Consider the following 910756-nt stretch of genomic DNA (forward strand, 5'->3'; position numbering starts at 1 on the left):
GCTTGAGCAGGGCGGTCAGTTCATTCGACGAAATCAGCATCAGCACGTCTCCAGGGTCGGGGCCAGGGGCAGGAACCAGTCGTCCTCGAACGGCTGGCCGATGTCCTCGAGCAGCGGGGCGCCCTGGAACATGGTGTTGCGCACCCACAGGCGCGAGCGCGGGTCGAACTTGCTGACGCCGAAGAAGGCCAGCTTGCAGCGCAGCAGGTGCATCGGCAGCACGTCGCGGTCGAGCAGGTTGGCCTGGATCTCGCCGTAGTGGGTCTTGGCCATGCTCTGCATGCGCCGCACGATGCCGCGCTGCTCGGGATGACGCAGGAGGAAGCTGGCGGTGCACTGCTCGGGGTGCTCGGCCAGGTAGGCGCAGAGCTGGCGATGGCACTGCTGGGCCAGGTAGCCGATGCCCAGGGGCATCTGCTTGTCGCGCCCGCTCTCCAGGCTGCAGTTGCCCAGGCGCGGCTCCTGTTTCTCCTCGGAACGGTACCAGAAGGTCTCGGTGGCGCCCTCGGCCTCGAAGTCGATGGCCAGGGCCCAGGCGTAGTGCTGCTCGATCAGCCTGCGCAGCTCGCGGGCCGGCATCTGCGGTTGCAGCTCCAGGGACTCGACCAGGGCGAAGCTGTCCTCCAGGTTGTCGACCAGCTCCGGGTAGAGTTCCAGCAGGATGCAGTTGAGCAGCTCCTGGGCCTGCAGGCTGAGCTGGCGCTCGGCCCAGGCCAGCAGCTGCGCCCAGCTCTCCAGGCGCACCGTGGCGAGCCAGTCCTGCAGGGCGGCGAAGTCCTCCAGCACCACCCGGTTGTTCTCGGTCTGCCAGGCGTCCTCGGTGACGGTCTGCTCGATGTGCAAGATGCCGCGCGTGACCAGGACGTGCAGGCGCGCCAGGCGCTCGGCGGTGACCTGGCCGAGGCTGCGTACCCGGGCCAGGGCCAGCTCGCGCATCTCGATCCAGCGGCCGACCAGCTGCGGATGGTTGATCAGGTAGGGCGCCATACCCAGGCCCGTGGAGTTGCCGATGCCGAAGTAGCGCTTGAGCTGCGGCTGCAGCGCCACGGCGGTGTCCGGCGCGCGCCGGCGGGCGATGTGCTCGGCCTGCTGCAGGCTGAAGTTGCGCAGCATGAAGCAGTTGAACATCTCCGCGGCGAACGGGCGGGCGAAGTCCGGGTGCTTGCTGCTGACCTTCTCCCAGTCGGCCATGCCCAGCTTGCCGCTGCCATACACCGCGGTGGTGCGGTAGAGGTAGCCGACCCGGGCGATCTGCTCGACTTGCGGCTGGCGGCCGGCGCTCAGCGCCTCGACCACGCTGTCGAAATTGCGCACGCTGCGGTTGGCCCGCGACAGCACCATCACCCGCGAGTCCAGGCGTCCGGCTTCCTGCAGCGGCACGTTGCGGCGCAGGAACTCGACGTAGTCGTCGTCCACCTCGCCCTCGCACAGGGCCATGGTCAGGTCCCACTCGCTGGCGATCACCCGGTCGTTGCGCTTGTCCGGGTCGAGGTACTGGGAGAACAGCACGAAGCTGAACAGGTCGCCGCTGGTCTGGATGCGGTAGATCACCGTGCCGTAGCCCTGGTCATCCAGGTCGAAGCGCCGTGGCTCGATCCGCCAGCCCTCGCGCATGATCTTGCGCACCAGGCAGCGCATGAAGCTCAGGCGGCTCTGGTGCAGGCTGCCGAGACGCTCCAGGTCCATGACCACGTGGGCTGGACGCATGCGCAGGGACTGGGCCCCGCCGCTCGCGGCATCGATGCTGGAAGGAGTGCTCATAGGCTTGCCCTCGACTGGTGCAGTGCACACCCGGCGGTTTGACCCGCAGGGTGCGGCAGATTGTTTTTATCTGCCGCCGATGGTGGTGCAAGGCCGGGCCCGGAGCAATTCAGATCGGCCTATCAGCTGATAAGTGAAACTTATATAGATGGTGGTTTCGATCAGCTGGAGCCATCGTCGGCCCGCGCCGGATTCAGTGCGTTCTCGCGCAGGATGAATTCGTAGAGCGCCTGGGCCGCCACCGGCAGGGAACGGTTGGCCAGGCAGACGATGCCGATGTCGCGGCTGACCAGCGGATCGCTCAGGGGAATGAAGCGCAGGCGCTCATGCCCGGCCGCAAAGGCGAAGCGCGGCAGGGTGGTGATGCCCATGCCGGCCTCGAGCATGGCCAGCAGCGAGATCATGTTGGACATATAGAACTGCGAGTCGGCCACCAGCTCCTCGGCCTCGGTGCCGGCCAGCAGGCGCGAGGTGCCATTGGCGATCAGCCGCTCGCCGTTCAGCTGTTGCCAGCCCAGTTGCGCCTCGCCGGCCAGGCGATGGTCGTCGCGGCAGACCACGCCGATGCTGTCCTCCCAGATGGGGGTGAAGCGGATGTCGCTGTCCGCCTCCCACAGGCTGGCGATGCCGAAGTCCACCTGCTGGTTCTCCACCATCGCCAGCACCGCCTCGGAGCTGTCGTCGAACAGGCTGACGTGCAGGTCGGTGGCATCGCCGATGAAGCGGGCGAGGATGTCCGGCAGCAGGCGGCTGGCGATCGAGGGAACCGAGGCGATGCGCAGGTGCCCGGACTTGTGCTGGGCGATCAGGTTCATGTCGTTGACCACCCGGTCGTGGTGGGCGATCAGCTCCTTGGCGTAGACCATGAACTGCACGCCGAAGGGCGTCAGCTCCGGTCGCGCCGCGCGGGCATTGCGCTTCTCGAACAGGGCCTGGCCGAGCTTGCCCTCCAGGTCGCGGATCGACAGGGAGATCGCCGGCTGGGTGCGGTGCGCTTTTTCCGCCGCGGCGTGGAAGCCCTGGAGCTCGGCGACCCAGACGAAATGCCGCAGTTGGGCGATCTTCAGCTCGGGCAGCATGGTAAGTTTTCCTTATCAAACAATATTTACTATTAATTTTAGTTTATTTCGGAGCGCGCCTACCATTCGGCTACAGCTTGAGAGGAGGCGCACATGTCCACTGATATCTTCCGCAACTACATCAACGGTGAATGGGTCACCGGCACCGCCAGCGTGAGCAACATCAGCCCGGCGAACATCCAGGACGTGCTGGGCCAGTATGCCCAGGCCGATGCCGAGCAGGTCGAGCAGGCCCTGGCCGCCGCCGAGGCAGGGCAGGCGCAGTGGCAGCAGAGCGGCCTGGAGCAGCGCTACCAGGTGCTGATGGCCATCGGCGACGAGCTGATCGAGCGCAAGGCCGAACTGGGCGAGCAACTGGCCCGCGAAGAGGGCAAGACCCTGGCCGAGGGCATGGGTGAAGTCTACCGCTCCGGCCAGTTCTTCCATTACTACGCCGCCGAAGTGCTGCGCCAGATGGGCGAGACCGCCGATTCGGTGCGCCCCGGCGTGGAGATCGAGACCCGCCGCGAGCCGGTGGGCGTGGTCGCCGTCATCACCCCGTGGAACTTCCCCATGGCCACCGCGGCCTGGAAGATCGCTCCGGCCCTGGCCTTCGGCAACGCCGTGGTGTTCAAACCGGCCAACGCGGTGCCGGCCAGCGCCTGGTCGCTGACCGAGATCATCTCCCGCCAGGGCCTGCCCGCCGGCACCTTCAACCTGGTGATGGGCAGCGGCGCCACGGTCGGCGACGCGCTGATCCACTCCAACAAGATCCAGGCCCTGAGCTTCACCGGCTCGGTGGAGACCGGGCGCAAGGTGGCCGCCGCCACTGCCGCCAACTTCGTCCGCTGCCAGCTGGAGATGGGCAGCAAGAACGCCCTGATCGTGCTCGACGACGCCGACCTGGAGCAGGCCGTTGACTGCGCGCTGAACGGCGCCTTCTTCGGCACCGGGCAGAAGTGCACCGCCTCCTCGCGGCTGATCGTCACCGCCGGCGTGCACGACCGCTTCGTCGCCAGGCTGGTCGAGCGCATGGGCCAGCTCAAGGTCGGCTACCCGTTGCGCGAGGGCGTGCAGATCGGCGCGGTGATCGACGGCAAGCAGCTGGAGCAGAACCTGCGTTACATCGAGCAGGCCAAGGCCGAGGGCGCGGTGCTGGCCTGTGGCGGCGAGCGCATCGACGAGGAGTACGAAGGCTTCTATATGCGCCCGGCGCTGTTCGTCGACACCCGCAACGACATGCAGATCAACCGCGACGAGGTGTTCGGCCCGATCGCCTGCGTGATCAAGGTCGATGACTACGAGCAGGCCCTGGCCACCCTCAACGACACCGACTTCGGCCTCACCGCCGGGATCATGACCCAGTCGCTGAAGGTCGCCAGCGACTTCAAGCGCCGCGCCAAGACCGGCTGCGTGATGGTCAACCTGCCGACCGCCGGCACCGACTACCACGTGCCCTTCGGCGGCCGTAAGAACTCCAGCTTCGGCCCGCGCGAGCAGGGCACCTACGCCCGCGAGTTCTACACCGTGGTCAAGACCACCTACATCCGTGCCTGAGGGCGTGCGCCATGCATGACGAACTGATCGTGATCGACGGGTTGCAGTACTCCAACTGGTCCCGCGAGATCTTCACCCAACTGCGCGAGGGCGGCGTCAGCGCCGTGCACGCGACCCTGGTGTACCACGAGAACGCCCGCGAGACCCTGAGCCGCCTCGGCGAGTGGAACCGCCGCTTCGAGCAGCACGGCGACCTGATCATGCCGGTGGCCGGCGCCGCCGACATCCGTCGGGCCAAGGAGCTGGGCAAGGTCGGGGTGTTCTTCGGCGCGCAGAACTGCTCGCCGATCGAGGACGATATCGCCCTGATCGAGGTGTTCCGCCAGCTCAACCTGCTGATCATGCAGCTGACCTACAACAACCAGAGCCTGCTGGCCACCGGTTGCTACGAGGGCAGCGACAGCGGCATCACCCGCTTCGGCAAGCAGGCCATCGCCGAGATGAACCGGGTCGGCATGCTCATCGACATGTCCCACAGCGCCGAACGCAGCACCCTGGAGGCGATCGAGCTGTCGAGCCGGCCGATCATCATCTCCCACGCCAACCCGGCGTTCTTCCACCCGGCCAAGCGCAACAAGTCGGAGACCGTGCTGCGCGAGCTGGGCCAGTCCGGTGGCCTGCTCGGCTTCAGCCTGTATCCCTTCCACCTGCACAACGGCTCGGACTGCAGCCTGGATCAGTTCTGTGACATGGTCGCGCGCACCGCCGACCTGATGGGCATCGACCACATCGGCATCGGCACCGACCTGTGCCAGAACCAGCCGCAGTCGGTGCTGGAGTGGATGCGCAGCGGCCGCTGGTCGAAGCAGGTCGACTATGGCGAGGGCTCGGCGAGCAACGCCGACTGGCCCAAGCCGCTCGGCTGGTTCGGCGACAGCCGCGATTTCCCCAATATCACCCAGGGCCTGCTGCAGCGCGGTTTCACTGCGCAGGACACCGCCAAGGTGATGGGTCTCAACTGGCTGAACACCCTGGAACAGGGGCTCAAGCCTGCCCAATAACGGTCCTGAACAACCAACAAGTACAAGATTCTTGTCAGGAGGCTGTAATGAATAGCACCCAAACGGCTACCCAAACGGGGGCACCGGTGATGAGCGACAAAGGCAAACTGCTGCACGGCGTGGATATCCCGGTGTTCCTCATGAGCGGCGGATTCGTCCTGCTGTTCGCCGTCCTCGCCCTGTGGGACATCGAACTGATGACCCAGTGGGTCAACGGCGCCTTCGCCTGGTCGACCAAGTTGTTCGGCGCCTACTGGCAGGTATTGCTGCTGCTGACCTTCGTCATCGGCCTCTACCTGGCCCTCGGTCGTACCGGCCGGGTGCGCCTTGGCGCCCTGGCCAAGCCGGAGATGCCGACCTTCACCTGGGTCTGCGTGATCATGTGCACCCTGCTGGCCGGCGGCGGCGTGTTCTGGGCCGCGGCCGAGCCGATGGCGCACTTCCTCTCGCCGCCACCGCTGCACGGCGGCGAGACCGGCACCCCGCAGGCGGCCTACAACGCGCTGGCGCAGAGCTTCATGCACTGGGGCTTCCTGGCCTGGGCGATCCTCGGCAGCCTGACCGGCATCGTGCTGATGCACCTGCACTACGAGAAGGGCCTGCCGCTCAAGCCGCGCACCTTGCTCTACCCGCTGTTCGGCGAGCGCGTGATGACCGGCTGGTTCGGCGCCCTGATCGACGCCTGCTGCGTGCTGGCGGTGGTCGCCGGCACCATCGGCCCGATCGGCTTCCTCGGCCTGCAGGTGAGCTTCGGCCTGGAGAAGCTGTTCGGCGTCAGCAACGACTACGCCACCCAGGTGACCATCATCGGCGTGCTGGTGGCGGTCTACACCCTCTCGGCGGTGTCCGGAGTGGCCCGCGGCATCCAGTGGCTGAGCCAGATCAACGTGGTCCTGGCGGTGGCGCTGATGCTGTTCATCCTGCTGCTGGGGCCGACCGGCTTCATCGTCGACGCCTACCTGCAGGCCATGGGCATCTACCTGGACAAGTTCATCCCGATGGCCACCTTCCGCGCCGACCCGGCCTGGCTGGACTGGTGGACGGTGTTCTTCTGGGGCTGGTTCCTCGGCTACGGCCCGCTGATGGCCATGTTCGTCGCGCGCATCTCCCGCGGTCGCACCCTGCGCGAGCTGGTGCTGACCATCTCGGTGGTGGCGCCGGTGATCACCTGCTTCTGGTTCACCATCGTCGGCGGCAGCGGCCTGTCCTTCGAGCTGAGCAACCCCGGCTCGGTGTCGGAGGCCTTCGCCGGCTTCAACCTGCCCGGCGCCTTGCTGGCGATCACCGCGCAGCTGCCCCTGGGCTACCTGATGTCGGTGCTGTTTCTGATCCTCACGGTGATCTTCGTCACCACCACCGGCGACTCGATGACCTACACCATCTCCATGGTGATGACCGGTACCGACCACCCGCGCGCCGAGATCCGCGTGTTCTGGGGCGTGATGATGGGCGTGGTGGCGGCGCTGCTGATCTCCATCGGCGCCGGCGGCATCAGCGCGCTGCAATCGTTCATCGTCATCACCGCCGTGCCGGTGTCGCTGATCCTGCTGCCGTCGCTGTGGAACGCGCCGCAGATCGCCAAGCGCATGGCCGACGAGCAAGGGCTCTAATCCCCGCAACTTTTGGGGGAACGTGGCGCAAGCCACCTCCCTCTTTTTTATTCCTCTCTCGAACCAGGAGCACGCCATGAAACAGGCCGTGAAGACCCAGCTGTTCCCGTCCAAGGCCCCGCTGGAGTGGGCGGTGATCGGCAACGGCACGCTGTACACCGCGCAGATCCCCATCGACGTCCAGGGCCAGGTGGTGCCCGGCGGCATCGAGGCGCAGACCCGCCAGACCCTGGACAACCTCAAGCACACCCTGGAGTGCGCGGGGCTGGGCCTGGACGCGGTGAACCAGGTGCTGATCTACGTCACCGACCGCAGCTACCTGGCCACGGTCAATGCGGTGTATGCCGAGTACTTCAGTGCCCCTTACCCGAACCGAGCGGCCATGGTCATCGCCGGCCTGGCCCGCGAGGAAATGCTGGTGGAGCTGGTGGTCTACGCCAGCGCCTGATTCCGGCATCCGCATGGCGTGCCTGAGCGGTGATCCCGCCGGGCGTGCCGAGCGCCCTCGGCGCTCACCCACCTTGTCGGCCGACCGCGCCGACCAAGGTCTCTTTGACCCCCGCCTGCGCAAGCGCCGCCTGTCCACAAGACAGGCGGCGCTTGTCACCCTCGGTCGGCCTGGCGCCGGCGCAGCGTCTACCTTTAATGCTCAGGGCAAGGGAAGGCTCCTTGAACGGCGCGTTCGTCTCATGCGCGGGCCTCGGCCAGCTTGAGATTCGCGCCCAGCGCAGGCAGCATGCAGCCTGCGCTGGCGGGCCTGACGCGCCAGTGGGCGAGGGTCCGGGCGGCGAAACCCATGGTTTCGACTGCACGCCGTCGCATCAATTGAGCCGAAGGAGCGAGCAAGTGCGTGCAACCCGAGCCAAGCTGTTGCGCAACCTGGATTGGCGAATGGCGCTCGGCGCGTTGCTGCTGTGGGCGCTGCTGGCCGCAGCGGTAGCCTTCGTCGCCGGGCGCAGCGAGCGCGAGCGTGCGCTGCAACTGCTGCACAGCGAACTGCAGTCGCTCAGTCAGCTGCGTGTCGAGTCGCTGGCGCGGCAGATCGACCGGCGTCGCCAGCAGGTGCGTTTGCTCGCCAGGACGCCCCCGGCCCTGGGAATGGTGGCGGCCAGCCATCAGCAAGGCCTCGACGCGCTTGGGCAGAGCTCCTATGAGTCGTGGCAGAGCCGCCTGGAAACCATCTTCAGCGCCTTCGTCAGCACCACCCCCGACGTGCTGCAGGTGCGCCTGATCGGCGTCGCCGACCAGGGCCGCGAGCTGATTCGCGTGGTCCAGCGCAAGGGCCGGGTGCAGGTGCAGGCGCCCAACCAGCTGCAGTCACGCGGCGATGCCGCGTACTTCCGCGAGGCTGTCCGCCTGCAGGACAACGAGGTGCATATTTCCGCCATCGAACTGAGCCGCGAGCACGGCGACGAGCGGTCGCCGCTGGTGCCGACCATGCGGGTGGCGACCCCGCTGTTCGACAGTGCCGGCGAGCTGTTCGGCATCGTCCTGGTGGACCTGGATGCCGGCCGACTGCTGGCCACCATGCAGACCGGTTCGGACGAGAAGCAGCTGCGGGTCTATATGACCGATCAGAACGGCTATTTCCTCCTGCACCCGGACCCGAACAAGGCGTTTGCCTTCGAACCCGGCCGCACCTGGCGCTGGCAGGACGAGTTCCGCGAGCTGGATTCGCCGGCCGGCTCGCGCAAGCTGCAACTGCTGCAGAACGCCGCCACCCAGGCCTATGCGGTGACCCGTCGCTTGCGCCTCAATCCCGGTGCCCGCGACGGCCGTAGCCTGACCATCGCCATGGCGGTGACCGAGGCGCCGGTGGTGGCCGCCGTGGCCTCCGCGCGTCAGACCGCCCTGCTGGCGATGCTCGGCGGCGGCCTGCTCGCCGCCTTGCTGGCGTTCGCCTTTCAACGCCAGCGGCGCACGCTCTATCGCCGCCGCGCCGAGCTGGCGGCCATAGTCGGCGGCGCCCAGGACGCGATCATCGGCACCGACCTGGCTGGCGTGGTCAGCAGCTGGAACCCGGCCGCCGAGCGGATGTTCGGCTATGCCGCCAACGAGGCCGTCGGCCGCCCACTGGCCGAGCTGATCGTGCCGCCGGAGCAGATCGAGGAGGATGCCTCGATTCACCGCCGCGCCGCCGGCGGTGAGCCGGTGCCGGGGATCGAATCCGTGCGCCGGCGCCGCGATGGCAGCGAGTTCGCCGTATCCCTGTTGGTCACGCCGATCATCGCCCAGGGCAACGGCGTCGCCGGCCTGGCCGACACCATTCGCGACGTCAGCGCGCAGCGTCTGGCCGAGCGCAAGGTCCGCGAGATGAACGCCGCGCTCGAGCGCCAGGTGGCCGAACGCACCCAGCAGATTCAACGCCTTGCGTCCCTGCAGCAGGCGATCGTCGCCGATGCCAGCTACGCCATGGTGGCCACCGACCTGGACGGCTTGATCACCCTGTTCAACCCGGCCGCGGAGAAGCTGTTCGGCTATGCCGCCGAGGAGCTGTTGGGGCGCCAGACGCCGCTGCTCTGGCACGATGGCGAGGAGCTTGCGGAGCGCGCCCAGGCGTTCGCCCGGGAACTGCAGCAGCCGCTGGGGCCAGGGTTCGAGGTGCTGGTGGCCAAGTCCCGCCGTGGCGTGGCCAATCGGCACCAGTGGTCGGTGCTGCGCAAGGACGGCACCCGGCTGGCGGTGCTGCTGGATATCAGCGCGCTGCGCGACGAGCACGGGGTCATCCAGGGCTACCTCGCCATGGCCTCGGATATTTCCCGGCAGCAGCAGAGCCAGCGCGAGTTGCTGGCCACCCGGGACCAGCTGGCCAAGATCGTCGAGGTCGCCAGGCTCGGCATCTGGACCTGGGTGCCGGCCGACGATTCGTTGATCTGGAACGCCCGCATGTTCGAGCTCTATCAACAGCCGCCGAGCCTGAACGGACAGGGCCTCAACTACGCCCATTGGCGCTCGCGGGTCCATCCCGAGGACATCGAGGCGACGGAGGCGGCGCTGCGGGCGGCCGTCGAGGGGCGTGGGGAGTATGACCCGGTGTTCCGCATCGTGCTGCCGGATGGCCAGATCCGCCATATCCAGGCCGGCGCCTATGTGGAGCGCGACGATCAGGGCCAGGCCCTGCGCGTTACCGGCATCAATCTCGATATCAGCGCGCAGCGCCAGGTCGAGTCGACCCTGCGCGGGGCCAAGGAACAGGCCGAGGCAGCCGGCCAGGCCCAGCTCGGCATGTTCGACTTCTCGACGAGCGAGGGGCAAACGATCACGCACGATCCACAGGCGTTCAGCCTCGATTGCCAGCGCGCGGAGGCGCCCGAAGGCAGTGGGCCGGCCGCGAGCAAGGCGCCGTCGGCCGCCCGCGCTACGCCGGGCCGACCGCGCGGGCTGTCGGGTCTGCGCCTGCTGCTGGTCGAGGACAATCCGACCAACCAGCTGGTGGCCCGCGAACTGCTGATCAGCGCCGGGGCCGAGGTGGCGGTGGCCAGCGACGGCCAGGTGGGCATCGCCGCGGTACAGGGGGCCGATCCGCAGTTCGATGCGGTGCTGATGGACATCCAGATGCCCGGCATCGACGGTTACGAGGCCACCCGCGAGCTTCGCCGCCATTACACTCGCGAACAACTGCCGATCATCGCCATGACGGCCAACGCGATGCCGGCCGACCGCGCGGCCGCTCTGGACGCGGGGATGAACGAGCATGTCGGCAAGCCGTTCGAACTGGCGACGCTGGTGGCGGTGATCCGTCAACTGAGCGGGCGTGGCGCCGACGCTGCGCCCGCGCCCGCCGTGGCGCCGCCGCGGGCGGCGCGCAGGGTGCTCGATGACGAGGCCGCATTGCGCCGTTTCGACGGCAGCCGGCGGATCTACCAGCAGGCGCTGGGTAAGTTCAGCAGCGATGCGCAGGCCCAGCTTGCCGAGCTGCCGATTACCCTTGAGCCGGAAAGGGAAGGGCTGCTGCGCCAGCTGCACAGTTTGAAGGGGCTGGCCGCGACCATCGGCGCCGAGACATTTGCCGCGCTGGCCGCCGATGCCTGCAAACTGCTCGCCCCGGGCTGTTCGCAGGAACGCTGGACGGCCATGCGGGCGGCGCTGATGGAGGCGGGCCAGGGCGCGGTGAGCGCGGCGCAGGCGCTGCTCGAGACCGCAGCCGAACCAGCCGAGCTGGCCGCCGTGCCGCCGCCAGCGGCGCCGCTGGATGACCAGGACGGCAGAAATGAGCTGTTGGCGTTGTGGCGGCTGCTCGAGGCCAATAACATGGACGCCCTGTGCGTCTACGACCGACTGCACAAGCATTATCAGGGGGCGTCAGTGCACGCATTCAAGCAGCTCGGCGAGGCGATCGAGCAACTCGATTTCACCGCGGCAGCGGCACAGTGCCAGGCGCTGTTGGAGAGCACGGAGGGGGCATGAGCATAGGCGGCGAAGGGCCAGGCCCCTACGACCTCGGCGGCAGGCGTGCGCGCCTGCTGGTGGTCGACGACGAACCGGTGTTCGTCAAGTTGATCCACCAGTTGTTTTCTGCCGAGCATGAGGTGTTCATGGCCACCAGCGGCGAGGAGGCCTTGAGGATCTATGCCCGTTCGGCCCCCGACCTGATCCTGCTGGACGTCATGATGCCGGGCATGGACGGACTCGAGCTGTGCCGGCAGTTGAAGCGGTTGCCGGATGCCCGGGCGATCCCGGTGATCTTCGTCACCGGACACGAGTCGCTGGACGAAGAGACGGCCTGCTGGAACGCCGGTGGCGTCGACTTCGTCAACAAGCCGTTCAATCCGCTGACCCTGCGCAATCGCGTGAATGTCCACCTGGCGCTGAAGTTTCAGGCCGATCGCCTGCGCGAAATGGCCTTCGTCGACGGCCTGACCGGGATCGCCAATCGGCGTCAGTTCGAGGAGCGGCTGGGGCAGGAGTACCGGCGCAGCCGGCGCAACGGCACCTCGCTGGCCTTGCTGATGATCGATGTCGACTGCTTCAAGCCCTACAACGATCGCTATGGCCACCAGGCCGGCGACGAATGCCTGCGCCAGGTGGCGGCGCTGTTGAGTGCGAACATGCAGCGTCCCGGCGACCTGGCGGCGCGCTACGGTGGCGAGGAGTTCGCCTTCCTGCTGCCGGAGACGGACGCCAAGGGCGCACGGGTCATCGCCGAGCGTCTGGTCGAGACGGTGCGCCAACTCAACCTGGAGCACCTCGACTCCAGTGTCGCCGCCGTGCTGACCGTCAGCATCGGTGCGGCCGTGCTGGACCCGGACTCGAGCGACTCCTGCGAGGCGCTGATCACCCAGGCCGACGCGCAGCTCTATCGGGCCAAGAAGCAGGGGCGTGGGCGCGTCTGCTGCGGCCTGACCTCGGCGCCGCGTGGTGAAGCGGCGCGGCCCTGAGCCCGGTCAGCCAGGCCCTGGGCGCGCCGCGTCTGAACCTCAAAGCAGTGCGTATTCCTCGCCGATCACCGCCGGGTCGAAGGGCTTGCGGCTGAACACGCGCTGAACCATGGGGCGGAAATGCTCCAGGCTCGGCGTCGGGTAGGCCGGGTCGAACGAGGCCTGGTCCCATTTCTCGCAGAAGTCGACGCACAGCTGGTAGGCCGGATGGTCCTTGTAGCGGTCCCGCTCGTTACGGTCGCCGCCGAAGTGGTGGGCATAGTAGAAGTTCTGGAACAGCCCGTGGTGGTGCAGTACCCAGGTGACCTCGCCACGCACGTAGGGCCTGATGACCGAGGCCGCCAGTTGCGAGTGGTTGTAGGGGGCCAGTTCGTCGCCGATGTCGTGAATCAGGGCACCGACGATCATGTCCTCGTCGGCGCCGTCGGCCTCAGCGCGGGCGGCGGTTTGCAGCGAGTGCTGCAGGCGACTGACCTGATAGCCGCTCAGGCTGTGCTCCAGTTCGGCCAGGGCCTTGAGGATGCGCTCGGGCAGGTTCTGGTTGAACTCGGTTTCCAGGCGGTCGAGGAATTCGTACTCCTCGGCGGTGCCGTCTTTCATCTGGGTGAATTGCACGCTGTTCATCAGGCGACTTCCTTGATGGTTTTGAGCTGGATAAGGGTGCTGGCGTAGCGTTCGCGCGGGCCGTCGAGGTCGATGTAGCAGCCTTGCAGGTGTCTTGGACCCTCGGATGGATCGAAGCTGCTGCGCCCGTGCAGCACCCGGCTGTTGTCGAACAGCATCAGTTCGCCGGCGCGCAGGGGGAAGCGGATCTCGTAGGCCGGGTCGCAGAACAGCTCGCCGAGGCGCTTGCGCGCACGGTGATAGGCCTTCATCTGCTCGATCGGCAGAAGCGGCAGGCCATCGAGGCGGGGGCTGTAGTGCACGCCCAGCGTGCGCCCGTGCTCGTCGGTCTTGATGATCGGCTTGTGGCTGACCAGCTCGGTGCCCTTGTCGATGAAGCGGTATTTGACCGAGGTGTCCTTGAGCAGCCGATAGCCCTCTGGATCGGTCGCGGCCAGCTCGCGCACCACGCTGACGCTGTCGACCAGGGTCGACAGGCCGCCGCTGGTCTCGTTGACCAGGCAGTGCAGCAACTGGATGCCCGGCACCGGGTCGCGGTAGGGGTTGTCGGTATGGGGGCCCAGGTGCACGCCGGTATAGGCCAGGTCGTTGGCATCGGGCTTGGAGAAGACCTCGAAGTAGCGGCCGAAATTGGTTTCCTTGAGGTAACCGAACTTGGCGGCCACATCGAGAATGCTCTCGGGTTCCGTGGGTACCTGGGTCAGGACGATGAAGCCGTAGCGCAGGTAGGTATCGAGCGCCGCCAGGAACTGCTCGGGAACCTGCATGTTCGGCCAGCCGAAGCGCACCGAGCGCTGATCGAGGCTGCTGTCCCAGCCCTGGGCGGCCGGAAAGGCGTCATCGGCGTCCAGCTCGGCCTGCAGGAACGAGAAGTCATACAGGGAGCGGTGACCGTCGCTGAACTCGAGCCGTGCCTGCCGCGCGCCGACCGGCTCCACGGCAAGCAGGGCGATTTCCGGATCGATGGCGTGGGAGTCGAACAGGCGCTGCTGGGTCTTGTGATCCAGTTGCGTGGGGTCCTGGCTGCGTTCACGCAGCCAGAGCGCCGGTAGCTCGGTGATTGCGCCATCGGCGCGGACGCTTACCGCCGGTGGAGCCTGCTCGAAGATGACCTCAATGTTTTTCATCGCCTGTATCCCGTGATGCAGATGCTGTTTGGGGGGCAGTTTTTCGAGCGCTTTCGCTGGCGCGCCGAGGCCAAAGTCGCTGCATTGCCTGGCCGCTCTTCGGCGGCTTCGTTGCAACCTACCCATGCCATGGTTGTCGCAGGTGGTAAGCGAATGGTCGCATCTGGCGCGGTGGCGGCCCAGCCGCGTTAGTTGATACGCAGGCATGCAAAAAACTTATGGATAGTCGACCGCGCCCGAGGCTGGGCGGGCCGCTCGGCGCGGCATTGCCGCGCGCAGCAGAGGGGGCGATCCGGCGCTGTTCGCGGGCCGAGCCCGCTTGGGGCGCACAGCCGCAGTGAGGGGGCTAGCCGCGTTCGGGCGTGACCACCGCGTCGGGACCACGGGGGCTGGGGCGGGGTTCGCTCATGCGCCCGCTCTTGGCCCGCGCACGGGTGCCGCGGGCCTCGTGGAGATTCTCGGCTAGCGAGTTGAGCTGGGCGCATTCGATCAGGCGCAGGTTGTGCACCTCCGGCACGGGTTGGCCTGCGGCCTTCATGCCGGTCAGGCGCGCCCACACCGCGCGTTTCTTGCGCACCTGGTGCGGCTGGAAGCGATCGAAGTCGCGAAAGCCGACCGGCTCGGGCAGCACCTCGATAGCGCCGGCGGCGAGCGCCGCCTGATAGAGCTCGAGGCCGCGCCGGGTGCGCACGATGATGCCGTTGAAGCCTTCATCCTCGCCGCTGGGCCCGCCCCCGGGCCAGACATCCGAGGCGGCCAGGTCGGCGCTCTCGCCGATGGCATCCGCACAGATCTTGCAGCGTGGCTGCAGCATCCATTTGTCTTCTTTTTCCCACATCGACTGGTAGGTCAGTTCGAAGGCCTGGCCGCTCTTGGTTTCCAGGCGGGTCAGGCCCGGGTTGCCGTTGCCGCGGTAGCGGAACAGGCTGAGCTGGTCCTCCTGGAGACCGAACTGGGCCAGTACCTCTTCCGACTTGGTCAGGTCCGAGGCGCCGCCGCAAACCAGGGTCAGTGCGTACCGCATGTACTGGTCGACGCGCGGGTCCAGCCGGGCCAGGTTGCGCACCGCCGTGATATCGCAGGGTTTGGCGATCAGGGCGAAGGGCTGGCGGCGCTCGAGGATTTCGTTGAAGTCGAGCAGCGGCGCCGCCGGGCCGTAGCGCGAGCCGGCACCCTCGAGGACCGCGGCCGCATCGAAGCTGAGACGGCGCTCGCTGCGCATCGGCTGCTGGCGCGAGGCGCCGACATGCAGAATGAAATCGACCCGTCCGCTGTTCAGCAGGAACTGCCCCAGGGCGGTCAGTACGCCGCCGGTGGAGGCGCGAAAGCGCACCTGTGGGTCGCCGGCATAGCCGATCGCCAGCCGTTCGGCCGCGCCCCAGATCAGGTCATGCTGGGCGTCCGGCGTCTGGCTTGCCGGCTGCGCGCCCTCGATGCGCGTGCCGGGGCAGACGGCGTTGATGCGTTCAAGCGTCGTCTCGCTCAGGGGCGCATGCACCAGCGGCCGTTCGCGCCCCTCGGGGGTGAGTACCAGGCTGATCTGTTGCGGCTCGGCAATGGTGCGGCACAGGCCGCAGCCGATGCACAGGCCGTTCTCGACTATTTCTTCAACGGCGAGGGGCATCCGCGTCTACCTAGATCAGAGGCGGGGTCAGCCAGCGCTGGGCCGGGATCTCCAGGCTCTGGCGGGCGCGCGCGAAGCTCGGCACGGCCGCCGTGCTCAGGCGCTCGGCCAGGTTTTCCTGGGGGGTTACGGGGGCGCGGCGGTTGGCCCGCGCGAGCTTGAAGAGTTGGGTCAATGCCATGGTGATGAGCCTTATTCTTATTTTGGCCTTGCGGCAGCCATGGGTTGCTCTAGGCATCCCTTGGTCGAAGCCGCTGGAGTATGTAACGATCTGCCGGCGCGACTGTTTGCCCGCCCGCATCCATCTCGCGGCGAAGAATAAGCAGCTTTCTTCCCAATTGCACAGCCCTTTTTTCTTGATGCCGAGGCATGCAGTATTTTTATGATTTCCGATCGCCATCAGCCGCCCTCGATGAAAGCCCTGCTCGCTTTCGAGGCGTCGTTTCGCCTCGGCTCGATGACGGCGGCGGCTCAGGAACAGGGCACCACGCAACCGGTGATCTCGCAGCGCATCCGCGTGCTGGAGGAGAGCATCGGCCGCGTGCTGTTCGATCGCACCGGCAGCCGCCTGGCGCCGACCGAGCAGGGCCGCTTCCTCTACGGCGAGTTGTCTGGCGCCCTCGCCAGCATCAACGCCGCGGTGGCCAAGCTGCGTGACGAGGCCCAGGCCGTCGAGCCGAACCTGTCGCTCGCCGCCAACTTCGGCTTCGCCCATGCCTGGCTGCTGCCGCGCTTGAGCGAGCTGCAGCGCGCCTTTCCGCGCTACCGCTTCGAGGTGACCCCGGTGGACTCCGACTCCGCCCTGGAAATGGCCGAGGCGGACATCGCCATTCGCTTCGGCCACCTGAGCAGCTGCCGGGCCAATGAGGTGCAGCTCGCGGCGGAAGTGGTGTTTCCCATCTGCAGTCCGGCGTTCGCCCGGCGCCATGGCCTGGCTGGCCACGTCGACGACAAAGTGCTGGCGCAGGTGCCGCTGCTGCACATGGACCAGAACAATCCGCGCTGGCTGGATTGGCCCCGCTGGTGCACGCTGGCCGGCCTCGCCCCCGTGGCGGACGCGGCGCGTTTCAAGTTCAACAACTATCCGTTGCTGCTCGGTGCCGTCCTGCAGGGCGAGGGCATGGCGCTAGGCTGGTCGGAGCTGGTGCAGCAGCCGATCGCCGAAGGGCGCCTGCTCGCCCTGCAGCCCAAGGTGGTCAGGGGCGACCACGGCTATCTGCTGGCGAGCAAGCACCGCAACAGCAGCCTGGTGCAGCCGGTCGTCGAGTGGTTGCAGGCGCAACTCGCCGAGACGGTGGCGGCGACCTGAGGACGCGTCCGGCCCCGGCCCGGGTCGGTTTCAGTCCAGCGATTCGTCGTCGCGGATCAGCACGTAGCTGCGGCCGTTGTCCGCGTCCACGCAGTCGTGCACATAGAACATCACCACCTCGCCCAGGCCCGGCATGGTCGCTACGTAGTCGCCGATTTCCGCGCTGAAGTAGGCCGCCGACGAGGGCTTGGCCTCGCATTCGATGGCGGCGGTCATGAACAGCTCGGGGGCGCTGTCGCCGCAGTACTCGTCGCGTTGCCGGGCATCCCACTCCTGCGGCGGCTGGAAGGAGCCGGTGAAGAGGATCTTGGCATCGCCCAGGTCGCGCTCCTCGGCGTCGGGATCGTTGTCGTCCGGGCGGTAGACCGTGCAGTCCTGGGCGTCCGGGTGGCTGAGGATGGCCTGGCGGGCGGCCAGGCGTTGCTGAGGGTCGAGCTGGGACATGGAGCGCTCCGCGGTCAGAGGGTCGGCTGCTGGGCAGGGTTGCCAGGGGCGCCACGTTACCGCTGTGCGCCTCTGCCGGGAAGGCTTAGCGCCAGTGCAATATCGGCCAGCCGACCTGTTCGGCGTGGGCGCGCAGCAATGGATCGGGGTTGACCGCGTGGGGCTGGCTGACCAGCTGCAGCAGCGGCAGGTCATTGCGCGAGTCGGAGTAGAAGTAGGCGCCGTCCAGGGTTTCGCCCTGCTGCTCGAGCCACTGCTGCAGGCGCGTGACCTTGCCCTCGCGGTAGGTCAGCACGCCCTGGGTGTAGCCGGTGTAGCAGCCGTGCTGCAGCTGCAGATCGATCGCCAGCACCTCGTCGATGCCGAGTCGCGCGGCGATGGCGCTGACCAGAAAGTGCGCCGAGGCGCTGATGACCAGGATGCGGTCGCCGGCGACGCGGTGCCTGGCCAGGCAACGGGTGGCGTCGCTGTAGAGCAGCGGCTCGATCACCTCCTCGACGAAGGGCTCGACGACGTAGGCCACTTCCTCGGCGCTGCGTCCGACCAGGGGCGAGAGGCTGAAGGCCATGTAGTCCTCCATGGCCAGCCGGCCTTCGGCGTAGAGCGCCATCAGCGCGTGGTCGCGGGCCAGGAAGCTGTCGCCATCGACCCAGCCGAGCTTGGCCATTTCGGCGCTCCACAGGCTGGCGCAGTCGCCGTCGATCAGGGTTTCGTCCAGGTCGAAGATTGCCAGGGCCATCAGGCCACCTCATGGATGGCGTGGGCGTCGATGTTCAGCGCGATGCGCTGGCCGCTGGCATGCATGTCGGCCGCCGAGCGGTTGAGCACGTCGACCAGCAGTTCGACGCCGCGGGCCTCGACGCGGTAGCGGATGACGTTGCCGAGCAGGCTGTGGCTGCGCACCAGGGCCTCGATCTCGCCCTGGGCGCCGAGGGCGATGGCCTCCGGGCGGATGGCGATGCGCCCGCCGACCGGGCGGCCGAGCAGGCGAGTGGCGGCCTCGGCATCCAGCAGGTTGTAGTTGCCGATAAAGCCGGCGGCGAAGGCGTCGACCGGCGCGGTGTAGAGCGTCTCAGCATCGCCGCTCTGGACGATCTGCCCAGCGTTCATCAGGAAGATGCGGTCGCTCATCACCAGCGCCTCCTCCTGATCGTGGGTGACGAAGATGGTGGTCAGGCCCAGCTCCTGCTGGATGCCGCGGATCTGCTCGCGCAGGTGCTTGCGAATCCGCGCATCCAGCGCCGACAGCGGCTCGTCGAGCAGCAGCAGGCGCGGCCGGGTGACCAGCGAGCGGGCCAGGGCCACGCGCTGGCACTGGCCGCCGGACAGCTGCTGCGGGTAGCGCGTGGCGAACTCGCCCAGTTCGACCATGTCCAGGGCTTCGCGCACGCGCCGGCCGCTCTCGTCCGCCTTGACCTGCTGCATGCGCAGGCCGAAGGCGACGTTTTCCTGCACGGTCATGTTGGGGAACAGCGCGTAGCTCTGGAACACCATGCCAATGCCGCGCTTCTGCGGCGCCAGCGGCACCAGGTCCTGGCCATCGAGGAGGATCCGCCCACCGTTGACCCCGGTCAGCCCGGCGATGCAGCGCAGCAGGGTGGACTTGCCGCACCCCGAGGGGCCGAGCAGGGTGACGAATTCGCCCTGGCCGATTTCGCAGTCGATATCGCTGAAGATCGGGGTCTGGCCGTAGCTTTTGTGCAGGCCTTGGATGCTCAGGAAACTCATGTCTTGTCCTTGTTCAGGCGGTTGGCGGCCCAGGTGAACACCAGCACGAAGAAGAAGTAGGAAATCACCAGCGCGCTGTTGAAGTGGCCGCTGCTGTTACGCATGTTGTTCAGGTACACCTGCAGGGTCTCGTAGCGCGTGCCCACCAGCAGGTTGGCGAAGACGAACTCGCCGAACAGGAAGCTGAAGGAGAGGAACAGCGAGACCATCAGGCCCTTGCGCAGGTTCGGCAGCACCACCAGGAAGGCCGCCTTCCAGGTGCTGGCGCCGAGCAGGTGGGCGGCGTCCATCAGGTCGCGCAGGTTGATCGCCTGCAGGTTGTTGGTGATCGCCCGGTACATGAAGGGCAGGGCGATGGTGAAGTAGCAGCCAATCAGGATCCACGGCGTGCCGACCATGGCCAGCGGCCCCGAGCCGTAGACCTGCAACAGGCCCACCGAGGACACCACCGGCGGCACCGCGAAGGGCAGCAGGATGAGGATGTTCATCAGGCCGTCGAGCCTGGGGAAGTGGTAGTGCACCACGAACAGCAGCGGCAGGATCAGCAGCACCGCCAGCAGCAGGGCGCCGAAGCACACCAGCAGCGACTGGCCGAAGGCGGCGAGAAAGCGCGCGTCGCTCCACAGCGCCAGGTACCACTTGAAGGTCAGGCCGTCCGGCAGGATGGTCGCGCCCCAGCTGGTGGACAGCGAGTAGAGCAGGGTGGCGGCCAGCGGCAGCAGCAGGATCACGAACAGCAGCCAGACCACTACCCGGTGATACAGCTCGCCGGGCTTGGCGTCAGCGCGAGACATGGTAGCTCCTCTTGAGCAGCAGCTGGTGGGCCACGGTGATCACCGCCATCAGGCCGACCAGCACCATGGCCAGGGCGCTGGCCAGGTCCGGGTTGAGCGAGATGTCGCCGGACACCAGCCCGGCGATGCGGATCGGCAGCACGTTGAAGTTGCCGGTGGTCAGGTAGTACACCGTGGCGTAGGCGCCCAGGGCGTTGGCCAGGAGGATGACGAAGGTGCCGAGCAGCGCCGGGGTCAGCACCGGCAGGCCGATGTGCCGCCAGTAGTCCCAGGTGCCGGCGCCGAGCAGGGCGGCCGACTCGCGCCAGTCCTCGCGCAGGGCGTCGAAGGCCGGGTACAGCAGCAACACGCCGAGGGGAATCTGGAAGTAGGTGTAGAGCACGATCAGGCCGGTCTTGGAGTAGAGGTTGAAGTCCTCGATGATGCCGATCTGCTTGAGCAGCAGGGTCAGCGCGCCGTTGAAGCCGAGCAGGATGATGAAGGCGAAGGCCAGCGGTACCCCGGCGAAGTTGCTGGTCATGTTGGAGAAGGCGATGACGAAGTCGCGCAGCTTGGAGTCCACCTGGCGCAGCGAATAGCTGCCGAGGATGGCGATGACGATGCCGAACAGGCTGGACCAGAAGGCGATCTGCAGGCTGTGCTTGATCGCCTGCAGGTAGAACCTGGAGCTGAATATCTTCTCGAAGTTGTCCAGGCCCCAGCCGTCTCCGACGCTCAGGCTGTGCACGGCGACCCACGCCAGCGGGGCGATCTGGAAGGCGATGAAGAATACGGCGAAGGGCAGCAGGCAGAGCAGGGCCAGCCATCTGCCCGGCACGCGCAGTCGAGCTGGCGGTGCGGCCACGCGCTCCGGCAGCAATGTGCCGGGGTGCTTCGGGGTGTTTTCCAGTGGCACGGTCATTTCAGCAGCTCGCGGCAGACGGGTTTGTCGTGAGGCACGCCGAGCAGCTCGCAGACGGTGCCGCACAGCTCGGTCTGCTTCGGCAGCGCCGCCTCGTCCAGGCTGAAGGCCTCGCCCAGCACGAACAGCGGTACTTCGCGCTCCTCGGGCAGCAGGCCGTTGTGCGAGCGGTCGTCGTTCATGCCATGGTCGGCGGTGACCAGCACCTGATAGCCGGCTTGCAACCAGCCCTGCAGGTAGTCGGCCAGGATGATGTCGGCGCGCCGTGCGCTGTTGCGGTATTGGGCGCTGTCGAGACCGTGCTTGTGGCCGGCGTCGTCGACGTTCATCGGGTGCACCAGAAGGAAGTTCGGCTGGTGGCGCAGGCGCAGGCTTTCCGCGTCGGCGAACAGGTGCGAGTCCGGGTAATGGTCGGCGTAGTAGAAATGGCCGTGCTGGATCGGCAGGTCGGGCGCCGCGGTATGGCGGTCGCGGGCCGCGACGAAGGGCGCGCGGTTGTACAGCTCGCTGATCCAGTGATAGGCCGCGGCGGCGGTGCTCAGGCCGGAGTCACGGGCGTAGTGGAAGATGCTGCGCTGGTTGGACAGGCGCACCACATCGTTGTGCACGATGCCGCTGTCGATCGGCGTCACGCCGGTGAGGATGCATTCATAGAGCGGCCGGGACAGCGAGGGCAGCTCGCAGTCGAGCTTGTACAGCGCGGCGCGCCCGGCTTCGCGGTAGGCCTGCAGGTGGCCCAGGGCATGGCGGGCGACCTGGTAATTCAGGCCATCCAGTACGACCAGGATGACGTTGTGTTTCATCGTTGCTGTTGACCCCATTGCGTTCGTTTGACGGCGCGCCGGAGGAACTGCCTCAAGGGCAGTCCCTCCGGCGCGTGCGGATGGCGAACGCGGCTTACTCCATATTGATGATCACGTGTTCCTGCCACAGCTGTGGCAGCGCCTTGGAGGTGGTCTCCCAGGCCGCGGCGTCCTTGATCGGCTGGACCTTGGCGTACTGCTCGTTGGGCAGCAGCTTGGCCTGCACTTCGGCCGGCAGGGTCAGGTGCTCGGCGCGGATCGGCCGGGCGTTGCCCTTGGCCAGGTTGATCTGCCCGGCGTCGCTGAGGATGTACTCGCGCGCCAGCTTGGCGGCGTTGGGGTGCTTGGCGTACTTGTTGATGATGGTGCTGTAGCCGGAGATCACCGAGCCGTCGGAGGGGATCAGCACTTCGAAGCGGCTCGGGTCGATCTGGTCGCGATAGCTCAGGCCGTTGAAGTCCCACACCACGCCGACCTCCACCTCACCCTTCTCCAGGGTCTGGATGGTCGGGTTGGACAGCGACAGGCGGCCCTGCTCGGCGATGCCGGCGAAGAAGTCCAGGCCCGGCTGGATGTTCTTCTCGTCGCCACCGTTGGCGATGGCCGCGGCCAGCACGCCATTCACCGCCTGGGCGGCGGCGCTGACGTCGCCGATGGCGACCTTGTACTGGCCGTTCTTCAGGTCGGCCCAGGAGGTGGGGATGTCCTTGACCAGCTTCTTGTTGACGATGAAGGCGATGGAGCCGGTATAGGCCAGCATCCAGTGGCCGTCCTGATCCTTGGCCCAGGCCGGGATCTGCTCCCAGGTGCTCGGCTTGAACGGCTGGGTCACGCCCTGCTGCACGGCGATGGGGCCGAAGGCGGCGCCGACGTCGCCGATATCGGCGGTGGCGTTGTCCTTCTCGGCGGCGAACTTGGCGATCTCCTGGGCCGAGCTCATGTCGGTGTCCAGGTGCTTGAGGCCGTACAGCCTGTTCAGATCCTCCCAGGTGTCCTTCCAGTTGGCCCAGCTGTCGGGCATGCCCACGCTGTTCACCTCGCCCTCGGCGCGGGCGGCCTGTTCCAGCGCTTGCATGTCCATGTCAGCGGCCATGGCCGAGGTGGCCAGGGCGATGGCCGAACCCATCAGTGAAGCCAGCAGCAATCGTTTCATTGGAAACTCCTTTGCGATGAGAGTGTTGGTCTAGATCAGCAGAGTCCGGGTCAATCTAGGCGGCGGAGGTGACAGTTTTATGTCCGCCGCGCGCGTGCGCATTTCCAGGCCGTTCGCCAGATTGGCGCTCATCTAGCGTAGACCATGGATTACCGGGCGCTTGGCCGGTTTGACGGCGATCTTTCCGGCTAACCCGGATGCTGCGATTGGCCTGTTGTCATCGACTGGTCATGCAGATTGCCTAGACTTGCAACAGACTCGCCGGACTCCAGCCCTGGAATCTTGGCGTCCGGGTCGAGCTGGACTAGGCCAAAGGGGAATCGTTGATGCGCGAAGAAGCGCCGCGTGCCGTCACCACCATCTGCCGTGCACTGGAAGAGCAGATCGAACATGGCTTGCTGCCCTCTGGCAGCAAGCTGCCGGCCGAGCGCAAGCTCAGCGAGCTGTTCGACACCACGCGCATCACCCTGCGCGAGGCGCTCGGCCAGCTGGAGGCGCAGGGGCTGGTCTACCGCGAGGAGCGTCGCGGCTGGTTCGTCTCGCCGCCGCGGCTGACTTACAACCCGCTGGTGCGCAGCCACTTCCATGCCATGGTCGGCGAGCAGGGGCGGGTGCCGGCCACCGAGGTGCTGAGTGCGCGGCTGATGCCGGCCAATGCGGAAATCTGCCAGCTGCTGGCGCTACCGGCGCTGTCCAGCGTCTACCAGATCCGCCGCGCCCGGCGCATCGACGGGCGCCTGGTGCTGTACGTCGAGCACTACCTCAACCCGGCCTATTTCCCGGGAATCCTGGGGTTCGACCTGACCCGCTCGCTGACCGAGCTGTACGAGCACGAGTACGGGGTGCGTTACGGCCGGGTGCGTTTCGACATGGTGCCGACCGCCCTGCACAGCGAGGCCGCGGCCGCGCTTAAGGTGGCCCTGGGCAGCCCGGCGCTGCGCATCGTGCGGGTCAACCGTGACCAGCACGGCCGGCTGATCGACTGCGACCTGGAGTTCTGGCGCCACGACGCCCTGCATGTGAGCGTCGAGGTGCCGGAGTAGCGCCGCCGGCTCAGGGCAGTTCGGCGCTGGCGTAGAAGGCGGTGAGCACCTTGACCAGGTGCGCCAGGTCCTGGCTGCCGGCCAGCTCGCGGATCGAGTGCATGGCGAAGGTCGGCAGGCCGATGTCGACGGTGCGCACGCCCAGCTGGCCGGCGGTGAGCGGGCCGATGGTCGAACCGCAGCCCATGTCGCTGCGGGTGACGAAGCTCTGCACCGGCACTTCGTTCTCCAGGCACAGGTGGCGGAAGAAACCGGCCGTTTCGCTGTTGGTGGCGTAGCGCTGGTTGCTGTTGATCTTGATCACCGGGCCGGCGTTGAGCTTGGGCCCGTGGTTCTCGTCGTGCTTGTCCGGGTAGTTGGGGTGCACGGCGTGGGCATTGTCGGCGGAGACCAGCAGCGAACGCTGGATGCAGCGCACGAAGGCATCGCCCTCCGGCAGCACCCGGCGCAGCACCTGCTCGAGCATCGGCCCGTCGGCGCCGCAGGCGGAGGTGGAGCCGACCTCCTCGTGGTCGTTGCACACCAGCACGCAGCTCTCGGCGTCCGGGGCGGCCAGCAGCGCCTGCAGGCCGGCGTAGCAGGACAGCAGGTTGTCCAGGCGGGCGCCGGCGATGAAGTCGCGATTGAGGCCGATCACCGCGGCGGCCTGGGTGTCGTAGAAGCTCAGCTCGTAATCCAGCACCGCATCGGCGCTCAGGCCGTGTTCGCTGGCCAGCTGGTCGGCCAGCAGGGCGCGGAAGTCCGCCGCCTCGCTGCCGGTGAGCTGGGCCAGGATCGGCGGCAGCTCGGTCTGCGCGTTGATGTTCCAGCCCTGGTTGGCCTCGCGGTTGAGGTGGATGGCCAGGTTGGGGATCACCGCGATCGGCGCCTGGAAGTCGATCAGCTGGCTCTGCACCTTGCCGCTCTCGCGGAAGGTCACCCGTCCGGCCAGCGACAGGTCGCGGTCGAACCAGGGGGTGAACAGTGCGCCGCCGTAGACTTCCACGCCGAGCTGGAAGAAGCCCTGGCGCTGCAGCTCCGGATGGGGCTTGACCCGCAGGCAGGGGCTGTCGGTGTGGGCGCCGACCAGGCGCAGGCCACCCTCGACGGGCGGACGCTGGCCGAGCTTGAAGGCGATGATCGAGGAGTCGTTGCGGGTCACGTAATAACGGCCGCCGGCCTCGGTGTGCCAGGAGGCGCGTTCGTCCAGTGGCTGGAAGCCGGCTGCCTGCAGGCGCTGGGCGAGGGCGGCGGTGGCATGAAAGGGCGTCGGCGAGGCCTTGAGGAAATCGATCAGGCCTTGGTTCAGTTCTTCGCGCATGGGGCACTCCTGGCGGCAATGCGCGGAGTTTATCGGATTTGTCGCCGGCATTGGCGCGGCCTGTGTCTCGCCAGCGTCCGCCATGGCCGAGATTGGATGGGGTGGGCTCAGGCCGGGATGCTGACCAGGCTGAGCAGCTGGCCGTCGCACTCGGCGAACTGGCCCTGCAGCTCGCTGCCGGCCGGCCAGTCGGCGCCCAGGTCGATCAGCAGGCGTAGGCGCGCGCGGCCGTCGTCCTGGCAGTTCAGCAGCTCGGCGTCGTGGAAGTAGAAGCGGCGCAGCACCAGGGGGTAGAGCGCCTTGAACAGGCTTTCCTTGAGCGAGAAGGTCAGGCTGACGCGCCAGGCGCGCTGCTCGGCGGGCAGCGACTGGAGCCGGTGCAACTCGGTCGGGGTGAGGATCTCCGCGGCCAGCCGCTCGGCGCGCGCGCTCGCCAGGGGGGGCTCGATATCCAGGCCCAGGCCGCGCCAGGCGCTTCTGTGCGCCACCAGGGCAGCGGCCCAGCCGTGGCCGTGGCTGATCGAACCGACCACCCCAGCCGGCCATTGCGGTGCCCGGTCGGCGCCGACCGCGGGAACCTGCGGCTGCCCGGTCAGGCGGCGCAATGCCTCGCGCGCGCACAGGCGGCCGGCCAGGTATTCGGCCTGGCGTTTGGCCACTCCGCGCACCGGGGCGATGGCGCAGCGGCTGAAGTCCTCGCCATCCAGGCGCTCGGCGCTAAAGCTTGTGCTGAGCAGGTGCACGCCAGGCAGCGCGTGCGGCAGAGGCCAGCGGTCGCTCAGCGGGGTGCAGCAGGACGGCAGGTAGGGTTCGCTCATGCCGGCATTCTGCCGGGAGCCGCCGGCGGCCGCCAGCCGCCCGGGTGGTTACATTTCTTTGCAAAAGCGCAACAAAGCTAAACGGATAGTCGCTCGGGCATTTGCCAGACTGGCGCCGCGTTTCTTCGGGGACGCAGGTGAGGTTGTAGTTGGTGCCGGTGTCCGCCGGCCCCGACCTTTTCTCAGATTCGAGTACGGGAGCCCGTTTGGGCTCCCGTTTTTTTTGCGCGGCTGCCTACCGGCCCCGCCGGGCAGGCTGCCGCATTGGCTGGGGGCGCTGCACCGCTGCGTGCCTATACTTGCCCAATGAGTAGCCGCGCGGGTGTGCCTGTGAATCGCCGGCAGGCCTGTGCCAACGATGACCCTGCTCACCGTTCGCGGGCGGGGTGAATAGGCTGGGAGGCGAATGATGAGTTTGCCGGGCCTCGTCTGGACAGATCTGCGCAGCGACACCCATGAGCCCAGTCCTGTCGGCGAGTTGAAGGCGCATTTTCGGCTGCATCATCTGGTCGGAACCGCGAGCCTCATGCAGGACATCGATCAGCACGCGCCGCTGCTGGCCTGCTTCGAGTACGACTACCCGAATCTGCCTGGCTTGAAGGCGCTGCGTGCGACCAAGCGTGCCTATCCCGCCCTGCCCATTCTGATGCTCACCGTCCATCATTCCGAGGCGCTGGCGGTGTGGGCGTTTCGCACCCGGGTCTGGGATTACCTGGTCAAGCCCGTCTCGGCCGAGGAGCTGTGGCGACGGATCAGGCAGCTGCTGTCGGTGTTGCCGGCCAACCCGGACGCTGCCCGGCGGATCGCCATGCCCGCGCCGCTGATTCCCCGGGAGGCGCGCATCGGCGCTCCAGGCCCGACGGAGCGGCTGACCCAGCAGGCGCTGACCTATGTTCAGCGCCACTATGGTGAAGTGCTGCGCCTGGAGGATGTCGCCGGCTGCTGCCGCATGAGCGTCTATGAATTCAGCCGTTGCTTCAAACGCGTGTACGGGCTGACCTTCCGCGAATACCTGTGTCGCTACCGGCTGCAGCGCTCCCTGGAGATGCTGCTCAACTCCCACGCCAGCATTGCCGAGGTGGCCATTGCCGCCGGCTTCCGCAACCCCTCGCACTTCTCCCGGCTGTTTCACCAGCGAATCGGGGTCACCCCGTCCGAATACCGGATGAGCCCGCCCGATGGTCGCCTCCTTCCAGAAGACGCATAGCGTTACGCAATCAAAGTAAAGTCAGACTTTAGTCTGAAGCCCATACTTGCACCCGACAGTAGTCGACCGCCTCGCGGGCTTCTGCTGTCGCTCCTGCCTTTCCGGTGTAGAGAGGCGGAGCAACTTTTTGGCTATGTCTGCTGTGGGAGGAAGCGAACCCGAAGGCTGGGGCTTTGCGGAGAGAAGGAGGACACCATGTTCACTCACTGGTTGAAAATCTACTCGGTGCCACTGGCCCTGGGAATCGCCGGCGCAGGGCTGTATGCCGGCGCGGCAAATGCAGGCACCTGCGAACTGGCCGACGCCAATCGGGATACCGGTTGGATGCTGACCTTCGATGACGCTCAGGTGAGCAATTGTGTATTCACCGGCAATGCCGGCACCGGGCGCAACAAGGGCACCCTCGACCTGACCCTCAACATCGCCAGCGCCAAGCCGATCGACATCGGTTTCGTCCAGGAGGTGGCGCCTGCCGAGGACAGCTTCGGCCTGCGCATCACCTGGAACCTGACCGTCAACAACAACTATCAGGTGCTGCGTGGCATTCGCGGACGGGCGTTCGATAACACGGAAAAACTCGACGACGACGAGAACGAGTTTGTCGAGAATGCACACCCAGGCTTCGCCCACTTCCACAACGACGGCACGTTCAACCCCGGACCCTTCGTAGGGGCCGAGGATTGCGACTGCGAGTCGGACCGTGATTTCAAGATCAAGGGCGAAGATCATGGCGTGTTCTCGCTCGGCACCGGTACCGTCACCGGGATCGGCGTGCACCAGATCCAGGAGCAGGGCCGCGTGCGCAGCTTCTCGGTTAGCGTCGAGCCACTGGAAGCCGAGGTGAAATAGCGGGCCACCGGCCAGGCGGCGCGCTCCTCGGCCACCAGGCCATGCCAGGAGGACAAGTGCGCTGGGGCGCATGATCGAATAGTCCCGCAATGCTGCTGGTCACGCAGCTTGCGGGATACTTGTCTGGCCGTCGCGACGGCTTCGCGGGGCTTCAGGCCAGTTTCATCACCAGCATGCCGAACAGGATCAGCCCGCAGGCCAGCAGGCGGATCGCGGGCAGGCTTTCCTTGAGCCACAAGCTGCCGATCAGCAGGGCGAACAGCACGCTGGATTCGCGCAGCGCCGAGACCAGCGCCACCGGCGCCTGGGTCATCGCCCAGATGACGATGCTGTAGGCCGCCAGCGACAGCGCGCCGCCGGCCAGGCCGCCTTTCCAGTGCGGCCCCAGGCGCAGGAACGCCCGCGGCCCACGGGTTGCCGCGACCACCAGGGCCATGACCACGCCACTGACCGTGAACAGCCACATCGAGTAGGACAGGGCGTCCTGGTTGTGGCGCGCGCCGACTGCGTCGGACAGGGTGTAGCCGGCGATGAAGCAGGCGGTCATCAGCGCGCTGAACAGCATGGGCGCATTCAACGCGGCCGCCCGCTGGCTGCCGCGCAGGGCCATCAGCCAGATGCCGGCGACCAGCGTCAGCAAGCCGAGCCACTGCCCGGCCGGCAGGCTGTCGGCCAGCAGGGTGACCGACAGCAGGGCGACGAGCAGCGTCGAGCTGCCGCGGGAGATCGGGTAGACCTGGCCCAGGTCGCCATATTGGTAGGCGCGGGCGAGAAAGCTGTTGTAGCCGATATGCAGCAGGGCGGAGAGGGCGATCCACGGCCAGGCCGCGGCCTGGGGAAAGGCCACGAAGGGCAGGGCGCAGAGGGCCACCGCGCCGGCGGCGATCTGGATCAGGCAGGCGGTGAGAAAACGATCGAGGCCGATCTTGAGCAGGGCGTTCCAGCCGGCATGCAGGGCGGCGGCGGCCATCACGGCGAGAAATACGGAGGTTTCCAAGCGGCTTCTTCCTTGTACCAGTGGCGCCCTGCAACGTGGCAATACTGCCACAGGCGCCGGGTATCGGTCGTCCTTCTGTGTCGGGTCGGAAGGCGCGGAATAGAGCGATGGCTGTGGCGGCCGGGGGCCGTGAGGGCGTGGCTCCATGCTAGGCTTGCGCCGCGGCCTGCCTGTGGCCGGATTTGCGAGCCCCTGCGATGTCTACCTCCCCTGTCAGCGCGCACCTGCAGCGCGGTACCGGCGCCTATCGGCGCGCCACCCTGGCGCTGTTCTGCGCCGGCTTCGCCACCTTCGCCATGCTCTATTGCGTGCAGCCGCTGCTGCCACAACTGGCCGCCGAGTTCTCGGTGTCGGCCGCGGCCAGCAGCCTGGCCCTGTCCCTGGCGACCCTGAGCCTGGCGCTGTGCCTGCTGGTGTCCGGCGCCCTGGCCGAGAGCTGGGGGCGCAAGCCGGTGATGGCCGCCGCCCTGGCCCTGGCCAGCGTGCTGGGGCTCGGCTGTGCCCTGGTCGAAAGCTGGGACTACCTGTTGCTGTTGCGGGCGCTGCTCGGCCTGGCCCTGAGCGGCCTGCCGGCGCTGGCCATGGCCTATGTCGGCGAGGAGTTCGACCCGGCGGCACTGCCCGCGGCGATGGGCCTGTATATCGGCGGCACGGCGCTCGGCGGCCTGCTCGGCCGCCTGCTCGCCGGCGTGCTCAGCGACCTCGGTGGCTGGCACCTGGCCCTCGGCGGCATCGCCGGGCTGGGGCTGCTGGCCCTGGCGCTGTTCCTCTGGCTGCTGCCGCCCTCCCGGCATTTCCAGGCCCAGCCGCTGTCGCTGCGCGGACTGCTCGGCAACTTCGCCAAGCACCTGGGCAACGCCGAGCTGCGCAGCCTGTTCCTGCTCGCCTTCCTGCTGATGGGCGGCTTCGTCGCGCTGTTCAACTACATCGGCTTTCGCCTGGCCCGGGCGCCGTTCAACCTGTCGCCGAGCGCCATCGGCCTGCTGTTCAGCGTCTACCTGCTGGGGATCTTCAGCGCCGGCTGGGCCGGTCGGCTGGTGCCGCGCTTCGGTGCGCGCCGGGTGCTGCAGGGCGGCATCGGCATCATGCTGCTCGGCGTGGCACTGTGCGCCACGCCCTGGCTGGGGGTGGTGGTGAGCGGCCTGGCGCTGTTCACCCTGGGCTTCTTCGCCGCCCATGCGGTGGCCAGCGGCCAGGTCGGCCAACGCGCCCAGGGCGCCAAGGCCCAGGCCTCGGCGCTGTACCTGTGCGCCTACTACCTGGGCTCCAGCCTGGTCGGCTATGTCGGCGGCTACGTCTGGCAGCACGGCGGCTGGCTGCCCCTGCTGGCGGTGCTGACGAGCCTGTTCCTGCTGGCCGCCTGGGGCGCGCGGCGCCTGTGACGGGCCGCGTCGGCGGCTAGTGTTCCTGGGCCCGGTAGGCGCCGGGGGTCAGTCCGGTCCACTTCTTGAACGCGCGGTGAAACGCCGAGGGCTCGGAAAAACCCAGCTGCTCGGCGATCGCCTGGATCGACAGCTCGTCGCGGCCCAGCTGGTAGATCGCCAGGTCGCAGCGCAGCTGGTCCTTCAATTCCTGGAAGCTCGAGCCTTCCTCGCGCAGGTGGCGGCGCAGGGTTGGCGGGCTCAGGTGCAGTTGGCGGGCGATGCCGTCCAGGTCCGGCCAATGCCGGCAGTCGCGGCCGAGCAGGCGGCGGATCTGGCCGGTCAGGCTGTCGCCGCCGTCGGGGCGCGCCAGCAGGTCGGCCGGCGAGCGCTCGAGGAAGTGCTTGAGCGTGCGTTCGTCCTGCAGCAGCGGCATCGTCAGGTAGCGGGCGTGGAACAGCAGGCAGCTGGCGTCGGCGTCGAAGCGCCGGGGGCCGGGGAACAGCAAGGCATATTCGCCGGCGTGGGCCGGTGCGGCATAGGCGAAACGGCTCTGCTCCAGGCGGATGCGCTGGCCGATCAGCCAGCTGCCGAGGCGGTGCCAGATCACCAGCAGGCTCTCCAGCAGGAAATGGTCCGGGTCCCACAGGCTGGCGTCGTCCACGCTCAGGCGCGCCCAGTCGCCCTCGCGCTCGAGGCGGATGCGCGGCGCCTCGGGGAACAGCCCGTAGAACAGCGCGCCGCGGCTCAGGGCCTTGTCCAGGGTGCGGCAGTGGATGATCGCGTGGCACATCATGGCGAAGGTGCCGCGCCTGCTGCGCAGGCGCGCCAGGCCCAGGTACTCGTCGTCGAGTCGCTCCCAGAGCAGCTGCATCAAGCGGGCGAACTGCTCGGGAGCGATGCGCGCGCGCGGCTCGTCGAGCAGTGCCGGCTGGATGCCCGCCTGGCGCAGCAGCGCGGCGCCGTCCAGGCCCTGGCGCACGCCACCGCGCAGGGCGGCGCGGACGAAGTGGCTGGCGATGGTGCGTTCGCGCATGGGCAGGCTCCTGTTCAGGCCGCCGATGGTAGGCAGGCTGACCGCGGCAGGACAAGCCGGGCGAGCGAATGGGTCAATCGAGGCCGAGCGCCTGGGTCATTGAGCCGCCTGCCGGCGTTGCCTACTCTGCAGGGCTACTGGCCCGGGATATGGGCGCGTTCGCGCCGGCCCGGCCCCTGCACTGTCGCCACCGGCACCGCCCAGTCCGGCCGCTGATCCGAGGAGCTGAAATGAACGGCCCGCTGTCCTCCCTGAAAATTCTCGATTTCTCCACCCTGCTGCCGGGGCCGTTCGCCACCCTGTTGCTCGCCGACATGGGCGCCGAGGTGTTGCGCGTCGAGTCGCCCAGCCGCATGGACCTGGTGCGTGTGCTGCCGCCCCACGATGGCGGCGTCTCGGCCAGCCACGCCTATATCAATCGCAACAAGCGCAGCATTGCCCTGGACCTCAAGCGCGCCGAGGCGGTGGACATGGTCAAGCAGCTGGTGGGCGAGTACGACATCGTCCTCGAGCAGTTCCGCCCCGGGGTGATGGACAAGCTGGGGGTCGGCTATGCGGCGCTCAAGGCGATCAACCCGCGGCTGATCTACGTGTCGATCACCGGCTATGGCCAGACCGGGCCCTACAAGGACCGAGCCGGCCACGACATCAACTACCTGGCCCTGGCCGGCCTCGCCAGCTATAGCGGCCGGCGCGACAGCGGTCCGCTGCCCCTGGGCGTGCAACTGGCGGATATCGCCGGCGGCTCGTTGCACGGGGTGATGGGCCTGCTGGCGGCGGTGATCCAGCGCCAGGTCACGGGGCAGGGGCAGCAGGTCGACGTGAGCATGACCGACTGCGCCTTCAGCCTGCACGGCATGGCCGGGGCCGGCTACCTGGCCGCCGGCGTCGAGCCGCAGATGGAAAGCCAGGTGCTCAATGGCGGCAGCTTCTACGATTACTACCGCACCCGCGATGGGCGCTGGCTGTCGGTCGGCAGCCTGGAACCGCAGTTCATGCAGCGATTCTGCGCGGTCATCGGCCGCCCCGAACTGGCCGGGCGTGGGCTGTCGGCCGATCCCGCCGAGCAGCGAGCGCTCAAGCGCGAGATCGAAGCCGAGATCGCCAGGCGTGACTTCGCCGAATGGAACCGGCTGTTCGCTGCCGAGGATGCCTGCGTCGAGCCGATGCTGAACCTCTCCGAGGCCGTCGAGCATCCCCAGCTCAAGGCCCGTCAGCTGATCACCGAGGTGCCGCGCGACGATGCGCCGGCGCAGAAGCAGATCGCCTGCCCGATCAAGTTCTCCGGCGGACTGCCCGCACCGCGGCACATCGGCGCCGCGCTCGGCGCGCACACCGATCAGGTGCTGAGCGAACTGGGCTATGCGCCGGAACGGATCGCCGAACTCAGGGCCAGCAAGGTCATCGCCTGAGGTTTTTGCGAGCGAAGCCGCCACGGCGCGCGCACGCCGAACGGCTCCTCCAGCTGGCCGCCACGGGCCGAAAGTGGCCGCTGCGGCCCTGCACTATACTTTTGCAGGCGCTGCCCCCGGCAGTGCCGACGCGGGCTTGCGCCGTTGGGGGATAGGCCGAGATTGATTGCAGGCCGCTGTTGCTCAGTGCGGCCCGGGCCTTGCCCGGTGCCAACGCAGACAGGATGAAAAGACAATGGCAATTGCAATTATCTTGATTCTAATCGTCGTCGCGTCGGTGCTGTTCCACCTGCTCAGCCCCTGGCACCTGACCCCCGCGGTGTCCAACTGGGGGTCGATAGACACCACGCTGCTGATCACCCTGGTAATCACCGGAATCTTCTTTGTCGCCGTGACCCTGTTCATGGCGGTGGCGCTCATCCGCTTCCGTCATCGCGAGGGCCGGCGGGCGGCCTATGAACCGGAAAACAAGAAGCTCGAGTGGTGGCTGATCGGCGTCACCAGCGTCGGCATCGTCGGCATGCTGACCCCGGGGCTGGTGGTTTACGACGACTTCGTCAGGGTGCCCGAGGAGGCTCATGAGCTGGAGGTGGTCGCCCAGCAGTGGCAGTGGGCATTTCGTTTTCCCGGTGCCGACGGCCAGCTGGGCAAGTCGGACGTCAAGCATATCGACGCCGGCAACCCCCTCGGGATCGACCCCGGCGACCCGGCCGGGCAGGACGATGTACTGGTCAAGAGCAACGAAGTGCGCCTGCCTCTCGGCCGCCCGGTCAAGGTGCTGCTGCGTTCCAAGGACGTGCTGCACAATTTCTATATCCCGCAGATTCGCAGCAAGATGGACATGGTTCCGGGCATGGTCTCCTACTTCTGGTTCACCCCGACCCAGACCGGCAAGTACGAGGTGCTCTGCGCCGAATACTGTGGCGTTGGCCACTACAACATGCGCGGCTTCCTGCGCGTCGAGCCACCGGCGGCGTTCGAGCAATGGCTCGCCGCCCAGCCGACCTTCGCCCAGTCCCTGGCTACGGCGGCCAGGCCGGGCCGGGACGACCTGCTGGAGCAGGGCCGTATCCTCGCCCAGAGCCATGGTTGCCTGGCCTGCCACAGCCTGGATGGCAGCGCCAGCCTCGGGCCAGGCTGGCTGGGGCTGTATGGCAAGACCGAGACCCTGGCCGACGGCAGCAGCGTCGTCGTCGATGAGGCCTATTTGAAGGAGTCGATCATCGACCCCAAGGCCAGGATGGTGCAGGGCTATCCGCCGGTGATGGTCGCCTATGCGTTTGCCAAGGACGAACTGGACGCCCTGGTCGCGTTGATCAAGTCGCTGAGCGGTGTGCCGGCCGCCGAACCCACGGGGGACGATGGCGCGGCAGGGGGTACGGTCCGCCACGGGCGCCAGGTGGCCGAGTCCCTCGGCTGCCTGGCGTGCCACAGCCTCGACGGCAGCCCAAGCGTCGGGCCGGGCTGGCAGGGGCTGTATGGCAAGACCGAGACCCTGGCCGACGGCACCCAGGTGCGGGTCGATGAGGCCTACCTAAAAGAGTCTATCCTTAACCCCAACAGCCAGGTCGTCAGAGGCTACGCGCCGATGATGCCGGCCTATGCCCCGAGCGACGAGGAGTTGCAGGCGCTGATCGCCCTGATCGGCTCCCTGACGGACAGCGATGCTGATGCCGGCAAGGTGGAGTCGGGAGAGTAGCCCCGGGCGCTCCCCCCGAACTTCACAGGAGGGTGATTCGATGGCCTATGCGGAGCAAGCCGAGACAGCGCTGCTTCACGAGCCGAAAAGCTTCCTGACCCGCTACATCTGGAGCCAGGACCACAAGGTCATCGCCATTCAATATGCGCTGACGGCGATCTTCGTCGGCCTCATCGCCCTGGTGCTGTCCGGCCTGATGCGCATGCAGATCGGCTTCCCCGGCAGCCTCGAATTCATGGACGCCAGCGCCTATTACCAGGCCATGACCATGCACGGCATGATCATGGTCATCTATCTGCTCACCGCGCTGTTTCTCGGCGGTTTCGGCAACTACCTGATCCCGCTGATGGTCGGCGCCCGGGACATGGTATTCCCCTACGTCAACATGCTCAGCTACTGGTTCTACCTGCTCTCGGTGATCGTCCTGCTGGCCAGTTTCTTCGTCCCGGGCGGCCCCAGCGGCGCCGGCTGGACCCTCTATCCGCCCCAGGCCATCACCGCGGGTTCGCCGGGCACCGAGTGGGGTATCGTGCTGATGCTGGTGTCCCTGGCGATCTTCATCGTCGCCGCCACCATGGGTGGCCTCAACTACGTGACCACGGTGCTGCAGGCGCGCACCCACGGCATGACCCTGATGCGCATGCCGCTGTCGGTGTGGGGCATCTTCATGGCCTCGATCCTCGCCTTGCTGGCGTTCCCGGCCCTGTTCGTCAGCGCGGTGATGATGCTGTTCGACAAGTTGCTGGGCACCAGCTTCTTCATGCCGGCGATTGTCTCCCTGGGCCAGGCGCTGGATCACCAGGGCGGCAGCCCGATCCTGTTCCAGCACCTGTTCTGGTTCTTCGGCCACCCGGAGGTGTACATCGTCGCGCTGCCGGCCTTCGGCCTGGTTTCCGACCTGATCAGCACCCATGCGCGCAAGAACATCTTCGGCTACCGCATGATGGTCTGGGCCATCGTGGCGATCGGCGTGCTCAGTTTCGTGGTCTGGGCGCACCACATGTACGTCAGCGGCATGAACCCCTACTTCGGCTTCTTCTTCGCCACCACCACCCTGATCATCGCCGTGCCCACCGCGCTGAAGGTCTACAACTGGGTACTGACCCTGTGGCGTGGCGACATTCACCTGACCGTGCCCATGCTGTTCGCCCTGGCGTTCATCGTCACCTTCGTGGTCGGTGGCCTGACCGGCTTGTTCCTTGGCAACGTGATCGTCGACATCCCCCTGTCGGACACCTATTTCGTGGTCGCCCACTTCCACATGGTCATGGGGGTCGCGCCCATCCTGGTGGTGTTCGGCGCCATCTATCACTGGTACCCGAAAATCACCGGGCGCCTGCTCGAGGACCGCCTGGGCAAGCTGCATTTCTGGATCACCTTCCTCGGCACCTATGCCATCTACTTCCCCATGCACTACCTGGGCTTCCTGGGCATGCCGCGGCGCTACTACGCCTACGAGAACTACGAGTTCATTCCGCAATCGGCCCAGGACCTCAATGCCTTCATCACGGTGGCCGCGCTGACCGTCGGCGTGGCCCAGCTGTTGTTCCTGTTCAACCTGGCCTGGAGCCTGTTCAAGGGCAAGCCGGCCGGGGCCAACCCCTGGGGCGCCACCAGCCTGGAGTGGCTGACCCCGGACACGCCGCCGCGACACGGCAACTGGGGCGCCAGGCTGCCGGTGGTGCACCGCTGGGCCTATGACTACAGCATGCCGGGCGTCGAGCAGGACTTCGTGCCGCAGACGGTGTCGGATGAGGAACTCAAGCAGTGGTGCCAGCGTGACGGCGCCGACCGGCAGGAGGGCGCCAGGCCATGAGCGGGCTGCTGTTGCGCGACGCGACCGGAGGCGACCCGGGCGGCAGCTGGGGCCACGTGCCGCGCCAGTTGCCGGGCGTCGACGAGGCCCGGGCACGCACGGCCCGGGTCGGCCTGCGCCTGTTCCTGGCGGTGGTCAGCTCGCTGTTCCTGTTGTTCCTGATCGCCTTTATCGTCCGTTCGCAAGTGCCCGACTGGCAGCCCCTGACCGAGCCGCTGGCGCCCTTGGCCCAGCCCTGGCAGCTGTGGCTGAACTCGGCCTTTCTGCTCGCCGCCAGCATCGCCTTGCAATGGGCGCGGGTGGCGATCAGGCGCGGGCAACCGGCGGCGACGAGCCTGGGTTTCGGGCTGGGCGGGCTATTCGCCCTGGCCTTCCTGATTGGCCAACTGTGGGTCTGGCAGCAGTTCGCCGCCTGGGGCTATGGCGTGGCGGGCAACCCGGCCAACAGCTTCTTCTTCCTGCTGACCGGACTGCATGGCCTGCACCTGCTGGGCGGGCTGGTCGCCTGGGGGCGAACCCTGGGCAAAATGCTGCGCCGAGCGCCGGCCAGGCAGCTGCAGAGCAGTGTGGAGTTGTGCGCCATCTATTGGCACTACCTGCTGGGCCTCTGGCTGCTGCTGTTCGCCCTGCTGACCAGCACGCCGGCAACCTATCAAGCCATCGCTGCGTTCTGCGGTTTGAGGTGATGCCATGGCCATCCAGTCGCACCCGTCAGGTGAACCCCGTGGATCAACGCTGAAGCCCGCCGAGGGTTCGGCGCCGGGTTGGCCGGGTATCGTCGATGACTGGGCCTCGGACAAGGATGCGTTCAAGCAGGTGTCCTGGGGCAAGGCGATGATGTGGATCTTCCTGCTCAGCGATACCTTCGTGTTCACCTGCTTCCTCACCGGCTACATGTCGGTGCGCATCAGTGCCACCGAGCCCTGGCCGCACGCCAGCGAGGTGTTCGCCCTGACCATAGCCGGTGCCGAGATCCCGCTGATCCTGATCGCCATCATGACCTTCGTTCTGATCACCAGCAGCGGCACCATGGCCATGGCGGTGAACTTCGCCTACCGGCGCGACCGCGCCAAGACCGCCGCGCTGATGCTGGTCACCGCGGCCCTCGGGCTGACCTTCGTCGGTATGCAGGCCTTCGAGTGGAGCAAGCTGATCAGCGAGGGCGTCAGACCCTGGGGCAACCCCATGGGCGCCGCACAGTTCGGCGCAAGTTTCTTCATGATCACCGGTTTTCACGGTCTGCACGTGTCGATCGGGGTGATCTACCTCAGCATCGTGGCGCTGAAGGTGCTGCGCGGAGACTACGAGCGCTCCGGCAACTACCAGATCGTCGAGATCGCCGGGCTCTACTGGCACTTCGTCGACCTGGTGTGGGTGTTTATCTTTGCATTCTTCTATCTATGGTGACCTTCTAGAGGAGCCCGGGCGATGGCACATGCACAGGGCCAGCAACATCCGATCGGCCTGTATTTGAAGATATGGGGGCTGCTGTTCGTCCTCAGTACGCTGTCCTACCTGGTCGACTACTTCCATTTCGTCGGCTACCTGCGCTGGTCGCTGATCATCATCTTCATGCTGCTCAAGGCGGGACTGATCGTGGCGATCTTCATGCACATGGCCTGGGAGCGGCTGGCGATGGTCTACGCCATATTGGTGCCGCCGCTGTGCCTGCTGGTGCTGGTCGGGCTGATGGCCGCCGAGGCGGACTACATCTTTCTGAGTCGGGAATTGTTCTTCGGCCACTGACGCGCCTCCAAGGTGACCGCGTGGGTCACCCAGGGAAGGCTGGCGGCGGGCAGGCTAGATGGTGCGCTTGAACTGGTGCCACTTCTGCTGCCAGGCGACTATCCAGTGTGGCGAAGCGGCGCCGGTGCCGGCATCGACCAAGGACGGATGATGCTGGATGACGCGATCCAGAATCGACTCCTGCTCCGGCTCGACATCGACGAAGAACACGTGTTTGCCTTCCTTGAGCTTCTGCCGGAAGCCGCGGAAGTGGGCGTTCGGCACCTGGATGCCGAAGAAGCCGCCTTCCCAGGTGCAGAAGCCGAACAGCACGATGGCCAGGAAGATGAAGGGAACCCAGCCGGCCGCGGACTCGGTCCAGCCCAGCAGGTAGGCACCGCCGAGTACCACGGCGGCCAGCACCGCACCGATCGCCGCGCCGATTTCACCGGAGTGCACCACGTCCTGCTTCATGAAGGAGGGCACCTCGTGCAGCTGGTGATGCTCCACGTCGGCGTCCTTCTCGCTGAGTACATGGATCTGTTCGGTACTGATGCCGCTGGCTTCCAGCTCGTTTTCAACGGTTTCAAGATCGTCGAGATCGTCACTGATGTAATAGTGTCGATTCATGACACACCTCCCATCTAGTGTTTGCCCCAGATCCCCGCCATCTAGAAGCCGATAGGTGAAAAATCGCAGTGGGTGCTCGCCGCCGTGGAACCGGTTGCGCATCTGCTGCAGTCGACCAAAAGTATAGCACCGCAGACTCGGCGCCCCTGCCGCCCCCAGCCGCCGGGGCAGGCCCGGCCATCGTCGCCCCTGCTTGTGGCTCTCGGGCCGGAAATTGCGCGGTTGCGGCTGGTCGTGGTTGCCGGCTGCGCAGTTGGCTGGACCGGACCGATCTGCCACGGCGAGGCGGCCAGGGGCCGCTAAACTTGCCTGAGGTGCAAATCTTTGGAGGTCAGCCAATTCATGCCAGCCAAGTTCAGCGCCATGCGCGCCGATATCGCCACCCTGTCTGTGGACGCCATAGTCAATGCCGCGAACAGCGCCTTGGCTGGAGGAGGCGGCGTCGACGGTGCCATTCACCGTGCCGCCGGACCGGAGTTGTCGCAGGCCTGCCGGCAGCTGGGGGGCTGTCCGACCGGAGAAGCCAGGCTTACCCCGGGCTTCAATCTGCCGGCCAGGTACGTCATCCACACCGTCGGCCCGGTCTGGAACGGCGGCGAGCGGGGCGAACCGGAACTGCTGGCGGCCTGCTACCGCAACTCGCTGGCGCTGGCGGCCAGCCATGAGGTGCGCAGAATCGCCTTTCCCAGCATCGGTACGGGGGTCTACGGCTATCCGGTCGACCTGGCGGCGCGTACCGCCGTCGACACGGTGCGGGAGACGGTGCGGGAGCTCCCCTCGATCGAGGAAGTGATCTTCTGCTGCTTTTCGGCCGGCGACCTGCAGGTCTACCGGCGCCTGCTCGGCTAGCCTGTCGCTCGGCTTCAGGAGTCGGGCACGAGCCGCGGATTCACTCCAGGCGTCGCTCGCCGGTGAAGCTCAGGGTGGCCTTGCAGCGCCGGCAGTAGTAGCGACGCCCCTTGGCGACCAGGCTGTGGCGCTGCGAGGAAAACGGGAACTCGCCCTGGGGGCAGCTGCAGCGGTAGATGAAGCGACTGACCCGGCTGCGCTGCACTTCGTAGCTGTGGCAGCGATTCGGTGGCAGTTGGTAAACGCCGCGCATGATCAGCTGCCACTCCTCGCCATGGGCTCTGATAGTGGCGCCGAACAGCTGGTGGGCGATCAGGTGGGCCACTTCATGGGCCACGGTCTGGCGCAGGAAGTCCTCCTGATTCTCACGGTACAGCTGCGGATTGAAACGCAGCTTGTTCTCCGTCAGGTGGGCGACGCCGGCCTTCTGCCCGCGCAGCTTGAAACTCACCTCGGGGCGCCTGAAGGAACGCTTGAAGAAGTTTTCGGCCTGCAGGTAGCAGTCCTCGACGCGGGCATGGAGACGTTCGGGCATGGTGGTGGTTTCTCGACTGTGCCGGGCGATTATGCCCAAGCATGGCGCTTGCGGCAGCCCGGAAACGACGAAACCACCCGCAGGTGGTTTCGTCTTGTTGCCGTGATCAGCCCTTAGCTGGTGTACACCGGGCCCACGCCGAAGCCCCAGAGAATCACCGAGCAGGCGATCATCGCCACCAGCACCACCAGCCCCACCGCCAGTACCGAGCTGGAGAACATGAACCCCTCGTCCTTGGGGATGTTCATGAAGGTCGGTATGCCCACGTAGAGCAGGTAGACGGTGTAGCAGATGGCGACCGTACCCACGGTCATGGCCAGCCACAGGTGCGGGTAGAGTGCCGCCAGACCGCCGACGAACAGCGGAGTGGCGGTGTACGCGGCGAATACCACGCACTGCGTCAGGCTCGGACTGGCGTCGTAGGTCCGTGCCATCCAGTGGATGAAGGCGCCCATCACCGCGACGCCGGCGAGCATTGCCAGGTAAGACATGATGGTCATTTGCAACGCGCTGGCTTCGGTCAGCATCACCGGGGCTCGGTCGCCGATCGACCAGCCGACCTGGGTGGTGCCGATATACGCGGAGATCGCGGGGATCGCTGCGAGAACCAGGATGTGGGTGAGATACATGTGGCTGATGGTTTCTTCCTCGCCACGGATTTCTTGCCATTCTTGGTCAGGATGGGTGAAGAGCCCCCAAACATGGTGGATCATGCCAAACACCTCCTCTTGTTATAGCGATCGCCCCCCAGCGGAGCGCCCGGCGCGCGTGATCAGCGCCACCGGGTGCCAGGCCGAACCTATGCGACCGTATGTCGCAGTATAGGCAAGGGCTGGGGACCGCGAGAGGGGAGGGGTTAGAGCAAATTGATCTCTACGGATCAGTTGTAATAGCGCTCGAGAATTTCCATCGCCTTGTTGATCGACTGCAGTCGCTCTGTGTTGCCGCCGCGGTCGGGGTGGTGAATGCTCACCAGCTGGCGGTAGCGGTGCTTGATGGTGGCGAGGTTGAGCGGCTGCTGATGGTCGTGCAGCTCGAACAGCTCCAGCGCCGCCTGCTTCTCTTCGCCACCCTGCATGCGTGTCCAGAAGCTGGTCAGCAGCTTCTCCACGTCATCCGCGTCGGTATTGCGCAGGTTGTCCAGGTCCAGATAGTAGTCGCGCAGCGGGTCGTGCTCGGCGAGCCCGGCGCCGCCGGCGCGGTAGGGTTGCAGCTGGATGCACAGCGGGTTGATTTCCAGGTGGCCGCGGCGCTCGTCCCACAGGCGCTCACGCAGCTGGTAGAGGGCGTTGAACACCAGGAAATGGGTGCGAAACAGGATCAGGTTGTCGAGCAGCGGAAGGTTGGGGATGTGGGTCGAGTGGCCGCCTTTCAATTGCTGGATCAGCTCATATTCGCTGAGACCGGCAGGCGCGTCCTGCAGAAGTAGCAGGATCTGATCGACCAGTTCGAGGTCGGGATCGAGTTCATCATTCATGATTTCAGCCTAACACTTCGCCGCAAATGGGGTGGGGCGCACCGTGGTTTCTGCGTAAAATGTCGCGTTCTAGCACTTCTTTCCGGACTCCAGCGCACCATGGGCACCCTCTCGGTCAACCAGAACAAACTGCAAAAGCGCCTGCGTCGTCAGGCCGGCGAAGCCATTGCCGATTTCAACATGATAGAAGATGGCGACAAGGTCATGGTTTGCCTGTCCGGCGGCAAGGACAGCTACACCATGCTCGACGTGCTGCTGTACCTGCAGAAGGTCGCGCCGATCAAGTTCGAGATCGTCGCGGTGAACATGGACCAGAAGCAGCCAGGCTTCCCCGAGCACGTGCTGCCGGCCTACCTGGAGTCCATCGGCGTGCCCTACCACATCGTCGAGAAGGACACCTACTCGGTGGTCAAGGAAAAGATCCCGGAGGGCAAGACCACCTGCTCGCTGTGCTCGCGCCTGCGCCGCGGCACCCTGTACACCTTCGCCGACGAGATCGGCGCGACCAAGATGGCCCTGGGACATCATCGCGACGATATCCTCGAGACCTTCTTCCTCAACATGTTCTACGGCGGCACCCTCAAGGCCATGCCGCCGAAGCTGCGCGCCGACGACGGGCGCAACGTGGTGATCCGCCCGCTGGCCTACTGCAACGAGGCCGACATCGAGGCCTACGCCAAGCTCAAGGAGTTCCCGATCATCCCCTGCAACCTCTGCGGCTCCCAGGAGAACCTGCAGCGCAAGGTGGTCAAGGAGATGCTCCAGGAGTGGGAGCGCAAGACCCCGGGCCGCACCGAGATCATGTTCCGCGCCCTGCAGAACGTGGTGCCCTCGCAGCTGGCCGACCGCAACCTGTTCGACTTCGTCAACCTGAAGATCGACGACGCCGCCACGCCGCGCTTTCTCGACGTGATGAACCTCTGAGCCGGCAAGGACAGCCCATGCGCGACTATCAATGGCTCAACGAGTACTGCCTGAACCGCTTCGGCTCGGCCGCTGCCCTGGAGGCCATGCTGCCGCAGCCGGCCAGCGCCGAGGCGCTGCGTGGGCTGAGTGACGACCGCTACCTGTCACTGATCAGCCTGCGGATCTTTCGCGCCGGTCTCAAGCACAGCCTGGTGGACGCCAAGTGGGCGGCCTTCGAGGAGGTGTTCTTCGGCTTCGACCCGGAAAAGGTCGTGCTGATGGGCGGCGAGCGCCTGGAGAACCTGATGCAGGACGCGCGGCTGATTCGCCACCTGGGCAAGCTCAAGAGCGTGCCGCGCAACGCCCAGTTCGTCCTCGATGTGCGGCGGGAGAAGGGCAGCTTCGGCGCCTTGATCGCCGACTGGCCGGTGACCGACATCGTCGGCCTGTGGAAGTACCTGGCCAAGCACGGCAGCCAGTTGGGCGGGTTGTCGGCGCCGCGCTTCCTGCGCATGGTCGGCAAGGATACCTTCATCCCCACCAACGACATGGTCGCCGCCCTCAAGGCCCAGCAGATCATCGACAAGGCGCCGACCAGCCTCAAGGACCTGGCCGCGGTGCAGGCGGCGTTCAACCACTGGCACGCGCAGAGCGGCCGGCCGCTGAGCCAGCTGTCGGTGATGCTGGCGCACACGGTCAACCACTGAGGCCGGAGGCGGCGATGCAGCAGCAGATCGAGCGTGTCGCCCTGGCCATCGCCCGGGCCGAGCGCATCCTAGTCATCACCGGTGCCGGCCTTTCCGCCGACTCGGGGCTGCCGACCTATCGCGGCCTCGGTGGCCTGTACAACGGCCACACGGCCGAGGGCCTGCCGATCGAGGCGGCGTTGTCGGGGCCGATGCTGCGGCGCGATCCGGCGTTGTGCTGGAAATACCTGGCGGAACTGGCCAGGGCCTGCCTCGGCGCCCGGGCCAATGCCGGCCACTTGGCCATCGCCGAGCTGCAGCGGCTCAAGCCGCAGTGCTGGTTGCTGACCCAGAATATCGACGGCTACCACCGCGCAGCCGGCAGCCCGTCCGAGCGGCTGATCGAGATCCACGGCGAGCTGGCCCCGTTGTTCTGCCAGTCCTGCGGGGCGGAAGATGCCGGGCTTGCCGAGCATCTGGCGCGGCCGTTGCCGCCGCATTGCCGGCAGTGCGGCGGCATCCTGCGCCCGCCCGTGGTGCTGTTCGAGGAAATGCTGCCCGAGGCCGCCATCGACAGCCTCTACCGCGAAATGGGCAAGGGCTTCGACCTGGTGTTGAGCGTCGGCACCAGCGCCAGCTTCCCCTATATAGTCGAGCCGGTGCTGCGCACCCGCCAGGCCGGCGGCCTGACCGTGGAGATCAACCCGAGCCGCACCGACCTGAGCGATGAGGTCGATATCCACCTGCAAGGGCGCGCCTTAGATGTCCTGCCAGAACTACTGAGTCACATTTCTGCCCATGGAAATTGCAAATAGGGCAGGTTGAAGGCATAGTCGCGTCCTTCTCAGAATTCCCGACACGGCTGTGCCCATGCTCAAACGCTTCGCACCCCTCGTGCCTCTCGCACTCGTCCTGGCCCTCGCGGGCTGCGCCGCCCAGGCGCCGCAGACGCAGTCCAGCGTATTCGGTCCGCTCAGCAAGTCGTCGATGTTCGTCTCCCGCGCGCCCCATGCCGAGCCGACCGAGGAAGAACTCGCCGAGCTGACCGACGACCAGCCCTACGAAATGCCCCAGCTGGCCGACAGCATCCTGTCCCATGGCCTGTCGCTGGTCGGCACCCGTTATCGCTTCGGCGGCAGCTCGGTGAAGTCCGGCTTCGATTGCAGTGGCTTCATCGGCTACCTGTTCCGCGAAGAGGCCGGCCTGCAACTGCCGCGCTCCACCCGCGAGATGATCAATATCGACGCGCCGCTGGTCGAGCGCGATGAGCTGGAGCCGGGCGATCTGGTGTTCTTCAGCACCAACGGTCGCGGCCGCGTCAGCCACGCCGGCATCTACCTGGGCGACGACCAGTTTATCCATTCGGCCAGTCGCCGCAGCGGCGGCGTACGGGTCGACAGCCTGGACGACCGCTACTGGAAACGCAGCTTCATCGAGGCCAAGCGCGTGCTGGCCATGGCGCCCAGCGAGTCGCTCGAGCGCCATCCCTGAGTCTTGGGCGCCGCCGCAAAGGTTGCGCGCCTTGGCTCGAGCCGGCAGAGTAGGGCGCATCCAGGCTCAGGATCGCCTCGCTCATGTCCGCTACGCCCCGTGTCGCCTTGTTGCTTCTCGTCGCGCTGCTCAGCGCCTGCGCCGGCCGCCCGGCCGCCCCACCAACCTCGATTCAGCTTCCCGCCGGTAGCCCGCATGGCAGCTCCGAGGACGTGCTGTTCCGCGCCTTGGGCCTGGTCGGTACACCCTATCGCTACGGCGGCAACACCCCCGAGGGCGGCTTCGACTGCAGCGGCCTGATCGGCTATGTCTATCGCGACGCCGCCGGCATCCAGTTGCCCCGTTCGACCCGTGAGCTCAAGGCACTGCGCGCTCCGACCATCGGCAGCCGCAAGGCCCTGCAAAGTGGCGACCTGGTGTTCTTCGCCACCAGTGGCGGCAGTCAGGTCAGCCATGCCGGCATCTACGTCGGCAACGGGCGTTTCGTCCACGCACCCTCCAGTGGCGGCACCGTGCGCCTGGACAGCCTGAGCAACAGCTACTGGCAGCGCACCTATCTGGACGCCAAGCGCGTGTTCAGCGCCGAACTGGCGCGCAACCCCTGACTCTCAGGCAGGCCAGCCCATGACCAATCGCACCCTCAACCTCGACGACGCACTGTATCGCTACCTGCTCGACGTCTCCCTGCGCGAGACGTCGCTGCTCAAGCGCCTGCGCGAGGAGACCGCGCAGCTGGACAACGCGCGCTGGCAGATCGCCCCGGAGCAGGGCCAGTTCATGGCGCTGCTGGTCAAGCTCACGGGCGCCAGGCGGATCATCGAGATCGGCACCTTCACCGGCTACAGTGCCATCTGCATGGCCCAGGCCATGCCCGAGGACGGCCGGCTGATCTGTTGCGACATACCCGGCGACTACAACGCCATGGCCCGGCGCTACTGGGACGAGGCGGGCCTGGCCGGGCGCATCGAGCTGCGCCTGGCGCCGGCCCTGGAGACCCTGGCGGCGATGGCCGGCGAGGAGCAGGACGGGCAGTTCGACCTGATCTTCATCGACGCCGACAAGGCCAACTACCCGGCCTACTTCGAGCATGCCCTGCGCCTGCTGCGCCCCGGTGGCCTGGTGCTGTTCGACAACACCCTGTGGAGCGGTCGGGTGCTCGAGGCCGCGCCGGACAGCGCCGATACTCGCGCCATCCAGGCCCTCAACCAGGCCCTGCGCGACGATGCGCGCATCGACCTGTCGCTGCTGCCCCTGGGCGACGGCCTGACCCTGTGTCGCAAGCGCTGAGCCTGGGGTCGCCGCCGTCCCATGGCCGAACCGATTCGCCTGCCGCCCCAGCCCGAAGGCTGCGAGCTCTGCGCCCGCCAGGCGCCCTTGACCCGTCACCACCTGATCCCCAAATCCCTGCACGACAAGCCCTACGTGCAGAAGCGCTACGCCAGGAACGAGCGGATCTCCGCCACCCTGTGGGTCTGCCGCGCCTGCCATAACCAGATTCACCGGCTGTTCAGCGAGAAGGAACTGGCGCTGCACTACAACAGTCGCGAGGCCCTGCTGAGCGACGAACGCCTGCGCACCTTCGTCGCCTGGCTGGCCGCCAAGCCGGCGGGCTTCATGCCGCGTCACTGAGCCATTGGCGCCCCGTCGAGGGCGGGCTAGATTGAATACTGCACGGGCCGATAGCTCAGCTGGGAGAGCGCCGCGTTCGCAATGCGGAGGTCGGGAGTTCGATCCTCCTTCGGTCCACCATCTCGCCTGCTTGCAGCGATCACTCGCCAGGAAGTGAAACGCTCGAACAGGTTCCCGGGAGGCTGTCGCCGCCCGGCGAACCCTTCGCTTCAGCCCGCTTGCCTGTCCCTTTTGATTGACGCCCCCGCCTCAGGTCTCTACCCTGCGCGCCTTGCTTCAGGTGCCCCCGACGCTGTGCGTCCGAAGGGTGAAACAGGGAAGTCGGTGCGTTAGGCCTGTTCGGGCCAACCATTCCGACGCTGCCCCCGCAACGGTAGACGAGTCAAACCAGCGCTGTTCAACCACTGTGCCTCGGCATGGGAAGGTGCGCTGGCGGGTGATCCGCAAGTCGGATCGCCGCTCGTGAGCCCGGAGACCGGCCTGTAGCAGTCCACGGCATCGCGGAGGGCGTTGTCGGGCGGGTGGACTGCGCCTGATTGCCGTTCGCCCGTCCCTTGCGCTCCCCATGCCTTTCCCAGCCTAAGTCGCCCGGGTGGGTGCGACGGAGCATAGATCGAGCATGAGCAAGTCCCTTCTGACGCCGGCAGCGCTGCTGGCGTGCAGCATCAGCAGCATTTCCTTGGCGCAAGCCGCCCAACCGACGCGATTGAGCGATCAACTGGTGACCGCCAGCCGCACGGCGCAGACCGCCGAGCAGAGCCTGGCGGCGGTGACCGTATTCGACCGCGCGCAGATCGAGCAGAGCCAGGCGACCTCGGTGCCCGAGCTGCTCAAGCGCGTACCGGGCGTGTCCTTCGCCAACAACGGCGGGCCGGGCAAGAACACCTCGCTGTTCATGCGCGGCAGCGAATCCGACCATGTGCTGGTGCTGATCGACGGCATCAAGGTCGGTTCGGTAACGGCCGGCGGCGCGGCCCTGCAGGACCTGCCGCTGGAGCTGATCGAGCGCATCGAGGTGGTGCGCGGGCCGCGTTCCAGCCTGTACGGCTCCGAAGCCATAGGCGGGGTGATCCAGATCTTCACCCGCAAGGGCGGCAGCGGCGCTGCCAAGCCATTTTTCTCCGCGGGCTACGGCACCCACGACAGCTACAGCGGCAGCGCCGGGGTTGCCGGCGGCGCCGGCGCCGGCTGGTACAGCCTGGGCGTCAGCGGCATCGATACCGACGGCATCAACGTCAAGCCGATCGGCGCCAGCGGCTACGAAGACGATGCCGACGGCTACCGTAACCTGTCCGCCACGCTCAGCGCCGGCTATCGCTTCGACAATGGCCTGGAGCTGGACGCCAACCTGCTGCGGGCCGAGTCGCACAACGACTACGACCAGGTCAATCGCAAGCGCACCTCGGGCTTTCACGCCCATGCCGATGGCGAGTCGAACGTCTTCGGCACCCGCGCGCGCTTCGCCCCGCTGGAGCCCTGGCAGGTGACCCTGCAGGTCGGGCGCAGCGAAGACAAGTCCGACGCCTTTCTCGACGGCCGTTTCAGTTCGCGTTTCGACAGCCGCCGCGACAGCGCCAGCTGGCAGAACGACCTGGCCCTGGCGAGCGGCCATACCCTGACCCTGGGCGCCGACCATCAGCACGACGAGGTCAACGGCAGCACCGCCTACGCCGAGGACTCGCGGGACAACAAGGGCGCCTTCGCCCAGTACCTGGGCGAGGTCGGCCGGCACGACTGGCAGCTGTCGCTGCGCCGCGACGACAACCAGCAGTTCGGCCGCCACGACACCGGCAACCTCGGTTACGGCTACGCCCTGAGCGACGCGCTGCGGGCGACTGTCAGCTATGGCACGGCGTTCAAGGCGCCGACCTTCAACGAGCTTTACTACCCCGGCTATGGCAACCCGCAGCTGCAGGCGGAAACCTCCCGGAGCCTGGAGGTCGGCCTGGCCGGCGGGCATGGCTGGGGCCATTGGTCGCTCAACGCCTTCCGCACGGTGATCGACGACCTGATCGCCTACGACTCGAGCATCAGGGCGCCGGCCAACGTCGACCAGGCGCGCATCCGCGGCGTCGAGCTGGTGCTCGGCAGCCGGTTGCTGGGCTGGGAGTGGAACGCCAACTACACCCTGCTGGAGCCGGAGAACCGCTCGGGCGGGGCCAATGACGGCAACGAACTGGCGCGCCGCGCCAAGCAGCTGTTCAACCTGGACCTGGATCGTCGCCTCGGCGCCTTCAGCCTCGGCGCCAGCCTGCACGCCGAAGGCCAGCGCTTCGACGACCTGGCCAACAACAAGCCGCTGTCCGGCTTCGCCACCCTCGACCTGCGCGGCGAATACCGCATCGCCCCCGAATGGCGCCTGCAGGCCCGCGTCGCCAACCTGCTGGATGCCGACTACGAGACCGCCGAGGGCTTCAACCAGCCCGGCCAGGCGGTCTACCTGACGGTGCGTTATCAGGCGCTTTGAGCGATGCCCCGTGCGCATGGCGCACCCTACGTGTTTAACCTGGAGATGACTGGATGAACCCGACCCCCCGCGTGCAACTGCTGATAGGCCTCGCCCTGGTGGCGCTGCTGGCCATGACCCGTGGCCAGCACTTCGCCACGCTCAACCTGCCCAGCGCCTCCTGGGCGGTGTTCTTTCTCGCCGGCGTGCTGCTGACCCCGCGCTGGGTGTTCCCGGCGCTGTTCATCGAGGCTTCCCTGCTCGACTTCGCCGCGATCCAGTGGGCCGGGGTGAGCGACTGGTGCATGTCGCCGGCCTACTGGCTGCTCGTGCCGGCCTACGGCTCGCTGTGGCTGGCCGGTCGCCTGTATGCCGGTTGGCACCGCGACAGCCTGGGGAGCCTGGTGCTGCTGGCGGCGACTGTGACGCTCGGCGCCCTGGCCGCCTACCTGTGTTCCGGCGGCGGTTTCCTCTATTTCTCCGGGCGCTACCCGGAGCCGAGCCTGGCCCTGCTGGCCGAGCGCATCGCCCAGTACTACCCGCGCTACCTGGCCAGCCTGGCGCTCTATGTCGGTGTGGCGGCGCTGCTGTATGTCGGCATCCGCGCGGCCCGCGACCTGCGCCTGCCAAGCGAGGTGAAGTGATGAGCGAATCGATCGAGCGGGACGCGCGGCACAAGGCGCGCATGGCGCGCAAGAAGGCGCTGATCGACGAGAAGATCGCCCAGGCCCAGGACGAATACGGCTTGCTGCTGGTGCACAGCGGCAACGGCAAGGGCAAGAGCAGCTCGGCCTTCGGCATGGTCGCCCGGGCCCTGGGGCACGGCATCAGGGTCGGCGTGGTGCAGTTCATCAAGGGCGCCGCCAGCACCGGCGAGGAGAGCTTCTTCCGCCGCTTCCCCGAGGAAGTCAGCTACCACGTGATGGGCGAGGGCTTCACTTGGGAGACCCAGGACCGCCAGCGCGACATCGAGAAGGCCCGGCAGGCCTGGGCGGTCGCCCGGCAACTGCTGAACGACCCGGCCATCGGCCTGGTGGTGCTGGATGAGCTGAATATCGCCCTGAAGTACGGCTACCTGGAGCTGGAGCCAGTGCTCGCCGATATCGAGGCGCGGCCGCTGCTGCAGCATGTGGTGGTGACCGGCCGGGGCGCCTTGCCGGGGATGATCGAGGCGGCGGACACGGTCACCGAGATGAGCCTGGTCAAGCACGCTTTCAAGGCTGGCGTGAAGGCGCAGAAAGGCGTGGAATTCTGATGCGCGCGCTCAAGGCATGCAAAGACCGCAGTTGCGTAGGGTGGATGACGCCGTTTTCATCCACCGCTGTCGTTGGTGGATGGGTAAAACGCCATCCACCCTACGATGGTGAAGGGAGGCCGCGATGAGCGCTAGGAGCTGCCCGGCCCTGTTGGTCGCCGCCCCGGCCTCGGGGCAGGGCAAGACCACGGTCACCGCCGCCCTGGGGCGATTGCACAGTCGCCAGGGCAAGCGAGTGCGGGTGTTCAAGTGCGGGCCGGACTTTCTCGACCCGATGATCCTCGCCCGCGCCAGCGGACTGCCGGTGTACCAGCTGGACCTGTGGATGGTCGGCGAGGCCGAGAGCCGGCGCCTGCTGTGGCAGGCGGCCGGGGAGGCCGACCTGATCCTCATCGAGGGGGTGATGGGCCTGTTCGATGGCAGCCCGTCGGCGGCCGACCTGGCGCGGCGCTTCGGTGTGCCGGTGATGGCGGTGATCGACGGCTCGGCCATGGCCCAGACCTTCGGCGCCCTGGCCCATGGCCTGGCCAGCTTCCAGCCCGATTTGCCGTTCTCCGGGGTGCTCGGCAACCGGGTCGGCAGCGCGCGGCATGGCGAGATGCTGCGCGACGCCTTGCCCGCAGCGATCCGCTGGTACGGCGCCCTGCCGCGCAGCGCCGAGATCGAGCTGCCCAGCCGCCATCTGGGGCTGGTCCAGGCCGAAGAGCTGGCCGACCTGGATGCGCGCCTGGATGCCGCGGCCGACGCCCTGGCGGCCAGCGCCGATGTGGCCCTGCCGCCGCCGGTGGCCTTCGCCGCCCCCGTGCCGCGCCCGCTCGAGCCGTTGCTGGCCGGGGTGCGCATCGGCGTGGCCCGGGACAGCGCCTTCGCCTTTCTCTACCAGGCCAACCTGGACCTGCTGCGTGAGCTGGGCGCCGAGCTGCACTTCTTCTCGCCGTTGGCCGACAGCCAGCTGCCGGCGGTCGACAGCCTGTACCTGCCGGGCGGCTATCCCGAACTGCACCTGGCCGAGTTGCAGGGCAATCAGGCCATGGCCGAGGCGATTCGGAGCCACCACGCCGCCGGCAAGCCGATCCATGCGGAATGCGGCGGCATGCTCTACCTGCTCGAACGGCTGACCGACAAGCAGGGCGTCAGCGGGCGGATGCTCGGCCTGCTGCCGGGCGAGGCGACCCTGCAGCCACGGCTGACCGCCCTGGCCCTGCAGGAGGTCGAGATGCCCGGCGGGCACCTGCGCGGCCACACCTACCACCACTCGGCGCTCAGCTGCGAGCTGGCGCCGTTGGCCCGTGGCGAGTGTCCGAACTACAGGCGCACCGCCGAGGCGGTCTACCGTCTGGGCCGGCTGACGGCCTCCTACATCCATTTCTACCTGCCCTCCGACCCCTTGGCCGCGGCGGAGCTGTTCCGACCATGAACCCACAGACCTTTAGCCCCGCCGAGCGCGCGGCGGTCTATCGTGCCATCGCCGAGCGCCGCGACATGCGCCACTTTTCCGGCGGGCGGGTCGAACCGGAGCTGCTGGCCCGGCTGCTGGAGGCGGCGCACCAGGCGCCCAGCGTCGGCCTGATGCAGCCCTGGCGCTTTATCCGCATCACCCGTCCCGAGCTGCGTGAGTCGATCCAGGCCCTGGTGGAGGCCGAGCGCCTGCGCACCGCCGCGGCCCTGGGCGAGCGTGGCGACGACTTCATGCGGCTCAAGGTCGAGGGCATTGGCGACTGCGCCGAGTTGCTGGTGGTGGCGCTGATGGAGGGCCGCGAGGCCCATGTGTTCGGCCGGCGCACCTTGCCGGAGATGGACCTGGCCTCCCTGGCCTGCGCCATTCAGAATCTCTGGCTGGCCGCCCGCGCCGAGGGCCTGGGCATGGGCTGGGTGTCGTTGTTCGAGCCCGCTGCCCTGGCCGAACTGCTGGCCATGCCGCCGGGCAGCAAGCCCATGGCGGTGCTCTGCCTGGGGCCGGTGACGAGCTTCTACGCGGAGCCGATGCTGGCCCAGCAGGGCTGGGCGCGGCCGCGGCCGCTGGGCGAACTGCTGTATCAGGACCAATGGGGACAATCATGAAAGGCCCGCAACGCATCGTCTGCCTGTCCACCGAGACCTGCGAGACCCTCTACCTGCTCGGCGAGCAGGCGCGCATCGTCGGCATCTCCGGCTTCACCGTGCGCCCGCCCCAGGCGCGCAAGGAAAAGCCCAAGGTCAGCGGCTTCAGCAGCGCGCGGATCGACAAGATCCTCGCGGTGCAACCCGACCTGGTGCTCGGCTACTGCGACCTGCAGGCAGACATCGCCGCCGACCTGGCCCGTCAGGGCCTGGAGGTGCACCTGTTCAACCAGCGCGATATCGCCGGCACCTACCGGATGATCGAGACCCTCGGCGCCCTGGTGCATGCCAACGCGCGGGCCGAAGCGCTGATCGCCGAGCTGCAGGCCGGGCTGGAGGCGATCCGCGCCAGCGCCGCACGCCTGCCACGGCGGCCGCGGGTGTATTTCGAGGAATGGAACGAGCCATTGATCAGCGGCATCGGCTGGGTCAGCGAACTGATCGAGCTGGCCGGCGGCGAGGATTGCTTCGCCGAGCTGGCTGGCTGCCACAGCGCCAGGCAGCGGATCATCGCCGACCCGCTGGAGGTGGTGCGCCGTGCCCCGGAGCTGATCATCGGCTCCTGGTGCGGCAAGCGCTTCCGCCCGCAGCAGGTCGCCGCCCGGCCAGGCTGGCAGGCGATTCCGGCGGTGCGGCATAACCAGCTGCACGAGATCAAGTCGCCGGACATCCTCCAGGCCGGCCCGGCGGCGCTGAGCGATGGCGTGCGCCAGTTGCACGCGCTGATTCGTGCCTGCGTGGAGGCCGGCGCATGAGCCTGCTGCTCGCCACCCTGGCCGGCGTCGCCATGGATATGGCGCTGGGTGAGCCGAAGCGCTGGCACCCGCTGGTGGCGTTCGGCCGCCTGGCCGAGTGCATCGAACAGCGGCTCAACGCCGCCGGGCGCGGCTGGCGCAGCCACGGGGTCAGCGCCTGGTGCCTGGCGGTGCTGCCGCTGACCCTGTTGGTCGCGCTGCTGGCCCAGATGCCGCTAGTCGGCTGGGCCGTGGAAATCCTCGCCCTGTACCTCGCCCTGGGGATGCGCAGCCTGGGCGAGCACGCACTGCCGGTGGCCCTGGCCCTGCGCCTGGGCGACCTGCCCCTGGCCCGCGAGCGGGTCGGCCAGATGGTCAGCCGCAACACCGCGGCTCTGGATGCCAGGGGCGTGGCCCGCGCCGGCACCGAGTCGGTGCTGGAGAACGGCTCGGATGCGGTGTTCGCCGCGCTGTTCTGGTTCCTCGTCGGCGGCGCTCCGGGCGTCGTGCTCTATCGCCTGAGCAATACCCTGGACGCCATGTGGGGCTACCGCACGGCGCGCTTCGAGCGCTTCGGCTGGGCCGCGGCGAAGGTCGACGATTGGCTCAACTACCTGCCGGCGCGGCTGGTGGCGCTGACCTATGCGCTGCTCGGGCGCACCGGCATGGCCCTGCAATGCTGGTGGCGCCAGGCGCCGCAGTGGGACAGTCCCAACGCCGGCCCGGTGATGGCTGCCGGCGCCGGCGCCCTGGGCATCGGCCTGGGCGGCGCGGCGCAGTATCACGGCGAGCTGCATGAGCGCCCGGTGCTGGGCGAGGGCCCGCCGCCGCGGGCGCGGGATATCGAGCGGGCGCTGAACCTGGTGCATGGCGGGGTGCTGCTGTGGTTGGCCCTGTTGCTGCTGTGGGGGCTGTTCGGTGCTTGAGCATGGCGGCCGGCTGCGCGCGGCGGCGCAGCGTCATGGCATCGCCCTGGGCGACTGGCTGGACCTGTCCACCGGCATCGCCCCCTATGGCTGGTCGATCCCGCCTTTGCCGCTGCAGGCCTGGGCCCGCCTGCCCGAGCCGGACGACGGCCTGCAGGCGGCGGCCCGCGATTATTACGCGGCGCCAGCCGTGCTGCCGGTGGCCGGTTCCCAGGCGGCGATCCAGGCCTTGCCGCGGTTGCGCGGGCGATCCAGGGTGGGCGTCGTCGCGCCGGCCTATGCCGAGCACGCGGCAGCCTGGCGCCGCGAAGGTCATCAGCTGCTGGAGCTTGGGGGCGCACAGGTCGACGACCAGTTGGCGCAGTTGGACGTACTGCTGCTGATCAACCCCAACAACCCCAGCGGCCAGCGCTTCGCCCCCGAGCAGCTGCTGGCCTGGCATGCGCGCCTGGCCGCGCGCGGTGGCTGGTTGGTGGTGGACGAGGCCTTTATCGACTGCACGCCGCAGTTCAGCCTGGCTGGCCACAGCCAGCTGCCCGGGCTGATCGTGCTGCGTTCGTTCGGCAAGTTCTTCGGTCTGGCCGGTATCCGCCTGGGCTTCGTCCTGGCCGAACAGCGCCTGCTGGAGCGTCTCGACGAACTGCTCGGGCCCTGGACCGTCAGCGGCCCGACGCGGGCGCTGGCCACGCTGCTGCTGCGGGATCGACCCGGCCAGCAGGCGCAGCGCCGGCGCCTGCTGGCCGGTGGCGAGCGGCTGGGCGCCTTGCTTGGCGCCCACGGCCTGCCACCCAGCGGCGGCTGTGCGCTGTTCCACTGGTGCATCGAGGCCCGCGCGGCGCAACTGCACGAATTTCTTGCCCGCCAGGGCATTCTCACCCGCCTGTTCACTAGCCCTCCGAGCCTGCGCTTCGGCCTGCCGGCGGGCGAAGCGGGCTGGGCCCGGTTGGAGCGGGCATTACAGGCATTCAAGGAGCATTCGGCATGACCACATTGATGGTGCAGGGCACCACCTCCGATGCCGGCAAGAGCACCCTGGTGACCGCGCTGTGCCGCTGGCTCAGGCGCCAGGGCGTGGCGGTGGTGCCGTTCAAGCCGCAGAACATGGCGCTCAACAGCGCGGTGACCGTTGATGGCGGCGAGATCGGCCGCGCCCAGGCGGTGCAGGCCCAGGCCGCCGGCCTGGCGCCGCACAGTGACATGAACCCGGTGCTGCTCAAGCCCAACAGCGACACCGGCGCCCAGGTGATCATCCACGGCCGAGTCATCAGCAGCATGGAGGCCGCCGCCTACCACGACTACAAGCAGGTGGCGATGGACGCGGTGCTGGCCTCCCACGGGCGCCTGTGTGCCGCCTATTCGGTGGTGATGGTGGAGGGCGCCGGCTCGCCGGCCGAGATCAATCTGCGCGCCGGTGATATCGCCAACATGGGCTTTGCCGAGGCGGTGGACTGCCCGGTGATTCTGATCGCCGATATCGACAAGGGCGGGGTGTTCGCCCACCTGGTCGGCACCCTCGACTTGCTCAGCCCGTCGGAACAGGCACGTATCCAGGGTTTCGTGATCAACCGTTTTCGCGGCGACATCGCCCTGTTGCAGCCGGGCCTGGACTGGCTGGAGCGGCGCACTGGCAAACCGGTACTCGGCGTGCTGCCGTACCTGATGGATTTCCACCTGGAGGCCGAGGACGCCATCGACACCCGCCAGAGCGCCAAGGCCGGCGAGTCGATCAGGGTGGTGGTGCCGGTGCTGCCGCGCATCAGCAACCACACCGACTTCGACCCGCTGCGCCTGCACCCGCAGGTCGAGCTGTGCTTTGTCGGTCCGGGCCAGGCGATTCCGCCGGCCGACCTGATCGTCCTGCCCGGCTCCAAGAGCGTGCGCGCCGACCTGGCGTTCCTCCGCGAGCAGGGCTGGGAGACGGCCATTCATAAGCACCTGCGTTACGGCGGCAAGCTGCTGGGCATCTGCGGTGGCCTGCAGATGCTCGGCCGCTTCATCGACGACCCCCATGGCCTGGAAGGGGCACCCGGCAGCAGCCAGGGATTCGGCCTGCTCGACTTCGCCACGGTGCTGGAGGCCGAGAAGCAGCTGCGCAACGTGCAGGGGCGCCTGCGTCTGGAGGACGCGGCCGTGACCGGCTACGAGATCCATGCCGGGGTCAGCACGGGGACCGGGCTGAACGGCGCGGTGCGGCTGGACGACGGCCGTTGCGATGGCGCGCTGAGCGCCGACGGCCAGGTGATGGGCACCTATCTGCACGGCCTGTTCGAGTCCGTCCCGGCCTGTGGCGCGCTGCTGCGCTGGGCCGGCCTGCGCGAGGTGCAGGCGGTGGATTACCAGGCCCTGCGCGAACGCGATATCGAGCGCCTGGCCGATCTGGTCGAGGCCCATCTGGATACCGCCAGGTTGCGCGAGCTGTGCGGCCTGTAGGCGTGGGGTGCGCCAGGCGCACCAAAGGGCATATGAATGGTGCGCACGGCGCACCCTACGGAGCCGGTAGGGTGGATGTCGCCTTTTACATCCACCAAGGCAGCGGCCAACGGTGGAGCGCGGTCCACCCTGGGCGGGCGTAGGGTGCGCCAGGCGCACCGAAGGACACATGAATGGTGCGCGCGGCGCACCCTACGGAGAGGCCATGCATGAACTGATCCTCGGAGGCGCCCGGTCAGGCAAGAGCCGCCTGGCCGAGAAGCTGGCCGCCGACAGCGGCTTGCCGGTGACCTATATCGCCACTGGCCAGGCGCTGGACGGCGAGATGAGTGCGCGCATTCGCCAGCACCGCGAGCGGCGTCCGCCGCACTGGGCGCTGGTCGAAGAGCCCGTCGAACTGGCGCGGGTGCTGGGCGAGCAGGCGGACACGGGCCGCTGCCTGTTGGTTGACTGCCTGACCCTGTGGCTGAGCAACCTGCTGATGCTGGACGATGCGGCGCGACTGAGTGCCGAGCGCGACGCCCTGCTCGCGTGCCTGGGCGAATTGCCGGGGCGCATCATCCTGGTCAGCAACGAGACCGGGCTGGGCGTGGTGCCCTTGGGCGAGCTGAGCCGCCGCTATGTCGACGAGGCCGGCTGGCTGCACCAGGCCCTGGCCGAGCGCTGCCAGCGGGTGACCTTCACCGTGGCCGGCTTGCCGATGATCCTCAAGGGGCAGATGCCATGAGTCGCCAATGGTGGCAGGCCGAATGCCGGCCCGTGGATGCACGGGCGCGGGAGGCGGCCGAGGCCCGCCAGCGGCAGCTGACCAAGCCGGCCGGCGCCCTCGGCCAGCTGGAGCGCGTGGCGATCCGGCTCGCCGGCCTGCAGGGCCGCCCGCGACCGTGCATCGAGCGGGTGTTCATCGGCCTCTTCGCCGGCGACCACGGTGTGGTCGAGGAGGGCGTCTCGGCCTACCCGCAGGCCGTCACCGGACAGATGCTGGCCAACTTCGTCGGCGGCGGCGCGGCGATCAGCGTGCTGGCCCGGCAGTTGCGCGCGACCCTGGAGGTGCTCGACCTGGGCACCGTCACGCCTCGGGCCGACCTGCCTGGGGTGCGCCAGCTGCGCCTCGGCCCTGGCACGCGCAACTTTCTCCAGGGCCCGGCGATGAGCGCCGAGCAGACGTTGCTGGCCCTGCAGGCCGGGCGCGACAGCCTGCTGCGCGCCGAGCAGCTAGGCGTCGAGCTGTTTATCGGTGGCGAGATGGGCATCGGCAACACCACAGCCGCCACGGCACTGGCCTGCTGCCTGCTGGACTGTCCGGCTGCCGAACTGGTCGGCCCGGGCACCGGCCTGGATGGCGACGGCGTGGCGCACAAGGCGCGGGTGATCGAGGCGGCCCTGGCCCTGCACGGCCCGGCGCTGCGCGGTCCTTTCGAGGCCCTGCAACGCCTCGGCGGCTTCGAGATCGCCGCCCTGATCGGCGCCTATCTGGCCTGCGCCCAGCAGGGCGTGCCGGCGCTGGTCGACGGCTTTATCTGCAGCGTCGCGGCGCTGCTGGCGGTGCGCCTGAATCCCGCTTGCCGCGACTGGCTGCTGTTCGCCCACTGTGGCGCCGAACCCGGCCATCGCCGGGTGTTGGATGCCTTGGCGGCCGAGCCGTTGCTGCAGCTGGGCCTGCGCCTGGGCGAGGGCAGTGGCGCGGCCCTGGCCGTGCCACTGTTGCAACTGGCCTGTCGGCTGCACGACGAGATGGCCACCTTCGCCGAGGCGGCGGTGGCGGAGCGGCCGGCATGAGCCTGCGGCTGGAGTTGCTGCGCCATGGCGAGACCGAGCGGGGCGGTGGGCTGCGTGGCAGCCTGGACGACGCGCTGACGGCCGCGGGCTGGGCGCAGCTGCGTGCCGCCGTGGTGGACGCCGGGCCCTGGGATCGCCTGATCAGCTCGCCGCTGCAGCGTTGCGCCCGTTTCGCCGAGGAGCTGGCGGCGCAGCGTGGGCTGCCCCTGAGTCTTGAGCCCGATCTGCAGGAGCTGCACTTCGGCGCCTGGGAGGGGCGCAGCAGCGCAGAACTGATGGCGTCCGACGCCGAGGCCCTGGGTCGCTTCTGGGCCGATCCCTATGCCTTCACCCCACCGGCCGGCGAACCGCTGGTGGATTTCGAGGCGCGGGTACTGGCCGCCCTGCGGCGCTTGCATGGCCGGTACGCCGGCGAGCGCCTGCTGCTGGTGACCCATGGCGGGGTCATGCGCCTGCTGCTGGCCAGGGCCCGCGGTCTGCCGCGCGCCGGCCTGCTGCAGGTGAACGTGGGCCATGCCCAGCGCTCTCGCCTGGAGCGCCGGCTGGATGGCCAGTTGCGGGAGCTGCCATGAGTCCGCTGCTGATCGCCCTGCAGTTCCTCACCCGTCTGCCCGTGAGGCTGGCGGCCATGCCGACACCGGCCGAGGTCGGGCGCTCGCTGCCCTGCTATCCCCTGGTCGGCCTGTTGATCGGCGGGCTGTTGCTCCTGGCGCACGCGGGCCTCGGCGGGACCTCGGCGCTGCTGCAGGCGGCCCTGTTGCTGGCGCTCTGGGTCGGCCTGAGCGGCGCGCTGCACCTCGACGGCCTGGCCGACAGCGCCGACGCCTGGGTCGGTGGCCTGGGCGACCGCGAGCGCACCCTGGCGATCATGCAGGACCCGCGCAGCGGGCCGCTGGCGGTGGTGGTGCTGGTGCTGGTGCTGCTGCTCAAGTTCGCCGCCCTGGTGACGCTGCTCGAGGCCGGGCAGGGCGGCTTGCTGGTGCTGGCGCCCTGGCTGGGGCGGGGACTGTTGCCGCTGCTGTGGCTGAGCACGCCCTACGTGCGCGCCGGCGGCCTGGGGCAGGCCCTGGCCGAGCATCTGCCGCGCCGCGCGCTGCCCTGGGTGCTGGCGCTGCACGGGGCCGCGGTGCTGCTGCTCGGCTGGCCGGCGCTGCTGGCCCTGCTGGTGGCCGCCGCGCTGTTCCTCGGCCTGCGCCGGGCCATGCTGCGACGCCTGGGCGGTACCACCGGGGATACCGCCGGTGCCCTGGTGGAGCTGGTCGAATGTGGCGTGCTGGTGGCGCTGGCACTGCACCTCCAGCCCTGAGGGCAATCTGTAGCGGCGCATTGGCGGGCAGCTGTAGCTGCCGCGATGCGGGCTGGGGGTATATACCTGTCGCCAACCTGCCGCACCCTTGGCCCTGCGTTCCGTCGCGCCTTGCCAGTCGCGGCGTGAGCGAGGCCTACGACGATGCGCGTATAGCCATCGACCTGAATGTCACCCAGTATTCGTGGTTCAGGCAGCGCGGCGAGCAGCGCCGATGGTGCTGCTCGCCGGCTGATGCCGGCTCGACCGATATTTTCTCGATAACCCGGGTCACGGCTCGGCAAGGACTGTATTTATGACTTCGGTATGGCGCACGAGTGGTTGGGTTCTTCTGGGCGCGTCCCTGATCCTCGCTCTGTCACTCGGCATCCGCCACGGCTTCGGCCTGTTCCTTGCGCCGATGAGCGCCGAATTCGGCTGGGGCCGCGAGGTGTTCGCCTTCGCCATCGCCCTGCAGAACCTGATCTGGGGCCTGACCCAGCCGTTCACCGGCGCCCTGGCCGATCGCTTCGGCGCCCAGCGCACCATCGTCGTCAGTGGCGTGCTCTACGCCCTGGGCCTGGTGCTGATGGGCCTGTCCGATTCGGCCTGGTCGCTGTCGCTGAGTGCCGGCCTGCTGATCGGCATCGGCCTGTCCGGCACCTCCTTCTCGGTGCTGCTCGGCGTGGTCGGCCGCGCCGTGCCGGCCGAGAAGCGCAGCATGGCCATGGGTATCGCCGCGGCGGCGGGCTCCTTCGGTCAGTTCGCCATGCTGCCCGGCAGCCTCGGCCTGATCAGCTGGCTGGGCTGGTCGGCGGCGCTGCTCGCCCTGGGCCTGCTGGTGGCCTTGATCGTGCCGTTGGCAGCGATGATCAAGGACAACCCGCTGCCGAGCGCCGGCCACGAGCAGACCCTGGCCGAGGCCTTGCGCGAAGCCGCCGGCCATTCCGGCTTCTGGCTGCTGTCTTTGGGCTTCTTCGTCTGCGGTTTCCAGGTGGTGTTCATCGGCGTGCACCTGCCGGCCTACCTGGTCGACCAGCATCTGCCGGCGCTGGTCGGCACCACGGTGCTGGCCCTGGTCGGCCTGTTCAACGTGTTCGGCACCTATATCGCCGGCTGGCTGGGTGGGCGCATGTCCAAGCCGCGCCTGCTCAGCGCCCTGTACCTGGCCCGCGCGGTGGTCATCGCCGCCTTCGTCATGGCGCCGCTGACGGTGTGGAGCGCCTATGCCTTCGGCATCGCCATGGGCCTGCTGTGGCTGTCCACCGTGCCGTTGACCAATGGCACGGTGGCGACCCTGTTCGGCGTGCGCAACCTGTCGATGCTTGGCGGCATCGTCTTTCTCTTCCACCAGCTCGGCGCCTTCCTCGGCGGTTGGCTGGGCGGCTACCTGTACGACCAGACCGGCAGCTACGAGCTGGTCTGGCAGATCGCGATTGCCCTGAGCCTGATGGCCGCGGTATTGAACTGGCCGGTGCGCGAGCAACCGGTGGCGCGCCTGCAGGGCGCCGGAGCCGGGGCGTGAGCAGCCGGCACTGGCTGAGCGCCGGCCTGGCCCTGGCCGGGGCCGGCCTGCTGGCCCTGGCCTGGTGGGGCTGGCAGCAGGGCGGCCTGGCATTCCTGCAGTTGGGCCTGGGCGCCTGCTAGGGCGATAGCCGGTTGGCCGGGCCTGTCACGCGGCACGTGCAGTTCGTCACATTGGCGGCGTGCTCACCCGTTTGGGCGATTAGACCCGCTTTCCCGCCTTCTTAAACTCTTGCCACGCCGGACGCAGTCCCCCGGCGTGCCCACAAGAAAAATAAAGGAGGCACCCATGCGTCGCGCATTCACTGCAACCCTGGCCGCACTGGCCCTGGCCGGAGCCGTCGAGGCCCAGGCCAACTACACCCAGACCAAGTACCCGATCGTGCTGGTGCACGGTGTCACCGGTTTCGACACCATCGGCGGCCTGATCAACTACTTCCATACCATTCCCTGGAACCTCGAGCGCGATGGTGCCAAGGTCTACGTCGCCAGTGTCGCGGCGCTCAACGACAGCGAACAGCGCGGCGCCGAACTGGCCCGGCAGATCGTCCCATGGGCCACCGCCAACGGCGGCAAGGTCAACCTGATGGGCCACAGCCAGGGTTCGCCGACCTCCCGCGTGGCCGCCTCGCTGCGTCCCGACCTGGTGGCGTCGGTGACCTCGATCAACGGCGTCAACAAGGGCTCCAAGGTCGCCGACGTGATCCGTGGGGTGATCCCGGCCAACGGTCTCATCGAAGGCGGTGCCAATGCCATCGCCGTGGCCCTGGGCTCGGTGATCAACCTGCTGTCCGGCAGCAGCAATCCGCAGAACGGCGTGGCCGCGCTCGGTACCCTGACCACTCCGGGCACCGCCGCCCTCAACGGCCGCCACCCCTGGGGCGTGAACAACGCCAGCTACTGCGCCAAGTCGACCGAAGTGCACAACGTGCGCGGCAACAACATCCGTTACTTCTCCTGGACCGGCAACACCAGCTACACCAACGTCCTCGACGTGGTCGACCCGTTCCTGGCCATCACCGGCCTGGTGTTCGGCAGCGAGAAGAACGACGGCCTGGTCGGCGTCTGCTCCACCTACCTGGGCCAGGTGCTTGGTGACAGCTACAACATGAACCACGTCGATGCGATCAACCACCTGTTCGGTATTCGCGGCTGGACGGAGCCGGTGTCGCTGTACCGCCAGCACGCCAACCGCCTGAAGAACAAGGGCATCTGATTCAGCAAAGCTTCGCGGGCGGCCGCGGCCGCCCGCCACCCGGAGTTCGCATGCCGCTGCCTGTGCGCTACATCGCCCCGCTGTTCTTCCTGATCGTCGCGCTGGCCGGCCTTGTGCTCTATTGGCAATGGCCGGTTGCGCCGCCCGCGCCCCAGATCGAGGTGGCCGTCGAGCGGCAAACGCCGGCGCTCAGTCCGGTTGCGCCGCAGGCGTTGCCCGGCGTCGCCCGCCAGCAGCCGCTGCAACAGCCGCCACTGGTGCCGAGCATGGCCGACACCGAGGTCGACGGTGAACTCAAGACCGATCGCGCCGGCAACCTGCTGCTCGGGCTGGGCGTGCGCGATTACTTCGATTATTTCCTCAGTGCCGTCGATCAGGTCGGCCTGGATCGCTCGGTGGAGGCGTTGCTGGCCGATGCCACGGGGCGTCTGCAGGAGCCGGCGCTCGGTCAGTTGATCGGCCTGCTGGGTGACTACCTGGATTACAAGCGCGCCAGCCTGGCGCTGATGCAGCAGCCACTGAGCGCCCAGCAGCAGAGCCAGCCGCAGGCGCAGCTGGCGACCCTGCAACAGGCGTTCGACAACCTGGCCCAACTGCGCCGTGCCCACTTCTCCGCTGCGGCGGTGGAGGCGCTGTTCGGCGCCGAAGAAGCCTACGCCCACTACACCCTGGACAACCTGGCGCTGCTGGCGCGCGAAGACCTGAGTGAACAGGCCAAGGCCGAGGCCCAGGCGCGCTTGCGCGACCAGTTGCCGGCGGCCCTGCGGGCCAGCGAGGAGCGCCAGCAGCGGGCCCTGGCTCAGCAGCAGGAGAGCGACCGGCTATGGCGCGAGGGGGCTAGTGAGGAACAGGTGCGCCAGGCGCTTGCCATGGCCTATGATCCGCCCACGGTCGAGCGTGTGCTCGCCGAACAACGCGACGAGCGCGCCTGGCAGAAGCGCTATGGGGCTTACCGCCAGGAGCTGGCCGGCCTGCAGGGCGACGGCCTGAGTGCGGCGGACCAGCAGCGCGAGCAGCAGCGCCTGCGTCAGCGCTTGTTCAGCTCAGAAGAATTGCACCGGGTGGACACCTATGACGCGATTGCCGCCAAACAGCAGGACGGCGCCAGCCCCCAGCCGTGATTCCGTGCCGGCAGGCCGCGGGCGCTGCCGATGAACCTGCCGGAGGAGGAACGCCTGCTGCTCGCGCAGCAGCGCCGCGGCCATAACCGCTTGCGTTTCGTCGCGGCGCTGGAGCAGGGCTTCGTCGAGCATCGGGTGCAGCGCATCAGGCGCCGCCTCTGGCTGATCGGCGGCGTCGCGATCGGCTTCCAGCTGGTCTATGTCGGCCTGGACCTGGCCCTGCTGCCGCCAGTCGTGAGTCTGTCGATATTGCCGTTGCGCCTGCTGGGCATCGCCGGCGTCCTGCTGGCTTGCCTCTACTGCCGCCGTCCCCAGAGTTCGCTGTTCGGCACCCAATTCGCCTACACCGGCGCCTACGCGCTGAATGCCGCCTGTGTGGTGGCGCTGATCTACCTGAGCGAGGCCCTGGGGCAGTCCATGCCCTATGACGGCCTGTTCCTGATCCTGCTGTTCGGCTATGTGCTGCTCGGTGTGTCGTGTCGCGCGATCAGCCTGGCGGCCTGGGGATTCTGCCTGTTGTACCTGCTGCTCGGGGTGCTGCTCACCGATGCGGGATCGCAGCTGGCCTTCCAGGGACTGTTTCTCGGATGCGCCAACCTGATCGGCAGTGGCGGCGCCTATCTGCAGGAGCATGGCCAGCGCAGCGCCTGGCTGAACATGCGCCTGCTCGACCTGGCGCGCCAGCGCGCGGTCGCCGACGATGGGCGCAAGCTGCGCCTGCTCGCCGCTGCCAGCCATGACCTGCGTCAGCCCCTCAACGCCATGGGCCTGTATGCCCAGCACCTGCTCGAGCAGAGTCACGAGCCGGGCATTCGCCAGGTCAGTGGGCGTCTGGCAACCTCGGTGGAACAGCTCAGCCGTCTGCTGCAGTCACTGCTGGACTACAGTCGCCTGACCCTGCCGGGGGGCGTGCCGGTCAAGCCGGAAGTCTTCCCCCTGCGCCCGCTGCTCGAGCGCCTGAGTGGCGAGACGCGGGATGAGGCCAGGGATCAAGGGGTGGACCTGCAACTGCGTTGCGCCGACCTCTGGGTGCGCAGCGACCCGCTGCTGCTCGAGCGGGTGCTGCGCAATCTGCTGGTCAACGCCCTGCGCCACGCCCGGGCGCGGCTGGTGACGGTCGCCGCGCGCGAGGAAGACGGCGCCGTGCTGCTGGAGGTGGCCGACGATGGCCGCGGCCTGTCCCGGGAGGAGCAGGCCCAGGTGTTCGAGGAGTTTCGCCAACTGGATAACCCGGGGCGTAATGCCGAGCAGGGCCTGGGGCTGGGCCTGGCGATCGTCCAGCAGCTGGCCACGCTGCTGGAGCACCCGCTGGAGCTGCACTCGAGTCCGGGGCAGGGTGCGCGCTTCAGCTTGCGCGTGCCGCTGGCTGTGGCGGGTGAGGCGCCGGCGCCGGCGCCTGTCACCCAGGCGATGCAGGGGCGCGTTCTGCTGCTGGAGGACAACGGCCCGGGCCGCCAGGCCCTGGCCGGGCTGCTGCAGCGCTGGGGGTGCGAGGTATGGGCCTGTGCCGGGCTGGCGGAGGCGCTCGGCTGTGTCGGCGAAGCCCAGCCCCAGCTGCTGATCAGTGATTACCGTCTGGCCGCCGAGGAAGATGGCTTGCGGGCCATCGAGCGGGTGCGCGAGGCAGCCGGGCGGATGCTGCCGGCCTTGCTGATCAGCGCCGACATCAGTCCCGAGTTGCAGGAACGCTGCATTCCCGCGCACGTCACCCTGCTCGGCAAACCCCTGCTGCCGGCGCGGCTGCGCCAGGCCCTGGCGGTATTGCTGCCGGGCGCCTCGGCAAGCCAGGCGCAGCGCACAGCCAGCACGGAAAGCTAGCGCCTACGGCGTGCCGAGCGCTTGGGCGAGGCTCAGAGCCAGCCGCGCTGGCGCGCCGCACTGACACAGGCGGTACGGGTGTGCACCTCGAGTTCCTGGAACAGCGCCTTCAGGTGGGTCTTGACCGTGTCCTCGGCGACCCCCAGCTGGCGGCTGATGGCCTTGTTCGGCAGGCCGTCGGCCAGCAGCAGGAGAATCTCCTGCTGGCGGGGGGTGAGCTGGGGCTTGTCGGCGGCCGGGGCGGGAAGTGTCTCGCCGAGCAGTACGCGGGTCACCGCCTGGCGCAAGTCGTCGCCGTCGGCGCTTTTCGGAATGAAGCCGAGGGCCCCGGCGGCCAGGGCGGCCTGGGCATCCAGGCTGGAATCGCTGGCGCTGAGGATCGCCACCGGGGTCATGCGCCCCTGCTGCTGCCAGCGTTGCAGCAGTTCCAGCCCAGGCAGGTCGGGCAGGCGCAGGTCCAGCAGGATCAGGTCGAAATCCTGCCGTTTCAGGCAGTCCTCCGCCTCGGCGGCATTGTACGCGGCCTGCACCCGCAGATCGGCGCACAGCGGGGCGAGGGCCAGGCTCAGGCCGTCGAGAAATATTCGGTGATCGTCCACCAGCAACAGGTTCAACTGGTCTGGCAAGGCAGTGCAAAGTGTGGTCATGGCTGTCCCACGCGGCTTTTCTTGTAGTTGTCGACGCTGCGCGAGTGTACCGCAATCGCGCGAGCGGAATCGCTGCGTGAGGTCGCGGTTGTGGACGAGTGGGCTCAGGCGACCTGGCTGAGGTTGCCGACGCAGCGTTGCCAGGCCGCGATGAATGCGCCGGGCTGGCCGTGGGGATGAAACACCCGCCGCCAGATCAGCGCCAGGCCAAGCAGGTCGTTGGCCGCCGGCAGCACGATGTCTTCCGCCTCGATCAGCAGCCAGGCGATGGCGGTGGCGTAGCGCAGGTTGACGGTCAGCTCCAGGTGCGGGGCGGCGAGAAAGGCATGCTGGCTGGCCAGCCCGCGGACCTGGCTGGCCAGATCCGGATCGCGGGCCAGGTGCAGGTCCCACAGGCGTTGGTGGCGCTGTTCGGCGATGCGGTACAGGCCATGCCCGCGGCGGTCGTCGAGGGCGCTGCCAAGCCCGGACTGGCTGGCCGCGGCGCCGAGCAGAAGGGCTTCGGCGGCAGGGGAGTGGCGGCCCAGGTAGATCAGGGTGGGGCGAATGACGTGCTGGCACAACTCGCAGGCGGCGATACCCATAGAGCCCTCGCGGAAGGTGGCCGGTGGGGCCAGGGCGCATGGCAGCTTCTGTTTGTTCTGATAAAGGCCCCACCGGGAGCGGGGTTAGCCGCTCATGTTCAAGTCTAGTGCGACCTTTGAGCTGTAAAGGGCTGTTTTTAAATTGTTTTCAGCTTTCGCTCATTGCCTATATTCCACATCGTGCTTAGTGGGGCGCGGATGGCGGTAGAGATTGCCTAGCCAGCTCGCCTCGATCTCCGCGCACCCGTCCCGGCTCAGTCGCCGCTCGCAACGGGCCGCGCCGGGTCGGTGATCCATTCGCTCCAGGAGCCGGCATACAGCGGTGCCAGCGGGTAGCCGGCGAGACACAGGGCGAACAGGTTGTGGCAGGCAGTGACGCCGGAGCCGCAGTAGGCGACCAGTCCGCTGGTCGGGCGCGCGCCCAGATGGCTGGCGAAGCGCTGGCGCAGTTGCTCGGCCGCGAGGAAATGGCCATCGCTGTCCAGGTTGTCGGTGAAGGCCGCGCACTGGGCGCCGGGAATATGCCCGGCAACCGGGTCCAGCGGTTCCACCTCGCCGCGAAAGCGCGGCAGCGCGCGGGCGTCGAGCAGGGTCAGTTCGGGGCTGCCCAAACGCTGCTGCAACTGCGCGGCGCCGATCAGCAGGCGCGCATCCGGCTCCCCGTGGAAATTGCCGCGGGGACGGCTCGGCTGTTCCTGGCTCAGGGCCTGGCCGGCGGTCCTCCAGGCCTTGAGCCCACCGTCGAGCAGGTATACGCCCTCACGCTTGCCCAGCCAGGCCAGCAGCCACCAGGCGCGGGCGGCGAACGCGCCGGGGCCGTCGTCATACAGCACCACCTCGTCGTCCTGGTTCAGGCCCCACTGGCGCAGGCGCTCGACCAGGGCGTCCGGCGCCGGCAGTGGGTGTCGCCCGGTTATCCCTTTCTGCACGGGGCCGGAGAGGTCCTGCTCGAGGTCGGCGAAGCGGGCGCCGGGAATATGTCCGCCGGCGTAGCTGCGCTGGCCGTAGCCCGGGTCGTCGAGGGCGAAGCGGCAGTCGAGTATCAGCAGGTCGGCCTGATCGAGGCGAGCGGCCAGGGCCGCGGGGGTGATCAGCTGGGCGAGGGGCATGATGGGCGTCCTGTGTCCAAAGGGGGGGGCAAGCGCATCATAAACCCAGCCCGCAGCAGGGGTGCAACGCCTGGGCTAGGCTGGCTGTGACCAGGCGCTGCCGCCGTGGCGCGGTCGATGAGGAAGGGTGAATGCCTAAGGTGAATGCGCTCAGGCGCGCTGCCTGTTGTTCCGGAGGTCAGCATGGTTGAGGCCATCTCTGTCGCGCAATTGCAGGCCCTGATGGCGTCGGCCAAACCGCCACTGCTCTGCGATGTGCGCCGCCAGCCGGCGTTCCTGGCCAGCCCCGTGGTGATTCCAGATGCCGTGCGCCGCTTGCCCGAGACCGTTGCCACCTGGGGCGCGCAGCTTGGCGAGGTGGAGGAGGAGGTGGTGTATTGCGTGCACGGTCACGAGGTCAGTCAGGGCGTCGCTGCGCAGCTCGCCGAACGGGGCGTGCGCTGCCGCTATCTGTTCGGTGGCCTCGAGCAGTGGCTGGCCGAGGGTGGCCCGACCTTGGCGCCGACCGCTTGAGCCCGGCGGCCGGGCCTTGGTTGAGTTGCTGTTGAGCATGGCAGAGGTGTGTGTGCAGCAGTTGCTGACGGTGGTGCTATTCACTCTGATCGCGGGCATGGCGATGCCGTTCGGTGCGGCCCTGGCCAGTGTCGAGCGGATCAGCCCCGGCTGGCTGGAAGAGGAATTTCGCCACAGCGTGATCGCCTTCGGCGGCGGTGCCTTGCTGGCGGCGGTGGCCCTGGTGCTGGTGCCCGAGGCGATCGACGACCTCAGCCCTGTCCCCGTCGTGCTGTATTTCGCTGCCGGCGGGGCGGCGTTCATGGCGGTGGACATCCTCCTGTACCGCATGCAGACCTCGGCCAGCCAGCTGGCGGCCATGCTCGCCGACTTCGTTCCCGAATCCCTGGCCCTGGGTGCGGCTTTTGCCATCGGCGGCGAGGGGGCGGTGCTGCTGGCGCTGCTCATCGGCCTGCAGAACCTGCCGGAAGGCTTCAACGCCTACCGCGAGCTGAAGGATTCGACCCGCTACAGCCGCGCCAGGATCATTCTGCTGTTCGCCGCCATGGCGTTGCTCGGCCCGGTGGCCGGGGTGTGCGGCTATCTGTGGCTGGCCGACAGTCCGGCGCTGGTCGGCGCCATCATGCTGTTCGCCGCCGGCGGCATCCTCTACTCGGTGTTTCAGGACATCGCCCCCCAGGCCAGGCTGGACAAGCACTGGGCCCCGTCCCTGGGCGCCTTGCTGGGTTTCGTACTGGGTATCGTCGGGCACATGCTGGCTGTGGCCTGAGCCGGGCTGCTGTATCGTGCCGCCTTCTTTCACTGCACAGGTCGGTCGATCGACATGAAACGCTTCGTACTGCTGGACACGGCTCAGATTCCCGATGGCGCCGGCGCGCTGTGTCTGTTCGAGTACGGCGAGGACTTCGTGATCAAGATCGCCGGCGGCGATGGTGGCCAGCTGATGAACACGCGCATGCACGGCTCGGAAGACGCCCTGGCGGCGATTCCCTGCAAGAAGGTGGCCGGCCGCCCGCAGGTGCGGGCGCTGATCGGCGGCCTGGGCATGGGCTTTACCCTGGCTTCGGCGCTGCAGCACCTGGGGGCGGATGCCGAGGTGACGGTGGCCGAACTGGTGCCCGGCGTGGTGGAGTGGAACCGCGGGGCGCTGGGCGCCAAGTCGGGTTACCCGCTGCTGGACCCGCGCACCCGGGTGGTCCAGGAGGATGTCGCCAAGCTGCTCAAGGCGTCCACCCAGGCCTTCGATGCGATCATGCTGGATGTCGACAACGGCCCCGAGGGGCTGACCCAGAAGGGCAATGGCTGGCTGTATTCGGCCGAGGGCCTGCGCCAGTGCCACCAGGCGCTGCGCCCCAAGGGCATGCTGGCGGTGTGGTCGGCCAGCGTCGACCGCGCCTTCGCCGACAAGGTGCGCCGCAGCGGCTTCAAGGTCGAGGAAGTGCAGGTCTACGCCCACGGCAACCGTGGTACCCGGCATACCATCTGGATCGCCGAAAAACTCAAGTAAGGCGCTTGCCGCCGATCAGCGCCCGCCGCGGGTCAAGCGCAGGCGGGTTTTTTCGTTGACGCGAGTCAGTGGATCCTCAGTCTGCCGAGGCGGTCGTTGTCCAGGCTGCCGAGGTACAGGTAGTCGCCCACCGGCTTGGCCGAGGTGACCATGCGCAGGTGGCTGCCGCTGCTGTCGTGCAGGCTGCGGACGATCTCGCCCTGCTCGTTGACGGCGATGACCAGGCCGTAGGGGATCGCCTTGGGCCACAGGGCGCGCGGCAGTTTGGCCAGCTGCGCCTTGAGCCAGGGGTGGCGATGGAGAAAGTCGGCATCGGCCTTGCGCGGGGTCGGCATCGCGACCCAGAAGGTGCCGGCGCCATCGCCCTGCAGGTTGTCCGGCAGGCCCGGCAGGTTGTCGATGAAGGTATCCGCGGTACCGGCCTGCTCGCCCTTGAGCCAGTAGCGGGTGATGCGGTAGCAGTAGGTTTCGTTGACCAGGACGAAGTCCTCGTCGGCCGACAGCGCCACCCCGTTGGCGAAGTACAAGTCCTTGAGCAGCACGCGGGTCTCGCCGCTGGCGCGGTCATGGCTGAGCAGGCGGCCGTGGGGACGGGCCTCGAGCAGGTCGAGCAGGTAGTCGGGCTGCTCGAAGCGCGACGAGGCATCGCTGAAGTAGATGGTGCCGTCGGCGGCGATGTCCAGGTCATCGGTGAAACGCAAGGGCACGCCGTCTGCCTCGCTGGCGAGCACCTCGATCCGTCCCTGCGGGTCGATGGACAGCAGGCCCTTGTAGGCATCGGCGACGATCAGGTTGCCGGCGGCGTCGAAGTCGATGCCCAGCGGCCGCCCCTGGGTATCGGAGAAGGTCTCGATCCCTCCATCGGCATCGATGCGCACGATGCGACCGTCGTGCAGGCCGCTGTAGACCCGGCCCTGGGCGTCCACTGCGCTGTCTTCCGGCCCCTGCAGTTGCCCCTTGCCGAGCAGTTCGGCCTTCATCAGGGTGTCGTTGGGCTCCAGTACGCCGGTCATGGCGGGGGCGGGTGGCGCCTGCCAGGCCAGGGGCTCGATGGGGCTGGGGGTGATGGCCAGGTAGAGGGCGCTCGCGGCTAGTGCCAGCGCGAGCAGGCCAAGCAGTTTCTTCATTGTGGTCATTCCTTGTACAGAAGTCGGGCGGATGGCGCGTGGCCGTCAGATTACACAGGTCGCGCGGGACGCGCCCCTTTGCCGGTATCGATGCCCGGCGAAGGGCGAGGGCGATATATACTGCGCGGTATTCTTGACGGGAGTGCCGCGTGGCTATCGATATTCACTGGATTCTTGACGACGCCAGCCTGGCTAAGCATTGCGCCGACTGGCGCCGTCTGCCCTATGTGGCCCTGGACACCGAGTTCATGCGGGTCGACACCTTCTACCCGATCGCCGGCCTGCTGCAGGTCAGTGAAGGCGAGCGCGCCTACCTGATCGACCCCCTGCAGATCGGCGACTGGACGGCCTTCGCCGCCTTGCTGGAAGACCCGGCGGTGGTCAAGGTGCTGCACGCCTGCAGCGAGGACCTGGAGGTCTTCCTGCGCCTGAGCGGCAGCCTGCCGACGCCGCTGTTCGACACCCAGTTGGCCGCCGGCTACCTCAACCTGGGTTTCTCCATGGGCTATTCGCGCCTGGTCCAGGCGGTGCTCAACATCGAGCTGCCCAAGGGCGAGACGCGCTCCGACTGGTTGCAGCGGCCACTGTCGGCGACCCAGGTCAGCTACGCCGCCGAGGATGTGCTGCACCTGGCCGAGGTCTACGACGCCCAGCAGAAGCTGTTGTCGAGCGAGAAGAACGCCTGGGTTCTGGAGGACGGTGCCGAGCTGGTGGCCAACCTGTGTCGCGAAGTCGACCCGCAGGAGGCCTACCGCGAAGCCAAGCTGGCCTGGAAACTGTCGCGCCAGCAACTGGCCGTGCTGCGCGCGCTGTGCGCCTGGCGCGAGCACGAGGCGCGGGCACGCAACCAGCCGCGCAACCGCATCATCCGCGAGCATTCGCTGTGGCCGCTGGCGCGCAGCCAGCCGGACAACCTGGTGGCCCTGGCGCGGATCGACGATATGCACCCCAAGACCGTGCGCCAGGATGGCGAGACCCTGCTGCAGCTGATCAAGGACGCCGCCGCCACGCCGCCGGCCGACTGGCCCGAGGCGCTGCCCGAGCCGCTGCCGGTGGAAGCCTCGGCCCTGCTGAAGAAGCTGCGCGCCATCGGCCAGCGCCAGGCCGAGCGCCTGGACATCGCGCCGGAGCTGATGCTGCGCAAGAAAACCCTGGAAGCCCTGCTGAAAAGCGGCTACCCCGATGGACCCTACCAGCTGCCGGACGCCCTGCGCGGCTGGCGCCGTGAATTGATGGGCCAGGCCCTACTCGCCTGCCTGGCCGCCGAAGGAGACCCCGCGTGAAACGCATCTGCTCGATCTACAAAAGTCCGCGCAAGAACGAGATGTACCTCTACGTGCTCAAGAGCGATGCGCTCAAACGCGTGCCGGAGAACCTGCTGGCCGCCTTCGGCCCGCCCATCCACACCTTCGACATGGTCCTGAGCCCCGAGCGCCAGCTGGCCCGCGAGGACATCCACAAGGTGCTCGACAACCTCGAGCAGCAGGGCTTTCACCTGCAGATGCCGCCGCCGGAAGAGGAATATATCGAGCACCTGCCGGATGAGCTGCTGCGTCGCAACGATCCGGTCTGATCACGCCCTGCCAAGGACACGCCATGCACCTGCTGATCGCCGAAACCGACCATGCCACCTATGCCGAACTGCTGCACCGGGCGGCGCCGGAGCTGCAGCTGCATGCCAGCGCCGATCCCGCCGAGCTGAGCCAGCTGGCCGCCGGTTGCCCGCTGTGGCTGGGCCAGCCGGACCTGCTCGCCGCGCTGCTGGCGCAGGGGCACAAGCCGCAGTGGCTGCAGTCCACCTGGGCCGGCATCACCCCCTTGCTGGCGCCGCAGTTGCCGCGCGACTACCGCCTCAGCCGCGCGGTGGGTATCTTCGGCCAGGTGATGGCCGAGTATGTGCTGGGCCACCTGCTGGCCCACGAGCGCCAGCTGTTCGCGCGCCTGGCCGCACAGGTCGAGCAGCGCTGGGACATCGGTTCGCCGCGCAGCCTGGTCGGGCGCCGGGTGCTGATCGTCGGCTGTGGCGATATCGGCCAGAGCGTGGCGCAGTTCCTCGCGCCGTTCGGCGTCGAACTGCTCGGTGTGGCCAGTCAGGCGCGGGTGCAGAAACCCTTCGTCGAGGTGACGGGCATTGACCAGCTGCCGCGCCTAGCGGCCACGGCCGATTATCTGGTCAATCTGTTGCCGGACACGCCGGCCACCCGCGATGTCTATGACGCTGCGCTGCTGGCCCGGCTCAAGCCCAGTGCGCTGCTGATCAACGCCGGGCGCGGGGTGGCGGTGGTCGATGCCGACCTGGTCGCGGCCCTGGAACAGGGGCAGTTGGCCGGCGCGGTGATCGACGTCTGCCGCCAGGAACCGCTGCCTGCCGGTCACCCGTTCTGGACCGCGCCGCACCTGCTGCTTACCGGTCACACGTCGGCACCGACCGAGCCGCACCTGATGGCTCAGTTGTTCCTCGACAACCTGACGCGCTTTCGCACCGGTCATGAACTGCGTGGCCAGGTGGATTTCGTGCGCGGCTACTAGCCGGCGCCGTTCGGCGATGCGCCCTTGGCCGGGCGCCGGCGCCACGCTAGACTGCCGGCCCTTTCGCCTGTCCCCGTACCGCTCGTTATGGCCGCCAAAGTCGAACCCTTCTGGAAACGCAAGACCCTCGCCCAGCTTGACCAGGACGAGTGGGAGTCGCTGTGCGACGGCTGCGGCCTGTGCTGCCTGCAGAAGCTCGAGGACGAGGACGACGGCAGCGTCTACTACACGCGCATTGCCTGCAAGCTGCTCGACCTGGACACCTGTCGCTGCACCGACTACGCCAACCGCGCACGCTTCGTCCCCGACTGCATCCAGCTCACCCCGGCCCAGGCCGATCAGTTCCAGTGGCTGCCGCCGACCTGCGCCTATCGCCTGGTCAGCGAGGGCAAGGACCTGCCGCTCTGGCATCACCTGGTCTGCGGCGATCCTGAAGCGGTGCATGTCGAACGCATCTCCCAGGCCGGGCGAATGCTCAGCGAGAACAAGGTGGCCGAGGACGACTGGGAAGAGCACCTGATCTTCCGCGCCGGCTAGGCACCGTTGCAGCCCCGCCGGCTTTGTGCAAGCGTAGCCGGCAGCGCCCGGGAACCGGCCCGGCGCCGTGATCCGCATCTTTGTTGCCAAGGAAATGCCCAGCATGCCGATTCGCCTTAGCTTGTTGTTCGCCATCTTGTTGATGCTCAGTACCCCGCTGTGGGCGGCCGTGAAGGTCGACCTGGATTATCGGGTGCGCTTTCTGCCGGAGTCCGATCAGGCCGAGGTCAGCCTGACCCTGGAGAAGGGCGAGCGGGTCCTGGGCCTGGATTTCGACCTGGGTGAGGAGGGCATGTACAGCGATTTCAGCGCCGATGGCCAGTGGACCCAGGACAGTCCCGGGCGCGGCCTGTGGCAGCCGGCCGAGGGCCGGGCCACGCTGAGCTACCGGGTGCGCGTCAATCATCTGCGCAACGACAAGCACTACGATGCGCGCATGACCGAAGACTGGGCGCTGTTGCGCGGCGACGACCTAGTGCCCAGCGCCAGGCTGCGCCAGGAGGACAAGACCGAGCTGGTCGCGCGCCTGCAGTTCGACCTGCCCAAGGGCTGGCGCGGCGTCGAAACCGGCTGGCCGCGCATCGGCAAGAACAAGTTCCGCATCGACAACCCGCTGCGCAAGTTCGACCGACCGACCGGCTGGATAGTCGCTGGCAAGATCGGCACGCGCCGGGTGCGGCTCGGTGATACCGAGGTGACCGTGGCGGCGCCGGTCGGCGAAGGCATGCGGCGGATGGATATCCTCACCCTGCTGACCTTCGTCTGGCCACAGATGCAGGAGGTCTTCCCGCGCGATCCGGCCAAGCTGCTGATCGTCGGTGCCGGCGACCCGATGTGGCGCGGTGGCCTGTCGGCGACCAACTCCTACTACATGCACACGGATCGTCCGTTGGTCAGCGAGAACGGCACCAGTTCCCTGGTGCACGAACTGGTGCACGTGTTCAGCCGCATCAGCCAGCGCGACCGCAGCGACTGGGTCGTCGAGGGCCTGGCCGAGTACTACGCCATCGAGCTGATGCGCCGCGCCGGCGGCTTGAACGAGGAGCGCTACCAGAAGATTCGCCAGCAGCTGAACAAGTGGAGCAAGCCGGTCAAGAGCCTGCGCGGCAACCGCTCCACGGGGCCGGTGACGGCGCGGGCGGTGCTGCTGCTGCAGGAGCTGGATCGCGAGATCCGCCAGGCCACCAAGGGCAATCACCCGCGTTCGCTGGATGACGTGACCCGTGGCCTGATGCGCTTGAACAAGGTCAGCACCCGGGATCTGGTGGAGATCAGCGAAAGCGTCATGGGCAAGCCGTCCAAGGTGCTGGACACCCGTCTGCTGCGTTGATCATCCAGGGCTTGAGCGCCCTGACGGAGAAGGACCATGCTCGGCATCGAACATTTCGGCCTGTTTCTCGCCGCGACCCTGGCGCTGAACCTGACGCCCGGACCGGACATGCTGTACATCGCCTCGCGCGCCAGTGCCCAGGGCACGCCGGCCGGGCTGGTATCGAGCCTGGGCATAGGCGCCGGCTGCCTGGTGCACGCCCTGGCGGCCGCCTTCGGCCTGTCGGCGTTGCTGATGATGTCGGCGCTGGCCTTCAGCCTAGTGAAGTGGGCCGGGGTGCTCTACCTGATCTGGCTGGGCGTGCAGCTGATCCGCGCAGGCTGGCGCGAGGCGCAGCAGCAGACGCTGGTGCCGGCGCGCTTGTCTCAGGTGTTCTGGCAGGGTGTGCTGGTGAACGTGTTCAACCCCAAGGTGGCGCTGTTCTTTCTGGCCTTCCTGCCGCAGTTCGCCCAACCGGACTCGCCACACTTCGTCTGGCAGATGCTCATGCTCGGGGTGATCTTCAGTCTCTGCGGCACCCTGGTGAACGCCGCGGTCGCCGCGCTGTGCGGCCATTTCGGCGCTCGCCTGGGCGACCGGCCCTCCTGGCGCCGCTGGCAGCAGAGCGCTGCCGGCGTGCTGATCATGGCTATGGGCATCGGCCTGGCGCTGACCGAGCGGCGCGGCTAGGCCGGCCTAGAACAGCGGCCCGGACTTGGTGTTGTTGCCCTTGGCGAGGCGGTCGTAGAGCACCACGTTGACCGTCGCCGCGAGGTTCATGCAGCCCTGGGTCGGGATGTACACCACGTCTTCGCACCAGCTGCGGATCTGCTTGTCCAGCGAGCCGTCCTCCGGGCCGAAGATGTAGATGGCCCGATCCGGGTGGGTGTATTCCGGCAAGGGCCGGGCGCCCTCGACCAGTTCCACGGCGACCGGGGTACAGCCCAGGGGGATGATCTTCTGCAGGTCGTCGATGGCGATCAGCGGGATATCCAGGTGCACCTGCTTGGTGTCGGTGACGAAGTCGCGGGCGCGCTCGTAGCGCTTGCCGGTGTAGAACACCGAACTGACGCCGTAGCAGCCGGCGGCGCGCATCACCGCACCGACGTTCTCCGGCGACTTGGGATTGAACAGGCCGATGCAGCTGTATCTCTTGTTCGCCACGAAACGGGCCCCCTGAGCAAAGGGCGCCAGTATACGGGGCGCGCTCCGGACTGGCTTATTCTTTGTTCTTCAGCAGCGCGGCCAGGTCGGCGAAGGCCTTGTGGGTCACCTTGGGGCCCTGGGGCGTGGACGTGGAGCCCTCGCTGAAATACTGCTGGTCGGTGTACCGGGAATGCTCGTTGTCGTGGCAGTACAGGCACAGCAGCTCCCAGTTGGAGCCGTCCTGGGGGTTGTTGTCGTGGTTGTGGTCGCGGTGGTGCACCGTCAGCTCGCTCAGGCGCTTGCCGGCGAACTCGCGGCCGCAGCGTCCGCAGACGTGGGGGTACATCTTCAGGGCCTTCTGCCGGTAGCCTTCTTCGCGGCTGCGCTGGGCCTCGGCGAGGATGCGGTCGAGCTTGGCGGTGGGCGAGGGCGATTTGTCGGTGCTCATGGTCGGTTCCGTCGTGCGATTCGGGGCGTGTCTGCAGTGTAATCCTGCCGGCAGTCGGCGAGAACCGCCGGGCGGGCACTAATCGAGCGGGGTGCGGCCCAACGGGGGAGTCCCGCGAGAAAGGAGGGCGGCGATGCCGTTGTGGGTTTTGGCTCTGTCCTGCCTGGGTGCGTTCTGGGTCGCCGCGCTGCCGGCGCAGGAGGCCCGATGGCCGGCCTCATATGAGCGCGCGGCGGGCTCGCCGGGCACCGCCACCCCGCAACCCTTCGTCCTGCCTCGCTCCGCCGGGCTTCCCGGCACGGCACCGCAGCATCTGCCGCTGCTCAACGACGGTACGGGCAATCGGGGCGGAGCGCTCAATCCGCGGCCAGACGGGCCGCTGCCGGCCGACGGCAGGCTGCCGCTGCTGGAGCGGCAACCGCAGCGCCAGCGCTGAGATTGATCAGACCTGTTTCTCGATCAGCTGGCCATCGACCATGCGCAGGCGCTTGGACATGGCCACGGCGATCGAGCGGATGATCTTGGCGGCCGACTTGGGGGCTTCCTGCAGCATCTTCTCCAGGGAGTCCTTGGCCAGCACCAGCAGGGTGCAGTCGGTGACCGCCACGCAACTGGCCGAGCGTCTTTCGCCATCGAGCACGGCCATCTCGCCGAAGGCGCGACCCTTGCGCAGCTTGGCGATCTCGACGATCTCGCCGCTGGAGTTGGTCTTGCGCACCGAAACCGCGCCGAAATGAATGATGCACATGAAGGTGCCGGCATCGCCCTCGTCGCAGATGACCGCGTCCGGGTCGAACTTGCTGATGTTGAAATAGCCCGCCGCGTTGAGCAGTTCGGCCGGCAGCAGGTTGTGGAACATGCCGCAGTCGAGCAGCATGTCGCGGATTTCATCGATCAGGTAGGAACTGTCGGGCATGGGAACTCTACGGCTGTCCGGCAAGAAATGGGTGGTTCACAGGTGACGTTAGCTGGCCGAGGCGGGCTTGCCAACGGCCGCCCGCCGGAAGCTGTGACCGCGCGCTCAGTTAGCCCGGGTTCGCGGCCAGCACCTTGAGCAGGAAAGCATACTCCAGGGCCACGTCGCGCAGCGCCTGGTAACGCCCGCTCATGCCGCCATGGCCTGCGTCGAGGTCGGTTTTGAGCAGCAGCAGCCGCTCGTCGGTCTTGTGCGCGCGCAACTTGGCCACCCACTTGGCCGCCTCCCAGTACTGCACGCGGCTGTCGTTGTAGCCGGCCACCGCGAGTATCGCCGGGTAGGCCTGGGCCTTGACGTTCTCGTAGGGGGCGTAGCCCTTGATCCGCTCGAATACCTGCGGTTCGTGGGGATCGCCCCATTCGTCGTACTCGGTGACGGTCAGGGGCAGATCGGGGTTCTGCATGGTGTTGAGCACATCGACGAACGGCACCTCGGCGATGGCTGCGGCGAACAGTTCCGGGCGCAGGTTGAGCACCGCGCCGATCAGCAGGCCGCCGGCGCTGCCACCGCTGATGGCCAGGCGCTCGGCGCTGGTATAGCCGGCGTCGATCAGGTGCTCGGCGCAGGCGATGAAGTCGTCGAAGCTGTTGTGCTTGTGTTCCAGCTTGCCGGCCCGGTACCAGGCCTCGCCCAGTTCGCCGCCGCCGCGCACATGGGCGATGGCGAAGACGAAACCGCGCTCCAGCAGGCTCAGGCGGGCATGGGAGAACCAGGGGTCGAGGCTCTCGCCATAGGCGCCATAGCCATAGAGATAGAGCGGGGCGGGCTGCCCGGCCTGGAGTACCTCGCGGCGCGCCACCAGGCTGATGGGCACCTGGGTGCCGTCCGCGGCGCGGGCCCACAGGCGCTGGCTGACATAGGCATCGGCATCGAACGGGCCTTCCACCGGGGTTTCCTTGAGCACCTGCTGCGTGCCGTCGGCCAGGCTCAGCTGACGGATCTGCGCCGGGCGGTTCAGCGCCTCGTAGCGCAGGCGGATGACCGGGCTGTGGAACTCCAGCGAGTCCTGCACGTACAGGCTGTAGGCCGCGTCCGGCAGCTGGACCCGGTAGGCGGCCTGCCCCAGGGGCTGCACCTCGATGATCGGCAGGCCGGCCTCGCGCAGGCTGAGGACCAGGGCGTGCTGGTTCAGGCTGAGACCTTCGAGCATCACCCGCTCGTCGTGGGCGCGCAGCAGGTGCCAGTGCGCGCGGGTCGGCGCCTGTTCGTTGGCGAAAAACAGGGCGAAGTTGATGCCGCTCTGGTTGCTGCGAATCAGCCAGCACCAGCGGCCGTCGTGCTTGCCGTGGTCGACGTAGTATTCGTGGCCGTCCTCGCGCGGCGCCAGGCAACGGAAGGCCTCTTCCGGGGTGTCGGCATCCAGCACCCAGGCCTCGCTGGTGGTCTTGCTGCCCAGGGCCAGCACCAGCTGGCGTTCCGAGCTGGTGCGGTAGCAGTGCAGGAAGAAGCGTCCATCGTCTTCTTGGAACACCAGCGTGGCGGCGTCGTCGCCGAGGCGGTGGCGATACAGCTTGTGCGGCCGGTGGGTGTCGTCCAGCTCGCCGAAGAACAGGGTCTGGCTGTCGTTGGCCCAGGTCATGCTGCCGTCGCAGTCGGCGAACGGCAGCTCGCGGATGCTGCCGTCGGCCAGCTCCTTGACGAACAGCCGGTAGGTCTCGTCGCCGCTGGTGTCCAGGCTGTAGGCCAGGCGCTGGTGGTCCGGGCTGATGCTGAACGCGCCGAGGGACAGGTAGCCGCCGTTCGCCAGGGCGTTGGGGTCGAGCAGCAGCTGCTCGGCGTGCTCATCGACCTGCAGCGAGTCATCGCTGGGCCGTGGGCAGCGATAGTGGCGCGGGTACTCGTCGCCGGCGGTGGTGCGCTGGTAGTAGAGGTAGGGCCCCCAGGGCGACGGCAGCGACAGGTCGGTCTCGCGGATACGCCCCTTGATCTCCTCGAACAGGGTCTCGCGCAGCTCGCTCTGCTCGGCCAGCTGCGCCTCCAGGTAGGCGTTCTCGGCCTTGAGATGCTCGAGTACCTCGGCGGCATCTCGCTGTTCCAGCCAGCGGTACGGGTCGGCGCCGGGTTCTGTGCGGGCGATGGGGGCGTGCGGCATGCGGCAACTCCGAAATCAGGTGCGGCCGACGGTGGGGGCGCCGGGCCGTTGAAAAGCCGCTATCATAAGCGCCCCTTTGCAAGCCCCGCCACGTCAGGGACCCGCCGCGTTATGATCGAAAGCGACTATCTACTTGCCTGGAGCGCCTATGCCGTCGCGGCGCTCGGCTGCCTGCTGGTCTGGTTCCGCCTGACCCGCTGGATGTGGCGCTATGTGCGCGAGCCGCTGCGCCTGCTGGTCGCGGTGCTGCTGCTGACCCCGACCGTAGTCGACCCGGCCAAGGAACTGCTCGCCCCGGCGGTCGCCGTCGCCGCCCTGGATCTGCTGTTCAAGGTGGGCAACAACGCCTTGCGGGCGGCGGCGGACCTGGCCATGTACGGCCTGATCGCCTTCGCCCTGTACCTGCTGTTCGTGGCCGTTCGCTGGCCGATCGAGCGCTGGTGGAAGCGCCGGGGCGGGCCGGTGCGCGAAGAGCGCGAGGCGGATGCGCCGACCTTGCGCGAGCTGATGGAGCAAGGCGCCGCTGAGCCGGGCGCCAGCCATCGTGACTCCCGTGGCGAGCGTCGCCTGCGCATCGAGCCGCGGCTCTGAGTTTTCCGGCCGGCAGGCCGATCTTCGAACCCCGACCTGTCTGGCCCGCTGGCCAGCGCTTGCAGGCGTGGCGGCGGGCCTTCAGCATAGGCTCAGCTGCGTCAGGAGAGCCTATGGACCCCATGTTCCGTGCGAACGCCAATGATCCAGTGCCGGCGCACCGCGTCGCCTGTGCCTGCCTCCGGTCGGCGCGGCGACGCCTTGCGCTGAGCGGAGGACGCTAGCCATGTGCGAGCTGCTCGGCATGAGCGCCAATGTGCCCACCGATATCGTCTTCAGCTTTACCGGGCTGATGCAGCGCGGCGGCCGCACCGGCCCCCATCGCGATGGCTGGGGCATCGGCTTCTACGAGGGGCGCGGCCTGCGCCTGTTCCAGGACCCGCGGGCCAGCAGCGAGTCGGAGGTGGCGCAACTGGTACAGCGCTATCCGATCAAGAGCGAAGTGGTGATCGGTCACATTCGCCAGGCCAACGTCGGCCGCGTCTGCCTGGCCAACACCCATCCCTTCGTGCGCGAGATGTGGGGGCGCAACTGGTGTTTCGCCCATAACGGCCAGCTGGCCGATTTCCGCCCGCCGGCGGGTTTCTACCAAGCCATCGGCGACACCGACAGCGAGGCGGCGTTCTGCGACCTGCTCAACCGCCTGCGCCTGGCGTTCCCCGAACCGCCACCTTTCGAGCAGCTGCTGCCAAGCCTGATCGAGGCCTGCGCGGCGTATCGCCAGTTGGGCGTGTTCAACTGCCTGCTCAGCGACGGCGACTGGTTGTTCAGCTTCTGCTCGACCAAGCTGGCGCATATCACCCGGCGCGCGCCGTTCGGCCCGGCGCAGTTGAAGGATGCCGACCTGCGGGTGGATTTTCAGGCGGAAACCACGCCCAACGACGTGGTAACCGTACTGGTCACCGAGCCGCTCACCGATAACGAGAACTGGAGCCGCTACCAGCCAGGCGAATGGCGCCTGTGGCGTGGCGGCGAATGCCTGGCTCAGGGCAACGCCTGAGCCGGGGACAAGGAACATTGGGGAAGGTAATGCTGAGGAGCTATCTGCGTCTGGCGCTGTTCACGCTGGGGTTGTTGGTCGGGGTCCAGGTGCCCGGCTTTGTCGATGACTACGGCAAGCGGGTCGAGGCGCACCGCCTGGAGTCGGAGCAGAGTTTGAAGGGCTTCCGGGAAACCGCCCGACGTTTCTTCAAGGCGGACCTGCAGGCCCTGGTGGCCCACTACCGGGTGAGCGACGACCCGGTGATGCGCAGCGATGCGCAGAGCGTCGGCAATCTGGTCGAGCGGGCACGCTGGCTCGCCGAGGAGTGGCAGGCCATGCAGGGCCCCTGGTACGGCCAGCTGTGGCACCTGGCCACGGCGGCGGACAACGAACTGCTGGAGGAGACGTTCCAGGCCTATCGCTATCAGGTGCTGCTGGCGCCCGAGGCCATCGCCTGGGGGATCGCCTGTGCCCTGTTGTTCGCCTGGTCGATCGAGGGGTTGCTGCTGATGCTCGCCTGGGTGTTCGTCGCCGGCCAGGACCGTCGCGCGCGCGAGCGCCACTGGCGCTGAGCCGCGCGCCTGTGCGGCTCAGTAGTTGAGGGTCAGCTGCGGGCCGAGGTAGTCGTTGGCCTGACGGATGTCGTCGTCACCGAGCAGGCCCACGGCCGCGGCGAGTTGCAGGCGTGAGACCAGGTAGCGCAACTTGGCTTCCAGCAGGTCGCGGCGGGCGATGAACACCTGCTCTTCGGCGTTGAGGATGTCGACGTTGGTGCTGGAGCCGGCCAGGAAGCCCTTCTTCGCCGAATCCTGGGCCCGCTTGCTGGAGGCGACCGCCTGTTCCAGCGCCCTGATACGCGCCGGGCCGCTCTGCACGCCACGGAATTCACGGGTGGTGGCGGAGAACACTTCCTCGCGGGTGGCGTTGAGGTCTTCCCCGGCCTGTTCGCGGCTGGCGGTGGCCTGACGAACCCGCGCGCTCACCGCACCGCCTGAGTACAGCGGCAGGTTGAACTCCAGGCCGACCGAGGCGTAACGATTCTGCTGGTCGATGGTGGTGACGGAGTCGCTTTCGCTGTCGGTATAGCCCAGCACGAAATCGAGGGTCGGCCAGTGTCCGCCGCTGGCGCGGTTGACTTCCTCTTCCGCGACCCGGTGGTTGTAGTGACGGGCGCGCAGCGCCGGGTTGTTCGCCCGCGCCTTGCTCAGCCAGTCCTGCAGGTTGTCCGGGTGCAGACCGGGGGTAGGAAAGTCGCTGCGCAGGGTGGCGACCTGCTGCGGCATTTCGCCGAGCATCTCCTGCAGCAGGCGCAGGGCGATCGCCAGGTTGTCCTGGGCCTCGATCTGTTCGGCCAGGGCCAGGTCGCGCCGCGCGGTGGCCTGGTCGACATCGGTGATGGTGCCATCGCCCAGGTCGAAACGCCGCTTGGCGGCGGCCACCTGCTGTTCCAGGGCCTTGAGCTTGGCGTCGGCCAGTTCGATGGTTTCGCGGGTCAGCAGTACATCGAAGTAACGGCTGGCCAGGCGTACCGCGATGTTCTGGGTCTTGGCGTCGAACACCGCCTCGCTGTACCCGGCGCGTTGCTTGCCCTGGCGGTACTCGGCCATCTTCTGCCGATCGAACAGCGGCTGGCGCAGTTGCACGCCCAGGTTCTGCGAGTCGTAATCCAGGTCGTTGTCGGTCGAGTTGCCGAACTCCTGACTGCCGCTGACCTTGCTCCTGCTGGCGCTGGCGCTGATCTGCGGCAGCAGGCCGGCGCGGCCCAGGGCGCGATTCTCCAGCCCGGCATCGCGCTCGTGAGCCGCCGAGCGGTAGACCGGCCCCTGCAGGCGCAGGGTGTTCCAGGCTTCCTGCAGGTCCAGCGCGAGCGCGGGCAGGCTGGTCGCCGTGGCCAGACAGACGAAGGCTAAGCGGATCACCATGTCACTGTTCCTTGAAGGCACTGTCGATCCGGTCAAGCATAGGCTTCATCAGGTAACTCATCAGGTTTCGTTCGCCGGTTTTTATCGTCACGGTGGCCGGCATGCCAGGGCGGATGCGGTTGCTGCCGAGCCTATCCATGCCTTCCGGGGTGACCTCGACCTGCGCCAGGTAGTAGGGCTGCTTGTTGGCTTCATCGACCAGGCGGTCGGCGGAAATGGTCAGCACCCGGCCCGGAATATTCGGCGTCTGGGCATGGTTGAAGGCCGGAAAGGTGATGTCCACCAGCAGGCCCGGGACCATCTTGTCGATGGCCTGTACCGGCACCATGGCGTCGACCTGCAGCGGCTCATTGGCCGGTACCACGTCCATGATGGTCGAGCCAGGCTGGATCACCCCGCCGATGGTCGAGACGTTGAGGCCGAGGACCACACCGTCGATCGGCGAGCGGATCACGGTGTTGGTGACCTCGTAGTCCAGCGAACGCAGGCGGTCGGCCAGGGCCGAGGCTTCCTTCTGCGCGTCGGTCAGCTGCGATTGCACCTCCTTCTGGAAGTTCTGCTCGAGCTGGAGGATGCGCAGCTTGAGCTCGGCGATCTGGTTGCGGGCACGGCCGATCTCGGCGATGTTCTGCGCCAGCGAGGCGTTCAGTTCGGCGGCTTCGCGCTCCAGTTCGAGCATCCGGTTGCGGGTCACATAGCCTTCGGCCGCCAGGCTGCGCACGCCGTCGAGTTCCTGGCGCAGGAATTTGATCTGCGCGTAGCGCGAGCCCTGCACCTGGCGCAACCCCTTGAGCTGCTCCTCGGCGCCGCGAATGTTTTCCTCGAGGATACCGGCCTCGCCGGTCAGGGCGGCGCGGCGGGTGGTGAACAGGCGCTGCTGCAGGGCGATCGAGGCGTTCAGGCGCGGGTCGCCGGCGAAGCGTTCGAGCAGCGCCGGATCGAAGGTCACCTCGGGCATGCCGTCGCGTTCGGCTTGCAGGCGGTTTTCTACGGACTTCAACACGATGTACTGGCCGCTGACCACGCCCTGTTCGGCGATGGCGCGGGTGGTGTCCAATTCGACCAGGACCTGGCCGCGTTCGACCATCTGCCCCTCGCGTACCGCGATGGTCTTGATCGAGCCGCCATCCAGATGCTGGATGGTCTTGCGGTTGTCGGTGACATTGACCGTGGCGTTCGCCACCACCCCCGCGTCCAGCGGAGCGAGGACGGCCCAGAGGACGAAACCGCCGAAACCGGCGAGCACCAGCGCCAGGCCCCAGCGACTGGGGCGCTGGTCATTGACGTCGACGGCTTCCTGGCTGTTCTCAGGCATGAGGTTCTTGCGTTCGAACTCGAGATTCGACATGACGCATCACTCCTTGGTCTTGACCGACGCCAGGGTCGCGCCGCCCATGCTGGTGGGCATGACGGCGGCCTGGCGCAGGGCGTTGAACACTTCGTCACGGCTGCCGAACATATGCACCGTGCCTTCGCGCAGCACGAGGATCTTGTCGACTATGTTCAGCACCGTCGGCCGATGGGAGATCAGCACCAGGGTCTTGCCACGTTGCTTGAGGTCGGCGAGGGCCTTCACCAGAGCGGCTTCGCCGACGTCGTCGAGGCTGGCGTTGGGTTCGTCGAGGACGATCAGCGAGGGGTCGCCGTAGAGCGCACGGGCCAGGCCGATGCGCTGCTTCTGGCCGCCGGACAGCGAGTTGCCGTCGGCGCTCAGGGGCGTGTCGTAGCCTTGCGGCAGGCGCAGGATCATCTCGTGCACGCCGGCCTGCTGGGCCGCCAGGATCACCGCGTCGCCATCGATCTCGCCGAAGCGGGAAATGTTTTCGGCGACAGTGCCCTCGAACAGCTCGACGTCCTGGGGCAGATAGCCCAGCCAGGGCCCCAGTTCTTCCTTGTCCCACTGGAAGACGTCCGCCCCGTCCAGGCGCACCTTGCCGGCGTGTGCCGGCCAGACACCGACCAGCAGGCGTGCCAGGGTGGACTTGCCCGAGGCCGAGGGACCGATGATGCCCAGAGCTTCTCCCGGTGCAACGTTGAGGCTGATGTTGCGCAGAATGGTCAGGGGCGTGCCGGGGGCGTTGGCGAATGCGCCTTCCACACTGACCTGACCGGCCGGCTTGGGCAGCGGCATGGAGGGCTTGCGCGCCGGGAAGTCGGCCAGCAGGCCGGACAACCGTCCCCAGGACGCGCGGCTGGCGAGCAGCTGCTTCCAGGTGGAAATCGCCAGTTCGACCGGGGCCAGGGCGCGTCCGGCGAGGATCGAGCAGGCGATCATCATCCCGGGGGTGATCTTGCCTTCGATCGCCAGCAAGGCACCGGTGCCGAGAATCAGCGATTGCAGGGTCACGCGCAGGAAGCGCGTGGTGCCGTTGATATAGGCCGCACGGTCGGAGGCCAGGGTCTGCTTCTCGAGAATCTGCTGATGGTTGCCGAACCAGCGCTCGCGGATGGCCGGAAACATGCCCATGGCCTGGATGACCTCGGCATTGCGCAGGTTGTTGTTGGCGTAGGTGCCGGAGGCCACCGAGGCCTGGTTGGCTTCGGCCAGCGGCTTGCGGGTGCTGACTTCGGTCAGGTAGGCCAGGCAGATCAGCAGCACCGAACCGATCAGCGTGATCAGGCCGAGCAGCGGGTGCACCAGGTAGATGACGAACAGGTAGATCGGCGTCCAGGGCGAGTCGAAGAAGGCGAACAGGCCGTTGCCGGTGAGGAACTGGCGAACCTGGGCCATGTCCTGCAGCGCCTGGGCCGGGTTGCCGCCGGCGCGATTCAGGTTGCGCTCGAAGGCGGCGGTGAACACGCGCTTGTTGAGCATCATGTCCAGGCGGTTGCCGACCCTGATCAGCACGGTGGAACGGACCATCTCCAGCAGGCCCATCAGCACATAGAGGCCGACGACCAGCAGGGTCAGCATCAACAGGGTGGTGACGTTGCTGCTGACCAGTGCCCGGTCGTACACCTGCAACATGTAGACCGCTGGGGTCAACATCAGCAGGTTGATCACGCCGCTGAAACAGGCCAGGGAAATGAAGGTCCGGCGCAAGCGAAATAGCACTTCCGCCAACTCGGAGCGGGGGGACTGCGGCATGCCCATGACGTTCCTCCAATACTGCTGCTGGCTGATCGCTCAGCTGTGGCTGGTGCCCGTTTACCGCCCGTCCCTGGCGGTGAAATTCCTGTGCAAAACCATCCTCGCCACACGCAAAAGGGGCCCTTGCCATCTAGGTATAGGTACGGGGCCGGGCTTCACGCAAGGCGCGAGTTGGCCTTCATGTGTTCGCGCTATGCGTAATAATTCTCTTTTGAAGCAGGGACTTATGATTTTTAAGGGTTTTCTAGGCGACAGCGGTGGTTTATTGACATCGGCAAATCGTGAGACTTAAGTCCGAGCCGGCCAACTGGCTAAGTCGTGACAGAGTGCGGCGTGCCGGCCAGGTGCATCACGCGACAGGGGGCGGGGGGCAGAAGACAGGGATGAAACCTGGAGGGGAGGGGCGGCGCCAGGGCTGAACCAGAAGCCGCCGCGAACCGGCAGAAAGGCGCTCGCGACCTTGTCGGGCGTCGACCCGGGCTCCGGCGCGGGCGCGCCGGGTCGCCGGGGGCAATGTTACTTGGACAGGAACCTCATGCCGTCTTCCAGGCCCTGCAGGGTCAGGGGGTACATCTGGTCTTCGACCAGCTCGCGGATCAGGCTGGTGGAGGCGGTGTAGCCCCAGCTGTCCTTGGGGTAGGGGTTGATCCAGATGAGTTTCTTGTACTTCTCCATGAAACGCTTGATCCACACGTAGCCCGGCTCCTCGTTCCAGTGCTCGACGCTGCCGCCGGCCTGGGTGATCTCGTAGGGCGCCATGGCCGCGTCGCCGACGAACACCACCTTGTAGTCGGCGCCGTACTTGTGCAGCAGGTCATGGGTGGAGAAGCGCTCGGAGGTGCGGCGCAGGTTGTTCTTCCACACCGACTCGTACACGCAGTTGTGGAAGTAGTAGTACTCCAGGTGCTTGAACTCGGTCTTGCAGGCGCTGAACAGCTCCTCGCAGACCTTGACGTGGGCGTCCATCGAGCCGCCGATGTCGAACAGGATCAGCAGCTTGACCGCGTTACGCCGCTCCGGGCGCATCTGGATGTTGAGCAGCCCGCCGTCCTTGGCCGTGTGGTCGATGGTGCCGTCCAGGTCCAGCTCGTCCTGGGCGCCCTGGCGGGCGAACTTGCGCAGGCGGCGCAGGGCGACCTTGATGTTGCGCGTGCCCAGCTCGACCTGGTCGTCGAGGTTCTTGTACTCGCGCTGGTCCCACACCTTGACCGCGCGGCCCTGGCGCTTGCCGGCATCGCCGACGCGGATGCCCTCGGGGTTGAAGCCGCCGGAGCCGAACGGGCTGGTGCCACCGGTGCCGATCCACTTGTTGCCGCCGGCGTGGCGTTCCTTCTGCTCCTCCAGGCGCTTCTTGAATTCCTCGATCAGCTTGTCCAGGCCGCCCAAGGATTCGATCCTGGCGCGCTCCTCGTCGGTCAGCGAACGCTCGAACTCCTTGCGTAGCCACTCGTCGGGGATCAAGGCCTCGATGTGCTGGTTGAGGTTCTCCAGGCCCTTGAAGTAGGCGCCGAAGGCCCGGTCGAACTTGTCGAAGTGGCGCTCGTCCTTGACCAGGATGGCCCGGGCGAGGAAGTAGAACTCGTCCATGTCGGCGAACACCACGTTGTGCTGCAACGCGTTGATCAGGTCGAGCAGCTCGCGCACCGACACCGGCACCTTGGCCGCGCGCATTTCGTTGAACAGGTTAAGCAGCATGCAGGCGATCTCCCGATTACCCGTAGGGTGGATAACGCTCTTTTTATCCACCGTGCCCTTGGGGTGGTGGAAAACGCTTCGCGGTTTTCCACCCTACGGCAATGTAGCCGGCTGATTTATCGAGACGCGCGGCGGCTCATGAAGGCCAGGCGCTCGAGCAGCTGCACGTCCTGCTCGTTCTTCACCAGGGCGCCGGCCAGGGGCGGGATGGCCTTGGTCGGGTCGCGTTCGCGCAGCACCGCCTCGCCGATGTTGTCGGCCATCAGCAGCTTGAGCCAGTCCACCAGCTCGCTGGTCGAGGGCTTCTTCTTCAGGCCCGGCACCTTGCGCACGTCGAAGAACACATCCAGTGCCTCGGCCACCAGGTCCTTCTTGATGGTCGGGTAGTGCACGTCGACGATCTTCTGCAGGGTGTCGCGGTCGGGGAAGGCGATGTAGTGGAAGAAGCAGCGGCGCAGGAAGGCGTCCGGCAGTTCCTTCTCGTTGTTCGAGGTGATGATGATGATCGGCCGCTGCTTGGCCTTGATGGTCTCGTTGGTCTCGTAGACGTAGAACTCCATCTTGTCGAGTTCCTGCAGCAGGTCGTTGGGGAACTCGATGTCGGCCTTGTCGATCTCGTCGATCAGCAGGATCACCCGCTCCTCGGACTCGAAGGCCTCCCACAGCTTGCCCTTCTTGATGTAGTTGCGCACGTCGTGGACCTTGTCCGAGTCCAGCTGCGAGTCGCGCAGGCGGCTGACCGCGTCGTACTCGTAGAGGCCCTGGTGGGCCTTGGTGGTGGACTTGATGTGCCAGGTGATCAGGCGGGCAGAGAAGGACTCGGCCAGTTGCTCGGCGAGCATGGTCTTGCCGGTGCCCGGTTCGCCCTTGACCAACAGTGGACGCTGCAGGGTGATGGCGGCATTGACCGCGAGCTTGAGGTCGTCGGTGGCGACATACGACTGAGTGCCTTCGAACTTCATCGGAATATCCTCGAACGGTAACGGCCCGGGCAGTACCCGCGGGTTCAGTAATTGAAAGGGCGACTATAACGCGCGGGCCGGGCGACTGTGAACGCGGACGCGCCATTCAGTCACTGAATGGCGGGTCACGCCCGGGCTGTCCGGCGTGCCGCTCGTCGGTCGGCGCGGCCGCAGCGGTTCCGGCGGGCCTGAGCGCAATGCTGGACGCTCGGCCGTGTGCGTCTTAGGCTGGCAGCCCTTTCCACGGAACATGCACAAGGAGCCCGCCATGAGTCGCATCTTTGCCGACAACGCCCAAGCCATAGGCAACACCCCGCTGGTGATGATCAATCGCCTGGGGCCGGCCGGGGTGACCATCCTGGCCAAGATCGAGGGACGCAACCCGGCCTATTCGGTCAAGTGCCGGATCGGCGCCAGCATGGTCTGGGATGCGGAGGAGCGCGGGGTGCTCAAGCCCGGCATGACCCTGGTCGAGCCGACTTCCGGCAATACCGGCATCGGTCTGGCGTTCGTCGCCGCCGCGCGCGGCTACAAGCTGCTGCTGACCATGCCGGCGTCGATGAGCCTGGAGCGGCGCAAGGTGCTCAAGGCGCTGGGCGCCGAGCTGGTGCTGACCGAGCCGGCCAAGGGCATGAAGGGCGCCATCGAGAAGGCCGCGGAGATCGCCGCCTCCGACCCTGCCCGCTATTTCATGCCGCAGCAGTTCGAGAACCCGGCCAACCCGGCGATCCACGAGAAGACCACCGGCCCGGAGATCTGGAACGACACCGACGGCGCCATCGACGTGCTGGTTTCCGGCGTCGGCACCGGCGGCACCATCACCGGCGTGTCGCGTTATATCAAGCGGACCCAGGGCAAGCCGATCATCTCGGTGGCGGTCGAGCCGGTGAGCTCGCCGGTGATCAGCCAGACGGTGGCCGGTGAAGAGGTCAAGCCCAGCCCGCACAAGATCCAGGGTATCGGCGCCGGCTTCGTGCCGAAGAACCTGGACCTGGAAATGGTCGACCGTATCGAGCAGGTCAATGACGAGGAAGCCAAGGCCATGGCCCTGCGCCTGATGCGTGAGGAGGGGATTCTGGCCGGCATATCCTGCGGGGCGGCCATGGCCGTGGCCGTGCGTATCGCCGAGGAACCGTCGATGCAGGGCAAGACCCTGGTGGTGATACTGCCGGATTCCGGTGAGCGCTACCTGTCGAGCATGCTGTTCAGCGACCTGTTCAGCGAGCAGGAACTGGTGCAGTAAGGATCGGCTGGGGACAAATGGCCGCGCCGCTTGCGCGGCGGGTCGAAAGGATGGAAGAGAGGCTCGGCGCAGGCGCGAATGCGTCCTTCACCCATGCCCGGGCCTGCCGCGCTACTCGAGCAGGGTCTCGCTGGAGAGGCCGTTGCGTTCGAGGATGCGGCGCAGGCGCCTGAGGGCCTCGGCCTGGATCTGCCGTACCCGTTCGCGGGTCAGTCCGATGGACTGGCCCATTTCTTCCAGGGTGCAGCCCTCGTCGCCGCGCAGGCCGAAGCGGCGGATCACCACCTCGCATTGGCGCTCGGTGAGCTGCGACAGCCATTCCTTGATGCACTGCGCCATTTCGCTGTCCTGCAGCAGATCGCAGGGATCGTTCGGCAGGTCGCCGGTTACCGTGTCGAGCAGGCTGCGGTTGTCGGATTCCTCGCCGAAGCTGCTGTCCAGCGAGGTCACCCTGACGTTCAGGTCGCGCAGGCGCTCCACCTCGCCGACGTCTTTCTCCAGCAAGGCGGCGATCTCCTCGCTCGAGGGGTCGTGGTCGAGCTTGCGGGTCAGTTCGCGAGCGGCGGTCAGGTAGCTGTTGAGCTTCTTCACCACATGGATGGGCAGGCGGATGGTCCGGGTCTGGTTCATCAGCGCCCGTTCCACGGTTTCGCGAATCCACCAGGTGCCGTAGGTGGAGAAGCGATAGCCGAGCTCGGGGTCGAACTTGTCCACGGCGCGGATCAGGCCGAGATTGCCTTCTTCGACCAGGTCCAGCAGCGACAGGCCACGGTTCAGGTAGCCGCGGGCGATCTTCACCACCAGGCGCAGATTGCTTTCGATCATGCGCTTGCGCGCCAGCGGGTCGCCCTGGACGGTCAGGCGAGCGAAATGCAGCTCTTCCTCGCGGCTCAGCAGTGGCGAGAAGCCGATCTCGTTCAGGTACATGCGAGTGGCATCCAGCGCCTGGCTGTAGTCCGTGGACTTGTGCGTCTTCGTGGTGCTGGCGGGTGTGGGCGTGACCTTCGCAGGCGCCTCTGTGGCCTTCTTGTTCGGCTCCGGCGCAACGGACTGGGCAACCTTCAGGACCTGTTGAATAGCGGACTCAACAGTCTGGTCAACTTCTTGGCGCTTGTCGGAGTCTGGATTGGTTCTGAATGCGTAAGTCATAGTCACAACTCAAAAAGTCCTATGAGGCTTACAGGATTGATTGGTTCTTCGTGAAGCCAAAGATGCATAGGTCCGGCTAAATCGGGCCACTATGGTCCTAACTTCCTTTGCGACTATGGTCTGAAACTTGCCCGGCCCTCGTCCTTTGACGCGCGCGCGAAAAAAGGACGCACGGTCTGTGGTTATTCCTGGCTTTACTACAATGAAGTGAGTTTCGAGCGCTTGGTCAAGGCGTTCGCGCCGCTTGGGCGCTTGTAGTAGGGGAGGGACCGGGCATGGGTGGCAGGATAAGGATCGGCATAGTCGACGATCACCCTCTGCTGAGGCAGGGGGTGGCCGCTGCGCTGAAACGCATCGCCGACTTCGAGGTGGTCGAACAAGGGGGGTCGGCCGAAGAGGCTGAGCGGATTGCGACGAAGTACAAGCCGGACGTGATGCTGATGGATGTGCACATGCCGGGCGACAGTTTTGCCGCGGTGCGCGCCATCGTGTCCGGCAACTCCGCGACCAGGGTGTTGATGCTGACGGTGTCCGAGTCCGAGGAAGACGCCTACGCAGCACTGGAGGCGGGCGCCAAGGGCTATGTGCTCAAGGGCGTGAGCGGGCCGGAGCTGGCGCAGGCGATCAGGAGCGTGGCGATGGGGCAGACGTTCATCACGCCGGGCTTTGCCAGCAAGTTGATCAGCAACCTGCAGAAGCAGAACGGTGATGAGAAGTCGGTCAATGAGCTTACCCATCGCGAGGAGCAGATCATCCGTGAGGTGGCCAACGGGCTGACCAACCGGGAGGTCGCCGACAAGCTGTCGCTCAGCGAGAAGACCGTCAAGCACTACATGACCAGCATCATGCAGAAGCTGCAGGTGCGTAACCGGGTGGAGGCGGTCACCGCGGTGTTGGAGTATTGGAAGAACCGCCAGGCCTCCCGGATCAGAAGCCAGTTCGCGGCGCACCGGGAAGTGGAGACCGCCGCCAACGGGGATAGCGACTGAGCGCTGCGTCAAAGACTGAACCGGGCGCTCACCGTGGTGCCGTCGTCCGGATTGGACTCGATGTGAAACTGCCCGCCCAGTGACTCCACCCGGTAGCGCATGCCGGCCAGCCCCAGGCGGGCCCTCTGCTGATGGTTCGCCGCCGCCAGATGCTCGGTATCGAAGCCATCGCCATCATCGCTGACCTTGATTTCCAGTACGCCCTGGTCGAAGGAGGCACTGACTTCCTGCCCCCTGCCGTCGGCATGCCGGTAGGCGTTGTTCAGCGCCTCCTGGATGAAGCGGTAGATACAGGTCTTGTGCGCCAGCGGCACCTTCTCCGGCAGGCTGCCGCAGCTGAGCCGGACGTGGGTTTCGGTACGCAGCTCATGGCGCTTCACCACCAGTTCCAGCTCCTGGCGCAGGGGCATGCCGTTGATTTCCGGCAGGGCCAGGCCGCGGGAAATGTCGCGAATCTCGCCCAGCGCATCCTTGGCCGCGTGCCTCAGCGACTCCAGCGCTTCGAGGTCGAAGTCACCGCCATTTTCCTTGTAGCGTTCCTGCAGTACGGACAGTTCGTCGAGGCGAACCAGGATCAGGGTCAGCAGCTGCGCCGGGCCATCATGCAGGTCGGCGCCGAGACGACGCAGGATCAGCTCGTTGACCCGGGAGAAGGACTGGTTGGCGCTGGTGATCTTGCGCTGCAGGTTGATGTTCTGGTTGTTCAGCCGCGCCTGTTCCTGCATCTGCCGGCTGAGGGCCAGCTGCTGCTGCAGGATGATGCGTTCGCCGCGGCGGACGATGGCAAACAGCAGCAGGAGCATGGACAGGGTCGCGGTGCCGACGATGATCCACACCTCCTGGCGGATCGTGGCGATCTCGTGCTGCAGCATCTCGGCCTTTTCGTAGAACTCGCCGACGGCGAGGATCCGGTCCGTGCCGAATTCACGCAGCGGCGCATAGATCTCATAGAGCGGGATGCCCAGGCTGCGCTCGTAGGCGTTCTCCTCCTCCTTGAGGGCGCCCCACTCGGTTACCGTCTCGCCTTTCAGCGCCTTGGCGATTTCGGCGGTCGGAAAGGACTTGCCCACCAGATCCTTGTTGGTCGCATAGATCACCCGGCCCTCCGGGCTCCAGATCTTCACCGAGACCACGTGCACATTGAGGGTCGGGCTGGTCATCAACCGGTCGATGGCCGAGGCGGATTTGACCGACAGGCGCTCGGCGCTGCTCAGCTCCTGGACATAGGGTTCGAGGAAGGTGGTCATGTACAGGGCGCCGGCATTCGCCGCGGCCTGCACGGCCGAGCGTTCGATGGTCTTGCTGACCAGGTTGCCGACGAAGGCCATGGTCAGGCCGAGGATGACCGCGGCGGCGATGACGAACTGGGTCGAGCGGCTCAGCCGATACAACGCCATCGTCGTCCGGCGCCACCAGCTAGGGTGCGGATGGGGCATAGCCTCTTCGTTCGAGCCCGGCAGACGAAGGTTGGGACTCTGACTGGGCTCGTGGACATCGGCCTTTGTGCTCATCCGGGCTGCTCCTGGCGCTCACCTTTGCTCGACACGGTGAGTGCATGCGGTTAGTTGCTCCGTCGGGGGAGTTCGAGGCAGTCCAGCAGTTGGCAGCCGGCCTCATCGAGGAGGCCGTCTGTATTACCGAGCGTCTCGCCAGCGCCCTATTACTCGCCTAACCCTCAAGTCTAGTCCAGATGCAGGCGTCGACCGCTGTCGAAGCGCCAACTGACGGACGGCGCTGGCTCATCGCCACGGCTGAGTCGGTACGCGCGGGAGAACGCTGGCGGCTATTCCCGCGTCAGGTCGCAGCCTTCGGCTGCACGGCCGGTGCAGTAGGGCGCACCACCAGCCAGAGCGCCACGGCGATCAGCGCGCCGCCATACAGATAGGCGGTGGACAGTGGCTCGTCGAGCAGCAACGCGCCCCACAACACGCCGAAGGGTGGAATCAGGAAGGTGGTGGTGGAGGCCTTGATCGGGCCGATATCGGCCAGCAGGCGGAAGTACAGCACGTAGGCGAAGGCCGTGCACAGCAGGCCCAGGCCGGCCAGCGACAGCCAGACCTGCGGGCCGCCCCAGCTGGCCGGCGGCTGCAGCACCAGCGCGCCGGCGAACCAGGGCAGCAGGAACAGGCTGGCACCGCACAGGCTGCTGAACGCGGTCAGGCGGTTGTCCAGGCCGCCGCGTTCGGCGATCCAGCGCCGCGCGAGGAAGCCGGCGAAACCGTAGCAGGCGGTGGCGACCAGGCAGGCGCCGGCGCCCAGCAGCAGCTCCAGGTCGAAGTCGACCGGCCCGGTGCGGGTCAGCACCGCCACGCCGAACAGCCCGAGCGCCACGCCGGCGGCCTTGCTTGCGGTCAGCTCCTCGGCGAAGAACAGCATGCCGATCAGCACACCCATCATCGGCGTGGTGGCGTTGAGGATCGCCGAATAGCCGGCCGGCAGCACCAGGGCCGCCAGGCAATACATGGCCGACGGCAAGCCGGCGTTGATCACCCCGAGCACTAGGCACTGCCTGAGCTTGCCGCGAAAGTCCCAGCGCACCCGCATCAGCAGCAGGATCGCCAGCAGGCCGAGGGCGCCGAGGCTGGCGCGAAAGAAGGCGGTCGGCATGCTGCCGAGCACCGGGGCGATGATCCGCATGAACAGGAAGCTGGCGCCCCAGATGGCGGCGAGCAACAGCAGGCGGAGCAGGTCGGCGAGGCGCATGGCGTCGGCTCTCGTGGGTGGGAGCCGGCCAGCTTACGCCGCCAGGGCGCAGGCGCAATCCACAACTGGCTTTCAAATTGCCGGCACAGTTGCCAGCCGTTCGTCCGGCGCGGGCCGGTGATTCCGCGCGCGACGCGCGCCACAAGGCTTTCCCGGGTGGCGGCCACTGGCTAAGCTCGGCATTCCAATCCGCTACTTCCCGCAGAGGACTGTCCCATGGCGCAGCAATGGCCGGCCGCCGATATCGCCCGTCGGATTCTCGATGGCTTCGACGACTATCGCGAGCACTTCCGCCAGATCACCCAGGGCGCCCGTGAGCGCTTCGAGCAGGCGCTCTGGCAGGAAGCGCAGCAGGCCTCCGCCGCGCGTATCAACCTGTACGAGGAAAAGGTCGACGAGGTGGTGCAGGGCCTGCGCGAGCGCTTCGGCGAGGCGTTGGTCGAGGTCTGCCAGTGGCCGCTGGTGAAGAGCGCCTATATCGCCCTGATCGACCTGCGTTTCGACGATGAGCTGGCGGAAACCTGGTTCAATTCGATCTTCTGCGGCCTGTTCAGCCACGATCAGATCAGCGATGGCTGCATGTTCATCCATACCACCCGGCCGTCGCTGCACAGCCGCCAGCGCGCCGCGCAGACCCGCAGTTACCGGCCCGACGGCGGCTTGTCGGGCATGCTCGAGGCGATCTTCCAGGACTATCGCTTCAGCGTGGCCTTCGAGGACCTGCCGCGCGACCTCAAGCGCCTGGAAGGGCAGCTGCGTGACAGCCTGCCGGACTGGGTGTGCAAGGACCCGGAGCTGTGCATCGAGCTGTTTTCCTCGGTGCTCTATCGCAACAAGGGCGCCTACCTGGTCGGGCGCATCTATACCCGCGACGAGCAGTGGCCGCTGGTGATCCCGCTGCTGCACCGCGAGGGGCAGGGCATCCAGATCGATGCGCTGATCACCGACGAGGCCGAGGTGTCGATCATCTTCTCCTTCACCCGCTCCTACTTCATGGTGCGGGTGGATATTCCGGCGGAGTTCATCGGCTTCCTGCGGCGCATCCTGCCGGGCAAGCACATCGCCGAGCTGTACACCTCGATCGGCTTCTACAAGCACGGCAAGTCGGAGTTCTACCGCGCGCTGATCAACCACCTGGCGAGCACCGACGACCAGTTCATCATGGCCCCCGGGGTGCGCGGCATGGTCATGAGCGTGTTCACCCTGCCGGGCTTCAACACCGTGTTCAAGATCATCAAGGACCGCTTCTCGCCGGTGAAGAGCGTCGACCGCTCCACGGTGATCCAGAAGTACCGCCTGGTGAAGAGCGTCGACCGGGTCGGGCGCATGGCCGATACCCAGGAGTTCGCCGACTTCCGCTTCCCCAAGGCCAAGTTCGCCCCCGAATGCCTGGCCGAACTGCTGGAGGTGGCGCCGTCCACCGTGGTGCTGGAGGGCGACACCGTGCTGGTGCGCCACTGCTGGACCGAGCGGCGCATGACCCCGCTCAATCTCTATGTGGAGAATGCCAGTGAGGCCCAGGTGCGCGAGGCGCTGTACGACTACGGCCTGGCGATCAAGCAGCTGGCGGCGGCGAACATCTTCCCCGGCGATATGCTGCTGAAGAACTTCGGCGTCACCCGCCATGGTCGCGTGGTGTTCTACGACTACGACGAGATCTGCTTCCTCACTGAGGTGAATTTCCGCCACATCCCGCCGCCGCGCTATCCGGAGGACGAGATGGCCTCCGAGCCCTGGTATTCGGTGGCGCCCATGGACGTGTTTCCCGAGGAGTTCCCGCCCTTCCTGTTCGCCGACATCAAGCAACGCCGGCTGTTCAGCCAGTTGCACGGCGATCTGTACGACGCCGACTACTGGAAGGGGCTGCAGGAGGCGATCCGCGCCGGCAAGGTGATCGACGTCTTCCCTTACCGGCGATCGCCCGATCCGGTCGATGGTGCTCGCTGAACGCTCCCGCGACAAACGGCGCACCCGGGCTACAGGCCTTGTCTGCCGGGCCTCGCGGCGCCCTGTTGCGGTATAGCGGGCGCCTGCCGGTCAGGCCGCTGGGGGCTCAGGCGGGGGCATGGGGCGGCAATGGCGGCGCGGCTCATCTACGCTGAAATCAGGTGCGAGTCGCGCCTTGTCGTAACCCTTGGCAGGAGGAAGTTCTATGATCGCCAAGTTGCTGAATGCCCTCGAGGACCTGTTGATCGCCTGGGGCCTGCTCGAGCGGCCACAGCCTGTACCGGTCCCCAGCAATCCACCGCGGCGCCCACAGGCGCCCCGCAAGCGGCGCCAGTAAGGCCCGACAGGGCTGGCGGTCGAAGTTGCCTGGGTAGCGGGGGAGCAAGGGCGGGTCAAGGCCCTGAACCTCAGGCAAGCGCCGGGTGGTCCTTGAACCACTGCTCGATCAGTTCGCCCATGCGCGCGCCGGAAAAGCTCGGAAAATGTCCGCCATGGACGCTGCGCACCGGCAGGTCGCGCAGGCGCCGCAGGCTTTGTGCGTAATCCTGCAGGTTGGAGTGGTAGGCGTTCTCCACCAGCGGACCATCGTAGAGGATGTCGCCGCTAAACAGCGTCTGCGTCTTCGCTTCCCACAGGCTGATGCCGCCCGGTGAGTGACCGGGCGTGTGCAGCACCTGCAGGGCCCGGTCACCCAGATCCAGCACATCGCCTTCCTCGATCAAACGCGTGGCCGGCGCCGCCTTGACCCGGTATTGCGCGTAGCACAGCGGGCAGTCCGGGTGCGCCTCGAACATGGCGTTGCCGACGCAGGCAGCTGCTAGGGTGTTGGCGCCGGTCGGCGCGGCGAGGATGTCCGCCTCGGCGGGGTGCACCAGGCGCTCGGGGAATTCATGGTGACCGGCGATATGGTCGAAATGGGTATGGCTGGCCACCGCCAATAAAGGTTTTTCCGTCAGCCAGGGCAGCTGCTCGCGCAGGCTGACCAGGCCGGAGCCGGTGTCGATCAGCAGATCGCGCTCGCGGCCCCGCACATGCCACAGGTTGCAGCGGTAGAAGGGGCGGATATAGGGCTCATGGATCAGGCTGACGCCATCGTGGCGGGGATGCACTTCGAACCAGCGGTCGCGGCTGACGATCTTCATCTCGGTTGGCCTTTTCGCCTGGCGTAGCTTGAGTCTAGGCGAGCCGCAGCATGTCCCCCGAGGCCCGGATGCAATCCGGGCCAGCTTCCTGCTCGCTCAGGGATGAAAGGGCGGCGCCTCGGCGATCTCGATCAGCAGGGGGCGATCATCCGGCGCCTCGCGCAGCAGTTGCTGCAGGTGCGCGTGGTCGCGAGCCCGTTCGGCGGCGCAGCCGAAGCCGCGGGCCAGGGCGAGGAAGTCCGGGGTGTAGATGTCCACGCCCAGCGGGGTGATGTCGCGCTTTTCCATGTAGCGCTTGATCTCGCCGTAGCCGCTGTTGTTCCACAGCAGCACGATCACCCCGACCCGGGCTTCCACCGCGCTGGCCAGCTCGGGCAGGGTGAATTGCAGGCCGCCGTCGCCGATCAGGCAGATCACCGGGCGCTGCGGCTCGGCCAGCTTGGCGCCGATGGCCGCCGGCAGGCCGTAGCCGAGGGTGCCGTAGCCGGTGGAGGAGTTGAACCAGCGCCGTGCGCCGTCCAGCTCGACCAGGTGGTTGCCGCTGTACACCGTCTGGGTCGAGTCGCCGACGAAGCGCGACTGGGGCAGGGCCTGCAGCACGCTGTCGAATAGCTGGCGGTAGTGCGCCCAGCCGCTGAAGTCCTCGGCCAGTTGCGCCTGCACGGCCGCGGTGCGCCGGGCGCCGGGGCTGTCCGGGTCAACCGGATGGGCCGGCAGCTCGGCCAGCAGCTGCTGCATGGCCAGGCGGGCGTCGCCCTGGATCGCCAGGCCCGGGGCGTGGTTGCGCTGCAGCTGCTGGGCGTCGATGTCGATGCGGACCAGCTCGCCAGCGAGCTTGAAGTTGCCGTCGAACACCACGTCGTAATCGGTTTCGCCCAGTTCGGTGCCGATGGCCAGGACCACGTCGGCCTCCAGGGCCAGCTGGCGCACCGGCACCAGCGACTGGTTGCTGCCCAGCAGCAGCGGATGGCCGGGCGGCAGCAGGCCCTTGGCGTTGATGGTCAGGGCGGTCGGCGCGTCCAGGGCCACGGCCAGGGCGCGGGCCTCGGCTTGGGCATCGGTGCAGCCGCCGCCGAGCAGCAGCAGCGGGCGCTGGGCGTTTTCCAGCAGGGCCGCCGCTTCGCGGATCAGCGCGCGGTTGGGCGAGGGGCGCTGGATGCTCGGTTTGGGCGCCAGGCGCATGGACGAGGCATCGGCGGTGATGATGTCCAGCGGCAGCTCGATATGCACCGGCCGTGGTCGCTCGCCCTCGAATACGGCGAAGGCGCGGGCCAGCACGCCGGGCAGCTCCTCGACGCTCATCAGGGTGTGGCTGAAGGCGCTGACCCCGGCCACCAGTGCGCGCTGGTTCGGCAGCTCGTGCAGGTAGCCCTTGCCCAGGCCGAGGCGCTCGCGCTCGTTGACGCTGGAGATCACCAGCATCGGGATGGAGTCGGCATAGGCCTGGGCCATGGCGGTGAGGATATTGGTCATCCCCGGGCCGGTGATGATGAAACACACCCCGGGCTTGCCGCTCACGCGCGCGTAGCCGTCGGCCATGAAGCCGGCGCCCTGCTCGTGGCGCGGGGTGATGTGGCGGATGCCGCTGTGCGGCAGGCCGCGGTACAGCTCGACGGTATGCACGCCGGGGATACCGAACACGGTGTCGACGCCCCAGGCTTCGAGTTGCTTGACGAGAAATTCGCCGCAGGTGGTCATGGGCTTTCCTTCAATTCATACAGCGAAGCCCTCTCCCGCGCGGGGAGAGGGCAGGGCGTCAGCCGACTATCCAGTGCGCCATCAGGGCGATGATCGGCAGGGTGATCAGGGTGCGGATGATGAAGATCACGAACAGTTCCAGCAGGTTCAGCGGCAGCTTGGCCTTGATGATCAGCACGCCGACCTCCGACATGTAGATCAACTGGGTCAGCGACACGCAGGCCACCACGAAGCGGGTCAGCTCGCTCTCGATGCCCTTGCCCAGTACCGCCGGCAGGAACATGTCGGCGAAGCCTACCAGCATGGCCGGCGCCGCCTTGGCCGCTTCCGGCAGCTGCAGCAGCTCCAGCAACGGCACGATGGGGGCGGACAGCCAGTTGAAGATCGGCGTGTATTCGGCGATCGCCAGGGACAGGGTGCCGATGGCCATCACCAGGGGCAGCAGGCCCAGCCAGATGTCCACCACGTTGTGCACGCCGACCTTGACCATCTGCGCCGGCGACGGGTTGCTGTTGGCGCGCTTGACCGCCTGGGTGATGCCCCAGCGCAGCAGCGAGGTGCCGGTGGGGACGTCTTCCTTGATCTGCTTGCCGACGCCCGGGAGGTACACGTCCTTCTTCCACGACAGTGGCGGGATGCGCGGGGTGATGATCGCCGCGGCCAGGCCGGCCACCACCACGGTCAGGTAGAAGGGCACGAACAGGTGATCGAGCTTCATGAAGCTGGTGATCAGCAGGCTGAAGGCGATCGAGGCGATGGAGAAGTTGGTGGCGATCACCGCCGCTTCCCGGGCGCTGTAGAAGCCTTTCTGATACTGCTGGGCGGTGATCAGCACGCCGACGGTACCCGAGCCCAGCCAACTGGCGATGGCGTCGATGGCCGAGCGACCGGGCAGGCCGAACACCTTGCGGAAGACGTTGCGCACCAGGGTGCCGCAGAACTCCATCAGGCCGTAGTCGGTGAGCAGCGGCAGGATCAGACCGGCGACCAGGAAGAAGGTGATCAGCACCGGCGCCAGGTCTTTCAGCACCACACCGCCGGTGTAGGCACTCCAGATCCATTCCGGGCCGAATTCCCAGAAGGTCATGGCGGCGAACAGCGCGCCGACGACCCGCAGCGCCAGCCAGAACGGATGCAGGTTGAACAGCTCGTTGAGCGCGTGGCGCTCGGTGATCCAGCGCGGCTTGAACAGGCTGGCGAACAGGCCGATCACGGCCGAGAAGCCCAGCAGGGCGACGGCGATGGCCGGCAGCGAAGCGGCGAAGGCTGTCTTCAGTGTATCGGCCATGACCCCCAGGCCGATGGTGACCTTGCCGTCGTAGACGATGGGGGTGAGGAACAGCAGCACGCCGAGCAGCGAGGGGATCAGGAAGATCAGCAGCTGACGCATTGTGAAGCCGTGGGCGGTGGGTTGCGGCGCATCGCCGGCGATCAGGGTTTCTTCGTTATTCATCGCAGCACCTTAATTGTTGTTGTGCAGTGCCTGGGCGCCGCTCGGCGCCCAGTGTCGGATAAAAGGCCCGGTCGGTCAGCGCCGCTGCACGCCGGGCAACACGCAGAGCATTTCGTACAGCAGGTTGGCGCCCAGCAACGAGGTGTTGCCGGTGGTGTCGTAGGGCGGGGAAACCTCCACCAGGTCGCCGCCGACCAGGTCCAGGCCCTGGCAGCCACGGATGATTTCCATCGCCTGGATGGTGGTCAGGCCGCCGATTTCCGGAGTGCCGGTGCCCGGCGCCCAGGCCGGATCGATGCCGTCGATGTCGAAGGACAGGTACACCGGGCCGCCGTCGACCTTGGCGCGCACCTCCTCCATCAGCGGGGCCAGCGACTGGTGCCAGCACTCTTCGGCCTGGACCACGCGGAAGCCCTGCTTGCGGCTCCAGTTGAAGTCCTCGGCGGTGTAGCCCTGGGCGCGCAGGCCGATCTGCACCACGCGCTGGCAATCGAGCAGGTCTTCCTCCACGGCGCGGCGGAAGGTGGTGCCGTGGGCGATCTTCTCGCCGAACATGTGGTCGTTGACGTCGGCGTGGGCGTCGATGTGTACCAGGCCGACCTTGCCGTGCTTCTTCTTGATCGCCCGCAGGATCGGCAGGGTGATGGTGTGGTCGCCGCCCAGGGTCAGGGGAATGATGCCGTGCTCGAGGATCTCGTCGTAGGCCTGCTCGATGATGCGGATGGCCTCGGCCATGTTGAAGGTGTTGATCGCCACGTCGCCGATGTCGGCGATGTTCAGCGAATCGAAGGGCGCGGCGCCGGTGGCCATGTTGTAGGGGCGGATCATCACCGACTGGGCACGGATCTCGCGCGGGCCGAAACGGGTGCCCGAGCGCAGCGAGGTACCGATGTCCAGGGGCACGCCGACGAAGGCGACGTCCAGCTGGCGCTTGTCCGCGGCGCTCTGGATATGCGGCAGGCGCATCATGGTGGCGATGCCGCCGAAACGGGGCATTTCGTTGCCGCCCAGGGGCTGGTGCAGGGTCTTGTCCATGGGAGGGCCTCAGGATCGTTGGGGGTGTCAGGAAGCGTTGGCCTGGATTCTTGGCCAGCGTGGCGACGGGAAAAATCGCTGAGGACAAAAACTTAGTTGTGAGATTTCTAAACTAAAGGCCGCCTCTGTAGGATGGGCCGAGCGCAGCGATCCCATGCCGGCAACGCGATGGATCACCGTGCTGCGTTGCTGTCCAATCCGACGAATCGCTGCGCGCGGCGCACCCTACGGTGGTGTAGGGTGCGCCGCGCGCACCATTGATGAATGCCCGAGCCGACGAGCACGCCATGAACAGCCCTCTGCCCGATCTCAAACTGTTGCGCATCTTCGTCGCCGTGGTGCGCCACCAGGGCTTCGCCGCCGCGCAACAGGAACTGAACCTGTCGACCTCGGCCATCAGTACCTATATGAGCCAGTTGGAGGCGCACCTGGGCATCACGCTGTGCCATCGCGGTCGCGGTGGCTTCAGCCTGACCAGCAAGGGCGAGCTGTTCTACCAGGAAACCCTGCGCCTGTTCGGCGAGCTGGAAGGCTTCGAGCGCTACGCTGCCGCGCTCAAGGGCGAGCTGCGCGGTACCCTCAACCTCGGCGTGCTGGACACCACCGTCAGCGACCCGGCGCTGCCGCTGGCCGAAGTGATCGGTGCCTACAGCCAGGAACACCCGGCCGTGCACCTGCACCTGTCGGTGATGAGTCCCTACGAGCTGCAGCTGGCGGTGCTGGAGAATCGCCTGGACCTGGCCATCAGTGCCTGCCCGTCGCGGATGAACGGCCTGCTCTACCAGCCGCTGTACCGCGAGCAGCACTGGCTGTATTGCAGCGAGCGGCATTCCCTGTTTGGCGAGCGGCGCATCCCGGCGGAGCTGGTCGCCCAGCAACGCATGGTCGGCCGTGGCTACTGGAGCCAGTCGGAGCTGGCGCGACACGGCTTCAAGCACAGTGCGGCGACCGTCGAGTCGATGGAGGCGCAGCTGATCCTGATCCTCTCCGGTGCCTATATCGGCTACCTGCCCGAGCACTACGCGCAGCCCTGGGTCGAGCAGGGGCGCCTGCGGGTGTTGCTGCCGTCGACCTTCGGCTACCAGGCGCCGTTTTCCCTGATCCTGCGTCGCGGGCGCTCCCGCGAGGCGCTGATCCAGGCCTTCCGTGACTTGCTCAAGGCCCAGCTGATTAGCCAATAGGCGCCGCCCCAAGCCTGCAGATTGCGCCGCTTCCCGGCCGGATGGACTTGCCGAGTTGCTTCGCAATCTGCAACGCAGATCGGCAAGTTGGCCGGTTCGGCATGCCTCGAATTCCCAGGTTGTTTATATAAGTAATTGAATTGTATAAATAAAATAAGTTGGCACGGCCCTTGAAAGAGCTCAGGTCAAGTGGGAACGGGTTCTCGCTTGATGAAGACACAACGTTCTGACCTTTGAGGTGTGCACCATGAAAACAATGAAAAAAGCGCTCGCTAACAAGAAGCAAGGCGGTTTCGTGATGACCAGCGAACTGGTGCTGATCACCACGACCATGGTCATCGGTCTGGTGGCCGGGATGGTCACTATGCGCGATGCGATCACCGCCGAGATGGAGGATGTCGCCGAGGCGATCGGCCAGCTCGATCAGTCCTACGAGTTCAACGGCATCACCAACTTCGAGGAGACCGCGGCGGTATCCGGCTCGGTGTTCGGTGACAACGTCGATACGGCCGCCGGCGACGGTGATGTCTTCACCTTCGTTGCGGCGGCGCCGATCGAAGGCGGCGGAGTAATCGTCAATTCCAACGGCGGGCAATCCGCGCAAGCGGTCGGCACCGTCTCCGCGCCTTGACGCGACCGGTTGACGCCAGCGCAGGCCCGGCCACTCGTGCCGGGTTCGCGCCAGCGTTCGGCGAGTCCAGACCTCGATGAGCAAGGGGGCAGCGCATGAAACGTAAATATTCCGGAAGCACCACGGCGGCCATGGCCATGTTCCTGGTCTCGGGGGTATTGGTCAGCGTGCTCGGCGCGCGCCAGGTCGAGCGGCACAACACCCAGGAAGTCTGGGGTATCAACGGCAACTGGCCGGTCGGCACCCAGCTTCGTGCCGAACTGCTGCGCAAGGTGCGGATCGACAAGGGCCAGCCGGGGATCGAGGACCCGCGCCTGCTGATCGGCAAGCGCTTGGCCAAGGACAAGCAGGATGGCCAGGCCATCCGTCCCTCGGAGCTGCATCAGCCGGAAAGATCCTGGCTGGCCCAGCAGATACCCGAGAGCAAGGTGCTCTATACCTTCACCCCGCGCAAAGGCTCGATACCCCACACGCAGCTGCGCAATGGCGATCGCTTCGATGTGCTGGTCACCGGGCGCAACGGCGTGCGCACGGTGGCCCGCGATGCACGGCTGATCGGTGCCCTGGCGCAAAGGACGTCGAGCCCCGGCGTGTCGACCGGGCTGAGCGCCTTGGCCCTGCCTGCGCTGGCGCAGGACAAGCCGGCGGTCGGCACGCCGCTGGTGATTGCCGTCGGGCCCGAGGAGGTCTATCCCCTGGCCAGCATCAGTCCGCGGGAGAAGGTCACCATCGTCCTGCACAGTGCCGGCGATGCCGACCCGGATCGCCAGCGTATCGAGCCGCAGCCCACCCATCGTCAGGTCGAACTGCTGTCCGGCCTCAAGCGGCGCAGGGTAACCGTAGAGTTGTGAGCTCCACGACTGCCCGCGGGGCAGTCATCTGGCCCGGCTGCGGCGACGTCCGCTGCCGGTGCTCGGCGTCTTGCCGGCCCGTGCTGCGGGTCCGGCCTCCAGTGGCTATTTCGCGGTTCTGACCCGCCAGCCCTTCGGCGCGAGCCGGATCGTCCCTCGTACCCTTCCTATCCCCCTCCCGCCGTTCTCCAATCGGGGCCGGCAGTTTCAATGCGCGAGCCACAGCTGCCAGGCCCGTCCCGGTCAGTAGCGGCCGACCGGTACTCCTCATTCCCCGCAACCGCCCGATCGTCGCCCTGGCGGCGTCGTTGTGCTGCCGCGCGCCGCGACCTGGCCCTTTGCCAAAGCATTCCGGTATTGCTTTGCATTTTGCGAATACACCGAAGCCATTTGCTTATGGATTTGATTCGGCTGAGTTTTAAGTTCTGTAAGTAATTGAAATAGATAGTAAAAAACAGAATTTAAAGGACTTGGTACGGGCTGTGCTTCAACCCCTCTGAGGCCGTCGCGTTTGCCCTCTTTGCAGTAGTCCAGGGCGTCGACGGGTAGGGCAGGCGATATCGACATCGCCGAGCCGTCACCAAACAGAGAGGTCCTGCAATGAGAACCGCCAGTCTGCTATTAGGCGTCTTCCTCGCCGGGTGTGCCGGGCAGGAACCGGCATCGCCGATGTCCGAGCACATGCATGGGTCGGCACGGCTCGGCCATGCCCCGGCGACCCTGGGCGCCTATGCCCATGACCGCGACCCACGGCAACTGGGGCAGCCCCGGCACTGGCCCTACAACCGCCCGCTGGACCGAGCCGCCATGGCGTTGCGTACCTGTACCGGGGGCACCGGCCACTATCAGTTGATCGCCCGGCTCAGCCCCTTCGACCACGATATCGGCGAGTTGCCCGCTGCCGAGCAGGGCGAGCTGGCGCTTCTCGCGCAGTCGCTTCTGGGTCAGCCCATGATCCCCAGCGTGCTGGTGGCCGGGCACACCGACTCCGCGGGGAGTGAGCGCTACAACCAGCAACTGTCCGAGCGCCGCGCGCGTGCCGTGGCCAACGTCCTGGCGCGACACGGCCTGCCCAGGGCGCACCTGCAGGTGGTGGGCTTCGGTGAGAACGCGCCCATGCACCCGCTGCTGGTCAGCGACGTGGCGCCCCTGAACCGGCGGGTGGAGCTGTTCACCTACCTGCCGCTCGAATCCACCGGCGCGCACGCCGCGCCTTGCCTGCAGGCCGTGCGGCCTGTCGCGGCGCAGCCGATGGCCGTGCCCACTACCGCCGAGGTGACGAAATGAAAAGCACGCGAAGCTGTTTGCTGTTGGCTTGCGCCACGGCACTGATCGGCCTGGTCATGCCCACGCCGGCCCAGGCCGGCCTGACTTTCGTCGAGGATGCCAGCGGGCGTCGCTCCGCCTCGTTCCGCGACCTGATCCAGTGGACCCACTCGCGCCTGCTGTTCGACAAGGAGCTCAAGCGCGTGGCGATCGGCCAGGAGAAGACCCTGGAGGTCGAGATCCTCGGCGGTCGTGAACTGCTGGTGCTGGCCAAGAGTGTCGGACGCACCACGCTGATCGTGTGGTATGCCGATGGCACCAGCGAAACCTACCTGTTCAGCGTCACCGAGGACCTGTCGGTGCTGCGCAGTGCCCTGCGCGACATCCATTCGGGCATCCGCCTGGAACCGGCGCCGGATCGCCCGGCCCTGGTGCTGCGTGGCAAGGTGCCGACGGTCGAGTACAAGATCGCCGCGGAAGCGGCCGCCCGCCACTACCTGGGGGTGCGCCAGCAGAGCGGTGCCGCGGCGACGGCGCCAGACCCGGCGCAGAACCTCTCCGATGCCCTGCAGATGGTGGTGGCCGCGCAGGACACCAGCCGGGCCGGCCGCAACGCTTTCCGCCTCGGTGCGCAAAGCCTCAATGCCGACAGCCGGGTGGCGGTGATCAACCTGATCCAGGTGCAGACCCTGCCCAAGAGCATGGAGGTGAAGATCCGCGATGCCATCGCCAGCCTCGGCGGCGGTGACGTGCGCATCCGCCGGGTGATGCAGGGCGATATCGCCAACGACTTCGCCGACACCCTGATCCTCGAAGGCGAGGTGCGCGACCAGGTGACGCTGACGCGGATACTCAACGTGGCCTCGCGCCTGTTCCTCGGCGATCAGGGGCTCGCCGGCGGGCTGTCGCAGGTATCGGTGGTCACCGACGAGTCCGGCGGCCTGCTCGACCAGCGTGGCTCGACCAAGGCGGCCGCCTCGCTGGTCAGTGGCCTGGACGGCGGCGCCGGCATCCACGACAACGACCTGCGGGCCAACGTCGGCCGGGCCAAGCTGCTGTCGCTGGCCAACGGCCGCCTGCTGTCGATGATCGAGGTGCGCGACCTGCCGCAGGTGCGGGTCTCGGTGCAGATCCATGAGGTCAACCGCAATCGTCTGCACAGCTGGCGTCCGGACCTGAGCCTGGTCACCCAGGGCTACAACAGCGAGGGCCTGTTCGGCCTCGGCGGCCTGGGCCAGATCCAGCCGGACAGCTCCACCGTGGAGAATGCCCTGCAGATCATCGGCGGTTCGCTGACCAACAACCTGCAGATCGGCAGCAGCCGCCTGGCCTTCGACCTGCTGTTCTCGCTGATGGAACAGGAAGGCATCGCCAAGACCCTGTCGCGACCGACGCTGATGGTGCTGGCCGGCGAGTCGGCGGTGTTCAGCGTCGGCGGCGAGGTGCCGGTGCCCACGGCATTCGCCCCGACCGGGCTGAAGAGCGGCGATGAAGTCGGCAACAACACCCCGGGGGTGTTCAGCGGCACCAGCTTCAAGTCCTTCGGCGTGCAGCTGAAGGTGCGCGCCATGGTCGACGAGAACGACCGCATCACCCTGGACGTCAATCCGACCGTGTCGGCGCCCGACACCCTGCTGACCCGGCAGATATCCGGCAGCACCGGCAGCAACCTCAACAGCACGGCCTTCAATACCCGCAGCATCAGCACCACCACCCGCCTGCGGGACGGCCAGCCGCTGATCCTCGGCGGCCTGGTCTCCAGCGAACAGTCGACCCAGGAGGACTTCACCCCCGGGATCAACGAGATTCCGCTGCTCGGGCGCCTGGCCGAGTCCTCCAGCGACAGCGGCCAGGACCGCGAACTGATCATCGTGGTGACCCCCACCCTGGTCCGCGAAACCCAGAGCGACGTGCACCTGTGGGCATTTCCTTCCCCCCTCGACCTGGCGCAGCGGGCCTTGCAGCCCGCCCTGCCGCGGGCTCGCCAAGAGGAGCAATAAGATGAATATCCAACTCGCATTGCCTATCGCCTTCGCCCTGGTCGTGCTCGGCGGCTGCGGCTCTCTCGGCCAGCAGCGCACCGAGGCGAACGAAGACCCGCATGTCCAGGTCGATCGGGTCCTGGCCCATTACCGCGCCACCCTGGCCAGCGGCGTGGCGTGCCAGAGCGCCACCCAGGGGTGGAGCGAGCCGGTCGACTGCGAAGGCCTGTTGCGCGAAACCATGCAGCTGTACGCGAATTTTCCGCACAACGAACGGGTGATCATGCTGGCGGCCCTGATGGCCTATCAGTCCGGACGCGCGCCCCAGGCCGCCTACCTGCTGGACCAGCTGCTGGGCGGCCACAAGCCGCGCCCCGAGGCCGCCGTGTTGCGCAGCCGGATCGCTCTGGAGGAGGGCAACCTGGCCCTGGCGCGGACCCTGCTCAAGCAGCAGATCCGCCTCAACCCGCGGCATCCGCAGCTGTACGAGACCCTGGCGGCGGTGCAGTACCTCGACCGCCAGTACGCCGGCGCCCTGCACAGCCTGAGCATGTCCGAGCGGGTCGGCGCGCCTGGCTGGCGGGCGGCCTATCACCGCGGGCTGATCTACGAGCAGCAGAATCGACGCGACGCGGCCTGCCAGCAGTACCGCCTGGCAGCCGCCGGCAATCCGCAGTTCCTGGCCCCGGAGAGCCGCCTGGTCAGCCTGTCTGGCGGCGCCGCCTGCGGCTCGCCGTCCGCGACGCTGGGAGGCTAGCGCCATGGAGATCAACGACCGCGAAGTGGCGGATGTCGATCTGCGCCGTCTGCGCCAACTGCTCCATCAGCGCCTGATCGACTCGCTGGAGATGGGCGAGAACGAGATGTTCGCCGACAGCGCTGCCCTGCGTGGGAGGATCGATGGCCTGATCGAGCGCCTGGAGAGCGACCTCGGCAAGCCCATCGAGGCGAGCCGTCGCCTGGTGCTGGGCGAGGAGGTGTTGCAGGAGGTGCTCGGGCTGGGGCCGCTGGCGCCGCTGATGATCGACCCCGGGGTCTCCGACATCCTGATCAACGGCCCGCACGAGGTCTGGGTCGACCGCCGCGGCCAGCTCAGCAGGACCGCCCTGGAGTTCGACAACGAGGGCCATTTGCGGCGCTTTCTCGATCGTCTGGTCGCCGCCCAGGGCAAGCACCTGGACAGCAACTGCCCGGCGGTGGACGCGCGGCTGCCCGACGGCAGTCGCCTGCACGCGATGATTCCGCCGCTCTGCGCCAAGGGGCCGGTGGTGTCGATCCGCCGCTTTATCGAGGCCCAGGACGGCGCCGAGGCGCTGGTCGACAACGCCATGCTCAGCCAGCCGATGCTCGAGCTGCTGGGGCTGGCGGTCGATGCCGGGCTGAACATCCTGATCGCCGGTGGCGCCGCCGCGGGCAAGACCACCCTGCTCAACGGCATCTCGCAGTTCATCCCGGCCGGCGAGCGGGTGATCACCATCGAGGAGTCGGCCGAGCTGCAGCTGCGCCATCCCCATGTGGTGACCCTGGAGGCGCGCCAGGGCAACAGCGAGGGGCGCGGCCAGGTGGACCTGCGCATGTTGTTGCGCAATGCCCTGCGCATGCGTGCCGACCGTATCATCGTCGGCGAGGTGCGCGGCCACGAGGTGTTCGAGATGCTCCAGGCGATGACCGTGGGGCACGACGGCAGCCTCTCCACCGTGCACGCCAACAGCCCCAGCGATGCCCTCAAGCGCCTGGAGTCGCTGGCGTTGCTGGCCGATGTCGGCCTGCCGCGTGAAGCGATCCGCGAGATTATCGGCTCGGCCGTGCAGCTGATCGTCCAGGTGGCGCGCTTTCGCGATGGCAGCCGCTGCGTCACCAGCATCGGCGAGGTACTCAGTGACCAGGGCCGTCTGCGGGTCCGTGAAGTCTTTCGCTTCCAGCCTGCGCCGCTGGTGGCGCAGGGCGACGCGGAGCCCGGGGCGGCCTTGAATCGCCGCGGGTGTCACTTGCCGGGCGCGCAGCCGCCGATTTTCTTGGCGTCCCTGGGCCAGCGCGGCTATGCCGTGCCGGCCAGCCTGATGGCGCTGTACCCGGCGACGGGCGAGGAGGTCGGGCATGGCTGAGATCTTTCTCTGGCTGCTGGCCGGGGGCGGCCTGCTGCTCTCCGCGGGCATGCTGCTGCGGCGCCTGGCCGGAGCCGCGCCAGCCCGGGAGCTGGCGCTGCTGACGCCGCCGAACGAGGGCTTCGCCGGCCTGCAGGTCAAGCTGCGGGTTCTCAATATCCAGCTGCGGCCGCTGCTGTTCATCGCCGGCCTGCTGCTGAGCAGCGTGGCGGTGTGGGTCATCTTCCTCAGCCTGTTTCCCGCGCAACTGGGTTTGTCGGTGGTCGCCGGCCTGGCCTTTCTGCCGGTCAGCCTGCTGCTGATGAATGATCTGGTGGCCTGGCGCTCACGGCTGTTCGAGACGGCTCTGGTCGATGTGGTGGACCTCATGCATGCCGCGGCAGCAGGCGGCACGCCACCCCTGCCGGCGCTGCAGGTGGCCGCCGAGGCCTCCCAGGGCTTCGTGCGCAAGGCGCTGGAAGACATCGTGCGGCGCATCCGCCTCGGCGCCTCGGTCGATGAAGCCTGCAAGCCGCTGCTGAGCCTGTACGCCAGCGAGGGGGTCAGGCTGTTCGCCAACACGCTGTCCTCGCGCTGGCACGCCGGCGGCGACTTCGAGGGGTTGCTGCGGGCTTTGGGCAGCATCCTGCGCGAGCGCAGCTTCTACCGCCAGCGTCTTCAGGGACAGCTCTCGGGCGCCCGCTATGGGCTGCTGTTTGCAGCGTTCTTTCCCTACATCCTGATTCCCTTCTTCATGTGGAAGGAGCCCGGCTGGCTGCTGCCGCTCACCGAGCACCCCCGGGGACCGGCACTGGTGCTGGGGGCGTTGCTGTGCCAGATCCTCGGTTTCCTGTGGATGCGACGAATTCTGAGGAGTGACGAATGATGAGCGGACTCTGGTTCGATGCGGCCCTGCTGGTCGCCCTGATGCTCTGCCTGGGGCTGGTATTCGTACTCCAGCGTCAGGAGCTGAGCCTGACCGAGGAGGCTCTGCTGCGCGATCCCGGGCGCCAGCCGGGGCGTCTGGCGCGCTGGCTGTTTCCGGCGCGGCTGATTCGCCAGGCCGGGATCATGCCCGGTCGGCTGCGGCTGCTGTACTGGCCATGCAAGTTGGCGCTGGCGGTGCTGCTGCCCCTGGCCCTGCTGGAGTGGCACGGTCCCTGGAGCCATTGGCCGGTCCTGCTCGTGGCGGCCATCGTCGGCTGTTTCGCCTTCGACCTGTGGCTGTACCGCCGCCGCCAGCGCCGGCGCGTGCGTATCCAGCAGACCCTGAGCTTCTTCGTCGACCTGCTGTGCGCCTACCTGTCTTCCGGCTCTGCCTTGGCCCAGGCCTTCGAGCATGCGGCGCGCTTCGGTTTCAAGGCCGATCACCCGTTGGCCCGCGAGGCGATGCTGGTGTGCGCCGAGCTGAATGCCGGGCAGTCGCTGCGCAAGGCCCTGCAGGGCATGGGCCAGCGCACCGGGGTGCAGGAGCTGCGCCGCCTGTCCGCGGTGTTCGAGGTGGGTGCCCAGGTCGGCGCGCCGATCCTGCAGACCCTGGAGAAGCAGTCGCAGATTCTGCTGGAAAAGCAGCGCGCGCGGGCCGCCCAGGTGCTCAACCGGAAAAGCATGGAGATGCTCTTTCCGCTGGGCCTGGTGTGCCTGCCGATGTTCCTGGTGCTGGTGATATTTCCGGCCGGCGTGCAGCTGTACGACACCGTGCAGATTCTCAAGCACCTGCTGTGAGTGGCATGCGGCCGAATCCGACAACTGCAGAGGAGAACGATCATGCAGAGCCCAAGCGCTGCGCCCCATCGGCAAGACGCCGGCATGGCCCGTGGGCCGCGCAAGACCCAGGGCGGCTTCGTCATCACCGTCGAGCTGCTGTTGCTGATCACCATCCTGGTGCTGGGCACCCTGGTCGGCATCGTGGCGATTCGCGATGCCCTGGTTAAACGCTATGTCAGCCAGCAAGCGCAGAAGGCGATCGTGGTCGATGCCCAGGGCAAGGTGCTGGGCGAGGCTGCCGATTTCGACGAACACGATGCGCCCCGCCTGTTCTATATCGACCGCAGCCAGGCGAACAACTTCCGCACCCTGGTCGGCATCCGCGACGATCGCTTCACCAGTCGCGAGCCGCTCTACTATGCCGGCAACAGCTGCGAGGGCGATCCCTGTATCAAGACCGTCAGCGACGAGCTGAGCGACAACAACGGTGTCGACGCTGTGTCCGGCTCGGGCAGCGTCAGCTATTTCAACGCCCTGCAGGGGCAGCCCAACTATGCGGTAGGCCAGGGTGCCAGCGGTTTGCCCGGAGCGCTGTTCCGCGAGACGGCGCAGAGCTGCCCGATCGCCGCCGCCGACATCGGCTCGCGCTGGATCTCGCAGAAGGTGGTGTCGGGCAAGCCCTGCGAGGCGTTCAGCCTGGGCGACAGCAGCACCGAGCCGGCCTACAGCGCCTGCCTGGTCTCGGCTTTGCAGCCCTGCGACTGCCCGGCCGGGTACGAGGACGAGGGCGATGTACTGGCCAACTACCTGCCGGCGATCAACAGTCTCCTGGACACCACCCTGGTCACCCTCAACTCGGCGCTGTTGCTGAGCGGCCAGCAGCTCGATCCCATCGAGGTCGGCACCCTGTGCTGCCCCCAGGCGATGTCGCTGCAGGAGTCCGATCTGGTCGATGCGGCGGTGTACGCGGCGATCACCCAGGTGCTGGACACGGCCAGTCTCGACAAGAAACTCAGGAAGACCCTGGATCAGCTGCTGGCGCCGTTGCAGACTGAGATCCTCTGCGAATCCTTCGTCCAGCTGAAGGCCACCGAGCCGGTCGCCGATCCCAGGGACCCGACCCGCAACGCCCTCGAGGCCTTCACCGCACCCTTCCGGGTGAATCTGCCGAGCGTTGCCGGCGACAGCGCCTGGCGCAGCGTAGCGCCGACCGGGGAGGGCACCTTCGCCCCCTGAGTCCGGCCGCCACCAGCGTGCGCGCCCAGCTCTGGGCGCGCATTGTCGTGTTCGACCGCTGGGTTCTGCCGGTGCCGCCCGTCTGTTCCTCGGTGTCCATTCAAGCCGGTAATCCCATCCCTTCCGCCGTTCGTGGCGGCTGTCTTGCCGAGTGCCGCAGCGGCCGGCGGCTCGCCGCGTCGAGCCATCGGCGCCGGCTTTCGCGGGCCCGGCTGCTGCATCGACATTCGCGCTCCGCTGCGCGTCGGGACTCGCCTTACCCTCGCCGGCCGATGGGCCGGAATCGTCGCGGCTGGCGCTTGGCCGTCGATGCGGACACCGCTTCCGGGCGCGATCAGCTTCTGCTGCCGGCCTTGGGGGCGTAGCGTCGGCGCGAATCTAGCCAGCTGGCGGCGCAATGGCGAAGGCGTCGCAGGGCGGGGCGGGAGTGAGCGTCGGGCGTTCGGGTACGGTCGGGGCAGGGGGAGGGCGAGCAGGGCTTGGAATGGCCGGCGCCGCAGAAGGCGCGAAGCGGAAGGGCAGCGCCAGGGGCATGGCCGGATGCAATGCGGGCGCCCGACGGCCCCGGTGGATGCCGCCGGAGGGTTACACGAGCGGCTGCGGCTCGAGGAACTGCTGCTCGATAGCGCTGGCGCTCATCGGCCGGCCGGTCAGGTAGCCCTGGATCAGCTGGCAGTTGCGGGCCCGCAGGTAGCGCAACTGGGCTTCGGTCTCGACGCCTTCGGCCACCAGCGTCAGGTCGAGGGAGTGACCCAGGGCGATGATGGCATCGACGATGCTGTGTGCCTGGGTATCATCGCTGATGTCCATGACGAAGGCCCGGTCGATCTTCAGGATGTCGATGGGGAAGGTCTTGAGCATGCTCAGGGACGAGTAGCCCGTGCCGAAGTCGTCGATCGCGATGCGCACCCCCCGCGCGCGGATGCGCTCCAGGGTCGCGAGCACGTGCTGCTGTTCGACCAGCACGCTCTCGGTGATCTCCAGCTCGATCGCGTTGGGCGAGACCTGCATGCGCTCCAGCAGGCGAAAGAGTCGCTGCTCGATATTGCGTTGATTGAACTGGTGCGCCGATACGTTCACGGCGATGGGCGCAATGGCGTGATCGCTGGCCTGCCAGAGGCGGCTCTGCAAGCAGGCCTTTTCCAGTATCAGCTCGCCCAGGGGCAGGATCAGCCCGGTTTCCTCGGCCAGCGGGATGAACTCGGCGGGGGATATGCTGCCGAGCTCCGGGTCGTTCCAGCGGGCCAGTGCCTCCACGCCCTTGAGCGTGCCGCTCGCCGCGCACACCTTGGGCTGATAAACCAGCTCCAGCTCGCCATGGCTGATGGCCCTGCGCAGGGCCGCTTCCAGATACAGGGCCCGTTCGCTCTGCTGCTCGAATTCCGGGGTGTACAGCACGGTTTCCGGGCTGCGCTGGCGGCTGGCCTTGTGCGCGGCCAGCCCACTCATCTTGAACAGCTGCTCGATGTTGCCTTGACCGGCGGTCTGGATGGCGGCACCGGAGTACACCGGCAGGCAGAACTCGTAGGTGTCGACCTGGATCGGTTGCTCGAACGAGGCGTTGATCCGGCGTATCAGGTGCTTGAGTTGCAGGTGCTCGGCGGAGTCCCTGAGCAGGACGTGAAACTCGGCATCGCTGGTGCGGGCAATGAACGGCAGGCTCTTGGGCCGGTGTTCCTCGTACTGCTGATTGGCGTCCAGCGCGGCGAGCAGTTTGTCGGCCGTCACCTTCATGAGCTTGTCGGCCAGCTTGGCGCCGACATTGTTTCTGATGCTCGAATAGCTGTCGAAGCGCAGCTGCAGCACACACAGGCTGTTATCCAGGGTCGCGTCGAGGTGGCGTTGGGCGACCTGCAGGAAGCAGGCCTGGTTGGGCAGGCCGGTCAGGCCGTCGATCAGCGACAGCCGTTCGATGTGGCGTTGCTGGCGGGCCTGGTTGGTGGTGTCGCGCAGCATGCAGATAACCTCGTCAGGGCCGCAGGCCACCAGGCGCACTTCGAACACGTTGTCGTCCATGCCGCCGAGCTGCAACGGCAGGGCGTCGCCCTGCAGCGCCTGTTGCAAGGCCTGGGCAGGGTCGAACTGGGCGATGCCGGCGAATACCTGATGAATCGGATCGCCGATGCACAGGCGGGCCTTGAGCAGCGCCGGCATGCGCTCGGGGACCTTCGCCGCCTGCAGCAGGCCCTCGGCGTCGAAGCGCAGTATGCAGTCCGGAATGGCATGCAGCAGGGCGGCCTGGCTGGCACGCTCCTGCTCCAGTGCCGCGTGGTTGCGCTGCGCCTGGACGATGTGGCGCAGGCGCTTGGCCAGTACCTTGGCGCTCAACGGCTTGGTCACATAGTCGGTGGCGCCGACCTCGGATGCCCGGTTGATCGAGTCCAGGTCCTCCATGCCGGTGAGCATCACCACCGGCGTCTGTGCCCGCCCTGGCAACTGCTTGAATTTTTCGCAGGCGGTGAAGCCATCCATGCCGGGCATGCGCACGTCCATCAGGACGATGTCGAAGTTCCGCTCCCGGGCCAGCGCCAGGGCCTGGCCGCCGTCGCCGGCTTCGCTGATCTCGAGCCCCTCGTGGGTCAGGGACAGCTGCATGTGCATGCGGATCAGTTCGTCGTCGTCGACGACCAGGACCGACAGGCGCTCCTCGGCTTGCGACTCGAGTGGCGCTGCAAGTTCGTTTGATTCGTCCATGATCGTCTCCCGTGGTTGGGTCTATTGCCCAGGTAGTCAGCCAGAAGCATGCCAAGTCATCGATTCACCCAGGATAGGCGGCCGTTCCTGCCGTCAGGCGCGGCCGAGTCGCTGGGCTGAGGCTGGCTCAATTGCAAAATGGCTCCGAAGTGCTGGGTTTCTTTGCAAAATGCGAAGCGTCATGCGAAAAAACCTTGGCCCAAGCACTCAAATCGCCCCGGTGACGCCTGATTTCCAATCTGGTCCCTATATTGCTTTCTCCTATTCGCAAGACAGCGTTCCTTGCGTAATGACAGTGCTGGATGACGCATTGAGCCCTGCAGCCGCTGTGCAAGAGGACCGGCCATAGATGCCGGTCCGGCAGCGCTAAACCGTTCCCCCATGGAGGCAGAGGTCATGACGCTTTTGAAACTAATGGACGAGGCGATCCTCACTCGCCTGGCCGCAGAAACGTCCGATGCCATGCTCGAGCGCATGATCGGCATGTTTGTCAGCGAGGCGCAACGGCGCATGGACGCCATCAACGCGAACCTGGCCAGCATGGATTGTCACGGCGTCGAGGACCAGGCCCATGCCCTCAAGAGCAATGCGGCCACTTTCGGCGCCGCGCAGCTGTCGGCGCTGGCGCGGGAGATCGAGTCGGCCTGCAAGCGCATGGACGGGGAGTTGGTCATGCAGCTCATGCCGCAGATCAACGATATAGTGCGTGACACTCTGGCGGCCTATCGCCAGCGCTTCAACATTCCCCAGCCGGTGTAGTGGAGAGCACAGATGCGCGAGCGTGTAGGAAACACCTCAATCCTGCTGGTGGAGGACAGCCTGCCGCTGGCCACCCTCTATCACGAGTACCTGAGCGCGCAGGGCCATCAGGTGGTGCATGCGGCCGACGGCGAGCAGGCATTGCAGGCGCTGGGCAGCCAGCGCTTCCATTTGGTCCTGCTGGACCTCAGCCTGCCGGACATGCATGGCTTTGAGGTGCTGCGTTTCGTCAACGAGCAGCGCATCGATGTGTCGGTGGTGGTGGTGACGGCCAACGATTCGGCCGAGGTGGCCATGGATGCGGTGCACCTGGGGGCGGTGGATTTTCTGACCAAGCCGATCGACGCCAGCCGCCTGCTGGTGACGGTCAACAATGTGCTCAAGCAGCATCACCTGGCGGACCTGCTCGACAGCTATCAGCAGCGCTACGAGCGCGACAGCTTCGAGGGTTTGGTGGGCGCCTCACCGGTGATGCAGGGCGTCTACCGGGTGATCGAGAACGCCGCGTCGAGCCGCGCCAGTATCTTCATCACCGGCGAGAGCGGTACCGGCAAGGAACTCTGTGCCGAGGCCATCCACCGGCGCAGTGATCGCAGCGGCAAGCCGCTGATCACCATCAACTGCGCGGCCATTCCGCGGGACCTGATGGAGAGCGAGATATTCGGCCATATGAAGGGCGCGTTCACCGGCGCCCATGCCGAGCGAGACGGCGCGGCGACGCTGGCCGACGGCGGTACGCTGTTTCTGGACGAACTGTGTGAAATGGACCTCGAACTGCAGAGCAAGCTGCTGCGCTTCATTCAGTCCGGCACCTTCCAGAAGGTCGGCTCCAGCGTCAGCCAGCAGGTCGATATCCGCTTCGTCTGCGCCACCAACCGCGACCCGTTGGACGAGGTGCGCGCCGGGCGCTTTCGCGAGGATCTGTACTATCGCCTGCACGTCATCCCGCTGCGCCTGCCGCCTCTGCGCGAGCGCGGCAATGACTGTCTGCTGATCGCGCGCAAGCTGCTGCGCGACATCTGCGAGCGTGAGGGCAAGGCCTTCGCCGGCTTCTCCCGGGAGCTGGAGGCGATCATGCAGGCCTACCCGTGGCCGGGCAATGTGCGCGAACTGGAAAACGTCATCATGAACATGGTGGTGCTGGGCGAGGGCACGGAGCTGACCGCCGCCATGCTCCCCGAGTCGCTCGATACCCGCCTGCAGGTTGGCGCCGTGAAGGCCTCGGGCGTCGCGCCGGAGCCCGCCGGCCCGGCAGCCACCGGCGCGTTCGACCGCCGGAGAGCGGACGACGAGATCCGCCCGCTGTGGCTGGAGGAAAAGCGCATTATCGAGCGCGCCATCGACATCTGCGGCGGCAACCTGCCCAAGGCCGCAGCCCTGCTGGAAGTCAGCGCCTCGACCTTGTATCGCAAGCGTCAGGCCTGGGAGAAGTCGGCGACCGAGCCAGTGCCCGGCTAGGTTCCTGGCAAAGTGCATTGCAAATTGCAAAGCACTTTGCGATGCCGTGGGGCTTGGTGAGGGCCGGAGGGCCCTTGGGTTTGAACCGGCCGGCTTTCTCCGCTAGTCGGGCATCCTTATAAATCTTTTACATTTCAATGGCTTGAGCTTGCAGCGAGTCTCTCGGCGAGGTCCTGTGGGCGCTTTCCGCAGCTCAGCGGCCGGGCGCGGGGCGCAGATTGCAAGCTGGCCTGCATCTTGCGATGTCTCTTCCAGGAATCAGGAGACCTGTCCCATGACCCAGAATGGCAACCCTGCGGCAAACAGTTCGCCAGCGCTTGGCCCCAGTCACCGCTGGTGGCAGAAATGGGTGGCGGCCGCCTTGCTGGCGGCCCTGTTTGCAGGCAGCGCGCTGGTCGCTCTGCGCACCCACTATCAGGACGACTTCCTGGCCAGTCATCTGGCCCAGGAGCAGGTGGTCCTGCAGGAGCTGTCGATCGTCCGCGCGCAACTCGAGTCCTACCTCAATGGCGACCTCTATCAGGTCAAAGGCCTGATCGGCCTGCCGATCGCCAACCAGCGGGTCAACGAGAAGCAGTTCGCGCGTATCGCCGCAGAATTGGCCGGCAATGATCAGCAGATCATGAGCCTGCAGTTGGCGCCGAACGGCATCGTCACCCATGTCTGGCCCTATGAGCAGAACAAGGGCGCGATTGGCCACGATCTGCTGGCCGACCCGCAGCGCCGCGTCGCCGCGAACCGGGCGATCGAGAGCCGTCAGCTCTGGGTGGCCGGGCCGGTCGAATTGATCCAGGGCGGCGTCGCGATCATTGGCCGTTATCCGATCTTCGTCGACGACACCGAGTCGGCAGGGGAGCGCTTCTGGGGGTTTGCCACCGTGCTGATCGACTGGAGCTCGGTGGTGGCGCGGGCCCGGCAGGCAGTCGGCGCCACCAGTGGAATCGAGATCGCCATTCGCGGCAAGGACGGCCTCGGTGCCGCCGGCGAGCAGCTCTATGGCCAGCCGGAAGTATTCACCGACTCGCCGATCACCATGGACGTGGTCCTGCCCGGCGGTGTCTGGCAGTTGGCCGGTGTGCCGGCGCAGGGCTGGATCACCTTCGCCGATCACAAGGTGGAACAACGCTTGCTGCTGCACGTGGTAGTGATTTTGCTGGCGCTCGGCTTCTACGCCCTGCTGCGCCTGCCGGTGCGCCTGCGGCGCATGGTCGAGGAGGCCACCTTCAACCTGCGCCAGAGCGAGAACCGCCTGGTCGATGCCATCGAAGCGATCCCCGATGCCTTCGCCATCTTCGATGCGAGTGATCGACTGGTGCTGTGCAACGCCAATTTCCGCCGTGTCTACCAGCGCAGCGAGGCCGCCATCGAGCCCGGCGCCACCGCGAGCAGCCTGATCGAGTACGGCATCGCCCACGGCCAGTACGCCGCCGGCGAGGGCGACCAGGCCTTGTCCGAGCTGCTCAGGTCCAAGCTGGAGCTGCATGGCAAGGCCGAATCCCACTACGAGGAACACCTGAGCGACGGCCGGGTGCTGCGGGTCATCCAGCGGCGCATGCGCGATGGCGGCCTGGCGGGCATCCGGGTCGACATCAGCGATCTCAAGCGCAAGGAACACGAGCTCGTTGAAGCCAAGCGCCAGGCCGACGCCTCCAATGAGGCGAAGAACACCTTCCTGGCCACCGTCAGCCACGAGTTGCGCACCCCCTTGAATGTGGTGATCGGTGTACTGACGGCCTTGCAGTCATCCACCAGGCTGGGGGAGGTGGAGCAGGAGCGGGTCAAGGTCGCCAATCGATCCGGCAAGCACCTGCTGGCCCTGGTCAACGAGATTCTCGACCTGTCCCGCGTCGAGTCGGGCAAGCTGGAGCTGCAGCACAGTGCCTTCGATTTCGCCGGGCTGATCAACCCGGCGCTGGACTTCGCCCGCAGCGGCTGCGAGCAGAAGGACCTGCAGTTCCTCTACGAGGAAGGGCCCGGGGTGCCGCGACATTGCCGGGGTGACAGCGTGCGGGTGCGCCAGGTGCTGTTCAACCTGCTGTCCAATGCCATCAAGTTCACGCCATCCGGCACCGTGCGCTTGACGGTCGAAGCCAGTGCGCCGACGGACGGGCGAACGGCCCTGACGTTCTGCGTGGACGACTCCGGGCCGGGGGTCGCCGAAAGCATGAAGCCCCTGCTGTACAAGGCCTTCGCCCAGGGTGACGCCTCTCTGGTGCGCCAGCATGGCGGCGCCGGGCTTGGCCTCGCCCTGTCGAAGCGCCTGGCACGGTTGATGGGGGGCGACATCGAGGCCGGCGATTCCCCCCTGGGTGGGGCGCGATTCACCCTGAGCCTGACCCTGGAGTGTGTTTCCGGCGAGAGCGGCGCCATGGCGGAACAGCGCCTGAGCCGGGAGCCTGTGAGCCACAGCCCGCGACGCGTGCTGACGGTGGACGATTCGCCGACCAATCAGCTGGTCATCGAATGCCTGCTGGACGGCACGGGGTATGAGTTGCACTGCGCCGATGGCGGTGCACAGGCCATAGAGCGGGTCCAGGAGCAGGCCTTCGACCTGATCCTGATGGATATTTCGATGCCCGAGATGGATGGCGTCGAGGCGACCCGGCGGATTCGCGAGCTGCTGGGTGAGGCTTGTCCGGTGGTGGTGGCGGTGACGGCGCACTCCATGGCCGGCGACCGGGAGTACTACCTGACTCGGGGCATGGATGGCTTCATCACCAAGCCGATCGACAAGCAGGAGCTGATCCGCACCATCGAGGCGGCAGGCGCCTGAGGGCGTCGCGGCGGATCGCCGTCGGGATTCCTGATGGCCCCGTCCGCCGCGGCGGAGGGCGGCCAGTGGGGGCGGCCTTGTGGCACACTGCGCGGCCAAGGAGATACCGATGCCACGCCCCCATTGCCCCCGCTGCAGCCGTCCGCTCGAGCGCTGCCTATGCGCCCTGATTCCTCGGCTCGACAGCCGCACCCGCGTGCTGATTCTGCAGCACCCCAGCGAGGTCCGACATGCCTTGAGCACCGCGCGCCTGGCGGCGTTGGGCCTGAGCAATGCCGAGTTGCGGGTGGGCGAGGTGTTCGACGACCTGCCGGCGCTGCTGGGGCAGGCGGGTTATCGGCCGTGTCTGCTGTTCCCGGGGGAGGCCGCCGCGCCCCTGGCACAGTTCGCCGCGGCGGCGCAGGGGCTGCCGCTGCTGCTGGTGGTGCCGGATGGCACCTGGCGCAAGGCGCGCAAGCTGCTGCACCTCAATCCGCCGCTGGCGGCGCTGCCCAGGGTGACCCTGCCGGCGGGCCTGCATTCGCGCTATCGCCTGCGCAAGGCACCGATGCCGGGCGCGCTGTCCACCATCGAGGCGATAGTCGAGGCGCTGGACATCCTCGAGGCGCCGGCCCGCTTCGACGCGCTGCTCAAGCCATTCGAGGCGCTGATCGAGGGGCAGATCGCCGCCATGGGTGAGGAGACCTTCAGGCGCAATCATCTGCGCGACTGAGCTACCGCCCGCCGCGAGATGACTCGCCATCTGCGTACCTTCTAAGCGGCCCGCTCAGTCCGATTGTCCGGACATCTCCGTCAGCGTGGCCGTATCCGTTCGACCAGCAGGCTGCCGTCGTTGCGCAGGCGCCCGCGCACCTGCACGTAATCCCCTGGCTTGGGCGAGTGCTGCAGCCGGGTTGCCGCATTGACCCTGAGTACCAGGTCATCGAGGCGCCAGTCAGCCCGCAGTGTGCCGTGCAAACGTACCCTGGCGCCGCTGGGCATGGGCGCAGGCTTGCCCTCGGCGTCGCGGGCGCCCTGGTTGATCCAGTCGACGATCAGGGCGATGTCCTGTGCATCGAGGTAGGGCGGGCCGTCGTACGGCATGCGGGGGCGCGCCTGGCCGCGGATTCGCCGCACCAGTTCGCTGGCCTCGGCCGCGCCCGGCACCACGCGGGCGCGTTCGTCGTGGGCCAGCGTCTCCGCGTAGGAGGTCAGCCGATAGCCTTCGGGGGCCGGGCCCATCAGTCCTTGTGCGGCGTGGCACTTGGCGCAGCGGCCGATGAGAATCGCCTGCACCTGGCGGTAGTCCACTGTGCTCTTGGGCTCGGGCGCAGGTGAGCTGGTCGCCTCGGTTGCAGCCTGCGATGGGGAGGCGCCGAGCAGCGACAGCAGCAGGCCGAGCGCGAGCAGGCTGGCAGGTTGCTTGGGCATGGCTGGCGGCCTCGCGACGGCATTGGCGATACCTTGAAGACTAGCGGCAATGGCTACAAGGCCGGGGCGCGGGGCCGGTGCTATTCCGCGCCAGCCTGTGCGCTGCCCGCTTGCCGCGGTGGCTTGCGGCGCAGTAGCGGGAAGGCGACCAGGGCAAGCCGCAGCCAGCGCCGCCAGTTGCCGCGCCGCACCCCCAGGGTCGCCAGCAGCAGGGCGCCGCCGGCCACCCAGAGCGGCGCGTTGCTATCGCGCAATTCTTCGCGCCAGTGCTGGCTGAAGTATCGCGCCTGGCGCACCGGTTGCAGCAGTACCAGGGTTTCGTGGCGCAGCTCCTGGCGATGCATTTCCAGGCGCAGGCGCAGCATGGCCTTGCGCAGTTCGCTGCGCGAGGCCTTGGCAGGCAGTTCGGTCAGGCTCATGGCAGCAATTGCTCGCGGTCGCGGGCCAGCTCTTCGAGGCTGGCGCTGAAGGGCGCAGGGGCCGTGCGCAGGCGGTGCAGCAGAGCGAACAGGCAGGCCAGCAGGCCGACGCCGTAGAAGGCGCACAGGGCGATGATCACAGTCAGGCGGTGGCTGTCCCAGAAACCGATCACCAGCGCGGCCGACAGGCCGATCAGCAGCAGCAAGCCGAACACCAGGCCCAGGCCCGTCAGCACCAGCAACTGCAGGCTGAGGCTGCGTTGTTCTTTGAGTTCTTCGCCGAACAGCGCCAGGTGGCCATGCAGCAAACCGAGCAGGGCGCCGCCAAAGCGCCGCGGCGAGGGACCGCGGCCGGGCGCGGAAGGTGACGCATCGTCCATCTCGTCTCTCATCAGCGACGGGAAATCAGCATGCCCAGCAGCAGGCCGATGGCGGCGGCTATGCCCAGCGTCTGCCAGGGGTGGGTCTGCACATAGCCTTCGGTCGCCTCGACGGCCGCCTTGCCGCGTTCACGCAGGGAGTCTTCGGCATCGTTCAGGGTGCTGCGGGCACGCCCCAGGCTGGTGCGGATCTGTTCGCGCAGCTCCTCGGCCTGCTCGCCGGCCAGACTGGCGGAGTGTTGCAGCAGTTTTTCCGTGTCGCGAACCAAGGCCTGGAACTCGTCGAGCAGCTCGTCTTGGCTGGATGAATTGGCACTCTTGCGGGGCATGGGTCTCTCCTTGGACGGGTGAGTGTAAGGGCTTCGAGTCCCCAGGCGGGGCCAGGATCCCCCGGATAGGGCAGGCGTAATACCTGGTACTGCGGTTTCAATTGCTGGTACAGCCTTTGCAAAGTCTTGGTGCGCGCCCTCTGCCGGTTGCTCCCTTATGGAGCCTTCAAGGACTTGGCCTGGATGCCGGGGTGCATGGGTAAATTATTAATAAATAAAGAATTAGTACCTTGACTGGGTTCGTCCGCGCGCCATTTTGGCGCCGTTCGATATCGCTGAGGCTGGATTTGGTTGGCAGTCGTGCTCCTCGATGGTGCGCCATGCGTCGGGTCTGGTCCAGTTTGGTGCTTTTTCCCTGACTTCGGAGTGTCCTTCGCTGATGGAAGACATCAATAGCGCCGTAGAAACCCTGATTCACGGCTCAAATACCCTGTTCATCCTGCTCGGCGCGGTGATGGTGCTGGCCATGCATGCCGGCTTCGCCTTCCTCGAAGTGGGTACCGTGCGGCAGAAGAACCAGGTCAACGCCTTGTCGAAGATCATCTCCGACTTCGCGGTCTCGGCCCTGGCCTATTTCTTTATCGGCTACTGGGTCGCCTACGGGGTGACCTTCCTCGAGCCGGCCAGTGTGCTGACCCAGGAGAACGGCTATGCCCTGGTCAAGTTCTTCTTCCTGCTGACCTTTGCCGCGGCGATTCCGGCGATCATCTCCGGTGGTATCGCCGAGCGCGCCAAGTTCGGTCCGCAACTGTGCGCCACCGTATTGATCGTAGCCTTCGTTTATCCATTCTTCGAGGGCATGATCTGGAACGGCAACTACGGCGTGCAGGCCTGGCTGGAGGGCACTTTCGGCGCAAGCTTCCATGACTTCGCCGGCTCGGTGGTGGTGCATGCCGTGGGTGGCTGGCTGGCCTTCGGCGCGGTGCTGCTGCTGGGGCGCCGCGACGGACGCTATCGGGACGGGCGGCTGGTGGCGTTCGCGCCGTCCAACATTCCATTCCTGGCCCTCGGCTCGTGGATCCTGATCATCGGCTGGTTCGGCTTCAACGTGATGAGCGCGCAGACCCTGGGCAGCGTCAGCGGCCTGGTGGCGGTCAACACCCTGATGGCGATGGTCGGCGGCACCGTGGCCGCGCTGCTGGTCGGCCGCAACGACCCGGGCTTCCTGCACAACGGCCCGTTGGCCGGCCTGGTGGCGGTGTGCGCCGGCTCCGACCTGATGCACCCAGTCGGCGCCCTGGTGACCGGCGCGATTGCTGGTGCGCTGTTCGTCTGGGCGTTCACCGCGACCCAGGTGAAGTGGAAGGTCGACGACGTACTCGGCGTCTGGCCCTTGCACGGCCTGTGCGGCGCCTGGGGCGGCATTGCCTGCGGCATCTTCGGTCAGCAAGCGCTGGGCGGCCTGGGCGGCGTGAGCCTGGCCAGCCAGCTGATCGGCACGGCGCTGGGCGTACTGGTGGCGCTGATTGGTGGCTTCCTGGTCTATGGCGTGCTCAAGGCTCTGCTGGGCATTCGCCTGACTCAGGAGGAGGAGTACTACGGCGCCGACCTCTCGATACACAAGATCGGTGCCGTCAGCCAGGACTGATCGATCTTCCCTGCAGCCCAAAAGCCCGGCACAACGTCCGGGCTTTTTTGTGCCGCATCGCGCTCGGGCAGGATGCAACTGCCCGAGCGACGCGGCTCAGCGCCGGCGTTTGAGGGCGGCGGAAGCGGGCGCTGTCTCGGTTGCCAGGTATTGACCGGCGCAAGCCCAGGCTGGGGCGAGCGCAAGGGCAGCGACGTGCGCGGCCTGATGCTAGACTGCTTTTCTTGTGATTTTTGGACGCCAACGCATGCTTCCTGAATGCCAACTGTTCGGTACCCTTGGTTGCCATCTGTGCGAAGTGGCCGAGGCGCTGCTGATGCCGTTCGTCGAACACGGCTTGCTGGTGGAGCTGGTGGATATCGCCGATCAGGAGGAGTGGGTCGAGCAGTACGGTTTGCGAATACCGGTACTGCGCCGTTGCGATACCGGTGCCGAGCTTGATTGGCCGTTCGATGGCGAGCAGGTCGTGGCGTTTCTGCGTTGACGGCCAGCCACTGATGAACGCCCGTGAGCGAGGCGCCCGAGAGGAATAAGGCACCGGGCTGGTAACCCAGGCCGGCCTGTAGATAGTTGTTAAAGGGGGAAAGATTCACTGATGAGTGAGGTGATGGGGGACGCGTTTTCGCTGCTGTTGTTCCGCCTGCACAGCGGCCGGCTGCTGGGGATCAACCTGCTGAAGGTCAATGAGATCGTCGAGTGCCCGGCGCTGACCAAACTGCCTAATCGTCATCCTCATGTGCTCGGGATTGCGACACTGCGTGGCGCGGCGCTGAACGTCATCGACCTGGCGCGAGCGATAGGCGAGGTGGGGCATGGCGACAGTCGGGACGGCTGCTTGATCGTCACCGAGCTCAGTCGCTCCCGCCAGGGACTGTATGTGCAGCGTGTCGAGCGCATCGTCCAGTGCTCGACTCGCGATGTGCGCCCGCCGCCAGCAGGTACTGGGGCTAAAGCCTTCATCACTGGAGTAACCCAGATCGATGGGGCCATCGTGCAGATTCTCGATGTCGAAAAGGTGCTGCATGAGCTCGCTCCCGCGATGCCGGGAGAGCTCGATGATCAGCAGTTGTCCGATGCCGACCGCCGGTTGCTGGCAGGCCGTCGCGTGTTGGTGGTGGATGACTCCCAGGTCGCCTTGCAACAGACCTTGGTTACTCTGCGCAAGCTCGATCTCGACTGCCAGGCGGTACGCAGTGCCGCTGCGGCCATGGACCTGTTGCTGACTCAGCAGCATGCCGGGGAGCCGATAGAAGTGCTGGTTTCCGATATCGAAATGCCGGAGATGGATGGCTATAGCCTGGTGCGGGAAATTCGCCGGAACGCGATCATTGGCCAGACCTATGTGCTGCTGCACACCTCGCTGGACAGCACCATGAACACCGAGAAAGCACGCGCGGTCGGTGCCAATGATGTGCTCACCAAGTTCTCCGCTGTCGATTTGAGCAAAGCGCTGTTGCGCGCCTTCCAGCAGCTGGCCTGACTGTTCGGGCCGAATCAGCTCTACCTAGGGGTATCAGCCGGCGGCTGGTGCCCTTTGGCGCCTCCGTACTCACATCAAGCCTCAGGTTCGAACTCTTCCGGACAAGGGCGGCGGGATGAGCAGGGTGCAGAAACAAGAAAGCCCGCACAGGGCGGGCTTCTTGGGGTGTTTCGTAGACAGCTTGAGACTGCTAGAAACTGGGATTTGGTCGGAGAGACAGGATTCGAACCTGCGACCTTCTCGTCCCGAACGAGACGCGCTACCAAGCTGCGCTACACTCCGATAGGGCGAAATTGTACTGAAAAACATTTGCTGCACAAGGGGTTAGGCTAAATTTTTTTGCCTGACGAGACGAAAGGATCGGTGCTTTTGTCCCGTCAGGCGTCGGCCCGGGACCAGTCGGCCGAGCGCAGCGACTGCTCAGAGCTCGTGGATGGTGCTGACCTGGTCCTTGTTCACTTTGGCGCGCGTGCCGTCGAGTTGCTCGAATTCGTAGAAGCCCGATGCCGCATCGTAGTGTGGCTGGTCCCGAGTCTGCAGTTCGCGGCCATCGTTCAGGGTGATCACCGAGGGCGAGGTGCATCCGGCCAGCGTTGCCAGGCCCAGGGCCAGTAGGATTGCCGGGAAGGTCCGTCGACTCATGGGTGTGCTCCTTGATGAAATGGCTACCCAGCCTCAGACGAAAGAATGCCGCCAAGGTTCCTTGCTGCAGGATCGTCGGCGCGATCAGCCGACACTGTGCACGAGCATGTCCGGGGTATTGAGGTTGGCCAGGCGCGGGTCCTCAAGTGGGCAGTCGACCGCTACTGGGGCGTATTCTCGCAGCCAGCGCTGGGGACTGCGCTCGCCGGCCTGCCAGGCCTGCTCCAGCGAGGCGCTCAGGCGGGTCGGGATCAGGCAGAACAGCGGTTCCCAGTAATCCCCCTGGCGGACGATCACCGGATGCTCGCCGGCCCTGCTCAGCAGGGCCTCGAGCAGGGCCCGGTCGAGGCGCGGGGCGTCGCAGGGCAGAACCAGTAGATGCGCATGCCGGGCCACCTTGAGGCCGGCGCGAATGCCGGCCAGGGGGCCCTGAAAGTCCTGCTGCTCGTCCTGCACCAGCTGATCCGCGAACTGGGCGTAGTGCTCGGCGTTGCGGTTGCAGGAGATGATCAGGTCGTCGGTCAGCGGTCTAACCAGGTCGTGCAGCCAGGCGATCAGCGGGCGACCCTGCCACTCGAGCAGGCCCTTGTCGCGCCCGCCCATGCGATGTCCACGGCCCCCGGCGAGCAGCAGCACGGAACAGGGCGGCAGGGCAGTAACGGCGGGCATGGCGAAGCCTCCTGGGACGGGCCTGTGATATAACTTCCGGCATTATCCCCGATAACTGGAAACCTGCCATGAATCACAAGGCCGAGGCGGTATTCGTGCCGCTGAATATCGCCGTGCTGACCGTCAGCGACACGCGCAATCTGGACACCGATACCTCCGGTCAACTGTTCGTCGACCGCCTGCAGGAGGCCGGCCATCGGCTGGCCGCGCGCCAGTTGCTGAAGGACGATCTGTACAAGATCCGCGCCCAGGTCGCCACCTGGATCGCCGCCGACGACGTGCAGGTGGTGCTGATCACCGGTGGTACCGGCTTCACCGGCCGCGACAGCACCCCGGAGGCGGTCAGCTGCCTGTTGGACAAGCAGGTGGATGGCTTCGGCGAGCTGTTCCGGCAGATTTCCGTGGCCGACATCGGCACCTCCACGGTGCAGTCCCGCGCCCTGGCCGGCATGGCCAACGGCACCCTGGTGTGCTGCCTGCCGGGCTCGACCAATGCCTGCCGCACCGCCTGGGACGGCATCCTCGCCGAGCAGCTGGATGCGCGCCATCGCCCCTGCAACTTCGTCGCTCACCTGAAGCAGGCGGATGCCTGCGAGAGCCGTGGATGATGGCCAGCGAAAAGCCCGGCCTGTTGCCGGTCGAGGAAGCACTGGCCAAGTTGATGGCGTTGGCCGAGGCGGCGCCGATCACTGAAGTCGAGCGCGTCGCCCTGGCCGAGGCGGATGGCCGGGTGCTGGCCGCGCCGCTGATCGCCGGATTGGACCTGCCGCCCTGGGCCAACAGCGCCATGGACGGATACGCCCTGCGTCTGGCCGACTGGAACGGCGAGCCGCTGCCGGTCAGTCAGCGTATTCAGGCCGGCAATGCGCCGGGGCCGCTGCAGCCGGGCAGCTGTGCGCGCATCTTCACCGGCGCGCCGCTCCCGGCCGGCGCCGATACCGTGGAGATGCAGGAGAATGTCGAGGTCGAAGGCGATGGCCGGGTGCGCTTTCGTGAGCCGCTGAGGCTCGCTCAGAACGTCCGTCCGCAGGGTCAGGAGACCCGGGTCGGTGACCACGTGCTGCCGGCTGGCACGCGCCTGGGGCCGATCGAGCTGGGCCTGGCGGCCTCCCTCGGCGTGGCCGAGCTGGAAGTGCGGCGGCGCCCGCGGGTGGCGGTTGTCTCCACCGGCGACGAGTTGGTCGAGCCGGGTTTGCCGCTGGGGCCGGGGCAGATCTACAACAGCAATCGCCGGCTGTTGATCGCCTGGCTGCAACGCCTGGGCTGTGCGGTGGTGGATGGCGGCATCCTCGCCGATGACCTGCAGCAGACCCGCGATGCCCTGGCCGCGCTGAGCGCCGTCGACCTGATCCTGTCCACCGGCGGGGTGTCGGTGGGCGAAGCGGATTTCCTCGGCGTGGCCCTGCGCGAGGAGGGCGAACTGACCCTGTGGAAACTGGCGATCAAGCCGGGCAAGCCGCTCACCTTCGGGCGCTTTCGCGGCGCCCCGGTGCTTGGCCTGCCGGGTAATCCGGCGTCCACCCTGGTCACTTTCGGTCTGTTGGCGCGTCCCTATCTGTTGCGCCGTCTCGGCGTGCGGCGGGTCGAGCCGCTGGGCTTCGCCATGCCGGCCGGTTTCACCTGGAGCAAGCCGGGCAAGCGCCGCGAGTACCTGCGCGCACGCCTGGAAGGCGGCCGGGTGGTGCCTTATCCGAACCAGAGCTCGGGGGTGCTGCGCAGCGCCGCCTGGGCCGAAGGCATCGCCGAAGTGCTGGAAGGGACCACGCTGGCCGAGGGCGACAGCCTGCGCTTCATTCCGCTGAGCGAGATTCTCGGCTAGCCCGGGGGCTAGGTGCCCGCGCGCCGGCTTTCGCGGAATTCCCCTGGCGTCTGCCCGGTCCAGCTCTTGAAGCTGCGATGGAAGGAGCGTGACTCGGTGAAGCCCAGGTAGCTGGCGATGTCCTGGATCGCCAGGTCGCTGCGCAGCAGGTAGTGCTCGGCCAGCTCCTGGCGCAGCTGGTCGAGTATCTGCTGGTAGCTGGTGCCGGCCAGTTGCAGATGGCGCTGCAGGGTACGGACCGTCATGTGGAACTTCTCCGCCACCCGCTCCTTGCGCGGCAGGCCGTCCTTGAGCAGCAGGCGCAGGGCACTCTTGACCCGCTGCGGCAGCGGTTCGTCATCGTCCAGCCCGGCCATCAGGGTCAGCGCGTGTTCCTCCAGGGTGCGCAGCAGGTTGGCGTCAGCCTGGCGCAGGGGCACATCGAGGTACTGTCGCGGCACCACCAGCGCGTTGCAGGGTTGGGCAAAGCGCACCGGGCAGCCGAACAGCGCCTGGTATTCGGCCAGGGGGGCGGCGGCCGGCAGGGCATGCTCGAACCAGACCTCGTGCGGCGAGTGATCGGCATCGGCGATCCAGCGTGCGTACAACAGCCAGGAGGCCAGCACGTTCTCCACCATGTGCCGGCGGATCTCCGGGCTCTGGTGGCGACACCTCCAGATCAGGCGCACGTGATCCTGCGCCGCCTCGAGGCGACTCACGCCCATGTCACCCACCAGCTTCTCGTAGGGCACGATGCGGCCCATGGCTTCGCCGAGGGTGGCGCAGTTCATGGCGATATAGCCGAGCACGCTCCAGGAACCGGGTTGCACGAAGCGCGCCGAGCGCAGGCCGAACAGTGGGTCGCCCGACAGTTGCAGCAGCTGTGCCAGCAAGCGTTCATGGGTTTCTCCCGGCAGGCGCTTGCCGGTATCGCGCAGCTGCTCGGCGCACAGGCCCACCGCCGCCAGCGCCGGTTCGGTGTCCAGCTCGAGGTGTTCGGCATAGCGCAGGTACTTGAGCAGGGCGGGGACCGAGGTGTAGCCGAGGTTTTCCATGGCGCTTGTGCTTCCGACTGTCTCGATTGGCGATAGGTACTGTCCCGATTCGACAGTGACCCCGGGCGGCGGCTGGCTAGTATAGGCAGCCAACCATACTGATCGGAACATCCACGGGAGAGGCGCATGCGACGTTGGAACGGCTGGGGCGAGGAAACGACCGAGGTGGAGCTGCCGGCCCATGGCCAGGACTTTCTTGGCGAGCTGGTGGGGCCGGGTCAGAGGCTCGCCGATGCCAGCCTCGAGCAGGTGCTGGCCCAGGTGCCGGCCAGCCGCCTGCCGGCGCATCCGCTTATCAGCCTGGACCCCGAGGAGCGCCTGCGCCACGCCCGTGGCCAGAGCCTGCCGGACTGGCTGGCGATGCGTTCCGGCGCGTTCGGCGTGTTCCCCGATGGCGTCGCCTACCCGGAAAGCGCCGAGCAGATCCGCGAGCTGTTGGCCTGGGCCCGCCAGCAGGATGCGCTGCTGATTCCCTATGGCGGCGGCACCTCGGTGGCCGGTCATATCAACCCGCAGGCCAGCACCAGGCCCGTGCTGACCCTGTCGCTGGAGCGCATGAACCGCCTGCTGGAAATAGACGAGGAAAGCCTGATCGCCACCTTCGGCCCCGGCGCCAACGGCCCCCAGGTCGAGAGTCAGTTGCGCGCCCGCGGCTACACCCTCGGTCACTTTCCCCAATCCTGGGAGTTGTCGACCCTCGGCGGCTGGGTGGCCAGCCGGTCCAGCGGCCAGCAGTCGCTGCGCTACGGGCGCATCGAGCAATTGTTCGCCGGCGGTCGCCTCGAGACCTTCGCCGGCACCCTGGAGATTCCCTGTTTTCCCGCCTCGGCCGCCGGCCCCGACCTGCGGGAGATGGTCATGGGCTCGGAGGGGCGTTTTGGCATCATCTCCGAGGTCAAGGTGCGCATCAGTCGCCTGGCCGAGCAGGAGCAGTTCTACGCGGTGTTCATGCCCGACTGGCCGCGGGCCCTGGCCGCCATCCGCACCCTGACCCAGGCGCGCGTGCCGCTGTCGATGTTGCGCCTGTCCAACGCCATCGAGACCCGCACCCAACTGGCCCTGGCCGGCCATCCGCGGCAGATCGCCTGGCTGGAGAAGTACCTGGCCCTGCGCGGTGCCGGCGAGGGCAAGTGCATGCTGACCTTTGGCGTGACCGGCAGTCGCGCGCAGAACGCCGCCTCGTTGAAGCAGGCGAAGAAGCTGTTGAAGGGCTTCGGCGGGGTCTTCACCGGCACCCTGCTGGGCAGGAAGTGGGCGCAGAACCGCTTCCGCTTCCCCTACCTGCGCCACGGCCTGTGGGGCGCAGGCTACGCGGTGGACACCCTGGAAACCGCCACCGACTGGAGCAACGTCGACAACCTGCTGAACAAGGTCGAAGCCAGCCTGCGCGACGGCCTGGCCGAGGAGGGCGAGCGGGTGCACGTATTCACCCACCTGTCCCACGTCTACGGCGAGGGCTCGAGCATCTATACCACCTATGTGTTCCGCCCCGGCGCCAGCTACGAGCAGGCCATCGGCCGCTGGCAGCGACTCAAGCAGGCCGCCAGCCAGACCATCGCCGAGAACCGCGGCACCATCAGCCACCAGCATGGTGTCGGCCGCGACCACGCCCCCTACCTGGCCGCCGAGAAGGGCGAACTGGGCATGGCGGCGCTGCAGGCGCTGTCCGCCCACTTCGACCCGGAGCGCCGCCTGGCGCCTGGCGTGCTGCTCGAGGAATGACCATGCCCGCCTGGAATGCGGACTGGCGCGAGCGCGCGTTGCCCGAGTTGGCGGCTCGTGACTGGGACCTGATCGTGGTCGGCGGCGGCATCTGCGGCGCCGGCATCCTCCATGAGGCGGCGCGGCGCGGCTGGACGTGCCTGCTGCTGGAGCAGCGCGACTTCGCCTGGGGCACTTCCAGCCGCTCGTCGAAGATGGTCCACGGCGGCCTGCGCTACATCGCCAAGGGCCAGCTCGCGTTGACCCGCGATTCGGTGCGCGAGCGTCAGCGCCTGCTGCGCGAGGCGCCCGGGCTGGTCGAACCACTGAGTTTCCTGATGGCCCATTATCGCGGCGAGTTCCCGGGCCCCAAGCTGTTTGGCGGGCTGCTGGCGCTTTACGACGCTATGGCCGGCAAGCGCAACCACCTGTATTACCCGTTGCAGCAATTGCGTTTCCTGGCGCCGGGCCTCAAGGAAGCGGGTCTGCTCGGTGGCACGCGTTTCTTCGATGCGGTGACCGACGATGCCCGCCTGGTCATGCGCGTGCTCGGTGAGGCGCGCGGCGAAGGCGGTGAGGCGCTCAATGGCGTGCGGGTGGTCGAGTTGCTGCGCGAGCAGGGGCGGGTGGTCGGCCTGCGTGCCGAGGACCGGGAAACCGGCCGGCGCTTCGACTTTCATGGCCGCGCCGTGGCGCTGGCCACCGGCGCCTGGGCCGAGCGCCTGCGCAGTCCGCGCGGGCAGGAGCACGTGCGCCCGCTGCGCGGCAGTCACCTGCTGCTGCCCGCCTGGCGTTTGCCGGTGGCCCATGCCTTCAGCTTCATGCACGCCGCGGATCGCCGGCCGGTGTTCGTCTTCCCCTGGGAGGGCGCCACCGTGGTCGGTACCACCGACCTGGACCATCGCCAGTCGCTGGATCAGGAGGCGCGGATCAGTGGCGAGGAACTGGACTACCTGCTGGCCGCCTGCGCCCAGCAGTTTCCCGCGGCGCGGATCACCGGCGCCGATGTGTTGTCCACCTGGGCCGGGGTGCGGCCGGTGGTCGGCGACGGCGAGTCCGGCCGCAGGCCCTCCGAGGAGACGCGCGAACATGTGCTCTGGGTCGAGCCCGGCTGCGTGACCCTGGCCGGCGGCAAGCTCACCACCTTCCGCCTGCTGGCCCTGGAGGTGCTGCGCGCCTGTGCCGACTTCGTCGGCCGGCCCCTGGTGGAAGACGATGGCGCGTTGTTCGGGCCCTGCGTCGCGCCGGCGCTGGCGCAGTTGAGTCCGGCGCTGCAGAGACGCCTGAGTGGCCGCTACGGTCGCGAGCTGCCGGGCTTGCAGGAGGTGCTGGCGGAAGTCGGCTGCGAGTGCCTGCCGGGTACCCAGACCCTCTGGGCCGAGCTGGCCTGGGCGGCGCAAGGCGAGCTGGTACTGCATCTCGACGATCTGCTGCTGCGCCGCACGCGCATCGGGCTGTTGCTGCCGGGCGGCGCCGGCGCGCAGCTGCCGCGTATCCGCCAGCTGTGCCAGGCGCGTCTGGGCTGGGATGACGCCCGCTGGGGGCAGGAGGAATGCGACTACCTGGCACTCTGGCGTGCCTGTTATAGCCTGCCGGAGCCGGTTGCGGCGCCGGCTCCGATCATCAACCCATAACCTGGGGACTGCACCTTGAGCGAGCAAAGCTACCTGCTGGCCATCGATAACGGCACCCAGAGCGTGCGCGCCCTGTTGTTCGACCTGCAGGGCAACCTGGTCGGCAAGGGCAAGGTGGAACTGCAGGCCTACTATTCCAGGGAGCCGGGCTGGGCCGAGCAGGACCCGGAATACTACTGGGCCAGTCTGGGGGAAGCCTGCCAGCGTCTGTGGCAGCAGGTGGACATCGACCGCAGTCGGATCAGGGGCGTGTCGCTGACCACCCAGCGCGGCACCCTGATCAATGTCGACGAGGCCGGGCAGCCGCTGCGCCCGGCCATCCTCTGGCTCGACCAGCGCCGCGCCGAGGTGCGGGGCAGGATCAAGGGGCTCTGGGGCTGGTTGCTCAAGCTGGCTCGGGCCGAGGACGCGGTGGCGCACTTTCGCGCCCAGGCCGAGGTCAACTGGATCGCCCAGCAGCAGCCAGAGATCTGGGCCAGGACCCACAAGGTACTGCTGCTGTCCGGTTTTCTCAGCCACCGGCTCTGCGGTCGTTTCGTCGATTCGCTGGCCTGCTGCGTCGCCTACCTGCCGTTCGACTACAAGCGCCTGCGCTGGGCCGCGCCCGGTGACTGGAAGTGGCAGGCGATGCCGGTGCGCCGCGAGCAGTTGCCGGAGCTCTACGAACCGGGCCAGCAGTTGGGCCACATCAGCGCCGAAGCCAGCCGCCATACCGGGATTCCCGAGGGCTTGCCGCTGATCGCCGCCGGCGCCGACAAGGCCTGCGAGGTCCTCGGTGCCGGCGGGGTCGAGCCGCATATCGCCTGCCTGTCCTATGGCACCACCGCGACCATCAACACCACGCGGCGCGAGTACCTGGAAACCACGCCGCTAATTCCGCCCTATCCCTCGGCGATTCCCGGCCACTTCAACACCGAGGTGATGATCTACCGCGGCTTCTGGATGGTCAGCTGGTTCAAGCGGGAGTTCGGCCTGCATGAACTGCAGCGGGCCGGGGCGGCGGGCGTGGAGCCCGAGGTGCTGTTCGACGAGCTGGTCAACTCGGTGCCGCCCGGCTCCATGGGGCTGATGCTGCAGCCCTACTGGTCGCCGGGCATACGCGAGCCGGGGCTGGAGGCCAAGGGCTCGATCATCGGCTTCGGCGATGTGCACACCCGGGCGCACCTCTATCGCGCCATCCTCGAGGGGCTGGCCTACGCCCTGCGCCAGGGCAAGGAGCGGATCGAAAGACGCTCGGGCAGCAAGATCACCCGCCTGCGTGTGTCCGGGGGCGGCTCGCAGAGCGATGCGGCGATGCAGCTGACGGCCGATATCTTCGGGTTGCCGGCCGAGCGGCCGCACACCTACGAGACCTCCGGGCTGGGCGCGGCCATCGATTGCGCGGTGGGGCTCGGCCTGTATCCCGACTTTCCCACGGCGATCCAGGCGATGACCCGGGTGGGGCGGGTTTTCCAGCCCGACCCGTCGGCTCGTCGTCTCTATGAGCGCCTTTATCGGGAGGTTTATCTGCAGATGTACAAGCAGCTCAGGCCGTTGTACCTTCGCATTCGTGCCATCACCGGTTACCCGGCCTAGTCGCGCAGGCTTCTCGCGCCGGCGCCGCGGGCCAGCAGAGTCCTGCCGGCTGTCGCCCATTTTTCCTGCAATACACGGAAGTGTGCCGCCGGGCAAACCCAGGTTTGACCGGCGCGAACCGGCGTGGCGAACCGGCGCTGCTCGGCTAAGGTAGTAGGGGGCGCGATGCGCTAGCCAGCGTTGCGGCAAAGCAATACGCTAAGAGCACCCGCAACAATAATAAGATGATCGAAAGGAAGGCCCGCTTGAAAGTACTGATTGTCGACGACTCGGCCATGTCGAGAAAACTGGTGATGAAGGCATTGCCTGACGAGTTGAAGGCGGAGGTGACCCAGGCCGCCAACGGCCAGGAGGCGCTGGACGCCTACCATGCCGGGCACGCCGAGGTGATCTTCCTCGACCTGACGATGCCGGTCATGGATGGTTTTAGTACCCTCGAACTGCTCAAGCGCGAGGACGCCAACGCGGTGGTCATCGTCATCAGCGCGGATATCCAGCCGCAGGCCCAGCAGCGTGTGCGCGAGCTCGGCGCGGCGGCCTTCGTCAAGAAACCGATCACGCCTGAAGCCATGCAGGTGGCGCTGCGCCAGATAGGGTTAATCTAGATGAGCAGTCGATTGACAGGTCTGAGCGAAGATCAGCGCGATGCCTTGCAGGAGCTGATGAACGTGGCGATGGGGCAGGGCGCCGACCGCCTGGCGCGCCTGACCGAGACCTTCGTCACCTTGTCCGTACCGCGGATCCATCCGGTCGGCGTGGCCAATTCGGCACTGCTGGAGCAGCTGATGCTCGCCAGTCAGCCGGTGATCATTACCCGTCAATCCTTTCTCGGCCGCCTGCGCGGCGAAGTGATTGTGTGTTTCGGCGAGAATGGCGCCGACCAGCTCGCCGGTCTGATGGGCTATGAAGGGGCCGAGAAGGGCGGCATTCAGGACGAACTGGTGCTGGACGTCACCAATATCCTCACTGGCGCCTGTATCAACGGACTGGCGCAACAGGTGGAGATGAAGGTCAGCTATGGCTCGCCTTCGCTGTTTTCCCGCGGGCGCTCGCTGCAGGAGGTCCTGGGCAGCCAGGAGTTTCAGGATCACCAGGCGCTGGTGCTGGAGATTCACTTCGAGGTCGCAACTCACAGCTTCTATTGCGATTTGCTGGTATGCATCACCGAGGACACGGTAGACACCGTCATCGAGCTGATCGACCGACTGCTCAGTGACATCTGACGCTATCCGGGGAAGGATTTGAGATGACGGTCGTGACCGAGGGCTTGGTGCACGCGGATCTGCGCGCAGTGCTGCAGAATATCAACCTCGGCGTGCTATTGCTCGACGCTGATTGCCGGGTGGTGTTCTGGAACGATTTCATGGTGCTGAACAGCGGCCAGGATAGCGCCGATGTGGTCGGCCAGTTGCTGTTCGACGTCTGTCCCGAATTGCCGCGGCTGTGGTTGCAGAAGAAGGTCGACGCCGTATTCGCCTTGCAGAACCTGGCATTCACCTCCTGGCAGCAGCGCCCCTACCTGTTCAACTTCTCCGGCAGCCGGCCGATCACCGGCCAGGCCGAGGCGATGTACCAGAACTGCACCTTTTCCCCGGTGCTGGATGCCGAGGGCAACGTCAAGTTCGTCTGCCTGACGATTGCCGACGCCACCGAAATCGCCACCCAGCACCTGCAACTGGAGCGCCTGAATCAGTTGCTGCAGGCGGAGAAGGACGAGCAGGCCCGGCTGATTCGCAAGCTCGAGGATACCCAGGCGCAATTGCTGCAGTCGGAGAAGATGGCCGCCATCGGCCAGCTGGCAGCCGGCGTCGCCCATGAGATCAACAACCCGGTCGGCTACGTGTATTCCAACTTCAGCAGCCTGCAGGGCTATGTCGGTGACCTGTTCGCCCTGATCGAGGCTTATCAGCAGGCGGCCCAGCAACAGGATGCCGCTTTCCGCGCGGTGCTGGAGGAGATCAATCGCAAGCTCGACTACGAATTCGTGCGCGAGGACATGGCGGACCTGGTGAAGGAATCGCGCCAAGGCCTGGAACGGGTCAAGCAGATCGTGCAGGACCTGCGCGATTTCTCCCATATCGACTCGGGCGACTGGCAGCCCGCCGACCTGCACAAGGGGCTCGACAGTACGCTCAACGTGATCTGGAACGAGATCAAGTTCAAGGCCGAAGTGATCAAGTCCTATGGCGAGTTGCCGATGATCGAGTGCCTCGGCTCCCAGCTCAACCAGGTGTTCATGAACCTGATCGTCAATGCTGGCCACGCCATCGAGAAGCAGGGCACCATCTGGCTGGAGACGGGATGCCAGGACGACTGGGTGTTCGTGCGGGTGCGCGACAATGGCGTAGGCATCGCCCCGCAGCACCTCAGTCGGCTGTTCGAGCCGTTCTTTACCACCAAGCCGGTGGGTCAGGGCACCGGCCTTGGCCTGTCCGTTTCCTACAGCATCGTGGACAAGCACAACGGTCGGTTGGAGGTCGAGAGCGAGCTGGGCCAGGGCACCACGTTCACCGTCTGGCTGCCGGTGCGCCAGCCCCTGCAGCAGGGCGGCGGCGACGCCCCGGTGTCCGACCACTGACGCGCAGGCGACCCCTGGCGCCGTGCTGCGAGCAAGTCTGGCCCCAAGTGGCGAGCCTGGCCGCGCTCAGGAGGACCGGGCATGGCGCTGTGCACCTGAGGCGGCTTCAGTTGCGCCTAGTCCGGCCGATACCCCAGCAATAGACTCGCTCGACAAATCTTAGGAGTACGCAATGGCCGGCATTCTCGACACGGTCGATCAACGCACCCAGCTGGTGGGTGAGAATCGCCTGGAAATCCTGATGTTCCGCCTGTCGGGTCGGCAGATGTTTGCGATCAACGTGTTCAAGGTGCAGGAAGTCCTGCAGATGCCCAGGCTGACGCTGATGCCGCATCGCCACCGCTGCGTCTGCGGTGTGATCAATCTGCGTGGCCAGACCTTGCCAGTGATCGACCTGTCGCAAGCCATCGGCATGCGCCCGCTGCTCCCGGATGAGCGCAGCACCATCATCGTCACCGAATACAATCGCTCGGTGCAGGCGTTTCTGGTGGGCGGAGTCGACCGCATCATCAACCTGAACTGGGAAGCCATCCTGCCGCCCCCCGGCGGCGCCGGGCGCCAGCACTACCTGACGGCGATCACCAAGGTCGAGGATCAGCTGGTCGAGATCATCGACGTCGAGAAGGTACTGGCCGAGATCGTCCCCTACAACGCGAAGATCTCCGGCGAGCGCCTGAGCGATCCACTGCTGGCGCGAGCCCGCGGCCGCGAGGTGCTGCTGGTGGATGACTCCAGCGTGGCGGTGGCTCAGCTGCGCGATACCCTGTCGCAGCTGGGGATGAAGATGCACGTGGCAACCGATGGCCTGAAGGGGCTGCGCCTGCTTCAGCAGTGGGCGGATGCCGGGCAGGTGCTGAGCGACAAGCTGCTGATGGTGTTCACCGATGCGGAGATGCCGGAGATGGACGGCTATCGCTTGACCACGGAGATCAGAAAGGACCCGCGCCTGAAGGATCTGTATGTGGTGTTGCACACCTCGCTGTCCGGCAGCTTCAACGAGGCCATGGTGAAGAAGGTCGGCTGCGACAACTTTCTCTCCAAGTTCCAGCCGGACAAGCTGGTCGAGGTGATTCGCGAGCGCCTGCTGCGTGACCAGCCGAACGCCTAGGGCTGGCGCTCGAGGCGTTGGCGCAGCCGTTCGACGCGTTGCCGGTTGACGCCGAAATCCGCATAGCCGAGGCGAGACGCCGAGCGCACATCGACTGCCTGCTCGCCGACCAGGAACTCCACGTCGTCGACGAAGCGCAGCAACCGGCTGCTGAACTCGGCGCGCAGGTAGCCGTCGCGCTGTTCCACCAGGCGTGCTCGCGGCTCCCGCTCGAGCAGCGTGACCAGGCGTTCCTGGGTCTGACGCGGGTTACCCTGCAGGGGCAGCGGTTCGACTCGCCACTGTGCGTCGAGCGCCTGGCTGCTGACGCAGTTGGGCGAGTCGGGGCAGGGCGCCAGGCGGCCATCGCGCACGCCGAGGTTCGCCGGTGTGCCGGCGCTGCAGGCGGCGAGCAGGATCAGCGCTGCCAGGCCGGCCGCGGGCTTGTAGGCACGCCGGCATGCTCGTATAAGGGCGTTTTGCCGAAGGGAAGGCTGGCTCATGTTACGTCTCGCTGGGTTGTACCGTTATCCGCTCAAGTCGGCGATTGCCGAGCCCCTGCTTGAGGCTCGAGTGGATGCCCTGGGGATTCTGGGGGATCGTCGCTGGATGGTAGTCGATGCCGCCAGCGGACGCTTCCTGACCCAGCGCCTGCTGCCGCAGATGACCCAGCTGCAGGCCCGCTGGCAGGGCCAGGCGCAACTGCTGCTCAGCGCGCCGGGGATGGCCGACCTGCTGGTTGCGCTGCCCGCTGAGCAGGCCGAGCTGCGGGACGTGACCATCTGGCGCGACAGTCTGCAGGTGCCGGATGCCGGCGAGGCCGCCGCGCGCTGGCTGAGCCAGTTGCTGGGGCGCGCCTGCCGCCTGGTGCAGATACCCGAAGCGCGTGCGCGGCAGGTCGATGCCGCCTATGCCGAGGTCGGCGACAAGGTGGCGTTCACCGATGGTTTCCCGCTGTTGCTGATCGGCCAGGGCTCGCTGGATGACCTGTCCGCGCGGGTGGGTCGTGCGCTGGAGATGCTGCGCTTTAGGCCCAATCTGGTGGTCGAGGGCGCGGCGCCCTATGCCGAAGACGACTGGAAACGCATTCGCATAGGCAACCTGGAATTTCGCGTGGCCAAGGGCTGCTCGCGCTGCATCATGACCACCCTCGACCCGCACAGCGGCGAGCGCAGCGCCGATCGCGAGCCGCTGGCCACCTTGCAGCGCTATCGCGAGCGCGATGGCGAGGTGTATTTCGGCCAGAACCTGATTGCCGGCGGCACCGGCGCGCTGACGCTGGGCATGCCGGTCGAGATCCTCGAGTAGGCCGGGGTGCGCGCGAAGCCCCAGAGCCGCCGCTTATTGGTCGTCGAAGTAGCGCTCGTGCCAGCCGATCAGCGGCTGCGGAGCGTTGAGTTTCTCGCCGTAGATCACCGAGTACGACAGCACGTTCTGCACGTACTGGCGGGTTTCGTCGAAGGGGATGTTCTCGATCCACACGTCGTAGGCCAGGTGGTCGGCGCCGCGCAGCCATTGCCGAACGCGGCCCGGGCCGGCGTTGTAGGCGGCGGAGGCGAGCACCCTATTGCCTTTGAACTGGCCGTAGATCTGGCTCAGGTAGGCGGCGCCGAGCTGGATATTGACCTCCGGGCGGTAGGCCAGTTGCGGCGAAGACAGCGGAATGCCGAAGCGCTTGGCGGTCTCCTTGGCCGTGGCCGGCATCAGTTGCATCAGCCCCATGGCGCCAACCGGTGATCGGGCGTCGGCCATGAAGGCGCTCTCCTGGCGGGTGATGGCGAACACCCAGCTGGAGTGCAGGCCGCGCTTCTTCGCCTCGCCGGTCAGCTCGGCGCGGTGGGCCATGGGGAAGCGCACTTCGAGGTCGTCCCAGTACTGCGCCTGGCTGATGGTGCGGATGGCCGGGAAGTACCAGCCCCGGTCATAGGCCAGGCGCGCCTGGGCGACCAGCTCTTCACGACTGAACAGGCGGCTGACGTGGTACCACTCGCGGCGGCCGTCGACGATCTGGCCGCGGGCGTGGAACTCCAGGGCGCGACGGATGCCGGCGGCGTTGCGCACCCGCTCCAGCGTCTTGCTGTCGAGGGCCAGGGGCTTGTTGTTCAGGTGGTAGGGCGCCTTGACCTGATCGGCGGCCATGAAGCCGTAGAAGTCGCGCTCCTTGGCCAGTCCCTGGTAGAGGGCCAGGGGCTCCTGGCTGTTGGGTTGGGCCAGCTGCAGGCTGCGCGCCTGCCAGTAGCGCCAGCGGCTGGTCTGTGCCAGATCGGCGGGCATTTGCCGGGTCAGCTGATGCGCGTCGTTCCAGCGGCCCAGGCGCAACAGCAGGCGGGCGCGCCACTCGCTGACGGTATTGTCGCGCAGTTGCGGGTCGTACTTGGCCATCACCTCGAGGGCCCGAGCGTCGAAGCGCTTGGCCAGGGTCAGGCCGATCTCGCGGGCGATCGCCACCTTTTCCTCGCTGGAGAAGCGCATGCGCTGGGCATAGCCGTCGAGCAGGCTCAGCGCCTTCTCCGGGTCCTGGCGCGCCAGGCGGCGCAGGCCCAGGCCGACCACGTCGGCCATGGCCCAGTCGGCCGGGGCGAAACGGCCAGACTGGCTGAGCAGCTGTGGCTTCTGCGCCACCTCGACCAGCAGCTCACCGTGCTTGGCCAGTTTTGGCAGGGACTTGGTCAGGTACTTGGCCAGGCCATAGTTGCGCGCTTCGGCAGCGAGCTTGGCCCGCTGCCAGCGCTTCTTCTCGGTGAGCTGGCCGGCGGCCTCCCAGCGGGCGAACAGGCGGTCACAGGCCTCGGGCTGGGACTTGCCGACCAGCCAGAGCTTTTCCGCGGTGGCATAGCCGGCCTCGGTCAGGCCGTGGCCGAGCTGGTACTGGCCATAGAGGCAGTCCAGTTCGGTGAAGTTAAGTGCCGGGTCGTAGTGCTTGATGAAAGTCTGCCATTCGCCGCGTTCGGCCAGCCAGCGTAGCCAGCGCAGCTTCATCCAGCTGGCCTGGGGCAGGTCGCCGTGCTCGACGAGAAACTTTTCGATCTCCTGGTTGCTGGCCGACTTCAGCCGGGCGGTCAGCTCGTCGTAGGCCAGGTAGGGCTCCAGCGGGTAGTCGCGCAAGACGCTGGCATAGCGTCGATAGGGCTCGCTGTTGCCCTTGGCCAGGGCACGCTTGGCTTCGTCGTAGTACTGACGCTGCTGCTCCAGGCTGGCGGCCTGGGCCGAGGCGAGTGTGACGACGGAGAGGCTGAAACAGGACAGCAAGAAAAGCAGGCGACCGCGCATGACACTTCCGGGATGGCTATGTGAGTGGGCGCCGGATATGTCGACGCTGAACGCCGTTAGCTTAGCCTTTTGCTCGGGGGCGAAGAAAGGGCGGCTGCCGACTGGCGGGCGAATCGAAATTGCCCGCAACCCTCGGAGGTATCTCGGTTAGAATGCGCGCCCAGTTTTTGTCGGAGCCCAGCGCTTCGGCAAGTCAGTTTTGTGCTGATAATGGGCGCAAAAGTCTGGAATTGACGCATAAGTCGACCTGCGGTCGTGGCGCTTCCGGATACATAGCCGCCCGTGCAGCACCAGTCGTATCGTCGAGGCGTGCCATGACCCTGCTCAAGTTCACCGATGTTTCCCTGGCCTATGGCGCCATGCCGCTGCTGGACAAGGTGTCCTGGCAGATCGGCCGTGGTGAGCGAGTGTGCATCATTGGCCGTAACGGTACCGGCAAGTCCAGCCTGCTGCGCCTGGTCAAGGGCGATCAGCATGCCGATGACGGCGAGATCTGGCGCGCGCCGGGGCTGAAGATCGGCGAGTTGCCGCAGGAATTGCCGCGCGCCGATGAGCGCACCGTGTTCGATGTGGTCGCCGAAGGCCTCGACGGCGTCGGCGCCTTGCTCGCCGAGTACCACCACCTGAGCCAGAACATCCACAGCGATGCCGACCTGGACAAGCTGATGCACGTCCAGCAGGACCTCGAGGCGCGCGATGGCTGGCGCCTGCAGCAGCTAGTGGATAGCACCCTGAGTCGCCTGCAGCTGCCGGCCGACAAGACCCTGGCCGAGCTGTCCGGTGGCTGGCGCCGCCGCGTACTGCTGGCCCAGGCGTTGGTCTCCGAGCCGGACCTGCTGCTGTTGGATGAGCCGACCAACCACCTGGACATTGGCGCCATCGCCTGGCTGGAGGAGGCGCTTCTCGGTTTCAACGGTGCGGTACTGTTCATCACCCACGACCGTGCCTTCCTGCAGAACCTGGCCACGCGCATTCTCGAACTGGATCGCGGCGGCCTGATCGACTGGAACGGCGACTACGCCAGCTTCCTGGTGCACAAGGAACAGCAGTTGGCCGCCGAGGAGACGGCCAACGCGCTGTTCGACAAGCGCCTGGCCCAGGAAGAGGTGTGGATTCGCCAGGGCATCAAGGCCCGGCGTACCCGCAACGAGGGCCGGGTGCGGGCGCTCAAGGCCATGCGCGCCGAGCGTAGCGAGCGGCGTGAGCGCCAGGGCAAGGCGAATATCCAGCTGGATGTCGCGGAAAAGTCCGGCAAGCAGGTGATGGTGGTCGAGCACGTCAGCTTCGCCCATCCGGGCGGGCCCAAGCTGATCGATGATTTCTCCATGGTCCTGCAGCGCTCCGACCGTATCGGTCTGCTGGGCGCCAACGGCACCGGCAAGACCACGCTGCTCAAGCTGCTGCTGGGTGACCTGCAGCCTACCACGGGCAAGATCGAGGTCGGTACCCGCCTGGAAGTGGCCTATTTCGATCAGCTGCGCCACCAGCTGGAGCCGGAAAAGACGGTGATCGACAACGTCGCCGAGGGCCGCGACTTCATCACCATCGACGGCCAGAATCGCCACGTGTTGAGCTACCTGGGCGATTTCCTGTTCAGCCCGCAGCGTGCGCGGACGCCGGTCAAGGCGCTTTCCGGCGGCGAGCGGGCGCGTCTGCTGCTGGCCAAGCTGTTCAGCAAGCCGGCCAACCTGCTGGTGTTGGACGAACCGACCAACGACCTCGATGTGGAAACCCTGGAACTGCTGGAAGAGGTACTGCTGACTTTCCCGGGCACCGTGCTGATGGTCAGTCACGATCGGGCCTTCCTCGACAACGTGGTGACCAGCACCCTGGTGTTCGAAGGCGAAGGGCGCGTGCGCGAGTACGTCGGCGGCTATCAGGACTGGCTGCGCCAGGGCGGCTCGGCGCGCCTGCTCGGGGTGGGCGAGAGCAAGGCCGGCAAGGCCGAGCTGGCTTCGGCGGTGGTCGCGCCTGCGCCTGTGCCTGCCGCGGCCGAGCCCGACGCGCCGGTGGCCGCAAAGAAGAAGCTCAGTTACAAGCTGCAGCGTGAGCTGGAGGCCATTCCCGGGCAGATCGATGCCTTGGAAACGCAGATCGCCACGCTGCAGGAGCGTGTGGGCGATCCGGCCTTCTATCAGAAGCCGGCCGAGGAAACCGCCGCCGCCCTGGCCCAGCTGCAGGCACTGCAGGATGAACTGGATCAGGTTTTGGAGCGATGGGCTGACTTGGAAGGCTAAAACCGTCGACAATGCGACCAAAATCCCTCAAACAGAACCTTTAGAAGTCTGGCGGAGCAAGGCATGGCCATCGAGTACCGGATCACCCTCGACGACAATCATGAGTTCAGTTATCGCATCGAGCTGGAGCGTGCCTATGACCCCGAGCAGGCCGAGGCCGCGCCGGGCTGGACGCGCCTGGGGCATCAGCAGTGCAGCAACTGTCCGCTGAGTCGCGACACCTTCAGCCATTGCCCGGCGGCGGTGGACCTGTACCGGGTGATCGAGGATTTCCAGGGCCTGCCGGCCTTCAAGAAGGCCTTGGTCTGGGTGCGCACGCCGGAGCGTGAGTACACCAAGCATGCGGGCCTGGAAGAAGGCCTGCGCGCGCTGCTCGGGGTGATCATGGCGACCAGCGCCTGTCCGGTGTTGGGCAAGCTGCGGCCGATGGCGCAGAACCACCTGCCTTTCGCCAGCAACCAGGAGTTCATCCTGCGCGCCTTCTCGCTGTACCTGGCGCGCCAGTACTTCAACTTCCGCGAGGGGCGTCATGCCGACTGGGAGCTCAAGGGGCTGGTGCGCATGTTCCAGCAATTGCAGCTGGTCAATCAGGCGTTCTGGCAGCGGATTCACGACACCTGCAAGGGCGACTCGAACCTGAAGGCCTTCCTGACCTTCTTCTCGATGTCCTCGAGCATGACCTATTCGCTGGAAACCCAGTTGCAGAAAATTCGTCCGCAGGTGATGAGCGCCGGCGACAGTTTCGAGTAGGGGGCGAATGACGCGGCCGGCGTCATTCGCCCGCGGCTTCGTCTATTCGGCCTTCTTCAGGCGCACGGCGAGCACGTCGCAGGGGGCGCCATGCAGTACGTCGTTGGCGGTGGAGCCCAGCAAGAGCGCCAGGCCATGACGACCATGGCTGCCGACCATGATCAGGTCGCAGCCTTGCTCTTCGGCCAGGCGATGGATCTCCTGGCGCGGCTGGCCGTAGGCCAGGTGGCGCTGGTCGGTGCCGAGCTTCGGGTATTTGCCGGCGAAGCTGTCCAGCCGTTCGCGTGCCTGGTCGAATTGCTGCTGTTGCAGCATGGACAGGTCCATCGGCACATCACCGCCAAAGGCCATGGCCATGGGTTCGACGACATGCACCACGGACAATTTGGCGTGGCTGCTGGCGGCCAGCGCTTGCGCACGCTGCATGACCGGGTCGCATTCCTCGGTCAGATCGACGGCGACCAGGATGTGCTGATAGGGCATGGGTGACTCCTTAAAGGTCAGGCGATGAAAGTAAGTATGACCGCATTGGAAACTGATGACAGGCTTTTGCCTGCGAGATAGACCTTATGTCCCTGTGGATAGCGTTGTTGCTCCTCGCCTGTGTGCTGAGTCCGCTGACCTGGCTGATTCCATCGCGGCTTCAGCGTGGGCAGATGGATCTGCGCCTGCAGGCGCGCAGGATGGGGCTGGCGATGCAGTTGTCGCGCCAGCAATGGCCGCACTGGCTGGCGACGGAGCCGCCGGGCGCCTGTGCCCAGTACCACTTGGGCCGCCGACGTGGGCAGCGTGACAGCTGGTGTTACTGGCAGGCCGAGCCGGGAAAGTGGCTGAACCAGTGGCGCGAGCCGTGCACTGAAGAGGCCCTGGCCGAGCAGCTCGCCAGGTTGCCGGCAGATGTCTTCAAGGCCGAGGCCACGCCGCAGATGGTCGCCCTGTGTTGGGGCGAGCGGGGGCAGGGCGATGCGCTGCAGAAAGTCTTCGACTTCCTGCAGGCGCGCGCCTGACGAATAAAGAAAAGCCCGGCGCAAGCACCGGGCTGGGCAAGTGGCCAGGCAGGCCGGAAAGATCGAATGCGGCACTCCGGGGGGCTGCCCGGGCTAGGACTGGCTGGCCGCGTATTCGGCCGAGACGCGCTCCAGTCCCTCGATGATGCTGTCTGAGTATTTATTGACCAGGAAGGGCACGCTGTTCTCGTTGTAGTTCATCAGCGAGCGCTCGATATAGCGCCATTTGGTGCTGATCCCGCTCAAGGTCTGCTTGATCTGCGTGCTGTTCTGCGCGGTCTGCTCCATCGCTGCCAGCTGCTCGGCGAACTGCGTGACCATCTCCTCAATTGGGCGCACTTCGCCACCGCCCATGAAGGTTGCTCCCACCGAGGCGCTGCGCAGGGCGTAGTCCACCGCAATCTCCTGCATCAATAGGCTCTGCTCGCGACTCTGCTGGGTCAGGGCGGCGACCTGCTGGCCGCTCTCCTGCTGAATCTTGTTGTACAGCTCCAGGCACAGCGCCATCAGCTGCCGATTTTCCGCAGCCAGGTCGGCCACCGGCTGCAGGTCGGTATAGCCCTGTTTCTTCAGCGTGCCGACCAGTCGTTCGAGGTCGCCCTGGTAGTCGCTCCATTGCTGGGTGAGCTGCGCGCGCAGGGCCTTGGAACCTTCGCCAGGCATATCGCTCAGCGCCTCGAGACGCGCATTGGCCTCGTTCAGCGACTGGCCGATCATGCGCGCGTAACGCTGATCGCCTTCCATGCCGTTGTACATGTAGAAATCGCCCAGGGTTTTCTGCGCGGCCAGTCTCAGCTGATGCAGGTCCAGCAGGCTGCGGGCGGCGTCGGTGGCGTGGCCAGGTGGGCTGAACAGGGCAAGGCTGGTGGCGAGCAGGGCGCTCAGGGAAATGGCAAGCAGGCGGCTCGACATGGGGGGCTCCGTGTGTCCCCCTCGGCGGGGGTACCTATTATTTTTGTTGTGGTTACGCCTGTTCTGGACGCGGCGTATTGAGACGACTGTACCCGGAGCAAAATATTTTTGCTAGGCGTGCGCTGGTTCACGCTTGCGGGGCTGAGGCGGGCAAAAGGACGCGAATCGATACCGATGATCGCCGTTCTGTCGCTTAGCTCGCGGCCTGCAGCGCCTCTTTGCGAGCGAGTCCCTGTGCGCGGAAAAGCCCAGTGTGCGCCGCCGATTGACAAGCCAAAGTTTTTCCACGATGGTGTGCACACCCAAATCAAACGGGCGTATGAATTGAGCGTTTGCCTGAACGGGCGACGCCTTTACAGTCCGAATATCGCGTCGGTGGGTGTGCCAGGTTCCTTGGGGTTATGCTCGGCAGTTGTGCCGTGGGATAGCTCGCTGGTTGGCTCCGATGTGTACAGTTCAGCTTCCATACCGTGGAGATCAGTTGATGATTTACGAAGGTAAAGCCATCACGGTTAAGGCTCTTGAGAGTGGCATCGTCGAACTGAAATTCGACCTCAAGGGTGAATCCGTCAACAAGTTCAACCGTCTAACCCTGAACGAACTGCGTCAGTCGGTTGATGCGATCAAGGCCGATGGGTCGATCAAGGGCGTGATTGTCACCAGTGGCAAAGACGTATTCATCGTCGGCGCCGATATCACCGAGTTCGTCGACAACTTCAAGTTGCCTGACGAAGAGCTGGTGGCTGGCAACCTCGAAGCCAACAAGATCTTCAGCGACTTCGAAGACCTCGGCGTACCGACCGTCGCGGTGATCAATGGTATCGCCCTGGGCGGTGGCTTCGAGATGTGCCTGGCGGCTGATTACCGGGTAATGGCTGAGCGTGCCAAGGTGGGTCTGCCGGAAGTCAAGCTGGGCATCTACCCGGGCTTCGGCGGTACCGTCCGTCTGCCGCGCCTGATCGGTACCGACAACGCGGTTGAGTGGATCGCCGCCGGCAAGGAAAACGCCGCCGCCGATGCCCTGAAAGTGGGCGCCGTCGATGTCGTGGTCAGCGCCGACAAGCTTCAGGCCGCTGCCCTGGACCTGGTCAAGCGTGCCATTGCCGGCGAGCTGGACTACAAGGCCAAGCGTCAGCCTAAGCTGGAAAAGCTCAAGCTCAACGCCATCGAGCAGATGATGTGCTTCGAGACCGCCAAGGGTTTCGTCGCCGGCCAGGCCGGTCCGAACTACCCGGCGCCGGTCGAGGCCATCAAGACCATCCAGAAGGCCGCCAACTTCACGCGCGACAAGGCGCTGGAAGTCGAGGCTGCCGGCTTCGTCAAGCTGGCCAAGACTTCGGTCGCCGCGAGCCTGATCGGTCTGTTCCTGAATGACCAGGAGCTGAAGAAGAAGGCCAAGCAGCATGACGAGATCGCCCAGGACGTGAAACTGGCCGCGGTACTCGGCGCCGGTATCATGGGCGGCGGTATCGCCTACCAGTCGGCTGTCAAAGGCACGCCGATCCTGATGAAGGATATCCGCGAAGAGGGTATCCAGATGGGCCTGAACGAGGCCTCCAAGCTGCTCGGCAAGCGCGTCGAGAAGGGGCGCCTGACTCCGGCGAAGATGGCCGAGGCACTCAACGCCATCCGTCCGACCATGTCCTATGGTGATTTCGGCAACGTCGATATCGTCGTCGAAGCCGTGGTCGAGAACCCGAAGGTCAAGCAGGCCGTGCTGGCCGAAGTGGAAGCTGCAGTCGGTGAGGGTGCGATCCTCGCGTCCAACACCTCGACCATCTCCATCAGCCTGCTGGCCAAGGCGCTCAAGCGTCCGGAAAACTTCGTCGGCATGCACTTCTTCAACCCGGTGCACATGATGCCGCTGGTCGAAGTCATCCGTGGCGAGAAGTCCAGCGAAGTGGCCGTGGCCACCACCGTGGCCTACGCCAAGAAGATGGGCAAGACGCCGGTCGTGGTCAACGACTGCCCGGGCTTCCTGGTCAACCGTGTGCTGTTCCCGTATTTCGGTGGCTTCTCCAAGCTGCTCGAACTGGGTGTGGACTTCGTGCGCATCGACAAGGTCATGGAGAAGTTCGGCTGGCCCATGGGCCCGGCCTACCTGTCCGACGTGGTCGGCATCGACACCGGCCACCACGGCCGCGACGTCATGGCCGAGGGCTTCCCGGATCGCATGGCGGTCGAGGGACGCACCGCGGTCGACGTGATGTACGAAGCCAACCGCCTGGGCCAGAAGAACGGCAAGGGCTTCTATGCCTACGAAACCGACAAGCGCGGCAAGCCGAAGAAGGTCGTCGACCCGCAGGCATACGAGCTGCTCAAGTCGATCGTCCGCGAGCAGCGTGAAGTGACCGATGAGGACATCATCAACTTCATGATGATCCCGCTGTGCATGGAAACCGTTCGCTGCCTGGAAGACGGCATCGTCGATACCGCCGCCGAGGCCGATATGGGCCTGATCTACGGCATCGGCTTCCCGCCCTTCCGCGGTGGTGCGCTGCGCTACATCGACAGCGTCGGTGTTGCCGAGTTCGTAGCCCTGGCCGACAAGTACGCCGATCTGGGCGCGCTGTACCACCCGACCGCCAAGCTTCGCGAAATGGCTGCCAACGGCCAGAAGTTCTTCGGTTAATCGCGGACAGACTAGAGCGAGAGTGAATTTATGAGCCTGAATCCGAGAGATGCAGTCATTGTCGACTTCGGCCGCACCCCGATGGGGCGTTCCAAGGGCGGCATGCACCGCAACACCCGCGCCGAGACCATGTCGGCCAACCTGATCAGCGGCCTGCTGGCACGCAACACCAAGGTCGATCCGGCCGAAGTGGAAGACGTGATCTGGGGCTGCGTCAACCAGACCCTGGAGCAGGGCTGGAACATCGCGCGCATGGCGTCGCTGATGACCCAGATCCCGCACACCAGTGCCGGGCAGACCGTCAGCCGCCTGTGCGGCTCGTCCATGAGCGCCCTGCACACCGCCGTGCAGGCGATCCAGACCGGCAACGGCGACGTCTTCGTCGTCGGCGGTGTGGAGCACATGGGCCACGTCGGCATGATGCACGGCGTCGACCCGAACCCGCACCTGTCCCTGTACGCCGCCAAGGCGTCGGGCATGATGGGCCTGACCGCGGAAATGCTCGGCAAGATGCACGGCATCGGCCGCGAGCAGCAGGACGCCTTCGGTGAGCGTTCGCACCGCCTGGCGCACAAGGCCACCGTCGAAGGCAAGTTCAAGGATGAAATCATCCCGATGCAGGGCTACGACGAGAACGGCTTCCTCAAGGTGTTCGACTACGACGAAACCATTCGTCCGGAGACCACCCTGGAAAGCCTGGCGAGCCTCAAGCCGGCATTCAATCCGAAAGGCGGCACCGTGACCGCGGGGACGTCCTCGCAGATCACCGACGGCGCCTCCTGCATGATCGTGATGTCGGCGCAGCGTGCCCAGGACCTGGGTATCCAGCCGATGGCCGTGGTTCGTGCCATGGCCGTGGCCGGTGTCGATCCGGCGATCATGGGTTACGGCCCGGTGCCGTCCACCCAGAAGGCGCTCAAGCGCGCCGGCCTGAGCATGGCCGACATCGATTTCGTCGAGCTCAACGAAGCCTTCGCCGCCCAGGCCCTGCCGGTGCTGAAGGACCTCAAGCTGCTCGACAAGATGGAAGAGAAGGTCAACCTGCACGGTGGCGCCATCGCCCTGGGTCACCCGTTCGGTTGTTCCGGTGCGCGTATCTCCGGTACCCTGCTCAACGTCATGAAGCAGAACGGTGGTACCTTGGGCGTGTCCACCATGTGTGTGGGCCTCGGCCAGGGCATCACCACCGTCTTCGAACGCATCTAAGCGTTGGTGGACAGAAAACCGGGGCCTAGTGCCCCGGTTTTTGTTTGTCGACGATAAGTTTTTTCAAGGAATTCTGCGATGCAGTTACAAGCGGGAATCTATCGTCATTACAAGGGGCCCGAGTACCGGGTATTCGGGGTCGCCCGACACTCGGAGACCGAGCAGCAGATGGTGGTCTACCAGGCGCTGTACGGCGATTACGGGTTGTGGGTGCGGCCGCTGGAGATGTTCCGCGAGGACGTGGTGGTCGAGGGTGAAACGGTTCCGCGTTTTGCCCTGATACGGGCCGAAACGCCGTCAATCGGCGTGGTCTGAGCCAATCTCGCGGCACGCCTGCGCTTGACCTCACCTTTAGCGCCACTATATATAGCGGTGCCGCGTCGGGCGCCTGGCGTCCTTCATTATTAAGCATTCAGGAATTTTCTGATCCATGGGTAAATCGCTGGTCATCGTGGAATCTCCGGCCAAGGCCAAGACCATCAACAAGTACTTGGGCAGCCAGTACGTGGTGAAGTCGAGCATCGGCCACATCCGTGACCTGCCTACCAGTGGCTCGGCGAGTGCCGCCAAAGAGCCGGCCAAACGTGGCAAGGCAGCGGCCGGCGAGGCGCCGGCGCTGTCGCCCAAAGAGAAGGCCAAGCGCCAGCTGTTTGCGCGCATGGGGGTCGACCCCGAACAGGGCTGGAAAGCCAAGTACGAAATTCTGCCGGGCAAGGAGAAGGTCGTCGAAGAACTGCGCCGCCTGGCCAAGGAAGCCGACACTATCTACCTCGCGACCGACTTGGATCGTGAGGGGGAAGCGATCGCCTGGCACCTGCGCGAGTCCATCGGCGGCGATGACAGCCGCTACAAGCGCGTGGTGTTCAACGAGATCACCAAGAAGGCGATCCAGGAAGCGTTTTCCCAGCCGGGCGAGCTCGACATCAATCGAGTCAACGCCCAGCAGGCACGGCGCTTTCTCGATCGCGTGGTCGGCTACATGGTTTCGCCGCTGTTGTGGGCGAAGATCGCTCGCGGCCTGTCCGCCGGTCGTGTGCAGTCGGTGGCGGTTAAGCTGGTGGTCGAGCGGGAGAAGGAGATCCGTGCCTTTGTCCCGGAAGAGTACTGGGAAGTGCACGCCGACCTCGGCACCGGCAAGGGTGCCACCGTGCGCTTCGAGGTGGCCCGCGAGAACGGCGCCGCCTTCAAGCCGTTGAACGAAGCGCAGGCCATGGCCGCCCTGGCGACGCTGAAAGCCTCCAGCTATAGCATCGCCAAGCGCGAAGACAAGCCCACCAGCAGCAAGCCATCGGCGCCGTTCATCACCTCCACCCTGCAGCAGGCCGCGAGCAACCGCCTGGGCTTCGGGGTGAAGAAGACCATGATGATGGCCCAGCGTCTCTATGAGGCCGGCTATATCACCTATATGCGTACCGACTCGACCAACCTCTCGGCGGATGCCGTGAGCATGGTGCGCGACTTCATCGAGAACGAGTACGGGCAGAAGTACCTGCCGGCCAAGGCCAACGTCTACAGCAGCAAGGAAGGCGCCCAGGAGGCGCACGAGGCGATTCGCCCCTCCGACGTCAACCTCAAACCGACCCAGTTGTCCGGTATGGAGCGCGACGCCGAGCGTCTCTACGAGCTGATCTGGCGTCAGTTCGTCGCCTGCCAGATGCCGCCGGCCGAGTACCTGTCGACCACGGTCACGGTGACCGCGGCCCAGTTCGAGCTGCGTGCCAAGGGCCGTATCCTCAAGTTCGACGGCTATACCCGCGCATTGCCGCAGCAGAGCAAACCGGGCGACGACGACGTGCTGCCGGAGATGAGCGAGGGCGAAGTGCTCAATCTACTCAAGCTCGACCCCAGCCAGCATTTCACCAAGCCGCCTGCGCGCTTCTCCGAGGCCAGCCTGGTCAAGGAGATGGAGAAGCGCGGTATCGGCCGGCCTTCGACCTACGCGGCGATCATCTCGACCATTCAGGATCGCGGCTACGTCGCCCTGCATAATCGCCGTTTCTATTCCGAGAAGATGGGCGAGATCGTCACCGAACGCCTGTCCGAGAGCTTCGCCAACCTGATGGACTACGGCTTTACCGCCGGCATGGAGGAGCACCTGGACGATGTCGCCCAGGGCGAGCGCGAGTGGAAGCACCTGCTCGACGAATTCTATGGCGATTTCAAGGGCAAGCTCGAGGTGGCCGAGGCCGGCGAGAACGGCATGCGTGCCAATCTGCCGACGCCGACCGACATCGCCTGCCGCGAATGCGGCCGGCCGATGATGATTCGTACCGCCTCCACCGGGGTATTCCTCGGCTGTTCCGGCTACAGCCTGCCGCCGAAGGAACGCTGCAAATCGACCATCAACCTGATCCCGGGGGACGAGATCGCCGCGGACGACGAGGGTGAGTCGGAGTCCCTGGTATTGCTGGGCAAGCACCGCTGTCAGAAATGCGGTACCGCCATGGATGCCTACCTGCTGGACGAGACGCGCAAGCTGCATGTGTGCGGCAACAACCCGGACTGCTCGGGCTATGAGGTCGAGCAGGGCCAATACCGCATCAAGGGTTACGAGGGGCCGAGCCTGGAGTGCGACAAGTGCGGCAGCCAGATGCAACTCAAGACCGGCCGTTTCGGCAAGTTCTTCGGCTGTACCAACAGCGAGTGCAAGAACACCCGCAAGCTGCTCAAGAGCGGTGAGCCGGCGCCGCCGAAGATGGACGCGGTGAAGATGCCGGAGCTCAAGTGCGAAAAGGTCAACGACACCTACGTGTTGCGTGACGGCGCATCCGGCCTGTTCCTCGCCGCCAGCCAGTTCCCGAAGAACCGCGAGACCCGTGCTCCGTTGGTGCTGGAGCTGCTGCCACACAAGGACGAGATCGATCCCAAGTATCACTTCCTCCTCGAAGCCCCCGCCAAGGATCCCGAGGGCCGCCCGGCGGTGATTCGCTACAGCCGCAAGACCAAGGAGCAGTACGTGCAGTCCGAGGTCGAGGGCAAGCCCAGCGGCTGGCGGGCGTTCTATGATGGCGGCAAGTGGAAGGTCGAAGACAAGCGCTGACCCCGCAGATCGCGCGCCCGTCCTGAGCGGGCGCGCGTATAGTGATTTGATCCGCAGAGGAGGGCGCTGCCATGGCCAATGAGCTCTATACCCGCACCAATCAGAAGATTTTCTATGCCGGCCTGGCGCTGGAGTCCTGGCGCAAGGCGGAAGAGGGGCGGGCGATGAACGCCCAAGGCCTGATCCAGGCCGAGCGCGAGGCCGCCCTGTTTCACCTGTACGGGGCGCTGCTCGGGTTGTGCCATGAGATAGCCGGCTATTACCGCTTGCCGGAACGCGACGCGCCGCGCGCCGAGCAGCTGTTGAGCAGGGCGGTGCTGGAGTCGGCACCGAGCCCCGAGTTGGCCGAGCTGGTCGAGTTGGCGCAGCACTCGGAAACCTGGCTGGCGCAGCTGTTGCAGGCCTACGCCGAGCTGTTTCTGCCGCCCCGGGAGGAAAAGAAGGCCAAGGCCGACGTGCTCACGCCTTTGATCGAGGCGGTCAGCCTGGATCAGGAGGTGACACCCGTGTCGCGGGAGACCTTGGAGGCGTGGCGGCAGCAACTAAAGGCGCTGGCGCAGCGTTTTCGCGAGTCGCTCACCGAGTGGTGACTCGGCTCTGGATGGGTGGACTAGGGTGAAGCCTGGTCGGCTGTTACAATGCCGGCCTTTCGTGGAGAGTCGAACCAATGCCTACATCCTTCCTGGAAATTGTCGAGTTGCCCGATGGGCGCATAGCCCTGCGTCGCGCGGAGGATGAGGAGGCGCTGGTGGTGCTGGATTTCTCTTCCGATGCCAAGGCCTTCCTGCAAGGCCAGCATATTGAAGTGGCCAAGGCCATGCTGAACGTCGGCGTGCAGATGGCGGGCCGTCTGGCCGAAGGCGACTTTCAACATGAGGAGCAGGCGCGCGTCCTGCATTGAGCGGGGTAGCGCCGGCTCGACGCGGATGTCGGCCGTCAGGTCGTTTCCGTTGGACTCATCAATCCCTTCCTGGCTGACCTGCCCCATGCGCGGTTTTGCGCGCCACTTCGTTGGCCTAGCCCAGGCTGATATTCAGACTCTGCGCCTGCCCCTGGCGTGCGGCTTGTTCCAGGCGTTGCCGAGCGGCGTGCTCGAGTGGGTGCAACCAGCTGATTACGGTATGACTGCGCCCCAGCCTCAATGCTTGCTCGGCCAATTGCAGGGCGCTCTGCCGCTCCCCCGGCTGCAGCAGCAGGATGCGCTCGCGGTTCAGGCCCGCATCGCGCAGCCAGCTGGCGGTCAGCGATGCGGGTGGTGCAATCAGGGTTAGCCAGCGTGCGTCACTGGTTTCGCTCAGCTCGCGGAGGACAGGGGCGAGCAGATTCAGGCAGTGCCCGGCAGCACCACGCAGAGACAGCTCGCTGAACGCCTCTGGCTCATCCAGCCAGGGCGACTGTGCGGCTTCGGTCATGAGCGCGGGTGCTGGCGAGGCCAGGAATGCATCGAACAGCGGCAGTTGCGTGCGGTTCAGCGGCTGCGGGGACTGCATAGATCCTCCTTTAGCGGCGAATGACGCCGACGCTCAGGCCTTCGATAACCAGATCCTGTTCTTCCAGATTCACCTCGATCGGCGCGAACTCGGGATTCTCGGCGAGCAACCAGACCTTGTTGCCGTCACGCTTGAAGCGTTTGACCGTCACCTCGTCATCGATGCGGGCCACCACCACTTGCCCGTTGCGCGCTTCCCGGGTGGTGTGCACGGCAAGCAGGTCGCCATCGAAGATGCCGATGTCCTTCATGCTCATGCCGCGCACGCGCAACAGGTAGTCGGCGCGGGGGTGGAAGAACTCCGGGTTGATACGGCAGGATTCTTCCACGTGCTGCTGCGCCAGAATCGGCGCGCCGGCAGCTACGCGGCCAATAACCGGCAGGCCTTCTTCCTCGTTGCTCGGTTCAAAGCCGGGAATGCGAATGCCGCGAGAGGCACCTGGAGTCATCTCAATGGCACCCTTGCGGGCCAGGGCCTTCAAGTGTTCTTCAGCTGCATTGGGGGACTTGAAGCCAAGCGCTTGGGCGATCTCTGCCCGTGTCGGTGGGTAGCCGTTATCTTCCAGGCACTGCTTGATGAAGGCGAGAATCTCTGTTTGACGCGGCGTGAGCTTAAGCATGGTTGGGCTCTGTTTTTATATACAGTGACTGGGATTATATACAGTGCGGAAGGCTTGGCAATCCACCTTTCTGCTTCCTGACCTGTTTTGCCCTTGTACTTTGTTGATGGCTGCGTGTTACTTGACTGGGTTTGTGCGCGTCTTGCTCTGCTGCACAAGCTCGCTACTGTGAAATTGTGACTGGTCGGCCGAAAGACGTCTGGCGCGGCTTGACAAGAAGTAGGGCTGAAACGTATGTTTCAAACAAGTGTTTGTCAGGTGTGAAGGTCATGGCTCAATCGGAAACCGTAGAACGTATCCTCGATGCTGCGGAGCAGCTGTTCGCGGAGAAGGGGTTCGCCGAGACTTCCCTGCGGTTGATCACCAGTAAGGCCGGGGTCAACCTGGCAGCGGTGAATTACCATTTCGGTTCGAAGAAGGCGCTGATCCAGGCGGTCTTCTCGCGCTTTCTCGGGCCGTTCTGCGCCAGTCTCGAGCGTGAACTCGACCGCCGTCAGGCCAAGCCTGAAGGTAAGGCCAGTCTCGAGGAGCTGCTCGAGTTGCTGGTCGAGCAGGCCCTGGCGGTGAAGCCGCGCAGTGGCAACGACCTGTCGATCTTCATGCGCCTGCTGGGCTTGGCCTTCAGTCAGAGCCAGGGCCACCTGCGCAAGTACCTGGAAGAAGTCTACGGCAAGGTTTTCCGGCGTTACATGCTGCTGGTGCATGAGGCGGCGCCACGCATACCGCCGCTGGAGCTGTTCTGGCGAGTGCACTTCATGTTGGGTGCCGCGGCGTTCAGCATGTCTGGGATCAAGGCCCTGCGGGCCATGGCCGAGACCGATTTCGGGGTCAATACCTCGATTGAGCAGGTGATGCGCCTGATGGTGCCGTTTCTGGCGGCGGGCATGCGGGCGGAGTCCGGTCTGGCCGATGAAGCGCTGGCGGCCGCCCAGCACAGGGCGCGGGTCAAGAGCTCGGTCGTCTCCGCCAAGGTGTAACGGTGAGCGGGTGGGCTTGGCGGGCATGATCCGCTAAGCTAGCCGCCCATGCGCGATCTCGACCTTCTGCATATTTCGCTTGCTGATCAGTGCCTGTACGGCTTCGTCGACGGGCAGTTGCTGCTGCGCCTGCCGGTTTCCACGGCGCTCAATGGTCCCGGTGAGCTCAATGGCTCCGGCTGTACGCCGCGGGGCTTGCACCAGGTGCGGGCGAAGATCGGTGAGGGGCTGCCGGTTGGCGCGGTGCTGCGCGGGCGGCGGTGGACCGGCGAGCAGTGGTCTGCCGAACTGGCCGCGCAGTTTCCCGAGCGGGACTGGATCCTTTCGCGGATTCTCTGGCTTAGCGGCTGCGAGCCGGGACGCAACCGGCTCGGCAACGTGGACACCTTTCGCCGCTACATCTACCTGCACGGTACCCCGGACACCGAGCCGATGGGGGAGCCGCGCTCCCATGGCTGCGTACGCCTGCGCAATGAAGATCTGATCGCCCTGTTCCCCCGTGTTCCCCTGAGGTGCGCAGTGCGCATCGAAGAAGCGTCCTGCCCGGGCTGGGCGGCGATGCCCCTCAATTAAGGATTTCGAGTGAGTTCAAGCATGCAAGGTTCGCTGATGCTGGATATCGACGGTACCTGGCTGACCGCCGAGGACCGCCAGTTGCTGAGGCAGCCGGAGGTGGGCGGGTTGATTCTGTTCGCACGCAATATCGAGGACCCGCGGCAGGTGCGCGAGCTGTGCGCGGCGATTCGCGCCGTGCGCCCCGAACTGCTGCTGGCCGTGGATCAGGAAGGTGGCCGTGTGCAGCGCCTGCGCAATGGTTTCGTGCGCCTGCCGGCCATGCGCGCGGTGGCGGACAATCAGAATGCCGAGGCGTTGGCCGAGTACTGCGGCTGGATCATGGCCACCGAGGTATTGGCGGCCGGTTTGGACCTGAGTTTCGCTCCGGTGCTGGACCTCGACCACCAGCGCAGCGCGGTGGTCGGCAGTCGCGCCTTCGAGGGCGATGCGCAGCGGGCGGCGGTGCTGGCCGGGGCCTTCATTCGCGGCATGGGCACGGCAGGAATGGCGGCCACCGGCAAGCATTTTCCCGGCCATGGTTGGGCCGAGGCCGACTCCCATGTGGCCATACCGGTGGACGAGCGCAGCCTAGAACAGATTCGCGCCAGCGACCTGCAGCCGTTTGTGCGGCTCAGCGGTGAGCTGGCCGCGGTGATGCCGGCCCACGTCATCTATTCCCAGGTCGACAGTCAGCCCGCGGGTTTCTCGCGTCGTTGGCTGCAGGAAATCCTGCGCGGCGAGCTGGGGTTCACCGGGGTGATCTTCAGCGATGACCTGTCCATGGCCGGCGCCCATGTGGCCGGCGACGCCGCCGGGCGCATCGAGGCGGCCCTCACGGCGGGTTGTGACATGGGCCTGGTGTGCAATGATCGTGCGGCGGCGGAGTTGGCCCTGAGTGCCTTGCAGCGCCTCAAGGTCAGCGTGCCGGCTGGCTTGGCCAAGATACGCCGGCGGGCCTTCCCGGGCGTCGAGTATCGACAGGACCCGCGTTGGCTGGATGCCATGACTGCCCTGCGCGCCGCCCAACTGATTGATTGAGGAACGTTTGATGACTGTTTACGCCATTATCGGTGGTACCGGCCTGACCCAGCTGGAGGGCCTGACCATCAATTCGGCCTTGAATCTCGAATCGCCCTACGGTCCGCCTTCGGCGCCGGTGCTGCGCGGCGACTACGCCGGGCGCGAGGTGCTGTTCCTCGCGCGGCACGGCCACCCGCACCGTATTCCGCCGCATCAGGTGAACTACCGCGCCAATCTCTGGGCGCTGAAGGAGGCCGGCGCCCAGGCGCTCATCGCGGTGAACGCCGTGGGCGGCATCCATGCGGCCATGGGCACCGGGCATTTCTGCGTACCGCACCAGATCATCGACTACACCTCGGGGCGCGCGCACACCTTCTACGAAGGCGAGCTGGAACATGTCACCCATGTCGACTTCAGCCACCCCTACGACGGGGCGTTGCGCGACAAGCTGTGTGCCGCCCTGGCGGCCGAAGGCTGCGCCTTCAGCGGCCATGGCGTCTATGGCTGTACCCAGGGGCCGCGACTGGAGACGGTGGCGGAGATCGCCCGGCTGGAGCGCGACGGCTGCGATATCGTCGGCATGACCGGGATGCCCGAGGCGGTGCTGGCGCGTGAGCTGTCGCTGCCTTATGCCTGTCTGTCGCTGGTGGTCAATCCGGCGGCCGGCAAGTCCACGGCCTTGATCACCATGGCGGAGATCGAGCGTGCGCTGGATGAGGGGATGGGCCAGGTCAAGGCGGTGCTGGCGCGCGTGCTGGCCGGGTAAACCGGCGACTGGATGAAATAAGGGCCGCATCGCGCGGCCCTTTTTCGTGGTATCGAGTTATAGCGGCTTGACGCGTATCAGCAGCCCCAGGCTGCCATGGTCCAGGTAGGTCAGTTCACCGCTCTTCAGGCGGCTGTCCTGCTTGAGGCGCTCGCTGCCCTGCAGCAGGCCGCTGGCGTCGAACTGGTTGACCCAGAGGTCGGCCTCGACGTCGATGAAGCGCGCCAGCCTGAGACTCAGGGTGCCCTCTACGGGAAAGTGACCGAACTGCTCGCCGCCGCTGCTCAGTGCCACGCGGCTGGGGGAGCCGGACAGGCTCTGCGACCAGGCCTTGTGCAGCAGCACCTGGTAGCCGTTGGCGGCGCTGAGCTTGGCGGCTTCGCTGTTCAGCGCGGTGCCGCGCTCGCTGCCCAGGTCAATGGAGGGAGCGCCCTGGGCCCAGTCGTCCGGCGCCGGCTGGCTGGCCGGGACCGGCTCGCCGGCCTGGCGGAAGACGATGACCTCGACCTGAAAAAGGCCGTCGGCGACAGCCGGCGTGGCGAGCAGCATGAGCAGGGTGAGCGGCAGCAGGGCCAGGGTGCGGAATGCGCGCATGGTTGAGTCCTTAAGCGGCGGGGATCAGGCGCTCGAAGAGCGCTTCCAGGGTATTGAATCGTTGCTCCGGGCGCTCCATCGGCACCTGGAACTTGAACAGGGTGGCACCTTCGAACTTGTAACGGTTGGGCTGGCTCTGGATCAGCTTGATCAGGGTCAGCGGATCGACACAGGTGTCGGCGGCGAACTCGACGCGCCCGCCCTGGGGGCCGGCATCGACCTTCTTGATGCCCAGGCGTTCGGCCTGCAGCTTCAGCAGGGTCAGGCGCACCAGGTTCTTGGTCGGCTCGGGGAGCAGGCCGAAACGGTCGATCATCTCCACCTGCAACTCCTTCAGGCCGTCCTCGTCGGTGGCCGAGGCGATGCGCTTGTAGAGAATCAGGCGCGCGTGCACATCCGGCAGGTAGTCCTCGGGGATCAGCGCCGGCAGGCGCAGGTTGATTTCCGGGCCGCCGCCCAGGGGCTGCTCGAGGTTCGGTTGCTCGCCCTTGCGGATCGCCTTCACTGCGCGCTCGAGCATTTCCATGTAGAGGGTGAAGCCGACGGCCTGGATCTGCCCGCTCTGGCCGTCGCCGAGCAGTTCACCGGCGCCGCGGATTTCCAGGTCGTGGGTGGCGAGGACGAACCCGGCGCCCAGGTCCTGGGCATTGGCGATGGCCTCCAGGCGCTTCTGCGCGTCGTCGGTGACCTGCTTGCGTGGCGGCGTCAGCAGGTAGGCGTAGGCCTGGTGGTGGCTACGGCCGACGCGGCCGCGCAACTGGTGCAGCTGGGCCAGGCCGAACTTGTCGGCGCGCTCGATGATGATGGTGTTGGCGCTCGGCACGTCGATGCCGGTCTCGATGATGGTCGAGGCGATCAGCACGTTGAAGCGCTTGTGATAGAAGTCGCTCATCACCTGCTCCAGGTCGCGCTCGCGCATCTGCCCGTGGCCGATGCCGATGCGCGCCTCCGGCACCAGGGCGGCCAGGTCGGCGGCGCACTTCTCGATGGTCTTCACGTCGTTGTGCAGGTAGTAGACCTGGCCGCCGCGCAGCAGCTCGCGCAGCAGGGCTTCCTTGACCACGCCGCTCTGCTGCTCCATGACGAAGGTGCGCACCGACAGGCGGCGTGCCGGCGGCGTGGCGATGATCGACAGGTCGCGCATGCCCGCCACGGCCATGTTCAGGGTGCGCGGAATCGGCGTGGCGGTCAGGGTGAGGATGTCCACCTCGCTGCGCAGGGCCTTGAGCTGCTCCTTCTGGCGCACGCCGAAACGGTGTTCCTCGTCGATGATCACCAGGCCCAGGTTGTTGAACTTGACGTCGTCCTGCAGCAGCTTGTGGGTGCCGATGACGATGTCCACCTTGCCCTCGGCCAGCTGCTGCATGGCCTCGCCGACCTCCTTGGCGCTCTTGAAGCGGCTCATCACCTCGACCTTGACCGGCCAGTCGGCAAAGCGGTCGCGGAAGCTGTTGTAGTGCTGCTGGGCGAGCAGGGTGGTGGGCACCAGCACGGCTACCTGGCGGCCGCTGTGCACGGCGATAAAGGCGGCGCGCATGGCCACCTCGGTCTTGCCGAAGCCGACGTCGCCGCAGACCAGGCGGTCCATCGGCTTGGCCGCCAGCATGTCCTCGCGCACCGCGTCGATGGCGGCCTGCTGGTCGGGGGTCTCCTCGAAGGGGAAGCCGGCGCTAAAGGTGGCGTAGTCGAGCTGCGGGTCGGCGAACGCATAGCCCTCGCGGGCGGCCCGCCGGGCGTAAATGTCGAGCAGCTCGGCGGCGACATCGCGCACCTGTTCGGCAGCCTTGCGCTTGGCCTTCTGCCAGGTTTCCGAGCCCAGGCGGTGCAGCGGCGCCAGGGCGTCGTCGCTGCCGGTGTAGCGGGCGATCAGGTGTAGGCTGGCCACCGGCACGTAGAGCTTGGCCTCCTCGGCGTACTGCAGGGCGAGGAATTCGGCGCTCTGGCCGTCGATTTCCAGGGTGATCAGGCCCTGGTAGCGGCCGACACCGTGGTCGATATGCACCACCGGCGCGCCTTCGCGCAGCTCGGTGAGGTTCTTGATCACATTGTCGCCGCCGTCGCGGGTCTTCTCGCGGCGGCGGCGCTGCATCACCCGCTGGCCGAACAGCGGGCTTTCGGCGATCAGCGCCAGTTCGTCGAGCAGCAGGCCCTCGTCGAGCGGCGCGATGCAGATGGCCAGGCGTTCGCCGCTGGCGCTGAACTCGTCCCAGCCCTCGACCTCCCGGGGCTTGAGCTTGAGGCGGGCGAGCAGTTCCAGCAGCACCTCGCGGCGCCCTGCCGATTCGGCGCAGAAGAGGATGCGCCCCGGGTGCGTCTCGATGAAGCGGCGCAGCGCGGCCAGCGGCTCGTTGGCCTTGGCCTCGATGGCCAGGTCCGGCAGGGGCTGGGCGTTGAAGCGCTGGCGGCCGACGCCCGGTTCGATGTCTTCCTGGCTGATCACCACCCGCGGCCAGTTCTTCAGGCGGGCGAAGCAGTCCTCCACCGGCAGGAAGATGTCGGCTGGCGGCAGCAGCGGGCGCTCGGGGTCGACGCGGCGCTCCTCGTAGCGACTGCGCGCGTCGGACCAGAAATGCTCGGCGGCCTTCTCCACCCCAGGCAGGGAAAACACCTGGGTGTCCGCGGGCAGGTAGTCGAACAGGGTTGCGGTTTCCTCGAAGAACAGCGGCAGGTAGTACTCGATGCCGGCCGGGGTGATGCCGGTGGCCAGGTCCTGATAGATCGGGCAGCGGCGGAAATCGACGTCGAAGCGTTCGCGAAAGCGCCCGCGGAAATCGGTGACGGCCTTCTTCTCCAGGGGGAACTCCCGCGCCGGCAGCAGCTTGATCGACTCGACCTTGTCGATCGAGCGCTGGGTCTCCGGATCGAAGGTGCGCAGGGTCTCGATCTCGTCGTCGAACAGGTCGATGCGGTAGGGCTGCTCGCTGCCCATCGGGAACAGGTCGATCAACGCGCCGCGCACGGCGAACTCGCCGTGCTCGTACACGGTGTCGACGCAGCGGTAGCCCGCTGCCTCCAGGCGCAGGCGCATCTCGTCGACGTCGAGCTTCTGGCCGACATCCAGTACCAGGCTGCTGCCTAGCAGGAAGCGGGTCGGTGCCAGGCGGTGTAGGGCGGTGGTGATCGGCACTACCAGCACGCCGTGCTTGAGCTCCGGCAGGCGGTAGAGCGCGGCGATACGCTGGGAAATGATGTCCTGGTGCGGCGAAAACAGATCGTAGGGCAGGGTTTCCCAGTCGGGGAAATGCAGCACCGGCAGCGACGGCGCGAAGAAGGCCAGCTCCTGCTCCAGGCGCTCGGCGCTCTGGCTGTCGGCGGTCAGTAGCAGGGTGAAGCGCTGGACGGCGCTGGCCGCCTCGGCAACGGCCAGGCTCAGGGCGGCGCCGGGCAGGTTGCCCCAGTGTTGTTTCCCGGCAGTGGCGGGCAGGGGCGGCAGGCGCAGTACGGACACGGTCGGTAAAGGCACGGGCGGCTCACGGTCGTGGTACAAGGCCGGCGATTGTAGCGGGCGAGGGCGCAAGCTGTCAGTTGCGACAGCTGCGCATTGCTCATGCATGCGCGCGCCGTCATAATGTAGCCCCTTTTTTCAGCCCCTACATGTGGAAGGTACTGCCCGTGACTCAGAAGCCCGACCAGTGTCTCGGTGAGTGGATCGATCGAGAAGCCCTTGCGGAAGCGATGATTCCGATGATTGGCCAACTCTATCGCAACAACAACGTGGTCACCTCGATCTACGGTCGTAGCCTGATCAACCGCTCCGTCATCCAGATTCTCAAGGCCCACCGCTATGCGCGTCATCGCTTGGATGGCGATGCCGAGCTGTCGGTGCACGACACGTTCCCGATGCTCAAGACCATGAGCGAGCTCAAGTTGGGCGCCGCCTCGGTGGATCTGGGGCGGATGATGGCCAAGTTCCTCCAGGAGGCCAACGGCCGCAGCATCGAGGAGTTCGTGCGCGATGAGCTGGCGCCGGTTGCCGGCCAGCAGAATGCCGTGGCGCGCAAGGGTACTGACGTGGTGCTCTACGGTTTCGGCCGTATCGGTCGCTTGCTGGCACGCATCCTGATCGAGAAGATCGGTGGTGGCGACGGTCTGCGCCTTCGCGCCATCGTCGTGCGCAAGGGAGCGGACAACGACCTGGTCAAGCGCGCCAGCCTGCTGCGCCGCGACTCCGTGCATGGGCCGTTCGATGGCACCATCACCATCGACGAGGAAAACAACACCCTGACCGCCAACGGCAACCTGATCCAGATCATCTACTCTAACGATCCGGCGTCCATCGACTACACCCAGTACGGCATCCAGGATGCCCTGCTGGTCGATAACACCGGCAAGTGGCGTGACGCCGAAGGCCTGGGCCAGCACCTCAAGTGCCCGGGGATCGATCGCGTGGTGCTCACCGCGCCGGGCAAGGGTGCGCTGAAGAACATCGTGCATGGCATCAACCATGCCGAGATCACCGCCGACGACAAGATCGTCTCCGCCGCCTCCTGCACCACCAACGCCATCGTGCCGGTGCTCAAGGCGATGAACGACAAGTACGGCATCGTCAACGGCCATGTCGAAACCGTGCACTCCTACACCAACGACCAGAACCTGATCGACAACTTCCACAAGGGCAGTCGTCGTGGTCGCAGCGCGGCGCTGAACATGGTGATCACCGAGACCGGCGCGGCTACCGCGGCGGCCAAGGCCTTGCCGGTGCTCAAAGGCAAGTTGACCGGCAACGCGATTCGCGTGCCGACGCCCAACGTGTCGATGGCGATCCTCAATCTCAATCTGGAGAGGTCGGTCAGTCGCGAAGACGTCAATGAGTACCTGCGCTACATGGCGCTGCACTCGGATCTGCACAAGCAGATCGATTTCGTCAATTCCCAGGAAGTGGTGTCGACCGACTTCGTCGGTTCGCGCCATGCCGGGGTAGTGGATGCCGATGCGACCATCGCCAACGACAACCGGGTCGTGCTGTATGTGTGGTACGACAACGAGTTCGGCTACAGCTGCCAGGTGGTTCGCGTGATGGAAGACATGGTTGGGGTCAACCCGCCGGCCTTCCCGGGCTAAGCCCTAGGCGGTCACACGAAACGGGAGCTACGGCTCCCGTTTTTTATTGCGGCGATTCTGCCAGCAGGTTGTCGCGCAGGCGCGCCGACAGGCCGTCGGGCGCCAGCCAGATACCCAGATAGGCGTTGGCCAGTACGCTGTTGCGGCTGAAGAAGGCGGTCTCGCCGTTGCGCTCCAGGCTCAGGCCGCTGCCGGCGGCATAGTTGAGGGCGTAGCGGTCGCCGGGGCGTATGTCGCGAAAGCTGGCGTGCAGCGCGTCCAGTTCCTCGCGCAGGCGCCCGAGGGTGGCGGTGTCGCGTTGCCTGCGCAACGTGACCCAGGCGGCCTCTATCACGTCTTCGCGGTCGATATCGCGGAAGTAGTACAGCTCCAGGCGCTTGCTGTGCCGGGCGTCGAGCGCCTGGCGTGCGCTCACCTGGGGAGCGGCATAGAGCGCGGCGGCGTAGACATCCGCCCACAGGTAGCGGAGCACGCTCTGGTTCTTCAGTTCCAGGTCGACCTGATCGAGCGAGTAGAGCCCCGGAAAGTTCGCCTCACGCAGGCGCTCGTCGCTGCCGGCCTGAAGGGGGAAGCTCAAGAGGAAAAACGTGACTAGTGCAAGTATTCGGGTCATGGTGAGTTCCGTATTCGGACAATGGTTCTATTTCACCCCTCGGGGCGCTTGCGTCAAGTTGTCGCTGCTCCGCCTACTTGACTGAAAACTTAAAAAAAGCAAGCGCTTGGGTGGTCAGTCGGTGGGCGCGAATCTATAATCGAACGGATTTTTTACCCGCGTTCGACACTCCTGTTCTCTCCGATTGCTGGCTCAGCCTGGTTTTCGAAATGAGCCGCGCAGGATGTCGGTCGTATTCAAAAAAAGCTTATAAATCAGTGGTTAGGCAAACCTATGATCAAGATAAAAAATGGGCTTGATTTGCCCATAACAGGCGCGCCGGCGCAACGCATAGAGGCCGCCAGGCCGGTGCGTAGCGTCGCCGTCATAGGCTTCGATTATCACGGTATGAAGCCTACGATGGAGGTTCAGGTCGGTGATCGGGTCAAGCTCGGTCAGGTGCTGTTCTCCGACAAGAAGACTCCGGGGGTTACCTATACCGCACCGGGCACCGGCGTGGTCAGCGCGATTCATCGCGGCGAGAAGCGTGTGCTGCAGTCGGTGGTGATCGACCTCGACGGCGACGAGCAGCTGAGCTTCGCCCAGTATCCGGCCACCCAGCTGGACAGCCTGAGCGATGCCCAGGTGCGCGAGAACCTGCAGCAGTCCGGCCTTTGGACCGCACTGCGTAGCCGTCCGTTCAGCAAGGTGCCGGCCGTCGATGCGGTGCCCAGCTCGATCTTCGTCACCGCCATCGACACGCATCCACTGGCGGCCGATCCGACCGTGGTGATCGGCGAGTACGCCAGCGACTTCGAGAACGGTCTCAAGGTACTGAGCCGCCTGGGCAAGGTGTTCCTGTGCAAGGCCGAGGGCACGAGCCTTCCGGGCGAGCAGCAGGCCAATGTGCAGGCCGCCGCTTTCTCCGGTCCGCACCCGGCCGGTCTGCCCGGCACCCATATCCACTTCCTCGATCCGGTCAACGCCAGCAAGAGCGTCTGGTCGATCAACTACCAGGACGTGATCGCGGTTGGCAAGCTGTTCACCAGCGGCCAGCTGTGGGTCGAGCGCGTGGTCGCCCTGGCCGGCCCAGTGGTCGAGCAGCCGCGTCTGCTGCGCACCCGCCTGGGCGCCAACCTGGAAGAGCTGACCGCAGGCCAGCTGCAGTCCGGCTACAACCGGGTGATTTCCGGTTCGGTGTTGGGTGGTCGTACCGCCCAGGGCGCATTTGCCTTCCTGGGGCGCTACCACTTGCAGGTGTCGTGCCTGGCCGAAGGGGCCGATCGTGAGCTGATGCACTACCTGCGTGCCGGGGTGAACAAGCATTCGGTACTGAACATCTTCGTCTCCAAGCTGATGGGCGCGAAGAAGTTCCCCTTCTCCACCACCACCAACGGCAGCCCGCGGGCGATGGTGCCGGTGGGCAACTACGAAGCGGTGATGCCGCTGGACATCCTGCCAACCCAACTGCTGCGCTACCTGATCGTCGGCGACACCGAGATGGCCCAGAAACTGGGTTGTCTGGAACTCGACGAAGAAGACCTGGCGCTGTGCACCTACGTGTGCGCCGGCAAGTATGAATACGGCCCGATCCTGCGGGATAACCTCGCCCGTATCGAGAAGGAGGGTTAAGCCATGGGTATTCGCGATTTTCTCGACAAGATCGAGCACAACTTCGAGAAGGGCGGCAAGTACGAGAATTGGTATGCCTTGTACGAAGCCATCGACACCTTCTTCTATCGTCCGGGCAGCGTGACCAAGACCACCGCCCACGTGCGCGACGGCATCGACCTCAAGCGCATGATGATCACGGTCTGGCTGTGCACCTTCCCGGCGATGTTCTTCGGCATGTGGAACGCCGGCTATCAGGCCAACCTGATCTTCGCCAATAGCCCCGAGCTGCTGGCGGCCCAGGAGGGCTGGCGCTTCTCTCTGATCGGTTCCCTGGCCGGGTTCGACCCGAACAGCCTGTGGGACAACTTCATCCAGGGGGCGGCCTGGTTCCTGCCCGTCTATGCAGTGACCTTCATCGTCGGCGGCTTCTGGGAAGTGCTGTTCGCCTCGATCCGCAAGCATGAGGTCAACGAAGGCTTCTTCGTCACCTCGGTGCTGTTCGCCCTGATTCTGCCGCCGAGCATTCCGCTGTGGCAGGTGGCGCTGGGCATCAGCTTCGGCGTGGTGATCGGCAAGGAAGTATTCGGCGGTACGGGCAAGAACTTCCTCAACCCGGCCCTGACCGGTCGCGCCTTCCTGTTCTTCGCCTACCCGGCGCAGATGTCCGGCGATGCGGTATGGACCGCGGTCGACGGTTTCGCCGGCGCTACGGCGCTGAGCCTGGCGGCCTCCGGCGGTATCGAGAACGTCGTCAATCAGGGCATCAGCTGGATGGACGCCTTCGTCGGCACCATTCACGGTTCCCTGGGCGAGACCAGCACCCTGGCCATCCTCATCGGCGGCGGCGTGCTGGTGCTGACCAAGATCGCCTCCTGGCGCATCGTCGCCGGCGTGATGCTGGGCATGGTCGGCCTGAGCCTGCTGTTCAATGCCATCGGTTCGGAAACCAACCCGATGTTCGCCATGCCCTGGCACTGGCACCTGGTGGTTGGCGGTTTCGCCTTCGGCATGCTGTTCATGGCCACCGACCCGGTGTCGGCCTCCATGACCAATACCGGCAAGTGGATCTTCGGTGCCCTGATCGGCGTGATGGTGGTGTTGATCCGCGTGGTCAACCCGGCGTTCCCGGAAGGCATGATGCTGGCGATTCTGTTCGCCAACCTGTTTGCACCGCTGATCGACCACTTCGTCGTTCAAGCCAATATCAAGCGGAGGCTGGCACGCAATGTCTAGTCAAAAAGAATCCACCGCTCGCACCCTGACGGTGGCCCTGTTGGTGTGCCTGGTGTGCTCGGTGTTCGTCGCCGGCGCCGCCATCGCACTGAAGCCGACTCAGGTGGACAACCGTCTGCTGGACAAGCAGCGCAGCATCCTGGCGATCGCCGGCCTCGGCGATGCCTCGATGAGCGGCAAGCAGGTCAAGGAGCTGTTCAACAGCACCATTACCGCCAAGCTGGTCGATCTGGAAACCGGTACCTTCTCCGATGCCCATGACCCGATCACCTTCGATCCACTCAAGGCGTCCAAGGATCCGAAGCTGTCCAGCAGCCTGCCGGCCGGTAAGGACATCGCCGGGATCAAGCGCCAGGAGCGTTACTCCACCGTGTATATGGTGGAGCAGGACGGCCAGGTGCAGACTCTGATCCTGCCGGTGCGCGGCTACGGCCTGTGGTCGACCCTGCACGGCTTCATCGCCGTCAAGGGGGACCTCAATACCGTGGTCGGCATGGGCTTCTATCAGCACGGCGAGACGCCGGGACTGGGCGGCGAAGTGGACAATCCGAAGTGGAAGGGCCAGTGGCCGGGCAAGACCCTGTTCGATGACAGCGGCAAGCTGTCCGTGGAGATCGTCAAGGGCGGCGTCGATCCGCAGAGTCCGCAGGCCGAGCACCAGGTCGACGGCCTGGCCGGCGCCACCCTGACCAGCGTCGGGGTGGACAATCTGCTCAAGTTCTGGCTGGGCCAGAACGGCTTCGGTCCGTTTATCGCTAACCTGCGCGCAGGGGAGGCTTGATCATGTCGCAGCCGACTATTAAAGAAGTCCTGCTCAATCCGATCTTCAACAACAACCCCATCGGCCTGCAGATCCTCGGGATCTGCTCGGCCCTGGCGGTGACTTCGAACCTGCAGACCGCGCTGGTGATGTCCGCGGCGTTGACCCTGGTGACCGGTTTCTCCAACCTGTTCATCTCGATGATCCGCAGCCAGATCCCCAGCTCGATCCGCATGATCGTGCAGATGGTGATCATCGCCTCGCTGGTGATCGTGGTGGACCAGGTGCTCAAGGCCTATGCCTTCAGCCTGTCCAAGCAGCTGTCGGTGTTCGTCGGCCTGATCATCACCAACTGCATCGTGATGGGTCGTGCCGAGGCCTTCGCCATGCAGAACCCGCCGGTGCTGTCGTTCTTCGACGGTATCGGCAACGGTCTGGGCTACAGCGCCTTCCTCATCGCCCTGGGCATCATTCGCGAGCTGTTCGGCGCGGGCAAGCTGATGGGCTACGAGATCATTCCGGTGGTCAACGACGGTGGCTGGTACCAGCCCAACGGCATGCTGCTGCTGCCGCCTTCGGCGTTCTTCCTGATCGGCCTGTTCATCTGGGCGATCCGCAGCTGGAAGACCGAGCAGGTCGAGAGCAACGCCTACAAGATGGCCCCGCAGGTCTCGAATAAGGAGGCTTACTAATGGAGCACTACATCAGCCTGTTCGTCCGTGCGGTGTTCGTCGAGAACATGGCGCTGGCGTTCTTCCTCGGCATGTGCACCTTCATCGCCATCTCCAAGAAAGTGGAGACGGCGATCGGCCTGGGTATCGCCGTGGTGGTGGTGCTGGGCATCACCATGCCGGTCAACAACCTGATCTACACCAATATCCTCAAGGATGGCGCGCTGGCCTGGGCCGGTCTGCCGGAAGTCGACCTGAGCTTCCTTGGCCTGCTGACCTTCATCGGCGTCATCGCGGCGATCGTGCAGATCCTCGAGATGACCCTGGATAAGTATGTGCCGGCACTGTACAACGCCCTCGGCGTGTTCCTGCCTCTGATCACGGTGAACTGCGCGATCATGGGCGGCTCGCTGTTCATGGTCGAGCGCGACTACAACCTGGCCGAGAGCACTGTCTATGGCATCGGCGCCGGCGTCTCCTGGGCCCTGGCGATTGCCGCGCTGGCGGGCATTCGCGAGAAGCTCAAGTACAGCGACGTACCGGCCGGCCTGCAGGGTTTGGGCATCACCTTCATCACCATCGGCCTGATGTCTCTGGGCTTCATGTCCTTCTCTGGCGTGCAGCTGTAAGGAAAGGATGAGCAGATGATTAATTTCGAGATTTTCCTAGCGATCGGCATGTTCACCGCCATTGTCTTGGCGTTGGTGCTGATCATTCTCGCGGCGCGCGCCAAGCTGGTTTCCAGCGGTGACGTGAGCATCGAGATCAACGGTGAGAAGACCATCGTCGTGCCGGCAGGCGGCAAGCTGCTGCAGACCCTGGCCGAGAACGACATCTTCCTGTCCTCGGCCTGTGGTGGCGGCGGCACCTGCGCCCAGTGCAAGTGCATCGTCGAGTCCGGTGGCGGTGAGATGCTCTCCACCGAGGAGTCGCACTTCACTCGTCGCGAGGCCAAGGAGGGCTGGCGCCTGTCCTGCCAGACCGCGGTCAAGCAGGACATGAAGATCGAGGTGCCGGAAGAGGTATTCGGCGTGAAGAAGTGGGAGTGCACCGTTGAGTCCAACCCCAACGTGGCGACGTTCATCAAGGAACTGACGCTCAGGCTGCCCGAGGGCGAGAACGTCGACTTCCGCGCCGGCGGCTATGTGCAGCTCGAGTGCCCGCCGCACACCGTGTACTACAAGGATTTCGACATCCAGGAGGAGTATCGCGGCGACTGGGACAAGTTCAACCAGTGGAAGTACGTGTCCAAGGTCGAGGAGACCGTGATTCGGGCCTACTCCATGGCCAACTACCCGGAAGAGCGCGGCCTGGTCAAGTTCAACATCCGTATCGCCTCGCCACCGCCGGGCAAGGACGACCTGCCGCCGGGCAAGATGTCCTCCTACGTGTTCAGCCTCAAGCCGGGTGACAAGATCACGGTGTACGGACCCTTCGGCGAGTTCTTCGCCAAGGACACCGATGCCGAGATGATCTTCATCGGCGGTGGTGCCGGCATGGCGCCGATGCGCTCGCACATCTTCGACCAGCTCAAGCGCCTCAAATCCAAGCGCAAGATCAGCTTCTGGTACGGTGCGCGCTCCATGCGCGAGGCCTTCTACAACGAAGAGTACGATCAGCTGCAGGCCGAGAACCCGAACTTCCAGTGGCATCTGGCCCTGTCCGATCCGCAGCCGGAAGACAACTGGACCGGCCTCAAGGGCTTCATCCACAACGTGCTGTACGAGAACTACCTGAAGGACCACCCGGCTCCCGAGGATTGCGAGTTCTACATGTGCGGCCCACCCATGATGAACGCCGCAGTGATCAAGATGCTGGTCGACCTGGGTGTGGAGCAGGAAAACATTCTGCTCGACGACTTCGGCGGCTAAGCATGCTGCACGCTGTACTCCAGCCCGTTATCGCGGTCGCCCTGGCGGCCGCCTTAACGGGCTGCTGGTTTTCCGAGCGGGTCGAGGAGTTCGGCGGCCCGACCATGGGCAGCACCTACAGGGTCAAGTACGTGCGTACCGAGGGTGCGCCGCCTGTCGAGGTGCTACAGGCCGAGACCGAGGCGATCCTCGCCGAGGTTGATCGGCAGATGTCCACCTACCGCGATGACTCGCTCATCTCCCAGTTCAATCGCTCCCCGGCCGGCAGTTGCCTGGCCATGCCGGAAGAGCTGTTGCAGCTGGTGGAAGCCGGCCAGGCCCTGGCCCAGGAGAGTGGCGGGGCCTTCGACCTGACCCTGGAACCGCTGCTCAACCTGTGGGGCTTCGGCCCCCAGGCGCGCATGGAAAAGGTGCCGACGGCGCAGCAACTGGCCGAGGCGCGTGGCCGCACCGGTCACCGGCACTTGCGCGTCGAGGCTGGGCAATTGTGCAAGGACGTCGACCTGCAACTGGATCTGAACAGCATCGCCGCCGGCTACACGGTCGAGCGGATCGTCAGCCGCCTCGACGAGCTGGGCGTCGGTCGCTACCTGGTGGATGTCACCGGGGAGTTGAAGGCGGCCGGGCGCAAGCCCAGTGGCGAGCCCTGGCGCATCGCCATCGAAGCCCCGCGGGACGATGAGCGGGTGGCGCAGCGAATCCTGGCGCTGGATGGCTACGGCATCTCCACCTCCGGCGACTATCGCAATTATTTCGAGGAGAACGGCATACGCTACTCCCATACGCTGGACCCACAGACCGGCGCGCCCATCACCCACAAGCTGGCGGCGGTGACCGTGGCCGACCGATCGACCTTACGCGCCGATGGCTTGTCTACCCTATTGATGGTGCTGGGACCCGAGCGAGGCTTGGCCTACGCTGAGCAGGCCGGTATCGCAGCGTTTTTCGTGATCCGTGACGGCACAGGTTTCGTCACCCAGACTACCGCGGCGTTTGAACAGCTGTTCGCCGCAGGAGAAGAGCAATGATTTTCGTAGTGGTTTTCCTGGCAATGCTACTGGTGGTTGGCCTGATGGCGGTCGGCGTGATCATGGGCCGCAAGCCCATCGCCGGTTCCTGCGGCGGTATCGCCAATCTGGGCATCGAGAAGGAATGCTCGATTTGCGGCGGCAGTCGCGAGAAGTGCGAAGAGGTCAATCGCACTTCCGATGAGGCGGCCAGCGATCTGGCCTACGACGCGACCAAGCGTTAGTCGCCAGCCGGCACATAGGCGGTAAGTTGATTGTCGGCGCGCCTGAGCGCTGCCGGCCCTGCCGAGGGCGCGATACAAGCGCCCCGGTGTGATCTGAAGGAGTAAACATGGCGGTCTACAACTATGACGTAGTGGTGCTGGGCTCCGGTCCCGCGGGGGAAGGCGCGGCGATGAACGCCGCCAAGGCCGGGCGCAAGGTGGCGGTGGTCGATACCCGCCGTGAGGTCGGCGGCAACTGCACCCACCTGGGCACTATCCCGTCCAAGGCGCTGCGTCACTCGGTGCGCCAGATCATGCAGTTCAACACCAATCCGATGTTCCGCCAGATCGGCGAGCCGCGCTGGTTCTCCTTTCCGGACGTGCTGAAGAGCGCCGAGCGGGTGATCGGCAAGCAGGTGGCTTCGCGCACCGGCTACTACGCGCGCAATCGCATCGACCTGTTCTATGGCACCGGCAGTTTCTCCGACGAGCAGACCATCGAAGTGGTCTGCCCCAATGGCGTGGTGGAAACCCTGGTGGCCAAGCAGATCGTCATCGCGACCGGCTCGCGCCCCTATCGCCCGGCCGATGTCGACTTCCGTCATCCGCGGGTCTACGACAGCGACACCATCCTGACCCTCAGCCACACGCCGCGCCGGTTGATCATCTACGGAGCCGGGGTCATCGGTTGCGAATATGCCTCGATCTTCAGCGGTCTGGGGGTGCTGGTCGACCTGATCGACAACCGCGACCAGTTGCTCAGCTTCCTCGATGCGGAGATCTCCGATGCGCTGAGCTATCACCTGCGTACCAACAACGTACTGATTCGCCACAACGAGGAGTACGAGCGTATCGAGGGGGTGGACAACGGGGTGATCCTGCACCTGAAGTCCGGCAAGAAGATCAAGGCCGACGCCCTGCTCTGGTGCAACGGCCGTACCGGCAATACCGACAAGCTGGGCCTGGAGAACATCGGCATCCAGGTCAACAGCCGCGGCCAGATCGAGGTCGACCAGAACTATCGCACCGAGATCAGCAACATCTTCGCCGCCGGCGACGTGATCGGCTGGCCGAGCCTGGCCAGCGCGGCCTATGACCAGGGCCGTTCGGCCTCGGGCAATATCGTCGAGAACGACAGCTGGCGCTTCGTCGACGATGTGCCGACCGGTATCTACACCATTCCGGAGATCAGTTCGATCGGCAAGAACGAGCGCGAGCTGACCCAGGCCAAGGTGCCCTATGAAGTGGGCAAGGCGTTCTTCAAAAGCATGGCGCGGGCGCAGATTTCCAACGAGCCGGTGGGCATGCTGAAGATCCTCTTCCACCGTGAGACCCTCGAGGTGCTTGGCGTGCACTGCTTCGGCTACCAGGCTTCGGAGATCGTGCACATCGGCCAGGCGATCATGAACCAGAAGGGCGAGGCGAACAGCATCAAGTATTTCGTCAACACCACCTTCAACTACCCGACCATGGCCGAGGCCTATCGCGTGGCGGCGTTCGATGGTCTCAACCGGCTTTTTTGAGCGGCTCCGACCGGTGGCCTGAGCCGGTCGGAGAGGATGCGTTCAGCGACTCCGCGACCTGGCAGTGGCCGAACCGGGAGAGTTTCTGACCAGGCAGCAAGAAAAAACCGGCCCTGGTGGCCGGTTTTCTTTTGTCGCGATTGGCGTTGGCGCCACAGCCTCAGGGCGTCAGTGTCGCCACGGCCAGTCCGGGGAAATCGGTGATCAGGCTGTCCACGCCGAAATCGGCGAGGCGGCGCATCAGTGCGGCGTCATTGACCGTCCACACCGAGACATGCAAGCCGGCTTTCTGCGCCTTGCTCAGGCGCTCCGGGCTGCACAGCGTCCAGTCCAGGGCGAGCAGGTCGCAGCCGTAATGCTGAGCCACTTTCAGCGGGTCGAGCCAGGCGTGTTCGGCGACCAGGCCACGGGAAATCTCCGGGTGCAGCTGCTGCATGGCGCGCAGCACCTCGCGTGAGCTTGAGGTCACGGTGATCTTGTCGGTCAGGCCATGGCGCTTGGCCAGTTCGGCAATCCCCTCGGCCATGCGCGCCGAACGCACCTTCGAGGCGCTCTTGACCTCCAGTTGCCAGTGCTCGAAGTCGCACTGCTCGAACAGTTCGGCCAGGCGCGGAATAGGGCAGGGCGTGCGCCACTCGGGGCCGCATTGGCGCGCGTCATAGCCAACCAGCTCTGCGGCATCATGTTCCACCACCTTGCCGCGGCGACCGGTGGTGCGCTTGAGGGTCGGATCGTGGATGACCATCAGCTCGCCGTCGCGAGACATGTGCAGGTCCAGTTCGCAGCGGCGTACGCCGTGGTCCAGGCAGGTCTGGAAACTGGCGAGGGTGTTTTCCGGTGCTTCGCCCTTGGCGCCGCGGTGGCCGTAAATCAGGGTCACGATTACTCCTTGCTGGGGGCGGTGCGTGGCTGGTGGTGGCGCACGCTGTTGATCACATGGTCATACTCGAAATACACGCTGAACTCGCGATAGTCCCAGCGGGTGATCGGCGGCTTGCCGACTGGGGCATGCTCCTCGTCGGCCAGACCGAAACGCTCGAGTACCGAGCGTTGCGATGCGCCACGCTGCGGCAGGTCGATGCTCGAGGCGCCTTGTTGGCCGAGCGGAATTTCCAGGGTTTCGGCCTGGGCGGACAACGGCAGCAGCAGGGCGAGCAGGGCTAGAAGACGGGGCATGGGCTACTCAACTTTTTGGTCATGACTGTTCGCGGGCCTGGCGGCGTTCCCAGGCCTGCTTCTGCAGGATATGCCGGGCGAGCAACTGGCGCTGTGCGTCGGTCAACGCTTCGAACTCGGTGCCGATGTCGAACTGGCCGTCCTCCCGCTCACGGCAGTGGATGACCCTGGCGCGCAGCAGCAGGCCGAGGGCCTGGGGCATCAGCACCATCTTGATCGCCAGGTGGCTGTCGCAGGCCACCGGTTTGCCGTGATTGAAGCTGACGCCGCCCTCGGACAGGCAGACTTGCTTGGGCGCGCCGATATCGCGCAGCAGGGTCTGGGCCACGGCCTGGCCGAGCAGGTCGATGCGCTTGTTGATCACCTTGAGGTAGTTGGCCAGGGTACGGTCGCGCTCGCTGATATGGCGCAGCAGGTGCTGCGACTCGAAATCCATCAGGTGCAGGTCGCTGAGCAGGTTGAACAGCGGCGAACTGTCGTGCAGTGCGTCGCTCGCCTGGGCCTCGGCGCCGGACAGCAGGGTGAAATCCAGTGCGATCGTGTCGTCGATACGATAGTATTCGCGGCGATCTTTTTCATCTTGAGACGGCATGGCGAACCCATGGCAGCAGTAGTGGTCTGAGTGTAAAGCTGCTCGCCAAGACCCGCCACAAGGACGTTTCTCTTTCCCCCCGAATCAGCCTCCGACATGTTCAGACCCCTGTTCGTATTCATCGGTACGCGCTACACGCGCGCCAAACGTCGCAGCCATTTCGTTTCCTTCATATCCCTGACCTCGATGATCGGCCTGGCACTCGGCGTGCTGGTGATGATCCTGGTGCTGTCGGTGATGAATGGTTTCGACCATGAGATGCGCACCCGCGTGCTCGGCATGGTGCCGCACGCCACGATCGAGAGCCCGACGCCGCTGCCCGACTGGCGCGAACTCGCCGACGGCGCGATGAAGCATCCGCAAGTGCTGGCCGCGGCGCCCTTCAGCCAGATGCAGGGCCTGCTGAGCAATGACGGCAAGGTGCAGAAGGTGCTGATCAATGCGGTCGATCCGCAGGAGGAGGGCAAGGTCTCGATCATCGGCGACTTCTTCCGTCAGGGGCGCCTGGAGGACCTGGCTGCGGGCGAGTTCGGCATGGTCATCGGTGACAAGGCGGCGGCCAAGCTGGGCGTGACGCTCGGCGACAAGGTGACCTTCGTCGCGCCCGAAGTGACGGTAACCCCGGCCGGGATGTTTCCCCGGCTCAAGCGCTTCACCGTTGTCGGCATCTTCCATGTCGGCGCCGGCGAGATCGACGGCCACCTGGCCCTGGCCCACGTCCAGGACCTGGGGCGCCTGCAGCGCTGGCCAGCCGGCCAAGTGCAGGGCGTGCGCCTCAAGTTCGCCGACCTGTTCCAGGCGCCGCGTACCGCCTGGGAGCTGGCTCAGACGCTGGGCAAGGGCGACTACTATGCCCGCGACTGGACGCGCACCCACGGCAACCTGTACCAGGCGATCCGCATGGAGAAGGCGATCATCGGCCTGCTGCTGCTGCTGATCGTCGCGGTGGCCGCCTTCAATATCATCTCGACCCTGGTCATGGTGGTAACCGACAAGAAAGGCGACATCGCCATCCTGCGTACCCTGGGCTCCACGCCGGGGCAGATCATGGCGATCTTCATGGTCCAGGGCACGGTGATCGGCGTGTTCGGCACGGCCATCGGCGCGCTGCTGGGAATCTGGGCCGCGCTCAATGTCAGCGCCGGCGTCGCGGCCCTGGAGGGCCTGCTGGGAATCAAGTTCCTCAGCGCCGACGTGTACTTCATCGACTACCTGCCGTCGCAGCTGATGTGGGCGGATGTGCTGCTGGTGTGCGGCGCGGCGCTGGTGCTGAGTTTTCTCGCGACCCTGTATCCGGCCTGGCGCGCGGCGCGCACCCAGCCGGCGGAGGCGCTGCGTTATGAATAATCAACTGATGGGTGACCGCGTCATGCAAGATCAGGCCGTGCTGAGCTGCCGCAATCTGGGCAAGAGCTATGAGGAGGGCCCGCAGTCGGTGGTGGTGCTCGATGGCCTGGCCCTTGAGCTGCATCCGGGCGAGCGGGTGGCGATCGTCGGCAGTTCGGGCTCGGGCAAGAGTACCCTGCTGAACATGCTCGGGGGCCTCGACACGCCGAGCACGGGCAGCGTCTGGCTGGCCGGTGAAGAGCTGTCGGCGCTCAACGAGAAGGAGCGCGGCCTGCTGCGCAACCGCGCCCTGGGCTTCGTCTACCAGTTCCATCACCTGTTGCCCGAGTTCACCGCCCTGGAGAATGTCTGCATGCCGCTGCTGATCGGCCGTACCGCGATCAGTGAGGCGCGCCAGCGGGCCACCGCACTGCTCGAGCGGGTCGGCCTGGGCCATCGCCTGGCACACAAACCGGCCGAACTGTCCGGCGGCGAGCGCCAGCGGGTGGCGATCGCCCGGGCCCTGGTCAACCGGCCCGGCCTGGTGCTGCTCGACGAGCCGACCGGCAACCTCGATCACCACACCGCCCAGGGCATCCAGGAGCTGATGAAGGAGCTGAGCGCCTCGTCGCAGACCGCCTTCCTGGTGGTGACCCATGACATGCAGCTGGCCCTGCAGATGGACCGGGTGCTGCGCCTGGAAGACGGCAAGCTGGTGGCTGCCTGATGTTCCGCCCGCTGAGTGTCTTCATTGGCAGTCGCTATACCCGGGCCAAGCGGCGCAATCACTTCATATCCTTCATCTCCCTGACCTCGATGATCGGCCTGGCCCTGGGCGTGCTGGCGATGATCGTGGTGCTGTCGGTGATGAACGGCTTCCAGAAGGAAATGAGCTCGCGGATTCTCGGCATGGTGCCCCATGCCAGCATCGCCGGCGCCCAGGCCCTGGACGATTGGCAGACGGTCGCCGCCGCCGCCGGCCGGCACCCACAGGTGGTGGCGGCCGCGCCCTTCGCCGAGCTGGAGGGCATGCTGTCGCACCGCGGGGCGATGCAGCCGATTCAGCTGCAGGGTATCGATCCGCAGTTCGAGTCGCGGGTCTCCATCCTGCCCCAGCATATGGTGCAGGGCAGCCTGGCCGATATGCGGCCCGGTGAGTTCGGCGTGGTGATCGGCGAGATCACCGCGCGGCGCTTCCAGCTCAAGGTCGGCGACCGTCTGGCCCTGATCGTGCCCGAGCTCAGCTCGGTGCCGGGCGGCATTGTGCCGCGCATGCAGCGCATCAACGTGGTCGGCATCTTCAAGGTCGGCGCCGAGCTGGACAGCTCCCTGGCGCTGATCAATGTGGCCGATGCCGCGCAGATCCAGCGCTTCGAGCCGGGTCAGGTGCAGAGCGTGCGGCTGAAACTGAAGGACCTGTATCAGGCGCCGCGGGTCTCCGCCGAGGTCGCCGCGCAGTTGGGCGCGGGCTATCGCGCCAGCGATTGGACCCAGACCCAGGGCAGCCTGTTCAGCGCCATGAAAATGGAAAAGACCATGATCGGCCTGCTGTTGCTGCTGATCGTCGCGGTGGCCGCGTTCAACATCATCGCCACCCTGATCATGGTGGTGGCCGACAAGGGCGCCGACATCGCCATCCTGCGCACCCTCGGGGCAACGCCGCGGCAGATCATGGGCATCTTCATGGTGCAGGGTACGGTGATCGGCACGGTCGGTACGCTGATCGGCGGGGTGCTTGGCGTTCTCGCGGCGCTGAACGTCAGTCAGCTGGTGAGCTGGATCGAGCGAATGAGCGGTCAGCAGGTGCTCAGTTCCGATGTCTATTTCATCAGTAACCTGCCCTCGGAATTGCTGGTCTCCGACGTAGTGCTGATCTGCAGCGCGGCCTTGGGCCTGAGCTTTCTTGCCACGCTTTACCCCTCCTGGCGCGCCGCGCAGATCCAGCCGGCCGAGGCGCTGCGCTACGAGTGAGCTAAGCTGCGCACAGAAAAAAGCCGTTACCTGGGTAACGGCTTTTTCGTTTCAGCTGGAGCTCTTGGCCTTGCGCCGCCGCTCTTGGCGCTTGCGCCAGTTATGTCTCACCCACCAGTGCCAGTAGGTGTTGGTAGCCAGGTAGCCGACGACGCCGAGCAGCAGGCCCAGCACCAGGGAGCCGAGGTACAGCGGCTGCCAGTGGCTCTGCAGCACCTGGCCGATCCAGCGCAGGGTGACCTGGTCGGGCAGATGCAGGGTCGGGGTGTTGGTCATCCAGGCGCCGAACTTGTAGCTGCAATAGAACACCGGCGGCATAGTGATCGGGTTGGTCAGCCACACCAGGCCGACCGAGATCGGCAGGTTGGCGCGGGCCGGGATGGCCACCACGGCGGCGGCGATCATCTGCAGCGGCATGGGGATCATCGCCCAGAACAGGCCGATGGCCATGGCCCGGGAGACCGAGTGACGATTGAGGTGCCAGAGATTGGGGTCGTGGATCAGCGTGCCGAGAAAGCGCAGGGACTTGCTGCCCTTGATGCGGTCCGGGTGGGGCATGTAGCGCTTGAAGAAACGACGCGGCATTGGGGGTCTCTGGCGGGCTGAAAAGCGCAGTTATTATGCACAGATTCGGAACCGGCTGCTTTTTGAGTTTGTGACAGCAAGTACGTAGCAGTCGGTGGTCGGCCTGAGTCCATGGATGGCTCTTCAGGAGTGTAAGGCGATGCGCCTAGGGATGCTCGCGCTGGTCGCAGGTTTGCTCGTGCTGCGCTTCATGCCGGTTCTGCCTCCGGCCTGGTTGCTGTTTCTGTTGGCACTGGTGGGGCTCTCGTGCCTGCCGTTTCGAAGCTATCCCGTGGGCTGTTTCCTGCTCGGTTTCGCCTGGGCCTGCACTTCGGCCCAGTGGGCCCTGGACGACCGCCTGGCGCCCGAGCTGGACGGTCGCACGCTATGGCTGCAGGGGCGGGTGGTCGGGCTGCCCGATGTGAACGACGGCGTGGTGCGCTTTGAACTGCGCCAGGCCAGTTCTCGCCGTGCCCAGCTGCCAAGGCTGATACGCCTGGCCTGGTACGGCGGGCCGCAGCTCCAGGGCGGTGAAACCTGGCGCCTGGCGGTGCGGCTCAAGCGGCCCCGCGGCCTGGTCAATCCGCAGTCCTTCGATTACGAGGCCTGGTTGCTGGCGCAGCGCATCGGCGCTACCGGCACGGTGAAGAGTGGGCACCGGCTGACTGCGGCGCACGGCCCCTCCGCCTGGCGCGACGTCCTGCGTCAGCGCCTGCTGGACAGCGACGCCCATGGTCGCGCCGGGGGACTGGCGGCGCTGGTGCTCGGCGACGACTCGGGCCTGTCGGCAGCCGACTGGCGGCTGTTGCAGGAGACCGGAACCATTCACCTGATGGTGATCTCCGGGCAGCACATCGCCCTGATGGCCGGCTTGCTCTACGGGCTGGTCGCCGGCCTGGCGCGCTTGGGCTGCTGGCCGCGCCGCTGGCCGTGGTTGCCTGCGGCCTGCCTGCTGGCTTTTGCCGGCGCGCTGGGCTACGGCATCCTGGCCGGGTTCGAGGTGCCGGTGCGTCGGGCCTGCGTGATGGTCGGCCTGGTGCTGCTGTGGCGCTGGCGGTTTCGCCAGCTTGGCGCCTGGCTGCCGCTGCTGATCGCCCTCGCCCTGGTGTTGCTGGTGGAACCCCTGGCCAGCCTGCAGGCCGGCTTCTGGCTGTCGTTCGCCGCAGTGGCCTTGCTCATCCTGATCTTCGGCGGCCGCCTGGGCGCCTGGTCCTGGTGGCGCACGCTGGGGCGGGCGCAGTGGGCAATGGCCATCGGCCTGCTGCCCTTGCTGCTGGCACTGGGGCTACCGGTCAGCACCAGCGCGCCGCTGGCCAATCTGATTGCGGTGCCCTGGGTCGGCATGGCGGTGGTGCCGCTGGCCCTGCTCGGCAGCCTGCTGCTGCCAGTGCCCTGGTTGGGCGAGGTGCTGTTGTGGCTAGCCGGTGGGGCGCTCGAGCTGCTGTTCAGGCTGCTGGTGCTGATCGCCGCCTGGGCGCCCGCCTGGCTGCCGAGCCACCTGCCGATCTGGTCCTGGTCGCTGCTGGCACTGGGGGCGTTGCTGCTGCTGTTGCCGGCTGGCATTCCATTGCGCGCGTTTGGCTGGCTCCTGCTGCTACCGCTGTTCTTCGCTCCTCAGCCGCGGCCGGCACCGGGGCAGGCCGAGGTCTGGCTGTTGGATGTCGGCCAGGGGCTGGCGGTGCTGCTACGTACTCACGAGCACACCTTGCTCTATGACGCGGGACCGCGCTTCGGTGAGTTCGATATGGGCGAGCGGGTGGTGCTGCCGTCGCTGCGCGCCCTGGACGTAAGGAAGCTCGACCTGATGCTGCTGAGCCATGCCGACAATGACCATGCCGGCGGCGCCCTGGCAATCAAACGGGGAATGACGGTCGGGAAGGTGTGGAGCGGTGAGGCCGAAGCCTTGCCGGCAGACCTGCAGGCCAGCTCCTGCGAATCCGGCCATAGCTGGCAGTGGGACGAGGTGCGTTTCACCTTGTGGCGCTGGGACCAGGCGCTCGACAGTAATCAGGCCTCCTGCGTGCTCCTCGTCGAGGCGGCGGGCGAGCGCTTGTGGTTGACCGGCGATATCGACAGCCGCGCGGAGCGAGCCCTGCTGGCCAGTGGCCTGGACCTGCCTGCTGACTGGCTGTTGGCGCCGCACCATGGCAGCCGCAGTTCCTCCTCTGCCGAATTTGTGCGTGCGGTGGCACCGCGGGCGGTGCTGATTTCCCGAGGCCAGCACAATGCCTTCGGTCATCCCCATCCCGCCGTGGTCGCGCGCTATGGGGCGCTGTCGGCTCGGCTCTATGACACGGTCGAGCAGGGCGCCGTGCAGCTGCATTTGGGCACCTTCGGCGAGGCGCGCGGGCTTCGCGGCGAGCGTCGCTTCTGGCGAGAAAAATGAGAACGGCGGCGGTCGGCGAGGGTACGACCCTATGCTAGAGTGGCGCCACTTTTGTGAGGGGGATCTGCCACCGTGTGGGAACTGGTCAAAGCTGGCGGCTGGATGATGCTGCCAATCATTCTCTGTTCAATTGCCGCGGCCGGCATCATTGCCGAACGCCTGTGGACTCTGCGGCCCAGTCGCATCACCCCGCCCAATCTGCTCGGTCAGGTGTGGCGCTGGATCAAGGACAAGAAGCTCAACAACCAGAAACTCAAGGAGCTGCGCGCCGACTCGCCCCTGGGGCAGATCCTGGCGGCGGGCCTGGCCAACTCCAAGCATGGTCGCGAGATCATGAAGGAGTGCATCGAGGAGGCCGCCGCGCGGGTCATCCACGAGCTGGAGCGCTACCTCAATGCTCTCGGCACCATCGCCGGTATCGCGCCGCTGCTCGGCCTGCTCGGCACGGTGCTGGGCATGATCGAGATCTTCAGCTCCTTCATGGGCTCGGGCATGGCCAATGCGCCGGTACTGGCCGGAGGCATCGCCAAGGCGCTGATCACCACCGCCGCCGGCCTGATGGTGGCGATCCCGGCGCTGTTCTTCCATCGCTACCTGCAGCGCCGCGTCGATGAGCTGGTGGTCGGCATGGAGCAGGAAGCGATCAAGCTGGTGGAAGTGGTGCAAGGAGACCGCGACGTCGACCTGAGCGAGGCCAAGGCGTGAAGTTCCGGCGCAAACCGCGGGAAAACGTCGAGATCAACCTGGCTTCGTTGATCGACGTGGTGTTCATCCTGCTGCTGTTCTTCGTGGTCACCACCACCTTCACCCGCGAGACCCAGCTCAAGGTCGACCTGCCCGAGGCGGCCAGCGGCACGCCGCCGGAGCAGACCGAGCTCAAGCAACTGGAAGTGCTGATCGCCGCCGATGGCAGCTACTCGCTCAATGGCCGCCAGTTGTTGAAGAGCGATCTGGCCGGACTGAGCGCCGCGCTGCAGAAGGAGTCGGAAGGCGACAACAGCCTGCCGCTGACCATCAGTGCCGATGCCAAGACGCCGCATCAGGCGGTGATTACCGCAATGGATGCGGCCGGCAAGCTGGGTTTCGCCCATTTGCGCATCACCACGGTCGAGGCGCAGGCCGCGCCGTGATGGATGGCTGTTGATGGGCTGGTCCGATCGGCTGGTCGCCGCCTGGTATGGCGGCCATCCGGCGCTCGGCCTGCTGCGTCCGCTGGAGGCGCTGTATCGCCAAGTGGTGCAGCGTCGCCGCTCGCGCTTTCTCGCCGGCGAGGGCGAGATCTATCGCGCCCCGGTGCCCGTGCTGGTGGTGGGCAATATCACCGTCGGCGGTACCGGCAAGACCCCGCTGATCCTCTGGCTGATCGAGCACTGTCGCAGTCGCGGGCTCAGGGTCGGCGTGGTCAGTCGCGGCTATGGCGCGGTCCCGCCACGGTTTCCCTGGCGCGTGCGCGCCGAGCAGGCGGCCAGCGTCGCCGGCGACGAGCCCCTGCTGATCGTCCAGCGTAGCGACGTGCCGTTGATGATCGACCCGGATCGCGGACGGGCGGTGCGCGCGCTGCTCGAGCAGGAGGAGCTCGACCTGATCCTCAGCGACGACGGTCTGCAGCACTACCGCCTGGCTCGCGACCTGGAGCTGGTGCTGATCGATGCCGCCCGCGGCCTGGGCAATCGCCGCTGCCTGCCGGCCGGGCCTCTGCGCGAGCCGGCAGAGCGTCTGCGCAGTGTCGACGCACTGCTCTACAACGGTAGCGACAACGACCCGGCGGGCGGCTACGGCTTTTGCCTGCGTCCGCGCACGCTGGTTAATGTGCGCAGTGGCGAGCGTCGCCCGCTGGACTACTTTGCGCCCGGGCAGCGCCTGCACGCCGTGGCCGGCATCGGCAATCCGCAGCGTTTCTTCGCCACGCTCGAGGCGCTACACTGGCGGCCGATTCCGCATGCCTTCGCCGACCATGCGCAGTACAGCGCCGAGTTGCTGGATTTCAGCCCGCGCCTGCCTGTGCTGATGACGGAGAAGGATGCGGTGAAATGCCGGGCCTTTGCCGCCGACGATTGGTGGTACCTGGCGGTGGATGCCGAACCCTCTGCGGCCTTTGTCGCCTGGTTCGATGCCCAACTGGCCCGCTTGCTGCCAGGCTCACCCTAGTCCTTCGCGGCGCTTGGGCGCGCCGGCGGCTCCTGCAGCCCCCTAGCAAGGATCTCCCATGGACCCGAAACTTCTCGATATCTTGGCCTGCCCGCTGTGCAAGGGGCCGCTGAAGCTCGCCGCTGACAAGAGCGAGTTGATCTGCAAGGCCGACGGCCTGGCCTTTCCCGTGCGTGACGGCATACCGGTGATGCTGGAAAGCGAAGCCCGCACCCTCAACGTCGACGAGCGCCTGGACAAGTAGATGAGCACAGCCTTTACCGTGGTGATCCCGGCGCGCTTCGCCTCCAGCCGCCTGCCGGGCAAGCCGCTGCAGGATATCGCCGGCAAGCCGATGATCCAGCATGTCTGGGAGCAGGCGTGCAAGAGCAGTGCGCAGCAGGTGGTGGTGGCCACCGACGATGCACGCATCGTCGAGGCCTGTCGTGGCTTCGGTGCCGAGGTGGTGCTGACTCGTCCCGAGCACAACTCCGGGACCGATCGCCTGGCCGAGGTCGCCAGCGCGTTGGGTCTGACGGCCGACGCCATAGTGGTCAACGTGCAGGGCGACGAACCGCTGATTCCGCCGGCGATCATCGACCAGGTGGCCGCCAACCTGGCGGCCAACCCGCAGGCGGCCATCGCGACGCTGGCTGAGCCGATCGACGAGGTGGCGGCGCTGTTCAACCCCAATGTGGTCAAGGTGGCCACCGATCACAGCGGCCTGGCGCTGACCTTCAGCCGTGCGCCGCTGCCCTGGGCGCGCGATGCCTTTGCCGTCAGCCGTGAGCAGCTGCCGTCCGACGTTCCCTACCGCCGGCATATCGGCATCTACGCCTACCGCGCGCAGTTCCTCCATGACTTCGTTGCCTGGGGGCCTTGCTGGTTGGAGAACACCGAGTGCCTGGAGCAGCTGCGCGCGCTCTGGCACGGCGTGCGCATCCATGTCGCCGATGCCCTGCAGGCGCCGCCCGCCGGGGTCGATACCGCGGAAGATCTCGAGCGCGTGCGCCGATTGCTGGAGGCCTGATGCGGGTACTGTTCGTCTGCCTCGGCAATATCTGCCGCTCACCCACCGCCGAAGGCGTGTTTCGCCACAAGCTGCGCGAGGCGGGGCTCGAGGCCCGTGTCGAGGTCGATTCCGCGGGGACCGGCGACTGGCACGTCGGCAAGGCGCCGGACCTGCGCACCCGTCAGGCGGCGCTGCGCCGCGGTTATGACCTGTCGGCCCTGCGTGCTCGCCAGGTCGCCGGCGACGACTTCAGGCGTTTCGACCTGATCCTGGCCATGGACGGCAGCAACCTGCAGCATCTGCAGCGCCTGCGCCCGAGCGCCAATGCGGCCGAGCTGGATCTGTTCCTGCGCCGTTATCAGTTGGCATTGGACGAGGTGCCGGACCCTTACTACGGCGGCGAGGACGGCTTCGAGCAGGTCCTCGATCTGATCGAGCAGGCCAGCGACGCCTTGCTTGCTGAAATCCAGGGGCGCCTATGAGCTTGCAGGTTCGTCACAACGTTTCGCTCAAGGCCTACAACAGTTTCGCGGTGCAGGCGCAGGCGCGTCAGTTTGCCGAAGCGAGCAGCGATGAGCAGGTGCGCCAGGCCCTGGCCCATGCGGCCGAGCAGAAGCTGCCGCTGTTGCTGCTGGGTGGCGGCAGCAACCTGTTGCTGACCGGCGATGTCGAGGCGCTGGTGCTGCGCATGGCCAGCCGCGGGATCCGCGTGCTCGAGGATGACGGCGAGCGTCTGCTGGTCGAGGCCGAGGCAGGGGAGCCCTGGCACCCCTTCGTGCAATGGACGCTGCAACGGGGCCTGGTCGGCCTGGAGAACCTCAGCCTGATCCCCGGCACGGTCGGCGCCGCGCCCATGCAGAACATCGGTGCTTATGGCGTCGAGTTGAAGGATGTGTTCGCCGGGCTGACCGCGCTGGATCGTCATACCGGCGAGCTGCGCGAGTTCGGCCTGGGTGATTGCGCCTTCGCCTACCGCGACAGCCTGTTCAAACGCGAGGCCGGGCGCTGGGTGATCCTGCGGGTGCGCTTTGCCCTCAGTCGTTCGGCGCCCCTGCACCTGGACTACGGGCCGGTGCGTCAGCGCCTGCGGGAGCAGGGCATCGAGGCGCCAAGCGCTCTGGACGTCAGTCAGGCCATCTGCGCCATTCGTAGCGAGAAACTGCCGGACCCGGCGGTGCTGGGCAACGCCGGCAGTTTCTTTAAGAATCCTCTGGTGAGCGCCGATCTCGCGCAGCGCTTGCGCGTGCAGCATGCGGATCTGGTGGCCTATCCACAGGCCGATGGATCGGTGAAGCTGGCGGCCGGCTGGTTGATCGAGCGCGCCGGCTGGAAGGGTTTTCGCGAGGGTGATGCCGGGGTCCATCGGCTGCAGGCGCTGGTGCTGGTCAACTACGGCCAGGCGAGCGGGCAGCAGTTGCTGGAACTGGCCCGGCGCATCCAGGCCGATATCGCCGGGCGTTTCGCGGTCAGGCTGGAGATCGAGCCCAACGTGCTCTGAGTACCTAAGGCGAGCTAAGCGGTACGCGCTTAGCCGGGGCCTGCAGTAAAGCCACAAAGAAAAAGGGGATGCCGAAGCATCCCCTTTTTCATGTCGCCGAATCGCCTCAGGCGTGTGGTTTCGCCTGCTGCTTGTCGTCTTCCTCGGCCTTTTCTTCAGGCTGAGCCTCGGCTTGCTCGGGGGCGGCTTCTGCTGCCTCGACCGGGGCCTGTTCGACCGCCTCTACCTTAGTCTCGACCGCTTCGGCATCGGCTTGCGCCGCGCTTTCGGTGGTGCCGGACTCGGCCTGCGGGGCAGCGGCAGCGGCCTCGGCGGCTTCGCGGGCCAGGCGCTCGGCTTCGCGCTGGCGGCGACGCACTTCACGTGGGTCGTTCGGCGCACGGCCGCTGGCGCTAGGGGTCGGAGCAGTTTCTGTCGCCGCTTCCGGGGCCGGTGCGGGCTCAGCGATCGGCTCGGCGGCAGCAGTCTCGACTACGGCCTCGGGCTGCGCTTCGCTGACACTCGGCGCGGCTTCGGCGGCTTCGGCGGCTTCGGCGGCTTCGGCTGTGGGGGCTGGAGCTGGCACTTCGCTCGGAGCCGGAGCGGCTTCAACCACCGGCTCGGCCTCTGCTGCGGGCTCGCTCGCCGCACTGGCTGCCTGCTCGGCCGGGGCTTCGCTGGCGACTGGCTCGGTGACTGCCGCTTCGTTGCTCGCGGTTTCGCCGGCCACTTCCGCGGCGGCTACCACGACCGCCGCCGCGCTAGGAGCAGCTGCAGATTCGCCGCCGTCTTCGCCTGCTTCGTCGTTGCCTTCGATCAGGTTGCCGCTGGCATCGCGCTGACGCTCGCGGCGATTACTGCGGCGGCGCTGGCCGCGCGAGCGGCGACGGGGACGCTCGCCGCCTTCGTTGCCTTCCTGCTCGTCGTCAGTCGCCTGGGGCTCGGCATTCAGTACTTCTTCGTCGGCCGCAGCCTGTTCGGCGCGCGGCTGACGCTCTTCACGCGGCGGACGTGGCTGGCGCGGTTCGCGCTGCGGACGCTCGGCACGTGCCTCTTCTTCGTTGCCGGCGCTTTCCGGCGCGTCCAGCGGTGCGCGCAGTTCGCGCGGCTGGCGCTCTTCACGCGGCTTGCGTTCGCGGCGGCCTTCCTGGCCTTCGCGCGGCGGGCGCGACTGACGCACTTCCTGCGGCTCGCGCACCTCGACGGCTTCGCGAGGCTGACGCTCTTCGCGCGGCGCACGCTCTTCACGCGGGGCACGTTCTTCGCGTTGAGCGCGGTCTTCACGGGGCTGACGCTCTTCGCGAGGGGCGCGGTCTTCACGCGGCTTGCGCTCTTCGCGCGGCTTGCGCTCCTCATCGCGGCGACCACCGCGGCTGCGGTTCTGCTGGCGGCCGCTGCGGCGTTCTTCACCGCGAGCCGGACGCTCGCTGGTCTTCTTCTCGATGACGACCGGCTTTTCCTCTTCCTTGCCGGCGAACAGGCTGACCAGGGACTTGACCAGGCCACGGAACAGGCTCGGCTCGCTGGCAGCCGGCTGGGCTACCGGCTCTTCCTCGACCTGCGTAGGTGTCGGTGCGGGAGCGGTGCGTGGCGGCGCGGCCTTGATAGCGGCTTCCTGGCGAACCAGGGTGCGGGTGGCGGCAGCCTGCTTTTCCTCTTCCACTTCGGTCGTGGCGATTTCGTAGCTGGACTGGGCGGTTTGCGCTTCCGGGCTGTCGTCACGCAGGCGTTGCACTTCGAAGTGCGGGGTTTCCAGGTGATCGTTCGGCAGGATCACGATGCGCGCGCGGGTGCGCAGTTCGATCTTGGTGATCGAGTTGCGCTTTTCGTTGAGCAGGAAGGCGGCGACCGGGATCGGCACCTGGGCGCGGACCTCGGCGGTGCGGTCCTTCAGGGCTTCTTCTTCGATCAGGCGCAGGATGGCCAGCGACAGCGACTCGACGTCGCGGATGATGCCCTGGCCGTCGCAGCGCGGGCAGACGATGCCGCTGGTTTCACCGAGCGACGGGCGCAGGCGCTGACGGGACATTTCCAGCAGGCCGAAGCGCGAGATGCGGCCGACCTGGACGCGGGCGCGGTCGGCTTCCAGGCACTCGCGGACTTTCTCTTCCACGGCGCGCTGGTTCTTCGCCGGGGTCATGTCGATGAAGTCGATGACGATCAGGCCGCCGATGTCGCGCAGGCGCAACTGGCGGGCGATCTCTTCGGCCGCTTCGAGGTTGGTCTGCAGGGCCGTTTCCTCGATGTCGCTACCCTTGGTGGCGCGCGCCGAGTTGATGTCGATGGACACCAGGGCTTCGGTCGGGTCGATGACGATGGCACCGCCGGATGGCAGTTTCACTTCGCGCTGGAAGGCGGTTTCGATCTGGCTTTCGATCTGGAAGCGGTTGAACAGCGGCACGCTGTCTTCGTACAGCTTGATCTTGCTGGCGTACTGCGGCATCACCTGGCGGATGAAGGTTAGGGCTTCTTCCTGGGCCTCGACGCTGTCGACCAGTACTTCGCCGATGTCCTGGCGCAGGTAGTCGCGGATGGCGCGGATGATCACGTTGCTTTCCTGGTAGATCAGGAAGGGCGCGGCGCGATCCAGGGAGGCTTCCTTGATGGCGCTCCACAGTTGCAGCAGGTAATCCAGGTCCCACTGCATTTCTTCGCTGGAGCGGCCGAGGCCGGCGGTGCGCACGATCAGGCCCATGTCGCCCGGGGCGTTCAGACCGTTGAGGGCCTCGCGCAGTTCGTTGCGCTCCTCGCCCTCGATGCGGCGGGAGATGCCGCCGGCGCGCGGGTTGTTCGGCATCAGCACCAGGTAGCGGCCGGCCAGGCTGATGAAAGTGGTCAGGGCGGCGCCCTTGTTGCCGCGCTCTTCCTTCTCGACCTGGACGATGACTTCCTGGCCTTCCTTGAGCACGTCCTTGATGTTGACGCGGCCTTCGGGGGCCTTGCTGAAGTATTCGCGGGAGATTTCTTTGAGCGGGAGGAAGCCGTGGCGCTCGGAGCCGAAGTCGACGAACGCCGCCTCGAGGCTCGGTTCGACGCGGGTGATGCGGCCCTTATAGATGTTGGCCTTCTTCTGCTGGCGGGCGCCCGACTCGATGTCCAGATCGTACAGGCGTTGGCCGTCGACTAGGGCAACACGCAACTCTTCGGGTTGAGTCGCGTTAATCAGCATTCTTTTCATGTAGTACCGTCGGTTTCCGGTGCTGGCGGAAACGGCGTTCGGCACACACGACTCTCAGGGTCGGTGTCAGGCGCGTCAGAAACGGTCGTAAATCGTTTCATTGTCGAGCGGCAGTCAGCCAGTTGGGCTGGGCCGCGACGGACGTCTCCTGCTTGCTGTTGTGACAGAAAGCACTTGCTCAGGAGGAGGAATCAGCTGTCGGTAGCGGACGAGATGAAGCGTCTTGGTAAAGCTATTTGCTACGCAGTCCGACAGTTGTACATCTCCACCCTACACGTATCGCTGAAAATCGGGTGCCGCTCGCAGAATCTGCAGCGGGTTGGCATTTACCGCGGCTCTCCAAAGGGGAGGCGCGCGCGTCATGGCTTAAGGCTTTATTTCCGAGTTATTCGCGGCCTTTGCGGCGAAAGTCCCGTCGGACGGCCTTACGTCCTGAATGGGTTGCGTCGGTGTGGGGATGGCAGTTTTGGCGAACATCCGCAGACCAGACCGCTTTTGGCGGCGTTCGCGACTATAGCAGCAATGATTAAGTGCTTCAATTCCATAAAAAATTGTTATTATTGCGCGATGACTACTCCCCTCTCTCCAACCTCCGGCGTCCAGCTGCTCGAGGTTGCACCGGAACTCGCCGGCCAACGTATCGATAACTTCCTCCGCACCCAGCTCAAGGGTGTGCCCAAGACATTGATTTACCGCATCTTGCGCAAGGGCGAGGTGCGGGTGAACAAGGGGCGGATCAAGCCGGAATACAAGCTGCAGGCAGGCGATATCGTGCGCGTGCCGCCGCTGCGCCTGGCTGAGCGGGATGAGCCTGAGCCCCTGGCGCAGGGTTTGCTCGAGCGCCTCGAGGCGGCAATTGTCTACGAGGACAAGGCGCTGATCGTATTGAACAAGCCGGCCGGTATCGCGGTGCATGGTGGCAGCGGCCTGAATTACGGGGTGATCGAGGCGTTCCGTCAGCTGCGCCCTGATACCAAGGATCTGGAGCTGGTGCATCGTCTCGATCGCGACACCTCAGGCCTGCTGATGATCGCCAAGAAGCGCAGCATGCTGCGCCACCTGCATGAGGCGCTGCGCGGCGACGGCGTCGATAAGCGCTATATGGCGCTGGTGCGGGGCTATTGGGCAACGGCGAAGAAGCAGGTCAATGCCCCGCTGCAAAAGAGCAACCTGCGCTCGGGTGAGCGCATGGTCGAGGTCGATGCCGAGGGTAAGGAGGCTTTGACCGTGTTTCGCGTATTGCGCCGGTTCGGCGAGTTCGCGACCTTGGTCGAGGCCAAGCCGGTGACCGGGCGGACTCACCAGATTCGCGTGCACAGCAAGCATGCCGGGCATTGCATTGCCGGTGACAGCAAGTACGGCGATGAACAGTTCACTCGCGAAATCCGTGAGCTGGGCGGCAAGCGCCTGTTTCTGCATGCCTATGCGCTGGTGGTGCCGCTGCCCGATGGCGGTGAGCTGCGGCTCGAGGCACCGGTCGATGAGGTGTGGGCGCGCACGCTGGAGCGTTTGAGTGTCTGATTACCAGCTGCTGGTCTTTGATTGGGATGGCACGCTGGTGGATTCCATCGGGCGGATCGTCGAGGCCATGCATCGGGCGGCCGATGCCTGTGAGTTGCGGCGCTGCAGTGATGTCCAGGTCAAGGGCATCATCGGCTTGGGATTGCCTGAGGCGATTCGCTCGTTGTATCCGGAGCTAGACGAGCCTGTGCGCGTCGAGCGCTTTCGGCGTTGCTACAGTGAACAGTATCTGCTGCTGGAGTCCGAGCCTTCGGCGTTGTTCCCTGGTGTGGCCGAGGCGCTGGAGGCATTCCGGGTGGCGGGCTATCGTCTGGCTGTGGCGACGGGTAAGGGACGTAATGGCTTGCAGCGGGTGCTCGCGCAGCGTGGCTGGCTGAATTATTTCGACGCGACGCGCTGCGCGGATGAGTCGGCGAGCAAGCCAGAGCCGCTGATGCTGGAGCAGATCCTGGCGTATTGCGAGGTCTCTCCGGAGCGAGCGCTGATGGTTGGCGATTCGGCTTTCGATCTGCAAATGGCCCGCCGGGCGGGTGTTGATTCGGTGGCGGTGGGTTATGGCGCGCAGCCGCTATCGGTGCTGCGCGAGCATGGGCCAAAGCTGGCGATAGAGAATTTCATGGAGTTGCGCAGTTGGCTGGAACGTCGCGCAGCCGGACTGATTGGTGGGGTGAGTCAATATGTCGGATGAATGGAAGGCGTCGGCTGTGGGTGAGAGTGATGCCAAGAGCTGGAAGTTGCTGGAGAAGACGCTTCTAGCGGGGGTTCAGGAGCAGCGCCGGGCGAGGCGTTGGGGGATCTTTTTCAAGCTGTTGACCTTTGTCTATCTGTTCGTCGCCTTGGCCCTGTTCGCGCCGCTGCTCGATTGGCAGAAGGGTGTCGCGAAGGGTGGTGCGCATACCGCGCTCATCGAGGTGCGAGGGATGATTTCCGACAAGGAGGTGGCCAGTGCCGACAACATTGTCGGTAGTCTGCGTGCGGCCTTCGAGGATGCCAATACCAGGGGCGTGGTTCTGCGGATCAACAGTCCGGGCGGCAGTCCGGTGCAGTCGGGTTACATCTATGACGAGATTCGTCGTCTGCGCGCCCAGTATCCGGCGATCAAGCTGTACGCGGTGATCAGTGATCTCGGGGCCTCGGGCGCTTACTACATCGCCAGTGCCGCGGATCAGATTTACGCCGACAAGGCCAGTCTGGTGGGCTCTATCGGTGTCACTGCGGCGGGCTTCGGTTTCGTCGGGGTGATGGAGAAGCTGGGGGTCGATCGTCGGGTCTATGCCTCGGGCGAGCACAAGACGTTTCTCGATCCGTTCCAGCCGCCCAAGGAGGAGGAGGCGCGCTTCTGGCAGGAGGTCCTCGAGACCACCCATCGCCAGTTCATCGACAGCGTCAAGCAGGGGCGTGGCGAACGCCTCAAGGTCGACGAGCATCCTGAGCTGTTCTCGGGGTTGGTCTGGTCGGGGGAGCAGGCGCTGGAGCTGGGCCTCGTCGATGCCTTGGGCAATAGCAGCTACGTGGCGCGGGAGGTGGTCGGGGTGGAGAAGCTGGTCGATTTCACCGTGCAGGAGTCGCCTCTCGATCGCTTTGCGAAGCAGCTGGGCGCCGGTGTTGCCGGGCAGGCGGCGCTGTGGATGGGGGTCCAGGGGCCGGCCCTGCGCTAGTTTTCCTTGTCGCGTTGAGAAGCCCGGCTTAGGTCGGGCTTCTTCGTTGTTGGGTTATGGGATGTCGATGCCCGCGTCGTGCAGCATGTCCACCAGGCGGATCAGGGGCAGGCCGATCAGGCTGCTGGCATCGGATCCTTCGGTGCTGCGGAAGAGGCTGATGCCCAGGCCTTCGGCCTTGAAGCTGCCGGCGCAGTCGTAGGGCTGCTCGGCTTCCAGGTAGCGGCGGATCTGGCTTTCGTTCAGTGCGCGAAAGTGCACGGTGAGCGGCACGCAATCGACCTGGCAGTGGCCGGTCTCGCTATTGAGCAGGGCCAGGCCGGTGAGGAAGGTGACGCTGTTTCCGCTTGCGGCGAGCAATTGGGCGTGCGCACGCTCGAATGTGTGGGGCTTGCCGAGAATGTCCTGGCCAAGAACGGCGACCTGGTCGGAGCCGATGATCAGATGCTTGGGATGGGAGGGGCTGAGGGCGCTGGCTTTTTCCTGGGCGAGGCGTCGAACCAGGCTGCTGGCGTCTTCGCCGGGCAGGCGACTTTCATCGATCGCCGGGGCGCTCCAAGTGAAGGGCAGGCGCAGGCGGGTCAGGAGCTCGCGGCGGTAAGGTGAGCTCGAAGCAAGTACCAAGGGCAGCATGATGGACTCCTTATATAAGGAGGGCGATTCTAGCTGTCGGTCCGGGTGCCGGACAGGCCGAATTTCCTTTGACAGGGGGTGGGCGCATCCCTAGAATGCGGCGCCTATGTCGAATGGTCCGATTCCACCTCACGTTGATCCGCGCAAACTGGCTGATCGTGGCACCGCTCTCGAGGGAACGGTTCCGCTGGCTGGCTTGCTGCGACTCTGCGACCCGCTTGCCGATAACCAAGGCATGGTGCGCGCGAAGTTTATCTTCGAGCGCGACGAGCGCAATGCTGTGGTCATGCGCAGCGAGCTCGAGGTTGAGGTCAAGATGGTTTGCCAGCGTTGTCTGGAGCTGGTCGCACTGCCGATCCAAAGCGCATGTGATTACGCTGTGGTGAAAGAAGGCGCGAATACCCAGTCTGTGCCGAAAGGCTATGACGTGCTGGAGTTGGGTGAAGAGCCATTGGATCTGCTGGCGCTGGTTGAGGATGAGCTGTTGCTCGCCTTGCCTATCGTTCCGGCTCATGACCCTGAAGATTGCCAGCAGCCGGCCGGCCTCGAAGAGCCCGAGTCGAGCGAGGACGAGGTAACGCGGTCCAACCCGTTCAGTGTATTGGCACAGTTAAAGCGTGACCCAAACGTTTAGGAGTTAATTAGTTATGGCTGTTCAGCAGAACAAAAAATCCCGTTCCGCCCGTGACATGCGTCGTTCGCACGACGCTCTCGAAGGCAATGCTCTGTCCGTCGAGAAGAGCACCGGTGAAGTACACCTGCGTCACCACGTCTCGCCGGAAGGTGTGTACCGTGGTCGCAAAGTGATCGACAAGGGCGCTGACGAGTAATCCTTGTCCGCTTCGATCATCGCGATTGACGCAATGGGTGGGGACTTCGGTCCCCACTGCATTGTTCCAGCCAGCATCGCCTGTCTGGCCGAGTTCCCCTCGCTGCACCTGGTCCTAGTCGGCCAAGCTCCCCTAATCGAAGACCTGGTCGCCCGTAACCCTGGTGTTGATCGCGCGCGCCTGCGTGTCGAGCACGCCAGTGAAGTGATCGCCATGGATGAGCGTCCGGCGCAGGCGTTACGCAGCAAGGCCGATGCCTCGATGCGTATCGCCCTGGAGTTGGTCCGTGACGGTCGAGCGCAGGCCTGTGTCAGTGCCGGCAATACAGGGGCGCTGATGGCGTTGTCACGCTACGTGCTGAAGACGCTGCCGGGTATCGATCGCCCGGCCATGGTGACGGCGGTTCCGACCCGGGCGGGGCATTGCCTTCTGCTTGATCTGGGGGCGAACGTCGACTGCAGTGCCGAGCATCTCTATCAGTTTGCAGTGATGGGGTCGGTGGCTGCCGAGGCCATGGGGATCGCCAGGCCGCGCGTCGCGCTGCTCAATGTCGGAACCGAAGACATCAAGGGCAATCAGCAGGTCAAGCTCGCCGCGAGTCTGCTGCAGCAGGCGTCGGGCTTGAACTACAGTGGCTTTGTCGAGGGCGACGGCCTGTATCGTGGCGAGGCCGATGTGGTGGTGTGCGACGGTTTTGTCGGCAACATTCTGCTCAAGTCCAGTGAAGGTCTGGCGTCGATGATTTCCGCACGCATCGAGGCGTTATTCCGGAGTGGTGCCGGTGCGCGCCTCGTCGGCGCGTTGGCGCTGCCGCTGTTGCGGCGCCTGCGGGCGGAGCTGGCGCCTGCGCGGCACAACGGCGCGAGCTTTCTCGGGCTGCAGGGCATCGTGGTAAAGAGCCATGGCGCGGCCGGTGAGGATGGCTTCAGAAGCGCAATCCGCCGGGCTTTGGCGGAGGTCGAAGAGAATCTTCCGCAGCGCCTGCATGGGCGGCTCGAGGACCTGTTGCTCTAGGATGTGACCGGGGCTGGCGCCCTGTCATCCAACCTTCAGTTTGTTGCGCTTGGCTATGTCTTGGTGCGACGTTGACCGACGCTAAGATCACTAGGGAAACCTATACATGTCTGCATCCCTCGCATTTGTCTTTCCTGGCCAGGGCTCCCAGTCCCTGGCGATGCTGGCCGAGCATGGTGCGCAGCAGAAGCTGATCATCGACACCTTTTCCGAGGCCTCCGATGCACTCGGCTACGACCTGTGGGCATTGACCCAGCAGGGGCCGGAAGAGCAATTGAATCAGACCGACAAGACTCAGCCGGCGATCCTCGCGGCCTCCATCGCGCTCTGGCGCCTGTGGCAGGCGCAGGGGGGGGCGCGTCCGGCATATGTCGCGGGCCACAGCCTGGGTGAGTACTCGGCGCTGGTGGCCGCCGGCAGTCTCGACTTTGCCGCCGCGGTGAAGCTGGTCGAACATCGTGGCCAGTTGATGCAGCAGGCGGTGCCCGCGGGGCAGGGCGGCATGGCTGCTATCCTGGGGCTGGAGGACGCCGACGTGCTGGCGGCCTGTGCGGAAGCCGCACAGGGTGAGGTGGTGAGCGCGGTCAATTTCAACGCTCCGGGGCAGGTGGTCATCGCCGGTGCCGCGGCTGCCGTGACACGGGCCGTCGAGGCCTGCAAGGCGCGCGGCGCTAAGCGCGCCATGCCGCTGCCGGTCAGCGTGCCTTCGCATTGCGCACTGATGCGCCCGGCTGCCGAGCGTTTCGCCGAGGCCGTGTCGGCCATCGCCTGGCAAACGCCGCAGATTCCGCTGGTGCAGAATGTCAGTGCGACGGCGGTGGCGGATCTCGATGCGCTCAAGCGTGATCTGCTGGCGCAACTGTATAGCCCGGTGCGCTGGGTCGAATCGATGGTTTGCCTGGCTGGGCAGGGCGTGACCGATCTGGTCGAGTGCGGGCCGGGCAAGGTGTTGTCGGGCCTGAACAAGCGCTGCGTCAAAGGCATCAATACCCATAATCTGGATACCCCGGACGCCTTCGCCGCCACCCGTGCGGCGTTGGCCTGATTGAGGAGAGGTTTTATGAGCCTGCAAGGTAAGGTTGCCCTGGTCACCGGCGCAAGCCGCGGCATTGGCCAGGCGATTGCGCTGGAGTTGGGGCGCCAAGGTGCCGTAGTCATCGGCACGGCGACCTCGGCATCCGGTGCCGAGCGTATCGCCGAAACCCTGAAAGCCAACGGCATCGAGGGCGCAGGTCTGGTGCTGGATGTCGGCAATGACGAGTCGGTGGCGAGCACCCTGGAGCACATCCAGCAGCATCTCGGCCAGCCGTTGATCCTGGTCAATAATGCCGGCATCACCCGCGATAATCTGATGCTGCGGATGAAAGATGACGAGTGGTTCGACGTCATCAACACCAACCTGAGCAGCCTGTACCGCCTCACCAAGGCCGTGCTGCGCGGCATGACCAAGGCGCGCTTCGGGCGCATCATCAATATCGGATCGGTGGTTGGCGCCATGGGCAACGCCGGGCAGGTAAACTACGCCGCCGCCAAGGCCGGATTGGAAGGTTTTGGTCGTGCGCTGGCTCGCGAAGTCGGGTCGCGGGCGATCACTGTGAACGCGGTGGCGCCGGGCTTCATCGATACCGACATGACCCGTGAACTGCCGGAAGCTCAGCGCGATGCGCTGTTGACGCAGATTCCGCTGGGCCGTCTGGGGCAGGCAGAGGAGATTGCAAAAGTAGTCGCTTTCCTCGCTTCCGATGGCGCAGCCTACGTCACAGGAGCTACTATCCCTGTGAACGGCGGTATGTACATGAGCTGAATGTGACGGATTCCTTGGGAAAACTGTCATAGACGCTGTCTAGAATCCGATATGAAGCTGCAACAGGTTTATAGACAGATCGTTGAAGTGTTCCTGAGGGCACCCCGGCATTCAGCTTGAAATGCTAAAAACCCTTTCTATACACTTGGCCGCAGACCAGCTGCCTGGATTTGTCCAATAGGAGTGAAAACAAGGTATGAGCACCATCGAAGAACGCGTCAAGAAAATCGTTGCCGAGCAACTTGGCGTCAAAGAAGAGGAAGTCACCAATAGCGCTTCCTTCGTCGAAGACCTGGGTGCCGACTCTCTTGACACCGTTGAGCTGGTGATGGCTCTCGAAGAGGAATTCGAGACCGAGATCCCGGACGAGCAAGCTGAGAAGATCACCACCGTTCAGGAAGCTATCGATTACGTGACTGCGCACGCGCAATAAGCGAATCGTCGATTCCCGACTTGGAAAAGCCGCACGCCTTCATCGGGCGTGCGGCTTTTCTTTAAGCGCATCGCAGGCGTTGTAAAACCGCACAAGAGGAGATTGCTGTGTCGCGTAGACGCGTCGTGGTTACCGGTATGGGCATGGTCTCACCGCTGGGTAACGATGTGCCGAGCAGCTGGCAGGGCATTTTGGCCGGGCGCAGTGGCATCGGCCTGATCGAGCACATGGACCTGTCGGCCTATTCCACCCGCTTCGGCGGCTCGGTAAAAGGCTTTGACGTCGAGCAGTACCTGTCGGCCAAAGAGGCTCGCAAGCTCGATCTATTCATTCAGTACGGCCTGGCGGCCAGTTTTCAGGCGGTGCGCGATTCCGGCCTGGAAGTGACCGATGCCAACCGCGAGCGCATCGGCGTCGCGCTCGGCTCCGGCATCGGCGGTCTTACCAACATCGAGAACAGCTGCAAGGCGCTGCATGAGCAGGGGCCGCGGCGGATTTCGCCGTTCTTCGTGCCCGGTTCGATCATCAATATGATTTCCGGCTTTCTGTCGATCCATCTGGGTCTGCAGGGGCCCAACTACGCCATTGCCACGGCATGCACCACCGGTACCCACTGCATCGGCATGGCAGCGCGCAACATCGCCTATGGCGAAGCCGACGTGATGGTGGCAGGCGGCGCAGAGATGGCCGCCTGCGGTCTGGGTATCGGCGGTTTCGCCGCGGCGCGCGCGCTGTCGACGCGCAACGACGAGCCGACCAAGGCCAGCCGTCCCTGGGACAAGGATCGTGACGGTTTCGTCCTGTCCGATGGCGCCGGCACCCTGGTACTGGAAGAGTTGGAGCATGCCAAGGCACGGGGCGCGACCATCTACGCCGAGCTTATCGGCTTCGGCATGAGCGGCGATGCCTTCCATATGACCTCGCCGCCGGAAGATGGCGCCGGCGCGGCGCGCTGCATGGCCAACGCCCTGCGCGATGCCGGGCTCGATGGCAGTCAGGTGCAGTACATCAACGCCCATGGCACTTCGACTTCGGCGGGCGACAAGGCTGAGGTGGCGGCGATCAAGTCGGTATTCGGCGAGCACGCCCACCAGCTGGCCGTCAGCTCGACCAAGTCGATGACCGGCCACCTGCTCGGCGCAGCCGGGGCGGTGGAGGCGATCTTCAGCGTGCTGGCGCTGCGCGACCAAGTCGCACCGCCGACCATCAATCTGGATCAGCCGGACGAGGGCTGTGACCTCGACTTCGTGCCGCACCAGGCCAAGGCGATGGACATCGACGTGGTTCTTTCCAACTCCTTCGGCTTCGGTGGTACCAACGGCTCGCTGGTGTTCCGCCGGTTCGCCGGTTGATGCTGAGCTGGGTCGACGGGCGCCCGGCCGAGCTGCTTTCCGTAAGGGATCGCGGCCTGGCCTACGGCGATGGTTTGTTCGAAACCATCGCCGTCAGCGGCGGTACGCCTAGATTGCTTGATCGCCACCTGGCGCGCCTGGCCGATGGCTGCGCGCGTCTGCGGCTGCCGTTCGATGGGGCGGTGCTGCGCGGGGAGCTGCTGGCCTTCAGTCGTCAGCTGGACGAGGGCGTGGCCAAGCTGATCCTCACTCGTGGCGATGGCCTTCGCGGCTACGCACCGCCGCAGCCGGCCTCAGTGCGGCGTATCCTGCTGGGCAGTGCGAAGCCGGTCTACCCGAGCCAGCATGCCGAACTGGGTGTACGCCTGTTCTCGTGCGCGACGCGTCTGGCCGAGCAGCCACTGCTGGCCGGCCTGAAGCACCTCAATCGCCTGGAACAGGTGCTTGCGCGGGACGAGTGGCAGGATGCCGAGCACGCCGAGGGCCTGATGCAGGATGGGGCCGGACGGGTGATCGAGGGGGTGTTCAGCAACCTGTTCATTTGCAAGGGCGGCGCGCTGCTGACGCCTGACTTGTCGCGCTGCGGGGTCGCCGGCGTGATGCGTGCGGAGCTGCTGGCGCAGGCCGATGCCCTCGGCATACGCTGCGAGGTGCGCGATATCGCGCTTGGCGAATTGCTGGGTGCCGACGAAGTCTTCCTCTGCAACAGCCTCTACGGAGTATGGCCGGTACGGGCGCTGCTCGAGCGCGACTGGTCGGTAGGCCCGCTCACCCGTAAACTGCAGGCCATAGCCCGCGATCTACTGGACTGCTGATCTGTGATACGCAAGATATTGTTGCTGCTCGAGGCCGGCGTTTTGCTGGCCGGCTTGCTGGTCGTCTTTGCTGCCTGGCAGCAGCACGCGGCGCTGCAGCAGCCGCTGCAGCTGAGTGAGGAGCGCCTGCTCGAGGTGCCTAGCGGTTCGACGCCGGGCGGCGTGCTCAATCGCCTGCAGGCCGAAGGGGTGCTGGAAGATGCCTTCTGGCTGCGGCTCTACTGGCGCTTCAACCTGCGCGGACATCCCCTGCACAGCGGCGAGTACCGTCTGGCCCCCGGCCAAACGGTGAATGACATGTTGCTGCAATGGCGCCGCGGGGACGTGGTGCAGTACAGCCTGACCCTGGTGGAGGGCTGGAACTTTCGCCAGGTACGTGCCGCCTTGGAGCGTGCCGACAAGCTCGAGTCGAGTCTGGCCGGCTTGAGCGATGAGCAATTGATGGAGCGCCTCGGGCTGCCCGGGGTCAATCCCGAGGGCCGCTTCTTTCCCGATACCTATCGCTATGTGCGCGGTACCAGTGACCTGGATCTGCTCAAGCAGGCCTATGCGCGCCTGCAGCAGGTGCTGGCCGAGGAGTGGCAGGGGCGGGCCGATGGGCTGCCCTATAGCGAGCCTTACGACGCCTTGATCATGGCCTCGATGATCGAGAAGGAGACCGGCGTGCCCGAGGAGCGCGGCGCTATCGCCGGGGTGTTCGTCCGCCGCCTGCGCAGCGGCATGCGCCTGCAGACCGACCCGACGGTGATCTACGGCCTGGGCGAGCGCTACAACGGCAAGCTGTCGCGAGCCCATTTGCGTGAGGCTACCCCCTACAACACCTACATGATCGACGGCATGCCGCCGACGCCTATCGCCCTGGTCGGGCGCGAGGCGATCCATGCGGCATTGCATCCGGTGCCGGGCAGCAGCCTGTATTTCGTGGCCCGTGGCGACGGCAGCCATGCTTTCTCCGATACCCTTGAGGCGCACAATCGAGCGGTGCGCGCCTACCAGCTCAATCGACGCGCGGACTATCGCTCCAGTCCCGCACCTGCACAGTCAAGCAACCATAAGGACGCCCCGTGAGCGGTTTGTTTATTACCCTGGAAGGTCCGGAAGGGGCAGGCAAGAGCACCAATCGCGAGTACCTGGCGGCGCGTCTGGCGGAGCAGGGGATCGAGGTGCTGCTGACTCGCGAGCCTGGCGGCACGCCGCTGGCCGAGCGAGTGCGCGAGCTGCTGCTGACGCCGAGCGATGAGCCGATGGCCGCAGACACCGAGCTGCTCCTGGTGTTCGCCGCGCGCGCGCAGCACCTGGCCCAGGTCATTCGCCCGGCCCTGGCGCGCGGCTGCGTGGTGCTCTGCGACCGCTTTACCGACGCCACCTATGCCTACCAGGGCGGCGGCCGTGGCCTGTCCGAGGCGCGGATCGCCGTGCTCGAAGACTTCGTCCAGGGGCCACTGCGCCCGGACCTGACCCTGGTTTTCGACTTGCCGATCGAGGTCGGCCTGGCGCGCGCCGCTGCGCGGGGGCGCCTGGACCGTTTCGAGCAGGAGGGGGGCACCTTCTTCGAGGCGGTGCGCCAGACCTACCTGCGTCGCGCCGAAGCGGCGCCGCAGCGCTATCGAATCCTCGATGCCGCGCAGCCGCTGAGCCAGGTGCAGCAAAGCCTGGACGTCCTGCTTCCGCAGATCGTGGAGCTGTGCCGTGGCTGAGGCCTATCCCTGGCAGGACGCGTTGTGGCAGCAGCTGGCCGGTCGTACCCAGCATGCCCATGCCTACCTGCTGCTGGGGCCCGCCGGGATCGGCAAGCGCGCCCTCGCCGAGCGCCTGATGGCGCGCCTGCTGTGCCAGCAGCCCGCCGGGCTGGAGGCCTGTGGCCAGTGCAAAGGCTGCCACCTGCTGGCGGCCGGCAGTCATCCGGATATGTTCGAGCTTAAGCCGAGCGGGGACAAGAAGAGCGTCGGCGTGGACGATGTCCGTGAGCTGATCGGCTTCGTCAACAAGACCGCGCAGCTGAGCGGGCGCAAGGTCGTGATGGTCGCCGAGCCGCCTGCCGAAGACATGACCCTGGCCGCATCCAACGCCCTGCTCAAGAGCCTGGAGGAGCCCTCTGGCGACACCGTGCTGCTGTTGCTCAGCCATCAGCCAAGCCGGTTGTTGCCGACCATCAAGAGCCGTTGCGTGCAGCAGGCCTGCCCGTTGCCTGATCCGGCGACCAGCCTGGCCTGGTTGGCGCAGGCGCTGCCGGAGTGCGACGAGCAGGAGTGTCGCGAGCTGCTGGTCCTGGCCGCGGGCTCGCCACTGACCGCGCGCGCCCTGCAGCAGCAAGGGGTGCGCGAGCAGCGCGCCCTGGTGGTCGAGGGGGTGAAGAAGCTGCTCAAGCAGCAGGCTGCCGCCAGCCAGTTGGCCGAGGCCTGGAAGGCCTTGCCGATGCCCATGCTGCTCGACTGGTTCTGCGACTGGGCGCAGCTGATGTTGCGTTATCAGCTGACCCGCGACGAGCAGGGGCTGGGGCTCGATGACATGCGCAAGGTGGTGCAGTACCTGGCGGAGAAGACCCCGCAAGCCAAGGTACTGGCCATGCAGGACTGGCTGCTGCAGCAGCGCCAGAAAGTGCTGGGCAAGGCCAACTTGAACGGCGTGCTGCTTCTCGAAGCGCTGCTGGTACAGTGGGCAAGCCTGCCCGGACCGGGCTAGAATCGGCCATTGAGTAATGAAGCCAGGAATGCCGCATGAGCTTGCCACCTAACTTGGGCCCGCGTAATGGAATCTTGTCTCTGACCATCAAGGACAAGTCCGTGCTCTATGCCGCCTACATGCCGTTCATCAAGAATGGCGGGCTGTTTATTCCGACCAACAAGAGTTACAAGCTTGGCGACGAAGTATTCATGCTGCTCAACCTGATGGATGAGCCGGAGAAGATTCCGGTCGCCGGCAAGGTGGTCTGGATCACCCCGAAGGGGGCTCAGGGCAACCGAGCGGCCGGTGTCGGCGTGCAATTCAACGAGGGTGACAACACCGCCCGCAACAAGATCGAGACCTACCTCGCGGGAGCGCTGAAGTCGGACCGCCCGACCCACACCATGTGACCCGCTGTCTTTCCATCCGGGCTTCGGAGCCCGCGGTGCCTGCTCTGGCATCGCTGTTCAAGTGATTGTTATCCATGCTGGTAGATTCCCACTGTCATCTCGACCGCCTCGATCTGGCCGCCCATGAGGGTTCGCTCGACGCGGCGCTGGCGGCTGCGCGCGGGCGCGGCGTCGGCCATTTTCTTTGCATCGGCGTGAGCGCCGACAACGCCGCGGCGGTCAAGGGCCTGGCCGAGCGATATGCCGATGTCGACTGCTCGGTGGGCGTCCACCCGCTGGACCTGCAGCCCGGCGCGGCGCCTGCCCTGGAGTGGTTGTTGGCCGAGTTGAATCACCCGCATGTGGTGGCCATCGGCGAGACCGGCCTGGACTATCACTACGAGCCGCAAGCCGCGCAGGCGCAGCAGCAGGCCTTTCGCCTGCACTTGCAGGCCGCCCAGGTCACCGGCAAGCCGGTCATCGTGCACACCCGCGAGGCCCGCGCCGACACGCTGGCGCTGCTGCGCGAGGCGGCCTTGTCGCAGGCCGGGGTGCTGCACTGCTTTACCGAGGATTGGGATATGGCCAGGGCGGCGCTCGATCTGGGGTTCTATATCTCCCTGTCCGGCATCGTCACCTTTCGCAATGCCGAGGCCCTGCGCGAGGTCGCCCGGCAGGTGCCAGCGGACCGCTTGCTGGTGGAAACCGACTCCCCCTACCTGGCGCCGGTTCCGCATCGTGGCAAGCCGAACCTGCCGGAGTATGTGCGTGACGTGGCCGAGTACCTGGCGCTGCTGCGTGGGGTGAGCTTCGAGACCCTGGCGGAGCAGACCACGGCCAATTTCAAGCGGCTGTTCCCGTTGGCGCGCGTCGCTTAGCGCGGCACCTGGGCCATGGGGACGGAATTCGGGACAAAAAAAACCCGGGTTCTGGGGGATGAATCCGGGTTAAGACCATTAGGAGTAAATCAAGGTACGCGGTCCACGGTACCTTGCCTGGCGGGGCACTTGGGGGGAGATGCCGCGCACCAGTACTCCTTAGTATTGGCGAAGATTCCCGATCGTCCACCCTGGTTCGCCGCGTTTTTAAACAGTTTTGGAATACTCGGGTAGCTGCTGAGTCCTCAACCTGCTGCAAGCCGGCGCAGCAGCTGCAAGGTTTCCTCGATTATCCGCGCTTCACTGTAGAAGTGTGGTGACAGGCGAATGCCCCCGCCACGCTGGGCGCAGATCACTTGTTCGTGCCTGAGGCGTTCGTACAGCGCCTGATTGTCCCAGCCAGCCAGGCTGAAGGTGACGATGCCGGCGCGCCGCGCAGGGTTGCGCGGGCTGTGCAGGCTGACGCCGGGCTGTGCCTCGAGGCCATCGAGCAGCCATTGCACCCGCTCCTGCAGCGCTTTGCCCACTTCGTCCATGCCGACTTCCTCGAGCAGTGACAGGCTGGCCTCCAGGGCCGTGGCGCCAAGCAGGTTCGGGCTGCCGCATTCGAAGCGCCGGGCGCTCGTGGCGACTTGCCAATCCTGGCGCTGGTAGTCGCCGGGATGCTCGAGCATGTGCCAGCCGTACTCGTGGAGTTTCAGCTGCTCGCGCAGCTCGCTGCGGCAGTAGAAGGCGCCCAGGCCTTCCGGGCCGAGCAGCCATTTGTGGCCATCGGCCATGGCGAAGTCGCACTGATAGCGCCTTACGTCGAAGGGTAGGGCGCCGAGTTGTTGGATGGCATCGATGCAGAACAGTACGCCACGCTCTCGGCAGCCATGGCCGAGGCGCTCCAGATCCAGGCGCAGTCCGCTGGCGTATTGCACCGCACTGATCGACAGCAGGCGGGTGCGCGGACCGCAGGCGGCGAGCAGGGCGGTTTCCGGGTCGCCCTGGTGCAGCTCGACCTGGATCACCTCCACTCCCTGCGGTTTGAGCGCTTCCCAGACTACCCGGTTGGAGGGGAACTCCTCGTTGCTGATCACCACCTGGTCGCCGCTTCTCCACTCCAGGCCAAAGGCCACGAACGACAGGGCTTCGGAGGTGTTCTTGACCAGCGCGATGTCATCTGTGCTCGGCGCGTTGAGCAACCGTGCCAGGCGTTCGCGCAGGTTGCTCTCGAGCTTTAGCCAGGCCGGGTAGTCGCGCGCACCGACCTGGGCGTTCTGTTCGGCGAAACGCTGGACCGCCGCCACGGCGCGCTGTGGCCAGGGGGCGACGGCGGCGTGGTTGAGGTAGCGCAGCTCGGCTATCTGGGGGAATTCTTCTCGAATGGCGTACATGGTCGGATGATCCGTGCAATTTGGCGCTAAACAGGCATAATAGCCGGCTTCGATTTTCGACTCCTTAGTCCCTTTATGCAGAAAGAACCCCGTAAGGTCCGTGAGTTTCGCCGCCGCGAACAGGAAATTCTCGATACCGCGCTGAAATTGTTCCTCGAGCAGGGCGAAGACAGCGTGACCGTCGAGATGATTGCCGACGCGGTCGGAATCGGCAAAGGCACCATCTACAAGCACTTCAAGTCCAAGGCGGAGATCTACCTGCGCCTGATGCTCGACTACGAGCGTGACTTGAACGAGCTGTTCCACTCTGCCGATGTGGATCGCGACAAGGAGGCGTTGTCGCGCGCCTACTTCGAGTTCCGCATGCGCGACCCGCAGCGCTATCGGTTGTTCGACCGCCTGGAGGAAAAGGTGGTCAAGGGCAATCAGGTGCCGGAGATGGTCGAGCAGCTGCACAAGATCCGGGCGTCCAACTTCGAGCGTCTGACCCTGTTGATCAAGGGGCGCATCGCCGAGGGCAAGCTGGAAGACGTGCCGCCTTACTTCCACTACTGCGCTGCCTGGGCTCTGGTGCATGGTGCTGTGGCGCTGTACCACTCGCCGTTCTGGAGCAACGTGCTGGAAGATCAGGAAGGTTTCTTCCAGTTCCTCATGGATATCGGCGTGCGCATGGGTAACAAGCGCAAGCGCGACGGCGAACAGCCGCTAGCCTGACGTTATTCGGCTGGTCAATAACGCTTGTGGTGCGGGTGCCCGCATGGCTTGCGGCGATATACTCGAGGCTATCAATCGCCGGAGTCGTTCATGATCGTTGATCGCCAAGGCAGACGCTTTCGCAACTTGCGCATCAGTCTGACCGCTGCCTGCAATTACGCCTGCACCTACTGCGTCCCGGATGGCAAGCGTCTGGTCGCCGCCCAGGATGAGCTGAGCGCCGAGGCCATGGTGCGAGGCGTCGCCTACCTGATCGAGGCGGCCGGTATCGAGCGGTTGCGCATCACCGGTGGCGAGCCCCTGGTCAGCCCGAAGCTGGAGCCCTTTCTGCGTGGCATCGGCGGCCTTGGCCTGGAGGACATCAGTCTGACCAGCAACGGCCAGCTGCTCTCGCGCAAGTTGCCGCTGCTGGTGGAGAGCGGCATCCGCCGCCTCAATTTGTCTCTCGATACCCTGGATGCCGGCGCCTTTCGGGCGATCGCCCGCGGCGGTGACCTGGCCACCGTGCTGGCGGGCATGGACGAGGCGCGAGCGGCCGGGCTGAAGATCAAGGTCAACATGGTGCCGTTGCGCGGGCAGAACCTCGATCAGGTCCTGCCGATGCTCGAATACTGTTTGGAGCGTGGCTTCGAGCTGCGCTTCATCGAGCTGATGCGCATGGGCCACCTGGCACGTGACGGCAACGGCTTCCTGCAGCGGTTCGTCGGGCTGGCGGAGTTGCTGGCGATGATCGACGAGCGTCATGACTTCGTCCAGGCCGATGCGCCGGTGGATGCAACGGCCCTGCGCTACGAGATTCCCGGCCTGGGTTACTTTGGCGTCATCGCCAACGAGAGCGTGCCCTTCTGCCGGACCTGCTCGCGCCTGCGACTGTCGTCGACCGGTTGGCTGCATGGTTGCCTGTCATCGAGCAATCGCCACTACGTCGGCGATCTGTTGGACAAGCCGCGCCATCAGGCGCTGCCGGCGCTGCAGCGGCTGCTGGTCAAGGCGCTTGGCGACAAGCAGGAGCTTGCCTTCTCCGGCGGTGCGACGGTGATGAAGATCATCGGCGGCTGAGCCGCGCGTCTGGCGCCTGCTTGTCCGGGCAGTAGAAGCCTGGCGGCAGTTGTGGCGTGGTTTCTGCATCGCTCGGCCATCTGACGATTTTTTGTCACCCGGACGGGAGAGGTGCAATGCGATTCCTGATGCTTACGCTGGCGCTGCTGGCCTTGGCCGGCTGCATGAAGGTCAGCGACCTGGCCGATGGCGCCGAATACCACCTGCGTGATGCCGGCATACTCGATCACGGGCGGACCGAGCGCATGGCCTCGCGTCGCTTGCAGCAGGACTCCTTTATCTATATCGCCCAGGGGCATTTCGTCCCGCCGGGTCACGGCTATCCGAGGCCCAATGTGATTGCCGAGGAGGCGTTCAACGGCTTCGTCCAGTACTTCCCCATGGTGCGTCGTGCCCGCAATCCGGCCGGCCTCGAGGAGGCCATGGCGCAAGCGCGTACGGCGGGCGCGCACTACCTGCTCTACAGTCGTTTCGCCTATAGCGATGATCGCATCGGCACCGCGGACGAGTGGGCCGATCAGGAGGCGCTGGATCGCCTCGGCACCGACCGCAGCGTGATTCAATTGATGCTGATCGAAACCAATACGCGCTTTTTGGTGGATACTGCCCGCATTCGCAGTCGTGGTGGTTTCCTGACCTTCTACGACGCGCAACCGCAAGACCTGATCGGCCCGCCGCTGCGCGACTATGCCCGCAGCCTGCTCGGTGTCGGTCGTTGAGGAGCTTTGATGAGCGATTCAGGCAAGGCCGGCGACCTGCTGGCACAGATTCCCAAGTCCGATAAGCCGGGCCTGCCGCCGGTTCACCTGTGGAATCCGGACTTCTGTGGCGACATCGACATGCGCATCGCCCGGGACGGCAGCTGGTTCTATATGGGTACGCCGATCGGCCGCAAACCGATGGTCAGGCTGTTCTCAACCATCATCCGTCGCGATGGCGATGACTATTTCCTAGTCACTCCGGTGGAGAAGGTCGGCATCCAGGTCGATGATGCGCCCTTCGTGGCGGTTACCTTGCGAGTAGAGGGGGAGGGGGAGCGGCAGGCGCTGTACTTCACCACCAATGTCGAGGATGAGGTTCTGGCCGGGGCGGAGCACCCGCTGCGGGTGGAGCTGGATGCCGCGACGCAGGAGCCTGCACCCTACGTGCATGTGCGCGCGAACCTGGAGGCGCTGGTGCATCGCAACGTGTTCTACCAGTTGGTCGAGCTGGCGGTACCTCGGGAGATCGACGGCCAGACCTGGCTGGGGGTGTGGAGCGCGGGTTCGTTCTTTCCACTCGGCCCGCAGCCGGATTAGTCGCGGGCTGTTGGCGGATAAAGAAAAGGCTCCCGAGGGAGCCTTTTTTGCGTGTTACATGTTGGGGTAGTTCGGCCCGCCGGTGCCCTCGGGGGCTACCCAGGTGATGTTCTGGGCGGGGTCCTTGATGTCGCAGGTCTTGCAGTGCACGCAGTTCTGCGCGTTGATCTGGAACTTCTTCTCGCCGTCTTCCTGGGTGACGATTTCGTACACCCCAGCCGGGCAGTAGCGCTGCGCCGGCTCGTCGTACAGCGGCAGGTTCTTGCTCAGCGGAATGCTCGGGTCGGTGAGCTTCAGGTGGCAGGGTTGTTCCTCTTCATGGTTGGTGTTGGAGAGGAATACCGAGCTGAGCTTGTCGAAGCTGAGTTTGCCGTCGGGCTTGGGGTAGCTGATTTTCTGAGCTTCTGCTGCCGGCTTCAGGCAGGCATGATCCGGCTTGGTGTCGTGCAGGGTGAAGGGGATCTTGCCGCCGAAGATGTTCTGATCCAGCCAGTTGACGCCGCCGCCGACAATGGCGCCGAACTTGTGGATGGCCGGGCCGAAGTTGCGGCTGCGGAACAGTTCGTCATACAGCCAGCTGGCCTTGAAGGCCTCGACATAGCCGGTCAGCTCATCGCCACCTTCACGGCCGGCGAACAGGGCGTCAGCCAGCGCGTCGGCGGCGAGCATGCCGGATTTCATGGCGGTGTGGCTGCCCTTGATCTTGGCGAAGTTCAGGGTGCCGAGGTCGCAACCGATCAGTGCGCCGCCGTTGAAGACCATCTTCGGCAGCGAGTTGAGGCCGCCCTTGCAGATGGCGCGGGCACCGTAGGCCACGCGCTTGCCGCCTTCCAGATACTGGGCGACCACCGGGTGGTGCTTGTAGCGCTGGAACTCGTCGAACGGCGACAGGTGCGGGTTGCTGTAGGACAGGTCGACGATCAGGCCGACGACCACCTGGTTGTTCTCCAGGTGATAGAGGAAGGAGCCGCCGGTGTTCTCGGTGCCCATGATGTCCAGCGGCCAGCCGGCGGTGTGCACGACCAGGCCCTGCTCATGCTTGGCCGGGTCGATATCCCAGATTTCCTTGATACCGATGCCGTAATGCTGGGCGTCGGCCTCTGAGTCCAGGTTGAATTTGTTGATCAGCTGCTTGCCGATATGGCCGCGGCAGCCTTCGGCGAACAGGGTGTACTTGGCCCGCAGTTCCATGCCCGGGGTGTAGTAGCCTTCTTTCGGGTTGCCTTCGCGATCCACACCCAGATCGCCGGTGAGGATGCCGTAGACCGAGCCTTGCTCATTGATCAGGGCTTCCTGGGCGGCGAAGCCTGGGTAGATTTCTACGCCGAGGTTCTCGGCCTGCTGGGCCAGCCAGCGGCACAGGTTGCCCAGGGAGATGATGTAGTTGCCTTCGTTGTGCATGGTCTTGGGCACAAAGAAGTCGGGAATGCGGGTGCCCTTCTCGGCATCACGCAGCAGGTAGATGTCGTCGCGCTTGACCGGGGTGTTCAGCGGGGCACCCAGCTCTTTCCAGTCGGGGAACAGCTCGTTCAGGGCGCGGGGCTCGAACACCGCGCCGGAGAGGATATGTGCACCGACTTCCGAGCCTTTCTCGACCACGCAGACGCTGATTTCCTTACCCGCTTCGGCGGCTTTCTGCTTCAGTCGGCAGGCGGCGGACAATCCGGCAGGGCCGGCGCCGACGATGACGACGTCGAACTCCATAAATTCGCGTTCCACAGGCTATCTCCTACTCAAAGGCTCTCTAATTTTATTTGAGGATCAGGCTCGTTCCCCGGGCCAAGCGCGGGCATTATATCTACACCCTCTGGTCGGTCCAATACAAACGTTTGTTTGAATTTTCTGTAGGACTGGTAGAATCTTACTACATCGCAGATGCCTGACCGGCCCGTTGTATTGACCGGACTGGGTCGCGCGGTCAAGATACGGGCGGTTTGCGCCCGCCGTCTGGGCTGGAGAGCGGTTCCGGCCGACTCGCATCACCCGCCATGTTCGCTTTGGCGACATCCTTATTCACCGGAGAGTAACGAGGAATCCATGAAGGTTCTTGTAGCTGTCAAACGAGTGGTCGACTACAACGTCAAGGTTCGCGTGAAGGCGGACAACAGCGGCGTTGATCTTGCCAACGTCAAGATGTCGATGAACCCCTTCTGCGAAATCGCCGTGGAAGAAGCCGTACGCCTGAAAGAGAAGGGCGTGGCGAGTGAGATCGTCGTCGTGTCGATCGGCCCGACCGCAGCTCAAGAGCAGCTGCGTACCGCCCTGGCCCTGGGCGCAGATCGCGCCATCCTGGTCGAGTCCAGCGACGAGCTGAACTCGCTGGCCGTGGCCAAGCTGCTCAAGGCAGTGGCCGACAAGGAGCAGCCGCAGCTGGTGATCCTCGGCAAGCAGGCCATCGACAGCGACAACAACCAGACCGGCCAGATGCTCGGCGCCCTGACCGGCTTCGCCCAGGGCACCTTCGCCTCCAAGGTCGAAGTGGCTGGCGACAAGGTCAACGTGACCCGTGAAATCGACGGCGGCCTGCAGACCGTCGCGCTGAACCTGCCGGCGATCGTCACCACCGACCTGCGCCTGAACGAGCCGCGTTACGCGTCGCTGCCGAACATCATGAAAGCCAAGAAGAAGCCGCTGGAAGTCGTAACCCCGGCTGATCTGGGTGTCGCCACTGCTTCCACCGTGAAGACCCTGAAAGTCGAAGCGCCTGCTGCCCGCAGCGCTGGCATCAAGGTCAAGTCCGTGGCTGAACTGGTCGAGAAACTGAAGAACGAGGCGAAGGTAATCTAAATGACTATCCTGGTTATCGCTGAACACACCAATGCCGCCCTGGCGCCTGCCACTCTGAACACCGTTGCGGCCGCTCAGAAAATCGGTGGTGACATTCACGTGCTGGTTGCCGGCGCCGCCTGTGGTGCTGCTGCCGAAGCCGCCGGTAAGATCGCCGGCGTAGCCAAGGTGCTGGTCGCCGACAACGCCGCTTTCGCTCACCAGCTGCCGGAAAACGTCGCGCCGCTGGTAGCCGAGCTGGGTGCCGGCTACAGCCACATCCTGGCTGCCGCTACCAGCAACGGTAAGAACATCCTGCCGCGCGTAGCCGCCCAGCTGGACGTCGACCAGATCTCCGAGATCATCGCCGTCGAAAGCGCCGACACCTTCAAGCGCCCGATCTATGCCGGCAACGCCATCGCCACCGTGCAATCCAGTGCCGTCATCAAGGTGATCACCGTGCGCGCCACCGGTTTCGACCCGGTCGCCGCCGAAGGCGGCTCCGCTGCCGTGGAAGCCGTCGGCGCTGGCAGCGATGCTGGCAAGTCGGCCTTCGTGGGTGAAGAGCTGGCCAAGTCCGATCGTCCGGAGCTGACCGCAGCCAAGATCGTCGTGTCCGGCGGCCGCGGCATGCAGAACGGCGACAACTTCAAGCACCTCTACGCCCTGGCTGACAAGCTCGGCGCCGCGGTCGGTGCCTCGCGCGCCGCAGTGGATGCCGGCTTCGTGCCGAACGACATGCAGGTCGGTCAGACCGGCAAGATCGTCGCCCCGCAGCTGTACATCGCCGTCGGCATCTCCGGTGCGATCCAGCACCTGGCCGGCATGAAGGACTCCAAGGTGATCGTCGCGATCAACAAGGACGAGGAGGCGCCGATCTTCCAGGTGGCCGATTACGGCCTGGTCGCCGACCTGTTCGAGGCCATTCCGGAGCTGGAGAAGCTGGTTTAAACCACTTCTTCTCGTGCTACAAAAAACCCGCTCCTAGAGCGGGTTTTTTGTTGTTCAGCCAAGTAGCGCTACGGAAGCGCTCGGGCGTCTGCTGCGCCTTCGTCCGGACGCGTCGTGCTCCGCAAGAATGCCTGGTAATGCTCGGCGGTGTCCTGTGGGCGCTCGATCATCGGCGCGTGGCCGCAGTCCTTCATGATTACCACGCTTGGCTTCGGCAGCAATGGCCGCATTACCTCGATGCTGGAGACATCCAGCACGCGGTCACGGTCGCCCCACAGCAGCAGGGTCGGCGCCTGGATCTTCGGCAGTTCCGGCTCCAGCGGAATATAGCGCTCGACCAGCTGATCGAAGATTCGGCGGTAGTGCTCGCTGTTGGCGCTGGCGCGTTCGCCCAGGTGTTCCTTGAGGTGGAGGGGGAGTAAGGGCGGCTCGACGAAGACGAAGTCGAGCAGGCGCTCGAAGTCCCCCGGCTTCTCGACGATCAGCGGATTACCGGTACCGCTCTCCAGGCGCTGAATCAGCTCGCTCTTCTGCGGCGCACTGACTCCGGCGTTGTCGAACAGCGCCAGAGAGAGCACCTGCTGCGGATAGCGAGCGGCATAGAGCGCGGCAATGTGGCCGCCCATGGAGTTGCCGATCAGGTGCAGGCGATCGACCCCTAGTGCCTTGACGAAGCTGGCGACCCGCTCGGCCTGGGTGCCGACGTCATAGCTGGCGAGCGGCTTGCTGCTGTCGCCGAAGCCGGGAAGGTCCATGGCTATCACCTGGTAGCCTTCGCTCAGATGGCGGGCGAAGCGCAACCAGTTGTCCTTGTCGGCCGCGAAACCGTGGATCATCAGGATGGTTTCAGCGTCGCGCGGACCGCCGCGGTAGTAATGAATGCTAAGATCCGCGACCTCCATGCGCTCGTGGGACAGGCCGGCGGCCTGTTGCTCAAGCCACAGCACGCTGGCCAGCAGGGTAGCGGGAAAGGCATAGAACACCCCGGCCGCCGCGCCGACCAGCAGCAGGAGAGCGAGAAAGAGTTTTTTCATTGCATGTCCTTATCGCGAATTATTATTGCGCTGTCGCTAAGCTAGCATGGAAGCACGCGCCTGGCCTGCAGCCGCTGTGGGCGGGCCATCGAACGATCAACCGAGACCCATCGAATGCTCGAACGTCCTTTTCTCAAGTCCTGCCTGTTGCTCGTCGCCTTGCTGGCGATGCCAGCCCTGGCGCCCGCGGCCGGCAAATGTGAGCGTCTGGTCGCCACCGGTCATCCCGATTACCCTCCCTTCAGTTGGCGCGACCCGCAGAATCCGAAGCAGCTGATCGGTGCGCAGGCCGACCTGCTGGCCAGGCTGGGCAAGGAGCTGGGGGTGAACATCGAGGTGCTCTACAGCAGTACCTGGGACAAGGCCCTGGATGAGGTTCGCAGCGGGCGGATCGATCTGCTGGCTGGCGCGAGCCTGACGCTGGCCGAGCTGGAAAGCATGGATTACGTGCACCCGGCGGTGTTCAGCCGTGCCGAGGTGGTCTGGGTGCGCAATATCGCCAGCTTTCCCTATATCGAGTGGGCCGACCTGCGCGAACGTCGTGGCGCGTCCGTCGGCAAGCCTTTCGGGCCAGTCTTCGACGACTATGCCAAGGCGCACTTGAGCCTGGAGCAGGGCGGCAATCTGACCCAGCTGTTGCAGAAGCTGATGCTCGGCGAGGTCGACTACGTCATTCATGAGCGCGAGCCGGCGCAGGCGTTGGCCCTGACCCTGGGTCTGCAGGACGATCTGCTGACCCTGAGTCCGCCCATCCGCAGCGAAGGGCTGCACCTTGCGCTGTCGCACAACTCGGCGTGCAACGATCCCTGGTTGCGCGGACAGCTGGCGAAAAAAATGACAGAATTGGCCGCCGCCGGCGTGCCGGAAGCCTTGTTGCAGGGCAATCTGCAGCGTTGGAAGGCGCAGCAGTTGCAGCCCGCCAGCGTCCCGAATCCGTAGGAAAATCCAGTGATCAATCGATTTCTATGCGCCGTGCTGGCGCTGTTGGCCTTGACGGCTTGCGCCAATGATCCGGCGCCCACCGAGCAAATGCGCCTGAGCGAGCAGGCGGTTACCCAGGCCCGGGCCGTGGGGGCGGATGAGCAGGTGCCGGAGCTGGTCCTGGCCGAGGACAAGCTGAAGCGCGCCCAGGCCGCCATGGCCGCCGAGGCGTTCAAGGAGGCGCGGGTGCTGGCCGAGCAGGCCGAGCTGGATGCCCGCCTGGCGGAGGCCCGGGTGGTGACTGCCAAGAGCCAGGAGCAACTGAGCGAGCTGAGCAAGCGGATCAATCGTCTGCGTCGACAGTTGGGGGATCTGCAATGAAGGGGCCATTGCTGATGACCGGCGCGAGCCTGTTGCTCCTGCTGGGTGGTTGCGCCGGTTTGCAGCCGAGCGACGGCGAGGCGCTGGAGGCGGCCCGGGCGAGTTTCCAGACGGTCAAGGAGGATCCGGCCGTGCTGCGCAGCGCCGCCAAGGACGTGATCCGTGCCGGTGAGTCCCTGGCGCGTGCCGACCGCCTGTCCAGCTACTGGGGCAGTGCCGACGATGTCAGTCATTACGCCTACCTGAGCCAGCGCTACAGCGATATCGCCGCGCAGAAGAGTGTACTGGGGCTCAACCAGGAGCGCGCGGCCCGGCTCGAACTGGAACGCCAGCGCCTGCAGCTGGCGTTGCGCGAGGCCAAGCTGCTGAGTATTCAGGAGCAGAGCCACTGGCTCGAGGAGCAGATGCTCAGCCTGGCCACCACCGAGACCGAGCGCGGCCTGGTGATGACCCTGGGCGATGTGCTGTTCGATGCCGGGCACGCCGACCTCAACGTCTCGGCCAACCGTACGGTGCTCAAGCTGGTGCAGTTTCTCCAGCTCAACCCGCGCCGGGTGGTGCGGATCGAGGGCTATAGCGATAGCCGTGGCGACAAGCAGGAGAACCTCGAGCTGTCGCGGGCGCGGGCGCAGACCGTGGCCGACGTGTTGATCGACCTCGGCATCGATGCCAAGCGCATCGAGGTGCAGGGCTATGGCGAGGCCTTCCCGGTGGCCGAGAACGCCTCGGCCAAGGGCCGGGCGCGCAACCGCCGGGTCGAGATCGTCTTCTCCGACGAGCAGGGTCGCCTGGGCGCCCCTCGCTGATTGCCAGCGATCGAACCAGCCCCGGTAGCCGTCAGGCGCCGGGGCTTTTTCATGCCGGCAGCAATTAGCGCAACAGTTGTCCTTGTGGCCAATTGGTCTAATACAGTTGTTGGCTTGTCGGCATTGTCTCGGGCAGAATCCCCGTAGCTGTACCGGTACATTTTAGATGTGCCGGCTTACTGTTACGGTTCAGGCAAGCGGGAAAGCAGTCATGACCAATCTGTTGCTCTATCAGCGTATCGCTCAGCAGCTGGCGGAAGATATTCGTCGCGGCGTCTATCAGCCGGGTGAGCGCGTACCCTCCGTGCGCAAGATGAGCGCGCAGCTCAGCGTCAGCCATGCCACGGTGCTGCAGGCCTACGCCAACCTGGAGGACCAGGGCCTGATCCGCGCTCGCCCGCAGTCGGGCTTCTATGTGCACCAGACCCCCGCCCTGACCGCGCCGACTCCGGATATCGCCCGGGTCGAGCGTCCCAGCCTGGTGACCCGCAGCAGCATCATCAACCAGATCCTCACCGAGTCGCGCCGCGAAGGGGTGTTTCCCCTCGGCGCCGCGGTGCCCCATGTCGACTACCTACCGGTGCGCGCCCTGCACCAGCAACTGGCGAAGGTGACCCGCTTCCAGAGTCCTCGGGCCTTCAGCTACATGTTCAGTCCGGGTTTCGAGCCCCTGCGCCGGCAGGTGGCGATTCGGATGCGTGACGCCGGGGTGGTGGTCGACCCCTCGGAAGTGGTGATCACCCATGGCTGCGTCGATGCCCTGCAGATGTCGCTGCGCGTGTTGACCCAGCCGGGCGACCTGATTGCCGCCGAGTCGCCGACCTATTACGGCTTGCTGCAACTGGCCGATCTGCTCGGCCTGAAGGTCATCGAGATTCCCAGCGACCCGACCACCGGCATCAGCCTGGAGGCGTTGCAGCTGGCCGCCAGTCAGTGGCCGATCAAGGCCCTGGTGCTGACCGCGCGGTTGAGCAACCCGCTCGGCGGCACCATCCCCGAGGATCGCCAGAAACAGCTGCTGCGCCTGGCCGGCGACTTCGATATCAAGATCGTCGAGGACGACATCTATGGCGAACTGATGTTCGAGCAGGGACCGACCAAGTCGCTCAAGTCCCAGGACCGGGAAGGGCAGGTGGTGTATTGCTCGAGCTTTTCCAAGACCCTGTCGCCGGGCGTGCGCATCGGCTGGATAGTCGCCGGCAAGTACCAGGACGAGATCCAGCGCCTGCAGACCTTCAGCACCCACTCGGCGTGCAGCGTCACGCAGATGGCGGTGGCGGCCTATCTGGAGAATGGCGGCTACGACCGCCATCTGCGGCATATCCGCCAAGAGTACCGCAAGAACCTCAGTGCCTTCCAACTGGCGGTGCAGCAGTACTTCCCGGAAGGCACGCAGCTGAGCCGGCCCAAGGGCGGCTTCATCCTCTGGGTCAGCCTGCCGGTACGGGTCAACACCAAGGACCTGCACGTGCGCGCCCTGGAGCAGGGCATCAGCATCGCGCCGGGGCTGATCTTCAGTAACACCGAGCAGTTCAACCACTGCATCCGCCTGAACTGCGGCATCCCCTGGAACCGCGAGGCCGAGCGCGCGCTGATGACCCTCGGCCTGCTGGCCAGTCAACTGTGCCAGGAAAGCGGCAGCAGCCTATGACAGTGCCGCCGCTGTCTTAAGCCGGTCATGCTCCTCCCGGCTGCTCTAACAGGCAGTTGAAAAACCTTGGGCCGGCAGCCAGTGGATGGCAAAAACGGGCGAAAAATCGGTATTTACGCGCTGTAAATGAGCAAGTGAGTCTGTTGTTAACGCCGCAATGGCAACGCAGCTAGCTTTTCAACAGCCTGCAAAGGCCCATCCGCCGATGGGCCTTTTTTGTGGGTATTAGGAACCGTTTTATTACCTGCCCCGAGGAGTGAAATTTACAATCCCCTTCCGGGGTTCACTCCCGGTGAAGCAGGACCCAAAAGGAGCCAATGACTTGAGCAAGGAACGACGACGCATGCCGATGCCTCTCGGGGCTTATTCGCTGAACCTTTGTTTATGTTTATCGGGAGTCGCCTAGATGATCGGGCTAGGGAAGGCTTATTGCATTAAGCCCAGGGCTAAACCCTATTTGCTTGTCGCCCTGTTGCTGCTGGCCGGCTGCGACAGTGGCCAAGCACCGGCTACGAAGGCGGCCGCCGTGCCGCCCAGCGATCCGGCGGCCATGACCCCGCTGCAACGCGCCGAGGCGGGGCAGGCCTTGTGGAAGGAAAAGTGCCGCACTGTGGCCGGGGAGAAGATCTACCGAACGGTTGCGGATGTGGAGGGGTTGGTATTGCTTAAGGTGCGGCCTAAGGCAAGCGACCTCGAGTGGGCAGATCCCAATTGGCCGGGGGCGGCGTTTGCAAAGGAAGCCCGGAGGGATGAATACATCACCACTTTTCTCGGCTACGAATACGCCACTAGAACTAAGGGTGTACCAAACGAAATCACCAAGACGATGCGTGGTTATATCGAAACGGATCGCCGTCCCGGTCTTATGGATCGTCCAGGCTATCGCTATGTCGATGTAATCGATTCCGAAGATAAACAGCGGTACCGGTATGTATTGGTTCATAAGCCTAGACCTACGTCGAAGATAGGCTGGATAGATACCCTCCTAGAAAAGTCTCCTGCCCCCGACCCTACTCCACGCTATGGCGTGACCTTCGAGGACCATGTGATCCCTGAGGAACGTGCCCTGGGTGTGGCTAGTAGCACGGTCAGGGTCATCGATCTCGAGACCGATGAAGTGCTAGGGGAGATGCTGCGCTACGCCTGGAGTACTCCAGTCAGTAGCGCCAACCCTAGCCCCTGGCTAACTGCCTATCGCTGTCCAGATCATGAGGTCGGAGTCGCAGAAGCCACTCGTAAATTTGTCGATCAAGTTCTAATTCCAAGGAAGGAGCAATAAGCCATGACTGTCGTAAGCACCCTCAACATCGCCGACTACCTGAAGTACGCCAAGCCGCTCGGGGCTTGTTCGCTGAACCTTTGTTTATGTTTTTTGGAGTCGCCTAGATGATCGGGCTAGGGAAGGATTATTGCATCAAGCCCAGGGCTAAACCTCATCTGCTTTTCGCCCTGTTGCTGCTGGCCGGCTGCGACAGTGGCCAAGCACCGGCTACGAATGCGGCCGCCGTGCCGCCCAGCGATCCGGCGGCCATGACCCCGCTGCAACGCGCCGAGGCGGGGCAGGCCTTGTGGAAGGAAAAGTGCCGCACTGTGGCCGGGGAGAAGATCTACCGAACGGTGGCGGATGTGGAGGGGTTGGTGTTGCTTAAAGTGCGGCCCGAGGCAAGCGACCGCCAGTGGGCAGACCCCAATTGGCCGGGGGCGGCGTTTGCGGGTGAAGCGTACACCGATGAGTACATCAAAAGTTTCCTAGGTTATGAGCATTCACCTTTCCCCACTGGCGAGCCGGTGAGCTCTTCTTATCGCGGATATGTTAATACCGACTATCTTCCGGACAACCCAAGTAATCTTCCCGGCTACCGTTATGTCGATGTAATCGATTCTGAAGATGAACAGCGGTACCGGTATATATTGGTTCATAAGCCTAGACCTACGTCTAAGATAGGCTGGATAGATACCCTCCTAGAAAAATCTCCTGCCCCCGATCCCATTCCACGTTATGGCGTGACCTTTGAAGACCATATGATCCCCGAGGAGCGTGCCTTGGGTGTGGCCAGTAGCACGGTCAGGGTCATCGATCTCGAGACCGATGAAGTGCTGGGGGAGATGCTGCGCTACGCCTGGAGCACCCCAGCCAGTAGCGCCAACCCTAGCCCCTGGCTAACTGCTTATAAATGCCCTGGCCATGCCGTTGGTGCTGGAGCCGCAACTCGTAAATTTGTCGATCAAGTTCTTATTCCAAGGCAGGAGCACTAAACCATATATCTGGGCGGCTTAACCCGTTTCAGCAGAGGGCTGCGTCTACCTGGGTGAATGCGTTGTTTGCCTACTCAGGAGGTGCCCCATGTCGACTTACCCCGTTTTACTCAGCCGTCCCTTGGCTGCCGGTTTCGCCGCCGGTCTGTTGATTGCCCTCGGCGCTTGCAGCGCCTCCAACCCCGATGCGCAGGATCAGGCCAGCGCGCAGGCCAAGCCGGCCAGCCCCGCGTTGGCGACGGATCAGGCCGGGGCCAGCGGTCGTGGCGAGTTGCGCGAGCAGCTGGCCGCGCCTGTGGCCGAGTTGGCGCGCAAGGCCAAGGTGGAAAGCAGCGCCGCCATGCCGAGCATGGCCTATGCGCCCATGCCCAGCCCGCTTGCCGATGCTATGCCGCCGGGTTACCGCGACCAGGGCCGTGAGCAGTACCAGCAGCTCGCCGACAACCCGGTGCAGGCGGTGGCCGAGGCGCCGGTGTCGACCTTTAGCATCGACGTGGACACCGGTAGCTATGCCAATGTGCGGCGCTTCCTCAATTCCGGGCAGCTGCCGCCCAAGGATGCGGTGCGTCTGGAGGAGCTGGTCAACTACTTCCCCTATGCCTATCCGCAGCCCACCGGCGAGGTGCCCTTCGCCGTGGCAACCGAACTGGCGCAGACGCCGTGGAACTCCAACAGCCGCCTGCTGCGTATCGCCATCAAGGCCGGGGACAAGGCGCTGGCGACGCTGCCGCCGGCCAATCTGGTATTTCTGGTGGATGTCTCCGGTTCCATGGACCGCCGCGAGGGCCTGCCGCTGGTGCAGAGCACGCTGAAGTTGCTGGTCGATCAGCTGCGCGCCGAGGACAAGGTGTCGCTGGTGGTCTATGCCGGCTCAAGCAGCGTGGTGCTGGAGCCGACCGCCGGCAGCGACAAGGCCAGGATCCGCGCGGCCATCGAACAGCTGCGCGCCGGCGGCTCGACGGCGGGTGAGTCGGGTATTCAGCTGGCCTATCAGCAGGCGCAGCAGGGCTTTATTGCCGGCGGCATCAACCGCATCCTGCTGGCCACCGATGGCGACTTCAATGTCGGCATCAGCGACTTCGAGGCGCTCAAACAACTGGCCGCCGACAAGCGCAAGAGCGGGGTGTCGCTGACCACCCTGGGCTTTGGCACCGACAACTACAACGAGCGCCTGATGGAGCAGCTGGCCGACGCCGGCGACGGCAACTACGCCTATATCGACAACCTGCGCGAGGCGCGCAAGGTGCTGGTCGATCAGCTCGGCTCGACCCTGGCCACGGTCGCCAGCGACGTGAAGATCCAGGTCGAGTTCAACCCGGCCGAGGTCAGCGAATACCGTCTGCTGGGCTACGAGAACCGCGCGCTTAAGCGCGAGGATTTTGCCAACGACAAGGTCGATGCCGGCGAGATTGGCGCGGGGCATAGGGTCACCGCGCTCTATGAGGTGGTGCCGGTGGGGGCCAAGGGTTGGCTGGAGCCGCTGCGTTATCAGAACAGCGACAAGCCGGCAGGCAAGGCCGGCGAACTGGCCTGGTTGCGCATTCGCTACAAGACCCCGGGGCAGGCCAGCAGCCAGCTGCTGGAGCGGCCGATCGCGGCCGCCGAGGCGCCGGCCCTGGCCGATAGCAGCGAGGACCTGCGTTTCGCCGCGGCGGTGGCGGCCTTCGCCCAGCAGCTCAAGGGCGGCCAGTACACCGGGCGCTTTAGCCTGGCCGACAGCGCCGAGCTGGCGCGCCAGGCCAGGGGCGAGGACCGCTTCGGCCTGCGCGCCGAGTTTGTGCAGCTGGTAGAGCTGGCCCGGAGCCTGCAAACTCCAGCGGTGCTCTCCCCGCCACCCACCGCCAAGGTCGATTGAGTGTGACTGACACCCCACCTGCAAAGGTTCCTGCCGATACCGACGCCGCGTTGCTGCGGCGTTATCGCCAGGGCGATGCCGAGGCCTTCGCGCTGTTGTACCAGCGCCATCGCCTCGGCCTGTTCCGCTTTCTCTGCGGCCTGTGCGGCGAGCCGGCGCTGGCCGAGGAAATCTTCCAGGACACCTGGCTGAGCCTGATTCGCAGCGACTCGCTGCAGCGCGAGAAGGTGCTGTTCAAGACCTGGTTGTACCAGATTGCGCGCAACCGCCTGATCGATCACTGGCGCAAGCACGGCAAGCGCCAGAGCCTGCAGGACGCCTACGACGAGCGCCTGCACGCGGCGCCGGACGAGCAGGCCGACCCGGTCCAGCAGCTCGACCTGAGCCGCGACCGCCAGCGCCTGCAGGGGGCGCTCGACGACCTGCCGTTGGAGCAGCGCGAAGTGTTCCTGCTGCGCGCCCAGGGCGAGTTCGAGCTGCAGGAGATCGCCGAGCTGACCCACACGCCGGCGGAAACCGTGAAGAGTCGCCTGCGCTATGCCCTGCACAAGCTGCGCCGGCTGTTGGCCGACCCCACCGAGGCCAAAGAGGTATCCGCATGAAAGACCCGCACGCCAACTCCCCTGTCGACGCCGACGAGCAGCAGTTGTCGCAGCACTACCGTCGTCACCAGGACGAGGAGCCCTCGGCGGCGCTGGACGCCCGCATCCTCGCCGCTGCCCGTGAGCAAGCCCGCCCGCGCGCGACTGTGCTGGCGCGCCTGCATGGCTGGCTGTTCGGCCATTCGCCGCGCCTGCGCTGGAGTCTCGCGCTGGGCAGCGTGGCGGCCCTGGGGCTGGGCTTGGGCCTGAGCCTGAAGACCCTCGAACGGGTCCCGGCCGGCTTCGACAGCGCGCTGCCCGCCGCGCCGAGCCTGCAGCGCCAGGCCGCGCCAGCTCCTGCGCAGAAGACGCTGATGGCCGAGTCCGCCGCGGTCGGCGCGCAGGAGGCCATGGCCGACGCGGCCGCAGCGCCTCCCGCCCGCGTCGCCCCGGAGGCCATGGGCAAGGCGCAGGGGCCCAGGCTGGAGGCCGAGTTGGCCGAGGCGCTGCGCGAGATTCTCAGGCTGCGCGAGGAGGGCGAGCAGGGCGCGGCCGCCGCGCGCATCGAGGCGCTGCGCCAGCGTTATCCGCAGCTGGATATCGAGGCGCTGCTGGTCCGGCAGCAGGCGGCGGACGAGCTCGCGCGTTGAGCGAAATCCAGCTTGTCAGGCGACGCCGGGCAGGCGAGCATTGCCGCCTCGTTAGATCCATCAAGAGCGATCATGAGTGTCATGCGTTACCTGGCCCTGACCCTGCTGGTTCCCCTGCTGAGCGCCTGTGAGCCGGAGGTCAAGCCGGCCAAGGTCGAACCGTCGAAAAACGTCGCGCCGGCGGAGGCCAAGGCGCCTGCCCAGGCGCCTGCCCAGGCGCTGTCGACCCCGCCCGCTGACGCGCCTGCAGCGGCGCCGACCGAGGCGGGTCCGGGGCCTGAGGTGCCTGAAGAACCGCAGGCGGTTGCCCCCGTCCCGGCGGCTGTCACCCCGAGCAAGGCAGCCCCGCCGCCGGCCGCGAGCCGGGCCGAGGAGCAGCAGGCGTCGGCCCCGGTTGCCCCCGTGCAACCGGAGCACGCCACGCTGGACCTCAGCCTGCCGCCCGAGCTGCTCGAGCAGCTGAGCGCCGAGGGGGTACCAGGCGAGGTGGCGGCGCCGCTGCTGCCGCCCCTGTTCGAGGAAGATGCGGCAGGCGACCCATTCCAGCTCAGCGGCCGCTTGATCACCAATGAAGACGATGCCGACTACTGGGAGTCGGTGGACGGGGCCGAGCTGCAGTTCAAGTTCAAACGCTAGTCAGGCCCGTGGCCGCGCTCAATCGAGGAACAGGTCGGGGATCAGCGCGCCGCCGTCGGGATCGTAGCGGTATTGCTCGAACTCGCTCTGGCCCTGCTCGCGCAGCACCTGCTCGTCGATCAACAGGCGCCCGCTGATGCTGCGCCCGCTGCTGCTGAGGATGGCATGGGCGGCGTCGGCCATGATCTGCGGGGTGCGCGCGCGCTTGAACACCTCGCGGCTGCCCACCTCGAACTCGATGGCGGCGGTGGCGATCATGGTCTTGGGCCACAGCGCATTGACGCTGATGCCGTATTTCTTGAATTCCTCGTGCATGCCCAGGGTGAGCATGCTCATGCCGTACTTGGTGACCGTGTAGGGGCCGTGCTGGGCGAACCACTTGTTGTCCAGGCTCAGCGGCGGCGACAGGCTGAGGATGTGCCCGTTGGCGCTGTTCTTCAGGTAGGGCAGGGCGGCCTGGCTGCAGACCATCACCGCGCGGGTGTTGATCTGGAACATCAGGTCGAAGCGCTTGGGCTCCAGCTGTTCGACGCCCTGTAGCTTGATCGCCCCGGCGTTGTTGACCAACGCGTCGATGCCGCCGAAATGCTCGGCGGCGCGGTCCATGGCGACCTTCACCGCCTGCTCGTCGCGCACGTCCAGCTGCACGGCGAGGGCCTTGCCGCCCGCCGCCTCGACCTCGGCGGCGACGCTGTGGATGGTGCCGGGCAGCTTCGCATGGGCCTCGGCGCTCTTCGCCGCGATGACCACATTGGCGCCGTCGCGTGCGGCACGCAGGGCGATCTCGCGGCCGATGCCGCGGCTGGCGCCGGTGATGAACAGGGTTTTTCCGGTCAGTGACATGCTGAGTTCCTTGTGGGTAGTGGTAGGGGGCGTCGTGCGCGCCATCGACGGCGTCCGCTGCGCACAGCACGCCCTACCTGGGTGTCATGCCTCGATATCCACCAGCAGCTGGCGGTTCTTTACCTGCTCGCCCTTGCTTACCGCCACTCGGCCGACGACGCCGTCGATCGTCGCCTTGAGCGGGTGTTCCATCTTCATCGCCTCCAGGACCAGCAGCAGGGTGCCCTTGGCGACCCGCTGGCCTTCGTTCACCAGTACCTCGACGATGGCGCCGTCCATCGGCGCCTTCACCGCGCCGCAACCGGCGGCTGCGACGCTCCCCGCCGGTTGTTGGCTGATCTCCAGCAGTTCCAGGTGGCCTTCAGGGCCGTGCAGCCACAGCCGGCCCCCGTCCAGATGATAGGTCAGGCGTCGGCGAATGCCGTCCAGCTCCAGGCAGGCCCGGCGAGCGTCGCAGGCGAGCAGGCGCAGGGTCAGTCTTTCGCTGCTGACCTGGGCCTCGAGCTGTGCCTGCGCGCCGGCCTCCAGCACGCGCAGTTCGACCCCATGGGTGTGTTCGGCATGCTGGAGCAGGAAGCGTGAGGGCACGCCCGGTGCGTTGCTCCAGCCGCGCAGCCGGCCCTGCTGCGCTCGGGCCTGGAACAGCAGGGCGGCGGCACAGGCCAGTTGGCCCGGCGTCGGCGTCTGTGGCGCGAGGCTGGGATCGTCGGCGAAGTGCTCGGTGATAAAGGAGGTGGTGGCGTTGCCGGCGGCGAACTGCGGGTGGCGCAGCAGGTTGGCGAGGAAGCGCTGGTTGCCGTTGACGCCCAGCAGCACGCAGTCCTCCACCGCGCGCAGCAGCTTGCGTCGGGCCTCGTCGCGGGTGGCGCCGTGGGCGACGATCTTGGCCAGCATGGGGTCGTAGAAGGGGCTGACGGCCTGGCCTTCGAGCAGGCCGTGATCGACGCGGATGCCCTCGTCCTGCGCCGGTTCCCAGCGCAGCACGTTGCCGGTCTGCGGCAGGAAACCCTGGGCGGGATTCTCGGCGTACAGGCGCACCTCCATGGCGTGGCCCTGCAGCTGAATCTGCGCCTGTTCCAGTGGCAGCGGCTGGCCCGCGGCGACGCGCAGCTGCCAGGCGACCAGGTCCTGGCCGGTGACCAGCTCGGTGACCGGGTGCTCCACCTGCAGGCGGGTGTTCATCTCCAGGAAGTAGAAGGCGCCACTGGCATCGAGCAGGAACTCCACGGTGCCGGCGCCGACATAGTCGACCGAGGCCGCGGCCTTGATGGCGGCCTCGCCCATGGCCTGGCGCAACTCCTGGGTCATTAGCGGGCAGGGCGACTCTTCCACCACCTTCTGGTGGCGGCGCTGCACCGAGCAGTCGCGCTCGCCGAGGTGCACCAGGTTGCCATGACTGTCGCCGAACACCTGGATTTCCACGTGGCGTGGCTGGATCAGCGCGCGTTCGAGAATCAGCTCGCCACTGCCGAAGGCGTTCTGCGCCTCCGAGCGGGCGGTACGCAGCTGCGCCAGCAGCTCATCGGGGTGCTGCACCAGGCGCATGCCGCGGCCGCCGCCGCCGGCGCTGGCCTTGACCATCAGCGGGTAGCCGATGCGCTGGGCCTCGCGGCTCAGGGTCGCGTCGTCCTGCTCGGCACCTTCGTAGCCGGGAATGCAGGGCACCCCGGCTTCCAGCATGGCCAGCTTGGCCAGGCGCTTGCTGCCCATCAGCTCGATGGCCGCGGCGCTCGGACCGATAAAGACGATGCCGGCCTGCTCGCAGGCGCGGGCGAAGGCGGCGTTCTCCGAGAGAAAGCCGTAGCCGGGGTGGATGGCGTCGGCGCCGGTCCTGTCTGCGGCGGCGATGATGGCGTCGATGCTCAGGTAGGACTGCTGCGCCGGTGCCGGGCCGATGCAGACCGCCTCGTCGGCCAGCTGCACGTGACGGTCGTCGGCGTCGGCGGCGCTGTGCACCGCCACGCTGCGGTAACCGAGGGCGTGCACGCTGCGCAGCACCCGGCAGGCGATCTCGCCGCGGTTGGCAATCAGGACTTTGTTGAAGGTGGCCATGGGTGGCGCTCCGCTCTGTGGTTCATTGCGCCCAGCTCGGCGCGCGTTTCTGCACGAAGGCCAGGGTGCCTTCGGTTCCTTCGCTGCCGGTCACCGCGGCGGCGAACTGTGCGGCGGCGTTGTCCAGCAGCGCGTCCAGGGGCTGCGCCTGGCAAGCCAGCAGCAAGGCCTTGGTCTGGGCATTGGCCTGGGGCGCGCAGCGGCGAACCTGGGCCAGGGCCTCGGCCAGGCGTTGCTCGAGGGCCTCGTCCCCGGCCTCGCTGAAGTGCACCAGGCCCAGGCGCGCCGCCTCGCTGCCGTCGAAGCGCGCCCCGGTCAGGGCCAGGCGCCGGGCCTGGGTCAGGCCGATGCGCGTGGCGACGAAGGGGGCGATCTGCGCCGGCAGCACCCCCAGGGTGGTTTCCGGCAGGCCGAACTGGGCGTCCTGGCGGGCGATGGCGATGTCGGAGACGCAGGCCAAGCCCAGGCCGCCGCCGAGCACCGCGCCCTCCAGCACCACGATCAGTACCTGGGGCAGGGCCTGCGCCTCCTGCAGCAGGCTGCCGAAGGCGCGGTTCAGCGAGCGGAACGCCTCGCCCCCGGCGGCGCGAGCCGTGGCCATGTCCTTGATGTCGCCGCCGGCGCAGAAGTGCCCGCCAACGCCGCGCAGCACCAGGGCGCGAATCTCTGGGGCATGCCGCAGGCTCTCCAGCACCGCGCGCAGCTCGCCGACCATGGTCAGGCTCATGGCGTTGCGGCAGTCCGGACGGTTGAGGCTGAGGTGCAGCACGCCATCGGCCTGTTCCAGCAGCAGGGTTTGGCATTCGGGTAGAGCGGTCATCCGGTATTCCTTATGCGTGGGATGGGTGGAGCGCAGCGATACCCTTCGATGCGGCGGCGAGGCAATGGCGATGGGTATCGACGCGGCGCGTCTCAACCCATCCTGCGGTCGCCTGCTTCAGCCATTTCTATGGCCATGTCCCAATTACCTGTTGCCTGGGCGATTCAGGTCTGAGCCCTTCTCGCGTAGCCGGCAACGGGTAGGGTGCGCTATGCGCACCACGGCTGGCGACGAACCACTGGTGCGCACGGCGCACCCTACGAACCCAGATCGTCTCAAGCGCAGTGGCGATAGCCGAACGCACCCTAATTGGTCCATAGGCTATTTTTTCTTGCCGGGCAGGGTACCCATCAGCTTGCAGATGATGCCCAGCATGATCTCGTCGGCGCCGCCGCCGATCGAGACCAGGCGGGTGTCGCGGTAGGCCCGCGACACCGGGTTGTCCCACATGAAGCCCATGCCGCCCCAGTACTGCAGGCAGCTGTCGGTGACCTCGCGGCCCAGGCGCCCGGCCTTGAGCTTGGCCATGGAGGCCAGGCGGGTCACGTCCTTGCCGGCCACGTACAGCTCGGTGGCCTGGTAGACCAGGGCGCGCAGGGCCTCGATCTCGGTCTGCAGTTCGGCCAGGCGGAAGTGGATGACCTGGTTGTCGATCAGCGCGCTGCCGAAGGTCTGGCGCTCCTTGCAGTAGTCGATGGTGGCCTCGATGCAGTGCTCCAGGCCCTGGAGCATGTTGGCTGCGCCGAACAGGCGCTCCTCCTGGAACTGCAGCATCTGCATCATGAAACCCGTGCCCTCGGCACCGATGCGGTAGCGCTGCGGCACCCGCACGCCGTCGAAGAACACCTGGGCGGTCTCCGAGCTGCGCATGCCGAGCTTGTCCAGGGGCGGCGCGATGCTGATGCCCGGGCTGTTCATCGGCACCATGATCAGCGACTTGTTGACGTGGGGCTTGTCGTCCGAGGTGTTGGCCAGCAGGCAGATGAAGTCGGCGCTGGGGGCGTTGGTGATCCACATCTTGCTGCCGTCGATCACATAGTCGTCGCCGTCCTTGCGGGCGCGGGTCTTCAGCCCGGCCACGTCGGAGCCGGCGCCGACCTCGGAGACGCCGATGCAGCCGACCATCTCGCCGGAGATGGCCGGACGCAGGAACTGCTCGCGCAGCTCGTCGGAGCCGAAGCGGGCCAGGGCCGGGGTGCACATGTCGGTCTGCACGCCGATGGACATGGGGATGCCGCCACAGTAGATGCTGCCGAACGCCTCGGCAGCGACGATCGAGTAGCTGTAGTCCAGGCCCATGCCGCCGAACTGCTGCGGCTTGGAGATGCCCAGCAGGCCCAGTTCGCCGGCCTTGCGGAAGATCTCATGGATCGGGAAGCGGCCATCTCTTTCCCAGTCATCGACGTGGGGGTTGATCTCCTTGTCGACGAAATCGCGCACGGTGCGGCGCAGGGCTTCGTGTTCCTGGGTGAAGAGCATGGTTGTTGTTCTCCTGTAGGGTGCGCCGTGCGCACCGATATCTTGGGCGGTGCGCGGGGTCTGGGCGGCCCCGCGCACCCTGCGGGTCAGAAACGGGCCACGCCGAATGTGCTGGGTTTCAGCGGCCGCAGCGCGGCCTCGGCGCAGATGTCCAGCAGCAGAGCCAGCAGCGTGCGGGTATCACGCGGGTCGATCAGGCCGTCGTCCCACAACTGGGCGGTGCCGTACAGCGCGGTGGACTGGCTGTCGAGCTTCTGCGCGGTTGCGCTCTCCAGCATGTCGAGCATCTGCGGATCGGCCTCCTTGCCCTGTTTCCGGTGCTTCTCCTCGGTGACGATGCGCAACACCTTGCCGGCCTGGGCACCGCCCATCACCGCGGTCTTGCTGTTGGGCCAGGCGAAGATAAAGCGCGGATCCAGACCTCTCCCGCACATGGCGTAGTTGCCGGCGCCGTAGGAGCCGCCGACCACCAGGGTCAGCTTGGGCACCGTGGCGTTGGCTACCGCCTGGATCAGCTTGGAACCGTGCTTGATCACGCCCTGTTGCTCGGACTCGGTGCCGACCATGAAACCGGTGGTGTTGTGCAGGAACAGGATAGGGCTGTTGCTCTGCTCGCACAGCTGGATGAATTGCGCCGCCTTGGCCGCCCCCTGGGGGGTGATGGGGCCGTTGTTGCCGATCAGGCCGCAGGGCTGGCCCTCGATGCGCAGGTGGCCGCAGACGGTCTGCTGGTCGAACTCATGCTTGAAATCGAGGAACTCCGAGCCGTCGGCGATGCGCGCGATGATCTCGCGCACGTCGTAGGGCTTCTTGGCATCAGACGGCACCACGCCGAGCAGCTCTTCGGCCTGGTACAGCGGCTCGCGCCAGCTCTGCTGCGGGCGGGGCGGCAGCTGGGCATTCCACGGCAGCATGGCGAGAATCTCGCGGGCGATGCGCACGGCGTCGGCGTCGTTCTCCGCCAGGTATTCGGCGGTGCCGGCGACCTGGGCGTGCATCTCGGCGCCGCCGAGGGTCTCGTCCGTGGCCACCTCGCCGGTGGCGGCCTTGAGCAGCGGCGGACCGGCGAGGAACAGCTTGGCCTTGCCGCGCACCACCACCACGTAATCCGACAGCCCCGGCTGGTAGGCGCCGCCGGCGGTGCTGGAACCGTGCACCAGGGTGATCTGCGGCAGGCCCATGGCCGACAGGCGCGCCTGGTTGGCGAAGCCGCGGGCGCCTTCGACGAAGATCTCCGCCGCGTAGTTGAGGTTGGCGCCGCCGCTTTCGGCCAGGGTCACCAGCGGCAGCTTGTTCTCCATGGCGATCTGCTGCAGGCGCAGGGTCTTCTTCAGGCCGCTGGGCGAGATGGTGCCGCCCTTGATCGCGCTGTTGCTGGCGCTGACCAGGCAGCGCACCCCGGCGACATAGCCGATGCCGGCGATGATGCCGCCGCCGGCCTGGGTGCCGTCCTTGTCGTCGTGCAGCCGGTAGCCGGCCAGGGAACAGAGTTCGAGGAAGGGGCTGCCGGCATCGAGCAGCAGGCCGAGGCGTTCGCGGGGCAGCAACTGGCCGCGCTGCTCGAACTTGGCCTTGGCCTCGGCGGCCTTGGCCAGGCACTGCCGCTCGACGTCGCGGAAGGCGCCGATGGCAGCGAGCATGGCCTCACGGTTCTGCGCGAATGCTTCACCCTGCACGTCGAGTTCCGACTGAATCACCGGCATCGTTCTATTCCTCCTGCTCTTTCAGTACGTCGGGCAGGTAGGCACGGTGGAAGCCGTTGTAGCTCCGGCTCTGTCCCGGCTTGGTCTTGCCCAGGGGAAAGGCGCGGCTGCCCTGGCTGGCGGCGCCGTCGATGCGCACCGTGGTACCGCTGATATAGGCCGCGCCCGGCGACAGCAGGAAGACGATGGCGGCGGCGACTTCCGATTCGCTGCCGATGCGCTTGAGCGGCACGCTCTCGCGCAGGGTGGGGATCACCGCGCGAAAGGCGCCCTCGTAGGTGTCCATGCCGCTGGAGGCGATCCAGCCCGGCGCCACCGCATTGACCCGCACCCCTGCGTGGCCCCACTCGACCGCGGCGGTCTTGGTGAAATTCTCCATGCCGGCTCGCGCGGCGCCGGAGTGGCCCATGCCCGGCATGCCACCCCACATGTCGGCGAGCATGTTGACGATGCTGCCGCCGGTTCGGCTCATGCACTGGTTGAACACTTCGCGGGCGACCAGGAAGCCGCCGACCAGGTTGGTGCGCACCACGGTCTCGAAGCCCTTCTGGTTGATCGAGGCCAGCGGCGCCGGGTACTGGCCGCCGGCGTTGTTGACCAGGTGGTGGATGGCGCCACGCTCGGCGAGCACGGCCGCGACCATGGTCCTGACCGCCTCTTCGTCGCGAATGTCGCAGACGTGGAAGCTGGCGCTGCCGCCGTCCTCGGCGATCTCGCCTGCGGTGCTGGCCAGTTTCTCGGCCTTGCGCCCGACCAGCACCACATGGGCACCGAGGGCCGCCAGCTCATGGGCGGTGCAGCGGCCGATGCCGCTGCCGCCGCCGGTGACCAGGATGGTCTGGCCGGCGAACAGGCCGGGTTTGAAGATCGAGTCGTAGCTCATGCGGAGTGTCCTGGCTGAGTCCGGTGCGCGTGGCGCACCCTACGGGGTGGTCTAGGGTGCGCTGGGCGCACCGTTCAATGTGTCGGCCAGGGCGCGTGGCACCGGCACCGGAAATTCCAGCAGTTGCTGGGCGAAGGCCTTGCCCTGCGGGTCGATGCGCAGGCTGGCGATGCCGCCGCCGCCCAGGGCGTTTTCCAGCAGGAAATTGAGGCTGTGGCTGCCGGGCAGGTACCAGCGCTGGATGCGACCGCGCTGCGGGTCCAGCACGTGGCCCATCCAGTCGGCCAGGGCCGCCGTGGACAGCGCCTCGGCGATCCACGGCAGGTACTCGGGGCGGCGCGCCATCACGCCGATGTTGGCGTGATTACCCTTGTCGCCGGAGCGCGCCACCGCCAGCTTGATCAAGGGCACGCTGGCGTCGGCCGGGCCTTGCGCTGGCGCCGGCTCGATGGCGTCAGTCAGGGCCTCGGGGGTGAAGGTGTCGGTGGCGGGCAGGGCGACGGGCTGCCGCTCGTCCGCCAGTTCCACTTGCAGCGCGCAGGCGCGCTTGTCGACCAGGAAGGAGAACAGGCGAATCACCGGGTAGACCGTCGGCCGGCCGCCGACCAGGCCGGTGAGGCCCGGCGCCATGCCGGTGGCGGCCTGGGCGATCTCGCGGGAGAACAGTACCAGCGCTTCCTTGCGTGGATGGCGCACGGCCAGCTTGATCACCACCTCGCGGCTGTCCTGGCGGCGGCCGTGGGGGCCATAGGTGGCCTCGCTGCCGAGCAGTTCGATGCTGACTTCGCTGTAGGGGCCCCAGCCCCGCGCGGCGAACAGTTCCTCGGTCTTGGCGATGATCGCCTGGCTGACCCTCTGGGCCTTCTGCACCGCATCTATCCCGGCCATCAGGCAACTGGCACTGCAGCGGAAACCGTCCGGGTAGGTGGCGCTGACCTTGTACTGGGTGGTGGGCGGCAGGCCCCGGGCACCCGATACGGCGACGCGATCCTGGCCGATCTGCGCGAGGCGGACCTGGCTGAAGTCGCAGACCACGTCCGGCAGCAGGTAGGCCCGCGGGTCGCCGATCTCGTAGAGCAACTGTTCGCCCACGGTCAAGGGGCTGACCAGGCCACCGCTGCCCGCTGGCTTGGACACGACGAAGCTGCCATCGGCGGCCACCTCGACGATGGGAAAGCCGATGTGTTCGTAGTCCGGCACGCTTTGCCAGTCGGTGAAGTTGCCGCCGGTGCATTGCGCGCCGCACTCGATGATGTGCCCGGCCAGGGCGCCCTGGGCCAGCTTGTCGTAGTCGCGCCAGTCCCAGGCGAATTCATGGACCAGGGCGGCGCTGACCAGGGCGCTGTCGACCACCCGGCCGGTGACCACGATGTCGGCACCCCGCTCCAGGGCGGCGACGATGCCCGGGGCGCCGAGGTAGGCATTGATCGATACGCAGTGGGGCGGCAGGGCTGCGCCGCTGAACATCTCCACCGGGCCATCCTGGCGCAGCTCGGCGAGCCTGGGCTGCAGGTCGTCGCCGTGCAGCACGGCGATCTTCAGCTCGACCCCGGCCTTCTCGCAGGCGGCGCGCAGCGCCTCGGCGCAGGCCTTGGGATTGACCCCGCCGGCATTGCTGATCACCCGGATGCGTTGGGCCTCGATTTGCGTCAGCAGCGGCGCGAGGACCTCGACGAAGTCGCCGGCAAATCCCTGCTGCGGGTTCTTCAGGCGGGCGCCGGCCATGATCGACATCGTCACTTCTGCCAGGTAGTCGAACACCAGGTAGTCCAGCTGGCCGCCGTGCACCAGCTGGGCGGCGGCGGTGCAGGTGTCGCCCCAGAACGCGGAGGCGCAGCCGATGCGCACGGTGTTGGTCATTGGCAGGGGTCCGTCACGGAGAGAAGATGGATGAGACACTACCAAGCAAGCGCTTGGTTGAAAAGTGCAAAAGAACGGCTTTCCGGCCAAAAGTGCGGCCGAGCGCTTGCTTGGGGGCAGCGCCCGGCATAACTTTCACCAATAACGACAAACACTTGGCGCGATCAGCCAGGGTTGCGGGGATAATCCGGCGATAGTGCGGGCTGCCGCAGCGGATAGGGATAGGGGTAGGGGGAGTAACCAGCGTGGACGATCAACAGGCTCAGGCGGTGATGCGCGAATTGGTGGCCAAGGGGCTGGTCACCGATCCGGACAGCGCCCGCGGCAAGCTGCTGCAGACGGCGGCCCATCTGTTTCGCAGCAAGGGCTACGAGCGCACCACGGTGCGCGACCTGGCCAGCGCGGTGGGCATTCAGTCGGGCAGCATCTTTCATCACTTTAAGAGCAAGGATGAAATCCTCCGCTCGGTGATGGAGGAGACCATCCGTTACAACACCGCCCTGATGCAGGCCGAACTGGCCGAGGCGAGCAGCCTGCGCGAGCGGGTACTGGCGCTGATCCGCTGCGAACTTCAGTCGATCATGGGCGGAACCGGCGAGGCCATGGCGGTGCTGGTGTATGAATGGCGCTCGCTGTCCGAGGAAGGCCAGCGCTTCATTCTCGAGCTGCGCGCCACCTATGAGCAGCTTTGGCTGGAGGTGCTCGGCGAAGCCAAGGCGCAGGGCTACTTCAAGGCCGACCCGTTCATCCTGCGTCGTTTTCTCACCGGCGCCCTGAGCTGGACCACCACCTGGTTCCACCCCGAGGGGCCGATGACCCTCGAGCAGCTGGCCGAGGAGGCCTTGTCGCTCGTGCTCAAGGAAGTTTGAGCAGAATGGGCTAGGCTTAGCGGAGTCTTCGACTGCATCGTTGTGGCCAGGGAAGCGGCCGCGTGACATATACAGGGAACGGTCAGGGTCATGTGTGTTCCATGAGGTGTTCCTTGCGCGCGCGGTACGGAGTTCTGCTGGTCGCACTGAGTCTGCTGATGATCCAGCCGCTGGCGGCTGAGCTTCGGGTCGGCGTCGGCGCCTACCATTTTCCCCCCTATGTGATGAAGCCCGAGAGCGCCAGTCCTGGCGGGCTGTTGCCGGAGTTGCTGGTGGCGCTGAATCGCCTGCAGGGCGACTACCGTTTCGAGCTGGTGGCGACCTCGGTGACCCGCCGCTACCGCGACCTGCAGAGCGGCCGCTTCGACCTGATCCTGTTCGAGTCGCCGAGTTGGGGTTGGCAGGACATCGAGCACAGTGCCCTGGACCTGCAGATCGAAGATGCCGAAGTCTATGTCGCCCGGGTTGAGTCGGGGCGTGATCAGCGCTACTTCGACCAGCTCAAGGGCAAACGCATGGCCCTTTACAACGGCTATCACTATGGCTTTGCCGACTTCAATGCGGATCAGCAGTTTCTCGCTCAGGAGTTCGGCGCCGTGCTCACCTATTCCCACGACAGCAACCTGGCCATGATCCTGCGCGGGCGCGCGGACATCGCGGTGATCACCCGTTCCTACCTGCAGCTCTATCAGGACCGCCATCCCGAGCGCGGTGCGGCGCTGCTGGTGTCGCAGCGAGCCGACCAGCTCTATCAGCACCACGCGCTGTTCCGTCGGAACGGGCCCCTGGAGCCGGTTCGCTTCGCCGGGTTGATGAAGCGGCTAGAAGAGCAGGGCCAGCTGGAACCCTTGTTGAGGCGCTATCACCTGCTGGCACCCTAAATGGCGCAAGTCAGCCAGAGCCATACTGGCGGCCGGGGCCGGGATTAAGCAGGCCAATTATTAACCGTTAGGATCGATATTTTGGGGAAGCGTATGGGGATGTCGATGCGCAGGTTGCTGCGAGCTGGTGGGGTGCTGGGCGCATTGCTTCTGGCCATGCCGCTGGCCGCCGAGCAGGTGGTGCATGTCGGCGGCGTGCACTTCCCGCCCTATGTGGTCAAGCCGGAACAGCCGAATGCTTCCGGTCTGTTGCTCGAGTTGCTCGAGGCGTTGAACCAGGAACAGGGCGACTATCGATTCGTCATGGTGCCCACTTCGGTACCGCGTCGATTTCGCGACTTCCAGGACGGGCGCATCGATCTGGCGCTGTTCGAGAACCCGGCCTGGGACTGGCAGACCATTGCCCACGACACGGTCGACATGGGCCTGGAGGATGCCGAGGTGTTCGTCGCGCGGGTCGAGGTCGGTCGAGGACAAAGCTACTTCGACTCGCTGCAAGGCAAGCGCCTGGCGCTGTACAACGGCTATCACTACGCCTTCGCCGGCTTCAACGCCGCCCCCGAGTTCCTCCAGCAGAACTACAACGCTACCCTGACCTATTCCCACGACAGCAACCTGCTGATGGTGTTACGCCGCAGGGCCGATATCGCCCTGGTCACGCGTTCCTATATCGGCGAGTTTCTCGAGCGCCATCGCAAGTACGCCGGGCAGTTGCTGGTCTCCGAGCGGGTCGACCAGCGTTACAAGCACTATGCCCTGGTGCGCCCGCAGGGGCCGATCAGTGCCGAGCGTTTCGCGGCGCTGCTGGAGCAGCTGCGTCGCGGCGGTCAATTGGCGGAGATTTTCACCCCAAATCGCATCGCGGTCCGGCCTGGTTCGGTGGAGCGTTCGGGCGTGGCCGATGTGGCGGATTGATCGCTTGCTAGGGGCGGCGGGTCCCTGCCGAAAATAATTCCGACGCAGCTGGACGCCGTTCAGCGCACGAGCTCCGCGGGTCTAGTGGAAGTAGCGCTGCAGCAGGTGTGGATCGTCGAAGTGGGCCCGGCCGATGAAGGCCGTGGCATGGCGTCCCCATTGGCGCATGGCGCCGGGCGAACGTACCCCGGACGGCCACAGCAGCCAGCGCTCCAGGCGCTGGCTGCCGGGCACCAGGCCATCGGTGGCATACAGGCTGCGCTGCCCGCTGGGGTGCGGTAGTCGACGCAGCTGATCGAGGTCGGCCTGCTGGTAGGTCAGTGCCGGGTAGGGCGAGCGGCGTCCATCGACCCAGAGCAATTCATGGGTGCCGGCGTTCAGCCAGAGCGTCGCGGCCTGGCTACCGTCGAGGTGCAGACGGTGCGCCAGGCGGGCCTCCTCGTTCCTCGGCTGGCGAAAGCGCAGTGGCGAGTGTTGCGGCAGGTAGAAGCTGTGCCAGCAGCCGCAGGGGTGGATGCTGTCATACAGAACCGCATGGCCCTGGCGGTTGAGGGTGACGCGCCAGAGCAGGCCGTCCAGCTCGCCGCCGTACAGGTCCAAGGCGTGCGGTCGCGGTCGCTGGCTGAACCACAGCTGGTAGATCAACTGCAGGTGCCAACGACCGTCGATCCGGCTCCAGCCCAAGTGCCGATACAGGCGCGGCTGCTGGGCGTTGAAGGCGCGGCGGCCATCGGCGGCGAAATACGGGCTGCCGATGTGGTCGCTGCGGCTGGCCTGTTCGATACGCAGGTGCGGCGCATGGCGCGCGAACAGGGCATCGAGCTGGGCGGCGCTCGGCTGCGGCAGACCCAGAGGGTCATCGCTCAGAGGGATCGGACGACTGGTTTCCCGATTCGGTAGCGGCGCGTAGCTCAGCCAGCCAGGCCCGTCCGCGGGTGCCCGGGCCTGGGCCGCGGCCCGCTGCCAGGCGGCGATGCCCTGGCGGAAGGCGGGCTCGAACAGCGGATTGAGGCCGAGCACGCGCGCCCAGTCGCGGTAGTCGTCGGGCACCTGGGCGGCCTGGCGCGCGCGGGCGAAGGCTTCGGGGTCGTCGCTCAGGCGCTGTACTTGGTCGGCTCGGCAGGTCGCCAGTTGCTGGCGGCGGGCGCTGGCGCTCCAGATGCGCCGCTGGACTCCGGGTAGCTGGGCGATTTCCAGCTGGCTGGCTTCGGCATCGTGGGCGGCCAGGCGTTGGGCCCACAGACTGCGTTGCTGCGCGCCGCTCGCTTCGGCGCCCAGGCTGGCCAGAAGCCTGTCGCTGCGCAGGCCGGGAAAGTCCGCCAGGAGGTGGTATTGCGCGTCCCGCTGCGCCTGGGTGGCATCGTGCAAGCGGGCAAACAGCAGGGTGCAGTCGTCGAGTTCGGCGACGGGCGGAGTGATGCTGGCGCAGCCGGTTAGCAGCAGCGCCGACAGGCTAGCGCCGACTATCGTCCTTGGCGTCCTGCGCCTCCATCTCGATTTTTCGTTCACGGATCTTCTGCAGTTGTTCATCGCTCAGGGGCAGGGGCTTGGCGGTACGCAGCAGCACCAGCAAACCGCCGACTATGGAACCCAGGACGAGCAAGAGCAGTAGCCAGGCAAACCACGGCATGGTCGGTCCCTCTACAGGTGCATGGTCAGCTCACCATATCGCGTCAGCCACGCCTTGTCAGTTCGGTGCCGTGATTCGGGCGGCGAACGCCGGGGCTCTTGGGGCGGTGTCGGCCAAGGCCCTGGGCGGGCAGCCTGGGGCTGCCCGCCTGCGTGGGTCTAGCGGCGTACCTGCTTGAGGGTTTCGGCGATCAGGAAGGCCAGTTCCAGGGACTGGTCGGCATTCATCCGCGGGTCGCAGTGGGTGTGGTAGCGGTCCGACAGGCTGTCTTCGGTCACCGGACGGGCGCCGCCGATGCATTCGGTGACGTTCTGTCCGGTCATCTCGATATGAATGCCGCCGGCGTAGCTGCCCTCGGCCTGGTGTACGGCGAAGAACTGCTTCACTTCGGCGAGGATCTGCGCGAAGTCGCGGGTCTTGTACCCGGTGCTGGCCTTGATGGTGTTGCCGTGCATCGGGTCGGAGCTCCACAGTACCTGGCGGCCTTCGCGCTGCACGGTCTGGATCAGCCGTGGCAGGCCGGCTTCGACCTTGTCGGCACCCATGCGCACGATCAGGTTGAGGCGACCGGGGTCGTTGTCCGGGTTGAGGATGTCGATCAGGCGGATCAGGTCTTCGCTGTCCATGCTCGGGCCGACCTTGACCCCGATCGGGTTGCCGACGCCGCGCAGGAACTCGACATGGGCGCCGTCCAGCTGGCGGGTACGGTCGCCGATCCATAGCATGTGCGCCGAGCAGTCGTACCAACCGCCGGTGAGGCTGTCCTTGCGCACGAAGGCTTCTTCGTAGTTGAGCAGCAACGCCTCGTGGGCGGTGAAGAAGCTGGTCTCGCGCACCTGCGACGAGCCGTCCATGCCGCAGGCGCGCATGAAGGCCAGGGTCTCGTCGATGCGGTCGGCCATCTGGCTGTACTTTTCCGCCAGGGCCGAGTTGGCGATGAAGTCCAGGTTCCACTGGTGTACCTGGTGCAGGTCGGCGAAGCCGCCCTGGGCGAAGGCGCGCAGCAGGTTGAGAGTCGCCGTGGCCTGGTGGTAGGCCTGCAGCAGCCGCTCCGGGTCGGGCACGCGGCTCTGCGCATCGAAGCCGATGCCGTTGACGATGTCGCCGCGGTAGGCGGGCAGGGTGGTGCCGCCGATGGTCTCGTCGTTGGCCGAGCGCGGCTTGGCGAACTGGCCGGCCATGCGCCCGACCTTGACCACCGGGCAGCCGGCGGCGAAGGTCATGACGATGGCCATCTGCAGCAGCACCTTGAAGGTGTCGCGGATCTTCGCCGCGCTGAACTCGGCGAAGCTCTCGGCGCAGTCGCCGCCCTGCAGCAGGAAGGCGCGGCCCTGGGTCACTTCGGCGAACTGCCGGCGCAGCTCGCGGGCTTCGCCGGCGAACACCAGCGGCGGGTAGCCGGCCAGGGTCTGCTCGACTTTCGCCAGCTGGGCGGCATCGGGGTAGTTCGGCTGCTGCTGGATCGGCTTGGCTCTCCAGCTATCGGGACTCCAGGGTTGCGACATCAGGGCTCTCGGCTTCAGGCAATTTGGGCGGACTGGCATGGTAACCGATCAGCCGACTGCTTCAAGCCGATAGGCGCGATAGAGCCGCTGCATGATGCTGGATCGCGTCGAGGCGGGCGTTCGGCAGCCGGTCGGGCTGGTGTCGACGCGGCGAGTTTGCGCGTGACCCCGCTGCCGGCTTGTCGGACAATTGCCCCCTTTCCCGGTCCCGTTGGCTGGGCTACTCAAGGGTGGAGAGGTGGATGCCAGGTTTACCCCCGGTGGATGAGATGCAGGACGAGGTGCTGCTGGCCGAGGTGCAGGACGAGTTCGGCGTGATCCGTGTCGTGGAAATCGGCGCCTATCGCTTCCTCGAGTTCGGCGAGGCGATCGAGCAGAGCTGCGTGTTCACCGCCGACCCGAGCTGGCTGGAGTACGACTACACCCGCGCCATGCTGCTCGGCGCCCTGTGCCACGCGGCGCCGGAGAGTGCGCTGTTCCTCGGCCTGGGCGCCGGCAACCTGACCCAGGCCTGCCTCAAGTACCTGCCCCTGGACGATGTCGAGACCATCGAGTTGCGCCCCGCCGTGCCGCGCCTGGCCATGGAGTTCCTCGGCCTGGACGACGATCCGCGCCTGACCGTGCGCATCGGCGATGCCATGGAACTGCTGGATACGGCGGAGAGCGCCGACCTGATCTTCGTCGACCTGTACACCGACCATGGCCCCGGCGTCGGGCACCTGGCCTGGCGTTTTCTCGAGGACTGCCAGAAGCGTCTCAACCCAGGTGGCTGGCTGGTCATCAACCAGTGGGCCTGCGACGACGGCAGACCGCTCGGCGCCGCCCTGCTGCGCGGCCTCTACCATCGCCACTATTGGGAGTGCCCGGTGAAGGAGGGCAACGTGATCCTGCTGGTGCCGGCCGACCTGGACCAGCAGCTCGACCTGGCCGGCCTGCGCGACCGGGCTGAGGCCCTGGCGCCGCGCCTGGGCTACTCCCTGGAGCCCTTGATCGAGGTGCTGCGCCCGGCCAGCTGAGCCGGGTTCAGCGGCCCTTGAAGTCGCCGGGGCGACGCTCCTGCATGGCGCGCAGGCCTTCCTGGGCATCTTCGCTGGCCATCAGCCGGACCACGTTCGGATGCAGGCTGGCCGCCGCCGCGGTCTCGCCCTCGCGCACCGCCTGGCGCGCCGAGGCCAGGGTGGCCTGTACGCCGAGCGGCGCCTGGGCCGCGACCCGTTCGGCCAGGCGCAGCGCGCGCGGCATCAGGTCTTCACTGGCCACGACCTCCTGTACCAGCCCCAGGCGATAGGCCTCATGGGCGTCGAACTCGTCGCCGGTGAGCAGCCAGCGCATGGCATTGGCCCAGCCGGCGCGCTGGTGCAGGCGCAAGGTGGCGCCGCCGAACGGCATGATGCCGCGCTGTACCTCCATCTGGGCGAAGCGGGTGTTGCTGGCGCACAGGTTGATATCCGCGGCGAGCATCAACTCGATGCCGACTGTATAGCAGCAGCCCTGGGCGGCGACTATCACCGGCTTGCTGACCCGCGGCCCGCCGAACACCCCCCAGGGGTCGCAGCCACCCTCGGGGATCTGCCAGCCGGCGGCGAACTGGGCGGCGACATTGGCCAGGTCGAGGCCGGCGGTGAAGTGGTCGCCATGGGCGTGGATCAGGGCCACCCGGGCCTCGCTGTCGCGCTCGAACTCGCCGTAGGCCCGGCACAGGTCGTTGAGCATGTCCAGGTCGAAGGCGTTGCGCTTGGTGGCGCGTTCCAGGCCGAGCAAGGTGATGGGGCCGCGCTTCTCGCGACTGATCCGACCGCTGGCGTTTTGAGTCATGGCGAAACCTCAGGTAGAAGGGCGATTGCAGGGTGTATAGACGCCGGGTCCTCGCTTGTCCATGGGTAAAGCAGCAGCGCATGGCTGCCTGGCACAGCAGGACCACCCGGCGCCTTTTGCTTTTAATTCGAGGAAAACCAGCACATCCGTCAGGATTTCCGGTATAGTGCGCGCCGGTCAATTTTTGGCCACGTTCAGGTAGTGCAACTCGCCCGAAGGCTATCTTCGGCAGCCTGTCCGCTAAAGCGGGCAATCCTTGACGATTCATTCATCACTACGTTTTCGCAAATCCCCGCCGACAGGGCTGCCAGGGTGACTCTAGGGTCTTACACGGCATGCGCAGCTTTGGAACATGGGTCTTTGCGGATGCACTTGAGGCAGACCCATGACCCAGGAAATCGGCGGCTTCGCCGCGCTCGGACTTCATCCCAATATTCTCGCTGCGCTGACTGCCGTCGGCTACGAAGAGCCATCGCCCATCCAGGCCCAGGCCATTCCGGTGATCCTCGGCGGCCACGACATGATCGGCCAGGCCCAGACCGGTACCGGCAAGACCGCCGCCTTCGCCCTGCCGCTGCTGTCGAAGATCGACCCGGCCAAGCGCGAGCCGCAGGCGCTGATCCTGGCGCCGACCCGCGAGCTGGCCCTGCAGGTAGCCACCGCCTTCGAAACCTATTCCAAGCAGATGCCCGGCCTCAATGTGGTCGCGGTCTACGGTGGCGCACCGATGGGCCCGCAGCTCAAGGCCATCCGCCAGGGCGCACAGGTCATAGTCGCCACCCCGGGGCGCCTGGTCGACCACCTGCGTCGCGACGAAAAGGTCCTGTCGACCATCCAGTACCTGGTCCTCGACGAAGCCGACGAGATGCTCAAGCTGGGCTTCATGGATGACCTGGAGGTGATCTTCCAGGCCATGCCGGAGAGCCGCCAGAGCGTGCTGTTCTCCGCGACCCTGCCGCACTCGATCCGTGCCATCGCCGAGAAGCACCTGCGCAACCCGCAGCACGTCAAGATCGCCGCCAAGACCCAGACCGTGACCGCCATCGAGCAGGCGCACCTGATGGTTCACGCCGACCAGAAGCACGCTGCGGTATTGCGTCTGCTGGAAGTCGAAGAGTTCGACGCGCTGATCGGCTTCGTGCGCACCAAACAAGCCACCCTGGACCTGGCCGCCGCGCTGGAAGCCAAGGGCTACAAGGCTGCCGCGCTGAACGGCGACATCGCCCAGAATCAGCGTGAGCGGGTGATCGACTCGCTGAAAGACGGCCGTCTGGACATCGTGATCGCCACCGACGTCGCCGCGCGCGGCCTCGACGTACCGCGCATCACCCACGTGATGAACGTGGACATGCCCTACGATCCGGAGTCCTACGTGCACCGTATCGGCCGTACCGGCCGTGCCGGTCGTACCGGTCGCGCCCTGCTGCTGGTCACCCCGCGCGAGCGGCGCATGCTGCAGGTGATCGAGCGTGTCACCGGGCAGAAGGTCGGCGAGGTCAAGCTGCCCAACGGCCAGCAGGTGCTGGACGCCCGGATCAAGAAGCTCACCGCCAGCCTGGCGCCTTTGGTGGCCGGTGCCGAGGCCAGCCATGGCGATCTGCTCGACCGCCTGACCGCCGAGATTGGCTGCAGCCCGCGCGCCCTGGCCGCGGCCCTGCTGCGCAAGGCGACCAATGGCCAGGCCCTGACCCTGGCCGAGGTCGAGCGCGAGCAGCCGCTGGTGCCGAACAGCGGTCCCCGTGAGCGCAGCGAGCGTTCCGAGCGTGGCGAACCGCGCGAGCGTCGCGCGCCGATCCCGCTGGGCGAAGGCCGTGCCCGCTGCCGCACCGCCCTGGGCGCGCGCGATGGCATCGCCGCGAAGAACCTGCTGGGCGCCATCCTCAACGAAGGCGGCCTGGCCCGCGAAGCCATCGGCCGCATCCAGGTGCGCGAGAGCTTCAGCCTGGTTGAGCTGCCGGAGGACGGCCTGGAGCGCCTGCTGGGCAAGCTGAAGGACACCCGCGTCGGTGGCAAGCCGCTCAAGCTGCGCCGCTACCGCGAGGATTGATCCTCGGCCATTGAAGAAGCCCCGCAATGCGGGGCTTTTTTATGGCTATGTCCCAATAGCTTGTTGCATGGTTCGTCCTACCGCTTCCTGGATGCAGTGATCCGGCCGAATACTCTGCTGATAGCGCTCCAGCATGCGGCGCCAGCCCAGGTAATTCGGGAGGTAGCGGGTGGCCACGCCATGAAAGCGGGCCATCCAGTTCTTCAATCGACTGTGGTATGCGTTGACGTTCTGGATATGGAAGGCACCCTGGCGTACGCGCTCACCGGGGCGGGCATGCACGACGTGATGGGTAATGCCCTGGGTCCGGGCAAAACTGGCATAGACCGCCGCCCCATCAGTGCAGAGCACGGACTCCTGGTCGATCAGCGGCATCAACGCCTCACGCACATGAGCGGCATCGAGCTTGGCCAGCTTGAAGTCGGCGGTATGGCCCTCCCGGTCGCGTACCACCATCACCGGGATTTGGTCTTTACCCGTGCCCCGGGTCACGCTGACCCCACCTCGTTTGCGCGGCGGCCTCGGTAAGCGTCGCTGACCTTTGAATGACTCCAGAAAGAACGTCTCATCCACTTCGACAATACCGGTCTCATGGGTGGCGTGATGCCGAGCCGCAGCCGCCAGGAAGCGGTGCCTCCAGAGGAACGCGGTGTTCTTGCTGATACCGCACGCCTTGGCTGCCTTGCGCACGCTAAGCCCATTAATCAGTACCTGGGAATAGTCTTTCCAGCGCTCGGGATAGTGCAGGTGAGCAAGGCCGGTTGCCGAAAGCGCGGTACCCGTCCGGTGACAGCTACGGCAGCGATAGCGGCGCAGGCCGCGCGACCAGCCCCAGGGCGCAAGTTGCTTAGCACTGGCCTGACAATTCGGACAGTTCTGTAATGCCGGCAAGCAATCAACCACCGCTGCTGCGGGTGGGTGCTGCAGGGCTTGATGAAGCGTGGATTTCTGCTGGGTACTGAGCTGGCTCAATTGAGCCAGCCAGTGGTGAAAGGCTTGCGTATCCATGATCGGCAGACCCCTTCTGAGCGGATGCCTACCATTCAGGTTAGTTCTTGCAACACACCTTTGGGACATAGCCTTTTTTATGCCTGTGGTTCGCTGGCTCAGGCGAAGCTGTAGATGTCCATGCCCAGCGCGCCGTGGGTGAAGCCGCTGTGTTCGACGCGAAAGGCGCCGCCGGCGCCGTGGGCGAAGAACAGCGGCAGCAGGTGTTCGTCGGTCGGGTGATTGCGCACGGCTTGCGGCGCCAATCGCCGGTAGTCGTGCAGCGCCGCGTCGTCGTCGCTGGCCAGCTTCTCCACTATCCAGTCGCGGAACGCCTGGGCCCAGGGTTCGATGACCTCCGGGCCGGCGTGCCAGTCCAGTTCGCCCAGGTTGTGGGTGATGCTGCCCGAGCCGATCAGCAACACCCCTCGTTCGCGCAAGGCGCCCAGGGCGCGGCCGACCTTGCTCTGCAGGGCAGGACCTTGTTGGCTGGGCAGCGACAGTTGCAGCACCGGAATATCGGCCTGCGGGTACATCAGCGACAGCGGCACCCAGGCGCCGTGATCGAGCGGTCGCTCGGCGTCGAGACGGGCCGCCAGGCCGGCCTCGTTCAGGCGATCAACGATCTCGCCGGCCAGCTGCGGTTCGCCGGGAGCGGGATACTGCAGTGCGTAGAGCGGGGCGGGAAAGCCGCGGAAGTCGTGCCAGGTCTGCGGCCGTGTGGCGGCGGTCACGCGTAGCTCATGGCTCTCCCAGTGTGCCGAGACCACCAGGATGGCGCGCGGCCTCGGCAGCTCGGCAGCCAGGCGAGACAGGGCCGGACCGCTGGCGCCGGGGTCGAGGGCGAGCATGGGTGAGCCGTGGGAGATAAACAGCGAAGGCAGCATGGGGCAGGGCTCCTGCATTAGGATGGGGCCATCTTCGCGGCATGATATATCGAGTTCCAGTATAAATTACTGAGCTATTTCATCGAATTGACTGGAGGGTTGATGGATCGGGAGTTCTGGCAGGCGCGTTGGGCGACAGGGCAGATCGGCTTTCATCAGGATCGGGTCAATCCCTATCTGCAGCGGCACTGGTCCAAGTTGGCGCTGCCGAGCGCGACACGGGTGCTGGTGCCGCTCTGCGGCAAGAGCCTGGACCTGCTCTGGTTAGCCGAGCAGGGCTATCGGGTGTTGGGCGTGGAGCTGGCACAGCGTGCGGTCGAGGACTTCTTCGCGGAGCAGCGGCTGCAGCCGCAGGTCAGTCAGCAGGGGGATTTCGAGGTCTACCGCGCCGGTGCCATCGAGCTGTGGTGTGGCGACTTCTTTGCTCTGCAGGCCGAGCATCTGCTCGGCTGCACGGCGCTCTATGATCGCGCCGCGCTGATCGCCTTGCCGGCAGAGATGCGCGTCCGCTATGTCGCGCACCTGGGTGCAATCCTGGCGCCGGGGAGCAGCGGCCTGCTGGTCACCCTGGACTATGCGCAGGCGCAGATGGATGGGCCGCCCTTCGCCGTGGCCGATGCCGAGGTGCGCCGGCTGCTGGCCGGGGGCTGGCAGCTGCAGCTGCTCGAGGAGTGCGACGTGCTGGATGAGAACCGCAGGTTCCGCGAACGTGGCCTGCAGGGCCTGGATGAGCGGGTCTATCGCCTGGTGCGGCGCTGAACGAGAAGGGCGGCCCGCGGGCCGCCCTTTTTTCACTGCCGGTCGCTTAGCCGCGCTGGCGCAGGGCTTCGATGCGGTCTTCCAGCGGCGGGTGGCTCATCAGCAGGCCGGCCAGGCCGTTCTTCAGGCCGCCGTTGATGCCGAAGGCGGTCAGGCTGTCGGGCATGTGCACCGGCACGCCCTGTTCGGCGCGCAGGCGCTGCAGGGCGGCGATCATCGCACCGGTGCCGGCCAGGCGGGCGCCGGCTTCGTCGGCCTTGAACTCGCGCTTGCGCGAGAACCACATGACGATGATGCTGGCCAGGATGCCCAGTACCAGTTCGGCGAAGATGGTCGCGACGAAGTAGCCGATGCCGTGGCCGTCTTCATTCTTCAGGATCGCCTTGTCGACGAAGTTGCCGAAGATGCGCGCGAAGAACATCACGAAGGTGTTCACCACGCCCTGGATCAGCGCCAGGGTGACCATGTCGCCGTTGGCCACGTGGCCGATCTCGTGGGCCAGCACGGCGCGCACCTCATCGGGGGAGAAGCGCTCCAGCAGGCCCTGGCTGACCGCCACCAGGGCGTCGTTCTTGTTCCAGCCGGTGGCGAAGGCGTTGGATTCGTAGGCCGGGAAGATGCCCACCTCGGGCATCTTGATGCCGGCTTCGCGGGACAGTTCCTCGACCGTCTGCAGCAGCCACTGCTCGTGGCGGGTGCGCGGTTGGCTGATGATCTCGGTGCCGGTGCTCATCTTCGCCATCCACTTGGAGATGAACAGCGAAATCAGTGAGCCGGCGAAGCCGAAGACCGCGCAGAAAACCAGCAGGCTGCCATAGTTCTGGCCGGTGAAGCGATCAACCCCCAACAGCTTGAGAGTGATGCTGGCGATGATCAGGACCGCCAGGTTGGTGGCCAAAAACAGCAAGATGCGCATCATGGTGTGAAACTACTCCTTGGGAGAAAAGACGGTCCGGTTCTGCCGGCTATATAAGGGCGCGCCCCCCGGCTATTCAACCGAGGGACTATTTCAAACTGTGTCCTTTGCTCCGCCCAGAGCGCCGGCGAAGACCAGCCGGGTCAGTCGGGCGATTCGTTCGCCATGCCGCTGCGCCAGCGCCTCGCGCAACTGGTGCGCCAGGCTGCCCTGCACCCGGCGCACGCTCGGCGGCAGGGCCTCGCCTTCAGGCAGGGCATGGGGTACGCCACGGCTCAGGCGCAGAAAGCCCTTTTCGCTGAGTACCGCCTGATCCAGGGCGTCGTAGGCGATGGTCGAGTCGAAGCGCAGGTAGCCCTCCTCGGCCAGCCACAGCAGGGCGCTCAGGCAGCTCTGGTGGCGTTTGCTCGGCAGGCCGAACTCGTCCGGTTCCTCGCGGCCGATCAGGTCTTCAACGTACAGCGCCATCTTGCGCGGGAACACCTGGTAGAGCATCAGCAGGCCGCTGGCGGCGTCCTTGTAGAAGTCGTCTATCTGCAGGTCCATAGGATTTCGTCTGGCGTTCGCGCCGGCGCGTGGCGGCCGGCATGGGCGGTTACTGGCGGTAGTTCTTGAGGAAGGCGCCGATGCGCCCGATCGCCTGCTCCAGGTCGTCCACCCTGGGTAAGGTGACCACGCGGAAGTGATCCGGCCAGGGCCAATTGAAGGCCGTGCCCTGGACGATCAGCAGTTTCTCGGACAGCAGCAGGTCGAGGACGAACTTCTCGTCGTTGTGGATCGGACAGACCTTGGGGTCGATCTTCGGGAAGGCGTACAGCGCGCCCATGGGCTTGACGCAGCTGACCCCGGGAATGTCGTTGAGCAGCTCCCAGGTACGGTTGCGCTGCTCCAGCAGGCGGCCATTGGGCAGGACCAGGTCGTTGATGCTCTGGTAGCCGCCGAGGGCCGTCTGGATCGCGTGCTGGCTCGGCACGTTGGCGCACAGGCGCATGTTGGCGAGGATATCCAGGCCCTCGATATAGCTCTGGGCGCGGTGCTTGGGGCCGGAGATCGCCACCCAGCCGGAGCGGAAACCGGCGACCCGGTAGGACTTCGACAGGCCATTGAAGGTCAGGCACAGCACGTCCGGTGCCAGGGAGGCGGTGGAGATGTGCTGGGCTTCGTCGTAGAGGATCTTGTCGTAGATCTCGTCGGAGAACAGCACCAGGTTGTGCTGGCGCGCCAGCTCGACGATGTCTTCCAGTACTTCCTTGGAGTACACCGCGCCGGTGGGGTTGTTCGGGTTGATCAGCACCAGGGCCTTGGTGTTCGGGGTGATCTTGGCGCGCATGTCGGCCACGTCGGGGAACCAGCCGGCCTGCTCATCGCACAGGTAGTGCACCGGCTTGCCGCCGGACAGCGCCACCGCGGCGGTCCACAGCGGGTAGTCCGGGGCCGGAATCAGCACCTCGTCGCCATTGTTGAGCAGCGCCTGCATGGCCATGACGATGAGCTCGGAGACTCCGTTACCCAGGTAGATGTCTTCGATGCCGACGCCTTCCACCTGCTTCTGCTGGTAGTACTGCATCACCGCCTTGCGCGCACTGAACAGGCCCTTGGAGTCGCTGTAGCCCTGGGCTGTCGGCAGGTTGCGGATAACGTCCTGGAGGATTTCCTCGGGGGCTTCGAAACCGAACGGTGCCGGGTTGCCGATGTTCAGCTTGAGGATGCGGTGGCCTTCCTCTTCCAGGCGTTTGGCGTGCTTGAGCACCGGCCCGCGGATGTCGTAGCAGACGTTGGCGAGCTTGTTCGATTTGCTGACCTGCATGTGGATGATCCCGAATAGAAGGAACGCCGCGCAAAAACGCCGTAACAGACTCGAACGGGCGAGCCTTGGCAGCTTGTAACGCGGGTGACAGACTGGGGTCGAATCATACGTGGCGGCCCGATCTTGGCAAAGTGATTGGTCGGGCTTTTTGCAAGTTGAGGAGACCTGCCGTGGACAAGCTCGAAAAACCCCTGGAAGCCTGGCGCGAAGAGCTGTCGGAGGAGCAATACCATGTCTGCCGCTTGGGAGGCACCGAGCGCGCTTTTACCGGTCAGTACCATGACAGCAAGACCCCCGGCACCTATCACTGCGCCTGCTGCGGCACGGCGCTGTTCGACTCCGATGCCAAGTACGACTCCGGCAGCGGCTGGCCAAGCTACTTCCAGCCGGTGAGCCAGGAGGCGATCGCCAGCCGGGATGACTTCAGCCATGGCATGCACCGCATCGAGGTCAAATGCTCGAAGTGCGACGCCCACCTCGGTCATGTATTCCCCGATGGCCCCAAGCCGACCGGGTTGCGTTACTGCATTAATTCGGTGTCGCTCAAACTGGTGCCGCGCGAATAGGGGGGGGCGGTGTTGCTCATGCGACGGCGCAAGCCGCCGTCGCGGCTGTGATCGGGTATCAGCGGCGCTTATTTTTGCTCATTTAGATTGTGTGCAATTTAATTGCTTGCTATTCATGGGTCATTCCATCCAAGCCAAGGACCGCCAACATGAGCAATGAGCTATTCGACATCCCCTGCACCACCATCAAGGGTGAGCAGAAGACCCTCGCCGACTTCGGTGGCAAGGCCGTACTGGTGGTCAACACCGCCAGCAAGTGTGGCTTCACCCCGCAGTACAAGGGGCTGGAGAGCCTGTGGCAGCAGTACAAGGACAAGGGGCTGGTGGTGCTGGGTTTTCCCTGCAACCAGTTCGGCAAGCAGGAACCGGGTAACGAGGGGGCGATTTCCGAATTCTGCGAGCTGAACTTCGGCGTGAGTTTCCCGCTGTTCAAGAAGGTCGAGGTCAACGGCGCCGGCGCCCACCCGCTGTATGTGCAGTTGAAGAAGCGCGCCCCGGGCCTGCTCGGCAGTCAGGGCATCAAGTGGAACTTCACCAAGTTCCTGCTCAGCGGCGACGGCCAACTGGTCAAGCGTTTCTCGCCCGCCACCAAGCCGGAAGACCTGAGCGCCGAGATCGAAGCGCTGCTCAAATGAGGCCAGGGGCAATGGCGCCCGACGACCCGCTGCAGCTGGACAACCAGCTGTGCTTCAAGCTGTACGCGGCGTCCCGGGCGGTGATTCGCGCCTATCGGCCGATGCTCGAGCAGCTGCACCTGACCTACCCGCAGTACCTGGCGATGCTGGTGCTGTGGGAGTGGCAGGCCAGTCCGCCGGCACAACCCACCGTCAAGGCGCTGGGCGAGCGCCTGCTGCTCGACTCCGGAACCCTGACGCCCCTGCTCAAGCGCCTGGAGCAGCTAGAGCTGCTGGTGCGTCGGCGCTCGCCCACAGACGAGCGCGAGGTGCACCTGGCGCTGACCGACGCCGGCAACGCCCTGCGCGAGCAGGCGCTGTCACTCAAGCAGCGGCTGCTCTGCGAGCGGGGGATGGACCTCGATGCGCTGGCCGATCTGCGTGAGCGGGTGGGACAGTTGCTCGAGCGGGTCAGCCCGCAGCGCTGACCGCCAGCCACTGGTCGAGCAGGGCGGCCAGTTCATCACGGCGGAACGGCTTGGCCAGGTAGTCATTCATGCCGGCCGCTTGGCAGCGTTCGCGTTCGTCGGGCAGGGCGTTGGCGGTCAGGGCGATGATCGGCAGCGACTGGGTGGCCTCGTCCTGGCGGATCCGGCGACTGGCCTCGTAGCCATCCATCACCGGCATGTTGCAGTCCATCAGCACCAGGTCGACGGCATGCTGTTGCAGCTGTTGCAGCTGTTGCAGCTGTTGCAGCGCCTCGGCGCCATGATTGGCCAGCAGCACCTCGCAGCCGAGCTTGATCAGCATGCCTTTGGCCACCAGCTGGTTGACCGGGTTGTCCTCGACCAGCAGGACCCGCGCCTGGCGCTCTATTTCGGGTGTGGGCGCCGAGGCTGTCGGCGCCTCTTGCGGTGCCTGATCGAGGCCGCGGCTGATGGCCTGGAGCAGGGCATGGCGCGACAAGGGACGAGCGATCTGCTCGATGGGCGCCAGGGCCTTGGCTTGGGCGTCGGCGAGGAAGCTGCCATAGGCCCTGACCAGCAGCAGCGGCGCGGTACATGTCGGGCGCAGGTCGGACAGGCACTCCAGGCGGTCGCTGATCAGCAGGTCGGCGGAGCGTGCAGCCGGACTGGCATTGCTCTCCAGGCATTGGTAGTCCAGCCCCCAGCTGGGCAGGAGCATGGCGAGCTGCTCGTTCAGGCCGGAGTCGGCCGCACACAGGGCTACCACCTGTCCGCTCAGGCTCGGCATGGTCGCGGCGGGGGCGTGGCACGGCAGTGGCAGGCTGGCGCAGAAGCGACTGCCGTTACCCTCGCTGGACTCCAGCTTGAGATGGCCGTGCATGGCTTCGCACAGGTGGCGGGCCAGCGCCAGGCCGAGGCCAGTGCCGCCGAACTGGCGGGTAATCCCCGCGCCGGCCTGGGCGAACGGCTGGAAGATGCGTGCCTGGGCTTCTTCGGAGATGCCGATGCCGGTATCGCGGACACTGATCCGGACGCCGTCCAGGTTGCCCTCGACGCGCACATCGACGCGGCCCGAGCGGGTGAACTTGAGGGCGTTGGACAGCAGGTTGCTAACGATCTGGCGCACGCGGGTTGGATCGCCCAGCACCTGGGCGGGCAGCCGCGGGTCGATCAGGCAGGTCAGCTCGACGTTCGGCAGCGCATTCTGCGAGAGCAGGCTGACGGTATTCTCCACCAGGCCTCCCAGGTCGAAGGGGATGAACTCCAGCTCCAGCTGGCCGGCCTCGAACTTCGACAGGTCGAGGATGTCGTTGAGCAACTCGACCAGCACCTTGCCGGAGTCGTGGGCAATCGACAGTTGCTGGCGCTGCTCCTGGCTCAGCGGGCCGTCGAGGGAGAGGCCGAGCATGCCCAGCAGGCCGTTCAGCGGGGTGCGAATCTCGTGGCTCATGTTGGCCAGAAACGTCGAGCGCGCCTGGGCCATTTCCAGCGCGCTATGCCGCGCCTGCTCCAGCTCCTGGTTGGACTGCAGCAGTCGGGCGTTGGCCGCCTTCAGCTCGGCGGTGCGCGCCGAAACGATGTTCTCCAGTTCGCCCAGGTACTGGGTCAGGCGATCCTCGGCTTCACGGCGCTGCTCGATCTCCGAGGCGATGCTGGAAAACTGCTGGTTGGTGACCTTGATCAGGGTGCCGATCTCGTCGCGTTCATGGCCGGGCGGGCAGGGCAGTTTCTTGCGGTTCGGGGTGCCCGGGTCGCGCTCGCTGAGGGCGTGGATGGTCTCCACCAGCGGCTTGGTCAGGGTGAAGTAGAACAGCACCAGGAGTATCAGGGCGAGCAGTAGGCTGCGGGCGAAGCCGGTCAGCAGGGTGAGCACGGCGCGCCGCAGAAAGTGATTGCCGAAGGCGTAGGTGTCGACTTCCAGGCGCAGCACGCCGAGGGCTTCGCCCGGGGCATGGCTGACGAACAGGGGGGTCTCGAAGTGGCGTCGGGCGCCGAACAGGAAGTCGCTGAATACCCGGTAGCCGCTCTTGCTGGCGGGGCGGCTGACACTGGCGAGGACCAGGCTGCTGTTGTCGATGATCTGCGCACTGATCACCGCCGGCGAGCGCAGCAGACCGAACACCAGTTCCTGGGCCAGTTCGGCGTCGATGTTGTAGGCGATGCGCGCCGCCGGATTGTGGCTGATCTCCATGAGCGCGCGAATCTCGCGATTGATGGAGGCGTCTTCGCTGGCATAATCGACGCCCACCTGAACGACGCTGAGGACGGTGCCCAGGATGAACGCCACCAACACGGTCAGGCCGGCCTGTTTGAACGACAGGCGTTGGGTGAGCGGTATGTCCATGGGGGCCGGCAGTCTCGTATCCATTCGCCAGCCAAGCATAGCCCATCTGCTTCCTGAGTCGGCAGAGGGAGTTGGCAGGATTTACCTATCAAGGAGTGCGCCGTGGATTCCCGGTTGAACAGCTTTCTGCAGCGGGCCGAGGCCGTGCTCGCCCGTCTCGAGCCCTATCTGCCGGCCCAGCGGGCGGCCATCGACTGGCAGCAGAGCCTGGCTGCCCGCTGGCATCGCGAGGGGCGCGGTGGCTACCTGCAGCCGCTGCAAATCAGCCTCGATCTCGATCTGGGCGACCTGATCGGCGTGGATGCCCAGCGCGAGCAGTTGGCGCGCAATACCCGCCAGTTCGTCCAGGGGCTGCCGGCCAACCATGCATTGCTCTGGGGTGCCCGCGGCACCGGCAAGTCCTCCCTGGTGCGGGCGCTGTTGGCCGAGCATGCCGCGGGTGGTCTGCGACTGATCGAGATCGAACGCGATCACCTGGCGGACCTGCCGCGGTTGGTCGAGCAACTGGCCAACCTGCCCCAGCGTTTCGTGCTGTTCTGCGACGACCTGTCCTTCGAGGCGGGTGAGGGTGACTACCGGGTGCTGAAGAGCGTGCTGGATGGCTCGTTGGAGCGCGCGCCGGAGAACGTGCTGCTGTACGCCACCTCCAATCGTCGCCACCTGCTGCCGGAGAAGCACAGTGACAATCAGGCCTCGCAGATGGTCGACGGCGAGCTGCATCCCAGCGAGGCGGTGGAGGACAAGATCGCCCTGTCCGACCGCTTCGGCCTGTGGCTGTCCTTCTACCCTTTCACCCAGGAGCACTTTCTCGCGGTGGTGCGGCACTGGATCGAGGTCCAGGCCGCGGCGGTCGGGTTGGCCTGGCAGTGGAGCGAGGACCTGGAAAAGGCGGCGATCCGCTGGGCGCTGGGGCGTGGTAACCGCAACGGCCGCTGCGCCTACCAGTTCGCCCGGCACTGGGTAGGACTCAAGTTGTTGGAGGCGCAGGCATGACCGATCTGCAAGCGAGCGGCGCTGGACTCGAAGGTTATTCGCTGCTGCAGGCGCAGCTGGAAGCGCTGCTGGCCGATGAACGCGACTTCATCGCCAATGCCGCGCAATTCTCCGCCTTCCTGTTTCAGGAACTGGCCGACCTCAACTGGGCCGGTTTCTACCTGGCCCGTGGCGAGGAGCTGGTGCTGGGGCCGTTCCAGGGCAAGGTGGCCTGTGTGCGGATCCCCTTCGGTCGCGGCGTGTGCGGCGTGGCGGCGGCCAGTCGGCAGACGCAGCGGGTCGAGGACGTGCATGCCTTCGCCGGACACATCGCCTGTGACAGTGCGTCCAGCAGCGAGCTGGTGGTGCCGCTGGTGAAGGAGGGGCGACTGATCGGCGTGCTGGACCTGGACAGCCCCGTTCTGGCGCGTTTCAGTGCGCAGGACCAGGCTGGTATCGAGCGCCTGGCCGAGGTGTTCCTCCGCCTCAGCGACTGCTGAATCCGCACCCCCGGCCAGCCCGCACTGGCGGACGGGGCGGGGGCGCGCCGACTCAGGCCCTGGCGCTCATCTTGGCGAGCATTTTCTGCTCGCCGGGGAGAATCGATTGCACCGAGGGGCGCGCCTTGATTCGCGCGTAGTGCGCGGCCAGGTTGGGCCAGCGCCGTTCATCGAGCTGCTCGCCGCCATGTTCCATGTTGATCAGCTGGCTGCAGACCGCCAGGTCGGCCAGGGTCAGGCGCTCGCCGACCAGGTAGTCGGCACCCTCCAGGCGCTTTTCCAGGTAGTCGAAATGCGGCGGCAGTTTCTCCTCCAGCGCGGCCCGCACGGCAGCCTCATCGCATGGCTGGCCCATGCTCGGCTTGAGTGCTCGGTTGCGGAACACGGCGAAGGTGCACAGGGGCGCCAGCTCATAGTCGGCGTATTTCTCCAGCCAGCTCACCCGCGCCCGCTGCTCGGCACCCGTGCCGGTCAATTCGGCGCCTTCGGGGTACTTGTCGCTCAGGTAGTGGCAGATGACGCCGGAGTCGGCGAGGCTGAAGTCGCCGTCCTTGAGCGCGGGAATGCGGCCCAGCGGATTGAGGTCGTAGTACCAGGCCGGCTGGCCGAAAGGCAGGACGATCTCCAGTTGATAGTCCAGGCCGCTTTCCAGCAGATACAGGCGGACTTTGCGTACGAATGGCGAGAGTGGCGCGCCATAGACAGTCAGGCTCATCGGTTGTGCCTATCGGGTGGGGGAGGGAAGGCGTGGCGACTGCTTAGTCGTAGATGTTCTTCTTCTTCCAGTCATCGTCCAGCTCCTCGAGGCCCTGGGTCAGCTCGCTGGTTTCATCGCTGGCCGGCTTGACGGTTTCCAGCACCATGGCATTGGCGCGGGCGAGCTGGTTTTCCAGCTGCTTCAGCTGGGCCTGGTAGCGGCCGGGGTCCGTTTGTTTGCGCAGATACTGCACGCCGCGCTCGAAGGCCAGGCGTGCCTGACCGGGATGGTTCTGCTGCAGGGCCTGCTGGCCCAGATTGTTGAAGAATTCGATATGCAGCTGGGCGAGCATGTGGCGGACTTCGTTCAACCAGTGCTTGCCTTCGTTGCTATTGAGAACACCTTCCTTGGCGCAGCGGGTGATTTGCCCATGCAGGTTTTCCAGCTGAAAGCGGACTTCCTTGGCCTTGGCCTCGTTGAGCACCGGCTGCGGTGGGTTGCGCACCGTGATCGACTCGCCCAGGGCGACCAGCTGGCGCAGTTCGTCGACACGGGTCCTGCTGGCGGCGCTCTTGTCCAGTGCCAGCAGGTGCTCGCTGAAATGCAACTGCAGGCGGCTGAGCAGCAGCTTCAGTTGGGGGGTCATCAACTGCCCCGGCATGGATTCCGACAGGTCGGCGCAGCGCCGCAAGCGGTCATTGAGGTCGGCCTTGAGGCGCGCCTTCTTGAGCTTGCTCTGCTCGACCATGTGATTGATGTAGGCAATGGCGATCAAAATGAAGATGCCGCCGACAATCAGCAAGGTAATCACCAGGGGGGACATAGTTTCTATCTCTCGGCGGCCTGAAATTCGCCCGAGTGTAGTGCCTTGGCCGTCAAGCTCATAGACGTTCATCAGCTTCTGGACTGAAGTCGTTGATTTTAAAAAAAAATTACAGAGTGGTTGACGATCCCCGAAAGGCTCCCTAGAATGCGCGCCACTTCCAGGGCAATGCCGATAGGCAGGGCCAGGAAGCCGGAAAGTCTGTTGTAGGTTCCGGTCTGGGTCCCCTTCGTCTAGTGGCCTAGGACACCGCCCTTTCACGGCGGTAACAGGGGTTCGAGTCCCCTAGGGGACGCCACTTTCCCAGTGGAAGTGCGTTGCAGTAATGCGGGAATAGCTCAGTTGGTAGAGCACGACCTTGCCAAGGTCGGGGTCGCGAGTTCGAGTCTCGTTTCCCGCTCCAAATTTCAACGAATATCGCTCGTAGGGCGCTGTTCGGGTCGGGCGACTGGCAACGCCGCGACAGGTAGAGTTCCAGGTCCCCTTCGTCTAGTGGCCTAGGACACCGCCCTTTCACGGCGGTAACAGGGGTTCGAGTCCCCTAGGGGACGCCAATTTGTTGTAGCAAATGCGGGAATAGCTCAGTTGGTAGAGCACGACCTTGCCAAGGTCGGGGTCGCGAGTTCGAGTCTCGTTTCCCGCTCCAAATACACGAAAACGCCGCTCATCGAGCGGCGTTTTCGTTTGCGCCGTGCTGGCGCTCATGAAAAAGCCCGCCGGTGATGCCGAGCGGGCTTTTTTCGTTTCTGGCGTCCCTTGGGTGACTCGCGCTCAGTGCTTGCTGCTCTGCGGCGGCAGGGCCAGTAGCTGCTTTTCCTGGTTCCAGTCGAAGGGTTCGTCGTTCTGCTCGGCTTCGAAGCGGCGCTCGTCGAGGCGCTGAAACAGTTCGATCTCCTCGTCCGGCATGAAGTGCAGGCAGTCGCCGCCGAAGAACCACAGCAGGTCGCGCGGCACCAGGTGGGCGATCTGCGGGTAGCGGTGGAAGATCTGACTGATCAGGTCCTGGCCGAGGTAGAGGCTGGCTTCCGGGTCTTGCGGCAGTTCCCTGAGCAGTTCATCGAAGCGTTCGAGGAACAGTGCATGGCTGTCGTCGAGAATCTGCTCGGCCTCGCCCAGGGCGACCAGGATGCCGCGCAGGTGTGCGAGCAGGGCGAGATGGTGATCGAGGTAGGCGCTGGCCATCAGGTGGGTCCTATCAGTGAAACGGGCGCGGGAGTATAGAGCTCCCGGCGCCCGCTGTCCCGTCAGCGCACCTTGCCGCGGCTGAGCTTCAGTTCGTCCGCGGCGAAGTCGTCGACATCGATCACCGCCCGCCGCGCGGCTTGCGCCTGTTCCAGTTGCCGCGCCTCCTCGTCGCTCAGCAGGTCGGCACTGCGCGCCGCATCGAACAGGTTCTGTCCGGGGGCCTCGCGCAGCTGTCCGGACTTGAGCGCCCGGTCCAGTTTTTCCTGGGCCGCTCGAGTGCTGTCGCGCAGGTCCATGGCGTGTTGCAGGGCGGCCACCGGGTCCTTCTCGCCCCGCGGCCGGTAGCAGCCTTCGAGCAGCTCCTCCAGGGCCGCATCACCGCTGTTGCGACCGATGATTGCCGCCACCTGCGCATCCAGCTCGTCGCTCGGTCCCTTGTGGCGGCGACCGAAGGGCAGCACCAGGGCGCGCAGGGCATAGCCGAGCAGGCGATTGGGGAAGTTGCCAAGCAGCTCCTCCAGCGCCTGCTCTGCCTGTGCCAGGCATTCCTCCTGGGCCCAGCTCAGCAGGGCGCGCGAGTGTTCCGGGCAGCCCAGGTCGTGGTAGCGCTTGAGCGCCGCCGAGGCCAGGTAGAGGTAGCTGAGCACATCGCCCAGGCGCGCCGAGAGGCGCTCGCGGCGTTTCAATTCGCCGCCCAGCAGCATCATGCTCAGGTCGGCGAGCAGGGCGAAGGCGGCGGCCAGGCGGTTCAAAGCGCGGAAGTACGGCTGGCTGAGGCTGTCGCCGGGCACCTGGCCGAACAGGCCTAGGCTCAGGCTCAGCAGCAGGCTGCTGGCGGCATTGCTGACGGCGAAGCCGATGTGCTGCAGCAGCAACCCATCGAACTCCTCGAGCGCCTCCTCGCTGTCTTCGCGGGTGGCCAGGGCCATTTCCTTGAGCACGTAAGGATGGCAGCGGATCGCCCCCTGGCCGAAGATCATCAGGTTGCGCGAGAGGATGTTGGCGCCTTCCACGGTGATGAAGATCGGCGCGCCTTGCCAGGAGCGCGCCAGGTAGTTGTTCGGCCCCATGATGATGCCCTTGCCGCCGTGGACGTCCATGGCGTGGCGGATGCACTCGCGGCCGCGCTCGGTCAGGTGGTACTTGAGCACCGCCGAGAGCACCGAGGGCTTCTCGCCCAGGTCCACCGCGTTGGCGGTGAGAATGCGGGCGCTGTCCATCAGCCAGGCGTTGCCGGCGATGCGCGCCAGGACCTCCTCGATGCCCTCGAATGCGGCCAGGGGCACGCCGAACTGCTCGCGCAGCTGGCTGTACTGGCCGCTGGTGAGGCTGGTGAACTTGGCCGCGCCGGTACCGACCGCTGGCAGGGAAATGGAGCGGCCCACCGACAGGCAGTTCATCAGCATCATCCAGCCCTTGCCGAGCATTTCCTGGCCGCCGATCAGGTAATCCAGCGGGATGAACACGTCCTTGCCGGAGTTCGGGCCGTTCATGAAGGCGGCGCCGAGGGGCAGGTGGCGGCGGCCGATCTCCACCCCGGGGGTGTCGGTGGGCACCAGGGCCAGGCTGATGCCCAGGTCCTCCTCCTCGCCGAGCAGGTGGTCGGGGTCATAGGCCTTGAAAGCCAGGCCGAGCAGGGTGGCCACCGGCCCCAGGGTGATATAGCGCTTCTCCCAGGTCAGGCGCAGGCCGAGCACCTCCTCGCCGTTCCACTGACCCTTGCAGACGATGCCGCTGTCCGGCATGGCGCCGGCGTCGGAGCCGGCCAGGGGGCCGGTGAGGGCGAAGCAGGGAATGTCCTCGCCGCGGGCCAGGCGCGGCAGGTAGTGCTGGCGCTGTTCGTCGGTGCCGTAGTGCAACAGCAGTTCGGCCGGGCCGAGGGAGTTGGGCACCATGACCGTGGAGGCTAGGTCGCCGCTGCGGGTCGCCAGCTTCATCGCCACCTGGGAGTGGGCATAGGCGGAGAAACCCTTGCCGCCATACTCCTTGGGAATGATCAGGGCGAAGAATCCGTGCTGTTTGATGTGCTCCCAGGCCTTGGGCGGCAGGTCCATCTGCTGGCCGATCTCCCAGTCGCTGACCATGGCGCACAGCTCCTCGGTGGGGCCGTCGAGGAAGGCCTGCTCTTCCTCGCTGAGCCTGGCCTTGGGGTAGTCGAGCAGCTTGTTCCAGTCCGGGCGGCCGCTGAACAGCTCGCCGTCCCACCAGACGCTGCCGGCCTCGATGGCCTCGCGCTCGGTGTCCGACATGGGCGGCAATACCCGCTGGAACCAGGCGAACAGCGGCGCGCTGAGCCACTGGCGGCGTTGCTCCGCGAACAGCAGCGGCAGCAGGATGGCCAGCCACAGCAGCCAGAACAGCGCCAGCAGCCAGCCTGGCGTGCGGCTGAAGGCGCCCATGGCGAGCAGGTAGCCGGCCGCAATGGCCAGCGCGGGGAGAGGCGCGGTGCGGCGGTGGGCCAGATAGGCCACGCCGAACACCAGTACGAGCAACCAGACGACGAGCATGCAGAATCCTCCATGACCAGGGGGCGGGATTGATAGGGTGAGCTTAGCCGGCATCGGCGCGGGCGGTGACTGGGCTGGCGCGCTCGAGGGAGTCACAGGCCTGGCGCCAGCCGCGCACTGGCTATCATCGATGAGAGACCGGCAGCGCGGCCACGAGTTCGCCCGGAGGCGGGCAATCCATAAAGCGGATTGATAGCTAACATCAGAAATCGTGTCTTTCTTATTGATTTCAGGGTGGTAGGGTGCAGGGCTCGCGGCTTGCGCGGACCCTGGTTCGTAGTCGAGCCCGTGCAGTTCATCGCCTGCGTGTGGGCGCTCGATCGACCTTTTCGGTGCCGCGATGGCCTGGGCAACCTCGGCCGGGTGGTTGCAAATGCCCGCGTTAACCCCTATCTAAGCAATCCTCTTCATTGTGTGCGTGCCCCTCATGACTACTGCTCTGTCCATCCGGCAGCTGACCAAGACCTACGGCAATGGCTTCCAGGCCCTGCATGGCATCGACCTGGATGTGGCCGAAGGCGACTTCTTCGCCTTGCTCGGCCCCAATGGCGCCGGCAAGTCCACCACCATTGGCATCCTCTCGACCCTGGTCAACAAGAGCGGCGGTACGGTGAACGTGTTCGGCCATGACCTGGACCAGCAGCCGGCGGCGCTCAAGCGCTGCCTCGGCGTGGTGCCCCAGGAGTTCAACTTCAACCAGTTCGAGAAGGTCTTCGACATCGTCGTCACCCAGGCGGGCTACTACGGCATCCCGGCGAAGATCGCCAAGGAACGCGCCGAGCAGTACCTCAAGCAGCTGGGCCTGTGGGACAAGCGCAACGTCGCCTCGCGCGAGCTGTCCGGCGGCATGAAGCGCCGCCTGATGATCGCCCGCGCCCTGGTCCATCAGCCGCGCCTGCTGATCCTCGACGAGCCGACCGCCGGGGTGGACATCGAGTTGCGCCGTTCGATGTGGAACTTCCTCACCGAACTCAACCGCCAGGGCATCACCATCATCCTCACCACCCACTACCTGGAGGAGGCCGAGCAGCTGTGCCGCAACATCGGCATCATCGATCACGGCCGCATCGTCGAGAACACCAGCATGAAGGACCTGCTGAAGAAGCTGCACGTGGAGACCTTCCTGCTCGACCTCAAGGAGTCCCAGCTGGTGCCGCCGCAGCTGGTGGGCTATCCGGCGCAGCTGGTCGACCATCACACCCTGGAGGTGCAGGTGGACAAGAGTCAGGGGGTAACCGAGCTGTTCCGCCAGCTGGCCCAGCAGCGTATCGAGGTGCTCAGCCTGCGCAACAAGACCAATCGCCTGGAGGAGCTGTTCGTCTCCCTGGTGGAGAAGAACCTGGCCAAGGAGCCGGCGCTATGAACACCGCTTACCTCAACAGCGAGCTGGCCGCCAACCTGGTGGCCCTGCGCACCATCGTCTACCGCGAGATCCGCCGCTTCACCCGCATCTGGCCGCAGACCCTGCTGCCGCCGGCGATCACCATGGTCCTGTACTTCGTCATCTTCGGTAACCTGATCGGCCGGCAGATCGGCGACATGGGCGGCTTCAGCTACATGGAGTACATCGTGCCGGGGCTGATCATGATGTCGGTGATCACCAACTCCTACGGCAACGTGGTGTCGAGCTTCTTCGGCAGCAAGTTCCAGCGCAACATCGAGGAATTGCTGGTGTCGCCGGTGTCGCCGCACATCATCCTCATCGGCTTCGTGGTCGGCGGCGTGCTGCGCGGCCTGCTGGTCGGCCTGATCGTCACCCTGCTGTCGCTGTTCTTCACCAAGCTTTCGGTGCATCACCTGGGGCTGACGGTGCTGGTGGTGCTGATGACCGCGACCATCTTTTCCATGGGCGGCTTCGTCAACGCCGTGTTCGCCCGCAGCTTCGACGACATCTCGATCATCCCGACCTTCGTGCTGACGCCGCTGACCTACCTGGGCGGGGTGTTCTACTCGATCGCCCTGTTGCCGCCGTTCTGGCAGACGGTGTCGCTGGCCAACCCGATCCTGCACATGGTCAACGCCTTCCGCTACGGCATTCTCGGTGTCTCGGACATCGGCATCGGCGTGGCCATCGGCTTCATGCTGCTGGCCACGGTGGTGCTCTATACGGTGTGCATCCGTCTGCTGGTTGGCGGTCGCGGCATGCGTCAGTAGGCGCTAGATTCACCTCGGCGCGGCGTAACGCTGGCGCGCCAGGCGGGCGGCTAGACTTAGCTCTTCAGGAGTCAGGGGGCCGCCATGCCAGCCCATGTGCGTCGCTACGCCGTTGCCATCGCCCTGTCGCTGGTCGGCGCGTTCAGTCAGGCCGACGAAGGCCAGGGCCCCCTGGTCGAGGTGGTGCGCCCCGAGCGCACCCTGGTGCGCGACGAACTGGTCACCTTCGGCAGCCTGCGCTCCGACGAGTCGGTGATGATCCGCCCGGAGATCGAAGGGCGTCTGGCCCGCCTGCATTTTGCCGAGGGCCAGGCGGTGGCGGCCGGCGACCTGCTGGTCAGCCTGGACGATGCCATCGCCCGCGCCGAACTGGCCCTGGCCCGGGCCAATCTGGACCTGGCGGAGAAGAGCTTTCGGCGCCTCCAGCAGCTGTTCCAGCGCGGTGCCAGCAATGCCCAGGCCCGCGACGAGGCGCAGGCACGCCAGCAGGCGGCGCGGGCCGGCCTGGCCCTGGCCCAGGCGCGCCTGCACAAGACCCGGCTTCGCGCGCCCTACGATGGCGTTCTCGGCCTGCGCCAGGTCAGCCCCGGTGACTACCTCGAAGCCGGCCAGGACATCGTCAACCTGGAGGTGCTCGACCCGCTCAAACTGGATTTTCGCGTGCCGCAGAAGGCGGTCGGCAAGATCCATCCCGGCCAGGCGGTGGAGATCCGCCTCGATGCCTTCGCCGACGAGCTGTTCCACGGCACGATCAGCGCCATCAATCCGCAGCTGGACGAGGCCGGGCGCAGCCAGGCGATCCGCGCGCGCCTGAGCAACCCCGGGCTGCGCCTCAAGCCCGGGCAGTTCGTGCGGGTCACGGTGATCCTCGCCGAACGCCCGCAGGCCCTGGTGATTCCGGAGGAGGCGGTGATGCCCCTGGGCGAGCGGCTGCTGGTCAACCTGGTGGTGGACGGCAAGGTCGAGCAGCGCGAAATCAGGCTCGGGCGGCGCCTGGGCGGGCGCGTCGAGGTGCGCGAGGGGCTGAATGGCGATGAAACCCTGATCAGCGCCGGCTGGCACAAGGTCAGGCCGGGCATGGCGGTGCGCACCCGCGTCGCCGGGGAGGGCGCGTGAGCCTCCCGGAGCTGTGCATCCGCCGTCCGGTGCTGGCCTGCGTGCTGTCCCTGGTGCTGGTGCTGCTCGGGCTGATGGGCTATCAGCGCCTGACGGTGCGCGAGTACCCGAACATCGACGTGCCGATCGTCACCGTCAGCGTCGGCTATCCGGGGGCCAGCCCGCAGATCATGGAGTCCCAGGTGGCGCAGCCGATCGAGGATGTGCTGTCGGGCATCGAGGGGCTGGACTTCGTCAGCTCGGTCAGCCGCACGGAAAACACCCAGATCACCGCGCGGTTCCGCCTCGGTAGCGACGCCGACGTGGCGGCCAATGACGTGCGCGACCGCCTCGGCCGGGTGCGCGGGCTGCTGCCGGACGAGATCGACGAACCGGTGGTGCAGAAGGTCGAGGCCGATGCGCAGCCGGTGATGTTCCTGGCCTTCTACAGCGAGCGCCATTCGCCGATGGCCATCACCGACCTGCTCGAACGCCTGGTCAAGGATCGCCTGCAGGTCATTCCCGGGGTCTCCGAGGTGCAGATCCGCGGCGCACGCAGCCCGGCCATGCGCATCTGGCTGGACCCGGAGCGCCTGGCCGCCCATGGCCTGACGGTGCAGGACGTGGAGGATGCCCTGCGCCGGCAGAACGTGGAGATTCCCGCCGGGCGCATCGAGTCGCGCCAGCGCGAGTTCAACCTGCTGTCGGAGACCGACCTGCGCAGCGCCGAGGCGTTCGAGCAGCTGATCCTCGACGATTCGCGCGGCTACCTGCTGCGCCTGGCCGACGTCGGTCGCGCCGAGATCGGTCCGGCCAGTACCCGCAGCGTGGTGCGCTTCAACGGCCAGCCGGCGGTGGTGATCGGCATGGTCAAGCAGGCCACGGCCAATCCGCTGGACATCTCCGACGGGGTCCAGGCGGCGCTGGCGGACGTGCGCGCGCTGCTGCCCGAGGGCATGCAGATGGCGGTGGCCCACGACAGCTCGCTGTTCATCCGCGAGTCGATCGACAACGTCTACACCACCATCTGGGAAGCGGTGGCGCTGGTCATCCTGATCATCTTCCTGTTCCTCCGCTCGCTGCGCGCCACCCTGATCCCGCTGGTGACCATCCCGGTGTCGCTGATCGGCGCCTTCGCCCTGATGGCGCTGATGGGCTTTTCCATCAACACCTTGACCCTGTTGGCCATGGTCCTGGCCATCGGCCTGGTGGTGGACGACGCCATCGTCATGCTGGAGAACATCCATCGCCACCTGGAACGAGGGCTGTCGCCGCTGCAGGCAGCCTTCAAGGGCAGCCGCGAGATCGCCTTCGCGGTCATCGCCATGACCCTGACCCTGGCCGCGGTCTATGCGCCGATCGGCTTCATGCCCGGCACCACCGGCAAGCTGTTCACCGAGTTCGCCTGGACCCTGGCCGGCGCGGTGATCGTCTCCGGCTTCGTCGCCCTCAGCCTGTCGCCGATGATGTGCGCGCGCCTGCTGCCGCCGCATCGGCCGAACGCACGGCATAACCGTGCCTACAACCTGATCGAGGACGGGCTGCATGGGCTGAGCCTGGGTTACCAGCGCCTGCTGGCGCACGCGCTGGAGCGCTGGTGGCTGGTCCTGGCGCTGCTCGCGGCGGTGCTGCTGACCTGTTTCTGGCTGTTCGCCGGGCTCAGGTCGGAGCTGGCGCCGACCGAGGACACCGGCACCATCATCGGGGTATTCAGCGCCCCGGAAGGCGCCACCATCGACTACACCAGCCGCTATGCGCGGCAGATCGAGGCGGTGTACGACGGCATCGCCGAGACCAATCGCTACGTGGTGATCACCGGCTTTCCCACCGTGACCCAGGGCATCTCCTTCATGAAACTGGAGGACTGGGACCAGCGCCAGCGCAGCCAGTTCGCCATTCGCCAGGAGTTGCTGCCCAGGCTGCAGGAGATTCCCGGCATCCGCGCCTTTCCGGTCAATCGTCCGCCGCTGGGGCAGAGCGTGCGCAGCCAGCCGGTCAATCTGGTGATCCGCTCGTCCCTGGAGTTCGCCGAGCTGGAGGGCTACGTCGAGGCGCTGCTGGAGCGGCTGCGCGACTACCCGGGGCTGGAGAGCCTGGATAGCGACCTCAAGCTCAACACGCCGCAGCTCAAGGTGTCGGTCAACCGCGAGCAGGCGGTGGCGGTGGGCAGCGATGTGGCGACCATCGGCCGCAGCCTGGAGAGCCTGTTCGGCAGCCGCCAGGTGACCCGCTTCAAGCGCCTCGGCGAGCAGTACGAGGTGCTGGTGCAACTGGCCGATGTCGACCGCAGCAATCCCGCCGACCTCGACCGCGTCTACGTGCGTGGGCGCGACGGCGGCATGGTGCAGCTGTCCAACCTGATCGAGGTGCGCGAGAGCGTGGCGCCGCGCGAACTCAACCACTTCAACCAGCTGCGCGCGGCGACCCTGAGCGCCAACGTCGGTGCCGGGAATACCCTCGGCGAGGCCCTCGAACACCTGGAGGGCGAGGCCCGCGAGCTGTTCCCGGACGGCACCCTGTTCGACTACGCCGGCACCTCGCGCGAATTCAAGGAGGCCAGCGCCGGCATCGGGTTGATCTTCGCCCTGGCCCTGGCGTTCATCTACCTGGTGCTGGCGGCGCAGTTCGAGAGCTTCATCGACCCGCTGATCATCCTGTTCAGCGTGCCGCTGTCGATGGCCGGCGCCCTGCTGGCCCTGTACCTGTTCGGCGGCACCCTGAACATCTACTCCCAGGTCGGCCTGGTGACCCTGGTCGGCCTGATCACCAAGCACGGCATCCTCATCGTCGAGTTCGCCAACCAGTTGCTGCGCCGCGGCGAGGTGCTGCGCGAGGCGGTGCTGCACGCCGCACAGCAACGCCTGCGGCCGATCCTGATGACCACCGGGGCGATGGTCCTCGGCTCGCTGCCCCTGGCCCTGGCCGGCGGCGCCGGCGCCGAGAGCCGCCAGCAGATCGGCCTGGTGATAGTCGGCGGGCTGCTGCTCGGCACCTTCTTCACCCTGCTGGTGATTCCTACCCTGTATCTGCTGCTGCGGCGCTGGCGGCCGCTCATGCAGGACGCGGCGGAGTCGGCCTGAGCGGCCGCTGTCTGCATCCATCGCCTGGATAGGGCGGCAACCGCTGTCTTGATAGTGCTGCCGCCGGGTGCGTCTCTCTGACTAGACTCGAGCCTGACTTTTCCGTCTCGTGAGGACACACAGATGAGCTTGAGCTTTTCCGGCCAGGTTGCCCTGGTCACCGGCGCCGCCGCCGGCATAGGTCGCGCCACCGCCCTGGCATTCGCCAGCGAGGGCCTCAAGGTGGTGGTTTCCGACGTCGATGTGGCGGGCGGCGAGGGCACCGTCGAGCTGATCCGCGCGTCCGGCGGCGACGCCAGCTTCAGCCGCTGCGACGTGACCCGCGACGCCGAGGTGCAGGCGCTGATGGCCTTCACCCTGGAGACCTACGGGCGCCTGGACTACGCCTTCAACAACGCCGGCATCGAGATCGAGAAGGGCAAGCTGGCCGATGGCAGCGAAGCCGAGTTCGACGCCATCATGGGGGTCAACGTCAAGGGCGTGTGGCTGTGCATGAAACACCAGATCCCGCTGCTGCTGGCTCAGGGCGGCGGGGCCATCGTCAACACCGCCTCGGTCGCCGGCCTCGGCGCGGCGCCGAAGATGAGCATCTACTCGGCGTCCAAGCATGCGGTGATCGGCCTGAGCAAGTCGGCGGCGATCGAGTACGCGCGCAAGAACATCCGGGTCAACGCGGTGTGTCCGGCGGTGATCGACACCGACATGTTCCGCCGCGCCTACGAGGCCGATCCGAAGAAGGGCGAGTTCGCCGCCGCCATGCATCCGGTCGGGCGTATCGGCCGGGTCGAGGAGGTGGCCTGTGCGGTGCTCTACCTGTGCAGCGATCATGCGGCCTTCACCACCGGCCAGGCGCTGGCGGTGGATGGTGGTGCCACGGCGATCTGAGTCCTGCCTGGCTGGCTCGCTAAAAGGCGCCGGAGCCGGCGCCTTTTCCCTCGTTGCGATAGCTGGCCGCTGCTTTGGCCGGTAAAGTCACTGCGCAACACGGCGCTGTCTGGCCAGAATCGCCCATCGAGTTTCCACTCCAGGAAGAGTACCCATGACTGCAGACCCCTTATTGACGCTGTTCCTGCCTGTTGCCCTGGGCATCATCATGCTCGGCCTGGGCCTGTCGCTGAGCGTCGCCGATTTCGCCCGGGTGGTGAAATTTCCCAAGCCGGTGCTGATCGGCCTGGGCTGCCAGCTGCTGGTGCTGCCGCTGCTGTGCTTCGGCCTGACCAAGCTCTTCGGCCTGGCGCCGGCGCTGGCGGTGGGCCTGATGCTGCTGGCCGCCTCGCCCGGTGGCACCACGGCCAACCTCTACAGCCATCTGGCCCACGGCGATGTGGCGCTGAACATCACCCTGACCGCGGTCAACTCGGTGATCGCCATCCTGACCATGCCGCTGATCGTCAATCTGGCGCTGCTGCACTTCATGGCCGCCGACCAGGCCATTCCCTTGCAGTTCGGCAAGGTGTTGCAGGTGTTCGTCATCGTCCTCGGCCCGGTGGCCATCGGCATGTGGCTGCGCAGCCGCTTCGCCGGTTTCGCCGAGCGCATGCAGAAGCCGGTGAAGATCGCCTCGGCGCTGTTCCTGTTGCTGATCATCCTCCTGGCCCTGGTCAAGGACTGGCAGACCTTCGTCGACTACGCGCCACTGGTGGGCGGTGCGGCGCTGGCCTTCAACCTGCTTAGCCTGGCGGTCGGCTACTGGGTGCCGCGCCTGTTCAAGCTGAGCCTGCCCCAGGCCATCGCCATCGGCATGGAGATCGGCATCCACAACGGCACCCTGGCCATCGCCCTGGCCCTGAGCCCGGTGCTGCTGAACAACTCGACCATGGCCATGCCGGCGGCGATCTACAGCATCATCATGTTCTTCACTGCGGCGCTGTTCGGTTGGTGGGTCAGCCGGGTCCATGGCCGGGAACTGACTGCCGAAGCCGCCTGAGCGGACACGCAGGAAAAAGGCGCCGGGAGGCGCCTTCTTTTTTGTCGCTCAGGCCTTGCGCCAGTTGAGGATGAACAGGCATAGCAGGCCGGCGACTATGCCCCAGAAGGCCGAGCCGATGGACAGTAGGGTCATGCCCGAGGCGGTGACCAGGAAGGTGATCAGCGCCGCTTCGCGCTCCTTGGGTTCGCTCATGGCCTGGGTCAGGCCGCCGATGATCGAGGCGAACAGTGCCAGGGCGGCGACCGACAGGATCAGCGCCTTGGGCAGGGCGCTGAACAGCGCCGCCAGGGTGGCGCCGAAGATTCCGGCGATGACGTAGAACACCCCGCACCAGACCGCCGCGGTGTAGCGCTTGGCCGGATCCTCGTGGGCCTCCGGGCCGGCGCAGATGGCCGCGCTGAGCGCCGCCAGGTGGATGCCGTGGGAGCCGAACGGCGCCAGCAGGATCGAGGTCAGGCCGGTGACGTTCAGCAGCGAGGAGGCCGGCACCTGGTGGTAGCCGTTGGCCCGCAGCACGGCCATGCCGGGCAGGTTCTGCGAGGCCATGGCGACGATGAACAGCGGGATGCCGATGCTGATGGCCGCCTCCCAGGAAAAGGCGGGGCTGGTCCATTCGGGCGTGGCCACCTGCAGTTCGAAGTCGGAAAAATCCAGCAGGCCGGACCAGCCGGCTAGCGCGCAGCCGACCAGCAGCGCGGCCAGCACCGCGTAGCGCGGCAGCAGGCGCTTGCCCATCAGGTAGGCCAGCAGCATGGCGATTACCAGGATGGGCTGCTGCTCGGCGGCGCCGCCGATTTCCAGGCCGATCTTGAACAACACTCCGGCCAGCAGGGCGGCGGCGATGGAGGCGGGAATGCGGCGCATGATGCGATCGAAACTGCCGGTCAGGCCAATCAGCACGATGAGCGCCGAGGCGAGGATATAGGCGCCGATCGCCTCGCCGTAGGCTACTCCCGGCAGGCTGCTGATCAGCAGCGCCGCGCCGGGGGTCGACCAGGCGATCATCACCGGCGCACGGTAGCGCAGCGACAGGCCGATGCAGCACAGGCCCATACCCACCGACAGGGCCCAGATCCACGAGGAAATCTGCCCGTCGGACAGCCCGGCGGCCTGGCCGGCCTGGAACATCAGCACCAGGGAACTGGTGTAGCCGGTGAGCATGGCGATGAAGCCGGCGACCACCGCCGAGGTTGAGCTGTCGGCCAGGGGGCGCAGGCGCGCCTGGGTTGCCTCGCTCATCACAGGGCTCCCTTGGCGTCGAGCAGGATAGGGTAGAGCGAGGCGACCAGCAGCAGGGCCATGCCGATATTGAAGCGGCGGAGCACGCGCGGGTCGTTCAGCCAGTTGCGCAGCAGGCTACCGGTCACCGTCCACAGGCCGACGCTGGGGCAGTTGACCAGGGCGAACAGGGCGGCGATCAGCACCACGTTGACCAGGAAGTCCTCCTGCGGGGTGTAGGTGGTGATGGCGCCGATGGCCATCACCCAGGCCTTGGGGTTGACCCACTGGAAGGCCGCTGCCTGGAGGAAGCTGAACGGCTTGGCGCTGCGAGCTCCCTCGCTGTCCGGCGCGCCGGCCTGGGCGATTTTCCAGGCCAGATACAGCAGGTAGGCCGCACCGGCATAGCGCAGGATGCCGTACAGCGCCGGCACCTGCTCGAACAGCTGGCCCAGGCCCAGGCCGACCGCCAGCACCAGGACCATGAAGCCCAGGCTGATGCCGAGCATGTGCGGCACGCTGCGGCGCAGGCCGAAGTTCACCCCGGAGGCCAGCAACATCATGTTGTTCGGCCCGGGGGTAATCGAGGTGACGAAGGCGAAGAGAACGAAGGCGAGCAGCAGTTCGGCGGTCATGGCGGGTACTCGTGGGCAATGACTGCAAGCCTATGCCTCGCCACCCAGGGCGTCGCGGTACAGCAAGCGCTGCGTTGACCGATACAGCTATGGGCTTTCTTGCTCTGGATCGGAACTGACCTGCCGATTGCCGCTCAAGGCCAGGTTGACCCCCAGCCAGCCCCTGACCGCCTCTTCGCCGGCCTCGGCGAAGGCGCGCTGCAGCAGCTTGGCCTGCTCGCGGCGCAGGGCCTGCTCCAGCTTGGCCCCCTCGGCGGTGATGCCGAGCAGGCGCTTGCGCTTGTCGTCCACGGCGGTGACGCTGCTGACCAGGTGCATCTCCTGCAACTGGCGCAGCGGCGTGCTCAGGGCCTGCTTGCTCACGCCCAGATAGCTGAGCAGTTGCTTGACGCTCAGACCCGGGTATTTGGCGATGAAGAACAGGATGCGCTGGTGCACCCTGGAGAGCCCGCGGCGCGCCAGCATCTCGTCGGCCTTGGCGGTGAACGCCTGGTAGCCGAAGAAGAAGGCCTCCATGGCGGCCTGCTGAGTGGTTGGGTTTTTAAGGTCAAGCATATTGACGTATATGTGCGGGGCGTCGTAGTTTCGGTCAAGCAGTTTGACCCAAATTCCTCGACTTAGCACCCCGGTGACACCCATGGCCTTCTCCGAACGCGTTGCCCGCCTGAAAAGCTCCCTGATCCGTGAAATCCTCGCCGCGGCGCAGCGTCCCGAAGTCATGTCGTTCGCCGGCGGCCTGCCCGCCGAGCCCATGCTGCCAAAGGTCGAGTGGGCGGACATGCCGGCGAGCATGGGCCAGTACGGCATGAGCGAGGGCGAGCCGGCCCTGCGCGAGATCATCGCTGCCGAGGCCCGCGCCCTAGGGGTGCCCTGCGAGGCCAGCCAGGTGCTGATCGTCAGCGGCTCGCAGCAGACCCTGGACCTGGCCAGCAAGCTGTTTATCGACCCGGGTACCGAGGTGCTGCTCGAGGCGCCCACCTACCTGGCGGCGCTACAGGCCTTCCAGCTGTTCGGCGCCGACTGCATCGGCGTGCCCCAGGAGGCCGACGGCCCGGAGTTAAGCGCCTTGCGCCAGCGTCTGGAACAGCACAAGCCGGCCTTCGCCTACCTGATCCCGACCTTCCAGAATCCGTCCGGCACGCGCTACAGCGAGGCCAAGCGCGAAGCGGTGGCGGCGCTGCTGGACGAGTTCGGCGTGACCCTGATCGAGGACGAGCCGTATCGCGAGCTGGTGTTCGACGAGGGCCAGGCCAGCCCGATCGTCAGCCGCCTGCAGAAGGCCAGCTGGATCTATACCGGCACCGTATCCAAGACCCTGTTGCCGGGCCTGCGGGTCGGTTACCTGATCGCCACCCCCGACCTGTTCCCCTATCTGCTGCGCCTGAAGCAGTCGGCCGACCTGCACACCAACCGCATCGGCCAGTGGCAGGCCCTGCAGTGGCTGGGCAGCGAGCAGTATCGCGGCCACCTGGCCGAGCTGCGCGATTTCTACCGGATTCGCCGCGACGCCATGCAGGCCTCCTTGCTCGAGCATTTCGCCGATCTGGCCGACTGGGAGATCCCCCAGGGCGGCCTGTTCTTCTGGCTGACCCTCAAGCAGCCGCTGGATACCCGCAGCTTGCTGGGGCCGGCGCTGGAGCAGAATGTCGCCTTCATGCCGGGCGAGCCGTTCTTCATCGAGCCGGACCAGCATCCGGGGCACCTGCGCTTGAACTTCAGTCACGTGGCGCCCGAGCGCCTGGGCGAAGGGCTCAAGCGCCTGGCGGGGGTGATCCGCCAGGCCCTGGCTGACCGGAAAGCCTGATCGCGAGCGGCCGCCCACCTGGCCATCCGGGCCTGGCTGCAGCGAGTTGGCAGTCATCCGTGGCCCGTCACCATGCTTGTCTGGGCTGCGGTTCGTTCAGCCGAGTCTGCCTATGCCCGGGGCGGTCGAGCCTAGAACCAAGTGGCCGCGGTTGAGGTCAACCCTATTAGGCGTCATGCCTTCCGGGCGAGGGGCTGTCAATCGACTGTGCTGTGGCCAGGCACTCTTGTTACCCAGCCCGCCGCCTCATGGCCTTCAGCCATGTACAGGGCCGCCCGTCTGGATGCGCGAAACCTGCGTAACAAACAGCAGGGTCGCTTATCCAATGACTGGGGATCGGGGGAAGAAGAGGATGGCATCATGAAAACCACAATCAGTACCCTGGCGGTAGGCGGTACGATGCTGGTACTCGCCGCTGCTATATCCGGGCAAGCAGTCAGCGCCCCTATGCCGCAGGTCGAAGCGCAGGCTGCCATGTTGTTAGCAGAGAACGGTAGTGCGCGTCTGCTGCAATACCACAGTCAGCGACTCGACGGATTGCAGGGCATGGAAGACGAAAGCGAGCGCTTCGTGCAGATGCTCGAGCGTAAACCTACCGCTGCAGGCCCTGAGTTCGAGAGCGAAGATCGTCAATCCATTACGCAACCCAAGAAGCAATATCGCTCACCCATTCAGCGAGATAGGGATGAGTACGGGTGGCACTAAGTGAAAGCGTTTGCCGTTCCGGGTGCATCAGGGCAATCCTGAGCCCCCGGGAACGGGCATAAAGCTGTCGTTTCGTTCCCGCGAGAAAGCCGTCCCCGTAGCGATCGGGGGCGCGCACTTGTGCGTTTAATAACCAAACAATCTTGATGGAGACTCTGCCGAGACGTTAGTCTGGATTGGCGGGTGGTTTCACCGTGCCTGGGGTGGGTGGTGCGTGAGCGCTGCCAGTCGCCAATGCCGCTTGAGCAGGATTAGCCGCTCGAGCCTTATCCAGTACCTCAACGGAATGATCTACTCGACTGAACCCGGCTTCTGCTGGGTTCGCGGAGATCTAACGTGTTGCTCAGACAGTTTCTGAAATCCAAGTGCGCCAGCGCCGTATGCCGAGGGATGGCGATCACCACCTTCAGCGCGGGCATGGTGTTCGGTGCGTCCGAGGCCAAGGCCAGCTGGAGCTTCGATCAGATCATGCGCAAGGCGGAAAAACGTTACGGCCGCCAGGGGCCGGCGAAAGACCGTCTGCTGTCCTGGAACCAACTGATCGAGGACAGCCGCTATCTTCCCGAGCGACAGAAGCTTGCCGCGGTGAATCAGTATTTCAACCGTGAGCTGCGCTTTATCGACGATGTGGTGTTGTGGAAGCAGAGCGACTACTGGGCCACGCCGATCGAGACCCTGGTGCAGGGGGCGGGCGACTGCGAGGACTTTTCCCTGGCTAAGTATTTCACCCTGCGCAAGCTCGGAGTACCGGAGTCGCGGTTGCGCATCACCTACACCCGCGAACTGACGCGCGGCCAGGCGCACATGGTGCTCAGTTACTACGCGGAACCGGGCGGCGAGCCCCTGATTCTGGATAACCTGACCAACAGCATGCTCCCGGCATCGCAACGACCGGACCTGCTGCTGATGTATGCCTTCGATTCCAATGGCCTCTATCGGGTCGAGAAGGACGGCCTGCGGCGTACCGGCAACACCGAGCGTCTCCCGGGCTGGCAGGCGTTGATGACCAGGATGCGCCAGGAAGGCTTTTCCCTCGAACAGGGCTAGGCGCACGCCGTTTCTCGTTCAGCTACGCAGTTTCCCGCCTTTCAGCTGTGTGCAAAGCACGGCGGCCCGGGTCAGGCCCAGGCCGGCACGGCGATTTGCGGATGTTCGATTGCCGAGACTCGGTCGTTGCCTGGTCAGATATCGGCGAAGCGCTGATTCAGGTAGGCGACGATCGCCTTCGATTCATACAGCCAGGTGCTCTGGCCGTTTTCCTCGATGCGCAGGCAGGGAACCTTGATCTTGCCACCCTGTTCCAGCAGCGCCTGGCGATGCTGCGGGTCATTCTTGGCGTCGCGCAGGCTGACCGGCACGTTCAGCCTGCGCAGGGTGCGTCGGGTCTTCACGCAGAAGGGGCAGGCGTGGAACTGGTACAGCGCCAGGCTGGCGGCGGCCTGCTCGACCGCGGCTTGGGCGGCCGGCGTGCGTTGCTGCTTGCGCGGGCGGCTGATGAAGTCGAGAAAGATGATCAGTTGGCCGAGGCCGATTCTGAGTGCCTTGATAAGCATCGTGCAAAGAACCCTGGGTTGAGAATAGCGGGCGCGCAGCTTACCCGAGTTTGCCGTTTCTGGCCCGGGTGCGCGCCGAATGGCGGCAGGCTGCGCGGGCTTTGGGCATAATTCACGCTCAACCGAATGCCGGCCGGCAATGAATGCTGTGCCTGTCCTGAGTGAGTGCCGAATGAAGCCGCAAGACCTGCGCCTGCTGGTGACCCGTGAAATGCCCTTCGGCAAGTACAAGGGGCGGCTGATCGCCGACCTGCCGGGGCATTACCTCAATTGGTTCGCTCGCGAGGGCTTTCCCGCCGGGGAGATCGGTCGCCTGTTGGCATTGATGCAGGAAATCGACCACAACGGTCTTTCACCCCTGCTGGAACCCCTGCGCCAAAAACCGCGCCGCTAATTCGCGCGCTAAAAAAACCGGCACAGGGCCGGTTCTTTTGTCGCTGCCTTCAATCAGTCCTTGATCAGGCTGAGGAACTCGCTGCGGGTGGCCGCATTCTCGCGGAATTCACCGAGCATCACCGAGGTGATCATCGAGGAGTTCTGCTTCTCCACGCCACGCATCATCATGCACATGTGCTGGGCCTCGATCACCACGGCCACGCCGAGGGCCCCGGTAACTTCCTGGATCGCCTCGGCGATCTGCCGGCTGAGGTTCTCCTGGATCTGCAGGCGACGCGCGAACATGTCGACGATCCGCGCCACCTTGGACAGGCCGAGCACCTTGCCATCGGGGATATAGGCCACATGGGCCTTGCCGATGAACGGCAGCAGGTGGTGTTCGCACAGGGAGTACAGCTCGACGTTCTTCACCAACACCATTTCGCTGTTGTCGGAGCTGAACAGCGCACCGTTGGTGACCTCTTCCAGGGTTTGCTGATAGCCGCGGCAAAGGTACTGCATCGCTTTGGCGGCGCGCTTGGGCGTGTCGAGCAGGCCTTCGCGGGAGGCGTCCTCGCCAAGTTGGCCGAGAATCGCGGTGTAATGCTGTTCCAGGGACATGGATCTACCTGTGGACCTTCAGATGGGGAGCAGGGGCGCAGGGTAGGGCGCGGCAGGCTCGCTGGCAAGGGTGGCACGGCCGCTATTCGTCGCGGCCATCCATCATGGTGCGCTTGAGCATCACATAGACGGCGCCGGTGCCGCCGTGCTTGGCCAGGCAGGAGGTGAAGCCGAGTACCTGCGGGTGCTGGCGCAGCCAGGTGTTTACGTGGCTCTTGATCATCGGCTTGCGGCCATCCATGCGCACCGCCTTGCCGTGGGTGACGCGCACGCAGCGAATTTCCAGCTTGGCGGCTTCGGCGAGAAATTCCCACAGGGTGTCGCGCGCCTTCTCGACGTTCATGCCGTGCAGGTCGAGGCTGCCGTCGAAGCCTATCTGGCCGAGCTTGAGCTTGCGCATCTGGCCTTCCTGGACGCCGTTGGCGGCCCAGTACAGGGGATCTTCGGCCCCCACGTCGATGACGAACTGGTCGGAAAGGCCGTCGACCTTGATCCCGTCGACGCGTTCCGTGGCGGCCTGGCGCAGGGCGTTCAGGCGGGCGCGGTCGGGCTTGGCCTTGCCGGTGTCGGCACGGTCGTGCTTGAGCGGCTTGACGCCGCGCAGCTGGGCTTGGAACAGGGAAAAATCGTCGTCTTGCATCTGGGCCTCCGCGAAGGCCGCTAGTTTAACCAAGCTAGGGCCCGCTGTGCTGCGCCGATCAGCCGCGCTTCTTCATCAGGTGCGGCGCCAGGCTCAGGTCGCTGGGGCGGCGCAGGCGCCGCCGGCACATGCGCCAGACTGCGACGCCGACCCAGAGCAGCAGCAGGCCCAAGCCCAGCAGCAGCGAGGCGGCGGCGGGCGAGTCGTTCAGCGCGCCCAGCGCCGGCGGGCGGCCCAGCAGCGTGGCCGCACCGGCCATCGCCAGCAGTACACCGAAGGCGGCGAACAGCGCGGCCAGCATGGCGGCCAGGCGCAGGCGCCAGTTGCGGTGGCTGCGCGGTCGCAGGTGGCGGGCGTTGAAACCATCGGATAACTTCATCCCGACTTCCTCTGTGGCTATCGGCGGTAGGACCGGCAGGTTACCCCCGGGTTCCGCCGATTGCCGTGCGCGGGTCGGCGGATGGCGCTGTTCGACGCCGCCGCGGGGCCGTGGGGCGCACAGGCCGGGGGGGCGGCGCCTCAGATCAGCGCGCTGGCCTGGGGCACCAGGGCGGCGAAGTTGTCGGCCAGGGCGATCATCTCGATGCGATGCACCTCGGCGGCGGCGATCACCTGGCCGTCCGGGGTCGGCAGGTCGCGGGTGGCGCAGGCGGCGTCGACCAGGGTGCAGCGGTAGCCGTAGTCCTTGGCCGCGCGCACGGTGGTACTGATGCTCGAGTGAGTCATGAAACCGCAGATGATCAGGTCGAGGTGACCCAGCGCCTGCAGGCGCTCATGCAGATCGGTGCCGGCGAAGGCGTTCGGCAGGCGTTTTTCCACCACGGCTTCGCCGGGCAGTGGCACGACCTCCGGCAGATGCTGGCCGCGGGGGCTACGCGGATCGAGCAGGCCGCCGGGAATCCCCAGGTGTTTGACGTGGACGATCGAGGTACCGGCGTCACGTGCCGCCGACAGCAGTTTGGCGATTTCCGCGAGTGCTTCGTCCAGGCCGGGCAGCTGCAGCACGCCGCTGCGGTACTCCTCCTGGGCATCGATGATCACCAGGGTCGAATTGCTCAGATTGGCCGGCGCGTGGGCGCGGCCGGTGAGTTGGAACAGGGTTTGCGGATGAGACATGGCGGAGCTTCCTCGCTGGCGCGGACCACAGGCTTCATTGTCCTCTTCTACGGCGTCGCTGTGAACCTCTGCGCGGGGGCGCAACGAGTCGCCTGGTGGGTGGCGGCGCCCACCCCGGTGGCAATGCCACTAGGGCGGGCGCTTGCGGCCTGCGGCGTCAGTAGAGGCCGAATACCTGGAACTGCAGGTACCAGATGCCCAGCGAACCGAAGAAGTTGACCAGAATGGCCGGCAGGAACTTCAGGTGCACGCCGAAGCTGTAGCTCTTGTCGAGTGACATGGCCATCACCCCGGCGGCCGAACCGACCACGGTCAGCGAGCCGCCGATCCCCACCATCAGCGCGTTGAGCGCCCACTGATCGAGACCCAGCTGCGGATTGGACATCAGCGCCGCCGCTTCCACCGGTACGTTGTCCATCACCCCGGAGGCGACGCCGAGGATCATGTTGACCGCGGTCGGGCTCAGCAGCTCGAACAGCTGCGAGATGTAGGTCAGCCAGCCGACGTGATTCAGGGCCGAGACCGAGGTGATGATGCCGATGAAGAACAGCAGGGCGTTCCATTCCACCTTCTGCAGCTGGTCCTGCCAGGGCAGCTCGATGCCGCGGTGCATCAGCAGCCAGGCATACAGGGCGACCATGCCCAGGGCGATGCCGATGGCGAACTCGATGCTGACCTTGAGCAGGATGTTGCACAGCACCGCGCCGACGATGGACACCAGACCGACCACGGCCAGGCCAGCGCCGCCGGGCTTGAGCGCGGTCTCCGACTGGTCCGCCCGGTGGATCAGGGTTTCACCGTCGAGCTTGCGCAGGTAGAACAGGTGCAGGGTGGCGGCGAACAGCAGCCAGCCGATCAGCGCCGAGGGAATCAGCAGCAGCAGGCCGGCGATGCTGATCTTGCCGGCCAGTACCACCATCAGGCTGGTGGACGTGCCGAGAAACCACACACCGCTGTTGGAGGCGACCACGATATTGCACAGCGCCACATGGGTGTAGCGCTGGTGGACGGAGATGCTCTTGACCGTCTTGCCGAAGATCATCGCCGTGGTGATGTTGTTGAGGAAGGGCGAGAGCAGCGCCGACAGCGCGCCGGTGGCCCAGAACATGCCCCTGGCGCCCAGGCCCTTGCGCATCAGGTAGCCGTTCAGCGCGGTAAACACGTTCCGCTCGTTGAGCAGTTCCACCACCATCCACATGAAGGCCATGAAGGCGATCAGGCCGAACAGCTCCTCCTTGGTCTCGCTCTGGGCGTGGAGGAAATACTGGAAGCCGTTGGGGTCGGTGAGGGCGTAGTGAGCGCCAATTACGATCAAGCCGGACATCATGAACATGGCCGGCTTGAATTTATCCATCTCTAGTTGTGCTTCAAAAATGATAAGCGTCATTCCAATCAGGAATATCGCCAGCACGAGCAAGCCCGTGAGCGAGAAGGGTTCTATGACCATTTAGGGGGAGTCTCGAGGGAAGGGATAGGAAGGGCTAAAAAATCGTTTCAAATTATATCGGTGCGCCCTGGGCTTTGGCAGCGGTACTTGAGGGGCAGTGCGGCGTTTTCGTTCGGCAATGCGTCGCGGCTGAGCCGTTCGGCTAAACTGCACGCTCTTTTTTCCGGAGACAGCCTGTGACCGCCCCTTCGCCCGCCAGCAAAACCCGCCTGCGCACCCTGCGTGATTACATCCGTTGGGCGGTCAGCCGCTTCCATGGCGAAGGGCTGTTTCATGGGCATGGCACTGACAATGCCTGGGACGAGGCGCGCCAGCTGGTGCTGGGGGCCCTGCATCTGCCCTGGGAAATCGCCGACAGCTACCTCGATTGCCGCCTGGAAGACGACGAGCATGCGCTGCTGCATGATCTGCTCGAGCGGCGTATCGGCGAACGCGTGCCGACCGCCTACCTGCTGGGTGAGGCCTGGTTCTGCGGCCTGCCGTTTCTGGTCGACGAGCGCGTGCTGATCCCCCGGTCACCCATTGCCGAGTCGATCGAGCAGCATTTTCAGCCCTGGTTGCCGGCTGAGCCGGCGCGCATCCTCGACTTGTGCACCGGCTCCGGTTGCATCGGCATCGCCTGCGCCTACGAGTTTCCCGAGGCCGAGGTGGTGTTGGCCGACCTGTCCTTCGAGGCGCTCGAGGTGGCCAACCAGAATATCGAGCGGCATGGTCTCGAGGAGCGCGTCTACACGGTGCAGGGCGACGGCTTCGCCGGTCTGCCGGGGCAGCGTTTCGACCTGATCGTTTCCAATCCGCCCTATGTGGACGCCGAGGACTTCGCCGACATGCCGGCCGAATACCAGCACGAGCCGGCGCTGGGCCTGGCCTGCGGCGACGATGGCCTGGACCTGGTGCGGCGCATGCTGGCCGAGGCCGCCGACCACCTGACCGAGCAGGGCCTGTTGATCGTCGAGGTCGGCAACAGCCAGGTGCATGTCGAGGCGCTGTACCCGGAGGTGGACTTCACCTGGCTGGAGTTCGAGCGCGGCGGGCACGGCGTGTTCCTGCTGGCGGCCCGGCAGTGCCGGGAGCATCAGGCACTGTTCCAATCGCGCCTTTAGCACCCGCCGGCTTGCGGCGTTACTACAGACGGCTCCAGAAGGTCAGCTGGGTGGAGTCCTCGGCCAATAGCGCCAGGTAGTCTTCTGCGTGAGGGTTCTGCGCCCACTGTGCACAAATCTCTTCGGCCCTGGCTTGGCTGGTGGCGAACGTGAGGTCGGCATACAGGCCGTCGGCCCCCTTGATCAGTTCGTGATGGACCAGGTCCGGCAGTCCGGCGAAGAAGTCCCGTTCGATCAGCGCGGCGACGCGCAGCAGGGCCTGCTCGCTGGCGCCAGGCTTGAGTTTGAAGTAGGCGATTTCCATACCGCCGAATTGCTGCAGGGGTGAGGCGTGCATGGCAGTGCTCCTGTGGTGGGGGAGGCGCCATCTTAGGGAGCCGCCACTGACAACGTGCTGTCAGTGGTGATTTGCGCGTGCCAATCCTTGCTGCGGCTGCGCAGGTAGTCGGCCAGGTTCACGGCATCGGGCCGCGACGGGGCGCTCGATACGGCGGCTAGCTGCTCGATGCGGTCGAGGCGGAAGTCCCGGTAGGCCGACCGCAAGCAGCACCAGGCGCCGAGGGTCCACTTGCCGCCCCAGTAGAACAGCCCCAGTGGATGCAGGATGCGCCGGGAGCGCTGGCCGGGAAGGGACAGGTAGTCGAGCTCGATCGCCTGGTCCTGCTCGATGGCCTGCCAGAGCCGGTCCCAATGCTGGGTGGGCCGCCCGTGCTGCTGCAATTGGATGACGTGGGCCTTGGCAGCTATGGCATGGCTGCCGCAGGGCAGGGCTGCCTCTATTTTGCTTTGCAGTGAGCGAGCTGCCTGGGCGAACTGCTTGCCGGTCGATGCGTCGACCATGGCAACGGCCAGCAGCAGGGCCTCGAGCTCCGCGCTGCTGAGGTTCAGGGGTGGTAGTTCAAAGTGTTCCTGCAGGCGGTAGCCCAGGCCCGGCTCTCCATAGATGGGAATGCCGCTGAGCGACAGATCGTCGATATAGCGGTAGATGCTGCGCACGGAGACCGACAGCCGGCTGGCCAGGGCCGCAGCGGTGATCGGCTGGTGTACGCGAATGAAGTTGACCAGCTGGAACAGGCGCTCGGCCTTGCGCATCAATACGTCCTTGTTGCTTGGAAGCGTGCCTGGCGACAGGTCTGCGGGAAATCTAGCGTGTGGCAATCCAGACCAGCAAGCCGGCCTGGAACAGGCTGAACGCTACCAGGCAGCCAATGGTGAAGCGCAGGGTGCTGTCCTCGCGCCTGAGGCGGTCGATGCGCTCTTCCAGCTTGCGGATCTTCACCGCCTGCTCGTGCAGCGTCTGGTCGGCCTGCTGCAGCATGGCGGCGGTTTCGAGGGTGTCGACTATCTGCACCTTGTCGACATTCCAGTCCTCATGCAGCGTGGCGACCCGCGGTGCGCCATAGAACGCCATCAGTTGCAGCGGGTCGAGGTAGTCGAGGGTGAACCCCTGGGCCAGCAGACAGCGATCACGGCGCGCCTTGGCGTCTTCGCTGCCCACCGTCTTGGCCGGCAGCAGGCCCCCCTGGATCTGATAGTGACCACAATGCTGCTTGGCCCAGGCGATGCCCTGGGCCAGCAGGAGGCGGCCGAGGCCGCGGTTGCCCGGTTCCACCTGCAGGCCGCCTTCAGGGCCGAAGCGCACTTCCTTGTTGCGGTGGTCGATCCACACCTCCAGCAGGTTCTGTTCGGGGCGCAGGCGCTGTCCGTGCAATTGCACCTGCAGGCGCAGCAGGCTTTGCGCCTTGCTATGGCGCACCACCCGGCCCAGTTGGGCGAAGCGTAGCGGCCGCAACCCGGTATTGCGGTCGGCCGGCAGTGGCGCCAGGCGCAGCAGGCGGAACTGCTCGGGGTCGAGATTCGCCCAGGGGTGGGGCATCGCCTCTGTCGCCGGCGTATCGGCCGGGCGCTCGGGGGTGGGCTCCTGGGGTTGGGGGTCGATCATGGCTGGCAATCCTGTGCGCGCGGTGGAACGGGTAACCGTCTTATCGGCCGACCTTGTCCGGGCTGGAGGTCGGGACGGCGCCGGTCGGCGGAGTACAGCCAGCGCTTCCGTCGGGCGGTCGGGCCAGCGGCACTATCGGCTGGCGCCGCGGGCGTGGCAAGGCTGGGCCGCCGTCGACGGCCCCAGCTTCGAGGGTGAACTGAACCGGCGCCGCGGGTATACTCGCCGGCTTTACTGAGTGGGGCCTGGCGCGCTGTGGCGGCCGGTCCGGAGTCGATTTCCGCGGAGCCTTTTGCACATGTCCGGCAATACCTACGGCAAGCTGTTCACCGTCACCACCGCCGGCGAAAGCCATGGTCCGGCCCTGGTCGCCATCGTCGACGGCTGCCCGCCGGGGCTGGAGCTGAGCCTTGAGGACATGCAGCGCGACCTCGACCGGCGCAAGCCCGGCACCAGCCGCCACACCACCCAGCGTCAGGAAGACGACGTGGTGGAGATCCTCTCCGGGGTGTTCGAGGGCAAGACTACCGGTTGCGCCATCGGTCTGCTGATCCGCAACACCGACCAGAAGTCCAAGGACTACTCGGCAATCAAGGACCTGTTCCGCCCGGCCCATGCCGACTACAGCTACCACCACAAGTACGGCATCCGCGACTACCGTGGCGGCGGCCGCAGTTCGGCGCGCGAAACCGCCATGCGCGTGGCGGCCGGCGCCATCGCCAAGAAATACCTGGCCACCCAGGGCATCGTCATTCGCGGCTACATGAGCCAGCTCGGCCCCATCGAGATTCCGTTCAAGAGCTGGGACAGCGTCGAGCAGAATGCCTTCTTCAGCCCAGATCCGGACAAGGTGGCGGAGCTTGAGGCCTACATGGACCAGCTGCGTCGCGACCAGGATTCGGTCGGGGCCAAGATCACCGTGGTTGCTGAGGGCGTCATGCCCGGCCTCGGCGAGCCGATCTTCGACCGCCTGGACGCCGAGCTGGCCCATGCCCTGATGAGCATCAACGCGGTCAAGGGCGTGGAGATCGGCGCCGGTTTCGCCAGCGTGGCCCAGCGCGGTACCGAGCACCGCGACGAGCTGACGCCGGAGGGCTTCCTGTCCAACAACGCCGGCGGCATCCTCGGTGGTATCTCCAGCGGCCAGCCGATCGTCGCTCACCTGGCGCTCAAGCCGACCTCCAGCATCACCACTCCGGGGCGTTCGATCGATATCGACGGCAACCCGGTGGAGATGATCACCAAGGGCCGCCACGACCCCTGCGTGGGCATCCGCGCTACGCCGATCGCCGAGGCGATGATGGCCATCGTGCTGATGGACCACCTGCTGCGGCACCGCGGCCAGAACGCCGGCGTCAGCGTCGCCACGCCGGTGCTGCCGCAACTGTGATGAGCGCTTGCGGCCGGGCCGTGTGCCGCACGGCCCGGTACCGGCTCCCCCGGCTGACGCCGTGTTCTGCCCCGGTGGGCGCCTGGCCATGAGTGCGCCCATGCCGTACTGGCGCCTGTCCGGCTTCTACTTCTGCTATTTCTCCCTGCTCGGCGCCGTGGCGCCGTTCCTGGCGCTGTACTTCGATCATCTGGGGTTTTCCGCCGCGCGTATCGGCGAGCTGGTGGCCATCCCCATGCTGATGCGCTGCATCGCCCCCAACCTGTGGGGCTGGCTGGGCGACTACAGCGGGCGGCGCCTGGCCATCGTGCGCTTCGGCGCGATCTGCACCCTGCTGTGCTTCGCCGGCATCTTCGTCAGCCAGAGCTATGCCTGGCTGGCGCTGATCATGGCCAGCCATGCGTTCTTCTGGCACGCGGTACTGCCGCAGTTCGAGGTGATCACCCTGGCCCATCTGCGCGAGCGGGCGACCCGCTACAGCGAGATCCGCCTGTGGGGCAGTATCGGTTTCATCGTCGCGGTGGTGGGCCTGGGCAAGCTGTTCGAGTTCGTCAGCCTGGACGCCTTTCCCTGGGCCCTGGTGCTGATCATGGCCGGCATCGTCATCAGCAGCTTCTGGGTGCCCAGCGCCGAGCCGCAGATGCGCCCGAGCGACCCGGCCCTGGGCGGTTTCCTCAAGCAGCTGCGGCGCCCCGGCATTCTGGCGTTCTACCTCAGTGTCGGCCTGATGCAGCTGAGCAACGGTCCTTACTACACCTTCCTCACCCTGCACCTGGAGGCCCTGGGTTATGCGCGTGGCCTGATCGGCCAGCTCTGGGCCCTGGGCGTGGTCGCCGAGATCGTGCTGTTCCTGTTCATGGCCCGCCTGCTGGCGCGTTTTTCGCTGCGCAGCGTGCTGCTCGCCAGCTTCCTGATCACCGCGCTGCGCTGGCTGCTGCTCGGCAACCTGGCCGACCACCTGGCGGTGCTGCTGTTCGCCCAGCTGATGCACGCGGCGACCTTCGGCAGCTTTCATGCCGCCGCCATCCACTTCGTCCAGCGCAGCTTCGCCGACCGCCAGCAGGGCCAGGGCCAAGCCCTGTATGCCACCCTCGCCGGGATAGGCGGCGCGCTCGGCGCGCTGTACTCCGGTTACAGTTGGAACAGCCTGGGCCCGGCCTGGACCTTTGCCATCGCCAGCCTGGTCGCCCTGGCCGCTGCCGTCATCACCGCCACCCGCTTGCAAGAGGAGAGGCCATGAGCCCGACCCGCGAACAACTCGCCCAACAGATCATCGACGCCGGCCGCTTCCTGTACGGTCGCGGCTGGTCGCCGGCCACCAGCAGCAACTATTCGGCGCGGCTGTCGGCCAGCGAGGCGTTGCTGACCGTGTCCGGCAAGCACAAGGGCGAGCTGGGGCCGGACGACGTGTTGGCCACCGATATGCAGGGGCGCAGCCTGGAGGCGGGCAAGAAGCCCTCGGCCGAGACCCTGCTGCATACCCAGCTGTACAACTGGAAGGCGGAGATCGGCGCGGTGCTGCACACCCACTCGGTCAACGCCACGGTGCTGTCGCGCCTGTGCCTGAGCGAGTCGCTGGTGTTCGCCGACTACGAGTTGCAGAAGGCCTTTTCCGGCGTCACCAGCCACGAATCCCAGGTCGAGGTGCCGATCTTCGACAACGATCAGGACATCGCCCGCCTGGCGGCCAAGGTGCAGCCCTGGCTGGACGCCCATCCGGACTGCGTCGGCTACCTGATCCGCGGCCACGGCCTGTACACCTGGGGCGCGCGGATGAGCGACGCGCTGCGCCAGATCGAAGCCTTCGAGTTCCTCTTCGAATGCGAGTTGAAGGTGCGTGCCCTGCACAAAGCCTGACCCTGACCATCCCCCTCACAGCGAGAGCCCGAGCATGAGCAGCCTGAGCGTCTACCACGAATCCTCCCCCGAACAGCCGAACAAGGTGCTGACCCACCTCGAGGACATCGCCAGCACCCTGGCCGCGGTCGGCGTGCGCTTCGAGCGCTGGCAGGCCGTGGCGCCGATCGCCCCCGGCGCCAGCCAGGACGAGGTGATCGCCGCCTATCGCCCGCAGATCGAACAGCTGATGAGCGAGCGCGGCTACGTCACGGTCGACGTGGTCAGCCTCAGCGACGATCACCCGCAGAAGGCCGAGCTGCGCGCCAAGTTCCTCGACGAACACCGCCATGCCGAGGACGAGGTGCGCTTCTTCGTCGCCGGCCGCGGCCTGTTCACCCTGCACATCGACGACTACGTGTACGCCGTGCTGTGCGAGAAGAACGACCTGATATCGGTGCCGGCCGGCACCCGCCACTGGTTCGACATGGGCGAGCACCCGCATTTCGTGGCGATCCGCCTGTTCAACAACCCGGAAGGCTGGGTCGCCCAGTTCACCGGCGAAGACATCGCCAGCCGCTTCCCGCGCCTGGACGACTGAACCGCTGCTGGCGGCGACGCGCGTCGCCGCCATTGCCGAGTCACGGGGGCTGGCGCCCTCCACCCCATGTTTGGAGTTTGCATGCCGATCAAAGCCATCCTTACCGATATCGAAGGCACCACCAGCGCGGTGAGCTTCGTCTTCGACGTGCTGTTTCCCTATGCCGCCAAGCACCTGCCGGACTTCGTCCGGGCGCATGCCGATGAGCCACAGGTGGCCGAGCAGTTGGCCGCGGTGCGCGCCGAAGCCGGCGAGGCCGATGCCGATGTCGAGCGCGTGATCGAGATTCTCCTCGGCTGGATCGCCGCCGATCGCAAGGCCACGCCACTCAAGGCCCTGCAAGGCATGGTCTGGGCCGAGGGCTACCGCGCCGGTCAGCTCAAGGGGCATGTCTACCCCGATGCGGTGGAGGCGCTCAAGCGCTGGAAGCAGCGGGGCTACGACCTGTACGTCTACTCCTCCGGGTCGATCCAGGCGCAGCAGCTGATCTTCGGCTGTTCCGAGGCCGGTGACCTGACGCCGCTGTTCAGCGGCTATTTCGACACCACCAGCGGGCCCAAGCGTGACGCCCAGTCCTACCGCAGCATCACCCAGGCCATCGGTTGTCCGGCCAAGGAGATCGTCTTCCTTTCGGATATCGTCGAGGAACTGGACGCCGCCCGGGCGGCCGGCATGCAGACCGTCGGCCTGGCCCGCGAGGGCGGCGAGCTGGCCGGCCACGAGACCGTCGCCAGCTTCGCGCTGATCGACCTCGAGCGCCTGTGAGGCGTCGCGCGGTCGCCCTCGCGGGCGGTCTGCGCGAATTGCCGGCTATCCTTCGGGGGCAACCCTCAACACAGGAGTGTCCCCATGGGTTCCACCTTGAATGGCCTGCTTGGCCTGATCATCCTGGCCCTGGATATCTGGGCCATCATCAACGTGGTCAAGAGCGGCGCCGACACCGGCAAGAAGGTGCTCTGGGTGCTGTTGATCATCTTCCTGCCGGTGATCGGCCTGATCATCTGGGCGTTGGCGGGGCCGCGGGGCAACGTCAGCCTCTGAACCCGTGGCACGTGCGTTAGCGTTCCTGCTGCTTGCCTGGCAGCTGCTGCCGGGCTGGGCCCAGGCCGACCAGGCTGCGGCCTGGGATGCCCTGCGCGCGGGCCGTGCCGTGCTTGTGCTGCGGCATGCCAGTGCGCCGGGCATGGGCGACCCGGCGGATTTTCGTCTGGGCGACTGCGCGACCCAGCGCAATCTGGACCAGCGTGGCCGGGATGAGGCGCGGCGCTGGGGGCAACTGCTGCGCAGCCAGGGCATCGAGCGGCCGCGCCTGTTCAGCAGCCGCTGGTGCCGGGCCCGCGACACCGCCGTGGAAATGAACCTGGGGCCCGTCGAGCCATTGCCGGCGCTTGACTCCTTCTTTGGCGATCGTTCGCGGGCGGCGGGGCAGACGGCTGAGCTGGTCGAGGCGGTCAACGGCTATATGTCCGGCACGGTAATGGTGCTGGTTTCCCATCAGGTCAATATCACCGCGCTGACCGGCGTCTATCCGGCCTCGGGCGAAGGGCTGATTCTGGCCCGCCCGCTGACGGTGCCGGCGCGGGTGCTGGGGCGCATCCTGCCGCCTTTTCCCTGCCTTGGTACTGCGTGTGACGGTCTCGGCGCTGTTCGACGCAACAGCCATTGGTGCAACGGCTGCTGTATCACCCGGGGCAGGCTTCGATATCCGGCAGGCTGGCGTCGAAATGAAAATGCCCGTATCGCAGATACGGGCATCCTCGGCATTGCCAGTCAACTGGTCAGGCGCTTGCGCACCGTACCTGCTTCAGAACAGCCATTTGTAGCTGGCGGCGACCCAGTAGTCTGGGTCGCTGCCTTCGCTGGTACCGTTGACCATTAGCGAGCCGATGCCCTGGCCCAGCTGGCTTTCGGCGCCGACGGCGGCGCGCAGCCAGTTCTGCTCAACTTCCTGGCCGTTCAGATCGAAGCTGCTCAGGCCATGGATCTCGCCCTGAGCACTGGCGCTGCGATCCTCGAAGCGGTGCACGCCTTCCAGTCGCGCCAGCAACCTGACCTGAGGCGTGAGGCTGTAGACCGTGTCCAGGCCGACGCGGCCGGTGGTCGAACGCTCGGTGCGGCTGTTCCAGGTGGCCGGGAAGCTGCCGCTGGTTTCGCTGTAGGCGTCGAGCTTGCTTTGCAGGTAGCTGATGCTGGTGTAGGGGGTGAAGGCGGCCTGGCCCAGGGTGTAGGCGTCGAGCCAGTCCAGGCGCAGGCGCGCGCCCAAGGTCTGCACATCCGTGCTGCCGTGCGACTGTACTTCCCTGCCGGCGTTCAGGTAGCCGCGGTCGATGTCCGCCTTGCCATCGCCATAGAGCGCGCTGAAGCTGGTGTACAGCGTGGTGTTGGGCAGTTGCACGATCAACTGCGGCAGAACGTAGGTGCTGCGCAGCTGGCTGGCGCCGCCGAAGTCGCCGGCGGCTGAGTTGTCGCTGCGGCCCAACGCCAGGTTCAGTTGTACGCCTTGGCCAAAGTTCTTGGCCACACCGATCTCTCCCGAGCCAAGCCGGGCGTCGCGCCCGGCGCTGTCCTGGCGGCCGTAGTCGCCGCCGACCCAGACGCTGGTGCGGCCTTCGCCGACCAGGCTGCGCATCGGGCTGCCATGGGCACCGTGCAGCACCATATCGCTGGCGGACGCCGCCAGGGCCGGGGTCATGGCCGAGGCCTGGGCCAGACTCTGCTGGTAGTCGACGATGCTGATCAGGCCGTTGAGCCGGGCCAGGAAAGCCTGACCGTTATCCAGCCGGCCCACCACCACGTTGCCGTCTGCGCTGACGCCGGTGGCCAATGAGGTTTTGGCTGCGTTGGCGTCGACCGCAACACCGTTGCTGGTCAGCCAGTCTTCAATACTCTGCATTGCGCTGGCGGCGCTCCAGCGAAAGGCGCGTCTTTTATGATTCGCGTCATCAGTTATGCCCACCACCACGCCGCCGTCGGCGCTGATGGCGTAGGCTTCAGATGAGTCGCCGCCGAGGGTGCCAAGGTCTTGCATGCCGAGGGTCTCGGTCCAGCGGAACGCATGGGACTCGCTGCTGCTTGTAGTGGATACGCCCACCACCACGCTGCCGTCGGCGCTGAGGGCGTTGGCATATGAATCGGGGCCGCCGAGGGTGCCGAGGCCTTGTATGCCGCTGGTCTCGGTCCAGCGGAAGGCAAGGTTCGACCAGTCAAAACTGGTGCCTGCCACCACGCTGCCGTTGGCGCTGATGGCACTGGCGAAGGAATAGCGGTGGCCTTCTAAGGTGCCGAGGTCTTGCATGCCGCTGGTCTCGGTCCAGTGGAAGGCGTGGTAGCCATAATTCGCGTCATCAATAGTGCTGTGGCCAATCACCGCGCTACCGTTGGCGCTGATGGCGTGCGCGCTTGAGAAACTGCCGCCGAGGGTGCCAAGGTTCTGCATGCCGTGGGTCTCGGTCCAGCGGAACGCAAAGCGCTCGTCGTCGTTTGCATTAGACTCGCCTACCACCGCGCTGCCGTCGGCGCTGATGGCGTGCGCGCTTGAGAAACTGCCGCCGAGGGAACCGAGGAACTGCGTGCCTCCGCCCTGGGTCCAGCGGAAAGCGTGATACTTATGAGCATTGGTGTCTTGGCTGTAACCCACCGCCGCGCTGCCGTCGGCGTTGATGGCATTGACATAGAGTCGATTGCCGCTGGGTGCTGTGAAGTCCTGGAGGCCGCCAGCCTGGGTCCAGCGGAAGGCGAACTCTTTCTCGGTATCGTTGTTGTAGGCCGTCCCGCTCACGGTGCTGCCGTCGGCGCTGAGCAGCGGATCGTTGCTCCAGCCGACCAGGTTTGGGAATTGCTGGATGCCGTCAGCCAGCGCGGGCGTTGCGAGCGACAGGGCGATGGCCAGGGCCAGCGGGTTCAGCCCCAGCGCGGCGGCGGCCGGTAGGCGAGTGCGTTTAATAGGGAGCATCGGATCATCATCCTTGGCTGGCCGGGAGGCCGTTCAATGCGCCGCAAATCCGGCGGCTCGGTGTTATTAGGGACACTCTGAAAAAGACTTCCTGAATCTGGTGAAATAGGTCGAACCCGCCACCCGAGTTATTCCATGAAGCAGATGACCTTCGCCGACGCCGAGTACGCCGGCAAGCGCAAGCAAACTCGCAAGGAACTGTTCCTGATCGAGATGGATCAGGTGGTGCCGTGGAAGGGACTGATTGCCCTGATTGAGCCGCGCTATCCGAAGGGTGAAGGCGGCCGGCCCGCCTACCCGCTGCTGGCCATGCTGCGTATTCATCTGATGCAGAACTGGTTCGGCTACAGCGATCCGGCCATGGAAGAGGCGCTGTACGAGACCACCATCCTGCGCCAGTTTGCCGGGCTGAGCCTAGAGCGCATTCCGGACGAAACCACCATCCTCAACTTCCGCCGGCTGCTGGAAAAACACGAGCTGGCGGCCGGGATACTGGCGGTGATCAACGGCTATCTCGGTGATCGCGGTCTGTCGCTGCGCCAGGGCACCATCGTCGACGCCACGTTGATCCATGCGCCCAGTTCGACCAAGAACAAGGACGGCAAGCGCGACCCGGAGATGCACCAGACCAAGAAAGGCAACCAGTACTACTTCGGCATGAAGGCCCACATCGGCGTGGATGACGAGTCAGGGCTGGTGCACAGCGTGGTCGGCACGGCGGCAAACGTGGCGGATGTCACCCTGGTCGACAGGCTGCTGCACGGTGACGAGAACGTCGTCTGCGCCGATGCGGGCTACACCGGCGTCGAAAAGCGCGCCGAGCATGCTGGCCGCGCAGTCATCTGGCAGGTCGCGGCTCGTCGTAGCACCTACAAGAAACTCGATAAACGCAGTGCCCTGTACAAAGCCAAGCGCAAGATCGAAAAGGCCAAGGCGCAGGTGCGCGCCAAGGTCGAGCACCCATTTCGGGTGATCAAGCGTCAGTTCGGATACGTGAAGGTGCGGTTCCGTGGCCTGGCCAAGAATACCGCGCAGCTAATGACGCTGTTCGCACTGTCGAATCTGTGGATGGCGCGTCGACATTTGCTGACCACCGCAGGAGAGGTGCGTCTGTAAAGTGGGAAATGGCTGCCGCGAGGTGCTCACGGCGGCGAAAAAGCGGAGAAATGAGTGGGCTATCTAGTCAATTTTGATCGACTGCCCGCTTTTAAAATCAGCGGAGGATGAAGTCGGCGGCAGAGACCGGGCTACTTCAGACCTTCCTTAGGGAAACTTTGGGAAGTCCGTTTTTACGAAGTAACAGGCCTGTAAGCTGCAGGGTTGCAGGGCCGCGTTCTTCGAGGAAGGGCTTTTCAGGCCGTTCTTAGGCGGGCACGGGGCTGGGGCAAGTCGGATAAAACAGATGATTGATACTTGGCAGATTTCCCCAGTTATGGGTGACTGCTTCGAAGGACTCGTGGGGGCGGATAGTAGCGATAAGCCATGCTGCTGAGAAGTGGGGAGTAATAATATTTGTAGCCGGTAATTTCTGCGGGCGAAGAGCTGGTTGCCGCTTTCTAGGTCAAGCACCGACGATCGATAAGTTCGAATCCGGCTTTTTGGTCTGCGTAACGCTATGCTCGACGTTTGATGGTCGGGTTGAAGGCTCTAGATCGCGGCATACAGTGATTACAGAGGGCGCTGTAGTCGGGGCTTTTTTGAGTAGTGCCCATGCAGGTGTCGTGTATTGGGTTGGTTGTCGGGGGGGGCATGCAAGCGCTTCAATGGGGTGCGTTCCAGGTTATTATTTTGGCGCCATTTTAATAGCGCTCTTGCGATAGTTGCTCGGCGTGCAAATGTTCTGTTTTAACGATGCCCTGAAAACTTTGCGGATGGTACTTCGTCTTGGTATCAGTTCCTTCTATAGCGTGAGTTGATACTTCGCTCGGTACCGTTTGTGTGGCGGTTACTTCCAGCCAAAAGAAACAGCTCTTTTTTCAGGTATACGCGTTGTCGGCATTCGTCAGGAGGTGGCGGGTGTCGGCGAGCTGTATGGGGCGTCGCTCCTTTCGGCGATGTGCCGCCGGTGTTCCAGCCCCTCGCCCGGAGCCACGTGTGACTCCTGGGCGCTGAGCAGTTCGACGTGGGCCCCGCGCATGTGTGTCAGTTGCCGGTAGACGTGATCCTGCTCGGCCCTGAAGGGCGCCGCTCAGAGTGGCCCGAACAGGGCCGGGGCGCCGCGCCAGCGTTGCCACAGGCGGCTGCCAAGCAACAGCGCCAATGACAGCGGCAGCAGCCAGGCAAACAGGCCGATGAAGGCGCCCAGTCCGGGAATGCCCAGCAGCAGGAGCAGACTGGGCGCGCAACAGGCGCCGCCGGCCAGCAGGGCCGGCCACAGCCCGGCGCTCCAGGCGACATCCGCCCCCGTGGCGCAGGTGCGGCGCTGCCGTAACACCAGGGCGCCGTGCAGGTTGCCAGCCAGCAGCAGGCCCAGCAGTGCGGCCAGGAGCAGGTTGAGCGGGCTGAGCAGCAGCACCAGGTAACCCAGTTCGAGACTGGCCAGCGCCTCGAAATGCCAGGGCGAACGCTGCGTGAGCAGGCGTTGCCATTGCCAGGGCAGGCTGGACCACCCCCAGCCAGCGGGGCCCAGGTCGAGATCGCCGATGGCGTAGAGGTAGAACAGCGCGTAGCAGCAGGCCACGGCGCCGATCAGGGTCGCCGTGCTGCGCCTAACGCCCATCGAGCACCACCGTGTCGGGGTAGAAGGCGTACCAGGCGAACCACATGGCCTCGAACGCGTTGAGCGGCTCCAGCGCGTCTAGTCCGGGTGCCTGCGGTCCGTCGGCCTCGAAGCGGATCTCGCGTCGGTCGATCTGCACCGGTTGCTCGGCGCGAAACACCCAGCCGGTGTCCAGGCCGGGATCGTCGATGATGACGAAGTGTTCGTCACCCAACGAATGTTGAATGAGCCCCTGTTCGCGCAGATGGCGCTTGTCCACGGCGACGGCGGTATGGGCGGTGCGGAAGCCGAGGATGCTGTGCTTGGCGGGGTAGCGGGGGTGCTGGTGCATCACCGGAAACATCAGCTGCGGGTCGGCATAGTAGCCCCGCAGCGGGTTGTAGCTGCCGTAGGGATCGCGCCGGTAGTTGCGTAGCGCGCCGGTGTCGCGGGTCAGTACCTGGGTCTCGGGGTGGCGGGCCTGCCAGTTGGCCCAGGTGCTCCAGAACACGCGAATTTCCTGCAGCCGCCGGCCGCTGGCGGGGCCGCTGATGGCCGCGCCGGCGATCTGCGACCACTGGCTGTCGCTGCCGCGGTCATACATCACCACATTGCTGTTGAGCAGGCGCCCGGATACGCCGAACTGGCTGTCGCCCCGCATGAAGCCGAGCACCGTGGCGGTCAGCGGGCAGTAGGTGATGCTCAGCGGCTCGCCGGCGATGTTGTCGTTGACGATCTCGTGCCACACCAGGATGCGCTGCGGGTAGGCGCGGGCCTGGCCGCGGTGATGGACGCCGAAGACGATGTCGTCGGGGCGCAAGTACTGCGTGGCCCCCGCGGCGTCGCTGAAGCGCGGCTGATCGATGGCGGGAATGCCATCCTTGCCGGGCCCGCCGGACAGGGTCATGTCGGCGTAGGCCTGGGCTGAAGCCGAGAGCAGGCGCTCCGGGCCCGGTGGCGGCAATGCGACCTGGCCGGCGCAAGCCAGTGCGGTCCATAGGCTCAACAGGCCGAGTAAGGTGCCGGCTCGCCGGCATGGCGGTCGGCGCGGGCGTTGCGTGGACATCGGCGGTCACCTCCCACTTCTGCAGGGCGCGGCCATGTCAGAAGGATGAGTGTCTTCCGAACTTAGATGGCCGCTAGCCGGCGCTGTTACAGCCTGCGACCGCACAGCCTGCCGGGGCGTGACGCGCTATCGCTCAAAGCGCCAGTTGCTGCTGTGGTGCCAGCGCCCCTTCGAGCTGCAGGAGCAGGGCCTTGCGCGCCAGGCCGCCTGCGTAGCCGGTGAGGCTGCCGTCGCGGCCGATCACCCGATGGCAGGGCACGACGATGGCGAGCGGGTTGGCGCCGTTGGCCGCGCCCACCGCGCGCACCGCCCTGGGCCGGGCGATCTGCGTGGCGAGCTGGCTATAGCAGCGGGTCTGGCCGAAGGGAATCTGCTGCAGGACCTGCCACACGGCCAGCTGGAAGGCCGTGCCCTGTGGCGTCAGACGCAGATCGAAACGCCGGCGGCGGCCGGCGAAGTACTCGTCGAGCTGGTGGCAGGGCGCATCCAGCTCGGCCCCTGCCAGGCGCCAGTGCTCGGCGATCTGCCAGGGTTTGCCGTCGATCTCCAGCAGCAGCTGGCACAGACCGTCGCCATCGCCGACCAGCAGCAGGCGACCGATGGGGCTGTGGTGGTAGCGATAGAACATCGTTCAACCTCCGGCGTAGTCGTGCCACAGGTGCGCCGCGGCATAGGCGCGCCATGGGCGCCAGGCTTCGGCGCGGGCCTCGAGCTGTTTGGCGCCGATGCCGCCTGCGCCCCACAACGGGGCCTTGAGCAGGCCCAGGTCGCTGGCGGGGAAGGCATCGGCCTCGCCGAAGGCGCGCAGGGCGATGTATTCGGCGGTCCAGGGGCCGATGCCGGGCAGGGCGCAGAGGCGCTCGATCAGCGCGGCACTGCCGTCGCGCAGGTCCAGGTGCAGCGCGCCGCTGGCGACCTGGGCGGCGAAGTGCTGCAGCGTCTGTACCCGCTTGCCGGGCATGCCGATGCCGTCCAGGTTGGCCTCGGCCAGTGCCTCGGCGCTGGGGAACAGGCGCTCGAGGCCGCCGTCGGTCGCTTCCTTCAGGGGTTCGCCGAGCCGCGAGACCAGGCGTGCGGCAATGGTCACCGCGGCCTTCACCGTGACCTGCTGGCCGACGATGGCGCGCACCGCCTGCTCGAACGGGTCGAAGGCGCAGGGCACGCGCAGGCCGGGATTGCGCGCCACCAGGGGCGCCAGCAGCGGGTCTTCGGCCAGGTGCGCGGCGATACGCTGTGGCTCGGCATCCAGGTCGAACATGCGCCGCACTCGGGCGGTCAGGGCCGGCAGGCAGGCCTCGGCCGAGGCGCTGTGATGCAGTTGCAGGGCAGGCTGGCCGGGCGCCGGGCGTACGGCGAACCAGCCGCAGACCCCGTCCAGGCGAAAGCTGCGGCGATAGCCGTCGGCGTCCAGTCGCTCGACCCCAGGCAAGGCGCGCAGGGCGTAGTGGGCGTGGAACTGTTGCCAGTGCCAGGGCGGCTGGTAGGGCAGGAGCACGGGGTGCGGAGCGGCGGCGGTCATGGGGGCACGATAACCGCCTGGTGCACGCCTGTCAGTGCGCAAGTGACTTTCAAACACCCGAGGTTCGACCTGTCATCTGTGGCGACGTAGAATGCCCGCCTTTCTTCTGGTGGCGGGCGTCAGTGGCGGCTGTCCGTTGCATTCATCGATTTTGACGAGGGATACCCCAATGAGCGATTACCAAGAGACGCTCTACGACGGCTACGGTCAGCGTTTTCGCGTGGACAAGCTGCTGCACGAGGTGCGCACCGAGCACCAGCACCTGGTGATCTTCGAGAATGCCCGCATGGGCCGGGTCATGGCCCTGGACGGGGTGATCCAGACCACCGAGGCGGATGAGTTCATCTACCACGAGATGCTCACCCACGTGCCGATCCTCGCCCATGGCCTGGCCAAGCGCGTGCTGATCATCGGCGGCGGCGACGGTGGCATCCTGCGCGAGGTGTGCAGGCACGCCAGCGTCGAGCACATCACCATGGTCGAGATCGACGGCACCGTGGTCGACATGTGCCGGGAGTTTCTGCCCAACCATTCCAGCGGTGCCTTCGACGACCCGCGGCTGAACCTGGTGATCGATGACGGCATGCGCTTCGTCGCCACCTGCACAGACAAGTTCGACGTGATCATCTCCGACTCCACCGACCCGATCGGCCCGGGCGAGGTGCTGTTCTCCGAGAACTTCTACCAGGCCTGCCGCCGCTGCCTGAACGACGGCGGCATCCTGGTGACCCAGAACGGCACGCCCTTCATGCAGCTGTCCGAGGTGCAGACCACCGCCGGGCGCATGCGCGGCCTGTTCGCCGACTGGCACTTCTACATGGCGGCGGTGCCGACCTATATCGGCGGCAGCATGACCTTCGCCTGGGGCAGCACCGACAGCGGCCAGCGCAAGCTGTCGGCCGAAACCCTGCGCCAGCGCTTCGTCGGCAGCGGTATCGTCACCCGTTACTACAACCCGGACATTCACCTCGGCGCCTTCGCCCTGCCGCAGTACGTGCTGCAGGCGATCAACAAGCCCAGCAACGACTGAGCCGCCAGCTGATTCGAGAAAAGGACCTGCGGGTCCTTTTTCTTTGCCGGCAGCTCGCCGGCGAACCGCGCCCTCTCGACATACCTGCGCTGAACAACACGGCCAGGCGCGCGAAGGCGCCTGAGCGTGTTGGCCCCAGTGGTGTTCCGCGCGTCGGGCGCCGAGGCCGAGGCGCCCCCGCGGCTGGCCGCGTGGCGGCCCAGTGCCTATAACTAACCCATGGCCGATCCGCTGCCCGCGGCGCCACAGAGGGCGCGTCGGGCGCGACGCAATGGCCGTTCCGCGGAGGGACACGCCCATGCCCAGCAGCCCCATACTCGAGATGATCGGCAACACGCCGATCCTGCCGCTTACCCGCCTGGACACCGGCCCCTGCGAGCTGTTCGTCAAGCTGGAAAACCAGAACCCCGGCGGTTCGATCAAGGACCGCATCGCCCTGACCATGATCGAGGCGGCCGAACGCAGCGGCGAGCTCAAGCCTGGCGGCACCATCATCGAGGCCACTGCCGGCAACACCGGCCTGGGCCTGGCCCTGGTGGCCGCGCAGAAGGGCTACCGCATGCTGCTGGTGGTGCCTGACAAGATGAGCCGCGAGAAGATCTTTCACCTCAAGGCCCTGGGCGCCGAGGTGCGCCTGACCCGTTCGGATGTCGGCAAGGGCCATCCCGAGTACTACCAGGACCTGGCGCGCAGCCTCGCCGGGACCATGCCCGGCGCCTTCTACATCGACCAGTTCAACAACCCGGCCAATGCCTGGGCCCACGAGAGCGGCACCGGCCCGGAGATCTGGCGCCAGCTCGAGCAGCGGGTCGACGCGGTGGTGGTCGGCGTCGGCTCGGGCGGTACCCTGGGCGGTCTGACCCGCTTCTTCCAGCGGGTGGCGCCGCAGGTCGAGATGGTCCTGGCCGATCCCGAAGGCTCGGTGCTGGCCGACTACGTGGAAACGGGCCAGTTCGGCGAGGCCGGCAGCTGGCTGGTGGAGGGCATCGGCGAGGACTTCGTGCCGGCGATTGCCGACTTTGCCCTGGTCAGGCGCGCCTACCGCATCAGCGACGCCGAGAGCCTGCACACCGCACGCCAGTTGCTGCAGGAGGAGGGCGTGCTGGCCGGCTCCTCGTCCGGCACCCTGCTGGCTGCGGCCCTGCGCTACTGCCGCGAGCAGACCACGCCGAAACGGGTGCTGACCTTCGTCTGCGACAGCGGCAACAAGTACCTGTCGAAGATGTTCAACGACTACTGGATGATCGACCAGGGGCTGATCGAAAGGCCCAGGGAGGGCAACCTGCGCGACCTGATCGCCCGGCGCTACGACGAGGGCGCTACCGTCACCTGCAAGCCGGGCGAGAGCCTGGCGGCGGTCTATGGGCGCATGCGTTTTCACGATATCGACCAGGTGCCGGTGATGGAGGGCGACCGGGTGGTCGGTTTGATCGACGAATGGGACCTGCTGCGCGCCGTGAAGGACGCCCCCGAGCACTTCCAGCTGCCGGTGCGCGAGGCCATGGTGACCAACCTCGATACTCTCGACCCCGATGTGCCACTCGAGCGTCTGTTGCAGACCTTCGATGAGGGCCATGTGGCGCTGATCGTCGAGCACGGCCGCTTTCTCGGTTTGATCACCAAGAGCGACGTACTGAGCCTCTGGCGCCGCACCCTGCGTTGAAAGGCGGCCGACCGTCCACAGGAGTCCCCATGAACGAGTTCGAAACCCTGACCGTGCATGCCGGCTACGAGCCGGACTGGACCGGCGCGGTGATGCCGCCGATCTACGCCACCTCGACGTTTCGCCAGCAGTCCCCCGGGGTACACACCGGCTACGAGTACGGGCGCAGCCAGAACCCCACGCGCCAGGCCCTGGAGCGGGCCATCGCCGAACTGGAGGGCGGTGCCCAGGGCTTCGCCTTCGCCTCAGGCCTGGCCGCCTGTGCCACGGTGCTGGAGCTGCTGCCGGCGAACAGTCATATGGTTGCGGTGGACGACCTCTATGGCGGCACCTACCGCCTGTTCGAGCGGGTGCGCAAGCCCGGCGCCGGCCTGCAGATCAGCTATGTGCCGGCGGACGCCGACGCCGCCACCCTGGCCGCCGCGCTCAAACCCGAGACCCGGATGATCTGGGTCGAGACACCGACCAACCCGACCCTCAAGCTCTGCGACCTGGCCCAGGTCGGCCGGCTGGGGCGCGAGCGCGGCATCCTCACGGTGGCCGACAACACCTTCGCCTCGCCTTACCTGCAGCGGCCGCTGGAGCACGGCTTCGACATCGTCGTGCACTCGGCGACCAAGTACCTCAATGGGCACTCGGACGTGATCGCCGGCCTGGTGGCGGTGGCCGACCGAGCGGAACTGGCCGAGCAGCTGGCGTTTCTGCAGAACTCGGTGGGCGGCATTCTCGATCCCTTCTCCAGCTTCCTCTGCCTGCGTGGCATGCGCACCCTGGCCCTGCGCCTGCAGCGGCACGTCGACAACGCCGCCGAGCTGGCGGCCTGGCTGGAGCGCCAGCCCGAGGTGGCATCGGTGCTCTATCCCGGACTCGCCAGCCACCCGCAGCACGCGCTGGCCAGGCAGCAGATGCGCGGTTTCGGTGGGTTGATCAGCCTGTACCTGGCCGCCGACGGCGAGGGTACCCGGCGTTTCCTTGAGGCCACGACGCTCTTCACCCTGGCCGAGAGCCTCGGCGGGGTGGAGAGCCTGATCAGCCAGCCGGCGAAGATGACCCACGCCTCCATCCCCGCCGAACGTCGCGCGCAGATCGGCATCGGCGACAACCTGGTGCGCCTGTCGGTGGGCATTGAGCACGTCGAGGATTTGCGTCGTGATCTACAGCAGGGCTTGGCGGCAGTGGCCGGTTGATCCGCCGGCAGGCAACCCCCCTGGGTTGCCGTCGGCGAGGGCGGACGTGGCCGTCTGCAGCTGCTTTGTTCGATTGGCCAGCAGGTGCCGTTCCTCGGGTAAAGCGAGATATCGCTTGAATACCTCGGACCATGGTCCACACTTTTTCAGACTATGGTCTGATCCAGGCTTGAGGTCGGTCGCCGATTCGGCCCTAAGAACCGCAAATGACCCAGTAGCGGGAGAGACTCATGTCAGTGGCAAGAATTCTTTTTCTGATTATCTGTTCGTCGATGCTGGCGCTGGGCGCCCAGGCCAGGCCGGCGGTCGGAACGGTAGCCCTCTATTCCGACGGCACGGTGGAAAAACTCGTTGCCTATGACGGCAACCGAGCAGTCTGGGAGGACACCCGCAAGCGCCGCTATACCTACGGCAACAACCCCCTGTCGCTGGTTCTGGCCCGTGAAGATCTGCTACGCCCGACGCGCAGCTACACGGTTGACGTGAAGTCCGGCGACCCTGCGCGTCTGCTCGGGGCCTCCGCCGGAAGCGCTGAACGTTTCGTGCTGAGACGAATCTATCGTGATGGTCGAAGGAAACTGCGCGAGTGGCAGTGCCAGTCCTTGGGCAAGGGGTCTTTTTCACTCGCGGGGCAAACGCTGGGCACCGAGCGTTACAGCTGTCTGCGCAGTTATCGCAACAGCAGCGGCTCCTCGCGCAAGGACGAGCGCCTGATCACCTATGCCCCCAGCCTGAACCTGATCGTCGCGTTGGAGCGGACCAGGACCAAGGTCTATCGAAAACGCGCAGACAAGACCACCACCACGAACCGCACCCTGAAGCATCTGTTAGCCCCCCAGGAAGCCAACGCCAAAAGGATCAGGCAAATCCACCGCCAATTGGCGAAGTGAGCAGGCCATGATCGATTCATCAGCGTCACTTCAGCAGCGTTTGCAGAAGGCCAAGCAGAGTTACGTAACCCGCCACCTCGAGCTTGCCGCCTGTCACGCGCTGCTACCCTTTCAGCCGGTAGCCTTGGGCGATCTTTTGCTCGCCCGTGTCACCAAGATCCGCCAGCATCCGCGTATCGAACTGCCTTGCGGGCGGCGTGCCAATCTGTTCGTCGACGACGAAGTGATTCTGGCGGCCGGCAACCGATACGCCACCGACCAGTTCGCCGCGACGCTGCCGATCGGCAGCAGCGCTTATCTGGTCGCCGGCGGCGGTATCGCCGCCGAGGTCATCAGTCGTCATGCGTCGGTCAAGCCGGCGACCGAGATCGAGATCCTCGGTCTGCTGGCAGACGAGCAGCAACAGGTCCTCAATCTCAGTCGCTTCGTCACCCTGGCGAATGCTCCGGAGCCGTTGGCAACGGGTGGCATGCGCATCTTGCTGGTGGTCGGCACGGGCATGAACAGTGGCAAGACCACCTTGGCCACCGCCCTGGTTTCCACCCTCTGCCGTCAGGCTTGCCGAGTGGTGGCGGCCAAGTTGACCGGCACCGGGTCGGGACCCGACGTCTGGCGCTTTCGCGATGCCGGGGCAATGGCCGCCTTCGACTTTACCGACGCGGGTCTGCCGGGTACCTGGAAACAGCCGACCGAACGCCTCTTCACCATCGCCAGGCAGATCATCAACGCATCCTGCACCCATGAGGCGCAATACCTGGTGATCGAGTTGGCCGATGGCATCCTGCAGGAGGAAACCAAGGCGCTGATCGAGCACCGGGACTTCATGTCGCTTTGCGATGGCTGCTTCTGCGCCGCCGATTGCGCGCCAGGTGCGCTGATGCTGGTCCAGCAGCTGGCGCCGAGCAGGGTCCCGGTGCTGGCGATCAGCGGAACCCTGACCAGGGCGCCTCTGCTCATTGAGGAGGTCCGCCATCATACGGGCTTGCCCGTTCTCACCCTGGATCAGGTCTACGATCCGCGCACGGTGGATATCGTCCTTGGAGAACTGAGTCCGGTGCGATGAGCAGGTTGGCCGAGGTCACTGGTAATCGGCGCTGGCTCGGCCTGGTCGGGCTGAGCCTGATCGGCATGCTGCAGTCCCTCTCGCTGCTGTTCTTCATCATGCAGATTCGCAACCGGATAATGGCCCAGGAAGGCCCGTTCCTCGAGGGCCTGCTGCTGCTCGTGCCCCTGGTGTTCCTGCTGTCGGCCGGCCGCTTCATGGAGCGGACGGTGGCGGAGAAGTTGGCCCAGAGCTATGTCCACGAGGTCCGCACGCAGATCTTCGAGCATTTCCTCTGCCTGCCCACCGCGGACGCCTTGCGCGTCGGACGGGGTACCTTGCTGATGCGCCTGACCGGTGACCTGCTGGCGCTGCGCAACTGGCTGGTCGAGGGGGTGGCGCGTATGACGGTGCTGACCGTCTGGCTGTCGGTGGCGCTGGTCACCTTGCTGGTGCTCGATCCGCTGCTGGTCGCGGTGCTAGGCGGCCTGGCGGCCGCCGCCGTGCCGATCTACTGGCTGGGCGGGCGATACTTCTACGACGCCAGCAGCAACACCCGCAAGCATCGTTCGCGGTTGATGAACTACATGAGCCAGCGCATCGCCGCCGTGACGCTGATTCAATCGGTGAATCAGGCCGGTCGCGAGGCGCGGCGTTTTCGCCGGCTGAGCAACGACATGCACCGCTGGCAGCTCAAGCGCGCACAAGGCGGCGGCTGGCTGCGGGCCGGCACCGAGTTCATCAGCCTGACCCTGGTGGGGTTGCTGGCGTTGGTGGGGCACAGTCGTGTGCTCAGCGGCCACCTGTCGGCGGATGAGTTCGTCATGGTGATCATCGTGTCCCTCTACATGTTGCCGCAGATGCGCCGCCTCGGGCGAATCTACGAATACTGGACCCAGTACCAGTTGGCCCGCTTCAAGCTGCAGCGGTTTCTGCGTCGGAACCCCGTTGCCCCAGGTGGGCGCCGGCTCAAGTTGCCCGTTGGCGCACCGGTTTCCGTCACGCTGTCCATCGCTGCGGAGGGGGGCGTCGAGCGCCGGTTGTCTGCACCGGCCGGCGCACGGGTGCTGCTCTCGGGCGCCTCGGGGAGCGGCAAGAGCCGCCTGCTGCGTGCGATGGCCGGCATCGAGCCCATGCCTGGACTGAGCGGCAGTCTCGATGCCATTTCCCTGGATGAGCTGGCCGCGAGCGAGCGGCAGCGACGTATCGTCTTGATCGGTGAGCCCGCGACGTTCTGGCAGACCTCCATTCGGGAGAACCTGATCTACGGCATGCGCCGCGGTGACCAGCCGGACATCGAGCAGGTCATTGATCTGTGCGGTTTGCGCAGCCTGGCCGAGAGATTGCCCAACGGCCTGGATAGCCGCCTGGGCGCCAAGGGAATCCAGCTGTCGAGCGCGGAAGAGTTCCGTTTGATGCTTGCGCGCGGTTTGCTGAGGCGTCCCTCGTTGCTGCTCATCGATCATGCCTCGGCGTCGAGTGACTCGACGATCGATGAGCTGCTGGCCAAGGTCGGCAGCACCTTTCCCGGAACCATGATTGTCGCCCGTTCCGACGCGAGCAAGCCGCAATGGGCGACCAAGTACTGGACCCTGTCTGCGCCGCCGCTCGGTGTTGTGAAGCCGATTTCGACGACGGTGCGGACCGCCAGCGGGGAGACTCACCATGAAAACAGCTGAGCTTTACAGCACGCGTGAACTGTCGGCATGGCTCTATGAACCGGCCACGCTGAGGGACGCCAGCCGCTTGTTTGTCTGTGTCCACGGCATCTCGCGTAACGCCCGCGAGCAGCAGGAGGCCTTCAGGGCGACGGCCGATGAGCTGGGGGTGCGCCTGTTGGCCCCTGAGTTCAGCCACGACCGCTTTCCTGGCTACCAGCGCCTGGACACTGGGCTCGGGCTGACCCGCGCCGATCTCGCCTTCAACCGCATGCTGATGAGCCTGGGCAGTGACCTGCAGGTACCGGGGTGGGCGCTGGACATGTTTGGCTATTCGGGCGGCGCGCAGTTCTGCCACCGTTATGCGCTCTGTTATCCCGCGCGCACCCGCAGCCTGGTGCTCACGGGCGCCGGTTGGTACACCTTTCCCGACCGCGCCGTGAAGTACCCGCGCGGGTTGGCCAACTGGCCATCCGTACTGCCGGGACCGGCGGCGGCAGAGGCGATGACCAGGATTCCCACGCTGGTGCTAGTCGGCGATCGCGATACGCTGCGCGATGCCAGCCTGCGCAAGGGCGAGCGCATCGACAAGCAGCAGGGCCGCAATCGCCTGGTCAGAGCGCACAAGTGGGTCGAATGCTGGCGACAACTGGGCCACGCAGCCAGGCTTGAACTCGCCGAATTGCAGGGTGGCGAGCACGATTTCGCCCTGTGCGCCGAGCAGACCGACATGCTGCAAAGAGTTTCCCGCTTCCTGGCACGGCCAGAAGGACACTGAGGATATGAAGACACTATTGATGAGTTCCCTTGGCGCGCTCCTGCTCGCAGGCTGCACGACCCTGGCCGTTCCCAACAAGGACGCTCCGCAGTTGCTCGACGCCAGGCAAGTGACCGCCGCCTTTTCCGGCAACACCGTGCGCTCCTACAACCGCTCCCGCAAGATCAATACCTATACCTACTACGCTGCGGACGGCAGCGTGCTGCAGGAGCGCTTCTGGGAGGTGCGCAAGGGGCGTTGGCAGGTCATGCCCGATGGCCAGATGTGCCTGGTCTTCGCGAAGAAGTCCTGCCGTTTCATCGGCCGGGTCGGCGACAAGCTGTACAAGTATCGGCGCAGCTCCAACGGGCAGCTGAAGGCGATCATTCGCTACTCTGACTTTACAACCGGTAACTACGTCGGGTTGTAGGTGGTGGACTCCAGCGATGCTCAGTGCAGTCTTCTGACGTATTGTTGTAGTCAGCCCGTCTGGCGCGGTTCGTCCTGCGTCGGGCGTTGATCGTCCTGAGCCAGCGAGGGGCTGAGTGGATAATATCCTGATCACCGGCGCCGCTTCGGGCATTGGCGCCGCCACGGCCCGGTTGTTTCATTCCCGCGGCTGGACGGTCGGCCTGCTCGACATCAATCACCATGACCTGGCCGAACTGGCGAGCGAGCTGGGTGGCGTCTGGCACGCCGAGCTGGACGTGGCCGACCCGGATGCGGCGCAGCTGGCGCTGGCGGATTTCTGCGCCATGCATGGCGGACAGTTGCGTCTGCTGTTCAACTGCGCGGGGCTGATGAGCTGCGGCTACTTCGAGGAAATCCCCCAGGCCGAGCAGATGCGGATGCTCCAGGTCAATGTGCTCGGCGTACTCAACATGAGCCATGCGGCATTCCCCTACCTCAAGGACACCAGCAATGCCCAGGTGATCAACATGGGTTCGGCCTCCGCGGTCTACGGCGTGCCGCACCTGGCCAGCTACTCGGCGTCGAAGTTCGCCGTGCGCGGCCTGACCGAGGCGCTGGAGCTGGAGTGGCTCAGGCATGGCATCCGGGTTGGCGACCTGATGCCGCCCTTCGTCGCCACGCCGATGCTCGCCAATCAGCACTTCGACGCGCCGGTGATGCGTCGCCTGGGCGTCCGGCTGCAGGCCCGGGACGTCGCCGAGGCGGTCTGGCAGCAGGCCCAGGGGGCTGCGGTGCATCGCCCGGTCGGTCTGCGTTTCCGGCTGCTGTACTGGGCCGCGCAGCTCGCGCCCGCCTGGCTCAATCGGCTGATCATGAGCCGGCTGAGCCGCGAGTAGCCTGGACAGCCGCTGGCCGTCGGTCGCCGTCGAAACGTTTCGTGATGGGTTGTCGCAGCAAAGTTGCCCGGCTCGCGCTAACCTGCAATAGACGGCTCTGAATCATTCGATCTGAATGGCGCAACGTCGACCAGCCCTGGCTTCAGGTCTGGCTTATGACACATCAAGCAGCACTTGCTTGATTCTCGGGCGGCACCTTCGGGTGTCGCGACACCGCCGCAGTAAAGACGGTTGCAATGGGAAAGCGGTTAATCCATCCATCGCCTGAGGAGATCACTTCATGAGCACAGCCTTGCACGATGATGTCAGCAGCGGAGTATTACGGCGGATGAAGGAGGGCGGTTTCGACTTTGCCAGCTTCCATCCAATCGAGTTCTACGCCATTTTCCCGGACGAGGAGCGGGCCCGCATGGCGACCAGGAACTTTCGTGGAGAGTCCTTGCATGCCCTGGTGACCGAGCGCGATGACGGCGCCTGGCACCTGCAGGTGAGCAAGGTGATGTATGCGACCCATGCCGGTATCGGCGACTTCGAGCATGACCTGGAGTCGGTGGTGGTACCCCTAGGCGGCACCCTGGATGGCTGGGGGGTGACGCAGGAGGTCAAGGCTTCGCGGCCCTGATCGCCGGCCTGCAGCAGGCCCTCATCGGCTCACGGCCGGTGAGGGCGCGAGCCGCACCCTTCCCTGAATCGACTCCGCGGCACACCCTGTGCACATTCGCGGGGGCTCGCAGTCGACCATCTTCGTCGCACCGGCCGGCGGCAAATCGGCGAGTGCCTATACTCAACGTTAGTGATTTCTGATCGTGGCGCTCAATGCCGCGTCTTGGGGCGCGCTGAGTTCGATTGTTCGCCCTGCTGTGCCGTCTTGGTGCGGGTAACCACCATCAGCTGCCTATCAGATTGAACTTTCAGGGATAAGCCTGATGGCTCGGGCTTTGCAACGCTCTAGTGCATCCGGGGGCAAGGAGTACGGCATGGCGCGAACTTACTACGATGAGATGTACCTGGCGAACGGCGAGTGCCGGGAGCACTACCGCGAATTCACCCGTTGGCTGGCCGAAACGCCTAAGGATTCGCTGGCCCAGCGGCGGCGCGAGGCCGACCTGTTGTTCCACCGAGCCGGCATCACTTTCACCCTCTACGGCGATGACCAGGGCACCGAACGGCTGATTCCCTTCGACATCATTCCGCGCAGCATTCCGGCGAGCGAGTGGCGCATGGTCGAGCGCGGCTGCATCCAGCGGGTGCAGGCGCTGAACATGTTCCTCGCCGACCTCTACCACGACCAGCGCATCCTCAAGGCCGGCATCATCCCGGCCGAGCAGGTGCTGACCAACGAGGGCTATCAGATGGCGATGCAGGGTCTCGACCTGCATCGCGACATCTACGCCCATATCGCCGGGGTCGACCTGGTACGCGACGGCGATGGCAGCTATTACGTGCTGGAAGACAACCTGCGCACGCCCAGCGGTGTCAGCTATATGCTCGAGGACCGCAAGATGATGATGCGGCTGTTCCCCGAGCTGTTCTCCGCGCAACGGGTGGCGCCGATCAATCACTACCCGAGCCTGTTGCTCGATACCCTGAAGAGCTCCAGCGCGCTGGATAATCCCACCGTGGTGGTGCTGACCCCGGGGCGTTTCAACAGCGCCTATTTCGAGCACGCCTTCCTCGCCCGCGAGATGGGCGTCGAGCTGGTCGAGGGCGCCGACCTGCTGGTGCGCGACGACAAGCTGTATATGCGTACCACCTCGGGGGCCAAGCAGGTGGACGTGGTCTACCGGCGCATCGACGATGCCTACCTCGATCCACTGGCCTTCAACCCGGATTCCATGCTCGGCGTGCCGGGGCTGCTGTCGACCTACCGCTCCGGCAACGTGGTGCTGGCCAACGCCATTGGCACCGGGGTGGCGGACGACAAGTCGATCTACCCCTATGTCGACGAGATGATCCGTTTCTACCTGGACGAGGACGCCATTCTCAAGAACGTGCCGACCTGGCAATGCCGCAAGCCCGAGGAGCTGTCCCATGTGCTGGCCAACCTGCCCGAGCTGGTGGTCAAGGAAACCCAGGGCTCGGGTGGCTACGGCATGCTGGTCGGGCCGGCGGCGAGCAAGGCGGAGATCGAGGATTTCCGCGCCCGGCTGATCGCCCGACCGGAGGCCTACATCGCCCAGCCAACCCTGTCGCTGTCGACCTGCCCGACCTTCGTCGAGAACGGCATCGCCCCGCGCCACATCGACCTGCGCCCGTTTGTCCTGTCCGGTCGCGAAACTCGCCTGGTGCCAGGCGGCCTGACGCGCGTGGCATTGCGCGAAGGCTCGCTGGTGGTCAACTCGTCGCAAGGCGGCGGGACCAAGGACACCTGGGTAGTGGAGGATTAATCATGCTGTCGAGAACCGCCTCCGATCTGTACTGGATGTCCCGTTATCTGGAGCGCGCCGAGAACCTCGCGCGCATGCTCGACGTCAGCTATTCGCTGTCGCTGATGCCGCAGGATGGCAGCGGCGATGGCCTGGATGAACTGGCCATGCCATTGCTGATCACCGGCACCCTGGACGAGTACCTGGAGCGCCATGGCCAGATGCATGCCGAGCGCATGCTGAACTTCTTCGCCCTGGATGCCGACAACCCGGCGAGCATCTATTGCTGCCTGCAGGCCGCGCGCACCAATGCCCATGCGGTCCGCGGCCGCATCACCGGCGACATGTGGGAGAACATCAACGCCACCTGGCTGGAGATTCGCGGCATCTCCGAACAGGGCTTGGGGCGTTTCGGCATCAGCCGCTTCTGCGAGTGGGTCAAGGAGCGCTCGCACCTGTTCCGCGGCGCCACCTTCGGCACCATCATGCGGGGCGATCCCTACCGTTTCATTCGCCTGGGCATCTTCATCGAGCGCGCCGACAACACCCTGCGCCTGCTCGATGCCCGCTACGAACTGCTCGGCGAGGACATCGACGAGATCGACGGCCGCCCGGCGCGCAGCTATTACCAGTGGACCGCCTTGCTCAGGGCGTTGTCGTCCTTCGAGGCCTTCGCCGAGATCTACCGCGGCTCGCCAGGGGCGCGCAAGGTGTCCGAACTGCTGCTGCTGCGCCCGGAGGTGCCGCGCTCGCTGCGCGCCTGCCTGGAGGAGCTCAACCTGATGCTCGCCAACCTGCCCGGCGAGAACGGCCGCCCGGCCCAGCGCCTGGCCGCCGAGCTGGAGGCGCGCCTGCGCTATACCGGCATCAACGAAATTCTCGATGAGGGGCTGCATGCCTGGCTCACCGAGTCCATCCAGCAGGTCCGCCTGCTGGGCCAAGCCATCCAAACGTCATACCTGGAGGTAGCATGAGACTGTCGATTAGCCATGACACCACCTACCACTACGAAGACCAGGTGCGTGCGAGCATCCAGTACCTGCGTGTGACCCCCCACGACAGCGAGCGCCAGCACGTGATCAGCTGGCAGCTCAAGCTGCCCCATCCGGTCCGTGCGCAACTCGACCCATTCGGCAATATCCTGCATGTGCTGACCCTGGATGAGCCCCACGACACCGTGGTGATCGGCGCTCACGGCGAGGTAGAGATCGACGAGCACCGCGAAGCGGAGCACGAGGATCATTCCGCCTTGCCGTTCCTGCGCAGCACCAGCCTGACCTCGGCGGACGAGGCGATGCGTGAGTTCGCCGTGCAGCACTGCCAGCAACGTCGCGACCGCGCAGCGCTGATCGACCTGATGCACGCATTGAACGCGCATATCAGCTACCTGCCGGGCAGCACCGAGACGGGGACCAGCGCCGCCGAAGCCTTCGCCGGGCGCCAGGGGGTCTGCCAGGATCAGGCCCACGCCTTTCTCGCCTGTACCCGCAGCCTGGGGATTCCGGCACGTTACGTTTCCGGCTACCTGTTCACCGGCGACGACGAGCAGCTGGCCAGTCACGCCTGGGCCGAAGCCTGGCTGGACGACGCCTGGTACAGCTTCGACGTGACCAACTGCCTGGCCATCGCCGAGCGCCATCTGAAGCTGGCCGTGGGCCTGGATTACCTGGACGCCTGCCCGGTACGCGGCGTGCGTCGCGGTGGCGGCGGCGAGCAGATGAACGCGAAGCTGGCCGCTCCACCGCAGTTGCGCGCCCGGGCCCAGTGACGGCTACATGGCCATGTCTGCGCCGCTATGACCGGGGCGGCGCGCCAGGCGATGACGGGCGTGCAGCGCCTGGTCAGGCCCGCGCAGTCGCGGGCTAAGGGGCCGTCACCTTGCGTTGCGCCATATGCCGCAGGTAGTCGAGCAACTGGGCCAGTTCGCTGTCGCTCAGCTGGGCCTGGGCGAAGCCCGGCATCCGTCCCTGGGGCCAGCGCCGCAGGCTTTGCGGATTGCGGATGTAGCGGGCGAGGAAGTCGCCGGCGAAGTATTCGGTGGGGTTGTGTGGAATGTTCAGGTCGGGGCCGAACCTGGAATCGCCCGCGCCGTTCAGCCGATGACAGGCCATGCAATGCTTCTGGTACTGGGCGAAGCCCGCGTTGATCTGCTTGCCGGCGTTGCGTGCCGGCAGCAGCTGCGGAAAGCGCTGTGCGAGCGGCGCCAGTCTGCGGATCTGGGCGATGCGGAACGGCCATTGCTCCGGGCCGATGCGAGCGGCCGCGGGGTTTGTCCAGACCAGGTAGAAGGGCCCTGCGCTGGGCTTGTTGGGCGCCAGTGGTGGCCAGGGCTGGGCCGGGTCCTCCACCGCCAGCCAGGCCACGGCGCCGCTCGAGCCGAGCAGTAGCGAGGCCGGCAGTTCGGCGGCAAAACCGTCGCTGGCCACCGCCTGCAGATGATCTTCCACTCCTACGCCTTGCAGCAGTGCAGCCAGCGGCACGGCCCGGTAGCTCATGCTGCGTTTGTAGCTGACGTCCTCGCCGATCTCGATGCGTTGTGCCCGCGGATGGGCGAGCAGCTCGGCGCTGCTCCAGTTGCGGCTGCCTGGGCCAATGTCCAGGCGCAGGTCGGCGCCCTGCACGCTGGCGCTCAGTACCATCAGGGCGACTATCAGTCCACGCATGTTCGTTTCTGCCGCTGTTCGAAAGGTCGGAGATGCCGGCCGCTTCGCGCCGCGATGGGCGTGCACGAATACGGAGGCGTGGGCCCAAGGCCCACAGCCGCCGATTCTAGCGTGACAGGGTGGTATCCCGCTTTGCGCTGTGCGTAACGCGCTACGGCGACGCCCGGCGCCAGGGATGGTGGCGGGTCAGCTGACCAGACGGGTCAAGTTGGGAAGGATCAGGATAACGGTGGTGGCAAAGACGATCAGGCTTGCTTGCCGAAACTTGGGTTGTCTGAACATGGCCATCTGCCTTTTATTTATTGTTGGAGTGGCGTCGGGTGCCTGCTCGCCAGGCATCCTGGACTACGGCGTCACACCAGGCGTGGACTGACATCCCGCCCCGGCAATACCCGGCGGCGGTCCTTGGCATGTGTTGATCACTGCATTCCAGCTCCTGTAACTCTAGGGGGCGCATCAGGTTTTTATTAGATGACTTGGTTTCAATAACCACTCTGTTTGGAACATCGGGTTATCGGGAATGACTCACTCCACTGCGCCGCGCCTTGAGCCAGACGCTCCACGCTGGGCCGTGCCGGTAAAGGGCCAGTAGCCGACCGTTTGTCTGAACGGAGTGGTCAATGGCCCTGAGCATTTAGGTCATTGAGCCTGGCGGGGCCAGGGGTATGGTAGAGCGGATCAACGATGGCAGCGCCCGGCGAAGAGCGGCGGAGCCCTGCCGTTATCCAGCCCCAGGGAGGTCCGAGGACGCCATGACCGAAGCATTCATTTTCGATGCACTGCGCACGCCCCGCGGCAAAGGCAAGAAGGACGGGGCGCTGTACAGCGTCAAGCCGGTCAGCCTGGTCGCCGGCCTGCTGACAGCGCTGCAGCGGCGCAATGGCCTGGACACCAGCCAGGTCGATGACGTCGTCCTTGGCTGTGTCACGCCGGTGGGCGATCAGGGGGCCGACATCGCCAAGACCGCGGCCATGCTCGCGGACTGGGACGTCAGCGTCAGCGGCGTGCAACTCAACCGCTTCTGCGCCTCGGGTCTGGAGGCGGTGAATATCGGGGCGATGAAGGTGCGTTCGGGCTTCGAGGACCTAGTGGTGGTCGGTGGCGTGGAGTCCATGTCGCGCGTGCCCATGGGTTCGGACGGCGGTGCCTGGGCGATGGACCCGGAAACCAATCTGCACAGCCAGTTCGTCCCGCAGGGCATAGGCGCCGACCTGATCGCCACCCTGGAGGGCTTCAGCCGCGCAGATGTCGATGCCTTCGCCCTACGTTCGCAGCAGAAGGCCGCGCGCGCCAGCGCCGACGGTTCGTTCAGCAAGTCCCTGGTGCCGGTCTGCGACCAGAATGGCATCGTCCTGCTCGAGCATGACGAGTTCATTCGCGGCGACTCGACCCTGGCGGGGCTGGGCAAGCTCAAGCCGAGCTTCGAGATGATGGGCCAGATGGGCTTCGATGCCACGGCCCTGCGTGTCTACAGCCAGGTCGAGCGCATCGACCATGTGCATACTCCGGGCAACAGCTCGGGCATCGTCGATGGGGCCGCGCTGATGCTCATCGGCTCCGCCGCCAAGGGCCGGGAACTGGGTCTCAAGCCCCGCGCGCGCATCGTCGCCAGCGCGGTGACCGGTACCGATCCGACCATCATGCTCACCGGCCCGGCGCCGGCTACCCGCAAGGCGCTGGCCAAGGCCGGGCTCAAGGTGGAGGACATCGACCTGTTCGAGGTCAACGAGGCCTTCGCCTCGGTGGTGCTGAAATTCATGAAGGACATGGGCGTGAGCGAAGACCGGGTCAACGTCAACGGCGGCTCCATCGCCATGGGGCACCCGCTGGGCGCCACCGGTTGCGCCATCCTCGGCACCCTGCTCGACGAACTGGAAGCGCGGCAGCTGCGCTATGGCCTGGCCACCCTCTGTGTCGGCGGCGGCATGGGCATCGCCACCATCATCGAACGGATCTAAGGAGTCTTCATCGGCCACTGCGCGCGACCCTGCAGCGTGAGAGTCGAGCGGTAATGCGCATCTACAGCCCGTAGCCTGCGCTTGCCCCTCGACTGTCGCCACGTCTGATCCGCGATTCTGACGCCTGTGAAGAGCTCCCCAACTGACTTGGGGTTGAAAGAAATGACTGACGCCATTCGTTACGAAAAGGGCCCGGACAATATCGTTGTCCTGACCATGGACATGCCAGGGCAAAGCGCCAACACCATGAACGCGGCGTATCGCGAGGCCATGGGCCAGGTGATCGAGCGCCTGGAGGCCGAGCGCGACGCCATTGCCGGCGTGATCATCAGCTCGGCGAAGAAGACCTTCTTCGCCGGCGGCGATCTCAATGAGCTGATCAAGGTCGGCAAGGCCGACGCCAAGGACTTCTACCAGATGATCCTGCGGATCAAGGGCCAGCTTCGCCGCCTGGAAACCTTGGGCAAGCCGGTGGTGGCCGCGATCAACGGCGCCGCCCTGGGCGGCGGTTGGGAGATCTGCCTGGCCTGTCACCAGCGTATCGCGCTGGATAGCGCCAGCGTGCAGCTCGGCCTGCCGGAGGTGACCCTGGGCCTGCTGCCGGGCGGTGGTGGAGTGGTGCGCATGGTCCGCCTACTTGGCCTGGAAAAGGCCCTGCCTTATCTCCTCGAGGGCAAGAAGGTACGCCCGCAGGCCGCGCTGAAAGCCGGCTTGATCGACCAGCTCGCCTCGGACCAGGGCGACCTGCTGGCCAAGGCGCGCGCCTGGATAGTGGCCAACCCCGAGGCCAGGCAGCCCTGGGACGAGCCGGGCTACAGGATGCCCGGCGGCACCCCGTCCAGCCCGAACGTGGCGCAGATGCTGGCCATCGCGCCGAGTGTGCTGCGGGAAAAGACCAGGGGCTGCTTGCCGGCACCGGAGAAGATCCTCTGCGCCGCGGTCGAGGGCGCCCAGGTGGACTTCGACACCGCGCAGCTCATCGAGGCGCGCTACTTCACCGAGCTGACCACCGGGCAGGTGGCGAAGAACATGATCGGCACCTTCTGGTTCCAGCTCAACCAGATCAATGCCGGCGGCTCGCGACCGCAAGGCCTGGCCCCCTCTACCACGAAGAAGGTCGGGGTCATTGGCGCCGGCATGATGGGCGCGGGCATCGCCCATGTGACGGCCGCGGCGGGGATCGAGGTGGTGCTCAAGGACGTCTCGCTGGAGAGGGCGGAAAAGGGCAAGGGCTATTCGGCCCGGCTGCTGGAGAAGAAGGTCAGCCGTGGGCAGATGAGCGTCGACAAGCGTGACGCCATCCTGGCGCGGATCACGCCCAGCGACAGGGACGCCGATTTCGCCGGCTGCGACCTGATCGTCGAGGCCGTCTACGAGGATCGCGACCTCAAGGCCAATGTCACCGCGGCGGCCGAGCGGGCCGCGCTGAGCGATGCGCTGATCGCCTCGAATACCTCGACGCTGCCGATCACCGGCCTGGCCACCGCGGTGGACGGGCAGGACAGGTTCATCGGCCTGCACTTCTTCAGCCCGGTGGACAAGATGCCGCTGGTGGAGATCATCCGCGGCGAGCATACCAGTGACGCCACCCTGGCCCGCGCCTTCGACTACGTCATGCATATCAACAAGACGCCGATCGTGGTCAGCGACAGCCGCGGCTTCTTCACCTCGCGGGTCTTCGCCACCTACACCCATGAGGGCATGGCCATGCTCGGCGAGGGCGTGTCGGCGGCGCTGATCGAGAACGAGGCGCGCAACGCCGGTATGCCGGTGGGGCCGCTGGCGATCAGTGACGAGGTGTCGCTGAGCCTGATGCAGCATATCCGCCAGCAGACCCTGAAGGACCTGGCCGAGGAGGGCAAGGAGGCGCCCGAACACCCGGCCTTTGCGGTGATCACGCAGATGCTTGAGCAATACCAGCGAGCGGGGAAGGCGGCCGGAGCTGGCTTCTATGAGTACCCCGAGGGCGGCAGGAAATACCTGTGGCCGGAGCTCAAGCGTCATTTCGAGAAGGCCGACCGGCAGATTCCGGCCGCGGACGTGCGCGATCGCATTCTGTTCATCCAGGCGCTCGAAACCGTCAGGTGCCTGGAGGAGGGCGTGTTGCAGTCGACCGCCGACGCCAATATCGGCTCGATCTTCGGCATCGGTTTCGCCGCGTGGACCGGCGGCGCATTGCAGTTCATCAACCAGTACGGTCTCCAGGACTTCGTCGCGCGCGCCCAGTATCTGGCCGAGCAATACGGCGAACGGTTCCTGCCGCCGGCGTTGCTGCTGGAGAAGGCGGCTGGCAAGCAGACGTTCTGAGCGGCGGCAGGCCTTGGCGCTTGCCAGGTGTGGTCCAGTCGTACCGGTGGTCGGTTCAGGCGAACCAATTGCCGGGGCGTTCACGTTTTGCTCAGCGTGTTGCCTCGGTTCGCCGCCGCCTCCGGCGCTACGGCGCTAGACTCTGCGGAGTTACCTGGCCCGATCAGGGCCGTGCTGGCGCCGTATCTTGGAGAGTTGCCATGTTGAAAATAAAGACACTCATGACCTTGTCATTCTGTGCCCTGATGTTGTCGTCGGTGGCCGTGCCGCAGATGAATCTGCTGGTCGACTCCGCCTACGCTAAAGGCGGTGGCGGTGGCGGTGGCGGTGGCGGTGGCGGTGGCGGTGGCGGTAATGGTGGCGGTGGTGGCGGCAACGGTGGCGGTGCTGGCAATGGCGGCGGAGGCGGTCACGGTGGCGGTCACGGCGGTGCTGAGGGCGGTCATGGCCATGGTCACGGCGGCGGCATAGGTGGCGGTCGTGCTGGGCACGCCGAAGGCGGCTCCAACGGCAACGGCAAGGGCAAGGGCGCAAGCGCCAGCGCTGGTCATGGCGCGGCAACCTCCGAAGCGGCGAAATCCAAGGAGACCACTGGCCTGGCCAAGGCCATGTCGGTGGTGGCCAGCACGCCGGCAGCCTTGGCTGCGGCGCTGGGCCTGGAAAACGCCCTGGCCAACAGCACAAAGCATGATGGCGAGGCCGAAGACGGCACCGATGCATCCGACGACGATGCGACCGATACCGATACCGATACCGATACCGATACCGATACCGATTCGGGAGAGGGCGAGGGGGACGCGAGCGGCAGCGAACTGGCCGACTGACCTCGGGCTATCGTGGCGCGACCCAGGCCCGGCTTATCTGCCGGGCCTTTTCATTCTGGCGCTGTCGTCCACTTGCCTTGCGGTCCGTGCTTAGGCAGGCTTGAGCCTTGTAGTCATCACCTCCCGCGTTTCAGGTACCCGCCCCATGTCGCTGCACATCTGCATTCTGGAAACAGACATTCTTCGTCCCGAGTTGATCGATCAGTACCAGGGCTACGGCCGGATGTTCGAGCGGCTCTTCGCGCACCAGCCGATCGCCGCCGAGTTCAGCGTGTATAACGTGATGGAGGGCAACTACCCGCCGGACAGCGCGCATTTCGACGCCTACCTGGTTACCGGCAGCAAGGCCGACTCCTTCGCCACCGATCCGTGGATCGAAACCCTCAAGACCTACCTGCTGGATCGCTACGCCAAGGGCGACAAGCTGCTGGGCGTGTGCTTCGGCCATCAACTGCTGGCGCTGCTGCTCGGCGGCAAGGCCGAGCGTGCCGAGCAGGGCTGGGGCGTGGGCATCCATCGTTATCGCCTGGCGCACCAGCCGGCCTGGATGACGCCGGTACTGGAGGAGCTGACCTTGCTGATCAGCCACCAGGACCAGGTCACCAAGCTGCCCGATAATGCGACGTTGCTGGCCTCCAGCGACTTCTGTCCGATCGCCGCCTATTGCATCGGCGACCAGGTGCTGTGCTTCCAGGGGCATCCCGAGTTCGTTCACGACTATTCCAAGGAACTGCTGGAGATCCGCCAGCAGCACATCGGCGAGCAGGCCTATCGCCAAGGGGTGGACAGCTTGCAGCATGATCACCAGGGCCATACGGTGGCCGAGTGGATGATGCGCTTCGTCGCCCATGGACGCTCGGGGCTGGAGGCTTAAGCGAGACTGCGCGAAGGCCCGGTCCCGCGCGGGGCATTCTGATCCCCGCGCCCTGCCGCGTTCTTGTGGGCTGAAGACCAAGGCGGCGCGCCGGCACGCGCGCCCGAAGGCTCGCGCTTCGCCGCGGCTGGGTATTCGAGGCTCAGGCGCCGGCCAGTTGCCGATCCATCGCGGCGATGCACTGCTGCATCTGCTGGCGGCATTGCTCCATCAGGCGCGGCAGGTCGTCCAGGCTCAGGCCGGCGGTGGGAATGGCTGGCAGCGAGCGGATCAGAATGTCGCCACTGCGCCAGCGGTTCAGGCGCATCCGCCTGACGTAGCTGCTGGCGCACACCGGGATGATGGGCACGCCCGCGGCGATGGCCATCTGAAAGGCGCCTTTCTTGAACGGCAGCATCTCCCCGCCACCATTGCGCGTGCCCTCGGGAAACACCCAGATCGAGGTGTTGCGCTGCTTGAGGGTGTCGGTGGTCTTGAGCATGGCCCGTTTGGCGCGCTGCGCGTTGCTGCGGTCGAGCAGCACGTTGCCCGCCAGCCAGTAGAGTTGGCCGAAGAATGGCAGCCACTTCAGGCTTTTCTTGCCGATGCTGACGGTACGCTGCGGCACCACGCGACCGAGGACGTAGAGGTCGTAGTTGGACTGGTGATTGGCGATTATCACGCAGGCGGGATGGTGCTCCAGCAGCGGCTTGACGTCGGTCTTCACTTTCAGGCCAAGCAGGCAGAGCGCCGGTAGGGAGTAGAGGCGGGCGCAGATGCGGCTGTTGTCCGGGTTGAACGGCCGACAAAGGCCGAGCAGCAGGCCAAGCAGGCCGGCCAGAACGAAGTGCACGGCCATCGCTAGCATGCGCAGAAGAAACAGCATTGGGAACGCCCGACAGGAGAAAGGGCGCGCAGTGTAGGGGGGCGCTCTGCACTCGGCAAATACTGCTGATCGGTGGCGCTGGCCGGGCTCGGCCACGAGCGAGGCGCCTGCCTGGCGCTCGCTCGATGCCAGCGGGCGGCTCGCCCGCTGGTCCTGTCGTCGACTCAGACCTTGAAGCGGCCCAGCAGGCGATCCTGTTGCCCGACCTGGTCGACCATCACCGCGCACTGGCGAACCTGCTGCTCGGCGCCGTTGGCGACCTCATGGCTGATGTCGCGAATGTTGGTGGTGTTGCGGTTGATCTCCTCGGTGGTGGCGCTCTGCTCTTCGGCTGCGGTGGCGATCTGCAGGTTCATGTCGTTGATGCGGGTGATCGCCTCGCGGATGCGTCCCAGCATGGCGTTGGCAGCGCTGGCGTCCTCGGCGGTCTGGCTGGCGGTGTCGCGGCTCTGCTGCATACGCGCCTCCGCCTGTTTCACCCCGGACTGCAGCTGATCGATCATCTGGCGGATTTCCTGGGTGGATTGCTGGGTGCGCGAGGCGAGCGAGCGCACCTCGTCGGCCACCACGGCGAAGCCGCGTCCGGACTCGCCGGCACGGGCGGCTTCGATGGCGGCGTTGAGGGCGAGCAGGTTGGTCTGATCGGCGATGCTGGTGATCACCGAGAGGATCGACTCGATGTTGTGGCTGAGCTTGGCCAGCTCGTTGATCGACTGGCTGGTGTCGTTCATCTCATCGGCCAGGCGCTTGATCGCCGCGGTGGACTGGGAAACCACGGCCACGCCGTTCTCGGTCTCGTCGTTGGCGGCGATCGCCGCCTGGGCCGCGGCCTGGGCATTGCGTGCCACCTCTTCGGCGGTGGAGGCCATTTCCTGCATGGCGGTGGCCAGCTGGTCCAGCTCCTGCAGCTGCTCCTGCAGGCGGCCGGAGGCCTGGTCGGCCTCGATCGAGGTCAGCGAGGTGCTTTCGCGCACCTGGCGCGAGCTGCCCATCACATCGCCGATCAGGCCCTGCAGGTTCTGCAGGAAGCCGTTGAACTCCCGCTCGACCGCGGCGATTTCATCATTGCCTTCGGCCGGCAGGCGGCGGGTCAGGTCGCCTTCACCGCTGTTGATATCGCGCAGGGAGTTCTGCAGCTGGCTCAGTGGGCGCAGCAGGTGGGTCATCAGCGCGCCCAGCAGCAGCAGGCTCAGGGCCACGCCGATCAGGGTACCGGTGGCGGCGCGCCAGCTGAGCGCATTGGCCTCGGCCAATACCTTGCTTTCATCCAGCACCACGCCGATATACCAGTCCATGCCCTTGAGGTTGCTCAGCGGGGTGAAGGACACCAGCCGGTCCTGGCCGTTGCCTTTGACGGTGGTCAGTTCTTGCTTGAGGGCCGGGGATTGGCCATCGAACAGCTCGCTCAGCGGTTTGCCGTTCAGCTCGGTGTTCGGGTGGGAGATGATGTTGCCGTTACGGGCCAGCAGGAAGGCATAGCCGGCGCCGTTGAAGTTCAAGGTGTTGATGGTGTCGGAGATGGTCTTCAGGCTGATGTCGCCACCGAAGGCGCCCTTGAACTGGCCACGGTCGCTGAGCTTGGCCACCGCCGAAATCAGGATCTCGCCACTGGCGGCGTCGGGGTAGGGCTCGGTGAGCATCGCTTGATTGGCCGACTTGGCCACCGGGTACCAGGGCCGCTGCCGCGCATCCCAACCCGTAGGGTTCCAGGTCGGGTCATTGGTGATGCGCTCGCCATCGGTGTCGAGCCCGCCGAAGATCAGCAGGAACTGCTGCTTGAGAATCGGTTGGTCGAACACGCGCTGGATCTGCTCGGCGCTGAAGTCGCTGTCGATGTTCTGCGCCATCATGTCGATCAGCTGCAGTTTGCCGTTCAACCAGTTCTCGATCTGGCGGGCCAGGGCGCCGCTCGCATCCTTGATGCTGGATTCGGTCTGCTCGTTGAGGCTGTTGCGGACCTGACTGATTTGCACCAGCGACAGCAGGCTGGTGGTGAGAAACAGCACGGTCGCCGCCGCAAGACCAACCTTATGGGCAATTTTCATAGGCAAATTTTCCTTATTGGGTGCGGGCCCGCCGAAGACTGCTGGAGGCCCGGTACAAGCAAGTCGGCAGGCCGGCGGGTTTCTTTATGCCGAAAGGGCGATTACGAGAACTCTGGAGGCCTGCCCTTTACCAGAGCACCGGTCTGCAAAGGGCATGTTTACCGGGGTGGATTCTCCCGGGGAAGGCATTTTCAGCGTACTTCTAGCTCGATGGCGCTGGCGGGGTTGATCGCCTTGCGGACTTAAGGGGGGAAGTCGAAGTGCGGCGTGATCCGAGGCCCTTTGCGCCCTCAGGGCTGGGAGACGGAGGCGTCCTGGGGGGTACGTAAACCGTTCGCCCTGAGGCAGAGGCGCCTGCCCGGGGCGATACGGCCCGAGTAGCCCGGCCGAGGCGCGCCGGGCCTTGGGGATTGTGCGCGGGTGGTCAGAGCAGTTGCTGGCGATCCTGCTCGATGGCCCGGTCGAGGCTCTCCAGCAGCGCCTTGCGCACTTTCAGCTTGGTGTTGCGGTGCGCGGTCATGTTGATCTTCTTCAGCTGTTGCGCGGCGGCCAGGGCGGTGGCCATCAGCTGTTCGGCCGGCACCACCTTGTCGAGGAAACCGGCATCGACGGCGCCTTGCGGGTCGAACATCTCGCCGTTGATCACCGAACGATGAAACGCCGACTTGCGCAGGCGGTCGCGGGCCAGTTCGATGCCCACGTGGTGCATGGTCATGCCGATTTGCACTTCATTCAGGCCGATGCTGAACGGACCTTCGACGCCGATACGGTAATCGGCCGAGAGCAGGATGAAGGCGCCCTTGGCCACCGCATGGCCCGGGCAGGCAACGATGATCGGGAAGGGGTGGGCCAGCATGCGCCGCGCCAGCGTCGAGCCGGCGGCAACCAGATCGATGGCGTTCTGCGGACCGGAGGTCATCACCTTCAGGTCGTACCCGCCCGAGAGGATGCCCGGCTGGCCGGTGATGACGACGATGGCCTTGTCCTGTTCGGCGCGATCCAGCGCAGCATTGAAGGCGGCGATTACGTCCGGGGAAATGGCATTCACCTTGCCATTGTTCAGGGTCAGGGTGGCAATGCCGTCTTCGAGTTGATAGCTGATCAGGTCGCTCATCGCGGGGTTCCTTGTGCTGAGGTGGGGGCAGACGTTACTCACCCGTTTCGTCCAGGTAAAGCGCGGCGGCTGACCGGTTGGTCAGCCCAGAGGCCCGGTTTTCCTGAGGCGGGCGCCGCGCGACGCCAGCGGTTCGGCTAGGGCGCGTGGTCACCGGGCAGTCGATAGAATCCGTTTCGGTTGCTGCGGCTGCGGACTGCGATCGCCAGCCAGCCGTCCCTATGACCGGACCTGGAGCAGGGCGTAGTAGCCCAGTAACCCGTTGTTTGGCATAAGCGCATGAATCTTTTGAAAAAAACTTTTGCCTTTGGCGAACTGTTCGGCTAGATTAGCGCGCCTCGACAGACAGCGATGTCCAGCGAGATCCGGTGAAGTGTCCGAGTGGTTGAAGGAGCACGCCTGGAAAGTGTGTATACGGGAAACCGTATCAAGGGTTCGAATCCCTTCTTCACCGCCAGATAGATACAGCTAAAGCCCCGAGAGCTAACAAGTTCTCGGGGCTTTTTGCGTTATGGGGCCTTGGGGTGATGGAGACTGCTCAGCCCCTTAGCCCATAAGCCATCATGCTCAGGCTGATCACCAGGCTGACGCTGGCCAGGGCGAGCTCGGCGTAGCGTTTGCCTGGCTTGCTACCTGTAATCAGGGTGGCCTCGGCAGGCGCTGCCGGGTCGTAGTGCACGGCAACTTTCAGGCCTGGGGCGAAGCGCTGGGCGAGCCTTTCTGCTTCCTCCTGTTGAAGGATTGGGTACAGCGTCGCGCGGTTGCCCTGGTAGCGCACTCCGCCGACCTGGTACTCATAGTGCAATAGAAAGTCGTGCCGGTCAGCGTCAGCGCTGTGGGCCGCGACTTCGGAGCTGAGTATGCGACCAGGCACTGTCGGCCAGCGCGTGCTCGCCTCGTAGCGAAGGAATGACTTCAGTGCCTGCCACAGCAGGTAGGTGGATAGAACAAGGAGAATGGTGCCTCCCCAAAAGGCTGAATTCATGACTGCTCCTGGGATCGAGGGGGTTTGCAGTTGCCTGGGCTTGATGAAAGGCAGTCCAGTGGTCGCTGCGGTGCGGGGTAGAAACGGGGTTGGCATGGCGGGAGGGGGATTCTACCGTCAGGCCCCTCGCCTTGGTCAACGGCGGATGGCTGCTGCCTCCGTTCACTCCCTCTCTGGGCTTCGCTTCGTCGATTTAGCCGGCAGGCGTGGATGTCTCCGTTCTGTGTCGGCATCATTCGCCGGGAGGCCTTATCAGTCAGCAATAGGTTTAATTCAGTGAGCGCGTCAGGCAGCCGGCTGCCGCTCATTCAGGCCAAGGCGCTAGGCGGGTTGGCCGTACTCTGGGAAGCAAAACGTGAAGTGGGACATTTTCTGCAGGGTCGTCGATAACTACGGCGATATTGGGGTGACCTGGCGCCTGGCCAGGCAGCTGGTTGCCGAGCATGGGCTGGGGGTACGCCTGTGGGTGGATGACATGGCGGCGTTCGCGCGCATCTGCCCCGGCGCGGATGCCAGCGCTACGCGCCAGGTGCGGCAGGGCGTGGAGCTGTGTCTTTGGGCCGGTGACTGGCAGTCGAGCGCCCCGGCGGATGTGGTCATCGAGGCGTTCGCCTGCGAGTTGCCGGCGGCCTATGTGGCGGCCATTGCGGCGCGGCCGGCGAAGGTGCTGTGGCTCAACCTCGAATACCTGAGTGCCGAGGACTGGATCGACGGCTGTCACGGTCTGCCGTCCTTGCAGTCGAGCGGTCTGCAGAAGTTCTTCTTTTTTCCGGGATTCACCGTGGGTAGCGGCGGTCTGCTGCGCGAGCGCGATCTGCTGAGTGAATGCCAGGCGTTTCAGGCCGATGCCGGAGCGCAGGCGGCTTTTCTTGCCGGGCTCGGAGTGACGCGTTTGCCCGGCGCGCGCCTGATCTCGCTTTTCGCCTACGAGAACCCCGGACTGGCCGCTTGGCTGGACGCCTTGGCAGCGGACAGCCGACCCAGCCAGCTGCTGGTGCCGGAAGGGCGCATTCTTGTCGATCTGCAGGAGTGGATTGGTGCGCAGTGCTTGGCGGCCGGCGATATGCGCCAGTGCGGGCAGTTGCAGGTTCAGGTGCTGCCATTCATCGAGCAGGCGCAGTACGACCGGCTGCTCTGGTGTTGTGACTTCAACGCGGTGCGTGGCGAGGATTCCTTCCTGCGGGCGCAGTGGGCCGGGCGGCCGCTGCTCTGGCATATCTATCAGCAGGCGGAGGGCGCGCACTGGGACAAGCTCGAGGCATTCCTGGCGCTCTACTCACAGGGCCTGCCGCCCGAAGCGGCCGGAGCGCTGGCGCGGTTATGGCGCAGTTGGAACGCGGGGGAGGGGGTGGGCGAAGGCTGGCGGGCCTTGCAGCCGCACTGGCAGGTACTGGTCGCGCATGCGCAGCGCTGGAGCCTGGAGCAGGGCGCGCGGACCGATCTTGCCGCGGCGCTGGTACAGTTTTACCGAAATTGGCTATCATACGCGGCCTAGAAATTTGTATCCCCATCCAAACCGGATATTCGTATGAAAACCGCACAAGAAATGAAGCCCAACAGCGTGGCCCTGATCGACGGCCAGCCGTGGCTGGTCCAGAAGGCCGAGTTCACCAAGTCCGGCCGCAACAGCGCCATCGTCAAGATGAAGCTGAAGAACCTGCTGAACGGCTCCAAGACCGAGACCGTTTACAAGGCCGACGACAAGATGGAGCCGGTAATCCTGGAGCGTAAGGAAGTGAATCTTTCTTACATCAGCGGTGACGACTACGTGTTCATGGACCCGGAATACAACTCCTACGAGCTGCGTGCCGAAGACCTGGAAAGCGTACTGCCGTTCATCGAAGAAGGCATGACCGACGTCTGTGAAGCCGTGTTCTTCGAAGGCAAGGTGATCTCCGTCGACCTGCCGACCACCATCGTGCGCCAGGTGGTCTACACCGAGAACGCCGCCCGTGGCGACACCTCCGGCAAGGTGATGAAGCCTGCCAAGCTGCGCAATGGCACCGAGATCAAGGTCGCAGAGTTCGTCGAGATCGACGACTGGATCGAGATCGATACCCGTGACGGTACCTACAAGGGCCGCACCCAGGCGCCGCAGGCCTGAGTACAGGCTTGAAGCGTTGAAAAAACCCGACCCTGGCGTCGGGTTTTTTTATGCCTGGTTTTTTCGACTTCAGGGTTTGCGGCAGGCAGGCCTTAGGCGTCGTGCGCGGGCGCTAGGGCTTAGAGTCTGAAACCCTCGACGATGTGCTCGGCCAGGGTTTCGGTTACCGGCGACTGGGTGTGGGGGTTGCGCAGCAGGACGATGCTGGCCGACGGCATGGCTGGCAGCCCTTCGGCTTCGCCGATGATGCGCTGGTCCGGGGTGATCAGGCTCTGCAATTGTGCGGTGACAGCGAGCCCGGCGCTGACCACGGCCATGATCGCTGACAGGCTCGGGCTGGTATAGGCGATGCGGTACTCGCGCTCTATCGCGTCCAGGGCGTTGCAGGCCCAGGAGCGGCAGAAACACTGGGAGTTGAACATCGCCAGCGGCAGCGGCTCCTGTTCATGGGGGCTGAAACCCTGCGCCTCGGCCCAGACGATGCGCTCCTGGCGCAGCAGTTGGCCGATCTCGTTACCCGGCTCGCGGGTGACGATGGTCAGGTCGAGGTCCTGGCGCTGCAGCAGGCCCGATGAGGGCTCGCAGTGCAGCTCCACCTGCACCAGGGGGTAGGCCTGGGCGAAGCGCGAGAGAATCCCCGGCATGAAGCGCATCAGGTAGTCATCCGGTGTGCCAATGCGCACCGCGCCGACCATGTGCGGCTCGCGCAGGGTGGTCATCACCTCGCCATGCAGCTTGAGAATGCGTCGTGCATAGCCCAGCAGCACCTGGCCCTCGGCGGTCAGGCTGACCTGACGGCCATCGCGCTGGAACAGCGGGCGCTGCAGTACGTCTTCCTCGAGGCGCTTCATCTGCATGCTCACCGCCGACTGGGTGCGATTGACCATCTCGGCGGCGCGGGTGAAGCCCCCGTGGTCGGCAATCGCGACGAAGGTTCGCAGCAATTCGCTGTCGATGCTCGGGTAGTTGGCCATTCATCAATATCCAAGATGCATGACATAAGAAACATTCGTTGGATTGATCATAAGCCGGGCGCGAGACTGTCGCCAACCCCACAGGAGGGCGACGAGATGAAAGGTCAGAAAGGTTATGCAATTGCACACGGCTTGTCTTATCCCGGCGTGAGTCCGAGCGCTCTTGTCAGGGCGCTCTGGCTGCAACTCAAGCGCTGGCGGCAACTGGCGGAGCAGCGGCGGCGATTGGCCGGCCTGAGCGACGAGGCGCTCAGCGACCTCGGCCTGAGTCGCGCCGATGTGCTGCTCGAAAGTGAGCGGCCATTCTGGGACGATCCCCTGGCGAAATCTGCCGGTCACCACGAGCGGAGTCGTCGATAGGTTGAAGTCGATGCCGGTCAGGGTGCTGTTTAGCGGCATCGGCACCCTGGCCGGCGCCTGCTGGGAAAGGTGTCGGCCGTGCTGATAGGGCGGCCGGATCGGTGGGGCGGCAAGCGCCCCTGGCTTCCGTTACAATGCGCGCCGATTTCCCCAGTCAGAGAGCCCGCCCATGTCCGCTTGCCAGACTCCGATCATCGTTGCCCTGGATTTTCCGACCCGCGATGCCGCACTCGCGCTGGCCGATCGGCTCGATCCCCGGCAGTGTCGCGTCAAGGTCGGCAAGGAACTGTTCACCCGCTGCGGGCCGGAAATTGTCGGCGCCCTGGGCGACAAGGGTTTCGAGGTGTTTCTCGACCTGAAATTCCACGACATCCCCAACACCACGGCGATGGCGGTCAAGGCCGCTGCCGAGTTGGGCGTGTGGATGGTCAACGTGCACTGCTCGGGCGGCCTGCGCATGATGGCGGCCTGCCGCGAAACTCTCGACGCGCTGGGCGGGCGGGCGCCGCTGCTGATCGGCGTCACCGTGCTGACCAGTATGGAGCGCGAGGACCTGGCCGGCATTGGCCTGGATATCGAGCCGCAGGAGCAGGTGTTGCGCCTGGCCGGGCTGGCGCAGCAGGCCGGCCTGGACGGCCTGGTCTGCTCGGCCCAGGAGGCCGGCGCGCTGAAGGCCGCCCATCCGTCGCTGCAACTGGTCACCCCGGGTATTCGTCCTGCCGGCAGCGCCCAGGACGACCAGCGGCGCATCCTGACCCCGCGCCAGGCCCTGGATGCCGGCTCCGACTACCTGGTGATCGGCCGACCGGTCAGCCAGGCGACCGATCCGGCCCAGGCGCTGGCGGCGTTGGTGGCGGAGCTGGCCTGAATCCCCCCGGGCGCTGGGCGGGAGCTGCAGGCGCAGCCGCCCGGCGCTGAATTCATCGGGATTGTTGTATACAATCGCCCATCACGCTTAATCAGGTTTCTGCCATGCATCCCGCCGCCGAAGATTCGCCTCTGGGCAAATCCAGCGAATACATCGCCACCTATACGCCGTCGTTGCTGTTTTCCATCCCGCGCGCGCCGAAATGGGCCGAGCTGGGCCTGACGGCGGCGACCTTGCCTTATCAGGGGGTGGACCTCTGGAACTGCTTCGAATTGTCCTGGCTGCTGCCCTCGGGCAAGCCGGTGGTGGCGATCGGTGAGTTCGCCATTCCGGCGGACTCACCCAATATCATCGAGTCGAAGTCGTTCAAGCTGTACCTCAATTCGCTCAACCAGACGGTATTCGCCGATACGTCCGAGCTGTGCGCCGTGTTGCAGAAGGACCTGTCGGCCGCCGCCGGCAAGGCGGTCGGCGTGCGGGTACGCAGTCTGGGTGAGGTGGCCGCCGAGGGTGTCGCGAGTTTGCCGGGCCGCTGCATCGACGAGCTGGACGTGCCCATCAGCAACTATGCCCAGCCACAGGCGCAGCTGTTGCGCTGCGAGCCCGGGCGCATAGTCGAGGAAAGCCTGCACAGCCACCTGCTGAAATCCAACTGCCCGGTCACCGGTCAGCCGGATTGGGGCAGCGTGGTGGTGCAATACCGGGGCCCGGCGCTGGACCCTGCCAGCCTGCTGGCCTACCTGGTGAGCTTTCGCCAGCATGCCGACTTTCATGAGCAGTGCGTCGAGCGCATCTACCTCGATCTGTTGCAGTTGCTCAAGCCGCAGCAGCTGACGGTGTATGCGCGCTATGTGCGCCGCGGCGGTCTGGATATCAATCCGTATCGCAGCAGCGCGGCGATCGAGCCGGACAATCGCCGCCTGGTCCGCCAGTAACGAGAAACCCCAGCCGCAGCTGGGGTTTTCTATTCGCCGGCTGGAGCTTCAGATCCCCATGTTGGCCAGGCTCTGCAGGATATTGCGCAGGGTGCCCGCCAGGGTCGGATGGCTGGCCTCGAAGCGCTCCACCGCCAGGTTGACCCCGTCGATCAGCGTTGCATCGGGCGCGGCAGCGGCTTGGCGGGCCAGCTGCAACTCGATCTCCTGAGTCAGCACGTACAGCGAGGCGCGCTCCTCCTCACTCAGCGGGGGATCCTGTGCCAATTGATTGCGCAGGTCTTCCAGTTGCTGCTGCAGACGGTTTGCAGGCATAGGGTTCTCCCTTTTCGAATAGGCAAAAGCATTGACCCTGCGCATCCGCGAAAGGTCCCTGCCTGCCTTCAGGGTAATCCAAGCGTGGCGCCTTTGCCTGCCCTGGCTCACGCTTTCCCGCCGGCCTTAGAGGTGCGGCGGCGCAGTTGCCCAGCCTCAGGGTTTCTCGCCCTTGTGTCGCCGAGCGCTCAGGTCGTCCAGGCAGGCGGGCAGATCGGTCAAATGGTCGATCACCGAGTGCACGCCGAGACGGTACAGCCTGAGGGTCGCCTGGCTGCGCAGGCGGTCACGCTCGTCGCCGTTCAGTGCGCGCCAGTCGGCGGGTGCCAGGCCGCAGAGCGGCCCGCAGGCAGCCAGGCCGACGGTCCAGAGGCCGGCGTTGAGCCCGGCCTGGAGCAGGCGCGGCTCGCCGCTGATCAGCACGCAGCCCGCCAGTTGCTCCACCTGCAGCTCGACCAGCATCTGCCAGCAGGCGTCAGGGGCCGGCCAGGGGCGACCGTTCGCGTTTGGGCCAGCGCCGTGCAGCCAGTCTGGCAGGTGCTTCGCCAGGCTGGCGCTGGCGTCGCGCGGCAGCTCGTCAAGCCAGGCGCAGGGGATGTCCTGCTGGTGCAGCTGTACTAGCAGCTCCTTTGCCCCGGGCGTGTACTCGGCATGTTCACTGGCCGCCTCGCCAAGGGCTCGATGGTAGGCGAGTAGCTCGTCGCCCTGCGGCGAGCGGCCGAGCAGTTGTTGCAGGTTGTTCGGCACGTCAGAACACGCTGGGTACAGGCGCTGCAGGGCCACCGGGATGGTGCGGGCGCCAAAGTCGACCAGGCAGCCGGACAGCCCGAACAACAGGGCGGAGAAGGGGGCGGGGCGGGCAAGCGGCGGCATGGCGGTCGACTTCGATAAGGGGCTGCGCCAGGCTAACGAGTGGAGATGACGAGGCGATGACTGGCTCGTGACAGGCGCCGCCTTATTGGCCGGTAGCGGCAGGGCTTGGCACTTAGCGGAGAGTCACTCCGCTATGCTGCCTATATCCGGTTGCAGGCTTTATACTTCGCGGCTGCTACCAGGGCCGCCTGCTGACCGGCCTCCGTTTTTTCTCAAGGAGCGATTGCAATGTATGTATTCGGAACGAACTGGATTGAGCGCCTGGGCCGATTGCTGGTCTGCGTCGGCTTGGGGATGCTTCCGCTCGTCACGCAGGCGGCCGAAGAGGATCCTTGGGAAGGCGTCAACCGGGTGATCTTCCGCTTCAACGACACAGTCGATACTTACGCGCTCAAGCCTCTGGCCCAGGGCTACCAGGCGGTTACCCCCGAGTTTCTCGAGGACGGCGTGCACAATGTCTTCGGTAACCTCGGCGATATCGGCAACCTGGCCAACGACCTGCTGCAAGGCAAGTTTCATGATGCCGGCGTAGACACGGGGCGGGTGATCTTCAACACCACGTTCGGCGTGCTCGGTTTCTTCGACGTGGCCACTCGCATGGGCCTGCAGCGCAATGATGAGGACTTCGGCCAGACGCTGGGCGCCTGGGGCTTGGGGAGCGGGCCCTATATCGTGCTGCCGCTCATGGGTCCAAGCACCATTCGCGACGCTGCCGGCAAGTTGCCGGACTCGTTCCTCGAGCCCTATCCCCATATGAGCCATGTGCCCACGCGCAACCTGACCCGTGGCGTCGATGTCATCGATACCCGCGCCAGCCTGCTGTCGGCGGAGAAGCTGATCAGTGGCGACAAGTACCTGTTCATCCGTAATGCCTACCTGCAGAATCGTGAGTTCAGGGTGCAGGACGGACAGGTCGAGGACGACTTCTAGCGTCCACCTTGGCGCGGCGTTGAAAACAATAAAGGCGGCCCGTGGCCGCCTTTATTGTTTGGGCGCAAGCGCCGAGGCTTCAGTTCATTGAGATGATCGCCAGGCCGAGCGCCTGGCGGCCGTCCTCCAGTTGACTGACCCGCACCACTTCGGCTTGCGCATCCAGGCCCTTGAGTTCGTTGTGCTCCGAGGCGATATGCACCCGGACCTGGTCGCCCATGTTCAGCGTCGATCTGGCCTCCAGTTGCATGCCGGTGCTCGACAGGTCGAGGCACAGCGCGGGAATTTCCTGGCCGGCATGGTGCAGTGTGACCGGCGCTTCCAGTCGCATGCGGATGTAGTCGCGTTTTTCACTGTAGGCACGATCACTTTGGCTCATGGGACTATCCTCTTGTTATGGCGCTCTCCTGTCGCCCTTATAACCTTGGCCGATTTGGGGTGTAAAGTCGCGTTGCGATGATCGGCGTGCGCTTGAATCGGGCAAAGGATGGGAGTACCGTCTGCGCCTTAACGCAAACCGAGTATGCGCGGGCAGGCTGCGGCCTGACGTCTACGTCCACTCATCCCCGGCGCAGTTTGCCTGGATATCCCATGCACAGAACCAGTGCCACGCTGCTGATCATCGACGACGACGAAGTAGTGCGAGCGAGCCTCGCGGCCTACCTCGAAGACAGCGGCTTCCACGTCCTGCAAGCGGCCAACGGTCTGCAGGGGCTCGAGGTGTTTCAGCGCGAGCAGCCCGACCTGGTGGTCTGCGATCTACGCATGCCGCAAGTCGATGGGCTGGAGCTGATCCGCCGGATCAACGCGCTGGAAGTGGAAACCCCGGTCATCGTGGTGTCCGGCGCAGGGGTGATGACCGATGCGGTCGAGGCTCTGCGTCTCGGTGCCGCCGACTACCTGATCAAGCCCCTGGAAGATCTCGCGGTGCTCGAGCACTCGGTGCGTCGCGCCCTGGATCGTGCTCACCTGCGCCAGGAGAACCGCCGCTACCGCGAGAAGCTCGAGGCGGCCAACCGCGAGCTGCAGGCCAGTCTGCACCTGCTGCAGGAAGACCAGAATGCCGGGCGCCAGGTGCAGATGAACATGCTGCCGGAGACGCCCTGGAAGGTCGATGGATTGCAGTTCGCCCATCAGATCATCCCGTCGCTCTATCTGTCCGGCGACTTCGTCGATTATTTCCGGGTCGACGAGCGGCGTGTGGCCTTCTACCTGGCCGACGTCTCCGGTCACGGCGCGTCCTCTGCCTTCGTCACCGTGCTGCTCAAGTTCATGACCACGCGACTCTTGTACGAGTCGCGCCGCGGCGGCCGCCTGCGCGAATTCAAGCCCTCGGAAGTACTCACGCATATCAACCGCGGCCTGATCAACTGCAAGCTCGGCAAGCATGTGACCATGCTCGGCGGGGTGATCGATGAGCAGAGCGGCGAACTGAACTACAGCATCGGCGGCCATTTGCCGTTGCCGGTGCTGTTCAGTGAGGGCCAGGCCCAGTACCTGAGCGGTCGTGGTTTGCCGGTTGGCCTGTTCGAGGAGGCCGACTACGCCGATCACAAGCTCAAGCTGCCGGAGTCCTTCAGCCTGACGCTGCTGTCCGACGGGATTCTCGATCTGCTGCCTGGTGAGACGCTGCAGGAGAAGGAGACCGCGCTGCCCGAATTGGTGGCCTCGGCGGGCGGCACCCTGGAGGGGTTGCGTCAGGTGCTCGGGCTGGCCAATCTGGCGGATATGCCGGATGATATCGCCTTGCTGGTGTTAAGCAGGAACCTTGCATGAATCCTGGGATGAACCCCGGTAGAATCCAGTTCGCCGAACAAGACGGTACTTTCGTCCTGAAGTTCGTTGGTGAAGTGCGCCTGACCCTCTGTTCGGCGCTGGATGCCACCATCGAAAAGATCTTCACTGCGCTGAACTTCTCGGCCATCGTCATCGACCTGACCGAGACGCGCAGCATCGACAGCACCACCCTGGGATTATTGGCGAAGTTGTCGATTCTCTCGCGGCAGAAGATCGGCCTGTTGCCCACCGTGGTGACCACCCATGCGGACATCACCCGTCTGCTGCAGTCGATGGGCTTCGATCAGGTCTTCAATATCGTCAACAAGCCAATTCCCTGCCCGGAATGCCTGGCCGACCTGCCATCACAGGATCAGTCCGAAGAGGTGGTTCGGGCCAAGGTCCTGGAGGCGCACCGCATCCTCATGGGTCTCAACGAGTCCAACCGCGAAGCCTTCCACGATCTGGTCAGTGCGCTAGAGCACCACTGAGAGTTCATCGCCTGAGTTCGCTGCGGGGCGCCTGATGCAAGTCGGCGCCCCGCAGTGCATTCAGGCGAGGTTGGCGAGCAGTGCTTCCAGTTTTTCTTGGTCGCGGGCGAACAGGCGAATGCCCTCGGCAAGCTTTTCCGTGGCCATGGCGTCCTCGTTGAGTGCCCAGCGGAACTGGCTTTCGTCGAGCGACTGACGCGCCTCGGCCGGTTTGCCGCCGCTCAGTTTGCGTTCGAGAGGGCTCTGCTCGTCAGCCAGTTGCTGCAGCAGGTCGGGGCTGATGGTCAGTCGATCGCAACCGGCCAGCTGCTCGATCTGGCCGAGGTTGCGGAAACTGGCACCCATCACCACGGTCGAGTAGCCGTTGGCCTTGTAGTAGTCGTAGATGCGCGTGACCGACTGTACGCCGGGGTCTTCCGCGCCGACGAAGTCGCGGCCCTCGGATTTCTTGTACCAGTCGTAGATGCGCCCTACGAATGGCGAGATCAGGAACACACCGGCTTCGGCGCAGGCCTGGGCCTGGGCGAAGGCGAACAGCAGGGTCAGGTTACACTGGATGCCGGCCTTCTCCAGTTGCTCGGCCGCGCGGATGCCTTCCCAGGTCGCGGCGATCTTGATCAGCACCCGCTCGCGGCCAATGCCCGCCTGTTCATAGAGCTCGATAAGCCGCTCGGCGCGACGCAGGGTGGCCTGGGTGTCGAACGACAGGCGGGCGTCCACCTCGGTGGAGATGCGCCCTGGAATCACCTTGAGGATCTCCTGGCCGACCGCCACGGCGAAGCGGTCGCAGGCCAGCCCCAGGTCGCCGTTGCTGGCGGCGACGGCGCCGCGCAGCAGGTCGGCATAGCGCGGCATGGCCGCTGCCTTGAGCAGCAGGGAGGGGTTGGTGGTGGCGTCGACCGGCTTCAGCCGGGCGATGGCGTCGAGGTCACCGGTATCGGCGACCACGGTGGTGAACTGCTTGAGTTGATCCAGCTTGGAGGTCATGACACAGCCTTGTCGTTGCAGATGTCACGACCTTACCCGAGCCGCCGGGGCGGCTCAACGGCGACTAGTGACCTTGCAGCAATTGCGCGGCCTGGTCGAACAGCGCCAGCGGTTCGGCGGTCTTGTGGATGTCCACCGACAACAGCTGGCGGAAGCGCCGCGCGCCCTTGAATCCCTGGGCCAGGCCGAGCATGTGGCGGGTGATGTGGTGCATGCTGCCGCCTTCGGCCAGGTGCGCGGCGATATAACCGCGCATCGACTGCATGGCCTCGAAACGGCTCAGCGACGGCGCCTCGGCGCCGAACAGCTGCTGGTCCACCTGAGCCAGCAGGTAGGGGTTGTGGTAAGCCTCGCGGCCGAGCATCACGCCGTCGAAGGTCTGCAGGTGGTTCCGGCACTCATCCAGCGTCTTGATGCCGCCGTTGAGGATGATCTCCAGGTCCGGGAAGTCGCGCTTGATCTGCGCCGCCACGTCATAGCGAAGCGGCGGTATTTCGCGGTTCTCCTTGGGCGACAGGCCGGAGAGGATGGCAATGCGCGCATGCACGGTGAAGCTCTCGCAGCCGGCTTCGCATACTTGGCCGACGAAGTCGCGCAGCTCGGCGTAACTGTCGCGACCGTCGATGCCGATGCGATGCTTGACCGTCACTGGAATGCTCACCGCATCGCGCATCGCCCTGACGCATTCGGCGACCACCGCCGGATGGGCCATCAGGCAGGCGCCGATCATATTGTTCTGTACCCGGTCACTGGGGCAGCCGACGTTCAGATTGACCTCGTCGTAACCGGCATCCTCGGCGAGCCTGGCGCAGGCGGCCAGATCCGCCGGCACGCTGCCGCCCAGCTGCAAGGCCAGTGGGTATTCCGCTGCGCTGTGGCGCAGGAAACGCGCGCTGTCACCGTGCAGCAGGGCGCCGGTGGTCACCATCTCGGTGTAGAGCAGGGTGTGCCTGGACAGCTGGCGCAGGAAGAACCTGCAGTGCCGGTCAGTCCAATCCATCATCGGTGCCACGGAGAAGCGGCGGGACAGCGCAGGGCGCGTGATTGCTGGTGTTGAGGCTGATTCTAGAGGCATTGGTTCAGGTCAATTGAAGGCCGAAAAGGCTTGTTTTTGCCCATTTTTGCGCATGTGGTGCTAAAATTTAGCACTGGTAAATGCATTTTTAGCACTGGTGATGAGCGATATGGGAACGATCACTCGGCGCATGAACAAAAGCGGGCAGACCAAGTACACGGTTCAGATTCGGCTGCGCCGCAAGGGAGTCATAGTCTACCAAGAAAGCCAGTCCTTCGACCGTAAGCCGGTTGCCCGCGCCTGGATGATGAGGAGGGAGGCCGAGCTTGCGTTGCCCGGTGCTCTCGAAAAGGCTTCGCGGGAAGATGTGCCGCTCAAGAAAATCATTGAGCGCTATCTGGAGGAGTACGAGCTGATCCGCCCGCTCGGAACGACGAAGCGAGCCACCTTGAAGGCGATCAGTGGAACCTGGCTAGGCCAGGTCGCTGATGTCGATCTGACAAGTCAGAAGCTGGTTGAGTACGCGCAATGGCGAATGGGCAAGGAGGGCGGCGGCGTTCAGGCCCAGACCGTTGGGAACGATCTCGCACACCTTGGCGCGGTCCTGTCTGTCGCTAAGCCTGCCTGGGGGTATGAGATCGACGCGAGCGCTATGACTGATGCGCGCAAGGTGCTGCGTAAGCTGGGTATGGTGACTCGGAGTCGAGAGCGTGATCGGAGGCCGAGCGGGGATGAGTTGGACAGATTGCTTGCCTACTTTTTCGATCTCCAGGCACGCAGGCCTAGCGCGATACATATGCCCAAGGTCATAGCTTTTGCGATCTTCTCGACGCGTAGGCAGGAGGAAATTACGCGGATTCGCTGGGCGGATCTGGATGAGCGGCGGCGGGCGGTGCTTGTTCGGGATATGAAAAATCCTGGGCAGAAGATTGGTAATAATGTCTGGTGTCATCTGCCGGAGGAGGCTTGGCAGATTATTCATAGCATGCCTAAGTCTTGCCGAGAGATATTCCCGTACTGCTCGGACTCAATTTCTGCGGCCTTCACTCGCGCCTGCAAGTTTCTGACTATCAAGGATCTGCACTTCCATGATTTACGCCATGATGGTGTGAGCCGGCTGTTCGAGATGGATTGGGATATACCGAGGGTCGCGAGCGTATCAGGGCATCGCGACTGGAACTCCATGCGTCGTTATACGCATTTGAATGGGCGAGGAGATCCCTACAAGAATTGGCCCTGGTTGGAGAAGATCATCGGAGCCCCTGTAGTACTGGGTGCGCGGGTGGCGCCTGACGCTCCTGAAGACCGAGGGGGGGCGCTTCAGGCGAGGCGCCGTCGATCCATCAACTGATCCTGCTCTCTGATTGCAGCCTCTCGCTGTCTATCGATGTAGGCAGCGAGATCCTCCAGGTGCACGCCAAGGTTGGCCTTCTGCGAATTTGCGCCCAGTCGCATCACTGGAAGGTCTATTTCTCCCATCAGGCGCTTGCGTTTGAACTTGTCTACCGAAAGGCCAAGGAAATCTCGGCATACCCATTCGATAGGAATTACGGCCTGTCCGTCGTACTGAGCCATCAGCAAAAACAGTGTCTTCATTGCCCCATGCCATAGCGCCATTCCAATGGATTCAGCGTATTGGCGCTAGGTCTGATGGCAAACAAGCTACTTCGTAGTTGGGCGCGAAGGAGCGAGTGACGCCTTGGGCGGCGTCGGCGCCGTTGGTGAAACGAGGCGCCAACAGCTCGGTAAATCGTTATTGCAACCAGCTTTCGACGACGTCGGCGCCGAATTCTTCTTTCCAAGCTTTCAAAACTTTGTGGTTGCCGCCTTTGGTTTCAACAACCTCGCCGGTCTTAGGATGCTTGTAGCGTTTAACTTGGCGAGGACGGCGCACGCCGGAGTCCTGTTTGCTGAGCTTGCCGATTTTGGTTTGCGGATCGAGGATAGCAATGATGTCGCGCAGGCCTTTGTCGTACTTCGACATCAGGGTGCGGAGTTTTTCCTCGAATTCCATTTCCTTCTTCAGGCCACCGTCTTTCTTGAGAGCGTCCAGCTCTGCCAGTTGAGCGGCCAGTTGCTGTTCAAGGGCGCGAAATTCGGCAAGCTTCGACATTTTATGTGCTTCCTTTTATATGGCTGATTTGAGTATCAACTATAACTCGATTCCACGACTGTTGCAGACGATGGAGGCGAGGGTTGCCGCCGGTTTTCAAGATCGTAGCGGTGGGCAGAAATATCACCCTTGAGGAGGGGCAGGCTGCCTCTATTGCGCTCGCGTCTTCGGCACAATGCCAACTTGCATCCCAAATGGATTGAACACGCTATTCAGGGTCTGCACGGTTGGATTTGACTCGTCATGCTCCAACTGACGAAGGGCACGCAGGGAAAGTTTGCACATCTGCGCGAAACGGGCCTGCTGCAATCCGGTGATTTCCTTCCGCAACTTGCGCACAGCCTGGCCGATGCTCAACTCGCCCGACGCCAGTTGGGTCTGTATTTCGCTCAGAATACGGTTGCGCTCGATGATGTCCATTCAGACAAGCCCCCATCGGCTGAGTCGTTGCTGGAGGTTTCGCAGCGCAATACGTGGATGATTCATGGTGGAGTTTGGCAGCCCCTGATCGTTCAGTAGGTCGGGAAGGGCGAGGAAGTTGTGCGCTGCGTCTCTGAGCCTTTCATATAGAACATCTGCGTCGGTCCATTGCGCCAGTGCGGCACAGGCTTGGCGCCAGTTAACCTCGCCGGCAATCTCTATAGGTTGAGGCCATTTTGTAGTGCGAGTGATGCCTTCATCATCCATCACCATGGGGGCAAGGTCGTAGATGGGGGCGAGCTTCAGGCCAGTGCGGTTTCGCAATATTGAAGTATTGCGGCCATGGTTGTCCGAATTGCCAAGGATCTGGTTGAGTAAGTCGCGCTGCAGATACTCAAAGATCATGTCACCAACTTGCGCGCCTTGCCCCGTCTGCTGCCACAGCCTGACCAGGTGCTTCAGGGCGTCGGTATGCAGTAGGTAACTGCCCGGCACGGTTACTCCTGCCAGTGAGTACAGGGACTCCATGGCGCTGCGCTCTACACCAGCGGCACTAAGACGACGGTCAAAACGACGCATCCACAGGCTAGGCTTGCGGCCTTCCTCTAGAGCCAGACCTTCGGCGGGTACGGTATCCAGGCCAAGCCGCTGGACGGCCCTGTAGAAGCAGAACTCGCTACGCAGTATGTCTTGGTCGGTCTGTCTAGCCTGGTTACGCGCGAACTTCACGAACCAGTGACAGGTCGCATAGGCATCCGGCAGAGCCGCATCCAGATGCAGGGCACCTTCTCTGTCTTCAGTCAGTAACAGTTTGGGCGCTTCGCCACCCGCGCCTGTGGCGCCACCGATAGCCGCACCCTGCTCGTAGGCGTATTCCAGAAAGCGCGAATCGCGGTTGATTACATCTTCGCGAGAGAAACCCAGCAGCGGATTTCCTTGAAGTGCTAATGCCGCCTCCTTGATGCGCAGGTTGCCCACCGGCGCCGGGGCGCACCGACTCAGCAGGAATAGATCCAGTTCCAGATTCTCGGGTTTCTGTTTGCCCAGACGCTGGAGTAGGAAGCGGCGTGCCGCCCCTGCGGGCAATATGTCGTGAAGGAATGCGGGAGCCGGGGTGCCCCGATAGGAGTCCCAGCCCAATGGCACTGTGGCGCTAACTGCATGCTCAAGGCGGCTGCCCATGTGCTCCAGCGTCTCAAGCAGATATGTCTGCTCATAGCCAAAAGAACACGCACCTGCCAGACCCACCTCGGGCTGCTCGAAGTTGAGGTGCATGGCGTCGTTCCAGGCATGACCACTGTACAGTTGCAGGGTGAGAGAGTGCATATGGACTCCGGCACTTTAATGCCGTTAAGGCTACTGGTTGTCGCGAATAAAGGCAATAAAATGCCTTAAATCACTCCATTACCAGGTCTTAAGAGCACTTTAGTGCCGATTCATTTGGGGCTGATCAAGTAGCGATTTCCATGTTTGATCGCAATGGCTGGCTTGCGACAAAGCGTTCAGCTTCAAGAAGTGGACTCCGTGTTGGCTCTCCTGAACACCCGATCCCTCGCCATGAAGGCCTCCAGCATGTGCGGAATCAGCGTCAGGGCATCGACCTCTTCGCCATAGGCTTGCGAGTGCAGCGCCGCGTAGCGCTCGAGGTCGGCCTTCAGGCTGGCGGGGCAGGTGAAGGTCAGCTTCAGGTTCTCGGTTTTCGGCAGTGGGCCGAGACGCAGCTTGGGCGTGCTCATTGCGGATTCCTCTGGTGAGGGGAGAAAGGCTGGTAGGGACGCAGCACCAGATCGCGGCTGACGATCACCCGTAGGGGCAAACCGGGGCGCTGGGTCAGCGTGGGTTGGATATCGAGGTTGCGGCGGGTGACCTCCTGGCCGACCTGGTTCACCGTGTCCTGCAGGCTGTCGCGTCCGGCGATGATGATGCGGTCGCCGTCGGTGCGACTTTCAGGCGCCGCTAACTCGGCACCGATTCCCAGCAGGCTGGTCATGGCTGCGCCGGCGACGATTCGGTCCCAGTGCCAGTCGACGCCATCCTCCAGGCCGGCATAGCCGGCGGTATCGCTGCCGACCAGGTTGTCGAGCTGGAAAGACGAGGTATCTGGCAGGATCACCCGCTGCCACACCACCTGCACGCGACTCTGCCCGTAGCTCACCTGGCTGTTGTAGCGGCCTAGCAGGCGTGCGCCCTGGGGGATCAGCACATGCTGGCCGGTGGCGCTGTCGTAGACCGGCTCGGTCACCGTGGCGATGACATCGCCGGGCAGGTCCGACTTGATGCCGGTGACCAGCGCCGCCGCAATGACGGTGCCGGCCATCACCTGGTAGGGCGACTCGGGCATCTGCAGAGATCCTGAATTACGGATTTGTGCATTTACGGATTTACTGAGAAACGCCTCGTTCTGCTCCTGCCGGTTTTGTGTTCCAGCTGCTCCGGCTGCCGCGGCTGGCGACGCCGCACCCAGGATCTCCGGCTCGAGTGGGGTGAACCCAGCGGATGCGACGTTCGACTTCCGTGCACTGCCGGTCTGGAAGAACACCGAAGACAACGCCGCCTCCTCGGCCTCCTTGAGCCTGGCCAGGCGCTCGGCCTCGGCCGGGTCGGGACCGGCCTGGCGGTAGTCGTAACCCTGCACCTGCTGTTCCGCCCTGAGGATCGGGCCGCCCAGGTCGCCGGGCAGCGGTGGGCCCAGCTGCGGTATTTCCGGCGTGGCCGGTGGTGGCAACTGCGAGTAGTCCGCCGGCAACTGCTCCAGACCCTCGGATCGCGCCACGCGGTCGACGTTGTACAGCTCGGCCTGTTCTGCGCCCTGGCGGCGCGGCTGCGGTTGCAGCGACCACAGCAGGGCGCCGAGCACCGCAGCGGCCAAGCCGCCGGCGAGCAGCGCCAGTATGCGCGGATTGAGACGAGTTACGGGGCGCGGTTGCGCACGCAGTTCCAGCGCCTCCGGTGCCTCCTTGGGCGGCACTGCAGGGGCCGCGCTGTGGATGTCGTCCTTGGCACTCATGCTCAGGGCCTCCGTGCCACGCCGTCGGTGCGCTCGATCCGCACCACATCGCCCTGGTCGGCGCCCAGGCGCAACTCGGCGGCACCGAACAGGCGGTCGACGATGTAGTAGGGCGAGCGGAAGCGGTAGTTGACCAGCTGCCCGTCGCCTTCCGGGCCGAGCACGAACAACGGCGGCAGCTCACCCTGGGCGATGCCGGCGGGGAACTGGATGTACACCTTCCTGCCATCATCGAAGGCGCGCAGCGGTTTCCACGGCGGGTTACTGCCACTGATCCCATAGCGAAAGCGCAGCTGTTCCAGGGCCAGGCCGGCATCCACCGGCGCGGCCGCCTGGGCTGCGCTGGCGCGGCGCTGCAGGGCGAGCATGTGGTCCTTGGGGTAGTCCCAGGACACCGAGGCCATCCAGGTCTGCTCGGTGGAGGTCAGCTCGAGCAGGTAGGTACGGCGCGTGGTGGTGATCACCAGGTTGGTCTTGAGGTCGACCCGGGTCGGCTTGACCAGCACGCTGGTGCGTAACGCCTCGCCGCTGCCGCTGGTGGTGTCGCCCACGATCCAGCGCACCGTGTCGCCGGCGGCCACGGTGACCAGCTCCTCGCCGGCCTGCAGGTTGATCGCGGTGACCCGGCCGGGGCTGGTGTACAGCTGATACAGCGCGCCCTCCGAGTAGGGCCAGACCTGGATGGCGTTGATATAGCCCTCCCGGCTCGGCGCGACCCGGGCATCGCGGTTGGCCCGGGAGACCCGCACACGCTCATCGGCCGGCTCCTTGGCTGGCTTGCCCGCCTGGGTATCCGACAGTGGCTTGAGCTGCGCCGGCAAGGCCAGCGGCTTGGGCATCTCCACCACCTCGATGGGCGTGGGTGGCTCCGGCAGGCGCTGCGCCTCGACCGGGTCGTCCAGGGCAATCACTGGCGGCTCGTGGCTGGCGCAGCCGGCCAGCATGCTCAGCAGTAAAGGGCAGACGCAGAGGTTCAAGGCAGTCTTCATGGTTTCTTGGCTCCTTCCGTAGTGTCCAGCTCACGGCTCCAGGACAGGCCGTTGACGTAGATGCCCAGCGGGTTGCGGCGCAGCTTTTCCTCGGTACGCGGCGGCTGCAGTACCATGGAGATCACCGCCGTCCAGCGCTCCAGTCCAGCGGCCGCGCCGTTGACGAAACGGCGTTCGATCCAGCGCACCTGGAACGAGCTGTCGCTGGCCCGCACCACGCTGGTGATCTCGACCGTCACCGACTCCTTGCCGACCCGGGCGAAAGGATCGTGGGTGCGGGCGTAGTCGTTGAGGGTGGCGGCGCCGCGGTCGGTGGTGAAGTGATAGGCCTCCAGCCAGTTCTGCCGCACCACCACCGGGTCGATGGACAGGCCGCGCACCAGCTCGATGAAGCGCGCCAGGTGGTGGGCGATCTGCGCATCCTGGGGCTGGTAGGGGCTGGCCGCCTCGCCAACGGCGCGCACCTGGCCGAGCTGGTTGACCTCCACCACATAGGGCGTGATCGTCGACTGGGCCGCGCGCCAGAGCAGCCCGCCGGCCATCAGCAGGGCCAGGCCCAGGCAACCGAAGGCCATAAGTCGCCAGTTGCGCGCCTGCGCCAGGCTGCTGCCCAGGCGTCGATCCCAGGCCTGGGCCGCCGCCTGGTAGGGCGTAGTCGGTTGCGGGCTGTCGCCGTAGCGCACCCGTGGACGTTTGAAGCGCATCCTCGTTCTCCTTTACGTGTTCGATGGGTCGCGTACCTGCGGCCCGGGGGATGAGCCACCGCCATCTCCACCGCGCAGGCTGTGGGCGACGGTGGTGGTGGCTTGGTTGAGCTGTTGCCTGCGCTGCAGGCGCCGGGCCCAGTCGGGCGGCTTGGCGGGAGCAGTCGATGGGCCGGCAGACGCCGCCACACTGGCGCCAGTTGCAGCAGGCGTTGCCGCATCTGGCGTCATACCCGCGGCCAGGGGCTTGGCGCCGCCCATGGCCAGACGCGCCGCAGCGGGGGCCATACGGGCGCCGGCCAGCACGGCGCCGCCGACGCCCGCCGCCACCGCGGTGGCGCCCGCGGCCATGCCGGTAGCCGCGAGGGCGGTACCGGCCGCGGCACCGGCTCCTAGTTGCGGGGCACCGGAGACCAGGCCGGTGGCGATGCCCGGGCCGAAGATGCCCAGGCCGAGCAGTGCCAGGGCGGCGAGCATGACCACCTGGGCATGGTCGATGGAGGGCTCGTCGGGCACGGCCTGGAACTCGGCGAACAGCCCGCTGCCGATGCCGACGATCACCGCCAGGACCAACACCTTGATGCCGGAGGCCACCACGTTGCCCAGCACCTTCTCGGCGAGGAAGGCGGTCTTGTTCCACAGGGCGAAGGGCACCAGAACGAAGCCGGCCAGCGTGGTCAGCTTGAACTCGACCAGGGTGACGAACAGCTGAATGGCCAGGAAGAAGAAACTGACGATCACCACCAGCCAGGCTAGAAACAGCACCAGGATGCTGTGCAAGTTTTCGAAGACTTCCGGAAATCCGCTGAGCATGCTGATCTGCTCGAGCAGCGGGGCTCCGGCATCGATACCGATAGCGGCCAGCCGTCCTGGTTTCAGGAATTCGGCGGGGCTTAGCGCGGATCCTGCCGCCAGTAACCCTAATCCGGCGAAGGAGTGGAAGATGATCTTCGCCAGTGCGTTGAAGTTGCCGATGATGAAGGCGAAGGCGCCGACGTAGAGGATCTTGCGGATCAGCTTGGCGCTGACGTCCTCGCCGCCCATGGCCCAGAACAGCCCGGCCAGGGTCATGTCGATGGCCACCAGGGTCAGGCTGAGAAAGGCCACCTCGCCGCCGAGCAGGCCGAAGCCCGTGTCGATGTATTGACCGAACACCGCGAGGAAACGGTCGATCACGCTGACGTCGTTCATGGCACGGCCTCGTCGAAGCTTGGCGGTATGGCTGGCAGATCAGAAGGGCGGAGAAATTCGCCGGGCAGGACGCAGCCGGAATAGAAACGCTCGCTCAACGAAGCCTCTGGCCTGGCGTCATGGGCGCCATCGCGATCGCCGCAGGCGGCCAGCGCGAGCAGCAGTGGCAACAGGACGGGGGCTTTCATCACGCCACCCTCCCTACCGATAGAACTGCACGGGGTAGGGCGTATAGGGGGTGCCGCTGCCCATAAAGCGCCGGCGCAGTTCGCGCGCCTCCTCGGCGGCCGCGGCCTGGCGGGCCAGCTCCAGGGCGATCGCACGGTTCTGGGTGATCTGCAGCTGCTGGACCTGGATCGACTGCTTGGCTTGCAGGGCCAGCAACTGGTTGGTGGCCTGGGCCGCCTGCAGGGCGCCGCCGGCGGCCTGGCTCTGGTTGACCAAGTCGGCCAGTACGCTCTCGTCCTGGGCCAGGTTCTGCGCGACCTGGGCCTGCACGCGCATGGCGGTGTGCAGGCCGTCGAGGCCCTGCCGCCAGCGTTCGCGTGCCTCCTGGGCCATGCGCTGGCCGCTGACGTCACGCGCATACTCGGCGGGATAGAGGCGGGCGAACTCCCGGTCCAGGCGCTGCACCTCGAAGGCCAGGCCCTGGGCTTCGGCCAGCAGGCGTTCGGTGTTGGCCAGGGTCACGCGCAGGCGGTTGACCACGTTGTAGTCCAGGCGCGCCAGGTGGCGGGCCTGGTTGACCAGCATCTGGCTTTCGTTCTGCAGCTGGCAGACCTGGTTGTTGATCAGCTCCAGGGTGCGCACCGCGGTCAGGGTGTTCTGCACCAGATTGGTCGGATCGATCACGGTCACGGCGTTGGCCGGTTGCAACGCCAGCAGACCCAGGGTCAGCAACGTGACGACAGGTGAAAGACGGATAGGCAACTTCATGGCAGGCACTCCTTGCGTGGTGGGATATGGGAAGCAAGCAGCTCAGCGGCCCAGTCCAGGCCGCGGTGACGCAACCAGGCATCAGCAAAATCGGCTGTACCTGACTCCTGCAGAGTCCGGTCGATCTCGCGCTGCTCGGCCGGGCTGGCAGAGGCGGCGAAGGCCAGTGCGACCGGACCCAGGTCGAGGTCGAACAGGCGGTTGCCCAGGCGCGACTGGTAGTAGTAATCGCGCTTGGGCGTGGCCTGGGCGATGATCTCCAGCTGCCGGTCGTTGAGGCCGAAGCCCAGGTAGATGCCGCGGATCTGCGGCTCGCCGGCCTGGGGGTTGGGCAGGAAGAGGCGGCTGGCGCAGGACTCGATGATCGCCGCGGCGATGCTGGAGTCCTGGATGTCGGCCAGGGACTGGGTGGCGAAGATCACGCTGACGTTCTTCTTGCGCAGGGTCTTGAGCCACTGGCGGATGCGCGCGGCGAACAGCGGGTCGTCGAGGAACAGCCAGGCCTCGTCGAGGATCAGCAGGGTCGGGGCGCCGTCGAAGCGCTCCTCGAAACGGGCGAACAGGTAGCTGAGCACGGCGGCTACCGCCGCCTTGCTGTGCATCAGCTCCTCCATCTCGAAGCACTGCACGTCGGCCATGCCCAGGCGGTCCGCATCTGCGTCGAGCAAGCGGCCGTGGGCACCGCCCAGCACATAGGGTTGTAGCGCCTGGCGCAGGGCGTTGTCCTGCAGCAGCACCGACAGGCCGGTCAGCGTGCGCTGTGCCACGGGGGCCCCGGCCAGGCTATCCAGCGCCGTCCACAGCGCGGCCTTCTGCTCCGGGCCGACGGCCACGCCTTCCTGCAACAAGCGCGCCTCCAGCCACTCGGCAGCCCAGGCGCGGTAGCCGTTCTGGTCGATGCGTGCCAGGGGCTGGAAGGCCAGGTCGCCATCGCCGCCCAGGTCGTAGTGCTCGCCGCCCAGACCCAGCACCGTCGCGCGCAGCGAACGGCCCATGTCGAAGAGGAACAGGCGCGAACCCGGGTAGCGGCGAAACTGCAGGGCCAGGGTCGCCAGCAGCACCGACTTGCCCATGCCAGTGGGGCCGGCCACCAGGGTGTGGCCGACGTCGCCGACGTGGGTGACCAGGCGAAACGGTGTCGCCCCGTCGGTGCGGGTCACCACCAGTGGCGGGCCGTCCAGGTGTGCGTTGCGCGCCGGCCCGGCCCAGACTGCCGAGACCGGCAGCAGGTGCGCCAGGTTGAGGGTGGAGATCAGCGGCTGGCGCACATTGGCGTAGGCGTTGCCGGGGATCGACGACAGCCAGGCCTCCACCGCGTTGAGGTTTTCGGCAATGGTGACGAAGCCGCGGCCCTGGATCACTCGCTCGACCCGGCGCAGGTTCTCCTCGGCGACCTGGGCGTCATGGTCGCTCACCGTCACCGTGGCCGTCACATAGCCGAAGGCGACCTGGTCGGCGCCCAGTTCCTGCAGCGCCGCATCGGCGTCGCCGGCCTTGTTCGCCGCATCGCTGTCCAGCAGCGGGCTTTCCTGCTGGAAGATCGCCTCGCGCAGCAGCGCCAGCACGCCCTTGCGCTTGGCGAACCACTGGCGGCGCAGGCGCAGCAGTTCCTTCTCGGCCTCGTCCTTGTCCAGGCAGATGAAACGGGTCGACCAGCGATAGGCGAAGCCCAGGCGGTTGAGGTCGTCCAGCAGGCCCGGCCAGGTCGAGGTGGGAAAGCCGCGTACCGTCAGCACGCGCAGGTGCTGCTCGCCCAGGCGCGGCGCCAGGCCGGTGGTCAGCGGGCAGTCGGCGAGCAGGGCGTCGAGGTGGAAGGGCACCTCGGGCACGGCCAGCCGCTGGCGGTGGGTCGACACCGTGGCGTGCAGGTAGCTCAGCGTCTGGCTGTCGTCGAGCCAGGCGAGCTCCGGCATCACCCCGTCGAGCAGGTCGAAGAAGCGCTCGCTCTCGGCGACGAAGGCGGCCAATCGCTCGCGCCAATCGACGCCACGCTGCTCCCGGTGCTCATAGAGCAGGCCGGCGGCGCGGGCGCGTGACTCCTCCGCTGGCAGGTAGAGCAGCGTCAGGTGATAGCGGCTCTCGAAGTGGCTGCCCTGGGCCGCGAAGGTCGCACGACGTTCCTCGTCCACCAGCCAGGACAGCGGCTCGGGAAAGTCGCTGTCCGGGTAGTCGGCGGCGGCCAGGCGCTCGGCTTCGATAAACAGCGCCCAGCCGGAACCGAGCCGGCGCAGGGCGTTGTTCAGGCGCGCCGTGGTGGCCAGCAACTCGCCCTGGGTGGCGCTGTCCAGGTCCGGCCCGCGAAAGCGCAGGGTGCGCTGGAAGGCGCCGTCCTTGTTCAGCACCACGCCCGGGGCGACCAGGCCGGCCCAGGGCAGCCAGTCGGCGAGCTGGGCGGGGCGCCGTTGGTACTCGTTGAGATTGAGCATGGCGGCGCTCCTCACACGTCCAGCAGCGCGGGCTGCTTGATATGGCGGGCGAACACCTGGAGGAACTGCGGGTCCAGCCGGGCGCCCCAGACCGCCAGGGAGTGGCCGACCAGCCAGAGCAGCAGCCCCGGGAGCCACAGCTGCAGGCCCAGGCCGACCACCGCGGCCAGGGTGCCGTTGAGGATCGCCACGTTGCGTGGGGCGCCGCCGAGCAGGATCGGCTCGGCCAGGGAACGGTGCAGCGGCACCTCGAAACCGGGGATGAGTTCGTGGGCGCCGTTCATGCGACCAGCGCCCCGCCGGCGAAGCTGAAGAAACTGAGGAAGAACGAGGAGGCGGCGAAGGCGATCGACAGGCCGAAGACGATCTGGATCAGCTTGCGGAAGCCGCCGCTGGTGTCGCCGAAGGCCAGGGTCAGGCCGGTGGTAATGATGATGATCACCGCGACGATGCGCGCCACCGGACCCTGCACCGAGTCGAGGATCGACTGCAGCGGCCCTTCCCAGGGCATGCCGGAGCCGGCGGCGAACGCCGGCAGGGCAGTACTCAGCAGCAGGGCGCCCAGCAGCAGGGCGCGGGCGGTGCGTTGGCGTACAGCGACGCGGGAGTGGAGGGGACTCATGGTTGATCTCCTGAGGCAGTGGGTAGGGCAGGGAGGTGGTCGAGGGTGTCGATGGGCTGCAGGCGATAGCCGCGTGGGTCGTGACCGACCACCCGGGCGATCTGCTGGACCCGGCGGGCGCGACCTCGGCCGGCGAGGAACACCACGAGATTGACCGCCTCGGCGATCAGCGCCCGTGGCGCCGCCAGGGCGACCTCGAGGATCAGTTGCTCCAGGCGCAGCAGGGCGCCCTGGGCGGAGCCGGCATGGATGGTGGCGATGCCGCCGGGGTGGCCGGTGCCCCAGGCCTTGACCAGGTCCAGTGCCTCGCCGCCGCGCACCTCGCCGACCACCACCCGGTCGGGGCGCAGGCGCAGGGTGGTGCGCACCAGGTCAGCCATGCTCACCACGCCGGGCTTGGTGCGCAGGGCGACGTGGTCGAGGGCCGGGCACTGCAACTCGACCGTGTCCTCCAGCACCAGCACGCGGTCGCCGCTGCCGGCCACCTCGGCGAGCAGGGCGTTGGCCAAGGTGGTCTTGCCGCTGCTGGTCCCGCCGGCGACCAGGATGTTCTGTCGGTCACGCACGGCGTCGCGCAGGTACTCGGCTTGTCCGTAGGTGAGGATGCCGTCGGCCACGTACTGCGCCAGGGGGATCACCCCGCCGGCGCGCTTGCGCAGGGCGAAAGTCGGCCCGGAGGCCACCGGCGGCAGCACGCCTTCAAAGCGCTCGCCGCTCGAGGGCAGCTCGGCACTGAGCAGCGGCTGGCCGCGATGCACCTCCGCGCCGATGTGGGCGGCGACCAGACGGATGATCCGTTCGCCGTCGGCGGCCGGCAGGTTGCCCAGCCTGGATCGGCCGCTGGAGAGGCGGTCGAGCCAGAGGGCGCCGTCGGGGTTGAGCAGCACCTCGACCACGTCCGGGTCGTCCAGGGCCGCGGCGATCAGCGGGCCCATGGCCGTGCGCAACATGCGCGTGCGGCGATCCAGGGAAGCGGCCGCTGCGCTCAGAACGCTGGAAGAGGCGGCGGTCATGGACGCTCTCCCGTGGCCCGAGCCTCCGGCTGAGCCTCCTCGTGCACCTCCCTGACCAGGCTACGGCCGCGCTGCAGGTGACGGCCCAGCTGCTCGACGAACTGGCCGAAGCGCAGCTTGCCCTGGGCCCTGGCCGCTTCCTGATGGGCCTCGGGCACCGGCGTGCTGACCGTGAGGTAGTAGCGCACGTAGAGGGCGAGGGTCTCGATCAGGATGTGCTGGTCGCGCTCCAGCCGCTCGAACTGCCGCGACAGCCGATCCAGGCGCTTGGCCATGGCCACCTCGCGCCGCTCGCCGGACTCCGGCGACAGCCAGGCCGCCAGCGCCGCGGCGATGATCGAGGACTTCGACACACCCTTGCTGATCGCCAGTTCGTTCAGGCGCTTGGCGTGCTCGGGTTGGATGAACAGATTCAGGCGGGCTCGGCTCATAGGGCTATTCCGTCGTCAGGGTCGAGGGCGGCCAGTCGCGCCGCGCGCTGCAGGCGCGGATCGGGCTGGCTGGGAAAGGGCGGTGGGACGTCGTCCTCGTCGAGCAGCAGCAGGTCGCCGGCCAGCTCGTCGTGCTCCGGCAACGGCACGCTCTGGGCCAACTCGGGCTGGCGGCGGGGGCCGCCTTCCTCGACTGAGTTGGTGTCGGTCCAGCCAACCGGTGAAGCGTCAGCGGCCGCAGGCACAGCCAAGCCGCTCCAGTCGTCCGCCCGTGGCGCCGGGGCATCGGCATAGCGGCCGGGCTGCAACTGCGGTGCCGGCAGCAGCCGGCGGCGGAAGTTGGTGTCGCTGAAGTAGCGCAGCTTCTTCGCGCGGATCGGCGCGTGGCCGGAGAGCATCACCACGGCCTCGTCGCTGGGCAGCTGCATCACCTCGCCCGGGGTCAGCAGCGGCCGCGCCGTCTCCTGGCGCGACACCATCAAATGGCCGAGCCAGGGGGCCAGGCGGTGGCCGGCATAGTTGCGCTGAGCGCGTAGCTCGGTGGCGGTGCCCAGGGTCTCGGAGATGCGCTTGGCGGTACGCTCGTCGTTGGTGGCAAAGGTCACTCGCACATGGCAGTTGTCGAGAATCGAGTGGTTCTGGCCGTAGGCCTTGTCGATCTGGTTGAGCGACTGCGAAATCAGGAAGGCGCGCAGCCCATAGCCGGCCATGAAGGCCAGGGCCGACTCGAAGAAATCCAGGCGCCCCAGCGCCGGGAACTCATCGAGCATCAACAGCAGCTTGTGCTTGCGCGCGATGCCGTCGGCGCCATCCAGGGACTCGGTCAGGCGCCGGCCGATTTGGTTGAGGATCAGGCGGATCAGCGGCTTGGTGCGGCTGATGTCCGAGGGCGGCACCACCAGGTACAGCGACAGCGGATGCTCGGCCGAAATCAGGTCGGCGATGCGCCAGTCGCAGCGTGAGGTGACGGCGGCCACCGTGGGGTCGCGATACAGGCCGAGGAAGGACATGGCCGTGGACAGCACGCCGGAGCGCTCGTTCTCGCTCTTGTTGAGCACCTCCCGCGCGGCCGAGGCCACCACCGGATGGGGACCGTCGCCCAGGTGGGGCGTGCTCATCATCCGCTGCAGCGTCAGCTCGAAGGTGCAGGCCGGATCGGAGAGGAAGTTGGCGACGCCGCGCAGGGTCTTGTCCTGGCCGGCGTAGAGCACATGGAGGATGGCGCCGACGAGGAGCGCATGGCTGGTTTTCTCCCAGTGGTTGCGCCGCTCCAGAGCGCCCTCCGGGTCGACCAGGATGTCGGCGATGTTCTGCACGTCGCGGACCTCGTGGGTGCCGCGGCGCACCTCGAGCAGTGGGTTGTAGGCCGCCGAATTCGCATCGGTGGGGTTGAACAGCAGGCAGTGGGAGAACCGCGCGCGCCAGCCGGCGGTCAGGCTCCAGTTCTCGCCCTTGATGTCGTGGATCACCGCCGAGGCCGGCCAGGCGAGCAGGGTGGGTATCACCAGGCCGACGCCCTTGCCCGAGCGCGTCGGCGCGAAGGCCAGCACATGCTCGGGGCCTTCATGGCGCAGGTACTGCTCCTGGAACAGGCCGAGGAACACGCCGGCCGGCCGGGTCAGACCGGCCTGGCGGACTTCATCCGTCTCGGCCCAGCGCGCCGAACCATAGGTGGTGACCCGCCGCGCCTGGCGGGCGCGCCAGAGGGCCATGCCGATGGCCACTGCCAGCGCCAGCAGGCTGCTGCAGGCGGCGATGGTGCCCCCGACGTTGAACACCTCCGGGGCATAGGCATCGAAGACGAACCACCACTCGAACAGGCGCCAGGGGTGATAGACCGGCGTGCCCAGCAACTCGAACCAAGGTGCACCCAGGCGCGCCTGATAGCCGAGCGCCGCCGCCGTCCACTGCGTGGCACTCCATACCCCGAAAAGGGTGATGGCCAACACCGCCAGCACCTGGCCGTACAGCACCGTCGTTGCTTGCATCCTTGCCCCCAACCTCTCCGACAGAACTCACGGCACGCATGGGTGCCGCGGGCGAGAGGTTCGGCATTGGCGGGGAGGGGGTCAAAGACCGTTTCGTGGCTGATTAGGGCCGAGGTGACAACAATTCCAGCTAGGGCTTGGCTGGGAGGAATTCAGCGAGGCATTGCGCAGAGGGGGATGCTCGTCATTGACTCGCCCGTCGTGCACGATTGGATGGAGTCCTTGTGGTAACAGGCAGAAACCGGCCAGAAGCGGCCCTTCGACAATGGTGCTTCCGCCCCATTTCGGTCGCTCGCAGAAGCCGGTGGACAAGAAAGCGTTGTCCACCCTACATAGCCATCAAGTCCGCGTAGGGTGGAAGGCCACCCCGTGGAAAACCGCGGAGCGTTTTCCACCAGCGGTCAACCAGGCTACCTCGCTCTAAACGCGGTCTCCCACGAGTGCGAAGGCTTCAAGCCAGGCGTCGCAGCGGCCCGCATCGCGCACCTCATAGATACTCATGGCGGACTCGAGGTCCAGACTGAACTCATCCTCGTTGCCTTCTGCCAGCGCGGTCAGGCGCATCGTGTACCAAGCCGTCACACCGCCCGGAGGGGTCGAGTCGAATCGTGGAAACGCCGGGTCGCCACCGGCGGCGCTCAACCAATCACGCGCAAGATGTGGATTGAGCGCCATGGCGCGGCCCACGCTCACCATGTCCACTGCACCGCTGCGGACGGCGTCAACTGCTTGTTGCCGCGTCTTGAAACCGCCGGTTGCCATAACTGGAATGGCGGTCGCCGTTTTCGCCCGGCGGGCAAAATCAAGGAAGTACGGTCCGCTACCGGAGGTGCTATCCGAGCTTGCGGCGGCGCCCGGAAAGTAGGTTCCGCCACTGATATCGATCAGATCAATGCTTGTCTGGTCGATCATGCGGACCACGTCCATAGCCTCGTCTTCCGTCAGTCCACCTTCCAGTTGATCGGTCGAGTTGATCTTGATAGCGATCGCAAACGAAGCACCAACGGCCTGGCGAACCGCCTCTATCACCTCGCGGACGATGCGGAATCTCGCCTCGATGGACCCGCCATACCCGTCTGTCCGGCGATTGAACAACGGAGACAGGAACTGGCTTAAGAGGAACCCGTGTCCGGCATGAATTTGCACCCCGCCGAATCCTGCGCCTTGGGCAATTGTCGCCGCCCTGGCGTAGATGCCCGGCAGCTCGCCAATGTCGTCGAGGGTCATGCCTGCGCATTGCAGCCCTTCGATGTCCAGCGAGGATGGGCCCTTGGCTCGACTGATCGGCAAATGGGAAAGCGCTCCTGCGTGTCCGAGTTGCGGCCAGAGGCGCGCACCATCAGTCGATCCGCGACGCGCCAAGGTCCGCAGCGCCGTTTGATCTGTATCCGGTCCCAACACCAGATTCCCGGGCTTCTCGGGATAGCGCGGATCACCCTGTACCTCGCCGATCAGCGACAATGCTACGCCGCCTTCCGCCCAGCGCTCATAGAGTCGTGCCTGCGCTTCGGTAGCGTTGCCTTTTCCGTCACCAAGGGAATCCGACATTGCCGACTTTGTCAGTCGGTTTTTCAGAACCACACCACAGGGAAGCTCAAGCGGGAGGCCCAACACATTTGCCGGGTTTGAGAGATCATGCTTGGTTACTGGCTTCATCATCGGGCCTCTCCATCGGAATATTTAGATATTTCATTTTTTCTTCCCGCTAAATGCCGCCCGTCGCCAGGTGGCGTAGCAACTGTCACGGCTTCAACAGTTCTTTCTCGACCTCATCGAGAAACGCTTGGATGTTGCCTTCATTGCGCCGGTAGAACGTCCACTGTCCATGACGCTCAGCAACCACCAACCCAGCCTGCTTCAACACGCTCATGTAGTTTGAGATCGTCGACTGCGACAGCCCTGCCTTCTCTTGAATGTACGCAACACACACACCGTCCAGATCGGCATGCTCTGGCAGCGAGGGTGGAAAGTTCGACCTGTCTTTCAGCCACTCAAGAATTCGGCGTCGCACAGGGTTGTTAAGGGCGGAAATCACGTTTTCTATATTCATAAATCAAGATATCTCGATATTTAAGCAAGAGTCAATCGCGGCATTTACTACCGCCCCCCCTCAGAGTCGGGCTTGATAGTGTCACAACCATAAGTGAAGAACCCCCTAGGATCGTTTTCTCACCGGCCTCTTCTGGCCGACTTCTGCCCGTCGCCACCGACTGCAACCGGCCTAAGCTGCCAGTCAAATGCGTCTACGAAAGCAGGGCCGGAGGACAGATCGTACCGCCGCCTTTTTCATGTTCTAGGTGGAAACTGGCCCATGCTCCTGCGGGGCATGGGCCAGTCGTGGCTTCAGGGATTGGCGGACAGGTTCTGTATCCGCCTAGGAAGCCTGTATGGGATCTTCATGGAGTACAACAGGCGCCTGATCGTTCGCTTGCAGGGCAACCGGGATTCCCTGCTTATCGCAACCGAGCAAACCCTCGCTCTTGGCCACTAGCATCGCGCCAAGCACATCGCCGGAGACGTTGAGCGTGGTATGACCCATGTCGATCACCCGGTAGATACCGGCGATGACGCCCACAAGCTCGAATGGCAAACCCATCAGCTGCAGCATCAACGTGCCCATCACAATGCCGCCGCCAGGAATACCGGGAGCCGCCATCGCCAGCAGGGTACCGATCGCCACCACATTGACCATCTGCGCAACGCTCAGATCGACACCGTAGAAGCCCGCCGCAAACACTGCCAGCACCGAGAGATAGACCGCAGCGCCCATCAGGTTAATGGTGGCACCCAGCGGCAGCATGAACGAGGTGATCCAGCCAGGCACCTTAAAGTCCTCACGGGTGACGTGCATGCTCATTGGTAGGGTGGCGGCGCTGCTGGTGGTCGATAGCGTCACCATCCAGACCTTGCTGATCTTCTTGAGCAAGTAGCTGTAGCTGACTTTGGTGTAGGCCACCACCACCATCGAGGTCACCACCCAGACGGCTAGTAAGCCGGCGTAGTCTGCCAGGATGAACTGCCCAACCTGGTCGAAAATCTCAAGACCATAGTTGCCCATGGAGTAGGCCATCAGGGCGAATACTCCATAGGGCGAAACCGCCATGATCATGTCGAGGATCTTCAGGATCACCGCCGATGCCTGATTGCACAGGCCTTTGATGCCCTCGGCCTTTTCGCCCAAAAACACCAGCGCCACCCCAACCAGTACGGCGATCAGGATGACCTGGATAACGCTGCCCTTGGCCATGGCATCGAATATGTTAGACGGGATCATGCCGAGGAAGAACTGACCAAGCGTTGGTACTTCGCTCACCGGTGCCATGGCGGTGGAGGTACTGCCAACGAAACCGACACCGGGCTGCAACAAGTGGGCGGTGGCCAGGCCAGTTATCCCGGCTACCACCGTCATCAGCGTGTACACCGCCAGCGTCTTGCCGCCGACTCGCTTGAGTTTGCCAACATCTCCCATGTTGGCAATGCCTGCCGCCACGCTGAAGAACACAATGGGGATGATCAGCATCTGGATCGCGCGAATGAACGCATCGCCGATGGGTTTGATCGCCACGCCCCACTCTGGGGCCACTAAGCCGAACAGCACGCCGAGGGTGAAACCGAGGAAGATTTTCGTGGAAAGACCGAAAGAGAGTTTGATACCAGTCATTTCGACCACCCTCCGCACTCGGAGTGATTCATGCCGGGAACAAGACGATTGATGCTCATCAGTTGCCTCTTCTGAAAATGAGTATTTTTGTAATGTGAATTAGGCAGTTCAGTCGTAGGCCGTCCCTGGCCGAGTTGTTTGCCGTGTGTTAACGCAATTGCTGGCAGGCCTGCGCGATGCGGCGGCAGCCCTCGTCAATCACCTCGAGCGAGCTGGCAAAGGACAGCCGCAAGTAGGGGGACATGCCATAGGCATCCCCGCTGACGGTGGCTACATTGCCCTCCTGCAGCAGATAGGCCACCAGTTCGGTGTCGCTCTCTATGCGTTGACCATCCGGCGTGACAGTGCCGAGCAGTCCAGAAACATTGGCATAGATGTAGAAAGCGCCTTGCGGCGGCAGGCAGCGCAGTCCCTTGATGTCGCTCAGTTGTTCCAACATGCGCTGGCGGCGCTGGGTATAGACCTCGCGCATTTCGGCAATAGGGGTTTGATCTCCGGCAAAAGCTGCCACTGCAGCTGCCTGGCTGATTGAACTGGGGCAGGTGGTGGTCTGTGAGATCAGCTTGCTAATAGCCGCAATCAGAACGCGCGGCCCCGCGGCAAAGCCAAGACGCCAGCCGGTCATGGCATAGCCCTTGGAAGCACCGTTGACGATCAGCGTACGGGCCTTGAGATCTTCGGCCACATTGACGATGGACAGGTGCCGAGCATCTTCGTAGACGAAGTGTTCGTAGATCTCATCGGACATGACCAGCAACTGCGGATGGCGACGCAGCACAGCGGCCAAGGCTAGCAGTTCGGCGCGGTCATACACCGCGCCACTGGGGTTGTTCGGCGTATTGAGGATGACCCACTTACTACGGGGCGTGATGGCGCGCTCGAGCTCCTCGGCCGTCAGCTTGAAACCGTTGCTCTCGTCCCCTGGGATGATTACCGGGGTCGCCTCATTGAGCCGGGCGATATCGGGGTAGGACACCCAGTAGGGGGCATGCACGATGACCTCGTCACCTGCGTTCAGGGTGGCAGCAAGCGCGTGATAGATGATGTGCTTGCCGCCGCTGCCGGCCACCACCTCGTCTAGGCCATAGTGCAGGTCGTTATCACGAGCCAGTTTACGGACGATCGCCTGACGCAGCGCCGGGGTGCCGCTGGTCGATGTGTAGTGGGTATCGCCGTTGTGCATCGCGGAACTGGCGGCTTGAAGGATATGTTCCGGCGTATCGAAGTCGGGTTCACCGATGGTGAAGTTGATGATGTCGCGTCCCTGTGCACGCAACTCGACGACCAAGGCGTTGGCGGCCATGCTGGGCGACGGTTGAATGCTCAGTACGCGTGCGGAGAGAAGTTCAGTATTCATCGTTATGCTCCTCAGCTGGCTAGGCCATGTTGGTCTAACACGCGATCCAGCCAGCTCTGGCGCAGGTTGCCGGTGGCGATCTCCGCTTTGATCTCGTCCTCGTGAGCCGCGTGCCTGGCTGCGGCCTCGAGCAGTGCCTGCGCATGCTCCTGCGGGAACGCGACCAGGCCATCTTCATCGCCAACCAGGATGTCACCCGGTTGCACCAGCATGCCGCCGATACAAACAGGCACATTGATCTCGCCGGGCCCGCTTTTGTAGGGCCCGCAATGCACCACATCCAGGGCATAGCAGGGCGTGCTATCGAAACTGGCGACGTCACGGATGGCGCCGTTGACTACGAACCCCACGCAGCCACGTTGCTGCGCATAGAGTTTGATCAGCTCGCCGATCACCGCATTGCAGGTATCACCCTGGGCATCGATCACCAGTACATGGCCTGGCTGAATTAAGGTCATGGCCTTGTAGATGAACAGGTTGTCGCCGGGGCGGGTCTTGACCGTGAGCGCCGTACCGACCAGCTTGCCGCTGCGGTTGAAGCGCTTCAGCCCACGGGCGCCGACATGCCGACCCAGGTTGTCGCTGATATGAGGACTCACTACCTCGCGGAACGCCTCGATCACCCACGCAGGGGGCAACGCCTGGCGGCCTTCAGGCTGGCGGTAGCTAGGTGATGAAAAAGTGGTACGGACGGTCAAGCAATCTGGGCTATAGCCTCCAAAATATCCGGCTTATATGGGGTTGATATGCTCAAAGTCGCCTCGGAGGCCAAAATCGTTGCCCACTGGCCGTCAAAGGCCACTGTAGCCCTCCTCAAGCTGGGGGCGTGCAGCGCGTGATGCTGTTGCAGTCCAGCGGCGCAGAGAGGGTGCCAGGTGAACGGCGCTGTAGCGAATGCGCAGATGCCAGCACTGTACAAGTAGAACGGGGCCGGCAGGCCCCGTGGCTGCGCCAGCCGGGTAGGTTGGCGCGTGGCTCTTGCGTGCCGTTGGCTAGGAGGCGCGTCGCACCGGGTGGGTAACCCCCTGCGGCAGGTGTGCGGCGCGTGGCGTATGGCGTGGCCTGGCCATGCCGTCGGCCGGGTCAGGCGCCCTGATTGAGTGCCTGGGAGCGGACAAAGGCCGCTCGAGCTGCCGCTTCGACCAGTTGGCGCAGGGCCTGATCCTGTTCGAAACGCTCTATCGCGGCCGCCGTGGTGCCGTTGGGTGAGGTCACGGCGGTGCGCAGATCTACGAAGTCCGCACCCGGTTGCACTTGCAGCGAGGCGGCGCCGAAGGCGGTCTGCGCCGCCAGCGCCTTGGCCAGTTCGGCCGGTAGGCCGAGAGCCATCCCGGCGTTGGCCAAGGCCTCGCTGAACAGGTGGTAGTAAGCCGGGCCACTGCCGGACAGGGCGGTGACCGCGTCCAGCTGCCCTTCCTGTTCCACCCAGTAGGCCTTGCCAACGGCAGCGAACAGGTGGGCGATCTGCTCGCGGCGCTCGGCGTCCAGCGCATCGCTACTGAACATGCCGGTGCAACCGGCGCCGACCAGCACCGGCGTGTTGGGCATCACCCGCACCACCGGGCAACGCTGCCGCAGGCCCTGGCCAAGGCTGGCGCAGGTTACCCCGGCGGCCACGGAGATCACCACGGCGCCTTGGCACACGGCATCCGGCAACTCGCCCAGCACCTTGCAGGCATGGCCTGGCTTGGTCGCCACCACGATAAGCTCGAATGGCTGTGCCGGCAGCGTCTCCAGGCTGGAGTACAGGGTGGCGTTGCTGGAGGCCTGCAGGTTGGGGTCGACGGCACTGATGCTGTCCACCAGCCCGGCGGCCAGCCAGGCCTCGCCGATTGCGCTGCCCATGCGGCCGTAACCGATAAAGAGTGCGTTCATGCTGTTCCTTTTAGGCGTTGAAGTCCTTTGGCGGATGAAGCATGCCCTGGAAAGCTTTAAGGCAGCTTTCCAGGGCGAACGGTTCGGGGGAGCCCGGGCCGCCTTGCGGCGACCGGGCATGGCCATCAGCCGATGGTCATCAGGCTGGCGTTGCCGCCGGCCGCTGCGGTGTTGACCGACAGGGCGTGCTCGATCAGCAGACGCTCCAGCGGAATGTCAGTCTCGCCCTTGTTCAGGCCATGCACGCTGACGATGGCGCCCCTGCGCTGGGCGGCCAGTTGGCAGACTTCGCGCAACTGGTCGGAATCGCCGTGGTGCAGGATGGCGTCGAACTCGGCGTCGACCGTGCTCCAGTCCGCCACCAGCTCGATGCGCTTCTGCACCTCTTTCGGCAGCTCGGCGTACAGCGCGCGCTGGCTTTCCAGCCACAGTGCGCGGCTGCCCACGGCCAGGGTCGCGGCCAGTTGCGCCAGCAGGTCGCTGCGCTGGTCGGCCAGGCCCAGCACGCGCTCGCGCGGCAGCAGGGTGTAGCTGTTGCGCTCGCCGGTCGGGCCGGTCAGCAGGTGGCTGCTGAAGCTCTGGTTTAGGCTCAGGTACTGCTCGAACAGTGCCGCGGTAGCTGGCTCCTGCTTGCCCGCCCACTCGGCAAAGGCGGCACGTGCCTTGGTCAGTTCGGCCGGCACGCCCAGCGGCTGCACACTGTCGCCCTTGAGTTGCTCGGCCACCGCCTCCTGCGGACGGGTCGACAGCAGGCGGTACAGGTACAGCGGGCCACCGGCCTTCGGTCCGGTACCGGACAGGCCTTCACCACCGAACGGCTGCACGCCGACCACGGCACCGACCACGTTGCGGTTGACGTACAGGTTGCCGACTTTGGCGCTGTTGACCACCTGGTTGATGGTCTCCTCGATGCGGGTGTGCACCCCGAGAGTCAGGCCGTAGCCGCTGTCGTTGATCTGCTGCAGCAGCTTGCCCAGATTGGCACGCTGGTAGCGTACGACGTGCAGTACCGGGCCGAATATTTCGCGCTTGAGCTCGTTGAAGCTATCCAGCTCGATCAAGGTCGGCACGACGAAGGTGCCACGCTTGATCTCTTCGCCATCGGCGCGGGCGCACTGGAACACCTTGCGGCCCTTCTCGCGTAGCGCGGCGATGTGGTTGTCGATGTTGGCCTTGGCCTCACTGTCGATCACGGGGCCGATGTCGGTGTTCAGGCGCTCCGGCGAACCGACACGGTATTCGGCCATGGCGCCCTTGAGCATTCCCACCACGCGGTCGGCCACGTCGGCCTGCACGCAGAGCACGCGCAGGGCCGAGCAGCGCTGGCCGGCACTGTCGAAGGCGGAGTTGACCACGTCGACCACCACCTGCTCGGCCAGCGCCGAGGAGTCGACGATCATGGCGTTGAGGCCGCCGGTCTCGGCGATCAGCGGAATGCTGCGGCCCTGGGCGTCCAGGCGGCCGGCGATATTGCGCTGGAGGATGCCGGCCACTTCGGTGGAACCGGTGAACATCACGCCACGCACGCGCTCGTCACCCACCAGGCGGGCACCGACGGTTTCACCGCGGCCCGGCAGTAGCTGTACGGCGCCGCCGGGCACGCCGGCTTCCAGCAGGATGCGCACGGCCTGGGCGGCGATCAGCGGGGTCTGCTCTGCCGGCTTGGCCAGCACGGTGTTACCAGCGGCCAGTGCGGCGCAGACCTGGCCGGTGAAGATCGCCAGCGGGAAGTTCCACGGGCTGATGCACACCACCGGGCCCAGCGGGCGGTGGCTGTCGTTGCCGAAGCTGCGTGCCTGGACGGCGTAGTAGCGGAGGAAGTCCACGGCCTCGCGCACTTCGGCGATGGCGTTGGCGAAGGTCTTGCCGGACTCGCGCACCAGCAGGCCCATCAGCTGCTGCATCTCGCCTTCCATCTGGTCAGCGGCGCGCTCCAGTACGGCGGCTCGCTCGGCCGGCTGGGTCGACTGCCAGATCTGCCCGCTGGACAGGGCGCAGAGGATCGCGTTCTTGACGTCGGCCTCGCTGGCCTCGTGTACGTGGCCGACCACATCGCGATGGTCGGCCGGGTTGCGCACTGGCTCGGCCGGGCCTGGGTTCGGTGTGTCGCAACCGAGGATCGGGCCTGCGACATAGACGGTGTTGGTGCTGGACAGCAGCGCCGAGGACAGCGAGCCGAGACGGTGCTCGTTGGCCAGGTCGATGCCTTCGGAGTTCAGGCGCGTATCGCCATAGAGGTCCCGCGGCAGCGGAATACGCGGGTGCGGCAGGCCTAGGGCGCCTTCCTGGGCAGCCATTTGCTCGACCTGCTGCACCGGATCGAGGACCAGGTCTTTTAGCGAAATGCTGTGGTCGGCGATGCGGTTGACGAAGCTGGTGTTGGCACCGTTTTCCAGCAGGCGACGGACCAGGTAGGCCAGCAGGGTTTCGTGGCTGCCGACCGGCGCGTAGATGCGGCACGGGCGGGCGTACTTGCCATCCTTGACCGGACCGACCACCTGCTCGTACAGCGGCTCGCCCATGCCGTGCAGGCACTGGAACTCATACTGGCCGGGGTAGTAGTTCTGCCCGGCCAACTGATAGATGGCCGACAGCGAGTGGGCGTTGTGGGTGGCGAACTGCGGGTAGATGGACTCCGGCACTGCCAGCAGCTTGCGTGCGCAGGCGACGTAGGAAATGTCGGTGTACGGCTTGCGTGTATAGACCGGGTAGCCTTCCAGGCCGTTGATCTGGGCCAGCTTGATCTCGCTGTCCCAGTAGGCGCCCTTCACCAGGCGGATCATCAGGCGGTGGCGGCTGCGCTTGGCCAGGTCGATGATGTAGTCGATCACGTACGGACAGCGTTTCTGGTAGGCCTGGATGACGAAGCCGATGCCGTTCCAGCCGACCAGTTCCGGCTCGAAGCACAGGCGCTCGAGCAAGTCGAGGGAGATTTCCAGGCGGTCCGCTTCCTCGGCGTCGATGTTGATACCGATGTCGTACTGCTTGGCCAGCTTGGTCAGGCCGAGCAGGGTCGGGTACAGCTCGTCCATCACACGGTCGTACTGGGCGCGGCTGTAGCGTGGGTGCAGGGCGGAGAGCTTGATCGAGATGCCGGGTCCTTCGTAGATGCCTCGGCCGTGCGAGGCCTTGCCGATGGCGTGGATGGCCTGCTCGTAGGAAGCGAGGTAGCGCTTGGCGTCCTCCTCGGTCAGCGCGGCCTCGCCGAGCATGTCGTAGGAGTAGCGGAAGCCCTTGCTTTCCTTGTTGGCAGCATTGGCCAGGGCCTCGCCGATGGTCTCGCCAGTGACGAACTGCTCGCCCATCAGGCGCATGGCCATATCCACGCCCTTGCGGATCACTGGCTCGCCGCTCTTGCCGATCAGGCGATTGAGCGAGGAGGACAGGCCTTCCTCGTTATGGGTCGACACCAGCTTGCCGGTGATCAGCAGGCCCCAGCTGGCGGCATTGACGAATACCGACGGACTCTGGCCCAGGTGCTGGCTCCAGTTGCCGTTGGCGATCTTGTCGCGGATCAGGGCGTCACGGGTGGCCTTGTCCGGAATGCGCAGCAGCGCCTCGGCCAGGCACATCAGCGCCACGCCCTCCTGGGACGACAAGGAGAACTCCTGCAGCAGGCCCTGCACCAGGCCCTGACGACCGCCGGTACTCTTCTGGTTGCGCAGCTTCTCGGCGATGCTCAGGGCCATCTTGTTGGCGGCCTCGGCCTGCTCTTTCGGCAGGCGGGCTTGCTCCAGCAGCATCGGCAGCGCCTCGGTTTCCGGGCGGCGGTAGGCGGAGGTGATGGCGGCACGCAGCACGGACTGCGGCAGGATGCTTTCGGCGAAATCGAGGAATACCTGCAGGCCCTGTTCGCTCAGCGCATCCAACGATTCTTCACCCGCCGCAGCGGCCAGGCCGGAATGCTCGGCTGGGGTCAGACCACCCTCGATCTGTTCCAGGTAAGTGAAGATCGCCTGCTTGATCAGCCAGTGCGGGGTGCGGTCCAGCTGCTGGGCGGCTTTCTTCAGACGGCCGCGGGTGGCGTCGTCGAGTTTCACGCCGAGGGTGGTGTTAGCCATATGGGTAATCCTTTCAGCAAAGTGCGAGGGATGACGAGTGGCCGGAGTTTAAGCACTATTGTGATTGAGGTGCAACCTGGTGAAACCCATTCCTTGTGGGCCTCTTTTTATGGTTGCGCCATTGTGCGGTTTGAGTTGTGCAACCAGTGGCGTGGAGGTGGGGTGGGTTTTGAGCCGGCGGCCTTCGGGTTGTGCGCCCGACGAGATACTAGGCTGCTCGATCAGGTGCCGGGAAATTACCTGGCGGCTGAGCAAGCTGTCGGCCCGACTGAAGGCCTGGAGCGGCGCATCGAGGTCATCCTCGGAAAGATTTGTGCCGTTGTCCTGCGCGGGCGCATTGGGCGTGCGCCGCGATATGACGTTCGCGGGTGAGCTTGATGGGGCTGTTGGCCGGTTTGGGGTTGCTCGGCGGGTTGTCCTGCAGGGACATCTGGGGGCGTTATAGGCCGGGCTGATCGGCCCCGGGCTCTGTTCGTGGGCGATCGGGGCATCTCGGCAGATCGCTAGGAGCTTGTCTAGCGTTTCCCTAAAGGGATTCCGGAGGTAAATCCAGGCTCTTCAATAACCAGTCCGTGAATAACTGGCGATCCCTTGGATTGCTATCGGGTTGCGGTATCGCTAGGCAGTACCAGGTTGAGCGCATCACCGAATCCAGAGCTTTTACCAAGGTGCCATTGGCGATCTCGTGTTTGCACAGAAGGTCGTCGGCCAGAAATAAACCTTCCCCGTCCAGTGCAGAATCGATCGCCAGCGACAGATCTGGGTAAACATACCCACTCTGCCACTCATCGCTGCTGGGCAGGTACCTGCTGAACCATCTTCGCCAAGTCTGACGACTGTTGTCGTGAATGAGGGGAAGGCCCGCAATGTCAGACGGCTGTGTGAGGCCGGGGTGTTTGGCCAGAAATTCGGGAGAACAGGCGGGGTAGGTGTCGATGGGGAACAGTCGGTGAAAGCGCACACGCTGCTCCTTTAGGTTCTCCTCAAAGTGAATCACCACATCTGCCGTTGATCCTGAGTCACTCACCGGGTTTGACCCGGAATACATACGGACACTGAGTTCTGGATGGGCGTCGCGGAACGCCTTGAGCCGGGGCCTGAGCCAGCGTGTCGCAAACCCGGGCTCTACGATTATTCGCAGGCTTCGATCGCGCTGGATGTGGCTGATCTCTTCACAGGCCTCGGCGAGCATCGTGAATGCCTCGTTGAGCCTGGGCTTCAATGCCTGTCCCTCCGGCGTCAGCTCGACCCGGTTACCTAGCCTTCTGAAGAGATCCACTCTCAGCCACTTCTCCAGCGTGCGAATGTGCTGGCTGATGGCGCTGTGGCTGACGCACAGGTCCCGTGCGGCGTCGGCGAAGCTCCCCCTGTGCGCGGCAGCATCGAAAGCGCGTAGTGCTGTGAGTGGCGGCAGGCGATGTCTCATGCCCTCAGCGTAAGCTCAGCTTACGCTGAGGGCAAGATCTTTCTAATCACGATGGGTTCGGTGGGGCTGATAGCATCGACATCAAGGAAATATAGCAACTGTTAAATTTCTTTTAATGCGGGCATGCATATAAGTGCATCGGTCATACGGATGACAATAAAATAAATAGCACCATCAAGGTCTCGCCATGAATAATGATGTTTCAGCGCTGGTCGTTGACGACCTTCACAAAAGCTTTGGTAGGCACGAAGTCATAAAGGGGGTCAGTCTTACGGCAAAGTATGGCGACGTAATTTCTCTATTGGGCTCCTCTGGCTCTGGAAAAAGCACTTTTCTTCGTTGTATCAATCTGCTCGAGATGCCGAGCGCCGGGAAGGTCCATGTGCATGGGGAAGAACTTCTCATGAGCAAGGACAGTCATGGCGATCTGAGACCCAAGAATATGCGTCAAGTAGAGCGTATTCGATCGCGGTTGGCGATGGTGTTTCAGGGGTTCAATCTCTGGTCTCATATGACCATCCTGGAAAACGTCATCGAAGCGCCCGTGCATGTGCTGAAGCAGCCACGTAAGCAAGCGGTAGAGTTAGCCGAACACTTGCTGCATAAAGTCGGCATGTATGAACGGCGCGACTATTATCCCGTGCATTTATCCGGTGGCCAGCAGCAGCGCGCAGCGATCGCGAGGGCGCTGGCCATGGAGCCTAAGGTGATGCTTTTTGATGAGCCCACTTCGGCACTGGATCCCGAGTTAGTCGGAGAAGTGCTGAAGGTGATTCAGTCCCTGGCAGAAGAGGGGCGCACCATGATTCTTGTTACTCACGAGATGGCGTTCGCTCGTGAGGTTTCCACCAAGACATTGTTTCTCCATCAGGGACTGATTGAGGAGCAGGGGTGTCCCAGCGAGATCTTCACCAACCCTGAGTCCGATCGATTTAAACAATTTTTGGCCAGTACCCGACATTGAGTCGACTCAAGTCACTCTTACAATAAGAAGGAAACACATAATGAATCTGAAAAAAATGGCGATTGCGGCTCTCGTAGGCTCTTTGAGCTTATCCACTGTATATGCCACTGCAGGTGATGCACTGCGGCTTGGCGTCGAGGGGGCTTACCCGCCCTTCTCATTCAAGCAGGCCGATGGGACTCTGTCCGGTTTCGATATCGAGGTCGCCCTGGCGATCTGTGAAAAGCTGCAACGCGAATGCAAGCTGGTTGAGCAGGAATGGGATGGAATGATTCCGGCTCTAAACGCACAAAAATATGATGCGATCGTGGCCTCCATGTCGATCACTGCAGATCGAATGAAGCGCGTCAGTTTTACCGAAAAGTACTACGCCAATCTCGTCCGAATGATCGCGCAAAAAGGCTCGGACCTAGATGCCACCGCTAAGGGGCTGGCCGGCAAGAAAGTCGGTGTTGTGCGCGGAACCACCCACCAATGCTACGCCGAAAAGCACTTGGTTGATTCGGACATTCGACTCTACAACACCCACGAGGATGTCTATTCCGATCTGCTCGTTGGTCGCATCGATGCCCGTATCTCCGATGTTACCGACGCAATAGGCTTTCTGAAGAGCGAAGAGGGTGGGCGTTTTGAGTTCATCGGCGACAACTTGGAAGACGCGTCCTGCTTTGGAGAGGGTATCGGCATCGCTGTGCGCAAAGGTGACTCGCTTGCCGCCGAGATCAATCAGGCCATCAAAGCGATGCGTGCCGATGGCTCCTACCAGAAAATTAGCGATAAGTACTTCTCCGTAGACATCTACGGCGACTGATCCGCTGATCTCTGCGAGGAAGGTCCCACTAGAATGCAGAACAGATACGAGAAGTACAATGAGTGCAATCTTTGAATATAAAGGCATGCTGCTCGAAGGGGCTGTGGTAACGGTATTGTTGGCGGTCATTTCATTACTGCTTTCGATAGTATTCGGATTGATCGGCGCAGCCCTTAAATTCTCCTCGGCTAAGGGACTCAACAAGGTTGGTGGCGCCTATACCACCTTCGTACGCGGCGTTCCTGATCTGGTGCTGATGATGCTGCTGTTTTACGGCGGCCAACAGTTGTTGAACGATTTCGGTGTCTGGACCGGATTGTGGGGTTACATAGAAATCAGCCAGTTTCTGGCCGGCGTGCTGACCCTTGGTTTTATCTTCGGTGCCTACATGGCGGAAACCTTCCGAGGCGCGATCCTGTCGATCCCCAAAGGGCAGATCGAGGCCGCGCTTTCGGTCGGCATGACTCCTTGGATGGTCTTTAGCCGGGTGACCTGGCATCAGATGGTTCGCTACGCGCTGCCTGGCTTTACCAACAACTGGCTGGTGCTGATCAAATCAACCGCTCTGGTGTCGGTCATCGGGTTGCATGACCTGGTGTGGAATGCGTTTTCCGCGGGAAGAGCCGTGAAACAGATGTTTACCTTCATGCTGGTGGTCATGGTGATCTACCTGATTATCACCGCGATCTCGGATGTCGGCCTGCGATGGCTGGAGCGTAAGTACAGTGCCGGTGTGCGGAGGGTTTAATGATGGAAGAGCAGCGTTCATTCCTGGAGTATTTGCGTAATTTAAGTGCCGAGGCACCGCTGGATTTCCTCCTCATCTATGACAACCTGGATCGCTTCCTGGTGGGGGCGTTGGTAACTCTGGAGGTAACCTTTATCTCCTTGCTGGTCGGCGGACTGCTGGCGATCCCACTTGCAATCGCCCGGGCCTACAAGACGCCCTTCTTGAACGGTCCGATCTTCTGCTTCACCTACCTGTTTCGCGGCTCGCCGCTACTGGTACAGACCTATCTGTTCTACTTCGGGTTGGGACAGTTTGAGTTCGTCAGAGAGAGTTTTTTGTGGGGGCCAGTACTCAGTCAGCCGCTGTGGTGTGTATTGATCGCTTTTACGCTCAATACCATGGCTTACAGCACTGAATACCTGCGTGGTGCGATTGAGGCAGCCCCCTGGGGTGAGATCGAAGCATCGAAGGCGTGTGGCATGAACTCCTGGACCCGGATGCGCCGTATCGTATTGCCGAATGCGTTCAGGCGTGCTCTGCCAGCCTACTCCAACGAAGTGATCTTTACCCTTCACGGGTCGGTGATCGCCAGTACGGTTACCCTGCAGGACCTGTTGGGCGTTGGCCGCTGGTTGAACGGGCGCTACTACCTGGCCTACGAAGGCTTTATCACCGCTATGTTGTTTTACATGGTGATTGTGTTCGTTATATCGAGGCTGTTCATCCTCGCGGAGCGACGCTGGTTAGGGCACTTGCGGCCGCGCAATGTTTCTTTGAGTAAATTGCAGGTGGCGGAAATACGCTAGCAGCCAATAGAACGAAACACCAGATCGGTTCAGGCCCTTGGAGCCAAGCTGCAGCGATGCCGCAGCTTATAGTTAAACAGTTAAATTATTGTTTCAGGCGCTGGCCAGCTGCGGCTTGGCAGGGCCGCTTATTGCTCGATATTTGGAAGGAGAAGAAATATGTTAAAGCCGAAACCCTCAGATCTCGCCATGGTTCCGTTTGTCAGCGTGGATAACATGATGGAGATTATCAATGGTATTGGAATCGAACAGGCGCTGAACGAACTGGCGTCATACATCGAGGAAGATTTCAAGCGCTGGGAGAAGTTCGATAAAACGCCCCGCGTTGCCGCCCACTCTGAGGAGGGCGTGATCGAGTTGATGCCCACCTCCGATGGCGACGTCTATGGATTCAAGTACGTAAACGGCCATCCCAAGAACCAGAAAGAGGGGCTGCAAACCGTTACAGCATTTGGGGTGCTGGCCAATGTTTCCAGTGGCTATCCGTTGCTGTTATCCGAGATGACAGTGTTGACCGCGTTGAGAACCGCTGCAACCTCAGCCTTGGTTGCCAAGTACTTGGCACCGAAAAATGCCAGAACTATGGCAATGATCGGTAACGGTGCCCAGTGCGAATTCCAAGCCTATGCGTTCAAGGTTGTGTGCGGCATTGAAAAGGTCAGGCTTTTCGATATTGATCCGGCCGCAACCAAAAAAGCGAGCGCCAACCTAAAGGGCAGCGGTCTTGAGGTGGTGTTCTGCCGCTCTGTTGAAGAGGCCCTTGAGGGGGCGGAGATCATCACCACTTGTACCGCCGACAAGCAGTACGCAACGATTCTGACCGACGAGATGGTTATGCCGGGTGTTCACATCAACGCCATTGGCGGTGATTGCCCCGGCAAGACTGAACTGGATAAGAATATTTTGCTGCGCTCTGACGTTTTCGTCGAATACACCCCTCAGACCCGTATCGAAGGCGATATTCAGCAACTCGATGGCGACCACCCAGTCACCGAAATGTGGCAGGTGATGACTGGCACCGCCGAAGGGCGCCGTAGCCGCGAGCAGATCACCTGCTTTGATGGGGTCGGCTTCGCCGTCGAAGACTTCTCAGCGCTGCGCTACATCTACGAGCAGGTCAAAAAGTCCGGTGCCTATACCAAGCTCGACATGATTGCTGACCCCGACGATCCGCGTGATTTGTTCGGGATGCTGGTTCGTGCTGGATTCCAACAAGAAATTCCTCTCACCGCCTAGCGGCGTTGGCCTGTAGGTATTGGACTTTTCAGATAAACAACAAGAGCCGACGCGTAATCAACGGCTCTTATAATTACTTGGTAAGTGAACAGATATGAAAAATAAAGTAGCAAGAGAGTTGATCGAGGGCCGCCCGGCACTGATCGTTATCGATATTCAGGCTTCTACATTTGTCGAGATGAAAGAGCGCTCTATTGCCCATATGCCGGGTTATGCCGAGCGGATGGCGCTGTCCAAGTGTGCTATTGATAAAGCCCGGGAGAAGGGTATTCCGGTGATCTTTATTCAAGAAATTCATCGGGCGGACCTAGTCGATTTTGGTCGAGAGCTGGACGGTGATGAGGACATCCATTGCTTGGATAACAACCCGAACACCAACATCGCGGTTGAGCAGTTGGGGTTTAGGCCAGATGACTATCTAATTCAGAAGCGCCGTTATTCCGCTTTCTTCGGCACTGACCTAGAGATTTTGCTGCGTGGCTTAAAGGTGGATACGCTGCTGCTGTGCGGCGGTTTGACCGACGTCTGCGTCCACTACACCTTCGTCGATGGTCATCAGTCGGATTACTTTTGCCGAGTGATCGAGGACTGTGTCGCCGGGTCGAGCGAACAAGCCCATGGTGCGGCGCTCAATGCAATGGAGTACCTGCAGCGCGGCGCACGCCGTTCTCTGGACGAAGTGTTGTCCGCGATGGATGGCCAGCCGTGATCGTCGCTTAAGCCGGTAGATTGGGTAAACGTCGGGGGCGCGGGTGACAAACTTAAAAGGCTATCGTTGTCCGTTCGGCGGAACTGAGGGGAGGCGGTATTGGGCTCCCTTCAGCGGGTCGATGCAGTGGGTCAACCGAGCACTCGAGCCCCTGGGGTTTCTGGATGGCATCAATGTGCTTTTTAGAGGCATCAGCCAAGTCATGTTTGTCAACAGTCCGCTGGTGGGGCTTTTGATCACACTGGCGATCGGCCTGCACGATTCGGCGCTCTGCCTGATGGGCCTGTGGGGTTGCTTTTGGACCACCTTGCTTGCCGCTCGAATGAGCGGCTCTACCCAGGCGCTTCATAATGGCGCTATTGGGTTTAGCGGCGCTCTGATAGGGTTCGCTCTTTTTACCCTATCGGCGCGCTTTGATCAGGTAGATATGGGCCTATGGTTGCTACTGGTGGTGCCGCTTTCTTATCTGAATGTGGTCCTCATTTATCGTTTCGGTTCATGGTTCGTCAGCCAAACGGGGCTGCCCTTTTTCACTTTGCCGTATAACTTTACGGTGTACCTATTAATTGCCGTAACGGCCCACATCTGGCCTGCGGCATTCGAAGGGGCGGCGAAAAGTTTTGAGAGTGGTGGTCCGTTGGGCGGGCAGGGGCTCTTTGAGGCTGTCTTGGTCAACTTCGGGCAGGTTTTCTTCGTGGATAACCTGTCGACATCGTTATTAATCCTTTGCGCCGTGACCCTTTGCTCTCCGATAGCGGCGCTATTGGGTCTACTGGGGGCGACACTTTTTGTGGTCGTATCGCAAGTGGTGGGATTTGATACGTCGGTGATTCGTAGCGGAGTCGTTGGTTACAATACTGTGCTGACAGCGGTCGTCGTCGGCGGGGTCGTTCATATTGCGACCTTCAAAGCAGTCGTTGTCGCCACTGTTGCGGCAACCTTATCTGCAGTGATATCTCTGTCGATTGCCGTCATTATGCTGCCCATCGGAGTGCCAGTATTAACCTTGCCATTTTGTCTTGCAACTATTCTGTCTCTTTTTGTAATTCGAAAATACCTACCTGGTCAGCTTTGCTCCGTGCTCAATGAGTTTGCGACGCCCGAAGAAAACCGGGTGCTGTATAAGGGGGATATTAGTCGTTGTTCCAGTTAAACAAAGCTCGGGTCAAGAGCAGGTGTCAAAGGACAGGATAGCTAAGTTAAGGATGTGTAGGAAAAATCATGTAATGGGTAGCTGCGCGAGTATGTGCGCGTTAGGAGCGCTCAGTGAAATTTGTGACTTGATCTTTCTTATTTTGGTGGGGCATCCACGCTAGGCTTTCATGCACATTGTTCTAAAGCGCCTGATATCACTGTGGACCTGTCAAGTTAAGGTGGGAGTGGCTCCAGTAATTGGATACCTTGGGAGTTGTGTCCGAAGCTTTTCCTTGGATTTCTCCGGTCTGCAGTATATCGTCTAGTCAAATGAAGACAGCCCGGTTGGCAGGTGGTAAAACTGATGCTCGGAAGCGTACAGGATATCGATATCAAACTGCTGCGAATTTTTGTCGCTATTTACGAAGCTGGAGGTTTTACGCAAGCGCAGTCTAAATTAGGGCTGAGCCAGGCGAATATCAGTGCGAAGATGTCCAAGCTGGAAGGCCGACTCGGAGCCCGTCTCTGTGAACGTGGCGTCTCTGGCTTCAAGCTGACACCCGAAGGCGAAATGGTATTGGAAGCCTCGCAGCAGCTTTTTCATGCGCTGGACGAGTTCCAGGAAAGTGTCGCCGATGTAAGCTCGGAACTGTCCGGCGAGTTCAATCTTGGTCTGGTTGATAACGCCATCACCAACCCGAACTCCAACATCGATAGAGCGATTGCCAGTTTCATTGACGCAGCGCCTGCCGTTTCGCTCAACATATATATTGGTGATCCTGCGGATCTGGAAGCCCAAGTACTGGATGGGAGGCTACACTTGGCGATAGGGCTGTTTAACAAATCAAATGATTTGTTGCGGTACAGGTCATTGTATTTCACCGAGCATGCGCTGTATTGCGGCGATCGTCATGAGCTTTTCCATATGGATGCGGACCGTATAGAGAAATTTGACATGAGCTCCCTGAAGTGTCTGGATCGTGGTTACATTGAGTCAATCGATGACCTCAAGCCCCAGGTTCATTTGCCTTTGGCCAGTGTGAGTGCGAATGGCAATATTGAAGGGTTGGCCCTGTTGGTTCTTTCTGGCCGTTATATCGTCAGCCTGCCGGTACACTATGCAAGGCAGTGGGTCGACGCGGGCAAGATGCGCATGATCGATCCGCGCCGAACCAGAGCTAAGACGGACGTAGTGGCAATTTACCGGAAGCGAAAGTCAACGCCTAAAGTGACATCGAGATTCCTGTCGGAGTTGGAAACTTTTCATCCCGTAAACGGCTCCAAAAGTTGACGCCGAAACTATTACAGTTACAACTACGACGATTCGCGGCTTTGCACAAGACGCCTGAGCAGCCAGGCAGGATTTTTCGATAGTGAGAAGAGAAACGACAGGGTTGCGAGGCAGAATGGTAGCGTCAGTAATGGTAGGCCCAGGCTGGGCAGCAGGGTTGCGAGCCCCAAAGTGACGAAAGTCGACCAGGCGGATGCCAGCGTAGCCATGGCGGTCGACCGGAGGAACGATTGACGAAATGCAGCAGCGACGACGATCGATGTAAGCACCACGTTGTAGCCCGCGGTGCCGCTAACGACTAGCTGGCTGTCTGTGCCCGAGAGCCCGGCGATGGCAACGAATATTAAGCTCCCCAAGAGTCCCGCTGCGGCGCAAGAGATTGAAAAAATCGCAACTATCCCGAGGATTACGGTTGATGTCAGTACGTCACCGATAAAGAAAACCTGACCGAAGTTTATTAGGATGGTGTTAGCGATTTCGGGCCAGCTCCAACTCAGGCAGTCATGGCAGGCTGCAGGCTCTGCCCGTTGGATCAGCAGTTCGGGAGAGGTGAAGGCTAGCAGCGTAGTCAGTATATAAATGGATAAGTTGTATGGCAGAGTGAAGATTGGCAGGCCCGTACGTTTGGTAAACCAGCTGCCTATCCCAGCTGTGACAACCACATTAAGATAAATAAAGGGTAGGGCGACATAGAGTAGCAACCAGGGGGGCAGGTCGAAATGGCTCTGCGACAGAATATAAGCGGCGAATCCGCACAGGGTGCCGCTGAAGCCGAAGAGTCCCTCGCTGATATCTTTAGCCGGGCATCGCAAGTAGACAGCAAATGCCGTGCTGAGCATGCATCCCAGTACACCCATGGCGCAAAGTCTTGGGTGTTGGGCGCCGAGGGCCAGTGTTATACAGAGGCCTGCCAGAGGGTTGTTGATAAAGATCACTTGGCTGATGCCCCTGAATAAGATATTCAGGCAGTCAAGCTGGCCAAAAGCAGTAAGCCGGGCGTATAGCCAGTTCATGGAGTTTGGGGGCAGCTTCGTTACGCGGGAAAGGCTTTTGTTTGAACGACGGCCTAGGGGGCAGTCCCCCCAGGCCAGGGAAGGGCTTTTATGTTGCGGACTCCGGTAGTGCTGCGACGACCATGATCTCAACTTTCCACTCGGGTTTTGCGAGCTTTGCCTCGACGCAGGCGCGAACCGGCGGACGTCCGGGTACGATCCAGGCATCCCAGACCTCGTTCATTTCGGCAAACTCGTCCATGTTGCTGACCCAGATCTGGGCCGACAGCAGGTGCTGCTTGGAGGTTCCGGCCGCCGACAGCAGTCGTTCGATGTTGTCGAGCGTCTGTCGGGTTTGGTTTGCCATCGACGCGCTGGCGTCCTCGGCGACCTGTCCTGCGAGATAAACTGTGTCGTTATGGACGACGATTTGGCTCATGCGGTGATTGCTGTGGTGATAGGTAAGGCTCATTTCATCTTCTCGTTAGAAAGGCGGGAAAACCGCTCTATGTGCGCGTTTAAGCCGCGCTGCAGGGCAGGGTCGCGTAGGTTTCCAGGGCGTCGATCACATCGTCCAGGGAGCGGCGTGCGCCGGTCTGGAGGTATTCCATTGCGTTGAGGGCCGACTCGTGGGCATCGATGGTCGATCCGGCTACGCAGTCCTCGATCACGCGGCAGAAATAGTCGGACTGATGCCCGTCGACGAAGGTGTAGTGGACGCATACGTCGGTCAGACCGCCACAAAGTAGCAGGGTGTCGACCTTTAGACCCCGTAGCAGTATTTCGAAGTCGGTCCCGAAGAACGCGGAGTATCGGCGTTTCTTTATCAGGTAGTCGCTGGGTCTGAAACCGGTAATCTCGGCGGCGATCTCGGTATTGGGGTTACCCTCGATGCAGTGTACCCCTTCGCTGCCATCTAGCTCCCTTCCGAAATCGACGTGATTAGGGCGGTGCACTTCCTGTATGAAGATAACTGGGACGCCGGCTTCACGGGCTTTTTCGATCGCTATTCGGGACTGACCCAGGCGGTATTCATAACCCGGCATATGCTGAATTGCGCGGTTTTTCTGTTCGATGAACGCGCCGGCCTGAATATCGATAACTATTAACGCGGGGCGGCCTTCTATCAGGGCTCTTTCGGATTTTGATGGGGTGCTCACTGTGCTGCTCCTTTGAGTTGGTCCGAAATTGTATTCAGTAGTAAAGTGTTTTGATTTATAAAAATAAGTTTCCCATCAGTGTGAATACTGGAAGCGATACTAGAAGGCGCAGTACCCAGATCAGGGCAAGCCGCCAGAGCTTGAGCCCGATATTGGCGCGCATCATGATCAGGGCAACTTCGGTCAGAAATATAATGCCGTTTACGGTGACACCTGCGATAACGAATCTGGTCAGCTCACTCTCGATGCTTGCGCCGAGAATTACGGGCATCAGCAAGTCGATAAATCCGGTGACGATGGCGGTCGCAGCGGCCTGGGCCTCCGGCAACTGAAGTAGCTCCAGTACCGGAACTAGGGGCATGGCTAGGGTTTGCATAATGTTGGTGTATTCGATCAGCGACAATCCCAGTACTCCTACGACCATCATCGCCGGATAAACTGTGATGGCCATATCGGTCGCAATGTGGAGTCCGTTGGCGACCTGCCTAAGCGGCTTTTCCGAGCAATCTGCGCGTTCCACGGCGCGCCTGAAGGCCCAACCAAGGTAGCTTTCGCTCGCTTTGCGGTCGCAAAATGCGTGCTGCGCGTCCTGCTCGATGCAGTATTCGTCAGGTATGTTGCGGAGCGGGGGCAGCCTTGGCACGATCAGAGCGCAGACGACGCCGGCAACGGCGACGGAGAAATACCAGGGAATAAAGACATGCTCCATCTTAATAAACTTGAGCACGACGTACGAAAAAGCCACGGATACGATGGAAAAGCTAGTGGCGATGGCGGCGGCTTCGCGCATCGTATAGTGACCGGCTCGGTACTGTTGCGTCGTCAGTATTACCCCTAGGCTCGTAGCGGACAGCCACGAGGCCATGCCGTCGATCGCGGCTCGGCCAGGGAGTTTGAAGAGCCATTGAAACGGCTTGCTGATCAGGACGCCCACAAACTCCATCAAGCCGTAATCTGTCAGCAGCGGCAGTGTAATAGCACTGATGAAATACAGCGCAAGCAGAACAGGAGCTATATCAAACAACAGGACGCCGCCGGTATTTTTGTGCCAGATCCACTCCGGACCTGCCTTGAAATAGACCAGAAGCATCGTTATTGCGCCCAAGATGCGCACGCAGGTCCAAACAGCTCCCGGGTTGAACAGTTGCACAAAACGATTATCAATCCGGCGTAAGGGGCCGAAACTCGACACGATAACGGTAATGACTGAGGGAATGACGGCAACGCCGACCGCTACCGCTAGCATGTAGGGCGCAATCAACGCATTTACACTGTCGATAAAATGTCCGATTGGGACGGTTAGCCTTCCGCTGATTTCTATGGGCATCATAAACAGCATAATGCCGATGAGTGATGGAATCAGAAAGCGCAGCTTTCTTGTGAGGGAAATATCTTGGTGATCTGTGTCGCTTGAAATATCCAGATTGCCTATATCATTGGCGATCCGGGGCGTTATTGATTGACGAGGTTCCATCGGTTTTCCTCTTATTTTTTTTGTTTCAGGTAATTTGCCGTTCAGGAGCTATTGGATTTCTAAGGTGTCATGAAGATTTATATGGTGGTTATGAGTGTGTCTTGTGATTTTCTAAGCAGTGATTCATGTTTTTCACACGCTCTGGAGTGAATGGCAGCTCCATAGTTGGAAATTGCGCAATTCAATCGTAGGTGGTTGTTGTAATGAATGATTTTACTCATTGAAATCGGCAGGGGAATATTGAAAAAATTATGTGAACATCAGGTTTTCGTTAAGCGCCCCGAGCGTTTCCGCTTCGGTTCCGGCTGGCGAGGACTGTCCGTAGGTCGATTATTTTTTCATCACCTCGGATAAGCAGCGCGTGATTTGCTACGGCTTCCAAGGACTCGAGGTCAAGACGCGGAACCTCGACTCACTGGAGCGAGAGGGCACCATGCATCACGCCCAATGTGGCAGGCAGTCAGCAAGTCCAGTGCCTCGATCTAAATGGGCTGCTGTTCTCCGCTTACGGGGGCGGATAACGGTATTCACCTGCCAGGGGAGACGAGCCTGATGGGTTTAGTCGGTCTGATGGCGCTCTCCGGTTGCGCCGTTGGATGCTCGGGATGGTGCATTTCGTGCCTTGTCACGCCGTCGGTCCGACCCAGAGGCTGGAATGCGTCAGGACCCTCGATCAGTATGAGGCGTCCTATACAGGCCTTTTCATATTTTTCAGTACAACGACTTGCTGCGGACCGGTCAAAACTATTGGCTGTCGGCCGATCCGCCTTGCAGACTGGTCTATGAGGCTTGGTGTCATAGTCATGGCAATGGAGCGGAAATGAACGCCGCCTACGCAATTGATTTTTCTCTGGCATAGCAATCGGCGAATCCGAGAAGGGCTTTGATCACCAACACAACAACTGGCGCCAGGGGCGGGAGTCCGCCGTTATGCCGGATTGCCTATGTAGTTGAGCGCCTACCTAGAGCTAGGGAACGCGTCTCTCGCAACCGCCAAGCTGCCGACACAAGATAGCTGCGGGAGACGCGTGTTCGGAGAGCAGGCTGGAGAGCCCAGCCTGCGGCTTTCATTGAATCACGTGGGTCCAAGGTGCGTGGTGAGGGCCCCACATGCCTTCATTTTCATTGACGTGGGGTCGCGTTGACGGTATCGGCGGGTTTCTTCACGGAGGTGCTCGAACGAATAATAGTCGTCGCGATAGAGTCCGTCGCTGGCGCACACAGGTGCCCTGGGCTGTTGTCTCTCAGCAGCCAGATTGGTTGTCCGAGTTGGCGGCCAGGGGCGTCCTGAGGGGTGATATCTGGCGTTCCAAGCGGCAGCTTGCTCACGGTTCGTCGGGAACCTCTGCAATCCCGCGGGCAGGGGGGGAAGCTCCAGAGTGTCCGAGATTCTTCGGCCAACAATGCAGGTGCGAGCTCAGTAGTTAGGACTTGGTGCATCGACTCCATTTCCTTATAGCCAGACCAGGCTGTGCCGATGCCCATGACGCCAGCATCACGCACGTTGATCAGCAACGTCGCATGGCGCTTGTTCTAGCGGATAGCGTGGTTTCACGCGGTACCGTCCAACTTGCTGGCGAACTGCGAAACCGAGATGCACCTGCTTTCCATGATCGTCTTATTCCGCTAGGGGCAGCGATTGCAGAGCGACGCGAGCAGCAGCTAGATCCCAGGCCGCAGTGCCGACGCTCTTGAATACAGCTGGTCGAGTGGTGTCGATCTCTCCGCGCAGCGCGGCAGCGAGCGAGCCGACGCGTGCCCAATCGATTTCCGCGCGCAGGAAATCACCTGCCTCGTGGCGAGCGCCAGCAGGATCGTCGGCAAAGAGGTCACTTCCATCCAGCGTAACTTTCCCCAGTTCGGCCATTTCGGGCTTGAAGGCGCCTACACCGATGATTAGACGACCGGGTCGCGCAGGTTCGTTGTAAACAGGTTCGGTGCTGGTGGTTACGGTGATGACAACGTCTACATCTATGGGTAGCTCAGAGACGCTGGGCTCAAGGTGCTCATGCAGTTGGCGACCGCTGGTGCAGAAGTCCGATGAGGCTTGATCATCCTGGCCCCGTACCCACACCTTGCATTGTGGGTAGAGCGCGTTGATGGCCTGTACGTGATATCGCGCCTGTGCGCCAGTGCCGATGAGTAGGATGGCGTTCGGAGCCCGCTTAAGTAGTGTGCGTATCGCGAGCAAAGTAACTGCGGCGGTACGTCGGCCGGTCAGCTCCGGGCCATCTAGCAGGCATATGATCTTGCCGGTTATGGAGTCGCATACGGTCACTGTGCCGTGAATTGTCGGCAGTTGTCGTTGGACATTGGACGGCTGTACGTTGACCAGCTTGTGAATGCCGATGTCCGGAGCGGTAGCCGGCATGCTCAGAAGAACACCGCCATCGCCAAGCGGGACGACCATACGCTCGGGGCTGAGAATGGTGCCAGCATCCAGCTCTGCTGCCGCTTGCGCGATGCTGTCGACTAGCTTGTTGAAGTCCAGCAGCTCAGCAGTGCGGGTCCGATCACAGACCACAATCGAAGCATCATTGTTGGCTGTGGCAATAGGGGGCAAGGTACTCATGGTCTTACTCCAAGTTTGGTGGGCGAAAGTAGTAAGAGGCGGATGTCAGGCAAGAATCTGTCGGCGCGTGGATGCAGTGGAGCGCGCAAAGAACTTTTCTGGCGGCGCGACCTCCAGGAGTTCCCCTTGATCCATGAACCGCACAGCGTCAGAGACTTGGCGGGCGATTATTGTCTCGTGGGTACCGTAAACCATCGTCACCCCTCGCTGGCGAGCGCCTTCATGGCTAAAAGCATCTCTCCAACCTCTTTGGGGTCGATTCCACTGGTGGGGGGTGGAAGAACATCACCGGGCCCTTCATCGCCAGAGCCCGGGCATGGGTTACTCGCTGCTGTTGGCTGCCGGACAATTAGTTGGGGCCGGCATCTGCCTCGTGGTTGCAGCCGGCCTTTTCCAGTCGGTGGCTCGAACAACAGGAATTGGGGGGCGTTGTCTCCCTGTTTGTTGATCAGCCTATGAGCAACCACTTCGGATGCGCTGAAGCCACCTAGCCTGTCTTGCACTGGAGCGGCAAAAGCGGTCGGAGTGTCTTCGTAACCAGTCAACGAGGAGCCGAGCACGGATATCTTGACGAGTCCTTTCGTGATATCGCCTTTGGTGAAGCTGACACGCTTGCCGGAGAGAGCGGCGGGAGAGGAGGAGGCACGAGAGAGTTTAACGGTCAGTTTGTGGTCGCTGTCGTAATAGCTGGACGGGGGGGGCGCCTGCTCTCCGCGCAAGGGGGAGTAACCAAGGTTGACCACAAGCAGATCCATACGGCCCTGCTGTAACTCCGGCAGACGAGCTTCGATCGAGGTGGGCTTGGCCTTAACATCGACGCCCAGATGCCTGATGACGGCCTGACAGAGGTAGATGTCGTAGCTCTCCACGGAATACCTGGCTACGTCGGTTATGCCTAATGGCTCGAAAGCGCCGAGAACGCCGCACTCCATCGTGCTGCGGGCTTTCACGCCTTCTAGTCCGTCAGCCCATGCTGGTTCGGCCGGTATGGTGTGTGCAATGTCGGATAGGGTCATTTTCATTTTGTTGTTCATCGGAGTCTCCTAAATGCCCTCATGGAGAAGACTAACTGGTTTGATGAAATGACCATATGAGCAGTAGCCGGTCTCGACGATATGCAAAAAATCTGGACTGCTGGCGTTTTTGGTCTTATTTCGATCCGCTTTTGGTTATGCTATGCTCGGGTCTGGGCTTTTTCAACCACATTTTGTTTTTGGTCGCTCTATTCGGTTTTCAGCGCAACCAATTTAGTGCGAGATTCACCAAAGTGGTCACAGGGCGTGTGGTTTAGGTTTTTGAGCCCTACGTGCACAAAGTGGTTAGGTGGCTAATAGAGGGAGTAGATGGCTATGCAACTTGATTTTCGACCCAAGCAGATCTACGAGCAGGTCGCTGACCAAATCCGAGCGGGAATCAGCAGCGGAACCTACCTACCTGGCTCGCGACTACCTTCTGAACGTGACCTTGCGCATCGCCTTAAAGTGAGCCGCCCAGCTGTCAGGGAAGCTATCGGGGCCCTGCAGAACGAGGGAATGGTGGTAACTCGACATGGCTCGGGCACATATGTGGCTGATCAAGTAGATGATGGGCCAATTATTCCGATCAGATCTCACGCGGAAGCCGATTTCAGCCCCAACAGCACACTCGAAGTCCGGCTTCTTATTGAGCCAGCCATTGCACGTCTGGCTGCCCGTCGGGCAAAACGGGACGAGCTGGCCGAGAGTTATCTAGCTCAGATGGCGAGCGTGAAGGACATCAACGACGCCAGGCAGCAAGAATTGTGGAGCGAGTGCGATCGCCTCTTTCACCGCCAGTTAGCACTCATGACCGAGGATGCGCTCATCGTCAAAATTGCGGACGAGGTTGAGAAAAGTATGGCGCAGCCACTTTGGAACCGTTTGCGTGATGACGGCATCTACGACCCCGAGCGGATTCAGCTCTATGTCGCGGAGCATCGGCTGATCTACGAATCGATCATCTCGGGTGACGAGAATGCTGCGGCGCTTTATGTCGAGGGACACCTCAAGCGCGTTCAGCGAGACATTAATGCTCGAGAGTGAACCTAAGGATGGTCTGAAAAAGTCAGCCTTCGAAAAATACGCCCCAGCAACTATGCGGGCTACAGGGTGGTCGCTTCGCAAATTCAGGGCTTTTTCAGAGTTTCCCTAAATTTCACGTTGCTGCGTGAAGGACTTGGCCGGAGGCCGCAATAGCTGCAGCTTGCCTGCTCGTATCGCGATTCACTGATGACAAGCTCGCCTGCTAGCTAGCGTAGCGAGAAAGTCTCGCTGTGACTCTGGGCGGCATCTATCTATCCTGCCAGGTGGACGCCTACCGCCTATTTTTGATGTCCCTGTGCTGGTGGCGTCGACAAATGACGACACGCCTCCCACCGCTTTGGCAGCGCAAAGGGCGCTATCAGTTGTGCAGCATTTTTAGCCAGTCCGCGAACGCCTGTGCAGTTCGTGGTTGCCCCGGATTTTGCTAATTATGTCTGGTGGTCAAAAAGTGGTGCGGCCGCTAGCAGAGTGTACGTGTAACTCAGTATTTACGGCTCAATCAGGTCTCATATCGTCGAATCCATCAGCGGGTCGCTACTAGCCATCTTTGAGTGGGAGCCGATTCGCATGTGCTGCCGGCTTTGTTGGGGGAAATCTGGGGGAATTGCTCCCCCAAAACATGGTGCGTCATGCTTAATTCTGTTGCATGGATGTTCTTTTAAATCAGTAGCTTGGTTGTGGGGTCTTTGAAAATATGGTGTAGATATTGGATTCGAAATCCGTTCAGATCGGACGAGCAGGTTGGGGGGGCGTGGGCAATTTGGCGTGAAAACGATTCAGCTGCGAGCCTGGCTTAGGAAGGGCAGATCGGTGCGAGCTGGCTGAGACTCGCAATTGGGAGCGTTTTGAGTGCTTCTGCCGGAAAAGAAGTTGGCCGCGGCGGTTCTGAATTTCTGCAGAGCTCGCCTATTCAAGGTCTACAGATCACCGACCGTATGGGGCGCTGGATTGGCCTAGCTGACGGCATTCGCATTTCAGAGCGCTGGTATATGGCCGGCTATCCAGGATATCTGAAGGGATGCCCTGGCTTGAAACGACCCCCGAAACGGCCCCCAGATCTATATGGGATACCCTGATAGGGCTGGAGGCTGCGGAAATACTGGAGCGCGAAGGGAAATCGAATCGTCTAGTAAATACGCGTGCTCTGCGGTGTTTTAAAGTTCGGGCATACAGGTGGGCATACAGGGTGCTGGTTGCTGAGCTGTGAGCCCCCCCGCAGTCGGGGTTCGCCAAGCTCCTCGAGTAGACATCACAAGCCCAATCGATAAGACTCCAGCTATCTAGGGTTGAGCGTGTGAAGCGCCGACTTGGGTTACGTCGCGCTGGTCAATCTGAAATGAGCAGCTCGCTTGCAAGGAGTCGTTGTCAAGATATCTATCGCTCAGCATTTCACAGTATTCGTACTCGCCGCGGGCGCTGGGAGCATGTCGACCTGGACGCGGGGCTTTGGGACATCCCGGCAGAACTTGTGAAGAAAGACGCCGGCACCTAGTGCCGCTCCCGCCAAGGGCTGTTGAGTTGCTGCAGGCCCTCGTGTGCATCAAACCGCTGCCGGCCGCGGTGGATATAGACTGAGGAGCCCCGAAGAGGCTCCTCAGGGCTCTATGACAGGTCGGCGACCTCCCGCTCGATCATACGTTTGATGTGCTCTTCGCTGCCGATCATGGTTTCACCGTCCTGACGCAGCGATTTAAGCAATCCCACCATCATCGCCAGCAGCACGAAGGAAAAGGGCAGGGCCCCGGCGATCGACGCCGCCTGCAGCGACTTCATGGCCTGGTCTCCGCCAAGGAGTAGCAGGATCAGCGTCACTCCACCCAGTACCGAGCCCCATATGATGCGCTGCTGCACCGGCGGGCGTCGGCCGAACGCCAGCAGTCGGCCCAGCACCAGGGTGCCGGAGTCGGCGGAGGTGACGAAGAAGATCACCACCACAACCAGAGCCGCAGCCTTGGCCAGGGTGGCCAGGGTGCCCGGCGTCAGCACGTCGAAGATGTTGTAGAAGGCACCGGCATAGTCCCAGCGGTTGACGGCAGCATCGTAGATACTCATGTCGACGCCGTAGATGGCTTCGTGAATGCCCGCAGAACCCAGCACGCCGAACCAGACAAGAGCCACCAGCGAAGGAATGAACATGACGCCGAACATGAACTCGCGGATGGTGCGACCGCGCGATATGCGCGCGATGAACATGCCGACGAAACCGGCCCAGGCAATCCACCAGCCCCAGTAGAAGATGGTCCAGCCACCCTGCCAGACGCGTTCTTCTGGGCTGCGCGCGGTCCAGAGCGTCATGGACACCGCGTCGGAAAGGTAGTCCCCGAATGCGGTGATAGTGCTGGCGATCAGGTAGTTGGCGTCGCTGGCCAGCATGAAGTAGCTCAGGATAGCGATGCAGATCCAGGAGTTCGCCGTGGACAGTGCCTTGATGCCCTTGGCGACCCCGCTGGTCGCCGAGGCAGTAGCGGAAACGGTGATGATGGCAATCGACAGCACGGTGACGGTTTGGGATTTTTCCGCCAGCAGGCCCAGCGAAATCAGCCCTGCCGAGATCTGCTCGACCCCTAGTCCGAGCGTTGTGGCGATACCGAAGATGGTGCCGAACACGGTCAGGATGTCCACGGCATGGCCGATCGGGCCGTAGATCCGATTACCGATCAGCGGATATAGCGCCGAGCGCATCGACAGTGGCAGGCCTTTGCGGAACGCGAAGTAGGCCAGCGAGACGCCGACGATGCCGTACATGGCCCAGGCGACAGTGCCCCAATGGAAGATGGTCAGTTTGATACCACCGGCAGCCGCTTCGGCTACCAAGTCACTCGGCACCGGAAATCCTGCGTCACCGGGCCCCAAGCCCTGTGCCAGCGCGGCTTGCTTAGCTTCGAAGAAGGCAACGACGGCAGATTTAACCTCATGACTGAGGAAGGGATTGCCGCCGCTCCAGCCGCTGGCGAAATGAATCATCGGCTCGGAAACCCCAAAGAACAGCAAGGCGGCGCCCGTGCCGCAACTGAACAGCATCGAGAACCAGGCGAAATTGCTGAACTCGGGTCTTTCCTCATCTTGGCCGAGGCGTATTCGGCCAACCCGGGAGAAGGTGATGTACAGGCAGACCGCGAAGGCCAGGAACATCATCACCACGTAGTACCAGCCCAGGGTGCTTTCGATCCAGGTCTTTAGCCCAAGGAACTGTTCGCTAGCCGTCTTGCCAAGCAAAATCGCATAGAGCATGAAGAACACGATCATGGTGATGGCGGTTATGCCAAGTGTGGGGTTCAATCCTTTTAATATGCCCCTCTGCTCGATAAGCGCATCTAGATGTTCGTTGGGGAGCATGGAGTTCTCTCGTCAGAATGTGTTGGGTGAGTTTTTCTGATTAGCAATTATTTTCAGCTGCTACCGCCAGCGGTCCCACACGAGCAGACAGGGAGACGAAAAATATGAACCTACCTGCAGTTCATCGACTCGGTTGGCCGGAGAAACGTCGCATTGTGATCCCCACCCAGTTTGCATTGGCGTGGGCTGAGCTTCATCGCTAATTGGGCGAGCTGATCTGCTGCTCACAATGAGCAGTGCTCGGGTAACGCGCGCCGGGCGCTTGGCCCGGCGCGCGATCAGCGGATTACAGCTTCAGGTGCTTGATCACCGCGGTCTTGCCATCCTGGCCGTCGAAGGTGGTCACGCCCGCCAGCCAGATATCCAACCACTGGGGGTTCTCGGCGATCCATTTCTTGGCCGCCTCTACCGCCGGCTCCTTGTCCATGATGCGCTCCATCATGTGCGATTCCATCGGGATGTCGAACTTCATGTTGCTCACCAGTTTGGCGGCGTTCGGGCAGCGGGTCCGGTAGTCGTTGGCCATCACCGTGTGCACCTTGGCTGCGCCGCCGTCCGGGCCCCAAAGGTCATCGGCGCCGCTGAGGTAGGTCATGTCGAACTGCAGGTTCATCGGGTGCGGGGCCCAGCCGAGGAAGACGATCGGCTCCTGCTTGCGGACGGCCCGTGCGACCTGCAGGCGCATGGCGGTCTCGCTAGACTCCACCAGCTCGAAGTCACCGAGGTCGTAGCGGTTCTCTTCGATCATGGTCTTGATCAGCTGGTTGCCGCCGGCGCCGGACTCGATGCCGTAGATCTTTCCCTTGAGCTGGTCTTTGTAGCGGGCGATGTCGCTCATGTCCTTGAGGCCGTCGGCAGCCAGGTAGCTCGGCACCGCCAGGGTGAACTTGGCGCCGACCAGATTGGGCTCCTCCACCAGGGTGACGCTGTTGTTGGCGATCGCGGGCTGGAACAGCGGGTCGGAAGCCGGCGACCAGTAGTCGAGGAAGAAGTCGACATCCTTCTTCTGCACCGAGACCAGGATGATCGGCAGGCTCAGGGTGGAGACCTTCGCCTGGTAGCCCAGGCCCTCGGCCACTGCCATGGTCAGGCCGTTGATCGCGCCGTTGTCCACCCAGCCGACGTCGGCCATGCGCAGGGTCTGGCAAGAGGGGGCCTCCTGGGCCCAGGACTGGCTGGCGCCGAGGGTCAGGGCAAGAGCCACCAAAGCAGTACGATTCGTTCTATTCATTTTTCGTCTCGTCAGGTTCAGGTTGTGGCAGAAGTGTCGAACGGCGCTCCCGGCGCGGCTGCCGCATAGCCGCTGGGGTCAGCGGACTTGCGGTCTTCGGGCCTTTCCGTTCAGGTGCCAGGTTGGCATTGCGGTCCGGCTGTCCATGGGGGCACTCGGTCGGAGTCGGGGGCAGAGCAAGACTGCGGCCAGGCCGGGTGGCTGACAAACGATCTATTCGACCGCTAAGGCCAAGCTCAGCTAATGCCTGGCTTTTTCATAGATCGCCTCCCGCGCCGCACCGTCCCTGTGCGGCCCCGGGCTTGAGCGCTCTACGGCGGTCTGTGCCGTGTCCGAGCGGGCTCAGAGGTGCACGTAGAGATCCTCGCCCTCGATGCTGACCGCATAGGTCTTGGCCTTGATGCTGCGGTCGACGATGAACTCGCCGGTCTTGATTTCGAATTCCCAGCCGTGCCAGGCGCAGCGCACCAGATCATCCTTCTGACCGTAGATGAATTCGTAGTGCGCGGTGTCCTGCGTGGTACCGCACTGCGGCCCCTCGCACAGCGCCGCGCCGCGGTGCGGGCAGACGTTGAGCATGGCGTGGTAATCGCCGCCGACGTTGAAGATGCCGACCGGCAGGTTGCCGAGCTTGACGATCTTCTGCTGGCCGCTGGCGACTTCATGGGTCTTGCAGGCCAGTACTTTCTTCGCATTCATGGGCTTCTCCTCTCTATCAGGCGGTCTTGGCCAGGGGCTGGGTTAGGCGCGAATACACCTTCAGGGCGTTGCCGCCGAGGATGCTGTCGCGCCACTGCGGCGGGATGTGCAGGGATTCGACACTGTCGTAGTCCCAGTGCGGGTAGTCGGAGGCGAACAGCAGGGTGTTCTCGCCGTCCATCGCCTCGAGAATCGCCCACAGGTGCTCGACCTTGGTGCCAGGTTGCTCCAGCGGCTGGGTGGTGAAGCGGATGTTGCGCTTGAAGTACTCGCTGGGCAGCATCTTCAGCCACGGCGTCTCCTTGCGCAGTGCCTTGTAGTTGGCGTCCAGGCGCCAGAGCACGCTGGGCACCCAGGCCACGCCACACTCGATGACCACGAAGTACAGGTCCGGCCATTTCTCGAATACGCCCTGGGCGATCATGCTGGCCACGTGGGTCATGGCCGATTGCGGCAGCAGCGCATGGGTCTCCCAGAAATAAGTGGTCGGGCCGGCGCCGATTGGGTTGCTGTTGACTCCGCCCTGGCCGCCAAGGTGGATGGCGAAGGGCAGGCCCATCTCCGCGCAGGCCTCGTAGATGGGGTGGTAGAAGGGGTCGCCATAGGGCCGCTGGGCGCCATGGGAAGCCAGCACCTGGACGATGTCCGGGTGGCCGCCGAGGCGGCGGATTTCCGCGGCCGCGCCGTGTGGGTCGGTCGGGCTGATCAGCAGCGAGCCCTTGAAGCGCCGGTCCTTCGGCAGCCAGTAGTCGACCATCCAGTCGTTGTAAGCGCGCACCAGCGCCGCGGCATAGTGCGGATTGGCCAGGGTCGAGGCCTCCAGAGCCTCGTCGCCGGTGAGGATGGCATAGTCGATGTTGTAACGATCGAGATGCTTCTCCTTCATGATGCTGTAGTGCTCGTCCTGGGTCGCCGGGTTAATGTCAGCGCGCTTGAAGCCTTCTGGATGCAGCCAGGGGCGATGCCCATGGGGGAAGGCGCCAACCGGACCGGGCTGTTCGCCGCGGATGAAGAAGTCCTTGAAGATTCCGTCCATGTAGGGGAGCAGCACCTCCGCTGACATCCAGTAGTTGTGGCAATCGCAATCGATGATCGTGGTCATCTTTCAGGCTCCTGTGGTGATGCGTGGCGGTGGGTCGAGGCCGACCCCTGCCACCACGGCTGGGTGATGGCTGCCATCCTATGGGCCTTAATTTAATTTTTATAATGAATTAAAAATGCCGTATAAAAGCAGAATTACGATTGATTGTTTGGTCTGGGATGCCGCGAATGAAAATCGAGTTTCTGGATACCTTCGCCGACCTGGTGGAGACGCGTAACTTCAATCGCACCGCCGAGCGTCTGTCCGTCACCCAGTCGACGGTGAGCATGCGCATCCGCAGCCTTGAGGAGGCGATCGGTGCCCAGCTGTTCATCCGCGGCCGCGCCGGCGCCGAGCTGACCGCCGAAGGCCGGCGCTTCGAGAGCTACGCGGCCAACCTGCGCCTGTGCTGGAACCAAGCGCGCCAGGACATCAGCATGCCGCGCAACTACCACGGGCGCCTGCGCATCGCCACCCAGGTGAGCCTGTGGCAACGGCTGATCAGCAAATGGGTGTTCTGGCTGCGCCAGGAGTTCCCCAAGACGGCCATCCATGTCGAGGCCGACTACTCCAAGACCATGATCGACGAGCTGAGCTTCGGCAACCTGGACATCGCGGTGATCTACACCCCGCAGTACCGTCCCGAGCTGGAGATCCAGCACCTGTTCAACGAGCGTTTTGTGATGGTCGCCTCGCAGCCGCAGTCGCTCGCCGAGGTCAGCGTGGAAAGCTACGTGCTGGTCGCCATCTGCCCGCACTTCGTGGCCCGTCACGGCGAGCTGCTGCCGCAGTTGCAGCTGGCGCCGGTGTCCATGGGCCTGGGGGTGATGAGCGTGGAGTATCTGCGCGGCCGCGGCGGGGCGGCCTACCTGCCGGCCGACTTGGCGCAGCAGTACATCGACAGCGGCGACTTCTTTCTGGTGGCCGACGCGCCGCAGATCGAGCAGCCGGTGTTCGTCTCCTTCCTCAGCAAGAACCGCCATCGCCCGCAGATCGGCAAGGCGCTTAAGGCCCTGCGTCTGATCGCCCTCGATTAAACGTGGCGCGCGATAGCGATATTAATCGTGCATAGCGATTAATATCGCTAAAACAACCGATCGCCATGATTGATAGGCTCTTCTCTACCCACTGCCGGCCAGCCGCCGCACGGCAGACGCAGAAGAGGCCTGTCCACCATGAAGAGCCTATCGATAGACCCCGCCCAGCTAGCTGTGCTGCCGCTCTGGCCTGCCAGCGAGTTGGAGGTGCGCTGTATCCAGATCACCCAGGAAACTCACGACGTCGCCTCCTTCTGTTTCACCGCGACCCAGCCGATGCTGTTCACTTTCAAGCCGGGCCAGTACGTCAGCCTCATGGTGGAGATCGATGGGCGCCAGGAAGTGCGCTGTTACTCCATTTCCACGCCGCCCTCGCGGCCCTACAACTTCTCCATCACGGTGAAGAAGGTTCCCGGCGGCCTGGTTTCCAACTGGTTGCACGAGCACTTGCATGAAGGCGACTGCCTCCGGGTGCAGGGACCCCAGGGCGGCTTCAATATCATCGATCAACCCTGCGACAAGGCCCTGCTGCTCTCTGGTGGCAGCGGCATCACCCCGCTGATGTCGATGACTCGCTGGCTGTACGACATCGCCGCCGATGTCGATGTGCATTTCGTCCACAGCGCCCGTACCCCGGACGACATCATCTATCACCAGGAACTGCAGGCCATCGATGCGCGCACCCCGAATTTCCGCCTGTCGCTGGTCTGCGAGGGCAGCCTGAGCGGGGCGACCTGGTCGGGCTACCGCGGTTTCCTCGACGCCGCCATGTTGCAGCAGATGGTCCCCGATCTGTTCGAGCGCACCGTCTATGTGTGTGGCCCGGAAAGCTACATGCGCGCCGTGCGCGGCATTCTCCAGACCCTGGACTTTCCCATGCAGCACTATTTCGAGGAGAGCTTCGGTGGTTCCGTGGCGAATGCCCCGGCCCCGACTTCGACCGGCGCGGGCGATTGCGCCGCGCACCAGGTGAGCTTCAGCCGCGCCGGCAAGTGCGTCAGTGGCATCGCCGAAGAAACCATCCTCGACATCGCCGGTAAGCACGGCCTATGGATTCCCTCCGCCTGCCGCATGGGGTTTTGCGGGGCCTGCAAACTGCGCAGGGTCAGTGGCGAAGTGCGCATGAACCACAGTGGTGGCATCAGCGACGCCGAGATCAGCGATGGCTACGTTCTGGCCTGTTGCAGCTATGCAGAAGGCGACGTGGAGTTCGACTATTGAGATCCGTCGGGCGTCGCGAGCACCCGGCTATGTGCGAGGAAACAGATATGCAGCAGGCCCTGCGGGTTGAGAATCTAAGCGTCTCCTACGCCGGTCGCTACGCCGTCGAGGATGCCAGTGTGCGTATCGAAGCGGGGTTGCTGGTCGGCATCATCGGACCCAACGGCGCGGGCAAGTCGACCCTGCTCAAGGCCATACTCGAGCTGATTCCCCGTGACCACGGCCACGTAGAGATTTGCGGCCGACCGTTGCAGCAGTCCCGCCGCACGGTCGCCTATGTGCCACAGCGTAGCGAGATCGATTGGCAGTTTCCGATCAACGTGCTGGATACCGTGCTACTTGGCACCTACCCCAACCTTGGTTGGTTCAACAAGCCCGGGCGCCATGAACGGCAGATGGCGTTGGAATGCCTGCGCCGGGTTGGCATGCAGGACTTCGCCCAGCGCCAGATCGGCGAGCTGTCCGGCGGCCAACAGCAGCGGGTGTTCCTCGCCAGGGCACTGGCACAGCACGCCGACCTGTATCTGTTGGACGAGCCCTTCGTCGGCATCGACGCGCTCAGCGAGCGCACCATCGTCGGCATTCTCCAGTCCCTGCGCGACGCGGGCAAGACGGTACTGGTGGTGCATCACGACTTGAGCAAGGCCACCGAGTACTTCGACCGGCTGATCCTGATCAACAAACGCATCCTCAACTACGGCGCCGCCGCCGAGGTGTGCACCCCGGATGCCCTGACCAAGGCCTACCTGGGCGACTTGCCGTTCACCCATCAACCGGGAGTGGCCTGCTGATGACCTTCCTTCAAGCCGTTGTGGAATATGACTTCCTGCAGAAGGCCCTGCTGACCTCGGCCATGGTTGGCATCATCTGCGGGGTGATTGGCTGCTTCATTATCCTGCGCGGCATGGCGCTGATGGGCGATGCGATCTCTCACGCGGTGCTGCCCGGGGTGGCCCTGTCGTACATGCTGGGTATCAACCTGCTGATCGGTGCGGTGTTTTCCGGCCTGTTCACCGCCATCGCCATCGGCTACGTCAGCCAGCACAGCCGGATCAAGCATGACGTGTCGATCGGCGTGATGTTCACCGCCGCGTTCGCCTTGGGCATCATCCTGATTACCCTGCAGAAGAGCAGCACCGACCTCTACCACATTCTCTTCGGCAACGTCCTGGCGGTGCGTCCAGAGGAAATGTGGATCACCCTGATCATCGGCGCCCTGGTGCTGGCCATGATCTTCCTGTTCTACAAGGAACTGTTGGTCAGCACTTTCGATGCCACCATGGCCGCCGCCTACGGCCTGCCAGTCAAGCTGATCCACTACTTCCTCATGACCCTGCTGACCCTGGTCACAGTGGCCTCGTTGCAGACGGTCGGCATCGTCCTGGTTGTCGCCATGCTAATCACCCCGGCGGCCACCGCCTACCTGCTGACCAGCCGTCTATCACTGATGATCTTCTGGGCCGCAGGCCTGGGTCTGGTCTCGGCCTTCAGCGGTATCTACCTGAGCTTCACCTACAACCTGGCCTCGGGCGCGACCATCGTCATGACCTCGACCCTGTTGTTCCTCACCGCCTTGCTTCTATCCCCCAGCCAGGGCCTGATCTGGCGCGGCCTGCAGACCCGGCGTCGGCGCCATCAGGCGCCATGCGCCGCCGGCCCCGCCAACAACCCTGAAAACGCCATGATCAAGCATGAGGTGACCCCATGATCAGAACCCTTCTACTCATCGCCCTCGGCCTGTTCGGGCCTTGGTTTGCGCCGGTCTGGGCCGAAAGCGGCGCCAAGCTCAAGGTGGTCACCACCTATTCGATCCTCTACGACATCGTGCGCAACGTCGGCGGCGAGCGGGTGGATATCCATAGCCTGGCGCCGGTGGGCTCCAACCCGCACGAATACGACCCACTGCCATTGGACGTGCAGAAGACCAGCGATGCCGACCTGGTGTTCTACAACGGCCTCAACTTGGAAGCCGGCAATGCCTGGTTCGACAAGCTGCTGGGTACCGCCGGCAAATCCGGCGCTGATGCCCCTGTGTTCCGCATCAGCGCCGGGGTTACCCCGCAGCACCTCACCTCAACCGGCCAGGCCGGCAGCGAAGACCCCCACGCCTGGCTGGATGCGCGCAATGGCATGCAGTATGCGCGCAATGCCCGGGACGCCCTGATCCGGGTCGACCCGGCACATGCCGCGACCTACCAAGCCAATGCCGCGGCCTATATCGCCCAGTTGCAGAAGCTGCACGACAAGGCCTTGGCGGACTTTGCCCAGATTCCGGCCGAGCGCCGCTACCTGGTCACCAGCGAGGGGGCGTTCAAGTATTTCTGCGCCGCCTACGGTTTCGAGGCCGGCTATATCTGGGAGATCAATGCGGAAAATCAGGGCACGCCGCAACAGGTCATCGCTCTGCTCGAGCAGCTCAAGCAGCGCCGGGTGCCGGCCCTGTTCGTCGAGACCAGCATCGACCCGCGCAGCATGCAGATGGTCGCGCGTGAGAGCGGCATTGCCATCGCCGGAAGCCTGTACACCGACTCCTTGGGCCTGCCCGGCACCGCCGGCGACAGCTATGCCGGCATGCTCGAGGCGAACATCGCGACCATTCTGGCCAGCCTGCGCTAGGGCTTCCGGGGGATGCGGCCGGCTGGGGAAACAGTGCTCGGGAAGAGCCTGGGGCATGCGGTGCAGCGACCTTATCGTGCATGGCTATTGCGCTGATTGCGAGTTGTCCCCGACGCTCGACAGCCCTGGCAAGCCGGGCTGTCAGCAGCATCCGCAGCGGTCAGTACGAGGTCTTTTGCTGGGCGCGCAGCGCTCTTCACTGCAAGCAGTCGCCAAGGCGTGAGCGATGCAGCAGATCACCAGCGCCTGCAGTTGCCTGGGGGATATGTCACTGCTCAGGGGGGCGCGGTTACCTGGGGCATCACCAGGGCCGCGGCGGCAATCGATATTTGAGAGGGGTACACGGTGATGGGCATGGGGCGCTGTGGGCGACTCCAGTGGCCTGCCGCGCCTGCCGTCCACTCGCCGCGCCTACGGGCAGCGACCACACCGCTTGGTATAGGGGAGTCATCACTCATGTACGTCGCCGTCAAAGCCGCTTGGGCGCTATTGATGAGTATGGGGCTGCTCATGCTCGGCAATGGCCTGCAGGGCTCGCTCATCGGTCTGCGCGCCACACTGGAGGGATTCTCCACCCAACTCGTCGGGATGCTCATGTCCGCCTACTTCGTGGGCTTCCTGCTGGGCTCCACCCTGACCCCCAGGATCGTTGCCAATGTCGGCCACGTGCGGGTGTTTGCCGCACTGGCTTCGCTGGCTTCGACCATGGTGCTGCTCCACTCGATTTTTGTGGACCCGCTGCTCTGGTTCATCATGCGGGTGATCACCGGCTTCTGCATGGCCGGCCTGTACATAGTGGCCGAAAGCTGGCTCAACGATCTGGCCACCAACCAGACGCGGGGCCAGTTGCTGTCGCTGTATATGGTCATCATGATCGGTGGCATGGCCTGCGGCCAGTTGTTGCTCAACGTCGCCGACCCGGGCGGCTTCAAACTGTTCATTCTGATCTCGGTGCTATTGTCCTTCGCCTTGTTGCCGGTTTTGCTCAGCGTCGCGCCGGCGCCGAGCTTCGCCTCACCGGCGCCCATGGGCCTGCGCCAGCTGTATCTCAGCTCGCCCCTCGGCGTGATTGGCTGCATGGCCGTCGGGCTGTCCAACGGTGCGGTGGTGGGCATGGGGGTGATCTACGCGGAGCTGATCGGTTTTCCGCTCTCCGACATCTCTATGTTCATGGGCCTGATTCTGCTGGGCAGCGTGGTACTGCAATGGCCGATCGGCCATCTGTCCGACAAGCATGATCGGCGCTGGGTCATCCTCGTGGTCACCTTGCTGGCCGCAGTGGTGGCGCTGGTGGCGATAGCCGTATCGCAGCTATCTGCCAATAGTCTGCTGGGCGTGGCGTTCCTATTCGGCGGCCTGTCCTTTCCTATGTATTCGCTGTGCGTGTCGCACACCAACGACAACCTCGAGCCGACACAGATGGTCGCGGCCAGCGGCAGCCTGGTGCTGGCGGTGGGCATAGGCGCGACCTTGGGGCCTTCGACTGCCGCCGCCGTCATGGACCTGATCGGGCCTAACGGCCTGTTCTGGTTTCTGGCGGTGGTGCATGCCGGCGTCGGCGTGTTCGCCCTGTACCGCATGACGCAACGCACCGCGGTGCCACTGGATGAGCAAGGCCATTGTGTTGCCATTCCAGCCACCGCGTCCCAAGTGGCGATGGCCATGGTCCAGGAAACGGCGGTGGGCGATGCGGATGCGGATGCGGATGCGGATGCGGATCGTGCAGTCGACAGCCAGGTCGAGGCAAATATCAGCTGAGCGAGCTGGCGACCTTAACCATCGCGTGCCCGGTTGCCGGTAGCGCTCACTGCCGCCGCCACTTTCCTGCGCGTCCACAGGCGTGCGTGCTTTTGCCGAGAGTCGCCGCATGAGGGCGGGCGCTAGGGGCGCCCTTTGGCCCACGGCATCTTGCGCTTGGACTGCGCGAGGATAGTAAAAGCATGGCCAGGATCCAGTTGAGTGTGCCCGCACTTTCGTAGGCTGGTGACGCCGAAGGCTCGGCCTGTTCAGCCGGGCAATGCGCGCCTTGTAGCTCGCATACGATCCGGGGAACAGTTGTGCCGCAGTCTGCCGATCAGGCGGGTGCACGTCACCTCGGGCGTTTGCTTCAGCCCAGCCACTTCACCGCGAACAGAATCAGCGTGGCGAGAAATACGGTTTCGCTGATCAGCAGGGTCGCCGGGCGCCAACCAACCTCCAGCAGCGACTTCAGCGAGGTCTTCATGCCCAGGGCGGCAATGGCTGTGATCAGGCACCAGCGCGAGACGTCGCTGGCGAACGCCTGCACCTGCGCCGAGGCCACGCCGCTGCTGTTGAGGGCGACGAAGAGCACGAAGAAGATGATGAACAATGGCAGCGGCAAGGCCGGGCGCGGCCCCTCGCTGTGCTTGCGCAGCAGCAGCGACAGGCTGAAGACGATGGGCACCAGCATGGCCACGCGCAGCAGCTTGATCACCGTGGCGCTGTCGCCGGTTTCGTCCGACATGCTGTAGCCGGCACCGACCACCTGGGCCACGTCATGGATAGTGGCGCCGAGGAACACCCCGGCCTGCTGGGCGTCCAGCCCGAGCCATTGGGCGATCGGCGGGTAGGCGATCATGGCGATGGTGCTCAGCGCGGTGACGCTGATCACGGTGAAGATGGTGTTGCGCTCGCTGTCCTTGTTCTGCGGCAGCACCGCGGAGATGGCCAGGGCCGCCGAGGCGCCGCAGATGCCCACGCTGCCGCCGCTGAGAACACCGAAATCCCGCGACTGGCCGAGCAGGCGGGAGAGGAGGATGCCGAAGCTGATGGTCAGGAACACCGCGCCTATCACCACCGCCATCAGCGTGCTGCCCAGCGAGAGGATCTGCTCCAGGGTGATGCGCATGCCGAGCAGCGCCACGCCGATGCGCAGGATGGTGCTGGAGGTGAAACGGATGCCGGCGACCGCGCGCCCCTCCTCGGAGAGAAAGCCCAGGGCCATGCCCAGCAGCAGCGCCATGAGCATCACCGGCGCACCGTAGTGCTCGGAGAGGAAGGCGGCGCTGGCGGCAACCACGGCCGAGGCGATCACGCCCGGCAACAGCAAGGCCAGGCGCTGTTTGCGTTCCATCAGCCAGGAGGTCGGCACCGCCTCATCCTGGGGCTGACTGTGGCTGGGCGGGATCGTGTGGTGCTGCTTGATTGTCATGTGCTCACCTTCCAGCCGGTGGTTGTGACATGACGGGTTTTCGAGGTTGGCAAGTCGTTGTGCTGGAACCAGGCCATGCGGCTCAGCGTTACCACCATAGCGGCGATGGTCGCGCTGGATGCTGGGCCTGGCAGTACCACTTCGAGGCGCCGAGCCAGCAGCCGCAATGGGTGGGGGTAGGGGGTGTCCAGGCGTCTGGTTTTCAACAAAGACATGGCGGCGGTTTCCTTGGTGGTCGCAAGCAAACCTAAGCGCTTTGTGCTTAATTTAAAAATTGATTATATGCATATAACCTACCTGCATAAGCGGTCGATGCCCGTGCGGATAAGCCTGAGGCAATTACAGATCTTCTGCGCTGTTGCCAAGGCGGGCAGCGCCACGGCGGCGGCCGAGTCGATCGCCTTGCCGCAGTCCGCCACCAGTGCCTCGCTGAACGAGTTGGAGGTGATGCTGGCCACCCAGCTGTTCGACCGCGTCGGCCGGCGCTTGTTGCTCAACGACAATGGCCGGCTGCTGCTACCGAAGGCGTAGCAGTTACTCGATGGCGCCAGTCAGATCGAGGAGCATTTCCAGGGTGAGGTCGGCGCGCTGAAGAGCAGGGCGGGTGGGGGCCAGCAGCAACATCGACAACTACATGCTGCCGCAATAGCTGGCGGAGTTTCGACGTATGTGCCCGGAAATTCCAGGTGAATGTGGCCATTTCCAATAGCGCCGCGGTGGTGGCCATGGTGGCCAACTTCGAGGTCGAGATTGGTCTGATCGAAGGGCCCTGTCATGAAGTCGGGTTGACTGTGAGCTCTACTGCCGGAAGCTGCAGCTGGCTGATGAACTTGCTCGCGTAGACGAAGGAAATGCCCAGACTCATCGAGCCCGCCAGCATGTTGCACTGGCATGTATGCCGTTTGCAGGTTAATGACTGGCATCGTACGGAGCACAAGCGAACTCCTATCCTTCTGGGTACCTTGTCTTGTGCTAGCAGGTTCCCGTTTTCATATGCACACACCGTGCTGCCGGTTGCGGTGTAGACCACGAGGCCATTGGGAAGGTCAATGGGGGAAGGGATCGAATCTTTATCGCTGTGTCAGAGCATTAATGGCAAATCAGTAGGTATCCGACGGAATGCCCTGCTTGAAACGGCCCCCAACTTTGTATGGGCAACCCAGATAGGGCTGGAGGCTGCGGAAAAATTGGAGCGGCGAAGGGAATCGAACCCTCGTCATGAGCTTGGGAAGCCTTGCTAAAGGTGAAATCGCGTCTGAAGGTGTTCCTCTGTCACGACACAGTGCAAAGAATTTGCTTAATTCAGTTTCTATGGTTTGACAAGATTATGATTTTAAATAGAAAAATTTAGAGATCTGTCCAATCCATCATCGGCGCCACGGAAAAGCGGCGGGACAGCGCAGGGCGCGTGGTTGCTGGTGTTGAAGCTGATTCTAGAGGCATTGGGCTTGTCGCGTTTCCGCCGTGTTTTCGGGGGTTCTAGGGCGTTCTCTTGAGGCGCTGGTACAAAGTGCCGCCGCAAAGTTCGTTTGTACCGCCGGCCAGGAGGGCGTAACACTGTGGCAACCACGTGCTCCCGAAAGAGCGCGGACGGCTCGCTTCCCTTTTAGTGCGTGGATCCGCATCAAGGAAGAATGGCGTGCGAGTTTACCAAGAGCGCCAGACTTTTGCCCGTCTGCGGGCTATTTGCGGGCTATTCGGGCCTGGGCCACGTGTCGTGAGACCGAGCTGAGTATTTCGAGCGACATAGGCGGCAGCGGGGAAACGGACAATTGCCGCAGGCCGGCGCCAAACTGTAGTGGATCCACTGATCCCGGGGTCGCCAGCACTCGGCAGCCAGAGCCGCCAATCGGGTGGCCCAAGGCGCTGGCGCCGCCGTTGACGTTGACCTTATCGGCTTCCCAGCCCAGTACCTTGCCGACCGCCAGGGCCTGGGCGGCGAAGGCCTCGGCCATGTTCGCGCTCATCAGCAGCACCGCGGCGGCGCCGCCGTTGAGGCTGGAGGCATTGCCGGAGGTGAAGCTGCCGTCCTTCTTGAGCGCGGGCTTGAGCGCGGCCCGGGACTCCGGGGTGGTGTCGGCGCGGGGCTGTTCGTACTGAACGCCGCCCACCTGCTTGGCGTCGAGGCCGGGGAGGCCTTCACCCCGCCTGTGCTGGACTTCCTCAAAGGCTGAGCGAAGGCTGGGAAAAAACGGCGGAGCAGGACTGCTGTCGACCCGAGTAGTGGCCTACAGGTGAGCGCTGGAGTGCCCTTCGGTCGTGGCGCCGGAAAACTGAGCAGGCGCTGAGTCCGGTTCGAGCGCTTCAAGTGCGTGGCAGGGATTGGATCTACCTATTGGGCGACTCTGAACAACTCTGCGTCGAAGTTAGACAGATTCTGTAGCCGCTAGCGGCCGAAAATCCTCATCAAATCGCGCACCGGATGGTGCGCAGTGATCGAGGATTCGCTATGGCCATCAGTGTGTTCGACCTGTTCAAGATCGGTATCGGGCCTTCCAGCTCCCATACCGTCGGCCCCATGCGCGCCGCGGCGCTGTTCGTCGGTGCCCTGCGCGAGCGTCGCCTGCTCGAGCGCGTCGGCCGTGTCGAGGTGCGCCTGTACGGTTCGCTGTCGGCCACCGGCGTCGGTCACGGCAGCGACACCGCGGTGATCATGGGCCTGATGGGCGAGTGGCCCGACAGCATCGACCCGAGCCAGATCGCCCCGCGCGTCGAGGCGCTGCGCGAGAGTGGCCAGCTGCAGCTGGACGGGCGCCTGGCGGTGGCCTTCGACTGGCAGCGCGACATGCTGCTGCTGGAGGAGAACCTGCCGTACCACCCCAATGCCATGACGCTGACGGCGTTCTGCGGCGAAGGCCGCGAGCTGCACAGTGACACCTACTACTCGATCGGCGGCGGCTTCGTGGTCGACGCCGAGCAGGCCGCCGCCGGCCAGCTGGATCAGGACAGCACCCGGCTGCCCTACGACTTTTCCAGCGCCGCCGAGCTGCTCAGCCTGTGCAAGCAGCACGGCCTGCGCGTGTCGCAGCTGATGATGGAGAACGAGAAGGCCTGGCGCAGCGAGGCGGAGATCCGCGCCGGCCTGATGCGCCTGTGGCAGGCCATGCGTGACTGCGTGGACAATGGCCTGAAGCACGAGGGCATCCTGCCCGGCGGCCTCAACGTCAAGCGCCGCGCCGCCAAACTGCACCGCAGCCTGCAGGAGATGAGCAAGCCCAACGTGATCGGCTCGACCCTGAGCGGCATGGAGTGGGTCAACCTGTTCGCCCTGGCGGTGAACGAGGAAAACGCCGCCGGCGGGCGCATGGTCACCGCGCCGACCAACGGCGCGGCGGGGATCATCCCGGCGGTGCTGCACTACTACGTGCGCTTCAGCCCGGCGGTGAGCGAGGCCGACGTGGTCGACTACCTGCTGGCGGCCGCCGCCGTGGGCATCCTGTGCAAGAAGAACGCCTCGATCTCCGGCGCCGAAGTGGGTTGCCAGGGCGAGGTCGGTTCGGCCTGCGCCATGGCCGCCGCGGGCCTGGCGGAGATCCTCGGCGCCACCCCGGAGCAGCTGGAGAATGCCGCCGAGATCGGCCTGGAGCACAACCTCGGGCTGACCTGCGACCCGGTCGGCGGCCTGGTCCAGGTGCCGTGCATCGAGCGCAACGCGATCGCTGCGGTGAAGGCGATCAACGCCGCGCAAATGGCCCTGCGCGGCGACGGCGAGCACTTCATCTCGCTCGACCGGGTGATCCGCACCATGCGCGACACCGGTGCCGACATGCACGACAAGTACAAGGAAACCTCGCGCGGTGGCCTGGCGGTCAGCGCGGTCGAGTGTTGAGCCCAGTAATTCATTCGTTAGTGAGCCGCTTGCCGCTCCATTGCCAGGCCGTTACCGAGGAGATATCCCCATGTCCGCTTACCAGGCGCTGAAGCAGCCGGCAGAGGTTGCGATCCAGACGATCGGCTTCATGCTCACCGACGAGTTCAGCCTCATAGCGTTGGCTGCAGTACTGGAGCCGTTGCGCCGCGCCAATCAGTTTTCCGGCAGCAACCTGTATCGCTGGCGCACCCTGACGGTGGATGGCCGGCCGGTGCGGGCCAACAGCGGCATGCTGGTCACGCCGGACGGTGCCGCCACGTCCGAGGACGAGCTGGATGCGTTGATCATCTGCGGAGCGGAAAACATCCAGCGCCGCTGCGACCCAGAGCAGATTCGCCTGCTGCAACGGCTGGCCGATCGAGGCACCCACCTGGGCAGCCTGGGTTCTGGCAGTTGGCTTCTGGCCAATGCCGGTCTGCTGGACGGCTATGAATGCTGCACAAGCTGGGAGTACCGGGTCGACATGCAGGAAGCCTTTCCCGGCGTCGTCCTCAGTAGCCGGCATTTCGTTCTGGATCGTGACCGCTTCACCGCGGGGAATGGCAGCGACGGGGCGGACATGATGCTCCAGCTGATCCTGCGCAGCCATGGCCCTGTGCTGGCGCAGGCGATCGGCGATACCCTGGTGCTGGAGCGCATCCGCAGCGAGCAGGTGCCTCAAAGATTGACGCTACGGCAGACCTTGGGCAGCGCCCAGCCGAAATTGCAGGAGGCGATCGGGTTGATGGAAGCGAATCTCGAGGAGCCCATCGAGTTAGGGCGGCTGGCGAGCTTTGTCGGCCTGTCTCGGCGCCAACTCGAGCGATTGTTCTGCCAGCATCTGCACTGTTCGCCATCGCGTTACTACCTGAAGTTGCGGCTGCTGCAGGCCCGCCAGCTACTGAAGCAGACGAGGCTATCGATACTGGAAGTCGCCACCGGTTGTGGATTCGTATCCCCGCAGCATTTCTCCAAGTGCTATCGCGAGCACTTCGGCGCGGCCCCGAGTCGCGAGCGTCAAAACAGTTCGCCGCGCGCTGCGTTGGCCATGCACTGACCTAATCAACGCCTGGATTTTCTTTAGGCTCGCCCGTGCGACATAGCACCGGCGGGCCTTTTTTTTGTTTTCCGGAAACGCGTGGGGGCGCAACGAATGCCCGGTGCGAGGCAAGCGCGCAGTCGGTGTTTATGTGCATGGATTGGGCCAGATCGCGCCTTGTGCAGGCTCCGTTCCGCTGGGCTCCGAAGGCCATTGTCCGCCGCGTGGCCAGTGCCTGGAGGGCGCTCCAGGCGGGGTAGCGGATCTGACCAATTTCGGGTCGGAAACGTACAAAAACGGCCTGCGGGCATCTGGTGCAATGCTTTCCAACGGCTCGCCAAACCGGCGGACCGAGTCACTGGAAAACAAAAAGGATTCACGCCATGCAAATGCCCAAGACGATCCGGATTCAGAACGGCGAAAAGGTCAAATCCACTTTCTCCGCTCAGGAGTATGTCAACCGCCAGGCCAAACTGCGTGCCCACATGGCAGCGCAGGACATCGACGCCGCGGTATTCACCTCGTACCACAACATCAACTACTACAGCGACTTCCTGTTCTGCTCGTTCGGTCGTCCCTACGCCCTGGTGGTGACCCAGGACGCCGTAGTCAGCATCAGCGCCAACATCGATGGTGGCCAGCCTTGGCGTCGCACCGCCGGTACCGACAACATCGTCTACACCGACTGGCAGCGCGACAACTACTTCGTCGCCATCCAGCAGGCGCTGCCGAAGGCGCGCCGCATCGGCATCGAGTACGACCACATCAACCTGCAGAACCGCGCCAAGCTGGCCGACCGCTACCCGGACGCCGAGCTGGTCGACATCGCCGCCCCGTGCATGGGCATGCGCATGATCAAGTCCGCCGAAGAGCACGAGATGATCCGCCATGGCGCGCGCATCGCCGACATCGGTGGCGCCGCGGTGGTCGAGGCGCTGCGTGACCAGGTGCCGGAGTACGAAGTGGCCCTGCATGCCACCCAGGCCATGGTGCGCGAGATCGCCCGTACCTTCCCGGACGTCGAGCTGATGGACACCTGGACCTGGTTCCAGTCCGGTATCAACACCGACGGCGCACACAACCCGGTGACCACCCGCAAGGTGAACAAAGGCGACATCCTCAGCCTGAACTGCTTCCCGATGATCGCCGGCTACTACACCGCGCTGGAGCGCACCCTGTTCCTCGATCACTGCTCCGACGACCATCTGCGCCTGTGGCTGGCCAACGTCGAGGTGCACGAGGCTGGCCTGAAGCTGATCAAGCCGGGCATGCGCTGCAGCGATATCGCCCGTGAGCTGAACGAGATCTTCCTCAAGCACGACCTGCTGCAGTACCGCACCTTCGGCTACGGCCACTCCTTCGGCACGCTCAGCCACTACTACGGCCGTGAAGCCGGGCTGGAGCTGCGCGAGGACATCGACACGGTTCTCGAGCCGGGCATGGTGGTGTCCATGGAACCGATGATCATGCTGCCGGAAGGTCTGCCGGGCGCCGGTGGCTACCGCGAGCACGACATCCTGATCGTCAACGAGCAGGGCGCGGAGAACATCACCAAGTTCCCGTACGGGCCGGAGAAGAACATCATTCGCAAGTGATGTCCGGCCGGAGCCGTGCCTTCCACGCGGGGCACGGCTCCTCCACCGTCGCCAACAAGGCCGACCGGCCAGGAGGCAACCAGATGAATACATCCAGCCTGTTTTTCGGTGGGGTGTTTTTCGCGGCAGACGGGAAGCGGCGTAGTTGTTTTCAAAAGATTCGTGGAGACCTGCGTCTAGACAAACAGAAAGAGCCAGATAACCGGCTGGTTGTTTCGCGACTCATCCGTAACCACCGCGAGTCGAAGTCCTACGCCTGGCAGTTTGCACGCGATAGTCGCCTCGGCCCGGCATGGAGCAAACCTTCGCAGCGGGTTGATCACCTGTTGCCCAGGCCACCAAAGACGGCGCCGGCTAACAGGGTCCAAGACCACCACACAGGGAAAACCTGACCAAGTCCAATCGATATGCACTCAGTGTGCGGAGTTGTGACGAAACCCATTACCTCACTTGAATGGACGTAGTCGTTTCGTTACTTCGCCAGCAATTATTACAAATACAAGAATGAGGCTTTGAATATGAACTCCTGGGTACTGACGCTCTTCGTGGCGCTCAACATTCTTATGTTCCTGATCGCGGCTGGAACCTATCTGTGCCGCTCCGCCAAAGAAAAAGCCGGACAGAGAGGGTAAGCACAATGGACTTCTATGAACTGTTCAATTGGGGCCTGCTGCTCGTCACCTTCGCGGTAATGATCGGAATCGGCTTCCTCTCCTCGCGCAAGGTCAAGGACAGCGATGAAGGCGGGTTTCTTCTCGCGGGCAGGAGTCTCGGCGCTTTCGTCGGTGCGAGCACCATAGTGGCCACCGGCTTCAGCGGCTGGGGCTTCATGGGGTCGCCGGCGGTGGCTTACGAGTTCGGTGCCATCGAGTTGTTGGGCAACTTCTTTTTCGCTCCGGCAATCATGATCGCGGTGCTGTTCTTCGCCAATCATATGCAGAATCGCGCCATTCACATGGGTAGCAACACCATCCCCGAATACATCGGCCAGATTCATGGCGGCGGTGCCGGCGGGCGACTGCTGCAGGGTGTGGCGGCGTTCATGACCATCATCCTGCTGATGGTGTTCCTGGTCAGCCAGATCAAGGCGGTCGGCATGCTCGGCGCGTCCTGGTTGAATATCGAGATGACCAGCAGCGCCTGGCTGATGATTTCGGTGATCATCCTCTACACCATGCTGGGTGGCCTGGCTGCGGTGGCCTGGACCGACACGGTGATGGTCTGCGGCATGGCCCTGGCGGCGATCGTGATCATGGTGCAGATGTTCACCAGCGTCGATCTGGGGCAGTGGCAGGCCAACCTCAACGCCATCAATCCCAGTCTGCTCAACCCGGAGACCGCAGCGCCCTATGGCCAGAGCAAGGGGTCGGTGTTTCTGGTGTTGCCTTACGCCTTCCTGTTTGCCGCGGTGCTGCCGTACATGGCGATCCGTTTCCTCGCCTTCAAGCCGAACGTGAAGATGCACAAGGTCGGCATCTACGTGGCGATTCTCGGCGCGTTGCTCAGCCTGATCCCGCTGGTTGGTCTGTACATGCGTGCCTTCGGTCCGCAACTGGCCGATCCGGACGGCGCCATGCCGATGTACCTGCAGACGTTCATGCACCCGGCGCTGCAGGGGATCATTACCCTGTTCATCATCTTCGCCATGAAGTCCACCGCCAATTCGATGCTGCACACCGTGGCGTCGGCGACCTCCCATGACCTGCGCCTGGCGCTGAACAAGCATGCCGAGGTGGACTCGCCCCATGCCCTGACCGTCAACCGTGTCGCCGTCGTGGTACTCGGGCTGCTGGGGCTGCTGATGATGATGTATGCGCCGCCGTTCATGCTGTCCTGGCTGGGCATCCTCGGCTCCGGCACCCTGCTGGCGGCGATGATCGGTCCGGTGTTCATCTCCACCTTCTGGCAGGGCAACGTGGCCGGTGCCCTGGTGGCGATGCTGGTCGGTTTCTTCACCAGCGGTGGGCTGCTGCTGAGCACCGACATCGGTTGGGTCGAAGGGCCGCTGATCGGCTGCCTGGCCTCATCGGTAACCTATGTGCTGGTCTCAATGCTGACGCGTGCGCGGGTGTCGGTGCCGCGTCGCGCTCGGTAAGTCTAGGGGGTAGACGAAGCCACGGACTCAACAAAGTCCGTGGCTTTTTTCTGTCTGTGCGCCTGCTATATCGCCTTTAACGCGCTTCGTGGCGGAAATCAGCCAGTCGATCGGCAGCGGCTGGCCCGATCAGCTCAACCAAGCTGCCAATCAGAAGTACTTCAGGTTTAAGCGTAAGGGGTCAGGTTCGCTAGCGTACGCGGTAGCTAATCCAGGGCACTCTGCTTGCGTTCGTCCCGAGGCGAGTGGCCGAACAGGCGGCTGTAGCACTTGGAGAAGTGCGCCGGCGAGGCGAAGCCGCAGGATAGCGAGACATCGCGTACCTGCGCATCGGTGCGCAACAGCAGGTCGCGGGCGCGGTTCAGGCGCAGCTCCAGGTAGTACTGGCTGGGCTTGCGCTCCAGGTACTTGTGGAACAGCCGCTCCAGTTGGCGCACCGACACCTCGTTGAGCTGGGCGAGCTCCTCCAGTTCCAGGGGCTCCTCCAGGTTGGCTTCCATGATCGCGACTATCTGGCTGAGCTTCGGCTGGGCATGCCCGAGCTTCTGCCGCAGCGGCACCCGTTGTTGCTCGCGGGAGCCGCGCATGCGATCGCACAGCAGCAGCTCCGCGGCATGCTCGGCAATCTCCGCGCCACCGGGTTCGCGGGCGATCAGTTGCAGGGTCATGTCCATGGACGCCGTGCCGCCGGAGCAGGTGTAGCGGTTGCGGTCCAGCTCATACAGCTGGTTGGAGATGATGATGCCGGGGAACTTCTCCTTGAGCTGCTCGATGTCCTCCCAGTGAATGGTGCAGCGGTGGCCTTTGAGCAGATCGGCGCTGGCCAGCAGGTGACTGCCGGTGCAGATACCGCCGAGCGGCACATCCTGATGGGCCAGCTTGCGCAGCCAGTTGAGCAGGTTGCGGTCGTGCTTGGCCGGAATCGGGTTGGAGCCCACCACGAACAGGGCGTCCAGCTCCGGGGCATCGGTGATGGAGTGATCCGGCACCACGCACATGCCGTTGCTGGCGCGGACCAGTTCATGGTCCGCGGCGATCAGCAGCGATCGGTACAGCGTGCGCCGCGCCGCCAGGTTGGCCATGCGCAGGGTTTCGATGGCACAGGCAAAGCCGATGGTGGTGAAGTTGGGGGTGAGCAGGAAGCCAAAGGTTTTCACTCGAGCTTCCGGCGCTTCCCTGAGCGGTCTGCCGACCTGCTCCAATGTATTAGACGTTTGCGCCATGCGAGAAACCTCCACTGCAGTAGCTATCGCCTTTGCGCGCAGGGCAGGAGGGCGCAAAGGAGTCTACTGAGGCTCTTGTTGTTCTTGGGCTGCCTGGAACGGCCAGCCAGCAGCCGATTTTACACCCATTCCCGCGTCTACCGATCGTTCCCTGGGGGCTATCTGGAGCCCTTTGTCGCGGCAGTTTCGCCAGGCGGAGGCCCCCGCACTTGCCGGGCAAGCCGAACATATTCGCGTCGGAAATGAACAAACGGCGCCTTGGGCCTTTTCGCACAATCCATCGCAACTAGTCCTACCCATCCAGCTCCCGACCAGGTGCGCCATCTATGGCATTGCGGACGTCGGGAGGGGGATGGGGTTAACCCGTTCGGGCGCAGGGCGGCCCTATACCAACAAGAGCGACTTCAGACTGTCGCAGGAGATCAGCGATGTTCAGCAAACAAGACCAAATCCAGGGCTACGACGACGAACTGCTCGCGGCGATGAACGCCGAAGAGGCCCGTCAGGAGCATCACATCGAGCTGATCGCCTCGGAGAACTACACCAGCAAGCGCATCATGCAGGCTCAGGGCAGCGGCCTGACCAACAAGTACGCCGAAGGCTACCCGGGCAAGCGTTACTACGGTGGTTGCGAGCACGTCGACGTGGTCGAGCAACTGGCCATTGACCGCGCCAAGCAGCTGTTCGGCGCCGATTTCGCCAACGTCCAGCCGCACTCCGGCTCCTCGGCCAACGCCGCCGTCTACCTGGCTCTGCTCAACGCAGGCGACACCATCCTGGGCATGAGCCTGGCCCATGGCGGTCACCTGACCCACGGTTCCAAGGTCAGCTCCTCCGGCAAGCTGTACAACGCCGTGCAGTACGGCATCGACACCGCCACCGGGCTGATCGACTACGACGAAGTCGAGCGCCTGGCCGCCCTGCACAAGCCGAAGATGATCGTTGCCGGCTTCTCCGCCTACTCCAAGACCCTGGACTTCCCGCGTTTCCGCGCCATCGCCGACAAGGTCGGTGCGCTGCTGTTCGTCGACATGGCCCACGTCGCCGGCCTGGTCGCCGCCGGCCTGTACCCGAACCCGATTCCGTTCGCCGACGTGGTCACCACCACCACCCACAAGACCCTGCGTGGTCCGCGTGGCGGCCTGATCCTGGCCAAGGCCAACCCCGAGATCGAGAAGAAGCTCAACGCCGCGGTCTTCCCCGGCGCCCAGGGCGGCCCGCTGATGCACGTGATCGCCGCCAAGGCGATGTGCTTCAAGGAAGCGCTGGAGCCTGAGTTCAAGGAATACCAGGCCCAGGTGATCAGGAACGCCCAGGCCATGGCCAAGGTGTTCATCGAGCGCGGCTTCGACGTGGTCTCCGGCGGYACCGACAACCACCTGTTCCTGCTCAGCCTGATCAAGCAGGGCCTGACCGGCAAGGACGCCGACGCCGCCCTGGGTCGCGTCGGTATCACCGTGAACAAGAACGCCGTGCCGAACGACCCGCAGTCGCCGTTCGTCACCTCGGGCCTGCGCATCGGTACCCCGGCCGTGACCACCCGCGGCTTCAAGGAAGCCCAGTGCGTCGCCCTGGCCGGCTGGATCTGCGACGTGCTTGACCACCTCGGCGACGCCGACGTCGAGGCCCAGGTGGCCAGCTTGGCAGCGGGATTGTGCGCGGACTACCCGGTCTATCGCTGAGTTTTCCCTCACCCCAAGGCCTCTGGCGAGGCTTGGGGGAACAGATTTCAGGAGCATACCCATGCAACGTTATTCCGGCTTCGGCCTGCTCAAGCATTCCTTCAGCCACCACGAGAACTGGCAGCGCATGTGGCGCAACCCGACGCCCAAGCCGGTCTACGACGTGATCATCGTCGGCGGTGGCGGCCACGGCCTGGCCACCGCCTACTACCTGGCCAAAGCGTTCGGCGTGAAGAACGTCGCGGTCATCGAGAAGGGCTGGCTGGGCGGCGGCAACACCGCGCGCAACACCACCATCGTGCGTTCCAACTACCTGTGGGACGAGTCGGCGCAGCTCTACGAGCACGCCATGAAGCTGTGGGAAGGCCTGTCTCAGGACCTCAACTACAACGTCATGTTCTCCCAGCGCGGCGTGTTCAACCTCGGCCACACCCTGCAGGACATGCGCGACATCGAGCGCCGGGTCAGTGCCAACCGCCTCAACGGCATCGACGGCGAGGTGCTCAACGCCAAGCAGGTCGAGGAACTGATCCCCTTCATGGATTGCAGCAAGAACACCCGTTACCCGGTAATGGGCGCTTCCCTGCAGCGTCGCGGCGGTGTCGCCCGTCACGATGCGGTGGCCTGGGGCTATGCCCGCGCCGCCGACGCCCTGGGCGTCGACCTGATCCAGCAGACCGAAGTGATCGGTTTCCGCAAGGAAAACGGCGCGTGCATCGGCGTCGAGACCACCCGTGGTTTCATCGGCGGCAAGAGGGTGGGCGTCGTGACGGCGGGCAACTCCGGGCACATGGCCAAGCTGGCCGGCTTCCGCCTGCCGCTCGAATCGCACCCGCTGCAGGCCCTGGTCTCCGAGCCGATCAAGCCGATCATCGACAGCGTGATCATGTCCAACGCCGTACACGGCTACATCAGCCAGTCGGACAAGGGCGACCTGGTCATCGGCGCCGGCATCGACGGCTACAACGGCTACGGTCAGCGCGGTTCCTACCCGACCATCGAACACACCCTGCAGGCCATCGTCGAGCTGTTCCCGATCCTCTCGCGGGTGCGCATGAACCGCCAGTGGGGCGGCATCGTCGACACCTGTCCGGATGCCTGCCCGATCATCAGCAAGACCCCGGTGAAGAACCTGTTCTTCAACTGCGGCTGGGGTACCGGTGGCTTCAAGGCCACGCCGGGTTCCGGCCATGTATTTGCCGCCAGCCTGGCCAAGGGCGAGATGCACCCGCTGGCCAAGCCCTTCGCCATGGACCGCTTCTACAGCGGCGCGCTGATCGACGAGCACGGCGCTGCCGGCGTCGCCCACTAACAGGAGAAATACCGACATGCTGAACATCTTCTGTCCCCATTGCGGCGAGCTGCGCTCCGAAGAGGAGTTTCACGCCAAGGGTCAGGCGCATATCCCGCGTCCGCTCGATCCGAATACCTGCACCGACGAACAGTGGGGCGACTACCTGTTCTTCCGCGACAACCCACGGGGCATCCACCACGAGCTGTGGATTCATGCCGCGGGCTGCCGGCAGTACTTCAATGCCACACGCGACACCATCAGCTACGAAATATTCGAAACCTACAAGATTGGCGAGAAGCCGAGCGTGACGGGCCAGCCGAAGCCGGCTCGCCAGGTCGCCCGTGCGTCAGGAGAAAAGGCATGAGTCAGATCAATCGTCTCTCCCAGGGCGGGCGCATCGATCGCAGCCAGCCCCTGACCTTCAAGTTCAACGGCGAGACCTACCAGGGCTATGCCGGCGACACCCTGGCCGCCGCGCTGCTGGCCAACGGCGTCGACATCGTCGGCCGCAGCTTCAAGTACTCGCGTCCGCGCGGCATCGTCGCCGCCGGCGCCGAAGAGCCGAACGCGGTGCTGCAGATCGGTTCCACCGAAGCGGCGCAGATCCCCAACGTGCGCGCCACCCAGCAGGCGCTGTACAGCGGCCTGGTGGCCAACAGCACCAACGGCTGGCCGAACGTCAACACCGACCTCATGGGCATCCTCGGCAAGGTCGGCGGCAAGATGATGCCGCCCGGGTTCTACTACAAGACCTTCATGTACCCGCAGAACCTCTGGCTGACCTACGAGAAGTACATCCGCAAGGCCGCCGGCCTCGGCCGTGCGCCGCGGGAAAACGACCCGGACAGCTACGACTACATGAACCAGCACTGCGACGTGCTGGTGGTCGGCTCCGGCCCTGCCGGTCTGGCCGCCGCCCTGGCCGCCGGCCGCAGCGGCGCGCGGGTGATCCTCGCCGACGAACAGGAAGAGTTCGGTGGCAGCCTGCTCGACAGTCGCGAGACCCTCGACGGCAAGCCTGCCGCCGAGTGGGTGGCCAAGGCCCTCGCCGAGCTGGAGAAGCTGCCGGAAGTGTTGCTGCTGCCGCGCGCCACGGTCAACGGCTACCACGACCACAACTTCCTCACCATCCACCAGCGCCTGACCGACCACCTCGGTGAAGTCGCGCCGATGGGCCAGATGCGTCAGCGCATGCACCGCGTGCGCGCCAAGCGCGTGGTCCTGGCCACCGGCGCCCACGAGCGGCCGTTGGTCTACGCCAACAACGACGTACCGGGCAACATGCTGGCCGGTGCCGTGTCTACCTACGTGCGTCGCTATGGCGTCGCGCCCGGCAAGCAGCTGCTGCTGTCGACGACCAACGATTACGCCTACCGCGTGGCCCTGGACTGGCTGGAGGCCGGCTTGCAGGTGGTGGCCATTGCCGATGCGCGGCCCAATCCGCACGGCGCCTGGGTCGAGGAGGCGAGGGCGAAAGGACTTCGCGTCATCACCGGCAGTGCGGTGGTCGAAACCCGCGGCAGCAAGCGCGTCAGCTCGGCTCGGGTGGCTCGCATCGATGCCCAGACGCATAAGGTCACCAGCCCAGGCGACTGGCTGGAGTGCGACCTGGTGGCCAGCTCCGGCGGCTACAGCCCGGTGGTGCACCTGGCCTCGCACCTCGGTGGCCGCCCGGTGTGGCGTGAAGACCTGCTCGCCTTCGTGCCGGGTGACGGCTTCCAGCAGCGCCTGTGCGCCGGCGCGGTGAACGGTGTGTTCGCCCTCGGCGATGCCCTGGCCGACGGCTTCGAGGCCGGCGCCAAGGCGGCGGGCGAGGTGGGCTTCAAGCCTGTGAGCGGCGAGTTGCCGAAAGTCTTCGGCCGCCATGAGGAGGCCGGGCTGGCACTGTTCCTGGTGCCCCACGACAAGCCGACAGCGCGCGCGCCGAAACAGTTCGTCGACCTGCAGAACGACGTCACCGCGGCCGGCATCGAGCTGGCCACCCGCGAGGGCTTCGAGTCGGTCGAGCACGTCAAGCGCTACACCGCGCTGGGCTTCGGCACCGACCAGGGCAAGCTGGGCAACATCAACGGTCTGGCCATCGCCGCCCGTTCCATGGGCATCGGCATTGCGCAGATGGGCACCACCATGTTCCGCCCGAACTACACCCCGGTGACCTTCGGCGCCGTGGCTGGCCGCCATTGCGGCGAGCTGTTCGAGCCCAAGCGCTACACCGCGCTGCACGCCTGGCACCTGAAGAACGGCGCCGAGTTCGAGGACGTCGGCCAGTGGAAGCGCCCCTGGTACTTCCCCAAGCGCGGTGAGGACATGCACGCCGCCGTGGCCCGCGAGTGCAAGGCCGTGCGCGACAGCGTCGGTATCCTCGATGCCTCGACCCTGGGCAAGATCGATATCCAGGGCCCGGATGCCCGCGAGTTCCTCAACCGCGTGTACACCAACGCCTGGACCAAGCTGGACGTGGGCAAGGCCCGCTACGGCCTGATGTGCAAGGAAGACGGCATGGTCTTCGACGACGGTGTCACCGCCTGCCTGGCCGACAATCACTTCGTCATGACCACCACCACCGGTGGCGCCGGTCGGGTGATGGAGTGGCTGGAGATCTACCACCAGACCGAGTGGCCGGAGCTGAAGGTGTACTTCACCTCGGTCACCGACCACTGGGCGACCCTGACCCTGTCCGGCCCCAACAGCCGCAAGCTGCTGGCCGAGGTCACCGACATCGACCTGGACAAGGACGCCTTCCCCTTCATGACCTGGAAGGAAGGCAAGGTCGGCGGCGTGCCGGCCCGGGTGTTCCGCATCTCCTTCACCGGCGAGCTGAGCTACGAGGTCAACGTCCAGGCCGACTACGCCATGGGCGTGCTCGAGCAGATCGTCGAGGCGGGCAAGCAGTACAACCTGACCCCCTACGGCACCGAGACCATGCACGTGCTGCGCGCCGAGAAGGGCTTCATCATCATCGGTCAGGACACCGACGGCTCGGTCACCCCGGACGACCTCAACATGGGCTGGTGCGTCGGTCGCAACAAGCCCTTCTCCTGGATCGGCTGGCGTGGCATGAACCGCGAGGACTGCCTGCGCGAAGACCGCAAGCAGCTGGTCGGCCTCAAGCCGCTCAATCCGAGCAAGGTGCTGCCGGAAGGCGCGCAACTGGTGTTCGATGCGAAGCAGCCGGTACCGATGAACATGGTCGGCCATGTGACCTCCAGCTACTTCAGCAGCTGCATGGGCCATAGCTTCGCCATGGCCCTGGTCAAGGGCGGTCTCAAACGCATGGGCGAAAGGGTCTTCGCGCCGCTGGTCGACGGCAGCGTGATCGAGGCCGAGATCGTCAGTGCGGTGTTCCTCGACCCGAAGGGAGAAAGGCAGAACATCTGAGGCTTCAGCATTCACCTCCAGGCGCCGGCGAACCGGCCCTGGAGGTCAACCAGACAACCTCGAAGGTTAACGATATGACAGCGTTCAACGTCTACAAGCAGCGCCCCGATGCCGGCCAGGCCGAATCCCCGCTGTTCCACGCCGGCCTCGACGAGCTGGCACGCAAGGGCAAGAGCAGCGCCGGGGTGACCCTGCGCGAGAAGAAGCTGCTCGGCCACCTGGTCCTGCGCGGCGATGGCCATGATCCGGCTTTCTCTGGCGCCGTACACAAGGCCATCGGCCTGGAGCTGCCGGTGGCCCTGACCCTGGTGGCCAGCGGCGAGATTTCCTTGCAGTGGTTGGGCCCGGAGGAGTGGCTGCTGATCGTGCCCAGCGGCTCCGAGTTCGAGGTGGAGCAAAAGCTCCGGGCAAGCCTTGCCGGTCAGCATCATCAGGTGGTCAACGTCAGCGGCGGCCAGACCATCGTCGAGCTGAGCGGTCCCAAGGTCCGCGAGCTGCTGATGAAGTCCAGCTCCTACGACGTGCACCCGAGCAACTTCCCGGTGGGCAAGGCCGTCGGCACCGTCTTCGCCAAGTCCCAACTGGTGATCCGCCACACCGCCGAGGACACCTGGGAACTGCTGGTGCGCCGCAGCTTCGCCGACTACATCTGGCTGTGGTTGCAGGATGCCAGTGCCGAGTACGGCCTGGCGATCAAGGCCTGAGGTGCCGGTAGCGCCGCCCTGGTGATGAAGCAGCTTGGCGACTCTATAGGTTGGTTCGTTTGGGTGAGCGCGCATGTATGGCGCCGGTGGTTCGAGCCCCACTGTGCCTACCCGTTCGCCCCCCGGCTAGCTGGCGGGGCTTAGAAGGCGATCCGCAAGGATCGCCTTGCTTGTTTGCGGGAGTTTTCGGCAAACCCGTGGCGATTCAGTTGTTGGTCGTGTGCCCGGGGCGCATGTTTCATGGCACACCTAGGCAGACGGTTTCCACTGCCTGAGGAAGTCGATAAAGGTCTGCTGGATGGGCGTCACCGAGGCCTTCACCCAGGCGACCTCGGTGACGATCTTTCTTTTTATCCCTTTGAGCGGGCGCAGGACGACGCCCTTGCGGCTGATGTTGCTCGCGCACTCGGCGTGGATGCTGATACCTATATTCGCCGCCACGAAGCCGAACACGCCTTCGCTGTTGTAGGCCTCCTGTACGACATTGGGCAGGAAGCCGGCCTCGACGCACAGCGCGTCGAGGTGGCGGCGGAAGTGGGTCCAGCGATGCATGAAGCCCATGACAAATGGGTCGTGAGCAAGATCCTCCAGCAAGACCTCGGGCTGGCTGGCGAGTGGATGTCGCTGCGGTAGCACCGCGACAAAGCGGTCATGTTGCACTGCGATGCTGTCGAACCCTTGATCCTGTATTGGCCCGGTGACCAGACCGAAGTCGATATTGCCCTGCGTCAGGTCGACCAGTTGCTGCTGCGTCGAGGCGTAGATCAGCTCGGTGCGAATCTTGGGATGCTGCCTGCGGAAGCCATCGAGAATGCTGGGCAGCTCGCCCGATATCGCGAAGTCGGTATAGCCGATGCTCAGTTGACCACTGAGCCCTGCTCCAGCCTTGCGCGCCAGCTCCACGGCGATGTCCAGTCGTTCGAACACCGCCTTGCTGCCAGCCAGAAAGGCCCGGCCGGCTTCGGTCAGTTCCACCCGCCTGTTGCTGCGCAGCAGCAGTACCTCGCCGATGGATTCTTCCAGTTGCTGAATGGTCCGGCTCAGCGCCGGCTGTGCCACGTGCAGGCGCTCGGCCGCGCGGCGAAAGTGCAGCTCTTCGGCAACCGCCTGGAAGGCCTGTAGATGACGCAGGTCGATGCGCAAATTGATACCTCCTGGGTATCACTCGTTCTAAAAACGATATTGTACGGGTCATGTCGAAATCTTGTATCTTTGTGACGCATTTATCTTTCTATCGCTTTGCCATCTGCCCCGGGATTGCTCGTCATCGCTCTGCGACATGGCGGCATCGATCGATGCGGGGAATGTTACAGAGGCTAAGGAGCTTTCTTTTTTTGGCGCCAGCTTGCCACTTGATGCGGATGATTTGATTGTGGGAAGTACGTTTCACGGCGTCATTGCTTTTGCCCTCCTAGCCTGCATGCTGCTCCTGGGCGGTGTCCTGCGCAGCCGCATCGCGCTGCTGCGCAACATGCTGGTGCCCGCCAGCATTGTCGGTGGCCTGCTGGGTTTCACGCTGTTGTCGGCCGAACTGCTGCCGGGCTTTCAGCCCGATGATTTCACGGACCTGGCCTTCCACTTCTTTACCCTCAGCTTCATGTCCCTGTGCCTGACCGGCAAAAGCAAAGACCGCTCATTGGCCGGCGGGAGCGTGGTGCGGGGTGGGCTTTGGCTGACCCTGATCTGGACCGCCAGCCTTGGCCTGCAAGGGGTGATCGGCTACTCGCTCATGACCGGTTACGACGCCGTCACCGGCGCCGGTCTCAGTGAGTGGCTCGGCGCCATCGTCACCCATGGCTTCACCCAGGGCCCAGGGCAGGCGCTGACTTACGGCGCGGTCTGGGAGGCGGACTACGGAATCGAGGATGCCGCCCAGGTCGGCATGATCTACGCCTCGCTCGGTTTTCTGGTGACCTTTGTGGTGGGTGTGCCGCTGGCGAAGCGCTTTATCGGTCGCGGCCTCAACGCCAATCGGGCGCCGGCCGAGGATGCCGACTTCGCGTTCGGCTTCTATCGCGGCGGCGCAAAGCCGGCTAGCGGTCATATGGTCACGCATCCCGCGAGCCTGGATTCGCTGGCCTACCATCTCGGGCTGCTGGCCATCGCCTACGTGATCACCTATGTGTGGCTGAGCTTTCTGCAGGGCCAGGTCGCAAGCTTCAGGCCCTTTGGCCTCGACCTTTCGGTGCTGTGCAACTTCAACCTGTTCTTTCTGCACGGGCTGGCCGTCTGTGTGTTGATGCGCCTGGTCATCGATCGCTGCGGGCTCGACGAGCGCGTCGACGACGAAACGCTGAAACGTATCACCGGCTCGTCGGTGGACTTCATGGTGGTCGGCACCCTGATGAGCATCAAGTTTGCGGTGCTCTACGGGCTGTGCGCGCCGATCCTGCTGGTCGCGGGCGCCATAACCGTGGTGACACTGGCCGGCTGTCTGCTTCTCGGGCGTCTCAGCGGGCCGCTGGGGTGGGAGAGGGCAGTCACGGCTTTCGGCTGTTGCTGTGGTTCGACCGGGACTGGCCTGCTGCTGTTGCGCATGATGGATGCCAATTTCAGCACGTCGGTGGCCAAGGAACTCGCGTTCTTCAATGTGGCGATCATCGTCACTACGGCCCATATCCTGTTCTTCTTCGCGCCACTGGCGCCGTCGCTGGGGCGGGACGCTTACTCATGGTTTTCGGTGGCACGGCGCTGCTGTCGCTGGCCTGTGTTCCGCTACTGCTCAAGTGTTGGCCGGCGTCCGAGGGCCTGCGTTCCTTGAGTGATGTGCCCCGATCTGGGCTGCAGCGCGAGGGGAGTCAGTGATTGGGTAATCGTTCAATATAAGCAACACTTGTTTCGTTCGCCCAAAACTTTTCAAGTGTTGTTCTTATAACGCCGGTAAGTATCCGAAAAGCTTGGCTGTTGGCGCCAATTTTTGAGCGTTACAGCGCTTTTAAGCACGACAGAAAGCGGTGAGATTCTATGGCAGTGGTTGGGGGGATTTTAATAGGCATTATCATTTAGGTTTGGCAGAAGTTAAGGCCTCGATTGTTATAAAACGTCAGGCACTCCAGATATCCGATGCACTAAAATGTATAAGTACGTCACATTTTTGGATGTAGAAAGGATATGGAAGGGAAGGCCGCAGAAGGAAGGGCAGCAGTAGCCGTTTGGGGTAACCCGAATCGCCCGATGATGGCCGAAGAACTTTGCCCCGCATTTTATACTGCGCTATTTCCTGTCGACCCGGTCAGGGTATTCGATCTTGCAGTGTCGCCGAGCGGTCTTGACCCATACAAGGCAGCGGTCGTTGAGGTCGATGCGGCGGCGGATCTGAAGAGGGCTTTGGAGATAATCAGCGCCATTCGGGGCCAGAGCCCGGATGTGCGCATTCTGGCGTTGGCGAAAAAACCGACAGTCGATGCAAGGGTGCAGCTTTATCTGGCGGGAGTCGACACGTGCCTCGCTCTGCCTGCGAGCGCCGCGGTGATAGCTGATGCCTTCGCGAAGCTTGTCGACGAGAGTGACAGTGGGGCTGTACCAGTTCTTGATCTGCGCCAGTTATGCCTGTGGACTGAGCAAGAACAGGTTCAGCTTTCGTACTTTGAGCTGAGGGTGCTCGGTGCGCTCAGTCGGGCGCGGGGGCGTATTGCACGTCGGGAAGAAATAGTCGACTTGCTGGAGTGGAGCCCTGACGGCTACGACCAGCGCGCGCTGGAGAAATTCATAAGCAGGCTGCGCGCGAAAACCAAGACATTATTGGGAAGCGATGCCATTCAGAGCATCCGCGGCTATGGCTACCGGCTTTCGAGTCGGCTGGCTATCGTGGGTGCTGACGGCATTTAACTTTCTGCATAAAACAAGAGCTGCTGAATAAAGCATGCCTTTCAACTTGATGGGGGGTGTTCGTCTTCTTGGTAAAGGGAAGATGGCATGGATTTTATTCGCGGTGTGCGCGGAAGGGCTTGCGGGTCTTTTAGCGGGCACTTGCTTGGTGTAGGGCGTTACCGTGATGGTAGATACGGCTTTTGAGCGCGCGGCGATTGAGCAGCTTGGCGCGCGCGCGGCGGATGGCAGTGATGCCTGGAAGCTGGATTATGAGCGACGCGTGCTCTTGGGAAAGTGCGAGCAAGTAGCGCTGACCGCGTCAGAGGCGCTTATCTTGAAGGACTTCGTGGCCAGTGAGCAGCGTGTGCTCAACAAGGCCGACATTCTTGCCTGCCTGAATAAGGACTCCGGTAACTACACGGGGTTGGTCATGTGCATCAGCAGATTGCAGGGCAAGTTCAAGAAAGTTTCCGGCGGTGCGGGCCTGTTTCGATCGGTTCGCAATCGCGGATATTGTTTGGTACAGAAAATTGAACTGCTTGGCTAGTGTTGCGTATTCAGCCTTGAGTGCGCGCTGATCGCGCGGTAAACGTCCAGGCGCGGCACCCCTGGCCGGCAAGAGGAATCTTGATGAGCTTGGAAATGGGGGCTGTGCAAGTCATTGCGGTCACCAGCGGAAAATCGGGAGCCGGCAAGACCAGCGTCTCGGTAAACCTGGCCCTGGCATTGGCCGAGTTGGGCCGGCGGGTCGTGCTGCTGGATGCCGACCTGGCCATGGGCAATGTCGATATCGCGCTGGGTCTGACTGCCGAGCGCACCCTGGCCGATGTGATCAGCGGTCAGTGCACGGTGGGCGATGTGATTCTGCAGCACCGCAGCGGGGTGCGCGTGGTGCCGGCGGCATCCGGCCAGTCGCATATGTGCCAGCTTTCCGCCCGGCAGCATGCCGAGATAATCCATGCCGTCAGCGAGCTCGGCGACGGCCTGGRCTACCTGATCATCGACACCGCCGGAGGCCTGAGCCAGACGTCGCTCGATTTCGTGTGCGCCGCGCGCGAGGTGTTGATAGTGGCCAATGATGGGCCTCCCGCTATCGCCTCGGCCTGCGCGCTGATCAGGCAGCTCAATGCTGACTACGGCATATATCGCTTCCAGGTGCTGGTCAACATGGCGCGAAGTGCCTACGAGGGGCTAATGGTTTTCAAGAAACTGGAGGAATTTGCCGACAGTTTCCTCGATGTTTCCCTGCGTTACCTTGGCACCGTGCCCTTCGAGGATGTGGTGCGCAAGTCAGTGCAGCGGCAGCGGGCGGTCCATGAGGTATTTCCCCGTTCGTATTGCGGGCATGTTTATCGAAGGCTTGCCGAGAGGGTCGAATGCTGGCCACCGCCGGCAGAGCCTAGCGGTCGAATCGAGTTCTTTCTCGAGCGCTTGATAGAGCGGATCAGGATGGATCGGCGCTACCTGGGGCCGGCCTAGTCTGTCGTGGATCGAGCCACCGCCTGCATTCGCGGGCCGGTGGTCGGGTTCCGGGCCACTTAAACTTTACGTATACCAGTTAACGGTGCGCGCACTTTCTGCTCGCGCTGCATGATATTCAGCAGGAGAACGACGCGCTCGTTGCCGTCCATCGAAAGGAATATCGCGTCCATCTCGGCCAGTGGCCCCTGTTTGATGCGCACCCTCTCACCCGGCTTGAGCGATGCCTCGACAAGTGGGGTGGACTCTCGTTGGCGAAGTTGGGCGATCAGTTCCGCGGATATGGCTTGTGGCTGGCCGCCGAAACCGACGACGCGCGCCACGCCGCGGGTAGAGCGCAGCGGTGCCCAGGAATCGTCCGGGCTGATGGCAATAAACAGATAGCCCGGGAAAAGCGAATCTTGCGTCGGCCGATTCGATCCTGGCGCACGCCTTCTGATTTTAGGTCGGTAGCAGCTATAGCCTTGGCGGACCAGGTTCTCTTCCGCGCGTTCATCCTGGCGTGGTTTGCACTGAATGAGGAACCAGGTAGTAGCGGTGGATCGCTGAGCTTCAGCCATGTGTGCACTTCCATGCGAATGCTGCCGTTGGATTATTGGCGCCCGATTTTTGAACCTAGACGGTTATCAACTGAAGGGGCGCAATGTATCGCCGCAGGTGAATTAGATGTTCTTTCTACTTCATTGCGACGATAGCGGAAGTGCATTTTACTGCGAGCTAGTACGCTTGGACCGCTCTTTTCCTGACTATTTATAACAATTTGGCGCTGGAGTCCGGTGGCTACTTTGCCGTGGCTCGGTTGTTATAAAACGTCAGCCTCTATCGTGGTGCGCTGTATTAGATTAGCGCCACGTTGATGGTCACGCGGGAAGTGTGGCGAAACAGCGCTCAATAACAAAATCAAGACCCGGAAGGCTGTACGGTCCTCACCTTGTTAATAAGGCGGGATTGTTCGGCTGGCTTTCTATTGCGCGGTGCGCATTGAGGCTGGGGTGTGATGATTGTTGAGCACTGCACTTTTGTCGGTTCGGACAAGTGCCGCTGTTTTGTATAACAACCAGGAGTTTAGTCTCAGGAGAAACTGTTAATCCTGGGGCGGTAGCGTGGGAAATTGAGTGTGAGTCAACTGTAGGTGCGGCAGTCGAGCAATTGGCGCCGGCGTGCGTAATTCGGTTGATAGCCCCTGGCGTCAGGCCAAGCGCCAATCCCCCCTGCACCTTCTCAAACACCGCCATGGCGGACCCATTCCCCAAGACTGCCCGTGTATCGCTATAGAACCGGGACAGGATACCCAGCAACATCTGACGAGGACGTTCGATATGCGCAAAACCCTAACCGGCCTTTCCCTGGCTCTGACCCTGGCATCGGGACAAGCCTTCGCCGATCAGGACACCGCGAATGCACTGCAGGCAGCCGGTGTTGCCTTGACCGAGGCGCAGGTGCAGGCCGTGGTTGCCGCCGAAGGCGAAGCCCTGGCCACCGTCATCGCCGATCTGGCGGCGGCCAACCCGGAAGCCGCGGCTGCCATCGTCGCGGCTGCCGTAGCCGCCAACCCGGCCCAAGCCGCCGCCATCACCGCCGCTGCGGTCAAGGCTGTTCCGGCCCAAGCCGCCGCCATCACCGCCGCTGCGGTCAAGGCCGCCCCGGCGCAAGCCACCGCCATTACCGCCGCAGCCGTTGCTGCCGCACCCGCCCAGGCTGCCGCCATCACTGCCGCGGCCAATGCCGCCGCCCAGAGCAGCGTCGCCGCCGTGACCAGCTCCGGCAAGAGCAACACCACCTCCAGCGTGCCGAGCAGCAGTGGCGGCGGCGGTGCGGCCAGCCCCAACTAAACGGCTGACTCACAGCTGAATCGAAAGTGCTGTCGGCGAGCCGGCAGCGCTTTTCCATGTCTGCCGGCAAGACCACAGGTAAGGAACACTGGGTACCCTATGAGCATCAACTTCAACGCACGTTCACTGGCTGTCGCCGTCTCCGCTGCACTCAGCGCCAACGCCTGGGGCCTGGAGCCGCAGAGCATCAAGCTGGCCGACGGCCTGACCTTCACCCCGACCCTGCAGGTCAGTGAGCGTTACGATGACAACTTTCGCGCCGTGGAAGACAACGAAGAGTCGTCCTGGATCACCGCCATCACGCCGACCTTCGTCCTCGGCGCCCAGGGCCGCAAGAGCGCCTACGCGCTGACCTACTCGGCCAGCAGCGACATCTTTCATTCCAGCCACGCCGACGACAACACCGACCATCACCTGACGGCCGATGCCGGCTTCGAGTTCGATGTGCGCAACCGTCTGAAGCTCAGTGCCGGCTATCACCAGGTCGAAGAGACCGCTTCGCAAGACCAGGACATCGAGAACGACAAGTTCAGCACCAGCAATGTGGGCGGTGTGTACAGCTTCGGCGCCGAGAGCGCCCGTGGGCAGATCGACTTCGGCGCCAACTACGAAGAGCTGCGATACCAGAACGGCAACAACCTCAATGCCGACAAGGAGCGCGACACCACCGCGCTGAGCAGCACCTTCTATTACCGTGTGGCGCCCAAGACCCGCGCCCTGGTCGAGGCGCGTCACACCGACTACGACTACCTAACCAACACCCGCCTCAACAGCAACAACATCGCCCTGCTCGGTGGTGTGACCTGGGATGCCACGGCCAAGACCACCGGCACCATCAAGATCGGCGGCGAGCGCAAGCGCTTCGACGACTCGAGCATCGACGACAAGAGCGGCTCGCTCTGGGAAATCGGTGCCAGCTGGAGCCCGCGCACCTACTCCACCTTCGACCTGAAGACCCGCCGTGCGCTGGACGAAGGCGACAGCGGCGCCTCGTCCATCCAGTCGCAGAGCACCACCCTGAGCTGGAACCATCAGTGGATGGAGCGCCTGAGCTCGGACCTCAGCTACACCTACTCCGACCAGGAGTACCAGGACGTAACGCGGGACGACAAGATCGACACCTTCGGCCTGGGCCTGACCTACGAGCTGCGTCGCTGGCTGGATGTGGGCATCGGCTACAAGTACGCCGAGAACGACTCCTCGGCAGTCGGCGAAAGCTACAAGCGCAACATCTACTCGATCAGCGTCACCGCCAGCCTGTAACGGCGGCTGCATCGAGACAGCAGGGGGCTTGCCGCCCCCTGTGGTTATCCCAAGCTTCAAGCGTGTAACAGAGGCACATGGACATGCGCATATTGATCAGCCTGATCATCGGTATCCTGCTGAGCATCAGCGGATTCGCCCAGGCAGAAGGCAATTCCCAGTACCGCCTGGCGTCCGGCGATGTCATCCGCATCAGCGTGTTCGGCGAACAGGACCTGAGCTTCGAAGAGCTGCGTCTGACCGACGCCGGCACCTTCTCCTATCCCTTCGTCGGCGAGGTCCGGGCCAAGGGCAAGACCGCCGCCGAGATCGAACAGATCATCATCGACAAGCTCCAGGGCGACTACCTGATCGACCCACGCGTGTCGGTCAGCGTGCTGGAGTACCGCGAGTTCTTCATCAGCGGCGAGGTGAAAACCCCGGGCGGCTATCCGTTCCAGCCGGGCCTGACCCTGCGCCGCGCCGTGGCGTTGGCCGGCGGCCTGACCGAGCGCGCCTCCGAGAGCCGCATCACCATCATTCGCGACCACGATGAGAGCCGCACCCCCGAGGTGGCCAACCTCGACACCCGGGTGATGCCCGGCGACACCATCACCATCGACCAAGGTTTCTTCTAACCGATCAGTCCAAGCCCTGCGCGCCCGGGTGGCGCGCAGCGGCCGGCCGCGCCCTGGTGCCTGAGCGCCTTCAATTGCAGAGTTTTCCCAAGCATGGAAAGTAACACTCATATCATCGAGCGAAACCTGATCGCCCAGCGACAGGACGAGGACGACGACGAGATCGACCTGCTCAAGCTGTGGCAGACCATCTGGCGCCGCAAGTGGAGCATTCTCACCCTGGTGTTCGTGGTCACCCTGGTGGCCATCCTCGCCGTGCTCGCCATCACCCCCATCTACCGCGCCGCCGCCACCCTGATGATCGAGGAGAAGGCCGCCAAGGTGGTCTCCATCGAGCAGGTCTACGGCCTGGAAGGGGCGGGCAGCGAGTACCTGCAGACCCAGTTCGAATTGCTCAAGTCACGCAGCCTGGCCGAGCGCGTGGTGCGTCAGCTGAACCTGACCACCCATCCCGAGTTCGACCCGCGCCAGCAGCCCGAGCCGCTGATCGACATCAAGGGCCTGCTGGCCAATTTCGATTTCAAGAACGTGGTACCGGCGACCCTGCCCGGCGACCTCGATGACCCGCAGGCGGCGAGCGAGGCGGAGATCTTCGACGAAGTCACCAAAGCGTTCATGGAGCGCATCAGCGTCGAGCCCCAGGGCAAGAGCCAGCTGGTCAAGGTGCAGGTGGACATGGCCGATGCGCGCATGGCCGCGCTGGCCGCCAACGCCCTGGCCAATGGCTTCATCGAAGGCCAGTTGGAGGCGACCATGGAAATGTCCATGACCGCCACCAACTGGATGAACGGCCGCCTGGGCGAGCTGCGCAGCAAACTCAAGGACGCCGAAGATCGCCTGCAGGCCTTCCGCGAGGCCGAGAACCTGGTGGACGTGGACGGCGTGGCGACCATCAGCGCCGCCGAGCTGTCGCTGACCGGCGACCGCATGATCGACGCCCGTCGCCAGCGCGCCGAAGCCGAGAGCCAGTACCGCCAGGTGCAGGCCATGGGCAAGGGCAACTGGGAACGTCTGGCGAGCATCCCGGCGGTGCTCGGTCACCCGCTGATCCAGCAGTTCAAGGGTGATGAAGCCAAGGCCCGGGCCAAGGTCGAGGAACTGTCGCGCCGCTACGGCAAGCTGCACCCGGCCATGCAGGCCGCGCGTTCCGACCTCAACGCCGCCTCCGCCAGCCTGCGCAGCCAGGTCGAGCAGGTGGTCGCCGGCATCGAGCGCAACTACCAGCTGGCGGTGGCCAACGAAAGCTCCCTGCAGGCCTCGTTCAACGCCAACAAGTCGCAGATCCAGGACATCTCCCGCAAGGAGTTCAAGCTGCGCGAACTACAGCGCGAAGTGGATGCCAACCGCGCGCTGTACGACACCTTCATGACCCGCCTGAAGGAAACCGCCGCCACCGCCGACCTGCAGAGCGCCAATGCCCGCGTGGTCGACCAGGCGGTGATGCCGACCGTGCCGGTCAAGCCGAAGAAGGCGCTGATCGTCGCCATCGCCGCGCTGCTGGCCGGCTTCGTCGGCGTCGGCCTGACCCTGCTGCTGGATGCCCTGAACAACACCTTCAAGAGCACCGAGCAGGTGGAAGGGCGGCTGAACATCCCGGTGCTGGGCATCCTGCCGCTGATGAAGGCCGTGGAGCGCAAGGACCTGGCGCGCATGTTCACCCGCAACAAGGACAAGAGCTTCAGCGAGTCGATCCGCACCATCCGTACCGGCGTGGTGCTCTCGGGCATCGACCACCCGCACAAGGTCATGGTCATCACCTCGTCGATCCCGGGGGAGGGCAAGAGCACCGTGTCGGCCAACCTGGCCTTCGCCCTCGGGCAGATGGAGAAGGTGCTGCTGATCGACGCCGACCTGCGCCGTCCGACCCTGGCCAAGAGCTTCGACTTTCCGGTGGGCACACCGGGCCTGGCCAACCTGATCGCCGGCACCGCCAAGCTGGACGAGTGCCTGCGTAGCGTCGACGGCATCGACCTGCTGAGCGCTGGCACCGTACCGCCGAATCCCCTGGAACTGTTGTCGTCGCCGCGCTTCGCCAAGGTCATCGAGGTGATGAAGAGCAAGTACGACCGCATCATCATCGACTCGCCGCCGACCCAGGCGGTCAGCGATGCGGTGGTGCTGTCCACCTTCGCCAACTCGCTGATCTACGTGGTCAAGTCCGACTCCACCGCCATCCCCCTGGTGGAGAAGGGCGTCGGCCAACTGCTGCAGAACAACGCCCCGGTCAAGGGCGTGGTGCTCAACCAGGTCGACATCAAGAAGGCACAGAAATACGGCTACAGCTACGGCGGCTACTACGACTACTACGGCTACAGCGACGCCAAGACCGCCTGAGCCAACCGAGTTCGCGGCGAGGGCGCCGCTCCTACAGACGCTCCACGCTCCCTGTAGAACCGCCACCCTCGCTGCGACCTAAACACCCAAAAAGCTCGCGGCGAGGGCGCCGCTCCCACAGAAGAATCGCGCTTTGCGTAGGAGCGGCCGGGCGGCGATCCGCGCCCCCGCCGCGAAGCGACAGCACAGCCACCACAGCACCAACGGACAAACCCAAAAGCTCGCGCCGAGGACGCGGTGCGCCGCCCGACGGATCGCCGCCCGGACGCTCCCACAAACAACGCGCTCCCACAGAAGAATCGCGCTTTGCGTAGGTACGGCCGGGCGGCGATCCGCGCCCCCGCCGCGAAGCGACAGAACAGCCACCACAGCACCAACAGACAGCCCCAAAGCTCGCGCCGAGGGCGACGCTCCTACAGAAGAATCGCGCTTTGCGTAGGAGCGGCGCCCCCGCCGCGAAGCGATAGCCCAGCCGCTACAGCGCCAACGGACAAACCCAAAAGCTCGCGCCGAGAACGCGGTACGCCGCCCGACGGATCGCCGCCCGAACGCTCCCATAGCCCGGCCGCACCCACAGCCCAAACCGCACCAAACACCAACGGACTTTTCCGCCCACCATGATCGACCTGCACAACCACCTGCTCCCCGGCATCGACGACGGGGCGCCTGATCTGGAAACCTCGCTGGCCCTGGCGCGGGTGGCCGTGCAGGACGGCATCACCCATGTGGTGTGCACCCCGCACATCCACCCCGGGCGCTACGACAACACGCCGGCCAGCATCGAGGCCGCGCGGTTGGAGCTGGTGGCCGCTCTCGACAGGGCACAGATTCCCCTGCGGGTCGCCGCCGCCGCCGAGGTGCGTTTCGACATGGAGCTGATGATGGGCGTCACCCAGGGCACCGTGCCGTTCCTCGGTGAGTGGCGGGGCAAGCGGGTGCTGCTGCTGGAGTTCCCCCACGGCCTGGTGCCCTTCGGTGCCGAGCGCCTGGTTGCCTGGCTGCTGCAGCGTGACATCGTGCCGATGATCGCCCACCCGGAACGCAACAAGGGCCTGATGCGCAGCCCCGAACAGCTCAAGCCGCTGCTCGCGCAGGGCTGCCTGCTGCAGGTTACCGCCGGTGCGGTGGCCGGGCATTTCGGCCCGGCGGCCGAGCAACTGGCGCTCAACCTGCTGGCCGAAGACGTGGTCACGGTCATCGCCAGCGACGCCCACAACCTGCAACACCGCCCGCCGGTGCTGAGCGAAGGCATGCAGCGCGCGGCGCGCATCGTCGGCAAGGCCAAGGCCGAGGCCCTGGTCAACCACACGCCCTGGCTGATCGCGCAGACGCACTTCAGCTGACCCCCATTGATCAACCAACCGGCCCGAGCGGCCGGTGTGGGCCCAACTCGTTCGCAGAAAGCCAAAACGTGAAAACCATCACAGAAAAACTGCCACTGCTGCTGGTGCTGTTCGTCGCCACGGGCCTGCTGTATGCCGGCGCGCGGATGATTCCCGCCGGCATCGCCAGCTACCAGGCCGAAGCCTTTATCGGCGCCTGGGAACAGGCCGCCGCCGAGCCATCGCCCCGCGCCTGGGTGATCGCCCAGGGCGCGGCGCAGCGGGCCGTCGACTGGTACCCGGCGGCCAATGGCGACCATCTCGACCGCCTCGGGCGCATCTACAGCTGGTGGCAGTTCCGCCACCCCTACGGCGACCCGCTGGCAGAGGTCTCGCGGCGCGCGGCGCTGGAAACCTACCGCGCGGCAACCGCCGCCCGGCCCGCCTGGCCCTACAGCTGGGAGCGCCTGGCCCACACCAAGCTGTACCTGCAGCAGTTCGACGGCGAGTTCGCCCACGCCCTGAACGAGGCCCGGCGCCTCGGCCCCTGGCGCATTGGCGTCAACCGCGAGCTGGCGGCCATCGGCCTCAGCGCCTGGGCGCAGCTCGACGAGAAGCAACGCCAGGCCAGCCTGGAGTCCGCCCGCCGGGTCGCCGCCTACGGCCCGGCAGAGGCCAAGCGCCTGCTCGAACTCGCCGAGGCTACCGGCCATCTGGACGAACTGTGCAACAAACTCGGCCCAGCACTGATCACAACCCGCAAGCTCACGCCATGTACCTGATACAAAACCTCGCGCCGAGGGCGACGCTCCTACAGACAACGCGCTCCTACAGAAGAATCGTGCTTTGCGTAGGAGCGGCGCCCCCGCCGCGATGCGATAGCCCAGCCACCACAGCACCAACAGACAACCCCAAAGCTCGCGCCGAGGACGCGGTACGCCGCCCGACGGATCGCCGCCCGGACGCTCCTACAGACAACGCGCTCCTACAGAAGAATCGTGCTTTGCGTAGGAGCGGCGCCCCCGCCGCGAAGCGATAGCCCAGCCACCACAGCACCAACGGACAAACCCAAAAGCTCGCGCCGCCTAACAACCGCAACCGCCGCAGCACCCAAAGCCAGACCACGGCTCCGCTGACTCCAAACTTCACCAGGTAACCGATATGTCACGGACTCAGACAACCGCCACCTTGCTCGACCCTCAATCGAACCCGCCCCTGCATCGGCGGCGCAGCAGCGACCGCGCCGCGTGGCGCGTTGCTGCCGGCGACCCGCAGCAGCGCGGCGGCCTCAACCTGGTCGGCAAGCGCGACACCAGCGCCGCCGCCGGTCGCGGCCTGACCTTCTGGGGGCAGTGGTTCGCCGCCATCAGCAGCGTCATCCTGCTGCTGAGCGTGCTGGCGCTGTTCAAGACCGGCGAGATGGGCGAGCAATACCGGGTGCTGGCACTGCTGGTGCTGCTCGGCTCGGTGCCGGCCTATTCGCTGATGCGCGTGTACCACAAGCAGCATGGTTACCTGACCGGCCTTAGCCGGCTGTTGGCCGGCTGGTTGGTGCTGTTGGCCGGCCTGACCGTGGCCGCCTTCGTCACCAAAACCAGCGCATCGTTCTCCCGCGAGGTCATCCTGACCTGGGCCGTGCTGGGCTTCGCCGTGCAGGCCGGCCTTTACTTGCCGCTGCACTTCTGCGCCCGCAGCTACCAGCGGCAGCTGCAGCGCGAACGCACCTCGCTGATCATCGGCACCGGCGACCTGGCCCACAACCTGGCCGACAAGCTCGCCCGCCAGCAGTGCGAGCCCCTGGCCGGGCTGGTGGCGGCGGACGATGGCCTGCATCAGCAGGGCGACTACCCGATACTCGGCAACCTGGCCCACCTGCGCGACCTGATCGCCAGCCACCGCATCCGCCGCCTGTACATCGCCCTGCCGCTGAGCGAGGCCGAGCAGGTGGAGGGCCTGTACATCGACCTGCTCGATGCCCAGGTGGACGTGGTGTGGATACCCGATCTGCGCAGCCTGACGCTGCTCAACCACTCGGTGTCGGAGATCGACGGCTTGCCGGCGATCAACCTCAACGAAAGCCCGCTCACCGCCTACCCGACCGCCGCCCTGACCAAGGCCGCCCTGGATCGCGGCGTGGCCCTGCTGGCTATCCTCGCCCTCAGCCCGCTGCTGCTGGCCACTGCCCTGGCGGTGAAGCTGAGCTCCCCCGGCCCGGTGCTGTTCAAGCAGAAGCGCCACGGCTGGAACGGCAAGATCATCAAGGTGTGGAAGTTCCGCTCCATGCGCGTGCACGCCGACGCCCAGGTCAAGCAGGCCAGCCGCCAGGACCCGCGCATCACCCGGGTCGGCCGCTTCATCCGGCGCACCTCCATCGACGAGCTGCCGCAACTGTTCAACGTGCTGCAGGGCCGCATGTCCCTGGTCGGCCCGCGCCCCCACGCCGTGGCCCACAACGACTACTACACCGGCAAGATCGACGCCTACATGGCCCGCCACCGCATCAAACCCGGCATCACCGGCCTGGCGCAGATAAGCGGCTGCCGCGGCGAAACCGAAACCCTGGACAAGATGGAAAAGCGCGTGGAACTGGACCTGACCTACATCAACAACTGGTCCGTCTGGCTAGACATCAAGATATTGATCAAGACACCGCTGAGTTTGTTCGCGAACGACATTTACTGAACATATATCTGAGTGCTTGCGAATCAAGGAACACCATCACTCAGGTATTAAGCCTAGGCACACAGCAACACAGCGGCGCCGACTTGCTAGCTATTGGATGTTTGTTACTAATTTAATGAAAAAATATGAGCTTGCGTAAAAAAGATACCCTGATATCCCTCGTGGGTATTGTTACAGGCCAATTAATTCTCTTTGCATGTTTTTCTGTGATTGGTCGGCACTGGGGGGTTGAAGAACTAGGGCGACTTAACTCAAGTTTGAGCTTGGGTATGTTTTTAGGCACGGTATTAGCTTTGAGGTATGAATTGGCCTGCGTGCAGGACAATCAGAGAAAGTCTTACGAGGCCCTGATTCATACTGTGCTTATCGCAGCGTTATCTCTAGTGTTTTTATCCCTTATTGTAAATATTTGGAATATAGCAAGCGCAGATTTAATTCTGGTTTTTTCTGCTACCTTTTTGCTTCAGCAAGCTAGTGGCCTGTATCTGAATACCCTAAGAAAGTACAAGCTAATTGCAGCTATAAAGGTTGCTTCTTCTTTAGGGTTGGTTATATCGCTATCCGCGCTTGCGGCTACAAATAACTTGTCGAATACGTTTGAGGTTTTTACATATATAAATTTAATATTTAGTTCGGCTGTCTTTTTTATTATTGTGAAATTGAACGGCAGGGTGAAAGTTGGATTGCTATACTTTAAGGAAAATTCTAAATTTCCTAGGTATACGTTGCCTGCCACATTTCTGAATGCAGCTATATTGTACTCCCTGCCTATAATAATACCTTTCCTGTTTGGGGCAGCGACAGCAGGTTTCTTTGCTGTAACACAGCGAATTGGCTTTTTCCCAGTGTCACTTTCTGCACAGAGCATAAGTGGGATATATAGAAGAGAGTTGGTCTCATCTATCACGTCAAATCGGGAAGGTGTTCTGGATATATTCTTTAGTCATTTCAGATTTCTAGTTGTCGTGGCTGTTCTGTATTTAGTGGTGGGGAATATTTTGTTTGGAATGGTTGTGGAAATGTTATTTGGACAAGGATGGGGAGAAAGTGCGAGTTATTTTCATGCGCTATCTCCATTATATGCAATGCAGGTAATATACATACCACTTTCCCAAGTGTTTATGGTGTCGAATAATCAGAGAAAGGACTTAGTGATACAAAGTGTGCTATTCGTCGTGTCTGGTTCTTCCTTATTTAGTGCGTATGTGTGGGGGCTTGACGTTGTCGGTGCATTAATTTTGTTTTCAGCGTCTAGTGTAGTGGCTTTGATGATTGGTGTATGGCTGACCTACAGTACAACCTATTCAATCTGCGACTTATCTGTTCATAAGGAAGAGGAGTTGTAGGCAATATTATGAAAGTGCTTTTTGTTGTCGACTCAATGCAGCGCCACATGTTTTTTTCTAGAGTGGCGGCTGCATTGAAAAGTGATCATGAGTTTTATTTTGTTAGCTCGGAGCCTCTATCAATATTAATGGCGTTATTTAACGGTTTTCGAGGGAAACATTTATCCAGACGCCTTCGGAAAAACAGAGTCTGTGGGAGTTCAGAGGCTTTTGATATTTCGAAAAACTCCATTGAGGTCTTGAATGGTCTATTTTCCGTAGAAGAGGCGTCAAGAAATGTAAGAGCTATGGCTGATGCTATATGCATCTACATCAATAATAATAAAATCGATAGAGTAATTATCTGGAATGGTCAGCAGCTAATTGGGCGGACAGCAAAATTTGTAGCAGATAAAGTAGGGGTTCAATGTCAGTATCTGGAGTTGGCAAATATTCCCGGTAAGCTGTTTTCAGATACGGAGGGTGTTAATGCTCTTTCAAGTATTGCAAAAAACATAGAAGTTATTGATAGGCTACCTGAGGTCGCGGAAGATGTACATTTCGCTTGGCTAAACGAGTATGAGTCAGAAAAGAGCAGCCCTCTCCCGCAAGCGGAACTAAAGTTAAAAGATGGGGGACTATCATTTTTAAATATGATTTTGAAAGTATTACTTCTTAGCGCGTGTACAGTTCCGATGGGGAAAAGACGATTTAATTTTTCGGCTCGCTGGAAAAAATCGCAAGAGTGTGAGCATCGCTATCCTCGTGAGTTTATTTTTCTTCCGCTTCAAGTTTCATCTGACACCCAAATAAAGCTTCATTCCGAGCTAAATAATATCGACGCAATTGCCTTCTCGGTAAGGAAGGCGAAAGAGCAAGGTGTTGAACTGGTTGTCAAAATACACCCTGCTGAAACTAGTGTTGAAGAGATAGTTAAAGTTAGAAAGGCGCAGGAGAGTCTCGGATTTACCATTAGTAATGCGAATACTATTGACCTGTTGAAGAGGTCGCGATTTGTTATAACGATAAATTCGACTGTTGGGTTAGAAGCATTGATCTATGGGAAGGCTGTAATAATTCTCGGAAAGTGCTTCTATCAAAATTTCGATGCTTCGCGTATCAAAAAATACATCCACCATTATTTGGTAGATAATATAGATTATTTTGGGCGAAGAAAAATTCCAGTGAGTGCAGCGCTGAAAGTGTTAGGCATTTGACAGTGAGTAGCAGTCACTTTAAGTCTTATGAGTAAGGGTTTGGCTGTTTGATCTTTAGATTATTTGCCTTTCGGTGATATCACAGTAAGTTGGTTGAGACATTTTGGCAGAACCTGTGCCCGGACTGAAATATGGTTAATCGGGCCGGATTCGGAGAGGCGGTATTTTGTAGCTTAAGGATATTAGGTGGCTAATAAAGTGAATATTTTCATACTGCATCCAGCTAAAGCTAATTACCCTGAAATTCTTGCGTACAAAAATTTTTTCTGTGATAAGTTTGATGTCTTTGACGGGGGGGTGGAGCAGTATAAGAATTTCGGTGAGAAAGACAATACGATTCTTTGGTGCATTATGGGGTTCTACCCCAGAAAGCTTAAGGCCAAATATGTGATCCATGACTATCGCTCTCTGTCGGTCGGCAGATTATCTAGATTGAAAGACAGGATTAAAAAATACGTAAACGTAACGCCAAATCTGAGAGTATTTCAAAATGAACTTATAGAGAATGTTATGGGTTTTAATGATGGGGTGCCTAGTCTCCTTCTGCCTATGGGTGTACCAGACTGGATATTTGATCTTGAGCCTGATCCGAGCCTTCCTAAAGGAACATATTGTTATATTGGTGAGATAAGTCGAGAGCGCGGTATGGATAGCGTTATTGACGCATTTAGGAAGAATATTTCCGTTGATCAAACTCTAGTATTAGTTGGTTCTCCAGATGTGAGTATTCTTGAGAAAAATAAGGGTGTTAAAAATATAGTTTTCACAGGGAAGTTGCCTCAAAGAGAAGCTTTGAAAGTTGTTCTCAATTGTGAGTATGCCATAAGCCGAATTCCCTCACGCTACCCGTATTGCTATCAAGCTCCAACCAAATATTTAGAATACGCCGCGTTGGGAAAAACAATCTTGTGTAATCAGTCTCCCTCTAATTACATGGCGTTTAGAAGAGTTCAATCAAACGCTGTATTTGTGAGTAGTCATATTTTTTCAGAAGCTATCTTCCAGTCCATTGATTGCTTTGAGTCAGAGCCGCAGCAAGCCCCCACCAAGTTGAGGTGGAAAGCCGTAATAACTGATTCGAAGATTGAAAAATACTTAGGCGCATTCGTTGAGTGAGTAATGTTTTCATTGCTTTGGATTTGACGAGGACTCAAGCTCTTTATGCACTCTTGCAACTTAGTTGGGAATAATAATTATGCTCAAAAAATGCCTAGTCTCAACTAGTTTGATAATGCTATCGATTAGCTTTTTTAGTGTTAGAGCGACCGCGATTTGCTATTTGAGCTTGGTCTTGGTGTTGTTGTTAGGCAAGGAAGGGGGGGCTAGAATAAAGTTTCCTCGATCTTGGCTGTATGTTTTCTTAGCGATAAATTTCTTTGTTCTGGCTTTATCTGTAAGGCATGATGTATACGTAAACTATTACATAAAATTTTTTGCACTAAGCCTGTATGCACTGCTCTTTTGCTCGATAATAAAATGCAGGGTGATCTCGGTCGCAGACTTGATTGTTTCTTGTAATGCTCTTGTTGCGACCCATGTGACGTTCTTTCTGGTGCAGTTAATTGTCTATCAAGTGTTTGGGTTCTATATAAATTTTGATAATTATGTGCGAGAGTCTGCATCAGAAGCTCTCTATCTAAGTAGGGCTCTGGAAGGTATGTACATTTCCATCCGTGCGACAGGGCTTTTTTCGGAGCCCTCCTTCTATGCGATGGTGGTACTTCCTGTTTCTTTATTTTTAATTTTGCATCAGAAAAAATTAACGATAATTACCGCTCTGGGAATTGTTAGTGTTATGGCGGGGCTGTCTATCGCTGCGCTAGCTGTATCTTTTCTTGCGCTAATTATAATTCTTGCTGTTGTCAAGGGTGGGAGGTTATATCTAATAGGAATATTGTCTCTCACTTTACTTGCGAGCTCGTTTATTTTCGAGGTCTATAAGCGGAGAGTTGTTGATTCGGTTGATTATGATGCAGTTTATTCACGTCAGTTAGTATTTAAAGAGTTCAAGGTCCGAGGGGCTGTTGATAACTTTCTCGGGAGTGGTTTTTTTTGGGATGAGCGTCACCCTTTAGGTCGCAATATGTTGAGCGGGGCGCATGTGCGTGATTCTTCGTTCTATGTGTATGCGTTCTTTACATCGGGGGCGTTCGGGTTGGTGGCCCTTCTTCTTGGGTTGCTTGCGTTTATTTACAGAAATCCGAAATATGGTGCGGCGTTATCAATTATTTTATTGTTCAAATATCACGTATTGTCAGGTGCGTTATGGCTTGTTTTGATATTGTTATTTGCATTTGTGTATGTGGAGGGAAAGGAGTCTAAGGTTTCCTTGAGTTAATATTTATACTGTCTTTTCAGGTGTTTCGCTTCATGCCGATTTGTTGGGTTTTGACTTGCTTAGGTAACCCCTTTGGCTTCGTAGATAGTAATTAACACTGATAGAGCACTACTGCGCGATGATTTTCGGTTTTGATTGATCTGGATGCTCTTGATAAGTTAGGCGCGCTGAGCCCGCTTGAGATCTCTCTCCGCTGGATAAACTAGCGATGAAGTATTGGGGCAGGAATTTATTGTGGGGGTTATGTGGCTTACTAACCTCGTTTTTAATTTGGGCGGGGTGCGTTCAGTATGTTATCGACTAGTTGTGTTACGTTCTTTCGGTCCAAAAAAATATTGCATGTGATTGAGGCTACGGCTACCGGCACATTATCTATGGCGGCGCTTCTGGCTAATAGTCAAAATAAATTTGGTCATGACGTTGTAGTTATTTTCTCTAGGAGACCTGAGACGCCTGTAAATTTAAGAGCATACTTTGACTCAGGTGTGCGTCTTGTACAGGTCCAAATGAATAGTTCATTTGAAAAGTTAGAGAGTCTTGTGCATATCAGAGCTGTAATCAAAAATAATAATCCAGACTTGATTTTTCTCCACTCATCGTTTTCGGGTTTCTTAGGTCGTATCTCGTCGTTGTTTGTGCAGAAAGCTTCACGCTTTTTCTATATTCCGCACTGTGTCTCTTTTATGCGGAAAGATATTAGTAGTTTTAAAAAGAAGCTTTTCATTTTGTTTGAGTGGGTCGGGGCGCTAAAAAAAGCGGATTATGTAGCATGCTCTCGCAGCGAACAGGAAGCTATTCAGGCAGCGATCCCTTTTAGACGGTGCCACATGGTCGAAAATGCATTGGATTTTAGCTCAGTCCCACTCTCTCCCCATTTTGAACTAAGTAATAGAAAGAAGGTAGTGATTACCGTAGGACAGATCCGCACGCAGAAAGGACCTGATATGTTTGCTGAAATTGCCCGCTCAGTGCGTAAAATAGACCCGACTGTTGAGTTTGTTTGGGTCGGGGACGGTGATCCGTGTTCCCGCCGAAAGCTGGAAGAGTCGGGTGTTCGTATTGTCGGTTGGGTGCCGAAGAGCGATGTTTGGAAGTACTTAGGCGATGCCTGTGTATATTTGTCTACTGCCCGCTGGGAAGGCATGCCTGTTTCAGTGATTGAGGCCGGTTTTGCAGGTCTTCCTGTAGTCGCATCCATGTGCGCAGGCAATGTTGATGTTGTTGAGCATGGGAAAACTGGCTGGCTGTTCGAGACTCCAGATGAGGCCACTGCGCACGTTCTAACTGCGCTCAGAAATTCAGAGCTTTCACAGTCGGTAGCCAAGACTGCATTTGATATTGCCAAAGAGCGTTTTAGCGTTGAGCGCTATTACCGGGAAATGGAAGCCTTGGCTCAATCCTAATCAAGGAAAAAACATGTCGTGTGCAGTAATTTTTGGGGGCACTGGTTTTATCGGTACCTATTTCGCAGAGCAACTGCTTGCCACAGGCTTATTCGCTAAGGTTTACCTCTATGATCGCGAGCCTATGGCTTCAAAGCCCAGTGAGTTTCGCAAGTCATTGATCAAGAGCCTCAAGGGTACTGAGGTTATTATTGGAGACGTACGTCAGACTGTATCATGGCAACCAATTGAAGAGGTGGGGTTGATTGCAAACTTTGCGGCCGTCCACCGTGAGCCAGGACATGAGGATCTTGAGTACTACGAAACCAACTTGCTCGGCGCTGAGAACGTCTGTGCGTGGGCTGAAAGAGTTGGCTGCAATGACATCATATTCACCAGTTCTATTTCTCCATACGGCATCAGCGAAGAGCAGAAACATGAGAGCTCTTTGCCCGTACCTGTAAGTGCCTACGGCGGCTCCAAGCTTGTCGCTGAAAAAATCCACCAGATATGGCTCGCACGTGACACGGTGAGCCGCCATTTGGTCATTGTGCGTCCCGGCGTGGTGTTCGGCCCCGGCGAGGGGGGGAATGTATCCCGCCTTATCAAGGCCGTGATCAAGCGATATTTTTTCTATATGGGTAATCGTGATACCCGCAAGGCGGGAACCTATGTAAAAGAATTGTGCGCTGCCATGTGGTGGGTTTTGCGGCGACAGAAGGAGGAGGGGAAACATCTAACTCTCTTCAACATGTCAATGAATCCAGGGCCTTCCATTGAGGACTATGTGAAAGCGACCTGTGCGATAGCCGGTGTGCAGCGCAATGTTCCGAGCATGCCGTATCCACTTCTGCTAGTCGTTGCGCATGCTATCGATTTTGTAGCGCGTCCCCTAGGCATCAAGCACCCATTTAGCCCCGTGCGCATCCGTAAACTAGTGCGCTCGAACAACGTACTCCCGACTCACTTGGTCGAACACGGCTATCCCTATCAATATAGTTTGGAGGCTGCTTTCCGTGACTGGAAAGCTAACTGTCCTGAGGAGTGGAGCTAACCAAGATGCAAGTTACAATTAGCGAATCTATAGGGCTTTGTAATTCAAAAGCCTTTACCCTCTTCGGGGGAATCAACGTACTTGAGGATCTGGATTCGACGCTATTTGCCTGTGCACACTATATGGCGGTCACGAGGAAGCTGGGTATTCCCTATGTATTCAAGGCGTCCTTCGACAAGGCCAATCGCTCTTCTATGAATTCCTACCGCGGCGTCGGGATGGAGGAGGGGCTACGCATATTCGAGGCGGTCAAGCGCGAGTTCGGCGTGCCAGTGATTACCGACGTGCATGAGGTCGAGCAGGCGGCTTCGGTGGCCGAGGTGGTCGAGGTGTTGCAGATTCCGGCCTTCCTGGCTCGGCAGACCGATCTGGTTGTCGCCGTGGCCCGCACCGGTCGGCCGATCAACGTCAAGAAGCCACAGTTCGTCAGCCCGACGCAGGTCAAACACATCGTGGATAAGTGTCGCGAAGCCGGCAACGATCAGATCATGTTGTGCGAGCGCGGGAGTTCGTTTGGCTACGACAACCTGGTGGTGGACATGCTCGGGTTCCGCCAGATGAAGGAGGCCAGTGGCGATTGCCCGATCATTTTCGACGTGACTCACAGCCTGCAGTGCCGTGATCCCCTCGGCGAGGCTTCGGGCGGCCGCCGCAGACAGGTGCTGGAATTGGCCCGCGCAGGTATGGCGGTGGGGCTGGCCGGCTTGTTTCTGGAAGCGCATCCGAATCCTGATCAGGCCCGTTGTGATGGCCCTAGCGCCCTGCCGCTGGCGTTGCTAGAGCCCTTCCTCAGTCAGATTAAGGTGATCGACGATATCGTGAAGAATCTGCCGGAGCTGGTGATTCGCTGATGGTCACTTCGTACGCGGGGGCCATTCGCCTGGTGCTGTTCGATGTGGACGGGGTGTTGACCGATGGCGCGCTGCACATCGGCGCCGATGGCGAAGTGTTCAAGAGTTTCAACGCCAAGGACGGTGTGGCGGTGGCGCTATTGCGCGCCCATGGCATTCGCAGCGGGATCATTTCCGGCAAGGCCAGTGCGGCCCTCGACTACCGAACTCGGCAGCTCAAGTGCGATCTGGCCGTAAACGGCTGCCACGACAAGCTGGCGGCGTATGCCGAGATCAAGCGTGAACTGGCACTTGAGGATGCGCAGATCGTCTTTGTTGGTGACGATGTGATCGATCTACCTGTCATGCAGCGGGTGGGCCTGAGCTATGCCCCGGCCGACGCCCACAGCCTGGTGCTTGGCCTGGCTTGCCATGTTACTCGGGCCATGGGTGGCCAGGGCGTGGCCCGCGAAGTAGCCGAGCACCTGCTGATGCTCGACGGCCTATGCCTGGAGGCGGCCTATCAACCGTTGCTCGCTGAATGGAGCAGCCACGACGCGCAGCAATGATCGATACAGGGGCGGCTCGTCATCCCGGTTCGCTTCGCTTCACGCTGCGTTATCGACAAACCAACGCAGACGCTTTTCCTCTGCGTCGGGTTTGAGCTTTCCTGCCAAGTTCTAACGACTGAACCAACTGCTTTCAAAGGACAAGCAATGAACCCTATGGACTACATCGAGATCGCCAAGCGCGTATTCGACATCGAAGCGCGCGCCGTCGGTTTACTCGGTGACAAGCTGGACAATTCCTTCAGCCAGGCCGTGCAGCAGATTCTGAACTCCAGCGGGCGCGTGATCGTCTGCGGCATGGGGAAGTCCGGGATCATCGGCAAGAAGATTGCCGCTACTCTGGCCAGCACGGGCACGCCGAGTTTCTTCATGCATCCCGGCGAGGCCTACCATGGCGATCTCGGGATGGTGACGGCCGATGATGTCTTCGTCGCCATTTCCAACTCGGGGGAAACCGACGAGGTGGTCAAGCTGATCCCCTTCCTGAGGAACAGCGGCAACTACCTGGTCGCCATGACCGGTAGCCCGGCATCCACGTTGGCCAGGGCCGCCCACAGCCATCTGGATGTCGGGGTACCTGAGGAAGCCTGTCCGTTGCAACTGGCGCCGACCTCTTCGACTACCGCCACTCTTGCCATGGGGGATGCCCTGGCGGTAACCCTGATGAAGGCGCGGGATTTCAAGCCCGAGAACTTCGCCCGTTTTCACCCTGGCGGTTCCCTCGGAAGGCGCCTGCTGAGTCGGGTTGAAGACGAGATGGTCAAGGTCAATTTGCCGCTGGTGCCGGAAGATGCTCGGGTGCTCGACGTCATTCAGGCCATTACTCGCGGAAGCCTGGGACTGGCCATCGTCGAGCATTCCGAAGGGTGGGGGTTGGTCACCGATGGTGATATCCGCCGCGCCATCGAACGATTCAGTGAGGCTGTGTTCGACAAGCGGGCTGGCGAACTCATGAGTCGCGAACCTGCCATGGTGCCTCTCGGCACTCGTGTCGAGGATGCGCTGATGCTGATGGATAAGCGACAGATCACCTCGCTGTTGGTCTTTGAAGGCGAGCGGGTCGTCGGTGTGTTCAAGAAGTAGGTTGGCGACTGCTAATCCTATCTTTCGCTGTCACCTGCGTTTTTCACGCAATCTCACGTTTGAGAAATTCATGGCACTTCAGTTTTTGGCTGGCCGGCTTGGGCGCGACGCTCATGCGTGGGAAATGCTGGTTGGCCGCATTTGGCGAATACGAGTTGGTCCCTATGGGGAGTTCGTTGAAGTTTTGTTTGATCGCTGATCGCTGATCGCTGATCGCACCGCACATGTCTACCCACGTCTTGGGCCGACGTATGAGTGGTATACCGCCGCTGCCCATGCAGTAGTCCTGGAAGCCGGAGGGGGGCTGGATAGTGAAGGTCAGCCGCTGCGGTACAACACGAAGGCTGACTTCCTCAATCCGTATTTCTTCGTGTGGGCTTCGTCTCCGGCGTAAGCGTCTATTTATCCCTATCGAAGCTTGAATGTCGCAGGTGTGGTTCGGTTGCCACAGCTCTCTGCGCTAATTTCTGAATGCCCCAAACGATACCAATAGTTGCCGGCGTCGCTGCGCTGGTGTGGCGGCTATCGCCATCGCGGCGAGGGCGGCGATCCGTGCCCACGGCGCGAACCTTTTCATATCCCTCTGAATGGATGCTGACTTTTGACTGAGAGAATTCTGGTAACCGGCGGTGCCGGCTATATCGGTTCGCACACGACCCTGGCGTTGCTCGAAGCCGGGTTTGAGGTAGTGGTGCTGGATAACCTGAGCAACAGCTCGGCCGAATCGCTGCGCCGGGTGGCGCAGATCTGCGGCCGGACGCCGGAGTTTGTTGAGGGTGATATTCGTGATCGTGCTCTGCTGCGCAGGTTGTTCGCCGATCACTCGATAGATGCGGTGCTGCACTTTGCCGGGTTGAAGGCGGTGGGGGAGAGCGTGCGCAAGCCGCTGGACTACTACGAGAACAACGTGGCCGGCACCTTGGCGCTCTGCCAGGCCATGGCCCATGCCGGAGTGTTCCGCCTGGTGTTCAGCTCCTCCGCTACGGTGTACGGCGAGCCGGAACGGATGCCGATCTGCGAGGCGTTCCCCACGGGCGTGCCGACCAACCCTTATGGCCGCTCCAAGCTGATGGTCGAGGACCTGTTGCGCGACCTGGCCCACTCTGACTCGCGTTGGAGCATCGCCCTGCTGCGCTACTTCAACCCGGTGGGCGCCCATGCCAGTGGACTGATCGGCGAGGACCCCAACGGCATCCCCAACAACCTGCTGCCCTATATCAGCCAGGTGGGCGTCGGCAAGCTCGAGCGCCTGTCGGTGTTCGGCGGGGACTACCCGACGGAGGACGGCACCGGGGTGCGCGACTACATCCATGTGGTGGACCTGGCTGCGGGGCACCTCAAGGCCCTGCAGGCGATCAGCCAGCGTAGCGGGGTGAACGTCTGGAACCTGGGCACCGGCATTGGCTACAGCGTGCTGCAGATGGTCCAGGCATTCGAGCAGGCCAGCGGGAAGCGGGTGCCCTATAAGGTGGTCGGTCGCCGTCCGGGAGACATCGCCGAATGCTGGGCCGACCCGTCCAAGGCCGCCCACGAACTCGGCTGGAAGGCCGAGCGCGGGTTGTCGGAGATGATCGCCGACACCTGGCGCTGGCAGGTGCGCAATCCGCAGGGATATGCGCAGTAGGTCCCATCGCGCTCGGGTCGCGCCTACGTGATTGACGGCGCATCGGTGTGGGAGCGTCGCCCCCGGCGCGAGCTTTTCTGAATGACCCACACGACCCCGATGGTTGCCGGCGTTGGCGCGCTGGTGTGCCTGCTGCCACCATCGCGGCGAGGACGCGGATCGCCGCCCGGCCGCTCCTACAGGGAACGCGGTGTACTTTGCAGGGGCGACCGGGCGGCGATTCGGCGGGCGGCATCCGTGCCTTCGGCGCGAGCTTTTGATTTTCTGTTTCCCATCGGCCGCTTGTGGCCTCTTTCGCAATAACCAAGGTACCCCATGATCCGCAAATGCCTGTTCCCCGCTGCCGGTTACGGCACCCGTTTCCTGCCGGCCACCAAGTCCATGCCCAAGGAGATGCTGCCCATCGTCAACAAGCCGTTGATCCAGTACGGCGTCGAGGAGGCGCGTGATGCCGGGCTGCAACAGATGGCCATCGTCACCGGCCGCGGCAAGCGTGCGCTGGAGGATCACTTCGACATCAGCTACGAGCTGGAGCACCAGATTCGCGGCACCGACAAGGAGAAGTACCTCACCGGCACCCGCGAGCTGATCGACCAGTGCACCTTCTCCTACACCCGCCAGGTGGAGATGAAGGGCCTGGGCCACGCCATCCTCAGTGGCCAACCGCTGATCGGCGACGAGCCCTTCGCCGTGGTGCTGGCCGATGACCTGTGCCTGAACCTCGGTGGTGACGGTGTGCTGGCGCAGATGGTCAAGCTGTACAAGCAGTTCCGCTGCTCCATCGTCGCCATCCAGGAAGTACCGCGCGACCAGACCAGCAAGTACGGGGTGATCGCCGGCGAGATGATCCGCGACGACATCTACCGGGTCAGTCACATGGTCGAGAAGCCCAAGCCGGAGGACGCGCCCTCCAACCTGGCGATCATCGGTCGCTACATCCTCACCCCGGACATCTTCGACCTGATCGCCGACACCGAGCCGGGCAAGGGCGGCGAAATCCAGATCACCGACGCGCTGATGAAGCAGGCCCAGAGCGGCTGCGTGCTGGCCTACAAGTTCCAGGGCCAGCGCTTCGACTGCGGCAGCGCCGAAGGCTATATCGAGGCGACCAATTTCTGCTTCGAGCGGTTGTACAAGCAGGGGTTGTAGGCACGGCGCCGTTTTGAGGGCCGGCTCTACCAGAGGAGCGTGGGAGTGCTGCGGTCGCGTATGATGTTTGTCGCCTCTAATACTGAACAGTGATTAATCCATGACTGATCAAGACATTCGCTGGCAACAACGCCTGGTCAACTACAGTCGAGCCCTTGCTCAGCTGAGTCGCGCCGTGACGTTGGCGCAGACGCGGCCACTCAGTGAGTTGGAAAAGCAGGGCCTGATCCAGGCCTTTGAGTTCGTCTTCGAGTTGGCCTGGAACCTGATGAAGGACTACTTCCTTTATCAGGGCAACCCGGCCATCAGTGGCTCGCGCGACGCCATTCGCAACGCGTTCAAGCAGGGCCTGGTAGCGGATGGCGAAGGCTGGATGGAGATGATCAAGAGCCGTAACCAGACCGCGCATACCTACAATGAGTCTGTTGCCAACGCGATTGCAGACAGCATCACTGCGCAGTATCACGATCTGTTCCTGCAGCTGCAGAAACACATGCAAGACTTGGCCGACGACAAATGAACGGGCGACTCTCGTTTGGCTTGCCAGCTCAGGCAGTCGAGCAATTGCGCGGTGTTTTCCAAAGCTGGCCGCAGGTCAAGCGGGTGCTGCTTTATGGGTCGCGGGCCAAGGGAAACTATCGGCCTGGCTCGGACATCGACCTCACAGTTGAAGGCGAAGATCTGTCGCTCGCGGACCTGCTGGCCATCGAAAATCAAATTGACGACCTTCTGCTGCCTTGGATGGTCGACCTCTCCCTCAAACAACAAATCGACAACCCGGCGTTGCTCGATCACATACAACGTGTGGGCATTGCCTTCTACACGCGCGCGGAGCTGCGGCCGAATGGCTGATGGCTGTTCAGGTAGTTTGAGCACACCTGGGTAGAAGCGACCGCACATCGCTCGCCGAGCACTCCCTTAGGGGGCGTTCTTGTAGGAGCGTCGCCCTCGGCGCGAGCTTTCCTGGTGGTAATCGCGGCGAGGGCTCGGATCACTGGCACAGGTTGTAGGGTTCAGGTTTTCGCGGTGGCTTCGTTTATTGGGCGGCCATGCGGCCCGCATCGCGGCGAGGGTCGGAACGCCGCCCGACGGATCGCCGCCCGGCCGCTCCTACAGGCTCGCGGTGTATCGCGCGGTGCTGATGCGGCTCAACCGCGCAAATATTGTCTCTATTGATGGATGTTCCGTTTGAAACCTACGTTCTTCGTTGTCTGTTGCGCGCTGATGCTCTACGGCCTGTTCCGCCCGCAATCACCGCCGGATTTGTTCGAGCAGTCGGACAAGGCCCTGCACCTGCTGGCCTTCGGCGCGCTGGCACTGAGCAGCCGCCTGGCTTTCGAGCGGCTGCCGGGCTGGCCGCTGTGGGGCGTGTTGTTTGCCCTGGCGCCGCTGCTGGAATGGCTGCAGCACCTTGTGCAGCCGGTGCGTCAGTTCAGCCAGGACGACATCCTGGCCAATGCCCTCGGTGTGCTGCTGGCCTGGCTGACGTGGCAGGCCTTGCGCAGCCGTTTGCGCGTGCTGGGTTAAGGGCAATGGCCGAGGGCGAGCTGATGGCATATTGCCGCCAGATTGCGGGTCAGCGACCTACACTGAACCTGAGGGCGGATTTGCGGAGAGGGTGAGTTGATGTAGGGAGCCGCTCGAGGCGCAGTACCCAGCGAGCGTGGCAGTGATGAATCTCGGGTCGAGAAGTACTGAAGTAGAGAACCCGTGGGCGGCCGTTAGCCGCCTGAGCGTTTGGCAATACCACCTGGTCCGTGTTGGCTTGCGCCAGCATGTGTGGTGGTTGGTGCATTTTCCCGTCGGCGAGGCGGCGCGTTCGGCCTGTCTCGCGTGCGCAAGCGCTACGCCACTGGCCGGCAGGCGCTGTGAGTACTTGTTGGCCAGGTCTCAGGCGGCGCCGTGCATACTGGTGCTGGTGGCAGCGTTGGTATTGCCTGGCTGTGCACGCGAGAGCGCGCCGCCCGCGATCATTCGTGACGATGTGCTGATCCATGTGCGCCTGGTCGATCAGATCGAATACAAGCCCGGCACCGAAGCATTCGGCTTGGCACGCTGCGCCAATGATGTGTGCGTGCTGGAGATCCTGCGAGATCGATACCCGTTCTGCCTGCAGCATGAGATTCGCCATGCCTTCGAGGGCGACTGGCATCCGGATAGGGAAACCCTGGACGATTGCTGAGTGGTCCGCTGCGGCTGCCTGGTTCAAGCCAGCGCATTGCTGCGCGGGCGTTTGTGGCTGTGGCTGCCGGCCAGTACCGCTATCGCGCAGAGCACCACCAGGGTCGCGGCGTTGGCGGGGATCTGCAGGTTGAAGTCGGTGCTGGAGTGGATCAGCAGGGCGATGATGCCCATGGCCGCGCCGAAGCCGACGCCGCTGCGGTACACCGACTCGCGTCGCCACAGGGCGCGCAACGCTTGCCACAGGGCCAGCAGCAGGAAGGCCGCGAGCGGCAGCAGGCCGAGCAGGCCGAATTCGATGGCGAACTGCAGGTAGTCGTTGTGGGCGTGGTCGAAGTGCAGGCGGATGTCCTCGCCGGGATACTGCGGGAACACCGCCTCGAAGCTGCCGGCGCCCTGGCCCAGCAGGGGGCGCTCCTGCAGCAGCGGGATGGCGTAGCCGAACACGTCGTCACGCACCTCGTTGGCCTGTTGCACCACTTCGCCGTTGACCACCACGTCGTTGAGGCGGGTGTTGAGCAGGCGGTCCTTGAGCTTCTCCAGGCCGAAGTACTGGCTGATCACCAGCACGTCGATGAGCACGATGCTGGCCAGGATCAGGCCGTTGCGCAGGCGGTGTTCCTTGTTCAGCAGCACGAACAGGCCGCCGACCAGCAGCAGGCTGGCGAAGAAGCCGGTGTTGCCCATGCGCGAGTGGGTCATCACCAGGGCAATCACCATCACCACCAGGGCCAGGCGCAGGCGCGCCTTGGGGCCCATCAGCAGCTCCAGCAGGTTGACCCAGCTGAAGGGCCGGCCGTCGCGCAGGGCCAGCAGCAGGCCGATGCCGCAGGCCAGGGTCATCTCCAGGTAGCCGGCCAGGTGGTTGCGGTTGACGAAGGTGCCGGTGGCATCGCCGAGGTAGCTGGTCTTGGGCGTCAGCAGCAGCCACTCCCCCCCGGACAGGGTCATGAACGCGCCCCAGAAGGCCTGCAGGGTGCCGCTGACCACCAGGGTGCCGAGCAGCAGGGTCAGGCGCTTGCGCGTGTGGCACAGGCTGACCACCAGCAGGAACAGCAGGCTGTAGGCCAGGCCGAGCATCAGGTACTGGAAGGTCGCGCCGTTGTCCATGCTCAAGCCCGCCAGCCACTGCACCGCCACCCAGGCCTGGGCCAGCAACAGCAACCCCAGCAGGGGCAGGGCGGCCTTGATCTGGCGCGCCGGCGGCAGTGCGCCGCGCATCTGGCCGATCGCCCACAGGCCCCCCAGCCCACCCATCAACAGCACGAACAGCCCCACGGCCCAATCGCGATTGCTGCCCAGCGGCAGCGGCAGCCAGACCAGGGTGAACAGCAGCGCGGCCAGCAGGAAGCGATCGAGGCGGGTGGAAGCGTTGGACATGTACTGAGCAATCCCTGGCGGCGGGTGGGCACGTGACGATTTCGCAGGGGCGCATTGTAGGGGCATCGGCTCCGGGGCTCTAGGTTATAAAACTCGCCATTGATGGCGGGGGGCTGTGTACGTCGGAGCACACTGTTAGTAACTGTCAGCCTGTTTCGTGTCGCTCTGTATACGCTGCTCAGGCGTGCGTCATGCCGGCTGCCAGCACGTGGCTGCAGCGACATCAGGCGCGCGGCAAAACGTGGCAATTGTTACGACTCAATCACTTGGCAGGGATGGCCGCTCATGACCACCAAAGAGCAACAGATCACCGAACTCATCACGCTGACTTCGCGCAGCATCACCCACCTGACGGCTACCTTGACCATGCTCTCTTTCGACCTGCTGCGCAGCGAGGAAAAGAACCTGCGCGGCGCCGGTTCGCGCATGCTCGCGAGGCTGGAGGCGGTGAGCAAGGAGCTGGATCAGCACTGGAAGTTGATCGCCGAGCTGAACGGGGAACAGCCACCGCATCGCGACGATGCGGTGGAAGAGGTGCTTATGCACCTGGTGAAGTAAGTCGCCTGCAATTACACCGTGGGAAGTAGTGCAGGTTCGCCCGCCGCTTAACCTGTCCGGCTTGCAGGCGGCCTGTCGCTGTCATGGCGGTTGGCCTGCATCGCGGGCGGCTGGTGATGACCATCCTGACCCACGCCTCTCGTCGGATTGGCCCAGGCAACCCAGCGGGCGCTGGTCGATCCGAGCGCGCCTTGGCCCTCCTGCGCTGTCCGCCCGGACCCTGAATCGCTGCCAGGCGCCGGCAACGCCGCTATCAAACCGACTCGTTTTCGCTTCGCCCCTGGAGTATTGCAGGGCGTTCTCCATGAGCGCATGCAAGCGTCAAGGACGGGCTTCGCGCGTCATTAAGGTTGGCAGAAGCACACGGTGTTATTGGCCATATTGGGTCTCTCTTATTATTGATTAAACAATCAATTAACCTGGCTCTGTGGGCTATTGTCCTGAACTTATATGGCTGTATAGATATTTTCTGGCACGTTCGTTTTATTAACTTCGATTGTTATAAATTGTCAGCCTTCTGCCAATGCTGGGGTCTACATTAGGCCACGTGATGGCTGCGCCGGATGTGCGTCCACTCGCCCCTCAATAATAAGATCAAGACTCTGAAGCTGCGCCGAACTGGCCCTTAATAAAGGGAGGCCGGTAGGCACGGCCGGATTCCTCTTGCATGGCGTGCAGGCGGGCTGGGGTGTGACGATCTCAACTGCGCAATATCCCCGGCACTTCAAGGCTCACTTGAAATGGCCTGGCGGTCGATAGCCTCGGTTTAGTGCAAGACGCAGCGGCCATCGGCCGCGAACAAGGTCCGTGAACCGTTATGGTGCACGGATAAACTTAGAATGCTGGGCGTTATCCCGCGCGAGTTATTTTGCCGTCGTTGCAGGTCAATCAATCCTATTTAGTGAAGTAACTGTGTTGAACGTTTTTCCTCAATCTAACTTGTGCCAGTTTCTCGTGTGGAAGCCGTTCAAGTTTGTTTGCTCGAAAAGCGGGCAGCGAGAACTCGGCAACTGCCACAACTTATCTGCGGATATTGGTTGTGCTCGTCGTTTTGCCTTTCAATCGCTGGTGGCAAGGGTTGGTGTGTGAAAGATAACCTGGTGTTGCCGTTCCGCTTGTCCGGCCAACACTTGGCCGTGGCCCTCGATCAGGTGGTGCGCGTGCTGCCGGCATTGCGCAGTACCCCCTTGCCGGGCGCGCCCGAGTCGATCTCTGGCCTGGCCAACGTCCGTGGCCGGTTGCTGCCGGTGGTGGACCTGGCCCGGCGTTTTGCCTGGAGCGCGCCCGCCCTCGATCTGTGGCAACCCTTCATCTGGCTGCGTAGCAGCAAGCGTGAACTGTTGCTGCCGGTGGAGCATGTGGAGGTCGTGAGGGCCTTCGCGACCGATGACTTCACCGCCGCCCCGGACCCGCGGGTGCCTTCCAGCCTGCTGCGCGGGGTGGTGCGCAGCGCCGAGGGACTGCTGCTGATCCAGGACGTCGAACAGCTGCTCAGCGATAACGACGAAGCGCAGTTGCTGGAGCTGCTCGCCAGCCGGGAGGGCTCGCTCGATGTTGCGCACTGAGGCGAGCGCTTCCCCGCGCCTGTTGGCGGCGCTAAGCCAGAAGGTCTTGCGCCATCTGGGCGCGGACTTTTCCGGTGAGCGGCAGGCGGAGCTGTTGCGCCGCCTGCAGCTGCTGGCCCTGGAGCGGGAAGTAGCGGATTTCGACGGCTGGTTGCAGGCGCTGGCGTTCGCCGAGTGGGATGCCGGCCAGGTGCAGTCGCTGATCGCCGCCTTCACCGTCGGTGAAACCTATTTTCGCCGCGATTCCGAGGCCTTCGACTGGCTCGCCAGCCAGCACCTGGCGCCCTTGCTGGAGCGTCGGCGGCGCGAGGGGCGACGCCACCTGCGCCTGTGGAGTGCCGGCTGCTGTACCGGGGAGGAGGCCTATGGCCTGCTGTTCCTGGTCGACGAGCTGCTCGGCAGCGAGCGCGGGCAATGGACGCTGGAACTGGTTGCCAGCGATATCAACGCAGGCTTTCTCGCCCGCGCCGAGCAGGGGCTGTATGGGCGCAACGCCTTTCGCAGCAGCGAGAACGACTTCCGCATGCGCTACTTCCAGGCCGAGGGGCGCCTGTGGCGGGTGCGTCCGGCCTGGCGCGAGCGCATCCGCTTCGTCCAGTACAACCTCGCCGACGCCGCCCTGGCCCCCGCCCTGGCGAACGCCGATGTGATCCTGTGCCGCAACGTGCTGATGTATTTCACCCCGGGGCGGGCGCAGGCGGCGCTGCGCCGACTGCTCGGCAGCCTGAGTGGCGATGGTGTGCTGCTGCTGAGCGCCGTGGAGGCCGGGCTGGCGACCCAGGCCGGCCTGCAGGGCCGCTGGGCCGGCTGCAACTACGCGCTGGCCGCCAGGACGCGGCAGTCGCCCTGGGCCAACAGCCCGGCTTCGCCAAGCCGCGCCGCGTTGGCCGCGCCGCCGCGCGCCAACCTGTCCGCCCCGGTGGTTTCCCTTCCAACCGAGAAGCCGCGTTCGGCCGTTGCTGCGCCGGGCACCGAGCTGCGCAGCGCCGTCGAGAGCGCCGAGGCAACCGCTGCACGTCACTGGCGGCAGGCCACCCAGGCCCAGGCGGCGGGCCAGCATGAGCAGGCCCGTGCGGCACTGACGGCCTACCTGAACTGTGCCGGCCCGGGCCGCGCGCAGCAGCACCAGGCCTGCCTGGCCATGGCGCGCAGCTGGGCCGATCAGCAGCAGTTCGAGCCGGCCGGGGAGTGGCTGCAGCGCGCGCTCGCGCTGGATCCAGCCTCGATATCGGCGTACTGGCTGCAGGCCCTGCTGGCGCAGCAGTGTGGCGACAACCGCCAGGCCCTGCTGGCGCTGCACAAGGCCTTGTATCTGCAGCCCGAATTCATCCTCGGCTACTTCCTGCGCGCCCGCCTGCTGCGCGCCGACGGCCAGTCGCGCGCCAGCCAGAAGGCCTTGCAGGTCTGCCGGCAACTGCTCCTGGGCCAGGACAGCCAGGCCCTGGTTCCCCTCGGCGACGGCCTCAGCTGTGCGCAGCTGCTGCGCCTGTGCGATCAACTATTGGAGGACTCGAGCAGATGTCCGAGCCTGTGAACGAAGACCCGCGCTGGAGCCAGATTCATCAGCGCCTGGCCCAGTGCGAGCTGCGCCTGGCCGCCGGCTTCGGCGTGGATGCCGAGGAGCGCGATGCGCGCCTGCGCGAGCGCACCCGGCAATGGGCGCAGACGATCGAGCCGGAGCAGGTCGAAGGCTGGCTGGAGGTGTTGTCCTTCAACATCAGTGGCGAGCAGTACGCCATCGAAAGCGCGCATGTCGCCGAGGTGCTGCCGCTGCCCCACTTCACCCCGTTGCCGGGCACACCGCCCTACGTGCTGGGCATCGTCAACGTGCGTGGCCATATCGTCTCGCTGCTCGATCTGCGGGTGCTGTTCGAGCTGCCGATGAACAGTCTTTCCGACAAGAACTTCCTGATGATTCTGCGCGGCCCCGAGATGGAGTTCGCGCTGCTGATCGACCGGGTCCTGGGCATCTCGCGGATCCGCCGTGACGCGCTGCAGACCGAACTGGCCAACCTGACCGGGGTGCGCGCCGCCTACCTGCTGGGAGTTACCGCCGATCAGTGCACGGTGCTGGACGGCGAGCGGCTGCTGGGCGACCCCAATTTACGCGTGATGGACGAGGATTAGTGGCGATGCAAAGTGTGATGACCCGAGCCTTCAACCTGGGGATCGGCAGCAAGCTGGTCGCCGCCTTCGCCGCGCTGATCTTGGGCTTCGGCACCCTGCTGTTCGGCAGCCTGGAGCGCTTCGCCAACCTGCAGGACAGCGAGCAGCAGCAGTTCCAGGACCACTATGGGCGGGTCTCCGATGTCAAGGAGCTGCGCCTTAATCTCGCGGCCCAGCGTACTGACCTGATGCGGGCGATCATCGAGCAGACGCCGGCCGATCTGCGGGGCATAGAAGAGGGTATGCGCCAGCGCAGCGCGATCAACGACCGCCTGGTCAAGCGGCTGCAGCAGGCCGCCGGCGGCGATCAGGCATTCGCCGAGCTGTTCGACGAGCTGCTGGTGGTCCGCGAGGCCTTGGCCGATACCCGCGCCGAGCAGCTGGCGATGATCCGCGCCGGCGAATACGAGCAGGCGCGGCTGCTGAGCATGGGCGTGCAACTCGAGCGCATGCAGCGAATTCATGAACTCGGCGTAGAGCTGTCCGAACTCACCGACCAACGTGTCGCGGCGGCCGTGGAACGTTCGCGTCAGGCCCTGGAGGCCCAGCGCGACCGGATATTCAACTTGAGCCTGCTGCTGGTCGGTTTGAGTGCCGTGCTGGCCTGGCTGCTCAGCCGCCATATCGCCAGGCCGCTGTCACGCCTGACCGGCTGGGCCGAGCGCATCGGCCGGGGCGAGATTCCCCAGGGCATCGTCGCCAGCACGCGCCAGGATGAAGTCGGACGCCTGTCCCAGGCGTTCGTCGACATGAGCCAGTACCTGCGCGAACTGGTGCAGGAGATGAACGAGGGCATCACGGTGCTGGCTACGTCCAGCGAGCAGATCCTCGCCGCCACCAGCCAGGTGGCTACCAGCACCCAGGAGACCGCCACCGCCATCAGCGAGATCGTGACCACGGTGGAGGAGGTCAAGCAGACCGCGGTGCTGGCCGGCAGCAAGTCGCAGACCGTGGCCGAGAGCACCGAGCGCACCCGCCAGGTGGCGCTGAGCGGGTGCGAATCGGTGGAGGAGTCGCTCAAGGGCATGGGGCATATCCGCGAGCAGATGCAGGCGGTGGCGGAAAGCATCATGACCCTGGGCGAACAGAGCCAGACCATCGGCGAGATTGTCGCCTCGGTGGGCGACCTGGCCGAGCAGTCCAACCTGCTCGGGGTCAACGCCTCGATCGAGGCGATGAAGGCCGGCGAGGCGGGCAGGGGCTTCTCGGTGGTGGCCCAGGAGGTCAAGGCCCTGGCCGACCAGTCCAAGCAGGCCACCGCCCAGGTGCGCAGAATGCTCGGCGAGATCCAGAAGGCCATGACCCGATCGGTGCTGTTGGCCGAGCAGGGCAGCAAGACCGTGGAGAGCGGCTACGCGCGCGCCCAGTCCAGTGGCGATGCGATTCGCACCCTGAGCAGCAATATCGAAACGTCCAGCGAGGTGGCGCTGCAGATCGCCGCCACCAGCCAGCAGCAACTGGTCGGCATGGACCAGATCGTCACGGCCATGGCCAGCATTCGCCAGGCCAGCCAGGACAACGTCGGTGGTACCCGTCAGGTCGACCTGGCGGCGCGCAACCTGCATCAACTGGGACTCAAGCTGCAGGGCCTGGCGAGCCGCTTCAGCCTGTGAGTCCGACCACCAACGCGATTAATTGAGTTTGCCCCCGGGTCTGTCCGGGGGACCAGGAGAAACGAGCATGCTGGGACGTATCGCCAACCTACGGATCGGCACCAAATTGGTGCTGACGTTCACCCTGCTTTTCATCGCCTTCGGCTCCTTGCTGGTCAGTTCGCTGCAGCGCTTCGCCGCTGTGCAGGAGAGCGAGGCCAAGCTGTTCCAGCGCAGTTTCGAGCGGGTGTCCCAGGTCAAGGAGCTGCGGGTCAATATCAGCGCCCAGCGCGCCGAGTTGCTGCAGGCGATGGCCAGCGGGCCAGGGGAGAAACTGCGCCAGCGCGAGAGCAGGATCGAGGCATTGTCTCGGGCTAATGACCGTCTGTTCGACGAGCTGCGGGCCGGCCTGGGGGATGAACGCGAGTCGCGCGCGCTGCTCGAGCAGCTGATGAGCGTGCGCAATGCCTTCGTGCAGACCCGCGACCAGCAGCTGATCCCGTTGATCCGGCAGGGCAACGTGGAGCAGGCGGCCGAGCTGGCGCTGGGCATCCAGTTCGAGCGGATGGCGCGGATCGACGAACTAGGGCAGCGTCTGGCCGAATTGACCGAGGCCAATGTGCGACAGGCCTTGTTCCAGGCCGAGGAGGCGGTCGAGCGCCAGCGCCTGGAGCAGTTGGCGACTGGCCTGATCGTCTTGCTGCTCGGCGTCGTCATGGCCTGGCAGCTCAGCCGGCATATCGCCCAGCCGCTGGCGCACCTGACCCTGATCGCCGAGCGCATCAGCCGTGGCGAAATCCCCCGGGAGCTGCGCAGCGGAAGCCGCGCGGACGAGGTCGGTCGCCTGACGACGGCCTTCAGCCAGATGAGCCGTTACCTGCTGGCCCTGGCCGCCAAGGCCGAGGGCCTGGCCCAGGGTCACCTCGGCCAGGACAGCCAGCCGGTGTCCGACCAGGATGTGCTGGGCACTGCCTTCGCCACCATGCTGGCGAACCTGCGCAACCTGGTCGGCGAGCTCAACGAGAGCATCACGGTGCTGGCGACGTCCAGCGAGAACGTGCTGGAGGCTACCAGCCAGGTCGCCACCAATACCCAGGAAACCGCCACCGCCATCAGCGAGATCGTCACCACGGTGGACGAGGTCAAGCAGACCGCGGTGCTGGCCAGCAGCAAGGCGCAGTCGGTAGCCGACAGCACCGCACGTACCCGCGAGGTGGCCCAGGGCGGCCGCCAGGCGGTGGAGGAGGCGCTCAAGGGCATGGGCCTGATCCGCGAGCAGATGCAGGCGGTGGCGGAAAGCATCATGCGCCTGGGCGAGCAGAGCCAGACCATCGGCGAGATCGTCGCCTCGGTCAGCGACCTGGCCGAACAGTCCAACCTGCTCGGGGTCAACGCCTCGATCGAGGCGATGCGCGCCGGCGAGACCGGCAAGGGGTTCTCGGTGGTGGCCCAGGAGGTCAAGGCCCTGGCCGACCAGTCCAAGCAGGCCACCGCCCAGGTGCGCGGCATACTCGGCGAGATCCAGAAGGCCATGACCAAGGCGGTGCTGCTGGCCGAGCAGGGCAGCAAGGCGGTGGAGGCGGGGTACGAGCGCGCGCAATCGAGTGGCGAGGCGATCCGCGCGCTAGACAGCAGCATCGTCGAGTCCAGCGAAGTGGCGCTGCAGATCGCCGCCACCAGCCAGCAGCAGATGCTCGGCATGGATCAGGTGGCCAACGCCATGAGCAGTATTCGCGAGGCCAGCCAGAGCAACGTCAGCGGTACCCGGCAGATGGACCAGGCCACGCGCAACCTGCATGCGCTGGGTGTCAAGCTGCAGGGCCTGGCGGCCCAGTTCAAGCTGTGAGCCGCCCATGAGCCTGGATCGCAAGGCACTGCAGGAACGTTTGCTCGAGAGCTTCCGGATCGAGGCGGGAGAGCGCCTGGCCGTGCTCGCCGACACCCTGGCCAACTGGCGCCAGGCGGGGGCCAGCGGCGACTCCATCGAGTCGCTGTTCCGCGAGGTGCACAGCCTCAAAGGCGCCGCCAGGGCCGTGGGCCTGGCGCCCATCGAGCGGCTCTGCCATGCCTGGGAGAGCCTGCTCGGCGCGGCCCGGGCGAACCTGCTGGAAATGACCGCCGAACGCGTCGAGCTCAGCCGGCATGCCTTGCGTGCCGTACAGCATTTGCACGCCGGCCAGGCGCTGGCTTCCGATGAATCAGAACAGCTGTGCGAGCAGCTGGAAAGCGCCGCGCGCGGCGAGGCCGTGGCACTGTCGGCAACGCCTATGGCCAGTCCGGCGCCGCCGACTGACTCGGGCATGGTCAGAGTCTCCGCCCGGCGCCTGGACAACCTGCTGTTCCACAGCGAGAGCCTGTTGCAGCTCAAGCTCGAGGCCCAGGCCCATGCCCGCCGCCTGCGCGAACACGCCGCCGCCTTCGAGCCGCAGCGCGGCAGGCGCCTGCTCGGTGCCGGCCACCTGAAGCGCCTGCACGCCCAGCTCGACGAGCTGCCGCTGGCCAGCCGCGACGCCCTCAAGGGCGTGCTCGACTACCTGAACTGGAGCCAGGCCCAGCTCGATCAGCTGCACTTCGAGGCGATCCACCTGGCCAAGGCCGGGCAGCACCTGGCGCAAGGCCTGAGCCAGCTGTCCGAGGCCCAGGTCGGCGAGCTGCAGGCGGTACTGCTGCTGGCCGGCAGCACGCTGGTGGAGGGCCTGCCGGCCATGGTCCAGGACCTGGCCAGCCAGTCCGGCAAACGGGTCGAGCTGCAGGTGCGCGGCATCGACCTGCAGGTCGACAAGCGCATCCTCGACGAGCTGCGCACGGTGCTCACCCACCTGCTGCGCAACGCCGTGGACCACGGCCTGGAGTCTCCCCAGCGGCGCGAGGCCAGCGGCAAGCCGGCGGTCGGGCAGATTCAGGTGGACTTGCTGCAGGAGTCGGCGGATCGCTTCGAGCTGCGCGTGCAGGACGACGGCGGCGGCATCTCGGCGGCTTCGCTGAAGGCCAAGGCCGTCGCCGCCGGGCTACTCACCCCGGAACAGGCCCAGGCACTGAGCGAGGCGGAAAGCCAGCGGCTGATCTTTCGCTCCGGGCTGTCGACCAGCGCGCTGATCACCGACCTGTCCGGGCGCGGCCTGGGCATGGCCATCGTCCAGGAGGTGGTCGAGCGCCTCGGCGGGCGCATCGAGCTGCAGTCCAGCCCCGGCCGGGGAACCTGCTTCCACCTGCACCTGCCGCTGAGCCTGTCGACCTTCCGCGCGGTGATCGTGCGCAACGCCGAACGCACCTTCGCCATACCGGCACTGGCGGTCGAGCGCTGCCTGCGCCTGCCGGCCGGTGCGCTGAAGAACCTGGAGAACCGCCCCTCGCTGGCCCTCGACGGGCGCGTCCTACCGGTCTGGGCCCTGGCCGACGTGCTGGGCCTGAGCGACACGGCGCGCAGCGGCGACGAGCTGACCCTGCTGGTGCTCAAGGTGCACGGCGAGCCCTTCGTACTGCTGGTCGACGAGCTGCTCGGCGACCAGGAAATCACCGTGAAGAACCTCGGCAAGCAGCTGCTGCGGGTGCGCAACCTGCTGGGCGCGACCCTGCTCGGCGACGGCCAGCTGGTGCCCATCCTGCATCCGGGCGATCTCTACCGCAGCGCCCTGAACGTCGGCGCCGGCAGCCTGCAGCGCCGCGACGGCGAGGCGCCCGGCGCCACGGCGCAGCGCCTGCTGATCGCCGAGGACTCGTTCACCTCGCGCGGCCTGCTCAAGGCCATCCTCGAGGGGGCCGGTTACCAGGTCACCACCGCCAATGACGGGCTGGAGGCCTGGAACGCCCTGAAGCAGGGCGCGTTCGACCTGCTGGTGTCGGACGTGGAGATGCCGCGCATGGACGGCTTCACCCTCACCACGCGGATTCGCGGCGACCGTGAGCTGGCCGAGTTGCCGGTGGTGCTGGTGACGGCGCTGCACTCGGCCGAGGACCGCGCCCGCGGTCTCGAGGTCGGGGCCAGCGCCTACCTGGTGAAAAGCGGCTTCGAGCAGGACAGCCTGCTCGACGCGATTCGTCGTCTGATCTGATTGGGAGCTGTCATGCGCGTACTGATTGTCGACGACTCGCCGGTGCTGCGGATGCTGCTGCGCACGGTGCTGGAGAGTGAAGGTTTCGAGGTGCGCGAAGCCGGCAGCGGCGAGCAGGCCTTGCGCCTGCTGGAAGGCTATCAGCCGGACATCATCACCATGGATGTGCACATGCCGGGCATGGATGGTTACGAAGCCACCGCGTGCATCCTCGAGCTTCACGCGTTGCCCGTGGTGATCGTGACCGCCAGTGCCGATGCCAATGCCGCGGCGACCGCCATCTATGCCCTGGAAGCCGGCGCCCTGGCCGTGCTGGACAAGCCCGTGGGCCCCGATGCGGAGAACTTCGAGCAGCTCGTCGCCGAGTTGCTCAGGACCCTGCGGCGCATGGCCGAAGTGAAGATAGTGCGGCGCCCGCGAACCGTCAGGGGGCACGCGGTCGCGCCGTTCAAGGCGCCCGTCAGCTCCGGTTCGCCCCGGCTGGTGGCCATAGCCGCCTCCGCCGGCGGCCCGGCGGCGCTCAAGTCGATGCTGGCGGGCCTGGCCTCGAATCAACCCTGGCCTCTGCTGCTGGCGCAGCATATTGCCGTGGGCTTTCTGGGCAGTTTCCGCGACTGGCTGGTAACCGTCTGCAAGTTGCCGGTGAGCGTCGCCGAGCACGGCCAGGTGCTGCAGTCCGGCAGGCTCTACCTCGCCCCGGACGGCCAGCATCTGGGGCTGGGCAACGACCTGCGGGTCTGCCTGCAGCCACGCAACAGCGAGCTGTACTGCCCATCGGCCGACCATCTGTTTCGCAGCGTCGCCCAGCGCCTCGGCAGCGAGGCTATCGGTATCCAGCTTTCCGGCATGGGCCGGGACGGTGCCGAGGGCCTGGCCGAGCTGCACCGTGCCGGCGCGCTCACCATTGCCCAGGAACCGGCCAGCGCGTTGATCGATTCCATGCCGCTGGCGGCGATCAAGCTGCACGCGGCGCGTCAGGTGCTGCCGCCCGCGGCGATTGCCGCCCTGCTCAATACCATTGCCTCGCTGGGGGCTGCCTGCAGCGCCCAGCCGGAAGGAGAGTAACCGTGTTCACGGATGCTGAGATTCTTATCGTCGAAGACAGCCCGACCCAAGCCACCGAACTGCAGTTCCTGCTCGAGGCGGTCGGTTGTCAGACCCGAATCGCGCGCAACGGCGTGGAAGCCGTGGCCTGCCTGGCCGAGCGCCTGCCGACCATCGTCATCAGCGATATCGTCATGCCGGAAATGGACGGCTATGAGCTGTGCCGCCGGCTCAAGGGCGATCCGCGCACGGCGAATATTCCGGTGATCCTGGTTACCAGCCTGGCCGACGCCCGGGACGTGGTGCACGGCCTGGCGTGCGGCGCCGACAACTTCATCGTCAAGCCCTACGACGAGAAGTTCCTGATGTCGCGCATCCGTTATTTCATGGTCAATCTGGAATTGCGCAGCAACGAGCGGGTGCAGATGGGCATGGAGGTGATGCTGGAGGGCGAGCGTCACTTCATCACCGCCAGTCGCCAGCAGATCCTCGACCTGCTGATCTCCACTTATGAGCAGGGCGTACGGCTCAATAACGAGCTGCGGGCCAAGCATGACGAGCTGGCCCGCAGCAACTCGCTGCTCAACTGCCTGTTCCATTTCACCAGCGGCTTGAGCGATGCCCACAGCGAGCGTCACGTCATCGACGCGGCCCTGGGACGTATCCTCGAGTTTCCCAACGCGATCGGCGCCTGGCTGCTGCTCAGCGATGCCGGCGAATCCGCTGGTGCGGTGCGCGTGGCCGGGGCGCGCGGCCGTGCCGGCAGCAGCCAGTTCAATATGGAAAGGATGACGACCTGCGTTCAGGAGTGCCCCTGCCGAAATACCTGGCTGAGCGACCAGCTCGGCGCGCCGAGCAATATCGCCGGTTGTCCGGCCCTGGCGCCGATGACCGAGCGCAGCCATGCCAGCATCCCGCTGCAGATCGGTGGCGAAACCATCGGCATGCTCAATGTGGTGCGCAGCCAGGGCCAGCCCTGGCCGGAGGATGCACTCATCGCGCTGGCCTCCATCGGTCGCCAGCTGGCCATGGCCCTGGGGCGCGGGCGTCTGTTCGAAAGCCTGGAGCATCTGGTGGAGCAACGTACCCGGGCACTGACGCAGAGCGAGGCGCTGCTGCGCAAGATTCTCGACAACCTGCCGATCGGTGTGTCGGTGGCCGACAGTCAGGGTCGCCTGATTCTCAGCAACCCGGAGAACGGCCTGATCTGGGCCGGGCAGCAGCCGGCGGAGTTGGCCGACTATGCCCGCTACCAGGGCACCTGGGCCGAGCATGGCGAGCCGTTGCAGCTGGACGACTGGCCCTTGGCTCGGGCCGTGCGTGAGGGCCAGACGCTGCGCAACCAGGCGATCGATATCCGCGCGCCCGACGGTAGCAACAGGTCCACCCTCAGTTCGGCCGTGCCCTATCTGGATGAGCAGGGTGTGGTGCAGGGCGCCATCGCGGTGATCCAGGACATAAGCGAACAGCGTCAGCGCGACCTGGAGATTCGCATCCGCACTCAGGGGCTCGAGGCCAGCGTCAACGCCATCGTGATCACCGACAACCAGCGCGAGGATCAGCCGATTGTCTACGTCAACCCGGCTTTCGAGCGCCTCACCGGCTACAGCAGCGAGGAGGTGCTCGGACGTAATTGCCGCTTCCTGCAGGGCACGGATCGCGAGCAGCTGGAGCTGGAGATGATCCGTCGCGCCTTGGGTGCACAGGAGGAGGGCTGGGCGGTATTACGCAACTACCGCAAGGACGGCTCCGTCTTCTGGAACAAGTTCAGCCTCGCTCCGGTGGTGAATGATCGCGGCAAGGTCAGCCATTTCGTCGGCTACTTGAATGACATCACCGAGGCCAAGCGCTATCAGGAAGAGTTGGAGCACCAGGCCAACCACGATGGCCTGACCGGCTTGCCCAACCGCAACCTGCTCAACGACCGCATTCGGCAGGCCATCGCGTTTGCGGGTCGCAAGCAGGGACGCTTTACCCTGGCCTTTATCGACCTGGACCACTTCAAGGTGGTCAACGACGGCCTCGGCCACAACGCCGGCGACCAGTTGTTGGTGCAGATGGCTACGCGGCTGCAGGCCTGCGTCCGGGAGACCGACACCGTGGCGCGCCTCGGCGGCGACGAGTTCGTCATCCTGCTGGCCGATGGCGGGCAGATCAACCAGAGCATCGACAGCCTGGAGCGTCTCAAACAAAGCCTTGCCGAACCGCTGATGCTCGACGGCCAGGAGGTGGTGGTCGGTTGCAGCATCGGCTTCTGCTGCTTCCCCGAGGACGGCGAGGATCTCGACACCCTGTTGCGCCATGCCGATACCGCCATGTACCAGGCCAAGCATCAGGGCAGGAACCGCATCTGCGCCTTCACCCCCCGGATGAACGAGCAGATGCAGCGCCGCCTGCTGCTCGAGCGCGAGATCCGTCAGGCCCTGCAGTACAACGAGTTCCAGGTGGTCTATCAGCCGCAGCTGGATCTGCACAACGGGCGCTTGTCCGGTTTCGAGGCATTGGTGCGCTGGAGTCATGATGGCAAGACGGTGATGCCCGGTGAGTTCATCCCCTTGGCCGAGGAAACCGGGCTGATTGTCGACATCGATTTCCAGGTCTTCGATGCCGTCTGCCGGCAGCTGCAGCAGTGGAAGTACCTGCTGCTCAACGGCAGCATCGCGGTGAACTTCTCCGCCATCAGCTTCATGGCGCCCGACTTCGTCGAGCGCATCCAGGCCATCCTGCGCCAGCATGAGGTGGCGCCATCGCTGGTCAAGCTGGAAGTCACCGAGTCCATGCTGATGACCAACGCCGATGAGGTGCTGGTCCGCATGCGCGCGCTGATCGAAGTGGGCATTCGCTTCTCGATCGACGATTTCGGCACCGGTTATTCGTCGCTGGGCTACCTCAAGCGTTTTCCCTTCAGCGAACTGAAGATCGACCGCAGCTTCGTCACCGACGTGCACCTGGACCCGGACAGCGCCTCCCTGGCGCGCTCGATGATCTCCATCGGCCATAACCTGGGCATCAAGGTGATCGCCGAGGGCGTGGAGAACGCAGAGCAACTGGGCTTTCTGCGTGCCGCCGGCTGTGACGAGTTGCAGGGCTATTACTACTCGCCACCGTTGCCGCCAGAGACCTGTCTGCAGTTCCTCGGCGAAGGCAGCGAGTTGGAGCTGCCATCCATCCTCGCCGATGACGATCAGCACTATCTGCTGCTGATAGACGATGAACCTGGGGTCATCCGGGCTCTGCAGCGTGAACTGCGCCAGGAGAACTACCGGATATTGGTGGCTCGGAACAGCGTGGAAGCGCTGAATCTGTTGGCGACCCATCCGGTGGACGTGGTGCTGACCGACCTGCGCCTGCCGGACATGAGCGGGGTGGAGATCCTGCGGCGCATCAGGATCCTCTACCCGGAAATCATCCGCATGGTGCTCAGCGGCTCCACCGAAGTGCGCAGTATCCTCAAGGCCATCAATGAAGGCGTCATCTACCGCTTCATCACCAAGCCCTGGGAAGCCGACGACCTGCGCAGCCAGCTGCGCGAGGCCTTCGGCCAGCGACAATTGGTACAGGAGAATCAGCGTATGCGTCAGCGCTTGCTGTGCGGATAGATCCAGGGGAAGTAACGCAGGGACGCTGCTACGCAGTGCTGGCGCGTGGCTAAACCATATGAAGCAGGCGCTTGAGTACTTTCCGTCGCAGTGAGTCTGGCCAGTACCCATCGACGCAGAATCGCCACGTTCATATGCAGATCCATTAACGAAACGGCCTCCACGAAATCCGGGATGATTCAGTGTGCTGGGGGGTTGGCGGAATGGCTATCCCGAGGGGGGCGCGAGACGCCGCTCCGGTGAGTGGACGATGAGTCGGCAGTCCCTGCTTTTCCTGGCCAGTCTTTGTCTATGCTCACTGGGAGACCTTACGCGCCGCTCCGGTGCGGGGTATGACTGATTTGGGAGATGAACGCTATGAGCAAGCATTCTCTGTTTCGTCGTTTGGCTGCCGCCCTGGCGGTGTTCCACCTGCTGATGGTCGCCCAGGTGCCCCTGGCCAATGCGGCGATGATTGGCACCGCCGAGGTGCTGGCCACACAACAGCAACAGGTAGATCGCCAGCAGCTGCTGGGCATGCTGGAAGATCAAGGCGTGCAGAAAAAACTCGAGGCCATGGGTGTGGAGCGGGCGCAGGTTGAGGAACGCATCAACAGCCTGACCAGTGCCGAGCTGGCACAGTTCAATCAACAGCTGCAGGACGCCCCGGCGGGCGGGAGCGTGGTGGGTGTCATCGTGCTGTTCTTGGTGATCTTCATCATCACGGATATGCTCTGCGCTACCAACATCTTCAGTTTCGTCAAATGCATAAATCGCTGAGTGGCTTGCGTTTCCTTCCTGTCTTACTGCTTCTTCTGCTAGCTGCGTGCGCGAGGTCTCCGGTATTACCGCCGGAGACCTCGCGTCTTCCTGAGCGGGTGGAACTCAGCAGCGTGCCCTTCTTCCCGCAGAGCGCCTATCAATGCGGCCCTGCGGCATTGGCGACCATGCTCAACCAGCGCGGGGTGCAGACCAGTCCTGGATTGCTCAAGGACAAGGTATTCATTCCGGGGCGCGAGGGCAGCCTGCAGGTCGAGATGGTGGCCGCGGCGCGGGCCCATGAGCTGCTGGTGTATCCGCTCCAGCCGCGCCTGGAGGCGCTGTTGACGGAAGTGGCGGCGGGCAATCCGGTGCTGGTCCTGCAGAACCTGGCGTTCGATTGGTATCCCCGTTGGCACTTCGCCGTGGTGGTGGGCTTTGACCGCCGTGAGCGCACGTTGATTCTGCGCTCGGGCACCGAGCGGCGCTGGCTGACCAGTTTCGCCAGTTTCGACAGTACCTGGGCCCGTGGTGGGCGCTGGGCGGTACTGACCCTGCCGGCGGACAAGCTACCGGCGCAGCCCGAGTTGCGTTCCTGGCTCAAGGCCGCCAGCGATCTGGAGGAAACCGGCCAGGGCGCGGCGGCCCAGCGCGCCTTCCTGGCGGCGACGCGGCAATGGCCCGAGCAATCTTTGGCGTGGTTCGCGCTGGCCAACAGTCGCTATGCCGATGGCGATCGGCCGGGCGCCGAAGAGGCGCTGCGCACCAGCCTGATGCGCGAGCCGGAGTTCGCCGCGGGCTGGTTCAATCTCTCACAGGTGCTGGGGGAGCGGGGCTGCCGGCAGGGTGCCGAACAGGCGCTGAATTGCGCCCGGCGCCTGGCACCTGAAGATAGCCGATTTGCCGCTGCTGCCCTGCCGGCGTCTGGTGCGGCAGGGCAGTGCGCCGCGCCGCCGGTTTGTCCCCAGGGGCAATGACCACGGCTGAATAGAAAACGGCGCCTGTTGGCGCCGTTTTACTGTGTGCCGGTGATCAGACGCCGAGCCTGTCCCGCAGGCTGTAATACCAGGCGCCCATGGCCGTGAACGGTACGCGGAACAGCTGGCCGCCGGGGAAGGGGTAGTGGGGCAGTTCGGCGAAGGCATCGAAGCGCTCGGCCTGGCCGCGCAGCGCCTCGGCCAGCACCTTGCCGGCCACGTGGGTATAGGTCACGCCGTGGCCGCTGCAGCCTTGCGAGTAATAGATGTTGTCGCCGAGGCGGCCGACCTGAGGCAGGCGCGAGAGGGTCAGCAGGAAGTTGCCGGTCCAGGCGTAATCGATCTTCACATCCTTTAGCTGCGGGAAGGTCTTGAGCATCTTCGGCCGGATGATGGCCTCGATGTTGGCCGGGTCGCGCGCGCCATAGACCACGCCGCCGCCGAAGATCAGGCGCTTGTCGCCGGACAGGCGGTAATAGTCGAGCAGGTAGTTGCAGTCTTCCACGCAGTAGTCCTGCGGCAGCAGGCTGCTGGCCTGCTCATCGGACAGCGGCTCGGTGGTGATGACCTGGGTGCCGCACGGCATCGATTTTGCCGCCAGTTCGGGGATCAGATTGCCGAGATAGGCGTTGCCGGCCACCACCACGAACTTGGCTTTTACGTAGCCGTTCGGGGTATGCACCACCGGATTGGCGCCACGCTCGATGCGAATGGCCGGGGATTGCTCGTAGATCACCCCGCCCAGGGATTCGACCGCTGCCGCTTCGCCGAGCGCCAGGTTCAGCGGGTGGATATGGCCGCCGCTCATGTCGAGCATGCCGCCGAGGTAATTGTCGCTGGCCACCACCTCGCGAATGCGTTTGGCATCCATCAGCTCCAGCTGGGTGTGACCGTAGCGCTCCCACAACTTCTTCTGTGCTTCCAGGTGGTCCATCTGCTTGCCGGTGATGGCCGCGAACACGCCGCCGTCCTTCAGGTCGCACTGGATGTCGTACTTGGCCACGCGCTCACGAATGATGCGTCCGCCCTCGAATGCCATTTGCCCAAGCAGTTGCGCCTGCTGGGGGCCGAGCGTGCGCTCGATGACATCGATGTCGCGGCTGTAGCTGTTGACGATCTGGCCGCCATTGCGGCCGGAGGCGCCGAAGCCGACCTTGGCGGCCTCGACGATGCTCACCTTGAAGCCGTTCTCCAGCAGGAACAGAGCAGTGGACAGGCCGGTGTAGCCAGCGCCGACGATGCAGACGTCGGTTTCTACTTCACCGTTCAGCTCGGGGCGGGCAGGGACGGGGTTTGCCGATGCAGCGTAATAGGATTCTGGGTATGCCGTGTGCGCCATTTTGCATCCTCTGTTCTTTATTTTTTACGAATGCTCCGATGCTACCGGAGATGAAAATGCTCGGCTAGTAGCCTGTGCAAAATATTAAACGTAGCCGTGCACGGCAAAAAATTATTTTTTTCAGTTAGTTAGCGAAAAAGGTGTTGACTCTTTCGAGCCGCTCCGTAAAATGCGCACCCATCGAAGGCACATAGCTCAGTTGGTTAGAGCACCACCTTGACATGGTGGGGGTCGTTGGTTCGAATCCAATTGTGCCTACCAATTCGAACCCGTCTAGCACGGGACTTAAAAGGCGATCCGAAAGGATCGCCTTTTTTGTTTGGGAATTTTCCGGAGAGCGCAGTGGTGACTCAGACCTTCAGGTCGGCACTCACCCGCATGTACTCCACGTTCTCTTTCCCATGGCTCTTCTGGTAGCGCTTCGAGCTCAGCCTTGGCGCACCTCGCGGGTGGAACAGAGGGAAACAGCCCTCGCAACACGCCGGTGTGGGGGCTGCCGCAGGTAGTTGGTTCGACGGCTTCGAGCTAAGCCGTCAACTACTCAGTCAGTGCGCATACTTGCGCCGAGACATCGGTCAAGCTGTAGCGTCCTACGTCGTCGCGCATTACCCGGCCCACGGCGACTTGCGGATCATGGGTGAAGATGAGCCGGCCATGATTGACGAGGTGGTCGAGCAGTTGTTCCTTCTCTTCGATCAGGCCTTCGGGGAAACGGTCGTAGCCCATTGTGAGGGGCAGGTGAACCCAGGGCGCAGCGGGGATCAGGTCGCCGGCGAACACTACCGGTCCGGCGGGCATGGCGATTTCCGGCAACAGTTGTCCAGGGGTGTGGCCATCGCTCCAGTGCAGTCGCCAGTCGTCGCCGAGCAACTCGCTGCTGCTGGTTTCTTCCAGCAGATCCAGCCTTCCGCTTTCACGCAGCAGTTTGAGCAGTTCCGGGATGTAGGAGGCGCGGTCGCGCGGGTGTGGATTGCACGCGCGCTGCCACTGGCGCTGGCCGGTGACGAAGCGGGCATTGGGGAACAACAGGCGTGGTGGCTGGTTTGCTGCCCAGGGGGCGAGCAGGCCGCCGGCGTGGTCGAAGTGCAGGTGGGTCAGGAGCACGATATCGATATCCGCGTCGTTCAGGCCCGCATTCGCAAGACTGTCGAGCAGCACATGATGCTCCTCCTGCACGCCATAGCGCGCCTTGAGTTCCGGGGAGAAGAACGCGCCGATGCCGGTCTCGATCAGGATGTTGCGTGCGTCCTCCTGTACCAGCAGGGCACGGCAGCCGAGGTCGATACGGTTCTGCTCGTCGGCCGCCATCCAGCGCTGCCAAAGGGACTTGGGGGCATTGCCGAACATGGCGCCGCCGTCGAGCTTCTGGCTGTTGCCCGCCAGGGTGGTGAGGGTTCGCATCAATGGTCCTCGATCAGGAGGTGGACCGTAGTCGGGTCAACTGGCCCGGAGCAGGCAGGAGGACGCCTCTCAACCGTGGCTCAGGTGCGTTCGATAGCCAGGGCCACGCCCTGACCGCCACCGATGCAGAGGGTGGCCAAGCCTTTCTTGGCGTCGCGGCGGACCATCTCATGGACCAGGCTGACCAAAACGCGGCAACCCGAAGCGCCTATCGGATGCCCCAGGGCGATGGCGCCGCCGTTGACGTTGACCTTGTCGGTATCCCAGCCCAGTTCCTTGCCGACCGCCAGGGCCTGGGCGGCGAAGGCCTCGTTGGCCTCGATCAGGTCCAGTTGCTCCAGGCTCCAACCGGCTTTATCGAGCGCCTTGCAGGTCGCGAAGACGGGGCCGATGCCCATGATTGCCGGGTCGACCCCGGCACTGGCGCTGGCCTTGATGCGCGCCAGTACGGGTAGCCCCAGGCTGGCGGCTCTTGCTGCGCTCATCAGCAACACCGCGGCGGCGCCGTCGTTGAGCGTCGAGGCGTTGCCTGCCGTGACGCTGCCGTCCTTCTTGAAGGCCGGACGCAACTTGCTCAGGGCCTGTACGGTCGTACCCTGGCGCGGCTGTTCGTCGACGCTGAACTGGAGGGGAGCGGCGTTTCTCTGTGGGATCTGCACCGGGATGATCTCGGCCTCGAAGCGTCCGCACTCGATGGCCTCACAGGCGCGCTGCTGCGAGAGCGCGGCGAAGGCATCCTGCTCATCGCGTGACAGGCCGTATTGCTCGGCCAGGTTCTCGGCGGTGATGCCCATGTGGTACTGATTGAAGGCATCCCACAGGCCATCCTCGATCAGGCTGTCGACCAGCTTGCCGTGGCCCATGCGCAGACCCGAGCGCGCCTGCTCGACAACATAGGGGGCCAGACTCATGTTTTCCTGCCCCCCCGCGATGATGACCTCGGCGTCGCCGCAGCGGATCGCCTGGGCGCCGAGGATGACCGCCTTGAGACCGGAGCCGCAGACCTTGTTGAGCGTCAGTGCCGGTACCGTATGGGGCAGCCCGGCCTTGATCGCTGCCTGACGGGCTGGGTTCTGTCCGGCTCCGGCGGTGAGTACCTGGCCGAGAATCACCTCATCGATCTGTTCGCCGGCAAGGCCGCTTTGCGCCAGCAGGGCACGGATCACCGTCGCCCCCAGTTCGACCGCGGGGACACGACTCAGCGTGCCCTGAAAACTGCCGATGGCGGTGCGGCTGGCACCAACTATTACCACTTCATGCATGTAGATCTCCTGGGGTAGTGGTGGCGCGGGCCCGGGCTGTGCGCCGCGGGCGACCGGGTCGACGTTGGCTGGCATGCAGCGTCGCCGCCCTTGGCTTTCCGGGCGAGGTCCACGCCTGTCGGGTGGCCTGGTTTCGGCTTCTTGCTGCCCGGGCGGAAGTGGCGGTTGCTGACGCGTGCCTGTACTCGCTAGGGCTGGAATAAAAAAGCGCGGAGCCTCGGTGTAGAACTCCGCGCAACGCTCAATCGTCAGAACTGTTCGGCTCTCAGGCCGAACAGTGGGGTGCTGCCGGCGCGGATACAGGCCTCCAGGCCCAGGGTGCGCGGCAGCAAGCGTGAGAAGTAAAAGGCCGCCGTCGCTTGTTTGGCGGTATAGAACTCATCTGCCTCGGCTTTGGCCTGTGCGACAGCCGCCATGCGTGCCCACATGTAGGCATAGGCGACATAGCCAACCAGGTGCAGGTATTCAACGGAGGCGGCGCCGACTTCGTTGGAATTGTCCTTGGCCTGCGCCAGCAGCCAATCGCTGACGCCTTCCAGGCGCTCGGTCGCGGCCAGCAGCTCATCGCAGAACGGCGTGCCGGAGGCGGCAAAGCTGCGGATTTCGCCGGTAAACAGACGCAGCGAGGCACAGCCATTGGCCAGCACCTTGCGCCCCAGCAGGTCGAGGGCCTGGATGCCGTTGGTGCCTTCGTAGATCTGCGCGATGCGCACGTCGCGTACCAGTTGCTCCTGGCCCCATTCGCGGATGTAACCATGGCCGCCGAACACCTGCTGGCCGTGTACGCAGCTCTCGAGACCGCTGTCGGTAAAGAACGCCTTGGCCACCGGGGTCAGCAGCGCCACCAGTGCCTCGGCATTGCGTTTCTCCTCGGCGTCTTCGGCAAACTTGCTCAGGTCGAGTTGTTGCCCGACATAGCTGGCGAAGGCGCGCCCGCCCTCGGTCATGGCCTTGATGCTGAGCAGCATGCGGCGCACATCGGGATGCACGATGATCGGGTCGGCGCTCTTTTCAGGAGCCTGCGGGCCGCTCGGTGCGCGGCTTTGCAGGCGCTCACGCGCGTAGCTAACGGCGTTCTGGTAGGAAGCCTCGGCGCAGCCGATGCCCTGCAGGCCGATAGACAGGCGTTCGTAATTCATCATGGTGAACATCGCCGCGAGCCCCCGGTTGATTTCGCCGACCAGGTAGCCGCGGGCACCGTCGAAGTTCATCACGCAGGTGCTGGAGGCCTTGATGCCCATCTTGTGCTCGATCGAGCCGCAACTCACGGCGTTGCTGGCACCCAGGCTGCCATCGGCGTTGACCAGCTGCTTGGGCACCAGGAACAGGGAGATGCCCTTGGGGCCGGCCGGCGCATCCGGCAGCTTGGCCAGCACCAGATGGATGATGTTCTCGGTCAGGTCCTGTTCGCCGCCGGTGATGAAGATCTTGCTGCCGCTGATGCGGTAGCTGCCATCGGCCTGGGGTTCGGCGCGGGTGCGGATCAGGCCCAGATCGGTGCCGGCATGGGCTTCGGTCAGGCACATGGAGCCGGCCCAGCGGCCTTCGTACATCGGCGGCAGGAAGGTACTTTTCAGTTCCTCGCTGGCATGGGCGTCGATCGCCAGGCAGGCGCCGGCGCTCAGAGCCGAGTAGAGCGCGAAACTGGAATTGGCGGCGTAGAGCATCTCCTCGAACTGCACGGCGAGCATTTTCGGCATGCCCATGCCGCCGTACTGCGGGTTGCCCGACAGGCCGACCCAGCCGCCGCCGATGTAGGTGGCATAGGCCTCCTTGAAACCGCTCGGCGTGGTGACCTGGCCATCCTGCCAGCGGGCTCCTTCTTCGTCACCGGTGCGGTTGAGCGGGGCGATCAGCTGGCCGGTGACCTTGGCGGCTTCTTCGAGAATTGCGCTGGCGGTTTCGGCATCCACGGTCTCGGCCAGGGCCGGCAGGCGTGCCCACAGGCTGGGGGCCTGGAAGACTTCATGAAGGACGAAATGCAGGTCGCGCAGGGGGGCATTGAATTCAGGCATGGCAGTCTCTTTGCGGCAACCGCCACTGGTCAGTGGCGCAGGGTTTAACGAAGGGCCCACCCGCAGGCGGGCCCGCTCAGGCTCAGTCGGCTTTAGGGGTAGGGCTGGCGGCAGCGCTGCTGGTGAAGCGCAGCAGGTGCGTGCGCTCCACCAGGATGTACAGCGCTGCTCCGGCCGCGAGGCCCCAGCCTGCGCCGTACACGGCGAGAACCACGCCCGTGGTGCCGGCGATACCGCGCTCGGTGTTGTTGCTCAACTGCTCGAAGCCGACCATCAAACAGATATAACCGGTGAGCATCAGGGTCAGTGACAGGGCGATCGGCAGTACCGGTTGGAAGAAGCTCACCAGCGGCAGGACGAACAGGGCGATGAAGCCGGTGATCCAGAAGGTGCCGGCGCCGCTGTAGATCGAGTCCATGGCCTTGCGCCCGTACTTGTAGCGTTCGGCCATGGTCGCGGCAACTGCGGTCCACAGCGGTCCGGCCAGGCCAGGGTAGGGCGCGAAGAACGCGTGCAGGGCATTGCGCAACGCGGTGACAAGGTGGATGCGGTCGATGTTGTTGTCGATCTTCTCGTCGGTACGCAGTTCATCGGCGCGCTGCATCAGCGACTGGCCGACGATGATGTCGCCGAAGGCAATGATGTAGGCGATCACCGCGGTCGGTACGGCCAGCAGGAAGACTTCCAGATCGGGGAAGCCGACGGTGAACGGCAGGTAGTTCCACATCTCGCCGAATGCCGGGGCGGTGATGCCGAAGCGGATGTCCGGCATCTTGTATTCACCGACCGCGATGCCGATGAAGATGGCGATCAACATGCCCGGGACCATGCCGTAGTTGACGATCTTGCGCGCCAACGGCAGTCGCTCGGTGAGTCCCTTGAACGACACAGAGAACATCAGGTACAGGCAGATCAGGGTGCCCAACACCAGGGAGATGGGGGTGTTGGCCAGGCGCCCGCCGCTGGAGATCTCGCCCATCAGCGCGGCGATGCCGGCGCCGATGATGATGCCGCCCTTCATCGAGTTGGGGATCAGGCGCACCAGCACGCTGCCCAGGCGGGTTGCGCCGAGGAACAGGAAGATCAGGAACACCAGAAACTGCAGGGCGAACAGCGCCTGGATCGCCTGCGGGCCCGGCTCGAAGTTACCGAGAAACAGCAGCACCACCGGAATGCCTGGCGTGATCCAGCCGGGCACCAGGGGGACGCCGAGCAGCGCCGGCAGCATGAAGCCGATGCCGCAGACCACCACGTAGGCCAGGGCGACGTCGTAGGGCAGGCCCAGGTACTTTTCCAGCAGGGGAATCATCGCCAGGCTGACCACGAACATGATCAACGCCTGCAACATCTCCGCGGTTTCCCAGCGGTAGTGAATGAACGGCAGGCGCAGCTTGAAAGGGCCCATCTTCCAGAAGGGTTGTTCAGCACCGTCTTTGCGCTTGATCAGTTGCATCAGGATTGCCTCCGTAGGCACGGCCGTACCCCTCGGATACGTGCCGATTTCTTGTTGTTGTGAAACGGATGGTTAGCGGGCCGCCGGTATCGCAGCGGCGGCCCGGGGTTACAGCGCCTTGGCCATGTCGCGCAGCACGAACTTCTGCACCTTGCCGGTCGAGGTCTTGGGCAGCAGGGTGAAGACCACGGTGCGCGGCACCTTGAAGCCGGCCAGGTGTTCACGGCAGAAACCGATGATGTCGCTCTCGCGGGTACTCAGGTGTTCGGCCTTGAGGGTGATGAAGGCGCAGGGCGTTTCGCCCCATTTCTCGTCGGGGCGCGCGACCACTGCGGCTTCGAGCACGGCCGGGTGGCGGTAGAGCACACCTTCCACCTCGATGGTGGAAATGTTCTCGCCACCGGAAATGATGATGTCCTTGAGGCGATCGCGGATTTCCACATAGCCGTCCGGGTGGCACACGGCCAGGTCGCCGGTGTGGAACCAGTCGCCGTCGAAGGCTTCGGCGGTGGCGGCGGGGTTCTTCAGGTATCCCTTCATCACCGTGTTGCCGCGCATGAAGACCTCACCGACCGTCTGACCATCGCGCGGTGTAGGTTCCAGCGTCTTGGGGTCCGCCACCATCAGGCCTTCAAGGGTGGCGTAGCGCACGCCCTGGCGAGACTTGATTTCAGCGCGTTGCTCCAGTGGCAGTTCATCCCATTCGGCATGCCAGGCGCACAGGGTGACCGGACCATAAACCTCGGTGAGCCCGTAGACGTGGGTGACCTTGATGCCCATTTCCTCGACGGCGCCGATCACCTTGGCCGGCGGGGCGGCGCCGGCAACCATGGCGTTGACTGGGTGATCGATGGCCGCCTTGGCCGATTCCGGCATGTTGACCAGGGCATTGAGCACGATGGGGGCGCCACACAGGTGACTGACCTGGTGTTCGCGGATCAGGTTGAGGATCTTCTGCGGGTCGACCCGGCGCAGGAACACATGCACACCGGCCATGGCGGTGATGGTCCAGGGGTAGCACCAGCCGTTGCAGTGGAACATCGGCAGGGTCCAGAGGTAGACCGGATGATTGCCCATGGCCCAGGTCATCTGGTTGCCCAGGGAGTTCAGGTAGGCCCCGCGGTGGTGGTAGACCACGCCTTTCGGGTTGCCCGTGGTGCCGGAGGTGTAGTTCAACGAAATGGCTTGCCACTCGTCCGCCGGCCATTGCCAGGCGAAGTCCGGATCGCCTTCGGCCAACAGGGCTTCGTAGTCGAGTTCGCTGACAGCCTCGCCCTCGCCGTACTCGGGGTCGTCGACGTCGATGACCAGCGGCGGCTGTTCGAGCAGGGCGACGGCCGAGCGTATGACCTGATGAAACTCTCGATCGGTGATCAGCACCTTCGCCTCGCCGTGCTGCAGCATGAAGGCGATGGCCTCGGCATCCAGGCGCACGTTGAGGGTGTTGAGCACGGCACCAATCATGGGAACACCGAAGTGTGCCTCGAGCATTGCCGGGATGTTCGGCAGCATCACGGCCACCGTGTCTCCCTTGCCGATACCGCGCCCCGCCAGCGCCGAGGCCAGACGTCGGCAGCGGGCGTAGGTCTCGGCCCAGGTCCGGCGAATCGACCCATGAATCACCGCGGGGTAGTGCGGGTACACACTGGCTGTGCGCTCGATAAAGCTGAGTGGGGTGAGGGCGACGTGGTTCACGGCAGCAGGGGCAAGACCCTGTTCATAGATCGACATGCTAGGCACCCGATGGCTGATTATTGGTTTTGTTTCTGACCCGCCCGGCTCGCTCGGAAAGGTCGGCTCGTTGTCAGGTGTACTTTATATACCAATAACCACTCGCTATGGAATATATACCGTAGTCGTATAGTATAAGCACTATACTTGTTTCTGATTGATAGAGAGATAAAGCCATTTTCCCTAGCCGGCGGTATGCTCTGCTCCACCTAATCGCGGAGTCCCCATGACCCATAGCCCTGTTCGCCTGGATACCTGGCTGCGCCTGCAACGTGAAGGCGTCGGCCTGGCTGCCCGCGCAGATGCGCTATGCCAGGTGTTGCTGGGTTGGCCCGAAGTGCGCCAGGCCTTCTACCTGAGCTGGCAGCCCGGCACGCAAACCTACAGTCATGAGGGAAGCGGCCAGCATCTTCCGCCCGGGCAGGGCGATCCGTTGCTGGCCAGCGATCGGCCGTTGTTCGAATGCCTGGCGACCGAGGGATGCCTCGATTTGGCGCGAGTCCGGCAACTCGACTGCTGGCTGTCCGGGCGCTTGCGGCGCGCCGCCATCGATGCGGGACAGGCGTTTTGCCTGGCACTGCAGGCGGGGCAGGACGGGGTGCTGTTGGTGGAGGTGCGCGAGGGGGTGAGCCAGGACTGGATGGGCGCGATCCAGGCACTGCTGCAGACCCTTTCCGCGCTGTCTGGCGACATGCTGCGCGGTTCGCCCCTGCTCGGCTATGACCCCCAGCCGAGTCTATTGATGGATGCCGAGGCGCGGCCGCTGGAGCTGAATGCGGCGTTGTTGAAGTTGTTGGCGCATAGCCCCCTTGGCGAGGTGCTGCGATGCCTGCCGGTGAATCACCAGGCGCTGGTTCGTGCCAGCCTCAACCAGCAGCGGGCCATCGAGGAGGTCGAGGCCAGTTTCGCTGAGCAGGTCCTGGTCTGGACCTTCATCCCTGATCCCCAGGCGCAGCGGGTGCTGGCCCGCTGTCGAGTCGCCACGAGTCAGGTGGTGGCCGAGCGCGAGGCGGCCAAGGCGCGTCGTCTGTACCGGCTGATCACTGAAAACACCACCGACCTGATATCCAGGCACACACCGGACGGCCGCTTTCTCGATGCCTCGCCAGCCTCCTGGACGCTGCTGGGGTATTGGCCGGAGGAGTTGCGCGGGCAACTGGCCCAGGGCCTGTTCCACGCCCACGACCTGGCGCATCAGGTGCAGCGCGCGCGCGATGCGCTGGAGCAAGACGGCTACCACACCATGACCTACCGCATCCGTCACCGCGACGGTCATTACTTGTGGTTCGAGACGGCCTGCCGGGGCATACGTGAAACCTATACCGGTGCGGTGGTCGAAGTGGTCAGCGTGTCGCGTGACATCACCGCGCGGGTGCAGGCCGAGGAAAACAGACGGCGGCTGGCCGAGGTGGTCGAGGCCAATACCGACCTGGTGCTGTTCATCGACTCGCAGGCGCGTGTCACCTACCTCAACCCGGCGGCGCGCCGTGCGCTGCGGCTAGGAGAGCAGCAGCCGATCCCGTCGCTGGCCGAGATACTGCCCAGCGACGATCTGGCGCGACTGGCACGCGAGGGCTGGAGCGCCGCCGAACAAGCCGGGGTATGGAGTGTCGACTCGCGCCTGCAGCCGTCGGCTGGCGGGGGCTCGCTGCCGGTATCGCTGGTGCTGCTGGCCCACCGTGCCGCCGGAGGCGAGCGCTACTACTCGCTGGTCGCGCGGGACATGAGCGAGCGCGAGTTGCGTGAGACGCAGCAGCGCCGGCATCAGGACGAGCTGGCCCATACCGCACGGCTGGTGACCCTTGGCGAACTGGCGTCCGGTATTGCCCACGAGATCAACCAGCCGCTGGCAGCGGTGGTCAATTATGCCTGCGCCAGTCAGCGCTATCTGCAGAGCCTGGGCGACAACCCCCAGGCCGGCGAACGCATCGGCCAGGGTTTGACGCGTATCACCGAGCACGCCAATCACGCGGCGGAGGTGATCAAACGTCTGCGGGCCTTTCTGCGCAAGGGCCAGCGGCGCATGCAGGCCCTCGACCTGGCTGAGGTGGCGCGCGGCGCGGTGCGACTCTGCGCCTGGGAGGCAACCAGCTGCCAGGTGGCGATCGAGGAGCAATTACCGGACAATCTGCCGCTGGTGTATGTCGACCGGGTATTGCTCGAGCAGGTTTTGCTCAACCTGTTGCGCAACGCCATCGAGGCCAACCGCGAGGCCCATTCCGAGCGGCCCTCTCGCATCGAGCTATCTGCCACGGAGCAGGCCGGAGAACTGTGCATTCGCGTGCAGGATCAGGGCGGCGGGGTGGCCGAGGCCGAGCTCGAGCACATATTCACCCCGTTCTACACCAGCAAGGCCGATGGGCTGGGGCTGGGACTGTCGATGAGTCGCAGCATCATCGAGGGTTTCGGCGGTTCACTCGAGGCCCGAGCTGGCGAGGGCGGCGGCTTGTGCCTCGAGTGCCGTTTGCCGTTGGCCCGTACAGAACAACATTCGGAGTGATCGATGCCGCAACAACAGGAACAGCTGGTCTATGTGGTCGACGATGATCAGGGCATGCTCGACTCCACCGTCTGGCTACTGGAGTCGGTCGGCCTAAAGGCCTTGCCCTACACCAGTGGACGGGCCTTTCTCGATGCCTGTGAGCCAGACCGCAACGCCTGCGTGCTGCTCGACGTGCGTATGCCAGGCATGGGCGGCCTGAACGTACAGGAAGAACTGCGCCAACGCGGCATCGAGCTGCCGTTGATCTTCGTCAGCGGGCACGCCGATGTGCCCATCGTGGTGCGGGCGTTCAGGGCGGGCGCGGTGGACTTCATCGAGAAGCCCTACAACGAGCAGCTGCTGCTGGACAGCGTGCAGCAGGCGTTGAGCCGGCGCGCGCCCCCCGTGCGTCACGACACCCGCTTGGCCGAGGTGCAGGCACGACTGGAAAGCCTTACTCCCCGCGAACGTGATGTCCTGTTGCCGCTGGTGCGGGGCTACACCAATCGGGAAGTGGCCGAGCAGTTGGAGATCAGCGTCAAGACGGTCGACCTGTATCGCTCGCGAGTGATGAAGCGCATGCAGGCCGAGACCCTGGCGGAACTGGTCGGCATGGCCATCGCAGCTGGTCTGGTCGACCCGTTGGCGATGCGCTGACGGTATCTCAACCAGGAATGGGGCCATTTCCCAGTCGCCGTGTGAGTCTGCTCAGTTGTTGCTCAGGCGGCTTGTTCCTTGGGCGTCGCCAGGGGCAACGGCGTTGAATGGGTCTCATTGCCAAAGACGACGAGTGAAAAGCCCTGCCCGTACCTTTACCGACGTCCCCAGGGGAGTTCCACGCAAGCTGAGAATTCCGAGCGACATAGGCGGCAGGGGGGTAATGGACAATTGCTGCAGGCCGGCGCCAGGCAGGAGTCGCTGAGCAAGGCTGGTGGGCCGAAGCCTATGTGGTCTGTACCGCGCATCAGTTCGAATATCTTCGCCTTGCAGGCTCGCCAACCGAGACTTTCGTAGGGTTTTGCTGCGGCCAAAGCAGTATTGCCGGTGCGGCGCCCGGCGCATGAAGCTGAGGTGTCGAATTCCGCCACAAGCTGACCCACCGATGCCTACGACCTTTCCAGTGCCGACAAACTCCGCGCTAGAGCCGCTCCGCCGGCAGCTGGACAATGGCCTGGGCGTGACCCTGCTAAGTCAGCCGGGCACGCGCAAGGCCGCGATCAGCCTGCGGGTGGCGGCCGGGAGTCACGACGAACCGCGGGAATACCCGGGCCTGGCACACTTTCTCGAACACCTGGTGTTTCTTGGTGGCGCCGGTTTCACTGCAGAACAGCGTTTGATGCCGTTCGTCCAGGCCTGCGGCGGACAGGTCAATGCATCGACCCAGGCGCGGCACACCGATTTCTTCTGCGAGGTTCCGGCGGAGCAGCTCGGTGAGGCGCTGGCGCGACTGATCGATATGCTTGCCCGGCCGCTGCTGACACCTGAGGCGCAACTGCGCGAGCGTGAAGTGGTGCATGCCGAATACCTCGCCCGTAGTCAGGATCCAGAGACCCTGGTGGCGACAGCGCTGACTCAGGCGCTGCCCGCGGGTCATCCTTGCACGGCATTTCTCGCCGGCAATCGCGGCACCCTGGCGGTGGAGAGCGCTGGGTTCCAGCAGGCGCTGCGGGCGTTCCATCGGCGCTTCTATCAGGCAGGCCAATGTTCCCTGGTGTTGGTCGGACCACAGCCGCAGGCACAGCTGCTGGACCTGGCCGAGCGCTACGGCACCGCGCTGCCGCGCGGGAGGCAGGAGCTGCCCGTGCCGCCCGCACCCTTGTTGCCGCTGCGCGCGCGCCAGCTGCGCATGACCCTGGCGGGCAGCTCGCCCAGCCTGCACCTGGGATTTGCCTTGGAGTTGCCGACGCCGCTGGCGCCCGGCGCTCTGGCCACGGCGCTGGGCTATCTGCGGACCTGGCTGCTCGACGAGTCCCGCGGTGGCCTGCGCGACAGCCTGCGCACGGCCGAGTTGTGCGCGGGAATGGATGTGCAGGTGTTGTACCTGCACGAGCGGCAGGCGGTTTTGCGGCTCGGCTTTACCGCTGTGAGGGATGCCGAGCGGGGGCGCGCAGAGATTGCCGCGGCGCTGCGGAACTGGCTGGGCTTCTTTGCCGTTGCGGGCGAGCGCCGCGACCTGGTGTCACGCTATGGGGCCATTCAGCAATGGTCTCTCAGCGGTTTGCCGGCTCTGGCATTGGCCCGCTACTGGCAGGCGAACCTGGACAACCAGCCCACCGCGTTGCGCGCCTTGGGCACCGCCGGCCTGGTGGCGTTACGCGCCGTACTCGGGCAGATGCGGGCGCCTGAGCGTGTCATCAGCCTGTTCGCCGGCCCCACGGAAGTCGCCTACTGGCCTAGTGCAGGCTTCGCCTTGCGGATGATCACCGAGACCGCGCCGCTGCCATCGTCGATTCGCCATTGGGGTTGGCACCTGCCGCAGAGCAATCCGCTGCTGCGGACCGATCCGCTCTCGGTTACGCAGGCGGTTGCCGCCAGCTGGCGTTGGTTGCAAGCACCCCTGGAGAGGGAGGGCCAGGGCGCGCTGCACTGGCGCTTGTGTTTCGAGGAGCAGTTGGCGCCCGCGGACCTGCTGGACCTAGTGGAGATCCATCTGGCCCGAGTACGAAGCCAGGGCGCGCAACTGGGCGTGACGCTGCAATGGACCGCCGAGCACGGCGGCCTGCAGCTGTGCGCCCTGGGATCGTCCGCGCTGTTGCCCAGGCTGCTGGCGCTGGTGCTGCACCGGCTGTCGACCGCCGCAGGGCGCGGCGCGTGCTCGCCAGAGCCGCGTGTTACGAACGGGCAGGTGCCGATCCGCCAGCTGCTGCGGCGTCTGCCGGAGCTGTTCCATGTTCCGCCGAGCGGCGTTTCGCCACTGGGTGCAGAGCGTCTGCCGGGTTTGCTGCAGTGGACGCGCCTGGAGGGGCAGGGGGTCGGTCTCGATGCTGCCGGTCGGGCTGCGGTCGAGGAACTGTTCACCGAGGTCACCGAGCTGCTGGCGCCAGCAGCGCCAGCGAGCGTTCATCCGGGGCTCTACTGGCGCAATGCCGGCCTGGGTGGCGAGGAGTCGGCACTGCTGCTGTTCTGTGCGCAAGCGGCCAGCGATGCCGCCAGCGAGGCAGGCTGGCGTCTGCTGGCGCAGCTCTACCAGGGGCCCTTCTTCCAGCGCCTGCGCAGTGAGCTGCAACTGGGCTATGCGGTGTTCTGCGGCTATCGCCAGGTCTCGGGGCGGCGCGGCATCCTGTTTGCCGTGCAGTCGCCCCACGCCTCGGCGTCGGAAGTGCTCGGGCATATCGAGGCCTTCCTGGCGCGGCAGACCGAGCGTCTTGCCCTCTTGGGCGACGATGAAGTCGCTATCGCTGCCGCCGAGGTGGCTCGCCAGCTGGGCGAGCAGGCCGCCAGCATGCCGGACTGTGCCGAACGCCACTGGCAACAGCACCTGGCGGGCCTGCCGCAGGAGCAGGCCTGCGCCGTGCAGCGGGCGCTGCTGGCGTTCAGCGGGCACGAGCTGCGCCGGTGCCACCGGAGCCTCTGTCAGGCGCAAGGCGGTTGGCGGGTGCTGGCCAGCAACGGAACGCCTGGGAGCGATCGGGCAGCGCTGCAGCAGTGATGCAGGCTGACGCAGCCTGAGTCGCAGGCATCGCCTGCAGTACATCCAGCCCACTGCATGGTCCCGCCTCCTGGCCATCCGTCCCATCCGTGCCCGCTACCTACTTCTACGACCTTGGGCCAGGGTCCATTGGGCCCGGGTCGGTCGAGGCAAGCGGCCTACGCCTTGTGCTCAGCTCCGCCGGCTCCGACCAAGGCAGTGGGCAACTGGCACCAAGGCAGCCTGGGGCAGTTGTACGGGTCTTTCGATAATCGCCTCCGACCCGACTGACCTTGCGGTCGTCCCACCTAGCGGAGAGCGTTATGCACAACAACAAGATCGCCAACACCCGGTTTCTGCCCCTGGCCCTGACGGCCGCCATTGCCCTGGCCACTGCCCAGCAGTCCGCCGCCGAGATCGTCCTGTACGACCAGGACGACACCACCTTCTCCACCGACGGCTACATCAACGCCTTCTACGTCAATAGCGACGTCGACCGCGAGGGCGAGCTCAACGACCGCCGCCAGGCGCGGGTGAAGATGGGCTTTCTGCCCAACTGGATCGGCTTCAACTTCGGCAAGCAGATCGATGGCCTGAAGCTCGGCGGCCGCTCCTCGTTCTGGGTAACCATCAACGACAGCGAAACCAACGGCACCGCCACCGCCATCGACGTGCGCCAGTTCTACGGCACCGTGGCCAGCCCGGAGTGGGGGGAGGTGCTGGTGGGCAAGGACTTCGGCCTGTTCTCGCGCTCCAACATCTTCCTCGACGAGATGCTCGCCGGCTACGGCAATGTCAGCGACACCCTGGGCCTGGTCGACGGCACCGGCGTGTCCTTCGGCAACATTGGCACCGGCTACCCCTATCCCTTCCCGACCTCGCAGATCACCTACCGCAACAACAACCTGGCCGAGGGCCTGCGTTTCGCGGTCGGCATCATGGATCCGGTGGACACCAATGACGACAGCGCGTTGGGTCGTTCCTACCAGGAAGAGCCGCGCTTCGAGTCCGAGGTCAGCTACCAGTTCGACCTGGGCGGCGCGACCCTCTATTCCTGGCTCAACGGTGCCTACCAGACCTCGGACAACACCGACAGCAGCGTCGACTCGGTGACCTCCCAGGGCATCGGTTACGGCGTGCAGGCCAAGATGGGCGGCGTCTCGCTGACCGCCTCGGGCTTCCAGGCCGAGGGCATCAACCCCTTCTTCACCAACAACGCCGGCGAGGCCACCCTGCGCGAGATCGACAGCGACGGTTACCTGCTGCAGGGTTCCTACACCTTCGGCAAGAACCGCGTGGCGCTGTCCTACGGCAAGACCGAGGACGACGGCAACGGCCTGGGCAGCGCCGCCGACTACGAGACCCGTGGCATCGCCTATTTCCGCACCATCAACGACAACCTCAAGCTGGTCGCCGAGTACAACCAGTATCAGATCGATGCCGCCGCCGGCAGCGGCCTGGGCGAGGACACCGACACCTTCGCCGTGGGTGCCGTGCTGAGCTGGTAAGCACGGCCTCATGAGCCGGATGGGGGAGGCTCCGTCCGGCTTTTTCATGGGAGGTGGTTATGTGGGAGTTCTGGAGTTTCGGTGGCCTGATCCTGCTGCCGATGAGCGCGATATTCGGCGTGTTGCCGCTGTGTCTGATGCGCTGGTTCTAGCGCCTTGCTACTTAGGGAGTAGGCCCGGCGGCACTCAAGTAGCATGGGGTGCGCGGGCCGTGCTTCGTAGAATCCCCATGACGAGTGGGCTTTTTAATGGGGCAGATTATGGGGCAGGAGCTGACCGAAGGCGTGGTCACCGCGATGTCGGGCGCCAAGGATGTGGAGCTGGTGGCCCAGGAACTGGCGCGCCAGCTGATCCACCCGCACCTCGGCTTCGTGCTGTTCTTCTGCTCCGCCGAATACGACCTGCAGGGTCTCGGCGAGGCGCTGGAGCAGCACTTCGGCGGCATCAGCCTGGTCGGTTGCACCAGTGCCGGGGAGATCACGCCCCAGGGCTACGGTCGTGGCTGCGTGACCGCGGTGGGCTTCGACCACCGCAGCTTCTCCGTTGCCAGCGCGCTGATCGACGAAATGGAACGCTTCAGCCTGATCGACGCCCAGCAACTGGTCGAACGCCTGGTCGGTGACTGCCGCCACAACGAACTGGCGCCGATCAAGGGCCACAGCTTCGCCCTGACCCTGCTCGACGGCCTGTCCAGCCGCGAGGAAGTGGTGCTCGGCGCGCTCAGTGCGGCCTTCGGCAGCATCCCGCATTTCGGCGGTTCGGCCGGCGACGACAACCACCTGACCCATACCCACGTCTACTACGGCGGCCAGTTCCACACCGGCGCGGCGGTGGTGGTGCTGTTCAACACCTGGCTGGACTTCGAGGTGTTCAGCACCCATCACATCGAGCCCAGAGAGGAGAAGCTGGTGGTCACCCAGGCCGACAGTGCCAGTCGCAAGGTCCATGAGCTGAACGCCGCGCCCGCCGCCCTGGAATACGCGCGGCTGATCGGGGTGGCCGTGGCGGACCTGGACATGCGCCTGTTCGCCGCCCACCCGCTGGCCGTGCGCATCGGCGGCCAGTACTACGTGCGTTCGATCCAGCGGGTCAACGAGGACCTCAGCCTGAGCTTCTACTGCGCGGTGGAGAACGGCATCGTCCTCACCGCGATGCGCCCGGGACCGCTACCGGACAACCTGCAGACGGCGTTCGACGGCCTGCGCCGGCGCCTCGGTCCCCTGCTGCTGACCATCGGCTGTGACTGTTTCCTGCGGCGCCTGGAGATCGAGGCCGAAGGCGCCGTCGAGCCAGTCGCCGCTCTGCTGCGAAGCCAGCAGGTCATAGGCTTCAACACCTACGGAGAGCAGTTCAATGGCATGCACATCAACCAGACCTTCACCGGAGTCGCCATCGGCCGCCCCGGCCGGGGAGGATGACGCCGCACTGCTCGCCCATTGCTGCGCACTGGAGGAGGAGAACCGCAAGCTCAAGCGCATCAACGCTGCGCTGATCGAGCGGGTCGAGTCGATCAACTCCCGGGGCGACGATGCCTACGCGGCCTTCCAGCACTCGGTAGTGCTGGCCGAGCAGGTGCGTGAGCGCACCGACGCGCTTAACCAGGCCATGGCCGAGCTGAAATCCAGCAACCAGCTGCTCAGTGACGCCCGACTGCGCGCCGAGACCGCTCACCAGCACCTGATCGATGCCATCGAGAGCATCTCCGACGCCTTCGTGCTGTTCGACCGCGAGCAGCGCATCGTGCTGTTCAACAGCCGCTTCAAGGCGCTCTGGGCCGGCAGCCGTGTGCGCATCTGCGCTGGCCTGCGCCTGGCCGAGATCAAGCGCCTGAGCAGAAGCACCGGCCTGGTGGTCGAGGAACAGCGCGGCAACCGAGACGAGCACCTGCTCTATCGCCTGCGCGACGGCCGCTGGGTGCAGGTCAGCGAGCGACCGACCCGCGAGGGCGGGCTGGTGATCCTCTACACCGATATCACCGAGGTCAAACAGAGCGAGACCCTGCGCCGCGAGCAGGCCCTGGCGCAGAAGTCACGCCTGCTGCAGCGCGCCGTGGACAACCTGTCCCAGGGCATGGCCATGGTCAATGCCGAGGGCCAGTTGGAGCTGTGGAACCATCGCTTCCTCGACCTCTGTGGCCTGGCACCGATCAACGCACACCGGCCCTTTGCCGAGGTGATGGCCGACAGCGAACTGGCCCTGCTGACCCCCGACAGCCGCGATGCCCAGGGTAGGCCGGTCGAGGAACTGGAGCTGCGCCTGTTCGACGGGCGCATGCTCGAGGTGCGCACCCATGCGCTGCCCGCCGGCGGCTTCGTCAACACCTTCACCGACATCACCGAGCGCTACCGGCATGCCGAGGCGCTAAGCGAGAGCGAGCGCTGGATTCGCCTGATCACCGACCATGTGCCGGCGCTGATCGCCTATCTCAACGCCGACCTGGTCTACGACTTCACCAACAAGGTGTACGAGGAGTGGTACTGCTGGCCGCGCGGCGCCATGCTCGGCCAGAGTCTGCGTGCGGTGCACAGCGAGGAGCACTGCCGGCGCCTGGAGCCTTATATCGAGCGGGCGCTGTCCGGCGAGAGCGTGACCTTCGAGGTGGCCGAGACCAACCACCAGGGCCAGGAGCGCTACATGCTGCGTTCCTATGTGCCGAACCGCCAGGGCAGCGGTGAGGTGACCGGGATCTTCGTGTTGATCCGCGATATCACCGAGCGTCGGCGCACCGCCGAGGCCCTGCATCAGGCCTATCAGCATCTGGAGCAGCGGGTGCGCGAGCGTACCGCCGAGCTGACCGGGCTGAACCACCAGCTGCGCCGCGAGATCGACGAGCGCACGCAGGTGGAGGGGCGGTTGCGCGAGGCCAAGGGCGAGGCCGAACGGGCCAACCTGTCGAAAACCAAGTTCCTCGCCGCGGTCAGCCATGACCTGTTGCAGCCCTTGAACGCCGCGCGGCTGTTCACCAGTGCGTTGCTGGAGAAGCCGCAGCCGAGCGACAACCTGGGCCTGGTGCGCAACGTCAGCAACTCCCTGGAGGACGTCGAAAGCCTGCTCGGCACCCTGGTCGACATCTCCAAGCTCGACGCCGGGGTGATCAAGGCGGACATCGCGCCGTTCGCGGTCAGCGAGCTGCTGGAAAACCTCGCCGCCGAGTATCACCAGATCGCCGGCAGCGAAGGCCTGCGCCTGGATTACCTGCCCAGCTCGGCGCTGGTGCGCAGCGACATCCAGCTGCTCGCGCGAATCCTGCGCAACCTGCTGAGTAACGCCATCCGCTACACCAGCCGCGGGCGCATCCTGCTCGGCTGCCGTCGGCGGCGACAGAGCCTGTCGATAGAAGTGTGGGACACCGGCATCGGCATTGCCGAGGACAAGCTCGGCGAGATCTTCCAGGAGTTCAAGCGCGGTGATGTCAGTCAGCGCAAGCAGGACCGCGGCCTGGGCCTGGGCCTGGCCATAGTCGAGAAGATCGCCGGCATGCTCGGTCATCGCATCCGCGTGGCCTCGCGTCCGGGCAGGGGCTCGATGTTCGCCATCGAGGTGCCGCTGACCACCCGCGCGCCGCGCGCACGGGTGATCCACGACACCGCGGACCTCCTGCTCGAGCGCCTGCGCGGCTCGCGTATCTGGGTGCTGGACAACGATGCGGCGATCTGCGCCGGCATGCGTACCCTGCTGGAGACCTGGGGCTGCCAGGTGGTCACCGCATTGAGCGAGGAAGACCTGGCGCGCCAGGTCGACAACTATCACGCCGAGGCCGATCTGCTGATCGCCGACTACCACCTGGACGACGGCCACAACGGCGTCGACGCCGTGGCGCGGATCAATGCCCGGCGCAGCACGCCGCTGCCAGCGCTGATGATCACCGCCAACTATAGCAACGAACTGAAACAGCAGATGCGTGAACTCGGCCATACCCTGATGCACAAGCCGGTCCGACCGATGAAGCTGAAGACGGCCATGAGCCATCTGCTGGAGCGCGGGGCGAGACTGGACGGCTAGAGGGAGTCGGGCCGGCCTACGGCTAGGGTGCGCCACGCGCACCGGTGGTTGGTGCGTCCAGCCGCGCAGCGAGGCTCAGCGGCGCAGGTAGGCGGCGAAATCGACATCCCCGGCCGAGAGGATCGCCTGTACCCGATTGTGTACGTTGAGTTTGCGCAGGATGGCCGAGACATGGGCTTTGACCGTGGTTTCGGCGATGTCCAGGCTATAGGCGATCTGCTTGTTGGATTCACCCTTGGTCATGCGCTCCAGGACCAGCAGCTGCTTGCGGGTCAGGGCCTGCAACAGCTCGGCGGAGATGCTCGGGTTCTCCGGGTGGTTGCGCCGCGAGCTGTTGCCCTGGCTGCGGATGATGTCCGGCGGCAGGTAGACGCTGCCGTTGAGGATCTGCTGGATGGCCTCGGTCATCTGCGCCCGTGGCGAGGACTTGGTGATGAAGCCGACTGCGCCGTAGGTGATGGCCTGCAGCACCACCTGCTTGTCCTGTTCGGCGGAGACGATCACCACCGGGATGGTCGGTGCCTCGTTGCGCAGCTGCATCAGGCCATTGAGGCCATGCATGCCGGGCATGTTGAGGTCGAGCAGGATCAGGTCGAGGTCGTCGTGCTCCAGGGTCAGGGCCAGGGCACTGTCGAGGTCGGCGGTTTCCATGATGCTGCTGCCGGGAAAGCCGTCGCTGATGACGTTATGGATGGCTTCGCGAAACAGCGGGTGGTCGTCGGCAATCAGAATTTTGTACATGGCCTTTCACCTCATTGTTTTGATTATGGTGCGGCGAGGGTGATGTGGAAAGTTCGGCGCCTCAGGGCAATGCCGCCGGGTGCGCCGGCAGCAGGGGCAAACCGGCCTGCGCCCAGGCGTCGACTCCATCTCGATACCAATAGAGGTTGTGATAGCCCAGGCGCTGGGCGCGCTTGACCGCGTTCCAGCTCAGCCAGCAGTCGGAACGGCAGTAGAACACCAGCGGCCAGCCCTTGTCGCCCTGGCTCACCGCCTCCAGGTGGTGGCTGAAATAGTGTTGCCATTGTCCATCCAGCTCACCGTCGCCAGTATTGGCCAGCCATAGGCTGCCCGGCAGATTGGCATGCACCTCGTCGGCGATGAACTGGCCGTTGAGCCACTGCCGGCGGTAGGTGTCGATCAGTGCGGTGCGTGGGTCTGCGGCCACTAGCCGCTGCAAGGCCGGGGTATCGAGGGTGTGCGCGTGTTCGATCCCGGCCGGTGTTGGGCTGCGGTACTGGGCGATGCGGTAGCCCTCGGCGGAGAACAGGGCCGATTCGGCCTGGGCCAGGGCAGCCAGGAGCAGGCCCAGCAGAGTGGCGAGTATTGGAAGTGTTTGCCGTGATCGTATGCAGTGGGTCATCGCCTCGGGTCCCGGTTCTTTTTGTAGACCTATTACAAGGCATTGATCCTGCTTTGGAAATTCTACGTTGGAGAGTGAAAACGCTACCAAAGTAGTAGAAGCGCGGGGCTGCTCCCGTGTTAGATCCGGCGTCGGCACGGCTGCGTTTGACGCTGCGAGCGGGCGGCTTTGCGTCAGTTGTCGCGCCGCAAAGCCGCGTGCTGTGGGTTGAAGGTCAGTACTGCGAGCACGGCGAACAGGCCAGTCAGGCCGAGGCAGATCAGCATGGCGTCGATGCTCAGGCGCTGGTAGAGGGCAAAGCGAACCAGTTCCACCGCATGGCTGAAGGGGTTGAGCGCGCAGAGCCAGTACAGCCATTCGCTGGCCTCGCGCATCTTCCATAGCGGATAGAGTGCCGACGAAAGGAAGAACAGCGGAAAGATCACGAAATTCATGACCCCGGCGAAGTTCTCCAGTTGACGAATGCCGTTGGACAGCAGCAGCCCGAGGGCGCTGAGCAGCAGTGCCACCAGCAACAAAGCCGGCAGCGCGGTGAGCTGGCCCCCGGCCGGCGGTTGCACGCCATAGAGCCAGGCAATGGCGAGGAAGGCATAGACCTGCAGTAGCGAGATCAGCGCCGTGGCCAGCAGCTTGCTGGCCAGCAGGAAGCCGCGTGGCAGGGGGCTGGTGAGCAGTATGCGCATGCTGCCCATCTCGCGGTCATAGACCATCGACAGTGAACCTTGCATGCCGTTGAACAGCAGGATCATGCAGGCCAGCCCTGGCACTATGTAGGTCTCGTAGGTGATGTAGGTGTCGTAGGGGGCGATGATGGCGATGCCCAGGGCCGCACGGAAGCCGGCGGCGAACACCAGCAGCCACAGCAGCGGGCGCACCAGGGCACTGAGGAAGCGCGAACGTTGCAGCACGAAGCGCAGCCATTCGCGCTGCACGATGCCGGCCAGGCAATGCCAGTAGGGGTTCATGGCGCGGTCTCCATGGGACGATGCGAGAAAGTAGGGTGCGCCATGCGCACCAGGGTTTGGTCAGGGCTAACGGCGGTGCGCACGGCGCGTCCTGCGAGGCGCCTCATGCCTGCTCCGCAGTCAGGCGTTGGAAGCTGGCGCCGAGGTCGCCGCCGAACTGGGAGGCCGAGCCCTGGGCCACCAGTCGGCCGCGGCCGAGGATCAGCAGTTCGTCGCTGGCCTGCACCTCGTCGAGCAGATGGGTGGTCCATAGCACCGTCAGGCCCTCGTCGCGGCACAGCTGACGCACATGCCGATTCAGCGCCAGGCGGCTGGCGGGGTCGAGGCCGGCGCTGGCTTCGTCGAGCAGCAGCACGCGTGGGCGATGGAGCAGGGCGCGGGCAATCTCCACGCGGCGGCGGTGTCCGCCGTTGAGGGCGCGAACCTTATCGTGGCGACGCTCGCCGAGCTGCTGGCGCACCAGCTCCTCGTCTATCCGTGCCAGGGCTGCGCGCGGGCCCATGCCATGCAGGGCAGCGTGGTAGCGCAGGTTCTGTTCGACACTCAGGTCCAGGTCCAGGGTGCTCTGCTGGAACACCACCCCGAGCTGGCACAGGGCCTGACGAGGCTGCTGGCCCAGGCTGTGGCCGAGTATCTGGATATCGCCCTGCTGCAGGTCGTAGAGGCGGGTGAGCAGGGCGATCAGGGTCGACTTGCCGGCGCCGTTCGGCCCCAGCAGCGCGGCGAAGCTGCCGGGGGCGACGCCGAAGCTGACCTGCTGCAGGGCCTGGCGCGCGCCGTAGGCGAAACTCACCGTGGATACCTGGAGGGCGTTCACGGGGTCACCACCACGCCCCAGGGATAGCGCCCGACCTTGATCGATTTGCTTACCTTGAGGCTGTCCACATCGATCACCGAGACGTCGCCGCTGACTCCGTTGGTGGTCAGCAGACGCTTCTGGTCCGGGGTGAAGGCCAGGTGCCAGACGCGGCGGCCGACCAGCAGATAGTCGAGGATCTCGTAGTTCCTGGCGTCGACCACCGCCACGTGGTTGGCCGGACCGAGGGCGACGAAGGCATAGCGGCCGTCGGCGCTGAGTTTGACCCCGACCGGCTGCACCTTGTCCGGGTGCACGCCCTTGATCTGGAACTTCAGGGTCTTGAGCACCCGGCGGCTGGCCACGTCGAGCACCGTGACCGTGCCGCCGATCTCGGCCGAGGCCCACAGGCGCGTGCCGTCGTCGTCGAATTCGACGTGCCGTGGGCGCTGGTCGACCAGGGTGTTGTCGACCAGCTGCTGGGTGGCGGTGTCGATCCAGTGCAGCATGTTGGTGGTCTCGCTGGTGTTGACCGCCCACTTGCCGTCCGGGCTGACCGCCATGCCCTCGGGCTCGACGCCGACGTCGATCTGCGCCAGCACCTCGTCGGTCTGGGTGTCGACCACCGTGGCCAGCGCATCGTCCTCGTTGGAGATATACAGCCAGCGGTCATTGGGGTGCAGGGCGAACTGCTCGGGGTCGGCGCCGGAGGGCAGCTCCTTGACGATCTTGCGCGTGGCCAGGTCCATCACCTGCACCCGGTCCGAGTCGCTGGCGCAGATGTACAGCAGCTTGTGGTCGGCCGACAGCAGCAGGCCGCGCGGACGCATGCCCACTGCCAGGGTATCGGTGACCTGCAGGCTGTCGAGGTCGATCACGCTGATGCTGTCGTCCTTTTCGTTGGACACATAGGCGGTGGCGGCCTGGCCGGCGGCGCTGGCCAGGGTCAGGCCGATAGAGAGGGCGAGCGGGGCGATACGCATGGGGGCGATCCTCTTGTTGTGGACGGGCGCGGCAGGTTCATGGGTGGTGCGCATGGCGCACCCTACGGCTGGTGTTGGGTGCGCCGTGCGCACCATCAATTGGCGTTAACAGCCAGCTCGCAGCTCACCTCCGGGCGGTCGTAGCCGAGGCTGTCCATTTCGTTGTGCGGGTGCAGAAAGCCCTCCTGGGGCGAGGTGCTGACCAGGGCGCGCGGGTGCACCAGAGGGATGGGCTGGCGCAGCTGGCCGTTCCACGGGCGGTAACTGAGCTTGCGGCCCTTGAAGCCGTCCAGCGGCAGTTGCTCGCTCAGGGCCAGGCTGCGGATCGCCGCGGCATCGGCCTGCTGCAGCCTGGTCACCGCGCTGGCGATGCTGCGCACGGCGATCCAGGCGGCGTAGTCGCGGTCGTTCATCCAGCGCCCGGCCAGCGCCTCGAAGCGCTTTTGCAACTGCGCCGCGCCGAAGGTTTCCACTGTCTTGTGCCAGGCGGTAGCGGTCAGGCCCTGGGTGCCGGCCACCGGGCGCGGGTACCAGGTCTGGTAGGGCAGGTACTCGCCGAAGTCGCCGCGTTCGTCCGCTACCAGCACCACGTCGTACTCGGTGGTCTGGGTGAACAGCGGCATCTCCGCCTGGGCGCTGCGACGCTGGTCGTTGTCGAAGCTCCAGGGCTTCTCGGCGACTATCTGGTGGCCGAAGCGCTTGGCCGCGCGCTTGAGGGCCGCGGCATAGGCCGCATCGTCCGCGGTGGCGCCGCCGATCAGCAGCCAGCGGGTCCACCGGCGCACGGCGAGGAACTGTGCCAGGGCATCGGCAAGCATGGCCCGACTGGGCAGGGTGTGCAGCACGTTGGCCAGGCACTGGTGCTGGCGCAGCGCGTCGTCGGCGCTGCCGGCGTTGAACAGCAGGCTGCCGTCCAGGCGCGCGCTGAGCTGGCTAAGGGTGGCCGCCGGGGCGTTGACCACGAACAGGCGCACGCCCTGTCTGTGCAGCGCCTCGGCCGCCTCGATCAGGCTCGCGCCGTCGTCGCGCTCGATGACCTCCAGGCTGTAGACCTGCTTGAGGAAGCGCCCGGTGCTGTTGCTGTCGATGATCGCCAGCTCGGCGCCACGCCGTCCGGCGTCCGCGGGTTCGGGTATGACGTTGGACAGCAGTGGCCCACTGTCCGGGGTATAGGCCAGGTAGCCGATACGCACCTGCAGTTCGGTCGCCGCGCTCGGCGCCGCCGCACCGAACAGGGCGAGCAGGCAGAACAGGAGGTGGAATCTGGACGGACGCATGGGCAACTCCTGGGCAGGTGTCGCCAGCATAGGAACTGCGGTAGCGGGGGGAAATATGCAGAAAGTACCAGTCGGGCGCTACCAAGGTAGTAAATCGACGGGGATTGCCGCGCCCTAGCATGGGAGTCAGAACCCACGACGAGAAGAGGTGACCCCCATGCGTACCATCAAGACCCTGCTGCTGCCGCTGCTGCTGATCGTCAGCCTGATCGGCGTCGACAGCCTGCATGCCGAGGGCGACCTGACCCGCCGCACCACCGCCTTGCCCGACCTGCGCCTGGGCGACGACGACAGCGACTACGCCATGTCGCAGTACGAATACCAGCTGGAAACCGGCAAGGCCTATCAATTGAAGATCATCGCCAGCGGGCAGAAGGAGTACGCCTTCCAGGCACCGGAGCTGGCCACTGCCATCTACCTGCGCAAGGTCGAGGCCGGCGGCGTGGAGATCAAGGCGGTGACCCTCACCGAGCTGGAATTCGAGGACGCTGGCGAGGCGGAGATCTTCTTCGTGCCGATCAAGCCGGGCAAGTTCCGCTTCTATGCCAAGGGTCTGGAGCACAAGGGCATGCTCGGCCACTTCCTGGTCAAGTAGGGGGCTGCGCGCACCGCCGCAAGCCCTACTACCAAGGGACTAGGCGCGGGCCACCAAAGCAGCATTCGGGGCTTGCCGCAGGCTTCATAAGATGACCGCAAGCAAGTTTCCTTTCGGCTTGCCTTGTGTGCTCTGGATGAGGTCTGAAACATGAAAACTACAAAGAAAACTGGTTTCGCACTGCTGTTGCTGGCTGTATCGGGCACCCTCTGGGCGCACGGCGATGTGGTTCCACAGGCGGTCAAGACCGACGGCCTGGAGCAGCTGGGCGAGGAGTGGCTGGAGGAGAACCCCTATCGCGGTGACCTGAAGGCCATCGAGATCGGCGCCTCGGCCTATAACCAGAACTGCGCGGCCTGTCACGGCCTGGAGGCCAAGTCCGGTGGCATCGCCCCCGACCTGCGCCTGCTGGAAACCGGCGCCATGGGTGACGAGTGGTTCAAGGAGCGGGTGATCAACGGCGCGGTGCGCGATGGCCGGGTATATATGCCGAAGATGGCCGACTACCTCAGCCAGGAGGCGCTCTGGGCCGTGCGCAGCTACCTGGAAAGCGTGGCCATCGAGGAGTGATGGTCATGCGCCCGAGCGTCCTGCTGTTGCGTGCGCTTCTGGCCGCGTTGTGGCTGGCGGCCCTGCCGGTCCACGCCCAGGCGCCGGTGCGCGAATACGACAGCATCGTCGAGTCCGGCGTGCTGCGGGTGGCGGTGTACCAGGATTTCGCCCCCTACAGCTTTCAGCAGGACGGCCAGGCGCGCGGCGTCGACGTCGAACTGGCCCGGGCCCTGGCCGATGGCCTGGGGCTCGAGCTGGCGCTGATCTGGGCGCCGCCCGGCGAGAAACTCGACGATGACCTGCGCGACTATATCTGGCGCGGCCACTACCTGCGCCCGCACGAACTGGCCGACGTGATGCTGCGGGTGCCCTACGACCGCGACTTCGCCTACATGAGCAACGAATTCGGCGAGCTGGCCAACGATCTGGTGGTCATGTTCGGCCCCTACCAGCGTGAGCGCTGGCTGGTGGCGCACGACCGTCGGCGGTTGAAACAGGTGCCCAGCGTGGCGGTGTTCCAGCAGCACCCGATCGGTGTGGAGGTCGACAGCGTGCCGTCGTTCTACCTGTCCTCGGTATTCGACGGCCTGCTCAGCCGCCAGCTGCACCACTACCCCAATGTCCGGGCGACCTTCGCCGGGATGAAACAGGGCGAGGTGGATGCGGTGATGGCCTTGCGCGGCGAGGTCGACTGGCAGTTGCACCTGGCCGCCGACCCTGAACTGGCGCGGGCGCAGAACGCCTACCCGAAGATGGGTAAGCAGGTCTGGGACATCGGCATGGCGGTGCACCAGAGCAACCGCCAACTGGCTTATGCCCTGGAGGAGAAACTCGAAGAGCTGATTCTCGAGGGTAAGCTGAAGGAACTCTATGCGCGTTACGGCCTGCAGTACGAATTGCCGGGGCTGTATCAGGACGCCGAACAGGACAAATGACCCCGCACACTGCAGGAGGTGGGTTATGCAGCTGGATTGGCGCTTGCGCTGGGTTTGCTTGCTGCTTGCCTGGCCCGGTAGCAACTGGGCGGTGGAGGGCGATCCCGTCACGTCGGTGATGTGGGAGTACCACCACCAGCACCTGCTCGAGGGTGCGCCCTTCGTCTTCGATCAGCGGGTCAAGGTGCTGGCCCCGCCCTTCGCCGAGGACGCCCGGCAGGTGCCGATCCAGGTCGATGCCAGTGCCCTCGGCGCCAAGGTGCTGCGGATTCTCGCCTGGGCCGAGCTCAATCCCATCCCGCGGATCTTCGACTTTCAACCGGGCGAGCAGGTGCAGCCGCGACTGGCCATTCGCATCCGCATCGAACAGGCCACGCCGATCCGCGCCGCCGTGCTGACTGCCGACGGCGTCTGGCACGTCGGCTCCACCGAAATCGACGCCGCCGGAGGTGGCTGCACGGCACCCAGCGTGGTGCGCGCCCAGCCCGGCTGGGAGCAGCGCTTGGGCGAGCTGCAGGGCGCGCGTTTCAGGCAGGGCGATGGCAGCCGCCTGCGCGTGCAGATCGCTCACCCCATGGACAATGGTCTGGTCGGTGGCATCCCCGAGTTCTTTCTCAACCAGGCCGAGTTGCGCGATGCAAGCGGCCAGGTACTCGCTCGCCTGGAGCTGTTTCCCGCGGTGAGCGAGGACCCGACCCTGAGCCTCGAAGTGAGAGGGCAGGGCGAGACGCGACTGTGGCTGCGCGACAACAACGGCAACGAGTTCGCCGCGGCGCTCTAGGCGCGGCGGCCTGGTGGTTCGATCGAACCGGGAGGTGCCCATGCGCTGGATGCTGTTGCTGGTCGTGCTGCTCGCCGCGCCGGCTGCACAGGCCGAGTTGGACTATGCCCTGCAACCTCGGCAGATCGCCGACGGCGTATGGCTGGTGGAGGGCAGTACGGACAACTTCGCGCCCGGCAACGGCGGCAATATCGTCAACATCGGCTTTATCGTCAGCGAGGCCGGCGTGCTGGTGCTCGACAGCGGGCCGTCGAAACGCTACGGCGAAGCCCTGCGCCGCGCCATCGCCGGGGTCACCGACCAACCGGTGAAGATGCTGCTATTGACCCACCACCATCCCGACCATGCCCTCGGCAACCAGGCCTTCGCCGATGTGCCGATCGCCGCGTTGCCGGGCACTGCGGCCCTGATGAGCGAGCAGGGCGAGGCCATGGCGGAGAACATGTACCGCCTGGTCGGCGACTGGATGCGCGGCACCGAGCTGGTCCTGCCCAGCGAAGCGGTGCAGCCGGGCGTGCTGCAACTGGGCGAGCGACGCCTGCGTCTGCTCGCCCTGAGCGGTCACACCGGCGCCGACCTGGCGGTATTCGACGAGACCAGCGGCGTGCTGTTCGCCGGTGACCTGGTGTTTTACCAGCGCGCCCTGACGACGCCGGGTACTCCGGGGCTGGATACCTGGCTGGCTGACCTTGCGCTACTCCAGGCATTGCCCTGGAAGCAGATAGTGCCCGGACACGGACCGCTGGAGACCAGCGACGCGCCCTTCGTGCAGATGCGCGATTACCTCGGCTGGCTGGACGCGCTATTGCGCGAGGGCGCCGAGCAGGGCGTGGAGATGAACGAGCTGATCCGCGCGCCGATTCCCGCGCGCTTCGCCGGCGTAAGCCTGTCGCGTTACGAGCTGATCCGCAGCGTCAGTCACCTCTATCCGCGCTATGAGCGCGCGGCGATGCGGCGGGTAGACCGCTGAACGCGCAGCTCGACCCGGCGTCCTCCCTGAACAGCCAGGCAATCCGCCACTGGTCGTCGGCCGGGTACGCGGCAAGCACTTGCCTTGCGCCACACTCCTTGGCCCGCAACGCGCGACCTGGCCGAGGCTCCGTGGCGGATTGTCGAAAGCCCAAGGAGCGGAGTACTGCTACCAAGGGAGTAGCTAATTCGACACTGCGTCGAATTGTTGCCTGCGGCCGGCGGCCGAACAATCTGCGCTAGATCGGGAAATCTTCCCGGTGATAACAATTAACCCGCAGAGGTAGCCGCAATGAAACACACCGGTCTTCGCCAGCCCTTCCTCCTCAGTGCACTCTGTGCCGCCATGCTCGTATCCAGCGCCGCCGCCTGGGCCGTTACCGACCAGGAGATCCTGGACGATGTGAAAACCACCGACCAGATCGTCACCAACGGGCTCGGCCTGCAGGGCCAGCGCTACAGCCCGCTGGACCTGCTCAACAGCGACAACGTCAAGGACCTGCGCCCAGTCTGGACCCTGTCGTTCGGCGGCGAGAAGCAACGCGGCCAGCAGGCCCAGCCTCTGGTCAAGGACGGCGTGATGTACGTCACCGCCTCCTACTCGCGGGTGTTCGCGGTGGATGCACGCACCGGCCGCGAGCTCTGGCAGTACGACGCACGCCTGCCCGACGACATCCGCCCGTGCTGCGACGTGATCAACCGGGGCGTGGCGCTGTACGGCGACCTGGTGATCTTCGGCACCCTGGACGCCAAGCTGGTGGCCCTGAACAAGGACACCGGCAAGGTGGTGTGGCGCAAGAGCGTCGCCGACCACCGCGCCGGCTACTCGATCACCGCGGCGCCGCTGGTGGTCAACGGCAAGCTGATCACCGGGGTGTCCGGCGGCGAGTTCGGCGTGGTCGGCAAGATCGAGGCCTACGACCCGAAGAACGGCGAGCTGCTGTGGACCCGGCCGACCGTGGAAGGCCACATGGGCTATGTCTACAAGGACGGCAAGAAGGTCGAGAACGGCATCAGCGGCGGCGAAGCCGGCAAGACCTGGCCGGGCGACCTGTGGAAGACCGGTGGCGCGGCGCCGTGGCTGGGCGGCTACTACGATCCGGAAACCAACCTGCTGCTGTTCGGCACCGGCAACCCGGCGCCGTGGAACTCGCACCTGCGCCCCGGCGACAACCTCTATTCCTCTTCGCGCCTGGCCCTGAACCCGGACGACGGCAGCATCAAGTGGCACTTCCAGACCACCCCGCATGACGGCTGGGACTTCGACGGCGTCAACGAGCTGGTCTCGTTCAACTACCAGGAAGGTGGCAAGACCATCAAGGCCGCGGCCACCGCCGACCGCAACGGCTTCTTCTACGTGCTCGATCGCACCAACGGCAAGTTCATCCGCGGCTTCCCCTTCGTCGACAAGATCACCTGGGCCAAGGGCCTGGACAAGAACGGCCGGCCGATCTACGTCGACGACAACCGCCCGGGCTCGCCGGCCGCCGCCGAGAAGGGCAAGAGCGTGTTCGCTGCGCCGGCCTTCCTCGGTGCGAAGAACTGGATGCCGATGGCCTACAGCCAGGACACCGGCCTGTTCTACGTGCCGTCCAACGAGTGGGGCATGGATATCTGGAACGAGGACATCGCCTACAAGAAGGGCGCGGCCTACCTCGGCGCCGGTTTCACCATCAAGCCGCTGAACGATGACTACATCGGCGTGCTGCGCGCCATCGATCCGAAGACCGGCAAGGAAGTCTGGCGGCAGAAGAACTTCGCGCCGCTGTGGGGCGGGGTGATGACCACCAAGGGCAACCTGGTGTTCACCGGCAACCCCGAGGGCTTCCTGCAGGCGTTCAATGCCAAGACCGGCGAGAAGGTCTGGGAATTCCAGACCGGTTCCGGCGTGCTCGGTTCGCCGGTGACCTGGGAGATGGACGGCGAACAGTACGTCTCGGTGCTGTCCGGCTGGGGTGGCGCGGTGCCGCTGTGGGGTGGCGAAGTGGCCAAGCGGGTGAAGAACTTCAACCAGGGCGGCATGCTCTGGACCTTCAAGCTGCCGAAGGACCTGGTCGCCAAGCGCTGATCCACCAGGGGTAGAACGAAGGCCGGTCTCTGACCGGCCTTCGTCGTTATCGCGCGCCTGTGGCCCGGCCGGTCGGGGCCACTACTACCAAATGAGGAGGCGACCTGTGCCATGGATGCATACCGGCCGGCGCGCGGGCTTCCTAAGATCGAACCATGACCTGTTCCACGTCCAGGGGGCAGGCTCCGACAAGAAGAGGAACGCATCATGATCTATGCCAAACCCGGTACCCCAGGCTCAGTCATCTCCCTCAAGCCGCGCTACGGCAACTATATCGGTGGCGAGTTCGTCGCCCCGGTCAAGGGCCAGTACTTCACCAACACCAGCCCGGTCGATGCCTCGGTGATCGGCGAGTTCCCGCGTTCCGATGCCGCCGACATCGAACTGGCCCTGGACGCCGCCCACGGCGCCGCCGAGGCCTGGGGCAAGACCTCGGTGGCCAACCGCGCGCTGATTCTGCTGAAGATCGCCGACCGTATCGAAGCCAACCTGGAACTGCTGGCCGTGGCCGAGACCTGGGACAACGGCAAGGCCGTGCGCGAAACGCTGAACGCCGACGTGCCGCTGGCCGCCGATCACTTCCGCTACTACGCCGGCTGCATCCGCGCCCAGGAAGGCAGCGCCGCCGAGATCGACGAGCACACCGCCGCCTATCACTTCCACGAGCCCCTGGGCGTGGTCGGCCAGGTCATCCCGTGGAACTTCCCGCTGCTGATGGCCGCCTGGAAGCTGGCCCCGGCCCTGGCCGCCGGCAACGCCATCGTGCTCAAACCGGCCGAGCAGACCCCGCTGTCGATCACCGTGCTCATGGAGCTGATCGGCGACCTGCTGCCGCCGGGCGTGCTCAACGTGGTCCAGGGTTTCGGCCGGGAGGCCGGCGAGGCCCTGGCCACCAGCAAGCGCATTGCCAAGATCGCCTTCACCGGCTCCACCCCGGTGGGCTCGCACATCCTCAAGTGCGCCGCGGAGAACATCATTCCGTCGACCGTGGAACTGGGCGGCAAGAGTCCGAACATCTTCTTCGAGGACATCATGCAGGCCGAGCCGGCCTTCATCGAGAAGGCGGCCGAGGGCCTGGTGCTGGCCTTCTTCAACCAGGGCGAGGTGTGCACCTGTCCGTCCCGCGCCCTGGTGCAGGAGTCGATCTTCGAGCCGTTCATGGCCGAGGTGATGAAGAAGATCCAGCAGATCAAGCGAGGCGACCCGCTGGACACCGAGACCATGGTCGGCGCCCAGGCCTCGGAGCAGCAGTACGACAAGATCTTGAGCTACCTGGAGATCGCCCAGCAGGAGGGCGCCGAGCTGCTCACCGGTGGCGCCGCCGAGAAGCTCGAGGGCGACCTGGCCAGCGGCTACTACATCCAGCCGACCCTGCTCAAGGGCAGCAACCAGATGCGCGTGTTCCAGGAGGAGATCTTCGGCCCGGTGGTCGGGGTGACCACCTTCAAGGACGAAGCCGAGGCCCTGGCGATCGCCAACGACACCGAGTTCGGCCTCGGCGCCGGGGTCTGGACCCGCGACATCAACCGCGCCTACCGCATGGGCCGCGGCATCAAGGCCGGCCGGGTGTGGACCAACTGCTACCACCTGTACCCGGCGCACGCCGCCTTCGGTGGCTACAAGAAGTCCGGCGTGGGCCGCGAGACCCACAAGATGATGCTCGATCACTATCAGCAGACCAAGAACCTGCTGATCAGCTACGACATCAACCCGCTGGGCTTCTTCTGATTGCACAGCCCTTCCGGCGCGTTCGCTCCAGCGCGCCGGCTCCCTTGTGCGACTCGCCTGTGGGCGGGATTTGTCGGCGGCCAGGCAGACGGGATCGTCGCGGCAGATCGCTAGCGCAACGCGGCTTCGGCCGCGTTTTTTGTTTGCCGCCGCGGCCGCGTCGGTGGCGCAGCCCGGGTGCAACTGGGCAGTCCCCGGGGGCGCGCAGCTGCTGGGCTCGCTAACCGTCCTACCAAAGCCAGCCCGATCTCCTCCCAAAGTACCATTCTGTTACGACGCCTGCGGGGGCATAACTAACAGGGCCGGAATGTCCCGGCTGGATAACAAGAGAGGACCGCGCCATGTGGACTAAACCCGCCTTCACCGATATGCGCATTGGCTTCGAAGTGACGATGTACTTCGCCAATCGCTGATTCGCCCGGCCCCGGCGCTGTCGGGGCATCTCACCCGGTATTTCCCCTCGGTACCCGCCATGCATATCCAGATTCTCGGCTCCGCCGCCGGCGGTGGCTTTCCTCAATGGAACTGCAACTGCCGCAACTGTCGCGGGGTGCGTAACGGCAGCCTGCGCGCGCAGCCGCGCAGCCAGTCCTCGATCGCCCTGAGCGACAACGGCGTGGACTGGATTCTGTGCAACGCCTCGCCGGACATCCGCGCCCAGCTCGAATCCTTCCCGGCCCTGCAACCGGCGCGTCAGCTGCGCGACACGGCGATCGGCGGGATCATTCTGCTGGACAGCCAGATCGACCATTGCACCGGCCTGCTGACCTTGCGCGAGGGCTGCCCGCATCAGGTCTGGTGCACGGAAATGGTTCATCAGGACCTCAGCAGTGGCTTTCCGCTGTTCAACATGCTCGGCCACTGGAACGGCGGCCTGCAGCACAACCTGATCGAACTGGATGGCGCGCCGTTCAGCATCCCGGCCTGTCCGGACCTGGCGATCAGCGCCATTCCCCTGCGCAGCAGCGCGCCGCCTTACTCGCCGCACCGCGGCAACCCCCATCCAGGCGACAACATCGGCCTGTTCGTCGAGGACCGCCGCAGCGGCGGCACGCTGTTCTACGCTCCGGGCCTGGGGCAGGTGGACGAGGCGCTGCTGGCCTGGATGCGCCGCGCCGATTGCCTGCTGGTCGACGGCACCCTGTGGCGCGACGACGAGATGCGCGTGTGCGAGGTCGGCGACAAGCTCGGCAGCGAGATGGGCCACCTGTGCCAGAGCGGCCCCGGCGGCATGATCGAGGTGCTCGACGGCCTGCCCGCCGCGCAGAAGGTCCTTATCCATATCAACAATACCAATCCGATCCTCGACCTCGATTCGCCGGAGCGCGCCGAGCTGGGCGCCCACGGCATCGAGGTCGCCTTCGATGGCATGAGCATCACTTTGTAGGGTACGCCGTGCGCACCTTAAGAACGCTGGTGCGCATGGCGCACCCTACGCCAACGGCAACGCATATCGGAGACCCTGATGAGACAAGCCGCCATGAGTCCTGTCGAATTCGAGCAGGCGCTGCGCGCCAAGGGCGCCTACTACCACATTCATCACCCGTTCCATCGGGCGATGTACGAGGGCCGCGCCAGCCGCGAGCAGATCCAGGGCTGGGTGGCCAACCGCTTCTACTACCAGCTGTGCATCCCGCTCAAGGATGCGGCGATCCTCGCCAACTGCCCGGACCGCGACACCCGTCGTGAGTGGGTGCAGCGCATTGTCGATCACGACGGCGCGATCGGCGAGGAGGGCGGTATCGAGGCCTGGCTGCGCCTGGCCGAGGCGGTGGGTCTGGAGCGCGAGCAGGTGCTGTCCCAGGAGCTGGTGCTGCCGGGAGTGCGCTTCGCCGTCGACGCCTATGTCAACTTCGCCCGCCGGGCCAACTGGCAGGAGGCGGCCAGCAGTTCGCTGACCGAGCTGTTCGCCCCGCAGATCCACCAGTCGCGCCTGGATGCCTGGCCGCAGCATTACCCCTGGATCGACGCTGGCGGCTACGACTACTTCCGCACGCGTCTGAGCCAGGCACGCCGCGACGTCGAGCACGGCCTGCGCATTACCCTGGAGCATTACCGCAGCGTTGAGTCCCAGCAGCGGATGCTGGAGATCCTGCAGTTCAAGCTGGACGTGCTGTGGAGCATGCTCGATGCCATGAGCATGGCCTACGAGCTGCAGCGCCCGCCCTACCATACGGTGACGGCCGAGCGAGTCTGGCATCGAGGGACCGCGTTATGAACCCCAGACAAACGGTGCGCACGGCGCACCCTACGGCTGAGTCCTTTGTAGGGTGCGCCGCGCGCACCAGTCGGGAGCCCGAACAATGACCGCCACCATCCTGCCCAACGTCCCGGCCATCCGCCGAGGCTTTCGCCTGCAGTTCGAGCCGGCCCAGGGCTGCCATGTACTGCTGTACCCGGAAGGCATGATCAAGCTCAACGACAGCGCCGGGGAAATTCTCCGTCAGGTCGATGGCAAGCGTTCGGTGGCCGAGATCATCGGCCAGCTGCAGCAACGCTTTCCCGACGTGCCCGGTATCGAGGAAGACATCCTCGCCTTTATGGAGGTAGCCCATGCCCAGTTCTGGATCGAGCTTCGCTAAACCTGGCCATGCCGCCGGCCCACCACTGTGGCTGCTGGCCGAGCTGACCTACCGTTGTCCGTTGCAGTGCCCGTACTGTTCCAACCCGCTGGACTTCAGCCAGCAGGGCCAGGAGCTGAGTACCGCCGAGTGGATCGAGGTGTTTCGCCAGGCCCGCGAGTTTGGCGCCGCACAGCTGGGCTTCTCCGGCGGCGAGCCGTTGGTGCGCCAGGACCTGGCCGAGCTGATCGAGGCGGCGCGGGGCCTGGGCTACTACACTAACCTGATCACGTCCGGCATCGGCCTGACCGAGGCGCGCATCGCCAGCTTCAGCGAGGCCGGCCTGGACCATATCCAGATCAGCTTCCAGGCCGCCGACGAGGAGGTGAACAACCTGCTGGCGGGCTCGAAGAAGGCCTTCGCCCAGAAGTTGGCCATGGCCCGTGCGGTCAAGGCGCACGGTTATCCCATGGTGCTCAACTTCGTCACCCACCGGCACAACATCGACAACATCGAGCGGATCATCGAGCTGTGCCTGGAGCTGGAGGCGGACTTCGTAGAACTGGCCACCTGCCAGTTCTATGGCTGGGCCGAACTGAACCGCGCCGGCCTGTTGCCGACCCGCGCCCAGCTGGAGCGCGCCGAGCGCATCACCAACCAGTGGCGGGCGAAACTGGCGGCCGAGAAGCACCCCTGCAAGCTGATCTTCGTCACCCCGGACTACTACGAGGAGCGGCCCAAGGCCTGCATGAACGGTTGGGGCAACCTGTTTCTCGACATCACCCCGGACGGCACCGCGCTGCCGTGCCACAGTGCCCGGCAGTTGCCGGTGCAGTTCCCCAACGTGCGCGAGCACAGCATCGCGCACATCTGGCACGACTCCTTCGGCTTCAACCGCTTTCGTGGCGACGACTGGATGCCAGAGCCTTGCCGCAGCTGCGACGAGAAGCACAAGGACTTCGGCGGCTGCCGCTGCCAGGCCTTCATGCTCACGGGCGATGCCAGCAATGCCGACCCGGTGTGCAGCAAGTCCGCGCATCATGGAGTCATCCTGGCCGCGCGCGAAGAAGCCGAACGAGCCCCCGGGGCACTGCACAGCCTGCAGTTTCGTAACGAGCAGGCCTCCCGGCTAATCTGCAAGGCATGAACAACAAAGCGGTCGCGCCCTTCGGCTTCTGGGACAGCGCCTGGTCGAGCGCCAAGGCGGCTGCCGCCGGCCGCGACTTCGCCGAGCTGCGCGCAGGCCTGGGCGGTCTGGTGTGGCTACAGTACGACCCAGCAGACGGTCGCTCGACCCTCTGGCACTGGACGGCGCAGCAACTGCGTTGCCTGACGCCTGACGGCCTGTCGGTACGCAGCCGGGTCTACGAGTACGGCGGCGGTGCCTTCTGTCTCACCGACTGCGGCCTGGCCTTCGTTGGCGAGGCCGACCAGCAGCTCTATCACCAAGTGCTGGATGGCGCGCCCAGGCGCCTGACCGCGCGCGCCCACTGCCGTTTCGGCGACCTGCGCTTCGACGCCCGCTCCGGCACCCTGGTGGCGGTGGAGGAGTCGCGCGAAGCGGGGCAGGTGGTGCACCGGCTGGTCGGCATCGATCTGCGCGACGGTGCGCGCCGGGTACTGGTCGAGGGTTGCGACTTCTATGCGGCGCCGACCCTGAGCGCGGATGGCCGGCGCCTGGCCTGGATCGAGTGGCAGAGACCATGGCAGCCCTGGCTGGCGACCCGCCTGTGCGTCGCCGAGCGCGCAGTCGACGGTTCCTGGCTGCCGGCCCGAGTAATGGCCGGACAGGACGACGATGAGTCCCTGCAGCAACCGGCGTTTGACGCACAGGGCCGACTGCTGGTGCTCAGCGACCGCAACGGTTACTGGCAACCCTGGCGCGAAACGGCCGATGGCCGCCTGGCGCCGCTGCCTTGCGTCGCCGCCGACCACGCCGCCGCGCCCTGGCAGCTGGGCAACTGCAATTACCTGCCGCTGGCCGGCGATGGCGTGCTGCTGAGCTGGCTCGACGACGGCTTCGCGTGTCTGGCCGAGGCTGACGCCAAGGCTATCGGCGAGCGGCGTCTGGCCCAGGGGTACAGCCGCTTTCGCCAGCTGGCGGCCGACTCCGCACATTTCTACGTGATCGCCGCGGCACCGGAGCAGGGCAGTGTGGTATTGGCGATCGAGCGGGCCAGCGGCCAATGTCGGGCGCTGGCCGGCGGCGAGGCGCCCCTGGAAGCGTGCGAGGTCTCGCGACCGCAGCCGCTGTCTTTCGCCAGTGGCGGGGGATGCTGCCATGCCTTCTTCTACCCGCCACACAACAGTGGTTTCCAGGGGCCTGCAGGAGAGAAGCCGCCGTTGCTGGTGTTCCTGCATGGCGGCCCGACCTCGGCCTGCTACCCGGTGTTCGATCCGCGCATCCAGTTCTGGACGCAGCGTGGCTTCGCCGTGGCCGACCTCAACTATCGCGGCAGCAGCGGCTACGGTCGTGCCTATCGGCTGCAACTGCATCGGCAATGGGGGCTGTTCGATGTCGAGGACGCTTGCGCGCTGGTCGAGCACCTGGCCGGGCTCGGCCTCATCGATTCGTCCCGCGCCTTCATCCGTGGCGCCAGTGCCGGTGGCTATACCGCACTGTGCGCCCTGGCCGGCGGCCGGGTGTTTCGTGGCGGCGCCAGTCTCTACGGGGTCAGTGATCCCCTGGCCCTGCGCCGGGTGACGCACAAGTTCGAGGCCGATTATCTCGACTGGCTGATCGGCGATCCCCTGCAGGATGCCGAGCGCTACGCCGCGCGCACGCCCTTGCTGCATGCCGAGCGCTTCCAGGCGCCGCTGATCTTCTTCCAGGGCGGCCAGGATGCCGTGGTGCTGCCGGCGCAGACCGAGGCCATGGTCGCCGCCCTGCGCGAGCGTGGGATGCCGGTCGCCTATCACTGCTATCCCGAGGAGGGGCACGGTTTCCGACAGGCCTGCAACCAGGCCCATGCCCTGGAGCAAGAGTGGCGCTTCTACCAGCGCCTGCTGGGGGCTCCCGCCTGAACCCTCAGCGCTTAGGTCGCATTGCATTGGCAGGCCAATGCAGTAGTCTGGCGCTAGTCAGAACAACAACAGGCAGGCCGCACTGTGAGCCCCGATATCAGTCGTCACCGCAAGTTCGTCTCGCCGGAAATCATCTTCGGCGCCGGCTGCCGCCATAGTGTCGGCAACTACGCCAGCAACTACGGCGCGCGCAAGGTATTGCTGGTGTCTGACCCCGGGGTAGTGGCGGCCGGCTGGGTCGCCGACGTGCAGGCCAGCCTGCAGCGCCAAGGCATCGAACATTGCCTCTACACCCAGGTATCGCCCAATCCGCGCGCCGAGGAGGTGATGCTCGGCGCCGAGCGCTACCTCAGCGAGGGTTGCAACGTGATCGTCGCGGTCGGCGGCGGCAGCCCGATGGACTGCGCCAAGGGCATCGGCATCGCCGTGGCCCACGGTCGGAACATCCTCGAATTCGAGGGCGTGGACACCCTGCGCGTGCCCAGTCCGCCGCTGATCCTGATTCCCACCACCGCCGGCACCTCGGCGGATGTGTCGCAGTTCGTGATCATCTCCAACCAGCAGGAGCGGATGAAGTTTTCCATCGTCAGCAAGGGCGCGGTGCCCGACGTGTCGCTGATCGATCCGGAAACCACCCTGAGCATGGACCCCTTCCTGTCGGCCTGCACCGGCATCGATGCGCTGGTGCACGCCATCGAGGCCTTCGTCTCCACCGGCTCGGGGCCGCTGACCGACTCCCACGCCCTGGAGGCTATGCGCCTGATCAATGGCCACCTGGTGGCGATGATTGCCAACCCGGCGGACATCGCCCTGCGCGAGAAGATCATGCTGGGCAGCATGCAGGCCGGCCTGGCCTTCTCCAACGCCATCCTCGGCGCCGTGCATGCCATGAGCCACAGCCTCGGCGGCTTCCTCGACCTGCCCCATGGGCTGTGCAATGCGGTGCTGGTGGAGCACGTGGTGGCGTTCAACTACAACGCGGCGCCTGAACGCTTTAGGATGGTTGCCGAGACCCTTGGCATCGACACCCGCGGGCTCACGCACCCGCAGGTTCGCCAGCGCTTGATCGAACACCTGATCCAGTTCAAGCACGCCGTGGGCTTCCACGAAACCCTGGGCCTGCACGGCGTCAGCACCTCCGATATCCCCTTCCTGTCGCAGCATGCGATGGAGGACCCGTGCATCCTCACCAACCCGCGCGAGTCGAGCCAGCGGGATGTCGAGGTCGTCTATGCCGAGGCCCTCTGACCAGCAGCGCCAGGCGCTCACCGAGCTGCTCGGGCTGGGCAGTCACTCGGTGCGCAAGAGTCACTACCCGGAACTGCTGGCGCGCCTGGAAGAGCTGGAGGCCGAGCGCAATCGCTACAAGTGGCTGTTCGAGCACGCCGTGCACGGCATCTTCCAGGCCAGCCTGCAGGAGGGCCTGCGGGCGGCCAACCCGGCCCTGGCACGGATGCTCGGCTACGACGACCCGCAGCAGGTGCTCTGGTCGCTGACCGACCTGGCCGAGTACCTGTTCGTCGGCGGTGCCGAGGAGCTGCAGCATATCCGCGACGCCCTGCAGCGTCAGGGCGGCCTGTTCGGCTACGAGACCCAGTTGCGCCGCAAGGATGGCCGGGTTATCGACGTGCTGATGAACCTGCTGCTCAAGCCGGACGAGGAGGGCCTGTTCGAGGGATTCGTCGCCGACATCAGCGAGCGCAAGCAGGCGCAGCAGCGCCTGCAGCAACTCAACGACGAGCTGGAGCAGCGGGTCAGCGCGCGCACCGCCGAATTGCAGGAAGCCAACCGCAACCTGCTGCAGCAGATCGTCGAGCGCAAGCGCGTCGAGCAGGATCTGCGCGAGGCGCGTGATGCGGCGGAGGCGGCCAACCACAGCAAGGACAAATATCTGGCGGCAGCCAGCCATGACCTGCTGCAGCCCTTGAACGCGGCACGCCTGCTGATTTCCACTCTGCGTGAACGCCGCTTGCCGGATGCCGAGCGCAATCTAATCGAGCGCAGCCATCAGGCACTGGAAGGCGCCGAGGACCTGCTCACCGACCTGCTGGAAATTTCCAAGCTGGACCAGGCCGCAATCAAACCGGATATCGATGTATACCGCCTGGGCGAGCTTCTCGCGCCGCTGGCCTCGGAGTTCCAGCCGGTGGCCGCGGAGGCGGGGCTGGCGCTGAAGGTGCGCATTGCCGATTGCGCGATCAGCACGGACTTTCGCCTGCTCACCCGCATCCTGCGCAACTTCCTGAGCAATGCCTGCCGCTACACCGAGTGCGGCGGCATCCTGCTCGGTGCGCGCCTGCGCGGCGAATTTCTCGAACTGCAGGTCTGGGACAGCGGCCGGGGAATCGCCGAAGACCAGCTCGACAGCATCTTCCTCGAATTCAACCAGCTGCAGGTCGGCCGTGCCGCCGAGCGCAAGGGGGTCGGCCTGGGACTGGCCATCGTCGACCGGATCGCGCACATGCTCGGTTATCAGGTCATCGTGCGCTCGCAACTGGGGCGGGGCTCGATGTTCGCCATCCGGGTCCCCCTGGCCCAGCAGCCCACCCCGGTCGTGCAGACCTTGTCGACGCCGCGCACCCAGGTCGGTGATCCGCTGCCAGGGCGTCGCTTGCTGGTGCTGGATAACGAAGTGAGCATTCTCGACAGCATGTCTGCCCTGCTCGGGCAGTGGGGGTGTGAGGTGATCACCGCAATCGACCTGCCCGCCGCGCTTCAGGCACTGGGTAGACAGGTACCCGATGTGATCCTGGCCGACTTCCACCTCGATCACGGGGTGACTGGATGCGAGGTGGTGCGGCAATTGCGCGAGCATTTTGCCTGCGCCATTCCCTCGGTGATCATCACCGCCGACCGCAGCGACCAATGTCGCCGCGAACTGCAGCGTATGGCTGTGCCGCTGCTCAATAAACCGGTCAAGCCAGGCAAGCTGCGGGCCGTGCTCAGTCAGTTGCTCGCCAGCTCCAAGACATGAACTACCCGAGGATTCAACGCGAAGTATTGACTCCTGAGCACTGCGGCAGGTGGATGCTCAGTATCGTTGAACGATACTGAGCTGAGACCAGTGGCGGTCAATGGAAGCGGGACTCTACCCAGTGGTAAAAAGTGGTTCGAATCCCCCAGCGGACGAGCCCTTTGTCCCATTTTCAGCCGTTAGAGACTTTGACCCATCTCATCCATCATCGGACCACTACACCCATCACGCAATGCGCTGCCTACCTCGGATCAGGTTTTGCGAAGGGGCTCGCCGGTGGCTGGGCGAAAGCCCCTGAAGAGGGCCTTGATCCTTGCCGGCTCCAGGTCTGCCAGGGTCGGCGGGTTCCACTGCGGGTTCTTGTCCTTGTCGATGATCAAGGCGCGAACGCCCTCCATGAGGTCACCCTTGTCGAACCACTGGTAGCTCAGGTGCAGTTCCTGGGCAAAGCAGTCGGCCAGCGGCAACTGGCGACCGCGCTGCAGCAGCTCCAGGGTCACCGCGATGGACAATGGCGAGCGACTGTCGAGCAGGCGAACCGTTTCCTCCGCCCAATCGAGTAGTTCGGGCCGTTCCTCCCTCTGCAACGCAGCGCAAATTGCCGGGATATCAGGCAGGTTGAAATAGTGGTCAATCGCCTGACGGTAGGCTTTGAGCTCCGATCCGACGACCTGCTGACTGGCGAGGCTCTTGAGCAGGTTATTCAGATCCTCTAATGGCGCGCTGCTCCACCTCATCTGATCCAGCGCGGTGTCCAGTTCGGGGAATCGCTCACTGGACAGGCAGTAGTCGGCCAGCTCGCTGTAAAGAGCATCGGCGGCGCGCACTTGGGTGCCAGTGACGCCTAGATAAAGCCCCAGCTGGCCGGGCAGACGGGGCAGGAAGTAGCTGCCGCCGACGTCCGGGAAGAAGCCAATGCCGACCTCCGGCATGCCCATCCGGGTGCGCTCGCTGATGACCCGCAGTGTGGCGGCCTGGGCCAGGCCCATGCCGCCACCGAGGACGAAACCATCCATCAGTGCGAGCACTGGCTTGGCGTAGTTGTGCAGGTATTCGTCGAGGGCATACTCCTCCTCGAAGAATAACTCGTGCTGGTTGTCGCCGGCCTTGTGGCTTTCATAGAGCTGACGGATGTCGCCGCCGGCGCAGAAGGCTCTGTCGCCGGCTCCACGCAGCACTACGGCGCGGATCGCCGGGTCCTTTTCCCAGGTCCCCAGGTAGCGGAACAACTGGCGCACCATGGACAGCGTGAGAGCGTTCAGGTCGTCGGGGCGATTGAGGGTCAGATGGCCAACGCCGTTGCGTACATCGGCCAGAACCAATGACGGGGTGCTGCTCATGCCTGATTGCCCTTCTGGTACAGCTTGATGATCGAGGAGAAATCCAAGCCACCATGGCCCAGCAGGCTGTGGCTCTGGTACAGCTGTTGAGTTGCCGCGCCCAGGAGCACCGGCTGGCGTGCATGCTTGGCCGCCTCGGTGGCCAGTCCCAGGTCCTTGAGCATCAGGTCCGTGCCGAAGCCGCCGCTGTAGCCGCGCGACGCCGGGGCGTTCTCCAGCACGCCGGGTACGGGGTTGTTGATCTCCGAACTCCAGCAGCGTCCGCTGGAGGTGTTGATGATGCCGGCCAGCACTTTCGCGTCCATGCCCAGCGCCACGCCCAGGGCCATCGCTTCGGCCACGCCTGCCATGGAGATGCCGAGCAGCATGTTGTTGGCGATCTTGGCCACTTGGCCGTTGCCGCTGTCTCCGCAATGGACAACGTTCTTGCCCATGGCCGAAAGGATCGGCAGGGCCTGGTCATACACAGTCACCGAACCGCCCACCATAAAGGTCAGGGTGCCGGCCGCTGCGCCGCCAGTGCCACCGGAGACCGGTGCATCGAGCATCGGGTTGCCTTGGGCGGTGGCCAGTTTTGCGACCGTTCGAGCGCTGAGGGGGTCGATAGTGGAACTGTCGATCAGCAGCACGCCTTGGCTGACATGGGCAAGAAGGCCATCCTTGCCGAGATAGACTTCCTTCACGTGGGCAGCGGTCGGCAGCATGGTGATGATGACTTCGACCTTGGCCTCGGCCACTGCGACCGGAGAAGCGGCTGCCGCGGCGCCGGCCTCCACCAAGGTGGAAACGGCCTGAGGGAAAGGGTCGAAGACGGTCAGGCTGTGGCCGGCTTTGAGCAGGTTAAGGGCCATGGGTCCGCCCATGTTGCCGAGGCCGAGAAATCCGATATGCATGATGACTACCTCTTATATAGGGCGATTAGCAGTGCTTGAACTGCGGTGGGCGTTTTTCGACGAAGGCGCTCATGCCTTCGCGCTGGTCGGCGCTGGCGAACAGCGAATGGAACAGGCGCCGCTCGAAGCGCACGCCTTCGGCCAGGCTGATTTCAAGCGCACGATTGACGCACTCCTTCACCATCAGGGTGGCTGGCAGCGACTTGCTGGCGATGCCGCGAGCGGTCTCCAGGGTCTGCTCGAGCAGTTGCGCCTCCGGGAGTACGCGGGCCACCAGGCCGGCGCGTTCGGCCTCCTCGGCGTTAAGCTGGCGGCCGGTCAGGCACAGTTCCATGGCCTTGGCCTTACCCAGCGCATGGGTCAGTCGCTGAGTGCCGCCGATCCCGGGGATCACGCCCAGCGACAGTTCCGGCAGGCCGAAGCGGGCATTGTCAGCCGCATAGATGAAGTCGCACATCAGCGCCAGCTCGCAGCCTCCGCCCAGGGCGTAGCCCGCTACCGCAGCGATTAGCGGCTTGCGCCGGGCGGCGACGCGGTCGGCGGCAGAGAAGAAGTCTTCCAGGTAGATCTGCGGGTGGCGCTTGTCGACCATCTCCTTGATGTCCGCGCCGGCGGCGAAGGCCCTGGTCGAGCCGGTGATTACCAGGCAGCCGACTTCGGGATCGGCTTCCAGGTGATCCAGCGCCTGGTTCAGCTCGCAGATCAGCTGACTGTTCAGGGCATTCAGCGCCTGGGGGCGATTCAGGGTGATCAGACCGACGCGCTGGTCAATCTCGACCAGTATGGTGTGGAATTCCATAGTCGTGCTCCTTGGGAGGCCGGCGCGAGGCCGGCCTGGAGAGGTCATTTCAGGTTGATGGTGGTGTTCACCACGGCGCTGGTGTCGTCCTCGTCGAACCAGCGCTGGGTGATCGTCTTGGTCTGGGTGTAGAAGGTCACCACCTGCTTGCCGTATGGGCCCAGGTCGCCGAGCTTGGACGCGCGCGAGCCGGAGAAGGAGAACAGCGGTACCGGCACCGGGATCGGCACGTTGATGCCTACCTGGCCGACGTCGATCTCTTCCTGGAAGTGACGCGCGGCGGCTCCGGAGCGGGTGAACAGGGCGGTGCCGTTGCCGTTGGGGTTGGCGTTGATCAGTTCGATCGCTTCGCCCAGGTTGGCGGCATGCATCACGCAGAGTACCGGTCCGAAAATTTCCTCACGGTAGATCGTCATCTGCGCGCTAACCCCGGAGAAGATGGTCGGGCCGACAAAGTTGCCGTCCTGGTAACCCGGCACGCTCGGGTTGCGGCCATCCAGCTCGAGCTTGGCGCCTTCCTCGATGCCGCTGGCGATCAGGCTGCTGATGCGATCCAGGGCGCTGCATGACACCACAGGCCCCACGTCCGTGCCCGCTTCGGTGCCGGCGCTGACCTTGAGCGTCTTGGCCCGCTCGATCAGCTCGGGCAGCCAGGCCTGGGCTTCGCCCACCAGGATCACCACCGGCAGGGCCATGCAGCGTTGCCCGGCGGCGCCGAAGGAGGCGCCCAGCAGATTGTTCAGGGTCTGCTGCTTGTTGGCGTCCGGCAGCACCACGGCGTGGTTCTTCGCGCCCATCATGCACTGGGCACGCTTGCCGTTCTGGGTGGCACGGTTGTAGACGTGGGTACCAACCTTGGTCGAGCCGACGAAGGACACGGCCTTGATATCCGGGTGATCGCATAGCAGGTTCACCGCATCGACACCGCCGTGAATGACGTTCAGGACGCCTTTCGGGATGCCCGCTTCCAGGGCCAGTTCCACCAGGCGCATGGTCACCAGTGGGTCCTGTTCGGAGGGCTTCAGGACGAAGGTGTTGCCGGTCGCGATGGCCATCGGAAACATCCACAGCGGGATCATTGCCGGGAAGTTGAACGGGGTGATGCCGGCGCACACGCCCAGCGGCTGCAGCAGGGTGTAGGTGTCGACGCCGCCCGCCACATTGTTGGCCAGTTCGCCCATCTGCAGGGTGCCGATGCTCGCGGCGTGCTCCACCACTTCCAGACCGCGAAACACATCGCCCTCGGCATCCGCCAGGGTCTTGCCCTGTTCGGCCGTCAGGGTGGCCGCCAGCTCCTTGATGTTCTCGCGGATCAGTTGCTGGTACTTGAGGAAGATTCGCGCACGGGCGCCGATAGGCGTCTTGCGCCAGGTCTTGAAGGCTTCCCTGGCGCTGGCGACGGCGGCATCCATTTCATCCTGAGTGGCGAAGGGAACGCGCGCCAATACTTCTTGAGTGGCTGGATTGATTACGTCACGCCACTCGTTGCTGCGCGATTCGACGAACTCGCCATTAATCAGCAACTTGACCGTTGGAACAGAGCTTTCAGCTGTCTTTTGCATGGATCTAGAACTCCAGGTGAGTGAGCGCCTTTCGCTGGGGCGCGACCGGTTGGGGGCTGTTCAAGGCTTGGACTGGATCCTATCAGTGCGTTTTTATTAATATCAATGCGGTAAAGTGCAGTGCCATTCTGCATAAATGCACATTGGCGAGGGCTGTATGGACTGGGACAATCTGCGCTACTTCCTCGAGCTCTCGAGGGCGGGCAAGCTGACGGCCGCGGCGCGGCGCTTGGGGGTAGACCACACGACCGTGGCGCGGCGCGTTCAGGCATTGGAGAAGTCGCTGGATACGCAGCTGTTCATCCGCAGTGCCGCGGGGTATCAGTTGACGGAAGCCGGTCGCACGTTGCTGCCCCAGGCGGAAACCATGGAAAGCGCATGCGCGGTCATCGAGCAGTCAAGGACAGATCCGCTGGATAACTTGTCGGGACTGGTTCGTATCGGTGCCACCGAGGGGTACGGTTCGATGATGCTGGCCCCGCAGCTGGCTGAGCTCACCCGGCGTTATCCGAACCTTGGGGTCGATCTTCTGGCCGTGCCGCGCATGGTGCACCTGTCACGGCATGAGGCCGATATCGTGGTAACCCTGGAGCGACCTGAGCGCGGGCCCTTCATCATCACCAAGCTGACCGATTACATGCTCAAACTCTACGCCTCGGTCGGCTATCTGGAGCAGCATCCTCCCATCCAGACTCGGGAGGATCTGCGCACACATTCCTTCGTCAGCTACATCGAGGATCTGCTGTACAGCAAGGAGTTGCTGTACCTCGACGAGATTGGCAAGCCGCATCACGTCGCCCTGCGCAGTACCAGCATTCTGGCGCAGCAGGAGGCCGCTGCTGCTGGGGCGGGCATCGCCATTCTTCCGGCCTTTTCGGCAGACAGGGACCCCCGGCTTGGTCGCGTGTTGAGTGATGAAATCGAATTCTCTCGGACCTTCTGGATGCTGATGCCCATCGAGCTAAAGGACCTTGCCCGCATGCGCGCGACTTGGGACTTTCTGCGGGAGATGGCGGAGCGGAATCGGCCGCGCCTGATGGGCGCCGAGCGCCTTTGAAGGAGCAGGTCAAGTGGCAGAAGCGATGATGTCCAAGGGGCATGCCTGTCGCTCCTGGTTTGGCGCTGCGCCCCATGGCGGCCTGAAGGGCTGCCCTGAGAGTGCATCAGGGTCACCACGCACTCGACCCCCCGGGCCTTGCTAGACGAAGCCGTCATCGAGCGCTGCATAGCGCCGCAATGAGTGCTAGCCGCTGCCGAAACATCCGATGCCAACGGCCGACCTGCAGAGGCGCTTCTCGATCTTTCGCCCATGTCGCGGGCAAACCTCTGGCCGCCACTCCAGGGCGTTTTATCGAGAGCAGAAACGCTGCACGCGCAATGAGTCCTCACCTGCCATCGGTGGCATTCCAATGCCTTGAGTCTCGTTCGGATACGGAGCCGCGTCGGTGGGCAGTTACGCCTGTGCAGCGAAATCGCGGGGCGTGTCCCCTCGTGCAAGCAGAGCCTTTCGGCATAGCGAGGGTGGGTATCGGAGTTCTCGATATCCGTTAGAGAAATATATCGTTATTCCGCACCGCAGCTTTGCGCGAGACTTTTTTCATTCGAAGGGGAGGCTGTCCTTCGGCTACATAAGCCAGCATTTCAGAGACATGCCGGCAAGAATAAAAATGGCGGAGATTAATAGCGTGTTGATTCGAACGAACGTCGGCTCGTATGAGCAAATGATGGAAGAGTTTCGCTGGGACATTCCAGAAAGTTTGAACATTGCCACCGAGATATGTGATCGGCATGCACTTGCAAGACCACTGGCCACGGCAGTCATCGAGGATGTTGATGGATGCGTCCGCAACTATAGCTTCGCCGACCTTAAGCGCCTGTCTGATAATTTGGCCCACGCTTTTGTCGGGCTTGGCGTTGAGCGTGGCGACCGAGTGATTGTGTCATTGGGCCAAGACGTTGAAGCGCTGCTGGCCCACCTGGCCTGCTTTAAGGTCGGTGCTATATCGGTCCCGGTGGCGGGGCTTTATTCCGGCGAGGGCTTGGCATTCCGTGTGAACGACTGCGCGGCCGCTCTCATTGTCACGAACCGGGCAGGCGCTGACAAGTTGGGCGATCTGCGACTGCCGACAGTCCGCCATGTCGTCGTGACGCATCAACAAGCCGTCGGTGCTGAAGTGGATTTCGACAGCCTGTTGCAGACGTCCCATGGCGATTTCCCGGTGGCCGATACCCGCGCTGACGACCCGGCGCTCATTTTCTACACGTCCGGCACCACCGGCTCCCCGAAAGGCGCGCTGCATGCGCACAGGATGGCCAACGCCCATTTGCCCTGTGTGCAGTTGGGGTTCGAGATGGCGCCGCAGAACGGAGACGTCTTCTGGACGGCCTCGGACTGGTCCTGGTTGGGCTCTCTGGGTGATCTGGTGTTTCCGGCGCTCTATCTGGGGCACCCTGTGGTGGTGACACCTGGACGCTTCTCCATTGAGCGGGCCTATCAGGCCATGCAGCGCCACACCATCAGCTGCCCATTCCTGGCCACCGCGGTTCTGCGCTCTATGAGCAAGGAGCCCGTCCCCGAAGGCGCCAGTTTCAAGGTGCGGGCGATCATGACCGGCGGGGAGGCGATGCCACCTGAGGTTCTGAGGTGGGCGCAAAGAACATTTGCAGCAGCGGTCAATGACGAGTTTGGGCTGACCGAGTCGAATCAGACCGCCGTAGGCTGTACGACCTTGTACAGCACTCCGGAGGGCTCGGTAGGTCGGCTGGCGCCCGGCAAGAAGGTCGCCATCATCGATGCCGACGGCAATGAAGTGCCAGCAGGGCAGCACGGCGAAATTGCCATCTGGCATGACTCGCCCTGCAACATGCTGGGCTACTGGAATCGGCCGGAGCAGACCGCCAACAAGTTCATCGGCGGCTGGATGCGCACCGGTGACCAAGGCGCGCTCGATGAGCAGGGCTTTCTTTATTACTACGGTCGTTTGGATGATCTGATTCTGGTCAACGGCTTGCGTGTGGGGCCCGAGGAAGTCGAAGCGCAGATCCTCTTGCATCCAGGCGTGGCGGAAGTGGCCGTGGTCGGTATTCCGGATGAACGCAGCGGAGAGTCGATTGTTGCAGTGGTAAAGCTGCAGGCTGGCGTTGAGGGTGGGCAGCCATTGGTTGAGCAATTGCAGGCCATGGTAAAGCGCAATCTGGCGGCCCATTGCTACCCGAAAAAAATAATCTTCGTCGATGCGATTCCGGTGACGTCCACAGGAAAAATACGGCGTGGTGAGCTGAGGCGGTCACTCGTACGAGAGGCACAAGTCGCGGCCTGAGGATGCACCAAAAGACGAACGAAACGCCGTTCTTTTAGATGGCACTACAAGAGAGGGAATCGACATGGCTGGCATTCAGGTCAAGAGCAACGGGCAGGTTCTGGAAATCGTATTGGATCGTCCCAAGGCCAATGCCATCGATTCGGAAGCCAGCCTGGAGCTCAACCGGGTGTTCACCGAGTTCAACAGGGACGCCCACCATCGGGTGGCCATCCTGACCGGTGCGGGTAGCAAGTTTTTCTGCACCGGGGGTGACCTGAAGGAACTGGACGCCAAGCAGGGCGACGTCGACTACGGGAAAAATGGCTTCGCCGGGTTGACCCACTTTACCGGCCTGGAAAAGCCGGTGATCGCAGCGGTCAACGGCCTCTGCGTAGGGGGCGGCCTGGAGTTGCTGTTGGCGTGCGATCTTGTCGTATCGAGTAGCGAGGCCCGGTTCTTCTTGTCCGAAACCTTGATTGGCAATGTCCCCTTTCTGGTCAGTGTCCAGCGTTTGCTCCATCGCCTGCCGCGAAACATTGCGCTGGAAATGCTCTACACCGGGCGGCAAATGACGGCCAGTGAATTGGCTTCCTACGGATTGATCAATGCTGTGGTGCCTGCCGATCAGCTACGCAGTGCCGCCTATGAACTGGCAGAGAAAGTAATCGCGGCGGCTCCGCTGGCCATCTCTGCTTGCAAGCGGGCATCGGCGGTGGTGGAGGCCATGTCGGTCAAGCAGGTCGCCGATTTTGATGACGCTGAGTCCCTGGAGTTTTTTGACGAAGTGATGCGTTCAGAAGATGCCAAAGAGGGTGCAAGAGCCTTCGTCGAGAAGCGCGCACCGGTTTGGCGCGGGTTATAGAAACTGCAGCATGTACGGGAAACATTGGTTTTTTCGTAAGGAGGTGGGCACGCGAGTAGATGCGATGGCTGCGTTGCTATGAGACTCGATATTTAGCATTCGCATGGTGCTGGCTTTACATACAAGTATAAAAATGCATTTGCCAAAACAAGCGACGGAATAAATACAATGACAATACATTCAGGTGTAACGAGCTCGCCCAAGATCGACTTGCAGATATTTGTACCCGCAATGGTGGTGATTATCGGATTGCTGGTACCAATCTGCTTGAACTCGGAGGTGGCCGGAAAGGTAGCGGGCGATTTGATTGGCATTATTACCAAACAGATGGGCTGGCTGTATTTGCTGGGTGCTTTTGCGCTTTTCACATTCATGCTGTGGCTAGCTTTCGGCCGTTACGGGATGGTCCGTCTCGGTCGCGAGGAAGACAAGCCGGACTATTCGAAATTCAGTTGGCTGGCGATGATGTTCTGTGCCGGTATGGGCTCGTCCATCATGAACTGGGCCTTCGCCGAACCGCTCTACTTTATGCAGGGGCCGGCCTTAGGCATCGAGGCGGGCAGCAATATGGCGGCCGAGTGGGCGGTCATGTATTCATTCTTTCATTGGGGGCTGATCCCTTACGCGATCTACCTGATGCCGGCGCTGCCCATTGCCTACATGGTCTACGTGAAGCGCTGCAACCTGTTCAGGATCAGCGAAGCCTGTGTCGGCATTCTTGGTGACAAGGCTTACGGCCCCATCGGCAAGGTCATCGACATCCTGGTCATCCTGAGCATTTTGGGCGGCACTGCCACCACGCTGGGGCTTTCGGTTCCTGTGTTGTCGGCGTTGTTTAGCGAGGCGCTTGGAGTCGCAGACTCTTTCGGCCTGCAGGTTTCCGTGCTGGTACTCTGGACCGCAATCTTCACCTGGAGCGTGTATCAGGGCCTCTCCAAGGGCATCAAGATTCTCAGCCAGATCAACACTGTCCTTGCATTGGTATTGCTCGCATTGGTGTTCGTCACCGGGCCAACGCTGTTTATCCTGGACTTGACCACCAACAGTCTCGGGCTGCTCGCCAACAACTTTCTGCATATGAGCCTCTGGACGGACCCGATCGACAAGGGGGGCTATCCGCAAGCCTGGACTGTGTTCTATTGGGCCTGGTGGCTTGCCTACGCTCCGATGGTCGGACTCTTCGTGGCGCGTATTTCCAAAGGTCGTACTGTTCGTGAGCTGATCCTTTACGGGTTCACCTATGGCAGCCTCGGCTCCTGGATCTTCTTCGCGGTTTGGGGCGGCTATGCCATTCACGCTGAAACCAGTGGCGCCCTGGAACTGTCCGCCATTCTGGCCGAGGGCGGTTTGCCGGCGACCATCGTCGCGGTGGTCAAGGCTCAGCCGATGTCCGGCCTGTTCATTCTGGCATTCATAGTGCTGTTCCTCGTGTTCACCGCCACCACGATGGACTCCTCTGCCTACGTTCTGGCCTCTATCAGTTCGGAACAACTGACTGGGAACGAGGAACCGGCCCGCTGGAACCGGATTCTCTGGGCTGTCGTGTTGGGGGTCGCTGCGGTCGCCATGTTGCTGATGGGCGGACTCAAGGCCGTCCAGTCGTCCAGTATCGTGCTCGCCCTGCCGATGTTGTTCCTGATGGCCGTATTGGTGTTCTCTTTTATGCGGATGTTGAAAGAGGATCATGGCCGCCGGTTGGAGCCGGCCCATCATGTACTCAAGGAGCATGAGATCATCGCGGTTGCTGCTACCCAGGGTGAAGCTACTTACGGCAAGCCGGCGAGTTTCGGGTCTGACGCCCCCGGCAAGACCATATAACCCATAGCTGTACAGGTGTTGAGTCGATGGTTGGGGGCTGTAGCGGTTACGTGCAGTACCCAGCCATACGACTTAAACAGCAGGATAGTCCGGGACTCTGAGAATCATTAGCTCAACTTTTGGAGCCTGGTGACTGGCCCGGATGCGCGGCGACGCCATTAAATGGGGCGCTGGCTGGTCGAACTGGAAGTGCGTCGAGTCGACAGCAGGGAAGGCGGGTAATTTTCGAAGTGTCAGATGGCGTCTAGGGCATAGGGCGTTGCAGTGGGGACAGCGGGTCAGGCGTTCTCGGGGTATATCGAGACGGGCATCAGAGCGCTTCAGTATTTGGTGTTCAGCTTTTCCTGTGCAGGCTTTGTGAGTGTAAGAAGATAACAACCGGAGGGCTGCCTGTGATGAGTGATGGTTGGGATTCAATGCCTAAGCAAGACCGGTTTGATCCAGCGAGCTCTGGCCACACCATGAAAGCCGTCGTCACCATGGGCAACGGTGGATACGAGCAACTTCATTGCCGCACAGTGAGGCTGCCGGAACTCGGCTGCGGTGAGGTGTTGCTGCAAGTGTTGGCTGCCGGTATCAATAATACGGAGATCAACACTCGCATTGGTTGGTACTCTTCTTCGGTTAGCTCAGGCACAGCGGCTGCAGTTGCTGACGAGGATAAGTTGCTCCCGAAAGCAGACGGGGGCTGGAATGAGGCGACGCCATTTCCGTTCATTCAGGGTACCGACTGCTGCGGGCGAATCGTTGCCGTCGCGCCGGGTGGCGATGAGCGCACTATAGGGTTGCGCGTCCTGGTGCGTGCATGCATGCGCAAGTCTGGCTTTGCATCTACGGAAACCATCTGGATGGGCTCTGATTTCGATGGCGCTTTCGCCCAGTTCGTCAAGGTGCGCGCCGACGAGGTGTTCCCAGTGGCGTGCGACTGGAGCGATGTGGAGCTCGCCACGATTCCCTGTGCCTATGGTACGGCAGAGAACATGATGCACCGTGGTCAAGTGGAAACAGGCATGCACGTGCTGGTTGTCGGTGCCTCTGGCGGCGTTGGCTCTGCCGCAGTGCAGTTGGCAAAGCGCAGGGGAGCCAGGGTGTCGGCGATTACAGCCAGCGCCAAAGCGGAGCAGGTTCTTGCCATTGGTGCCGATCGGGTCGTCGAGCGCAACGCTGACGTTGTGGCCTGTCTCGGCGAGGAGTCGGTGGACATCGTCATCGATAATGTCGCGGGCAGCGGATTCGGCAGTTTGCTGCAGGTACTTAAGCGGGGTGGGCGATACGTGTCTTCGGGTGCAATCGGTGGTCCGCTGGTGACGCTCGATATGCGCACCTTCTATTTGAAGGATCTGACGCTGATTGGCAGTACCGCCTGGGCCGAGCCCGTATTCCCGAACCTGATTTCTTACATCGAGCGTGGCGAACTACGGCCTCTTGTGGCTAAGGTATTTCCGCTTGAGCGCATTGCGGAGGCGCAACGAGAGTTCCTGGAGAAAAAACATGTTGGCAATATCGTCCTGGTACCGCCGCCGTTGGCTCATTAAGCCTTAAGGCGGGCGGCCATTCGGGCAAGGCGTTTATATTAAATGTTGGTGCTATCTCAAATGGTCAACTGGCATGCCCGGAATATGATGTGCACAGGATGCCAGGGCATCTGGGAAACCCTGATTAAACCTAGGGCTTGAGTCGGTAGGCGTTCCATAATCTTGCGGCGCGTTGTAGCGCTTTTCATGAACGGTTAACCATCGATGGGTGTCAGTTTGTTGGCGGACGTCGGCTCAGGATTGCCTTGCATCGACTCAGCCAGAGCGCGCAGGCCACTTAAGCCCATATGTAATACCTCCAGATTATGGTGTTGTTCTGGGTACATAAGGTATAGCGGCGCATTGAGTTGCGGTGCATCGCTTACTGGATAGAGCGTGCCTTGGTCTATCTGCGCCTGCACGGTTTTCTGGGGGAGGTAGGCGGATCCCCCTTCGCGACCAATTATTTGCAGGGCGAGGTCGCTTAGACCCACCGTTAATGTCGGCGTGCTTATCGTGCTGAAGGCCAGGCTGTGCTGTTCATTGAAGTGTGGTCCCCAGTCGATATAAATATAATTATTAGTCAGGCTTTCCGATACGCTGGCGGGGCAAGAAGACACCAATATTAGAGGGTCGTCCATGAGCTTCTCAATTTTAAGTCCCGGCACCGTGTGCGGAACCGACGTGAGGATGATGTCCAGATAGCCGTCAGACAAGTTGTGGATCATTCGTTGCGACCAATCGGCCTCGACCCGCAGGGCAAAGTCCGGGACGTTGCTTTTCATCCATGTAATCCATGGCCGGCTGAAGCGGTCCCAAACCGTTGCTTGTATGGCGAGGCTGAACAAACCTTGAAATCCGTCCGGTAAACACATGTCCTGATGGGCTTGTTGCCAAGTTTGTAGCAAGCGTAGCGCGTAGGGTTGAAAACGCAGGCCCGCTGGCGACAGCTGAACGCCAGAGTGGGAACGAATGAAAAGTTTCTGGTTGAGTTCCTGCTCAAGTTGTTGGATGCGACTGCTCGCGGTCGACTGGGTAATGTGCAGATGGGTCGCCGACTTTATTATCGAGCCAGTTTCTGCAACCTCAAGGAAGGTTCTAATTTGTGAAATATGCACGTGTCGACCCTGTGTTGGCTTTGCTATCGAATATTTCGATGGCGCGTATAGAAAATTGTCGCTTCTAAGAGGATTGTTTTTTTGTAAGGCTGCCGTTGAATGCAGTTTAAACGCTTCGAATATTAATGCAATCAGCCTTGTCGACGAGGTGTGCAGTGCTTATTAACTCAGGGGTGCTGTCTTATGAACAGCTGTATAACGACTTCGTATGGGATGTTCCTGAGTGTATCAACATTGCAGAACTCATCTGCGATCGACACGCGCGCACCACGCCTCTGGCAACTGCAGTCATTGAGGACTCCGAGCGGGGCGTTAGGCGCTTCACTTTCGCGGCTCTAAAGCGTCTCTCGGATAACCTGGCTTTTCGCTTACGCGAGCTTGGCCTCGATAGAGGGGATCGCGTAGTCATTATTCTTGGTCAGGATGTAGAGGCGCTGATCAGCCATCTGGCCATTTTTAAGTTGGGCGCCATTTCCGTACCTGTCGCAGGCCTGTATGGCGGTGACGGGCTGTCATTCAGGATCAACGACTGCGCCGCGTCCCTGGTGATTACCGACCGCCTGGGGGCCGACAAGCTAAACGGCCTGGATATCCCCTCGGTAGACCACAGGGTAGTCATTCACCAGCAGGCCGCAGGTCATGAGCTGGATTTCGACGAGCTGCTGCTTGATGCTGGATATACCTTGGAGCCCGCACAGACTGGGGCCAACGAACCCGCCCTGATTTTCTACACCTCGGGCACGACGGGTAATCCCAAGGGCGCCTTGCATGCTCACCGAATCGTCAATGGCCACCTGCCTTGCTTCCAGTTGGGCTTCGAGATGGCGCCGAAGCATGCCGACGTATTCTGGACTGCCTCAGACTGGTCATGGCTGGGCTCGCTGGGCGATGTCGTGTTTCCGGCGCTCTATTTTGGCCATCCATTGGTTGCGAGCCCTGGGCGCTTTTCGGTTCAGCGCACTTACCAACTGATGCAGCGCCATCGAGTGACCTGCCCGTACCTGGCTACTGCGGTTCTGAGAAAAATGCGGGCCGAGCGCTCGGGCGAAAAGCTCCAGTTGCACGTTCGGGCAATTATGACCGGCGGCGAGGCACTGGCAGCTGAGGTATTGCAGTGGGCGCAGAATGTCTTCAACGCGCCGGTGAACGATGAGTTCGGCCTGACCGAGTCCAACCAGACCTCTGTCTGTTGTACCTCCCTGTTTCAGGCGCCTGCCAATTCCGTGGGGCGCATTACGCCCGGCAAGAAGGTTTGCATCATCGACAGCGCAGGGCGGCCAGTGCAGTCAGGCGTGATTGGCGAGATAGCGATCTGGTATGACGATCCGACCAACATGCTCGGCTACTGGAATCAGCCGCAGAAAACGGCGGACAAGATTGTCAATGGTTGGCTGCGCAGTGGTGATCGCGGCATGTTGGACGATCAGGGCTATCTCTATTACTACGGTCGTCTGGACGACCTGATCCTGGTCAATGGGCTGCGTGTGGGTCCGGATGAGGTGGAGAATCAGCTGGCGGCCCATGACAAGGTGGCCGAGGCGGGAGTCATTGGAGTGCCCGATGAACGCAGCGGGGAGGCGGTCGTCGCTTTTGTCCGGCTGCGGGACGGCATTGAGGCCGACCAGACGCTGAAAGATGAACTGCAAGCCTTCGTGAAGCAGCATTTGGCTGCGCATTGCTACCCGAAACTCATTACGTTTGTACGCGATTTCTCCGTCACCTCCACCGGAAAGATCCGGCGGGCAGACTTGAGGAAAATATACACGGAGCAATTCTCTGGTGCTCAGGCAGAGCCCGTTTAGTGCTGGCTTGGCCGGCGAAAATACCGATAAGGGGGAGTATATGTTCAAGGCATTGCTTGTTTCTCAGGTCGACGGAGTGCATACGGCTGGATTGGTGCAGCTCAAGGACGGCGACCTTCCTGGCGAAGGGGTATTGGTTCAGGTCCATTATTCCGGTCTCAACTACAAGGATGCCCTGGCCGTTACCGGCCAGGGCAAGATTGTTCGAAAGTTCCCGCTGGTGCCCGGGGTGGACTTTTCCGGAACTGTGCTGCAGTCATCTTCGCCGGATTGTTGCCAGGGCGATGCAGTCGTGTTGACGGGGTGGGAGGCTGGGGTAAGCCGCTTCGGCGGATATGCGCAAAGAGCGCGCGTTCCCGCAGACTGGCTGGTGAAGCTTCCGGCAGGATTGACCTTACAGCAGGCGATGGCGCTTGGTACCGCCGGTGTAACGGCCATGCTAAGTATTCTGGAGCTGGAAGAGGGGCGTGTTCTGCCCTCGAGTGGACCGGTGGTCGTAACGGGGGCAAGTGGCGGGGTGGGCAGTATAGCGGTTGCCCTGCTGAGCGCCCTTGGCTATCAAGTTGCGGCTGTCACCGGGCGTCAGGCAAATCATGACTACCTCAGAAAATTAGGCGCTACAGAGATTATTTTGCGCGAGGATATGGCGGCACTGGCCAGGCCGCTGGAGAGCCAGAGGTGGGCAGGTGCGATTGACTGTGTGGGCGGTTCGGCCCTGTCTCGAATATTGGCTGAAACTGCCGAAGGTGGCGTTGTGACCTGCTGCGGCCTGGCAGCCAGCCCGCAGCTTTCGACAACGTTAATGCCATTCATCCTGCGGGGGGTAAGGTTGGTGGGGATAGAGTCAGTCCGCCAGCCCAAGCAGCGTCGCCTTCAGGTCTGGAGACGACTGGCGGAAACCATGCCTCTCGCACTGCTGGACTCTTTGACTGAAACCATTGGCTTGGAGTCGCTCACGGAGTGCGCTGGGAAGTTGTTGTCAGGGGAGGTGACAGGGCGTGTAATTGTTGCCCTTCGTTCATGAGTTGGCATTCTGAGTGACTGAAGGCAGGGTGGATACCGGAGCCGAATGTAACCGCCCCAGGGAGAGAGCTATTTAGCTAGTGGTAGGGCCCGGTGTACTGCGCTGAGGCCATTAGCGGCCAATGGAAGCGAGACTCTACCCGGTGGTAAAAAAGTGGTACGAATTCCCCCGCGGATGAGCCCTTTGTCCCGTTTTTCAGCCTTAGAGACTTTGATCCATCCCAACCATCATCGGCGCCACGGAAAAGCGGTGGGACAGCGCAGGGCGCGTGGTTGCTGGTGTTGAAGCTGATTCTAGAGACATCTGACTCGTCGCGTTTCCGGCTTGCTCCCGGGCGTGGCGTTCTCTATGGACGGTGATGCAATCTGCCGCGCTTAGAGTCCGCTGTACCGTGCAGATCGGTATGAAGAAGAACGGCATGCGAGTTTACCAAGGGCGCCAGACTTTTGCCCGTCTGCAGGTCGCGCAGGGGGGGGCGACTGTCGTGAGACCGTGCTGAGTGAACCGGGTGCTACCGAGCGGGTGAACCATTCCTGATGGCGCCTGCCGATCCATTGCGAACGCCAATCTCGGGTAGTTTATTGCTCCTCGGCTTTGTCGGGGCGCTGGTCCAGGTGGACTCGGGGCTGCGCCGCAAAGGCATCGATCCTCAAGAGTGAAAGGATCGTCTGTTTTTCGGGGGGCTCAGCCCAAAATTCGCATGAAGGTGTGGACTCGGAGTCGCCGGGGGGACGGCGACCTTGAACCGGCCTCATTGCCGAAGGCGGCGAGTGAACAGCCCAGCCAGTACCTTTGCCGACGTCCCCAGGGGAATTCCACGCAAGCTTAGGATTCCGAGCGACATAGGCGGCGGCAGGGGCGTAACGGACAGTTGCTGCAGGCCGGCGCCAAACATGGGGTCGCTGAGCAAGGCTGTGGGGCCGAAGCCTATGTAGTCGGTACGACGCATCAGTTCGAGCATGAGTGTCAGCGAGGCACAGGCCATTATGTGCTTGGGCGTATCGATGCCGTTGGCCGACAGCCATCGCAAGAAGTGGTTGCCCATGCTTCCGTCGGTCAGGTTCAGGACCCAGTTTGCGCCCTTGAGTTCTGTCCAGGTCTGAGCGCCTGCCAACGGATGGCCGAGACGACCGGTGGGCGCGGCGTGGACGTCGGCCAAAGGTTCGAAAATCACCTCGTATGGCAAGTCTCGCGGGTTAGCCAGTGCGACCGCGAAGTCGAGCCGGCCTTCTAGCAAGCCCGGCAGGGCCTGGGTCAGCAGCCCTTCCTCCAGGCTCAGGGTGGCATCCGGTTGCGTGCGACGGAATTCGGTCAGGATTGGGGGTAGGACCGTTGCGGCCACCAGCGGTGTAAGGGCTACGGCTACGCGCGCGCCGGCGCCACCGCGCAAGGCGCGGATCTCCTCTCGTGCCTTATCGAGTGTCGCGTGCGCAAGGCGTGCGCGGACCAGCAACGCGTGGCCTGCGGGCGTGAAATCAATGCCTCTGTAGCTGCGCGTGAGCAACTCCGCACCGACATCTTCCTCGAGCTCCCGCAAGGCCTTCGTGAGCGCGCTCTGGCTCAGGTTCATCGCGCGCGCGGCGGCGCGGATCGAGCCGCACTCGGCGACCTGGATCAGGGCTTTGAGCTGATGGTCTTTCATGACGTAGGTGATTCCTTATGGTTGTCACCTAGGAAAAAGTACTGCCTTCCATTGGGCACTGCAAATTCTATTATCGAGTCATGAATACATTCGATCTCTACCTACCCAATGAAGCCGCGATGAAGTCATGGCGGCGCACTATTCATCAGCATCCTGAGCTGGGTTTCAGCGAGTTTGCGACCAGCCGGCTGGTGGCCGACTGTCTCGAGCAGTGGGGCTACGAGGTGCATTGCGGCATTGCGGTGACCGGTGTCGTGGGGACCTTGCGCTGGGGCGAGGGCGGGCCGCGGCTCGGCCTGCGTGCCGATATGGACGCGCTGCCGATTCAGGAGCTGACCGGCCTGCCATGGGCCAGCCAGACGCCCGGTCAGATGCATGCCTGTGGCCATGATGGCCACACCACGATGCTCCTGGGCGCCGCGCAAGTGTTCGCGCGCATGCACCGGGAAGGGCGCCTGCCGGGCAGCGGTACGCTGCACCTGATCTTTCAGCCGGCCGAAGAGCTGGGTGGCGGCGGCGGAGCGCGGCGCATGCTCGACGAGGGTTTGCTCGAGCGCTTCCCATGCGATGCGGTCTTCGCGATGCACAACTACCCGGGTGTCCCGACAGGCCATTTCCGTTTTCGCGCGGGGTCCTTTATGGCCTCGTCCGATCGCGTGGTAATCCGTTTCAGCGGCAAGGGCGGGCATGGTGCATTGCCGCACCTCGCCGTGGACCCGATGCTCCCGGCCGCCGCGACCGTACTCGCACTGCAGACCATCATCGGGCGCAACATCGAGCCGAACGACGCAGCGGTCATCAGCGTGGGACGCATCGCCGCGGGAAAAACCTACAACGTGATTCCCGAAACGGCCGAGATGGAGCTGAGCGTGCGTGCCCTGCGACCAGAAGTGCGCGATTTGCTCGAGGCGCGTATTCGCAGCCTGGTCGAAGGGCAGGCTGCCGCCTTCGGCGTCAGCAGCGAAATCCATTACGAGCGCGGCTATCCGGTCCTGGTCAACAGCGTGCGGGAAACGCAGCTCGCCGCCGAGGTCGCGCGCGAACTGGTCGGTGAAGCGCAGGTAGTCGATGACGCCTCGCCTTTGAGTGGGAGCGAAGACTTCGCCTTCATCCTGCAGCGGGTCCCGGGTTGCTACCTGCTCATCGGTAACGGCGACAACGGTTTCGGCGGTGGCGAGCACCTCGGCCCCTGCAGCGTGCACAACCCTCATTACGACTTCAACGACGAATGTTTGGTACCTGGCGCGGCCTTCTGGGTGGCGCTAGGCGAGCGGTTCTTCGGTGAGTGAATAGCTGTCGTCACTCGCTTTCATAACAACAAGTAAGCTCTATCGTGGAGATGACATCATGAGTAGGCAAAAAGCGGCTCCCCCCAAGCACCAGGTTATCGCAGCCGTGATCGGCAACGCGTTGGAATGGTACGACTTCATCGTCTTCGGTTTCCTCGCCGTGGTGATTTCGCGCCTGTTCTTTCCCAGCGAAAGTGAATACAGCTCGCTGCTCATGGCCACGGCGACATTCGGCGTCGGCTTCTTCATGCGCCCGGTCGGCGGCATCCTGCTAGGTATCTACGCCGACCGCAGGGGGCGCAAGGCCGCGCTGCAGCTGATCATCGGCATGATGACGGTATCCATCGCGATGATCGCATTCGCCCCTCCTTATGCCGCGATCGGTGTCGCCGCACCAATGCTCATCGTGCTCGCCCGCCTGCTGCAAGGCTTCGCCACAGGCGGTGAGTTCGCCAGTGCCACCTCCTTCCTGATCGAGAGTGCACCGGCCAATCGCCGCGGACTCTATGGCTCCTGGCAGATGTTCGGCCAGGGCCTGGCGGTGTTCTGTGGCGCCGCCATTACCGCACTGGTGACCAACGGACTAACGCCGGAGGCGCTTGACGCCTGGGGCTGGCGCATCCCCTTCATCATCGGCCTGATCATCGGCCCGGTCGGTCTGTGGATGCGCCGCCACCTGTCGGAAACCAGTGCCTTCCTCGAAGCTCGGCAGGCCCCCAAGGAAAAGCAGTCGCTCGCCCGCATGCTGCGTAATCATCTGCGCGAGGTGATTACCGTCATGGGCCTCACCGTGTGCGGCACCGTCGGCTTCTACGTGATCCTTGTCTACATGCCGACCTTCGCCAATCGGCAATTGAACTTGGCGCTGACCGACGCCTTTACCGCCCAGGTGATTGCCGTCGCCCTGATGACGCTGCTGATGCCGGTATTCGGCGCGCTGTCCGACCGGCTTGGCCGCAAAGCGCTGATCATCGCCGCCACCGCCAGTCTGCTTGTCGCCCTGTATCCATTGTTCAGCTGGGTTCATGCGGCACCGTCCTTCGCTCGCCTGATGACCATGCAGGTCGTACTGTGCACGCTGCTGGCCGCGTACTTCGGACCAATATCCGCGGCGATGGCCGAGCAGTTCCCCGCCGGCGTGCGTTCCACCGGTCTCGCGCTCGCCTACAACCTGGCGGTGATGATATTCGGCGGTTTTGCCCAGTTCATCGTGACCTGGCTGATCCATACCACCGGCCTGGCCATCGCGCCGGTGTTCTACGTGATGTTCGCCGCGGCCCTCGGCCTGGTGGCGGCCTTCTTCCTGGTCGATCGCACCCACGAGGCTCGCCTTGCGGTGGTCGATGGTGGCGGCGCGGTGAACCCTGAAGTGCAACCAACCGCTGCCGGCGTGCCGACCAACCGCGTGAGCACCCAAGGCCTGTAGACGCGGGCCAGCGACCAGCCGTGGCGGATGCCGGTCTTGCGACTGCCTCCTGGGCTTCGAGATCACGCACCGCCCGGACAGCAGGCCCGCCGCTATTTCAAGTCGTCCATTAGCTCGCCGCCTGCACCGAGCATGACGAATTCGCAAAACTAACCTGTCGGAAATAACAACAATGCACCACATCCAATCGATTGGGGCGCGCCCGCTCGCGCGCCTGTTCGCTGCCCCGTGTCTGCTGATGGCATCCATGGCCATTGCAGGTGTCGTCGACGACAGCAAGGCCAGCCTGGAGCTCCGCAACTACTACCTGAATCGCGACTTCCGCCAGGAGTCGGCCCGCCAGGCAAAAGCTGCCGAGTGGGGCCAGGGCTTCATCGCCCGGTTCGAGTCGGGCTTCAGCGAGGGCCCGGTAGGCGTCGGGCTCGACGCCATCGGCGAGCTTGGGATCAAACTGGACTCCAGCCGCGATCGTCGTGGCACCGGGCTGTTGCCGTTCGACCCTGCCAGCAAGGAGCCGGTGGACGATTACAGCGAGCTGGGCTTGACCGGGAAGCTGCGCGTGTCGAAGAGCGTGTTGCGCCTGGGGACCTTGCAACCCTGGCTGCCGATTGCCATCTACAACGACACCCGCCTGCTTCCTTCGACCTTCCAGGGCGGCATGCTCACGTCCCAGGATATCGAGGGGCTGACACTCGATGGCGGGCGCCTGACTCGCAGCAATCTGCGCGACTCATCCAGCCGCGACGAGATTGGCTATGGCAGTGCCACCAGCGACGCATTCGACTTTGCGGGAGGCAGCTATGCGCTCAATCCCCAGCTAGCCCTCAGCTACTACTATGGTCAGCTCGACGAGATCTACCGCCAGCAATTCATCGGTCTGGTGCACAACCAGGCATTGCCCGGAGGTTTCAGCCTGCGCAGCGATATTCGTTACTTCGACAGTCGCGGCGACGGCAGGCAGCGTGCGGGTGAGATCGACAATCGCAATTTCAACGGCATGCTCAGCCTCAGCCACGGTGGCCACAAGGTCAGCGCGGCCTGGCAATCCCTGTCCGGCAACAGCGCTTTCCCCTACCTGAACGGCGGAGCGGCCTACGTCGTCAACCTGGTGACCCTCAACGACTTCACGCGTGCCGATGAAGACTCCTGGCAGCTTCGCTATGACTACGACTTCGCTGCCCAGGGAATTCCCGGACTGACGTTCATGACCCGTTATGTCGATGGTCGCAACGTCAGAACGGCGACGACCAGAAACGGCGAGGAGTGGGAGCGCGATACGGATCTGGCCTACGTTGTGCAAAGTGGCAGCCTCAAGGGCCTGAGCCTGCGCTGGCGCAACGTGAGCTTCAGGTCTGGTAATGGCCTCACGACCGATATTGACGAGAATCGCCTGATCCTCGGCTACACCCTGGCGCTCTGGTAGGACTCGAAGCTCTGCTGCGGACTGACTCAGGCGTTCCCAGGCTTGGGAAGTCCAGTTGGCGGCTGTGCCGCGGCTGTTCAACGCCAAGGACTAAGCTACAGCCAATGCCATCTGCCGAGGGCATCACCTTGCGTTCGTTGCTCCATTGCTGCTTGTCGGTTCTGCTACTGGCATTGTGGCTGCCGTCGTCCTTGTCGGCCGAGCCGTTGCGTCTGTTTTCCCAGGAATACCCGCCGGTGAACTTCAGTCGCGATGGAGAGCCGGCCGGCATGGCCGTGGACGTGGTGCGCGAATTGGCACGGCGCAGCGGCCAGCCGATCACCCTGGAGGTGGTTCCTTGGGCGCGTGCCTACCGGGGAGCGCTGACCTTGCCCAATGCAGGGCTCTTCGTCGCGATGCGCACCGCAGAGCGCGAGCCCTTGTTCCAGTGGGTCGGGCCGATCACCGTGAACATCACCAGCTTCTACGGGCTGACCCGTTCGGCGCCGCGCATCGTCAGCCTCGACGATGCGCGGCAGCATGGCGAGATCGCGGTGCCGCGCGAGTGGTACAGCCATCAGCTGCTGCTCGCCGAGGGGTTCACCAATCTGCACCCGGTTCCCGGACCGGACATGGTCGTGCAGATGCTCAAGCACGGGCGGGTGAAGCTGATGGTGATGGATAACCTTGGGCTGTCGGCGTACCTGGCTCGCGGAGGATTGCGTGAAGACGAGGTGACGCTGCTGTTCAGCTTCCTGCGCAGCTACAGCTACATTGCCTTCTCGTCCGAGACCGACCCCTCACTGGTCGCCCGTTGGCAGGATGAGTTGGACGGCATGAAGCGCGACGGCAGCTTTGCGGCGATCCATCACAAATGGCTGCCGGGTAAGGAGATGCCCGGCCTGCGGGCACAGCCCTGAGCCACCAGCGGCCGCGTCAGGTCATGCTCGGTCTGCGTGTAGGGGCTAACGGCGCGCGTGTCGGCGCCGACTGGCGGTGGCATGTCCAGTCCGGGCACACGCTTTCCTGGGTTATGCCGATAAGTAATGGCGCGTCCCCGCTCCTGAGCAAGATTCGACCAGGGCGGGGGCGCTCCTACCTTTGCCGGGGCGTGGACCGGCGGGAGGAAATGATCCCGCTTCGTGGGCAGAACCATGCCCAGTCCGTGGCAGGTACCTGACCGTAGCGATCGCGAGACCGGGCGCGGGCGCGGGCGCGGGCAAGGTTATCAGGTGAAGCGTCGGGGTCAATTGCGATTATCGAACTATGGTTCGATAATCGCTCCGAGTTAAATCATGTCCGCTATCGGAGCCTGTATGAGCGAACCACGACCGACCCAGCCACCCTTGGCGCCACCACCCTACGTGTCGCCGGCCCAGCGCATCGCCGAGTTCGCCGGCGATCCGAATTTCATGGCCTCCCTGGCCCGGGGGCTGGCGGTGATCAATGCCTTTCAGGAACGCAAGCGCCACCTGACCATCGCGCAGATCAGCCACCGCACGGATATTCCCCGCGCCGCCGTGCGCCGCTGCCTGTACACCCTGATGCAACTGGGGTACGCCACCACCGATGGGCGCACCTATTCGCTGTTGCCCAAGGTGCTGACCCTGGGGCACGCCTACCTGTCGTCCACGCCCCTGGCGGTGTCGGCGCAGCCCTATCTGGACCGCATCAGCGAGCAGCTGCACGAGGCCTGCAACCTGGCCACCCTGGAAGGTGAGCAGGTGCTCTATATCGCCCGCTCGGCGATTCCCCAGCGCCTGATCTCGGTGGACCTGAGCGTCGGCAGCCGCCTGCCGGCCTATTGCACCTCCATGGGCCGCATTCTCCTCGCGGCGCTGGACGATGACAGCCTGCACGACTACCTGAACAATGCCGAACTGCAGCCCAAGACCAGCCGCACCCTGCACACCCCGCAAGACCTCTGGGCCTGCCTGCAGCAGGTGCGCGAGCAGGGCTGGTGCATCGTCGATCAGGAGCTGGAGCAGGGCCTGCGTTCGCTGGCGGTGCCGGTGTACGACTCGGCCGGGCATGTGTTGGCGGCGATGAACCTCAGCACCCACGCCGGGCGGGTGTCGGTCGGCGAGCTGGAGAAGCGCTACCTGCCGATCATGCTCGGCGCCAGCCGCGAGCTCAGCAGCCAGTTGTTTGCGCCACTCTGAGCGAGGCGGCGGCCAGGCGTTAATCGCACGGTTTCTGCCGGCATCGATTGACGCGATTTCCCCCGGCTCCTTATCGTGGCAGACGGTCAGCGCCGCTTGAGCCGCTTGAGCCGCTTGAGCCGCTTGTCCGATAGCTGCAAAGGCGGCCATGCACTGTGGCATACACTCGAATCATGGCAATCGCCGCATGGCTCAGGCGGCGAGGCTGATCATAAAAACTACAATCGGGTACTGCGTGCATGCTGCTTCTGAGTGATAAGAGCATGGTGTTCGACCATGCCGACCCCTATGCCGTGTCGGGTTACGTCAACCAGCACGTGGGCCACCATTGCATCAAGTTGCCGGCCAAAGGTGATCTGTCCGCCAGCCTCAGCCACCGCAAGTTCGCCAACCTGGACCTGTGCCGCATCAGCTACGGCGGCAGCGTGCGGGTCACCTCGGATGCCCTGGAGACCATCTACCACCTGCAGGTACTGCTCAAGGGGCACTGCCTGTGGCGCCATCATCACGACGAGCACTTCCTGGCCCCCGGTGAGTTGCTGCTGATCAACCCCGACGATCCGGTCGACCTGACGTATTCCGATGATTGCGAGAAGTTCATCGTCAAGTTGCCGGTCAGTCTGTTGCAGGCCGCCTGCGAGGAGCAGCGCTGGAAGTTGCCGCAGCAGGGCATTCACTTCACTCGCAACCTCTACAGCCTGCAGGAATTGGAGAGCCTGACGCGCCTGCTCGGGCTGGTGTGCCTCGAGGCGGAGGCGGACGACAGCGCCCTGCAGGTTCAGGAGCACTACAGCCGCATCATCGCCAGCAAGCTGCTGACCCAGCTCGGCAGCAACCTCAGTCGCGAGCTGCCGTTGCCCCAGGCGGCGCCTTTCGAGCACCTGATCGAGTACATCGAGGCCAACCTCAAGCAGGACATCAGCGCCGAGCACCTGGCCGCCTGCGCGCAGATCAGCCTGCGCTCGCTGTATGCGCTGTTCGAGCGCCACTCCGGCAGTACCCCCAAGCAATACATCCGCGAGAGCAAGCTGGCGCGCATCAACAGTTGCCTGCGCGATCCGAGCTGCCATGTGCGCAGCGTCACCGAGATCGCCCTGGACTACGGTTTCACCCACCTCGGGCGCTTCTCCGAGTGCTACAAGAACAGCTTCGGCGAACTGCCTTCGGACACCCTGCGTCGCCGCAGCTGATGCTCGGCCTGGCGCGCGCTCGCGCCAGCGCCGCCGCTCTTCTCCCCATCCCTTGAAACGCCCCAGAGCCGTTCGCGCACGCGTCGCCGGCGGTTCGCGTGTGCCTGGCCGGCTGCGGTTCTAGCCATTTCCTGCAGCCTGCAGAAAACGGATAACGGTCCTGCGCAAAGCGGATATTGTCCGACAAGCCGGGCTCGTAGCCTTAACACCGTTGAAACAATAACAACGGAGCCACGGCCATGACCCTGGGACTCGAATACCTCAATAGCCTGCTTGAAGAAGACAAGGAAAAGGGCATCTACCGCTGCAAGCGGGAGATGTTCACCGATCCGCGGTTGTTCGATCTGGAGATGAAGCACATCTTCGAGGGCAACTGGCTGTACCTCGCTCACGAGAGCCAGATCCCCGAGAAGAACGACTACCTCACCACCACCATGGGGCGCCAGCCGATCTTCATCGCACGCAACAAGGACGGTGAGCTGAACGCCTTCCTCAACGCCTGCAGCCACCGTGGCGCCATGCTGTGCCGGCACAAGACCGGCAACAAGGCTTCCTATACCTGTCCGTTCCATGGCTGGACCTTCAACAACTCCGGCAAGCTGCTCAAGGTCAAGGATCCGAAGGAGGCCGGCTATCCGTCGAGCTTCAATTGCGACGGCTCCCACGACCTGACCAAGGTCGCGCGCTTCGAGTCCTATCGCGGCTTCCTGTTCGGCAGCCTCAATCCCGACGTGCCGCCGCTGGTCGAGCATCTCGGCGAGTCGGCGAAGATCATCGACATGATCGTCGACCAGTCGCCGGACGGCCTGGAAGTGCTGCGCGGCTCGAGCAGCTACATCTACGAGGGCAACTGGAAGCTGACCGCCGAGAACGGCGCCGACGGCTACCACGTCAGCTCGGTGCACTGGAACTACGCGGCCACTCAGCAGCAGCGCAAGCAGCGCGAGTCCGGTGAAGAGATCAAGACCATGAGCGCCGGCAGCTGGGCCAAGAACGGTGGTGGTTTCTACTCCTTCGACAAGGGCCATCTGCTGCTCTGGACCCGTTGGGCCAACCCCGAGGATCGCCCGCTGTACGAGCGCCGCGACGAGCTGGCCGGCGAGTTCGGCCAGGCCCGGGCCAACTGGATGATCGAGAACTCGCGCAACCTGTGCCTGTACCCGAACGTCTACCTGATGGACCAGTTCAGCTCGCAGATCCGCATCGCCCGGCCGATCTCCGTGGACAAGACCGAGATCACCATCTACTGCATCGCCCCCAAGGGTGAGAGTGCCGAGGCCCGAGCCAAGCGCATCCGCCAGTACGAGGACTTCTTCAATGTCAGCGGCATGGCCACCCCGGACGACCTGGAGGAGTTCCGCTCCTGCCAGCTGGGCTACCAGGGCAGCCGTGGCTGGAACGACATGTCGCGCGGCGCCGAGCACTGGATCGAGGGCGCCGATCAGGCCGCCGAGGAAATCCAGCTCAAGCCGCTGCTTTCCGGGGTGCGCACCGAGGACGAAGGCCTGTTCGTGCTGCAGCACCAGTACTGGCAGCGGACCATGATCGAGGCGCTGCACAAGGAACAAGAGCAACTGATCCACGTGGAGGGTGCGTGATGAGCATTTCCTACGACGTCGTGCGCGACTTCCTCTACCGCGAAGCGCGCTACCTGGACGACAAGGAGTGGGACAGCTGGCTGGAGCTGTATGCGGCCGACGCCAGCTTCTGGATGCCGTCCTGGGACGACAACGATGAGCTGACCGAAGATCCGCAGAGCGAAATCTCGCTGATCTGGTACGGCAACCGTGGCGGTCTGGAGGACCGGGTCTTCCGCATCAAGACCGAGCGCTCCAGCGCCACCATCCCGGACACCCGCACCTCGCACAACATCAGCAACATCGAGATCCTCGAGCAGGCTGACGGGCTGTGCAAGCTGCGCTTCAACTGGCACACCCTGAGCTTCCGCTACAAGACCGTGGACAGCTACTTCGGCACCAGCTTCTACACCCTCGACATGCGCGGCGACAGCCCGCTGATCAAGGCCAAGAAGGTGGTGTTGAAGAACGACTACGTGCGTCAGGTCATCGACGTCTACCACATCTGATTACCCGTTCGGAGCCGGCGCAGGCGCGCATCTGAGGCAGGGAGGCCGGTTGCCTTCCCGCCAGGGGCGAGCTCGCGCCAAAACGCCCGAAACCGTGTGTAACCACTGCCAAGCGAGGTGTGCCATGAGCCACAAGATCGCACTGAATTTCGAAGACGGGGTCACCCGCTTCATCGATGCCGACGCCAGCGAAACCGTCGCCGACGCCGCCTACCGCCAGGGCATCAATATCCCCCTGGACTGCCGCGACGGTGCCTGTGGCACCTGCAAGTGCTTCGCCGAGGCCGGCCGCTATGAGCTGGGCGAGGACTACGTCGAGGACGCCCTGAGCGAGGAGGAGGCCGAGCAGGGCTACGTGCTGACCTGCCAGATGCGTGCGCAGAGTGACTGCGTGGTTCGTGTGCCGGCGTCGTCGGAGCTGTGCAAGACCCAGCAGGCCAGCTTCGAGGCGGCGATCAGTGCGGTGCGCCAGCTCTCCGACAGCACCATCGCGCTGTCGATCAAGGGCGAGTCGCTGGCCAAGCTGAGCTTCCTGCCGGGCCAGTACGTCAACCTGCAGGTGCCGGGCAGCGAGCAGACCCGCGCCTACTCCTTCAGCACCCTGCAGAAGGATGGCGAGGTCAGCTTCCTGATCCGCAACGTGCCGGGTGGTCTGATGAGCAGCTTCCTCACCGGCCTGGCCAAGGCGGGCGACAGCATGACCCTGGCCGGCCCCCTGGGCAGCTTCTACCTGCGCGAGATCAAGCGACCGCTGCTGTTGCTGGCAGGCGGCACGGGCCTGGCGCCCTTCACCGCGATGCTCGAGAAGATCGCCGAGCAGGGCAGCGCGCATCCGCTGCACCTGATCTACGGGGTGACCAACGACTTCGACCTGGTGGAAATGGACAAGCTCGAGGCCTTCGCCGCGCGCATCCCCAACTTCAGCTTCAGCGCCTGTGTGGCCAATCCGGACAGCAGCTACCCACAGAAGGGCTATGTGACCCAGCACATCGAGCCCAAGCACCTCAACGACGGTGAAGTGGACGTGTACCTGTGCGGTCCGCCGCCGATGGTCGAGGCGGTCAGTCACTACATTCGCGAGCAGGGCATACAGCCTGCGAACTTCTACTACGAGAAGTTCGCCGCCAGCGCCTGAGAGCTCCTTTGGTCCGCCTACTCCGGTAAGCGGGCCTGTTTTATTCGAGAGGGCGGCCGGCCCGGAGCGCATCCGGGCGAAGCCGCCAGCGCAGTCCCGGAGTTGATCCGGGCTACGGGACTAGAAGCGTTGCGGGCCAGCCCATTGCCCCGGGTGCTTCGTTGAGTGAGGTCGGGACTATGAACAAGCGTTTTCAAGACAAGGTGGCGGTGATCACCGGCGCCGCCCAGGGCATAGGTCGGCGGGTGGCCGAGCGCATGGCCGAGGAGGGCGCGCGCCTGGTCGTGGTCGACCGTTCCGAACTGGTCCACGAGCTGGCGCAGGAGCTGCCTGAGGGCAGTCCGCTGCTGTGCCTGACCGCCGATCTGGAGCAGTTCGACGATTGCCAGCGGGTCATGAAAGCGGCGCTCGAGCATTTCGGCCGCCTGGACATCCTGGTCAACAACGTCGGCGGCACCATCTGGGCCAAGCCGTTCGAGCACTACCGGGCCGAGGAGATCGAGGCCGAAGTGCGCCGTTCGCTGTTCCCCACCCTGTGGTGCTGCCACGCCGCCTTGCCACACATGCTCGAGCAGGGCAGCGGCGCCATCGTCAACGTTTCCTCGATCGCCACCCGTGGCGTCAATCGCGTGCCCTACGGCGCGGCGAAGGGCGGCGTCAATGCGCTGACCGCCTGCCTGGCGTTCGAAACCGCCGAGCGTGGCATCCGCGTCAACGCCACCGCCCCAGGCGGCACCGAGGCGCCGCCGCGTCGTATTCCGCGCAACGCCGCCGAACCGAGCGAGCAGGAGAAGCGCTGGTACCAGCAGATCGTCGACCAGACCGTGCAGAGCAGCCTGATGAAGCGCTACGGCACCATCGACGAGCAGGTCGGCGCGATCCTCTTCCTGGCTTCCGACGAAGCCGCCTACATCACCGGCGTGACCCTGCCGGTGGGCGGTGGCGACCTGGGCTGAGCCCGCTCGCCACCGCCGAGGGATAGACCCGCCAGGACGCACTCGTAGTACAACAACAAAAGAGTCCCGAGCCATGAACAAAATCGACGTCCACGACATCATCGACAACGCGGGCTTCACCCGCTTCCACTGGATGGTCATGGCGCTGTGCGCCCTGCTGCTGATCTTCGACGGCTATGACCTGTTCATCTACGGCGTGGTGTTGCCTACGATCATGCAGGAGTGGGGCCTGACTCCGCTCGAGGCCGGCGCCCTGGGCAGCTATGCGCTGTTCGGCATGATGTTCGGCGCCCTGGCCTTCGGCACCCTGGCCGATCGCATCGGCCGCAAGAAGGGCATCGCCATCTGCTTCGCGCTGTTTTCCAGCGCGACCATCATCAACGGTTTCGCCAGCAACCCGACCGAGTTTGGCATCTGCCGCTTCCTCGCCGGCCTCGGCTGCGGCGGCCTGATGCCCAATGCCGTGGCGCTGATGAACGAGTACGCGCCCAAGCGCCTGCGCAGCACCCTGGTGGCGGTGATGTTCAGCGGCTATTCGCTGGGCGGCATGCTGGCCGCCGGCGTCGGCATCTACATGCTGCCGCGTTTCGGCTGGGAGTCGATGTTCTTCGCCGCCGGCGTGCCGCTGCTGCTGCTGCCACTGATCCTGTGGAAGCTGCCGGAGTCGGTCGGCTTCCTGGTGCGCCAGGGTCGCCATGCCCAGGCCCGCGCCATCCTGCAGCGGATCGCGCCGGAGGTGTCGCTCGCCAATGGTGGCGAGCTGGTGATGAGTGAGAACAAGGGCAAGGGCGTGGCCGTGTTCGAGCTGTTCCGCGAGGGCCGCGCACTGCGCACCCTGTGCCTGTGGCTGGCGTTCTTCTGCTGCCTGTTGATGGTCTACGCGCTGAGCTCCTGGTTGCCGAAACTGATGGCCAGCGCCGGCTACAGCCTGGGTTCGAGCCTGTCGTTCCTGCTGGCGCTGAACTTCGGCGGCATGGCCGGCGCCATCCTCGGCGGCTGGCTGGGCGATCGCTTCAACCTGAGCAAGGTGATGGTGGCCTTCTTCATCGCTGCCGCCGTCTCCATCAGCCTGCTCGGCTTCAAGAGCGCGCCCGCGCTGCTCTATCTGCTGATCTTCGTTGCCGGCGCCACCACCATCGGCACGCAGATCCTGCTGTACGCCGCTGCCGCGCAGTTCTACGGCCTGTCGATCCGCTCCACGGGCCTCGGCTGGGCCTCGGGCATCGGCCGCAACGGCGCCATCGTCGGGCCGCTGCTGGGCGGCGCGCTGATGGGCATCAACCTGCCGCTGCAGCTCAACTTCATGGCCTTCGCCGTGCCGGGCGCGGTGGCGGCCGTCGCCATGACCCTGTTCGCCATCAGCAGCCAGCGCCGCCGCAATGCCGCGCCGGCTGCTGCGGTGGCGGCTTCCTGATCACACCCTGCGGAATCTGAGCCGAAATGAGCCAAGTCCTGATCGAAAGCATCGAGGCGATCATCGTCGATCTGCCGACCATTCGCCCGCACAAGCTGGCGATGCACACCATGCAGAAACAGACCCTGGTGGTGATCCGCCTGCGCTGCGCCGACGGTATCGAAGGCCTGGGCGAGTCCACCACCATCGGTGGCCTGGCCTATGGCAACGAGAGCCCGGAGAGCATCAAGCAGAACATCGACAGCCACCTCGGGCCGCTGCTGCTCGGCCAGGACGCGGCCAACATCAACGCCGCCATGCTGCGGTTGGACAAGGCGGCCAAGGGCAACACCTTCGCCAAGTCCGGCATCGAAAGCGCGCTGCTCGACGCCCAGGGCAAGCGCCTCGGTCTGCCGGTCAGCGAGCTGCTCGGTGGCCGCGTGCGCGACAGCCTGGAAGTGGCCTGGACCCTGGCGTCGGGCGACACCGCCAAGGACATCGCCGAGGCCGAGCAGATGCTCGAGGCGCGCCGCCACCGCATCTTCAAGCTGAAGATCGGCGCCGGCGAGGTCAACCGCGACCTCAAGCACGTGATCGCCATCAAGCAGGCCCTGGGCGACTCGGCCAGCGTGCGGGTCGACGTCAACCAGGCCTGGGACGAGTCGGTGGCCCTGCGCGCCTGCCGCATCCTCGGCGACAACGGCATCGACCTGATCGAGCAGCCCATCGCGCGGATCAACCGCGGCGGGCAGATCCGCCTGAACCAGCGCAGTCCGGCGCCGATCATGGCCGACGAGTCCATTGAGTCGGTGGAAGACGCCTTCAGCCTGGCGGCCGACGGTGCGGCGAGCATCTTCGCCCTGAAGATCGCCAAGAACGGCGGCCCGCGTGCTGTGCTGCGTACCGCGCAGATCGCAGAAAGCGCCGGCATCGCCCTGTACGGCGGGACCATGCTCGAAGGGGCGATCGGCACCCTGGCCTCGGCCCATGCCTTCCTCACCCTGCGCCAGCTGACCTGGCACACCGAGCTGTTCGGCCCGCTGCTGCTGACCGAGGAGATCGTCGCCGAGGCGCCGCAGTACCGCGACTTCCACCTGCAGGTGCCGGCGACCCCGGGCCTGGGCCTGACCCTGGACGAAGAGCGCCTGGCGTTCTTCCGCCGTCCCTAACGAGGAGATCGATCCCATGCTGTTCCACGTGAAGATGACCGTAAGACTGCCGGCGGACATGGACCCGGCCCGCGCCACCCAGCTCAAGGCCGATGAGAAGGAGCTGGCCCAGCGGCTGCAGCGCGAGGGCAAGTGGCGCCACCTGTGGCGCATCGCCGGGCACTACGCCAACTACAGCGTGTTCGACCTGGAGAGCGTCGAGGCGCTGCACGACACCCTGATGCAGCTGCCGCTGTTTCCCTACATGGATATCGAGATCGACGGCCTGTGCCGCCATCCCTCGTCGATCCATTCCGACGACCGCTAAGCCCGGCGCCATAACAACAACGCGAGGTTAACCGTCATGACTATCAAGATTTCCCACACTGCCGAGATCCAGAAGTTCTTCGAAGAGGCCGCCGGTCTCACTAACGATCAGGGCAGCCCGCGGGTCAAGCAGATCATGCTGCGCATCATCAACGACGCGGCGAAGATCATCGAAGACCTGCAGGTAAGCGACGACGAGTTCTGGACCGCCGTCGACTACCTCAACCGCCTGGGCGCACGCAGTGAGTTCGGCCTGCTGGTGCCGGGCCTGGGCCTGGAGCACTTCCTCGACCTGTTGCAGGATGCCAAGGACGCCGAGGCCGGCCTCACCGGCGGTACCCCGCGGACCATCGAGGGCCCGCTGTACGTGGCCGGCGCGCCGATCTGCGAGGGCGAGGCACGGATGGACGACGGCAGCGAACTGGCCGAGGCCACGGTGATGTTCCTCGAGGGCGTGGTGCGCGACACCGACGGCCAGCCCGTGGCCGGCGCTGTGGTCGACCTGTGGCACGCCAACACCAAGGGCAACTACTCCTTCTTCGACAAGAGCCAGAGCGAGTACAACCTGCGCCGGCGCATCGTCACCGACGCCGAAGGCCGCTACCGCGCGCGCAGCATCGTGCCGAGCGGCTACGGCTGCGCCCCGGACGGCCCGACCCAGGAATGCCTGGACCTGCTCGGCCGCCACGGCCAGCGTCCGGCGCATATCCACTTCTTCGTCTCGGCGCCGGGCCACCGCCACCTGACCACCCAGATCAACCTGGATGGCGATAAGTACCTGTGGGATGACTTCGCCTATGCCACCCGCGAGGGTCTGGTCGGCAAGCTGCGCTGCGTCGAGGACGCCGCCGCGGCCGAGGCCCATGGCGTGCAGGGTCGCTTCGCCGAACTGGTGTTCGACTTCGAGGTGCAGAAGGCGCCGGCGCCGGCCGCCGAGCTGCGCAGCCAGCGTCCGCGGGCCCTGCAGGACGCCTGAGTGCGTAGGGGGCGCCGCGCGCACCATTGAGGCCGCGTGCGGTTGGCAGGGTGCGCATGGCGCACCCTGCGGCGACTCCTGGAACCAAGGGTGGATGGCCACAGCGTCATCCACCCGAGGGTTCCCGCTTCACCCACAACAACAGCGATCCGGGCTTCTGGCCACGGATGGCGAGCTGCACCCTGACGACGAGGTCTTATGAAAACCTTGTTCCACGATTTCTCGCTGTCTGCCCTGGTGGCAGGCTGCATCGCCACGCTGATTTCCTACGCCGGACCCTTGGTGATCATCTTCCAGGCGGCCGACAGCGCCGGCCTGTCCCATGCCGTGTTGTCCTCCTGGGTCTGGGCCATCTCCATCGGCAGCGCCGTGCTCGGCATCGGCCTGAGCCTGCGCTACCGGGTGCCGCTGGTCATCGCCTGGTCGGCGCCGGGCTCGGCACTGCTGGTCACACTGCTGCCGCAGATCAGCCTGAACGAGGCGATCGGCGCCTACCTGGTGGCCAACCTGATCATCCTCCTGGTCGGCCTGTCCGGCGCCTTCGACCGCATCATAGGCCGCCTGCCGGCGGCGATCTCCGCGGCCATGCTGGCCGGCATCCTGTTCAGCTTCGGCACCGGCCTGTTCGTCTCGCTGAAGAGCCAGCCCGTGCTGGTGCTGGCGATGTTCGCCACCTACCTGATCTGCAAGCGCCTGCTGCCACGCTACGCGGTGATGGCGGTGCTGCTGGTCGGCGGTCTGGTCGCCTTCGCCAATGGCCAACTGCATGGCGAAGCGCTGGTGATCGGCCTGGCCGTGCCGGTGTGGATCACCCCGGAGTTCAGCCTGGCGGCGACCCTGAATATCGCCTTGCCGCTGGTGATGGTGGCGCTGACCGGGCAGTTCGTGCCCGGCATGGCGGTGCTGCGCAACGCCGGCTACCAGACCCCGGCCAGCCCGATCATCAGCGCCAGCGCCTTGGGCAGTCTGCTGCTGGCGCCATTCGGCTGCCACGGCCTGAACCTGGCGGCCATCACCGCAGCCATCTGCACCGGCCGCGAAGCCCATGAAGACCCGCGCAAACGCTACGTGGCCGGCGTCGTCGGCGGCCTGTGCTACCTGCTGCTGGGCCTGTTCGGCGCGACCCTGGTGTCGCTGTTCAGCGCCTTGCCCAAGGAGCTGATCGCCGCGTTGGCCGGGCTGGCGCTGTTCGGCGCCATCGCCGGTGCCCTGGCCGGCGCCATGGCGGTGCCGGAGGACCGCGAGGCGGCGCTGATCACCTTCCTGGTGACGGCCTCGGGCATGTCCCTGCTCGGTCTGTCGGCCGCCTTCTGGGGGCTGATCTTCGGTATCGCCGCCCACCTGCTGCTCGGCGCGCGACGCAACAACCAGGCGCCCCGGGCCGAGGCGCTGGGAGAACGGGAGGTGGCGCGCTAGGCCGGCCGTTCCATCGGTTATTGCCGCCCTGCCTGGGGGATGCCGGGGCAGGGCGGGGTAAGACCACCCGCTTGCGTGGCCGCGCCGCATGGCCGGCAAGGGTGGAAGTCAACACCACGACAACAACTACAAAGAGTGAAACGATGATGCAATCAAGCCGTGCACCCCGCGTATTGCGGGCCCCCCTGTCCCTGGCCGTCGCCCTGGCCTTGCCCACTAGCCTGATGGCGGCCGAAGGCGGTTTCGTCGAGGACAGCAGCGCCACCCTCACGGCGCGCAACTACTATTTCAGTCGCGACTACTCCGACATCGTCGGGCCGAACCAGCAGTCCAAGGCCGAGGAGTGGGCCCAGGGCTTCATCCTCAACTTCAAGTCCGGCTATACCCCGGGCACCGTCGGCTTCGGCGTCGATGCCGTGGGCCTGCTCGGTCTCAAGCTCGACAGCAGCCCGGACCGGGTCAATACCGGCCTGCTGCCGGTGACTGACGAGGGCAGGGCGGCCGACGAGTACAGCCGCCTGGGCGCGGCGCTGAAGGTCAAGGTTTCGAAGACCGAGCTGCGGATCGGCGAGCAGCAGTTGATGTTGCCGGTGCTCTACTTCGGCGATATCCGCCTGCTGCCGCCGACCTACCAGGGCGCCAGCCTGGTCTCCAGCGAGATCGCCGGATTGACCCTGCAGGCCGGCCAGCTGCGTTCCACCAGCCTGCGCAACGAAGCGGGCGACGGGGAGCTCGGCGCCATGGTGGGATTCGTCCCGCGGCGCCAGGCCGGTCAGTTGATCACCACCGACCGTTTCAACTACGGCGGCGCCGATTACGCCTTCAACCAAGGCCGCACCTCGGTCGGCGCCTGGTACTCCCAGCTGCAGGACCTCTACAACCAGCGCTACTTCAGCCTCAAGCACAGCGAGCCGGTGGGCGACTGGGTGCTCGGCGCCAACCTCGGCTATTTCGACTCGGCCGAGGACGGCGAACAGTTGCTGGGCCAGCTGGACAACCAGGCGGCGTATTCGCTGCTGTCGGCCAAGTACGGCGCCCACACCTTCTACCTCGGCTATCAGGCGATGTTCGGCGACCACGGCCTGCCGCGGGTGTTCGCCAACGTCAGCCCGCTGGGCAACGAGGTACCGACCTTCACCTTCGATTCGGCCGACGAGCGCTCCTGGCAGGTCCGCTACGACTACGATTTCGCCGCCATGGGCATGCCCGGTCTGGTCGCCGGGGTGCGCTACATCCAAGGCGACAACGTCGACACCGGCCGCGGCTTCGAGGGCAAGGAGTGGGAGCGCGACCTGGACATCGGCTACGTGGTGCAGAGCGGTTCGCTCAAGGGCCTGAACGTCAAGCTGCGCAACGTCACCGCGCGCTCCAACTACCGCACCGACGTCGACGAGAACCGGCTGATCTTCAATTACACCTGGAACCTGCTCTAAGCCCCTGGCCGCTCTGGCCCGGGCGCCGGAGCGGCGCGGCGGAGATAGGCGACACTTCCCATAAACTCGCGTCAATGGATAACCACGATGAACAACTATAAGAAAATCGGTATCACCCTCAGCTCCGCCGCCCTGACCCTGGCCCTGGGTGCCAGCGTACAGGCGGCGGAACCGGTCAAGGTCGGCTTGTTGCTGCCCTATACCGGCACCTACGCGGCCCTCGGCGAGGCCATCACCAACGGCATGAAGATGGCCATCGAAGAGCAGGGCGGGTCGCTCGGCGGGCGTGCGGTGGAGTACGTCAGCGTCGACAGCGAAGCCAACCCGGGCAAGGCCGTGCCGAACATGCAGAAGCTGGTCGATGGCGCCAGGGTCGACGTGGTGGTGGGCCCGGTGCACTCGGGGGTCGGCATGGGCGCGGTCAAGGTGGCCCGCGACAGCGGCGTGCCGCTGATCATCCCCAATGCCGGCTTCAACGCCGCCACTGGTCCGCTGTGTGCGCCGAACATCTTCCGCACCTCCTTCACCTCCTGGCAGACCGCCTACCCGATGGGCCAGGTAGCCGCCGACAAGGGCTACAAGAACATCGTCACCGTGGCCTGGCGCTACGGCTTCGGCACCGAGTCGGTGGACGGCTTCAAGGAAGGCTTCGAGAAGGCCGGCGGCCGTGTCAGCAAGGAGATCTACGTACCCTTCCCGGATGTCGAGTTCCAGTCGCAGCTGACCGAGATCGCCGCGCTCAAACCGGATGCGGTATTCGTCTTCTTCGCCGGTGGCGGCGCCGCCAAGTTCGTCCAGGACTACGCCGCCGCCGGGCTGCAGGGCAAGATCCCGCTGCTGGGCTCGGGCTTCCTTACCGAGGGCACCCTGGCGGCCCAGGGCCAGGCGGCCGAAGGCCTGCTGACCACGCTGCATTACGCCGACAGCCTGGACACCGAGCGCAACCGCGGCTTCCGCGAGCAGTACCGCCAGCGGTTCGGCAAGGAGGCGGACGTCTACGCGGTGCAGGGCTACGACAGCGGCTTGCTGCTGGCCCAGTCGCTGCAGAAGGTCGCCGGTAACACCACCGATCGTGCGGCCTGGATCGGCGCGATGGGCCAGGCGCGCATCGACAGCCCGCGCGGCGAGTGGACCTTCTCCAAGGCCCACAATCCGGTGCAGAACGTCTACCTGCGCGAGGTGAAGGGCGGCGTCAACCAGGTGGCCGGTATCGCGGCCGCAGACCTGGCCGATCCGGCACCGGGCTGCAAGCGCTAGCCAGCCCTGCGGCACCCGGCCCCGCGCACCCTGGGTGCGCGGGGCCGGCCCACTCGTCTACGCCAGGTATTCCCGATGGATTTTCCTACAGTTCTGATCCAGACCATGAACGGTCTGCAGTACGGCCTGCTGCTGTTTCTCATCGCCAGCGGCCTGACCCTGATCTTCGGCATCATGCACATCATCAATCTGGCCCACGGCGCCCTCTACATGGTCGGCGCCTACCTGGCCTTCTGGTTGACCGCGCTGACCGGCAACCTGTTTCTCGCCATCCTCCTCGGCCTGCCACTGGCGGCCCTGCTCGGGGTGCTGATCGAGCGCTTCCTGATCCAGGCGCTGTATAGCCGCGACCATCTCGACCAGGTGCTGATGACCTTCGGCCTGATCCTGGTGATCGACTCGTTGCGCAGCATCGCCTGGGGCAACGACGTCCACAGCGTGGCCATTCCGGCGCTGCTGGAAGGCTCGGTACAGCTCACCGAGACCCTCGAGTACCCGGTCTACCGGCTGTTCGTCTCCGCCGTCTGCGGGCTGATCGCCCTGGCCATGTACCTGGTCCTGCAGCGCACCCGTCTGGGCATCGTCATCCGTGGCGGCGCCAGCAACCGCGAGATGGTCCAGGGCCTGGGCATCAATATCCGCGTCGTCTACACCCTGGTATTCGCCGCCGGCACGGCGCTTACCGCGTTCGCCGGGATGATCGCCGCACCGGTGTCCTCGGTGTACCCGGGCATGGGCAACCAGATCCTCATCATCGCCTTCGTGGTGGTGGTGATCGGCGGACTCGGTTCGATTCGTGGCGCCTTCTTCGCCGCGCTGCTGGTCGGTCTGACCGCCACCTGGGGAGCGGTGCTGGCACCGCAATACGCGGGCATGGCGATCTACCTGCTGATGGCCGTCGTGCTGCTGTTCAAACCTCGCGGGCTGTTCGCCTGACACCTGCCCCTCGGAGGAAGCGCCCCATGCGTCCCTTACCCCCAAGTATCCGTTACCTGCTGCTGGTGCTGGTTCTGCTGCTGGCCGGCTTTCCGCTGTTCGGCGAAAGCCTCAGCGGTGAGCAGCACGGCTTCCACCTGCAGCAACTGACCCACATCATGATCCTCGCCCTGGTGGCCCTCAGCCTCGACCTGCTGGTCGGCGTGACCGGCATGGTCAGCCTGGCCCAGGCGGCTTTCTTCGGCATCGCCGGCTACAGCCTGGTGCTGTTCGCCCCGGAGTACGAGGCGGTCAGTTTCTGGCTGGCGCTGCCCCTGTGCCTGGGCGTCAGCGCCGCCGCCGCGCTGCTGATGGGCCTGCTGATCATCCGCACTTCGGGCATCTTCTTCATCATGGCGACCATCGCCTTCTCGCAGATGCTCTATTACCTGTTCCACGATGCTTCCTTCGCCGGCGGCTCGGATGGCATCTACCTGTTCCTCAAGCCCGAAGTGGCGATCGCCGGCGTACAGCTGCTGGATCTGGAGAATCCGCGCAGCCTGTTCTACCTGGTACTGGGTTCGCTGGTGCTGGTCTACCTGCTGCTGCGCACCTTCCTGCGCGCGCCGTTCGGCCGGGTGCTGCTGGGCATCAAGAGCAACGAGGAACGGGTTCGCTCCATGGGCTACAACCCGCTGTTCTACAAGCTGGTGGCCTTCGTCATCGCCGGCACCATCGCCGGCTACGCCGGCATGCTCTCGGCCACCCAGTACGGCTTCGTCAGCCCCAGCCAGGTCAGCTGGCAGCTCTCGGCCCACGCCCTGGTGATGGTCATCCTCGGCGGCATGGGTAGCCTGTTCGGCCCGATTCTCGGCGCCTTCGCCTTCGAGGGCCTGCATCAGCTGTTCGCCGGCCTGACGCCGCACTGGGAGCTGCCCATGGGCCTGGTGATCATCGCCATGGTGCTGCTGCTGCCGCGCGGTATAGCCGGTCTGCTGCTGCAACTCGCTAGCCGGCGCCAGGCCGCGGTCGCCGACGCGACCACCCCACCCACCGACGAGACGCTGAAGAAGGAGGCCGGCGTATGACTGTCCCTGTTCTGCAAACCCGCGGACTGAGCAAGGCTTTCGGCGGCCTGCACGCGGTCAACGACATCTCCCTGAGCGTGGCGCCTTGCGAGGTGCACGCGATCATCGGTCCCAACGGCGCCGGCAAGAGCACCATGGTCAACCTGCTGTCCGGCCATCTGCAGCCCAGCGCCGGGCAGATCCTCTTTCACGGCCGCGACATCACCGGCCTGGCGCCCAACCGGGTATCGCACCTGGGCATCGGCCGCAGCTTCCAGCGCACCAATATCTTCCCCAGCTTCACCTGCCTGGAGAACTGCTGGCTGGCGGCGCAGTCGCGCTTGAAGAACTCCTTCCGCTTCTTCCGCCGCTGCGAGGCCTATGCCGAGGTGCGCGAGCGCGCCGAGCGGGCGCTGGAACTGTGCGGCCTGGCCCGGCACCGCGACACCCTGGCCGATGCCCTGAGCTACGGCGAGCAGCGCCAGCTGGAGATCGGCATGGTGCTGGCCACCGAACCGAGCTTCCTGCTGCTCGACGAGCCCATGGCCGGCATGGGCAAGGACGAGTCGGCGCGGGTGGTCGAGCTGCTGGCCAGCCTGTCCAAGCAGTACGCCATGGTGCTGGTCGAGCACGACATGGACGCGGTGTTCAGCATCGCCCAGCGCCTGACGGTGATGGTCAACGGCGAGATGCTGGCCAGCGGGCCGCTGGACCAGGTGCGCAACGATCCGGCGGTACAGCAGGCCTATCTGGGCGACGGCGAGGAGCAATTCTGATGAGCACACAAGCCCTGGTGCAGGCCACCGGCCTGCACACCTACTACGGCAACAGCCATGTCCTGCATGGCGTCGACCTGCATATCCAGCCAGGCGAGACCCTGGCGCTGATGGGCCGCAACGGCATGGGCAAGAGCACCACCATCCGCTCGCTGCTCGGCCTGACCCCGGCACGTCGCGGCGAGGTGCTGATCCGCGGCGAACACTGCAGCGGCCGCGCCACCCACCAGATCATCCGCCGCGGCATCGGCTACGTGCCGGAGGGCAGGGGCATGTTCCCCAACCTGAGCGTGCGCGAGAGCCTGATCATGGCCGCCCGCCCGGGGCTGGACGGGCGCCGCGACTGGGACCTGGAGCGGGTGCTGGAGACCTTCCCGCGTCTGGCCGAGCGCATCAAGCACCTGACCGGCAACCTCTCCGGTGGTGAGCAGCAGATGGTGGCGATCGGTCGTGCGCTGATGACCAACCCCGAGCTGATGATCCTCGACGAGGCCACCGAGGGCCTGGCGCCGCTGATCCGCAAGGAGATCTGGCAGGTCATCCGCCTGATCAAGGCCAGCGGCATCGCCACCCTGGTGGTGGACAAGAACGTCAACGTGCTGCTCGACCTGACCGATCGCAGCATGATCATGGTCAAGGGCCGGGTGGTCTACGACGGCGCCAGCGCCGAGCTGAAGCGCCAGCCGCAGATTCTGCAGGAGCATATCGGCCTATGACCCCGGCGAGCCCATCGATGAGCCGGATCGCCGGCGAGCCCCGCCAGGGGCGGCTCAAGTCCCTGGCGGCGTTGCTGCAGCTGACGGCGGCGCTGGCCGCCGCCGGCCTGCTGCTGGACAGCAACCTGCATGGTCCGCTGGCCGCCTGGGTGCTGGTCAGCCTGGTCCTGGCGGGGCTGCTGTACCACAGGCTGCCGCCGGCCCTGGTCGAAGTGCAGCTGCCGGCGCCACCCGCGCCGGCCGCCGAGCCGGAGGCGCCGTTATTGCCGCCGGCGCCCGTTGCCGAGCAGCAGGCCGATCCGGGCCTGCCGCTGCGCGCGCCCTTGGCCCAGTTGCTCGACGGCATTCTGCGCACCGAGCAGGACATGCAGTACGCCACGGAGCTGGCGCGGGCGGGTGGGGAGAAGGTGCAGTTCAGCGCCGCCAGCATCCAGGCGTGCGAGGCGGCGATCCGCGAATTGGCCGGCTACATGGAAAGCATCGACCAGGTGTTCGATGGCCTGTCGCAGCAGTCGCTGCGCATCGGCGCCCTGGTCGGCAGCATTCAGGACATCGCCAAACAGACCAACCTGCTGGCGCTCACGCGGCCATCGAGGCCGCGCGGTCCGGCGAGCACGGCCGCGGTTTCGCCGTGGTGGCCGACGAGGTGCGTCATCTGGCCCAGCGCGCCAACGAGTCCAGCGAGCAGATTCGCCAGATCGCCGGCGGCCTGCGGAAGTCGGCGCAGGAGGCGCGGGCCGGGGTCGAGCATATCGGTCAGTCCACCCGCACCGGCCTGGAGAAAGCCGCCGCGGCCCTGGGCGCCATGGGCGAGATGCGTGCGGGCGCGACGGCGCGGCTGGAGATAGTCCAGCGCATCGTCCAGCGCCTGGACGAGCAGCGCGACCTGGCCCGGGGCATGGTCGAAGGGCTGGATCAGACAGTGTTCGTTAATCGCCCAGATAAGCGATTATCGGATTGTTTGCCGGAGTAACTCGGCTTACCGTTGACTCACCCGCCACCCTCACGCGGTGGCACCGTCAACCGAGCGAGAGTAACTCCGATGGCCGAACTCATTTCCCTTGGCGAAGCGGTCAAACGCTTCGTCAACGACGGCGACACCATCGCCCTCGAAGGCTTCACCCACCTGATCCCCACAGCCGCCAGCCACGAGCTGATCCGCCAGAACAAGCGCGAGCTGACCCTGGTGCGCATGACCCCTGACCTGGTCTACGACCTGCTGATCGGCGCCGGCTGCGCCAAGAAGCTGGTGTTCTCCTGGGGCGGCAACCCCGGCGTCGGCTCGCTGCACCGCCTGCGCGACGCGGTGGAGAAGGGCTGGCCGCAGCCCCTGGAGATCGAGGAGCACAGCCATGCGGACCTGGCCAACGCCTATGTCGCCGGCGCCTCGGGCCTGCCGTTCGCCGTGTTGCGCGCCTATGCCGGCTCCGACCTGCCCAAGGTCAACCCGCTGATCAAGACGGTCACCTGCCCGTTCACCGGCGAAGTGCTGGCGGCGGTGCCCAGCGTGCGCCCGGACGTCACCGTGATCCACGCGCAGAAGGCCGACCGCAAGGGCAACGTGCTGCTCTGGGGCATCCTCGGCGTGCAGAAGGAGGCGGCCCTGGCGGCCCAGCGCTGCATCGTCACGGTGGAGGAGATCGTCGACGACCTGAACGCGCCGATGAACGCCTGCGTGTTGCCAAGCTGGGCGCTGACCGCGGTCTGCCATGTACCGGGCGGCGCCCATCCGTCCTATGCCCTGGGCTACTCCGAGCGCGACAACCGCTTCTACCAGGCCTGGGACCCGATCGCCCGCGATCGTGAGCGTTTCACCGCCTGGATCGACCAGTACATCCGCGGCACCGCCGATTTCTCAGAGTTCCAGGCCAAACTGGCCGCGCAGCAGGAGGCCAAGTAATGAGCGCCTACAGCACCAATGAAATGATGACCGTGGCCGCCGCCCGCCGCCTGAACAACGGCGCGGTATGCTTCGTCGGCATCGGCCTGCCGTCCAAGGCCGCCAACCTGGCGCGCCTGACCTCCTCGCCGGACGTGGTGCTGATCTACGAATCCGGCCCGATCGGCGCCAAGCCCAGCGTGCTGCCGCTGTCGATCGGCGACGGCGAACTGGCCGAGACCGCCGACACCGTGGTACCGACCGGCGAGATCTTCCGCTACTGGCTGCAGGGCGGGCGCATCGACGTGGGCTTCCTCGGCGCCGCCCAGGTCGACAAGTACGGCAACATCAACACCACGGTGATCGGCGACTACCACCAGCCCAAGGTGCGCCTGCCGGGCGCCGGCGGCGCGCCGGAGATCGCCGGATCGGCCAAGCAGGTGCTGATCATCCTCAAGCAGTCGCACCGCACCTTCGTCGACAAGCTGGCCTTCATCACCTCGGTCGGCCATGGCGAGGGCGGCGACCACCGCAAGCAGCTGGGCCTGCCCGGCGCCGGCCCGGTGGGCATCATCACCGACCTGTGCATCATGGAGCCGGAAGCCGGCACCAACGAATTCATCGTCACCTCGCTGCACCCGGGAGTCAGCCGCGAGCAGGTGGTGGCCGCCACCGGCTGGGCCATCCGTTTCGCCGACAGCGTCGCCGAGACCGCCGCGCCGACGGCGCTGGAGCTTGATGCCCTGCGCGCCCTGGAAGCCCGCACCGCGGCCGCCCATGGCCAGGCCGGAGGTGAGGAATGAGCCGCGACGTCTATATCTGTGATGCCGTGCGCACGCCCATCGGCCGCTTCGGCGGTGGCTTGGCGCTGGTGCGCGCCGACGACCTGGCGGCGGTGCCGCTCAAGGCGCTGATCGAGCGCAACCCGCAGCTCGACCTGAGCCAAATCGATGAGGTGTTTCTCGGCTGCGCCAACCAGGCCGGCGAGGACAACCGCAACGTCGCGCGCATGGCTTCGCTGCTGGCCGGGTTGCCGGACACGGTGCCGGGGGTGACCCTCAACCGCCTGTGCGCCTCGGGCATGGATGCGATCGGCACGGCGTTCCGCGCCATCGCCAGCGGCGAGATGGAGCTGGCCATCGCCGGCGGCGTCGAGTCCATGTCGCGCGCGCCCTATGTCATGGGCAAGGCCGACAGCGCCTACGGCCGTACTCAGAAGATCGAGGACACCACCATCGGCTGGCGCTTCATCAACCCCTTGATGAAGGCCCAGTACGGCGTGGATGCCATGCCGCAGACCGCCGACAACGTCGCCGACGACTACCAGATCAGCCGCGCCGACCAGGACGCCTTCTCCCTGCGCAGCCAGCAGCGCGCCGCCGCCGCCCAGGCCGCCGGCTTCTTCGCCGAGGAGATAGTCCCGGTGCTGATCAAGGGCCGTAAGGGCGATACCCTCATCGAGCAGGACGAGCACCTGCGCCCAGACACCACCCTGGAGGTGCTGACCAAGCTCAAGCCGGTCAACGGCCCGGACAAGACGGTCACCGCTGGCAACGCCTCGGGAGTCAACGACGGCGCCGCGGCGCTGATCCTGGCCAGTGCCGAGGCGGTGCAGAAACACGGCCTGACTCCGCGGGCCAAGGTGTTGGGCATGGCCAGCGCCGGCGTCGCCCCGCGGGTCATGGGCATCGGCCCGGTGCCGGCGGTACGCAAGCTGCTGGAGCGGCTGAACCTGGGCATCGACCAGTTCGACGTGATCGAACTCAACGAGGCCTTCGCCGCCCAGGGACTGGCCTGCATGCGCGAGCTGGGGATCGCCGACGACGACGCCCGGGTCAACCCCAATGGCGGCGCCATCGCCCTCGGCCACCCGCTGGGCGCCAGCGGCGCCCGCCTGGTGCAGACCGCGCTGCACCAACTGGAGAAATCCGGCGGCAAGCTGGGCCTGGCGACCATGTGCGTCGGCGTCGGCCAGGGGCTGGCGCTGGCTATCGAGCGCGTCTGATTCAGCGATACTGAGCACTGCGCCGCCCCAGAGCACAGGCGATAGCAATCGTGCCTGCGGGGCGGCGTCTTGAAATGAATGATCTAGTGAGGAACTGCGTCATGCCTGTCGTCCGACTCGCCGACGGTGAATTGAATTATCAGCTCGAAGGGCCGGCCGGCGCGCCGGTGCTGGTCTTGTCCAACTCCCTGGGCACCGACCTGCACATGTGGGACGCGCAGATGCCGGCATTCACCGAGCATTTCCGCGTGCTGCGCTATGACACCCGCGGCCATGGCCACTCGCTGGTCAGCGAAGGCTTCTACAGCATCGAGCAGAATGGCCGCGACGTACTGGCGTTGCTCGATGCCCTGGACGTCGCCAAGGCGCATTTCTGCGGTCTGTCCATGGGCGGGCTGATCGGCCAGTGGCTGGGGATCAACGCCTGCGAGCGCCTGGACAAGCTGGTGTTGTGCAACACCGCGGCGAAGATCGCCAGCCCCGAGGTGTGGAACCCGCGCATCGACAGCGTTCTGCGCGACGGTCAGGCGGCCATGCAGGCCTTGCGCGACGCCTCGATCGCGCGCTGGTTCACTGCCGCGTTCGCAGCAGCCGAACCGGCGAAGGTCGAGCCCGTGGTGGCGATGCTTGCGCAGACCTCGCCCCAGGGGTACGCGGCCAACTGCGCGGCGGTGCGCGATGCCGACTACCGCGAGCAACTCGCTGCGATCCGCGCGCCAACCCTGATCGTCGCCGGCAGCGCCGATCCGGTGACCACCGTGGCGGACGGCCGCTTCATGGCCGAGCGGATCAGCGGCGCGCGGCTGCTGGAATTGCACGCCGCCCACCTGTCCAACGTCGAGGCGGGGGAGGCCTTCACCCGGCCTGTGCTGGACTTCCTCAAAGGCTGAGCGAAGGCTGGGAAAAAACGGCGGAGCAGTGCTGCTGTCGACCCGAGTAGTGGCCTACAGGTGAACGCTGGAGCGCCCTTCGGTCGTGGCGCCGGAAAACTGAGCAGGCGCTGAGTCCGGTCCGAGCGTTTCAAGTGGCTGCAGGATGCCAGCGCCAGCACGCTTTAGCGGTAAAGGCCTACGCGGTCCTGCCTTGCGTCGGGCCTTGAGAAAGGGCGCCTGCCAGACCCAATAAGCAGAAGCTTCGTTGTGAGGGGGTATGCGCTCCGAGTTGGCAGAGCGCGGCCGGGGGGATGGAGAGGAGCAGAAGGTTGAGGGCTAGAGTGTCGGACGAAGCCTTCGTGGTGGGCGGCGAAATCGCCTGACTACTGTATGAAAATACAATGCTAAGTTATTGATTCTTTTATGGCAGAGAGCGCGCTTTCGTGATGCCCGTAGAGACACCCTTTCTCTTTGGAATCAGCAGGTTAGGCGGCTGCTAGCCGTCACCTTGACATGGTGGGGGTCGTTGGTTCGAATCCAATTGTGCCTACCAATTCGAACCCGTCTAGCACGGGACTTAAAAGGCGATCCGAAAGGATCGCCTTTTTTGTTTGGGAATTTTCCGGAGAGAGCAGTGGCGATTCGCGCCTGCGGGTCGGCACTCGCTCGCCGCTAGATCGCACGGCCGAGGCCGAGCCATATCGCCGTGCTTTCATGGTGGCGCCGCTTGGCGCCCGGTTCCGGCGCTGAGCCGGCTTACGACTTGAAGCGTCCTTCCAGGCGATGCCGTGAGCCGGGGTGGAGCAGGCGCGCCGTAGATACCGCCCGTTGCCCCGACCAGGTTCTCCGACGAATCAGCAGGCAGGGTTCGCTCTCTTCGACCTGCAGCAGGCGGCACTCTTCCGGCTCGGCGAGTATCGCCTCCACCACATGCTCGCCCTCGGTCAGTGGCGCCACCTTCGACAGGTAGGCGTAAGGGGTGAGCTGGGTGAAGTCCTGCTTGAGGTAGTCGGGCGCCAGCAGGGCGTTGACGTAGCGGTCCTCGAGCTGGATCGGCAAGTCATTCTCGTAGTGCACGATGATCGAGTGAAAGACCTCCTGGCCTTCGCGCAGCTCGAGGGCCTGGGCGGTCTCGTGGCTGGCGGGCTCCTGGCTCAGGCTGATCAGCCGGCTGTGGTAGCGGTTGCCGCGGGCCGATATCTCGTCGGCGATGTTGTTCACGGCAAACAGTGCCGAGTGGCCCTTCGGCTCGGCGACGAAGGTGCCCACGCCCTGCATGCGGGTGAGCAAGCCATCGTTGGTCAGTTCGCGCAGTGCGCGGTTGATGGTCATGCGGCTGAATCCAAGCTCCTCGACCAGCTCGCTTTCCGATGGCACCCGGTGGTGCGGAGGCCAGGTGCCGCTCTTGATCTGCTGGATGATCAGTTGCTTGACCTGGGCGTACAGCGGTGCCGGGGCATCGCTGAGCTGGGAGGCCAGGGTGGGCTTGGATTCGATGTTTGCCATGTAACGTTCCTTGCTGTTCTGAGCCGTCGTTTACAGTAGCTGCTAAGGTCTGTATATGTATATACAAATAAAGGCCAGTACTTAGGACGATCATTATGCCTGCATTTTTCGCCCCTCGCGCATTGCTTGTCGAAGGCTGGGCGCAGAACGTGCGCCTCGATGTCGACGCCGGCGGCTGCCTGGAGCGCATCACCATCAACGGCTCTGATGAGGGTGCGCAGCGGCTCGCCGGGCCGGTGCTGCCAGGCATGCCGAACCTGCACTCCCATGCCTTCCAGCGGGCAATGGCCGGCTTGGCCGAGGTGGCGGGGAATCCGAATGACAGCTTCTGGACCTGGCGCGACCTGATGTACCGGCTGGTCGAGCGCCTCGACCCGGAGCAGTTCGAAATCATCGCCCGGCAGCTGTATATCGAAATGCTCAAGTGCGGCTACACCAGCGTGGCCGAGTTCCACTATGTTCACCATGACAGCCGCGGCCAGGCCTATGCCGATCCGGCGGAGCTGGCCTTGCGCATCAGCAAGGCGGCGCGCGATGCCGGCATCGGCCTGACGTTGTTGCCCGTGCTGTACTCCCATGCCGGCTTTGGCGGGCAGACGCCGAGTGAGGCGCAGCGGCGCTTCATCCACAGTACCGACAGCTACCTCAGCTTGATCGAGCGTCTGGGCCCCGAGCTGGCCGGGCAGCCCTCGCAGCAGTTGGGCCTGTGTTTCCACTCGTTGCGTGCGGTCACCCCGGAACAGGTCGCCGCGGTGCTCGATGCCGACAAGGGCGCTTGCCCGATTCATATCCATATCGCCGAGCAGCAGAAGGAGGTCAGCGACTGTTTGGCTTGGAGTGGCCGCCGACCGTTGCAGTGGCTGTTCGAGCACGTCGCGGTGGATCAGCGCTGGTGCCTGGTGCACGCCACCCATGCTGATGCGCAGGAGGTCGCCAGCATGGCCCGCAGCGGAGCGGTCGCGGGCCTGTGCCTGACGACGGAGGCGAACCTGGGGGATGGCATCTTCCCGGCTGTGGACTACCTCGCCCAGGGCGGGCGCCTGGGCATCGGTTCGGACAGCCATGTCTCGGTGAGCGTGGCCGAGGAGTTGCGCTGGCTCGAGTATGGCCAGCGGCTGCGTGACCAGAAGCGCAACCGCATCTATCGCGGCGACCAGCCGATGATCGGCCGCAGCCTGTTCGATGCCGCCACTGCCGGCGGCGCCCAGGCGCTCGGCCAGCCGGTCGGCGCGCTGGCGGTCGGCAAGCGCGCCGACCTGCTGGTGCTCGACGGCGATGATCCGTACATCGCCACGGCGGAGGGCGACGGCATTCTCAATCGCTGGCTGTTTGCCGGCGGCGATCGGCAGGTGCGCGATGTGCTGGTCGCCGGGCGCTGGGTGATCCGCGAGGGTCGCCATGCCGCGCAGGAGTCGACCCAGCAGGCCTTTGCCCAGGTGCTTCGCCAGATGGCCTGATCACAGGGTCGATGCTCCCTCGCTGCGCCGGGCAGTGCCTGCGTGGTGCAGAGGCCCCTGCACGCGAGTGGGCGGGTGAGCGAGTGGGTCGTGGGGGCTGTCAGTCGTTGGGTTGACCGGGAGAGCCCTCTGCTCTGTGCCTTTCGCCGTCCGGGGAGTTCGCGGCGGGGCGCCAAATCATGCAAGAACAATGTGCCGTCCGCCCAGGTGGGGGTCCGGAGAAAGCACTTGATATGAGTTGTATATACATGCTTACATATCGGCATGCCTTGCTGTGAGGCCCAAGTGTGCTCAGGCAGGCGGCACTATTTTCTGGAGGATTTCTTGTGAGCAGTTCGAGCCGTTTCCGTGATGTCGAAATCCGCGCGCCGCGCGGCACTCAGCTCAATGCCAAGAGCTGGCTGACCGAGGCGCCGCTGCGCATGCTGATGAACAACCTCGATCCGGAAGTGGCGGAGAACCCCAAGGAACTGGTGGTGTACGGCGGCATCGGCCGCGCCGCGCGCAACTGGGAGTGCTTCGACGCCATCGTCGAGTCGCTGAAGCAGCTGAACGACGACGAGACCCTGCTGGTGCAGTCGGGCAAGCCGGTCGGCGTGTTCAAGACCCACAGCAATGCGCCGCGGGTGCTGATCGCCAACTCCAACCTGGTGCCGCACTGGGCCACCTGGGAGCACTTCAACGAACTGGACGCCAAGGGCCTGGCCATGTACGGCCAGATGACCGCCGGCTCCTGGATCTACATTGGCAGCCAGGGCATCGTCCAGGGCACCTACGAGACCTTCGTCGAGGCCGGTCGCCAGCACTACGGCGGCGACCTCAAGGGCCGCTGGGTGCTCACCGCCGGTCTCGGCGGCATGGGTGGCGCCCAGCCGCTGGCCGCGACCCTGGCCGGCGCCTGCTCGCTGAACATCGAGTGCCAGCAGAGCCGCATCGACTTCCGCCTGAAGACCCGCTACGTCGACGAGCAGGCCCAGGACCTGGACGACGCCCTGGCACGCCTCGACAAGTACTGCGCCGAGGGCAAGGCCATCTCCATCGCCCTGTGCGGCAACGCCGCCGAGATTCTTCCGGAACTGGTCAAGCGCGGCGTGCGGCCGGACATGGTCACCGACCAGACCAGCGCCCACGATCCGCTCAACGGCTACCTGCCGCTCGGCTGGACCTGGGAGCAGTACCGCGAGCGTGCCCAGGGCGAGCCGGCCGCGGTGGTCAAGGCGGCCAAGCAGTCGATGGCCGTGCATGTGAAGGCCATGCTGGACTTCCAGAAGCAGGGCGTGCCGACCTTCGACTACGGCAACAACATCCGCCAGATGGCGCTGGAGGAGGGCGTCGAGCATGCCTTCGACTTCCCCGGCTTCGTCCCGGCCTATATCCGCCCGCTGTTCTGCCGCGGCATCGGCCCGTTCCGCTGGGCCGCCCTGTCCGGCGATGCGCAGGACATCTACAAGACCGATGCCAAGGTCAAGGAACTGATCCCGGACGATGCCCACCTGCACCACTGGCTGGACATGGCCCGCGAGCGCATCAGCTTCCAGGGCCTGCCGGCGCGCATCTGCTGGGTCGGCCTGGGGCAGCGCGCCAAGCTTGGTCTGGCCTTCAACGAGATGGTCCGCAGCGGCGAGCTGAGCGCGCCGGTGGTGATCGGCCGCGACCATCTGGACTCCGGTTCGGTGGCCAGCCCCAACCGCGAGACCGAGTCGATGCAGGACGGTTCCGACGCTGTCTCCGACTGGCCGCTGCTCAACGCCTTGCTGAATACCGCCAGCGGCGCCACCTGGGTCTCGCTGCACCATGGCGGTGGCGTCGGCATGGGCTTCTCCCAGCATTCCGGCGTGGTGATCGTCTGTGACGGCAGCGACGAGGCGGCCGAGCGCATCGCCCGCGTGCTGCACAACGACCCGGCCACCGGGGTGATGCGTCACGCCGATGCCGGCTATCCGATCGCCATCGACTGCGCCCGTGAACAGGGCCTCAATCTGCCAATGATTACCCCGGTAAAAGGAGCCTGAACATGAGCGCCCTGAACATTCTGCCCGGCCAGCTGACCCTGGCCCAGTTGCGTCAGGTTCACCAGGGCTCGGTGACCGTCAGCCTGGACGCGAGCGCCAGTGAGGCCATCGAGGCCAGCGTCGCCTGCGTCGAGCAGGTGCTGGCCGAGAAACGCACCGTCTATGGCATCAACACCGGTTTCGGTCTGCTGGCGTCGACCCGCATCGCCAGCGAGGATCTGGAGAACCTGCAGCGCTCGCTGGTGCTGAGCCATGCCGCCGGCGTCGGCCAGCCCATCGACGACGCCCTGGTGCGGCTGATCATGGTGCTCAAGGTCAACAGCCTGGCCCGTGGCTTCTCCGGCATCCGCCGGGTGGTGATCGATGCGCTGATCGCCCTGATCAACGCCGAGGTCTACCCGCATATCCCGCTCAAGGGCTCGGTCGGCGCCTCCGGCGACCTGGCGCCCCTGGCGCACATGTCCCTGGTGCTGCTCGGTGAGGGCAAGGCGCGCTACCAGGGCGAATGGCTGCCGGCCACCGAGGCCCTGGCGGTCGCCGGCCTGGAGCCGCTGACCCTGGCGGCCAAGGAAGGGCTGGCGCTGCTCAACGGCACCCAGGCCTCCACCGCCTACGCCCTGCGCGGGCTGTTCGAGGCCGAGGACCTGTTCGCCGCGGCGCTGGTATGTGGCGGCCTCAGCGTCGAGTCGATGCTGGGCTCGCGCTCACCCTTCGATGCGCGTATCCATGCGGCCCGCGGCCAGCGCGGCCAGATCGACGCGGCCGCGGCCTATCGCGACCTGCTCACGCCGAGCACCGAGATCTCCCAGTCCCACGCCCAGTGCGACAAGGTGCAGGATCCCTATTCGCTGCGCTGCCAGCCCCAGGTGATGGGCGCCTGCCTGACCCAGATCCGCCAGGCCGCCGAGGTGCTGGCCACCGAGGCCAACGCGGTGTCCGACAACCCGCTGGTGTTCGCCGCCGAAGGGGACATCATCTCCGGTGGCAACTTCCACGCCGAGCCGGTGGCCATGGCTGCCGACAACCTGGCCCTGGCCATCGCCGAGATCGGCTCGCTGTCCGAGCGGCGCATCTCGCTGATGATGGACAAGCACATGTCGCAGTTGCCGCCGTTCCTGGTGGCTAACGGCGGGGTCAACTCCGGGTTCATGATCGCCCAGGTCACCGCCGCCGCGCTGGCCAGCGAGAACAAGGCGCTGTCCCATCCGCACAGCGTCGACAGCCTGCCGACCTCGGCCAACCAGGAAGACCATGTGTCCATGGCTCCGGCCGCCGGCAAGCGCCTGTGGGAAATGGCCGACAACGTGCGCGGCATCCTCGCCGTGGAGTGGCTGGGTGCCTGCCAGGGCCTGGATTTCCGCGAAGGCCTCAAGAGCTCGGCGAAGCTGGAGCAGGCGCGCCATGTCCTGCGCGAGCGGGTGCCACACTACAAGGAAGACCGCTTCTTCGCCCCGGACATCGAGGCGGCCAGCGAGCTGTTGGCGTCTCGCTGCCTGACTGCGCTGGTGCCGGCGAAGCTGCTGCCCAGCCAGTGAGCCGCGACGCAGGGTGCGCGCCTGTCCCGGTGTGCACCCTGCGTCCGCGCTTGGGTTTCGTCGAGTGGGGCGGCCGCGAGGCGGCTCCAGGCTCGATCCTCTCATTGCCGGCGCTCGATCCACCGGAGCGGCGCCGGCCCGGAACTTAGCGAGGAGCCAATCGCCATGCTTCGTCTGTGGTTCAACTGCCACGCCGCCACCATGGCCGGCGGCAATTACTCGATCATCGAGGATGCGGCGCTGGTTACCCGTGGCGCCCTGATCGAGTGGATCGGCCCGCATGCCCAGTTGCCGGCCGCTGACTACGCCGAGCGCATCGACCTGGGCGGCAAATGGCTGACCCCGGGGCTGATCGACTGCCACACCCACCTGGTGTTCGGTGGTGATCGCAGCGCCGAATTCGAGCAGCGTCTGCAGGGCATCAGCTATGCCGAGATCGCCGCCGCCGGCGGGGGTATCGCCAGCACCGTGCGCGCGACCCGCGCCGCCAGCGAAGATGAGTTGCTGGAGGCCGCGACGCAGCGCCTGCGCGGCCTGCTGCGTGAAGGCGTGACCACGGTGGAGATCAAGTCCGGCTACGGCCTCGACCTGGCCAGCGAGGGCAAGATGCTGCGGGTCGCCCGCCGCCTCGGCGAGCGCCTGCCGGTTACGGTCAAGGCCACCTGCCTGGCGGCCCATGCGCTGCCGCCGGAATTCGCCGGCCGCGCCGACGACTACATCGAGCTGGTCTGCAGCGAGATGCTGCCGGCCTTGGCGGCGGAAGGGCTGGTCGATGCGGTCGACGCCTTCTGCGAGCACCTGGCCTTCTCGCCGGCGCAGGTCGAGCGGGTGTTCCAATGCGCCCAGGAGCTGGGTCTGCCGGTCAAGCTGCATGCCGAGCAGCTGTCTTCGCTGCACGGCTCCAGCCTGGCGGCGCGCTATGGCGCGCTGTCGGCCGATCACCTGGAGTTCATGGACGAGTCCGACGCCCGGGCCATGGCTGCCGCCGGCAGCGTGGCGGTGCTGCTGCCCGGCGCCTTCTACTTCCTGCGCGAGACTCAACTGCCGCCGCTGCAGGCCTTGCGCGAGCACGGCGTGGCCATGGCGATCGCCAGCGACCTCAACCCCGGCACCTCGCCGGCGTTGTCGCTGCGGCTGATGATGAACATGGCCTGCACCCTGTTCCGCATGACCCCGGAGGAGGCCCTGGCCGGCGTCACCCTGCATGCCGCCAAGGCGCTGGGGCTGGCCGACAGCCATGGCAGCCTGGAGATCGGCAAGTTCGCCGATTTCGTCGCCTGGGATATCGAGCGGCCGGCCGAGCTGGCCTATTGGCTGGGCGGCGAGCTGGATAAACGGGTGATTCGCCATGCCGAGGAAGTGACCGATGTCCTATAGCAATGATGCTTTCGAGTTCAGTCCCGGCCGGGTGCCGCTGCTGATCAGCATGCCCCACGCCGGCCTGCGCCTGACCCCGGCGGTCGAGGCGGGCCTGGTCGAGCAGGCCCGCGGCCTGCCGGACACCGACTGGCATATCCCCAGGCTCTATGATTTCGCCGCCGAGCTCGGCGCCAGCACCCTGGCCGCCGGCTACTCGCGCTACGTGGTCGACCTCAACCGCCCGGCGGACGACAAGCCCCTGTACGCCAGCGCGACCACCGGGCTGTTCCCCGCGATCCTGTTCGATGGCGCCCCCTTGTTCCGCGACGGCCTCGAGCCGTCGAAGGCGGAGCGGGCCCGTTACCTGGAGGAAATCTGGGCGCCGTACCATCGCACCCTGGCGGCCGAGCTGGCGCGCCTGCGCAGCGAGTTCGGCTACGCCCTGCTGTTCGATGCCCACTCGATCGCCTCCCGGGTGCCGCGGCTGTTCGAGGGGCGCCTGCCGGACTTCAACCTGGGCAGCAACGACGGCGCCAGTTGCTCCCCGCAGTTGGCGGGCCAACTGCAGCAGGTCTGCGCCGGTGCGGAAGGCTACAGCCAGGTGCTCAACGGACGCTTCAAGGGCGGCTACATCACCCGCCACTACGGCATCCCGGCCGACGATATCCACGCCATCCAGCTGGAGCTGGCGCAGTGCACCTATATGGATGAGGCGCCGCCCTACGGCTACCGAACCGACCTGGCCGAACCCGTGCGTGTGGTGCTGCGCCGGTTGCTGGAAGCCCAGCTGCACTGGGGCAAGACGCACTACGGGTATTAGGTGTCAAGGAGCGTTCCGAGACCTGTCTCCTGGCGCCGCGGTCTCGCCTGCCGCGGCGTGTTTTTTTGGAAGGAGGACTGCGTCACGCAAGTACGCTGGGGCGGGTTTGACGTTGCAAGCCTCAGTGGCGGCTGAGTTCGATCAGGCAGCATCGGGCGTCTGCGTGGCCTTCGAGGCGCAGTTCGGCGATCCCTGTCGGGCGTTCGATCTGCAGGCAGTCATGGTGTTGCAGGGTGCCGCACGCCGCGCCATCGAGCCGGGCGTCCATCTCTCCACCGGCCGCGAACAGCAGCAGGGTCGTGGCGCTGGTATGGATCCGTTGCGTGCTGCCCACGGGCAGCCATTGCAGGCGTGCGCTGAAGCGCGCTGGTGAATAGATCAGGTTGAAGTCGCGGATAGCGCCCTGCAGCAGATGGCAATGCACGTGGCTGTCCCCTGAGAAGGCAAAGGGCTCGAACGCCAGCAGCGGGGCAGAGGGCAGGCCGTCCACCTCCAGGCGCATGCCTGCGCCTTCCAGCACGCTGATGACTCGCTGGTAGCCGCTGAACGACGAGAAGCCGTTGGATTCACCGATATCGGCAATGGACAGGCGCCAGCCAAAGCCATCCAGCCCCTCGCCGCCGTCGCGCGCCACCTCGAGCGTGGAGCCCAGGCCGTTCTTCCAGGGCGTGGATACATAGGTGGAGGCTCGATAGAGCTGCGTGCGATTCATGGACTTACGGATTCCTCTGTGTGGGCGGGTGGCTTCGCTGTGGTGGAATGAATGAGAAGGTCGCCGAGTGCAACTGCGTTGGGCGGGGCGCTCGGTATGCCGGGGCTGAAGTGCTCGCCATCCGGTCCGCAGCAGGCGCGGATGTCCGGATTTTATATAGATATTTATATGTATATACAAGTGGCGGATGCGGGTTTGTGACCCGTGATTGGCAGGCTTTCAAATTGGAGGCATCGACGGTCGGGCTGGCCATTTCAGGCGCGATCAGCGGGCCGCTACAGTCGAGTTACAGCCTGGGCCTTGATTGAAAAATCAATGCTAAGTTATTGATTCCGCTGTGGTAGAGTGCGCCCTTCGCTGATGCCCTTGGAGACACCCTTCTCTTTGAGATCAGTAGGTTAGGCGCTGCTAGCCGTCACCCTGAGAGGGTGGGGCGTTGCTTCGAAAGCAATTGCGCCTGACAAATTCGCTAGAAAAGGTCGCTGATGCGACCCTTTTTTATTGGGCGGCTTGCCAGTCAGGTGGCTTTCTGGAAGCATCCCGTTTTTGTTCGTTATTGCAATGACCTCCAGTGACTCTGGTTCGGTTTCGGTTGGCTCGCGAGCTCCTGTCACTGTAAGGCAGGCATACCGCCGGATCGCTTACTGGCTCATCCCAACCCATGTGGCCTTTGGTAGAGGTCACCACTAGGAGAGGAGGCGCCATGCCAACCATTACTCTTCCCGACGGCAGTCAGCGTTCGTTCGATCACCCGGTCACCGTGGCCGAGGTGGCGCAATCCATTGGCGCGGGCCTGGCCAAGGCCACCGTGGCCGGAAAGGTCAATGGCAAGCTGGTCGATGCCTGCGATCCGATCACTGCCGACGCGACCCTGCAGATCATCACGCCTAAGGATGAAGAGGGGCTGGAGATCATTCGGCACTCCTGTGCCCACCTGATCGGTCATGCGGTCAAGCAGTTGTTTCCCACGGCCAAGATGGTCATCGGTCCGGTCATCGACGAAGGCTTCTACTACGACATCGCCTACGAGCGGCCCTTCACTCCGGATGACGTGGCCGCCATCGAGCAGCGCATGCAGCAGCTGATCGAGAAGGATTACGATGTCATCAAGAAGGTCACCCCGCGCGCCGAGGTCATCGAGGTCTTCCAGTCCCGCGGCGAGGACTACAAGCTGCGCCTGGTCGAGGACATGCCGGACGAGCAGGCCATGGGCCTGTATTACCACGAAGAATACGTCGACATGTGCCGTGGCCCGCACGTGCCGAATACCCGCTTCCTCAAGTCCTTCAAGCTGACCAAGCTGTCCGGTGCCTACTGGCGCGGCGATGCCAAGAACGAACAGCTGCAGCGCGTCTACGGCACCGCCTGGGCGGACAAGAAGCAGCTGGCGGCCTATATCCAGCGCATCGAGGAGGCCGAAAAGCGCGATCATCGCAAGATCGGCAAGCGTCTGAACCTGTTCCATACCCAGGAAGAGGCGCCGGGCATGGTGTTCTGGCACCCGAACGGCTGGACCCTGTACCAGGTGCTCGAGCAATACATGCGCAAGGTGCAGCGTGAGCATGGCTACCTGGAGATCAAGACGCCGCAGGTGGTTGATCGCTCCCTGTGGGAGAAGTCCGGGCACTGGGCCAACTACGCCGAGAACATGTTCACCACCGAGTCGGAAAGTCGCGATTACGCGATCAAGCCGATGAACTGCCCGTGTCACGTGCAGGTGTTCAACCAGGGCTTGAAGAGCTACCGCGAGCTGCCGATGCGTCTGGCCGAGTTCGGCGCCTGTCACCGCAACGAGCCGTCCGGTGCCCTGCACGGCATCATGCGCGTGCGCGGCTTCACCCAGGACGATGCGCACATCTTCTGCACCGAAGAGCAGATGCAGGCGGAGTCGGCGGACTTCATCAAGCTGACCCAGGCGGTCTATGCCGATTTCGGTTTCTCGGACATCCAGCTCAAGCTGTCGACCCGTCCGGAAAAGCGGGTGGGCTCCGATGAATTGTGGGACCGTGCCGAGGCCGCGCTGGCTGCTGCACTGGAGAGCGCCGGTCTGCCTTATGACCTGCAGCCGGGTGAGGGTGCCTTCTACGGGCCGAAGATCGAATTCTCGCTGAAGGACTGTCTCGGCCGGGTCTGGCAGTGTGGTACCCTGCAGCTCGATTTCAACCTGCCGGTCCGTTTGGGGGCAGAGTTCGTCAGCGAGGACAACAGTCGCAAGCATCCGGTGATGCTGCACCGTGCCATCCTCGGCTCGTTCGAGCGCTTCATCGGCATTCTGATCGAGCACTACGAAGGTGCATTCCCGGCTTGGCTGGCGCCGACCCAGGCGGTGGTGATGAATATCACCGACAAGCAGGCCGAATTTGCCCTCGAAGTCGAAAAAACTCTGGCTCAAAGCGGTTTTCGTGCCAAGTCTGACTTGAGAAACGAAAAAATCGGCTTTAAAATCCGCGAGCATACTTTGCTCAAGGTTCCCTATCTCTTGGTTATTGGAGATCGGGAGGTTGAGACGCAAACTGTCGCCGTGCGTACCCGTGAAGGTGCTGACCTGGGCTCCATGCCCGTCGCCCAATTCGCTGATTTTCTCGCGCAGGCGGTTTCCCGGCGTGGTCGCCAAGATTTGGAGTAATCATTATTAAGCGTGAAATGAGACAAGATAAACGAACTGCACCGAAGGCCCCGATCAACGAGAATATCTCGGCACGCGAGGTTCGGTTAATTGGCGCTGAGGGCGAGCAGATTGGCATCGTCTCTATTGATGAAGCGCTTCGCGTGGCTGAAGAAGCCAAGCTGGATCTGGTAGAAATTTCTGCCGACGCCGTACCTCCGGTTTGCCGGATCATGGACTACGGCAAGCACCTGTTCGAAAAGAAGAAGCAGGTCGCGGCGGCGAAGAAGAATCAGAAGCAAGTCCAGATCAAAGAAATTAAGTTTCGTCCAGGGACGGAGGAAGGGGATTACCAGGTAAAACTACGCAACCTGGTACGTTTCCTTAGTGAGGGGGACAGGGCCAAGGTATCCTTGCGATTCCGTGGCCGTGAGATGGCCCATCAGGAGCTGGGCATGGAGTTGTTGAAGCGGGTCGAAAACGACCTCGCCGAATACGGCTCGGTTGAACAGCATCCGAAGATGGAAGGACGCCAGCTGATCATGGTCATCGCCCCCAAAAAGAAGAAGTAACCACCAGGGCACGGCAGGCCTTGCGGTTATGTTTATCCACTGAATGCGGAGTATCCGAACATGCCAAAGATGAAAACCAAGAGCGGTGCAGCGAAGCGTTTTTTGAAAACCGCTTCCGGCTTCAAGCACAAGCACGCTTTCAAGAGCCACATCCTGACCAAAATGTCCACCAAGCGTAAGCGTCAACTGCGCGGTAGCAGCTTGCTGCACCCGTCTGACGTGGCAAAGGTGGAGCGCATGCTGCGCGTTCGTTAATTCGGTCAAGGTTTAGAGGAAATTACTCATGGCTCGTGTAAAGCGCGGCGTTATCGCTCGTAAGCGTCACAAAAAAATTCTGAAACTCGCTAAAGGCTACTACGGTGCGCGCTCGCGCGTATTCCGCGTCGCCAAGCAGGCAGTGATCAAGGCAGGCCAGTACGCCTACCGCGACCGCCGTCAGCGCAAGCGTCAGTTCCGTGCCCTGTGGATCGCTCGTATCAACGCTGGTGCGCGTGTCAACGGTCTGTCCTACAGCCGTCTGATCGCTGGCCTGAAAAAAGCGTCCATCGAGATCGACCGTAAGGTTCTGGCTGATCTGGCAGTGAACGAAAAAGCGGCGTTTGCTGCGATTGTCGAGAAAGCGAAAGCCGTACTGGCTTAAGTCCCCGACAATCACCGGGCTCGCCCGGTGCTAAACGTCACCAATAGGGGAAGAGCCTTCAAGCTCTTCCCCTATTTCGTATCTGGAGTCTGTAAATGGAAAATCTGGATGTGCTGGTCTCGCAAGCGCTTGAGGCCGTTAGCCACACCGACGATGTGAGCGCCCTCGAACAGTTGCGGGTTCACTATCTGGGCAAGAAGGGCGAACTGACCCAGGTGATGAAGACCCTGGGCAACCTGTCGGCGGAAGAGCGTCCGCAAGCCGGTGCGCTGATCAACGCGGCCAAGGACAAGGTCCAGGACGCGCTGAATACCCGCAAGACGGCGCTCGAGCAAGCCGCGCTGGGCGCCAAGCTTGCCGCCGAACGCATCGACGTGACCTTGCCGGGCCGCGGCCAGGCCTCCGGTGGTCTGCATCCGATTACCCGGACTCTGGAGCGGGTCGAGCAGTTTTTTACCCGGATAGGCTACGGCATCGCCGAAGGCCCCGAAGTGGAAAACGACTATCACAACTTCGAGGCGCTCAATATCCCCGGCCATCATCCGGCGCGGGCGATGCATGACACCTTCTATTTCAATGCAAACATGTTGCTGCGCACCCACACCTCGCCGGTGCAGGTGCGCACCATGGAGTCGCAGCAGCCGCCGATCCGCATTGTCTGCCCTGGCCGCGTGTATCGCTGCGACTCGGATATCACCCACTCGCCGATGTTCCACCAGGTCGAGGGGTTGCTGGTCGACGAAGGCGTCAGCTTCGCCGACCTCAAGGGCACTATCGAAGAATTCCTTCGAGTGTTCTTCGAAAAGCCGCTGGGCGTGCGCTTCCGCCCTTCCTTCTTCCCCTTCACCGAGCCCTCGGCGGAAGTCGACATGCAGTGCGTGATGTGCAGTGGCAAAGGCTGCCGCGTGTGCAAGCAGACCGGCTGGCTGGAGGTGATGGGCTGCGGCATGGTCCATCCGAACGTGCTACGCATGTCCGGCATCGATCCCGAGAAGTACCAGGGCTTCGCCTTTGGCATGGGCGTAGAGCGCCTCGCCATGCTGCGCTACGGCGTCAACGACTTGCGCCTGTTCTTCGATAACGACCTGCGATTCCTGGCGCAATTTCGCTAGAGCCGCACGACCGTAACCGAATTGTTTTAGGAGAGCAGGATGAAATTCAGTGAACAATGGCTGCGTACCTGGGTAAACCCACAGGTTTCCCGCGATGAGCTGGTCGCGCGCCTTTCGATGGCCGGTCTCGAGGTTGACAGCGTAACGTCGGCCGCCGGTGCATTCAGTGGCATCGTGGTGGGCGAGGTGCTGGCCACCGAGCAGCATCCGGATGCCGACAAGCTGCGTGTGTGCCAGGTGAGCAATGGCGTGGAAACCTTTCAGGTGGTGTGTGGCGCGCCGAACGTGCGCCCGGGCCTGAAGATCCCCTTCGCCATGATCGGGGCCGAGCTGCCTGGCGACTTCAAGATCAAGAAGGCCAAGCTGCGCGGCGTCGAGTCCAACGGCATGCTCTGTTCGGCGTCCGAGCTGCAGATCAGCGATGACAACGACGGCCTGATGGAGCTGCCGGGCGATGCGCCGGTCGGCCAGGATATTCGGACCTATCTGTCGCTCGATGACGCGAGCATTGAGGTCGATCTGACTCCCAACCGCGGTGACTGCCTGTCCCTGGCCGGTCTGGCTCGTGAGGTCAGTGCCCTGTACGGGGCGCCGGTCACGCGTCCGGTGATCAATGCCGTCGCGCCGAGTCATGACGAAGTGCGTCCGGTCGAGGTGCTGGCCACCCCGGCCTGTCCGCGTTACCTGGGGCGCGTGCTGCGCAATGTCGACCTGTCCCGGCCGACGCCGCTGTGGATGGTCGAGCGTCTACGCCGCGCCGACGTGCGCAGCATCGATGCGGCTGTCGACGTCACCAACTATGTGATGCTCGAGCTCGGCCAGCCGATGCACGCCTTCGACCTGGCGGAGATCAATGACGGCATTCGCGTGCGCATGGCCGAGGAGGGCGAGAAACTGGTCCTGCTCGACGGCCAGGAGGTCAGCCTGCGGGCCGATACCCTGGTCATCGCCGACCACCAGCGCGCCCTGGCGATCGCCGGCGTGATGGGCGGCGAGCACAGCGGAGTCAGCGCAAAGACCCGTGACCTGTTCCTCGAAAGCGCCTTCTTCGACACCATCGCCATTGCCGGCAAGGCGCGCTCCTATGGTCTGCACACCGACTCCTCGCACCGTTTCGAGCGCGGTGTGGACTCGCGGCTGGCGCGCGAGGCCATGGAGCGGGCAACTGCCCTGCTGCTGGAGATCGTAGGTGGCGAGCCTGGGCCGATCATCGAGGTAGTCGACCCGGCACACCTGCCGAGCGTGGCGCCGATCACCCTGCGCGCCGAACGCGTCGAGCAGATGCTCGGCTTGAAGATGGAGAGCGCAGAAATCGAGCGACTGCTCAGTGCGTTAGGCCTGGGTATCAGCGCCAGTGGGGAGGGGCAATGGCAGGTCGAAGTGCCCAGCCACCGTTTCGATATCAGTCTGGAAGTCGACCTGATCGAAGAACTGGGGCGTCTGTACGGCTACAACCGTTTACCCGTTCGCTATCCGCAGGCGCGTCTGGCGCCGCAGCCGAAGGCCGAGGCGGCAGTCGAGCTGCCCGCCCTGCGCCGGCTGCTGGTAGCGCGGGGCTATCAGGAGGCCATCACCTACAGCTTCATCGATCCCAAGCTGTTCGAGCTGTTCAACCCGGGTGTTGAGCCGCTGATGCTGGCTAATCCGATTTCCGCCGATATGGCCGCCATGCGTTCGTCGTTGTGGCCGGGCCTGATCAAGGCACTGGAGCACAACCTCAATCGCCAGCAGTCGCGTGTGCGCCTGTTCGAGAGTGGTCTGCGTTTCGTCGGGCAATTGGCAGATCTGAAACAGGAGGCGATGCTGGCTGGCGTCGTTGCTGGTAGCCGCTTGCCGGAAGGCTGGGCGCACGGCCGCGATGGCGTGGACTTTTATGACGTCAAGGCCGACGTCGAGGCGCTGTTGGCCAGTGCAGGCGCGGCAGATGGCTTTAGGTTCGTGCCGGGTGAGCATCCCGCTCTGCATCCGGGGCAAACCGCACGTATCGAGCGTGATGGTCGACTGGTCGGCTTCCTTGGGGCGATTCATCCCGAGTTGGGTAAGGCCCTGGGGCTCGATCAGCCGGTCTACCTGTTCGAGTTGCTGTTGAGCGAAGTCATCGAAGGTCGCCTGCCGGCGTTCCGTGAATTGTCGCGCTTCCCGGAAGTGCGTCGTGACCTGGCCTTGCTGGTCGACCGCGAAGTGCCGGCCGAGGCCCTGCTGGCGGCCATTCGGGACGCCGCGGGAGAGTGGTTGACCGACCTCAGGCTATTTGACGTGTATCACGGTAAAGGCATTGATCCGCATAGAAAAAGCCTTGCCGTCGGCTTGACCTGGCAGCATCCATCGCGCACTCTTAATGATGACGAGGTGGGAACCACAACGCAGAATATCCTCACCTCCCTGGAACAAAGGTTCAACGCCACGTTAAGGAAGTAGCGTATGGGGGCTCTGACGAAAGCTGAAATGGCGGAACGTCTGTATGAAGAGCTAGGCCTGAATAAACGGGAAGCCAAGGAGTTGGTCGAACTGTTCTTCGAAGAGATCCGCCAAGCGCTGGAACTCAACGAGCAGGTCAAGCTCTCGGGGTTCGGCAACTTCGATCTGCGCGATAAGCGTCAGCGCCCCGGTCGTAATCCAAAAACGGGAGAGGAAATTCCGATCACGGCCCGCCGTGTGGTGACTTTCCGTCCAGGCCAGAAACTTAAAGCCAGGGTTGAGGCTTATGCTGGAACCAAGTCATAACGACGAATTACCTGCCATACCCGGCAAGCGGTATTTCACGATCGGCGAGGTTAGCGAACTCTGTGCGGTAAAACCGCACGTTTTGCGCTATTGGGAGCAGGAGTTCCCCCAGCTCAACCCGGTCAAGCGTCGCGGCAATCGGCGTTACTATCAGCGACAGGATGTGCTGATGATTCGCCAGATCCGTGCGCTGCTGTACGACCAGGGCTTCACCATTGGCGGAGCGCGACAGCGCCTTTCCGGGGATGAGGCCAGGGACGACACCACTCAGTACAAGCAGCTGATCAAGCAGATGATCACTGAGCTGGAGGATGTCCTGATGGTGCTTCGTAAATAGCGAGCGATCCAAAAAAGTTTCCATATTTCAGAAGCTTAGTGTATAGTTCGCGACGTTTTCGGATCAAAGAAAACAGATTAACGCCTAGTCGGGGCGTAGCGCAGCCTGGTAGCGCACTTGCATGGGGTGCAAGGGGTCGAGTGTTCGAATCACTCCGTCCCGACCATATATTTCAACGACTTAGGCCGGTAGCGAAAGCTCCGGCCTTTTTCGTGTAGGGACTTTTGCGGGACTTTCTCATCCTGCCTTCCTCCTGAGTATTGTCAGCGCCGGCCAGCGTGAGTCGGTGGCCGAAATCCTGTTGGCCTCATCGATCAGTTTTCCCAGTTCTGCCGCCGAGTAGTGACTGGTGATGCTGCCGTTCTTGTGGCCCAGCAGAGCCTTCCTATCTTCCTCCGTTACCCCTGCTGCCCGAAGCCGTCGACCGAAGGTGTGCTTCAGGTCGTGAACGCGGATCGAAGCAAATCCAAGTGGAGCCGGACGTAGAAAACGCTCCTGGAACTTCTTCGCGGCCCTGACCCTGGCCTTCTTCCATGCCGAATCGTTCATCCGGTGAACTGGAGTGGCCTTGCCGTTTCGATCGGGTTGTCCGTAAGGAAATACCCAGACCGGATCAAGCCCACGCTGTCCCTCGATGACCGACTTGGCTACGTTGTTGAGCACCACCAGCCGCTCGTCGCCGTTCTTGACCCCGGAGCTCTCATGTCGGCCACCAAAATCCGCTGGTATGAGAAACACGCTGGCGTTTAGCTCTGGAATCGGTATCTCCCAATCCCAGCGAAGCTTCACGACCTCCTGCTCGCGTGAGCCGCTGTTGACCTTATACAGGGCCATGCGGCGCAAATGATCGGGCAGTTCTGCGAAGAGAATCGACTGCTCTTCCCAGGACATCGGGTAGGGAACTCGCCTCGTTTTCTTCTCTTCCAACTTGGTGATCATCGGTACTACGTCGAGCCAGGGACGCTTCTGCTCATCACGCCATTTTCGGGCGCATAGGTTCAGGATGCGTATGACGCGCTCCAGGGCGATGTTCACAGTGCGGTGTGAAACGCCAGGCTTCAATTTGCCATCGCTGGTTCTGCTGCTCTTGAGTCGATCCCTTATGTAGGGAGCCAGGGTCTCGTCGTCGACATGAGTCAGAGGCTGGTCACCAATATACGGGTCCAACTGCCCCAGATAGATGGCCGTGAGGCCTATCGACGGCTGATCCTTGTACTCGATCAGGTAACGCGTAGCGGCCTCCCGCCAGGTTCTGATCTTGCGGACACCGTAGATCTTCTGTTCCCGGAGCTTTTCCAGCTTGTGTATCAGGTACTGCTCTGCCTCCTTCCTATCGCTTGATCCAGTGCTTTCCTGAATTCGCTGACCTCTGAAGACCTTGTCGATGTGCCAGGTCCCGTTCCTTTTGTAGAGGCCGCTAATGGTTTTTCGCGCCATGGTTCTTCTCCTTGGCGCTCGCTGCGGGAGTGATCATGTCCCTTGGCACCTTCCTTTTCAATGATGGCCCGGTCGATGTAGGCGTCTGCCCAGGCATCCAGCTCTTCGCGATCAAAGCCGATGCCTTGCACTCCAATGCGGAATTCCCGCACGTAACGCCGGACGGTTTTGTTGAATTCTGTGCGGCACATGCCGAGGTAGGCGGGAGCCGCACTGGCTCGCAGGATTCGGGGTGGGCAGGTGATCAAGCGTGCGGCTATCTGTTCAGATGATGCGGGCATGAATGTCGCCTCCTTATCGGCCCTGATCCGTGCTGCAGATGCTGTCCGCAGCTCGCTGGGCGAACAACGTGGTGGAGGGGGTTGCGGAGGGTTTGGTACAACAACCGTTTTGGCTCGGTTTGACCTGATGGATCGTGGCGAATGCGTGTCGTTGGCTGGTACGGTGATATCAGGCTTAAGGATTGATGCGTGTCTTCCGAAGAGGTATCCCAGCAACCTAGTTCCAGTCCTGGTGGCCCAGTCAGTCGTGAGGAGATGTACGCAGAGGTGTGGCGGCTTCCCATGACCAAGATCGCGGATCACCACCGTGTTTCCTCCAGCTTCTTGGCGCGCGTGTGTACCTGCATGAATGTCCCGCGGCCGCCGCGTGGGCACTGGGTAAAGCTGGCGAATGGAATACCGAGTCCTCAGCCATCCTTGCCTGAGGCTGGGCCTGGTAACCTTCAGGTTTGGCGCAGGGGAGATGCTCTTGGTGCTGTTTCTCGACCGGTACCGAAGGCGCCTGCACCGCGCGAAATCAAACCCGAACAGCTCCGCATATCGCGATCAAGGCAGCATCCTGTTGTCGTGGGGGCGTATGAGGCCTTTGAGCAGGGGCGCGTCATCGATCAGGGGTTCCTCAAGCCCGGAAGGCTGCGCCTGGTGGACGTTGTGGTGACTGAACTCTTCCTACTGCACCCCGAACAAACTGTTTGAATATACTCCGGCTGGCCTGCCGATTCTGGCCAGCGTTTTGCCTGAACTGAACCGCTTTGTGCGCGCCATCGGTTTTGGCCTCTCGGCCGCTATCGATATGGCCTTCGCCGCCGAAAACTTCCCGAAATGGCGCGAGGCGGTCAAGCGGCGCAGAAGTGAGTTCGCCTGGCGGCGCAAGACGTTATCTATGCCAATGAATTGAGCAGATGCCTAAACACCACAATCAAAACCGCGGCAGGAGCCTTTTGATGCGCTGTGTAAGCCAACGCCTTCGGGCGCTTTTTTTCGTTACGGCGTTTACATTCGGCGCCGCCGCAGTACAAGCACAAGACCAAACCAATGTTGATCAGGCCAAGCACATAGTCGATGACCAAGGTGTTCCGCAACTGTCCATTGATGGCGTCGGCAAAGTTGCCCATCCCGCCTGGACCGCGCTCTATGCGTTGGCTTATGCCGGTGTAGAGGACTATGACCCGAGCCTCGGCCTGAAAGCTGATTCGCGGAATTTCGCATCGACCATCGATTGGCTGAAGGCCAACCTCGCTCAAGACGAAAACGGGTTGTGGATATGGCCATACAACTTCGATAGCGCCTACAACGACGTTGCTATCAAGGCACCATGGAGCAGTGCGTTCGCCCAGGCGGCAGGCGTGGAGGCCTTGGTTGCTCACTGGAAACAAACCGGCGACCAACGCAGCCTCGATGCAGCAAAGAAAGCCGCTGAGTCGCTATTCGTGCCCTTAAGCAAGGGCGGCTTCCTATTTTCTTCTGGGCAGGACATCTGGTTCGAAGAGATCCCGGCGTCCGTCAGCAACCCGTCACACATCCTCAACGGCCATATGCGCGCACTGCTTGCCTTGGCCGACCTGAAGAGCGCTACTGGCGATGCGCGCTATCAGGAATGGTATGCCAAAGGCGCCGATACCCTGCTGCGCTGGTTGCCGCTGTATGACGCCGGCTATTGGCTGCGCTATGACCTGAATCCGCGTAAAGAAGAGCTGTTGTTCCGTTTGGCCAACCCCTACGGCTTTGCTAATCCGGAAGTCGCTATCGACCGCATCGTGCTGCGTGACCCGGTTTCCGGAAAGGAGTCGGTGTTGGACGTTGGCAGTGCGAATGACGCCGAAGGCGCCCTGCGTATTGCAGGCAACGACTGGGGCCAGATTGAGCAGGTTGATGGGCATTCCGTACGCCGCTTGCGCCCTGCAACCGGCGAGCGCGAGGCCGAAGGCAGTTCAGGACAGATGGTCGCGCCGTTCAGCTACTTCTATCTGACGCTGCCGGGCGAGTGGAAAGATAACCTGCGTAGGGAACGCTTTGAACTAAGTGTTGAATACCTCGATGAGCACCCAGGCAACCTTGGCGTCCAGGCTCGCTCGATTTCCGCGGCGACCGAAACCTTCAAAAGCCTGCAAGATGGCGATCTGGTTCTTTCAGGTTCCGGTATCTGGCGTAAATGGAAGATCCCGGTACAAACAAGAGACCTCGGCTACTGGGTGGGGGAGATCTATGCCCGCAAGCATTCCGAATACCTCAGCAAACTTGCCCTGCAAGATGCTCGTTTGGTGCCTTGGGCCGAGACCGCACTTGCCTACCTGCGAACGATGTTGCCAGATGCTGACTATGAAGTGGTAGCGCCTAAGAAAGTGGAACTGCCGCAACAAACCCCGATGCTGCCAATTTACTCTTTGGATAAGAACGGGGTGTTGATGCAGCACTTGGCAACAGCTAAAACGAAGTTTGACCAGAAGGGCCTGTATGACCCCGCGTCAGGGGGCGGAAAACCCGTGTATTCACCATACATTATCGCCACTCAACTTATTGACGGACCAAACACCGCAGGCAGAGTTTACTCCATGATTAAAAAAGAGAAAATTCAGCGAGCACCAGCGCTTGCTTGGTTTAAGAATAAGGCGAACAAGGTTGATCTTGACGGCGCAGTCACTTATCTCTTTCCCTTTTCCAATGTATATAACGATGTTGTAACTGCTTCTGGATGGCCGTCGGCGTTTAGCCAAGCCTATGTGCTGAAGGCGTTGGGCTATACGTATGACAATTTGGATAAAACAGCTCAAATAAAAAAGCTTGCTGCTGAGGCCGCTATTGCATATTCAGTTTCAGTAGGCAGGGGCGGAATATCAACCGTTAGCAAATCTGGCCTTCGTTACTACGAAGAGGTTCCAAATGCCACCCATGTACTAAATGCGCACCTCATTAGTGTTTCTGAGCTAGATGAGGTTTTCCGTCGATTAGGTGATGCGAGAGTAAAGTCTCTTGTCGGTGCGGGAGTTGAAACCCTCCGAGCGAAGCTTTCCAACTTCGATACAGGATATTGGTTGCGATACGACCTGAATCCGAAGAAAGAAATACATTTTCAAATAGATTGGCTGAAAGGTGATGCATCTCCGCTTATAGACAGTATTCGATTTGAGGCTCCCCAGTTTGCTAAGCAGGTAAAATTGGCAGTTGGTAGCGAGAAGGCGTTTGATGGTTCGTCACGCATTGCCGGACTTGAATGGTTGCCTGTTCAATTAGTCGATGGTCGCCAGGTAAGAGCTTATACCAATGGTTATCTTGCTCGCAAAGTTGCTGTAGAGGGTGGTACTCGTCATAACGTATATATGATAATGGAGCTTCCCGAGTCGAGGTTCAGTGATTACTTCGATGTGCGTCCGCATCGGTTGGTAGTGCGTTATAAAGACGTGGCTGCCGGCCAGTTTGTGGTCAAGGTTCAAGCGATTAACGAAGGTAATGTGTTAAGTTTTGTCCCTCTGCGTAATGCAGTTATTACTGCTGTGGGTGACCAAAAGTGGAAAGAAGCCATAGTAGAGGTTCGCCCGCAGGATATGGGTTGGTATAAGGGGGCGGATTATCAAGTCTATGAAGTTGAACAGCTTGATCGTGTTTCCAAGCTAACTGGGGACTGGTTCTTTGAACAGTACGCCCAGCGCCAGCGCTATTTCCTAAATGCTAAAGCTAGGGGGCAGTCGGTGATCGTGCAGCCGGCGTATAAATCCCCTCCGGAGCCCGTTAGGTTATCAGTTATCCAAGCCTCGCCGACATACGACGGATTCGGCTTTGAAAATGCGTTGGATGGCGACTCCAATGACGACTATGTCGCCAGCGTGGAGAACACTCCCTTGGAATACGTTGTACTGAGACTGGACAAGCCAATTTTGGCGGGTGTGCTCAAATTCCGCTGGGAGAGCCGTGCTAACTACGCCAGTAAAGTCAGGATTTTTGCTCTTGGCACTGCTGGAGCTATTACGCAGGAAATCGCGAGCGGCGAATTCAAGGACGGTGAAGATGCTGAGCTTCAATTAAAAGCTTCTAGTCAGTTTCAGTCGCTGCGGATTGAGTTTTCTTCATTTGTTGGTCAGTCCCGGTTACTTGCGCGCTTGATAACGTTAAACGCTTCGCTGTTGGGAGATTCTGAGAAGGCTGAAGTAACTAGGCATTCTTTAGCTAAAAAATCGAACGGAAGTTTTTTGGATGCCAAGACTCGCGCAATCCAATAAGTATTTTAAAGCTTCCGGTTACATTGGAATTAGAGGCATTTTCTGATACGCTCATTCATGGAGTGACTGTTGATCATCAGAAAAATTTGACGCTTGTGGAGTATGTTGATGGGTTTCAGTTGGCGTAGCCAGCTCTTCGGAGCCAGACGAAAAAATTATAGGGCGGAAAGGCGCTTGTTGTTCATTTACCAATACGCTGCTGGCTTTCACGGTGGCGCAAGGTCTTGAGGGAAGAGTCATTGGCCTTTTGACCTATCCAAAAAATTATTGGCATGCCGTCGCTGAGATTAAAGTTAAGGATAAGTGGGCGTTTTCTGGTCCGGCCTGTAATGCCTTTTATACTCTCCCTGGCTCTGAAGTGCCTTTGTGATTTCATGAGTTCAAAGAATTTTATGAAAAAGGAGTGGCGGTTGTCGTGCGTCAAGCCTCCAAGCGGGCTGGCGCTAGTGGTTATACAGGTCGTAATGTTTTTCCTCAGGCAAAGTCATTGATTGTAATTGGTCCAGATAAATCATTTTAATTTCCTCTTAAGTTTTTCCTTCCGAATCGCAGTTCGCTTGATGTTTTTGAGTTCGGCGCTGAATGGCTGGGGGCTGGGTTTATAAGCACCGCTTCGACAAATCAGCAGCAAGAGCGGGTTTTCGATGGTCTCAAGGCTGGTGTCAAATATAACTTCAAAATAACGGCGAAAAGCTTGAGCGATGATTCGGATCTCAAGAGTTTGACGTTTAACTTGCGAACAGTGATTCATGAAACTGATGAAACTGATGAGAATAATGGGGTTGGATGAGAGTTGCGTCAAAGGTTTGACTTTTAGGTGGCAAGCTGGAATTCTGGTATTTTTCATTTGTGGCAAGTGCAGTGGCGCAGAAGATAACGCTTGAGCATGGCTATCTTGGTCGGCAGTACCGGTACATGTATATGCAGAGCTATAAACTATATAAAAGCAAATTATTGAGTAAGCGAGATTTATGTGTGGAAACGGTAGGGCAGCTAGGGAAGGTCTGAAGTAGCCCGGTCTCTGCCGCCGACTTCATCCTCCGCTGATTTTAAAAGCGGGCAGTCGATCAAAATTGACTAGATAGCCCACTCATTTCTCCGCTTTTTCGCCGCCGTGAGCACCTCGCGGCAGCCATTTCCCACTTTACAGACGCACCTCTCCTGCGGTGGTCAGCAAATGTCGACGCGCCATCCACAGATTCGACAGTGCGAACAGCGTCATTAGCTGCGCGGTATTCTTGGCCAGGCCACGGAACCGCACCTTCACGTATCCGAACTGACGCTTGATCACCCGAAATGGGTGCTCGACCTTGGCGCGCACCTGCGCCTTGGCCTTTTCGATCTTGCGCTTGGCTTTGTACAGGGCACTGCGTTTATCGAGTTTCTTGTAGGTGCTACGACGAGCCGCGACCTGCCAGATGACTGCGCGGCCAGCATGCTCGGCGCGCTTTTCGACGCCGGTGTAGCCCGCATCGGCGCAGACGACGTTCTCGTCACCGTGCAGCAGCCTGTCGACCAGGGTGACATCCGCCACGTTTGCCGCCGTGCCGACCACGCTGTGCACCAGCCCTGACTCGTCATCCACGCCGATGTGGGCCTTCATGCCGAAGTAGTACTGGTTGCCTTTCTTGGTCTGGTGCATCTCCGGGTCGCGCTTGCCGTCCTTGTTCTTGGTCGAACTGGGCGCCTGGATCAACGTGGCGTCGACGATGGTGCCCTGGCGCAGCGACAGACCGCGATCACCGAGATAGCCGTTGATCACCGCCAGTATCCCGGCCGCCAGCTCGTGTTTTTCCAGCAGCCGGCGGAAGTTGAGGATGGTGGTTTCGTCCGGAATGCGCTCTAGGCTCAGCCCGGCAAACTGGCGCAGGATGGTGGTCTCGTACAGCGCCTCTTCCATGGCCGGATCGCTGTAGCCGAACCAGTTCTGCATCAGATGAATACGCAGCATGGCCAGCAGCGGGTAGGCGGGCCGGCCGCCTTCACCCTTCGGATAGCGCGGCTCAATCAGGGCAATCAGTCCCTTCCACGGCACCACCTGATCCATCTCGATCAGGAACAGTTCCTTGCGAGTTTGCTTGCGCTTGCCGGCGTACTCGGCGTCGGCGAAGGTCATCTGCTTCATGGAATAACTCGGGTGGCGGGTTCGACCTATTTCACCAGATTCAGGAAGTCTTTTTCAGAGTGTCCCTAGCTGCCCAATGATCGTTCCGTTGCCGGTCGTGCGCGGCATGGATAGGTCTGCGCGGTCTTTTGTTATACGATCGTTCAGCTGTGCAAGGGGCTGGCAGGAGTGATCGACATGAGTCAAGAAGTGCGTTTTTCTCGTTTGGAGCCAGAGTTGCGCAAGGCGCATCTGATCGAGGCCACGTTGGTGTGCCTCGAGCGCCACGGTTTCCAGGGCGCCTCGATTCGCAAGATTTGCGCCGAGGCCGGGGTGTCGGTCGGGTTGATCAATCATCACTATGCGGGAAAGGACGAACTGGTCGCCGAGGCCTACCTGGCCGTCACCGGGCGGGTGATGAGCCTGCTGCGCCAGGCTATCGACGCCGCCGCGCCGAGCCCTCGCGCGCGACTCACAGCGTTCTTTCGCGCGTCATTCTCCCCGGAAGTGCTCGATCCCAAGTTGCTCGATGCCTGGTTGGCCTTCTGGGGAGCGGTGAAGACTGCCGAGGCCATCAAGCAGGCCCACGACCAATCCTATGGCGAGTACCGGACCATTCTTGCCCAGGCCCTCGATCAGTTAGCCGAAGGAGAAGGCTGGACCGATTTCGACGCGGATCTGGCGGCCATCGGTCTCAGCGCTCTGCTGGATGGTTTGTGGCTGGAGTACGGGCTCAATCCCGCCACCTTCAGCCCGGAGCAGGGCGTGCAAATCTGTGAGGCCTGGGTCGATGGCTTGCAAGTGGGTGGTTTTCGGCGTGTCAGCTAGCGCATGGCATGCCGCTGTTGATCATCTGTTCAGTACTGGCTACATTGGCCCGGCAAAGCTACAGCGGCTTCACCCAGAATAAATTCAAGAATTGACCGCGCCGATGGCGTGGCGGGGGCAAGTTAATGGCGGCGACACCCCGTGTGCTGATCGTCGATGACGATCCGGTGATCTGCGAACTGCTCGCATCCTATCTCTTGCGTGACGGCTTCGAAGTGCACTGCGCCGAGACGGCGGAGCAGGCCGAAGCCGGCCTGCGGGAGAATCCGGTGGACCTGCTCATGCTGGATATCCGCCTGCCGGGCAAGGATGGCTTGACCCTCACCCGTGAGCTGCGTGTGCGCTCGGAGCTGGGCATCATCCTGATCACCGGGCGGGATGACGAGATCGACCGTATCGTCGGCCTGGAATGCGGCGCCGACGACTACGTGGTCAAACCGTTCAACCCGCGCGAGCTGGTGTCGAAGGCCAAGAACCTGGTGCGTCGAGTACGCCACGCCCAGGCGATGCAGCCGCCTATGGAAGCGCGCCAGCTGAAGTATTTCGGCGACTGGACCCTGGACGTGGATCGGCGCCGACTGGTGGCGGCCGGCGGCAGTGAGTACCTGCTGACCCAGGGCGAGTTCCAGTTGCTCAGTGTCCTGTTGCGCAATGCCGGCCACACCCTCAGCCGCGACCAGTTGATGGACCAGATCCGCAACCGGGAATGGTTGCCGAATGACCGATCCATCGATGTGCTGGTCGGACGACTGCGGCGCAAGCTCCAGGATGATCCGGCCGATCCGCAGCTGATCCATACCATCCACGGTGCCGGCTATCTGTTCAGCGCCGCAGTCACCAGCCAGCCATGAGCCCGCTCTGGCCTGTGGCGGTGCTGTTGGCCGGGATCAGCCTGAGCGCCGCCGGTCTGGCGGCCCCCGCTGCGGTGCGCTACTGCGACCATCCGGTGTATCCACCGATTTCCTGGAGTGACGCCCACGGTGAGGTCCATGGTGTCGCGCCATGGGCGGTACGGGAGGTCATCGGCGGCCTGGGGCTGCCGCTCGAGGTGGTGGTGCTGGGCAACTGGAAGCGCTGCCTGAGCGATGCCGCCGAAGGGCGGGTCGATCTGGTGATCGCCTACCGTTCCGCCGAGCGCGAGCGCAGCCTGCTGTTCAGTCGGGTGCCCCTGCTGCGCGAAGAGGTTTCGCTGTTCTACAACAGGCGCAGGCCCCTGGTGGTCGATCGACTGGAGGATCTGGCGGGCTATCGCGGCGGGCTGCTGCTCGGCGAGAGCTATGGTCAGGCGTTCGACGCCTTCGTCGAGAGCAATGGCAATGTCGAGTGGGTGGCCAGTAATCAACAGAATTTCGGCAAGCTGATCCGCGGGCGGATCGACTTCATCGCCCATGAGCGGCGCACCGGCAAGCTGTATCTGGAGCACCTGCCGGGTGCCGAACAGATCGAGGTCCTGCCGCTGACCCTGGCGGTCGACCACCTGTATTTCGCCGTCTCCAAGCATTCGCCGCTGGCGGCGCGAATGGCGGAGATCGATCGCCAACTGCAGCGCCTAGTAGCCGGAGATCGCATCGCTCACTGGTTGCGCGAGAGCGAGCAGGCGTACCGGGCATTGCAGGCGCAGGCGGACGGGCAGCCTTGAAGTCCTGGGCGGTGTCGCCGACAGGTGCGCTGTCGCGTCGTCTGTTGCGCTTCGTCCTGTTGTTCAGTCTGTGCTTCACCCTGCTGGCCAGCGCGCTGCAGATGCATTTCGACTACCGCCGCGAGATGCAGGGTATCGCCTCGCGCCTGGACCTGATTCGCAGTGGCTACCAGGCGAGCATCGAGCGCAGCCTGTGGGATCTCAACCTGGCGCAGCTGGATGTGCAGTTGCGCGGCCTGGCGGATTTTCCCGATATCGCCTGGGTGCATCTGCGCAGCGCCGATTTCGACTTGCTGCAAGGGCAAAGGCTGGCCGCCGATGGCGCGCGCGTTGAACATTTCGCCCTCAGCTACCGAGTCGGTGGTGACGAGCCGCGGGCGCTCGGTACGCTGGAGGTGGGCGTCGACGTGGCGGCGGTGCACCGTCGCCTGTATGCCAGCGGCTTGACCGGCCTGTTGTGGATGGGGCTGTTCATCTGCGGCCTGGCCATCACCCTGTCCTGGCTGTTTCACCGCCTGGTCACTCGCCATCTGCTTGCCATGGCGGCCTTTTCCCAGCGCCTCGCCGGTGGTGACTGGCAGGCCCCGCTGAGTCTGGAGAAGGGCGCCGGTGCGCAAGAGGACGAGATCGACGCGGTGGCTCACGCCCTGGACGAAATGCGCCAGGCGATAGTCGAGGACATGCACCGGCGCGAGGCCGACCGCCTGGCCCTGCAGGACAAGAAGGAGGAACTGCAGGAGATGGTCGAGCAGCGCACCGCCAGCCTGCACAGCGCCAAGGAGGAAGCCGAGGCTGCCAACCTGGCCAAGTCGCGCTTCCTGGCGACCATGAGCCATGAGCTGCGCACGCCGCTGAACGGCATTCTCGGCATGGCCGAACTGCTGCGCGAGGCTCCCCTGGATGCGCTTGGTCGGCGCCGGCTGCAGGCCTTGCACAAGGCGGGCGATGGGTTGCTGGCGCTGATCGACGACCTGCTGGACTTCGCCAAGCTGGAGGAGGGCGAGGCCAGCGCCGAGGTCGTGCCGTTTTCCCTGCGCCAGCTGGCCGATGAGGTGCTCACCCTGCTCGAGCCCCGAGCCCAGGCCAATGCTACTCGGCTGGTGCATCACCTCGACCCAGCGCTGTGCGACTGCCTTCGGGGGCCTGAGCAGTTCCTGCGCCAAGTGTTGACCAACCTGCTGGCCAACGCCATCAAGTTCACCCAGGCCGGCCAGGTGCAATTGCGCGTGGAACTGCTGGGGCAGGCGCCCGGGCGCCAGCTCCTGCGCATCGAGGTGCAGGACAGCGGAATCGGCATTCCCGAAGCGGTGCAGGCGCGGATCTTCGAGCGTTTCGTCCAGGCCGACGAACAGGTGGCCCGCCGCTATGGCGGCGCCGGCCTCGGCTTGGCGATCTGCAAGCGCCTGGTGCAGAGCATGGGGGGCGAGATCCAGCTGCACAGCCGCGAAGGGCAGGGCAGCCGTTTCTGGTTCGATGTCTGGCTGCAGCAGGCGCCGTCGCAGGCGCCCGTAGCCGATTCGCCCGAGCAGGCGGCCCCGGCAACGCGCCATGTGCTGGTGGTGGAGGACGTCGAGCTGAACCGCGAGGTAGCCCAAGGCCTGCTGGAGCGCGAGGGGCACCGGGTAAGCCTGGCGGAAAACGGCGAGCAGGCCCTGCGTCAGTGCCAGGCAATGACCTTCGACCTGATCCTGCTCGATGTGCAGTTGCCCGGGATGGACGGCGTCGAGCTGTGCCAGCGGATTCGCCAGGACGCGCTGGGGCTTAACCGGGACACCCCGGTGTTCGCCTTTACCGCCAGCCTGCAGCCGGCCATGGTGCAGGGCTACTTGGCGGCCGGCATGCTCGGGGTGATCGCCAAGCCGATCCAGCTGCCGGCCCTGCGCCAGGCACTGGCCGGCTTGCATACCCGCAGTGCGCCTGCGGAAGCAGACGAGGCGCTGCTCGATCGCCATGTGCTGCGCGCTCACGGCGAAGCGCTGGGTGTCGGCAAGCTTGCGCGGCTGTTGCAACTGCTGCAGGACAACTTGCAGCAGCAGGGCGACGGCCTGCTCGAGGCGCAGCGGACGCTGGACTACCCCGAGATCACCCGTCGTGCCCACCGCCTGGCCGGTGCCAGCGAGTCGCTCGGCGGACGGCAGTTGGCGCAACTGCTGCGGCATATCGAGGTGGCGGGGGAGGATCAGGACCCGGCGCGCTGCCTGGCGTTGGTCGGGCCGCTGCGCCAGGGCCTCGCCGAGACCCGGCAGGCGATCGGGCAGGCCCTGGCTGAGCTGGCGACCTTGTAACAGCCGCGTTACCACTTCTTACATCTTCTTTCCTCGCGTTCAACGGGGGCTTACATCGGTTGCCAATAATCGAGGCGGGACCGGGCGCTGGACCCGGTCAAACCTTGGTTCTTGGGAGACAACAACAATGAAGCTCCGCAAACTTTCGGTTCTGGACGCGCTGCTGGTTGGCGCCGTCCTGCTGGCGTTGATCGCCGGCTCACTGAGCCTGTTCGATGATCCGATGTCCGGCCCCCTGCAGCTCGCGCTGATCATGGTCGGCTGCTTCGCCGCGCTGATCGGCATGAAGAATGGCGTCACTTGGAACGAGCTGGAAAGCGAGATCACCGCCACCAATGCCAAGACCGTGGCGCCGATCTTCATCTTCCTGTCGATCGGCGTGCTGATCGGCGCCTTCATCATCGCCGGCACGGTGCCGACCCTGCTGTACGCCGGCCTCAGCCTGCTGTCGCCGGCGTTCTTCTACCCGCTGGCCTGCCTGATCTGCGCCATCGTGTCGATCTGCATCGGCTCCTCCTGGACCACCGCCGCAACCATCGGCGTGGGCCTGATGGGCACCGCCCATGGCTTCGGTCTGTCGGCCGAAATCACCGCCGGTGCGGTGGTGGCCGGTGCCTACTTCGGCGACAAGATGTCGCCCCTGTCGGAGACCACTAACCTGGCGCCCGCGGTGGCGGGGTCCGAACTGTTCGCTCATATTCGTCACATGGCCTGGGTGTCCGTGCCCAGCTTCCTGATCGCCCTGACGCTGTTTGCCATCCTGGCGCTGAATGCCGACCTGCAGGGCGAGGCGGTGTCCAATGTCGGCGAGCTCAAGGCGCAGCTGGCGAGTTCGTTCAACATCGCCTGGTACAACCTGATACCGCTGCTGGCCCTGCTCGGTTTGTCGGTGCGCAAGGTGCCGGCCTTCCCGGCGATCATGTTGTGCAGTGCCCTGGCCTGTGTGTTCGCGGTGCTGTTCCAGGCGCCGGTGATCGCCCGTTTCATGGCCGATAGCGGGCAGAGTGGTGCGCTCATGGTGGTCAAGGCGCTGTGGACGGTGATGGCCACCGGCTTCGTCTCGAACAGCGGCAACGAGGTGGTCGACAGCCTGCTGAGTCGTGGCGGCATGGCCGGCATGGTGTTCATGGCCTTCCTGGTGTTCTGCTCGATGATGATGACCGCGGTGCTCGAGCGCATCGGCTTTATCCGCTTCCTGCTGGGGTTGATCGTGCGTGGCGTGCACTCGGTCGGCGCGCTGATCGGCGCGACCCTGGCCACCAGCATCGGCGTCAACGTGCTGACCGGCGACCAGTACCTGTCCCTGGTGCTGCCGGGGCAGATGTGGAAGGAGGAGTACCGCCTGCGCGGCCTGGCCGCGGTCAACCTGTCGCGCACCATCGAGGATGGCGGCACGGTGACCTCCGCGCTGATCCCCTGGAACGCCTGCGCCGTGTATATGGCCGCGACACTGGGCGTGGCTACCCTGTCCTACGCGCCCTTCGCCTTATTCAACTGGATCAACCCGCTGATCGCCCTGATCTATGGCATCTGCTGCATCAAGATCCTGCCGCTCGCCACCCAGGAGTCGGCCCCGCAGTCGCAGTCCAAGCCGATAGGGCCGCTGGCCAACGCCGGCTGACCAGGCACCCCAGCGTTATGCAGAAAAAGCCCGACCAGTTCTGGTCGGGCTTTTTTGTGCCCTGTAAGCAGTTGTGCGGAGTTGTAACAGCTCTCTGGGATGTCTTAAAAAAGCTAATAAAAACAGATAGATAGAATTATTAGTCGTGGATTGGCCTGGATTGCAACGCTACTGAACAAGTGTTTAGTATTGCCTCGCAGAGAGGACGAACAGCTCGTCATGGCCAACAGAACAAGAAGTCGAGGAACCCTATGAGCACTAGATCGAGTCTGCTGACGCGGGTGGAGGGCGGTACCGCCTGGGTCACCCTGAATCGCCCCGAGCAGCGCAACGCGCTGGACATCCCCACGCTCAAGGCATTGCACGCGCTGCTGGACGAACTGAATGACGCGCCCGAGGTGCGGGTGCTGGTGCTCGGCGCCGTCGGCAAGAGCTTCTGTGCCGGTGCCGACCTGGCCGAGTGGGCCGCGGCCGAGGCCCGTGGCGAGCTGGAAAGCTATGGCTGGACCGAGACCGCCCACGCCCTGATGGCGCGCTTGCACGGCTTCGACAAACCCAGCATCGCCGCCATCAATGGCAGCGCCGTCGGCGCCGGCATGGACCTGGCGCTGTGCTGCGACTTCCGCATTGCCGCTCAGTCGGCGCGCTTCAAGGCCGGCTACACCAGCATGGCCTATGCGCCGGATGCCGGCGCCAGCTGGCACCTGCCGCGGCTGATCGGCAGCGAACAGGCCAAGCGCCTGCTGTTCCTCGATGAACTCTGGGGCGCCGAGCGCGCCCTGGCGGTCGGTCTGGTTGGTGAGGTCTGCGCCGACGAGCAACTGCCCCAGGTAGTCGACGCCCTGGCCGCGCGCCTGGCTGTCGGCCCGACCTTCGCCTTCGCCCAGACCAAGCGCCTGATGCGCGAGGGCGCGCAGCGCAGCCTGGGCGCACAGCTCGAAGCCGAGTTGGCCGCCGGCTTGCTCTGCGGGCGCAGCGCCGACGGCGCCGAGGCCCTGCGCGCTGCCATGGAAAAACGTGTCCCCCTGTTTATCGGTCGCTAAGCGCCGTCTGCCCACCTAGGAAATAGCCATGAACTTCCAATTGAGCCAAGAACAAGAAATGCTGGTCGAGGCGGTGCGCAGCTTCGTCGAGAAGGAATTGCTGCCCCATGAGGAAGCCGTCGATCGCGCCGACGCGGTATCCCCGGAGCTGGCCGCGCAGATTCGCGGCAAGGCCATCGCCGCCGGTTTCTACGCCTTCAACATGCCGGAGGAGGTGGGCGGCGGCGGCCTCGACTACCTGACTCAGGCGCTGATCGAACGCGAGCTGTCCAAGGTGTCCTGGGCCCTGCAGGTGTTCGTCGCGCGGCCGTCGAAGATTCTCATGGCGTGCAAGGGCGAGCAGATCGAGGAGTACCTGCTGCCCTGCATCCAGGGCGAGAAGATCGATTGCTTCGCCCTCACCGAGCCGGGTGCCGGCTCCGACGCCAACTCCATCAAGACCCGCGCGGTGCGCGACGGCGAAGACTTTCTGCTCAATGGCAGCAAACACTTCATCAGCCATGCCGGGCATGCCGACTTCGCCATCGTCTTCGCCGTGACCGACAGCTATGAACGCAATGGCAAGAAGCGCAATGCCGTGACGGCGTTTCTGGTCGACCGCGACACCCCGGGGCTGACCATTCGCCGCGGGCCCAAGTGCGTAAGCAACCGTGGCTACCACACCTACGAGCTGTTCTTCGATGACTGCCGGGTTCCCGCGAGCAAGGTGCTGGGCGAAGTGGACAAGGGCTGGGAAGTGGCCAATGCGTGGCTGACTGCGGGGCGGGTGATGGTCGCCGCCAACTGCGTGGGACAGGCCCAGCGCGCCATGGACCTGGCGCTGCAATGGGCCGCCGACCGGCGCCAGTTTGGCCAGCCGATCGGCAGCTACCAGGGGGTGTCGTTCAAGCTGGCCGACATGGCCACGCAGATCAGCGCCGCCGAGCTGCTGACCCTGCACACGGCCTGGAAGATGGACCAGGGCAGCATGACCGACGGCGACGCCGGCATGGCCAAGCTGCTGGCCAGCGAAGTGCTGGGCAAGGTGGTCGACGAGACGGTGCAGATCTTCGGCGGCATGGGCCTGATGGACGAAGGACCGGTGGAGCGCATCTGGCGCAATGCGCGGATCGAGCGGATCTGGGAAGGCACCTCGGAGATTCAGCGGCACATCATTTCGCGCGAGCTGTTGCGTCCGCTGTTGCGCTGAGGAAATGGTCATGAGCCAAAGAGAGAATCTCAAGCGCCTGCTGGCGCCCCGTCACCTGGCCTTCATCGGCGGGCGCAGCATGGCGCGGGCGCTCAAGCGCTGCGCCGAAGGCGGCTATGCCGGCAGCATGTGGCTGGTCAACCCGCAGCACGCCGAGCTGGAGGGCGTGCCGTGCGTGGCCAGCGTCGCCGAGCTGCCCTGCGGACCGGATGCGGTGTTCATCGCCACCAACAAGGAGCGCACCGTGCAGATGGTGGCCGAGCTGTCCGCCAAGGGGGCGGGCGGCGCGATCTGCTACGCCTCGGGTTTTGCCGAAAGCGGTGCCGAGGGCGAGCAGTTGCAAGCCGAACTGCTCCAGGCCGCCGCCGACATGGCGCTGCTCGGCCCCAACTGCTACGGACTGCTCGACTACCTGCATGGCGCCGCGCTGTGGCCGGTGGCCCATGGCGGCGTGCAGGTGGAGAAGGGCGTGGCGGTGCTGACCCAGAGCGGCAACTTCGCCTACAACCTGTCCATGAGCGACCGCTCGCTGCCGGTGGCTTATATGGCGTCGGTGGGCAATCAGGCGCAGCTGGGCGTCGCCGAGCTGATGGACGTGCTGCTCGATGAGCCGCGCGTCACCGCCATCGGCCTGCACCTGGAAGGCTTGAACAATGTTCCGGGCTTTGCCCGTGCCGCACACAAGGCGCTACAGAAGGGCATTCCGGTCATCGCCCTGAAGAGCGGGGTATCGCAGCTCGGCGCCGAGCTGGCGCTCAGCCACACCAGCTCCCTGGCGGGTTCCGACGCTCTGTATGACGCGCTGTTCGATCGCCTCGGGGTGATTCGCGTGAGCGGCCCGGTGAGCTTCGTCGAAACGCTCAAGGCGGCCTGCGGAAAACTGCCGGCCGGCGCGAGCCTGGTCGCGCTGGCCTGCTCCGGCGGCGATGCCGGGTTGGTCGCCGACTACGCCGAACGTCATGGCCTGAGCCTGCCGGAACTTGACGACCGCCAGCGCCTGGAACTGGCCGGGTTACTGCCGAGCTACGCCAACATCGTCAATCCGCTGGATTTCACCACCGCCATCTGGGGAGATCGGCAAGCTCTGGAGCAGATGCTCGATAGCATTCTGCGCACCCCGGCGGACGCCGCCCTGCTGGTGCTCGATTACCCGGACCAGGAGTCCGGCGAGCGCCCCCAGTGCGATCTGCTGCTGGAACTCTTCTGCGAGGGCCTGCAACGTTACGGCAAGTCGGGATTTGTCGCCTCGGTGCTTCCGGAGCTGCTGCCGCAACATGCCCGCGAACGCCTGCATGCCCAGGGCGTGCCAGCCCTGCAGGGCCTGGAAGATGGCCTGGCGGCCTGGGGCCGTGTCGCCCACTACCGCCAGCACCGTGGGGCGCTGCTGGCGCGGGGCGAGTCGGCGTTGCCGCCCCTGTGCCCCAACCCCCTGGAGGGGCGCGACCAGTTGCTGGATGAGTGGCAGGCCAAGCAGGCGCTGGGCGCCTTCGGTCTGCCCTTGCCGCAAGGTCTGTTGAGTACCCCGGCGCAGGCGCTCGAAGCTGCGCAAGCACTGGGTTATCCGCTGGTGCTCAAGGCCGTCAGCGCCGACCTGCCGCACAAGACCGAGGCCGGCGGAGTGGCGCTCAACCTGGGCGATGCCCGGGCCCTGCAGGCGGCGCTCGAGGACATGCGAGGCAGCCTGGCTCGGCACGCCCCGCAGCTGAACTTCGACCAGGTGCTGCTGGAGCGCATGGCGGCGCCGCCGCTGGCCGAGCTGATTGTCGGCATCAAGCGCGAGAACGGCTTCGGTCTGGCTTTGGTGCTCGGCTCCGGCGGGATCCTCGTCGAGCTGCTCAAGGACAGCCGCAGCCTGCTGCTGCCGACCACCGACGCGGCGATTCGCCAGGCGCTGCTGAGCCTGCGCAGTGCGCCGCTGCTGCTGGGCTTTCGTGGCCGCCCGGCGGTCGATCTGGACGCCCTGGTACAGGCGATTCGCGCAGTGGCGGACTACGCCTGCGAGCACGCCGAGCAGCTGCTGGAACTGGACGTCAATCCGCTGCTGGTCAACGCCCAAGGCGCCGTTGCGGTGGACGCCCTGATTCGCCTGGCCCATGACTGAGGACATCATCATGCAAGAGAACAAGACACTGACCGGCGGCCAAGCCTTGGTACGCCTGCTGGCCAACTACGGCGTCGACACCGTATTCGGCATTCCCGGCGTGCATACCCTGGAGCTTTATCGCGGCCTGCCCGGCAGTGGCATTCGCCATGTGCTGACCCGTCACGAACAGGGCGCGGGCGTCATGGCCGACGGTTATGCGCGGGTCACCGGCAAACCGGGGGTGTGCTTCGTCATCACCGGCCCCGGGGTGACCAACGCTGCGACGGCGATCGGCCAGGCCCATGCCGACTCGATCCCCATGCTGGTGATCTCCAGCGTCAACCACAGCGCCAGCCTCGGCAAGGGCTGGGGCTGCCTGCACGAAACCCAGGACCAGCGCGCGATGACCGCGCCGATCACCGCGTTCTCCGCCGTTGCCAGCAGCGCCGAGGACCTGCCGCAACTGATCTCCCGTGCCTTCGCGGTGTTCGACAGTGAACGGCCGCGCCCGGTGCATATCTCCGTGCCCCTGGATGTGCTGGCCGCGCCGATCGGCCGCGACTGGAGTGCCGAGGTCGTGCGTCGTCCGGGCCGCGGGCTGCCGAGTGCCGAGGCCCTGCAGCAGGCCGCCGACAAACTGGCGGGTGCCAAACGGCCGATGATCATCGCCGGTGGCGGCGCCCTGGAGGCCGGCGCCGCGTTGGCGGCGCTCAGTGAGCGCCTGGCCGCGCCGCTGTTCACCAGCGTCGCCGGCAAGGGTTTGCTGCCACCGCAGGCGCCGCTGCATGCCGGCGCGACCCTGTGCGTCGAGCCCGGCTGGCAGCTGATCGAGCAGGCCGACGTGGTGCTCGCGGTCGGCACCGAGCTGGCCGACACCGATTTCTGGCGTGAACGTCTGCCGCTGACCGGCGAACTGCTGCGGGTGGATATCGACCCGCGCAAGTTCAACGACTTCTACCCCTGCGCCGTGGCACTCAAGGGCGATGCGCGACAGACCCTCGAGGAACTGCTGGCACGCTTGCCGCAGCAGGCGCGTGATCCGGCAGCCGCAAGGCAGGCGTTGGCCGGGCTGCGCGCGGCGGTCGAAGCCGGGCAGGGGCCGTTGCAGCGCATTCACCAGGCGATCCTGGCGCGCGTCGCCGCGGAGCTGCCGCACGATGCCTTTATCAGCAGTGACATGACCCAGTTGGCGTACAGCGGTAACTACCTGTTCCCTAGCCGCGCTCCGCGCAGCTGGTTGCACCCGACCGGCTACGGCACCCTCGGCTACGGCCTGCCGGCGGGCATCGGCGCCAAGCTGGGCGCCCCCCAGCGCCCCGGCCTGGTGCTGGTCGGCGATGGCGGCTTTCTCTATACGGCCCAGGAATTGGCCACCGCGGTGGAGGAGCTGGACAGCCCGCTGGTGGTGCTGCTGTGGAACAACGATGCCCTGGGGCAGATCCGCGACGACATGCTCGGCCTGGATATCGAGCCCATCGGCGTGCTGCCGCGCAACCCGGATTTCGCCGCCCTGGCCGGCGCATTCGGCTGCCGGGTGCAGCAGCCACAGAACCTGGACGAGCTGCAAACGCAGCTGGCGGCGGGCTTCGCCCATCCCGGCGTGACCCTGATCGAACTCAAGCACGCCTGCGCTCAATAAGACGGGCAAGGAGATCTGTATGCGTTTTTCCACCCTGACCCAACGTATCGCCGGTGACGGCGCCGCCGCCTGGGATATTCACTACCGCGCCCAGGCCCGCCAGCAGCGCGGCGAGGATGTGTTGCTGCTGTCGGTCGGCGACCCGGACTTCGACACCCCGCAGCCCATCGTGCAGGCCGCCATCGACAGCCTGCTCAGCGGCCATACCCACTACACAGAGGTCACCGGCAAGCGCGCCTTGCGCGAGAGCATCGCCAGGCGTCATCGCCTGCGCAGCGGCCAGGCGGTGGATGCCGAGCAGGTGGTGGTGCTGGCGGGCGGCCAGTGCGCGCTGTTCTGCGTGGCCCAGTGCGTGCTCGAACCCGGCGATGAGGTGATAGTCGCCGAGCCGATGTACGTGACCTACGAGGCGGTGTTCGGCGCCTGCGGCGCCAAGGTGATTCCGCTGCCGGTACGCCCCGAGCACGGCTTCCGGGTGCAGGCCGAGGATGTCGCCGCGGCCATCACCCCGCGCACCCGCGCGCTGGTGCTGAACAGCCCGCACAATCCCTCCGGCGCGAGTCTGCCGCGCAGCACCTGGGAGGCCCTGGCCGAACTGTGCATCGCCCACGACCTGTGGCTGATCTCCGACGAGGTCTACAGCGAGCTGCTGTACGAAGGCGAGCACGTCAGCCCGGCCAGCCTGCCGGGCATGGCCGAGCGCACCGCGACCCTCAACAGCCTGTCGAAATCCCACGCCATGACCGGCTGGCGGGTCGGTTGGGTGGTGGCGCCGCCGGCGCTGGCCGAGCACCTCGGCAACCTGGCGCTGTGCATGCTCTACGGCTCGCCGGACTTTATCCAGGATGCCGCCTGTGTCGCCCTGGACGCGCCATTACCGGAGCTGGAGGCGATGCGTGAGGCCTATCGGCAGCGTCGCGACCTGGTTTGCGCCTGCCTGGCCGACTGCCCGGGGTTGCGTGCCCTGAAGCCAGATGGCGGCATGTTCGTCATGGTCGATATCCGCGCCACCGGGCTGTCCGCCCAGGCGTTCGCCGAGCGCCTGCTCGATCGTCATGGCGTCTCGGTGCTGGCCGGAGAGGCCTTCGGCCCCAGCGCCGCCGGGCATATCCGCCTGGGCCTGGTGCTCGGCAGCGGACCGTTGCAGGACGCCTGCCGGCGCATCGCGCGTTGCGCCGCGGAACTGGTTGAGGAGCCGTGCCATGCATAAGCACGCCCACCTGTTTATCGATGGCGCCTGGCAGCCGGCCTCGGGGCAGGGGTTGGCAGAGGTGCTCAATCCGGCGACCGAGCAGGTCATCGGCCAGGTGCCGCTGGGCGACGAGCGAGACGTCGAGCGTGCGGTGATGGCCGCGCGCCGCGCCTTTCCAGCCTGGGCCGGCACCCCGACCAAGGTGCGCGCCGGCTATATCCAGGCCCTGGCCGAGCAGCTCGAGGTGCGCGGCGATGAGATGGCCGCGCTGATCACCGCCGAGCTGGGCATGCCGGTGCAGTGGTGCCGGGCGATCCAGGTCGACGGGCCGATCGACGGGCTGCGCCACTACGGCGAGCTCGCGGCGCTGATGGACGAAGTGCGCGAGGTGGGCAACTCCCTGCTGCTGCGCGAGCCGGTGGGTGTCTGCGCCTTTATCAACCCGTGGAACTACCCGCTGCACCAGTTGCTCGGCAAGCTCGCCCCGGCCCTGGCCGCCGGCTGTACCGTGGTGGTCAAGCCGAGCCAGGAAACCCCCTTGCATGCCTTCCTGCTGGCCGAGCTCATCCAGAGCATCGGCTTGCCTGCGGGGGTGTTCAATCTGGTCAGCGGCCCGGGCGCCAAGGTCGGCGAGGCGCTGGCCAGGCACCCGCAGGTGGACATGCTGTCCTTCACCGGCTCGACTGGCGCCGGGGTTCGTGTCGCCCAGGCGGCGGCGCCTTCGGTCAAACGGGTGTGCCTGGAGCTGGGCGGCAAGTCGCCGCTGCTGATCGGCGAGGACGCCGACCTGGCCGCTGCGGTACGCCATGGCGTGCGGGATGTGATGCTCAACTCCGGGCAGACCTGCACCGCGCTGACGCGCATGCTGCTGCCGGCCAGCCGTTATGCCGAGGCGCTGGAGCTGGCCGTCGCCGAGGCCTCGAGCCTGCGCCTGGGCGATCCGCTGGATGCGCGGAGCTTCCTCGGTCCCATGTGTTCGGCCGGTCAGCTGCGCACCGTGCGCGAGTACATCCACATCGGTCGGCAGGAGGGCGCGCGCCTGCTGTGCGGCGGCAGCGATGCGCCCGCCGAGTTCGAGCGCGGTTACTACCAGCGGCCGACCCTGTTCGCCGATGTCGACAACCGCATGCGCATCGCCCAGGAGGAGATCTTCGGCCCTGTGCTCTGCCTGATCCCCTATGCCGACGAAGCGCAGGCCGTGCAGATCGCCAATGATTCGCCATTCGGTCTGTCCAGCGGCGTCTGGGCCGGCACCGCGCAGCGTGCGCTGAATCTGGCGCGTCAGCTGCGGGCCGGGCAATGCTTTGTCAACGGCGCGGCGTTCAACTATCGCGCGCCGTTCGGTGGCTACAAGCAGTCGGGAAACGGTCGGGAGTGGGGTGAAGAGGGGCTGGCCGAGTTCGTCGAAGTCAAAGCCATACAGTGCTGAAGGGGGGCGCCTGCGGGTTCTGGCCGGCCTGGTCGGAACTGCAGCTGGCCAATCCCGATTAACTCTGAGCGGGTGAGGGTAACCCGAGGTCCAGGCTACTTGGCCAGCGAGGCACTCTCACCTGACTCTTCAGCCGCGTAATCGCGATCAAAAGGCACGAACATCCGATCCAGGGTGACCAGCGCCAGCTCGGCGCGAATCTTGTCCTCCAGGTCGGCAAACAGCTCGTTGAACACGCCGTGGACCTTGCAGTGGTCCTGCCAGCCGGAAAACGGGTTGTCGATGCCTTCGGCGATCAGGGGGCTGTCCTGGACCGCGTCATAGACGTGTTTCAGGGTGATCTCACTGGGCTTGCGGGCGAGGGCGAGGCCGCCGGATGCGCCGCGATAGGACTTCAGAATGCCGGCCTTGACCAGTTGCGAAACCAGGTGGCGCACCCGCGTGGGGTGGGTCTTCACCCACTTGGCGATGGTGTCGGTGCACAGTCTCTTGGGCGCGTTGGCTGCAACGAATGACAGGATGTAGGAGGCTGTTATCAGCCGAGTCGAGCGGGCCATGGGCTATGAGTCCGGTAGATGGAGATACAGCTGAGTTCGGGTATTTCGCACTCAATGGATTCCGCTGTGCGCATTCCGATGCCGGTTTTTAGCGGCAGTTTCCATGCTAGTCCTGTGGTCAATAAATTGTCAAAGTGATTGTCACAATTGCGAATCCAGCCGGCCGAGGCTCGCCTGATGAGTCCTCCGGAGGAGCTGCATGACCACCGGGAACCGTTGAATTGACAGCCAGAAACCCAATGGTTAATGTGACGATAACAATAACTCTGGCGGGCGTTATCTGGTGCACGCCGGCAACCGAAGAGGCTGGATCCATGATTAGAACGCGGTTTACTGAGCTTTTTGGTATCGAACATCCGGTGGTGCAGGGTGGCATGCAGCGTGTGTCCAAGGCCGAACTGGTGTCGGCTGTGGCCAATGCCGGAGCGCTCGGTTTTCTCAGCGCGTTGACTCAGCCGACACCGGAAGCGCTGAGGGCGGAGATCGAGCGCACGCGCGCGATGACCGACAAGCCCTTCGGCGTGAACCTGACCATCCTGCCCAGCCTGAACCCACCGCCTTACGAAGCGTACGTACAGGCGATCATCGATGCCGGCATCAAGGTCGTGGAGACGGCGGGACGCAGCCCCGCGCCCTTCATGCCCGCGTTCAACGCGGCAGGGGTGAAGGTGATCCACAAGTGCACTTCGGTGAAGCATGCCAAGAAGGCTCAGGAGGTGGGCTGCGCGGCCGTGATCATCGACGGCTTCGAAGCCGCTGGTCACCCGGGCGAAGACGATATTCCCTCCCTGGTGCTGCTGCCCCGGGCCGTGGATGAGCTGCAGATTCCGGTGATCGCCTGCGGCGGTTTCAGCGACGGCCGCAGCCTGGTCGCCGCCCTGGCCCTGGGTGCCGACGCGGTGAGCATGGGGACGCGCTTCCTCGGCACCGAAGAGGCGCCGGTGCATGCCAACCTGAAGCAGAAATTGCTGGAGGCGAGCGAGCTGGATACCCAGCTGATCTTCCGCAAGTTCAGAAATACCGCGCGGGTGTTCAAGAACACAATCGCCGTCGAGGTCGCCGAGATCGAGAAGGTCGCCGAATCCGAATTCGCCGACGTGGCCGAACTGGTGGCTGGCAAGCGCGGCGCCGTGGTGCTGGAAAGCGGTGATATGGAGCACGGTATCTGGTGGGCAGGCGTGTCGGCGGGCCTGATCCATGACATTCCCCGGGTGGCGGATCTGGTGGCGCGGATTGTCGGCGATGCCGAGGGCATCATTAAGCAGCGACTGGCTGCGCTATCCATCTGATCACCGACCGTCGATGGCAATCGACATCGCTGGAGAGCAAGCATGATCAACCCGGTTTTCATCCTGTCCGGCGTGCGCACCGCGATCGGTGATTATGGCGGTGCGCTGAAGGACCTATCCCCCTGTGAGCTGGCCAGCCAGGTGGTGCAGGAGGCGATCAGGCGCTCCAATCTGCCGGCCGAACGCTTCGAGCAGTGCGTGCTCGGCAATGTGCTGCATTCCGAGGCCCGGGACATGTACATCTCCCGGGTCGCGGCGCTAAACGCCGGGATGGCGCAGAGTTCGCGGGCACTGACTGTCAACCGCCTGTGCGGCAGTGGCCTGCAGGCGGTCATCAGTGCGGCCCAGATGATCCAGTTGGGCGATGTGGCCGCCGCGGTGGCCGGTGGTGCCGAGAGCATGAGCCGCGCCGGTTACCTGTTGCCAGGCCATCGCTGGGGCAAGCGCATGGGTGACAGCCTGCTGGTCGATATGCTCACCGGCGTGCTGACCGATCCGTTCGGCAACGGCCACATGGGCGTTACCGCGGAGAACGTCGGCAGAAGCTCCGGCATCAGCAGGGCGGCGCAAGACGCCCTGGCCCTGGAGAGTCATCGCCGCGCCGCCCACGCCATTGCCGCGGGCCACTTCGACTCGCAGATTCTGCCGCTGCAGACCCATGCGAAGAGGCCCGAGCAGCTGTTCGCGCGCGACGAGCATGTGCGTGAGCAATTGCAGCTGAGTGATCTGGAGAAGATGCGGCCGGTGTTCGAGTCCGCTGGCACGGTAACCGCCGGCAATGCATCGAGCCTCAACGACGGGGCGGCGGCGCTGACGCTGGTCAGTGGCGCCATGCTGGAGCGCGAAGGGCTGACGCCCATGGCGCGGATCGTCGCTTACGGCCATTCGGGGGTGGCGCCGGAGATCATGGGCATGGGCCCGATCGGTGCGGTCAGGCAGGCGCTCGAGCGTGCCCGGCTCAGCCTGGCGGATATCGATGTGGTGGAGTCGAACGAAGCGTTCGCCGCACAGGCGTGTGCCGTGAGCCAGGCGTTGGAGTTGCCGGCACAGAAGGTGAACCCCAACGGCGGTGCAATCGCCTTGGGTCATCCCATCGGCGCCACCGGGGCGATCATCCTGATCAAGGCAATCTACGAACTGCAGCGCACAGCTGGGCGCTACGCACTGGTCACCATGTGTATTGGCGGCGGTCAGGGTATTGCGCTAATCGTCGAGCGTGAATGAGCGCTTTCCTGAACGATGGATAGGCCGCAACCGCACCTCCCTGTTCCCGCGTGCCTGTCCGGCCCGTTACGGGGTGATCGGCCTGGCAAGTAGTGGCCGGCACCGTTCTCGCTGTTGCGGTCGTATCTGTGATGCCGCTTTGCTCAGCCTGCAATTGAGGCTGGCCCGCCTGGTGTTGCGGCATCAGGCGGGCATGTTTTTTTTCCGATCTTCCGAAGGCGTGCAGCCATAACTCTGCTTGTACACCCGGATCAGTGAGGCCAGGGAGCTGAAGCCGCTGCGCAGCGCGACCTCGGTGACGCTCAGTCGGGTTTCGCGGATCAGTCGACGGGCCGCCTCGACACGCAGCGTCAGGTAGTGCTTGGCGACCGTGGACTTCATGAGTTCCCTGAAGTCGCGCTCCAGTTGCCGCTGTGAGATGCCGGTCAGCTGGGCGATGAGTTCGACCGACAGCGGCTTCTCGATGTGCTTCTGCATGATCGTCAGTGCCCGGGAAATACGCGGCGATTTCTCCGCCATTCGGCAGGGCAGGTGCTCGCGCTGACGGGTGCTGCCCGGGCGCTCGGTATCGAAGATCAGCAGTTCGGATACGGCGATGGCGACGGACTCGCCGCAGTCTCGCCGGATCAGGTGCAGCATCAGGTCCAGCGCGCTGGTGGAGCCGCCCGAGGTGATGCGGTTGCGGTCGATGACGTAGCGCTCGTGCGAGACGGCTATGTCGGTGAAGGACTCCGCGAAGACTTCCGCCTCCGCCCAGTGAATCGTGGCCTTGTAGCCGCTCAGCAAGCCGGCCTTGGCCAGCACGTAGCTGCCGGCATCGAGCCCGCCCAGTTCCTTCACCAACGACTTCAGCTTGCGCAGGGCGCGAATCACTTCGTCGCTGCCGTGCGCCTGGTAGTTGTAGCTGGCCAGGACAAACAGCAGGTCAGGCGTATCGCTGCTGATCAGTTGTTCCAGGCTGGCGCCGATGGGGGCCGGGAAGCCGCTGTAGCTTTTCACCGGGTTGCCGTCGATCGACACCAGGGACACCCGGTAGGCCGGTTCCCGGGTAAATCCATTCGCCGCATTGAGCGATTCCACCGAGCTTGCCAGGCAGAGATTGCTGAATTCGGGCAGCACCAAAAAAGCGTAGTGCTTCATGGCCTGAGTCCTTAATTAAAGGTGACGGAAAGTGTAACAAATATGCCGAATTCTATTAAACGCCAGGGCCGATGAAGTCGCACCATCAGCTGCAGACGCTTCAGGCAACAGTCCCCCGGCGTTTGGCAGGAGCTGCCTGAGCGATTGTCCATGGAATGGGGCGGGGCCACGTCCGAGAAGCGCACAACAATAATTCGAATCGCGTCAGGAGTACGGTGGATGTCATTTTCGCGTGTTCTACAACCTCGCTCGATAGCCGTTTTTGGTGGCCGGGAGGCTGAAGAGGTTATCCGCCAGTGTGACCGTATGCAGTACCTGGGCGAAATCTGGCCGGTGCACCCCAGCAAGAGCGAAATCCTCGGGCACAAGGTCTACCGCTCCGTCGAGGAGCTGCCGGGTAGCCCGGATGCGGCCTATGTGGCGGTCAATCGTCATCTCAGTATCGACATCGTCGAGGCCCTCGCCAAACGGGGGGCGGGCGGCGCGGTGTGCTTCGCCACTGGCTATGGCGAAGCCGGAGGCGAGGGCATCGAGCTGCAGCGCCGGCTGCTCGAGGCAGCCGGCGATATGCCGCTGCTGGGGCCGAACTGCTACGGCATGCTCAACTATGTCGATGGCGCCATGCTGTGGCCCGACCAGCAGGGCGGCGCCCGCGTCGAGCGTGGCGTGGCGATCATTACCATGTCATCCAACGTCGCCTTCAACCTGACCATGCAGCGCCGTGGTCTGCCGGTTTCCTACGTGCTGTCGCTGGGCAACAAGCTCAAGTTCGACCTGCACGATGCGATCAGCATCTTCGCCCAGCAGGAGCGGGTCTCGGCCATCGGCCTGTATATCGAAGGCATCTCCGACCCTTGCGCCTTCGAGGCGGCAATCGCCGTTGCCCGCAAGCTGGGCAAGCCGGTGGTGGCGCTCAAGTCCGGGCGTTCGGAAGCGGCGCAGAAGATGGCCATGTCGCACACCGCGTCCCTGACAGGCTCCGATGAGCTGATGGACGTGCTGTTTGCGCGAACCGGTGTGGCCCGTGTGTATTCCCTCGAGGCAATGGTCGAAGCGCTCAAGGTGCTGCATCTGTGCGGCCCGCTCGGTGGCAACCGGATCGGCGTGATGAGTACCTCGGGCGGTGACCTGTCGCTGATCGGCGACGCCCTGGAACACACCGACCTGCTGATGCCCGAGCTTTCGTCTGAAGGGACCGAGCGCCTCGCGGCGACCCTGCACGAGCGCGTGGTGGTGGCCAATCCGCTGGACTATCAGATGTTCGACTGGAACGACCAGGCGCGCATGGCCGAGACCATCGACGCCTTCATGGCCGATGGCTTCGACATGACCATCAGCCTGCTCGACTACCCCCGCGAAGACCTGTGCGACACCGCCTCCTGGGAGATTGCCGAGCGCGCCCTGGTACAGGCGGCGCAGCAACGCACCGGCAAGGCGGCGGTGATGGCGACCCTGACCGACAACATGAGCGAGGCGGTGGCGCAGCGCCTGAGCGCCCAAGGCATCGTGCCGCTGAGCGGCATCGACGATGGCCTGGCCGGCTTGCAGGCGGCCCTGGATGTGGGGCGCGCCTGGGCTCGCCTGGATTGCCAGCCGCTGCTGAAGAATCAGCCGCTGCGCGAAGACGCGCCCCTGGCCCTGCTCGATGAGGCCGAGTCCAAGCGGCTACTGGCCGACTATGGCGTGCCTGTCCCGCAATCGGCCATCGCCCACAGCGCCGCCGAGGCGGCAGCGGTCGCCGAGCGCCTGGGCTTTCCGGTGGTGGTCAAGGCCCTGGGCGTGGCGCACAAGACCGACGTCGGCGGGGTCCAGCTGAACCTGCACAGCGGTCAGACGGTGGCGGCCGCGGTGGAGCAGATGGCTGGCCTGAGCACCTCCTTCCTGGTGGAGAAGATGATCGGTGGCTGCGCCGCCGAGCTGATCGTCGGGGTGGCCCGGGATGAGCAGTTCGGCGCCTACCTGGTGCTGGGCGCCGGCGGCATCCTGGTCGAACTGCTCAAGGACAGCCGCTCGCTGTTGTTGCCGGTGAGCAGGGCGCAGGTGCTCGAAGCCCTGCAGTCGCTCAAGTGCGCAGCGCTGTTCGGCGGTTTTCGCGGGCGCCCCCGGGCCGACCTGGAGGCCGCCGCCGAGGCGATCCTGGGCATCGCCGACTTCGTCCAGGAGCACGCCGATGCAATCGCCGAACTGGACATCAATCCGCTGATGCTGCTGGCCGAAGGCCAGGGCGTGGTCGCCGCCGATGCGCTGATCCGCATGGTCCGCGCGGACTGAACGCCAACCGAATTTTCGAGCCCTTCCTCGCCGCCCCCGCCCACGGGTGAGGCGAGATTATCTGGAGAACAACAATGCACGATTTCCTCAAGGTCACCCGTAACGGTCAGATTCTCGAGATCGTCATCGACCGCCCCAAGGCCAACACCCTGGACGCGCCCCTGAGCCGGGTGATGAGCCAGCTGTTCGCCGACTTCCGCGATGATCCGACCCTGCGCGTGGCCATCCTCACCGGCGCCGGCGCCAAGTTCTATTGCGCCGGCTGGGACCTCAACGCCGTGGCCGAGGGCGAGGAGTACCTGGAGGATTTCGGCGAAGGCGGCTTTGCCGGCTTCCCCGAGATGAAGGACCTGTACAAGCCGGTGATCTGCGCGGTCAACGGCCTGGCGGTAGGCGCCGGCTTCGAGATGTTGCTGCGTGCCGACTTCGTGATTGCCGCCGAGCACGCCGAGTTCTATTTGCCGGAAGTGCGCATCGGTGTGGCGCCAGACGTCGCCACCTTCATGCTGCCGAAGCTGCTGCCCCGGCAGAAAGCCATGGAAATTCTCATGCTCGGGCGTCGCCAGAGCGCCGCCGAACTGGCGCGCTACGGCCTGATCAACGAGGTGGTGCCGGCCGAACAACTGATGGCGCGCGCCCGCGCCGTGGCGGCGGAGCTGCTCAAGGCCGCGCCACTGTCCCTGGCCGCGGTCAAGGAAGCGGTGCACCTCACCGAGACGCTGTCCTTTGCCGAGAGCTACGCGGCGCTGCGTTCGCGGACCTGGCCGGCGTTCATGAAGATGCTCGACAGCAGCGACGCCCAGGAAGGGGCCAAGGCCTTCGTGGCCAAGCGCGAGCCGGACTGGACCGGCAAGTAGTTTTCCAGGGCCCTTGCCGCCGGCGACAGGGGCCCTTTCGACGCACGCTCGCAGCACCGATAGGGAGTTTTTAGCGGAGACATCTGTATGGCGCAGATCTGAGTTCGGCTGGGCAAGAGCAAGTCAATCATCGTGAGGACAACAATAATGACGATTCACAACGAACAACCTGTAACCAGCTCAGTGGCTGAGGTGGACAAAGGCATCTTTTGGCCATCGCTGATCACCATTTCCATACTGCTGATCTCCATGATCCTCTTCGAGGACAGTGCCAAGGTCGTCATCAAGTCGATGTTCGACTTCATCACCAATCAGCTCGGCTTCGTCTACATCTGGGCCGGCGCGCTGTTCCTCGGTGCGGTGGCCTGGCTGTCCCTCGGCAAGTACGGCGACGTGCGCCTGGGCGGCCCGGACGCGCGCCCCGAGTTCGGCCGGATGAGCTGGATCGCCATGTTCTTCTGCTCGGGCATCGGCACCTCGCTGATCTACTGGGCCGCCATCGAGTGGAGCTACTACTACGAATCGCCGCCCTTCGGCCTGGAGGCGAAAAGCCAGGCTGCGGCGGACTACTCGGCCATGTACGGCATGTTCCACTGGGGGCCGATCGGCTGGGCCTTCTACTGCCTGACCGCTTTCCCGATCGGTTACGCCTACTACAACCGTGGCAACAAGGGCCTGCGCCTGAGCAGCGCCTGCGCCGGCATCATCGGTGAAAAGAATGCCAACGGGCTGATGGGCAAGATCATCGACATCATGCTGATCTTCGGCCTGCTCGGCGCCACCGCCACGACCCTGGCCTCCGGTACGCCGATGCTGGCCGAGGCGGTCAGCCGCATGTTCGGCATCGAACACACCTTCGGCGTCGATGTCGCGGTGGTTTGCGTCTGGACCGCGATCTTCATCACCTCGGTGGTGTTGGGGCTGAAGAAGGGCATCAAGGTCCTGAGCGATATCAACCTGGTTGCCTTGCTGGTGCTGTGCTTCCTCATCTTTGTCGGCGGCCCGACCTTCTACATGTTGAACCAGTTCACCGACAGCTTCGGTCTGATGCTCTCGGAGTTCGCGCGCATGACGTTCTACACGGACCCGATCGGCAAGAGCATGTTCCCGCAGTGGTGGACCATCTTCTACTGGGCGTGGTGGGTGGCTTACGGACCGTACATGGGCATCTTCATTGCCCGTGTCTCGAAAGGGCGCACCTTTCGCGAGATCGGCCTGACCGTCACCCTGGCTGGTAGCGCCGGCTGCATGCTGTTCTTCATGCTGTTCGGCAACAACATGATGCATGCCGAGATGAACGGGCTGTTCCCGGTTATGGAGACCATCAAGAACGAGAGCCCGTCCGCCGCTATTCTCGGCGTAATGATGCAGATGCCGTTGGAGTGGTTGCTGCTTCCGCTGTTTATTTTCGTGGGCTTCATCTACACCGGTACCACCGTGGATTCGTCGGCCTATGTGATGTCGACCATCGCCTCCAAGAATCTGCAAGATGGTCAGGAACCGGTTGTCTACAATCGCCTGTTTTGGGCGCTGATGCTGGGCGCTACTAGCCTGGTGGTGATGAACCTCGGCGGCTTGGAAACGGTGAAAACCGCCAGCATTTTGGTCGGACTGCCGTTGGTGTTCTTGATGGCGATGGCGGTTCTGTCGCTGATGCGCTGGCTCGAGGAGGATCAGCCGCAGTTGCAACGGGCATCCCAGCCAGTGTCCGCAGCAGCCCCTTCCTCCACGACCGCCGGTGCGTCTGCCTCTGAGCTCGCAAGCACTCCGGTGGCGCAAGTCTGATCAAGCACCTTGGCTATAGAACGACCGGCTAATTAGCCGGTCGTTGCCGTAGTGGCGGCCGTAAAGTGTGCTGGTTTTGATAATAAGGCAGGGGCGAACCCTGTGAAGGAGAAACACGGTGGACGAGGCAATGGGTCAAGAGATTATTTTTGAGCAGCACCAGGACCTTGCCTGGATCACCCTCAACCGCCCCGAGGCGCGCAATGCCCTGTCTGAACGGGCCTTGCAGCAACTTCTGGAGGCCTTTGTCAGGTGTGCCGAGTCGCCGAGCCTGCGCGCGGTGATTCTGCGAGGTGCCGGGCCGGTGTTCTGCGCCGGTGGCGATGTGGCATTCTTCCGCCAGCTGCTCGAGCTGTCGCCCGAGGCCCGGCGCGAGCCGCTGGCGCGATACATCGGCCTGGCCCATCGGGCCATGCTGGCGTTGGCGCAGATTCCGGTACCGGTCATCGCCGCCGTGCAGGGCGGCGCCGCCGGGGTCGGCATGAGTCTCGCCTGCCGGGCGGATGTGATAGTCGTCGAGCAAGGCTGCAGGTTCATCCCGGCGTATATGGCGTTGGGTACCACGCCGGATGGCGGATTGACCCAGCTCCTGCCGGAGCTGATTGGCGAGAAGCGGGCGCTGGATGTGCTGCTGTTCAATCGTCCCATCGAAGCGGCGCAGGCCCAGCAGTGGGGGCTGGTCAGCCTGGTGGCGCAACCGGGAACGCTCGAGAGCAGCGCTACGCAGCTGGCGACACGCTTGATGGCCGGGCCTTCAGCCGCCACTCGCCAACTCAAGCGCCTGGTCAAGGGCGAGAGCCTGGCCCGGCTGGCCGAGCATCTCGACCGGGAACTGCAATCCTTCGTCGCTTGCGCGACGACCGCCGCGTTTGAAGAGGGGGTGCGGGCCTTTCTGGAGAAGCGCACGCCGGTTTTCGGCGGTTAGAGCCGGTCGGAGATCTTGAGCGGCGTGCCCTGAGTGCCTGTGCCGCAGCGCGACTAGAACCGGAAGCTCGTCAGCTGCCACCAGTCCGGCAGCAGTCGTCGGGTCTGCGCCTGGGCGAAGCGGTCGTCCAGCAGGTAGACCACGCCCTCGTCCTCGGTGGTGCGAATCACCCGGCCGGCGGCCTGCACCACCTTCTGCAGCCCCGGGTAGAGGTAGGCGTAGTCGTAGCCGTTGCCGAACATCTGCTCCATGCGCGCCTTGATTTCCTCGTTGATCTCGTTGACCTGCGGCAGGCCCAGGGTGGCGATGAAGGCGCCGATCAGGCGCTTGCCCGGCAGGTCGATGCCCTCGCCGAAGGCGCCGCCCAGCACGGCGAAGCCAATCCCGTGGGAGTGCTCGGTAAAACGGTCGAGGAAGGCCTGGCGGTTGAGTTCGTTCATGCTGCGCGACTGGTGGAGGGTCGGCACCTCGGGATGCAGGGTCCTGAACAGGTCCAGCACCTGCTGCAGGTAGGCATAGCTGCTGAAGAAGGCCAGGTAGTTGCCGGGCTTGGCGCGGTACTGCTCGGCCATGATGCGGCAGATGGGGGCGAGGCTGGATTCGCGGTGCGGGTAGCGGGTCGACAGGTTGCGCACGATGCGCACGTCCAGCTGCTCGGCGGAAAAGGGCGAGGCCACGTTCAGCCACTGGGTCTCTTCGGGCAGGCCGAGCAGGTCGCGGTAGTAGTCGGCCGGCTGCAAAGTGGCGGAGAACAGGGTGGTGCTGTGGGCGGTGTCGAAGCGCTCGGCGAGGAACACCGCCGGCACCACGTTGCGCAGGCACAGGTCGGCGCTGGGGAAGGTGCCCTGGGCATCGTTGCGGGTGATGTCGAACAGCGAGTGGGGGCCGTAGGCTTCGGCCAGCCGGCAGAACAGCGAGGCGTCCATGTAGAACTGCAGCAGCGAGCGTTCGTTGTTGTTGGGCTGATCGGTCAGGTGGTCCTTGATCGCGCCCACCGCCTTGTTCAGCGCCGCGACGAACAGGTCGGGCAGGGCGGGGTAGATCTGGTAGGGCAGCGCCTGGTCCTGATGCAGCTGATGCCAGTGCCGGGCGACCCGCTCCAGGGCGCCCTTCAACCGGGCCGGCGCCGCCGTGCACAGGGCGTGGAAGTCGTCCTGGATCAGCTCGGCGGTGTACATGCCGCGGCCGCGTTCGACCAGGTTGTGGGCCTCGTCGACCAGCAGGGTGACGCGCCAGTCGTACTGCAGGGTCAGGCCGTAGAGCAGGGCGCTGATGTCGAAGTAGTAGTTGTAGTCGCAGACCACCACGTCGGCCCAGTGGCACAGCTCCTGGCTCAGGTAGTAGGGGCAGATGTGATGGGCCAGGGCCACTGCGCGCACGTCCTGCTGGCTCAGCCAGCGGCGTTCGACGGCGGCCTGGCGGGCAGCGGCCAGGCGGTCGTAGAAGCCCTTGGCCAGCGGGCAGGAATCGCCATGGCAGGACTTGTCCGGGTGTTCGCAGGCCTTGTCGCGAGCGACATGCTCGAGCACCCGCAGCGGCATCTGCTCCTCCTGCCTGCGCAAGCTGGCCAGGGCGTCCAGGGCCAGGCGCCGGCCCGGGGTCTTGGCGGTCAGGAAGAACAGGCGGTCGAGCTTCTGCGCGGGAAAGGCCTTGAGCTGGGGAAACAGGGTGCCGAGCGTCTTGCCGATGCCGGTGGTGGCCTGGGCCAGCAGGGTGTGACCGTCCCGGGCCGAGCGGTAGACGTTCTCGGCCAGCTGGCGCTGGCCATGCCGGAACGCGGGGTAGGGAAAGCGCAGGCGCTCCAGGCTGTGGTCGCGGGCGCTGCGGTGCAGGCCCTCCTGCTCGGCCCAGGCGATGAAGCGGCTGCACTGCAGGTTGAAGAACGCCTGCAGGTCCTCGGCGCCGAAGCGTTCGCGCAGGACCGTTTCCTGCTGGGTCACGACATTGAAATACACCACCGCCAGCTCGACTTCGGCGAGCTCGTGGTTCAGGCACAGCAGCCAGCCGTAGACCTTGACCTGGGCCCAGTGCAGCAGCCGGTGGTTCTGCGGAATGCGCGCCACGTCGCCGCGGTGGGTCTTGATCTCTTCCAGCAGGTTGCTTTCGGGGTCGTAGCCGTCGGCCCGGCCGCTGACCAGCAGGCCGGGGAAGGCGCCGGCCAGCGGCAGTTCGGCGATATAGTCCGGGCCGCGGCGGCTGACCACGGTCTGGTGTCCGGCGATGCCCTCCTGCGCCGAGGGCGAGGGGGTGAAGCGCAGGTCCAGGTCGCCCTCCTTGGCGGTGAACTCGCAGAGGGCGCGTACCGCCACGGCGTAGCTCATGGCTGTGCCCACTGCACGTAGCAGACCTCGACCGGCATGCCCTGCTCGGCGCAGAACTCGAGCCAGCGCTTCTGGTTGTCCTGCAGGCGATCGCCGGGGCCTTTCACCTCGATCATCCGATAGCGCTGTTCGCCCGGGTAGAACTGGATCAGGTCGGGCATGCCGGCGCGGTTGGCCTTGAGGTCGCGCAGCAGGCGCTGGCAGCAGGCTTTCAGGTGCGCCGCCGGAATGCAGGCCAGGGCCTGTTCCAGCAGTTCCTCGCCGAGCATGCCCCAGAACACGAATGGCGACTGGGTGCCGAACTTGTCGCGGTACAGGGTGCGGATGTGCGCCTGGTAAGCGTGCGAATCCAGGCGCGCCAGGCAGGTGGCGAACAACGCCTCGCGCCGCGGCTGAAAGTCGGCGCTGAGCAGGTCCGCCGGGCCGCTCTGGAACGGATGGAAGAAGGCCCCCGGCAGTGGCGCGAACACCGCCTCCCAGCACAGCAGGCCGAACAGGCTGCAGATCAGCGTGTTCTCCACGTAGTGCACCGGGGCGTGATCGCGATGCAGGTGCTCGCGCACCGCGTACTCGACGCCGCCGACCTCGGGCTGGGCCAGGGTCAGCTCGATGCGCGCCTCCGCTACTGCGGCCCGGCGCTTGGCCGCCGGCAGGCCCAGCTTGCGTTGCAGGCGTGGCAAGGCGCGTTGCACCTGCTGGCTTTCCTGATCATGGCGCGGCGCGGCGTCGACCTGCAGGGCCAGGGCATGGGCCTCTGCGTGGCGCTCGAGCTTCTCCAGCACGCGGATTCGCCGCCAGCGGGCATCGCCGTAGTCCGAGCGCCGATAGAGGGCCAGGGCCTGCTCGAACTCGGCCTGTCTTTCCAGGTGCTGGGCGAACTGGAACAGCAACTTGGCGTGGCGCGACTGCAGGTAGGGATTGGCCGAGGCGAAGGACGACAGGGTGGCCAGCATGTCATCGATGGCCTCGCCGGATTCGAAGCGCAGGCGCAGCTCACGCAGCAGCAGGTAGTCCTCCAGGTCCTGGCGACTGCGGAAGGCCCGCGAATCCGCGGTGATGGCCACGGGCTCGTAGCGCAGTACGCCCAGCTCGGCCAGCACGAACTCGGACCAGTCCTGGCTGAGGTTGCCGAAAAACAGCAGGCGCAGGCGGTTGCACAGCTCGCCGATGGTCAGGCTGTACAGGCTGTCCGCCAACCCAGGGCACCAGTGGGCGAAAGGTTGCGGCTCGTGCTCCGCCTCGAGCAGCTGTTCGAGCAGTTCACTCTTCTTCAGCGAGGTACGGCGGTCGGCCAGCGGCAGGTGGGTGAGCAGCTCGTCCTTGCGCAGCAGGGCGACGACCTCCTCGGTCGTGAGCAGTGCGCTGTCGGTCAGCCAGCCGAGGGCCAGCAGTTGCGCCGCCGGGGCCTGGATGTCGCCGATTTCGACATAGCTCAGCTTGCTCGCGCGAAAGTGCGGGCCCTTGCGCATCACCAGGCGTACCAGCAGGGCCTGGGCGGCCAGGTCCAGTCCGGCAAAGTGCTGGATAAACGCCTGCTCCGCGTCGCTCAGCAGGTCCCGATAGCGTTCGTCGATCCAGGCGAGGGCGGACCGGAAGTTGCTCAGGTAATAGAAGTCGGCGGAGAGGGCGGTTGGCATGGCGGGCTTGGCTGGATTTCTGTCCAGCATTCTGCGTGTGCCGCTGGCTCGACACAACCGCCCGGGCGGTCCATCCGTCCAGCGTTCCGCGTGTTGCCCGACTGACCGTACAATGCGCCTTTTGCACAGGGGGTGACTCGTGGCCAGTACGGCGCAATTTGGCGTAGAGGATGCTTCATACCAGGCGGCCGGCGGGATCGACGGGCTGCGGCGCCTGGTCGACGACTTCTACCGGATCATGGACGAGTCCAGCGCGGCGGCCGACATTCGCCGCATGCACCCGGCAAGCCTGGAGCAGGCGCGCGACAAGCTGGCCTGTTTCTTAAGCGGCTGGCTCGGCGGCCCGCGCCTGTTCCAGGAGAAGTACGGCGCCATTGCGATTCCCGCCTTCCATGCCCAGTGGCCGATCGATGAGGCCCACGCCGAGGCCTGGCTCGGCTGCATGGAGCAGGCCATCGCCCGGCAGCCATATTCCCCGGCCTTCGCCGAGTACTTGCTGACCCAGCTGCGGGTGCCGGCGCAACGCATCGTCCAGGCCAGTCGCAATCGCCACAGCCCGCAGTAGTCGATGCACCTTGGGGGCGCTGCGCGGTCTTGATCCGGCGCCCCGGCCGAGCAGTCGGTTCATGAGGTGCCGAGGCCAGCGGCGTCGCTGTTCACGCCCTTGATTGCCTGGGCGTTCGCTCGGTAGGCGCGTGGCGATCAGGCCTTCCTCGCGACGATAAACACGGCCCTATCCCTTCCCGGCTGCCAGTGCCGTTCGATCGAAAAGCCGGCGCGGGTCAAGCTATCGAGCAGCTGCTGCTGGCTGAAGGCGCTAAGTGACGGCAGCAGGCCCAGCCATGCGCCCATCGATACGAGGCACCTCATGGCTTTCAACTTCAGCGAATCACCGAGACACATGGTGCTGCTGATGAAGACGCCGCCCGGCTTGAGCATTTGCTCGACCCGGCCGATGGCCTCGTCCCAGTCGCCCAGCAGGTGCAGGATATTGAGTCCAAGCACCGCGTCCAGGCTCTGCGCGGGCACCGCGAGTTCCTCGAGGCTGGCCTGGCTGAAGGTAAGGTTTTCAACCTTGGCGCTGGCAGCCTTGTCCCGAGCGATTGCGATCATCTTCGGCGACAGGTCGATTGCGTGAATATGCTTCACATAGGGGGCATGGCTGAGGGCTGTCGATCCGGTTCCGCAGCCGAACTCCAACACCAGCATGTCGGGCCGCAGATACTCTCGGGTCAGCGCCAGCTTACGCTGGTAGGTCGCCTCATCGGCCACGGGCTGTTTCGAATAACGTGCCGCGATCCTGTCCCAGAATTTCGCCGAGTGATTCACTTCGTTCTCCTCCTGATACATATGCCGGCCGTCACGCTATAACCGGGGGCGTGAGCACGTTTAGGCGACGTGCTGCGCCTTAATCGCCACAGTGTCTTTCGATAGGCCGCGTACCACCAGATAGAGCAGCGGGCCGATAGAAACAAAGATAACGGTGAGGGCCAGGTACGGCAGCACCTGGGCGACAGACTTGCCCCTGGCCATGGCGTCGCGGTACATCCAGACGCAGGCCAGCGCGGCCAGGATATAAAGGTCGATGACAACCTGTGCTGTGTCGGGGCGGGAGATGAGCTGAAGGCCGAATTGCAGCAGAGACTGCTCGGCGATGCTCATGGTGTACAGGGTGTAGGCGGAGAAAGCGATCAGGGTAACTAGCGGCAACACAATCTTCTTCATAGGACCGTCCTTGGTAGAAATTTCAGCGCCAAGCAAGCGGCTTGGCGCATCAGCCGGCGCTGTACGTTAGGCGCGTGCGCCGTTGAATGGCAACGGCTGTAATGGCGAGGGCAATGGCGAGTGAGTAAGCAAATAGCCCGAGATTAACGCCGAATATCATCTTCTCGCTGCCATCGGAAAGGACCATGGAGCCACCGTAGTAGTCACGCTGGCTATAAGCCAGCAGAAAGCCGCCGGTGACCAGAACTGTCATCAGGCTGGCCAGGCGGATATTGTCCTTGGACCAGGTTAACCAGAGACTAAAGACGCCAATCGCCGTATTGGTAGCGAGTTGCCAGACCTCATGGAGGCGCGCGTGAGGCTCCCAGGCGGGATTGAAAACATGGGATTGATTGATTTCAAAGAACGGCACGACCACTGCGTAGAAACATATTCCGATCGTTACAAGTAGTTTGGGCGTCATCGTTATTCTCACTTTTTGTGTAGCGCCAGCTGATCGGCGCTGGCGCCGTCGTCATGTGGCTTACGTGGCTGGCTCCATGACGCTCGCTCAATAATTCTGACGCCTAATCAGCATTCAATGACCTTGGTGCCGGCAATGTAGTCGTGGGCGCAGCGCTTTTGCTTGCCGAATATGAACAGGATATTGACGATTGAAATGAACTGCCCGGCCACGGGAATCTGGCCCGGGAGGAAGAACACGGCATAGCGTTTTGCCAGGTGCTTCTTGAAAGTCGGTATATCGCCGTCCAGGTCGACGATCTTTATCCCCACGACCTTTTTGCCAAGGGTCTGCCCGGACTTGATCAGCAGCCTGGTGTTGAGGGCGAAGAAAATGATCAGGCCTAGCGCGGCCATCACCAGGCTATAGGTAGTGGAAGGGCTGACACCTTCCGATATTCTGTCGAACCCTCCGGTAAAGTACATGGCGGGCAGAGTTACGATCATTATCGTCAGGGTGTCTATCAGTGAGGCGCCCAGCCTTTTCCATCTGGAGGCTGTTATATCGTTTTTGTCTACGGTCTCGACCAGTACCGACTGTGGCGGTGCATAGATGTTATCGCTCATGAGCGCTCTCCTTGTGTATGCAACTCGGGTTCGGGATTAGCAAAGCTTGATGTTTTTCTGGTGATTGCGGTTAGAAGCGGGCCTGTCGCAGTGGGCGTGTCCTGCTGCGGAGCAAGGCCGCAAAAAATTATTTCTGCATGTTCGATTGAACGCTGGGCCCCGCCGTGCGAACTACAGAGTGGCCAGGGCACTACTGCCCACAACAGGCCGGATATACGAATGCAACCGCGCTGACGACAGGCTTGAAAAGCGATTCCTCATCTACTTGTGGGGAGCGTCCATATACAGTTGTTAGGCTCTCCGTTAAATATATAGAGCATCTTTGACTGTGGTTCGCCATTCTTTATAAGAAGCGCTGATACCTTGAGTGAAAGACATCATCTCTCTAACCAATGCTTCATATTTCGGCCCATCTTCCCAACTCCCTGCGCGGTCACAGTTTAACTGTGGCGCCAAGCACATCTTGAAATTTGTCACTCCCTGCCCATAAGGGTACTCGTCAAAGTTCCTGCTAATAAATCTAATGAATTCACTAAGTGCGGATGTGAGTTTTTCAGTGCTTATTTTTAGTTCTGGCGTTATGAAGGAATGCCCGGCCTCATTCGCAAGCAATATAAAGGATTCAATCTTTCGATGCTCATCCCATCTGATGGCATCCTCAGTTTCGATGTAACCAATTAATCTATTCAGGTATTCTTCCGGCAATGAATCAGCCAGCGTCATGAATAATTCGCTGTCATGCTTTTGGATTTTCTGGTTATTTTCTTTGGTGTTTTGTGCAAGCAAAAATTCGTGTATGCCTGTTATGGCTAAATGATATAGAAGGCCGGACACACAAAGTGAGAAGCCCCAAGCCAGATCTGATTCACCCGTGATGGAAAATTCAAAATTCTTTTCAAGAAATTTGCTAAGAAGCAAAGTCCATATAGGCGTCGTCATTAAAGATAATCCTGCTATGACGACAATCCAGGTGAGTCTGTTATAAAACGTAGGTCTTAATATTTCTAATATTTTGATTGCTAATGAAATAAACCGATTCATCGAGATTCCATGGCTCTTGCCTAACGCTAGGTTAAGGGGCGGCCGCGAGCGTAGCTTGCGGACGTCCCAGTGAGCGAAGCGAACGACTTGAACCGCCAGTTAGGCGTGGGCTCAAGGCGGACGAAGATTAATGAGGCGACGAGGTTATTCATGATATTGCTTTTATGTGCCTTGACGCATTGTTAGGCTCTTCGCGTTAGGATTACGCTATTAGGCGTTCTAGACACTTCTTTGTAGCTCCTTAATGTTGTAAGGGCGCCGACTCCGCCAGCAGCAACTGCGATTGCGATTGCCGTATATGTTGCTGCACCTCCGAGAATTGCTACAGCAGCGGGGGCCGCAAAGGCAGATATCGCGGCACTACTACCGCCTGTCGGTATGGCGGCAATAGCAGCATATGTGGCAATGCCGATTGCAGCAAAAGCAATAGCCCATGCTACTGCTCCTGTAGCCCTTAGTTTGACGGTTTTCTTGGCGAGGTCGCCTGTTATCTCAATTGTGCTTTCTTTGTTTTTAAGTGCTTCGCCGAGCTCTTTTTCGGTGCTTACTTTTTTGGCCATGGTTATCTTCTCTGGGGTTTATACGTGATGCCTAACGTTTGGTTAAGGGGCGGGCTTTAGCCCGTCCCAGTGAGCGAAGCGAACGTTTTGAATGCTGTAATGGACGCTCCCCGCGCCACCCTTCTATAGACAGAGTGGTGTTGACTGTTCGCTGGGAGAAAGCTGATGAAACGCATAGCAGTTGATCTGGCCAAGTCCGTTTACCAAGTTGCCGAGAGTGTCCGTGCCGGCGTGGTGAGTCAGCGCAGGCGGCTGAGTCGTGAGGCGTTCGGGCGATATATACAGGAGCAGGCCGAGGCGGTCGAGTGGCTGATGGAGGCCTGTGGCACGGCGCACTACTGGGGGCGGTTGATGCAGGCCCGTGGGCACCGGGTGATGCTGCTGCATCCACGCTATGTGCGATCGTACCGGCGGCGTAACAAGACCGACCGCAACGACTGTGAGGCGATGCTCGAAGCGGCGCGCTGTGCCGGCCTGCATCCGGTGCCGGTGAAGAGCCACGAGCAGCAGCAACTGCAGCAGTTGCACGGCCTGCGCGAGACCTGGAAGAAGAGCCGCACCCAGCGCATCAACCTGCTGCGTGGCATCCTGCGCGAAGCGGGTATCGAGGCGCCAGCCAGCGCCGCGGCCTTCCTGCGCCGGGCCAACGAACTGATCGAGCGCCCGGAGCTGGAGCGCCTGCGCGGCCTGCTGCAGATCGTTCTGGGCGAGATCAATCTCTATCAGCAGTGCATGGCGGACTGCGAGCGGCAGCTTCAGCAATGGCATGCCGAGGATGAAATCGTGCGCAGGCTGGACGAGGTCAGCGGCATCGGCCTGCTCACCGCCAGCGCGCTGAAGACCGCGGTCGGCAATCCGCAGCGCTTCGCCAGCGGCCGCCAACTCAGTGCCTGGCTGGGCCTGACCCCACGCGAGTTCAGCAGCGGCAACCGGCGCAAGCTGGGCCATATCAGCTGCCAGGGCAACGTCTATGTGCGTACCTTGCTGGTCCACGGCTCCCGCGCCGCCTTGTTGGCGGCCCAGCGCTGCCAGGCCAATACGCCCGAGCGAATGACCGCGCTGCAGCGCTGGGCCACGCAAACGGCGGCGCGCATCGGCCACAACAAGGCGGCGGTGGCCTTGGCCAACAAACTGGTACGGATCTGCTGGGCGGTGTGGTGCCACGAACGACGTTTCAGTGGCGACTGGCAGAGCGTAAGGCCCGCCTGACGGCGGGGGTAATCAGGAGGGAATGAAGGGTTTCGGGTGGTTGTGGTGAGACGCGAGACTGTCGGAACAGGCGAGTCCTGCAGCGGAACAAGGCCGATAACAATCATGATCCACGTGATCGATTGAACGCTGGGCCCCCGCTGTGCGAACTACAGAGTGGCCAGGGCGATGCTGCCCATGACAGGCCGGATATACGAATGCAACCGCACTGACGACAGGCTTGAAAAGCGATTCCTCATCTACTTGTGGGGAGCGTCCATATACCACTTGTTAGGCTACTGATGACACTGTGTTCCTTGAAACCATCGCGTTGTCATTATATTTAATTGTCATGGACGTATTTTCGGGGTCGTAGAAATAATGAACAATTTCTTGAGCATTGAAATCATTTTTTGATAATGGGTGTATGGCAAATGGATTGTGATATACCTGTAAACCATCTAAGTGGGTTTCTTTATGCTCACTTCCGCTGCAAATATGGATGTCATGACCACAGACATCTATACCAGAGTAAAAGCGTTCAGAGAAAATGTCGTAGGTGTCGGACACTTTAGTTATAGATTTACCAATTTTCTCTAAACCCTCCTTAGCTAAGAATTCAACTATTCCCATTTTTCTGAGTCTGGTGGTTTTTACGAAACTTGCTGTGCCAGCTAAAGCTACTGCTTTTCCAAAAGTACCTGTCGTGGAAAAAATAACAGCGCTAATTTCTTTGTAACTATCATTAGTGAAAATTCCTAAAATAATGTCCGTGTCATTTTTATTTTTTATAGAAGCCACTGCAGTTTGTGGATCATTATGATTAACTGGAGGCTCTAGGCCATAAAGGACTCTATTCATGGCAGTATTGTTTTGGCTTTGTGATAGCTTACTATCAAATGGCGCAATCGCCAGGACAAAAGGGTTTCCCTTTACGTGCTCTAAAGACGAGTATGGATTTTTGTTTTTACCATTACCCAAGTAAAGTTGGTGTTTGTCACGTATTTTTCCAGATAGTTTTAGCGTGGAATCGTCGAGAAAACTTTCTTCGGGCATGCTTGACATGTCAAGTTTCAATGTTGGTAAAGTTGAAGGGTTAGATGTTACTGCTTCAACAGAAATATTCTTGTTATATTTGTTCTGCAAATTAAAGTCAGGGCTAGCCTTTGTATAGTCAATTTTAAACTCAAGCAGCTTAAATGCTTTATTAAGATAGATTTCCCAATAAGAAGAGTTGAAACTAGTCTGGAATTCATTGATAAATTTAACTGCTTCCCCTCGTCTCTCAAAAATCCCTTCACTCCATTCATTTATAATTTTATGAGTCTCGGCATACTCTGGTGCGTTCTTAATTTCTTTAAAGTACGGATGTAATTTATTTTCATCCAATACTGTTTCAAATAGATTGAAACTCAATTTCTACTCCAAGGGGCCTAACGTTTGGTTAAGGGGCGGGCTTTAGCCCGTCCCAGCGAGCGCAGCGAGCGATTTGAACCAATTGTTAGAGGCTCGGATGTGCGCATAATTTAAAGCACCGCTTTCCTGCTTGTAGCGCGTTGCGCGATTAACCTGGCGAAACGCAATAAATTTAATGTATCGATGCTGCTGACGAACCGCTGTAAACCCGAAAGTAGTGGAGCAATTTTACGAATGTACGCGGTGCAAAAACAAATAAGAAGAATACAAATGGTAACTCCGCCCTAACCAGCTTGGGGAAGTGGGGGTTTTTTTGAACAAAAAAGATGACGCTTTATCAAAACCCGAGTTCATGGCTTTGTTAGAGCTCATTAGCCGCCCCATATTATTACAATAGCCTTTTTGTTAGCGCCTGCCCTTTTTAGAAACTGAAACATTGAGTCGAAAAGCCAAAAATCTGGTGTGCAATTGACATTGTCAAGTAACTTTTCGAAATATGGTTTCGGTTTCTTTTCGAGTTCTTTAACAATTGAGGAGATCATGTCTTTGCCGATAAATACAACGTCAGGATCGTCATATTCATTTGGCTCTGCCCGTAGTTCACCTTGGAACAGTAAATTCAAGGGTTGTTCTTCGTTCTTCAAGGCTAATACCCAGGCAGGTATTGATTCTTCAGCATCACATGATTCACTATTCTGAATCTCGATTTCTCCTAAAGCATCATACCAATCACTTTTCGTTATCCTTCCTTCGAAGAACGATCGAGCTTCATCGTCAATTATGTAAAATGTTCCGAAACTCATAATTGCCTCTAACGATTAAGCTAAGGGGCAGGCTTTAGCCTGTCCCAGTGAGCGAAGCGAACGATTTGAGCGCCTTGTTAGGCGAAATAGATACGCCGATATGATTTACGGCATGTATATATTCCTTGCCTGCAGTGGAGACCAAGAGCGAGTGGCAGTTACCGCAGTAGTCATCTAGGGTTTCAGACGTAAATTCAAATAATAAAACTGCAGTGCTTAACTCAGATGTTGATAGTCCTTCAGATATAAGAATTTCTACAAAGCGCTTTTTCAAGGAATTTAGTGAAAGGCGCAATGGTGTAATTTGTAGATAACGTTCTGGACAAGGCTCTGGTGCAAGTAAGTCAATTAATATTGTTGTTTCTGCAAGCGACCTTGATGCTTGGCGTAGATGTGGATGCACGTACGACAGGCTGCTCACAGCATGATGTGCAATGCTGTGAGAGACACTACTTAGGCGTTTACTCGATGCCATGTCTGTTTTGCCTAACGATTGGCTAAGGGGCGGGCTTTAGCCCGTCCCAGTGAGCGAAGCGAACGATTTGAGCCGGTTGTTAGGCCTGGCCTGCCTGACACGGTAGTCCCACCAACGCAGAAAGAAAAGGCTGACGCCGCAAAGCGAAAGGGTGAGCACGGTAAGTTAATTGTTACGGTGTCTGGCATAAACCAATCCCCTTTAATAATGCCACTAACTATGCGACTTACTGGCGACGCGGTGTTGTGATTAAAACCAAGCGGAGATGAATTTCCGGAGGCTGCCTAACGTTTGGTTAAGGGGCGGGCTTTAGCCCGTCCCAGTGAGCGCAGCGAGCGATTTGAACCACTAGTTAGGTGTCATATACTGATGAATAATGTTGGGGCGTACGCAGACCAATACAAAGCGATTGTGCCTAGTATGCTTGTAGAGATGGCGAATAGCGATATTGGTTTTGATGAGAGTTTAATTGCAAGTGCACCAAGCGCTAAACATATGACTGGCAACGCTGCCCACCACTGAATAGTTTCGAAAACAAATTATGAGTAAGGCGTTTGCTGAACACCAAAGCCTGACCAGAGATTAGTAAAATAATTGGCTGTCTCGGGCTGGAAAAAAGCATAGATGAAGAATGATTGAGCAATTACAAATATGACTATGGTTACTGCGAGTACGAATTTCTTCACAATGATACCTAACGATTAAGCTAAGGGGCGGGCTTTAGCCCGTCCCGGCGAACGAAGTGAGCGATTTGAGCGCATTGTTATACGCAAACCACACTATTTCTTACTTTTGTTTTTGTATAATTTACGGGCGGATACTCACAGTGGTTTTGGAAGTACCACCACAGCAACTGTCCCTCGGCCTGTAAAATGCTTTCCCCGAACGTTGAGAAGTCACATGCCGAAATGCTAATGGGGCCGTAGTTTTCGATGATGTGCGAAAATTTTAGGAAATTTGCTTCTGATGTTGCATGACGTTTTGCGTGAGGATGATAGCGTTTATTGAAGCTAGATTTCGTTTGGCCGATATAAATTATGTTGCTTTCGCCTTTCAGGCGACTAACATTTTTCTCGCTGCGAAATAGGTAAACTATGTTCTTCGCTTTTCTTGCATGTTCCGAATCGTATACCTTGCGAAAGCTTGCTTCAGATACGCAAGTTATTTTCTCAGGGAAGTGGGTGAATAAACTTTCAATCGCAATATAAAAATTATTTTTGTCAATTGATGAGATGATTGTTTTGTTTGTCATTGTGGACTGGCGCTCTTCTTGATGTCTGCGAGAGTCTCTGCTTCACCGTCTTTAATCCACTCTATCGAGGCGAATGAGTCTTTAATTTTTACAATTCCGTCGCGAGAAAACTCTTGCTCATGACTGCTGCGATAGATGATTAAGCAGTCTAAGAGGCTTATCAGGAGATCTTTATAACCTGAGTTGTCTATCTTGTCTTGGCTGGGTTTGTCGAAAAAAATGTTGCAAAATCAAGCCGATTTTATTTACCAAGTGCCCCAAAAAAAACCTCGCCAGAAATTTCCATATCTGGAAGGCACTGACTGGTTAGCTGATTTAACCTCATACCCTCGAATTCTGGATCAAAAATTTCTTTCAAGATTGGCGACCTCTGCGAGGATTTGAATTTGTGTATAACGTTTGGTTAAGGGGCGGGCTTTAGCCCGTCCCAGTGAGCGCAGCGAACGGTTTGAATGCTGTAATGGACGCTCCCCGCGCCACGGTTCTATACCCACAACGGTGGTGACTGTGCATTGGGAGAGGTGTGATGAAACGCATAGCAGTTGATCTGGCCAAGTCCGTTTACCAAGTTGCCGAGAGTGTCCGTGCCGGCGTGGTGAGTCAGCGCAGGCGGCTGAGTCGTGAGGCGTTCGGGCGATATATACAGGAGCAGGCCGAGGCGGTCGAGTGGCTGATGGAGGCCTGTGGCACGGCGCACTACTGGGGGCGGCTGATGCAGGCCCGTGGGCACCGGGTGATGCTGCTGCATCCACGCTATGTGCGATCGTACCGGCGGCGTAACAAGACCGACCGCAACGACTGTGAGGCGATGCTCGAAGCGGCGCGCTGTGCCGGCCTGCATCCGGTGCCGGTGAAGAGCCACGAGCAGCAGCAACTGCAGCAGTTGCACGGCCTGCGCGAGACCTGGAAGAAGAGCCGCACCCAGCGTATCAACCTGCTGCGTGGCATCCTGCGCGAAGCGGGTATCGAGGCGCCAGCCAGCACCGCGGCCTTCCTGCGCCGGGCCAACGAACTGATCGAGCGCCCGGAGCTGGCGCGCCTGCGCGGCCTGCTGCAGATCGTCCTGGGTGAGATCAATCTCTATCAGCAGTGCATGGCGGACTGCGAGCGGCAGCTGCAGCAATGGCATGCCGAGGATGAAATCGTGCGCAGGCTGGACGAGGTCAGCGGCATCGGCCTGCTCACCGCCAGCGCCCTGAAGACCGCGGTCGGCAATCCGCAGCGCTTCGCCAGCGGCCGCCAACTCAGTGCCTGGCTGGGCCTGACCCCACGCGAGTTCAGCAGCGGCAACCGGCGCAAGCTGGGCCATATCAGCTGCCAGGGCAACGTCTATGTGCGTACCTTGCTGGTCCACGGCTCCCGCGCCGCCTTGTTGGCGGCCCAGCGCTGCCTGGCCAACACGCCGGAACGACTGACCGCATTACAGCGCTGGGCCACGCAAACGGCGGCGCGCATCGGCCACAACAAAGCGGCGGTGGCGTTGGCCAACAAACTGGTACGAATCTGCTGGGCGGTGTGGTGCCACGAACGACGTTTCAGCGGCAACTGGCAGAGCGTAAGGCCCGCCTGACGGCGGGAGTAACCAGGAGGGAATGAGGGTTTTCGGGTGGTTGTGGTGAGACGCGAGACTGTCGGAACAGGCGAGTCCTGCAGCGGAACAAGGCCGATAACAATCATGATCCACGTGATCGATTGAACGCTGGGCCCCCGCTGTGCGAACTACAGAGTGGCCAGGGCGATGCTGCCCATGACAGGCCGGATATACGAATGCAACCGCACTGACGACAGGCTTGAAAAGCGATTCCTCATCTACTTGTGGGGAGCGTCCATATACCATTTGTTAGCAGCGTAATATATGGTCGTTCGCGAATATGTGATTGTAGGAGCTAGCGCCTTTTAATAAGCGCAACCGCTGCCTCTGCGCGAAGCGCCATGCCAGCGATTTTGTGTGCCAGTTCGTTGTGCGATATGAAGAAATCGTTAGTTGCATTTAATTTTATGAACAAAGTATCCAGCTGTTCCGGTTGTAAAAGTAAGTAAGCAACTTCGTTGTTCTTTTGGGCAGACATGGCCAAAACTAGGAACTGTCCATTCTTCACCATTCTTCAATAGAAACATAGACCAACTACCTCTGGCTTTGTCTCTACCTGTCTGAATGCAAGTCGCCTGAGCTTCTGCTGTACCAGCCATTAAAAATTTGGTCGGATAGGCGGGCAACGTTGCAACCAGCATATACGTGAAGGCCCCCATTAAACAGCTGGACGCTGGAATAGCGAAGAGAGAATACAAAAACTGCTTATAGTTGCCTTCTTTGTATATGTTGGCTAGGTACCGGAAACCCGCAGGTTTTGAAGGTGTTCCTTTGTAGATGCTGCACATCAGAATAAGCGCAAAAAAAAATCAGCAATGATGAGTACGGGAGTACGACGTACTCTAAATCTGCCAAGGGCACATAAGGAGCTCGGGCTCCAAGAATTATTCCCCAAATCAGCACGCCAAATATTACCAAGATGTGTGCTGCTCTCTTTTCTATACTCATGAACTTTACTTATGGGCTCCAGCTGCTGCTAACGTTTGGTTAAGGGGCGGGCTTTAGCCCGTCCCAGTGAGCGAAGCGAACGACTTGAACCACTAGTTAGAGAACTTTCCACGTTGCTTTGGTTGTATAGCCTAAAGCAGCGGATAGTGTGAACAAGAATGAAAACTTAGCAATGCCAACTGCCGCGAAACTTAGCTGCGCCAAGCGGTCGTGTACCCCATGTGTTTGAGTAGCAAGCATTGCTATACCGATTAGGCAGTAAATTACACCGTAAATAGCGCCTGTTCCTGCACCGCTTTTGAGTGGCGTTTTACTAGAAAAATATCCTGCAACAAAACCTCCTGCCAGCCAAGGAAGGCTATAAATAGCCTCAAGCATAAGATTAAGGAATGGCCCTGAGAGTGGCTCGCCGAACACGGAAATAAGTACGAGCTTCAGGGTTTTTGCAATTAAATATGCGGCGACTGCTGCGGCTAAGCCAAGTGATATTGAGCTGCGTACCATGTTGTTCTCTAACGTTTGGTTAAGGGGCGGGCTTTAGCCCGTCCCAGTGAGCGAAGCGAGCGATTTGAACCATTTGTTAGAGGCATGGTGTTTATTCTGTGCATCTGTCAGGGTGCTTATCGCATAAGTAGCTTGTAAATTTTAAGAACTGCGACTTGTATAGGTTGTCGTTTGATAATTTGGAAAGTATTGGGTAGTAGAGATTTTGATGAATTACGACCGGGATTCCCCATATGGAATTTGGTGAGTGTGGTGCCGAGTTGAATACAATGATCATTATTATAAAAGGGCCAGCCAATAGTATGGCTGCGCATAATAATAGCGTTATCACTAGTGTTCTGGCCCTTCTGGTTGGCAGCATGGTTATGCTCTGCCTCTAACGATTAAGCTAAGGGGCCGGCTTTAGCCGGTCCCAGTGAGCGGAGCGAACGATTTGAGCGCATTGTTAGGTGCGTTATCGACGAAGCAGCGCTGTGTGATTGTGAAGATGCACGGAGTTACTCCCAAAGTTTCCAGCCAACGTATATGAAAGGAGCAGCGGCATAAAGCCCAGTAATTACAGCGGATAAGATTGATGGCCTGAATGAAGGCAAGCCACTTTTTACAAATTGCAGAAACACAATGAACGGCCAAAAAATGCAAATGGTGATTGCGACGCTGGGGCTTTTTACCAGCGGTGGGGTCAAATCAAATGCGCCGAATGTAACAGCCAGCGTGAAATAAACAATTGCTGCGAAGATAACTACCCAGCCTTGCGGCGTGGTAATTAGTGGCCCCCGAAGCAGCGCCGTTACAGATTGTGCGGAATAGTCCATAAGCACCTAACTAAAATTAGGCACCAAACGGTGCGTTTAAACGCACCATTTGGTGGATAACGTTCTGGGAGGGGGGAGCCTGAAGGGCTCTGGCGCGCGCCTTGGGCGGGGGGCGTTTGGGCGCGGGGGTGTTATGCACCATCGGGACAATTCCATTTGCGAGGGGCCGAAGAGGCGTCGAGATTAGCGCGTGCCGGGGACGGGAAACAATATGGTCGGTGATGACCAATTGGTTCTGGCAGCTGTACTGCGCGTGGGCAAATCGGCAGTTGGTAACAGGCAACGCGGCGGTATGGGCGAAGTCGATTCGGTGCGGTGGTCAGTTTTGCTGGGCGGGCGGTGCGTTAGCTGCCTGCTCGCATGTGGCGCTAACTCTAAAAAGGGGCGGCCATTGGCCGCCCTAAGGACATCCCTGGAGGGGAGGGTTCATTTGATCTGGATGCGCTCGAGCAGGTAGGCCTTGGCACTCGGGTCGCCGACCCGGGCGGCTTCGTCGGCCAGGCGCAGAGCGCGTTCCAGGTCCTTGCTGGCCAGCGCGGCGTCGATCGCCTGGCGGTAGTAGGCCTGGGTTTCCGGCAGCACCGCCGGTGCCGGCACGCTGGGCAGTTCGTTGCCCATTTCACGACCGATGCTGCGCGGCGGCACGTAGCTGTTGGCCTGCTGGCCGGCGCTGCCGTCTTCGATCAGCACCATCTTGATGACGCCCTCGGGCACGTGCAGGGCCACCGGGTCGGGGATGTTCGGCGGCTGGGTGCCGCGCGCCTTGGCATAGGCCTTGGCCGGGTGCTCCATGAGCGTCTTGCCGGCCAGCTGGGCGTCGCTGGTGTAGAGGATCAGGTAGCTTTCGTTGCCGGGGTTGTCCAGGTACAGCCGGTCGACCCGCAGCCGGGCGTCCAGGCTGTCGCCCTTGAGGCCCTGGGCGGGCACGTAGGTGAAGTCGTCGGCGCCGAGCAGGCGGGTGACGCGGAACTGGCTGTCGAGCAGCATGGCGTTGGGCGCCAGCACGGTGTCGCCGGCCTGGCTGTACAGGCGGATTTCGAAGGAGCGGCTGTTGTGCGGCAGGGCGAAGGCGCGGAAGAAGCTCTTGCCGCTGTCGAATTGAAAGGCCGGTGCGTGACGGTCGATCTGCACGCTGGCGGAAAAGTCGGGGCCGATAGGGGTATAGGGCAGCTCGCGCAGGCTGGCGCAGCAGAGCGGTGCGGCGGCCAGGGCGGCGAGGGCCGCGCCCTGGCTGGTGGCGATGGGGGCGGGCGTCTGGGCGAAGGCGTCGACCCGGCGCAGGGCGTCGTTGCTGCAGCCTGTCAGCAGCACACCGAGCAGGGCGAGGCCGGTTGTCTTGATGTACGGCATGGTTGTTCCTCTTATTGTGTTCATGCCTGCGAGTCCTGTTCACGCTGGGCCGCGCGCGATTGTGCGAGCCGCGTGGGGCGGACTCCTGGAAAAAGGGCCCCGGCCTGTTGCAGGTCCGGGGCAAAGCCATTGGAGCAGCGTTGTTGCGGATGGAACCTGCCCGGATGCAACGGGCAGTCAGCGGCTTACCACCAGGCTTCGGCCTGTACGCCGAAGGTCAGGCCGTTGTCGTCGCCCATTTCCACCGACTCGCTGGCGGCGTTGTATTTGTCGCCGTCCCACATCGCGTAGGTGGCGAACACGCGGATCTGCGGGCGCGCCCAGAAGCTGCGGCCGGCCGACCACTGCTGGGCCAGGGTGATCTTTTTCAGGTCGACGGTGTCGGCGCCGTCGGCTTGCGGGTTGACGCGGTCGTAGCCGAACTCCAGGGCGGTGCTCATGACGTTGTCCCACTTGTACACGGGGCGCACGCCGAAGGAGAACCACTGCTGCCCGGAGTCGTTGTCGAAGTCTTTGTTCTCGTAGATCTGCACGTACATCATTTCGATGTTGTCGCTCAGGCCGACCACGCCCTGGTTGACCAGGCGCTGCATGTCGCCGTTGCTGTTGCCGGTGGTGTTGCGCCCGGTGCCGCCGATGATGCCGTCGGTACCGTATTGCAGGGCCAGCTTGTTGAAGCCGCCGAACCAGTTGCCCTGGGTGTGCTCGACGGTGATCAGGTGGCCCTTCTGGTCGCGATAGCCCGGGTCCTTTTCCTGCTCGTCGGTGAGGTTGGCCTTGCCGTAGTCGTAGCCGAACTCCAGCTTGCCGTCGGTGTTGAAGTCGATGTCGTTCAGGCGCAGGTCGAGGGTGTCGTTGGCCACGTTGGTGCCGGTGCCGGCGCCGTTGTATACCCAGGTGCCATCGGTGTTGCGCATCCAGGCGATGTGGGCCTTGGCGAAGCCCAGGTCGATGTTCTCGATGCCGGCGCCGGGGCCGGAGACATCCCAGTAGTAGTAATCGTTGATGTGCACGTCGTGGCGCTGGTAGTAGCGCTTGCCCGCCCACAGGGTGGAGCCGGGCAGCATGCTGAGGACGTTCTTGCCCTGCACGTTGAACTGGCGGATCGAGCTGGTGCCGTTGGCGTAGGGGTTGTCGCCGTTGCCGCCCTTGCTGTCGGTGGCTTCCCAGTCGTTCGCCTGGTTCGACTTGTAGGCAATCATGCTGTCGACGTAGAAGCTCTGCTCGCCTTCCTTCCACACTTCCTGACCCAGGCCGATCTCGGCGTAGGTTTCGCACTCGTTGCCCAGGCGGTACTTGGCCGGCGCGCCGGCGGCCTGGAAGCACGCCTGGTCGCCGCCACCGCCGGTGGCGCCGATGCCGGAGCGCAGGTAGCCGTGGAAGTCGACGGCCATGGCCGGGCTGGCCAGCAGCAGGGCGGCGACCAGGGCGCTGGGGCGGAACAGCGGGGCAGGGTGGATCTTGTTCATCGTGGGGACCTTTTGTTGTTGTTGGATTCGAGGTGGCCGCTGGTTGGCGAAGCCGTTGCCAGGGCCGGGGCCATGGGCTGCTGCACGACCGGGTAGGGGCAGATGAACCGGTGGCGGCTGTCGGCAAGCGTCCGCCAAGGCCGGTTGGGCCACATCCTCCCGGCGATTTTTTTTCCAGGCTGAGGGGCTGGGCGTAGTGGGGCGTAGGTGCCGGGGAGGGCGGGGCGGAGGTAGCCATGGGCGGTCTACGCCTGCGGCCTACGCCGCAAAAAAACGCCGGGGGGAGGTAGGAGGCGCCGCCCAGGGACGGCAGGCTGCGACAGTCGGGTGGACCCTCGGGGCCGCCGGTCTATCCATCCGGGGGCGGCCCCCCGAAGTCGGATGCTCAGAACAATGACAACAAGGAGCTTTACGATGAACCGATACCTGCGAATCGCCGGTCTGACCCTGGCCCTGACGCCCCTGGCCTACCCCTGGGGCAACCTGCTGCACGCGGCGGACGCCAGCGGCAAGTCGCCGAACGGGGTGCGCTACCACGGCGGCGACGAGATCATCCTCCAGGGCTTTCACTGGAACGTGGTGAGAACCGCCCCCAACACCTGGTACAGCACCCTCGCCAGCAAGGCCCCGAGCATCGCCGCCGACGGTTTCACCGCGGTGTGGATGCCGGTGCCCTGGCGCGATTTCTCCAGCTGGAGCAACCCGGGCGATGGCACCTCGGGGGGCGGCGAAGGCTACTTCTGGCATGACTTCAACAAGAACGGCCGCTATGGCGGCGACAGCCAGCTCAAGCAGGCGGCCAACGCGCTGAACGGCGCCGGGGTCAAGCCGGTTTACGATGTGGTACCCAACCACATGAACCGTGGCTACCCCAACAAGGAGATCAACCTGCCGGCCGGCCAGGGCCTGTGGCGCAACGACTGCGTCGACCCCGGCAACTACCCCAACGATTGCGACGACGGCGACCGCTTCGTCGGCGGTGAGGCCGACCTCAACACCGCCCATGCGCAGAACTACGCCATGTTCCAGCAGGAGTTCAGCAACCTGCGCAGCAACTACGGCGCCGGCGGTCTGCGCTTCGACTTCGTCCGCGGCTATGCCGGCGAGCGGGTCAACAGCTGGATGAGCGCCGCCCAGGACAACGCTTTCTGCGTCGGGGAGCTGTGGAAGGCGCCGGGCGAATACCCGAGCTGGGATTGGCGCAACGGCGCCAGTTGGCAGCAGGTGATCAAGGACTGGTCCGACCGCGCCAAGTGCACGGTGTTCGACTTCGCCCTCAAGGAACGCATGCAGAACGGCAGCATCGCCGACTGGCGCCATGGCCTCAACGGCAACCCCGATGCGCGCTGGCGCGAGGTGGCGGTGACCTTTGTCGACAACCACGATACCGGCTACTCGCCCGGCCCCAACGGCGGCCAGCACCATTGGCCGCTGCCCGACGCCAAGCTCAAGCAGGCCTACGCCTATATCCTCAGCAGCCCCGGCACGCCGGTGGTGTACTGGCCGCACATGTACGACTGGGGCCATGGCGACTTTATCCGCCAGCTGATCCAGATCCGCCGCGCGGCGGGGGTCAAGGCGGCGTCGGCGATCCAGTTCCACAGCAGCTATTCGGGGCTGGTGGCCACAGTGACCGGCGAGCAGCAGCAACTGGTGATCGCCCTGGGCTCCAACCTGAGCAACCCCAACCAGGTGGCCGGCGGCAGCTTCACCCAGGCGCTGAATGTCGATAACGGCCAGGTGCGCATCTGGCGCAGCGGCAGCACCGGCGGCGGCCAGGTGAATGTCAATTTCCGCTGCGACAACGGCGTCACCCAGTTGGGCGACAGCGTCTATGCGGTCGGCAGCAGCGCCGAGCTGGGCAGCTGGAACTCGGCCAATGCCGTGCGCCTCACCGACACCAGCGCCTACCCGACGTGGAAAGGGGTGATCCGCCTGCCGGCGCAGCAGAGCCTGGAGTGGAAATGCATCATCCGCAGCGAGAGCAACCCGACCCAGGTCAAGACCTGGCAACCGGGCGCCAATAACCGCCTGACCAGCGCCGAGGGCGTAATCAGCATCGGTCGCTTCTGACGGCTATGACGGCCCTGGTGCGCATGGCGCACCCTACGTGCGTGCGCCAGCTGCTGTGGTTAAGGGTGGCCGTAGGGTGCGCCGCGCGCACCAGGTTCTATCCTGATCGAGCGATTCGTATCAGGAGACAGGGAATGTCCAACTACCGTCGTGCCCGGGAGACCGGTGCCTGCTATTTCTTCACCCTGGTGACCCATAAGCGCCAGCCTGTGCTGACCCAGCCCAGGCTGCGTGAAGCCTTGCGCCTGGCCATCGAACAGGTACGCCAGGGGCACCCCTTCAACATCCATGGTTGGGTGCTGCTGCCCGACCACCTGCACTGCCTCTGGCAACTGCCCGAAGGTGACGCCGATTTTGCTGTGCGCTGGTCGAAGATCAAGCGCCTGACCAGCCAGGCAGTGCCCGAGCTGTCGGCCAGCATCGGCTTTAGCCGCAGCCTGCGTCGTGAATCCGGACTGTGGCAGCGGCGCTTCTGGGAACACCGCATCCGCGATGAGCGGGACTATCGCCAGCATCTGGATTACCTGCACTGGAACCCGGTGCGTCATGGCCTGGTCGCGCGGGTTGGCGACTGGCCCTGGTCGAGCTACCACCGCCTGGTGCGGGATGGCGTGTATCCGGCGGATTGGGGCGGCGCCGGGGAGGTGCAGGGAGGGTTCGGCGAGTGAGCCGGTGCATCCCATTTCCGCGTGGCCGTGTAAGCCAGGTGGTGCGCGAGGCGCACCCTACGGGGGTAGAGGTGCCTGCCCGGTAGGGTGCGCCGCGCGCACCGGCATCAACCGCCGACCTGCCAGGTGCTGGCCTGCTGGCGGGCCAGGCGCAGTTGCTCGCGAAAGTCCTCGCCGGCGCCTGGCGTCTCCAGGACTTGCAGACGCCGCAGGTCTGCCTGGCGTTGGTGCAGGGCGCTTTCCAGCCAGTCGATACGGGCCAGGGTCAGCGGCGTGCAGGTCTGGCCGCCGAGGTCGTCGTGCAGGTCCAGCCAGTGGGAACGCCAGGCTTCCTCCAGGTACAGGTCTTCCAGGTCGCCCTGCAGCGCCCGTTGCCAGCCTGCGCAGATGGCCGCCAGCCAATCCAGCACCACCGGGCTGGCGCCCCGTTGCGCCAGGTCCATCTGCAGCTGCCGGTAGGTGTCCAGGGTGATCTGCTTCTCCAGGCGCAGGGCGGCCAGGGCCCGGGTTTCCGACTGTCGCTCCAGGGTCATCAGGTGGGCGAAATAGTGGCGCGTCTCGAAGCGCTCGGCGCCATGGAACTGGGGGGTAGCCGTGCCGTTGCTGTTGAAGTGCCGCAGCGGGTCGAAGCGGTACATGTAGCCGAAGTCGAACAGGCGAATCCGGCCGTCGTCGAGGATGTTGCCCGGGCACAGGTCCCACTCGAACAGGCCCTCCAGCAGCAGCGCGCGCAGGCAGTCGAACAGCTGCAACAGGCGCCGCTCCGTCCAGTCCTGCACCGGTTTCCCGGCGATCCAGGGCGACAGCAGCACACCACGGCGGTAGCTGGCGTACTGGGTGTCGACCAGGGCGGCGAAGCGCTCAAAGCCGCCGGGGCCGGCCTTTAGCCGCTGGATGTCGGCGCGGTGTTGCAGCTCGTTGAGAAAGGAGGTCTGGCCGTCGACGTTCTGCACCTTGCAGCGCTGGCGGGCGCGCTTGAGGGTCCAGTGGCGATCGCCGGCTTCGATGCGATAGACCTCGGCGGTCAGGCCGGCGCTGAAGTGCTGGCGTACCCAGGGGCTGTCGGCGTCGGTGATAACCAGTTGCTCGAGGGGCAGGGGGCAGTCGGCGGCGCTGCCGATCTCAAGTTCCGCGCCGCTGGCGGCGAAGGCCAGTTGTTGCTGGTGGCGTTGTTGTTCGGCGGTCATCTGGGCACCTGTTGCGGGAAATGGCTGGTGCGCGGGGCGCACCCTAGGGTGGTGTTGGGATTGGTGCGCATGGCGCACCCTACGGGGTGTTTTCTGTAGGGTGCGCCATGCGCACCACGGGTTTAGGGGCCCTGCACAACTACCACCTTGTCGGCGCCGAGCTGGCGGCTGAAGGCGTAGGCCTGGCCGGGCAGGCGCTGGTGGCGGCCGGCGCCGATGGCCGGGTGACGGGCGCGAAACTGTCCGAGCAGCTGCCAGTGGCGAATCAGCGCGGCGATCTCGGGCTGCTCGTGCTCGCTCCAGTTCATCGCCGAGCGGGTGCCCTGTTGCGGGTCCGAACCGCTGGGGCCGAGGCGCCGCGCGCTTTCATCGCCGTAGTAGAGCTGCACCGCGCCGGGGCTCAGCAGCAGGGCCGAGGCTAGGCCGCGCTGGCGCGCCAGGCTGTGCCCCTGACTGGCGAAGAACAGCGAGGTGTCGTGGGACGAGGCGTAGCTCATGAAGTTGTGCGCCGGGTTGTCGGACAGCAAGGCAGCGTAGTCGCGGTAGGTGCTGTCGGCCTGGGCCAGGCACTCGCTGGCCGGGCCGGCGCTGTCGTGCTGGAAGGCGAAGTTGATCAGACCGTCGAAGCCGTTGGCCTGGTAGCTGTTGGGTTGCGGGCCGTGGCCGAACACCTCGCCGACCATCCAGAACGGCGTGCCGCTCATGGGGTCGTGCGGGTTGTTGGCGGACCACTCGGCGCGCGCCTGGTCGGCGGCGCGGCGCAGTTCGGCCCAACTGGCCAAGTCGACATGCTTGACGGTGTCGGCGCGAAAGCCGTCGACGCCGAACTCGCGCACCCAGAAGCTCAGCCATTCGGCCAGGTAGTCGCGCACCCGGTAGCCTGCGCGCTCGACCGCGCGGGTCGGCTGCTTGCGTTTGAGGAAGGCGGGTAGGGCGACCGCCTGCTGGCTGTCGGTCTTGAAGTCCGGGAGGAAGGCCAGCGAGCCCTTGAGCGGGTCGGCCAGCACGCTGGGCGGGCTGTCGTAGTCGGCGATGCCGGCGCGCACCCAGTCCTTGCCCCACCAGGCGGCCCAGTTCGGGTGCTGGTAGTCGATCAGGTTGTGGTAGGCGTGCAGGTTCTCGAAGGGCTCGGGGCGCCAGGCGCTCCAGTCATTGGGCAGGAACTTGCTCATGCCGCCGCGCAGGGCGCCGAAGTCAAGCGCCTGCATGTCGGCCAGGGTCGAGTAGCCGGGATGGTTGAGCACCACGTCGAACAGCACGCGGATGCCGCGGGCGTGGGCCTGCCGGATCAGCTCGCGCAGCTCGTCCTCGCGGCCCATGTTGGCGTCCAGCTGGGTGTAGTCCAGGGCGTAATAGCCGTGATAGGCGTAGTGGCGGAAGTCGCCTTGATCGCCGCCGCCGACCCAGCCGTGGATCTGTTCATAGGGCGCGCTGAGCCACAGGGCGCTGACTCCGAGCTGCTGCAGGTAGTCGAGTTTGCCGGTCAGGCCCTTGAGGTCTCCGCCATGGAAGGTGCCGATCTCCTGCTCGCCGTCCGGCTGGCGGCCGTAGCTGCGGTCGTTGCCGGGGTCGCCGTTGGCGAAGCGGTCGGTGAGGACGAAGTAGACCGTGGCGTTGCGCCAGTCATGGGAAGCCGGCGCATCCGCTTCGGCCGCCTCCAGTAGCAACAGGCCGCCGCTCTGGGCCGAAGGCTTCAGGCTGACCCGGCCATGCTCGACCCGGGCCTGCTGGCCGCTGTAGGCGTCGCGCAGCAGCTGGCCATCGGCGAACACCCGGCTGACATCGACCTCCAGGGCTTCGCCCTGCCAGCTCGCGCAGCGGGTCGGGCGGGCGGCCTGCTTGACCGGCAGCAGGCGTAGACTCGGCGCGTCGCCGCCCTGGAACAGCAGGCGGTAGCGACCGGCAGTCGCCAGCGTCAGGCTCAAGTGGCTGTCTTCGCGCCAGGGGTGGCGCTGGTACGGCGCCAGCGCCTGGGCGGCGGCGCTGCCGGCAGGCCCTTGTAGCACCAGCAGGCCGGGGGCCAGCTCCAGTTCACTGCTGAAGCGTTGCCGGCCATCCGTCTGCCAGTCCAGCGCCACGGCTTGCTGGTCCAGCCAGGCCTGGACCGGCGGCGCGGCGAGGGCGACGCGCCCCGGCAGCAGAAGGATCGTCAACACGAACAGCCATCGATAAGGGGACACTGAGGGGCGCATGGGGGCTCTCCGGGGTCGGGGGAAACCCCATTGAAGCGACTGGCTGTGCGCTGCGACAGGCGCAGAAAGGGCAGGGATGGGTCGATTTTTATCGCGGTGGTGGCAGACTACGCCCCCATTGCTACGCCCTGCTCGAGTCGATCCGGGGAGGATGTGGGCTGGGCTTTTCTGGTCGAGGATGCAGGGGCTGCTCGACCGGTCCATGGCAGGCAGCGGATGTGGATTAACTATAAGAAGCCACGAGGAAATCACGCATGAACAAGAAGCTGTTTGGCGCCGCCGCGATCGGCCTGGCCGCCACCCTGGGTCTGCCTTTGACGAGCCAGGCGGCCATCGAGGAAGGCAAGCTGGTCATCTGGATCAATGGCGACAAGGGCTACAAGGGTCTGGCCGAGGTCGGCGAGCGTTTCACCGCGGACACCGGGATCAAGGTCGAGGTGGCCCATCCGGACAGCGCCACCGACAAGTTCCAGCAGGCCGCCGCCACCGGCAATGGTCCGGATATCTTCATCTGGGCCCACGACCGTTTCGGTGAGTGGGCACAGAGCGGCCTGATCTCGCCGATCAACCCCAGTGCCAAGACCCGCGCCGAGAGCGAGGACTTCGCCTGGCAGGCGGTGACCTACGACGGCAAGCTGTGGGGCTACCCGATCGCCGTGGAGGCCACCGGGCTGATCTACAACAAGGCCCTGGTCAAGACCCCGCCCGCGAGCTTCGACGAGGTCATGGCGCTCAACGAGGAGCTGGCCAAAGACGGCAAGCGCGCCATCCTCTGGGACTACAACAACACCTACTTCACCTGGCCGCTGCTGGCGGCCAACGGCGGTTACGTGTTCGCCGAAGCCGACGGTGGCTTCGACGTGAGCAAGACCGGAGTCAACTCGGCCGGCGCCAAGCAGGGCGCCGCCACCCTCAAGGCGCTGATCGACCAGGGCGTGATGCCCAAGGGCGCCGACTACAGCGTGGCCGAGGCGGCGTTCAACAAGGGCGAATCGGCCATGTTCATCAGCGGCCCCTGGGCCTGGTCGAACATCAAGAAGAGCGGCATCGACTTCGGCGTGGCGCCGATCCCGGCGGTCGGCAGCGAGCCGAGCAAGCCGTTCAGCGGGGTGATGGCCGCGACCCTGAACGCCGCCAGCCCGAACCAGGCCCTGGCCGTGGAGTTCCTCGAGAGCTACCTGCTGCAGGTCGAGGGCCTGAGGACGGTGAATGCCGACGTGCCGCTGGGCGCGGTGACCCACAAGGCCTATATGGCCGAGCTGGCCAGTGACCCGCTGATCAAGGCGACCTTCGACAACGCCGCCATGGGTCGGCCGATGCCCAACGTGCCGGAGATGGGCGCGTTTTGGTCGGCCATGGCGCCAGCCCTGACCAACATCACCTCGGGCCGCCAGAGCGTGGATGCCGCCCTCGACGACGCCGCCAAGCGCATCGCCAAGTGAAACCCAGCCGCCACCGACGCCAGGCGTCGGTGGCGGACCTGCCTGAGGCTATAAGTAGATGTCAGCCCTTAACGAGCCTGCCGACCTGGCCGGTCTGCCCATGACCAAGAGTCTCACCCCGCCCTCGCTGCGCAAGGCCCTGCGCTGGTCGGTCTGGAGCCTGTTCAACGCCCTGGCGCTGTACCTGGTGGTGGCGCTGTATGCCCAGCAGCAGCTGGCTTTCGCCCTGCTCGGCCTGGTGGTCACCGGCATCGCCAGCTATGTGTTCATCAGCCGCCGTACCTACGCCCACCGCTATATCTATCCGTCGCTGGCCGGGATGCTGGTGTTCGTGATCTTCCCGCTGCTGTACACGGTCGGCATCGGCTTTACCAATTACAGCGCGAGCAACCTGCTGAGTTTCGAGCAGGTCCAGCGCTACCACCTGAATCAGACCTACCTGGCCGGCGAACGCTATGCCTTCGCCCTGCACCGCGATGCGGCCGGCGAGCTGCGCCTGCGGGTCGACCGGGGCGAACGGGGCGTGTTCGTCTCGCCGCCTCTGCTGGGCGACCCGGCCGTGCGTTCGCCGCTGCCGTTGCAGCCCGCCGAGGCTGAAGCACTGGGCGAGGCACTGCCGCTGCGCGAGGTGATCCAGCGCCGGGCCGAACTGGAGCAGTGGGCGCTGCGCGATGCTGAGGGCGAACTGCTGCGCCTGTACGGCCTGCGCGAGGTGGCGGCGGTCAAGCCGCTGTTCCGCCTGCTGGAGGGCGGTGACCTGCTCAATACCCGCAGTTCCGAGCGGCTTACCGCCGACCACGACAGCGGCTTCTATGTCGACAGCCACGGCAACAGGGTGGCGCCGGGCTTCACCGTGTATGCCGGCTGGAGCAACTTCGCCAGGGTGCTGGGCGATCCGAGCATCCGCGGTCCCTTCCTGGAAATCTTCGTCTGGACGGTGGTGTTCGCCGCCGGCACCGTGCTCTTCACCCTGATGCTTGGGCTGCTGCTGGCCAGCCTGCTGCAGTGGGACCTGGTGCGTGGCAAGCCGTTCTACCGGGTCATGCTGATCCTGCCCTACGCGGTGCCGGCCTTCATCTCGATCCTGGTGTTCCGCGGCCTGTTCAACCAGAACTTCGGCGAGATCAACCTGCTGCTCGACAGCCTGTTCGGCGTGCGCCCGGACTGGTTCAGCGACCCGACCCTGGCGCGCGGGATGATCCTGCTGGTCAACACCTGGCTCGGCTACCCCTACATGCTGCTGCTGAGCATGGGCCTGCTGCAGGCGATCCCCCGCGACCTCTACGAGGCCTCGGCGATGGACGGCGCCACGCCGCTGGACAACCTGCTGAAGATCACCCTGCCGCTGCTGATCAAGCCGCTGGCGCCGCTGCTGATCGCCAGCTTCGCCTTCAACTTCAACAACTTCGTGCTGATCACCCTGCTCACCCGCGGCGGCCCGGACATCATCGGCGCCACCACGCCGGCCGGCACCACGGACCTGTTGGTCAGCTACACCTACCGCATCGCGTTCCAGGATTCCGGACAGAACTTCGCCCTGGCGGCGGCCATCGCCACCCTGATCTTCCTGGTGGTCGGCGGCATGTCCTGGCTCAACCTGAAACTGTCGAAAGTCAAAGTCTGAGGAATCACCCCATGGCGATGGTGCAACCCAAATCCGTGAAATACCGCCTGTGGCTGACTCATGCCGGGCTGCTCGGCTTTATCGGCCTGATCCTCTTCCCGCTGCTGATGGTGGTGTCGATTTCCTTTCGCGAGGGCAACTTCGCCACCGGCAGCCTGCTGCCGGACAACCCGACCCTGGAGCACTGGTCGCTGGCCCTGGGCATTCCCTATACCCAGGCCGACGGCAGCGTGGTCAACCCGCCGTTCCCGGTGCTGACCTGGCTGTGGAACTCGCTGAAGATCGCCTTTATCAGCTCGCTGCTGATCCTCATGCTGTCGACCACCAGCGCCTACGCCTTCGCGCGCATGCGCTTCGCCGGCAAGGGACCGATCCTCAAGGGCATGCTGATCTTCCAGATGTTCCCGCCGGTGCTGTCGCTGGTGGCCATCTACGCCCTGTTCGACCAGCTCGGCCAGCACGCCAGCTGGTTGGGGGTGAACAGCCATGGCGCGGTGATCGTCGCCTCCCTGGGCGGCATGGCCCTGCACATCTGGACCATCAAGGGCTACTTCGAAAGCATCGACGCCTCCCTGGAAGAGGCCGCCATAGTCGATGGCGCCACCACCTGGCAGGCCTTCCTGTACATCCTGTTGCCGATGAGCGTGCCGATCCTCGCGGTGGTGTTCATCCTGGCCTTTATCACCAGCATCACCGAATACCCGATCGCCTCGGTGCTGCTGATGGACGTGGACAAGCTGACCCTGTCGGTCGGCGCCCAGCAGTACCTCTACGAGCAGAACTACCTGTGGGGCGACTTCGCCGCCGCGGCGGTGCTCTCCGGGCTGCCGATCACCGCGGTGTTTCTCTACTGCCAGAAGTGGATAGTCGGCGGCCTGACCGCCGGTGGCGTGAAGGGGTAGGGTGCGCCCTGCGCACCAGGGGGCCTGCATCGAAGCCCGCTTGTGACGTTCGGGTTGCGCTGCTGCCGTTTATTGGTGCGCGCGGCGCACCCTACGGGCGCCGGTGTATCGGGACTGGGTAGGGTGCGCCCTGCGCACCAGGGCCTGCATCGAAGGCCGCTTGTGGCGTTCGGGTTGCGCTGCTGCCGTTATTGGTGCGCGCGGCGCACCCTACGGGTTGACCGCGAGCGGCGTCGGGTAGGGTGCGCCCTGCGCACCATGGTGATGGCCGTCGCTGGGGCATAAGGTTTTTGCCCTATAGCGCAGACGCAAGCCTGCAACTTGGTTAGATTTCGACGCTACCCGAACAACCATAACTAACGGGAGACGTTTATGAATGCCTTGGCCTCGACGCCCATGCTGCAACCCCTGCCGCTGATTCCGGCCAAGTTCGCCGCGCCGGCAGTCCATCGCGGCCTGCTCGCCCGGCCACGTTTCGATGAGTGGTTGCAGCGCCTGCCCCAGGTGCGCTTGGCCGTGCTGCAGGCGCCCAGCGGGTTCGGCAAGACGGTGCTGGCCAGCCAGTGGGCCCAGGACTTCCTCGGCGCCGTGGCCTGGCTCAACCTCGACGGCAACGACAACCAGCCCCGGCAGTTCGGCCGCTACCTGGTCAACGCCCTGGATCGGCAGCTCGAGGCCGGTTGCCCGCAAGCCGTGGCCCGCGCCGAACTGGGTGAGGAGGGGCCGGAGAGCCTGCTCACCCGCCTGCTCGCCGAACTGCCGGCCGAGCACGCGCCGCTGCTGCTGGTGCTCGATGGTTTCGAGCAGTTGCGCAACGCCGAGGTGATCCAGGCGCTGCGCTTCTTCCTGCGCAACATGCCGGAGTGGTTGACCCTGCTGGTGTGCAGCCGCGGCCTGCCCGACCTGGGTGTCGCCGAATGGCGGGTCAAGCAGCAGCTGCTGGCCGTCGACGCCGTGCAGCTGGCCTTCGAGCACGACGAGGTGCAGAGCCTGCTGGAGCTGGGACTGCCGTTTGCCATCAACCGCGAGCAGATCGAGCGCCTCAACCGGCGTATCGGCGGCTGGCCCTGCGCCTTGCAGCTGGCCGTGCAGGAAGTGCAGACCGGGCGCGGCATGGACCTGTTCCTGGAAAGCCTGCAGCTCGGCCACCCCTATATCCGCGACTACCTGCGCGAGCAGGTGCTCGCCGGCCTGGGCGAGGCGACCCAGGACTTCCTCTATTCCACCTGCCTGCTGGAGCGCTTCAGCGCGGCCCTGGCCGATCGCCTGACCGCCACCTGCAACGGCCGCGAGATGCTCGAACAGCTGGAGCGCAGCGGGCTGTTCATCCAGCCGGTCGATGGCCTGCGTCAGTGGTTCGCCTACCATCCGCTGTTCGCCAGCTTCCTCAAGGGCGAGCTGCGCACCCACCAGGCGCCGCGCATCGCCGAGTTGCACCTGCGCGCCGCCGAGGCGCTGCTGGAGGAGCGGATGGCGGAGGAGGCGGCCGAGCACGCGGTGCTGGCCAACCACCCGCAGCGGGTCGAAGAGATACTCGTCAACCACGGTCGCCAGTTCTACCGCCAGGGGCGCCTGGAACTGCTGCAGCAATGCCTGCAGGTGCTGCCGGAAAACCGCGTCGCCGAGTCGCCGCTGTTCACCCTGCTGCAGGCCTGGTCATCGCAGAACCAGTACCAGTGTGATCAGGTCGAGCGCTGGCTGCAGGCCGGCGAGGCGGCGCAGAAGGGCCAGTACAGCCCCGAGCAATGGGTGCGCATCGAGGCCGACTTCAAGGCCGTGCGCGCCCAGGTGGCGATCAACCAGGGCAACCAGCAGCAGGCCATGGCCCTGGCCCGCGAGGCCCTGGCCTTCGAGCCGCTGACGATGCGCACCTCCAAGGTCGCGGCGATGTCGGTGCTGGCCGAGGCGCACTTCGTCCAGGGCGACCTGCAGCAGGCCCAGCAACTGCACGAGGACACCGTGCGCCGTGCGCAGCAGATCAATGCCGCGCACCCGGTGCTGTGGAGCCTCGGCCAGCTGTCGGAAATCGCCATCGCCCAGGGCCACCTGCAGAAGGCCTACAACCTGCAGGAGCGGGCGCTGCAATACATCGAGCAGGAAAAGCTGCCGTTGACCCCGATCATGGAGTTCATCCACCGGGTGCGCGGCCAGGTGCTGCTCGAATGGCACCACCTGGATGCGGTCGAACAGTGCGCCCTGCAGGGCCTGGAGCTGCTCGACCGGGTCGGCGACCACTGGTTCCTGCAGTGCTACGTGCTGCTGGCCCGGGTCGCCCACGCCCGCGGCCAGCAGAGCGTCTGCGCCGACTATGTCGGCAAGCTCAAGAGCCTGCTGGCGGCCGACGACTACCACATCGACTGGCAGGCCAATGCCCACGGGGTGATGCTCAGCTACTGGGAATCCACCGAGGACAAGGACAGCATCCGCCAGTGGCTGAGCACCGCGCCGCCGCTCAAGCCCGGCGCCAACCACTTCGCCCAGGGCAACGCGCGCAACCATGTACTGGCCTACCTGGCGCTGAACCAGGCCGAGCGCGGCTTGCCAATCCTGCGCCAGCTGCAGATCGACGCCGAGCGCCACCAGCTGGTGATGGACCAGAACCGCAACCACATCCTCCAGGCCATGCTCTACTGGCAACGCGAGGAGCGCCAGAGCAGTCTCGATCACCTGCATAAGGCCATGACCCTGGCCAGCGGCACCGGCGCCATCGGCAGTTTCCTGCGCCTGGGCAAACCGCTGATCGCCATGCTCAAGAGCCTGCAGCACGAACGCCAGCTCGACGAGCTGGAGCGCCAGCGCGCCGACCGCCTGATCCAGCTGGCCCAGCAGCAGCGCGACTTCAGCCGGGCGATCCGCATCACCCTCGACGAGGCGGTGATCCAGGACATCATCAACCGCCCGGATGTGCCCGAGCTGATCCGCCATTCGCCGCTGACCCGCCGCGAGTGGCAGGTGCTCAGCCTGATCCATGCGGGCCTTTCCAACGAGCAGATCTCCGAGCACCTGAACGTGGCGCCGACCACCATCAAGACCCACATCCGCAGCCTCTACCAGAAGCTCAACATCACCCAGCGCAGCGAAGCCGTGCAGCTGGCACGCAGCCTGCTGAGCAAGATCCAGGGCGAGTAAGGCGTAGGGTGCGCCGTGCGCACCGATTTGCTGGCGCTGGCGATTTCGAGTTGTGGTGCGCGTGGCGCACCCTACGGTAACCCACGGTTGTGCAGGTCCGCGTAGGGTGCGCCGTGCGCACCGATTTGCCGGCGCTGGCGATTTCGTGTTGTGGTGCGCGTGGCGCACCCTACGGTAACCCACGGTTGTGCAGGTCCGCGTAGGGTGCGCTGTGCGCACCGATTTGCTGGCGCGGGCGATTTCGAGTTGTGGTGCGCGTGGCGCACCCTACGGTAACCCACGGTTGTGCAGGTCCGCGTAGGGTGCGCCGTGCGCACCGATTTGCTGGCGCTGGCGATTTCGAGTTGTGGTGCGCATGGCGCACCCTACGGCTCCTGGGTTGTACGGGGCGCGGTAGGGTGCGCCGTGCGCACCGATGGGGTGATGGGGGCGGATTCGGGCATTGCTGGGTGTGCCGCGTCGTAGGCTCGGCGCCGATCTCCTCCTCCCCGATGCGCAAGAGCTACGCCGGCGAAAAAACGCCTGGGGAGGATGTGCGGGCAGGGCCACCTGCCTAGAGTGGCAAGCGTCATCACCCTCTATAAGGCTTTGCTGTATGGCAGTTAATCGCAAGGACTGGTGGCGCGGCGGCGTCATCTATCAGGTTTACCCGCGCAGTTTCTTCGACAGCAATGACGATGGCGTCGGCGATCTGCCCGGCGTGCTGGCCAAGCTCGACTACATCGCCAGCCTGAATGTCGATGCCATCTGGTTGTCGCCCTTCTTTACCTCGCCGATGAAGGATTTCGGCTACGACGTGAGCGACTATCGCGGCGTCGATCCGCTGTTCGGCAGCCTGGAGGACTTCCAGGCGCTGGTCGCCGCGGCCCATGAGCGTGGCCTGCGCATCATCATCGACCAGGTGCTCAACCACTGCTCGGACCAGCACGAGTGGTTCAAGGAGAGCCGCTCCAGCCGCACCAACGCCAAGGCCGACTGGTTCGTCTGGGCCGAGCCGAACCCGGACGGTACGCCGCCGAACAACTGGCTGTCGGTGTTCGGCGGTTCCGCCTGGTCCTGGGACGGGCGGCGCAAGCAGTACTACCTGCACAACTTCCTGGCCAGCCAGCCGGACCTGAATTTCCACTGCGAGGCGGTGCAGCAGCAACTGCTCGACGACATGGAGTTCTGGCTCAAGCTTGGTGTCGACGGCTTCCGCCTGGATGCGGCGAACTTCTACTTCCACGACCGGCAACTGCGCAGCAATCCGCCCAACCCGGACATCCGCGAGGGCGGCATCGGTGTGCGCGCCGACAACCCCTACGCCTACCAGCAGCACCGCTTCGACAAGAGCCAGCCGGAGAACCTGCCGTTCCTGCGCCGCCTGCGCGGGCTGATGGACCGCTACCCGGGCACCTCGACCGTGGCGGAGATCGGCTGCGACCAGTCGCTGCGCACCATGGCCGCCTATACCAGCGGTGGCGATACCCTGCACATGGCCTATTCCTTCGACCTGCTGACCGCCCAGTGCAGCCCGGCCTTTATCCGCCACACGGTGGAGAGCATCGAGCGCGAACTGGGCGACGGCTGGCCGTGCTGGTCGGTGGGCAACCACGACGTGGTGCGGGTGATAAGCCGTTGGGCGCTGCATGGCAAGGAGCAGCCGGCCCGCGGGCGCCTGTTGATGGCCCTGCTGCTGTCGTTGCGCGGTAGCGTCTGCCTGTACCAGGGTGAGGAGCTGGGCCTGCCGGAGGCCGAGCTGGCCTTCGAAGACCTGGTCGACCCCTACGGCATCCGCTTCTGGCCGGAGTTCAAGGGCCGCGACGGTTGCCGCACGCCCATGCCCTGGAGCAGCACCGCGCGCCATGCCGGCTTCTCCAAGGCGCAGCCCTGGTTGCCGCTGGCCGAGCCGCACCGGGCGCTGGCGGTGGACGTGCAGGAGTCGGACCCGCAGTCGATGCTCAATACCTACCGGCGTTTCCTCGCCTGGCGCCAGGCGCAGCCGCTGCTGATCGAGGGGGCGATCGAGATGCGCCACCACGACGACGGTCTGCTGGTATTCGAACGGCGCCTGGGCGAGCAGGCCTGGTTGTGCCTGTTCAACCTGAGTGACGCCGAGCGTCGCTACGACCTGCCGCTGATGGTCGAGCCGCTCGAGGACGTCCCCGCCAGCACTGCCGAGTTCCTCGGCAGCTGGGTACACTTGCCGGCCCACGGGTACGGCTTCGCCCGCCTGTTGGGCTGAGAGGAAAATAGCCATGGCCAGCGTCACCCTGCGCAACATCTGCAAGAGCTACGACGGTGCGGCGATCACCCGCAACATCGACCTGGATATCGAGGACGGCGAGTTCGTGGTCTTCGTCGGCCCCTCCGGCTGCGGCAAGTCCACGCTGTTGCGGCTGATCGCCGGGCTGGAAGACATCAGCGCCGGCGACCTGTTGATCGACGGTCAGCGGGTCAACGAGCTGCCACCCATGGATCGCTCGGTGGGCATGGTGTTCCAGTCCTACGCCCTCTACCCGCACCTGAGCGTGGCGGAGAACATGGCCTTCGGCCTCAAGCTGGCCAAGGTCGGCAAGGCCGAGATCCGCCGCAAGGTCGAGGCCGTGTCGCGCATCCTGCAGCTCGACCAGCTGCTCGAGCGCAAGCCCAAGGACCTTTCCGGCGGCCAGCGCCAGCGCGTGGCGATCGGCCGCACCATGGTCCGCGAACCCAAGGTGTTCCTGTTCGACGAGCCGCTGTCGAACCTCGACGCCTTCCTGCGCGTGCAGATGCGCATCGAGATTTCGCGGCTGCACCAGCGCCTGAAGTCGACCATGATCTACGTCACCCACGACCAGGTCGAAGCCATGACCATGGCCGACAAGATCGTGGTGCTCAACGCCGGCGAGATCGCCCAGGTCGGCGCGCCGCTGGAGCTCTACCATTACCCGCAGAACCGCTTCGTCGCCGGCTTCATCGGCTCGCCGCAGATGAACTTCCTGCCGGTGCGCGCCCTCGGCGCCGACGCCGACGGCGTCGAGATCGAGCTGCCCGGCGCCTGCCGCATGCGCGTGCCGGTCGATGGCAGTGCCGTGCAGGTCGGCGAGGCGCTGACCCTGGGCGTGCGCCCGGAGCACTTCGTCGCCGCCGAGCAGGCCGACTTCGCTTTTACCGGCGAGATCGGCGTGGCCGAGCGCCTGGGCGACCACAACCTGATCCACCTGAGCCTGGAAGGGGTGGCGGAGCTGATCACCCTGCGCGGCGACGGTAACGCGCGGGTGGCGGCGGGCCAGCGCTACGCCGCCGGGCTGATGGCCAACAAGTGCCACCTGTTCCGTGCCGACGGCCAGGCCTGCGCGAGGCACTACCGCGAGCCGGCGATCCATGGCTGAGCGCGGACGCGCGGTTCAGCAGTAGCGTTGCAGCGCATCGGCCAGGTCCTTGGCCAGCAGAGCGTCAGGGGCCCGGGCTTGGTCGCCGGCGCGGTACTTGCCGGTCTGCACCAGGCAGGCCTGCAGGCCGGCGCGCTGCGCGCCCAGCACGTCGCTCTCGACATCGTCGCCGATCATCAGCGCCTGCCCGGCCGCCACGCCGAGCTCCTCCAGGGCCCCGGCAAAGAAAGCCGGCGAGGGTTTGCCGAGCACCTTGGCCTGCACCCCGGCGGCGTACTCCAGGGCGCGGACGAAGGGCCCGGCGTCCAGGCGCAGTGCGCCCTGGTAGCGAAAGTAGCGGTTGTCGCCCATGGCCAGCAGCGGCGCGCCGTCCAGCAGCAGGTGGAAGGCCCGCTCCAGGTGGGCGTAGTCGAAGCGCTCGGCGGCATCGCCGATGACTACCGCATTGGGCGCCGGCAGTTCCAGCAGGTCGGCGAATTCGGCTTCAAGGTTGCGGTGGATCAGGCAGTAGGGGCGCAGGCCATGCGCCTGCAGGTAGTGACGCATGGCGCGCGGTGCGCTGTAGATCTCCTCGGGCTGCAGGGCATAACCCATGGCGAGGAGCTGGCGATGGATCTCGGCGGCGGTCAGGCGCGAGGTGTTGGTCACGAGGCGCAGCGGGTAGCCCTTGGCCTGCAGGGTCCGGACCGCCTGCACCGAGCCGGGTATCGCCTGGGTGTCCTGGTAGAGCACGCCGCTGATATCGAGCAGCACCGCCTGTGGCATCGGCCTATTCTCTCGTGGGTATCGGTCCTGGCGCGTCAGCGCCTTCTACAGCGATAGCACAGCTTGTCCGCGGCTGCCGTCTGCGCGCGCCCGCGGGGAGTGGTCTAGGGTTGCTGACTGGCCGGTGGAAAACGGCCAGCCGCTTGCCTCGATCGACCGCGGGGCAGGGCAACCAGGCGACAGGTGAGCGCCGGGCTGGTGCTCCCCAACAACCCGATGAGGAAACACGACATGCGTTTTATGGTGATGGTCAAGGCCACAGCCGATTCCGAAGCCGGTGTGATGCCCAGCGAAGAATTGTTGGCCGCCATGGGGCGTTACAACGCGGAGTTGGTCGAGGCGGGGGTGTTGCAGGCCGGCGAAGGTCTGCACCCCAGCAGCCGGGGCGCGCGGGTGCGGTTTGCCGGTAGCCAGCGCAGCGTGGTGCAAGGCCCCTTCCCGGAAACCCGGGAGCTGATCGCCGGCTTCTGGATCTTTCAGGTGGAGTCCTTGCAGGCCTGCATCGACTGGGTCAAGCGTTGCCCCAACCCCATGCCGGGTGACTCGGAGATCGAGATTCGTCAGTTGTTCGAGGCCGAGGACTTCGGTGAGGCACTCACGCCAGAGTTGCGCGAGCAGGAAGAACGCGTGCGCGCGCGCACCGAACACCAACCGCGAGGAAATAAAGGATGAAGATCAATAGCTATCTGTCGTTCGACGGCCAGTGCGAGGCCGCCTTCAGGTTCTACGCCGAGTGCCTGGACGGCAAGCTGGACACCCTGATGCGCTACGGTGAAAGCCCCATGGCCAAGGACGTTCCGGCGCAGTTCCATGAGCGCATCATCCATGCCAGCCTGAAGCTCGATGACCAGGTGTTGATGGGCTCGGACAGCATTCCGCTGCAATGCCCTTACGAGGGGATCAAGGGCTGTTCGGTCTGCCTGCAGGTGGACAACGTCCCCCAGGCGGAGCGCCTGTACGCCGCCCTGTCGGCAGGAGGGGCGGTGCAGATGGAGCTGCAGGCGACCTTCTGGGCCGCGCGCTTCGCCATGTTCACCGACCGTTTCGGCGTACCGTGGATGATCGACTGCGAGGTAGACAGCCAGATGGGCTGAGCCGTCCAGCGGGTGCCCCATCAGGCACCCGCTGGCCCTGGCCCTAGACGGCCAGCAAGGCCTCGCGCTCGGGCAGTGGCTCTTCGGCCACCCCGGCGAGGAACTCGTCGCCCCAGCGGCGGATGTCGTTGTAGCTGACGATATCGAACAGCTGGCGCAGGCGCGCCTGGGCCTCGGCCTTGGGCAGGTTCAGCGCCAGGTAGCAGCTCTGCACCAGGTCAGCCGGGTCGTGCGGATTGGTCAGCAGGGCACCCTTGAGTTCGGCGGCGGCGCCGGCGAACTCGGAGAGCACCAGCACGCCGCTGCCACCGAGCAGGCCCTGGGCTGCGACGAACTCCTTGGCCACCAGGTTTAGGCCGTCGCGCAGCGGGGTGATCCACATGACGTCGGCCATGGCGTACCAGGCGCTGACCTCCTCGAACGGCAGGCTGCGGAAGAAGAACTGCAGCGGCGTCCAGCCGATGCGGGCGAAGCGCCCGTTGATCCGCCCGACGGCCTGCTCGATCTGCCCCTGCAGCTCGTCGTAGATGGTCATTTCCTTGGCCGCCGGCACGCAGACGGTGACCAGGGTGACCTTGCCGAGCAGCTCCGGGTTTTCCGCCAGCAGGCGCTCGTAGGCGTTGAGCTTCTCCAGGATGCCCTTGGTGTAATCCAGGCGTTCGACCGAGAGGATCAGCTTGACCCCGGACAGCTCCTCGCGCAGGCGGGCCATCATGTCGAGGATCTTCGGGTTGTCCAGGGCGCTGCGGACCCGGTCGATGTCCAGACCGACCGGATGGGCGCCCAGCTTGACCACCCGGCTGCCGGTATCCACGGCGGTGGTCATGCGCTCCAGGCCGACCGCGCAGCCGTAGGTGATGAAGCGCGGCGCGCAGTTCTGCCGGCTGACCGTCTGCAGCGGCGTGACGCCGCGGGCCACGTCGACGAAGTTCTCCACCTGGCGCGGGATATGGAAGCCCACGTAGTCGCACTGCAGCAGGCTGCCGATGATCTGCCGGCGCCACGGCAGCACGTTGAACACGTCCGCCGAGGGGAAGTAGGTGTGGTGGAAGAAGGCGATGCGCAGGTCCGGGCGCAACTCGCGCAGGTAGGCCGGGACCATCCACAGGTTGTAGTCGTGCAGCCACACGGTGGCGCCTTCCGCGGCCTCCAGGGCGGTGCGCTCGGCGAACGCGCGGTTGACCTTGCAGAACACCTGCCAGTCGTCCTCGTTGAAGGTGGCGCGCTCCCAGAAGGTGTGCAGGGTCGGCCAGAAGGCTTCCTTGGAGAAGCGCTTGTAGAAGACGTCGACATCCGCCTTGCTCAGCTTGACCCGCGCAGCGGTGAGCTTGGGGTAGCGCTCGGCATCCACCGGCGTATGGGTATCGAAGGGCTCATCGTCGTCCTCGTGTACCGCCCAGGCGATCCAGGAGCCCGGCCGGCCGTCGCCGAAGAAGCTCAGCAGGGTGGGGATGATGCCGTTCGGCGAGGTCGGCCGGCGACGCTGCAGCTTGCCGTCGGCGCCGCGATGCTCCTCGTAGGGCAGGCGGTGGTAGACCATCACCAGTTCGGCGTTGCCGGGCTGGGCCGCCTTGCGGCGTTCGGCGGCGATGCCGTGTTCGCCGAGGAAACCGAAGTGGGCGAAGGCCTCGAGGATGCCGCCGCAGCCCGGGCGCTCGGCGTGCAGGGTGAGCGAGTGCTGGGCGGTGGCTTCGAGCAGGCCTTGTTCCGACTGGCCAACACAGACGCCCTTGAACGGGCCGCTGAGCATGGACAGGTCATTGAGGGTGTCGCCGGCCGCCAGCACCTGGTCGGCCTCCAGCTCCAACCAGTCGGCCAGGGCCTTGAGGCTGCTGCCCTTGTTCACCCCCTGGGGCAGGAAGTCGAGGTAGCGCTCGGCCGAGTACAGAAGGTCGCAGCCCAGGGCCTGTGCGGCCTCCAGCAGGGCCGGATTGGCCGCCTGTTCCGGCGTGCAGAAGTAGGAGCAGCGGCGGGCCTGGGGCACGTCCTGGCGCTCCAGCTCGAAGCCCTCGATGGCGCTGGCTACCTGGCTCTCGCCGGGCCACAGGGCATCCACCGCGCTCTGCAGCGGCTGGATCGGCTGCAGCGTATCGCCGTGCACCAGGCTGGCGCCGACGTCGGCGATGATGAAGTCCGGCTGCGGCAGCGTCGGGTCCGCCAGCAGCGGCAGCACCGCTTCCAGGCTGCGCCCGGTGACGTAGGCCAGGCGGATGTCCGGGTGGGCGGCAATGGTCTGGTAGAGGCTCAGGCGATCCTCGGGATCGCCGGCGAGAAAGGTTCCATCGAGATCGGTAGCAAGTAGCATGCGCTGTCTCCCTGTCCATGAGTGGGTGCAGTTGACGCGCCGACGTGGGCCGACGAGCTATGAGCCTAGTGATGCATTGCTGCGCGATTATGGCGCGGCAGGCATTGGGCTCTGCGTGTTGGGCAGTCGCGCCTGGGAAGGCGGCTGCCGGGTTTGTCGCAGGCGCTGGCGAACCGGCGCCTACGGAGATTCGGCCAAGGGCTCCTCGGCGTGCGGCTCGGCGTCCGCCGCTGGTGCGTCGGGCATCAGCTCGAGCACCGTATGGCTGGTACGCAGCATCGGCACGAAGTGCGCGTGCTCGCCGCTGACCAGGTCACTGACGTGACGCAGGCGATAGATCGTGTAGGCGGCCAGCAGGGCCAGCACCGCGGCGAAGAACAGCGGCAGCGCCTGGGCGCCGAGCTGCTGCATCAGCACCCCGGCGAGCAACGGCCCGCAGACGGCGCCGACGCCGTTGACCATCAGCAGGCTGCTGGAGCCGGCGAGGATTTCATCGCTGTGCAGCTGGTCGATCAGCTGCGCGACCGCCACCGGGTAGATGGCGAAAGACAGGCCACCGAACAGGAAGATCAACCCGAGCAACGGCCGGCCGGCCGGCAGCAGGCTCATCAGCAGGGATACCAGCACAGCCAGGATCACCACCCAGAGCAGCACCAGGCGGCGGTCGTGCTTGTCCGAGTAGAGTCCGATCGGCCATTGCAGCAGGGCGCCGCCGAGGATCGCGCTGCTCATCATCAGGCCCACGCCGGTGGCATCGAAGCCGCTCAGGCTGGCGTATACCGGCGCCATGCCCCAGAAGGCGCCGAGGGCGAGGCCGGACAGGCCGGCGGCGGCGATCGACAGCGGGGCGATGCCGAGCAGCTGACGCAGATTGGTGTGCAGGGTATCCGGCACGCTGGGCTGGCCCTGGCGGGTCAGGGTGATGGGCATCAGCGCGGCGCTGATCAGCATCGCCGCGAGGGCGAACAGCATGAACTCGCCGGGTTCGGCCAGGCCGAGCAGCTGCTGGGCGGCGGCCAGGGCGCCGAGGTTGACCGCCATGTAGATGGCGAACACCTGGCCGCGCTTGTCCGCGGGGGCCTGGGCGTTCAGCCAGCTCTCGATGACCATGTACAGGCTGACCAGGGCCAGGCCATAGAGCACGCGCAGGCCCAGCCAGACCCAGGGATCGACCAGTAGCACATGGAGCAGGGCGGTGATGGCGGCGAGCGCTGCGCAAAAGGCGAACGCACGGATGTGCCCAACGCGGCGCACCAGCGGGATCGCCAGCCAGGTGCCGAGGAGGAAGCCGACGAAGTACCCGGACATGATCAGTCCGAGCATTGCGGTGGAGTAGCCTTCGGCGACACCACGCAGCGTCAGTAGGGTATTGAGCAGGCCATTGCCGAGCAGGAGTAACGCGACCCCGCTCAGCAACGAACTGATAGGGGCAATTTGAGACCACATGGCGGACTACCCTAGGGAAGTAAGTCCTCGATAGCAAGCATGAATCGCGCCAGTGACTGCCGGGTGTGTTGTGTAAGTTATTGTTATATATCGAAAAAATAACTGACAAAAGGCGCCTTGATTTATTTTTTGGCCGATTGTGCACCGCTATGGTGCGCGCATGCCTCAGTCATTCTCGATTTTCAGCGGTTTCAACGCAGGGGGCGACAGCGGCGCGGCCTGGTTGAAGCGCTCGATCATGCCGTTGATTTCTTCGCGGTCGCGGCGGTTGCGGATATGCACCGCCGCGGTCTCCACGACGCTGCGCGCGTGGCGTACCAGGTCCGCCTGGTGGTGGGCGCGGGGCTGCTGGTAGAGCAGGTTCTTGAAGGCCTGCAGCAGGCTGGTCAGGACATGGGGGTCGCAGCTGCCGTAGGTCCTGAGCGGGCCGAAGATCAGTTGCAGCAGCTGGTCCAGCGACAGTTCGAAGAAGAACAGTCGCGGCGGCCCGTCCGGCAGCGGCGATACGTCCAGGTCGGGCAGCTCCATGCGCTTGCTGAACAGCACGGTGAGCATGTCGATGGCGGTGATGGCGGTGCCCGGGTCGTTGATCCCGGGGCTCAGGGCCTTCACCGCGATCTCGGAGATATGTTTGCAGCCGAACACGTAGTGGGAGCTGGCGTATTGTTCGACGAAGAAATCGAAGCAGTCGCGCAACTGCGCGCACAGGTCCTCGTCGACCTCGCGGTCCAGCTTGAACAGCGGGTGCCCGGCCATGACGAAGAAGCCGCGATGGATCAACACCACCATGCGCAGGTCGTTGTCGACCAGCAGTTCGTTGAGGGTGCCGGTATTGAGCTCCTTGAAGTAGCCGCTGCGCTGGGCGTCGACCGTGGCCCAGCCCTCGTCGGCCGGCCAGGACGGCGAGTCCTGGCACTCGAGCAGCTTGCGGGCGTTGCTGTCGAGTTTCTCCTGGGTCGTGACGTAGAGGTTGTTGAGGATGTGTTCGACCTGGATCGACAGCGAGATCGAGCGGATGAAGTCGACGAACAGTCCCAGGCAGGCAATGCCCAGGCCCAGGGTCACCAGTACGCCCAGGCTGGGGACGCGCTCGCTGTTGCCCTGCTCGATGGTGGTGATCAGCAGCAGGGCGTAGACGATGGTGCCGAGGTAGAAGCCCAGGGTCTTCTGGTGCCCCTTGCTGCTGATCAGCCCCGGCACGACCCGCGGCGAGAGCGCCGCGGAGGCGTTGTTGAGTACCACCATGACCATCGAGAAGCTGAACACCATCAGCGACATCACCCCGCCCACCAGGGTGCCGAGGATCAGCCGCGCGTTGTCGGCATTGCGCACCAGGCCGATATCCAGATGGGCCTTGAGGGCCATCAGCCAGGGCTGGTACTCGATGGCGATATTCAGCAGGCCTGCCAGCAGGAAGGCCAGGGAGATCAGCGTCGGATAGAACGCCAGGCTGTGGATGGTGCGCAGGTAGATGCGAAACAGCAGGTTGGCTGGTTGGACCACGGGACTTTCCGTTTCGGTGAGGACAATGCCTCGAAGGATAGTCGAGCGCTGGGCCGTGCCAGGAAAAGCCGGCACGCGGCCGGCTTGCTCAGGGTGGTGTCAGGCGCAGACGGTGGCGATGGCTGCGGCCAGTTGCTCCAGCCGGCGGGCATCCAGGCCGGCGACATTGGCCCGACCCGAGCCGACCATGTACACGCAGAACTCGTCGCGCAGGCGTTGCACCTGTTGGGGCGACAGGCCGGTGTAGGAGAACATCCCGCGCTGCTCGGCGATGTGGGCGAAGCGCTCGGCCAGGCCGTGGGGGCGCAGGGCTTCGACCAGGCCCTGGCGCAGGCTGGCGACGCGCTGGCGCATGGCGTTCAGCTCCTCCTGCCACAGTGCCTTGAGGGCCTCGTCGTCGAGGATGCTGGCGACCACCGCGGCGCCGTGGGCCGGCGGCGTGGACCACAGGTTGCGGGCGATGTAGGCCAGCTGGCTGCGCACATCCAGGAGCTTCTCCGCGTCCGCCGCGCAGACCAGCAGGGCGCCGGTGCGTTCGCGGTAGAGGCCGAAGTTCTTCGAGCAGGAGCTGGTGATCAGCAGTTCCGGCAGCGCCTCGGCAAACAGGCGCACGGCCCAGGCGTCCTGTTCCAGGCCGGCGCCGAAGCCCTGGTAGGCGAAGTCGATCAGCGGCAGCAGTTCACGGGCCTTGACCACCTCCAGCACCCGGCGCCAGTCGTCCTGGCTCAGGTCGAAACCGGTGGGGTTGTGGCAGCAGGCGTGCAGCAGCACCACGTCGCCCTGGGGCAGGCGGCCGAGGGCATCGAGCATCGCCTCGACATCCAGGCGGTTGTCGGCGCCGACGTAGGGGTAATGGCCGACGCGCAGGCCGGCTTCGGCAAACAGGCTTTCGTGGATCGGCCAGGTCGGGTCGCTCAGCCAGATGCCACGGCCGGGCAGGCAGTGGCCGATGAAGTCGGCCGCCAGGCGCAGCGCGCCGGTGCCACCGGGTGTCTGGCTGGCGGCGGCGCGGCCTTCGGCGAGTGCCGGGCTGGCGGTACCGAGGACCAGTTCGGCCAGGCGAGCGGTGAACAGCGCATCGCCATGACCGCCGATATAGCTCTTGGTGGTCTCGCGCTCGACCAGGCGCTGCTCGGCCAGGGTAACCGCCCGGGGGATCGGCGTCAGGCCCTGGGCGTCCTTGTACACGCCGACACCCAGATCGAGCTTGGCCGGATTGCTGTCGGCGCGGAAGGCTTCCATCAGCCCCAGAATGGGGTCGCCGGGAACCCGCGCGATCTGGCCGAATTGCCTCACTTGCGGCCCTCCGCGCTGCTAGCCACCTGGTCGGTGCGTGCGGCCATGATGAAGTCGTTGCGATGCAGGCCGCGGGCCTCATGGCTCCACCAGGTCACGGTGACCTTGCCCCATTCGGTGAGCAGCGCCGGATGATGGCCTTCTTCCTCGGCGATCGCGCCGACGGCGTTGCTGAAGGCCAGGGCGTGGCGGAAGTTCTTGAACAGGAAGACCTTCTCCAGCTCCATGTGATCGCCGCGGGTTTCGATGTTCCAGTCGGGGATCTGCTTGATCAGCTCGGCCAGCTCCTCGTCGGATACCAGCGGGGCGCCGGCGCGGCAGGCTTCGCAGTGGGCTTGGGCAAGGCTCATGGGGATTCTCCAGGGCAAAGGGGGGTTATGGGGTAGGGCGGAAAACCGCAACGGGTTTTCCACCTTGGGTTCAGAGGGTGGAACAGACCGCCGTCGGTTTCCACCCTACGCCGCTTTGGGCGGGAATTTCGGGGCGTGCAGGCCCATCTGCATGGCCCGGTGGACCAGTGCCATGATGTCCTCGTGGGCCAGCTCGAACAGACGCTTGAGTTCCGGCAGGACGAAGTACAGCGGCTGCAGGATATCGATACGGTACGGCGTGCGCATCGCCTCCAGGGCGTCGAAGGACTGGTGCTCGGGCTCAGCGGACAGGCAGTAAACGGTCTCCTTGGGCGAGGAGAGGATGCCGCCGCCGTAGATCTTGCGGCCCTGGCTGGTGTCGACCAGGCCGAACTCGATGGTCATCCAGTACAGCCGCGCCAGGTACACCCGCTCTTCCTTGCTGGCCTTGAGGCCAAGCTTGCCGTAGGTGTGGGTGAATTCGGCGAACCAGGGGTTGGTCAGCAGCGGGCAGTGGCCGAAGATCTCGTGGAAGATGTCCGGTTCCTGCAGATAGTCCAGCTCTTCCGGGGTACGGATGAAGGTGGCCACCGGGAATTGCTGGCTGGCCAGCAGCTCGAAGAAGGTCTGGAAGGGGATCAGCGCCGGCACGCGGGCGACCCGCCAGCCGGTGGCTGCCAGCAGCACCTTGTTGATCTCGTCGAGCTGGGGGATGCGTTCGAGCGGCAGGCCGAGCTGGTCGATGCCGTCCAGGTACTCCTGGCAGGCGCGCCCTTCGACTACCTTGAGCTGCCGGGTGATCAGGGTGTTCCACACCTGATGCTCGGCGTCGCTGTAGTGGATGAAGCCGCTTTCGTCCGGTTTGCGGGCCACGTACTGCGTGGATTTCATCGCTGCCTCCTGAGGGGGCCTTGTTGTTGTGTTGGACTATGGATATCCCAGGATGTGCAATTTCGCAGCTGCCCCCGTGTCGCCTGAGGCGGGTCGTGCTCGGATTTTTGTAAAGAATAGATTACGACGTCGGCGACATGGCTCGGCGTCTTCTTGCTGTCGGGTATATCCGTCACATATTCTTGACGGAAATTAAGGCTGAGCGCGCATTTCCATGGCCTTCAGCCCACCAAAACGCCGTCTTCGGGGCCCTCATGCGTATCAAAGTCCACTGCCAGAACCGTATCGGCATCCTGCGCGACATCCTCAACCTGCTGGTCGAGTACGGCATCAACGTGGCCCGCGGCGAGGTCGGCGGCGAGCAGGGCAATGCCATCTACCTGCACTGCCCGAACCTGATCAACCTGCAGTTCCAGTCGCTGCGCGCCAAGTTCGAGGCGATTCCCGGGGTCTTCGGCGTCAAGCGCGTCGGCCTGATGCCCAGCGAGCGCCGCCACCTGGAGCTCAATGCGCTGCTCGGTGCTCTGGACTTTCCGGTGCTGTCGATCGACATGGGCGGCTCCATCGTCGCCGCCAACCGCGCCGCTGCGCAGCTGCTCGGCGTGCGGGTGGACGAGGTGCCGGGGATTCCGCTGTCGCGCTATGCCGAGGATTTCGACCTGCCCGAGCTGGTGCGGGCCAACAAGTCGCGGATCAACGGCCTGCGGGTCAAGGTCAAGGGCGACGTGTTCCTCGCCGATATCGCGCCGCTGCAGACCGAGCACGACGAAAGCGATGCCCTGGCCGGGGCGGTGCTGACCCTGCACCGCGCCGATCGCATCGGCGAGCGCATCTACCATGTGCGCAAGCAGGAGCTGCGCGGCTTCGACAGCATCTTCCAGAGCTCCAAGGTGATGGCCGCGGTGGTGCGCGAGGCGCGGCGCATGGCGCCGCTGGATGCGCCGCTGCTGATCGAGGGCGAGACCGGCACCGGCAAGGAGCTGCTGGCCCGCGCCTGCCACCTGGCCAGCCCGCGTGGCCAGTCGCCGTTCATGGCGCTCAATTGCGCCGGGCTGCCGGAGTCGATGGCCGAGACCGAGCTGTTCGGCTATGGCCCCGGCGCCTTCGAGGGCGCGCGACCGGAGGGCAAGCTCGGCCTGCTCGAGCTGACGGCTGGCGGCACCCTGTTTCTCGATGGCGTCGGCGAGATGAGCCCGCGCCTGCAGGCCAAGCTGCTGCGCTTCCTGCAGGACGGCTGCTTCCGCCGGGTCGGCAGCGACGAGGAGGTGTACCTCGACGTGCGGGTGGTCTGCGCCACCCAGGTCGACCTGTCCGAGCTGTGCGCCAAGGGCGAGTTCCGCCAGGACCTCTATCACCGACTCAACGTGCTCAGCCTGCATATTCCGCCGTTGCGCGAGTGCCTGGACGGCCTGGCGCCGCTGGTCGAGCACTTCCTCGACCAGGCCAGCCGACAGATCGGCTGCCCGCTGCCCAGGCTGGCGCCCCAGGTGCTGGACAAGCTCGGCCACTACCACTGGCCGGGCAACGTGCGCCAGCTGGAGAACGTGCTGTTCCAGGCCGTGTCGCTGTGCGAAGGCGGCACGGTCAAGGTCGAGCACATCCGCCTGCCCGACTATGGCGCCCCTCAGCCGCTGGGTGACTTCTCCCTGGAGGGCGGCCTGGACGCCATCCTCGGGCGTTTCGAGAAGGCCGTGCTGGAGCGCCTGTACCAGGATCACCCGAGCAGCCGGCAGTTGGGCAAGCGTCTCGGTGTGTCGCACACCACCATCGCCAACAAGTTGCGCCAGCATGGCCTTGGCAAGGAATAGAGGGTCGCGCTATTGGCGCTGAACGAGTGCGTTTGCACCTCATCGGCTTTCCTGTCGCACCAGGGTCCTAGCGTCGGCTTGCCCAGGGCGGGGCGGTCAGATCCTGTTAGACCTTGGTGTAATGGCTCGTCCGGAGCCGCTGGCGGAGACTTTTGGCATCCGAACCCTGCGTGATTCGGATGCAGTACGCTTCCGTTCCCCGTAAGCCTTATGGGTAAGCGATCCCTTGCGGGATCGCTTTTTTTTGCCTGCGATTTGCCCGCCGGCGCTGACCGCCACCAATGCAGTAGTGCGGTACTACGATGGTCGAATGGTCCGGCCCAGGGCGCGCGGGCTAAAAATGCAGCATTGAAGAACAACAACTACCCACCGAGGTGTAATCGATGAGTGCTGCGTCCCTGTATCCCGTGTGCCCCGAGGCGGCTGCCCGGTCCTTGACCGATGAGGCCACCTACAAAGCCATGTACCAGCAGTCGGTGAGCAACCCCGATGGTTTCTGGCGTGAACAGGCGCAGCGGCTCGATTGGATCAAGCCGTTCACCCGCGTCAAACAGACCTCCTTCGACGAGCACAATGTCGACATCAAGTGGTTTGCCGATGGCACCCTGAATGTCTCCCACAACTGCCTGGACCGGCATCTGGCCGAGCGTGGCGAGCAGGTGGCGATCATCTGGGAGGGCGACGATCCTGCCGAGCACAAGCACATCACCTACCGCCAGCTGCATGAGCAGGTGTGCCGCTTCGCCAACGCCCTGCGTGGCCAGGGCGTGCAGCGTGGCGACGTGGTGACCCTCTATATGCCGATGATTCCCGAGGCGGTGGTGGCAATGCTGGCGTGCACGCGCATCGGTGCCATCCATTCGGTGGTCTTCGGCGGCTTCTCTCCCGAGGCCCTGGCCGGGCGCATCGGCGATTGCGGCTCGAAGGTGGTGGTCACCGCTGACGAAGGCGTGCGCGGCGGCAAGCACACGCCACTCAAGGCCAATGTCGATGCGGCCCTGGGTGGCGCGGAAACCGCCAGCGTGGAGAAGGTCATCGTCTGCCGGCGCACCGGTGGCGAGATCGCCTGGAACCCCGGACGCGACCTCTGGTACGAGGAGCTGGTCGAGGTCGCCGGCAGTGACTGCCCGGCCGAGGAGATGGGCGCCGAGGACCCGCTGTTCATCCTCTACACCTCCGGCTCCACCGGCAAGCCCAAGGGTGTGCAGCACACCAGCGGTGGCTACCTGTTATACGCCGCGCTGACCCACGAGCGGGTGTTCGACTACAAGCCCGGTGACATCTACTGGTGCACCGCCGACGTCGGCTGGGTCACCGGCCACAGCTACATCGTCTACGGGCCGCTGGCCAATGGCGCGACCACCCTGCTGTTCGAGGGCGTGCCGAACTACCCGGACATCACCCGCATGGCGCAGGTCATCGACAAGCACCGGGTCAATATCCTCTACACCGCGCCGACCGCGATCCGCGCCATGATGGCCCAGGGCGATGCGGCGGTGCAGGGCACGGACGGCTCCAGCCTGCGCCTGCTCGGTTCGGTGGGCGAGCCGATCAATCCGGAAGCCTGGAACTGGTACCACACCACCATCGGCCAGGGCCGCTGCCCGATCGTCGACACCTGGTGGCAGACCGAGACCGGCGGCATCCTGATCAGCCCACTGCCGGGCGCCACCGCGCTCAAGCCCGGCTCGGCGACCCTGCCGTTCTTCGGCGTGCAGCCGGCCCTGGTGGACAACGAAGGCCAACTGATCGAGGGCGCCGCCGAAGGCAACCTGGTGATCGTCGACTCCTGGCCGGGTCAGGCGCGCACCCTGTATGGCGACCACGGGCGCTTCGTCGACACCTACTTCAAGACCTTCAAGGGCATGTACTTCACCGGCGACGGCGCCCGTCGCGACGAGGACGGTTACTACTGGATCACCGGCCGGGTGGATGACGTGCTCAATGTCTCCGGGCACCGCATGGGCACCGCGGAGATCGAGAGCGCCCTGGTCGCGCACGCCAAGGTCGCCGAGGCGGCGGTCGTGGGCGTGCCTCACGACATCAAGGGGCAGGGCATCTATGTCTACGTCACCCTGAACCAGGGCGAGGAGCCCAGCGAGCAGCTGCGCCTGGAACTGAAGAACTGGGTGCGCAAGGAAATCGGCCCGATCGCCTCGCCGGATGTGATCCAGTGGGCCCCGGGCCTGCCGAAGACCCGCTCGGGCAAGATCATGCGGCGTATCCTGCGCAAGATCGCCACCGCCGAGTACGATGCCCTCGGCGATATTTCCACCCTGGCCGACCCGGGCGTGGTGCAGCACCTCATCGATACCCATCGCAGCATGCAGGCCGCCTGACCGGCGCCTGACAACGACGCCCCGCCCCGGCCATCAGCCGCGGCGGGGCGTTGTGCTTTCTGCGGTCTGCTCGACGGCCGCGGTGGGCGCAGCGGCGGTAACGCTTTGCCCGGGCTGCTGGGGCGAACGGAAACGCTTTGCCCGCGTTTTGTCTGTTCGGCTGGCACCTGTTGCGGGGCTGGCACGCTCAAAACCCCGTGGCTATTGGTCTGGGCGTGTTTGGGCGCGTTTATTGCTTTAGTTACCGGTTATCCCTTCTTCTGGTCTCTGCACGTTTGCTGGAGGCTGTCAATGCGTCTCGCCCGGCCTTCCTGGTCTTTTGTAATTACTTGTCGCATTGAGGAAATTTCGCCTTCCGGGCTCTCGCTAGAATGCCGCTCACCCAGTCGGGCCGCCTGTTGTCCGTGTGTAACGCGGCAAGGACGGCGACGTTCCCCGCAATTCATGCATGGCTGGATGCATGCGCATATCGGCAGGCTGCCGAGCGAGCCATTCCCATTCGAAGGAGTCACAAGATGAAGAAGATTGCACTTCTCGGCGCCCTGGCGCTCTCCGTGCTGTCCCCGCTGGCCATGGCCGAAGACGCCAAGCCCCTGCGTATCGGCATCGAAGCGGCTTACCCGCCGTTCGCCTACAAGACTCCGGAAGGCAACATCACCGGTTTCGACTACGACATTGGCCAGGCTCTGTGCGAGGAGATGAAGGTCGAGTGCAAGTGGATCGAGCAGGAGTTCGACGGCCTGATTCCGGCATTGAAGGTGCGCAAGTTCGACGCCGTGCTGTCCTCCATGAACATCACCGAGGAGCGCCTGAAGTCGGTGGACTTCTCCAAGAAGTACTACAACTCCCCGGTTAAGCTGGCGATGAAGGCCGGCACCGAGATCAACGACCCGCTGGTCGATCTCAAGGACAAGAAGGTCGGCGTGCAGCGCGCCTCGATCTACGATCGCTATGCCACCGACAAATTCGCCCCGGCCGGTATTGAAGTGGTGCGCTACAGCTCGCAGAACGAGATCTTCCTCGACATGACCGCCGGCCGCCTGGATGCCACCCTGGCCGATGCGGTGAACATCGATGACGGTTTCCTCAAGACCGATGCGGGCAAGGGCTTCGCCCTGGTCGGGCCAACCTTCTCCGAGCAGAAGTACTTCGGCGAAGGCGCCGGTATCGCCGTGCGCAAGGGCGAGACCGAACTGGCCGACAAGATCAGCGCGGCCATCGCGGCGATCCGCGCCAACGGCAAGTACCAGGAAGTCCAGGACAAGTACTTCGACTTCGACATCTACGGCGAGTAATCGCATCCCACCGAAAGTGGCGCAAACCGATCCGAAGGTGAATCTGCGCCACTTTTTCGTTGTGCTCCACGGCGCCTGGTGGCGCCCGCTTGAGGTAACTAGAGCATGCTGAACGGCTACGGCTCGACCATTCTCGAAGGTGCCTGGCTCACCTTGCTGCTGGCCCTGTCCTCCGTGGCGGTGGCGGTCTTCCTCGGTCTGGTCGGGGCGGCGTTCCGCCTGTCACCGATCAAGTGGCTGGCGATGCTCGGCGAAGCCTACGCCACGGTGATTCGCGGCATTCCCGACCTGGTGCTGATCCTGCTGATCTTTTATGGCGGCCAGGACCTGGTGAACCGGGTGGCGCCGATGCTTGGCCATGACGAGTACATCGACATCAACCCGTTCATCGCCGGTGTGTTCACCATGGGCTTCATCTTCGGCGCCTATCTGTCCGAGACCTTTCGTGGCGCCTTCATGGCGATCCCCAAGGGCCAGGGCGAGGCGGGTGCCGCCTACGGCATGAGCGGGGTGCAGGTGTTCTTCCGCATCCTCGTGCCGCAGATGATCCGTTTCGCCATTCCCGGCTTCACCAACAACTGGCTGGTACTGACCAAGGCCACCGCGCTGATCTCGGTGGTCGGCCTGCAGGACATGATGTTCAAGGCGAAAAGCGCGGCCGACGCCACGCGTGAACCCTTTACCTTCTACCTGGCGGTCGCGGCCCTGTACCTGGTACTGACCAGCGTGTCCCTGCTGGCCCTGCGCTACCTGGAAAAACGCTACTCGGTCGGCGTCAAAGCCGCGGAACTGTGAGTAAGGGAGCGAGCGCATGATCTTCGATTACAACGTTATCTGGTCGAGCCTGCCGCTGTACCTGGGCGGGGTGCTGGTGACCATCAAGCTGCTGCTGATCTCCCTGGCCCTGGGCCTGGCGATGGCCATTCCGCTGGGGCTGATGCGGGTGTCCAAGTCGCAGTTGCTGAACTTCCCGGCCTGGCTCTACACCTATGTCATCCGCGGCACGCCGATGCTGGTGCAGCTGTTCCTGATCTACTACGGCCTGGCCCAGTTCGAGGCGGTGCGCGAGAGCATGCTCTGGCCGTACCTGTCGGACGCGACCTTCTGCGCCTGCCTGGCCTTCGCCATCAACACCAGCGCCTACAGCGCGGAGATCCTCGCCGGCAGCCTGCGCGCCACCCCCCATGGCGAGATCGAGGCGGCCAAGGCCATGGGCATGTCGCGGGCCAAGCTGTACCGCCGCATCCTGCTGCCGTCGGCCCTGCGCCGGGCGCTGCCGCAGTACAGCAACGAAGTGATCATGATGTTGCACACCACCAGCCTGGCGTCGATCGTTACCCTGATCGACATCACCGGCGCGGCGCGCACCGTCAGTTCCCAGCATTACCTGCCGTTCGAGGCCTTCATCACCGCCGGCCTGTTCTACCTGTGCCTGACCTTCGTCCTGGTGCGCCTGTTCAAGTCGGCCGAGCGCCGCTGGCTGGGCTACATGGCGCCGCGCAAGGCCTGAGGAGGCGAGCATGCACCGGATCGAGCACGTACTGCCCTGGGGTTGCCCGGGCACCGAGCGCCGTTTGACCGTGTTCCGCTTCGGCAGCGGGCCGTGCAAGGCCTATATCCAGGCCTCTCTGCACGCCGATGAGTTGCCCGGCATGCGCGTGGCCGTGGCGCTCAAGCGGCGCCTGCGCGAACTGGAGGCCCAGGGCCGCCTGTGCGGGGTGATCGAGCTGGTGCCGGTGGCCAACCCGATCGGTCTGGCGCAGCTGTTTCAGGCCGCCCACCAGGGCCGTTTCGAGTTCGCCAGCGGCAAGAACTTCAACCGCGACTTTTTCGACTTGGCCGGCGCCATCGCCCCGGCCCTGGAAGGCAGCCTGGGCCAGGACGGCCCGGCCAACGTGCGGCTGATCCGCGCGGCCATGCAGGCGGCCCTCGACGCCCTGCCGCCGGCCGAGTCCGAGCTGCAGGGCCTGCAGCGCCTGCTGCTGGGGCATGCCTGCAACGCCGACGTGGTGCTCGATTTGCATTGCGACTTCGAGGCGCTGGTGCACCTGTACTGCCTGCCGCAGCAATGGTCGCTGCTGCAACCCTTGGCCGCACGGCTGATGGCCGGAGCGGTGCTCACTACCGAGGACGGCGGCGGCAGCTCCTTCGATGAAGCCTGCTCTGCGCCCTGGTTGCAGTTGGCGCGGCGCTTTCCAGAGGCGGACATCCCGCTGGCCTGCCTGGCCGCCACCGTGGAGCTGGGCGGCATGGCCGACACCGAAGCGGAGCGGGCCGAGGCCAGTGCCGAGAGCATCCTGGCGTTCCTCGCCGAGCAGGGGCTGATCGCCGGCGATTGGCCGCCCGCCCCACGGGAAAGCTGCGCGGCGACGCCATTCGAAGGCGCCGAATATGCCTACCCGCCCCACGCAGGCGTGGTGAGTTTCCTGCAGCCGCTGGGCGCACGGGTCAAGGTCGGCGACCCGCTGTTCGAGGTGCTCGATCCCCTGGAGGATCGCCACAGCATCGTCCGCGCCTCCACCGACGGTGTGCTCTATGTGCGTGAACGGATGCGCTTCGCTCAACCCGGTCTATGGCTGGCCAAGGTGGCCGGCAGTACCCCTATTCGCCAGGGTCGCTTGCTGAGCGACTGATTCAAGAGAGTGGAAACCATGTACAAACTCGAAGTTCAGGATCTGCACAAGCGCTATGGCAGCCACGAAGTGCTCAAGGGCGTGTCCCTGGCGGCGAAGGCCGGTGATGTGATCAGCATCATCGGCTCCAGCGGCTCGGGCAAGAGCACCTTCCTGCGCTGCATCAACCTGCTGGAGCAGCCCTACGGCGGCAAGATCCTGCTCAACGGCGAGGAGCTCAAGCTGGTGGCCAACAAGGATGGCGGGCTCAAGGCCGCCGACCCCAAGCAGCTGCAGCGCATGCGCTCGCGCCTGTCCATGGTGTTCCAGCACTTCAACCTGTGGTCGCACATGAGCGCCCTGGAGAACGTCATGGAGGCGCCGGTGCAGGTGCTCGGCGTGGCGAAGAAGGAGGCCCGGGAGAAGGCCGAGCACTACCTGAGCAAGGTCGGCGTGGCGCACCGCAAGGATGCCTACCCGGGGCACATGTCCGGTGGCGAGCAGCAGCGCGTGGCAATCGCCCGCGCCCTGGCGATGGAACCGGAGGTGATGCTGTTCGACGAGCCGACCTCGGCGCTCGACCCGGAGCTGGTCGGCGAAGTGCTCAAGGTCATGCAGGACCTGGCCCAGGAAGGCCGCACCATGGTGGTGGTGACCCACGAAATGGGCTTCGCCCGCGAGGTGTCCAACCAGCTGGTATTCCTCCACAAGGGCGTGGTAGAAGAGCGTGGCTGCCCGAAGGAAGTGCTGGTCAACCCGCAATCCGAGCGGCTGCAGCAATTCCTCTCCGGTAGCCTGAAGTAAGCGGTAATTCGTGCGTCGCGGCATGCCCCGAAAAGCCATTAGAGCCTAAACTGCCCCCCATGACTGCCCATCGAATCGGCTTCCTGCTTTGGCCTAATACCAAGCCCCTGACCTTGGCCCTGGCTGAGGAAGCCCTGCGTGTCGCCCAGCGCGTCCACCCCGAGGTGGTCTACGAGCTGTCCTTCCTCCAGGCGGAGGTGCCCGAGGAGGGCGCCTGGCGCCTACCGGGCGCGCCATGGCAAGGCGAATTGGAGGGCTTTGACAAGCTCTTTCTGCTCGCCGATGAGCCGCCGGCGGCCATCGCCCCGGCACTGTCCAGTGCGCTCAAGCACCTGGTGCGCGGCGGCTGCGTGATCGGCGGCATCTCGGCGGGCGTCTATCCGCTGGCGCAGCTGGGCCTGCTCGACGGCTACCGCGCCGCCGTGCACTGGCGCTGGCAGGACGACTTCACCGAGCGCTTCCCCAAGGTGATCGCCACCAGCCACCTGTTCGACTGGGATCGCGACCGCCTGAGCGCCTGTGGCGGGCTGGCCGTGCTCGACCTGCTGCTGGCCCTGCTGGCCCGCGATCATGGCGCCGAGCTGGCCGGGGCGGTGTCCGAGGAGCTGGTGGTCGAGCGCATCCGCGAGGGCAGCGAGCGTCAGCGCATTCCGTTGCAGAACCGCCTGGGCTCCAGCCACCCGAAGCTGACCCAGGCGGTGCTGCTGATGGAGGCCAATATCGAGGAGCCGCTGACCACCGACGAGATCGCCCAGCACGTGTGCGTGTCGCGCCGCCAGCTGGAGCGCATCTTCAAGCAGTACCTGACCCGCGTGCCGAGCCAGTACTACCTGGAGCTGCGCCTGAACAAGGCGCGCCAGCTGCTGATGCAGACCAGCAAGTCGATCATCCAGATCGGCCTGTCCTGCGGCTTTTCCTCGGGTCCGCACTTCTCCAGCGCCTACCGCAACTTCTTCGGCGCCACCCCGCGCGAAGACCGCAACCAGCGGCGCAGCAACAGCCCGTTCGAGCTGACGTCCTCGGAAGCCGAACGCAGCTGATCCCGGTGAATGAAAAAGCCCGCGTTGTCGCGGGCTTTTTCATGCCTGTCAGGCGCTGCTAGCGCTGATCGTTCTCGCGCGGGAACAGTGCATGGCCACAGCGCGTGCAGAACGCCGCTTCCGGCTCGTGGAACTTCTTGGCGCAACTGGGGCAGTCGCGCTTGAGCTGTTCACTGCCGCGCATCGCGGCGGCCAGTTCGGCGCTGAAGATGCCGGTGGGCACGGCGATGATCGAGTAGCCGGTGATCATCACCAGGGTCGACAGGGCCTGGCCCAGGGGGGTCTTGGGCACGATGTCGCCGAAGCCGACGGTGGTCAGGGTGACCACCGCCCAGTAGATGCCGGTGGGGATGCTGGTGAAGCCGTTGCTTGGCCCTTCGATCACATACATCAGGGTGCCGAACACCGTGACCAGGGTGGCGATGCTGGCGAAGAACACGATGATCTTCTGCCGGCTGCCGCGCAGGGCGGTGAGCAGGAAGTTGGCCTGGGTCAGGTACTGGCGCAGTTTGAGTACGCGAAACACCCGCAACATGCGGATCACCCGGATGATCAGCAGGTACTGGGCGTCGGCGAAGAACAGCGTGAGGATGGCCGGCAGGATGGCCAGCAGATCGATCAGGCCGAAGAAGCTGAAGGCGTAGCGCAGCGGCTTGGGCGAGCAGTACAGGCGCACCCCGTACTCGATGGCGAACAGCAGGGTGAAGCCCCATTCCAGGGCCTTCAGCCACTCACCGTACAGGCCGTGGTAGGCGTCGACGCTGTCGAGCATGACCACCACCAGGCTGGCCAGGATCGCCAGCAACAGGTAGCGATCGAAGCGCTGCCCGGCCGGGGTGTCGGTGAAGAAGATGATGACGTAAAGCTGCTGGCGCCAGTTGTCCAAGGCGAACTCCCTGCTTGCGAGAGGGCAAAGCCTAGGCAGGATGAGCCGGGGCTGGCAAGGGGTAATCTCGGGCGCGGGGCGAATGCCGTGCGCGCGTGTGCAGCAAGCAGAGAAGCGCTCGCGCCCGGCGTATCGGCAGGGCGCGCGCCGTGGTCAGTCGACTGCCAGGTAGTGCTTGGTGAAGCTGTCGCTCACGACTTCCCACAGGGTCGGGGTGCCGCTGGCGACGAAGAAGGCATCGCCCGCCTTGTAGTGGGCGGTCTCGCCGGTCTGTTCGTTGGTGATCTTCACCTCGCCAAGGGTCACCACGGCCTGCTCGTGGAAGGTGTAGGGCAGACGGAAGCGGCTGCGGCGGACACCGAAGTAGCCGGCGCTGACCGACTCGTCTTCGGTGGCGAAGGTGGTCAGGGCGAACATGGCGTTGTCGCCTTCGAGCATCTCGACGCCGATGTCTTCGAGGGTGCCGCTGGGTTCCAGTTCTTCCAGGGTGATGCCTTGCTTGATGCTGTGCAGCATGTCGTTCTCGCTCGGTTGAGGGCGCGGGCCCGCAGGGATGGGGCTCTACGCTAGCAGGGCGGGTTGCCTGTGCCATGCGCATGCGCGACACCGGGCGCCATGGAAACGCCTTGCCGCCGGTAATTAGGCAGCGATTGGCGGTTTCCCCTGGCAACCGATCCGCCCCGGGCGATCCACGCGCCCGGAGGACAGGCGCCTGCTCAGTGGGATTGCCGTCCGGGCACGCCGGCCTTGACCGCGCGCTGCCAGCCTTGTGCGCCGGTCTGGATCAGCCAGCAGGCGAGGATGAAAGGCAGGGTCAGCGCCTGCAGCCCCAGACTGCTCAAGCCCAGCTGCAGCAGCGTGGCCATGCCGATGCCCAGCAGCACTACCCAGGGTCTGCGTTGCACCTGGCTCAGCGCGATCGCCGCCAGGGCGCCGTTGTAGCCGTAGAGCCCGGCGAGGGCCCGCTCCTGGGGCGCGCCCAGGAGCAGCGCCAGGCCCAGGCCGCAGGCCGAGCCCAGCAATGCCCAGCACGCCGCGCGGCGCGCGGCCAGGAACAGGCCGAGTAGCATCAGCAGGCCGGCCCAGGGGCTGTCCAGGAAGATCACCTGGGCGAGCCCCAGGGCCATGCCGCTCAGCGTACCCAGCCAGTCCAGGGTTGCAGCCGTGACCAGTGGCCCCGGCTGCGCCTGGAGGCCCATGGCGGGCGCCAGGCTCAGCAGCAACCAGCTCAAAGCCACGAACGGAAAGGTGAAGGCCGGCAACCAACGGCGTTTGCGCATGCCCTGCATCCAAGGCGCCAGGATCAGGCTGGACAGGCCGGCGCTGGCGATGATCAGCAGCGGCACGATGAGCGACCAGGCGAACTGCAGGCTGATCAGCAGGCCAAGCAGGATGCCGTTGTAGCCATACAGGCCGATCTCGATATCGGCCTGGGGGTAGCCGCGGCGTTGGGCGGTGAGCATGCCGCTGAGGCCACCGAGCAGGGCGCCGCCGAGCAGCGCCGGCGCCTCCGCGGCGAGGCCTAGTACTAGCAGCAGGCCGAATCCCGGATGGCTTTGCAGAAGGACCTGGCTGAAGCCATTGAGCAGGGCGCGCAGACCGCGCAGGGCGTGATGTGGCGAGGGCAGTTCGTGCATGCGCGTGAACCCGGATAAAAAGAGGCGCCCATCGTTTGCACGATGGACGCCTGCAAACTGGCGATGCCAGCGTGGGAGTCGTGGGGCTGCGGCCAGATCGACCCGGGCCGCAGCGGTTAGCGGGTCAGTGCAGGGTCTCGATGCGCAGGCTGTTGGTGCTGCCGGGCTGGCCGAAGGGTTCGCCGGCGGTGATCACCAGGGTGTCGCCGGCCTTGGCCAGGCCGGCGGACTGGGCAATTTCCAGGGCGGTGCGGGTGACGTCCTCGACCTGGTGCAGGCGCGCGTTGACCACCGAGTAGACGCCCCAGGCCACGGACAGGCGGCGCGCGGTATCGAGGCTGGGGGTCAGGCTGAGGATCGGCGCCTTCGGCCGCTCGCGCGAGGCGCGCAGGCTGGAGGCGCCGGACTCGGTGTAGTTGACCAGCGCCGCCACCGGCAGGATGGTGCTGATGCGGCGGATCGCGCAGCTGATGGCGTCCGAGGCGGTAGCCTCGGCCTGGGGGCGGCTGACGTCGAGCTGGGCCTGGAAGTCCGGGCCGCCTTCCACCTGGCGGATGATCTTGCTCATCATCTGTACCGCTTCCTGTGGGTAGTCGCCGGAGGCGGTCTCGGCCGACAGCATCACCGCGTCGGCGCCTTCGGCCACGGCGTTGGCCACGTCGGTGACCTCGGCACGGGTCGGCGCCGGGGAGAAGCGCATCGATTCGAGCATCTGCGTGGCCACTACCACCGGCCGGCCGAGCTGGCGGCAGGTGCGGATGATGTCCTTCTGGATGCGCGGCACGTTTTCCGCCGGCACCTCCACGCCCAGGTCGCCGCGGGCGACCATGATGGCGTCGCAGAGCCGGGCGATTTCTTCCAGGTGCTGCACCGCCGAGGGCTTCTCGATCTTGGCCATGAGGAAGGCCTTGCCCTGGATCAGCTCGCGGGCCTCGCGGATGTCCTCGGGGCGCTGGACGAACGACAGGGCCACCCAGTCGACCCCCAGCTCCAGGCCGAAGCTCAGGTCGCGGCGGTCCTTCTCGGTCAGCGGCGACAGCTGCAGCACGGCTTCGGGCACGTTGACCCCCTTGCGGTCGGACAGTTCGCCACCGGCGATCACCCGGGTATCGACGGCGTCGGCATGCTTGGCGGTCACCTGCAGGCGCAGGCGGCCATCGTCCAGCAGCAGGGTCATCCCCGGCTGCAGGGCCTCGATGATCTCCGGGTGGGGCAGGTTGACCCGCCGGGCGTCGCCTGGGGTGGGGTCCAGGTCCAGGCGCAGGGCCTGCTCGCGTTCCAGGTTGACCTGGCCCTCGGCGAAGCGCCCGACCCGCAGCTTGGGCCCCTGCAGGTCCATGAGGATGCCGATCGGCGTGCCCAGCTGCTGCTCCACCTCGCGCACCCAGCGATAGCGCTGGGCGTGGTCGGCGTGTTCGCCGTGGCTGAAGTTGAGGCGGAACAGGTTGACGCCGTTTTCCACCAGCTGACGGATGTCGTCGATGGTCTTGATCGCCGGGCCGAGGGTGGCGAGGATCTTTACTTTCTTGTCGGCTTTCATGGGGCTGGACTCTCGAGAATAAGAATGGCGCGGAAATCGTTGACGTTGGTGCGGGTCGGCCCGGTGACGATCAGCTGGTCCAGGGCGGCGAAGTAGCCGTAGCCGTTGTTGTCGTCCAGTTCGTCGCTGGCGTTCAGGCCCAGGCGCGCGGCGCGCCGGTAGCTGTCCGGGGTCATCAAAGCGCCGGCGTTGTCTTCCGAGCCGTCGATGCCGTCGGTGTCGCCGGCCAGGGCGTAGACGCCGGGCAGCCCCTTGAGGCAGTGGGTCAGGCTGAGCAGGAACTCGGCGTTACGCCCGCCACGGCCATTGCCGCGCACCGTCACCGTGGTCTCGCCGCCGGAGAGGATCACGCAGGGCGCCTTGAGCGGCTGGCCATGCAGCAGCACCTGGCGGGCGATGCCGGCGTGGACCTTGGCCACTTCGCGGGCCTCGCCCTCCAGGTCGCCGAGGATCAGGGCCGGCAAGCCGGCGGCCTCGGCCTTGGCGGCGGCGGCATCGAGGGACTGCTGGGGCATGGCGATCAGCTGGAAGTGGCTGCGCGACAGGCAGGGATCGCCGGGCTTGACCGTTTCCGAGCGCGGGTCCTGGAGCCAGGCGCGGACGTTGGCGGGAATCTCGATCTGGTAGCGGGCGAGAATGGCCAGGGCCTCGGCCGAGGTGCTCGGGTCGGCCACGGTCGGGCCGGAGGCGATCACCGAAGCCTCGTCGCCGGGCACGTCGGAGATCGCATAGGTGTACACGCTGGCCGGCCAGCAGGCCTTGGCCAGGCGGCCGCCCTTGATCGCCGAGAGGTGCTTGCGCACGCAGTTCATCTCGCCGATGGAGGCGCCGGACCTGAGCAGGGCCTTGTTGATCGCCTGCTTGTCGGCCAGGCCGATGCCCTCGGCCGGCAGGGCCAGCAGGGAGGAGCCGCCACCGGACAGCAGGAAGATCACCCGGTCGGACTCCTCGAGGTTGCTGACCATCGCCAACACCCGCCGGGCCACCCGTTCGCCGGCATCGTCCGGCACCGGGTGGGCGGCTTCCACCACCTCGATCTTGCGGCAATCGGCGCCGTGGTCGTAGCGAGTCACCACCAGACCGCTGACCTCGCCCTGCCATTCGCGCTCGATCACCTCGGCCATGGCGGCGGCGGCCTTGCCGGCGCCGATGACGATGACCCGGCCGCTGCGATCGGCCGGCAGATGGTCGGCCAGCACCTGGCGCGGATGGGCGGCGTCGATGGCGGTGGCGAACAGCTCGCGCAACAGGCTTTGCGGATCGAAGGACATGGCGGACTCCTGAGTCTGGACTCTTGTTATGGCTGGCTACGCCACCGGGCGAGGCTCACCGCTTTGGTCGATTGCAGTCCGCAGCGGCCGCCTGGCAGCGGCTATGGACTGGAATCGACCCACCCGGCCGGCAGGCCGTGACACCGCCAACCGGGCAGATCGAAAAGGGCACCGGCTGACTGGCCCAACCTACCTTGGGTCAGCCAGCCGGTGTGTTGCTCGTTGTGCGCCTCAGTCCTCGCGGATCGAGAAGTTGGCCATGTGCTCCAGGCCCTTGACCAGCGCCGAGTGGTCCCAGTTGCTGCCGCCGAGGGCCGCGCAGGTGCTGAACACCTGCTGAGCGTTGGCGGTGTTGGGCAGGTTGAGGCCCAGCTCGCGGGCGCCGGACAGGGCCAGGTTGAGGTCCTTCTGGTGCAGGCTGATGCGGAAGCCCGGGTCGAAGGTGCCCTTGATCATGCGCTCGCCATGCACCTCGAGGATCTTCGAGCTGGCGAAGCCGCCCATCAGCGCTTCGCGCACCTTGGCAGGGTCGGCGCCGTTGCGCGCGGCGAACAGCAGGGCCTCGGCCACCGCCTGGATGTTCAGCGCGACGATGATCTGGTTGGCCACCTTGGCGGTCTGGCCGTCGCCGTTGCCGCCGACGCGGGTGATGTTTTTGCCCATGGCCTGGAACAGCGGCAGGGCGCGTTCGAAGGCCTGCTCGCCGCCGCCGACCATGATCGACAGGGTGGCGGCCTTGGCGCCGACCTCACCGCCGGAGACCGGGGCGTCCAGGTATTCGGCGCCGCTGGCGTTGATCTTGGCGGCGAAGGCCTTGGTGGCCGACGGCGAGATCGAGCTCATGTCGATCACCACCTTGCCGGCGCCGACGCCCGCGGCCACGCCGTCCTGGCGGAACAGCACGTCCTCGACCTGCGGGGTGTCCGGCACCATGACGATGATGAACTCGGCCTCCTGGGCCACTTCCCGGGGGTTGGCCAGGGCGATGGCGCCGGCCTCGACCAGGTCGGCCGGGGCCGGGTCGTGGTGCTCGGAAAGGAACAGGGTGTGGCCTGCCTTCTGCAGGTTCTGCGCCATGGGCTTGCCCATGATGCCGGTACCGATGAATCCGATTTTTGCCATGAGATGCACTCCTAGATAGTGGGCTCAGATTGCGTTGTGCGCTTTCATCCAGCCGAGGCCGGCGACGGTGGTGGTGGCCGGCTTGTATTCGCAGCCGATCCAGCCCTGGTAGCCGATGCGCTCCAGGTGTTCGAAGAGGAAGCGGTAGTTGATCTCGCCGGTGCCCGGCTCGTTGCGGCCGGGGTTGTCGGCCAGCTGCACGTGGTTGATCGCCGCCAGGTTGTCCGCCACGGTACGGGCCAGGTCACCTTCCATGATCTGCATGTGGTAGATGTCGTACTGCAGGTACAGGTTGTCGCTGCCGACCTTGTCGCGAATGGCCAGGGCCTGCCTGGTGTTGTTCAGGTAGAAACCGGGAATGTCGCGGGTGTTGATCGCCTCGATGACCAGCCTGATGCCGGCTGCCTGGAGTTTTTCCGCGGCATACTTGAGGTTGTCGACGAAGCACTGCTCGACAGTGGCGCAATCCAGACCCTGGGGGCGGATGCCGGCCAGGCAGTTGACCTGGGTGTTGCCCAGCACCTTGGCGTAGGCGATGGCCTTGTCCACGCCGGCGCGGAATTCCTCGACCCGCTCGGGGTGGCAGGCGATGCCGCGCTCGCCCTTGGCCCAGTCGCCGGCCGGCAGGTTGAACAGCACCTGCTCGAGGCCGTTGGCGTCCAGGCGTGCCTTGATCTCCGCTACCGGATAGTCATAGGGGAACAGGTACTCGACGCCGCTGAAGCCGGCTTCGGCGGCGGCGGCAAAACGGTCCAGGAAGTCCACCTCGGTGAACAGCATGGACAGGTTGGCTGCAAAGCGGGGCATGGGGGGCTCCTTCAATGGTCGGGTAGGGCCCGGAGTTACTCCGGGCTCGGGAGTGGGTCAGTCGAGCGCCATGATGCTGGTCGGTGCGTCGGCCCGGCTGCTGGCCAGCGCCTCGAACTCGTTGATGGCGTCGATCTCGGTACCCATGGCGATATTGGTCACCCGCTCGAGGATCACCTCGATCACCACCGGCACCTGGTGCTCGGCCATCCAGGCCTCGGCCTGCTCGATGGCCGGGCGCAGTTCTGCCTGGGAGCGCACGCGGATGGCCTTGCAGCCCAGGCCCTCGACCACCGTGATGTGGTCGACGCCGTAGCCCTCGACCTCGCCGGCATTGATGTTGTCGAAGGCCAGCTGCACGCAGTAGTCCATGTCGAAGCCGCGCTGGCTCTGGCGGATCAGGCCGAGGTAGGCGTTGTTCACCAGGATGTGGATATAGGGCAGCTTGAACTGCGCACCCACGGCCAGCTCCTCGATCATGAACTGGAAGTCGTAGTCGCCGGACAGCGCGACGATCTTGCGCTGCGGGTCGGCCACGCGAACGCCCAGGGCCGCCGGGATGGTCCAGCCCAGCGGGCCGGCCTGGCCGCAGTTGATCCAGTGGCGCGGCTTGTACACGTGCAGGAACTGGGCGCCGGCGATCTGCGACAGGCCGATGGTGCTGACGTAGCAGGCATCCTTGCCGAACGCGTTGTTCATGCACTGGTAGACGCGCTGCGGCTTCATCGGCACGTCGTCGAAGTTGGTCTTGCGCAGCAGGGTGGTCTTGCGCTCGCGGCAATCGGCGGCCCAGGCGCTGCGGTCCTTCAGGCGGCCGGCGGCCTTCCACTCGCTGGCCACCTGGACGAACAGGGCCAGGGCGGCACCGGCATCGGAGACGATGCCGTAGTCCGGCGAGAAGACCCGGCCGATCTGGGTCGGTTCGATGTCGACGTGGACGAACTTGCGATCTTTTGTATACACCTCGACCGAGCCGGTGTGCCGGTTCGCCCAGCGGTTGCCCACGCCCAGCACGAAGTCGGACGCCAGCATGGTGGCGTTGCCGTAGCGGTGGCTGGTCTGCAGGCCGACCATGCCGGCCATCAGCGGGTGGTCGTCGGGGATGCAGCCCCAGCCCATCAGGGTCGGGATCACCGGTACGCCGACGATCTCGGCGAACTGCTGCAGCAGGGCCTCGGCGCCGGCGTTGTAGATGCCGCCGCCGGCCACGATCAGCGGGCGCTCGGCCTGGTTGAGCATCTCCAGGGCCTTCTCGATCTGCGCCCGGGTGGCACTGGGCTTGTACGCCTGCAGCGGCTGGTAGGTCTCGATGTCGAACTCGATCTCGCCCATCTGCACGTCGAACGGCAGGTCGATCAGCACCGGTCCGGGACGGCCCGAGCGCATCACGTGGAAGGCCTGCTGGAACACCCGCGGGACCAGGGCCGGCTCGCGCACGGTGACGGCCCACTTGGTGACCGGCTTGGCGATCGATTCGATGTCCACCGCCTGGAAGTCCTCCTTGTGCAGGCGGGCGCGTGGCGCCTGGCCGGTGATGCAGAGGATCGGGATGGAGTCGGCGGAGGCCGAGTACAGGCCGGTGATCATGTCGGTGCCGGCCGGCCCAGAGGTGCCGATGCACACGCCGATGTTGCCGGCCTTGGCCCGCGTGTAGCCCTCGGCCATGTGCGAGGCGCCCTCGACGTGGCGGGCCAGGATGTGGCGGATGCTGCCATCGGCCTTCAGCGCGGAATACATCGGGTTGATCGCCGCGCCGGGTACGCCGAATGCGACCTCTACACCTTCCTTGCGCATTACCGCCACTGCAGCATCGATTGCTCTCATTCGCGCCATGATTGAATCCTCCAGGCTGTATTCGATATTTTTTGTACGTGGTCAAAGCATGCCGTGCCCGCAGTTATGGGGTAAACTGCAGGTCTCTTCATTTCTGTCGATATCAGGAGTATCGAATGGATCGTCATACCCTGTTGCACAGCTTCGTTCTGGTGGCCGACCACGGCAGCTTCGCGGCTGCCGCCCTGGCCGAAGGCGTGACCCCGGTGGTGATGGGGCGGCGTCTCGATGCCCTCGAGCGCCACCTGGGGGTCAAGTTGATGCATCGCTCGACCCGCGGCCTGTCCCTGACCGACCTGGGCGAGCAGTATCTGGAGCGCGCCCGCGGTCTGCTGCGCGACTTCGACGAGGCCGACGCGAGCATCACCCACGGCGGGCATTCGGTCAGCGGCCACCTGGTGGTGTCGGCGCCGGCGGCGTTCGGCCGGCGTCATATCGCTCCCCACGCCCCGGCGTTTCAGGCGCGTTACCCGGAGCTGAAGCTGTCGTTCAACCTGACCGACAGCGTGGTCGACCTGGTGCGCCAGGGCTACGACATGGGCATCCGTATCGGCGAGGTCACCGACCCCAACTATGTGGCGATCAAGCTGTTCCCTAACCGCCGCGTGGTCTGCGGTGCGCCGAGTTATTTCCAGCGTCATTCGGCGCCGCAAACCCTGGAGGACTTGAGCGAGCACAACTGCCTGGCCTTCAACCTGCAGGGGGGGCAGCAGCGCGGCTGGACCTTCCTGCGCGATGGCAAGCAGGTGGCGATCAAGGTTTCCGGCAATCTGGACTGTAATGACGGCGAACTCCTGTACAACTGGGTGAAACAGGGGCTGGGCATCGGCTGGCGTTCGACCTGGGAGATCCAGGCCGAGCTCAAGCGCGGGCAGCTGGTGACGGTGCTCGACGAGTTCGCCGTGCCGGCCTACGACATCCAGGCCGTCTATCCGCAGCAGCGCTACCTGCCAGCCAAGGTGCGGTTCTTCATCGACTACCTGAAGTCGATCTACAACACGCCAGGCTATTGGGAGAGTTGATGCGGATAACTGTATACAAAAAGATCGATTTAAATGTAAACAAATAAATTATTCATGTGTACAGTTGCTCGGCCTGCCAATCTGCAGCGCTGCGTTTGGCCAAGGGCGCCGGTGCGGCGGGCAGGGTTTTGGATCATCAGCCTGAGAGAGGACAAACCATGAGCACCCTGAACCTGGATACCGCCACAGCCATCAGCAACCAGGCCCTGGCGATCGGCCGCGAGCTGTCGGCGGCGCCGCTGACCGTTGCCGTGCTGGATGCCGGCGGTCACCTGATCTGTCTGCAGCGCGAGGACGGCGCGAGCCTGCTACGCCCGCAGATCGCCATCGGCAAGGCCTGGGGGGCGGTCGCCCTGGGCAAGGGCTCGCGCCTGATCGCCGCCGATGCCCAGCAGCGTCCGGCGTTCATCGGCGCGGTGAATACCCTGGCCGATGGCAAGCTGGTGCCGGCGCCAGGAGGCGTGCTGATACGCGATGCGGCGGGGCAGCTGATCGGGGCCGTCGGCATCAGCGGCGATACCTCGGACCTCGACGAGCAGTGCGCCATCCGGGCTGTGGAGGCCCAGGGACTGACGGCCGATGCAGGCATCGCCGGGTAGGGGGAGGAGGTACGGCGGCGAAGCCGCCCAATGCGCGCGCAGGCGGTGACTGCGCCGCGGGTGCGGGCCTAGCGGGCCGTGACCTGCTCGGAGGGGCTGCTGGCCGAGCTGGCGTCGACTTCGCAGCCCTTGATCACCAGGCGGATGATGGTTTGCGCGGCGGCTTCGTAATCCTCGTCGCTGAGGCTGGCCTTGCCGGTGACGGTGGAAATCTGCCAGTCGAAGTCCGCGTAGGTCTGGGTCGCCGCCCAGATGCTGAACATCAGGTGGTGCGGGTCGACGGGTGCCATCAGCCCCTGGTCGATCCAGCGCTGGATGCAGGCGATATTGTGCTGGGCCTGGGCGTTGAGCTCCTCGGCCTGCTCGGCGGACAGGTGCGGCGCACCGTGCATGATCTCGCTGGCGAACACCTTGGAGGCAAAGGGCAGTTCGCGGGAGATGCGGATCTTCGAGCGGATATAGGCCTCCAGCACCTCGGCCGGGCGCCCCGGCTGGTTGAAGGGCGCGGAGGCGGCGAGCAGCGGCTCGATGATGCTTTCCAGCACCTCGCGATAGAGGTTCTCTTTCGATTTGAAGTAGTAGTAGACGTTGGGCTTGGGCAGGCCGGCCTTGGCGGCGATGTCGCTGGTCTTGGTCGCCGCGAAGCCCTTGTCGGCGAACTCCTCACTGGCTGCGCGCAGGATCAGCTCTTGGTTGCGCTCGCGAATGCTGGTCATAGGCCCTATCGATTTCCTGGTGTCGCCCTGCTTGGGGCGGCGGGCCGGCATGGTAGCACCGGCCTCGCGCAGCGCTCAAGCCGGCGGCTGATGGGCCTGTCAGCGCTTTCCTGACCTGTCGGTCAATTGAATGTATACACAAATAGATTTTTCTGTTTACATCCTTCTTCGTTCACTTCACCACAAGAAATGTCTCGGCTCCTTGGGCGACAGGAGACTCGCTGTGCACAACCCCCAGCTGGTCGACCCCTTCGGTCGGCGCATCACCTACCTGCGGCTGTCGGTCACCGACCGTTGCGATTTTCGCTGCACCTACTGCATGGGCGAGGACATGGTGTTCGCCCCGCGCGCGCAGATTCTCAGCCTGGAGGAGCTCTACGCGGTGGCCGATGCCTTTATCGGCCTGGGCGTCAGGCGTATCCGCATCACCGGCGGCGAACCCCTGGTGCGCAAGAACCTGCTGAGCCTGCTGGCGCGCCTGGGCCGGCGCGACGAGCTGGAAGACCTGGCCATCACCACCAACGGCTCGCAGCTGGCCGAACTGGCGCCGCAGCTGCGCGCCGCCGGGGTCGCGCGGCTGAACATCAGCTTGGATTCGCTGAGGCGCGAGCGCTTCGCCGCCTTCACCCGTCGCGACCGTCTCGAGCAGGTACTGGCCGGCATCGATGCGGCGCGGGCCGCGGGTTTTCGCCGGATCAAGCTCAATACCGTGGTGCAGAAGGGGCGCAACGACGATGAGGTGCTCGACCTGCTCGAATTCGCCATGGCGCGCGGCCTGGATATCAGCTTTATCGAGGAAATGCCGCTGGGTGATATCTCCAGCCACAGTCGTCAGGCCACCTTCTGCTCGAGCGACGAGGTGCGCGAGCGCATCGCGCAGCGCCACGCCCTGGTGCGCAGCAATCGGGCGACCGGCGGCCCCTCGCGCTATTGGCAGGTGGTGGGCAGCGCCACCCAGGTCGGCTTTATCTCACCGCACAGCCACAACTTCTGCGGCGACTGCAACCGGGTGCGGGTCACCGCCGAGGGCAAGCTGGTGCTCTGCCTCGGGCACGACCATGCCCTGGACCTCAAGGCGCTGATCCGTCGCTACCCAGGCGACCGCGAGCGCCTGCGCGGGGCGCTGCTCGATGCTTTGCGCCTCAAGCCGGAACGCCATCACTTCGCCAATGACGAGCAGGTCCAGGTGGTGAGGTTCATGAGCATGACCGGCGGCTGATTCGCCGCCACCTGGGCACTTCTTGGCCCCTCGCCGTTGCGCCACCCCGATCCAAAACAAAAAGAAGGAGGGTTGCTGTGAAAATCACTCGCGTCTGCAGTTTACTGATGGTGCTGGGCGCTACCGGAGCCAGTGCCGAAAGCTATGTGATCGGCGTGGAAGAGCTGGCTTTCGCCCCGCACTACAGCATCGACAAGCAGGGCCAGTACCAGGGCTTTGCCCGTGAGCTGTTCGACGCCTTCGCTGCGCACAGCGGTGTCCAGTTGAGCTACAAGCCGTTGCCGGTGGCGCGCCTGCTGCCCGCGCTGCTGGCGGGAGAGGTGGACCTCAAGTACCCCGACAGCGCCCATTGGGCCCAGGCGCAGAAGGACGGTAAGGACCTGCACTACAGCCAGGCGGTGGTCAACTATGTCGATGGCGTGCTGGTCGCGCCGAAGCGCCAGGGCCGCCCACTCGAGCAGCTCAAGCGTCTGGCCATGGTCGACGGCTGGACGCCCTGGGGCTATCAGGAACGGATCGACGCCCAGCAGATCGTGCCGACCTACAACGACGACCTGCGCAAGATGATCCACCAGGCGCTGAAGCAGGACACCGACGGCGCCTACTTCAACGTGGTGGTCGCCACCCATTACCTCGACAACATTCGTGCCCGCCCCGGCGCCCTGGTGTTCGACCCCAAGCTGCCGCATACCCGCGGCACCTTTCACCTGTCCAGCCTGCGGCATGCCGAACTGCTGCAGCGTTTCGATCGCTTTCTGCTCGAGCGCCACGGCGAGGTGGCGGCGCTGAAGGCCAGGTATCGGGTGGAGGCCAATCTGGATTCGGAATACATGGGCATGGAGCAGTGGAAGGTGGACTTCCTCAAGCGGCAGAAGGCCAGGCAGACCGGCGAGTGAGGGCTTGCGCGCGGCAGCCCCATGGGCCGGTGCATCGCCCACGGGGCTGCCTGGCGGCAGTTCTATCAGCTGCGGAATCGCTGGCAGGCCGACCAGTGGCGCATCATCAGGTAGTAGCTGAGGCCCGCGGGGACCAGGCTGGCGTACCAGGACACCGAGGACAGGCTCAGGGCCGCCGCGGCGCCGATCAGCGAGGCGATGATGGCGGCGTAGTTCACGCCCCGATAGGGGCCGTGCGCGTCGTAGAGCTTGCCGATATCCAGCTGGCGCCGGCGGATGATGAAGTAGTCCACCACCATCACCGCGAAGATCGGCCCGAGGAACGCGGAGTAGGTCTGTACGAACACCTGCAGGCCGGCGGAGGATTCTTCCCTGACCAGCTCCCAGGGAAAGGTGCCGAAGGCCAGCAGGCCGACGATGATGGTCGAGGTGCGGAACGGCAGCTTGAACACATCCATCAGGATGTAGGTCGGCGGCACCACGTTGTTCAGCACGTTGGTGGTCACCTGGGCAAAGGCGATGAACAGCAGGGTGGTCACCAGCAGCGGGGTGTTGTCGACGGCGCTGGAGAACACCTGGATCGGGTCATTCACCCCGGTGGCGCCGGACACCATCAGGCCGATCAGCCCCATGAACAGGGTGCAGGGCAGGATCGACATGGCATAGAGGGTGGTCAGCAGGCCCGCGCCGCTGCCCTGCTTGAGCTCGCGCGAGTAGTCGCTGACGTTGAGCATCATGGTGCTGTAGATGCCGAGGAACAGCATGGTCGCGCCCCAGAACGGCAGGCCCCAGGTGCCTTCGACGTTGACCAGATTGGTCATGATCTCGTCGCCGTAGCGGTTGATCACGCTGTAGAACATGTACACCAGCGACACCAGGATAAAGCCGCTGCCGACGTTCTCCAGCCACTTGATGCCCTGGAAGCCGAACATCGACAGGCCGATCTGCAGGAACTGGAACACCACGAAGTAGAAGATCATGTTGTCGAAGCCCAGCAGCGTCGCCGACACGGCGTTGATCGCCGCCGCCCCGACCCAGCTCTGAAAGCCGTACCAGACGATCGCCGGCACCGCCCTGACCAGTCCGGGGAAGCGGGTGCCGGCGAAGCCGAAGGCGCTGCGCGCCTGCACCATGAACGGGATGCCGTACTTGTAGCCGGCCGCTCCGTTGAGCGCCAGGGCGATGCCGATGACGAAGCAGCCGATGCCGATGGCCAGCGCCGTCTGCAGCAGGTTGAGGGTGCCGACGATGCTCGAACCCATGGCGAAGGTGCCGATCGACACGCAGCCGCCGAACCAGGCCAGCAGGTAAGAGAGCCTGCCCATGATGCGTTTTTCTTGCGGGGCCAGTGATTCGTCACCGGCGGGTTTGCTGGCTGCCGGCTGTGCGTAGCCGAGAGCCGGTGAAGCGACAGTTTCGTTTTGCATGGTATGAACCTCGGTACAGGGAACTGAAGTTCCCGTTGTTCTTGTTGTGTCGTTACCTGATTCCATCGTCGCAGCGCGTCTGACCCTCTATGGTCAGCGCTGGCAGTGCCGTGGCTAGCGGCCCGGCTGCCCGGGTGAGAGGTAGGCGAACTGTCCGCTGAAGGCCTTGGGCCGCGGGAAGTCGAGGTCGCCATGCTTGCTGGTGCCCAGCTGCAGGCTGGCCAGCGCCTCGGCCAACTTCACCGCCGCGGTGACGCCTTCGACGATTGGCAGGCCGACGGCTTCGCTGATCTGCGCGGTCAGGTCGGCCATGCCGCCGCAACCGAGGACGATGGCGCCGATGTTGTCTTCGGCCTTGGCCCGCAGGCATTCGTCGATGATCCGATCCAGCGCCAGGTTGCCGTTGTGCTCGAGATCGAGCACCGGAATCTCCGCCGCCCGCACCCGGCGACAGTGGTGGGCATAGCCGTAGTTCTGCAGCAGGTGCTCGGCGATGATCCCGGTGCGGCCCAGGGTGGTGACGATGGAGAAACGCGTGCTGATCAGCGCGGCGAGGTGGAAGGCCGCTTCGGCGATACCGATCACCGGGGCGCGGGTGAGTTCCCGGGCAGCCAGCAGGCCGGGGTCGCCGAAGCAGGCGAGGATGTAAGCGTCGGTTTGTTCGAGCTCGCCGGCGCGGACCTCTTCGAGTACGCCGACGGCGCTGATCGCCTCGTCGAAGTGGCTTTCGATCGACTCCGGACCGCTGCGCGGATTGCTGGCGACTATCCGCGTGCCGGGGCTGGCCACGCGGATGGCGGCTGCGCCTATCTTCTCCGTCATTGCGGCGGTGGTGTTGGGGTTGATGACGCGAATCTTCATGGCTTCCTCTTCTTGGTGAGTGGTTGTATTCAATGTTGTACACAATAAAAACTAAAATAGAAATGAAAAAAGTAGATCTGTGGCTACAAAATATCGCTCAACTGTGCTAGTAAGTTGACGGTGCGGTCAGCTTTAAGGCCGGATATGAAGTAAATATCCATGCAATTCAGTCTGTTGGACGCCTGCGTCCAATGCCGCCTTTTCTCGATTCCAGCCAGGCTAAGTTGCCTATCGCTTATCGCTGCTGCCGAAGCATCGGCGGAGGTCGGCTGCCTCGGCGACGAGGTGGCGCCTGGGGCAGGCTGTCAGGGGGAGGTGCTGCCAGCCGGGTATGGCGTCGTTGCCATGGGGGCAAGACGCTGCCGCAGGCCGCCTGGGGCGGTCGGCCTGATGCTGGAGCGGGAGATTGCGAGTTCTTACGGTGCGGAACCGGGCGACCGCAGCGGCGTGCAGCTGGCCGCTGCGGTGGTCCGTGGTAACTCAGGGCAGGCGAATGGAGGAAGCTCCTTGCCGAACGCACGCCGCGCGCCTGGGCGCGCGGCTTGGCAAAGGGTGTGCCTCAGCTGGGCGAGCCGGCTGGCGCCGAGCTGCCGTTGGCCACGCAATGCTTGCGCATCAACAGGTAGTGAAGGAGTGCGCCGAGTATCGCGCCGAAGATCCAGGAATAGCCGGACAGGCTACTCAGCGCGGGGCTCCAGACCGAGGCGACGGAGAACACCGAGGCGATGCCGAAGGCAATCATAGCCTTGCGATTCCAGCCGCCATCGTAATGGTAGCGAGTGCCCGGTTCGGCGGAGAACAGCTGCTGCAGGTCCAGGTGCTGCCTGCGCACCAGGTAGTAGTCGGCGACGATGATGCCGTACAGCGGCGCGAGCACCGCACCCAGGGTGTCGACGAAGGCGGCGATGCCGACGTTGCTGATGAACGATACCCACAGCGCGCCGATGAAGAAGGCGATGGCCGCGGTGATGAAGCCGCCGGTGCGCGCGCTGATATGGGCCGGCGCCAGGTTGGCGATGTCGTAGGCCGGCGGAATGAAGTTGGCCACCAGGTTGATGCCGACCGTGGCCGCGAAGAAGGTCAGGGCAGCGATCACGGTCAGGGTCAGGTTGTCGACCCGGGCGACGATGTCGGTGGGGTTGGTCAGGGTTTCGCCGAACACCACGACGGTGCCGGCGGTGATGACCAGGGCGATCATCGAGAAGATCGCCAGGCTGACCGGCAGGCCGAGGAAGTTGCCGGCGGTCATCTGCTTCTCGCTCTTCACGAAGCGGGCGAAATCGCCGTAGTTGATCACCACCGCGGCAAAGTAGGCGACCATGGTGCCGACCACCGCGATAAAGGCCGCTACCGGGCCGGCGGCGTACTCACCGGTGCCGCGGAAGATCTCGCCCAGCTCGCTGAGCAGGCTGGGACCGGCCTTGTACCAGATCATCAGCATCAGCGCGATCATCACCAGGTAGACCAGCGGGCCGGCCCAGTTGAGGAACTTGGTGATCCAGTCGATTCCGCGAATGAACAGGGCGACCTGGAAGGCGCAGACGATCATATAGGAGAGCCAGCCGACGGCCGTCATGCCGAGGAACGTGGCGCCGGCGCCGCTGGCATTGCCCATCAACGAGTTGATCAACAGTGCCACGGCGGTGGAGGCGAAGTAGGTCTGCACGCCGTACCAGAAGATCGCCACGATGCCGCGCACCACGGCGGGGAAGTTGGCGCCGCGTACGCCCATGCTGGCGCGCGCCATGACCGGGAAGGGGATGCCGTACTTGACGCTCGGTTTGCCGGTCAGTTGCACCAGGCCCATGACGATGAAGCCGGCCAGGACGATTCCCGCCAGCACCGCCCAACCGTTCAAGCCGTAGGAAATGAACAGGGTGGCGGCCAGGGTGTAGCCGAACAGGCTCTGGATGTCGTTGGACCAGACGTTGAAGATCTCGAACCAGCCCCATTTGCGTTGCGCGGGCGGCAGGGGCGCCAGGTCCGCGTTATGCAGCGAGGTGTCGATCTGCTTGATGTGGAAGTCTTGTGAGGACATGGACAGCTCCTGAAGTCTTGTTTTTGGGCGCCGGCGAAGGGCGCATCTGAGGAGGATTGTCGGCACGTTCCGTTCGGATTTCGTTGTTCAAGTCCTTGGCGAGCAGCGTGCTGGGCCATGGCGACTGGCGAAAGTGGAAGGATCGTTTGCATGTTGTACACATAAAAAAATCACATGAACATAAAAAAATACAAAATTGTGCACATAAATATTGATTTATGAGTACAAAAACTTGACTAGGCAGTCAGTTTGCTGTGCGCGATTCTCGCGCTGGGCGACGCCTTGGCGCCGTCGGCCACACCTACGCAGCAGACGAAAAAGGGGGCTACGCATGGCGTAGCCCCCTTTTCTGTTTAGCTGCCGGATGCCGCCTACCTGGCAGCCGGCCAGTTGCCTTTAGAAGTGATACTGCACCAGTGCCTGCACTGCGGTCTGATCGAAGCCATCGGTGGATCCGTCGATCGGCTTCATGCCGTACTTGTTGTGCCACATGTTCAGCTCGGTGCCGACGTAGAGCTGGCGCTCCTTGCCGAACAGGGCCTTGCCGGCGTCCCATTTGACCTGGATCGAGGAACCGAGGGAGGTCTGGGTGTTGGCCTCCTTCGATGGCGAGCGCCAGTCGAGGTAGCCGTCGACCACGAAGTCCTGGGCACCGATGGCGAAGGGGTAGGCGCCGGCCACGGTCAACTGGGTGGCATAGCCGTTGCCGGCGTCGCTGGCCTTGAAGTCGTGGTCGAAGAAGATGTGGTTGTTGATCTTGACCCGGTACAGGTTGGTGTTGAGGAAGGCGAAGCCGGGCACGTCCCAATCCAGACCGATGCCGTACAGGTAGTTCTCGGTGCCGGGGCCACCGTTGCCTTTCTCATAGGTGAAGGCGGCCTTGACGTCCTTCAGCGGGCCGACCGAGAGATCCTGGCCGGTCAGCCAGCTGAGGCTGATGCGCGGCTTGAACTCCATGTAGTAGAAGCTGTTCTTTTCCTTGACTTCGAGGTTGCCGAAGTTGCTGCCGCGGTACTGGGTGTTGTCGGCGTCCACGTAGTCGAGGAAGAAGAACACGTCGCCCCACACCCAGCCGCTGGCGTGTTCGAAGGTATAGGTGGTCTGCGAGCGTTGCTCTTCGCCGTTGAAGTTCAGGCGTTGGAAATTGCTGCCGTTGAGGTAGGTCAGGCTGTTGTCCTGCCAGAACATCAGGTCGCCGGCGTTGACCTGGTTGCCGGCGAGCAGGCCGGCAGACAGGACGAGGCAGTGGGGGAGGTGCTTGAGCTTCATCGGGGTTTCCTCAGGTTTAGGACGGACAGGGTTTGCCACCCCGCGGCTGGGCGCGGGGCGATGCAGGGGGGATTCGGGAGCGCTTGGCTCAGCTTTTGCGGTTGGCCGCGCCGCACGCGATGGCTGGCACGGCGCGCGCCTCGATGCAGGTCGCGACGCTCGCGAGCAGGGTCAGGGGGCGGGCGCCGATAGCGACCAGGCGGGCCAGCAGGTGCGCCAGGGCGGGGGCGATGGCTGGCGCGCAGGCGGGGCGGTCAACCAGCGGGAGGATCGGCTCGCTGCTGGCGGCAGACGGAGCTGGGGTGTTCGGCGTACGAGTCGTGGTCATGTCAGAGCCTGCCAGTTGTTTTTATATGGTCATGGGCTTGCACGAGGCTTCACGGCGCCTCCTTCCGATCGCCAGAAAGCTGTCTTAGCGGTCAGGATGTGCCGACTATAACAATGTGGGCACAGTTATGGGAACAAGGTATTTCACGATTGTGTACAAAAAAAGACGCCGCCGGTCGCTTGAGGGCGGCCAGGCGCGCTGGCACGGCGCAGGTTGTCCTGGGAGGGCGCTGCCAGGAGGGAGGGTGAAGGAGGGGCGGTTCAGTCGTCCCGTCGCAGTTCGTGGAAGACGTGCTCGGCCAGGCCGGCGCCGGCTTCGCTCATGGTCAGGTAGGTGCGGTCGGCGCCGGCTTCGATGATCCGCTTGGCGATGTCTTCGTACATGGCGTGGGAGGCGATCAGCCCGGGAAAGCCGCGTTCGCGCAGCTTGCCGATGGAGATGATCTTGGTCTCCGGGTCGTTGAGCGCCAGGACCACCGCTTCGATGCTGGGCATTTCCAGGCGTTGCCAGAGCATCTGGTCTTCGCCATCGGCGAACAGTGCGCGGCGCCCGGCCTTGGCGCAGGCTTCGATGACCACCGGGTCCGAGTCCAGCCCGACCACCTCGAAGCCCTTGCCCTTGAGATAGTCATAGGCGGCGCGGCCGGTGCGGCCCATGCCCACGATCAGGATCTGCGCATCGCCGAGCGACACCGGTTGCTCGTCGGGGTGGCGGGTGTCGCGCTCCAGGGGGATCAGCCAGCGCGACAGGCGCTCGTAGAGCGGGTGGGCGAGGCGGCTGAGCGGAGCGGAGATGACGAAGGACAACGCCACGCTAATGGCCAGGGGAATCAGCCACTGTGGCAGTACCACGCTGGCGACGATCAGGCCGAATTCGCTGTAGTTGGTCAGGCTGACGCTGCTGAGAAAGGCGCTGCGCGCGCGCAGGCGGAACATCACGAACAACAGGAAGAACAGAAAGCCCTTGAGCGGCAGCAGCAACGCCATGACCACGGCGAACGCCAGGGCGTCGGCCCCGGGCAGGCCGCTGATGCCGATCTGCAGGAAGAAACCGACCAGGAACACCTCCTTGATGCTCCACAGCGCGTTGGACAGCTCGATGGCGCGTTTGTGCTTGGCCAGCATGGCGCCGAACGCCAGGGCGCCGAGTTCCGAACTGAGGCCGAGGGACTCGAAGCCGTAGCCGCCGATGACCAGGGCCAGCAGCAGCCCCAGCAGGACCATCAATTCCTCGTGGCCGCTGGCGTCCAGCAGGCGGAACAGCAGCGGTCGCAGCAATGGCAGGGCGAACACCAGCAGGGCCCAGGGCGAGGGCGCGTCGCCATTGGCCAGGCTCATCACCAGCAGGGCGAGGAGGTCCTGAATGATCAGCACGCCGATGGCCAGTCGGCCGTGGAAGGAGCGCAGCTCGCGCTTGCTCTCCAGCACCTTGGCCGCCAGCACCGTGCTGGAGAAGGACAGGGCGACCGACAGCAGCAGCGCCTCGCGCAGGGGCAGCTCGAGGATCAGCACGATGGCGCCGAGGAACAGCAGGCTGGATATGAAGAAATGCAGCAGGCCGCCGGCGATCACCTCGCGCCGCACCAGGTTGCTCAGCTTCAGCTTCAGGCCGACGGTGAACAGCAGCAACAGCACGCCGAGGTGGGAGACATGGCTGAGGATGGTGCTGTCCAGGGGACCGATGCGCAGGTACTGGCTGAGCCCCGCCAGGGTGAAGCCGGCGGCCAGGTAGCCGACCAGGGGCGGTAGGCCGATGAAGCGGGCGGCCAGTCCCAGCATGAAGGCGAAGGCGATCCAGCTGGCTTCGAGCATCGGCAAGTACCTGTCGGCTTTCGCGTGGGCGGTGGACTCCAGTCAATTGTAGCGGGCCGCTCCTGGCCGGCGTCGCCGGGTGGCCCGTAGGCCGCTGCGGGAGCGGCGTGCTGGTGCCAGAAATGACACAAGCCCGCCGGGTGGCGGGCTTGTGCTGGATCGCGGTGCGGCCCTGGGGCCTTGTGCTCAGTTGATCTGCGCGCCCTGGGCAATCCAGGCGCCGATCAGGTCGCGTTCTTCCTGGGTCATCTGGGTGATGTTGCCCAGCGGCATGACCTGGCTGGCGACGCTCTGCGCGTGAATCTTCGCCGCCTGTTGCTGGATCTGCTGCGGGGTGTCGAGCATAAAACCAGCCGGCGCGCTGCTGAACATCGGGCTGCTCGGGCTGGCCGAATGGCATACGGTGCAGCGTTCCTGGATCACGCTGTTGACCGTGGCGAAGGGCGGCTCACTGGTTTGGGCCGTTGCGGGGGCGGCGCTCGGCTCGGCGAGCGCCGTGGCGGGCGCGACCTCCTCGACCTTGGCGACGGTGGCCGCCGGCTCGCTGCTGACCGCCGCGACAGGCGCGGCGCTCGGTGCCGGGCGCAGCGGGGCGGTGACGTAGGCCAGGCAGATCATTCCCAGGGCGGCGGCCGGCAGGGTCCAGGCGAACCTGTTGCTGTCGTGGCGGGTGTTGAAGTAGTGCCGCACCAGCACCGCCAGAATCGCGATGCCGGCCAGGATCAGCCAGTTGTACTGGCTGCCGTAGGTGCTCGGGAAGTGGTTGCTGATCATGATGAACAGCACCGGCAGGGTGAAGTAGTTGTTGTGGCGCGAGCGCAGCAGGCCCTTGGCCGGCAATACCGGGTCGGGTTCGCTGTTCTCTTCGATGGCCTTAACCAGGGCGCGTTGTGCCGGCATGATGGTGAAGAACACGTTGCCGACCATGATGGTGCCGATGATGGCGCCGACATGGATATAGGCCGCGCGACCGCTGAAGATCAGGCTGAAGCCCCAGGCCGCGGCGATCAGCAGGACGAACAGCACCGCGCCGAGCAGCGCCGGCTGCTTGCCCAGGGGCGAGTCGCAGAGGACGTGATAGGCCGCATAACCGGCCACCAGCGAACCGAGGCCGATGGCGATGGCGACGGCCGGGGCCATGTCGCTGCCGGGGGCGATCAGGTACAGCGAAGGGTTCAGGTAGTACACCACCATCAGCAGGGCGACGCCCGACAGCCAGGTGAAGTAGGCCTCCCATTTGAACCAGTGCAGGTTGTCCGGCATCTTCGGCGGGGCCAGCTTGTACTTTTCCAGGTGGTAGATACCGCCGCCGTGGATGGCCCACAGGTCGCCGGCCAGGCCGTCGCGTGGGTTGCTGCGGTTGAGGTTGTTCTCCAGCCAGACGAAATAGAAGGATGCGCCGATCCAGGCGATGCCGGTGATCATATGGATCCAGCGGATGCCCAGGTTCAGCCATTCAGTCAAATGTGCTTCCACAGTGTGTACCTCTTTCCCAGTGCCGGCAGGCCGGTCCCCTGGGCTTCTCTTATTGGTGGGGGTCGAGGAGCAGTTGCTCTGCCTCGGTAAAGAAATGCTCATCGCAGTTGTTGCCGGAACCACTGCGATCAACCACCAGGAAGTCATCCCGCTTTTCGATCGTCAGCACCGGATGGTGCCAGACGCCGCGATGGTAATTAATGCCCTGCCTGCCGTTGCTGCGGAAGGCGCGGACCAACTCCGATTCAGGTGCATCGCCAAGTGGCGCGACCACAATCAGAAAGGGGTGGCCGAGCAGCGGCACGAAGGCCTGGCTGCCCAGCGGATGGCGCTCCAGCATGCGCACGGTCAGCGGCATGTCCAGTGCCTCGGCACTGAAGATGCTGATGATCGCCTGATCCCCAGGCTCCGCGGTCTCGACCGTCGCCAGCTTGTGGTAGCGGCGAGTGGAGCCGTTGTTGATCATGAAGAACTCGCTGCCTTCGGTTTCGATAACGTCGCCGAAGGGGGCGAAGGCTTCTTTGCTCAGGGGCTCGATGATCAGTTTGCGCATGTCGGTCTACTTGTTCTCTATTGCGTGATGCCCCCCGGCCGCAGACCGGGGGCCGTTGCCTTACTTGCTGACCTTGCCGAACAGACGCAGGCGACTGACGCCGCCGTCCGGGAAAACGTTCAGCCGCACATGGGTGATCGGGCCGAGGGCCTGGATCTGCTCGACGAATTCGTGCTCGGCGTGCATCGACAGTTTCTGGCTCGGCAGCAGTTCGCGCCAGAACAGGCTCTGGGTCTCGATCTGGCTGTCGGTGCCGCCCTTGACGAAGGCGCCCTGAATCGAGCAGCTGTCCGGGTAGTTGCCCTTGAAGTGCAGGGTGTCGACGACGATGCGCTCGATTTCGCCGGGGTGGCCGAGGGCGACGATTACCCAGTCGTTACCCGGGGTGCGGCGGCGCGCGGTTTCCCAGCCGTCGCCCATGTTGATGCCGCGGCCCGGGTTGAGGATGTTGCTCATGCGCCCGAAGTGTTCGTCGGAGCAGGCCAGGGCGCGCCCGCCATTGAGGGCCGCGGCCAGGTCGACCTGTTCGTTGTCGCCGATCGAGGACCAGTCGCGGAACGGAATGCCGTAGACGCGCAAGCGGGCGACGCCGCCATCCGGGTAGATGTTGAAGCGCAGGTGGGTAAAGGCCTGCTGGGTGTGGATCTCGTGGTAGTGGTGGGCGTTGCCCTGCAGCTCGACCGCGCCCAGTACCTCGGTCCACTCGGTGGCGTCAGTCGGGTCGCCCTCGGCGACGAAGCAGCCTTCCAGGGAGGCCGACGGCGGGAAGTTGCCGGTGAAGAAGCTGGTGTCGATGTCCACGCCCTTGATCGAGCCCGCCACGCCCAGGCGGATCACCGCGCTGTCGTAGCCCTCGAAGCGCTTGCGCCGCGACTCCCAGCCGTCCATCCACTTGCCGTTGTCGTCGAACACGCCTTCCTTCCACACCGCCGGGGTCGGTTGGAACAGACGGTTGACGTCGGCGAACCAGTCGTCGGTGACCGAGATGGCTTGGGTGCCGAGGCGTGCGTCGGCCAGGTTGACGTATTTCTCGAAGGGTACGGCGTAAGCTTTCATGTGGTCTCTGCCTTGGGTGGTGGCGATTGTAGGGGGCGGTGCCTGGGCGCCTAGAGCTGCTGCAGGCGGAACAGGGCTATCCGGTTGATTTCGCTCAGGGCGCGGGCGAATTCCTGCTCCGGCGAGTTGTGGATGCGCTCCTCGAAGGCCGCCAGTATCTGATGCCGGTTGCTGCCCTTGACCGCCATGATGAAGGGGAAGCCGAACCTGGCCTTGTAGGCATCATTCAGTTCGGTGAAGCGGGCGAACTCCTCGGCGGTGCATTCGCTGATCCCGGCGCCGGCCTGCTCGGAGGTGCTGGATGCGGTCAGCTCGCCGCGCACCGCGGCCTTGCCGGCCAGGTCCGGGTGGGCGTTGATCAGCGCCAGCTGGGCCTCGCGGCTGGCGCCGAGCAGCAGCTCGGCCATGCGCCGGTGCAGGCCTTCGATTTCGTCGACACTGGGGTCCAGACCCAGCTCATAGGCCTGCTCGGCGACCCAGGGCGAGTGCTCGTAGATGTCGGCGAAGGCGTTGACGAAGTCCGCGCGGTCGAGTCGCGACGGCGTCAGGGTCTGAAAGCGGCTCATTGCGCGCGCTCCTCCTTGAACGGGTGGGTGGCGTACCAGTGGCGGGCGATGTCGACGCGGCGGGCGAACCAGACCTTGTCATGGCCCTTGGCGTACTCGATAAAGCGCGCCAGGGCGGCCAGGCGGGCCGGGCGACCGAGCAGGCGGCAGTGCATGCCGATAGAGAGCATCTTCGGTGCACCCTCCAGCCCTTCGGCATAGAGCACGTCGAAGGCGTCCTTGAGGTAGTTGAAGAAATCGTCGCCGGTGTTGAAGCCCTGTACCTGGGTGAAGCGCATGTCGTTGGTGTCCAGGGTATAGGGGATCACCAGGTGCGGCTTGGCTGGGCTGCTGGCCGGGTCCCAGTAGGGCAGGTCGTCGTCGTAGGTGTCCGAGTCGTAGAGGAAGCCACCTTCCTCCCTGACCAGACGCCGCGTGTTGGGGCCGGTGCGGCCGGTGTACCAGCCCAATGGGCGTTCGCCGGTCAGGTCGGTGAGGATGCGGATGGCTTCGAGCAGGTGCTCGCGTTCCTGCGCCTCGTCCATGTACTGGTAGTCGATCCAGCGATAGCCATGGCTGCAGATCTCGTGGCCGGCCGCCACCATGGCCTTGATCACGTCCGGGTGGCGCTGCGCCGCCAGGGCCACGGCGAACACCGTCAGCGGGATGCCGTGCTTGTCGAACAGCTTGAGCAGGCGCCAGACGCCGGCTCGGCTGCCGTACTCGTAGAGCGATTCCATGCTCATGTTGCGCACCCCCTGCAGCGGCTGCGCGGACACCATCTCGGAGAGGAAGGCCTCGGATTCCTTGTCGCCATGCAGCACGTTGCGCTCGCCGCCTTCCTCGTAGTTGAGGACGAACGACAGGGCGATGCGGGCATCGCCCGGCCAGTGGGGATGGGGCGGGTTGTTGGCGTAACCGATCAGGTCGCGTGGATAGTCAGCGCTCACTGCAGTCTTCCTTCTTGGCGATGTTGCGGTCTGTGCGCAATCCATGGCTCTCATGGCTGCGCAACCGTGATGGGATAATTGTATACAAAAGCAATTGTGTTTTGTAAATCAAAAAATCGCTGCGTTTTTCGCTTCGAGCACTCCAGTATCGACTGCCAGTCGGCCTTGGAGCAAACGCGGCGATCCATTGGGCGCTCGCCTGGGTGGATAGCATCGACGGCGAGGCTGGCAGTGTTGGCAAGGTGCTGGAGCTTAACTGCTTGTATACAATATTGCTGAAAACTGTTTTAAATAACTTCGCCATGCTATGCTTCGCCGAACTCGGGGCTGCTCCAGCCCGCGCGAGCCGCTGATTTCCGACAAGAATAGAGGAGGAGTGGTGTCCGTGAGACCCCAGGTCGCCGCGGATGCCCGGAACCAATGGGACGATTGACGACACATGTTCTAGATGCTGCACACGGTTGCCCGGGCAGCGCGCTGAAGGTCGAGCTGTACCGTGTCGAAGGTGAACAGCTGGAGCTGCTCGCCAGCGTGCGGACCAACCACGATGGCCGCTGCGATGCGCCGATCCTGCAGGGCGCGGACTATCGCAGCGGCGTCTATCAACTGCACTTCCACGCCGGCGACTACTACCGTGGGCGCGGCGTGGCGCTGCCCGATCCGGCATTTCTCGATGTGGTGGTGCTGCGCTTCGGCATCGACGCCGGCCAGGAGCACTACCATGTGCCGCTGCTGATTTCGCCCTACAGCTATTCGACCTATCGCGGTAGCTGATACCCAATGCTTGTCACCCTCTGACTCCGTCAACGAGTCGTTAGCCCGCGCACTGCGGGCTTTTTTATGCATGGGGGTGGAGGGGGACTTGCCCAGGCACAAAAAAAGGCCGGCTGCGATGCCGGCCTCTTTCTGTTCTGGACGTCCGATGATGCGGGGCGCCCGGGCGTCCGTTCTCGCCTCAGGTGCGGAAGCGATGGACCAGGCTGTTGAGCTCCTCGGACAGGCTCGAGAGGTTCTGCGAGTCGCTGCGCGCCGACTCTGCCAGGCCGGCCACCAGCTGCGCGTCGCCGTGGATCCGCGTGATGTGCCGGTTGATGTCCTCGGCCACCTGGTGTTGCTCTTCGGCGGCCGTGGCGATCTGCGCATTCATGTCGCGGATCACATCCACCGACTCGCGGATCAGGCCGAAGCTGGAGCTGGCCTCGTTGATGCTGGCCACGGTGCGCTGCGACACCTCCAGGCTGGCGTGCATCTGCTTGGCCATCTCGCGAGTGCGCTGGGCCAGGCCGCTGAGCAGACCGTCGATCTCCGAGGTCGAGTCGGCGGTACGCTTGGCCAGGGCGCGCACCTCGTCGGCAACCACGGCGAAACCGCGGCCCTGCTCGCCGGCGCGGGCCGCTTCGATGGCGGCGTTGAGGGCCAGCAGGTTGGTCTGTTCGGCGATCGAGCGGATGGTGCCGAGAATCGACTGGATGTTGTTGTTGTCCTGCTCCAGCTGTTGCATGGCGGCGGCCGACTGGGAGATTTCTCGGCTCAGCTGTTCGACGCTGTGCACCGCCGCGTCGATCTGCAGCTGGCCTTCGTGGGCCTGCCGTTGCCCGCTGTCGGCGGAGTCGGCGGCCTGGCTGCAGGAGCGGGCCACTTCGTTGGCGGTGGCGACCATCTCGTGGAAGGCGGTGGACACCATGTCGACCGATTCGCGCTGGCGCCCAGCCGCCTCGGCCATGTCGCCGGAGACCTGGGCCGAGGTGCCGGAGGTGTGGTGGATCTGCTTGGCCGCCTGGCCGATGCTGAGGATCAGTTGGCGAATGCTGGCGAGGAACTGGTTGAACCAGCCGGCCAGCTGCGCTGTTTCGTCCTGGCCGCGCACCGTCAGCGAGTGGGTCAGGTCGCCCTCGCCCTGGGCGATGCCTTCCAGGCCGTTGGCCACGGCGCGGATCGGGCTGACGATCAGGCTGGCGAAGCTGGCGCCGACGAAGGCGAACAGCAGGGCCAGCAGTGCGGCCATGCCGATGATGATCCAGGTCAGCTGGGTCACGCTGCTCATCACGTCGTCCTGGCGGATCAGGCCGATGAAGCGCCAGCCCAGGCGGTCCGAGGACCAGACGTTGGCCATGTAGCGCACGCCGTCGAGTTCGACTTCGGCCAGACCCTGGCCGGCCTTGGCCAGCTCGGCATAGCCGCCGCCCAGCTCGCCGAGCTTCTTGAAGTTGTGCTCGGGCTGGCTCGGGTCGACCAGCACGGTGCCGTTGTTCTCCATCAGCATCAGGTAGCCGCTTTCGCCCAGCTTGATGCCCTTGACGATATCGGTCAGCTGGTTGAGCGATACGTCGATGCTGAGCACCCCGCCCGGGTTGCCCAGGCCGTTGGCCACGCTGCGCACGCTGGCCACCAGGGTCGCGTTGTCATTGGCCCAGTAGTAGGCGTCGGTGCGCACGGTCTTGCCCTGGGCGTTGATGCCGGCCTGATACCAGGGGCGTGGGCGCGGGTCGTAGTTGCTCAGGCCCACGTCGTTGGGCCAGCTGACGTAGCCGCCGTCGATGGTCGCGGTGGTGACATAGGCGTAGGCCGGGTGGCTGGCGGCGACGTCGGCGAACAGCGCCAGCAGTTTCTCGCCGTATTCACCCAGCGGCGCCTGGGCGGCATTGGCGTCCATGTACTTCTTCAGGTTGCCGTTCACCCCGGTGACCAGCGGATGCTTGGCCAGGTAGTCGACGTTCTGGCTGATGCCGTCGAAGAACAGCTGCATGGCGTTTTCGACCTGGCGGATCTCGCGGGAGCTGCTGTCGACGAACTCGTCGCGGGCATCGCTGCGCAGGTTGAGCACCACCAGGATGGCGACCAGCATGATCGGCACGCAGGCGATGATCGCAAAGGCCCAGGTGAGTTTTTGTTTTATGTTCATCGGAGGTCCCCGGACGGTTGTAGGCGGCTCCTATTCTGTCGGCTGGACAACAGGGAGCTTTACCGAATACGACCGTTATTGTCGCAAGCGCGCGCTAAGTGTCGCGCCTAGGCATCTGCGCCGCAGAAGCGCGGGGCCACCCCGCGCCGGGCCGAGCGCCCGGCGCGATCAGCGACTCAGCAGGGACGCGGTGCCGGCGCTGGCGAACAGACCGGCGCTGACCCGGTTGAACCACACCTGGCCCTTGCCCGAGCGCAGGTAGCGCGCCGCGCCGTGGGCGCTGAGGCCGTAGAACAGCTTGCAGCCCAGATCCAGGGCCGCCCAGGTGAGGATCAGCACCAGCAATTGGCTGAGGAGCGGCTGGTCGGCGCTGATGAACTGCGGCAGGAAGGCGGCGAAGAACAGGATGTCCTTGGGGTTGCTGGCGCCGAGGCCGAAGGCCTTCCAGAACATGCTCCTGAAGCCGGGGTTGACCGCCTGCTCCTCGGCCTTCACCGGCTTGGCGGCCTGGCGCGACTGCTGCCAGCTCTGCCAGGCGAGATAGAACAGGTACAGCGCGCCGATCAGCTTGAGCAGGCTGAACAGTTGTTCCGAGGCCAGCAGCAGGGCGCCCAGGCCCAGGGCCGAGGCGCTGAGCAGGCAGATCGAGGCCGAAACTCCGCCGAGAAATGCCGGCAGGGAACGACGCAGGCCGTAGTTCAGGCTGTTGCTGACCATCAACAGGGACAAGGGCCCAGGGATCAGGATCACGATCAGCGCGGCGCTGCTGAACAGCAGCCAGGTCTCCAGGCTCATGCACTTCACTCCAGATGCGGAAAAGCCCCAGCGCGTGAGCGCCGGGGCCGGGTAGGGCTAAGGCCAACCTTACAGGAAGGCGAACTTGGCGATAAAGATGATGCACAGCACATAGAGGCTGACGGAGACCTTGTCGCGCTGGCCGGTCAGCAGCTTCAGCGTGGCATAGGTCAAAAAGCCCAGGGCGATGCCGTTGGCGATGGAGAAGGTCAGCGGCATCATCACCACGGTGACGATGGCCGGGATGGTGTCGGTGAGGTCTTCCCAGTCGATATGCGCCATGCCGCTCATCATCAGCATCGCCACATAGATCAGCGCGCCGGCGGTGGCGTAGGCCGGAATCATCCCGGCCAACGGGGCGAAGAACATCGCCGCGAGAAACAGCACACCGACGGTGACGGCGGTGAGGCCGGTGCGACCGCCGGCGGCCACGCCCGAGGCGCTTTCCACGTAGCTGGTAACAGGCGGGCAACCGACCATGGAGCCGATCACGCTGGAGGTACTGTCGGCCTTGAGGGCCTTGGACAGGTTCTGGATCTTGCCGTCTTCGTCCACCAGGTTGGCGCGGTGGGCGACGCCCATCAGGGTGCCGGCGGTGTCGAACATGTTCACGAAGAGGAACGCCAGGATCACGCTGACCATGGCCACGTTGAAGGCGCCGGCGATGTCCATGGCCAGGAAGGTCGGCGCCAGGCTCGGCGGCAGCGATACCAGGCCGTTGTATTCGACCAGGCCCAGGGCCCAGCCGATGGCGGTGACGCCGAGCATGCTGAAGAGAATGGCGCCGAACACGTTGCGATGGCTGAGCACGGCAATCAGCAGGAAGCAGGTCGCCGCCAGCAGGGCCGACGGCTCGCCGAAGGAGCCCATGGTCAGCAGGGTGGCGGGGCTGTCGACCACTATGCCGGCGGTCTTCAGGCCGATCAGGCCGAGGAACAGGCCAACCCCGGCGCCCATGGCGAAGCGCAGGCTCATCGGAATGCTGTTGAGCAGCCACTCACGGATGCGCGACAGGCTCATGATCATGAACAGGATGCCGGAGATGAATACCGCCCCCAGCGCAACCTGCCAGCTGTAGCCCATCTCGCCGACCACGGTGTAGGTGAAGAAGGCATTGAGCCCCATGCCCGGCGCCAGGCCGACCGGCCAGTTGGCGTACAGGCCCATGAGGAAGCAGCCGAGGGCCGCGCCGATGCAGGTGGCGACGAAGGCGGCACCGTGGTCGACGCCGGCATTGGCCATGATGTTGGGGTTGACGAAGATGATGTAGGCCATGGTGACGAAGGTCGTCAGTCCGGCCAGCAGTTCGGTCCTGATGCTGGTGCGATGCTCGGTCAGCTTGAAGAAGCGGTCGAGCAGTCCGGCATCTGCCGTTCCTTGGGTGTGAGTCGCAAGTTGTTCTTGTTTGGCGCTTTCCACAGCAGGTACTCCTCATTTCTCTTGTTGTGTTCCACCCAGAGTCATGGCCGCGGCAGGCTTCGACTCTCTGAGGCTGGTGGTTCGTTTGAGGGTGCTCGCTGGCTAAGTTGTTGACCGAGCGGTCAGGAAGTCACCCTGTCGCGATTATGCGTTTGTATACAAAAAAAGCAAATAATGTTTTCCCTGGTGCGCGAGCCCTGCCCATGGCGGCAGCGCGCGGGGAAAGCGAGGGGGATCGGCAATCATGCGGCCGTGGTATGGTCTATAAAGTCAGTAAAAACAGTTAGATAGCGATTAAAAGCGACTCCGCCAACGGGATCGGTGGACGGCCGCATCTGATTTGTGCCGCGGGCCATGGCGCTGGATTTGCCATTTAATCTTTATGAGGAAAACAATTTTTATACGAAATGGATTTAGCCGAATCCGGGACGGCGCCTGCCGATGCTCCCTGGGTGGGCGATAACGCAGGCGCCCGCCGTCGCTGGCCAGCGAGGGGATTGCTGCAGCGAGTGGTTAAATTGTGTACAATGCCCGCACTGTATTCTTTGCGTCATGCCCCACTCTTGCTTGCCAGATGTGGGGTAAAACGCAGTAGAGTTCCCGGTAACCGGTCGACCCTCTAGACGCGAGTCAGCATGAACGAACAATTGCAGCCCCTTAAGAAGCAGCCGCGTGCAGGCAAGAGCAGCCGCAGCGGGACTCAGGACGACGTCGTATACGCCCATATCTTCGATGCCATCCTCGAGCAGCGGCTGGCACCCGGCACCAAGTTGAGCGAGGAGGCCCTGGGCGAGATATTCGGCGTCAGCCGCACCATCATCCGTCGTGCCTTATCGCGCCTGGCTCACGAGGGCGTGGTGCTGTTGCGTCCGAATCGCGGTGCGGTGGTGGCCAGCCCCAGCGTCGAGGAAGCCAGGCAGATCTTCTATGCCCGGCGCATGGTCGAGCGCGCCATCACCGAACTGGCGGTACAGCACGCCACCCCCGAACAGTTGGCCGAGTTGCGCCAGATGGTTGTGGATGAACATGCGAGCTTCGCCAGGGGCGACCGCGGCGCCGGCATTCGCCTGTCCGGCGAGTTCCATCTGAAGCTGGCCGAGGCGGCGAAGAACGCCCCGTTGATCAGCTTCCAGCGCAGCCTGGTGTCGCAGACTTCGTTGATCATCGCCCAATACGAGAGCGGCAGTCGTTCGCACTGCTCCTACGACGAGCACAACCAGCTGATCGATGCCATCGAGGCAGGGGATGCGGCCAAGGCCGTGACCCTGATGATGCATCACATGGACCACATCGACAGCAAGCTCAACCTCGACGAGGACAGCGCCTCGGACGATCTGCACACGGTGTTCTCCCATGTACTGCAGACCAAGAAGAAGCCGGGGCGCAACGGCGCCAACCGCTGATTGACGATCCGCCAGAAGGCCCCGCGGTGTGAGCCGCGGGGCTTTTCTATGGTCGGTCGTTAAGCCAGGAGCGGCGGATCAGTCGCGCCGATGCACCGACTGGCCGGCGGCGAAGGTTTCCTTGACCGCGCGGTCGTCGCCGAGAATGGTCAGGGCGAACAGCTTCTCGGCCAGGCTCGTGGCCTGCTGCATGCGGTAGGCGATCAGCGGCGTGGCTTGATAGTCGAGCACCACGAAGTCGGCGTCCTTGCCGCTCTCGAAGTTACCGATCTTGTCGTCCAGGTACAGGGCATTGGCGCCGCCGAGGGTGGCCAGGTACAGCGACTTGAACGGATCGAGCTTCTTGCCCTGCAACTGCATCACCTTGTAGGCCTCGCTCAACGACTGCAGCTGGCTGAAGCTGGTGCCGGCGCCGACATCGGTGCCCAGGCCGACGCGCACGCCGTGCTGTTCCAGGGCCTGCAGATCGAGCAGGCCGCTGCCGAGGAACAGGTTGGAGGTGGGGCAGAAGGCCACCGCCGAGCCGGTCTCGGCCAGGCGCTTGCATTCCTCGTCGCACAGGTGCACGCCATGGGCGAACACCGAGCGTGCGCCAATCAGCTGGTAGTGGTCGTACACATCCAGGTAGCCCTTGCGCTCGGGAAACAGCTCCTTGACCCATTCGATTTCCTTGCGGTTCTCGGACAGGTGGGTGTGCATGTAAAGACCCGGGTATTCGCGATACAGCTTGCCGGCCAGCGCCAGCTGCTCAGGCGTGCTGGTCGGGGCGAAGCGCGGGGTCACCGCGTAGTGCAGGCGGCCCTTGCCGTGCCAGCGCTCGATCAGCTCCTTGCTGTCGGCATAGCCGGATTCCGGCGTGTCGGTCAGGTAGTCCGGGGCGTTGCGATCCATCAGCACCTTGCCGGCGATCATCCGCAGGTTGAGCGCCTGGGCCGCCTCGAAGAACGCATCCACCGACTGCTTGTGCACGCTGCCGAACACCAGGGCGGTGGTGGTGCCGTTGCGCAGCAGCTCCTTGAGGAATATCCCGGCCACGTCGCCGGCATGAGCCTTGTCGGCGAACTGCCGCTCGGTGGGGAAGGTGTAGGTGTTGAGCCAGTCCAGCAACTGCTCGCCGTAGGAGGCGATCATGCCGGTCTGCGGGTAATGGATATGGGTGTCGATGAAGCCGGGGGTGATCAGCGCATCGCGGTACTCGACGACCTCCACGCCCTTGAGTTTGGCCAGTAGCTCGGTGGCGTGGCCGAGCTGCGCCACCTGGCCGTCCTCGACGACCAGCAGGCCATCTTCGAAATATTCATAGGAGTGTTCCACGCCGACCACGGCCGGGTCGGCAATGCTGTGCAGGATGGCGGCGCGGTAGGCTTTGATAGTGCTAGTCATCTAATACATCTCGATCATGCATGGGGTGCGCCAGGCGCACCAAGCTCAATGGGGTATCGGGCGCGCCCTACTGGGAGCGGCGTGAGGCGGGTAACAGCCTGGCGATGCTCGACTCGCCTTTCTTCACGTCCTGGCCAAAGGCGGCGTTGTAGGTGGCGATTACCTCGCCGGCGATGGACACGGCGATCTCCGCCGGAAGCTTGCCCTTGACCTCCGCCAGGCCCATCGGGCAGCGCATGCGCTGGACCACTTCGGCGGCGAAGCCACGCTCGCGCAGGCGGTGTTCGAACTTGCCGCGCTTGCTCTTGGAGCCGATCAGCCCGTAGTAGGCGAAGTCGTTGCGCTTGAGGATGGCGGCAGTCAGTTCCAGGTCCAGCTGGTGGTTGTGGGTCATGACGATGTAGTAGCTACCGGCGGGCATGGCCGCCACTTCATCGACCACCTCGTCGTTGACCACTTTCTCCACGCCGGCGGGAATCTGCGCGGGAAACTCGTTCTCGCGCGAGTCGATCCAGCGCACCTTGCAGGGCAGGCTGGCGAGCAGCGGGACCAGGGCGCGGCCGACATGGCCGGCGCCGAACACGGCGATCTGCGCCTGTGGCTGGCCCATGGGTTCGAACAGCAGCACGGTGGCGCCGCCGCAGCACTGACCGAGGCTGGCGCCGAGGCTGAAACGCTCCAGGCGGGTATCCTGGCTGCGGCTTGCGAGCATCTCGCGGGCCAGTTCCATGGCCTTGTATTCCAGGTGGCCGCCGCCGATGGTCTCGAAGATGCGTTCGGCGGTGACCACCATCTTCGAGCCGGCATTGCGCGGCGTCGAGCCGCGCTCCTCGATGATGGTCACCAGTACGCAGGGTTCGCCTTTTTCCTGCAGTTCAGCCAGGGCACTGATCCAGCTCATTTGCTCAGCCTCCAGGTCGGTGGCAATTGTCCCGGCCGCGGCAGGCGCCAGTTGCTCAGCGAGGGTTCCAGCAGTGGAACCGGCGCCGGCCGAGGCGGTTGGCTATTCGGCTCGGTGTGTTTTGTCATTGTTCTACACCTGTATTCGTTCGGTACGTAGCCCGGATGCAATCCGGGAGAGGGTTTCCCCGGATTTCATCCGGGCTACGGTTCTGGTGGAAAACGCTTCGCGGTTTTCCACCCTACGGAGCGGCCCGTAGGGTGGGTGTCGCGCAGCACATCCACCAAGGTGGATGGCGTTACGCCGGTTCGACCTCTGCAGCCGCGGCCTTGGCCGGCTGCTGCAGTTTCTTCATCTGCTCCACGCCCCAGAGTACGCGCTCCGGGGTGGCCGGGGCGTCGATCGCCGGCTGCACGCGATAGTCGGCGAGGCTGGCCACCGCATCCTTGATCGCGCACCACACGGCGATGCCGAGCATGAACGGCGGCTCGCCCACGGCCTTGGAGTGGAACACCGTGTCTTCCGGGTTCTTGCGGTTCTCCACCAGCTTGACCCGCAGGTCGAGCGGCATGTCGGCGATGGCCGGGATCTTGTAGCTGGCCGGGCCGTTGGTCATCAGCTTGCCCTTGGCGTTCCACACCAGCTCCTCCATGGTCAGCCAGCCCATGCCCTGGACGAAGGCGCCCTCGACCTGGCCGATGTCGATGGCCGGGTTCAGGGAGGCGCCGACGTCGTGCAGGATGTCGGTGCGCAGCATCTTGTACTCGCCGGTCAGGGTGTCGACTATCACCTCGGCGCACGCCGCGCCGTAGGCGAAGTAGTAGAACGGCCGGCCGGCGGCCTTGTCGCGGTCGTAATAGATCTTCGGCGTGCGGTAGAAACCGGTGCTGGAGAGCGACACCTGGGCGAAGTAGGCCTTCTGCACCAGCTCCTCGAACGACAGGAACAGCTCACGCACCCGCACCTGGCTGTTGCGGAACTCGACGTCCTCCGGGGTGACCCGGTACTCGCGCACGAGGAAGTCCACCAGTCGCTGCTTGATGATCTCGGCGGCGTTCTGCGCGGCCTTGCCGTTGAGGTCGGCGCCGCTGCTGGCGGCGGTCGGCGAGGTGTTGGGCACCTTGTCGGTGTTGGTCGCGGTGATCTGGATGCGCGAGATGTCGACCTGGAACACCTCGGCCACCACCTGGGCGACCTTGGTATTGAGTCCCTGGCCCATCTCGGTGCCGCCATGGTTGAGGTGGATGCTGCCGTCGGTGTAGATGTGGATCAGCGCGCCGGCCTGGTTGAGGAAGGTGGCGGTGAAGCTGATGCCGAACTTGACCGGGGTCAGCGCCAGGCCCTTCTTCAATACCGGGCTCTTGGCATTGAAGGCGCGGATGGCCTCGCGGCGCTTGGCGTATTCGCTGCTGGCCTCGAGCTCGGCGGTCATCTCGGCGAGCAGGTTGTGCTCGACGGTCTGGTGGTAATGGGTGACGTTGCGCTCGTGCTTGCCGTAGTAGTTGAGCTTGCGCACCTCCAGCGGGTCCTTGCCGAGGGTGCGGGCGATGTGGTCCATGACCTGCTCGATGGCGACCATGCCCTGGGGGCCGCCGAAGCCGCGGTAGGCGGTATTCGAGGCGGTGTTGGTCTTGCAGCGATGGCCGTTGATGGTGGCGTTGCCGAGGAAGTAGGCGTTATCGGAGTGGAACATTGCGCGGTCGACGATCGAGCCGGACAGGTCCGGCGAATAGCCGCAGTTGCCGGCCAGCTCCATCTGGATGCCGTGCAGCAGGCCGTCGTCGTCAAAGCCGACGTCGTACTCGACGTAGAAGGGGTGGCGCTTGCCGGTGATGCTCATGTCCTCCATGCGCGGCAGGCGCATCTTGGTCGGCCGGCCGGTGAGGTGGGCGATGACCGCGCAGAGGCAGGCAGGCCCGGCGGCCTGGGTCTCCTTGCCGCCGAAACCGCCACCCATGCGGCGCATGTCGATGACGATCTTGTGCATGGGCACGCCGAGGACCTCGGCGACCAGTTTCTGCACCTCGGTGGCGTTCTGCGTCGAGGTGTAGACGATCATGCCGCCATCTTCGGTGGGCATCACCGAGGAGATCTGCGTCTCCAGGTAGAAGTGCTCCTGGCCGCCGATGTGCAGCCTGCCCTGCAGGCGGTGCGGGGCCGTGGACAGCGCGGCGGCCGAGTCGCCGATGCGGTGCTGGTGGCTGTCGAGGACGAAGTGCTTCTTGCGCAGGGCGTCCTCGACATCCAGCACCGGCTCCAGGTCTTCGTATTCGATGACCGCCGCCATGGCCGCCTTGCGTGCGTTTTCCAGGCTGTCGGCGCCGACCGCGACCACCACCTGGCCGACGTACTCGACCTTGCCGTCGGCCAGCAGCGGATCGCCGGCCACCACCGGGCCGATGTCCAGCTGGCCCGGTACGTCCTGGCTGGTGATGGCGATGGCCACGCCCGGTATCGCGTAGCAGGGCGAGGTGTCGATGCTGACGATGCGCGCGTGGGCACGTTCGCTCATGCGGGCATAGACGTGCAGCTGGTTGGGGAACTCCAGGCGGTCGTCGACATACACCGCCTCGCCGGACACGTGTTTGTCCGCGCTCTCGTGCTTGACGCTGCGGCCGACGCCGGTGGTGATGTCGGCGCGGAACAGTTCTGCCAGTTCGGCCTGGGTCTTCGGGGTTTTGTGATGGTTAGACATAGGCGGTCACCCGGGTTTCGACTTCGGGAGCTTGCAGCTCGAGGAAGAATTTACGCAGCAGGTTCTGCGCGGTGAGCAGGCGGTATTCCTTGCTGGCGCGGAAGTCGCTGAGCGGGGTGAAGTCCTCGGCCAGGGCGGCGCAGGCTCGCTCGATCACGCCGGGGTACCAGGCCGATCCGGTCAGGGCGGCCTCGCAGGCGGCGGCGCGCTTGGGAATCGCCGCCATGCCGCCGAAGGCGATGCGGGCCCCTTTCACCACGCCATCCTCGACCCGCAGGTTGAAGGCGGCGCACACCGCCGAGATGTCGTCGTCCAGGCGCTTGGACACCTTGTAGGCGCGGAACGCCTGGTTGGCCTGGGCGCGCGGCACGATGATCTTCTCGATGAACTCGGCCTCCTGGCGGGCGGTCACCTTGTAGTCGAGGAAATAGTCTTCCAGGGCCAGGGTGCGGGTGCTGTTGCCCTGACGCAGGACAATCTGCGCGCCGAGGGCGATCAGCAACGGCGGGGCGTCGCCGATCGGCGAGGCGTTGCCGATATTGCCACCCAGGGTGCCTTGGTTGCGGATCTGCAGGGAGGCGAAGCGATGCAGCAACTCGCCGAAGTCCGGATATTCGCGGGCCAGCGCCGCGTAGCAGTCGGTCAGCGCAGTGGCGGCGCCGATCTCGATGCTGTCGTCGGTGATTTCCACCCGCTTCATGGCTTCGATGTGGCCGACGTAGATCATCACCGGCAGCTCGCGGTGGAACTGGGTCACTTCCAGGGCCAGGTCGGTGCCGCCGGCGAGCAGGCGAGCCTCGGGATTGGCGACATAGAGGTCGGCCAGGTCGGCCACGTTCAGTGGCAGCAGGCAGCGCTTGTCGCCGCTGTTCAACTCGGCGGTTTGCCGTGGGGCGATGGCTTGCAACTGGGCGACAGTCTCGGCTTCGAAGGCGTCGAACTGATCGGGCTGCTTCTGGCAACAGGCCTGCTCGGCGGCGTCGATGATTGGCCGGTAGCCCGTGCAGCGGCAAAGATTGCCTGCCAGGGCTTCCAGGGTGGCGCCCTTGTCGAAGCCATCTGCCTGCTTCTGCAGGGCGAACAGCGACATGACGAAGCCAGGCGTGCAGAAACCGCACTGCGAACCGTGGCAGTCGACCATGGCCAGCTGCACGCTATGCAGCTTGCCCTGGTGCTTGAGGTCCTCGACGGTGATCAGCTGCTTGCCGTGCAGCGAGGCGACGAAGGTCAGGCAGGAGTTGAGGGTGCGGTAGCGTACGCGATCGCCATCCAGTTCACCGACCACCACGGTGCAGGCGCCGCAGTCGCCCGAGGCGCAGCCCTCCTTGGTGCCGGGTTTGCCGACGTGCTCACGCAGGTAGTTGAGCACTGTGAGGTTGGGATCGAGTCGCTGCTCGCTGCGCAGCTCCCGGTTGAGTAAAAACTGGATCAAGGGCGACCTCCAGGCATTTTATTGTTCTTTACGAGCGGCTCGTAGCGGCGGAGAAGAAGCGGTGGTGCGGCTTTTCCGGCGTTCTCGCCCCGCCTGTCATGGAGCAAATCTAGAGTTTTCTGACTTTTGGGTCAACAAATATTTGACCCTCTGGTCAGATGTTCGTCATGCAATTCGGTTATGAGCCTGCCAGGGACGTCTCACGCCCATACATACGCCGCAGGATAGGCGACTCCAGAAGCGTCTGAGGGGCCTGAAATGCTTGCCGGTGCTGCCGTTGGCCCGGTAACACCCTGTGTTACACTCGCGCCCCGCGCCCGCCAGACCAGCGCCTGTCGAGCGGGCCCGCAGCCACAATGCCGCCTGTCCCAATAGGTCAACAGAGCCTAAGGAAAATCATGACGTTCAAGGCACCGGACAGCCTCGCCGAGCAGATCGCCCAATACCTGGCAGAACGCATCATTCGCGGTGAAATGCAGGCGAACGAGCGCATTCAGGAGCAAAAGGTCACGCAGTCGCTCAACGTCAGTCGCGGCTCGGTGCGCGAGGCCTTGTTGATTCTCGAGCGTCGTCACCTGGTGGTGATTCTGCCGCGCCGCGGCGCCCAGGTCAGCGAGCTGACTCCGCACAGGGTGGTGAGCCTCTATGCCCTGGTCATCGAGCTGTACGCCCTGCTGGCCCGCGCAGTGGCCGATGGCTGGCGTGTGAAAGCGGACCTGGCCCCCTTCGTGGCCATTCAGCAGCGCCTGCTGGACAGCCAGCAGCGCGAGGATATCGACGCCTTCGTCGAGCAAAGTTTCGACGTAATGCGTGCGGCCTATCCGTTCGCGGACAATCCCTACCTGCAGGAAACCGTGGAGAATCTGCTGCCGGCGATCAGCCGCACCTATCATCTGGTGCTGGAACGGCGCAGGGGCGAGATGACCCAGTACCTGGAGACCTTCGCCCAGCTGCTGCAGGCGATCAGCGAGCGCGATCATGCGCGTGCCCGGGAGCTGCTGGTCCGCTACGGCGAGCACAACTGCCAGTTGGTCCTGGCGACCCTGGGAGAGCGCTGAGCCATGCGCCTGAAATGCATCAAGCTGGCGGGCTTCAAGTCGTTCGTCGATCCGACCACGGTCAGCTTCCCGAGCAACATGGCGGCGGTGGTGGGCCCCAACGGCTGCGGCAAGTCCAATATCATCGATGCGGTGCGCTGGGTGATGGGTGAAAGCTCGGCGAAGAACCTGCGCGGCGAATCGATGACCGACGTCATCTTCAACGGCTCCAACACGCGCAAGCCGGTGACCCAGGCCAGCATCGAGCTGATCTTCGACAACTCGGATGGCACCCTGGTCGGCGAATACGCCGGCTACAACGAGATTTCCATCCGCCGCCGGGTGACCCGCGACAGCCAGAACACCTACTTCCTCAACGGCACCAAGTGCCGGCGCCGCGACATCACCGATATCTTCCTCGGCACCGGTCTGGGGCCGCGCAGCTATTCGATCATCGAGCAGGGCATGATCTCCAAGCTGATCGAGGCCAAGCCCGAGGAGCTGCGCAACTTCATCGAGGAGGCCGCCGGCATCTCCAAATACAAGGAGCGCCGCCGCGAGACCGAGAACCGCATTCGCCGCACCCACGAGAACCTGGCGCGCCTGACCGACCTGCGCGAGGAGCTGGAGCGCCAGCTCGAGCGCCTGCATCGCCAGGCCCAGGCCGCGGAGAAGTATCAGCAATACAAGGGCGAGGAGCGCCAGCTCAAGGCCCAGCTCACGGCTCTGCGCTGGCAGGCCTTGAACGAGCAGGTCGGCCAGCGCGAGGCAGTGATCGGCAGCCAGGAGGTCAGCTTCGAAGCGCTGGTGGCCGAGCAGCGCAACGCCGACGCCAGCATCGAACGGCTGCGTGACGGTCACCATGAGTTGAGCGAACGCTTCAATCTGGTGCAGGGGCGCTTCTACTCGGTCGGCGGCGATATCGCCCGGGTCGAGCAGAGCATCCAGCACGGCCAGCAGCGCCTGCGCCAGTTGCAGGACGACCTGCGCGAGGCCGAGCGGGCACGCCAGGAAACCGAATCGCACCTGGGCCACGACCGCACCCTGCTGGCCACCCTGGGCGAAGAGCTGGCGATGCTCGAGCCGGAACAGGAGCTGACCGCCGCCGCCGCCGAGGAAGCCGCCGCCGCGCTGGAGGAGGCCGAGAGCGCCATGCATGGCTGGCAGGAGCAGTGGGATGGCTTCAACCAGCGCAGCGCCGAGCCACGCCGCCAGGCCGAGGTACAACAGTCGCGCATCCAGCAGCTGGAACAGAGCCTTGAGCGTCTGGCCGAACGCCAGCGGCGCCTGGCCGAGGAGCTGCAGCAGCTGGCCGCCGATCCGGAAGATGCGGCGATTATGGAGTTGGGCGAGCAGATCGGCGCCGCCGAGCTGGATCAGGAGCAGCTGCAGGCTGACGAACAGCAACTGGCCGAGCGCCTGCAGCAGCTGCGCGACGAACTGCTGCAAGCCGGCCAGGCGCAGCAGCAGGCCCAGGGCGAGTTGCAACGCCTGAATGGTCGCCTGGCCTCGCTGGAGGCCTTGCAGCAGGCGGCGCTCGACCCGGGGCAGGGCGCCGGCGAATGGTTGCGCGAGCAGCAGTTGAGCGAGCGTCCGCGACTGGCCGAGGGGCTGCGGGTCGAGGCAGGCTGGGAGCTGGCGGTGGAGACCGTGCTCGGCGCTGACCTGCAGGCCGTGCTGCTGGACGATTTCGAGGGGCTGGATTTCACCGGCCTGAGTCAGGGCGAGCTGCGCCTGCTCAGTCCGGGCGCTGGCGCACCAAGGACTGCCGGCAGCCTGCTGGACAAGGTCGAGGCGAGCGTCGACCTGGCGCCCTGGCTGGCTCGGGTGCGTCCGGTGGAGTCCCTCGAGGAGGCCCTGGCCGGCCGCGCGGCGCTGGGCGAGGGCGAAAGCCTGATCAGTCGCGACGGTTATTGGGTCGCGCGGCATTTTCTGCGAGTGCGCCGCGCAGGCGAGGCGGACAGCGGGGTGCTGGCCCGCGGCCAGGAGCTGGAGCGCCTGGCATTGGAGCGCGAAGAGCGCGAAGCGGCCCTGGAGCTGCTCGACGAGCGCCTGCAGGGCCTGCGCGCGGCGCAGCGCCAGCAGGAGGAGCAGCGCGAGCAGCAGCGCCGCCAGTTGCAGGACCGCACCCGCACCCTTGGCGAGCTGAAGGCGCGGCTGTCCGCCAGCCAGGCCAAGGCCGAGCAGTTGACCCTGCGTCGGCGTCGACTCGATGGCGAGCAGGCCGAGCAGGCCGAACAGCGCGAGCTGGAGCAGGAGCAGCTGGGCGAGGCGCGCCTGCAGTTGCAGGAGGCCCTGGAGGCCATGGCCCTGGACAACGAGCAGCGCGAGGGCCTGCTGGCCAGTCGCGATGCCCTGCGCGAGCGACTCGATCGCGTGCGTCAGGAGGCGAGGGCGCACAAGGATCACGCCCACCAGTTGGCGGTGCGCCTCGGTTCGCTGCGGGCCCAGCACGACTCCACCCGTCAGGCCCTGGAACGCCTGGAGTTGCAGGCCGAGCGCCTGCATGAGAAGCGCGAGCAGCTCAGCCTCAACCTGGAGGAGGGCGAGGCGCCGCTGGAGGAACTGCGCCTGAAGCTCGAGGAGCTGCTCGACAGGCGCATGGGCGTGGAGGAAGAGCTCAAGCACGCCCGCCTGGCCTTGGAAGACGCCGACCGCGAGTTGCGTGATGCCGAGAAGCGCCGCAGCCAGGCCGAGCAACAGTCGCAGCTGCTGCGCGGCCAGCTCGAGCAGCAGCGGATGGAGTGGCAGTCGCTGAACGTGCGCCGCAAGGCCCTGCAGGATCAATTGGCCGAAGACCAGTACGACCTGCATGGTGTGCTCGCCAGCCTGCCGCCGGAGGCCAGCGAGCAGGCCTGGGAGGAAGAACTCGAACGGCTGGCGGCGCGCATCCAGCGTCTGGGGCCGATCAACCTGGCGGCCATCGACGAGTACCAGCAGCAGTCCGAGCGCAAGCGCTATCTGGACGCCCAGGACGCCGACCTGGTGGAGGCGCTGGACACCCTGGAGAACGTCATTCGTAAGATCGACAAGGAAACCCGCAACCGCTTCAAGGAGACCTTCGATCAGATCAATGGCGGCCTGCAGGCGCTGTTCCCCAAGGTGTTCGGTGGCGGCAACGCCTACCTGGAGCTCACTGGGGACGACCTGCTGGATACCGGTGTGACCATCATGGCGCGGCCGCCGGGCAAGAAGAACAGCACCATTCACCTGCTGTCGGGGGGCGAGAAGGCGCTGACCGCGCTGGCCCTGGTGTTCGCGATCTTCCAGCTCAACCCGGCGCCGTTCTGCATGCTCGACGAGGTGGATGCACCGCTGGACGACGCCAACGTCGGACGCTACGCCCGCCTGGTCAAGGAAATGTCGGAGAAAGTGCAGTTCATCTATATCACCCACAACAAGATCGCCATGGAAATGGCCGATCAACTGATGGGCGTCACCATGCACGAGCCGGGCTGCTCGCGCCTGGTCGCGGTGGATGTGGAGGAGGCGCTGGCCATGGTGGACGCCTGATTAAGCCGGTACTCGCCAGTCAGGGTCGATACCGTCGGTCACAGGGGTGAAATGCAGTGCCGGCATGGGCTGAGGGCGTTTATAACGGCCTTCTGGCTGTGTAAAGTTGCCTTTCGTCGTGCTAGCTTAATGCGCACTTTTATTGTTCGTGGAAAACGCCTGTCAGAACATGGAGTTGGCGCCACGTTTAAGGTCATCGAAGTAAGGGCCGGATGCCCTTTATTCATCGCAAATTCATTAGGGGTCAGGGTATTTCATGGAATTCGGTCTGCGCGAGTGGCTGATCGTCATCGGTATCATCGTCATCGCTGGCATCTTGTTCGATGGCTGGCGACGCATGCGCGGTGGCAAGGGCAAGTTGAAGTTCAAGCTCGATCGGAGCCTGGTCGGTGGCGTGGATGACGATGGCGATCCCGACCTGCTCGGCCCGCCGCGCGTGGTCGAGCGCCACCAGGAGCCTTCCCTGGACGAGCACGATCTGCCGGCCATGAGCGCCCGCGAGTCGAATCGCCGCCGCTCCGCCGAGCCACGCCAGGGCGACCTGAACCTGGGGCTGGAGGAACCGGTTCCGACCCTGCTCAATCCGGTCGAACAGGACGCCGCCGAAACTCATAACGGCGCCAAGAAAGCGGTGGCCAAAGAGCCGGCCGCGGTGGAAGAGGTGCTGGTGATCAACGTGGTGGCCCGCGATGGCGAGGGCTTCAAGGGGCCGGCCCTGCTGCAGAACATTCTCGAGAGCGGCCTGCGTTTCGGCGAAATGGACATCTTTCATCGCCACGAGAGCATGGCCGGCAACGGCGAGGTGCTGTTCTCCATGGCCAACGCGCTCAAGCCGGGCACGTTCGACCTGGACGATATCGAGGGCTTCAGCACCCGCGCGGTGAGCTTCTTCCTCGGCCTGCCGGGGCCGCGTCACCCGAAACAGGCGTTCGACGTGATGGTCGCCGCCGCGCGCAAGCTGGCCCATGAGCTGAACGGCGAACTTAAGGACGACCAGCGCAGCGTGATGACCTCGCAGACCATCGAGCATTACCGCCAGCGCATCGTCGAGTTCGAGCGCAAGCAGTTGACCAGCAAACGCTAAGTACCAATGGTTTCGCGAAGAAGAGCAGCCCAGGCTGCTCTTTTCGTTTGAGAGATGAATCCATGACCGACACCACCCCATCCGCCAAGAGTGCCGCCGAACGCATCGCCCAGTTGCGCAGCGAACTGGATGAGCACAACTACCGCTACCACGTGCTCGACGAGCCGAGCATTCCGGACGCCGAGTACGACCGCCTTTACCATCAGCTCAAGGCCCTGGAGAGCGAGCATCCGCAGCTGGTCACGCCTGATTCGCCGACGCAGCGGGTCGGCAGCCTGGCGCTGAGCGCCTTCGGCGAGGTCAGGCACGAGGTGCCGATGCTCAGTCTCGGCAACGCCTTCGAGGAAGCCGACCTGCTCGACTTCGACCGCCGCGTGCGTGAGGGCCTGGACTTGCCGGCCGGCGAGCATACCGGGGACCTGTTCGGTGGCGGCGTGGACATCGAGTACAGCTGCGAGCCCAAGCTCGATGGCCTGGCCGTCAGCCTGCTGTACGAGAACGGCCTGCTGGTGCGCGGCGCCACCCGCGGCGACGGCAGCACCGGCGAGGACATCAGCGTCAACGTGCGCACCGTGCGCAACATCCCGCTGCGCCTGCACGGCAGCGGCTGGCCCGCGGTGCTGGAGGTGCGCGGCGAGGTGTTCATGTCCAAGGCCGGCTTCGAGGCGCTTAACGCGCGCCAGCTGGAAAGTGGCGGCAAGACCTTCGCCAACCCGCGCAACGCCGCGGCGGGCAGCCTGCGCCAGCTCGACCCGAAGATCACCGCCAGCCGCCCGCTGGAGCTGTGCGCCTACGGCGTCGGCCGGGTCGAGGGGGAGCTGGCGCAGACCCATATCGGCATTCTCGAGGCGCTGAAGGGCTGGGGCCTGCCGATCAGCCGCGAGCTGAAACTGGCCAGGGGCGCGCAGCAGTGCCTGGACTACTACCGCGATATCGGCGAACGCCGCGAGTCGCTGCCCTATGAAATCGACGGCGTGGTGTTCAAGGTCAACAGCCTGGCCTACCAGCGCGAGCTGGGCTTCCGTGCTCGCGAGCCACGCTGGGCTATCGCGCATAAATTCCCGGCGATGGAGGAGCTGACCGAGCTGCTCGCCGTCGAGTTCCAGGTCGGGCGCACCGGCGCGGTCACCCCGGTGGCGCGGCTGAAGCCGGTGAAGGTGGCCGGCGTCACCGTGTCCAACGCCACCTTGCACAACATGGATGAGGTGGCGCGCCTGGGGGTGATGGTCGGCGATACGGTGATCATCCGCCGCGCTGGCGATGTGATCCCGCAGGTGGTGCAGGTGGTGGCCGAGCGCCGTCCGGCCGGCGCGCAACCGGTGCAGGTTCCGGCGCAGTGCCCGGTCTGCGGCTCCCAGGTCGAGCGCACTCAGCTGATCAAGCGCAGCAAGGGGCGTGAGACCGTCAGCGAAGGCTCGGTGTACCGCTGCGTCGGGCGCCTGGCCTGTGGCGCCCAGCTCAAGCAGGCGATCATCCATTTCGTCTCGCGCCGCGCCATGGATATCGAGGGCCTCGGCGAGAAGAGCGTCGAGCAGCTGGTGGACGAGGGTCTGGTGCGCTCACCGGCCGACCTGTACAACCTGTCGTTCGAGCAGATCGTCGGCCTGGAAGGCTTCGCCGAGCTGTCGAGCAACAACCTGCTGGCGGCCATCGCCGACAGTCGCGCGCCGAGCCTGGCGCGCTTCGTCTATGCCCTGGGCATTCCCGATGTCGGCGAGGAGACCGCCAAGCTGCTGGCCCGCGCCCTCGGATCGCTGGAGCGCATTCAGCAGGCGCTGCCCGAGGTGCTGACCTACCTGCCGGATGTCGGCTTGGAGGTCGCCCACGAGATCCGCAACTTCTTCGACGACAGCCACAACCAGCAGGTTATCCGCGATCTGCTGGCCCGGGGTGTGGCGCCGCAGGAGGAGGGTGGGCTAAGCGCCGAGTTCGCCGCCTGCGCGACCCTGGACGGGTTCATCGACAAACTGAATATCGCCGGCATCGCCGCTACCGGGGCGAAGAAACTGGCCGAGAAGGCTGGCAGTCTCGATGGGGTGATCGCCCTGAGCCAGGACTGGCTGGAACTGAGCGTGATGAAGGGCCTCAACGAGAAGGCCAAGCAGGCGCTGCGCGAATACTTCGCGGTACCGGCCAATGTCGAGCACGCCCGGGCGATCGAAGCCCAGTTGCGCGAATTCGGCATGCACTGGCAGAGCGAGCGCAAGAGCGTCGCAGGACTGCCCCTGGCGGGACAGACCTGGGTGCTGACTGGCACCCTGGAAGTCATGAGCCGCGATGTGGCCAAGGAGAAGCTGGAGAGCCTGGGCGCCAAGGTGGCCGGTTCGGTGTCGGCCAAGACCAGTTGCGTGGTCGCGGGGCCCGGCGCCGGCTCGAAGCTGGCCAAGGCCAGCGAGCTCGGGCTCAGGGTCATGGACGAGCAGGCGTTCTTGACGCTGCTCGAGGAGTATGCCGGCGGGCAATGATGGCTGGGAATAAGCAGTGCGCCGGGGCGTTTCGCCCTGGCCAGGTTCAGGCGCGGATTCCGGGAATCAGACTTTCCAAGGCGGCGGCGGTGGTCTCGTCCAGCTCCACTTCATCTTCGACCTTGTGGGGATGGGCCGCCTGGCGATACTCGCTGGGCGTGCAGCCATTGGCCTGTTTGAAGGCCCGGGCGAAGTAGGAGGGGTCCTTGAAGCCGGCCTCGTAGCCGATGCTGGTAATGGGCATCTGGCTGTTATCGAGCAGCTCCTTGGCCAGGTCCATGCGCTTGTTGAGGATGTAGTCCATAAAGCCCATGCCGATGACTTCCTTGAACAGGCGGCTGAAGCGGAAGGGCGTCATGCCACAGCGTTGCGCCAGGTCCTTCTGGTCGATGCTTTCGCGGAAATGTTGATCGATATGCTGCAGCACCTGGTTCAGCGCCTGGTGCTTCTGGTGCTTGGCGGTCAGGCGGATGCTGTCCGGAAAGGTCGGGTAGCGCTCTACCGATGGCTTCCTGGTACGGCCATTGGCGCCACGGCGAGCCTCGCAAAGCTGGGCCAGGGAGCGCAGGTAGCGGTTCTTCTCCGCTGAGGTAAGGGGCAGCACCATGTATTCCCAGACGCGCGAACGCATCGCCCATACGGCCAGCTCTTCCGAGTGCTGCACGGTGAACATGGTGATGGGGATCGACGGCACGCTGCGCTTGACCTCCAGCAGCAGGTTCAGGCCCAGGGCATCGGGATGGTCGAAGTGCATGCAGATCATGTCCGGCTGCTGTTCGCTGGCCCGCTCGGACAGGCTGGCGGACTTCGCCAGGCGGCACTCGCAGGCAGCACGAAACTGGTCGATAAGCTCCTCAACCGATCGGTCATGAGTCAGATCGAGCCATAACAGCAGTGGTTTTGTCGCCGAGTTAGACATCATTTTCTTAGCTCTGCGCCTGAAATTTTCTTGCGTACTTCTGCTGAAGTATTGTCAGTATGCCAGTACTGTAAAGATCAAAACATAATAAATAGTTCATTCTTATATTCCTCTTAAATCTAATTGACGACTGCATCGTTGTTTGGCGCGGCTTTGCTGCTGGTCGCGGCCTGCTAATAACCTATTGCCGTCCGTCGCATGCGAATCAGTTTCGCAATCATCTAAAGCGTGTTTCTTCGTTTGCGCCGTTCCTCCGCCAGGCAAGCTGGCAGTCGACAGAAATAGAAGAGCGTTGCGCAACCCGCGCAAAAATGTCCTAGGGATTAGCAAAAATCTCCTAACTGCAAATTAGCTGCCTGACTAGGGTTGCAAACAGGCGGGGCAAAAAAGTGCCGCCGTTTCCTGGAAGATCAACTTTCTAGTGAGGTGGGCGAAATGACTTTTGCAGATATCAAAACTTCGGTGATGAAGTTCGTGAAAGATGAGGACGGCCTGACCGTTGTGGAATATGCAGTAGCCGGTGGGCTTATTTCGCTGGCGGTGGTTACAGCCTTTACTACGTTGGGAACAACCGTAGAAGGCGTTATTAACAATATAGAACAAGCATTATAGGTGCGGTCACTCCCGTGCTTGGTGACTTCTAAGGGGCTAAGGAATGCAACGATGCTTATGGAACAGATGTTACCAGCTATCTTGCTAATTGGGCTGCTGAGTATTGCGGTGGCGAGTGACTTACGCCGCCACCGCATCCCCAACTTACTTGTGCTGTCTGGTCTGGTGACAGGGCTGGTCGGCCAGTTTTTATGGGGGGGAGGGGGCGCCTTGGGCGATGGTGTCTTGGGCATGCTGGTCGGATTAGGCATGTTTTTACCGCTCTACGCTCTGGGCGCCATGGCCGCCGGCGACGTCAAACTGATGGCCATGGTCGGCGCCTTTCTAAGCCCGCTAGACGCACTTTGGGCAGCCCTGTTCAGCCTGGTGGCTGGCGGCATATGTGGCCTCCTGATCGTGCTGGTGCGTGGCGAGTTACTGAGAACTTATTCGCGTTATGTATTGATGTTGAGGGCTCGCAGTTACTTTCCTCCGGCTGAAGGGGAAGTGGCCGGTAAACCCTTTCCCTATGCGATCGCGATACTTATTGGAACCCTGGTCAGCCTGCTTTGGCTGTCTACAGGACAATAGCCCTAGGAGGCCCGTCATGTATGCCATCAGCGACAGCGGCGCCTATCCCAGTCAACGCGAGGCGGTGCAACGATTGGCGCCGCAACCGCGTACGGTTCGCGACACCGGTCTGGCGGACAACTTTCTCGGCGATCTGCTGTGCAAGCACTTGCACGACGCCGGCGTGCTGGACCTGGCGCAACTGGTCAAGCGCCTGGCGCTGACCGGCGCCGTGCTGGAGGAAGTGCTCGGCTTTCTGCGCAAGGACGGGCGCGTCGAGGTGCTCGGGCAGACAGGGGGCCAGACGCTGCGCTATGGCCTGACCGAGCGTGGCCGCAGCGCCGCTCGCGACGCCCTGGCGCGCAGTGGCTACATAGGCGCGGCGCCCTTTCCGGTAAGCGCCTATCGCTCCTTGATCAAGCTGCAGACCATTCACCATGGCCGCATTACCTCCCGCGACATGCACAAGGCCTTTGCCGGGGTCGTGCTCTCGGAGGCCATGCTCGATCAACTGGGCGCGGCCATGAACTCCGGCCGCGCCATCATGGTTTACGGGCCGGCCGGTACCGGCAAGACCTACATCAGCAGCCGCCTGATCCGGCTGTTTGCCGAAGCCATCTGGGTGCCTCACGCCATTGCGATCAACGAAGCGGTGGTCGAGATCTACGATCCCCAGGTGCACCAACTGCTCGATGACAAAGAGCAGCAGGGCAGCCTGATGCTCAATGAAGGCATCGACCGGCGCTTGCTGTGCTGCAAGCGCCCGGTGGTGATCACCGGCGGCGAGCTGACCATGGAGCAGCTGGACATTCGCTACGACCCGTTCAGCCGTCAGTACCAGGCACCCTTGCAGCTAAAGGCCAGCAACGGCCTGTTCATCATCGACGACATGGGCCGTCAGCGCATGGCGCCGGCCGAGTTGTTCAACCGCTGGATCGTGCCGATGGAGGAGAAGCGCGACTTTCTCAACCTCGGCGGTGGCCGTCACTGCGAGCTGCCGTTCGACCTCATCCTGCTGTTCTCCACCAATCTCAACCCGCTGGAGCTGGCCGACGAGGCCTTCCTGCGGCGCATCGGCTACAAGCTGCACTTCGACTACCTCAAGCCGCAGGAATACGAGCGCATCTGGCGCCAGGAAACCGAGCGCCTGGGCATCGACTATGACCCGCTGCTGCTGCGCTATGTCCTGCAAGGCTTGTACGAGACCGAGGGCGTGCCGTTGGTGCCGTGCCATCCGCGTGATCTGTTGGGTATGGCGCTGGACCGTCAGCGCTACCTGGACAGTTCCGACCCGCTTTCCCCACGCGAGCTGGAGTGGGCCTGGCAGAACTACTTCGTTCAGCTCGACTTTCTTGGATAAGGAGATACAGACATGAGCTCTCGTACTCTCGGCTTGGTAACGCTTTCCCTGGTTCTCGGCCTGGGCGCCGCCTGGATGGCCAACAACTGGCTGGATGCCCGGCTCAACGCCAGCCCCGATGACAACCTGCAGAACGTGGTGGTCGCCACCACCGAGATCCCGTTCGGGCAGATGGTCGAGCCCCAGCAGGTCACCGTGGTGCGCATGCCCAAGGGCACGGTACCGGACGACTCCTTCGCCGAGCCTGAGATGGTGGTGGGCAAGATCGCCACCTTCAGCATGCTGCGCGGCGACATCCTGCGCGAAGCGCGGCTGGCCGAACACCTGGGCGGCAGCACCCTGGCTTCGCTGATCGAAACGGACAAGCGCGCCGTCACCGTTCGGGTCGACGATGTGGTCGGCGTCGGTGGTTTCCTCCTGCCGGGCAACCGGGTCGATGTGCTGGCCACCAAGCGCGTGGGCAACGGCAACGACTCCGAATCCAAGACCATTCTCGAAGACTTGCGCGTGCTGGCGGTCGATCAGACCGCCAGTACCGACAAGACCCAGCCGGTGGTGGTACGCGCAGTCACCCTGGAAATGACTGGAGAAGAGGCCGAAGTGCTGGTCAAGGCGCAGAGCGAAGGCAAGCTGCAACTGGCCTTGCGCAATCCGCTGGACAACCAGAAGAAGCCGGAACCCACCGTCGCCGCAGTGGAGCCGGTCGCGGCTCCCGCGCCGGCCCCGGCTCCGGTGAAGCGGGTGCTGCGGCGTCGTGCGGAGGGTGGTGGCGTCACCATCATCCGCGGTACCGACGTCAAGGTGACGAAAGTACAGATCTAGTCTCGGACTGCTCAAGCCCAGCTTACTGCGATCGGGCAAGCGACCTGTCAGGCAAGGAGAGGGATATGCAAAGCATTCTAAAAATAGCGTCCATGGCCGCACTGCTGGGCGCCTGGCTGATACCGCTCGCCCAGGTCGAGGCGGCGGAGGTGACGGCCATGCCGGCCGCCAACACCAGCAATATCCAGGTGCCGATCTACAAGTCACGGATCCTGTCCACCCGGGCGGCAGTCAAGAAGGTTTCGGTAGGTAATCCGGAGATCGCCGACATTCTGATCACCAGCCCGACCCAGCTGTATCTGCTCGGTCGTTCCCTGGGCAGCACCAACGTGCTGCTGTGGGATGGACGCAACCGCCTGATCGACAGCCTGGATCTGGAGGTGGTTCACGACCTCGGTGGGCTCAAGAGCAAGCTTCATCAGTTGATGCCCAACGAGCGCATCGAGGTGTTCAGCGCCCAAGGCGCGCTGGTTCTGCGTGGGCAGGTCAGCAGTGCCGTGGCCATGGACACGGCGGTCAAGCTGGCCAAGACCTATACCGCGCAGACCGCCAGTGTGGTGCAGGGCGAGGGCGAGGCCGCGGCGGCCGCGCCGACCCAGTCGCTGGAGGTCATCAACCTGCTCAGCGTCGGTGGCACCCAGCAGGTGATGCTCGAGGTCAAGGTGGCCGAGATGCAGCGCAGCCTGGTCAAGCGCCTTGGCGTGCGCTTCCTGGCCGTCGGTGATTCAGGCAACTGGAGCCTGGGCGGCTTCAACAACAGCGCCTCCCTGGTCGACGGTCTGCTGAGCCCGGACAAGGGCTTCCTGGCCCAATTCACTTCGGCGAGCTTCCTCCTCGATGCGGTGCTCGAGGCGGCCAAGGAGAACGGTTCGGCCAAGGTGCTGGCAGAACCGACCCTGACCACCCTGACCGGGCAGCAGGCCGAGTTCATCTCTGGCGGCGAGTTTCCCATCCCGGTCTCCGACGACGATGGCATCACCATCGAGTACAAGGAATTCGGCGTCGGCGTGAAGTTTCTTCCGGTGGTGCTCGATGCCGAACGCATCAACCTCAAGCTGAACGTCTCGGTGAGCGAACTGGTGGCCGCCAACAGCCTGGTGGTGGATACCGCGGCGGAGGCCGGCGCCTCGTTGCTGGTACCGGCGCTGACCAAGCGCAGTGCGCAGTCCACGGTGGAGCTGGGCAACGGCCAGACCATCGCCATCGCCGGCCTGATCAGCGAGAACACCCGTGACTTCGTCAGCCGCTTCCCCGGTCTGGGCGATATCGCGGTGATCGGCCACCTGTTCCGCAGCCAGGAGTTCATCAACGGTGAAACCGAGCTGGTGATCCTGGTCACTCCGCACCTGGCCAAGCCGGTGGATGCCAGGAGCGTGCGCCTGCCGACCGAAAAATTCGTCGAGCCGGGCGACATGGATTTCTACCTGATGGGCAAGACCAAGGGGCGCCAATTGCATCGTCCGGTGCCCGTCAGCCTTGGCGTCAGCGAAGGCAGTTTCGGCCATGACCTCAACTAGCAGGAGACAGTAACCATGAAAAGCATGATTCCGTTAAGCCTGCTGCTCGCTGCGCTGGCTGGCTGCATGAGCTACGAAGAAGGCCGGGTCGGTACGTTGGGTTACAGCGTCTACCAGACCCAGTACCAGCAGATCGCCGACAAGGAGCGGGCGGCCAACCCGGGTACCGACGTCGCCCAGGCCGGCACCGATGGCCCCCTCACCGAACAGGTGATGGACGGCTACCGCGGGGTGACCGGCGACGCGCAGCAGGTCGGCCAGCCAATCCAGATCAATATCAGCAATTGAGGGTTGGATGATGAAACCCTGCATGCAACGGCCGTTCACCAGCTTGCCGCTGCGTCAGCGAGGAGCGGTGATGGTGCTGATCGTGGTGGCCTTGGCATCCATGTTGCTCATGTCCGCCCTGGCGCTGGACGGTGGGCACATGATGCTTAACAAGGCGCGCCTGCAGAATGCCGTGGATGCCGCCGCCCTCAGTGGTGCCAAGACCCTGAGTCAGGTCATGGGCAGCGGCAACGCTTCCAGCCAGGCGCGCGATGCCGCATTGAACACCCTGTCGCTCAATGCCAACGCCAGTGGCAATGGTGAACTGGCGGCGGCGATCGCGGCAGCCGGCGGCATCGGTGCATTCGCGCAGGTGGAGTTGGCTACCAATGTCGAAGGACCGTTCATCTTTCCAGGGCCGGTGGATGCTCGCTTCGTTCGGGTCACGGTAGCGGACTACTCGCTGCCCGGTTTCTTCTGGGGTTTCGCCCAGGCGTTTGGCGCTGGCAATTTAGCCGACAAGGCAGTGGCGGCTATCGCCACTGCCGGACCAAGCCAGACCGCGCCCTGCGAGCTCACCCCACTACTTGTGTGTGGCGACCCGAACCAGTATCGGCCAGAAGACGACATGTTCTGGGGCTATCGGTTTGGCGATCTGGAGGTGCTGAAGAGTGCAGCGGGCGATGCCCCAGCAATTGGTCCCGGCAACTTCCAGTTGCTTCGCCTGGACGAAATGAGCGGCGCCAGGGATGTCCGCGAGGCCCTGGCTGGGGGCATCAATCACTGCCTGACCCCGGGTGAGCCCGTGGAAACAGAGCCGGGCAATACAGTGGGGCCGGTGGCCCAGGGATTGAACACCCGTCTTGGTCAGTACTCCGGGCCGATCAGTCCGGGCGACTATCCGCCGGATAAGGTGATCAGTTTCACCACGCCCCGGATGACCTACAACGATCGCGCGTCACCGCCTCGGGTGGAGCACCGGAACCAGCCGGTCACATCGAATAACGGTGATCTGACTGCGGGCAACTGGAGTGTGCGCGGCTACAACGACTGGATGAGGAGCGTGGCCGACTGCCCAGATGGCTGCGAAGCCAATGGCGTAGCAGAGAGGCGTTTGCTGAAGATTGTGGTCGGCAACTGCAACGGTGTTTCCGGTGGGCAGACCTCGGTACCGGTATTGGGCTACGGCTGTTTCTTCCTGCTCCAGACGGTCAGCCAGCAGGGCAACCAGGCGCAGATCTTCGGCCAGTTCGTGATGGATTGCGCAGGGGATAGCGTGCCGGGACCGGTGGTGGATGACGTAGGGCCGAAGATCATCCAGCTATACAAGACCTATCTAACGCCCACGACGCCGAGCCCCGACTCGTAGGGATTGTCGCTGGCGCCTGTTGACGGCAGGAAGCAACCCGAGCAACTGGGGCTGCTGACGGTAATGCAGGGCAAGCCGGTCAGTGGGCCAATTTTTTTGAATAGAGGTGAGCGATGAGCACTAGTGCATTCAAGCCGCTTCATACGCAACGAGGCGTAGCCATGGTGGAGTTCGCCATCGCCTTGCCGTTGTTGCTGTTGCTGTTGCTGGCCATCGGCGAGTTCGGACGCTTGCTCTACCACTACAACAACCTGCAGCAGGCCAGCCGCGACGCCGGCCGCTACGTCGCCGGACAGGCCTGGAACGCCACACTTGGGCAGATCGAACTGAGTGGCGATTTGCAAACCAGAACCAAGAACGTCGCCGTTTACGGTGTGCCGGCCAACCCGAGCGGCTATGCGTCCGTGGTGCCAGATCTAAGTACAGGCGACGTGCAGGTCAGCTCAGTGGGTGCCGAGCACGTGCGCGTTAGCATCACCTATACCTTTCGCCCGGTTATCGGCAATGCGTTGCCAACATTTTTCGGCTCGTCGATCCCTTTGAATATTGCGCTGAACTCCACCGTTGTCATGAGGGCTCTGTGATGAATAAGAAGCGCATGCAGGGTGTCTACGTGGTGGAGTTCGCCATCATCGGCTTGCTTCTTTTCACACTGTTGTTCGGCGTGCTGGAAATGGGGCGGCTGTTATTTACCGTCAATGCACTGGACGAGGTGGTGCGCCGAGGCGCGCGGCTCGCAGCGGTATGTGCCATAAGCGATGAGTCTACAGTGAAGCAGCGGGCGATCTTCAATGACGCAGGGGACAGCAGTGCGAGCCCGCTGATCGCCAGCCTGCGAACCAGTGACCTGAGCCTGACCTATCTGGATGAGAACGGTGCCGTGGTGGCCAATCCCGGTGATCCTGCGAACCTGAGTTCTATCCGCTTCGTCCAACTCAGCGTGGAAGATTTTCCCTTCACCCTGTTGATACCGCCACCGCTGGGCGGGGCCATCACTTTGCCGGTGTTTAGGGCGATTTTGCCTCGTGAAAGCCTTGGTTCCGATGGCGACGGGGGTAACACATCATGTTGACATCCAAAGAGGTTATGCCAGTGCGCCGTGCTTCCAGTAAGCAGCGGTTGCAGCTCTTGATCAGCAGCCGTGATGCCACGGCTCTGAATCACCTGAAAACCCTGAGTGAGCGTATTTCCAGCCTGCAGGTGACCACGCGCCTGGTGAGTAACGGCCATGCCGATCCGTTGTACGGCCTGGAACGCATGCCAGATTTTCTGCTGCTGCGGGTCAGTCATCTGTGGCGCGAGGAGTTGGCGGCCCTGCTGCAGAGGCCAGCCCATGAACGACCGCCGTTCCTGATCTGTGGTCCGCTGGAGGAGCACGAAGGAATACGGCTGGCGATGCAGGCTGGCGCCCGGGATTTCTTGCCCGAGCCGTTGGCCGCCGATGATCTCCTTGCTGCCTTGGGTCGGATGATTCAGGAGACGCCAGCCGGGCAGGCTGCCAACGGCAAGTTGGTCGCGGTGATGAATGCCAAGGGCGGCTCGGGTGCCACCCTGCTGGCTTGCAATCTGGCCCAGCAACTCAGCGTACGAGGTGGCAGCACACTGTTGTTGGATCTGGACTTGCAGTTTGGCAGCGTTGCCCATTGCCTGGATGTGGTGCCGGCGCACAGTCATGTTGAGGTGCTGCAACAGATCGAGGAAATGGACAGCGTCGCCTTGCGCGGCTTCTGCAGCCATTTCAGCCACACCTTGCATGTGCTGGGTGGGCGTGCAGGGGAGTTTTGCTTGCCTCAGGATGTACGGCTGGAGCAGCTCGAGGCGCTGCTGCGTCTCGCACGCAGTACCTACGACTGGGTCGTGGTCGACCTGCCGCGGCAGATCGACCATCTCACCGGTATCACACTGGAACAGTCCGATCACGTCTACATCCTGGTGCAGCAAAGTCTAAGCCATCTAAAGGACGCGACCCGCCTGATGCGCATCATGCGCGACGACCTCGGTGTGCAGAACAACCGTTTTCAGGTGGTAGTCAATCGCTACGACAAGGCAGCGCCGGTCAGCCTCAGGGATGTGGCCGAGTCGTTGCGCTGTTCGGAATTGCAGAAACTGCCCAATGACTTTGCCGTGGTCAGCGAAAGCCAGAATACCGGCGTACCGCTCGACCTCCATGCGCCCAGGGCTCCGGTGACCCTGGGGATACGCGAGTTGACTCAGGAATTGCTTGGCACCGAAGCAGCTGAGCAGGGCTTGCTGAAACGTACCTTCGACCGACTGTTCAGGGGGTAGACCATGCTCAGTGAATTTCGTAATCGGCTGCGCCAGCAGGCCGGCAAAAATGCCCAAGCTGCGCCCCAGGAAGAGCAAGTGATTGGTGAGTTGGGCGCGGCGATGGCCTGGGAGGCTAGTGTGCCGGATGCCATCTACGAAACCCGCACCCAGCTCAACCCGATGGAAGTCCAATGGCGCGAGCGCATCTATCAACAGCTGCTCAAGGTCATGGACCTGTCGCTGCTCGACTCGCTGGAGCCGGCGGAGGCCGGACGGCAGATTCGCGAGCTCAGCCAGCGGCTCCTAGAGGAGCACTCGGCTCCTGTGACCAGCAGCAGCCGGCAAGTGATCATCAAGCAGATCACCGATGAGGTGCTCGGCCTCGGCCCACTCGAGCCGTTGCTGGCCGATCACAGCGTCTCGGACATCCTGGTCAACGGGCATGCCTCTGTCTATGTCGAACGACACGGCAAGCTGCAGCGCACCGATGTGCGCTTTCGCGACGATCAGCACCTGCTCAACATCATCGACCGCATCGTCTCCAGCCTGGGGCGCCGCATCGATGAGTCCTCGCCGTTGGTCGATGCACGTTTGAAAGACGGCTCGCGGGTCAACGCGATCATCCCGCCGCTGGCCATCGATGGGCCGAGCATGTCGATCCGCCGCTTCGCGGTGGACCTGCTCAATACCGATAGCCTGGTGGAGATGGGGACCCTGACCCCGGCCATCGCCCTGGTGCTCAAGGCCATAGTGCGGGGGCGGATGAATGTGCTGGTGTCCGGCGGTACCGGTACCGGCAAGACCACCATGCTCAATGTGTTGTCCAGCTTCATTCCGCACAACGAACGGATCGTCACGATCGAGGACTCCGCCGAACTGCAGCTGCAGCAGCCCCATGTGGTGCGCCTGGAAACCCGCCCGTCGAATATCGAGGGTCGCGGCGAGGTCAACCAGCGCGAGTTGGTGCGCAACAGCCTGCGCATGCGCCCGGACCGTATCGTCATCGGCGAGGTGCGCGGCGCCGAGGCCCTGGACATGTTGACGGCCATGAATACCGGTCACGACGGCTCCCTGACCACCGTCCACGCCAACACCGCGCGTGACGCCCTGGGCCGCATCGAGAACATGGTGTCGATGACCGGCGCCACCTTCCCGATGAAAGCATTGCGCCAACAGATCGCCTCGGCGATCGATGTGGTGATCCAATTGGAGCGTCAGGAGGACGGCAAGCGCCGCCTGGTCAGTGTGCAGGAAATCAACGGCATGGAAGGCGATATCATCACCATGACCGAGATATTCGGTTTCGTCCGCCGTGGCATGGGCGAGCAGGGCGAAGTGCTCGGCGACTATCGCCCGACCGGCATGGTGCCGGCATTTCGCGACGTATTGTCCAAGCGCGGCATCGAGTTGCCGCTGACCTTGTTCCGCCCGGAATGGATGGAGGAACAGTCATGAACCAGATTCCCAGTGAATTCATTCTGGCTTTCCTCGGTATGGTGTTCGCCGCGGTCTTTCTGCTCAGTCAGGGGCTGGTAGTGCCAGTGTTCGGCGAGGCGGGAAAGGTACGCAAACGCATCCGTTCTCGCCTGCATGTACTGGAGCAAGCTAGCGATCTGCCTAATATGCAGACAGTGTTGCGACAGAAGTATCTGCGGCGCCTGTCACCGCTGGAGGCCAAGCTGGAACAGTTGCCGGCCATGGAGGCCCTGGCGCAGATGATCGAGCAGGCCGGTCATGGTTATCGTGCTTATCGCGTGCTGTTGCTTGGGCTGCTGCTGGGCGTGGCAGCGGGAGTGCTGCTGTGGTTGTTCACCCGACTCTGGTGGCTGGCACTGCCGGCTGCCCTGATCGTCTGCTGGATGCCGGTGCTAAAGATCGCCAGTGATCGTGCCAAGCGTTTCGCCCAGTTCGAGGAGGGCCTGCCGGATGCTTTGGACGCCATATGCCGAGCGCTGCGCGCCGGCCACCCGTTCAACGAAACCCTGCAACTGGTGGCCGAGGAGCACAAAGGCCCCGTAGCGCACGAGTTCGGCCTGACCTTCTCCGATATCAACTATGGCAACGACGTGCGTAGGGCCATGCTGGGTCTGCTCGAACGCATGCCAAGTATGACGGTGATGATGCTGGTGACCTCAGTGCTCATCCACCGGGATACCGGCGGCAACTTGACCGAGGTGTTGGAACGCTTGAGCAGCCTGATCCGCGGGCGGTTCCGTTTTCAACGAAAAGTCAAAACCTTGTCGGCCGAAGGGCGCATGTCCGCCTGGGTGCTGGTGGCCGTGCCGTTCGTGTTGGCTGCGGCGATCGTGGTTTCGAGCCCGACCTATCTACCCTTGCTGATCAAGGAGCCGATTGGTCAGAAACTGGTGATGGCGGCCTTCGCCGCCATGCTGGTCGGGATTTTCTGGATCCGCAAGATCATCAGGATTCAGGTCTAGCCAGCGGCGGTCGCCGGGGAGGAACTAGTCATGGACTATCTGCTTAGTCTGCTTAACCGAGTGGTGGAGAACGAAGAAGCGGCGCGCCTGCTGTTCGTCGGTGCCATCGGCCTCAGCGTGGTGCTCGTCCTGGTCACGGTGAGTTTACTGGTGATGGGTTTACAGGATCCGGTTCAGCGTCGCTTGGCCTTGATCAAGCGCGGGCATGGCGGGGAGAGCGCAGGGCACGGGGCACCGAGCAACCTGCAATTGATGCTGGAGCAGGTGGGCCAGCGGTTCACCCCCGATGAGCAGGGGCAGGACTCTGCGACCCGTACCCTGTTGACACATGCCGGTTATCGCTCACCCGCTGCAGTGCAGACCTACTGGGCAGTCCGCCTGCTGTTACCGCTGGTGCTACTGGCCCTGACGCTAATGGCTCTGCCGCTGGTTCCCGAGTTGTCCTTGGCTATGGGCTTTGGCTTGGTGGCATCGGCCGTCGCGGCCGGCTGGCTCGTGCCAGCTATCTATGTCGAAAAACGCAAACAGGCACGTATGACCCGATTGTTGGTGGCCTTTCCCGATGCTCTGGACCTGATGGTGGTCTGTGTGGAATCGGGGTTGGCCTTGCCCCAGGCCATTGAGCGGGTTGCCGACGAGATGGCGGTGAGCCAGCCAGAGCTGGCGGTGGAACTGGCCCTGGTCAATGCGGAAATCCGGGCTGGTATTACCAGCACCGAGGCACTCAAGCACCTGGCCGACCGCACGGGTTTGGAGGACATCCAGGGGTTGGTCAGCCTGCTGGCGCAGAGCATCCGTTTCGGCACCAGTGTAGCCGCTACGCTGCGTATATATGCGGAGGAGTTTCGCGACCGGCGCACCCAGAAAGCCGAGGAGACCGCGGCGAAAATCGGCACCAAGCTGGTATTCCCACTAATCTTGTGCCTGTGGCCGAGTTTTTTTCTGGTCGCCATCGGCCCTGCAATCATTGGGGTGCTCAAAGTCTTCGGGAAGGTATGAGATGAACAGGATCAGTCTGCTGCTGGCCATGACGGCCGTGTTGTCGGGATGCCAGACCATGGGGCCGGAGTCGGCGGTAAACACCCGCTCAGTCTACTCCGGCGGCAATTCAGTGCTGTACCAGGTGCAGAAACAGGCGACCACCGCCGAGCAGGCCATGCAGATAGCTGCCATGGCCTACCAGGCCGGCGATCTGGACCAGGCGTTGTTCCTCTACCTGCGCGCCATCGAACTGGACCCGCAACACTATCCGGCACTGGTCTGGATTGGCCGCATCCACCGCGAGCGCGGCAATACCGAGCTGGCCGCCATGGCTTTCAAGGATGTGCTGGCCAACGCGCCTGAAAACATAGACGCCCTGACCGAGATGGGCCTGTTGCAACTGGCCAAGGGCCGTCAGGCAGAAGCGCAGGAGTTGCTGTCCAAGGCGCTCCTGCTGGACCAGTATCGTCTGGGGCTGGACCGGGACACCGCTATGCCGGATGCGGACGCACTCAAAGTTGACAGTCAGTCGCCGTTGAAGCTCTACAACGGCCTGGGGGTGCTCGCTGATCTGCGTAACGACTTCCAGCTTTCCGGGGCCTACTATCGTCTGGCCATGCTTATCGAGCCGCGTTCGGCGCTGGTGCAGAACAGCCTGGGCTATTCCCATTACTTGGCGGGGCAATGGCCGGAAGCGGAGCAGCTCTATCAGCGTGGCATCAACTTCGACGCCGCCTACAAACCCCTGTGGCGCAACTATGGCCTGCTACTGGCGCGGATGGAGCGCTACGAGGAGGCCATCTCCGCCCTGGAGCAGGTCGGCAGTCGGGCACAGGCGAGCAACGATGTTGGCTATATATGCCTGGTGGAGGGCAAGCTGGATCTGGCCGAGCAGTTCTTTCGCAGCGCCATCGAACAGTCGCCTGCGCACTATGCCAGTGCCTGGGAGAACTTGAATCGAATCCAGCAGGTCAGGCGCATTCGCCAGATGGGCGGTGCCCAGTCGGCTGTCGAGCCGGCGGTGGGCGCGCCGGGCGCAGCCGTCACGGTAGTGGCTACGCCCTGAGCGACCCTGTATTCGTGAAGTGGCGCAGGCTGAACCCTCGGCCTGCGCGATCCCGTCAACTCAGTTGATTGCGTCGGTCAGCGCCTTGGCCGGGACGTATTTGACGACCTTCTTCGCCGCGATCTCGATCGCCTTGCCAGTTTGCGGATTGCGTCCGGTGCGGGCCGGGCGCTCGCTGACCTTCAGCTTGCCGATGCCGGGCAGGGTGATCTCGTCGCCGTTTTCCAGGGCATCGCTGACGATCTCGCTGAGTTGCTCCAGCGCGGCGCGCACTGTGGCCTTCGGCGTGTCGATGGCTTCCGCGATGTCGCTGATCAGTTGGTCTTTGGTCATGGCCATATTGTTGCTCCTTGATTGAGGTGTGGCGCTGAAATGCCCCGCGCAGGGTACTGCGATTTCGCCTCGCTGGCACCGCCGGATATGCGCCGTGGTGAATCGCATCCCGCCTTGTGGGCGGGCGCCAAGGTGGTCATTCCAGCGTTGGCCGCTCTCGCGAACCTGTATTCACCCGATACTCCGCAAGCTGCCTGCCGGTGCCATGGTTTCGCCGGCAGCAGGCCAGTTTTGTATCGTAAGTGCTTGAAGCAGTTGTAAGTTCGAGACAAGCCGGTACAATGGCGCGGCCCGCCGCCTGGTGGGCAACGTTATGGTGGCCCTGCCGGTCCCCCCGCAACGATCAGCCGTGAACCCGGTCAGGCCCGGAAGGGAGCAGCCGCAGCGGTGACATTGTGTGCCGGGGTGTGGCTGGTGGGGTCCACCTCCATATCGTATATCCTTGATTCCTAACGGTTTTTCGCTCTGATCACGCCAGTGATCCATAGGGTGATCCACCGTGTCTTATGTCCCTTCTTGCATCTGGTTATCCCGCCACTCGATCTTCTATTTCAGGATCGTGGTGCCTGGAGCTCTGCGCCCGTTTTTCCCCTGTTCTGAGATCCGTCGTTCGCTGCAGGCACGCTGCAAGCGCCAAGTGTTGATCCGTGGGCGGGAGTTACTCTTGCAGGTTCAGCAGCGATATACCCAGGCATTCCAGGGCTAGATTCCTTGCGCGGTGCCTAGGAGGCTGGTGGTAAGCAAGTGGCCAGTTGGCTGCGCCTTTCTGCGCACAATAAAAAGCCCCGCGTTAGGCGGGGCTTTTTACGGTCGTGGTGCCTCAGGGTGTTTGGTAGCTGAGCACGCTGTCCTGTTCCTTCAGGGCTTTGCGCATTTCCGCCGGGATGCTGCCGGAGCGCACGGCGAGTTCCAGGCGGATGTCCTCCAGGCTTTGGGCGAAGGCCTGTGGATCGGTCAATTGCGCGGTGTTGAGTACGCGGCTGTATGCGGTGGCGTCGCTTTCGTCGAGCAGGGACAAGACGATGCTGCCGTCCGGTCGTGGCGCGCCGAAGTTGGCCCGCAGGGGGGCGAACAGCTGATCGACGAATTGTTGATTGGGGTTGTCCATGACCAATACTCCATCCTGAGGGTGACAAGCTCTGACCATAGCATTGCGGCTAAGTTCAATGCCAATCGGGCATCAGGCCTGCAGCGATTGCCGTGCGCGGTGTATCACTTGTTGCAGGGATTCGTCGCTGTATTGCCCCGGGTAGAGGCGCTGGCTGTGCCGGGCGATGCCTGCCTGGTTGACGACGGTAAAGCTGAAGCTGCCTTTGCGCGTTGCCAGGATGCGGCAGTCGAGCGGGGCAAAAGCCTGGGACAGGGTGCGAACGGCAGCCTGCATCTGGTGTTGAGTGTTCATAATTCTGGGTAATTCCTAAAAACTAGCGAGCGCGTCACTGCGCAGATAAAGCTCCAGGCGCCGGCCCGTCGGGCAGGCAGGAAGATTCCGGTAGGAGCGAAGTTGCACGAGCAGGCTCCGCTTTTTCGGCGCCTGAACGGGTCGGTACTTCGGAGGCAGGCGACAGTCTGCGCTTGGGCGAGACGGCCTGATCAGTCAGCAGGGTGGGTCGGGGAGGGTATCTGTGCGGTACCGCTTGATAGGCGGATGCACGCTTTCACCTGGGAACCATCGTGGGGCAGGGAGGCCCGATTGACTTGCAGCGTGGTACGAACGGCGTGGATGTTAACCGCCTGGTCAATTTTATTCCAGTTATATCTGGGCTCGATCGGCCACGAGGCCGCTTCGGGTCTGTCCATCGGATGCAATTTGCCCCATGCTCCGTTAGCATTAGCCCACTTCAATGCTTTCCTCTCGTGACGGGTTTCGATGAGTTATCAGGTTCTTGCACGCAAGTGGCGTCCGCGCTCGTTTCGCGAAATGGTCGGCCAGACCCATGTGCTCAAGGCGCTGATCAACGCCCTCGACAGCCAGCGTCTGCACCACGCCTATCTGTTCACCGGTACCCGCGGGGTGGGCAAGACCACCATCGCGCGGATCATTGCCAAGTGCCTGAACTGTGAAACCGGCATCAGCTCGACGCCTTGCGGCGTCTGCTCGGTGTGCAAGGAAATCGACGAAGGCCGCTTCGTCGATCTGATCGAAGTCGACGCCGCCAGCCGCACCAAGGTCGAAGATACCCGCGAGCTGCTGGACAACGTGCAGTATTCGCCGAGCCGCGGGCGCTTCAAGGTCTACCTGATCGACGAAGTGCACATGCTCTCCTCGCACTCGTTCAACGCGCTGCTCAAGACCCTGGAGGAGCCGCCGCCTCACGTCAAATTCCTCCTGGCCACCACCGATCCGCAGAAGCTGCCGGTGACCATCCTCTCGCGCTGCTTGCAGTTCTCCCTGAAGAACATGCCGCCGGAGCGGGTGGTCGAGCACCTTACTCACGTGCTTGGCGCCGAGAGCATCCCCTTCGAGGAGGACGCCCTTTGGCTGCTCGGCCGCGCGGCCGATGGCTCGATGCGCGACGCCATGAGCCTGACCGACCAGGCCATCGCCTTCGGTGAAGGCAAGGTGCTGGCTGCCGATGTGCGGGCCATGCTCGGCACCCTGGATCACGGGCAGGTGTATGGCGTGCTGCATGCGCTGCTGGAGGGCGATGCCCGTGGAGTGATCGATGCCGTGCGCCACCTCGCCGAGCAGGGGCCGGACTGGAACGGCGTGCTGGCGGAGATGCTCAATGTCCTGCACCGCGTGGCCATCGCCCAGGCACTGCCTGAGGCGGTGGACAATGGGCAGGGCGATCGCGACCGGGTGCTGGCCCTGGCCCAGGCATTGCCTGCCGAGGACGTGCAGTTCTATTACCAGATGGGGTTGATCGGCCGGCGCGACTTGCCGCTGGCGCCGGACCCACGCAGCGGCTTCGAGATGGTGCTGCTGCGCATGCTGGCATTCCGCCCGGCGGACGGCGGTGACGCGCCGAGGGTGCCGCTAAAGCCGCTAGGGATTAGCCAGGCCACTGCTGATCCCCGAAACAACCCAGTGGCCGGCGCCGGCATGCCTGCGCCGGTTGCCGGCGTGCAGCCTGTCAGTGTCGAGCCGACACCTGTCGTCGAATCCGCTCCGGAGACGGTCGCCGCACCCTCAGCCGCGTCGGTTGCCCCGGTCGCAGTGCCGACACCGGTGCTTGCGCCTGCGCCAGCCGCCGCTGCCGTTGCTGCCGCACCCGCTCCAGTCGAACCAGCGCCTGCACCTGTTACGGAGCCGGCCTTGGCCGCGCCGACGGCAGTGCCGGAGCCGGTCATAGATCTGCCTTGGGAGGAGCCGCAGACGCAGTCCGCTACCGTCTCGTCGCCTGCAGCTTCAGAGGCAGAGGTGAAGGCAGAAGCGGAGGCAGAGCAGCCTGAAGCTCAACAGACCGAGCCGGAGCCAGTGATCGAGGCGGCCGGTTCGCCGCCGACTGACGATCGTCCACCGTTCGCCGCCGAGCGCGACGATGAGCCGCCGCCAGGGGACTACGACTATGTCGAGATGGATGCCGAGTCCTTCGACTACGACTTCGAGTCGGTGGCGCCAACGCTTCCTGCGGAGGTAGAACCATCACCGGCCGCGCAGCCGGCCACCGGCCTGGCTGCCGAATGGCTGGAGCTGTTTCCCAAGCTCGGTCTGTCCGGGATGACCGGCAGCATTGGCGCCAACTGCACGCTGATCGCGGTAGAGGGCGACAACTGGTTGTTGCATCTGGATCCCGGGCACAGCGCGTTGTTTAACGCCACCCAGCAGCGTCGCCTGAACGATGCCCTGAACCAGTTTCATGGGCGCGAGTTGAAGCTGCAGATCGAGCTACGCCAGCCCGAGCAGGAGACCCCCGCGCAGGCCGCGGCGCGCAAGCGTGCCAATCGTCAGCGCGAAGCCGAGGCGTCGATCCATAACGACCCCCTGGTCCAACAGATGATTCAGCAGTTCGCCGCCAGCATCCGTGCGGACAGCATCGAACCCATAGATACCTAGGACCTGCTGCGGCCAGGGCGTAAAGTACCCTCTGGCGTGAGCATGTCGAACTCAAACCCCGATTACGAGGACTAGCACCATGATGAAAGGTGGCATGGCCGGCCTGATGAAGCAGGCCCAGCAGATGCAGGAAAAAATGCAGAAGATGCAGGAAGAGCTGGCGAACGCCGAGGTGACCGGTCAATCCGGCGCCGGCCTGGTGAGCGTGGTGATGACTGGTCGCCACGACGTCAAGCGCGTCAGCCTGGACGACAGCCTGATGCAGGAAGACAAGGAAATCCTCGAAGACCTGATCGCCGCCGCGGTGAACGATGCCGTGCGCAAGGTCGAGCAGAACAGCCAGGACAAGATGGCCGGCATGACCGCCGGTATGCAGCTGCCGCCGGGCTTCAAGATGCCATTCTGATTCGCCGCCTCCCGCCAGTGCACCTGGGGGGAATTCCCCGGTGTGCGCTGGGCATGGATGCCCGGCTCGTGGAAGCCGAGCCTCCCGCCTGCGCGGTTCATTGCGCAGCGCCAGCTGATCAACCCACCCGTAGTAGTCGAGTTTCGCCATGAGCTTCAGCCCACTGATTCGCCACCTGATCGACTCCTTGCGCATTCTGCCGGGTGTCGGGCAAAAGACGGCCCAGCGCATGGCCCTGCACCTGCTCGAGCGCGACCGCAGTGGCGCGGTGCGCCTGGCCCAGGCCTTGACCCAGGCAATGGACGGCGTGGGCCATTGCCGGCAGTGCCGCACGCTCAGTGAAGACGAGCTGTGCCACCTGTGTCTGGATCCGCGGCGCGACGACAGCCTGCTGTGCGTGGTGGAAGGTCCGATGGATGTCTACGCGGTGGAGCAGACCGGTTTCCGTGGGCGCTATTTCGTGCTCAAGGGCCATCTGTCACCACTCGATGGTCTTGGTCCCGAGGCCATCGGTATCCCCGAGCTGCTGGCGCGTGTCGAGGCGGGGAGCTTCAGCGAAGTGATACTCGCGACCAATCCGACCGTGGAAGGCGAGGCCACCGCCCACTACATCGCGCAGTTGCTGGCTGGCAAAGGCCTGGTCGCCTCGCGCATCGCCCATGGCATGCCGCTCGGCGGGGAGCTGGAGCTGGTCGATGGCGGGACCCTGGCCCACGCCCTGGCCGGACGGCGTCCGATCAATCTCTGATCAGTCCTGCTGCAGTAGCCGCAGCGCCGCGTCATCCATTTCGTAGGCAAGCCATTTGCTCACCGGACGACCGCCCTGGCGTCGGTAGAACGCTTGCGCGCGCCGGTTGCCGGCCAGTACGTCCCAGTGCAGGCGCCCGGCGCCCTCGGTCAGTGACCAGTTCGCCACGGCGCCCAGCAGTTTCCTGCCCAGCCCTTGGGCTCGCTGGCCCTCCTTTACATAGAGTTCCTTGAGGCGCACGGTGGGGCGGAGGTCGTGGGTGAACGGGATCGTCAGCGCCACGGCGTAGCCGAGCAGTGCAGCCTCGCGTTCGACAACGAATATCTGGCACTGTGCCTCGTCGCCGAAGGCCCGCCGTTTCAGTGCCGGTTCGTCGACGGCGAAGCTCGTCAGGTAGTCCTCGAACGCCGCCAGCTCCCGCATCAGCCCCAGCAACTGCGGTGCATCCGCTGGCCTGGCACGGCGCACCAAGGCGTGCCTCAACATGCGCAGGCGACGCCGGTTGCAGTTGTCGCGACAACGCCTTCGTCGTCCACGACCAGGCTCAGGCCTTCGTCGAGCCAGCCGGTCACCCCGCCGAGCATTTCCTTCACGGCATAACCCAGGCTGGCAATGCGTACCGCCGCACGGTGCACCCCGTTGCAGTGCGGTCCGGCGCAGTAAACGATGAACAGGGTGTCGCGCGGGTAGGCGGCCAGGCGATCGGCGTCGATCTGCCGATGGGGCAGGCAGATTGCGCCCGGCAGATGGCCGGCACCGTAGGCTGCTTCGTTGCGCACGTCGAGCAGCACGAAGTCGGCTGCGCCGCTCTGCAGACTGTGATGGACGTCCGAACAGTCGGTCTCGAAACTCAGGCGCTGACTGAAGTGCATCAGCGCGACGGCGGCGGAGGCGGCTGGGTGTTGGCTGACCGGGCTCATGATGTGGCTCCTTGGGTGGTGTGTGCGGCCACTGTATCCAGCGTCTGGACTCGGCTACAGTGGCGTCTCGGACAGTGATCGGAAGTTTTCCGCCAATGCGCAACGACCCCGGCCTGGTGGCCATCCTCGCCTACGATGGCCTGTGCACCTTCGAATTCGGCATCGCCGTGGAGATATTCGGGCTGCCGCGCCCGGAGTTCGATTTTCCCTGGTATCGCCACCGTATCGTCGGCCTGGAGGTCGGCCCCATGCGCGCCATGGGCGGCATCCAGGTGCTGGCGGATGCCGGCCTGGAAGCCCTGACCGAGGCGCGCACCATCGTCATTCCCGGCTGGCGAGATCGCGCCGAGTTGCCGCCGGTGGAGCTGCTTCAGGCGCTGCGCGAGGCCCACGGGCGCGGTGCCCGGTTGCTGTCGATCTGCTCAGGGGTGTTCGTGTTGGCCGCCAGCGGTCTGCTGGATGACCGCAGTGCCACGACCCATTGGCGCTATACCGAGGAGCTGGCGCAGCGCTACCCGCGGATCGAGGTCGACCCCCAGGTGCTCTATGTCGATGCCGGGCAACTGATCACTTCGGCCGGCAGCGCGGCGGGCATCGACGCCTGCCTGCACCTGGTGGCGCGCGATTTTGGCAGCCAGGTGGCCAACCGTGTGGCTCAGCGCCTGGTCATGGCGCCCCAGCGCTCCGGTGGGCAGGCGCAGTTCATTCCCGCACCGGTTGCAAAACTCGCGCGTCACGATCTGTCCGGGCTGCTCGACTGGGCACGGCAGCGCCTGGAGGCACCACTGGCGGTAAGCGAGTTGGCGCAGCGCGCGGCGATGAGCGAGCGCACCTTCCTGCGCCGTTTTCGTCAGGCCACCGGGCTGACGCCCAAGGCCTGGTTGCAACACGAGCGGATGATCCGTGCCCGGGCCTTGCTGGAGGGTGGCAGGCAGAGCATCGAGTGGATTGCCGAGCAATGCGGCTTTCGCACGGTGGAGAGCTTCCGGAGCGCCTTCCGTAGCAGTGTGGGCCTGGCGCCGAGTGCCTACCGTGAACGCTTCGGCGCGAGTCAGGAGGCTGCCTTGCTAGCCTTGGATACCGCGGCGCTTGGCGACGCGTGAAGGTGCATCGGCCGTGCGTTGGTCGGCGACCGGACGAATCGCCCGCCGTTATGGCCGATATCCCGGCTTGATAACCAAGCAAGCGCTCGGTTAGGTTGCGAGGGTGCCTGTCCACGGAGCCGACCATGCCTGCCTTGCCCGATTACTTCGATCCGTCCCATCAGCTGATCCGCGATTCGGTGCGACGCTTCGTCGAGCGCGAGATATTGCCTCACGTAGACGACTGGGAGGAGGCGGAGGAGTTTCCCCGTGAGCTTTATCTCAAGGCCGGTGCGGCCGGTATTCTGGGCATTGGCTATCCGGAGCGCTTCGGCGGCAGCCACGAGGGCGACATCTTCGCCAAGGTGGCGGCCAGCGAGGAGCTGATGCGTTGTGGCTCGGGCGGGCTGGTGGCGGGACTGGGCTCGCTGGATATCGGCCTACCGCCGCTGCTCAAGTGGGCCCAGCCGGCGCTGCGCGACCGGGTGGCGCCCCAGGTGCTGGCTGGGGAAAAGATCATGGCGTTGGCGGTTAGCGAGCCATCCGGCGGCTCCGACGTGGCCAATCTCAAGACCCGTGCGGTGCGCGACGGCGACTGTTACCGGGTCAGCGGCAGCAAGACCTTCATTACCAGCGGCGTGCGTGCCGATTACTACACGGTGGCGGTGCGCACCGGCGGCGATGGCTTCGGCGGAATCAGCCTGTTGCTGATCGAGAAGGGCACTGCCGGCTTCAGCGTGGGGCGCAAGCTGAAGAAAATGGGCTGGTGGGCCTCGGACACTGCCGAGCTGTTCTTCGACGACTGCGGGGTTCCCTTGGGCAATCTGATCGGCGCGGAGAATGCCGGCTTCGCCTGCATCATGGCCAACTTCCAGAGCGAGCGACTGGCGCTGGCGATCATGGCCAACATGACCGCGCAGCTCGCGCTGGAACAATCCCTGAGCTGGGCAAGGTCACGCGAGGCCTTCGGCAAGCCGATTGGCAGGTTCCAGGTGCTCAAGCACCGCCTGGCGGAGATGGCCACCCAGCTGGAGGTGTCCCGCGAGTTCACCTATCGCCAGGCGGCGAAAATGGCGGCGGGGCAGAGCGTCATCAAGGAAATCTCCATGGCCAAGAACTTCGCCACCGATATCGCCGATCGCGTGACCCATGATGCCGTGCAGATGCTGGGGGGGATGGGCTACATGCGTGAAAGTCTGGTCGAGCGGCTGTACCGCGACAGTCGCATCCTCTCCATCGGCGGCGGCACGCGGGAGATCATGAACGAGATCATCGCCAAGCAGATGGGGCTCTAGCCGCAGTTGTTGTGAGTGGAGGTGGTCCGTCGGACGACGAGACCCTGGCGCTATGCGCCGGCGCGGCGGCAAAAGCGGATGCTTTGGATGGGTGGGGGCTCGCGGACGAGCGCCCCACTGCGTTACCTGGTTCAGTCGACCAGGGTCAGGGTGACATCGATGTTGCCGCGGGTGGCATTGGAGTAGGGGCAGACGATGTGCGCTCGTTCGATCAGCGTGCGTGCCTGCGCGCGATCCAGACCGGGAAGGCTGATGCGCAGCTCGACCTCGATGCCGAAGCCGTTGGGTATCGCACCGATACCGACCACCCCTTCGATGGAGGCATCGGCGGGGATCGCCAGCTTGTCGCGGGCGGCGACGAACTTCATCGCGCCGATGAAACAGGCCGAATAGCCGGCGGCGAACAATTGCTCAGGGTTGGTGCCCGCACCGCCGGCGCCGCCGAGTTCTTTCGGGGTGGACAAGGCGACGTCGAGTACGCCGTCGGATGAAATGGCGCGGCCGTCACGGCCGCCGGTGGCTTCTGCGTAGGCGCGGTAAGCAATGGTTTCGATCGACATGTGGTTGTTCCTCTGTGCTGGGGTAGGTGGATCTACTGGCTGAGCGGGTTCTGCTGTGGTGTGACGAATAACCTTCGCGCTAACTCCGGCCCCACGGATGTCCTGCAAGCGCGGTTGACTGCTGGCGAGGCTTGCCGCGACTGAGCGTGCGCAGTGGCTGGCTTCTGTAGTCATGCTCTTCATGGGGGTATCCGGCTCTCCGGTTGGCGGGGCGCTTGGCGTAGACTTGTTCCTCAGATTGCCTTGCTGACTAAAGGATTGTGCGCAAGCAAAAATCACGGAAAGAAAGTTAGCTCGAATAAATATTGTGCGCAAGATAATTGCCGGTCTTTTTTGCTATAACACCAGGCGCTTATGGAATAAGCGATCTCTCGGAGTGCCGCTTGAGCGCGGGTTTTTGCGCTGCAGGGGAGGCGGCGTTAGCGGGCTCTACGCTGGGGGGGCGTTCCGTCCGAGAAGGCGGAGTGCGGTGTCGCTCGCCGTTGGGAGCGGTGTGGAGGCGCAGCCGCGTGCATCGACCGCCTGCCGCGGCTTTAGAGCATCTCCTGCAGGCTGCTACGCAGCGCAGTCAATTCTTCCTTGAGCGCCGTCAGTTGTGCGGCAGAGCGACGACTGGCCTGGACGATGCAGCCGGGGATGCGCTTGGCTCGCTCGCGCAGGGCGCGGCCCTTGTCGGTCAGGTGCAGCTCGACCACGCGCTCGTCGGCGCTGCTGCGAACGCGATCGAGCAGGCCGTCGGCCTCGAGGCGCTTGAGCAGGGGCGTGACCGAGCCCGGGTCGGTCAGCAGGCGCGCGCTCATCTCGCTAACGGTGAGGCCGTCGCCTTCCCACAGCACCATCATCGCCAGGTATTGCGGGTAGGTCAGGCCGAGTTCCTGCAGCAGCGGCTTGTACACCTTGGTCATCAGCAGGGATGTGGAATAGAGGGCGAAGCACAGCTGATTGTCCAGCTGCAGCTCGGCGCAGGTGTCTGGCGAGGCCATGCGGCACTCCGGAGGCGAGGGATAAGGCGAACAATTTATCGCGCTAAAGGACGCGATGCCAAGCGAACTCTTGGTGACGACGCACCGGTGCGCCGATTGTTCTAGGACGGCTGTTCATCCGGAGGCGCCACGCTGTGCTCCTTCTCCTGGCCGAGCCTGTGGTGCTGAAACGCCTGGGTTACGGTGGCGCGCAGCTGCTCGTCATCCCAGGGCTTGGTGAGGAACTTGTAGATCGCGCCCTGGTTGATCGCGTCGGTCACCGACTTCAGATCGGTATAGCCGGACAGGACGATGCGGATGGTATGCGGATAGAGGTCCTTGACCCGGCTCAGGAACTCGGTGCCGTTCATTTCCGGCATGCGCTGGTCCGAGAGGATCACTTGGACTTCGTGCTTGGCCAGCAGGGCGAAGGCGTCCTGGGCGCGGTTGGCGGTCAGAATGCGGTAGCCATCGCGGCGCAGGACGCGAGTCAGGGCGCGCAGGATGTTTTCTTCGTCATCGAGCAATAGCAGGGTTTGCTCATTGCTGTCCTCCGCGGCCAAGGGCAAGCGCCCCGGCACTCCGTCTCGCTGCGCTCGGAGAAACTCCTCCAGCAGTGGCAGCGGCATGGGTTTGGCGAAGTAGAAACCCTGGAACTCGTTGCAGTGGTTCTTCTTCAGGAAGGCGTACTGGGGTTCGGTCTCCACCCCTTCGGCGACCACCTTGAGCTTGAGGTGGTGGGCCATGGAAATGATGCCTAGAGAGATCGCCGCGTCGGTGCTGTCGCTGATGACCTCCTGGACGAAGGAACGATCGATCTTGATCTTGTCGATCGGCAGACGCTTGAGGTAGTTCAGGCTGGAGAAGCCCGTGCCGAAGTCGTCGATCGCCAGGCTCACGCCAAGGTCCTTCAGGGCATGGAGGACAAAGATCGCCCGCTCGGCGTTGTCCAGCAGGACGGACTCGGTAAGCTCCAGTTCCAGCAGCTCGGGCGGCAGGCCGGTTTCCTCCAGCACGGCGCGCACGGTGTCGACGAAACCGGAGCGCTGGAACTGGATGGGCGAGATGTTCACCGCCATCACCCGGCCGCTCCAGCCCTTATCGAGCAGGGCGCGGGCCTCTCGGCAGGCGGTGTGCAGGACCCACTCGCTGAGCGGGATGATCTGCCCGGTATCTTCGGCCACCGGCACGAACTCGGCCGGGGAGATGAAGCCGAGTTCACTGTGCTGCCAGCGCAGCAGGGCCTCGTAACCCACGACGCGGCCGCTGCGGCCATCGATCTGTGGTTGGTAGTACAGCTGAAAGGCTTCGGCCTCGATGGCTTTTTGCAGCTCGTTGCGCAGGGTGACCCGCTCGTTGACCCGCTGGTTGAGGTCCTGGGTGTACCACTGGTAGTTGTTGCGGCCCTGCTGCTTGGCCTTGTACATCGCCAGATCGGCTTGCTGGATCAGGGCCATCGGCGGCTCGGTGGTGCCGTCGCTCAGGGTGATGCCGATGCTGGCGGTGATGTGCATCTCGATACCGGCCACCTTGTACGGCTGGGCGATGCTGGCGATGATCCGGTCGGCGACCAGCAGGGTATCCTCTTCGCGGGCCAGATCCGGCAGGATGACGATGAACTCGTCGCCTCCCAGGCGCGCCACGGTGTCGCCGGGGCGCACCTGCTGGTTCATGCGCCTGGCCACTTCGACCAGAATCTGGTCGCCGGCGCTGTGGCCCATGCTGTCGTTGATCGGCTTGAAGCCATCCAGGTCGATAAACATGACCGCCAGGCTGCGCTGGTAGCGCCGGCTGATCTGACAGCCCTGGACCAGGCGATCCTCCAGCAGCGAGCGGTTGGGCAGGCCGGTGAGCACGTCGTGGCTGGCGTTGTAGGCCAGCTGGGACTCGAAGTTCTTCTGCTCGGAAATGTCGTTCTGGATGCCGATAAAGTGGGTGATTCTGCCCTGTTCATCCGGAACCGGCGCTATGTACAAGGCGTTCCAGAACGGCGTGCCGTCCTTGCGGAAGTTGCGCAGCACCACGTGGGTTTCACGGATTTCCTTGAGGCCCTGGCGGATATCATCGATGACAGGCTGATCTCGCTCGCTGCCTTGCAGGAAACGGCAGTTCTGGCCAATCACCTCGGCTGCGCTATAGCCGGTGATGCGTTCGAACGCCGGGTTGGCATAGATGATCGGAAGATCGCTGGCCTGGGCATCGCAGATCAGTGCGCCGTTGTAGGTGGCCTCCAGGCTGCGTCGCAGGACCCGCAACTGTTTTTCCGACTCGATCCGCGCGCCGATGTCGCGCAGCGAAAGCAGACGCATCTGCTGACCGTCCCATTCCGATTGCGAGCACTGCACTTCGGCGTCCAGGGTCCTGCCGTCTGCCAGCGGCACGCGGCACTCGCGGAGCTGGCCGGGTGTCACGGCGAGATCGAGATGGTGTTCCTGTAGTTGGGCGAAACTCTCTCCGAGGAGTTGCTCGGCGGCCGGATTGGCGTAGCGCACGATGTTTCCAGCATCCACCACCAGCATGGCATCGCGGCTGTCGGTCAGCAGTTGGCGGAATGCCTGGTCCTTGCGCTGGGCCTGCTCTTGCGAACGGACCTGCTCGGTAACATCCTTCACCAGCGCCAGGTAGGCCGGCAGGCCATTGAAGTCGATCTCGCTCCAGGTGACTTCCACCAGTATCTGCCTGCCGCCCTTGAGGCTATGGACCCAGGGTCTGTCTTCGGCCAGCGGTGAAGCCTCTATGAGCTGTCCAGAGCCGGTGAGCAGGCGGCTGCGCTCATCCGCAGGGCGTATGTCCAGCACGGTCATGCCGGCAAACTCCTCCTGCGAATAGCCATAGACATCGAGCATCTTCTGGTTGACCGCCAGAAACGCCAGGCTTTCCCGGTGGAACACGTACATGGGCTGGGGGTTGGCATCGAACAGCAGCCGATAACGTGATTGGCTGTCGCTGAGCGCGCTGCGCGATTGCGCCCGGCTCAGGGCATAGCGAATGCTGCGGGCCAGGCTACGGCCATCGAACTGGCCCTTGACCAGATAATCCGAGGCGCCCATGTCGATGGCATAGGCATCGAGCTCATCATCGCCCTGGCCGGTGAGGAGAATGAAGGGCGTCTGCACGTTCTCCGCCTGGGCCGCGGCAATCAGGTCCAGGCCGCTCTCGGCGCCGAGGCGGTAATCAACCAGGTAGAGGTCGTGCTCCTGGCGCCGGATGGTGTCCAGCGCCTGCTCATAGTGGCTGACCCAGTCCAACTGGCAGCGCAGCTGCTTGGCATCGCCGAGCAGGTCGCGGGTGATCAGGTAGTCGTCCTCATCATCCTCGATCAGCAACAGGCGCAGGGAGCGTTGATTCGTCATCGGTTCTGATGCACCACCGGCAATTCCGCGAGCTCCAGCCAGTAACGGCCCAGGGTCTGGGCGACATCGCGCAGGCCGGAAAAGCTGGTGGGCTTGGTGAGGTAGGCGTTGGCGCCACTTTCGTAGCTTTCCAGAACATCCTCCCTGCTGCTGGAGGTGCTCAACACCACCACCGGTATGCTGTGCAGGCGTTGGTCCGACTTGATCTCCGCGAGGGCCTCGCGACCGTCCTTGCGTGGCATGTTCAGGTCGAGCAGGAGGAAGCCCGGCAAGGGATATTTCTGTGCGTCCTCATAGGGCGGGCGATGATGCAGGTAATCCATCAGCTGTTCGCCATCGTGAACGAAATGCACCTGATTGTTCACACTGCACTCGCGCAGCGCCTCGGTGAGGAGCAGGCAATCATCCGGGTCGTCGTCGGCGATCAGGATGTGGATGGGCTGCGAGGTCTTGTGGGTCATAAGTGCCTATTCGGTTGACGCAAAGGTGATGCGGAACGTTGTGCCGTGACCGGGCCTGCTGCTGGCGGTGACTGTGGCGCGATGGTGGTCGACGATCTTCTTGACGATCGCCAGGCCGATTCCCGTGCCTGCGTAGGATTGCCGGTCATGCAGGCGCTGGAACGGATTGAAGATCCGGTCCAGGTACTTCTCGTCGAAACCGATTCCTTGGTCTTCCACGCAGAGGGTCCACTCGTTTTTGCCCGATGCCTCGGAATATATACGAATTTTTGGAGGCTGACCGGGGGCGTGAAACTTGGCGGCGTTGCTCAGCAGATTCTGCAGCAACTGGCGAATGTGGGTGGGCTCGCCGATCAGGGCGGGAAGCGGTTTGCGTTCGACCTGGGCGCAGGCGCTGCTCAGGGTCACCTCCATGTCCTGCAGCACTTCATCGAGGATCTTGTCGACATCGAGCCGGACGAAAGGCTGGGCCCGCGAGGTTACCCGCGAATAGCTCAGCAGGTCCTTGATCAGCGCCTGCATGCGCCCGGCGGCTGAACTCATGCGGTGCAGGTAGTCCAGGCACTCGGGCTCGAGATTGGTCGCCCGCGCCTCGAGGCGCTCGGAGAATGCCTGAATCTTGCGCAGCGGTTCCTGCAGGTCGTGCGAGGCGACGAAGGCGAATTCCTGCAGCTCACCGTTGCTGCGTTCGAGCTCCTTCAGCGTGGCCTTGAGCTTCTTCTCCGCGGCCTTGCGCGCGTTGATGTTGCGGCCGGCGAAGTAGACCAGTCGATCATCGCCCAGGGCGGCGCTGAACTGCAGCCAATGCCGCTCACCCTGCAGGTCCTGCACGCGCACCTCCTGATTCTGCAGCGGTTCGCCGCGCGTCACCTGGCGCAGTGATTGCAAAGCCGCTTCGCGATCCTCGGTGACTATCACCTCCAGGCAGGAATGCCCGATCAGGCTCTCTTCCGGATAGCCGAGCATGGCGACGAATGCCGGGTTCAGCTGGATGATCCGCCCCTGCTGGTCGAGCATGCAGTAGAGCTCAGGCGACAGGTGGAAGAACTGGTCGCGCTCGCGCATGGCCTTTTCCGCCAGGGCCTGGGCGCTGATATCGCGGAACGCCATGACCCAGCCGGTGACGTTGGCGCCATCGGTCAGCGGCGCGCAGTCGTAGCGCATATGCGCGGCGCTATTGCCTTTGCCCGGGAGCATGAATTCGCCGTGCCGGGCTGCACTTGAAACGTTCACTTCGCTCAGTGCGTTCGGGTCGATGGGCAGCAGGGTGGTGAGCGCTTGTCCGCGCAGGTCAGCGTTGGCGCGACCCAGCAAGGTCGCCGCCGTAGGATTGGCATAGGTGAGCAGTCCGCGGGCGTCGAAGGCCAGCAGGCCTTCGCCGATGCTGTCGGTAATGGTTGCGGTAAAGTTCAGCTGCTCTTTCAGGCGCTGTTCGCCTGCGATTATCTCGCCCATCAGCCGCTTGTTCTCGAGGGCGACAACGGCCATCTGGGCGAACTGCTCGGCGATGGCCAGGTCGTCGGTATCGAACTCGCCGTGGTACTTGTCCGACAACTGGATAAAGCCCAGCTGCTGGCCGCTGGCACTCTGCAGCGACACCGCCAGCAGCCCGCGAAGCGGTGGGTGAGCCAGTGTCTCGGCAGGTCGTTCGCTCCAGCGGGGATCGGCCAGCAGTTGCGCGTGGCTGAGCTTGAGGGCGTGAGCGAACTCGATGAAGTCGCGCCCCTGGATAAGGGACCCGGGCACGATCGGCCGGTCGGCCCACTCGGCGTACTTGGATGAGACGGCAAGGATGGTCTGCGCTGGCGATACGGTGTCCGCGCCCAGGTTGAACAGCGCCTGATGAGCGCCGATCAGGCTGCGCAGGCGTTCACAGAGCAGGTCGAGCAGCTTTGGATTGTCGAACATGCCGTTGATCTGTACAGCGATGTCGCTGAGCCCGCGCAACAGCATGCCGCGGCGTTGGGAATGCAGCAACGCCGTGCGCAGGTCGCGCTCCAGCTGGTTGCGCGCGCGGACATCCTTGGCAACGGCGAATACGCCGACAATCTGTTCATCCACCCGGATCGGCAGGTAGGTGCATTCCAGCTCCAACGGAAGACCGCTGGGGGTGCGAAACTTGGCTTCGAAACGCTGTGCCTCGCCATTGCGTGCGGTGCGGAAATGCTCGTTCACCCGGTTCGCATCGTCGGGCTGCAGAAAGGCTGCGGCAGGCGTGCCGAGCAATTCCGCTTCCTGCGTGCCAAATAGCTGACAACCGGCGTCGTTTACGCTCTCGATCTGGCCTTGGCGATCGATCGAGAAAACCGCGCTCGGTGTGAGATCGTACAGGGAGCGAAACCTCTGCTCACTGCGCTCCAGGCTCTTGCGGTCTGCCGATCGTTCGCAGGCGATGGTAGCGAGTTGCGCTGCTGTCGAGATCAGCTGAAGGTGTTGGTCATCGGGGGCCATGGGCTGACGGTGGTATAGCGCCAGGCTGCCGAAGACCTGGCCGTTGTCGCCGATCAGCGGAATGGACCAGCAGGCGCGCAAACCGTGGCCGAGGGCGAGCTCGCGGTAGTCCTGCCAGAGCGGGTCGTTGGCGATGTCCTCGACCACCACCATCTGCTTGCGAAACATCGCCGTACCGCAGGAGCCGCAGGTTGGGCCTACCGTGACGCCAGCGGTGCCCTCCATATAGCTCGTAGGCAGGCTCGGGGCGATATTCATGAGCAACTGGCCGCTATCCGGGTCGAAGCGTTGCACCGAGCACAGGGCCGTCGGGTCGCGGCTTTCGCTCATGCGGCAGATGGCGTCGAAAATCTCGGGCAGCGGCTGGTTGGTGGAGATCATGCCGAGAATGTCGCGCTGGTCCTCCAGGTAGGCCTCTGCCTGCACCAGGTGAGTGATGTCGTGGCCCACGCAGAAGAAGCTGTCGGCGCCAGCCGACCAGCTGTGGGACCAGTCGATATAGACGGTATGGCCATCCTTGTGCCGGTACCTGTTGCGAATGCGGTGAATACTCTCGTCTTCCAAAGAGTCGGCAGTGTTCTGCCTGGACAGCGGGCGATCTTCCGGCAGCACCAAGTCCAGGTAGTTCCGGCCTATCAGCTCTTCGCGCGTGTAACCCAGCAGGGAGAACCAGGCTGGGTTGACCTCGGTGAAGTAGCCCTGGGCATCGTGGGAGCAGAGCAGGTCGGTGGAGTGCTGCATGATGCGCTGGTTGAGGCTCTGCAGGGATTCCTGGCGCTGCAGGCTCTTGCCGAGCGCCTGGTTGATCTGCCGCAGTTCCTTGTTGCGCTCACTGCTCAGGCTGGCCAGGCGCAGGCTGTACATCAGAAAAAAACTGATGCACAGGCCGAAAGAGATGATCGAGAGGGTCAGCCATTGACTGAGCGACAGGCTGCGCCTCGGGTTGTTCAGGTAGCTGCTCAGCTGCCATTGCACACCGGAGGGCAAGGTGACGATGCGGGAGCCGAGTGCTAGCGGGTTTGCGCCATCAGGTGCCGAGCGCGCCAGGCGCTGACCGGCTTCCGTAATGCGAAAGTTGAGTTCCTGGGTGCCTGCGCCTAGCAGGGCGTCGAGCTGCAACTCGGCAATCAGCAGCGAGTTCGGCTGTCCCTGAACCGGTAGAGGTCTTACCAGAAATACGGTGGTTCCTAGGGACACGAGCTGCGCGGCATTGACACCGAGGCGATGCTTGTGCAGCCAGGCTCGATGCTCAGGGTTTGCCAGTAGCCCGGCCAGTTGGCCAAGGGATGCAAGATTGCGCTCGAACAGCCATTGCGGTTGCAGCTGGTCGTTGAGCGTGCCGAGCAAAACCAGATAGGGGAAATCACGCAGATATCGGCGACCCTCTCGATCCAGCTCGGCGCGGCCCGGCGACCAGGAGGGCTCCTTCCAGCGGTCGGCAAAGCGCTGCAGCATGGTCCGGTAGTCTTCGAACTCGTTACTGACGCTGAGCTGCAGGTCATTGAGCGCCTGGTCACTTTTCTGCCTGAGGTCTCGGAGGATTTCCGCGCTGAGAAGAAACCACATCAGGCACGTGAGCAGAATGCCGACGCTGCCTGCGACCAGGCTGCGATTGTCCAGCAGTTGTTTGCGCTCGTCGGGCAGCAGGGGCAGCAGCAGCAGGTCCAGGCCCAGCAAGAGGCACAGTAGGCAGTAGAGGGTGTTGGTGTCCGGTTTGTGGCCGAGCCGCGGCCCCTCCAGCTGTGGCCACCACTCGGAGAGCTGTGCGGCGATTGCCAGCAGCATAGTGCCCAGGCCGACCGCGCGGCTGAGCCAGAGTCCTACCTGGCCACCTTTGAGGCTCAGCGGCAGTGCCAGCGCTGCAAGCACGAAAATCAAGGGCAACGCCGTTTGTGTGTTCAGCGCGGCGAGTTCGGTATACGCGGGCTCTGGTAGCAGAGTGTGCGAATAAAAATAGAGGCTGACCGCGATCACCAGGGTCGATGCGCCCAGGACAAGGCGAAAGTGCCCGTGGGTCGCAGCGAGCAGGCCCAGGCCTACTAGCGCCATTGGCAGGGCGCGGTCTGGCAGTAGCACGAGGCTATAGATGTTGAGCCGCTGTTGGCTCAGATAATCCAGGGCACCGCCGGCTCCAAGGAGCAAGAGGGCGATGGCCAGGGTATGCAGGAAAGCCTGGATGAACACATGGCGCGTCTGCATGAACGTTACGTCCGAGAGCCAGTGGCTGGGGTGCCCGCGCAATACCCACACTGATCGCCAGGCGGTCGCGCCGTGCCGATCTGCTGGGAGGAAGTGCCCATCGCCGGATGGGGCCTGATCACAGGTCCTGGTCGTCGATGATTATCGAACCGTCGGCATCGCGCACGACTCGGGTAAGGCCCGGGTTCTCCGTTTCCAGTCGCCACAGTTCCTGTCGCTGCAGGTCCAGGGAGCTCTGCTGCTGGCGCACCTGCTCCAGCAGGCGCTGGTTTTCCTCACGCAGCAGGTGGAGATCGATGGCGCTGCGCAGTGCCACCTCGACTTCGAAATCCTCCCAGGGCTTGGAAATGAAGCGGAAGACCTCCGCCTCGTTGATTGCCTGCATCATCGACTGGCGGTCGCCGAAGCCGGTCAGCATCAGACGCACGGCGTGGGGCTGACGCTGCTTGGCGAACTTCAGGTAGGTAATGCCGTCCAGATTCGGCATCTTGAAGTCGGAAACGATCACCGCGTAATCGTGTTCGGTGAGGGCATCCAGGGCCTCGTATACGTCGCTGAACGGGTGCAGTTCCCAGCCCTGCGGATTCAGCAGGCGTTGCAGCGACTTCAGAATCTGAGGTTCATCGTCCACCAGTTGGATTTTTATCACTATGTGTTTCCTATGCAGTGGCGCTGGCTTCTGGGGCGGGTCGGACGAACAGGGTATAGCGCGCGCCTTCGCTTTCCTCGAAGGCGATGAGTTTGCTGATCAACGGGCGGGTGAGTTGCTTGCCTTCGTTGAGCAGGAGGGTGCCGTTTTCCGAATTGAGGTTGCGTGCCAGGGTCATGCCTGGCTCCAGGCGCCGGGTGTCGAGGATCAGGATGCTGGGGTCGGCCAGCACCAGATCGGGCGCCAGCTCGGTGCACAGGCGAATGAATTCCTCGCACAGCTGCGGATCGTAGAGCTTGCCACTGTACTTCTGGATCAACAACAGCGCGTCATCGCGGCTCAGGCGGCGTTCCAGCATCAGGCCGCATTGCAGTTCGATGAAGTCCACGGCCAGTTTGATCAGACGCGAGCCGAAGGGGATGTCCTTGCCCTTGAGGCGATCGGGGAAGCCGCCGCCGTCCCAGCGCTCCTGATGATGGCGAATCAGCTTGGCGGCGTCCTGCAGCGGCTCGAGGCTCATCAGCAGGCTTTCGCCGAGGGCGGGATACTGCCGATAGCGCTCGCGCTCGTTCTTGTAGAGCAGGTCGGCGGGGCTGTTGAGCAGGCTGTCGCTCCAGGTCAGCTTGCCGACGTTGTAGAGGGCCGCGGCCATGGTCAGGTCACGGCTGAGTACATCGCCCAGGGAGTACTGCTCGGCGTAGGCGCGGACCAGGGCGATGACCTGGCAGTTGGACTGCTTGTCGCGGGGAATGCGCTGGGTCACCAGGCTGGAGAAGACCTCGGTAGCGGTCACGTAGCTACGCTTGAGTTCCTCGTAGGCCATGTCGAGCATGTCGGCGGTCTGCTGTAGTTCCGCGGTGCGGTTCTTGACCCGCTGCTCCAGGCTGGCATTGAGTTCCTGCAGGTGCTGGTTCTGTTCGTGGGTCAGTCGCTCCAGGCGCTCACGCTCGCGTTCGGAGTGCTGGAAGGCCAGCGCCTGGCGGATGATCATGCGCAGCTCATCGTCATCCCAGGGCTTGCTGATGTAGCGGTAGATCTGCCCCTCGTTGATCGCCTTGATCGTGGTGGCGATGTCGGCGTGTCCGGTCAGCAGGATGCGCTGGCAGCCTGGCCAGCGCTTCTGCACCTCGGTCAGCAGGGTGGCACCATCCATGCCTGGCATGCGCGCGTCGGATATCACCAGGTCGACGGGGTGCTGGGCGAGTATCTCCAGCGCCTGTTCGCCGCCGTTGGCGAGCAGCACTTCATAGGGTTCCTGACGCAGCAGGCGGCGCAGGCTCTTGAGGATGTTTTCCTCGTCATCGACGAGGAGCAGGGTGGCACTGCGCGGCGGTAGTGGGTCGGTCATAGGCTTGGATTACCGGAACTGCCTGCTTCGGGTTGACGGATGGGGAGCCAGATGCGGAACCGAGTACCCTGGCCCGGTTCGCTGCTGACCTCGATGCGCCCGTTGTGTTTCTGCAGGATGTTATAGGACAGCGACAAGCCCAGGCCAGTGCCTTTGCCCACCGGCTTGGTGGTGAAGAATGGCTCATAGATGCGATTGAGCAGATGGGGCTCGATGCCCTTGCCGGTGTCCTCCACCTCCAGCCAGACCCAGTCGCCTTCCTGCTGACTGCGCAGGGTGATACGGCCGAACTGTTCGATGGCGTGGGCAGCGTTGACCAACAGGTTCATCAGCACCTGATTGATCTGCGAGGGGATGCATTCGACCTGTGGCAACTCGCCGTATTCCCTGACGATGTCCGCCTTGTACTTCAGCTCGTTGTTGACCACGTTGAGCGTGGTGTCCAGGCCGCGGTGCAAGTCGGCGAGCTGGAACTCGTCCTCCTCGATATGGGAGAAATCCTTGAGCGCGGTGATGATCTTCTTGACCCTGTCGATGCCATCTTCCGACTCGGTGATCAACGCCTCGATATCGCTGCGGATGTAGTCGTATTCCAGGCTGCGCTTGAGTTGGCGCAGTTCATCGAGGCTGGCCGCCCCATCGACGGCGTCGCTGATACGCAGCAAGTCCTGGACGTAGCCGGCGAGGGTCTTGAGGTTGGAGAATACGTAGCCGATCGGGTTATTGATTTCATGGGCCACACCGGCGGCAAGCTGGCCGATGGCGGCGAGTTTCTCCGATTGCAGCAGCTGTGCGTTGGCTTTTTCCAGCTTCTTGATCAGGCGTTCCTGCTCGACCTGCTTGCTGCTAAGGGCGTCCAGGGCTGCGTCCAGCTGTTTGTTGGTGCGCGCGAACTCGGTGGTGTCGTAAAGCAGCAGGCCAAAGCACAGCTGTTCGTCCGAGTCGCGGAACGGGAACAGCAGCGTGCTCTGCAGCATGAGCACCTCCGCCTCCGTGGCGGGCTTGTACGGCAGCTTGATCAGGTAGGGGTTGTCGCGCCACTGGGTGTAGACGTGCTGTCCATGGTCCCGTGCCTGCACCACCATCTGGTCCAGATGAGGCGTGTTGGCCTCGGGGAACACTGCGGTCAGCGGCTGATTGAGTCCCTGTTCGAGCTGCTTGCCGCTACACTGGCTGATAAATGCGTTCCAGTACTGAATACGCAGCTTCGAATCGAGGATGATCACCCCGATCCCGATGTGTTCGACCAATACGCTGGCGAGGTACCGTTGCCTGCCGTCCATCGCAGACTCCCGATCTTGGTTGAGTTGATGTCGATTGATCACTGATTGTTATCTAGGTATCGGTAGGGAGGGGATGACTTGACATATAATTGGCGCCTAGATTATGGCGGCTCGAACGGAAGACCACCATACCTTTTTCATGCTCCCCGACGATCAGGTTAGACCATGGATTTAGAGGCCGCGGATGACTCCGTCATCCACTACCAGTTCCGCTTCGCCGACGGCCGTACCTGGTCGCACCAGGTTGTCCTGCGGCCAGATGACAGTCAGGCCCAGGTCGAGCAGGCGCCTGCATGGACCAAGCTGGAATTCCATCAGTGCAGACATTGCCCGCTGCGCCCCGAGGAGACGCCACACTGTCCATTCGCGCTGGCGTTGGTCGCTCCGGTAGAGCTGCTGGCCCAGTCGCCGTCCTATGAGCGGGTCGAGGTCGAAGTGCACTGGCGCGGCCGGGAAATTCGCCAGCGCACCAGCCTGCAGCGTGCCTTGGGATCGCTGCTCGGGGCCTTGGGGGCGACCTCCGGATGCCCGCATACGCGCATCCTCAAGGCGATGGCCTGGTTCCATCAGCCGTTCAGTGGCACGGACGAAACGCTTTATCGCGTGTTTGGTACCTACCTGCTCGGTCAGTACCTGCGGCAGCAGCGTGGATTGAGCGCGGATTGGTCGATGAGCCAGTTGCGTGAGGTCTATCGCAAGCTACGCCAGGTCAATCTGGGTATGACCGAACGGCTGCGCGCTGCCGCAGTCGAGGACTCGGGGCCCAACGGGATGATCCTGTTGGACCTGTTGGCGGCCGACACCCTGTATTCGCTGGACCAGTATGATGGCGAGCTGGATCGCTTCTTCTCGGCCTATTTCGAGTAACCCTGAAGGGCCCGCAACAGGCCCCATGGGCCTCAGCGCTCGTTCAGGGCGAACGCGGTCAGGGTGAAGGTCGGGATGCCGATATCCTGCAGCTTCTGCGAGCCGCCCAGCTCCGGCAAGTCGATGATCGCGGCCGCCTCATGGATCCTGGCGCCCATCCTGCGCACCAGTTGCGCGGCGGCCAGCAGGGTGCCACCGGTGGCGATCAGGTCGTCGAATATCAGGATGTTGTCGCCCTCGCACAGGCTGTCGGCCTGCACCTCGAGAAAGGCCTCGCCGTACTCGGTCTTGTAGGCTTCGCGCAGCACTTCGCCCGGCAGTTTGCCGTGCTTGCGGAACAGGATCAGCGGTTTGTTGAGCTCATAGGCGATGATCGAACCGATCAGGAAACCACGGGCATCCATGGCGGCGATATGGCTGAACTCGGCTTCGACATAGCGCTGGATGAAGCTGTCGGCGACCATGCGCAAGGCGCGTGGCGACTGGAACAGCGGGGTGATGTCGCGAAACGTCACCCCCGGTTTTGGAAAGTCGGCAACGGGGCGGATCAGGGTCTTGATGCTGAACTCGTCGAAGATCATCGTGGCACTCCTGTGGCGTTGTATGGCGGCCTGACTTGAAGTGTAAATGAACACTCAGCCGTCGAGATTACCGCCGGCAAGAGCACACAGTTCGATGGGGTCGAGAATATGCACTTCCTTGCCGTCGGCTTCGAGCAGCTTATTGCGCTGGAAGCGAGTGAATACCCGCGACACGGTCTCCACCGCCAGACCCAGGTAGTTGCCAATCTCGTTGCGCGACATGGCTAGGCGGAACTGCTGGGCGGAAAAACCGCGGGCGCGAAAGCGCGCTGACAGATTGACCAGGAAAGAGGCGATGCGCTCGTCAGCGGTCTTCTTCGACAGCAGGAGCATCATCTGCTGATCTTCGCGAATCTCCCGGCTCATCACCCTCATCAACTGGCGCCTGAGTTGGGGCAGTTGTGCGGCCAGTTCATCGAGGCGTTCGAAGGGGATCTCGCAGACCGAGGTGGTTTCCAGTGCCTGGGCGGAAACCGGGAAGCTTCCGGTGTCCATGCCGGACAGGCCGACCAGCTCACTGGGCAGGTGAAAGCCGGTTATCTGCTCTTCGCCGCTATTGCTCAGGCTGAAGGTCTTGAGGGCGCCGGAGCGTACGGCGAACACCGAGTCGAAGGCATCGCCCTGGCGGAACAGGAACTCGCCCTTCTTCAGAGGTCGCCCGCGCTTAACGATCTCATCCAGTGCGTCGAGGTCTTCCAGGTCCAGTGACAGAGGCAGGCAGAGGGGCGCCAGACTGCAGTCCTTGCAGTGGGCCTGATGAGCTGCACGGGGTGTGGCACATTGCGACATCGAGGTGGTCCCTGATTAAACACATACTCTATGTGAGGGTAACGCAGCGGGCGGCGATTCAGCCAGCAGTGGCGTGTTCTGGCCTGCCAGTTGAGGGGGTGGTGTGCCGCGCCTCTAAAGGAGCATAGACAGGCGCCGGCGATTCCCAGGACCTTGCCGATACTGAAGGGGAGCCGCTATCCAAGCGCTGTTGTGGTGCGCAGGGCAGCGATTCGATTCAGTGCCCCATCAGCCAGTGCTGGTGCGGGCCGGGCAGGGTCCACAGGCCGAAGAGGATCACCAGCACGCCGCCGGTGGTGCGCACACCCTGTTTGCGCAGCAGGGCAGTGAGGCGCTCCGCTGCCATGCCGGTGGCCAGCAGCACCGGCAGGGTGCCGAGGCCGAAGGTCAGCATCAGCGCCGCGCTGTCCAGGGCGTTGCCCTGGCTCGAGGCCCACAGCAGGGTGCTGTAGACCAGGCCGCAGGGCAGCCAGCCCCACAGCGACCCCAGCACCACGGCCTTGGCCGTGCTGTCGACCGGCATGAAGCGTCGGGTCAGCGGCTGGATATGCCGCCACAGGCCCCGGCCCACGGCTTCGATACGGGTCAATCCGCTCCACCAGCCCGCCAGGTACAGGCCCATGGCGATCAGCAGCAGCGCCGCCAGCACGCGCAGGGCGATGGCTGCCGGGCTGCTGGCCAGGGCCCAGCCGGCCAGGCCGAGCAGCAGGCCGGCGACGCCATAGCTGAGAATTCGTCCGAGGTTGTAGCTCAGCAGCAGGCGAAATCGCTGCGCCCGCCGCTCCGGCGGAATGGCCAGGGTCAATGCGCCCATCAGGCCGCCGCACATGCCCAGGCAATGACCGCCGCCGAGCAGACCGAGGATCAGGGCCGAGAGCAGCAGGGGCACCAGTTCAAGCATCGGGTTTGTCTACCGGGTCCTGCTTGGCCTCCGGCGCTTGTTCGCCTGCCTCCTGCACACCGGCCTGGTGCTTCGGGTCCTCGTCGTCGAACAGGATGCTGTGTGCCGGGCCGTCGAGGTCGTCGTACTGGCCGCTGTCGACCGCCCAGAAGAACAGCCAGATGGCGAACGCCACCAGCAGCAGGGCGACGGGGATGAGGATGTACAGCGCGGACATGAGAACTCCAGCCTACGGATTGGGCATGCGGGTGAGGCGCAGGGCGTTGAGCACCACCAGCAGCGAGCTCAGCGACATGCCGAGGGCCGCCCAGATCGGGGTGATCCAGCCTACGGCGGCGAACGGCAGCACCAGGCCATTGTACAGGCTGGCCCAGGCCAGGTTCTCGATGATGATCCGGCGGGTGCGCCGGGCCAGGGCGAAGGCCTGGACCAGGCTGGTCAGGCGATTGGACAACAGCACGGCGTCGGCGCTGGTCTTGGCCAGGTCGGTGGCGCTGCCCATGGCGATGCTGATGTCGGCGCCGGCCAGTACCGGCACGTCGTTGACGCCGTCGCCGAGCATCAGCACGCGGCGACCCTGCTGATGCAACTGCTTCAGCTCGGCCAGCTTGGCGTCCGGCGTCAGGCCGCCTCTGGCCTGTTCGATGCCCAGCTGCCGCGCCACTTCGCCGACCATTGGCGAGCTGTCGCCGGACAGCAGCAGCACCTGCCAGCCTTGGGCGCGGCAGGCTGCGATGAGTGCCGGCGAGTCGTCGCGCAGGCGGTCGTCGAGTACCAGCCAGGCCAGTGGACCCTGTTCGTCGCCGAGCAGCAGCCATTGCCCATGTCGGCCAGGAATGGCCGGCGCGTTCTGGCCGCTCAGGGCGCTGACGAAGTCCGGCTGGCCGATGCGCAGCTGGCGCCCGCCAACCCAGCCCTGCAGGCCCTGGCCGGGAACGCTGTCGACCCGTTCGGCAGCCTGCGGGGCGCGGCCGAAGGCGCGGGCGATGGGGTGTTCTGAGCGGTTTTCCAGGGCGGCCGCCAGGGCCAGGCAGGCGTCGCTGTCCAGCGTGCCGAGCGGATGGATGGCGCTGAGCGTCAGGCGGCCTTCGGTGAGGGTGCCGGTCTTGTCGAAGATCACCGTGTCGATCTGCTTCAGGCCTTCGAGCACGTGGCCACGGGTGAGCAGCAGGCCGAGCCTGTGCAGGCTGCCGGTGGCCGTGGTCAGTGCGGTCGGGGTGGCCAGGGCCAGGGCGCAGGGGCAGGTGGCGACCAGCAGGGCCAGCACCACCCAGAAGGCGCGCGACGGGTCGATCTGCCACCAGGCCAAACCAACGACAGCGGCGACGACCAGGACGATCAGCAGGAACCACTGCGCCACCCGATCGGCGACCTCTGCCAGGCGCGGCTTCTCGCTCTGGGCGCGCTCCAGCAGGCGGACGATGGCCGACAGCCGGGTGGCGTCGCCGAGCGCCTCGACCTCGACGGTCAGCGGCCCCTCGACATTGAGGGTGCCGGCGGTGACGCTGTCGCCCTCGCGTCGTGGTTGCGGCAGGTACTCGCCGGTCAGCAGCGACTCGTCGACGCTGGACTGGCCGCTGATGATGGTGCCATCGGCCGGCAGCAGGGCGCCGGGCGGTACCAGAACCCGCTCGCCGGTGCGCAGCTCGCTGAGCAGGATGCGCTGGCCGTGGCCCTCGGCGTCCAGGCGCAGGCAGGAGGCCGGCAGCAGGTTGACCAGCTGCGCGGTGGCCGCCGCCGTGCGCTCGCGGGCGCGCCGCTCCAGGTAGCGGCCGGCCAGCAGGAACAGGGCGAACATGCCCACCGCATCGAAGTAAAGCTCGCCCTGGCCGGTCACCGTCGACCAGATGCCGGCGACATAGGCGCCGCCAATGGCCAGGGATACCGAGACATCCATGGTCAGGTGGCGGGTGCGCAGGTCGCGCAGGGCGCCGCGGAAAAACTGGCCGCAGCAATAGAAGACGATCGGCGTGGTGAGGAACAGGCTGACCCAGCGCAGGATCTTGTCCAGTTCCGGGCTCAGGTCGATGTTGAACTCCGGCCAGGTGGCCATGGTGGCCATCATCACCTGAATCCACAGCAACCCGGCGACACCCAGTTGACGCATGGCCCGGCGGTTGTCGCGGGTCAGCTGCGCGGTGGCCGCGTCGGCCTGCCAGGGATGCCCGGCATAGCCGATCTTGCGCAGCTCCTTGAGCAGCGCACTGAGCGGCAGCTGGCTGTCGGCCCAGCGCACCTGCAGGCGCTGATTGGACAGATTGAGGTGCGCCTCGGCGACCGCGGGCAGGGCGCGCAGGTGCTTTTCGATCAGCCAGCCGCAGGCCGCGCAGCTGATGCCTTCGATCAGCAGGCAGGTTTCGCTGAGTTCGCCTTGATGCTCGACGAAGGGCGCCTGCACCTCGGCGCGGTCGTACAGCGCCAGCTCATCCGGCAGGGCCTGGGGCAGCGCCTGGGGATTGGCGGCCGTCTCGCTGCGGTGCTTGTAGTAGTGCTCCAGGCCGCCGGCGACTATGGCCTCGGCCACCGCCTGGCAGCCGGGGCAGCACAGCTCACGGGCTTCGCCCAGTACCTGGGCATGGAAGCGACTGCCTGCCGGTACCGGCAGGCCACAGTGGAAGCAGGGGATCGGGTTCGCCATCGAAGAGGGACGGGCCTGTTATTAGCGTGCGTCGCCGAGACGAATGGTCTTGCCGCTTTCCAGGGTCTCTTCCTCGAACAGGCGCCACTCCCGGCCCCCCTCCTGACCGATCAGCTCGACGAAGCGTCGGCCCTGCACCACGTCCTGCATCTGCCCGGTGTACAGGCCTTGGCCTCGCGGCTGCAGGACGATGCGGCGGTCGCGCTCGGGTTGCGTCGGCGAGATCAGGTTGAGCACCAGTTGCGCGGGGCCGCTGTTGCCCTGCAGTTGCAGCGAGGCGACGCCTGCGTCCTCGTCGATTTCGAGGTGGGCGCTCAGCTGCAGGCGCTGGGCGAACTGCTCGCGCTCCAGGGACTGATTGATGCCTTTGCCGACGTCGTAGTAATCGTCGGAAATAAGGCCCGGGGGATTCTGCGTGGCGATGGTCAGCAGGGCGAACCCCTGGATCACCGAGTAGCCCAGCAGGGCGAGGATGAACCAGGGCCAGAAATGCTTGTACCAGGGTTTGGCCGGGGTTTGTTCGGGCATGGGTGGTTTGCTCATGGGTCAGCGGACGCTCGGGCCGATGAAGCGGCTGTCGGCGTCATTGTGAATGCTTGGCTCGTCGGCGGACTGGATGCGGAAGCGGATCTCGTTGGCGCTGGACGGCAGTTTCTCCGGTTCGATCGACAGCTCGATCGGCAGCGACAGCACTTCCCCGGCCAGCGCCTTGACCTCGCGCTTGCCTTCGTAGACCAGGCCGTCGAGACCATCGGCTTCGATCAGGTAGGTCATGTCGTGTTGGGATTTGTTCATGATCTTCAGGGTGTAGACGTTCTCGATGCGCCCGGCCTCGTTCTCGCGGTACAGCACGCGATCCTTGATCACGTCCAGCTCCACCAGCGGGCGGCTGGACACGGCCCAGGCGAACAGGCCAATCATCGCCAGCAGGGCGACGGCGTAGCCGATCAGGCGCGGTCGGGCCAGCTGGGTCTGCTGGCCGGACAGGTTATGTTCGGTGGTGTAGCTGATCAGCCCCTTGGGGTAGTTCATCTTGTCCATGATGCTGTCGCAGGCGTCGATGCAGGCGGCGCAGCCGATGCATTCGATCTGCAGGCCGTCGCGGATGTCGATGCCGGTGGGGCAGACCTGCACGCACATCTTGCAGTCGATGCAGTCGCCGAGGCCCTCGGCCCTGTAGTCGGCGTCCTTCTTGCGCGGGCCGCGGTGTTCGCCACGGCGTGGGTCGTAGGAGACGATCAGGGTGTCCTGGTCGAACATCACGCTCTGGAAGCGCGCATAGGGGCACATGTAGATGCACACCTGCTCGCGCAGCCAGCCGGCGTTGCCATAGGTGGCGAGGGTGAAGAAACCGACCCAGAACACCGCCCAGCCGCCGGCCTGCAGGGTCAGCAGTTCGGGAATCAGCTCGCGGATCGGCGAGAAGTAGCCGACAAAGGTCAGCGCGGTGGCCAGCGATACTGCGACCCAGATGCCATGCTTGGCGGCCTTGCGCAGGAGCTTCTGGCCGCTCATGGGCGCCTTGTCCAGCTTCATGCGTTGGTTGCGATCACCTTCGGTGATCTTTTCCGCCCACATGAACACCCAGGTGAACACGCTCTGCGGGCAGGTGTAGCCACACCAGACCCGGCCGGCGAACACGGTGATGAAGAACAGGCCGAAGGCGGCGATGATCAGCAGCGCCGAGAGCAGAATGAAGTCCTGCGGCCAGTAGGTGGCGCCGAAGATATGGAACTTGCGCGCCGGCAGGTCCCACCAGACGGCTTGGCGGCCGTCCCAGCTGAGCCAGACGGTGCCGAAATAGAGGATGAACAGCAGGGCGCCACCGAGCATGCGCAGATTGCGGAAGAGGCCGGTGAAGGCGCGGGTGTAGATTTTCTCGCGACTGGCGTACAGATCGACGGATTCGACCTTGGCCGGGGTAGGGGTGACGTCTTTGAGCGGGATCTGTGAACTCATCGGTTGCTACCACAGCGGTGGATTGGCTGCCCCGGGCGGCTGACGCCAGCTGGGGTCATTTCACTCATACGCCATGGTACGCCTGACAAGGCCCTGTTTGGGTGCGACGGGGCGTCGCGCTCAAACAGGGCTTGCAGGGATCGGCTTTACTCCTGCGCAGGCTTCTGCGACAGGCTGTACACATAGGCCGCCAGCAGGTGGACCTTGTCGTTGCCGAGGAAGTCCTTCTGGGCTGGCATGCGGCCATTGCGGCCGTAACGCAGGGTCTGCTGCACCTGGGCGAAGCTGGAGCCGTAGAGCCAGGTCTTGTCGGTCAGGTTCGGCGCGCCCATGGCCTGCTGGCCCTTGCCCTCGGCGCCGTGGCAAACCGCGCAGCTGGCAGCAAAGATTTCCTTGCCGGCAACCGGGTCGGCCTCTATGCCTTCAGGGGTCTTCAGGCCGGACAGGCTGCGTACATACGCCGTGACGTGCTTGATGCCTTCCTCGCCGAGGCTGTCCTTCCACGCGGGCATCGCCGCCTGGCGACCTTCCATGATGGTGGTCTTGATGGTTTCCGGCTCACCGCCGTACAGCCAGTCGCTGTCGGTCAGGTTGGGGAAACCGTAGGCACCCTTGGCGTCAGAACCGTGGCAGACCGAGCAGTTGGAGGCGAACAGGCGGCCACCCATCTTCAGGGCCTGCTCATCCTGGGCGACCTGTTCGATCGGCATGGCCGCGTACTTGGCGAAGATCGGCCCGTACTGGGCGTCGGCCTTGGCCATTTCCTTCTCCCACTGGTGCACGCCAGTCCAGCCGCCGTTGCGCTCGCCGTCGGCGATCTGCACGTTGGCGGCGAACGGGGTCTTGGCCTCGTTGTCGAGGTAGTCGTAACCCGGCAGCAGGCCCTTCCAGTTGCCCAGGCCCGGGTAGAGCACCAGATAGCCGACGGCGAAGATGATGGTGGCCACGAACAGCATGAACCACCACTTGGGCATCGGGTTGTCGAACTCCTCGACGCCGTCGAACACATGGCCGACGGTTTGATCGGTGGATTCCTTGCGCTGGCCCTTGCGGGTGCCGAAGATCAGCAAGGTCATGGCCAAGATGGTGCCGAGTACGAGAATTGTTACGTACCAATTCCAGAACGTGGTCATTGGTTATTGCTCCTGGAAGATTGCTCGTCACGTTCGTCGGGTTTCGGGTCGTCGGCAAAGGGCAGGTTGGCGGCTTCGTCGAAACTCGACTTGCGCTTGCTGCTGTAAGCCCAGAGCACCACGCCGATGAAGGCGATGAACACCACTGCTGTGCCTATGCCGCGGATGGTCCCGATGTCCGTGAGAAAAGAGGGCATCGTGAGTTACCGCTTGCTGCTGATCGAAGTGCCGAGAACCTGCAGGTACGCGATCAGCGCGTCCATCTCGGTCTTGCCCTTCACCGCGTCCTTGGCACCGGCGATGTCTTCGTCGGTGTAGGGGATGCCGAAGCCACGCATGACTTCCATCTTCTTGGCGGTGTCCTTGCCATCGAGCTTGTGCTCGACCAGCCAGGGGTAGGACGGCATCTTCGACTCAGGCACGACGTTGCGCGGGTTGTACAGGTGCGCGCGGTGCCATTCGTCGGAGTAGCGGCCGCCGACTCGGGCAAGGTCCGGGCCGGTACGCTTGGAGCCCCACAGGAAGGGGTGGTCCCAGACGCTCTCACCGGCCACCGAGTAGTGGCCGTAGCGCTCGGTCTCGGCGCGGAACGGACGGATCATCTGCGAGTGGCAGCCGACGCAGCCGTTGGAGATGTACACATCGCGACCTTCCAGCTGCAGCGCGGTGTAGGGCTTGAGGCCCTCGACCGGCTCGTTGGTGACGTCCTGGAAAAACAGCGGGACGATCTGGGTCAGGCCACCGATGCTGACGGCGATGACCATCAGCAGCGCCATCAGACCGATATTCTTCTCGATGATTTCGTGTTTCATCAGTGAGCTACTCCGGCGGGAATCTGCGCGGCCGCTTCGTATTCAGCCGGCTTGGCGGCACGCACGGTGCGGTAGGTGTTGTAGGCCATCAACAGCATGCCGGTGACGAAGAAGGCGCCGCCGATCATGCGAACCACGTAGCCATCGTGGCTGGCAACCACGGACTCGACGAAGGAATAGGTGAGGGTGCCGTCTTCGTTGACCGCACGCCACATCAGGCCCTGGGTGATGCCGTTGACCCACATCGAGGCGATGTACAGCACGGTGCCGATGGTGGCCAGCCAGAAGTGCGCGTTGATCAGGGCGACGCTGTGCATCTGTTCGCGACCGAAGACCTTCGGGATCAGGTGATACAGCGAGCCGATGGAGATCATCGCCACCCAGCCGAGGGCGCCGGCGTGTACGTGGCCGATGGTCCAGTCGGTGTAGTGGGACAGCGCGTTGACGGTCTTGATCGCCATCATCGGGCCTTCGAAGGTGGACATGCCGTAGAACGCCAGGGACACCACCAAAAAGCGCAGGATCGGGTCGGTGCGCAGCTTATGCCAGGCGCCGGACAGGCTCATCATGCCGTTGATCATGCCGCCCCAGCTCGGGGCCAGGAGGATGATCGACATGGCCATGCCGAGGGACTGCGCCCAGTCCGGCAGGGCGGTGTAGTGCAGGTGGTGCGGGCCGGCCCAGATGTACAGGGTGATCAGCGCCCAGAAGTGCACGATGGACAGGCGATAGGAGTAGATCGGACGCTCGGCCTGCTTCGGCACGAAGTAGTACATCATTCCCAGGAAGCCGGTGGTCAGGAAGAAACCAACGGCGTTGTGGCCGTACCACCACTGGATCATCGCGTCGGTCGCACCCGAGTACATCGAGTAGGACTTGAACAGGCTGACCGGCATTTCCATGCTGTTGACGATGTGCAGCATGGCGGTCACCAGGATGAACGCGCCGAAGAACCAGTTGCCGACGTAGATGTGCTTGGTCTTGCGCTTGATGATGGTGCCGAAGAACACCGCCACGTAGCACAGCCATACCACACCCAGGAGGATGTCGATCGGCCACTCCAGCTCAGCGTATTCCTTGGAGCTGGTGTAACCCATGGGCAGGGTGATGACCGCCAGCACGATCACCGCTTGCCAGCCCCAGAAGGTGAATGCGGCCAGACCGTCCGAGACCAGGCGCACTTGGCAGGTACGCTGCACCACGTAGTAGGACGTGGCGAACAGGGCGCAACCGCCGAAGGCGAAGATCACCGCGTTGGTGTGCAGGGGACGCAGACGGCCGAAGCTCGTCCATTCCATGCCCAGGTTGAGTTCCGGCCACACGAGTTGTGCGGCAATGAACACGCCTAGACCCATGCCGATGACCCCCCAGATCACCGTCATAACGGCGAACTGGCGGACCACCTTGTAGTTATAAGCAGTCTGACTGATTGCTGTGCTCATGCTGGGGTTCCACGGTTAATGGAGTTTTTAGGGGACAAAAATCGGCGGCAAGTATGGAGAAAGCAGGTAGCCATTGCAACGACGCAAACCTTTGAGAAATGGGCATTTCGGGCTTTCTGGCGGCATTCGGATGCCGTCTGCCGGTGCCTTGCTTGGGCTTTGAGCGCCTGTCAAGGCAAGGCGCTTGGAAGGGGGTCGCCTAGGCCCATGGCTGCTGGCGACCGGTGCAAGGTTAGTTCAGGGTGGCGCCTTGGCGAGCCCATCTGACGCGCGGTGCGACACAGCGTCGCATTGGCGGTTTTGTCGCGCTGCGGCCGCCGGCACGGGGCGATTCGAGCCTGCGCTGGGTCGCTGTGCTGTCGCGCCAACTATTCGCCGGTGACGCGGGCCGACCGAAGCGGGCGCGGCGGGCATAATGGTCGGCAGATCGGCGATCCGAAGGTGATTGCTGCAATAAATCGTGGCGCTCATGGCTGGGCGTTCATTCACTCTTGGGACATTACGCCGGACCGCAGCTGAGGCTCGGACCGGCGGATAGCGAAGCGAGGCAAGCATGGGCATTGGGCAGGGAACGGGTATTGACGCGGATCAACTGGCTGGGCAAATGGATCGACAGCAGTGGCTGTGGAACCGGCCGGCCGGGCCGAGCAGGGCGACCCTGATTCTCGCCCATGGCGCCGGTGCGCCGATGGACAGTGCCTTCATGGCGACTATGGCCGAGCTGCTGGCGCAACGGGGTGTCGCGGTGCTGCGCTTCGAGTTCGCCTACATGGCGGCGCGCCGGGTCGATGGCAAGCGGCGACCGCCCAATCCCCAGGCCAAGCTGCTGGAACAGTGGCGGGCGGTATACGCCGAGGTGCGGCAACAGCTCGCGGGTCCCTTGGCGATCGGCGGCAAGTCCATGGGCGGGCGCATGGCCAGCCTGTTGGCCGACGAACTCGGCGCCGACGCCCTGGTATGCCTGGGCTATCCCTTCCATGCCATCGGCAAGGCCGACAAGCCGCGGGTCGCCCATCTCGCCGAGCTGCGGACGCCGACCCTGATCGTCCAGGGCGAGCGCGACCCAATGGGTGACGCGCCAACCGTGGCCGGCTATCGATTGGCCGATGCGATCGGCGTCCACTGGCTGGAGTCGGCCGATCACGACCTCAAGCCGCTGAAGCGCTCGGGCTTCAGTCATGAGCAGCATCTACAGGCGGCGGCGGACGCGGTGGCGAAGTTTCTGCTGCCTTGAGGCCTGCAGCGGCTCGCCCCTGGCCGGGATGCAGACGCAGAGGGTCAAGGCGTAGGCGAGGCCAACGGGCGTTCCATCTTGAGCAGATGGCCGTCGCTGCCGACGACGGTGAAACCCAGTCGTTCGTACAAGGTTCTTGCCGGGTTATCCATGAACACCTTCAAACGGACCGTGCACAGCGCGCGAGCACGCGCGATCGCCAGCACCTGTGCCAGGGTCCAGGTGCCGATACCTCTGCCCGTGGACTGCGCGGCTAGCTGGATATCGCGAATGTACAGGTGCGGGCCGTCGCGACTCAGGCTCAGAAAGCCGATGCTCTGGTCCGCCTCGACAATCAGGTAGCTCTCCAGCGTTGGCCAGGATTGGAGGAACCCCGGCTGACTCCACTGAAGGGCGTAACGCCGGTAGTAGCCCTGCATATTGAAGCTTGCCAGGCGCTCGGCGTTTTCGGCGTCCTGGGGGCTAGCCGGCGATAGCCGAAGATTCATCAAGGCACCATGGGACAGGTTGCACAAGGCGCTGAGCCGCTAGGCCTCGGCTTCGTCGGGTATCAGGGCCAGAAGGTCGGTAACCCCGACGTCGAGCCCAGCCTGGAACAGCAGGGTCGTCGCCTGGCCGCGATGATGGGTCTGATGGTTGAAGAAATGCAGCAGCAAGCTGGAGAGCCGTCGCTGCGCCGGTTGTCCCTTCATGTTCTGGTAGCTCAGCACATGGTCCAGGTCGCGCTCCTGCAGGGACGAGACCCACTGGCAGATCAGCGCGTCCAGCCATTGGCGATGCGCACAGAGCTGGTCGAAGTCGTTGAACAGCAGTTGCTCGAGGGAGGCGGGCCGCGGCAGCTCGCAGGCAGGTTGTAGGCTGCGCGCTGATTCGGGATGGCAGGCGAAGCGTTGCAACCAGACCGTGTCGGCCACGACGAGGTGATTCAGCGTGCCCAGAATGGAGCGGAAGAACGCGCCTCTGTCCTGCGCCAACGCCTCGGGCGAGAGTTTCTCGGCAGCTGCATAGAGTTGGCCATTCATCCACTGGTTGTAACGGGCGAGCAGATCGAAGTGCTGTTGCAGGCTCATTGGCGTCCATTCCTCTCGGTGCGCGGATCAGTCAGCCTCCTGGCCGGTCATGCCCGGCGTGCAGGCAGCGGCTCAGTCCTCGGCAGCGGGCAGGGCGAAGTTATACCTGTGTAATGCTCCAGGGAAACAGCCCGATTGCTCGGGCTGCGTAGGCAGGTCAGTCACCACGCGCGGGGAGCGGGTGGGCCCGATTCGCAATGGGCGCGCCGGCGGGAACCGGCGCACCCCGTGCTCAGCGGTTGAAGCGCTCCACCAGGGAGTACTGGCCCTGCGCCGTGGCCGTCAGTTCGCCGCTGAGCTGCACGGTGCTCTGGGCTTCGCCGGCGGTCTGGTCGGCTAGCTGGGCGATGGTGGTGATGTTCTGGTTGATTTCGTCGGCCACGGCGCTCTGCTCCTCGGCCGCCGCGGCGATCTGGTTGGCCATGTCGGCGATATTGGCCACGGCATCGCTGATCCCGGCGAGTGCCTGGTCGGCCTGTCGCACGCGCTCGACGCCATCGTCGGCCTGCTTGCGGCCGATCTCCATGGTCATCACCGCTTCTTCGGCGGTGCGCTGCAGCTTGGCGATCAACTGATGGATCTGCCCGGTGGACTCGGCGGTACGCTGGGCCAGCGAGCGCACCTCGTCCGCCACCACGGCGAAGCCGCGGCCCATCTCGCCGGCACGCGCCGCCTCGATGGCGGCGTTGAGGGCGAGCAGGTTGGTCTGGTCGGCGATGCCCTTGATCACGTCGACCACGCCACCGATCTCGTTGCTGTCCTGGGCCAGGCGGGTGACGGTCTCGCCGGTCTCGCCGACGGACACCGAGAGGCGCTGGATGGCTTCGCGGGTTTCCGCGGCAATGTTGCGTCCCTCGCTGGTCAGGCGGTTGGCTTCCTGGGTGGCGATCGCGGTGCGTGCCACGTTGCTCGCCACTTCCAGGGTGGTGGCGGCCATTTCGTTGATCGCGGTGGCGACCTGCTCGGTCTCCTGGCGCTGGCGATCGAGCCCGGAGGAGCTGTTGCGCGCGAGGGTGTCGGCGCGCCTGGCCTGTTGGGTCAGGTACTCGGCGCTGTCCTGCAGGCGGGTCAGGCAGGTCTTCAGCCTGGCCTCCTGGCTGAGAATGGACATCTCCAGGCGGCCTTGGACGCCGCGGCTGTCGGTGTACATCTGCGCGATCAGCGGGTCGTTGGTGGTCTGTTCGGCTTGTTGCAGCAGGCGCTTCAGGCCGCGCCGCTGCCAGCTGAGGCCAGCCAGGCCGAGTGGTACGGCGAGCAGGGCGGCGAGCAGAAAGCCCCAGCCGGAGTCGAGCCAGGCGCCGAGCAGAAAGCCGAGCTGGCTGATCAGAATGAACGGCAGCCAGTCCTGCAGCACCGGCAGCCAGCTGTCGCTGCCCGACACCGCCGACTTGCCGGCATTGAGCCGCTGGTACAGGGCCTCGGCGCGGCGCACCTGCTCGCTGCTCGGCTTGACCCGCACCGACTCGTAGCCGCTTACCTTGCCGTTCTCCAGGACCGGCGTGACGTAGGCGTTGACCCAGTAGTGGTCGCCGTTCTTGCAGCGGTTCTTGACGATGCCCATCCACGGCCGCCCCTGCTTCAGGGTGTTCCACATGTGCTCGAACACGGCCGCCGGTACATCGGGGTGGCGCACCAGGTTGTGCGGCGCGCGCAGCAGCTCGTCACGGCTGAAGCCGCTGATCTCGACGAAGGCGTCGTTGCAGTAGGTGATCTGGCCCTTGAGGTCAGTGGTGGAAATCAGCCGTTGCTGGGCCGGAAAGCTGCGTTCACGCTGGGTGATCGGTTGATTGTTGCGCATGGCTGATGAGTCCCTGGGGGCGATACCGAATTGTCGGCTGCCGCGAGCGAAAGTTGAGGGCAAGGATACTGGCTGCGCGGCACACCGTTTTGACCTGGATCAGCCATCTGGCGCCCGCGCTGTGGCAGGGCGGGTGCCCTGCCACAGAGGCCTCAGCTAGCGGCGATGAGTTGACGCAGCACGTAGTGCAGAATGCCGCCGGCCTTGAAATACTCGACCTCGTTGACCGTGTCGATGCGGCACAGCACCTCGAAGCGTTCGGCCGATCCATCCTCGCGCTTTATTTCCACCGTGAGGTTCATGTGCGGGTGCAGCTCCACCCCGTCCAGGCCACAGATACTTAGGGTCTCCTTGCCGCTCAGTTGCAGCGTCTTGCGGTCCTGGCCGGCCTTGAACTGCAGGGGCAGCACGCCCATGCCGACCAGGTTGGAGCGGTGAATGCGCTCGAAGCTCTCGGCAATCACCGCCTTGACCCCGAGCAGGTTGGTGCCCTTGGCCGCCCAGTCGCGGGAAGAACCGGTACCGTACTCCTTGCCGGCGACCACCAGAAGCGGCGTACCGGCTTCCTGGTAGCGCATCGCCGCGTCGAAGATCGCCAGCTTTTCGCCACTTGGCACATGCAGAGTGTTGCCACCTTCCTCGCCGCCGAGCATCTCGTTCCTGATGCGGATGTTGGCGAAGGTGCCGCGCATCATCACCTCATGATTCCCGCGCCGCGAACCGTAGGAGTTGAAGTCCCTGGGTTCGACGCCCTGCTCGCGCAGGTAGTGCCCGGCCGGGCTGTCGGCCTTGATGTTGCCGGCCGGGGAGATGTGGTCGGTGGTCACCGAGTCGCCCAGCAGGGCGAGAATCCGCGCCTGATGGATGTCACCGATATGGGGCGGGGAGCCGGCGATGTTCTCGAAGAAGGGCGGATGCTGGATATAGGTGGAGTCGGCCTTCCAGGCGTAGGTGTCGGCGTCGGGCACCTGGATGGCCTGCCACTGCTCATCACCGGCGAAGACTTCGGCGTACTCCTTGTGAAACATGGCCGTATCGACCTTCTGGATGGCCTCGGCGATTTCCTTCTGGCTCGGCCAGATGTCTTTCAGGTACACCGGCTTGCCGTCCTTGCCGTGGCCCAGCGGCTCCTCGCCGATGTGCATGCGCACGCTGCCGGCCAGGGCATAGGCCACCACCAGCGGTGGCGAGGCCAGCCAGTTGGTCTTCACCAGCGGATGCACGCGGCCCTCGAAGTTGCGGTTGCCGGAGAGCACCGACGCCACAGTCAGGTCATTTTCCTGGATGGCCTTCTCGATGGGTTCGAGCAGCGGACCGGAGTTGCCGATGCAGGTGGTGCAGCCATAGCCAACGAGGTCGAAGCCCAGTTCATCCAGGTAGCGGGTGAGGCCCGCTGCCTTGAAGTAATCGGTCACCACCTTGGAGCCAGGGGCCAGCGAGCTTTTGACCCAAGGCTTGCGTTTGAGGCCTTTCTCCACGGCTTTCTTGGCCAGCAGGCCGGCGGCCATCATCACGCTGGGGTTGGAGGTATTGGTGCAGGAGGTGATTGCCGCGATCACCACGGCGCCGTCCTTGAGCTTGTGGGTCTGGCCATCGTGCTGGTAGTCGGCCTCGCCGGCCTGCTCCGCGGCGCCGACCGCGGTACCGCCGCCGCCCTCGTTGAGCAGGCGGTTTTCTTCCTTGGGGCTGGGTTTCATCTGCAGGCCCATGAACTCATCGAAGGCCCGGCTGACCTGGGACAAGGCGACCCGGTCCTGGGGACGCTTGGGCCCGGCCAGGCAAGCCTCGACGCTATCGAGTTCGAGGGCCATGGTGTCGCTGAATACCGGCTCGTGACCGGCCTCGCGCCACAGTCCCTGGGCCTTGCAATAGGCCTCGACCAGTTTGACGCTCTGCTCCGGCCGCCCCGATAGGCGCAGATAGCCCAGGGTGATCTCATCGACCGGGAAGAATCCGCAGGTCGCGCCGTATTCCGGCGCCATGTTGGCGATGGTCGCGCGGTCGGCCAGCGGCAGGTCGGCCAGGCCGTCGCCGTAGAACTCGACGAATTTGCCGACCACGCCCTTGCTGCGCAGCATCTGGGTGACGGTGAGCACCAGGTCGGTGGCGGTAATGCCTTCCTTTAGCTTGCCGGTGAGCTTGAAGCCTATGACCTCCGGGATCAGCATCGACACCGGCTGGCCGAGCATCGCCGCTTCCGCCTCGATGCCGCCGACGCCCCAGCCGAGCACGCCGAGGCCGTTGATCATGGTGGTGTGCGAGTCGGTGCCGACCAGGGTGTCCGGGTAGGCGAAGACCTGGCCGTCCTCTTCCCTGGTCCACACGGTGCGGCCGAGGTATTCCAGGTTGACCTGGTGGCAGATGCCGGTGCCCGGCGGTACCACGCTGAAATTATCGAAGGCGTGCTGGCCCCAGCGCAGGAAGGCGTAGCGCTCGCCATTGCGCTGCATCTCGATGGCCACGTTCTGCTCGAAGGCGGCCTTGGTGGCGAACTTGTCGACCATCACCGAGTGGTCGATGACCAGGTCGACCGGCGACAGCGGGTTGATCTTCTGCGGGTCGCCGCCGGCCTTGGCCATGGCATCGCGCATGGCGGCCAGATCGACCACCGCCGGCACGCCGGTGAAGTCCTGCATCAGCACGCGCGCCGGGCGGTACTGGATTTCGCGCTCCGAGCCGCGGCGCTTGAGCCAGTCGCTCATGGCCTGCAGGTCGTCGCCGCACACGGTAGTGCCGTCCTCCCAGCGCAACAGGTTCTCCAGCAGCACCTTCAGCGACATCGGCAGTTTGTCGATGTTGCCGAGGGACTTGGCGGCCTCCGGCAGGCTGAAGTACTGGTAGGTCTCGCTGCCGACTACGAGGCTGCGGCGACTGTTCAGACTATCTAGGGAAGGCATTGTGCATCTCCTTGGGACTCGCACGGCGCGAGCCGGATTTAACGCAACAGAGTCTTCAAACTAGCTCTGCTTGGCGGGTCTTGCCATCTATCAGGACAGACCGTTGCCACCTGGGGTTCCCGACTCCGTTAGAATGCGCGCCTCGAGGAGAACCCCAATGAATACTTTGTTACTGCACTGCCGTCCCGGTTTCGAGAGCGAGGTCTGCGCGGAAATTTCCGAGCAGGCCGCCGGCCTGCAGGTGGCCGGCTACGCCAAGGCCAGGCCCAGCTCGGCCTATGCCGAGTTCATCTGCAATGACGCCGAAGGGGCCGAGAGGCTGATGCGCGGGGTGCGCTTCAATCAGTTGATCTTCCCGCGCCAGTGGGCGCGCGGGGCCTTCGTCGAGTTGCCGGAGACCGACCGCATCAGTGTCCTGCTGGACCATCTGAGCGAGGCCTCGGTGTTTGGCAGCCTGTGGCTGGAAGTGCTGGATACCAACGAGGGCAAGGAGCTGTCGAATTTCTGCAAGAAGTTCGAGGCGCCGCTGCGCAAGGCCCTGGGCAAGGCCGGCAAGCTGGTCGAAGACCCGCACAAACCGCGCTTGCTGCTGACCTTTCTCAGCGGTCGCCAGGTGTTCCTCGGCCTGGCCGAGGCGCGCAACTCGGCGCAGTGGCCCATGGGCATTCCACGGCTGAAATTCCCCCGCGAGGCGCCGAGCCGTTCGACGCTCAAGCTGGAGGAGGCCTGGCACACCTTTATTCCCCGTGAGCAGTGGGACGAGCGCCTGTCCGGCGACATGACCGGCGTCGACCTCGGCGCCGCCCCGGGGGGCTGGACCTATCAGCTGGTCCGGCGCGGCATGCTGGTGACCGCCATCGACAACGGCCCGATGGCCGAGAGCCTGATGGACACCGGCCTGGTCCAGCACCTGATGGTCGACGGCTTCACCTACAAGCCGCGCCAGACCGTGGACTGGATGGTCTGCGACATCGTCGAGAAGCCCGCGCGTAGCGCCGCCTTGCTGGAGACCTGGGTAGGCGAAGGGCTGTGCCGCGAGGCGGTGGTCAACCTCAAGCTGCCGATGAAGCAGCGCTATGCCGAGGTGCGTCGCCTGCTGCAGCGCCTCGAGGACGCCTTCGCCGCACGCAAGATCAAGGTGTCGATCGCCTGCAAGCAGCTCTACCACGACCGCGAGGAAGTGACCTGCCACCTGCGCCGTCTGGGCAAGTAGAGGATTTTGCTCCGCCGCCGCTTCAGCGGCTCTCTGGTTCGCTTGGCTGTCGCCTGACCCAGTAGCTCTGCTTGTGGCCGTGGGCCTCGAACTCGCGGGCCAAGGCCTCGGCTTCGGCGCGGGTCAGGCTGCGGCGCACGACGAACTCGTTGCCGTTGTCGTCCAGGCGTATCAGGCACCAGATGTGCTGAAGCTCAGGCGTGGGCATGTTCGTGACCTGCGCGGCGGCTCGGGTGAAGGGGCGGAGCCGATCGCCCATGTCACCTGCTGCGCGTCTCCCCGCTAGCGTCGATTTGCACGGCAAAGGTGACCTGGGGGTCAGCTTTGCGCCAGAATAGCAGCCTGTCTCTGGAGTCTGCCGATGTCCCTGCAAACCGATGCCATGCACGATGATCTTCTCGACGCCACGGGCCTGAATTGCCCGGAGCCGGTCATGCTCCTGCACAACAAGGTGCGCGACCTGCCCGCCGGCGGCCTGCTCAAGGTGATCGCCACCGACCCCTCGACCCGTCGCGACATCCCCAAGTTCTGCGTGTTCCTCGGCCACGAGCTGTTGGAACAGGCCGAAGACGCCGGCACCTACCTGTACTGGATTCGCAAGAAGGTCGACTGATGGGCTGGTACTTCGCCTACGGCTCGAACATGAACCCGGCGCGCATGCAGGCACGTGGCCTGAGCGTGCGCGAGGCCATGCCGGGGCGACTGCCGGGCTATGCGCTGTGCTTCAACAAGCGCGCGGTGGACCGCCCCGGTTGCGCCTATGCCAACATCCGTCACCAGCGCGACGGCGTGGTGGAGGGTGTGCTCTATCGCCTGGCCGAGCTGAACGAGATCGCCAAGCTCGAGCCATTCGAGGGCACGCCCATCTACTACAGCCGCGAACGCCTGCCGATCCTCACCGCCCGGGGCGTGCAGCCGGCCTGGGTGTATATCGCCAATCCGGCCTTTCGCCAGGACGGACTGCTACCGGCCAGGGATTACCTGGAACACCTGCTGGCAGGCCGTGAGTACCTTTCGGCGTCCTACTGGTCGCTGCTCGCGGCCTGGCCATCCCAGCCGGCCTGACCCGGGGCCAGGCCGCAGCTCTTCAGTATCTGCTGCCAGGCGCGCACATGGCGCTCGTTGGCCTGTTGGAACCCCTCCCAGAGTGACGCTTCGGGGCCTGCCAGGCTGAGCAGATAACGCCGTGTCGCCGGCGGCGCCTGGGGCGCTGCGCTCAGCCGGCGCAGGCTCTCGCTCCAGCGCTGGCCGCGCTGATGCACCTGGGCCAGGTAGGGTTGCAGGCCACCGGCATAGAACTTGACGAAGATGTTCTGCAAGATGCGTCCGCGCGGCGTCGGCCTCTCCTGCGGGCAGGGCGGTCGGCGCTGTAGGCGGCTTTGCAGCAGCTCGCTGGCCTGGTCCAGGGTGTGCGTGAGACTGGACAGACTGGTGATCAACTGGCCTCCCTGGTCGCTGCTGTGCAGGGCGAAGAACAGCGGGTCGAGTTGCGCCGCCGGCGGCGGCAGGCGCTGCGGCAGCGCTTCGCCGATGGCGGCCAACTGCGTCAGGGCGTCCAGCGCGGCGTCGTCCTCCTGGGGGGATGTGGGCAAGGCCTGGTCGGCAAAACGCAGGTAGCGCTCGACCTCCGAACTGGCGTTCAGCGCGTTCCAGAATACCGCCGGCAGTTGCCGACGTTTCTGCTCGGCCAGGCTCTCCAGGTTGGTGCGCAGTTCGGCGTCTGCGCCTCGCTGTAGCGCGTCGCTGCAGGTCTCCAGGGCCCGCAGCAGGTCGCCCTCGTAGGCCAGGCGACTGCTTGCCTGCAGCTGCTTGCCGAGACTGCTGTTGCGCAGGCTGATCTGCTGCTGCAGGGCGGGGCAACGGCGTACGTCGATCAGCAGGTCGAGCAGGCCGATGCGAATCTCGGGGATGTCGATCAGTCGTTCGCGCCGAGGCGGCATGCGGTAACGCAGCAGTTGCTCGTGCTGAAAGTCTTCGCCGCCGTCGCCCTCGACGGCGTTGTTCAGGCGTTGCAGGTAGTCGGCCTGCAGGGCCAGGCCATCGTCGGCCGGGGCGCAGGCCGCAAGCAACAGTGCGGACAGCACGACCAAGTAGTTGGGGCTCATTGCGCCAGCTTAGTCGCGCGGATGTGTCTGCGCGCGCTGCTTCTCAGGCGGATCGCCAGCATGATCGCCGCGCAGGTCAAGCCGACCACCAGGCCCTGCCAGAGTCCGTGCGGGCCGCTGGGCTCGCCGAGCCAGTCGGTCAGCCCCAGGCTGTAGCCCACCGGCAGGCCGATGCCCCAGTAGGCGAACAGGGTCAGCAGCATGGTCACCCGGGTGTCCTGGTAGCCGCGCAAAGCGCCGGCGGCGGTGACCTGCACCGCGTCGGAAAGCTGGAACAGCGCGGCGTAGACGATCAGCGTGGCGGCCAGGGCGATCACCGCCGGGTCGGGGCTGTAGATCTGCACGATCTGCTCGCGCAGCAGCAGGATCAGGCTGGCGGACAGGCAGGCATAGGCCAGCGCGCTGGCCATGCCGACGCCGGCGGCGAAACGGGCGTCGCGCGGGTCGCGCCGGCCCAGGGCCTGGCCGACTCGCACCGTGACCGCCATGCCCAGGGAGTAGGGGATCATGAACACCATGGAGCTGAAGTTCAGGGCGATCTGGTGGCCCGCCACCACGGTGGCGCCGAGGCCACCGATCAGCAGGGCGATCACCGCGAAGATGCTCGACTCGGCGAACACCGCGATGCCCATCGGCAGGCCGAGCGCCAACAGGCCGCGGATCACCGGCCAGTTGGGGCGCTCGAAGCGTTCGAACAGTAGGCTCGGCTGGTAATAGGGTGCCCACTTCACCCACCAGAGCATGCCCAGCAGCATGAAGACCATCACCAGCGCGGTGGCCCAGCCGCAGCCGACGCCGCCCATGGCGGGCAGGCCCAGCTTGCCGTAGATGAAGATGTAGTTCAGCGGGATGTTCAGCAGCAGGCCGATGAGGCCCAGCACCATGGTCGGACGGGTATGGCCGAGGCCGTCGCTGAAACAGCGCAGCACGTGGAACAGGGCCACCGCGGGAAAGCCGCAGGCCACTGCGCGCAGGTAGCCCATCGAAGGGCCGATCAGGTCCGGGTCGATGTCCATCAGCCGCAGAATGCCCTCGGCGTTCCACAGCAGCGCGGCGGCGCCCATCCCGACGGCCAGCGCCAGCCACAGCGCCTGGCGTACCAGTGGGCCGACGCTGGGCTGCTCACCGGCGCCGAAGCGCTGGGCGACCTTGGGCGTGGTGGCCAGGAGGATGCCGGTCATCAGCAGGAACACCGGTACCCAGATCGAGTTGCCCAGCGCCACCGCGGCCAGGTCGCGCGGGCCGACCCGGCCGGCCATCACGGTATCGACGAAGCCCATCGCGGTATGCGCCAGTTGGGCGATGATGATCGGCGTGGCCAGCAACAGCAGGCTGCGCAGTTCGGTGCGCACGCGCCGCAGGCGCGATTGGGCAGGCATAGGGGGATCCATCGAGGTGCTGGGAAAACCGCGCAGTCTACCCGTTGACGCTTGGGTCAGGAAACGCAGTGACGGCCTGATTCGACGGAACAGTCGCGGGGCGACGCTGGCGGCCCGGCTGCCTTAGAATGAGGGCCTGAACTGTGGAGCCCTGCCATGCGAATTGTCGCGGACGAGAACATTCCCCTGCTCGATGAGTTCTTCGCCGGTTTCGGCGAGATCCATCGCTTCCCTGGCCGCGCCATCGACCGCGCCGCCCTGGCCGATGCCGAGTTGCTGCTGGTGCGTTCGGTTACCCGGGTCGACCGGGCCCTGGTCGAAGGCAGCGCGTTGCGCTTCGTCGGCACCTGCACCATCGGCACCGACCACCTCGATCTGGACTACCTGCAGCAGGCCGGTATCGGCTGGGCCAGCGCGCCGGGCTGCAACGCGCGCGGGGTGGTCGACTACGTGCTCGGCAGCCTGCTGGCGTTGGCCGAGCGCCAGGGCGCGGACCTCTCCGCGCGCACCTATGGGGTGGTTGGCGCCGGCCAGGTCGGCGCGCGCCTGATCGAGGTGCTGCGTGGGCTGGGCTGGCGTGTGCTGGTCTGCGACCCGCCAAGGCAGGCCGCCGAAGGCGGCGACTACGTCGACCTGGACCAACTGATCCAAGCGTGCGACGTCATCAGCCTGCATACGCCATTGGCGCGCGAGGGTGAGCATCCGACCCATCACCTGTTCGATGCAGCGCGGCTGGCGAACCTCAAATCCGGCTGCTGGTTGATCAACGCCAGTCGGGGGGCGGTGGTGGACAACGCGGCGCTGCGCCAACTGCTGCCGGGGCGCGGCGATCTGCAGGTGGTGCTGGATGTCTGGGAGGGGGAGCCGCAGGTGGATGTCGAGCTGGCCGCGTTGTGCCAGATCGCCACTCCGCACATTGCCGGCTACAGCCTGGACGGCAAGCTGCGCGGCACTGCGCAGGTCTATCAGGCCGTCTGCCGGTATCTGGGGCGTGCGCCGGAACAGGCGCTGGATGAGCTGATGCCGGCGCCCTGGCTCTCGGAATTGCATCTGGACGGCGCGGCTGAACCTGCCTGGGCGTTGGCCAGCCTGTGTCGTGCGGTGTACGACCCACGTCGCGACGATGCCGACTTTCGCCGCAGCCTGGAGGGCGACCAAGCCAGTCGGCGGGCGGCGTTCGATGCCTTGCGCAAGTACTATCCGATGCGTCGGGAGATCGACGGCCTGCGGGTCGCCGTGCAGGGCGAGGCGCCGCGTCTGGTGCAACTGGTCAAGGCCCTGGGCGCCACCTTGTGCTAGTGGCCGCCCATCCGCGGGAAAGAAAAAGCCCAGGCGGGGCCTGGGCTTTGGAAGAGGGGCGGATTACTTCGCCGGGCCGTCGGGTACCACGAATTCCTTGTCCAGCTCTTCGCAGGCCTGCTGGATCATGCCTTCGGTGATCGGTACTTCATGGCCTTCGGCATCAATGATCGCACCGCCGACCGGCTGTTGCGCTTCGGCCTGATCGTTCGGGTGCTCGGAGCTCTGCTTGGGCGAATTCATGTCGTGTCTCCTCATCGGTGGGTGCATGCAGTCTAAGCGATCAACGTGAACGCGCAGTGACAGGCTGGGACGACGGTAATCCGTCGCGAGTTACAATTGTGCAATGAGCAAGCACCTGCTGTGCCAGAAAAAACATAAGCAGTTTACCCCTTCGCCGCAGCGAAGGTCTAACGAGGTGGTTATGTCACGGTTTCACCTGGGATTGATCATCAACCCGCTGGCCGGACTCGGCGGCCCCGCAGGGCTCAAGGGCAGCGACGGCGTCGCCGAACAGGCCCTGGCCCTGGGCAGCGAGCCGAAGGCGGCGCAGCGTACGCGCACGGCACTGGAGTTCCTGTTGCCGGTGCGCGAGCGTCTGGAGTTCCTGACCTTTCCCGGCGCTATGGGCGCCGATCTGCTGGCCGAGATGGGTTTCATCCATCATGTACTTGGCGAGCCGGGCGCCGGGGCGACCAGCGCGGATGACACGCGGCGGGCGGTCGCGGCCCTGCAGGATGCCGGGGTTGCCTTGATCCTCTTCGCCGGAGGCGACGGCACGGCCCGCGACGTCTGCGCCGCGGTGCGCGAAGGCCAACCGGTGCTGGGCATTCCGGCCGGGGTGAAGATCCACTCCGGGGTCTATGCGATCAGCCCGCGGGCGGCCGGCGAACTGACCCGGCGCCTGGTCGAGGGCGGCCTGGTCCGCCTGGCCAGCGGCGAGGTGCGCGATATCGACGAGGCGGCGCTGCGCGACGGGCGGGTGGCGGCACGCTGGTATGGCGAGCTGTGCGTGCCGGAGGAGGGTGGCTTCGTGCAGCAGGTCAAGCAAGCCGGGATGGAGTCCGAGGAGCTGGTCCTGAGCGACCTGGCGGCCTGGCTGGAGGACAGCTGGGAGCCCGGCGTGCGCTACGTGTTCGGCCCCGGCTCGACCCTGCACGGCCTGGCGCAGAACCTGGGCTTGCAGACCACGCTGCTGGGCGTCGACGTAATAGAGGATGGCCAGGTGGTGGCCCGGGATGTCAGCGAGGCGCAGCTCCATGAGCTGGTGGCCGGGCATCCGGCGCGCCTGCTGGTCACCGCCATCGGCGGCCAGGGGCATATCCTCGGCCGCGGCAACCAGCAGATCAGCCCACGGGTGCTGCGCGCCGTCGGTCTGGAGCACCTGCGTGTGGTGGCGACCAAGCGCAAGCTCGGCACCCTGCAGGGGCGGCCGTTGCTGGTCGACACCGGTGATGTCGAGCTGGACGATGCCTTTCCCGACGTGGTGCGGGTCTGGGCGGGCTACAAGGAAGAGCTGCTGTATCCGCTGAGCAGCGGGGTTTAAGCTGAACTGCATGCGGGGCAAGAATGGCCAGCCGGAGGGCTCCGATGGGTGTTGATAAGCTTCCTCCTTTTATTCAGCCGGGCGAACGCGTGGTGCTGTTCGATGGGGTGTGCAGGCTGTGCAATGCCTGGGCGAAGTTCCTGATTCGCCATGATCGGCGACGGCTGTTCCGCCTGGCCTCGGTGCAGTCGGCCGAGGGCCAGGCAATTCTCGCCTGGTTCGCGCTGCCGCTTGAGCGCTTCGACACCATGGCCTATGTCGAAGGCGACGCGTTGTTCGTGCGCTCCGGCGCGGTATTGCGCATCCTGGCTCAGCTCGATTGGCCCTGGCGCGGCTTCGGCCTGCTGCGTATCTGTCCGCGACCTGTTCGCGACTGGTTGTACGACCGCATCGCCCTGAACCGCTACCGCCTATTTGGCCGCTACGACAGCTGCCTGCTGCCAGACCCCGACCATGCGCGGCGCTTCCTCGATGGTTGAGCGGCGGCTGCAGTCGATCGCCCTGGTGTCGCGCCTGGCCCTGGGGTTGGTGTTTATCTGGCATGGCCTGGTGCCGAAAATCCTCTGGCTGAGCGTGGACGAGGTGGCGATGATCCAGGCCCACGGGCTGCCGGCTGCCGAATGGGTGGCGCAGGCAGCAGGGCTGGCCGAGATTCTGCTAGGGCTCTTGTTGGTGCTGCTGCGGGGCCATCGCTGGCCGCTGCTCCTGGCCGGATTGCTATTGATCGGCCTGCTGGTCGATGTGGCGCTGTTCAGTCCCCATCTTCTGTTGCAGGCCTTCAACCCGGTCTCTACCAACCTTGCCGCCCTGGCGCTGTGCCTGTCGGCCTGGCTGGCCGAAGCCAAGCCAGCCGAGGTCAGGCCGCCCAGTAGAATGCAATCCCATTGACCCGGGCCTGGCGCCCTTGTGCGAGCCGTCATGATCGCGATCCTCTCTTCCCGCCAGCGTGATGCCCTGCGCATGGCCTGGCGCTTCGTCGCGCCCTATCGCTGGCGAGTAGCGGGCGCGCTGCTGGCGTTGCTGTTCACTGCCGCCATCACCCTGTCGATGGGGCAGGGCATCAAGCTGCTGGTGGACCAGGGTCTGGCGACTCAATCGCCGCAGGCCCTGGGGCGCTCGATCGGCTTGTTCTTCGTGCTGGTGGTGGCTCTGGCGATCGGCACCTTCACCCGCTTCTATCTGGTGTCCTGGATTGGCGAGCGCTTCGTCGCCGATATCCGCAAGCGCGTGTTCAATCACCTGATCGGCCTGCATCCAGGCTTCTACGAAAGCAACCGCAGCTCGGAGATCCAGTCGCGCCTGACTGCCGATACCACCCTGCTGCAGTCGGTGATCGGTTCTTCCCTGTCCATGGCCCTGCGCAACGCGATCATGCTGGTCGGCGGCGTGGCCCTGCTGATCGTCACCAATCCCAAGCTCAGCGGCATCGTCCTGCTGGCCCTGCCACTGGTGGTGGCGCCCATCCTGATCTTCGGTCGGCGCGTGCGCCAGCTGTCGCGCCAGAGCCAGGACCGGGTGGCCGATGTCGGCAGCTATGTCGGCGAGGTGCTCGGGCAGATCAAGACCGTGCAGGCCTATAACCACCAGGCCGAGGATCGCCGCCGCTTCGCGATTGCGGCGGAGGCCGCCTTCGATACGGCGCGCCGGCGCATCGCCCAGCGCGCCTGGCTGGTGACCCTGGTCATAGTGCTAGTGCTCGGCGCCGTCGGGGTGATGCTCTGGGTCGGCGGCATGGACGTGATCGCCGGGCGCATTTCCGGCGGCGAGCTGGCGGCCTTCGTCTTCTACAGCCTGATCGTCGGCTCGGCCTTCGGCACACTCAGCGAGGTGATCGGTGAGTTGCAGCGCGCAGCCGGGGCGGCCGAGCGCATCGCCGAGCTGCTGCAGGCCCGCAACGAGATCAGCGCACCGGCAACCGGCGGCATGCCGTTGACGCAGCCCGTGCAGGGGCGGATCGAGCTGCAGGGGCTGCGCTTCGCCTACCCGTCGCGGCCAGCCAGCTTTGCCGTCGATGGCATCAGCCTGAGTATTGCGCCTGGCGAGACCCTGGCCCTGGTCGGGCCGTCCGGTGCCGGCAAGTCGACCATGTTCGACCTGCTGCTGCGTTTCTTCGACCCCCAGGAGGGGCGCATCCTCATCGACGGACAGGCCATCGAGCGGCTCGACCCCGCTGAGCTGCGCCGCTGCTTCGCCCTGGTGTCGCAGAATCCGGCGCTGTTCTACGGCACGGTCGAGGACAACATCCGCTACGGCAAGGCCGACGCCGGCCATGGCGAGGTGGAGGCCGCTGCGCGGGCTGCCAATGCCCATGAATTCATCATGAAGCTGCCGGGCGGCTACCAGACCCATCTGGGCGACGCGGGTCTGGGGTTGTCTGGCGGCCAGCGCCAACGCCTGGCGATCGCCAGGGCGCTATTGGTCGACGCACCGATCCTGCTGCTGGATGAGGCCACCAGCGCCCTCGACGCCGAGAGCGAGCACCTGGTCCAGCAGGCCTTGCCGCGCCTGATGGCCGGGCGTACCACCCTGGTGATCGCCCACCGCCTGGCGACGGTCACGAGTGCCGATCGCATCGCGGTGATCGACCAGGGCAGGCTGGTGGCTGTCGGTCGGCACGCGGAGCTGGTGGCCAGTGACCCGTTGTATGCGCGGCTGGCGGCGCTGCAGTTCAATGAGGGTAGTGTCGAGTCGCACTGACTCGACAGGCTCCGCTGTCTCCTCGCCGGCCAGCCGGCTCAAGGCGCCGGGTTTTCGATGGGCTTGGTGTGGGGCTTGATCGTCGCGGAGGCGCCAGCCGAGGCCAGGATGATGGCGCCGACGGCCAGCCACTGGGTCGTGGTCAGTTGCTCGTTGAGGATCAACAGCGCAGAGAGCGCGGCGATGGCCGGCTCCATGCTCATCAGGGTGCTGAAGGTGCGCACCGGGAGTCGGGTCAGGGCGAACATCTCCAGGCTGTAGGGCAGGGCGGATGACATCACCGCCACGGCAAGGGCCAGAGGCAGCAGCTGCACGGAGAACAGGCTGCTGCCGGCCTGCCACACACCCACGGGCAATATCAGCAAGGCAGCGATCAGGGTGCCGAGGGCCACGGTTTGTGAGCCGTGCTCGGCGCCGGCTTTCTTGCCGAAGACGATGTACAGGGCCCAGCACAGCCCGGCCGCCAATGCCAGGGCCATCCCCATGGGGTCCAGGCGCGAATCACTCTGATGGCTTGGCAGGAGTAGCCAGAGGCCGAAGATCGCCAGGGCGACCCAGGCGAAATCGAGCAGGCGCCGCGAGGACAGCAAGGCCAGAGCCAGTGGGCCGGTGAACTCGAGCGCCACTGCAACGCCCAGGGGGATGCTGTTCAGCGATTTATAGAACAGCAGGTTCATGCAACCCAGCGAGAGCCCATAGGCCAGCAGTGAGCGGCACGAGCGCCAGGTCAAGCGTGCGCGCCAAGGACGCATGAACAGGCAGAGGATCAGCGCCGCAAAACCGAGGCGAAGTGCAGTAGTGCCTTCGGCGCCGACCAGGGGAAACAGTCCCTTGGCCAGGGAGGCGCCACTCTGCAGGGAAGTCATCGCCAGCAGTAGCAGCGCGATGGGCAGAAGGACCGAGGCGGCGTGAGACGAGCGAGGCATTGCGAGCATCCTGGCGGGAACTATATGGCAATAAAAAACCGGCCACCTGGGCCGGTTTCTTTCGGGCCGCGGAGCTTAGCGATATTCGCAGAGGTAGGCCGTCTCAATAGCGACCTGCAACTGGAACTTGCTGTTGGCCGGCACGGTGAACTGGCTACCGGCGGCGAAGGTTTCCCAGCTGTCGCTGCCCGGAAGCTTGACCGTCAGGGCGCCGCTGATCACGTGCATGACCTCCAGCTGGTTGGTGCCGAATTCGTACTCCCCCGGCGCCATCACGCCAATCGAGGCAGGGCCTTCGGCCATGTCGAAAGCGATGGATTTGACGGTGCCGTCGAAGTATTCGTTGACCTTGAACATCTGCAGTTCCTCGTAAAGGGGTGGAAAAAAGGCCGCCAGTATGCCCAACGCCCGGCGGGGCGTCACCCGCTTTGCGCCGGTCTACGACGGCAGGATCAGCGGCAGCAGGCGGGCGGTATTGCGCGCATCGTTGAGGGCCCGATGTTGCTGGCCGCTGAACTGCAGGCCGGCCAGCTGCAGGGCGCGGTTAAGCCCTACCGGCCTGGGCAGCTGGCGGGCTTCGGCAAAGTGGCGCTTGAGGTTGAGGTGGGGGATCTGGGTCAGCAGGCTGGTCAGTTGCAGGCGTTGCCAGTCCTGTTCCAGCTGGCGCCGGTCGTACTCGCCCCAGCTGGCCCAGCCGCGAAGATGCGCCTGGTGCCCGCTCAGCCAGCGTTCGAACTGTGGCCAGACGGCGCTCAGCGTTGAGGCCGCACTGACCTTGTCCTGATCGATATGGGTGAGGTCGCAACAGAAGGCGGTGAGCTGGGGGCGGCGCAGCGGTCGCACGAAACGTTGAAAATGGTCCACTTCATGGCCGCTGGCGCTGACCAGGCTGGCGCCGATCTCGATGATTTCCATTTCTTCCAGTGGCCAGCCACCCTCTTCGGTGGTGGCCTCCAGGTCGATTACCAGCCAGTGTCCCATAAGCCCTCCTTTGCGTTAGGGGCAGTATGCAAGGCTTTCCTGGCCTGGCAAGCCCCGTGATAGGCTTGCCGCTCCTGTGTTTCGGAGGTGTTTATGGCGAAGGTTGCCTTTATCGGCTTGGGCGTAATGGGCTACCCGATGGCGGGACATCTGGCGCGCGCTGGGCATCAGGTGTGCGTGTATAACCGCACCGCGGCCAAGGCGGCCCAGTGGCTGAGCGAGTTTACCGGCAGTAGCGCCGCGACCCCGCGTGAGGCGGCGCAGGGAGCGGACTTCGTGATGGTTTGCGTGGGCAACGACGATGACCTGCGCGGCGTGGCGCTAGGGGGCGACGGTGCCTTCGCCGGCATGTCGGCAGGCGCCGTGCTGGTCGATCACACCACCGCGTCGGCCAACGTCGCCCGTGAACTGGCGGCTGAGGCGCTCGAGCGCGGGCTGGGTTTCCTCGATGCGCCGGTGTCCGGGGGGCAGGCGGGTGCGCAGAACGGCGTGTTGACGGTGATGGTCGGTGGCGACGAGCAGGTCTACGCGCGCGCCGAGCCTGTGCTCCAGGCCTATGCGCGCATGGTGCGCTTGATGGGCGCCGCCGGTAGCGGCCAGTTGACCAAGATGGTCAACCAGATCTGCATCGGCGGGCTGGTCCAGGGGTTGTCCGAAGCCCTGCACTTCGCCCAGCGCGCCGGCCTCGACGCGCACGGCGCGATGGAGGTGATCAGCAAGGGCGCCGCGCAATCCTGGCAACTGGAAAACCGGCACAAGACCATGCTGGCCGGCGAGTTCGACTTCGGTTTCGCCGTCGACTGGATGCGCAAGGACCTGTCGATCCTGCTCGAAGAGGCCCGCCGCAATGGGGCGCAGCTGCCGGTCACTGCGCTGGTCGATCAGTTCTACGCCGACGTCCAGGCGATGGGTGGCGGTCGCTGGGACACCTCCAGCCTGATCGCTCGCCTGCAGACGCCCAAGCGTCCTTGAGCCAGGGACCGGCTGCTGCGCGGTGAGCCTGGTGGCCGGCTTGCCGGCTCTCTTCTGTGTCGGCCATTACCCCCAGGGACTGCCCGAACGCCGGGCGCATGACCGATCGCCGCTGCCGATGGTCGGCGCAGCGGGCGCAATGCCCTTCGAGGGTGCTGCTAAGTCGGATGGGAATTGGCTAGAATCCGCGACCTTTCCGACTTCCTGAGTTAACCGAGGATCATGTCGTCATGAATTGCCGTCCTGGCTGTGGCGCCTGTTGCATCGCCCCTTCGATCAGTTCCCCCATACCCGGCATGCCGAAAGGCAAGGCAGCTGGAGAGCGCTGCGTGCAGCTCTCGCTCGACAATTATTGCGGTTTGTTCGGCAAGCCGGAGCGACCGGCCGTGTGCTCGGCGTTCCAGGCGGATGTCGAGGTCTGCGGAGCGACGCGCGAGGAGGCCATTCGGCTGCTTGGCTGGCTAGAGCAGAGCACGGCCCTGGCCGGCTGATCGGAGCGAGGCGGTCAGGTCGCGGTACGTGGACGCGGAATGCAAAAAAGGCTGCCAGTGGCAGCCTTTTTCGTAGGACGAGCCGACGCGCTTAGCGCGGCAGGTCGCGCTGCGGGTGGCCGGTGTACAGCTGGCGCGGGCGGCCGATCTTGTACGGGCTGGAGAGCATTTCCTTCCAGTGCGAGATCCAGCCGACGGTCCGCGCCAGGGCGAAGATCACGGTGAACATGCTGGTCGGAATGCCGATGGCCTTGAGGATGATGCCCGAGTAGAAGTCGACGTTCGGGTAGAGGTTACGCTCCTTGAAGTAAGGATCGTTACGCGCAATTTCCTCCAGCTTCATCGCCAGCTCCAGCTGCGGATCATTGTTGATCCCCAGTTCGGCCAGGACTTCGTCGCAGGTCTGCTTCATCACCTTGGCGCGCGGGTCGAAGTTCTTGTACACGCGATGGCCGAAGCCCATCAGCTTGAACGGATCGTTCTTATCCTTGGCCTTGGCGATATAGGCATCGATGTTTTCCACGCTGCCGATCTCGTCCAGCATGCTCAGCACCGCCTCGTTGGCGCCGCCGTGTGCCGGGCCCCACAGCGCGGCGATGCCGGCGGCGATACAGGCGAACGGGTTGGCGCCGGAAGAGCCGGCGAGGCGAACGGTGGAGGTCGAGGCGTTCTGCTCATGGTCGGCATGGAGGATGAAGATCTTGTCCATCGCCTTGGCCAACACCGGGCTGATCGGTTTGATCTCGCACGGGGTGTTGAACATCATGTGCAGGAAGTTTTCCGCATAGTTCAGGTCGTTGCGCGGGTACATCATGGGCTGGCCCATGGAGTACTTGTAGACCATCGCCGCCAGGGTCGGCATCTTGGCGATCAGGCGCATCGCGGAGATGTCGCGATGCTGCGGGTTATTGATGTCCAGGGAGTCGTGGTAGAAGGCCGAGAGCGCGCCCACCACGCCGCACATGATGGCCATCGGGTGAGCATCGCGACGGAAACCGTTGAAGAAGGTCTTCAGCTGCTCGTGAACCATGGTGTGGTTCTTGATGGAGCTGACGAAGCTGGCCTTCTGCTCGGCGTTCGGCAGCTCGCCGTTGAGCAGCAGGTAGCAGGTTTCCAGGTAGTCGGAGTTGTCGGCCAGTTGCTCGATGGGGTAGCCGCGGTGCAGCAGAACGCCCTGATCGCCGTCGATATAGGTGATCTTCGACTCGCACGAGGCGGTGGACATAAAGCCAGGATCAAAAGTGAAACGGCCCGTGGCGGTTAAGCCCCGTACGTCAATTACATCGGGACCAACGGTGCCGGTTAAAACGGGCAGCTCGACGGGGGCAGCGCCCTCGATGATCAACTGCGCTTTTTTGTCAGCCATGGGTGGCCTCCTAGTTATGCTTGAAATCATCTGACAGCCCCCCACGCAGGGCCCGCACCACTATAGTGAGATAAATCCGAAAGTCAATTTGGGTAAACCCACGCGCCAGAAGGGTTTTCCGGCGGTTTTCTGGGTCGGGGAGCGGCTCTTCGCATCCTCTATATAAGGTGCGCAAAAGGTTCGCAATCGGCTCTTCGTTCAAGGCCTTCACGTTGTCATTAGTAACCTAACTGTCTATACTCTGCGCCCGACCGCCGGGGGCTTCGCGCCCTGTCTGAAGTGGTCGTCACTCCTTGGGTGATGGGTACCTGACCAGTGCACTTCCCGACAACTTTGCCCTGCTAGTTAGGGGCTCTCAGTGTGATAAAAAAGCCGTGAATAGCCAACGACCTGTAAACCTAGACCTTAGGACTATCAAACTCCCAGTCACCGCTTACACGTCCATTCTCCACCGTATCTCCGGTGTCATCCTCTTCGTCGGTATCGCCGTACTGCTGTTCGGCCTCGACAAGTCGCTGGCTTCCGAAGAGGGCTTCGCCCAGGTGAAGGAATGCCTGACCAGTCCGCTGGCCAAGTTCGTGATTTGGGGATTGTTGTCCGCTCTGCTGTACCACCTGGTGGCCGGCGTACGCCACTTGATCATGGACATGGGCATCGGTGAGACGCTGGAAGGCGGCAAGCTGGGCTCGCAAATCGTCATCGCCGTTTCGGTGATCGTGATCCTGCTGCTGGGGGTGTGGATATGGTAACTAATGTCACTAGTTTTGCTCGTTCGGGCCTTGCCGATTGGATGGTTCAACGAGTTTCTGCGGTCGTTCTCGCGGCTTACACGCTGTTTTTGCTGGGTTATGTAGTGCTTAACCCAGGCATGGGCTACGCCGAATGGCAGGGCCTGTTCTCCAATGACGCTGTACGCATCTTCAGTCTGCTGGCGCTGGTTGCGCTCTGCGCCCATGCATGGGTCGGCATGTGGACGATCTCCACTGACTACCTGACGCCGATGGCGCTGGGCAAGTCGGCGACTGCCGTGCGTTTTCTCTTCCAGGCCGCGTGTGGCATTGCCATCTTCGTGTTTCTCGCCTGGGGCGTGCAGATTCTTTGGGGTATCTGATTCATGACTAGCATTCGTACTCTTTCTTATGACGCCATCATCGTAGGTGGCGGCGGCGCGGGCATGCGCGCGGCCCTGCAGCTGGCCCAGGGTGGTCACAAGACCGCCGTGGTCACCAAGGTGTTCCCGACTCGTTCGCACACCGTCTCCGCCCAGGGTGGCATCACCTGCGCCATCGCCTCCGCCGACCCGAATGACGATTGGCGCTGGCACATGTACGACACCGTCAAGGGCTCCGACTATATCGGTGACCAAGACGCCATCGAGTACATGTGTTCCGTCGGCCCGGAAGCCGTGTTCGAGCTGGAGCACATGGGCCTGCCGTTCTCCCGTACCGAGCAGGGTCGCATCTATCAGCGCCCGTTCGGCGGTCAGTCCAAGGGTCCAGACAATCCGACCCAGGCTGCGCGTACCTGCGCTGCTGCCGACCGTACCGGTCATGCGCTGCTGCACACCCTGTACCAGGCCAACCTTAAGGCTGGCACCTCGTTCCTCAACGAGTGGTACGCGGTCGACCTGGTAAAGAACCAGGATGGCGCCGTGGTTGGCGTCATTGCCATCTGCCTGGAAACCGGCGAAACCGTCTATATCCGCTCCAAGGCCGTGGTTCTGGCCACTGGCGGTGCCGGTCGCATCTACGCCTCGACCACCAACGCCCTGATCAACACCGGTGACGGTATCGGCATGGCCCTGCGTGCCGGTGTACCGGTGCAGGACATCGAGATGTGGCAGTTCCACCCGACCGGTATCGCCGGCGCCGGCGTGCTGGTAACCGAGGGTTGCCGTGGTGAAGGTGGCTACCTGATCAACAAGCACGGCGAGCGCTTCATGGAGCGCTATGCACCGAACGCCAAGGACCTCGCCGGTCGCGACGTGGTCGCGCGCTCGATGGTCAAGGAAATCATCGCCGGTAACGGCTGTGGTCCGGAAGGCGATCATGTGATGCTGAAGCTCGATCACCTGGGCGAGGAGGTGCTGCACAGCCGCCTGCCGGGTATCTGTGAGCTGTCGAAGACCTTCGCCCATGTCGATCCGGTCGTCGCGCCGGTTCCGGTCGTGCCGACCTGCCACTACATGATGGGTGGCGTGGCCACCAATATTCATGGTCAGGCCATCACCCAGGATGCCAACGGCAACGACAAGATCATCGACGGTCTGTTCGCCGTGGGCGAAGTGGCTTGCGTATCTGTGCATGGCGCCAACCGCCTGGGCGGCAACTCGCTGCTCGACCTGGTGGTGTTTGGTCGGGCCGCCGGCCTGCACCTGGAGAAAGCGCTGAAAGAAGGTGTCGAAGTTCGTGGCGCCTCGCAGACCGACATCGAGCAATCGCTCAAGCGTCTGTCCGGGGTCAACGAGCGTACCACCGGCGAAGACGTGGCCCCGCTGCGTAAAGAGCTGCAGAACTGCATGCAGAACTACTTCGGTGTATTCCGTACCGGCGAATACATGCAGAAGGGCATCCAGCAGCTGGCCGACCTGCGCGAGCGCATCGCCAACGTCAAGATCGCGGACAAGAGCCAGGCGTTCAACACTGCACGTATCGAGGCCCTGGAGCTGCAAAACCTGCTCGAGGTGGCCGAGGCGACTGCGGTGGCTGCCGAGACCCGTAAGGAATCTCGTGGCGCCCATGCCCGCGAAGACTTCGAAGAGCGCGATGACGAGAACTGGCTGTGCCACTCCCTGTACTTCCCGGGAGAGAAGCGCGTGAGCAAGCGCGCCGTCAACTTCGCGCCGAAGACCGTGCCGGCGTTTGAACCCAAGGTTCGGACTTATTAAGGGTGGCTGATATGTTGCAAGTCAGTGTTTATCGCTACAACCCGGAGCAGGACGCTGCGCCGTTCATGCAGGACTTCCAGGTCGACACCGGCGGCAAGGACATCATGGTCCTCGACGTGTTGGCGTTGATCAAGGAGCAGGACGAGGGCTTTTCCTATCGTCGTTCCTGCCGTGAGGGCGTGTGCGGCTCCGATGGTATGAACATCAACGGCAAGAACGGTCTGGCCTGTATCACGCCGATTTCGGCCGCCGGCCTCAAGGGCGGCAAGCTGGTGATTCGCCCCTTGCCTGGCCTGCCGGTCATCCGTGACCTGGTCGTCGATATGAGCATCTTCTACAAGCAGTACGAGAAGGTGCAGCCGTTCCTGCAGAACGACACGCCGGCGCCGGCGATCGAGCGCCTGCAGTCGCCGGAAGAGCGCGAGAAGCTCGATGGTCTGTACGAGTGCATCCTCTGTGCCTGCTGCTCGACCAGCTGCCCGTCGTTCTGGTGGAACCCGGACAAGTTCCTCGGCCCTGCCGCGCTGCTGCAAGCCTATCGCTTCCTGGCTGACAGCCGCGACACCAAGACCGAAGAGCGTCTGGCTTCGCTGGACGATCCGTTCAGCGTGTTCCGTTGCCGCGGCATCATGAACTGCGTGAACGTCTGCCCGAAGGGTCTCAACCCGACCAAGGCGATCGGCCACGTACGCAATATGCTGCTGCAGAGCGGTACCTGATTCTCAGTTGTTCGCAAGACCCGTTACACCTGCGGCGCCGGCCTCAACCCGGCGCTGCAGTTTGAGCCAGAGCCACAGCTCACAAAGCCGTGGTTCTTATTTGAAAAAATGACGACCAGCAGGGGCATCCGGGCTGGTACCCGGACTATCTGCGGGATCCGTGGTGGCTTTACCGAAGTCGCTGCTTCAGGACTTCAAAAGCCAATGCGGTTTCCACGCCGGTGGTGTCCCCTTACTGAGGGTGACCAAGCATGCAAGAAAGCGTGATGCAGCGCATGTGGGACAGTGCCCACCTATCTGGTGGCAACGCTGCCTATGTGGAAGAGCTCTACGAGCTCTACCTGCACGATCCCAACGCTGTGCCAGAAGAGTGGCGCACCTACTTCCAGAAGTTGCCTAGCGACGGCAGCGCCGCTACAGACGTATCGCACTCGACGATTCGCGACCATTTCGTCCTGCTCGCCAAGAATCAGCGTCGCGCCCAACCGGTTTCCGCCGGCAGCGTGAGCAGCGAGCACGAAAAGAAGCAGGTCGAAGTGCTGCGGATGATTCAGGCCTACCGCATGCGTGGCCACCAGGCCGCCAAGCTGGACCCGCTTGGGCTCTGGCAGCGTCCGGTACCCGCTGATCTGGCGATCACTCACTATGGCCTGACCGACGCCGACCTGGACACCACCTTCCGCACCGGTGGTCTGTTCATCGGCAAGGAAGAGGCTACTCTGCGCGAAATTCGCGATGCTTTGCAGCAGACATATTGCCGCACCATCGGCGCCGAGTTCACCCACATCGTCGATTCCGAGCAGCGCAGCTGGTTCCAGCAGCGCCTGGAAAGCGTGCGCGGCCGTCCGCAGTTCTCCGCCGAGGTGCAGAGCCACCTGCTCGAGCGTCTGACTGCGGCCGAAGGTTTGGAGAAGTACCTGGGCACCAAGTACCCGGGCACCAAGCGTTTCGGCCTGGAAGGTGGCGAGAGCCTGATCCCGTTGCTCGATGAAGTGATCCAGCGTTCCGGCTCCTATGGCACCAAGGAAATCGTCATCGGCATGGCCCACCGTGGCCGCCTGAACGTACTGGTCAATACCTTTGGCAAGAACCCGCGCGAACTGTTCGACGAGTTCGAAGGCAAGAAGGTCGAGGGTCTCAGCTCGGGCGACGTGAAGTACCACCAGGGCTTCTCCTCCAACGTCATGACCGCCGGTGGCGAAGTCCACCTGGCGCTGGCGTTCAACCCGTCGCACCTGGAGATCGTCTCCCCGGTGGTCGAGGGCTCGGTGCGGGCGCGCCAGGACCGTCGTAGCGACGTGTCCGGCGACAAGGTACTGCCGATCTCGATCCACGGCGACGCCGCGTTCGCCGGTCAGGGCGTGGTCATGGAAACCTTCCAGATGTCGCAGACCCGCGGCTTCAAGACGGGCGGTACCATCCATATCGTGATCAACAACCAGGTCGGCTTCACCACCAGCCGTGCAGAAGACTCGCGCTCCACCGAGTACTGCACCGACGTGGCGAAGATGATCCAGGCGCCGATCTTCCATGTGAATGGCGATGACCCGGAGGCCGTGCTGTTCGTCACCCAGCTGGCCGTCGACTATCGCATGCAGTATAAGCGCGACGTGGTCATCGACCTGGTCTGCTACCGCCGCCGCGGCCACAACGAGGCCGACGAGCCGAGTGGCACCCAGCCGCTGATGTACCAGCAGATCTCCAAGCAGCGGACCACCCGCGAGCTGTACGCCGAGTCGCTGACCAACGCGGTCAGTCATTCCGCGGACGAGGTGCAGGCCAAGATCGATGACTACCGTACTGCGCTGGACAATGGCCAGCACGTGGTCAAGAGCCTGGTCAAGGAGCCGAACAAGGAGCTGTTCGTCGACTGGCGTCCGTACCTGGGCCATGCCTGGACCGCGCGTCACGACACGCGCTTCGACCTGAAGACCCTGCAGGACCTGTCCAACAAGCTGCTGGAAATCCCGGAAGGCTTCGTGGTCCAGCGTCAGGTCGCGAAGATTCTCGAGGATCGCCAGAAGATGGGCGCCGGTGCGCTGCCGATCAACTGGGGCTACGCCGAAACCATGGCTTACGCCACCCTGTTGTTCGAAGGCCATCCGATTCGCATGACCGGCCAGGACATCGGTCGCGGCACCTTCTCGCACCGCCACGCGGCGCTGCACAACCAGAAGGACGCCAGCACCTACCTGCCGCTGCAGAACCTCTACCAGGGTCAGCCGCGCTTCGACCTGTACGACTCCTTCCTCTCGGAAGAAGCGGTGCTGGCCTTCGAATACGGCTATGCCACCACCCAGCCCAACGCCTTGGTGATCTGGGAAGCGCAGTTCGGCGATTTCGCCAACGGTGCCCAGGTGGTATTCGACCAGTTCATTTCCAGTGGCGAGCACAAGTGGGGCCGACTCTGCGGCCTGACCATGCTGCTGCCGCACGGTTATGAAGGGCAGGGGCCGGAGCACTCGTCCGCGCGCCTGGAGCGCTTCCTGCAGTTGAGCGCCGAGCACAACATGCAAGTCTGCGTGCCGACCACTCCGGCGCAGATCTACCATCTGCTGCGCCGTCAGGTGATCCGCCCGCTGCGCAAGCCGTTGGTCGTATTGACGCCGAAGTCGCTGCTGCGCCACAAATTGGCCATCTCGACCTTGGAAGACCTGGCCGAAGGTTCGTTCCAGACGGTGATTCCGGAACTCGACACGCTGGATCCGAAGAAAGTCGAGCGCATGATCCTGTGCAGCGGCAAGGTCTACTACGACTTGCTGGAGAAGCGCCGGGCCGAAGAGCGCCAGGACATCGCCATCGTGCGTATCGAGCAGCTCTATCCGTTCCCGGAAGACGATCTGGCCGAGGTGCTGGCGCCGTACAAGAACCTCAAGCACATCGTCTGGTGTCAGGAAGAGCCGATGAACCAGGGCGCTTGGTACTGCAGTCAGCATCACATGCGCCGTGTCGCCACCGCGCACAAGAAGACGCTGTTCCTTGAGTACGCCGGTCGCGATGCCTCTGCTGCGCCGGCTTGCGGTTACGCCTCGATGCACGCCGAGCAGCAGGCAAAACTGCTGCAAGACGCTTTTACCGTTTAACGCCTTCGCCCGAAAGAGGCGGCCCACCACGGCCGCCTCGCTGAAGAAACCGAATTAAAGGAACCACACATAATGGCTATCGAGATCAAAGCGCCTACCTTTCCGGAGTCGGTTGCCGACGGCACCGTTGCGACCTGGCACAAGAAGCCTGGGGACGCGGTCAAGCGCGATGAGCTGATCGTTGACATCGAAACCGACAAGGTTGTGATGGAAGTGCTGGCCGAGGCCGATGGTGTCCTCGCCGAAATCGTCAAGAACGAAGGCGACACCGTGCTCAGCGGTGAGCTGCTGGGTAAATTGAACGAAGGCGCTGCCGCCGCGGCCCCGAGCAAGTCGGCCGCCGAAGCGCCGACCGCCCAGGAGTCCGCCCCGGCCGCCGGCGGCGACGAGCAGATCCTGTCCCCGGCCGCGCGCAAGCTGGCCGAAGAGAACGGCATCGACCCGAACAGCATCAGCGGTTCGGGCAAGGGTGGCCGGGTGACCAAGGAAGACGTGGTCGCCGCAGTCGAAGCGAAGAAGAAGGCCCCGGTTGCAGCGCCGGCCGCCAAGCCTGCCGCCCAGGCCGCCGCGCCGAAGCTGGAAGCCGGCGACCGCGTCGAGAAGCGCGTGCCGATGACTCGCCTGCGCGCCAAGGTCGCCGAGCGTCTGGTCGAGGCGCAGTCCTCCATGGCCATGCTGACCACGTTCAACGAAGTCAACATGAAGCCGATCATGGAGCTGCGCTCCAAGTACAAGGACCTGTTCGAGAAGAAGCACGACGGCGTGCGCCTGGGCTTCATGTCCTTCTTCGTCAAGGCCGCCACCGAGGCGCTGAAGCGTCAGCCGGGCGTGAACGCCTCGATCGACGGCAGCGACATCGTCTACCACGGCTACCAGGATATCGGCGTGGCCGTGTCCAGCGACCGTGGCCTGGTGGTTCCGGTGCTGCGCAACGCCGAGCACATGAGCCTGGCCGAGATCGAAGGCACCATCGCCGCGTTCGGCAAGAAGGCCAAAGACGGCAAGCTGACCATCGAAGACATGACCGGCGGCACCTTCACCATTTCCAACGGTGGGGTGTTCGGCTCGCTGCTGTCGACGCCGATCGTCAACCCGCCACAGACCGCGATCCTGGGCATGCACAAGATCCAGGAGCGGCCGATGGCGGTCAATGGCCAGGTGGTGATCCTGCCGATGATGTACCTGGCGCTGTCCTACGACCACCGCCTGATCGATGGTAAGGAAGCCGTGACCTTCCTGGTTACCATGAAAGACCTGCTGGAAGACCCGGCTCGTCTGTTGTTGGATATCTAATCCGTTTGTCCTGAGCGCGACGGCCCCCACAAGGGGCCGTTGTCTTCATCCGAGAAGGAATGAGTTATGACCCAGAAATTCGACGTGGTAGTCATCGGTGCCGGCCCTGGTGGCTATGTTGCAGCCATCAAAGCAGCCCAGCTCGGTCTGAAGACCGCCTGCATCGAGAAGTACCAGGATAAAGAGGGCAAGATCGCCCTCGGCGGTACTTGCCTGAACGTCGGTTGCATTCCGTCCAAGGCCCTGCTGGACAGCTCCTGGAAGTACCACGAGGCGAAGGAAGGCTTCGCCGTCCACGGCATCGAGGCCAAGGGCGTGAGCATCGACGTACCGGCGATGATCGGTCGTAAGAGCAACATCGTTAAGAATCTCACCGGCGGCGTCAGCACCCTGTTCAAGGCCAACGGTGTGACCCTGCTGGAAGGCCACGGCAAGCTGCTGGCCGGCAAGCAGGTCGAAGTCACCGCGCTGGACGGCACCACCCAGGTGGTCGAGGCGGCGAACGTGATCCTGGCTTCCGGCTCCAAGCCGGTAGACATCCCGCCGGCCCCAGTCGATCAGGACGTGATCGTCGACTCCACCGGCGCCCTGGAATTCCAGAGCGTACCGAAGAAGCTGGGCGTGATTGGCGCCGGCGTGATCGGCCTGGAGCTGGGCTCGGTATGGGCGCGTCTGGGCGCGGAAGTCACCGTGATCGAGGCGCTGGACAAGTTCCTCCCGGCGGCCGATGAGCAGATCGCCAAGGAAGCCATGAAGACCCTGACCAAGCAGGGTCTGAAGATCCGCCTGGGCGCTCGTGTGACTGGCTCCGAAGTGAAGAAGAAGCAGGTCACCGTGACCTTCACCGACGCCGACGGCGAGCAGCAGATGACCTTCGACAAGCTGATCGTCGCGGTCGGCCGTCGTCCGGTGACCACCGACCTGTTGGCTGCCGACAGCGGCGTCGACATGGACGAGCGTGGCTTCATCTACGTCGACGACCAGTGCGCCACCAGCGTGCCGGGCGTCTACGCCATCGGTGACGTGGTGCGCGGCGCGATGCTGGCGCACAAGGCCTCGGAAGAGGGCGTGATGGTCGCCGAGCGCATCGCCGGCCACAAGGCGCAGATGAACTATGATCTGATTCCGTCGGTCATCTATACCCACCCGGAGATCGCGTGGGTCGGCAAGACCGAGCAGCAGCTCAAGGGTGAGGGTGTTGAAGTCAAGGTCGGCACCTTCCCGTTCGCAGCCAGCGGCCGGGCCATGGCGGCCAACGACACCGGCGGTATGGTCAAGGTCATTGCCGACGCCAAGAGCGACCGCGTGCTGGGCGTCCACGTGATCGGCCCAAGCGCTGCCGAGCTGGTTCAGCAGGGCGCGATCGGCATGGAGTTCGGCACCAGTGCCGAAGACCTGGGCATGATGGTGTTCTCGCACCCGACCCTGTCCGAGGCGCTGCATGAAGCAGCCCTGGCAGTGAACGGCGGCGCCATTCACATCGCCAACCGCAAGAAGCGCTGAGTCACGGGCGTATCGTCGCCGCGTCAGCTGGCCCCCTCAAGGGTGGGCAGTCGACGCCGGCGACAGCAGGACAATAAGAACCACGGCGATCTGCCCGCGTCGGCCCAGGTTTGGCGCGGAACGTACGTCGGACTGCTCTCGATGGCAGTCACAGGTGGCGCGGCACCATAAGTGCAGCGCCGAATGCGCAATACCCAAACGAAGACGGTAGACAAGCATGAATCTCCATGAGTATCAGGGTAAGCAGCTGTTCGCTGAATACGGCCTGCCCGTATCCAAGGGCTTCGCCGTAGACACCCCGGAAGAAGCGGCAGCAGCCTGCGAGAAAATTGGTGGCAGTGAGTGGGTCGTTAAGGCTCAAGTGCATGCCGGTGGCCGCGGTAAAGCGGGCGGCGTGAAGCTGGTCAAGAGCAAGGAAGACGCCAAGGCCTTCGCCGCCAACTGGCTGGGCAAGCGCCTGGTGACCTACCAGACTGACGCCAACGGTCAGCCGGTCAGCAAGATCCTGGTCGAGTCCTGCACCGACATCGCCAAGGAACTATACCTGGGCGCGGTCGTCGATCGCTCCAGCCGTCGTATCGTGTTCATGGCTTCCACCGAAGGCGGCGTGGACATCGAGAAAGTGGCCCACGACACCCCTGAGAAGATCCTCAAGGCCACCATCGACCCGCTGGTCGGCGCTCAGCCGTTCCAGGGCCGCGAGCTGGCCTTCCAGCTGGGCCTGCAGGGCGACCAGATCAAGCAGTTCACCCACATCTTCGTTGGCCTGGCCAAGCTGTTCCAGGACTACGACCTGGCCCTGCTGGAAGTCAACCCGCTGGTGATCAAGGCCGATGGCAACCTGCATTGCCTGGACGCCAAGATCAACATCGACAGCAACGCCATGTACCGTCAGCCGAAGCTGCGCGCCATGCACGATCCGTCCCAGGACGATCCGCGTGAAGCCCACGCCGCCAAGTTCGAACTGAACTACGTGGCCCTGGAAGGCAACATCGGTTGCATGGTCAACGGCGCTGGCCTGGCCATGGGCACCATGGACATCGTCAACCTGCACGGCGGTCAGCCGGCCAACTTCCTCGACGTAGGCGGCGGCGCGACCAAAGAGCGCGTGACCGAAGCGTTCAAGATCATCCTCTCCGACGACAACGTCAAAGCTGTTCTGGTGAACATCTTCGGCGGCATCGTGCGCTGCGACATGATTGCCGAAGGCATCATCGGTGCAGTCAAAGAAGTCGGCGTCAAGATCCCGGTAGTGGTTCGCCTCGAAGGCAACAACGCCGAGCTGGGCGCCAAGGTCCTGGCGGAAAGTGGCCTGAACATCATCGCGGCAACCAGCCTGACCGACGCTGCTCAGCAAGTCGTCAAAGCTGCGGAGGGCAAGTAATGAGCGTCCTGATCAATAAAGACACCAAAGTAATCTGCCAGGGCTTCACTGGTTCGCAGGGTACTTTCCACTCCGAACAGGCCATCGCCTACGGCACCCAGATGGTTGGCGGCGTGACTCCGGGCAAGGGCGGCACCACCCACCTCGGCCTGCCGGTGTTCAACACCGTCAAGGAAGCGGTCGCCCAGACTGGCGCCACCGCCAGCGTGATCTACGTACCGGCTCCGTTCTGCAAGGACTCGATCCTCGAAGCGGCCATGGGCGGCATCAAGCTGATCGTCTGCATCACCGAAGGCATCGCGACCATCGACATGCTGGAAGCCAAGGTCAAGTGCGACGAACTGGGCGTGGTCCTGATCGGCCCGAACTGCCCAGGCGTGATCACTCCGGGCGAGTGCAAGATCGGCATCATGCCGGGTCACATCCACCTGCCGGGCAAGGTCGGTATCGTCTCGCGTTCCGGCACCCTGACCTATGAAGCCGTGAAGCAGACCACCGACGCCGGCTTCGGCCAGTCGACCTGCGTGGGCATCGGTGGCGACCCGATCCCGGGCTCGAACTTCATCGATATCCTCAAGCTGTTCCAGGAAGACCCGAAGACCGAAGCGATCGTGATGATCGGTGAAATCGGCGGTTCGGCCGAGGAAGAAGCCGCGGCCTTCATCAAGGCCAACGTGACCAAGCCGGTGGTGTCCTACATCGCTGGTGTTACCGCTCCGGCGGGCAAGCGCATGGGCCACGCCGGTGCGATCATCTCCGGCGGCAAGGGCACTGCGGACGAGAAGTTCGCCGCCCTGCAGGACGCGGGTGTGAAGACCGTGCGTTCGCTGGCCGATATCGGCAAGGCCCTGGCCGAGCTGACCGGTTGGGAAGTCAAGAAGGCCTGAGGCTGACTTGATCGACAAAAGGCCACCTTCGGGTGGCCTTTTGTTTTTTAGGCTCCTGCAGGTCGTTCTGCAGAAATCCGCCAGGCGGCAGGCGCTATAGACTCAAGCGATGGGCTACTGCAGCCGATAAGCCGCATAGGCGCGGATGTGGCGCCCATGGCCCTACTCCTGTCGCCTGAGGATGCCTGCTTATGCGTTGGTTTGCCGATCTGCGGATTGCCTACAAGATGGCCATAGTGCCGGCCGTGCTCTGCATCTTGCTGGTTGTGCTCGGCGTCGTTTCGTCGCTGTCGCTGCGCAGCATTGCCGATCGGGTCGGGGTGGTCACCCGCGACCTGGGGCCAAGCATGGACCAGGTGGCTCAGGTCACCGACAGCATGGCGCGCCTGCAACTGGCGCTGAGCCAATATGCCCGCAGCGGCGAGGCAAGCGCCGCACAGCAGTTCAACCAGCTCGATGCGCACCTCGCGCAGGCTCTGCAGCACGCCGGCGAGCGTCTGCAGGACCCGGCGCAGAGCCAATTGCTGGCGCAGATCGAAAGCCTGCGCGAGCAGTACAGCCGGTTGTTTCGTGAGCAACTGGTTCCCCTCAGCCAGCAGCGTCAGGCCCTGGTCAGCGGCGAGCTGAGTCAGCATGGGCCGGCGATCGAGAAGGTCCTGTCGGCGGTACTCGCCGATGCCCAGATGAGCTTCAATCTGGATGCAGTGTTCTATTCCAGCGCCGGCATGCGCAACCTGCTGCTCGGTAGCCAGTACCTGTACCAGTTCCTCCAGGAGAATCAGGCCGAGCAGGCCAAGGCCTTCGCCCGCGAGCTGGCCAATGCGCAGAGCATGATTGGGGTGCTGCGTGACCGCGGCGGCAGCGAGCGCCTGACCGCGCAGTTGAATCAGGCCCTGGCCAGCCTGGAGCTGTACAAGGCCGCCGCCGGCAAGGTCGTCGAGCTGATCGATGCGCGCAACGCGACCCTGGCGCAGATGGACCGTATCGACCCGCAGATCGCCGACCTGGCCAAGCGCTTGCAACAAAGCCTGATGGATGCCATGCAGCAAGCGGGTAGCGCCGCCGACAGCACCGTGTCGCAGGTCAGCCGCCTGCTCTGGGTGGTGGTACTGGCGGCGGTGATGTTCGGGGTGCTGGTGGCCTACGGCGTGGCATCCGCTTTGCTGCGCACGCTGCGCCAGATCAACCTGATGCTGCAGGATATGGCGGAAGGCGAGGGCGACCTGACCAAGCGCCTGCCCGTCCTCGGCAGGGATGACCTCGGTCAGCTGGCTGTCAGCTTCAATACCTTCGTCGAGAAGATTCGCGCTACCGTGGCCGAGGTCGCCCAGGCTGCCCGTACCCTGGAGGGCGCCGGCGAGGATCTGCAGGTAGCGGCGCAGCGGGCCCATCAGAACGTCGAGCTGCAGCGTCTGGAGAGTGCCCAGGTGGCCTCGGCCATGACCGAGATGGCCGCAAGCGCCCAGCAGATGGCGCACAGCGCCGCTCACGGGCAACGGTTGTCGGATGAAGCGCGTCGCGCCGCCGACGAGGGACTCGACCGGGTGCAGGGCAATCGGCAGGCCATGCACAGCCTGACGGACAAGGTCGGGCGGTTGGCCGAGGTGATCGAGGCGCTGAGCACCGACAGTGAGCGGATCGGCTCGGTGCTCGCGGTGATTCGCGCCATTGCCGAACAGACCAATCTGCTGGCCCTCAACGCCGCCATCGAGGCCGCGCGGGCCGGTGATCAGGGCCGCGGCTTCGCCGTGGTCGCCGACGAGGTGCGCAGCCTGGCGCAGCGCACCCAGGTCTCCACCGAAGAGATTCAGGTCATCATCCAGTCCCTGCAGAGTCGCAGCCAGTCGTCCATCGAGATGATGGGGGAGAGCCGACATGCGGTCGACCTGGCCCGCGACAGTGTCGAACAGGCCAGCACTTCGCTGCAGCGTATCACCGGGGCCGTGGACACCATCGACCAGAATATCCAGCAGATGGCCGAGGCGGCGACCGAGCAGGCCAGCGTGGCGGAGCAGGTGGGCGCAGGCGTGGTGCGTACCAACGGCATCAGCGAGGATACCCATGCCACGGTGGAGCAGACCCGCGCGGCGGCGCAGAGCATTCGCACGCTGGAGAATCGACTGAGCCGCCTGATCGAGCAGTTCCAGACCTGATCCCCCCAGCGCTGGCAACGCTGCTCGCTGGCAGGGTGCTTGCTCTTGGCGCACCCAAGACCAAAGCCTTATAGGAATGCGACATTGGCTTGCGACGGATCGACTTCGCGATCGGCGTCGGTCGCGTGCCCGTGGCCGTTGCATTAGGGTGCGCCGCCCCCCGGCCTCACAAGGGCCGGGTGGCGCGTCACAGCCCACGTCGACCAGACAGGCATCCTTCCCTTCACCACGGGGAACCTTTGCACCCCCTCAAGAATTCCTGCTTTGGTATTGCTTCTTCCATGAATGCGTTGAAAACACCCGATATTCTCGCTCTCGGCTTCATGACCTTTGCGCTGTTCCTCGGCGCGGGCAACATCATCTTCCCGCCCAGCGCCGGCATGGCCGCGGGAGAGAATCTCCACTCGGCCGCCCTCGGCTTTCTCCTCACCGCTGTGGGCTTGCCACTGCTGACCATCGTGGCCCTGGCCCGGGTCGGTGGGGGCATGGCCGAGCTGACGGCACCGTTGGGCCGCCGCGCCGGCGCCTGCTTCGCCGTTGCCGTGTACCTGGCCATTGGCCCGCTGTTCGCCACGCCACGCACCGCCGTGGTGTCGTTCGAAATGGGCGTAGCCCCGTTCACCGGTAACGACGGCACGCCGCTGCTGCTTTACACCCTGGCGTACTTCGCCGCCGTGCTGTTCCTCGCGCTGAACCCCGGACGCCTGGTGGACCGCATCGGCAAGTTCATCACCCCGGTACTGCTGGCGGGGCTGTTGGTGCTCGGCGGGGCGGCGCTCTTCGCCCCGGCCGGCGCTGTGGGGGAAACGACCGAGGCCTACCAGGCCGCGCCCTTCGTCCAGGGTTTCCTGCAGGGTTACCTGACCATGGATACCCTCGGCGCCCTGGTCTTCGGTATCGTCATCGCCATGGCGATCCGTGACCGCGGCGTGAGCGAGCGCGGGCTGATCACCCGCTACTCGGTGATCGCCGGCCTGATTGCCGCCCTGGGGCTGTCGCTGGTTTACCTGGCTCTGTTCTACCTCGGTGCGACCAGCCAGGGCATCGCCGGCGAGGCGCAGAACGGCGTGCAGATACTCACGGCCTACGTGCAGCACACATTCGGAACCACCGGCAGTCTGTTGCTCGCGCTGGTTATCACCCTGGCGTGCCTGACCACGGCGGTCGGTCTGCTGGCGGCCTGTGGCGAGTTCTTCAGCGAGCTGCTGCCGGTTTCCTACCGTGTGGTCGTGGTGACCTTCGGGCTGTTCAGCCTGGTGGTGGCCAACCAGGGGCTGACCCAGCTGATCAGCGTCTCGGTGCCGGTGCTGGTCGGTCTCTACCCGCTGGCCATCGTCCTGGTCGCCCTGAGCCTGCTCGATAGCCTGTGGTTGTCGTCGCGGCGGGTCTTCGTTCCGGTCATGTCGGTGACCCTGGTACTGGGTCTGTTCGACGGTATCGCCGCGGCAGGCTTCAAGCAGTGGGTGCCGGCGCTGATCGGCGAGCTGCCATTGGCCGAGCACGGGCTGGGCTGGCTGGTTCCAGTCCTCGTGACGCTGTTGCTGGTCACAGTGCTCGACCGCACGCTGGGGGCGCCACAGCGCGTCCCGGCCTGAGGCCAGGCGCCGATCTGTCGCGGGCCGCTTGCGGACCTGGGTAGGAATGAAAGACCCGGCCACTGCGCCGGGTCTGCCAAGTCGTCCCCCGTCAGCGGCCGCTTCCCCCGAGGTTGAAGTGGCGGACCTGCTGGCTCAGTTGTTCGGCGAGTTGCGCCAGGCTCTGGCTGGCTTCGGTGACCTGGGTCGAGCCTTCGGCATTGCCGCTGGCCAGGTCGCGGATCATCTGCACGCGCTGGCTGATGTCCTGGGCCACCGCAGCCTGCTGCTCGGCTGCGCTGGCGATCTGTACGGCCATTTCGTTGATCTCGCGATTGGCATCGCTGATGGTTTCCAGGGCATCTCCGGCCGCTAGTACCCGATTCGCCCCGGATTCGGCCTGCCCCTGGCTCTGGCTCATCGCCCCCGCCGCCTTCTGGGCACCGAGCTGTAGGCGTTCGATCATTTCCTGGATCTCCATGGTGGAGTCCTGGGTGCGCTTGGCCAGCGAGCGCACCTCGTCGGCGACCACGGCGAAGCCGCGGCCCTGATCGCCGGCCCGCGCCGCCTCAATGGCGGCATTGAGGGCGAGCAGGTTGGTCTGATCGGCGATGCTGCGAATCACATCGAGGATGCTACCGATGTCCGCCGTGTCCTGCGCCAGCGCCTGCACGGCCGCCGCCGCGGCGCCGATATCCCGGGACAGGGTCTGGCTCGACTCGACCATCTGCCCGACCAGTTGATGGCCGACATTGGCCGCCTGATCGGCGCGCTTCGCCGCTTCCGCGGTCTGGCTCGAGTGCCGGGCGACTTCCTGCACCGTGGCCGCCATCTCGGTCATGGCGGCGGCCACTTCGATGGTGTGCAGTTCCTGCTGCTTGAGGTTGTGCTGGGTCGAGGCGGTGGTGCTGGTCAGCTGCGAGGCGGACACGCTGAGCTGGCTGCTTGAGCTCAGTACATTGCTGACGATCTCCCGTAGTTTGCTCACCATCTGCCCGAACGAATGCGACAGAACGCCGAACTCTCCGCCGCCTTGGCCTTCGAGGTCGGTACCCAGCTCGCCGGCGGCGACTTTGCGGGCTTCGTCGCTCAGGCGCTGCAGGGCCGCGCCGACCTTGCGCCGTATCGCCAGGATGCCGACTGCGGAGATCAGGATCAGCAGGGCAACGACCAGGCTGACGGCCATCATGTAGCGCTCGCTGATATCACTGTACTTCGCCACGGCATCGCCGGTGCGGCGGTCGAGCAGGGCGTAGAAGGCATCGACCGGCTGCATGATCTTGGCCTTTTCCCGGTGATAGTCCGGGTCGTGCATCAGCCGACTGGCCAGTGCCAGATCGGGCTCACCTTGCCGCGTGAAGCCGCCCTGGCCATCGGCGAAGCGGCCCTTCACCGCGTTCATCGCTTGCGTCTCGATCAGTACCAGGGTGTCCGAATTGGCCTGGGCTTCTTCCAGCTTGTCCAGTTCGGCCTCGGTGAAACCCTGGCGCTGCATCAGCTCGAGCAACGGAACCCGCTGGCCATCTGGCCTCGGCGCGGGCTGGCCGGCGGCGATGAAGTCCCAGTACAGGCGCTCGTATTGCTGCGGGCGGGGCAGTTTGCCGTTGCGAATGTCCAGCACCTGCCAGTACTGCCGTTCGTAGGCCGGATCGCCGCTTACCGCATAGGTACGCGCCAGGCGGGTAAGGTCATCGGAACTCTGCCTCAGCTCGTCCGCCAGCAGGTAGGACTGATAGCGGTTGGCCTGGCTCGCGGTGAGTCGCGCCTGATTGCTGATCATCAGGTACACCAGAATCGCCAGCAGACCTGTGCAGAGGATGATGGCGGAGAAAATAAGGGAAAACAGGCGCTGTACGGACATGACGGCTCTCCTTAGCAGTCGAGGACTTGGACTTCCTGTCAGAGCGAGGCTGATATCGCTGGACGAAGCGGGGCTGGTCGCGGAATAAAAGCGCATCTCGCCAGTTCAACGACCCTTAGAGACTTGTTCAGGAATGGAGACTTTGCAAACCGTGCCGCACATTTCTGCCGTGCTCGACGGCCTGGGAGTGCCGTTGCAGAGACCTTACTTCGAAATAAGCATAAAGAGGCGATACTAATATTGGCTGGCTATAATCGCGGTTCCAAGTGGGGGACTTAATGAGCATTATCGATAACAACGCCTGGCAGCAGTTCCTGGCGATCATCTGGTTTTTGCTGTGCTGGGGGGCTACACCCGTTATGCCCAGGCCAAAGGGCTGACCACACCCTGCCTGGCGAGCGTCCTGCACCTGTACCGGGAGGACTGGATGCGCCGTATGTTGCTACGCGACAACCGCATCGCCGATGCCAATGTGATCGGCAATCTGGAGCGCAATGCCTCGTTCTTCGCTTCCAGCACCCTGATCATTCTCGCCGGCATTCTGACTGTACTCGGTGCGTCCGACCGCGCGGTTTCGCTGCTTGCCGATCTGCCTTTCGTACAAACGCCCAGCCGGGAGATGTCCGAGGTCAAGTTGCTGTGCCTGGCCGTGGTGTTCGTCTATGCCTTCTTCACCTTCAGCTGGTGCATGCGTCAGTACAACTTCGGCGCGGTGTTGGTGGGCTCGGCACCGATGGTCGGCGAGCGTCACGTCACCGAGCAGGAGCGCAACGCCTTCGCCGTGCGCACTGCGCGGGTGATTTCGATGGCAGCGAACCAGTTCAACCAGGGACTGCGCGCCTATTACTTCGGCATGGCGATCCTCGCCTGGTTCATCAACCCCTGGTTCTTCATGCTGGTGACCGGCGGGGTAGTAGTGGTGCTGTATCGTCGGGAGTTTCACTCTGACGTGCTGGAGGTGATGGTCTACACACAGACGCCGACACTCGAGTCGGCCAAGGAGAAAAGTGAATGAGTTTGCCCTTCTGGTGCGTCTTCATCAGTGCGCTGCTGATCTTCCTGGCCAAGGCGCCCGTCGCCAGGGCCATGCAGCAGGAGAGCGGCACCTATGACAACCGCCACCCACGCAGCCAGCAGGCGCGCCTCAAGGGATTCGGCGCGCGCGCCCTGGCCGCGCACCTGAACAGCTTCGAGGCGTTTCCGCTGTTTGCCGTCGGTGTGCTCATGGCCCATGTCACCGGCAGCCACGGCGTTCTGGTCGATGGCCTGGCGGTGACCTTCGTGGTCGCGCGGGTCCTGTACCTGCTGTGCTACTGGGCCGATCTTCACTGGCAGCGCAGCGTGGTATGGGCGGTGGGACTGCTCTGCAGCCTGATGCTGATGCTGACCCCGGCACTTTGAGGCCACCAGCACGAAAAAGGCCCGCAGATAGCGGGCCTTTGCGTGGCGTCACGGCGAACGGCTTACTGGCCGTCGACCGCTTCCTTGGCGGCTTCGCCTGCCTCCTTCATCGCCTCGGCGGCATCATCGGCGGCTTCCTCGATTTTCTCGCCGGTGGTTGGCTCGGTACCCATGATTTCGTCGGCCTTCTGTTCGGCCGCCTCGCTCATGGACTCGGCCGCGTCGGACAACGACTCCTTGGCGCTCTCCATCTTGCTTTCGGGGCTGTCCTCGCAGGCGGCGAGGGCGAGGGCGGCAGCGAGCAGCAGGGCGTAAGTAAAGGTCTTCTGCACGGTCGGTACTCCTTGTGGTGTTCGTGGTTGCAGGATTCAGCCTGGCATGGGCTGTTTGAACAACTGAACGCCAGCAAAGTTCCCCGGGGCGGCGGCAGGGTCCCACTCTTGCCTCGAGCGGCCCGGCTGCTTGGCACGCCATTAGGCGAAAATCATCGACTTCTCGATGGATTAGTCGAGTGTCGAGCATTATCGTGACGCCTATGTTTTCCGCCGGCCAGAGCGGGTGCGCTTCGTCACCCCCGTCGGCTGCGACTGCCCAGTAATCTAAGGACGTTTGAATGGATGCGTTGCTGATCCTCGGTGGCCTCTTGTTGATCCTGGCCGGCCTGGTCTGGCTGGTGATGCGCGCCTTCGGCACTAGCCTGCTGTGGGGCTGCGCCGCCTTGTTGCCGCCGCTGACCCTGTTGTTCGTGCTGCGCCATTGGCGACGCGCGCGCCAAGCCCTGGGCCTCAGCGCCCTGGGGTTCATTCCGCTGGTGGTCGGCCTGACGCTGCTCGCCAGTCAGGACAGTGAACGCATGGCGGCCATTCTCAGTCTGCGCTGGCTGGAGTCCGAGTCACGCCCCGCAAGCGAACTCAGTATCGAGCTGAATGGCGTGCTGAACGGTCAGCCATTCGCACCCCAGCACGGCGAACTGATCGATGGCGTGCTCAGGCTTCGCGAGGGCCAGGACTTTTTCGCCCACCGCGAGTTGTCGATTCGCCTGGTGCAGCGGGTTGGGGATGGGCTGCGCGTCGATGTGTTGCCCACGGACGAAGGTGTGTTGCCCGAGGTCGAACTCAGCTGGCTGCTGCCGGAGCAGGAGCTGCCCGAGGCCCGTCGCCTGAACCGTGGCTACAGCCTGCATCTGGACCTGCAACCGCAGCCGCCGAACAAGCTGGTCGGCGACTTCCACCTGGTACTGCCGGCGCGTTTCAAGACCACGCTGAGCGGCAAGGTAGAACTGTTCAGCGATGGCCTGCGTTACCGCGATGGCAAGGTCGACCGCCAAGTGGATTCCAGCGACACCCTGGCCTTCGTCATCGAGGACTATCTGCAGCGGCGCTTCGCCACTCGCCAGGTGCAGTTGCAGCCGCTGCCGCCCCAGGTATTGCCGGCGCAGAGCCTGGAACTGACGGTCGAGGCACGCATCGATGGCCAGGAGCAGCGTCTGCCCATCCTGTTGAGAAAAACCGATGTGCGCGGCTGGGCGGTGCAGGCGGATCAGTTTCCGCCTCTGCCGGAAGTGGCCCGCGAGCCGACCGACCTTCAGGCCAGTGCGCCTGCGGCGGCGCCTCAGCCCGAGAAGAAGGTCAGTCGCCCGCTGGATCGCCGCCTGCGCTTCAGCCTCGAGGGTTTGCTGCGCAGCCCCAGTCGCTACCAGAACCTGGCGATGCGCGTGGCCACCGAGCGTGGCAACACGGCAGAAGGGCGCTTCCAGGGCATCGATCAGCAGGGGCGCATCGTCCTGCAGCAGCGTCTCGGTGGCACCGGCCAGGCCAGTTTCCGCCTGCGCCCGGAGGAGGTCAGCCGTATCGAATTGCTCGAACCCTGATCGAGCAATCGGCTAAACACTTGAAATCCAAGTCGAAGCCCCCATCTGCATGACATCCGCCGCGCTGCGGCTTAGTCATCAATGTGGAGTTAGACGACCATGAGTGTGGAAACTCAAAAAGAAACCCTGGGCTTCCAGACCGAGGTGAAGCAACTGCTTCACCTGATGATCCATTCGCTGTATTCGAACAAGGAGATCTTCCTGCGTGAGCTGATCTCCAATGCGTCGGATGCGGTCGACAAGCTGCGGTTCGAGGCGCTGGCCAAGCCGGAGCTGCTCGAGGGCGGCGCCGAACTGAAGATCCGCGTCAGCTTCGACAAGGACGCCAGGACCGTCACCCTGGAAGACAACGGCATCGGCATGAGCCGCGACGAGGCGGTGACCCACCTCGGCACCATCGCCAAGTCCGGCACCTCCGACTTTCTGAAGAACCTGTCCGGTGACCAGAAGAAGGATTCGCACCTGATCGGCCAGTTCGGCGTCGGCTTCTACTCGGCCTTCATCGTCGCCGACAAGGTCGAGGTATTCACCCGTCGCGCCGGCCTGTCGGCCGCCGAAGGGGTGCACTGGGAATCCCATGGCGAGGGCGAGTTCAGCGTCGCCAGCATCGACAAGGCCGAGCGCGGCACCCGTATCGTCCTGCACCTGAAGAAGGGCGAGGAAGAGTTCGCCGACGGCTGGCGCCTGCGCAACATCATCAAGAAGTATTCCGACCACATCGCCCTGCCGATCGAGCTGCCGAAGGAGTTCCACGGCGAGGAGAAGGACAAGCCGGCCGAGCCTGAGTGGGAAACCGTCAACCGTGCCAGCGCCCTGTGGACCCGTCCGCGCACCGAGGTCAAGGATGAGGAATACCAGGAGTTCTACAAGCACGTCGCCCACGATTTCGAGAACCCGCTGTCCTGGAGCCACAACAAGGTCGAGGGCAAGCTGGAGTACACCTCGCTGCTCTACGTGCCGGGCCGTGCACCCTTCGACCTGTACCAGCGCGACGCCTCCAAGGGGCTCAAGCTCTACGTTCAGCGTGTGTTCATCATGGACCAGGCCGACGAGTTCCTGCCGCTGTACCTGCGCTTCATCAAGGGCGTGGTCGACTCCAATGACCTGTCGCTGAACATCTCCCGGGAGATCCTGCAGAAGGATCCGATCATCGATTCGATGAAGTCGGCGCTGACCAAACGTGTGCTGGACATGCTCGAGAAGCTGGCGAAGAACGAACCCGAGCAGTACAAGGCGTTCTGGAAGAACTTCGGCCAGGTGCTCAAGGAAGGCCCGGCGGAAGACTTCGCCAACAAGGAGAAGATCGCCGGCCTGCTGCGCTTCGCCTCCACCCATGAGGCCGGCGGCGAGCAGAGCGTATCCCTGGCCGATTACCTGGGCCGCATGAAGGAGGGCCAGGACAAGTTCTACTACCTGACCGGCGAATCCTACGCTCAGGTGAAGAACAGCCCGCACCTGGAAGTCTTCCGCAAGAAGGGTATCGAGGTGCTGCTGCTCACCGACCGCATCGACGAGTGGCTGATGAGCTACCTGACCGAGTTCGACGGCAAGCACTTCGTCGACGTGGCCCGCGGCAACCTGGACCTGGGCAAGCTGGACTCCGAAGAGGACAAGAAGGCCCAGGAAGAAGTCGCCAAGGCCAAGGAAGGACTGGTCGAGCGACTCAAGGCGGCCCTGGGCGAGCAGGTGGCCGAGGTGCGGGTGTCCCATCGCCTCACCGATTCGCCGGCGATCCTGGCGATCGGCGAGCAGGACCTGGGCCTGCAGATGCGCCAGATCCTCGAGGCCAGCGGGCAGAAGGTGCCGGAGTCCAAGCCGATCTTCGAGTTTAACCCGGGTCATCCGCTGATCGAGCGTCTGGATGCCGAGCCGGACGAGGACCGCTTCGGCGACCTCTCGCACATCCTCTTCGACCAGGCCGCGCTGGCGGCCGGCGACAGCCTGAAGGATCCGGCGGCCTATGTGCAGCGCCTGAACAAGCTGTTGGTCGAACTTTCGGCCTGACCAGCCTGCTGACGAAAGGAGCCCGCGCAAGCGGGCTTTTTTCTGGGCCGCGCTGCGCGACGCGCTACTGTTGATAGAGAGTCATGCAACAGGAGCAGGATCATGAGCAGATCACTGATGGCCCTTGGCTTGTGCGCGCTGGTGGGGGCGGTGCAGGCTGAAGTGGTGGTCAAACCGGTGCCCTACGAAATCGATGGGGTCGCCTTCGAGGGCCGCCTGGTCTATGACGATACGGTCAGCGGCACACGCCCGGGCTTGCTGATGGTGCCGGACTGGCTGGGTATGACGGCAAACTCGGAGAAACAGGCGGCGCTGGTTGCCGGCGACAAGTACGTGGTGTTCATGGCCGACATGTACGGCAAGGCGGTGCGTCCAAGCAATGCCGAGGAGGCCGGAGCCGCCGCTGGAGCGGTGCGCGCCGACCGGGCGCTGATGCGCAAGCGCGCTCAGGCGGCGCTCGAGGTTTTCAGGACCCAGGGTCGCGATACCGGGCTGGATACGGGCAGGCTGGGCGCCATCGGTTTCTGTTTCGGCGGCGGCACAGTGCTGGAACTGGCGCGCTCAGGGGCGCCGTTGCAGGGATTCGTGTCCTTCCACGGCAACCTGGATACGCCCAATCCGGCCGATGCGCAGAACATCAAGGCGCCGGTGCTGGTGCTGCACGGGGCCGAGGATCCCTCGGTGCCACCGGCCCAGGTCGGCGGCTTCATGGCCGAAATGAAGGCGGCGCAGGTCGACTGGCAACTGATCAGCTATGGCGGCGCGGTGCATTCGTTCACCAATCCCCAGGCCAACAATCCGGGGCGTAACCAATACCACCCGCAGGTAGCGGCACGGGCCTATCGCGCCATGAACGATCTGTTCGATGAGGTATTTGCCGCACCCTGAGCATGCCCGCCCTTCGCACTCTTGCTGGCCAACTGCTGGCCGCTCTCGGGGCGCTGCTCAGCCGGGCAGCTCGATGCGCGTAGTTTCCCCGGGAACCCGGGGCCAGTCGTGGTTCTTCCAGCGCTCGCGCGCGGCGTCGATCAGTGCCGGGTCGCTGGCGACGAAGTTCCAGACCATGCGCCGAGGGCCCAGTGGCGCGCCGCCAATCAGCACCAGGTGGCATTCGCTGCAGGCACTGAGGGTGAAAGGCGCGCCCTCGGGCAGCACCGCCATGCCGCGCAATGGCAGCGGCTGATCATCCAGCAGGGCTTCGCCGTCGATCAGGTAGAGTGCGCGTTCGCGGTGCTCGACCGGAATAGCCAGGCTGGCCCCGGCGGTCAGCTTCAGCTCGGCGTACAGGGTCGGCGAGCGCACCGGCACCGGCGATTCCAGGCAGAAGCCGCTGCCGGCGATCAGGCAGATATCCACCCCCAGGGCGCTGCTACGTGGCAGATGCTCGGCGATGTAATGGCCATAGCTCGCCGGCCCCTGCTCGTCGGCGCTGGGCAGCGCCAGCCACACTTGCAGACCGTGCAGGCGCGAGCCGCGCCGGCGCAGTGGCGGCGGAGTACGCTCGACGTGCGCGACCCCCTGTCCCGCATTCATCCAGCTAACCTCTCCCGGCATCACCAGCTGGTCCGAGCCGAGGCTGTCTTTGTGCTGCAGCTGCCCCTCGAGCAGGTAGGTGAGGGTGCAGAGGCCGATGTGCGGGTGTTGCCTGATGTCCAGGCCACTGCCGGCCGGATAGTCATGTTCCAGTATGTGGTCGAAGAATACGAAGGGGCCGACGCTACGGCACTGGGCCGAAGGCAGTGGGCGGAGGATCGGCTGGCCCTCGATCACCTCCTGGCGCGGGCGCAGCAGCAGCACTCGGCTCATTGCTGGGCCTCCGACATATCGCCGTGCAGCCTGTGCGGGCCGATGCCGACACGTTGCAGCTGGGTCTCTTCGTTGCTGATGCTGTTCATGCGTACTCCCGGTTCCGCAACCCCTTGGGCCTTACAGACCAGCAGCCTAGCCCATGTCGTCGGCGTCGGGATGCTGCTGAACTTGCCGGGCGCTGCGGCAGTCTATCTGCCCATAACAGGATGAGGATGCCGTATTGATCTTGCTGCGACTGACGCTCGCGCTGCTGTTGGGGGCGACCACGGCATGCGCCTTGGCCCGTGACTACCGCTACAGCGATGCACACCTGCACTACGTCGACTTCTTCCAGGAAAGCGCCGGAATGGACAAGTTGCTGGCGGCGATGGCCGCTGCCCAGGTTGAGCATGTCATGCTCGCCGGCATTCCGGTGGCGAAAAAGTGGCATGAAGACGAACCCAAGCGCCCGCGCTACTACGCCGGGGACGATGCCGGTGTGTACTGGTACAGCGCTACCGATACGCTGATTGCCCATGCCTACAAACAGTTGCCGGCTGAACAGCGCGAGCGGTTTCATCCGTTTCTGTCGGGCTTCAATCCCAACGACAAGAACGCCGATGCGCATATCCGCCGCATGCTCGAGCTGGACCCCGGCCTGTGGCAAGGCATCGGCGAGGTGTTCACCCGCCACGATGACCTTACCGCGCTGATGCAGGGCGATGTGCCGCGGGCCAACAACGAGGCGATGGCGCGGGTCTATCACCTGGCCGCCGAATACGATCTGCCGGTGTTGCTGCATGCCAACATCACTTCCAAACGCGAGCGTAACCCGCTGTATCTGGCGGAAATCGAAGAGCCGCTGCGCAACCACCCCCATGTACGTTTCATCTGGGCCCATGCCGGCACCAGCGCGGAAATTCACCGTCATCAAACCAAGCTGGATTTCCTCTTGCCGACTGTGCGGCGCATGCTGGAGGAGTACCCCAACCTGTATATCGACCTGTCTTGGAGCGTGCTCAAGCCGTACCTGCTGGATAAGCAGGGCAGGCCCGACCCCGAATGGGTGCAATTGGTCAGCCGCTATCCCGCGCGCTTCATGCTCGGCTCCGATGTGGTGGGCCGGTTCGACAGCCTGGGCGACTTTCTCCGCGGCTTCGACCCCTTTCTCGACGCCTTGCCGGAGGATGTGGCGCAGCGGGTGGCGCGCGACAACTTTCTGGCCGTGCTGCCGCGGCGAGTCAAGGCGGCAGCGCGCCGGTAGAGCCGTCATCAAGCTGTCACTCGGCTGTCATAGGCTCGCGCCATCTCGAACAAGGAGCGCGCGTTATGCAATACCCCCGATTCAGTGCACTGATCGCACTCATGCTGCTGGCAGGCTGGGTTCAGGCCGAGGTTCGCGTCGAAGGCGAGGTGGAACATGGCATCTTCGTCAGCGAGTATGAGGATTTCCAACCAGGCGAGCGGGTGCTGACTCGCCACCGGCAACCGATCGAGCGCAGCGAAGTGATACCGGCGAAGCTCGGTACCAAATTCGGCCTGCGCTACAGCCTCGCCGGCAAGACTGCAGGGGGCGCGCCATTGACCCTGTTGTATCTCACTCCTGGAGTGACGACCCCGGATGGAGCCCGCCACGACAAGTTCGTGGTGGTGCAGAAGCTGGTTCCGGAGGCCGCTCAGGACACCATGGCCTTCGAGTTCAGCGAGCCCTATGAGGTTGTCCCTGGAGAGTGGCATTTCCTGGTGTTCCAGGATGACCGCAAACTCGCCGAACAGCGATTTGTGGTGCGCTAGATACCAGGTTTATGAAAAGGCCGGCCTTTGCGTCGGCTTTTTTGTTGCTGGCATTGCTCGCTGTCCGGAAAAGCATGGTTGGTGCCATCGTTTCGCGCTCGGGAGCCGATGCTGGCGAAGCGGTAGGCAGGCGAGGGGGCGATTCGGGTCTTCTGGTTGCATCGCGGCGGATCGCCCCGGGAATTCTGGGCAGACCTACTAGACTGCACGGTTTCGGACCCCGACTACGCACGGAAATACCGATAAACGAGCGGAGCGCGGGCTTAAGGTTCTTTTCAGTGGGCCGATAAACAGCATGCGGTGGGCCAGTGCCCGCCAGGCAAGCATGATCGATCCTTGGCCCGCAGACGGCCATGCTATAGGAATACTCGAATGTCCCTGAGAAATCTCAATATCGCGCCGCGCTCTGCGCTGGGTTTCGGCTTGATTGGCCTGATTGTGCTGCTGTTGGGGGTGTTTGCCCTTGGTCAGATGTCCGCCATGCGCAAGGAAGCCAACGAGGTAGATCGAAACTGGCTGCCGAGCATTATTGCCCTGAGTGAGCTGAACCAGACCATCTTGCGTGTGCGGGTGCTGACTTACCGCCTGGCGGTGGTGACCGACAGCGGTTTGCTGCAGGAAACCCAGGCAAAGCTGGCTCAACTGCTGGACGATGTACGCACCCTGGATAACACCTTCGCCAAGTACCTGACCACGGCCGAAGAACGGGCCGCCTACCAGCGCTTCAAGGCGGAGCAGTCACAGTACCTGCAGTACCAGGGCGAAGTGGCTCGGCTGGTGTCGCAGGGCCAGCGCGAACAGGCCATGGTGGCGCTCAACGGTAATATCAACCTGCATGCCGACGGCATGACCAAGGCATTGGTCGAGCTGATGGGGATCAATCGCGACGAGGCGGGTGAAGCAGCCCAGCGCGCCGAATCGGCCTACGACCAGGCCTTCGACTGGGTGGTCATTACCATCATCGCCGCGGGCCTGCTGACTGCATTGCTGGCCACGCTGTTTACCCGCAGCATCGTCGCCCCTCTGGAACTTGCGGTCCGCGCGGCGGAGTACGTGGCTGCAGGCGATCTGACCAAGCCGATCGAGATCGAGGGAAGCGATGAGCCCGCGCGGTTGCTGCAGGCCTTGAAACGCATGCAGGGCAGCCTGCGCGACACCATTCAGCGTATCGCCGACTCCTCGAATCAACTGGCATCCGCGGCCGAAGAACTGAACGCGGTGACCGAAGACTCCACCCGTGGCCTGCACGCCCAGAGCAATGAAATCGAACAGGCCGCGACCGCGGTAAACGAAATGACCGTGGCGGTCGAGGAAGTGGCGCAGAACGCCGTGAGTACCTCCCAGGCGTCCGGCGAGTCCGACAAGACGGCCCGGCTCGGTCGCCAGCAGGTTCTGCAAACCGTCGACTCGATCAGCCAGTTGGCCGGCGATGTTACCCATACCGCCAGCCAGGTCGAACAGCTGGCAGGTAAAGTCCGGGGCATCAGCCAGGTACTGGATGTGATTCGATCGATTGCCGAGCAGACCAACCTGCTGGCGCTCAACGCGGCGATCGAGGCCGCCCGGGCGGGTGATGCCGGTCGCGGTTTCGCGGTGGTGGCCGATGAGGTGCGTGCCTTGGCCCATCGCACCCAGCAGTCGACCCAGGAGATCGAGCAGATGATCGGCGGCATTCAGCAGGGCACCGATCAGGCGGTCGATGCCATGCAGCAGAGCAATCAACGCGCGCGCTCGACCCTGGAGGTCGCTCAGTCGGCCGGCGAGGCGCTGGATCGGATTACCTCGTCGATTACCCAGATCAACGAGCGAAACCTGGTCATAGCCAGTGCCGCCGAAGAGCAGGCGCAGGTCGCGCGCGAAGTCGATCGCAACCTGGTGAACATTCGTGACCTGGCGCTGCAGACCTCAGCCGGCGCCAACCAGACCAGCGCGGCGAGCCAGGAGCTCTCGCGGCTGGCCGTCGACCTCAATGGCATGGTCGCACGCTTCACCGTATGAAGTGATGAACCATGAAAAACGGCGCCCTAGGGCGCCGTTTTCAATTGCGAGCAAGCAAGCTGCTTACTTGCCGGTCCAGCGCTTGAGCACCAGGGTGGCATTGGTGCCGCCGAAGCCGAAGCTGTTGCTCATGACGGTGTCGATCTTGGCGTTCTCCACGGTCTTGAGTTGAACCGGCAGGTCGGCGATCTCGGGATCAAGCTCCTCGATATTGGCCGAGCCGGCGATGAAGTTGCCTTCCATCATCAGCATGCAGTAGATCGCTTCCTGGACGCCGGCAGCACCCAGGGAGTGGCCGCTGAGGCTCTTGGTCGAGCTGATGGCCGGTGCCTTGTCGCCGAACACTTCACGTACGGCGCGGCTTTCCGCGACGTCGCCGACCGGAGTCGAGGTGCCGTGGGTGTTCAGGTAGTCGATCGGCGTGTCGACGGTGGCCAGGGCCTGCTGCATGCAACGTACCGCGCCTTCACCACTCGGCGCGACCATGTCGTAGCCGTCGGAGGTGGCGCCGTAGCCAACGATTTCCGCGTAGATCTTGGCGCCGCGCTTGAGCGCATGCTCCAGCTCCTCGACCACCACCATGCCGCCGCCGCCGGCGATGACGAAACCGTCACGCTTGGCGTCGTAGGCGCGAGAGGCCTTCTCCGGGCTCTCGTTGTACTGGGTGGAGAGGGCGCCCATGGCGTCGAACAGGAAGCTCTGGCTCCAGTGCTCTTCTTCGCCGCCGCCGGCGAAGACCATGTCCTGCTTGCCCAACTGGATCTGCTCCATGGCGGTGCCGATGCAATGGGCGCTGGTGGCGCAGGCCGAGGAGATCGAGTAGTTCACGCCCTTGATCTTGAAGGGGGTCGCCAGGCAGGCGGAAACGGTGCTGCCCATGGTACGCGGCACGCGATACGGGCCGACGCGCTTGACGCCCTTTTCGCGCAGGATGTCCATGGCTTCCATCTGGTTGAAGGTGGAGGCACCGCCGGAGCCGGCGACCAGGCCGACGCGCGGGTCGGAAATTTCTTCGGCGCTGAGGCCCGCGTCGGCGATGGCCTGCTGCATCGACAGGTAGGCGAATGCGGCAGCGTCGCCCATGAAGCGGTAGACCTTGCGGTCGATCAGCTCTTCCAGGTTCAGGTCGACGGAGCCGGACACCTGGCTGCGCAGGCCCTTCTCGGCGTATTCCGGATTGAAACGAATACCGCCACGGCCTGCACGCAGGTTGGCGGAGACGGTTTCTTTGTCATTGCCCAGGCAGGAAACGATGCCCAGACCGGTAATCACGACGCGACGCATGGAGAGAATCCTTTAGAAACTGTCGGTAGAGGTGAACAGGCCGACGCGCAAGCCTTCGGCACTGTAGATCTCGCGGCCATCGACACTGACGCTGCCATCGGCGATGGCCAGGATCAGCGAGCGGGTGATGGTGCGTTTGATCTGAATGTTATAGGTGACCTTCTTGGCGGTCGGCAGGACCTGGCCGAAGAACTTCACTTCGCCCGAGCCGAGGGCGCGGCCACGGCCGGGGTTGCCCTGCCAGCCGAGGAAGAAGCCGACCAGCTGCCACATGGCGTCGAGGCCCAGGCAGCCCGGCATCACCGGGTCGCCTTCGAAATGGCAACCGAAGAACCACAGGTCCGGGGTGATATCGAGCTCGGCGACGATTTCGCCCTTGCCGTACTTACCGCCCGTGTCGCTGATGTGAGTGATGCGATCGATCATCAGCATGTTCGGCGCGGGCAGTTGCGCATTACCTGGGCCGAACAGTTCGCCGCGGCTGCAGCGCAACAGATCTTCCCGGGTGAAGGCGTTTTGTTTGGTCATGCGAGCTCCTCAATAATCCCCACGCGCCAAGGCTGGGCAAGTCGTCCTGGCTGGCCGCGCACCGGTGTGCGCCTGCCAGCAGCCTAGTCATAGACTGTTGCGATGTGCGGAAAGTCACAGCGCGTCGAGTACAGTTGTACTCTGCTCCTGACTCCTTGTCACAGACGCCAAGCCTGCGCGCCGGTGACCGGGAGCCAATCGCAGTTTAACAGCCCTGGCCTGAGGCCGAAGCCTGAGCGGGCAGCCAGCGCTGCAAAATTCGCTGCAGGTCGGCCCGTTTGAAGGGTTTTGCCAGGTAATCGTCCATGCCACAGTCGAGGCATGCATCCCGGTCGCCCTGCAGGGCATTGGCGGTGAGGGCGATGATCGGCATGCTGCCGTGCCCGTCGAGCCGGCGAATCTGCCGAGTGGCTTCGTAGCCGTCCATGATCGGCAGGCGGCAGTCCATCAGAATCGCCGCGTAGCATTGTTGCTCGGCGCTGTGCACGGCCCGGGCGCCATCGCCGACCAGGTCGACCTCGTAGCCAAGGCTGCGCAGCATGGCTTCGATCACCGTCTGATTGACCGGGTTGTCCTCGACCAGCAGCACTTTCTGCCCCTGGCCATGCTGGCCCTCGAGCTCTGCGCTCGAGGTACGGGGCCGGGACTGCAGCGAGAAGGGCAGTGGCACCTCCAGAATGAAGGTCGAGCCCTGGCCCTCACGGCTTTCCGCGCGCAGGATGCCGCCCATGCGCTCGGCCAGGGTGCGCGCGATCGGCAGGCCGAGCCCGGTGCCGCCATAGCGTCGGGAAATGGAGCTGTCGGCTTGCTGGAAGGCGTCGAACATCTGTTCCAGGCGTTCTGCCGAGATGCCGATGCCACTGTCGTGCACCGCGCAGCTGAACCAGAGCACCTGGTTGTCCAGGGCCTGCCAGCGGGTTTCCAGGCGCACGCTGCCTTGTTCGGTGAACTTCAGCGCGTTGCCGATGAGGTTGACCAGGATCTGCCGGATGCGCGTCGGATCGCCCTGGACCTCGAGTTGCTCCAGTCCGTCCTGGGTATCCAGTTCGAGGCTCAGGCCGCGCTGCTGAGCGCCATGCTGGAACACCAGCGCCGAGCCCTGGATCAGTTCCAGCAGGTTGAAGGAAATGCACTCAAGCTCCAGGGCGCCGCGCTCGATGCGCGAGAAGTCGAGGATGTCGTTGATGACCTTGAGCAGGTGCTCGGTGGATTCGCTGGCCAGCGCGGCGTATTCCGCCTGTTCCCCCGTCAGCTCGGTGGTCTCCAGTAGCTGCAGCATGCCCAGCACGCCATTCATCGGGGTGCGCAGCTCATGGCTCATCATGGCCAGGAAGTCGGACTTGGCACGGTTGGCCAGCTCCGCCTCCTCGCGTGCCTTGACCAGCAGGGCCATGGCCTGCTCTTGCTCCTGGCTGGCGAGTTGCAGTTCGCCGGCCAGGTTGTTGATGTGCTGGGCCAGTACCCCCAGTTCGCCTGTCTCCAGTTCTGGCAGGCGGGTTTGATATTCGCCCGCCTGAATCGCCGTGACCGCCTTGCCCATGGCGCCCAGGGGCTTGGAAATGCGCCTCGCCAGTCGGCGCGCGAGAAGGAAGGTCAGCAGCAGGGCAAACAGCGCCAGGACCGCGGCCTTGAGCAGCAGAGCCTGCTGACGGTCATTGAGCGCATCGCCCGACATGCCCACCACGACGTAGCCGAGCTGGTTGTCGGGCAAGGTAGCCGTGAGCCCGGGGGGCTGCTGCGGGGCGGTGTCAGCCAGGCCGGCCTGTTGTAGCCGAATCGGCGCCTGGAAGACCTCCACCCGGGCGCTGGATTGCTCGAGGCCGCTGGGTTGTTCCACATAGACCAGGATGTTGTCGTCGCGGTCGCGCACCTCGAGGAAACGCACATGCGGAGTGCTGAGGGTGGCTTGCAGCAGCGTATCCAGTACCTGCAGATTGCCCGAAGCCACGCCGTACTCACTGGCTGGCGCCAGCTGATTGGCGATCAGCTGGCCGGTGTGGTTGAGCTCCAGGCGCAGGTCCTGGAGGCGCTCGAACGTAAAAAAGCCGGTCAGTAGCAGGGTCAGCAATAACGCCGGACCCACGCTGATCAATTGTGTGCGGGTATGAATGTCCCAGCCGCGACCCTTGCTCACGGGCTGTCTCCTTCAACCAATGAATGCTTAGGGCGGCGAGCTTCGGCGGCGCTTCTGGCCTGCGCGCCGGGCACTTGAGATTTCGTTGCCAGGCTGCCACTTGCCGAGCCACACCAGGCGCGCAGCCGGACGAGTCGGCTCGATCCGGCGCGCTTAGCGGCTGAATCATGCGCCCGAGGGCAGGAAACGCTTGGGAATCGGGCTGCCACGCAACGGCCTTGTTCGCGTCGAAAGTGCGCATGTTAACCGAGCTGAACGCCTTTGCCAGTCGCCTGGTGCATGTCGAACGAGATTTTTGGGGCACGGCGCATTGACCGTAAACGCGGCGAAAAGCTGGCCGGCCAACCTGTGCCCCGTATAATGCCTGCAGATTGCCACCCATGACCCACTACGGACTCGTTATGACTGAGCAGCACCCCATTGCCGTGCTCGGCGGCGGCAGCTTCGGCACCGCGCTGGCAAACCTGCTGGCGGAGAACGGCCGGCACGTCTTGCATTGGATGCGTGACCCAGAGCAGGTCGAGGCCATCCTGACCACCCGGGAGAACCCGCGTTACCTCAAAGGGGTCACGATTCACCCCGAGGTAGAGCCTCTCTGCGACCTCGCCGCGGCGCTCGGCGCCTGCCAGCTGGTCTTCGTGGCGCTGCCCTCCAGCGCCTTGCGTCAGGCCTTGCAGCCGGTGGCCGAGCAACTGGCCGGCAAGCTGTTGATCAGCACCACCAAGGGCATCGAAGCGCGCAGCTTCAAATTGATGAGCCAGATTCTCGAAGAGATCGCCCCACAGGCACGCATCGGCGTGCTGTCCGGGCCGAACCTGGCCAAGGAAGTGGCCGAGCACGCACTGACCGCGACGGTAATCGCCAGCGAGGACGAGGCGCTCTGCCAGCAGGTGCAGGCCGCCCTGCATGGCCGCACCTTCCGCGTCTACGCCAGCGGCGATCGTTTCGGCGTGGAGCTTGGCGGCGCCTTGAAGAATGTCTACGCCATCATGGCCGGCATGGCAGCGGCCCTGGGCATGGGCGAGAACACCAGGAGCATGCTGATCACCCGCGCCCTGGCGGAAATGACTCGTTTCGCCGTGCACCTGGGGGCCAACCCGATGACTTTCCTTGGCCTGGCCGGGGTGGGCGATCTGATCGTGACTTGCTCCTCGCCGAAGAGCCGCAACTACCAGGTCGGTTTCGCCCTGGGCGAAGGCCTCAGCCTGGACGATGCGGTTGAGCGCCTCGGCGAGGTGGCCGAGGGCGTCAACACGATCAAGGTGCTCAAGGCCAAGGCCGAGGAGTTGCAGGTGTACATGCCGCTGGTTGCCGGTCTGCATGCCATCCTGTTCGAGGGGCGTACGCTGGGGCAGGTGATCGAGCTGCTGATGCTGGCCGAGCCGAAGACCGACGTCGATTTCATTTCCACCACGGGCTTCTAGGCCCGCATTTCTCAGGGAGATTGCCATGAGCGAAGAGAGTAAAGAGCTGGAGCGCGAGTCCATCCTGTTGCGGATTCTCTGGATGGTGTTGTTCACCATTGTCTGGCAACTGGCCGAACTGGTGCTCGGGGCCGTGGTCCTGCTGCAGCTGGGCTACCGGCTGTTCTACGGCGCGCCGAGTGCCAGCCTGCTCGGCTTCGGCGACAGCCTCAGCCAGTATCTGGCGCAGATCGGCCGCTTCGGCACCTTCAACAGCGATGACAAGCCGTGGCCGTTCTCCGATTGGCCGACCCCGCGCGCCCCGCAGGGTGAGGCGCCGCATTCGGTGCCGCCGGCGCCACACCCGGCGCGCGACGAAGAACCGAAGCTGTGAGCGCGCGCCGATGAGGCTGTGGCTGCTGCGCCATGGCGAGGCCCAGCCCCAGGCCGCCAGCGATGCCGAGCGCGCCCTGACCGCCCGTGGCCGTGACGAGGTCACCCAGGTGGCGGTGCAGTTGCAGGCGCGCCCGCTGACGATGATCCTCGTCAGCCCATACGTGCGCGCCCAGCAGACGGCCGCCCTGGTGGTCGAAGCGCTGGCGTTCGGCGGGCCCGTACAAACGGTGCCGTGGCTGACCCCCGAAAGCGACCCTCGCGAGGTGCTGCGGCGCCTGGACAGGTACGAGAGCGGCGAACTGCTGCTGGTCAGCCATCAGCCGCTGGTCGGCGCACTGGCGGGGTTGATGATCCACGGTCATCGGCAGCAGCCGCTGGCCATGCACACCGCCAGCCTGGCCGAGCTGGACGGCGATCTGCTGGCTGCCGGAACCATGAGCCTGCTGGCGCTGGTGCACCCGCGGCACGGCTGAAGGCGCGCCGCGGCGATACATTTCTTAACTTGCGACTCCCGTTTTTGCGTGGAATAGTCCAACCAAGCAATTGCTTGGTTGGCTCCACAACAACAACGAAGGAGTGGCCCCATGGACGATGCGATCCGCTTGCCCCTCGCGCGGTTCTACCAGCGCGAGGCCCGTCATCCGCACAAGCCCTATCTGGTGCAGCCTCTGCCGGGCGGCCGGTTGCAGGAGCTGAGCTGGGCGGAGGTGGGCGAGCAGGCGCGGCGGGCCGCCAGCTGGCTGCGCAGTCGCGAGCTCGCTCAAGGCAGTCGTATCGCCATCCTCTCGAAGAACTGCGCGCACTGGATCGTCTGCGACCTGGCGATCTGGATGGCCGGGCACGTCTCGGTGCCGCTCTATCCCAATCTCACCGCCGACTCGGTGCGCCAGGTGCTGGCGCATGCCGAGGCGGCGCTGCTGTTCGTCGGCAAGCTGGACGACTGGCCGGGCATGGCGCCTGGCGTGCCGGAGGGGCTGGTCACGGTAGCGCTGCCGCTGCACGCCGAAGGCGAGTTCGCCTACCAGTGGGATGACCTGCAGCGTTGCGCGCCGATCCGTGACGACCCGCAGCCGGCAGCCGCTCGGCTCGCCACCATCATCTACACATCGGGCACCACCGGGGCGCCGAAGGGCGTGATGCACAGCTTCGGCAATCTCGGTTTCGCCGCCAGCCACGCGATCGAACTGTTCGCCGTCGGCGAGGCGGACCGGCTGCTGTCCTATCTGCCACTCAGTCATGTGGCCGAGCGCATGTTTGTCGAGCTGGCCTCTCTCTATGCCGGGCAGACGGTGTATTTCGCAGAGAGCCTGGATACCTTTCTCGTCGATATCCGGCGCGCCCGGCCCACGGTGATATTCGGTGTGCCGCGCATCTGGACCAAGTTGCAGATGGGGGTCTTCAACAGGACCTCGGCGAAACGGCTCGATCTGCTGCTGAAGCTGCCGCTGATCGGTCCTATGGTCGGCCGCAAGGTGCGCGCGGGGCTCGGGCTGGATGCGGTGCGCTACGCGCTGTCCGGCGCCGCGCCGGTGCCCGAGGCCTTGCTCGCCTGGTACCAGCGCCTGGGGCTGGAGGTCCTGGAAGTCTATGGCATGACCGAAAACTGCGGCTATTCCCATGTCTGTCGCCCCGGCTGCTACCGCGCAGGCTGGATCGGCCAGAGCAACCCCGGTGTCGAGGTGCGCGTGGCCGCGGAGGGTGAAGTGCAGGTGCGCAGCGGCGCCACCATGCAGGGCTATTACAAGGAGCCGGAGAAGACCGCCGAGGTGCTGACTGCCGACGGTTTTCTGCGCACCGGCGACAAGGGCGAGCAGGATGCGTACGGCAACCTGCGCCTGACCGGGCGGATCAAGGAGATCTTCAAGACCAGCAAGGGTAAGTACGTCGCCCCGGCGCCCATCGAGAACCGCCTGGCCGTGCACTCGCGCATCGAGCAGGTGTGCGTGGTGGGCGATGGCCTGCCCCAGCCGTTGGCCCTGTGCGTGCTCTCCGAGGCTGGCCGCCAGGAGGCGGCCAACGGCGCCAGGGGCACCCTGGAGAACAGCCTCCAGGCGCTGCTCGAGGAGGTCAATGGCAGCCTCGACCAGCATGAGCGGCTGCAGGGACTGGTGCTGGTCAAGGACGCCTGGTCCGTGGACAACGGCTTTCTCACGCCGACCTTGAAGATAAAGCGCGGCGCCGTCGAGGGCGCCTATGCGACGCAATTTGTCGAGTGGGGTGGGCGCGACGAGCGGGTAGTGTGGCAGCAGTGAGGCACACCCGGCAGGTAGCGCCGGAAGCGTCCGCAGGGTTCGTCCCGGGCGCGCTTCAGTTCCCTGTGGTGAACAATTGAGCACGCGCCGGCGCGGGGAGGGCGCTGTCGCCGAGCGCGGTGGCCGGCCTCCCTTGAAGTTTGACCGGAGTGTCGCCGTTCACTGGCTGATTTGTCGTTGCCGTTACCGCCGCGCTGCCGGACAATTTCCCCGTCTACCTGCAGAAGCCTGCCGCCATGCCCCAACCCGTATTCTTCGCCCATGCCAACGGTTTCCCTTCGGCCACCTACGGCAAGCTGTTCGCCGCACTCGCGCCGGACTACGAGGTCCGGCACCTGGAGCAGCACGGGCATGACCCACGCTTCCCGGTCAATGACAACTGGAGCAACCTGGTCGACGAGTTGATCCATCACCTCGAGGCGAGCGGTTCGCCGGCCTGGGGCGTGGGCCATTCGCTCGGCGGGGTGCTGCATTACCACGCCGCGCTGCAGCGTCCGGATCTCTATCGCGGGGTGGTGATGCTCGATTCGCCGTTGCTGACTCGCGCCGACCAGGTCGTCATTCGCGCGGCCAAGCGCTTCGGCTTCATCGATCGCATCACCCCGGCCGGACGAACCCTGGGGCGCCGCGAAGAGTTCGCCGACCTCGACGAGGCGCGCGGCTACTTCGCCGGAAAGTCGCTGTTTCGCAGCTTCGATCCGGAATGCCTGGATGCCTATGTGCGCCATGGCCTGCACGGCAACGGCGACAAGCTGCGCCTGCGCTTCGATCCAGCCACCGAGATCAGCATCTATCGCAGCGTGCCGCACACCAGCCCTGGGCGAGCGCAGCAGATGCAGGTACCGCTGGCGATGGTGCGCGGCCGTCACAGTCGCGTAGTGCTGCCGCATCACGCGCGGCTGGTGCGGCGGATGCCAAAGGGCGAGCAACTGACCCTGCCCGGCGGGCATATGTTTCCCCTGGAGCGCCCCCAGGAGACAGCAGCGTTGCTCAGGTCACTGTTCGCACGCTGGGCCGGCGAGACTTGCCGGGAGCAGTCGGCATGAGCCCGGCATTCGAGGAAGTGCGCCTGCGCCTGCCGCATATCGAACTCGCCGCGCACCTGTACGGCCCCGCGGACGGTCTGCCGGTCATCGCCCTGCATGGCTGGTTGGACAACGCCGCCAGCTTTGCCCGCCTGGCGCCCAAACTGTCGGGGCTGCGCATCGTCGCCCTGGACTTCGCCGGGCACGGCCACTCCGATCATCGTCCCGCAGGCGCCAGCTACGCGATCTGGGACTACGTGCAGGATGTCCTGGAGGTTGCCGAGCAGTTCGGCTGGCAGCGCTTCTCCCTGCTCGGCCACTCCATGGGGGCGATCGTCTCGGTGCTGCTGGCTGGTGCATTGCCGGAGCGGGTCGAGCGTCTGGCCTTGATCGACGGCCTGATTCCCTACACCGGCGAGGCCGAGGACGCGCCCCAGCGCCTGGGAGAGGCGCTCAAGGCGCAGATGGCCCTGACCGGAAAGCGCAAGCCGGTCTATGCCGAGTTCTCCCGCGCGGTGGAGGCGCGCATGCGCGGGGTGGGCGCGGTCAGTCGTGAGGCCGCCGAGCTGCTGGCGCAACGTGGCTTGATGCCGGTGCCCGGTGGCTATACTTGGCGTACCGATAGCCGCCTGACCTTGCCCTCGCCGCTGCGCCTGACTCGAGCCCACGTCATGGCGTTCATCCAGCGCCTGCAGTGCCCGGTCAATCTGGTGCTGGCGGAGCAGGGCCTGTTGGCGGCACATCCGCAGCTCGCCGAGCTGCTGGGCGAACGGCCCATCACCCTGAGCCGGTTGCCGGGTGGACATCACTTGCACCTGGATGACGAGGAGGGCGCAGCCCTCGTAGCAGACTGTTTCAAAGGATTCTTGCGCTCGCCTTGACTTGCCGAAGGCAACTGGGGAAAGGTGTGGCCGATTGCCATGGAGATTCGCATGATCGACCTTTACACCGCTGCCACCCCCAATGGCCACAAAGTGTCCATCGCCCTGGAGGAGCTGCAGCTGCCCTACAGTGTGCACACACTGAGTTTCGACAAGCGGGAACAGAAAGCCCCCGAGTTTCTCAAGATCAACCCCAATGGCCGCATCCCGGCCATCGTCGACCGTGGCAATGACGATTTCGCCGTATTCGAGTCCGGGGCGATCCTCGTCTACCTGGCCGAGCGCAGCGGACAGCTGCTACCCCAGGACGCCAAGGGACGCTCCGTCGTACTGCAGTGGCTGATGTTCCAGATGGGCGGCATCGGCCCGATGCAAGGGCAGGCGAACGTGTTCTTCCGTTATTTTCCTGAGAAGCTGCGAGGCGCCATCGACCGCTATCAACACGAGACCCGGCGACTCTACGAGGTGCTCGATGGCCGCCTGGGCGAGGCCGAGTTCTTGGCCGGCGACTACAGCATCGCCGACATCGCCAGCTTTCCCTGGGTGCGTAGCCATGAGTGGTCGGGGGTATCGGTCGAAGGCCTGCCCCACCTGCAGCGCTGGCTCACGGCGCTGGAAAACCGGCCGGCGGTGCAGCGCGGCCTGCTGGTGCCGCGCCGCGACCTCGATGAGGCCGCCACCGTGAAATCCGCCCAGTCGATGCTGATCCGATGAGGGCGGCCATGCGCAGTCTCAGTTTGCTCGCCGCGCTCTTGGTCAGCATGCCGGCTTGGGCGGCAGATCCGCCCGGCAGTCGTGATCTGGAGGTCCTGCCGCGCTTTCCCGGCGCGCGGATCGTCGCCTTCGCCGAGACCGGCGAGGAGGAACGGGTCTACCCGCAAGGGGCAATCCGTCGCATCAGTGGCAAGTTGCGCTACGAGCAGGAGGTACAGGCCAAGGGCCAGCTCACCTCGGTGACCTACGAGCTGCCCCGCACCCATACCGCCGACGAGGTGTTCACCGCCGCCCGTGAAGCCCTGCAGGCTCAGGACGCCGAATTGCTCTACTGGTGCCAGGGGCGCGAGTGCGGTGCGAGCAACCTCTGGGCCAATGCGGTGTTCGGTCGCGCCAAGCTGTATGGCTCCGACGATCAGCAGGCCTATGTGCTGATGCGCCTGGCCGAACCGCGTCAGGACAGTCTTGTCGCGCTCTACAGCATTACTCGGGGCAATCGCCGTGCCTACCTGCACGCCGAGTTGCTGAGCGCGGATGCAGGGCTGGCCGAGGTGCTCCCAACCCCCGCGACCCTGTTGCGTCAGTTGCGCAGCAGCGGCGAGCTGCGCCTGGCCCGGCAGGCCGAGCCGAGCCCGGCCTGGTCCCGTCTGCTGGCGCGCAGCCTCAACCTCGACAGCACCTTGCGGGTCAGCCTGAGCGGCGCCCAGGCCGAAGCCTGGCGCGAGGCCCTGGTCGAGCAGCGGGTGCGCGCGGCGCGCCTGGAACTCGGCGACGGCGAGGTGCCCGGGCTGCGCATCACCGTGCTGCGCTAGGGCGCAGGCTTGAGCGCGCCGGCTTGCCGGCGCCCGAGCCTGCCGGCATGCTCTCTCCTTTAGCCGTCCAGCGCTGCCTAGGCCCGCGTCGGGCGGCGTCCTTCGATTGCTTGCGGAGCCTCGCGAATGCTCAATAACGACCGCCTGCTGGTGCAGATCCTGCTCCTCGGGCTTCTCGGCGCCAGCCTGTGGGTGCTCGCCCCGTTCTGGTCGGCGCTGTTCTGGGCGGCGGTGCTGGCCTTTGCCAGTTGGCCGCTGATGCGCCTGCTGACCCACTGGCTGAAAGGCCGGCAGGCCGCGGCGGCCGGCTTGCTGACGTTCGGCTGGGTGGTCCTGGTGGCCGTGCCTCTGATACTGCTGGGTTTCAACCTGGCCGACCACGTGCGTGACGCCACCGCCCTGATCAAGGGGCTGCAGGTCGAAGGCCTGCCGCCGCCTCCCGGCTGGCTGGGCGGCTTGCCGCTGGTGGGGGAGGCGCTGCTGTCGGCCTGGCAGACCGTCGATCAGCAGGGCTCGGCGTTCTTCGCCACCCTGCGGCCTTACCTCGGCCAGGTCGGCAACTGGCTGCTGGCGCGCAGCGCGCAGATCGGCGCTGGCGTGCTGGAGCTGGCCCTGAGCCTGCTGCTGGTGTTCTTCTTCTACCGCGATGGCCCGCGCCTGGCGGCCTTCGTCCACAGCCTGCTCGACCGCCTGATCGGTGTGCGCGCGGATCACTACCTGGAGCTGGTCGCGGGAACGGTGCAGCGGGTGGTCAACGGGGTCATCGGCACCGCGGCCGCCCAGAGCCTGCTGGCGATGATCGGCTTCTACATCGCCGGCGTGCCCGGGGCGCTGCTGCTGGGCATCGTCACCTTCGTCCTCAGCCTGATCCCGATGGGCCCGCCGCTGGTCTGGGTGCCCGCAACGGCCTGGCTGGCCAGCCAGGGCGACTATGGTTTCGCGATTTTCCTCGGCATCTGGGGCTTCTTCGTGATCAGCGGCGTGGACAATATCCTCAAACCCTACCTGATCAGCCGCGGCGGCAATCTGCCGCTGGTGGTGGTGCTGCTGGGCGTGTTCGGCGGCATCCTCGCCTTCGGCTTCATGGGCCTGTTTCTCGGCCCGACGGTGCTGGCCGTGGCCTACAGCCTGCTCAGCGACTGGGTGGCGAACAAGGCGCCGCCGCCTGGCGAGGGGCCGCCGGCCGGTCTCAACCTCTAGCGCCAGTGCATGGCGCGCGGCGCATCCGTTCGACGGTGCGCCGCGCCCTCAGTTGTCGCCGCGTTCGTACTTGTCCAGCGCCTCGCGGGCGATCATCTGCCCGAGCATGACCAGCTCCGGGGCCTTGTAGAACTCGAAGAAGCGGCAGGCGCGGCGGGGTACGTTGATCAGGATGTCCGGCGGGTAGCCGGCGATCTTGTACTGCGCCAGGGAGGTCTGCATCACCTCGAAACTCTGGTTGATCAACTCCAGCAGGGACGCCGGTCCGCTCATGTCGGCGACCCGCGAGCCGCTGGCGGACTTGGTCGCGGCGGCGCTTTCCGGCTCTTCGGCGGGTTTCCGGGGCGCGTCCGGACTGACGGCCGCGGCGCTCTGCGGGTCGTCCAGCAGCAGCAGCTCATCGCCGTCCTCGCCATCCTTGCGGCGGAAGGAGGGCAGGCGTGAGCCCAGCGAGGTCATCATCTGGTCGAAGCGGCCCTTGAGCGCCAGTGGCCGTTCGATGACCGGCAGTTCGTAGTGCTTCTGGTTGGTCGAGTTGAGGTTGACCGCGACGATCAGGTCGCAATGGCTGGACACCACCGGCACGATCGGCAGCGGGTTGAGCAGGCCGCCGTCGACCAGCATGCGCTTGCCCTGGACCACCGGAGTGAAGAGGCTGGGAATCGCCGCCGAGGCACGCATAGCCTGGTGCAGGCAGCCCTCCTGGAACCAGATCTCCTGCTGATTGGTCAGGTCGGTGGCCACCGCGGTGAAGGGGATCGGCAATTCCTCGATATTGATCTCGCCGACGATATCCCGGATCTGGCCGAAGACCCTTTCGCCGCGAATCGCGCCGAGGCGGAAGCTGACATCGAGCAGGCGCAGCACGTCCAGGTAGTCCAGGCTCTGGGTCCATTCGCGATATTCCTTGAGCTTGCCGGCCGCGTAGATGCCGCCGACCACGGCGCCCATGGAGCAGCCGGCGATGCAGGCGATCTCGTAGCCGCGCGCTTCCAGTTCCTCGATCACCCCGATGTGCGCGTAACCCCGCGCACCACCGGCCCCCAACACCAGCGCTACTCGCTTAGTCATCTCGCTCCCCCCGTAACGCTTTGTTTTATCAACATACTCGCGCCAATCGTCGCCGCCAAGGTGGCATTTGCTAGAATGCCGCCGCCTGTCGACCCGATTAGTGAGATGTGATGAGCGCGCCCATTCGTTTGACCCAGTACAGCCACGGTGCCGGCTGCGGCTGCAAGATTTCCCCCAAGGTCCTGGAAGTGATACTCGCCGGCAGCGGCGCGCAGAACCTCGATCCGCGCCTCTGGGTCGGCAATGCCTCGCGTGACGATGCCGCGGTGTACGCCATCGACGAGGAGCGCGGCGTGGTCTCCACCACCGACTTCTTCATGCCGATCGTCGACGATCCCTATGATTTCGGCCGGATCGCCGCGACCAACGCGATCAGCGACATCTATGCCATGGGCGGCGACCCGCTGATGGCCATCGCCATCCTCGGCTGGCCGGTCAACGTGCTGGCCCCGGAAGTGGCCCGTGAGGTGATCCGCGGCGGGCGCGCGGTGTGCGACGAGGCGGGCATCCCCCTGGCCGGCGGCCATTCGATCGATGCGCCGGAGCCGATCTTCGGCCTGGCGGTCACCGGCCTGGTGCAGAAGGCGCACATGAAGCGCAACGACACCGCCCGCGCCGGCTGCAAGTTGTACCTGAGCAAGCCGCTGGGCATCGGCATCCTCACCACGGCGGAGAAGAAGGCCAAGCTGCGCGCCGAGGACGTCGGCCTGGCGCGCGACTGGATGTGCACCCTGAACAAGCCAGGCAGCCGGTTCGGCAAGCTCGTCGGCGTCAGCGCCATGACCGACGTCACCGGCTTTGGCCTGCTCGGCCACCTGGTCGAGATGGCCGACGGCAGTGGCCTGACCGCGCGCATCGAGTTCGCCAAGGTGCCGCGCCTGGAGGGCGTCGACTACTACCTGGAGCAAGGCTGCGTGCCCGGCGGCACCCTGCGCAACTTCGACAGCTACGGCGACAAGATCGCGCCGATGGCCGAGCCGCACAAACTGCTGCTGTGCGACCCGCAGACCAGTGGCGGCCTGCTGATCGCGGTCACGCCCGAGGGCGAGGCGGAGTTTCGCGCGGTCGCCGCAGAGCTGGGCCTGGCGCTGGAGCCGATCGGCGAGTTGCTCGAGCGCCAGCAGCACGCGGTCGAGGTGCTGTGATGCGTGACAATACCAGCGACTATCGCCAGCTGTTTCTCGATGGGACGCCGATGATGGACGCCCGGGCGCCGGTGGAGTTCGCCAAGGGCGCGTTCCCCGGGGTGGTCAATCTGCCGCTGATGGACGATGTCGAGCGGCAGAAGGTCGGTACCTGCTACAAGCAGCAGGGCCAGAATGCGGCCATCGAACTGGGCCACCAGCTGGTCAGCGGCTCGCTCAAGGCCGAGCGCGTCGCCGCCTGGGCGGCCTTCGCCACGGCCAATCCGAACGGCTATCTGTACTGCTTTCGTGGCGGCCTGCGCTCGCAGATCGTCCAGCAATGGCTCAAGAGCGAGGCGGGCATCGACTACCCGCGGGTAATCGGCGGCTACAAGGCGATGCGCAGTTTTCTCATCGGTACCACCGAACAGGCGCTGGCCGAGTGCCAGTTCGTCCTGGTCGGCGGCATGACCGGCACCGGCAAGACCGAGGTGATCGCCCAGCTGGACAACAGCCTCGATCTGGAAGGCCACGCCAACCACCGGGGCTCAAGTTTCGGCAAGCGCGCCACCGGGCAGCCGGGGCAGATCGATTTCGAGAACGCGCTGGCCATCGACATCCTGCGCAAGCGCGCGGCGGGCCGGCAGCAGTTCGTCCTCGAGGACGAGGGACGGCTGATCGGCCGTTGCTCGCTGCCGCTGGAGCTGTACCAGGGCATGCAGGACTTTCCGCTGGTGTGGCTGGAGGACAGCCTGGCCGGGCGTACCGAACGCATCCTCAAGGACTACGTGACCGACCTGTGCGCCGAGTTCGTCGCCCAGTTAGGCCCTGAGGCCGGCTTCACGGCCTTCGCCGAGCGCCTGCAGCAGAGCCTGGCGAATATCCTCAAGCGTCTGGGCGGCGAGCGTTACCAGCGTCTGGCGGCGATCATGGATCAGGCCCTGGTGGAGCAGCAGCGCAGTGGCGCGGTCGACCTGCACCGTGGCTGGATCGAGGCGCTGCTGGTGGAGTACTACGACCCGATGTATGCATACCAGCGTGAAAACAAGGCCGGGCGCATCGAGTTCGTCGGCGAGCAGGCGGCGGTGCTGGAGTATCTGCGGCAACGGGCCAATCCGTAGGGCAGGGCACTTTTGCCGCAGCTTGCCGTCATAATCGAATCAATTGCGTCGTGATCGTTTTCGTCTAAGGGAGTCTGCGAAATGAAAGCCTGGATCTGTTTACCGATGATTGCCCTGGTACTGGCCGGTTGCGCCGGCAAGACCGCCTATCGCGACAGCTGCGCCAGTCAGCTGGACGCCGCCTGGCGTGAGCTGGACCTGGCCAAGGCCGAAGGCTTTGCCGGGACCGTCAGTTACTCCAAGGCCCTGTCGCTGCTGACCGCGGCCAAGACCCAGCAGCAGTTCGAGGCCTACGAAGGCTGTACCAGCAAGTCGGAACGGGCGCGCTTCTATATCCGCGAGTCGCGGGCGGGACGCTGATGCTCATCGATTTCGCCGACCTGACGCCGCTGGAGGCCTACCGCTGGCTGGCCTCGACCGTGACGCCACGGCCGATCGCCTGGGTCTCCAGCCTGTCCGCCGAGGGCGTCAGCAACCTGGCCCCCTTCAGTTTCTTCCAGGTGATCAGCGACCAGCCGCCGACCCTGATGGTCAACGTCGGCAGTCGTGACGACGGCAGCCTGAAGGACACCCTGCGCAACGTGCAGGCCACCGGCGAGCTGGTCATCCAGCTGGTGTCCTTCGCCCAGGCCGAGGCGATGAACGCCAGCGCGGCGATGCTGGCCCACGGGGTCAGCGAGTTCGAGCATTGCGGCATCGCCAGCGAGCCTTCGCTGAAGGTCAGGCCGCCGCGGGTGGCCGGCGCGGTGGTGACCTTCGAATGCGCCCTGGCCGAGGCCATGCCGTATCCGCGCGAGCGGCCCAACTGCCACCTGGTCTTCGCCCGGGTGTTGCTGGCGCACGTCGATGACGCCGTGCTCAACAGCCAGGGGCGGGTGGATGCGGGCAAGCTGGACCTGGTCGGCCGCCTCGGCGGCGCGTCCTACACCCGCACGCGCGAGTTGTTCGAGCTGCAGCGCCCTTCCTGAACGTTTGCATCGGCTCAGTTGGCGAGCCGGCGCAGCAGCTTCTTTTCCAGTTCGACCAACCCGCAGACCAGCATCGCCACCAGCAGACAGGCGGCCCAGGCCAGCGGCGGCAGCGCCGCAGTGGCGAACAGCTGTTGCAGGCCGGACCAGTAGGTGAAGGCCAGCTGCAGGCCGATCAGCAGCAGCACCATGCTCCAGATCATCGGGTTGTCTCGCAGGCCGAAGCGCGGCGGGCCCAGCAGTCGGCGGCTGCTGAACAGATAGCCGATCTCGCAGGCCACCAGGCCGTTGACCGCCAGGGTACGGCTGGCCTCGAGGCCCAGACCCAGCTGCCCGGCGCTGAAGAACAGGCCCAGGCAGGCGAAAGTCATCAACAGGGCGATGAACAGTACCCGCCAGAGCAGCCGACGACTCAGCAGGGGCGCGCGCGGGTCCCGCGGCGCACGCCGCATCAGGTCCTCCTCGGCCGGCTCGAAGGCCAGCGCCAGGGCCAGGGTGACGGCGGTGATCATGTTGACCCAGAGGATCTGCAAGGGCGTGATGGGCAGGGTCAGGCCCATGGCGATGGCGCTGAGCAGCACCAGGGCCTCGCCGCCGTTGGTGGGCAGGATGAACAGGATGGTCTTCTTCAGGTTGTCGTAAACGGTGCGACCTTCCTCGATGGCGTGGGTGATGGTGGCGAAGTTGTCATCGGCCAGCACCATCTGCGCGGCTTCCTTGGCCGCCTCGGTGCCCTTGATGCCCATGGCCACGCCGATATCGGCGCGCTTGAGCGCGGGCGCGTCATTGACCCCGTCGCCGGTCATCGCCACCCGCGCCCCACCGGCTTGCAGGCGCTGCACCAGGCGCAGCTTGTGTGCCGGGCTGGTACGGGCGAACACCGTGGTCTGCGCCAGTCGTGCGTCCAGTTCGGCATCGCTCAAGCGATCGAGTTCGGCACCGGTCAGCGGGGCGCCGCCGCCCAGGCCGAGTTTCTCGGCGATGGCGCGGGCGGTGCCGGCATGGTCACCGGTGATCATCTTCACCGCGATGCCGGCGCGCCGGCATTCGGCGACGGCCTCGATGGCCTCCTCGCGGGGCGGATCGAGCATGCCGACCAGGCCCAGCAGGATGAAATCGCCTTCCAGGTCCGCATAGGTCAGTTCCTGCTGGGGGCCCGGCAGGGTACGCAGGGCCAGGCCAAGCATGCGCAGCCCTTCGCCTGCGCCTTGTTCGAGTACCGCGTGCCAGTGGCGCTGGTCCAGGGGTTGGTCGCGACCCTCGAGCCACTGTCGGTTGCACACTTCCAGCAGGCGTTCCGGCGCTCCCACCAGGTAGATCAGCCCGTGCCCGCCATGGTCATGGTGCAGGCTGGCGGTGCAGCGTCGCTCGCTGTTGAAGGGGATCATGTCGGCCCGCGGCAGGTTGCCCAGTTCCTCGTCACGCTGCAGGCCCAGCTTGCCGGCCAGGGTCAGCAAGGCCGCCTCGGTCGGGTCGCCGCTGATCTGCCAGCTGTGCTCGCGCAGAGCGAGGCTGGCGTCATTGGCCAGCAGGCCGGCGCGCGCCAGCTCGCGCAGGTCGGCGCTATCCGCTGCCTGGCCGTTGCCGTCGACCCGGACGCTGCCCTCGGGGGCGTAGCCGAGGCCGCCGACGCGATAGTGGTGGCTGCTGGTGAATACCTGCTGCACGGTCATTTCGTTGCGGGTCAGGGTGCCGGTCTTGTCCGAGCAGATCACGCTCACCGAGCCGAGACTCTCCACCGCCGGCAGGTGGCGAATGATGGCCTGGCGTCCGGCCATGCGTCGCATGCCGAGGGCCAGGATGATCGTCAGCACCGCGGGCAGGCCCTCCGGGATGGCCGCCACCGCCAGGCCGACCGCGGCCATCAGCATGTCTCTGGGGCTGTAGCCGTGCAGTTGAACGCCGAAGGCGAAGGTGACGAGCGCCAGCAGGAGGATGAGCAGGGTCAGGTGCCGGGCGAAGCGCGCCATGTCGGCCAGCAAGGGCGTCTGCAGCCTGATGACCGCGCCGAGCATGCGGCTGATCTTGCCCAGTTCGGTGCGCCCGGCGGTCGCCACCACCACGCCGCAGCCGTTGCCGGCGATGACCAGCGTGCCGGAATAGGCCATGCAGCGCCTGTCGCCCAGGCTGGCGTCTGGCTTGACCGCTTCGATCTGCTTGTGCGTCGGCACGGATTCACCGGTCAGCGCCGCTTCATCGATGCGCAGGTCGCGCGCCGCCAGCAGGCGCAAGTCGGCCGGCACGCGGTCGCCCGCCTCCAGCAGCACCAGATCGCCGGCGACCAGTTGCGCCGCCGGCAGCTGTTGCATCACCCCGTCGCGGCGCACGCGGCTCTGCAGGCTGACCAGTGCGGAAATCGCCCGCATGGCCTGCTGCGCCTTGCCTTCCTGGATGAAGCCGACGATTGCGTTGACCAGCACCACGGCGAAGATCACCGCGCTGTCGAGCCATTCGCCGATCACCAGGGTCAGCAGCGCGGCCAGCAGCAGCACATAGATCAGCAGGTTGTGGAACTGCATGGCCAGGCGCTTCAGTGGCCCGTCCAGGGCCGGCTCGGGAAGGCTGTTGGGGCCATTGGCGTCCAGCCGCCGTTGCGCCTCGGCGGCACTGAGCCCGTCGTCGCCGACCTCCAGTTGCTGCAGGCTGTACTCTGTCGGGCGTGCGTGCCAGTCCCGGTCGCGCGATGGCGTCATGGCAATCTCCTGATCGTGCCCTTAAGCCTAGGCCGTCGTGCGACGGCAAGCCTTGGCCTGGATCAAGGCCCGCCGCATTCCGCGCATTCCGGCGTATCTTCGGTGGCCTGCCGACGGGCGCCGCGTCAATCGAACAGCGGTACGCAAAGCGACCAGGGCATAACAAAAGCGACCGGGGTTGAAGAGCACTGCTTGTTGTCGCTAATGCTTGCTCCTATGTTGCCGACACAGAGCCAAACGACCCGAGATCGTTAAACCGTCATCCTGTTGGAAAGAAGGGGAAAACTATGTGGACTGCCCTGCAGCGGCGCGTTGCCAGTCTGAGCACGGCGAAGAAACTGGCCCTGGGCTTCGGCGTGGTGCTCTCGCTCACCCTGTTGGTCGCGGCGACCGGGTTCTCCGCGCTGCGCGATGTCTCGATGCGCTCGGATCTGCTCGAGCGCATGAGCACCATCGGCACCGAAGTGCAGCGCATGCGTCGCAGCGAACAGCAATTCGCCCTGACCGGCGATGTGCAGCACGCCACGCGCCTGCATGAGCAGGCCCAGGCGATCCTCGCCAGCAGTACGGCCCTGCAGCCCGAGCTGCCGTTGGAGGAGCGCCAGCTGCTGGCAGAGGCCGACGGCGCCATCGGCGAGTACGAGGCGGCCTTCAAGCGCTATGTCGAACTGACCGACAACATGCGCCTGTCCCTCGACGGCGCCAACTGGCTGGTGGTCAGCGCAGCCAACAGCCTGGACCTGCTCAAGGACGGCCTGGCCGAGGACGGTATCGACCTGCTCAAGAGCAGCCAGGGTCTGGAGGGCGACGAGTCGGTGGTGCAGGCCGGGCAGATCAGCAAGATTCACCAACTGCTGCTGCAGGCACTCGACCAGGCGCGGGTGCGCCTGGAAGAAAGCCGCAGCTCCGGCGAGGCGGCGCAGACCGCCATCCAGGAGGCCCTGGACGCGCAATCCCTGGCCGGCGAGCTGCGCGACGCCATGGCCGACCCGGGCTACGCGGCGGTGCTGGCCGAGGTCATCGGCAACGTCAACTCCTTCAATGACCGGCTCAAGGAGTACACCGGCCATCTGCAGGCGCAGAAGCAGGAGTATGCACGCCTGGTGGAGCAGGCCGAGCGCATCCTCGCGCTGGTCGATCAGGCCCATGACCATCAGAAGGAAGGCATGCAGACGCAGTTGCAGGCCAGCACTTGGCTGATCTTCGTGGCGGCGGCGGCGGCGCTGCTGATCGGCCTGGTGGCGACCTTCGTCATCAGCCTGTTGATCGTTCGCCCGCTCAAGCAGGTGATACTGCAGGCCCAGCAGATCGCCGGGGGGGATCTGCGCGCGCGCATCGAGGTGACCCGCAGCGACGAGGTCGGCCAGCTGCTCGGCGCCATGCAGGGCATGTCGAACAACCTGCGCGAGATGGTCGGCCGGCTGCAGGACGGGGTGACGCAGATTTCCACATCGGCCCAGTCGCTGTCGGCGAGCACCGAGCAGACCCGCCGCGGGGTGAATGGGCAGAAGGAAGAAACCGACCAGGTGGCCACTGCCATGAGCGAGATGACCGCCACGGTGCATGAGGTGGCGCGCAATGCCGAGGCCGCCGCGGCGTCCACTGCCCAGGCCGACACCCGGGTCAATAGCGGGGTCCAGGTGGTGCACCAGACCCTGAAGCGCATCGAGGAGCTGGCCGCGGCGATGAACACCACCACCCAGAGCATCGAGCGCCTCAGCCAGGACACCCAGAGCATCGACTCGATGCTGGACGTGATCAAGAGCGTCGCCGAGCAGACCAACCTGCTCGCCCTCAACGCCGCCATCGAGGCCGCACGCGCAGGCGAGCAGGGGCGTGGCTTCGCCGTGGTGGCCGACGAGGTGCGCGCCCTGGCGCGGCGTACCCAGGAGTCGACCACGGAAATCGAAGGGCTGATCGCCACCCTGCGCGAAGGCACCCGGCGCACTGTCACGGACATGCGCCAAAGCGGTGCGCTGGTGGAGCAGGTGGTGCAGGATGCCAACCAGACCGAGGGGGCGTTGGCCGCGATCGCCGAAGCGGTGACGCAGATCTTCGAGATGAACCAGCAGATCGCCGCGGCGGCCGAGGAGCAGACCGCGGTGGCCGAGGAGATCAATCGCAGCGTCACCTCCATTCGCGATATCGCCGACCAGTCCGCCGCGGCCATGGACGAGTCGGCCAACTCGAGCATCCAGCTGGCCGAACTGGGGCTTGAACTGCAGGGCATGGCGGGGCACTTCCGCCTGTAACGAGGCGCGATTCGCGCACAGATTGGTGAGCAAAGGTTACAAGGCGCTTTGCCCAGGACGCGCCGGCCAGTAGCATCGAAGCACTTGCCTGGGGAGTGATGGATGCGTACGAAACTGGATGCCTGCCTGCACGCGGTGAATCAGGTGGTATTGGGCAAGGAGACCCAGGTGCGCCTGGCGCTGGCCTGCCTGCTGGCTCGCGGCCACCTGCTGATCGAAGACCTGCCGGGGATGGGCAAGACCACCCTCAGCCATGCCCTGGCCAAGGTGTTGGGCCTGAGCTTCCAGCGCATCCAGTTCACCTCGGACCTGCTGCCCGGCGACATCCTCGGCACCTCGGTGTTCGACCGCGACACCGGGCAGTTCGTCTTCCATCCCGGGCCGATCTTTGCCGAGCTGCTGCTCGCCGACGAAATCAACCGCGCCACGCCGAAGAGCCAGAGCGCGCTGCTGGAAGCCATGGAGGAGGGCCAGGTGACCATCGAGGGCGCCACGCGGCCATTGCCCGAGCCCTTTTTCGTCATCGCCACGCAGAACCCGGTGAGCCAGGGCGGCACCTTCGCCCTGCCGGAATCCCAGCTCGACCGCTTCCTCATGCGCCTGTCGCTCGGTTACCCGGCCAAGGCCGCCGAGAAGGTCCTGCTCCTGGGCGATCCACGGCGCGCGCTGTTGCCGCGCCTGCAACCGTTGCTCGATCACGCCGGCCTGGCGGCGATCCAAGCCGAGGTGCCGAACGTGCGGGCCAGCGATGCCCTGGTCGATTACGTCTTGCGCCTGGTCGAGGCCACCCGCAGCCAGCCGCAGTTCGCCTGGGGCCTGTCACCACGCGCCAGCCTGGCCCTGCTGGCGGCGGCCCGCGCCTGGGCCCTGCTGGATGGCCGTGACTATGTGATCCCCGAGGACGTGCAGGCGGTGTTGCCCTCGGTGGTGGGGCACCGCTTGCGCGAGCGCGCCGACCCGACCGGGCACGGCGGAGGTGCCCTGGTGCAGTGGCTGCTGCGTGAGGTGCCGGCACTTTGATCGGGCTGTTCAAGCCCTACTGGAGCCGCTGGCTGGCGCGGCGCATCCCGGCGGCCAGCAGCGTCATGCTCGATCAGCAGAAGATCTTCATCCTGCCGACACGTATCGGTGTCACCTATGTGCTGGTCCTGGTGTTGATGCTGCTGGCGGCGATCAACTACCAGAACAGCCTGGCCTACGGCCTGACCTTCCTGCTTGCGGCGGTGTTCTTCGTCGCCATCCTGCATACCTACCGCAACCTCGCCGGGCTGGTCGTCAACGCCGGCGGGGCCGCTGCGGTATTCGTCGGCGAGCAGGCGGGCTTTCGCGTGCGCCTGGAGAGCCGGCGCCGGGCGCACCAGGCCATCGGCCTGGGCTGGGGCAAGCACGACCTGCAACTGCTCGACGTGCCGGCCCAGGGCAGTAGCGAATGCGAGCTGAGCCTGGCGACGCAGCGGCGCGGTTGGCTGCGGCCTGAGCGCCTGCGGGTCGAGAGCCGTTTCCCGCTGGGCATCCTGGTGGCCTGGAGCTGGCTCGACCTGGATCAGGCGTCGCTGGTCTACCCGCGCCCGTTGCAAGGCGAGCTGCCGCTCTCGCCCGACGGCGCCGACGAGCAGCAGGAACAGGGCCGGCACGCGCAGGGCTATGGCTGCGACGATTTCCAGGGGCTGAAGGACTATCAGCCCGGCGATTCCAAGCAGCGCCTGCACTGGAAGGCCTATTCGCGCGGCCTGGGCCTGCTGGTCAAGGATTTCTCGACCCTGAGCGGGCGCGACCCGCAGCTCGATTTCCAGGCCCTGGACGGGGACGTCGAGTCGCGCCTGTCGTTGCTCTGCCATTGGGTGCTGGAGCTGTCCGCTCGGCAGCAACCCTTTGCCCTGCGCCTGCCGGGCCGGGCCCTTGCTCCCGACAGCGGCGAGCCCCATCGCGAGGCCTGCCTGCGGGCCCTGGCGCTGTTCGGAGCGCCGCGGTGAGCGCGCAACCGGCCATCCCGCGCGTCAGCCTGAGCTGGCTGCTGGTCGCCCAGGTGTTGGTGATCGTGCCGCACCTGGGCCATCTGCCGCTGTGGGTCAGCGTTCTGTGGCTCGGCTGCGCCGCCTGGCGCATCCAGATCTTCCGCATGCGCGCGGGGTATCCCAACGCCTGGGTCAAGGCACTGCTGATGCTGCTGGTGGCCGCCGGCGTGTGGTTCTCCCGGGGCAGCCTGGTCGGCCTGGATGCCGCGGTGGTGTTGCTGATTGCCGCCTTCATCCTCAAGCTGCTGGAGATGCGCACGCGGCGCGACGCCCTGGTGCTGATCTTCCTCGGCTTCTTCGCCGTGGTCACCGCCTACCTGTTCGATGACGGCATGCTCGCCGCGCTGTTCAGCCTGCTGCCGGTCACCGCCTTGCTCGCCGCCCTGATCGGCTTGCAGCAGAGCGCCCTGGCCACCCAGCCCTGGCCGACCGCCCGGCTGGCGGCGAGCCTGCTGCTGCAGGCGCTGCCGCTGATGCTGCTGCTGTTCATCTTCTTCCCCAGGCTGGGGCCGCTATGGTCCCTGCCGATGCCTAGCGACAAGAGCGTCAGCGGCCTGTCCGACAGCATGGCGCCGGCGGATATCGCCGAGCTGAGTCGTTCGGGCGCCCTGGCCTTTCGCGCCAGCTTCGAGGGCGAGGTGCCGCCACGCAGTCAGCTGTACTGGCGTGCGCTGACCTTCGAACGCTTCGACGGCCGCCGCTGGTCGCAGTCCGCTGCGCTGCCGCCCGCTGCACCGGCATGGGAGAAACGCGGCGAGCCACTGCGCTACGAGATCGTCATGCAGCCCAGCGCCCAGTCCTGGCTGTTCGCCCTGGATGTTGCCGAGACCACCCTGCAAGATACGCGGCAGCTGGCCGACTTCCGCCTGCAACGCCAGCAACCGGTCGAGCGCAGCCTGCTGTACAGGGTGACCTCCTGGCCGGAGGCCTTGCGCGAGCCGGACGGCCTCGGCAGCGAGATGAGCCTGGCTCGCGCCCTGCAACTGCCCCCGGACGGGGACCCGCGCAGCCGCGCCTGGGCCCTCCAGCTCAAACGCGATCATCCTCAGCCCGAGCGCCTGGTACAGGCGTTGCTCGCCCACTTCAATCGGCAGCCCTATGTCTACACCCTGCGGCCGCCGACACTGGGCGCCAACAGCGTCGATGAGTTTATCTTCGACAGTCGCCGTGGCTTCTGCGCCCACTACGCGGGCGCCATGACCTTCGTCCTGCGGGCGGCCGGCATCCCGGCGCGGGTGGTGGCCGGTTACCAGGGCGGTGAGTACAACCCGAGCGGGCGCTACGTGCAGGTGCGCCAGTTCGATGCCCATGCCTGGGTCGAATACTGGCGTCCGGGGGCTGGCTGGGCGAGCGTCGATCCGACCTTCCAGGTGGCGCCGGAGCGCATCGAGCAGGGGCTGGAGGCGGCGCTGGCCGAGGAGCAGAGCTTTCTCGAGGGTTCGCCATTCTCGCCGCTGCGCTATCGCCAGTTGGCCTGGCTGAACAAGTTGCGCCTGGGCTGGGACGGCCTCAACTATGGCTGGCAACGCTGGGTCCTCGGCTACCAGGGCGCCCAACAGCTGCAACTGCTGCAGCGCTGGTTCGGCAACCTCGACAGTGGGCTGTTGGCGCTGAGCCTGGGTGGCGGCGGGGGCCTGTTGCTGGGGCTGCTGGCGCTTGGGCTGTTCAAGCCCTGGCGCCGCGAGCGTGACCCCCAACGCCTCGCCTTCCTGCGCTTCGAACGCCTGCTGGCCCGCCATGGCGTGCAGCGGCAGGCGGGCGAGGGGCCTCGCGCTTACGCCCAGCGCGCGGCGCAGGCCTTGCCCCGACAGGCTGGGGCCATCGACGCCTTTGCCTGCGCCTTCGAGGCGCAGCGTTATGGCCGTGAGGATGGGTCGCCGGCGTTGCTGCGTCGGCGCCTGAGCGAGCTCAGGCGCGCATTGCCTTGGCGTTTCACGCGCCGGCGCTGAGCGTGGCGACGTCGGGTGAGGGCGGGAAGCGCGCTACTCTGCAGGCAGGGCAGAGCGAGGAGTGTTGATGGCAGCCGTTGTCGATAAGGTACTCGAGCAGGTGCTGACGCAGCAGGTCAGGCTCTATGCATGCCGCGAGCGCCTGGTCGCCGCCACCGACCCCGAGGCGCTGCACGACCTGCGCATCGCCCTGCGCCGGTTGCGCAGCCTGTTGCGTCCGCTGCGCGGCCTGTCGGCCATCGATAGATTGCAGGCAAGCGCGGTGGCGCTCGCTCGCCTGAGTGGGCCGCTGCGCGATCTGGAAGTGCTGCTCGGGCATCTGCGAGACCTCGAAAAGGCGGACGCCCTGGCGCGCCGCCTGCCGCAGCTGCGGCGGGGCTACGTGGCGTTGCTGGAAAGCCGTGAGCTGCAGGCGCTGTTCGATGCCCTGGACGACTGGCCGCAGCAATGGCACCGGGCCCAGGCCGACAAGCAGCTCAAGGGCGTCGAACGGCAGGTACGGCGCCGCCTGACCAAGCAGCGGCGCTTGCTCGGCGCCACCCTGGCGGATGTACGGCATGATCGTCATCGCCTGCGCCTGCTGATCAAGCAGGTGCGCTACGCTGCCGAGGCCTATCCCGGGCTGGGTGGCGTATCGGCCGAAGCCCGCGCGCACCTGAAACAGGCACAGGCGGCCCTGGGCGACTGGCACGATCGCCTGCAGTGGCTGCTGCGGGCCGAGCAGGAGCCAGATCTGGCGCCTTGCGTGGCCATCTGGCGCGCCGAACTGGACAGGGCCGAACGCTCCGCGGATCAGGCGCTGCTGCAATTGCAGGCGGACTTCCCCGCGCCCGCCTAGGGCTCGCGCATATCCCGCGGTATTTGGCCGAAGCGCCCTAGCGCTGCCCTATCAGCCGGGCCAGGCTATCCCCTAAGATCACCCCAGTATCGTTATCCCGAGGTGGTCATGACCTTTTCCGAGTTGCTCCAGGCCGTTCGTACCAACCCCGAAACGCTGCAGATTCCCGCAGCCTGGGCTCAAGGGCGGGCCAGTTTTGGCGGCCTGGTGGCGGCGCTGGTGTATGAGGCCATGCGTGCCCGGGTACCGGACGGACGGCCGGTGCGCTCCCTGGCCGTCACCTTCGTCGGTCCGGTGGAGCCCGAGGTGCCGGTCAGTTTTCAGGTCGAGGTGCTGCGCGGAGGCAAGGCGGTCAGCCAGGTGCTGGGGCGTGCGGTGCAGAACGGCCAGGTGGTCACCCTGATCCAGGGCAGCTTCGGCGCCGCGCGGGAGTCGGCCGTCGCCGTCACCGCCGAGGCGGCGCCACAGATCAAGCCGGTAGAGGAATGCCAGGAGCTGCCCTATATCCGCAACGTGACCCCGGAGTTCACCCGTTTCCTGGCCATGCGCTGGGGCATCGGTGGTATGCCGTTCACCAATAATCCGTCGCGGCAGATGGGCGGCTGGGTCCGCCTGCGCCCAGCGGTCGAGGGTGAGGTGCAGGCGCTGGACGAGGCGCACCTACTGGCCTTGGTCGACGCCTGGCCTCCGGCCGTACTGTCGCACCTGCGGGCGCCAGCGCCGGGTAGTTCACTGACCTGGACCATCGAGTTCATCCAGCCGCTGGCGGCGCTGACAACTCTCGACTGGTGTCGCTACCGCGCGCACATCGAGCACGCCCGCGACGGCTACGGCCACATAGCCGCGGGCCTGTGGGGGCCCGACGGCGAGTTGCTGGCGATCAGCCGGCAGACCGTGACGGTATTCGGCTAGTCGCCCGGTTCACCAGGCAGGCTGATCCGCGCCGACCTCGGCAACGCTCGGCAGGTTGAAGAAGTGCCGGGCGCAGGCGGTGCTGTGGGCCGCGAGGCTCTCCAGCGTTTCGCCCCGGTGCAGAGCCACCTCACGCAGCACTTCGACCAGCAGGGCCGGCTCGTTGCGCCCGCTCTTGGGCTTGGGCCGCAGGCTGCGTGGCAGCAGGAAGGGCGAGTCGCTTTCCAGCATCAGCCGGCCGACCGGGATCTCCCGCACCAGTGGGTGCAGGTGGCTGCCGCGGCGTTCATCGCAGATCCACCCGGTGATGCCGATATGCAGGTCCAGGTCCAGGTAGTTGAACAGCGCACGCTTCTCCCCCGTGAAGCAGTGCACCACCGCGGCCGGCAGGCGATCCCGGTAGTCGCGCAGGATCTCCAGCAGGCGCTGGTCGGCATCGCGCTCATGCAGGAAGACCGGCATCTGCAGGGCGGCGGCCAGGGCCAGCTGTTCTTCCAGGGCCTTCTCCTGCTGCGGGCGCGGCGAGAAGTCGCGATTGAAATCGAGCCCGCATTCGCCAACCGCGCGCACCCGTGGCTCGGCCAGCAGGGCCTTCAGCCGCGCGGCGCTGTCGCTGTTCCAGCTCTTGGCGTCGTGGGGATGGACGCCGGCAGTGCTGAACAGGCGCTCGCCGGAATCGTCCAGCTCATGGCACAGCTCGGCGGCCTGCTCGCTCTCGTCCAGGCTGGTGCCGGTCACCAGCATCTGGCAAACGCCGGCGGCGAATGCGCGCTCGAGCAGGGCTTGGTGCTGGTCTGCAAAGCTTGGGTGGGTCAGATTGACGCCGATGTCGATGAGCTGCATGGTGCTACCTGGCGGCCGGAGGGGCCAGCATAGCAGAGCTTTTTGCCTAACCATAAATTGATCAAATTCAAATACTTGGGCGGCTATCTTGAGACTGGGTGACAGGCTGCTCTGGCTTCCAGGCGCGCGCTGTGCGAACCTCCGCGCGCCGCGCACTCCGGGAACTTGCACGGCACTGCCGCACTCTCACTCGGCCTGCTCTTGCAGCGAGTCGACCCTGTCTTGGAGCCGCGATGTCGCGAGTGTTACTGGTGCTTTGCCTCCTGCTAGTGCTACCGCTGGCGGCGATGGCGCGTGTGGCGGGTCCGCAGGAAGTGGTGCGCCCGGCACTCACGCGCGATCTGGCGGGCATCCGCAGCAGTGGCGAGCTGCGCGTGCTGGTCAACCAGAGCCGCAACAGCTCGGGGGAGATCAAGGGACAGAGCATCGGCGTGGAGTACCATCGCCTGCGCGCCTTCGAGCAGTATCTCAACAGGACGGGGCGCACCGGTGCGGCGCTCAAGCTGAAGATAATTCCCAAGGCCAAGGACCAGCTGCTCGCCGCCCTGCGGCGCGGAGAGGGCGATCTGGTGGCGCCCGGCGAACTGCTCGGCATGGGCGCCGGTCGCGATATCCGCGCCAGTACCGCCATTCGCAGCGACGTCCCGCTGATCATCGTGGCCCGGCAGGGCGATCGCCGCTACCAGAGCCTGGAACAGATGTCCGGCCGCAGCCTGGCGCTGCCGGCCGGCAGCGCCGCAGGCGAGGCGATACGGCGGCTCAACAAGCAGCTGCTGCAGGACAAACGGCCGCCGATCATCATCGAGTGGGTCGATCCGAGCCTGGCCGTCGAGGACGTGCTGGAGATGGTCCAGGCCGGCATCTTCAGCGTCACCGCGGTCGAACAGCCGATTGCCGAGCGCTGGGCCAAGGTCCTGCCGAAGTTGCGCCTGGAGCGCCATCTGGTGCTGGCCAGCGACGGTGACCTGCGCTGGTTCATGCGCAGGGACGCACCCGCGCTGGCGGCGAGCATCGACCGCTTCCTCAAGAGCTATCGCAGTCCCGACGACCAAGACGCCTCCTTTCAGCGCATCTACCGACGCCTGTACAAGGTGCATTACCCCCTGGGGCGCGCCGAACGCCAACGCCTGGAGAAGTTGCGTCCGGTGCTCCAGCGCCATGCCGGCGAACAGAAGTTCGACTGGCTGGCGCTCGCCGCACTGGCATTCAAGGAGTCGACCCTCAACCCGAACGCGCGCGGTGCGGGCGGCGCCACCGGCCTGATGCAGATCACCCCGGCCGCGGCCCGCAGCGTCGGGGTCGGTAATATCGTGGCGCTGGAGAATAACGTGCAGGCCAGCGCGCGCTACCTGGCGATGATCCGCCGCAACTACTTCGCCAGTGCCCAGCTCAACGAGCGCGAACGTATGGCCTTCGTGTTGGCCGGCTACAACCTGGGGCCGCAGCGGGTGCAGAGCATGCGCGCCGAGGCGCGGCGGCGTGGCCTCAACCCCAATCAGTGGTTCTTCCAGGTCGAGCGAATCGCCATGGAGCAGGTCGGCATGGGCGTGGTCAGCTACGTCAACAGCGTCAACAAGTACTACCTAGCCTATGACCGCGAGCGTTATCTGCTTGAGCCGCACTAGCTAGTATTGAGCACATACATCCAAATATATGATGATTTCTAGCGAATAAATCCGCTTTTTATATCTATAAATTAGTTTAGTCTGTGCGCATCACCACCCTACAACAGGAATGCTGCACATGAACGCTCTGATCAAATCTGTGGTTGCTACGCAAGCGGGCTATGGCCTGACCGTTTTGCGCGTCATCGCCGGGCTGACCTTCGCCGCCCACGGTGCGCAGAAGCTGTTCGGCTGGTTTGGCGGCTACGGCCTGGACGGTGTCGCACAGTGGATGGAAAGCATTGGCCTGGCGCCGGGTTATCTGATGGCTCTGCTGGCCGGCAGCGCCGAGTTCTTCGGCGGCCTGGCGCTGATCTTCGGGCTGTTGGCCCGGCCGGCGGCGGCCGTGCTGGCGGTGACCATGCTGGTGGCGATCGTCAGCGTGCATCTGGCCAACGGCTTCTTCATGGCCAACAACGGTTATGAATTCGGCTTGGCGCTGCTGGCGATCAGCGTGGCGGTATTGGTCGAAGGCGCAGGCAAGCTGTCTTTGGACAAGCGCCTCGCCAACTAGAACCGAGCACCCCGGAAGGCCCGCCAAGCGCGGGCCTTCCGCGTTTCAGGGGGCTGCCTGGCTGCGCACCTGGGCCAGCTGCTCGGCGGCGTCCAGGCGCAGGCGTTCGCGTTCATCGAAGCGCTCGCCGGCCAGGCGCTCGATGGCCGCAGCCTTGTCGGCGGGGCTGAGGCCGCGACTGGCTTCGATCCTGGCTTTGGCCTGCTGGTAGTCGGCCAGCCGCCGCCCCCAGGCCTGGCGCTGCTGATCTAGGGCTTCGAGGCGCTGGGTCGCTTCGGCGCCAACCATCTGCAGGCGCAACTGGCGCACCTGCTCGGGGCTGGCACCGTCGGCCTGCAGCTTGGTCGTTCGCCGGCGCAGCTCGTGCTGCAGTTGTGGCAGGAGGCTGGCCTGCAGCTCAGGCGGCAGGCTTTCGCGCAACTGATCGACCGCGCGGGCCTTGGCGTCGTCGTCCAGATCGCTGTCCTGTTGGATCGCCAAGCGTTGCAGGCTAAAGCGGTTGTAGGCCTCTTCGTCGGCAAAGAATGCCTGGCGTGCGTCACCGCTGAACAGGCGGGCGCGCAACGCCTGAACGGCCGCCTCGCGCTGGCGCAGGGCATCGAGATTGGCCAGCTGCGGCCAGTCGCGCTCCAGCAACACCAGTACGCGCTTGTAGTCCAGGTATTGGGTGAGCAGCGCCAGCGCCTGCCCCCGCGCTGGTTCCTGCAGCTGGCTGCGGATGTGGGCCTGTAGGCGTTCGACGCTGACCCGCACGGGTTCCTCGCCTATAGCGGCGAGGAAATAATCGAATATTCGCCGGATGTCCTGGCTGACGATCAGCTGGCCCGTCTCGTCGACACGAAACAGGCCGTCCACCTGGGTGCCGGCGAAGGAGCCGGGCAGCGCGATCATCCTGTCGTGCTTGGCGCTGGCGTCGACTGCCGGGACGGGGCGTGAAGGCTCGCTGGGGGCCTCCGGCGTGATGCTCTGGCTTGCCGCCTGGGGGGCGAGTTGGGCAGGCGTATGCGCCAGGTCCAGGTAAAGAAAGGCGGCGAAACAGGTCAGGACAACCAGGGGTGAGAACAACAACAGTTTTTTCACGGATTGATTCACCGGACAGCGTTGATCAGGCGCTCTAGGGAGCGCAGAGGTGGGGCCCTGCGGGCCCCGGTAGAGGGTCAGAGTCCGTCGTTTTTCAGGCGATTGGCATGCTGCCGATAGACAGTCACCGGATCGGTTTCGAACCAGCTGGTCAGGCCGAAGGTCTGGTTGACCTCGTCGAGGTGGTTCATCCGGTAGTTGTCACGGATCACCTTGCCCAGGTGCGAGCTGCAGCGCCCGACCAGCCCGTCGTTGGCTTCGCCGTTGAACGTCAGGGAGGTGGCACCGAGCAGCGCGTCGCTCGGATCGAGCAAGTGGGTCAGCGGGCTGGTGCCGCTCCAGGAGTAGTAGCGCACGCCATTGACGCTATAAGCGCCTTCGCCGCAGGCCGTGGTCGGCAACCCTTGCGGGTACTTGGCGTTGAAGCGAGCCGCACCTGCACTATTGAGCGACTCGAGGGCGCCAAGGGCATTCTGCGGATTGCTGCTGGAACTGCCGGAGAGGAAGTTGATCAGGCTGCCGAGGCCGTTGACGATGCCGGCCAGCAGCGTTTCGCCGGCCGAGCCCGGGGGAACCTGGCGGATGAAGTCGGCGGTGGCCGATCCCTTGTGGGGAGCGCCGACACTGGTCGCGGAGGCAACCAGCTGGGGGCGGACGGCGGCGACATAGCGGATGGTCGGGCCGCCGTGGCTGTGGCCGATCAGGTTGACCTTGGGTTTGCCGCTGATGGCGACTATTTCCTCCACCTGGGCCAGCAGCTCTTCGCCGCGGGCCTCGGTGGTGTTCAGTTGGCTGACTTCGGCCACGTAGACCTTGGCGCCATCGCTGCGCAGGGCGCTGGGAATGCCGTACCAGTAATCGACACCGAGGATGCTGTCGAAACCGAGCATGCCATGGGCCAGGACGATGGGGTATTTGGTCTGGGTGTAGCCGGTGGAGCCGAACCAACCGGCGTGGGTTTGCGCGGAGGCCAGGAGTCCGGCACCGAGGCAGAGGGCTAGCAGGGTCTTATTGTTATTCATGGGCGCTCTCGTAATGGGTTGTATCGGGTGTCAGGCGCGTTTCTGGCGCTGCTGGCGCCCATCCACGGCCCCTGCAACGCGGCACTGACAGGCGCAGGAAGCGTGCCAGCTTCGCCTTGAAGGGGACCGGGCGGCTCTGGAGTAGGTACTGGCGTGCTATTTGTGTTGAGGGATGCCGTTCTGCCCGGCACTGTCGCTGTTACGGGGCGAAACGCCTTTATTAGTCGTTTCGCAACAGTGGCCACTGCTGGAGCTGCTGGTAGACGCTGCCGCTCGGCCCCGTTTCGGAGGCGAACAGGGCGAAATGATCGACCGGCCAATCGAAAGTTGGGCGAGCCTTCGGCCGACGGGTGCTGCAGCGGCGCAGCAGGGTCAGGTGGGCGAGAAAGGGTCGAGCCTCCAAGCCGAATCCGCCCCCAAGCAGCGCTTCGTGCAGCTGCTCGACCAGCTCCAGCAGGGCGGCAGGCGGTTGACTTGGGGCCAGGTAGAGCAAACCGTTGCGCCGGTGCACCAGTCGGTCCAGTTGCAACTCGAAAGCCCTACTCTGCACGGTCGCGGCGAGGCCTTTCAGCTCCGCCAAACGACTGCCGGGCTGCTGGCCGAGGAAGGCCAGGGTCAGGTGCAGGTTGGCCGGGGGCACCGGCCGGCCCGGCAGGTGGAGCCCGTCGTGCCAGAGGCCAATGCGCTCGGCCAGGCCCGGTGGGCAGGACAGGGCGAAGAATAGGCGCAGGGTATCGTCGTGCATGGCGTGGCTTCGGCTGCGAGGTGGCAGTTGACAGTATTGCGCAGGCTTCTCTAGGATGCCGACTGCGCCGATTTAAACAGCTACTTGCGGGGCGCCGAGTTACCTGCCGAAGGCCGGGCTCTGAGAGGGTTTCTACGAAGCTCTCGAAATACCGCTAAAGCGCTGGTTCGGTGTCGCCTCTCACCGCTGCCCAGCGGGATTCCTGAGGCGGAGACGCGAGCATGACCTGTCCCCAACCGCTGATTCGATTGGCCCCGATAACCACGGGCCTGACCTTGCGCAACGCCAAGATCCTCCTTGGCGGCAGCCATCAGCCGACCCTGTTGCGCTACCTCGACGGCTGGCCGAAACGCTGGGGCGGATCGCCGACCTTCCTGATCCAGTTCACTCACGATGGGGAATCCCTGGCGCGATTTGCCAGCGACAGCTTCGATCTGGCGGTAGTGCAGGCGCCGAGCGCCGCTCAGCTGGAGGACGCGGTGCGCGAGCTGACCCGGGTCGCCCGCCAAGGCTTGATCACACGGCGTTAAGACCCCGACTCAGGGGTAGTCGATGGCGACCACATACCAGGTCTTTTCCCCGGTCGGCGTCTGTACCCGTACTTCGGCATCCAGGCTCTTGCCAATCAGGGCGCGGGCCAGGGGCGAGTCGATGCTGATCAGGTTCAGCTTCAGATCGAGCTCGTCCGGCCCGACGATGCGGTAGCGAGCCTCCTGGCCATCCTCATCCTCGAGGGTGACCCAGGCGCCGAAGTAGACCTTGTCCGGATCGCTGGGGCGTACGCTGACCACCTTGAGGCTTTCCAGGCGCTTGGTGAGAAAGCGCACGCGGCTGTCGATCTCACGCAGCATCTTCTTGCCGTAGGTGTATTCGGCGTTTTCCGAGCGATCGCCCTGGGCGGCCGCCTCGCTGACAGATTGAGTGACCTGGGGCCGGCGCACGTGCCACAGCTCATGCAGTTCGGCGCGCAGGCGCGCTTCGCCTTCGGGGGTGATCAGTGGGGTGCCGGCGGAACGGGGTGGACGATAACGACTCATGGGACTGCTTTGGCGATGGCAAGCCGCGATCTTATCAGCCCTCGCGCAGCACCGTCAGCGGGCTGACGTTCAACGCCCGGCGAGTGCCGATAACGCCGGCGCCGCCCACCAGCAGGGCGCCGATCAGCGGCAGGATCAGCAGCCAGGGGTGCGGCTGCCAGTTCAGGTCGAAGGCGTAGCGATACAGCAGGAAACTGATCAGCTCGCAGCCGAGCGCGGCCAGCAGGCCGCTGGCCGTCCCGAGCAGGGCGAACTCGCTGCGCCGGGCGCTGACCAGCAGGCGGCGCTCGGCGCCCAGGGCGCGCAGCAGTGCGCCCTGGCGAATGCGCTCGTCCAGCGTCGCCTGCAGGCCGGCGAACAGGACTGCGAGCCCGGCGGCGAGGACGAACAACAGCACATACTCGACGGCCAGGGTGACCTGGGCGACGATGCTGCGCAGCTGCGCCAGCAGGGCGTCGACCTGCAGCAGGGTGACGGCGGGGAAGGCGCGCGCGAGCTCGACCAGTTGGCGTTCCTGCCGCGGCGGCAGGTAGAAGCTGGTGAGGTAGGTGACCGGCAGATCCTGCAGGGTGTCGGGCTCGAAGATCATGTAGAAGTTGGGGCGGAAATTGTTCCAGTCCACTTCCCGTAGGCTGCTGACGCGGGCGTCGCGGCTGAGTCCGCCGACACTGAAGCTCAGGCGATCGCCGAGTTTGATCTGCAGACTCTCGGCCAGCTTTGATTCCACCGAGACGCCAGGTAGTTCGCCATCCTTGGTGGTGCTCCACCAGCTGCCGGCCAGCAGCTGATTGTCCGCGGGCAGCTCGCTGGCCCAGGTCAGGCTCAGGTCGCGGCGGATGGCGCGCTCGCCCTGACTGTCCTTGCTGACGACCTGACGCACCGGCTCGCCATTGATCTTGACCAGGCGCCCAGGAACGACCGGGTAGAGCGGCACGGGTTCCGGCGACAGTTTGGCCAGGCGGGCGGCGAAGGCGTCCTTTTCGGCAGGCAGCACGTTCAGGGCGAAATGATTGGGTGCCTTGGCGGGTAATTGTTCCTGCCAGGTGTCGAGCAGCTCGCCGCGCAACAGGGCGATCAGCGCCATGGCCAGGATGATCAGGCCGAAGGCCAGGGACTGTCCGACTGCGGCCAGCGGGTGGCGCAACAGCTGGCCGAGGCCGAGGCGCCAGGGCAGGGCGGCGCGCGACAGCAGTCGGCGCAGCGCCTGCAGGCCGAACAGCAGCAGGGCGCCAAGCAGCAGGGTGGCCAGCAGGCCGCCACCGAGCAGGGCCAGGGTCAACTTCAGGTCCAGGCTCAGGCGCCACATGATCAGTCCCAGTGCCAGCAGCGCGGCTCCATAGACCAGCCAGGAGCTGAGTGGAACCGGCAACAGGTCACGGCGCAGCACCCGTAACGGCGGTACCCGCCCGAGTGCGGCCAGCGGCGGCAAGGCAAAGCCGGCGAGGGCGACCAGTCCCGTGGCCATGCCGGCCAGGGCGGGGCCTGGCCCACCTGCGGGCAGATCGGCGGGAAGCAGACCCTGCAACAGATAGAACAGGCCATGCTGACCGAGCCAGCCCAGCAGGGCGCCGCTCAGGCTGGCGGCCAGACCCAGCATCGCCAGCTGCAGGCTGAACAGTCCCAGCGCCTGCCGGCGTGACAGGCCGAGGCAGCGCAGCAGGGCACTGGCATCGAAACGCCGGGCAGCGAAGCGCGCGGCTGACAGCGCTACCGCGACACCGGCCAGGAGAACCGCAGCCAAACTGGCCAGGTTCAGGTAGCGCTCGGCGCGCTCCAGGGCACCGCCGACCTGGCGGCTGCCGTCACGCGCATCCTCCAGGCGCTGGTTGGCGGCCAGGCTGGCCTCGACCGCCTGCCGGTAGGCGCTGAGCGCCTCGGGCGAGCCGCGCCACTGCTCGCGGTACCTGACCCGGCTGCCCGGCTGCACCACTTCGGTGGCTGCCAGATCGTCCAGGTGCATCAACACGTGCGGGGTCAGGCTATAGAAATCTCCGGCCTCATCCGGCAGGTAGGTCAGCACACGGCTCAGGCGCAGGCTGGTCGAGCCGAGCTCGATACGCTCGCCGACCTGCAGGTTGAGGGCCGTCAGCACCCGCGCCTCGGCCCAGGCCTCGCCAGGCCCCGGCCCGGCGCCGGGCTGCTCCGCGCCATAGGCGGCCGCCGCGCTCCTCAATTGACCGCGCAGCGGGTAATTGCCGTCGACCGCCTTGACGCTGACCAGCTGGATCGCTTCGTCGCTGGCGATCACGCTGGAAAACTCGACCAGCCGGGCGTGCTCCAGGCCCAGGCGTTTGCCCGCCTCGATCTGCGCGGGGGCGGCCGGCGAGCTGCCGGTCAGCAAGAGATCGGCGCCGAGGAACTCACTGGCGCGGCGCAGCATGCCGTCGTTCAGTCGTGCGCTGAAATAACCGATCGCCGTGCTGGCCGTGACAGCCACCAGCAGGGCAAAGAACAGCACGCGCAGCTCACCGGCGCGGGCATCGCGCACAAGCTGGCGAGTTGCCAGCCCCAGCAGGCGGGCGAAAGGCAGTCCAGTCATCAGGGTTCCACGTGATCGATCAGCCGACCGCCTTCCAGGCGGATAAGGCGCTGACATCGGTGGGCCAGGCGCTCGTCATGGGTGACCAGCACCAGGGTCGCGCCGCGTTCCCGGTTCAACTCGAACAGCAGCTCGCTGATGCGCTCGCCGGTGTGGCTGTCGAGGTTGCCGGTCGGCTCGTCGGCGAATAGCACCGCCGGCTCGGCGACGAAGGCGCGGGCGATGGCGACGCGCTGTTGTTCGCCACCGGACAGCTGGCGCGGGTAGTGGGTAAGGCGCTGGCCCAGGCCGACTCGGTCGAGCAGGGCGCGGGCGCGCTCGCGGGCATCGTGCCGGCCTTCAAGCTCCAGCGGCAGCATCACATTCTCCAGGGCGTTGAGGCTGTCGAGCAGCTGGAACGACTGGAAGACGAAACCGACGTGTTCGGCACGCACGCGCGCGCGCTGGTCTTCATCGAGGCGGCCGAGGTCGTTGCCCGCGAGGGTGACCTCGCCATCGCTCGGCAAGTCCAGGCCAGCGAGCAGGCCGAGCAGGGTCGACTTGCCTGAGCCGGAGCTGCCGACGATGGCCAGGCTGTCGCCCGAATTCAATTCGAGGGAAAGACCGTGGAGTATGGTCAACTCGCCTTCCGTGCTGGGAACCACTTTGCTAAGGTTCCGCGCGGTGAGAATGCTCGAGGTCATGGAGAATCCGATGCGTAGAGGGTTGGTTGTCGCCGTTTTCGCTCTGCTGCTATCGGTGCAGACCGCCGTGGCCGATACCGTGCTGGTGGTCGGCGATAGTATCAGCGCAGCTTTCGGCCTGGATACCCGCCAGGGCTGGGTCGCACTCCTCGAGCAACGCCTGGCCGCACAGGGCTACCCGCACCGGGTGGTGAACGCCTCGATCAGCGGCGACACCAGCGCAGGCGGCGCCGCTCGGCTTCCTGCGCTGCTTGCCGAGCATCGACCGAGCCTGGTGGTACTCGAACTGGGGGGCAATGATGGCCTGCGCGGACAGCCCCTGGCGCAACTGCAACAGAATCTTTCGGCGATGGTCGATCAGGCGCGGGGTAGCGGCGCTCGGGTGCTGCTCTTGGGTATGCGCCTGCCTCCTAATTACGGTGCGCGCTACACCCGGGGGTTTGCCGAGGTGTTCACCGCGCTGGCCGAGGAGAAGCAGGTCGCCCTGGTGCCGTTCTTCCTCGAGGGCGTTGGTGGCGCCCCAGGCATGATGCAGGACGACGGTATCCACCCCACGGCCGCCGCCCAGCCGGTCCTTCTGGAAAATATCTGGCCGCGCCTGCAGCCGCTGTTGTGACAGGCTTTTCTGCACTCAACCTTTCGGCTAATGTGGCGCCCCCGCCCTGGAGCCCTCGATGCCGCGTCCTGCCTGGTCATTGCATGCCTATCAACTGATCGAGCCGGACGAACAGCTGGATCTGTTCGCCTGTCGGGAGGTACGCCTGCACCTGGTCGCGCGCCAGCTGGAGCTGGGCGAGTACGCCGATCGAACCCTGTGCGGCGGCCTGCTGCCCGCGCAACCGCGCTGGCGCGGGCTGGCCAAGCAGATGCTGCGCGACGCGCGCCTGTGCCCGGGATGCCGCGCCACCTTCGAGGCACAGCGCCGTGGCCTTAGACCCGATTGGCCGCTACGTTGAGTACTCCCGGATAGCCTGCGGGCGGTGTACAATCGCCTATTGAACTTGTCAGCCATTCTCGCCAAGGATTACCGGATGTTGTCGCGCATTCCTGCCGTCGCCCGCTCCCTGCCTCTCGCCGCATTGTTTGCCGCGGGCTCCGTCTTTGCCCTGGAGTTGCCTTTGCCGCCGCCCGGCGAGGACATCATTGGCCAGGTACAGGTGGTCAAAGCCAAATACGAAGACACCTTCGCCGATCTCGGTGTGGCCAACGACCTGGGCTACCTGGAGATGATCGCCGCCAACCCGGGCGTGGATGCCTGGCTGCCGGGCGAGGGGACCGAGATCATCCTGCCCACACGCTTTATCCTGCCGCCGGGTCCGCGCGAGGGCATAGTGATCAACCTGGCGGAGTACCGCATGTACTACTTCCCGAAGGGGCAGAACGTCGTGCATACCTATCCGCTTGGGATCGGGCGCGAGGGCTGGAGTTCGCCAGTGACCGACACCAAGATCACGGGCAAGACCCCGAATCCGGGCTGGACCCCACCCAAGTCGATTCTCGAGGAGCATGCCGCCAACGGCGATCCATTGCCGTCCTATGTACCGCCGGGCCCCAACAACCCGCTGGGTCCGTACAAAATGACATTGTCCGTGCCGGGTTACCTGATCCATGGCACCAACAAGAAATTCGGCATCGGCATGCGTGTCAGCCATGGCTGCTTCCGCATGCTCAACCAGAATGTGCTGCAGCTGGCCGATATGGTGCCGGTCGGAACGCCGGTGCGCATCCTCAACGAGCCGTACAAGTTCGGCCGCAGCAACGGCAAGATTTACCTCGAGGCGCATACGCCTCTTGAGGATGCGGGTGCAACGTCGGTGGTCGATAAGCACACTGCCGTGATCAACGCACTGCTCAAGCGCGAAGAGCTGGGCGATCTGCGCCTGGACTGGAAGATGGTGCGCGAAGTAGTTGCGGCCGAAGATGGTCTGCCGGTGGAAATAGCCGAGCCCGATACGACGCTGGTCAGCAGCGCTAGTTTGGCGTACTGAGTCGCCGACTGATGATAGAACCCGCCCTGCGCGAGCAGCGGCGGGTTTTTTATTGCCATTTGAATGACACTTTCCGCAGGCAATAAAAAAGCCGACTCAGAAACCTGAGTCGGCTCTAACAGCCGTTGCGGGCTATTACTTGCGGCTGGCTTTTTCCAGCATGCGCAGAGCGCGCTCATTGGCTTCGTCAGCGGTCTGCTGAGCCTTCTGAGCAGCGGCCAGAGCCTCGTCAGCCTTGCGATAGGCTTCGTCGGCACGGGCTTGAGCGCGAGCGGCTGCGTCTTCGGTAGCGGTCAGGCGCGCTTCAGTTTCTTTGGACATGCTGCTGCAACCGGTAGCCAGAACTGCGGCCAGGGCCAGAGCAGAGAATTTCAGAACGTTGTTCATCGTGTTCCCCTTAAGGTGGAGTTTTCCATAAAAGCAATTTCCCAATGGTGGGAAATTAGCCGGCGTACATACTACCTATAACCGGCAGTAAGTAAACGGAGCGCAGGTGGGCGCAGCGCATTTTTTTCACCATCTTGTGGCGTGCGACTATAAGTGGTGCCGTTTTGTATAAAAAACATACAGCTCGTCGAGGCTCTCCCTGTACTGCCCGGTAATCGCAAGAAGTCAGGATCGCGCAGCCGGCGCGGCCAAGTAACCGCAATTTAAGTTTCCCGCCTGCCGGCGTTTCCGGGCAGACCGCGGCGCGCCGGGGACAGCAGGCATGAAGGTTTATTGGTGCGGATCATCCGTTAGCGACGCGCTGGCATCACTGGTGCTTCTTGCAAGCGGCAGGCCGGTAGGGTGTGTTGCGTCTATTGTTTCCGGAGCGCCGCACTGATCTGCCAGGGAGCACGTGTCGCGGGGCCAGTCCTGAGGAGGCTAAGCCATTGATTCAGCATGGCCGATCCCGAGGTGGCCTGATAAGCTCCGGCAATCTGTAATTCGGAGTTACCTGTCTCGGGCCAAGGATGCATGCATGTCGAAGTTGATTAAATGGAGTTTGTTGGCGGTACTGGCGATTGCAGTGCTGATCAAGCTGTCCCTGTGGTTGTCGGTGCGTTCGGTCATGGACGATTTCGCCCAACGACTCTCGCCAGTCATGGATATTCGCTACGGCGGAATTACCTCGTCCTTCGATGGACGGGTAGGCTTGAGCAACGTGCAGATTCGCGTGCCTGCAATGGGCGATAGCCTGCAGGTGGCTCATGCCGAGCTCAAGTTCGAGGGGCTAGGCGAGCTGCTGCGCTTCAAGGAGCGCCTGGCCGAAGGCAAGTTTCCCGAGCAGATGGCCGTAAACCTCGAGCGCTTGAGTCTGAATGTGCACGGCCCGTTCATGCGCCAGCTCTATGCGGCGCCGGCCGAGCGCAGCCTGTTCACGGCAATGAGCGAGGTCGCTTGCGGCAAGGTTCGTAACATAGGTGCGGACGAGTTGCTGGATATGGGCTATCGCACCTTCGAGACCGACGGCCAGTTTTCCTACCGATTTCAGCCTGGCGCGCAGACGCTCAGTTTCAGCCTGACTTCCGATACCCGCGACATGGGCGAGTTGCGTGTTGCCTTGTCGGTCATGAATATGCCGGACAATCCTGGGGATCTGCGCGTCAATCCACCCCGCGTACAGCGGGTGAGTGTCGAGTTCAACGACAACCAGTACCAGCGCAAGGTACAGGACTATTGCGCCGCCAAGCTCGGGATGGATAGAGAGGCCTATTTGACGGCCTCAGTCGAGCAATTCCAGAGAGTGCTGCGTAGCCAGCGCATTGCGCTTGACCAGCCGCTACTGGATGCCTATGCCGACTACCTGGACGATCCGCAGTCGCTGCGGGTCGAGCTCGAGCCCACCGAAGGCATGGTCTGGGATGGCCTGCAGTTCTTCGATCCCAAGGATGTATTGGCGATGCTGCGACCGGTGGTCCTGGTCAATCGCCGGGCGGTGCAGCCGCTTGGGTTTTCCTGGGTCGATCCTGCTTCGCGACCTGCACCCGCTGCGCAAGAGCCAGAGGCCGAGCAGCGAGTCGGCTCTGTGGCGGACGGCGCGCGCACCGGCTTCGTCAGCGTGTCCAGTCTGGCCAATCATGTTGGTAAGCGTTTGCGTTTTGTTACCTACGATGGCATGTATTATCAGGGTATCCTGACGCGGGTTGCCAACAACAAGGCCTATCTCCGCCTGCAGGCGGGCAACGGTACGGCACAAATGTCGCTACGCCTGGAAAAAATCGATAAGGTTCGGGTGCAGTTCTAGGGTCCACGAGAGGAGTAGCAATGAGCGAGGCGTTGTCCATTCACCATGACCAGAGAGGTCATCAATTCGAGACCATAGTGGATGGGGATCGTGCCTACCTGGCGTATATGGACCTGGGCAAGCAAACCTTGGACATTTACCGGACCTTCGTGCCGAACTCGCTGCGAGGTCGCGGCATCGCCGCGGCACTGACAGAGCACGCCCTGCAGTACGCCGAGCGCACTGGCTATACGGTGATTCCCTCGTGCTCCTATGTCGAGCGCTATATCGAGCGACGCCAGCGCCTCACCGCCAAGAGTTGAGGGGGCGGGGCAAATAAAAAAAGCCGGGCAATGCCCGGCTTTTTAGTGCCGCCTGATCAGGCGCGATGCCGCTTTGGCAGCACATCCTTGAGCTTGGCATGCATGCCGCGCAGGGTCTTTTCGGTGCTGTCCCAATCGATGCACGCATCGGTAATGGAGACGCCGTACTTGAGCTGGGCCAGGTCCTTGGGGATCGACTGGTTGCCCCAGCCCAGGTGACTTTCCACCATCAGGCCGACGATCGATTGGTTGCCCTCGAGGATCTGATTGGCCACGTTGTCCATTACCAGGGGTTGCAGCGCCGGATCCTTGTTGGAGTTGGCGTGGCTGCAGTCGACCATGATATTCGGGCGGATGCCGGCCTTGGTCAACTCCTGCTCACACACGGCGACACTGACCGAATCGTAGTTCGGCTTGCCGTTGCCGCCGCGCAGTACCACGTGGCCATAGGCGTTGCCCTTGGTGGTGACGATGGATACGCCCCCTTCCTGATTGATACCGAGGAAGCGGTGCGGGCTGGAAACCGACTGCAGGGCGTTGATCGCGACGGTCAGGCCACCATCGGTGCCGTTCTTGAAGCCCACAGCGGAGGACAGGCCGGAGGCCATTTCCCGATGGGTCTGGGACTCGGTGGTACGAGCGCCGATGGCCGACCAGCTGATCAAGTCCTGAAGATACTGCGGGGAGATCGGGTCGAGCGCTTCGGTAGCGGTCGGCAGGCCCATCTCGGCCAGATCGCGCAACAGTTGACGGCCGATATGCAAGCCATCCTGAATCTTGAACGAGTCGTCCAGGTAAGGGTCGTTGATCAGCCCCTTCCAGCCGACGGTGGTGCGTGGCTTCTCGAAATACACGCGCATCACCAAATAGAGACTGTCCGACACTTCGGCGGCCAGCACCTTCAGCCGCTCGGCATATTCATGGGCGGCCTTGATGTCATGGATCGAGCAGGGGCCCACCACCACGAACAGGCGATGATCCTTGCCGTCGAGGATATCGCGAATCACCTGGCGACCCTTCGCGACAGTGCGCAGCGCGGAATCGGTCAGGGGAATTTCCCGCTTGAGCTGCGCAGGGGTGATCAGGGTCTCGTTGGAGGCAACGTTAAGGTCGTCGATCGGTAAATCAGCCATCGTGCTTTTCATCAGGTCAGGGTCGTCAGGTCACGGGTGCCGGCCGCCAGCGATCCCCGTGTGGCGGAGCACAGCAGTATGAGCACAGCGGGGAAGCTGAACCTTAGCGCGATAAGGGTCGGCGAGACAATGGGGCGAAGGGCGTTACTCGGCTCGCAGAGGGTAGGAATGGCTAAGTGAGGCTGGCGTCGGAGAATTCGCCGGCATGCTGGGCGATCCATTCCCCGGCGACGCTCTCGATCTGCAATTGCTGGCCGAGCTCCCGCTCACGTTGCCGGCGATAGTGCTCGATCTGGCAGACCTGCTCGACCATGCGGGCACGGAACAGCGTGTCCTCATCGGTAAATGCGATACCCACCAGATAGTCTTCGTCGAGCTTGTGACACCAGGCCACCACGCCCTCGTAGCGCGCCTGCTCGCCAAGTAGTGGGATACGCAGCTCAACTGCCGTGCCGCGGCGAAAACCGCGGCTGGAGTTGCACGCCACGCCGCCCAGGCTGATATTGTTCAGGCGCTGGCCGGGCAAGGCTTTCTGTTTGCGGAGCACGAGCTCCACGGGCATATCACTGGGATGACGCAAGAAACGACGCATGACTACCGACCCCCAATGCCATCAAATTGACATCGTTAATCACAGTATAGTGAACGAACTGCAATTGACCGATTTAGATGCGGATCGCCAACTGCTCGATCTGCCCGGTACCTCGTTGCTCATATTCACAAGCACGGGTTGTGCCAGCTGCCGCTGGGCGCGTCGGGAGTTGCCGCTGCAGCCGCTGCCTGTGGCGCGCCTGGCCTGGATTGATGCCGCCGACAATGCAGGATTGGTGGCGCGCTACGAGGTCTTCCACCTGCCGGCCCTGTTCGTGGTGCGCGATGGTCAATTTTTCGGCGCGCTGCAGAGCCGTCTGCGCACCGACGATCTACTCGACGCCCTGGCTGAGGCCCTCAGGCGTCCCGCGGACGATCTTCCTTGACTACAGCCCGCCAGGGTCCGCGTATATGCTGACAGTCGCGCATCGAGCCAGGTGTTGTCCCTGGCCGCCGCCGGGAGAGCGGGCGTCCACCGCCGCGGCTTCGCACCCCGTACCAAGTCCTGTGCTTTCTCGCTCAGGCCGACCACTAGAACGTTGAGGTGTGCATGAGCAAGGGAATGGGCGACAAACTGGTGCTGGCGATCTCCTCGAGCGCGCTGTTCGACTTGCGCGAGAGTCACCAGGTGTACGAAAGCCAGGGCGTGGAAGCCTATCGCCAGTACCAGATCGAGCACGAGGACGAGATCCTGCTCCCCGGCGATGCCTTTCCCCTGGTCGAGAAATTACTCGGCTTGAATCTCGCCCTGGGGCAGTCCCGGGTCGAGGTGATCCTGGTCTCGCGCAACAGCGCCGATACCGGCTTGCGTGCATTCAACTCGATCCAGCACTACGGACTGGGCATCTCCCGCGCCGCCTTCGTCGGCGGGCGCAGTCCCGACCCGTACCTGGCGGCCTTTGGCTGTCAGCTGTTCCTCTCGACCCACGCCGAGGACGTACGCAACGCGCTACGCTCGGGGTTTGGCGCGGCGACCATCCTCTCCGGTGGCGCCCGCCGGGCGGCGAGCAACGAGTTGCGCATCGCCTTCGACGGCGATGCCGTGCTGTTTTCTGACGAGTCGGAGCGGGTCTACCAGCAAGGCGGGCTGGAAGCCTTCCAGAGCCATGAACGCGACGCCGCGCGCCGGCTATTGGGCGGCGGCCCCTTCAAACCCTTCCTCGCCGCGCTGCATCTCTTGCAGCAAGAGTTTCCCGAGGAGTCCTGCCCGATTCGTACGGCGCTGGTTACCGCCCGTTCGGCGCCGGCCCATGAGCGAGTCATTCGCACCCTGCGCGAGTGGAACATCCGCCTGGATGAGTCCTACTTCCTGGGTGGGCTGGAGAAGGCGGCGATCCTCGAGGCTTTCGCCGCCGACGTGTTCTTCGACGACCAGCCCGGCCACTGCGAGAAGGCCCGTGAGGTGGTAGCCACAGGCCATGTCCCCCATGGCGTGAGCAACGAGCTGCAGCCCTAGTCGATCCCCCGTGCATATATCCATTCGTCCTAAATGGCCCCGCCTTAGTTGACTTGCGGAGCGCGCTGCTAAGCTCAGAAAAGGCCCGCCGCGCCGGCAGTCGAGGAGGCCGCATGATTCGCTCGATTCTTTATGCCACCGATCTTGGTCTTTACGCCCCATATGTCCTCCAGCACGCACTGGCGCTGACGCGTGCCTTCAACGCCGGTCTTTATGTGGTGCATGCGGTAGAGCCGTTGGGGCTATTTGCCGAGTCGGTGCTGCAGACCTATCTGGATGAGGATCGGCTCAAGGAGTTGCGCAGCAAGGGTCTGGACACGGTAATGGCGAGTATCGAGCAGCGTGTGCTGGAAGGATTTCGCGACGAACTCGGCGAGGCCCAGCATGAGCTTGACGTTATTCGCGCCGTGCGGGTGGTGCAGGGCGACCCACCGTTGGTCATTCTCGAGGAGGCGCAGAGGCTCGGCGTCGACCTGCTGGTGGTCGGCAGTCACAGCCATGGCACCGAGTTGGAAATACCGCTGGGGCGCACGGCTGCGCGCCTGCTGCAGTTGTCGGAAGTGCCGGTGTATCTGGTGCCGATGCTGCAGCACCGCGGACGGGGCGAAGCATGAAACGAAGAATCGGCAGCAGTTAAAAATAAACAGTCTAGATTTAACGTCTAAGCCACTAATATGGTTATATAAAGTTGCCGGCAAGTGCACGGCTGCCTACCTGCTCTGAGGGTTTTCTATGAAGCTTCAGCAATTGCGCTACATCTGGGAAGTCGCGCATCACGACCTCAACGTTTCGGCCACAGCGCAGAGCCTCTATACCTCCCAGCCGGGGATCAGCAAGCAGATCCGTCTGCTCGAAGACGAACTCGGCGTGGAAGTGTTCGCCCGCAGCGGCAAGCACCTGACCCGCGTCACCCCGGCCGGCGAGCGGATCATCACCACCGCCGGTGAAATTCTGCGCAAGGTCGAGAGCATCAAGCAGATCGCCCAGGAGTTCTCCAACGAGAAGAAGGGCACGCTGTCCATCGCCACCACCCACACGCAGGCACGCTACGCCTTGCCCACGGTGATCAGCAGTTTCATCAAGCAGTATCCCGACGTCGCCTTGCACATGCACCAGGGCACACCGATGCAGATTGCCGAGATGGCGGCCGATGGCACCGTGGACTTCGCCATCGCCACCGAGGGCCTGGAGCTGTTCAACGACCTGGTGATGATGCCTTGCTACCGCTGGAATCGCTGTGTGGTGGTGCCCCAGGGGCATCCGCTGGCCAAGCTGCCGAAGCTGACCCTGGAGGCCCTGGCCGAGCATTCGATCGTCACCTACGTGTTCGGCTTCACCGGCCGCTCCAAGCTGGACGAGGCGTTCAGCCACCGCGGTCTGACGCCGAAGGTGGTGTTCACCGCGGCCGATGCCGACGTGATCAAGACCTACGTGCGCCTCGGCCTGGGCGTGGGCATCCTGGCCAAGATGGCGGTGGACCCCAAACTCGACCCGGACCTGGTGGTGCTCGATGCCAGCGACCTGTTCGAGGCCAGCGTGACCAAGATCGGCTTCCGCCGCGGCACCTTCCTGCGTGGGTTCATGTGCGACTTCATCGAGACATTCGCCCCGCACCTGACGCGCGACGTGCTGGCCAAGGCCGTGCACTGTCATAACAAGTCCGAGCTGGAGGAACTGTTCCACGATGTCGAACTGCCGACCTACTAATCAAGGCGAATGACTGGTCGGCCGCGTGCCTGAGTTCATTCAGCTGGATTCATCGGCGACATAACAAATGCCCGTATCTTGCGATACGGGCATTTTCTTGAGCGGGGGGCTTGCCCCCAGGGGGGCACCAGCCGCGATCAGACCAGCACGCCCTGGCTGCGCAGGTAGTCGTCGTAGGTGCCGCTGAAGTCGACCACACCGCTGTCGCTCAGTTCGATGATGCGGGTGGCCAGGGAGGAAACGAACTCGCGGTCGTGGCTGACGAAGATCAGCGTGCCGGGATAGTTCTCCAGGGCCAGGTTGAGCGCCTCGATGGACTCCATGTCGAGGTGGTTGGTCGGTTCGTCCATCACCAGCACGTTGGGCTTCTGCAGGATCAGCTTGCCGAACAGCATGCGGCCCTGCTCGCCACCGGAAATCACCTTCACCGACTTGAGAATCTCATCGTTGGAGAACAGCATGCGGCCAAGGGTACCGCGCACCAGCTGCTCGCCGCCCTGGGTCCACTGACCCATCCAGTCGAACAGGTTGCAGTCGTCGGCGAATTCATGGGCATGGTCCTGGGCGTAGTAGCCCAGCTCGGCGCTGTCGGTCCATTTCACGGTGCCGGCATCCGGGGTCAGCTCGCCGACCAGGGTGCGCAGCAGGGTGGTCTTGCCGATACCGTTGGGGCCGATGATGGCCACGCGCTCGCCGGCCTCGACCTGGAAGCTGAAGCCCTTGAACAGCGGCTTGCCGTCGAAGCCCTTGGCCATGTTTTCCACGGTCACGGCCTGGCGGTGCAGCTTCTTGGTCTGCTCGAAGCGGATGAACGGGCTGACCCGGCTGGACGGTTTGACTTCGGCCAGCTGAATCTTGTCGATCTGCTTGGCCCGCGAGGTGGCCTGCTTGGCCTTGGAGGCGTTGGCCGAGAAGCGGCTGACGAAGGTCTGCAGCTCGGCGATCTGTGCCTTCTTCTTGGCGTTATCGGCCAGCAGCTGCTCGCGCGACTGGGTCGCCGCGGTCATGTACTCGTCATAGTTGCCCGGGAACAGGCGCAGTTCGCCGTAGTCCAGGTCGGCCATGTGGGTGCACACGCTGTTGAGGAAGTGACGATCGTGGGAAATGATGATCATGGTGCTGTTGCGCGCGGTCAGCACGTTTTCCAGCCAGCGGATGGTGTTGATGTCCAGGTGGTTGGTCGGCTCGTCGAGCAGCAGCACGTCCGGGTCGGAAAACAGCGCCTGGGCCAGCAGCACGCGCAGCTTCCAGCCGGGCGCTACCTCGCTCATCGGGCCGAAGTGCTGGTGCAGCGGGATACCCAGGCCGAGTAGCAACTCGCCGGCGCGGGATTCGGCCGTGTAGCCGTCCAGCTCGGCGAATTCGGTTTCCAGCTCGGCCACCGCCATGCCTTCTTCTTCCGTCATTTCCGCCAGCGAGTAGATGCGGTCGCGCTCGGCCTTGATGCGCCACAGCTCGTGGTGGCCCATGATCACCGTGTCGATCACGTTGAACTCTTCGTAGGCGAACTGATCCTGGCGCAGCTTGCCGAGGCGCACATTGGGCTCGAGCATCACCTGGCCGGCCGACGGCTCGAGGTCGCCGCCGAGGATCTTCATGAAGGTCGACTTACCGCAGCCATTGGCGCCGATCAGGCCGTAGCGGTTGCCGTTGCCGAACTTGACGGAAACGTTCTCGAACAGCGGCTTGGCGCCGAACTGCATGGTGATATTGGCGGTAGAAATCACGAATCTTGATCCAGAAAGCGGGCGCACGTGCGCGAAAGGGGCGCGATTGTAGCGGTTTAGCCCGCACAAGGGCAGGGCCAGGGATGGGCGGCGCGGTGTTCGCGGCGACGGCGGTACGCTCAGTCGCGGAAGAACACCTGCACCAGGTGATAGCCGAACTGGCTTTTCACCGGCCCATGGACCTCGCGCAATGGCTTCTTGAAGATGACCTGATCGATCACCCGCACCATCTGCCCCGGGCGTACTTCGCCAAGGTCGCCGCCACGCTTGCCGGACGGGCAGGTGGAGTGCTTGCGCGCCAGCACATCGAAAGCCTCGCCGGCGGCAATGCGCTTCTTCAGGGAGGCCGCCTCCGCTTCGGTCTTGACCAGGATGTGGCGGGCCATTGCCTTTGCCATGACGGGTTCCTCATTTTGGCTGGCCGTGTATTGTGCCAGTAATTGCCGCGCCAGCAGAATGACGTCAGCTTCAAGACTTCTGTTTCGCCGGGAGTGATGGCCGAATTTGGCCTAACGTATTAATTCCATCCAACGGAAGCCCCGCCCCCATGGATCTTCACTCGATGCTCAAAGTCCTGGCCAGCCAGGATGGTTCCGACCTCTATCTGTCGACCGGCGCGCCGCCCTGCGCCAAGTTCAACGGCGTGCTCAAGGCCCTCAGCCAGGAGCCGCTGAAGGCCGGGGAGGTGGCGCAGATCGCCCAGTCGATCATGGATGTGGCGCAGCGCGAAGACTTCGAGCGCGAGCTGGAGATGAACCTGGCCATCTCCCTGGGCGGCATCGGTCGCTTCCGGATCAACATCTTCAAGCAGCGTAACGAGGTGTCCATCGTCGCCCGTAACATCAAGATGGAGATCCCCAAGTTCGAGGACCTGAAGCTGCCCGAGGTGCTGCTCAAGACGGTGATGGAGAAGCGAGGCCTGGTGCTGTTCGTCGGCGGCACCGGCTCGGGCAAGTCGACCTCCCTGGCGGCGCTCATCGACTACCGCAACCGCAACAGCGGCGGCCACATCATCACCATCGAGGACCCGGTGGAATACGTGCACCGGCACAAGAAGTCGATCATCAACCAGCGTGAAGTCGGCGTGGACACCCGCAGCTTCCACGCGGCCCTGAAGAACACCCTGCGCCAGGCGCCGGACGTGATCCTGATCGGCGAGATCCGCGATCGCGAGACCATGGAGCACGCCCTGGCCTTTGCCGATACCGGCCACCTGGCGATCTCCACCCTGCACGCCAACAACGCCAACCAGGCGCTGGATCGGATCATCAACTTCTTCCCCGAGGAGCGCCGCCCGCAGTTGCTCAATGATCTGGGCAACAACCTCAAGGCCTTCGTTTCCCAGCGCCTGGTGAAGACCAGCGACGGCAAGCGCCGCGCGGCCGTGGAAGTGCTGCTGGGCACGCCGACCGTGCGCGACCTGATCAAGCGTAACGAGCTTTCCGAGATCAAGGAGATCATGGAAAAGTCGAAGAACCTCGGCATGCAGACCTTCGATCAGGCGCTGATCGACTTGGTCCATGAGGGTGCCATCGACGAGGATGAGGCGGTGAAGAACGCCGACTCGGCGAACAACGTGCGCCTCAAACTGAAGCTCTACCGTGACAGTCCTGAGGCAGCGGCCCCGGCGCCCGCCGTTGCCGAAGCAGCGGCCGCCGCGGAGACCAAGGCGGCAGAGGCGGGCGACTGGGCGCTCGAGTTGAAGCTGGAAGAGATCGAAGAGGAACAGCCGTCAGAAGACCCGGGGCGCTCGGGCATCTAGTACCACGCCGCTGCCCGGGACCCTGCTGTGCGGGGAAAATTCAGCGCAACTGTAGGTAACGCCGGGCGCCGCGACGGCTTATGTTGCATTTCCGCGCCGATGGCGCTGTGCCGAACGGGAGCGATGATATGCAGATTGCCGTACTTACATTCGAGGGCTTCAACGAACTGGACTCCTTTATCGCTGCGGGTCTGCTCAATCGCTTGAGTGCGCGCGGCTGGCAGGCGCAGATCACCTGTCCAGGCGAGCAGGCCACCTCGATGAACGGGGTGCAGGTGCGGGCCCAGCAGGCCCTGGAGTTCGCCAACCAGGCGGATGTCGTGCTGTTTGGCAGCGGCATCCAGACCCGGGCGATTGCCGAGGACCGGACGATTCTCGAGCGCTTGCAACTCGACCCCAGCCGCCAGTTGATCGGTGCGCAGTGCTCGGGCGCCTTGCTGATGGCCAAGCTGGGGCTGCTGGATAACCTGCCGGCCTGCACCGACCTGACCAGCAAACCCTGGGTGGTGGAGGCGGGCGTACAGGTGCTGGATCAACCCTTCTTTGCCCAGGGGCATCTGGCGACCGCTGGCGGCTGCCTGTCGGCGCCCTATCTGGCCGCCTGGGTCATTGCCAAGCTGGCCGGCGAAGAAGCTTGTGCCGAGGCGCTGCATTACGTAGCGCCAGTCGGCGAGAAACAGCGCTTCGTCGAGCGGGCGCTGGCGGTGGTGCGTCCGTATCTGCAGGGGTAGCTGACGGTGCTGCTGCGAACTGGATTCGCGGCAACCCTTGTGAGTGAAGTCCTGCTCCGTCGTTTGTTGCCGGGCACGACCGGGTTGGCTCAGGGACGCTGAGCGGTCAGCGCCGAATGCTCGGAGAGTTCAAGCTGGATAAAGGCGTTGATCATCGCCCGGTATACCGCTTCACTGACGTCCGGGTTGGCGCCCAGTTCCTCGGCCAGCCTGCGTACGCCAGCGATGACCTGTTCGACCCGCTGCCCATCACGGACCTCTTCGGTATTGCGCTTGAAGCCCGCGGCATGGCTGACGAATCTGCCGCGCTCGGCCAGCAGGGTGACCAGTTGGCGGTCGATTCGGTCGATATTGGCCCGCACTTGGGCGAGCGATTGGCATTGAGCGTCCATGTTCCGGTGTTCTCCTGATGGTGATTCGCCTGGCGATCCGGCCCACGGCACGCAAGACGGATCGGCCGCCGCCCAGCCTAGCCGAGCTCAAAGGTGGTAACGCCGAACAAGCGCTCCAATGGCAAGGCGGGGGCCTGGCCTCGATACATGCGCGCGGTCTCGAATACGACGCTCATGGCGTGGCGCTGCGCCATGTCGAGGGCGGGGCGATTGACCGCCGGAACATCCAGGAAGATGGGTTCACCCGCTGGGGCCGCGCCCTTGAGCGCGACGAACAGGCACTCGGCCAGGGCCGGGCTATCGGCGAACAGCGGGCCTACCTTGTAGCCCTCGCGGCAGGGGCGCAGCACGCCGTAGCCGGCCAGTCTGTCGTCCTGGCGAATAGCCAATGCCTGGTGCTCGGGTTGACTGATCCAGCAGCGAAGAAAGGCCGCGCGCCCCTCGGGAAAGTAGGGCTGATCATAGGCGAGCAACTCGTCGAAGGGCAGGGCGGCCAAGAGCACGGTCGGCGCTGCTGGCTGCCGGTCACCAGCAGCGTGGCCGCGGAAGCGGATATTGCGATGGGCCAGGGTGAATCCCGACTTGGCATAGTTGCCCTGCTGCGCAACGACGCCGTCCAGGCCGATGGTGCGCCCCGCGAGATAGGCCAGGCCGGCATTCCAGATCTGCATTCCGTAGCCGCGGCCGCGGTATTCGGGCTTGACGATGTAGAAGCCGAGGAAACCGAAGCGTTCGCCGTATTTCACCACCGAAAGCACCGAGATCGGTTGATCATCGAGCAAGCCGATCAGGAAACCGCCCGGGTCGGCGGCGTGGAAGCAATCTGCATCGTGGCGGCCGGGGTTCCAGCCTTCCGCCGCGGCCCAGGCGACGGCGATGTCCAGTTCCGCTCGGCGCATGGTCCTGATGAGGTAGCGAGGCTTCTGCATGCGTCTGGCCCAGCAATCAGCGGCAAAGCTGCCTGTAGCTCGACGCTAGGCGATCTTTGCAACGCTGTCTATTGCTGGGCCTGGGCAGCGGACTGGCGGCATGACCTCGGCGTCGACGACAACAAGCACGGGCGAGCCGGGCTCCCTGTCGCAGGCCGGGTCGCTCAGCCGCGCAGTTCGGGCAGGTCCCGGTACAGTTCCAGCGCCTGCGGGTTGGCCAGGGCATCGGTGTTCTTCACCGGCTTGCCGTGCACCACGTTGCGCACCGCCAGTTCGACGATCTTGCCGCTGATGGTGCGCGGTATGTCGGCCACGGCGATGATCTTGGCCGGCACATGACGTGGCGTGGTGTTGGCGCGGATCACCTGGCGGATGCGTGCCTGCAGCTCGTCGCTCAGCGACACGCCTTCACGCAGGCGCACGAACAGCACCACGCGCACGTCGTCGTCCCATTCCTGGCCGATGGCGATGGATTCCAGCACCTCTTCGACCTTCTCCACCTGGCGGTAGATCTCGGCCGTGCCGATGCGCACGCCGCCCGGATTGAGCACCGCGTCGGAGCGGCCGTGGATCACCAGGCCACCGTGCTCGGTCTCCTCTGCGTAGTCGCCGTGGGCCCAGATGCCGGGGAAGGTCTCGAAGTAGGCGGCGCGGAACTTGGCGCCGTCTGCGTCGTTCCAGAAGCCCACCGGCATGGAGGTGAAGTGCCGGGCGCAGACCAGCTCGCCCTTTTCACCGAGGATCGGCTGGCCGGCGTCGTTCCACACCTGCACATCCATGCCCAGGCCCTTGCACTGCAACTCGCCGCGCCACACCGGCAATACCGGGTTGCCGAGGGCGAAGCAGGAGACGATGTCGGTGCCGCCGGAGATCGATGACAGGCACAGGTCCTGTTTGATCTCGCGGTAGACGTACTCGAAGCTCTCGTGGGACAGCGGCGAGCCGGTCGAGAGGATGGCCTTGAGGCGGCGCAGCCGGTGGCTGCTGCCCGGCCGGGCGCCGGCCTTCTCCAGGGCCGCGAGGTACTTGGCGCTGGTGCCGAAGATGCTGATGTCCTCCGCGTCGATCAGGTCGATCAGGCGTTCGGCGCCCGGGTGGAAGGGCGAGCCGTCGAACAGCACCAGGGTGGCGCCCAGGGCCAGGCCGGAAACCAGCCAGTTCCACATCATCCAGCCGCAGGTGGTGTAGTAGAACAGGCAGTCATCGTCGTGCAGGTCGGTGTGCAGCCCCAGCTCCTTGACGTGCTGCAGCAGCACGCCGCCGGTGCCGTGGACGATGCACTTGGGCACGCCGGTGGTGCCGCTGGAGTAGAGGATGTACAGCGGATGATCGAAGGGCACCGGGGTGAAGCGCGGCTCGCCGCCGGCCTGGTAGAAGTCGTCCCACAGGGCCACCTTGGCGCCGGTGGTGAAGTCCTCGACCTTGGCCTGCTGCCGCGAGTAGGGCACGACGATCAGCTGCTGCAGCGACGGCAGGCGCTCGAGTATCTCGTTGAGCTTGCCGGTCAGGTCGAGGTTCTTGCCGGCGTAACGGTAGCCGGCGGCGGCGATCAGCACCTTGGGCTCGATCTGGCCGAAGCGGTCGATCACCCCCTGGGTGCCAAAGTCCGGCGAACAGCTCGACCAGGTAGCGCCCAGGCTGGTGGCGGCGAGCATGCCGACCACCGTCTGCCAGGTGTTGGGCATAAAGGCCGCGACCCGGTCGCCGACGCCAACCCCGGCGGCCTCGAGGCTTCGCTGCAGGCCGGCGACATGGGCGGCCAACTCAAGGTAGCTCAGTTGCTCGCGGGAGCCGTCCTCGCCGATGGCGACCAGCGCCGGCTGGGCATCGCGGCGACGCAGCAGGTGCTCGGCGAAGTTCAGCGTGGCTCCGGGAAACCAGTGGGCGCTGGGCATGGCCGGGCCTTCCTGCAGCACGGCGTGGGGCTGCTGGCTGAAGCGAATCTCGAAGAAGTCGACGATGGCCTGCCAGAAGGCTTCGCGCTGCTCGACGCTCCAGGCATGCAGCGCCGGGTAGTCGGCGAGCTCGAGGCCGTGGCGCTGGTTGACGAAGCGGCGGAAGGCGTCCATCCGGGTGGCGGCAATGCGCTCGGCCGAAGGGGCCCACAGGGGTTGTTGCATGACGACTCCTCATCTTCATTCGTGTTGTGCCAGGCCATCGAACCTGACCGATGGCACGCTAGCCTAGCGCTCGCCGCGGGCCTTGAACGGCAGCGACCCTTTTTGCGAGGCTGCCGACCTGGGCCCCGCTGTAGAGCCTTTGCACCGGGCGGATTGCCTCTGCGCCGTGTCAGGCGCTGGCGCTTTACAGTCCGTAAAGCATGGCTGACACCTCTGGCCTGATCAGGCGCCGCCCAGGCGTGCCCTGGCCACCCGTGAACCGTTTTCCCTTCCGAGTACCGTGCAGATGCGCTGGCCGGCGGCGATCAGCCTGTCCAGATCGACGTCGGTGGCGATGCCCAGGCCGTCGAGCAGGTAGAGCACATCCTCGCTGGCGACATTGCCGCTGGCGCCCTTGGCGTAGGGGCAACCGCCGAGACCCGCGACCGAGCTGTCGAACACGCTGACGCCCTCCAGCAGGCTGGCATAGATGTTCGCCAGGGCCTGGCCGTAGGTGTCGTGGAAGTGACCGGCCAGGCGGTCACGGGGAATATCCCGGCCAACCACCTCGATCAGGCGGCGGGTATCGCCGGCGGTACCGGTGCCGATGGTGTCGCCCAAGGACACCTCGTAGCAGCCCATGGCAAACAGATCACTGGCCACGCGGGCGACCTGCTCGGGGGCGATGAAACCGTCATAGGGGCAGCCGAGCACGCAGGAGACATAGCCACGCACGCGGACGCCGTGCTGCTGGGCCGCCTCCAGCAGCGGCAGGAAGCGCTGCAGACTCTCGCCGATCGAGCAGTTGATGTTCTTCTGCGAGAAGGACTCGCTCGCCGCGGCGAACACCGCCACCTCCTTGACCCCGGCCTCCAGGGCCGCTTCGAAGCCCTTCATGTTGGGCGTCAGCGCGGCATAGGTGACACCCGGGCGCTGCTGGATGCCGGCGAACACCTCTCGGCTTCCGGCCATCTGCGGCACCCACTTGGGCGAGACGAAGCTTCCGACCTCGATATAACCCAGGCCGGCGGCGGACAGGTCGTCGACCAGGCGCACCTTGTCGGCGATGCTGATCGGCTGCTTCTCGTTCTGCAGACCGTCGCGGGGGCCGACTTCGACCAGGCGGACGTGGGTAGGCAGACTCATCGGGATTCCTCCGTGGGGTGCGCTACGCGCACCGCTTCTTTCCTCATGGTGCGCATGGCGCACCCTACAGGCTCAAGGGAGCCCCCGTAGGGTGCGCTACGCGCACCGCTTTCTTTCCTCATGGTGCGCATGGCGCACCCTACGGGCTCTGTTCTTCCAACTCCACCAGCAGGGTGCCTTCGGCTACCATCTGGCCTTCGCCGCAATACAACGCCTTGACCGTACCGGCGTGGGGCGCGCGGATGCTGTGCTCCATCTTCATGGCCTCCAGTACCACCAGGGCCGCACCGGCCTCGACGACCTGGCCGGCCTCGACCAGCACCCGCACGATGCTGCCGTTCATCGGTGCGGTCAGGCCACCATGCTGGCTGTGGCTGGCTTCGACTTCGGCGATCGGATCGACGCGGCTGACGGTGCGCAGCTCGCCATGAAATTCCAGGTACAGGGTGTCGCCACGACGAATTGCCAGGTGACTGCGGCGCTGGCCATCCCGTTCGACCACCAGCTGCTCGCCGCGCAGTTGCGCCGCAGACGGCGCGCTGTGGCGCAGGCGCACCACCTGGCGTTCGCCGCCGCAGGCCAGGTGCAGGTCGGTTTCCGCCGGCAGGCCGGCGCGCCAGCCACTGGTGGCGCTCCAGGGCGAGTGATAGTCCTCGTGCTTGCGCCGCACCGGCTCGCTTTGGCTGAAGGCTTCGGCCGCCAGTTGCCAGAATTCGGCGGGCAGGGCGCCGGCCTCGGGTAGCAGCTGCTGCTGGTGGCGGGGGATAAAGCCGGTATCCAGCTCGGCGTCGGCGAAGGCCGGATGGGCCAACACGCGGCGCAGGAAGGCCAGGTTGGTCCTGACCCCGCCGACGGCGGTCTCGTCGAGCATCGCCAGCAGGCGCAGGCGCGCCTCCTCGCGGTTGTCGCCCCAGGCGATCAGCTTGCCGAGCATGGGGTCGTAGAAGGGCGACACCTCATCGCCTTCGGCCACGCCGCTGTCGACCCTGCGGCCCTCGCCGGCACTGGCTTCACGGTACAGCGCCAGGGTGCCGGTGGAGGGCAGGAAGTCGTGGTCCGGGTCCTCGGCGTACAGGCGCACCTCGATGGCGTGACCGATCAGCGGCACCTGCTCCTGGCTCAGCGGCAGCGCTTCGCCGCGGGCCACGCGGATCTGCCAGGCGACCAGATCGAGGCCGGTGATGGCCTCGGTCACCGGGTGCTCCACTTGGAGTCTTGTATTCATCTCCATGAAGAAGAAATCGCCGCGCTCGTCCAGCAGGAACTCCACGGTGCCGGCGCCGACATAGCCGATGGCCTGGGCGGCCTTGACCGCCGCCTCGCCCATTGCGCGGCGCAGCTCGGGTGACAGCCCCGGGGCCGGGGCCTCCTCGACCACCTTCTGGTGGCGGCGCTGGATCGAGCAGTCGCGCTCGTTGAGGTACAGGCAGTGGCCGTGCCGGTCGGCGAACACCTGGATCTCCACGTGGCGCGGCTTGAGCACGTACTTCTCCACCAGCATGCGCGCGTCGCCGAACGACGATTGTGCCTCGCGCTGGGCGCTGGCCAGGGCCTCGGCCAAATCGGCCTCGCGCTCGACCACCTTCATGCCCTTGCCGCCACCGCCGGCGGCGGCCTTGAGCAGCACCGGATAGCCGATCACCTCGGCGGCGGCGCGGAAGGTCTCCAGGTCCTGGGCCTCGCCGTGGTAGCCGGGCACCAGCGGCACGCCGGCGGCCTCCATCAGGGCCTTGGCGGCGGACTTGCTGCCCATGGCGTCGATGGCGGAGGCGGGCGGGCCGAGGAAGAGCAGGCCGGCCTGCTCGATGGCGCGGGCGAAGCCGGCGTTCTCCGAGAGGAAGCCGTAGCCCGGGTGGATGGCCTGGGCGCCGCTGGCCTTGGCCGCCGCTATCAGGGCGTCGATGCGCAGGTAGCTGTCGGCGGGCTTGGCGCCGCCCAGGTCGATGGCGATGTCCGCCTCGCGCACGTGGCGGGCTTCACGGTCGATGGCGCTGTGCACCGCCACGGTCTTGATGCCCATGGCTTTGGCGGTGCGCATCACCCGGCAGGCGATCTCGCCGCGGTTGGCCACCAGCAGGGTGTCGATATGGCTGCTCATGCTTGTTGCTCCTGCCAGCTGGGTTGGCGTTTGTCGAGGAAGGCACGCAGCCCCTCCTGGCCCTCGGCGCTGACGCGGATGCGGGCGATGGCGTTCTCGGTGTAGCGGCGCAGTGCCGGGGTCAGCGTGCCGCTGCCCACTTCGCGCAGCAGGCCCTTGGTCGCCTGCATGGCCTGGGGGCTGTTCTGCAGCAGGTTGCCGACCCAGTCGGCGCAGGCCTGCTCCAGTTCCCCGGCCGCATAGCACTCGGCCAGCAGCCCCAGCTCGCGGGCCCGCTCGCCGCCGAAACGCTCGGCGGTCAGGGCGTAGCGCCGCGCGGCGCGTTCGCCGATGGCCTGTACCACGAAGGGGCTGATCACCGCCGGGGCCAGGCCGATGCGCACCTCGGACAGGCTGAACAGCGCGTCCGTGGCGCCGATGGCCATGTCGCAGCAACTCACCAGGCCGACGGCACCGCCGAAGGCCGCGCCCTGGACCACCGCCAGGGTGGGGATGGGTAGCTTGTGCAGGTTGTACATCAGCTCGGCCAGTTCGCGGGCATCATTGAGGTTGGCGTTATAGTCGAGCGCTGCCGACTCCTGCATCCAGGCCAGGTCGGCACCAGCGGAGAAGTGCTTGCCGCGGCCGCGCAGCAGCAGAAAGCGCAGGCTCTTGTCGGCCTGCACCGCATCCAGGGCGAGGATCAGTTCGCGGATCATCTGCGCGTTGAAGGCGTTGTTCTTCTCCGGGCGGTTGAGCCACAGGGTGGCGACGCCGCGCGGGTCTGTTTCCAGTTGTACGGTAGTGAAATCGGTCATGGTCGGCTCGGTAGGGTGCGCCATGCGCACCGATACGTTGATCACTGGTGCGCACGGCGCACCCTACATACGAAACACGCCGAACTGGCTCGGCTCGATCGGCGCGTTGAGCGCGGCGGACAACGCCAGGCCGAGCACCTCGCGGGTCTGCGCCGGGTCGATGACGCCGTCGTCCCACAGCCGCGCGCTGGAGTAGTAGGGGTGGCCCTGGCGCTCGTACTGCTCGAGGATCGGCTGCTTGAGCTTGGCCTCGTCCTCGGCGGAGAAGGCGTGGCCGGCGCGCGCTGCCTGTTCGTGCTTGACCTGCACCAGCACGCCGGCGGCCTGTTCGGCGCCCATCACGCCGATTCGCGCATTCGGCCACATCCACAGGAAGCGCGGGTCGTAGGCGCGCCCGCACATGCCGTAGTTACCGGCGCCGAAGCTGCCGCCGATGATCACGGTGAACTTCGGCACCTTGGCGCAGGCCACCGCGTTGACCAGCTTGGCGCCATGTTTCGCAATCCCTCCCGCTTCATATTTCTGCCCGACCATAAAACCGGTGATGTTCTGCAGGAACAGCAGGGGAATGCCGCGCTGGCAGGCCAACTCGATGAAATGCGCGCCTTTTTGCGCCGATTCGGCGAACAAAATCCCATTGTTGGCGAGGATCGCCACCGGGTAGCCGTGCAGGTGGGCGAAGCCGCAGACCAGGGTGGCGCCGAACAGCGCCTTGAACTCGTCGAACAGCGAGCCGTCGACCAGCCGCGCGATCACCTCGCGCACGTCGAAGGGCTGCTTGGCGTCCGCCGGAATGATTCCGTACAGCTCCTCGGCGTCGTACAGCGGGGCGATCGGCTCGCGGTTGTTGAGCACGCCCTGCTTGCGCCAGTTGAGGTTGGCGATGCTGCGCCGGGCCAGGGCCAGGGCGTGCTCGTCGTTGTCGGCATAGTGGTCGGCCACACCGCTGGTCTTGCAGTGCACGTCGGCGCCGCCGAGGTCCTCGGCGCTGACCACCTCGCCGGTGGCGGCCTTCACCAACGGCGGGCCGGCGAGGAAGATGGTGGCCTGGTTGCGCACCATGATGGCCTCGTCGGCCATGGCCGGCACGTAGGCGCCGCCGGCGGTGCAGGAGCCCATGACCACGGCGATCTGCGGGATGCCCATGGCGGACATGTTGGCCTGGTTGAAGAAGATCCGCCCGAAGTGCTCGCGGTCGGGGAACACCTCGTCCTGACGCGGCAGGTTGGCGCCGCCGGAGTCCACCAGGTAGATGCAGGGCAGGCGGTTCTGCTGGGCGATGGCCTGGGCGCGCAGGTGCTTCTTCACGGTCAGCGGGTAGTAGCTGCCGCCCTTCACCGTGGCGTCGTTGGCCACGATCATGCACTCGACGCCTTCGACCCGGCCGATGCCGGCGATCACGCCGGCGGCCGGCACGTCCTCGCCGTACACCTCGTGGGCGGCCAGTTGGCCGATCTCGAGGAAGGGCGAACCGAGGTCGAGCAGGCGGTTGATGCGCTCGCGCGGCAGCAACTTGCCGCGCGAGGTATGGCGGTGCTGGGCCTTCTCGCCGCCGCCTTCGTGGATGCGCGCCAGCAGGCTGCGCAGGGCGCTCACCTGCTCGAGCATCGCCGCGCTGTTGGCGGCGAACTCCGGTGAACGGGTATTGATCTGGCTATGCAGGATGGTCATGTGCGCTTCCTGTAGGGTGCGCCGTGCGCACCGTTGCCCTGGTTGCGGTGCGCGCGGCCTCGCGGCCGCGCACACCCTACGGGTCACTTGGTCTCGTTGAACAGCTCGCGGCCGATCAGCATGCGGCGGATCTCGCTGGTGCCGGCGCCGATCTCGTAGAGCTTGGCGTCGCGCAGCAGGCGGCCGGTGGGGAACTCGTTGATGTAGCCGTTGCCGCCGAGGATCTGGATCGCCTCCAGGGCCATCTGGGTGGCGCGCTCGGCGCTGTAGAGGATCACCCCGGCGGCATCCTTGCGGGTGGTCTCGCCGCGGTCGCAGGCCTGGGCCACGGCATAGAGGTAGGCGCGGCTGGCGTTGAGCTGGGTGTACATGTCGGCGACCTTGCCCTGGATCAGCTGGAACTCGCCGATGCTCTGGCCGAACTGCTTGCGGTCGTGGATATAGGGCACCACCACGTCCAGGCAGGCCTGCATGATGCCGATCGGACCGCCGGCCAGGACCACGCGCTCGTAGTCCAGGCCGCTCATCAGCACCTTCACGCCGCCATTCTCCACGCCGAGGATGTTCTCCTCCGGCACCTCGACGTCATCGAAGAACAGCTCGCAGGTGTTGGAGCCGCGCATGCCCAGCTTGTCGAACTTGTTGCCGCGGGAAAAACCCTTCCAGTCGCGCTCGACGATGAAGGCGGTGATGCCGTGGGCGCCCTTGTCCAGGTCGGTCTTGGCGTAGATCACGTAGGTGTTGGCGTCCGGACCGTTGGTGATCCAGGTCTTGCTGCCGTTGAGCACGAAGCGGTCACCACGGCGCTCGGCGCGCAGTTTCATCGACACCACGTCGGAACCGGCGTTGGGTTCGCTCATGGCCAGGGCGCCGACGTGCTCGCCGCTGATCAGCTTGGGCAGGTATTTCGCCTTCTGCTCGGCGCTGCCATTGCGGTTGATCTGGTTGACGCACAGGTTGGAGTGGGCGCCGTAGGACAGGCCGACCGAGGCCGAGGCGCGGCTGATCTCCTCGATTGCCACCACGTGAGCCAGGTACCCCAGCCCCGCGCCACCGTACTCCTCGGACACGGTGACGCCGAGCAGGCCCATGTCACCGAACTTCTTCCACATGTCCGCGGGGAACAGGTTGTCGCTGTCGATGGCGGCGGCGCGCGGCGCCAGTTCGGCGGCGACGAAGGCCTGGACCTGCTCGCGCAGCATGTCGATGGTTTCGCCGAGGGCGAAGTTGAGGGACGGATAGCTCATGGTTCCACCTGTAATTGTTAGCTTTAAGTTCAGGAGTTAACGCTTTGTTTTTTATCTGTTTCAGCCAGCGCGATAAGACAGCGCTCCTCGGCTGTATCCAATTCCAGCTGCATTTGTTGAATATCCAGCAGCTGCTGCTGCAGCTGGGCACGGCGCTCGGCGATCTTGTCCATGAAGGTCTCCAGCTGCTTGCGATTGCCGTGGCTCGGGTCGTACAGCTCGATCAGTTCCTTGCACTCGGCCAGGGAGAAACCGATGCGCTTGCCACGCAGGATCAGCTTGAGGGTGACCTTGTCCTTGGCACTGTAGATGCGCTCCTGGCCACGCCGCTCGGGGCTGAGCATGCCTTGCTCCTCGTAGAAGCGAATGGCGCGGGTGGTGATGTCCAGCTCGCGGGCCAGGTCGGAGATGCTGTAGGGCGCTGCCATGACGGGGTCTCGGTGTTTTACCTTTACGTTAACGTAAAGCTGGCGGCGAATTTAGTCAACGGCGAGATCGACGAAAGACCGTCTTTGTTCTGCGCACGCTTGCAGTGGGGAGAAATGGCGGCGGATCGAGCCGGTGCCGGCGCGCGGCTGGCCGGCTGCGCTCACCACACGGGGCAGTCAAGCGCCGCCGAGAGGAGATAGACAAAACCAGGGCAAAGGCCCTGGTTCTGGCCGAGGTCCGTCCAGCATATGCGACGGAGAAATGCGCGGTTGTATCAGTAACTCGCCTTCAGGCTGACGCCGGAGTAGCTCGCGGAGCCGCTCACCACCACGTAGTAAGTGCCGGCCTGCGGGTTATTGAACGTGCAGCTTTCGTTGTTGTTGCTGCGCCGTGGGCGGCAGTCGTAGCTGGTTGCGGTCGGTTCGGCGCCGAATCGCACGTAGAGGTCGGCATTGCCGGAACCGCCGTACATGGAAACCAGCAGACGACTGACCCCGGCCGGTACCGTGATGCGGTAGCTCTTCATCGAGCGCCTGCTGCCCGACAAGCCCGTGATCGGCGTGCCGTTGAACAGGGTGTCCTGGTTGACGACAGGTGGGCCGGCCTGCCTATCAAGGGCCGCCCGCGCATCCACCAGTCCACTGCCGCAGCCTTCGGCGCAGGCGACCGGCAATGCCCGGGCGCTACTCTTGAGGTTGCTTTCCACCTGCGCCGGCAACTGCGGTGACGCCGCTTGCATCAGCGCGACCACCCCGGCGACATGGGGCGCGGCCATGGAGGTGCCGCTGTAGTACGCATAAGAGGCGCTGCCCGGCGTGGTGGTGCCGCTATTGAGGGTGGAGAGGATGCTCGAGCCGGGGGCGGCGATATCCACCACCGCACCGTAGTTGGAGAAGCTCGCCCGTGCTCCGCTGCGGGTGGTCGCGGCCACGGTGATGACGTTGTTGCAGTTGGCGGGGGTAAAGTTGGCCGCATCCAGATTGCTGTTGCCTGCCGCCACCACCACCGTGGTGCCGCGGCCGACCGCGCTGTTGATGGCGTTCTGCGTGGTCAGGCTGCAGCTGCCTGTGCCGCCGAGGCTCATGTTGATGACCTGGGCCGGGGTGCTGGTGATAGGAATGCCGCTGACGCTGCCGCCGGAGGCCCAGATGATGCCGTCGGCGATATCCGAGGTGTAGCCACCGCAGGTGCCGAGCACCCGTACCGGCATGATCTTGGCGTTATAGGCCACACCGGCTACGCCTTCCGTGTTGTTGGTGAGGGCCGCTACCGTGCCGGCGACGTGGGTGCCATGCCAGCTGGAGTTGCGCGGAGTACCGCACTGGCCGCTGGTCCAGTCGCCCGGATCGCTGGGGTCGGCATCCCGGCCGTTGCCGTCGTTGGCGACAGCGGGGTCGGCGATCATGTCGTAGCCGGCGACCAGGTTACCGATCAGGTCCGGGTGACCGGTGATACCGGTGTCCAGCACGGCGACCACCGCGCCACTGCCGGTGGAGCGATCCCAGGCGGTCGGCAGGTTGATGCCGCCGGTGGGCTCGTAATAGTGCCACTGCTCGTTGTAGCGCGAATCGTTCGGGGTGAAGACCGGCTGCAGCAGCGCATCCACTTCGACGTATTCGACGTTGGGGTTGGCTGCCAGCTCCTGCAGCAGTGCGGCGGCCTCCGCGCGAGCGAGCTTGCGCGCCGACCTGATGACATCGGCACCAACCGCGGTGCGCCGCACATGGGCGACAGTCACGCCGCGCCGCTGACCGGCCTGACTCAGCGCCTGGGCGCGCAGGCTGCTGTTGGCCAGTTCGCTGCTGCCGCTGCGGTACTTGACGATGAAACGGTCGTAGCTCTTGCCTTCCTTGAGCATGCTGGTGTTGATGCGCGCGCCGCCAGTATCCGGCGCGGAGTAGGCCATGGGCGCGGCGATGGCCAGCGCGCAGGCGACTGCCAGCGCATGGGCACGCAGCGGCCGATTGGTACGAGTATGAGTAGAAGACACGTTTGCAACCCCCGATGATATGGGAACCGGGCCGCCAAGCACGGCCCAGCTAAAGGGAACTACTGCAGAGTGCTTCCAGCGCTTGCAGGCCTGCCCGGCTCGCGGTTGGGCGATACCGGACGCTGGCGAAATCCAGGGTCCAGCTCCTTGCTGGCGGACTGCTCGTCCTTGTGCGGGCATGACGGTTTCCGGCCGTCACGATCCTTCCACCTCCGGTCCTGCGCCCATCATCAGGGCGCGGCCGCTCGGCGCCGTCTACTCGACCGGGTGTGTGCCCGGACAAGCAATCGCGGATGCGGCGAACTATGGAAGTGCTCGGGCTATCGGCATAGCGGCGGATATCTGGACTGCGATTGCCTTCACATTGCGACGAACGGCCGCTGACCAACGGTATCGGCGCGTGGCGGGCCCATGCGAACCGCCGTTGGCACATGAACAAGCGGGAGCTGGCAGGCGGCCGGACGTGCTGAAAAAAGCCCCCGCGCTGGGCGGGGGCAAAGCTCGCCGTCGAAGGGGACTAGTAGCGGGCCACCAGGCTGGCACCGGAGTAGCTGGTGTAGCCGCGCACCATCACGTGGTAGGTGCCCGCCTGCGGGTTGCTGAAGCTGCAGGCCTCGTTATTGCCGTCGAGGTAGGGGCGGCAGTCGTAGCTGCTGGTGGTAGGGGCCGAACCGAAGCGCACATAGAGATCGGCATCGCCACTGCCGCCGGACAGGGTGAAGCTCAGGCTGCTGACGCCGGCCGGTACCGTGATGCTGTAGGTCTTGCTGGACCCCTTGCTGCCGGACAGACCGCTGATCGGCTGGCCATTGAATAGGCTGTCCTGGTTGACCGGCGGGCTGCCGAGTTGGACATCGACCGCGGCGCGGGCATCGACGATGCCCGTGCCGCAACCTTCGCTGCAGGTGCCGGGCAATGGTCGGGTGCTGCTCTTCAGATTGCTTTCCACCTGCGCCGGGGTCTTCGGCGTAGCCGCCTGCATCAGGGCGACCACCCCGGCGACGTGTGGCGCGGCCATGGACGTGCCGTTGTAGGCGGCATAGCTGGCGCTGCCCGGTGTGGTGGAGCCGCTGTTGAGGGTGGAGAGGATGCCCGAGCCCGGGGCGGCGACATCGACCACCGAGCCGTAGTTGGAAAAGCTCGACCTGGAGCCGCTGCGGGTGGTGGCCGCAACCGTGATGACGTTGTTGCAGTTGGCCGGATTGAAGTTGGCGGCATTGGCGTTGCTGTTGCCCGCCGCCACCACCACCGTGCTGCCGCGGCCGACCGCGCTGTTGATGGCGTTCTGCGTGGTCATGCTGCAACTGCCGCTGCCACCCAGGCTCATGTTGATCACCTTGGCCGGGGTGCTGGTCGTCGGTACACCGCTGACGCTGCCACCGGAGGCCCAGACGATGCCATCGGCGATGTCCGAGGTGTAGCCTCCGCAGGTGCCGAGCACCCGCACCGGCATGATCTTGGCGTTGTACGCCACCCCGGCCACCCCCAGGCCGTTGTTGGTGACCGCGGCCACGGTGCCGGCCACGTGGGTGCCGTGCCAGCTGGAATCGCTGGGCGTACCGCATTGGCCGGTGGTCCAGTCGCCCGGATCGCTCGGGTCGGCATCGCGGCCGTTGCCGTCGTTGGCGACCGTGGTATCGGAGATCATGTCGTAGCCGGCGATCACGTTGGCGTTGAGGTCAGGGTGATTGGTGATGCCGGTGTCCAGCACCGCGACCACCACGCCACTGCCGGTGGAGCGGTCCCAGGCGGTGGGAGCGTTGATCCCGGCGGTGGCCTCGAAGTAGTGCCATTGCTCGTTGTAGCGCGAGTCGTTCGGGGTCAGGACCGGCTTGAGCAGGGCATCGACCTCGACGTACTCGACGTTGGGGTTGGCGGCGATCTGCTGCATCAGGGCTTCGGCGCCGGCGCGGTCGAGCTTGCGCGCCGACTTGATCACGTCGGCGCCGACCGCGGTGCGCCGCAGGTGGCCGACGCCCAGGCCCTGCAGCATGCCGGCCTCGTTAAGCGCCTGGGTCCGCATGCTGCTGCTGGCCAGCTCGCTGCTGCCGCTGCGGTACTTGACGATGAAGCGGTCGTAGCTCTGGCCGTCCTTGAGCATGCTGGTGTTGATACGGGCAGCGCCGGTATCCGGTGCGGCGACGGCCATGGGTGCTGCCATCACCAGTGCGCAAGCGGTAGCCAGCGCATGATTGCGAAATGCACGGGTAGTGCGAGTGCGGATAGGAGTCACGTTTGCATATCCCCTGTAGTGAGGTGGGTAACGCGGCCGCGGATTACGACCGTGTTGGTTCCTGACCAAATAGGGATGTTCTGCAGCGTGCTTGTGGCGCCTGCAGAGTCCGGTTCGGCTCCTGCCGTGACCAGACTCTCGCGAATGCGAGGGCTCTCGCCCTCGTCTGCGGACTGCACATCCCTGTGTACGCCCGAGGTTTGTTGTCGCCTCGTGGTCCTTTCACTTCCTGGTGTTGCTGGTGTTGCCATACTCAGTTGCCTGGTACCACCAGACCCGCGTCGATTGTCTTGTCCAACTGGCTTGGAAAGGCGCGCGATGCAGGCTTGAAGCACTATGGTCCCAGTTGCGCTGATCAGCATAGCCCCGATTCATTGGAGTGCTAGCGTGGTCACGCTCTGGTTGCGTAAGCGTCAGAGTAGTGGTCGCTCTTCATGCGGCATTCGACAAAAAGATTATGGACAGGCAGCAGTGGCTTGCTTACGTTAACGTCAACGTAAATTTGCGGCGACGACAAAACCGTCTGCGGCTAGCCAGAATCCATGACAACTACAAGAAGGGAAGCTATGAACCATCTCAGCTACACCCGCGGCCCCCAGGACAAGCCGCTGCTGACCATGACCATAGGCCAGGCCTTCGATGCCACGGTGGCGCGCTTCGCCGAGAGCGAAGCCCTGGTAGTGCGTCACCAGCGCCTGCGTTACAGCTGGGCCGAGTTGGCCGAGCAGGTCGAATGCTGCGCCAGTGCCCTGCTGGCACTGGGCGTGCAGCAGGGCGAACGAGTGGGTATCTGGGCGCCCAACTGCGCCGAGTGGTGCATCACCCAGTTCGCCACGGCCAAGGTCGGGGCGGTTCTGGTCAACATCAACCCAGCCTACCGCGGCAGCGAGCTGGAGTACGCCCTGAAGCAGTCCGGTTGCGCCTGGCTGATCTGCGCCGACGCCTTCAAGACCTCCGACTACCACGCCATGCTGGTGGCGCTGCTACCGGAACTGGCCAGCAGCCAGCCGGGTACCCTGCGCAGCGCAAGGCTGCCGCGGCTGCGCGGGGTGATCAGCCTGGCGCGCCAGGCGCCGGCGGGTTTCCTCTGCTGGCATGAGCTGGCGGGCCTGGCCGCGGAGGTCGCCCCAGAACAGCTGGCCGAGCGCCAGGCGCTGCTGCAGTTCGATGAGCCGATCAATATCCAGTACACCTCCGGCACCACCGGCTCGCCCAAGGGCGCGACCCTGAGCCACTACAACATCCTCAACAACGGCTACATGGTCGGCGAGAGTCTGGGCCTGAGTGAACGGGACCGCCTGGTGATCCCGGTGCCGCTGTATCACTGTTTCGGCATGGTGATGGGCAACCTCGGCTGCCTGACCCATGGCAGCACCATGATCTACCCGGCGCCGAGCTTCGAGCCCGAGGCCACCCTGCTGGCGGTGGCCGAGGAACGTGCCACCATCCTGTACGGGGTGCCGACCATGTTCATCGCCGCGCTGGATCATCCACGCCGCGCGGAGTTCGACCTGTCCAGCCTGCGTAGCGGGATCATGGCCGGCGCCACCTGCCCGATCGAGGTGATGCGCCGGGTGATCGACGATCTGCACATGGGCGAGGTGCAGATCGCCTACGGCATGACCGAGACCAGCCCGGTGTCGCTGCAGACCGCCGCCGACGACGAGCTGGAGCTGCGGGTGACCAGCGTCGGCCGCACCCAGCCGCAGCTGGAGAGCAAGATAGTCGACGCCGAGGGGCGCATCCTGCCCCGGGGCGAGACCGGCGAGCTGTGCACCCGCGGCTACAGCGTGATGCTTGGCTATTGGGACAACCCCCAGGCTACGGCCGAGGCCATAGATCCGGGGCGCTGGATGCACAGCGGCGATCTGGCAGTGATGGACGAGCAGGGCTACGTGCGAATCGTCGGGCGCAGCAAGGACATGATCATTCGCGGCGGCGAAAACATCTATCCGCGAGAGGTCGAGGAGTTCCTCTTCAGCCATCCGGCGGTGGCGGACGTGCAGGTGATCGGTGTGCCGGACGAGAAGTACGGCGAGGAGATCGCCGCCTGGGTCCAGCTGCACCCCGGCCATGTCTGCGATGCGGAGGCCCTGCGGGCCTACTGCAAGGCCAATATCGCCCACTTCAAAGTGCCGCGCTATTTCAAGTTCGTCGATGCCTTCCCCATGACGGTGACCGGAAAGGTGCAGAAGTTCCGCATGCGCGAGCAGATGCTGGCGGAACTGGGGCAGGCGGCGCCCTGATGCGGCAGGGCGCGGGGGCAGCATGACCGACGCAACGGTCGAGAAGGGCACCATCTCCGTCAGGCTGGTGGGTGAGGCCCTGCGCGAATGGCAGGCGCGGGGCCTGGACGCCGGTGGTTTGCTGGTCGGGGCCGGCATCGCGGCAGAACTGCTCGGCAAGGGTAACGCGCGGGTGCCCGCCCAGGCTTATGCACGGCTGTGGCGGGCGCTGGCACAGGCGATGGATGACGAGTTCTTCGGCATGAACCCGCGGCGGATGAAGGTCGGTAGTTTCGCTTTCATGGCCAAGGCAGCGTTGCGCGAGCCGACCCTCGGAACGGCCCTGGACAGCGCCCTGGCCTTCCTGCGGTTGGTCTTAGAGGGTTTTGCCCCGCGTCTGGAACGCCAGGGCGGAATGGCGGCCATCGTCATCGAGGAGGCGCCGGGGCAGGGCAGCCGGGCCTTCGCCTGTTTCACCCTGTGGATGATCGTGCATGGCCTGGCCTGCTGGCTGGCCGGAAGGCGCATCCCGATCCTGGCGGCCGAGCTGCGTTGTTCGGCGCCGGACTATATCGGCGACTACCGGGTGATGTTCACCACTAACCTGCGCTTCGGTCGGCCCCACAGCCGCCTGCTGTTCAACGCCGAATGCCTGGCGCAACCGGTGCGCCGCAGCGAGCGCGAGCTCAGGCGTTTCCTCGCCGGGGCGCCGGCCAATATCCTGGTGCGCTACCGTGACCCGCAGAGTCACGGCGCGCGAATCAAGGCCTACCTGCGCGACCTCAAGGCCGAACGCTGGCCGGATTTCGAGGCATTGTCCGCCCATTTCTACATGGCGCCCTCGACCCTGAGGCGCAAGCTGGCACTAGAGGGCCAGTCCTACCAGGGGCTCAAGGACCATGTACGCCGTGACCTGGCCATCGCCCGCCTGGACGGCGGCGCCGGCAACTTTGCCGAGCTGGCTTTCGAGCTCGGGTTCGCCGATGCCAGTGCCTTCTACAAGGCGTTCAAGAAATGGACCGGCACCACACCGGGGCAGTATCGCGCGCTGATGCACCCGGAGGCGCCCTCGGCCTGAGCCGGGTTGTCCAAACCGCTCAGTCAGGTTGACGCCTGTCGACATTGCCGCCAGGGCGCGCGCCTCCGACTATTGGCGGTACTCCAAAGAACAACAACCGGGAGTTACCCCGATGCGCGATTACCTGACCGCCGCCCGCGAGTTCGATTATCCGACTGCCGTAGCCACGACCCTCTCGGGGTCGCTGGATGCACTCAATGCCTGCGTCGAATGCTGTGACCGGCATGCCGTGCCCGGGCGCATCGCCCTGTTCTGGGAGGGCCGCGAGGGTGACAGCGCGCGCTACAGTTTCTGCGAATTGAAAGAGCAAGCCGCGCGCTTCGCCAACTTCCTCCAGGCCCAAGGCGTGCGCCCCGGCGACTGCGTGGCCGGGTTGTTGCCGCGTACCGTCGAGCTGCTGATCACGGTGCTCGGTACCTGGCGCCTGGGCGCGGTGTATCAGCCGTTGTTCACCGCCTTCGGGCCCAAGGCCATCGAACACCGGGTGCAGAGTTCCGGCGCCAGACTGGTGGTGACCGACGCGGCCAACCGCGCCAAGCTCGATGAGGTGCAGGGCGTGCCAATGATCGTCACGGTCGCCGGCGCTCGGGATCAGGACATCCAGAGCGGCGAGTTCAGCTTCTGGGAGGAGCTGGAGCGCCATTCGAGCGAATTCGAACCGGTCATGCGCAGCGCCGAAGACCCCTTCCTGATGATGTTCACCTCCGGCACCACCGGCCTGGCCAAGCCCGTGCCGGTGCCGCTCAAGGCGATCCTGGCGTTCGTCGGCTATCTGCGCGACGCCGTGGACCTGCGCGAGGACGATGCGTTCTGGAACCTGGCCGATCCGGGCTGGGCCTATGGCCTGTACTACGCGGTGACCGGCCCCTTGGCCATGGGCCACGCCACGACCTTCTACGAAGGTTCGTTCAGCGTGGAGAGCACCTGCCGGATCATCCGCAAGTACGGCATCACCAATCTGGCAGGCTCACCCACAGCCTATCGCCTGCTGCTGGCGGCCAAGGAACAGGTCGAAGCGCAACTCAAGGGCCGCCTGCGTGCGGTAAGCAGCGCAGGCGAGCCCTTGACCCCGGAGGTGATCCGCTGGTTCGAAGGCGGCCTGGGCACCACCATCCATGACCACTACGGCCAGACCGAACTGGGCATGGTGCTGTGCAACCATCATGCACTGGCCCACCCGGTGCGCGTCGGCGCCGCCGGCTTCGCCATACCCGGCCATCGGGTGGTGGTGCTGGACGAGCAGCAGCGCGAACTGCCGGCAGGGCAGCCCGGCATCCTCGCCGTCGACCGGCCGCGCTCGCCACTGTTCTGGTTTCCGGGTTACCAGGGCCTGCCGACCAAGGCCTTCGTCGGCGACTACTACCTGAGCGGCGACACCGTGGAGCTGAACGAGGACGGTAGCATCAGTTTCGTCGGCCGTAGCGATGACGTGATCACCACCTCCGGCTACCGGGTCGGCCCCTTCGATGTGGAGAGCGCGCTGATCGAGCACCCGGCGGTGATCGAGGCTGCCGTGATCGGCAAGCCGGACCCGGAACGCACCGAGCTGGTCAAGGCCTTCGTCGTGCTGCACGGCCAGTACCGCGCCGAGGCTGCACTGGCCGAAGAACTGCAGCAGCATGTGCGCAGACGCCTGTCGGCCCATGCCTACCCCCGTGAGGTGGCGTTCGTCGACGAACTGCCGAAGACCCCCAGCGGCAAGATCCAGCGCTTTCTCCTGCGCAACCAGGAGATCGCCAAGGCCCAGGCGGCCGCCCATTGAATAAGGAGTCGAAAGCATGCGTATCGAAGACCGAGTGTTTCTGCTGACTGGCGCCAGCTCCGGGCTGGGCCTGGCCACCGCCCGTGAGCTGGTGGCCCAGGGCGGCAAGGTCGTCCTCGCCGACATCAACGCTGAGGCCGGCGCGGCGCGGGCCGAGGAACTGGGCGGCAATGCCCGCTTCGTGCCGACCGATATCACCCGCGAGGACGACGGCCGTCGCGCAGTGGCCGCCGCCGTCGAGGCCTTCGGTGGCCTGCACGGGCTGGTCAACTGCGCCGGCATCGCCCCGGCGGAGAAGGTCCTGGGACGCAACGGCGCCCACGGCCTGGAGAGCTTCAATCGGGTCATTCAGGTCAACCTGGTCGGCAGTTTCAACATGCTGCGCCTGGCCGCCGAGGCCATGGCCCGGGGCGAGGTGAACGAGGAGGGCGAGCGCGGGGTGATCGTCAACACCGCCTCGGTGGCCGCCTTCGACGGGCAGATGGGCCAGGCCGCCTATGCCGCCTCCAAGGGCGGGGTGGCGGCCATGACGCTGCCGGCGGCGCGGGATCTGGCGCGCTCGGGGATCCGCGTGATGTGCATCGCCCCGGGCATCTTCGAGACGCCGATGATGGCCGGCATGCCCCAGGAGGTGCGCGACTCCCTGGCCGCCAACGTGCCGTTCCCGCCACGCCTGGGCCGCCCGGACGAGTACGCCGCGCTGGTGTGTCACATCATCGAGAACTCCATGCTCAACGGCGAGGTCATCCGCCTGGATGGCGCCCTGCGCATGGCGGCCAAGTAACGTTGTCAAAAGAATGGGCAGCGCGGATCCCATCCGGGCCGCCCGGAATCGGCTTAAGAGGTACAGCGACATGAACAGGCAATCCGATCCGGTGGTAATCGTCAGCGCCGCGCGCACGCCAATGGGCGGCTTTCTCGGCGAGCTCAAGGAGGTCAGCGCCGCCGAGCTGGGCGCCGCGGCGATCTGCGCCAGCCTGGAACGCGCCGGGCTGGCGGCCGATGCCGTGCAGGAAGTGATCATGGGCTGCGTGCTGCAGGCCGGCCAGGGCCAGGCGCCGGCGCGCCAGGCGGCCCTCGGTGCGGGCCTGGACCAGGGCACGCCGTGCTCGACGGTGAACAAGATGTGCGGTTCGGGCATGAAGGCGGCGATGCTCGGCCATGACCTGTTGCTGGCCGGCAGTGCCGAAGTGGTGGTCGTCGGCGGCATGGAGAGCATGTCGAACGCCCCCTACCTGCTGGAGCGGGCGCGCGGCGGCTACCGCATGGGCCACGGCCGGGTGCTCGACCACATGTTCCTCGATGGCCTGGAGGACGCCTACGACAAGGGCCGCCTGATGGGCACCTTCGCCGAGGACTGCGCCGAGGCCTACGGCTTCAGCCGCGAGCAGCAGGATGCCTTCGCCATCGCCTCGCTGACCCGCGCGCAGAAGGCCATGAGCGAAGGGCGCTTCAAGGACGAGATTGTCGCAGTGGAGGCCAGGGTAGGGCGCGAACTGCGCAGCATCGTCAGCGACGAGCAGCCGCCCAAGGCTCGCCCGGACAAGATCCCCAGCCTCAAGCCGGCCTTCCGCGAGGGCGGCACGGTGACGGCGGCCAACGCCAGCTCGATCTCCGATGGCGCCGCGGCGCTGCTGCTGATGCGCCTGTCCGAGGCGCAGAAACGCGGCCTCACGCCGCTGGCGGCGATCCGTGGCCACGCCAGCTTCGCCCATGCGCCCAAGCTGTTCGCCACCGCCCCGGTCGGCGCCCTGCAGCGCCTGATGAACCGCACCGGCTGGACGCTGGCCGAAGTCGACCTGTTCGAGATCAACGAGGCCTTCGCCGTGGTGCCGATGGCGGCCATGCACGACCTGGACATTCCCCACGACAAGCTCAATGTGCATGGCGGCGCCTGCGCCCTCGGCCACCCGATTGGCGCCTCCGGGGCGCGGGTGCTGGTGACCCTGCTCAACGCCCTGCGCCAGCACGACCTCAAGCGCGGCGTCGCCTCGCTGTGCATCGGCGGTGGCGAGGCCACGGCCATGGCCATCGAACTGCTGAACTGAACCGGGAGAGCCCCATGATTCCTGCTGAACAAGAGCTGCTGATCCGCGACATGGCCCGCCAGTTCGCCCAGGAGCGGCTCAAGCCGTTCGCCGCCGAATGGGATCGGGAGCACCGTTTCCCGGCCGAGGCCCTGAAGGAAATGGGCGAGCTGGGCTTCATGGGCATGCTGGTCCCGGAGGAGTGGGGCGGTGCCCAGACCGGCCATCTGGCCTACGCCATGGCCCTGGAGGAAATCGCCGCCGGCGACGGTGCCTGCTCGACCATCATGAGCGTGCACAACTCGGTGGGCTGCATGCCGATCCTCAAATTCGGCAGCGAGGCGCAGAAGCAGCGCTTCCTCCGGCCCCTGGCCGAAGGCAGGATGCTCGGCGCCTTCGCCCTCACCGAGCCCCAGGCCGGCTCCGACGCCAGCAGCCTGAAGACCCGCGCCCGGCGCGACGGCGACCACTACGTGCTCAATGGCAGCAAGCAGTTCATCACCTCCGGCAGCCATGCCGGCATGGTCATCGTGTTTGCCGTGACCGATCCGCAAGCGGGCAAGAAGGGCATCAGCGCCTTTATCGTGCCCACCGACACCCCCGGCTACTCGGTGGTGCGGGTCGAAGAGAAGCTCGGCCAGCACGCCTCGGACACCTGCCAGATCCAGTTCGACGACCTGCGCATTCCCGTCAGCCTGCGCCTGGGCGAGGAGGGCGAGGGCTACCGCATCGCCCTGTCCAACCTCGAGGGCGGGCGCATCGGCATCGCGTCCCAGGCCGTGGGCATGGCCCGCGCGGCCTTCGAGGCCGCGCGCGACTATGCCCACGAACGCGAGGCCTTCGGCAAGCCGATCATCGAACACCAGGCGGTGGCCTTTCGCCTGGCCGACATGGCCACCGAGATCGCCGTGGCACGGCAGATGGTCCACCACGCAGCCAGCCTGCGCGAGGCCGGCCTGGCCTGCCTGAACGAGGCCTCGATGGCCAAGCTGTTCGCCTCGGAGATGGCCGAGCGGGTCTGCTCGGCAGCCATCCAGACCCTCGGCGGCTACGGCTACCTCAAGGACTTCCCGGTCGAGCGCATCTACCGCGACGTGCGCGTGTGCCAGATCTACGAAGGCACCAGCGACGTCCAGCGCCTGGTCATCGCGCGCAGCCTCTGAGGCTTCGCTTAGGGCGCGCGCTGACAGGGCTGGTGCGCATAGCGCACCCTACGATGAGCCGGACTCACTCCGGTCCGGCGCTCCCTCCTGCTTGGCCAGAGTAGGGTGCGCCGCGCGCACCTGGGCGATATCAGGTCAAAATCAAGGTTGTCGAACGATCCTGATAGCGCTAACATCCGGCCAAACAAAACGACGCCACACCGATGGCGCCCCGGAGAATCCATGACTACTTGCCTCCCTGCCCATGGCCTCGTGCCGGCTGACCGCACCCTGGTGGTGATGGGCGTCAGCGGTTCGGGCAAGAGCGACATCAGCCAGGCCGTCGCCACCGCACTTGGCTGGCGGCACATCGAGGCCGATCGCTTCCACCCCCGCGAAAACGTCGAGCGCATGAGCGCCGGCATCCCCCTGAGCGACGCCGACCGGGTGCACTGGCTGGACGCGCTGATCGCCGAGATGCAGGCCGCCCAGGCCGCTGGCGAGGGCTTCGTGCTGGCCTGCTCGGCGCTCAAGCTCAGCTACCGTGAGCGCCTGCGCGCCGCCGTACCGGGCCTGCGTTTCGCCCACCTGCATATCGATCACACCACCGCCCTGCAGCGCGTGGGGGGGCGTCCCGGTCACTTCATGCCGACCTCCCTGGTCGACAGCCAGTTCGCCACCCTGGAAGCGCCGGACGGCGAGCCAGGTGTGTTGACCGTCGACGGCACCCAGAGCCGCGCCGACGTGGTTGAGCAGGTATGCACCTGGGTGCGCCAAAGCTCCACGGAGGCGGAAATGGCCGAACGGGTGGACCTTTCCGCGCAGGAATTTGATAGCGCTATCAATGGCGGCGGCGTACACCTGACGGGCACGCCGATCTACCGGGGTGGCCTGGCGCGCCTGTTCGACCGCCTGACCGATGGCCTGATGGCCGTGTTGATGGGCTTCATGGTGCTGGTGGTGTTCAGCAACGTGGTGCTGCGCTATGCCTTCGACTCCGGCTGGTCCGGCGCCGAGGAGTTGTCGCGCCTGGCCTTCGTCTGGCTGGTGTTCGTCGGAGTGGCCTCGAGCATGCGCCGCGGCGAGCTGATGAGCTTTTCCATGATTCGCGACCGCTTTCCCAAGGCCGCGCGATTGCTGGTCGACTCGGCCAGCTGGCTGCTGGTGGCCGCCGCCAGCGCCCTGGCGAGCTGGGGCGCCTGGCAGCAGTTGCAGTTCGGCTGGAGCATCAACAGCCCGGTGGTCGGCTACCCCCTGGCCCTGGCGATGCTGCCGGTGCTGGCCTGCATGGCGGTATTGACGCTGCTGGCCCTGGTGCAGCTGGTCAACCTCTGGCGCAGCCCCGATGAAGCGGCCTCCTCGCTGGCCAATGTGACGGTCGACTGAGCCGGCCATGAGCCACGAATCTTCCCATAACAAGACCGGGCACCGCCCACCGAGGACCCACCGATGACAGTCGCGGTTTTCCTATCCTCCCTGCTGGGCTTCATGGCCTTCGGCATGCCCATCGCCTTCGCCCTGATCCTCACCGGCGCGGTGCTGATGTGGTATCTGGAGTTCTGGGACGTGCAGCTGCTGGCGCAGAACCTGCTGGCCGGCGCCGACAGTTTCCCGTTGCTGGCCGTGCCGTTCTTCATCCTCGCCGGCGAGCTGATGAACGCCGGCGGCATCTCCAAGCGCATCATCGCCATGGCCCAGGCCTTCGTCGGCCACAAGCGCGGCGGCCTGGGCTTCGTCGCCATCGCCGCGGCGGTGCTGCTGGCCAGCATGTCCGGTTCGGCCCTGGCCGATACCGCGGCGTTGGCCACCCTGTTGCTGCCGATGATGCGTCAGCGCGGCTACCCGCTGCATGCCTCGGCCGGCCTGGTGGCCGCCGGCGGCATCATCGCGCCGATCATTCCGCCGTCGATGCCCTTCGTCATCTATGGCGTGGTCACCAACACCTCGATCAGCCAGCTGTTCATGGCCGGCCTGGTGCCGGGGCTGATCATGGGCGGCGGGCTGATTCTCGCCTGGACCCTGATCGCCCGCGGCTTCACCGAACCGACCCCGCCCAAGGCCAGCCGGGCCGAACGCCGCGCGGCCCTGCTCGACGGCGCCTCGGCGCTGATGCTGCCGGTGATCATCGTCGGCGGCCTGCGCTTCGGCATCTTCACCCCGACCGAGGCGGCGGTGGTCGCGGCAGTCTATGCCCTGGGCGTGTCGACCCTGCTGTACCGCGAGCTGAACTGGAGCGCCCTGGTCGAGGCGATGACCCGCGCCAGCCGTACCACCGCCTCGGTGATGTTCCTCTGCGCGGCGGCGACGGTGTCGGCCTACATGGTCACCCTGGCCCAGCTGCCGGACGAGATCGGCGCCATGCTCGGCCCGCTGGCCGACCATCCGCAGCTGCTGGTGGCGGCGATCATGCTGCTGATGATCGCCGTGGGCATGGTTCTGGACCTCACCCCGACCATCCTCATCCTCGCCCCGGTGCTGGCGCCGATCGCGGTCAAGGCCGGCGTCGACCCGGTGTATTTCGGCGTGATGTTCGTGCTGATCGGCTCCATCGGCCTGATCACCCCGCCGGTGGGCACGGTGCTCAACGTAGTCGGCGGCATCGGTCGCCTACGCATGGACGTGCTGGTGCGCGGGGTGATGCCGTTCTTCCTGATCTACCTGGCGATAGTCGTGCTGCTGATCGCCGTGCCTGAAATCGTCACGGTGCCGCTGGCATGGCTGCGCTGAGGCATCTTGCGCAACCCACCCGGGGCCTCCGGTCCCAACCCGTACGCATCCACAACAACAAAGGTACTAGCCCCATGAAACGCTTCCTGATCGCCGGCCTCGCTGCCGCCACCCTGCTTAGCCCGCTGGCCACGCTTACCGCCCAGGCCGACGAGATTCGCTCGCGGATGATCCGCTTCGGTTATGGCCTCAACGAGGACAGCAACCAGGGCCGCGCCGCCAAGCTGCTGGCCGAGGAAGTGGCCAAAGCCTCCGACGGCAAGCTCAAGGTCCGCACCTTCGGCTCCGCCAGCCTCGGCGCCGACAACCAGATGCAGAACGCCCTGATCGGCGGCGCCCAGGAGATGATGGTCGGCTCCACCGCGACCCTGGTCGGCATCAGCAAGGAAATGGCGGTGTGGGATACGCCTTTCCTGTTCAGCAGCGAGCAACAGGCCGACGCCGTGCTCGATGGCCCGATCGGCCGCCAGGTCATGGACAAGCTGGAAGCGCAGGGCCTGGTAGGCCTGGTGTACTGGGAGAACGGTTTCCGCAACATGACCAACAACGTCCGTCCGATCGCCAAGGTCGAGGACTTCTCCGGCATCAAGCTGCGTGTCATGCCCAACCCGGTCTACCTCGAGACCTTCAAGCTGATGGGCGCCAACGCCGTGCCGCTGCCGTTCTCCGAGCTGTTCACCGCGCTCGAGACCAAGGCCGTGGATGGCCAGGAAAACCCCTTCAACACCATCCTCTCGTCGAAGTTCTACGAGGTGCAGAAGTACCTGACCGTGACCAATCACGTGTACAGCCCATGGATCGTCACCGCCTCCAAGCGCTGGTGGGACGGCCTGTCGCAGCGCGAGCAGGCGATCATCCTGCAGGCGGCGATCAAGGCCCGTGACTTCGAGCGCCAGGACACCCGCGCCGAGGCCGCCAAGGCCCTGGCCCAGCTCAAGGCCAACGGCATGCAGGTCAACGAGATCAGTGCCGAGCAGGTCCAGTTGATGCGCGAAATCGCCCAGCCGGCGATCCAGCAGGTGGTCGACACCGTCGGCCAGGAGCTGTTCGACCAGGTCCAGGCCGAGGCTGCCAAGGCCGCTCACTGATGAGTTTTCGCGGGTTACGCCGGGTTTGCCGGTGGTTGCATGCTGCCGGCCCAGGGCGGCGTATCCCGCGCTTTTTTTCAGCTGGTAGAATCGCCGGCTTCTTGTCCAGGGAACTGTCATGAGCCAGCGTCGACGTCGCACCGCCGAACGCGTCACCCTGTCCGATGTGGCCAAGGCCGCCGGCTGCTCGCTGATGTCCGCCTCAAGGGCGCTGTCGCAGCCGGACATGGTCTCCGATGCCCTGCGCGAGCAGGTGATGCGGGCGGTCAAGGAGCTCGGTTACGTGCCCCATTCGGCGGCGCGGGCGCTGGCCAGCTCACGCTCGAATCTGGTCGCGGTGATCATTCCCTCGCTGTCCAACTCGGTGTTCGTCGACACCGCCGAGGCGATCCAGCGGGCGCTGATGCCCGCCGGCTTCGAGGTGATGCTCGGCGTCAGCCACTACCGCGCGGAAGAGGACGAGCGCCTGCTGCGCGCCTACCTGGCGCACCAGCCGGCCGGCCTGCTGCTCACCGGTTTCGAGCGCAGCGATGCGGCGCGAGAGATTCTCGGCGGCTACCGCGGGCCGATCGTCAGCATGATGGAACTGAGCGACGCACCGGACGACTACTGCGTCGGCTTCTCCCAGCAGGAGGCGGGGGCGGCCATGACCCGGGCCCTGATTGCGCGTGGCTACCGGCAGATCGCCTTCGCCGCGGCGCAGCTCGATCCGCGCACCTTGCAGCGCGCCGAAGGCTATCGGCAGGCGTTGCGCGAAGCCGGGCGCCATGACCCGACGCTGGAATTGCTGACCCCCGAACTGTCGTCCATCGGCCTGGGCGCCAGCCTGCTCGACCGCCTGCTGGAACAGTGGCCGCAGATCGATGCGGTGTTCTTCAACAACGACGACCTGGCCCTCGGTGCCCTGTTTCGCGCCCGGCAACTGAACCTGGCGGTACCCCAGCGCCTGGCCATCGCCGGTTTCAACGACCTGCCGGCCGCGGCCTGGGTGCACCCGGCGCTGACCACGGTACGCACCACCCGTGGCAAGGTCGGCGAACTGGCCGCGCAGATGCTGTTGACCCTGATGCGCGGCGAGCAGCCACCCAGCCAGCGAATCGATGTCGGCTTCGAAGTGGTGCTGCGCGACAGCGCCTGAACCCGGCTGCGACCTAGAGCGGCACCGATTCGCCGGCAGGGGCGGCCGACTCCTGCGCCACGGGGCGGGAGGAGCGTTCGAGCAGCCGTGGAATCTCGCCGCTGTCATAGCCCTGCTGAATCACCGCGTTGAACGCCTCGAGAAATTCACCCATGGCCATGCTCTTGTGAAAGCCCAGGTAGTTGGCGTCGCGTTTGAGTGGCTGCGGCAAGGCCAGCAGTTCGCCGGCCCGCTTGCGCAGTACCAGGTCCTGGCCGATGGCCCACTGCAGGCTGGCCAGCCCGGGATTGATCAACGCCGCATCGATTCGCCCGGCCAGCAGTTTCTTCAAGCGCGGCACAGGTCCGTTGTCCTCGATCACCTCGAAGGCCCCGCGGCGGCGAGCCTGCTCGAAATCCTCGCCGAAACTACCACCGGCGCCGAGGCCGACGCGGCGACCCGCCAGGTCGTCCAGGCCGGCGAAGTCGAAGGCCCGGTCCCGGCGCACCACCACCAGCACTTCGTCGTAGAACAGCGGTATCGAATAGTCGAAGATCTGCTGGCGTTCGGCGGTCCAGCTCAGGCCGACGATGCCGGCCTGGTGCTCCCGGGCCATCCAGTAGGCCCGCGCCCAGGGATACAGGTGCAGGGTCAGCTGGTGCTGGGGCAGGGAGGCATCGGCGTAGCTGAGGATATCCACCAGCAGGCCGCTGGGCTGGTCGTTCTGCGCGTAGATCTTGGGAGCACCGTAGTTGTTGCCGACGATGAGCACCTCGCGGGCCTCGGCGGTGCCGAGCAACAAGCAGTAAACCAACAGCAGAGTGCGCATCGAACCTTCCCAAGCAAAGCGCCAGCAAGTCCCCGCACCTTAAGTCATGCCCCGGCGCCTGCCAAGGCGCGTCCGCACGAATGGTCCCATGGCCTGTAGCCAGTTCATGGCGCGGCGGTTTCGAGCTTCCGTTCCTGGGTGGCGACCTGCTGGCAGATTTCGATGATCTGTTCGCGCATCCAGCGGTTGGCGGGGTCCTGGTCGGTGCTTTCATGCCAGTACAGGTGGGTTTCCAGGGTCGGCACGCCGTTGACCGGCAGCTCGACATGGTGCAGCGCGTTGCGCCGGGCGAAGCGCTCGGGCACGGTCATTACCATGTCGGTGCCCTGCATCACGGTGGTGGCCATCAGGTAGTGCTGGGAGCGCAACGCAATCTTGCGCTGGATGCCCAGCTTGCCGAGGGCCAGGTCGACATGGCCGAGGCCGCTGCGGCGGCTGGAAATATGGATGTGGGTCAGGCCCAGGTATTCGTCCAGGCTGATCCTGTCCTTGGCCAGCGGATGGCCGGGACGCATGGCGCAGACGTAGCGGTCCTCCAGCAACTTGACGTGGCGCACCTGCGGGTCGGTATTGAGCGGTGCATCGACGGCGAAATCCAGGCGCCCGGCGGCCAGTTCCTTGGTGGTTTCCCGGCGCTTGGCCAGCATGCTCTCGATCACCAGTTGCGGCGCCAGGCGGCGCAGGCGCTGGAACAGCGCTGGCAGGATCACCGCCTCGGTCAGGTCGGTCATGCTGATGCGGTAGGTCTTGCTCGCCTGGGCCGGATTGAAGGTACGGCTCTCCTGCACCGAGATGCGCAGCTGCTGCAGGGCGCTGCGCACCGGGCCGATGATGTTCTGCGCCATGGGCGTGGGCACCATGCCCTGGGCGGTACGCACGAACAGCGGGTCGTTGAAGGTCTCGCGCAGGCGGGCCAGGGCGTTGGACACGGCCGGCTGGGTGATGCCGACGATCTGCCCGGCACGGGTCAGGTTGGCCTCGGAATAGATGGCATCGAAGACGACGAACAGGTTGAGATCAACTTTGTTGAGATTCATTCCTTGCAGGCTCCGAGGGTTATCCATGGGGGTGGATCATATATCGGTGATGAATGTTTATACACGATGAAAATAGGTTAGATAAATCCATAACCCTGCTCTAGCATCTTTTTCACGTCGTCGAGACTTCATTCAATTCCCGCAAAAAGGTAGCCCCATGGATTTCGCCTACTCCCCCAAGGTTCAGGAACTGCGTGAGCGCGTGAGCGCATTCATGGAGGCCCATGTGTATCCGGCCGAGGCCGTGTTCGAGCAGCAGGTGGCCGAAGGCGACCGCTGGCAGCCGACCGCGATCATGGAGGAGTTGAAAGCCAAGGCCAGGGCCGAGGGGCTGTGGAACCTGTTCCTGCCTGACTCGGAGCTGGGCGCCGGCCTGAGCAACACCGAGTACGCGCCCCTGGCCGAGATCATGGGCAGCTCGCTGATCGGCCCCGAGCCGTTCAACTGCGCCGCGCCGGACACCGGCAACATGGAGGTGCTGGTGCGCTACGGCAGCGAGGCGCAGAAGCGCCAGTGGCTCGAGCCATTGCTCAGCGGCGAGATCCGCTCGGCCTTCGCCATGACCGAGCCGGGCGTGGCGTCCAGCGACGCCACCAACATGGAGGCCAGCGCCGTGCGCCAGGGCGACGAGTGGCTGATCAACGGCCGCAAGTGGTGGACCTCCGGGGCCTGCGACCCGCGCTGCAAGGTGATGATCTTCATGGGCCTGACCAACCCGGATGCGCCGCGTCACCAGCAGCACTCGATGATCCTGGTGCCGATGGACGCCCCCGGAGTCAAGGTGCTGCGCCCGCTGCCGGTGTTCGGCTACGACGACGCGCCCCACGGCCACGCCGAGGTGCTGTTCGACAACGTGCGGGTGCCCTATGAGAACGTCATCCTCGGCGAGGGTCGCGGTTTCGAGATCGCCCAGGGCCGCCTAGGTCCGGGCCGTATCCACCATTGCATGCGCTCGATCGGCATGGCCGAACGCGCCCTCAAGCTGATGTGCGAGCGCGCCGTCGACCGCACCGCCTTCGGCAAACCGCTGGCGCGCCTGGGCGGCAATATCGACCTGATCGCCGACTCGCGCATGGAAATCAACATGGCTCGCCTGCTGACCCTCAATGCGGCCTACATGATGGACACCGTCGGCAACAAGATCGCCGCCAGCGAGATCGCCCAGATCAAGGTGGTGGCGCCCAACGTCGCGCTCAAGGTGATCGACCGCGCCATCCAGATCCACGGCGGCGCCGGGGTGTCCAACGACTTCCCCCTGGCCTACTGGTACGCCATGCAGCGCACCCTGCGCCTGGCCGACGGCCCGGACGAGGTGCACCGCGCGGCGATCGGCAAGTTCGAGATCGGCAAGTACATGTCCCGCGAGGCGATGCAGGCCAGTCGCTGAGCCTGTTTCGCCGCGTCCCCCAAGGCCCGCATGGGCGGGCCTTGCGGTCGCATCCATCGGCGAATCAAGGTCAGCGCTGGCTGTGCTGTCGATCGAGCCTGGCCCGCTCACGGGTCCCGAGCAGGGAGACCAGGACGCCGCCGGCCAGCAGTCCCAGCGTCACGCAAAGAGACAGCAGGGCGGGCACCTCGAACAGATCGTGCAGGAGGATCTTGCCGCCGATGTACATCAACACCAGGGACAGGGCGTACTTGAGGTAGATGAAGCGGTGCATCAGCGCCGCCAGGGCGAAGTACAGCGAGCGCAGGCCGAGGATGGCGAAGATGTTCGAGGTGTAGACGATGAACGGATCCTGGGAAATGGCCAGCACCGCCGGCACGCTGTCCACCGCAAACACCAGGTCGGCCAGCTCGATCAGTACCAGTGCCAGCAGCAGCGGGGTGGCATAGAGCAGTGGCCTGCCGCTGGCCGGGTCGGACAAGCGGACCCAGAAGCGGCCACCGTGGAAGTCATCGCTGACCCGAACATGCCGGCGCAGGAAACGCACCAGGGGGTTCTGCTCCAGGTTCGGGTGCTGCTCGGGTTGCTGCTGACCACGCAGCATCTTGAAACCGCTGAGCAGCAAGAACGCGCCGAACAGGTAGAGCACCCAATCGAAGCGCTGCACCAGCGCCGTGCCCAGGCCGATCATGATGGCCCGCAGCACGATCACCCCGATGATGCCCCAGAACAGCACGCGGTGCTGGTAGCGGCGCGGCACGCCGAAGTAGCCGAGGATCATCGCCATGACAAAGACGTTGTCCATGGACAGCGACTGCTCGACGAGAAAGCCCGTGTAGTACTCCAGTGCCTTGGTGGCGCCCAACTGCAGCCAGATCCAGGCACCGAAGGCCAGGCCGATGCTGAAGTAGCCGCTGTACAGCAGCAGGCTCTCGCGCATCTCGATCACATGCTGATCGCGGTGCAGCACGCCGAGGTCGAGGATCAGCAGGCCGAGGATAAGCACCAGGAAGGCCAGCCAGAACCAACCCGGGGTGCCGAACAGCGGGGTATTGAAAAAAGCCAGTAGAGCGTCCACAAGCCCTCCCTGAATGTCTGCCTGAGTGAAAATCGACTCAGTGACTCCGACATCGCGGTGAGGGCTCACCGCCAGAGGGGCCCGGCGTCACGCAACTATCAGGCTAGCGCTGGCGGCGGTTGCTGCCAAGCCCCGACAGCCTGGCGCTGGTCAATAGACCCAGACTTCGACCCGGCGATTCTTGATTCGTCCCTCATCGCCATCGTTGGCCGCCACCGGCAGTTCGTCGCCGAGGCCGATGATATCGCGGAAGATCACCCCCTGTTTCGCCAGGTCACGCCGCACCGCCATGGCCCGCAGTTTGGACAGCAGCTCGGCGCGCGCGGGGTCGGCCTTGGCGTCGCCGAAGCCGACCAGCACCACCTGGCGCTGCAGCTTGCCCTGGCTTTTCAGGTAGTCGAGCAGTCGCTCGAGGTCGCGTTGGGCCTTGTTGTCGAGCGTGGCGCTGCCCTCGGCGAAGCGAAAGTTCACCGACAGCCGCTTGGCGTCCCGGGCCAGGGCCTGATAGGCGCTGGGCATGGCCTGGTCGGGCGTAACCCGCACGGCTTGCACGGTCTGCGCGATGAAGCCGTTCTGCGCCACTATGGCCTGCCCGCGCGGGCTATGGGCGAAGCGGACCAGTGCCTTGGCCCAGGGGTTCTGCAGGTCCGGCTGGTTGTACAGGAACAGCCGCCGCGACAGCGGGTAGTCCTCGGTGGCGATCAGCGTCTCGCTTGGCGGCATGGCGTGCGAGTCGCCCGCGGCGATCGCCAGGGCCTTGGCCTGGCGGATATAGGGCAGGCCGATGAAGCCGATGCCCTGGGGATCCTGGCTGACCAGATCGGACAGCTGCTCACTGGACTCGAAGCGCTGGGCGTTGGCCGCCAGGGCTTTGCCGTTCGCTGCCAGGACCAGCTCCTTGAAGGTATCGTAGGTGCCGGAGTTGTCGTCGCGCGCATACAGGTTGATCCGCCCGCGCCCGCCACCGAGCTGTGCCCAGTCGTCGATCTCGCCGGCGAATACCCGGGCCAGCTGGTCGGTGCGCAGGGCCGCGATCGGGTTGCTCGGATGCAGGATGATCGCCAGCCCGTCGATGGCGATGATCTGCTCGGCGGCGTGGCTCTTGAGGTTGCCCAGCGCTGCCAGGGCGCTGACTTCGCTGTCCTTGATCGGCCGCGACGAGGCCGCGAGGTCGGCGCTGCCATCGTGCAAGGCGACGAAACCGGTACTGGAGCCGTGGGCAGCCACTTCGATGGTCACCAGGCGGCCATCGCCCGCTCGGCCGCTGATCGACTGTTCGTTCGGTACCGGCCCGGGGCGCACTTCGATCGCGCTCAGGCCCTGCTGCTCGAGCAGCCCCTTGGCCAGCGCCGGGGCGAGTTTCGCGCCGATGGTATTGGAACCCTGGATGCGCAGTACGCTGCGCTCATCCGCCGGGAGCGGCAGGGCGGCGAAGGCCCAGGCGGGCAGCAGGCAGCAGGCGAAGCCGAGCCACAGCCAGGTTGCGACTCGACTGCGGGGTTGACGGGAGCGGGCAGGCTGGGCGCGCGGCATGCGACAGACACCTTGTATGGGTGGATGAGGATGCCGCGACGATAAGACAGAAAGATGACTGTAATGTGACAGTCGAGTGAGAGGCGGGCGCTCTGGACCGGGGCTTGCGGCCGGGCAGCAGTTATCCGGCCGCGAGTCTGAGTCGGCGGCGAATCAGCTCAGCTCCAGCCAGATCGGCGCATGGTCGGAGGGTTTTTCCATGCCGCGCAGCTGGTAATCGATGCCGGCGTCCTTGATCCGCGCCTGCAGGCCCAGGGAGGCGAAAATCACATCGATGCGCAGGCCGCGCTTGGGCTCATCCTCGAAGCCGCGGCTGCGGTAGTCGAACCAGCTGAAACGGTCGTCCACGCTCGGATGGAGCTGGCGGAAACTGTCAACCAGGCCCCAGTTCTTCAGTTCGGCCAGCCATTCGCGCTCCTCCGGCAGGAAGCTGCACTTGCCGGTCTTCAGCCAGCGCAGGCGGTTCGGCTCGCCGATGCCGATGTCGCAGTCCTGCGGGGAAATATTGATGTCACCCATCACCACCAGCGGTTGCTGCGGCTGGAACTGGCTGCGCAGCAGCTGCTGCAGATCGGCGTAGAAGCGCTGCTTGGCCGGGAACTTGAGCGGGTGGTCGCGATTCTCGCCCTGGGGGAAGTAGCCGTTCATCACGGTCACCGGGTTGCCCTGGGCATCGGCGTAGGTACCGTAGATGAAGCGCCGCTGGGCATCCTCGGGGTCATCGGGAAAGCCCTTGTGCAGGGCCAGCGGCGCCTGACGCGAGAGCATGGCGACGCCATAGTGGCCCTTCTGCCCGTGGTAGTGGACGTGGTAGCCAAGCTGGCGGATCTCGGCCTCGGGAAATTGCTCGTCGGCGACCTTGGTCTCCTGCAGGCCGATCACGTCCGGCTGGTGCTTGTCGATCAACGCCGCCAGCTGATGGGGGCGCGCACGCAGTCCGTTGATATTGAAGGAAACTATCTTCATGGGCGGCAGGTCCTGGGGCTTCTGGCTGGAAAGCCGGGGATGCTAGCCGATCCACCCGGCCGGCGGCCAGTCGCCTGGCAGGCACCCGGTAGCGGTGCTACCGTGGGCCTAGACCACGATAACCCAATAACAACAGAGGCCGCGCCTATGTCCAATAGCCCTGCGGAGATTCGCCAGCTCGATGGCGGCTACGCGCGTGAAGCGCGCTCGCTGCTGTATCAGGCCTATCGTCACGAGCCGACCTTCGCCTACCTGTTCGAGGCCGGGCGCAGCGGTTATGACCAGCGGGTACGGGCCACGGTGCGCGAACTGGTCCTGCAGCACTTTCGCGAGGAGCTGCCGGCGCTGGGCCTGTTGATCGATGACCGGCTGGTCGGCATGGCGCTGATCGCACCGCCGCAGCGGCGCATGGACATTACCGAGAGCTGGGCCTGGCGCATGCGCATGCTGCTGACCGCGGGCTTTCGCTGCACCCGGCGCTATCTGGAATACCATGAGGCCGTGCTGGCCTGCCTGCCGCCCGGCGCCTACCACCTGCTGCCGCTGCTCGGCGTGCACCCGGAATTCCAGGGCCAGCACCTCGGCGAGCAGCTGCTCGAGGCCGTGCACAACTGGTGCGCCGAGGACGGCAGCTCCCGTGGCGTGGTACTGGACACCGGCGACGAACACTACCTGGAGTTCTACAAGCGCCAGGGCTACCAGGAGGTCGGCCAGGTGGCGGTCGGGCCGATAGTCGAGCACGTGTTCTTCCATGCCAATCCGCAGCCGGCGGTCAAGGCCAGCGCCTGAACAGCTGACCGCGAAAGCGGCTCGATAGCCGGGGCCGCAGGCTCTGGCCAGGGCCTTCCGTGCTAGCATCGCAGCCATGATCACCCTCACCAGACTCTGCGCCGGCCTGGCGCTGTTGCTGCTCAGTGCGTCCATCCTCGCCGAGGCGCGTTTGGAGGTACGGGTGCAGCCGCCGAACAAGGCGCTGCGCAGCAATATCGAAGGCCATATCGGCAGCCTCGGCGAGCGTGACGCGGAATCCTTGCAGCGCTTTCGCCGGGTGGCCGAGACCCAGACCCGCAAGGCCGTCCAGGCGCTGGGGTACTACCAGGCGCAGATCGCCAGCGAGGTGGTCCCCGGAGAGCCGAACCGCCTGATCATCACCGTGCAGCCTGGCGAACCGGTGCGCCTGCGTCAGGTCACCGTGCGGGTCGAGGGGCCGGCCAGCGAACTGAAGGCCTTTGGCCTGCCCAGCGACGCCCGCTTGCGCAGCGGCGCGGTGCTCAATCATGGTCGCTACGACGCCGCCAAGCGGCATATCCAGAACCAGGCCTCGCGCTACGGCTTCTTTTCCGGGAGCTTCAGCGCCCAGAGCCTGCGTATCGACCCGCGCGCCGGAGTCGCCGACATCGAGCTGGTCTACGCCAGCGGCCCACGCTACCAGTTGGGCTCGGTGAGTTTCAGCGGCGACGCGCCGTTCGACCGCGAGCTGCTCGAGCGCATGCTGCCGTTCGAGTCCGGCAGCCCCTACGATTCCGAACTGATCGCCGAGCTGTACCAGGCGATGCGTGCCAGCGGCTATTTCGAGTCGGTGCGGGTCGACGCCAACCCGGCCAGCGCCGAGGGCCAATCGATTCCGGTCGACGTCCAACTGCAGGTGCGCAAGCCGCGCAGCCTGGGCCTCGGCCTGGGCGTGTCCACCGACGTCGGCGTGCGCGGGCGCGCCAACTGGACGCGCCACTGGGCCAACGCCAAGGGCCACAGCTACGGCGCCGAGATGGAGCTGTCGCAGCCACGGCAGAACGTCGGCCTGTGGTACGACGTACCGCGCGATCCGCCGCTGACCGACAAACTACGTTACGCCGGTGGCTACCAGTACGAGGAGTTGGCCGACACCGACAGCCTCAGCCGGCTGCTGAAGGTCGGCCCGGAATGGCACAGCCGGCTGGACAGCGGCTGGCAGCGGGTGATCTCGCTGAAATGGCAGCACGAGGAATTTCGCCTGGGCGATGACGCCGGACTCAGTACCCTGCTGCTGCCCGGCATCAGCTTCTCCTACCTGCACAGCGACAACCAGCTGGACCCCAACCAGGGTTATCGCCTGCAGTTCGACCTGGCCGCGGCCAAAGAGGGCCTGTTGTCGGATGCCGACGTGGTGCACGGCACCGCGCTGCTCAAGGGCCTTACCACCCTGGCGGACAGACACCGTCTGCTCGGCCGGGTGCACTTCGGCGCTACCGAATCCGGCGGATTCAAGGCGGTGCCACCGTCGCTGCGCTTCTTCGCCGGTGGCGACCAGAGCGTGCGCGGCTACGACTACCAGAGCCTGTCACCGGAGAACGCCGAGGGCGACAAGATCGGCGGCCGCTACCTGTTCGCCGCCAGCGCCGAGTATCAATACAGCCTGACCGAGCGCTGGCGCCTGGCGACCTTCATCGACCAGGGCAACAGCTTCAACTCATTGGACTTCTCCGGCCTCAAGAGCGCAGTGGGCTTCGGCCTGCGCTGGGTATCGCCGGTCGGCCCGCTGCGCCTCGACCTGGCCCACCCGCTGGATGACCAGGGCGGCGTGCGCCTGCACTTCTCCATGGGCCCGGAACTATGAAGCCAGCTCTGCGCTACAGCCTGTACGGCCTGCTCGGGGGCATCGGCCTGACGCTGCTGGCGCTGCTCTGGGTGCTCGCCAGCCAGGCCGGCAGCCGCTGGGCCCTGGCCCAGGTGCCGGGGCTGCAGGTCGAGGGATTCGAAGGTCGCCTAGGCGGTAGGTGGCAGGCCGAGAGCCTGGGTTGGCAGCAGGACGACAGCCGCCTGCAGGTGTCCAGGCCGCTGCTGGCGTGGTCGCCGGGCTGCCTGTGGCGTCTGACCCTGTGTATCGAGCACCTGCAGGCCGAGCGCATCGAGCTGTCGCGGCCGCCGAGCGAGGAGGGCGCCACCCGGTCCCCTGGCCTGCCCGAACTCGAGCTGCCGCTGGCCGTGCAGGTGGCCGAACTGCGTATCGGCAGCCTGCAGATCGACGGAGTCGAGCAGCTGCAAGGCCTGCAGCTGACGGCGCACTGGCTGGCCGATGGCCTGCAGATCGACCTGCTGCGGGTGCAACGGGGCGAGCTGCTGCTCGAGCTGCAGGGCCGCCTGCAGCCCCGCGGCGCCTGGCCGCTCAGCGCCAGCGGGCGGCTGCGACTGCCGGCCCCCGAACAACGCGAATGGTCACTGGCCCTGCAGGTGGAGGGCGATCTGCTCGACCGGCTGGGCCTGAGCGCCGACAGCGCCGGCTATCTGCAGGGGCGCCTGAGCGGCGAGGTGCAGCCCCTGGCGGAGAACCTGCCGGCGACCCTGCAGCTGGTCGCCGATGGCTTCGTGGCCAGCGCCGAACTGCCGCAAACCCTGCGCTTGGACAAGCTCACGCTGAAGGCTGGCGGCGACCTGGCGGCCGGCTACCGGGTCGAAGGCAGCGCCGAGCTGCCGGGCGAGGGCGGCCCCCTGGCGCTGGCGCTGAGCGGACGGGTGGATGGCAACGGCGCCGAGGTGGCGAACCTGAGCCTCAGCGCCGACCCCGAGCGGCGCCTGCAGCTGAGCGGTCGGCTGGACTGGCAAGAGGCTTTGAGCATCGACAGCCGCTTCGACTGGCAGGACTTCCCCTGGCGTCGCCTGCTGCCCCAGGTCGAGGAGCCGCCGGTGAGCCTGCGCCAGCTGCAGGGTGAACTGGCCTACCAGGGCGGCAACTACCTCGGCCATTTCACCGCGCAATTGCAGGGGCCGGCCGGGCCTTTCAGCCTGCAGAGCCCGCTCAGTGGCGATACGCGACAGCTGTTCCTGCCCGATCTGCTGCTGCAGGCCGGCCAGGGCCAGGCCGGCGGCCAGCTCACCCTGGGCTTCGCCGAAGGCCTGAGCTGGGAGGCCCGGCTGCAGCTGAGCGATCTGGACCCGGCCTACTGGCTGGCCGAGCTGCCCGGACAGCTGGCCGGTGCGCTGCACAGCAACGGCAGGCTGCAGGACGGACGCCTGAGCCTGGAGGCGGACCTCGACCTGGCCGGGCGCCTACGTGGCCAGCCGGCGCGCCTGCAAGCCCAGGGCCGCGGCGCCGGCGCACAGTGGTCGCTGCCCCAGATCGACCTGCGCCTGGGCGACAACCGGATCCACGGCAGCGCCGAGCTGCAGGAGCGTCTCAGCGGGCAACTGCAACTGGCGCTGCCGCAACTGGCCCAGCTGTGGCCGCGGCTGCGCGGGCAACTGCAAGGCCAACTGGCGCTGGCCGGCAGCCTGCAGGCGCCCCAGGGGCAGCTGCAGGCGGAGGGCTGGCAGCTGGCCTTCGCCGATCAGCGCCTGCAGCAGCTACAACTGGATGCCCGACTCGATGCCGCGCAGCGGGCGCGCATCGAGCTGCAAGCCGACGGCATCGCCCTTGGCGAGACCGACTTCGGGCGCTTGAGCGCCACTGCCCAAGGCGACCCGCGACGCCAACAACTGGAGCTGCAACTCGACGGACCGCTGCTGCAGAGTGCCCTGGCCGTGGCCGGCGAGTTGAAGAACGGCAACTGGCGGGGTCAATTGCGCAGCGGCGAAGTGCGCAGCGGCGGCCAGGACTGGCGCCTGCAGCAGCCGGCCAGCCTGGTGCGCCAGGCCAACGGCCGCATCGAACTGGGCGCGCACTGTTGGCGCTCCGGCGACGCCAGCCTGTGCGGCGAGGCGCAACGGCTGCTGCCCGAGCCGAAGATCCGCTATCGCCTGGCCGACTTCCCCCTGGCCAGCCTGAGTCCCTGGCTGCCCAAGGACCTCGACTGGCAGGGTCAACTGGATGCCGAGATCGCCCTGGACCTGCCGGCGGCCGGGCCGCGCGGCCGGGTCAGCGTGGATGCCGGCCGCGGCAGCTGGCGCATTCGCGATCAGCAGCAGTGGCTGAGCTTCGCCTACGACGAACTGCGCCTGGACAGCCAGCTGAGCCCCGCGAGCATCGACACCCGCCTCGAATTGCGCGGGCCGAAGCTCGGCCAGCTGTCGCTACAGGCGCTGATCGACCCGCGCCCGGCGAGCAAGCCGCTGTCCGGCAGCTTCGATCTGCGCGGGCTTGACTTGGCATTGGCGCGGCCCTTCGTGCCACGGGTCGAGCAGCTGAGCGGACGCCTGGAGGGCAGCGGCACCCTGGGCGGCCTGCTATTGGCGCCCAAGGTCGACGGCCGCCTGCAGCTCAGCGACGGCGAGATCAGCGGCGGAGCGTTGCCGACCAACGTGCGCGACCTGCAGCTGCAGGCGCGGATCGCCGGCGAGCGCCTGCAACTCGACGGCGGCTGGCGCAGCGGCGAGCAGGGCCGCGGCGAGCTCGGTGGCGAACTGACCTGGGACGATGGCCTGCGCGGGCAACTGCAGGTGCGCGGCACGCGCCTGCCGGTCAGCGTCGAGCCCTATGCCGAGCTGGAAGTCGAGCCGGACCTGCGCCTGCGCCTGGACGCCGAGCAGCTGTCCCTGGCCGGCCGGGTGGCGATCCCGCGCGGGCAGATCCAGATCCGAGAACTGCCGCCATCCACGGTGCAGGTATCCGATGACGCGGTGATCGTCGGCGAGGACAGGCCGTCCCGCCGGGCACCCGCCATAGCCATGGATATCGACGTCGAGGTCGGCCAGGAGCGCCTGAGTTTCCAGGGCTTCGGCCTCAAGGCCGACCTGGCGGGGCGCGTGCATGTGGGCGACGACCTCGACACCCGCGGCGAGCTAAACCTTAACAACGGGCGCTTCCGCGCCTATGGCCAACGCCTGACCATCCGCCGCGCCCGGCTGCTGTTCGCCGGGCCGATCGACCAGCCGTTCCTCGATATCGAGGCGATCCGTCGGGTCGACCAAGTGGTCGCCGGCCTGCGCCTGAGCGGTCGCGCCGACCAGCCCAGCAGCGAGGTGTTCTCCGAGCCGGCGATGAGCCAGGAGCAGGCACTGTCCTACCTGGTGCTCGGCCGACCGCAGGGCCAGGGCACCGGCGACAACAACCTGCTGGCCCAGGCGGCCCTGGCCATGGGCCTGGCCAGCAGCGCGTCGCTGACCGGCAGCCTGGCCAAGAGCCTGGGCATCGAGGATTTCCAGTTGGACAGCGAGGGCAGCGGGGTGACCACCAGCGTGGTGGCCAGCGGCAACCTGTCCGAGCGCCTGAGCCTGCGTTACGGCGTCGGCGTGTTCGAGCCGGCCAATACCCTGGCGCTGCGTTACCAGCTGAGCAAACGGCTCTACCTGGAGGCCGCCAGCGGCCTGGCCAGCTCCCTGGACCTGTTCTACCGCCGCGACTTCTAGGCTTGCCGCTCGGGTCGATAGGGGTCAAGCTGGGCTGGGAGCGGTATCAGCTCCTCGATCGGTCCGCGCAGCCGCAAGCCGGTCAAGCGCTCGGCACGGCATCCGCCCTTAAACATTGCAGAAGGATTACCCACATGGCGCAAGTCACCCTCAAAGGCAACCCGGTTCACGTCGACGGCCAGCTGCCGCAAGCCGGCCAGCAAGCACCGGCCTTCACCCTGGTCGGCAACGGCCTGGCCGACGTCAGCCTGGCCAGCCTGGCCGGCAAGCGCAAGGTGCTGAACATCTTCCCCAGCGTCGACACGCCGACCTGCGCCACCTCGGTGCGCAAGTTCAACGCCGAAGCCAGCAAGCTGGCCAACACCGTCGTGCTCTGCGTGTCTGCCGACCTGCCGTTCGCCCAGGCGCGCTTCTGCGGCGCCGAAGGCCTGGAGAACGTGATCAACCTGTCGACCATGCGCGGTGCCGAGTTCCTCAAGAACTACGGCGTGGCCATCGCCGACGGCCCGCTGGCCGGGGTTGCCGCCCGCGCCGTGGTGGTGCTGGACGAGAACGACAAGGTCCTGCACAGCGAGCTGGTCGCCGAAATCGCCGAGGAGCCGAACTACGAGGCGGCCATGGCGGTGCTCAAGTAACGCCCGGCAGCTTCAACCCAACGGCTTACCTCGGTAAGCCGTTTTTGTTGAGGGGCCAGGGAGTTGCCAAGGTAAGGCGCAGGTAAATAGGCGGTAAAGAGGCTTTGCTTCGCTGCTGCGCCTGCTTATCGTTCGGGCTCGCCAAGGAAGTGACCCCAGCATGCCCGAGACCTCCGCAACCTCCCGCTCCCCGCGCCACCCGCTCCGGTGGCCGATCGGCCTGCTCCTGCTGGCCGCCATCCTTGTCCTCATCTGGTGGTTCTGGCCGGCCAAGCCCGAGCCTCGCGGCGCCGGCCATTGGCGCGACGGTGGTCCGGTGCCGGTACGCATCGCCCAGGTCCGGCGCGGCGACTTTCCGATTCTGCTCAAGGCCCTGGGCACGGTGACGGCCTACAACCGGGTCGAGGTACGGGCGCGGGTCGCCGGCGAGCTGCTCGAGTTGCGCTTCGACGAGGGCCAGCGGGTCAAGGCCGGCGAGCTGCTCGCGCTGATCGATCCGCGCCCCTACGAGGTCGCCCTGCAGCAGGCCCTGGGCGTGCAGCAGCAGAACCAGGCGCAGCTGCGCAACGCCGAGATCGACCTGGCCCGCTACCGCGGCCTGTACGCCGAGGACTCCATCGCCAAGCAGACCCTAGATACCCAGCAGGCACTGGTCGATCAGTACCGCGGCATCCTCAGGAGCAACCAGGCGGCCGTCGCCGAAGCGCGCCTGAACCTCGACTTCACCCAGGTCCGCGCGCCCATCGACGGGCGCCTGGGCCTGCGCCAGGTGGACGCCGGCAACCTGCTCGGCTCGAACGACGCCCTGCCGCTGGTGGTGATCACCCAGACCCAGCCGATCTCGTTGCTGTTCACCCTGCCGGAGGCCCAATTGCCTGCCGTGCTGCGCCAGCATCGCAGCGGCCAAGCGCTGCGGGTCGAGGCCTGGGACCGCAGCGAGCGGGTCAAGCTGGCGGACGGCGAGCTGGACAGCCTGGACAACCTGATCGACACCGCCACCGGCACGCTGAAGCTCAAGGCGCGCTTCGCCAACGCCGAGGAAAGCCTGTTTCCCAACCAGTTCGTCAACGTGCGCCTGCATGTGGAGACCCGCGAGCAGGTCCTGCTGATCCCCGCGGCGGCGCTGCAGCACGGCGCGCGCGGGACCTTCGTCTATGTGGTCGATGAGCAGGACAAGGTGCACGTCCGGGCGGTGGTCGCCGGGCCCAGCGATGGCCAGCTGACGCTGATCGAGGAGGGCGTCGAGGCCGGCGAGCGCCTGGTGCTGGAAGGCACCGACCGCCTGCGTGACGGCAGCCCGGTCGAGGTACTTGAGGAGCAGCCGGCAGCGGCCGGCGGGCAGGGCACAGCCGCGGCGCGGCAAGACGTATGAACGCCTCGCGCCTGTTCATCCTGCGCCCGGTCGCCACCACCCTGATCATGCTGGCGATCTTCCTCAGCGGCCTGATCGCCTACCGCCTGCTGCCGGTCTCGGCCCTGCCGGAGGTGGACTACCCGACCATCCGCGTGCTGACGCTCTATCCCGGGGCCAGCCCCGAGGTGATGGGCAGCGCCGTGACCGCGCCGCTGGAGCGCCAGTTCGGCCAGATGGCCGGTTTGCAGCAGCTGTCCTCGAGCAGTTCCGGCGGCGCCTCGGTGATCACCCTGCGCTTCAACCTCGACGTTGCGCTGGACGTCGCCGAGCAGGAAGTGCAGGCGGCGATCAACGGCGCCAGCAACCTGCTGCCGGCCGACCTGCCGGCGCCGCCGGTGTACAACAAGGTCAACCCGGCCGACTCACCGGTGCTGACCCTGGCGGTCAGCTCCACGAGCTTGCCGCTGCCCCAGGTGTTCGACCTGGTCGACACCCGCCTGGCGCCGAAACTGGCGCAGACCAGCGGCGTCGGCCTGGTCACCCTGGCCGGCGGCCAGCGCCCGGCGGTGCGCATTCGCGTCAACCCCGAGGCCCTGGCCGCGTATGGCCTGAACGTGGCCGACGTGCGCGCGCTGATCGGCGCCAGCAACGTCAACCAGCCCAAGGGCAACTTCGACGGACCGACCCGGGTTTCCCAGCTGGACGCCAACGACCAGCTGAGGTCCGCCTCGGAATACGCCGAGCTGATCCTCAGCTACCAGAACGGCGCGGCGCTGCGCCTGGGCGATGTCGCCGAGGTGGTCGATGGCGTCGAGAACCAGCGCCTGGCGGCCTGGGCCGACCGCAACGCCGCGGTGCTGGTGAATATCCAGCGCCAACCCGGCGCCAATGTGATCGAGGTGGTCGAGCGCGTGCAGGCGCTGCTGCCGAGCCTCACCGCGGGGCTGCCGGCCAGCGTCGAAGTCAGGGTGCTCAGCGACCGCACCCAGACCATCCGCGCCGCGGTGCGCGACGTGCAGTTCGAGCTGCTGCTGGCGGTCGCCCTGGTGGTGCTGGTGACCTTCCTGTTCCTGCGCAAGCTGGCGGCCACGGTGATTCCGTCGATCGTCGTGCCGCTGTCGCTGGTCGGCACCTTCGGCCTGATGTACCTGGCCGGCTTCACCCTCAACAACCTGACCCTGATGGCCCTGACCATCGCCACCGGCTTCGTGGTGGACGACGCCATCGTCATGCTGGAGAACATCGCCCGCCACCTGGAGGCCGGCGAGACGCCACTCAATGCCGCGCTCAAGGGCGCCCGGCAGATCGGCTTCACCCTGGTCTCGCTGACCCTGTCGCTGATCGCGGTGCTGATCCCGCTGCTGTTCATGGCCGACGTGGTGGGGCGGCTGTTCCGCGAGTTCGCCATCACCCTGGCGGTGGCCATCCTGATTTCCCTGGCGATCTCCCTGAGCCTGACGCCGATGATGTGCGCACGCCTGCTCAAGCACGAGCCAGCGGCCGAGCAGGGGCGCTTCTACCGGGCCAGCGGGGCGTGGATCGACGCCCTGATCGCCCGCTACGGCCTGGCCTTGCAGTGGGTGCTCGGGCGCCAGGCGCTGACCCTGCTGGTGGCCGTGGCCACCCTGGGCCTGACCGTGGTGCTGTACCTGGCCGTGCCCAAGGGCTTCTTCCCGGTGCAGGACACCGGGCTGATCCAGGGCATCTCCGAGGCGCCGCAGGCGATTTCCTTTGGCGCCATGAGCGAGCGCCAGCAACGCCTGGCCGAGGTGATCCTGCGCGACCCGGCGGTGGCCAGCCTGGCGTCCCATATCGGCGTCGACGGCGACAACCCGACGCTCAACAGCGGCCGCCTGCTGATCAACCTCAAGCCCCATGCCCAGCGCGATGTCAGCGCCAGCCAGGTGATCGAGCGGCTGCGCCCGCAGCTGGCCCGCCTCAGCGGCATCGAGCTGTACCTGCAGCCGGTGCAGGACCTGAGCATCGAGGACAAGGTCAGCCGCACCCAGTACCAGTTCAGCCTGGAGTCGCCGGACCAGGCACTGCTGGAGCAGTGGACGAGCACCCTGGTCGACGCCTTGCGCCAGCAGCCGCAGCTCGCGGACGTCGCCAGCGACCTGCAGAGCCGCGGCCTGCAGGTCTACCTGACGATCGACCGCGATACTGCCGGGCGCCTCGGGGTGAGCATCGCCGACATCGATGCGGCGCTGTATGACGCCTTCGGCCAACGGCAGATCTCCACCATCTACACCCAGGCCAGCCAGTACCGCGTGGTGCTCGAGAGTCAGGACGGCGGGCGCCTGGGGCCGGCGGCGCTGGACCAGATCCATGTCGCCGGGGCAGACGGCCAGCAGATCGCGCTGACCGCCCTGGTGCGGGTCGAGGAGCGCGCCACCAGCCTGCTGGTCAACCGAATCGGCCAGTTCCCGGCGGCGACCCTGTCGTTCAACCTGGGCGAAGGCGTGGCCTTGGGCGAGGCGGTGGCGGTCATCGAGCGGGTGCAGCAGCAGATCGGCCTGCCGGCCGGGGTGCAGAGCCGCTTCCAGGGCGCCGCCCAGGCCTTCCGCGCCTCGCTGTCGAGCACCCTGCTGCTGATCCTGGCGGCCATCGTCACCATGTACATCGTGCTCGGCGTGCTCTACGAGAGCTATATCCACCCGATCACCATCCTCTCGACCCTGCCCTCGGCCGGCGTCGGCGCCTTGCTCGCGCTGCTGCTGACCGGCAACGACCTGGGGCTGATCGCGGTCATCGGCATCATCCTGCTGATCGGCATCGTCAAGAAGAACGCCATCATGATGATCGACTTCGCCCTGGAAGCCGAACGCCAGCAGGGCATGGCGCCCGAGGCGGCGATCTACCAGGCCGCGCTGCTGCGTTTCCGGCCGATCCTGATGACCACCCTGGCGGCGCTGTTCGGCGCCATCCCGCTGATGCTGGCCAGCGGCTCCGGCGCCGAGCTGCGCCAGCCCCTGGGCCTGGTGATGGTCGGCGGCCTGCTGCTCAGCCAGTTGCTCACGCTGTTCACCACGCCGGTGATCTACCTGTACTTCGATCGCCTGGCGCGGCGCCTGAGCGGTCGCAGTGCGGCGGGGCTGGCGGTGGAGCCATGAACCTCTCGGCGCCGTTCATCCGCCGGCCGGTGGCGACCCTGCTGCTGAGCCTGGCCATCGTCCTGCTCGGCGCCGTGAGCTTCGGCCTGCTGTCGGTGGCGCCGCTGCCGCAGATGGATTTTCCCACCATCACCGTGCAGGCCAGCCTGCCGGGGGCCAGCCCTCAGGTCATGGCCGCCACGGTGGCCACGCCGCTGGAGCGCTCGCTCGGCACCATCGCCGGGATCAGCCAGATGAACAGTCGCAGCAGCCAGGGCAGCACGCGGATCATGATCCAGTTCGACCTGGACCGGGACATCAACGCCGCCGCCCGCGAGGTGCAGGCGGCGATCAATGCCGCCCGCGAGCTGCTGCCCAGCGGCATGCGCAGCATGCCCAGCTACCGCAAGCTCAACCCCTCCCAGGCGCCGATCATGGTCCTGGCCCTGACCTCGGAGGTGCTGAGCAAGGGCCAGCTGTACGACGTCGCCGCGACCCTGCTGGCGCAGAAGCTGTCCCAGGTCGGCGGCGTCGGCGAGGTGCAGGTCGGCGGCAGCTCGCTGCCGGCGGTGCGCGTGGCCCTCGAGCCGCGCCTGCTGGAGCAGCATGGCATCGCCCTGGACGAGGTGCGCCAGGCGATCGCCGCGGCCAACGTCAAACGGCCCAAGGGTGCCCTGGAGGACGCCGAGCGCCACTGGCAGATCCAGGCCAGCGACCAGCTGGAGACGGCCGCCGACTTCGCGCCGCTGATCATCCGCCAGCAGGATGGCGCGATTCTGCGCCTGGGCGACGTGGCGAACCTCAGCGACGGGGTCGAAGACCGCTACAACAGCGGTTTCTACAACGACGCCAGCGCCGTGCTGCTGGTGATCAACCGGCAGAGCGGGGCGAATATCCTCGAAACCATCGCCGCCATCCGCGCCGAGCTGCCGGCGCTGCGCGCGGTGATGCCGGCCAGCGTCGAGCTGCAGGTGGCCATGGATCGCTCGCCGGTGATCCGCGCCACCCTGCACGAGGCCGAGCGCACCCTGCTGATCGCCGTGGCCCTGGTGATCCTGGTGGTATTCGTCTTCCTCGGTCGCTGGCGCGCGGCGCTGATCCCGGCGCTGGCGGTGCCGGTGTCGCTGGTCGGCACCTTCGCCGCCATGTACCTGCTGGGCTTCTCCCTGAACAACCTGTCGCTGATGGCGCTGATCATCGCCACCGGCCTGGTGGTGGACGATGCGATCGTGGTGCTGGAGAACATCTCCCGGCATATCGAGGCGGGCGAGACGCCCCTGGCCGCGGCCTTCAAGGGCGCGCGCGAGGTGGGCTTCACCCTGCTGGCGATGAACCTGTCGCTGGTCGCGGTGTTCATCTCCATCCTGTTCATGGGCGGCCTGGTCGAGCGGCTGTTCCGCGAGTTTTCCCTGACCCTGGCGGTGGCCATGGTGATCTCCCTCCTGGTGTCCCTGACCCTGACGCCCATGCTCTGCGCGCGTTGGCTCAAGGCCGAGGGGCACGCCCGCCCGGCGAACGCGCTGCAGCGCCTCGGCGCCCGGCTGCAGGCGCGCCTGCTGGCCTGTTACCGCTCCAGCCTGGACTGGGCCCTGCGCCATTCGCTGCTGACGCTGCTGAGCCTGCTGGCGACCATCGCGCTGAATGTCTTCCTGTTCTTCAGCGTGCCCAAGACCCTGCTGCCGCAGCAGGACAGCGGCCAGCTGATCGGCTTCATCCGCGGCGACGACGGCCTGTCGTTCCAGGTCATGCAGCCGAAGATGGAAACCTACCGGCGCGCCCTGCTGGCCGACCCGGCGGTGGACAGCGTGGCCGGCTTCATCGGTGGCAACAGCGGCATCAACAATGCCTTCATCATCGTGCGGCTCAAGCCCATCGGCGAACGCCGGCTGTCCGCCCAGGCGGTGATCAACCGCCTGCGCCAGGAGTTGCCGAAGGTCGCCGGCGGCCGGCTGTTCCTGATCCCCGACCAGGACCTGCAGTTCGGCGGGCGCGAGGGGCGCAGCTCGGAGAACGAGTACCAGCTGCTGTCCGCCGACCTGGATCTGCTGCGCGCCTGGCTGCCCAAGGTGCGCGACGCCCTGCGGGCGCTGCCCGAACTGACCGACATCGACGCCCAGGAAGGCGAGGGCGCCCAGCAGATCCGCCTGGTCGTCGACCGCGCCGCGGCCAAGCGCCTGGGGGTGGACATGAGCCTGGTCACGGCGCTGCTCAACAACGCCTTCAGCCAGCGTCAGGTGTCGACCATCTACGCCAACCTCAATCAGTACAGCGTGGTGCTGGAGATCAACCCGCAGTACGCCCGGCACCCCGAGGCCCTCGACCAGATTCAGGTGATTACCGGCGCCGGCGCGCGGGTGCCGCTGTCGAGCTTCGCCCACTGGGAGCGCAGCATCGAGGAGGACCGGGTCAACCACCAGGGCCAGTTCGCCGCCGAGAACATCGGCTTCTCCCTGGCCGAAGGGGTGAGCCTGGAGCAGGCCAGCGCCGCCATCGCGCGCAGCGTGGCGCGGCTCAACCTGCCGAGCGAGGTGCAGGGCGTGCTCGGCGGCACGGGTGCGGCCTTCCAGCAGACCCAGCAGAACCAGCCGTGGATGATCCTGCTAGCACTGGCGGTGGTGTACATCGTGCTGGGCGTGCTCTACGAGAGCTACGTCCACCCGCTGACCATCCTTTCGACCCTGCCGTCGGCCGGGGTCGGTGCGCTGCTGGCGTTGCAGCTGGTCGGCGGCGAGTTCAGCCTGATCTCGCTGCTGGGCCTGTTCCTGCTGATCGGCATCGTCAAGAAGAACGCCATCCTGATGATCGACCTGGCCCTGCAACTGGAGCGCAGCGAAGGGCTCAGCCCGCAGGAGTCGATCCGTCGCGCCTGCCTGCTGCGCTTCAGGCCGATCATCATGACCACCCTGGCGGCGCTGCTCGGTGCCTTGCCGCTGCTGCTGAGCGGCACCGAGGGCGCGGAGATGCGCCAGCCCCTGGGCATCACCATCGTCGGCGGGCTGATCCTCAGCCAGCTGCTGACCCTCTATACCACCCCGGTGGTCTACCTCTATCTCGATCGCCTGCGTCACCGCGTCAACCGCTGGCGCGGCGTGCGCAGCGATGCTGCCCTGGAAACCCCGCTATGAGTGCTTCGATGCCCGGCAAAGCCCCCCTGACCGCGATCGTCCTGAGCCTGCTGCTGGCCGGCTGTACCCTCGGCCCGGACTACCAGCGCCCGCCACTGGCCACGCCGGCGCAGTTCAAGCAGATCGACGGCTGGACCCTGGCCGCCCCCGGCGATGCCCTGGCCCGTGGCAACTGGTGGACGCTCTATGGGGACGAGGCACTCAACCGCCTGGTCGATCGCCTGAACCTGTCCAACCAGAACCTCGCCGCCGCCGAGGCCCAGTATCGCCAGGCCCGAGCGCTGGCCCGCGGTACCCGGGCGGCGCTCTATCCCAGCCTGTCCGGCAGCGCCGCTGTCAGCCGGGGCGGGCAGGGCGCCGGGCAATCGCTCGGCGCAGGCGGGTCGGCGGCTGCCGGCGTTGTCGACAGCTACCAGTTGAGCCTAAACGCCGCCTGGGAGCTGGATGTCTGGGGCAAGTTGCGCCGCGCCCTGCAGGTTAGCCAGGCCGCGTACCAGGCCAGCGCCGCCGACCTCGCCGCCCTGCGCCTCAGCCAGCAGGCCGAGCTGGTGCAGAACTACCTGCAGCTGCGCGTGCTGGACGAACAGCAACGCCTGCTGGAAGCCACGGTCGGCGCCTACGCCCGTTCGCTGAAGCTCACCGAGAACCAGTACCGCGCCGGCATCGTGTCCAGGTCGGACGTCAGCCAGGCGCTGACCCAGCTCAGGAGCACCGAGGCCCAGGCCCTCGACCTGCAATGGCAGCGCGCCCAGCTGGAGCACGCCATCGCCGTGCTGGTCGGCGTGCCACCGAGCGAGCTGCAGATCGCCAAGCAAACGCGACTGCCGGCGCTGCCGCAGATACCGGTGGCGCTGCCCTCGCAACTGCTCGAACGCCGCCCCGACATCGCCGCGGCCGAGCGCCGGGTGATGGCCGCCAATGCCGAAATCGGTGTGGCCGAGGCGGCCTGGTATCCGGACCTGACCCTCTCGGCCAGCGGCGGCTACCGTGGCAGTAGCTTCGCCGACTGGGTCAGCCTGCCCAACCGTTTCTGGTCGCTCGGCCCCGAGCTGGCCCTGCGCCTGCTCGACGGCGGCGCCCGGCGCGCCGAGCTGGAGCGCAGCGAGGCCGCTTACGAGCAGACCGTCGCCGACTACCGCCAGACCGTGCTCAGCGGTTTCCGCGAAGTCGAGGACCAGCTGGTGCAACTGCGCGTGCTGGAGCAGGAAGCGCGGGTGCAGCAGGACGCCCTGGATGCCGCCCGCGAGGCGCTACGGCTGATCGAGAACCAGTACAAGGCCGGCACGGTCGATTTCACCAGTGTGGTCAACGTGCAGACCACTGCCTTGGACAACGAACGCAGCAGCCTGACGCTGCTTGGCAGCCGGCTGGACGCCAGCGTGCGATTGATCGCCGCCCTCGGCGGCGGCTGGCAGACGCCGCCCGCTTCCAAGATGGAAGAGGCCCGTGATAGTGTCGGCGAACGCTAGCATTTTGCTATCAATTGCTTGTTCCAGACGACTGGACGCCGGTTCTCCCTGAGCTAGGGTAGAGGGTGAGCAATAGCGTGTGGTGACAGGGACGGATCTATGGACAGATACCTGGTGTTGCCGTTCTGGTTGTCGGGTCAGCACTTGGCGGTTGCCCTCGATCAGGTGGTTCGAGTGCTGCCGGCACTGCAGAGCACCCCCTTGCCCGGGGCGCCCGAGACTATCTGCGGGCTGGCGAACGTGCGCGGCAAATTGCTTCCGGTGGTGGACCTGGCCCGCCGCTTCGGCTGGAAAACCCCTGAACTCACCCTCTGGCAACCCTTCATCTGGCTGACCAGCAGTACACGCGAGCTGCTGCTGCCGGTCGACCAGGTCGAAGCGGTACTGGCCTGCAGCGCCGAGGACTTTACCGCGACGCCCGATCCGCGAGTGCCTTCCAGCCTGCTGCGCGGCGTGGTGCGCAGCAGCGACGGGCTGTTGCTGATCCAGGATGTCGAACTGCTGCTCAGTGATGCTGACGAGCAGCGCCTCGACGCGCTGCTGGCAACCCAGGAGGGACGCCTCGATGCTGCGCGCTGAACCCAGCTGTTCGCCGCGGCTGTTGAAAGCCCTGAGCCACAAGGTCCTGCAGCATCTCGGCCTGGACTTCGCCGGCGCCAGGCAGACGGACCTGTTGCGCCGCCTGCAGCTTTTGGCCCTGGAGCGGGAAGTAACGGATTTCGACAAGTGGTTGCAGGCGCTGGCCTTTGCCGACTGGAACAGTGCGCAAGAGCAGGGCTTGATCGCCGCGTTCACCGTCGGCGAAACCTATTTTCGCCGCGATTCCGAAGCCTTCGACTGGCTCGCCGCGCATCACCTGGCGCCGTTGCTGGCGCGCCGTCGCCGCGAGGGCCGCCGGAGCCTTCGGCTGTGGAGCGCCGGCTGCTGCACCGGCGAGGAAGCCTACGGGCTGCTGTTCCTGATCGACGAGCTGCTGGCAGGCGAGCGCGAGCAGTGGAATATCGAGCTGGTTGCCAGCGACATCAATGCGGCATTCATCGCCCGGGCGGAGCAGGGGCTCTACGGCAAGAACGCCTTTCGCGTCGATGAAGAGGGCTTCCGCCAACGCCACTTCCAGGCCGAGGGCCGGCAATGGCGGGTACGCCCGGCCTGGCGCGGACGTATTCGCTTCGTCCAGTACAACCTGGCCGACAACCAGCTGCCGCCGGCGCTTGCCAGCGCCGACCTGATTCTCTGCCGCAACGTGCTGATGTACTTTTCCCCGGCTCGGGCGCAGGCGGCGCTGCGTCGCCTGCTCGCCAGCCTGAGCCCGGACGGCGTGCTGCTGCTGAGCGCCGTGGAGGCCGGGCTGGCGACCCAGGCCGGCCTGCAGGGGCGCTGGGCCGGCTGCAACTATGCCGTGGACGTGCGCGTCCCCTCGTCGGTGGACAGCGTACCGTTCCCGACAGCGTTACCGTCACCGCTGGCCTCACTGCCAGTGCCGCGTCGTGCCGAACGCCCCAGCTCGAGTGCTCCGCAACCCGGCCCGATCACAGCGACCGCGGCGCCCGGCCCGAATCCCGCCGAGCGCGAGCGGCGCAACAGTGAAGACTACTGGCAGCGGGCCACCCAGGCCCAGGCCGCCGGCCAGCACGAGCAGGCCCGCGAGGCCCTGCTGGCCTACCTGGGTTGTGCCACGCCGGGCCGCGCGCAACAGCACCGGGCCTGCCTGGCCATGGCGCGCAGCTGGGCCGATCAGCAGCATGTCGAGCAGGCGAGGGAGTGGCTGCAGCGCGCTCTGGCACTGGATTGCGCCGCCCCGGCGGCGTATTGGCTGGAGGCGCTACTGGCTCAGCAGGCCGGCGATAACCGGGCCGCATTGGCAGCCTTGCACAAAGCGCTGTACCTGGACCCCGAATTTATCCTTGGCTATTTCCTGCGCGCCCGCCTGCTGCACGGCGAGGGCCAGCGCCGCGCGGGCGACAAGGCCTTGCAAGTATGCCGGCAACTGCTCCTGACCCAGGACGGCGGCGCACTGGTGGCCCATGGCGACGGCATCAGTTGTGCGCAGTTACTGCGTCTGTGCGATCAACTGCAACAGGAAGCGCATATATGTCCGAGTCTCTGAAGGCAGATCAACGCTGGGCGCAGATCCGCCGGCGCCTCGCCGAGTTCGAGCAGCGCCTGGCCGCCGGTTTCGGCGTGGATGCCGAGGAGCGTGACGCCCGCCTGTTGGCGCGCACCCGGCAGTGGGCGGAAAGCGAGCGTCAGGAGCAGGTCGAAGAGTGGCTGGAAGTGCTGACCTTCAGCATCAGTGGCGAGCAGTATGCCATCGAGAGCGAATATGTCGCCGAGGTGCTGCCGCTGGCCCAGTACACGCCCTTGCCGGGCGTTCCGCCGTTCGTGCTGGGCATCGTCAACGTGCGTGGCCACATCGTTTCGCTGCTCGACCTGCGGGTGCTGTTCGAGCTGCCGATCGGTGGCCTGTCAGACAAGAATTTCATGGCGGTGCTGCGCAGCCGGGAGATGGAGTTCGGCCTGCTGATCGACCGGGTCCAGGGCATCGGGCGAATCCGTCGAGACGGACTGCAGAAGAGCGTGGCCAATCTTGCCGGGGTGCGCGCGGCCTACCTGCTGGGGGTCACCGCCGAACAATGCACGGTACTGGATGGGACGCGCCTGCTGAACGACACGAGTTTGCAGGTCAAGGTCGAGGAATAGGGCAATGGAGGCGGCGATGGGCAGGGTTCTCAATCTGGGTATCGGCAGCAAACTGATCGCGGCCTTCGCCGCGCTGATCACCGGTTTCGGTGTCCTGCTGTTCAGCAGCCTGGAGCGCTTCGCCAGCCTGCAGGGCATCGAGGAGCAGCAGTTCCAGCAACACTACGCGCGGCTCTCCGATGTCAAGGAGCTACGCCTGAACATCTCGGCCCAGCGCACCGACCTGATGCAGGTGATCAGCCAGCAGGCACAGGCCGACCTGCAGAGCATCGAGGACGGCATCCGCCGGCGCACGATGGAGAATGACCGCCTGGTCAGGCGCCTGCAGCAGGCGGCGAGCGAGGACGAGGAATTTGCCAGTGCGCTGGAGGACATGCTGGCGGTGCGCGTCGCCCTGATGCAGACCCGCGCCGAGCAACTGGAACTCATCCACGCCGGCGCGTTCGAGCAGGCCCGCCAGTTGAACAGCGGGGTGCAACTCGAGCGCATGAACCGGATTCATGAGCTCGGCGTACAGCTGTCCGAACTCACCGACAAGCGCGTCGCGGCGGCCCTGGAGCGTTCGCGCCAGGCGCTGGAGGCCCAGCGCGAGCGGGTATTCAACTTGAGCCTGCTGCTGGTCGGCATCAGTGCCGGGCTGGCCTGGTTGCTCAGCCGCCATATCGCCAGGCCGCTGTCACGCCTGACCGGCTGGGCCGAGCGCATCGGCCGGGGCGAGATTCCCCAGGGCATCGTCGGCAGCGCCCGCCAGGATGAAGTGGGGCGCCTGTCCCAGGCGTTCGTCGACATGAGCCAGTACCTGCGCGAACTGGTGCAGGAGATGAACGAGGGCATCACGGTGCTGGCGTCTTCCAGCGAGGAGATCCTCGCCGCCACCAGCCAGGTGGCCACCAGCACCCAGGAGACCGCCACCGCGATCAGCGAGATCGTCACCACGGTGGAGGAGGTCAAGCAGACCGCCGAACTGGCCGGCAGCAAGTCGCAGACCGTGGCCGAAAGCACCGAGCGCACCCGCCAGGTGGCGCTGAACGGCCGTGAGGCGGTGGAGGAAGCGCTCAAGGGCATGGGCCTGATCCGCGAGCAGATGCAGGCGGTGGCGGAAAGCATCATGCACCTGGGCGAGCAGAGCCAGACCATCGGCGAGATCGTCGCCTCGGTGGGCGACCTGGCCGAGCAATCCAACCTGCTCGGGGTCAATGCCTCGATCGAGGCGATGAAGGCGGGCGAGGCGGGCAAGGGCTTCTCGGTGGTGGCCCAGGAGGTCAAGGCCCTGGCCGACCAGTCCAAGCAGGCCACCGCCCAGGTGCGGGGCATACTCGGCGAGATCCAGAAGGCCATGACCAAGGCGGTACTGCTGGCCGAGCAGGGCAGCAAGACCGTGGAGTCCGGCTTCGAGCGCGCCCAGTCCAGTGGCGATGCGATTCGCGCCCTGAGCAGCAACATCGAGGCCTCGAGCGAGGTGGCGTTGCAGATCGCCGCCACCAGCCAGCAGCAGATGATCGGCATGGACCAGATCGCCACGGCCATGGCCAGCATTCGCCAGGCCAGCCAGGACAACGTCGGCGGCACCCAGCAGGTCGACCTGGCAGCGCGCAACCTGCACCAGCTGGGCATGAAACTCAAGACCCTGGCCAGCCGCTTCAAGCTGTGAGCCGAGGCGCGCCCTTGAGCAGTGAATCAGTCCCCCGGGACAAGGAGATACAAGCATGTTCAGAAGCATTGCCAACCTGAGCATCGGCAGCAAGCTGGTGCTGGTCTTCGCGGCGCTGATCCTCGGGTTCGCCGCGCTTCTGCTCACCTCGCTGCAACGCTTCGCCAGCCTCCAGGACAACCAGGCCGCCTTGTTCCAGCGCAGCTTCGAGCGGGTGTCCAAGGTCAAGGAGCTGCGCGTCAACATCATCACCCAGCGCGCCGAACTGCTCCAGGCGATGGCCGACGCCCACGGTGAGACCGGTACTCGGCTGGCACAGAGCGAAGGCGAAATCGCGGAGTTGTCCAAGGCCAATGATCGTCTGTTCGACGAACTGCTCGCCGGCCTGGGCGATGAAAGCGACACAGGTCGGCTGCTCAACCAGCTGATCGATGTGCGCAACGCGTTCGTGCAGACCCGTGACCAGCAATTGCTGCCACTTATTCGCGCCGGACAGGTGCAGCAGGCAGAAGCGTTGGCCCTGGGGATTCAGTTGCAACGCATGGAGCAGATCAACGACCTCGGGCAGCGTTTGGCCGAGCTGACCGAGCAGAAGGTGCTGCAGACCCTGGCCCAGGCCCAGGCACATGTCGAGCGCCAGCGCCTGGAGCAGCTGCTGTTGGGGCTGCTGATGCTGCTGTTCGGCATTGTCATGGCCTGGCAGCTCAGCCGGCATATCGCCCAGCCCCTGGCGCACCTGACCCTGATGGCCGAGCGCATCAGCCGTGGCGAAATCCCCCGGGAGCTGCGCAGCGAGACCCGTCGTGACGAGGTCGGCCGCCTGGCCCAGGCCTTCAGCCAGATGAGCCAGTACCTGCTGGCCCTGGCCGCCAAGGCCGAATACCTGGCCCAGGGCCACCTCGGCCAGGACAGCCAGCCGGTGTCCGACCAGGATGTGCTGGGCACCGCCTTCGCCACCATGCTGGCGAACCTGCGCAACCTGGTCGGTGAGCTCAACGAAGGCATTGCGGTGCTGGCCTCCTCCAGCGAGGAGGTGCTGGCAGCCACCAGCCAGGTCGCCACCAATACCCAGGAGACCGCTACCGCCATCAGCGAGATCGTCACCACGGTGGACGAGGTCAAGCAGACCGCGGTGCTGGCCAGTAGCAAGGCGCAGTCGGTGGCCGACAGCACCGCGCGTACCCGCGAGGTGGCCCAGGGCGGCCGGCAGGCGGTGGAGGAGGCGCTCAAGGGCATGGGCCTGATCCGCGAGCAGATGCAGGCGGTGGCGGAAAGCATCATGCGCCTGGGCGAGCAGAGCCAGACCATCGGCGAGATCGTCGCCTCGGTCAGCGACCTGGCCGAACAGTCCAACCTGCTCGGGGTCAATGCCTCGATCGAGGCGATGCGCGCCGGCGAGACCGGCAAGGGGTTCTCGGTGGTGGCCCAGGAGGTCAAGGCCCTGGCCGACCAGTCCAAGCAGGCCACCGCCCAGGTGCGCGGCATACTCGGCGAAATCCAGAAGGCCATGACCAAGGCGGTGCTGCTGGCCGAGCAGGGCAGCAAGACGGTGGAATCCGGCTACGAGCGGGCACAGAGCAGCGGCGAGGCGATCCGCGCCCTTGACAGCAGCATTGTCGAATCCAACGAAATGGCCTTGCAGATCGCCGCTACCAGCCAGCAGCAGATGGTCGGCATGGACCAGGTAGCCAATGCCATGACCAGCATACGCGAGGCCAGCCAGAGCAACGTCAGCGGTACCCGGCAGATGGACCAGGCCACGCGCAACCTGCACGAACTGGGCCTCAAACTCCAGGGCCTGGCGGCCCAGTTCAAGTTGTGAGCCGCCCATGAGCCTGGATCGCAAGGCGCTGCAGGAACGCTTGCTCGACAGCTTCCGGATCGAGGCCGGAGAGCGCCTGGCCGTGCTCGCCGACACCCTGGCCAACTGGCGTCAGGCGGGGGCCAGCGGCGACTCCATCGAGTCGCTGTTCCGCGAGGTGCACAGCCTCAAAGGCGCCGCCAGAGCCGTGGGCCTGGCGCCCATCGAGCGACTCTGCCATGCCTGGGAGAGTCTGCTGAGCGCCGCACGTGGTGGATTGCTTGAGTTGACGGCGGAGCGAGTCGAACTGTGCCGGCATGCCCTGCGCCTGGTGCAGCAGTTGCACCTCGGCGAGAGTGTCGAGGCGGGCGCGCCCGAGCAGTGTTGCGAGCGCCTGGAAAGCGCCGCGAGCGGCGAGGCGGTCAGCCTTCCGGCGGCTGTCCCAGCCGCCGTGGCGCAGCCGCAGGAGCCGGGAACGGTGAGGGTTTCGGCGCGGCGCCTGGACAACCTGCTGTTCCACAGCGAGAGCCTGTTGCAGCTCAAGCTCGAGGCCCAGGCCCATGCCCGCCGCCTGCGCGAACACGCCGCCGCCTTCGAGCCGCAGCGCGGCAGGCGCCTGCTCGGTGCCGGCCACCTGAAGCGCCTGCACGCCCAGCTCGACGAGCTGCCGCTGGCCAGCCGCGACGCCCTCAAGGGCGTGCTCGACTACCTGAACTGGAGCCAGGCCCAGCTCGATCAGCTGCACTTCGAGGCGATCCACCTGGCCAAGGCCGGGCAGCACCTGGCGCAAGGCCTGAGCCAGCTGTCCGAGGCCCAGGTCGGCGAGCTGCAGGCGGTACTGCTGCTGGCCGGCAGCACGCTGGTGGAGGGCCTGCCGGCCATGGTCCAGGACCTGGCCAGCCAGTCCGGCAAACGCGTCGAGCTGCAGGTACGCGGCACCGACCTGCAGGTCGACAAGCGCATCCTCGACGAACTGCGCACGGTGCTCACCCACCTGCTGCGCAACGCCGTGGACCACGGCCTGGAGTCTCCCCAGCGGCGCGAGGCCAGCGGCAAGCCGGCGGTCGGGCAGATTCAGGTGGAGCTGCTGCAGGAGTCGGCGGATCGCTTCGAGCTGCGCGTGCAGGACGACGGCGGCGGCATCTCGGCGGCTCCGCTGAAGGCCAAGGCCGTCGCCGCCGGGCTGCTCACCCCGGAACAGGCCCAGGCACTGAGCGAGGCGGAAAGCCAGCGGCTGATCTTTCGCTCCGGGCTGTCGACCAGCGCGCTGATCACCGACCTGTCCGGGCGCGGCCTGGGCATGGCCATCGTCCAGGAGGTGGTCGAGCGCCTGGGCGGGCGCATCGAGCTGCAATCCAGCCCCGGCCAGGGCACCTGCTTCCACCTGCACCTGCCGCTGAGCCTGTCGACCTTCCGCGCGGTGATCGTGCGCAACGCCGAACGCACCTTCGCCATACCGGCGCTGGCGGTCGAGCGCTGCCTGCGCCTGCCGGCCGGTGCGCTGAAGAACCTGGAGAACCGCCCCTCGCTGGCCCTCGACGGGCGCGTCCTACCGGTCTGGGCCCTGGCCGACGTGTTGGGCCTGAGCGGCTCGGCGGGCAGCGACGACGACCTGACCCTGCTGGTGCTCAAGGTGCACGGCGAGCCCTTCGTGTTGTTGGTCGACGAGCTGCTCGGCGACCAGGAGATCACCGTGAAGAACCTCGGCAAGCAGTTGCTGCGGGTGCGCAACCTGCTGGGCGCGACCCTGCTCGGCGACGGCCAGCTGGTGCCCATCCTGCATCCGGGCGACCTCTACCGCAGCGCCCTGAACGTCGGTGCCGGCAGCCTGCAGCGCAGCGAGGCGGAGGCGCCCGGCGCCACGGCGCAGCGCCTGCTGATCGCCGAGGACTCGTTCACCTCGCGCGGCCTGCTCAAGGCCATCCTCGAGGGGGCCGGCTACCAGGTCACCACCGCCAATGACGGGCTGGAGGCCTGGAACGCCCTGAAGCAGGGCGCGTTCGACCTGCTGGTGTCGGACGTGGAGATGCCGCGCATGGACGGCTTCACCCTCACCGCGCGGATTCGCGGCGACCGTGAGCTGGCGGAACTGCCGGTGGTGCTGGTGACGGCGCTGCACTCGGCCGAGGACCGCGCCCGCGGCCTCGAGGTCGGGGCCAGCGCCTACCTGGTGAAAAGCGGCTTCGAGCAGGACAGCCTGCTCGACGCGATTCGTCGTCTGATCTGATTGGGAGCTGTCATGCGCGTACTGATTGTCGACGATTCGCCGGTGCTGCGGGTGCTGCTGCGCACGGTGCTGGAGAGTGAGGGTTTCGAGGTGCGCGAGGCCGACAGTGGCGAGCAGGCCTTGCGCCTGCTGGAAGGCTATCAACCGGACATCATCACCATGGATGTGCATATGCCGGGCATGGATGGCTATGAAGCCACCGCGCGGATACTGGAAAAGTACGCACTGCCGGTGGTGGTATTGACCGCCAGCGCCAACCTGTACGGCGCCGCCACGGCCATGCATGCGCTGGAAGCCGGCGCCCTGGCCGTGCTGGAGAAGCCCCGCGGGCCTGGGGCGGCGAACTTCGAGGAGCGGGTCGAGGAACTGCTGGGCACCCTGCGCAACATGGCACAGGTCAAGATCGTACGCCGTCCCCGCTCGTTGAAGAAGGGGCCGGCGCCAGCGGAAGGCAGCCCGCTATACACCGGGCGCCCACGCTTGGTGGCCATTGCCGCCTCCGCCGGTGGTCCGGTGGCGCTGAAGGAGCTGCTGTCACGCCTGAAGGCCCAGCAGCCCTGGCCGATGCTGCTGGCCCAGCACATCGCGGCCGGATTCGTGGCCAGCTTCCGCGACTGGCTGGCGAGCATCTGCACCATCTCCGTGGTCATCGCCGAACACGGCCAGGCGCTGCAACCGGGGGTCCTGTACCTGTCGCCGGATGGCAAGCAGTTGGGGGTCGGCGCCGATCTGCGGGCTCAGCTACGGAGCAGGAATGGCGAGGCGTACTGCCCTTCGGCCGACCATCTGTTTCGCAGCGTTGCGCTGTCCCTCGGCAATCAGGCGATTGCCGTGCAGCTGTCTGGAATGGGCCGTGACGGCGCCGAGGGGCTGCTCGACCTGCATCGCCTCGGCGCTCTCACAGTCGTTCAGGAGCCGGCCAGCGCGGTGATCGATGCCATGCCGCTGGCGGCGATCAGATTGCATGCGGCGCGCCAGGTGCTGCCGCCCGAGGCGATTGCCACCCTGCTCAATACGATTGCCTCGCGCGGTGCTACCTGCAGCACCCTGCCGGGAGGAGAGTAACCATGTTCACGGATGCTGAAATTCTCATCGTCGAGGACAGCCCGACCCAGGCCGCCGAACTGCAGTTCCTGCTCGAGGCGGCCGGTTGCCAGACGCGCATCGCGCGCAACGGCGTAGAAGGCTTGGCCTGCCTGGCCGAACGACTGCCGACCATCGTCATCAGCGATATCGTCATGCCGGAGATGGACGGCTACGAGCTGTGCCGCCAGCTCAAGGGCGATCCACGCACGTCGAGCATTCCGGTGATCCTGGTCACCAGCCTCGCCGACGCCCGGGACGTGGTGCATGGCCTGGCGTGCGGCGCCGACAACTTCATCGTCAAGCCCTACGACGAGAAGTACCTGATGTCGCGCATTCGCTATTTCATGGTCAATCTGGAGCTGCGCAGCAACGAGCGGGTGCAGATGGGCGTGGAAGTGGTGCTGGAGGGCGAGCGCCATTTCATCACCGCCAGCCGCCAGCAGATCCTCGACCTGCTGATCTCCACCTATGAGCAGGGCGTAAGGCTCAACCACGAGCTATTGGCCAAGCATGACGAGCTGACCCGCAGCAACTCGCTGCTCAACTGCCTGTTCCAGTTCACCAGCGGTCTGACCGACGCCAATAGTCAGCGTCACGTCATCGACGCTGCCTTGGGGCGCATCCTCGAATTCCCCAACGCGGTCGGTGCCTGGCTGCTACTTGCCGACGGTGCAGAGCAGGTTGGCACCCTGCGCGTGGCGGACGCCCGGGGCCGCGATGGCGACTACAGCCTGGAGCGCCTGACGGCCTGCTCCACGGACTGCCCGTGCCGGCATGCCTGGCTGAGCGACCAGCTCAGCGTGCCGAGCAATATCGCCGGCTGTCCGGCCCTGGCGCAGATGGCCGAGCACAGTCACGCCAGCATCCCGCTGCAGCTCGGCGGCGAGACCATCGGCATGCTCAATGTGGTGCGTAACAAGGGCCAATCCTGGCCGGAGGATGCACTCGTCGCACTGGCCTCCATCGGTCGCCAGTTGGCCATGGCGCTCGGCCGGGTACGGCTGTTCGAGAGCCTGGAGCAGCTGGTGGAGCAGCGCACCCGGGCCCTGGGACAGAGCGAGGCGCTGCTGCGCAAGATTCTCGACAACCTGCCGGTCGGCGTGTCGGTTGCCGACAGCAAGGGCCGCCTGATTCTCAGCAACCCGGAGAACGGCCTGATCTGGGCCGGGCCGCAGCCGGCGGAGCTGGACGAATACTCACGCTACCGGGGCGCCTGGACGGAGCATGGCGAGCCCCTGGATGCGCCAGATTGGCCATTGGCCCGGGCCGTTCGCGAGGGCAAGGTGATGCGCAATGAGATCATCGATATCCAGGCCTTCGATGACTCGCACAAGACCACGCTCAATTCCGCAGTGCCCTATCTGGACGAACACGGCGTGGTGCAAGGCGCCATCGCGGTGATCCAGGACATCAGCGAACAGCGCCAGCGCGATCTGGAAATACGCATCCGCACGCGGGCCATGGAGGCCAGCGTCAATGCCATCGTGATCACCGACAACCAGCGCGAAGATCAGCCGATCGTCTACGTCAACCCGGCCTTCGAACGCATCACCGGTTACCGCAGCGAGGAAGTGCTCGGGCGCAACTGCCGCTTCCTGCAGGGCACCGACCGCGAGCAACCGGAGCTGGACAGCATCCGCCGGGCCCTGGGTGCCGAGGAGGAGGGCAGGGCCGTCCTGCGCAACTACCGCAAGGACGGCTCGGCCTTCTGGAACGAACTGCGCCTCGCCCCGGTGGTGAACGATCGCGACAAGATCAGCCACTTCGTCGGCATCCTCCACGACATCACCGAGGCCAAGGGCTATCAGGAGGAACTGGAGCACCAGGCCAACCACGACAGCCTGACCGGCCTGCCCAATCGCAACCTGCTCAACGACCGCATCCTCCAGGCCATAGCCTTCGCCAGCCGCAACGAGGGCCTGTTCACCCTGGCCTTCATGGACCTGGACAACTTCAAGGTGGTCAACGACAGCCTCGGCCACAACGCCGGTGACCAACTGTTGATGCAGGTCGCCGAGCGCCTCAAGGCCTGCGCCCGGGAGATCGACACCGTGGCGCGCCTCGGCGGTGACGAGTTCGTCATCCTGCTGGCCGATGGCGGTCAGATGACCAAGCGCCTCGGCGGCCTGGAGCGCTTCAAGCAGAGCGTCGCCGCGCCCCTGATACTCGACGGCCAGGAAGTGGTGGTCAGCTGCAGCATCGGCTTCTGCTGCTTCCCCGAGGACGGTCGTGATATCAGCACCCTGTTGCGCAACGCCGATACCGCCATGTACCAGGCCAAGCACCAGGGACGTAACCGCATCTGCGCCTTCACCCCGCAGATGAACGAGCAGATGCAGCGGCGCCTGCTGCTCGAGCGCGAGATGCGCCATGCCCTGCAGCACAACGAGTTCCAGGTGGTCTACCAGCCGCAGCTGGACCTGCACAACGGGCGCCTGTGCGGCTTCGAGGCTCTGGTGCGCTGGAGCCAGGGCGGCAAGACGGTGATGCCTGACGAATTCATCCCCCTGGCCGAGGAGACCGGGCTGATAGTCGGCATCGATTTCCATGTCTTCGACGCCGTCTGCCGACAGTTGCAGGACTGGAAGTACCTGCTGCTCAACGGCAGTATCGCGGTGAACTTCTCCGCCATCAGCTTCATGGCGCCCGACTTCGTCGAGCGCATCCAGGCCATCCTGCGCCAGCATGAGGTGGCGCCATCGATGGTCAAGCTGGAAGTCACCGAGTCCATGCTGATGACCAACGCCGATGAGGTGCTGGCCCGCATGCGCGCGCTGATCGACGTGGGCATTCGCTTCTCGATCGACGATTTCGGCACCGGTTATTCGTCGCTGGGCTACCTCAAGCGGTTTCCCTTCAGCGAACTGAAGATCGACCGCAGCTTCGTCACCGACGTGCACCTGGACCCGGACAGCGCCTCCCTGGCGCGCTCGATGATCTCCATCGGCCATAACCTGGGCATCAAGGTGATCGCCGAGGGCGTGGAGAACGCCGAGCAACTGGGCTTTCTGCGTGCCGCCGGCTGTGACGAGTTGCAGGGCTACTACTACTCGCCGCCGCTGCCACCCCAGGCCTGCATGCAGTTCCTCGACGAAGATGGCGAACTGCAGCTGCCGCCCCTCATGGCCGGCGAGCCAGTGTCCTACCTGTTGCTGATCGACGACGAGCCCGGCGTCCTCAATTCGCTGCGCCGCGAGCTACGCCAGGAGAACTACCAGATACTGGTTGCCGGCAACAGCGTGGAAGCCTTGAACCTGCTGGCGACCCATCCGGTGGATGTGGTGCTGACCGACCTGCGCCTGCCCGACATGAACGGCGTGGAGTTCCTCAGGCGAATCAGGATGATCTATCCGGAAATCATCCGCATGGTGCTCAGCGGTTCCACCGAAGTGCGCAATATCCTCAAGTCGGTCAACGAAGGGGTGATCTACCGCTTCATCACCAAGCCCTGGGACGCCGACGATCTGCGCAGCCAGCTGCGCGACGCCTTCGCCCAGCGGCAACTGGTACAGGAAAACCAGCGCATGCGCGAACAGCTGATGACGCTCAAGCGCTGAGGCGGGCCGGCGTTCGGCCCGCCCGGCATTGCTTCGGCACTCCTGCCCGGCCTGCAAGCGGCCGTATAGCCCACTAGACTGAGAGGGTTACAGCTGGCTGGAGGTGCACCATGAACCTGCGCGAGGGTTTTATCGGTGCGATCGGCAATACACCGCTGATCCGGCTTGCCCGGCTCAGTGAAGAAACCGGTTGCGAGATACTGGCCAAGGCCGAGTTTCTCAACCCCGGCGGTTCGGTAAAGGATCGCGCCGCCCTGGGCATCATCGAGGACGCCGAGCGTAGCGGCCGACTGCGCAGCGGCGGCACCGTGGTCGAGGGGACCGCCGGCAACACCGGCATCGGCCTGGCGCACATCTGCGCGGTGCGCGGCTATCGCTGCATCATCGTGATACCCGACAACCAATCCCCGGAAAAGCTGGAGCTGTTGCGCCACCTGGGCGCCGAGGTGCGCCCGGTGCCGCCCAAGCCCTACAGCGACCCGCACAACTACCAGAAGATCGCCGGGCGCTTGGCCGCGGAACTGCCCGGGGCGATCTGGGCCAACCAGTTCGACAACACCGCCAACCGCGAGGTGCACTACCGCACCACGGGCCCTGAGATCTGGCGCGACACCGAAGGACGGGTCGATGCCTTCGTCTGCGCCACCGGCACCGGCGGCACCCTCGCGGGCGTGTCGCGCTATCTGAAGGAACGCAACCCGGCGGTACGCATCGTTCTCGCCGACCCCATGGGCAGCGCGCTCTACCACTGGGTACTGGATGGCGAGCTGCTGGCCGAGGGCAGCTCCATCACCGAGGGCATCGGCACCAGCCGGGTGACGGCCAACCTCAAGGACACCCAGATCGACTCGGCGCTGCAGATCGACGACCAGCAGTGCGTCAACATGGTCTACCGCCTGCTGCGTGAGGAGGGGTTGTTCGTCGGCAGCTCCAGCGGCATCAACCTCTGTGCGGCGGTCCGCCTGGCCAGCGATCTGGGCCCCGGGCATACCCTGGTGACCCTGCTGTGCGACCGCGGCAGCCTGTACGCCAGGCGCCTGTTCAATCCCGCCTGGTTGCGGGAAAAAGGCCTGCGTGTGCCGGATTGAGCGCGCCGGGATGCGCGCAAGGTTGCCCTAGCGGGGCGCTGGATCGCTGCCTGGCTCCAGCAGTGGCGCCAGCAGGGCGCACATGTTGCGCCAATGGCTGCCCTCCCAATACAGGCGGCGGCAGCCGGCACAGTGCATGAAGCGCGAGTAGCTGTAGCCGATGCGACTGGGCAGCCGTTCGCGGGCCTCTTCGAGATCGCTCGGCTGCAGCGGCAGGTTGCAATGCAGGCACAGGCTGAACGGCTTGAAGCTGCGCGCCAGGTCCAGTCGCTCGACCAACTCGCGCAGCTGCCGGGCCGGTTTCAGCGCGTGCACGTAACAACCGTGGCTGATCACGCTGCGCTTGAGCAGCTCGCGGTCACGGGTCAGCACGATGCGGCCTTGCTGCGCCGCCAGCTCGGCGATGGCCGCGTCCTCGAAGTGATTGTCGTAGAGCGTGTCGAAGCCCAGCATGCGGAGCAGGCGGGCCAGTCCGCCGAGATGGGCGTCGGCGACGAAGCGCAGCACCCGCAGCGGCCGATCACGGACCTTGAGCAGCGGGCTGATGTCCAGACGCTCGAACTTCGGATAGACCGCCACCCGGTCGCCGTCCAGCAGCATTCGCTCGAAGCCGACCGACTCGCCGTTGAGCAGTACCAGCTCGACCTCGGTATGGGGCACGCCGAGGGCCTCGATCATGTGCTTGACCGTCGCCGCCTGCGCACAATCGCACTCGAACGCCCTGCGCCGCCGCGCAGGCGCCAGGAAGTCGTTGAGCTCCTCATAGAAGCGAAAAGTGGCACTAACCATGCCTACAAGCTTAGCCCGACTGCGGACTCGCTCCCGACGCTGCGCGGCACCCGGGGCAGGTGCCCGCGCCGCCGGCAGGCTGCTATAGATAGGGAATCACTCCAGCTTTGTTCAGCAAGTGGCTGTTCCGTTTCAAATTTTGGGTAACGGCTCACAGCTTTATTGGTTAAGATCCCCGGCACTTGTCGCGGAAATGTAGCTGCAAGTGGCCTGCATGAAGCCGGTGCTCCCAGTCGGGATGCGCTCGCCTCGCCAGGGCGCCGGCTCCACTCCAGAACTTAACCCTCTGTTCCCGGGCTGTCGCCCGGCGGCGTATAGAGCGTTGCCATGCTGATTGCGAGCTACGATTTTTCCCTGGTGCTGACATCCCTGGCGGTGGCCATGCTGGCCTCCTATACCGCCCTCGACCTGGCCGGGCGTATCGCCACGGCCAAGGGCCTGGCGCTGCCCCTGTGGATCGCCGGCGGCGCGTTGGCCATGGGCATCGGCATCTGGTCGATGCATTTTATCGGCATGCTCGCCATGAGCCTGCCGATCCCCCTCGGCTACGACCTCGTCATCACCCTGTTGTCGCTGGCCATGGCCGTGCTCGCCTCGGGATTCGCCCTGTGGCTGGTGAGCCAGCCACAGATGCCACGCTGGCACTGGCTGCTCGGCTCGCTGGTCATGGGGGCGGGCATCAGCGCCATGCACTACGTGGGCATGCAGGCCCTGCGCATGCAGCCGGGCATCGATTACGACCCCGTGCTGTTTGGCCTGTCCCTGCTCATCGCCGTCGCCGCTTCTGCGGCCTCGCTGTGGATCGCCTTTCGCCTGCGCCTGCCCGGACCATCGGTGCGCCTGGCAAGGGCCGCGGCGGCCCTGGTCATGGGCGGCGCCATAGTCGGCATGCATTTCACCGGCATGGCCGCGGCCAACTTCCCGCTCGACAGCTTCTGCCTGGCCGCCGGCACTGGCCTGGACAGCGCCTGGCTGGCGGGCCTGG

Annotated in this window: 807 protein-coding genes, 9 tRNA genes, 1 other RNA gene, 10 pseudogenes and 1 riboswitch (2 of these 828 only partly in view); of the genes and pseudogenes, 514 read left to right on the plus strand and 313 right to left on the minus strand. The window is 64.7% G+C overall.

Annotation, left to right across the window (positions count from 1 at the left end):
• The 3 genes from LPB260_RS12140 to LPB260_RS12150 all read right to left on the minus strand — a co-directional run.
• On the minus strand, positions 1–40 hold the 5' end (the start) of the coding sequence (locus LPB260_RS12140; RefSeq protein ID WP_208708971.1) for a DUF3726 domain-containing protein. The gene continues 707 nt to the left of window position 1, outside the view; the window shows 40 of its 747 coding nt (coding positions 1–40); the start codon lies at positions 38–40; its stop codon lies off the left edge, out of view.
• Positions 40–1761: a hypothetical protein gene (locus LPB260_RS12145; RefSeq protein WP_208708972.1), complete on the minus strand. Its 1722-nt coding sequence runs from the start codon at positions 1759–1761 to the stop codon at positions 40–42. Before LPB260_RS12145 ends, LPB260_RS12140 begins: the two co-directional genes overlap by 1 nt.
• 161 nt (positions 1762–1922) lie before the next feature.
• Positions 1923–2840 (minus strand): LysR family transcriptional regulator, encoded by a 918-nt coding sequence (locus LPB260_RS12150; RefSeq protein ID WP_208708973.1) that lies wholly within the window; start codon positions 2838–2840, stop codon positions 1923–1925.
• Positions 2841–2933: 93 nt separating this feature from the next.
• Here LPB260_RS12150 and LPB260_RS12155 point away from each other — a divergent pair, with 93 nt between their 5' ends.
• From LPB260_RS12155 to LPB260_RS12180, 6 genes are all read left to right on the plus strand, one after another.
• On the plus strand, positions 2934–4376 hold the full coding sequence (locus LPB260_RS12155) for an aldehyde dehydrogenase family protein (RefSeq protein WP_208708974.1): 1443 nt from the start codon (positions 2934–2936) through the stop codon (positions 4374–4376).
• 11 nt (positions 4377–4387) lie between these two features.
• Entirely contained in the window at positions 4388–5377 is a 990-nt protein-coding gene (locus LPB260_RS12160) for a membrane dipeptidase (RefSeq protein WP_208708975.1), read from the plus strand.
• Between the two features lie 47 nt (positions 5378–5424).
• On the plus strand, positions 5425–6987 hold the full coding sequence (locus tag LPB260_RS12165) for a BCCT family transporter (protein ID WP_208708976.1): 1563 nt from the start codon (positions 5425–5427) through the stop codon (positions 6985–6987).
• A gap of 76 nt (positions 6988–7063) precedes the next feature.
• Positions 7064–7435 (plus strand): RidA family protein, encoded by a 372-nt coding sequence (locus tag LPB260_RS12170; RefSeq protein WP_208708977.1) that lies wholly within the window; start codon positions 7064–7066, stop codon positions 7433–7435.
• A gap of 398 nt (positions 7436–7833) precedes the next feature.
• Positions 7834–11394, plus strand: a complete 3561-nt coding sequence (locus tag LPB260_RS12175) for a PAS domain S-box protein (RefSeq protein ID WP_208708978.1) — start codon at positions 7834–7836, stop codon at positions 11392–11394.
• The gene (locus LPB260_RS12180) at positions 11391–12365 is read left to right on the plus strand and encodes a diguanylate cyclase domain-containing protein (RefSeq protein ID WP_208708979.1); all 975 of its coding nucleotides are present in this window, start codon (positions 11391–11393) and stop codon (positions 12363–12365) included. The genes LPB260_RS12175 and LPB260_RS12180 overlap by 4 nt, the downstream gene beginning before the upstream one ends.
• 39 nt (positions 12366–12404) lie before the next feature.
• On the opposite strand, the gene LPB260_RS12185 is transcribed toward LPB260_RS12180, so the two are convergent.
• The 4 genes from LPB260_RS12185 to LPB260_RS12200 all read right to left on the minus strand — a co-directional run bounded on the left by LPB260_RS12185 (position 12405) and on the right by LPB260_RS12200 (position 15921).
• A complete protein-coding gene (locus LPB260_RS12185; protein ID WP_208708980.1) occupies positions 12405–12989 on the minus strand; it encodes an HD domain-containing protein in 585 nt (194 codons plus the stop codon).
• Positions 12989–14116 carry a TauD/TfdA family dioxygenase gene (locus LPB260_RS12190; protein WP_208708981.1) on the minus strand — a complete coding sequence of 376 codons (1128 nt, stop codon included), beginning with the start codon at positions 14114–14116 and terminating at the stop codon, positions 12989–12991. The genes LPB260_RS12185 and LPB260_RS12190 overlap by 1 nt, the downstream gene beginning before the upstream one ends.
• A 346-nt stretch (positions 14117–14462) precedes the next feature.
• Positions 14463–15740 carry a Coenzyme F420 hydrogenase/dehydrogenase, beta subunit C-terminal domain gene (locus tag LPB260_RS12195; protein WP_208708982.1) on the minus strand — a complete coding sequence of 426 codons (1278 nt, stop codon included), beginning with the start codon at positions 15738–15740 and terminating at the stop codon, positions 14463–14465.
• A gap of 10 nt (positions 15741–15750) precedes the next feature.
• Entirely contained in the window at positions 15751–15921 is a 171-nt protein-coding gene (locus LPB260_RS12200) for a hypothetical protein (protein WP_208708983.1), read from the minus strand.
• Positions 15922–16122: 201 nt separating this feature from the next.
• Here LPB260_RS12200 and LPB260_RS12205 point away from each other — a divergent pair, with 201 nt between their 5' ends.
• The gene (locus LPB260_RS12205; protein ID WP_208708984.1) at positions 16123–17049 is read left to right on the plus strand and encodes a LysR substrate-binding domain-containing protein; all 927 of its coding nucleotides are present in this window, start codon (positions 16123–16125) and stop codon (positions 17047–17049) included.
• Positions 17050–17079: 30 nt separating this feature from the next.
• Here the strand turns inward: LPB260_RS12205 and LPB260_RS12210 are convergent, their stop codons facing one another.
• The 7 genes from LPB260_RS12210 to LPB260_RS12240 all read right to left on the minus strand — a co-directional run bounded on the left by LPB260_RS12210 (position 17080) and on the right by LPB260_RS12240 (position 22872).
• The gene (locus LPB260_RS12210) at positions 17080–17493 is read right to left on the minus strand and encodes a hypothetical protein (protein WP_208708985.1); all 414 of its coding nucleotides are present in this window, start codon (positions 17491–17493) and stop codon (positions 17080–17082) included.
• 85 nt (positions 17494–17578) lie between these two features.
• Entirely contained in the window at positions 17579–18232 is a 654-nt protein-coding gene (locus LPB260_RS12215; protein WP_208708986.1) for an HAD family phosphatase, read from the minus strand.
• Entirely contained in the window at positions 18232–19221 is a 990-nt protein-coding gene (locus tag LPB260_RS12220; RefSeq protein WP_208708987.1) for an ABC transporter ATP-binding protein, read from the minus strand. Before LPB260_RS12220 ends, LPB260_RS12215 begins: the two co-directional genes overlap by 1 nt.
• The gene (locus tag LPB260_RS12225; protein ID WP_208708988.1) at positions 19218–20015 is read right to left on the minus strand and encodes an ABC transporter permease; all 798 of its coding nucleotides are present in this window, start codon (positions 20013–20015) and stop codon (positions 19218–19220) included. Before LPB260_RS12225 ends, LPB260_RS12220 begins: the two co-directional genes overlap by 4 nt.
• Complete coding sequence (locus LPB260_RS12230; RefSeq protein WP_208708989.1) at positions 20002–20916, minus strand: ABC transporter permease subunit; 915 nt, start codon at positions 20914–20916, stop codon at positions 20002–20004. Before LPB260_RS12230 ends, LPB260_RS12225 begins: the two co-directional genes overlap by 14 nt.
• Positions 20913–21719 carry an alkaline phosphatase family protein gene (locus LPB260_RS12235; RefSeq protein ID WP_208708990.1) on the minus strand — a complete coding sequence of 269 codons (807 nt, stop codon included), beginning with the start codon at positions 21717–21719 and terminating at the stop codon, positions 20913–20915. The genes LPB260_RS12230 and LPB260_RS12235 overlap by 4 nt, the downstream gene beginning before the upstream one ends.
• Positions 21720–21813: 94 nt before the next feature.
• Positions 21814–22872 (minus strand): ABC transporter substrate-binding protein, encoded by a 1059-nt coding sequence (locus LPB260_RS12240; protein ID WP_208708991.1) that lies wholly within the window; start codon positions 22870–22872, stop codon positions 21814–21816.
• A gap of 326 nt (positions 22873–23198) precedes the next feature.
• Here LPB260_RS12240 and LPB260_RS12245 point away from each other — a divergent pair, with 326 nt between their 5' ends.
• The gene (locus tag LPB260_RS12245; RefSeq protein WP_208708992.1) at positions 23199–23915 is read left to right on the plus strand and encodes a UTRA domain-containing protein; all 717 of its coding nucleotides are present in this window, start codon (positions 23199–23201) and stop codon (positions 23913–23915) included.
• A 10-nt stretch (positions 23916–23925) separates the two neighbouring features.
• On the opposite strand, the gene LPB260_RS12250 is transcribed toward LPB260_RS12245, so the two are convergent.
• The gene (locus LPB260_RS12250; RefSeq protein WP_208708993.1) at positions 23926–25215 is read right to left on the minus strand and encodes a M18 family aminopeptidase; all 1290 of its coding nucleotides are present in this window, start codon (positions 25213–25215) and stop codon (positions 23926–23928) included.
• Between the two features lie 107 nt (positions 25216–25322).
• The gene (locus tag LPB260_RS12255) at positions 25323–26033 is read right to left on the minus strand and encodes a 4'-phosphopantetheinyl transferase (RefSeq protein ID WP_208708994.1); all 711 of its coding nucleotides are present in this window, start codon (positions 26031–26033) and stop codon (positions 25323–25325) included.
• Between the two features lie 406 nt (positions 26034–26439).
• Here LPB260_RS12255 and LPB260_RS12260 point away from each other — a divergent pair, with 406 nt between their 5' ends.
• A complete protein-coding gene (locus LPB260_RS12260) occupies positions 26440–27240 on the plus strand; it encodes an AraC family transcriptional regulator (RefSeq protein ID WP_208708995.1) in 801 nt (266 codons plus the stop codon).
• Between the two features lie 195 nt (positions 27241–27435).
• Positions 27436–28089, plus strand: coding sequence for a hypothetical protein (locus LPB260_RS12265; protein ID WP_208708996.1), 654 nt, complete (start codon positions 27436–27438; stop codon positions 28087–28089).
• 151 nt (positions 28090–28240) lie between these two features.
• Here the strand turns inward: LPB260_RS12265 and LPB260_RS12270 are convergent, their stop codons facing one another.
• Complete coding sequence (locus LPB260_RS12270; protein WP_208708997.1) at positions 28241–29086, minus strand: EamA family transporter; 846 nt, start codon at positions 29084–29086, stop codon at positions 28241–28243.
• 197 nt (positions 29087–29283) lie between these two features.
• On the opposite strand from LPB260_RS12270, the gene LPB260_RS12275 reads away from it, so the two are divergent.
• Entirely contained in the window at positions 29284–30468 is a 1185-nt protein-coding gene (locus LPB260_RS12275) for an MFS transporter (RefSeq protein ID WP_208708998.1), read from the plus strand.
• A gap of 16 nt (positions 30469–30484) precedes the next feature.
• On the opposite strand, the gene LPB260_RS12280 is transcribed toward LPB260_RS12275, so the two are convergent.
• A complete protein-coding gene (locus tag LPB260_RS12280; RefSeq protein WP_208708999.1) occupies positions 30485–31483 on the minus strand; it encodes an AraC family transcriptional regulator in 999 nt (332 codons plus the stop codon).
• Positions 31484–31713: 230 nt separating this feature from the next.
• Between LPB260_RS12280 and LPB260_RS12285 the strand changes: the two genes are divergently transcribed.
• The 6 genes from LPB260_RS12285 to LPB260_RS12310 all read left to right on the plus strand — a co-directional run bounded on the left by LPB260_RS12285 (position 31714) and on the right by LPB260_RS12310 (position 38156).
• Complete coding sequence (locus LPB260_RS12285) at positions 31714–32895, plus strand: CaiB/BaiF CoA-transferase family protein (protein WP_208709000.1); 1182 nt, start codon at positions 31714–31716, stop codon at positions 32893–32895.
• A 235-nt stretch (positions 32896–33130) separates the two neighbouring features.
• A complete protein-coding gene (locus LPB260_RS12290) occupies positions 33131–34594 on the plus strand; it encodes a c-type cytochrome (protein WP_208709001.1) in 1464 nt (487 codons plus the stop codon).
• Positions 34595–34634: 40 nt separating this feature from the next.
• On the plus strand, positions 34635–36410 hold the full coding sequence (gene ctaD, locus LPB260_RS12295; RefSeq protein WP_208709002.1) for a cytochrome c oxidase subunit I: 1776 nt from the start codon (positions 34635–34637) through the stop codon (positions 36408–36410).
• The gene (locus tag LPB260_RS12300) at positions 36407–37096 is read left to right on the plus strand and encodes a cytochrome c oxidase subunit 3 (RefSeq protein WP_208709003.1); all 690 of its coding nucleotides are present in this window, start codon (positions 36407–36409) and stop codon (positions 37094–37096) included. The genes ctaD and LPB260_RS12300 overlap by 4 nt, the downstream gene beginning before the upstream one ends.
• Positions 37097–37100: 4 nt before the next feature.
• A complete protein-coding gene (locus tag LPB260_RS12305) occupies positions 37101–37817 on the plus strand; it encodes a heme-copper oxidase subunit III family protein (RefSeq protein ID WP_208709004.1) in 717 nt (238 codons plus the stop codon).
• 21 nt (positions 37818–37838) lie between these two features.
• On the plus strand, positions 37839–38156 hold the full coding sequence (locus tag LPB260_RS12310) for a cytochrome C oxidase subunit IV family protein (RefSeq protein ID WP_208709006.1): 318 nt from the start codon (positions 37839–37841) through the stop codon (positions 38154–38156).
• 54 nt (positions 38157–38210) lie between these two features.
• On the opposite strand, the gene LPB260_RS12315 is transcribed toward LPB260_RS12310, so the two are convergent.
• Positions 38211–38765: a magnesium transporter gene (locus LPB260_RS12315; RefSeq protein ID WP_208709008.1), complete on the minus strand. Its 555-nt coding sequence runs from the start codon at positions 38763–38765 to the stop codon at positions 38211–38213.
• A 342-nt stretch (positions 38766–39107) separates the two neighbouring features.
• Here LPB260_RS12315 and LPB260_RS12320 point away from each other — a divergent pair, with 342 nt between their 5' ends.
• Positions 39108–39614, plus strand: coding sequence for an O-acetyl-ADP-ribose deacetylase (locus tag LPB260_RS12320; RefSeq protein WP_208709010.1), 507 nt, complete (start codon positions 39108–39110; stop codon positions 39612–39614).
• Positions 39615–39654: 40 nt separating this feature from the next.
• On the opposite strand, the gene LPB260_RS12325 is transcribed toward LPB260_RS12320, so the two are convergent.
• The 3 genes from LPB260_RS12325 to LPB260_RS12335 form a co-directional block, all read right to left on the minus strand.
• The gene (locus tag LPB260_RS12325) at positions 39655–40188 is read right to left on the minus strand and encodes a SprT family zinc-dependent metalloprotease (RefSeq protein WP_256625614.1); all 534 of its coding nucleotides are present in this window, start codon (positions 40186–40188) and stop codon (positions 39655–39657) included.
• A 74-nt stretch (positions 40189–40262) separates the two neighbouring features.
• A complete protein-coding gene (locus LPB260_RS12330) occupies positions 40263–40862 on the minus strand; it encodes a Yip1 family protein (protein ID WP_208709014.1) in 600 nt (199 codons plus the stop codon).
• A gap of 167 nt (positions 40863–41029) precedes the next feature.
• A complete protein-coding gene (locus tag LPB260_RS12335) occupies positions 41030–41626 on the minus strand; it encodes a DNA-J related domain-containing protein (protein WP_208709016.1) in 597 nt (198 codons plus the stop codon).
• Positions 41627–41725: 99 nt separating this feature from the next.
• On the opposite strand from LPB260_RS12335, the gene ttcA reads away from it, so the two are divergent.
• The 26 genes from ttcA (at position 41726) to LPB260_RS12460 (ending at position 64972) form a co-directional block, all read left to right on the plus strand.
• Positions 41726–42550: a tRNA 2-thiocytidine(32) synthetase TtcA gene (gene ttcA, locus LPB260_RS12340; RefSeq protein WP_208709019.1), complete on the plus strand. Its 825-nt coding sequence runs from the start codon at positions 41726–41728 to the stop codon at positions 42548–42550.
• A gap of 17 nt (positions 42551–42567) precedes the next feature.
• Positions 42568–43239 carry a DNA-3-methyladenine glycosylase I gene (locus LPB260_RS12345; protein WP_208709021.1) on the plus strand — a complete coding sequence of 224 codons (672 nt, stop codon included), beginning with the start codon at positions 42568–42570 and terminating at the stop codon, positions 43237–43239.
• Between the two features lie 14 nt (positions 43240–43253).
• Positions 43254–44033 carry an NAD-dependent deacylase gene (locus LPB260_RS12350; protein ID WP_208709023.1) on the plus strand — a complete coding sequence of 260 codons (780 nt, stop codon included), beginning with the start codon at positions 43254–43256 and terminating at the stop codon, positions 44031–44033.
• Positions 44034–44088: 55 nt separating this feature from the next.
• Positions 44089–44709, plus strand: coding sequence for a C40 family peptidase (locus LPB260_RS12355; protein ID WP_208709025.1), 621 nt, complete (start codon positions 44089–44091; stop codon positions 44707–44709).
• Positions 44710–44792: 83 nt separating this feature from the next.
• On the plus strand, positions 44793–45314 hold the full coding sequence (locus LPB260_RS12360) for a C40 family peptidase (protein ID WP_208709027.1): 522 nt from the start codon (positions 44793–44795) through the stop codon (positions 45312–45314).
• A 19-nt stretch (positions 45315–45333) separates the two neighbouring features.
• Complete coding sequence (locus LPB260_RS12365; protein WP_208709029.1) at positions 45334–45996, plus strand: O-methyltransferase; 663 nt, start codon at positions 45334–45336, stop codon at positions 45994–45996.
• 21 nt (positions 45997–46017) lie between these two features.
• Positions 46018–46338, plus strand: a complete 321-nt coding sequence (locus LPB260_RS12370; RefSeq protein ID WP_208709031.1) for a hypothetical protein — start codon at positions 46018–46020, stop codon at positions 46336–46338.
• 44 nt (positions 46339–46382) lie between these two features.
• Positions 46383–46458, plus strand: a tRNA-Ala gene (locus tag LPB260_RS12375).
• A 141-nt stretch (positions 46459–46599) separates the two neighbouring features.
• A riboswitch (cobalamin riboswitch) is annotated at positions 46600–46837 on the plus strand.
• Positions 46838–46957: 120 nt separating this feature from the next.
• A complete protein-coding gene (btuB, locus tag LPB260_RS12380; protein ID WP_208709033.1) occupies positions 46958–48805 on the plus strand; it encodes a TonB-dependent vitamin B12 receptor in 1848 nt (615 codons plus the stop codon).
• A gap of 53 nt (positions 48806–48858) precedes the next feature.
• Positions 48859–49428, plus strand: coding sequence for a hypothetical protein (locus tag LPB260_RS12385; protein ID WP_208709035.1), 570 nt, complete (start codon positions 48859–48861; stop codon positions 49426–49428).
• Entirely contained in the window at positions 49428–50039 is a 612-nt protein-coding gene (cobO, locus tag LPB260_RS12390) for a cob(I)yrinic acid a,c-diamide adenosyltransferase (RefSeq protein WP_208709037.1), read from the plus strand. The genes LPB260_RS12385 and cobO overlap by 1 nt, the downstream gene beginning before the upstream one ends.
• Positions 50040–50163: 124 nt before the next feature.
• Entirely contained in the window at positions 50164–51456 is a 1293-nt protein-coding gene (locus LPB260_RS12395; protein WP_208709039.1) for a cobyrinate a,c-diamide synthase, read from the plus strand.
• On the plus strand, positions 51453–52100 hold the full coding sequence (gene bluB, locus LPB260_RS12400) for a 5,6-dimethylbenzimidazole synthase (RefSeq protein WP_208709041.1): 648 nt from the start codon (positions 51453–51455) through the stop codon (positions 52098–52100). The genes LPB260_RS12395 and bluB overlap by 4 nt, the downstream gene beginning before the upstream one ends.
• Entirely contained in the window at positions 52097–52894 is a 798-nt protein-coding gene (locus LPB260_RS12405; protein WP_371926141.1) for a cobalamin-binding protein, read from the plus strand. Before bluB ends, LPB260_RS12405 begins: the two co-directional genes overlap by 4 nt.
• Positions 52891–53799, plus strand: coding sequence for an adenosylcobinamide-phosphate synthase CbiB (gene cbiB / locus LPB260_RS12410; protein WP_208709043.1), 909 nt, complete (start codon positions 52891–52893; stop codon positions 53797–53799). Before LPB260_RS12405 ends, cbiB begins: the two co-directional genes overlap by 4 nt.
• Entirely contained in the window at positions 53792–54784 is a 993-nt protein-coding gene (gene cobD, locus LPB260_RS12415; protein WP_208709045.1) for a threonine-phosphate decarboxylase CobD, read from the plus strand. The genes cbiB and cobD overlap by 8 nt, the downstream gene beginning before the upstream one ends.
• Positions 54781–56229: a cobyric acid synthase gene (locus LPB260_RS12420; RefSeq protein WP_208709047.1), complete on the plus strand. Its 1449-nt coding sequence runs from the start codon at positions 54781–54783 to the stop codon at positions 56227–56229. Before cobD ends, LPB260_RS12420 begins: the two co-directional genes overlap by 4 nt.
• Positions 56230–56434: 205 nt before the next feature.
• Positions 56435–56956: a bifunctional adenosylcobinamide kinase/adenosylcobinamide-phosphate guanylyltransferase gene (cobU, locus tag LPB260_RS12425; RefSeq protein WP_208709049.1), complete on the plus strand. Its 522-nt coding sequence runs from the start codon at positions 56435–56437 to the stop codon at positions 56954–56956.
• Positions 56953–58008, plus strand: a complete 1056-nt coding sequence (gene cobT, locus LPB260_RS12430) for a nicotinate-nucleotide--dimethylbenzimidazole phosphoribosyltransferase (protein WP_208709051.1) — start codon at positions 56953–56955, stop codon at positions 58006–58008. Before cobU ends, cobT begins: the two co-directional genes overlap by 4 nt.
• A complete protein-coding gene (gene cobC, locus LPB260_RS12435; protein WP_208709054.1) occupies positions 58005–58580 on the plus strand; it encodes an alpha-ribazole phosphatase family protein in 576 nt (191 codons plus the stop codon). Before cobT ends, cobC begins: the two co-directional genes overlap by 4 nt.
• Entirely contained in the window at positions 58577–59314 is a 738-nt protein-coding gene (locus LPB260_RS12440) for an adenosylcobinamide-GDP ribazoletransferase (protein WP_208709057.1), read from the plus strand. Before cobC ends, LPB260_RS12440 begins: the two co-directional genes overlap by 4 nt.
• A 295-nt stretch (positions 59315–59609) precedes the next feature.
• Positions 59610–60818 (plus strand): MFS transporter, encoded by a 1209-nt coding sequence (locus tag LPB260_RS12445; RefSeq protein WP_208709059.1) that lies wholly within the window; start codon positions 59610–59612, stop codon positions 60816–60818.
• A complete protein-coding gene (locus LPB260_RS29040; protein ID WP_256625664.1) occupies positions 60815–60940 on the plus strand; it encodes a hypothetical protein in 126 nt (41 codons plus the stop codon). Before LPB260_RS12445 ends, LPB260_RS29040 begins: the two co-directional genes overlap by 4 nt.
• Positions 60941–61106: 166 nt before the next feature.
• Positions 61107–62033, plus strand: coding sequence for a triacylglycerol lipase (locus LPB260_RS12450; protein ID WP_208709061.1), 927 nt, complete (start codon positions 61107–61109; stop codon positions 62031–62033).
• Between the two features lie 50 nt (positions 62034–62083).
• The gene (locus LPB260_RS12455) at positions 62084–63154 is read left to right on the plus strand and encodes a lipase secretion chaperone (protein WP_208709063.1); all 1071 of its coding nucleotides are present in this window, start codon (positions 62084–62086) and stop codon (positions 63152–63154) included.
• Between the two features lie 30 nt (positions 63155–63184).
• The gene (locus LPB260_RS12460) at positions 63185–64972 is read left to right on the plus strand and encodes a hybrid sensor histidine kinase/response regulator (RefSeq protein WP_208709065.1); all 1788 of its coding nucleotides are present in this window, start codon (positions 63185–63187) and stop codon (positions 64970–64972) included.
• Positions 64973–65004: 32 nt separating this feature from the next.
• Here the strand turns inward: LPB260_RS12460 and LPB260_RS12465 are convergent, their stop codons facing one another.
• From LPB260_RS12465 to LPB260_RS12475, 3 genes are all read right to left on the minus strand, one after another.
• Positions 65005–65619, minus strand: a complete 615-nt coding sequence (locus LPB260_RS12465; RefSeq protein ID WP_208709067.1) for a response regulator transcription factor — start codon at positions 65617–65619, stop codon at positions 65005–65007.
• 104 nt (positions 65620–65723) lie between these two features.
• Positions 65724–66203, minus strand: a complete 480-nt coding sequence (locus LPB260_RS12470) for a hypothetical protein (RefSeq protein WP_208709069.1) — start codon at positions 66201–66203, stop codon at positions 65724–65726.
• Positions 66204–66457: 254 nt separating this feature from the next.
• Positions 66458–67312, minus strand: coding sequence for a sulfurtransferase (locus LPB260_RS12475; protein WP_208709071.1), 855 nt, complete (start codon positions 67310–67312; stop codon positions 66458–66460).
• A 183-nt stretch (positions 67313–67495) separates the two neighbouring features.
• Here LPB260_RS12475 and LPB260_RS12480 point away from each other — a divergent pair, with 183 nt between their 5' ends.
• The 3 genes from LPB260_RS12480 to LPB260_RS12490 are packed head-to-tail and all read left to right on the plus strand — an operon-like array spanning position 67496 to position 69332.
• Entirely contained in the window at positions 67496–67825 is a 330-nt protein-coding gene (locus LPB260_RS12480) for a rhodanese-like domain-containing protein (RefSeq protein ID WP_208709073.1), read from the plus strand.
• 37 nt (positions 67826–67862) lie between these two features.
• Positions 67863–68594, plus strand: coding sequence for a ZIP family metal transporter (locus LPB260_RS12485; protein ID WP_208709075.1), 732 nt, complete (start codon positions 67863–67865; stop codon positions 68592–68594).
• Between the two features lie 54 nt (positions 68595–68648).
• Positions 68649–69332, plus strand: a complete 684-nt coding sequence (locus LPB260_RS12490) for a spermidine synthase (RefSeq protein ID WP_208709077.1) — start codon at positions 68649–68651, stop codon at positions 69330–69332.
• A gap of 65 nt (positions 69333–69397) precedes the next feature.
• Here LPB260_RS12490 and LPB260_RS12495 read toward each other — a convergent pair whose 3' ends face one another.
• Positions 69398–70459, minus strand: a complete 1062-nt coding sequence (locus LPB260_RS12495; RefSeq protein WP_208709079.1) for an SMP-30/gluconolactonase/LRE family protein — start codon at positions 70457–70459, stop codon at positions 69398–69400.
• Positions 70460–70608: 149 nt separating this feature from the next.
• Between LPB260_RS12495 and rnd the strand changes: the two genes are divergently transcribed.
• From rnd to LPB260_RS12525, 6 genes are all read left to right on the plus strand, one after another.
• A complete protein-coding gene (gene rnd / locus LPB260_RS12500; RefSeq protein WP_208709081.1) occupies positions 70609–71742 on the plus strand; it encodes a ribonuclease D in 1134 nt (377 codons plus the stop codon).
• Entirely contained in the window at positions 71739–72032 is a 294-nt protein-coding gene (locus LPB260_RS12505) for a YcgL domain-containing protein (RefSeq protein WP_208709083.1), read from the plus strand. The genes rnd and LPB260_RS12505 overlap by 4 nt, the downstream gene beginning before the upstream one ends.
• A gap of 23 nt (positions 72033–72055) precedes the next feature.
• Positions 72056–72988, plus strand: a complete 933-nt coding sequence (locus LPB260_RS12510) for a D-2-hydroxyacid dehydrogenase (protein ID WP_208709085.1) — start codon at positions 72056–72058, stop codon at positions 72986–72988.
• 87 nt (positions 72989–73075) lie between these two features.
• Positions 73076–73525, plus strand: a complete 450-nt coding sequence (locus tag LPB260_RS12515; RefSeq protein ID WP_208709087.1) for a YcgN family cysteine cluster protein — start codon at positions 73076–73078, stop codon at positions 73523–73525.
• Between the two features lie 103 nt (positions 73526–73628).
• A complete protein-coding gene (locus LPB260_RS12520) occupies positions 73629–74855 on the plus strand; it encodes a hypothetical protein (protein ID WP_208709089.1) in 1227 nt (408 codons plus the stop codon).
• Between the two features lie 36 nt (positions 74856–74891).
• Entirely contained in the window at positions 74892–75524 is a 633-nt protein-coding gene (locus LPB260_RS12525; RefSeq protein ID WP_208709091.1) for a LysE family translocator, read from the plus strand.
• A gap of 6 nt (positions 75525–75530) precedes the next feature.
• On the opposite strand, the gene LPB260_RS12530 is transcribed toward LPB260_RS12525, so the two are convergent.
• A complete protein-coding gene (locus tag LPB260_RS12530) occupies positions 75531–75998 on the minus strand; it encodes an RNA methyltransferase (RefSeq protein WP_208709093.1) in 468 nt (155 codons plus the stop codon).
• Positions 75999–76053: 55 nt separating this feature from the next.
• Entirely contained in the window at positions 76054–76428 is a 375-nt protein-coding gene (locus tag LPB260_RS12535) for a YajD family HNH nuclease (protein ID WP_208709095.1), read from the minus strand.
• Between the two features lie 133 nt (positions 76429–76561).
• Between LPB260_RS12535 and LPB260_RS12540 the strand changes: the two genes are divergently transcribed.
• Entirely contained in the window at positions 76562–76864 is a 303-nt protein-coding gene (locus LPB260_RS12540) for a hypothetical protein (RefSeq protein WP_208709098.1), read from the plus strand.
• Between the two features lie 6 nt (positions 76865–76870).
• Here the strand turns inward: LPB260_RS12540 and LPB260_RS12545 are convergent, their stop codons facing one another.
• Both LPB260_RS12545 and LPB260_RS12550 read right to left on the minus strand, forming a co-directional pair.
• Positions 76871–77344: a cyclic nucleotide-binding domain-containing protein gene (locus tag LPB260_RS12545; RefSeq protein ID WP_208709100.1), complete on the minus strand. Its 474-nt coding sequence runs from the start codon at positions 77342–77344 to the stop codon at positions 76871–76873.
• 109 nt (positions 77345–77453) lie between these two features.
• The gene (locus LPB260_RS12550) at positions 77454–79496 is read right to left on the minus strand and encodes a S9 family peptidase (protein WP_208709102.1); all 2043 of its coding nucleotides are present in this window, start codon (positions 79494–79496) and stop codon (positions 77454–77456) included.
• A 111-nt stretch (positions 79497–79607) separates the two neighbouring features.
• On the opposite strand from LPB260_RS12550, the gene LPB260_RS12555 reads away from it, so the two are divergent.
• The 3 genes from LPB260_RS12555 to LPB260_RS12565 all read left to right on the plus strand — a co-directional run bounded on the left by LPB260_RS12555 (position 79608) and on the right by LPB260_RS12565 (position 81641).
• Positions 79608–80087 carry an MFS transporter gene (locus LPB260_RS12555; protein ID WP_208709104.1) on the plus strand — a complete coding sequence of 160 codons (480 nt, stop codon included), beginning with the start codon at positions 79608–79610 and terminating at the stop codon, positions 80085–80087.
• A 226-nt stretch (positions 80088–80313) separates the two neighbouring features.
• Positions 80314–81087, plus strand: a complete 774-nt coding sequence (locus tag LPB260_RS12560) for a class II glutamine amidotransferase (protein ID WP_208709106.1) — start codon at positions 80314–80316, stop codon at positions 81085–81087.
• A 29-nt stretch (positions 81088–81116) separates the two neighbouring features.
• The gene (locus LPB260_RS12565; protein WP_208709108.1) at positions 81117–81641 is read left to right on the plus strand and encodes a DUF2937 family protein; all 525 of its coding nucleotides are present in this window, start codon (positions 81117–81119) and stop codon (positions 81639–81641) included.
• Between the two features lie 18 nt (positions 81642–81659).
• On the opposite strand, the gene LPB260_RS12570 is transcribed toward LPB260_RS12565, so the two are convergent.
• The 5 genes from LPB260_RS12570 to LPB260_RS12590 all read right to left on the minus strand — a co-directional run bounded on the left by LPB260_RS12570 (position 81660) and on the right by LPB260_RS12590 (position 88739).
• Entirely contained in the window at positions 81660–82991 is a 1332-nt protein-coding gene (locus LPB260_RS12570; RefSeq protein WP_208709110.1) for a TolC family outer membrane protein, read from the minus strand.
• A 1-nt stretch (position 82992) separates the two neighbouring features.
• A complete protein-coding gene (locus LPB260_RS12575) occupies positions 82993–84306 on the minus strand; it encodes an HlyD family type I secretion periplasmic adaptor subunit (RefSeq protein WP_371926171.1) in 1314 nt (437 codons plus the stop codon).
• 39 nt (positions 84307–84345) lie between these two features.
• Positions 84346–86079, minus strand: coding sequence for a type I secretion system permease/ATPase (locus LPB260_RS12580; protein WP_208709114.1), 1734 nt, complete (start codon positions 86077–86079; stop codon positions 84346–84348).
• A gap of 519 nt (positions 86080–86598) precedes the next feature.
• Positions 86599–87777 (minus strand): VWA domain-containing protein, encoded by a 1179-nt coding sequence (locus LPB260_RS12585; protein WP_208709116.1) that lies wholly within the window; start codon positions 87775–87777, stop codon positions 86599–86601.
• A 116-nt stretch (positions 87778–87893) separates the two neighbouring features.
• Complete coding sequence (locus LPB260_RS12590) at positions 87894–88739, minus strand: MoxR family ATPase (protein WP_208709118.1); 846 nt, start codon at positions 88737–88739, stop codon at positions 87894–87896.
• Between the two features lie 268 nt (positions 88740–89007).
• Here LPB260_RS12590 and cysK point away from each other — a divergent pair, with 268 nt between their 5' ends.
• On the plus strand, positions 89008–89982 hold the full coding sequence (gene cysK / locus LPB260_RS12595; protein WP_208709120.1) for a cysteine synthase A: 975 nt from the start codon (positions 89008–89010) through the stop codon (positions 89980–89982).
• A 111-nt stretch (positions 89983–90093) separates the two neighbouring features.
• Here cysK and rpoS read toward each other — a convergent pair whose 3' ends face one another.
• Positions 90094–91131, minus strand: a complete 1038-nt coding sequence (gene rpoS, locus LPB260_RS12600; RefSeq protein ID WP_208709122.1) for an RNA polymerase sigma factor RpoS — start codon at positions 91129–91131, stop codon at positions 90094–90096.
• 275 nt (positions 91132–91406) lie between these two features.
• Here rpoS and LPB260_RS12605 point away from each other — a divergent pair, with 275 nt between their 5' ends.
• Positions 91407–92120 carry a response regulator transcription factor gene (locus LPB260_RS12605; RefSeq protein ID WP_208709124.1) on the plus strand — a complete coding sequence of 238 codons (714 nt, stop codon included), beginning with the start codon at positions 91407–91409 and terminating at the stop codon, positions 92118–92120.
• A gap of 8 nt (positions 92121–92128) precedes the next feature.
• Here the strand turns inward: LPB260_RS12605 and LPB260_RS12610 are convergent, their stop codons facing one another.
• Both LPB260_RS12610 and LPB260_RS12615 read right to left on the minus strand, forming a co-directional pair.
• On the minus strand, positions 92129–93556 hold the full coding sequence (locus LPB260_RS12610) for a sensor histidine kinase (RefSeq protein ID WP_256625615.1): 1428 nt from the start codon (positions 93554–93556) through the stop codon (positions 92129–92131).
• Between the two features lie 358 nt (positions 93557–93914).
• The gene (locus LPB260_RS12615) at positions 93915–94823 is read right to left on the minus strand and encodes a DMT family transporter (RefSeq protein ID WP_208709128.1); all 909 of its coding nucleotides are present in this window, start codon (positions 94821–94823) and stop codon (positions 93915–93917) included.
• Positions 94824–95039: 216 nt separating this feature from the next.
• On the opposite strand from LPB260_RS12615, the gene aceK reads away from it, so the two are divergent.
• Complete coding sequence (gene aceK, locus LPB260_RS12620) at positions 95040–96770, plus strand: bifunctional isocitrate dehydrogenase kinase/phosphatase (RefSeq protein ID WP_208709130.1); 1731 nt, start codon at positions 95040–95042, stop codon at positions 96768–96770.
• 205 nt (positions 96771–96975) lie between these two features.
• The gene (locus tag LPB260_RS29045) at positions 96976–97107 is read left to right on the plus strand and encodes a PA1414 family protein (protein WP_256625616.1); all 132 of its coding nucleotides are present in this window, start codon (positions 96976–96978) and stop codon (positions 97105–97107) included.
• Positions 97108–97177: 70 nt separating this feature from the next.
• Here the strand turns inward: LPB260_RS29045 and LPB260_RS12625 are convergent, their stop codons facing one another.
• The 4 genes from LPB260_RS12625 to speB form a co-directional block, all read right to left on the minus strand.
• Positions 97178–97912: an MBL fold metallo-hydrolase gene (locus LPB260_RS12625; protein ID WP_208709132.1), complete on the minus strand. Its 735-nt coding sequence runs from the start codon at positions 97910–97912 to the stop codon at positions 97178–97180.
• Positions 97913–98008: 96 nt separating this feature from the next.
• Positions 98009–99610 carry a 5-guanidino-2-oxopentanoate decarboxylase gene (locus tag LPB260_RS12630; protein ID WP_208709134.1) on the minus strand — a complete coding sequence of 534 codons (1602 nt, stop codon included), beginning with the start codon at positions 99608–99610 and terminating at the stop codon, positions 98009–98011.
• A gap of 58 nt (positions 99611–99668) precedes the next feature.
• Positions 99669–101063 (minus strand): YjiH family protein, encoded by a 1395-nt coding sequence (locus LPB260_RS12635; protein ID WP_208709136.1) that lies wholly within the window; start codon positions 101061–101063, stop codon positions 99669–99671.
• A gap of 75 nt (positions 101064–101138) precedes the next feature.
• Positions 101139–102098, minus strand: a complete 960-nt coding sequence (gene speB, locus LPB260_RS12640) for an agmatinase (protein WP_208709138.1) — start codon at positions 102096–102098, stop codon at positions 101139–101141.
• Positions 102099–102385: 287 nt separating this feature from the next.
• On the opposite strand from speB, the gene LPB260_RS12645 reads away from it, so the two are divergent.
• The 10 genes from LPB260_RS12645 to LPB260_RS12690 all read left to right on the plus strand — a co-directional run bounded on the left by LPB260_RS12645 (position 102386) and on the right by LPB260_RS12690 (position 113036).
• Complete coding sequence (locus LPB260_RS12645) at positions 102386–103279, plus strand: LysR family transcriptional regulator (RefSeq protein WP_208709140.1); 894 nt, start codon at positions 102386–102388, stop codon at positions 103277–103279.
• Between the two features lie 247 nt (positions 103280–103526).
• Positions 103527–103910: a hypothetical protein gene (locus LPB260_RS12650; RefSeq protein WP_208709142.1), complete on the plus strand. Its 384-nt coding sequence runs from the start codon at positions 103527–103529 to the stop codon at positions 103908–103910.
• Positions 103911–104005: 95 nt separating this feature from the next.
• Positions 104006–104761, plus strand: a complete 756-nt coding sequence (locus LPB260_RS12655; RefSeq protein WP_208709144.1) for a hypothetical protein — start codon at positions 104006–104008, stop codon at positions 104759–104761.
• Between the two features lie 600 nt (positions 104762–105361).
• Complete coding sequence (locus LPB260_RS12660) at positions 105362–106048, plus strand: OmpA family protein (protein ID WP_208709146.1); 687 nt, start codon at positions 105362–105364, stop codon at positions 106046–106048.
• A complete protein-coding gene (locus LPB260_RS12665; protein ID WP_218281517.1) occupies positions 106045–108027 on the plus strand; it encodes a pilus assembly protein N-terminal domain-containing protein in 1983 nt (660 codons plus the stop codon). Before LPB260_RS12660 ends, LPB260_RS12665 begins: the two co-directional genes overlap by 4 nt.
• 1 nt (position 108028) lies before the next feature.
• Positions 108029–108766, plus strand: coding sequence for a M48 family metallopeptidase (locus LPB260_RS12670; protein ID WP_208709148.1), 738 nt, complete (start codon positions 108029–108031; stop codon positions 108764–108766).
• 4 nt (positions 108767–108770) lie between these two features.
• Positions 108771–110114 (plus strand): CpaF family protein, encoded by a 1344-nt coding sequence (locus LPB260_RS12675; RefSeq protein WP_208709150.1) that lies wholly within the window; start codon positions 108771–108773, stop codon positions 110112–110114.
• Positions 110107–110979, plus strand: a complete 873-nt coding sequence (locus tag LPB260_RS12680) for a type II secretion system F family protein (RefSeq protein ID WP_208709153.1) — start codon at positions 110107–110109, stop codon at positions 110977–110979. Before LPB260_RS12675 ends, LPB260_RS12680 begins: the two co-directional genes overlap by 8 nt.
• Entirely contained in the window at positions 110976–111818 is an 843-nt protein-coding gene (locus tag LPB260_RS12685; protein WP_208709155.1) for a type II secretion system F family protein, read from the plus strand. Before LPB260_RS12680 ends, LPB260_RS12685 begins: the two co-directional genes overlap by 4 nt.
• 42 nt (positions 111819–111860) lie before the next feature.
• On the plus strand, positions 111861–113036 hold the full coding sequence (locus LPB260_RS12690) for a hypothetical protein (RefSeq protein ID WP_208709157.1): 1176 nt from the start codon (positions 111861–111863) through the stop codon (positions 113034–113036).
• A gap of 585 nt (positions 113037–113621) precedes the next feature.
• Here LPB260_RS12690 and LPB260_RS12695 read toward each other — a convergent pair.
• Positions 113622–115730, minus strand: coding sequence for a bifunctional diguanylate cyclase/phosphodiesterase (locus LPB260_RS12695; protein ID WP_208709159.1), 2109 nt, complete (start codon positions 115728–115730; stop codon positions 113622–113624).
• 396 nt (positions 115731–116126) lie between these two features.
• Here LPB260_RS12695 and LPB260_RS12700 point away from each other — a divergent pair, with 396 nt between their 5' ends.
• The 4 genes from LPB260_RS12700 (at position 116127) to LPB260_RS12715 (ending at position 121432) form a co-directional block, all read left to right on the plus strand.
• Positions 116127–116489 carry an Hpt domain-containing protein gene (locus LPB260_RS12700; protein ID WP_208709162.1) on the plus strand — a complete coding sequence of 121 codons (363 nt, stop codon included), beginning with the start codon at positions 116127–116129 and terminating at the stop codon, positions 116487–116489.
• A 12-nt stretch (positions 116490–116501) separates the two neighbouring features.
• Positions 116502–117947 (plus strand): sigma-54 dependent transcriptional regulator, encoded by a 1446-nt coding sequence (locus LPB260_RS12705; RefSeq protein ID WP_208709164.1) that lies wholly within the window; start codon positions 116502–116504, stop codon positions 117945–117947.
• A 274-nt stretch (positions 117948–118221) separates the two neighbouring features.
• The gene (locus LPB260_RS12710) at positions 118222–120720 is read left to right on the plus strand and encodes a response regulator (protein WP_208709166.1); all 2499 of its coding nucleotides are present in this window, start codon (positions 118222–118224) and stop codon (positions 120718–120720) included.
• 109 nt (positions 120721–120829) lie between these two features.
• Positions 120830–121432, plus strand: coding sequence for a tRNA-uridine aminocarboxypropyltransferase (locus LPB260_RS12715; RefSeq protein ID WP_208709168.1), 603 nt, complete (start codon positions 120830–120832; stop codon positions 121430–121432).
• A gap of 80 nt (positions 121433–121512) precedes the next feature.
• On the opposite strand, the gene LPB260_RS12720 is transcribed toward LPB260_RS12715, so the two are convergent.
• The 4 genes from LPB260_RS12720 to LPB260_RS12735 all read right to left on the minus strand — a co-directional run bounded on the left by LPB260_RS12720 (position 121513) and on the right by LPB260_RS12735 (position 123258).
• Positions 121513–122130, minus strand: a complete 618-nt coding sequence (locus tag LPB260_RS12720) for a c-type cytochrome domain-containing protein (protein WP_208709170.1) — start codon at positions 122128–122130, stop codon at positions 121513–121515.
• Positions 122131–122210: 80 nt separating this feature from the next.
• On the minus strand, positions 122211–122549 hold the full coding sequence (locus tag LPB260_RS12725; protein WP_208709172.1) for a hypothetical protein: 339 nt from the start codon (positions 122547–122549) through the stop codon (positions 122211–122213).
• Positions 122546–122929, minus strand: coding sequence for a phage holin family protein (locus LPB260_RS12730; protein ID WP_208709174.1), 384 nt, complete (start codon positions 122927–122929; stop codon positions 122546–122548). Before LPB260_RS12730 ends, LPB260_RS12725 begins: the two co-directional genes overlap by 4 nt.
• Positions 122930–122940: 11 nt before the next feature.
• On the minus strand, positions 122941–123258 hold the full coding sequence (locus LPB260_RS12735; protein WP_208709176.1) for a YqjD family protein: 318 nt from the start codon (positions 123256–123258) through the stop codon (positions 122941–122943).
• Between the two features lie 379 nt (positions 123259–123637).
• Here LPB260_RS12735 and LPB260_RS12740 point away from each other — a divergent pair, with 379 nt between their 5' ends.
• The 3 genes from LPB260_RS12740 (at position 123638) to LPB260_RS12750 (ending at position 126326) form a co-directional block, all read left to right on the plus strand.
• Entirely contained in the window at positions 123638–124846 is a 1209-nt protein-coding gene (locus LPB260_RS12740) for an ammonium transporter (protein ID WP_208709178.1), read from the plus strand.
• Between the two features lie 247 nt (positions 124847–125093).
• On the plus strand, positions 125094–125330 hold the full coding sequence (locus LPB260_RS12745; RefSeq protein WP_208709180.1) for a glutaredoxin family protein: 237 nt from the start codon (positions 125094–125096) through the stop codon (positions 125328–125330).
• A 111-nt stretch (positions 125331–125441) separates the two neighbouring features.
• Positions 125442–126326 (plus strand): chemotaxis protein CheV, encoded by an 885-nt coding sequence (locus LPB260_RS12750; RefSeq protein WP_208709182.1) that lies wholly within the window; start codon positions 125442–125444, stop codon positions 126324–126326.
• Between the two features lie 205 nt (positions 126327–126531).
• On the opposite strand, the gene LPB260_RS12755 is transcribed toward LPB260_RS12750, so the two are convergent.
• From LPB260_RS12755 to mobA, 3 genes are all read right to left on the minus strand, one after another.
• Positions 126532–126608, minus strand: a tRNA-Pro gene (locus tag LPB260_RS12755).
• Positions 126609–126746: 138 nt separating this feature from the next.
• Positions 126747–126968 (minus strand): YgdI/YgdR family lipoprotein, encoded by a 222-nt coding sequence (locus tag LPB260_RS12760; RefSeq protein ID WP_208709184.1) that lies wholly within the window; start codon positions 126966–126968, stop codon positions 126747–126749.
• A gap of 84 nt (positions 126969–127052) precedes the next feature.
• Positions 127053–127637 carry a molybdenum cofactor guanylyltransferase MobA gene (mobA, locus tag LPB260_RS12765; protein ID WP_208709186.1) on the minus strand — a complete coding sequence of 195 codons (585 nt, stop codon included), beginning with the start codon at positions 127635–127637 and terminating at the stop codon, positions 127053–127055.
• A gap of 68 nt (positions 127638–127705) precedes the next feature.
• On the opposite strand from mobA, the gene moaB reads away from it, so the two are divergent.
• The gene (moaB, locus tag LPB260_RS12770) at positions 127706–128245 is read left to right on the plus strand and encodes a molybdenum cofactor biosynthesis protein B (RefSeq protein ID WP_208709188.1); all 540 of its coding nucleotides are present in this window, start codon (positions 127706–127708) and stop codon (positions 128243–128245) included.
• Positions 128242–129456: a gephyrin-like molybdotransferase Glp gene (gene glp, locus LPB260_RS12775; protein WP_208709189.1), complete on the plus strand. Its 1215-nt coding sequence runs from the start codon at positions 128242–128244 to the stop codon at positions 129454–129456. Before moaB ends, glp begins: the two co-directional genes overlap by 4 nt.
• Before the next feature lie 8 nt (positions 129457–129464).
• Here glp and LPB260_RS12780 read toward each other — a convergent pair whose 3' ends face one another.
• Entirely contained in the window at positions 129465–130490 is a 1026-nt protein-coding gene (locus LPB260_RS12780) for an AraC family transcriptional regulator (protein ID WP_208709191.1), read from the minus strand.
• A gap of 126 nt (positions 130491–130616) precedes the next feature.
• On the opposite strand from LPB260_RS12780, the gene LPB260_RS12785 reads away from it, so the two are divergent.
• The 7 genes from LPB260_RS12785 to LPB260_RS12815 all read left to right on the plus strand — a co-directional run bounded on the left by LPB260_RS12785 (position 130617) and on the right by LPB260_RS12815 (position 139086).
• Positions 130617–132212, plus strand: coding sequence for an FAD-binding oxidoreductase (locus LPB260_RS12785; RefSeq protein WP_208709193.1), 1596 nt, complete (start codon positions 130617–130619; stop codon positions 132210–132212).
• A gap of 2 nt (positions 132213–132214) precedes the next feature.
• Positions 132215–133825 carry a glycerol-3-phosphate dehydrogenase/oxidase gene (locus tag LPB260_RS12790; RefSeq protein WP_208709195.1) on the plus strand — a complete coding sequence of 537 codons (1611 nt, stop codon included), beginning with the start codon at positions 132215–132217 and terminating at the stop codon, positions 133823–133825.
• Positions 133826–133840: 15 nt separating this feature from the next.
• Positions 133841–135400, plus strand: coding sequence for an FGGY-family carbohydrate kinase (locus LPB260_RS12795; RefSeq protein WP_208709197.1), 1560 nt, complete (start codon positions 133841–133843; stop codon positions 135398–135400).
• Between the two features lie 245 nt (positions 135401–135645).
• The gene (locus LPB260_RS12800; RefSeq protein WP_256625620.1) at positions 135646–136005 is read left to right on the plus strand and encodes a response regulator; all 360 of its coding nucleotides are present in this window, start codon (positions 135646–135648) and stop codon (positions 136003–136005) included.
• Complete coding sequence (locus LPB260_RS12805) at positions 136006–136623, plus strand: chemotaxis protein CheC (protein ID WP_208709201.1); 618 nt, start codon at positions 136006–136008, stop codon at positions 136621–136623.
• 23 nt (positions 136624–136646) lie between these two features.
• Entirely contained in the window at positions 136647–137978 is a 1332-nt protein-coding gene (locus LPB260_RS12810) for an ATP-binding protein (protein ID WP_208709203.1), read from the plus strand.
• A gap of 172 nt (positions 137979–138150) precedes the next feature.
• Entirely contained in the window at positions 138151–139086 is a 936-nt protein-coding gene (locus LPB260_RS12815) for a chemotaxis protein CheV (RefSeq protein ID WP_208709205.1), read from the plus strand.
• Here the strand turns inward: LPB260_RS12815 and LPB260_RS12820 are convergent.
• Positions 139083–139568 carry a DUF1499 domain-containing protein gene (locus LPB260_RS12820; protein ID WP_208709207.1) on the minus strand — a complete coding sequence of 162 codons (486 nt, stop codon included), beginning with the start codon at positions 139566–139568 and terminating at the stop codon, positions 139083–139085. The genes LPB260_RS12815 and LPB260_RS12820 overlap by 4 nt on opposite strands.
• Here LPB260_RS12820 and LPB260_RS12825 point away from each other — a divergent pair.
• Positions 139567–140373 carry an MOSC domain-containing protein gene (locus tag LPB260_RS12825; RefSeq protein ID WP_208709209.1) on the plus strand — a complete coding sequence of 269 codons (807 nt, stop codon included), beginning with the start codon at positions 139567–139569 and terminating at the stop codon, positions 140371–140373. The two genes, LPB260_RS12820 and LPB260_RS12825, sit on opposite strands and share 2 nt — an antisense overlap.
• A 33-nt stretch (positions 140374–140406) precedes the next feature.
• On the opposite strand, the gene LPB260_RS12830 is transcribed toward LPB260_RS12825, so the two are convergent.
• Positions 140407–142335: a transglycosylase SLT domain-containing protein gene (locus LPB260_RS12830; protein ID WP_208709211.1), complete on the minus strand. Its 1929-nt coding sequence runs from the start codon at positions 142333–142335 to the stop codon at positions 140407–140409.
• Positions 142336–142649: 314 nt separating this feature from the next.
• Here LPB260_RS12830 and LPB260_RS12835 point away from each other — a divergent pair, with 314 nt between their 5' ends.
• Together LPB260_RS12835 and LPB260_RS12840 are read left to right on the plus strand one after the other, a co-directional pair.
• Positions 142650–144572, plus strand: coding sequence for an ATP-binding cassette domain-containing protein (locus LPB260_RS12835; protein ID WP_208709214.1), 1923 nt, complete (start codon positions 142650–142652; stop codon positions 144570–144572).
• Positions 144573–144635: 63 nt separating this feature from the next.
• Complete coding sequence (locus LPB260_RS12840; RefSeq protein WP_208709216.1) at positions 144636–145322, plus strand: hypothetical protein; 687 nt, start codon at positions 144636–144638, stop codon at positions 145320–145322.
• A 42-nt stretch (positions 145323–145364) separates the two neighbouring features.
• Here the strand turns inward: LPB260_RS12840 and LPB260_RS12845 are convergent, their stop codons facing one another.
• On the minus strand, positions 145365–145805 hold the full coding sequence (locus LPB260_RS12845) for a universal stress protein (RefSeq protein ID WP_208709218.1): 441 nt from the start codon (positions 145803–145805) through the stop codon (positions 145365–145367).
• 86 nt (positions 145806–145891) lie between these two features.
• Between LPB260_RS12845 and LPB260_RS12850 the strand changes: the two genes are divergently transcribed.
• Positions 145892–146329, plus strand: a complete 438-nt coding sequence (locus tag LPB260_RS12850; protein WP_208709220.1) for a hypothetical protein — start codon at positions 145892–145894, stop codon at positions 146327–146329.
• A gap of 93 nt (positions 146330–146422) precedes the next feature.
• Here the strand turns inward: LPB260_RS12850 and LPB260_RS12855 are convergent, their stop codons facing one another.
• Complete coding sequence (locus LPB260_RS12855; protein WP_208709222.1) at positions 146423–147241, minus strand: hypothetical protein; 819 nt, start codon at positions 147239–147241, stop codon at positions 146423–146425.
• 484 nt (positions 147242–147725) lie between these two features.
• On the opposite strand from LPB260_RS12855, the gene fadB reads away from it, so the two are divergent.
• The 6 genes from fadB to LPB260_RS12885 all read left to right on the plus strand — a co-directional run bounded on the left by fadB (position 147726) and on the right by LPB260_RS12885 (position 155020).
• Positions 147726–149873 carry a fatty acid oxidation complex subunit alpha FadB gene (fadB, locus tag LPB260_RS12860; RefSeq protein ID WP_208709224.1) on the plus strand — a complete coding sequence of 716 codons (2148 nt, stop codon included), beginning with the start codon at positions 147726–147728 and terminating at the stop codon, positions 149871–149873.
• 30 nt (positions 149874–149903) lie between these two features.
• Positions 149904–151079: an acetyl-CoA C-acyltransferase FadA gene (gene fadA / locus LPB260_RS12865; protein ID WP_208709226.1), complete on the plus strand. Its 1176-nt coding sequence runs from the start codon at positions 149904–149906 to the stop codon at positions 151077–151079.
• A 78-nt stretch (positions 151080–151157) separates the two neighbouring features.
• Entirely contained in the window at positions 151158–151394 is a 237-nt protein-coding gene (locus tag LPB260_RS12870; RefSeq protein WP_208709229.1) for a DUF1653 domain-containing protein, read from the plus strand.
• A gap of 115 nt (positions 151395–151509) precedes the next feature.
• Complete coding sequence (topA, locus tag LPB260_RS12875; protein ID WP_208709231.1) at positions 151510–154119, plus strand: type I DNA topoisomerase; 2610 nt, start codon at positions 151510–151512, stop codon at positions 154117–154119.
• Between the two features lie 71 nt (positions 154120–154190).
• Positions 154191–154709 carry a DUF6586 family protein gene (locus LPB260_RS12880; protein ID WP_208709233.1) on the plus strand — a complete coding sequence of 173 codons (519 nt, stop codon included), beginning with the start codon at positions 154191–154193 and terminating at the stop codon, positions 154707–154709.
• A 77-nt stretch (positions 154710–154786) separates the two neighbouring features.
• On the plus strand, positions 154787–155020 hold the full coding sequence (locus tag LPB260_RS12885) for a hypothetical protein (protein ID WP_208709235.1): 234 nt from the start codon (positions 154787–154789) through the stop codon (positions 155018–155020).
• 115 nt (positions 155021–155135) lie between these two features.
• Here LPB260_RS12885 and sulA read toward each other — a convergent pair whose 3' ends face one another.
• Together sulA and lexA are read right to left on the minus strand one after the other, a co-directional pair.
• Positions 155136–155609 carry an SOS-induced cell division inhibitor SulA gene (gene sulA, locus LPB260_RS12890; RefSeq protein WP_208709237.1) on the minus strand — a complete coding sequence of 158 codons (474 nt, stop codon included), beginning with the start codon at positions 155607–155609 and terminating at the stop codon, positions 155136–155138.
• A 10-nt stretch (positions 155610–155619) separates the two neighbouring features.
• Entirely contained in the window at positions 155620–156228 is a 609-nt protein-coding gene (lexA, locus tag LPB260_RS12895) for a transcriptional repressor LexA (protein WP_208709239.1), read from the minus strand.
• 269 nt (positions 156229–156497) lie between these two features.
• Between lexA and LPB260_RS12900 the strand changes: the two genes are divergently transcribed.
• The 4 genes from LPB260_RS12900 to LPB260_RS12915 are packed head-to-tail and all read left to right on the plus strand — an operon-like array spanning position 156498 to position 159546.
• Positions 156498–157205 (plus strand): TetR/AcrR family transcriptional regulator, encoded by a 708-nt coding sequence (locus LPB260_RS12900; RefSeq protein WP_208709242.1) that lies wholly within the window; start codon positions 156498–156500, stop codon positions 157203–157205.
• Positions 157206–157253: 48 nt separating this feature from the next.
• Positions 157254–157778, plus strand: a complete 525-nt coding sequence (locus LPB260_RS12905; protein WP_208709244.1) for a L,D-transpeptidase — start codon at positions 157254–157256, stop codon at positions 157776–157778.
• 21 nt (positions 157779–157799) lie between these two features.
• Positions 157800–158798, plus strand: a complete 999-nt coding sequence (nagZ, locus tag LPB260_RS12910) for a beta-N-acetylhexosaminidase (protein ID WP_208709246.1) — start codon at positions 157800–157802, stop codon at positions 158796–158798.
• Positions 158799–158808: 10 nt separating this feature from the next.
• The gene (locus tag LPB260_RS12915) at positions 158809–159546 is read left to right on the plus strand and encodes an S-methyl-5'-thioinosine phosphorylase (RefSeq protein ID WP_208709248.1); all 738 of its coding nucleotides are present in this window, start codon (positions 158809–158811) and stop codon (positions 159544–159546) included.
• Between the two features lie 57 nt (positions 159547–159603).
• Here the strand turns inward: LPB260_RS12915 and LPB260_RS12920 are convergent, their stop codons facing one another.
• A complete protein-coding gene (locus LPB260_RS12920; protein ID WP_208709250.1) occupies positions 159604–160140 on the minus strand; it encodes a CsiV family protein in 537 nt (178 codons plus the stop codon).
• A gap of 10 nt (positions 160141–160150) precedes the next feature.
• Positions 160151–163588 (minus strand): transcription-repair coupling factor, encoded by a 3438-nt coding sequence (gene mfd, locus LPB260_RS12925; RefSeq protein ID WP_208710200.1) that lies wholly within the window; start codon positions 163586–163588, stop codon positions 160151–160153.
• 146 nt (positions 163589–163734) lie between these two features.
• Between mfd and LPB260_RS12930 the strand changes: the two genes are divergently transcribed.
• Positions 163735–165201: a glyceraldehyde-3-phosphate dehydrogenase gene (locus tag LPB260_RS12930; protein WP_208709252.1), complete on the plus strand. Its 1467-nt coding sequence runs from the start codon at positions 163735–163737 to the stop codon at positions 165199–165201.
• Positions 165202–165244: 43 nt separating this feature from the next.
• On the opposite strand, the gene LPB260_RS12935 is transcribed toward LPB260_RS12930, so the two are convergent.
• Positions 165245–165814 (minus strand): chalcone isomerase family protein, encoded by a 570-nt coding sequence (locus LPB260_RS12935; protein WP_208709254.1) that lies wholly within the window; start codon positions 165812–165814, stop codon positions 165245–165247.
• A 273-nt stretch (positions 165815–166087) separates the two neighbouring features.
• Here LPB260_RS12935 and LPB260_RS12940 point away from each other — a divergent pair, with 273 nt between their 5' ends.
• The 9 genes from LPB260_RS12940 (at position 166088) to sthA (ending at position 174696) form a co-directional block, all read left to right on the plus strand.
• Complete coding sequence (locus tag LPB260_RS12940; protein WP_208709256.1) at positions 166088–167425, plus strand: Na(+)-translocating NADH-quinone reductase subunit A; 1338 nt, start codon at positions 166088–166090, stop codon at positions 167423–167425.
• A gap of 3 nt (positions 167426–167428) precedes the next feature.
• The gene (locus LPB260_RS12945) at positions 167429–168640 is read left to right on the plus strand and encodes an NADH:ubiquinone reductase (Na(+)-transporting) subunit B (RefSeq protein ID WP_208709258.1); all 1212 of its coding nucleotides are present in this window, start codon (positions 167429–167431) and stop codon (positions 168638–168640) included.
• Positions 168633–169421 carry a Na(+)-translocating NADH-quinone reductase subunit C gene (locus LPB260_RS12950; RefSeq protein ID WP_208709260.1) on the plus strand — a complete coding sequence of 263 codons (789 nt, stop codon included), beginning with the start codon at positions 168633–168635 and terminating at the stop codon, positions 169419–169421. Before LPB260_RS12945 ends, LPB260_RS12950 begins: the two co-directional genes overlap by 8 nt.
• Positions 169418–170092: an NADH:ubiquinone reductase (Na(+)-transporting) subunit D gene (locus LPB260_RS12955; protein WP_208709262.1), complete on the plus strand. Its 675-nt coding sequence runs from the start codon at positions 169418–169420 to the stop codon at positions 170090–170092. Before LPB260_RS12950 ends, LPB260_RS12955 begins: the two co-directional genes overlap by 4 nt.
• Complete coding sequence (gene nqrE, locus LPB260_RS12960) at positions 170092–170700, plus strand: NADH:ubiquinone reductase (Na(+)-transporting) subunit E (RefSeq protein ID WP_025167392.1); 609 nt, start codon at positions 170092–170094, stop codon at positions 170698–170700. Before LPB260_RS12955 ends, nqrE begins: the two co-directional genes overlap by 1 nt.
• A 15-nt stretch (positions 170701–170715) precedes the next feature.
• A complete protein-coding gene (nqrF, locus tag LPB260_RS12965; protein WP_208709264.1) occupies positions 170716–171942 on the plus strand; it encodes an NADH:ubiquinone reductase (Na(+)-transporting) subunit F in 1227 nt (408 codons plus the stop codon).
• A 2-nt stretch (positions 171943–171944) separates the two neighbouring features.
• Positions 171945–172970 (plus strand): FAD:protein FMN transferase, encoded by a 1026-nt coding sequence (locus tag LPB260_RS12970; protein ID WP_208709266.1) that lies wholly within the window; start codon positions 171945–171947, stop codon positions 172968–172970.
• The gene (gene nqrM, locus LPB260_RS12975; RefSeq protein ID WP_208709268.1) at positions 172967–173194 is read left to right on the plus strand and encodes a (Na+)-NQR maturation NqrM; all 228 of its coding nucleotides are present in this window, start codon (positions 172967–172969) and stop codon (positions 173192–173194) included. Before LPB260_RS12970 ends, nqrM begins: the two co-directional genes overlap by 4 nt.
• Positions 173195–173301: 107 nt before the next feature.
• Positions 173302–174696: a Si-specific NAD(P)(+) transhydrogenase gene (sthA, locus tag LPB260_RS12980; RefSeq protein ID WP_208709270.1), complete on the plus strand. Its 1395-nt coding sequence runs from the start codon at positions 173302–173304 to the stop codon at positions 174694–174696.
• 160 nt (positions 174697–174856) lie between these two features.
• On the opposite strand, the gene LPB260_RS12985 is transcribed toward sthA, so the two are convergent.
• From LPB260_RS12985 to LPB260_RS12995, 3 genes are read right to left on the minus strand one after another with little or no spacing between them, the layout of a single operon-like run.
• The gene (locus tag LPB260_RS12985) at positions 174857–175576 is read right to left on the minus strand and encodes a glycerophosphodiester phosphodiesterase (RefSeq protein ID WP_208709272.1); all 720 of its coding nucleotides are present in this window, start codon (positions 175574–175576) and stop codon (positions 174857–174859) included.
• 2 nt (positions 175577–175578) lie between these two features.
• The gene (locus LPB260_RS12990; RefSeq protein ID WP_208709274.1) at positions 175579–175872 is read right to left on the minus strand and encodes a phosphodiesterase; all 294 of its coding nucleotides are present in this window, start codon (positions 175870–175872) and stop codon (positions 175579–175581) included.
• 19 nt (positions 175873–175891) lie between these two features.
• On the minus strand, positions 175892–176464 hold the full coding sequence (locus LPB260_RS12995) for a PilZ domain-containing protein (protein WP_208709275.1): 573 nt from the start codon (positions 176462–176464) through the stop codon (positions 175892–175894).
• A gap of 96 nt (positions 176465–176560) precedes the next feature.
• Here LPB260_RS12995 and LPB260_RS13000 point away from each other — a divergent pair, with 96 nt between their 5' ends.
• The 3 genes from LPB260_RS13000 to LPB260_RS13010 are packed head-to-tail and all read left to right on the plus strand — an operon-like array spanning position 176561 to position 179761.
• Positions 176561–177811, plus strand: coding sequence for a lipoprotein-releasing ABC transporter permease subunit (locus LPB260_RS13000; protein ID WP_208709277.1), 1251 nt, complete (start codon positions 176561–176563; stop codon positions 177809–177811).
• Between the two features lie 22 nt (positions 177812–177833).
• The gene (gene lolD, locus LPB260_RS13005) at positions 177834–178517 is read left to right on the plus strand and encodes a lipoprotein-releasing ABC transporter ATP-binding protein LolD (RefSeq protein ID WP_208710202.1); all 684 of its coding nucleotides are present in this window, start codon (positions 177834–177836) and stop codon (positions 178515–178517) included.
• Entirely contained in the window at positions 178517–179761 is a 1245-nt protein-coding gene (locus tag LPB260_RS13010) for a lipoprotein-releasing ABC transporter permease subunit (protein WP_208709279.1), read from the plus strand. Before lolD ends, LPB260_RS13010 begins: the two co-directional genes overlap by 1 nt.
• A gap of 51 nt (positions 179762–179812) precedes the next feature.
• On the opposite strand, the gene LPB260_RS13015 is transcribed toward LPB260_RS13010, so the two are convergent.
• Positions 179813–180346 carry a DUF2062 domain-containing protein gene (locus LPB260_RS13015; RefSeq protein ID WP_208709280.1) on the minus strand — a complete coding sequence of 178 codons (534 nt, stop codon included), beginning with the start codon at positions 180344–180346 and terminating at the stop codon, positions 179813–179815.
• Between the two features lie 139 nt (positions 180347–180485).
• On the opposite strand from LPB260_RS13015, the gene LPB260_RS13020 reads away from it, so the two are divergent.
• From LPB260_RS13020 to murB, 8 genes are all read left to right on the plus strand, one after another.
• Positions 180486–182711 carry a DNA internalization-related competence protein ComEC/Rec2 gene (locus tag LPB260_RS13020; RefSeq protein WP_256625623.1) on the plus strand — a complete coding sequence of 742 codons (2226 nt, stop codon included), beginning with the start codon at positions 180486–180488 and terminating at the stop codon, positions 182709–182711.
• Positions 182712–182783: 72 nt separating this feature from the next.
• On the plus strand, positions 182784–183416 hold the full coding sequence (locus tag LPB260_RS13025; RefSeq protein ID WP_208709282.1) for a MotA/TolQ/ExbB proton channel family protein: 633 nt from the start codon (positions 182784–182786) through the stop codon (positions 183414–183416).
• On the plus strand, positions 183413–183841 hold the full coding sequence (locus LPB260_RS13030; protein ID WP_208709284.1) for a biopolymer transporter ExbD: 429 nt from the start codon (positions 183413–183415) through the stop codon (positions 183839–183841). The genes LPB260_RS13025 and LPB260_RS13030 overlap by 4 nt, the downstream gene beginning before the upstream one ends.
• A 13-nt stretch (positions 183842–183854) precedes the next feature.
• Complete coding sequence (lpxK, locus tag LPB260_RS13035; protein ID WP_208709286.1) at positions 183855–184859, plus strand: tetraacyldisaccharide 4'-kinase; 1005 nt, start codon at positions 183855–183857, stop codon at positions 184857–184859.
• Between the two features lie 58 nt (positions 184860–184917).
• Complete coding sequence (locus LPB260_RS13040; protein WP_079201660.1) at positions 184918–185103, plus strand: Trm112 family protein; 186 nt, start codon at positions 184918–184920, stop codon at positions 185101–185103.
• Entirely contained in the window at positions 185104–185868 is a 765-nt protein-coding gene (gene kdsB / locus LPB260_RS13045; RefSeq protein WP_208709288.1) for a 3-deoxy-manno-octulosonate cytidylyltransferase, read from the plus strand.
• On the plus strand, positions 185868–186332 hold the full coding sequence (locus tag LPB260_RS13050; RefSeq protein ID WP_208709290.1) for a low molecular weight protein-tyrosine-phosphatase: 465 nt from the start codon (positions 185868–185870) through the stop codon (positions 186330–186332). Before kdsB ends, LPB260_RS13050 begins: the two co-directional genes overlap by 1 nt.
• Positions 186329–187348, plus strand: a complete 1020-nt coding sequence (gene murB, locus LPB260_RS13055; RefSeq protein WP_208709292.1) for a UDP-N-acetylmuramate dehydrogenase — start codon at positions 186329–186331, stop codon at positions 187346–187348. The genes LPB260_RS13050 and murB overlap by 4 nt, the downstream gene beginning before the upstream one ends.
• Before the next feature lie 106 nt (positions 187349–187454).
• On the opposite strand, the gene rne is transcribed toward murB, so the two are convergent.
• Positions 187455–190505: a ribonuclease E gene (gene rne, locus LPB260_RS13060; RefSeq protein WP_208709294.1), complete on the minus strand. Its 3051-nt coding sequence runs from the start codon at positions 190503–190505 to the stop codon at positions 187455–187457.
• 567 nt (positions 190506–191072) lie between these two features.
• Between rne and rluC the strand changes: the two genes are divergently transcribed.
• From rluC to sppA, 3 genes are read left to right on the plus strand one after another with little or no spacing between them, the layout of a single operon-like run.
• Positions 191073–192026: a 23S rRNA pseudouridine(955/2504/2580) synthase RluC gene (rluC, locus tag LPB260_RS13065; RefSeq protein ID WP_208710206.1), complete on the plus strand. Its 954-nt coding sequence runs from the start codon at positions 191073–191075 to the stop codon at positions 192024–192026.
• Complete coding sequence (locus LPB260_RS13070; RefSeq protein ID WP_208709296.1) at positions 192019–192714, plus strand: HAD-IA family hydrolase; 696 nt, start codon at positions 192019–192021, stop codon at positions 192712–192714. The genes rluC and LPB260_RS13070 overlap by 8 nt, the downstream gene beginning before the upstream one ends.
• Positions 192704–193684, plus strand: coding sequence for a signal peptide peptidase SppA (sppA, locus tag LPB260_RS13075; RefSeq protein WP_208709298.1), 981 nt, complete (start codon positions 192704–192706; stop codon positions 193682–193684). The genes LPB260_RS13070 and sppA overlap by 11 nt, the downstream gene beginning before the upstream one ends.
• A 54-nt stretch (positions 193685–193738) precedes the next feature.
• Here the strand turns inward: sppA and LPB260_RS13080 are convergent, their stop codons facing one another.
• Positions 193739–194317 carry a nucleoside triphosphate pyrophosphatase gene (locus LPB260_RS13080; protein ID WP_208709300.1) on the minus strand — a complete coding sequence of 193 codons (579 nt, stop codon included), beginning with the start codon at positions 194315–194317 and terminating at the stop codon, positions 193739–193741.
• A 106-nt stretch (positions 194318–194423) separates the two neighbouring features.
• Here LPB260_RS13080 and LPB260_RS13085 point away from each other — a divergent pair, with 106 nt between their 5' ends.
• The 13 genes from LPB260_RS13085 (at position 194424) to LPB260_RS13145 (ending at position 204496) form a co-directional block, all read left to right on the plus strand.
• Complete coding sequence (locus LPB260_RS13085) at positions 194424–194951, plus strand: YceD family protein (protein WP_208709302.1); 528 nt, start codon at positions 194424–194426, stop codon at positions 194949–194951.
• Positions 194952–194964: 13 nt separating this feature from the next.
• Positions 194965–195147, plus strand: a complete 183-nt coding sequence (gene rpmF, locus LPB260_RS13090; protein WP_025167420.1) for a 50S ribosomal protein L32 — start codon at positions 194965–194967, stop codon at positions 195145–195147.
• 3 nt (positions 195148–195150) lie between these two features.
• On the plus strand, positions 195151–196161 hold the full coding sequence (gene plsX, locus LPB260_RS13095; protein WP_208709304.1) for a phosphate acyltransferase PlsX: 1011 nt from the start codon (positions 195151–195153) through the stop codon (positions 196159–196161).
• A gap of 106 nt (positions 196162–196267) precedes the next feature.
• Positions 196268–197206, plus strand: coding sequence for an ACP S-malonyltransferase (gene fabD, locus LPB260_RS13100; protein WP_208709306.1), 939 nt, complete (start codon positions 196268–196270; stop codon positions 197204–197206).
• A gap of 15 nt (positions 197207–197221) precedes the next feature.
• A complete protein-coding gene (gene fabG / locus LPB260_RS13105) occupies positions 197222–197965 on the plus strand; it encodes a 3-oxoacyl-ACP reductase FabG (RefSeq protein ID WP_208709308.1) in 744 nt (247 codons plus the stop codon).
• Positions 197966–198161: 196 nt separating this feature from the next.
• Complete coding sequence (gene acpP / locus LPB260_RS13110) at positions 198162–198398, plus strand: acyl carrier protein (protein ID WP_003245177.1); 237 nt, start codon at positions 198162–198164, stop codon at positions 198396–198398.
• Positions 198399–198505: 107 nt separating this feature from the next.
• Positions 198506–199750 (plus strand): beta-ketoacyl-ACP synthase II, encoded by a 1245-nt coding sequence (gene fabF, locus LPB260_RS13115; protein ID WP_208709310.1) that lies wholly within the window; start codon positions 198506–198508, stop codon positions 199748–199750.
• Entirely contained in the window at positions 199750–200565 is an 816-nt protein-coding gene (pabC, locus tag LPB260_RS13120; RefSeq protein ID WP_208709312.1) for an aminodeoxychorismate lyase, read from the plus strand. The genes fabF and pabC overlap by 1 nt, the downstream gene beginning before the upstream one ends.
• A gap of 3 nt (positions 200566–200568) precedes the next feature.
• Positions 200569–201633, plus strand: coding sequence for an endolytic transglycosylase MltG (gene mltG, locus LPB260_RS13125; RefSeq protein ID WP_208709314.1), 1065 nt, complete (start codon positions 200569–200571; stop codon positions 201631–201633).
• The gene (gene tmk, locus LPB260_RS13130; RefSeq protein ID WP_208709316.1) at positions 201630–202262 is read left to right on the plus strand and encodes a dTMP kinase; all 633 of its coding nucleotides are present in this window, start codon (positions 201630–201632) and stop codon (positions 202260–202262) included. Before mltG ends, tmk begins: the two co-directional genes overlap by 4 nt.
• Positions 202255–203247 carry a DNA polymerase III subunit delta' gene (locus LPB260_RS13135; protein ID WP_208709318.1) on the plus strand — a complete coding sequence of 331 codons (993 nt, stop codon included), beginning with the start codon at positions 202255–202257 and terminating at the stop codon, positions 203245–203247. The genes tmk and LPB260_RS13135 overlap by 8 nt, the downstream gene beginning before the upstream one ends.
• A 35-nt stretch (positions 203248–203282) precedes the next feature.
• Positions 203283–203639, plus strand: a complete 357-nt coding sequence (locus LPB260_RS13140; protein WP_042556691.1) for a PilZ domain-containing protein — start codon at positions 203283–203285, stop codon at positions 203637–203639.
• Positions 203640–203713: 74 nt separating this feature from the next.
• Complete coding sequence (locus LPB260_RS13145) at positions 203714–204496, plus strand: TatD family hydrolase (protein WP_208709320.1); 783 nt, start codon at positions 203714–203716, stop codon at positions 204494–204496.
• 245 nt (positions 204497–204741) lie between these two features.
• On the opposite strand, the gene LPB260_RS13150 is transcribed toward LPB260_RS13145, so the two are convergent.
• The gene (locus LPB260_RS13150; protein ID WP_208709323.1) at positions 204742–205875 is read right to left on the minus strand and encodes an aminotransferase class V-fold PLP-dependent enzyme; all 1134 of its coding nucleotides are present in this window, start codon (positions 205873–205875) and stop codon (positions 204742–204744) included.
• A 75-nt stretch (positions 205876–205950) separates the two neighbouring features.
• On the opposite strand from LPB260_RS13150, the gene LPB260_RS13155 reads away from it, so the two are divergent.
• The 4 genes from LPB260_RS13155 (at position 205951) to LPB260_RS13170 (ending at position 208946) form a co-directional block, all read left to right on the plus strand.
• On the plus strand, positions 205951–206589 hold the full coding sequence (locus tag LPB260_RS13155; RefSeq protein ID WP_208709324.1) for a TetR/AcrR family transcriptional regulator: 639 nt from the start codon (positions 205951–205953) through the stop codon (positions 206587–206589).
• A gap of 90 nt (positions 206590–206679) precedes the next feature.
• The gene (locus tag LPB260_RS13160; protein ID WP_208709326.1) at positions 206680–207648 is read left to right on the plus strand and encodes a GTP 3',8-cyclase MoaA; all 969 of its coding nucleotides are present in this window, start codon (positions 206680–206682) and stop codon (positions 207646–207648) included.
• A gap of 116 nt (positions 207649–207764) precedes the next feature.
• A complete protein-coding gene (locus LPB260_RS13165) occupies positions 207765–208367 on the plus strand; it encodes a DUF4823 domain-containing protein (RefSeq protein ID WP_208709328.1) in 603 nt (200 codons plus the stop codon).
• A 9-nt stretch (positions 208368–208376) separates the two neighbouring features.
• Positions 208377–208946: a DUF1285 domain-containing protein gene (locus tag LPB260_RS13170; RefSeq protein WP_208709330.1), complete on the plus strand. Its 570-nt coding sequence runs from the start codon at positions 208377–208379 to the stop codon at positions 208944–208946.
• A gap of 54 nt (positions 208947–209000) precedes the next feature.
• Here LPB260_RS13170 and LPB260_RS13175 read toward each other — a convergent pair whose 3' ends face one another.
• On the minus strand, positions 209001–210665 hold the full coding sequence (locus tag LPB260_RS13175; RefSeq protein WP_208709332.1) for an electron transfer flavoprotein-ubiquinone oxidoreductase: 1665 nt from the start codon (positions 210663–210665) through the stop codon (positions 209001–209003).
• Between the two features lie 318 nt (positions 210666–210983).
• On the opposite strand from LPB260_RS13175, the gene LPB260_RS13180 reads away from it, so the two are divergent.
• Together LPB260_RS13180 and LPB260_RS13185 are read left to right on the plus strand one after the other, a co-directional pair.
• Positions 210984–211733: an electron transfer flavoprotein subunit beta/FixA family protein gene (locus LPB260_RS13180; RefSeq protein WP_208709334.1), complete on the plus strand. Its 750-nt coding sequence runs from the start codon at positions 210984–210986 to the stop codon at positions 211731–211733.
• Positions 211734–212663, plus strand: a complete 930-nt coding sequence (locus LPB260_RS13185) for an electron transfer flavoprotein subunit alpha/FixB family protein (protein ID WP_208709336.1) — start codon at positions 211734–211736, stop codon at positions 212661–212663.
• Positions 212664–212731: 68 nt separating this feature from the next.
• Here LPB260_RS13185 and LPB260_RS13190 read toward each other — a convergent pair whose 3' ends face one another.
• Positions 212732–213697: an alpha/beta fold hydrolase gene (locus LPB260_RS13190; protein WP_208709338.1), complete on the minus strand. Its 966-nt coding sequence runs from the start codon at positions 213695–213697 to the stop codon at positions 212732–212734.
• Between the two features lie 114 nt (positions 213698–213811).
• Here LPB260_RS13190 and LPB260_RS13195 point away from each other — a divergent pair, with 114 nt between their 5' ends.
• The 10 genes from LPB260_RS13195 (at position 213812) to LPB260_RS13240 (ending at position 223434) form a co-directional block, all read left to right on the plus strand.
• Entirely contained in the window at positions 213812–214636 is an 825-nt protein-coding gene (locus LPB260_RS13195) for an ABC transporter substrate-binding protein (RefSeq protein ID WP_208709340.1), read from the plus strand.
• A gap of 9 nt (positions 214637–214645) precedes the next feature.
• Positions 214646–214999, plus strand: a complete 354-nt coding sequence (locus tag LPB260_RS13200; protein WP_208709342.1) for a DUF4398 domain-containing protein — start codon at positions 214646–214648, stop codon at positions 214997–214999.
• Positions 214996–215805 carry an OmpA family protein gene (locus LPB260_RS13205; RefSeq protein WP_208709344.1) on the plus strand — a complete coding sequence of 270 codons (810 nt, stop codon included), beginning with the start codon at positions 214996–214998 and terminating at the stop codon, positions 215803–215805. Before LPB260_RS13200 ends, LPB260_RS13205 begins: the two co-directional genes overlap by 4 nt.
• 211 nt (positions 215806–216016) lie before the next feature.
• Positions 216017–217456 (plus strand): PLP-dependent aminotransferase family protein, encoded by a 1440-nt coding sequence (locus LPB260_RS13210; protein WP_208709346.1) that lies wholly within the window; start codon positions 216017–216019, stop codon positions 217454–217456.
• A 406-nt stretch (positions 217457–217862) separates the two neighbouring features.
• Positions 217863–218735: a hypothetical protein gene (locus LPB260_RS13215; protein ID WP_208709348.1), complete on the plus strand. Its 873-nt coding sequence runs from the start codon at positions 217863–217865 to the stop codon at positions 218733–218735.
• Positions 218736–218842: 107 nt separating this feature from the next.
• Positions 218843–219712, plus strand: coding sequence for a hypothetical protein (locus LPB260_RS13220; protein ID WP_208709350.1), 870 nt, complete (start codon positions 218843–218845; stop codon positions 219710–219712).
• A gap of 88 nt (positions 219713–219800) precedes the next feature.
• The gene (locus LPB260_RS13225) at positions 219801–221567 is read left to right on the plus strand and encodes a VWA domain-containing protein (RefSeq protein WP_208709352.1); all 1767 of its coding nucleotides are present in this window, start codon (positions 219801–219803) and stop codon (positions 221565–221567) included.
• A gap of 2 nt (positions 221568–221569) precedes the next feature.
• Positions 221570–222169, plus strand: a complete 600-nt coding sequence (locus LPB260_RS13230; protein ID WP_208709354.1) for an RNA polymerase sigma factor — start codon at positions 221570–221572, stop codon at positions 222167–222169.
• The gene (locus LPB260_RS13235; RefSeq protein ID WP_208709356.1) at positions 222166–222798 is read left to right on the plus strand and encodes a hypothetical protein; all 633 of its coding nucleotides are present in this window, start codon (positions 222166–222168) and stop codon (positions 222796–222798) included. Before LPB260_RS13230 ends, LPB260_RS13235 begins: the two co-directional genes overlap by 4 nt.
• A 72-nt stretch (positions 222799–222870) precedes the next feature.
• Positions 222871–223434 carry a hypothetical protein gene (locus tag LPB260_RS13240; RefSeq protein ID WP_208709358.1) on the plus strand — a complete coding sequence of 188 codons (564 nt, stop codon included), beginning with the start codon at positions 222871–222873 and terminating at the stop codon, positions 223432–223434.
• Between the two features lie 18 nt (positions 223435–223452).
• On the opposite strand, the gene LPB260_RS13245 is transcribed toward LPB260_RS13240, so the two are convergent.
• The 7 genes from LPB260_RS13245 to LPB260_RS13275 all read right to left on the minus strand — a co-directional run bounded on the left by LPB260_RS13245 (position 223453) and on the right by LPB260_RS13275 (position 233074).
• Positions 223453–224277: an NAD(P)-dependent oxidoreductase gene (locus tag LPB260_RS13245; protein WP_208709360.1), complete on the minus strand. Its 825-nt coding sequence runs from the start codon at positions 224275–224277 to the stop codon at positions 223453–223455.
• An 84-nt stretch (positions 224278–224361) separates the two neighbouring features.
• Positions 224362–226329 carry an acetyl/propionyl/methylcrotonyl-CoA carboxylase subunit alpha gene (locus LPB260_RS13250; RefSeq protein ID WP_208709362.1) on the minus strand — a complete coding sequence of 656 codons (1968 nt, stop codon included), beginning with the start codon at positions 226327–226329 and terminating at the stop codon, positions 224362–224364.
• 22 nt (positions 226330–226351) lie between these two features.
• The gene (locus tag LPB260_RS13255) at positions 226352–227149 is read right to left on the minus strand and encodes an enoyl-CoA hydratase/isomerase family protein (RefSeq protein WP_208709364.1); all 798 of its coding nucleotides are present in this window, start codon (positions 227147–227149) and stop codon (positions 226352–226354) included.
• Between the two features lie 321 nt (positions 227150–227470).
• Positions 227471–228628, minus strand: coding sequence for an acyl-CoA dehydrogenase family protein (gene atuD / locus LPB260_RS13260; RefSeq protein WP_208709366.1), 1158 nt, complete (start codon positions 228626–228628; stop codon positions 227471–227473).
• An 86-nt stretch (positions 228629–228714) separates the two neighbouring features.
• Entirely contained in the window at positions 228715–230331 is a 1617-nt protein-coding gene (gene atuC / locus LPB260_RS13265; protein WP_208709368.1) for an acyl-CoA carboxylase subunit beta, read from the minus strand.
• 4 nt (positions 230332–230335) lie between these two features.
• The gene (locus tag LPB260_RS13270; protein ID WP_208709370.1) at positions 230336–231214 is read right to left on the minus strand and encodes an SDR family oxidoreductase; all 879 of its coding nucleotides are present in this window, start codon (positions 231212–231214) and stop codon (positions 230336–230338) included.
• A gap of 51 nt (positions 231215–231265) precedes the next feature.
• The gene (locus LPB260_RS13275) at positions 231266–233074 is read right to left on the minus strand and encodes an acyclic terpene utilization AtuA family protein (protein ID WP_208709372.1); all 1809 of its coding nucleotides are present in this window, start codon (positions 233072–233074) and stop codon (positions 231266–231268) included.
• A 245-nt stretch (positions 233075–233319) separates the two neighbouring features.
• Between LPB260_RS13275 and LPB260_RS13280 the strand changes: the two genes are divergently transcribed.
• The 3 genes from LPB260_RS13280 to LPB260_RS13290 all read left to right on the plus strand — a co-directional run bounded on the left by LPB260_RS13280 (position 233320) and on the right by LPB260_RS13290 (position 235739).
• Entirely contained in the window at positions 233320–233943 is a 624-nt protein-coding gene (locus LPB260_RS13280) for a TetR/AcrR family transcriptional regulator (protein WP_218281518.1), read from the plus strand.
• Positions 233944–234101: 158 nt separating this feature from the next.
• On the plus strand, positions 234102–234824 hold the full coding sequence (locus tag LPB260_RS13285) for an ABC transporter substrate-binding protein (protein ID WP_256625624.1): 723 nt from the start codon (positions 234102–234104) through the stop codon (positions 234822–234824).
• 99 nt (positions 234825–234923) lie between these two features.
• Positions 234924–235739 carry a substrate-binding periplasmic protein gene (locus LPB260_RS13290; RefSeq protein ID WP_371926143.1) on the plus strand — a complete coding sequence of 272 codons (816 nt, stop codon included), beginning with the start codon at positions 234924–234926 and terminating at the stop codon, positions 235737–235739.
• Between the two features lie 81 nt (positions 235740–235820).
• On the opposite strand, the gene LPB260_RS13295 is transcribed toward LPB260_RS13290, so the two are convergent.
• The 3 genes from LPB260_RS13295 to LPB260_RS13305 form a co-directional block, all read right to left on the minus strand.
• Positions 235821–237107: a hypothetical protein gene (locus tag LPB260_RS13295; RefSeq protein WP_208709376.1), complete on the minus strand. Its 1287-nt coding sequence runs from the start codon at positions 237105–237107 to the stop codon at positions 235821–235823.
• Between the two features lie 85 nt (positions 237108–237192).
• A complete protein-coding gene (locus LPB260_RS13300; protein ID WP_208709378.1) occupies positions 237193–237369 on the minus strand; it encodes a DUF2897 family protein in 177 nt (58 codons plus the stop codon).
• Positions 237370–237527: 158 nt separating this feature from the next.
• Complete coding sequence (locus LPB260_RS13305; protein WP_208709380.1) at positions 237528–238874, minus strand: class II 3-deoxy-7-phosphoheptulonate synthase; 1347 nt, start codon at positions 238872–238874, stop codon at positions 237528–237530.
• Between the two features lie 242 nt (positions 238875–239116).
• On the opposite strand from LPB260_RS13305, the gene LPB260_RS13310 reads away from it, so the two are divergent.
• The gene (locus LPB260_RS13310) at positions 239117–239890 is read left to right on the plus strand and encodes a spermidine synthase (protein ID WP_371926144.1); all 774 of its coding nucleotides are present in this window, start codon (positions 239117–239119) and stop codon (positions 239888–239890) included.
• A gap of 7 nt (positions 239891–239897) precedes the next feature.
• Here the strand turns inward: LPB260_RS13310 and LPB260_RS13315 are convergent, their stop codons facing one another.
• Positions 239898–240689: a crotonase/enoyl-CoA hydratase family protein gene (locus LPB260_RS13315; RefSeq protein WP_208709382.1), complete on the minus strand. Its 792-nt coding sequence runs from the start codon at positions 240687–240689 to the stop codon at positions 239898–239900.
• 385 nt (positions 240690–241074) lie between these two features.
• Between LPB260_RS13315 and LPB260_RS13320 the strand changes: the two genes are divergently transcribed.
• On the plus strand, positions 241075–242736 hold the full coding sequence (locus LPB260_RS13320) for a DEAD/DEAH box helicase (RefSeq protein WP_208709384.1): 1662 nt from the start codon (positions 241075–241077) through the stop codon (positions 242734–242736).
• Between the two features lie 45 nt (positions 242737–242781).
• Here LPB260_RS13320 and LPB260_RS13325 read toward each other — a convergent pair whose 3' ends face one another.
• Together LPB260_RS13325 and LPB260_RS13330 are read right to left on the minus strand one after the other, a co-directional pair.
• Positions 242782–243744 carry an IS1595 family transposase gene (locus LPB260_RS13325; protein WP_208709386.1) on the minus strand — a complete coding sequence of 321 codons (963 nt, stop codon included), beginning with the start codon at positions 243742–243744 and terminating at the stop codon, positions 242782–242784.
• 98 nt (positions 243745–243842) lie between these two features.
• A complete protein-coding gene (locus LPB260_RS13330) occupies positions 243843–244610 on the minus strand; it encodes a class III extradiol ring-cleavage dioxygenase (protein WP_208709387.1) in 768 nt (255 codons plus the stop codon).
• Positions 244611–244712: 102 nt separating this feature from the next.
• On the opposite strand from LPB260_RS13330, the gene LPB260_RS13335 reads away from it, so the two are divergent.
• Positions 244713–245369 carry a thiopurine S-methyltransferase gene (locus tag LPB260_RS13335; protein ID WP_208709389.1) on the plus strand — a complete coding sequence of 219 codons (657 nt, stop codon included), beginning with the start codon at positions 244713–244715 and terminating at the stop codon, positions 245367–245369.
• Between the two features lie 46 nt (positions 245370–245415).
• Here the strand turns inward: LPB260_RS13335 and htpX are convergent, their stop codons facing one another.
• The 3 genes from htpX to LPB260_RS13350 all read right to left on the minus strand — a co-directional run bounded on the left by htpX (position 245416) and on the right by LPB260_RS13350 (position 248092).
• Positions 245416–246288 (minus strand): protease HtpX, encoded by an 873-nt coding sequence (htpX, locus tag LPB260_RS13340; protein ID WP_208709391.1) that lies wholly within the window; start codon positions 246286–246288, stop codon positions 245416–245418.
• 90 nt (positions 246289–246378) lie between these two features.
• Positions 246379–246831 carry a hypothetical protein gene (locus tag LPB260_RS13345; RefSeq protein ID WP_208709393.1) on the minus strand — a complete coding sequence of 151 codons (453 nt, stop codon included), beginning with the start codon at positions 246829–246831 and terminating at the stop codon, positions 246379–246381.
• A 49-nt stretch (positions 246832–246880) separates the two neighbouring features.
• Positions 246881–248092 (minus strand): pyridoxal phosphate-dependent aminotransferase, encoded by a 1212-nt coding sequence (locus tag LPB260_RS13350; protein ID WP_208709395.1) that lies wholly within the window; start codon positions 248090–248092, stop codon positions 246881–246883.
• A 170-nt stretch (positions 248093–248262) separates the two neighbouring features.
• Here LPB260_RS13350 and msrB point away from each other — a divergent pair, with 170 nt between their 5' ends.
• The 3 genes from msrB to LPB260_RS13365 all read left to right on the plus strand — a co-directional run bounded on the left by msrB (position 248263) and on the right by LPB260_RS13365 (position 249760).
• Positions 248263–248658, plus strand: a complete 396-nt coding sequence (gene msrB / locus LPB260_RS13355; protein ID WP_208709397.1) for a peptide-methionine (R)-S-oxide reductase MsrB — start codon at positions 248263–248265, stop codon at positions 248656–248658.
• A 149-nt stretch (positions 248659–248807) separates the two neighbouring features.
• The gene (locus LPB260_RS13360; RefSeq protein WP_208709399.1) at positions 248808–249293 is read left to right on the plus strand and encodes a glutathione peroxidase; all 486 of its coding nucleotides are present in this window, start codon (positions 248808–248810) and stop codon (positions 249291–249293) included.
• Between the two features lie 11 nt (positions 249294–249304).
• The gene (locus tag LPB260_RS13365; RefSeq protein WP_256625625.1) at positions 249305–249760 is read left to right on the plus strand and encodes a MarR family winged helix-turn-helix transcriptional regulator; all 456 of its coding nucleotides are present in this window, start codon (positions 249305–249307) and stop codon (positions 249758–249760) included.
• Here the strand turns inward: LPB260_RS13365 and LPB260_RS13370 are convergent.
• Complete coding sequence (locus LPB260_RS13370) at positions 249744–252083, minus strand: ATP-binding protein (protein WP_208709403.1); 2340 nt, start codon at positions 252081–252083, stop codon at positions 249744–249746. The two genes, LPB260_RS13365 and LPB260_RS13370, sit on opposite strands and share 17 nt — an antisense overlap.
• Before the next feature lie 102 nt (positions 252084–252185).
• On the opposite strand from LPB260_RS13370, the gene LPB260_RS13375 reads away from it, so the two are divergent.
• Both LPB260_RS13375 and LPB260_RS13380 read left to right on the plus strand, forming a co-directional pair.
• On the plus strand, positions 252186–253076 hold the full coding sequence (locus LPB260_RS13375) for an ATP-binding protein (protein ID WP_208709404.1): 891 nt from the start codon (positions 252186–252188) through the stop codon (positions 253074–253076).
• Positions 253073–253555 carry a GAF domain-containing protein gene (locus LPB260_RS13380; RefSeq protein ID WP_208709406.1) on the plus strand — a complete coding sequence of 161 codons (483 nt, stop codon included), beginning with the start codon at positions 253073–253075 and terminating at the stop codon, positions 253553–253555. The genes LPB260_RS13375 and LPB260_RS13380 overlap by 4 nt, the downstream gene beginning before the upstream one ends.
• Positions 253556–253607: 52 nt before the next feature.
• Here the strand turns inward: LPB260_RS13380 and LPB260_RS13385 are convergent, their stop codons facing one another.
• Together LPB260_RS13385 and LPB260_RS13390 are read right to left on the minus strand one after the other, a co-directional pair.
• Positions 253608–254270, minus strand: coding sequence for a glutathione S-transferase family protein (locus LPB260_RS13385; protein ID WP_208709408.1), 663 nt, complete (start codon positions 254268–254270; stop codon positions 253608–253610).
• A gap of 43 nt (positions 254271–254313) precedes the next feature.
• Positions 254314–255075, minus strand: coding sequence for a hypothetical protein (locus LPB260_RS13390; RefSeq protein ID WP_208709410.1), 762 nt, complete (start codon positions 255073–255075; stop codon positions 254314–254316).
• Positions 255076–255297: 222 nt separating this feature from the next.
• On the opposite strand from LPB260_RS13390, the gene LPB260_RS13395 reads away from it, so the two are divergent.
• The 4 genes from LPB260_RS13395 (at position 255298) to LPB260_RS13410 (ending at position 255721) form a co-directional block, all read left to right on the plus strand.
• Positions 255298–255373 (plus strand) — tRNA-Glu (locus LPB260_RS13395).
• A 29-nt stretch (positions 255374–255402) separates the two neighbouring features.
• A tRNA-Gly gene (locus LPB260_RS13400) sits at positions 255403–255478 on the plus strand.
• A gap of 75 nt (positions 255479–255553) precedes the next feature.
• Positions 255554–255629 (plus strand) — tRNA-Glu (locus LPB260_RS13405).
• Positions 255630–255645: 16 nt separating this feature from the next.
• Positions 255646–255721 (plus strand) — tRNA-Gly (locus LPB260_RS13410).
• A 125-nt stretch (positions 255722–255846) separates the two neighbouring features.
• Here LPB260_RS13410 and LPB260_RS13415 read toward each other — a convergent pair.
• Positions 255847–256257: a PA2817 family protein gene (locus LPB260_RS13415; protein WP_208709412.1), complete on the minus strand. Its 411-nt coding sequence runs from the start codon at positions 256255–256257 to the stop codon at positions 255847–255849.
• A 62-nt stretch (positions 256258–256319) separates the two neighbouring features.
• Complete coding sequence (locus LPB260_RS13420; protein WP_208709414.1) at positions 256320–258767, minus strand: acyl-CoA dehydrogenase; 2448 nt, start codon at positions 258765–258767, stop codon at positions 256320–256322.
• 427 nt (positions 258768–259194) lie between these two features.
• Here LPB260_RS13420 and LPB260_RS13425 point away from each other — a divergent pair, with 427 nt between their 5' ends.
• From LPB260_RS13425 to LPB260_RS13450, 6 genes are all read left to right on the plus strand, one after another.
• A complete protein-coding gene (locus tag LPB260_RS13425; protein WP_208709416.1) occupies positions 259195–260130 on the plus strand; it encodes an ABC transporter ATP-binding protein in 936 nt (311 codons plus the stop codon).
• A complete protein-coding gene (locus LPB260_RS13430) occupies positions 260127–260921 on the plus strand; it encodes an ABC transporter permease (protein WP_208709418.1) in 795 nt (264 codons plus the stop codon). Before LPB260_RS13425 ends, LPB260_RS13430 begins: the two co-directional genes overlap by 4 nt.
• Positions 260922–261005: 84 nt before the next feature.
• Positions 261006–262037, plus strand: a complete 1032-nt coding sequence (locus tag LPB260_RS13435) for an efflux RND transporter periplasmic adaptor subunit (protein ID WP_208709420.1) — start codon at positions 261006–261008, stop codon at positions 262035–262037.
• Positions 262034–265096, plus strand: a complete 3063-nt coding sequence (locus LPB260_RS13440; RefSeq protein ID WP_208709422.1) for an efflux RND transporter permease subunit — start codon at positions 262034–262036, stop codon at positions 265094–265096. The genes LPB260_RS13435 and LPB260_RS13440 overlap by 4 nt, the downstream gene beginning before the upstream one ends.
• Before the next feature lie 123 nt (positions 265097–265219).
• On the plus strand, positions 265220–265981 hold the full coding sequence (locus LPB260_RS13445; protein WP_208709424.1) for an SDR family oxidoreductase: 762 nt from the start codon (positions 265220–265222) through the stop codon (positions 265979–265981).
• 154 nt (positions 265982–266135) lie between these two features.
• Complete coding sequence (locus LPB260_RS13450) at positions 266136–267023, plus strand: bile acid:sodium symporter family protein (protein ID WP_208709426.1); 888 nt, start codon at positions 266136–266138, stop codon at positions 267021–267023.
• A 48-nt stretch (positions 267024–267071) separates the two neighbouring features.
• On the opposite strand, the gene LPB260_RS13455 is transcribed toward LPB260_RS13450, so the two are convergent.
• The 3 genes from LPB260_RS13455 to LPB260_RS13465 all read right to left on the minus strand — a co-directional run bounded on the left by LPB260_RS13455 (position 267072) and on the right by LPB260_RS13465 (position 269434).
• Positions 267072–268265, minus strand: a complete 1194-nt coding sequence (locus LPB260_RS13455) for a benzoate/H(+) symporter BenE family transporter (RefSeq protein ID WP_208709428.1) — start codon at positions 268263–268265, stop codon at positions 267072–267074.
• Positions 268265–268879 carry a LysE family translocator gene (locus LPB260_RS13460; protein ID WP_208709431.1) on the minus strand — a complete coding sequence of 205 codons (615 nt, stop codon included), beginning with the start codon at positions 268877–268879 and terminating at the stop codon, positions 268265–268267. The genes LPB260_RS13455 and LPB260_RS13460 overlap by 1 nt, the downstream gene beginning before the upstream one ends.
• An 87-nt stretch (positions 268880–268966) precedes the next feature.
• Positions 268967–269434: a MarR family winged helix-turn-helix transcriptional regulator gene (locus LPB260_RS13465; RefSeq protein ID WP_208709433.1), complete on the minus strand. Its 468-nt coding sequence runs from the start codon at positions 269432–269434 to the stop codon at positions 268967–268969.
• A gap of 82 nt (positions 269435–269516) precedes the next feature.
• Between LPB260_RS13465 and LPB260_RS13470 the strand changes: the two genes are divergently transcribed.
• The 3 genes from LPB260_RS13470 (at position 269517) to LPB260_RS13480 (ending at position 272435) form a co-directional block, all read left to right on the plus strand.
• A complete protein-coding gene (locus LPB260_RS13470; protein ID WP_208709435.1) occupies positions 269517–270683 on the plus strand; it encodes a PLP-dependent aminotransferase family protein in 1167 nt (388 codons plus the stop codon).
• A 360-nt stretch (positions 270684–271043) separates the two neighbouring features.
• On the plus strand, positions 271044–271388 hold the full coding sequence (locus LPB260_RS13475) for a hypothetical protein (RefSeq protein ID WP_208709437.1): 345 nt from the start codon (positions 271044–271046) through the stop codon (positions 271386–271388).
• A gap of 336 nt (positions 271389–271724) precedes the next feature.
• Positions 271725–272435 carry a transglutaminase-like cysteine peptidase gene (locus tag LPB260_RS13480; RefSeq protein WP_256625626.1) on the plus strand — a complete coding sequence of 237 codons (711 nt, stop codon included), beginning with the start codon at positions 271725–271727 and terminating at the stop codon, positions 272433–272435.
• A gap of 134 nt (positions 272436–272569) precedes the next feature.
• Here LPB260_RS13480 and LPB260_RS13485 read toward each other — a convergent pair whose 3' ends face one another.
• A complete protein-coding gene (locus LPB260_RS13485; RefSeq protein WP_208709439.1) occupies positions 272570–272941 on the minus strand; it encodes a glutathione S-transferase N-terminal domain-containing protein in 372 nt (123 codons plus the stop codon).
• Between the two features lie 172 nt (positions 272942–273113).
• On the opposite strand from LPB260_RS13485, the gene LPB260_RS13490 reads away from it, so the two are divergent.
• Positions 273114–273335: a DUF3820 family protein gene (locus LPB260_RS13490; RefSeq protein WP_208709441.1), complete on the plus strand. Its 222-nt coding sequence runs from the start codon at positions 273114–273116 to the stop codon at positions 273333–273335.
• A gap of 53 nt (positions 273336–273388) precedes the next feature.
• Here the strand turns inward: LPB260_RS13490 and folE are convergent, their stop codons facing one another.
• The 5 genes from folE to nhaD all read right to left on the minus strand — a co-directional run bounded on the left by folE (position 273389) and on the right by nhaD (position 277140).
• Positions 273389–273937: a GTP cyclohydrolase I FolE gene (gene folE / locus LPB260_RS13495; RefSeq protein WP_208709443.1), complete on the minus strand. Its 549-nt coding sequence runs from the start codon at positions 273935–273937 to the stop codon at positions 273389–273391.
• 82 nt (positions 273938–274019) lie between these two features.
• Positions 274020–274577: a Smr/MutS family protein gene (locus LPB260_RS13500; protein ID WP_208709444.1), complete on the minus strand. Its 558-nt coding sequence runs from the start codon at positions 274575–274577 to the stop codon at positions 274020–274022.
• Positions 274578–274635: 58 nt separating this feature from the next.
• A complete protein-coding gene (locus LPB260_RS13505; protein ID WP_208709446.1) occupies positions 274636–274956 on the minus strand; it encodes a hypothetical protein in 321 nt (106 codons plus the stop codon).
• Between the two features lie 140 nt (positions 274957–275096).
• Positions 275097–275693 (minus strand): cysteine hydrolase family protein, encoded by a 597-nt coding sequence (locus LPB260_RS13510; protein WP_208709448.1) that lies wholly within the window; start codon positions 275691–275693, stop codon positions 275097–275099.
• A 157-nt stretch (positions 275694–275850) separates the two neighbouring features.
• On the minus strand, positions 275851–277140 hold the full coding sequence (nhaD, locus tag LPB260_RS13515; RefSeq protein WP_371926145.1) for a sodium:proton antiporter NhaD: 1290 nt from the start codon (positions 277138–277140) through the stop codon (positions 275851–275853).
• Positions 277141–277316: 176 nt separating this feature from the next.
• Here nhaD and prmB point away from each other — a divergent pair, with 176 nt between their 5' ends.
• Positions 277317–278243 (plus strand): 50S ribosomal protein L3 N(5)-glutamine methyltransferase, encoded by a 927-nt coding sequence (gene prmB, locus LPB260_RS13520; protein ID WP_208709452.1) that lies wholly within the window; start codon positions 277317–277319, stop codon positions 278241–278243.
• A 22-nt stretch (positions 278244–278265) separates the two neighbouring features.
• Here the strand turns inward: prmB and LPB260_RS13525 are convergent, their stop codons facing one another.
• Genes LPB260_RS13525 through LPB260_RS13535 form a run of 3 tightly spaced genes read right to left on the minus strand, consistent with a single transcriptional unit; the run spans position 278266 to position 280185 of the window.
• Positions 278266–278580 carry a hypothetical protein gene (locus LPB260_RS13525; protein WP_208709454.1) on the minus strand — a complete coding sequence of 105 codons (315 nt, stop codon included), beginning with the start codon at positions 278578–278580 and terminating at the stop codon, positions 278266–278268.
• A 32-nt stretch (positions 278581–278612) separates the two neighbouring features.
• Positions 278613–279335, minus strand: coding sequence for a YafY family protein (locus tag LPB260_RS13530; RefSeq protein WP_208709456.1), 723 nt, complete (start codon positions 279333–279335; stop codon positions 278613–278615).
• 52 nt (positions 279336–279387) lie between these two features.
• Positions 279388–280185, minus strand: coding sequence for a hypothetical protein (locus LPB260_RS13535; protein ID WP_208709458.1), 798 nt, complete (start codon positions 280183–280185; stop codon positions 279388–279390).
• A gap of 298 nt (positions 280186–280483) precedes the next feature.
• On the opposite strand from LPB260_RS13535, the gene aroC reads away from it, so the two are divergent.
• The 7 genes and pseudogenes from aroC to LPB260_RS13570 form a co-directional block, all read left to right on the plus strand.
• Positions 280484–281575, plus strand: a complete 1092-nt coding sequence (gene aroC, locus LPB260_RS13540; protein WP_208709460.1) for a chorismate synthase — start codon at positions 280484–280486, stop codon at positions 281573–281575.
• An 88-nt stretch (positions 281576–281663) separates the two neighbouring features.
• Positions 281664–282815, plus strand: a complete 1152-nt coding sequence (locus LPB260_RS13545; RefSeq protein ID WP_208709462.1) for an MFS transporter — start codon at positions 281664–281666, stop codon at positions 282813–282815.
• A complete protein-coding gene (locus tag LPB260_RS13550) occupies positions 282812–283432 on the plus strand; it encodes a methylthioribulose 1-phosphate dehydratase (protein ID WP_208709464.1) in 621 nt (206 codons plus the stop codon). Before LPB260_RS13545 ends, LPB260_RS13550 begins: the two co-directional genes overlap by 4 nt.
• Positions 283433–283466: 34 nt before the next feature.
• Positions 283467–284012, plus strand: coding sequence for an acireductone dioxygenase (locus LPB260_RS13555; RefSeq protein WP_208709466.1), 546 nt, complete (start codon positions 283467–283469; stop codon positions 284010–284012).
• 81 nt (positions 284013–284093) lie between these two features.
• Entirely contained in the window at positions 284094–284777 is a 684-nt protein-coding gene (mtnC, locus tag LPB260_RS13560) for an acireductone synthase (RefSeq protein WP_208709468.1), read from the plus strand.
• An 84-nt stretch (positions 284778–284861) separates the two neighbouring features.
• Complete coding sequence (locus tag LPB260_RS13565; protein WP_208709470.1) at positions 284862–285053, plus strand: PLDc N-terminal domain-containing protein; 192 nt, start codon at positions 284862–284864, stop codon at positions 285051–285053.
• A gap of 91 nt (positions 285054–285144) precedes the next feature.
• Positions 285145–285618: pseudogene (locus LPB260_RS13570) on the plus strand (histidine phosphatase family protein); the annotation flags it as partial.
• Between the two features lie 198 nt (positions 285619–285816).
• Here the strand turns inward: LPB260_RS13570 and LPB260_RS13575 are convergent.
• Positions 285817–287964 (minus strand): autotransporter domain-containing protein, encoded by a 2148-nt coding sequence (locus LPB260_RS13575; protein ID WP_208709472.1) that lies wholly within the window; start codon positions 287962–287964, stop codon positions 285817–285819.
• Positions 287965–288099: 135 nt separating this feature from the next.
• On the opposite strand from LPB260_RS13575, the gene LPB260_RS13580 reads away from it, so the two are divergent.
• The gene (locus LPB260_RS13580) at positions 288100–289080 is read left to right on the plus strand and encodes an IS5 family transposase (RefSeq protein WP_208709474.1); all 981 of its coding nucleotides are present in this window, start codon (positions 288100–288102) and stop codon (positions 289078–289080) included.
• Positions 289081–290152: 1072 nt separating this feature from the next.
• On the opposite strand, the gene LPB260_RS13585 is transcribed toward LPB260_RS13580, so the two are convergent.
• The 4 genes from LPB260_RS13585 to LPB260_RS13600 form a co-directional block, all read right to left on the minus strand.
• Entirely contained in the window at positions 290153–290683 is a 531-nt protein-coding gene (locus tag LPB260_RS13585; RefSeq protein WP_208709476.1) for a hypothetical protein, read from the minus strand.
• Entirely contained in the window at positions 290673–291728 is a 1056-nt protein-coding gene (locus tag LPB260_RS13590; protein ID WP_208709478.1) for a DUF3179 domain-containing protein, read from the minus strand. The genes LPB260_RS13585 and LPB260_RS13590 overlap by 11 nt, the downstream gene beginning before the upstream one ends.
• 133 nt (positions 291729–291861) lie before the next feature.
• Entirely contained in the window at positions 291862–292356 is a 495-nt protein-coding gene (locus tag LPB260_RS13595; RefSeq protein ID WP_208709480.1) for a methylated-DNA--[protein]-cysteine S-methyltransferase, read from the minus strand.
• A gap of 3 nt (positions 292357–292359) precedes the next feature.
• Positions 292360–293247: a DNA-3-methyladenine glycosylase gene (locus LPB260_RS13600; RefSeq protein ID WP_208709482.1), complete on the minus strand. Its 888-nt coding sequence runs from the start codon at positions 293245–293247 to the stop codon at positions 292360–292362.
• A gap of 169 nt (positions 293248–293416) precedes the next feature.
• Between LPB260_RS13600 and speE the strand changes: the two genes are divergently transcribed.
• The 13 genes from speE to LPB260_RS13665 all read left to right on the plus strand — a co-directional run bounded on the left by speE (position 293417) and on the right by LPB260_RS13665 (position 306915).
• Positions 293417–294277 carry a polyamine aminopropyltransferase gene (speE, locus tag LPB260_RS13605; RefSeq protein WP_208709485.1) on the plus strand — a complete coding sequence of 287 codons (861 nt, stop codon included), beginning with the start codon at positions 293417–293419 and terminating at the stop codon, positions 294275–294277.
• 298 nt (positions 294278–294575) lie between these two features.
• On the plus strand, positions 294576–295940 hold the full coding sequence (locus LPB260_RS13610; RefSeq protein WP_218281520.1) for a pyridoxal-phosphate dependent enzyme: 1365 nt from the start codon (positions 294576–294578) through the stop codon (positions 295938–295940).
• A gap of 29 nt (positions 295941–295969) precedes the next feature.
• Positions 295970–297127 carry a PLP-dependent aspartate aminotransferase family protein gene (locus LPB260_RS13615; protein ID WP_208709487.1) on the plus strand — a complete coding sequence of 386 codons (1158 nt, stop codon included), beginning with the start codon at positions 295970–295972 and terminating at the stop codon, positions 297125–297127.
• Positions 297128–297357: 230 nt separating this feature from the next.
• Positions 297358–298017, plus strand: coding sequence for a hypothetical protein (locus LPB260_RS13620; RefSeq protein WP_208709489.1), 660 nt, complete (start codon positions 297358–297360; stop codon positions 298015–298017).
• 40 nt (positions 298018–298057) lie between these two features.
• On the plus strand, positions 298058–299080 hold the full coding sequence (locus LPB260_RS13625) for a DUF1611 domain-containing protein (RefSeq protein ID WP_208709491.1): 1023 nt from the start codon (positions 298058–298060) through the stop codon (positions 299078–299080).
• Positions 299077–300738: an ABC transporter ATP-binding protein gene (locus LPB260_RS13630; protein ID WP_208709493.1), complete on the plus strand. Its 1662-nt coding sequence runs from the start codon at positions 299077–299079 to the stop codon at positions 300736–300738. The genes LPB260_RS13625 and LPB260_RS13630 overlap by 4 nt, the downstream gene beginning before the upstream one ends.
• The gene (locus tag LPB260_RS13635) at positions 300725–301495 is read left to right on the plus strand and encodes a hypothetical protein (RefSeq protein WP_208709495.1); all 771 of its coding nucleotides are present in this window, start codon (positions 300725–300727) and stop codon (positions 301493–301495) included. The genes LPB260_RS13630 and LPB260_RS13635 overlap by 14 nt, the downstream gene beginning before the upstream one ends.
• Before the next feature lie 4 nt (positions 301496–301499).
• The gene (locus LPB260_RS13640; RefSeq protein WP_208709497.1) at positions 301500–301904 is read left to right on the plus strand and encodes a hypothetical protein; all 405 of its coding nucleotides are present in this window, start codon (positions 301500–301502) and stop codon (positions 301902–301904) included.
• A 115-nt stretch (positions 301905–302019) separates the two neighbouring features.
• Positions 302020–302781, plus strand: coding sequence for an SDR family oxidoreductase (locus LPB260_RS13645; protein ID WP_208709499.1), 762 nt, complete (start codon positions 302020–302022; stop codon positions 302779–302781).
• 280 nt (positions 302782–303061) lie between these two features.
• A complete protein-coding gene (locus LPB260_RS13650) occupies positions 303062–303403 on the plus strand; it encodes a ribonuclease E inhibitor RraB (RefSeq protein WP_208709501.1) in 342 nt (113 codons plus the stop codon).
• 355 nt (positions 303404–303758) lie between these two features.
• Positions 303759–305168, plus strand: coding sequence for a circularly permuted type 2 ATP-grasp protein (locus tag LPB260_RS13655; RefSeq protein ID WP_208709503.1), 1410 nt, complete (start codon positions 303759–303761; stop codon positions 305166–305168).
• Between the two features lie 2 nt (positions 305169–305170).
• Positions 305171–306121: an alpha-E domain-containing protein gene (locus LPB260_RS13660; protein ID WP_208709505.1), complete on the plus strand. Its 951-nt coding sequence runs from the start codon at positions 305171–305173 to the stop codon at positions 306119–306121.
• Positions 306118–306915, plus strand: a complete 798-nt coding sequence (locus tag LPB260_RS13665; protein ID WP_208709507.1) for a transglutaminase family protein — start codon at positions 306118–306120, stop codon at positions 306913–306915. The genes LPB260_RS13660 and LPB260_RS13665 overlap by 4 nt, the downstream gene beginning before the upstream one ends.
• Positions 306916–307009: 94 nt before the next feature.
• On the opposite strand, the gene LPB260_RS13670 is transcribed toward LPB260_RS13665, so the two are convergent.
• Complete coding sequence (locus LPB260_RS13670; RefSeq protein ID WP_208709509.1) at positions 307010–307810, minus strand: cytochrome c; 801 nt, start codon at positions 307808–307810, stop codon at positions 307010–307012.
• A gap of 752 nt (positions 307811–308562) precedes the next feature.
• On the opposite strand from LPB260_RS13670, the gene LPB260_RS13675 reads away from it, so the two are divergent.
• From LPB260_RS13675 to LPB260_RS13690, 4 genes are all read left to right on the plus strand, one after another.
• Entirely contained in the window at positions 308563–309768 is a 1206-nt protein-coding gene (locus LPB260_RS13675) for an acetyl-CoA C-acetyltransferase (protein WP_208709511.1), read from the plus strand.
• A 162-nt stretch (positions 309769–309930) separates the two neighbouring features.
• Positions 309931–312075 (plus strand): 3-hydroxyacyl-CoA dehydrogenase NAD-binding domain-containing protein, encoded by a 2145-nt coding sequence (locus tag LPB260_RS13680; RefSeq protein ID WP_208709513.1) that lies wholly within the window; start codon positions 309931–309933, stop codon positions 312073–312075.
• 200 nt (positions 312076–312275) lie between these two features.
• Positions 312276–312899, plus strand: a complete 624-nt coding sequence (locus LPB260_RS13685) for a hypothetical protein (protein ID WP_208709515.1) — start codon at positions 312276–312278, stop codon at positions 312897–312899.
• A 145-nt stretch (positions 312900–313044) separates the two neighbouring features.
• The gene (locus LPB260_RS13690; RefSeq protein ID WP_208709517.1) at positions 313045–313773 is read left to right on the plus strand and encodes an amidotransferase; all 729 of its coding nucleotides are present in this window, start codon (positions 313045–313047) and stop codon (positions 313771–313773) included.
• A 142-nt stretch (positions 313774–313915) separates the two neighbouring features.
• Here the strand turns inward: LPB260_RS13690 and LPB260_RS13695 are convergent, their stop codons facing one another.
• The 4 genes and pseudogenes from LPB260_RS13695 to LPB260_RS13705 form a co-directional block, all read right to left on the minus strand.
• Complete coding sequence (locus tag LPB260_RS13695; RefSeq protein ID WP_208709519.1) at positions 313916–314638, minus strand: 1-acylglycerol-3-phosphate O-acyltransferase; 723 nt, start codon at positions 314636–314638, stop codon at positions 313916–313918.
• A gap of 164 nt (positions 314639–314802) precedes the next feature.
• Positions 314803–315630: a methyl-accepting chemotaxis protein gene (locus LPB260_RS29360; protein WP_371926172.1), complete on the minus strand. Its 828-nt coding sequence runs from the start codon at positions 315628–315630 to the stop codon at positions 314803–314805.
• Positions 315631–315660: 30 nt separating this feature from the next.
• Positions 315661–316683 (minus strand): annotated as a pseudogene (locus tag LPB260_RS29365) (cache domain-containing protein); the annotation flags it as partial.
• Positions 316684–317107: 424 nt separating this feature from the next.
• The gene (locus tag LPB260_RS13705) at positions 317108–317797 is read right to left on the minus strand and encodes a crotonase/enoyl-CoA hydratase family protein (RefSeq protein WP_208709523.1); all 690 of its coding nucleotides are present in this window, start codon (positions 317795–317797) and stop codon (positions 317108–317110) included.
• A 367-nt stretch (positions 317798–318164) separates the two neighbouring features.
• On the opposite strand from LPB260_RS13705, the gene LPB260_RS13710 reads away from it, so the two are divergent.
• A tRNA-Ser gene (locus LPB260_RS13710) sits at positions 318165–318254 on the plus strand.
• Positions 318255–318335: 81 nt separating this feature from the next.
• Here LPB260_RS13710 and LPB260_RS13715 read toward each other — a convergent pair.
• Positions 318336–318782 (minus strand): DUF3592 domain-containing protein, encoded by a 447-nt coding sequence (locus LPB260_RS13715; RefSeq protein ID WP_208709525.1) that lies wholly within the window; start codon positions 318780–318782, stop codon positions 318336–318338.
• A 355-nt stretch (positions 318783–319137) separates the two neighbouring features.
• Between LPB260_RS13715 and earP the strand changes: the two genes are divergently transcribed.
• Both earP and efp read left to right on the plus strand, forming a co-directional pair.
• Positions 319138–320277, plus strand: coding sequence for an elongation factor P maturation arginine rhamnosyltransferase EarP (gene earP / locus LPB260_RS13720; RefSeq protein ID WP_208709527.1), 1140 nt, complete (start codon positions 319138–319140; stop codon positions 320275–320277).
• Positions 320278–320310: 33 nt separating this feature from the next.
• Positions 320311–320886: an elongation factor P gene (efp, locus tag LPB260_RS13725; protein WP_208709529.1), complete on the plus strand. Its 576-nt coding sequence runs from the start codon at positions 320311–320313 to the stop codon at positions 320884–320886.
• A 119-nt stretch (positions 320887–321005) separates the two neighbouring features.
• Here efp and LPB260_RS13730 read toward each other — a convergent pair whose 3' ends face one another.
• The gene (locus LPB260_RS13730; protein WP_208709531.1) at positions 321006–321860 is read right to left on the minus strand and encodes a LysR family transcriptional regulator; all 855 of its coding nucleotides are present in this window, start codon (positions 321858–321860) and stop codon (positions 321006–321008) included.
• A gap of 96 nt (positions 321861–321956) precedes the next feature.
• On the opposite strand from LPB260_RS13730, the gene LPB260_RS13735 reads away from it, so the two are divergent.
• The 3 genes from LPB260_RS13735 (at position 321957) to queF (ending at position 324023) form a co-directional block, all read left to right on the plus strand.
• Positions 321957–322220 (plus strand): DUF1127 domain-containing protein, encoded by a 264-nt coding sequence (locus tag LPB260_RS13735; protein ID WP_208709533.1) that lies wholly within the window; start codon positions 321957–321959, stop codon positions 322218–322220.
• A gap of 169 nt (positions 322221–322389) precedes the next feature.
• Complete coding sequence (pyrF, locus tag LPB260_RS13740) at positions 322390–323088, plus strand: orotidine-5'-phosphate decarboxylase (protein WP_208709535.1); 699 nt, start codon at positions 322390–322392, stop codon at positions 323086–323088.
• Between the two features lie 104 nt (positions 323089–323192).
• The gene (gene queF / locus LPB260_RS13745; protein ID WP_208709537.1) at positions 323193–324023 is read left to right on the plus strand and encodes an NADPH-dependent 7-cyano-7-deazaguanine reductase QueF; all 831 of its coding nucleotides are present in this window, start codon (positions 323193–323195) and stop codon (positions 324021–324023) included.
• A 48-nt stretch (positions 324024–324071) separates the two neighbouring features.
• On the opposite strand, the gene LPB260_RS13750 is transcribed toward queF, so the two are convergent.
• Together LPB260_RS13750 and LPB260_RS13755 are read right to left on the minus strand one after the other, a co-directional pair.
• A complete protein-coding gene (locus LPB260_RS13750; protein ID WP_208709539.1) occupies positions 324072–324338 on the minus strand; it encodes a DUF4404 family protein in 267 nt (88 codons plus the stop codon).
• Positions 324339–324494: 156 nt separating this feature from the next.
• The gene (locus tag LPB260_RS13755; RefSeq protein ID WP_208709541.1) at positions 324495–325211 is read right to left on the minus strand and encodes an HAD family phosphatase; all 717 of its coding nucleotides are present in this window, start codon (positions 325209–325211) and stop codon (positions 324495–324497) included.
• A gap of 228 nt (positions 325212–325439) precedes the next feature.
• Between LPB260_RS13755 and LPB260_RS13760 the strand changes: the two genes are divergently transcribed.
• Entirely contained in the window at positions 325440–326141 is a 702-nt protein-coding gene (locus LPB260_RS13760; protein WP_208709543.1) for a VacJ family lipoprotein, read from the plus strand.
• A gap of 79 nt (positions 326142–326220) precedes the next feature.
• Here the strand turns inward: LPB260_RS13760 and LPB260_RS13765 are convergent, their stop codons facing one another.
• Positions 326221–326520: a PilZ domain-containing protein gene (locus tag LPB260_RS13765; protein WP_208709546.1), complete on the minus strand. Its 300-nt coding sequence runs from the start codon at positions 326518–326520 to the stop codon at positions 326221–326223.
• Positions 326521–326732: 212 nt separating this feature from the next.
• Here LPB260_RS13765 and rssB point away from each other — a divergent pair, with 212 nt between their 5' ends.
• Both rssB and rssC read left to right on the plus strand, forming a co-directional pair.
• Positions 326733–327917, plus strand: a complete 1185-nt coding sequence (gene rssB, locus LPB260_RS13770) for a two-component system response regulator RssB (RefSeq protein ID WP_208709547.1) — start codon at positions 326733–326735, stop codon at positions 327915–327917.
• 8 nt (positions 327918–327925) lie between these two features.
• Complete coding sequence (gene rssC / locus LPB260_RS13775) at positions 327926–328408, plus strand: anti-sigma factor antagonist RssC (RefSeq protein ID WP_208710219.1); 483 nt, start codon at positions 327926–327928, stop codon at positions 328406–328408.
• Between the two features lie 60 nt (positions 328409–328468).
• Here the strand turns inward: rssC and tal are convergent, their stop codons facing one another.
• Entirely contained in the window at positions 328469–329395 is a 927-nt protein-coding gene (tal, locus tag LPB260_RS13780) for a transaldolase (protein WP_208709549.1), read from the minus strand.
• Positions 329396–329459: 64 nt separating this feature from the next.
• Positions 329460–330470 carry a tRNA dihydrouridine(20/20a) synthase DusA gene (gene dusA, locus LPB260_RS13785; RefSeq protein ID WP_208709551.1) on the minus strand — a complete coding sequence of 337 codons (1011 nt, stop codon included), beginning with the start codon at positions 330468–330470 and terminating at the stop codon, positions 329460–329462.
• Between the two features lie 109 nt (positions 330471–330579).
• Between dusA and LPB260_RS13790 the strand changes: the two genes are divergently transcribed.
• Positions 330580–331761, plus strand: a complete 1182-nt coding sequence (locus LPB260_RS13790; protein ID WP_208709553.1) for a tyrosine-type recombinase/integrase — start codon at positions 330580–330582, stop codon at positions 331759–331761.
• Here the strand turns inward: LPB260_RS13790 and LPB260_RS13795 are convergent.
• The 25 genes from LPB260_RS13795 to LPB260_RS13915 form a co-directional block, all read right to left on the minus strand.
• Positions 331731–332006 (minus strand): pyocin activator PrtN family protein, encoded by a 276-nt coding sequence (locus LPB260_RS13795; RefSeq protein ID WP_074915953.1) that lies wholly within the window; start codon positions 332004–332006, stop codon positions 331731–331733. The genes LPB260_RS13790 and LPB260_RS13795 overlap by 31 nt on opposite strands.
• 157 nt (positions 332007–332163) lie before the next feature.
• Positions 332164–332523 carry a histone-like nucleoid-structuring protein, MvaT/MvaU family gene (locus tag LPB260_RS13800; protein ID WP_208709555.1) on the minus strand — a complete coding sequence of 120 codons (360 nt, stop codon included), beginning with the start codon at positions 332521–332523 and terminating at the stop codon, positions 332164–332166.
• A 150-nt stretch (positions 332524–332673) separates the two neighbouring features.
• On the minus strand, positions 332674–332943 hold the full coding sequence (locus tag LPB260_RS13805) for a helix-turn-helix domain-containing protein (protein WP_208709557.1): 270 nt from the start codon (positions 332941–332943) through the stop codon (positions 332674–332676).
• The gene (locus tag LPB260_RS13810; RefSeq protein ID WP_208709559.1) at positions 332944–334269 is read right to left on the minus strand and encodes a type II toxin-antitoxin system HipA family toxin; all 1326 of its coding nucleotides are present in this window, start codon (positions 334267–334269) and stop codon (positions 332944–332946) included.
• A 182-nt stretch (positions 334270–334451) separates the two neighbouring features.
• Complete coding sequence (locus LPB260_RS13815) at positions 334452–334679, minus strand: DUF2274 domain-containing protein (RefSeq protein WP_208709561.1); 228 nt, start codon at positions 334677–334679, stop codon at positions 334452–334454.
• Complete coding sequence (locus LPB260_RS13820; RefSeq protein ID WP_208709563.1) at positions 334676–335950, minus strand: TrbI/VirB10 family protein; 1275 nt, start codon at positions 335948–335950, stop codon at positions 334676–334678. The genes LPB260_RS13815 and LPB260_RS13820 overlap by 4 nt, the downstream gene beginning before the upstream one ends.
• 2 nt (positions 335951–335952) lie before the next feature.
• A complete protein-coding gene (gene trbG, locus LPB260_RS13825) occupies positions 335953–336939 on the minus strand; it encodes a P-type conjugative transfer protein TrbG (RefSeq protein ID WP_208709565.1) in 987 nt (328 codons plus the stop codon).
• On the minus strand, positions 336936–337643 hold the full coding sequence (trbF, locus tag LPB260_RS13830) for a conjugal transfer protein TrbF (protein ID WP_208709567.1): 708 nt from the start codon (positions 337641–337643) through the stop codon (positions 336936–336938). The genes trbG and trbF overlap by 4 nt, the downstream gene beginning before the upstream one ends.
• 12 nt (positions 337644–337655) lie before the next feature.
• The gene (gene trbL / locus LPB260_RS13835; protein ID WP_208709569.1) at positions 337656–338834 is read right to left on the minus strand and encodes a P-type conjugative transfer protein TrbL; all 1179 of its coding nucleotides are present in this window, start codon (positions 338832–338834) and stop codon (positions 337656–337658) included.
• Positions 338831–339022, minus strand: coding sequence for a hypothetical protein (locus LPB260_RS13840; protein ID WP_208709571.1), 192 nt, complete (start codon positions 339020–339022; stop codon positions 338831–338833). The genes trbL and LPB260_RS13840 overlap by 4 nt, the downstream gene beginning before the upstream one ends.
• Positions 339023–339035: 13 nt before the next feature.
• Positions 339036–339770, minus strand: coding sequence for a P-type conjugative transfer protein TrbJ (gene trbJ, locus LPB260_RS13845; RefSeq protein ID WP_208709573.1), 735 nt, complete (start codon positions 339768–339770; stop codon positions 339036–339038).
• Complete coding sequence (trbE, locus tag LPB260_RS13850) at positions 339767–342196, minus strand: conjugal transfer protein TrbE (protein WP_208709575.1); 2430 nt, start codon at positions 342194–342196, stop codon at positions 339767–339769. The genes trbJ and trbE overlap by 4 nt, the downstream gene beginning before the upstream one ends.
• A gap of 11 nt (positions 342197–342207) precedes the next feature.
• On the minus strand, positions 342208–342480 hold the full coding sequence (locus LPB260_RS13855) for a VirB3 family type IV secretion system protein (protein ID WP_208709577.1): 273 nt from the start codon (positions 342478–342480) through the stop codon (positions 342208–342210).
• Complete coding sequence (locus LPB260_RS13860) at positions 342477–342818, minus strand: TrbC/VirB2 family protein (protein WP_208709579.1); 342 nt, start codon at positions 342816–342818, stop codon at positions 342477–342479. The genes LPB260_RS13855 and LPB260_RS13860 overlap by 4 nt, the downstream gene beginning before the upstream one ends.
• A complete protein-coding gene (trbB, locus tag LPB260_RS13865) occupies positions 342815–343831 on the minus strand; it encodes a P-type conjugative transfer ATPase TrbB (protein WP_208709581.1) in 1017 nt (338 codons plus the stop codon). Before trbB ends, LPB260_RS13860 begins: the two co-directional genes overlap by 4 nt.
• Positions 343828–344262: a CopG family transcriptional regulator gene (locus LPB260_RS13870; protein ID WP_208709583.1), complete on the minus strand. Its 435-nt coding sequence runs from the start codon at positions 344260–344262 to the stop codon at positions 343828–343830. The genes trbB and LPB260_RS13870 overlap by 4 nt, the downstream gene beginning before the upstream one ends.
• Complete coding sequence (locus LPB260_RS13875) at positions 344259–346250, minus strand: conjugal transfer protein TraG (RefSeq protein ID WP_208709585.1); 1992 nt, start codon at positions 346248–346250, stop codon at positions 344259–344261. The genes LPB260_RS13870 and LPB260_RS13875 overlap by 4 nt, the downstream gene beginning before the upstream one ends.
• A 420-nt stretch (positions 346251–346670) precedes the next feature.
• Complete coding sequence (locus LPB260_RS13880) at positions 346671–347909, minus strand: NADH:flavin oxidoreductase/NADH oxidase family protein (RefSeq protein WP_218281521.1); 1239 nt, start codon at positions 347907–347909, stop codon at positions 346671–346673.
• 82 nt (positions 347910–347991) lie between these two features.
• Positions 347992–348300, minus strand: coding sequence for a helix-turn-helix transcriptional regulator (locus tag LPB260_RS13885; RefSeq protein WP_208709587.1), 309 nt, complete (start codon positions 348298–348300; stop codon positions 347992–347994).
• A gap of 324 nt (positions 348301–348624) precedes the next feature.
• The gene (locus LPB260_RS13890; RefSeq protein ID WP_208709589.1) at positions 348625–349911 is read right to left on the minus strand and encodes a dicarboxylate/amino acid:cation symporter; all 1287 of its coding nucleotides are present in this window, start codon (positions 349909–349911) and stop codon (positions 348625–348627) included.
• 148 nt (positions 349912–350059) lie between these two features.
• On the minus strand, positions 350060–351268 hold the full coding sequence (locus LPB260_RS13895; RefSeq protein WP_208709591.1) for an aminotransferase class I/II-fold pyridoxal phosphate-dependent enzyme: 1209 nt from the start codon (positions 351266–351268) through the stop codon (positions 350060–350062).
• Between the two features lie 11 nt (positions 351269–351279).
• On the minus strand, positions 351280–351906 hold the full coding sequence (locus tag LPB260_RS13900; RefSeq protein WP_208710223.1) for an RraA family protein: 627 nt from the start codon (positions 351904–351906) through the stop codon (positions 351280–351282).
• 445 nt (positions 351907–352351) lie between these two features.
• Complete coding sequence (proC, locus tag LPB260_RS13905; protein ID WP_208709593.1) at positions 352352–353143, minus strand: pyrroline-5-carboxylate reductase; 792 nt, start codon at positions 353141–353143, stop codon at positions 352352–352354.
• A gap of 125 nt (positions 353144–353268) precedes the next feature.
• Complete coding sequence (putA, locus tag LPB260_RS13910; protein WP_208709595.1) at positions 353269–357204, minus strand: trifunctional transcriptional regulator/proline dehydrogenase/L-glutamate gamma-semialdehyde dehydrogenase; 3936 nt, start codon at positions 357202–357204, stop codon at positions 353269–353271.
• 526 nt (positions 357205–357730) lie between these two features.
• Complete coding sequence (locus LPB260_RS13915) at positions 357731–358630, minus strand: LysR substrate-binding domain-containing protein (RefSeq protein WP_208709597.1); 900 nt, start codon at positions 358628–358630, stop codon at positions 357731–357733.
• 187 nt (positions 358631–358817) lie between these two features.
• On the opposite strand from LPB260_RS13915, the gene LPB260_RS13920 reads away from it, so the two are divergent.
• The 8 genes from LPB260_RS13920 (at position 358818) to LPB260_RS13955 (ending at position 366311) form a co-directional block, all read left to right on the plus strand.
• Positions 358818–359594: an ABC transporter ATP-binding protein gene (locus tag LPB260_RS13920; RefSeq protein WP_208709599.1), complete on the plus strand. Its 777-nt coding sequence runs from the start codon at positions 358818–358820 to the stop codon at positions 359592–359594.
• Positions 359595–359634: 40 nt separating this feature from the next.
• Entirely contained in the window at positions 359635–360405 is a 771-nt protein-coding gene (locus tag LPB260_RS13925) for a transporter substrate-binding domain-containing protein (protein ID WP_218281522.1), read from the plus strand.
• 58 nt (positions 360406–360463) lie between these two features.
• Positions 360464–361153 carry an ABC transporter permease gene (locus LPB260_RS13930; protein ID WP_208709601.1) on the plus strand — a complete coding sequence of 230 codons (690 nt, stop codon included), beginning with the start codon at positions 360464–360466 and terminating at the stop codon, positions 361151–361153.
• A 2-nt stretch (positions 361154–361155) separates the two neighbouring features.
• Positions 361156–361941, plus strand: coding sequence for an ABC transporter permease (locus LPB260_RS13935; RefSeq protein ID WP_208710227.1), 786 nt, complete (start codon positions 361156–361158; stop codon positions 361939–361941).
• A 189-nt stretch (positions 361942–362130) separates the two neighbouring features.
• Entirely contained in the window at positions 362131–363177 is a 1047-nt protein-coding gene (locus LPB260_RS13940) for an ornithine cyclodeaminase (RefSeq protein WP_218281551.1), read from the plus strand.
• Positions 363178–363271: 94 nt separating this feature from the next.
• Positions 363272–363886, plus strand: a complete 615-nt coding sequence (locus LPB260_RS13945) for a cysteine hydrolase family protein (protein ID WP_208709605.1) — start codon at positions 363272–363274, stop codon at positions 363884–363886.
• Between the two features lie 121 nt (positions 363887–364007).
• Positions 364008–365039, plus strand: coding sequence for an urea transporter (locus tag LPB260_RS13950; protein WP_208709607.1), 1032 nt, complete (start codon positions 364008–364010; stop codon positions 365037–365039).
• A 345-nt stretch (positions 365040–365384) separates the two neighbouring features.
• Positions 365385–366311: a LysR family transcriptional regulator gene (locus tag LPB260_RS13955; protein WP_208709609.1), complete on the plus strand. Its 927-nt coding sequence runs from the start codon at positions 365385–365387 to the stop codon at positions 366309–366311.
• A gap of 23 nt (positions 366312–366334) precedes the next feature.
• Here LPB260_RS13955 and LPB260_RS13960 read toward each other — a convergent pair whose 3' ends face one another.
• The 6 genes from LPB260_RS13960 to LPB260_RS13985 form a co-directional block, all read right to left on the minus strand.
• Positions 366335–367324 carry an urea transporter gene (locus LPB260_RS13960; protein ID WP_208709610.1) on the minus strand — a complete coding sequence of 330 codons (990 nt, stop codon included), beginning with the start codon at positions 367322–367324 and terminating at the stop codon, positions 366335–366337.
• An 88-nt stretch (positions 367325–367412) separates the two neighbouring features.
• Complete coding sequence (locus LPB260_RS13965; RefSeq protein WP_208709612.1) at positions 367413–367775, minus strand: RidA family protein; 363 nt, start codon at positions 367773–367775, stop codon at positions 367413–367415.
• Between the two features lie 46 nt (positions 367776–367821).
• Positions 367822–368463, minus strand: a complete 642-nt coding sequence (locus tag LPB260_RS13970; protein WP_208709614.1) for a cysteine hydrolase family protein — start codon at positions 368461–368463, stop codon at positions 367822–367824.
• 55 nt (positions 368464–368518) lie between these two features.
• Complete coding sequence (locus LPB260_RS13975) at positions 368519–369937, minus strand: YjiH family protein (protein ID WP_256625634.1); 1419 nt, start codon at positions 369935–369937, stop codon at positions 368519–368521.
• A gap of 1618 nt (positions 369938–371555) precedes the next feature.
• Positions 371556–372509 (minus strand): bifunctional Delta(1)-pyrroline-2-carboxylate/Delta(1)-piperideine-2-carboxylate reductase, encoded by a 954-nt coding sequence (gene lhpI / locus LPB260_RS13980; protein ID WP_208709616.1) that lies wholly within the window; start codon positions 372507–372509, stop codon positions 371556–371558.
• 197 nt (positions 372510–372706) lie between these two features.
• Complete coding sequence (locus tag LPB260_RS13985; protein WP_208709618.1) at positions 372707–373543, minus strand: transporter substrate-binding domain-containing protein; 837 nt, start codon at positions 373541–373543, stop codon at positions 372707–372709.
• A 309-nt stretch (positions 373544–373852) separates the two neighbouring features.
• Between LPB260_RS13985 and LPB260_RS13990 the strand changes: the two genes are divergently transcribed.
• Positions 373853–374569, plus strand: a complete 717-nt coding sequence (locus tag LPB260_RS13990) for a FadR/GntR family transcriptional regulator (protein WP_256625636.1) — start codon at positions 373853–373855, stop codon at positions 374567–374569.
• A 1602-nt stretch (positions 374570–376171) separates the two neighbouring features.
• Here the strand turns inward: LPB260_RS13990 and LPB260_RS13995 are convergent.
• The 4 genes from LPB260_RS13995 to LPB260_RS14010 all read right to left on the minus strand — a co-directional run bounded on the left by LPB260_RS13995 (position 376172) and on the right by LPB260_RS14010 (position 380937).
• Entirely contained in the window at positions 376172–377905 is a 1734-nt protein-coding gene (locus LPB260_RS13995) for a BCCT family transporter (RefSeq protein WP_208709620.1), read from the minus strand.
• Positions 377906–378191: 286 nt separating this feature from the next.
• A complete protein-coding gene (gene choX / locus LPB260_RS14000; RefSeq protein ID WP_208709622.1) occupies positions 378192–379136 on the minus strand; it encodes a choline ABC transporter substrate-binding protein in 945 nt (314 codons plus the stop codon).
• Between the two features lie 342 nt (positions 379137–379478).
• Positions 379479–379835 carry a Rieske (2Fe-2S) protein gene (locus tag LPB260_RS14005; RefSeq protein ID WP_208709624.1) on the minus strand — a complete coding sequence of 119 codons (357 nt, stop codon included), beginning with the start codon at positions 379833–379835 and terminating at the stop codon, positions 379479–379481.
• 16 nt (positions 379836–379851) lie between these two features.
• Positions 379852–380937 (minus strand): amidohydrolase family protein, encoded by a 1086-nt coding sequence (locus tag LPB260_RS14010; protein ID WP_208709627.1) that lies wholly within the window; start codon positions 380935–380937, stop codon positions 379852–379854.
• A gap of 167 nt (positions 380938–381104) precedes the next feature.
• Between LPB260_RS14010 and LPB260_RS14015 the strand changes: the two genes are divergently transcribed.
• The 6 genes from LPB260_RS14015 to LPB260_RS14040 all read left to right on the plus strand — a co-directional run bounded on the left by LPB260_RS14015 (position 381105) and on the right by LPB260_RS14040 (position 387548).
• Entirely contained in the window at positions 381105–381953 is an 849-nt protein-coding gene (locus LPB260_RS14015; RefSeq protein WP_208709629.1) for a LysR family transcriptional regulator, read from the plus strand.
• Between the two features lie 138 nt (positions 381954–382091).
• Positions 382092–383174, plus strand: a complete 1083-nt coding sequence (locus LPB260_RS14020) for a hybrid-cluster NAD(P)-dependent oxidoreductase (RefSeq protein WP_208709631.1) — start codon at positions 382092–382094, stop codon at positions 383172–383174.
• A 47-nt stretch (positions 383175–383221) separates the two neighbouring features.
• Complete coding sequence (locus LPB260_RS14025; RefSeq protein ID WP_208709633.1) at positions 383222–383965, plus strand: metal ABC transporter ATP-binding protein; 744 nt, start codon at positions 383222–383224, stop codon at positions 383963–383965.
• A complete protein-coding gene (locus LPB260_RS14030; RefSeq protein ID WP_208709635.1) occupies positions 383965–384882 on the plus strand; it encodes a metal ABC transporter permease in 918 nt (305 codons plus the stop codon). The genes LPB260_RS14025 and LPB260_RS14030 overlap by 1 nt, the downstream gene beginning before the upstream one ends.
• Positions 384879–385790 carry a metal ABC transporter solute-binding protein, Zn/Mn family gene (locus LPB260_RS14035; protein ID WP_208709637.1) on the plus strand — a complete coding sequence of 304 codons (912 nt, stop codon included), beginning with the start codon at positions 384879–384881 and terminating at the stop codon, positions 385788–385790. The genes LPB260_RS14030 and LPB260_RS14035 overlap by 4 nt, the downstream gene beginning before the upstream one ends.
• A 456-nt stretch (positions 385791–386246) precedes the next feature.
• On the plus strand, positions 386247–387548 hold the full coding sequence (locus tag LPB260_RS14040; RefSeq protein WP_208709639.1) for an MFS transporter: 1302 nt from the start codon (positions 386247–386249) through the stop codon (positions 387546–387548).
• A 349-nt stretch (positions 387549–387897) separates the two neighbouring features.
• Here LPB260_RS14040 and LPB260_RS14045 read toward each other — a convergent pair whose 3' ends face one another.
• Complete coding sequence (locus LPB260_RS14045) at positions 387898–388884, minus strand: YeiH family protein (RefSeq protein ID WP_208710233.1); 987 nt, start codon at positions 388882–388884, stop codon at positions 387898–387900.
• 261 nt (positions 388885–389145) lie between these two features.
• Here LPB260_RS14045 and LPB260_RS28920 point away from each other — a divergent pair, with 261 nt between their 5' ends.
• Positions 389146–389493 (plus strand): LysR family transcriptional regulator, encoded by a 348-nt coding sequence (locus LPB260_RS28920; protein WP_218281523.1) that lies wholly within the window; start codon positions 389146–389148, stop codon positions 389491–389493.
• Between the two features lie 1286 nt (positions 389494–390779).
• On the opposite strand, the pseudogene LPB260_RS14055 reads toward LPB260_RS28920, so the two are convergent.
• A pseudogene (locus LPB260_RS14055) lies at positions 390780–391055 on the minus strand (acetyl-CoA C-acetyltransferase); the annotation flags it as partial.
• A gap of 356 nt (positions 391056–391411) precedes the next feature.
• On the opposite strand from LPB260_RS14055, the gene LPB260_RS14060 reads away from it, so the two are divergent.
• The 5 genes from LPB260_RS14060 to LPB260_RS14080 all read left to right on the plus strand — a co-directional run bounded on the left by LPB260_RS14060 (position 391412) and on the right by LPB260_RS14080 (position 397541).
• Positions 391412–392791, plus strand: a complete 1380-nt coding sequence (locus tag LPB260_RS14060) for an L-serine ammonia-lyase (protein ID WP_208709641.1) — start codon at positions 391412–391414, stop codon at positions 392789–392791.
• Positions 392792–392861: 70 nt separating this feature from the next.
• Entirely contained in the window at positions 392862–393869 is a 1008-nt protein-coding gene (locus LPB260_RS14065) for a GlxA family transcriptional regulator (protein ID WP_208709643.1), read from the plus strand.
• A gap of 365 nt (positions 393870–394234) precedes the next feature.
• Complete coding sequence (locus LPB260_RS14070; protein WP_208709646.1) at positions 394235–395446, plus strand: M24 family metallopeptidase; 1212 nt, start codon at positions 394235–394237, stop codon at positions 395444–395446.
• Positions 395447–395529: 83 nt separating this feature from the next.
• Positions 395530–395838: a hypothetical protein gene (locus LPB260_RS14075; RefSeq protein ID WP_208709648.1), complete on the plus strand. Its 309-nt coding sequence runs from the start codon at positions 395530–395532 to the stop codon at positions 395836–395838.
• A 245-nt stretch (positions 395839–396083) separates the two neighbouring features.
• The gene (locus tag LPB260_RS14080; protein WP_208709650.1) at positions 396084–397541 is read left to right on the plus strand and encodes a sodium:solute symporter; all 1458 of its coding nucleotides are present in this window, start codon (positions 396084–396086) and stop codon (positions 397539–397541) included.
• Positions 397542–397747: 206 nt separating this feature from the next.
• Here LPB260_RS14080 and LPB260_RS14085 read toward each other — a convergent pair whose 3' ends face one another.
• Entirely contained in the window at positions 397748–398764 is a 1017-nt protein-coding gene (locus LPB260_RS14085; protein ID WP_208709652.1) for a GlxA family transcriptional regulator, read from the minus strand.
• A gap of 428 nt (positions 398765–399192) precedes the next feature.
• Between LPB260_RS14085 and glyA the strand changes: the two genes are divergently transcribed.
• The 5 genes from glyA to LPB260_RS14110 all read left to right on the plus strand — a co-directional run bounded on the left by glyA (position 399193) and on the right by LPB260_RS14110 (position 405822).
• Positions 399193–400446 (plus strand): serine hydroxymethyltransferase, encoded by a 1254-nt coding sequence (gene glyA / locus LPB260_RS14090; RefSeq protein WP_208709654.1) that lies wholly within the window; start codon positions 399193–399195, stop codon positions 400444–400446.
• 61 nt (positions 400447–400507) lie between these two features.
• Positions 400508–401758, plus strand: a complete 1251-nt coding sequence (locus LPB260_RS14095; RefSeq protein ID WP_208709656.1) for a sarcosine oxidase subunit beta family protein — start codon at positions 400508–400510, stop codon at positions 401756–401758.
• 16 nt (positions 401759–401774) lie between these two features.
• Positions 401775–402104: a sarcosine oxidase subunit delta gene (locus LPB260_RS14100; protein WP_208709658.1), complete on the plus strand. Its 330-nt coding sequence runs from the start codon at positions 401775–401777 to the stop codon at positions 402102–402104.
• On the plus strand, positions 402101–405118 hold the full coding sequence (locus LPB260_RS14105) for a sarcosine oxidase subunit alpha (RefSeq protein WP_208709660.1): 3018 nt from the start codon (positions 402101–402103) through the stop codon (positions 405116–405118). The genes LPB260_RS14100 and LPB260_RS14105 overlap by 4 nt, the downstream gene beginning before the upstream one ends.
• A gap of 74 nt (positions 405119–405192) precedes the next feature.
• A complete protein-coding gene (locus LPB260_RS14110) occupies positions 405193–405822 on the plus strand; it encodes a sarcosine oxidase subunit gamma (protein ID WP_208709662.1) in 630 nt (209 codons plus the stop codon).
• A 249-nt stretch (positions 405823–406071) separates the two neighbouring features.
• Here the strand turns inward: LPB260_RS14110 and LPB260_RS14115 are convergent, their stop codons facing one another.
• Positions 406072–406965 (minus strand): LysR substrate-binding domain-containing protein, encoded by an 894-nt coding sequence (locus LPB260_RS14115; RefSeq protein ID WP_208709664.1) that lies wholly within the window; start codon positions 406963–406965, stop codon positions 406072–406074.
• Positions 406966–407101: 136 nt separating this feature from the next.
• Here LPB260_RS14115 and LPB260_RS14120 point away from each other — a divergent pair, with 136 nt between their 5' ends.
• From LPB260_RS14120 to LPB260_RS14135, 4 genes are all read left to right on the plus strand, one after another.
• The gene (locus LPB260_RS14120; protein ID WP_218281524.1) at positions 407102–408583 is read left to right on the plus strand and encodes a sodium/glutamate symporter; all 1482 of its coding nucleotides are present in this window, start codon (positions 407102–407104) and stop codon (positions 408581–408583) included.
• 413 nt (positions 408584–408996) lie between these two features.
• The gene (locus tag LPB260_RS14125; RefSeq protein ID WP_208709666.1) at positions 408997–409650 is read left to right on the plus strand and encodes a winged helix-turn-helix domain-containing protein; all 654 of its coding nucleotides are present in this window, start codon (positions 408997–408999) and stop codon (positions 409648–409650) included.
• Between the two features lie 163 nt (positions 409651–409813).
• A complete protein-coding gene (locus LPB260_RS14130) occupies positions 409814–410179 on the plus strand; it encodes a DNA-binding response regulator (RefSeq protein WP_208709668.1) in 366 nt (121 codons plus the stop codon).
• Positions 410180–410262: 83 nt separating this feature from the next.
• Positions 410263–411111: a MinD/ParA family protein gene (locus tag LPB260_RS14135; protein ID WP_371926150.1), complete on the plus strand. Its 849-nt coding sequence runs from the start codon at positions 410263–410265 to the stop codon at positions 411109–411111.
• A 59-nt stretch (positions 411112–411170) separates the two neighbouring features.
• Here the strand turns inward: LPB260_RS14135 and rfaH are convergent, their stop codons facing one another.
• Positions 411171–411671 (minus strand): transcription/translation regulatory transformer protein RfaH, encoded by a 501-nt coding sequence (rfaH, locus tag LPB260_RS14140; RefSeq protein ID WP_208709670.1) that lies wholly within the window; start codon positions 411669–411671, stop codon positions 411171–411173.
• 759 nt (positions 411672–412430) lie between these two features.
• Here rfaH and LPB260_RS14145 point away from each other — a divergent pair.
• The 22 genes from LPB260_RS14145 (at position 412431) to LPB260_RS14255 (ending at position 435914) form a co-directional block, all read left to right on the plus strand.
• Positions 412431–412943 (plus strand): hypothetical protein, encoded by a 513-nt coding sequence (locus LPB260_RS14145; protein ID WP_208709672.1) that lies wholly within the window; start codon positions 412431–412433, stop codon positions 412941–412943.
• 99 nt (positions 412944–413042) lie between these two features.
• Complete coding sequence (locus LPB260_RS14150; RefSeq protein WP_218281525.1) at positions 413043–414206, plus strand: outer membrane beta-barrel protein; 1164 nt, start codon at positions 413043–413045, stop codon at positions 414204–414206.
• Positions 414207–414283: 77 nt separating this feature from the next.
• Positions 414284–414823: a polysaccharide biosynthesis/export family protein gene (locus tag LPB260_RS14155; RefSeq protein ID WP_208709674.1), complete on the plus strand. Its 540-nt coding sequence runs from the start codon at positions 414284–414286 to the stop codon at positions 414821–414823.
• A gap of 93 nt (positions 414824–414916) precedes the next feature.
• Complete coding sequence (locus LPB260_RS14160) at positions 414917–417157, plus strand: polysaccharide biosynthesis tyrosine autokinase (RefSeq protein ID WP_208709676.1); 2241 nt, start codon at positions 414917–414919, stop codon at positions 417155–417157.
• A gap of 617 nt (positions 417158–417774) precedes the next feature.
• The gene (locus LPB260_RS14165; RefSeq protein ID WP_208709678.1) at positions 417775–418500 is read left to right on the plus strand and encodes a tyrosine-protein phosphatase; all 726 of its coding nucleotides are present in this window, start codon (positions 417775–417777) and stop codon (positions 418498–418500) included.
• Between the two features lie 68 nt (positions 418501–418568).
• The gene (locus LPB260_RS14170) at positions 418569–419261 is read left to right on the plus strand and encodes a hypothetical protein (RefSeq protein ID WP_208709680.1); all 693 of its coding nucleotides are present in this window, start codon (positions 418569–418571) and stop codon (positions 419259–419261) included.
• Between the two features lie 379 nt (positions 419262–419640).
• Positions 419641–421161, plus strand: a complete 1521-nt coding sequence (locus tag LPB260_RS14175; protein ID WP_208709682.1) for an undecaprenyl-phosphate glucose phosphotransferase — start codon at positions 419641–419643, stop codon at positions 421159–421161.
• 125 nt (positions 421162–421286) lie between these two features.
• Positions 421287–422507 (plus strand): hypothetical protein, encoded by a 1221-nt coding sequence (locus tag LPB260_RS14180; RefSeq protein WP_208709684.1) that lies wholly within the window; start codon positions 421287–421289, stop codon positions 422505–422507.
• An 8-nt stretch (positions 422508–422515) separates the two neighbouring features.
• Entirely contained in the window at positions 422516–423703 is a 1188-nt protein-coding gene (locus tag LPB260_RS14185) for a capsular biosynthesis protein (protein ID WP_208709686.1), read from the plus strand.
• A 186-nt stretch (positions 423704–423889) separates the two neighbouring features.
• Entirely contained in the window at positions 423890–424819 is a 930-nt protein-coding gene (locus LPB260_RS14190; protein WP_218281526.1) for a hypothetical protein, read from the plus strand.
• A gap of 163 nt (positions 424820–424982) precedes the next feature.
• A complete protein-coding gene (locus tag LPB260_RS14195) occupies positions 424983–426041 on the plus strand; it encodes a hypothetical protein (RefSeq protein WP_208709688.1) in 1059 nt (352 codons plus the stop codon).
• Positions 426042–426331: 290 nt separating this feature from the next.
• The gene (locus tag LPB260_RS14200) at positions 426332–427444 is read left to right on the plus strand and encodes a glycosyltransferase (RefSeq protein ID WP_371926151.1); all 1113 of its coding nucleotides are present in this window, start codon (positions 426332–426334) and stop codon (positions 427442–427444) included.
• Positions 427401–428477 (plus strand): NAD(P)-dependent oxidoreductase, encoded by a 1077-nt coding sequence (locus tag LPB260_RS14205; protein ID WP_208709692.1) that lies wholly within the window; start codon positions 427401–427403, stop codon positions 428475–428477. The genes LPB260_RS14200 and LPB260_RS14205 overlap by 44 nt, the downstream gene beginning before the upstream one ends.
• Before the next feature lie 5 nt (positions 428478–428482).
• Positions 428483–429328, plus strand: a complete 846-nt coding sequence (gene kdsA / locus LPB260_RS14210) for a 3-deoxy-8-phosphooctulonate synthase (RefSeq protein WP_208709694.1) — start codon at positions 428483–428485, stop codon at positions 429326–429328.
• The gene (locus LPB260_RS14215) at positions 429328–429876 is read left to right on the plus strand and encodes an HAD family hydrolase (protein WP_218281527.1); all 549 of its coding nucleotides are present in this window, start codon (positions 429328–429330) and stop codon (positions 429874–429876) included. The genes kdsA and LPB260_RS14215 overlap by 1 nt, the downstream gene beginning before the upstream one ends.
• Before the next feature lie 156 nt (positions 429877–430032).
• Positions 430033–430959: an SIS domain-containing protein gene (locus LPB260_RS14220; protein ID WP_218281528.1), complete on the plus strand. Its 927-nt coding sequence runs from the start codon at positions 430033–430035 to the stop codon at positions 430957–430959.
• Positions 430960–431560: 601 nt separating this feature from the next.
• Positions 431561–432583: a UDP-glucose 4-epimerase GalE gene (gene galE / locus LPB260_RS14230; RefSeq protein ID WP_256625637.1), complete on the plus strand. Its 1023-nt coding sequence runs from the start codon at positions 431561–431563 to the stop codon at positions 432581–432583.
• A gap of 315 nt (positions 432584–432898) precedes the next feature.
• On the plus strand, positions 432899–433732 hold the full coding sequence (gene galU / locus LPB260_RS14235; protein ID WP_208709700.1) for a UTP--glucose-1-phosphate uridylyltransferase GalU: 834 nt from the start codon (positions 432899–432901) through the stop codon (positions 433730–433732).
• A gap of 100 nt (positions 433733–433832) precedes the next feature.
• Positions 433833–434252 carry a nucleotidyltransferase substrate binding protein gene (locus tag LPB260_RS14240; RefSeq protein WP_208709702.1) on the plus strand — a complete coding sequence of 140 codons (420 nt, stop codon included), beginning with the start codon at positions 433833–433835 and terminating at the stop codon, positions 434250–434252.
• The gene (locus LPB260_RS14245; RefSeq protein WP_208709704.1) at positions 434249–434584 is read left to right on the plus strand and encodes a nucleotidyltransferase family protein; all 336 of its coding nucleotides are present in this window, start codon (positions 434249–434251) and stop codon (positions 434582–434584) included. The genes LPB260_RS14240 and LPB260_RS14245 overlap by 4 nt, the downstream gene beginning before the upstream one ends.
• A gap of 336 nt (positions 434585–434920) precedes the next feature.
• A complete protein-coding gene (locus LPB260_RS14250) occupies positions 434921–435259 on the plus strand; it encodes a VanZ family protein (protein WP_208709706.1) in 339 nt (112 codons plus the stop codon).
• 352 nt (positions 435260–435611) lie between these two features.
• A complete protein-coding gene (locus tag LPB260_RS14255) occupies positions 435612–435914 on the plus strand; it encodes a hypothetical protein (RefSeq protein ID WP_208709708.1) in 303 nt (100 codons plus the stop codon).
• Between the two features lie 23 nt (positions 435915–435937).
• Here the strand turns inward: LPB260_RS14255 and LPB260_RS14260 are convergent, their stop codons facing one another.
• Positions 435938–437293 carry an O-antigen ligase gene (locus LPB260_RS14260; RefSeq protein WP_208709710.1) on the minus strand — a complete coding sequence of 452 codons (1356 nt, stop codon included), beginning with the start codon at positions 437291–437293 and terminating at the stop codon, positions 435938–435940.
• Between the two features lie 285 nt (positions 437294–437578).
• Between LPB260_RS14260 and LPB260_RS14265 the strand changes: the two genes are divergently transcribed.
• From LPB260_RS14265 to LPB260_RS14315, 11 genes are all read left to right on the plus strand, one after another.
• Entirely contained in the window at positions 437579–437851 is a 273-nt protein-coding gene (locus LPB260_RS14265; RefSeq protein ID WP_208709712.1) for a hypothetical protein, read from the plus strand.
• Between the two features lie 1085 nt (positions 437852–438936).
• A complete protein-coding gene (locus LPB260_RS14270) occupies positions 438937–439416 on the plus strand; it encodes a chemotaxis protein CheW (RefSeq protein WP_208709714.1) in 480 nt (159 codons plus the stop codon).
• Entirely contained in the window at positions 439403–440950 is a 1548-nt protein-coding gene (locus tag LPB260_RS14275; RefSeq protein WP_208709716.1) for a CheR family methyltransferase, read from the plus strand. Before LPB260_RS14270 ends, LPB260_RS14275 begins: the two co-directional genes overlap by 14 nt.
• The gene (locus LPB260_RS14280) at positions 440935–441543 is read left to right on the plus strand and encodes a chemotaxis protein CheW (RefSeq protein ID WP_208709719.1); all 609 of its coding nucleotides are present in this window, start codon (positions 440935–440937) and stop codon (positions 441541–441543) included. Before LPB260_RS14275 ends, LPB260_RS14280 begins: the two co-directional genes overlap by 16 nt.
• 5 nt (positions 441544–441548) lie before the next feature.
• Positions 441549–443195, plus strand: coding sequence for a methyl-accepting chemotaxis protein (locus LPB260_RS14285; RefSeq protein ID WP_218281529.1), 1647 nt, complete (start codon positions 441549–441551; stop codon positions 443193–443195).
• 67 nt (positions 443196–443262) lie between these two features.
• Positions 443263–445020, plus strand: a complete 1758-nt coding sequence (locus LPB260_RS14290; protein WP_208709721.1) for a methyl-accepting chemotaxis protein — start codon at positions 443263–443265, stop codon at positions 445018–445020.
• Positions 445021–445027: 7 nt separating this feature from the next.
• Positions 445028–447226 (plus strand): response regulator, encoded by a 2199-nt coding sequence (locus tag LPB260_RS14295; RefSeq protein ID WP_208709723.1) that lies wholly within the window; start codon positions 445028–445030, stop codon positions 447224–447226.
• A 12-nt stretch (positions 447227–447238) separates the two neighbouring features.
• Positions 447239–448291 (plus strand): chemotaxis protein CheB, encoded by a 1053-nt coding sequence (locus tag LPB260_RS14300; RefSeq protein ID WP_208709725.1) that lies wholly within the window; start codon positions 447239–447241, stop codon positions 448289–448291.
• 2 nt (positions 448292–448293) lie between these two features.
• Positions 448294–451869, plus strand: a complete 3576-nt coding sequence (locus LPB260_RS14305) for an EAL domain-containing protein (protein WP_208709727.1) — start codon at positions 448294–448296, stop codon at positions 451867–451869.
• A gap of 357 nt (positions 451870–452226) precedes the next feature.
• Positions 452227–452628 carry a PA2779 family protein gene (locus tag LPB260_RS14310; RefSeq protein ID WP_208710247.1) on the plus strand — a complete coding sequence of 134 codons (402 nt, stop codon included), beginning with the start codon at positions 452227–452229 and terminating at the stop codon, positions 452626–452628.
• Positions 452613–453584, plus strand: coding sequence for a PA2778 family cysteine peptidase (locus LPB260_RS14315; protein ID WP_208709729.1), 972 nt, complete (start codon positions 452613–452615; stop codon positions 453582–453584). The genes LPB260_RS14310 and LPB260_RS14315 overlap by 16 nt, the downstream gene beginning before the upstream one ends.
• Positions 453585–453639: 55 nt before the next feature.
• Here the strand turns inward: LPB260_RS14315 and LPB260_RS14320 are convergent, their stop codons facing one another.
• Positions 453640–454923, minus strand: a complete 1284-nt coding sequence (locus LPB260_RS14320) for an FAD-binding oxidoreductase (RefSeq protein ID WP_208709732.1) — start codon at positions 454921–454923, stop codon at positions 453640–453642.
• Positions 454924–455107: 184 nt separating this feature from the next.
• Here LPB260_RS14320 and LPB260_RS14325 point away from each other — a divergent pair.
• Positions 455108–455184 (plus strand) — tRNA-Val (locus LPB260_RS14325).
• A 276-nt stretch (positions 455185–455460) separates the two neighbouring features.
• On the opposite strand, the gene LPB260_RS14330 is transcribed toward LPB260_RS14325, so the two are convergent.
• The 5 genes from LPB260_RS14330 to LPB260_RS14350 all read right to left on the minus strand — a co-directional run bounded on the left by LPB260_RS14330 (position 455461) and on the right by LPB260_RS14350 (position 462785).
• The gene (locus LPB260_RS14330) at positions 455461–456324 is read right to left on the minus strand and encodes an MBL fold metallo-hydrolase (RefSeq protein ID WP_208709734.1); all 864 of its coding nucleotides are present in this window, start codon (positions 456322–456324) and stop codon (positions 455461–455463) included.
• 80 nt (positions 456325–456404) lie between these two features.
• Positions 456405–457586 carry an acetyl-CoA C-acetyltransferase gene (locus LPB260_RS14335; RefSeq protein ID WP_208709736.1) on the minus strand — a complete coding sequence of 394 codons (1182 nt, stop codon included), beginning with the start codon at positions 457584–457586 and terminating at the stop codon, positions 456405–456407.
• A gap of 248 nt (positions 457587–457834) precedes the next feature.
• On the minus strand, positions 457835–459601 hold the full coding sequence (locus tag LPB260_RS14340; protein WP_208709738.1) for an acyl-CoA dehydrogenase C-terminal domain-containing protein: 1767 nt from the start codon (positions 459599–459601) through the stop codon (positions 457835–457837).
• An 82-nt stretch (positions 459602–459683) separates the two neighbouring features.
• Complete coding sequence (locus LPB260_RS14345) at positions 459684–461054, minus strand: solute carrier family 23 protein (protein WP_208709740.1); 1371 nt, start codon at positions 461052–461054, stop codon at positions 459684–459686.
• 108 nt (positions 461055–461162) lie between these two features.
• The gene (locus LPB260_RS14350; protein ID WP_208709742.1) at positions 461163–462785 is read right to left on the minus strand and encodes an acyl-CoA synthetase; all 1623 of its coding nucleotides are present in this window, start codon (positions 462783–462785) and stop codon (positions 461163–461165) included.
• A gap of 226 nt (positions 462786–463011) precedes the next feature.
• Between LPB260_RS14350 and LPB260_RS14355 the strand changes: the two genes are divergently transcribed.
• From LPB260_RS14355 to nahK, 6 genes are all read left to right on the plus strand, one after another.
• A complete protein-coding gene (locus LPB260_RS14355; protein ID WP_208709744.1) occupies positions 463012–465285 on the plus strand; it encodes a PAS domain S-box protein in 2274 nt (757 codons plus the stop codon).
• A 3-nt stretch (positions 465286–465288) separates the two neighbouring features.
• Entirely contained in the window at positions 465289–465924 is a 636-nt protein-coding gene (locus tag LPB260_RS14360) for a response regulator transcription factor (protein ID WP_208709747.1), read from the plus strand.
• A 403-nt stretch (positions 465925–466327) separates the two neighbouring features.
• Complete coding sequence (gene pqqF, locus LPB260_RS14365) at positions 466328–468916, plus strand: pyrroloquinoline quinone biosynthesis protein PqqF (protein WP_208709748.1); 2589 nt, start codon at positions 466328–466330, stop codon at positions 468914–468916.
• A 302-nt stretch (positions 468917–469218) separates the two neighbouring features.
• Positions 469219–470403 carry a porin gene (locus LPB260_RS14370; RefSeq protein ID WP_208709750.1) on the plus strand — a complete coding sequence of 395 codons (1185 nt, stop codon included), beginning with the start codon at positions 469219–469221 and terminating at the stop codon, positions 470401–470403.
• A 260-nt stretch (positions 470404–470663) separates the two neighbouring features.
• Entirely contained in the window at positions 470664–471821 is a 1158-nt protein-coding gene (nosP, locus tag LPB260_RS14375) for a nitric oxide-sensing protein NosP (RefSeq protein WP_208710249.1), read from the plus strand.
• Positions 471757–474405 carry a hybrid sensor histidine kinase/response regulator NahK/ErcS' gene (nahK, locus tag LPB260_RS14380; RefSeq protein ID WP_208709752.1) on the plus strand — a complete coding sequence of 883 codons (2649 nt, stop codon included), beginning with the start codon at positions 471757–471759 and terminating at the stop codon, positions 474403–474405. Before nosP ends, nahK begins: the two co-directional genes overlap by 65 nt.
• A 75-nt stretch (positions 474406–474480) precedes the next feature.
• Here nahK and LPB260_RS14385 read toward each other — a convergent pair whose 3' ends face one another.
• From LPB260_RS14385 to LPB260_RS14410, 6 genes are all read right to left on the minus strand, one after another.
• Entirely contained in the window at positions 474481–475146 is a 666-nt protein-coding gene (locus tag LPB260_RS14385; protein WP_208709755.1) for a response regulator transcription factor, read from the minus strand.
• A 61-nt stretch (positions 475147–475207) separates the two neighbouring features.
• Entirely contained in the window at positions 475208–475768 is a 561-nt protein-coding gene (locus tag LPB260_RS14390) for a PQQ-dependent catabolism-associated CXXCW motif protein (RefSeq protein ID WP_208709757.1), read from the minus strand.
• A gap of 173 nt (positions 475769–475941) precedes the next feature.
• Positions 475942–476733, minus strand: a complete 792-nt coding sequence (locus tag LPB260_RS14395; protein ID WP_208709760.1) for an ABC transporter permease — start codon at positions 476731–476733, stop codon at positions 475942–475944.
• A gap of 103 nt (positions 476734–476836) precedes the next feature.
• Positions 476837–477550: an ABC transporter ATP-binding protein gene (locus LPB260_RS14400; protein ID WP_208709762.1), complete on the minus strand. Its 714-nt coding sequence runs from the start codon at positions 477548–477550 to the stop codon at positions 476837–476839.
• The gene (locus tag LPB260_RS14405; RefSeq protein ID WP_208709765.1) at positions 477547–478512 is read right to left on the minus strand and encodes a YVTN family beta-propeller repeat protein; all 966 of its coding nucleotides are present in this window, start codon (positions 478510–478512) and stop codon (positions 477547–477549) included. The genes LPB260_RS14400 and LPB260_RS14405 overlap by 4 nt, the downstream gene beginning before the upstream one ends.
• Positions 478513–478607: 95 nt before the next feature.
• On the minus strand, positions 478608–479789 hold the full coding sequence (locus LPB260_RS14410; RefSeq protein ID WP_208709767.1) for an ABC transporter substrate-binding protein: 1182 nt from the start codon (positions 479787–479789) through the stop codon (positions 478608–478610).
• Between the two features lie 157 nt (positions 479790–479946).
• Here LPB260_RS14410 and LPB260_RS14415 point away from each other — a divergent pair, with 157 nt between their 5' ends.
• The 15 genes from LPB260_RS14415 to LPB260_RS14485 all read left to right on the plus strand — a co-directional run bounded on the left by LPB260_RS14415 (position 479947) and on the right by LPB260_RS14485 (position 495976).
• The gene (locus LPB260_RS14415; RefSeq protein ID WP_208709769.1) at positions 479947–480384 is read left to right on the plus strand and encodes a copper-binding protein; all 438 of its coding nucleotides are present in this window, start codon (positions 479947–479949) and stop codon (positions 480382–480384) included.
• 150 nt (positions 480385–480534) lie between these two features.
• Positions 480535–480954, plus strand: a complete 420-nt coding sequence (pedF, locus tag LPB260_RS14420) for a cytochrome c-550 PedF (protein ID WP_208709771.1) — start codon at positions 480535–480537, stop codon at positions 480952–480954.
• Positions 480955–480959: 5 nt separating this feature from the next.
• Positions 480960–481871: a substrate-binding periplasmic protein gene (locus tag LPB260_RS14425; RefSeq protein ID WP_371926095.1), complete on the plus strand. Its 912-nt coding sequence runs from the start codon at positions 480960–480962 to the stop codon at positions 481869–481871.
• Positions 481872–481896: 25 nt separating this feature from the next.
• On the plus strand, positions 481897–482652 hold the full coding sequence (locus LPB260_RS14430) for a quinoprotein dehydrogenase-associated SoxYZ-like carrier (RefSeq protein ID WP_208709775.1): 756 nt from the start codon (positions 481897–481899) through the stop codon (positions 482650–482652).
• Positions 482653–482692: 40 nt separating this feature from the next.
• Positions 482693–483622, plus strand: coding sequence for a quinoprotein relay system zinc metallohydrolase 1 (locus LPB260_RS14435; protein ID WP_208709778.1), 930 nt, complete (start codon positions 482693–482695; stop codon positions 483620–483622).
• A gap of 291 nt (positions 483623–483913) precedes the next feature.
• Positions 483914–485689, plus strand: coding sequence for a PQQ-dependent methanol/ethanol family dehydrogenase (locus tag LPB260_RS14440; RefSeq protein WP_208709781.1), 1776 nt, complete (start codon positions 483914–483916; stop codon positions 485687–485689).
• A 207-nt stretch (positions 485690–485896) separates the two neighbouring features.
• Entirely contained in the window at positions 485897–487417 is a 1521-nt protein-coding gene (locus tag LPB260_RS14445) for an aldehyde dehydrogenase family protein (RefSeq protein ID WP_208709782.1), read from the plus strand.
• Positions 487418–487758: 341 nt separating this feature from the next.
• Entirely contained in the window at positions 487759–487830 is a 72-nt protein-coding gene (pqqA, locus tag LPB260_RS14450) for a pyrroloquinoline quinone precursor peptide PqqA (protein ID WP_003284930.1), read from the plus strand.
• Positions 487831–487889: 59 nt separating this feature from the next.
• Complete coding sequence (gene pqqB, locus LPB260_RS14455; RefSeq protein ID WP_208709784.1) at positions 487890–488804, plus strand: pyrroloquinoline quinone biosynthesis protein PqqB; 915 nt, start codon at positions 487890–487892, stop codon at positions 488802–488804.
• Between the two features lie 78 nt (positions 488805–488882).
• Positions 488883–489635, plus strand: coding sequence for a pyrroloquinoline-quinone synthase PqqC (pqqC, locus tag LPB260_RS14460; protein WP_208709786.1), 753 nt, complete (start codon positions 488883–488885; stop codon positions 489633–489635).
• Positions 489636–489720: 85 nt separating this feature from the next.
• On the plus strand, positions 489721–489999 hold the full coding sequence (gene pqqD / locus LPB260_RS14465; protein ID WP_208709788.1) for a pyrroloquinoline quinone biosynthesis peptide chaperone PqqD: 279 nt from the start codon (positions 489721–489723) through the stop codon (positions 489997–489999).
• Positions 489971–491125, plus strand: a complete 1155-nt coding sequence (pqqE, locus tag LPB260_RS14470) for a pyrroloquinoline quinone biosynthesis protein PqqE (protein ID WP_208709790.1) — start codon at positions 489971–489973, stop codon at positions 491123–491125. Before pqqD ends, pqqE begins: the two co-directional genes overlap by 29 nt.
• Complete coding sequence (locus LPB260_RS14475; RefSeq protein ID WP_208709792.1) at positions 491122–493002, plus strand: prolyl oligopeptidase family serine peptidase; 1881 nt, start codon at positions 491122–491124, stop codon at positions 493000–493002. The genes pqqE and LPB260_RS14475 overlap by 4 nt, the downstream gene beginning before the upstream one ends.
• Before the next feature lie 84 nt (positions 493003–493086).
• The gene (gene ercA / locus LPB260_RS14480; protein ID WP_208709794.1) at positions 493087–494250 is read left to right on the plus strand and encodes an alcohol dehydrogenase-like regulatory protein ErcA; all 1164 of its coding nucleotides are present in this window, start codon (positions 493087–493089) and stop codon (positions 494248–494250) included.
• Positions 494234–495976: a NahK/ErcS family hybrid sensor histidine kinase/response regulator gene (locus tag LPB260_RS14485; RefSeq protein WP_208709796.1), complete on the plus strand. Its 1743-nt coding sequence runs from the start codon at positions 494234–494236 to the stop codon at positions 495974–495976. Before ercA ends, LPB260_RS14485 begins: the two co-directional genes overlap by 17 nt.
• 251 nt (positions 495977–496227) lie before the next feature.
• Here LPB260_RS14485 and LPB260_RS14490 read toward each other — a convergent pair whose 3' ends face one another.
• From LPB260_RS14490 to LPB260_RS14505, 4 genes are read right to left on the minus strand one after another with little or no spacing between them, the layout of a single operon-like run.
• Complete coding sequence (locus LPB260_RS14490; protein WP_208709798.1) at positions 496228–497316, minus strand: enoyl-CoA hydratase/isomerase family protein; 1089 nt, start codon at positions 497314–497316, stop codon at positions 496228–496230.
• On the minus strand, positions 497313–498209 hold the full coding sequence (gene mmsB, locus LPB260_RS14495) for a 3-hydroxyisobutyrate dehydrogenase (RefSeq protein ID WP_208709800.1): 897 nt from the start codon (positions 498207–498209) through the stop codon (positions 497313–497315). The genes LPB260_RS14490 and mmsB overlap by 4 nt, the downstream gene beginning before the upstream one ends.
• Before the next feature lie 25 nt (positions 498210–498234).
• On the minus strand, positions 498235–499008 hold the full coding sequence (locus tag LPB260_RS14500; protein ID WP_208709802.1) for an enoyl-CoA hydratase: 774 nt from the start codon (positions 499006–499008) through the stop codon (positions 498235–498237).
• A 44-nt stretch (positions 499009–499052) separates the two neighbouring features.
• Positions 499053–500570: a CoA-acylating methylmalonate-semialdehyde dehydrogenase gene (locus tag LPB260_RS14505; protein WP_208709804.1), complete on the minus strand. Its 1518-nt coding sequence runs from the start codon at positions 500568–500570 to the stop codon at positions 499053–499055.
• A 157-nt stretch (positions 500571–500727) separates the two neighbouring features.
• Between LPB260_RS14505 and LPB260_RS14510 the strand changes: the two genes are divergently transcribed.
• The 5 genes from LPB260_RS14510 to LPB260_RS14530 all read left to right on the plus strand — a co-directional run bounded on the left by LPB260_RS14510 (position 500728) and on the right by LPB260_RS14530 (position 508087).
• Positions 500728–501627, plus strand: coding sequence for a LysR family transcriptional regulator (locus LPB260_RS14510; RefSeq protein WP_208709806.1), 900 nt, complete (start codon positions 500728–500730; stop codon positions 501625–501627).
• A gap of 610 nt (positions 501628–502237) precedes the next feature.
• The gene (locus tag LPB260_RS14515) at positions 502238–503890 is read left to right on the plus strand and encodes an acyl-CoA synthetase (RefSeq protein ID WP_208709808.1); all 1653 of its coding nucleotides are present in this window, start codon (positions 502238–502240) and stop codon (positions 503888–503890) included.
• Between the two features lie 64 nt (positions 503891–503954).
• Complete coding sequence (locus LPB260_RS14520) at positions 503955–504734, plus strand: enoyl-CoA hydratase-related protein (protein WP_208709810.1); 780 nt, start codon at positions 503955–503957, stop codon at positions 504732–504734.
• Between the two features lie 168 nt (positions 504735–504902).
• Positions 504903–506552, plus strand: a complete 1650-nt coding sequence (locus LPB260_RS14525) for a BCCT family transporter (RefSeq protein ID WP_208709812.1) — start codon at positions 504903–504905, stop codon at positions 506550–506552.
• A 395-nt stretch (positions 506553–506947) separates the two neighbouring features.
• Positions 506948–508087: an alcohol dehydrogenase family protein gene (locus LPB260_RS14530; protein ID WP_208709814.1), complete on the plus strand. Its 1140-nt coding sequence runs from the start codon at positions 506948–506950 to the stop codon at positions 508085–508087.
• A gap of 194 nt (positions 508088–508281) precedes the next feature.
• Here LPB260_RS14530 and LPB260_RS14535 read toward each other — a convergent pair whose 3' ends face one another.
• Positions 508282–509184, minus strand: coding sequence for a LysR family transcriptional regulator (locus LPB260_RS14535; RefSeq protein ID WP_208709816.1), 903 nt, complete (start codon positions 509182–509184; stop codon positions 508282–508284).
• Positions 509185–509339: 155 nt separating this feature from the next.
• Here LPB260_RS14535 and LPB260_RS14540 point away from each other — a divergent pair, with 155 nt between their 5' ends.
• Positions 509340–510986: an AMP-binding protein gene (locus LPB260_RS14540; protein ID WP_208709818.1), complete on the plus strand. Its 1647-nt coding sequence runs from the start codon at positions 509340–509342 to the stop codon at positions 510984–510986.
• Between the two features lie 40 nt (positions 510987–511026).
• Positions 511027–512010, plus strand: a complete 984-nt coding sequence (locus tag LPB260_RS14545; protein WP_208709820.1) for an oxidoreductase — start codon at positions 511027–511029, stop codon at positions 512008–512010.
• A gap of 751 nt (positions 512011–512761) precedes the next feature.
• Here LPB260_RS14545 and LPB260_RS14550 read toward each other — a convergent pair.
• A complete protein-coding gene (locus LPB260_RS14550) occupies positions 512762–513652 on the minus strand; it encodes a LysR substrate-binding domain-containing protein (RefSeq protein WP_208709822.1) in 891 nt (296 codons plus the stop codon).
• 80 nt (positions 513653–513732) lie between these two features.
• Between LPB260_RS14550 and LPB260_RS14555 the strand changes: the two genes are divergently transcribed.
• The 26 genes and pseudogenes from LPB260_RS14555 (at position 513733) to pcaD (ending at position 541496) form a co-directional block, all read left to right on the plus strand.
• Positions 513733–514941 (plus strand): M20 aminoacylase family protein, encoded by a 1209-nt coding sequence (locus LPB260_RS14555; RefSeq protein ID WP_218281494.1) that lies wholly within the window; start codon positions 513733–513735, stop codon positions 514939–514941.
• Between the two features lie 58 nt (positions 514942–514999).
• A complete protein-coding gene (locus LPB260_RS14560; RefSeq protein ID WP_208709824.1) occupies positions 515000–516367 on the plus strand; it encodes an MFS transporter in 1368 nt (455 codons plus the stop codon).
• 172 nt (positions 516368–516539) lie between these two features.
• On the plus strand, positions 516540–517790 hold the full coding sequence (locus tag LPB260_RS14565) for an OprD family porin (RefSeq protein WP_208709826.1): 1251 nt from the start codon (positions 516540–516542) through the stop codon (positions 517788–517790).
• Between the two features lie 104 nt (positions 517791–517894).
• Positions 517895–518689 (plus strand): ABC transporter substrate-binding protein, encoded by a 795-nt coding sequence (locus LPB260_RS14570; RefSeq protein ID WP_208709828.1) that lies wholly within the window; start codon positions 517895–517897, stop codon positions 518687–518689.
• Positions 518690–519085: 396 nt separating this feature from the next.
• Positions 519086–519931, plus strand: a complete 846-nt coding sequence (locus LPB260_RS14575; protein ID WP_208709830.1) for an IclR family transcriptional regulator — start codon at positions 519086–519088, stop codon at positions 519929–519931.
• Positions 519932–520170: 239 nt separating this feature from the next.
• Positions 520171–521121, plus strand: a complete 951-nt coding sequence (locus tag LPB260_RS14580) for an AraC family transcriptional regulator (RefSeq protein ID WP_208709832.1) — start codon at positions 520171–520173, stop codon at positions 521119–521121.
• Positions 521122–521360: 239 nt separating this feature from the next.
• Positions 521361–522719 (plus strand): benzoate 1,2-dioxygenase large subunit, encoded by a 1359-nt coding sequence (benA, locus tag LPB260_RS14585; RefSeq protein ID WP_208709834.1) that lies wholly within the window; start codon positions 521361–521363, stop codon positions 522717–522719.
• Positions 522719–523207: a benzoate 1,2-dioxygenase small subunit gene (benB, locus tag LPB260_RS14590; protein WP_208709835.1), complete on the plus strand. Its 489-nt coding sequence runs from the start codon at positions 522719–522721 to the stop codon at positions 523205–523207. The genes benA and benB overlap by 1 nt, the downstream gene beginning before the upstream one ends.
• A gap of 124 nt (positions 523208–523331) precedes the next feature.
• A complete protein-coding gene (benC, locus tag LPB260_RS14595) occupies positions 523332–524342 on the plus strand; it encodes a benzoate 1,2-dioxygenase electron transfer component BenC (RefSeq protein WP_208709837.1) in 1011 nt (336 codons plus the stop codon).
• A 179-nt stretch (positions 524343–524521) separates the two neighbouring features.
• Entirely contained in the window at positions 524522–525298 is a 777-nt protein-coding gene (locus tag LPB260_RS14600) for a 1,6-dihydroxycyclohexa-2,4-diene-1-carboxylate dehydrogenase (protein ID WP_208709839.1), read from the plus strand.
• Positions 525299–525371: 73 nt separating this feature from the next.
• The gene (locus LPB260_RS14605) at positions 525372–526712 is read left to right on the plus strand and encodes an MFS transporter (protein ID WP_208709841.1); all 1341 of its coding nucleotides are present in this window, start codon (positions 525372–525374) and stop codon (positions 526710–526712) included.
• A gap of 26 nt (positions 526713–526738) precedes the next feature.
• Positions 526739–527860: a muconate cycloisomerase family protein gene (locus LPB260_RS14610; RefSeq protein ID WP_208709843.1), complete on the plus strand. Its 1122-nt coding sequence runs from the start codon at positions 526739–526741 to the stop codon at positions 527858–527860.
• Positions 527861–527876: 16 nt separating this feature from the next.
• Positions 527877–528167 (plus strand): muconolactone Delta-isomerase, encoded by a 291-nt coding sequence (catC, locus tag LPB260_RS14615; protein WP_208709845.1) that lies wholly within the window; start codon positions 527877–527879, stop codon positions 528165–528167.
• A 36-nt stretch (positions 528168–528203) separates the two neighbouring features.
• Positions 528204–529142 (plus strand): catechol 1,2-dioxygenase, encoded by a 939-nt coding sequence (catA, locus tag LPB260_RS14620; protein ID WP_208709847.1) that lies wholly within the window; start codon positions 528204–528206, stop codon positions 529140–529142.
• A gap of 198 nt (positions 529143–529340) precedes the next feature.
• Positions 529341–530558 (plus strand): benzoate/H(+) symporter BenE family transporter, encoded by a 1218-nt coding sequence (locus LPB260_RS14625; RefSeq protein ID WP_208709849.1) that lies wholly within the window; start codon positions 529341–529343, stop codon positions 530556–530558.
• 146 nt (positions 530559–530704) lie between these two features.
• Positions 530705–531991: an OprD family porin gene (locus LPB260_RS14630; protein WP_208710253.1), complete on the plus strand. Its 1287-nt coding sequence runs from the start codon at positions 530705–530707 to the stop codon at positions 531989–531991.
• 87 nt (positions 531992–532078) lie between these two features.
• Positions 532079–533248: an ABC transporter substrate-binding protein gene (locus LPB260_RS14635; RefSeq protein WP_208709851.1), complete on the plus strand. Its 1170-nt coding sequence runs from the start codon at positions 532079–532081 to the stop codon at positions 533246–533248.
• Positions 533249–533323: 75 nt separating this feature from the next.
• The gene (locus LPB260_RS14640; RefSeq protein WP_208709853.1) at positions 533324–534184 is read left to right on the plus strand and encodes a branched-chain amino acid ABC transporter permease; all 861 of its coding nucleotides are present in this window, start codon (positions 533324–533326) and stop codon (positions 534182–534184) included.
• 26 nt (positions 534185–534210) lie between these two features.
• On the plus strand, positions 534211–535251 hold the full coding sequence (locus LPB260_RS14645; RefSeq protein WP_208709855.1) for a branched-chain amino acid ABC transporter permease: 1041 nt from the start codon (positions 534211–534213) through the stop codon (positions 535249–535251).
• Complete coding sequence (locus tag LPB260_RS14650) at positions 535248–536006, plus strand: ABC transporter ATP-binding protein (RefSeq protein ID WP_208709857.1); 759 nt, start codon at positions 535248–535250, stop codon at positions 536004–536006. Before LPB260_RS14645 ends, LPB260_RS14650 begins: the two co-directional genes overlap by 4 nt.
• Positions 536006–536722 (plus strand): ABC transporter ATP-binding protein, encoded by a 717-nt coding sequence (locus tag LPB260_RS14655; protein ID WP_208709859.1) that lies wholly within the window; start codon positions 536006–536008, stop codon positions 536720–536722. Before LPB260_RS14650 ends, LPB260_RS14655 begins: the two co-directional genes overlap by 1 nt.
• A gap of 542 nt (positions 536723–537264) precedes the next feature.
• A pseudogene (locus LPB260_RS29050) lies at positions 537265–537695 on the plus strand (methyl-accepting chemotaxis protein); the annotation flags it as partial.
• A 69-nt stretch (positions 537696–537764) separates the two neighbouring features.
• Positions 537765–538622, plus strand: a complete 858-nt coding sequence (locus LPB260_RS14665) for a CoA transferase subunit A (RefSeq protein ID WP_208709861.1) — start codon at positions 537765–537767, stop codon at positions 538620–538622.
• Complete coding sequence (locus LPB260_RS14670) at positions 538622–539404, plus strand: CoA-transferase subunit beta (protein WP_208709863.1); 783 nt, start codon at positions 538622–538624, stop codon at positions 539402–539404. The genes LPB260_RS14665 and LPB260_RS14670 overlap by 1 nt, the downstream gene beginning before the upstream one ends.
• On the plus strand, positions 539401–540606 hold the full coding sequence (gene pcaF / locus LPB260_RS14675; RefSeq protein WP_208709865.1) for a 3-oxoadipyl-CoA thiolase: 1206 nt from the start codon (positions 539401–539403) through the stop codon (positions 540604–540606). Before LPB260_RS14670 ends, pcaF begins: the two co-directional genes overlap by 4 nt.
• 101 nt (positions 540607–540707) lie before the next feature.
• The gene (pcaD, locus tag LPB260_RS14680; protein WP_208709867.1) at positions 540708–541496 is read left to right on the plus strand and encodes a 3-oxoadipate enol-lactonase; all 789 of its coding nucleotides are present in this window, start codon (positions 540708–540710) and stop codon (positions 541494–541496) included.
• A gap of 738 nt (positions 541497–542234) precedes the next feature.
• Here the strand turns inward: pcaD and hutC are convergent.
• Positions 542235–542984 (minus strand): histidine utilization repressor, encoded by a 750-nt coding sequence (gene hutC / locus LPB260_RS14685; protein WP_208709869.1) that lies wholly within the window; start codon positions 542982–542984, stop codon positions 542235–542237.
• A gap of 95 nt (positions 542985–543079) precedes the next feature.
• Here hutC and LPB260_RS14690 point away from each other — a divergent pair, with 95 nt between their 5' ends.
• The 5 genes from LPB260_RS14690 to hutG all read left to right on the plus strand — a co-directional run bounded on the left by LPB260_RS14690 (position 543080) and on the right by hutG (position 550167).
• Positions 543080–544441, plus strand: a complete 1362-nt coding sequence (locus LPB260_RS14690) for a formimidoylglutamate deiminase (protein WP_208709871.1) — start codon at positions 543080–543082, stop codon at positions 544439–544441.
• A gap of 326 nt (positions 544442–544767) precedes the next feature.
• Complete coding sequence (hutU, locus tag LPB260_RS14695) at positions 544768–546453, plus strand: urocanate hydratase (protein ID WP_208709873.1); 1686 nt, start codon at positions 544768–544770, stop codon at positions 546451–546453.
• Positions 546454–546455: 2 nt separating this feature from the next.
• Entirely contained in the window at positions 546456–547988 is a 1533-nt protein-coding gene (hutH, locus tag LPB260_RS14700) for a histidine ammonia-lyase (protein WP_208709875.1), read from the plus strand.
• 165 nt (positions 547989–548153) lie between these two features.
• Positions 548154–549365: an imidazolonepropionase gene (gene hutI, locus LPB260_RS14705; RefSeq protein ID WP_208709877.1), complete on the plus strand. Its 1212-nt coding sequence runs from the start codon at positions 548154–548156 to the stop codon at positions 549363–549365.
• Entirely contained in the window at positions 549355–550167 is an 813-nt protein-coding gene (hutG, locus tag LPB260_RS14710) for an N-formylglutamate deformylase (RefSeq protein ID WP_208709880.1), read from the plus strand. Before hutI ends, hutG begins: the two co-directional genes overlap by 11 nt.
• A 121-nt stretch (positions 550168–550288) precedes the next feature.
• On the opposite strand, the gene LPB260_RS14715 is transcribed toward hutG, so the two are convergent.
• On the minus strand, positions 550289–550879 hold the full coding sequence (locus LPB260_RS14715; protein WP_208709882.1) for a HutD family protein: 591 nt from the start codon (positions 550877–550879) through the stop codon (positions 550289–550291).
• A gap of 703 nt (positions 550880–551582) precedes the next feature.
• Between LPB260_RS14715 and thrS the strand changes: the two genes are divergently transcribed.
• The 9 genes from thrS to LPB260_RS14760 all read left to right on the plus strand — a co-directional run bounded on the left by thrS (position 551583) and on the right by LPB260_RS14760 (position 559035).
• The gene (gene thrS / locus LPB260_RS14720; protein WP_208709884.1) at positions 551583–553505 is read left to right on the plus strand and encodes a threonine--tRNA ligase; all 1923 of its coding nucleotides are present in this window, start codon (positions 551583–551585) and stop codon (positions 553503–553505) included.
• Positions 553505–554056 (plus strand): translation initiation factor IF-3, encoded by a 552-nt coding sequence (gene infC, locus LPB260_RS14725; RefSeq protein ID WP_208710254.1) that lies wholly within the window; start codon positions 553505–553507, stop codon positions 554054–554056. The genes thrS and infC overlap by 1 nt, the downstream gene beginning before the upstream one ends.
• A 60-nt stretch (positions 554057–554116) precedes the next feature.
• Complete coding sequence (rpmI, locus tag LPB260_RS14730; protein WP_009394045.1) at positions 554117–554311, plus strand: 50S ribosomal protein L35; 195 nt, start codon at positions 554117–554119, stop codon at positions 554309–554311.
• Between the two features lie 28 nt (positions 554312–554339).
• Positions 554340–554696, plus strand: a complete 357-nt coding sequence (rplT, locus tag LPB260_RS14735) for a 50S ribosomal protein L20 (RefSeq protein ID WP_058069470.1) — start codon at positions 554340–554342, stop codon at positions 554694–554696.
• Between the two features lie 95 nt (positions 554697–554791).
• Positions 554792–555808, plus strand: coding sequence for a phenylalanine--tRNA ligase subunit alpha (pheS, locus tag LPB260_RS14740; RefSeq protein ID WP_208709886.1), 1017 nt, complete (start codon positions 554792–554794; stop codon positions 555806–555808).
• Between the two features lie 39 nt (positions 555809–555847).
• Entirely contained in the window at positions 555848–558226 is a 2379-nt protein-coding gene (gene pheT, locus LPB260_RS14745) for a phenylalanine--tRNA ligase subunit beta (protein ID WP_208709888.1), read from the plus strand.
• Positions 558227–558229: 3 nt separating this feature from the next.
• Positions 558230–558532, plus strand: a complete 303-nt coding sequence (gene ihfA / locus LPB260_RS14750) for an integration host factor subunit alpha (RefSeq protein ID WP_003243414.1) — start codon at positions 558230–558232, stop codon at positions 558530–558532.
• The gene (locus LPB260_RS14755) at positions 558513–558869 is read left to right on the plus strand and encodes a MerR family transcriptional regulator (RefSeq protein ID WP_208709890.1); all 357 of its coding nucleotides are present in this window, start codon (positions 558513–558515) and stop codon (positions 558867–558869) included. The genes ihfA and LPB260_RS14755 overlap by 20 nt, the downstream gene beginning before the upstream one ends.
• Positions 558870–558958: 89 nt before the next feature.
• Positions 558959–559035, plus strand: a tRNA-Pro gene (locus LPB260_RS14760).
• 71 nt (positions 559036–559106) lie between these two features.
• Here the strand turns inward: LPB260_RS14760 and LPB260_RS14765 are convergent.
• Entirely contained in the window at positions 559107–560306 is a 1200-nt protein-coding gene (locus LPB260_RS14765) for a tyrosine-type recombinase/integrase (RefSeq protein ID WP_208709892.1), read from the minus strand.
• A gap of 35 nt (positions 560307–560341) precedes the next feature.
• Here LPB260_RS14765 and LPB260_RS14770 point away from each other — a divergent pair, with 35 nt between their 5' ends.
• The 3 genes from LPB260_RS14770 (at position 560342) to LPB260_RS14780 (ending at position 564801) form a co-directional block, all read left to right on the plus strand.
• Positions 560342–560578, plus strand: a complete 237-nt coding sequence (locus tag LPB260_RS14770) for a hypothetical protein (RefSeq protein ID WP_208709894.1) — start codon at positions 560342–560344, stop codon at positions 560576–560578.
• 742 nt (positions 560579–561320) lie between these two features.
• Complete coding sequence (locus LPB260_RS14775) at positions 561321–561485, plus strand: hypothetical protein (protein ID WP_208709896.1); 165 nt, start codon at positions 561321–561323, stop codon at positions 561483–561485.
• A 4-nt stretch (positions 561486–561489) separates the two neighbouring features.
• Positions 561490–564801, plus strand: coding sequence for a D-glucuronyl C5-epimerase family protein (locus LPB260_RS14780; RefSeq protein ID WP_208709898.1), 3312 nt, complete (start codon positions 561490–561492; stop codon positions 564799–564801).
• 511 nt (positions 564802–565312) lie between these two features.
• On the opposite strand, the gene LPB260_RS14785 is transcribed toward LPB260_RS14780, so the two are convergent.
• Together LPB260_RS14785 and LPB260_RS14790 are read right to left on the minus strand one after the other, a co-directional pair.
• A complete protein-coding gene (locus LPB260_RS14785; RefSeq protein WP_208709900.1) occupies positions 565313–565648 on the minus strand; it encodes a hypothetical protein in 336 nt (111 codons plus the stop codon).
• Between the two features lie 297 nt (positions 565649–565945).
• A complete protein-coding gene (locus LPB260_RS14790) occupies positions 565946–566926 on the minus strand; it encodes an IS5 family transposase (protein ID WP_208709902.1) in 981 nt (326 codons plus the stop codon).
• Between the two features lie 177 nt (positions 566927–567103).
• Between LPB260_RS14790 and LPB260_RS14795 the strand changes: the two genes are divergently transcribed.
• The 11 genes from LPB260_RS14795 to LPB260_RS14845 all read left to right on the plus strand — a co-directional run bounded on the left by LPB260_RS14795 (position 567104) and on the right by LPB260_RS14845 (position 581853).
• Positions 567104–567733, plus strand: a complete 630-nt coding sequence (locus LPB260_RS14795; protein ID WP_208709904.1) for a TetR family transcriptional regulator C-terminal domain-containing protein — start codon at positions 567104–567106, stop codon at positions 567731–567733.
• A gap of 125 nt (positions 567734–567858) precedes the next feature.
• Positions 567859–568584: a response regulator transcription factor gene (locus LPB260_RS14800; RefSeq protein WP_208709905.1), complete on the plus strand. Its 726-nt coding sequence runs from the start codon at positions 567859–567861 to the stop codon at positions 568582–568584.
• Complete coding sequence (locus LPB260_RS14805) at positions 568581–569372, plus strand: ABC transporter substrate-binding protein (protein WP_208709907.1); 792 nt, start codon at positions 568581–568583, stop codon at positions 569370–569372. Before LPB260_RS14800 ends, LPB260_RS14805 begins: the two co-directional genes overlap by 4 nt.
• Positions 569369–571657 (plus strand): ATP-binding protein, encoded by a 2289-nt coding sequence (locus tag LPB260_RS14810; protein ID WP_256625425.1) that lies wholly within the window; start codon positions 569369–569371, stop codon positions 571655–571657. The genes LPB260_RS14805 and LPB260_RS14810 overlap by 4 nt, the downstream gene beginning before the upstream one ends.
• Positions 571658–571784: 127 nt before the next feature.
• Positions 571785–573278: a Na+/H+ antiporter NhaC gene (nhaC, locus tag LPB260_RS14815; protein ID WP_208709909.1), complete on the plus strand. Its 1494-nt coding sequence runs from the start codon at positions 571785–571787 to the stop codon at positions 573276–573278.
• A 251-nt stretch (positions 573279–573529) separates the two neighbouring features.
• Positions 573530–574321 carry an enoyl-CoA hydratase/isomerase family protein gene (locus LPB260_RS14820; RefSeq protein ID WP_208709911.1) on the plus strand — a complete coding sequence of 264 codons (792 nt, stop codon included), beginning with the start codon at positions 573530–573532 and terminating at the stop codon, positions 574319–574321.
• A 28-nt stretch (positions 574322–574349) separates the two neighbouring features.
• A complete protein-coding gene (locus LPB260_RS14825; protein ID WP_208709913.1) occupies positions 574350–575510 on the plus strand; it encodes an acyl-CoA dehydrogenase family protein in 1161 nt (386 codons plus the stop codon).
• A 10-nt stretch (positions 575511–575520) separates the two neighbouring features.
• A complete protein-coding gene (locus LPB260_RS14830; RefSeq protein WP_208709915.1) occupies positions 575521–577611 on the plus strand; it encodes an acetate--CoA ligase family protein in 2091 nt (696 codons plus the stop codon).
• A gap of 10 nt (positions 577612–577621) precedes the next feature.
• A complete protein-coding gene (locus LPB260_RS14835) occupies positions 577622–579232 on the plus strand; it encodes a 5-guanidino-2-oxopentanoate decarboxylase (RefSeq protein WP_208709917.1) in 1611 nt (536 codons plus the stop codon).
• 19 nt (positions 579233–579251) lie between these two features.
• A complete protein-coding gene (locus LPB260_RS14840; protein ID WP_208709919.1) occupies positions 579252–580442 on the plus strand; it encodes a pyridoxal phosphate-dependent aminotransferase in 1191 nt (396 codons plus the stop codon).
• Complete coding sequence (locus tag LPB260_RS14845) at positions 580435–581853, plus strand: aldehyde dehydrogenase family protein (RefSeq protein WP_208709921.1); 1419 nt, start codon at positions 580435–580437, stop codon at positions 581851–581853. Before LPB260_RS14840 ends, LPB260_RS14845 begins: the two co-directional genes overlap by 8 nt.
• 95 nt (positions 581854–581948) lie before the next feature.
• On the opposite strand, the gene LPB260_RS14850 is transcribed toward LPB260_RS14845, so the two are convergent.
• A complete protein-coding gene (locus LPB260_RS14850) occupies positions 581949–582410 on the minus strand; it encodes an Rrf2 family transcriptional regulator (RefSeq protein ID WP_208709924.1) in 462 nt (153 codons plus the stop codon).
• A 314-nt stretch (positions 582411–582724) separates the two neighbouring features.
• Between LPB260_RS14850 and LPB260_RS14855 the strand changes: the two genes are divergently transcribed.
• A complete protein-coding gene (locus tag LPB260_RS14855) occupies positions 582725–583699 on the plus strand; it encodes a nitronate monooxygenase family protein (protein ID WP_208709926.1) in 975 nt (324 codons plus the stop codon).
• A 42-nt stretch (positions 583700–583741) separates the two neighbouring features.
• The gene (gene bktB, locus LPB260_RS14860; protein WP_208709928.1) at positions 583742–584923 is read left to right on the plus strand and encodes a beta-ketothiolase BktB; all 1182 of its coding nucleotides are present in this window, start codon (positions 583742–583744) and stop codon (positions 584921–584923) included.
• A 183-nt stretch (positions 584924–585106) separates the two neighbouring features.
• Here the strand turns inward: bktB and LPB260_RS14865 are convergent, their stop codons facing one another.
• Complete coding sequence (locus LPB260_RS14865) at positions 585107–586063, minus strand: GlxA family transcriptional regulator (protein WP_208709930.1); 957 nt, start codon at positions 586061–586063, stop codon at positions 585107–585109.
• Between the two features lie 219 nt (positions 586064–586282).
• Between LPB260_RS14865 and LPB260_RS14870 the strand changes: the two genes are divergently transcribed.
• From LPB260_RS14870 to LPB260_RS14885, 4 genes are all read left to right on the plus strand, one after another.
• Positions 586283–588334 carry an acetate--CoA ligase family protein gene (locus LPB260_RS14870; RefSeq protein ID WP_208709932.1) on the plus strand — a complete coding sequence of 684 codons (2052 nt, stop codon included), beginning with the start codon at positions 586283–586285 and terminating at the stop codon, positions 588332–588334.
• Positions 588335–588408: 74 nt separating this feature from the next.
• A complete protein-coding gene (locus LPB260_RS14875; RefSeq protein ID WP_208709934.1) occupies positions 588409–589191 on the plus strand; it encodes an enoyl-CoA hydratase-related protein in 783 nt (260 codons plus the stop codon).
• Positions 589192–589338: 147 nt separating this feature from the next.
• Complete coding sequence (locus LPB260_RS14880) at positions 589339–590976, plus strand: BCCT family transporter (RefSeq protein ID WP_208709936.1); 1638 nt, start codon at positions 589339–589341, stop codon at positions 590974–590976.
• A gap of 130 nt (positions 590977–591106) precedes the next feature.
• A complete protein-coding gene (locus LPB260_RS14885; RefSeq protein WP_208709938.1) occupies positions 591107–591901 on the plus strand; it encodes an enoyl-CoA hydratase/isomerase family protein in 795 nt (264 codons plus the stop codon).
• A gap of 53 nt (positions 591902–591954) precedes the next feature.
• On the opposite strand, the gene LPB260_RS14890 is transcribed toward LPB260_RS14885, so the two are convergent.
• On the minus strand, positions 591955–594222 hold the full coding sequence (locus LPB260_RS14890; RefSeq protein ID WP_208709940.1) for an ATP-dependent DNA helicase: 2268 nt from the start codon (positions 594220–594222) through the stop codon (positions 591955–591957).
• Positions 594219–595859: a VRR-NUC domain-containing protein gene (locus tag LPB260_RS14895; RefSeq protein WP_208709942.1), complete on the minus strand. Its 1641-nt coding sequence runs from the start codon at positions 595857–595859 to the stop codon at positions 594219–594221. Before LPB260_RS14895 ends, LPB260_RS14890 begins: the two co-directional genes overlap by 4 nt.
• Before the next feature lie 139 nt (positions 595860–595998).
• On the opposite strand from LPB260_RS14895, the gene LPB260_RS14900 reads away from it, so the two are divergent.
• A complete protein-coding gene (locus LPB260_RS14900) occupies positions 595999–596424 on the plus strand; it encodes a group II truncated hemoglobin (RefSeq protein WP_208709944.1) in 426 nt (141 codons plus the stop codon).
• 137 nt (positions 596425–596561) lie between these two features.
• Here the strand turns inward: LPB260_RS14900 and LPB260_RS14905 are convergent, their stop codons facing one another.
• From LPB260_RS14905 to LPB260_RS14930, 6 genes are all read right to left on the minus strand, one after another.
• Positions 596562–597188: a class I SAM-dependent methyltransferase gene (locus LPB260_RS14905; protein WP_208709946.1), complete on the minus strand. Its 627-nt coding sequence runs from the start codon at positions 597186–597188 to the stop codon at positions 596562–596564.
• A gap of 60 nt (positions 597189–597248) precedes the next feature.
• Complete coding sequence (locus tag LPB260_RS14910) at positions 597249–597584, minus strand: DUF2834 domain-containing protein (RefSeq protein ID WP_208709948.1); 336 nt, start codon at positions 597582–597584, stop codon at positions 597249–597251.
• A 49-nt stretch (positions 597585–597633) separates the two neighbouring features.
• The gene (locus LPB260_RS14915; protein ID WP_208709950.1) at positions 597634–598047 is read right to left on the minus strand and encodes a hypothetical protein; all 414 of its coding nucleotides are present in this window, start codon (positions 598045–598047) and stop codon (positions 597634–597636) included.
• Between the two features lie 107 nt (positions 598048–598154).
• Complete coding sequence (locus LPB260_RS14920; protein ID WP_208709952.1) at positions 598155–598652, minus strand: RDD family protein; 498 nt, start codon at positions 598650–598652, stop codon at positions 598155–598157.
• Positions 598653–598955: 303 nt separating this feature from the next.
• Entirely contained in the window at positions 598956–599693 is a 738-nt protein-coding gene (locus tag LPB260_RS14925) for a hypothetical protein (protein WP_208709954.1), read from the minus strand.
• 182 nt (positions 599694–599875) lie between these two features.
• Positions 599876–600253: a hypothetical protein gene (locus LPB260_RS14930; protein WP_208709956.1), complete on the minus strand. Its 378-nt coding sequence runs from the start codon at positions 600251–600253 to the stop codon at positions 599876–599878.
• Positions 600254–600418: 165 nt separating this feature from the next.
• Here LPB260_RS14930 and LPB260_RS14935 point away from each other — a divergent pair, with 165 nt between their 5' ends.
• Positions 600419–601462 carry an IS110 family transposase gene (locus tag LPB260_RS14935; RefSeq protein WP_208709958.1) on the plus strand — a complete coding sequence of 348 codons (1044 nt, stop codon included), beginning with the start codon at positions 600419–600421 and terminating at the stop codon, positions 601460–601462.
• 270 nt (positions 601463–601732) lie between these two features.
• On the opposite strand, the gene LPB260_RS14940 is transcribed toward LPB260_RS14935, so the two are convergent.
• Positions 601733–602857, minus strand: a complete 1125-nt coding sequence (locus LPB260_RS14940) for a hypothetical protein (RefSeq protein WP_208709960.1) — start codon at positions 602855–602857, stop codon at positions 601733–601735.
• Positions 602858–603228: 371 nt separating this feature from the next.
• Positions 603229–603660 carry a hypothetical protein gene (locus LPB260_RS14945; RefSeq protein WP_208708883.1) on the minus strand — a complete coding sequence of 144 codons (432 nt, stop codon included), beginning with the start codon at positions 603658–603660 and terminating at the stop codon, positions 603229–603231.
• A 2253-nt stretch (positions 603661–605913) separates the two neighbouring features.
• Here LPB260_RS14945 and LPB260_RS14950 point away from each other — a divergent pair.
• Entirely contained in the window at positions 605914–606957 is a 1044-nt protein-coding gene (locus LPB260_RS14950; protein ID WP_208706998.1) for an IS110 family transposase, read from the plus strand.
• A gap of 316 nt (positions 606958–607273) precedes the next feature.
• Here LPB260_RS14950 and LPB260_RS14955 read toward each other — a convergent pair whose 3' ends face one another.
• The 5 genes from LPB260_RS14955 to LPB260_RS14975 all read right to left on the minus strand — a co-directional run bounded on the left by LPB260_RS14955 (position 607274) and on the right by LPB260_RS14975 (position 612064).
• A complete protein-coding gene (locus tag LPB260_RS14955) occupies positions 607274–607456 on the minus strand; it encodes a hypothetical protein (RefSeq protein ID WP_208706599.1) in 183 nt (60 codons plus the stop codon).
• Between the two features lie 566 nt (positions 607457–608022).
• Complete coding sequence (locus LPB260_RS14960; RefSeq protein WP_208706600.1) at positions 608023–608430, minus strand: hypothetical protein; 408 nt, start codon at positions 608428–608430, stop codon at positions 608023–608025.
• Between the two features lie 497 nt (positions 608431–608927).
• A complete protein-coding gene (locus LPB260_RS14965; RefSeq protein ID WP_208706601.1) occupies positions 608928–609245 on the minus strand; it encodes a hypothetical protein in 318 nt (105 codons plus the stop codon).
• Positions 609246–609671: 426 nt separating this feature from the next.
• Complete coding sequence (locus LPB260_RS14970) at positions 609672–610595, minus strand: MalM family protein (protein WP_208706602.1); 924 nt, start codon at positions 610593–610595, stop codon at positions 609672–609674.
• A 185-nt stretch (positions 610596–610780) separates the two neighbouring features.
• Complete coding sequence (locus LPB260_RS14975) at positions 610781–612064, minus strand: maltoporin (protein ID WP_208706603.1); 1284 nt, start codon at positions 612062–612064, stop codon at positions 610781–610783.
• A 414-nt stretch (positions 612065–612478) separates the two neighbouring features.
• Here LPB260_RS14975 and LPB260_RS14980 point away from each other — a divergent pair, with 414 nt between their 5' ends.
• On the plus strand, positions 612479–614137 hold the full coding sequence (locus LPB260_RS14980) for a glucan 1,4-alpha-maltotetraohydrolase domain-containing protein (RefSeq protein ID WP_208706604.1): 1659 nt from the start codon (positions 612479–612481) through the stop codon (positions 614135–614137).
• A 134-nt stretch (positions 614138–614271) separates the two neighbouring features.
• On the plus strand, positions 614272–614805 hold the full coding sequence (locus LPB260_RS14985) for a transposase (RefSeq protein ID WP_208706605.1): 534 nt from the start codon (positions 614272–614274) through the stop codon (positions 614803–614805).
• A gap of 107 nt (positions 614806–614912) precedes the next feature.
• Here the strand turns inward: LPB260_RS14985 and LPB260_RS14990 are convergent, their stop codons facing one another.
• Both LPB260_RS14990 and LPB260_RS14995 read right to left on the minus strand, forming a co-directional pair.
• The gene (locus tag LPB260_RS14990) at positions 614913–615992 is read right to left on the minus strand and encodes a hypothetical protein (RefSeq protein WP_208706606.1); all 1080 of its coding nucleotides are present in this window, start codon (positions 615990–615992) and stop codon (positions 614913–614915) included.
• A 122-nt stretch (positions 615993–616114) separates the two neighbouring features.
• Positions 616115–618148: an alpha-amylase gene (locus LPB260_RS14995; protein ID WP_256625427.1), complete on the minus strand. Its 2034-nt coding sequence runs from the start codon at positions 618146–618148 to the stop codon at positions 616115–616117.
• 290 nt (positions 618149–618438) lie between these two features.
• On the opposite strand from LPB260_RS14995, the gene malE reads away from it, so the two are divergent.
• The 6 genes from malE to malK all read left to right on the plus strand — a co-directional run bounded on the left by malE (position 618439) and on the right by malK (position 628634).
• Entirely contained in the window at positions 618439–619626 is a 1188-nt protein-coding gene (malE, locus tag LPB260_RS15000; protein ID WP_208706608.1) for a maltose/maltodextrin ABC transporter substrate-binding protein MalE, read from the plus strand.
• A 58-nt stretch (positions 619627–619684) separates the two neighbouring features.
• On the plus strand, positions 619685–621250 hold the full coding sequence (gene malF / locus LPB260_RS15005; protein ID WP_208706609.1) for a maltose ABC transporter permease MalF: 1566 nt from the start codon (positions 619685–619687) through the stop codon (positions 621248–621250).
• An 11-nt stretch (positions 621251–621261) separates the two neighbouring features.
• A complete protein-coding gene (gene malG / locus LPB260_RS15010) occupies positions 621262–622152 on the plus strand; it encodes a maltose ABC transporter permease MalG (protein ID WP_208706610.1) in 891 nt (296 codons plus the stop codon).
• A 372-nt stretch (positions 622153–622524) separates the two neighbouring features.
• A complete protein-coding gene (gene malT, locus LPB260_RS15015; RefSeq protein ID WP_208706611.1) occupies positions 622525–625281 on the plus strand; it encodes an HTH-type transcriptional regulator MalT in 2757 nt (918 codons plus the stop codon).
• Positions 625282–625876: 595 nt separating this feature from the next.
• Complete coding sequence (locus LPB260_RS15020; RefSeq protein WP_208706612.1) at positions 625877–627505, plus strand: alpha-glucosidase; 1629 nt, start codon at positions 625877–625879, stop codon at positions 627503–627505.
• Positions 627506–627518: 13 nt separating this feature from the next.
• Positions 627519–628634: a maltose/maltodextrin ABC transporter ATP-binding protein MalK gene (gene malK, locus LPB260_RS15025; protein ID WP_208706613.1), complete on the plus strand. Its 1116-nt coding sequence runs from the start codon at positions 627519–627521 to the stop codon at positions 628632–628634.
• Between the two features lie 15 nt (positions 628635–628649).
• Here the strand turns inward: malK and LPB260_RS15030 are convergent, their stop codons facing one another.
• Entirely contained in the window at positions 628650–629399 is a 750-nt protein-coding gene (locus LPB260_RS15030; RefSeq protein ID WP_208706614.1) for a TIGR01458 family HAD-type hydrolase, read from the minus strand.
• Positions 629400–629630: 231 nt separating this feature from the next.
• Here LPB260_RS15030 and LPB260_RS15035 point away from each other — a divergent pair, with 231 nt between their 5' ends.
• Complete coding sequence (locus LPB260_RS15035; RefSeq protein ID WP_208706615.1) at positions 629631–630071, plus strand: YciI family protein; 441 nt, start codon at positions 629631–629633, stop codon at positions 630069–630071.
• The gene (locus tag LPB260_RS15040; RefSeq protein ID WP_208706616.1) at positions 630068–630493 is read left to right on the plus strand and encodes a VOC family protein; all 426 of its coding nucleotides are present in this window, start codon (positions 630068–630070) and stop codon (positions 630491–630493) included. The genes LPB260_RS15035 and LPB260_RS15040 overlap by 4 nt, the downstream gene beginning before the upstream one ends.
• Before the next feature lie 43 nt (positions 630494–630536).
• Here the strand turns inward: LPB260_RS15040 and ggpS are convergent, their stop codons facing one another.
• The 6 genes from ggpS to phhA all read right to left on the minus strand — a co-directional run bounded on the left by ggpS (position 630537) and on the right by phhA (position 638284).
• On the minus strand, positions 630537–632798 hold the full coding sequence (ggpS, locus tag LPB260_RS15045; RefSeq protein WP_208706617.1) for a glucosylglycerol-phosphate synthase: 2262 nt from the start codon (positions 632796–632798) through the stop codon (positions 630537–630539).
• A 180-nt stretch (positions 632799–632978) separates the two neighbouring features.
• The gene (locus LPB260_RS15050) at positions 632979–634244 is read right to left on the minus strand and encodes an MFS transporter (protein WP_208706618.1); all 1266 of its coding nucleotides are present in this window, start codon (positions 634242–634244) and stop codon (positions 632979–632981) included.
• Positions 634245–634409: 165 nt separating this feature from the next.
• Positions 634410–635747: a DUF2254 domain-containing protein gene (locus LPB260_RS15055; protein WP_208706619.1), complete on the minus strand. Its 1338-nt coding sequence runs from the start codon at positions 635745–635747 to the stop codon at positions 634410–634412.
• A 99-nt stretch (positions 635748–635846) separates the two neighbouring features.
• Entirely contained in the window at positions 635847–637043 is a 1197-nt protein-coding gene (locus tag LPB260_RS15060) for an amino acid aminotransferase (protein ID WP_208706620.1), read from the minus strand.
• Complete coding sequence (locus LPB260_RS15065) at positions 637040–637393, minus strand: 4a-hydroxytetrahydrobiopterin dehydratase (RefSeq protein WP_208706621.1); 354 nt, start codon at positions 637391–637393, stop codon at positions 637040–637042. Before LPB260_RS15065 ends, LPB260_RS15060 begins: the two co-directional genes overlap by 4 nt.
• Before the next feature lie 105 nt (positions 637394–637498).
• Positions 637499–638284, minus strand: a complete 786-nt coding sequence (gene phhA, locus LPB260_RS15070) for a phenylalanine 4-monooxygenase (protein WP_208706622.1) — start codon at positions 638282–638284, stop codon at positions 637499–637501.
• Between the two features lie 254 nt (positions 638285–638538).
• Between phhA and LPB260_RS15075 the strand changes: the two genes are divergently transcribed.
• From LPB260_RS15075 to argR, 8 genes are all read left to right on the plus strand, one after another.
• The gene (locus LPB260_RS15075) at positions 638539–640092 is read left to right on the plus strand and encodes a sigma-54-dependent transcriptional regulator (protein ID WP_208706623.1); all 1554 of its coding nucleotides are present in this window, start codon (positions 638539–638541) and stop codon (positions 640090–640092) included.
• Positions 640093–640475: 383 nt separating this feature from the next.
• A complete protein-coding gene (acs, locus tag LPB260_RS15080; protein ID WP_208706624.1) occupies positions 640476–642431 on the plus strand; it encodes an acetate--CoA ligase in 1956 nt (651 codons plus the stop codon).
• 515 nt (positions 642432–642946) lie between these two features.
• Positions 642947–643726, plus strand: coding sequence for an ABC transporter substrate-binding protein (locus tag LPB260_RS15085; protein ID WP_208706625.1), 780 nt, complete (start codon positions 642947–642949; stop codon positions 643724–643726).
• Positions 643727–643831: 105 nt separating this feature from the next.
• Complete coding sequence (locus LPB260_RS15090; RefSeq protein WP_208706626.1) at positions 643832–644521, plus strand: ABC transporter permease; 690 nt, start codon at positions 643832–643834, stop codon at positions 644519–644521.
• A gap of 16 nt (positions 644522–644537) precedes the next feature.
• A complete protein-coding gene (locus LPB260_RS15095; protein ID WP_208706627.1) occupies positions 644538–645236 on the plus strand; it encodes an ABC transporter permease in 699 nt (232 codons plus the stop codon).
• A gap of 10 nt (positions 645237–645246) precedes the next feature.
• A complete protein-coding gene (locus LPB260_RS15100) occupies positions 645247–646359 on the plus strand; it encodes a succinylglutamate desuccinylase/aspartoacylase family protein (RefSeq protein WP_208706628.1) in 1113 nt (370 codons plus the stop codon).
• Positions 646360–646377: 18 nt separating this feature from the next.
• Positions 646378–647142: an ABC transporter ATP-binding protein gene (locus LPB260_RS15105; RefSeq protein WP_208706630.1), complete on the plus strand. Its 765-nt coding sequence runs from the start codon at positions 646378–646380 to the stop codon at positions 647140–647142.
• A gap of 59 nt (positions 647143–647201) precedes the next feature.
• Positions 647202–648182, plus strand: a complete 981-nt coding sequence (argR, locus tag LPB260_RS15110) for a GlxA family transcriptional regulator (RefSeq protein ID WP_208706634.1) — start codon at positions 647202–647204, stop codon at positions 648180–648182.
• A gap of 58 nt (positions 648183–648240) precedes the next feature.
• Here the strand turns inward: argR and LPB260_RS15115 are convergent, their stop codons facing one another.
• From LPB260_RS15115 to gcl, 8 genes are all read right to left on the minus strand, one after another.
• Positions 648241–649068: an ion transporter gene (locus LPB260_RS15115; protein WP_208706636.1), complete on the minus strand. Its 828-nt coding sequence runs from the start codon at positions 649066–649068 to the stop codon at positions 648241–648243.
• A gap of 153 nt (positions 649069–649221) precedes the next feature.
• Complete coding sequence (locus tag LPB260_RS15120; protein WP_208706638.1) at positions 649222–649584, minus strand: cupin domain-containing protein; 363 nt, start codon at positions 649582–649584, stop codon at positions 649222–649224.
• A 200-nt stretch (positions 649585–649784) separates the two neighbouring features.
• Positions 649785–650705 carry an urea transporter gene (locus LPB260_RS15125; protein WP_208706640.1) on the minus strand — a complete coding sequence of 307 codons (921 nt, stop codon included), beginning with the start codon at positions 650703–650705 and terminating at the stop codon, positions 649785–649787.
• Between the two features lie 124 nt (positions 650706–650829).
• Positions 650830–652245, minus strand: coding sequence for a pyruvate kinase (gene pyk / locus LPB260_RS15130; RefSeq protein WP_208706641.1), 1416 nt, complete (start codon positions 652243–652245; stop codon positions 650830–650832).
• The gene (locus tag LPB260_RS15135; protein WP_208706642.1) at positions 652242–653516 is read right to left on the minus strand and encodes a glycerate kinase; all 1275 of its coding nucleotides are present in this window, start codon (positions 653514–653516) and stop codon (positions 652242–652244) included. The genes pyk and LPB260_RS15135 overlap by 4 nt, the downstream gene beginning before the upstream one ends.
• Before the next feature lie 231 nt (positions 653517–653747).
• Entirely contained in the window at positions 653748–654638 is an 891-nt protein-coding gene (locus LPB260_RS15140; protein ID WP_208706643.1) for a 2-hydroxy-3-oxopropionate reductase, read from the minus strand.
• Positions 654639–654662: 24 nt separating this feature from the next.
• The gene (gene hyi, locus LPB260_RS15145; RefSeq protein ID WP_208706644.1) at positions 654663–655445 is read right to left on the minus strand and encodes a hydroxypyruvate isomerase; all 783 of its coding nucleotides are present in this window, start codon (positions 655443–655445) and stop codon (positions 654663–654665) included.
• A 57-nt stretch (positions 655446–655502) separates the two neighbouring features.
• Entirely contained in the window at positions 655503–657278 is a 1776-nt protein-coding gene (gene gcl / locus LPB260_RS15150) for a glyoxylate carboligase (protein ID WP_208706645.1), read from the minus strand.
• Positions 657279–657394: 116 nt separating this feature from the next.
• On the opposite strand from gcl, the gene LPB260_RS15155 reads away from it, so the two are divergent.
• Together LPB260_RS15155 and LPB260_RS15160 are read left to right on the plus strand one after the other, a co-directional pair.
• Positions 657395–658300, plus strand: a complete 906-nt coding sequence (locus LPB260_RS15155) for a LysR family transcriptional regulator (protein WP_208706646.1) — start codon at positions 657395–657397, stop codon at positions 658298–658300.
• A 158-nt stretch (positions 658301–658458) separates the two neighbouring features.
• A complete protein-coding gene (locus tag LPB260_RS15160) occupies positions 658459–658899 on the plus strand; it encodes a heme-binding protein (protein ID WP_208706647.1) in 441 nt (146 codons plus the stop codon).
• 68 nt (positions 658900–658967) lie between these two features.
• On the opposite strand, the gene LPB260_RS15165 is transcribed toward LPB260_RS15160, so the two are convergent.
• Positions 658968–659615 carry a TetR/AcrR family transcriptional regulator gene (locus LPB260_RS15165; RefSeq protein ID WP_208706648.1) on the minus strand — a complete coding sequence of 216 codons (648 nt, stop codon included), beginning with the start codon at positions 659613–659615 and terminating at the stop codon, positions 658968–658970.
• Positions 659616–659838: 223 nt separating this feature from the next.
• Between LPB260_RS15165 and moaA the strand changes: the two genes are divergently transcribed.
• Together moaA and LPB260_RS15175 are read left to right on the plus strand one after the other, a co-directional pair.
• Positions 659839–660834 (plus strand): GTP 3',8-cyclase MoaA, encoded by a 996-nt coding sequence (gene moaA, locus LPB260_RS15170; protein ID WP_208706649.1) that lies wholly within the window; start codon positions 659839–659841, stop codon positions 660832–660834.
• A 77-nt stretch (positions 660835–660911) separates the two neighbouring features.
• On the plus strand, positions 660912–661730 hold the full coding sequence (locus LPB260_RS15175; protein ID WP_371926096.1) for a substrate-binding periplasmic protein: 819 nt from the start codon (positions 660912–660914) through the stop codon (positions 661728–661730).
• A 65-nt stretch (positions 661731–661795) separates the two neighbouring features.
• Here LPB260_RS15175 and LPB260_RS15180 read toward each other — a convergent pair whose 3' ends face one another.
• From LPB260_RS15180 to LPB260_RS15235, 12 genes are all read right to left on the minus strand, one after another.
• On the minus strand, positions 661796–663223 hold the full coding sequence (locus LPB260_RS15180; RefSeq protein ID WP_371926097.1) for an NCS1 family transporter: 1428 nt from the start codon (positions 663221–663223) through the stop codon (positions 661796–661798).
• A gap of 48 nt (positions 663224–663271) precedes the next feature.
• Positions 663272–664018, minus strand: coding sequence for an aspartate/glutamate racemase family protein (locus tag LPB260_RS15185; protein ID WP_208706651.1), 747 nt, complete (start codon positions 664016–664018; stop codon positions 663272–663274).
• A 559-nt stretch (positions 664019–664577) separates the two neighbouring features.
• Complete coding sequence (locus tag LPB260_RS15190; protein WP_208706652.1) at positions 664578–666056, minus strand: NCS1 family nucleobase:cation symporter-1; 1479 nt, start codon at positions 666054–666056, stop codon at positions 664578–664580.
• A gap of 396 nt (positions 666057–666452) precedes the next feature.
• Positions 666453–667325, minus strand: coding sequence for an outer membrane protein OmpK (locus tag LPB260_RS15195; RefSeq protein WP_208706653.1), 873 nt, complete (start codon positions 667323–667325; stop codon positions 666453–666455).
• 88 nt (positions 667326–667413) lie between these two features.
• Positions 667414–667653 (minus strand): hypothetical protein, encoded by a 240-nt coding sequence (locus tag LPB260_RS15200; protein ID WP_208706654.1) that lies wholly within the window; start codon positions 667651–667653, stop codon positions 667414–667416.
• A 260-nt stretch (positions 667654–667913) separates the two neighbouring features.
• Entirely contained in the window at positions 667914–669464 is a 1551-nt protein-coding gene (locus LPB260_RS15205; protein WP_208706655.1) for a cation:proton antiporter family protein, read from the minus strand.
• Between the two features lie 186 nt (positions 669465–669650).
• Entirely contained in the window at positions 669651–670940 is a 1290-nt protein-coding gene (locus LPB260_RS15210) for a urate hydroxylase PuuD (protein ID WP_208706656.1), read from the minus strand.
• Positions 670941–670989: 49 nt separating this feature from the next.
• Positions 670990–671493 (minus strand): ureidoglycolate lyase, encoded by a 504-nt coding sequence (locus LPB260_RS15215; protein ID WP_208706657.1) that lies wholly within the window; start codon positions 671491–671493, stop codon positions 670990–670992.
• 60 nt (positions 671494–671553) lie between these two features.
• Positions 671554–672549 (minus strand): allantoicase, encoded by a 996-nt coding sequence (gene alc / locus LPB260_RS15220; protein WP_208706658.1) that lies wholly within the window; start codon positions 672547–672549, stop codon positions 671554–671556.
• A 50-nt stretch (positions 672550–672599) separates the two neighbouring features.
• Entirely contained in the window at positions 672600–673115 is a 516-nt protein-coding gene (gene uraD / locus LPB260_RS15225) for a 2-oxo-4-hydroxy-4-carboxy-5-ureidoimidazoline decarboxylase (protein WP_208706659.1), read from the minus strand.
• The gene (gene puuE, locus LPB260_RS15230) at positions 673112–674044 is read right to left on the minus strand and encodes an allantoinase PuuE (RefSeq protein WP_208706660.1); all 933 of its coding nucleotides are present in this window, start codon (positions 674042–674044) and stop codon (positions 673112–673114) included. The genes uraD and puuE overlap by 4 nt, the downstream gene beginning before the upstream one ends.
• The gene (locus tag LPB260_RS15235; RefSeq protein WP_208706661.1) at positions 674034–674348 is read right to left on the minus strand and encodes a hypothetical protein; all 315 of its coding nucleotides are present in this window, start codon (positions 674346–674348) and stop codon (positions 674034–674036) included. Before LPB260_RS15235 ends, puuE begins: the two co-directional genes overlap by 11 nt.
• Positions 674349–674464: 116 nt before the next feature.
• On the opposite strand from LPB260_RS15235, the gene uraH reads away from it, so the two are divergent.
• On the plus strand, positions 674465–674818 hold the full coding sequence (gene uraH, locus LPB260_RS15240) for a hydroxyisourate hydrolase (RefSeq protein ID WP_208706662.1): 354 nt from the start codon (positions 674465–674467) through the stop codon (positions 674816–674818).
• A 181-nt stretch (positions 674819–674999) separates the two neighbouring features.
• Here the strand turns inward: uraH and LPB260_RS29370 are convergent, their stop codons facing one another.
• From LPB260_RS29370 to LPB260_RS15255, 4 genes and pseudogenes are all read right to left on the minus strand, one after another.
• Positions 675000–675767, minus strand: coding sequence for a methyl-accepting chemotaxis protein (locus LPB260_RS29370; RefSeq protein WP_371926173.1), 768 nt, complete (start codon positions 675765–675767; stop codon positions 675000–675002).
• An 87-nt stretch (positions 675768–675854) separates the two neighbouring features.
• Positions 675855–676946 (minus strand): annotated as a pseudogene (locus tag LPB260_RS29375) (cache domain-containing protein); the annotation flags it as partial.
• A gap of 168 nt (positions 676947–677114) precedes the next feature.
• The gene (locus LPB260_RS15250; RefSeq protein WP_208706664.1) at positions 677115–677741 is read right to left on the minus strand and encodes a LysE family translocator; all 627 of its coding nucleotides are present in this window, start codon (positions 677739–677741) and stop codon (positions 677115–677117) included.
• Positions 677742–677810: 69 nt separating this feature from the next.
• Positions 677811–679160 (minus strand): NCS2 family permease, encoded by a 1350-nt coding sequence (locus tag LPB260_RS15255; protein ID WP_208706665.1) that lies wholly within the window; start codon positions 679158–679160, stop codon positions 677811–677813.
• 635 nt (positions 679161–679795) lie between these two features.
• On the opposite strand from LPB260_RS15255, the gene LPB260_RS15260 reads away from it, so the two are divergent.
• Positions 679796–680563, plus strand: a complete 768-nt coding sequence (locus tag LPB260_RS15260) for a GntR family transcriptional regulator (RefSeq protein WP_208706666.1) — start codon at positions 679796–679798, stop codon at positions 680561–680563.
• 78 nt (positions 680564–680641) lie between these two features.
• Here the strand turns inward: LPB260_RS15260 and guaD are convergent, their stop codons facing one another.
• From guaD to xdhA, 4 genes are all read right to left on the minus strand, one after another.
• A complete protein-coding gene (guaD, locus tag LPB260_RS15265) occupies positions 680642–681946 on the minus strand; it encodes a guanine deaminase (protein WP_208706667.1) in 1305 nt (434 codons plus the stop codon).
• A gap of 67 nt (positions 681947–682013) precedes the next feature.
• On the minus strand, positions 682014–682847 hold the full coding sequence (xdhC, locus tag LPB260_RS15270) for a xanthine dehydrogenase accessory protein XdhC (RefSeq protein ID WP_208706668.1): 834 nt from the start codon (positions 682845–682847) through the stop codon (positions 682014–682016).
• Between the two features lie 298 nt (positions 682848–683145).
• A complete protein-coding gene (gene xdhB / locus LPB260_RS15275) occupies positions 683146–685542 on the minus strand; it encodes a xanthine dehydrogenase molybdopterin binding subunit (protein WP_208706669.1) in 2397 nt (798 codons plus the stop codon).
• On the minus strand, positions 685535–686974 hold the full coding sequence (xdhA, locus tag LPB260_RS15280) for a xanthine dehydrogenase small subunit (RefSeq protein ID WP_208706670.1): 1440 nt from the start codon (positions 686972–686974) through the stop codon (positions 685535–685537). The genes xdhB and xdhA overlap by 8 nt, the downstream gene beginning before the upstream one ends.
• A 398-nt stretch (positions 686975–687372) precedes the next feature.
• Between xdhA and LPB260_RS15285 the strand changes: the two genes are divergently transcribed.
• From LPB260_RS15285 to ligA, 4 genes are all read left to right on the plus strand, one after another.
• Complete coding sequence (locus LPB260_RS15285) at positions 687373–688032, plus strand: GntR family transcriptional regulator (protein ID WP_208706671.1); 660 nt, start codon at positions 687373–687375, stop codon at positions 688030–688032.
• Positions 688033–688035: 3 nt separating this feature from the next.
• Positions 688036–691524: a chromosome segregation protein SMC gene (smc, locus tag LPB260_RS15290; RefSeq protein WP_208706672.1), complete on the plus strand. Its 3489-nt coding sequence runs from the start codon at positions 688036–688038 to the stop codon at positions 691522–691524.
• A 256-nt stretch (positions 691525–691780) separates the two neighbouring features.
• Positions 691781–692608, plus strand: coding sequence for a cell division protein ZipA (gene zipA, locus LPB260_RS15295; RefSeq protein ID WP_208706673.1), 828 nt, complete (start codon positions 691781–691783; stop codon positions 692606–692608).
• A gap of 62 nt (positions 692609–692670) precedes the next feature.
• Positions 692671–695073 carry an NAD-dependent DNA ligase LigA gene (gene ligA / locus LPB260_RS15300; protein ID WP_208706674.1) on the plus strand — a complete coding sequence of 801 codons (2403 nt, stop codon included), beginning with the start codon at positions 692671–692673 and terminating at the stop codon, positions 695071–695073.
• Positions 695074–695119: 46 nt separating this feature from the next.
• On the opposite strand, the gene LPB260_RS15305 is transcribed toward ligA, so the two are convergent.
• On the minus strand, positions 695120–695995 hold the full coding sequence (locus LPB260_RS15305) for a response regulator transcription factor (RefSeq protein ID WP_208706675.1): 876 nt from the start codon (positions 695993–695995) through the stop codon (positions 695120–695122).
• A gap of 432 nt (positions 695996–696427) precedes the next feature.
• Between LPB260_RS15305 and LPB260_RS15310 the strand changes: the two genes are divergently transcribed.
• From LPB260_RS15310 to LPB260_RS15375, 14 genes are all read left to right on the plus strand, one after another.
• A complete protein-coding gene (locus LPB260_RS15310) occupies positions 696428–696604 on the plus strand; it encodes a Flp family type IVb pilin (RefSeq protein ID WP_208706676.1) in 177 nt (58 codons plus the stop codon).
• A 51-nt stretch (positions 696605–696655) separates the two neighbouring features.
• Complete coding sequence (locus LPB260_RS15315) at positions 696656–697174, plus strand: prepilin peptidase (RefSeq protein ID WP_208706677.1); 519 nt, start codon at positions 696656–696658, stop codon at positions 697172–697174.
• Positions 697175–697190: 16 nt separating this feature from the next.
• The gene (locus LPB260_RS15320) at positions 697191–698513 is read left to right on the plus strand and encodes an AAA family ATPase (protein ID WP_208706678.1); all 1323 of its coding nucleotides are present in this window, start codon (positions 697191–697193) and stop codon (positions 698511–698513) included.
• A 12-nt stretch (positions 698514–698525) separates the two neighbouring features.
• The gene (gene cpaB / locus LPB260_RS15325; protein ID WP_208706679.1) at positions 698526–699335 is read left to right on the plus strand and encodes a Flp pilus assembly protein CpaB; all 810 of its coding nucleotides are present in this window, start codon (positions 698526–698528) and stop codon (positions 699333–699335) included.
• Positions 699336–699400: 65 nt separating this feature from the next.
• Positions 699401–700852: a type II and III secretion system protein family protein gene (locus LPB260_RS15330; RefSeq protein WP_208706680.1), complete on the plus strand. Its 1452-nt coding sequence runs from the start codon at positions 699401–699403 to the stop codon at positions 700850–700852.
• Positions 700853–700867: 15 nt separating this feature from the next.
• Positions 700868–701140, plus strand: a complete 273-nt coding sequence (locus tag LPB260_RS15335; RefSeq protein ID WP_208706681.1) for a hypothetical protein — start codon at positions 700868–700870, stop codon at positions 701138–701140.
• A gap of 7 nt (positions 701141–701147) precedes the next feature.
• Positions 701148–702488: a TadE/TadG family type IV pilus assembly protein gene (locus tag LPB260_RS15340; RefSeq protein WP_208706682.1), complete on the plus strand. Its 1341-nt coding sequence runs from the start codon at positions 701148–701150 to the stop codon at positions 702486–702488.
• A 113-nt stretch (positions 702489–702601) separates the two neighbouring features.
• Positions 702602–703072: a TadE/TadG family type IV pilus assembly protein gene (locus tag LPB260_RS15345; RefSeq protein ID WP_208706683.1), complete on the plus strand. Its 471-nt coding sequence runs from the start codon at positions 702602–702604 to the stop codon at positions 703070–703072.
• A complete protein-coding gene (locus tag LPB260_RS15350; RefSeq protein WP_208706684.1) occupies positions 703072–703560 on the plus strand; it encodes a TadE/TadG family type IV pilus assembly protein in 489 nt (162 codons plus the stop codon). Before LPB260_RS15345 ends, LPB260_RS15350 begins: the two co-directional genes overlap by 1 nt.
• The gene (locus LPB260_RS15355) at positions 703554–704774 is read left to right on the plus strand and encodes an AAA family ATPase (RefSeq protein ID WP_208706685.1); all 1221 of its coding nucleotides are present in this window, start codon (positions 703554–703556) and stop codon (positions 704772–704774) included. Before LPB260_RS15350 ends, LPB260_RS15355 begins: the two co-directional genes overlap by 7 nt.
• A 3-nt stretch (positions 704775–704777) precedes the next feature.
• The gene (locus LPB260_RS15360; protein WP_208706686.1) at positions 704778–706211 is read left to right on the plus strand and encodes a CpaF family protein; all 1434 of its coding nucleotides are present in this window, start codon (positions 704778–704780) and stop codon (positions 706209–706211) included.
• Positions 706208–707194, plus strand: coding sequence for a type II secretion system F family protein (locus tag LPB260_RS15365; protein WP_208706687.1), 987 nt, complete (start codon positions 706208–706210; stop codon positions 707192–707194). The genes LPB260_RS15360 and LPB260_RS15365 overlap by 4 nt, the downstream gene beginning before the upstream one ends.
• Positions 707195–707224: 30 nt before the next feature.
• Positions 707225–708193: a type II secretion system F family protein gene (locus LPB260_RS15370; RefSeq protein WP_208706688.1), complete on the plus strand. Its 969-nt coding sequence runs from the start codon at positions 707225–707227 to the stop codon at positions 708191–708193.
• A 1-nt stretch (position 708194) separates the two neighbouring features.
• Positions 708195–709241 carry a lipopolysaccharide assembly protein LapB gene (locus LPB260_RS15375; RefSeq protein WP_208706689.1) on the plus strand — a complete coding sequence of 349 codons (1047 nt, stop codon included), beginning with the start codon at positions 708195–708197 and terminating at the stop codon, positions 709239–709241.
• A 60-nt stretch (positions 709242–709301) separates the two neighbouring features.
• Here the strand turns inward: LPB260_RS15375 and LPB260_RS15380 are convergent, their stop codons facing one another.
• The gene (locus tag LPB260_RS15380) at positions 709302–709580 is read right to left on the minus strand and encodes an HU family DNA-binding protein (RefSeq protein WP_208706690.1); all 279 of its coding nucleotides are present in this window, start codon (positions 709578–709580) and stop codon (positions 709302–709304) included.
• Between the two features lie 317 nt (positions 709581–709897).
• Here LPB260_RS15380 and ffs point away from each other — a divergent pair.
• Together ffs and LPB260_RS29380 are read left to right on the plus strand one after the other, a co-directional pair.
• An RNA gene (gene ffs / locus LPB260_RS15385) (signal recognition particle sRNA small type) lies at positions 709898–709994 on the plus strand.
• A 142-nt stretch (positions 709995–710136) separates the two neighbouring features.
• On the plus strand, positions 710137–710280 hold the full coding sequence (locus LPB260_RS29380) for a hypothetical protein (protein ID WP_371926152.1): 144 nt from the start codon (positions 710137–710139) through the stop codon (positions 710278–710280).
• A 114-nt stretch (positions 710281–710394) separates the two neighbouring features.
• On the opposite strand, the gene LPB260_RS15390 is transcribed toward LPB260_RS29380, so the two are convergent.
• Both LPB260_RS15390 and LPB260_RS15395 read right to left on the minus strand, forming a co-directional pair.
• A complete protein-coding gene (locus LPB260_RS15390) occupies positions 710395–710682 on the minus strand; it encodes a DUF3509 domain-containing protein (RefSeq protein WP_208706691.1) in 288 nt (95 codons plus the stop codon).
• A 72-nt stretch (positions 710683–710754) separates the two neighbouring features.
• Positions 710755–710976 (minus strand): hypothetical protein, encoded by a 222-nt coding sequence (locus LPB260_RS15395; protein WP_208706692.1) that lies wholly within the window; start codon positions 710974–710976, stop codon positions 710755–710757.
• Between the two features lie 468 nt (positions 710977–711444).
• Here LPB260_RS15395 and dnaX point away from each other — a divergent pair, with 468 nt between their 5' ends.
• From dnaX to recR, 3 genes are all read left to right on the plus strand, one after another.
• Positions 711445–713574 carry a DNA polymerase III subunit gamma/tau gene (gene dnaX / locus LPB260_RS15400; protein WP_208706693.1) on the plus strand — a complete coding sequence of 710 codons (2130 nt, stop codon included), beginning with the start codon at positions 711445–711447 and terminating at the stop codon, positions 713572–713574.
• A gap of 79 nt (positions 713575–713653) precedes the next feature.
• Positions 713654–713980, plus strand: coding sequence for a YbaB/EbfC family nucleoid-associated protein (locus tag LPB260_RS15405; RefSeq protein ID WP_208706694.1), 327 nt, complete (start codon positions 713654–713656; stop codon positions 713978–713980).
• Between the two features lie 148 nt (positions 713981–714128).
• Entirely contained in the window at positions 714129–714728 is a 600-nt protein-coding gene (gene recR / locus LPB260_RS15410) for a recombination mediator RecR (RefSeq protein WP_208706695.1), read from the plus strand.
• Here recR and LPB260_RS15415 read toward each other — a convergent pair whose 3' ends face one another.
• Together LPB260_RS15415 and LPB260_RS15420 are read right to left on the minus strand one after the other, a co-directional pair.
• The gene (locus LPB260_RS15415) at positions 714729–715196 is read right to left on the minus strand and encodes a GNAT family N-acetyltransferase (RefSeq protein WP_256625639.1); all 468 of its coding nucleotides are present in this window, start codon (positions 715194–715196) and stop codon (positions 714729–714731) included.
• 11 nt (positions 715197–715207) lie between these two features.
• Positions 715208–715651, minus strand: coding sequence for a rhodanese-like domain-containing protein (locus tag LPB260_RS15420; protein ID WP_208709983.1), 444 nt, complete (start codon positions 715649–715651; stop codon positions 715208–715210).
• A 92-nt stretch (positions 715652–715743) separates the two neighbouring features.
• On the opposite strand from LPB260_RS15420, the gene ftrA reads away from it, so the two are divergent.
• A complete protein-coding gene (gene ftrA / locus LPB260_RS15425) occupies positions 715744–716751 on the plus strand; it encodes a transcriptional regulator FtrA (protein ID WP_208706697.1) in 1008 nt (335 codons plus the stop codon).
• A 125-nt stretch (positions 716752–716876) separates the two neighbouring features.
• Positions 716877–718025, plus strand: coding sequence for an acyl-CoA dehydrogenase family protein (locus tag LPB260_RS15430; protein WP_208706698.1), 1149 nt, complete (start codon positions 716877–716879; stop codon positions 718023–718025).
• A gap of 131 nt (positions 718026–718156) precedes the next feature.
• On the opposite strand, the gene LPB260_RS15435 is transcribed toward LPB260_RS15430, so the two are convergent.
• The 8 genes from LPB260_RS15435 to LPB260_RS15470 form a co-directional block, all read right to left on the minus strand.
• A complete protein-coding gene (locus LPB260_RS15435; protein ID WP_208706699.1) occupies positions 718157–718585 on the minus strand; it encodes an organic hydroperoxide resistance protein in 429 nt (142 codons plus the stop codon).
• Positions 718586–719118: 533 nt separating this feature from the next.
• Positions 719119–719568: a MarR family winged helix-turn-helix transcriptional regulator gene (locus LPB260_RS15440; protein ID WP_208706700.1), complete on the minus strand. Its 450-nt coding sequence runs from the start codon at positions 719566–719568 to the stop codon at positions 719119–719121.
• A gap of 101 nt (positions 719569–719669) precedes the next feature.
• Positions 719670–722900 (minus strand): EAL domain-containing protein, encoded by a 3231-nt coding sequence (locus LPB260_RS15445; protein ID WP_208706701.1) that lies wholly within the window; start codon positions 722898–722900, stop codon positions 719670–719672.
• Positions 722897–723361, minus strand: a complete 465-nt coding sequence (locus LPB260_RS15450) for a response regulator (protein WP_208706702.1) — start codon at positions 723359–723361, stop codon at positions 722897–722899. The genes LPB260_RS15445 and LPB260_RS15450 overlap by 4 nt, the downstream gene beginning before the upstream one ends.
• A gap of 6 nt (positions 723362–723367) precedes the next feature.
• The gene (locus LPB260_RS15455; RefSeq protein WP_256625429.1) at positions 723368–728011 is read right to left on the minus strand and encodes a PAS domain S-box protein; all 4644 of its coding nucleotides are present in this window, start codon (positions 728009–728011) and stop codon (positions 723368–723370) included.
• 118 nt (positions 728012–728129) lie between these two features.
• On the minus strand, positions 728130–728660 hold the full coding sequence (locus LPB260_RS15460; RefSeq protein ID WP_208706703.1) for a response regulator: 531 nt from the start codon (positions 728658–728660) through the stop codon (positions 728130–728132).
• A 10-nt stretch (positions 728661–728670) separates the two neighbouring features.
• On the minus strand, positions 728671–730008 hold the full coding sequence (locus tag LPB260_RS15465; RefSeq protein ID WP_208706704.1) for an HD domain-containing phosphohydrolase: 1338 nt from the start codon (positions 730006–730008) through the stop codon (positions 728671–728673).
• A complete protein-coding gene (locus tag LPB260_RS15470) occupies positions 730005–731291 on the minus strand; it encodes an ATP-binding protein (RefSeq protein WP_208706705.1) in 1287 nt (428 codons plus the stop codon). The genes LPB260_RS15465 and LPB260_RS15470 overlap by 4 nt, the downstream gene beginning before the upstream one ends.
• A gap of 165 nt (positions 731292–731456) precedes the next feature.
• Here LPB260_RS15470 and LPB260_RS15475 point away from each other — a divergent pair, with 165 nt between their 5' ends.
• Complete coding sequence (locus tag LPB260_RS15475; RefSeq protein WP_208706706.1) at positions 731457–732158, plus strand: hypothetical protein; 702 nt, start codon at positions 731457–731459, stop codon at positions 732156–732158.
• A 32-nt stretch (positions 732159–732190) separates the two neighbouring features.
• Here LPB260_RS15475 and LPB260_RS15480 read toward each other — a convergent pair whose 3' ends face one another.
• The 11 genes from LPB260_RS15480 to ccoN all read right to left on the minus strand — a co-directional run bounded on the left by LPB260_RS15480 (position 732191) and on the right by ccoN (position 742413).
• On the minus strand, positions 732191–732739 hold the full coding sequence (locus LPB260_RS15480) for an adenine phosphoribosyltransferase (RefSeq protein ID WP_208706707.1): 549 nt from the start codon (positions 732737–732739) through the stop codon (positions 732191–732193).
• 54 nt (positions 732740–732793) lie between these two features.
• Positions 732794–733528, minus strand: a complete 735-nt coding sequence (fnr, locus tag LPB260_RS15485; protein ID WP_208706708.1) for a fumarate/nitrate reduction transcriptional regulator Fnr — start codon at positions 733526–733528, stop codon at positions 732794–732796.
• Positions 733529–733745: 217 nt separating this feature from the next.
• Positions 733746–734429 carry a sulfite exporter TauE/SafE family protein gene (locus LPB260_RS15490; RefSeq protein ID WP_208706709.1) on the minus strand — a complete coding sequence of 228 codons (684 nt, stop codon included), beginning with the start codon at positions 734427–734429 and terminating at the stop codon, positions 733746–733748.
• Entirely contained in the window at positions 734422–734646 is a 225-nt protein-coding gene (gene ccoS / locus LPB260_RS15495) for a cbb3-type cytochrome oxidase assembly protein CcoS (protein WP_208706710.1), read from the minus strand. Before ccoS ends, LPB260_RS15490 begins: the two co-directional genes overlap by 8 nt.
• A gap of 12 nt (positions 734647–734658) precedes the next feature.
• Positions 734659–737067: a heavy metal translocating P-type ATPase gene (locus LPB260_RS15500; RefSeq protein WP_208706711.1), complete on the minus strand. Its 2409-nt coding sequence runs from the start codon at positions 737065–737067 to the stop codon at positions 734659–734661.
• Between the two features lie 21 nt (positions 737068–737088).
• Positions 737089–737595 carry a FixH family protein gene (locus LPB260_RS15505; RefSeq protein ID WP_208706712.1) on the minus strand — a complete coding sequence of 169 codons (507 nt, stop codon included), beginning with the start codon at positions 737593–737595 and terminating at the stop codon, positions 737089–737091.
• Between the two features lie 18 nt (positions 737596–737613).
• The gene (ccoG, locus tag LPB260_RS15510; protein ID WP_208706713.1) at positions 737614–739026 is read right to left on the minus strand and encodes a cytochrome c oxidase accessory protein CcoG; all 1413 of its coding nucleotides are present in this window, start codon (positions 739024–739026) and stop codon (positions 737614–737616) included.
• Between the two features lie 146 nt (positions 739027–739172).
• Positions 739173–740159, minus strand: a complete 987-nt coding sequence (gene ccoP, locus LPB260_RS15515) for a cytochrome-c oxidase, cbb3-type subunit III (protein WP_208706714.1) — start codon at positions 740157–740159, stop codon at positions 739173–739175.
• Positions 740156–740356, minus strand: coding sequence for a cbb3-type cytochrome c oxidase subunit 3 (locus LPB260_RS15520; RefSeq protein WP_208706715.1), 201 nt, complete (start codon positions 740354–740356; stop codon positions 740156–740158). The genes ccoP and LPB260_RS15520 overlap by 4 nt, the downstream gene beginning before the upstream one ends.
• Positions 740357–740362: 6 nt before the next feature.
• Complete coding sequence (gene ccoO, locus LPB260_RS15525; RefSeq protein ID WP_208706716.1) at positions 740363–740971, minus strand: cytochrome-c oxidase, cbb3-type subunit II; 609 nt, start codon at positions 740969–740971, stop codon at positions 740363–740365.
• The gene (gene ccoN, locus LPB260_RS15530) at positions 740971–742413 is read right to left on the minus strand and encodes a cytochrome-c oxidase, cbb3-type subunit I (RefSeq protein ID WP_208706717.1); all 1443 of its coding nucleotides are present in this window, start codon (positions 742411–742413) and stop codon (positions 740971–740973) included. The genes ccoO and ccoN overlap by 1 nt, the downstream gene beginning before the upstream one ends.
• A gap of 553 nt (positions 742414–742966) precedes the next feature.
• Between ccoN and LPB260_RS15535 the strand changes: the two genes are divergently transcribed.
• Complete coding sequence (locus LPB260_RS15535; RefSeq protein WP_208706718.1) at positions 742967–743647, plus strand: alpha/beta family hydrolase; 681 nt, start codon at positions 742967–742969, stop codon at positions 743645–743647.
• A gap of 44 nt (positions 743648–743691) precedes the next feature.
• Here LPB260_RS15535 and LPB260_RS15540 read toward each other — a convergent pair whose 3' ends face one another.
• The 4 genes from LPB260_RS15540 to acnA all read right to left on the minus strand — a co-directional run bounded on the left by LPB260_RS15540 (position 743692) and on the right by acnA (position 749412).
• The gene (locus tag LPB260_RS15540) at positions 743692–744135 is read right to left on the minus strand and encodes an N-acetyltransferase (protein ID WP_208706719.1); all 444 of its coding nucleotides are present in this window, start codon (positions 744133–744135) and stop codon (positions 743692–743694) included.
• A 39-nt stretch (positions 744136–744174) separates the two neighbouring features.
• Entirely contained in the window at positions 744175–744717 is a 543-nt protein-coding gene (locus LPB260_RS15545; protein ID WP_208706720.1) for a DinB family protein, read from the minus strand.
• Between the two features lie 232 nt (positions 744718–744949).
• Entirely contained in the window at positions 744950–746515 is a 1566-nt protein-coding gene (locus tag LPB260_RS15550; protein ID WP_208706721.1) for a PAS domain-containing methyl-accepting chemotaxis protein, read from the minus strand.
• 152 nt (positions 746516–746667) lie between these two features.
• A complete protein-coding gene (gene acnA / locus LPB260_RS15555) occupies positions 746668–749412 on the minus strand; it encodes an aconitate hydratase AcnA (protein ID WP_208706722.1) in 2745 nt (914 codons plus the stop codon).
• 157 nt (positions 749413–749569) lie between these two features.
• Between acnA and rlmM the strand changes: the two genes are divergently transcribed.
• On the plus strand, positions 749570–750625 hold the full coding sequence (gene rlmM / locus LPB260_RS15560) for a 23S rRNA (cytidine(2498)-2'-O)-methyltransferase RlmM (protein WP_208706723.1): 1056 nt from the start codon (positions 749570–749572) through the stop codon (positions 750623–750625).
• Between the two features lie 22 nt (positions 750626–750647).
• Here the strand turns inward: rlmM and LPB260_RS15565 are convergent, their stop codons facing one another.
• Positions 750648–750833 carry a hypothetical protein gene (locus LPB260_RS15565; RefSeq protein WP_208706724.1) on the minus strand — a complete coding sequence of 62 codons (186 nt, stop codon included), beginning with the start codon at positions 750831–750833 and terminating at the stop codon, positions 750648–750650.
• A 174-nt stretch (positions 750834–751007) separates the two neighbouring features.
• Here LPB260_RS15565 and tusA point away from each other — a divergent pair, with 174 nt between their 5' ends.
• Together tusA and LPB260_RS15575 are read left to right on the plus strand one after the other, a co-directional pair.
• Positions 751008–751238 carry a sulfurtransferase TusA gene (gene tusA, locus LPB260_RS15570; RefSeq protein ID WP_371926153.1) on the plus strand — a complete coding sequence of 77 codons (231 nt, stop codon included), beginning with the start codon at positions 751008–751010 and terminating at the stop codon, positions 751236–751238.
• Complete coding sequence (locus tag LPB260_RS15575) at positions 751238–751690, plus strand: gamma-glutamylcyclotransferase family protein (RefSeq protein WP_208706726.1); 453 nt, start codon at positions 751238–751240, stop codon at positions 751688–751690. The genes tusA and LPB260_RS15575 overlap by 1 nt, the downstream gene beginning before the upstream one ends.
• On the opposite strand, the gene LPB260_RS15580 is transcribed toward LPB260_RS15575, so the two are convergent.
• Together LPB260_RS15580 and LPB260_RS15585 are read right to left on the minus strand one after the other, a co-directional pair.
• Positions 751648–752730, minus strand: a complete 1083-nt coding sequence (locus LPB260_RS15580; protein WP_208706727.1) for a DUF3080 family protein — start codon at positions 752728–752730, stop codon at positions 751648–751650. The two genes, LPB260_RS15575 and LPB260_RS15580, sit on opposite strands and share 43 nt — an antisense overlap.
• Positions 752727–754109, minus strand: a complete 1383-nt coding sequence (locus LPB260_RS15585) for an MATE family efflux transporter (RefSeq protein ID WP_208706728.1) — start codon at positions 754107–754109, stop codon at positions 752727–752729. Before LPB260_RS15585 ends, LPB260_RS15580 begins: the two co-directional genes overlap by 4 nt.
• A gap of 156 nt (positions 754110–754265) precedes the next feature.
• On the opposite strand from LPB260_RS15585, the gene pdxB reads away from it, so the two are divergent.
• Positions 754266–755408 (plus strand): 4-phosphoerythronate dehydrogenase PdxB, encoded by a 1143-nt coding sequence (gene pdxB, locus LPB260_RS15590; RefSeq protein WP_208706729.1) that lies wholly within the window; start codon positions 754266–754268, stop codon positions 755406–755408.
• 63 nt (positions 755409–755471) lie between these two features.
• On the opposite strand, the gene LPB260_RS15595 is transcribed toward pdxB, so the two are convergent.
• Positions 755472–755651: a PA1571 family protein gene (locus LPB260_RS15595; RefSeq protein ID WP_208706730.1), complete on the minus strand. Its 180-nt coding sequence runs from the start codon at positions 755649–755651 to the stop codon at positions 755472–755474.
• 181 nt (positions 755652–755832) lie between these two features.
• Between LPB260_RS15595 and LPB260_RS15600 the strand changes: the two genes are divergently transcribed.
• From LPB260_RS15600 to LPB260_RS15615, 4 genes are read left to right on the plus strand one after another with little or no spacing between them, the layout of a single operon-like run.
• Positions 755833–756954: an ATP-NAD kinase family protein gene (locus tag LPB260_RS15600; RefSeq protein WP_208706731.1), complete on the plus strand. Its 1122-nt coding sequence runs from the start codon at positions 755833–755835 to the stop codon at positions 756952–756954.
• Between the two features lie 44 nt (positions 756955–756998).
• Positions 756999–757433: a thiol-disulfide oxidoreductase DCC family protein gene (locus LPB260_RS15605; protein ID WP_208706732.1), complete on the plus strand. Its 435-nt coding sequence runs from the start codon at positions 756999–757001 to the stop codon at positions 757431–757433.
• Complete coding sequence (locus LPB260_RS15610) at positions 757426–757842, plus strand: DoxX-like family protein (RefSeq protein ID WP_208709987.1); 417 nt, start codon at positions 757426–757428, stop codon at positions 757840–757842. The genes LPB260_RS15605 and LPB260_RS15610 overlap by 8 nt, the downstream gene beginning before the upstream one ends.
• Before the next feature lie 30 nt (positions 757843–757872).
• On the plus strand, positions 757873–759651 hold the full coding sequence (locus LPB260_RS15615; protein ID WP_208706733.1) for an ABC transporter transmembrane domain-containing protein: 1779 nt from the start codon (positions 757873–757875) through the stop codon (positions 759649–759651).
• Positions 759652–759689: 38 nt separating this feature from the next.
• Here the strand turns inward: LPB260_RS15615 and rhtA are convergent, their stop codons facing one another.
• The 3 genes from rhtA to LPB260_RS15630 all read right to left on the minus strand — a co-directional run bounded on the left by rhtA (position 759690) and on the right by LPB260_RS15630 (position 761558).
• Complete coding sequence (rhtA, locus tag LPB260_RS15620; protein ID WP_208706734.1) at positions 759690–760577, minus strand: threonine/homoserine exporter RhtA; 888 nt, start codon at positions 760575–760577, stop codon at positions 759690–759692.
• A 75-nt stretch (positions 760578–760652) separates the two neighbouring features.
• Entirely contained in the window at positions 760653–760934 is a 282-nt protein-coding gene (locus LPB260_RS15625) for a pyrimidine/purine nucleoside phosphorylase (RefSeq protein ID WP_208706735.1), read from the minus strand.
• A gap of 81 nt (positions 760935–761015) precedes the next feature.
• The gene (locus LPB260_RS15630; RefSeq protein WP_208706736.1) at positions 761016–761558 is read right to left on the minus strand and encodes an exonuclease domain-containing protein; all 543 of its coding nucleotides are present in this window, start codon (positions 761556–761558) and stop codon (positions 761016–761018) included.
• Positions 761559–761651: 93 nt separating this feature from the next.
• Between LPB260_RS15630 and LPB260_RS15635 the strand changes: the two genes are divergently transcribed.
• On the plus strand, positions 761652–762530 hold the full coding sequence (locus LPB260_RS15635) for an NAD(P)-dependent oxidoreductase (RefSeq protein ID WP_208706737.1): 879 nt from the start codon (positions 761652–761654) through the stop codon (positions 762528–762530).
• Between the two features lie 230 nt (positions 762531–762760).
• The gene (locus tag LPB260_RS15640; RefSeq protein WP_208706738.1) at positions 762761–763021 is read left to right on the plus strand and encodes a YkgJ family cysteine cluster protein; all 261 of its coding nucleotides are present in this window, start codon (positions 762761–762763) and stop codon (positions 763019–763021) included.
• Positions 763022–763112: 91 nt separating this feature from the next.
• Here the strand turns inward: LPB260_RS15640 and gltA are convergent, their stop codons facing one another.
• The gene (gene gltA, locus LPB260_RS15645; protein ID WP_208706739.1) at positions 763113–764387 is read right to left on the minus strand and encodes a citrate synthase; all 1275 of its coding nucleotides are present in this window, start codon (positions 764385–764387) and stop codon (positions 763113–763115) included.
• 374 nt (positions 764388–764761) lie between these two features.
• Here gltA and sdhC point away from each other — a divergent pair, with 374 nt between their 5' ends.
• The 12 genes and pseudogenes from sdhC (at position 764762) to brnQ (ending at position 779891) form a co-directional block, all read left to right on the plus strand.
• On the plus strand, positions 764762–765136 hold the full coding sequence (gene sdhC / locus LPB260_RS15650; protein WP_208706740.1) for a succinate dehydrogenase, cytochrome b556 subunit: 375 nt from the start codon (positions 764762–764764) through the stop codon (positions 765134–765136).
• Entirely contained in the window at positions 765130–765498 is a 369-nt protein-coding gene (gene sdhD / locus LPB260_RS15655) for a succinate dehydrogenase, hydrophobic membrane anchor protein (RefSeq protein ID WP_208706741.1), read from the plus strand. Before sdhC ends, sdhD begins: the two co-directional genes overlap by 7 nt.
• Before the next feature lie 3 nt (positions 765499–765501).
• The gene (gene sdhA / locus LPB260_RS15660; RefSeq protein ID WP_208706742.1) at positions 765502–767274 is read left to right on the plus strand and encodes a succinate dehydrogenase flavoprotein subunit; all 1773 of its coding nucleotides are present in this window, start codon (positions 765502–765504) and stop codon (positions 767272–767274) included.
• Positions 767275–767285: 11 nt separating this feature from the next.
• The gene (locus LPB260_RS15665) at positions 767286–767993 is read left to right on the plus strand and encodes a succinate dehydrogenase iron-sulfur subunit (protein ID WP_208706743.1); all 708 of its coding nucleotides are present in this window, start codon (positions 767286–767288) and stop codon (positions 767991–767993) included.
• A 251-nt stretch (positions 767994–768244) separates the two neighbouring features.
• Complete coding sequence (locus LPB260_RS15670) at positions 768245–771076, plus strand: 2-oxoglutarate dehydrogenase E1 component (protein WP_208706744.1); 2832 nt, start codon at positions 768245–768247, stop codon at positions 771074–771076.
• Positions 771077–771148: 72 nt separating this feature from the next.
• On the plus strand, positions 771149–772369 hold the full coding sequence (gene odhB, locus LPB260_RS15675) for a 2-oxoglutarate dehydrogenase complex dihydrolipoyllysine-residue succinyltransferase (RefSeq protein ID WP_208706745.1): 1221 nt from the start codon (positions 771149–771151) through the stop codon (positions 772367–772369).
• 66 nt (positions 772370–772435) lie between these two features.
• A complete protein-coding gene (lpdA, locus tag LPB260_RS15680; protein ID WP_208706746.1) occupies positions 772436–773872 on the plus strand; it encodes a dihydrolipoyl dehydrogenase in 1437 nt (478 codons plus the stop codon).
• A 217-nt stretch (positions 773873–774089) separates the two neighbouring features.
• Positions 774090–775256, plus strand: coding sequence for an ADP-forming succinate--CoA ligase subunit beta (gene sucC / locus LPB260_RS15685; protein ID WP_208706747.1), 1167 nt, complete (start codon positions 774090–774092; stop codon positions 775254–775256).
• Positions 775256–776143, plus strand: a complete 888-nt coding sequence (sucD, locus tag LPB260_RS15690) for a succinate--CoA ligase subunit alpha (RefSeq protein WP_208706748.1) — start codon at positions 775256–775258, stop codon at positions 776141–776143. Before sucC ends, sucD begins: the two co-directional genes overlap by 1 nt.
• 191 nt (positions 776144–776334) lie before the next feature.
• Positions 776335–777441: pseudogene (locus tag LPB260_RS29385) on the plus strand (HAMP domain-containing protein); the annotation flags it as partial.
• 261 nt (positions 777442–777702) lie between these two features.
• Positions 777703–778296, plus strand: a pseudogene (locus tag LPB260_RS29390) (methyl-accepting chemotaxis protein); the annotation flags it as partial.
• A 281-nt stretch (positions 778297–778577) separates the two neighbouring features.
• The gene (gene brnQ / locus LPB260_RS15700) at positions 778578–779891 is read left to right on the plus strand and encodes a branched-chain amino acid transport system II carrier protein (RefSeq protein ID WP_208706750.1); all 1314 of its coding nucleotides are present in this window, start codon (positions 778578–778580) and stop codon (positions 779889–779891) included.
• A 91-nt stretch (positions 779892–779982) separates the two neighbouring features.
• On the opposite strand, the gene LPB260_RS29395 is transcribed toward brnQ, so the two are convergent.
• Together LPB260_RS29395 and LPB260_RS29400 are read right to left on the minus strand one after the other, a co-directional pair.
• Positions 779983–780861, minus strand: coding sequence for a methyl-accepting chemotaxis protein (locus LPB260_RS29395; RefSeq protein WP_371926154.1), 879 nt, complete (start codon positions 780859–780861; stop codon positions 779983–779985).
• Positions 780853–781827: pseudogene (locus tag LPB260_RS29400) on the minus strand (HAMP domain-containing protein); the annotation flags it as partial. The pseudogene LPB260_RS29400 and the gene LPB260_RS29395, both read right to left, overlap by 9 nt.
• Before the next feature lie 182 nt (positions 781828–782009).
• On the opposite strand from LPB260_RS29400, the pseudogene LPB260_RS15710 reads away from it, so the two are divergent.
• Together LPB260_RS15710 and LPB260_RS15715 are read left to right on the plus strand one after the other, a co-directional pair.
• A pseudogene (locus LPB260_RS15710) lies at positions 782010–782746 on the plus strand (DUF599 domain-containing protein).
• On the plus strand, positions 782743–783132 hold the full coding sequence (locus LPB260_RS15715; protein ID WP_208706753.1) for an MAPEG family protein: 390 nt from the start codon (positions 782743–782745) through the stop codon (positions 783130–783132). Before LPB260_RS15710 ends, LPB260_RS15715 begins: the two are co-directional and overlap by 4 nt.
• A 62-nt stretch (positions 783133–783194) precedes the next feature.
• On the opposite strand, the gene LPB260_RS15720 is transcribed toward LPB260_RS15715, so the two are convergent.
• On the minus strand, positions 783195–783464 hold the full coding sequence (locus tag LPB260_RS15720) for a hypothetical protein (RefSeq protein ID WP_208706754.1): 270 nt from the start codon (positions 783462–783464) through the stop codon (positions 783195–783197).
• Positions 783465–783745: 281 nt separating this feature from the next.
• Between LPB260_RS15720 and LPB260_RS15725 the strand changes: the two genes are divergently transcribed.
• The 3 genes from LPB260_RS15725 (at position 783746) to LPB260_RS15735 (ending at position 787894) form a co-directional block, all read left to right on the plus strand.
• Positions 783746–785002 (plus strand): MFS transporter, encoded by a 1257-nt coding sequence (locus tag LPB260_RS15725; RefSeq protein ID WP_208706755.1) that lies wholly within the window; start codon positions 783746–783748, stop codon positions 785000–785002.
• Positions 785003–785101: 99 nt separating this feature from the next.
• The gene (htpG, locus tag LPB260_RS15730; protein WP_208706756.1) at positions 785102–787006 is read left to right on the plus strand and encodes a molecular chaperone HtpG; all 1905 of its coding nucleotides are present in this window, start codon (positions 785102–785104) and stop codon (positions 787004–787006) included.
• Positions 787007–787108: 102 nt separating this feature from the next.
• Positions 787109–787894, plus strand: a complete 786-nt coding sequence (locus LPB260_RS15735) for a dienelactone hydrolase family protein (RefSeq protein ID WP_208706757.1) — start codon at positions 787109–787111, stop codon at positions 787892–787894.
• Positions 787895–787951: 57 nt separating this feature from the next.
• Here LPB260_RS15735 and LPB260_RS15740 read toward each other — a convergent pair whose 3' ends face one another.
• Positions 787952–788812, minus strand: coding sequence for a pirin family protein (locus LPB260_RS15740; protein WP_208706758.1), 861 nt, complete (start codon positions 788810–788812; stop codon positions 787952–787954).
• A gap of 223 nt (positions 788813–789035) precedes the next feature.
• Here LPB260_RS15740 and LPB260_RS15745 point away from each other — a divergent pair, with 223 nt between their 5' ends.
• From LPB260_RS15745 to LPB260_RS15755, 3 genes are all read left to right on the plus strand, one after another.
• Positions 789036–790058 (plus strand): amidohydrolase family protein, encoded by a 1023-nt coding sequence (locus LPB260_RS15745; RefSeq protein WP_208706759.1) that lies wholly within the window; start codon positions 789036–789038, stop codon positions 790056–790058.
• 65 nt (positions 790059–790123) lie between these two features.
• The gene (locus tag LPB260_RS15750) at positions 790124–790588 is read left to right on the plus strand and encodes a DUF3859 domain-containing protein (RefSeq protein WP_208706760.1); all 465 of its coding nucleotides are present in this window, start codon (positions 790124–790126) and stop codon (positions 790586–790588) included.
• Positions 790589–790960: 372 nt separating this feature from the next.
• Entirely contained in the window at positions 790961–792586 is a 1626-nt protein-coding gene (locus LPB260_RS15755) for a methyl-accepting chemotaxis protein (protein WP_208706761.1), read from the plus strand.
• 63 nt (positions 792587–792649) lie between these two features.
• On the opposite strand, the gene fabB is transcribed toward LPB260_RS15755, so the two are convergent.
• The 3 genes from fabB to LPB260_RS15770 all read right to left on the minus strand — a co-directional run bounded on the left by fabB (position 792650) and on the right by LPB260_RS15770 (position 796532).
• Positions 792650–793870 carry a beta-ketoacyl-ACP synthase I gene (fabB, locus tag LPB260_RS15760; protein ID WP_208706762.1) on the minus strand — a complete coding sequence of 407 codons (1221 nt, stop codon included), beginning with the start codon at positions 793868–793870 and terminating at the stop codon, positions 792650–792652.
• Between the two features lie 12 nt (positions 793871–793882).
• A complete protein-coding gene (fabA, locus tag LPB260_RS15765; protein ID WP_208706763.1) occupies positions 793883–794398 on the minus strand; it encodes a 3-hydroxyacyl-[acyl-carrier-protein] dehydratase FabA in 516 nt (171 codons plus the stop codon).
• Positions 794399–794603: 205 nt separating this feature from the next.
• A complete protein-coding gene (locus LPB260_RS15770) occupies positions 794604–796532 on the minus strand; it encodes an ATP-binding protein (RefSeq protein WP_208706764.1) in 1929 nt (642 codons plus the stop codon).
• 401 nt (positions 796533–796933) lie between these two features.
• Here LPB260_RS15770 and LPB260_RS15775 point away from each other — a divergent pair, with 401 nt between their 5' ends.
• From LPB260_RS15775 to LPB260_RS15815, 9 genes are all read left to right on the plus strand, one after another.
• Positions 796934–797956 carry an NAD(P)H-dependent glycerol-3-phosphate dehydrogenase gene (locus LPB260_RS15775; RefSeq protein WP_208706765.1) on the plus strand — a complete coding sequence of 341 codons (1023 nt, stop codon included), beginning with the start codon at positions 796934–796936 and terminating at the stop codon, positions 797954–797956.
• Positions 797957–797981: 25 nt separating this feature from the next.
• Positions 797982–798329, plus strand: a complete 348-nt coding sequence (locus LPB260_RS15780; RefSeq protein ID WP_208706766.1) for a DUF4389 domain-containing protein — start codon at positions 797982–797984, stop codon at positions 798327–798329.
• Between the two features lie 10 nt (positions 798330–798339).
• Positions 798340–798804 carry a phosphohistidine phosphatase SixA gene (gene sixA / locus LPB260_RS15785; protein WP_208706767.1) on the plus strand — a complete coding sequence of 155 codons (465 nt, stop codon included), beginning with the start codon at positions 798340–798342 and terminating at the stop codon, positions 798802–798804.
• 111 nt (positions 798805–798915) lie between these two features.
• Entirely contained in the window at positions 798916–800583 is a 1668-nt protein-coding gene (locus tag LPB260_RS15790) for an AMP-binding protein (protein WP_208706768.1), read from the plus strand.
• A 236-nt stretch (positions 800584–800819) separates the two neighbouring features.
• Positions 800820–801629, plus strand: coding sequence for an alpha/beta fold hydrolase (locus tag LPB260_RS15795; protein ID WP_208706769.1), 810 nt, complete (start codon positions 800820–800822; stop codon positions 801627–801629).
• Complete coding sequence (locus tag LPB260_RS15800; protein WP_208706770.1) at positions 801626–802489, plus strand: alpha/beta fold hydrolase; 864 nt, start codon at positions 801626–801628, stop codon at positions 802487–802489. Before LPB260_RS15795 ends, LPB260_RS15800 begins: the two co-directional genes overlap by 4 nt.
• A 51-nt stretch (positions 802490–802540) precedes the next feature.
• Positions 802541–803203: a glutathione S-transferase family protein gene (locus LPB260_RS15805; protein ID WP_208706771.1), complete on the plus strand. Its 663-nt coding sequence runs from the start codon at positions 802541–802543 to the stop codon at positions 803201–803203.
• 8 nt (positions 803204–803211) lie between these two features.
• The gene (locus tag LPB260_RS15810) at positions 803212–804015 is read left to right on the plus strand and encodes a DUF4892 domain-containing protein (RefSeq protein ID WP_208706772.1); all 804 of its coding nucleotides are present in this window, start codon (positions 803212–803214) and stop codon (positions 804013–804015) included.
• A gap of 126 nt (positions 804016–804141) precedes the next feature.
• On the plus strand, positions 804142–805215 hold the full coding sequence (locus tag LPB260_RS15815) for an AI-2E family transporter (RefSeq protein ID WP_208706773.1): 1074 nt from the start codon (positions 804142–804144) through the stop codon (positions 805213–805215).
• 48 nt (positions 805216–805263) lie between these two features.
• On the opposite strand, the gene LPB260_RS15820 is transcribed toward LPB260_RS15815, so the two are convergent.
• Entirely contained in the window at positions 805264–806286 is a 1023-nt protein-coding gene (locus tag LPB260_RS15820) for a patatin-like phospholipase family protein (RefSeq protein ID WP_208706774.1), read from the minus strand.
• Between the two features lie 110 nt (positions 806287–806396).
• Here LPB260_RS15820 and selD point away from each other — a divergent pair, with 110 nt between their 5' ends.
• The 4 genes from selD (at position 806397) to LPB260_RS15840 (ending at position 809499) form a co-directional block, all read left to right on the plus strand.
• Entirely contained in the window at positions 806397–807431 is a 1035-nt protein-coding gene (selD, locus tag LPB260_RS15825; RefSeq protein ID WP_208706775.1) for a selenide, water dikinase SelD, read from the plus strand.
• Positions 807431–808531, plus strand: a complete 1101-nt coding sequence (gene mnmH, locus LPB260_RS15830; RefSeq protein WP_208706776.1) for a tRNA 2-selenouridine(34) synthase MnmH — start codon at positions 807431–807433, stop codon at positions 808529–808531. Before selD ends, mnmH begins: the two co-directional genes overlap by 1 nt.
• Positions 808532–808612: 81 nt before the next feature.
• A complete protein-coding gene (locus LPB260_RS15835; protein WP_208706777.1) occupies positions 808613–808891 on the plus strand; it encodes a hypothetical protein in 279 nt (92 codons plus the stop codon).
• Positions 808891–809499, plus strand: coding sequence for a flavin reductase family protein (locus LPB260_RS15840; RefSeq protein ID WP_208706778.1), 609 nt, complete (start codon positions 808891–808893; stop codon positions 809497–809499). Before LPB260_RS15835 ends, LPB260_RS15840 begins: the two co-directional genes overlap by 1 nt.
• Before the next feature lie 14 nt (positions 809500–809513).
• On the opposite strand, the gene LPB260_RS15845 is transcribed toward LPB260_RS15840, so the two are convergent.
• Positions 809514–812192 carry an HAD-IC family P-type ATPase gene (locus LPB260_RS15845; RefSeq protein WP_208706779.1) on the minus strand — a complete coding sequence of 893 codons (2679 nt, stop codon included), beginning with the start codon at positions 812190–812192 and terminating at the stop codon, positions 809514–809516.
• Positions 812193–813358: 1166 nt separating this feature from the next.
• Between LPB260_RS15845 and LPB260_RS29405 the strand changes: the two are divergent.
• From LPB260_RS29405 to LPB260_RS15875, 7 genes and pseudogenes are all read left to right on the plus strand, one after another.
• A pseudogene (locus tag LPB260_RS29405) lies at positions 813359–813589 on the plus strand (HAMP domain-containing protein); the annotation flags it as partial.
• A 141-nt stretch (positions 813590–813730) separates the two neighbouring features.
• Positions 813731–814444: a methyl-accepting chemotaxis protein gene (locus LPB260_RS29410; RefSeq protein WP_371926155.1), complete on the plus strand. Its 714-nt coding sequence runs from the start codon at positions 813731–813733 to the stop codon at positions 814442–814444.
• A gap of 102 nt (positions 814445–814546) precedes the next feature.
• Positions 814547–815464: a MoxR family ATPase gene (locus LPB260_RS15855; RefSeq protein ID WP_208706781.1), complete on the plus strand. Its 918-nt coding sequence runs from the start codon at positions 814547–814549 to the stop codon at positions 815462–815464.
• Positions 815465–815529: 65 nt separating this feature from the next.
• Positions 815530–816417, plus strand: coding sequence for a DUF58 domain-containing protein (locus LPB260_RS15860; RefSeq protein WP_208709989.1), 888 nt, complete (start codon positions 815530–815532; stop codon positions 816415–816417).
• On the plus strand, positions 816414–818408 hold the full coding sequence (locus tag LPB260_RS15865; protein ID WP_208706782.1) for a DUF3488 and transglutaminase-like domain-containing protein: 1995 nt from the start codon (positions 816414–816416) through the stop codon (positions 818406–818408). The genes LPB260_RS15860 and LPB260_RS15865 overlap by 4 nt, the downstream gene beginning before the upstream one ends.
• A 67-nt stretch (positions 818409–818475) precedes the next feature.
• Positions 818476–819246, plus strand: a complete 771-nt coding sequence (locus tag LPB260_RS15870; RefSeq protein ID WP_208706783.1) for a CHAD domain-containing protein — start codon at positions 818476–818478, stop codon at positions 819244–819246.
• Positions 819247–819354: 108 nt separating this feature from the next.
• Positions 819355–820158: an acyl-CoA thioesterase II gene (locus LPB260_RS15875; protein ID WP_208706784.1), complete on the plus strand. Its 804-nt coding sequence runs from the start codon at positions 819355–819357 to the stop codon at positions 820156–820158.
• A 9-nt stretch (positions 820159–820167) separates the two neighbouring features.
• Here LPB260_RS15875 and LPB260_RS15880 read toward each other — a convergent pair whose 3' ends face one another.
• Positions 820168–821001, minus strand: coding sequence for a TatD family hydrolase (locus tag LPB260_RS15880; protein WP_208706785.1), 834 nt, complete (start codon positions 820999–821001; stop codon positions 820168–820170).
• Between the two features lie 233 nt (positions 821002–821234).
• Between LPB260_RS15880 and LPB260_RS15885 the strand changes: the two genes are divergently transcribed.
• Positions 821235–822626, plus strand: coding sequence for a transglycosylase SLT domain-containing protein (locus tag LPB260_RS15885; protein WP_208706786.1), 1392 nt, complete (start codon positions 821235–821237; stop codon positions 822624–822626).
• A 118-nt stretch (positions 822627–822744) separates the two neighbouring features.
• Positions 822745–823179, plus strand: coding sequence for a DoxX family protein (locus LPB260_RS15890; RefSeq protein ID WP_208706787.1), 435 nt, complete (start codon positions 822745–822747; stop codon positions 823177–823179).
• Positions 823180–823224: 45 nt separating this feature from the next.
• On the opposite strand, the gene LPB260_RS15895 is transcribed toward LPB260_RS15890, so the two are convergent.
• The 3 genes from LPB260_RS15895 to thpR form a co-directional block, all read right to left on the minus strand.
• Complete coding sequence (locus LPB260_RS15895) at positions 823225–824259, minus strand: lipase secretion chaperone (RefSeq protein WP_208706788.1); 1035 nt, start codon at positions 824257–824259, stop codon at positions 823225–823227.
• A 77-nt stretch (positions 824260–824336) separates the two neighbouring features.
• Complete coding sequence (locus LPB260_RS15900; protein WP_208706789.1) at positions 824337–825281, minus strand: triacylglycerol lipase; 945 nt, start codon at positions 825279–825281, stop codon at positions 824337–824339.
• 220 nt (positions 825282–825501) lie between these two features.
• The gene (gene thpR / locus LPB260_RS15905; RefSeq protein WP_208706790.1) at positions 825502–826026 is read right to left on the minus strand and encodes an RNA 2',3'-cyclic phosphodiesterase; all 525 of its coding nucleotides are present in this window, start codon (positions 826024–826026) and stop codon (positions 825502–825504) included.
• Between the two features lie 221 nt (positions 826027–826247).
• Here thpR and LPB260_RS15910 point away from each other — a divergent pair, with 221 nt between their 5' ends.
• Positions 826248–826556 (plus strand): class I SAM-dependent methyltransferase, encoded by a 309-nt coding sequence (locus LPB260_RS15910; protein WP_208706791.1) that lies wholly within the window; start codon positions 826248–826250, stop codon positions 826554–826556.
• Positions 826557–826565: 9 nt separating this feature from the next.
• Here the strand turns inward: LPB260_RS15910 and greB are convergent, their stop codons facing one another.
• From greB to LPB260_RS15925, 3 genes are read right to left on the minus strand one after another with little or no spacing between them, the layout of a single operon-like run.
• Complete coding sequence (greB, locus tag LPB260_RS15915; RefSeq protein ID WP_208706792.1) at positions 826566–827063, minus strand: transcription elongation factor GreB; 498 nt, start codon at positions 827061–827063, stop codon at positions 826566–826568.
• Positions 827064–827097: 34 nt separating this feature from the next.
• On the minus strand, positions 827098–829602 hold the full coding sequence (locus LPB260_RS15920) for an ABC transporter permease (RefSeq protein WP_208706793.1): 2505 nt from the start codon (positions 829600–829602) through the stop codon (positions 827098–827100).
• Positions 829602–830285: an ABC transporter ATP-binding protein gene (locus LPB260_RS15925; protein ID WP_208706794.1), complete on the minus strand. Its 684-nt coding sequence runs from the start codon at positions 830283–830285 to the stop codon at positions 829602–829604. Before LPB260_RS15925 ends, LPB260_RS15920 begins: the two co-directional genes overlap by 1 nt.
• A gap of 10 nt (positions 830286–830295) precedes the next feature.
• Here LPB260_RS15925 and LPB260_RS15930 point away from each other — a divergent pair, with 10 nt between their 5' ends.
• From LPB260_RS15930 to LPB260_RS15940, 3 genes are all read left to right on the plus strand, one after another.
• Complete coding sequence (locus tag LPB260_RS15930) at positions 830296–830901, plus strand: arylesterase (protein WP_208706795.1); 606 nt, start codon at positions 830296–830298, stop codon at positions 830899–830901.
• 58 nt (positions 830902–830959) lie between these two features.
• Complete coding sequence (locus LPB260_RS15935; protein ID WP_208706796.1) at positions 830960–831241, plus strand: hypothetical protein; 282 nt, start codon at positions 830960–830962, stop codon at positions 831239–831241.
• Between the two features lie 75 nt (positions 831242–831316).
• Positions 831317–832273: a L,D-transpeptidase family protein gene (locus tag LPB260_RS15940; protein ID WP_208706797.1), complete on the plus strand. Its 957-nt coding sequence runs from the start codon at positions 831317–831319 to the stop codon at positions 832271–832273.
• A 135-nt stretch (positions 832274–832408) separates the two neighbouring features.
• Here LPB260_RS15940 and oprI read toward each other — a convergent pair whose 3' ends face one another.
• Entirely contained in the window at positions 832409–832660 is a 252-nt protein-coding gene (oprI, locus tag LPB260_RS15945; RefSeq protein WP_003239826.1) for an outer membrane lipoprotei OprI, read from the minus strand.
• Positions 832661–833237: 577 nt separating this feature from the next.
• Between oprI and LPB260_RS15950 the strand changes: the two genes are divergently transcribed.
• Positions 833238–834503, plus strand: a complete 1266-nt coding sequence (locus LPB260_RS15950) for a hypothetical protein (RefSeq protein WP_208706798.1) — start codon at positions 833238–833240, stop codon at positions 834501–834503.
• 20 nt (positions 834504–834523) lie between these two features.
• A complete protein-coding gene (locus tag LPB260_RS15955; RefSeq protein WP_208706799.1) occupies positions 834524–834805 on the plus strand; it encodes a GNAT family N-acetyltransferase in 282 nt (93 codons plus the stop codon).
• Between the two features lie 56 nt (positions 834806–834861).
• On the opposite strand, the gene LPB260_RS15960 is transcribed toward LPB260_RS15955, so the two are convergent.
• Both LPB260_RS15960 and LPB260_RS15965 read right to left on the minus strand, forming a co-directional pair.
• Positions 834862–835938 carry a 3-deoxy-7-phosphoheptulonate synthase gene (locus LPB260_RS15960; RefSeq protein WP_208706800.1) on the minus strand — a complete coding sequence of 359 codons (1077 nt, stop codon included), beginning with the start codon at positions 835936–835938 and terminating at the stop codon, positions 834862–834864.
• Between the two features lie 172 nt (positions 835939–836110).
• The gene (locus tag LPB260_RS15965) at positions 836111–836530 is read right to left on the minus strand and encodes a PilZ domain-containing protein (protein ID WP_208706801.1); all 420 of its coding nucleotides are present in this window, start codon (positions 836528–836530) and stop codon (positions 836111–836113) included.
• Between LPB260_RS15965 and LPB260_RS15970 the strand changes: the two genes are divergently transcribed.
• The 4 genes from LPB260_RS15970 (at position 836529) to cysB (ending at position 839692) form a co-directional block, all read left to right on the plus strand.
• On the plus strand, positions 836529–836915 hold the full coding sequence (locus LPB260_RS15970; RefSeq protein ID WP_208706802.1) for a thioredoxin family protein: 387 nt from the start codon (positions 836529–836531) through the stop codon (positions 836913–836915). The genes LPB260_RS15965 and LPB260_RS15970 overlap by 2 nt on opposite strands.
• A gap of 164 nt (positions 836916–837079) precedes the next feature.
• The gene (locus tag LPB260_RS15975) at positions 837080–837985 is read left to right on the plus strand and encodes a 5'-nucleotidase (protein ID WP_208706803.1); all 906 of its coding nucleotides are present in this window, start codon (positions 837080–837082) and stop codon (positions 837983–837985) included.
• 113 nt (positions 837986–838098) lie between these two features.
• Complete coding sequence (locus tag LPB260_RS15980) at positions 838099–838599, plus strand: universal stress protein (RefSeq protein WP_208706804.1); 501 nt, start codon at positions 838099–838101, stop codon at positions 838597–838599.
• Positions 838600–838717: 118 nt separating this feature from the next.
• Positions 838718–839692 carry an HTH-type transcriptional regulator CysB gene (cysB, locus tag LPB260_RS15985; protein WP_208706805.1) on the plus strand — a complete coding sequence of 325 codons (975 nt, stop codon included), beginning with the start codon at positions 838718–838720 and terminating at the stop codon, positions 839690–839692.
• A 137-nt stretch (positions 839693–839829) separates the two neighbouring features.
• Here cysB and LPB260_RS15990 read toward each other — a convergent pair whose 3' ends face one another.
• Positions 839830–841419, minus strand: coding sequence for an ABC-F family ATPase (locus tag LPB260_RS15990; RefSeq protein ID WP_208706806.1), 1590 nt, complete (start codon positions 841417–841419; stop codon positions 839830–839832).
• A 119-nt stretch (positions 841420–841538) separates the two neighbouring features.
• Complete coding sequence (locus tag LPB260_RS15995) at positions 841539–841817, minus strand: peptidylprolyl isomerase (protein ID WP_208706807.1); 279 nt, start codon at positions 841815–841817, stop codon at positions 841539–841541.
• A 164-nt stretch (positions 841818–841981) separates the two neighbouring features.
• Between LPB260_RS15995 and LPB260_RS16000 the strand changes: the two genes are divergently transcribed.
• On the plus strand, positions 841982–843181 hold the full coding sequence (locus LPB260_RS16000; RefSeq protein ID WP_371926098.1) for a PilT/PilU family type 4a pilus ATPase: 1200 nt from the start codon (positions 841982–841984) through the stop codon (positions 843179–843181).
• Between the two features lie 128 nt (positions 843182–843309).
• On the plus strand, positions 843310–843912 hold the full coding sequence (locus tag LPB260_RS16005) for a DJ-1/PfpI family protein (protein ID WP_208706809.1): 603 nt from the start codon (positions 843310–843312) through the stop codon (positions 843910–843912).
• A gap of 89 nt (positions 843913–844001) precedes the next feature.
• Here LPB260_RS16005 and LPB260_RS16010 read toward each other — a convergent pair whose 3' ends face one another.
• The 11 genes from LPB260_RS16010 to LPB260_RS16060 form a co-directional block, all read right to left on the minus strand.
• The gene (locus LPB260_RS16010; protein ID WP_208706810.1) at positions 844002–844304 is read right to left on the minus strand and encodes a chorismate mutase; all 303 of its coding nucleotides are present in this window, start codon (positions 844302–844304) and stop codon (positions 844002–844004) included.
• A 77-nt stretch (positions 844305–844381) separates the two neighbouring features.
• A complete protein-coding gene (locus LPB260_RS16015) occupies positions 844382–845233 on the minus strand; it encodes a GNAT family N-acetyltransferase (protein WP_208706811.1) in 852 nt (283 codons plus the stop codon).
• A 164-nt stretch (positions 845234–845397) separates the two neighbouring features.
• Positions 845398–847353, minus strand: coding sequence for an acetoacetate--CoA ligase (locus tag LPB260_RS16020; RefSeq protein WP_208706812.1), 1956 nt, complete (start codon positions 847351–847353; stop codon positions 845398–845400).
• Positions 847354–847575: 222 nt separating this feature from the next.
• Positions 847576–848478 (minus strand): hydroxymethylglutaryl-CoA lyase, encoded by a 903-nt coding sequence (locus tag LPB260_RS16025; RefSeq protein ID WP_208706813.1) that lies wholly within the window; start codon positions 848476–848478, stop codon positions 847576–847578.
• Between the two features lie 139 nt (positions 848479–848617).
• The gene (locus LPB260_RS16030; protein ID WP_208706814.1) at positions 848618–850576 is read right to left on the minus strand and encodes an acetyl/propionyl/methylcrotonyl-CoA carboxylase subunit alpha; all 1959 of its coding nucleotides are present in this window, start codon (positions 850574–850576) and stop codon (positions 848618–848620) included.
• Complete coding sequence (locus LPB260_RS16035; protein ID WP_208706815.1) at positions 850573–851373, minus strand: gamma-carboxygeranoyl-CoA hydratase; 801 nt, start codon at positions 851371–851373, stop codon at positions 850573–850575. Before LPB260_RS16035 ends, LPB260_RS16030 begins: the two co-directional genes overlap by 4 nt.
• Positions 851374–851436: 63 nt before the next feature.
• Positions 851437–853044, minus strand: coding sequence for a carboxyl transferase domain-containing protein (locus LPB260_RS16040; RefSeq protein WP_208706816.1), 1608 nt, complete (start codon positions 853042–853044; stop codon positions 851437–851439).
• An 83-nt stretch (positions 853045–853127) separates the two neighbouring features.
• On the minus strand, positions 853128–854291 hold the full coding sequence (locus LPB260_RS16045) for an isovaleryl-CoA dehydrogenase (RefSeq protein ID WP_208706817.1): 1164 nt from the start codon (positions 854289–854291) through the stop codon (positions 853128–853130).
• A gap of 29 nt (positions 854292–854320) precedes the next feature.
• The gene (locus LPB260_RS16050) at positions 854321–854719 is read right to left on the minus strand and encodes a MerR family DNA-binding transcriptional regulator (RefSeq protein WP_208706818.1); all 399 of its coding nucleotides are present in this window, start codon (positions 854717–854719) and stop codon (positions 854321–854323) included.
• Positions 854720–854994: 275 nt separating this feature from the next.
• A complete protein-coding gene (locus tag LPB260_RS16055; protein ID WP_218281495.1) occupies positions 854995–856710 on the minus strand; it encodes a S8 family peptidase in 1716 nt (571 codons plus the stop codon).
• A gap of 517 nt (positions 856711–857227) precedes the next feature.
• The gene (locus LPB260_RS16060; RefSeq protein ID WP_218281496.1) at positions 857228–858859 is read right to left on the minus strand and encodes a S8 family peptidase; all 1632 of its coding nucleotides are present in this window, start codon (positions 858857–858859) and stop codon (positions 857228–857230) included.
• Positions 858860–859509: 650 nt separating this feature from the next.
• On the opposite strand from LPB260_RS16060, the gene LPB260_RS16065 reads away from it, so the two are divergent.
• The 10 genes from LPB260_RS16065 (at position 859510) to LPB260_RS16110 (ending at position 872130) form a co-directional block, all read left to right on the plus strand.
• Positions 859510–861189: an AMP-binding protein gene (locus tag LPB260_RS16065; protein WP_208706820.1), complete on the plus strand. Its 1680-nt coding sequence runs from the start codon at positions 859510–859512 to the stop codon at positions 861187–861189.
• Between the two features lie 22 nt (positions 861190–861211).
• Positions 861212–862246, plus strand: coding sequence for an AraC family transcriptional regulator (locus LPB260_RS16070; protein ID WP_208706821.1), 1035 nt, complete (start codon positions 861212–861214; stop codon positions 862244–862246).
• A 112-nt stretch (positions 862247–862358) separates the two neighbouring features.
• Positions 862359–864008 carry an acyl-CoA synthetase gene (locus LPB260_RS16075; protein ID WP_208706822.1) on the plus strand — a complete coding sequence of 550 codons (1650 nt, stop codon included), beginning with the start codon at positions 862359–862361 and terminating at the stop codon, positions 864006–864008.
• A 16-nt stretch (positions 864009–864024) separates the two neighbouring features.
• On the plus strand, positions 864025–864792 hold the full coding sequence (locus tag LPB260_RS16080; RefSeq protein WP_208706823.1) for a 3-hydroxyacyl-CoA dehydrogenase: 768 nt from the start codon (positions 864025–864027) through the stop codon (positions 864790–864792).
• A gap of 70 nt (positions 864793–864862) precedes the next feature.
• The gene (locus tag LPB260_RS16085; protein ID WP_208706824.1) at positions 864863–866056 is read left to right on the plus strand and encodes an acetyl-CoA C-acyltransferase; all 1194 of its coding nucleotides are present in this window, start codon (positions 864863–864865) and stop codon (positions 866054–866056) included.
• Between the two features lie 14 nt (positions 866057–866070).
• Positions 866071–867198 (plus strand): acyl-CoA dehydrogenase family protein, encoded by a 1128-nt coding sequence (locus tag LPB260_RS16090; RefSeq protein WP_208706825.1) that lies wholly within the window; start codon positions 866071–866073, stop codon positions 867196–867198.
• A 279-nt stretch (positions 867199–867477) separates the two neighbouring features.
• Positions 867478–868563 (plus strand): gluconokinase, GntK/IdnK-type, encoded by a 1086-nt coding sequence (locus LPB260_RS16095; RefSeq protein WP_208709993.1) that lies wholly within the window; start codon positions 867478–867480, stop codon positions 868561–868563.
• Positions 868564–868626: 63 nt separating this feature from the next.
• A complete protein-coding gene (locus tag LPB260_RS16100; protein WP_208706826.1) occupies positions 868627–869904 on the plus strand; it encodes a TRAP transporter large permease in 1278 nt (425 codons plus the stop codon).
• Positions 869905–869978: 74 nt separating this feature from the next.
• Positions 869979–870992, plus strand: coding sequence for a TRAP transporter substrate-binding protein (locus LPB260_RS16105; protein ID WP_208706827.1), 1014 nt, complete (start codon positions 869979–869981; stop codon positions 870990–870992).
• Positions 870993–871110: 118 nt separating this feature from the next.
• Positions 871111–872130 (plus strand): LacI family DNA-binding transcriptional regulator, encoded by a 1020-nt coding sequence (locus LPB260_RS16110; RefSeq protein WP_208706828.1) that lies wholly within the window; start codon positions 871111–871113, stop codon positions 872128–872130.
• Between the two features lie 13 nt (positions 872131–872143).
• On the opposite strand, the gene LPB260_RS16115 is transcribed toward LPB260_RS16110, so the two are convergent.
• The gene (locus tag LPB260_RS16115) at positions 872144–872938 is read right to left on the minus strand and encodes an ABC transporter substrate-binding protein (protein WP_208706829.1); all 795 of its coding nucleotides are present in this window, start codon (positions 872936–872938) and stop codon (positions 872144–872146) included.
• A gap of 104 nt (positions 872939–873042) precedes the next feature.
• Positions 873043–873975 (minus strand): LysR family transcriptional regulator, encoded by a 933-nt coding sequence (locus LPB260_RS16120; RefSeq protein ID WP_208706830.1) that lies wholly within the window; start codon positions 873973–873975, stop codon positions 873043–873045.
• Positions 873976–874132: 157 nt separating this feature from the next.
• On the opposite strand from LPB260_RS16120, the gene LPB260_RS16125 reads away from it, so the two are divergent.
• Complete coding sequence (locus LPB260_RS16125; protein ID WP_208706831.1) at positions 874133–875362, plus strand: acyl-CoA dehydrogenase; 1230 nt, start codon at positions 874133–874135, stop codon at positions 875360–875362.
• A gap of 70 nt (positions 875363–875432) precedes the next feature.
• Here LPB260_RS16125 and LPB260_RS16130 read toward each other — a convergent pair whose 3' ends face one another.
• From LPB260_RS16130 to xthA, 3 genes are all read right to left on the minus strand, one after another.
• Positions 875433–876440: a TerC family protein gene (locus tag LPB260_RS16130; RefSeq protein ID WP_208706832.1), complete on the minus strand. Its 1008-nt coding sequence runs from the start codon at positions 876438–876440 to the stop codon at positions 875433–875435.
• Positions 876441–876590: 150 nt separating this feature from the next.
• Complete coding sequence (locus LPB260_RS16135) at positions 876591–877973, minus strand: substrate-binding domain-containing protein (RefSeq protein ID WP_208706833.1); 1383 nt, start codon at positions 877971–877973, stop codon at positions 876591–876593.
• A 153-nt stretch (positions 877974–878126) separates the two neighbouring features.
• Positions 878127–878939, minus strand: a complete 813-nt coding sequence (gene xthA, locus LPB260_RS16140; RefSeq protein WP_208706834.1) for an exodeoxyribonuclease III — start codon at positions 878937–878939, stop codon at positions 878127–878129.
• A gap of 147 nt (positions 878940–879086) precedes the next feature.
• Between xthA and LPB260_RS16145 the strand changes: the two genes are divergently transcribed.
• From LPB260_RS16145 to LPB260_RS16225, 17 genes are all read left to right on the plus strand, one after another.
• Positions 879087–879728, plus strand: coding sequence for a GNAT family N-acetyltransferase (locus LPB260_RS16145; RefSeq protein ID WP_208706835.1), 642 nt, complete (start codon positions 879087–879089; stop codon positions 879726–879728).
• Between the two features lie 79 nt (positions 879729–879807).
• Positions 879808–881532, plus strand: coding sequence for an autotransporter assembly complex family protein (locus tag LPB260_RS16150; protein ID WP_208709995.1), 1725 nt, complete (start codon positions 879808–879810; stop codon positions 881530–881532).
• Positions 881529–885197, plus strand: coding sequence for a translocation/assembly module TamB domain-containing protein (locus LPB260_RS16155; protein WP_208706836.1), 3669 nt, complete (start codon positions 881529–881531; stop codon positions 885195–885197). The genes LPB260_RS16150 and LPB260_RS16155 overlap by 4 nt, the downstream gene beginning before the upstream one ends.
• Positions 885198–885331: 134 nt before the next feature.
• Positions 885332–885832, plus strand: coding sequence for a thiol peroxidase (tpx, locus tag LPB260_RS16160; RefSeq protein ID WP_208706837.1), 501 nt, complete (start codon positions 885332–885334; stop codon positions 885830–885832).
• Between the two features lie 160 nt (positions 885833–885992).
• Complete coding sequence (locus LPB260_RS16165) at positions 885993–887204, plus strand: MdtA/MuxA family multidrug efflux RND transporter periplasmic adaptor subunit (RefSeq protein ID WP_208706838.1); 1212 nt, start codon at positions 885993–885995, stop codon at positions 887202–887204.
• A complete protein-coding gene (locus LPB260_RS16170; RefSeq protein ID WP_208706839.1) occupies positions 887201–890299 on the plus strand; it encodes an MdtB/MuxB family multidrug efflux RND transporter permease subunit in 3099 nt (1032 codons plus the stop codon). Before LPB260_RS16165 ends, LPB260_RS16170 begins: the two co-directional genes overlap by 4 nt.
• Positions 890296–893403, plus strand: a complete 3108-nt coding sequence (locus LPB260_RS16175; RefSeq protein ID WP_208706840.1) for an efflux RND transporter permease subunit — start codon at positions 890296–890298, stop codon at positions 893401–893403. The genes LPB260_RS16170 and LPB260_RS16175 overlap by 4 nt, the downstream gene beginning before the upstream one ends.
• Positions 893404–893411: 8 nt before the next feature.
• Complete coding sequence (locus LPB260_RS16180; protein ID WP_208706841.1) at positions 893412–894872, plus strand: efflux transporter outer membrane subunit; 1461 nt, start codon at positions 893412–893414, stop codon at positions 894870–894872.
• A gap of 99 nt (positions 894873–894971) precedes the next feature.
• A complete protein-coding gene (locus LPB260_RS16185) occupies positions 894972–895451 on the plus strand; it encodes a chemotaxis protein CheW (protein WP_208706842.1) in 480 nt (159 codons plus the stop codon).
• Positions 895438–896979 carry a CheR family methyltransferase gene (locus tag LPB260_RS16190; RefSeq protein ID WP_208706843.1) on the plus strand — a complete coding sequence of 514 codons (1542 nt, stop codon included), beginning with the start codon at positions 895438–895440 and terminating at the stop codon, positions 896977–896979. The genes LPB260_RS16185 and LPB260_RS16190 overlap by 14 nt, the downstream gene beginning before the upstream one ends.
• Complete coding sequence (locus tag LPB260_RS16195; protein WP_208706844.1) at positions 896964–897572, plus strand: chemotaxis protein CheW; 609 nt, start codon at positions 896964–896966, stop codon at positions 897570–897572. The genes LPB260_RS16190 and LPB260_RS16195 overlap by 16 nt, the downstream gene beginning before the upstream one ends.
• Before the next feature lie 16 nt (positions 897573–897588).
• Positions 897589–899223, plus strand: a complete 1635-nt coding sequence (locus LPB260_RS16200; protein WP_218281497.1) for a methyl-accepting chemotaxis protein — start codon at positions 897589–897591, stop codon at positions 899221–899223.
• 55 nt (positions 899224–899278) lie between these two features.
• Entirely contained in the window at positions 899279–901045 is a 1767-nt protein-coding gene (locus tag LPB260_RS16205; protein WP_208706845.1) for a methyl-accepting chemotaxis protein, read from the plus strand.
• Positions 901046–901052: 7 nt separating this feature from the next.
• Positions 901053–903251 carry a response regulator gene (locus tag LPB260_RS16210; RefSeq protein WP_208706846.1) on the plus strand — a complete coding sequence of 733 codons (2199 nt, stop codon included), beginning with the start codon at positions 901053–901055 and terminating at the stop codon, positions 903249–903251.
• A 12-nt stretch (positions 903252–903263) separates the two neighbouring features.
• Positions 903264–904316, plus strand: a complete 1053-nt coding sequence (locus LPB260_RS16215; RefSeq protein ID WP_208706847.1) for a chemotaxis protein CheB — start codon at positions 903264–903266, stop codon at positions 904314–904316.
• 2 nt (positions 904317–904318) lie between these two features.
• Positions 904319–907894, plus strand: a complete 3576-nt coding sequence (locus LPB260_RS16220; RefSeq protein ID WP_208706848.1) for an EAL domain-containing protein — start codon at positions 904319–904321, stop codon at positions 907892–907894.
• Positions 907895–908004: 110 nt separating this feature from the next.
• A complete protein-coding gene (locus LPB260_RS16225; RefSeq protein WP_208706849.1) occupies positions 908005–908982 on the plus strand; it encodes a cysteine synthase A in 978 nt (325 codons plus the stop codon).
• Between the two features lie 27 nt (positions 908983–909009).
• Here the strand turns inward: LPB260_RS16225 and LPB260_RS16230 are convergent, their stop codons facing one another.
• Complete coding sequence (locus tag LPB260_RS16230) at positions 909010–909771, minus strand: Mut7-C RNAse domain-containing protein (protein ID WP_208706850.1); 762 nt, start codon at positions 909769–909771, stop codon at positions 909010–909012.
• A 327-nt stretch (positions 909772–910098) separates the two neighbouring features.
• Between LPB260_RS16230 and LPB260_RS16235 the strand changes: the two genes are divergently transcribed.
• A protein-coding gene (locus tag LPB260_RS16235; RefSeq protein ID WP_208706851.1) for a bifunctional diguanylate cyclase/phosphodiesterase crosses the window boundary here: on the plus strand, positions 910099–910756 show its start. 1421 nt of this gene lie beyond the right edge of the window; 658 of the gene's 2079 nt are visible here — the first part of the coding sequence; the start codon lies at positions 910099–910101; its stop codon lies beyond the right edge, outside the window.

It is taken from the genome of Pseudomonas sp. LPB0260 (assembly GCF_013388395.1).

Bases quoted from the DNA above. Each gene is read 5' to 3' on its own strand.
- LPB260_RS12405 (WP_371926141.1), top strand. From the start codon at position 52,097: ATGAAAGGCCCGCAACGCATCGTCTGCCTGTCCACCGAGACCTGCGAG.
- LPB260_RS14885 (WP_208709938.1), top strand. From the start codon at position 591,107: ATGGGTCAAGAGATTATTTTTGAGCAGCACCAGGACCTTGCCTGGATC.
- LPB260_RS13080 (WP_208709300.1), bottom strand. From the start codon at position 194,317: ATGCTGCCCTTGGTACTTGCTTCGAGCTCACCTTACCGCCGCGAGCTC.
- LPB260_RS15330 (WP_208706680.1), top strand. From the start codon at position 699,401: ATGCAAAGCATTCTAAAAATAGCGTCCATGGCCGCACTGCTGGGCGCC.
- LPB260_RS15890 (WP_208706787.1), top strand. From the start codon at position 822,745: ATGAACGCTCTGATCAAATCTGTGGTTGCTACGCAAGCGGGCTATGGC.
- LPB260_RS15935 (WP_208706796.1), top strand. From the start codon at position 830,960: ATGCCGCGTCCTGCCTGGTCATTGCATGCCTATCAACTGATCGAGCCG.
- LPB260_RS13535 (WP_208709458.1), bottom strand. From the start codon at position 280,185: ATGATCGACCCCCAACCCCAGGAGCCCACCCCCGAGCGCCCGGCCGAT.
- LPB260_RS14950 (WP_208706998.1), top strand. From the start codon at position 605,914: ATGAAACGCATAGCAGTTGATCTGGCCAAGTCCGTTTACCAAGTTGCC.
- LPB260_RS14970 (WP_208706602.1), bottom strand. From the start codon at position 610,595: ATGCCGTACATCAAGACAACCGGCCTCGCCCTGCTCGGTGTGCTGCTG.
- LPB260_RS12880 (WP_208709233.1), top strand. From the start codon at position 154,191: ATGGCCAATGAGCTCTATACCCGCACCAATCAGAAGATTTTCTATGCC.
- LPB260_RS13680 (WP_208709513.1), top strand. From the start codon at position 309,931: ATGACTGACGCCATTCGTTACGAAAAGGGCCCGGACAATATCGTTGTC.
- LPB260_RS12835 (WP_208709214.1), top strand. From the start codon at position 142,650: ATGACCCTGCTCAAGTTCACCGATGTTTCCCTGGCCTATGGCGCCATG.
- LPB260_RS15835 (WP_208706777.1), top strand. From the start codon at position 808,613: ATGAAAGCCTGGATCTGTTTACCGATGATTGCCCTGGTACTGGCCGGT.
- moaB (WP_208709188.1), top strand. From the start codon at position 127,706: ATGAATCACAAGGCCGAGGCGGTATTCGTGCCGCTGAATATCGCCGTG.
- LPB260_RS15440 (WP_208706700.1), bottom strand. From the start codon at position 719,568: ATGGCCTCGCCAGACACCTGCGCCGAGCTGCAGCTGGACAATCAGCTG.
- LPB260_RS15350 (WP_208706684.1), top strand. From the start codon at position 703,072: ATGAATAAGAAGCGCATGCAGGGTGTCTACGTGGTGGAGTTCGCCATC.
- LPB260_RS14165 (WP_208709678.1), top strand. From the start codon at position 417,775: ATGATCGACCTGCACAACCACCTGCTCCCCGGCATCGACGACGGGGCG.
- LPB260_RS14500 (WP_208709802.1), bottom strand. From the start codon at position 499,008: ATGGAATTCCACACCATACTGGTCGAGATTGACCAGCGCGTCGGTCTG.
- LPB260_RS14770 (WP_208709894.1), top strand. From the start codon at position 560,342: ATGTCCCTTGGCACCTTCCTTTTCAATGATGGCCCGGTCGATGTAGGC.
- LPB260_RS14035 (WP_208709637.1), top strand. From the start codon at position 384,879: ATGATCAGAACCCTTCTACTCATCGCCCTCGGCCTGTTCGGGCCTTGG.
- LPB260_RS12945 (WP_208709258.1), top strand. From the start codon at position 167,429: ATGGGTATTCGCGATTTTCTCGACAAGATCGAGCACAACTTCGAGAAG.
- LPB260_RS12995 (WP_208709275.1), bottom strand. From the start codon at position 176,464: ATGCCGTCTCAAGATGAAAAAGATCGCCGCGAATACTATCGTATCGAC.
- LPB260_RS15960 (WP_208706800.1), bottom strand. From the start codon at position 835,938: ATGGCTGATTTACCGATCGACGACCTTAACGTTGCCTCCAACGAGACC.
- LPB260_RS12310 (WP_208709006.1), top strand. From the start codon at position 37,839: ATGGCACATGCACAGGGCCAGCAACATCCGATCGGCCTGTATTTGAAG.
- htpX (WP_208709391.1), bottom strand. From the start codon at position 246,288: ATGATGCGCATCTTGCTGTTTTTGGCCACCAACCTGGCGGTCCTGATC.
- lolD (WP_208710202.1), top strand. From the start codon at position 177,834: ATGCAAGATCAGGCCGTGCTGAGCTGCCGCAATCTGGGCAAGAGCTAT.
- ggpS (WP_208706617.1), bottom strand. From the start codon at position 632,798: ATGCTACTTGCTACCGATCTCGATGGAACCTTTCTCGCCGGCGATCCC.
- LPB260_RS13660 (WP_208709505.1), top strand. From the start codon at position 305,171: ATGCTGTCGAGAACCGCCTCCGATCTGTACTGGATGTCCCGTTATCTG.
- LPB260_RS13750 (WP_208709539.1), bottom strand. From the start codon at position 324,338: ATGCCTGCAAACCGTCTGCAGCAGCAACTGGAAGACCTGCGCAATCAA.
- LPB260_RS14445 (WP_208709782.1), top strand. From the start codon at position 485,897: ATGATCTATGCCAAACCCGGTACCCCAGGCTCAGTCATCTCCCTCAAG.
- LPB260_RS15135 (WP_208706642.1), bottom strand. From the start codon at position 653,516: ATGTCCTTCGATCCGCAAAGCCTGTTGCGCGAGCTGTTCGCCACCGCC.
- LPB260_RS15885 (WP_208706786.1), top strand. From the start codon at position 821,235: ATGTCGCGAGTGTTACTGGTGCTTTGCCTCCTGCTAGTGCTACCGCTG.
- LPB260_RS14245 (WP_208709704.1), top strand. From the start codon at position 434,249: ATGAACGGGCGACTCTCGTTTGGCTTGCCAGCTCAGGCAGTCGAGCAA.
- LPB260_RS12605 (WP_208709124.1), top strand. From the start codon at position 91,407: ATGGGTGGCAGGATAAGGATCGGCATAGTCGACGATCACCCTCTGCTG.
- LPB260_RS14105 (WP_208709660.1), top strand. From the start codon at position 402,101: ATGAGTCAGATCAATCGTCTCTCCCAGGGCGGGCGCATCGATCGCAGC.
- LPB260_RS12520 (WP_208709089.1), top strand. From the start codon at position 73,629: ATGCCGATTCGCCTTAGCTTGTTGTTCGCCATCTTGTTGATGCTCAGT.
- ccoG (WP_208706713.1), bottom strand. From the start codon at position 739,026: ATGAGTTCACAGATCCCGCTCAAAGACGTCACCCCTACCCCGGCCAAG.
- LPB260_RS12845 (WP_208709218.1), bottom strand. From the start codon at position 145,805: ATGCCCTATCAGCACATCCTGGTCGCCGTCGATCTGACCGAGGAATGC.
- LPB260_RS12365 (WP_208709029.1), top strand. From the start codon at position 45,334: ATGACCAATCGCACCCTCAACCTCGACGACGCACTGTATCGCTACCTG.
- LPB260_RS13550 (WP_208709464.1), top strand. From the start codon at position 282,812: ATGAGCCCGACCCGCGAACAACTCGCCCAACAGATCATCGACGCCGGC.
- LPB260_RS15740 (WP_208706758.1), bottom strand. From the start codon at position 788,812: ATGAGCCGAGTGCTGCTGCTGCGCCCGCGCCAGGAGGTGATCGAGGGC.
- LPB260_RS15955 (WP_208706799.1), top strand. From the start codon at position 834,524: ATGAGCGAGGCGTTGTCCATTCACCATGACCAGAGAGGTCATCAATTC.
- LPB260_RS13600 (WP_208709482.1), bottom strand. From the start codon at position 293,247: ATGACCGCCGCCGCTCCGCACCCCGTGCTCCTGCCCTACCAGCCGCCC.
- LPB260_RS16145 (WP_208706835.1), top strand. From the start codon at position 879,087: ATGTCCAATAGCCCTGCGGAGATTCGCCAGCTCGATGGCGGCTACGCG.
- LPB260_RS12570 (WP_208709110.1), bottom strand. From the start codon at position 82,991: ATGGTGATCCGCTTAGCCTTCGTCTGTCTGGCCACGGCGACCAGCCTG.
- LPB260_RS14605 (WP_208709841.1), top strand. From the start codon at position 525,372: ATGAACAAAATCGACGTCCACGACATCATCGACAACGCGGGCTTCACC.
- LPB260_RS14985 (WP_208706605.1), top strand. From the start codon at position 614,272: ATGTCCAACTACCGTCGTGCCCGGGAGACCGGTGCCTGCTATTTCTTC.
- LPB260_RS15190 (WP_208706652.1), bottom strand. From the start codon at position 666,056: ATGTCCTCACAAGACTTCCACATCAAGCAGATCGACACCTCGCTGCAT.
- LPB260_RS14925 (WP_208709954.1), bottom strand. From the start codon at position 599,693: ATGAATCGGTTTATTTCATTAGCAATCAAAATATTAGAAATATTAAGA.
- LPB260_RS13505 (WP_208709446.1), bottom strand. From the start codon at position 274,956: ATGAAGTTATCCGATGGTTTCAACGCCCGCCACCTGCGACCGCGCAGC.
- LPB260_RS16170 (WP_208706839.1), top strand. From the start codon at position 887,201: ATGAACGCCTCGCGCCTGTTCATCCTGCGCCCGGTCGCCACCACCCTG.
- LPB260_RS15235 (WP_208706661.1), bottom strand. From the start codon at position 674,348: ATGGCGAAGTTATTTAAAACAGTTTTCAGCAATATTGTATACAAGCAG.
- bktB (WP_208709928.1), top strand. From the start codon at position 583,742: ATGATCAACCCGGTTTTCATCCTGTCCGGCGTGCGCACCGCGATCGGT.
- LPB260_RS12455 (WP_208709063.1), top strand. From the start codon at position 62,084: ATGCCGCTGCCTGTGCGCTACATCGCCCCGCTGTTCTTCCTGATCGTC.
- LPB260_RS15450 (WP_208706702.1), bottom strand. From the start codon at position 723,361: ATGACCCACAAGACCTCGCAGCCCATCCACATCCTGATCGCCGACGAC.
- sucC (WP_208706747.1), top strand. From the start codon at position 774,090: ATGAATCTCCATGAGTATCAGGGTAAGCAGCTGTTCGCTGAATACGGC.
- LPB260_RS13475 (WP_208709437.1), top strand. From the start codon at position 271,044: ATGAAAACCACAATCAGTACCCTGGCGGTAGGCGGTACGATGCTGGTA.
- LPB260_RS14930 (WP_208709956.1), bottom strand. From the start codon at position 600,253: ATGGCCAAAAAAGTAAGCACCGAAAAAGAGCTCGGCGAAGCACTTAAA.
- LPB260_RS13220 (WP_208709350.1), top strand. From the start codon at position 218,843: ATGATCGGGCTAGGGAAGGATTATTGCATCAAGCCCAGGGCTAAACCT.
- aceK (WP_208709130.1), top strand. From the start codon at position 95,040: ATGGCGCAGCAATGGCCGGCCGCCGATATCGCCCGTCGGATTCTCGAT.
- LPB260_RS13325 (WP_208709386.1), bottom strand. From the start codon at position 243,744: ATGGATACGCAAGCCTTTCACCACTGGCTGGCTCAATTGAGCCAGCTC.
- LPB260_RS15165 (WP_208706648.1), bottom strand. From the start codon at position 659,615: ATGACCAGCATTCGCGAGCGCAACCAAGAGCTGATCCTGCGCGCAGCC.
- LPB260_RS12785 (WP_208709193.1), top strand. From the start codon at position 130,617: ATGCGACGTTGGAACGGCTGGGGCGAGGAAACGACCGAGGTGGAGCTG.
- pheT (WP_208709888.1), top strand. From the start codon at position 555,848: ATGAAATTCAGTGAACAATGGCTGCGTACCTGGGTAAACCCACAGGTT.
- LPB260_RS13715 (WP_208709525.1), bottom strand. From the start codon at position 318,782: ATGAATTCAGCCTTTTGGGGAGGCACCATTCTCCTTGTTCTATCCACC.
- LPB260_RS13790 (WP_208709553.1), top strand. From the start codon at position 330,580: ATGGGAACGATCACTCGGCGCATGAACAAAAGCGGGCAGACCAAGTAC.
- LPB260_RS12690 (WP_208709157.1), top strand. From the start codon at position 111,861: ATGCAGAGCCCAAGCGCTGCGCCCCATCGGCAAGACGCCGGCATGGCC.
- LPB260_RS15040 (WP_208706616.1), top strand. From the start codon at position 630,068: ATGAAGATCAATAGCTATCTGTCGTTCGACGGCCAGTGCGAGGCCGCC.
- LPB260_RS14840 (WP_208709919.1), top strand. From the start codon at position 579,252: ATGCGTTTTTCCACCCTGACCCAACGTATCGCCGGTGACGGCGCCGCC.
- LPB260_RS13270 (WP_208709370.1), bottom strand. From the start codon at position 231,214: ATGAGCTACGACTCGATCTTCAAACCCGGCCTGTTCGCCGGCCAGACC.
- LPB260_RS15595 (WP_208706730.1), bottom strand. From the start codon at position 755,651: ATGAATTCGCCCAAGCAGAGCTCCGAGCACCCGAACGATCAGGCCGAA.
- LPB260_RS16205 (WP_208706845.1), top strand. From the start codon at position 899,279: ATGTTCAGAAGCATTGCCAACCTGAGCATCGGCAGCAAGCTGGTGCTG.
- LPB260_RS12760 (WP_208709184.1), bottom strand. From the start codon at position 126,968: ATGAGTCGACGGACCTTCCCGGCAATCCTACTGGCCCTGGGCCTGGCA.
- LPB260_RS14215 (WP_218281527.1), top strand. From the start codon at position 429,328: ATGGTCACTTCGTACGCGGGGGCCATTCGCCTGGTGCTGTTCGATGTG.
- LPB260_RS12935 (WP_208709254.1), bottom strand. From the start codon at position 165,814: ATGACCCGAATACTTGCACTAGTCACGTTTTTCCTCTTGAGCTTCCCC.
- rplT (WP_058069470.1), top strand. From the start codon at position 554,340: ATGGCTCGTGTAAAGCGCGGCGTTATCGCTCGTAAGCGTCACAAAAAA.
- rlmM (WP_208706723.1), top strand. From the start codon at position 749,570: ATGAATACTTTGTTACTGCACTGCCGTCCCGGTTTCGAGAGCGAGGTC.
- LPB260_RS13595 (WP_208709480.1), bottom strand. From the start codon at position 292,356: ATGTTCTATCGCTACCACCACAGCCCCATCGGTCGCCTGCTGCTGGTC.
- LPB260_RS14200 (WP_371926151.1), top strand. From the start codon at position 426,332: ATGTTATCGACTAGTTGTGTTACGTTCTTTCGGTCCAAAAAAATATTG.
- LPB260_RS15670 (WP_208706744.1), top strand. From the start codon at position 768,245: ATGCAAGAAAGCGTGATGCAGCGCATGTGGGACAGTGCCCACCTATCT.
- LPB260_RS13215 (WP_208709348.1), top strand. From the start codon at position 217,863: ATGATCGGGCTAGGGAAGGCTTATTGCATTAAGCCCAGGGCTAAACCC.
- LPB260_RS13930 (WP_208709601.1), top strand. From the start codon at position 360,464: ATGAGTGCAATCTTTGAATATAAAGGCATGCTGCTCGAAGGGGCTGTG.
- LPB260_RS12230 (WP_208708989.1), bottom strand. From the start codon at position 20,916: ATGACCGTGCCACTGGAAAACACCCCGAAGCACCCCGGCACATTGCTG.
- LPB260_RS14240 (WP_208709702.1), top strand. From the start codon at position 433,833: ATGACTGATCAAGACATTCGCTGGCAACAACGCCTGGTCAACTACAGT.
- LPB260_RS14110 (WP_208709662.1), top strand. From the start codon at position 405,193: ATGACAGCGTTCAACGTCTACAAGCAGCGCCCCGATGCCGGCCAGGCC.
- LPB260_RS14475 (WP_208709792.1), top strand. From the start codon at position 491,122: ATGAACAACAAAGCGGTCGCGCCCTTCGGCTTCTGGGACAGCGCCTGG.
- LPB260_RS15575 (WP_208706726.1), top strand. From the start codon at position 751,238: ATGGGCTGGTACTTCGCCTACGGCTCGAACATGAACCCGGCGCGCATG.
- LPB260_RS12170 (WP_208708977.1), top strand. From the start codon at position 7,064: ATGAAACAGGCCGTGAAGACCCAGCTGTTCCCGTCCAAGGCCCCGCTG.
- LPB260_RS13430 (WP_208709418.1), top strand. From the start codon at position 260,127: ATGAACACCGCTTACCTCAACAGCGAGCTGGCCGCCAACCTGGTGGCC.
- LPB260_RS15780 (WP_208706766.1), top strand. From the start codon at position 797,982: ATGAGCGAAGAGAGTAAAGAGCTGGAGCGCGAGTCCATCCTGTTGCGG.
- LPB260_RS12355 (WP_208709025.1), top strand. From the start codon at position 44,089: ATGCTCAAACGCTTCGCACCCCTCGTGCCTCTCGCACTCGTCCTGGCC.
- uraD (WP_208706659.1), bottom strand. From the start codon at position 673,115: ATGAGCCGCTTTCAGACCCTGACGCCGTCGCGACTCGACCGCGCGGAC.
- LPB260_RS15795 (WP_208706769.1), top strand. From the start codon at position 800,820: ATGCCCCAACCCGTATTCTTCGCCCATGCCAACGGTTTCCCTTCGGCC.
- LPB260_RS12490 (WP_208709077.1), top strand. From the start codon at position 68,649: ATGAAACGCTTCGTACTGCTGGACACGGCTCAGATTCCCGATGGCGCC.
- ihfA (WP_003243414.1), top strand. From the start codon at position 558,230: ATGGGGGCTCTGACGAAAGCTGAAATGGCGGAACGTCTGTATGAAGAG.
- LPB260_RS15140 (WP_208706643.1), bottom strand. From the start codon at position 654,638: ATGGCAAAAATCGGATTCATCGGTACCGGCATCATGGGCAAGCCCATG.
- rpoS (WP_208709122.1), bottom strand. From the start codon at position 91,131: ATGACTTACGCATTCAGAACCAATCCAGACTCCGACAAGCGCCAAGAA.
- LPB260_RS15455 (WP_256625429.1), bottom strand. From the start codon at position 728,011: ATGCAGACGCGCCATGTGTTCATCCAGGCTTTCCTGCATACCCTGGCC.
- trbL (WP_208709569.1), bottom strand. From the start codon at position 338,834: ATGAACGACGTCAGCGTGATCGACCGTTTCCTCGCGGTGTTCGGTCAA.
- LPB260_RS15200 (WP_208706654.1), bottom strand. From the start codon at position 667,653: ATGACCACGACTCGTACGCCGAACACCCCAGCTCCGTCTGCCGCCAGC.
- LPB260_RS15820 (WP_208706774.1), bottom strand. From the start codon at position 806,286: ATGACTAAGCGAGTAGCGCTGGTGTTGGGGGCCGGTGGTGCGCGGGGT.
- LPB260_RS15260 (WP_208706666.1), top strand. From the start codon at position 679,796: ATGAACGAACAATTGCAGCCCCTTAAGAAGCAGCCGCGTGCAGGCAAG.
- LPB260_RS14285 (WP_218281529.1), top strand. From the start codon at position 441,549: ATGCAAAGTGTGATGACCCGAGCCTTCAACCTGGGGATCGGCAGCAAG.
- LPB260_RS12195 (WP_208708982.1), bottom strand. From the start codon at position 15,740: ATGCCCCTCGCCGTTGAAGAAATAGTCGAGAACGGCCTGTGCATCGGC.
- LPB260_RS12320 (WP_208709010.1), top strand. From the start codon at position 39,108: ATGCCAGCCAAGTTCAGCGCCATGCGCGCCGATATCGCCACCCTGTCT.
- LPB260_RS15635 (WP_208706737.1), top strand. From the start codon at position 761,652: ATGGCGAAGGTTGCCTTTATCGGCTTGGGCGTAATGGGCTACCCGATG.
- trbE (WP_208709575.1), bottom strand. From the start codon at position 342,196: ATGCTCAATCTCAACGAGTACCAACGGCGCCCCGCCCAGCTCGCCGAC.
- LPB260_RS13730 (WP_208709531.1), bottom strand. From the start codon at position 321,860: ATGGCCAACTACCCGAGCATCGACAGCGAATTGCTGCGAACCTTCGTC.
- LPB260_RS13195 (WP_208709340.1), top strand. From the start codon at position 213,812: ATGCTCGAACGTCCTTTTCTCAAGTCCTGCCTGTTGCTCGTCGCCTTG.
- LPB260_RS12145 (WP_208708972.1), bottom strand. From the start codon at position 1,761: ATGAGCACTCCTTCCAGCATCGATGCCGCGAGCGGCGGGGCCCAGTCC.
- LPB260_RS15950 (WP_208706798.1), top strand. From the start codon at position 833,238: ATGTCGAAGTTGATTAAATGGAGTTTGTTGGCGGTACTGGCGATTGCA.
- alc (WP_208706658.1), bottom strand. From the start codon at position 672,549: ATGAAAGCTTACGCCGTACCCTTCGAGAAATACGTCAACCTGGCCGAC.
- LPB260_RS16155 (WP_208706836.1), top strand. From the start codon at position 881,529: ATGAAGCCAGCTCTGCGCTACAGCCTGTACGGCCTGCTCGGGGGCATC.
- pyk (WP_208706641.1), bottom strand. From the start codon at position 652,245: ATGAAAGCCGACAAGAAAGTAAAGATCCTCGCCACCCTCGGCCCGGCG.
- efp (WP_208709529.1), top strand. From the start codon at position 320,311: ATGAAAACCGCACAAGAAATGAAGCCCAACAGCGTGGCCCTGATCGAC.
- LPB260_RS14630 (WP_208710253.1), top strand. From the start codon at position 530,705: ATGCAATCAAGCCGTGCACCCCGCGTATTGCGGGCCCCCCTGTCCCTG.
- LPB260_RS12560 (WP_208709106.1), top strand. From the start codon at position 80,314: ATGTGCGAGCTGCTCGGCATGAGCGCCAATGTGCCCACCGATATCGTC.
- LPB260_RS13010 (WP_208709279.1), top strand. From the start codon at position 178,517: ATGTTCCGCCCGCTGAGTGTCTTCATTGGCAGTCGCTATACCCGGGCC.
- LPB260_RS29370 (WP_371926173.1), bottom strand. From the start codon at position 675,767: ATGGCCGAGGCGGCTGGGCGCCAGCGCGAATCGGTCGACATGGTGTCC.
- LPB260_RS13760 (WP_208709543.1), top strand. From the start codon at position 325,440: ATGTATGTATTCGGAACGAACTGGATTGAGCGCCTGGGCCGATTGCTG.
- LPB260_RS14980 (WP_208706604.1), top strand. From the start codon at position 612,479: ATGAACCGATACCTGCGAATCGCCGGTCTGACCCTGGCCCTGACGCCC.
- LPB260_RS12780 (WP_208709191.1), bottom strand. From the start codon at position 130,490: ATGGAAAACCTCGGCTACACCTCGGTCCCCGCCCTGCTCAAGTACCTG.
- malF (WP_208706609.1), top strand. From the start codon at position 619,685: ATGTCAGCCCTTAACGAGCCTGCCGACCTGGCCGGTCTGCCCATGACC.
- LPB260_RS14625 (WP_208709849.1), top strand. From the start codon at position 529,341: ATGAAAACCTTGTTCCACGATTTCTCGCTGTCTGCCCTGGTGGCAGGC.
- queF (WP_208709537.1), top strand. From the start codon at position 323,193: ATGCATCCCGCCGCCGAAGATTCGCCTCTGGGCAAATCCAGCGAATAC.
- LPB260_RS12525 (WP_208709091.1), top strand. From the start codon at position 74,892: ATGCTCGGCATCGAACATTTCGGCCTGTTTCTCGCCGCGACCCTGGCG.
- folE (WP_208709443.1), bottom strand. From the start codon at position 273,937: ATGTCCCTGGAACAGCATTACACCGCGATTCTCGGCCAACTTGGCGAG.
- LPB260_RS15790 (WP_208706768.1), top strand. From the start codon at position 798,916: ATGGACGATGCGATCCGCTTGCCCCTCGCGCGGTTCTACCAGCGCGAG.
- LPB260_RS12515 (WP_208709087.1), top strand. From the start codon at position 73,076: ATGGCCGCCAAAGTCGAACCCTTCTGGAAACGCAAGACCCTCGCCCAG.
- lpxK (WP_208709286.1), top strand. From the start codon at position 183,855: ATGGGCTGGTCCGATCGGCTGGTCGCCGCCTGGTATGGCGGCCATCCG.
- LPB260_RS29045 (WP_256625616.1), top strand. From the start codon at position 96,976: ATGATCGCCAAGTTGCTGAATGCCCTCGAGGACCTGTTGATCGCCTGG.
- LPB260_RS14825 (WP_208709913.1), top strand. From the start codon at position 574,350: ATGAACTTCCAATTGAGCCAAGAACAAGAAATGCTGGTCGAGGCGGTG.
- LPB260_RS14010 (WP_208709627.1), bottom strand. From the start codon at position 380,937: ATGACCACGATCATCGATTGCGATTGCCACAACTACTGGATGTCAGCG.
- rhtA (WP_208706734.1), bottom strand. From the start codon at position 760,577: ATGCCTCGCTCGTCTCACGCCGCCTCGGTCCTTCTGCCCATCGCGCTG.
- fabD (WP_208709306.1), top strand. From the start codon at position 196,268: ATGTCTGCATCCCTCGCATTTGTCTTTCCTGGCCAGGGCTCCCAGTCC.
- atuD (WP_208709366.1), bottom strand. From the start codon at position 228,628: ATGCTCTTCACCCAGGAACACGAAGCCCTGCGCCGCACCGTGCGCGAT.
- LPB260_RS13575 (WP_208709472.1), bottom strand. From the start codon at position 287,964: ATGCTCCCTATTAAACGCACTCGCCTACCGGCCGCCGCCGCGCTGGGG.
- LPB260_RS12440 (WP_208709057.1), top strand. From the start codon at position 58,577: ATGAGTCCGCTGCTGATCGCCCTGCAGTTCCTCACCCGTCTGCCCGTG.
- LPB260_RS15755 (WP_208706761.1), top strand. From the start codon at position 790,961: ATGTCCCTGAGAAATCTCAATATCGCGCCGCGCTCTGCGCTGGGTTTC.
- LPB260_RS16020 (WP_208706812.1), bottom strand. From the start codon at position 847,353: ATGCAACAACCCCTGTGGGCCCCTTCGGCCGAGCGCATTGCCGCCACC.
- LPB260_RS15800 (WP_208706770.1), top strand. From the start codon at position 801,626: ATGAGCCCGGCATTCGAGGAAGTGCGCCTGCGCCTGCCGCATATCGAA.
- LPB260_RS13255 (WP_208709364.1), bottom strand. From the start codon at position 227,149: ATGACCGCTCTACCCGAATGCCAAACCCTGCTGCTGGAACAGGCCGAT.
- LPB260_RS13450 (WP_208709426.1), top strand. From the start codon at position 266,136: ATGACTGCAGACCCCTTATTGACGCTGTTCCTGCCTGTTGCCCTGGGC.
- btuB (WP_208709033.1), top strand. From the start codon at position 46,958: ATGAGCAAGTCCCTTCTGACGCCGGCAGCGCTGCTGGCGTGCAGCATC.
- zipA (WP_208706673.1), top strand. From the start codon at position 691,781: ATGGAATTCGGTCTGCGCGAGTGGCTGATCGTCATCGGTATCATCGTC.
- LPB260_RS14845 (WP_208709921.1), top strand. From the start codon at position 580,435: ATGCATAAGCACGCCCACCTGTTTATCGATGGCGCCTGGCAGCCGGCC.
- LPB260_RS16015 (WP_208706811.1), bottom strand. From the start codon at position 845,233: ATGCAGAAGCCTCGCTACCTCATCAGGACCATGCGCCGAGCGGAACTG.
- LPB260_RS13290 (WP_371926143.1), top strand. From the start codon at position 234,924: ATGTCGATGCGCAGGTTGCTGCGAGCTGGTGGGGTGCTGGGCGCATTG.
- LPB260_RS14820 (WP_208709911.1), top strand. From the start codon at position 573,530: ATGAGCACTAGATCGAGTCTGCTGACGCGGGTGGAGGGCGGTACCGCC.
- LPB260_RS13315 (WP_208709382.1), bottom strand. From the start codon at position 240,689: ATGACTCAAAACGCCAGCGGTCGGATCAGTCGCGAGAAGCGCGGCCCC.
- LPB260_RS15020 (WP_208706612.1), top strand. From the start codon at position 625,877: ATGGCAGTTAATCGCAAGGACTGGTGGCGCGGCGGCGTCATCTATCAG.
- LPB260_RS15355 (WP_208706685.1), top strand. From the start codon at position 703,554: ATGTTGACATCCAAAGAGGTTATGCCAGTGCGCCGTGCTTCCAGTAAG.
- lpdA (WP_208706746.1), top strand. From the start codon at position 772,436: ATGACCCAGAAATTCGACGTGGTAGTCATCGGTGCCGGCCCTGGTGGC.
- LPB260_RS13250 (WP_208709362.1), bottom strand. From the start codon at position 226,329: ATGGCCACCTTCAACAAAGTCCTGATTGCCAACCGCGGCGAGATCGCC.
- LPB260_RS15315 (WP_208706677.1), top strand. From the start codon at position 696,656: ATGCTTATGGAACAGATGTTACCAGCTATCTTGCTAATTGGGCTGCTG.
- LPB260_RS15565 (WP_208706724.1), bottom strand. From the start codon at position 750,833: ATGCCCACGCCTGAGCTTCAGCACATCTGGTGCCTGATACGCCTGGAC.
- LPB260_RS13815 (WP_208709561.1), bottom strand. From the start codon at position 334,679: ATGAGCACGCCCAAGCTGCGTCTCGGCCCACTGCCGAAAACCGAGAAC.
- LPB260_RS15815 (WP_208706773.1), top strand. From the start codon at position 804,142: ATGCTCAATAACGACCGCCTGCTGGTGCAGATCCTGCTCCTCGGGCTT.
- LPB260_RS12820 (WP_208709207.1), bottom strand. From the start codon at position 139,568: ATGAGCCAGCCTTCCCTTCGGCAAAACGCCCTTATACGAGCATGCCGG.
- pedF (WP_208709771.1), top strand. From the start codon at position 480,535: ATGAAAACTACAAAGAAAACTGGTTTCGCACTGCTGTTGCTGGCTGTA.
- LPB260_RS12160 (WP_208708975.1), top strand. From the start codon at position 4,388: ATGCATGACGAACTGATCGTGATCGACGGGTTGCAGTACTCCAACTGG.
- xdhC (WP_208706668.1), bottom strand. From the start codon at position 682,847: ATGAGCTGGATCAGTGCCCTGGCTGAACTGCAGGAAAAAGGCGAACCC.
- LPB260_RS12150 (WP_208708973.1), bottom strand. From the start codon at position 2,840: ATGCTGCCCGAGCTGAAGATCGCCCAACTGCGGCATTTCGTCTGGGTC.
- LPB260_RS15075 (WP_208706623.1), top strand. From the start codon at position 638,539: ATGCGTATCAAAGTCCACTGCCAGAACCGTATCGGCATCCTGCGCGAC.
- LPB260_RS13240 (WP_208709358.1), top strand. From the start codon at position 222,871: ATGAGTGTCATGCGTTACCTGGCCCTGACCCTGCTGGTTCCCCTGCTG.
- LPB260_RS13915 (WP_208709597.1), bottom strand. From the start codon at position 358,630: ATGAGACATCGCCTGCCGCCACTCACAGCACTACGCGCTTTCGATGCT.
- oprI (WP_003239826.1), bottom strand. From the start codon at position 832,660: ATGAACAACGTTCTGAAATTCTCTGCTCTGGCCCTGGCCGCAGTTCTG.
- aroC (WP_208709460.1), top strand. From the start codon at position 280,484: ATGTCCGGCAATACCTACGGCAAGCTGTTCACCGTCACCACCGCCGGC.
- LPB260_RS12260 (WP_208708995.1), top strand. From the start codon at position 26,440: ATGATGAGTTTGCCGGGCCTCGTCTGGACAGATCTGCGCAGCGACACC.
- LPB260_RS14690 (WP_208709871.1), top strand. From the start codon at position 543,080: ATGCCTGCATTTTTCGCCCCTCGCGCATTGCTTGTCGAAGGCTGGGCG.
- LPB260_RS16200 (WP_218281497.1), top strand. From the start codon at position 897,589: ATGGGCAGGGTTCTCAATCTGGGTATCGGCAGCAAACTGATCGCGGCC.
- LPB260_RS14570 (WP_208709828.1), top strand. From the start codon at position 517,895: ATGCCATCTGCCGAGGGCATCACCTTGCGTTCGTTGCTCCATTGCTGC.
- LPB260_RS14530 (WP_208709814.1), top strand. From the start codon at position 506,948: ATGAGTGATGGTTGGGATTCAATGCCTAAGCAAGACCGGTTTGATCCA.
- benC (WP_208709837.1), top strand. From the start codon at position 523,332: ATGAGCCACAAGATCGCACTGAATTTCGAAGACGGGGTCACCCGCTTC.
- LPB260_RS13805 (WP_208709557.1), bottom strand. From the start codon at position 332,943: ATGGACATCATCGAGCGCAACCGTATTCTGAGCGAAATACAGACCCAA.
- LPB260_RS14120 (WP_218281524.1), top strand. From the start codon at position 407,102: ATGGCGGCATCGATCGATGCGGGGAATGTTACAGAGGCTAAGGAGCTT.
- greB (WP_208706792.1), bottom strand. From the start codon at position 827,063: ATGAGTCGTTATCGTCCACCCCGTTCCGCCGGCACCCCACTGATCACC.
- LPB260_RS14780 (WP_208709898.1), top strand. From the start codon at position 561,490: ATGCCTAAACACCACAATCAAAACCGCGGCAGGAGCCTTTTGATGCGC.
- fabA (WP_208706763.1), bottom strand. From the start codon at position 794,398: ATGACCAAACAAAACGCCTTCACCCGGGAAGATCTGTTGCGCTGCAGC.
- LPB260_RS13685 (WP_208709515.1), top strand. From the start codon at position 312,276: ATGTTGAAAATAAAGACACTCATGACCTTGTCATTCTGTGCCCTGATG.
- LPB260_RS15395 (WP_208706692.1), bottom strand. From the start codon at position 710,976: ATGAACACTCAACACCAGATGCAGGCTGCCGTTCGCACCCTGTCCCAG.
- ccoO (WP_208706716.1), bottom strand. From the start codon at position 740,971: ATGAAACACGAAATCATCGAGAAGAATATCGGTCTGATGGCGCTGCTG.
- phhA (WP_208706622.1), bottom strand. From the start codon at position 638,284: ATGAAATCCACGCAGTACGTGGCCCGCAAACCGGACGAAAGCGGCTTC.
- LPB260_RS14835 (WP_208709917.1), top strand. From the start codon at position 577,622: ATGCAAGAGAACAAGACACTGACCGGCGGCCAAGCCTTGGTACGCCTG.
- LPB260_RS14525 (WP_208709812.1), top strand. From the start codon at position 504,903: ATGACAATACATTCAGGTGTAACGAGCTCGCCCAAGATCGACTTGCAG.
- LPB260_RS13920 (WP_208709599.1), top strand. From the start codon at position 358,818: ATGAATAATGATGTTTCAGCGCTGGTCGTTGACGACCTTCACAAAAGC.
- LPB260_RS13140 (WP_042556691.1), top strand. From the start codon at position 203,283: ATGAGCTTGCCACCTAACTTGGGCCCGCGTAATGGAATCTTGTCTCTG.
- LPB260_RS14280 (WP_208709719.1), top strand. From the start codon at position 440,935: ATGTCCGAGCCTGTGAACGAAGACCCGCGCTGGAGCCAGATTCATCAG.
- LPB260_RS15095 (WP_208706627.1), top strand. From the start codon at position 644,538: ATGATCTTCGATTACAACGTTATCTGGTCGAGCCTGCCGCTGTACCTG.
- LPB260_RS13500 (WP_208709444.1), bottom strand. From the start codon at position 274,577: ATGCAAGACGACGATTTTTCCCTGTTCCAAGCCCAGCTGCGCGGCGTC.
- LPB260_RS15155 (WP_208706646.1), top strand. From the start codon at position 657,395: ATGGATCGTCATACCCTGTTGCACAGCTTCGTTCTGGTGGCCGACCAC.
- LPB260_RS14795 (WP_208709904.1), top strand. From the start codon at position 567,104: ATGAGTCAAGAAGTGCGTTTTTCTCGTTTGGAGCCAGAGTTGCGCAAG.
- LPB260_RS12495 (WP_208709079.1), bottom strand. From the start codon at position 70,459: ATGAAGAAACTGCTTGGCCTGCTCGCGCTGGCACTAGCCGCGAGCGCC.
- LPB260_RS13610 (WP_218281520.1), top strand. From the start codon at position 294,576: ATGCCCAGCAGCCCCATACTCGAGATGATCGGCAACACGCCGATCCTG.
- putA (WP_208709595.1), bottom strand. From the start codon at position 357,204: ATGGCTAACACCACCCTCGGCGTGAAACTCGACGACGCCACCCGCGGC.
- nhaD (WP_371926145.1), bottom strand. From the start codon at position 277,140: ATGGTCATAGAACCCTTCTCGCTCACGGGCTTGCTCGTGCTGGCGATA.
- nqrE (WP_025167392.1), top strand. From the start codon at position 170,092: ATGGAGCACTACATCAGCCTGTTCGTCCGTGCGGTGTTCGTCGAGAAC.
- LPB260_RS13390 (WP_208709410.1), bottom strand. From the start codon at position 255,075: ATGTCCCCCCTGGTGATTACCTTGCTGATTGTCGGCGGCATCTTCATT.
- LPB260_RS12335 (WP_208709016.1), bottom strand. From the start codon at position 41,626: ATGAATGATGAACTCGATCCCGACCTCGAACTGGTCGATCAGATCCTG.
- LPB260_RS15100 (WP_208706628.1), top strand. From the start codon at position 645,247: ATGCACCGGATCGAGCACGTACTGCCCTGGGGTTGCCCGGGCACCGAG.
- LPB260_RS13420 (WP_208709414.1), bottom strand. From the start codon at position 258,767: ATGCTCGTCGTCTGGTTGCTCGTACTGGTGTTCGGCGTGGCCTATCTG.
- LPB260_RS16030 (WP_208706814.1), bottom strand. From the start codon at position 850,576: ATGAGCAGCCATATCGACACCCTGCTGGTGGCCAACCGCGGCGAGATC.
- LPB260_RS14715 (WP_208709882.1), bottom strand. From the start codon at position 550,879: ATGAATCGCACGCAGCTCTATCGAGCCTCCACCTATGTATCCACGCCC.
- argR (WP_208706634.1), top strand. From the start codon at position 647,202: ATGACTGCCCATCGAATCGGCTTCCTGCTTTGGCCTAATACCAAGCCC.
- LPB260_RS12815 (WP_208709205.1), top strand. From the start codon at position 138,151: ATGGCCGGCATTCTCGACACGGTCGATCAACGCACCCAGCTGGTGGGT.
- LPB260_RS12840 (WP_208709216.1), top strand. From the start codon at position 144,636: ATGGCCATCGAGTACCGGATCACCCTCGACGACAATCATGAGTTCAGT.
- malK (WP_208706613.1), top strand. From the start codon at position 627,519: ATGGCCAGCGTCACCCTGCGCAACATCTGCAAGAGCTACGACGGTGCG.
- LPB260_RS14890 (WP_208709940.1), bottom strand. From the start codon at position 594,222: ATGAGCTACGCCGTGGCGGTACGCGCCCTCTGCGAGTTCACCGCCAAG.
- LPB260_RS14275 (WP_208709716.1), top strand. From the start codon at position 439,403: ATGTTGCGCACTGAGGCGAGCGCTTCCCCGCGCCTGTTGGCGGCGCTA.
- LPB260_RS14520 (WP_208709810.1), top strand. From the start codon at position 503,955: ATGGCTGGCATTCAGGTCAAGAGCAACGGGCAGGTTCTGGAAATCGTA.
- LPB260_RS13445 (WP_208709424.1), top strand. From the start codon at position 265,220: ATGAGCTTGAGCTTTTCCGGCCAGGTTGCCCTGGTCACCGGCGCCGCC.
- LPB260_RS15880 (WP_208706785.1), bottom strand. From the start codon at position 821,001: ATGCAGCTCATCGACATCGGCGTCAATCTGACCCACCCAAGCTTTGCA.
- LPB260_RS14560 (WP_208709824.1), top strand. From the start codon at position 515,000: ATGAGTAGGCAAAAAGCGGCTCCCCCCAAGCACCAGGTTATCGCAGCC.
- LPB260_RS15925 (WP_208706794.1), bottom strand. From the start codon at position 830,285: ATGACCTCGAGCATTCTCACCGCGCGGAACCTTAGCAAAGTGGTTCCC.
- LPB260_RS14975 (WP_208706603.1), bottom strand. From the start codon at position 612,064: ATGAACAAGATCCACCCTGCCCCGCTGTTCCGCCCCAGCGCCCTGGTC.
- cobO (WP_208709037.1), top strand. From the start codon at position 49,428: ATGAGCGAATCGATCGAGCGGGACGCGCGGCACAAGGCGCGCATGGCG.
- LPB260_RS15500 (WP_208706711.1), bottom strand. From the start codon at position 737,067: ATGGCGAACCCGATCCCCTGCTTCCACTGTGGCCTGCCGGTACCGGCA.
- LPB260_RS14435 (WP_208709778.1), top strand. From the start codon at position 482,693: ATGCGCTGGATGCTGTTGCTGGTCGTGCTGCTCGCCGCGCCGGCTGCA.
- mnmH (WP_208706776.1), top strand. From the start codon at position 807,431: ATGCGTGACAATACCAGCGACTATCGCCAGCTGTTTCTCGATGGGACG.
- rssC (WP_208710219.1), top strand. From the start codon at position 327,926: ATGAACCCCGGTAGAATCCAGTTCGCCGAACAAGACGGTACTTTCGTC.
- LPB260_RS12790 (WP_208709195.1), top strand. From the start codon at position 132,215: ATGCCCGCCTGGAATGCGGACTGGCGCGAGCGCGCGTTGCCCGAGTTG.
- LPB260_RS13455 (WP_208709428.1), bottom strand. From the start codon at position 268,265: ATGAGCGAGGCAACCCAGGCGCGCCTGCGCCCCCTGGCCGACAGCTCA.
- LPB260_RS13210 (WP_208709346.1), top strand. From the start codon at position 216,017: ATGACCAATCTGTTGCTCTATCAGCGTATCGCTCAGCAGCTGGCGGAA.
- cpaB (WP_208706679.1), top strand. From the start codon at position 698,526: ATGAGCTCTCGTACTCTCGGCTTGGTAACGCTTTCCCTGGTTCTCGGC.
- LPB260_RS16125 (WP_208706831.1), top strand. From the start codon at position 874,133: ATGGATTTCGCCTACTCCCCCAAGGTTCAGGAACTGCGTGAGCGCGTG.
- tal (WP_208709549.1), bottom strand. From the start codon at position 329,395: ATGACCTCCAAGCTGGATCAACTCAAGCAGTTCACCACCGTGGTCGCC.
- LPB260_RS15085 (WP_208706625.1), top strand. From the start codon at position 642,947: ATGAAGAAGATTGCACTTCTCGGCGCCCTGGCGCTCTCCGTGCTGTCC.
- LPB260_RS14025 (WP_208709633.1), top strand. From the start codon at position 383,222: ATGCAGCAGGCCCTGCGGGTTGAGAATCTAAGCGTCTCCTACGCCGGT.
- LPB260_RS29360 (WP_371926172.1), bottom strand. From the start codon at position 315,630: ATGGGCAGCTCGCGCCAGGTGCGCGAAAGCACCTCGCTGACCTCGATC.
- pqqD (WP_208709788.1), top strand. From the start codon at position 489,721: ATGACCGCCACCATCCTGCCCAACGTCCCGGCCATCCGCCGAGGCTTT.
- ctaD (WP_208709002.1), top strand. From the start codon at position 34,635: ATGGCCTATGCGGAGCAAGCCGAGACAGCGCTGCTTCACGAGCCGAAA.
- LPB260_RS13860 (WP_208709579.1), bottom strand. From the start codon at position 342,818: ATGAGTCCCCTCCACTCCCGCGTCGCTGTACGCCAACGCACCGCCCGC.
- LPB260_RS16040 (WP_208706816.1), bottom strand. From the start codon at position 853,044: ATGACCATCCTGCATAGCCAGATCAATACCCGTTCACCGGAGTTCGCC.
- LPB260_RS13990 (WP_256625636.1), top strand. From the start codon at position 373,853: ATGGCTATGCAACTTGATTTTCGACCCAAGCAGATCTACGAGCAGGTC.
- selD (WP_208706775.1), top strand. From the start codon at position 806,397: ATGAGCGCGCCCATTCGTTTGACCCAGTACAGCCACGGTGCCGGCTGC.
- LPB260_RS12610 (WP_256625615.1), bottom strand. From the start codon at position 93,556: ATGCCCCATCCGCACCCTAGCTGGTGGCGCCGGACGACGATGGCGTTG.
- hutC (WP_208709869.1), bottom strand. From the start codon at position 542,984: ATGGCAAACATCGAATCCAAGCCCACCCTGGCCTCCCAGCTCAGCGAT.
- LPB260_RS13735 (WP_208709533.1), top strand. From the start codon at position 321,957: ATGAAAGGTCAGAAAGGTTATGCAATTGCACACGGCTTGTCTTATCCC.
- trbJ (WP_208709573.1), bottom strand. From the start codon at position 339,770: ATGAAGTTGCCTATCCGTCTTTCACCTGTCGTCACGTTGCTGACCCTG.
- LPB260_RS12855 (WP_208709222.1), bottom strand. From the start codon at position 147,241: ATGTCGAGCCGCCTGCTTGCCATTTCCCTGAGCGCCCTGCTCGCCACC.
- pheS (WP_208709886.1), top strand. From the start codon at position 554,792: ATGGAAAATCTGGATGTGCTGGTCTCGCAAGCGCTTGAGGCCGTTAGC.
- LPB260_RS16220 (WP_208706848.1), top strand. From the start codon at position 904,319: ATGTTCACGGATGCTGAAATTCTCATCGTCGAGGACAGCCCGACCCAG.
- LPB260_RS14875 (WP_208709934.1), top strand. From the start codon at position 588,409: ATGCACGATTTCCTCAAGGTCACCCGTAACGGTCAGATTCTCGAGATC.
- LPB260_RS14350 (WP_208709742.1), bottom strand. From the start codon at position 462,785: ATGTCGATCTATGAACAGGGTCTTGCCCCTGCTGCCGTGAACCACGTC.
- LPB260_RS14865 (WP_208709930.1), bottom strand. From the start codon at position 586,063: ATGAAGCACTACGCTTTTTTGGTGCTGCCCGAATTCAGCAATCTCTGC.
- LPB260_RS13975 (WP_256625634.1), bottom strand. From the start codon at position 369,937: ATGGAACCTCGTCAATCAATAACGCCCCGGATCGCCAATGATATAGGC.
- LPB260_RS13470 (WP_208709435.1), top strand. From the start codon at position 269,517: ATGGCCTTCTCCGAACGCGTTGCCCGCCTGAAAAGCTCCCTGATCCGT.
- kdsA (WP_208709694.1), top strand. From the start codon at position 428,483: ATGCAAGTTACAATTAGCGAATCTATAGGGCTTTGTAATTCAAAAGCC.
- mtnC (WP_208709468.1), top strand. From the start codon at position 284,094: ATGCCGATCAAAGCCATCCTTACCGATATCGAAGGCACCACCAGCGCG.
- LPB260_RS14220 (WP_218281528.1), top strand. From the start codon at position 430,033: ATGGACTACATCGAGATCGCCAAGCGCGTATTCGACATCGAAGCGCGC.
- pyrF (WP_208709535.1), top strand. From the start codon at position 322,390: ATGTCCGCTTGCCAGACTCCGATCATCGTTGCCCTGGATTTTCCGACC.
- LPB260_RS12740 (WP_208709178.1), top strand. From the start codon at position 123,638: ATGGAAGACATCAATAGCGCCGTAGAAACCCTGATTCACGGCTCAAAT.
- LPB260_RS13820 (WP_208709563.1), bottom strand. From the start codon at position 335,950: ATGAGTGCCAAGGACGACATCCACAGCGCGGCCCCTGCAGTGCCGCCC.
- LPB260_RS13460 (WP_208709431.1), bottom strand. From the start codon at position 268,879: ATGACCGCCGAACTGCTGCTCGCCTTCGTTCTCTTCGCCTTCGTCACC.
- LPB260_RS12870 (WP_208709229.1), top strand. From the start codon at position 151,158: ATGCAGTTACAAGCGGGAATCTATCGTCATTACAAGGGGCCCGAGTAC.
- LPB260_RS15810 (WP_208706772.1), top strand. From the start codon at position 803,212: ATGCGCAGTCTCAGTTTGCTCGCCGCGCTCTTGGTCAGCATGCCGGCT.
- nqrM (WP_208709268.1), top strand. From the start codon at position 172,967: ATGATTTTCGTAGTGGTTTTCCTGGCAATGCTACTGGTGGTTGGCCTG.
- fnr (WP_208706708.1), bottom strand. From the start codon at position 733,528: ATGTCGCAATGTGCCACACCCCGTGCAGCTCATCAGGCCCACTGCAAG.
- topA (WP_208709231.1), top strand. From the start codon at position 151,510: ATGGGTAAATCGCTGGTCATCGTGGAATCTCCGGCCAAGGCCAAGACC.
- LPB260_RS13380 (WP_208709406.1), top strand. From the start codon at position 253,073: ATGACCGATCTGCAAGCGAGCGGCGCTGGACTCGAAGGTTATTCGCTG.
- LPB260_RS12370 (WP_208709031.1), top strand. From the start codon at position 46,018: ATGGCCGAACCGATTCGCCTGCCGCCCCAGCCCGAAGGCTGCGAGCTC.
- LPB260_RS12680 (WP_208709153.1), top strand. From the start codon at position 110,107: ATGGCTGAGATCTTTCTCTGGCTGCTGGCCGGGGGCGGCCTGCTGCTC.
- LPB260_RS13935 (WP_208710227.1), top strand. From the start codon at position 361,156: ATGGAAGAGCAGCGTTCATTCCTGGAGTATTTGCGTAATTTAAGTGCC.
- LPB260_RS14935 (WP_208709958.1), top strand. From the start codon at position 600,419: ATGAAACGCATAGCAGTTGATCTGGCCAAGTCCGTTTACCAAGTTGCC.
- LPB260_RS14095 (WP_208709656.1), top strand. From the start codon at position 400,508: ATGCAACGTTATTCCGGCTTCGGCCTGCTCAAGCATTCCTTCAGCCAC.
- LPB260_RS12275 (WP_208708998.1), top strand. From the start codon at position 29,284: ATGTCTACCTCCCCTGTCAGCGCGCACCTGCAGCGCGGTACCGGCGCC.
- LPB260_RS13415 (WP_208709412.1), bottom strand. From the start codon at position 256,257: ATGGCCAGCGCCTACCTCGATCACCATCTCGCCCTGCTCGCACACCTG.
- LPB260_RS14485 (WP_208709796.1), top strand. From the start codon at position 494,234: ATGCCGAGGCCCTCTGACCAGCAGCGCCAGGCGCTCACCGAGCTGCTC.
- LPB260_RS14260 (WP_208709710.1), bottom strand. From the start codon at position 437,293: ATGTCCAACGCTTCCACCCGCCTCGATCGCTTCCTGCTGGCCGCGCTG.
- nqrF (WP_208709264.1), top strand. From the start codon at position 170,716: ATGATTAATTTCGAGATTTTCCTAGCGATCGGCATGTTCACCGCCATT.
- LPB260_RS13245 (WP_208709360.1), bottom strand. From the start codon at position 224,277: ATGTCACTGACCGGAAAAACCCTGTTCATCACCGGCGCCAGCCGCGGC.
- LPB260_RS12205 (WP_208708984.1), top strand. From the start codon at position 16,123: ATGATTTCCGATCGCCATCAGCCGCCCTCGATGAAAGCCCTGCTCGCT.
- xthA (WP_208706834.1), bottom strand. From the start codon at position 878,939: ATGAAGATAGTTTCCTTCAATATCAACGGACTGCGTGCGCGCCCCCAT.
- LPB260_RS16225 (WP_208706849.1), top strand. From the start codon at position 908,005: ATGAACCTGCGCGAGGGTTTTATCGGTGCGATCGGCAATACACCGCTG.
- LPB260_RS13365 (WP_256625625.1), top strand. From the start codon at position 249,305: ATGGCGCCCGACGACCCGCTGCAGCTGGACAACCAGCTGTGCTTCAAG.
- LPB260_RS13180 (WP_208709334.1), top strand. From the start codon at position 210,984: ATGAAGGTTCTTGTAGCTGTCAAACGAGTGGTCGACTACAACGTCAAG.
- LPB260_RS16165 (WP_208706838.1), top strand. From the start codon at position 885,993: ATGCCCGAGACCTCCGCAACCTCCCGCTCCCCGCGCCACCCGCTCCGG.
- LPB260_RS12580 (WP_208709114.1), bottom strand. From the start codon at position 86,079: ATGCCGCAGTCCCCCCGCTCCGAGTTGGCGGAAGTGCTATTTCGCTTG.
- LPB260_RS14160 (WP_208709676.1), top strand. From the start codon at position 414,917: ATGGAAAGTAACACTCATATCATCGAGCGAAACCTGATCGCCCAGCGA.
- LPB260_RS14070 (WP_208709646.1), top strand. From the start codon at position 394,235: ATGCAAATGCCCAAGACGATCCGGATTCAGAACGGCGAAAAGGTCAAA.
- LPB260_RS29395 (WP_371926154.1), bottom strand. From the start codon at position 780,861: ATGGTGAGCAAACTACGGGAGATCGTCAGCAATGTACTGAGCTCAAGC.
- LPB260_RS16100 (WP_208706826.1), top strand. From the start codon at position 868,627: ATGACAGTCGCGGTTTTCCTATCCTCCCTGCTGGGCTTCATGGCCTTC.
- mobA (WP_208709186.1), bottom strand. From the start codon at position 127,637: ATGCCCGCCGTTACTGCCCTGCCGCCCTGTTCCGTGCTGCTGCTCGCC.
- LPB260_RS15345 (WP_208706683.1), top strand. From the start codon at position 702,602: ATGAGCACTAGTGCATTCAAGCCGCTTCATACGCAACGAGGCGTAGCC.
- LPB260_RS15470 (WP_208706705.1), bottom strand. From the start codon at position 731,291: ATGGACGGCAGGCAACGGTACCTCGCCAGCGTATTGGTCGAACACATC.
- LPB260_RS13695 (WP_208709519.1), bottom strand. From the start codon at position 314,638: ATGCTGTTTCTTCTGCGCATGCTAGCGATGGCCGTGCACTTCGTTCTG.
- pqqC (WP_208709786.1), top strand. From the start codon at position 488,883: ATGAGACAAGCCGCCATGAGTCCTGTCGAATTCGAGCAGGCGCTGCGC.
- LPB260_RS15535 (WP_208706718.1), top strand. From the start codon at position 742,967: ATGGGCATTGGGCAGGGAACGGGTATTGACGCGGATCAACTGGCTGGG.
- LPB260_RS15725 (WP_208706755.1), top strand. From the start codon at position 783,746: ATGGATGCGTTGCTGATCCTCGGTGGCCTCTTGTTGATCCTGGCCGGC.
- LPB260_RS14550 (WP_208709822.1), bottom strand. From the start codon at position 513,652: ATGAAAGACCATCAGCTCAAAGCCCTGATCCAGGTCGCCGAGTGCGGC.
- LPB260_RS15310 (WP_208706676.1), top strand. From the start codon at position 696,428: ATGACTTTTGCAGATATCAAAACTTCGGTGATGAAGTTCGTGAAAGAT.
- LPB260_RS13690 (WP_208709517.1), top strand. From the start codon at position 313,045: ATGTCGCTGCACATCTGCATTCTGGAAACAGACATTCTTCGTCCCGAG.
- LPB260_RS13085 (WP_208709302.1), top strand. From the start codon at position 194,424: ATGTCGAATGGTCCGATTCCACCTCACGTTGATCCGCGCAAACTGGCT.
- LPB260_RS15320 (WP_208706678.1), top strand. From the start codon at position 697,191: ATGTATGCCATCAGCGACAGCGGCGCCTATCCCAGTCAACGCGAGGCG.
- LPB260_RS13800 (WP_208709555.1), bottom strand. From the start codon at position 332,523: ATGTCGAAGCTTGCCGAATTTCGCGCCCTTGAACAGCAACTGGCCGCT.
- LPB260_RS15390 (WP_208706691.1), bottom strand. From the start codon at position 710,682: ATGGACAACCCCAATCAACAATTCGTCGATCAGCTGTTCGCCCCCCTG.
- LPB260_RS16175 (WP_208706840.1), top strand. From the start codon at position 890,296: ATGAACCTCTCGGCGCCGTTCATCCGCCGGCCGGTGGCGACCCTGCTG.
- LPB260_RS14555 (WP_218281494.1), top strand. From the start codon at position 513,733: ATGAATACATTCGATCTCTACCTACCCAATGAAGCCGCGATGAAGTCA.
- LPB260_RS12900 (WP_208709242.1), top strand. From the start codon at position 156,498: ATGGCTCAATCGGAAACCGTAGAACGTATCCTCGATGCTGCGGAGCAG.
- LPB260_RS16005 (WP_208706809.1), top strand. From the start codon at position 843,310: ATGCAGATTGCCGTACTTACATTCGAGGGCTTCAACGAACTGGACTCC.
- LPB260_RS13585 (WP_208709476.1), bottom strand. From the start codon at position 290,683: ATGGGCGTTAGGCGCAGCACGGCGACCCTGATCGGCGCCGTGGCCTGC.
- LPB260_RS14315 (WP_208709729.1), top strand. From the start codon at position 452,613: ATGCATAAATCGCTGAGTGGCTTGCGTTTCCTTCCTGTCTTACTGCTT.
- LPB260_RS12810 (WP_208709203.1), top strand. From the start codon at position 136,647: ATGACGGTCGTGACCGAGGGCTTGGTGCACGCGGATCTGCGCGCAGTG.
- LPB260_RS13305 (WP_208709380.1), bottom strand. From the start codon at position 238,874: ATGTCGCAACCCTGGAGTCCCGATAGCTGGAGAGCCAAGCCGATCCAG.
- LPB260_RS12695 (WP_208709159.1), bottom strand. From the start codon at position 115,730: ATGGACGAATCAAACGAACTTGCAGCGCCACTCGAGTCGCAAGCCGAG.
- LPB260_RS14580 (WP_208709832.1), top strand. From the start codon at position 520,171: ATGCTGCTTCTGAGTGATAAGAGCATGGTGTTCGACCATGCCGACCCC.
- fabB (WP_208706762.1), bottom strand. From the start codon at position 793,870: ATGCGTCGCGTCGTGATTACCGGTCTGGGCATCGTTTCCTGCCTGGGC.
- LPB260_RS14020 (WP_208709631.1), top strand. From the start codon at position 382,092: ATGAAGAGCCTATCGATAGACCCCGCCCAGCTAGCTGTGCTGCCGCTC.
- LPB260_RS16000 (WP_371926098.1), top strand. From the start codon at position 841,982: ATGCTCAAAGTCCTGGCCAGCCAGGATGGTTCCGACCTCTATCTGTCG.
- LPB260_RS13465 (WP_208709433.1), bottom strand. From the start codon at position 269,434: ATGCTTGACCTTAAAAACCCAACCACTCAGCAGGCCGCCATGGAGGCC.
- LPB260_RS16065 (WP_208706820.1), top strand. From the start codon at position 859,510: ATGAACCATCTCAGCTACACCCGCGGCCCCCAGGACAAGCCGCTGCTG.
- LPB260_RS12735 (WP_208709176.1), bottom strand. From the start codon at position 123,258: ATGCCCCGCAAGAGTGCCAATTCATCCAGCCAAGACGAGCTGCTCGAC.
- htpG (WP_208706756.1), top strand. From the start codon at position 785,102: ATGAGTGTGGAAACTCAAAAAGAAACCCTGGGCTTCCAGACCGAGGTG.
- LPB260_RS14425 (WP_371926095.1), top strand. From the start codon at position 480,960: ATGCGCCCGAGCGTCCTGCTGTTGCGTGCGCTTCTGGCCGCGTTGTGG.
- hutG (WP_208709880.1), top strand. From the start codon at position 549,355: ATGTCCTATAGCAATGATGCTTTCGAGTTCAGTCCCGGCCGGGTGCCG.
- LPB260_RS15475 (WP_208706706.1), top strand. From the start codon at position 731,457: ATGGATTTAGAGGCCGCGGATGACTCCGTCATCCACTACCAGTTCCGC.
- LPB260_RS13370 (WP_208709403.1), bottom strand. From the start codon at position 252,083: ATGGACATACCGCTCACCCAACGCCTGTCGTTCAAACAGGCCGGCCTG.
- cysB (WP_208706805.1), top strand. From the start codon at position 838,718: ATGAAGCTTCAGCAATTGCGCTACATCTGGGAAGTCGCGCATCACGAC.
- LPB260_RS13755 (WP_208709541.1), bottom strand. From the start codon at position 325,211: ATGCCGCCGCTTGCCCGCCCCGCCCCCTTCTCCGCCCTGTTGTTCGGG.
- LPB260_RS13165 (WP_208709328.1), top strand. From the start codon at position 207,765: ATGCGATTCCTGATGCTTACGCTGGCGCTGCTGGCCTTGGCCGGCTGC.
- LPB260_RS12940 (WP_208709256.1), top strand. From the start codon at position 166,088: ATGATCAAGATAAAAAATGGGCTTGATTTGCCCATAACAGGCGCGCCG.
- LPB260_RS15520 (WP_208706715.1), bottom strand. From the start codon at position 740,356: ATGCCCTCTTTTCTCACGGACATCGGGACCATCCGCGGCATAGGCACA.
- nhaC (WP_208709909.1), top strand. From the start codon at position 571,785: ATGAAGCTCCGCAAACTTTCGGTTCTGGACGCGCTGCTGGTTGGCGCC.
- LPB260_RS15920 (WP_208706793.1), bottom strand. From the start codon at position 829,602: ATGACTGGACTGCCTTTCGCCCGCCTGCTGGGGCTGGCAACTCGCCAG.
- LPB260_RS12215 (WP_208708986.1), bottom strand. From the start codon at position 18,232: ATGGCCCTGGCAATCTTCGACCTGGACGAAACCCTGATCGACGGCGAC.
- LPB260_RS14805 (WP_208709907.1), top strand. From the start codon at position 568,581: ATGAGCCCGCTCTGGCCTGTGGCGGTGCTGTTGGCCGGGATCAGCCTG.
- LPB260_RS12475 (WP_208709071.1), bottom strand. From the start codon at position 67,312: ATGCCCCTCGCCCAGCTGATCACCCCCGCGGCCCTGGCCGCTCGCCTC.
- LPB260_RS13950 (WP_208709607.1), top strand. From the start codon at position 364,008: ATGCAGTGGGTCAACCGAGCACTCGAGCCCCTGGGGTTTCTGGATGGC.
- LPB260_RS12315 (WP_208709008.1), bottom strand. From the start codon at position 38,765: ATGAATCGACACTATTACATCAGTGACGATCTCGACGATCTTGAAACC.
- LPB260_RS15980 (WP_208706804.1), top strand. From the start codon at position 838,099: ATGATTCGCTCGATTCTTTATGCCACCGATCTTGGTCTTTACGCCCCA.
- LPB260_RS13385 (WP_208709408.1), bottom strand. From the start codon at position 254,270: ATGAGCCTGACTGTCTATGGCGCGCCACTCTCGCCATTCGTACGCAAA.
- LPB260_RS12685 (WP_208709155.1), top strand. From the start codon at position 110,976: ATGATGAGCGGACTCTGGTTCGATGCGGCCCTGCTGGTCGCCCTGATG.
- LPB260_RS15805 (WP_208706771.1), top strand. From the start codon at position 802,541: ATGATCGACCTTTACACCGCTGCCACCCCCAATGGCCACAAAGTGTCC.
- LPB260_RS15360 (WP_208706686.1), top strand. From the start codon at position 704,778: ATGCTCAGTGAATTTCGTAATCGGCTGCGCCAGCAGGCCGGCAAAAAT.
- acs (WP_208706624.1), top strand. From the start codon at position 640,476: ATGAGTGCTGCGTCCCTGTATCCCGTGTGCCCCGAGGCGGCTGCCCGG.
- LPB260_RS12585 (WP_208709116.1), bottom strand. From the start codon at position 87,777: ATGCTGCTTAACCTGTTCAACGAAATGCGCGCGGCCAAGGTGCCGGTG.
- LPB260_RS12265 (WP_208708996.1), top strand. From the start codon at position 27,436: ATGTTCACTCACTGGTTGAAAATCTACTCGGTGCCACTGGCCCTGGGA.
- LPB260_RS14075 (WP_208709648.1), top strand. From the start codon at position 395,530: ATGAATACATCCAGCCTGTTTTTCGGTGGGGTGTTTTTCGCGGCAGAC.
- LPB260_RS14965 (WP_208706601.1), bottom strand. From the start codon at position 609,245: ATGGACTATTCCGCACAATCTGTAACGGCGCTGCTTCGGGGGCCACTA.
- LPB260_RS13000 (WP_208709277.1), top strand. From the start codon at position 176,561: ATGTTCAGACCCCTGTTCGTATTCATCGGTACGCGCTACACGCGCGCC.
- LPB260_RS13615 (WP_208709487.1), top strand. From the start codon at position 295,970: ATGAACGAGTTCGAAACCCTGACCGTGCATGCCGGCTACGAGCCGGAC.
- LPB260_RS13020 (WP_256625623.1), top strand. From the start codon at position 180,486: ATGCGCCTAGGGATGCTCGCGCTGGTCGCAGGTTTGCTCGTGCTGCGC.
- LPB260_RS14180 (WP_208709684.1), top strand. From the start codon at position 421,287: ATGAGCTTGCGTAAAAAAGATACCCTGATATCCCTCGTGGGTATTGTT.
- murB (WP_208709292.1), top strand. From the start codon at position 186,329: ATGAGCTTGCAGGTTCGTCACAACGTTTCGCTCAAGGCCTACAACAGT.
- LPB260_RS12750 (WP_208709182.1), top strand. From the start codon at position 125,442: ATGAGTGAGGTGATGGGGGACGCGTTTTCGCTGCTGTTGTTCCGCCTG.
- nosP (WP_208710249.1), top strand. From the start codon at position 470,664: ATGGGGCAGGAGCTGACCGAAGGCGTGGTCACCGCGATGTCGGGCGCC.
- LPB260_RS14345 (WP_208709740.1), bottom strand. From the start codon at position 461,054: ATGCAACTGATCAAGCGCAAAGACGGTGCTGAACAACCCTTCTGGAAG.
- LPB260_RS14430 (WP_208709775.1), top strand. From the start codon at position 481,897: ATGCAGCTGGATTGGCGCTTGCGCTGGGTTTGCTTGCTGCTTGCCTGG.
- LPB260_RS15445 (WP_208706701.1), bottom strand. From the start codon at position 722,900: ATGACGAATCAACGCTCCCTGCGCCTGTTGCTGATCGAGGATGATGAG.
- LPB260_RS15995 (WP_208706807.1), bottom strand. From the start codon at position 841,817: ATGGCAAAGGCAATGGCCCGCCACATCCTGGTCAAGACCGAAGCGGAG.
- sppA (WP_208709298.1), top strand. From the start codon at position 192,704: ATGTCGGATGAATGGAAGGCGTCGGCTGTGGGTGAGAGTGATGCCAAG.
- cobC (WP_208709054.1), top strand. From the start codon at position 58,005: ATGAGCCTGCGGCTGGAGTTGCTGCGCCATGGCGAGACCGAGCGGGGC.
- LPB260_RS15375 (WP_208706689.1), top strand. From the start codon at position 708,195: ATGAACAGGATCAGTCTGCTGCTGGCCATGACGGCCGTGTTGTCGGGA.
- LPB260_RS12280 (WP_208708999.1), bottom strand. From the start codon at position 31,483: ATGCGCGAACGCACCATCGCCAGCCACTTCGTCCGCGCCGCCCTGCGC.
- fabG (WP_208709308.1), top strand. From the start codon at position 197,222: ATGAGCCTGCAAGGTAAGGTTGCCCTGGTCACCGGCGCAAGCCGCGGC.
- hutH (WP_208709875.1), top strand. From the start codon at position 546,456: ATGAGCGCCCTGAACATTCTGCCCGGCCAGCTGACCCTGGCCCAGTTG.
- LPB260_RS15160 (WP_208706647.1), top strand. From the start codon at position 658,459: ATGAGCACCCTGAACCTGGATACCGCCACAGCCATCAGCAACCAGGCC.
- rpmI (WP_009394045.1), top strand. From the start codon at position 554,117: ATGCCAAAGATGAAAACCAAGAGCGGTGCAGCGAAGCGTTTTTTGAAA.
- LPB260_RS15750 (WP_208706760.1), top strand. From the start codon at position 790,124: ATGCAATACCCCCGATTCAGTGCACTGATCGCACTCATGCTGCTGGCA.
- LPB260_RS15365 (WP_208706687.1), top strand. From the start codon at position 706,208: ATGAACCAGATTCCCAGTGAATTCATTCTGGCTTTCCTCGGTATGGTG.
- LPB260_RS15090 (WP_208706626.1), top strand. From the start codon at position 643,832: ATGCTGAACGGCTACGGCTCGACCATTCTCGAAGGTGCCTGGCTCACC.
- LPB260_RS13490 (WP_208709441.1), top strand. From the start codon at position 273,114: ATGAAGCCGCAAGACCTGCGCCTGCTGGTGACCCGTGAAATGCCCTTC.
- LPB260_RS12225 (WP_208708988.1), bottom strand. From the start codon at position 20,015: ATGTCTCGCGCTGACGCCAAGCCCGGCGAGCTGTATCACCGGGTAGTG.
- LPB260_RS13880 (WP_218281521.1), bottom strand. From the start codon at position 347,909: ATGATGAAGCCAGTAACCAAGCATGATCTCTCAAACCCGGCAAATGTG.
- LPB260_RS13940 (WP_218281551.1), top strand. From the start codon at position 362,131: ATGGTTCCGTTTGTCAGCGTGGATAACATGATGGAGATTATCAATGGT.
- LPB260_RS14030 (WP_208709635.1), top strand. From the start codon at position 383,965: ATGACCTTCCTTCAAGCCGTTGTGGAATATGACTTCCTGCAGAAGGCC.
- LPB260_RS12445 (WP_208709059.1), top strand. From the start codon at position 59,610: ATGACTTCGGTATGGCGCACGAGTGGTTGGGTTCTTCTGGGCGCGTCC.
- LPB260_RS15970 (WP_208706802.1), top strand. From the start codon at position 836,529: ATGACTACCGACCCCCAATGCCATCAAATTGACATCGTTAATCACAGT.
- glp (WP_208709189.1), top strand. From the start codon at position 128,242: ATGATGGCCAGCGAAAAGCCCGGCCTGTTGCCGGTCGAGGAAGCACTG.
- LPB260_RS15585 (WP_208706728.1), bottom strand. From the start codon at position 754,109: ATGCCTGCCCAATCGCGCCTGCGGCGCGTGCGCACCGAACTGCGCAGC.
- LPB260_RS15665 (WP_208706743.1), top strand. From the start codon at position 767,286: ATGTTGCAAGTCAGTGTTTATCGCTACAACCCGGAGCAGGACGCTGCG.
- recR (WP_208706695.1), top strand. From the start codon at position 714,129: ATGAGCTTCAGCCCACTGATTCGCCACCTGATCGACTCCTTGCGCATT.
- LPB260_RS14385 (WP_208709755.1), bottom strand. From the start codon at position 475,146: ATGTACAAAATTCTGATTGCCGACGACCACCCGCTGTTTCGCGAAGCC.
- LPB260_RS13945 (WP_208709605.1), top strand. From the start codon at position 363,272: ATGAAAAATAAAGTAGCAAGAGAGTTGATCGAGGGCCGCCCGGCACTG.
- LPB260_RS13145 (WP_208709320.1), top strand. From the start codon at position 203,714: ATGCTGGTAGATTCCCACTGTCATCTCGACCGCCTCGATCTGGCCGCC.
- LPB260_RS15480 (WP_208706707.1), bottom strand. From the start codon at position 732,739: ATGATCTTCGACGAGTTCAGCATCAAGACCCTGATCCGCCCCGTTGCC.
- LPB260_RS15715 (WP_208706753.1), top strand. From the start codon at position 782,743: ATGAGTTTGCCCTTCTGGTGCGTCTTCATCAGTGCGCTGCTGATCTTC.
- LPB260_RS16050 (WP_208706818.1), bottom strand. From the start codon at position 854,719: ATGGCAGCGCCCTACAGCATCTCCGACCTGGCCCGCGAGCTGGACATC.
- LPB260_RS13360 (WP_208709399.1), top strand. From the start codon at position 248,808: ATGAGCAATGAGCTATTCGACATCCCCTGCACCACCATCAAGGGTGAG.
- LPB260_RS13635 (WP_208709495.1), top strand. From the start codon at position 300,725: ATGAAAACAGCTGAGCTTTACAGCACGCGTGAACTGTCGGCATGGCTC.
- LPB260_RS13960 (WP_208709610.1), bottom strand. From the start codon at position 367,324: ATGAACTGGCTATACGCCCGGCTTACTGCTTTTGGCCAGCTTGACTGC.
- LPB260_RS14790 (WP_208709902.1), bottom strand. From the start codon at position 566,926: ATGAAGCAGATGACCTTCGCCGACGCCGAGTACGCCGGCAAGCGCAAG.
- LPB260_RS13345 (WP_208709393.1), bottom strand. From the start codon at position 246,831: ATGGACCTGCAGATAGACGACTTCTACAAGGACGCCGCCAGCGGCCTG.
- fadA (WP_208709226.1), top strand. From the start codon at position 149,904: ATGAGCCTGAATCCGAGAGATGCAGTCATTGTCGACTTCGGCCGCACC.
- LPB260_RS15205 (WP_208706655.1), bottom strand. From the start codon at position 669,464: ATGCTCGAAGCCAGCTGGATCGCCTTCGCCTTCATGCTGGGACTGGCC.
- pcaD (WP_208709867.1), top strand. From the start codon at position 540,708: ATGCCTGTCGTCCGACTCGCCGACGGTGAATTGAATTATCAGCTCGAA.
- LPB260_RS12950 (WP_208709260.1), top strand. From the start codon at position 168,633: ATGTCTAGTCAAAAAGAATCCACCGCTCGCACCCTGACGGTGGCCCTG.
- LPB260_RS15775 (WP_208706765.1), top strand. From the start codon at position 796,934: ATGACTGAGCAGCACCCCATTGCCGTGCTCGGCGGCGGCAGCTTCGGC.
- LPB260_RS12920 (WP_208709250.1), bottom strand. From the start codon at position 160,140: ATGCGCGCATTCCGCACCCTGGCCCTGCTGCCGCTCACCCTGCTCATG.
- LPB260_RS12655 (WP_208709144.1), top strand. From the start codon at position 104,006: ATGAAACGTAAATATTCCGGAAGCACCACGGCGGCCATGGCCATGTTC.
- cobT (WP_208709051.1), top strand. From the start codon at position 56,953: ATGAGTCGCCAATGGTGGCAGGCCGAATGCCGGCCCGTGGATGCACGG.
- hyi (WP_208706644.1), bottom strand. From the start codon at position 655,445: ATGCCCCGCTTTGCAGCCAACCTGTCCATGCTGTTCACCGAGGTGGAC.
- LPB260_RS15505 (WP_208706712.1), bottom strand. From the start codon at position 737,595: ATGCCCGAACAAACCCCGGCCAAACCCTGGTACAAGCATTTCTGGCCC.
- LPB260_RS12180 (WP_208708979.1), top strand. From the start codon at position 11,391: ATGAGCATAGGCGGCGAAGGGCCAGGCCCCTACGACCTCGGCGGCAGG.
- LPB260_RS16210 (WP_208706846.1), top strand. From the start codon at position 901,053: ATGAGCCTGGATCGCAAGGCGCTGCAGGAACGCTTGCTCGACAGCTTC.
- LPB260_RS13670 (WP_208709509.1), bottom strand. From the start codon at position 307,810: ATGCGTGGACTGATAGTCGCCCTGATGGTACTGAGCGCCAGCGTGCAG.
- malT (WP_208706611.1), top strand. From the start codon at position 622,525: ATGAATGCCTTGGCCTCGACGCCCATGCTGCAACCCCTGCCGCTGATT.
- LPB260_RS15860 (WP_208709989.1), top strand. From the start codon at position 815,530: ATGCTCGATCAGCAGAAGATCTTCATCCTGCCGACACGTATCGGTGTC.
- LPB260_RS14155 (WP_208709674.1), top strand. From the start codon at position 414,284: ATGGACATGCGCATATTGATCAGCCTGATCATCGGTATCCTGCTGAGC.
- kdsB (WP_208709288.1), top strand. From the start codon at position 185,104: ATGAGCACAGCCTTTACCGTGGTGATCCCGGCGCGCTTCGCCTCCAGC.
- LPB260_RS12450 (WP_208709061.1), top strand. From the start codon at position 61,107: ATGCGTCGCGCATTCACTGCAACCCTGGCCGCACTGGCCCTGGCCGGA.
- LPB260_RS14800 (WP_208709905.1), top strand. From the start codon at position 567,859: ATGGCGGCGACACCCCGTGTGCTGATCGTCGATGACGATCCGGTGATC.
- lhpI (WP_208709616.1), bottom strand. From the start codon at position 372,509: ATGAGTACCTTGCCCCCTATTGCCACAGCCAACAATGATGCTTCGATT.
- LPB260_RS12540 (WP_208709098.1), top strand. From the start codon at position 76,562: ATGCCGTTGTGGGTTTTGGCTCTGTCCTGCCTGGGTGCGTTCTGGGTC.
- LPB260_RS12730 (WP_208709174.1), bottom strand. From the start codon at position 122,929: ATGGACGATGCGTCACCTTCCGCGCCCGGCCGCGGTCCCTCGCCGCGG.
- LPB260_RS12670 (WP_208709148.1), top strand. From the start codon at position 108,029: ATGAATATCCAACTCGCATTGCCTATCGCCTTCGCCCTGGTCGTGCTC.
- sdhA (WP_208706742.1), top strand. From the start codon at position 765,502: ATGACTAGCATTCGTACTCTTTCTTATGACGCCATCATCGTAGGTGGC.
- LPB260_RS14175 (WP_208709682.1), top strand. From the start codon at position 419,641: ATGTCACGGACTCAGACAACCGCCACCTTGCTCGACCCTCAATCGAAC.
- LPB260_RS15735 (WP_208706757.1), top strand. From the start codon at position 787,109: ATGAGCAGATCACTGATGGCCCTTGGCTTGTGCGCGCTGGTGGGGGCG.
- LPB260_RS15035 (WP_208706615.1), top strand. From the start codon at position 629,631: ATGCGTTTTATGGTGATGGTCAAGGCCACAGCCGATTCCGAAGCCGGT.
- sucD (WP_208706748.1), top strand. From the start codon at position 775,256: ATGAGCGTCCTGATCAATAAAGACACCAAAGTAATCTGCCAGGGCTTC.
- cysK (WP_208709120.1), top strand. From the start codon at position 89,008: ATGAGTCGCATCTTTGCCGACAACGCCCAAGCCATAGGCAACACCCCG.
- LPB260_RS14610 (WP_208709843.1), top strand. From the start codon at position 526,739: ATGAGCCAAGTCCTGATCGAAAGCATCGAGGCGATCATCGTCGATCTG.
- LPB260_RS12330 (WP_208709014.1), bottom strand. From the start codon at position 40,862: ATGATCCACCATGTTTGGGGGCTCTTCACCCATCCTGACCAAGAATGG.
- LPB260_RS15435 (WP_208706699.1), bottom strand. From the start codon at position 718,585: ATGTCGATCGAAACCATTGCTTACCGCGCCTACGCAGAAGCCACCGGC.
- LPB260_RS13705 (WP_208709523.1), bottom strand. From the start codon at position 317,797: ATGAGCGACCTGATCAGCTATCAACTCGAAGACGGCATTGCCACCCTG.
- LPB260_RS12590 (WP_208709118.1), bottom strand. From the start codon at position 88,739: ATGAAGTTCGAAGGCACTCAGTCGTATGTCGCCACCGACGACCTCAAG.
- LPB260_RS16135 (WP_208706833.1), bottom strand. From the start codon at position 877,973: ATGCCGCGCGCCCAGCCTGCCCGCTCCCGTCAACCCCGCAGTCGAGTC.
- LPB260_RS16115 (WP_208706829.1), bottom strand. From the start codon at position 872,938: ATGCGCACTCTGCTGTTGGTTTACTGCTTGTTGCTCGGCACCGCCGAG.
- LPB260_RS15550 (WP_208706721.1), bottom strand. From the start codon at position 746,515: ATGCGCAACAATCAACCGATCACCCAGCGTGAACGCAGCTTTCCGGCC.
- trbF (WP_208709567.1), bottom strand. From the start codon at position 337,643: ATGCGCTTCAAACGTCCACGGGTGCGCTACGGCGACAGCCCGCAACCG.
- LPB260_RS14340 (WP_208709738.1), bottom strand. From the start codon at position 459,601: ATGCCTGAATTCAATGCCCCCCTGCGCGACCTGCATTTCGTCCTTCAT.
- dnaX (WP_208706693.1), top strand. From the start codon at position 711,445: ATGAGTTATCAGGTTCTTGCACGCAAGTGGCGTCCGCGCTCGTTTCGC.
- LPB260_RS14295 (WP_208709723.1), top strand. From the start codon at position 445,028: ATGAGCCTGGATCGCAAGGCACTGCAGGAACGTTTGCTCGAGAGCTTC.
- LPB260_RS12970 (WP_208709266.1), top strand. From the start codon at position 171,945: ATGCTGCACGCTGTACTCCAGCCCGTTATCGCGGTCGCCCTGGCGGCC.
- LPB260_RS13925 (WP_218281522.1), top strand. From the start codon at position 359,635: ATGAATCTGAAAAAAATGGCGATTGCGGCTCTCGTAGGCTCTTTGAGC.
- LPB260_RS13335 (WP_208709389.1), top strand. From the start codon at position 244,713: ATGGATCGGGAGTTCTGGCAGGCGCGTTGGGCGACAGGGCAGATCGGC.
- LPB260_RS12635 (WP_208709136.1), bottom strand. From the start codon at position 101,063: ATGAATAACGAAGAAACCCTGATCGCCGGCGATGCGCCGCAACCCACC.
- LPB260_RS15250 (WP_208706664.1), bottom strand. From the start codon at position 677,741: ATGAGCCTGGAGACCTGGCTGCTGTTCAGCAGCGCCGCGCTGATCGTG.
- xdhB (WP_208706669.1), bottom strand. From the start codon at position 685,542: ATGTCTAACCATCACAAAACCCCGAAGACCCAGGCCGAACTGGCAGAA.
- mmsB (WP_208709800.1), bottom strand. From the start codon at position 498,209: ATGCATATCGGATTTCTCGGCCTCGGCAACATGGGCGGACCCATGGCC.
- LPB260_RS13300 (WP_208709378.1), bottom strand. From the start codon at position 237,369: ATGCCGTGGTTTGCCTGGCTACTGCTCTTGCTCGTCCTGGGTTCCATA.
- LPB260_RS16045 (WP_208706817.1), bottom strand. From the start codon at position 854,291: ATGAGCTATCCGTCCCTCAACTTCGCCCTCGGCGAAACCATCGACATG.
- LPB260_RS29410 (WP_371926155.1), top strand. From the start codon at position 813,731: ATGAGCGAGATGACCGCCACGGTGCATGAGGTGGCGCGCAATGCCGAG.
- LPB260_RS14645 (WP_208709855.1), top strand. From the start codon at position 534,211: ATGCGTCCCTTACCCCCAAGTATCCGTTACCTGCTGCTGGTGCTGGTT.
- pqqE (WP_208709790.1), top strand. From the start codon at position 489,971: ATGCCCAGTTCTGGATCGAGCTTCGCTAAACCTGGCCATGCCGCCGGC.
- LPB260_RS13050 (WP_208709290.1), top strand. From the start codon at position 185,868: ATGCGGGTACTGTTCGTCTGCCTCGGCAATATCTGCCGCTCACCCACC.
- LPB260_RS13040 (WP_079201660.1), top strand. From the start codon at position 184,918: ATGGACCCGAAACTTCTCGATATCTTGGCCTGCCCGCTGTGCAAGGGG.
- LPB260_RS15105 (WP_208706630.1), top strand. From the start codon at position 646,378: ATGTACAAACTCGAAGTTCAGGATCTGCACAAGCGCTATGGCAGCCAC.
- LPB260_RS14415 (WP_208709769.1), top strand. From the start codon at position 479,947: ATGCGTACCATCAAGACCCTGCTGCTGCCGCTGCTGCTGATCGTCAGC.
- LPB260_RS12850 (WP_208709220.1), top strand. From the start codon at position 145,892: ATGTCCCTGTGGATAGCGTTGTTGCTCCTCGCCTGTGTGCTGAGTCCG.
- LPB260_RS15965 (WP_208706801.1), bottom strand. From the start codon at position 836,530: ATGCGTCGTTTCTTGCGTCATCCCAGTGATATGCCCGTGGAGCTCGTG.
- LPB260_RS12575 (WP_371926171.1), bottom strand. From the start codon at position 84,306: ATGCCTGAGAACAGCCAGGAAGCCGTCGACGTCAATGACCAGCGCCCC.
- LPB260_RS13565 (WP_208709470.1), top strand. From the start codon at position 284,862: ATGGGTTCCACCTTGAATGGCCTGCTTGGCCTGATCATCCTGGCCCTG.
- LPB260_RS14125 (WP_208709666.1), top strand. From the start codon at position 408,997: ATGATGGCCGAAGAACTTTGCCCCGCATTTTATACTGCGCTATTTCCT.
- LPB260_RS12885 (WP_208709235.1), top strand. From the start codon at position 154,787: ATGCCTACATCCTTCCTGGAAATTGTCGAGTTGCCCGATGGGCGCATA.
- LPB260_RS12630 (WP_208709134.1), bottom strand. From the start codon at position 99,610: ATGACCACCTGCGGCGAATTTCTCGTCAAGCAACTCGAAGCCTGGGGC.
- LPB260_RS13160 (WP_208709326.1), top strand. From the start codon at position 206,680: ATGATCGTTGATCGCCAAGGCAGACGCTTTCGCAACTTGCGCATCAGT.
- LPB260_RS12660 (WP_208709146.1), top strand. From the start codon at position 105,362: ATGAGAACCGCCAGTCTGCTATTAGGCGTCTTCCTCGCCGGGTGTGCC.
- uraH (WP_208706662.1), top strand. From the start codon at position 674,465: ATGGGACGATTGACGACACATGTTCTAGATGCTGCACACGGTTGCCCG.
- LPB260_RS14755 (WP_208709890.1), top strand. From the start codon at position 558,513: ATGCTGGAACCAAGTCATAACGACGAATTACCTGCCATACCCGGCAAG.
- sthA (WP_208709270.1), top strand. From the start codon at position 173,302: ATGGCGGTCTACAACTATGACGTAGTGGTGCTGGGCTCCGGTCCCGCG.
- thpR (WP_208706790.1), bottom strand. From the start codon at position 826,026: ATGCACGACGATACCCTGCGCCTATTCTTCGCCCTGTCCTGCCCACCG.
- LPB260_RS15855 (WP_208706781.1), top strand. From the start codon at position 814,547: ATGCGTACGAAACTGGATGCCTGCCTGCACGCGGTGAATCAGGTGGTA.
- LPB260_RS12190 (WP_208708981.1), bottom strand. From the start codon at position 14,116: ATGAAAAACATTGAGGTCATCTTCGAGCAGGCTCCACCGGCGGTAAGC.
- LPB260_RS16025 (WP_208706813.1), bottom strand. From the start codon at position 848,478: ATGAGTCTGCCTACCCACGTCCGCCTGGTCGAAGTCGGCCCCCGCGAC.
- LPB260_RS14575 (WP_208709830.1), top strand. From the start codon at position 519,086: ATGAGCGAACCACGACCGACCCAGCCACCCTTGGCGCCACCACCCTAC.
- LPB260_RS13185 (WP_208709336.1), top strand. From the start codon at position 211,734: ATGACTATCCTGGTTATCGCTGAACACACCAATGCCGCCCTGGCGCCT.
- pdxB (WP_208706729.1), top strand. From the start codon at position 754,266: ATGCGAATTGTCGCGGACGAGAACATTCCCCTGCTCGATGAGTTCTTC.
- LPB260_RS14265 (WP_208709712.1), top strand. From the start codon at position 437,579: ATGACCACCAAAGAGCAACAGATCACCGAACTCATCACGCTGACTTCG.
- LPB260_RS13885 (WP_208709587.1), bottom strand. From the start codon at position 348,300: ATGAATATAGAAAACGTGATTTCCGCCCTTAACAACCCTGTGCGACGC.
- LPB260_RS13235 (WP_208709356.1), top strand. From the start codon at position 222,166: ATGAAAGACCCGCACGCCAACTCCCCTGTCGACGCCGACGAGCAGCAG.
- rfaH (WP_208709670.1), bottom strand. From the start codon at position 411,671: ATGGCTGAAGCTCAGCGATCCACCGCTACTACCTGGTTCCTCATTCAG.
- LPB260_RS12200 (WP_208708983.1), bottom strand. From the start codon at position 15,921: ATGGCATTGACCCAACTCTTCAAGCTCGCGCGGGCCAACCGCCGCGCC.
- LPB260_RS14290 (WP_208709721.1), top strand. From the start codon at position 443,263: ATGCTGGGACGTATCGCCAACCTACGGATCGGCACCAAATTGGTGCTG.
- LPB260_RS13170 (WP_208709330.1), top strand. From the start codon at position 208,377: ATGAGCGATTCAGGCAAGGCCGGCGACCTGCTGGCACAGATTCCCAAG.
- pqqB (WP_208709784.1), top strand. From the start codon at position 487,890: ATGCATATCCAGATTCTCGGCTCCGCCGCCGGCGGTGGCTTTCCTCAA.
- LPB260_RS14505 (WP_208709804.1), bottom strand. From the start codon at position 500,570: ATGCAAAAGACAGCTGAAAGCTCTGTTCCAACGGTCAAGTTGCTGATT.
- LPB260_RS13225 (WP_208709352.1), top strand. From the start codon at position 219,801: ATGTCGACTTACCCCGTTTTACTCAGCCGTCCCTTGGCTGCCGGTTTC.
- LPB260_RS12210 (WP_208708985.1), bottom strand. From the start codon at position 17,493: ATGTCCCAGCTCGACCCTCAGCAACGCCTGGCCGCCCGCCAGGCCATC.
- gltA (WP_208706739.1), bottom strand. From the start codon at position 764,387: ATGGCTGACAAAAAAGCGCAGTTGATCATCGAGGGCGCTGCCCCCGTC.
- LPB260_RS16075 (WP_208706822.1), top strand. From the start codon at position 862,359: ATGCGCGATTACCTGACCGCCGCCCGCGAGTTCGATTATCCGACTGCC.
- LPB260_RS14510 (WP_208709806.1), top strand. From the start codon at position 500,728: ATGGACTGGGACAATCTGCGCTACTTCCTCGAGCTCTCGAGGGCGGGC.
- LPB260_RS14955 (WP_208706599.1), bottom strand. From the start codon at position 607,456: ATGTCTGCCCAAAAGAACAACGAAGTTGCTTACTTACTTTTACAACCG.
- LPB260_RS12665 (WP_218281517.1), top strand. From the start codon at position 106,045: ATGAAAAGCACGCGAAGCTGTTTGCTGTTGGCTTGCGCCACGGCACTG.
- LPB260_RS12185 (WP_208708980.1), bottom strand. From the start codon at position 12,989: ATGAACAGCGTGCAATTCACCCAGATGAAAGACGGCACCGCCGAGGAG.
- rpmF (WP_025167420.1), top strand. From the start codon at position 194,965: ATGGCTGTTCAGCAGAACAAAAAATCCCGTTCCGCCCGTGACATGCGT.
- LPB260_RS14410 (WP_208709767.1), bottom strand. From the start codon at position 479,789: ATGCGTCCGTCCAGATTCCACCTCCTGTTCTGCCTGCTCGCCCTGTTC.
- LPB260_RS12395 (WP_208709039.1), top strand. From the start codon at position 50,164: ATGAGCGCTAGGAGCTGCCCGGCCCTGTTGGTCGCCGCCCCGGCCTCG.
- LPB260_RS14650 (WP_208709857.1), top strand. From the start codon at position 535,248: ATGACTGTCCCTGTTCTGCAAACCCGCGGACTGAGCAAGGCTTTCGGC.
- LPB260_RS15465 (WP_208706704.1), bottom strand. From the start codon at position 730,008: ATGACCGACCCACTACCGCCGCGCAGTGCCACCCTGCTCCTCGTCGAT.
- LPB260_RS13965 (WP_208709612.1), bottom strand. From the start codon at position 367,775: ATGAGCCTTACCTATCACCACAGCAATCACCGCATGAGCCAAATCGTC.
- LPB260_RS13350 (WP_208709395.1), bottom strand. From the start codon at position 248,092: ATGCAGGTCAGCAAATCGAACAAGCTCGCCAACGTCTGCTACGACATC.
- gcl (WP_208706645.1), bottom strand. From the start codon at position 657,278: ATGGCGCGAATGAGAGCAATCGATGCTGCAGTGGCGGTAATGCGCAAG.
- LPB260_RS12235 (WP_208708990.1), bottom strand. From the start codon at position 21,719: ATGAAACACAACGTCATCCTGGTCGTACTGGATGGCCTGAATTACCAG.
- LPB260_RS15580 (WP_208706727.1), bottom strand. From the start codon at position 752,730: ATGAGCCCCAACTACTTGGTCGTGCTGTCCGCACTGTTGCTTGCGGCC.
- odhB (WP_208706745.1), top strand. From the start codon at position 771,149: ATGGCTATCGAGATCAAAGCGCCTACCTTTCCGGAGTCGGTTGCCGAC.
- LPB260_RS14405 (WP_208709765.1), bottom strand. From the start codon at position 478,512: ATGCGTATCGCCCCGCTCGCCCTCTCTATCGGCCTGACCCTGGCCAGC.
- LPB260_RS13530 (WP_208709456.1), bottom strand. From the start codon at position 279,335: ATGCGCAAGGCCGAGCGCCTGTTCCAGCTGGTCAACTTCATTCGCGTA.
- rluC (WP_208710206.1), top strand. From the start codon at position 191,073: ATGACTACTCCCCTCTCTCCAACCTCCGGCGTCCAGCTGCTCGAGGTT.
- LPB260_RS12990 (WP_208709274.1), bottom strand. From the start codon at position 175,872: ATGCCCCGTCTTCTAGCCCTGCTCGCCCTGCTGCTGCCGTTGTCCGCC.
- LPB260_RS12255 (WP_208708994.1), bottom strand. From the start codon at position 26,033: ATGAGCGAACCCTACCTGCCGTCCTGCTGCACCCCGCTGAGCGACCGC.
- LPB260_RS13310 (WP_371926144.1), top strand. From the start codon at position 239,117: ATGCCAGGTTTACCCCCGGTGGATGAGATGCAGGACGAGGTGCTGCTG.
- LPB260_RS15900 (WP_208706789.1), bottom strand. From the start codon at position 825,281: ATGAATAACAATAAGACCCTGCTAGCCCTCTGCCTCGGTGCCGGACTC.
- LPB260_RS13190 (WP_208709338.1), bottom strand. From the start codon at position 213,697: ATGAAAAAACTCTTTCTCGCTCTCCTGCTGCTGGTCGGCGCGGCGGCC.
- LPB260_RS15050 (WP_208706618.1), bottom strand. From the start codon at position 634,244: ATGTGGTCTCAAATTGCCCCTATCAGTTCGTTGCTGAGCGGGGTCGCG.
- LPB260_RS13150 (WP_208709323.1), bottom strand. From the start codon at position 205,875: ATGTACGCCATTCGAGAAGAATTCCCCCAGATAGCCGAGCTGCGCTAC.
- LPB260_RS12825 (WP_208709209.1), top strand. From the start codon at position 139,567: ATGTTACGTCTCGCTGGGTTGTACCGTTATCCGCTCAAGTCGGCGATT.
- LPB260_RS16185 (WP_208706842.1), top strand. From the start codon at position 894,972: ATGGACAGATACCTGGTGTTGCCGTTCTGGTTGTCGGGTCAGCACTTG.
- LPB260_RS14390 (WP_208709757.1), bottom strand. From the start codon at position 475,768: ATGACCCACTGCATACGATCACGGCAAACACTTCCAATACTCGCCACT.
- LPB260_RS12345 (WP_208709021.1), top strand. From the start codon at position 42,568: ATGCGCGACTATCAATGGCTCAACGAGTACTGCCTGAACCGCTTCGGC.
- LPB260_RS15125 (WP_208706640.1), bottom strand. From the start codon at position 650,705: ATGCACGAACTGCCCTCGCCACATCACGCCCTGCGCGGTCTGCGCGCC.
- sdhD (WP_208706741.1), top strand. From the start codon at position 765,130: ATGGTAACTAATGTCACTAGTTTTGCTCGTTCGGGCCTTGCCGATTGG.
- rssB (WP_208709547.1), top strand. From the start codon at position 326,733: ATGCACAGAACCAGTGCCACGCTGCTGATCATCGACGACGACGAAGTA.
- LPB260_RS13580 (WP_208709474.1), top strand. From the start codon at position 288,100: ATGAAGCAGATGACCTTCGCCGACGCCGAGTACGCCGGCAAGCGCAAG.
- LPB260_RS13995 (WP_208709620.1), bottom strand. From the start codon at position 377,905: ATGCTCCCCAACGAACATCTAGATGCGCTTATCGAGCAGAGGGGCATA.
- LPB260_RS14040 (WP_208709639.1), top strand. From the start codon at position 386,247: ATGTACGTCGCCGTCAAAGCCGCTTGGGCGCTATTGATGAGTATGGGG.
- LPB260_RS13870 (WP_208709583.1), bottom strand. From the start codon at position 344,262: ATGAGCCGAGCCCGCCTGAATCTGTTCATCCAACCCGAGCACGCCAAG.
- LPB260_RS15610 (WP_208709987.1), top strand. From the start codon at position 757,426: ATGGTTGAGCGGCGGCTGCAGTCGATCGCCCTGGTGTCGCGCCTGGCC.
- LPB260_RS13320 (WP_208709384.1), top strand. From the start codon at position 241,075: ATGACCCAGGAAATCGGCGGCTTCGCCGCGCTCGGACTTCATCCCAAT.
- LPB260_RS14355 (WP_208709744.1), top strand. From the start codon at position 463,012: ATGACCCATAGCCCTGTTCGCCTGGATACCTGGCTGCGCCTGCAACGT.
- LPB260_RS14665 (WP_208709861.1), top strand. From the start codon at position 537,765: ATGGCCGAACTCATTTCCCTTGGCGAAGCGGTCAAACGCTTCGTCAAC.
- LPB260_RS12905 (WP_208709244.1), top strand. From the start codon at position 157,254: ATGCGCGATCTCGACCTTCTGCATATTTCGCTTGCTGATCAGTGCCTG.
- tpx (WP_208706837.1), top strand. From the start codon at position 885,332: ATGGCGCAAGTCACCCTCAAAGGCAACCCGGTTCACGTCGACGGCCAG.
- LPB260_RS13510 (WP_208709448.1), bottom strand. From the start codon at position 275,693: ATGTCTCATCCGCAAACCCTGTTCCAACTCACCGGCCGCGCCCACGCG.
- nahK (WP_208709752.1), top strand. From the start codon at position 471,757: ATGGCATGCACATCAACCAGACCTTCACCGGAGTCGCCATCGGCCGCC.
- LPB260_RS13955 (WP_208709609.1), top strand. From the start codon at position 365,385: ATGCTCGGAAGCGTACAGGATATCGATATCAAACTGCTGCGAATTTTT.
- LPB260_RS12715 (WP_208709168.1), top strand. From the start codon at position 120,830: ATGCCACGCCCCCATTGCCCCCGCTGCAGCCGTCCGCTCGAGCGCTGC.
- LPB260_RS12290 (WP_208709001.1), top strand. From the start codon at position 33,131: ATGGCAATTGCAATTATCTTGATTCTAATCGTCGTCGCGTCGGTGCTG.
- LPB260_RS15305 (WP_208706675.1), bottom strand. From the start codon at position 695,995: ATGATGTCTAACTCGGCGACAAAACCACTGCTGTTATGGCTCGATCTG.
- LPB260_RS12805 (WP_208709201.1), top strand. From the start codon at position 136,006: ATGAGCAGTCGATTGACAGGTCTGAGCGAAGATCAGCGCGATGCCTTG.
- LPB260_RS13855 (WP_208709577.1), bottom strand. From the start codon at position 342,480: ATGAACGGCGCCCACGAACTCATCCCCGGTTTCGAGGTGCCGCTGCAC.
- LPB260_RS14565 (WP_208709826.1), top strand. From the start codon at position 516,540: ATGCACCACATCCAATCGATTGGGGCGCGCCCGCTCGCGCGCCTGTTC.
- LPB260_RS12360 (WP_208709027.1), top strand. From the start codon at position 44,793: ATGTCCGCTACGCCCCGTGTCGCCTTGTTGCTTCTCGTCGCGCTGCTC.
- LPB260_RS13435 (WP_208709420.1), top strand. From the start codon at position 261,006: ATGCCAGCCCATGTGCGTCGCTACGCCGTTGCCATCGCCCTGTCGCTG.
- LPB260_RS15405 (WP_208706694.1), top strand. From the start codon at position 713,654: ATGATGAAAGGTGGCATGGCCGGCCTGATGAAGCAGGCCCAGCAGATG.
- LPB260_RS12510 (WP_208709085.1), top strand. From the start codon at position 72,056: ATGCACCTGCTGATCGCCGAAACCGACCATGCCACCTATGCCGAACTG.
- LPB260_RS16070 (WP_208706821.1), top strand. From the start codon at position 861,212: ATGACCGACGCAACGGTCGAGAAGGGCACCATCTCCGTCAGGCTGGTG.
- LPB260_RS12705 (WP_208709164.1), top strand. From the start codon at position 116,502: ATGCGCGAGCGTGTAGGAAACACCTCAATCCTGCTGGTGGAGGACAGC.
- LPB260_RS12915 (WP_208709248.1), top strand. From the start codon at position 158,809: ATGACTGTTTACGCCATTATCGGTGGTACCGGCCTGACCCAGCTGGAG.
- LPB260_RS15930 (WP_208706795.1), top strand. From the start codon at position 830,296: ATGCGTAGAGGGTTGGTTGTCGCCGTTTTCGCTCTGCTGCTATCGGTG.
- LPB260_RS15540 (WP_208706719.1), bottom strand. From the start codon at position 744,135: ATGAATCTTCGGCTATCGCCGGCTAGCCCCCAGGACGCCGAAAACGCC.
- ccoP (WP_208706714.1), bottom strand. From the start codon at position 740,159: ATGACCACGTTCTGGAATTGGTACGTAACAATTCTCGTACTCGGCACC.
- lexA (WP_208709239.1), bottom strand. From the start codon at position 156,228: ATGCTTAAGCTCACGCCGCGTCAAACAGAGATTCTCGCCTTCATCAAG.
- LPB260_RS12350 (WP_208709023.1), top strand. From the start codon at position 43,254: ATGCAGCAGCAGATCGAGCGTGTCGCCCTGGCCATCGCCCGGGCCGAG.
- pqqF (WP_208709748.1), top strand. From the start codon at position 466,328: ATGAAGCTGAGGTGTCGAATTCCGCCACAAGCTGACCCACCGATGCCT.
- speB (WP_208709138.1), bottom strand. From the start codon at position 102,098: ATGGACAAGACCCTGCACCAGCCCCTGGGCGGCAACGAAATGCCCCGT.
- LPB260_RS13015 (WP_208709280.1), bottom strand. From the start codon at position 180,346: ATGCCGCGTCGTTTCTTCAAGCGCTACATGCCCCACCCGGACCGCATC.
- LPB260_RS12485 (WP_208709075.1), top strand. From the start codon at position 67,863: ATGGCAGAGGTGTGTGTGCAGCAGTTGCTGACGGTGGTGCTATTCACT.
- LPB260_RS13890 (WP_208709589.1), bottom strand. From the start codon at position 349,911: ATGACTGGTATCAAACTCTCTTTCGGTCTTTCCACGAAAATCTTCCTC.
- LPB260_RS14300 (WP_208709725.1), top strand. From the start codon at position 447,239: ATGCGCGTACTGATTGTCGACGACTCGCCGGTGCTGCGGATGCTGCTG.
- LPB260_RS14065 (WP_208709643.1), top strand. From the start codon at position 392,862: ATGTCCGCTTACCAGGCGCTGAAGCAGCCGGCAGAGGTTGCGATCCAG.
- nagZ (WP_208709246.1), top strand. From the start codon at position 157,800: ATGCAAGGTTCGCTGATGCTGGATATCGACGGTACCTGGCTGACCGCC.
- LPB260_RS16230 (WP_208706850.1), bottom strand. From the start codon at position 909,771: ATGGTTAGTGCCACTTTTCGCTTCTATGAGGAGCTCAACGACTTCCTG.
- LPB260_RS16180 (WP_208706841.1), top strand. From the start codon at position 893,412: ATGCCCGGCAAAGCCCCCCTGACCGCGATCGTCCTGAGCCTGCTGCTG.
- LPB260_RS13875 (WP_208709585.1), bottom strand. From the start codon at position 346,250: ATGCAAGCAACGACGGTGCTGTACGGCCAGGTGCTGGCGGTGTTGGCC.
- malG (WP_208706610.1), top strand. From the start codon at position 621,262: ATGGCGATGGTGCAACCCAAATCCGTGAAATACCGCCTGTGGCTGACT.
- LPB260_RS14545 (WP_208709820.1), top strand. From the start codon at position 511,027: ATGTTCAAGGCATTGCTTGTTTCTCAGGTCGACGGAGTGCATACGGCT.
- LPB260_RS15870 (WP_208706783.1), top strand. From the start codon at position 818,476: ATGGCAGCCGTTGTCGATAAGGTACTCGAGCAGGTGCTGACGCAGCAG.
- LPB260_RS12720 (WP_208709170.1), bottom strand. From the start codon at position 122,130: ATGCCCAAGCAACCTGCCAGCCTGCTCGCGCTCGGCCTGCTGCTGTCG.
- LPB260_RS15380 (WP_208706690.1), bottom strand. From the start codon at position 709,580: ATGGCCATGACCAAAGACCAACTGATCAGCGACATCGCGGAAGCCATC.
- LPB260_RS15285 (WP_208706671.1), top strand. From the start codon at position 687,373: ATGACGTTCAAGGCACCGGACAGCCTCGCCGAGCAGATCGCCCAATAC.
- LPB260_RS15335 (WP_208706681.1), top strand. From the start codon at position 700,868: ATGAAAAGCATGATTCCGTTAAGCCTGCTGCTCGCTGCGCTGGCTGGC.
- LPB260_RS16105 (WP_208706827.1), top strand. From the start codon at position 869,979: ATGAAACGCTTCCTGATCGCCGGCCTCGCTGCCGCCACCCTGCTTAGC.
- LPB260_RS14085 (WP_208709652.1), bottom strand. From the start codon at position 398,764: ATGGCGCAAACGTCTAATACATTGGAGCAGGTCGGCAGACCGCTCAGG.
- LPB260_RS12550 (WP_208709102.1), bottom strand. From the start codon at position 79,496: ATGCCGCACGCCCCCATCGCCCGCACAGAACCCGGCGCCGACCCGTAC.
- LPB260_RS12650 (WP_208709142.1), top strand. From the start codon at position 103,527: ATGAAAACAATGAAAAAAGCGCTCGCTAACAAGAAGCAAGGCGGTTTC.
- LPB260_RS14855 (WP_208709926.1), top strand. From the start codon at position 582,725: ATGATTAGAACGCGGTTTACTGAGCTTTTTGGTATCGAACATCCGGTG.
- LPB260_RS15490 (WP_208706709.1), bottom strand. From the start codon at position 734,429: ATGCTTGAACTGGTGCCCCTGCTGCTCTCGGCCCTGATCCTCGGTCTG.
- LPB260_RS15625 (WP_208706735.1), bottom strand. From the start codon at position 760,934: ATGTTCAAGGTCAACGAATACTTCGACGGCACCGTCAAATCCATCGCT.
- LPB260_RS14915 (WP_208709950.1), bottom strand. From the start codon at position 598,047: ATGACGCCCAAACTACTTGTAACGATCGGAATATGTTTCTACGCAGTG.
- LPB260_RS15605 (WP_208706732.1), top strand. From the start codon at position 756,999: ATGGGTGTTGATAAGCTTCCTCCTTTTATTCAGCCGGGCGAACGCGTG.
- LPB260_RS14370 (WP_208709750.1), top strand. From the start codon at position 469,219: ATGCACAACAACAAGATCGCCAACACCCGGTTTCTGCCCCTGGCCCTG.
- LPB260_RS15640 (WP_208706738.1), top strand. From the start codon at position 762,761: ATGAATTGCCGTCCTGGCTGTGGCGCCTGTTGCATCGCCCCTTCGATC.
- LPB260_RS14360 (WP_208709747.1), top strand. From the start codon at position 465,289: ATGCCGCAACAACAGGAACAGCTGGTCTATGTGGTCGACGATGATCAG.
- LPB260_RS14515 (WP_208709808.1), top strand. From the start codon at position 502,238: ATGGCGGAGATTAATAGCGTGTTGATTCGAACGAACGTCGGCTCGTAT.
- LPB260_RS13640 (WP_208709497.1), top strand. From the start codon at position 301,500: ATGAAGACACTATTGATGAGTTCCCTTGGCGCGCTCCTGCTCGCAGGC.
- LPB260_RS15615 (WP_208706733.1), top strand. From the start codon at position 757,873: ATGATCGCGATCCTCTCTTCCCGCCAGCGTGATGCCCTGCGCATGGCC.
- atuC (WP_208709368.1), bottom strand. From the start codon at position 230,331: ATGCCGGTGATTCAGTCGGAACTCGACGTGCAGGGTGAAGCATTCGCG.
- LPB260_RS12165 (WP_208708976.1), top strand. From the start codon at position 5,425: ATGAATAGCACCCAAACGGCTACCCAAACGGGGGCACCGGTGATGAGC.
- LPB260_RS12930 (WP_208709252.1), top strand. From the start codon at position 163,735: ATGTGGAAGGTACTGCCCGTGACTCAGAAGCCCGACCAGTGTCTCGGT.
- LPB260_RS15030 (WP_208706614.1), bottom strand. From the start codon at position 629,399: ATGCCACAGGCGGTGCTGCTCGATATCAGCGGCGTGCTCTACCAGGAC.
- LPB260_RS12700 (WP_208709162.1), top strand. From the start codon at position 116,127: ATGACGCTTTTGAAACTAATGGACGAGGCGATCCTCACTCGCCTGGCC.
- LPB260_RS13590 (WP_208709478.1), bottom strand. From the start codon at position 291,728: ATGTCCACGCAACGCCCGCGCCGACCGCCATGCCGGCGAGCCGGCACC.
- LPB260_RS12385 (WP_208709035.1), top strand. From the start codon at position 48,859: ATGAACCCGACCCCCCGCGTGCAACTGCTGATAGGCCTCGCCCTGGTG.
- LPB260_RS12470 (WP_208709069.1), bottom strand. From the start codon at position 66,203: ATGGGTATCGCCGCCTGCGAGTTGTGCCAGCACGTCATTCGCCCCACC.
- LPB260_RS14310 (WP_208710247.1), top strand. From the start codon at position 452,227: ATGAGCAAGCATTCTCTGTTTCGTCGTTTGGCTGCCGCCCTGGCGGTG.
- LPB260_RS14880 (WP_208709936.1), top strand. From the start codon at position 589,339: ATGACGATTCACAACGAACAACCTGTAACCAGCTCAGTGGCTGAGGTG.
- LPB260_RS12300 (WP_208709003.1), top strand. From the start codon at position 36,407: ATGAGCGGGCTGCTGTTGCGCGACGCGACCGGAGGCGACCCGGGCGGC.
- LPB260_RS12675 (WP_208709150.1), top strand. From the start codon at position 108,771: ATGGAGATCAACGACCGCGAAGTGGCGGATGTCGATCTGCGCCGTCTG.
- brnQ (WP_208706750.1), top strand. From the start codon at position 778,578: ATGAATGCGTTGAAAACACCCGATATTCTCGCTCTCGGCTTCATGACC.
- LPB260_RS12285 (WP_208709000.1), top strand. From the start codon at position 31,714: ATGAACGGCCCGCTGTCCTCCCTGAAAATTCTCGATTTCTCCACCCTG.
- sulA (WP_208709237.1), bottom strand. From the start codon at position 155,609: ATGCAGTCCCCGCAGCCGCTGAACCGCACGCAACTGCCGCTGTTCGAT.
- LPB260_RS13630 (WP_208709493.1), top strand. From the start codon at position 299,077: ATGAGCAGGTTGGCCGAGGTCACTGGTAATCGGCGCTGGCTCGGCCTG.
- LPB260_RS15845 (WP_208706779.1), bottom strand. From the start codon at position 812,192: ATGACGCCATCGCGCGACCGGGACTGGCACGCACGCCCGACAGAGTAC.
- LPB260_RS12830 (WP_208709211.1), bottom strand. From the start codon at position 142,335: ATGCGCGGTCGCCTGCTTTTCTTGCTGTCCTGTTTCAGCCTCTCCGTC.
- LPB260_RS15120 (WP_208706638.1), bottom strand. From the start codon at position 649,584: ATGCTGCACAGCATCAAGCAAGGCATCACCCTGGAAGAACTGGAACCC.
- LPB260_RS14145 (WP_208709672.1), top strand. From the start codon at position 412,431: ATGCGCAAAACCCTAACCGGCCTTTCCCTGGCTCTGACCCTGGCATCG.
- ftrA (WP_208706697.1), top strand. From the start codon at position 715,744: ATGCGCAACGACCCCGGCCTGGTGGCCATCCTCGCCTACGATGGCCTG.
- LPB260_RS13330 (WP_208709387.1), bottom strand. From the start codon at position 244,610: ATGCTGCCTTCGCTGTTTATCTCCCACGGCTCACCCATGCTCGCCCTC.
- LPB260_RS14785 (WP_208709900.1), bottom strand. From the start codon at position 565,648: ATGAAAAATACCAGAATTCCAGCTTGCCACCTAAAAGTCAAACCTTTG.
- LPB260_RS14670 (WP_208709863.1), top strand. From the start codon at position 538,622: ATGAGCGCCTACAGCACCAATGAAATGATGACCGTGGCCGCCGCCCGC.
- LPB260_RS12220 (WP_208708987.1), bottom strand. From the start codon at position 19,221: ATGAGTTTCCTGAGCATCCAAGGCCTGCACAAAAGCTACGGCCAGACC.
- LPB260_RS12745 (WP_208709180.1), top strand. From the start codon at position 125,094: ATGCTTCCTGAATGCCAACTGTTCGGTACCCTTGGTTGCCATCTGTGC.
- LPB260_RS15185 (WP_208706651.1), bottom strand. From the start codon at position 664,018: ATGAAGATTCGCGTCATCAACCCCAACACCACCGCCGCAATGACGGAG.
- LPB260_RS12545 (WP_208709100.1), bottom strand. From the start codon at position 77,344: ATGCCCGACAGTTCCTACCTGATCGATGAAATCCGCGACATGCTGCTC.
- LPB260_RS13555 (WP_208709466.1), top strand. From the start codon at position 283,467: ATGAGCAGCCTGAGCGTCTACCACGAATCCTCCCCCGAACAGCCGAAC.
- LPB260_RS16010 (WP_208706810.1), bottom strand. From the start codon at position 844,304: ATGGACGCTCAATGCCAATCGCTCGCCCAAGTGCGGGCCAATATCGAC.
- LPB260_RS13765 (WP_208709546.1), bottom strand. From the start codon at position 326,520: ATGAGCCAAAGTGATCGTGCCTACAGTGAAAAACGCGACTACATCCGC.
- LPB260_RS12480 (WP_208709073.1), top strand. From the start codon at position 67,496: ATGGTTGAGGCCATCTCTGTCGCGCAATTGCAGGCCCTGATGGCGTCG.
- LPB260_RS16195 (WP_208706844.1), top strand. From the start codon at position 896,964: ATGTCCGAGTCTCTGAAGGCAGATCAACGCTGGGCGCAGATCCGCCGG.
- acpP (WP_003245177.1), top strand. From the start codon at position 198,162: ATGAGCACCATCGAAGAACGCGTCAAGAAAATCGTTGCCGAGCAACTT.
- LPB260_RS14960 (WP_208706600.1), bottom strand. From the start codon at position 608,430: ATGGTACGCAGCTCAATATCACTTGGCTTAGCCGCAGCAGTCGCCGCA.
- LPB260_RS15630 (WP_208706736.1), bottom strand. From the start codon at position 761,558: ATGGGACACTGGCTGGTAATCGACCTGGAGGCCACCACCGAAGAGGGT.
- LPB260_RS14335 (WP_208709736.1), bottom strand. From the start codon at position 457,586: ATGCATGAAGTGGTAATAGTTGGTGCCAGCCGCACCGCCATCGGCAGT.
- LPB260_RS13285 (WP_256625624.1), top strand. From the start codon at position 234,102: ATGATCCAGCCGCTGGCGGCTGAGCTTCGGGTCGGCGTCGGCGCCTAC.
- fadB (WP_208709224.1), top strand. From the start codon at position 147,726: ATGATTTACGAAGGTAAAGCCATCACGGTTAAGGCTCTTGAGAGTGGC.
- LPB260_RS14440 (WP_208709781.1), top strand. From the start codon at position 483,914: ATGAAACACACCGGTCTTCGCCAGCCCTTCCTCCTCAGTGCACTCTGT.
- LPB260_RS14015 (WP_208709629.1), top strand. From the start codon at position 381,105: ATGAAAATCGAGTTTCTGGATACCTTCGCCGACCTGGTGGAGACGCGT.
- acnA (WP_208706722.1), bottom strand. From the start codon at position 749,412: ATGCCTTCCCTAGATAGTCTGAACAGTCGCCGCAGCCTCGTAGTCGGC.
- LPB260_RS14100 (WP_208709658.1), top strand. From the start codon at position 401,775: ATGCTGAACATCTTCTGTCCCCATTGCGGCGAGCTGCGCTCCGAAGAG.
- LPB260_RS13675 (WP_208709511.1), top strand. From the start codon at position 308,563: ATGACCGAAGCATTCATTTTCGATGCACTGCGCACGCCCCGCGGCAAA.
- LPB260_RS15215 (WP_208706657.1), bottom strand. From the start codon at position 671,493: ATGCGCAAACTGATCATCGAGCCCCTGAGCAAAGAAGCCTTCGCCCCC.
- proC (WP_208709593.1), bottom strand. From the start codon at position 353,143: ATGAACGCACTCTTTATCGGTTACGGCCGCATGGGCAGCGCAATCGGC.
- LPB260_RS13655 (WP_208709503.1), top strand. From the start codon at position 303,759: ATGGCGCGAACTTACTACGATGAGATGTACCTGGCGAACGGCGAGTGC.
- LPB260_RS14850 (WP_208709924.1), bottom strand. From the start codon at position 582,410: ATGGCCCGCTCGACTCGGCTGATAACAGCCTCCTACATCCTGTCATTC.
- LPB260_RS15875 (WP_208706784.1), top strand. From the start codon at position 819,355: ATGACCTTTTCCGAGTTGCTCCAGGCCGTTCGTACCAACCCCGAAACG.
- LPB260_RS14655 (WP_208709859.1), top strand. From the start codon at position 536,006: ATGAGCACACAAGCCCTGGTGCAGGCCACCGGCCTGCACACCTACTAC.
- LPB260_RS15065 (WP_208706621.1), bottom strand. From the start codon at position 637,393: ATGAGCCTTGCCCAAGCCCACTGCGAAGCCTGCCGCGCCGGCGCCCCG.
- LPB260_RS14045 (WP_208710233.1), bottom strand. From the start codon at position 388,884: ATGGAACGCAAACAGCGCCTGGCCTTGCTGTTGCCGGGCGTGATCGCC.
- LPB260_RS14320 (WP_208709732.1), bottom strand. From the start codon at position 454,923: ATGGCGCACACGGCATACCCAGAATCCTATTACGCTGCATCGGCAAAC.
- LPB260_RS14060 (WP_208709641.1), top strand. From the start codon at position 391,412: ATGGCCATCAGTGTGTTCGACCTGTTCAAGATCGGTATCGGGCCTTCC.
- LPB260_RS12245 (WP_208708992.1), top strand. From the start codon at position 23,199: ATGCGCGAAGAAGCGCCGCGTGCCGTCACCACCATCTGCCGTGCACTG.
- LPB260_RS16090 (WP_208706825.1), top strand. From the start codon at position 866,071: ATGATTCCTGCTGAACAAGAGCTGCTGATCCGCGACATGGCCCGCCAG.
- pcaF (WP_208709865.1), top strand. From the start codon at position 539,401: ATGAGCCGCGACGTCTATATCTGTGATGCCGTGCGCACGCCCATCGGC.
- LPB260_RS16215 (WP_208706847.1), top strand. From the start codon at position 903,264: ATGCGCGTACTGATTGTCGACGATTCGCCGGTGCTGCGGGTGCTGCTG.
- trbG (WP_208709565.1), bottom strand. From the start codon at position 336,939: ATGAAGACTGCCTTGAACCTCTGCGTCTGCCCTTTACTGCTGAGCATG.
- LPB260_RS13650 (WP_208709501.1), top strand. From the start codon at position 303,062: ATGAGCACAGCCTTGCACGATGATGTCAGCAGCGGAGTATTACGGCGG.
- LPB260_RS14870 (WP_208709932.1), top strand. From the start codon at position 586,283: ATGTCATTTTCGCGTGTTCTACAACCTCGCTCGATAGCCGTTTTTGGT.
- LPB260_RS12460 (WP_208709065.1), top strand. From the start codon at position 63,185: ATGAACCTGCCGGAGGAGGAACGCCTGCTGCTCGCGCAGCAGCGCCGC.
- LPB260_RS12420 (WP_208709047.1), top strand. From the start codon at position 54,781: ATGACCACATTGATGGTGCAGGGCACCACCTCCGATGCCGGCAAGAGC.
- LPB260_RS14945 (WP_208708883.1), bottom strand. From the start codon at position 603,660: ATGAGTTTCGGAACATTTTACATAATTGACGATGAAGCTCGATCGTTC.
- LPB260_RS15840 (WP_208706778.1), top strand. From the start codon at position 808,891: ATGCTCATCGATTTCGCCGACCTGACGCCGCTGGAGGCCTACCGCTGG.
- LPB260_RS16095 (WP_208709993.1), top strand. From the start codon at position 867,478: ATGGGCGTCAGCGGTTCGGGCAAGAGCGACATCAGCCAGGCCGTCGCC.
- LPB260_RS13275 (WP_208709372.1), bottom strand. From the start codon at position 233,074: ATGACCAACACCGTGCGCATCGGCTGCGCCTCCGCGTTCTGGGGCGAC.
- benB (WP_208709835.1), top strand. From the start codon at position 522,719: ATGAGCATTTCCTACGACGTCGTGCGCGACTTCCTCTACCGCGAAGCG.
- LPB260_RS16110 (WP_208706828.1), top strand. From the start codon at position 871,111: ATGAGCCAGCGTCGACGTCGCACCGCCGAACGCGTCACCCTGTCCGAT.
- tusA (WP_371926153.1), top strand. From the start codon at position 751,008: ATGCACGATGATCTTCTCGACGCCACGGGCCTGAATTGCCCGGAGCCG.
- LPB260_RS13545 (WP_208709462.1), top strand. From the start codon at position 281,664: ATGAGTGCGCCCATGCCGTACTGGCGCCTGTCCGGCTTCTACTTCTGC.
- LPB260_RS13895 (WP_208709591.1), bottom strand. From the start codon at position 351,268: ATGAATACTGAACTTCTCTCCGCACGCGTACTGAGCATTCAACCGTCG.
- catA (WP_208709847.1), top strand. From the start codon at position 528,204: ATGACTATCAAGATTTCCCACACTGCCGAGATCCAGAAGTTCTTCGAA.
- LPB260_RS16035 (WP_208706815.1), bottom strand. From the start codon at position 851,373: ATGACCGATTTCACTACCGTACAACTGGAAACAGACCCGCGCGGCGTC.
- LPB260_RS14910 (WP_208709948.1), bottom strand. From the start codon at position 597,584: ATGAAGAAGATTGTGTTGCCGCTAGTTACCCTGATCGCTTTCTCCGCC.
- LPB260_RS12240 (WP_208708991.1), bottom strand. From the start codon at position 22,872: ATGAAACGATTGCTGCTGGCTTCACTGATGGGTTCGGCCATCGCCCTG.
- LPB260_RS14635 (WP_208709851.1), top strand. From the start codon at position 532,079: ATGAACAACTATAAGAAAATCGGTATCACCCTCAGCTCCGCCGCCCTG.
- LPB260_RS15940 (WP_208706797.1), top strand. From the start codon at position 831,317: ATGTTGTCGCGCATTCCTGCCGTCGCCCGCTCCCTGCCTCTCGCCGCA.
- LPB260_RS12565 (WP_208709108.1), top strand. From the start codon at position 81,117: ATGCTGAGGAGCTATCTGCGTCTGGCGCTGTTCACGCTGGGGTTGTTG.
- LPB260_RS12535 (WP_208709095.1), bottom strand. From the start codon at position 76,428: ATGAGCACCGACAAATCGCCCTCGCCCACCGCCAAGCTCGACCGCATC.
- LPB260_RS14600 (WP_208709839.1), top strand. From the start codon at position 524,522: ATGAACAAGCGTTTTCAAGACAAGGTGGCGGTGATCACCGGCGCCGCC.
- LPB260_RS14765 (WP_208709892.1), bottom strand. From the start codon at position 560,306: ATGGCGCGAAAAACCATTAGCGGCCTCTACAAAAGGAACGGGACCTGG.
- LPB260_RS15975 (WP_208706803.1), top strand. From the start codon at position 837,080: ATGAGCAAGGGAATGGGCGACAAACTGGTGCTGGCGATCTCCTCGAGC.
- LPB260_RS13810 (WP_208709559.1), bottom strand. From the start codon at position 334,269: ATGCACTCTCTCACCCTGCAACTGTACAGTGGTCATGCCTGGAACGAC.
- LPB260_RS13525 (WP_208709454.1), bottom strand. From the start codon at position 278,580: ATGCACGCCTCACCCCTGCAGCAATTCGGCGGTATGGAAATCGCCTAC.
- LPB260_RS12710 (WP_208709166.1), top strand. From the start codon at position 118,222: ATGACCCAGAATGGCAACCCTGCGGCAAACAGTTCGCCAGCGCTTGGC.
- LPB260_RS13425 (WP_208709416.1), top strand. From the start codon at position 259,195: ATGACTACTGCTCTGTCCATCCGGCAGCTGACCAAGACCTACGGCAAT.
- LPB260_RS14080 (WP_208709650.1), top strand. From the start codon at position 396,084: ATGGACTTCTATGAACTGTTCAATTGGGGCCTGCTGCTCGTCACCTTC.
- LPB260_RS12555 (WP_208709104.1), top strand. From the start codon at position 79,608: ATGATCGAAAGCGACTATCTACTTGCCTGGAGCGCCTATGCCGTCGCG.
- LPB260_RS16085 (WP_208706824.1), top strand. From the start codon at position 864,863: ATGAACAGGCAATCCGATCCGGTGGTAATCGTCAGCGCCGCGCGCACG.
- ccoN (WP_208706717.1), bottom strand. From the start codon at position 742,413: ATGAGCACAGCAATCAGTCAGACTGCTTATAACTACAAGGTGGTCCGC.
- LPB260_RS14395 (WP_208709760.1), bottom strand. From the start codon at position 476,733: ATGAACCCCTACTGGCATTGCCTGGCCGGCATCGTGCAGCGCGAATGG.
- speE (WP_208709485.1), top strand. From the start codon at position 293,417: ATGAGCGATTACCAAGAGACGCTCTACGACGGCTACGGTCAGCGTTTT.
- LPB260_RS12625 (WP_208709132.1), bottom strand. From the start codon at position 97,912: ATGAAGATCGTCAGCCGCGACCGCTGGTTCGAAGTGCATCCCCGCCAC.
- LPB260_RS14330 (WP_208709734.1), bottom strand. From the start codon at position 456,324: ATGCGAACCCTCACCACCCTGGCGGGCAACAGCCAGAAGCTCGACGGC.
- LPB260_RS14640 (WP_208709853.1), top strand. From the start codon at position 533,324: ATGGATTTTCCTACAGTTCTGATCCAGACCATGAACGGTCTGCAGTAC.
- LPB260_RS16120 (WP_208706830.1), bottom strand. From the start codon at position 873,975: ATGAATCTCAACAAAGTTGATCTCAACCTGTTCGTCGTCTTCGATGCC.
- LPB260_RS13485 (WP_208709439.1), bottom strand. From the start codon at position 272,941: ATGCTTATCAAGGCACTCAGAATCGGCCTCGGCCAACTGATCATCTTT.
- LPB260_RS16080 (WP_208706823.1), top strand. From the start codon at position 864,025: ATGCGTATCGAAGACCGAGTGTTTCTGCTGACTGGCGCCAGCTCCGGG.
- malE (WP_208706608.1), top strand. From the start codon at position 618,439: ATGAACAAGAAGCTGTTTGGCGCCGCCGCGATCGGCCTGGCCGCCACC.
- LPB260_RS15545 (WP_208706720.1), bottom strand. From the start codon at position 744,717: ATGAGCCTGCAACAGCACTTCGATCTGCTCGCCCGTTACAACCAGTGG.
- LPB260_RS14185 (WP_208709686.1), top strand. From the start codon at position 422,516: ATGAAAGTGCTTTTTGTTGTCGACTCAATGCAGCGCCACATGTTTTTT.
- cobU (WP_208709049.1), top strand. From the start codon at position 56,435: ATGCATGAACTGATCCTCGGAGGCGCCCGGTCAGGCAAGAGCCGCCTG.
- LPB260_RS13985 (WP_208709618.1), bottom strand. From the start codon at position 373,543: ATGAACAACAAAATGAAAATGACCCTATCCGACATTGCACACACCATA.
- LPB260_RS14895 (WP_208709942.1), bottom strand. From the start codon at position 595,859: ATGCCAACCGCCCTCTCCGCCGACTTCTATTACCTGAGCAACTTCCGG.
- hutI (WP_208709877.1), top strand. From the start codon at position 548,154: ATGCTTCGTCTGTGGTTCAACTGCCACGCCGCCACCATGGCCGGCGGC.
- cbiB (WP_208709043.1), top strand. From the start codon at position 52,891: ATGAGCCTGCTGCTCGCCACCCTGGCCGGCGTCGCCATGGATATGGCG.
- LPB260_RS14490 (WP_208709798.1), bottom strand. From the start codon at position 497,316: ATGAGCAGCACCCCGTCATTGGTTCTGGCCGATGTACGCAACGGCGTT.
- benA (WP_208709834.1), top strand. From the start codon at position 521,361: ATGACCCTGGGACTCGAATACCTCAATAGCCTGCTTGAAGAAGACAAG.
- LPB260_RS15370 (WP_208706688.1), top strand. From the start codon at position 707,225: ATGGACTATCTGCTTAGTCTGCTTAACCGAGTGGTGGAGAACGAAGAA.
- LPB260_RS13620 (WP_208709489.1), top strand. From the start codon at position 297,358: ATGTCAGTGGCAAGAATTCTTTTTCTGATTATCTGTTCGTCGATGCTG.
- LPB260_RS16190 (WP_208706843.1), top strand. From the start codon at position 895,438: ATGCTGCGCGCTGAACCCAGCTGTTCGCCGCGGCTGTTGAAAGCCCTG.
- LPB260_RS13840 (WP_208709571.1), bottom strand. From the start codon at position 339,022: ATGAAAGCCCCCGTCCTGTTGCCACTGCTGCTCGCGCTGGCCGCCTGC.
- LPB260_RS12250 (WP_208708993.1), bottom strand. From the start codon at position 25,215: ATGCGCGAAGAACTGAACCAAGGCCTGATCGATTTCCTCAAGGCCTCG.
- choX (WP_208709622.1), bottom strand. From the start codon at position 379,136: ATGAATAGAACGAATCGTACTGCTTTGGTGGCTCTTGCCCTGACCCTC.
- LPB260_RS13205 (WP_208709344.1), top strand. From the start codon at position 214,996: ATGAAGGGGCCATTGCTGATGACCGGCGCGAGCCTGTTGCTCCTGCTG.
- LPB260_RS16060 (WP_218281496.1), bottom strand. From the start codon at position 858,859: ATGGCCGTCGCCGCACCGGATACCGGCGCTGCCCGTATCAACACCAGC.
- sixA (WP_208706767.1), top strand. From the start codon at position 798,340: ATGAGGCTGTGGCTGCTGCGCCATGGCGAGGCCCAGCCCCAGGCCGCC.
- LPB260_RS14990 (WP_208706606.1), bottom strand. From the start codon at position 615,992: ATGACCGCCGAACAACAACGCCACCAGCAACAACTGGCCTTCGCCGCC.
- ttcA (WP_208709019.1), top strand. From the start codon at position 41,726: ATGGGCACCCTCTCGGTCAACCAGAACAAACTGCAAAAGCGCCTGCGT.
- LPB260_RS13795 (WP_074915953.1), bottom strand. From the start codon at position 332,006: ATGAAGACACTGTTTTTGCTGATGGCTCAGTACGACGGACAGGCCGTA.
- thrS (WP_208709884.1), top strand. From the start codon at position 551,583: ATGCCAACCATTACTCTTCCCGACGGCAGTCAGCGTTCGTTCGATCAC.
- ccoS (WP_208706710.1), bottom strand. From the start codon at position 734,646: ATGTCCGCGCTGTACATCCTCATCCCCGTCGCCCTGCTGCTGGTGGCG.
- bluB (WP_208709041.1), top strand. From the start codon at position 51,453: ATGAACCCACAGACCTTTAGCCCCGCCGAGCGCGCGGCGGTCTATCGT.
- LPB260_RS15600 (WP_208706731.1), top strand. From the start codon at position 755,833: ATGTCACGGTTTCACCTGGGATTGATCATCAACCCGCTGGCCGGACTC.
- LPB260_RS15430 (WP_208706698.1), top strand. From the start codon at position 716,877: ATGCCTGCCTTGCCCGATTACTTCGATCCGTCCCATCAGCTGATCCGC.
- LPB260_RS13155 (WP_208709324.1), top strand. From the start codon at position 205,951: ATGCAGAAAGAACCCCGTAAGGTCCGTGAGTTTCGCCGCCGCGAACAG.
- LPB260_RS12645 (WP_208709140.1), top strand. From the start codon at position 102,386: ATGAACAGCCCTCTGCCCGATCTCAAACTGTTGCGCATCTTCGTCGCC.
- guaD (WP_208706667.1), bottom strand. From the start codon at position 681,946: ATGACTAGCACTATCAAAGCCTACCGCGCCGCCATCCTGCACAGCATT.
- ligA (WP_208706674.1), top strand. From the start codon at position 692,671: ATGACCGACACCACCCCATCCGCCAAGAGTGCCGCCGAACGCATCGCC.
- LPB260_RS15340 (WP_208706682.1), top strand. From the start codon at position 701,148: ATGATGAAACCCTGCATGCAACGGCCGTTCACCAGCTTGCCGCTGCGT.
- LPB260_RS15910 (WP_208706791.1), top strand. From the start codon at position 826,248: ATGACCTGTCCCCAACCGCTGATTCGATTGGCCCCGATAACCACGGGC.
- galU (WP_208709700.1), top strand. From the start codon at position 432,899: ATGATCCGCAAATGCCTGTTCCCCGCTGCCGGTTACGGCACCCGTTTC.
- dusA (WP_208709551.1), bottom strand. From the start codon at position 330,470: ATGCCTCTAGAATCAGCCTCAACACCAGCAATCACGCGCCCTGCGCTG.
- LPB260_RS15180 (WP_371926097.1), bottom strand. From the start codon at position 663,223: ATGGAATCAGGTAACGACACAACAAGAACAACGGGAACTTCAGTTCCC.
- LPB260_RS12465 (WP_208709067.1), bottom strand. From the start codon at position 65,619: ATGACCACACTTTGCACTGCCTTGCCAGACCAGTTGAACCTGTTGCTG.
- smc (WP_208706672.1), top strand. From the start codon at position 688,036: ATGCGCCTGAAATGCATCAAGCTGGCGGGCTTCAAGTCGTTCGTCGAT.
- trbB (WP_208709581.1), bottom strand. From the start codon at position 343,831: ATGACCGCCGCCTCTTCCAGCGTTCTGAGCGCAGCGGCCGCTTCCCTG.
- catC (WP_208709845.1), top strand. From the start codon at position 527,877: ATGCTGTTCCACGTGAAGATGACCGTAAGACTGCCGGCGGACATGGAC.
- LPB260_RS14005 (WP_208709624.1), bottom strand. From the start codon at position 379,835: ATGAATGCGAAGAAAGTACTGGCCTGCAAGACCCATGAAGTCGCCAGC.
- rne (WP_208709294.1), bottom strand. From the start codon at position 190,505: ATGAAAAGAATGCTGATTAACGCGACTCAACCCGAAGAGTTGCGTGTT.
- LPB260_RS12305 (WP_208709004.1), top strand. From the start codon at position 37,101: ATGGCCATCCAGTCGCACCCGTCAGGTGAACCCCGTGGATCAACGCTG.
- LPB260_RS14920 (WP_208709952.1), bottom strand. From the start codon at position 598,652: ATGAGCGATAACATCTATGCACCGCCACAGTCGGTACTGGTCGAGACC.
- LPB260_RS15195 (WP_208706653.1), bottom strand. From the start codon at position 667,325: ATGAAGCTCAAGCACCTCCCCCACTGCCTCGTCCTGTCTGCCGGCCTG.
- LPB260_RS14150 (WP_218281525.1), top strand. From the start codon at position 413,043: ATGAGCATCAACTTCAACGCACGTTCACTGGCTGTCGCCGTCTCCGCT.
- LPB260_RS12725 (WP_208709172.1), bottom strand. From the start codon at position 122,549: ATGAGCCTGACCGAACTGCCTGCCAAGGCCTCGCGCAGCGAACTGCGC.
- pabC (WP_208709312.1), top strand. From the start codon at position 199,750: ATGCTGAGCTGGGTCGACGGGCGCCCGGCCGAGCTGCTTTCCGTAAGG.
- LPB260_RS12155 (WP_208708974.1), top strand. From the start codon at position 2,934: ATGTCCACTGATATCTTCCGCAACTACATCAACGGTGAATGGGTCACC.
- LPB260_RS13665 (WP_208709507.1), top strand. From the start codon at position 306,118: ATGAGACTGTCGATTAGCCATGACACCACCTACCACTACGAAGACCAG.
- LPB260_RS12615 (WP_208709128.1), bottom strand. From the start codon at position 94,823: ATGCGCCTCGCCGACCTGCTCCGCCTGCTGTTGCTCGCCGCCATCTGG.
- LPB260_RS14830 (WP_208709915.1), top strand. From the start codon at position 575,521: ATGAGCCAAAGAGAGAATCTCAAGCGCCTGCTGGCGCCCCGTCACCTG.